This window comes from Mycolicibacter sp. MU0102 (assembly GCF_963378105.1).
Lineage (GTDB): Bacteria > Actinomycetota > Actinomycetes > Mycobacteriales > Mycobacteriaceae > Mycobacterium > Mycobacterium holstebronense.
Genome location: NZ_OY726398.1, coordinates 1429447 through 2352192 on the forward strand (window position 1 = coordinate 1429447; position 922746 = coordinate 2352192).

837 protein-coding genes, 12 tRNA genes, 3 rRNA genes, 1 other RNA gene, 9 pseudogenes and 2 riboswitches (2 of these 864 cut by a window edge) are annotated in these 922746 nt (G+C 67.5%); of the genes and pseudogenes, 525 read left to right on the top strand and 337 right to left on the bottom strand.

From position 1 onward, the window contains the following. On the bottom strand, positions 1 to 304 hold the 5' end (the start) of the coding sequence (locus RCP37_RS06710; protein WP_308486154.1) for a nicotinate phosphoribosyltransferase. The gene continues 1007 nt to the left of window position 1, outside the view; the window shows 304 of its 1311 coding nt (coding positions 1–304); it begins with the start codon at positions 302 to 304; the stop codon falls past the left edge of the window. Positions 305 to 359: 55 nt separating this feature from the next. On the opposite strand from RCP37_RS06710, the gene clpS reads away from it, so the two are divergent. From clpS to rdgB, 8 genes are all read left to right on the top strand, one after another. Continuing rightward, a complete protein-coding gene (clpS, locus tag RCP37_RS06715) occupies positions 360 to 674 on the top strand; it encodes an ATP-dependent Clp protease adapter ClpS (RefSeq protein ID WP_065039540.1) in 315 nt (104 codons plus the stop codon). 29 nt (positions 675 to 703) lie between these two features. Continuing rightward, complete coding sequence (gene aosR / locus RCP37_RS06720) at positions 704 to 1291, top strand: oxidative stress transcriptional regulator AosR (protein ID WP_224975931.1); 588 nt, start codon at positions 704 to 706, stop codon at positions 1289 to 1291. A 5-nt stretch (positions 1292 to 1296) separates the two neighbouring features. Continuing rightward, complete coding sequence (locus RCP37_RS06725) at positions 1297 to 2367, top strand: P1 family peptidase (RefSeq protein ID WP_308486972.1); 1071 nt, start codon at positions 1297 to 1299, stop codon at positions 2365 to 2367. 1 nt (position 2368) lies between these two features. Continuing rightward, the gene (locus tag RCP37_RS06730; protein WP_308486155.1) at positions 2369 to 3028 is read left to right on the top strand and encodes a rhomboid family intramembrane serine protease; all 660 of its coding nucleotides are present in this window, start codon (positions 2369 to 2371) and stop codon (positions 3026 to 3028) included. Then, positions 3025 to 3831: a glutamate racemase gene (gene murI / locus RCP37_RS06735; protein WP_308486156.1), complete on the top strand. Its 807-nt coding sequence runs from the start codon at positions 3025 to 3027 to the stop codon at positions 3829 to 3831. Before RCP37_RS06730 ends, murI begins: the two co-directional genes overlap by 4 nt. 80 nt (positions 3832 to 3911) lie before the next feature. Continuing rightward, a complete protein-coding gene (locus tag RCP37_RS06740; RefSeq protein WP_308486157.1) occupies positions 3912 to 4688 on the top strand; it encodes a cyclic nucleotide-degrading phosphodiesterase in 777 nt (258 codons plus the stop codon). A 35-nt stretch (positions 4689 to 4723) separates the two neighbouring features. Beyond that, entirely contained in the window at positions 4724 to 5503 is a 780-nt protein-coding gene (gene rph / locus RCP37_RS06745; RefSeq protein WP_308486158.1) for a ribonuclease PH, read from the top strand. Continuing rightward, positions 5500 to 6120, top strand: a complete 621-nt coding sequence (rdgB, locus tag RCP37_RS06750) for an RdgB/HAM1 family non-canonical purine NTP pyrophosphatase (protein ID WP_308486973.1) — start codon at positions 5500 to 5502, stop codon at positions 6118 to 6120. Before rph ends, rdgB begins: the two co-directional genes overlap by 4 nt. Positions 6121 to 6136: 16 nt before the next feature. On the opposite strand, the gene RCP37_RS06755 is transcribed toward rdgB, so the two are convergent. Beyond that, positions 6137 to 6478, bottom strand: coding sequence for a DUF3817 domain-containing protein (locus tag RCP37_RS06755; RefSeq protein WP_308486159.1), 342 nt, complete (start codon positions 6476 to 6478; stop codon positions 6137 to 6139). Next, entirely contained in the window at positions 6475 to 6846 is a 372-nt protein-coding gene (locus RCP37_RS06760) for a hypothetical protein (RefSeq protein WP_308486160.1), read from the bottom strand. Before RCP37_RS06760 ends, RCP37_RS06755 begins: the two co-directional genes overlap by 4 nt. A 94-nt stretch (positions 6847 to 6940) precedes the next feature. Between RCP37_RS06760 and RCP37_RS06765 the strand changes: the two genes are divergently transcribed. Continuing rightward, positions 6941 to 7023 (top strand) — tRNA-Leu (locus RCP37_RS06765). 34 nt (positions 7024 to 7057) lie between these two features. Here the strand turns inward: RCP37_RS06765 and RCP37_RS06770 are convergent. Then, the gene (locus RCP37_RS06770) at positions 7058 to 8545 is read right to left on the bottom strand and encodes a hypothetical protein (RefSeq protein ID WP_308486161.1); all 1488 of its coding nucleotides are present in this window, start codon (positions 8543 to 8545) and stop codon (positions 7058 to 7060) included. A gap of 412 nt (positions 8546 to 8957) precedes the next feature. Here RCP37_RS06770 and RCP37_RS06775 point away from each other — a divergent pair, with 412 nt between their 5' ends. Continuing rightward, positions 8958 to 9329 (top strand): DUF732 domain-containing protein, encoded by a 372-nt coding sequence (locus tag RCP37_RS06775; protein ID WP_308486162.1) that lies wholly within the window; start codon positions 8958 to 8960, stop codon positions 9327 to 9329. 5 nt (positions 9330 to 9334) lie between these two features. Here the strand turns inward: RCP37_RS06775 and RCP37_RS06780 are convergent, their stop codons facing one another. Next, entirely contained in the window at positions 9335 to 10591 is a 1257-nt protein-coding gene (locus RCP37_RS06780; RefSeq protein ID WP_308486163.1) for an MFS transporter, read from the bottom strand. A gap of 118 nt (positions 10592 to 10709) precedes the next feature. Here RCP37_RS06780 and RCP37_RS06785 point away from each other — a divergent pair, with 118 nt between their 5' ends. The 6 genes from RCP37_RS06785 to RCP37_RS06810 all read left to right on the top strand — a co-directional run bounded on the left by RCP37_RS06785 (position 10710) and on the right by RCP37_RS06810 (position 24648). Further along, positions 10710 to 11432, top strand: coding sequence for a DUF1906 domain-containing protein (locus RCP37_RS06785; protein WP_308486164.1), 723 nt, complete (start codon positions 10710 to 10712; stop codon positions 11430 to 11432). A gap of 434 nt (positions 11433 to 11866) precedes the next feature. Beyond that, positions 11867 to 21112: a polyketide synthase gene (locus RCP37_RS06790; protein WP_308486165.1), complete on the top strand. Its 9246-nt coding sequence runs from the start codon at positions 11867 to 11869 to the stop codon at positions 21110 to 21112. A gap of 11 nt (positions 21113 to 21123) precedes the next feature. Further along, positions 21124 to 21513, top strand: a complete 390-nt coding sequence (gene acpS, locus RCP37_RS06795; RefSeq protein WP_308486166.1) for a holo-ACP synthase AcpS — start codon at positions 21124 to 21126, stop codon at positions 21511 to 21513. Between the two features lie 21 nt (positions 21514 to 21534). Then, a complete protein-coding gene (locus RCP37_RS06800; RefSeq protein ID WP_308486167.1) occupies positions 21535 to 22872 on the top strand; it encodes a dipeptidase in 1338 nt (445 codons plus the stop codon). Next, complete coding sequence (locus tag RCP37_RS06805) at positions 22869 to 23663, top strand: aminoglycoside 3'-phosphotransferase (protein ID WP_308486168.1); 795 nt, start codon at positions 22869 to 22871, stop codon at positions 23661 to 23663. The genes RCP37_RS06800 and RCP37_RS06805 overlap by 4 nt, the downstream gene beginning before the upstream one ends. Positions 23664 to 23703: 40 nt before the next feature. After that, positions 23704 to 24648 carry a LysR family transcriptional regulator gene (locus tag RCP37_RS06810; RefSeq protein ID WP_308486169.1) on the top strand — a complete coding sequence of 315 codons (945 nt, stop codon included), beginning with the start codon at positions 23704 to 23706 and terminating at the stop codon, positions 24646 to 24648. A 12-nt stretch (positions 24649 to 24660) separates the two neighbouring features. On the opposite strand, the gene RCP37_RS06815 is transcribed toward RCP37_RS06810, so the two are convergent. After that, positions 24661 to 25698, bottom strand: coding sequence for an FAD/NAD(P)-binding protein (locus RCP37_RS06815; protein WP_308486170.1), 1038 nt, complete (start codon positions 25696 to 25698; stop codon positions 24661 to 24663). 258 nt (positions 25699 to 25956) lie between these two features. Between RCP37_RS06815 and RCP37_RS06820 the strand changes: the two genes are divergently transcribed. The 4 genes from RCP37_RS06820 to RCP37_RS06835 all read left to right on the top strand — a co-directional run bounded on the left by RCP37_RS06820 (position 25957) and on the right by RCP37_RS06835 (position 30158). After that, positions 25957 to 26958, top strand: coding sequence for an AraC family transcriptional regulator (locus RCP37_RS06820; RefSeq protein WP_308486171.1), 1002 nt, complete (start codon positions 25957 to 25959; stop codon positions 26956 to 26958). A 211-nt stretch (positions 26959 to 27169) separates the two neighbouring features. Continuing rightward, the gene (locus RCP37_RS06825) at positions 27170 to 28144 is read left to right on the top strand and encodes a quinone oxidoreductase family protein (protein WP_308486172.1); all 975 of its coding nucleotides are present in this window, start codon (positions 27170 to 27172) and stop codon (positions 28142 to 28144) included. A 14-nt stretch (positions 28145 to 28158) separates the two neighbouring features. Then, positions 28159 to 29058, top strand: a complete 900-nt coding sequence (locus RCP37_RS06830; protein WP_308486173.1) for a TauD/TfdA dioxygenase family protein — start codon at positions 28159 to 28161, stop codon at positions 29056 to 29058. Between the two features lie 47 nt (positions 29059 to 29105). After that, a complete protein-coding gene (locus RCP37_RS06835; protein WP_308486174.1) occupies positions 29106 to 30158 on the top strand; it encodes a beta-keto acid cleavage family enzyme in 1053 nt (350 codons plus the stop codon). A 3-nt stretch (positions 30159 to 30161) separates the two neighbouring features. On the opposite strand, the gene RCP37_RS06840 is transcribed toward RCP37_RS06835, so the two are convergent. Continuing rightward, complete coding sequence (locus tag RCP37_RS06840) at positions 30162 to 30635, bottom strand: VOC family protein (protein WP_308486175.1); 474 nt, start codon at positions 30633 to 30635, stop codon at positions 30162 to 30164. 41 nt (positions 30636 to 30676) lie between these two features. Further along, complete coding sequence (gene bcp / locus RCP37_RS06845) at positions 30677 to 31150, bottom strand: thioredoxin-dependent thiol peroxidase (protein ID WP_064890412.1); 474 nt, start codon at positions 31148 to 31150, stop codon at positions 30677 to 30679. Positions 31151 to 31242: 92 nt separating this feature from the next. Here bcp and RCP37_RS06850 point away from each other — a divergent pair, with 92 nt between their 5' ends. Then, positions 31243 to 31470 carry a DUF3618 domain-containing protein gene (locus RCP37_RS06850; protein WP_308486176.1) on the top strand — a complete coding sequence of 76 codons (228 nt, stop codon included), beginning with the start codon at positions 31243 to 31245 and terminating at the stop codon, positions 31468 to 31470. Between the two features lie 67 nt (positions 31471 to 31537). Continuing rightward, complete coding sequence (locus RCP37_RS06855; protein ID WP_308486177.1) at positions 31538 to 33874, top strand: APC family permease; 2337 nt, start codon at positions 31538 to 31540, stop codon at positions 33872 to 33874. Positions 33875 to 33961: 87 nt separating this feature from the next. Here the strand turns inward: RCP37_RS06855 and RCP37_RS06860 are convergent, their stop codons facing one another. Both RCP37_RS06860 and RCP37_RS06865 read right to left on the bottom strand, forming a co-directional pair. Next, positions 33962 to 34963 (bottom strand): hypothetical protein, encoded by a 1002-nt coding sequence (locus RCP37_RS06860; protein ID WP_308486178.1) that lies wholly within the window; start codon positions 34961 to 34963, stop codon positions 33962 to 33964. Positions 34964 to 35347: 384 nt separating this feature from the next. Further along, positions 35348 to 35420: transfer RNA gene (locus RCP37_RS06865), tRNA-Lys, on the bottom strand. Positions 35421 to 35655: 235 nt separating this feature from the next. On the opposite strand from RCP37_RS06865, the gene RCP37_RS06870 reads away from it, so the two are divergent. Further along, a complete protein-coding gene (locus RCP37_RS06870; protein WP_373693117.1) occupies positions 35656 to 36804 on the top strand; it encodes a L,D-transpeptidase in 1149 nt (382 codons plus the stop codon). A 6-nt stretch (positions 36805 to 36810) separates the two neighbouring features. On the opposite strand, the gene RCP37_RS06875 is transcribed toward RCP37_RS06870, so the two are convergent. Continuing rightward, on the bottom strand, positions 36811 to 37572 hold the full coding sequence (locus tag RCP37_RS06875) for a VldE C-terminal domain-containing protein (RefSeq protein ID WP_308486180.1): 762 nt from the start codon (positions 37570 to 37572) through the stop codon (positions 36811 to 36813). Between the two features lie 204 nt (positions 37573 to 37776). Beyond that, complete coding sequence (locus RCP37_RS06880; protein ID WP_308486181.1) at positions 37777 to 38922, bottom strand: PE-PPE domain-containing protein; 1146 nt, start codon at positions 38920 to 38922, stop codon at positions 37777 to 37779. 246 nt (positions 38923 to 39168) lie between these two features. On the opposite strand from RCP37_RS06880, the gene RCP37_RS06885 reads away from it, so the two are divergent. After that, the gene (locus tag RCP37_RS06885; protein WP_308486182.1) at positions 39169 to 40599 is read left to right on the top strand and encodes an alkaline phosphatase family protein; all 1431 of its coding nucleotides are present in this window, start codon (positions 39169 to 39171) and stop codon (positions 40597 to 40599) included. Between the two features lie 50 nt (positions 40600 to 40649). Here the strand turns inward: RCP37_RS06885 and RCP37_RS06890 are convergent, their stop codons facing one another. The 3 genes from RCP37_RS06890 to orn form a co-directional block, all read right to left on the bottom strand. Next, the gene (locus RCP37_RS06890; protein ID WP_308486974.1) at positions 40650 to 40928 is read right to left on the bottom strand and encodes a DUF732 domain-containing protein; all 279 of its coding nucleotides are present in this window, start codon (positions 40926 to 40928) and stop codon (positions 40650 to 40652) included. 221 nt (positions 40929 to 41149) lie between these two features. Continuing rightward, positions 41150 to 41225, bottom strand: a tRNA-His gene (locus RCP37_RS06895). 35 nt (positions 41226 to 41260) lie between these two features. Further along, positions 41261 to 41917, bottom strand: a complete 657-nt coding sequence (gene orn, locus RCP37_RS06900; RefSeq protein ID WP_308486183.1) for an oligoribonuclease — start codon at positions 41915 to 41917, stop codon at positions 41261 to 41263. A 75-nt stretch (positions 41918 to 41992) separates the two neighbouring features. Between orn and RCP37_RS06905 the strand changes: the two genes are divergently transcribed. Beyond that, positions 41993 to 43561, top strand: a complete 1569-nt coding sequence (locus RCP37_RS06905; RefSeq protein ID WP_308486184.1) for a helicase HerA-like domain-containing protein — start codon at positions 41993 to 41995, stop codon at positions 43559 to 43561. 51 nt (positions 43562 to 43612) lie between these two features. Here the strand turns inward: RCP37_RS06905 and cmrA are convergent, their stop codons facing one another. Next, a complete protein-coding gene (cmrA, locus tag RCP37_RS06910; RefSeq protein WP_308486185.1) occupies positions 43613 to 44419 on the bottom strand; it encodes a mycolate reductase in 807 nt (268 codons plus the stop codon). A gap of 23 nt (positions 44420 to 44442) precedes the next feature. Here cmrA and RCP37_RS06915 point away from each other — a divergent pair, with 23 nt between their 5' ends. Beyond that, entirely contained in the window at positions 44443 to 45753 is a 1311-nt protein-coding gene (locus RCP37_RS06915) for an MFS transporter (RefSeq protein ID WP_308486186.1), read from the top strand. A 42-nt stretch (positions 45754 to 45795) separates the two neighbouring features. Here RCP37_RS06915 and RCP37_RS06920 read toward each other — a convergent pair whose 3' ends face one another. Both RCP37_RS06920 and RCP37_RS06925 read right to left on the bottom strand, forming a co-directional pair. After that, entirely contained in the window at positions 45796 to 46563 is a 768-nt protein-coding gene (locus tag RCP37_RS06920) for an MmpS family transport accessory protein (RefSeq protein WP_308486187.1), read from the bottom strand. Between the two features lie 65 nt (positions 46564 to 46628). Continuing rightward, positions 46629 to 47282: an SACE_7040 family transcriptional regulator gene (locus RCP37_RS06925; RefSeq protein WP_308486188.1), complete on the bottom strand. Its 654-nt coding sequence runs from the start codon at positions 47280 to 47282 to the stop codon at positions 46629 to 46631. Positions 47283 to 47384: 102 nt separating this feature from the next. Here RCP37_RS06925 and RCP37_RS06930 point away from each other — a divergent pair, with 102 nt between their 5' ends. From RCP37_RS06930 to RCP37_RS07020, 19 genes and pseudogenes are all read left to right on the top strand, one after another. Beyond that, positions 47385 to 49025 carry an AMP-binding protein gene (locus tag RCP37_RS06930; protein ID WP_308486189.1) on the top strand — a complete coding sequence of 547 codons (1641 nt, stop codon included), beginning with the start codon at positions 47385 to 47387 and terminating at the stop codon, positions 49023 to 49025. A 73-nt stretch (positions 49026 to 49098) separates the two neighbouring features. Beyond that, a complete protein-coding gene (locus RCP37_RS06935) occupies positions 49099 to 49848 on the top strand; it encodes a CoA transferase subunit A (protein ID WP_046283826.1) in 750 nt (249 codons plus the stop codon). Further along, the gene (locus RCP37_RS06940; protein ID WP_308486190.1) at positions 49845 to 50486 is read left to right on the top strand and encodes a 3-oxoacid CoA-transferase subunit B; all 642 of its coding nucleotides are present in this window, start codon (positions 49845 to 49847) and stop codon (positions 50484 to 50486) included. Before RCP37_RS06935 ends, RCP37_RS06940 begins: the two co-directional genes overlap by 4 nt. Then, a complete protein-coding gene (locus RCP37_RS06945; protein WP_308486191.1) occupies positions 50483 to 52054 on the top strand; it encodes a carboxyl transferase domain-containing protein in 1572 nt (523 codons plus the stop codon). The genes RCP37_RS06940 and RCP37_RS06945 overlap by 4 nt, the downstream gene beginning before the upstream one ends. A 6-nt stretch (positions 52055 to 52060) precedes the next feature. Further along, a complete protein-coding gene (locus RCP37_RS06950) occupies positions 52061 to 54085 on the top strand; it encodes an acetyl/propionyl/methylcrotonyl-CoA carboxylase subunit alpha (protein ID WP_308486192.1) in 2025 nt (674 codons plus the stop codon). After that, positions 54082 to 55242, top strand: a complete 1161-nt coding sequence (locus tag RCP37_RS06955) for an acyl-CoA dehydrogenase family protein (protein WP_308486193.1) — start codon at positions 54082 to 54084, stop codon at positions 55240 to 55242. Before RCP37_RS06950 ends, RCP37_RS06955 begins: the two co-directional genes overlap by 4 nt. After that, positions 55242 to 55825: pseudogene (locus RCP37_RS06960) on the top strand (MaoC family dehydratase). Before RCP37_RS06955 ends, RCP37_RS06960 begins: the two are co-directional and overlap by 1 nt. After that, the gene (locus RCP37_RS06965) at positions 55822 to 56631 is read left to right on the top strand and encodes an HpcH/HpaI aldolase/citrate lyase family protein (RefSeq protein ID WP_308486194.1); all 810 of its coding nucleotides are present in this window, start codon (positions 55822 to 55824) and stop codon (positions 56629 to 56631) included. Before RCP37_RS06960 ends, RCP37_RS06965 begins: the two are co-directional and overlap by 4 nt. A gap of 23 nt (positions 56632 to 56654) precedes the next feature. Next, on the top strand, positions 56655 to 57830 hold the full coding sequence (locus tag RCP37_RS06970) for an enolase C-terminal domain-like protein (protein ID WP_308486195.1): 1176 nt from the start codon (positions 56655 to 56657) through the stop codon (positions 57828 to 57830). A gap of 4 nt (positions 57831 to 57834) precedes the next feature. Next, positions 57835 to 58764 carry a ketopantoate reductase family protein gene (locus tag RCP37_RS06975; RefSeq protein ID WP_308486196.1) on the top strand — a complete coding sequence of 310 codons (930 nt, stop codon included), beginning with the start codon at positions 57835 to 57837 and terminating at the stop codon, positions 58762 to 58764. 63 nt (positions 58765 to 58827) lie between these two features. After that, on the top strand, positions 58828 to 59649 hold the full coding sequence (locus RCP37_RS06980; RefSeq protein WP_308486197.1) for a class I SAM-dependent methyltransferase: 822 nt from the start codon (positions 58828 to 58830) through the stop codon (positions 59647 to 59649). A gap of 93 nt (positions 59650 to 59742) precedes the next feature. Further along, positions 59743 to 60360 (top strand): TetR/AcrR family transcriptional regulator, encoded by a 618-nt coding sequence (locus tag RCP37_RS06985; RefSeq protein WP_308486198.1) that lies wholly within the window; start codon positions 59743 to 59745, stop codon positions 60358 to 60360. After that, positions 60353 to 61426: a DUF1214 domain-containing protein gene (locus RCP37_RS06990; RefSeq protein ID WP_308486199.1), complete on the top strand. Its 1074-nt coding sequence runs from the start codon at positions 60353 to 60355 to the stop codon at positions 61424 to 61426. Before RCP37_RS06985 ends, RCP37_RS06990 begins: the two co-directional genes overlap by 8 nt. Then, entirely contained in the window at positions 61423 to 62670 is a 1248-nt protein-coding gene (locus RCP37_RS06995; RefSeq protein WP_308486200.1) for a sulfotransferase family protein, read from the top strand. The genes RCP37_RS06990 and RCP37_RS06995 overlap by 4 nt, the downstream gene beginning before the upstream one ends. An 11-nt stretch (positions 62671 to 62681) precedes the next feature. Beyond that, a complete protein-coding gene (locus RCP37_RS07000) occupies positions 62682 to 63743 on the top strand; it encodes an NADPH:quinone oxidoreductase family protein (protein WP_308486201.1) in 1062 nt (353 codons plus the stop codon). Between the two features lie 79 nt (positions 63744 to 63822). After that, a complete protein-coding gene (locus tag RCP37_RS07005; RefSeq protein WP_308486202.1) occupies positions 63823 to 66396 on the top strand; it encodes a multicopper oxidase domain-containing protein in 2574 nt (857 codons plus the stop codon). 149 nt (positions 66397 to 66545) lie between these two features. Continuing rightward, positions 66546 to 67640, top strand: a complete 1095-nt coding sequence (gene pdhA / locus RCP37_RS07010; protein ID WP_308486203.1) for a pyruvate dehydrogenase (acetyl-transferring) E1 component subunit alpha — start codon at positions 66546 to 66548, stop codon at positions 67638 to 67640. Continuing rightward, positions 67640 to 68689: an alpha-ketoacid dehydrogenase subunit beta gene (locus tag RCP37_RS07015; RefSeq protein WP_308486204.1), complete on the top strand. Its 1050-nt coding sequence runs from the start codon at positions 67640 to 67642 to the stop codon at positions 68687 to 68689. The genes pdhA and RCP37_RS07015 overlap by 1 nt, the downstream gene beginning before the upstream one ends. After that, complete coding sequence (locus RCP37_RS07020; RefSeq protein WP_308486205.1) at positions 68686 to 69873, top strand: dihydrolipoamide acetyltransferase family protein; 1188 nt, start codon at positions 68686 to 68688, stop codon at positions 69871 to 69873. The genes RCP37_RS07015 and RCP37_RS07020 overlap by 4 nt, the downstream gene beginning before the upstream one ends. A gap of 10 nt (positions 69874 to 69883) precedes the next feature. Here the strand turns inward: RCP37_RS07020 and RCP37_RS07025 are convergent, their stop codons facing one another. The 4 genes from RCP37_RS07025 to RCP37_RS07040 all read right to left on the bottom strand — a co-directional run bounded on the left by RCP37_RS07025 (position 69884) and on the right by RCP37_RS07040 (position 72838). Next, complete coding sequence (locus tag RCP37_RS07025) at positions 69884 to 70642, bottom strand: enoyl-CoA hydratase (protein WP_308486206.1); 759 nt, start codon at positions 70640 to 70642, stop codon at positions 69884 to 69886. Between the two features lie 317 nt (positions 70643 to 70959). After that, positions 70960 to 71331: an HNH endonuclease gene (locus RCP37_RS07030; protein WP_308486207.1), complete on the bottom strand. Its 372-nt coding sequence runs from the start codon at positions 71329 to 71331 to the stop codon at positions 70960 to 70962. Positions 71332 to 71459: 128 nt separating this feature from the next. Beyond that, positions 71460 to 72650 (bottom strand): IS481 family transposase, encoded by a 1191-nt coding sequence (locus RCP37_RS07035; RefSeq protein ID WP_308486208.1) that lies wholly within the window; start codon positions 72648 to 72650, stop codon positions 71460 to 71462. 114 nt (positions 72651 to 72764) lie between these two features. Beyond that, positions 72765 to 72838, bottom strand: a tRNA-Arg gene (locus RCP37_RS07040). A 376-nt stretch (positions 72839 to 73214) separates the two neighbouring features. Here RCP37_RS07040 and RCP37_RS07045 point away from each other — a divergent pair. The 4 genes from RCP37_RS07045 (at position 73215) to RCP37_RS07060 (ending at position 80728) form a co-directional block, all read left to right on the top strand. Then, the gene (locus RCP37_RS07045) at positions 73215 to 74663 is read left to right on the top strand and encodes a wax ester/triacylglycerol synthase family O-acyltransferase (protein ID WP_308486209.1); all 1449 of its coding nucleotides are present in this window, start codon (positions 73215 to 73217) and stop codon (positions 74661 to 74663) included. Continuing rightward, a complete protein-coding gene (locus RCP37_RS07050; RefSeq protein ID WP_308486210.1) occupies positions 74660 to 76309 on the top strand; it encodes an HAD-IB family hydrolase/lysophospholipid acyltransferase family protein in 1650 nt (549 codons plus the stop codon). The genes RCP37_RS07045 and RCP37_RS07050 overlap by 4 nt, the downstream gene beginning before the upstream one ends. After that, positions 76306 to 78660 (top strand): glycerol-3-phosphate 1-O-acyltransferase, encoded by a 2355-nt coding sequence (locus tag RCP37_RS07055; protein ID WP_308486211.1) that lies wholly within the window; start codon positions 76306 to 76308, stop codon positions 78658 to 78660. Before RCP37_RS07050 ends, RCP37_RS07055 begins: the two co-directional genes overlap by 4 nt. 67 nt (positions 78661 to 78727) lie before the next feature. After that, entirely contained in the window at positions 78728 to 80728 is a 2001-nt protein-coding gene (locus RCP37_RS07060) for a bifunctional copper resistance protein CopD/cytochrome c oxidase assembly protein (protein WP_308486212.1), read from the top strand. Positions 80729 to 80747: 19 nt separating this feature from the next. On the opposite strand, the gene RCP37_RS07065 is transcribed toward RCP37_RS07060, so the two are convergent. Beyond that, the gene (locus RCP37_RS07065; protein WP_308486213.1) at positions 80748 to 81326 is read right to left on the bottom strand and encodes a TetR/AcrR family transcriptional regulator; all 579 of its coding nucleotides are present in this window, start codon (positions 81324 to 81326) and stop codon (positions 80748 to 80750) included. A gap of 114 nt (positions 81327 to 81440) precedes the next feature. On the opposite strand from RCP37_RS07065, the gene RCP37_RS07070 reads away from it, so the two are divergent. Beyond that, positions 81441 to 82271 carry an SDR family NAD(P)-dependent oxidoreductase gene (locus RCP37_RS07070; RefSeq protein WP_308486214.1) on the top strand — a complete coding sequence of 277 codons (831 nt, stop codon included), beginning with the start codon at positions 81441 to 81443 and terminating at the stop codon, positions 82269 to 82271. Here the strand turns inward: RCP37_RS07070 and RCP37_RS07075 are convergent. The 3 genes from RCP37_RS07075 to RCP37_RS07085 form a co-directional block, all read right to left on the bottom strand. Further along, the gene (locus RCP37_RS07075; RefSeq protein ID WP_308486215.1) at positions 82233 to 82964 is read right to left on the bottom strand and encodes a nitroreductase family protein; all 732 of its coding nucleotides are present in this window, start codon (positions 82962 to 82964) and stop codon (positions 82233 to 82235) included. The genes RCP37_RS07070 and RCP37_RS07075 overlap by 39 nt on opposite strands. Next, positions 82961 to 84157, bottom strand: coding sequence for a saccharopine dehydrogenase family protein (locus RCP37_RS07080; protein ID WP_308486216.1), 1197 nt, complete (start codon positions 84155 to 84157; stop codon positions 82961 to 82963). Before RCP37_RS07080 ends, RCP37_RS07075 begins: the two co-directional genes overlap by 4 nt. 134 nt (positions 84158 to 84291) lie before the next feature. After that, the gene (locus RCP37_RS07085) at positions 84292 to 85638 is read right to left on the bottom strand and encodes an MFS transporter (RefSeq protein ID WP_308486975.1); all 1347 of its coding nucleotides are present in this window, start codon (positions 85636 to 85638) and stop codon (positions 84292 to 84294) included. 178 nt (positions 85639 to 85816) lie between these two features. Between RCP37_RS07085 and RCP37_RS07090 the strand changes: the two genes are divergently transcribed. The 5 genes from RCP37_RS07090 to RCP37_RS07110 all read left to right on the top strand — a co-directional run bounded on the left by RCP37_RS07090 (position 85817) and on the right by RCP37_RS07110 (position 94331). Then, positions 85817 to 86608 carry an LppX_LprAFG lipoprotein gene (locus RCP37_RS07090; RefSeq protein ID WP_308486217.1) on the top strand — a complete coding sequence of 264 codons (792 nt, stop codon included), beginning with the start codon at positions 85817 to 85819 and terminating at the stop codon, positions 86606 to 86608. A gap of 151 nt (positions 86609 to 86759) precedes the next feature. Then, positions 86760 to 87242: a single-stranded DNA-binding protein gene (locus tag RCP37_RS07095; RefSeq protein WP_308486218.1), complete on the top strand. Its 483-nt coding sequence runs from the start codon at positions 86760 to 86762 to the stop codon at positions 87240 to 87242. 80 nt (positions 87243 to 87322) lie between these two features. Beyond that, positions 87323 to 88996: an energy-dependent translational throttle protein EttA gene (gene ettA / locus RCP37_RS07100; RefSeq protein WP_308486219.1), complete on the top strand. Its 1674-nt coding sequence runs from the start codon at positions 87323 to 87325 to the stop codon at positions 88994 to 88996. A 53-nt stretch (positions 88997 to 89049) separates the two neighbouring features. Further along, positions 89050 to 93894, top strand: coding sequence for an NAD-glutamate dehydrogenase (locus RCP37_RS07105; protein WP_308486220.1), 4845 nt, complete (start codon positions 89050 to 89052; stop codon positions 93892 to 93894). After that, a complete protein-coding gene (locus RCP37_RS07110) occupies positions 93891 to 94331 on the top strand; it encodes an acyl-CoA thioesterase (protein WP_308486221.1) in 441 nt (146 codons plus the stop codon). The genes RCP37_RS07105 and RCP37_RS07110 overlap by 4 nt, the downstream gene beginning before the upstream one ends. Positions 94332 to 94349: 18 nt before the next feature. Here the strand turns inward: RCP37_RS07110 and RCP37_RS07115 are convergent, their stop codons facing one another. Continuing rightward, complete coding sequence (locus tag RCP37_RS07115; protein ID WP_308486222.1) at positions 94350 to 94901, bottom strand: TetR/AcrR family transcriptional regulator; 552 nt, start codon at positions 94899 to 94901, stop codon at positions 94350 to 94352. A 112-nt stretch (positions 94902 to 95013) separates the two neighbouring features. Between RCP37_RS07115 and RCP37_RS07120 the strand changes: the two genes are divergently transcribed. Then, positions 95014 to 95871 carry an alpha/beta fold hydrolase gene (locus RCP37_RS07120; protein ID WP_308486223.1) on the top strand — a complete coding sequence of 286 codons (858 nt, stop codon included), beginning with the start codon at positions 95014 to 95016 and terminating at the stop codon, positions 95869 to 95871. A 13-nt stretch (positions 95872 to 95884) separates the two neighbouring features. On the opposite strand, the gene RCP37_RS07125 is transcribed toward RCP37_RS07120, so the two are convergent. Next, positions 95885 to 97462, bottom strand: coding sequence for a glycoside hydrolase family 13 protein (locus RCP37_RS07125; RefSeq protein ID WP_308486224.1), 1578 nt, complete (start codon positions 97460 to 97462; stop codon positions 95885 to 95887). Then, positions 97462 to 97860, bottom strand: a complete 399-nt coding sequence (locus RCP37_RS07130) for a globin (protein WP_308486225.1) — start codon at positions 97858 to 97860, stop codon at positions 97462 to 97464. Before RCP37_RS07130 ends, RCP37_RS07125 begins: the two co-directional genes overlap by 1 nt. A 135-nt stretch (positions 97861 to 97995) precedes the next feature. Between RCP37_RS07130 and RCP37_RS07135 the strand changes: the two genes are divergently transcribed. After that, positions 97996 to 98649 (top strand): HNH endonuclease, encoded by a 654-nt coding sequence (locus tag RCP37_RS07135; protein ID WP_308486226.1) that lies wholly within the window; start codon positions 97996 to 97998, stop codon positions 98647 to 98649. 3 nt (positions 98650 to 98652) lie between these two features. On the opposite strand, the gene RCP37_RS07140 is transcribed toward RCP37_RS07135, so the two are convergent. Genes RCP37_RS07140 through RCP37_RS07155 form a run of 4 tightly spaced genes read right to left on the bottom strand, consistent with a single transcriptional unit; the run spans position 98653 to position 101379 of the window. Continuing rightward, complete coding sequence (locus RCP37_RS07140) at positions 98653 to 99078, bottom strand: hypothetical protein (RefSeq protein WP_308486976.1); 426 nt, start codon at positions 99076 to 99078, stop codon at positions 98653 to 98655. A 33-nt stretch (positions 99079 to 99111) separates the two neighbouring features. Then, positions 99112 to 100035 (bottom strand): carbon-nitrogen hydrolase family protein, encoded by a 924-nt coding sequence (locus RCP37_RS07145; RefSeq protein ID WP_308486227.1) that lies wholly within the window; start codon positions 100033 to 100035, stop codon positions 99112 to 99114. A gap of 2 nt (positions 100036 to 100037) precedes the next feature. Next, the gene (locus RCP37_RS07150) at positions 100038 to 100454 is read right to left on the bottom strand and encodes a RidA family protein (protein ID WP_308486228.1); all 417 of its coding nucleotides are present in this window, start codon (positions 100452 to 100454) and stop codon (positions 100038 to 100040) included. Between the two features lie 16 nt (positions 100455 to 100470). Further along, positions 100471 to 101379, bottom strand: a complete 909-nt coding sequence (locus tag RCP37_RS07155; protein WP_308486229.1) for an MOSC domain-containing protein — start codon at positions 101377 to 101379, stop codon at positions 100471 to 100473. Between the two features lie 356 nt (positions 101380 to 101735). Between RCP37_RS07155 and ctaJ the strand changes: the two genes are divergently transcribed. From ctaJ to RCP37_RS07170, 3 genes are all read left to right on the top strand, one after another. Then, positions 101736 to 101918: an aa3-type cytochrome oxidase subunit CtaJ gene (gene ctaJ, locus RCP37_RS07160; protein WP_308486977.1), complete on the top strand. Its 183-nt coding sequence runs from the start codon at positions 101736 to 101738 to the stop codon at positions 101916 to 101918. Further along, positions 101905 to 102372, top strand: a complete 468-nt coding sequence (locus tag RCP37_RS07165; protein ID WP_065040474.1) for a DUF5130 domain-containing protein — start codon at positions 101905 to 101907, stop codon at positions 102370 to 102372. Before ctaJ ends, RCP37_RS07165 begins: the two co-directional genes overlap by 14 nt. A gap of 162 nt (positions 102373 to 102534) precedes the next feature. Further along, the gene (locus RCP37_RS07170; protein ID WP_308486230.1) at positions 102535 to 103206 is read left to right on the top strand and encodes a hypothetical protein; all 672 of its coding nucleotides are present in this window, start codon (positions 102535 to 102537) and stop codon (positions 103204 to 103206) included. Here RCP37_RS07170 and pepN read toward each other — a convergent pair whose 3' ends face one another. Next, positions 103207 to 105771 (bottom strand): aminopeptidase N, encoded by a 2565-nt coding sequence (gene pepN / locus RCP37_RS07175; protein ID WP_308486231.1) that lies wholly within the window; start codon positions 105769 to 105771, stop codon positions 103207 to 103209. 60 nt (positions 105772 to 105831) lie between these two features. On the opposite strand from pepN, the gene RCP37_RS07180 reads away from it, so the two are divergent. The 5 genes and pseudogenes from RCP37_RS07180 to RCP37_RS07200 all read left to right on the top strand — a co-directional run. Next, entirely contained in the window at positions 105832 to 106212 is a 381-nt protein-coding gene (locus tag RCP37_RS07180; protein ID WP_308486232.1) for a DUF1304 domain-containing protein, read from the top strand. 77 nt (positions 106213 to 106289) lie between these two features. Further along, positions 106290 to 106901, top strand: coding sequence for a DsbA family oxidoreductase (locus tag RCP37_RS07185; protein WP_308486233.1), 612 nt, complete (start codon positions 106290 to 106292; stop codon positions 106899 to 106901). Positions 106902 to 106942: 41 nt separating this feature from the next. Continuing rightward, on the top strand, positions 106943 to 107422 hold the full coding sequence (locus tag RCP37_RS07190) for a ribose-5-phosphate isomerase (RefSeq protein WP_046284350.1): 480 nt from the start codon (positions 106943 to 106945) through the stop codon (positions 107420 to 107422). Positions 107423 to 107444: 22 nt separating this feature from the next. Then, positions 107445 to 108248: an Fpg/Nei family DNA glycosylase gene (locus tag RCP37_RS07195; protein ID WP_308486234.1), complete on the top strand. Its 804-nt coding sequence runs from the start codon at positions 107445 to 107447 to the stop codon at positions 108246 to 108248. 94 nt (positions 108249 to 108342) lie between these two features. Next, positions 108343 to 108600, top strand: a pseudogene (locus RCP37_RS07200) (hypothetical protein); the annotation flags it as partial. Between the two features lie 165 nt (positions 108601 to 108765). Here the strand turns inward: RCP37_RS07200 and RCP37_RS07205 are convergent. The 3 genes from RCP37_RS07205 to RCP37_RS07215 form a co-directional block, all read right to left on the bottom strand. Continuing rightward, positions 108766 to 109989 carry a serine hydrolase domain-containing protein gene (locus RCP37_RS07205; RefSeq protein WP_308486235.1) on the bottom strand — a complete coding sequence of 408 codons (1224 nt, stop codon included), beginning with the start codon at positions 109987 to 109989 and terminating at the stop codon, positions 108766 to 108768. Positions 109990 to 110126: 137 nt separating this feature from the next. Further along, on the bottom strand, positions 110127 to 111041 hold the full coding sequence (locus tag RCP37_RS07210) for an SAM-dependent methyltransferase (RefSeq protein ID WP_308486236.1): 915 nt from the start codon (positions 111039 to 111041) through the stop codon (positions 110127 to 110129). Between the two features lie 177 nt (positions 111042 to 111218). After that, positions 111219 to 111289 (bottom strand) — tRNA-Gly (locus RCP37_RS07215). 136 nt (positions 111290 to 111425) lie between these two features. Here RCP37_RS07215 and RCP37_RS07220 point away from each other — a divergent pair. The 4 genes from RCP37_RS07220 to clpP2 all read left to right on the top strand — a co-directional run bounded on the left by RCP37_RS07220 (position 111426) and on the right by clpP2 (position 114299). Beyond that, positions 111426 to 111502: transfer RNA gene (locus RCP37_RS07220), tRNA-Pro, on the top strand. Positions 111503 to 111559: 57 nt separating this feature from the next. Then, on the top strand, positions 111560 to 112981 hold the full coding sequence (tig, locus tag RCP37_RS07225; protein ID WP_308486237.1) for a trigger factor: 1422 nt from the start codon (positions 111560 to 111562) through the stop codon (positions 112979 to 112981). Positions 112982 to 113076: 95 nt separating this feature from the next. Beyond that, positions 113077 to 113655, top strand: a complete 579-nt coding sequence (locus tag RCP37_RS07230) for an ATP-dependent Clp protease proteolytic subunit (protein WP_308486238.1) — start codon at positions 113077 to 113079, stop codon at positions 113653 to 113655. Further along, positions 113652 to 114299 carry an ATP-dependent CLP protease proteolytic subunit ClpP2 gene (gene clpP2, locus RCP37_RS07235; RefSeq protein ID WP_308486239.1) on the top strand — a complete coding sequence of 216 codons (648 nt, stop codon included), beginning with the start codon at positions 113652 to 113654 and terminating at the stop codon, positions 114297 to 114299. The genes RCP37_RS07230 and clpP2 overlap by 4 nt, the downstream gene beginning before the upstream one ends. A 26-nt stretch (positions 114300 to 114325) precedes the next feature. On the opposite strand, the gene mmuM is transcribed toward clpP2, so the two are convergent. Then, the gene (gene mmuM / locus RCP37_RS07240; protein ID WP_308486240.1) at positions 114326 to 115243 is read right to left on the bottom strand and encodes a homocysteine S-methyltransferase; all 918 of its coding nucleotides are present in this window, start codon (positions 115241 to 115243) and stop codon (positions 114326 to 114328) included. A gap of 266 nt (positions 115244 to 115509) precedes the next feature. On the opposite strand from mmuM, the gene clpX reads away from it, so the two are divergent. The 17 genes from clpX to RCP37_RS07325 all read left to right on the top strand — a co-directional run bounded on the left by clpX (position 115510) and on the right by RCP37_RS07325 (position 136206). Beyond that, positions 115510 to 116793: an ATP-dependent Clp protease ATP-binding subunit ClpX gene (gene clpX, locus RCP37_RS07245; protein ID WP_067974620.1), complete on the top strand. Its 1284-nt coding sequence runs from the start codon at positions 115510 to 115512 to the stop codon at positions 116791 to 116793. A gap of 272 nt (positions 116794 to 117065) precedes the next feature. Continuing rightward, positions 117066 to 119021, top strand: coding sequence for a 2-oxoacid:acceptor oxidoreductase subunit alpha (locus RCP37_RS07250; RefSeq protein ID WP_373693161.1), 1956 nt, complete (start codon positions 117066 to 117068; stop codon positions 119019 to 119021). Next, a complete protein-coding gene (locus RCP37_RS07255; protein WP_308486241.1) occupies positions 119018 to 120103 on the top strand; it encodes a 2-oxoacid:ferredoxin oxidoreductase subunit beta in 1086 nt (361 codons plus the stop codon). Before RCP37_RS07250 ends, RCP37_RS07255 begins: the two co-directional genes overlap by 4 nt. Positions 120104 to 120107: 4 nt before the next feature. Next, positions 120108 to 120680 (top strand): molybdenum cofactor guanylyltransferase, encoded by a 573-nt coding sequence (gene mobA, locus RCP37_RS07260; protein WP_308486242.1) that lies wholly within the window; start codon positions 120108 to 120110, stop codon positions 120678 to 120680. Positions 120681 to 121518: 838 nt separating this feature from the next. Continuing rightward, on the top strand, positions 121519 to 121842 hold the full coding sequence (locus RCP37_RS07265) for a transglycosylase family protein (RefSeq protein WP_308486243.1): 324 nt from the start codon (positions 121519 to 121521) through the stop codon (positions 121840 to 121842). A 94-nt stretch (positions 121843 to 121936) separates the two neighbouring features. Then, complete coding sequence (locus RCP37_RS07270) at positions 121937 to 123193, top strand: saccharopine dehydrogenase family protein (RefSeq protein ID WP_308486244.1); 1257 nt, start codon at positions 121937 to 121939, stop codon at positions 123191 to 123193. A gap of 96 nt (positions 123194 to 123289) precedes the next feature. Further along, positions 123290 to 123883 (top strand): DUF937 domain-containing protein, encoded by a 594-nt coding sequence (locus RCP37_RS07275; RefSeq protein WP_308486245.1) that lies wholly within the window; start codon positions 123290 to 123292, stop codon positions 123881 to 123883. Between the two features lie 108 nt (positions 123884 to 123991). Next, on the top strand, positions 123992 to 126631 hold the full coding sequence (locus RCP37_RS07280) for a valine--tRNA ligase (protein ID WP_308486246.1): 2640 nt from the start codon (positions 123992 to 123994) through the stop codon (positions 126629 to 126631). Next, positions 126628 to 128043, top strand: a complete 1416-nt coding sequence (gene folC / locus RCP37_RS07285) for a bifunctional tetrahydrofolate synthase/dihydrofolate synthase (protein WP_308486247.1) — start codon at positions 126628 to 126630, stop codon at positions 128041 to 128043. The genes RCP37_RS07280 and folC overlap by 4 nt, the downstream gene beginning before the upstream one ends. Beyond that, on the top strand, positions 128040 to 128390 hold the full coding sequence (locus RCP37_RS07290) for a DUF4233 domain-containing protein (RefSeq protein ID WP_308486248.1): 351 nt from the start codon (positions 128040 to 128042) through the stop codon (positions 128388 to 128390). The genes folC and RCP37_RS07290 overlap by 4 nt, the downstream gene beginning before the upstream one ends. Positions 128391 to 128475: 85 nt before the next feature. Next, on the top strand, positions 128476 to 128922 hold the full coding sequence (gene ndk / locus RCP37_RS07295) for a nucleoside-diphosphate kinase (protein WP_308486249.1): 447 nt from the start codon (positions 128476 to 128478) through the stop codon (positions 128920 to 128922). Positions 128923 to 129219: 297 nt separating this feature from the next. Continuing rightward, complete coding sequence (gene rne / locus RCP37_RS07300) at positions 129220 to 132153, top strand: ribonuclease E (RefSeq protein WP_373693118.1); 2934 nt, start codon at positions 129220 to 129222, stop codon at positions 132151 to 132153. Between the two features lie 152 nt (positions 132154 to 132305). Then, positions 132306 to 132617 (top strand): 50S ribosomal protein L21, encoded by a 312-nt coding sequence (rplU, locus tag RCP37_RS07305; protein ID WP_046286653.1) that lies wholly within the window; start codon positions 132306 to 132308, stop codon positions 132615 to 132617. A gap of 14 nt (positions 132618 to 132631) precedes the next feature. Further along, a complete protein-coding gene (gene rpmA / locus RCP37_RS07310) occupies positions 132632 to 132892 on the top strand; it encodes a 50S ribosomal protein L27 (RefSeq protein ID WP_308486251.1) in 261 nt (86 codons plus the stop codon). 48 nt (positions 132893 to 132940) lie between these two features. Next, positions 132941 to 134386, top strand: a complete 1446-nt coding sequence (obgE, locus tag RCP37_RS07315; protein WP_308486252.1) for a GTPase ObgE — start codon at positions 132941 to 132943, stop codon at positions 134384 to 134386. Further along, positions 134383 to 135489, top strand: a complete 1107-nt coding sequence (proB, locus tag RCP37_RS07320) for a glutamate 5-kinase (RefSeq protein WP_308486253.1) — start codon at positions 134383 to 134385, stop codon at positions 135487 to 135489. Before obgE ends, proB begins: the two co-directional genes overlap by 4 nt. 12 nt (positions 135490 to 135501) lie before the next feature. Continuing rightward, positions 135502 to 136206, top strand: a complete 705-nt coding sequence (locus tag RCP37_RS07325) for a PE-PPE domain-containing protein (protein ID WP_308486254.1) — start codon at positions 135502 to 135504, stop codon at positions 136204 to 136206. Here the strand turns inward: RCP37_RS07325 and RCP37_RS07330 are convergent. Next, positions 136200 to 136835, bottom strand: coding sequence for a TetR/AcrR family transcriptional regulator (locus RCP37_RS07330; RefSeq protein ID WP_308486255.1), 636 nt, complete (start codon positions 136833 to 136835; stop codon positions 136200 to 136202). The genes RCP37_RS07325 and RCP37_RS07330 overlap by 7 nt on opposite strands. Before the next feature lie 105 nt (positions 136836 to 136940). Between RCP37_RS07330 and RCP37_RS07335 the strand changes: the two genes are divergently transcribed. After that, the gene (locus RCP37_RS07335) at positions 136941 to 138200 is read left to right on the top strand and encodes a cytochrome P450 (protein ID WP_308486256.1); all 1260 of its coding nucleotides are present in this window, start codon (positions 136941 to 136943) and stop codon (positions 138198 to 138200) included. Here the strand turns inward: RCP37_RS07335 and RCP37_RS07340 are convergent. From RCP37_RS07340 to RCP37_RS07350, 3 genes are read right to left on the bottom strand one after another with little or no spacing between them, the layout of a single operon-like run. Next, a complete protein-coding gene (locus tag RCP37_RS07340; RefSeq protein ID WP_308486257.1) occupies positions 138150 to 139442 on the bottom strand; it encodes an MFS transporter in 1293 nt (430 codons plus the stop codon). The genes RCP37_RS07335 and RCP37_RS07340 overlap by 51 nt on opposite strands. A 49-nt stretch (positions 139443 to 139491) precedes the next feature. Beyond that, the gene (locus tag RCP37_RS07345) at positions 139492 to 140343 is read right to left on the bottom strand and encodes a Sir2 family NAD-dependent protein deacetylase (RefSeq protein ID WP_308486258.1); all 852 of its coding nucleotides are present in this window, start codon (positions 140341 to 140343) and stop codon (positions 139492 to 139494) included. A 4-nt stretch (positions 140344 to 140347) separates the two neighbouring features. Next, positions 140348 to 140887, bottom strand: coding sequence for a cysteine hydrolase family protein (locus RCP37_RS07350; RefSeq protein WP_308486259.1), 540 nt, complete (start codon positions 140885 to 140887; stop codon positions 140348 to 140350). 56 nt (positions 140888 to 140943) lie between these two features. Here RCP37_RS07350 and RCP37_RS07355 point away from each other — a divergent pair, with 56 nt between their 5' ends. From RCP37_RS07355 to RCP37_RS07365, 3 genes are read left to right on the top strand one after another with little or no spacing between them, the layout of a single operon-like run. Further along, positions 140944 to 142998, top strand: a complete 2055-nt coding sequence (locus RCP37_RS07355) for an NAD(+) synthase (RefSeq protein WP_308486260.1) — start codon at positions 140944 to 140946, stop codon at positions 142996 to 142998. 15 nt (positions 142999 to 143013) lie between these two features. Beyond that, positions 143014 to 143757, top strand: a complete 744-nt coding sequence (locus RCP37_RS07360; RefSeq protein ID WP_308486261.1) for a class I SAM-dependent methyltransferase — start codon at positions 143014 to 143016, stop codon at positions 143755 to 143757. 21 nt (positions 143758 to 143778) lie between these two features. Continuing rightward, complete coding sequence (locus tag RCP37_RS07365; protein WP_308486262.1) at positions 143779 to 144174, top strand: tautomerase family protein; 396 nt, start codon at positions 143779 to 143781, stop codon at positions 144172 to 144174. On the opposite strand, the gene RCP37_RS07370 is transcribed toward RCP37_RS07365, so the two are convergent. Then, positions 144158 to 145018, bottom strand: a complete 861-nt coding sequence (locus tag RCP37_RS07370; protein WP_308486263.1) for a ribokinase — start codon at positions 145016 to 145018, stop codon at positions 144158 to 144160. The two genes, RCP37_RS07365 and RCP37_RS07370, sit on opposite strands and share 17 nt — an antisense overlap. 52 nt (positions 145019 to 145070) lie before the next feature. On the opposite strand from RCP37_RS07370, the gene RCP37_RS07375 reads away from it, so the two are divergent. The 6 genes from RCP37_RS07375 to RCP37_RS07400 are packed head-to-tail and all read left to right on the top strand — an operon-like array spanning position 145071 to position 153433. Continuing rightward, positions 145071 to 147278, top strand: coding sequence for an adenylate/guanylate cyclase domain-containing protein (locus RCP37_RS07375; protein WP_373693162.1), 2208 nt, complete (start codon positions 145071 to 145073; stop codon positions 147276 to 147278). Next, positions 147275 to 148642: a mechanosensitive ion channel domain-containing protein gene (locus tag RCP37_RS07380; RefSeq protein WP_308486265.1), complete on the top strand. Its 1368-nt coding sequence runs from the start codon at positions 147275 to 147277 to the stop codon at positions 148640 to 148642. Before RCP37_RS07375 ends, RCP37_RS07380 begins: the two co-directional genes overlap by 4 nt. Positions 148643 to 148702: 60 nt before the next feature. Continuing rightward, positions 148703 to 149956 (top strand): glutamate-5-semialdehyde dehydrogenase, encoded by a 1254-nt coding sequence (locus RCP37_RS07385; protein ID WP_308486266.1) that lies wholly within the window; start codon positions 148703 to 148705, stop codon positions 149954 to 149956. A gap of 15 nt (positions 149957 to 149971) precedes the next feature. Continuing rightward, on the top strand, positions 149972 to 150871 hold the full coding sequence (locus RCP37_RS07390) for an AAA family ATPase (protein WP_308486267.1): 900 nt from the start codon (positions 149972 to 149974) through the stop codon (positions 150869 to 150871). A 7-nt stretch (positions 150872 to 150878) separates the two neighbouring features. Beyond that, entirely contained in the window at positions 150879 to 152321 is a 1443-nt protein-coding gene (locus tag RCP37_RS07395; protein WP_308486979.1) for a vWA domain-containing protein, read from the top strand. 59 nt (positions 152322 to 152380) lie between these two features. Further along, positions 152381 to 153433: an NAD-dependent epimerase/dehydratase family protein gene (locus RCP37_RS07400; protein WP_308486268.1), complete on the top strand. Its 1053-nt coding sequence runs from the start codon at positions 152381 to 152383 to the stop codon at positions 153431 to 153433. Between the two features lie 14 nt (positions 153434 to 153447). On the opposite strand, the gene RCP37_RS07405 is transcribed toward RCP37_RS07400, so the two are convergent. Continuing rightward, positions 153448 to 154500 (bottom strand): class I SAM-dependent DNA methyltransferase, encoded by a 1053-nt coding sequence (locus RCP37_RS07405; RefSeq protein WP_373693119.1) that lies wholly within the window; start codon positions 154498 to 154500, stop codon positions 153448 to 153450. Between the two features lie 164 nt (positions 154501 to 154664). Between RCP37_RS07405 and nadD the strand changes: the two genes are divergently transcribed. The 5 genes from nadD to RCP37_RS07430 are packed head-to-tail and all read left to right on the top strand — an operon-like array spanning position 154665 to position 157973. Continuing rightward, positions 154665 to 155291, top strand: coding sequence for a nicotinate-nucleotide adenylyltransferase (gene nadD, locus RCP37_RS07410; RefSeq protein ID WP_373693163.1), 627 nt, complete (start codon positions 154665 to 154667; stop codon positions 155289 to 155291). Then, on the top strand, positions 155288 to 155692 hold the full coding sequence (gene rsfS, locus RCP37_RS07415; RefSeq protein WP_308486270.1) for a ribosome silencing factor: 405 nt from the start codon (positions 155288 to 155290) through the stop codon (positions 155690 to 155692). The genes nadD and rsfS overlap by 4 nt, the downstream gene beginning before the upstream one ends. After that, a complete protein-coding gene (gene gpgP / locus RCP37_RS07420) occupies positions 155689 to 156384 on the top strand; it encodes a glucosyl-3-phosphoglycerate phosphatase (RefSeq protein WP_308486271.1) in 696 nt (231 codons plus the stop codon). The genes rsfS and gpgP overlap by 4 nt, the downstream gene beginning before the upstream one ends. Beyond that, positions 156374 to 157123: a diglucosylglycerate octanoyltransferase gene (gene octT, locus RCP37_RS07425; RefSeq protein ID WP_308486272.1), complete on the top strand. Its 750-nt coding sequence runs from the start codon at positions 156374 to 156376 to the stop codon at positions 157121 to 157123. Before gpgP ends, octT begins: the two co-directional genes overlap by 11 nt. A 7-nt stretch (positions 157124 to 157130) precedes the next feature. Further along, positions 157131 to 157973, top strand: coding sequence for a DegV family protein (locus RCP37_RS07430; RefSeq protein WP_308486273.1), 843 nt, complete (start codon positions 157131 to 157133; stop codon positions 157971 to 157973). A gap of 21 nt (positions 157974 to 157994) precedes the next feature. Here the strand turns inward: RCP37_RS07430 and RCP37_RS07435 are convergent, their stop codons facing one another. Together RCP37_RS07435 and RCP37_RS07440 are read right to left on the bottom strand one after the other, a co-directional pair. Beyond that, positions 157995 to 160913, bottom strand: a complete 2919-nt coding sequence (locus RCP37_RS07435; protein WP_308486274.1) for an MMPL/RND family transporter — start codon at positions 160911 to 160913, stop codon at positions 157995 to 157997. Then, entirely contained in the window at positions 160910 to 161353 is a 444-nt protein-coding gene (locus RCP37_RS07440) for an MmpS family transport accessory protein (RefSeq protein ID WP_224976068.1), read from the bottom strand. The genes RCP37_RS07435 and RCP37_RS07440 overlap by 4 nt, the downstream gene beginning before the upstream one ends. A gap of 231 nt (positions 161354 to 161584) precedes the next feature. On the opposite strand from RCP37_RS07440, the gene RCP37_RS07445 reads away from it, so the two are divergent. Then, positions 161585 to 162172, top strand: a complete 588-nt coding sequence (locus RCP37_RS07445) for a PepSY domain-containing protein (RefSeq protein WP_308486275.1) — start codon at positions 161585 to 161587, stop codon at positions 162170 to 162172. A gap of 76 nt (positions 162173 to 162248) precedes the next feature. Here RCP37_RS07445 and RCP37_RS07450 read toward each other — a convergent pair whose 3' ends face one another. Further along, the gene (locus tag RCP37_RS07450) at positions 162249 to 163301 is read right to left on the bottom strand and encodes an NAD(P)H-dependent amine dehydrogenase family protein (RefSeq protein WP_308486276.1); all 1053 of its coding nucleotides are present in this window, start codon (positions 163299 to 163301) and stop codon (positions 162249 to 162251) included. Between the two features lie 75 nt (positions 163302 to 163376). On the opposite strand from RCP37_RS07450, the gene RCP37_RS07455 reads away from it, so the two are divergent. Continuing rightward, positions 163377 to 164594: an enhanced intracellular survival protein Eis gene (locus tag RCP37_RS07455; protein ID WP_308486277.1), complete on the top strand. Its 1218-nt coding sequence runs from the start codon at positions 163377 to 163379 to the stop codon at positions 164592 to 164594. A gap of 3 nt (positions 164595 to 164597) precedes the next feature. Here the strand turns inward: RCP37_RS07455 and RCP37_RS07460 are convergent, their stop codons facing one another. Together RCP37_RS07460 and RCP37_RS07465 are read right to left on the bottom strand one after the other, a co-directional pair. Then, the gene (locus RCP37_RS07460; RefSeq protein WP_308486278.1) at positions 164598 to 165707 is read right to left on the bottom strand and encodes an acyl-CoA dehydrogenase family protein; all 1110 of its coding nucleotides are present in this window, start codon (positions 165705 to 165707) and stop codon (positions 164598 to 164600) included. Positions 165708 to 165721: 14 nt separating this feature from the next. Continuing rightward, positions 165722 to 166882, bottom strand: a complete 1161-nt coding sequence (locus RCP37_RS07465) for an acyl-CoA dehydrogenase family protein (protein WP_308486279.1) — start codon at positions 166880 to 166882, stop codon at positions 165722 to 165724. A gap of 109 nt (positions 166883 to 166991) precedes the next feature. Here RCP37_RS07465 and RCP37_RS07470 point away from each other — a divergent pair, with 109 nt between their 5' ends. The 4 genes from RCP37_RS07470 to holA all read left to right on the top strand — a co-directional run bounded on the left by RCP37_RS07470 (position 166992) and on the right by holA (position 171026). Then, entirely contained in the window at positions 166992 to 167528 is a 537-nt protein-coding gene (locus RCP37_RS07470; protein WP_308486280.1) for a DUF4352 domain-containing protein, read from the top strand. Between the two features lie 106 nt (positions 167529 to 167634). Next, positions 167635 to 168486, top strand: a complete 852-nt coding sequence (locus RCP37_RS07475; protein WP_308486281.1) for a ComEA family DNA-binding protein — start codon at positions 167635 to 167637, stop codon at positions 168484 to 168486. A gap of 71 nt (positions 168487 to 168557) precedes the next feature. Next, positions 168558 to 170051, top strand: a complete 1494-nt coding sequence (locus tag RCP37_RS07480; RefSeq protein ID WP_308486981.1) for a ComEC/Rec2 family competence protein — start codon at positions 168558 to 168560, stop codon at positions 170049 to 170051. Between the two features lie 12 nt (positions 170052 to 170063). Then, positions 170064 to 171026, top strand: coding sequence for a DNA polymerase III subunit delta (gene holA, locus RCP37_RS07485; RefSeq protein WP_308486282.1), 963 nt, complete (start codon positions 170064 to 170066; stop codon positions 171024 to 171026). Between the two features lie 69 nt (positions 171027 to 171095). Here holA and rpsT read toward each other — a convergent pair whose 3' ends face one another. Continuing rightward, a complete protein-coding gene (rpsT, locus tag RCP37_RS07490) occupies positions 171096 to 171356 on the bottom strand; it encodes a 30S ribosomal protein S20 (RefSeq protein ID WP_024440738.1) in 261 nt (86 codons plus the stop codon). A 100-nt stretch (positions 171357 to 171456) separates the two neighbouring features. Beyond that, on the bottom strand, positions 171457 to 172314 hold the full coding sequence (locus RCP37_RS07495; RefSeq protein ID WP_308486283.1) for a ribonuclease Z: 858 nt from the start codon (positions 172312 to 172314) through the stop codon (positions 171457 to 171459). A 126-nt stretch (positions 172315 to 172440) separates the two neighbouring features. Between RCP37_RS07495 and RCP37_RS07500 the strand changes: the two genes are divergently transcribed. After that, complete coding sequence (locus RCP37_RS07500; protein WP_308486284.1) at positions 172441 to 172869, top strand: CBS domain-containing protein; 429 nt, start codon at positions 172441 to 172443, stop codon at positions 172867 to 172869. A gap of 12 nt (positions 172870 to 172881) precedes the next feature. On the opposite strand, the gene RCP37_RS07505 is transcribed toward RCP37_RS07500, so the two are convergent. Beyond that, a complete protein-coding gene (locus tag RCP37_RS07505) occupies positions 172882 to 173496 on the bottom strand; it encodes a type II toxin-antitoxin system PemK/MazF family toxin (protein ID WP_308486285.1) in 615 nt (204 codons plus the stop codon). Between the two features lie 588 nt (positions 173497 to 174084). Here RCP37_RS07505 and RCP37_RS07510 point away from each other — a divergent pair. From RCP37_RS07510 to RCP37_RS07525, 4 genes are all read left to right on the top strand, one after another. Continuing rightward, complete coding sequence (locus tag RCP37_RS07510; protein WP_308486286.1) at positions 174085 to 174645, top strand: hypothetical protein; 561 nt, start codon at positions 174085 to 174087, stop codon at positions 174643 to 174645. A 356-nt stretch (positions 174646 to 175001) separates the two neighbouring features. Next, complete coding sequence (locus RCP37_RS07515; RefSeq protein ID WP_308486287.1) at positions 175002 to 175535, top strand: hypothetical protein; 534 nt, start codon at positions 175002 to 175004, stop codon at positions 175533 to 175535. Positions 175536 to 175608: 73 nt separating this feature from the next. After that, positions 175609 to 177543 (top strand): translation elongation factor 4, encoded by a 1935-nt coding sequence (gene lepA / locus RCP37_RS07520; RefSeq protein ID WP_308486982.1) that lies wholly within the window; start codon positions 175609 to 175611, stop codon positions 177541 to 177543. After that, the gene (locus RCP37_RS07525) at positions 177543 to 178304 is read left to right on the top strand and encodes a sensor domain-containing protein (protein WP_308486288.1); all 762 of its coding nucleotides are present in this window, start codon (positions 177543 to 177545) and stop codon (positions 178302 to 178304) included. Before lepA ends, RCP37_RS07525 begins: the two co-directional genes overlap by 1 nt. A gap of 34 nt (positions 178305 to 178338) precedes the next feature. Here RCP37_RS07525 and RCP37_RS07530 read toward each other — a convergent pair whose 3' ends face one another. Continuing rightward, positions 178339 to 180390, bottom strand: coding sequence for a glycoside hydrolase family 15 protein (locus RCP37_RS07530; protein WP_308486289.1), 2052 nt, complete (start codon positions 180388 to 180390; stop codon positions 178339 to 178341). A 157-nt stretch (positions 180391 to 180547) separates the two neighbouring features. On the opposite strand from RCP37_RS07530, the gene RCP37_RS07535 reads away from it, so the two are divergent. The 5 genes from RCP37_RS07535 (at position 180548) to RCP37_RS07555 (ending at position 184833) form a co-directional block, all read left to right on the top strand. Beyond that, on the top strand, positions 180548 to 180745 hold the full coding sequence (locus RCP37_RS07535) for a hypothetical protein (RefSeq protein ID WP_046283740.1): 198 nt from the start codon (positions 180548 to 180550) through the stop codon (positions 180743 to 180745). A 366-nt stretch (positions 180746 to 181111) separates the two neighbouring features. Next, a complete protein-coding gene (locus tag RCP37_RS07540; protein WP_308486290.1) occupies positions 181112 to 182143 on the top strand; it encodes an extracellular solute-binding protein in 1032 nt (343 codons plus the stop codon). Continuing rightward, positions 182140 to 182991, top strand: a complete 852-nt coding sequence (gene cysT, locus RCP37_RS07545) for a sulfate ABC transporter permease subunit CysT (RefSeq protein WP_308486291.1) — start codon at positions 182140 to 182142, stop codon at positions 182989 to 182991. The genes RCP37_RS07540 and cysT overlap by 4 nt, the downstream gene beginning before the upstream one ends. Position 182992: 1 nt before the next feature. Next, a complete protein-coding gene (gene cysW, locus RCP37_RS07550) occupies positions 182993 to 183805 on the top strand; it encodes a sulfate ABC transporter permease subunit CysW (RefSeq protein WP_308486292.1) in 813 nt (270 codons plus the stop codon). Continuing rightward, a complete protein-coding gene (locus RCP37_RS07555; RefSeq protein WP_308486293.1) occupies positions 183802 to 184833 on the top strand; it encodes a sulfate/molybdate ABC transporter ATP-binding protein in 1032 nt (343 codons plus the stop codon). The genes cysW and RCP37_RS07555 overlap by 4 nt, the downstream gene beginning before the upstream one ends. 41 nt (positions 184834 to 184874) lie before the next feature. Here RCP37_RS07555 and RCP37_RS07560 read toward each other — a convergent pair whose 3' ends face one another. The 6 genes from RCP37_RS07560 to RCP37_RS22180 all read right to left on the bottom strand — a co-directional run bounded on the left by RCP37_RS07560 (position 184875) and on the right by RCP37_RS22180 (position 190849). Then, complete coding sequence (locus RCP37_RS07560) at positions 184875 to 186512, bottom strand: diflavin oxidoreductase (RefSeq protein WP_308486294.1); 1638 nt, start codon at positions 186510 to 186512, stop codon at positions 184875 to 184877. Next, positions 186509 to 187321, bottom strand: a complete 813-nt coding sequence (locus RCP37_RS07565) for an iron reductase (protein WP_373693120.1) — start codon at positions 187319 to 187321, stop codon at positions 186509 to 186511. The genes RCP37_RS07560 and RCP37_RS07565 overlap by 4 nt, the downstream gene beginning before the upstream one ends. Positions 187322 to 187426: 105 nt before the next feature. Beyond that, a complete protein-coding gene (locus tag RCP37_RS07570; RefSeq protein ID WP_308486296.1) occupies positions 187427 to 188167 on the bottom strand; it encodes a sirohydrochlorin chelatase in 741 nt (246 codons plus the stop codon). Continuing rightward, positions 188146 to 188886: a phosphoadenylyl-sulfate reductase gene (locus RCP37_RS07575; RefSeq protein ID WP_308486297.1), complete on the bottom strand. Its 741-nt coding sequence runs from the start codon at positions 188884 to 188886 to the stop codon at positions 188146 to 188148. Before RCP37_RS07575 ends, RCP37_RS07570 begins: the two co-directional genes overlap by 22 nt. Next, complete coding sequence (locus RCP37_RS07580; protein WP_308486298.1) at positions 188883 to 190562, bottom strand: nitrite/sulfite reductase; 1680 nt, start codon at positions 190560 to 190562, stop codon at positions 188883 to 188885. The genes RCP37_RS07575 and RCP37_RS07580 overlap by 4 nt, the downstream gene beginning before the upstream one ends. A 116-nt stretch (positions 190563 to 190678) precedes the next feature. Then, positions 190679 to 190849 (bottom strand): Ms4527A family Cys-rich leader peptide, encoded by a 171-nt coding sequence (locus tag RCP37_RS22180; RefSeq protein ID WP_350223005.1) that lies wholly within the window; start codon positions 190847 to 190849, stop codon positions 190679 to 190681. Positions 190850 to 190967: 118 nt separating this feature from the next. Between RCP37_RS22180 and RCP37_RS07585 the strand changes: the two genes are divergently transcribed. The 3 genes from RCP37_RS07585 to hemW are packed head-to-tail and all read left to right on the top strand — an operon-like array spanning position 190968 to position 193133. Next, on the top strand, positions 190968 to 191507 hold the full coding sequence (locus RCP37_RS07585) for an Rv1363c family protein (RefSeq protein WP_308486299.1): 540 nt from the start codon (positions 190968 to 190970) through the stop codon (positions 191505 to 191507). After that, a complete protein-coding gene (locus RCP37_RS07590) occupies positions 191504 to 191899 on the top strand; it encodes a transglycosylase family protein (protein ID WP_308486300.1) in 396 nt (131 codons plus the stop codon). Before RCP37_RS07585 ends, RCP37_RS07590 begins: the two co-directional genes overlap by 4 nt. 49 nt (positions 191900 to 191948) lie before the next feature. After that, positions 191949 to 193133, top strand: coding sequence for a radical SAM family heme chaperone HemW (gene hemW, locus RCP37_RS07595; protein ID WP_308486301.1), 1185 nt, complete (start codon positions 191949 to 191951; stop codon positions 193131 to 193133). On the opposite strand, the gene RCP37_RS07600 is transcribed toward hemW, so the two are convergent. Beyond that, on the bottom strand, positions 193130 to 193399 hold the full coding sequence (locus RCP37_RS07600; RefSeq protein WP_373693121.1) for a hypothetical protein: 270 nt from the start codon (positions 193397 to 193399) through the stop codon (positions 193130 to 193132). The two genes, hemW and RCP37_RS07600, sit on opposite strands and share 4 nt — an antisense overlap. Positions 193400 to 193913: 514 nt before the next feature. Here RCP37_RS07600 and RCP37_RS07605 point away from each other — a divergent pair. The 4 genes from RCP37_RS07605 (at position 193914) to RCP37_RS07620 (ending at position 197179) form a co-directional block, all read left to right on the top strand. Continuing rightward, positions 193914 to 194939 carry a Rieske (2Fe-2S) protein gene (locus RCP37_RS07605; RefSeq protein ID WP_308486303.1) on the top strand — a complete coding sequence of 342 codons (1026 nt, stop codon included), beginning with the start codon at positions 193914 to 193916 and terminating at the stop codon, positions 194937 to 194939. Further along, positions 194936 to 195424, top strand: a complete 489-nt coding sequence (locus RCP37_RS07610; protein ID WP_308486304.1) for a hemerythrin domain-containing protein — start codon at positions 194936 to 194938, stop codon at positions 195422 to 195424. The genes RCP37_RS07605 and RCP37_RS07610 overlap by 4 nt, the downstream gene beginning before the upstream one ends. Positions 195425 to 195492: 68 nt before the next feature. Continuing rightward, positions 195493 to 196839, top strand: coding sequence for a salicylate synthase (locus RCP37_RS07615; RefSeq protein ID WP_308486305.1), 1347 nt, complete (start codon positions 195493 to 195495; stop codon positions 196837 to 196839). 70 nt (positions 196840 to 196909) lie between these two features. After that, positions 196910 to 197179: a metal-sensitive transcriptional regulator gene (locus RCP37_RS07620; protein WP_046283727.1), complete on the top strand. Its 270-nt coding sequence runs from the start codon at positions 196910 to 196912 to the stop codon at positions 197177 to 197179. Positions 197180 to 197202: 23 nt separating this feature from the next. Here the strand turns inward: RCP37_RS07620 and RCP37_RS07625 are convergent, their stop codons facing one another. From RCP37_RS07625 to RCP37_RS07645, 5 genes are all read right to left on the bottom strand, one after another. Continuing rightward, a complete protein-coding gene (locus RCP37_RS07625) occupies positions 197203 to 198099 on the bottom strand; it encodes a MerR family transcriptional regulator (protein WP_308486306.1) in 897 nt (298 codons plus the stop codon). Further along, positions 198096 to 199565, bottom strand: coding sequence for a flavin-containing monooxygenase (locus tag RCP37_RS07630; RefSeq protein WP_308486307.1), 1470 nt, complete (start codon positions 199563 to 199565; stop codon positions 198096 to 198098). Before RCP37_RS07630 ends, RCP37_RS07625 begins: the two co-directional genes overlap by 4 nt. Position 199566: 1 nt before the next feature. After that, the gene (locus RCP37_RS07635; protein WP_308486308.1) at positions 199567 to 200487 is read right to left on the bottom strand and encodes a ferritin-like domain-containing protein; all 921 of its coding nucleotides are present in this window, start codon (positions 200485 to 200487) and stop codon (positions 199567 to 199569) included. A gap of 11 nt (positions 200488 to 200498) precedes the next feature. Beyond that, entirely contained in the window at positions 200499 to 201365 is an 867-nt protein-coding gene (locus tag RCP37_RS07640; RefSeq protein ID WP_308486309.1) for an SDR family NAD(P)-dependent oxidoreductase, read from the bottom strand. 146 nt (positions 201366 to 201511) lie between these two features. After that, on the bottom strand, positions 201512 to 202447 hold the full coding sequence (locus RCP37_RS07645; RefSeq protein ID WP_308486310.1) for a hypothetical protein: 936 nt from the start codon (positions 202445 to 202447) through the stop codon (positions 201512 to 201514). Positions 202448 to 202572: 125 nt separating this feature from the next. On the opposite strand from RCP37_RS07645, the gene RCP37_RS07650 reads away from it, so the two are divergent. From RCP37_RS07650 to mbtN, 3 genes are read left to right on the top strand one after another with little or no spacing between them, the layout of a single operon-like run. Then, entirely contained in the window at positions 202573 to 202881 is a 309-nt protein-coding gene (locus tag RCP37_RS07650) for a mycobactin biosynthesis acyl carrier protein MbtL (protein ID WP_308486983.1), read from the top strand. Next, positions 202878 to 204464, top strand: a complete 1587-nt coding sequence (mbtM, locus tag RCP37_RS07655) for a long-chain-fatty acid--ACP ligase MbtM (protein WP_308486311.1) — start codon at positions 202878 to 202880, stop codon at positions 204462 to 204464. The genes RCP37_RS07650 and mbtM overlap by 4 nt, the downstream gene beginning before the upstream one ends. A 23-nt stretch (positions 204465 to 204487) precedes the next feature. Continuing rightward, entirely contained in the window at positions 204488 to 205645 is a 1158-nt protein-coding gene (mbtN, locus tag RCP37_RS07660; RefSeq protein WP_308486984.1) for a mycobactin biosynthesis acyl-ACP dehydrogenase MbtN, read from the top strand. On the opposite strand, the gene RCP37_RS07665 is transcribed toward mbtN, so the two are convergent. Next, positions 205606 to 206235 carry a GNAT family N-acetyltransferase gene (locus RCP37_RS07665; protein WP_308486312.1) on the bottom strand — a complete coding sequence of 210 codons (630 nt, stop codon included), beginning with the start codon at positions 206233 to 206235 and terminating at the stop codon, positions 205606 to 205608. The genes mbtN and RCP37_RS07665 overlap by 40 nt on opposite strands. Positions 206236 to 206361: 126 nt before the next feature. On the opposite strand from RCP37_RS07665, the gene RCP37_RS07670 reads away from it, so the two are divergent. Genes RCP37_RS07670 through RCP37_RS07680 form a run of 3 tightly spaced genes read left to right on the top strand, consistent with a single transcriptional unit; the run spans position 206362 to position 211341 of the window. Then, entirely contained in the window at positions 206362 to 208941 is a 2580-nt protein-coding gene (locus RCP37_RS07670) for an ABC transporter ATP-binding protein/permease (protein ID WP_308486313.1), read from the top strand. Beyond that, positions 208938 to 210677 (top strand): ABC transporter ATP-binding protein, encoded by a 1740-nt coding sequence (locus RCP37_RS07675; protein WP_308486314.1) that lies wholly within the window; start codon positions 208938 to 208940, stop codon positions 210675 to 210677. Before RCP37_RS07670 ends, RCP37_RS07675 begins: the two co-directional genes overlap by 4 nt. 34 nt (positions 210678 to 210711) lie before the next feature. Continuing rightward, the gene (locus RCP37_RS07680) at positions 210712 to 211341 is read left to right on the top strand and encodes a DUF3060 domain-containing protein (RefSeq protein ID WP_308486315.1); all 630 of its coding nucleotides are present in this window, start codon (positions 210712 to 210714) and stop codon (positions 211339 to 211341) included. A gap of 15 nt (positions 211342 to 211356) precedes the next feature. Here the strand turns inward: RCP37_RS07680 and RCP37_RS07685 are convergent, their stop codons facing one another. Continuing rightward, complete coding sequence (locus tag RCP37_RS07685) at positions 211357 to 212895, bottom strand: (2,3-dihydroxybenzoyl)adenylate synthase (RefSeq protein WP_308486316.1); 1539 nt, start codon at positions 212893 to 212895, stop codon at positions 211357 to 211359. 86 nt (positions 212896 to 212981) lie between these two features. Here RCP37_RS07685 and RCP37_RS07690 point away from each other — a divergent pair, with 86 nt between their 5' ends. Continuing rightward, positions 212982 to 216398, top strand: a complete 3417-nt coding sequence (locus RCP37_RS07690; RefSeq protein WP_308486317.1) for a non-ribosomal peptide synthetase — start codon at positions 212982 to 212984, stop codon at positions 216396 to 216398. 40 nt (positions 216399 to 216438) lie between these two features. Further along, positions 216439 to 217128, top strand: coding sequence for a cutinase family protein (locus tag RCP37_RS07695; RefSeq protein ID WP_308486318.1), 690 nt, complete (start codon positions 216439 to 216441; stop codon positions 217126 to 217128). 10 nt (positions 217129 to 217138) lie between these two features. Here RCP37_RS07695 and RCP37_RS07700 read toward each other — a convergent pair whose 3' ends face one another. Further along, complete coding sequence (locus RCP37_RS07700) at positions 217139 to 217528, bottom strand: nuclear transport factor 2 family protein (protein WP_308486319.1); 390 nt, start codon at positions 217526 to 217528, stop codon at positions 217139 to 217141. Between the two features lie 194 nt (positions 217529 to 217722). On the opposite strand from RCP37_RS07700, the gene RCP37_RS07705 reads away from it, so the two are divergent. The 8 genes from RCP37_RS07705 to RCP37_RS07740 are packed head-to-tail and all read left to right on the top strand — an operon-like array spanning position 217723 to position 235850. After that, positions 217723 to 218469: a thioesterase II family protein gene (locus RCP37_RS07705; RefSeq protein WP_308486320.1), complete on the top strand. Its 747-nt coding sequence runs from the start codon at positions 217723 to 217725 to the stop codon at positions 218467 to 218469. Beyond that, on the top strand, positions 218462 to 219799 hold the full coding sequence (locus RCP37_RS07710) for a beta-ketoacyl [acyl carrier protein] synthase domain-containing protein (RefSeq protein ID WP_308486321.1): 1338 nt from the start codon (positions 218462 to 218464) through the stop codon (positions 219797 to 219799). The genes RCP37_RS07705 and RCP37_RS07710 overlap by 8 nt, the downstream gene beginning before the upstream one ends. Next, the gene (locus RCP37_RS07715; RefSeq protein ID WP_308486322.1) at positions 219793 to 222738 is read left to right on the top strand and encodes an SDR family NAD(P)-dependent oxidoreductase; all 2946 of its coding nucleotides are present in this window, start codon (positions 219793 to 219795) and stop codon (positions 222736 to 222738) included. Before RCP37_RS07710 ends, RCP37_RS07715 begins: the two co-directional genes overlap by 7 nt. Beyond that, positions 222731 to 229336 (top strand): non-ribosomal peptide synthetase, encoded by a 6606-nt coding sequence (locus RCP37_RS07720; protein WP_308486323.1) that lies wholly within the window; start codon positions 222731 to 222733, stop codon positions 229334 to 229336. The genes RCP37_RS07715 and RCP37_RS07720 overlap by 8 nt, the downstream gene beginning before the upstream one ends. After that, on the top strand, positions 229333 to 233808 hold the full coding sequence (locus tag RCP37_RS07725) for a non-ribosomal peptide synthetase (RefSeq protein WP_308486324.1): 4476 nt from the start codon (positions 229333 to 229335) through the stop codon (positions 233806 to 233808). Before RCP37_RS07720 ends, RCP37_RS07725 begins: the two co-directional genes overlap by 4 nt. Next, positions 233805 to 235085 carry an NADPH-dependent L-lysine N(6)-monooxygenase MbtG gene (mbtG, locus tag RCP37_RS07730; protein WP_308486325.1) on the top strand — a complete coding sequence of 427 codons (1281 nt, stop codon included), beginning with the start codon at positions 233805 to 233807 and terminating at the stop codon, positions 235083 to 235085. Before RCP37_RS07725 ends, mbtG begins: the two co-directional genes overlap by 4 nt. Beyond that, positions 235066 to 235296, top strand: coding sequence for an MbtH family protein (locus RCP37_RS07735; protein WP_308486326.1), 231 nt, complete (start codon positions 235066 to 235068; stop codon positions 235294 to 235296). The genes mbtG and RCP37_RS07735 overlap by 20 nt, the downstream gene beginning before the upstream one ends. A gap of 35 nt (positions 235297 to 235331) precedes the next feature. Beyond that, a complete protein-coding gene (locus tag RCP37_RS07740; protein WP_308486327.1) occupies positions 235332 to 235850 on the top strand; it encodes an MTB12 family secreted protein in 519 nt (172 codons plus the stop codon). Positions 235851 to 235867: 17 nt separating this feature from the next. Here RCP37_RS07740 and RCP37_RS07745 read toward each other — a convergent pair whose 3' ends face one another. The 3 genes from RCP37_RS07745 to hisN form a co-directional block, all read right to left on the bottom strand. Next, a complete protein-coding gene (locus RCP37_RS07745) occupies positions 235868 to 237412 on the bottom strand; it encodes a xylulokinase (protein WP_308486328.1) in 1545 nt (514 codons plus the stop codon). Next, positions 237409 to 238803, bottom strand: coding sequence for a pyridoxal phosphate-dependent decarboxylase family protein (locus RCP37_RS07750; RefSeq protein ID WP_308486329.1), 1395 nt, complete (start codon positions 238801 to 238803; stop codon positions 237409 to 237411). The genes RCP37_RS07745 and RCP37_RS07750 overlap by 4 nt, the downstream gene beginning before the upstream one ends. Positions 238804 to 239167: 364 nt before the next feature. Then, on the bottom strand, positions 239168 to 239962 hold the full coding sequence (gene hisN / locus RCP37_RS07755) for a histidinol-phosphatase (RefSeq protein ID WP_373693164.1): 795 nt from the start codon (positions 239960 to 239962) through the stop codon (positions 239168 to 239170). A 220-nt stretch (positions 239963 to 240182) separates the two neighbouring features. Here hisN and RCP37_RS07760 point away from each other — a divergent pair, with 220 nt between their 5' ends. Genes RCP37_RS07760 through RCP37_RS07790 form a run of 7 tightly spaced genes read left to right on the top strand, consistent with a single transcriptional unit; the run spans position 240183 to position 247006 of the window. Beyond that, positions 240183 to 241595, top strand: coding sequence for an ethanolamine ammonia-lyase subunit EutB (locus RCP37_RS07760; protein ID WP_308486331.1), 1413 nt, complete (start codon positions 240183 to 240185; stop codon positions 241593 to 241595). After that, entirely contained in the window at positions 241592 to 242353 is a 762-nt protein-coding gene (gene eutC, locus RCP37_RS07765; RefSeq protein WP_308486332.1) for an ethanolamine ammonia-lyase subunit EutC, read from the top strand. The genes RCP37_RS07760 and eutC overlap by 4 nt, the downstream gene beginning before the upstream one ends. A 32-nt stretch (positions 242354 to 242385) precedes the next feature. Further along, a complete protein-coding gene (locus tag RCP37_RS07770; RefSeq protein ID WP_308486985.1) occupies positions 242386 to 243303 on the top strand; it encodes a LysR family transcriptional regulator in 918 nt (305 codons plus the stop codon). A gap of 44 nt (positions 243304 to 243347) precedes the next feature. Next, the gene (gene hrcA, locus RCP37_RS07775) at positions 243348 to 244391 is read left to right on the top strand and encodes a heat-inducible transcriptional repressor HrcA (protein WP_308486333.1); all 1044 of its coding nucleotides are present in this window, start codon (positions 243348 to 243350) and stop codon (positions 244389 to 244391) included. Between the two features lie 33 nt (positions 244392 to 244424). Beyond that, entirely contained in the window at positions 244425 to 245576 is a 1152-nt protein-coding gene (dnaJ, locus tag RCP37_RS07780) for a molecular chaperone DnaJ (protein ID WP_308486334.1), read from the top strand. 7 nt (positions 245577 to 245583) lie between these two features. Beyond that, entirely contained in the window at positions 245584 to 246333 is a 750-nt protein-coding gene (locus RCP37_RS07785) for a 16S rRNA (uracil(1498)-N(3))-methyltransferase (protein WP_308486335.1), read from the top strand. After that, positions 246326 to 247006, top strand: coding sequence for an AraC family transcriptional regulator (locus RCP37_RS07790; protein WP_308486336.1), 681 nt, complete (start codon positions 246326 to 246328; stop codon positions 247004 to 247006). Before RCP37_RS07785 ends, RCP37_RS07790 begins: the two co-directional genes overlap by 8 nt. Here the strand turns inward: RCP37_RS07790 and RCP37_RS07795 are convergent, their stop codons facing one another. Next, complete coding sequence (locus RCP37_RS07795) at positions 247007 to 247666, bottom strand: class I SAM-dependent methyltransferase (RefSeq protein ID WP_308486337.1); 660 nt, start codon at positions 247664 to 247666, stop codon at positions 247007 to 247009. A gap of 138 nt (positions 247667 to 247804) precedes the next feature. Here RCP37_RS07795 and RCP37_RS07800 point away from each other — a divergent pair, with 138 nt between their 5' ends. The 7 genes from RCP37_RS07800 to RCP37_RS07830 all read left to right on the top strand — a co-directional run bounded on the left by RCP37_RS07800 (position 247805) and on the right by RCP37_RS07830 (position 254759). Continuing rightward, a complete protein-coding gene (locus RCP37_RS07800) occupies positions 247805 to 248857 on the top strand; it encodes a PhoH family protein (protein ID WP_064888265.1) in 1053 nt (350 codons plus the stop codon). Beyond that, positions 248854 to 249390, top strand: a complete 537-nt coding sequence (gene ybeY, locus RCP37_RS07805) for an rRNA maturation RNase YbeY (protein WP_308486338.1) — start codon at positions 248854 to 248856, stop codon at positions 249388 to 249390. Before RCP37_RS07800 ends, ybeY begins: the two co-directional genes overlap by 4 nt. Continuing rightward, positions 249387 to 250682, top strand: a complete 1296-nt coding sequence (locus RCP37_RS07810; protein WP_224976165.1) for a hemolysin family protein — start codon at positions 249387 to 249389, stop codon at positions 250680 to 250682. The genes ybeY and RCP37_RS07810 overlap by 4 nt, the downstream gene beginning before the upstream one ends. A gap of 93 nt (positions 250683 to 250775) precedes the next feature. Next, the gene (gene era, locus RCP37_RS07815; RefSeq protein WP_308486339.1) at positions 250776 to 251684 is read left to right on the top strand and encodes a GTPase Era; all 909 of its coding nucleotides are present in this window, start codon (positions 250776 to 250778) and stop codon (positions 251682 to 251684) included. 85 nt (positions 251685 to 251769) lie between these two features. Beyond that, complete coding sequence (locus RCP37_RS07820; RefSeq protein WP_308486340.1) at positions 251770 to 252444, top strand: DUF5642 family protein; 675 nt, start codon at positions 251770 to 251772, stop codon at positions 252442 to 252444. Between the two features lie 3 nt (positions 252445 to 252447). Further along, positions 252448 to 253305: an SDR family oxidoreductase gene (locus RCP37_RS07825; protein ID WP_308486341.1), complete on the top strand. Its 858-nt coding sequence runs from the start codon at positions 252448 to 252450 to the stop codon at positions 253303 to 253305. After that, a complete protein-coding gene (locus RCP37_RS07830) occupies positions 253302 to 254759 on the top strand; it encodes a flavin-containing monooxygenase (RefSeq protein ID WP_308486342.1) in 1458 nt (485 codons plus the stop codon). Before RCP37_RS07825 ends, RCP37_RS07830 begins: the two co-directional genes overlap by 4 nt. Before the next feature lie 61 nt (positions 254760 to 254820). On the opposite strand, the gene RCP37_RS07835 is transcribed toward RCP37_RS07830, so the two are convergent. The 3 genes from RCP37_RS07835 to RCP37_RS07845 form a co-directional block, all read right to left on the bottom strand. Next, positions 254821 to 255687 carry a sulfurtransferase gene (locus RCP37_RS07835; protein ID WP_308486343.1) on the bottom strand — a complete coding sequence of 289 codons (867 nt, stop codon included), beginning with the start codon at positions 255685 to 255687 and terminating at the stop codon, positions 254821 to 254823. A gap of 14 nt (positions 255688 to 255701) precedes the next feature. Beyond that, on the bottom strand, positions 255702 to 256040 hold the full coding sequence (locus tag RCP37_RS07840; RefSeq protein ID WP_308486344.1) for a hemophore-related protein: 339 nt from the start codon (positions 256038 to 256040) through the stop codon (positions 255702 to 255704). 122 nt (positions 256041 to 256162) lie between these two features. Next, positions 256163 to 257611 (bottom strand): amidase, encoded by a 1449-nt coding sequence (locus tag RCP37_RS07845; RefSeq protein ID WP_308486345.1) that lies wholly within the window; start codon positions 257609 to 257611, stop codon positions 256163 to 256165. Positions 257612 to 257685: 74 nt separating this feature from the next. Here RCP37_RS07845 and recO point away from each other — a divergent pair, with 74 nt between their 5' ends. From recO to RCP37_RS07870, 5 genes are all read left to right on the top strand, one after another. Continuing rightward, positions 257686 to 258489 (top strand): DNA repair protein RecO, encoded by an 804-nt coding sequence (recO, locus tag RCP37_RS07850; protein ID WP_308486346.1) that lies wholly within the window; start codon positions 257686 to 257688, stop codon positions 258487 to 258489. A 109-nt stretch (positions 258490 to 258598) separates the two neighbouring features. After that, entirely contained in the window at positions 258599 to 259123 is a 525-nt protein-coding gene (locus RCP37_RS07855; protein WP_308486347.1) for a hypothetical protein, read from the top strand. A 133-nt stretch (positions 259124 to 259256) separates the two neighbouring features. Next, positions 259257 to 260477: a class I SAM-dependent methyltransferase gene (locus tag RCP37_RS07860; RefSeq protein ID WP_308486348.1), complete on the top strand. Its 1221-nt coding sequence runs from the start codon at positions 259257 to 259259 to the stop codon at positions 260475 to 260477. Positions 260478 to 260559: 82 nt separating this feature from the next. Continuing rightward, on the top strand, positions 260560 to 261447 hold the full coding sequence (locus RCP37_RS07865; RefSeq protein WP_308486349.1) for a decaprenyl diphosphate synthase: 888 nt from the start codon (positions 260560 to 260562) through the stop codon (positions 261445 to 261447). Next, positions 261447 to 261836: a hypothetical protein gene (locus RCP37_RS07870; RefSeq protein ID WP_308486350.1), complete on the top strand. Its 390-nt coding sequence runs from the start codon at positions 261447 to 261449 to the stop codon at positions 261834 to 261836. The genes RCP37_RS07865 and RCP37_RS07870 overlap by 1 nt, the downstream gene beginning before the upstream one ends. Before the next feature lie 12 nt (positions 261837 to 261848). Here the strand turns inward: RCP37_RS07870 and RCP37_RS07875 are convergent, their stop codons facing one another. Both RCP37_RS07875 and RCP37_RS07880 read right to left on the bottom strand, forming a co-directional pair. Continuing rightward, the gene (locus RCP37_RS07875) at positions 261849 to 262241 is read right to left on the bottom strand and encodes a Fur family transcriptional regulator (RefSeq protein ID WP_308486351.1); all 393 of its coding nucleotides are present in this window, start codon (positions 262239 to 262241) and stop codon (positions 261849 to 261851) included. After that, positions 262238 to 262594: an ArsR/SmtB family transcription factor gene (locus RCP37_RS07880; protein WP_308486352.1), complete on the bottom strand. Its 357-nt coding sequence runs from the start codon at positions 262592 to 262594 to the stop codon at positions 262238 to 262240. The genes RCP37_RS07875 and RCP37_RS07880 overlap by 4 nt, the downstream gene beginning before the upstream one ends. Before the next feature lie 162 nt (positions 262595 to 262756). On the opposite strand from RCP37_RS07880, the gene RCP37_RS07885 reads away from it, so the two are divergent. Continuing rightward, a complete protein-coding gene (locus tag RCP37_RS07885; protein ID WP_308486353.1) occupies positions 262757 to 264139 on the top strand; it encodes a glycine--tRNA ligase in 1383 nt (460 codons plus the stop codon). A 7-nt stretch (positions 264140 to 264146) separates the two neighbouring features. Here RCP37_RS07885 and RCP37_RS07890 read toward each other — a convergent pair whose 3' ends face one another. Together RCP37_RS07890 and RCP37_RS07895 are read right to left on the bottom strand one after the other, a co-directional pair. Next, the gene (locus tag RCP37_RS07890; RefSeq protein WP_308486354.1) at positions 264147 to 264896 is read right to left on the bottom strand and encodes a hypothetical protein; all 750 of its coding nucleotides are present in this window, start codon (positions 264894 to 264896) and stop codon (positions 264147 to 264149) included. Between the two features lie 5 nt (positions 264897 to 264901). Beyond that, a pseudogene (locus tag RCP37_RS07895) lies at positions 264902 to 266910 on the bottom strand (TPM domain-containing protein). Between the two features lie 133 nt (positions 266911 to 267043). On the opposite strand from RCP37_RS07895, the gene RCP37_RS07900 reads away from it, so the two are divergent. After that, the gene (locus tag RCP37_RS07900; RefSeq protein WP_308486355.1) at positions 267044 to 268297 is read left to right on the top strand and encodes a deoxyguanosinetriphosphate triphosphohydrolase; all 1254 of its coding nucleotides are present in this window, start codon (positions 267044 to 267046) and stop codon (positions 268295 to 268297) included. Positions 268298 to 268306: 9 nt separating this feature from the next. Here RCP37_RS07900 and RCP37_RS07905 read toward each other — a convergent pair whose 3' ends face one another. Next, on the bottom strand, positions 268307 to 269074 hold the full coding sequence (locus tag RCP37_RS07905) for a sensor domain-containing protein (protein ID WP_308486356.1): 768 nt from the start codon (positions 269072 to 269074) through the stop codon (positions 268307 to 268309). Between the two features lie 93 nt (positions 269075 to 269167). Between RCP37_RS07905 and dnaG the strand changes: the two genes are divergently transcribed. After that, the gene (gene dnaG, locus RCP37_RS07910) at positions 269168 to 271105 is read left to right on the top strand and encodes a DNA primase (RefSeq protein ID WP_308486357.1); all 1938 of its coding nucleotides are present in this window, start codon (positions 269168 to 269170) and stop codon (positions 271103 to 271105) included. A 126-nt stretch (positions 271106 to 271231) separates the two neighbouring features. Here dnaG and RCP37_RS07915 read toward each other — a convergent pair whose 3' ends face one another. From RCP37_RS07915 to RCP37_RS07925, 3 genes are all read right to left on the bottom strand, one after another. Then, positions 271232 to 271600, bottom strand: a complete 369-nt coding sequence (locus tag RCP37_RS07915) for a nuclear transport factor 2 family protein (RefSeq protein WP_308486358.1) — start codon at positions 271598 to 271600, stop codon at positions 271232 to 271234. 81 nt (positions 271601 to 271681) lie between these two features. Continuing rightward, positions 271682 to 272500 (bottom strand): helix-turn-helix domain-containing protein, encoded by an 819-nt coding sequence (locus RCP37_RS07920; protein ID WP_465270686.1) that lies wholly within the window; start codon positions 272498 to 272500, stop codon positions 271682 to 271684. A gap of 103 nt (positions 272501 to 272603) precedes the next feature. Further along, positions 272604 to 272852 carry a hypothetical protein gene (locus tag RCP37_RS07925; protein ID WP_308486359.1) on the bottom strand — a complete coding sequence of 83 codons (249 nt, stop codon included), beginning with the start codon at positions 272850 to 272852 and terminating at the stop codon, positions 272604 to 272606. A gap of 134 nt (positions 272853 to 272986) precedes the next feature. Here RCP37_RS07925 and RCP37_RS07930 point away from each other — a divergent pair. Next, positions 272987 to 273062: transfer RNA gene (locus RCP37_RS07930), tRNA-Asn, on the top strand. Positions 273063 to 273077: 15 nt separating this feature from the next. On the opposite strand, the gene RCP37_RS07935 is transcribed toward RCP37_RS07930, so the two are convergent. Both RCP37_RS07935 and RCP37_RS07940 read right to left on the bottom strand, forming a co-directional pair. After that, on the bottom strand, positions 273078 to 273473 hold the full coding sequence (locus tag RCP37_RS07935) for a hypothetical protein (RefSeq protein WP_224976188.1): 396 nt from the start codon (positions 273471 to 273473) through the stop codon (positions 273078 to 273080). Between the two features lie 48 nt (positions 273474 to 273521). Beyond that, positions 273522 to 275468, bottom strand: coding sequence for an acyl-CoA dehydrogenase family protein (locus RCP37_RS07940; protein WP_373693122.1), 1947 nt, complete (start codon positions 275466 to 275468; stop codon positions 273522 to 273524). A gap of 54 nt (positions 275469 to 275522) precedes the next feature. On the opposite strand from RCP37_RS07940, the gene RCP37_RS07945 reads away from it, so the two are divergent. The 3 genes from RCP37_RS07945 (at position 275523) to RCP37_RS07955 (ending at position 278239) form a co-directional block, all read left to right on the top strand. Further along, positions 275523 to 276686, top strand: coding sequence for an esterase-like activity of phytase family protein (locus tag RCP37_RS07945; RefSeq protein ID WP_308486361.1), 1164 nt, complete (start codon positions 275523 to 275525; stop codon positions 276684 to 276686). A 198-nt stretch (positions 276687 to 276884) separates the two neighbouring features. Then, positions 276885 to 277574, top strand: coding sequence for a TetR family transcriptional regulator (locus RCP37_RS07950; RefSeq protein WP_308486362.1), 690 nt, complete (start codon positions 276885 to 276887; stop codon positions 277572 to 277574). Then, on the top strand, positions 277574 to 278239 hold the full coding sequence (locus RCP37_RS07955) for a TetR family transcriptional regulator (RefSeq protein ID WP_308486363.1): 666 nt from the start codon (positions 277574 to 277576) through the stop codon (positions 278237 to 278239). The genes RCP37_RS07950 and RCP37_RS07955 overlap by 1 nt, the downstream gene beginning before the upstream one ends. Before the next feature lie 5 nt (positions 278240 to 278244). On the opposite strand, the gene RCP37_RS07960 is transcribed toward RCP37_RS07955, so the two are convergent. The 3 genes from RCP37_RS07960 to RCP37_RS07970 all read right to left on the bottom strand — a co-directional run bounded on the left by RCP37_RS07960 (position 278245) and on the right by RCP37_RS07970 (position 281524). Further along, positions 278245 to 278610 carry a PAS domain-containing protein gene (locus RCP37_RS07960; RefSeq protein ID WP_224976190.1) on the bottom strand — a complete coding sequence of 122 codons (366 nt, stop codon included), beginning with the start codon at positions 278608 to 278610 and terminating at the stop codon, positions 278245 to 278247. Positions 278611 to 279021: 411 nt separating this feature from the next. Then, positions 279022 to 280830 carry a putative bifunctional diguanylate cyclase/phosphodiesterase gene (locus RCP37_RS07965; protein ID WP_308486987.1) on the bottom strand — a complete coding sequence of 603 codons (1809 nt, stop codon included), beginning with the start codon at positions 280828 to 280830 and terminating at the stop codon, positions 279022 to 279024. 244 nt (positions 280831 to 281074) lie between these two features. Further along, positions 281075 to 281524: a MarR family winged helix-turn-helix transcriptional regulator gene (locus RCP37_RS07970; protein WP_308486364.1), complete on the bottom strand. Its 450-nt coding sequence runs from the start codon at positions 281522 to 281524 to the stop codon at positions 281075 to 281077. A 133-nt stretch (positions 281525 to 281657) separates the two neighbouring features. Here RCP37_RS07970 and RCP37_RS07975 point away from each other — a divergent pair, with 133 nt between their 5' ends. From RCP37_RS07975 to RCP37_RS07990, 4 genes are all read left to right on the top strand, one after another. Then, positions 281658 to 283661, top strand: a complete 2004-nt coding sequence (locus RCP37_RS07975; RefSeq protein WP_308486988.1) for an ATP-binding cassette domain-containing protein — start codon at positions 281658 to 281660, stop codon at positions 283659 to 283661. A gap of 65 nt (positions 283662 to 283726) precedes the next feature. After that, entirely contained in the window at positions 283727 to 284467 is a 741-nt protein-coding gene (locus tag RCP37_RS07980) for a CbiQ family ECF transporter T component (protein ID WP_308486989.1), read from the top strand. A 109-nt stretch (positions 284468 to 284576) separates the two neighbouring features. Beyond that, positions 284577 to 285452: a type IV toxin-antitoxin system AbiEi family antitoxin gene (locus tag RCP37_RS07985; protein ID WP_224976958.1), complete on the top strand. Its 876-nt coding sequence runs from the start codon at positions 284577 to 284579 to the stop codon at positions 285450 to 285452. A 105-nt stretch (positions 285453 to 285557) separates the two neighbouring features. Beyond that, positions 285558 to 285869: a CDGP domain-containing protein gene (locus tag RCP37_RS07990; RefSeq protein ID WP_224976191.1), complete on the top strand. Its 312-nt coding sequence runs from the start codon at positions 285558 to 285560 to the stop codon at positions 285867 to 285869. Between the two features lie 21 nt (positions 285870 to 285890). Here RCP37_RS07990 and RCP37_RS07995 read toward each other — a convergent pair whose 3' ends face one another. From RCP37_RS07995 to RCP37_RS08005, 3 genes are read right to left on the bottom strand one after another with little or no spacing between them, the layout of a single operon-like run. Next, positions 285891 to 287222 carry an ABC transporter substrate-binding protein gene (locus RCP37_RS07995; protein ID WP_308486365.1) on the bottom strand — a complete coding sequence of 444 codons (1332 nt, stop codon included), beginning with the start codon at positions 287220 to 287222 and terminating at the stop codon, positions 285891 to 285893. Continuing rightward, entirely contained in the window at positions 287219 to 288061 is an 843-nt protein-coding gene (locus RCP37_RS08000) for a carbohydrate ABC transporter permease (RefSeq protein ID WP_308486366.1), read from the bottom strand. The genes RCP37_RS07995 and RCP37_RS08000 overlap by 4 nt, the downstream gene beginning before the upstream one ends. A gap of 12 nt (positions 288062 to 288073) precedes the next feature. Continuing rightward, a complete protein-coding gene (locus tag RCP37_RS08005) occupies positions 288074 to 290671 on the bottom strand; it encodes a helix-turn-helix transcriptional regulator (RefSeq protein ID WP_308486367.1) in 2598 nt (865 codons plus the stop codon). Between the two features lie 246 nt (positions 290672 to 290917). On the opposite strand from RCP37_RS08005, the gene RCP37_RS08010 reads away from it, so the two are divergent. Together RCP37_RS08010 and RCP37_RS08015 are read left to right on the top strand one after the other, a co-directional pair. Then, positions 290918 to 291430, top strand: a complete 513-nt coding sequence (locus tag RCP37_RS08010; RefSeq protein ID WP_308486368.1) for a lipoprotein LpqH — start codon at positions 290918 to 290920, stop codon at positions 291428 to 291430. Between the two features lie 82 nt (positions 291431 to 291512). Then, positions 291513 to 292934: an amino acid permease gene (locus RCP37_RS08015; RefSeq protein ID WP_308486369.1), complete on the top strand. Its 1422-nt coding sequence runs from the start codon at positions 291513 to 291515 to the stop codon at positions 292932 to 292934. 9 nt (positions 292935 to 292943) lie between these two features. Here RCP37_RS08015 and RCP37_RS08020 read toward each other — a convergent pair whose 3' ends face one another. Both RCP37_RS08020 and RCP37_RS08025 read right to left on the bottom strand, forming a co-directional pair. After that, positions 292944 to 293816, bottom strand: a complete 873-nt coding sequence (locus RCP37_RS08020; protein WP_308486370.1) for a carbohydrate ABC transporter permease — start codon at positions 293814 to 293816, stop codon at positions 292944 to 292946. Between the two features lie 26 nt (positions 293817 to 293842). Then, positions 293843 to 294859, bottom strand: coding sequence for a DUF2804 family protein (locus RCP37_RS08025; protein WP_308486371.1), 1017 nt, complete (start codon positions 294857 to 294859; stop codon positions 293843 to 293845). A gap of 63 nt (positions 294860 to 294922) precedes the next feature. Between RCP37_RS08025 and RCP37_RS08030 the strand changes: the two genes are divergently transcribed. Both RCP37_RS08030 and RCP37_RS08035 read left to right on the top strand, forming a co-directional pair. Next, the gene (locus RCP37_RS08030) at positions 294923 to 296437 is read left to right on the top strand and encodes a TldD/PmbA family protein (protein WP_308486372.1); all 1515 of its coding nucleotides are present in this window, start codon (positions 294923 to 294925) and stop codon (positions 296435 to 296437) included. Beyond that, positions 296434 to 297801: a metallopeptidase TldD-related protein gene (locus RCP37_RS08035; RefSeq protein WP_308486373.1), complete on the top strand. Its 1368-nt coding sequence runs from the start codon at positions 296434 to 296436 to the stop codon at positions 297799 to 297801. Before RCP37_RS08030 ends, RCP37_RS08035 begins: the two co-directional genes overlap by 4 nt. Before the next feature lie 12 nt (positions 297802 to 297813). Here RCP37_RS08035 and RCP37_RS08040 read toward each other — a convergent pair whose 3' ends face one another. Further along, the gene (locus RCP37_RS08040) at positions 297814 to 305289 is read right to left on the bottom strand and encodes an ATP-binding protein (RefSeq protein ID WP_308486374.1); all 7476 of its coding nucleotides are present in this window, start codon (positions 305287 to 305289) and stop codon (positions 297814 to 297816) included. A gap of 155 nt (positions 305290 to 305444) precedes the next feature. Between RCP37_RS08040 and htpG the strand changes: the two genes are divergently transcribed. Then, complete coding sequence (gene htpG, locus RCP37_RS08045; RefSeq protein WP_308486375.1) at positions 305445 to 307391, top strand: molecular chaperone HtpG; 1947 nt, start codon at positions 305445 to 305447, stop codon at positions 307389 to 307391. Between the two features lie 209 nt (positions 307392 to 307600). Further along, a complete protein-coding gene (locus tag RCP37_RS08050; RefSeq protein ID WP_308486376.1) occupies positions 307601 to 308731 on the top strand; it encodes a PGRS repeat-containing protein in 1131 nt (376 codons plus the stop codon). A 2286-nt stretch (positions 308732 to 311017) separates the two neighbouring features. On the opposite strand, the gene RCP37_RS08055 is transcribed toward RCP37_RS08050, so the two are convergent. After that, positions 311018 to 312022, bottom strand: a complete 1005-nt coding sequence (locus tag RCP37_RS08055; protein ID WP_308486377.1) for a zinc-binding dehydrogenase — start codon at positions 312020 to 312022, stop codon at positions 311018 to 311020. A 39-nt stretch (positions 312023 to 312061) separates the two neighbouring features. On the opposite strand from RCP37_RS08055, the gene RCP37_RS08060 reads away from it, so the two are divergent. Next, on the top strand, positions 312062 to 312880 hold the full coding sequence (locus RCP37_RS08060; protein WP_308486378.1) for a carboxymuconolactone decarboxylase family protein: 819 nt from the start codon (positions 312062 to 312064) through the stop codon (positions 312878 to 312880). 1 nt (position 312881) lies between these two features. Here RCP37_RS08060 and RCP37_RS08065 read toward each other — a convergent pair whose 3' ends face one another. Next, positions 312882 to 313745, bottom strand: coding sequence for an alpha/beta fold hydrolase (locus tag RCP37_RS08065; protein WP_308486379.1), 864 nt, complete (start codon positions 313743 to 313745; stop codon positions 312882 to 312884). A gap of 125 nt (positions 313746 to 313870) precedes the next feature. On the opposite strand from RCP37_RS08065, the gene mddA reads away from it, so the two are divergent. Further along, a complete protein-coding gene (mddA, locus tag RCP37_RS08070; RefSeq protein ID WP_308486380.1) occupies positions 313871 to 314635 on the top strand; it encodes a methanethiol S-methyltransferase in 765 nt (254 codons plus the stop codon). On the opposite strand, the gene RCP37_RS08075 is transcribed toward mddA, so the two are convergent. After that, a complete protein-coding gene (locus RCP37_RS08075) occupies positions 314589 to 314972 on the bottom strand; it encodes a DoxX family protein (RefSeq protein WP_308486381.1) in 384 nt (127 codons plus the stop codon). The genes mddA and RCP37_RS08075 overlap by 47 nt on opposite strands. An 85-nt stretch (positions 314973 to 315057) precedes the next feature. Between RCP37_RS08075 and RCP37_RS08080 the strand changes: the two genes are divergently transcribed. Next, a complete protein-coding gene (locus tag RCP37_RS08080; protein WP_308486382.1) occupies positions 315058 to 315945 on the top strand; it encodes a sigma-70 family RNA polymerase sigma factor in 888 nt (295 codons plus the stop codon). 122 nt (positions 315946 to 316067) lie between these two features. On the opposite strand, the gene RCP37_RS08085 is transcribed toward RCP37_RS08080, so the two are convergent. Beyond that, entirely contained in the window at positions 316068 to 316220 is a 153-nt protein-coding gene (locus RCP37_RS08085) for a zinc transporter permease (RefSeq protein ID WP_065040596.1), read from the bottom strand. Positions 316221 to 316409: 189 nt separating this feature from the next. Here RCP37_RS08085 and RCP37_RS08090 point away from each other — a divergent pair. Both RCP37_RS08090 and RCP37_RS08095 read left to right on the top strand, forming a co-directional pair. Further along, positions 316410 to 316483 (top strand) — tRNA-Ile (locus tag RCP37_RS08090). Positions 316484 to 316596: 113 nt separating this feature from the next. Further along, positions 316597 to 317787: an IS481 family transposase gene (locus RCP37_RS08095; RefSeq protein WP_224976195.1), complete on the top strand. Its 1191-nt coding sequence runs from the start codon at positions 316597 to 316599 to the stop codon at positions 317785 to 317787. A gap of 161 nt (positions 317788 to 317948) precedes the next feature. Here the strand turns inward: RCP37_RS08095 and RCP37_RS08100 are convergent, their stop codons facing one another. Further along, positions 317949 to 318716: a PE-PPE domain-containing protein gene (locus RCP37_RS08100; protein WP_308486383.1), complete on the bottom strand. Its 768-nt coding sequence runs from the start codon at positions 318714 to 318716 to the stop codon at positions 317949 to 317951. 389 nt (positions 318717 to 319105) lie between these two features. On the opposite strand from RCP37_RS08100, the gene RCP37_RS08105 reads away from it, so the two are divergent. From RCP37_RS08105 to RCP37_RS08155, 11 genes are all read left to right on the top strand, one after another. Continuing rightward, a complete protein-coding gene (locus RCP37_RS08105; protein ID WP_308486384.1) occupies positions 319106 to 319999 on the top strand; it encodes a hypothetical protein in 894 nt (297 codons plus the stop codon). A 369-nt stretch (positions 320000 to 320368) separates the two neighbouring features. Continuing rightward, positions 320369 to 322246 carry a phosphoinositide-specific phospholipase C-related protein gene (locus RCP37_RS08110; protein WP_308486385.1) on the top strand — a complete coding sequence of 626 codons (1878 nt, stop codon included), beginning with the start codon at positions 320369 to 320371 and terminating at the stop codon, positions 322244 to 322246. A 124-nt stretch (positions 322247 to 322370) separates the two neighbouring features. Further along, the gene (locus RCP37_RS08115; RefSeq protein WP_373693165.1) at positions 322371 to 323312 is read left to right on the top strand and encodes an alpha/beta hydrolase; all 942 of its coding nucleotides are present in this window, start codon (positions 322371 to 322373) and stop codon (positions 323310 to 323312) included. Continuing rightward, positions 323312 to 324169, top strand: a complete 858-nt coding sequence (locus RCP37_RS08120) for an SDR family NAD(P)-dependent oxidoreductase (protein WP_308486387.1) — start codon at positions 323312 to 323314, stop codon at positions 324167 to 324169. The genes RCP37_RS08115 and RCP37_RS08120 overlap by 1 nt, the downstream gene beginning before the upstream one ends. 29 nt (positions 324170 to 324198) lie before the next feature. Continuing rightward, on the top strand, positions 324199 to 325119 hold the full coding sequence (locus tag RCP37_RS08125) for a ferritin-like domain-containing protein (RefSeq protein WP_308486388.1): 921 nt from the start codon (positions 324199 to 324201) through the stop codon (positions 325117 to 325119). Positions 325120 to 325137: 18 nt separating this feature from the next. Next, positions 325138 to 326622, top strand: a complete 1485-nt coding sequence (locus tag RCP37_RS08130; protein ID WP_308486389.1) for a flavin-containing monooxygenase — start codon at positions 325138 to 325140, stop codon at positions 326620 to 326622. Between the two features lie 9 nt (positions 326623 to 326631). Then, entirely contained in the window at positions 326632 to 327402 is a 771-nt protein-coding gene (locus RCP37_RS08135; RefSeq protein ID WP_308486390.1) for a MerR family transcriptional regulator, read from the top strand. 18 nt (positions 327403 to 327420) lie between these two features. Beyond that, positions 327421 to 327981, top strand: a complete 561-nt coding sequence (locus RCP37_RS08140; RefSeq protein ID WP_308486391.1) for an ester cyclase — start codon at positions 327421 to 327423, stop codon at positions 327979 to 327981. 101 nt (positions 327982 to 328082) lie between these two features. Next, the gene (locus tag RCP37_RS08145) at positions 328083 to 328397 is read left to right on the top strand and encodes a hypothetical protein (RefSeq protein ID WP_308486392.1); all 315 of its coding nucleotides are present in this window, start codon (positions 328083 to 328085) and stop codon (positions 328395 to 328397) included. Continuing rightward, the gene (locus RCP37_RS08150; RefSeq protein WP_308486393.1) at positions 328397 to 328969 is read left to right on the top strand and encodes a carboxymuconolactone decarboxylase family protein; all 573 of its coding nucleotides are present in this window, start codon (positions 328397 to 328399) and stop codon (positions 328967 to 328969) included. Before RCP37_RS08145 ends, RCP37_RS08150 begins: the two co-directional genes overlap by 1 nt. Before the next feature lie 25 nt (positions 328970 to 328994). Next, on the top strand, positions 328995 to 329714 hold the full coding sequence (locus RCP37_RS08155) for a DUF2652 domain-containing protein (RefSeq protein WP_308486394.1): 720 nt from the start codon (positions 328995 to 328997) through the stop codon (positions 329712 to 329714). 10 nt (positions 329715 to 329724) lie between these two features. Here RCP37_RS08155 and RCP37_RS08160 read toward each other — a convergent pair whose 3' ends face one another. From RCP37_RS08160 to RCP37_RS08170, 3 genes are all read right to left on the bottom strand, one after another. Further along, positions 329725 to 330411, bottom strand: coding sequence for a cutinase family protein (locus RCP37_RS08160; protein ID WP_308486395.1), 687 nt, complete (start codon positions 330409 to 330411; stop codon positions 329725 to 329727). 85 nt (positions 330412 to 330496) lie between these two features. Next, positions 330497 to 332080: a Na+/H+ antiporter gene (locus RCP37_RS08165; protein WP_308486396.1), complete on the bottom strand. Its 1584-nt coding sequence runs from the start codon at positions 332078 to 332080 to the stop codon at positions 330497 to 330499. A gap of 44 nt (positions 332081 to 332124) precedes the next feature. Further along, positions 332125 to 332757, bottom strand: coding sequence for a TetR/AcrR family transcriptional regulator (locus tag RCP37_RS08170; protein ID WP_224976199.1), 633 nt, complete (start codon positions 332755 to 332757; stop codon positions 332125 to 332127). 108 nt (positions 332758 to 332865) lie between these two features. Between RCP37_RS08170 and RCP37_RS08175 the strand changes: the two genes are divergently transcribed. Genes RCP37_RS08175 through RCP37_RS08185 form a run of 3 tightly spaced genes read left to right on the top strand, consistent with a single transcriptional unit; the run spans position 332866 to position 336160 of the window. Next, the gene (locus RCP37_RS08175) at positions 332866 to 333906 is read left to right on the top strand and encodes an aromatic ring-hydroxylating dioxygenase subunit alpha (RefSeq protein WP_308486397.1); all 1041 of its coding nucleotides are present in this window, start codon (positions 332866 to 332868) and stop codon (positions 333904 to 333906) included. Further along, positions 333903 to 334991, top strand: a complete 1089-nt coding sequence (locus tag RCP37_RS08180; protein WP_308486398.1) for an NAD(P)H-dependent amine dehydrogenase family protein — start codon at positions 333903 to 333905, stop codon at positions 334989 to 334991. The genes RCP37_RS08175 and RCP37_RS08180 overlap by 4 nt, the downstream gene beginning before the upstream one ends. Positions 334992 to 335026: 35 nt before the next feature. Beyond that, positions 335027 to 336160 carry an acyl-CoA dehydrogenase family protein gene (locus tag RCP37_RS08185; protein WP_308486990.1) on the top strand — a complete coding sequence of 378 codons (1134 nt, stop codon included), beginning with the start codon at positions 335027 to 335029 and terminating at the stop codon, positions 336158 to 336160. A gap of 11 nt (positions 336161 to 336171) precedes the next feature. Here the strand turns inward: RCP37_RS08185 and RCP37_RS08190 are convergent, their stop codons facing one another. From RCP37_RS08190 to RCP37_RS08205, 4 genes are all read right to left on the bottom strand, one after another. Continuing rightward, a complete protein-coding gene (locus tag RCP37_RS08190; RefSeq protein WP_308486399.1) occupies positions 336172 to 336858 on the bottom strand; it encodes an MPT63 family protein in 687 nt (228 codons plus the stop codon). Between the two features lie 146 nt (positions 336859 to 337004). Beyond that, the gene (locus tag RCP37_RS08195) at positions 337005 to 338051 is read right to left on the bottom strand and encodes a DUF1942 domain-containing protein (protein ID WP_308486400.1); all 1047 of its coding nucleotides are present in this window, start codon (positions 338049 to 338051) and stop codon (positions 337005 to 337007) included. A gap of 110 nt (positions 338052 to 338161) precedes the next feature. Continuing rightward, positions 338162 to 339895 carry a serine/threonine-protein kinase gene (locus RCP37_RS08200; protein ID WP_308486401.1) on the bottom strand — a complete coding sequence of 578 codons (1734 nt, stop codon included), beginning with the start codon at positions 339893 to 339895 and terminating at the stop codon, positions 338162 to 338164. Positions 339896 to 339961: 66 nt separating this feature from the next. Beyond that, positions 339962 to 341074: a glycoside hydrolase 5 family protein gene (locus tag RCP37_RS08205; RefSeq protein ID WP_308486402.1), complete on the bottom strand. Its 1113-nt coding sequence runs from the start codon at positions 341072 to 341074 to the stop codon at positions 339962 to 339964. Between the two features lie 112 nt (positions 341075 to 341186). Between RCP37_RS08205 and RCP37_RS08210 the strand changes: the two genes are divergently transcribed. Both RCP37_RS08210 and RCP37_RS08215 read left to right on the top strand, forming a co-directional pair. Then, positions 341187 to 342023: an SDR family oxidoreductase gene (locus RCP37_RS08210; protein ID WP_308486403.1), complete on the top strand. Its 837-nt coding sequence runs from the start codon at positions 341187 to 341189 to the stop codon at positions 342021 to 342023. Between the two features lie 22 nt (positions 342024 to 342045). Further along, complete coding sequence (locus RCP37_RS08215; protein ID WP_308486404.1) at positions 342046 to 343632, top strand: class I adenylate-forming enzyme family protein; 1587 nt, start codon at positions 342046 to 342048, stop codon at positions 343630 to 343632. Here the strand turns inward: RCP37_RS08215 and RCP37_RS08220 are convergent. Together RCP37_RS08220 and RCP37_RS08225 are read right to left on the bottom strand one after the other, a co-directional pair. Then, on the bottom strand, positions 343623 to 344333 hold the full coding sequence (locus tag RCP37_RS08220; protein ID WP_308486405.1) for an ankyrin repeat domain-containing protein: 711 nt from the start codon (positions 344331 to 344333) through the stop codon (positions 343623 to 343625). The genes RCP37_RS08215 and RCP37_RS08220 overlap by 10 nt on opposite strands. Before the next feature lie 45 nt (positions 344334 to 344378). Continuing rightward, positions 344379 to 345762, bottom strand: a pseudogene (locus tag RCP37_RS08225) (HNH endonuclease signature motif containing protein). Positions 345763 to 345890: 128 nt separating this feature from the next. On the opposite strand from RCP37_RS08225, the gene RCP37_RS08230 reads away from it, so the two are divergent. The 4 genes from RCP37_RS08230 to RCP37_RS08245 are packed head-to-tail and all read left to right on the top strand — an operon-like array spanning position 345891 to position 351407. Next, on the top strand, positions 345891 to 346031 hold the full coding sequence (locus RCP37_RS08230; protein ID WP_308486406.1) for a hypothetical protein: 141 nt from the start codon (positions 345891 to 345893) through the stop codon (positions 346029 to 346031). An 11-nt stretch (positions 346032 to 346042) separates the two neighbouring features. Next, entirely contained in the window at positions 346043 to 348403 is a 2361-nt protein-coding gene (locus RCP37_RS08235) for a Tex family protein (protein WP_308486407.1), read from the top strand. Between the two features lie 6 nt (positions 348404 to 348409). Beyond that, a complete protein-coding gene (locus tag RCP37_RS08240; RefSeq protein ID WP_308486408.1) occupies positions 348410 to 349792 on the top strand; it encodes an FAD-binding oxidoreductase in 1383 nt (460 codons plus the stop codon). A gap of 55 nt (positions 349793 to 349847) precedes the next feature. Then, positions 349848 to 351407: an acetolactate synthase large subunit gene (locus tag RCP37_RS08245; RefSeq protein WP_308486409.1), complete on the top strand. Its 1560-nt coding sequence runs from the start codon at positions 349848 to 349850 to the stop codon at positions 351405 to 351407. 10 nt (positions 351408 to 351417) lie between these two features. Here RCP37_RS08245 and RCP37_RS08250 read toward each other — a convergent pair whose 3' ends face one another. The 3 genes from RCP37_RS08250 to RCP37_RS08260 all read right to left on the bottom strand — a co-directional run bounded on the left by RCP37_RS08250 (position 351418) and on the right by RCP37_RS08260 (position 354264). After that, positions 351418 to 352077 carry a cutinase family protein gene (locus RCP37_RS08250; protein ID WP_308486410.1) on the bottom strand — a complete coding sequence of 220 codons (660 nt, stop codon included), beginning with the start codon at positions 352075 to 352077 and terminating at the stop codon, positions 351418 to 351420. 92 nt (positions 352078 to 352169) lie between these two features. Beyond that, positions 352170 to 352844: a cutinase family protein gene (locus RCP37_RS08255; protein ID WP_373693123.1), complete on the bottom strand. Its 675-nt coding sequence runs from the start codon at positions 352842 to 352844 to the stop codon at positions 352170 to 352172. 178 nt (positions 352845 to 353022) lie between these two features. Continuing rightward, the gene (locus RCP37_RS08260; protein ID WP_308486411.1) at positions 353023 to 354264 is read right to left on the bottom strand and encodes an MFS transporter; all 1242 of its coding nucleotides are present in this window, start codon (positions 354262 to 354264) and stop codon (positions 353023 to 353025) included. 151 nt (positions 354265 to 354415) lie between these two features. On the opposite strand from RCP37_RS08260, the gene RCP37_RS08265 reads away from it, so the two are divergent. After that, entirely contained in the window at positions 354416 to 355948 is a 1533-nt protein-coding gene (locus RCP37_RS08265) for an Hsp70 family protein (protein WP_308486412.1), read from the top strand. On the opposite strand, the gene RCP37_RS08270 is transcribed toward RCP37_RS08265, so the two are convergent. Then, the gene (locus tag RCP37_RS08270) at positions 355945 to 357021 is read right to left on the bottom strand and encodes a class I SAM-dependent methyltransferase (protein WP_308486992.1); all 1077 of its coding nucleotides are present in this window, start codon (positions 357019 to 357021) and stop codon (positions 355945 to 355947) included. The genes RCP37_RS08265 and RCP37_RS08270 overlap by 4 nt on opposite strands. Before the next feature lie 83 nt (positions 357022 to 357104). Between RCP37_RS08270 and RCP37_RS08275 the strand changes: the two genes are divergently transcribed. Then, positions 357105 to 357821 (top strand): SHOCT domain-containing protein, encoded by a 717-nt coding sequence (locus RCP37_RS08275; RefSeq protein WP_308486413.1) that lies wholly within the window; start codon positions 357105 to 357107, stop codon positions 357819 to 357821. Positions 357822 to 357900: 79 nt separating this feature from the next. Here RCP37_RS08275 and RCP37_RS08280 read toward each other — a convergent pair whose 3' ends face one another. Genes RCP37_RS08280 through RCP37_RS08290 form a run of 3 tightly spaced genes read right to left on the bottom strand, consistent with a single transcriptional unit; the run spans position 357901 to position 361430 of the window. Continuing rightward, complete coding sequence (locus RCP37_RS08280) at positions 357901 to 358533, bottom strand: MBL fold metallo-hydrolase (RefSeq protein WP_308486414.1); 633 nt, start codon at positions 358531 to 358533, stop codon at positions 357901 to 357903. Further along, complete coding sequence (locus RCP37_RS08285) at positions 358530 to 359615, bottom strand: S-(hydroxymethyl)mycothiol dehydrogenase (protein WP_308486415.1); 1086 nt, start codon at positions 359613 to 359615, stop codon at positions 358530 to 358532. Before RCP37_RS08285 ends, RCP37_RS08280 begins: the two co-directional genes overlap by 4 nt. A gap of 9 nt (positions 359616 to 359624) precedes the next feature. Beyond that, positions 359625 to 361430 (bottom strand): N-acyl-D-amino-acid deacylase family protein, encoded by a 1806-nt coding sequence (locus RCP37_RS08290; protein WP_308486416.1) that lies wholly within the window; start codon positions 361428 to 361430, stop codon positions 359625 to 359627. A gap of 92 nt (positions 361431 to 361522) precedes the next feature. Here RCP37_RS08290 and RCP37_RS08295 point away from each other — a divergent pair, with 92 nt between their 5' ends. The 3 genes from RCP37_RS08295 to RCP37_RS08305 all read left to right on the top strand — a co-directional run bounded on the left by RCP37_RS08295 (position 361523) and on the right by RCP37_RS08305 (position 364044). Beyond that, complete coding sequence (locus RCP37_RS08295; RefSeq protein WP_308486417.1) at positions 361523 to 362533, top strand: AraC family transcriptional regulator; 1011 nt, start codon at positions 361523 to 361525, stop codon at positions 362531 to 362533. An 11-nt stretch (positions 362534 to 362544) separates the two neighbouring features. Next, positions 362545 to 363387: a serine hydrolase domain-containing protein gene (locus RCP37_RS08300; RefSeq protein ID WP_308486418.1), complete on the top strand. Its 843-nt coding sequence runs from the start codon at positions 362545 to 362547 to the stop codon at positions 363385 to 363387. Between the two features lie 135 nt (positions 363388 to 363522). Then, on the top strand, positions 363523 to 364044 hold the full coding sequence (locus tag RCP37_RS08305) for a DUF3145 domain-containing protein (RefSeq protein WP_308486419.1): 522 nt from the start codon (positions 363523 to 363525) through the stop codon (positions 364042 to 364044). Between the two features lie 14 nt (positions 364045 to 364058). Here the strand turns inward: RCP37_RS08305 and RCP37_RS08310 are convergent, their stop codons facing one another. Continuing rightward, positions 364059 to 364967 carry a diacylglycerol kinase gene (locus RCP37_RS08310; protein ID WP_308486420.1) on the bottom strand — a complete coding sequence of 303 codons (909 nt, stop codon included), beginning with the start codon at positions 364965 to 364967 and terminating at the stop codon, positions 364059 to 364061. Next, the gene (locus RCP37_RS08315) at positions 364964 to 366544 is read right to left on the bottom strand and encodes an FAD-binding oxidoreductase (RefSeq protein WP_373693166.1); all 1581 of its coding nucleotides are present in this window, start codon (positions 366542 to 366544) and stop codon (positions 364964 to 364966) included. Before RCP37_RS08315 ends, RCP37_RS08310 begins: the two co-directional genes overlap by 4 nt. A 56-nt stretch (positions 366545 to 366600) precedes the next feature. Between RCP37_RS08315 and RCP37_RS08320 the strand changes: the two genes are divergently transcribed. From RCP37_RS08320 to RCP37_RS08335, 4 genes are all read left to right on the top strand, one after another. After that, positions 366601 to 367179: a TetR/AcrR family transcriptional regulator gene (locus RCP37_RS08320; RefSeq protein WP_308486422.1), complete on the top strand. Its 579-nt coding sequence runs from the start codon at positions 366601 to 366603 to the stop codon at positions 367177 to 367179. After that, positions 367179 to 368708, top strand: a complete 1530-nt coding sequence (locus tag RCP37_RS08325; protein ID WP_373693125.1) for a glycerol-3-phosphate dehydrogenase/oxidase — start codon at positions 367179 to 367181, stop codon at positions 368706 to 368708. Before RCP37_RS08320 ends, RCP37_RS08325 begins: the two co-directional genes overlap by 1 nt. Positions 368709 to 368754: 46 nt before the next feature. Beyond that, positions 368755 to 369381 carry a TetR/AcrR family transcriptional regulator gene (locus RCP37_RS08330; RefSeq protein ID WP_308486423.1) on the top strand — a complete coding sequence of 209 codons (627 nt, stop codon included), beginning with the start codon at positions 368755 to 368757 and terminating at the stop codon, positions 369379 to 369381. Positions 369382 to 369459: 78 nt separating this feature from the next. Then, positions 369460 to 371052 (top strand): FAD-dependent monooxygenase, encoded by a 1593-nt coding sequence (locus RCP37_RS08335; protein WP_308486424.1) that lies wholly within the window; start codon positions 369460 to 369462, stop codon positions 371050 to 371052. Positions 371053 to 371056: 4 nt separating this feature from the next. Here the strand turns inward: RCP37_RS08335 and RCP37_RS08340 are convergent, their stop codons facing one another. Next, the gene (locus tag RCP37_RS08340) at positions 371057 to 371623 is read right to left on the bottom strand and encodes a methyltransferase family protein (protein WP_308486425.1); all 567 of its coding nucleotides are present in this window, start codon (positions 371621 to 371623) and stop codon (positions 371057 to 371059) included. Between the two features lie 79 nt (positions 371624 to 371702). Continuing rightward, complete coding sequence (locus RCP37_RS08345) at positions 371703 to 372581, bottom strand: LysR family transcriptional regulator (protein WP_308486426.1); 879 nt, start codon at positions 372579 to 372581, stop codon at positions 371703 to 371705. Positions 372582 to 372688: 107 nt separating this feature from the next. Between RCP37_RS08345 and RCP37_RS08350 the strand changes: the two genes are divergently transcribed. Next, positions 372689 to 373438 carry an SDR family oxidoreductase gene (locus tag RCP37_RS08350; protein WP_308486427.1) on the top strand — a complete coding sequence of 250 codons (750 nt, stop codon included), beginning with the start codon at positions 372689 to 372691 and terminating at the stop codon, positions 373436 to 373438. Between the two features lie 6 nt (positions 373439 to 373444). Here RCP37_RS08350 and RCP37_RS08355 read toward each other — a convergent pair whose 3' ends face one another. The 8 genes from RCP37_RS08355 to aceE all read right to left on the bottom strand — a co-directional run bounded on the left by RCP37_RS08355 (position 373445) and on the right by aceE (position 385817). After that, on the bottom strand, positions 373445 to 375901 hold the full coding sequence (locus RCP37_RS08355) for an arylsulfatase (RefSeq protein WP_308486994.1): 2457 nt from the start codon (positions 375899 to 375901) through the stop codon (positions 373445 to 373447). 232 nt (positions 375902 to 376133) lie between these two features. Beyond that, complete coding sequence (locus RCP37_RS08360; protein WP_308486428.1) at positions 376134 to 377555, bottom strand: acyl-CoA carboxylase subunit beta; 1422 nt, start codon at positions 377553 to 377555, stop codon at positions 376134 to 376136. Positions 377556 to 377601: 46 nt separating this feature from the next. After that, a complete protein-coding gene (gene kasB, locus RCP37_RS08365; RefSeq protein WP_308486429.1) occupies positions 377602 to 378870 on the bottom strand; it encodes a 3-oxoacyl-ACP synthase KasB in 1269 nt (422 codons plus the stop codon). A gap of 32 nt (positions 378871 to 378902) precedes the next feature. Next, the gene (gene kasA, locus RCP37_RS08370) at positions 378903 to 380156 is read right to left on the bottom strand and encodes a 3-oxoacyl-ACP synthase KasA (RefSeq protein ID WP_308486430.1); all 1254 of its coding nucleotides are present in this window, start codon (positions 380154 to 380156) and stop codon (positions 378903 to 378905) included. 2 nt (positions 380157 to 380158) lie between these two features. After that, complete coding sequence (gene acpM, locus RCP37_RS08375) at positions 380159 to 380458, bottom strand: meromycolate extension acyl carrier protein AcpM (RefSeq protein WP_308486431.1); 300 nt, start codon at positions 380456 to 380458, stop codon at positions 380159 to 380161. Between the two features lie 81 nt (positions 380459 to 380539). Further along, a complete protein-coding gene (locus RCP37_RS08380) occupies positions 380540 to 381472 on the bottom strand; it encodes an ACP S-malonyltransferase (protein ID WP_308486432.1) in 933 nt (310 codons plus the stop codon). A gap of 178 nt (positions 381473 to 381650) precedes the next feature. Further along, on the bottom strand, positions 381651 to 382967 hold the full coding sequence (locus RCP37_RS08385; protein WP_308486433.1) for a PucR family transcriptional regulator: 1317 nt from the start codon (positions 382965 to 382967) through the stop codon (positions 381651 to 381653). A 60-nt stretch (positions 382968 to 383027) separates the two neighbouring features. Next, on the bottom strand, positions 383028 to 385817 hold the full coding sequence (gene aceE / locus RCP37_RS08390; protein ID WP_308486434.1) for a pyruvate dehydrogenase (acetyl-transferring), homodimeric type: 2790 nt from the start codon (positions 385815 to 385817) through the stop codon (positions 383028 to 383030). Between the two features lie 253 nt (positions 385818 to 386070). On the opposite strand from aceE, the gene RCP37_RS08395 reads away from it, so the two are divergent. The 5 genes from RCP37_RS08395 (at position 386071) to RCP37_RS08415 (ending at position 388014) form a co-directional block, all read left to right on the top strand. After that, positions 386071 to 386592 carry an Rv2240c family protein gene (locus tag RCP37_RS08395; RefSeq protein ID WP_308486435.1) on the top strand — a complete coding sequence of 174 codons (522 nt, stop codon included), beginning with the start codon at positions 386071 to 386073 and terminating at the stop codon, positions 386590 to 386592. 84 nt (positions 386593 to 386676) lie between these two features. Beyond that, complete coding sequence (locus RCP37_RS08400; protein ID WP_308486436.1) at positions 386677 to 387099, top strand: DUF3052 domain-containing protein; 423 nt, start codon at positions 386677 to 386679, stop codon at positions 387097 to 387099. Beyond that, positions 387099 to 387560: a peroxiredoxin gene (locus RCP37_RS08405; protein WP_308486437.1), complete on the top strand. Its 462-nt coding sequence runs from the start codon at positions 387099 to 387101 to the stop codon at positions 387558 to 387560. Before RCP37_RS08400 ends, RCP37_RS08405 begins: the two co-directional genes overlap by 1 nt. A 122-nt stretch (positions 387561 to 387682) precedes the next feature. Continuing rightward, positions 387683 to 387757, top strand: a tRNA-Val gene (locus RCP37_RS08410). A 38-nt stretch (positions 387758 to 387795) separates the two neighbouring features. Further along, the gene (locus RCP37_RS08415) at positions 387796 to 388014 is read left to right on the top strand and encodes a hypothetical protein (RefSeq protein ID WP_308486438.1); all 219 of its coding nucleotides are present in this window, start codon (positions 387796 to 387798) and stop codon (positions 388012 to 388014) included. Between the two features lie 27 nt (positions 388015 to 388041). Here the strand turns inward: RCP37_RS08415 and RCP37_RS08420 are convergent, their stop codons facing one another. After that, positions 388042 to 388245 carry a zinc transporter Slc39a7 gene (locus RCP37_RS08420; RefSeq protein ID WP_308486439.1) on the bottom strand — a complete coding sequence of 68 codons (204 nt, stop codon included), beginning with the start codon at positions 388243 to 388245 and terminating at the stop codon, positions 388042 to 388044. A 7-nt stretch (positions 388246 to 388252) separates the two neighbouring features. After that, positions 388253 to 388669, bottom strand: coding sequence for an ArsR/SmtB family transcription factor (locus RCP37_RS08425; protein WP_308486440.1), 417 nt, complete (start codon positions 388667 to 388669; stop codon positions 388253 to 388255). Between the two features lie 119 nt (positions 388670 to 388788). On the opposite strand from RCP37_RS08425, the gene fadD8 reads away from it, so the two are divergent. Next, the gene (gene fadD8 / locus RCP37_RS08430; protein WP_308486441.1) at positions 388789 to 390381 is read left to right on the top strand and encodes a fatty-acid--CoA ligase FadD8; all 1593 of its coding nucleotides are present in this window, start codon (positions 388789 to 388791) and stop codon (positions 390379 to 390381) included. 3 nt (positions 390382 to 390384) lie between these two features. Here the strand turns inward: fadD8 and RCP37_RS08435 are convergent, their stop codons facing one another. Genes RCP37_RS08435 through RCP37_RS08450 form a run of 4 tightly spaced genes read right to left on the bottom strand, consistent with a single transcriptional unit; the run spans position 390385 to position 393295 of the window. Beyond that, positions 390385 to 391245 (bottom strand): LLM class F420-dependent oxidoreductase, encoded by an 861-nt coding sequence (locus RCP37_RS08435; RefSeq protein ID WP_308486995.1) that lies wholly within the window; start codon positions 391243 to 391245, stop codon positions 390385 to 390387. A 34-nt stretch (positions 391246 to 391279) separates the two neighbouring features. Beyond that, the gene (locus tag RCP37_RS08440) at positions 391280 to 392125 is read right to left on the bottom strand and encodes an SURF1 family cytochrome oxidase biogenesis protein (RefSeq protein WP_308486442.1); all 846 of its coding nucleotides are present in this window, start codon (positions 392123 to 392125) and stop codon (positions 391280 to 391282) included. After that, entirely contained in the window at positions 392125 to 392619 is a 495-nt protein-coding gene (locus tag RCP37_RS08445) for a low molecular weight protein-tyrosine-phosphatase (protein WP_308486443.1), read from the bottom strand. The genes RCP37_RS08440 and RCP37_RS08445 overlap by 1 nt, the downstream gene beginning before the upstream one ends. Continuing rightward, positions 392612 to 393295, bottom strand: a complete 684-nt coding sequence (locus tag RCP37_RS08450) for an HAD hydrolase-like protein (protein WP_308486444.1) — start codon at positions 393293 to 393295, stop codon at positions 392612 to 392614. The genes RCP37_RS08445 and RCP37_RS08450 overlap by 8 nt, the downstream gene beginning before the upstream one ends. Before the next feature lie 61 nt (positions 393296 to 393356). On the opposite strand from RCP37_RS08450, the gene RCP37_RS08455 reads away from it, so the two are divergent. From RCP37_RS08455 to RCP37_RS08465, 3 genes are read left to right on the top strand one after another with little or no spacing between them, the layout of a single operon-like run. Continuing rightward, positions 393357 to 394490 (top strand): Nif3-like dinuclear metal center hexameric protein, encoded by a 1134-nt coding sequence (locus RCP37_RS08455; RefSeq protein ID WP_308486445.1) that lies wholly within the window; start codon positions 393357 to 393359, stop codon positions 394488 to 394490. Next, positions 394487 to 395221, top strand: coding sequence for a zinc ribbon domain-containing protein (locus tag RCP37_RS08460; RefSeq protein WP_308486446.1), 735 nt, complete (start codon positions 394487 to 394489; stop codon positions 395219 to 395221). The genes RCP37_RS08455 and RCP37_RS08460 overlap by 4 nt, the downstream gene beginning before the upstream one ends. Before the next feature lie 25 nt (positions 395222 to 395246). Next, positions 395247 to 396329: a bifunctional RNase H/acid phosphatase gene (locus tag RCP37_RS08465; protein ID WP_308486447.1), complete on the top strand. Its 1083-nt coding sequence runs from the start codon at positions 395247 to 395249 to the stop codon at positions 396327 to 396329. 15 nt (positions 396330 to 396344) lie between these two features. On the opposite strand, the gene RCP37_RS08470 is transcribed toward RCP37_RS08465, so the two are convergent. Next, a complete protein-coding gene (locus RCP37_RS08470) occupies positions 396345 to 396920 on the bottom strand; it encodes a type II toxin-antitoxin system RelB family anti-toxin (protein ID WP_308486448.1) in 576 nt (191 codons plus the stop codon). Positions 396921 to 397156: 236 nt separating this feature from the next. Between RCP37_RS08470 and RCP37_RS08475 the strand changes: the two genes are divergently transcribed. The 3 genes from RCP37_RS08475 (at position 397157) to RCP37_RS08485 (ending at position 399953) form a co-directional block, all read left to right on the top strand. Beyond that, positions 397157 to 398278 carry a YeiH family protein gene (locus tag RCP37_RS08475; RefSeq protein ID WP_308486449.1) on the top strand — a complete coding sequence of 374 codons (1122 nt, stop codon included), beginning with the start codon at positions 397157 to 397159 and terminating at the stop codon, positions 398276 to 398278. A 77-nt stretch (positions 398279 to 398355) separates the two neighbouring features. After that, positions 398356 to 399315 (top strand): NAD(P)/FAD-dependent oxidoreductase, encoded by a 960-nt coding sequence (locus RCP37_RS08480; RefSeq protein WP_308486450.1) that lies wholly within the window; start codon positions 398356 to 398358, stop codon positions 399313 to 399315. Beyond that, complete coding sequence (locus RCP37_RS08485; RefSeq protein ID WP_308486451.1) at positions 399312 to 399953, top strand: class I SAM-dependent methyltransferase; 642 nt, start codon at positions 399312 to 399314, stop codon at positions 399951 to 399953. The genes RCP37_RS08480 and RCP37_RS08485 overlap by 4 nt, the downstream gene beginning before the upstream one ends. A gap of 11 nt (positions 399954 to 399964) precedes the next feature. Here RCP37_RS08485 and RCP37_RS08490 read toward each other — a convergent pair whose 3' ends face one another. Then, positions 399965 to 400675 carry a 2OG-Fe(II) oxygenase gene (locus RCP37_RS08490; RefSeq protein WP_308486996.1) on the bottom strand — a complete coding sequence of 237 codons (711 nt, stop codon included), beginning with the start codon at positions 400673 to 400675 and terminating at the stop codon, positions 399965 to 399967. Between the two features lie 371 nt (positions 400676 to 401046). On the opposite strand from RCP37_RS08490, the gene RCP37_RS08495 reads away from it, so the two are divergent. From RCP37_RS08495 to RCP37_RS08575, 17 genes and pseudogenes are all read left to right on the top strand, one after another. Then, positions 401047 to 401811, top strand: a complete 765-nt coding sequence (locus tag RCP37_RS08495; protein WP_105295025.1) for an MlaE family ABC transporter permease — start codon at positions 401047 to 401049, stop codon at positions 401809 to 401811. Next, positions 401808 to 402611, top strand: a complete 804-nt coding sequence (locus RCP37_RS08500; RefSeq protein ID WP_065153560.1) for an ABC transporter permease — start codon at positions 401808 to 401810, stop codon at positions 402609 to 402611. Before RCP37_RS08495 ends, RCP37_RS08500 begins: the two co-directional genes overlap by 4 nt. A gap of 24 nt (positions 402612 to 402635) precedes the next feature. Next, positions 402636 to 403913 (top strand): MCE family protein, encoded by a 1278-nt coding sequence (locus RCP37_RS08505; protein ID WP_308486452.1) that lies wholly within the window; start codon positions 402636 to 402638, stop codon positions 403911 to 403913. Further along, the gene (locus RCP37_RS08510; RefSeq protein WP_308486453.1) at positions 403910 to 404938 is read left to right on the top strand and encodes an MCE family protein; all 1029 of its coding nucleotides are present in this window, start codon (positions 403910 to 403912) and stop codon (positions 404936 to 404938) included. The genes RCP37_RS08505 and RCP37_RS08510 overlap by 4 nt, the downstream gene beginning before the upstream one ends. After that, positions 404935 to 406203, top strand: a complete 1269-nt coding sequence (locus tag RCP37_RS08515; protein WP_308486454.1) for an MCE family protein — start codon at positions 404935 to 404937, stop codon at positions 406201 to 406203. The genes RCP37_RS08510 and RCP37_RS08515 overlap by 4 nt, the downstream gene beginning before the upstream one ends. A 1-nt stretch (position 406204) precedes the next feature. Then, complete coding sequence (locus RCP37_RS08520; RefSeq protein WP_308486455.1) at positions 406205 to 407512, top strand: MCE family protein; 1308 nt, start codon at positions 406205 to 406207, stop codon at positions 407510 to 407512. Then, positions 407509 to 408627, top strand: a complete 1119-nt coding sequence (locus RCP37_RS08525) for a virulence factor Mce family protein (RefSeq protein WP_308486456.1) — start codon at positions 407509 to 407511, stop codon at positions 408625 to 408627. Before RCP37_RS08520 ends, RCP37_RS08525 begins: the two co-directional genes overlap by 4 nt. A 1-nt stretch (position 408628) precedes the next feature. Beyond that, a complete protein-coding gene (locus RCP37_RS08530) occupies positions 408629 to 410041 on the top strand; it encodes an MCE family protein (protein WP_308486457.1) in 1413 nt (470 codons plus the stop codon). After that, positions 410008 to 410556 carry an Rv1363c family protein gene (locus RCP37_RS08535; protein WP_308486458.1) on the top strand — a complete coding sequence of 183 codons (549 nt, stop codon included), beginning with the start codon at positions 410008 to 410010 and terminating at the stop codon, positions 410554 to 410556. Before RCP37_RS08530 ends, RCP37_RS08535 begins: the two co-directional genes overlap by 34 nt. Before the next feature lie 12 nt (positions 410557 to 410568). Next, positions 410569 to 411147, top strand: a complete 579-nt coding sequence (locus tag RCP37_RS08540) for an Rv1363c family protein (RefSeq protein ID WP_308486459.1) — start codon at positions 410569 to 410571, stop codon at positions 411145 to 411147. Between the two features lie 5 nt (positions 411148 to 411152). Then, positions 411153 to 411641: pseudogene (locus tag RCP37_RS08545) on the top strand (CAP domain-containing protein); the annotation flags it as partial. A gap of 21 nt (positions 411642 to 411662) precedes the next feature. After that, positions 411663 to 412050: RNase P RNA component class A (gene rnpB / locus RCP37_RS08550), an RNA gene on the top strand. A 309-nt stretch (positions 412051 to 412359) separates the two neighbouring features. Next, positions 412360 to 412845 carry a hypothetical protein gene (locus RCP37_RS08555; RefSeq protein ID WP_308486460.1) on the top strand — a complete coding sequence of 162 codons (486 nt, stop codon included), beginning with the start codon at positions 412360 to 412362 and terminating at the stop codon, positions 412843 to 412845. A gap of 2 nt (positions 412846 to 412847) precedes the next feature. Then, entirely contained in the window at positions 412848 to 415058 is a 2211-nt protein-coding gene (locus RCP37_RS08560) for a protein kinase domain-containing protein (RefSeq protein ID WP_308486461.1), read from the top strand. 501 nt (positions 415059 to 415559) lie between these two features. Continuing rightward, positions 415560 to 416012, top strand: coding sequence for a hypothetical protein (locus RCP37_RS08565; RefSeq protein ID WP_308486462.1), 453 nt, complete (start codon positions 415560 to 415562; stop codon positions 416010 to 416012). A gap of 44 nt (positions 416013 to 416056) precedes the next feature. Continuing rightward, positions 416057 to 417174, top strand: a protein-coding gene (locus RCP37_RS08570; RefSeq protein WP_308483786.1) for an IS3 family transposase whose coding sequence is annotated in 2 segments (ribosomal slippage) — positions 416057 to 416324 and positions 416324 to 417174 — 1119 coding nt in all. Because the reading frame shifts where the segments join, the coding sequence is not laid out codon by codon here. 16 nt (positions 417175 to 417190) lie between these two features. Continuing rightward, a complete protein-coding gene (locus RCP37_RS08575) occupies positions 417191 to 417364 on the top strand; it encodes a hypothetical protein (protein ID WP_308486463.1) in 174 nt (57 codons plus the stop codon). A gap of 70 nt (positions 417365 to 417434) precedes the next feature. Here the strand turns inward: RCP37_RS08575 and RCP37_RS08580 are convergent, their stop codons facing one another. Together RCP37_RS08580 and panB are read right to left on the bottom strand one after the other, a co-directional pair. Then, positions 417435 to 418838 carry a CYTH and CHAD domain-containing protein gene (locus RCP37_RS08580; protein ID WP_373693126.1) on the bottom strand — a complete coding sequence of 468 codons (1404 nt, stop codon included), beginning with the start codon at positions 418836 to 418838 and terminating at the stop codon, positions 417435 to 417437. A 99-nt stretch (positions 418839 to 418937) separates the two neighbouring features. Further along, on the bottom strand, positions 418938 to 419777 hold the full coding sequence (gene panB, locus RCP37_RS08585) for a 3-methyl-2-oxobutanoate hydroxymethyltransferase (protein WP_308486465.1): 840 nt from the start codon (positions 419775 to 419777) through the stop codon (positions 418938 to 418940). 191 nt (positions 419778 to 419968) lie between these two features. Here panB and RCP37_RS08590 point away from each other — a divergent pair, with 191 nt between their 5' ends. The 4 genes from RCP37_RS08590 to RCP37_RS08605 are packed head-to-tail and all read left to right on the top strand — an operon-like array spanning position 419969 to position 426573. Continuing rightward, positions 419969 to 421510, top strand: coding sequence for an alpha/beta hydrolase (locus RCP37_RS08590; protein ID WP_373693127.1), 1542 nt, complete (start codon positions 419969 to 419971; stop codon positions 421508 to 421510). A gap of 20 nt (positions 421511 to 421530) precedes the next feature. Beyond that, positions 421531 to 422871: a type I glutamate--ammonia ligase gene (glnA, locus tag RCP37_RS08595; RefSeq protein ID WP_046285219.1), complete on the top strand. Its 1341-nt coding sequence runs from the start codon at positions 421531 to 421533 to the stop codon at positions 422869 to 422871. A gap of 15 nt (positions 422872 to 422886) precedes the next feature. Next, positions 422887 to 425913: a bifunctional [glutamine synthetase] adenylyltransferase/[glutamine synthetase]-adenylyl-L-tyrosine phosphorylase gene (locus RCP37_RS08600; protein ID WP_308486466.1), complete on the top strand. Its 3027-nt coding sequence runs from the start codon at positions 422887 to 422889 to the stop codon at positions 425911 to 425913. A 12-nt stretch (positions 425914 to 425925) separates the two neighbouring features. After that, a complete protein-coding gene (locus RCP37_RS08605) occupies positions 425926 to 426573 on the top strand; it encodes a PaaI family thioesterase (protein ID WP_373693128.1) in 648 nt (215 codons plus the stop codon). A 15-nt stretch (positions 426574 to 426588) separates the two neighbouring features. Here the strand turns inward: RCP37_RS08605 and RCP37_RS08610 are convergent, their stop codons facing one another. From RCP37_RS08610 to glnA (RCP37_RS08620), 3 genes are all read right to left on the bottom strand, one after another. Then, positions 426589 to 427986: a PE-PPE domain-containing protein gene (locus RCP37_RS08610; protein ID WP_308486467.1), complete on the bottom strand. Its 1398-nt coding sequence runs from the start codon at positions 427984 to 427986 to the stop codon at positions 426589 to 426591. A gap of 363 nt (positions 427987 to 428349) precedes the next feature. Next, positions 428350 to 429735, bottom strand: a complete 1386-nt coding sequence (locus RCP37_RS08615; protein ID WP_308486468.1) for an HNH endonuclease signature motif containing protein — start codon at positions 429733 to 429735, stop codon at positions 428350 to 428352. Between the two features lie 95 nt (positions 429736 to 429830). Continuing rightward, positions 429831 to 431267, bottom strand: a complete 1437-nt coding sequence (gene glnA, locus RCP37_RS08620) for a type I glutamate--ammonia ligase (protein ID WP_308486469.1) — start codon at positions 431265 to 431267, stop codon at positions 429831 to 429833. Between the two features lie 123 nt (positions 431268 to 431390). Between glnA (RCP37_RS08620) and RCP37_RS08625 the strand changes: the two genes are divergently transcribed. Beyond that, on the top strand, positions 431391 to 431870 hold the full coding sequence (locus tag RCP37_RS08625) for an RDD family protein (RefSeq protein WP_308486470.1): 480 nt from the start codon (positions 431391 to 431393) through the stop codon (positions 431868 to 431870). 109 nt (positions 431871 to 431979) lie between these two features. Here RCP37_RS08625 and RCP37_RS08630 read toward each other — a convergent pair whose 3' ends face one another. Genes RCP37_RS08630 through sucB form a run of 5 tightly spaced genes read right to left on the bottom strand, consistent with a single transcriptional unit; the run spans position 431980 to position 437174 of the window. Then, positions 431980 to 432732 carry a DUF4191 domain-containing protein gene (locus RCP37_RS08630; protein ID WP_308486471.1) on the bottom strand — a complete coding sequence of 251 codons (753 nt, stop codon included), beginning with the start codon at positions 432730 to 432732 and terminating at the stop codon, positions 431980 to 431982. 47 nt (positions 432733 to 432779) lie between these two features. Beyond that, positions 432780 to 433736 (bottom strand): lipoyl synthase, encoded by a 957-nt coding sequence (locus RCP37_RS08635; protein ID WP_308486472.1) that lies wholly within the window; start codon positions 433734 to 433736, stop codon positions 432780 to 432782. Beyond that, positions 433733 to 434428: a lipoyl(octanoyl) transferase LipB gene (gene lipB / locus RCP37_RS08640; RefSeq protein WP_308486473.1), complete on the bottom strand. Its 696-nt coding sequence runs from the start codon at positions 434426 to 434428 to the stop codon at positions 433733 to 433735. Before lipB ends, RCP37_RS08635 begins: the two co-directional genes overlap by 4 nt. 27 nt (positions 434429 to 434455) lie before the next feature. After that, the gene (locus tag RCP37_RS08645; RefSeq protein WP_308486474.1) at positions 434456 to 435364 is read right to left on the bottom strand and encodes a TIGR01777 family oxidoreductase; all 909 of its coding nucleotides are present in this window, start codon (positions 435362 to 435364) and stop codon (positions 434456 to 434458) included. A gap of 43 nt (positions 435365 to 435407) precedes the next feature. Beyond that, positions 435408 to 437174, bottom strand: coding sequence for a 2-oxoglutarate dehydrogenase, E2 component, dihydrolipoamide succinyltransferase (sucB, locus tag RCP37_RS08650; RefSeq protein WP_308486475.1), 1767 nt, complete (start codon positions 437172 to 437174; stop codon positions 435408 to 435410). 232 nt (positions 437175 to 437406) lie between these two features. Here sucB and RCP37_RS08655 point away from each other — a divergent pair, with 232 nt between their 5' ends. Further along, positions 437407 to 438333 (top strand): hypothetical protein, encoded by a 927-nt coding sequence (locus tag RCP37_RS08655; RefSeq protein ID WP_308486476.1) that lies wholly within the window; start codon positions 437407 to 437409, stop codon positions 438331 to 438333. Between the two features lie 14 nt (positions 438334 to 438347). Here RCP37_RS08655 and RCP37_RS08660 read toward each other — a convergent pair whose 3' ends face one another. Both RCP37_RS08660 and RCP37_RS08665 read right to left on the bottom strand, forming a co-directional pair. Then, positions 438348 to 439892, bottom strand: a complete 1545-nt coding sequence (locus RCP37_RS08660) for a leucyl aminopeptidase (RefSeq protein WP_308486477.1) — start codon at positions 439890 to 439892, stop codon at positions 438348 to 438350. Positions 439893 to 439901: 9 nt separating this feature from the next. Beyond that, positions 439902 to 440990: an adenylate/guanylate cyclase domain-containing protein gene (locus RCP37_RS08665; RefSeq protein ID WP_308486478.1), complete on the bottom strand. Its 1089-nt coding sequence runs from the start codon at positions 440988 to 440990 to the stop codon at positions 439902 to 439904. Positions 440991 to 441146: 156 nt separating this feature from the next. Between RCP37_RS08665 and RCP37_RS08670 the strand changes: the two genes are divergently transcribed. The 3 genes from RCP37_RS08670 to RCP37_RS08680 all read left to right on the top strand — a co-directional run bounded on the left by RCP37_RS08670 (position 441147) and on the right by RCP37_RS08680 (position 445273). Beyond that, positions 441147 to 442841, top strand: a complete 1695-nt coding sequence (locus RCP37_RS08670) for a hypothetical protein (protein ID WP_308486479.1) — start codon at positions 441147 to 441149, stop codon at positions 442839 to 442841. A gap of 207 nt (positions 442842 to 443048) precedes the next feature. Beyond that, positions 443049 to 444143: a glycine cleavage system aminomethyltransferase GcvT gene (gene gcvT / locus RCP37_RS08675; RefSeq protein ID WP_308486480.1), complete on the top strand. Its 1095-nt coding sequence runs from the start codon at positions 443049 to 443051 to the stop codon at positions 444141 to 444143. 23 nt (positions 444144 to 444166) lie between these two features. Next, positions 444167 to 445273 (top strand): branched-chain amino acid aminotransferase, encoded by a 1107-nt coding sequence (locus RCP37_RS08680; RefSeq protein ID WP_308486481.1) that lies wholly within the window; start codon positions 444167 to 444169, stop codon positions 445271 to 445273. Positions 445274 to 445288: 15 nt separating this feature from the next. Here RCP37_RS08680 and RCP37_RS08685 read toward each other — a convergent pair whose 3' ends face one another. The 6 genes from RCP37_RS08685 to RCP37_RS08710 form a co-directional block, all read right to left on the bottom strand. Then, complete coding sequence (locus tag RCP37_RS08685; protein WP_308486482.1) at positions 445289 to 445636, bottom strand: hypothetical protein; 348 nt, start codon at positions 445634 to 445636, stop codon at positions 445289 to 445291. Between the two features lie 251 nt (positions 445637 to 445887). Next, positions 445888 to 447441: a hypothetical protein gene (locus tag RCP37_RS08690; protein WP_308486483.1), complete on the bottom strand. Its 1554-nt coding sequence runs from the start codon at positions 447439 to 447441 to the stop codon at positions 445888 to 445890. Between the two features lie 81 nt (positions 447442 to 447522). Then, a complete protein-coding gene (locus RCP37_RS08695; RefSeq protein WP_308486484.1) occupies positions 447523 to 447729 on the bottom strand; it encodes a hypothetical protein in 207 nt (68 codons plus the stop codon). A 125-nt stretch (positions 447730 to 447854) separates the two neighbouring features. Beyond that, positions 447855 to 448589, bottom strand: coding sequence for an adenosylcobinamide-GDP ribazoletransferase (locus tag RCP37_RS08700; RefSeq protein ID WP_308486485.1), 735 nt, complete (start codon positions 448587 to 448589; stop codon positions 447855 to 447857). Beyond that, positions 448586 to 449644, bottom strand: a complete 1059-nt coding sequence (cobT, locus tag RCP37_RS08705; RefSeq protein WP_308486486.1) for a nicotinate-nucleotide--dimethylbenzimidazole phosphoribosyltransferase — start codon at positions 449642 to 449644, stop codon at positions 448586 to 448588. Before cobT ends, RCP37_RS08700 begins: the two co-directional genes overlap by 4 nt. A gap of 31 nt (positions 449645 to 449675) precedes the next feature. Beyond that, positions 449676 to 450353 carry a DUF3043 domain-containing protein gene (locus RCP37_RS08710; RefSeq protein WP_373693129.1) on the bottom strand — a complete coding sequence of 226 codons (678 nt, stop codon included), beginning with the start codon at positions 450351 to 450353 and terminating at the stop codon, positions 449676 to 449678. 69 nt (positions 450354 to 450422) lie between these two features. Between RCP37_RS08710 and RCP37_RS08715 the strand changes: the two genes are divergently transcribed. The 3 genes from RCP37_RS08715 to RCP37_RS08725 all read left to right on the top strand — a co-directional run bounded on the left by RCP37_RS08715 (position 450423) and on the right by RCP37_RS08725 (position 453106). Continuing rightward, positions 450423 to 451553: a glycerate kinase family protein gene (locus tag RCP37_RS08715; RefSeq protein ID WP_308486488.1), complete on the top strand. Its 1131-nt coding sequence runs from the start codon at positions 450423 to 450425 to the stop codon at positions 451551 to 451553. Between the two features lie 97 nt (positions 451554 to 451650). Continuing rightward, complete coding sequence (locus RCP37_RS08720) at positions 451651 to 452007, top strand: HesB/IscA family protein (protein ID WP_024440524.1); 357 nt, start codon at positions 451651 to 451653, stop codon at positions 452005 to 452007. 124 nt (positions 452008 to 452131) lie between these two features. Further along, complete coding sequence (locus RCP37_RS08725) at positions 452132 to 453106, top strand: carbohydrate kinase family protein (RefSeq protein ID WP_308486489.1); 975 nt, start codon at positions 452132 to 452134, stop codon at positions 453104 to 453106. Positions 453107 to 453166: 60 nt separating this feature from the next. Here the strand turns inward: RCP37_RS08725 and asnB are convergent, their stop codons facing one another. Next, positions 453167 to 455113, bottom strand: coding sequence for an asparagine synthase (glutamine-hydrolyzing) (asnB, locus tag RCP37_RS08730; RefSeq protein WP_308486490.1), 1947 nt, complete (start codon positions 455111 to 455113; stop codon positions 453167 to 453169). Positions 455114 to 455307: 194 nt separating this feature from the next. Between asnB and ctaC the strand changes: the two genes are divergently transcribed. From ctaC to RCP37_RS08750, 4 genes are all read left to right on the top strand, one after another. Beyond that, positions 455308 to 456387, top strand: coding sequence for an aa3-type cytochrome oxidase subunit II (ctaC, locus tag RCP37_RS08735; protein ID WP_373693130.1), 1080 nt, complete (start codon positions 455308 to 455310; stop codon positions 456385 to 456387). A 10-nt stretch (positions 456388 to 456397) separates the two neighbouring features. After that, positions 456398 to 456817, top strand: a complete 420-nt coding sequence (locus RCP37_RS08740) for a cytochrome c oxidase subunit 4 (protein ID WP_308486492.1) — start codon at positions 456398 to 456400, stop codon at positions 456815 to 456817. Between the two features lie 130 nt (positions 456818 to 456947). Next, positions 456948 to 457847 carry an MmpS family transport accessory protein gene (locus RCP37_RS08745; protein ID WP_308486493.1) on the top strand — a complete coding sequence of 300 codons (900 nt, stop codon included), beginning with the start codon at positions 456948 to 456950 and terminating at the stop codon, positions 457845 to 457847. Positions 457848 to 457858: 11 nt separating this feature from the next. Further along, positions 457859 to 458485 carry a DUF2561 family protein gene (locus RCP37_RS08750; protein ID WP_308486494.1) on the top strand — a complete coding sequence of 209 codons (627 nt, stop codon included), beginning with the start codon at positions 457859 to 457861 and terminating at the stop codon, positions 458483 to 458485. A 27-nt stretch (positions 458486 to 458512) separates the two neighbouring features. Here RCP37_RS08750 and RCP37_RS08755 read toward each other — a convergent pair whose 3' ends face one another. Genes RCP37_RS08755 through ctaE form a run of 5 tightly spaced genes read right to left on the bottom strand, consistent with a single transcriptional unit; the run spans position 458513 to position 463493 of the window. Beyond that, positions 458513 to 459196 (bottom strand): pyridoxine/pyridoxamine 5'-phosphate oxidase, encoded by a 684-nt coding sequence (locus RCP37_RS08755; protein ID WP_308486495.1) that lies wholly within the window; start codon positions 459194 to 459196, stop codon positions 458513 to 458515. Positions 459197 to 459221: 25 nt separating this feature from the next. Beyond that, positions 459222 to 460847 (bottom strand): cytochrome bc1 complex cytochrome b subunit, encoded by a 1626-nt coding sequence (gene qcrB / locus RCP37_RS08760; RefSeq protein WP_308486496.1) that lies wholly within the window; start codon positions 460845 to 460847, stop codon positions 459222 to 459224. Then, a complete protein-coding gene (gene qcrA, locus RCP37_RS08765) occupies positions 460844 to 462013 on the bottom strand; it encodes a cytochrome bc1 complex Rieske iron-sulfur subunit (RefSeq protein ID WP_308486497.1) in 1170 nt (389 codons plus the stop codon). The genes qcrB and qcrA overlap by 4 nt, the downstream gene beginning before the upstream one ends. Continuing rightward, positions 462010 to 462885: a cytochrome bc1 complex diheme cytochrome c subunit gene (gene qcrC, locus RCP37_RS08770; protein WP_308486498.1), complete on the bottom strand. Its 876-nt coding sequence runs from the start codon at positions 462883 to 462885 to the stop codon at positions 462010 to 462012. The genes qcrA and qcrC overlap by 4 nt, the downstream gene beginning before the upstream one ends. Further along, the gene (gene ctaE / locus RCP37_RS08775; RefSeq protein ID WP_046283762.1) at positions 462882 to 463493 is read right to left on the bottom strand and encodes an aa3-type cytochrome oxidase subunit III; all 612 of its coding nucleotides are present in this window, start codon (positions 463491 to 463493) and stop codon (positions 462882 to 462884) included. Before ctaE ends, qcrC begins: the two co-directional genes overlap by 4 nt. Positions 463494 to 463663: 170 nt before the next feature. Between ctaE and trpD the strand changes: the two genes are divergently transcribed. Beyond that, on the top strand, positions 463664 to 464746 hold the full coding sequence (gene trpD / locus RCP37_RS08780) for an anthranilate phosphoribosyltransferase (protein ID WP_308486499.1): 1083 nt from the start codon (positions 463664 to 463666) through the stop codon (positions 464744 to 464746). On the opposite strand, the pseudogene RCP37_RS08785 reads toward trpD, so the two are convergent. Next, positions 464684 to 466570: pseudogene (locus RCP37_RS08785) on the bottom strand (DEDD exonuclease domain-containing protein); the annotation flags it as partial. The gene trpD and the pseudogene RCP37_RS08785 sit on opposite strands and share 63 nt — an antisense overlap. Before the next feature lie 60 nt (positions 466571 to 466630). Between RCP37_RS08785 and RCP37_RS08790 the strand changes: the two are divergent. The 3 genes from RCP37_RS08790 to RCP37_RS08800 all read left to right on the top strand — a co-directional run bounded on the left by RCP37_RS08790 (position 466631) and on the right by RCP37_RS08800 (position 469058). Then, complete coding sequence (locus RCP37_RS08790; protein ID WP_373693131.1) at positions 466631 to 466897, top strand: hypothetical protein; 267 nt, start codon at positions 466631 to 466633, stop codon at positions 466895 to 466897. 183 nt (positions 466898 to 467080) lie between these two features. Continuing rightward, positions 467081 to 468217: a peptidoglycan hydrolase RipC gene (gene ripC, locus RCP37_RS08795; RefSeq protein ID WP_373693168.1), complete on the top strand. Its 1137-nt coding sequence runs from the start codon at positions 467081 to 467083 to the stop codon at positions 468215 to 468217. A gap of 64 nt (positions 468218 to 468281) precedes the next feature. Then, positions 468282 to 469058 (top strand): hypothetical protein, encoded by a 777-nt coding sequence (locus RCP37_RS08800; protein ID WP_308487000.1) that lies wholly within the window; start codon positions 468282 to 468284, stop codon positions 469056 to 469058. Positions 469059 to 469108: 50 nt separating this feature from the next. Here RCP37_RS08800 and RCP37_RS08805 read toward each other — a convergent pair whose 3' ends face one another. Continuing rightward, the gene (locus RCP37_RS08805) at positions 469109 to 469750 is read right to left on the bottom strand and encodes a GAP family protein (RefSeq protein ID WP_308486501.1); all 642 of its coding nucleotides are present in this window, start codon (positions 469748 to 469750) and stop codon (positions 469109 to 469111) included. A 3-nt stretch (positions 469751 to 469753) separates the two neighbouring features. Further along, positions 469754 to 471061 (bottom strand): MFS transporter, encoded by a 1308-nt coding sequence (locus RCP37_RS08810; RefSeq protein ID WP_308486502.1) that lies wholly within the window; start codon positions 471059 to 471061, stop codon positions 469754 to 469756. Positions 471062 to 471186: 125 nt separating this feature from the next. Here RCP37_RS08810 and RCP37_RS08815 point away from each other — a divergent pair, with 125 nt between their 5' ends. Beyond that, positions 471187 to 472329: a glycosyltransferase family 4 protein gene (locus RCP37_RS08815; protein WP_308486503.1), complete on the top strand. Its 1143-nt coding sequence runs from the start codon at positions 471187 to 471189 to the stop codon at positions 472327 to 472329. Between the two features lie 75 nt (positions 472330 to 472404). Here RCP37_RS08815 and RCP37_RS08820 read toward each other — a convergent pair whose 3' ends face one another. Further along, positions 472405 to 474207: an AMP-dependent synthetase/ligase gene (locus RCP37_RS08820; RefSeq protein ID WP_308486504.1), complete on the bottom strand. Its 1803-nt coding sequence runs from the start codon at positions 474205 to 474207 to the stop codon at positions 472405 to 472407. A 151-nt stretch (positions 474208 to 474358) separates the two neighbouring features. Here RCP37_RS08820 and RCP37_RS08825 point away from each other — a divergent pair, with 151 nt between their 5' ends. From RCP37_RS08825 to RCP37_RS08845, 5 genes are all read left to right on the top strand, one after another. Further along, positions 474359 to 474754: a polyketide cyclase / dehydrase and lipid transport gene (locus tag RCP37_RS08825; protein WP_308486505.1), complete on the top strand. Its 396-nt coding sequence runs from the start codon at positions 474359 to 474361 to the stop codon at positions 474752 to 474754. Positions 474755 to 474847: 93 nt separating this feature from the next. Then, positions 474848 to 475285, top strand: a complete 438-nt coding sequence (locus RCP37_RS08830; protein ID WP_308486506.1) for an SRPBCC family protein — start codon at positions 474848 to 474850, stop codon at positions 475283 to 475285. A 35-nt stretch (positions 475286 to 475320) separates the two neighbouring features. Beyond that, complete coding sequence (locus RCP37_RS08835; protein WP_308486507.1) at positions 475321 to 476580, top strand: ArsA family ATPase; 1260 nt, start codon at positions 475321 to 475323, stop codon at positions 476578 to 476580. Next, positions 476577 to 476975, top strand: a complete 399-nt coding sequence (locus RCP37_RS08840; protein ID WP_308486508.1) for a hypothetical protein — start codon at positions 476577 to 476579, stop codon at positions 476973 to 476975. Before RCP37_RS08835 ends, RCP37_RS08840 begins: the two co-directional genes overlap by 4 nt. A gap of 125 nt (positions 476976 to 477100) precedes the next feature. Beyond that, positions 477101 to 477835, top strand: a complete 735-nt coding sequence (locus tag RCP37_RS08845; protein WP_308486509.1) for a lysophospholipid acyltransferase family protein — start codon at positions 477101 to 477103, stop codon at positions 477833 to 477835. Here the strand turns inward: RCP37_RS08845 and RCP37_RS08850 are convergent. Next, the gene (locus tag RCP37_RS08850; protein ID WP_308486510.1) at positions 477796 to 479091 is read right to left on the bottom strand and encodes a glycosyltransferase 87 family protein; all 1296 of its coding nucleotides are present in this window, start codon (positions 479089 to 479091) and stop codon (positions 477796 to 477798) included. The genes RCP37_RS08845 and RCP37_RS08850 overlap by 40 nt on opposite strands. A gap of 93 nt (positions 479092 to 479184) precedes the next feature. On the opposite strand from RCP37_RS08850, the pseudogene RCP37_RS08855 reads away from it, so the two are divergent. The 3 genes and pseudogenes from RCP37_RS08855 to RCP37_RS08865 form a co-directional block, all read left to right on the top strand. Next, positions 479185 to 480018, top strand: a pseudogene (locus tag RCP37_RS08855) (hypothetical protein); the annotation flags it as partial. 212 nt (positions 480019 to 480230) lie between these two features. Further along, on the top strand, positions 480231 to 480719 hold the full coding sequence (locus RCP37_RS08860) for a polyadenylate-specific 3'-exoribonuclease AS (protein ID WP_308487001.1): 489 nt from the start codon (positions 480231 to 480233) through the stop codon (positions 480717 to 480719). A 34-nt stretch (positions 480720 to 480753) separates the two neighbouring features. Beyond that, positions 480754 to 482139 carry a class II 3-deoxy-7-phosphoheptulonate synthase gene (locus RCP37_RS08865; RefSeq protein ID WP_308486511.1) on the top strand — a complete coding sequence of 462 codons (1386 nt, stop codon included), beginning with the start codon at positions 480754 to 480756 and terminating at the stop codon, positions 482137 to 482139. 28 nt (positions 482140 to 482167) lie between these two features. Here RCP37_RS08865 and RCP37_RS08870 read toward each other — a convergent pair whose 3' ends face one another. Further along, complete coding sequence (locus RCP37_RS08870; protein WP_308486512.1) at positions 482168 to 483400, bottom strand: protein kinase domain-containing protein; 1233 nt, start codon at positions 483398 to 483400, stop codon at positions 482168 to 482170. 52 nt (positions 483401 to 483452) lie between these two features. On the opposite strand from RCP37_RS08870, the gene RCP37_RS08875 reads away from it, so the two are divergent. Further along, positions 483453 to 483857 (top strand): Rv2175c family DNA-binding protein, encoded by a 405-nt coding sequence (locus tag RCP37_RS08875; RefSeq protein ID WP_308486513.1) that lies wholly within the window; start codon positions 483453 to 483455, stop codon positions 483855 to 483857. A 32-nt stretch (positions 483858 to 483889) separates the two neighbouring features. Here the strand turns inward: RCP37_RS08875 and RCP37_RS08880 are convergent, their stop codons facing one another. Both RCP37_RS08880 and idsA2 read right to left on the bottom strand, forming a co-directional pair. Then, complete coding sequence (locus RCP37_RS08880) at positions 483890 to 485413, bottom strand: alpha-(1->6)-mannopyranosyltransferase A (RefSeq protein ID WP_308486514.1); 1524 nt, start codon at positions 485411 to 485413, stop codon at positions 483890 to 483892. Between the two features lie 15 nt (positions 485414 to 485428). Continuing rightward, positions 485429 to 486523 carry a bifunctional (2E,6E)-farnesyl/geranyl diphosphate synthase gene (idsA2, locus tag RCP37_RS08885; RefSeq protein WP_373693169.1) on the bottom strand — a complete coding sequence of 365 codons (1095 nt, stop codon included), beginning with the start codon at positions 486521 to 486523 and terminating at the stop codon, positions 485429 to 485431. Between the two features lie 178 nt (positions 486524 to 486701). Between idsA2 and RCP37_RS08890 the strand changes: the two genes are divergently transcribed. After that, the gene (locus RCP37_RS08890; protein ID WP_308486515.1) at positions 486702 to 487595 is read left to right on the top strand and encodes a mycobacterial-type methylenetetrahydrofolate reductase; all 894 of its coding nucleotides are present in this window, start codon (positions 486702 to 486704) and stop codon (positions 487593 to 487595) included. 3 nt (positions 487596 to 487598) lie between these two features. Here the strand turns inward: RCP37_RS08890 and RCP37_RS08895 are convergent, their stop codons facing one another. Together RCP37_RS08895 and RCP37_RS08900 are read right to left on the bottom strand one after the other, a co-directional pair. Beyond that, positions 487599 to 488237, bottom strand: coding sequence for an LppM family (lipo)protein (locus RCP37_RS08895; protein WP_308487003.1), 639 nt, complete (start codon positions 488235 to 488237; stop codon positions 487599 to 487601). Positions 488238 to 488408: 171 nt separating this feature from the next. Further along, a complete protein-coding gene (locus RCP37_RS08900; protein ID WP_308487004.1) occupies positions 488409 to 489011 on the bottom strand; it encodes a GNAT family N-acetyltransferase in 603 nt (200 codons plus the stop codon). 258 nt (positions 489012 to 489269) lie between these two features. On the opposite strand from RCP37_RS08900, the gene RCP37_RS08905 reads away from it, so the two are divergent. The 18 genes from RCP37_RS08905 to RCP37_RS08990 all read left to right on the top strand — a co-directional run bounded on the left by RCP37_RS08905 (position 489270) and on the right by RCP37_RS08990 (position 509483). Further along, positions 489270 to 489671 (top strand): SCO2097 family morphological protein, encoded by a 402-nt coding sequence (locus tag RCP37_RS08905; protein ID WP_308486516.1) that lies wholly within the window; start codon positions 489270 to 489272, stop codon positions 489669 to 489671. A 315-nt stretch (positions 489672 to 489986) separates the two neighbouring features. After that, the gene (mraZ, locus tag RCP37_RS08910) at positions 489987 to 490418 is read left to right on the top strand and encodes a division/cell wall cluster transcriptional repressor MraZ (protein ID WP_024440488.1); all 432 of its coding nucleotides are present in this window, start codon (positions 489987 to 489989) and stop codon (positions 490416 to 490418) included. Next, positions 490393 to 491631 carry a 16S rRNA (cytosine(1402)-N(4))-methyltransferase RsmH gene (rsmH, locus tag RCP37_RS08915; protein WP_308486517.1) on the top strand — a complete coding sequence of 413 codons (1239 nt, stop codon included), beginning with the start codon at positions 490393 to 490395 and terminating at the stop codon, positions 491629 to 491631. Before mraZ ends, rsmH begins: the two co-directional genes overlap by 26 nt. Then, positions 491631 to 492743: a cell division protein FtsL gene (gene ftsL / locus RCP37_RS08920; RefSeq protein ID WP_308486518.1), complete on the top strand. Its 1113-nt coding sequence runs from the start codon at positions 491631 to 491633 to the stop codon at positions 492741 to 492743. The genes rsmH and ftsL overlap by 1 nt, the downstream gene beginning before the upstream one ends. Further along, positions 492740 to 494755, top strand: coding sequence for a peptidoglycan D,D-transpeptidase FtsI family protein (locus tag RCP37_RS08925; RefSeq protein WP_308486519.1), 2016 nt, complete (start codon positions 492740 to 492742; stop codon positions 494753 to 494755). Before ftsL ends, RCP37_RS08925 begins: the two co-directional genes overlap by 4 nt. A gap of 141 nt (positions 494756 to 494896) precedes the next feature. Further along, positions 494897 to 495145 carry a hypothetical protein gene (locus tag RCP37_RS08930; RefSeq protein ID WP_308486520.1) on the top strand — a complete coding sequence of 83 codons (249 nt, stop codon included), beginning with the start codon at positions 494897 to 494899 and terminating at the stop codon, positions 495143 to 495145. A gap of 140 nt (positions 495146 to 495285) precedes the next feature. Continuing rightward, positions 495286 to 496842, top strand: a complete 1557-nt coding sequence (locus RCP37_RS08935) for a UDP-N-acetylmuramoyl-L-alanyl-D-glutamate--2,6-diaminopimelate ligase (protein WP_308486521.1) — start codon at positions 495286 to 495288, stop codon at positions 496840 to 496842. Then, the gene (locus RCP37_RS08940) at positions 496839 to 498344 is read left to right on the top strand and encodes a UDP-N-acetylmuramoyl-tripeptide--D-alanyl-D-alanine ligase (RefSeq protein WP_308486522.1); all 1506 of its coding nucleotides are present in this window, start codon (positions 496839 to 496841) and stop codon (positions 498342 to 498344) included. The genes RCP37_RS08935 and RCP37_RS08940 overlap by 4 nt, the downstream gene beginning before the upstream one ends. Continuing rightward, entirely contained in the window at positions 498341 to 499420 is a 1080-nt protein-coding gene (gene mraY, locus RCP37_RS08945) for a phospho-N-acetylmuramoyl-pentapeptide-transferase (protein WP_308486523.1), read from the top strand. Before RCP37_RS08940 ends, mraY begins: the two co-directional genes overlap by 4 nt. 1 nt (position 499421) lies before the next feature. Continuing rightward, complete coding sequence (gene murD / locus RCP37_RS08950; protein WP_308486524.1) at positions 499422 to 500903, top strand: UDP-N-acetylmuramoyl-L-alanine--D-glutamate ligase; 1482 nt, start codon at positions 499422 to 499424, stop codon at positions 500901 to 500903. Then, entirely contained in the window at positions 500900 to 502435 is a 1536-nt protein-coding gene (gene ftsW, locus RCP37_RS08955) for a putative lipid II flippase FtsW (RefSeq protein ID WP_308486525.1), read from the top strand. The genes murD and ftsW overlap by 4 nt, the downstream gene beginning before the upstream one ends. A 4-nt stretch (positions 502436 to 502439) precedes the next feature. Beyond that, entirely contained in the window at positions 502440 to 503585 is a 1146-nt protein-coding gene (murG, locus tag RCP37_RS08960) for an undecaprenyldiphospho-muramoylpentapeptide beta-N-acetylglucosaminyltransferase (protein WP_308486526.1), read from the top strand. Between the two features lie 41 nt (positions 503586 to 503626). Then, on the top strand, positions 503627 to 505069 hold the full coding sequence (gene murC, locus RCP37_RS08965) for a UDP-N-acetylmuramate--L-alanine ligase (RefSeq protein ID WP_308487005.1): 1443 nt from the start codon (positions 503627 to 503629) through the stop codon (positions 505067 to 505069). Continuing rightward, complete coding sequence (locus RCP37_RS08970) at positions 505066 to 506061, top strand: cell division protein FtsQ/DivIB (protein WP_373693132.1); 996 nt, start codon at positions 505066 to 505068, stop codon at positions 506059 to 506061. The genes murC and RCP37_RS08970 overlap by 4 nt, the downstream gene beginning before the upstream one ends. 306 nt (positions 506062 to 506367) lie before the next feature. Continuing rightward, entirely contained in the window at positions 506368 to 507531 is a 1164-nt protein-coding gene (gene ftsZ / locus RCP37_RS08975; protein ID WP_308486527.1) for a cell division protein FtsZ, read from the top strand. Between the two features lie 65 nt (positions 507532 to 507596). Next, entirely contained in the window at positions 507597 to 508304 is a 708-nt protein-coding gene (gene pgeF, locus RCP37_RS08980) for a peptidoglycan editing factor PgeF (protein WP_308486528.1), read from the top strand. Between the two features lie 155 nt (positions 508305 to 508459). Then, a complete protein-coding gene (locus RCP37_RS08985; RefSeq protein WP_308486529.1) occupies positions 508460 to 509122 on the top strand; it encodes a cell division protein SepF in 663 nt (220 codons plus the stop codon). Between the two features lie 70 nt (positions 509123 to 509192). Then, complete coding sequence (locus RCP37_RS08990; RefSeq protein ID WP_024440472.1) at positions 509193 to 509483, top strand: YggT family protein; 291 nt, start codon at positions 509193 to 509195, stop codon at positions 509481 to 509483. 10 nt (positions 509484 to 509493) lie between these two features. Here the strand turns inward: RCP37_RS08990 and RCP37_RS08995 are convergent, their stop codons facing one another. Then, entirely contained in the window at positions 509494 to 510291 is a 798-nt protein-coding gene (locus tag RCP37_RS08995; protein ID WP_308486530.1) for a DUF2249 domain-containing protein, read from the bottom strand. Between the two features lie 519 nt (positions 510292 to 510810). On the opposite strand from RCP37_RS08995, the gene wag31 reads away from it, so the two are divergent. Together wag31 and RCP37_RS09005 are read left to right on the top strand one after the other, a co-directional pair. Then, positions 510811 to 511617, top strand: a complete 807-nt coding sequence (wag31, locus tag RCP37_RS09000; RefSeq protein ID WP_308486531.1) for a DivIVA-like cell division protein Wag31 — start codon at positions 510811 to 510813, stop codon at positions 511615 to 511617. 44 nt (positions 511618 to 511661) lie between these two features. Further along, positions 511662 to 512006 (top strand): hypothetical protein, encoded by a 345-nt coding sequence (locus RCP37_RS09005; RefSeq protein WP_308486532.1) that lies wholly within the window; start codon positions 511662 to 511664, stop codon positions 512004 to 512006. Here RCP37_RS09005 and RCP37_RS09010 read toward each other — a convergent pair. From RCP37_RS09010 to RCP37_RS09020, 3 genes are all read right to left on the bottom strand, one after another. Further along, complete coding sequence (locus RCP37_RS09010; RefSeq protein WP_308486533.1) at positions 512003 to 512704, bottom strand: phosphoribosyltransferase; 702 nt, start codon at positions 512702 to 512704, stop codon at positions 512003 to 512005. The two genes, RCP37_RS09005 and RCP37_RS09010, sit on opposite strands and share 4 nt — an antisense overlap. A gap of 141 nt (positions 512705 to 512845) precedes the next feature. Further along, positions 512846 to 513283 (bottom strand): nitroreductase family deazaflavin-dependent oxidoreductase, encoded by a 438-nt coding sequence (locus RCP37_RS09015; RefSeq protein ID WP_308486534.1) that lies wholly within the window; start codon positions 513281 to 513283, stop codon positions 512846 to 512848. A 261-nt stretch (positions 513284 to 513544) separates the two neighbouring features. Further along, positions 513545 to 513630: transfer RNA gene (locus tag RCP37_RS09020), tRNA-Leu, on the bottom strand. A gap of 108 nt (positions 513631 to 513738) precedes the next feature. Between RCP37_RS09020 and RCP37_RS09025 the strand changes: the two genes are divergently transcribed. Together RCP37_RS09025 and RCP37_RS09030 are read left to right on the top strand one after the other, a co-directional pair. After that, positions 513739 to 515085 carry a M20/M25/M40 family metallo-hydrolase gene (locus RCP37_RS09025; RefSeq protein ID WP_373693133.1) on the top strand — a complete coding sequence of 449 codons (1347 nt, stop codon included), beginning with the start codon at positions 513739 to 513741 and terminating at the stop codon, positions 515083 to 515085. A 38-nt stretch (positions 515086 to 515123) separates the two neighbouring features. Next, positions 515124 to 515654: a YbhB/YbcL family Raf kinase inhibitor-like protein gene (locus RCP37_RS09030; RefSeq protein WP_308486536.1), complete on the top strand. Its 531-nt coding sequence runs from the start codon at positions 515124 to 515126 to the stop codon at positions 515652 to 515654. Positions 515655 to 515737: 83 nt separating this feature from the next. Here RCP37_RS09030 and RCP37_RS09035 read toward each other — a convergent pair whose 3' ends face one another. Genes RCP37_RS09035 through RCP37_RS09045 form a run of 3 tightly spaced genes read right to left on the bottom strand, consistent with a single transcriptional unit; the run spans position 515738 to position 518113 of the window. Continuing rightward, positions 515738 to 516805, bottom strand: a complete 1068-nt coding sequence (locus tag RCP37_RS09035) for a quinone-dependent dihydroorotate dehydrogenase (RefSeq protein WP_308486537.1) — start codon at positions 516803 to 516805, stop codon at positions 515738 to 515740. 4 nt (positions 516806 to 516809) lie between these two features. After that, entirely contained in the window at positions 516810 to 517076 is a 267-nt protein-coding gene (locus tag RCP37_RS09040; protein WP_308486538.1) for a DUF5703 family protein, read from the bottom strand. After that, positions 517073 to 518113 (bottom strand): YncE family protein, encoded by a 1041-nt coding sequence (locus tag RCP37_RS09045; RefSeq protein ID WP_308486539.1) that lies wholly within the window; start codon positions 518111 to 518113, stop codon positions 517073 to 517075. Before RCP37_RS09045 ends, RCP37_RS09040 begins: the two co-directional genes overlap by 4 nt. Before the next feature lie 124 nt (positions 518114 to 518237). Between RCP37_RS09045 and RCP37_RS09050 the strand changes: the two genes are divergently transcribed. From RCP37_RS09050 to RCP37_RS09085, 8 genes are all read left to right on the top strand, one after another. Beyond that, positions 518238 to 518531 carry a hypothetical protein gene (locus RCP37_RS09050; RefSeq protein WP_024440462.1) on the top strand — a complete coding sequence of 98 codons (294 nt, stop codon included), beginning with the start codon at positions 518238 to 518240 and terminating at the stop codon, positions 518529 to 518531. A 45-nt stretch (positions 518532 to 518576) separates the two neighbouring features. After that, on the top strand, positions 518577 to 519431 hold the full coding sequence (locus tag RCP37_RS09055; RefSeq protein ID WP_308487006.1) for an undecaprenyl-diphosphate phosphatase: 855 nt from the start codon (positions 518577 to 518579) through the stop codon (positions 519429 to 519431). Beyond that, positions 519428 to 520114, top strand: a complete 687-nt coding sequence (locus RCP37_RS09060) for a histidine phosphatase family protein (RefSeq protein WP_308486540.1) — start codon at positions 519428 to 519430, stop codon at positions 520112 to 520114. Before RCP37_RS09055 ends, RCP37_RS09060 begins: the two co-directional genes overlap by 4 nt. Positions 520115 to 520175: 61 nt before the next feature. Then, positions 520176 to 520769 (top strand): Rv2134c family protein, encoded by a 594-nt coding sequence (locus RCP37_RS09065; protein WP_047321343.1) that lies wholly within the window; start codon positions 520176 to 520178, stop codon positions 520767 to 520769. Next, positions 520753 to 521580 (top strand): Rv2133c family protein, encoded by an 828-nt coding sequence (locus RCP37_RS09070; protein ID WP_308486541.1) that lies wholly within the window; start codon positions 520753 to 520755, stop codon positions 521578 to 521580. Before RCP37_RS09065 ends, RCP37_RS09070 begins: the two co-directional genes overlap by 17 nt. A gap of 24 nt (positions 521581 to 521604) precedes the next feature. Then, complete coding sequence (locus tag RCP37_RS09075; RefSeq protein ID WP_308486542.1) at positions 521605 to 522390, top strand: 3'(2'),5'-bisphosphate nucleotidase CysQ; 786 nt, start codon at positions 521605 to 521607, stop codon at positions 522388 to 522390. A gap of 24 nt (positions 522391 to 522414) precedes the next feature. Next, entirely contained in the window at positions 522415 to 523650 is a 1236-nt protein-coding gene (gene mshC, locus RCP37_RS09080) for a cysteine--1-D-myo-inosityl 2-amino-2-deoxy-alpha-D-glucopyranoside ligase (protein ID WP_308486543.1), read from the top strand. A gap of 29 nt (positions 523651 to 523679) precedes the next feature. Beyond that, positions 523680 to 524558, top strand: a complete 879-nt coding sequence (locus tag RCP37_RS09085; protein ID WP_308486544.1) for an SDR family oxidoreductase — start codon at positions 523680 to 523682, stop codon at positions 524556 to 524558. Between the two features lie 9 nt (positions 524559 to 524567). Here the strand turns inward: RCP37_RS09085 and RCP37_RS09090 are convergent, their stop codons facing one another. Then, positions 524568 to 525434, bottom strand: a complete 867-nt coding sequence (locus RCP37_RS09090; RefSeq protein ID WP_308486545.1) for a PAC2 family protein — start codon at positions 525432 to 525434, stop codon at positions 524568 to 524570. 202 nt (positions 525435 to 525636) lie between these two features. Between RCP37_RS09090 and metH the strand changes: the two genes are divergently transcribed. From metH to RCP37_RS09115, 5 genes are all read left to right on the top strand, one after another. Further along, positions 525637 to 529362 (top strand): methionine synthase, encoded by a 3726-nt coding sequence (metH, locus tag RCP37_RS09095; RefSeq protein WP_308486546.1) that lies wholly within the window; start codon positions 525637 to 525639, stop codon positions 529360 to 529362. A 15-nt stretch (positions 529363 to 529377) separates the two neighbouring features. Then, the gene (locus RCP37_RS09100; RefSeq protein ID WP_308487007.1) at positions 529378 to 530079 is read left to right on the top strand and encodes an HAD family hydrolase; all 702 of its coding nucleotides are present in this window, start codon (positions 529378 to 529380) and stop codon (positions 530077 to 530079) included. 6 nt (positions 530080 to 530085) lie between these two features. Next, the gene (locus tag RCP37_RS09105) at positions 530086 to 530367 is read left to right on the top strand and encodes a phosphoribosyl-ATP diphosphatase (protein WP_046284100.1); all 282 of its coding nucleotides are present in this window, start codon (positions 530086 to 530088) and stop codon (positions 530365 to 530367) included. Between the two features lie 2 nt (positions 530368 to 530369). Further along, positions 530370 to 531230: an ATP phosphoribosyltransferase gene (gene hisG, locus RCP37_RS09110; RefSeq protein ID WP_308486547.1), complete on the top strand. Its 861-nt coding sequence runs from the start codon at positions 530370 to 530372 to the stop codon at positions 531228 to 531230. Between the two features lie 70 nt (positions 531231 to 531300). After that, positions 531301 to 531783: a DUF4126 family protein gene (locus RCP37_RS09115; RefSeq protein WP_308487008.1), complete on the top strand. Its 483-nt coding sequence runs from the start codon at positions 531301 to 531303 to the stop codon at positions 531781 to 531783. A gap of 6 nt (positions 531784 to 531789) precedes the next feature. Here the strand turns inward: RCP37_RS09115 and RCP37_RS09120 are convergent, their stop codons facing one another. Then, the gene (locus RCP37_RS09120; RefSeq protein WP_308486548.1) at positions 531790 to 532569 is read right to left on the bottom strand and encodes a thioesterase family protein; all 780 of its coding nucleotides are present in this window, start codon (positions 532567 to 532569) and stop codon (positions 531790 to 531792) included. Next, the gene (locus RCP37_RS09125; protein WP_308486549.1) at positions 532566 to 533378 is read right to left on the bottom strand and encodes a RecB family exonuclease; all 813 of its coding nucleotides are present in this window, start codon (positions 533376 to 533378) and stop codon (positions 532566 to 532568) included. The genes RCP37_RS09120 and RCP37_RS09125 overlap by 4 nt, the downstream gene beginning before the upstream one ends. A 65-nt stretch (positions 533379 to 533443) precedes the next feature. Between RCP37_RS09125 and RCP37_RS09130 the strand changes: the two genes are divergently transcribed. After that, a complete protein-coding gene (locus RCP37_RS09130; RefSeq protein ID WP_308486550.1) occupies positions 533444 to 534280 on the top strand; it encodes a tRNA (adenine-N1)-methyltransferase in 837 nt (278 codons plus the stop codon). 20 nt (positions 534281 to 534300) lie between these two features. Here RCP37_RS09130 and RCP37_RS09135 read toward each other — a convergent pair whose 3' ends face one another. From RCP37_RS09135 to RCP37_RS09145, 3 genes are read right to left on the bottom strand one after another with little or no spacing between them, the layout of a single operon-like run. Beyond that, complete coding sequence (locus RCP37_RS09135) at positions 534301 to 534594, bottom strand: DUF503 domain-containing protein (RefSeq protein ID WP_308486551.1); 294 nt, start codon at positions 534592 to 534594, stop codon at positions 534301 to 534303. Between the two features lie 2 nt (positions 534595 to 534596). After that, on the bottom strand, positions 534597 to 535130 hold the full coding sequence (lppK, locus tag RCP37_RS09140) for a lipoprotein LppK (RefSeq protein ID WP_308486552.1): 534 nt from the start codon (positions 535128 to 535130) through the stop codon (positions 534597 to 534599). An 11-nt stretch (positions 535131 to 535141) separates the two neighbouring features. Continuing rightward, a complete protein-coding gene (locus RCP37_RS09145; protein ID WP_373693136.1) occupies positions 535142 to 535636 on the bottom strand; it encodes an MTB12 family secreted protein in 495 nt (164 codons plus the stop codon). Positions 535637 to 535801: 165 nt separating this feature from the next. Between RCP37_RS09145 and arc the strand changes: the two genes are divergently transcribed. Continuing rightward, on the top strand, positions 535802 to 537625 hold the full coding sequence (arc, locus tag RCP37_RS09150) for a proteasome ATPase (RefSeq protein ID WP_308487010.1): 1824 nt from the start codon (positions 535802 to 535804) through the stop codon (positions 537623 to 537625). A gap of 2 nt (positions 537626 to 537627) precedes the next feature. Here arc and RCP37_RS09155 read toward each other — a convergent pair whose 3' ends face one another. Next, positions 537628 to 538278, bottom strand: a complete 651-nt coding sequence (locus tag RCP37_RS09155) for a hypothetical protein (protein ID WP_308486553.1) — start codon at positions 538276 to 538278, stop codon at positions 537628 to 537630. A gap of 121 nt (positions 538279 to 538399) precedes the next feature. Between RCP37_RS09155 and dop the strand changes: the two genes are divergently transcribed. From dop to RCP37_RS09180, 5 genes are all read left to right on the top strand, one after another. Further along, complete coding sequence (dop, locus tag RCP37_RS09160) at positions 538400 to 539908, top strand: depupylase/deamidase Dop (protein ID WP_308486554.1); 1509 nt, start codon at positions 538400 to 538402, stop codon at positions 539906 to 539908. 83 nt (positions 539909 to 539991) lie between these two features. Beyond that, positions 539992 to 540186 carry a ubiquitin-like protein Pup gene (locus RCP37_RS09165; protein ID WP_024441366.1) on the top strand — a complete coding sequence of 65 codons (195 nt, stop codon included), beginning with the start codon at positions 539992 to 539994 and terminating at the stop codon, positions 540184 to 540186. Then, a complete protein-coding gene (gene prcB / locus RCP37_RS09170; RefSeq protein ID WP_308486555.1) occupies positions 540183 to 541070 on the top strand; it encodes a proteasome subunit beta in 888 nt (295 codons plus the stop codon). The genes RCP37_RS09165 and prcB overlap by 4 nt, the downstream gene beginning before the upstream one ends. Continuing rightward, positions 541067 to 541813, top strand: coding sequence for a proteasome subunit alpha (gene prcA / locus RCP37_RS09175; RefSeq protein WP_308486556.1), 747 nt, complete (start codon positions 541067 to 541069; stop codon positions 541811 to 541813). Before prcB ends, prcA begins: the two co-directional genes overlap by 4 nt. Positions 541814 to 541821: 8 nt before the next feature. Next, a complete protein-coding gene (locus RCP37_RS09180) occupies positions 541822 to 542487 on the top strand; it encodes a GntR family transcriptional regulator (RefSeq protein ID WP_308486557.1) in 666 nt (221 codons plus the stop codon). A gap of 63 nt (positions 542488 to 542550) precedes the next feature. On the opposite strand, the gene RCP37_RS09185 is transcribed toward RCP37_RS09180, so the two are convergent. Together RCP37_RS09185 and gjpA are read right to left on the bottom strand one after the other, a co-directional pair. Continuing rightward, positions 542551 to 545046, bottom strand: coding sequence for a PGRS repeat-containing protein (locus RCP37_RS09185; protein WP_308486558.1), 2496 nt, complete (start codon positions 545044 to 545046; stop codon positions 542551 to 542553). Between the two features lie 49 nt (positions 545047 to 545095). Beyond that, complete coding sequence (gene gjpA / locus RCP37_RS09190; protein WP_308486559.1) at positions 545096 to 546172, bottom strand: outer membrane porin GjpA; 1077 nt, start codon at positions 546170 to 546172, stop codon at positions 545096 to 545098. A 447-nt stretch (positions 546173 to 546619) separates the two neighbouring features. On the opposite strand from gjpA, the gene RCP37_RS09195 reads away from it, so the two are divergent. Beyond that, on the top strand, positions 546620 to 548926 hold the full coding sequence (locus tag RCP37_RS09195) for a PEP/pyruvate-binding domain-containing protein (RefSeq protein ID WP_308486560.1): 2307 nt from the start codon (positions 546620 to 546622) through the stop codon (positions 548924 to 548926). On the opposite strand, the gene RCP37_RS09200 is transcribed toward RCP37_RS09195, so the two are convergent. The 4 genes from RCP37_RS09200 to RCP37_RS09215 all read right to left on the bottom strand — a co-directional run bounded on the left by RCP37_RS09200 (position 548901) and on the right by RCP37_RS09215 (position 551992). After that, positions 548901 to 549131 (bottom strand): DUF167 domain-containing protein, encoded by a 231-nt coding sequence (locus tag RCP37_RS09200; protein ID WP_047321363.1) that lies wholly within the window; start codon positions 549129 to 549131, stop codon positions 548901 to 548903. The genes RCP37_RS09195 and RCP37_RS09200 overlap by 26 nt on opposite strands. A gap of 10 nt (positions 549132 to 549141) precedes the next feature. Continuing rightward, positions 549142 to 550341 (bottom strand): lipid-transfer protein, encoded by a 1200-nt coding sequence (locus RCP37_RS09205; RefSeq protein WP_308486561.1) that lies wholly within the window; start codon positions 550339 to 550341, stop codon positions 549142 to 549144. Then, a complete protein-coding gene (locus RCP37_RS09210) occupies positions 550338 to 550781 on the bottom strand; it encodes a Zn-ribbon domain-containing OB-fold protein (RefSeq protein WP_105295397.1) in 444 nt (147 codons plus the stop codon). Before RCP37_RS09210 ends, RCP37_RS09205 begins: the two co-directional genes overlap by 4 nt. A 68-nt stretch (positions 550782 to 550849) precedes the next feature. Next, the gene (locus RCP37_RS09215; protein WP_308486562.1) at positions 550850 to 551992 is read right to left on the bottom strand and encodes an FAD-dependent monooxygenase; all 1143 of its coding nucleotides are present in this window, start codon (positions 551990 to 551992) and stop codon (positions 550850 to 550852) included. A 70-nt stretch (positions 551993 to 552062) separates the two neighbouring features. On the opposite strand from RCP37_RS09215, the gene RCP37_RS09220 reads away from it, so the two are divergent. The 3 genes from RCP37_RS09220 to RCP37_RS09230 are packed head-to-tail and all read left to right on the top strand — an operon-like array spanning position 552063 to position 557221. Next, positions 552063 to 552953, top strand: coding sequence for a LysR family transcriptional regulator (locus RCP37_RS09220; RefSeq protein WP_308486563.1), 891 nt, complete (start codon positions 552063 to 552065; stop codon positions 552951 to 552953). Between the two features lie 9 nt (positions 552954 to 552962). Further along, the gene (gene polA / locus RCP37_RS09225; protein WP_308486564.1) at positions 552963 to 555659 is read left to right on the top strand and encodes a DNA polymerase I; all 2697 of its coding nucleotides are present in this window, start codon (positions 552963 to 552965) and stop codon (positions 555657 to 555659) included. A 44-nt stretch (positions 555660 to 555703) separates the two neighbouring features. Beyond that, positions 555704 to 557221 (top strand): HNH endonuclease signature motif containing protein, encoded by a 1518-nt coding sequence (locus RCP37_RS09230; protein WP_308486565.1) that lies wholly within the window; start codon positions 555704 to 555706, stop codon positions 557219 to 557221. Between the two features lie 10 nt (positions 557222 to 557231). On the opposite strand, the gene RCP37_RS09235 is transcribed toward RCP37_RS09230, so the two are convergent. Beyond that, the gene (locus RCP37_RS09235; protein WP_308486566.1) at positions 557232 to 558197 is read right to left on the bottom strand and encodes an NAD(P)H-dependent flavin oxidoreductase; all 966 of its coding nucleotides are present in this window, start codon (positions 558195 to 558197) and stop codon (positions 557232 to 557234) included. Between the two features lie 18 nt (positions 558198 to 558215). Continuing rightward, positions 558216 to 559343 carry a PrsW family intramembrane metalloprotease gene (locus RCP37_RS09240; protein WP_308487011.1) on the bottom strand — a complete coding sequence of 376 codons (1128 nt, stop codon included), beginning with the start codon at positions 559341 to 559343 and terminating at the stop codon, positions 558216 to 558218. A 173-nt stretch (positions 559344 to 559516) separates the two neighbouring features. Between RCP37_RS09240 and rpsA the strand changes: the two genes are divergently transcribed. Continuing rightward, positions 559517 to 560956 (top strand): 30S ribosomal protein S1, encoded by a 1440-nt coding sequence (gene rpsA / locus RCP37_RS09245; RefSeq protein WP_308486567.1) that lies wholly within the window; start codon positions 559517 to 559519, stop codon positions 560954 to 560956. Positions 560957 to 560986: 30 nt separating this feature from the next. Beyond that, positions 560987 to 562204: a dephospho-CoA kinase gene (coaE, locus tag RCP37_RS09250; protein ID WP_308486568.1), complete on the top strand. Its 1218-nt coding sequence runs from the start codon at positions 560987 to 560989 to the stop codon at positions 562202 to 562204. A gap of 18 nt (positions 562205 to 562222) precedes the next feature. Here coaE and RCP37_RS09255 read toward each other — a convergent pair whose 3' ends face one another. Beyond that, positions 562223 to 562648, bottom strand: a complete 426-nt coding sequence (locus tag RCP37_RS09255; RefSeq protein WP_308486569.1) for a hypothetical protein — start codon at positions 562646 to 562648, stop codon at positions 562223 to 562225. Positions 562649 to 562780: 132 nt separating this feature from the next. On the opposite strand from RCP37_RS09255, the gene RCP37_RS09260 reads away from it, so the two are divergent. The 3 genes from RCP37_RS09260 (at position 562781) to RCP37_RS09270 (ending at position 566720) form a co-directional block, all read left to right on the top strand. Continuing rightward, complete coding sequence (locus tag RCP37_RS09260) at positions 562781 to 563380, top strand: TetR/AcrR family transcriptional regulator (protein WP_308486570.1); 600 nt, start codon at positions 562781 to 562783, stop codon at positions 563378 to 563380. Between the two features lie 71 nt (positions 563381 to 563451). After that, the gene (locus tag RCP37_RS09265) at positions 563452 to 563841 is read left to right on the top strand and encodes an MmpS family transport accessory protein (RefSeq protein WP_308487012.1); all 390 of its coding nucleotides are present in this window, start codon (positions 563452 to 563454) and stop codon (positions 563839 to 563841) included. After that, positions 563838 to 566720: an MMPL/RND family transporter gene (locus RCP37_RS09270; protein ID WP_308486571.1), complete on the top strand. Its 2883-nt coding sequence runs from the start codon at positions 563838 to 563840 to the stop codon at positions 566718 to 566720. Before RCP37_RS09265 ends, RCP37_RS09270 begins: the two co-directional genes overlap by 4 nt. On the opposite strand, the gene RCP37_RS09275 is transcribed toward RCP37_RS09270, so the two are convergent. Beyond that, entirely contained in the window at positions 566692 to 567231 is a 540-nt protein-coding gene (locus RCP37_RS09275; protein WP_308486572.1) for a ribonuclease FAU-1 family protein, read from the bottom strand. The two genes, RCP37_RS09270 and RCP37_RS09275, sit on opposite strands and share 29 nt — an antisense overlap. A 103-nt stretch (positions 567232 to 567334) precedes the next feature. Between RCP37_RS09275 and uvrB the strand changes: the two genes are divergently transcribed. Then, the gene (gene uvrB / locus RCP37_RS09280) at positions 567335 to 569506 is read left to right on the top strand and encodes an excinuclease ABC subunit UvrB (RefSeq protein ID WP_308486573.1); all 2172 of its coding nucleotides are present in this window, start codon (positions 567335 to 567337) and stop codon (positions 569504 to 569506) included. A gap of 68 nt (positions 569507 to 569574) precedes the next feature. Then, the gene (locus RCP37_RS09285) at positions 569575 to 571005 is read left to right on the top strand and encodes an MFS transporter (protein ID WP_373693170.1); all 1431 of its coding nucleotides are present in this window, start codon (positions 569575 to 569577) and stop codon (positions 571003 to 571005) included. Here RCP37_RS09285 and arsB read toward each other — a convergent pair. Together arsB and RCP37_RS09295 are read right to left on the bottom strand one after the other, a co-directional pair. Beyond that, positions 570957 to 572459 (bottom strand): ACR3 family arsenite efflux transporter, encoded by a 1503-nt coding sequence (gene arsB / locus RCP37_RS09290; RefSeq protein WP_308486575.1) that lies wholly within the window; start codon positions 572457 to 572459, stop codon positions 570957 to 570959. The genes RCP37_RS09285 and arsB overlap by 49 nt on opposite strands. Further along, the gene (locus RCP37_RS09295) at positions 572459 to 572854 is read right to left on the bottom strand and encodes an ArsI/CadI family heavy metal resistance metalloenzyme (protein ID WP_308486576.1); all 396 of its coding nucleotides are present in this window, start codon (positions 572852 to 572854) and stop codon (positions 572459 to 572461) included. The genes arsB and RCP37_RS09295 overlap by 1 nt, the downstream gene beginning before the upstream one ends. A 102-nt stretch (positions 572855 to 572956) precedes the next feature. Between RCP37_RS09295 and RCP37_RS09300 the strand changes: the two genes are divergently transcribed. Continuing rightward, the gene (locus tag RCP37_RS09300) at positions 572957 to 573316 is read left to right on the top strand and encodes an Rv2640c family ArsR-like transcriptional regulator (RefSeq protein WP_308486577.1); all 360 of its coding nucleotides are present in this window, start codon (positions 572957 to 572959) and stop codon (positions 573314 to 573316) included. A gap of 4 nt (positions 573317 to 573320) precedes the next feature. Here RCP37_RS09300 and RCP37_RS09305 read toward each other — a convergent pair whose 3' ends face one another. Then, positions 573321 to 574937, bottom strand: coding sequence for a glycosyltransferase family 39 protein (locus RCP37_RS09305; RefSeq protein ID WP_308486578.1), 1617 nt, complete (start codon positions 574935 to 574937; stop codon positions 573321 to 573323). Between the two features lie 178 nt (positions 574938 to 575115). Here RCP37_RS09305 and RCP37_RS09310 point away from each other — a divergent pair, with 178 nt between their 5' ends. Beyond that, positions 575116 to 575562 carry a universal stress protein gene (locus RCP37_RS09310; RefSeq protein WP_240175877.1) on the top strand — a complete coding sequence of 149 codons (447 nt, stop codon included), beginning with the start codon at positions 575116 to 575118 and terminating at the stop codon, positions 575560 to 575562. A gap of 13 nt (positions 575563 to 575575) precedes the next feature. Here the strand turns inward: RCP37_RS09310 and RCP37_RS09315 are convergent, their stop codons facing one another. Then, the gene (locus RCP37_RS09315) at positions 575576 to 576262 is read right to left on the bottom strand and encodes an MBL fold metallo-hydrolase (protein ID WP_308486579.1); all 687 of its coding nucleotides are present in this window, start codon (positions 576260 to 576262) and stop codon (positions 575576 to 575578) included. Between the two features lie 57 nt (positions 576263 to 576319). On the opposite strand from RCP37_RS09315, the gene uvrA reads away from it, so the two are divergent. After that, positions 576320 to 579226, top strand: a complete 2907-nt coding sequence (gene uvrA / locus RCP37_RS09320) for an excinuclease ABC subunit UvrA (RefSeq protein ID WP_308486580.1) — start codon at positions 576320 to 576322, stop codon at positions 579224 to 579226. A gap of 15 nt (positions 579227 to 579241) precedes the next feature. Here the strand turns inward: uvrA and RCP37_RS09325 are convergent, their stop codons facing one another. Next, entirely contained in the window at positions 579242 to 579874 is a 633-nt protein-coding gene (locus RCP37_RS09325) for a TetR/AcrR family transcriptional regulator (protein ID WP_308486581.1), read from the bottom strand. An 89-nt stretch (positions 579875 to 579963) separates the two neighbouring features. Between RCP37_RS09325 and RCP37_RS09330 the strand changes: the two genes are divergently transcribed. After that, complete coding sequence (locus RCP37_RS09330; protein WP_308486582.1) at positions 579964 to 580719, top strand: hypothetical protein; 756 nt, start codon at positions 579964 to 579966, stop codon at positions 580717 to 580719. Positions 580720 to 580731: 12 nt separating this feature from the next. Here the strand turns inward: RCP37_RS09330 and RCP37_RS09335 are convergent, their stop codons facing one another. Genes RCP37_RS09335 through lysX form a run of 4 tightly spaced genes read right to left on the bottom strand, consistent with a single transcriptional unit; the run spans position 580732 to position 586911 of the window. After that, entirely contained in the window at positions 580732 to 581907 is a 1176-nt protein-coding gene (locus tag RCP37_RS09335) for a winged helix DNA-binding domain-containing protein (RefSeq protein ID WP_308486583.1), read from the bottom strand. A 3-nt stretch (positions 581908 to 581910) separates the two neighbouring features. Next, positions 581911 to 582150 (bottom strand): PspA/IM30 family protein, encoded by a 240-nt coding sequence (locus RCP37_RS09340; RefSeq protein ID WP_308486584.1) that lies wholly within the window; start codon positions 582148 to 582150, stop codon positions 581911 to 581913. A 10-nt stretch (positions 582151 to 582160) separates the two neighbouring features. Beyond that, a complete protein-coding gene (locus RCP37_RS09345; protein WP_308487013.1) occupies positions 582161 to 583504 on the bottom strand; it encodes an alpha/beta hydrolase in 1344 nt (447 codons plus the stop codon). Between the two features lie 59 nt (positions 583505 to 583563). Continuing rightward, positions 583564 to 586911: a bifunctional lysylphosphatidylglycerol synthetase/lysine--tRNA ligase LysX gene (gene lysX, locus RCP37_RS09350; RefSeq protein ID WP_308486585.1), complete on the bottom strand. Its 3348-nt coding sequence runs from the start codon at positions 586909 to 586911 to the stop codon at positions 583564 to 583566. Between the two features lie 345 nt (positions 586912 to 587256). Here lysX and infC point away from each other — a divergent pair, with 345 nt between their 5' ends. From infC to RCP37_RS09370, 4 genes are read left to right on the top strand one after another with little or no spacing between them, the layout of a single operon-like run. Further along, positions 587257 to 587916, top strand: coding sequence for a translation initiation factor IF-3 (gene infC / locus RCP37_RS09355; RefSeq protein ID WP_308487014.1), 660 nt, complete (start codon positions 587257 to 587259; stop codon positions 587914 to 587916). A 26-nt stretch (positions 587917 to 587942) separates the two neighbouring features. Beyond that, positions 587943 to 588137, top strand: coding sequence for a 50S ribosomal protein L35 (rpmI, locus tag RCP37_RS09360; protein ID WP_240175882.1), 195 nt, complete (start codon positions 587943 to 587945; stop codon positions 588135 to 588137). Between the two features lie 57 nt (positions 588138 to 588194). Beyond that, complete coding sequence (gene rplT / locus RCP37_RS09365) at positions 588195 to 588584, top strand: 50S ribosomal protein L20 (protein WP_308486586.1); 390 nt, start codon at positions 588195 to 588197, stop codon at positions 588582 to 588584. Between the two features lie 14 nt (positions 588585 to 588598). Beyond that, the gene (locus RCP37_RS09370) at positions 588599 to 589381 is read left to right on the top strand and encodes a TrmH family RNA methyltransferase (RefSeq protein ID WP_308486587.1); all 783 of its coding nucleotides are present in this window, start codon (positions 588599 to 588601) and stop codon (positions 589379 to 589381) included. Here the strand turns inward: RCP37_RS09370 and RCP37_RS09375 are convergent. Continuing rightward, entirely contained in the window at positions 589378 to 590496 is a 1119-nt protein-coding gene (locus tag RCP37_RS09375) for an oxygenase MpaB family protein (RefSeq protein WP_308486588.1), read from the bottom strand. The genes RCP37_RS09370 and RCP37_RS09375 overlap by 4 nt on opposite strands. Before the next feature lie 155 nt (positions 590497 to 590651). On the opposite strand from RCP37_RS09375, the gene RCP37_RS09380 reads away from it, so the two are divergent. From RCP37_RS09380 to pheT, 4 genes are all read left to right on the top strand, one after another. After that, positions 590652 to 591557, top strand: a complete 906-nt coding sequence (locus RCP37_RS09380; protein WP_308486589.1) for an adenylate/guanylate cyclase domain-containing protein — start codon at positions 590652 to 590654, stop codon at positions 591555 to 591557. A 142-nt stretch (positions 591558 to 591699) separates the two neighbouring features. Continuing rightward, complete coding sequence (locus tag RCP37_RS09385; protein WP_308486590.1) at positions 591700 to 595734, top strand: PE family protein; 4035 nt, start codon at positions 591700 to 591702, stop codon at positions 595732 to 595734. 111 nt (positions 595735 to 595845) lie between these two features. Next, positions 595846 to 596898 carry a phenylalanine--tRNA ligase subunit alpha gene (pheS, locus tag RCP37_RS09390; protein ID WP_308486591.1) on the top strand — a complete coding sequence of 351 codons (1053 nt, stop codon included), beginning with the start codon at positions 595846 to 595848 and terminating at the stop codon, positions 596896 to 596898. Continuing rightward, a complete protein-coding gene (gene pheT / locus RCP37_RS09395; protein WP_308486592.1) occupies positions 596898 to 599378 on the top strand; it encodes a phenylalanine--tRNA ligase subunit beta in 2481 nt (826 codons plus the stop codon). Before pheS ends, pheT begins: the two co-directional genes overlap by 1 nt. On the opposite strand, the gene RCP37_RS09400 is transcribed toward pheT, so the two are convergent. Further along, positions 599375 to 600574: an NAD(P)/FAD-dependent oxidoreductase gene (locus RCP37_RS09400; protein WP_308486593.1), complete on the bottom strand. Its 1200-nt coding sequence runs from the start codon at positions 600572 to 600574 to the stop codon at positions 599375 to 599377. The genes pheT and RCP37_RS09400 overlap by 4 nt on opposite strands. 242 nt (positions 600575 to 600816) lie before the next feature. Between RCP37_RS09400 and RCP37_RS09405 the strand changes: the two genes are divergently transcribed. From RCP37_RS09405 to argH, 11 genes are all read left to right on the top strand, one after another. Then, positions 600817 to 601038: a YgaP family membrane protein gene (locus RCP37_RS09405; RefSeq protein ID WP_308486594.1), complete on the top strand. Its 222-nt coding sequence runs from the start codon at positions 600817 to 600819 to the stop codon at positions 601036 to 601038. A 140-nt stretch (positions 601039 to 601178) separates the two neighbouring features. Continuing rightward, the gene (locus RCP37_RS09410; protein WP_308486595.1) at positions 601179 to 603827 is read left to right on the top strand and encodes a PGRS repeat-containing protein; all 2649 of its coding nucleotides are present in this window, start codon (positions 601179 to 601181) and stop codon (positions 603825 to 603827) included. Between the two features lie 93 nt (positions 603828 to 603920). Then, positions 603921 to 605363: a dihydrolipoyl dehydrogenase family protein gene (locus tag RCP37_RS09415; RefSeq protein WP_308486596.1), complete on the top strand. Its 1443-nt coding sequence runs from the start codon at positions 603921 to 603923 to the stop codon at positions 605361 to 605363. A gap of 74 nt (positions 605364 to 605437) precedes the next feature. Continuing rightward, positions 605438 to 606496, top strand: coding sequence for an N-acetyl-gamma-glutamyl-phosphate reductase (gene argC, locus RCP37_RS09420; RefSeq protein ID WP_308486597.1), 1059 nt, complete (start codon positions 605438 to 605440; stop codon positions 606494 to 606496). After that, the gene (argJ, locus tag RCP37_RS09425; RefSeq protein WP_308486598.1) at positions 606493 to 607695 is read left to right on the top strand and encodes a bifunctional glutamate N-acetyltransferase/amino-acid acetyltransferase ArgJ; all 1203 of its coding nucleotides are present in this window, start codon (positions 606493 to 606495) and stop codon (positions 607693 to 607695) included. The genes argC and argJ overlap by 4 nt, the downstream gene beginning before the upstream one ends. After that, a complete protein-coding gene (gene argB, locus RCP37_RS09430) occupies positions 607692 to 608570 on the top strand; it encodes an acetylglutamate kinase (RefSeq protein WP_308486599.1) in 879 nt (292 codons plus the stop codon). The genes argJ and argB overlap by 4 nt, the downstream gene beginning before the upstream one ends. Further along, positions 608567 to 609745 (top strand): acetylornithine transaminase, encoded by a 1179-nt coding sequence (locus RCP37_RS09435; RefSeq protein WP_308486600.1) that lies wholly within the window; start codon positions 608567 to 608569, stop codon positions 609743 to 609745. The genes argB and RCP37_RS09435 overlap by 4 nt, the downstream gene beginning before the upstream one ends. Continuing rightward, the gene (argF, locus tag RCP37_RS09440) at positions 609742 to 610668 is read left to right on the top strand and encodes an ornithine carbamoyltransferase (protein ID WP_308486601.1); all 927 of its coding nucleotides are present in this window, start codon (positions 609742 to 609744) and stop codon (positions 610666 to 610668) included. The genes RCP37_RS09435 and argF overlap by 4 nt, the downstream gene beginning before the upstream one ends. Continuing rightward, on the top strand, positions 610665 to 611153 hold the full coding sequence (locus RCP37_RS09445) for an arginine repressor (RefSeq protein ID WP_308487015.1): 489 nt from the start codon (positions 610665 to 610667) through the stop codon (positions 611151 to 611153). Before argF ends, RCP37_RS09445 begins: the two co-directional genes overlap by 4 nt. A 40-nt stretch (positions 611154 to 611193) precedes the next feature. Beyond that, entirely contained in the window at positions 611194 to 612390 is a 1197-nt protein-coding gene (locus RCP37_RS09450; protein WP_308486602.1) for an argininosuccinate synthase, read from the top strand. Then, positions 612387 to 613811 (top strand): argininosuccinate lyase, encoded by a 1425-nt coding sequence (gene argH, locus RCP37_RS09455; RefSeq protein WP_308486603.1) that lies wholly within the window; start codon positions 612387 to 612389, stop codon positions 613809 to 613811. The genes RCP37_RS09450 and argH overlap by 4 nt, the downstream gene beginning before the upstream one ends. Here argH and RCP37_RS09460 read toward each other — a convergent pair. From RCP37_RS09460 to RCP37_RS09470, 3 genes are read right to left on the bottom strand one after another with little or no spacing between them, the layout of a single operon-like run. Further along, positions 613808 to 614476, bottom strand: a complete 669-nt coding sequence (locus tag RCP37_RS09460; RefSeq protein ID WP_308486604.1) for a biliverdin-producing heme oxygenase — start codon at positions 614474 to 614476, stop codon at positions 613808 to 613810. The two genes, argH and RCP37_RS09460, sit on opposite strands and share 4 nt — an antisense overlap. Then, the gene (locus tag RCP37_RS09465; protein WP_308486605.1) at positions 614454 to 615908 is read right to left on the bottom strand and encodes a PPE family protein; all 1455 of its coding nucleotides are present in this window, start codon (positions 615906 to 615908) and stop codon (positions 614454 to 614456) included. The genes RCP37_RS09460 and RCP37_RS09465 overlap by 23 nt, the downstream gene beginning before the upstream one ends. Positions 615909 to 615918: 10 nt before the next feature. Further along, on the bottom strand, positions 615919 to 616698 hold the full coding sequence (locus tag RCP37_RS09470) for a siderophore-interacting protein (protein ID WP_373693171.1): 780 nt from the start codon (positions 616696 to 616698) through the stop codon (positions 615919 to 615921). 114 nt (positions 616699 to 616812) lie between these two features. On the opposite strand from RCP37_RS09470, the gene RCP37_RS09475 reads away from it, so the two are divergent. Beyond that, on the top strand, positions 616813 to 617469 hold the full coding sequence (locus RCP37_RS09475; RefSeq protein ID WP_308486607.1) for a M15 family metallopeptidase: 657 nt from the start codon (positions 616813 to 616815) through the stop codon (positions 617467 to 617469). Between the two features lie 3 nt (positions 617470 to 617472). On the opposite strand, the gene RCP37_RS09480 is transcribed toward RCP37_RS09475, so the two are convergent. Then, positions 617473 to 619254: an ABC-F family ATP-binding cassette domain-containing protein gene (locus tag RCP37_RS09480; protein ID WP_308486608.1), complete on the bottom strand. Its 1782-nt coding sequence runs from the start codon at positions 619252 to 619254 to the stop codon at positions 617473 to 617475. 70 nt (positions 619255 to 619324) lie between these two features. On the opposite strand from RCP37_RS09480, the gene RCP37_RS09485 reads away from it, so the two are divergent. Then, positions 619325 to 622354, top strand: a complete 3030-nt coding sequence (locus RCP37_RS09485; RefSeq protein ID WP_308486609.1) for an acyl-CoA synthetase — start codon at positions 619325 to 619327, stop codon at positions 622352 to 622354. Then, positions 622351 to 622575: a Trm112 family protein gene (locus RCP37_RS09490; protein WP_308486610.1), complete on the top strand. Its 225-nt coding sequence runs from the start codon at positions 622351 to 622353 to the stop codon at positions 622573 to 622575. The genes RCP37_RS09485 and RCP37_RS09490 overlap by 4 nt, the downstream gene beginning before the upstream one ends. Here the strand turns inward: RCP37_RS09490 and RCP37_RS09495 are convergent. From RCP37_RS09495 to RCP37_RS09505, 3 genes are read right to left on the bottom strand one after another with little or no spacing between them, the layout of a single operon-like run. Beyond that, positions 622541 to 623161 (bottom strand): TetR/AcrR family transcriptional regulator, encoded by a 621-nt coding sequence (locus RCP37_RS09495; RefSeq protein ID WP_308486611.1) that lies wholly within the window; start codon positions 623159 to 623161, stop codon positions 622541 to 622543. The genes RCP37_RS09490 and RCP37_RS09495 overlap by 35 nt on opposite strands. Next, positions 623161 to 624003, bottom strand: a complete 843-nt coding sequence (locus tag RCP37_RS09500) for an ABC transporter permease (protein WP_308486612.1) — start codon at positions 624001 to 624003, stop codon at positions 623161 to 623163. Before RCP37_RS09500 ends, RCP37_RS09495 begins: the two co-directional genes overlap by 1 nt. Continuing rightward, entirely contained in the window at positions 623937 to 624695 is a 759-nt protein-coding gene (locus tag RCP37_RS09505; RefSeq protein ID WP_308486613.1) for an ABC transporter ATP-binding protein, read from the bottom strand. Before RCP37_RS09505 ends, RCP37_RS09500 begins: the two co-directional genes overlap by 67 nt. A gap of 69 nt (positions 624696 to 624764) precedes the next feature. Here RCP37_RS09505 and RCP37_RS09510 point away from each other — a divergent pair, with 69 nt between their 5' ends. The 11 genes and pseudogenes from RCP37_RS09510 to recN all read left to right on the top strand — a co-directional run bounded on the left by RCP37_RS09510 (position 624765) and on the right by recN (position 638431). Continuing rightward, entirely contained in the window at positions 624765 to 625376 is a 612-nt protein-coding gene (locus RCP37_RS09510) for a DNA-3-methyladenine glycosylase (RefSeq protein WP_308486614.1), read from the top strand. A gap of 17 nt (positions 625377 to 625393) precedes the next feature. Beyond that, entirely contained in the window at positions 625394 to 626662 is a 1269-nt protein-coding gene (tyrS, locus tag RCP37_RS09515; protein WP_308486615.1) for a tyrosine--tRNA ligase, read from the top strand. A 378-nt stretch (positions 626663 to 627040) separates the two neighbouring features. Continuing rightward, positions 627041 to 628575, top strand: a 16S ribosomal RNA gene (locus RCP37_RS09520). A gap of 357 nt (positions 628576 to 628932) precedes the next feature. Further along, positions 628933 to 632053, top strand: a 23S ribosomal RNA gene (locus RCP37_RS09525). A gap of 142 nt (positions 632054 to 632195) precedes the next feature. Then, positions 632196 to 632308 (top strand): 5S ribosomal RNA (gene rrf / locus RCP37_RS09530). Together the 16S, 23S and 5S rRNA genes form the textbook arrangement of a ribosomal RNA operon. 607 nt (positions 632309 to 632915) lie before the next feature. Further along, positions 632916 to 633638: pseudogene (locus RCP37_RS09535) on the top strand (tetratricopeptide repeat protein); the annotation flags it as partial. Positions 633639 to 633674: 36 nt separating this feature from the next. Beyond that, positions 633675 to 634658 carry an HAD-IIA family hydrolase gene (locus RCP37_RS09540; protein WP_373693172.1) on the top strand — a complete coding sequence of 328 codons (984 nt, stop codon included), beginning with the start codon at positions 633675 to 633677 and terminating at the stop codon, positions 634656 to 634658. Between the two features lie 38 nt (positions 634659 to 634696). Beyond that, positions 634697 to 634873 (top strand): hypothetical protein, encoded by a 177-nt coding sequence (locus tag RCP37_RS09545; protein ID WP_165604596.1) that lies wholly within the window; start codon positions 634697 to 634699, stop codon positions 634871 to 634873. Positions 634874 to 634880: 7 nt separating this feature from the next. Then, positions 634881 to 635687 (top strand): TlyA family RNA methyltransferase, encoded by an 807-nt coding sequence (locus RCP37_RS09550; RefSeq protein ID WP_308486616.1) that lies wholly within the window; start codon positions 634881 to 634883, stop codon positions 635685 to 635687. Then, positions 635684 to 636616 (top strand): NAD kinase, encoded by a 933-nt coding sequence (locus tag RCP37_RS09555; RefSeq protein WP_308486617.1) that lies wholly within the window; start codon positions 635684 to 635686, stop codon positions 636614 to 636616. The genes RCP37_RS09550 and RCP37_RS09555 overlap by 4 nt, the downstream gene beginning before the upstream one ends. 15 nt (positions 636617 to 636631) lie before the next feature. Further along, positions 636632 to 638431 carry a DNA repair protein RecN gene (gene recN / locus RCP37_RS09560; RefSeq protein WP_308486618.1) on the top strand — a complete coding sequence of 600 codons (1800 nt, stop codon included), beginning with the start codon at positions 636632 to 636634 and terminating at the stop codon, positions 638429 to 638431. 12 nt (positions 638432 to 638443) lie between these two features. On the opposite strand, the gene RCP37_RS09565 is transcribed toward recN, so the two are convergent. Continuing rightward, positions 638444 to 638809 carry a hypothetical protein gene (locus tag RCP37_RS09565; RefSeq protein WP_308486619.1) on the bottom strand — a complete coding sequence of 122 codons (366 nt, stop codon included), beginning with the start codon at positions 638807 to 638809 and terminating at the stop codon, positions 638444 to 638446. A 213-nt stretch (positions 638810 to 639022) separates the two neighbouring features. Here RCP37_RS09565 and steA point away from each other — a divergent pair, with 213 nt between their 5' ends. The 5 genes from steA to xerD all read left to right on the top strand — a co-directional run bounded on the left by steA (position 639023) and on the right by xerD (position 644719). After that, positions 639023 to 640204 carry a putative cytokinetic ring protein SteA gene (gene steA, locus RCP37_RS09570; RefSeq protein ID WP_308486620.1) on the top strand — a complete coding sequence of 394 codons (1182 nt, stop codon included), beginning with the start codon at positions 639023 to 639025 and terminating at the stop codon, positions 640202 to 640204. A gap of 37 nt (positions 640205 to 640241) precedes the next feature. After that, positions 640242 to 641201, top strand: coding sequence for a copper transporter (locus tag RCP37_RS09575; protein WP_308486621.1), 960 nt, complete (start codon positions 640242 to 640244; stop codon positions 641199 to 641201). A gap of 140 nt (positions 641202 to 641341) precedes the next feature. Continuing rightward, the gene (locus tag RCP37_RS09580) at positions 641342 to 643150 is read left to right on the top strand and encodes a CTP synthase (protein WP_308487017.1); all 1809 of its coding nucleotides are present in this window, start codon (positions 641342 to 641344) and stop codon (positions 643148 to 643150) included. Continuing rightward, entirely contained in the window at positions 643143 to 643766 is a 624-nt protein-coding gene (locus RCP37_RS09585; protein WP_308486622.1) for an NUDIX domain-containing protein, read from the top strand. Before RCP37_RS09580 ends, RCP37_RS09585 begins: the two co-directional genes overlap by 8 nt. Beyond that, the gene (gene xerD / locus RCP37_RS09590) at positions 643763 to 644719 is read left to right on the top strand and encodes a site-specific tyrosine recombinase XerD (protein ID WP_308486623.1); all 957 of its coding nucleotides are present in this window, start codon (positions 643763 to 643765) and stop codon (positions 644717 to 644719) included. The genes RCP37_RS09585 and xerD overlap by 4 nt, the downstream gene beginning before the upstream one ends. Before the next feature lie 12 nt (positions 644720 to 644731). Here xerD and RCP37_RS09595 read toward each other — a convergent pair whose 3' ends face one another. After that, a complete protein-coding gene (locus RCP37_RS09595; RefSeq protein ID WP_308486624.1) occupies positions 644732 to 645487 on the bottom strand; it encodes an O-methyltransferase in 756 nt (251 codons plus the stop codon). A 112-nt stretch (positions 645488 to 645599) separates the two neighbouring features. Here RCP37_RS09595 and RCP37_RS09600 point away from each other — a divergent pair, with 112 nt between their 5' ends. The 6 genes from RCP37_RS09600 to der are packed head-to-tail and all read left to right on the top strand — an operon-like array spanning position 645600 to position 650925. Next, complete coding sequence (locus tag RCP37_RS09600; protein ID WP_024442037.1) at positions 645600 to 646457, top strand: ParA family protein; 858 nt, start codon at positions 645600 to 645602, stop codon at positions 646455 to 646457. Further along, positions 646454 to 647278: a segregation/condensation protein A gene (locus tag RCP37_RS09605; RefSeq protein ID WP_308486625.1), complete on the top strand. Its 825-nt coding sequence runs from the start codon at positions 646454 to 646456 to the stop codon at positions 647276 to 647278. Before RCP37_RS09600 ends, RCP37_RS09605 begins: the two co-directional genes overlap by 4 nt. Positions 647279 to 647292: 14 nt before the next feature. Then, complete coding sequence (scpB, locus tag RCP37_RS09610) at positions 647293 to 648078, top strand: SMC-Scp complex subunit ScpB (RefSeq protein WP_308486626.1); 786 nt, start codon at positions 647293 to 647295, stop codon at positions 648076 to 648078. Then, positions 648078 to 648833 (top strand): pseudouridine synthase, encoded by a 756-nt coding sequence (locus RCP37_RS09615; protein ID WP_308486627.1) that lies wholly within the window; start codon positions 648078 to 648080, stop codon positions 648831 to 648833. Before scpB ends, RCP37_RS09615 begins: the two co-directional genes overlap by 1 nt. Then, on the top strand, positions 648830 to 649522 hold the full coding sequence (gene cmk, locus RCP37_RS09620; RefSeq protein WP_308486628.1) for a (d)CMP kinase: 693 nt from the start codon (positions 648830 to 648832) through the stop codon (positions 649520 to 649522). The genes RCP37_RS09615 and cmk overlap by 4 nt, the downstream gene beginning before the upstream one ends. Next, positions 649519 to 650925 (top strand): ribosome biogenesis GTPase Der, encoded by a 1407-nt coding sequence (der, locus tag RCP37_RS09625; RefSeq protein WP_308486629.1) that lies wholly within the window; start codon positions 649519 to 649521, stop codon positions 650923 to 650925. Before cmk ends, der begins: the two co-directional genes overlap by 4 nt. 9 nt (positions 650926 to 650934) lie before the next feature. Here der and RCP37_RS09630 read toward each other — a convergent pair whose 3' ends face one another. Then, positions 650935 to 651369 (bottom strand): hypothetical protein, encoded by a 435-nt coding sequence (locus tag RCP37_RS09630; RefSeq protein WP_308486630.1) that lies wholly within the window; start codon positions 651367 to 651369, stop codon positions 650935 to 650937. A gap of 60 nt (positions 651370 to 651429) precedes the next feature. On the opposite strand from RCP37_RS09630, the gene RCP37_RS09635 reads away from it, so the two are divergent. Further along, positions 651430 to 652212 carry a sulfite exporter TauE/SafE family protein gene (locus tag RCP37_RS09635; protein WP_308486631.1) on the top strand — a complete coding sequence of 261 codons (783 nt, stop codon included), beginning with the start codon at positions 651430 to 651432 and terminating at the stop codon, positions 652210 to 652212. A gap of 5 nt (positions 652213 to 652217) precedes the next feature. Here RCP37_RS09635 and RCP37_RS09640 read toward each other — a convergent pair whose 3' ends face one another. Beyond that, complete coding sequence (locus RCP37_RS09640) at positions 652218 to 653873, bottom strand: patatin-like phospholipase family protein (RefSeq protein WP_308487018.1); 1656 nt, start codon at positions 653871 to 653873, stop codon at positions 652218 to 652220. A 184-nt stretch (positions 653874 to 654057) separates the two neighbouring features. On the opposite strand from RCP37_RS09640, the gene RCP37_RS09645 reads away from it, so the two are divergent. The 3 genes from RCP37_RS09645 (at position 654058) to RCP37_RS09655 (ending at position 655250) form a co-directional block, all read left to right on the top strand. Next, a tRNA-Pro gene (locus tag RCP37_RS09645) sits at positions 654058 to 654131 on the top strand. A gap of 106 nt (positions 654132 to 654237) precedes the next feature. After that, complete coding sequence (locus tag RCP37_RS09650; protein ID WP_373693139.1) at positions 654238 to 654726, top strand: pyridoxal-phosphate dependent enzyme; 489 nt, start codon at positions 654238 to 654240, stop codon at positions 654724 to 654726. Positions 654727 to 654773: 47 nt separating this feature from the next. Then, positions 654774 to 655250, top strand: coding sequence for a hypothetical protein (locus tag RCP37_RS09655; protein WP_308486633.1), 477 nt, complete (start codon positions 654774 to 654776; stop codon positions 655248 to 655250). A 278-nt stretch (positions 655251 to 655528) separates the two neighbouring features. Here RCP37_RS09655 and RCP37_RS09660 read toward each other — a convergent pair whose 3' ends face one another. Further along, positions 655529 to 656026, bottom strand: a complete 498-nt coding sequence (locus RCP37_RS09660) for a metallophosphoesterase family protein (protein WP_308486634.1) — start codon at positions 656024 to 656026, stop codon at positions 655529 to 655531. 191 nt (positions 656027 to 656217) lie between these two features. Between RCP37_RS09660 and RCP37_RS09665 the strand changes: the two genes are divergently transcribed. From RCP37_RS09665 to RCP37_RS09675, 3 genes are all read left to right on the top strand, one after another. Continuing rightward, complete coding sequence (locus RCP37_RS09665; protein ID WP_308486635.1) at positions 656218 to 656883, top strand: chymotrypsin family serine protease; 666 nt, start codon at positions 656218 to 656220, stop codon at positions 656881 to 656883. Between the two features lie 215 nt (positions 656884 to 657098). After that, entirely contained in the window at positions 657099 to 659237 is a 2139-nt protein-coding gene (locus RCP37_RS09670) for a PGRS repeat-containing protein (RefSeq protein ID WP_308486636.1), read from the top strand. A 192-nt stretch (positions 659238 to 659429) separates the two neighbouring features. Continuing rightward, positions 659430 to 660011, top strand: a complete 582-nt coding sequence (locus RCP37_RS09675; RefSeq protein ID WP_308486637.1) for a chymotrypsin family serine protease — start codon at positions 659430 to 659432, stop codon at positions 660009 to 660011. Positions 660012 to 660020: 9 nt separating this feature from the next. Here the strand turns inward: RCP37_RS09675 and RCP37_RS09680 are convergent, their stop codons facing one another. Then, the gene (locus tag RCP37_RS09680; RefSeq protein WP_308486638.1) at positions 660021 to 662222 is read right to left on the bottom strand and encodes a molybdopterin-dependent oxidoreductase; all 2202 of its coding nucleotides are present in this window, start codon (positions 662220 to 662222) and stop codon (positions 660021 to 660023) included. Positions 662223 to 662469: 247 nt separating this feature from the next. Between RCP37_RS09680 and RCP37_RS09685 the strand changes: the two genes are divergently transcribed. Then, positions 662470 to 663465, top strand: coding sequence for an oxygenase MpaB family protein (locus RCP37_RS09685; RefSeq protein WP_308487019.1), 996 nt, complete (start codon positions 662470 to 662472; stop codon positions 663463 to 663465). 22 nt (positions 663466 to 663487) lie between these two features. On the opposite strand, the gene RCP37_RS09690 is transcribed toward RCP37_RS09685, so the two are convergent. Both RCP37_RS09690 and RCP37_RS09695 read right to left on the bottom strand, forming a co-directional pair. Continuing rightward, complete coding sequence (locus RCP37_RS09690) at positions 663488 to 664621, bottom strand: TIGR03857 family LLM class F420-dependent oxidoreductase (protein ID WP_308486639.1); 1134 nt, start codon at positions 664619 to 664621, stop codon at positions 663488 to 663490. 61 nt (positions 664622 to 664682) lie between these two features. After that, on the bottom strand, positions 664683 to 665183 hold the full coding sequence (locus RCP37_RS09695; RefSeq protein WP_308486640.1) for a TspO/MBR family protein: 501 nt from the start codon (positions 665181 to 665183) through the stop codon (positions 664683 to 664685). A gap of 77 nt (positions 665184 to 665260) precedes the next feature. On the opposite strand from RCP37_RS09695, the gene RCP37_RS09700 reads away from it, so the two are divergent. Both RCP37_RS09700 and RCP37_RS09705 read left to right on the top strand, forming a co-directional pair. Further along, a complete protein-coding gene (locus tag RCP37_RS09700) occupies positions 665261 to 665950 on the top strand; it encodes a type 1 glutamine amidotransferase domain-containing protein (RefSeq protein ID WP_308486641.1) in 690 nt (229 codons plus the stop codon). Positions 665951 to 665994: 44 nt separating this feature from the next. Further along, positions 665995 to 668361: an AAA family ATPase gene (locus RCP37_RS09705; protein WP_308486642.1), complete on the top strand. Its 2367-nt coding sequence runs from the start codon at positions 665995 to 665997 to the stop codon at positions 668359 to 668361. A 10-nt stretch (positions 668362 to 668371) separates the two neighbouring features. Here RCP37_RS09705 and RCP37_RS09710 read toward each other — a convergent pair whose 3' ends face one another. Continuing rightward, a complete protein-coding gene (locus tag RCP37_RS09710; protein ID WP_308486643.1) occupies positions 668372 to 668773 on the bottom strand; it encodes a DUF6319 family protein in 402 nt (133 codons plus the stop codon). Between the two features lie 165 nt (positions 668774 to 668938). Between RCP37_RS09710 and RCP37_RS09715 the strand changes: the two genes are divergently transcribed. Continuing rightward, the gene (locus RCP37_RS09715; protein WP_373693173.1) at positions 668939 to 670072 is read left to right on the top strand and encodes a hypothetical protein; all 1134 of its coding nucleotides are present in this window, start codon (positions 668939 to 668941) and stop codon (positions 670070 to 670072) included. Positions 670073 to 670075: 3 nt separating this feature from the next. Here RCP37_RS09715 and RCP37_RS09720 read toward each other — a convergent pair whose 3' ends face one another. The 5 genes from RCP37_RS09720 to RCP37_RS09740 all read right to left on the bottom strand — a co-directional run bounded on the left by RCP37_RS09720 (position 670076) and on the right by RCP37_RS09740 (position 675530). Then, the gene (locus RCP37_RS09720; RefSeq protein ID WP_308486645.1) at positions 670076 to 671590 is read right to left on the bottom strand and encodes a hypothetical protein; all 1515 of its coding nucleotides are present in this window, start codon (positions 671588 to 671590) and stop codon (positions 670076 to 670078) included. Positions 671591 to 671653: 63 nt separating this feature from the next. Then, complete coding sequence (locus RCP37_RS09725) at positions 671654 to 672373, bottom strand: VldE C-terminal domain-containing protein (RefSeq protein WP_373693174.1); 720 nt, start codon at positions 672371 to 672373, stop codon at positions 671654 to 671656. Beyond that, positions 672358 to 674049, bottom strand: coding sequence for an NAD-dependent malic enzyme (locus RCP37_RS09730; RefSeq protein ID WP_308486647.1), 1692 nt, complete (start codon positions 674047 to 674049; stop codon positions 672358 to 672360). The genes RCP37_RS09725 and RCP37_RS09730 overlap by 16 nt, the downstream gene beginning before the upstream one ends. A gap of 98 nt (positions 674050 to 674147) precedes the next feature. Then, a complete protein-coding gene (locus RCP37_RS09735) occupies positions 674148 to 675167 on the bottom strand; it encodes a DNA topoisomerase IB (RefSeq protein WP_308486648.1) in 1020 nt (339 codons plus the stop codon). 51 nt (positions 675168 to 675218) lie between these two features. Further along, positions 675219 to 675530, bottom strand: a complete 312-nt coding sequence (locus RCP37_RS09740; protein WP_308486649.1) for a DUF732 domain-containing protein — start codon at positions 675528 to 675530, stop codon at positions 675219 to 675221. A 122-nt stretch (positions 675531 to 675652) separates the two neighbouring features. Here RCP37_RS09740 and RCP37_RS09745 point away from each other — a divergent pair, with 122 nt between their 5' ends. Then, positions 675653 to 676042: a hypothetical protein gene (locus tag RCP37_RS09745; protein ID WP_308486650.1), complete on the top strand. Its 390-nt coding sequence runs from the start codon at positions 675653 to 675655 to the stop codon at positions 676040 to 676042. Positions 676043 to 676055: 13 nt separating this feature from the next. Here the strand turns inward: RCP37_RS09745 and RCP37_RS09750 are convergent, their stop codons facing one another. Together RCP37_RS09750 and RCP37_RS09755 are read right to left on the bottom strand one after the other, a co-directional pair. Continuing rightward, positions 676056 to 677711, bottom strand: coding sequence for a recombinase RecB (locus tag RCP37_RS09750; RefSeq protein WP_308486651.1), 1656 nt, complete (start codon positions 677709 to 677711; stop codon positions 676056 to 676058). A gap of 21 nt (positions 677712 to 677732) precedes the next feature. Further along, positions 677733 to 678311: a diacylglycerol-binding protein gene (locus RCP37_RS09755; RefSeq protein ID WP_308486652.1), complete on the bottom strand. Its 579-nt coding sequence runs from the start codon at positions 678309 to 678311 to the stop codon at positions 677733 to 677735. Between the two features lie 22 nt (positions 678312 to 678333). Here RCP37_RS09755 and RCP37_RS09760 point away from each other — a divergent pair, with 22 nt between their 5' ends. After that, positions 678334 to 678915 carry an SAM-dependent methyltransferase gene (locus RCP37_RS09760; protein WP_308486653.1) on the top strand — a complete coding sequence of 194 codons (582 nt, stop codon included), beginning with the start codon at positions 678334 to 678336 and terminating at the stop codon, positions 678913 to 678915. Here RCP37_RS09760 and RCP37_RS09765 read toward each other — a convergent pair. Together RCP37_RS09765 and RCP37_RS09770 are read right to left on the bottom strand one after the other, a co-directional pair. Then, positions 678912 to 679559 (bottom strand): peptidoglycan endopeptidase, encoded by a 648-nt coding sequence (locus tag RCP37_RS09765; RefSeq protein WP_308486654.1) that lies wholly within the window; start codon positions 679557 to 679559, stop codon positions 678912 to 678914. The two genes, RCP37_RS09760 and RCP37_RS09765, sit on opposite strands and share 4 nt — an antisense overlap. A 327-nt stretch (positions 679560 to 679886) precedes the next feature. Then, the gene (locus tag RCP37_RS09770; RefSeq protein ID WP_308486655.1) at positions 679887 to 681065 is read right to left on the bottom strand and encodes an acyl-CoA dehydrogenase family protein; all 1179 of its coding nucleotides are present in this window, start codon (positions 681063 to 681065) and stop codon (positions 679887 to 679889) included. 37 nt (positions 681066 to 681102) lie between these two features. On the opposite strand from RCP37_RS09770, the gene fabG reads away from it, so the two are divergent. Genes fabG through RCP37_RS09795 form a run of 5 tightly spaced genes read left to right on the top strand, consistent with a single transcriptional unit; the run spans position 681103 to position 685612 of the window. After that, positions 681103 to 681897 (top strand): 3-oxoacyl-ACP reductase FabG, encoded by a 795-nt coding sequence (gene fabG / locus RCP37_RS09775; RefSeq protein ID WP_308486656.1) that lies wholly within the window; start codon positions 681103 to 681105, stop codon positions 681895 to 681897. Beyond that, positions 681894 to 683111, top strand: a complete 1218-nt coding sequence (locus RCP37_RS09780; protein WP_308486657.1) for an acetyl-CoA C-acetyltransferase — start codon at positions 681894 to 681896, stop codon at positions 683109 to 683111. The genes fabG and RCP37_RS09780 overlap by 4 nt, the downstream gene beginning before the upstream one ends. Continuing rightward, complete coding sequence (locus tag RCP37_RS09785; protein WP_308486658.1) at positions 683112 to 684305, top strand: acyl-CoA dehydrogenase family protein; 1194 nt, start codon at positions 683112 to 683114, stop codon at positions 684303 to 684305. 6 nt (positions 684306 to 684311) lie between these two features. Beyond that, on the top strand, positions 684312 to 685034 hold the full coding sequence (locus RCP37_RS09790) for a GntR family transcriptional regulator (protein ID WP_308486659.1): 723 nt from the start codon (positions 684312 to 684314) through the stop codon (positions 685032 to 685034). Between the two features lie 14 nt (positions 685035 to 685048). Then, positions 685049 to 685612 (top strand): hypothetical protein, encoded by a 564-nt coding sequence (locus RCP37_RS09795; RefSeq protein WP_308486660.1) that lies wholly within the window; start codon positions 685049 to 685051, stop codon positions 685610 to 685612. A 19-nt stretch (positions 685613 to 685631) separates the two neighbouring features. Here RCP37_RS09795 and RCP37_RS09800 read toward each other — a convergent pair whose 3' ends face one another. Next, positions 685632 to 686027 carry a hypothetical protein gene (locus RCP37_RS09800; RefSeq protein ID WP_308486661.1) on the bottom strand — a complete coding sequence of 132 codons (396 nt, stop codon included), beginning with the start codon at positions 686025 to 686027 and terminating at the stop codon, positions 685632 to 685634. A 177-nt stretch (positions 686028 to 686204) separates the two neighbouring features. Then, positions 686205 to 687971, bottom strand: coding sequence for a molybdopterin-dependent oxidoreductase (locus RCP37_RS09805; protein ID WP_308487020.1), 1767 nt, complete (start codon positions 687969 to 687971; stop codon positions 686205 to 686207). Positions 687972 to 688575: 604 nt separating this feature from the next. Between RCP37_RS09805 and eccB the strand changes: the two genes are divergently transcribed. From eccB to RCP37_RS09920, 23 genes are all read left to right on the top strand, one after another. Beyond that, a complete protein-coding gene (gene eccB, locus RCP37_RS09810) occupies positions 688576 to 690087 on the top strand; it encodes a type VII secretion protein EccB (RefSeq protein ID WP_308486662.1) in 1512 nt (503 codons plus the stop codon). Then, positions 690084 to 694298, top strand: a complete 4215-nt coding sequence (eccCa, locus tag RCP37_RS09815) for a type VII secretion protein EccCa (RefSeq protein ID WP_308486663.1) — start codon at positions 690084 to 690086, stop codon at positions 694296 to 694298. The genes eccB and eccCa overlap by 4 nt, the downstream gene beginning before the upstream one ends. A gap of 361 nt (positions 694299 to 694659) precedes the next feature. Then, positions 694660 to 694959: a PE family protein gene (locus RCP37_RS09820; protein WP_046283697.1), complete on the top strand. Its 300-nt coding sequence runs from the start codon at positions 694660 to 694662 to the stop codon at positions 694957 to 694959. A 154-nt stretch (positions 694960 to 695113) separates the two neighbouring features. Continuing rightward, on the top strand, positions 695114 to 695407 hold the full coding sequence (locus RCP37_RS09825; RefSeq protein WP_308486664.1) for a WXG100 family type VII secretion target: 294 nt from the start codon (positions 695114 to 695116) through the stop codon (positions 695405 to 695407). 14 nt (positions 695408 to 695421) lie between these two features. Then, positions 695422 to 695706 (top strand): WXG100 family type VII secretion target, encoded by a 285-nt coding sequence (locus RCP37_RS09830; RefSeq protein WP_047317298.1) that lies wholly within the window; start codon positions 695422 to 695424, stop codon positions 695704 to 695706. Between the two features lie 164 nt (positions 695707 to 695870). Then, entirely contained in the window at positions 695871 to 696770 is a 900-nt protein-coding gene (locus RCP37_RS09835) for an ESX secretion-associated protein EspG (protein ID WP_308486665.1), read from the top strand. Between the two features lie 192 nt (positions 696771 to 696962). Continuing rightward, complete coding sequence (gene eccD, locus RCP37_RS09840; RefSeq protein WP_308486666.1) at positions 696963 to 698477, top strand: type VII secretion integral membrane protein EccD; 1515 nt, start codon at positions 696963 to 696965, stop codon at positions 698475 to 698477. Next, on the top strand, positions 698455 to 700275 hold the full coding sequence (locus RCP37_RS09845; protein ID WP_373693140.1) for a S8 family serine peptidase: 1821 nt from the start codon (positions 698455 to 698457) through the stop codon (positions 700273 to 700275). Before eccD ends, RCP37_RS09845 begins: the two co-directional genes overlap by 23 nt. Beyond that, a complete protein-coding gene (eccE, locus tag RCP37_RS09850) occupies positions 700272 to 701441 on the top strand; it encodes a type VII secretion protein EccE (RefSeq protein ID WP_308486667.1) in 1170 nt (389 codons plus the stop codon). The genes RCP37_RS09845 and eccE overlap by 4 nt, the downstream gene beginning before the upstream one ends. A gap of 32 nt (positions 701442 to 701473) precedes the next feature. Beyond that, positions 701474 to 703264 (top strand): type VII secretion AAA-ATPase EccA, encoded by a 1791-nt coding sequence (eccA, locus tag RCP37_RS09855; protein ID WP_308487022.1) that lies wholly within the window; start codon positions 701474 to 701476, stop codon positions 703262 to 703264. 345 nt (positions 703265 to 703609) lie between these two features. Next, positions 703610 to 703909, top strand: a complete 300-nt coding sequence (locus RCP37_RS09860) for a PE family protein (protein ID WP_046286641.1) — start codon at positions 703610 to 703612, stop codon at positions 703907 to 703909. Positions 703910 to 703961: 52 nt separating this feature from the next. Beyond that, positions 703962 to 704255 (top strand): WXG100 family type VII secretion target, encoded by a 294-nt coding sequence (locus RCP37_RS09865; RefSeq protein ID WP_308486664.1) that lies wholly within the window; start codon positions 703962 to 703964, stop codon positions 704253 to 704255. 14 nt (positions 704256 to 704269) lie between these two features. After that, positions 704270 to 704554 carry a WXG100 family type VII secretion target gene (locus RCP37_RS09870; RefSeq protein ID WP_047317298.1) on the top strand — a complete coding sequence of 95 codons (285 nt, stop codon included), beginning with the start codon at positions 704270 to 704272 and terminating at the stop codon, positions 704552 to 704554. Positions 704555 to 704642: 88 nt separating this feature from the next. Beyond that, the gene (locus RCP37_RS09875) at positions 704643 to 705848 is read left to right on the top strand and encodes a PPE family protein (RefSeq protein ID WP_308486668.1); all 1206 of its coding nucleotides are present in this window, start codon (positions 704643 to 704645) and stop codon (positions 705846 to 705848) included. A 12-nt stretch (positions 705849 to 705860) separates the two neighbouring features. Then, positions 705861 to 707138 carry a PPE family protein gene (locus RCP37_RS09880; RefSeq protein WP_308486669.1) on the top strand — a complete coding sequence of 426 codons (1278 nt, stop codon included), beginning with the start codon at positions 705861 to 705863 and terminating at the stop codon, positions 707136 to 707138. A gap of 5 nt (positions 707139 to 707143) precedes the next feature. Beyond that, complete coding sequence (locus tag RCP37_RS09885; RefSeq protein ID WP_308486670.1) at positions 707144 to 708496, top strand: PPE family protein; 1353 nt, start codon at positions 707144 to 707146, stop codon at positions 708494 to 708496. Between the two features lie 136 nt (positions 708497 to 708632). Next, positions 708633 to 708818, top strand: a riboswitch (M-box (ykoK) riboswitch). 438 nt (positions 708819 to 709256) lie between these two features. Then, positions 709257 to 710471, top strand: a complete 1215-nt coding sequence (locus RCP37_RS09890; protein WP_308486671.1) for a PPE family protein — start codon at positions 709257 to 709259, stop codon at positions 710469 to 710471. Positions 710472 to 710492: 21 nt separating this feature from the next. Next, entirely contained in the window at positions 710493 to 711203 is a 711-nt protein-coding gene (locus RCP37_RS09895) for an MgtC/SapB family protein (RefSeq protein ID WP_308486672.1), read from the top strand. 38 nt (positions 711204 to 711241) lie between these two features. After that, the gene (locus RCP37_RS09900; RefSeq protein WP_308486673.1) at positions 711242 to 712165 is read left to right on the top strand and encodes a sterol desaturase family protein; all 924 of its coding nucleotides are present in this window, start codon (positions 711242 to 711244) and stop codon (positions 712163 to 712165) included. Positions 712166 to 712286: 121 nt separating this feature from the next. Then, positions 712287 to 712838: a LysM peptidoglycan-binding domain-containing protein gene (locus RCP37_RS09905; protein ID WP_024442753.1), complete on the top strand. Its 552-nt coding sequence runs from the start codon at positions 712287 to 712289 to the stop codon at positions 712836 to 712838. A 116-nt stretch (positions 712839 to 712954) separates the two neighbouring features. Further along, positions 712955 to 713629, top strand: a complete 675-nt coding sequence (locus RCP37_RS09910) for an Rv1815 family serine proteinase (RefSeq protein WP_373693141.1) — start codon at positions 712955 to 712957, stop codon at positions 713627 to 713629. After that, positions 713626 to 714126: a VOC family protein gene (locus RCP37_RS09915; protein ID WP_308486674.1), complete on the top strand. Its 501-nt coding sequence runs from the start codon at positions 713626 to 713628 to the stop codon at positions 714124 to 714126. Before RCP37_RS09910 ends, RCP37_RS09915 begins: the two co-directional genes overlap by 4 nt. Positions 714127 to 714178: 52 nt before the next feature. Further along, positions 714179 to 715630, top strand: coding sequence for an FAD-binding protein (locus tag RCP37_RS09920; RefSeq protein ID WP_308486675.1), 1452 nt, complete (start codon positions 714179 to 714181; stop codon positions 715628 to 715630). Between the two features lie 3 nt (positions 715631 to 715633). On the opposite strand, the gene RCP37_RS09925 is transcribed toward RCP37_RS09920, so the two are convergent. Further along, the gene (locus tag RCP37_RS09925) at positions 715634 to 717568 is read right to left on the bottom strand and encodes an ABC transporter ATP-binding protein/permease (RefSeq protein ID WP_308486676.1); all 1935 of its coding nucleotides are present in this window, start codon (positions 717566 to 717568) and stop codon (positions 715634 to 715636) included. A 91-nt stretch (positions 717569 to 717659) separates the two neighbouring features. Between RCP37_RS09925 and secA2 the strand changes: the two genes are divergently transcribed. The 10 genes from secA2 to RCP37_RS09975 all read left to right on the top strand — a co-directional run bounded on the left by secA2 (position 717660) and on the right by RCP37_RS09975 (position 726083). After that, positions 717660 to 720065 carry an accessory Sec system translocase SecA2 gene (gene secA2 / locus RCP37_RS09930; RefSeq protein WP_308486677.1) on the top strand — a complete coding sequence of 802 codons (2406 nt, stop codon included), beginning with the start codon at positions 717660 to 717662 and terminating at the stop codon, positions 720063 to 720065. A 9-nt stretch (positions 720066 to 720074) separates the two neighbouring features. Beyond that, positions 720075 to 720677 carry a CDP-alcohol phosphatidyltransferase family protein gene (locus RCP37_RS09935; RefSeq protein WP_308486678.1) on the top strand — a complete coding sequence of 201 codons (603 nt, stop codon included), beginning with the start codon at positions 720075 to 720077 and terminating at the stop codon, positions 720675 to 720677. After that, positions 720670 to 721599, top strand: coding sequence for a DUF881 domain-containing protein (locus RCP37_RS09940; protein WP_308486679.1), 930 nt, complete (start codon positions 720670 to 720672; stop codon positions 721597 to 721599). The genes RCP37_RS09935 and RCP37_RS09940 overlap by 8 nt, the downstream gene beginning before the upstream one ends. A 46-nt stretch (positions 721600 to 721645) precedes the next feature. After that, positions 721646 to 721978: a small basic family protein gene (locus RCP37_RS09945; protein WP_308486680.1), complete on the top strand. Its 333-nt coding sequence runs from the start codon at positions 721646 to 721648 to the stop codon at positions 721976 to 721978. A 5-nt stretch (positions 721979 to 721983) separates the two neighbouring features. After that, a complete protein-coding gene (locus RCP37_RS09950) occupies positions 721984 to 722757 on the top strand; it encodes a DUF881 domain-containing protein (protein ID WP_308486681.1) in 774 nt (257 codons plus the stop codon). Between the two features lie 28 nt (positions 722758 to 722785). Further along, positions 722786 to 723199 carry a glycine cleavage system protein GcvH gene (gene gcvH / locus RCP37_RS09955; protein WP_308486682.1) on the top strand — a complete coding sequence of 138 codons (414 nt, stop codon included), beginning with the start codon at positions 722786 to 722788 and terminating at the stop codon, positions 723197 to 723199. A 175-nt stretch (positions 723200 to 723374) separates the two neighbouring features. Further along, positions 723375 to 723860 (top strand): glycogen accumulation regulator GarA, encoded by a 486-nt coding sequence (garA, locus tag RCP37_RS09960; RefSeq protein ID WP_046284972.1) that lies wholly within the window; start codon positions 723375 to 723377, stop codon positions 723858 to 723860. After that, the gene (gene ftsR, locus RCP37_RS09965; RefSeq protein WP_308486683.1) at positions 723860 to 724597 is read left to right on the top strand and encodes a transcriptional regulator FtsR; all 738 of its coding nucleotides are present in this window, start codon (positions 723860 to 723862) and stop codon (positions 724595 to 724597) included. Before garA ends, ftsR begins: the two co-directional genes overlap by 1 nt. A 123-nt stretch (positions 724598 to 724720) precedes the next feature. Further along, positions 724721 to 725215 carry a bifunctional nuclease family protein gene (locus RCP37_RS09970; protein WP_047321562.1) on the top strand — a complete coding sequence of 165 codons (495 nt, stop codon included), beginning with the start codon at positions 724721 to 724723 and terminating at the stop codon, positions 725213 to 725215. A gap of 232 nt (positions 725216 to 725447) precedes the next feature. Then, positions 725448 to 726083, top strand: a complete 636-nt coding sequence (locus RCP37_RS09975; protein WP_308486684.1) for a MerR family transcriptional regulator — start codon at positions 725448 to 725450, stop codon at positions 726081 to 726083. A gap of 48 nt (positions 726084 to 726131) precedes the next feature. On the opposite strand, the gene RCP37_RS09980 is transcribed toward RCP37_RS09975, so the two are convergent. Both RCP37_RS09980 and RCP37_RS09985 read right to left on the bottom strand, forming a co-directional pair. Next, the gene (locus tag RCP37_RS09980) at positions 726132 to 726752 is read right to left on the bottom strand and encodes a TetR/AcrR family transcriptional regulator (RefSeq protein WP_308486685.1); all 621 of its coding nucleotides are present in this window, start codon (positions 726750 to 726752) and stop codon (positions 726132 to 726134) included. Then, positions 726749 to 727657, bottom strand: coding sequence for an oxygenase MpaB family protein (locus RCP37_RS09985; RefSeq protein WP_308486686.1), 909 nt, complete (start codon positions 727655 to 727657; stop codon positions 726749 to 726751). The genes RCP37_RS09980 and RCP37_RS09985 overlap by 4 nt, the downstream gene beginning before the upstream one ends. 115 nt (positions 727658 to 727772) lie before the next feature. Continuing rightward, a riboswitch (glycine riboswitch) is annotated at positions 727773 to 727870 on the top strand. Positions 727871 to 728033: 163 nt separating this feature from the next. Between RCP37_RS09985 and gcvP the strand changes: the two genes are divergently transcribed. Together gcvP and RCP37_RS09995 are read left to right on the top strand one after the other, a co-directional pair. Then, positions 728034 to 730865: an aminomethyl-transferring glycine dehydrogenase gene (gcvP, locus tag RCP37_RS09990; protein WP_308486687.1), complete on the top strand. Its 2832-nt coding sequence runs from the start codon at positions 728034 to 728036 to the stop codon at positions 730863 to 730865. A 107-nt stretch (positions 730866 to 730972) separates the two neighbouring features. Further along, positions 730973 to 732610, top strand: coding sequence for a hypothetical protein (locus RCP37_RS09995; protein WP_308486688.1), 1638 nt, complete (start codon positions 730973 to 730975; stop codon positions 732608 to 732610). 27 nt (positions 732611 to 732637) lie between these two features. Here RCP37_RS09995 and RCP37_RS10000 read toward each other — a convergent pair whose 3' ends face one another. The 6 genes from RCP37_RS10000 to RCP37_RS10025 form a co-directional block, all read right to left on the bottom strand. After that, a complete protein-coding gene (locus tag RCP37_RS10000) occupies positions 732638 to 734746 on the bottom strand; it encodes a substrate-binding domain-containing protein (RefSeq protein WP_308486689.1) in 2109 nt (702 codons plus the stop codon). 67 nt (positions 734747 to 734813) lie between these two features. After that, positions 734814 to 737000 (bottom strand): malate synthase G, encoded by a 2187-nt coding sequence (locus RCP37_RS10005; RefSeq protein ID WP_308486690.1) that lies wholly within the window; start codon positions 736998 to 737000, stop codon positions 734814 to 734816. A gap of 49 nt (positions 737001 to 737049) precedes the next feature. Further along, positions 737050 to 737931 carry a 3-methyladenine DNA glycosylase gene (locus RCP37_RS10010; protein ID WP_308486691.1) on the bottom strand — a complete coding sequence of 294 codons (882 nt, stop codon included), beginning with the start codon at positions 737929 to 737931 and terminating at the stop codon, positions 737050 to 737052. Continuing rightward, positions 737924 to 738985, bottom strand: a complete 1062-nt coding sequence (locus tag RCP37_RS10015) for a hemolysin family protein (RefSeq protein ID WP_308486692.1) — start codon at positions 738983 to 738985, stop codon at positions 737924 to 737926. The genes RCP37_RS10010 and RCP37_RS10015 overlap by 8 nt, the downstream gene beginning before the upstream one ends. Continuing rightward, the gene (locus RCP37_RS10020; protein WP_308486693.1) at positions 738978 to 740324 is read right to left on the bottom strand and encodes a hemolysin family protein; all 1347 of its coding nucleotides are present in this window, start codon (positions 740322 to 740324) and stop codon (positions 738978 to 738980) included. The genes RCP37_RS10015 and RCP37_RS10020 overlap by 8 nt, the downstream gene beginning before the upstream one ends. A gap of 55 nt (positions 740325 to 740379) precedes the next feature. Beyond that, entirely contained in the window at positions 740380 to 741816 is a 1437-nt protein-coding gene (locus RCP37_RS10025; RefSeq protein WP_308486694.1) for a GuaB1 family IMP dehydrogenase-related protein, read from the bottom strand. A gap of 787 nt (positions 741817 to 742603) precedes the next feature. On the opposite strand from RCP37_RS10025, the gene RCP37_RS10030 reads away from it, so the two are divergent. The 3 genes from RCP37_RS10030 to RCP37_RS10040 are packed head-to-tail and all read left to right on the top strand — an operon-like array spanning position 742604 to position 745679. Then, positions 742604 to 743662 carry a phosphoglycerate mutase family protein gene (locus RCP37_RS10030; RefSeq protein ID WP_308486695.1) on the top strand — a complete coding sequence of 353 codons (1059 nt, stop codon included), beginning with the start codon at positions 742604 to 742606 and terminating at the stop codon, positions 743660 to 743662. A 12-nt stretch (positions 743663 to 743674) separates the two neighbouring features. Beyond that, positions 743675 to 744781 carry a histidine phosphatase family protein gene (locus RCP37_RS10035; protein ID WP_308486696.1) on the top strand — a complete coding sequence of 369 codons (1107 nt, stop codon included), beginning with the start codon at positions 743675 to 743677 and terminating at the stop codon, positions 744779 to 744781. 13 nt (positions 744782 to 744794) lie between these two features. Further along, a complete protein-coding gene (locus tag RCP37_RS10040) occupies positions 744795 to 745679 on the top strand; it encodes an alpha/beta fold hydrolase (RefSeq protein WP_373693142.1) in 885 nt (294 codons plus the stop codon). A 4-nt stretch (positions 745680 to 745683) separates the two neighbouring features. Here RCP37_RS10040 and gndA read toward each other — a convergent pair whose 3' ends face one another. The 3 genes from gndA to RCP37_RS10055 are packed head-to-tail and all read right to left on the bottom strand — an operon-like array spanning position 745684 to position 748557. Further along, positions 745684 to 747132 (bottom strand): NADP-dependent phosphogluconate dehydrogenase, encoded by a 1449-nt coding sequence (gndA, locus tag RCP37_RS10045; RefSeq protein ID WP_308486698.1) that lies wholly within the window; start codon positions 747130 to 747132, stop codon positions 745684 to 745686. Positions 747133 to 747187: 55 nt separating this feature from the next. After that, complete coding sequence (locus RCP37_RS10050) at positions 747188 to 748126, bottom strand: M56 family metallopeptidase (protein WP_308486699.1); 939 nt, start codon at positions 748124 to 748126, stop codon at positions 747188 to 747190. Between the two features lie 14 nt (positions 748127 to 748140). Continuing rightward, on the bottom strand, positions 748141 to 748557 hold the full coding sequence (locus tag RCP37_RS10055; RefSeq protein WP_308486700.1) for a BlaI/MecI/CopY family transcriptional regulator: 417 nt from the start codon (positions 748555 to 748557) through the stop codon (positions 748141 to 748143). A gap of 150 nt (positions 748558 to 748707) precedes the next feature. Between RCP37_RS10055 and RCP37_RS10060 the strand changes: the two genes are divergently transcribed. Beyond that, a complete protein-coding gene (locus tag RCP37_RS10060) occupies positions 748708 to 749121 on the top strand; it encodes a PaaI family thioesterase (RefSeq protein WP_308486701.1) in 414 nt (137 codons plus the stop codon). A 100-nt stretch (positions 749122 to 749221) separates the two neighbouring features. On the opposite strand, the gene RCP37_RS10065 is transcribed toward RCP37_RS10060, so the two are convergent. Then, a complete protein-coding gene (locus tag RCP37_RS10065) occupies positions 749222 to 750607 on the bottom strand; it encodes a type II NADH:quinone oxidoreductase Ndh (protein ID WP_064887449.1) in 1386 nt (461 codons plus the stop codon). A 108-nt stretch (positions 750608 to 750715) separates the two neighbouring features. Beyond that, the gene (locus tag RCP37_RS10070) at positions 750716 to 751387 is read right to left on the bottom strand and encodes an SDR family oxidoreductase (RefSeq protein WP_308486702.1); all 672 of its coding nucleotides are present in this window, start codon (positions 751385 to 751387) and stop codon (positions 750716 to 750718) included. Positions 751388 to 751600: 213 nt separating this feature from the next. On the opposite strand from RCP37_RS10070, the gene modA reads away from it, so the two are divergent. The 6 genes from modA to RCP37_RS10100 are packed head-to-tail and all read left to right on the top strand — an operon-like array spanning position 751601 to position 756538. Next, positions 751601 to 752356, top strand: coding sequence for a molybdate ABC transporter substrate-binding protein (gene modA, locus RCP37_RS10075; RefSeq protein ID WP_308486703.1), 756 nt, complete (start codon positions 751601 to 751603; stop codon positions 752354 to 752356). Positions 752357 to 752362: 6 nt separating this feature from the next. Further along, on the top strand, positions 752363 to 753154 hold the full coding sequence (locus RCP37_RS10080; RefSeq protein ID WP_308486704.1) for an ABC transporter permease: 792 nt from the start codon (positions 752363 to 752365) through the stop codon (positions 753152 to 753154). Continuing rightward, on the top strand, positions 753151 to 754266 hold the full coding sequence (locus RCP37_RS10085; protein ID WP_308486705.1) for a sulfate/molybdate ABC transporter ATP-binding protein: 1116 nt from the start codon (positions 753151 to 753153) through the stop codon (positions 754264 to 754266). Before RCP37_RS10080 ends, RCP37_RS10085 begins: the two co-directional genes overlap by 4 nt. Positions 754267 to 754303: 37 nt before the next feature. Beyond that, positions 754304 to 755164 (top strand): alanine and proline-rich secreted protein Apa, encoded by an 861-nt coding sequence (locus RCP37_RS10090; protein ID WP_308486706.1) that lies wholly within the window; start codon positions 754304 to 754306, stop codon positions 755162 to 755164. A gap of 18 nt (positions 755165 to 755182) precedes the next feature. Further along, positions 755183 to 755476, top strand: coding sequence for a GlsB/YeaQ/YmgE family stress response membrane protein (locus tag RCP37_RS10095; RefSeq protein WP_067969336.1), 294 nt, complete (start codon positions 755183 to 755185; stop codon positions 755474 to 755476). A 33-nt stretch (positions 755477 to 755509) separates the two neighbouring features. After that, the gene (locus RCP37_RS10100; RefSeq protein ID WP_308486707.1) at positions 755510 to 756538 is read left to right on the top strand and encodes a zinc-binding alcohol dehydrogenase family protein; all 1029 of its coding nucleotides are present in this window, start codon (positions 755510 to 755512) and stop codon (positions 756536 to 756538) included. A gap of 22 nt (positions 756539 to 756560) precedes the next feature. On the opposite strand, the gene RCP37_RS10105 is transcribed toward RCP37_RS10100, so the two are convergent. The 3 genes from RCP37_RS10105 to RCP37_RS10115 form a co-directional block, all read right to left on the bottom strand. Next, a complete protein-coding gene (locus RCP37_RS10105) occupies positions 756561 to 757328 on the bottom strand; it encodes a CPBP family intramembrane glutamic endopeptidase (RefSeq protein WP_308486708.1) in 768 nt (255 codons plus the stop codon). Between the two features lie 79 nt (positions 757329 to 757407). Beyond that, complete coding sequence (locus RCP37_RS10110) at positions 757408 to 757818, bottom strand: MmpS family transport accessory protein (RefSeq protein WP_308486709.1); 411 nt, start codon at positions 757816 to 757818, stop codon at positions 757408 to 757410. 5 nt (positions 757819 to 757823) lie between these two features. Next, positions 757824 to 760229 carry a phosphoketolase family protein gene (locus RCP37_RS10115; protein WP_308486710.1) on the bottom strand — a complete coding sequence of 802 codons (2406 nt, stop codon included), beginning with the start codon at positions 760227 to 760229 and terminating at the stop codon, positions 757824 to 757826. Between the two features lie 39 nt (positions 760230 to 760268). Here RCP37_RS10115 and RCP37_RS10120 point away from each other — a divergent pair, with 39 nt between their 5' ends. Next, the gene (locus tag RCP37_RS10120; RefSeq protein ID WP_308487024.1) at positions 760269 to 762716 is read left to right on the top strand and encodes a CoA transferase; all 2448 of its coding nucleotides are present in this window, start codon (positions 760269 to 760271) and stop codon (positions 762714 to 762716) included. Positions 762717 to 762721: 5 nt separating this feature from the next. Next, on the top strand, positions 762722 to 764197 hold the full coding sequence (locus RCP37_RS10125; RefSeq protein WP_308486711.1) for an acetyl-CoA acetyltransferase: 1476 nt from the start codon (positions 762722 to 762724) through the stop codon (positions 764195 to 764197). Here RCP37_RS10125 and RCP37_RS10130 read toward each other — a convergent pair. The 3 genes from RCP37_RS10130 to RCP37_RS10140 form a co-directional block, all read right to left on the bottom strand. Beyond that, entirely contained in the window at positions 764194 to 765396 is a 1203-nt protein-coding gene (locus RCP37_RS10130; protein ID WP_308486712.1) for an NAD(P)/FAD-dependent oxidoreductase, read from the bottom strand. The genes RCP37_RS10125 and RCP37_RS10130 overlap by 4 nt on opposite strands. Before the next feature lie 17 nt (positions 765397 to 765413). Next, on the bottom strand, positions 765414 to 766049 hold the full coding sequence (locus RCP37_RS10135) for an HhH-GDP family DNA glycosylase (protein WP_308486713.1): 636 nt from the start codon (positions 766047 to 766049) through the stop codon (positions 765414 to 765416). A 63-nt stretch (positions 766050 to 766112) separates the two neighbouring features. Beyond that, the gene (locus RCP37_RS10140; RefSeq protein WP_308486714.1) at positions 766113 to 767927 is read right to left on the bottom strand and encodes an NAD-binding protein; all 1815 of its coding nucleotides are present in this window, start codon (positions 767925 to 767927) and stop codon (positions 766113 to 766115) included. Positions 767928 to 768094: 167 nt separating this feature from the next. Here RCP37_RS10140 and RCP37_RS10145 point away from each other — a divergent pair, with 167 nt between their 5' ends. Further along, positions 768095 to 769576 (top strand): sensor domain-containing protein, encoded by a 1482-nt coding sequence (locus tag RCP37_RS10145; RefSeq protein ID WP_308486715.1) that lies wholly within the window; start codon positions 768095 to 768097, stop codon positions 769574 to 769576. A 16-nt stretch (positions 769577 to 769592) separates the two neighbouring features. Here the strand turns inward: RCP37_RS10145 and RCP37_RS10150 are convergent, their stop codons facing one another. Continuing rightward, entirely contained in the window at positions 769593 to 770831 is a 1239-nt protein-coding gene (locus RCP37_RS10150) for an alpha-hydroxy acid oxidase (RefSeq protein ID WP_308486716.1), read from the bottom strand. 48 nt (positions 770832 to 770879) lie between these two features. Between RCP37_RS10150 and RCP37_RS10155 the strand changes: the two genes are divergently transcribed. Further along, a complete protein-coding gene (locus RCP37_RS10155; RefSeq protein WP_308486717.1) occupies positions 770880 to 771350 on the top strand; it encodes a DUF1810 domain-containing protein in 471 nt (156 codons plus the stop codon). 3 nt (positions 771351 to 771353) lie between these two features. Here the strand turns inward: RCP37_RS10155 and RCP37_RS10160 are convergent, their stop codons facing one another. The 3 genes from RCP37_RS10160 to RCP37_RS10170 form a co-directional block, all read right to left on the bottom strand. Next, positions 771354 to 771836 (bottom strand): nucleoside deaminase, encoded by a 483-nt coding sequence (locus tag RCP37_RS10160; protein ID WP_308486718.1) that lies wholly within the window; start codon positions 771834 to 771836, stop codon positions 771354 to 771356. Positions 771837 to 771909: 73 nt separating this feature from the next. Beyond that, entirely contained in the window at positions 771910 to 772446 is a 537-nt protein-coding gene (gene ahpD / locus RCP37_RS10165) for an alkylhydroperoxidase, AhpD family (protein ID WP_046285444.1), read from the bottom strand. Positions 772447 to 772510: 64 nt separating this feature from the next. Continuing rightward, a complete protein-coding gene (locus RCP37_RS10170; RefSeq protein WP_308486719.1) occupies positions 772511 to 773098 on the bottom strand; it encodes a peroxiredoxin in 588 nt (195 codons plus the stop codon). 119 nt (positions 773099 to 773217) lie between these two features. On the opposite strand from RCP37_RS10170, the gene RCP37_RS10175 reads away from it, so the two are divergent. Both RCP37_RS10175 and RCP37_RS10180 read left to right on the top strand, forming a co-directional pair. Beyond that, positions 773218 to 774150: a hydrogen peroxide-inducible genes activator gene (locus RCP37_RS10175; protein WP_308486720.1), complete on the top strand. Its 933-nt coding sequence runs from the start codon at positions 773218 to 773220 to the stop codon at positions 774148 to 774150. Between the two features lie 46 nt (positions 774151 to 774196). Further along, complete coding sequence (locus RCP37_RS10180; protein WP_308486721.1) at positions 774197 to 774964, top strand: enoyl-CoA hydratase/isomerase family protein; 768 nt, start codon at positions 774197 to 774199, stop codon at positions 774962 to 774964. Here the strand turns inward: RCP37_RS10180 and RCP37_RS10185 are convergent. Together RCP37_RS10185 and RCP37_RS10190 are read right to left on the bottom strand one after the other, a co-directional pair. Next, positions 774956 to 775192: a (2Fe-2S)-binding protein gene (locus RCP37_RS10185; protein WP_308486722.1), complete on the bottom strand. Its 237-nt coding sequence runs from the start codon at positions 775190 to 775192 to the stop codon at positions 774956 to 774958. The two genes, RCP37_RS10180 and RCP37_RS10185, sit on opposite strands and share 9 nt — an antisense overlap. A gap of 9 nt (positions 775193 to 775201) precedes the next feature. Continuing rightward, positions 775202 to 775897, bottom strand: coding sequence for a fatty-acid--CoA ligase (locus RCP37_RS10190; RefSeq protein WP_308486723.1), 696 nt, complete (start codon positions 775895 to 775897; stop codon positions 775202 to 775204). Positions 775898 to 776133: 236 nt separating this feature from the next. Between RCP37_RS10190 and bfr the strand changes: the two genes are divergently transcribed. Genes bfr through RCP37_RS10205 form a run of 3 tightly spaced genes read left to right on the top strand, consistent with a single transcriptional unit; the run spans position 776134 to position 779206 of the window. Continuing rightward, positions 776134 to 776613, top strand: coding sequence for a bacterioferritin (gene bfr, locus RCP37_RS10195; protein WP_308486724.1), 480 nt, complete (start codon positions 776134 to 776136; stop codon positions 776611 to 776613). Between the two features lie 34 nt (positions 776614 to 776647). Continuing rightward, positions 776648 to 778693 (top strand): MDR family MFS transporter, encoded by a 2046-nt coding sequence (locus RCP37_RS10200; protein ID WP_308486725.1) that lies wholly within the window; start codon positions 776648 to 776650, stop codon positions 778691 to 778693. An 18-nt stretch (positions 778694 to 778711) separates the two neighbouring features. Next, positions 778712 to 779206: a carboxymuconolactone decarboxylase family protein gene (locus RCP37_RS10205; protein ID WP_308486726.1), complete on the top strand. Its 495-nt coding sequence runs from the start codon at positions 778712 to 778714 to the stop codon at positions 779204 to 779206. A 7-nt stretch (positions 779207 to 779213) separates the two neighbouring features. On the opposite strand, the gene RCP37_RS10210 is transcribed toward RCP37_RS10205, so the two are convergent. Beyond that, entirely contained in the window at positions 779214 to 779663 is a 450-nt protein-coding gene (locus tag RCP37_RS10210; protein ID WP_308486727.1) for a limonene-1,2-epoxide hydrolase family protein, read from the bottom strand. Between the two features lie 297 nt (positions 779664 to 779960). Between RCP37_RS10210 and RCP37_RS10215 the strand changes: the two genes are divergently transcribed. Further along, a complete protein-coding gene (locus tag RCP37_RS10215; protein WP_308487025.1) occupies positions 779961 to 781724 on the top strand; it encodes a CocE/NonD family hydrolase in 1764 nt (587 codons plus the stop codon). Positions 781725 to 781728: 4 nt separating this feature from the next. Here RCP37_RS10215 and RCP37_RS10220 read toward each other — a convergent pair whose 3' ends face one another. Next, entirely contained in the window at positions 781729 to 782205 is a 477-nt protein-coding gene (locus tag RCP37_RS10220; RefSeq protein ID WP_308486728.1) for an SRPBCC family protein, read from the bottom strand. 104 nt (positions 782206 to 782309) lie between these two features. Beyond that, complete coding sequence (locus RCP37_RS10225) at positions 782310 to 783293, bottom strand: esterase family protein (protein ID WP_308486729.1); 984 nt, start codon at positions 783291 to 783293, stop codon at positions 782310 to 782312. A 346-nt stretch (positions 783294 to 783639) separates the two neighbouring features. On the opposite strand from RCP37_RS10225, the gene RCP37_RS10230 reads away from it, so the two are divergent. Next, complete coding sequence (locus RCP37_RS10230; RefSeq protein WP_308486730.1) at positions 783640 to 784752, top strand: DUF7159 family protein; 1113 nt, start codon at positions 783640 to 783642, stop codon at positions 784750 to 784752. Between the two features lies 1 nt (position 784753). Here the strand turns inward: RCP37_RS10230 and RCP37_RS10235 are convergent, their stop codons facing one another. After that, positions 784754 to 785314: a YceI family protein gene (locus RCP37_RS10235; protein ID WP_308486731.1), complete on the bottom strand. Its 561-nt coding sequence runs from the start codon at positions 785312 to 785314 to the stop codon at positions 784754 to 784756. Positions 785315 to 785439: 125 nt separating this feature from the next. Here RCP37_RS10235 and RCP37_RS10240 point away from each other — a divergent pair, with 125 nt between their 5' ends. From RCP37_RS10240 to RCP37_RS10270, 7 genes are all read left to right on the top strand, one after another. Then, on the top strand, positions 785440 to 785862 hold the full coding sequence (locus tag RCP37_RS10240; protein WP_308486732.1) for a hypothetical protein: 423 nt from the start codon (positions 785440 to 785442) through the stop codon (positions 785860 to 785862). A gap of 6 nt (positions 785863 to 785868) precedes the next feature. Then, complete coding sequence (gnd, locus tag RCP37_RS10245; RefSeq protein WP_308487026.1) at positions 785869 to 786975, top strand: phosphogluconate dehydrogenase (NAD(+)-dependent, decarboxylating); 1107 nt, start codon at positions 785869 to 785871, stop codon at positions 786973 to 786975. Between the two features lie 120 nt (positions 786976 to 787095). Continuing rightward, a complete protein-coding gene (locus tag RCP37_RS10250; RefSeq protein WP_308486733.1) occupies positions 787096 to 788034 on the top strand; it encodes a DUF4129 domain-containing protein in 939 nt (312 codons plus the stop codon). Further along, positions 788031 to 788519 carry a hypothetical protein gene (locus RCP37_RS10255; protein ID WP_308486734.1) on the top strand — a complete coding sequence of 163 codons (489 nt, stop codon included), beginning with the start codon at positions 788031 to 788033 and terminating at the stop codon, positions 788517 to 788519. Before RCP37_RS10250 ends, RCP37_RS10255 begins: the two co-directional genes overlap by 4 nt. An 8-nt stretch (positions 788520 to 788527) precedes the next feature. Further along, positions 788528 to 789499: an AAA family ATPase gene (locus RCP37_RS10260; protein WP_308487027.1), complete on the top strand. Its 972-nt coding sequence runs from the start codon at positions 788528 to 788530 to the stop codon at positions 789497 to 789499. A 35-nt stretch (positions 789500 to 789534) separates the two neighbouring features. Next, on the top strand, positions 789535 to 790770 hold the full coding sequence (locus tag RCP37_RS10265) for a DUF58 domain-containing protein (RefSeq protein ID WP_308487028.1): 1236 nt from the start codon (positions 789535 to 789537) through the stop codon (positions 790768 to 790770). Continuing rightward, the gene (locus RCP37_RS10270) at positions 790770 to 791237 is read left to right on the top strand and encodes a hypothetical protein (protein WP_308486735.1); all 468 of its coding nucleotides are present in this window, start codon (positions 790770 to 790772) and stop codon (positions 791235 to 791237) included. The genes RCP37_RS10265 and RCP37_RS10270 overlap by 1 nt, the downstream gene beginning before the upstream one ends. Positions 791238 to 791241: 4 nt before the next feature. Here the strand turns inward: RCP37_RS10270 and RCP37_RS10275 are convergent, their stop codons facing one another. Next, positions 791242 to 792372 (bottom strand): nitronate monooxygenase, encoded by a 1131-nt coding sequence (locus RCP37_RS10275; RefSeq protein WP_308486736.1) that lies wholly within the window; start codon positions 792370 to 792372, stop codon positions 791242 to 791244. A 143-nt stretch (positions 792373 to 792515) separates the two neighbouring features. After that, positions 792516 to 793307, bottom strand: coding sequence for an HAD family hydrolase (locus tag RCP37_RS10280; protein ID WP_308486737.1), 792 nt, complete (start codon positions 793305 to 793307; stop codon positions 792516 to 792518). 117 nt (positions 793308 to 793424) lie between these two features. On the opposite strand from RCP37_RS10280, the gene RCP37_RS10285 reads away from it, so the two are divergent. The 4 genes from RCP37_RS10285 to RCP37_RS10300 all read left to right on the top strand — a co-directional run bounded on the left by RCP37_RS10285 (position 793425) and on the right by RCP37_RS10300 (position 797104). After that, positions 793425 to 793661 carry a hypothetical protein gene (locus RCP37_RS10285; RefSeq protein WP_308486738.1) on the top strand — a complete coding sequence of 79 codons (237 nt, stop codon included), beginning with the start codon at positions 793425 to 793427 and terminating at the stop codon, positions 793659 to 793661. Between the two features lie 131 nt (positions 793662 to 793792). Further along, positions 793793 to 794293 carry a hypothetical protein gene (locus tag RCP37_RS10290; protein ID WP_308486739.1) on the top strand — a complete coding sequence of 167 codons (501 nt, stop codon included), beginning with the start codon at positions 793793 to 793795 and terminating at the stop codon, positions 794291 to 794293. 24 nt (positions 794294 to 794317) lie between these two features. After that, positions 794318 to 795592, top strand: coding sequence for a competence/damage-inducible protein A (locus tag RCP37_RS10295; protein WP_308486740.1), 1275 nt, complete (start codon positions 794318 to 794320; stop codon positions 795590 to 795592). 48 nt (positions 795593 to 795640) lie between these two features. Further along, positions 795641 to 797104, top strand: coding sequence for a lipase maturation factor family protein (locus tag RCP37_RS10300; RefSeq protein WP_308486741.1), 1464 nt, complete (start codon positions 795641 to 795643; stop codon positions 797102 to 797104). A gap of 11 nt (positions 797105 to 797115) precedes the next feature. Here the strand turns inward: RCP37_RS10300 and RCP37_RS10305 are convergent, their stop codons facing one another. From RCP37_RS10305 to dtd, 3 genes are all read right to left on the bottom strand, one after another. Continuing rightward, on the bottom strand, positions 797116 to 798600 hold the full coding sequence (locus RCP37_RS10305) for an HNH endonuclease signature motif containing protein (RefSeq protein ID WP_308486742.1): 1485 nt from the start codon (positions 798598 to 798600) through the stop codon (positions 797116 to 797118). A 113-nt stretch (positions 798601 to 798713) separates the two neighbouring features. Next, positions 798714 to 799139: a DUF2834 domain-containing protein gene (locus RCP37_RS10310; RefSeq protein ID WP_308486743.1), complete on the bottom strand. Its 426-nt coding sequence runs from the start codon at positions 799137 to 799139 to the stop codon at positions 798714 to 798716. Positions 799140 to 799185: 46 nt separating this feature from the next. Then, on the bottom strand, positions 799186 to 799617 hold the full coding sequence (gene dtd, locus RCP37_RS10315) for a D-aminoacyl-tRNA deacylase (protein WP_224976630.1): 432 nt from the start codon (positions 799615 to 799617) through the stop codon (positions 799186 to 799188). 53 nt (positions 799618 to 799670) lie between these two features. Between dtd and RCP37_RS10320 the strand changes: the two genes are divergently transcribed. Then, on the top strand, positions 799671 to 799982 hold the full coding sequence (locus RCP37_RS10320; protein WP_224976631.1) for an MTH1187 family thiamine-binding protein: 312 nt from the start codon (positions 799671 to 799673) through the stop codon (positions 799980 to 799982). On the opposite strand, the gene RCP37_RS10325 is transcribed toward RCP37_RS10320, so the two are convergent. The 5 genes from RCP37_RS10325 to RCP37_RS10345 form a co-directional block, all read right to left on the bottom strand. Continuing rightward, positions 799975 to 800625: a M15 family metallopeptidase gene (locus RCP37_RS10325; RefSeq protein ID WP_308486744.1), complete on the bottom strand. Its 651-nt coding sequence runs from the start codon at positions 800623 to 800625 to the stop codon at positions 799975 to 799977. The genes RCP37_RS10320 and RCP37_RS10325 overlap by 8 nt on opposite strands. Next, positions 800622 to 801368: a peroxide stress protein YaaA gene (gene yaaA / locus RCP37_RS10330; protein WP_308486745.1), complete on the bottom strand. Its 747-nt coding sequence runs from the start codon at positions 801366 to 801368 to the stop codon at positions 800622 to 800624. Before yaaA ends, RCP37_RS10325 begins: the two co-directional genes overlap by 4 nt. Continuing rightward, a complete protein-coding gene (locus RCP37_RS10335) occupies positions 801365 to 801883 on the bottom strand; it encodes a phosphatase PAP2 family protein (protein WP_308486746.1) in 519 nt (172 codons plus the stop codon). The genes yaaA and RCP37_RS10335 overlap by 4 nt, the downstream gene beginning before the upstream one ends. A 49-nt stretch (positions 801884 to 801932) precedes the next feature. After that, positions 801933 to 802379, bottom strand: coding sequence for an STAS domain-containing protein (locus tag RCP37_RS10340; RefSeq protein ID WP_065042041.1), 447 nt, complete (start codon positions 802377 to 802379; stop codon positions 801933 to 801935). Positions 802380 to 802478: 99 nt separating this feature from the next. Beyond that, a complete protein-coding gene (locus tag RCP37_RS10345; protein ID WP_308486747.1) occupies positions 802479 to 804434 on the bottom strand; it encodes a neutral/alkaline ceramidase in 1956 nt (651 codons plus the stop codon). Positions 804435 to 804628: 194 nt separating this feature from the next. Here RCP37_RS10345 and RCP37_RS10350 point away from each other — a divergent pair, with 194 nt between their 5' ends. The 4 genes from RCP37_RS10350 to RCP37_RS10365 are packed head-to-tail and all read left to right on the top strand — an operon-like array spanning position 804629 to position 808705. Further along, complete coding sequence (locus RCP37_RS10350; protein WP_308486748.1) at positions 804629 to 805918, top strand: acyltransferase family protein; 1290 nt, start codon at positions 804629 to 804631, stop codon at positions 805916 to 805918. A gap of 21 nt (positions 805919 to 805939) precedes the next feature. Next, entirely contained in the window at positions 805940 to 806653 is a 714-nt protein-coding gene (locus RCP37_RS10355) for an Rv0518 family GDSL lipase (protein ID WP_308486749.1), read from the top strand. Positions 806654 to 806706: 53 nt separating this feature from the next. After that, on the top strand, positions 806707 to 807684 hold the full coding sequence (locus tag RCP37_RS10360) for an NAD-dependent epimerase/dehydratase family protein (protein ID WP_308487029.1): 978 nt from the start codon (positions 806707 to 806709) through the stop codon (positions 807682 to 807684). Between the two features lie 49 nt (positions 807685 to 807733). Continuing rightward, positions 807734 to 808705, top strand: a complete 972-nt coding sequence (locus tag RCP37_RS10365; RefSeq protein ID WP_308486750.1) for a GlxA family transcriptional regulator — start codon at positions 807734 to 807736, stop codon at positions 808703 to 808705. A gap of 27 nt (positions 808706 to 808732) precedes the next feature. Here RCP37_RS10365 and RCP37_RS10370 read toward each other — a convergent pair whose 3' ends face one another. Both RCP37_RS10370 and RCP37_RS10375 read right to left on the bottom strand, forming a co-directional pair. Then, the gene (locus RCP37_RS10370) at positions 808733 to 810325 is read right to left on the bottom strand and encodes a UbiD family decarboxylase (protein ID WP_308486751.1); all 1593 of its coding nucleotides are present in this window, start codon (positions 810323 to 810325) and stop codon (positions 808733 to 808735) included. Further along, positions 810322 to 810915 (bottom strand): UbiX family flavin prenyltransferase, encoded by a 594-nt coding sequence (locus tag RCP37_RS10375; protein WP_308486752.1) that lies wholly within the window; start codon positions 810913 to 810915, stop codon positions 810322 to 810324. Before RCP37_RS10375 ends, RCP37_RS10370 begins: the two co-directional genes overlap by 4 nt. A gap of 244 nt (positions 810916 to 811159) precedes the next feature. Here RCP37_RS10375 and RCP37_RS10380 point away from each other — a divergent pair, with 244 nt between their 5' ends. Both RCP37_RS10380 and RCP37_RS10385 read left to right on the top strand, forming a co-directional pair. Then, entirely contained in the window at positions 811160 to 811882 is a 723-nt protein-coding gene (locus RCP37_RS10380) for an SDR family oxidoreductase (protein WP_308486753.1), read from the top strand. Positions 811883 to 811917: 35 nt separating this feature from the next. Next, positions 811918 to 812565, top strand: coding sequence for an HD domain-containing protein (locus tag RCP37_RS10385; protein ID WP_308486754.1), 648 nt, complete (start codon positions 811918 to 811920; stop codon positions 812563 to 812565). Positions 812566 to 812572: 7 nt separating this feature from the next. Here the strand turns inward: RCP37_RS10385 and aceA are convergent, their stop codons facing one another. After that, positions 812573 to 814873, bottom strand: coding sequence for an isocitrate lyase ICL2 (gene aceA, locus RCP37_RS10390; RefSeq protein WP_308486755.1), 2301 nt, complete (start codon positions 814871 to 814873; stop codon positions 812573 to 812575). 195 nt (positions 814874 to 815068) lie between these two features. Between aceA and RCP37_RS10395 the strand changes: the two genes are divergently transcribed. From RCP37_RS10395 to RCP37_RS10405, 3 genes are all read left to right on the top strand, one after another. Beyond that, entirely contained in the window at positions 815069 to 815434 is a 366-nt protein-coding gene (locus RCP37_RS10395; RefSeq protein ID WP_308486756.1) for a hypothetical protein, read from the top strand. Positions 815435 to 815524: 90 nt separating this feature from the next. Beyond that, complete coding sequence (locus RCP37_RS10400) at positions 815525 to 817357, top strand: fatty acyl-AMP ligase (RefSeq protein ID WP_308486757.1); 1833 nt, start codon at positions 815525 to 815527, stop codon at positions 817355 to 817357. A 141-nt stretch (positions 817358 to 817498) separates the two neighbouring features. After that, positions 817499 to 818683, top strand: a complete 1185-nt coding sequence (locus RCP37_RS10405) for a PPE family protein (RefSeq protein WP_308486758.1) — start codon at positions 817499 to 817501, stop codon at positions 818681 to 818683. Here the strand turns inward: RCP37_RS10405 and RCP37_RS10410 are convergent. The 3 genes from RCP37_RS10410 to RCP37_RS10420 form a co-directional block, all read right to left on the bottom strand. Beyond that, positions 818649 to 821495 (bottom strand): MMPL/RND family transporter, encoded by a 2847-nt coding sequence (locus tag RCP37_RS10410; protein ID WP_308486759.1) that lies wholly within the window; start codon positions 821493 to 821495, stop codon positions 818649 to 818651. The genes RCP37_RS10405 and RCP37_RS10410 overlap by 35 nt on opposite strands. Beyond that, a complete protein-coding gene (locus tag RCP37_RS10415; RefSeq protein WP_308486760.1) occupies positions 821492 to 821923 on the bottom strand; it encodes an MmpS family transport accessory protein in 432 nt (143 codons plus the stop codon). The genes RCP37_RS10410 and RCP37_RS10415 overlap by 4 nt, the downstream gene beginning before the upstream one ends. A 106-nt stretch (positions 821924 to 822029) precedes the next feature. After that, on the bottom strand, positions 822030 to 822641 hold the full coding sequence (locus tag RCP37_RS10420) for a TetR/AcrR family transcriptional regulator (protein ID WP_308486761.1): 612 nt from the start codon (positions 822639 to 822641) through the stop codon (positions 822030 to 822032). Between the two features lie 80 nt (positions 822642 to 822721). Between RCP37_RS10420 and RCP37_RS10425 the strand changes: the two genes are divergently transcribed. Genes RCP37_RS10425 through tpx form a run of 3 tightly spaced genes read left to right on the top strand, consistent with a single transcriptional unit; the run spans position 822722 to position 825348 of the window. Continuing rightward, a complete protein-coding gene (locus RCP37_RS10425; RefSeq protein WP_308486762.1) occupies positions 822722 to 823648 on the top strand; it encodes a metal-dependent hydrolase in 927 nt (308 codons plus the stop codon). Beyond that, entirely contained in the window at positions 823648 to 824793 is a 1146-nt protein-coding gene (locus RCP37_RS10430) for a hypothetical protein (RefSeq protein WP_308486763.1), read from the top strand. Before RCP37_RS10425 ends, RCP37_RS10430 begins: the two co-directional genes overlap by 1 nt. A 57-nt stretch (positions 824794 to 824850) precedes the next feature. Next, positions 824851 to 825348, top strand: coding sequence for a thiol peroxidase (gene tpx / locus RCP37_RS10435; protein WP_308486764.1), 498 nt, complete (start codon positions 824851 to 824853; stop codon positions 825346 to 825348). Positions 825349 to 825370: 22 nt separating this feature from the next. Here the strand turns inward: tpx and RCP37_RS10440 are convergent, their stop codons facing one another. Then, positions 825371 to 826153 (bottom strand): enoyl-CoA hydratase/isomerase family protein, encoded by a 783-nt coding sequence (locus tag RCP37_RS10440; RefSeq protein ID WP_308486765.1) that lies wholly within the window; start codon positions 826151 to 826153, stop codon positions 825371 to 825373. Between the two features lie 23 nt (positions 826154 to 826176). On the opposite strand from RCP37_RS10440, the gene RCP37_RS10445 reads away from it, so the two are divergent. Genes RCP37_RS10445 through RCP37_RS10455 form a run of 3 tightly spaced genes read left to right on the top strand, consistent with a single transcriptional unit; the run spans position 826177 to position 828263 of the window. Next, on the top strand, positions 826177 to 826551 hold the full coding sequence (locus RCP37_RS10445; protein WP_308486766.1) for an NYN domain-containing protein: 375 nt from the start codon (positions 826177 to 826179) through the stop codon (positions 826549 to 826551). Further along, positions 826548 to 827393, top strand: a complete 846-nt coding sequence (locus RCP37_RS10450) for a helix-turn-helix domain-containing protein (RefSeq protein WP_308486767.1) — start codon at positions 826548 to 826550, stop codon at positions 827391 to 827393. The genes RCP37_RS10445 and RCP37_RS10450 overlap by 4 nt, the downstream gene beginning before the upstream one ends. A gap of 54 nt (positions 827394 to 827447) precedes the next feature. Then, the gene (locus tag RCP37_RS10455) at positions 827448 to 828263 is read left to right on the top strand and encodes a class I SAM-dependent methyltransferase (protein ID WP_308486768.1); all 816 of its coding nucleotides are present in this window, start codon (positions 827448 to 827450) and stop codon (positions 828261 to 828263) included. On the opposite strand, the gene RCP37_RS10460 is transcribed toward RCP37_RS10455, so the two are convergent. Then, positions 828239 to 829855, bottom strand: a complete 1617-nt coding sequence (locus RCP37_RS10460) for an FAD-binding protein (RefSeq protein WP_308486769.1) — start codon at positions 829853 to 829855, stop codon at positions 828239 to 828241. The genes RCP37_RS10455 and RCP37_RS10460 overlap by 25 nt on opposite strands. A gap of 188 nt (positions 829856 to 830043) precedes the next feature. Here RCP37_RS10460 and RCP37_RS10465 point away from each other — a divergent pair, with 188 nt between their 5' ends. Next, complete coding sequence (locus RCP37_RS10465) at positions 830044 to 830886, top strand: lytic transglycosylase domain-containing protein (protein WP_308486770.1); 843 nt, start codon at positions 830044 to 830046, stop codon at positions 830884 to 830886. A 4-nt stretch (positions 830887 to 830890) separates the two neighbouring features. On the opposite strand, the gene RCP37_RS10470 is transcribed toward RCP37_RS10465, so the two are convergent. Together RCP37_RS10470 and RCP37_RS10475 are read right to left on the bottom strand one after the other, a co-directional pair. After that, the gene (locus tag RCP37_RS10470) at positions 830891 to 831256 is read right to left on the bottom strand and encodes an Hsp15 family ribosome-associated heat shock protein (protein WP_308486771.1); all 366 of its coding nucleotides are present in this window, start codon (positions 831254 to 831256) and stop codon (positions 830891 to 830893) included. 12 nt (positions 831257 to 831268) lie between these two features. Continuing rightward, on the bottom strand, positions 831269 to 831892 hold the full coding sequence (locus RCP37_RS10475) for an FKBP-type peptidyl-prolyl cis-trans isomerase (RefSeq protein WP_308486772.1): 624 nt from the start codon (positions 831890 to 831892) through the stop codon (positions 831269 to 831271). Positions 831893 to 832090: 198 nt separating this feature from the next. Here RCP37_RS10475 and RCP37_RS10480 point away from each other — a divergent pair, with 198 nt between their 5' ends. Together RCP37_RS10480 and RCP37_RS10485 are read left to right on the top strand one after the other, a co-directional pair. Further along, complete coding sequence (locus RCP37_RS10480) at positions 832091 to 832480, top strand: TA system antitoxin ParD family protein (RefSeq protein WP_308486773.1); 390 nt, start codon at positions 832091 to 832093, stop codon at positions 832478 to 832480. Beyond that, complete coding sequence (locus tag RCP37_RS10485) at positions 832477 to 833055, top strand: ATPase (RefSeq protein WP_308487030.1); 579 nt, start codon at positions 832477 to 832479, stop codon at positions 833053 to 833055. Before RCP37_RS10480 ends, RCP37_RS10485 begins: the two co-directional genes overlap by 4 nt. Here RCP37_RS10485 and RCP37_RS10490 read toward each other — a convergent pair. The 3 genes from RCP37_RS10490 to RCP37_RS10500 form a co-directional block, all read right to left on the bottom strand. Continuing rightward, positions 833052 to 834065, bottom strand: coding sequence for an NADP-dependent oxidoreductase (locus RCP37_RS10490; protein WP_308486774.1), 1014 nt, complete (start codon positions 834063 to 834065; stop codon positions 833052 to 833054). The genes RCP37_RS10485 and RCP37_RS10490 overlap by 4 nt on opposite strands. A 73-nt stretch (positions 834066 to 834138) precedes the next feature. Beyond that, complete coding sequence (locus RCP37_RS10495) at positions 834139 to 834789, bottom strand: maleylpyruvate isomerase family mycothiol-dependent enzyme (RefSeq protein ID WP_308486775.1); 651 nt, start codon at positions 834787 to 834789, stop codon at positions 834139 to 834141. Between the two features lie 6 nt (positions 834790 to 834795). Beyond that, positions 834796 to 835335 (bottom strand): FKBP-type peptidyl-prolyl cis-trans isomerase, encoded by a 540-nt coding sequence (locus tag RCP37_RS10500; RefSeq protein ID WP_308487031.1) that lies wholly within the window; start codon positions 835333 to 835335, stop codon positions 834796 to 834798. A 79-nt stretch (positions 835336 to 835414) separates the two neighbouring features. Here RCP37_RS10500 and RCP37_RS10505 point away from each other — a divergent pair, with 79 nt between their 5' ends. Both RCP37_RS10505 and RCP37_RS10510 read left to right on the top strand, forming a co-directional pair. Then, on the top strand, positions 835415 to 836452 hold the full coding sequence (locus RCP37_RS10505; RefSeq protein WP_308486776.1) for a TIGR03617 family F420-dependent LLM class oxidoreductase: 1038 nt from the start codon (positions 835415 to 835417) through the stop codon (positions 836450 to 836452). A 10-nt stretch (positions 836453 to 836462) separates the two neighbouring features. After that, positions 836463 to 837338 (top strand): DMT family protein, encoded by an 876-nt coding sequence (locus RCP37_RS10510; RefSeq protein WP_308486777.1) that lies wholly within the window; start codon positions 836463 to 836465, stop codon positions 837336 to 837338. On the opposite strand, the gene RCP37_RS10515 is transcribed toward RCP37_RS10510, so the two are convergent. From RCP37_RS10515 to RCP37_RS10525, 3 genes are all read right to left on the bottom strand, one after another. After that, a complete protein-coding gene (locus RCP37_RS10515; RefSeq protein ID WP_308487032.1) occupies positions 837335 to 838159 on the bottom strand; it encodes a DUF6498-containing protein in 825 nt (274 codons plus the stop codon). The two genes, RCP37_RS10510 and RCP37_RS10515, sit on opposite strands and share 4 nt — an antisense overlap. Before the next feature lie 76 nt (positions 838160 to 838235). After that, positions 838236 to 839159: an NAD(P)H-dependent flavin oxidoreductase gene (locus RCP37_RS10520; protein WP_308486778.1), complete on the bottom strand. Its 924-nt coding sequence runs from the start codon at positions 839157 to 839159 to the stop codon at positions 838236 to 838238. 50 nt (positions 839160 to 839209) lie between these two features. Then, positions 839210 to 840010 (bottom strand): alpha/beta fold hydrolase, encoded by an 801-nt coding sequence (locus RCP37_RS10525; RefSeq protein WP_308486779.1) that lies wholly within the window; start codon positions 840008 to 840010, stop codon positions 839210 to 839212. Positions 840011 to 840143: 133 nt separating this feature from the next. Between RCP37_RS10525 and RCP37_RS10530 the strand changes: the two genes are divergently transcribed. Together RCP37_RS10530 and RCP37_RS10535 are read left to right on the top strand one after the other, a co-directional pair. Beyond that, on the top strand, positions 840144 to 840893 hold the full coding sequence (locus tag RCP37_RS10530) for an MgtC/SapB family protein (protein WP_308486780.1): 750 nt from the start codon (positions 840144 to 840146) through the stop codon (positions 840891 to 840893). A gap of 92 nt (positions 840894 to 840985) precedes the next feature. After that, positions 840986 to 841417: a cellulose-binding domain-containing protein gene (locus RCP37_RS10535; RefSeq protein ID WP_308486781.1), complete on the top strand. Its 432-nt coding sequence runs from the start codon at positions 840986 to 840988 to the stop codon at positions 841415 to 841417. 8 nt (positions 841418 to 841425) lie between these two features. Here the strand turns inward: RCP37_RS10535 and RCP37_RS10540 are convergent, their stop codons facing one another. After that, entirely contained in the window at positions 841426 to 841992 is a 567-nt protein-coding gene (locus tag RCP37_RS10540; RefSeq protein ID WP_308486782.1) for a dihydrofolate reductase family protein, read from the bottom strand. A gap of 104 nt (positions 841993 to 842096) precedes the next feature. Here RCP37_RS10540 and RCP37_RS10545 point away from each other — a divergent pair, with 104 nt between their 5' ends. Together RCP37_RS10545 and RCP37_RS10550 are read left to right on the top strand one after the other, a co-directional pair. Continuing rightward, positions 842097 to 843020 carry an aromatic alcohol reductase gene (locus tag RCP37_RS10545; RefSeq protein WP_308486783.1) on the top strand — a complete coding sequence of 308 codons (924 nt, stop codon included), beginning with the start codon at positions 842097 to 842099 and terminating at the stop codon, positions 843018 to 843020. Positions 843021 to 843070: 50 nt separating this feature from the next. Beyond that, a complete protein-coding gene (locus RCP37_RS10550) occupies positions 843071 to 843217 on the top strand; it encodes a hypothetical protein (protein WP_308486784.1) in 147 nt (48 codons plus the stop codon). Positions 843218 to 843241: 24 nt separating this feature from the next. Here RCP37_RS10550 and RCP37_RS10555 read toward each other — a convergent pair whose 3' ends face one another. The 4 genes from RCP37_RS10555 to RCP37_RS10570 all read right to left on the bottom strand — a co-directional run bounded on the left by RCP37_RS10555 (position 843242) and on the right by RCP37_RS10570 (position 845943). Next, on the bottom strand, positions 843242 to 843793 hold the full coding sequence (locus tag RCP37_RS10555; RefSeq protein WP_308486785.1) for a YaeQ family protein: 552 nt from the start codon (positions 843791 to 843793) through the stop codon (positions 843242 to 843244). Between the two features lie 93 nt (positions 843794 to 843886). Continuing rightward, on the bottom strand, positions 843887 to 844786 hold the full coding sequence (locus tag RCP37_RS10560; RefSeq protein ID WP_308486786.1) for an alpha/beta hydrolase: 900 nt from the start codon (positions 844784 to 844786) through the stop codon (positions 843887 to 843889). Next, entirely contained in the window at positions 844783 to 844992 is a 210-nt protein-coding gene (locus tag RCP37_RS10565) for a hypothetical protein (protein ID WP_308486787.1), read from the bottom strand. The genes RCP37_RS10560 and RCP37_RS10565 overlap by 4 nt, the downstream gene beginning before the upstream one ends. Before the next feature lie 420 nt (positions 844993 to 845412). Then, positions 845413 to 845943, bottom strand: coding sequence for an Rv1443c family protein (locus tag RCP37_RS10570; RefSeq protein ID WP_308486788.1), 531 nt, complete (start codon positions 845941 to 845943; stop codon positions 845413 to 845415). A gap of 110 nt (positions 845944 to 846053) precedes the next feature. On the opposite strand from RCP37_RS10570, the gene RCP37_RS10575 reads away from it, so the two are divergent. After that, on the top strand, positions 846054 to 846719 hold the full coding sequence (locus tag RCP37_RS10575) for a TetR/AcrR family transcriptional regulator (protein WP_373693175.1): 666 nt from the start codon (positions 846054 to 846056) through the stop codon (positions 846717 to 846719). 26 nt (positions 846720 to 846745) lie between these two features. Here the strand turns inward: RCP37_RS10575 and RCP37_RS10580 are convergent, their stop codons facing one another. Then, positions 846746 to 847315 (bottom strand): NAD(P)H-dependent oxidoreductase, encoded by a 570-nt coding sequence (locus tag RCP37_RS10580; RefSeq protein WP_308486789.1) that lies wholly within the window; start codon positions 847313 to 847315, stop codon positions 846746 to 846748. Between the two features lie 505 nt (positions 847316 to 847820). Between RCP37_RS10580 and RCP37_RS10585 the strand changes: the two genes are divergently transcribed. The 4 genes from RCP37_RS10585 (at position 847821) to RCP37_RS10600 (ending at position 852711) form a co-directional block, all read left to right on the top strand. Further along, on the top strand, positions 847821 to 848789 hold the full coding sequence (locus RCP37_RS10585; RefSeq protein WP_308486790.1) for an acyl-ACP desaturase: 969 nt from the start codon (positions 847821 to 847823) through the stop codon (positions 848787 to 848789). A gap of 920 nt (positions 848790 to 849709) precedes the next feature. After that, positions 849710 to 850066 (top strand): Cd(II)/Pb(II)-sensing metalloregulatory transcriptional regulator CmtR, encoded by a 357-nt coding sequence (gene cmtR, locus RCP37_RS10590; RefSeq protein WP_308486791.1) that lies wholly within the window; start codon positions 849710 to 849712, stop codon positions 850064 to 850066. 51 nt (positions 850067 to 850117) lie between these two features. After that, positions 850118 to 850399, top strand: coding sequence for a DUF1490 family protein (locus RCP37_RS10595; protein WP_308486792.1), 282 nt, complete (start codon positions 850118 to 850120; stop codon positions 850397 to 850399). Between the two features lie 83 nt (positions 850400 to 850482). After that, on the top strand, positions 850483 to 852711 hold the full coding sequence (locus RCP37_RS10600; RefSeq protein ID WP_308487034.1) for a heavy metal translocating P-type ATPase: 2229 nt from the start codon (positions 850483 to 850485) through the stop codon (positions 852709 to 852711). On the opposite strand, the gene RCP37_RS10605 is transcribed toward RCP37_RS10600, so the two are convergent. Then, entirely contained in the window at positions 852708 to 853916 is a 1209-nt protein-coding gene (locus tag RCP37_RS10605) for an oxygenase MpaB family protein (RefSeq protein WP_308486793.1), read from the bottom strand. The two genes, RCP37_RS10600 and RCP37_RS10605, sit on opposite strands and share 4 nt — an antisense overlap. A 57-nt stretch (positions 853917 to 853973) precedes the next feature. On the opposite strand from RCP37_RS10605, the gene RCP37_RS10610 reads away from it, so the two are divergent. Both RCP37_RS10610 and RCP37_RS10615 read left to right on the top strand, forming a co-directional pair. Then, the gene (locus RCP37_RS10610) at positions 853974 to 854603 is read left to right on the top strand and encodes a TetR/AcrR family transcriptional regulator (RefSeq protein WP_308486794.1); all 630 of its coding nucleotides are present in this window, start codon (positions 853974 to 853976) and stop codon (positions 854601 to 854603) included. Positions 854604 to 854744: 141 nt separating this feature from the next. Beyond that, positions 854745 to 855569, top strand: coding sequence for an SDR family oxidoreductase (locus RCP37_RS10615; RefSeq protein ID WP_373693176.1), 825 nt, complete (start codon positions 854745 to 854747; stop codon positions 855567 to 855569). Here RCP37_RS10615 and RCP37_RS10620 read toward each other — a convergent pair. Together RCP37_RS10620 and RCP37_RS10625 are read right to left on the bottom strand one after the other, a co-directional pair. Next, complete coding sequence (locus RCP37_RS10620) at positions 855566 to 856354, bottom strand: enoyl-CoA hydratase/isomerase family protein (RefSeq protein ID WP_308487035.1); 789 nt, start codon at positions 856352 to 856354, stop codon at positions 855566 to 855568. The two genes, RCP37_RS10615 and RCP37_RS10620, sit on opposite strands and share 4 nt — an antisense overlap. Further along, positions 856351 to 856986, bottom strand: a complete 636-nt coding sequence (locus tag RCP37_RS10625) for a VldE C-terminal domain-containing protein (RefSeq protein ID WP_308486796.1) — start codon at positions 856984 to 856986, stop codon at positions 856351 to 856353. Before RCP37_RS10625 ends, RCP37_RS10620 begins: the two co-directional genes overlap by 4 nt. A gap of 199 nt (positions 856987 to 857185) precedes the next feature. On the opposite strand from RCP37_RS10625, the gene RCP37_RS10630 reads away from it, so the two are divergent. The 3 genes from RCP37_RS10630 to RCP37_RS10640 all read left to right on the top strand — a co-directional run bounded on the left by RCP37_RS10630 (position 857186) and on the right by RCP37_RS10640 (position 861599). Next, complete coding sequence (locus RCP37_RS10630) at positions 857186 to 857518, top strand: DUF732 domain-containing protein (protein WP_308486797.1); 333 nt, start codon at positions 857186 to 857188, stop codon at positions 857516 to 857518. Between the two features lie 83 nt (positions 857519 to 857601). Next, the gene (gene acnA, locus RCP37_RS10635) at positions 857602 to 860400 is read left to right on the top strand and encodes an aconitate hydratase (protein WP_308486798.1); all 2799 of its coding nucleotides are present in this window, start codon (positions 857602 to 857604) and stop codon (positions 860398 to 860400) included. Then, a complete protein-coding gene (locus RCP37_RS10640; protein WP_308486799.1) occupies positions 860400 to 861599 on the top strand; it encodes a tellurite resistance/C4-dicarboxylate transporter family protein in 1200 nt (399 codons plus the stop codon). Before acnA ends, RCP37_RS10640 begins: the two co-directional genes overlap by 1 nt. On the opposite strand, the gene RCP37_RS10645 is transcribed toward RCP37_RS10640, so the two are convergent. The 7 genes from RCP37_RS10645 to RCP37_RS10675 form a co-directional block, all read right to left on the bottom strand. Next, positions 861483 to 862547 carry an ABC transporter ATP-binding protein gene (locus tag RCP37_RS10645; protein WP_308486800.1) on the bottom strand — a complete coding sequence of 355 codons (1065 nt, stop codon included), beginning with the start codon at positions 862545 to 862547 and terminating at the stop codon, positions 861483 to 861485. The two genes, RCP37_RS10640 and RCP37_RS10645, sit on opposite strands and share 117 nt — an antisense overlap. 14 nt (positions 862548 to 862561) lie before the next feature. Next, positions 862562 to 863401, bottom strand: coding sequence for a carbohydrate ABC transporter permease (locus tag RCP37_RS10650; RefSeq protein ID WP_308486801.1), 840 nt, complete (start codon positions 863399 to 863401; stop codon positions 862562 to 862564). After that, positions 863398 to 864282 (bottom strand): carbohydrate ABC transporter permease, encoded by an 885-nt coding sequence (locus RCP37_RS10655; RefSeq protein ID WP_308486802.1) that lies wholly within the window; start codon positions 864280 to 864282, stop codon positions 863398 to 863400. Before RCP37_RS10655 ends, RCP37_RS10650 begins: the two co-directional genes overlap by 4 nt. Continuing rightward, entirely contained in the window at positions 864279 to 865532 is a 1254-nt protein-coding gene (locus tag RCP37_RS10660; RefSeq protein WP_308487036.1) for an ABC transporter substrate-binding protein, read from the bottom strand. Before RCP37_RS10660 ends, RCP37_RS10655 begins: the two co-directional genes overlap by 4 nt. A 98-nt stretch (positions 865533 to 865630) precedes the next feature. Further along, on the bottom strand, positions 865631 to 867544 hold the full coding sequence (locus RCP37_RS10665) for a YhgE/Pip domain-containing protein (protein WP_308486803.1): 1914 nt from the start codon (positions 867542 to 867544) through the stop codon (positions 865631 to 865633). A 2-nt stretch (positions 867545 to 867546) separates the two neighbouring features. Then, positions 867547 to 868308, bottom strand: coding sequence for an ATP-binding cassette domain-containing protein (locus RCP37_RS10670; protein WP_373693145.1), 762 nt, complete (start codon positions 868306 to 868308; stop codon positions 867547 to 867549). A gap of 87 nt (positions 868309 to 868395) precedes the next feature. Next, positions 868396 to 869283 (bottom strand): sigma-70 family RNA polymerase sigma factor, encoded by an 888-nt coding sequence (locus RCP37_RS10675; RefSeq protein ID WP_308486804.1) that lies wholly within the window; start codon positions 869281 to 869283, stop codon positions 868396 to 868398. Positions 869284 to 869355: 72 nt separating this feature from the next. On the opposite strand from RCP37_RS10675, the gene RCP37_RS10680 reads away from it, so the two are divergent. Next, positions 869356 to 869706 carry a DoxX family protein gene (locus RCP37_RS10680; protein ID WP_308486805.1) on the top strand — a complete coding sequence of 117 codons (351 nt, stop codon included), beginning with the start codon at positions 869356 to 869358 and terminating at the stop codon, positions 869704 to 869706. A gap of 1 nt (position 869707) precedes the next feature. Here RCP37_RS10680 and RCP37_RS10685 read toward each other — a convergent pair whose 3' ends face one another. The 4 genes and pseudogenes from RCP37_RS10685 to RCP37_RS10700 all read right to left on the bottom strand — a co-directional run. Further along, positions 869708 to 870151: a TOBE domain-containing protein gene (locus tag RCP37_RS10685; RefSeq protein ID WP_308486806.1), complete on the bottom strand. Its 444-nt coding sequence runs from the start codon at positions 870149 to 870151 to the stop codon at positions 869708 to 869710. A gap of 32 nt (positions 870152 to 870183) precedes the next feature. Further along, complete coding sequence (locus RCP37_RS10690) at positions 870184 to 870984, bottom strand: nuclear transport factor 2 family protein (protein ID WP_308486807.1); 801 nt, start codon at positions 870982 to 870984, stop codon at positions 870184 to 870186. After that, entirely contained in the window at positions 870984 to 871553 is a 570-nt protein-coding gene (locus RCP37_RS10695) for an isochorismatase family protein (RefSeq protein ID WP_308487038.1), read from the bottom strand. The genes RCP37_RS10690 and RCP37_RS10695 overlap by 1 nt, the downstream gene beginning before the upstream one ends. 54 nt (positions 871554 to 871607) lie before the next feature. Further along, positions 871608 to 871922: pseudogene (locus tag RCP37_RS10700) on the bottom strand (DUF2784 domain-containing protein); the annotation flags it as partial. A 92-nt stretch (positions 871923 to 872014) separates the two neighbouring features. On the opposite strand from RCP37_RS10700, the gene RCP37_RS10705 reads away from it, so the two are divergent. After that, positions 872015 to 872563, top strand: a complete 549-nt coding sequence (locus RCP37_RS10705) for an RDD family protein (RefSeq protein ID WP_308486808.1) — start codon at positions 872015 to 872017, stop codon at positions 872561 to 872563. Positions 872564 to 872578: 15 nt separating this feature from the next. Here RCP37_RS10705 and RCP37_RS10710 read toward each other — a convergent pair whose 3' ends face one another. After that, a complete protein-coding gene (locus tag RCP37_RS10710; RefSeq protein ID WP_308486809.1) occupies positions 872579 to 874084 on the bottom strand; it encodes a carboxylesterase/lipase family protein in 1506 nt (501 codons plus the stop codon). A gap of 208 nt (positions 874085 to 874292) precedes the next feature. On the opposite strand from RCP37_RS10710, the gene RCP37_RS10715 reads away from it, so the two are divergent. Next, positions 874293 to 874997, top strand: coding sequence for a hypothetical protein (locus tag RCP37_RS10715; protein ID WP_308486810.1), 705 nt, complete (start codon positions 874293 to 874295; stop codon positions 874995 to 874997). Positions 874998 to 875000: 3 nt separating this feature from the next. Here RCP37_RS10715 and RCP37_RS10720 read toward each other — a convergent pair whose 3' ends face one another. Next, positions 875001 to 875339, bottom strand: a complete 339-nt coding sequence (locus RCP37_RS10720; RefSeq protein WP_308486811.1) for a hypothetical protein — start codon at positions 875337 to 875339, stop codon at positions 875001 to 875003. Positions 875340 to 875479: 140 nt separating this feature from the next. On the opposite strand from RCP37_RS10720, the gene RCP37_RS10725 reads away from it, so the two are divergent. Continuing rightward, entirely contained in the window at positions 875480 to 875815 is a 336-nt protein-coding gene (locus tag RCP37_RS10725; protein ID WP_308486812.1) for an RNA polymerase-binding protein RbpA, read from the top strand. Positions 875816 to 875860: 45 nt separating this feature from the next. Here RCP37_RS10725 and RCP37_RS10730 read toward each other — a convergent pair whose 3' ends face one another. The 4 genes from RCP37_RS10730 to RCP37_RS10745 all read right to left on the bottom strand — a co-directional run bounded on the left by RCP37_RS10730 (position 875861) and on the right by RCP37_RS10745 (position 880519). After that, positions 875861 to 876613, bottom strand: a complete 753-nt coding sequence (locus RCP37_RS10730) for a polyprenol monophosphomannose synthase (protein WP_308486813.1) — start codon at positions 876611 to 876613, stop codon at positions 875861 to 875863. Then, a complete protein-coding gene (lnt, locus tag RCP37_RS10735) occupies positions 876606 to 878390 on the bottom strand; it encodes an apolipoprotein N-acyltransferase (protein WP_308486814.1) in 1785 nt (594 codons plus the stop codon). The genes RCP37_RS10730 and lnt overlap by 8 nt, the downstream gene beginning before the upstream one ends. Further along, on the bottom strand, positions 878383 to 879915 hold the full coding sequence (locus RCP37_RS10740) for an amidohydrolase (protein ID WP_308487039.1): 1533 nt from the start codon (positions 879913 to 879915) through the stop codon (positions 878383 to 878385). The genes lnt and RCP37_RS10740 overlap by 8 nt, the downstream gene beginning before the upstream one ends. A 115-nt stretch (positions 879916 to 880030) precedes the next feature. Next, positions 880031 to 880519 (bottom strand): FxsA family protein, encoded by a 489-nt coding sequence (locus tag RCP37_RS10745; protein WP_308486815.1) that lies wholly within the window; start codon positions 880517 to 880519, stop codon positions 880031 to 880033. Positions 880520 to 880597: 78 nt separating this feature from the next. Here RCP37_RS10745 and RCP37_RS10750 point away from each other — a divergent pair, with 78 nt between their 5' ends. Continuing rightward, positions 880598 to 881299: a dienelactone hydrolase family protein gene (locus RCP37_RS10750; protein ID WP_308486816.1), complete on the top strand. Its 702-nt coding sequence runs from the start codon at positions 880598 to 880600 to the stop codon at positions 881297 to 881299. Between the two features lie 4 nt (positions 881300 to 881303). Here RCP37_RS10750 and ric read toward each other — a convergent pair whose 3' ends face one another. The 4 genes from ric to RCP37_RS10770 all read right to left on the bottom strand — a co-directional run bounded on the left by ric (position 881304) and on the right by RCP37_RS10770 (position 883769). Next, on the bottom strand, positions 881304 to 882002 hold the full coding sequence (gene ric / locus RCP37_RS10755) for an iron-sulfur cluster repair di-iron protein (RefSeq protein WP_308486817.1): 699 nt from the start codon (positions 882000 to 882002) through the stop codon (positions 881304 to 881306). A gap of 79 nt (positions 882003 to 882081) precedes the next feature. Next, positions 882082 to 882471 (bottom strand): PPOX class F420-dependent oxidoreductase, encoded by a 390-nt coding sequence (locus RCP37_RS10760; RefSeq protein WP_308486818.1) that lies wholly within the window; start codon positions 882469 to 882471, stop codon positions 882082 to 882084. Between the two features lie 85 nt (positions 882472 to 882556). Next, a complete protein-coding gene (locus RCP37_RS10765) occupies positions 882557 to 882874 on the bottom strand; it encodes a hypothetical protein (RefSeq protein WP_308486819.1) in 318 nt (105 codons plus the stop codon). A 145-nt stretch (positions 882875 to 883019) separates the two neighbouring features. Then, positions 883020 to 883769 (bottom strand): decaprenylphospho-beta-D-erythro-pentofuranosid-2-ulose 2-reductase, encoded by a 750-nt coding sequence (locus RCP37_RS10770; protein ID WP_308486820.1) that lies wholly within the window; start codon positions 883767 to 883769, stop codon positions 883020 to 883022. A gap of 35 nt (positions 883770 to 883804) precedes the next feature. On the opposite strand from RCP37_RS10770, the gene RCP37_RS10775 reads away from it, so the two are divergent. After that, positions 883805 to 884218, top strand: coding sequence for a F420-dependent biliverdin reductase (locus RCP37_RS10775; RefSeq protein WP_046284039.1), 414 nt, complete (start codon positions 883805 to 883807; stop codon positions 884216 to 884218). On the opposite strand, the gene RCP37_RS10780 is transcribed toward RCP37_RS10775, so the two are convergent. Continuing rightward, positions 884215 to 885360: a M24 family metallopeptidase gene (locus RCP37_RS10780; RefSeq protein ID WP_308486821.1), complete on the bottom strand. Its 1146-nt coding sequence runs from the start codon at positions 885358 to 885360 to the stop codon at positions 884215 to 884217. The genes RCP37_RS10775 and RCP37_RS10780 overlap by 4 nt on opposite strands. 87 nt (positions 885361 to 885447) lie before the next feature. Between RCP37_RS10780 and RCP37_RS10785 the strand changes: the two genes are divergently transcribed. Next, complete coding sequence (locus RCP37_RS10785; RefSeq protein ID WP_308486822.1) at positions 885448 to 886401, top strand: 5'-3' exonuclease; 954 nt, start codon at positions 885448 to 885450, stop codon at positions 886399 to 886401. A 30-nt stretch (positions 886402 to 886431) separates the two neighbouring features. Here RCP37_RS10785 and RCP37_RS10790 read toward each other — a convergent pair whose 3' ends face one another. From RCP37_RS10790 to RCP37_RS10835, 10 genes are all read right to left on the bottom strand, one after another. Next, positions 886432 to 887154, bottom strand: a complete 723-nt coding sequence (locus tag RCP37_RS10790) for a DUF4333 domain-containing protein (protein ID WP_308486823.1) — start codon at positions 887152 to 887154, stop codon at positions 886432 to 886434. A 73-nt stretch (positions 887155 to 887227) separates the two neighbouring features. After that, positions 887228 to 890014 carry a DEAD/DEAH box helicase gene (locus RCP37_RS10795; RefSeq protein ID WP_308486824.1) on the bottom strand — a complete coding sequence of 929 codons (2787 nt, stop codon included), beginning with the start codon at positions 890012 to 890014 and terminating at the stop codon, positions 887228 to 887230. Continuing rightward, positions 890007 to 890915 (bottom strand): twin-arginine translocase subunit TatC, encoded by a 909-nt coding sequence (gene tatC, locus RCP37_RS10800; RefSeq protein WP_308486825.1) that lies wholly within the window; start codon positions 890913 to 890915, stop codon positions 890007 to 890009. The genes RCP37_RS10795 and tatC overlap by 8 nt, the downstream gene beginning before the upstream one ends. A 38-nt stretch (positions 890916 to 890953) precedes the next feature. After that, entirely contained in the window at positions 890954 to 891184 is a 231-nt protein-coding gene (tatA, locus tag RCP37_RS10805) for a Sec-independent protein translocase subunit TatA (RefSeq protein WP_046284045.1), read from the bottom strand. Between the two features lie 39 nt (positions 891185 to 891223). Further along, positions 891224 to 891457, bottom strand: a complete 234-nt coding sequence (locus RCP37_RS10810) for a DUF2510 domain-containing protein (protein ID WP_308486826.1) — start codon at positions 891455 to 891457, stop codon at positions 891224 to 891226. Continuing rightward, positions 891454 to 892419 (bottom strand): helix-turn-helix transcriptional regulator, encoded by a 966-nt coding sequence (locus RCP37_RS10815; RefSeq protein ID WP_308486827.1) that lies wholly within the window; start codon positions 892417 to 892419, stop codon positions 891454 to 891456. Before RCP37_RS10815 ends, RCP37_RS10810 begins: the two co-directional genes overlap by 4 nt. After that, on the bottom strand, positions 892416 to 893411 hold the full coding sequence (locus RCP37_RS10820; RefSeq protein ID WP_308486828.1) for a helix-turn-helix transcriptional regulator: 996 nt from the start codon (positions 893409 to 893411) through the stop codon (positions 892416 to 892418). Before RCP37_RS10820 ends, RCP37_RS10815 begins: the two co-directional genes overlap by 4 nt. Positions 893412 to 893448: 37 nt before the next feature. After that, positions 893449 to 893940, bottom strand: a complete 492-nt coding sequence (locus RCP37_RS10825) for a hypothetical protein (protein ID WP_308486829.1) — start codon at positions 893938 to 893940, stop codon at positions 893449 to 893451. Positions 893941 to 893945: 5 nt separating this feature from the next. Beyond that, positions 893946 to 895304 carry a Pup--protein ligase gene (pafA, locus tag RCP37_RS10830; protein WP_308486830.1) on the bottom strand — a complete coding sequence of 453 codons (1359 nt, stop codon included), beginning with the start codon at positions 895302 to 895304 and terminating at the stop codon, positions 893946 to 893948. A 61-nt stretch (positions 895305 to 895365) separates the two neighbouring features. Beyond that, positions 895366 to 895989 carry a two-component system response regulator PdtaR gene (locus RCP37_RS10835; RefSeq protein WP_308486831.1) on the bottom strand — a complete coding sequence of 208 codons (624 nt, stop codon included), beginning with the start codon at positions 895987 to 895989 and terminating at the stop codon, positions 895366 to 895368. 80 nt (positions 895990 to 896069) lie between these two features. On the opposite strand from RCP37_RS10835, the gene RCP37_RS10840 reads away from it, so the two are divergent. The 11 genes from RCP37_RS10840 to RCP37_RS10885 all read left to right on the top strand — a co-directional run bounded on the left by RCP37_RS10840 (position 896070) and on the right by RCP37_RS10885 (position 905273). Further along, positions 896070 to 896146, top strand: a tRNA-Leu gene (locus tag RCP37_RS10840). A 95-nt stretch (positions 896147 to 896241) separates the two neighbouring features. Next, positions 896242 to 897555, top strand: a complete 1314-nt coding sequence (locus RCP37_RS10845; protein ID WP_373693147.1) for a tyrosine-type recombinase/integrase — start codon at positions 896242 to 896244, stop codon at positions 897553 to 897555. A gap of 152 nt (positions 897556 to 897707) precedes the next feature. Next, complete coding sequence (locus RCP37_RS10850) at positions 897708 to 897905, top strand: helix-turn-helix transcriptional regulator (protein ID WP_308486833.1); 198 nt, start codon at positions 897708 to 897710, stop codon at positions 897903 to 897905. A gap of 737 nt (positions 897906 to 898642) precedes the next feature. Beyond that, positions 898643 to 898903 (top strand): FaeA/PapI family transcriptional regulator, encoded by a 261-nt coding sequence (locus RCP37_RS22185; RefSeq protein WP_373693148.1) that lies wholly within the window; start codon positions 898643 to 898645, stop codon positions 898901 to 898903. Positions 898904 to 899015: 112 nt separating this feature from the next. Then, positions 899016 to 899300, top strand: coding sequence for a hypothetical protein (locus RCP37_RS10855; RefSeq protein WP_308486834.1), 285 nt, complete (start codon positions 899016 to 899018; stop codon positions 899298 to 899300). Between the two features lie 1043 nt (positions 899301 to 900343). Further along, a complete protein-coding gene (locus tag RCP37_RS10860) occupies positions 900344 to 901768 on the top strand; it encodes a terminase large subunit domain-containing protein (RefSeq protein WP_308486835.1) in 1425 nt (474 codons plus the stop codon). Then, positions 901765 to 903066, top strand: a complete 1302-nt coding sequence (locus RCP37_RS10865) for a phage portal protein (protein WP_308486836.1) — start codon at positions 901765 to 901767, stop codon at positions 903064 to 903066. The genes RCP37_RS10860 and RCP37_RS10865 overlap by 4 nt, the downstream gene beginning before the upstream one ends. Continuing rightward, the gene (locus tag RCP37_RS10870; RefSeq protein WP_308486837.1) at positions 903059 to 903640 is read left to right on the top strand and encodes a hypothetical protein; all 582 of its coding nucleotides are present in this window, start codon (positions 903059 to 903061) and stop codon (positions 903638 to 903640) included. Before RCP37_RS10865 ends, RCP37_RS10870 begins: the two co-directional genes overlap by 8 nt. Further along, positions 903637 to 904038 (top strand): hypothetical protein, encoded by a 402-nt coding sequence (locus RCP37_RS10875; protein WP_308486838.1) that lies wholly within the window; start codon positions 903637 to 903639, stop codon positions 904036 to 904038. The genes RCP37_RS10870 and RCP37_RS10875 overlap by 4 nt, the downstream gene beginning before the upstream one ends. Positions 904039 to 904137: 99 nt before the next feature. Continuing rightward, positions 904138 to 904968: a phage major capsid protein gene (locus tag RCP37_RS10880; protein ID WP_308486839.1), complete on the top strand. Its 831-nt coding sequence runs from the start codon at positions 904138 to 904140 to the stop codon at positions 904966 to 904968. Continuing rightward, the gene (locus RCP37_RS10885; RefSeq protein ID WP_308486840.1) at positions 904968 to 905273 is read left to right on the top strand and encodes a hypothetical protein; all 306 of its coding nucleotides are present in this window, start codon (positions 904968 to 904970) and stop codon (positions 905271 to 905273) included. Before RCP37_RS10880 ends, RCP37_RS10885 begins: the two co-directional genes overlap by 1 nt. A gap of 148 nt (positions 905274 to 905421) precedes the next feature. Here the strand turns inward: RCP37_RS10885 and RCP37_RS10890 are convergent, their stop codons facing one another. From RCP37_RS10890 to RCP37_RS10905, 4 genes are all read right to left on the bottom strand, one after another. Beyond that, positions 905422 to 906168 (bottom strand): hypothetical protein, encoded by a 747-nt coding sequence (locus tag RCP37_RS10890; protein WP_308486841.1) that lies wholly within the window; start codon positions 906166 to 906168, stop codon positions 905422 to 905424. 94 nt (positions 906169 to 906262) lie between these two features. Beyond that, entirely contained in the window at positions 906263 to 906586 is a 324-nt protein-coding gene (locus RCP37_RS10895; RefSeq protein ID WP_308486842.1) for a hypothetical protein, read from the bottom strand. 102 nt (positions 906587 to 906688) lie between these two features. Further along, positions 906689 to 906892, bottom strand: a complete 204-nt coding sequence (locus RCP37_RS10900) for an excalibur calcium-binding domain-containing protein (protein WP_308486843.1) — start codon at positions 906890 to 906892, stop codon at positions 906689 to 906691. A gap of 389 nt (positions 906893 to 907281) precedes the next feature. Further along, on the bottom strand, positions 907282 to 908487 hold the full coding sequence (locus RCP37_RS10905; RefSeq protein WP_308486844.1) for a tyrosine-type recombinase/integrase: 1206 nt from the start codon (positions 908485 to 908487) through the stop codon (positions 907282 to 907284). Positions 908488 to 908683: 196 nt separating this feature from the next. On the opposite strand from RCP37_RS10905, the gene RCP37_RS10910 reads away from it, so the two are divergent. The 9 genes from RCP37_RS10910 (at position 908684) to RCP37_RS10950 (ending at position 915772) form a co-directional block, all read left to right on the top strand. Continuing rightward, positions 908684 to 908887 carry a helix-turn-helix transcriptional regulator gene (locus tag RCP37_RS10910; RefSeq protein ID WP_308486845.1) on the top strand — a complete coding sequence of 68 codons (204 nt, stop codon included), beginning with the start codon at positions 908684 to 908686 and terminating at the stop codon, positions 908885 to 908887. A 149-nt stretch (positions 908888 to 909036) separates the two neighbouring features. Beyond that, complete coding sequence (locus RCP37_RS10915) at positions 909037 to 909741, top strand: hypothetical protein (RefSeq protein ID WP_308486846.1); 705 nt, start codon at positions 909037 to 909039, stop codon at positions 909739 to 909741. After that, the gene (locus tag RCP37_RS10920; RefSeq protein WP_308486847.1) at positions 909738 to 910802 is read left to right on the top strand and encodes a tyrosine-type recombinase/integrase; all 1065 of its coding nucleotides are present in this window, start codon (positions 909738 to 909740) and stop codon (positions 910800 to 910802) included. The genes RCP37_RS10915 and RCP37_RS10920 overlap by 4 nt, the downstream gene beginning before the upstream one ends. A gap of 72 nt (positions 910803 to 910874) precedes the next feature. Next, positions 910875 to 911090: a helix-turn-helix transcriptional regulator gene (locus RCP37_RS10925; protein ID WP_308486848.1), complete on the top strand. Its 216-nt coding sequence runs from the start codon at positions 910875 to 910877 to the stop codon at positions 911088 to 911090. Positions 911091 to 911451: 361 nt separating this feature from the next. Next, a complete protein-coding gene (locus RCP37_RS10930; RefSeq protein WP_308486849.1) occupies positions 911452 to 912645 on the top strand; it encodes an AAA family ATPase in 1194 nt (397 codons plus the stop codon). 596 nt (positions 912646 to 913241) lie between these two features. Continuing rightward, positions 913242 to 913487, top strand: a complete 246-nt coding sequence (locus tag RCP37_RS10935) for a hypothetical protein (RefSeq protein ID WP_308486850.1) — start codon at positions 913242 to 913244, stop codon at positions 913485 to 913487. Then, complete coding sequence (locus RCP37_RS10940) at positions 913484 to 913918, top strand: flagellar hook-length control protein (RefSeq protein ID WP_308486851.1); 435 nt, start codon at positions 913484 to 913486, stop codon at positions 913916 to 913918. Before RCP37_RS10935 ends, RCP37_RS10940 begins: the two co-directional genes overlap by 4 nt. Next, positions 913902 to 914150, top strand: a complete 249-nt coding sequence (locus RCP37_RS10945) for a hypothetical protein (protein ID WP_308486852.1) — start codon at positions 913902 to 913904, stop codon at positions 914148 to 914150. The genes RCP37_RS10940 and RCP37_RS10945 overlap by 17 nt, the downstream gene beginning before the upstream one ends. Beyond that, positions 914147 to 915772 (top strand): hypothetical protein, encoded by a 1626-nt coding sequence (locus RCP37_RS10950; RefSeq protein ID WP_308486853.1) that lies wholly within the window; start codon positions 914147 to 914149, stop codon positions 915770 to 915772. Before RCP37_RS10945 ends, RCP37_RS10950 begins: the two co-directional genes overlap by 4 nt. Before the next feature lie 181 nt (positions 915773 to 915953). Here RCP37_RS10950 and RCP37_RS10955 read toward each other — a convergent pair whose 3' ends face one another. Further along, positions 915954 to 916682, bottom strand: a complete 729-nt coding sequence (locus RCP37_RS10955) for a recombinase family protein (protein WP_308486854.1) — start codon at positions 916680 to 916682, stop codon at positions 915954 to 915956. Continuing rightward, a complete protein-coding gene (locus RCP37_RS10960; RefSeq protein ID WP_308486855.1) occupies positions 916679 to 916927 on the bottom strand; it encodes a hypothetical protein in 249 nt (82 codons plus the stop codon). Before RCP37_RS10960 ends, RCP37_RS10955 begins: the two co-directional genes overlap by 4 nt. 168 nt (positions 916928 to 917095) lie before the next feature. On the opposite strand from RCP37_RS10960, the gene RCP37_RS10965 reads away from it, so the two are divergent. The 5 genes from RCP37_RS10965 to RCP37_RS10985 are packed head-to-tail and all read left to right on the top strand — an operon-like array spanning position 917096 to position 919644. After that, a complete protein-coding gene (locus RCP37_RS10965) occupies positions 917096 to 917338 on the top strand; it encodes a hypothetical protein (RefSeq protein WP_308486856.1) in 243 nt (80 codons plus the stop codon). Beyond that, complete coding sequence (locus tag RCP37_RS10970; RefSeq protein ID WP_308486857.1) at positions 917335 to 918036, top strand: hypothetical protein; 702 nt, start codon at positions 917335 to 917337, stop codon at positions 918034 to 918036. The genes RCP37_RS10965 and RCP37_RS10970 overlap by 4 nt, the downstream gene beginning before the upstream one ends. Continuing rightward, positions 918033 to 918854: a hypothetical protein gene (locus RCP37_RS10975; protein ID WP_308486858.1), complete on the top strand. Its 822-nt coding sequence runs from the start codon at positions 918033 to 918035 to the stop codon at positions 918852 to 918854. The genes RCP37_RS10970 and RCP37_RS10975 overlap by 4 nt, the downstream gene beginning before the upstream one ends. Positions 918855 to 918859: 5 nt before the next feature. Next, the gene (locus RCP37_RS10980; RefSeq protein WP_308486859.1) at positions 918860 to 919138 is read left to right on the top strand and encodes a hypothetical protein; all 279 of its coding nucleotides are present in this window, start codon (positions 918860 to 918862) and stop codon (positions 919136 to 919138) included. After that, entirely contained in the window at positions 919135 to 919644 is a 510-nt protein-coding gene (locus tag RCP37_RS10985; protein ID WP_308486860.1) for a hypothetical protein, read from the top strand. Before RCP37_RS10980 ends, RCP37_RS10985 begins: the two co-directional genes overlap by 4 nt. Positions 919645 to 920459: 815 nt before the next feature. Here the strand turns inward: RCP37_RS10985 and RCP37_RS10990 are convergent. Further along, entirely contained in the window at positions 920460 to 920873 is a 414-nt protein-coding gene (locus tag RCP37_RS10990) for a DUF7882 family protein (protein WP_308486861.1), read from the bottom strand. 499 nt (positions 920874 to 921372) lie between these two features. Next, positions 921373 to 921708: a CDGP domain-containing protein gene (locus tag RCP37_RS22230; RefSeq protein ID WP_465270687.1), complete on the bottom strand. Its 336-nt coding sequence runs from the start codon at positions 921706 to 921708 to the stop codon at positions 921373 to 921375. A gap of 161 nt (positions 921709 to 921869) precedes the next feature. On the opposite strand from RCP37_RS22230, the gene RCP37_RS10995 reads away from it, so the two are divergent. Then, positions 921870 to 922433 (top strand): hypothetical protein, encoded by a 564-nt coding sequence (locus RCP37_RS10995; RefSeq protein ID WP_308486862.1) that lies wholly within the window; start codon positions 921870 to 921872, stop codon positions 922431 to 922433. A 6-nt stretch (positions 922434 to 922439) separates the two neighbouring features. Here RCP37_RS10995 and RCP37_RS11000 read toward each other — a convergent pair whose 3' ends face one another. Further along, positions 922440 to 922746, bottom strand: the 3' portion of a protein-coding gene (locus RCP37_RS11000; RefSeq protein ID WP_308486863.1) for a YnfA family protein. 20 nt of this gene lie beyond the right edge of the window; the window shows 307 of its 327 coding nt (coding positions 21–327); the start codon falls outside the window, past its right edge; it ends in the stop codon at positions 922440 to 922442.

The following is a 922746-nucleotide window of genomic DNA, read 5'->3' on the forward strand; positions in this document are numbered from 1 at the left end:
CGCCTTCGGGGTAGCCGTCGATGTCACCGCGGAACCGGAAATCCGCCAGGAAATTGACGGTCTGGCGATCCAAGAACCCCGAGAGCAGACTCAGCGCGGCGTCGTCGAAGGTGAACTCGGCCAGGGCCTGAAGAAACCGGCCGGTGCCGGCGACGACGCCGTAGCGGCGCGCCTCGGGGAGACGCCGGGTGAACATCTCAAAGCCGGCCCGTCGAGCCGCCGTGCCGTCGCGCAGCGCCGCGGCGAGCATGGTCAGCTCGTACTTGTCGGTGAGCAGTCCGCCGCGCGGGGCCGAGTGGTTCACCCGCCAACCGTATCGACTGGACTGCACCCCACCTCGGCTCGGTATCCTGACCGGTATGGCCACGTCAGCACCGACGTCCGCCCCGGTGAAACCGCAGGGCACCGGACAGCGGCACGCCGACCCGGTCGAGGAGACGGCTTCCCCCTGGGTGACCATCGTCTGGGACGACCCGGTCAACCTGATGACCTATGTGACCTACATCTTTCAGAAGCTGTTCGGCTACAGCGAGCAGCACGCCACCAAGCTGATGCTGCAGGTGCACCACGAGGGCAAGGCCGTGGTGTCGGCGGGAAGCCGTGAGTCGATGGAGGTCGACGTGTCCAAGCTGCATGCCGCCGGTTTGTGGGCGACCATGCAGCAGGACCGCTAAGACTCAACCGAAGGGAACCGGACTTCACCGTGCAGAAATGGAAGCGGGTCGAGACCGACGACGGACCCCGCTTCCGGTCTGCGCTGGCCCTTCACGAGGCCGCGCTGCTCCGGAATCTGGTCGGCTCGATCGTCGGGATACTCGACGCACGGGAGTCTGCTTCTCCGCCAGACGAACTTGAACAGATCACCGGGATACGAACCGGCAACACCCAAACACCCGAAGACGCCACGACACGCCGGCTGCTGCCGGATTTCTATCGCCCGGAAGGTGATGCGGACGGCGCCGCGGTCGACGCAGACGGCCTGAACGCGGCGCTGCGCAGTCTGCACGAACCGGGGATCATCGACGCCAAACGTGGCGCGGCACAACAAGTGCTGGCCACCGTTCCCGAACAGGGCGGCCGTTTCGAGTTGACCGAGGAGCAGGCCAACGCCTGGATTGCGGCGGTCAACGACATCCGCCTCGCGCTGGGCGCCGTGCTCAAGATCGGACCCGAGGGCCCCGATCAGGTGCCGACGGGTGATCCAATGGCTGGTCAGCTCAACGTGTATCAGTGGCTCACCGTGCTGCAGGAATTCCTGGTGGTCGCACTGATGGGAAGGCCCAGACGATGACAGGCATGGGTTCGATCACCGATGTCGCCGGCATCCGGGTGGGCCACCACCAGCGGATCGATCCGGACGCGACACTCGGCTCAGGTTGGGCCACCGGCGTCACCGTCGTGCTGGCGCCACCCGGGACGGTCGGCGCCGTCGACGGTCGCGGTGGAGCACCGGGCACTCGTGAGACCGACCTGCTGGACCCGGCCAACAGCGTGCGTTGGGTGGACGCGGTGGTGCTCTCCGGCGGCAGCGCTTACGGACTGGCGACCGCCGACGGCGTGATGACCTGGTTGGAGGAGCAGGGCCGCGGTGTGGCTCTGGACGGCGGCGTGGTGCCGATCGTGCCGGCCGCGGTGATCTTCGACCTCCCAGTCGGCGGCTGGGATCGCCGGCCCACCGCGGAATTCGGCTACGCTGCGGCGGCCACGGCCGCCGGCCCCGAGGGCCAGCAACCGGCATCGGGCAGCGTCGGCGCCGGCGCTGGGGCCCGGGCCGGGGTCTTCAAGGGCGGCGTGGGCACCGCGTCGATGACGCTGGAGCTTGGGGACGACGTGGTCACCGTGGGTGCGATGGTGGTGGTGAATCCCACCGGTGAACTCATCGATCCCACCACCGGTTTGCCCTGGTCGACCCTGCTCATAGAAGAATTCGGGCTGACGGCGCCGCCATCCGAGCAGCTGGCGATCCTCGCCGGTCTGGAACCCAAATCCGTGTCGCTCAACACCACCATCGCCGTGGTGGCCACCGACGCCGCGCTGAGCCCGGCCGGCTGCCGCCGGGTGGCGATCGCCGCGCAGGACGGGCTGGCCCGAACCATCCGGCCCTCGCACACGCCGGTGGACGGTGACACGGTGTTCGCGTTATCGACCGGGACCGTCGAGGTTCCGCCGCTGCCGGGAACACCGGCCGCGATGTCCCCGGAGACGGGCCTGGTCGCCGAGGTCGGTGCCGCCGCGGCGGACTGTCTGGCCCGGGCAGTGCTGTGGGGGTTGTTGTGTGCTGATCCGGTGGCCGGAATCCCGACCTACCGCGGCACCGTGCCGGGCGCATTCGCCGAGCGGCCCGGCGACCGGTCGGGAAGGCCCTGAGGTGGGCGACGCTCCCCGCGGCGGAACCGCACCCGCAGCGCGGCCCGAGGAGAAGTCTGCTTGGCGCACCGGCGGGGCCACCATCATCGCGTTCGTCGGACTGCTCTACCTGATCGAAGCCGTGGATCAGGTCGGCGGCCACCAGCTAGACCGCAACGGCATCCGGCCGCTGGAGACCGACGGCCTGTGGGGGGTGCTGTTCGCCCCGCTGCTGCACGCGAACTGGGCGCACCTGCTGGCCAACACCGGACCCGCGCTGGTGCTGGGCTTCTTGTTGACGTTGACCGGGCTGTCCCGGTTTGTGCTGGCCACCGCGATCGTGTGGATCGTCGGCGGCCTGGGGACCTGGCTGATCGGCAACGTCGGATCGTCGTGCGGGCCGACGGACCACATCGGTGCCTCCGGCCTGATCTTCGGCTGGCTGGCCTTCTTGGTGGTGTTCGGGTGGTTCACCCGCCGCATCTGGCAGATCCTGGTGGGGGTCGTGGTGCTGTTCCTCTACGGCGGAGTTCTGTGGGGAGCGGTTCCGGTGCTGAACGTGTGCGGTGGCGTGTCCTGGCAGGGCCACCTGTGCGGTGCGCTGGCTGGGGTGTTGGCCGCCTATTGGCTGGCGGCTCCCGAACGTAAGACCCGGAAACTTCGACGGGGGGCGGCTGCGTGAGCCCGATCGGAATCTTCGACTCCGGCGTCGGCGGGCTGACCGTGGCCCGATCGATCATCGACCAGTTGCCCGACGAGGACATCATCTACGTCGGCGACACCGGCAACGGCCCCTACGGCCCACTGAGCATCCCCGAGGTCCGGGCGCACGCCCTGGCCATCGGCGACGACCTGGTTGCGCGGGGAATCAAGGCGTTGGTGATCGCCTGCAACACCGCGTCGGCGGCATGCCTGCGCGACGCGCGGGAACGCTACGACGTGCCGGTCATCGAGGTGATCCTGCCCGCGGTGCGCCGGGCAGTAGCAACCACCCGCAACGGCCGCATCGGGGTGATCGGGACGCAGGCGACCATCGCCAGTCACGCCTACCAGGATGCGTTCGCCGCGGCCCGTGACACCGAGATCACCGCGGTGGCCTGCCCGCGCTTTGTCGACTTCGTCGAGCGCGGTATCACCAGTGGACGGCAGGTGTTGGGGCTGGCCGAGGGCTACCTGGAGCCGCTGCAACGCGCCGGGGTCGACACCCTGGTGCTCGGCTGCACGCACTACCCGCTGTTGTCCGGATTGATCCAGCTCGCGATTGGTGAGCAGGTGACGCTGGTGTCCAGCGCCGAAGAGACCGCCAAGGAGCTGCTGCGGGTGCTCACCGAGCGCGACTTGCTGCGTCCGCATGAGGCGGCCCCGGCAACGCGGGTCTTCGAGGCCACCGGTGACCCGGAGGCGTTTGCTGACCTGGCTACCCGATTTTTGGGACCGGCTATCACCGGCGTCGGAGCCGTCCACCGCCACGCCCCGCTGCACTAGCCGGTGATTTCGATGACGAATAGTGAGCAAAGCGCCGGTGTCTTCATCATGCTTGCGGCGAACATGGCACAGTAGGGAACGTGCGACTGACCGTGCTGGGCTGCTCCGGCAGTGTGGTGGGTCCGGACTCGCCGGCATCGGGATACCTGTTGCAGGCGCCGGACTCGCCGCCGCTGGTAATCGACTTCGGAGGTGGGGTCCTCGGCGCCCTGCAACGCCATGTCGATCCGGGGTCGGTGCATGTGCTGTTGTCGCACTTGCATGCCGACCACTGCCTGGATCTGCCCGGGCTGTTCGTCTGGCGTCGCTACCACCCGTCGGTGGCGATCAAGCCGTTCGACAAGGGCCTGCTCTACGGTCCCAGTGACACCTGGTCGCGGATGGGCGCGGCGTCCTCGCCCTACGGCGGCGAGATCGACGACATCACCGACATCTTCGACGTCCGCGCCTGGGTGGACGGTGAGCCGGTCACGTTCGGTGAACTCAGTGTGCAGCCCGGACTGGTGTCCCATCCGACCGAGTCCTACGGGATGCGGATCACCGATCCGTCCGGCGCATTGCTGGTCTACAGCGCCGACACCGGCTACTGCGATGCGGTGATCGAGTTGGCGCGCGGCGCCGATGTGTTCTTGTGCGAGGCGTCGTGGACCCATGAGGCCAACCGCCCCCCCAACCTGCACCTGTCGGGTACCGAGGCCGGGCGCATCGCCGCGGCCGCGGGTGTCGGACAACTGCTGCTGACCCACATCCCGCCCTGGACCTCGCGTGAGGACGTGATCGGGGAGGCCAAGGCGGAGTTCGACGGTCCGGTGCACGCCGTGGTGTGCGACGAGTCGTTCGACATCAAGCGCTCCTGACACAGCACTTCGCACCCCCGGTTAGGGTTATCGGCGTGTCCAAACGAGAAGACGGTCGCCTCGACGACGAGCTGCGCCCGGTTGTCATCACCCGCGGCTTCACCGCCAACCCGGCCGGATCGGTTCTGGTCGAATTCGGCAACACTCGGGTCATGTGCACGGCCAGCGTCACCGAAGGCGTTCCGCGCTGGCGCAAAGGCTCCGGTCGCGGTTGGCTGACCGCCGAGTACGCCATGCTGCCGGCCGCCACCCACACCCGCTCGGACCGCGAATCGGTCAAGGGCCGCGTCGGCGGGCGCACCCAGGAGATCAGCCGGCTGGTGGGTCGCTCGCTGCGCGCCTGCATCGACCTGGCCGCGCTGGGGGAGAACACGATCGCGATCGACTGCGACGTACTGCAGGCGGACGGCGGTACCCGCACCGCGGCGATCACCGGTGCGTATGTGGCGCTCGCCGATGCGGTCACCTACCTGTCGGCCGCCGGCAAGTTGTCGGACCCCCGCCCGCTCTCGTGCGCGATCTCAGCCGTCAGCGTTGGCGTGGTTGACGGCCGGGTCCGCGTCGACCTCCCCTATGAGGAGGACTCGCGTGCCGAGGTCGACATGAACGTGGTCGCCACCGACACCGGAACACTGGTGGAGATCCAAGGCACCGGTGAGGGGGCGACGTTCCCGCGCTCGACCTTGGACAAGATGCTCGACGCGGCGCTGGCCGCCTGCGAGAAGCTGTTCGTGGCCCAGCGCGAAGCGCTGGCACTGCCGTATCCCGGGGTGCTGCCGGACGGGCCGGCAGCGAAGAAGGCGTTCGGCAGCTGACCGCGGCGGTGACGCAACTGTTGGTGGCCAGTCGCAATCGCAAGAAGCTGGCCGAGCTGAGCCGCGTGCTGGAGCACGCCGGAATCTCGGGTGTGCAGCTGGTGTCGCTCGATGAGGTGGCGCCGTATCCCGAAGCGCCGGAAACCGCGGCGACGTTCGAAGGCAACGCCCTGGCCAAAGCGCGTGACGGCTATGCGGCGACCGGGTTGCCTTGTGTCGCAGATGATTCAGGTCTGACTGTCGAGGCACTCAATGGCATGCCGGGGGTGTTGTCGGCCCGGTGGTCGGGCAGTCACGGCGACGACGCGGCCAACACCGCGCTATTGCTGAGGCAGCTGCGTGACGTGCCCGACGAGCGGCGCGGCGCGGCGTTCGTCTCCGCGTGCGCGCTGGTATGGGGCAACGGAACCGAGCACCAGGTGGTGGTGCGCGGCGAGTGGGCCGGCAGCATCGCTCGAGAACCGCACGGCGACGGCGGATTCGGCTACGACCCGGTTTTTGTGCCGGCGGGCACCGACCGCACCGCCGCGCAGTTGAGCCCGGCCGAAAAGGACGCCGCATCGCACCGCGGTCGTGCGCTGGAGTTGCTGCTGCCGGCGCTGCGCTCGCTGACGTAAGGACGCCGCGGGGGCCTCAGAGGTTGAACTGGGCCTTGATGTTTCGGGACTGGAAGTGCTCGACGATGATGCCGAGCAGGGGAATAGTGCCGGACAGCAGCACCCCTACGGTCTTGCCGAGCGGCCAGCGGACCTTGACCGCCAGGTTGAATGCGGCCAGCAGGTAGGCGAAGTACACCCAGCCGTGCACCACGGCGATCCAGGTCGGCGGGTTGTCCACCTTGACCACGTAGCGCATCACGATCTCGTAGCACAGCGCGATCAGCCAGATACCCGTTGCCCACGCCATCACCCGGTAGGGCAGCAGCGCGCTGCGGATCTTCTCGGCGGGAGCGGCCTGGGCGGGTGACTCGGTCATGCGGTGTTCCTGTTCTGTCGGTCGTTCTCGGAGAGCTCGGCCAAATAGGCGTTGTACTCCCGCATCGCGGGGTCATCGGTGGGGGCGGCCGCAGCGGGGCGCTCCGGCAACAGTCCAGCGGGTATCTCGGTCACCGTGTCTTCGGGGTGCAGCTCGGGCGGCTCTTCTTCGAACCGGACGAACTTGCGGTAGGCGTACACGCAGAACCAGGCGAACAGCGGCCACTGCAGCGCGTAGCCGAGATTCTGGAAGGTGCCGTTGACCTCTTGGAACCGGCTCCACTGCCACCAGCCCAGCCCCAGGCACGCGCTGGTGGCGACGATCACCAGCACAACCAGTGCAGGTCTCCGACGCCGTGTAGTGGACACCCCTTGACGGTACCGCGCGACCTGGCGCGATGACCGCGCGGAAGGGGTTCGCGTTGTGAGATGCGGCGGACTGGACGCTACGATGACTGCGTTTGCGGGCGTGGCGAAATGGCAGACGCGCCGGCTTTAGGTGCCGGTGCTCGAAAGAGCGTGTGGGTTCGAGTCCCTCCGCCCGCACAAATGTGAACCGGGCTGGGTGATACCTCAGCCCTTAGAACCCGAAGCCGTCCCACATGCTCGACAGTGACGTCCAGAAGTCGGTGAGGTCTCCCGACAGGCTCCCGGTCGGATCGGCGACGCCGAGCAGGTCGGGCCAGATTTGCAGCGGGTTCAATCCACCCAACTCGCTGGGCACGGTGGGAACGTCGACGCCACTGTCGGGGCCTCCGGTCCCGGCCCAGGGGCCCAGGTATCCCGGGTCGGTCATCAGCCCGGAGTTGACGAGGAGCTCGGTCAGGCTGGGGTTGATGCCGTTGAGGTAACTAGCGATCGCATCTTCGGTGGCCGGGTCGAATGTGAACGTCCCGGTTTGCAGACCCGCGATAGTGGCGTCGATCTGTTCGGCTGTCGGGCCGTTCGCCAGGCCTGCACTGTTGAGGCTGAGCCATTCGCCGATGAGGGGATTGGCCGGGCCCATGTTCTGGATCATCTGCACCAGGTCTGCCGTGGTGAGGCCCAATGGCGGGGCGAACGGCGGCTGGTCACACAGCGCTGCGCACAGGGGGCTCCCCGGGGACGATGGGTTGAAGTCCACGATTGCGCCGGCGGTCACCGCCTTCAGAGCCTGGGACACGTCGTCCGGGCTGACAAGCTGGAAGCCGTTCAGGTTGACCGGTGCCTCCAGGCTCTGGAACCACTGTTCGAACGGCCCGACCGGATTGAGTTGGAAGTTGACGCCTTCCCAGGGCATCAGGTTCTCACCGTCGGGTCCGGAAATCGTGCCGGGGAAACCGAAGCCCGGTTGAGCCTCGCTGCCTGGTACCGCGTCTGGCGGGGCGCCCAGAACCGAACCGCCCGGGCCGAGCCCTGTGGACGGGTCCGCGATTCCAGCTGCGGTCGGGTTGGCGACCTCGGCAGGTGAACTGGGGAACTGATACCCGGTAAATAGGTCCTGCAACGGCACCTGCAACCAGTGACTGAACAGTCCCAATTGGTTGTCGGCGTTGGGAAAGTTGGTGAACACCTTCTCGAAGTCGATCAACTTGTCGATTCCGGTGATTCCGGTGACCGGGTCCGTGGGCACCATCGGGGCGCATTGGACGGCATCGCACGAGGCGCTGACCGGCAGCTCAGCCGCTGCCAGCATGGCGAGCTGCTGACCCAGGCCCGCGGTTCCGTTCGCCAGCAATGTCGGGTCGATCTCCGGCTGGTCGACGCCGGAGACCTGCGGGGCGAACGGAAACAAGAAATCGGCGATGGCCATGAAGTGCCCCGGGTCGCCGGGATCCTCACCCCACAGATTCGTGGCGCTCGGGGTCCACCAGGTGCCAGTCCAGAAAAGGGAATCTGCCAGCACATTGGTGGCGGCGACTTCGTTGGCCGGAACGTTGACGATGTCTTGGAAGAAATTGAAGGGGACGTTGAGCAGCGAGTCGCCGGCCAGCAGGCGCACCGCCCGGTCGACAAATGAAGCCCCCGTCGACCATGGCTTGACCGGTGCGACCGTGGCGGCGACTACGGCGCTTACCGCGGCTAACACCAAGCCTGTCCGCGCAGGCCTATGACGCTGCACTGCGTTGACCATGTCTTCCCCCGATACGACCACGCAGCCGGGCGATGCCGCAACGACAGAGCGGCCGGCCGAAAACGTGAGGGGAACGATAGACCGGATTTCTAATAGGTCCATCCCGTCCAGCTAATAAATTCCCCGCCGTGGATTGTGTTGCGTCGCTGCGGACAAAGATGCCCTATAAGCAGGTATTTTACGGGTCCGTAAGGCAGGGGGCGGTGCTGCGAACAGCGGACTGCCAGCGCCCTTCCAGCTAACTCGCGGACGCAAGCGCTGAAGTCAACGACAAAGGTCGGTTTATCGGCTGCTCGACTTCGCCCCTCCGGCACTCCCGCCGGTGTCAGAATGATCGATGTAGTCGTCCGTGGATTGGTGCAACGCGATGAAGATGTGGGTGGCTAGCGCGTTCAGCGTGGCGATGGTCGGTGCCGGACTTCTTGCCCCGATGCCGGTGGCGGCGGCGCAACCCGATGAGGACCAGGTGTTCTTCGACGACCTGCAGCAACAGGGGCTGCACCCCGACTATGACAAGCAGATTTGCGGAAGCGTCAAGTGCGAGCCGCTGCGCAGTCTGATGGTGCAGGAGGGCCACGCGGTCTGCGTGGCGCTGAGCGATTCGCCCCGGTTGGTGCCGGTCTCGGTCATCGCGAATCTGGAAGTGACACCCGGCGAAGCGCACGCCATCATCAACGCGTCGCGGCACGCCTACTGCCCGCAGCTGCCGGATCCGTACTTGCATGTACCGGGGCGCTGAACGGCCTAGTGCTCGGACACGGCCACGGGTATGGGTGTTTCGCCGAATGTTTCGGAGTCGCGGGCTTTTCGTGCGTAGATCACCACGCCGACGGCGGCCACCGCCCAGACGATGTATTGCATGGTCCAGGCCAGCCGGAACGCTTCGAATGAATAGCCGCCGGTCATTGCGATAACCACCCCCATCGCTTGCATGATGACCAGGGTGGCGATGAAGCCGCCGGTGTTGACCATGCCTTGCGCGGTACCCAACGCCGCCGGCGGGTTGTAGGTCCGGGCGAAGTCAAAGGCCAGCATCGACACCGGCTGACCCGCCGAGATCACCAGGATCAGCACCACCAACAACCAATGGGGCGCGGGGTGCGGCAGCGCCAACAGCACCGTCCAGGTCAACGCGATCAGTGTCATCATGGTCAGCGCCACGCGTGACCGGTGCTCCGGCCAACGTCCGGAGATGGTTCCGACCAGCAGTCCCACCACGATGAAGGGCAGCACCGACAGCGTCAGCGCCGCACCCGCCATGCCGCGCGAAAGACCTTGCGCGGTAGTCAGGTATGGCACCCCCCACATCAGAGCGAACACGCCGGGGGAGAACGCGTTGCCCATGTGGGTGAAGAAACCCGCCTTGGTCCCTGGCCGCGACCACACCGTTTTGATCTCACCGAACGCGTCGCCAAAGCTCCTCGCGTGCATGGCGGCAGGCGTCCCCGGCGGGGCGTCGCGGGTGACGGCGAGTGTCAGCATGCCTGCGAACAGGCCCAGCCCGGCGGCCGAGAGGTAGGCGGCCGTCCAGCCGCCGTGCAGCAGGATTGCCAGGAACGGCACCGCCGAGAGGAACTGGCCGAACTGGCCGCAGATGCCGGTCAGCTGGGTGAGTAGCGGAACGCGCTTGGGTGCAAACCAATTGGGCAGCAGTCGGATGACCGAGATGAAGATGAACGAGTCACCCAGGCCGATGACGCCGTACGCACCGACCGCGGTGGGCAGCGAATGGGTCAGCGACAGCGTCAGTTGGGCGGCGGAGAGCACGAGGACGCCGGTGGCGATCATCACCCGGGGACCGAAGCGGTCCAGCAGCACTCCGGCCGGAATCTGCATGGCGGCGTAGACGATCAACTGCACGATGACGAACGACGACAGCGTGCTCGGGCCGGCGTGGAAGCGATCGGCGGCGTCAAGGCCCGAGACCCCGAAGGTGGTTCGGTCCAGCACGGCCACCAAATAGGACAGCAGGCCGGTGCCCCACACGATCCAGGGACGCAATTCGGGCCTACCTTGTCTGTCTATTGCGGGACACGGGCTATGGTCGCACACGATTTCGGCGCGGTTTTCGGCGGTGACCGGCCAAAACCGTGCCAACGACTGTCTTAGTCTGTGTCGCGTGACGGTTTCACGGCGTGACGTGTTCAAACTCGCCGCGGCGGTGCCTGCCGCGGCTGGCCTCGGTGCCGGCGTTTCGGCGCTGCTCGCCGTGGCCGCCGAGGCGGCGCCGCTGGGCATTCTGCTGGACTATTCGGCCGGGATCTTGTCGGCCGGCGCGATCAAGGCGTCCGGTGCGGCCGGTGCTATCCGCTACGTATCGGACCGTCGACCGGGCGCGGACTGGATGCTCGGCAAGCCGATGCAGTTGGCCGAGGCGCGTGACTTGCAGGAGAGCGGTCTCACGATCGTGTCCTGCTACCAGTTCGGAAAGCAGGCGACCGCAGACTGGCTGGGCGGCCAGGACGCCGGCGTGGACCACGCCAACCGTGGCGCACAGCTGCATACTGCGGCCGGCGGCCCGGACAGTGCTCCGATCTACGCCTCGATCGATGACAACCCGTCCTACGGGCAGTACAAGGATCAGGTTGCTCCCTATCTACGGGGATGGCAGTCGGTGATCGGGCCGGAGCGCACCGGCGTCTACGCCAACTCCAAGACCATCGAGTGGGCGCTGCAGGACGGTCTGGGCTCGTGCTTCTGGCAACACAACTTCGGCTCACCCGGCGGTGTCGCCCATCCGGCGGCCAACTTGCATCAGGTGGAGATCGATCGGCGCACGGTCGGCGGCGTCGGTGTGGACATTAACCAGATCCTGGCGCCCCAGTTCGGTCAGTGGGCCTGACGAAGCCCCGGTCCACCGCCTGTCCAGCAAACTAGCTCAAGATCGGGCTGTGCGGGGCTGGGATCGCCGGGCTCTTTCGAGCTTCAAGCCTCAGGCACCGCCGAAGCCAATTGGCCTGGCTGATTCAAACATAACGATTAGATAACAATGGAGCCTTGATCTGCGTCGTTATGGCTACTCGACCGTAACCCCACGCATGCAGGACGTTTGTCCCGGATCGTTCCAGCCGCCGTCGAGCCCCGTGATATCCGGGGCTGGGTTACCCGAGCGTAGAACTCACCAGTAACCAATTTGCTGCAGAAACGGCACAGGTTCTTATGACACTCTTACGGCTGTAGCGCGGCCGCGAATACGCGAGAACCCGCAGATGGCCGGTCATTCCGGCACCCGTCGATGAAGACGTGACATTAACCAGGGCAGGGGAGATACATAACGTGACGATCCACGAACACGACCGGGTTTCCGCTGAGGGTGCAGGTTCGGGGCGGTTCGCCAGCGCCTCGTCGGCTCTGGTGGACCGGTTGACGGGCGGCGAGCCGTACGCGGTCGCCTTCGGTGGACAGGGCAGTGCCTGGTTGGAGTCGCTCGAGGAGCTGGTGTCTTCGGCCGGCATCGAGACGGAGCTGGCCACGCTGGCCGGTGAGGCTGATCTGCTGCTCGAGCCGATCGCCAAGGAACTTGTGGTGGTCCGGCCCATCGGCTTCGAGCCGTTGCAATGGGTGCGGGCGCTGGCGGCCGAGGACCCCATCCCGTCGGCCAAGCAGCTGACTTCGGCGGCCGTGTCGGTGCCGGGCGTGCTGCTGACCCAGATCGCCGCAATGCGGGCCATGGAGCGTCAAGGGCTGGACCTGGCGGCTACTCCGCCCGTCGCCGCGGCCGGGCACTCGCAGGGCATCCTGGCCGTCGAGTCGCTGAAGGCCGGCGGTTCCAACGACGTACAGCTGCTCGCGATCGCCCAACTGCTGGGTGCCGCCGGAACGCTGGTGGCCCGTCGCCGCGGCATTTCGATCCTGGGCGACCGCCCGCCGATGGTGTCGGTCACCAATGTCGACCCCGAGCGCATCCGGCAACTGCTGGACGAGTTCTCCCAGGATGTGCGCACGGTGCTACCGCCGGTGCTGTCCATCCGCAACGGTCGCCGTGCCGTGGTGATCACCGGGACCCCCGAGCAGCTGTCTCGTTTCGAGTTGTACTGCGAGCAGATCGCCGAGAAGGAGGCCGCCGAGCGCAAGAACAAGCTGCGCGGCGGCGCGGTCTTCGCTCCGGTCTTCGAACCGGTCCAGGTCGAGGTCGGCTTCCACTCGCCGCGGCTGTCCGACGGCATCGAGATCGTCGCGCAGTGGGCCGCCAAAGTGGGTCTCGATGTGGAATTGACCCGCCAACTGGCCGACTCGATCCTGGTGGGCGAGGTCGACTGGGTCGACGAGGTCACCACGCTGCATGACGCGGGCGCCCGCTGGATTCTGGACCTGGGACCCGGCGACATCCTGACCCGACTGACCGCACCGGTGATCCGCGGCCTGGGCATCGGCATCGTGCCGGTGGCCACCCGCGGCGGACAGCGCAACCTGTTCACCATCGGCGCCGTCCCGGAGGTCGCCCGGCCTTGGACGAGCTACGCCCCGTCGGTGGTCGCGCTGCCCGACGGCCGAGTCAAGCTCGACACCAAGTTCACCCGGCTGACCGGCCGCTCGCCGATCCTGTTGGCCGGCATGACCCCGACCACGGTCGACGCCAAGATCGTCGCTGCGGCCGCCAACGCCGGACACTGGTCCGAGCTGGCCGGCGGTGGGCAGGTCACCGAGGAGATCTTCGATGCCCGTGTCGCCGAGCTGAACACCCTGCTCGAGCCCGGCCGCACCGTCCAGTTCAACTCGCTGTTCCTGGACCCCTACCTGTGGAAGTTGCAGGTCGGCGGAAAGCGCTTGGTGCAGAAGGCACGTGCGTCCGGTGCGCCGTTCGACGGACTGGTGATCAGTGCCGGCATCCCCGAACTGGAAGAGGCCGTCGAGCTGATCGCCGAGCTCAACGAATCCGGCATCAGCCACGTGGTGTTCAAGCCTGGCACCGTCGAGCAGATCCGGTCGGTGATCCGCATCGCCGCCGAGGTTCCCACCACGCCGGTGATCGTGCACGTCGAGGGTGGCCGCGCCGGCGGGCACCACTCCTGGGAAGACCTCGACGACCTGCTGTTGGCGACGTACTCCGAGCTGCGCTCACAGCCCAACATCACGCTGTGCGTCGGCGGTGGAATCGGCACCCCCGAGCAGGCCGCCGAATACCTGTCCGGCCGCTGGTCGCAGCAGCACGGCTTCCCGCTGATGCCCGTTGACGGCATCCTGGTCGGTACCGCGGCGATGGCCACCCTGGAGGCCACCACGTCGCCGGCGGTGAAGCAGATGCTGGTCGACACCAAGGGCACCGACCACTGGATCGGCGCAGGGAAAGCCCAGGGCGGCATGGCTTCCTCGCGCAGCCAGCTCGGTGCCGACATCCACGAGATCGACAACGTCGCCTCACGGTGCGGTCGGCTGCTCGACGAGGTCGCCGGTGACGGCGAGGCCGTCGCAGCGCGTCGCGACGAGATCATCGCCGCACTGGCCGACACCGCCAAGCCCTACTTCGGTGATGTCACCGAGATGACGTACGCGCAGTGGCTGCGCCGCTATGTGGAACTGGCTATCGGTGCCGGCGACTCGACCGCGGACACGGCCTCACCGGACAGCCCGTGGCTGGCCGACACCTGGCGGGAGCGGTTCGGTTCGATGCTGCAGCGCGTCGAAGCGCGGCTCAACGAGCTCGAGTCCGGACCGATCGAGACCTTGTTCACCGATTCCGAAGGCGCACAGTCGATCCTGGAGCGCCCCGAAGAAGCCATCGCGGCGCTGCTGGCGCGCTACCCCGAGGCCGAGACGGTTCGGCTGCACCCGGCCGACGCGCCGTTCTTCACCCAGCTCTGCAAGACGCCGGGTAAGCCGGTCAACTTCGTGCCGGTGATCGACAAGGACGTGCGCCGTTGGTGGCGCAGTGACTCGCTGTGGCAGGCACACGACGCCCGCTACACCGCCGAGCAGGTCTGCATCATTCCGGGCATCACCGCCGTCGCCGGCATCACCCGGGTCGACGAGCCGGTCGGCGAGCTGCTGGACCGCTTCGAGCAGGCCGCAGTTGACCAGGTCCTCGCCACCGGCGTGGAACCCGCCCCGGTCACCGCGCGCCGTCGGGGCCGCACCGACGTGACCGGCCCGCTGGCCGTGCTACTCGACGCCCCCGATGTGCGGTGGGCCGGCCGCACCGCCACCAACCCGGTGCACCGGATCGCCGACCCCGCCGAATGGCAGGTGCACGAGAACCGCACCGCCACCCACCCGTCGACCGGGGCTCGCCTGGAGATCGCCCAGAACGAGGGCGCTTCCAACGTCGTGCTGAGTGTGCCGCTGTCCGGTGTCTGGATCAACATTCGCTTCACCGTTCCGGCCGCCGTCGTCGACGGAGCCACCCCGCTGGTGTCCACCGAGGACGCCGCCGCCGCGATGCGCGCGGTGCTGGCCATCGCCGCCGGTGTCGACGGCCCCGAGGCCCTGCCGCCGGTGCACGACGGCACGGCCACTGTCACCGTGGCGTGGAACCCCGAGCAGGCCGCCGACCACACCGGCGTGACGGCAACGTTCGGCGCGCCGCTGGCGCCCGGACTGTCCACCGTGCCCGACGCATTGGTCGGGCGGTGCTGGCCGGCGGTGTTCGCCGCCATCGGCGCGGCCACCACCGACGCCGGGTTCCCGGTTGTCGAGGGTCTGCTCTCCCTGGTGCACCTGGACCACGCGGCGCACCTGCTCGCCACGCTGCCGGCACAACCGGCCGAATTGACCGTCACCGCAACGGCATCGGCGGCCACCGACACCGAGGTCGGCCGCGTGGTCCCGGTTTCCGTCACGGTCGCTGCGGCCGATGGCACCGTGCTGGCCACCCTGGAGGAGCGCTTCGCGATCCGCGGGCGTACCGGTGCCACGGAACTGACCGACCCGGTCCGGGCCGGCGGCGCGGTCTCCGACAACGCCACCGACACCCCGCGCCGCCGTCGGCGCGACGTCACCGTGACCGCACCGGTGGACATGCGGCCGTTCGCGGCGGTCTCCGGCGACTACAACCCGATCCACACCGACCGGGCCGCGGCACTGCTTGCCGGCCTGGAATCGCCCATCGTGCACGGCATGTGGCTCTCGGCCGCGGCCCAGCATGTGGTGACCGCCACCGACGGCCAGGCTCGCCCACCGGCGCGGCTGGTCGGCTGGACCGCACGCTTTCTGGGCATGGTCAAGCCCGGCGATGACGTCGACTTCCGGGTAGACCGGGTCGGAATCGACCTAGGCGCAGAGGTTCTGGAGATCAGCGCACGGATCGGGTCGGACCTGGTGATGTCGGCGACCGCCCGGCTGACCGCCCCCAAGACCGTCTACGCGTTCCCCGGTCAGGGCATCCAGCACAAGGGCATGGGCATGGACGTGCGGGCCCGGTCCAAGGCCGCCCGCAAGGTCTGGGACTCCGCGGACAACTTCACCCGCGAAACCCTGGGCTTCTCGGTGCTGCACGTGGTGCGCGACAACCCGACCAGCCTGATCGCCTCCGGCGTGCACTACCAGCACCCCGAGGGTGTGCTGTATCTGACGCAGTTCACCCAGGTCGCGATGGCCACTGTGGCCGCCGCGCAGGTTGCCGAGATGCGCGAGCAGGGTGCCTTCGTCGAGGGCGCGATCGCGTGCGGTCACTCCGTCGGCGAGTACACCGCGCTGGCGTGTGTCAGTGACGTCTACCAGCTGGAGGCGTTGCTGGAGGTGGTGTTCCACCGTGGCTCCAAGATGCACGACATCGTGCCGCGTGACGCCATGGGACGTTCCAACTACCGGCTGGCCGCCATCCGGCCGTCGCAGATCGACCTCGACGACGCCGACGTCACCGCATTCGTCGCCGAGATCGCCGAGCGCACTGGGGAATTCCTGCAGATCGTCAACTTCAACCTGCGCGGCTCGCAGTACGCGATCGCCGGCACGGTGGCCGGCCTGGAGGCGCTGGAGGCCGAGGTGGAGCGGCGCCGCGAGATCTCCGGCGGCAAGCGGTCATTCATCCTGGTGCCCGGGATCGACGTGCCGTTCCACTCCGAGGTGCTCCGCATTGGCGTCGATGACTTCCGGCGTTCGCTGGAGCGGGTCATGCCGCGTGACACCGACCCCGACCTGATCGTCGGACGCTACATCCCCAACCTGGTGCCCAAGCCGTTCACCTTGGACCGCGAGTTCGTCCAAGAGATTCGCGACCTGGTGCCGGCCGAGCCCCTCGACGAGATCCTCGCCGACTACGACACCTGGCGTAACGAGAAGCCGAGCGAGCTGTGCCGGAAGATCGTTATCGAGTTGCTGGCCTGGCAGTTCGCCAGCCCGGTGCGTTGGATCGAGACGCAGGACCTGCTGTTCATCGAGCAGGCCGCCGGTGGGCTGGGCGTGGAGCGGTTTGTCGAGATCGGTGTGAAGACCGCCCCGACGGTCGCCGGGCTGGCCACCAACACGCTCAAGCTGCCCGAGTACGCCCACAGCACCGTGGAAGTGCTCAACGCCGAGCGGGACGCAGCGGTGCTGTTCGCCACCGACACCGACCCCGAGCCGGAGCCGGAGGAGGAAGAGGTCCCGGCTGAGGCTTCCGCGGAAGGCGCCCCGGCCGAGGCGACCGCCCCGGCGCCCGCCGCGCCGGCCGCCCCGACGGGTGCCCCGCGCCCCGACGACATCGCGTTCGACGCCGCCGATGCCACCTGCGCGTTGATCGCGCTGAGCGCCAAGATGCGCATCGATCAGATCGAGGCGCTGGACTCCATCGAGTCCATCACCGACGGCGCGTCTTCGCGGCGCAACCAGCTGCTGGTGGACCTGGGTTCGGAGTTGAACCTGGGCGCCATCGACGGCGCCGCCGAAGCCGACCTGTCCGGGCTGAAGTCGCAGGTGACCAAGCTGGCGCGCACCTACAAGCCGTACGGCCCGGTGCTGACCGACGCGATCAACGACCAGCTCCGCACCATTCTCGGACCGTCCGGCAAGCGGCCCGGTGCCATCGCCGAACGGGTCAAGAAGACCTGGGAGCTCGGTGACGGCTGGGCCAAGCACGTCACCGTCGAGGTGGCGTTGGGGACCCGCGAGGGCACCAGTGTCCGCGGCGGCTCCCTGGGTGGGTTGCACGAGGGCGCCCTGGCCGATGCCGCAGCCGTCGACAAGGTCATCGATGCGGCCGTGCAGGCCGTCGCCGCACGCCGCGGTGTCGCGGTGAGCCTGCCGTCGGCAGGCGGTGGCGGTGGCGGCGCGACCGTGGACGCCGCCGCGCTGGGCGAGTTCACCGCCCAGATCACCGGCCGCGACGGTGTGCTCGCCTCGGCGGCCCGGCTGGTGTTGGGCCAACTCGGGTTCAGCGAAGATGTGGCGGCGGTCCCGGCGGGTGCCACCGACAGCGAGCTGATCGACCTGGTGTCCGCCGAATTGGGTTCGGACTGGCCGCGCCTGGTGGCGCCGGCCTTCGACGGCCGCAAGGCGGTGCTGTTCGACGACCGTTGGGCCAGTGCCCGCGAGGACCTGGTCAAGCTGTGGCTGGTCGACGAAGGCGACATCGACGCCGACTGGCCGCGTCTGGCCGAGCGTTTCGAGGGTGCCGGCCACGTGGTCGCCACCCAGGCGTCCTGGTGGCAGGCCCGGGCGCTGGCCTCCGGCCGGCAGATTCACGGCTCGCTGTACGCCCGGATCGCTGCCGGCGCGGAGAACCCGGGCCGGGGCCGCTACAGCGACGAGGTGGCGGTGGTGACCGGTGCCTCCAAGGGCTCGATCGCGGCATCGGTGGTCGGGCAGCTGCTCGACGGCGGTGCGACCGTCATCGCCACCACGTCTCGACTCGACGACGAGCGACTGAGCTTCTACCGCGACCTTTACCGTGACCACGCTCGGTTCGGTGCTGCGCTGTGGGTGGTGCCGGCCAACATGGCTTCGTACTCCGACATCGACGCCTTGGTCGAGTGGGTCGGAACCGAGCAGGCCGAAAACCTTGGGCCGCAGTCGATCCACCTCAAGGATGCGCAGACCCCGACACTGCTGTTCCCGTTCGCGGCTCCGCGGGTCACCGGCGATCTGTCGGAGGCCGGTGCGCGGGCCGAGATGGAGATGAAGGTTCTGCTGTGGGCGGTGCAGCGCCTCATCGGCGGTCTGTCGAAGATCGGCGCCGAGCGCGACATCGCCTCCCGGTTGCACGTGGTGCTGCCCGGCTCGCCCAACCGCGGCATGTTCGGCGGGGACGGCGCCTATGGCGAGGCCAAGGCGTCGCTGGACGCGCTGGTGTCGCGCTGGAAGGCGGAGTCCTCGTGGGCTTCTCGGGTCAGCCTGGCCCACGCCCTGATCGGCTGGACTCGCGGCACCGGGCTGATGGGCCACAACGACGTCATCGTCGATGCGGTCGAGGAAGCCGGCGTCACCACCTATTCGACCGAGCAGATGGCGGCCATGCTGCTGGGCCTGTGCAACGTCGAGTCCAAGGTGGCCGCGGCCAACGCCCCGATCGAGGCCGACCTGACCGGTGGCCTGGCCGAGGCGAACCTGGACATGGCCGAGCTGGCTGCCCGGGCTCGTGAGGAGATGACGAGCGAAGCGGCAGCCGATGATGAGGAAGACGCCGGCAACACCATTGCGGCACTGCCGAGCCCGCCGCGGGGCCACACCCCGGCACCCCCGCCGGCCTGGGCCGACCTCGACGTCGACCCGGCTGACCTGGTGGTCATCGTCGGTGGCGCCGAATTGGGCCCGCTGGGCTCGTCGCGCACCCGCTTCGAGATGGAGGTCTCCGGCGAGCTGTCAGCCGCTGGGGTGCTCGAACTGGCCTGGACCACTGGCCTGGTCAAGTGGGAGGACGACCCGACCCCGGGTTGGTATGACACCGCGACCGGCGAGCTGGTCGACGAGGCCGAGCTGGTGGAGCGCTACCACGACGCCGTGGTGGAACGCGTCGGTGTTCGCGAGTTCGTCGATGACGGCGCGATCGATCCCGACCACGCCTCACCGCTGCTGGTCAGTGTGTTCCTGGACAAGGACTTCTCGTTCGTAGTCTCCAGCGAGGCCGACGCTCGGGCATTCGTCGAGTTCGACCCCGAGCACACTGTGGTGCGCCCGGTGCCGGACTCCTCGGACTGGCAGGTGATCCGCAAGGCCGGCACCGAGATTCGGGTGCCGCGCAAGAGCAAGCTGTCGCGCACCGTGGGTGCTCAGATCCCGACCGGGTTCGACCCGACGGTGTGGGGGATCAGCCAGGACATGGCCACCTCCATCGACCGGGTGGCGCTGTGGAACATCGTCGCGACCGTGGATGCGTTCCTGTCGGCGGGCTTCACCCCGACCGAGCTGATGCGCTGGGTGCACCCGTCGCTGGTGGCCAGCACGCAGGGCACCGGCATGGGCGGCATGACCTCGATGCAGACCATGTACCACGGCAACCTGCTCGGGCGGGCCAAGCCGAACGACATCCTGCAGGAAGTTCTGCCCAATGTCGTTGCCGCGCACGTAGTCCAGAGCTACGTCGGGTCCTACGGCGCGATGATCCACCCAGTGGCCGCCTGTGCCACCGCGGCGGTCTCGGTCGAGGAGGGCGTCGACAAGATCCGGCTGGGCAAGGCCGAGCTGGTGGTCACCGGCGGCTACGACGACCTGACCCTGGAGGCCATCATCGGCTTCGGTGACATGGCGGCCACCGCCGACACCGAGATGATGCGCGCCAAGGGAATCAGCGACTCGAAGTTCTCCCGCGCCAACGACCGGCGCCGGTTGGGCTTCGTCGAGGCTCAGGGTGGTGGCACCATTCTGCTGGCCCGCGGCGACCTGGCCGCCAAGATGGGCCTGCCGGTCCTGGCGGTGGTGGCCTACGCGCAGAGCTTCGCCGACGGCGTGCACACCTCGATCCCTGCTCCGGGCCTGGGCGCCCTGGGCGCGGGCCGTGGCGGCAAGGACTCGATGCTGGCCCGTTCCCTGGCCAAGCTGGGTGTGGGCGCCGATGACATCGCGGTGGTCTCCAAGCACGACACCTCGACGTTGGCCAACGACCCCAACGAGACCGAGCTGCACGAGCGGCTGGCCGACTCGCTGGGCCGCTCCGACGGTGCGCCGCTGTTCGTGATCAGCCAGAAGAGCCTCACCGGGCACGCCAAGGGCGGCGCGGCGGTCTTCCAGATGATGGGCCTGTGCCAGGTGCTGCGCGACGGGGTCATCCCGCCCAACCGCAGCCTGGACTGTGTCGATGACGAGCTGGCCACCGCCGGGCACCTGGTGTGGGTGCGCGAGACGCTGGAGCTGGGGGAGAAGTTCCCGCTCAAGGCCGGTTTGGTCACCAGCCTCGGCTTCGGTCACGTGTCCGGTCTGGTCGCCCTGGTGCACCCGGCGGCGTTCCTGGCGGCGCTGGACCCGAGTCAGCGTGCGGCGTATCTGGAGCAGGCGGACTCTCGGGTGCTGGCCGGTCAGCGGCGACTCGCCTCGGCGATCGCCGGCGGCAAGCCGATGTACGAGCGGCCCGCCGACCGGCGGTTCGACCACGACTCGTCGGAGAAGCGCCAGGAGTCGGCGATGCTGCTCAACCCGGCGGCACGGCTCGGCGACGGCGACGTCTACATCGGATAGCGTCGCTGATTATGGGGATCGTTGGTGTCGGGATCGACCTGGTGTCGATTCCCGACTTCGCCGAGCAGGTCGACCAGCCCGGGACGGTGTTCGCCGAGACGTTCACCCCTGGGGAGCGTCGCGATGCCTCCGACAAGAGTTCGTCGGCGGCGCGCCACCTGGCGGCCCGCTGGGCGGCTAAGGAGGCGGTGATCAAGGCATGGTCGGGGTCGCGGTTCGCCCAGAAGCCGGTGTTGCCGGAGGCGATTCACCGCGACATCGAGGTGGTCACCGACACGTGGGGACGCCCGAAGGTGCGACTCTCCGGTGAGATCGCGCAGCATCTGGCCGAGGTGACGATCCACGTGTCGCTGACCCACGAGGCCGACACGGCGGCCGCCGTCGCCATCCTCGAGGTGTAGCCACCGACTAGCCTCGACGCCATGAGCGATCTGGTGCAGCGAGTCCGCGACATCTTGCCGTCGGTGCGGGCTGACCTGGAGGATCTGGTGCGCATCGAGTCGGTGTGGGCCGACCCTGCGCGACGACCCGAGGTGCACCGCAGCGCTCAGCGTGTCGCAGACCTGCTGAGCCAGGCCGGTTTTCCGCAGGTGCAGATCGCCGCCGAGGGCGGTGCGCCGGCGGTCATCGCGCACTATCCGCCTCCTCCGGGTGCCCCTACTGTGTTGCTCTACGCCCATCATGACGTGCAGCCCGAGGGTGACGCGGAACAGTGGGATTCGCCACCGTTCGAACCCGCCGAACGCGACGGGCGGCTTTACGGCCGCGGCACCGCCGACGACAAGGCCGGTATCGCAACACATCTGGCGGCATTCCGGGCGCACGGCGGCCAGCCGCCGGTCGGCGTGACGGTCTTCGTCGAGGGAGAGGAGGAATCCGGATCGCCGTCGCTGGGGGCGCTGCTTGCCGCGCACCGCGAGGCGCTGAGCGCCGACGTGATCGTGATCGCCGACTCCGACAACTGGAGCACCGATATTCCGTCGCTGACGGTGTCGCTGCGGGGGCTGGCCGACTGCGTGGTGGAAGTCGCGACGCTGGATCACGGTCTGCACTCGGGGCTCTGGGGTGGGGTGGTGCCCGACGCCCTGACCGTATTGGTTCGGCTGCTGGCAAGCCTGCACGATGACCAGGGCAACGTCGCGGTCGCCGGGCTTCACGAAAGCGTCGCGGCACCCGTCGATTACCCGCCCGAACGCGTGCGTGCCGACACCGGGCTGCTGGACGGGGTGGCCGAGATCGGCTCCGGATCGGTGCCGCAACGGATGTGGGCCAAGCCTGCGATCACCGTCATCGGTATCGATACCACGAGCATCGCGGCGTCCTCGAACACGCTGATCCCACGGGCCCGGGCCAAGGTCAGCATGCGGGTGGCCCCCGGTGGCGACGCCGCTGCCCACCTGGACGCGCTCACCGCTCACCTGCAACACCATGCCCCGTGGGGAGCCCGGGTGACTGTCACCCCAGGCGACGTCGGGCAGCCCTACGCCATCGACGCCACCGGTCCGGTGTACGACGCCGCGCGGGCCGCGTTCGCCCAGGCGTGGGGCGTCGAACCCATCGATATGGGCATGGGCGGTTCCATCCCGTTCATCGCCGAGTTCGCCGCTGCCTACCCCCAGGCGACCATCCTGGTCACCGGGGTGGAAGATCCCGGCACCCAGGCGCACAGCATCAACGAGAGCCTGCACCTGGGCGTGCTGGAACGCGCCGCTACCGCCGAAGCGCTGTTGCTGGAAAAGCTGGGTCAGCCCGCCCGATGATCGCTGGCCCACCGCAATTGCCGCAGACGGTGCCGGACGCGGTACGACAGCTGGCCGGTGACGATGATCCACGCCCGGTGTGGCTCAACGAGGTCGGCGGTACCACGTTCGAAGTTGTGGGCGCCGCCGGGCGTCGCTTTATCAAGTGGTCGCCGATCGACAGCGGCATTGACCTGTCTGCCGAGGCGGCGCGACTGCGGTGGGCGCTCGGCTACACGCCGGTGCCGCCTGTACTCGATCACGGCCGTAACGAACAGGGGCAGTGGCTGGTCACCGCGGCACTGCCCGGCACCAATGCTGTCGCGGCGCGATGGATCGCCGACCCGCGCCCAGCAGTGACGGGGATCGGGCGGGGACTGCGGGCGCTGCACGACGCCCTGCCGGTGGCGGCATGTCCGTTCGACTGGAGCGCCGAGCGGCGGGTCGCGGACGCCAATCATCGTTCCGGTCAACTGAATCCGGCGCAGTGGCCTGCGGAATTCGCCGGTCTCACCGTCGCGCAGGCGTTGCAGCGAGTAACCGATCCGCCTTCAGTTGATCGGCTGGTGGTGTGCCACGGCGACGCCTGCGCGCCGAACACCTTGCTGAACGACGACGGACAGCCCACGGGGCACGTCGACCTCGGCGAACTGGGGATTGCCGATCGCTGGGCCGATCTGGCGGTGGCCACCTGGAGCACTGAGTGGAACTACGGTGCCGACTGGACGGATGTGCTCCTCGATGCCTACGGAATCGGGCGAGACCAGGAGCGAATCGACTACTACCGATTGTTGTGGACCCTCGATCCTTGATCGGGAGGCCCACAAGGGCCACTTGTGATTGCATGGGGAGATGGCGCTGAGCCCCCGCATGCCCGATCTGTCGGCGTTCGAGATGTTGGTGGCTATCGCCAGAACCGGCAGCCTTGGCGCTGCGGGGCGGGAATTGGGGCTGACGCAGCAGGCGGTTTCGGCACGCCTGACCGAGATGGAGGCCCAGACCGGTGTGCGACTTGTAACGCGTAGTGCGCGTGGTTCGCAGTTGACTTCGGCCGGGGCAGTCGTGACGGAGTGGGCAGACCAGCTACTGGATGTCGCCAGTCACGTCGATGCCGGGCTGGCTTCGTTGCGGACCGCAAGCCGCAAGAAGATGAACGTGGTTGCGAGTCTGACGATCGCCGAACAGCTGATGCCCCGCTGGATCGTGTCCCTGCAGACCTCCGCCACACGAACCGGCCGCGAGGCACCGGAGGTCATTCTGACCGCCACCAACAGCGAGCAGGCCATTGCGAACGTGCGGGGCGGATCGGCGGACCTGGGATTTATCGAGAGTCCGGGGGCGCTGACCGGTATTCGCAGCCGTGTCGTGGCGCACGACGACCTCGTGGTGATCGTGCCGCCCGACCACAAATGGGTGCGTCGCTCCAAAGGCGTGACCGCCGCAGAGCTCAGCCAGACCCCGCTGGTCGTGCGGGAACAGGGTTCGGGCACCCGGGACTCGCTGACGTCGGCGTTGCGTGCCGTCTTGGGTCACGAGGTGCAGCAGGCACGTCCGGCATTGGAACTGTCTTCGTCGGTCGCCGTGCGTGGTGCCGTACTGGCCGGGGCCGGGCCGGCGGTGATGAGCAGGTTGGCGGTCGCCGATGACCTTGCGGTCGGCCGGCTTCGCAGCGTCGAGGTGCCGGAATTAGACCTGCATCGGGATCTCAGGGCGATCTGGACGGGTGGGCGGACGCCGCCGGCCGGTGCGGCCCGGGACCTGTTGAGTCATATCGGCGGCGCCAACCGGCTGCGCTGATGCCCGCCGAAGCTATGTGCCGTACTGCAACCACAGGGGCAGTGCGCTGTTGAGCCGCTGCATGAACTTGATCAGTCCGATCCGATACTGCCCAGATCCGAACGAGTCGATTCCGTACTCGGGGAAAGCAATTCCGACCCCGAACAGTCCCGGAGCCAGGATCCCGTTCACCGGGTCGTATTCCAGCTCCCCCCACTGCGGGGTCGCGGGGAGCTGCCGTCGGGTGAAGCCGACGGTGTAGACAACGTGGCTACAGGCTTGGAGCTGCTCGGAGAACTCCTTGTCGTCTACCCGATACCGTTCCAGGCGCTCCGGATAGGTTCCGTCGATGTTCTCGCGGGCCCACGTTGCGGCATTTCCCTTCAGGCCAGTGTCGTCGAACAGGATCTGATCGCCAAGGTAGACAGCGTATTTGGTGGGGCTCCGATAGAAGTTGACGACCTTCTGCGCCTGGGTGTTCAACAGGTTGGGCAGCGCCACCATCGATGAGTGTGACGAGCCGAAGACCGCCACCGTGGCGTCGTCCAACGCCAGCTGGCCGAGCTTGTCGGGGTTCAGTGCCACCTCGATCGGAATCTCTTCCAGGTGCGGATGCTGAAGCGTCTTGGGAATCGAACCGACGGCCAGAATTACGTTCTTCGCTTCGATCTCGGCGTCCGGGGTGCTCACCAGCCACCGGCGGTTGCGCAGGGTGAGCTCGGTGGCCACCGCGCGAATGGCGGTGACGCGCTGGGTCAGGTGCTGCGAGATCCACACCAACGGATCGGCGACGAGGCCGAGCGGACAGGTGTGACCGGGATCGATATCGGTCAGCTCAAAGTGGGGCGCTTCGGAGAATCGGAACGACGGGGAGCCGTTCAAGTAGCCGAGGAAGAGCGACACATGGGTGTTGCCGGGGACGGCGCGCCATTTGGTGCCGATATCGCCGGCGGCAAAGTCGGGGTCGATCCAGGCGATCTGGCTCTCGGGGACGCCATGGTCGAGCAGCCGGCCCACCGCGGCGATACCTGCGGGACCTGCTCCGATCACTGCCCAGCTGTGCTCAGTCATCTTCCTGCCTTCCAACGGGGTAGGAGTAGCGCGCCTTGTTGTCGCTCGATCGGAGGCGCTACCCAAGCCCGACCGTTGGGATTAATGCTGCGCCCGACAGTAGTCCGCGGCTAGGGGGTTTGTCCTTGTCAGCCCACAAGGGTTCGTTGTGACCCAGAGATAGTTGGCCGTCTGCTCCCGATCGGGTGCGCGGCAGGCTGACGAGGCTTATCTTCACGGGACAGGACGACGTCATTTCGGGACAGGACCAGGTACGCCGTGAAGCCGCTCGCGCGTTATGCATCGCTCTACGGATATGCCGATTTGACTCGTTCCCTCGGGGTCGACCCGATTCCCTTGCTGCGGGAGCGGGGCCTCGATCTTGCGAGCCTGAATCTGCAAGACCGCTGGTTGCCGGCGGTTACGGTCGCAGAACTGCTGGAGAAGACGGCGGCCGTCTCCGGGTGCGACGACTTCGGCCTGCGGCTTGCCGAACGGCGACGTTTCGCCAACCTTGGGCCACTGAGCCTGGCGGTGCGCGAGGAACCTGATGTTCGGAGCGCACTGCACATGCTGGCCCGGTACCAGCACGCCTACAACGAGGCGGTCTGGGCGCGCCTGTACGAGACCGATGAACTGGCCACGCTTCGAGTCGAGCTGGACTGCGGCGAACCGGTGGAGGAACGGCAGTCTTCGGAGTTGGCCGTGGCCGCACTGCATCGTCTCCTGCGCGGCTTCCTCGGACCCCAGTGGAAGCCGGTAGCGGTCTATTTCCAGCATCGGCCGCCGAAGAGCACCGCACCCCACCGGAAGTTCTTCGGGTCGACGGTGCGGTTCGATCAGGAGTTCGCCGGAATCGAATTTGCGGCAAGCGAACTCGATTTGGCCAACAAAATGTCCGACCCGCTGCTGCGGCCGTATGCCCAACGGGTCCTGCAGTCGTTGGAACCGCCCAAGGATGCGGTCGTGGTGGACCGGGTCCGGAGTCTGATCGAGCTGCTGTTGCCCATTGGACGTTGTTCGGTAGAACAGGTAGCGCGCAGTCTCGGTGTGGATCGCAGGACCGTTCACCGGCGTCTCGCGGAGTCGGGCGAGACTTACTCGTCGGTTCTGAATGCCGCCCGGGTGGACTTGGCCAAGCGGATGGTGGGCAGTTCCCGCTACTCGTTGACCGAGATCGCCCAATTGCTCTCCTTTTCCGCACCAAGCAACTTCTCGCGCTGGTTTCGCACGCAGTTCGGCTGTAGTCCCCGGCAGTGGCAAGACGAGAAGCGGCGCTGAAACGCCCACCCGCGATGTCCCCAAATGACACGTTTGTGTCCCGTGAAGATAAGCGGAATGGGCTGGCGATCCCTAGTGTCGATCACAGGACGACACGGAAGCCGCTGGGAGTTCGCAGCCCAGCCGGCCCCGACAGCCGGCAAGGCGGCTCCGTGGCGTTCTGAGAACGGAATTCACGCAATCCCGGCATTCGATGCGAAGGGAGATCTCAGTGGCACACGCCGTCCGTTTCTATGAAGCCGGTGGCCCGGAGGTCATGCGGTGGGAAGCGGTCGACGTCGGCGCCCCCGGGACGGGGGAAGTTCGGGTCCGGCACGAGGCGGTCGGGTTGAATTTCGCCGACACCTACTTCCGCACCGGGCTGTACCCGGCGCCATTGCCAGCAGGTATGGGGGTTGAGGGAGCTGGCGTCATCGAGGCGGTCGGCCCCGACGTGGTGGGCTTTTCCGAAGGCGACCGAGTCACTTACACCGGTAGTCCACTCGGGGCCTACAGCACCGAGCGCGTCATGCCGGCCGGGTCGTTGATCAAGTTGCCCGAGGGCATCGCCTTCGACACCGCCGCGGCGATGACGATGCGCGGTCTGACCAGCGCGTACCTGCTGCGGCGCATACATCCCTTGGCTCCTGGCGACACTGTGCTGTTGCATGCGGCGGCCGGCGGAGTGGGGCTGATCTTCTGCCAGTGGGCAAAGCTGCTTGGAATCAACGTGATTGGAACGGTGTCATCCGATCTCAAGGCGGAGATGGCTCGAGCGCATGGATGCGGCGAGGTCATCGTCTACTCGCGGGAAGATGTCGCGGCCAGGGTCCGCGAACTTACCGACGGTAAGGGTGTCTCGGTCGTTTACGACAGTGTCGGCGCGCGGACATACGAGTCGTCGCTGAACTCTCTGTCGCGCCGCGGACTCTTGGTGTGTTTCGGAACTGCCTCCGGGCCCATTCCGCCAATCGACGCCATGCAGCTTGCCGCGAAGGGTTCATTGTTCGTCACCCGGCCGGCACTGGCCGACTACATCGCCGAACCGGCCGAGCGCGCCGAACTCGCCGCTGAACTGTTCGGCCACGTCGCGGCCGGGGGGATCCGAATCGAGATCAACCAGCGATACGAACTCACCGACTGCGTCCAGGCGCACCGGGATCTTGAGGCCGGCCGCAGTGTCGGGTCCTCGGTGTTCTCACTCTGAGAGGCAGGGAACAAATGACCGCTACCGGTATCGGTCGATCCATCGCGACAACGCCGCGGCCAAGGATCAAAGCCCAGCCGCTGACGTGCAGCATCGGCGCGGAACTATTCGACGTGAACCTCGGCGAGGTATCCCGCGATGACGTGCTGTTCGCCGAGCTGAAATCGCTGTTGCTGCAACACAAGGTTGTGTTCCTGCGCGATCAGAACATGACCAGAGCCGAACATGTCGCACTGGCCGAGCGATTCGGGCCGCTGGAAGACCATCCGGTGATGGCCAGCGACCCGGAACATCCGGCGCTGGTGCGCATTTACAAGGATCTGGACAGCCCCGCTGAGCACTACGAGAACGCCTACCATTGCGACGCCACCTGGCGAGAGCATCCGCCGATGGGCGCCGTGCTGCGGTGCGTGGAAGGCCCAGAGGTTGGCGGGGACACCATCTGGGTCAACATGGCGTTGGCCTACGAGCGGCTGCCGGAGGCGGTCAAGAGCCAGATCGACGGACTGTGGGCTCGCCACAGCATCGAGGCCACTTTCGGTGGGCGGCTTGCCATCGACGACCGTCACCGGCTCAAGGACCGGTTTCCTGACCCCGAGCATCCGGTGGTGCGCACCCACCCGGAAACCGGCGAGAAGATCCTGTTCGTCAATGCCTTCACCACGCACTTGGTGAACTACCACAACCCCGACAACGTCCGCTGCGGCATCGACTACGCGCCCGGTGCGGCCAACCTGCTGAGCTACCTGATCAGCCAGGCCACCATCCCCGAATACCAGGTGCGGTGGCGGTGGACGAAGAACAGTGTGGCGATCTGGGACAACCGCTCGACGCAGCATTATGCCGTTCAGGATTACTGGCCGTCCGTTCGAAAGATGGAGCGCGCCAGCATCATCGGCGATCGACCGTTCTGACGGCGCGTCACGTAAATCGCTGCGGAAACCTAAAAGGGAGTCAGGCAATGCATTTTCACGACGATTCGCTCCTCCCGGAGTGTCAGGAGAAGCTGGTCATCACGTGTGCGCCCTACGGGCCGGAGTGGGAGTTGGATGACTTTCGCGACGATCTTCCGCTGAGCATGGCGGAGCACGTCCAGAAGGCCGTCGACTGCTATGAGGCCGGTGCCAGTGTGCTGCATATCCACGTGCGCGAGCTCGACGGCAGGGGGAGCAAGCGGCTGTCGAAGTTCAACGAGCTGCTCGCCGTGCTGCGCGACGCTGTTCCGGACATGATCTTGCAGGTGGGCGGATCGATTTCGTTCGCGCCCGAGGGAACGGGTGCGGCAGCTCAGTGGCTCTCCGACGACACTCGGCACCTGCTGGCCGAACTTGATCCGGCACCGGACCAGGTAACAATCGCGATCAACACCAGCCAGATGAACATCATGGAGCTCATGACCGCGGGCGACATCGCCGGAACCTCGATGGAGCGTCCGGAAGTCGCTGCCGCATATCGGGAGATGGTCGTGCCGGCCGGCCCCGAGTGGGTCGCCGAGCACCTGCGCCGCTTGCAGAAGGCCGGTATTCAACCGCATTTCCAGCTGTCCAGCATTCCGCAGCTCGAGACGGTCGAACGGCTCATCCGCCGTGGTGTCTACACCGGTCCGCTGAACCTGACATGGGTGGGAATCGGCGGCGGATTCGACGGACCCAACCCGTACAACATCATGAACTTCATCCAGCGGGTTCCCGACGGCGCGTGCCTGACCTTGGAGACCGTGATGCGCAGGGTGTTGCCGGTCAACACCATGGCCATCGCCCTGGGTCTGCATGCCCGGTGTGGCAACGAGGACACGATCTGGGGCCGCCCGGGGGAGAAGATCACGTCGGTCCAACAGATTCGACAGCTGGTACGGGTTGCCGGCGAACTTGGACGCGATGTCGCGACGGGCAAGGAGGCCCGCGACATCTACAAGATCGGCACCGTCTATGCCGATGCGAACGAGACGCTGGCGAAGCTGGGATATGCCCCGAACCGCCAGCCCGGCGAGATCGGATTCACCCACCACCGATAGGCGTCAACGCGCTTCGGCTGCCGCCTCCAACGCGGCGATGTCGAGCTTGACCATCGTGTACATGGCCTGCTTCGCCCGTAGTACGCGCTCGGGGTCGGGATCGGTCATCAACTTTGGCAACTGTTGCGGGATGATCTGCCAAGACAATCCGTATCGGTCGGTGAGCCAGCCGCACTGGACTTCCTTGCCGCCGGCGCTCAACGCGTCCCAGTAGTGGTCGACCTCGGCCTGATCGACGCAGTAGACCTGGATCGAGATGGCCTCGTCCAAGGTGAAGTTGGGTCCGCCGTTGATCGCCGAGAACTGCCGCCCGTCGAGGTCGAACAACACTTCCAGCGGGCTGCCGTCACGCTCGGGGTTCTCCGCGCCCCAGTAGGAGATGTCGGTGACCTTCGAATTGGGAAAGATCGACACGTAATGCTCGGCGGCTTCCAGCGCCTGGGTGTCGAACCACAAACTCGTCCGGATGACCGGCATGCGCTGCTCCTTCTCGGTCGGCGGAAACGCGACCTCCGGGGTCAGACCGACAGATCGCGCCGCAGTTTCGCGACGTGTCCGGTGGCCCGCACGTTGTACTGGGCCTCGGCGATCTTTCCCTGCTCATCGACGACGAACGTCGAGCGAATGACGCCCTGCACGGTCTTGCCGTACATCTTCTTCTCGCCGTAGGCGCCCCAGGCCGCCAATACGGACCGGTCCGGGTCGGACAGCAGCGGGAACGTCAGTCCCTCGGTGTCGCGGAACTTGGCCAGTTTGGCCGGCTTGTCGGGGGAGATGCCGACGACGTCGAGGCCGGCGTCGTTGAAGTCACGCAGGTTGTCCCGGAAGTCGCAGGCCTGCTTGGTGCAGCCGGGGGTCGACGCGGCCGGGTAGAAGTAGACGACGACGCGTCGTCCCCGGTAGTCGGCCAGCGACACGGTGTTGCCGTCGGCGTCGGGAAGACTGAACGCGGGCGCTTCATCGCCGGGCGCCAAGCGTGCGGTGTCGGTCAACAATTGCCCCTTTCTGCTCGCCGGGGCATGAGACGAACCCCGGCTGCTCTAGGGTAGTTCGACAGGGGCAGCATCGGACAGGGAGGACGACAGTGGCGGAACGCGATCCCGACACGATCAAGAAGGACATCGATCAGGCCCGCGAGCAGCTGGCGTCGACGGTCGATATTCTCGCGGACCGGGCCAACCCCCGTCACCTGGCCGACCGCGCCAAGGCGCGGGCGGTCGAGATCGTGACCCAACCTGCGGTGATGGCGTCGCTGGCGGGTGTCGGCGGACTGATCCTCATCCTGGCGATTCGCCGAATCCGCAACCGCTGAGGTCCCCGCGCGTCGGCCGCGAAAATTGGGTCTGGTGGCGTGACGCTGCCGGGGCGAAGATATTGCGGTGCGCGCCCAACAGCCCCCGGCGCCGCGGCCTGACCCGATCGGCTACACGCTCAAGCGGCTGGTGCTGGGACGGCCGCTGGTCACCGGTGCGCTGCGCTCCGAGCGGTTGTCGAACCCGGTTGCGTTAGGCGTACTTTCACCCGACGCGATCTCCTCGAACGCCTACGGCGTCGAGGAGATCCTGATCGAGCTGCTGCCGTTCGCCGGCCTGGCAGCCTTCGCGCTGCTGCTGCCCATCACCGGCGTGGTCCTGCTGATCCTGGTACTGGTCACCGCCTCGTATCGCCAGGTGGTGATGACCTACACCCGCGCCGGCGGCTCCTACATCGTCTCGCGGGAGAACTTTGGGCCCCGGGTGGCGCAGGTCGCCGCCGCGGCGCTGCTGATCGACTATGTGGTGACCGTCGCGGTGCAATCCGCGGCCGGCACCGTCGCCGTCGTCTCGGCGATCCGCCCACTGGGGCCCTACAGCCTGGAGATCACCGTCGCAGTGGTGATCGTGATGTGTTACGCGAACCTGCGCGGTGTGCGAGAAGCCGGCCGCACCTTCGCGGTACCGACCTACTTCTTCATAGGCATGCTCGGGCTGATGATCATCGTCGGCGTAGTGCGCGAGATCTTTTGGGGCTTACCGGTTTACGACGCCGAGCACCTCCCCGGGGCGGTATCGGTGCATCAGGGCAATGGGCTGATCATGGGGGCGACGGTCCTTGTGGTGCTGCGCGCGTTCGCCAACGGCGGGTCATCGCTGACCGGTGTGGAGGCCATCTCCAACACCGTCAGCGTCTTCCAGAAACCGCAGGGCCTCAACGCGCGGCGGGTGCTCACCACGATGGCGTGCATTCTGGGCTTCCTGCTGGCCGGCGTCACCTACCTGGCCTACCGCACCCACACCCCGCCGTACGCGGTCGGATATCCCTCGGTGCTCTCCGAGGTGGCCCGGGCGGTGTTCGGCGGCGGTTGGCTGGGGCAGGTCTTCTACGTGCTGGTGCAGACGGCGACGGCATTGATCCTGTTCACCGGCGCGAACACCAGCTTCAACGGGTTCCCGATGCTGGCCAGCTTCGTTGCCGAAGACCGCTTCCTGCCCCGCCAGTTGACCAAGCGCGGGCATCGGCTGGTCTTTTCCAACGGGATCATCGTGCTCACCGTCTTGGCGGTGACTCTGCTGGTGGTCACCGGTGGTTCGGTCAACGCCTTGGTGCCGTTCTACGCGATCGGGGTGTTCACCGGATTCGCGATGGCCGGCTACGGCATAGCCAAACATCATGTGACGCATCGGGAATCGGGATGGCGGTACAAGCTCGTCATCAACTTCTCAGCGGGGCTGTTGTCCACCGTGGTGGTGGGGATCTTCGCGGTGGCGAAGTTCACCGAGGGGGCCTGGCTGGTCGTGGTCGTGTTCCCGTTGCTGGTGGTGGTGCTGATCCGGCTCAACCGGGAATACCGGGCCGAGGCTGCGATCCTGGAGCGATTCCGCACCGACCGGCCTGACTCCGTCAAATACGCCCGCCACCGGGTGATGGTCTTTGTGCATTCGTTGGATCTGGCGGTCCTAGAAGCCCTGCGTTACGGCAAAGGGCTCTACGCCGACGACCTGGTCGCTGTGCACCTGGTGGTCGACGCCGCTCATGCTGCGCAGCTGCAGCAGCGGTGGGAGTACTACGGCCTGGACACCCCACTGCGGGTGGTTGACTGCCCGGACCGTCGGCTGACGCGCACCGCCCAGCAACTGGTCGACACCGCGCGTGCCCAATATCCGGACTGCCACGTGACGGTGTTGCTGCCCCGGCGCACCTATGCGCCGCTGCTGGGTCGGCTGCTGCACGATCGCACCGCCGACAAGATCGCCAAGGCCGTGAGCGTGGTCCCCGACGCGGCGGCGACGATCGTGCCCTACGACGTGCAGTCGCGCGTGCGGCAGGCGTTTCCGGATCTGTTCGAGCAGCGGCTGGTGCGCAAGGTGGGGGAACTGCAGCAGTGGGTGGCGCGTCACGACCAGCAGGACGTGGACCGCTACGAGCATCCGGCGCCGCCACCGGACGCCATCGCGGTAGACGCCCTCATCGTCGGCCACCTGTCCACCGTGGAGGGGCGGGTCAACGAGGTCGACGACACCATCAGTCGCGGCAAGCCGGTGCGCATCGCGGTGGTCGGAGACGGCAGCGGAGAGCTGCGTGCGATATTCCACGCGGGACGAGGGACCGACATTGGCCCCGGTGATGTGGTTGCGCTCACCGGTAAGGCGCGACGGAACGGCAATGGGCCGGTATACATGTCGGACCCGAGCTACCGGATCGTCAAGGAGACCGAAGAGTCGACACCGTCGCGGTAGGACAAGTCGCAGTAAGACAAACGGCCGGGAGGGGCCCAGGGGCCCTCCCGGCCGTCGTTGCGTTCTACTTCTGCAGCAGCGACAGGCCTAGAAGCCCAAGGCGTCCCACAACCCGCCGTCCAGCAGGTCAGTACCGGCCGCCCCGAGGTCTGGCACCTCCACGGCGTTGACCGGCAGATCCGCGGTGCCCACGGTGAGGGCCTCGGCCGCGCGGGCGGGCCACTGGTTCAGCAGCAGGTCGAAGATGCCGCCTTCGGTGAGTATGCCCGTGAAGACGTCCTCGGTCTCCGGCACGATGTAACCGTTGAGCACGGTGTTCAGCACGTCAGCGGGCAGGCTGAACAGTGCCTCTAGGTCGCCGCCGGCTGCAGCGGTGATGTTCTCGGTCAGTTGGTACACGAGACCAATCATCGGCGACATCATTGCATCGCTGACCTGTTTGATGAAGGCCCAACCATCAAGGGGGCCAATGAATTCGTTGAGCAGGCTCGACTGGTTCATCATCTCGCGGGCGGGAATGGACAGCACCGGGCCGAGGGACTTGCCGATGTCCTCGATGCCGTACAGCGTCCAGATGTTGAGTTCGTTGAACGCCTCGAAGGGGTTTCCGGCGGCGAGGGCCTCACCCATGCGCTCCAGCAGCACCTCAAGACCCGGGTACTTCACATCTTGGCCCTCGACGCCGTAGATCATCTTCTCGAACGCCTCACCGATGCCCGCAAAGCCCGAGGTGATGAACCGTGGCTCCATGCCCGGGCGGGCGTCCAGCGGGACGTCTTCCATGCCGAGGATCAACTGGCCGTAATCACCCCAGTTGCTGGCGACCTGGCCCACTACATCGAAGATGTTGGCGTTGTTGAACAAGGCTTCCAGGTTCTCCGCTCCCCGCTCGAACACCGAAGACCAGCCGAAGAAGCCGTCGAAGCCGGCGGTCAGCTGGACAGCTTGGTGGCGCGCTTCTTGCAGGCCCGGTGCAACCGGATGAACGGCCACCAGGCCGGCGCCGGCCAACGCGATTCCGGCTGCCGTCAACCGGGCCGTGCGACCGGCCCTGAACCGGGTCGTGTCGTGATGTAGGGCGAACTCCACAGATGACTCCTTTAAATTTTTTCTGTGCGGTTCCCTAGGGTTAGGGAGCAGAAGCCTGCGATTTCAATAATAACAATTAGCATAGGGGAACCTAACCTAACCAGGCGAAGATTTGGTGAACAGTTGGTGACGTTGGCGGACATGCGGCAGCGCGGAGCTACCATCCCGGGCCCCGCGTGATGGGGGCCGCGCGGCCGATCGTCGCGGCTGCGTCGACCATCGCTCTGGTCCAGAGAATCAGAGAAGGGTTGCGGCCATCACGGGCCGGCTCTGCATGGCGGTGACAGCAGACCTGATCTTGGTCTGTTGATGGGAAAACGGATTCCGAACCGATCGCACACACCCGAGGGTGCAGCGGAATATCGAAATATCCTGCGAACTAAGTGCGCCGTCAGGGTTTCGAACCCCGGACCCGCTGATTAAGAGTCAGCTGCTCTACCAACTGAGCTAACGGCGCTGGGCGGTCAAGAACCGCGAAAGAGACAATAACAGGCGCCGCGCCGGGAGACGAAATCGCGACGTCAGAGCGCTCTTCCGGACGGCACAGCGGCAGTTTCGATTACCCACTAGACTGCCTCCGAGCAGCATCAGCACGGTCAGGTGGGAAAAGCATGGGGCAGGTTGGTTTGGCGGAACGCTGTCGGGGGTTCGGGTCCCGGGCAGCGGCATTGCTGATGGTTCCGGCCGCGGTAATGAGCTTGAGCGCGTGTGGCAATAACGCCGACGCCGAAGCGGCCAAGATCATCACCGACAAGGGCACTCCCTTCGCTGATCTGCTGATTCCCAAGGTCACTGCGTCGGTCACCGACAAGGCTGTCGGGGTTGCGGTGGACGCGCCGGTGACCGTGACGGCCGAGGACGGAGTGCTCGATTCGGTCACCATGGTCAATGAGTACGGCGCAATCGTCGACGGCAAGCTCAGTGCCGACGGGTTGACCTGGGCGACATCCGAGCAGCTCGGCTACAACAAGCGCTACACGGTCAACGCGAAGGCACTGGGCCTCGGTGGCGTGACCAGCCGGCAGATGACGTTTCAGACGCACTCACCGCAGAACCTGACCATGCCCTACGTCATGCCGCGCGACGGCGAGGTCGTCGGCGTCGGCCAACCGGTGGCGATTCGGTTCGACGAGAACATCGTTGACCGCGAGGCGGCCGAGAAAGCGATCACCATCACCACCGAGCCTCCGGTGACGGGCGCGTTCTACTGGCTGAACAATCGCGAGGTGCGCTGGCGGCCGCAGGCATTCTGGAAGCCCGGAACCAACGTCGACGTGCAGGTCAACACCTACGGGGTGGACCTGGGCAACGGGGTCTACGGGCAGGACAACGCGACCAGCCACTTCGTCATCGGCGACGAGGTGATCGCCACGGTCGACGACGACACCAAGTCGATGGTGGTGCGCATCAACGGCGAAGTGGCCAAGACCATGCCGGTCTCGATGGGCAAAGAAAGCACCCCGACCAACAACGGCACTTACATCGTCGGGGAGCGCTTCGCGCACATCGTCATGGACTCGTCGACCTACGGTGTTCCGGTCAACTCGCCCAACGGATATCGCACCGACGTGGACTGGGCCACCCAGATCTCCTACAGCGGCATCTTCGTGCACTCGGCCCCGTGGTCGGTGGGAGCCCAGGGTTACGCCAACACCAGCCATGGCTGCATCAACGTGAGCCCCAGCAACGCGCTGTGGTTCTACGACCACGTCAAACGCGGCGACGTGGTGCAGATCAACAACACCATCGGCTCGCTGCTGCCCGGCAATGAGGGCCTCGGCGACTGGAACGTGCCGTGGTCTCAGTGGCAGGCCGGCAACGCCAACGACCCAGTGCGCTAGGCGCTGTCAGGCTGGGGGCGGTCCGGCTTCCTCGCGCAGGTACTCCTCGCCGCCATTGGGGTAACCCCCGCCGAACGTGGTGATGTGCACGTGGTCGTAGTGGCCGTTGCCGCCACCGCTGGGCCCGGCCGGCGTGTAGTAGGTGCCACGCCAGATCGCGTCCTGCATGGCGAACCGACCGGCGTTCTGCCGGACGTACGCGACGATCTCGTCTCCCAACGCGATGCCCTCCGGGCTACCGGCGTTGGGAATCATCACGTCGATGGCCAGTCCGGACGGATGCCAGCGCTGACCATCGGGACGCACCCCGATCATGTCGTGAATCTGCGGGAACGCTTCGCTGATGCTGCGCGCGACGAGGATCGTCTTGACCTGCATGCCGCGCTCGTTGACGATCCCCGGCGGCAGGGCGTGCGGCGCCGGCATCGACCAATTGGTCACCAGATCGGGTACGGGCGGTCCCCAGTCCTGCGGCGGAGGCGGCAGGTCTTCAGGCGGCGGGGGTGGCCCGTCTTCGGGAGGTGGGGGAGGTGCGTCCTCCGGCGGCGGAGGCGGGAGGTCCTCTGGCGGCGGGGGTGGCCCGTCCTCAGGCGGTGGGGGAGGTGCGTCTTCTGGCGGTGGGGGTGGCGCGTCCTCGGGTGGCGGCGGCACATCGGCGGCGGCCGGAGGGGGTGGTTCGTCGTTGTTTCCCGGCTCGGCGCCGACGCCGCCAGCCAAGAACACGGCGGCCGGCAACAGAGTCGTCGCGGCCAGAACCGAGGATTTCATGCGCAGATCTACTAGTCCTTGCGTGAGCACGCAGGGCACCGTAACCAAAACGTTACCTCGACATCAACCCGGCGCGCGGAAAGGCGTGCCCCCAGTCGATGCCTCGCAGTCGGACAAACCCGGGTTTAGCGGCCGTCGGGCCAGGTCAGCTCGATGATGGGCGCCGGTAGCCTTGAACGTGATCCGCAGGTGTTCGCTAGCTCACTAAATCCCGAATACGGCGGCGATTGCTGACACCACATCGGCGAAATCAGTCGGGGTGGCGTCGGCCAGCGGCGTCAGGGCCGACCAGGGCTGGAACAGGTCGCTGATGGCGTTCTGGAAACCTTGCTGGGCGCCATCGACGAGTGCTTGCTGGACGGCAGACCAGTCCAGATCGGTCGGGAACAACCCGAGGGGCTCGGCCACATTCGCCGGTCCCGGAAACCAGCCATCGGTGATGCTGCCGTAGCCCAAATTGACCAGGATCCGCATATCGGGCTCGAGCAGGTCATAGAGCGGCTGCCCGATCACCGGCACGAGCAGTAGCGGCGACAGCAACGGCAGGGTCTGCGCCGGAATCATGTAGTAATTCGTCAAGCCCTCGCCGGTGAGATCCGCAGAGCCCGGCAGCAGCACCGCGTTGTTGATCTGATCGGCGTCGATGCTCAGATACTCCAGATGCTGGGTGAAGATGCCCATGAAGGCGTTGAGGTCGGACAGCAGGTTGAGCGGATAGCGGGGGAAGTCGGCGAAGCCGTCGTACTCGAAGTTGTAGATGTCGGTGGGGTACAGATTGTCGGGCGTCGTCGGGAACACCCCGAGGCCCGACCAGATTCCCCCGTTGGGGGCAACGGGATCGCCGACCAGCATGAAATGTACGAGGTCGCTGGGGACACCCTGGGCCTGCAACTGGTCCATGGTCAGCCCGGAGAATCCGGCGCTTTGCGAATATCCGAACACCACGACGGGATTCTCCGCACTGACCTGCCCGCCGGCGATCTGCTGCGCAATTGCGGCAGTCAAGATCTGTGCCCCTTCGATCCGCGACTCGGCCTTGTCGAAAAAGAGCCGTTCGGGCGTGGTCAGGATCTGCATGGTGCCGGTGAAGCCATGCGGCTGCAGGTAGAGCTCGTTAGCCAGGTCGGCGTAGCGCTGGCCCGGCGTCGGAATCCCGCTGGGGCCCAAGATCAAAGCGGTGCCACCCCCGAGCGGGGCGCCAGCGCTGTCGCTGCCGGTCAGCCGCACATGGGCCGTGCGTGGGTCATCAGCCGACGACATCGGCAGGACCGCGGTCAGCAGTCCCGCGGTGACGGCAGCGGCGGTCCCGAGAACTCGGTGCCGGCGGATGGGGATAGGTGCGGACCACATCGAGAGTTCCTCCCTGCAGAGCCAACGCGCTGCACCTCAACCCCGGGCGGCCCAGATAGCCGGTTCTCAATATCGAGGACGCGGAGGAGGGCGTCAATGCCGAATTCGAGCGGGCGGCCGGCCCGCGGGTCGTGCGCTGGGCCATGGGCGAATTCCTCTAAAACGCTGAGCATTGCCTGTGCGATTGCTAGGGTCGCCGGGCAGTCTCGCGCAAACTTCGACGAGGGAAATCCGATCGTGACAAAGGTGAAGCGGTTTCTGTCTGTTGCGACCGTCGCCGGCTTGGTTGCCGGAACAGGGGCGGTGGTCGGGGCACAGACTGGGATGTCCGCGATGACCGCCGACTGGATGCTTGCCGCCGAGCACGTGCTGCTGATCGGTACCGACGGCACCAACTTGGACAAGATCCTGGAGTACGCCTACAACCAGGACAGCGGCTTCAAAACCGCGATGGACCAAGGCATCACCGGAACCGCGAGCCTGACCAACCACACCACCTTTTCCGGCCCGTCATGGTCGACGATTCTGACCGGAGTGTGGGACGACAAGCACGGTGTGACCAACAACCTGTTCAGCCCCGAGCCATACAACTTGTGGCCGACGGTGTTCAACCTTCTCGAGTACTACAAGCCGGAGGTCAACACCACGGTGATCGCCGACTGGGACTACATCAACGACATCGCCGCCGCGGGCGGCTACCCGGTCGACAACAACATCTTCGTGCCCTTCGAGACCAACTGGGCCGACGCCGACGCGCTGGTCACCTCGCAGACCATCGCCCAGATCCTGGCGACCGCGGACAACCCCGACGACATCTCCAACTTCCTGTTCTCCTACCAAGTGCAAGTCGACGAGGCCGGGCATGCGTTCGGTGGCGGGTCGGCCGAATATGCCCAAGCCGTTGTGAACGTCGGCGCCAACATCCAGCAGATCCTGGCCGCGGTCGCGCAGGTCAAAGCGATCACCGGCGACGACTGGTCGATCATCATCACCACCGACCACGGCCACCAGCAGTCCCACGACATCTTGGGCCACGGCTTCCAATCGCCCAACGAGACATCGTCTTTCGTCATATTCGATCAAGCAGGCGATCACGCCACCGACGGCAGCCAAAACCTGAACTACTCCACGGTGGACATCACGCCCACCATCTTGTCGCTGTTCGGCGTCCCGCTGCGCTCGGACTTCGACGGTGTCTCGATGGCGAACGACCCCTCCATCTTGAACAGCATCGTCACACCCGCCGACCTCAAGCAGGCGCTGCAAGACGCGCTCGCGATGTACGGCTACCCCAATATCGGCAACGACATCGCACTGGCCATCCGCACGGTGATCACCTCCATTCCGTACGGGCTCAATCTGGTTGTCACCGAGATCGACAAGCTCCTGCAGTCGATCGTCGACCAGGACATCTTCCTGATCAGCGGACTGGCCCAATTCGCCCAACAGATCAACGATTTCGTGGGCGGTTTGGTGGTCGACACGAGCGTTGCACTGGCCCGAGGCGTTGCGTACCTGACCGGATCGGGAGTCATTGCGCCGACTGACGCGCCGCTACCGCTGCCGGGTGCCTCGGAGTTCTCTGACCCGTGGGGCCTGCTTTCTGGGGGCGACAACCTGTTCGCGCCTGAGCATTCGGTAGGGGAGCTCGAACTGCCCTGGCTGCTCGACGCCTGATACGCCCTGGGTGGCCGGTAGCGAACTGCCGTCCGTGCGGTGGGAGTCTCCTAGCGAAGCGTGTCGGGGCAGATTTCATGCTGGGCGGCATCCAGTACGCCCGCAACGTCCATCGCGCCGAACGACATACGTCGAATATCGTCCGGCGAAGCCCCGCCGCGAAGCATCTGACACATCTGCGTGGCGTTCGAGAACAGCCCTCCTGGGAACTCGAATCGCATCGTGCCGTGGTCCTCGAGGTACTTGTAGAAGCTGTCGTAGTCCGCATGGGCTGGGGGCGCCACGGCCATCAAGGCGGCGACAAGAGCGGCACCGACTCCGGTCAACATGCTCACAGCAAACACTCTGACTACCTCCAGGGTTCGTAGTTGGGGCATATGTTGGCACACCACATACGACCCCGCTCGGTATGCGACCTGAGGCTAAGGCCCGATGAGACTTTTCCCGGCCGGACATGTGCCAACCCGGTCAGTGGCGGATGGCGGGATGGCGGCTCGCGCGGGAACCCGTAGAAACGAGTCAGGCCCCCTCGAAAGGGGGCCCGACCTGTTGGGGTGGCTGACGGGACTCGAACCCGCGACACCCAGGATCACAACCTGGTGCTCTACCAACTGAACTACAGCCACCATTGCTGCCCGACTAGCAAGCAGCGTCGTCGATACTAACCGCTAGGGCGCTCAGCGACCGAATCGATATCGTCGGGCGCGTCCACCGGCGGACCCAGCTCCCCGGCGATCGCAGCAATGTCGCTGGTAGAAGGCCCGGGCGGGGCGACGAACGCGGTGCGGCGGTAGTACTTCAATTCCCGGATGGACTCGTGGATATCGGCCAGTGCGCGGTGCGCCAGGCCCTTCGCCGGCTGGCCGAAGTAGATCCGGGGGTACCACCGACGGCACAACTCCTTGATCGAGCTGACGTCGATCATCCGGTAGTGCAGGTAGTCGTTGAGGGCGAGCATGTCGCGCGCCAGGAAACCTCGGTCGGTGCCGATCGAGTTGCCCGCCAGCGGCGCCGTCTTGGCCTGCTTGACGTGGGTGCGGATGTAGTCGAGCACCATCGCCTCGGCGGTGGCCAGGTCGACCGTCGAGGCTCTGACCTCGTCAATCAGGCCCGATCGGGTGTGCATGTCGGTCACCACAGGGCTCATCGCGTCCAGGTCCGCGTCGTCGGCGTGGATCACCACGTCAATACCGTCGCCCAGGATGTTCAGCTCGCCGTCGGTGACCAGGGCAGCGATCTCGATGAGCTTGTCCGAGCCCAGATCCAGGCCGGTCATCTCACAGTCGATCCAGACGAGTTCGTCTCGTGCAGCACTCACAGTGAGCCAACGTTAGCCGTTCGCCGCAGCCATAGGCGCACAGCGGTACAGACAGGCCAAGTAATGTCGTGACCTGTGAGTCCCGAGTCGGCGGCGAACGCCGCGCAGCAGATCGCGGCGGGCTATGTCGCAGACGGCCAGGCCCTCGAACTGGGCACGGTCGTCATCGACGACACCGCAGACGCCTCCGCGCAGGTCCGTATCCCGCTGGCCACAATCAACCGCCACGGTTTGGTGGCCGGCGCCACCGGCACCGGCAAGACCAAGACGTTGCAGGTGATCGCCGAGCAGCTGTCCGCCGCCGGTGTCCCGGTGCTGATGGCCGACGTCAAGGGCGACCTGTCCGGGCTGTCGCGGGCCGGGGAGGCGGGGGACAAGATCACCCAGCGCGCCACCGAGACCGGCGACGACTGGACGCCGACGGCGTTCCCGGTGGAGTTTCTGTCGCTGGGCACCGGTGGTCTGGGAATCCCGGTGCGCGCCACCATTTCCAGCTTCGGACCCATCCTGCTGTCGAAGGTATTGGGGCTCAATGCCACCCAGGAGTCGACCCTCGGGCTGATCTTCCACTGGGCAGACCAGAACGGTTATTTGCTGCTGGACCTGAAGGATTTGCGTTCGGTCATCACGTTTTTGACCAGCGATGCCGGCAAGCCCCAGCTGAAGAACCTCGGCGGGGTATCGGCGCAGACCGCGGGGGTGATTCTGCGGGCCCTGGTCAATCTGGAGGCCGAAGGTGGCGACACCTTCTTCGGTGAGCCGGAGCTCAAGCCGGAGGACTTGCTGCGCACTGACAGTCAGGGCCGCGGCATCATCTCGCTGCTGGAGCTGGGCGATCAAGCTGCCCGCCCGGTGTTGTTCTCCACCTTCTTGATGTGGGTGCTCGCCGACCTGTTCACGCTGCTTCCCGAGGTCGGGGACATCGACAAGCCCAAGCTGGTGTTCTTCTTCGACGAGGCGCACCTGCTGTTCGCCGACGCCTCGAAGGCGTTCCTGCAGCAGGTCGAGCAGACCGTGAAGCTGATCCGCTCCAAGGGCGTCGGGGTGTTCTTCTGCACGCAGTTGCCCACCGATGTGCCCAACAGCGTGCTGTCCCAGCTGGGCGCACGGATCCAGCATGCGTTGCGGGCGTTTACCCCCGACGACCAGGCGGCGCTGAGCAAAACGGTGCGCACCTACCCCAAAACCAAGGTGTATGACCTGGAGTCGGCGCTGACGTCGCTGGGGATCGGCGAGGCGATCGTCACCGTCCTGACGGAGAAGGGTGCCCCGACCCCGGTTGCCTGGACGCGGCTACGGGCACCGCGATCGCTGATGGCCTCCGTCGGTGACGCGGCGATCACCGCCGCGGCCACCGCCAGCCCGCTGCACGCGGTCTACAGCGAGACCGTGGATCGCGAGTCGGCCTATGAGATCTTGTCCGGCAAGCTCGCAGCGGGGGAGGGCAGTGCGCCGCCCTCCGACGCCCAGGGATACGACAGTGTGCCGCCGCCACCGAAAGTGCACTGGTGGACGCGGTTCGGTCGCTGGCTCGCCCACTTCCTCTCCACCCGGGAGGGCAAGCAGGTGACCCGTGCTGTCACCACCGTGGTGGTCGGTCAGATCACCCGCGGCGCAATGGGCACCGGGCGCCGCCGGCGCTGATCTGACGGCGGCGACCCGCTGCGCCCGGCTCCGCCGCGCTTGCGGTCGCCGCTAGCCCCCGCCGAGCTTTTTGTAGACCGCCCCCACAATGGGCGTGACAATGGCGCGCGGCGCGTAACCGCTGGCCATCGACATGGCCTTGGAGGTGATCCCGGGAACCACCCGCATCTTGTTACGCGCCAACGCATCCAGCGACAGCTTCGCGGTGTGCTGGGTGGAGATCCACAAGAAGTCCGGGATCAGCCGGTCGACCAACGAGGCCTCGGTGGCATCAGGCATTTCGGCGCGCACCGGCCCGGGCGCCAGCAACGTCACATGCACCCCGGACTTCAGCAGCTCGCCGCGCAGCGACTCGCTGAACGTGTTGGCGAACGCCTTGGTCGCGGCGTAGGTGGCGTTGTTGGGGATCGGTGAGTTGCCCGCCGCCGACCCGGAGATCAAGATGCCGCCGGCGCGGCGCTCGAGCATGCCGGGCAGCACCGCCAACACCAGGTCGTGCACGGCCAGCGCGTTGAGCTGCACCTGGGCCTTCTCCGCCGCCGGGTCCAGGCCCGAGATCGGCCCGAACGTCGCGGTGCCGGCATTGGCGCACAGCACTGAGATCTCCCGCCCGGCCAACTCGGCGCAGAACGCGTCACGTGCCGGCGGGTCGGCCAGGTCGACCGCGCGGACCTCGACCGCGACTCGGTACTTGTCGCGCAGCCGCGCCGCCACGTCGTTGAGCACGTCTTCGCGGCGCGCGGTGATGATCAGGGCGTGGCCGCGGGCGGCCAGCTCGGTGGCCAGCGCCTCACCGATTCCCTGGGACGCACCGGTGACGACGGCGCGGGCATCTGGGCTGGGAGCAGGAATTGGCATGGGGCAATCGTAGAGTGCGAGTCATGGGCGAGCCGGGGGCGGACAAGCCGGGGCGATCCCGGATCGTGGCGTGGGCCCTGTGGGACACCGGTGCGGCCGGCGTTTCCGCCATCGTGGTGACGTTCGTCTACTCGGTGTATCTGACCAGCAGTGTCGGGCGTGAGCTGCCCGGAGAGGTGTCCCCGGCCAGCTGGCTGGGCCGCACCCTGGCTATCTCCGGGCTGACCGTGGCCGCGGTCGCGCCGGTGATCGGGGTCTGGGTGGCCGCCCCGCACCGCCGTCGCGTGACGCTGGCGGTGCTGACCGGTACCGCGGCGGTGCTGACCGCCTCGATGAGCCTGATCCGTGACGAACCCGCCTACCTGGCTCCGGGACTGTTGCTATTGGCGCTGACCGCCGCGTGCGGCGACCTGGCCAGCGTGCCCTACAACGCCATGCTGCGGCAGTTGTCGACTCCGCAGAACTCTGGCCGGATCTCCGGATTCGGCTGGGCGGCCGGCTATGCCGGCAGCGTGGTGTTGTTGCTGCTGGTCTACGTCGGCTGCATCGCCGGCAGCGGCCCCACCCGCGGCCTGCTGCACTTGTCCACCGAAGGCGGACACAACGTTCGGGTCGCGATGCTGCTGGCCGCGGCCTGGCTGACGGTGTTCGCGCTGCCGCTGTTGCTCACTGCGCATCGTTTGGTCGGCGAGAGTGAGGCGCCTGCCCTGCGGCTCGGCTTCCTCGGCGGTTACCGCCAGCTCTGGCGCGACATCACTGCGGAATGGCACCGCGACCGCAACCTGGTCTTCTATCTGGTGGCCAGCGCGATCTTCCGCGACGGGTTGGCCGGGGTGTTCGCGTTCGGCGCGGTGCTGGGCGTCAACGTCTACGGCATCTCGGCCGGGGACGTGCTGATCTTCGGGGTGGCCGCCAGCGTGGTGGCGGCACTCGGGGCCATCGCCGGGGGGCTGCTCGACGACCGCATCGGGTCCAAGACCGTCATCGTGGGCTCCCTGGTGGTGATGATCACCGCCGGCACCACGTTGATGACGCTGTCGGGTCCAGGGGCGTTCTGGGCCTGCGGGCTGGTGCTGTGTCTGTTCATCGGGCCGACCCAATCCTCGGCGCGCACCCTGCTGCTGCGGATGGCCCAAGAAGGCCGGGATGGGTTCGAAGGAGTGGCGTTCGGCCTCTACACGATGACCGGTCGGGCAGTGTCGTTCCTGGCGCCGTGGCTGTTCTCGGTCTTCGTCGACGTCTTCGGCACCGACCGGGCGGGCATGGGCGGGCTGTGCACCGTTCTGCTGCTGGGCCTGTTGGCGCTGCTGCCGGTGCGGGTCAGCAGGGTTTGACGGCGACCCGCTTCGCCCGGGTTCGCCGCGCTTGCGATCGCCTTAGCCAGCTGCCGCGCACACCGTGAGAATCGAACCGGTGCGCTGACGGACCTGGGCGCCGTCCACCGATACCGAGCAGGTGACCTGCTCGCCGAAATTGACCACCGTGACCGCCGCAGCCGTCGTCGCCGGCGGCGTCAACGTCACCTGCTTGGTCCACGGCAGGGACACGTTGAACTCGGTCTGCAAGATCCCGCCGGTATCGATGTAGGCGATGCTCAGGGCCCGACCGGTCCCACTGACGCTGTAGACGATCGTCTCGGGCACGCCGGCCGTCGTCGATGTCGTCGGCGGCGCCGTGGTTGTGGTGCTGGGTGCCGGGGTCCGCGACGGCGAGGGCGTGGTGGTGGGAACGCGCTTGGGTACCGGGGTGCTCGGGGCGGTCGGCAACGGGGTCACCGGCGTGACGGTGGCCGAATTGCGCTGCGAGCCATTGGCGATCACCAGGGCGATCACCATGCCGACCACCAGCAGCACGGCGGCACCGGCCACCAAAAACAGCCAGTTCGGAAACCGCGGAGGCTCCGGCGGGCCACCCTCGCCGCCGCCTACGGGACCACCCTGAGGGGGCTGGGGCGCCTCCCAGTGCTGCCGTGGCAATTGCTCGGTCGGGTGGGGAGCCTGCGGCGGATAGCCGGGCGGGTACGACGGGAGCTGCCCGGCGTAGGCCGGGTCGACGTAGGGCGGATAGCCAGACGTCGGCGGCTCGGACGTTCCACCGCGCTGCCAGGGCTGATTAGCGCCCTCCGGTCGATACGGATCGGTCATGCCCACCTCATGGCTTGCAGGGTACCTGCGGCGGGCGTCTGCGGCCGGGACGTCGGCGCGCCGGCCTAAATTCCGGCCGCGCCCAGCGCGCTGATCGTCATCGCCCGCAACACCGCTCGCGAGCGCTCCGGGCCGGCCGACTTGGCGCCGATGGGCTTCATGCTGTGCGGGGTCGAGTTCAGCAGACCGAACGCGGCGTGGGCCATCAGCCGTGCATCGGCTTCGGCCAGCCCCGGGCGCAGCGCGCACAACACGCTCACCCACACCTCGACGTACTGCCGTTGGGCGCTGCGCACCTGACGCTGCGCGGCGGCCGGCAGATGCGCCAAGTCACGGTCCTGGATCCGGATCAGATCCGGCTCGCCGAGGGCGAAATCGAGATGAAAGTCGACCAGGCCATCCAGCACTTCCTGCGGACTGTCTCCACCCGCTTCCACGGCGCGCGCGCCGTCGAGCAACCGGGTGCTGATCCCGACCAGCAATTCGACCAGCAGTGCTTCCTTGCCTGCGAAGTGGCGATAGATGGCCGGGCCGCTGACTCCTGCGGCCGCACCGATGTCCTCCAACCGCACGGCGGGGTAGCCGCCCTGGGCGAAGAGGCGTTCGGCGGCCGCGAGCAACTGGCTACGCCGGTCGGACTTCAGCCGGCTGCGCCGGTTGCTGGGCTCGTCGTCGCCCGCCGAGTCAGCCGAGATGGACTTCGGAATAGAAGAAGCCATCACGCCTCCGATCCGTCGTGGACATCTCAGTTAATGGCCACTAACGTAACACCCGTCGCCGCGGAGCACATCCAGCTTCGGGCGGCACCGGTGGAGGGGCCGATGGCAACTGCGGTACCCGCGGCGCAGGACCACTTGTCCTACGCCCGCGGCGGGGCCCAGCCGGCCCTGTTGGAGACGACGATCGGCGCCACTCTCGCGGCGATCGCCAGCGCATTCCCCGATCGCGATGCGCTGGTTGACGTTTCGTCGGGTCGGCGCTGGAGCTACGCCGAGCTCTCCGCGGACGTGCGACGACTGGCAACCGGGCTGCTGCAGGCCGGAATCAGCCCCGGGGACCGGGTGGGCATCTGGGCGCCCAACTGTGCCGAATGGGTATTGACCCAGTACGCCACCGCCGAGATCGGGGCGGTTCTGGTCAACGTCAACCCGGCATATCGCTCCCACGAATTGGCCTATGCGCTCAAGCAGTCCGGGGTCGCGATGGTCATCTCGGCTACGCGTTTCAAAACCTCCGACTACGCCGCAATGCTGGGGGAGGTGGACCCCGCATGCCCGGACCTGCGCGAGGTGGTGTTCATTGGCCGTTCCCGGTGGCAGGAGCTGGCCGGCGCGCCGATCGATGCGACAGCACTGGCGCGGGTGGGCGCGACACTGCGCGCTCAAGATCCGATCAATATCCAATACACTTCGGGGACAACGGGTTACCCCAAGGGCGCGACGCTCAGTCATCGCAACATCCTCAACAACGGCTACCTGGTCGGTGAGCTGCTCGGCTACACCGAAACAGATCGGATCTGCCTTCCGGTGCCGCTGTATCACTGCTTCGGACTGGTGATGGGGAGCCTGGCGGCGACCAGTCACGGCGCCACCATCGTCTTGCCGGGGCCCGGCTTCGATCCCGCGGCCACGCTGCGGGCCGTGCAGGATGAGGCCTGCACCAGCCTCTATGGGGTGCCCACCATGTTCATCGCCGAGCTCGCGCTGCCCGACTTCGGCGAGTACGACCTGACCAGCCTGCGCACCGGGATCATGGCGGGATCGCCGTGCCCGGCCGAGGTGATGCGCCGGGTCATCGACGACATGCACATGGCCGGGGTCGCGATCTGCTACGGCATGACCGAGACCTCCCCGGTGTCGACCCAAACCCGTAGTGAGGACTCGCTGGTGCAGCGAGTCGAGACCGTCGGGCAGGTCGGCCCGCACCTGGAGATCAAGCTGACCGACCCGGCCACCGGAGCGACCGTGCCGCGCGGAGACGTCGGCGAGCTGTGCACCCGCGGCTACTCGGTGATGACCGGCTACTGGAACGACCCGGACAAGACCGCGGCGGCCATCGACGCCGAAGGCTGGATGCACACCGGCGATCTGGCCGTGATGGACGGCGACGGCTATCTGCGCATCACCGGGCGGATCAAGGACATGGTGATCCGCGGCGGGGAGAACATCTACCCGCGCGAGATCGAGGAATTCCTCTACACCCACCCCGACATCCGCGACGCCCAGGTCATCGGCGTGCCCGACGAAACCTACGGCGAAGAGCTGATGGCGGTGGTGATGATGCGCGACGGCGCGCCGCCGCTGACCGTCGAGCGGCTGCGGGCGTTCTGCACCGGCCGGCTCGCGCACTTCAAGGTGCCGCGCTACGTGCGGGTGGTGGCCGAGTTTCCGATGACGGTCACCGGCAAGGTCCGCAAGGACGAGATGCGCCAGCAGGCGATCGAGCATTTGGGCGGCGGCTGACAGGGCTGCTCGAGAATGGTATTCTCTGGCATCAGTTAATGAACATTAACTGAAATGAGGAGGGCGAGTGGCGATAGACAAGGTCGTGGCGACGGCGGCAGAGGCCGTGGCCGACGTGACCGACGGCGCGTCACTGGCGGTCGGCGGGTTCGGGCTCTGTGGCATTCCGGAGGCGTTGATCGAGGCCCTGCTGCAGCTCGGGGTGACCGATCTGGAGACGGTGTCGAACAACTGTGGTGTCGACGGCGTCGGGCTGGGTGTGCTGTTGGAGCACAAGCGCATCCGCCGCACCGTCAGCTCCTATGTGGGCGAGAACAAGGAATTCGCTCGCCAGTTTCTGTCCGGCGAGCTCGAGGTGGAGCTGACCCCGCAGGGCACCCTCGCCGAGCGGCTGCGCGCCGGCGGCGCCGGCATCCCGGCGTTCTACACGCCCACCGGAGTCGGCACCCAGGTTGCCGACGGCGGACTGCCGTGGCGCTACGACGGCGCCGGCGGGGTGGCGGTGGCCTCGCCGCCGAAAGAGACCCGGGAGTTCGACGGACGAACCTATGTCCTAGAGCGGGCGATCCGCACCGACTTCGCGCTGGTGCACGCCTGGAAAGGCGACCGGCACGGCAACCTCGTCTATCGGGAGGCCGCCGCCAACTTCAACCCGGACTGCGCTGCGGCAGGCCGAATCACCATCGCCGAGGTCGAGCACCTGGTCGAACCCGGCGAGATCTGCCCCGCCGAGGTGCACACCCAGGGAGTCTTCGTGCACCGGGTGGTGCACGTGCCCAATCCGATCAAGCGAATCGAGCGGGAGACGGTGCGCGCGTCATGACCCTGACACGAGACGAGTTGGCCGCACGGGTGGCCGCCGAACTGCGCGACGGCCAGTACGTCAACCTCGGCATCGGACTGCCCACCTTGATTCCCAACCACATCCCCGACGGTGTCAGCGTGGTGCTGCACTCGGAGAACGGAATCCTCGGGGTCGGCCCCTACCCGCTGCGCGAAGACCTCGACGCCGACCTGATCAACGCCGGCAAGGAAACCGTCACCACCTTGCCCGGTGCTTCCTTCTTCTCCTCGTCGGCGTCGTTCGGGGTCATCCGCGGTGGACACCTCGACGTGGCGGTCCTTGGTGCCATGCAGGTTTCGGCCGCCGGCGACCTGGCCAACTGGATGATCCCCGGCAAGATGATCAAGGGCATGGGCGGGGCGATGGACCTGGTGCACGGGGCGCGCCGGGTGATCGTGATGATGGAACACGCGGCCAAGGACGGCAGCGCCAAGATCGTCGAGCAGTGCACGCTGCCGCTCACCGGTGCCCGCTGCGTCAACCGGATCATCACCGACCTTGCCGTCATCGACGTCACCGAGGAAGGCCTGCGACTGATCGAGACCGCCCCGGGCGTCACCGTCGACGAAGTCGTCGCGAAAACCGACGCTTCGCTGGATCTTTCGGCACTGTCATGACCGCACCGGCATTCGCTGACGAACACCGTCGCCTGGTCGCGGAACTCAACACCAAGCTGGCGGCGGCCGCCCTGGGCGGCAACGAGCAGTCCCGCCAGCGCCACGTGGCGCGCGGAAAACTGTTGCCCCGCGACCGGGTTGACCGGCTGCTGGACCCCGGTAGCCCGTTTCTGGAATTGGCGCCGCTGGCCGCCGACGGCATGTACGACGACGAGTGCCCCGGGGCGGGGATCATCACCGGCATCGGGCGGGTCTCCGGCCGCGAATGCGTGATCGTCGCCAATGACGCCACCGTCAAGGGCGGCACCTACTACCCGGTGACGGTCAAAAAGCACCTGCGTGCCCAAGAGGTGGCGCTGGGCAACCGGCTGCCCTGTCTGTACCTGGTGGACTCCGGCGGAGCGTTCCTGCCCCGCCAGGACGAAGTCTTCCCCGACCGTGAGCACTTCGGCCGCATCTTCTTCAACCAGGCCACCATGAGCGCTGCGGGCATCCCGCAGATCGCGGCGGTGCTCGGTTCGTGCACCGCGGGCGGCGCCTACGTTCCGGCGATGAGCGATGAGGCCGTCATCGTCCGGGAGCAGGGCACCATCTTCCTGGGCGGTCCGCCGCTGGTGAAGGCCGCTACCGGTGAGGTGGTGACCGCCGAAGAACTCGGCGGCGGCGACCTGCACTCCCGCACCTCCGGGGTCACCGATTACCTGGCCGACGACGACGAGCACGCGCTGCGCATCGTGCGCCAGATCGCGGCCACCTTCGGTCCTCGCACTGAAAGCCCTTGGGAGATCAGCGACTCCGCCCCGCCCCAGCATGACCCGGCCGAGCTCTACGACGTGGTTCCCCCCGATCCCCGGGTGCCCTATGACGTGCGCCAGGTGATCGTGCGGCTGGTCGACGGTAGCGAGTTCAGTGAGTTCAAGGCCGAGTACGGCAAAACACTGGTGACCGCGTTCGCGCGCATCCACGGCCATCCGGTCGGGATCATCGCCAACAACGGGGTGCTGTTCGGGGAATCCGCCGTCAAAGGGGCGCACTTCATCGAACTGTGCGACAAGCGCTCGATCCCCCTGGTGTTCCTGCAGAACATCGCCGGGTTCATGGTCGGCCGCGACTATGAGGCCGGCGGCATCGCCAAGCACGGCGCCAAGATGGTCACCGCGGTGGCCTGTGCGCGGGTGCCCAAGCTGACCGTCGTGATCGGCGGGTCCTACGGGGCGGGCAACTACTCCATGTGCGGACGGGCGTACTCGCCCCGGTTCCTGTGGATGTGGCCCAACGCCCGGATCTCGGTGATGGGCGGCGAGCAGGCCGCATCGGTGCTGGCCACCGTGCGCAGCGATCAACTCGACGCCGCCGGCAAGCCATGGTCGGCGGCCGACGAGGAAGCCTTCAAGGCGCCGATCCGCGAGCAATACGAGGTGCAGGGCAACCCGTACTACTCGACCGCCCGGTTGTGGGATGACGGGATCATCGACCCGGCGGACACCAGAACAGTGCTGGGCCTTGCGCTTTCGGTCTGCTCGAACGCGCCTTTGGACCCGGTCTCCTACGGCGTATTCCGGATGTGAGCGCACATGTTTGAAACCGTCTTGATAGCCAACCGCGGTGAGATCGCGGTGCGCGTGATCCGCACCCTGCGCCGGATGGGCATTCGGTCAGTAGCCGTCTACAGCGATGCCGACGCCGGCGCGCGTCACGTGCGCGAAGCCGATACCGCGGTGCGCCTGGGGCCCGCACCGGTGCTGGAGAGCTACCTGTCGATACCCGAGGTGCTCGAGGCGGCCGCGGCCACCGGAGCCCAGGCCATTCATCCCGGCTACGGATTCCTTTCCGAGAACGCCGGATTCGCGGCCGCCTGCGAGCGGGCCGGAGTGGTGTTCATCGGGCCGCCGGCCCGGGCCATCGAGGTGATGGGCGACAAGATCTCGGCGAAGAACACCGTCACCGCCTTTGAGGTGCCGGTGGTTCCGGGTATCGCCAAACCCGGTCTGTCCGACGACGAGCTGGTGGCCGCGGCAGGCGAGATCGGCTACCCGGTGCTGATCAAGCCGTCGGCCGGCGGTGGTGGCAAGGGCATGCACCTGGTCGAGGACCCGGCCCAGCTGCGCCCGGCGCTGGCCACCGCACGGCGCGAAGCGGCTTCGGCGTTCGGTGACGACACCCTGTTTCTGGAGCGATTCGTGCTGCGGCCCCGCCACATCGAGGTGCAGGTGCTCGCCGACACCCAGGGCAACGTGGTGCACCTGGGCGAACGCGAATGTAGCCTGCAGCGACGCCACCAGAAGGTGATCGAAGAGGCGCCGTCGCCGCTGCTGGACGCCGCCACCGGGGACCGGATCGGCACGGCGGCCTGCAACACCGCGCGCAGCGTGGACTACGTCGGCGCCGGCACCGTGGAATTCATCGTCTCGGCGGATCGCCCCGATGAGTTCTTCTTCATGGAGATGAACACCCGACTGCAGGTGGAACACCCGGTCACCGAAGCGATCACCGGCCTGGACCTGGTTGAGTGGCAGCTGCGGGTGGCCGCCGGGGAGAAGTTGTCCTTCACTCAGGACGACATCACCTTCACCGGGCACGCCGTCGAAGCCCGGGTATATGCCGAGGACCCGGCCCGCGGCTTCCTGCCCACCGGTGGGCGAGTGCTGGCGGTGCACGAACCCACCGGTCCGGGGGTGCGGGTGGACTCGTCCTTGCAGGACGGCACCGTCGTCGGCAGCGACTACGACCCGATGTTGTCCAAGGTGATCGCGCACGGGGCCGACCGGGCGCAGGCACTGGCGCGCCTCGATGCGGCGCTGGCCGGCACGGCGGTGTTCGGGGTGCAGACCAACGTCGAGTTCCTGCGGTTCCTGCTCGTCGATGAGCGAGTGGTCGCCGGTGACCTGGACACCGAACTATTGGACGCCCGGTCGGGTGATTTCAGGCCGGTCCCGGCCCCCGACGATGTACTGGCAGCCGCTGGCCTCTACCGGCAGTGGGCGCTGGCCGGGCGATTTCGGCGCGGTAATCACCGCTCAGTGGGCGAAACCGCGCCGAAATCGCTGTGGGATGCGCCCAGCGGATGGCGAATCGGCGCGGCGGCACCGGTGCGCACCGAGATGCACACCCCGCTGCGCACCGAGACGGTATCGGTGTGGGGCCTGCCCGATGCGGCGCAGGTGCAGATCGGTGACGGCGATATCCAGAGCGCCAGCGCCCATGTCGAAGGCGACCAGCTGATCGCCACGGTGGCCGGGCGGCAACGCCGCTACCTGTTCGCCGAGGACGACGGCCAACTGTGGATCTGCGACGAACGCGGAAGCTGGCAGCTGCGGGAGGCCGAAGTGGTGCGGGTGCACCGCGGCGGCGGGGCCCGCAGCGCCGAGATCGCCAGCCCGATGCCGGGCACCGTGATCGCTGTCAGTGCTGACTCGGAATCGACTGTCGGCGAAGGTGATCCGGTGGTCGTGGTGGAGGCGATGAAGATGGAGCACACCCTGACCGCCCCGATTTCCGGCCGGGTGCAGGTGTTGGTAGCGGTGGGCGAGCAAGTGAAGGTGGATCAGGTGCTGGCGCGGCTGATCCCGGAGGAAGAGACCGAGGAAGCGAAATCATGACCACCATCGAGGCAGGCACCCTGCCCAGCCACTACCAGGACTTGCGCGATACCGTCGCCGAGTTCGCCCGCACCGTCGTCGCTCCGGTGGCGGCCAAGCACGATGAAGAGCACAGCTTCCCCTACGAAGTCATCGCCAAGATGGGGGAGATGGGGCTGTTCGGCCTGCCGTTCCCCGAGGAGTACGGCGGCATGGGCGGCGACTACTTTGCCCTGGCGCTCGCCCTGGAGGAACTCGGCAAGGTCGATCAGTCGGTGGCGATGACCCTGGAGGCCGGCGTCGGCCTGGGGGCGATGCCGATCTACCGGTTCGGCTCCGAGGAACAGAAGCAGACCTGGCTGCCGGATCTGGTGAGCGGTCGGAGACTGGCGGGATTCGGACTGACCGAACCGGGCGCCGGCTCCGATGCCAGCGGCACCAGGACCACCGCCCGCCGCGACGGCGACGAGTGGGTGATCAACGGCACCAAGCAGTTCATCACCAACTCCGGCACCGACATCACCTCACTGGTGACGGTCACCGCCGTCACCGGAACCCGGCCGGATGGCAAGAAGGACATCTCCACGATCATCGTTCCTTCCGGCACACCGGGATTCACCGTGGAACCGGCCTACAACAAGGTCGGCTGGAACGCCTCGGACACCCACCCGCTGACCTTCGCCGACGCCCGCGTTCCCCAAGCCAACCTGCTCGGTGACGAGGGCCGGGGCTACGCGAACTTCCTGTCCATCCTGGACGAGGGCCGCATCGCGATCGCCGCGGTCGCCACCGGGGTGGCGCAGGGCTGCGTCGACGAAAGCGTCAAGTACGCCGGTGAGCGTGAGGCGTTCGGCCAGACGATCGGCTCCTACCAGGCGATCAGCTTCAAGATCGCCCGGATGGAGGCGCGGGCCCACGTCGCCCGTACCGCTTACTACGACGCCGCCGCGAAGATGTTGGCGGGCAAGCCGTTCAAGAAGGAGGCGGCGATCGCCAAGATGATCTCCTCGGAAGCGGCGATGGACAACGCTCGCGACGCCACCCAGATCCACGGCGGCTACGGCTTCATCAACGAATACCCGGTGGCCCGGCATTACCGGGACAGCAAGATCCTCGAGATCGGCGAGGGCACCACCGAGGTGCAGCTGATGCTGATCGCACGATCGTTGGGGCTGTGATGAGGACGTCCCGCGAGCCGGAATCTGGCGACGCAACACCGGCGTGTCGCGTCGCAGAATTCCGACTCGGCGGCGGAAATAGCGGAAGGGAAACGGCGTGAGCAAGACGGTCGAGCAGCGCGGACTGTGGTTCGAGGAATACGAGATCGGCACCACCTACCTGCACCGGCCCGGGCGCACCATCACCGAAGCCGACAACGTGCTGTTCACCACGCTGACCATGAACACCCAATCGCTGCACCTGGATGCGGCGTGGGCGGCCCAGCAGCCGGGCTTCCGCGGTGAGCGCCTGGTGAATTCGATGTTCACCCTCTCCACGCTGGTCGGCCTGTCGGTGGCGCAGCTGACGTTGGGCACCATCGTGGCCAACCTGGGCTTCTCGGAGGTGTCGTTCCCCAAGCCGGTGTTTCACGGTGACACGCTGTATGCCGAGACGGTCTGCACCGACAAGCGGGAGTCCAAGAGCCGCCCCGGCGAGGGCATCGTCACGTTGGAGCACGTCGGGCGTAACCAGAACGGCGACATTGTCGCCCGCGCGGTACGCACCACGCTGGTGCGCAAGAAGCCCGCGGGGGACCAGTGAGCACCGGTCCGGCCTGGCTGTTCTGCCCGGCGGATCGCCCGGAGCGATACGGCAAAGCGGCCGCGGTCGCCGACGTGGTGATCCTCGACCTGGAAGACGGGGTGGCCGCCGCGGATCGGCCCGCCGCCCGCGAAGCGCTGCGGAGCACGCCCCTTGACCCGGAGCGGACCGTGGTGCGGGTGAACCCGGCCGGCACCGAGGACCAGGCCCGCGACTTGGAGGCACTGGCCGACACCGCCTACACCACGGTGATGCTGGCCAAGACCGAATCCGCTGCCCAGGTCGCCGCACTGGCGCCGCGGCAGGTGGTGGCCCTGATCGAGACGCCACGCGGCGCGGTGTTCTGCGCCGAGATCGCCGCCGCACAGCAATGCGTCGCGATGATGTGGGGCGCCGAAGATCTGGTCGCGGCCATGGGCGGCGGCTCCAGTCGGCACGACCAATCAGGTTCTCAAGGCCGGTATCGCGATGTGGCCCGCCACGTGCGCTCGAGTGTGTTGTTGGCGGCATCGACCTTCGGCCGGGCCGCGCTGGATGCCGTCTACCTCAACATCGGCGACCTCGACGGGCTCAAAGCCGAAGCACTCGATGGCGCCGCGGTCGGATTCGCTGCTACGGTGTGCATCCACCCGAGCCAGATCGCGGTGGTCCGCGACGCCTATCGGCCCGCCCCGGAACGGGTTGACTGGGCGCGCAGGGTGCTCGCCGCGGCGCAGACCGAGCGCGGGGTGTTCGCGTTCGAAGGACAGATGGTCGACTCCCCGGTACTACGGCACGCGGAAGCCATCCTGCGGCGGGCGGATTGATGCACCAGGAGGACTGACCGCGCATGCGCATCACCCAGATCATCGAGACACCGGTGCGCTTGCGCGGCGAGGTCGCCAACGCCTTGGTGGATTTCTCCCGGCACACGGTGTCACTGGTCGCGGTGGTCAGCGATCAGATCCGCGACGGGAAGCCGGTGACCGGAGTCGCGTTCAATTCGATCGGCCGATTCGCCCAGAGCGGCATCCTGGCCGACCGGATGATCCCGCGGGTGCTGCGCGCAAACCCCGAGTCGCTGCTTGACGATGCCGGTCGGATCGATCCCGCTCGGGTGCTGACTTGTGCGCTGGCAGACGAAAAGCCCGGCGGGCACGGCGATCGGGCCGGTGCGGCGGCCGCACTGGAGCTGGCGTGCTGGGATCTCAACGCCAAGCTCGCCGACGAGCCCGCCTACCGCACCATTGCCGGGTATTTCGGCCGCGACACCGTTCCCGCGGCTGTCCCGGTGTATGCCGCCGGCGGCTACTACTACCCGGGCGATGATTCGGACGCTGGCCTGGATCGGCTGCGCAGCGAGATCCGCGGCTATCTCGATCTGGGCTACGACGCGGTCAAGATGAAGATCGGCGGCGCGTCGACGAGCGAGGACCTGGCGCGCGTCGAGGCCGTGATCGACATTGTCGGCAGCGGGGCCCGAGTCGCCGTGGACGCCAATGGCCGGTTCGACGAGGCCGCCGCGGTGCAGTGGGCACAGGCGCTGAGCCCGTTTGGCCTGCGTTGGTACGAAGAGCCCGGTGACCCGCTCGATTTCGCGTTGAATGCCGCGGTCATTGAGGCCTACGACGGCGCCGTCGCCACCGGAGAGAACCTGTTCTCGGTGCGCGATGCGACCAACTTGGTTCGCTACGCCGGTATGCGGCCGAGCCGCGACATCTTCCAGATGGACGCCGGACTCAGCTATGGGCTGACCGAATACGCCCGGATGATCGAGGTTCTCGAGGCGCACGGCTTTGATCGTCGCTTGGCCTTCCCGCACGGCGGGCACCTGATCAATCTGCACATCGTGGTCGCGCTGGGCCTGGGCGGCTGCGAGTCCTATCCCGGGGTGTTCGCACCGTTCGGCGGCTATTCGCCGGGTTGTGTGCTGGCCGAGGGCACCATCGCGCCGACCGACGCGCCGGGTTTCGGGCTGGAGGAGAAGCCCGATCTGGCTGCCGTGATTGCCGACCTGGTGGGATGAGCGGATGAAGATAGCGGTCATCGGTTGCGGCGCCATGGGTTCCATCTATGCCGCCAAGTTGGCGGCGGCCGGCAATGACGTGCTGGCCGTGGACCGGTCAAGCGCGCACGTCGACGCCATCGTCGCGGGCGGCCTGCGGATCAGCGGACCGCAGCCCGACCAGGTGGTTCCCATGCGGGCGGCCACCACCGCGCCGGCCGAGCCGATGGATCTGGTGGTGCTGGCGGTTAAGGCCGCCGACGTCGCCACCGGGGCCAATCAGGCACTGCCGCTGCTCGGCGAGAACACTCCGGTGTTGACCATCCAGAACGGACTCGGGTCGGCCGACACCGTTGCCGACATCGTCGGCGCAGGCCGAGTGGCGGTGGGCATCGCCAGCGGATTCGGGGCCTCGCGTCCCGCCCCGGGGCATGTGCACCACAACGCGATGCGCGCCGTCCGGTTCGGCGCCTATGCGGCGCTGCCGTTTTCGACTGTCGACCAGATCGCTCGGGTGTGGTCGGAGGCGGGATTCGACGCGGCCGCGGTCGCCGACATCGCCGCCATGCAGTGGGAGAAGCTCATCTGCAACGCCGCCTACAGTGCGCCGTGCGCGCTGACCGGTATGACGGTGGGCCAGGTCATGGATGACGCAGACATGGGACCGGTCAGCCGCGCCACGGCGACTGAGGCCTGGACTGTGGCCCGGGCCGCTGGGATCGGCATCGACGTGGCAGACCCGGTCGAGCATGTCCGGGCCTTTGGTGCGCAGATGCCGAACGCCAAACCGTCTGCACTGCTGGATCATCTGGCCCGCCGCGTCAGCGAGATCGACGTCATCAACGGCGCCGTGGTGCGCACCGCCGTGCAGGTGGGGGAGCACGCCCCGGTGAACTCCACGCTGACCGCGCTGGTCAAAGCGGTTGAACGTCAGTGGTCCACGCCCCAGGGCTGAACACCACGCCGACCGGCGTTCAGCTCCGCCCCGTTTTCGCCGGCGGCGCTAGCGTGGATTGGCATGACCGATGACAAGGCGCGAGTGGACCTGAGCGGGTCCCCGCAGACCATGCTCGCGACGCTGTACGCCAAGGCGCTGGATGCCGATCTGCCCGAGCCCATCCTGGGTGATCGCTACGCCAAGGACGTGGTCGCACGCATCGACTACGACTGGCGCAAGACCACCATCACCGCGGCTCGCTCACCGTCGGTGACCACCCGCTCGGCACACTTCGATGGCTGGGCTAGCCGATTCCTGGCGGCCAACCCCGACGCCGTAGTGCTGCACCTGGGCTGTGGGCTCGACGCAAGATACTTCCGGCTGCAACCGGGCGATGGAATCGACTGGTATGACATCGACTATCCCGATGTCGCCGCCCTGCGCCGGCAGCTGCTGCCCGAGCGACCGCACAACCACGTGGTGGCGGCGTCGGTCACCGACCCGGCATGGTTCGCCGAAATACCTACCGGCCGCCCAACATTGATGCTCGGCGAAGGCCTGACCATGTACCTCACCGAACCCGACGGGGTGGCGTTGCTGCGCCGGGTCGTCGAGCACGCCCCGAGCGGGGAGCTGCAGTTCGACGCCTTCAATTGGCTGGGCATCAAGTCGCAATGGTCCAACGCGGTGGTGCGCAGATCCGGGGCGACGCTGCACTGGGCGATCAACGGCCCCGACGACATTCTTGCCGCGGTGCCGGGCACCCGGCTCTTGCAATGGGAGCGCTGGTTCGAGTCGGCCACCTTCGCCCAACTGCCGCGCGCCTACCGGGCGCTGGGCAAGGCGATGTCGTTGATCCCGGCGGTGGCGAACATGTCGCAGTATCACCGCTACGCCTTCTGAGCTGCGCAGACAAGATGGTCCGCGAAACCATTGACGAATTACGTTACGTAATGTAATTGTTTAGAGCGTGAGTCGCCGACAGCGGATGCCACAGTGACGGCGGGCCCGGACCCGGCCCCGGCCGGTCGCGGACGCCCGCGCGATCCGCGCACCGAGCAGGCCATCACCGAAGCGGCGCGCCGCCTGCTGGCCCGCGACGGCTACGACCAGGTGTCCATCGAGGCGATCGCCCGCGAGGCAGACGTCAGCCGACCCACCGTCTACCGACGCTGGCCGTCGAAGACGCATCTGGTGTTCGACGCGGTCTTCGGTGCCGCCGAGGTCGGTGACGTGCTGACCAGCTCGGGCGACTTCGAAGCAGACCTGCGCCTATTCGTTGCCGGGGTGTTCGAGTTCTGGCGCGCACCGGACGTGGCAGCCGCGGCGCTGGGCATCCTGGCCGATCGCCACCGCGACCCGGAGCTGTTCATCCGCACCCAACAGTTGCTCGACGAGACGACCCGCACCGCGTTCGGTGTGCTGGTCCGCGCCGGCATCGACCAAGGCGTGCTCGATGCCGACATCGATATCGAGATCGCCTATGACGCCTTGGTGGGCACCAGCTTCTACATCGCCCAAGTCTTGGCCACCGACACCGTCGACGCCGCCGCCGACAGACTGTGCACCTTGCTGCTGCAGGGAATGAGAAAGAAGGAGAACCGGGATGAGTGACGAGTTATCGGATCTGTCTGAGGCATTCGGGTCTCTGCTCGACGAGGTCCGTGCCGTCGAGCAACGCCTGCTGACCGCCGATCCGCCGCTGGAGGAGGCCGACGTCCTCGATGGCTACCGATGGGCGTTGAGCCTGCTGCGCGTCGCCTCCGAGGCCTACATCTGGGGCGATGCGGACAAACCGATCCTGGTCGACGTGATCGGCCCCTATCTCAAATGGGGCGGCGACAATTCGGATGCCTTCTACCAGCTGGCGCCAGTCGACCCGAGCCGCAGCTACCGGGTCACCGGCAACCGCGGCGACGCGGTCTATCTGTCCATGACCGTCTACGGCGGGCCCGACGACGGCCGCTACAGCGACCGGATCATCGACACCATCAACGACCGCGACCTCGGTTGCGACGCCGACGGCAACTTCGAATTCGTCCTCAGTGCGCAAGAGCAGCAGGGCAATTGGCTCAAATTGGAGCCCGATGCCGTGTTCATCCTGACCCGCGACTACCTCACCGACCCCGGGACCGATCGGCGGGTGCAGTGGAAGATCGAGGCGCTTGACGACACGCCGCGACGCCCCGACAGCCGGGCCGACCTGAGCCGGCGGATGCGCGCGGCGCGCACCTGGATTCGTGAGCAAGCCGCCATGGCGCCCGTGCGGCTGCCGGCCAACGTGCTGCAGGAGCCCTACCCGGTTCCCAGCCGCACCGTGGGCTGGGCCGCCGGCGATGCGGCCTATTCGATGGGCGCCTACGAACTGCAACCCGGCGAGGCGCTGGTCATCGAAGGGACTTCACCGGAGTGTGTGTTCTGGAATCTGTGCCTGTGGAATCCGTTCCTGCACACCTACGACTACACCCGCGAGCGAGTCACCATCAACGGCGCGCACGTCACTTACGCACCCGACGGGTCCTGGCAGATCGTGATCAGCGAAACCGATCCTGGGCATCCGAACTGGGTGTCCACCGCGGGCCGGTCCAAAGGCCTGATTTGGCTGCGCTGGTTCCTGCCCGAGGCCACCCCCGACCCACTGACCTGCCGGGTCGTCGACGTCGCAGAGCTGGCCTCATGAGCGCCGCCACCCGCCCGGGCGCCATCCGGCTCGAAGACCTCGCCAACCCGGTCTTTCCCGAGGCCGCCGCCCCGATGCGCGACGGCCTGGCCGGCTACGGCGCGGTCCTGCAACTCACACCGGAAGCCCTGCTGCAGGCCGCAACCGAACGAACTGGCCTCGACAATTGGGGCGACAACGGATTCCGCGAACGCCTCGACGTGCTGTGCGGTTCCCTGAACGCTGAAGCCGACCTGTCCGGCGTCGGCCGGGCAATGGCGTTCGAACAACTGGCCGGCCACCTCGTCAACCGGCTTCGGCTCGAAGGTCTGATCGCGGCGAACCCCGAGATCGAGAGCATCGAGATCGAACGGCCGATCATCATCTGCGGGCTGCCACGCACCGGCACTACCCACCTGCACAACTTGATCGCCGCAGACCCGGCACTGCGCTACCTGCCCTACTGGGAGAGCATGGAGCCGGTTCCCACGCCGGGCGAACCCGATCCGCAGGCCAGGCGAGACCGCTGCGCCGTCGGCCTGGATCTGATCAACACCTCGATGCCCGAGTTCAAGCGCATGCATGACATGACCGTCGACCACGCGCACGAAGAGATCCAGCTGCTGGGCAACGACATCTCCGGAATGCTGTTCGAATGTAGTTACTTCCTCCCGACATTCGCACAGCACTACAAGACACACGACCAGAGCGCGTCGTACGCATACATGAAGCGCACCCTGCAGGCGCTGCAATGGCTACGCGGTGGGACCCGCTGGGTGCTCAAATCGCCACAGCATCTGGAACAGTTCCCCGCGCTGTACGCCACCTTCCCCGACGCCACCTTCGTTGTCACCCATCGGGATCCGGTCGAGGTGACGCGATCGATGGCGACCATGATCAGCTACGCAGCACGCATGGCCTGCGACAAACCCGATCCGGTCAAGATCTCGAAGTATTGGTTGGACCGGGCCGACGACCTGCTCACCGGCTGCCTGCGCGACCGCGACGTGCTGCCGGCGGCACAGTCCGTCGACGTGCGGTTCGAGGACTTCATGGCCGATGAGGACGGGACCGTCGCCGCCATCTACGAGCTCGCGGGCCAGCCGCTGGACACCCGGGCCAAAGACGCGATGACGCAGTTCTGCGTCGCGCACCCCCGCGGGCGCTACGGCGCGGTCGACTACCAGCCGGCCGATCTGGGCCTGGATGCCGACGAGGTGGCAGAGCGCCTGCGCGCCTACCGAAACCAATTCGTCGACGACTAGTGGGAGAAACCATGAATCAACCGATCGCCGCTGACGCCTGGGTCGCCACCGAACTCGGTGACCCGGCCAAGGTGCTGGCTCGCCAGAGCGTCGAGGTGCGCGCGCCTGGGCCCGGCGAAATCCGGGTCGCCGTCCATGCGTTCTGCCTCAATTTCAACGACATCGACATCATCGGTGGCCGGTACACGACGCTGCCGCTGCAGCCGCCGTTCGTGCCCGGTATGGAGACGGTGGGCGTCGTGGAGAGTGCCGGCCAGGGTGCCGAGCATCTCATCGGCCGGCGCATCGTCGGCATCCCGGTGATGGCCTTCGGCGGGTACGCCTCCTACGCGATCGTCGATGCGGCGACCGCGCTGGATCTGCCGGATTGGGTCAGTGATGTCGATGGCGCGGCCCTGCACTACCCCTTCCACCTGGGCTGGTTCGCGTTGCGCGAACGTGGCCGCCTCAAGCCGGGGGAGACCCTGCTGGTGCACGCCGCCGCGGGCGGTACCGGATCCGGCGCGTTGGTGCTCGGCAAGGCGCTGGGCGCGCGCGTGATCGCCACCGCCGGCAGCGACGAGAAGTTGGAGTTCTGCAAGGAACTCGGCGCCGACCACGCGATCAACTACCGCGATGCCGACTGGGCGCAACAGGTCGTGGAGCTGACCTACGGCCGTGGTGTCGACGTCGCGTTCGACGCGGTCGGCGGTGACGTGGCCGTGGAGACCTTCAAGTGCATGGGTTTGAACGGCCGGTACCTGATGGCCGGGTTCGCCCAGGACATCGCCCTGGAGGACGGCGACTACTTGTCGCCGCGGCCGATCGCCTACAGCAACTTCGACGTGTGCGGGGTATGCCTGGTCTACGTCAATGATCCGGTCGCGATCCGGCGTACCCTGGGGTTCAACTGGCCCGCTCGCTCGGAAGGACTGGAAGCCCACGCGAAGATCCTGGAGATGCTGCGTACCGGGAAGATCCGTACCGTCGTCGGCGCAGAGGTTCCCTGGACCGATCTGCCGAATGCATTGGAACGCATGGCCGCCCGCCAGACCACCGGCCGCCTGGTGGTCAGCACCGGCCATCACGGGTAACTTGCCCGGATCAAACCGATGGCTTTCGATGCCTAAGGTCACTTCCGGCTAGGCGCGCGGTCACCGTAGCCTGGCGATCATGATTCCGTTGGGGCCGCCGCCCCCGGCGCCGGTCGTCAAACCCCGCCGCCGGGGCGGACCGCGCGGGCCGGTGTTCCTGGGTGCCAACATCGTGGTGCTGGGCTGGCTGGCCGTCGCGGTGGCGTTGCTGGTCGCGCACAACGTCGTTGCGCACCCGATCTGGTTGCCGGTGCACGCACTGCTGCTCGGTGCGGCCACCAACGCGATCGTGATCTGGTCGGGACACTTCACCACCACGCTGTGCCGGGTTCCCGACCCGCCGCAGTGGCACCTGGTGGCCAAACTGGCCCTGCTCAACGTCGCCGTGATCGCGACCCTGGCCGGAGTGGCCTTCAACACCGAGGCCCTGACCGGGATGGGTGGCACGGCCGTGGCCCTGGTCGCCGTCGCCCACGGTGCCGAGTTGATCGCGATGAAGAAGCGTGCCCTGTCGGCGCGCTTTGACTACCTGGTCGGTTTCTACTTGGCGGCCATCGCGGCGCTGCTGGCCGGATCGGCGACCGGTGCGGCCATGGCCTTCGGGGTGGCCCGGTGGTATGCGCGGCTGTGGACCACCCACGTGCACGTGATGCTCTACGGGTGGATCGGCCTGACGGTGGTGGGCACCTTGTTCACCCTGTGGCCCACCACAATCCGGGAGAAGATCACCCCGCGCAGCTTTGCGATGGCCAGGCGTGCGCTGCCGACGCTGACGGTGGGCCTGGCTGGCGCGGCCGCCGGTCTGCTCACCGACAGCTGGTGGCTGACCGCGGCAGGACTGCTGGGTTATGCGGTCGGAGTCGGTCTGTCGATCGTCGGGTTGTGGCCAGGGCGCAGCTTCACCGGACCCGCGGCCTGGATGCTGGTCGGCGCGACGGCCTGGCTCGGGGTCGCCGTCCTGATCGAGACGATCCGGCTGATCGCCGCCCGCTCCGTCGATGTGCTGCCCGCGTTCGTGGAGAACACCCTGCTGCCGCTGCTGGCGGTCGGATTCGTCGCCCAGATCCTGTTGGGCGCCCTGAGCCAGCTGCTGCCGATCCTGGTGGCCAACGGCCCGCCCGTTCGCAAAGCCGTCATCGGCTACCTGGACCAGGGCTGGCAGGTCCGGGTGTGCGCGATCAACATCGCCGTACCACTGGTCGCCGGGCCGTGGCGGGCACCGCTGCCGTTGATCGGCTGGGTGCTGGCCGCGGTCGCGGTCGCCAGCTTCGTGCTGCTGGCGCTGCGGCTCGCGCTGCCCGTGGCGCTGCGCGGCCCGCTCGACATCGAGGCGATCGCGCCGCATTCGCGGGCGGTCACCGGGGCGGTCGCCGTCGCCGCGGTGGCCGCGGTCGCCGCCGCGCTGGGGTTCGGGATCGGCGGCCCCGCGTCCTCGGGCGCCGCCGGCATCTCCGGTGAGGCACGCACCGTCGACGTCACGCTGAAGAACATGCGGTTCTCTCCGGATGTGATCAACGTGCCGGCTGGAACCCGGCTGGTGCTACGAGTCATCAACATCGACGGATTGCCGCACGATTTGCACGTCGACACCGGCGAGCACACCCCACGGTTGAGCCGCGGCCAGACCGCGGTGCTGGATCTCGGTGCGGTGCACCAGGACCGGGAGGTGTGGTGTGACGTACCCGGTCACCGGGCCGCCGGCATGACGATGACGGTCCATGCCATCGGTGGCGTCCCGCGCCATGAGCACGCCGGCGGGGGGCATGGTGGCCTACCCGCACCGACGGTCTTGGACCTGGCCGCCGACCCGTCCCCGGGCTGGACGCCGCGCGATGCGGTGCTTGCACCGGCGACCTCGGGTGTGCATCGGGTGGAACTACGCGCCGTCGACCGGGAATTGGAGATCGCGCCCGGGCGCCGGGAGATCCGCTGGACCTTCGGCGGCGTCGAACCGGCACCGACCCTGCACGGCCGGGTCGGGGACACCTTCGAGATCACGCTGATCAACGACGCGACCATGGGCCACGGAATCGACTTTCACGCCGGAGCGCTCGCCCCGGACCAACCGATGCGCACCTTGGCGCCGGGGGAGCGGCTGGTCTACCGGTTCACGGCGCACCGGGCCGGCGCCTGGCTCTATCACTGCAGCACCCCGCCGATGGCGCTGCACATCGCCAACGGCATGTACGGCGCGGTGATCATCGACCCGCCCGGGTTACCGGCGGTAGACCGGGAATACGCCCTGGTCGGCGCTCAGCTCTACGCGAGCGCACCGGATTCCGACGCCCAAACCACGGCCATCCGCGCCGGCCAGCCCGACGGTTGGATGTTCAACGGCACCGCGGCCCAGTACATGCACGCCCCGCTGCCGGCGCGCACCGGCGAGCGGGTGCGCGTCTGGGTGGTCAACGCCGGCCCGAGCGACTCGATCGCATTCCATGTCGTCGGGTCGCAGTTCGACACCGTCTACAAAGAGGGCGTCTGGCTGCTGCGGGCGAGTGATCCGGGCGGCTCCCAAGCTCTGGACTTAGCGCCCGCGCAGGGTGGCTTCGTCGAGCTCACCTTTCCCGAACCGGGCCACTACCCGTTCATGGATCACGACATGCGGCACGCCGAGAACGGGGCGCACGGGATCTTCGCGGTGACGGGTTAGCCCAGGTCACGCCGAGTGTGAGGTTTCGTGCGTGACAAGCCGTTTTCGACCACCAAACCGCACACTCGACGAATAGCCACGCCGCACCGGATGACCAGGGCTCTCGGTGTTCGCTGGCATAATGAGATCAGCGTCACAAGGAGGCTCACATGGGCCAGCTGCCAGGCATTACCGGTCCGCAGGTCGCCCTGGAGCCTGTGCAGCTGATCGCGCCGGACGGGGCTCCCACCACCGAGAATCGCTATAGCCGGGACCTGCCCGAAGAAACCCTTGGTTGGCTCTACGAGCTGATGGTGCTCACCCGCGAACTCGATACCGAACTGGTCAACCTGCAACGACAGGGCGAGCTGGGGCTCTACGCGTCCTGCCGAGGCCAGGAGGCTGCCCAGGTCGGCGCCGCCGCGTGCCTGCGCAAGACCGACTGGCTGTTCCCGCAGTACCGCGAGCTGGGTGTCTTCGTCACCCGGGGAATCCCGCCGTGGCACCTCGCGGCCGCCTGGCGTGGAACCTGGAACGGCGGGCTGGAGTTCACCGAGAAGAACTGCGCGCCGATCTCGGTTCCGATAGGTACCCAGGCGCTGCACGCGGTGGGCGCCGCGATGGCCGCCCAACGCCTGGCCGAGGACTCCGTCACCGTCGCCTTCACCGGCGACGGCGCCACCAGCGAGGGCGATGTACACGAGGCACTCAATTTCGCCGCCGTGTTCACCGCCCCGTGCGTGTTCTATGTGCAGAACAACCAGTGGGCCATCTCAGTGCCGCTGCGTAAGCAGACGGCTGCTGTCTCGCTGGCGCACAAGGCGATCGGCTACGGCATGCCGGGTATCCGGGTGGACGGCAACGATCCGCTGGCCTGCTACGCGGTGATGGCCGAAGCCGCCGAGCGGGCACGACACGGTGGTGGACCGAGCTTGATCGAGGCCGTCACCTACCGGCTCGGTCCGCACACCACCTCCGATGATCCGACTCGTTACCGCAGCGACGCCGAAGTCGACCAGTGGACGGCGCTCGACCCGATCCCGCGGTACCGCACCTACCTGCGCAATATCGGCGTGTGGTCGCAGCGGTTAGAGGACCGGGTCGACTCTCGGGCCAAGCGCGTACGCAGCGAGCTGCGAGACGCCACCGTCGGGGCCGCCGATGCCGACATCGACGAGGTGTTCGCCGCCGTCTTCACCGAGATCACCCCGGAGCTGCAGCAACAGCGGGCCGCGCTGCGCGCCGAATTGGGCAGGGGGCGCTGATGACCCAGATCCTCGAACCCCCCACCCGCGCAGCGACCCCCACCGCGGCGGCCGGCTCCAGCACGCGCACCGAAGAGCTGACCATGGTGGCGGCGCTCAACCGGGCATTGCGCGATGCGATGGACGCCGAACCCAAAGTCCTGGTGTTCGGCACCGACGTGGGCGTGCAGGGCGGGGTGTTCCGGGTGACCGAGGGCCTGGCCGAAATCTTCGGTGAGCAACGCTGTTTCGACACGCCGCTGGCGGAATCGGCGGTGATCGGCATCGCCATCGGACTGGCGATTCGCGGCTTCGTCCCGGTTCCGGAGATCCAGTTCGACGGGTTCAGCTACCCGGCATTGGACCAGGTGGTCAGCCACCTGGCCAAGTACCGGACCCGGACCCGCGGCGCGGTATCGATGCCGGTCACCGTGCGCATCCCTTCGTTCGGCGGAATCGGTGCGGCCGAGCATCATTCGGAATCCACCGAAACCTATTGGGCGCACACCGCCGGACTGAAGGTGGTGGTGCCCGCCGACCCGTCGGACGCGTACTGGCTACTGCGACACGCGATCGCCGCCCCCGATCCGGTCATGTTCCTCGAGCCCAAGCGGCGGTACTGGGCCCGCGGCCCCGTCGACACCGAACACCCGGCGCCGGGCATCGGGTGTGCTGCCGTTCGCCGGCCCGGTACCGACGTCACGGTGCTCACCTACGGCGGCGGAGTGGCCACTGCAATGTCCGCGGCCGACATCGGCGCGCAACAGCACGGGTGGAGCCTGGAGGTGGTCGACCTGCGCTCGCTGGTCCCACTCGACTTCGACACCGTCGCGGCGTCGGTACGGCGCACCGGGCGATGCGTGGTGCTGCACGAGGGTCCGCGCAACCTCGGCTACGGTGCCGAACTGGCTGCGCGCATCTCCGAGGAACTGTTCTACGAGCTGGAGGCACCGGTGTTGCGCGCCAGCGGATTCGACACCCCGTATCCACCGGCCCGACTGGAACGCCTGTGGCTGCCCGGCCCCGATCGGTTGCTGGACTGCGTGCAGCGCGTCCTAGAGGCGCCGTGAGTACCGAGACGGTCCAGACCTTCACCGTCCCCGATCTCGGGGAGGGACTCGAAGAGGTGACGGTGACCAGCTGGAGCGTCGCTGTCGGCGATCAGATCGAACTCAACCAGGCGCTCTGCTCGGTGGAGACGGCCAAAGCCGAAGTGGAGATACCCAGCCCGTATGCCGGCCGGGTGGTCGAGTTGGGCGGTGCTGTGGGAGACGTGCTCGCGGTCGGGGCACCGCTAGTGCGCATCGACACGGGTGCACCGGGCGAGCGCCCCGATGCACCCGCGGGGCGCGCGCCGGTGCTGGTCGGCTACGGCGCCGACGACAGTTTCGACACCAGCCGCCGCACCTGCACTTCCGTTCCCGGGCGGCCGAGGGCCAAGCCGGGTGCCCGCAAGCTCGCTGCTGAGCTGGGCGTCGACTTGAGCAGCGTGATGCCCGGACCGAGCGGCGTGATCACCCCCGACGGCGTGCGCGCAGCCGCCGGCCAGGCGGCTCCCGGCGATGAACTTCGTCCGCCCACCCCGGTGCAGGCAGCCATGGCCGAGCGGATGACACTGTCCCGCAGCAAGATCCCCGACGCGCACGGCTGCGTGCAGGTAGACGGCACCAACCTGCTGTGGCTGCGGGATCGGCTCGTCGAGACGGGCGGCGAGACGATCACTCCGTTCGTGCTGATCCTGCGGCTGTTGGTCATCGCCCTGACTCGCCATCCGGTGCTCAACGCCACGTGGGTCGAAGCGCCGGAGGGCCCGATGATCCGCACCCATCACGGGGTGCATCTGGGTTTCGGGGTGGCCGCGCCGCGGGGCCTGCTGGTGCCGGTGGTGTTCGACGCGCACCGCAAAACCACCCGCGAACTTGGCGACACCGTGGCGCGGCTGATCGCCGAGGCCCGGGCCGGCACACTCAAACCGGCCGAGCTGCAGGGGTCGACGTTCACGGTCTCCAACTTCGGGGCGCTCGGCCTCGACGAGGGGGTGCCGGTGATCAATTACCCGGAGGCGGCCATCCTGGGGATCGGCTCGCTCAAACCACGGCCGCTGGCGGTGGGCGACACCGTCGTCGTGCGTCCACAGCTGACCCTGACGTGCGCATTCGACCATCGCGTCGCCGACGGCGCGCAGACCGCCGAATTCCTGTGCGCACTTCGCGATCTGATCGAACAACCCGAGATCGCGCTGCTGGATCTGTAGTCGGGCGCCGCTACTTGCGCTGCGCTGCGGCCAGCCGTGCGGCGAAGTCCGGCGACTCGACGGTGGCGGCCTGCGGACCCAGCTCGGTCTGCTTGGCGAACTCGTGTTGGTCGCCCTCGATCGCACCGGGACTGGCGGTGGCGCGCATCGTCGCCTTGGTCGCCAAAACCACCTGCCGAGGCGCCGACGCCGGCCCGGCGGCCAGGTTCATCGCCGCGGCGACAGGGTCGTCGTCGATCTGCAGCGCCAAGCCGTGCCGCACCGCGGCCTCGGCGTCGAAACGCATGCCGAACAACAGGGCGGCCCGGGCCACCTGAGGGCCGACCGCCCGATGCAGCATCCAGGTGGCACCGCCGCCGGGATGCAGACCCAACTGCTGGAAGCGGGCGTCGAACAGCGCCGCCGGACCGGCGATACGCACGTCGGCGGCCAGCGCCAGGTTCAGACCCGCACCCACCGCGGCACCGTTGACCGCGGCGATCGTGGGCAAGGTGCACTGCGCGATGGCCATGAAACCGTCGTACAGCGCCAACAGTCCGTCCTCGGTCGCCGCACCGAGGGCCGACAGGTCGGCGCCGGCGCAGAATGCCCGGCCCGCGCCGGTGACGACCACCGCGTGCACCCCGGGGTCGGCTTCGGCCCGCTCCACGGCGGCCCGCAGCTGCACCGACATCGTGCCGGTGACGGCATTACGCCGGTCCGGATCGTTGACGGTGATCAGCGCTACGCGGTCGGTGACGCTGTATAAGACGAGATCGGGACGTGTCATAGGGCGATGACGCTACCGCGGTGGGGAGCGATCAGCCGATCCAGGTGACGACCCCTGCGGTCACCCCCACCATCGCGATCATGAACATGGTGAAGAAGATGAGCGCCCGTTCGTGGCTCATGGATCTGCCTTTCGCGATTTGCCCGGTCTCCTTGTCGTTCCGCGCGACGCGATGTCATGCGAACCGGGCTTCTGGCGTTCCGCTGCGGCTGACGCGCCGCTGTTCGGCGGCGGTCGATGCGTTGACGGATCGTCCTTGGTTGATCGTTGACGCTCCAGAGTAGTGGCTAGCCCGGCTGCTTGCCGAATCCCCGGTGCTAATCACTGTGGTGCAGGGCCCGCAAGATGGTCGCGTGGCGTAGCAGGAACGTGCGTTCGTCAAGCTTCTTGCGACGAAGCCACTCGGTGACCTCGCGGTTGTGTTTGCTTGCGTTGCAGGCGGCGCAGGCAGGGACCACGTTTTCGAGGGTGTAGCGGCCGCCGCGAGAGATCGGAACAATGCAGTCGCGCTGCAATGCGGTGCTCGTCACTTGGCAGTACGCGCAGCTGCCCCACGCGTCGAGGATGGTGTCCCACTGGGTTGCGGTGAGGTCGTTGTCGACACGAGCGAGTCGGCGTCGTCGTCGCGTCGCGTAACGCGCGCGAGCCGCCCCCGAGGTTTTGGCCGGAAACCTGCGTCGAGGGGGCATCCGCTAACGGTAGCCGGGCCGATCGCCGCTACTTGAGCTCTTCGCCCAGGCTGTTGCGCCCCTGTTGAGTGTCGGTTGATGGTTGACGGATCTGTGTCGGTTGATCTTTGACACTCTTGTGTTGTGGTTTAGGTCTGTGCGCTGGTGCGCAAGGCCCGTTTGTTTCGTACCGTGCCGGTGCTGGTGCGGGCGGCGGTTTTGACGAGTTGGTTTCCGATCCAGAACCGCAGCAGCTGGCCGTCGACATGGACATCGCAGCGGGCCCCGGCGTAATGCCGACCCACGCTGACCTGCTGCCAGGACACGCACACCACCCCGTTGGTGGTCACCGTCCGCGACACCCAGTCATCCCCGGTGCGGTCGGTGCCAGGGGCCGTCGCCGTCGCGCTGGGACTGACACCCCGCGCACTGGTGGTGAAGCGTTCGGCCGGGGTGGCCATCTTCAACGACTGATGAGGACGAACAGTGTTGTAGTGGTCCACCCACGCATCCAACGCCCGCTGGGCCGCCTTCAACGTGGGGAAAGGCGCTGCATTGCTGAGGAACTCAGCTCGCAAACTGCGGTGAAACCGCTCGATCTTGCCGGTGGTGGTCGGCGATCGTGGCGCCGTCAGCAGATGCTCGATGCCGCGTTCGCGGCAGATCGCGTCGAAGAGCACCTCCACCGGCGGATGGTTGAACCGCCCAGTGAAGACCTTGCCGTTGTCGGTCAAGATCTGCTCGGGAGCCCCGTAGGTCGCCAACGCATCACGCAGTCCCTCGCAGACCGCACCGGTACGTTCCCGGACCATCAACCGGGCGCAGACACACATCCGTGAGTGATCGTCGATCCCGGTCAGCGCTTTGGCGCTGGTGCCATCGGCCAGCGGGAAGCCACCCACGACATCCATCTGCCACAGCTCCATCGGCGCCCCGCGTTCCCAGCGTTTCCACTTACGCGAACGTCGATCCCGCAACGTCGGATCGATCAACCCAGCCCGCAGCAACGCCCGATACACCGCCGACGCCGACGGCAGCGGAGACACCTCACGTTTGGCCAGTTCGAACACCAGCCGCCGCGGCCCCCAGTACGGGCGCGAGCGCCGCAACTCCAACACCACCGCCTCCACCGACGCCGGCATCTGATGCGGACACGACACCGGCCGATGCGACCGGTCAGCCAACCCCTCTAACCCCTCGGCCTCATAGCGGGCCAACCACGCATGCAACGTCTGCCGCGACACCCCGACCTTGCTGGCCACCTGACACACCGACAAACCATCACTGATCACCGCCAACACGGCCTGATACCGCTGCTCGACCACGCTCAACTCCCTCATCTAGGGAGTGTCAAGGATCAACCGAAGCCGCTGTCAAGCATCACCCGAAACACCGTCAAGCAACACCCGACACCGAAACGTCAAGCATCACCCGAGGCCATACACCGGCTGTTGCGCCCCCGGCAGGACTCGAACCTGCGACCACAAGATTAGAAGTCATGTGCTCTATCCACCTGAGCTACGGAGGCAATGCGGGTCCAGTTTATCCGCTGGTAGAGGTGGATCCGCGCCGACCGAGCAAAGCCGCAAGCCGGATTCGTGCGGTGCTTCCAGCTTCGGCTGTCCTTCGTCGAGCCTCGCTAAAGCGTCGGGCTCATGCGGCGGTTCCAGCTTCGCCTCTCCCTCGTCGAGCTTCGCTAAACCGCCGGTTTCCAATTCAACCGGCCAACACAGTATTTCGATTTGTCGGCAAGCATCCGATCTGCGCCAATCGACACCCGTCGCCGGGGCCAAACAACTAGCGTTGAATGGTGCTCGTGACGTCTGTGAATCAGGAGTGGTGTGTGGTGACAGCCTCGGTGCGCCGAGCAGGTCGGGGCAGTGCTGCAGCGTGGGGAGCTCGGCGTGGGTGACCTCGTGGACGCCGACGGTTTGCCCACCGAGCTCGGTGCTCTCGACTACCTGTTGCACCGCGGGGAGGCCAATCCGCGCACCCGCTCGGGGATCATGGGCCTGGAGCTGCTCGACACCACCCCCGACTGGGACCGCTTCCGGAGCCTGTTCGAGAACGTCTCGCGGAAGGTGCTGCGGCTGCGCCAGAAGGTTGTGGTGCCTACGCTGCCGACGGCGGCGCCGAGGTGGGTGGTAGACCCCGACTTCAACCTTGATTTCCATGTCCGGCGGCTCCGGGTGCCCGAGCCCGGGGGCTTGCGTGAGGTACTCGATCTGGCCGAGGTGGCGCTGCAATCACCGATGGACATCCAGCGCCCGCTGTGGTCGGCGACGCTGGTGGAAGGGCTGGCCGAGGGCCGCGCCGCCACCTTGATGCATCTGAGTCACGCGGTCACCGACGGTGTCGGCGGTGCTGCGATGTTCGGCCGGATCTATGACCTGGAGCGCGATCCGCCGGCGCGGTCGATGCCGCCGCAACCGGTACCGCAGGATTTGTCGGCCAACGACCTGATGCGCGACGGCATCAACCACCTGCCGATCGCGATGCTCGGCAGTACCCGCGATGTGCTGTTGGGGGCGCTGTCGATGGCGACCCGCACCGTGCGTAACCCCTTGTCGGCGGTGACCGGCGCCATCACCTACGCGCGGTCGGGCGCGCGGGTGATGAGTCAGGCCGCCGAACCCTCGCCCCTGCTGCGCCGGCGCAGCCTGGCCAGCCGGACCCAGGCGATCGACGTGCGGCTGTCGGATCTGCATCGGGCCGCCAAGGCCGGCGGTGGATCCATCAACGACGCCTACCTGGCTGCCGTGTCCGGTGCGCTGGGGCGCTATCACCGGGCGCTGGGTGTACCGATCGCGACGCTGCCGATGGCGATCCCGGTGAACCTGCGCGCCGACGCCGATCCCGCCGGCGGCAACCGGTTCACCGGGGTGAACCTGGCGGCCCCGGTCGGAGTCGCCGACCCGGTGGAGCGGATCAAGCGGATTCGGTCTCAGATGACCCAGCGCCGTGACGAGCCGGCGATGGACGTGCTCGGCTCCATCGCGCCGCTGCTGAGCGTCTTTCCGTCCCCGGTTCTGGAGAAGATGACCGAGTCGGTGGTCAGCGCCGACGTGCAGGCCAGCAACGTGGCGTTCTATCCCGGCGAAACGTACATCGCGGGAGCGAAGGTGCTGCGGCACTACGGAATCGGCCCGTTGCCGGGTATCGCCATGATGGTGGTGCTGATCTCGCGGGGCGGCGAGTGCACCATCACGGTCCGCTATGACCGCGCGGCGGTCCGCGACGAGAGGCTGTTCGCCACCTGCCTGGTGGAAGGCTTCGACGAAGTGCTCGCGCTCGCCGGAGATCCCGCGCCGCGCTGCGTACCGGCCTCCTTCACCGCCGGTGGCGACTCATGACCGACGACGAAAAGTCTCGGCCGCCGCGCGACATGCGGCTGCCCGGATCGGTGGCCGAGATTGCGGCGAGCCCGCCCGGCCCCAAGATCGGCGCGTTCTTCGATCTCGACGGCACCCTGGTGGCAGGCTTCACCGCCGTGATTCTCACCCGGGAGCGATTCCGGAGCCGCGACATGGGGCTGGGGGAGCTGTTCGGCATGATCCAGGCCGGGCTCAACCACCAGCTTGGCCGCATCGAGTTCGAGGAGCTCATCAACACCGCGTCGTCGGCACTGCGTGGCCGTTCGATCAGTGACCTCGACGAGATCGGCGAGCGGCTGTTCGTCCAGAAGATCGCCAAGCGCATCTACCCCGAAATGCGTGAGGTGGTGCGCGCCCACCAGGCGCGCGGGCACACCGTGGTGCTGAGCTCTTCGGCGCTGACCATCCAGGTCGAACCGGTGGCCCGTTTCCTGGGCATCACCAACACGCTCACCAACGCCTTCGTCACCGACGAGGACGGGGTGCTCACCGGCGAGGTGGTCGAACCGATCCTGTGGGGGCCGGGCAAGGCCGCCGCGGTGCAGAAGTTCGCCGCCGAACACGACATCGACCTGCAGGACAGTTACTTCTACGCCGACGGGGACGAGGACGTCGCGCTGATGCATCTGGTCGGCAATCCGCGACCGACGAACCCCGAGGGCAAGATGGCCTCGGTCGCCCGCAAGCGCGGCTGGCCGATCCTGCAGTTCAGCAGCCGCGGCAGCGGGGTCGTCGGCCAACTGCGGAACCTGGCCGGCCTCAGCTCGATCGTCCCGGTGGGCGCCGGCGCGATCGGACTGGGCCTGCTGAGCGGCAGCCGGCGCCGGGGCGTCAACTTCTTCACCGCACTGTTCCCACAGGTGCTGTTGGGCCTCAATGGCGTGCGGCTCAACGTGATCGGCAAGGAGAACCTCACCGCAACCCGGCCGGCGGTGTTCATCTTCAACCACCGCAACCAGGTCGATCCGGTGATCACCGCCTCGCTCGTGCGGGACAACTGGATCAGCGTCGGCAAACGCGAGTTGGAGCGAGACCCGATCGCCGGTCCGCTGGGAAAGCTGACCGAGATGGTGTTCATCGACCGGGACGACGCGGCAGCGGCCGTGGAGTCGCTACAGCAGATCGAAGAACGCGCCAAACGCGGATTGTCGGTGGTGATCGCGCCCGAAGGGACCCGGGTGGACACCACCGGGGTCGGCCCGTTCAAGAAGGGGCCGTTCCGCCTCGCCATGGCGGCCGGGATACCGATCGTTCCGGTGATCATCCGCAACGCCGAGGTGGTCGCCGACCGGGACTCGATGAGCGCCCACCCGGGCACCGTCGACGTCGCGGTGTTCCCGGCGATCTCGGTCGAGGACTGGACGGTCGACACGCTGCCCGAGCGGATCGCGGAGGTCCGCCAGCTGTACCTGGACACCCTGGCCGACTGGCCGGTCGACGAGTTGCCGGCCTGGTCACCCAAGCCAGCGGCCAAGAAGACGCCGGCTAAAAAGGCTGCCGCCAAGAAAGCGCCGGCTAAAAAGGCCGTAGCCAAGAAAGCGCCCGCCAAAAAGGTTGCCGCCAAAAAAACCCCGGCCAAGAAGGCTCCGGCCAAGAAGCCGCCGGCCCCGAAGGGGGAGCAGTGACGACATCACCGGCCACCGACCCCCCGGGGTCCACGGCTACCGCCGACACCCTGGTCTTGGCCTACGTGAAGTCGCCGGTAGAGGCCGACCTCATTCACGAGTGGCTGGAACGGTACCGGGAGGGCCGCCGCGGCGAGCGCATCGAACTGCTGGAGCTCGACCCATCGCAGCGCTCGCCCGGCGCGATGGCTCGGCTGGTCGGGCACCTCGAACGCGACGAGCGGCGGTCGATCCTGCCGGTGCGGGTCTTCTGGATGCCCCGTGCCGAAGCCTCCGCGCTGAAGCGGGTGACCGCCTTGTTGCCCGGCCGCAATCCGTATCGGCCCAGTGAACGCCAACAGCGCCAGATCCTGCGGACCGAGTCGTCGCTGGCCCGCGTCGTGGTGGGTGAGCCGGCCAGCGTCGCCGACCTGCGCAGTCAGTGGAGTGAGAACACCGTCGGTGAAAACCCCCGGGACTTCGCGCATTTCGTCACGCGCCGCGCGGTGCTGGCGCTGGAGCGCGCCGAGAACCGGATCCTGGGCCCGCAATACAAGTCGCCGCGGCTGGTGAAACCGGAGATCTTGGCATCGACCCGATTCCGCGAGGGACTGGAAGCCATTCCGGGAGCCACCGTCGACGAGGCCGGCAAGATGCTCGACGAACTGTCCACCGGCTGGAGTCGGGTCTCGGTCGACATGGTCGGCGTCTTGACCCGGATGCTCAGCCGCGGCTTCGACCCCGAGATCGACTACGACGAGTATCAGGTCGCCGCGCTGCGCACCGCGCTGGAGAACCACCCCGCGGTGCTGCTGTTCTCCCACCGGTCCTACATCGACGGCGCGGTCATGCCGGTGGCGATGCAGGAGAACCGGCTCCCTCCGGTCCACGTCTTCGCCGGCATCAATCTGTCGTTCGGATTGATGGGGCCGTTGCTGCGCCGCTCCGGCGTCATCTTCATCCGCCGCAGTATCGGCAACAACCCGCTCTACAAGTACGTGCTCAAGGAGTACGTCGGCTACGTGATGGAGAAGCGGTTCAACCTGAGCTGGTCCATCGAGGGCACCCGGTCGCGCACCGGCAAGATGCTGCCCCCCAAGCTCGGGCTGATGACCTACGTCGCCGACGCCTACCTGGACGACCGGACTGAAGATGTTCTGCTGCAGGGTGTTTCGATCAGTTTTGACCAGCTGCACGAGACCGACGAGTACGCCGCCTACGCCCGCGGCGGGGAGAAGACCCCCGAGGGGATCCGCTGGCTCTACCACTTCATCAAGGCGCAGGGCGAACGCAACTACGGCAAGATTTACGTGCGTTTCCCCGAGGCCGTATCGATGCGCCAGTACCTCGGCGCACCCGACAGCGCGGGCGCGACCGACCCGGACGCCAAGCGGCTGGCCATGCAGAAGATGGCCATCGAGGTGGCCTGGCGGATCCAGCGCGTCACCCCGATCAGCGCGACCGGCCTGGTGTCGGCATTGCTGCTGACCACGCACGGGCTGGCGTTGACGCTGGACCAGATTCACCATTCGCTGCAGGCCGGCCTGGATTACCTGGAACGCAAACAGACTCCGATCTCCACCAGCGGGTTGCGGCTGCGCAGCCGCGACGGGGTCCGCGCGGCGGTGGATGCGCTGTCCAACGGGCATCCGGTCACCCGGGTGGACGGCGGGCGAGAATCGGTGTGGCGGATCGCTCCCGAAGACGAGCACGCCGCGTCGTTCTACCGCAACTCGGTGATCCACGCCTTCCTGGAGACCTCGATCGTCGAGCTGGCCCTGGCGCACGCCGGCCGCGGCGAAGGCGACCGGCTGGACGCGTTCTGGACCCAAGCGATGCGGCTGCGCGACCTGCTCAAGTTCGACTTCTACTTCGCTGACTCCGCGTCGTTCCGCGACAACATCGCCGAGGAGATGTCCTGGTTCGGTGACTGGCAGGAGCGGGTCGGCGCCGGTGGCGCCGAGATCGACGGCATTCTGTCGGAGAAGACTCCGGTGACCTCCGACGTCATGCTGCGGGTGTTCTTCGAGTCCTACGCGATTGTCGCCGATGTGCTCTGCGACGCACCGGACGACATCGGTGAGAACGAACTGACGCAGTTGGCCTTGGGGGTCGGCCGTCAGTACGTGGCGCAGGGACGCGTTCGCAGCAGTGAATCGGTGTCCACTCTGCTGTTCGCGACCGCATGTCAGGTGGTCGCCGATCAGGGCCTGCTGGAACCCGCGCCGGATCTGGCGGGGCGCCGCAAAGCGTTCCGGGCTGAACTGCGCGGGATCCTGCAGGACTCCGATCACATCGCCCGCATCGCCCGGGAGGCGTTTGCCGCCCGGGACATGGAGGTGCGACGGCATTGGCGGGGATTGAGCAAGTAGCGGGGCAGGCTGCAACGTCGCCCGCCTGGTATGAGGCGCGGCGGGCGCGCACCATACGCTGGAAGCCATGACGGCTACTTCGGCGACCCGCGGCCGCGCGGCGATCGTGGTGCCGCTGCTGGCCGGGTTGGCGATCCTGGCCGGGTGCATCGCCGCCGGGATCGGGGCGCTGTCGTTGGCCGACGCCCTGACCGCGACCGGTCTGCCCGACCCGGGACCGGTGACCACGCTGGGACTGCCGTTCGTGCGGGCGGCCGGCGAGATGGCCGCAGTGCTGGCGGTGGGATCGTTTCTGCTCGCGGCGTTCCTGGTGCCGCCGCAGGAGAGCGGGGTCCTCGATGTCGCCGGCTACCGCGCGCTGCGGTTGGGCACCGCGGCGTCGGGAGTCTGGGCGGTGTGTGCCGCGCTCCTGGTTCCGTTGACGATCTCCGATGTCTCCGGGCACCCGTTGTCGGAGTTCCTCGACCCGGCGACGGCCTGGTCGTTCGCCGGACTGGTCGACACCGCGTCGGCCTGGCGGTGGACCGCGCTGCTGGCCGCGGTGGTGACACTGGCGAGCCTGCCCGTGCTGCGCTGGTCCTGGACACCGGTGTTGCTGGCGGGTTCGCTGCTGACCCTGATCCCGCTGGGGTTGACCGGGCATTCCGCCGCCGGCGGGTCACACGACCTGGCCACCAACAGCCTGCTGATTCACCTGATCGCCGCGGGCCTGTGGGCCGGCGGCCTGCTGGCGCTGCTGGTCCACGCGATTCGCGGCGGCGAACACGCCGACCTGGCCGCACGGCGCTTCTCCACCGTGGCGCTGTGGTGCTTCGTGGCGATGGGCCTGTCCGGAGTGCTCAACGCGCTGGTGCGACTGACCCTCGCCGACCTGCTGACCACGGCGTACGGCCAATTGGTGGTGGCCAAGTTCGTCGCCCTGTGTGCGCTCGGCGCCCTGGGTGCCTGGCAGCGGCGCCGTGGGGTGGCCGCACTGCAGGAAGACCCGAACAAGCGCGCCCCGCTGATCCGGCTGGCGCTGACCGAGACCGTCGTCTTCGCGCTGACCTTCGGCGTCGCGGTGGGGTTGGGCCGCACCCCGCCACCCCCGCCGACGGTGCTCAACCCATCGGTCCCGATGGTCAAGATCGGCTACGACTTCGCCGGCCCGCCGACCGTGGCCCGGATCCTGTTCGACTGGCGATACGACGTCGTCTTCGGCACCGCCGCGATAGTGCTGGCCGGCGTGTATCTGGCCGGGGTGCTGCGGCTACGCCGTCGTGGTGACGCCTGGCCCGCAGGCCGCACCACCGCCTGGATGCTGGGCTGTTTGACCCTGCTGTTCGCCACCTCGTCGGGCACCGGTCGCTACATGCCGGCGATGTTCAGCATGCACATGGCCGTGCACATGCTGCTGTCGATGCTGGTGCCGATCCTGCTGGTGCTGGGCGGGCCGACCACGCTGGCGCTACGGGCGCTGCCGGTCGCCGGTCGCGGCGAGCCGCCCGGGATGCGCGAATGGCTGCTGGCCGCGCTGCACAGCCGGGTTTCGCGGGTCCTCACCAATCCGATCGTCGCGGCGGTGATCTTCGTCGTCGGTTTTTACGGGCTCTACTTCAGCAGCCTGTTCGACTCGATCGCCGGCAGCCACGCTGGGCACCTCGCGATGAACATCCACTTCATCCTCAGCGGCTACCTGTTCTATTGGGTCGTGATCGGCGTGGACCCCACGCCGCGGCCCATCTCACCGCTGGCCAAGCTGGCGGTGGTGTTCGCCTCGTTGCCGCTGCACGGCTTCTTCGGGGTCTTCCTGATGGGGATGCACAAGGTGCTCGGGGAGTGGTTCTACGGTGCGCTGGGCCTGCCCTGGCACACCGATTTGGCCGGAGACCAGCACCTGGGCGGCGGCATCACCTGGTCGGCAGGCGAATTGCCCCTGCTCATGGTGATGATTGCGCTGCTGGTGCAGTGGCATCGCAGTGACCGGCGCACCGCAAAGCGGCTCGACCGTGCCGCTGACCGCGATGACGACGCCGACCTGGCCGCCTACAACGCGATGCTGGCCGAGATGGCCCGCCGCGACGGGTGAGCCCAGCGCGGTGACCTGCCTACCCGATCTGGCCAGCCGCGGCGCGTACCGCCGCACGCACCCGATCGGCAACGACCTGGGCCGATGAGGTGTCGAGCTTGCCGTCGAGGTGCAGGAAGGCCAGGCCGTGCACCAATCCCCACACGGCGGTGGCTATCGCCTCCGAGTCGGCCGACGGAAACACCTGTCGCACAATGGAGTTCAAATATTCTTGGATCGCGGTGACCGCGTCCACCCGCTCGGCGTTGCTCGGGTCGCATTGCTCGGTGAACATCACCCGGAACAGTCCGGGTCGGTCGAGCGCGAACTGGACGTAGGCGACGGCGATCGCAGCGAGGTCATCCGCCGTCTTCGGCGCGGGATGCGCCGCGGCCAGGTCGGTGGCCAGTTCGCGATAACCCACCCCGGCGATCGCCGACAGCAGCGCGTTCCGGTCGGCGAAATGTCGGTAGGGCGCCGCGGTCGATACGCCGGCTCGACGAGCGGCGGCACGCAGCGACAGTTCGGTGGCGCCGTTTTCCTCAAGGAGATCCATAGCCGCGCGGATCAGGCTTCCGGGCAGGTCGCCGTGGTGATAGGTCTTGGTGGACGCTGACATCTGTGGCTACCCCGTGTTGACGCCGCTTACATGAGCTCCTAACGTTAGCAGCATGCCGAGTAAGCGCCGCTAACATTTGCGGCTTTTTGGCGACGCAGCGAAGGAGACCTTGCAGTGACCTCACCCCGAACGATCGTGATCACCGGCGCCAGTGACGGCATCGGCGCCGTCGCAGCGCGTGCCCTGGCCGGGCCGGAGGTCAACCTCGTTGTCGTCGGCCGCTCGGCCCAGAAATTAGCGCCGGTCGCCGCCGATGCCGGTGCCACCGCGCTGACCGCGGATTTCGCCGATCTGAACCAGGTTCGCGCGCTGGCCGAACAGATCCGCGAACAGGTCGGCGCCATCGACGTCCTGCTGAACAACGCGGGTGGAACGTTCGCGCCGGGTCTGCGTACGGCGCAGGGGCATGAACCCAACTTCGGAATCAACCACCTCGCGCCCTTCCTGCTGACCAACCTGCTGCGCGATCGGCTGGCCGCCGCCGGTGGCGCGCTGGTGCTGAACACCTCCAGCGTCGGCAACCGGTTCGGACACGTCGACCTCGATGACCTGGACTACCGGCGCCGGCGTGCCTTCGAGACGCGGGCCTACGGGACCAGCAAGCTGATGAACATCTTGTTCACCCGCGGCATTGCCCAGCGCTGGGTTGACGACGGGATCATCTCGGCCGCAGTGCATCCCGGTCCGGTCGCGACCAGCTTCGGTCGGGACTCCTGGTTTGTCGGCCTGCTCTACCGCACCCCGCTGCGCCACCTTGCGACCATCACCCCGGCCAAGGGTGCCACGCCGTTGATCGAACTGGCCAACCGCGGCGCCGACCCCGAGATCAACGGCGTCTACTTCGACCGCCACCGCGCGAACGGCCGCGAGAATCGGCAGGCCCACGACCCCAAGCTCATCGACGGGCTATGGACTAGCTCCGCCGATCTCGTCGGCCTGGACTGATCGCCACGGCTGGTGGCCGAATCGATCGACGTGCACCACTTCGTCGATCGGGGGACGCTGGGTCGGGCCGTAGCGCCCGCGTGCCCAGCCGATCGGGATGATGCATACCGGCACCATCTCAGGTGGCAGCTCCAGCACGCGGCGCGTGCTGCGCACTAACAACAACGGCAGCGTCTGCAGTGAGGCGCCCAGGCCCACGGCTCGGCACGCCAGGAGCAGGTTCTGCACCGCGGGATAGACCGAACCGTAGAACGACGAGATCCTGATTTGCGGCCACCCGACAGGCTGGTGCTTGAGGGTGCGCCGGTAGCAGGCCACTACGAGGGTCGGCAGTTCGTGGTAGTGCTCACGCTGCCACTCCGACACCCGCAACTGGCGTCGCGTCGGCTCGTCGGTGGCGGTGCGCCTGGCAAACCAGCCGAACAGCTTGAACGCCCTTTGGTAGCTGCGCACCAGGCGCCGCTTCTGCTCGGCGTCGTTGACCACGACGAATGCCCAGTCCTGGCTGTTGGAACTGGTGGGAGCCTTGAGTGCAAGCGCAAGCACCTCGCGCAGTAGTTCCTCGTCGACGGGGTCGAAGTGCAGCCGGCGGATCGCACGCTGCGAGCGCATGGCCTCGGCGAGCGGCATGGTCAACCCCGCCAGCGCCTCGGCGGTGTCCGGGGGTACGAAGGGGCCGGCGGTGGTGTTCATCGCTTCTCCTCGACGACACGAAACTCGATACCGGCGTCGGTGAGTCGGCGCAGCAGGTTCTCGCCCATCGCGGCGACGGTGGTGAGCTGACCGGAAGTCTGCGGGTTGGCGTCGAATGCCAGGGACATCGCTGACTCGGCCAGCATCTTCGCGGTCTCGCCGTAGCCTGGATCGCCGCCGCGGACCTGGGTGTGCACCTGTTTGCCGCCGCCTTCGCCGATGAAATCGACAGTGAACCATGAACTGGCCCTTCGTGACTCCGAAGGACCTTCACCCTGCGGGATTCGCTTGCCGAGCACGCGGCGCAAGCGCGGCACCTGCGCGGCGGCGACGAACGCGCTGACGCCGGCGAGGGCAGCGGCCAGGGTGATGGCCCGTTTCAGTCCCGCGTAGTGGGTGTAGGTGAACTCGGGGCCGTAGTCGGCGCGGGCGGCTGCGGAGCGCTGCACAATCTGGGGGTCGACCGTCGGCAGGGGCAGCAGCCACATACCGAGTTCGGCATCGCGCCGCGGAACCCCTACGCGGGCGCGCGTGCGGCGGCCATCGGTGTGGGGCTCGGCTCTCTTGCGTGCCACCTCGACCTGGTGCATCTGCCGCAGGCGCGACAGCTGTGCCAGTGCGGAGTGCAAAGTGCCGCCGGAGATCATCATGTTGGCGCGCGCCACGCCGCGGACCGTCAGAGGCACCCCGTCGGGCAGGTGCCGGACGGTGAAGAAGGCGCCCAAATCATGTGGGATGGAGTCGAATCCGCAGGCGTGAACCAGCCGGGCGCCGGTCTGGACGGCGGTGGCGTGGTGGTTCAGATACATCCGATCGATGAACTCCGGCTCGCCGGTGAGGTCGAGGTAGTCGGTGCCGGCAGCGGCGCACGCCGCCACCAGCGGCTCACCGTGCTCCAGATACGGGCCGACCGTGGCGATCACCACCCGCGCGGACTCGGCCACCGCGCGCAGCGATTCGGGATTGTTGGTGTCGGCCAGGAGGAGCTGCAAGGTGGCGGCAGCCGGATTGATGGCGGCGAGCCGGTCGCGCACGGCTTCGAGCTTGGCCTTGTTGCGGCCGGCCAGGGCCCACCGTGCGTCGGCGGGTAGATGTGCGGCGAGATAGTCGGCCGTCAGACCGCCGGTGAAGCCGGTGGCGCCGAAGATCACCAGATCGAAAGGGCGACGGTCAGTTTCGTCGGGGATGCTCATGGTTCATCCTTCGGGCGGTTGACCGGAGGTGGGCATCGCGCGCTCCGGGCCGTGGGCAATGTTAACAGTGCTTACGTCAGCATAAGAGCCGAAGTAAGCGCCGTCAACATCGATTTCTCGGGCCAGTGTTAGCGCTATTCGTGCAGCCCGGCTTCGGCGATCGCCTCGGCCTCCTGCTCGGTGGCCACCGACGGTCCCGACCCGGGCAGGCGTTTGCCGGCCGTCTCCGGGGTGAACCACACCGTGATTGCGCCGATGACGCCCGCGCCCATCAGGAGGTAGGCCGGCAACATCACGTTGCCGGTTCCCGACACCAGGGTCTCGGCGACCAGGGGAGTGGTGCCTCCGAACACCGAGACCGAGATGTTGAATCCGATCGCAACCGCGAAATAGCGCACCCTGGTGGGGAACAGTGCGGGCAGCGTCGACGGCGTAGTGCTGTAGAAGCACAGCAGCATGACGCCGATGAGCAGCACACCGAGCAGCCGTAGCGGGTAGTTGCCGCCCTGGCGGATCAGCAGGAAGGCGGGAACAGACCCCACGATCAGCAGAGCGCTGCCGGTCCACAGAATCGGTTTGCGGCCGATGCGGTCGGACAACTTGGCCAGCGGCAACACCGCGACCAGCATGAACACCAGCGCCACCACGATCATCGTCAGTCCGCGGCTGCCGCTGATGCGACCGACCTGTTTGAAGTAGGTCGGCAGATACCCGGTGAGCATGTAGTTGGTGACGTTCTCGGCCAACACCAGGCCCATGCAGATCAGCAGACCCTTGCGCTGCCCGGTGACGGTCTGCTTGAACTGCAGCCACCCGTTGCTGTGGTCGGTGTCGGCTTTCTCGCTGCGCTGCTCCAGCTCTTCAAAGGCCGGTGATTCGTCGATGCGCAGCCGCATATACAGGGTCACCATGGCCAGCGGCACACCGAGCAGGAACGGGATCCGCCAACCCCAGTGCAGCATGTCGGAGACCGGCAGTTGGGTTTTGAGCACGGTCACCACCGCGGCGCCCGTGATGTAGCCGCCGAGGGTGCCCAGCGGTAGATACCCCGTCAGCGCGCCGCGGCTGCGGTCTGGGGCGTGTTCGCTGACGTAGGTCATGGCGCCGACGTATTCGCCACCGGTGGAGAACCCCTGCAAGATCTTGGTGACGATCAGCAGGATCGGGGCCCACACGCCGATCGTCTCGTACGACGGCAGCAACCCCGTGATCGTGGTGCCCACCGCCATCAGGGTGACGGTCATGACCAAGACCCGTTTGCGGCCGATGCGGTCTCCGAGCGAGCCGAAGACGATGCCGCCGAACGGCCGCACCGCGAAGGCTGCCGCCAGAGTGCCGAAGGTGGCGATCAGGCCCACCGCGCTGGAACTGTCACTGGGGTAGAAAACCTGCGCGATGGTGGTGGCCAGGAAGCCGTAGATCCCGAAGTCGTACCACTCCATGAAGTTGCCGACGGCCGTGCCCGCGATCGAGCGCTGCATGGCCGCCGGGTCCGAGACCCGGATGTCGTCGCGTGCCCACGTGCTGCGGCTCGTGTGTTCACCGCTGCCGGACCGGCCTTTGGTACCCACCGCAAGCAACGTATACCAAGCGCGCGCCCACTTCTCGTCGGCACAGCAAGAGCTGCCAGGCGGGGCGGTGGCCTCTACGATGGCGGGCATGCGCAGGCTCCCGGGCGTCCTGACCGTGGTCAGCGTCGCCGCTGCCCTGGTCGCCGGTTGCTACTCCAACTCCCCAACGGTCCCGTCGGAGGCGTCGTCAACCGTTGCCGCGACGACGCCCCCAACCTCGTCGACGCCCGCATCCACGGCGGCGCCGTCGCCCACTTTGCCGAAGAAGTCCACCGAGCCCCTGCCGGACGCCGCGGCGATCCTCAAGGAGTCCAGCGCCACCACTGCGGAACTTGAGAGCGTGCACCTGTCGGTGGCGGTGACCGGCAGCATCGAGAACATGCCGGTCACCGCGCTCGACGGAGACGTGACCCAGCAGCCCGCCGCGGCGGCGAAGGGCTACGCCAAGATCGCCTACCGGGGCGCACCGGCCTATGTCGCGTTCGTCGTGTTCGACGGCGACTTCTACGTGTCGCAGGATCGCGGCCACTGGGTCGACTACGGTCCGGCCGCCAAGTTCTACGACGCGGCGAGCATCCTGAGCCCCGAAACCGGGCTGGCCGGCCTGCTGACCGATTTCGTCGATCCCGAAGTTGAGGGACGCGAGACCATCGATGACGTACACACCGTGCGGATCAGCGGCGAGGTATCAGCCGACGCGGCGAAGAAGATCGTGCCGCAGCTGAAGGCCACCAAACGGACCGCGTGCACGGTCTGGATCGAGGAGACCGGTGACCACCACCTGGTCGCGCTGAAACTGGCCTCCGGCAACGACGACGCCGTGGCGATCACCTTCGCTGATTGGAATGCACCGGTGACCGTCTACAAGCCGCGGACCTAGCCTCCGCCGGGGTTATCCCCAATGCGCTGTTCTTCCCCAGTTGCCGTTGCGCGTGACGGCCGGTCCGGCTTCCTTGTCGGGCCCGCCCGGCCCAATGGGTGCAGCACCGGCGAGCTCGTCAGGCCCGCCGCAACCAGGAAGGAAACACCCCATGTTCGAGACAACACTGACCGTGATCGGCAACATCGCTTCGGAACCGCTCCGCCGCCGGGTGGGCGAGCACGAACTCATCAAGTTCCGGGTCGCCAGCAATTCGCGCAAGCGCGCTGCCGATGGCAGCTGGGAGACCGGTAACTCCCTGTTCGTGACCGTCAACTGCTGGGACAGATTGGTCACCGGGGTGGGGGCGTCGCTGAGCAAGGGATTGCCGGTGATCGTGGTGGGGCACGTCTTCACCAGCGAGTATGAGGACAAGGACGGGGTTCGCCGCTCGTCGGTGGAGCTGCGCGCGACCGCGGTTGGCCCCGATCTGGCGCGGTGCGCGGCCCGGGTGGAGAAGATCATTGCCGCCGGACCGGACAATCCGCCGATCGCTGCCTCTGGCGACGACGCCGACGGCCCAGACTGCGCAGACGGCGAATCCGACTCCAGCGACGAGATGGCCGAGATGGCCGGGATAGCTCTGAAGCCCTGACAGCAGCCGACAGCGTTGCCGGACGACCCCCTAGGATGGTTGGCGAGCAAATTCGCGAGACCAGGAGGCGACACCCCGGCATGGCTGAGTTCATCTACACGATGAAGAAGGTGCGCAAAGCACACGGCGACAAAGTCATCCTCGACGACGTCACGCTGAACTTCCTGCCCGGCGCCAAGATCGGTGTCGTCGGTCCCAACGGTGCTGGTAAGTCCAGCGTCCTGCGGATCATGGCCGGGTTGGACAAAGCGAACAACGGCGACGCGTTCCTGGCGCCCGGCGCCTCCGTCGGCATCCTGTTGCAGGAGCCGCATCTGGACGAGACCAAGACCGTCCGGGAGAACGTCGAAGAGGGCGTGCCGATCAAGGCCAAGCTCAATCGGTACAACGAGGTCGCCGAGCTGATGGCCACCGACTACACCGATGAACTGATGGAAGAGATGGGCAAGCTCCAGGAGGAGCTTGACTCCGCCGACGCCTGGGACATCGACTCGCAGCTCGAACAGGCGATGGACGCGCTGCGCTGCCCGCCGGCCGACGAGCCCGTCACCCACCTCTCCGGTGGCGAGCGCCGCCGGGTGGCGCTGTGCAAGCTGCTGCTGAGCAAACCCGACCTGCTGCTCCTCGACGAGCCGACCAACCACCTGGACGCAGAGAGCGTGCTGTGGCTCGAGCAGCACCTGGCGTCCTACCCGGGCGCGATCCTCGCGGTCACCCACGATCGCTACTTCCTCGACAACGTGGCCGAGTGGATCTTGGAGCTCGACCGCGGCCGTGCCTACCCCTACGAAGGCAACTACTCGACCTATCTGGAGAAGAAGGCCGAGCGCCTCGAGGTGCAGGGCAAGAAGGACCAGAAGCTGCAGAAGCGGCTCAAGGACGAACTCGCCTGGGTGCGCTCGGGTGCCAAGGCCCGCCAAGCCAAGAACAAGGCCCGCCTGCAGCGCTACGACGAGATGGTTGCCGAGGCGGAGAAGACCCGCAAGCTCGACTTCGAGGAGATCCAAATCCCGGTCGGCCCGCGACTGGGCAACACCGTCGTCGAGGTGGAACACCTGGACAAGGGCTTCGATTCACGCCAGCTGATCAAGGACCTGTCGTTCACGCTGCCGCGCAACGGCATCGTCGGTGTGATCGGCCCCAACGGCGTCGGCAAGACCACGTTGTTCAAGACGATCGTCGGTCTGGAAGAGCCGGACAGTGGCACGGTCAAGGTCGGTGAAACGGTCAAGTTGAGCTACGTCGACCAGAACCGCGCCGGCATCGACCCGAAGAAGACGGTCTGGGAAGTGGTCTCCGACGGCTTGGACTACATCGAGGTCGGGCAGAACGAGATCCCGTCGCGGGCCTACGTCTCGGCGTTCGGGTTCAAGGGGCCCGATCAGCAGAAGCCGGCCGGGGTGCTCTCCGGTGGTGAGCGCAACCGCCTGAACCTGGCGTTGACTCTCAAGCAGGGCGGCAACCTGATCCTGCTGGACGAGCCGACCAACGACCTCGATGTCGAAACACTCAGTTCGCTGGAGAACGCCCTCGAACAGTTCCCCGGCTGCGCCGTGGTCATCAGCCACGACCGCTGGTTCCTGGACCGCACCTGCACGCACATCCTGGCGTGGGAGGGTGACGACGACAACGAGGCCAAGTGGTTCTGGTTCGAGGGCAACTTCGGTGCCTACGAGGAGAACAAGGTGCAACGACTCGGTGCCGAAGCGGCGCGTCCGCATCGAGTGACCCACCGCAGGCTCACCCGCGACTAGTGTGAGTCCGGTAGCCGTGCTGCCGGAGCTGACACACAGTCGGGAGGGGTGGGATGACGAAGTCCACCAAGGAATCGACCGCGTGGACAACATTTCCCGATCCCTCTGAGTCGCAAGGCATTCCCGCTTGGGTCTCGGCCGCCTACATCGAGACCTATCGCGGGTCGCACAGCGATTCGCTGGTCAGCGACGAACCCTCGGGTGGCACCGATCCGGCCAGCCGGGCCGCCGCCACCGCCGTCGTGACCCCGGCGCTGCTGGCGGCGCACGCCCGGCTGGCGCAGCACCGGCGCGCCGGTGAGACTCGGGTCGCGGTGTATCCCGCCGACGATCCGGCCGGGTTCGGGCCGGCGCTGCAGGTGGTCACCGAACACGGCGGCATGCTGATGGACTCGGTGGCGGTGCTGCTGCACCGGCTGGGGGTGGCCTACGTCGGGATCATGACTCCGGTGTTCACCGTGCAGCGCGATTCGGCCGGGGAACTGCTTAGTGTTGAGCCGAGATCCGCGGACGGCTCCGCGGGGACCGAGGCCTGGATTCATGTCCAGCTCTCACCGACGGTCAACCGCAACACCCTCGCCGAGACCGAACGCCTGCTGCCCGACGTGATGGCCGACGTCCGCCAGGTCGCCATCGATTCCACGGCGATGCGTGACGCGCTCAATGACCTTGCCGCCGATGTCGAGGCCAATGCGCAAGGCCACTACACCGCGCCGGATCGCCACGATGTCGCCGCGCTGCTGCAGTGGCTGGCCGACGGGCACTTCGTGCTGCTGGGTTACCAGAGTGGCGTGGTGCGCGACGGGCAGGTTCTCGTCGAAGACGCCGACCGGCTGGGCGTGCTGCGCCTGCGTAAATCCTTGCGGCCCAGGCTCACCGGTAACAATCTGCTGACCTTGGCGCAGGCCACCGTGCCCAGCTACATGCGGTTCAGTTCGCACACCTATGTGGTGGTGATCCGCGAGGACACCGGCGACAGCATCGTCGCGCACCGCTTCGTCGGGCTGTTCACCGCCGGCGCCATGAACGCCGACGTCTTCGAGATCCCGGTCATCTCGCACACCGTCCGTCACGCCCTGGCGTTGGCCGAGCAGGAGCCCGGCCACCCCGGCCAGCTGCTGCTCGACATCATCCAAACCGTCCCGCGTTCAGAGCTTTTCGCGATCGATGCCGAGCAGTTGCTGAACATGGCGATGGCGGTGTCCGACCTGGGTGCGCGGCGCGGAACCCTGCTGTTCCTGCGCGGCGACCGGACCGGTCGCTTCGTGTCCTGCCTGGTGTACCTGCCACGCGACCGCTACACCACCCCGGTGCGGTTGCACATGGAGGACATCCTGATCCACGAGTTCGGTGGGGTAGGGCTGGAATACAGCGCCCGTGTCAGCGAAGCGCCCTGGGCGCTGCTGCATTTCATGGTCCGGATGTCCGACGATCCCGACGCCCGTTCGGTCGATACCGGCGAGGCCAATCGGGTCAGGATCCAGGCGTTGCTGGCCGAGGCCACCCGCACTTGGGGGGACCGGCTGCTCGAGACGGCGGCGCAGGACTCCATCGACGCCGAGGTGGCCGAACACTATGCCGTCGCGTTCGATGAGATCTACAAGCAGGCCGTCACTCCGGCCGAGGCGGTCGGCGACATCGCGATCATCGAGCGGCTGACCGCCGACTCGGTGAAATTGGTGTTCTCCGACTACGGGTCGGCCGACGGAAGTCAGTTGGCCTGGTTTCTCGGCGGGCACGGTGCGTCGCTGAGCCACCTGCTGCCGATGCTGCAGTGCATGGGAGTGGCGGTCCTCGAAGAGCGGCCATTCACCGTCACCCGCGCCGACGGCCTGCAGGTGTGGATCTACAAGTTCAAGGTGTCGGCGCACCCCACCATCGAGATCCCCGCGAGCGGAGCCGAGCGCGACGACGCGCAGCAGCGGTTCGCCGACGGCGTCACCGCGATCTGGGAGGGCCGCGTCGAGCCCGACCGATTCAACGAGCTGGTGCTGCGCGCCGGACTGAACTGGCAACAGGTGGTGGTGCTGCGCGGCTACGCCAAATACCTGCGCCAGGCCCGGTTCCCCTACAGCGAGAACCACATCGCCTCGGTGCTCAACGACTATCCGAGCATCGCGCGAGCTCTGGTGGCGCTGTTCGAGGCGCTGTTCGACCCGTCGCGAACGCATCGCAACCGGGACGCGCAGGCGGCCGCCGCTGACGTCGCGGCGGGCATCGACGCAGTGGTGAGCCTGGACACCGACCGGGTGCTGCGCGCGTTCGCCTCCCTGATTCAAGCCACGCTGCGGACCAATTACTTTGTCACCCGAGCTGATTCGGCTCGCGCACGCAACGTGCTGGCGCTCAAGCTGGATGCCGGCTTGATCGACGAGTTGCCGCTGCCCCGGCCGAAGTTCGAGATCTTCGTCTACTCACCCCGGGTCGAGGGTGTGCACCTTCGGTTCGGATTCGTATCGCGCGGCGGGCTGCGCTGGTCGGACCGCCGAGAGGACTATCGCACCGAGATCCTCGGCCTGGTCAAGGCCCAAGAGGTCAAGAACGCCGTCATCGTCCCGACCGGGGCGAAAGGTGGGTTCGTGGTCAAACACCCACCGACGCCCACCGGTAGCCCGGTAGCCGACCGCGAGGCGGCCCGCGACGAAGGGATCGCCTGCTACACGCTGTTCATCTCCGGGCTGCTCGACGTCACCGACAACGTCGACCACGCCACCGGCGCGGTCAGCGCGCCGCCGCAGGTCGTGCGCCGGGACGGCGACGACGCCTACCTGGTGGTGGCCGCCGACAAGGGCACCGCCAGCTTCTCCGACATCGCCAACGGCGTCGCCAAGTCCTACGGCTTCTGGCTGGGCGACGCGTTCGCCTCCGGCGGGTCGGTTGGCTACGACCACAAGGAGATGGGCATCACCGCCAAGGGTGCCTGGGAGTCGGTCAAGCGGCACTTCCGGGAGATGGGAATCGACACCCAGACCCAGGATTTCACCGTCGTCGGAGTCGGCGACATGAGCGGCGACGTGTTCGGCAACGGCATGCTGCGCAGCGAACACATCCGGCTGATGGCCGCCTTCGACCACCGGCACATCTTCCTCGATCCCGACCCCGATCCAGCCCGGTCCTTCGCTGAGCGTCAGCGGATGTTCGACCTGCCCCGATCCAGTTGGGACGACTACGACAAGTCGCTGATCAGCGCTGGAGGCGGCGTCTACCCGCGGGACCTGAAATCCGTGCCGGTCAGCCCGCAGGTCGCCGCCGTGCTGGGCCTCGACGAGGACATCACCGAGCTCACCCCGCCGGTGTTGATCCGGGCGATCCTGCGGGCGCCGGTGGACCTGCTGTTCAACGGTGGCATCGGCACCTACGTCAAAGCCGAGTCCGAATCCGACGCCGATGTGGGCGACCGTGCCAACGACCAGGTCCGGGTCAATGGAAACCAGGTGCGCGCCAAGGTGATCGGCGAAGGCGGAAACCTCGGTGTCACGCCGCTGGGCCGTGTCGAATTCGATCTGGCCGGCGGCCGCATCAACACCGACGCCCTGGACAACTCCGCCGGCGTCGACTGCTCCGACCACGAGGTCAACATCAAGATCCTGATCGACGCCCTGGTGACCGTCGGCAAGGTCGACGCCGCCGACCGGCCGGAGTTGCTGGCCTCGATGACCGACGAAGTCAGCGCACTGGTCTTGGCGGACAACACCGCGCAGAACGATCTGATGGGCACCAGCCGGGCCAACGCCGCGAGCCTGCTACCGGTGCACGCCGATCAGATCCGGCACCTGGTGGCCGACCGCGGGCTCAACCGTGCACTGGAGGCGCTGCCTTCGGAGAAGGAGATCGCCCGACGCGCCGAGGCCGGACTGGGTCTGGCCTCACCGGAGTTGGCCACCTTGATGGCGCACGTCAAGCTGACGCTCAAAGCGGCGGTACTGGCCACCGACCTACCCGAACAGGATGTGTTCGCCGCCCGGCTGCCGCAGTATTTCCCGCAGGTACTGCAACAGCGCTTCGGCCCCGAGATCCGCCAGCATCAACTGCGCCGCGAAATCGTCACCACGATGCTGATCAACGACGTGGTGGACACCGCGGGCATCACCTACGCCTTCCGGATCACCGAGGACGCGGGCGTCGAGCTGATCGACGCGGTGCGCGCCTATGTCGCGACCGATGCCATCTTCGGGGTGGGCGACCTGTGGCGCCGGATCCGCGCCGCCGGTGAACAAGACGGTCTGCCGGTCGCGGTGACCGACCGGATGACGCTGGACCTGCGGCGGCTGATCGACCGGGCCGGCCGGTGGCTGCTCAACTACCGTCCCCAGCCGCTGGCGGTCGGCGCCGAGATCAATCGGTTCGCCGAGCAGGTCGCCGCGCTGTCGCCGCGGATGTCGGAATGGCTGCGCGGCGACGACGCCGAGATCGTCGCCAAACACATCGGCGAGTTCGAGGCCCAGGGCGTGCCCCGTGGCCTGGCTTCCGACGTCGCCCTGGGCCTGTACCGCTACAGCCTGCTCGACATCATCGACGTCGCCGACATCACCGAACGCGACGCCGACGAGGTCGCGGACACCTACTTCGCGCTGATGGATCGCCTCGGTACCGACGGGCTGCTGACCGCGGTCGCCCAGCTCCCGCGCGATGACCGCTGGCATGCCTTGGCGCGGTTGGCGATCCGTGACGACATTTACAATTCGGTGCGGTCGCTGTGCCTGGATGTGCTGGCGGTCGGAGAACCGGACGAGGACGGGATGCAGAAAATCACCGAATGGGAATCGACCAACGCCTCACGCGTGCAGCGGGCGCGCCGCACGCTGACCCAGATCTACGCATCCGACCAGCGGGATCTGGCGACCCTGTCGGTGGCGGCCCGGCAGATCCGCAGCATGACGCGCGGCGCGGCGTCATGAGTGCGGCAGGAGAATCCACCGGAGAGCCGGTGGGCTTTGTGGCAGCGGTTCCGGTGCGCTGGTCGGACATCGACATGTACCAGCACGTGAACCACGCGACCATGGTGACGATGCTCGAAGAGGCGCGGGTGCCCTTCTTGTCGCCGGCGTTCGCGGTCGACATCACCAGCGTCGGTCTGCTGATCGCCGAGGTCAAAGTCACCTACAAGGGGCAACTGCGGCTGACTGACTCGCCGCTGCAGGTGACGATGTGGGTGTCTCGGCTGCGCACGGTGGACTTCACCATCGGCTACGAGGTGCGCTCGGTGCACGCCGCCCCCGATTCCCGGCCGGCGGTGATCGCCGAGACGCAGTTGGCCACCTTCAGCATCGACGAACAGAAGCTGGTGCGGCTGTCCGCGGACCACCGCGCGTATCTGGAGAAATTCATCCGCTGAGCGCGCTGGCGGTCCAACTCAGCCCTCGGTGAGCATGGCGTCGAGCAGTCGCTGAATGACGAGGCTCACGTCGGCGCGCGTCTGCTCGGGGTCGTCGGCGGTCGCGATCAGCATCGCTGCTTCGTCGAGCGCGCCGATCAGCACGTGGGCCAGCGCGCGGACCGGCTGGTGGGGGAGTTGTCCGGCCTGCATGGCTTCGCTGAGCAGCTGTTCGGTCATACCCAGGCTGTAGCGCTGGGCCACGTCTCGAAAGCCGTCCCAACCCAGGACGTTGGGGGCATCGAGCAGGACGAGTTGGCGCACTTCCGGATCCTCGGCGACCACCAGCCAGTTTTCGGCGGCTGCCCGTAACGCGGTAGCGGGGGTGGTTGCCGCGGAGGCGGCCACCGCTTCGCCGAGTCGCGCCATCACGTCGGCTTCCACGGCCTCCACGACGGCCAGGAAAAGCGCTGCCTTGTCCGGGAATTGGTGGTACATAGCGCCGCGGGTCACGCCGGCGGACTCGGCGATCTCGGGGGTCCCCACGGCCGCGTAGCCGCGCGCGCCCCACAGTTTGCGGGCCGCGCTCATCAGGGCAGCACGGGTGGCGGCGGAACGCTCGGCTTGCGTCCGACGCTTGATTTCCGTACAGGCTGTCGGTAAGTTATTGGCAGGTTGCACGTAACTATGTTAGGAGCTTCCAATGCCCACCGTTGACATTGACGCCGGAACAATCCATTACGACACCGCGGGCCCCCAGGACGGTCGGCCGGTGCTGTTCGTCCACGGCTACGCCATGGGCGCCACGCTGTGGGGGCCGCTGAGCGCTCGCCTGGCCGCGCGAGGCCTCCGCTGCATCGCTCCGAATTGGCCGCTGGGCGCGCATCCGGAGGCGCTGCGGGCCGGCGCGGACAGAACGATGCCGGGGATCGCCGCCATGGTGGATGCGTTCATGGGCGCGCTCGGCCTCGAGGACGTGGTGTTGGTCGGCAACGACACCGGCGGCCTGGTCAGCCAATTGGTTGCGGTCAACCACCCGGACCGGCTCGGGGCGCTGGTGCTGACCAGCTGCGATGCCTTTGAGCATTTCCCGCCGCCCATCCTCAAGCCGTTCATGCTGGCCGCGAAGACGGCGATCACCTTCCGCGGAGTGCTCCAGCCGATGCGGCTGCGGATGGTTCGTCAGCGTGGGTACGGCGCGCTGTCGCACGGCGACATCGACCACCTGGTGAAAGGGTGGGTCACACCCGCGCTGGGTGATGCCGCCATCGCCGAAGACCTCCGTCAGCTCACCAAGTCGCTGAACCAGCAGACCGCCCTGGACGCCGGGGCGCGACTGCACGAGTTCACCAGGCCGGCGCTGATCGCCTGGTCCGCCGATGACCTGTTCTTTCCGGTCGAGGACGGCCGGCGCCTCGCAAGTACGCTGCCCAACTCCCGCTTCGAACTCATCGACGGCTCGCGGACGTTCTCGATGATCGATCAGCCGGACCGGCTGGCCGATCTGGTCGCCGAATTCGCCAGTACCGCAAGCGGTCCAGGAGTCCGTGGTCGATTGTGAGGTGACCGGCCGTTCAGACCAGCCACGCGGCGGTGTTGGGCGGCAAGACACCGCCGGTCGCCGGCGCGCTGGCCAGGATCAGCTGCCCTTCCGGGAGATCTACCGGAAGGTCGCCGGCGTTCAGCGCGCATACCAGCCCGCCGCGCCGGAAGATCAACATTCCCGGCAGCGCGTCGAGCCAATCGACCTGCGATCCGGTGAGTTCGGTGCTGCTCCTGCGTATCTCGAGAGCCTGCCGGTACAGCGAGAGTGTCGAGCTGTGGTCGCTTCGTTGCCTGTCGACAGTCAGCTGTGCCCAGGCCGGCGGCATCGGTAGCCAGGTGTCGGGGTTGTCGGAGAATCCGAACGCCGGCGCATCTCCGGACCAGGGCAGGGGCACCCGGCAGCCGTCGCGACCGCGTTCGGTGTGCCCGGAGCGCTCCCACACCGGGTCCTGCAGGGCCGAATCGGGCAGCTCGACGTTGGGCAGGCCCAGCTCCTGGCCGTTGTAGACGAACACCGCGCCGGGCAGGGCCAACAACACCAGGGCCATAGCCCTGGCCCGGTCCAGCCCGACGGCCCCGCCGCCATAGCGGGTGACCGCCCGCTCGACGTCATGGTTCTCCAGCGCCCAGGTGGCGCTGGCGCCCACCAACCCCACCGCGGCCAGCGAATTGTCGATCGCACCGCGGATCTCTTGGGCATCGAAGTCGGCTTGCAGCAGCCGAAAGTTGAACGCCAGGTGCAGTTCGTCGGGCCGTAGATACTCGGCGAACTGATCGTTGTCGTGCACCCAGACCTCGCCGACGCTCACCGCGTCCGGATAGTCGTCCATGACCCGGCGAATCGCCCGGTGGATCGGATGGACGCCGGGCCGGTTGAAGCGCGGGTCGTCGTCCTGGTGGGCCAGCAGCTTCACATCGGTGACCGGCATGTCCGGCAGGCCGGCCGGCTTGGCCATGCCGTGCGAGACATCGATACGGAAGCCGTCCACGCCGCGGTCCAGCCAGAACCGCAGGGTTCGCTCGAAATCGGCGAACACCTCGGGATTGTCCCAGTTCAGATCCGGCTGTGACACATCGAACAGATGCAGGTACCACTGGCCCGGGCCGTCGGATTCGGTGACGCGCGTCCAGGCCGGGCCGCCGAACACCGACACCCAGTTGTTGGGCGGCAGCTGGCCGCCGGGGCCGCGCCCGTCGCGGAAGTAGTAGCGGTCGCGCGCGGGACTGCCCGGCTTGGCGGCCAGTGCCTCGACGAACCACGGGTGCGCCGAACTGGTGTGGTTGGGCACCAGGTCCATCGTCAGCTTGAGTCCGCGCTCGTGCGCGGCGGCCACCAGTCGATCCAGTGCCGCGAGGTCGCCGAAGAGCGGATCGATGTCACGCGGATTCGCCACGTCGTAGCCGTGGTCGGCCATCGGCGACACCATCACCGGGTTGAGCCACAGCGCCTCGACCCCCAGCCACCGCAGGTAGTCCAGGTGTGCGGTCACCCCGTCCAGGTCGCCGACCCCGTCGGAGTTGCTGTCGGCGAACGAGCGGGGATACACCTGGTAGAACACGCTGTCGGCCCACCACGGGGTGTGGCCGGGGCGGTCGCTGGCGCCCATCAGATCGGTGCGTTGACCAGGAAGTCGGCCGCCGAATGCAGGTACTGCAGCAGTTCGCCGCGGTGTGCATCGTCGAGGGTGTCGCTGTCGATCTCGTCGATGGCCGTCACCATGCAGCGCAGCCACGCATCGCGCTGCATCGGGCCGATCCGGTAGGGGATATGGCGCATCCGCAAGCGCGGGTGCCCACGCAGCTCGGTGTAGGTGCGCGGCCCGCCCCAGTACTGCTCGAGGAACATCCGCAATCGTTCCTCGGCGCCGTCCATGTCGTCGGCGGGGTACATCGGGCGCAGGATCGGGTCCTGGGCGACCAGTTGATAAAACCGCGACACGATGGCGTGAAAGGTCTCCGCACCGCCGACGGCGTCATAAAACGAGGGTTCTTCTATCGGCTGCATCGCCACCCATTGTGGGGCATCGCCGGTGACTGCTGGTGAACACACAGCTAATAGGCGTGCGACCAGCGCCGAATCATGGTGAACTGTTCGGCGGAGGTCAATGGTGCGACACATAAACCGGCTGCAAGACCGGATATGAAACGTCGGGGCCACCGCACCCCCGGTGCCCCACCGGCGAGCCTGAGCGGGCTTGCCACCGCCCCATGCCTGCATTCGGTCGCCACATCCGGTGCTGTCACCGGTCCTGGGACCAGCAATGAAGCCGCATCCATCTGGACTCGTCGGCGGGTATTGCTGCTGAACTCCACCTTCGAGCCGTTGACGGCGCTGTCGCTGCGGCGCGCCGTGGTCATGCTGATCTGCGGTAAAGCCGACATCGTGCACGACGATCCGGCCGGCCCGGTGATCCACTCCGCGACCCGGTCGGTGCCGGTGCCGTCGGTGATCCGGTTGCGGAACTACGTTCGAGTGCCGTATCGGGCCCGGATCCCGTTGACCCGGGCTGCGCTGATGCACCGCGACCAGCACAGCTGCGCCTACTGCGGCGGCAAGGCCGACACTGTCGACCACGTGGTGCCGCGCAGTCGTGGCGGCGACCACTCCTGGGAGAACTGCGTGGCCGCCTGTTCGACCTGCAATCACCGCAAGGCGGACCGGTTGCTGGCCGAGATCGGCTGGACGCTGCGGTTGGTGCCCACCTCGCCCAAGGGCCAGCACTGGCGGCTGCTGGCGGTGATCCACGATCTCGATCCGGTGTGGATGCGCTACCTCGGTGAAGGCGCCGCCTGAGCGCTAGCCGCGACCGAGCCAACCGGCGACGAACCCGGCGAGCAGCACGCCAAACCCGCCCATCTCACCGACGATCAGCAGCACCATCGACACGTGCAGTCCCGTCGTGGGGTGCTCGAACTGGTTGGTGGTGTCCTGCAGGGCGCCGTGCACGATGTAGCTGGCGATGGCGGCCAGGAAGTAGAACACGACCACCATGGCGGCGGTCAGATTCACCCAGGTCGGCCAGGTGCTGAGCTCGACGAAAACCGCCAACAGCAGGGTGGCGAAGGCATATAGCAGTGCGGCCCGGTGTGCGATGTCGACGTAGGGATGGGCGTGGCGTTCCGGTCGGGTGACCATCTGCCGGTATTTCCAGATGCCCAGTCCCAGGGCAAGCAGGAAGGTCAGGCCTGCCGCCAGCAGGGTGATCAGCGTGTCGGTGCCCAGTGCTGCGCCGGTCCAATCCACGATGGTGCCTCCTCAGACGTTCTGTGCGACGTTGTGCCGGTACCAGCGCCGCCCATGCCAGCGTTGGTAGTGCCACACCGCGGTGGGCAGCGTCCCGCGGCGATGCAGCCAGAAGCCGGCCGGCGGCGCGAGTCGAGCCGGCTGCCGGCCGGGCGTGATCTCGGCAAGCACGATCCCTTCGCCTTGATCGGCGCGCCGTTCCGCGATGACGGTGCCGTCCGCGTTGGCGATCAGCGTGGCGCCTTCGAAGTGACCGCGGTACCGAAGGGGCAGCCACGGCATCGCGCAGGTCAACGCACCCGCGTGGGCGGCGTGCACCACCGGGGCGCCGACATACTGGGCAAACGACGCCGCGGCCCGGCGCGCGGTACCGGCGTTATTGCGTTCGAGGCGGTCGAACAGGACGTGCGGCGACCAGCGTGGAATCGACCACCAGCCCGAGCCGGTCATCACCAGGTCCACCCGGCCGCGCAGTCGGCGCACCGTCTGGGTGCGCATCAGCTCCCAGCACACCGCCGCCCCGACCGTATGGTCGCCGGCCGCGAGCACCCCGTCGTCGTCCCCGCCGGTGTAGAATGCGTTCTCCCACATGGTCGGCAGATCCTTGTCGTGGCGCCCCACCACACCGTCAGGACCGGCGAGCAGATAGGCATTGCGCACGTGGCCGTCGGGATCGCGGCACAGAAAGGACCCACCGACCAGCGCGTCGTGCCGGCGAGCCAGCCTGGTGAGCAGTTCGGTGGCCGCACCGTCGGGCGGTAGCGCCGCCGTAGCCAGCGTCGGCTCGAATCCGATGCCGGTGCTGAAGAATTCCGGCAGGGCGATGATCTTGGCGCCGGCGCGGCCCGCCTCGTCGGCCAGCCGCTCGCAGGCGGCAAGGTTGGCCGGAACGTCGCCGAGTACCGCCTCCAGTTGGACAGCCGCAGCAAGAACCATGGTCATCGCCTTTCCGGAACGACCGCGCAGCCCTGGACCTCGAGCAATGTCTGCGGCAGCGACAGCCGTGCGACTCCGATCGAGGTGAGAGCCGGTCGGTGTTCTCCCACCCATGGTGCATAGACGCGCGCCAGCGCGGCCGACAAGTCGTCGATCGCGGTGCTGTAGATGGTCATGCTGACGATCTGTGTGCGATCGGAGCCGACGAAGGCAAGCATGGCGTCCAGTCTGTCCAGGATGAAGGTCAGCTGACCGGTGACATCGGCCGCCGGAACGCTGATTCCATCGGTGTCGGCCTGTGCTGCAACGATTCCCGACCAGTGCACCAGTCCTCCGGTGATCACCAGTTGCGAGATTCCCAACGCGTCGAACATTGCTGGCGGCAGATAGCCGACGTCGGGGGTGAGCCGCTGAATCATGGGGTGTCCTCCTTGCCTAGTTGATGTCCGACTCGAACCGGACCGGGTCGCCTACCCGAACCGGTCCGGTCGCCGTCACGGTGGCGTACACCCCGGCGCACGCCAGCCGCCCGAAATCTCCGACGACCTTGCTGTTGTGTTTGGCGATGGTTCGCAGCGTCGCCCGGTCCAGCGGCACGTCTTTGCCGTGCGCGAGTGTGGACATCACGCATCGTGGCGTGCATAGGTCGATGCTGGCCGAGACCGTCGCTCCGATGGCGAGCCGTCCGCCTACCCAGGCGTCTTCGACGAGGCCGGGCGCTGGGGTGTCGATCACCATCGTCGGCCGATAGCGGCGCGGGTTGAATCTCGCGCCGGGTTCCAGCCGTTGAAAATGGTTGAGCGTCGAGGTGGTTATGAAGTGCAGCGGTGTCAGGTCGAAGAACCGGTTGGCGTGCAGCGGGTCGTAGGTCAAGACCTCGTCGCCGTCGGCGTTCGTGGTCGTGTGGCTGTACACGCCCTCTTTGGGCAGGCCGGTCGCCGCTTCCCAGACCAGCTCGGTCTTCGCGTCGCTGGGCACGGCCGCGGAGAGGCGTACCGCACGGCCGAGGTAGCGCGACATGGCGTCGTCGAGGTCGGTGCCGTCGTTGCGGTGAGCCGTTCCGTCGGGAAAGACGACTTCCAGGGTGGGCAACGGCTGTTCGGGCCGCGGTTCGTCGAGATAGTAGGCCCGACAGGCCAGCATGCTGCCGTACTTGCGCGGATTCTTCGCGTTGCACAGATTGCCGGTCTCGACATCGATGAACGCGTACCGGTGATCCCCGAGACTGCCATGCATGTCGACGTAGGTGTGGGTGATGCTTCGGCCGCCGACCGATTTGATGGGGAAGCGGAAGATGGTCTTAATACGGCCGACCACGCTGTCGGCGCGCAATTCGTCGTTCATGGGACTCCCACTGGCAGGACCCCTGCTGCCCGACGGCGCGCCTACCTCGCGAAGGAAGAAGGCGTTGCCGCACGACAGCAACGGGTGATTGTGCGATCTCCGAGGCCCGTGGGCCTCCCATGACTGCCGGGGCAGCCCTTCCTCACGCTGACTGCCAGTGCGAAGGTATGGCGCCACCATAATCGATGCCCGTTCAGCAGGCGCTAGGCAGTCCCGGCGCGGCGATGTTCGGTCGTTTGCTTCGCGGCGGCCCCCCATCGGGCCGGGTTCTCGCACCGCCCGATCGGCGGTGGGATACCGTCTACGGCGTGAGCGTGTTGGAAACCCTCGGCATCTTCCTTGGCATCCCGGCGGCAATGTTTGCACTGTTGGCCGCCCGGACATTGACGCAGAAGGGGCCGCGTGCGGCCACCTATCAGATGTCGGAGCGGTGGACGCACCCGCCGATTCTCTGGTCGGCGACCGACGAGGCCATTGGCGGACACGGCCACGGCCATTCCGAGTTCAGCGTGGGGGGTGGAACCAGTGGCAACTGGTGAAGTCGTAACGATCGATCCGGCGGACCTGCCGTACGGCTTTGTGGTCACCAACAGCGGTCGGGTGTCCGGGGTTACCGAGCCCGGCGAGGCGTCGTTGCACTACCCGTTCCCGGTCAAGGAACTGGTGGCCCTCGATGACGCACTGACCTACGCCTCGCGCGCCACCCAGGCCCGGTTCGCCACCTACATCGGCGACCTGGGTGCTGACACCGCCGCGCGGGCCCGCGAGATTCTGGCGAAGGTGCCCACCCCCAACGACGCCGTGCTGATCGCGGTCTCGCCCGACCAGAAGGCCATCGAGGTGGTCTACGGCGCCGGCGTGGCCGGCCGCATTGCCCCGGCTGCCGCACCGCAGGGTGTGGCAGCGGCGGCTGCGGCGTTCCGCGACGGCAACCTGATCGACGGTCTGGTCAGCGCGGTGCAGGTGATCAGCGCCGGCGTCACCCCGGCCTAGTCGCTGGCTGCAGCGCCGGACGATCCCTTGGTCGCAAGCGTGAACCTGCCCGGTCCTCACGTCGGACCGGAGATCGCTTCGGCGCATGCTTTGGCTGCGCCGTCTCCGGCGCACAGGGTTTGGCTGGCGAACCTCGACCGGCGCGCTGTCGGGCCGCGAGTGGTGACCGAAATCGTGCGTGGGCAGGGCATCACGCGGGATAGCTTCCGGGCGCTGGACGTGATGGAGCAGGTCACCGACCCGGACGGCAAGAGCTTTTTCGTCATCCCCCGAACAGCCGGCGGCGACGCCGTGCGACGCGCGGTGCTGCTGACCTACCTCCTCAATGCGGGAACCGGTTATGGCCGGCGCGGTGTTCGCAGCGATTTTCCCGAGACGCCGTACGGTGCCGCAGAACTACACCGGATCATCGAGCGTCAGCGCGCGAATCGCTGGAGCTACACGGTGGTCCGAAGCATCTGCAACACCGGCGGCTGCGTGGCGGCCACCCCCAATGGGGTGCTGATAGTGGTCAGCGGCAATCGAATTCAAGGGTCGTTCAGCCACCGCGGCGGCACCATGTGGGGCGATCTGTTCCTGGTCAACACCACCGCGCGCGTCACCGACCCCGCCGGGCGGCTGCGCGAGATCATCGAAACAGGACGGCTCGGCTTGGGCGGCCCGGACCTGGACACGCTGCTGCATCACGAGGAGATCCACGCCCAGCAGTGGGCTGCCTTGGGGCCGGTGCGGATGCCCGCGCGCTACCTCGCCGAGGAGGCCAGGGCGCGAATCTTCGGCGGCGTCAACAGTTTCGAGAAGGACGCCGGACTGGCCGACGGGGGATACCGCTGATCAAGCGGTATCAAAGGTGCGAGCCCGCAGCGACCGTTCCACCCCGGCCCGGCCCTCAGTGACCAACCTGCGCAGCGCCGGCGGCACCGAAGGGTCCGCCAGGAAGGCGTCGGCGGCGTCCAATCCGGCCTGGCTGACATCCCACCCGGGGTACAGGCCCACCACCACGGTCTGCGCGACCTCGCTGGATCGCCGCTCCCACACACCGGAAATCGCCTCGAAGTAGCGCGCGGTGAATGGCGCCAACAGCTCGCCCTGGCCGGGCTGCACGATCCCGCCGATGATCGCGCGACCGGTGATGTTGGCCAACGTGTCGTCCTCGATCACATGCTGCCAGGCCGCTTCCTTGACCGCGGGCTGCGGGCGGGCCGCCGAAGCCTGGGCGCCCTGGCGTTGGCCGGCCGCGGTGGGGTCACGCTGGATCTCGGCGTCGATCGCCGCAGAGTCCAGCGCACCGCTGCGGGCCAGCGCCACCACGATCCGCCAGCGCAGGTCGGTGTCGACGGCCAGACCCGCCAACCCCTGGGCGGCCGGGTCGGCGTCCAAGAGTGCGGCCAGCACCGTGGTGTGCCGCTCGGCGAGCACCGAGGTGCACAGCGCGTTGACAAAGGCCAGCTGGTGATCGGAGCCGGGATCGGCCTCGCGGGCCAACTCCAGCAGCCGGTCGGCGAACGCCGGCCAGCCCTGCTCGGCGGCCCACACCGGATCGGCATAGAACCCCAGCGCGGTCTGCGCCTGCAGCAGCAGCCGCGAGGCGACCCCGACCTCGGTTTCGGCGCCGATGCCGCGCTGCACCAGCGCCAGGAAGTCCCGGGCGCGAAGCTCGGCTTCGCGGGTCATCTCCCAGGCCGCCGACCACACCAACGTGCGCGGCAGCGGCTCGGCGATGTCGGCGATGCGCTCCGTCGCGGCGGCCAGTGACTGCGGATCCAGCCGCAGCGCACAGTAGGTCAAGTCGTCGTCATTGACCAGGATCAGCTTTCCGCGCGAAACCCCAACCAGGCCGGGCACCTGGGTGCTGGGCCCGTCGATGTCGAGCTCCTCGCGGTGCACCCGCACCAACCGGCCCGAACCGGAGGGGTCGTCGTCGTAGATACCGATGGCCAACCGGTGCACCCGCGTCTCACCGGCACCCGGGGCAGCGCCGCCCTGCGTCACCGCGAACCGGGTGAACCGGCCGTCGCCGTCGACATCGAAGTCCGCCCGCAGCGTGTTCAGGCCGGTGGTCTTCAGCCACTGCCGGCCCCAGTCGGACAGATCCCGGCCGGACGCCTTCTCCAGTGCCGCCAGCAGGTCGTCAAAGGTGGCGTTGTCAAAGGCGTGCGCGGCGAAGTAGTCGCGCAGGCCGGCCAGGAAGTGCTCCAGACCGACATAGGCCACCAACTGCTTGAGCACCGAAGCGCCCTTGGCGTAGGTGATCCCGTCGAAGTTGACCTCCACGGCGGCCAAGTCGGGGATGTCGGCGGCGATCGGGTGCGTCGACGGCAGCTGGTCTTGGCGGTAGGCCCACGACTTCTCCGCGTTCGCGAAGGTGGTCCAGGCACTGGTGTATTCGGTTGCCTCGCTTTGGCACAGCACCGAGGCGAACGTCGCGAACGACTCGTTGAGCCATAGGTCGTCCCACCAGCGCATGGTGACCAGGTCGCCGAACCACATGTGCGCCATCTCGTGCAGCACGGTCTCGGCGCGTCGTTCATAGGACGCCCGGGTCACCTTGCTGCGAAAGACGTAGTCCTCCAGGAACGTCACCGCTCCGGCGTTCTCCATGGCGCCGGCGTTGAACTCCGGAACGAACAGCTGGTCATACTTGCCGAACGCATACGGGACGCCGAAGTTGCTGTGGTAGAAGCCGAATCCCTGCTTGGTCTCGGTGAACAGCCGCTCGGCGTCCATGTGCTCGGCCAGCGAAGCCCGGCAGAACAGACCCAGTGGGATCTCACTGTGCTCGTCGCGGTAGACGTCGTCCCAACGGGCATATGGTCCGGCGATCAGCGCGACCAGATACGTGCTCATCTTCGGAGTGGTCTCGAAGGTGTGCACTCCATCGCGCACCACGGCCGTGGCGCCGTTGGAGATCACCTGCCAGTGCGACGGCGCGGTGACGGTGACGTCGAAGGTCGCCTTGAGGTCTGGCTGGTCGAAGCAGGCGAACATCCGCTTGGCGTCGGCGGTTTCGAACTGCGAGTACAGGTACACCTCGTCGTCGACCGGGTCGACGAAGCGGTGCAGACCTTCGCCGGTGTTGGAGTAATAGCACTGCGCGTCGATCTCGACGGTGTTGTGCTTGGCCAGGCCGCTCAGTGTGACGCCGACCGACTCGTCGTAGGCCGAGACATCGAGGGAGCGGCCGTTGAGGGTGGCGCTGTGGATCGTCTCCGCGGCGATGTCGATGACGGTGTCGCTGCCGGCCAGCGCGTCAAAGGTGACGGTGGTGGTGGAGCGAAAGGTGCGCTCGCCCGGTTTGCCGCTGCCATCGGTCAGGTCCAGGGCGATCCGGTAGTTGACGACGGTGACCGAAGCGGCCCGTTCGGCGGCCTGGTCGCGGGTGAGGTTAGGAAGTGCCACGCCCGCCTACAGTAGCCGCCGGATCGTGCGGGCGGGCGCTGGACCGAGTTTAATGAGGCCATGCTGATCGCCGGTCTGACCTTCGCCGCGCTGGCCGCGGTGTTGCACGTCTACATCTTCGCGCTCGAGTCGCTGAGTTGGACCTCACCGCGCACCCGGGCCGTCTTCGGCACCACCGCAGAGGAGGCCGAGACCACCAAGGCGTTGGCCTTCAACCAAGGTTTCTACAACCTGTTCCTGGCCATCGTCACGGTAGTTGGCATTGCCGCGGTTTCGTTGGACCACAACACCGTTGGGCTAGCGCTGATCTTCGCCGGCGTGGGGTCCATGCTGGCCGCGGCCCTGGTCCTGGTGACGTCGTCGCCCGACAAGGCCCGCGCCGCCGTCTTCCAGGGAGCCTTCCCGGCGGTTGCGGTCGCGTTGCTGGCCCTGAGCCTGTAACCACGCGGTGGGCATAGATGTGCTCGGTGCCGCGTTAGACGTTCCAAACGTGTCCATTGTTGGCTGAGAGGATCGCCATGCCCGTGAAATCGCAAGCCGAGCTCTGGTTCGACCCGCTGTGCCCGTGGTGCTGGATCACCTCCCGGTGGATCCTGGAGGTCGAGAAGGTTCGTGACGTCGACGTCACCTTCCACGTGATGAGTTTGGCCGTCCTCAACGAGGGGCGCGATGACCTTCCCGAGCAGTACCGCGAGGGCCTCAAGCACGCGTGGGGTCCGGTGCGGGTGGCGATCGCCGCGGAGCAGTTGCGCGGCAACGAGATCCTGCGGCCGCTGTACACCGCGCTGGGGACCCGGATCCACAACCAGAACAACAAGGACTTCCCCGACGTCATCGCCGGTGCGCTGGCCGAGGTGGGCCTGCCGGCCGAACTGGCCGACGCCGCCACCAGCGACGCCTACGACGAGGCGCTGCGCGCCAGCCACCACGCCGGGATGGACGCCGTCGGCAAGGACGTCGGAACCCCCACCATCCACGTCAACGGGGTGGCGTTCTTCGGGCCGGTGCTGTCTCGCATTCCCCGCGGCGAGCAGGCGGGGGAGCTGTGGGATGCATCGGTCACCTTCGCCTCCTACCCGCACTTCTGGGAGCTCAAGCGCACCCGGGGCGAGGCGCCCGAGTTCGACTGACGGCTGGCGGGGGAGCAGACCGGGTCTGAGACAATGACGCCATGCGCGTCTACCTCGGCTGCGACCACGCCGGCTACGAACTCAAAGAAACGATCGTCGAGCACCTGAAGAAGGCCGGCCATGAGCCGGTCGACTGCGGGGCCTTCAGCTACGACGCAGAGGACGACTACCCGGCGTTCTGCATCGCGGCGGCTGCCCGCACGGTGGCCGACCCCGACAGCCTCGGAATCGTGATCGGCGGGTCCGGCAACGGCGAGCAGATCGCAGCCAACAAGGTGCCCGGGGCGCGTTGTGCGCTGGCCTGGAGCACCGAAACCGCGCAGCTGGCCCGCGAACACAACAATGCCCAACTGATCGGTATCGGCGGTCGGATGCACAGCACCGCCGAAGCGCTCGCGATCGTCGACGCGTTCTTGAGCACTCCGTGGTCGGAGGCCGAGCGTCACCAGCGGCGCATCGACATCCTGGCTGCCTACGAGCGCAACCACGAGGCACCTCCGGTGCCCGGCGCTCCGGCCTGACCCGGGCACAGACTGGCCTGACATGCCGGAGGGGCACATCCTGCACCGGCTGGCCCGGCTCCATCAGCGTCGCTTCGCTGGGGAGCCGGTCGCGGTGTCCAGTCCGCAGGGCCGATTCGAATCCGGCGCCGCCCTAGTCGACGGACAGCCACTGCTGCGCGCCGAGGCGTGGGGCAAGCACCTGTTCCACCACTACGGGGGCGGGCCGGTCGTGCACGTGCACCTGGGGATCTACGGCCACTTCACCGAGTTCGAGATCGCTGACGGCGCCCTGCCCGAACCGGTCGGCCAGGTCCGGATGCGGATGGTGGGCACCGAATTCGGCACCGACCTGCGCGGTCCGGCCGCGTGTGAGGTGGTCGACGAGGCCCAGGTTGCCGACGTGATCGCGCGGCTGGGGCCCGATCCGCTGCGCGGTGATGCCGATCCGTCGCTGGCCTTCAAGCGAATTACCAAGTCCCGCAAATCTATTGCTGCGCTGCTGATGGACCAGTCGGTGCTGGCCGGGGTCGGCAACGTCTACCGCAGCGAGGTGCTGTTCCGGCACCGGATCGACCCCTACCGGCCGGGCGTGCAGATCGGCGAAGCGGACTTCGCCGAGATCTGGGCGGACTTGGTGGCGCTGATGAAGGTCGGGCTGCGGCGCGGCAGCATCGTCGTCGTCCGACCCGAGGACGACCACGGCGCTCCGGCGTATGCGGCCGGCAAGCCGCGTACGTATGTCTATCGGCGCGCCGGTGACCCGTGCCGCGTGTGCGGGACTGCCGTGCGGACTGCTGAACTAGAGGGCCGCAATGTGTTCTGGTGTCCCTCCTGTCAGTCCTGATGTCCAGGCCGGCCAGTCAACTCCCAGCGAAAGCCCATGATCTTCAATCTGTTTGAGCGTTTCGGCGGCAGGTAGCGCGGCTATAACCGAGCCCATGGAATCGCTCAGCAGAATTTCCGCTGCCACCTTTGCCATTGCCGCAGGTACGGGGTTGATCGGCCTCGGTGTCGCCGCCCAAGCTCGTGCCTTGCCGGCGCCGTTGCCGGTCTACCACTGGTGTCCCGGCCAGAGCTGGGACTCCACGTGGGGCATGAACTGGGAGAAGAACGAATGCCACGACGATCATCACCGCGATCGGGACGGCAGTGACCACAGCCGCGACTTCCGAGGCGATCAGCACGGCCCAGGTGGAATCAACCAACATGGCCCGCAGGGACCGCATCCACAAGGGCCCCAAGGACCCCATGGCCCACAGGGGCCCGGCGGACCTCAACAACACCCCGGTGACTTTGACCATCCGGGTAACCCCGGTCAGCCCGGGTCCGGCCCCCGCTGATCTGCGGCCGCGGGCGGTAGCTCAGTCGTCGTACACCGTCTCGCGCCGGGGCCGAAGCGTCACCCCGAGTGCCCGGTAGATCTCGTTGGACAACACCACGCTGCGCGGGTCGGCATTGGCCTGGGTGTGGTCGAACCGGTTCATCACGTAGCCGTAGCCGATCCGGTGCTCCAGATCGGCGAACGCGAACGACCCGCCGAGGCCACCGTGACCGAAGATCCGCCGGTTGGGCCCGTTGACCCCCTGGGCGTTGAGCATGTAGCCCATGCCCCAGCCGTGCTCGGCCACTCGGGGCCCGAGCACCAAGTCGGTTTCGGTGCCGCCCTGCAGTACTCGCAGGCGGTCCATGGCGGCCCGGCTGAGCACCTTCTCCTGCACCAGGCCGTTGTAGAACGTGGCCATGCCCAGGGCGGAGACCTGGGCGTTGGTGCCGGGGAACTCCAATTGGCGCCAGAGCGTCAGGTCGTTGGTGGCGATCTCGTCGTCGGGGGCGAATCCCATCGCGACCGCCAGTCCCGCCTTGGGGTGGTCGTCCAACGAGGTCGGGCGTTTCGGCGCGCCGGCCGAGGACAGCATCTCCCGGATCGTCGGCTTGCCCACCGGGTCGGCGCAGCGGTAGGGCTGCTGCTCGGCCGGCACCCCGATGTGTACCTCGGCGCCCAGCGGGCCGGCGACCTCGGTGCGCAGGTACTGGCTCACCGTCAATCCGGTCACCCGCCGGACGACCTCGCCGATGATGAAGCCGTAGGTGGTCATGTGATAGCCCTGCGCGGTGCCGGGACGCCACCACGGTTCGGCGGCGGCCAACCGCTCGCAGACCAGATCCCAGTCGGTGACGTCGCGCCAGTGCATCGGTTCGCGCGGTCCGATCGCCCCGGAGCGGTGCGCCAGCACCATCGCCAGGGAGATGTCGCCCTTGCCGGCCTGGCCGAACTGCGGCCAGTAGTGGGCCACCGGCACCCGCAGGTCCAGTTCCCCGGCATCGGCGAGCCGGTGCACGCAGGTGCTGGTCAGGCCCTTGCTACCCGACAGCACGGTGCTCAGCGTGTCTTCCTGCCAGGGCCGCTGGCCCTCGACGTCGGCGGAGCCGGCCCACAGATTGACGACGAGCTCGCCGTCCACATAGGCCGCTACGGCCGCGCCGAGTTCGTCGCGCTCGGTGAAGTTGCGTTCGAACTCGGACCGCACCTTCTCAAAGCGCGGGGAGCACGTCCCATGGATTTGGACGTGCCGTGTGCCGCCCATGGCGTGCCTTCCTGCTAGGGAGAATCCCCTTCCGCGGGGGCGACGGGGCGATCGGACCCGCGTAGCTTGCTTCGAAGGATAAGTCCGCGGTGACGCGTGAGTACAGCAGCCCCGGCCATTGCCGGCGGCCGGTCGTCTTAGCCCTGCGCGACGCGATGGGCGGAGACAAAGAAGTCGCTAAGTGCTCCGGCCGGCATATCGTCGGGCGCCGGGCGACCTAGTCCCGCCATCACGTCAAGCGTCGGGGCTGCCGTTGTCGTCCAGCCGTGCCCGGCAAGCCATTCGGCCACGTCGGCGCGGTCGCCGCTGAAGAACAGCTCTTCGGTGGAGTAGACCTCTTCGCGAGTTGTTTGGTTCATCCGAGCGAACATCGCACGAAGTCTTTCCGGCTCGTAGAACTCTGGCCCGTAAACGTCGACAATCAGGCGGCTACCGGGAGCGCTCAGCGACGTGATGCGTTCGAACAGCACGTCCTGTCCGGTCGGCGGCAGATACGGCAGCAGCCCCTCGGCGACCCAAACGGCGGGGGCGGTGGAGTCAAACCCAGCTGCCAACAGTGCCGCCGGCCAGTCGTCGCGCAGGTCGACAGGCACCGCACAGCGCCGTGCCGAGGGTCGAATTGCGTGTGCTGCCATGGTTTCGCTCTTGAAGTCAAGGACACCGGGTTGGTCGAGTTCGTAGACGACGTTTCCTTCGGTCCACGGCAACCTCCACGCCCTGGTGTCCAGTCCGGCAGCGAGAAGTACCACCTGGCGGTCCGTTCCGGCGCGCAGAAAGTCGTCGATGAACCGGGTACGGCACACGGCGCAATCCGTCGATGCTTGACGGAACGCGGCCGTAGCCGGGTCTTCGTAGTCGTTGCGGTGCCAAGCCTCGGTGGCGTACGGGTTGCGCCACCCTTGGGTGACAGCTGCGTCCAGGAAGCGCTGGGCGAACGGATCTGTGAACAGTCCGTCGGAACGGACGTTCTCGGCTGCGCGGACCATGGCCGTGGCGAGCGCTGTAGAGCCGACTTTCCCTGCGATGCCCCAACTGTCGTCGTCAGTTCGCATGGGAGCTCCCTAGGCACTCAATGTTGCCTACATCATCGCATCCTGGGCACAACCTGCATCGACGTTCGCGCGACCAATTTGCCGGGCCGACAGGAACGCCGGCCGCGGCGACGCTAGCGAAGACCGGCGCACAAGGCAGGACTGCCTGGCGAAACGCCGATGCCAGGGTCCTTGCAGAGCGGGCGACGGGAATCGAACCCGCGTAGCTAGTTTGGAAGACTAGGGCTCTACCATTGAGCTACGCCCGCATGAACAGCTAGAGCGAGACTGTACCGGCGTGGCGGACCCGAAATCCAATTGCCCCGCCGCGGTGGCTTCGTGGGGCGTTGGCAGCAGGTCATTGTGATCACCGATATGCCGGGCCGTAGGATCGCCTGGTCAGTGCGGGGTGTAGCGCAGCTTGGTAGCGCATCCGCTTTGGGAGCGGAAGGCCGCAGGTTCAAATCCTGTCACCCCGACCAGCAGCGCGCGCCGCACCGGCACGACCGACCACGTCAACGATATCGAGGAGTACACCCGTGAAGAGCACCGTCGAGCAGCTGACCCCGACCCGGGTTCGCATCAACGTTGAGGTGCCGTTCACCGAGCTTCAGCCGGACTTCGAGCGGACCTACAAGCAGCTGGCGCAGCAGGTGCGGATGCCGGGCTTCCGGCCGGGCAAGGCTCCGGCCAAGCTCATCGAAGCTCGCTTCGGTCGTGCCGCGGTGTTGCAGCAGGTGGTCAACGAGGCGCTGCCGAGTCGCTACAGCGAGGCCGTGACGAGCTCGGACCTCAAGCCGCTGGGTCAGCCCGACATCGAGGTCACCAAGCTCGACGACGGTGAGAACATCACCTTCACCGCCGAGGTCGACGTGCGACCGGACATCACCCTGCCCGACCTGGAGCAGCTCAAGATCACCGTGGACCCCATCGAGGTCAACGACGACGAGGTCGACGCCGAGCTCGACTCGCTGCGCGCCCGCTTCGGCACCCTGACCGGTGTCGAGCGCCCGGCCGCCAAGGGCGACTTCGTCTCGATCGACCTGGACGCCACCATCGACGGCGAGGCTGTTGAAGGCGCTGCCACCGAGGGGCTGTCGCACGAGGTCGGATCGGGTCAGCTCATCGAGGGCCTCGACGACGCCATCGTGGGGTTGTCGGCCGGTGAGAGCAAGTCCTTCACCACCAAGCTGGCGGCCGGACCGCAGGCCGGCAAGGACGCTGAGGTCACCGTCACGGTTCAGTCGGTCAAGGAGCGCGAGCTGCCGGAGGCCGACGACGAGTTCGCGCAGCTGGCCAGCGAGTACGACACCATCGGCGAGTTGCGGGAGAACCTCACCGAGCAGGTGAGCCGGACCAAGCGCATCCAGCAGGCCGAGAAGGTCCGCGAGGCGACGCTGGAAACCCTGGTCGAGCAGGTGGAGATGCCGCTGCCCGAGGCCGTGGTGCAGGCGCACATCGACAACGCCCTGCACAACGCCCTGCACGGTCTGGACCACGACGAGAACAAGTTCGCCGAGTCGCTGGCCGAGAAGGGCTCCTCGCGCGCCGAGTTCGACGCCGAGACCCGCAGCGAGGCCGAGAAGTCGGTGAAGACCCAGCTGCTGCTCGACGCGCTCGGCGACGAGCTGGAGATCCAGGTGGGCCAGAACGACCTGACCCAGCACCTGGTGCTGATGGCACGTCAGTACGGCATCCCGCCGCAGCAGCTGGTGCAGTTCCTGCAGCAGAACAACCAGCTGCCGGCGGTCTTTGCCGACGTGCGTCGCGGCATGGCATTGGCCGCGGCGGTGCGTGCGGCCGCCGTCAGCGACACCGCGGGCAACGAGATCGACACCGCCGAGTTCTTCGGTGCCGACGATTCAGCTGAGGCGGACGAAGCCGCCGCGGCGTTGGCCGCTGCCGAGGAAGCCGAGGAAGCCGACGAGGCCGTTGAGGCCGAGGCTGCATCCGACGAGTGACGCTGTAAGCGAACGAAGCCGGTTCGGACCGCCCTGAGCCGTCCCGGTTGGTTAGGGTCGGTGCATATGAATCTCGAGAAAGCAGGTATCCCACTGTGAGCCAGCCCGGACTGAATCTCGTCGACTCGGTATACGAGCGGCTACTGCGAGAACGCATCATCTTCCTGGGGTCGCAGGTGGACGACGACATCGCCAACCGGCTGTGCGCCCAGATCCTGTTGCTGGCCGCCGAAGACCCGACCAAGGACATCTCGCTCTACATCAACTCCCCGGGCGGTTCGATCAGCGCGGGGATGGCGATCTACGACACCATGGTCCTGGCGCCGTGTGACGTGGCCACCTACGCGATGGGCATGGCCGCCTCGATGGGCGAGTTCCTGCTCGCGGCGGGCACCAAGGGCAAGCGCTACGCCCTGCCGCACGCCCGGATCCTGATGCACCAGCCGTTGGGCGGGGTGACCGGTAGCGCCGCCGACATCGCCATCCAGGCCGAGCAGTTCGCGGTCATCAAGAAGGAGATGTTCCGGCTCAACGCCGAGTTCACCGGGCAGACCATCGAGCGCATCGAGGCCGACTCAGACCGCGACCGCTGGTTCACTGCCGCCGAAGCCCTGGAATACGGCTTCGTCGATCACATCATCACCAGCGCCCACGTCAACGGAGCCGCATCATGAACCCCGAAACCTTGCGAGCCATCGCACCGCAGGCGCGCTACATCCTGCCGTCGTTCGTGGAGCACTCCAGCTGGGGCGTCAAGGAGTCCAACCCGTACAACAAGCTGTTCGAGGAGCGCATCATCTTCCTCGGCGTGCAGGTCGACGACGCCTCGGCCAACGACATCATGGCCCAGTTGCTGGTCCTGGAGTCGCTGGACCCCGACCGCGACATCACCATGTACATCAACTCCCCGGGTGGTTCCTTCACCTCGCTGATGGCGATCTACGACACCATGCAGTACGTGCGGGCCGACATCCAGACCGTGTGCCTGGGTCAGGCGGCCTCGGCTGCGGCGGTGCTGCTGGCGGCCGGCACGCCGGGCAAGCGGATGGCGCTGCCCAACGCCCGCGTGCTGATCCACCAGCCGTCACTGTCGGGCGTGATCCAGGGCCAGTTCTCGGACCTGGAGATCCAGGCCGCCGAGATCGAGCGGATGCGCACCCTGATGGAGGGGACGCTGGCTCGCCACACCGGTAAGGACGCCGAGCAGGTCCGCAAGGACACCGACCGCGACAAGATCCTCACCGCGGCCGAGGCCAAGGAGTACGGGATCATCGACACCGTGCTGGAGTACCGCAAGCTGTCGGCGCAAACCGCCTAGCTATCTCTGCAACACCGAACGTGCACTCAGCGCGAATTTCCGGAAGGATTTTCGCGCTGAGTGCACGTTCGGCGTAATGCGGCCGCCAGCGCGGTGATATCGGCCGGGCTGACCCGGCAGCAACCGCCCACGATGCGGGCTCCGGCGGCCACCCACTGCGGCACCAGCGCGGGGGAGAATCGCGCCGGCCCGGCCCAGCCTCCGGAGTCCCAGCGCTCACCGCTGTTGGGGTAGACGATCACCGGCTTGCCGGTGACTTCGCGGGCGATCTCGATCGCCGGCAGGACGTCGCCCGGGGCGCAGCAGTTGACTCCCACCGCGACGATCTGCGGTACCCCGGCAGCCACCGCGAACGCCTCCGTGAGGGGCTGTCCGGCACGGGTTTCCGCGCCGTCGATCGTGTAACTGAGCCAGGCCGGCACATTCGCCTCCTGGACCAGATCCACCAGTGCCGCCGCCTCATCGAGGTCCGGCACGGTCTCCAACGCGAGCAGATCGGCGCCGGCGCCGGCCAGGATCTCCAACCGGGACCGGTGCCACGCCGACAGCTGTGCGACCGAAAGTCCGTACCGGCCGCGGTATTCCGACCCATCGGCGCGCGCGGCGCCGTACGGGCCGACCGAGGCCGCAACCCAGCGTTTCCTCCCGCCGCCGGCGGCCTGACGGGCCAGGTCCACGCTGCGCCGCAACAGCCCGGCGGCTGCCTGGCGGTCGATTCCGCGGGCAGCGAACCCCTCGAAGCTTGCCTGGTAGCTGGCGGTGGTCGCGATCTGCGCGCCGGCGGCGAAGAAGGCCGCGTGCACGGCCGCAATGTCCTGGGGTGCCTCAATGAGCAACCGGGCAGACCACAGCGGATCGGCCAGGTCTGCCCCGCGGGCTTCCAGTTCCGTCGCCAGCCCCCCATCGGCGACGAGCACGGTATCGTCGGGCACGGCGAACCCCACGTTTGCCACTCTAGAGCTGGAAAGGCTCCGCCCGTCTCACAGCCGGGTAACGCCCCCGAAACGCTCACGCCGCGCCAGCGCGTCACACGCCGGCTGCGGCGCCTTGGGCTATATGTTCGTGGAGCAGGCAGACGGAGCCCGTGATGAATACCAACGACGCGATTCGGCCTTATCGGTCGCCTCGCATCGGACTGAACGGGTAGCGTCGGAGCAGACACCGGCACCCCGACGACAGACGGCGAACAGGAAGTAGGTCCTAACGCACTATGGCGCGCATTGGAGACGGCGGGGACCTGCTGAAGTGTTCGTTCTGCGGCAAGAGCCAGAAGCAGGTCAAGAAGCTCATTGCTGGACCGGGCGTCTACATCTGCGATGAGTGCATCGACCTGTGCAACGAAATCATCGAAGAGGAGTTGGCCGACGCCGACGACGTGAAGCTCGATGAGCTGCCCAAGCCCGCTGAGATCCGGGAGTTCCTGGAGGGCTACGTCATCGGCCAGGACACGGCCAAGCGCACGCTGGCGGTGGCTGTTTACAACCACTACAAGCGGATCCAGGCCGGCGAGAAGAGCCGGGACTCCCGCTCCGGTGAGCCGGTTGAGCTGACCAAGTCCAACATCTTGATGCTCGGGCCCACCGGCTGTGGCAAGACCTACCTGGCCCAGACGCTGGCCAAGATGCTCAACGTGCCGTTCGCGATCGCCGACGCTACCGCGCTGACCGAAGCGGGTTACGTGGGTGAGGACGTCGAGAACATTCTGCTCAAGCTGATTCAAGCGGCCGACTACGACGTCAAGCGCGCCGAGACCGGCATCGTCTACATCGACGAGGTCGACAAGATCGCCCGCAAGAGCGAAAACCCCTCGATCACCCGCGACGTCTCCGGTGAGGGCGTGCAGCAGGCGCTGCTGAAGATCCTGGAGGGCACCCAGGCCTCGGTTCCGCCGCAGGGCGGCCGCAAGCACCCGCACCAGGAATTCATCCAGATCGACACCACCAATGTGCTGTTCATTGTTGCTGGTGCTTTCGCCGGACTGGAGAAGATCGTCTCGGACCGGGTTGGCAAGCGAGGCTTGGGATTCGGCGCCGAAGTCCGGTCCAAGGCCGAGATCGACACCACCGACCACTTCGCTGAGGTCATGCCCGAGGACCTGATCAAGTTCGGTCTGATCCCCGAGTTCATCGGCCGGTTGCCGGTGGTGGCCTCGGTGACCAACCTGGACATGGAGTCGTTGGTCAAGATCCTGTCGGAGCCCAAGAACGCGCTCGTCAAGCAGTACAGCCGGCTGTTCGAGATGGACGGGGTGGAGCTGGAGTTCAGCCAGGACGCGCTGGAGGCCATCGCCGATCAGGCGATCCACCGTGGCACCGGTGCGCGCGGTCTGCGGGCGATCATGGAAGAAGTCCTGCTGCCGGTCATGTACGACATCCCGAGCCGCAACGACGTCGCCAAGGTCGTCGTGACCAAGGAAACGGTGCAGGACAACGTGTTGCCGACCATCGTGCCGCGCAAGGCATCCCGCGGCGAGCGTCGCGACAAGAGCGCCTGATCCGGGGGCGGCGCTCGTCGCCGCGCAAAGTTACTCGCCAGTACCGAACTTCTCTTAGAGTTGGCGCGCGGGTGAACGTGATGAAAACCACATTTCCGGCTCAAGTTGACCACGAACCCGGGTGTGACATCGACATTTAACACTGAGTAACCCAAATTTCGACACGGTGTGGCGTCGTATGGTCTATAAGAGCGGTGCAATAATCGGTACTGCCAGTGACAGAAAAACTTGTGGGTGCGCCAGCCGTGCTGCGCGGGCCCGGGTGGACAGTGATGGAAGGCGGGGCCGTGGGGCCGAGTGGTAACGGAGTCGGGTCGGCACCCGGTCGCCAAAAACTCGAGAAGGTCGTCATCCGTTTTGCCGGTGACTCCGGCGACGGCATGCAGCTCACCGGCGATCGCTTCACCTCTGAGGCGGCCCTGTTCGGCAACGACCTGGCCACCCAGCCGAACTACCCGGCCGAGATCCGCGCACCTCAGGGCACCCTGCCCGGTGTGTCGTCGTTCCAGATCCAGATCGCCGACTTCGACATCCTCACCGCTGGTGACCGCCCCGACGTGTTGGTGGCGATGAACCCGGCGGCGCTGAAGGCCAACATCGGCGACCTGCCGCGCGGCGGGATGGTGATCGTCAACTCCGACGAGTTCACCAAGCGCAACCTGGCCAAGATCGGCTACGAGACCAACCCGCTGGAGACCGAGGAACTCTCGGACTACGTCGTGGTCCCGGTCGCGATGACCTCCCTGACCTTGGGTGCGGTCGAGGCGATCGGCGCGACCAAGAAGGACGGCGCCCGGGCCAAGAACATGTTCGCCCTCGGCCTGCTGTCCTGGATGTACGGCCGGGAGCTGGAGAGCAGCGAGCGCTTCATCAAGGAGAAGTTCGCCAAGAAGCCCGACGTGGCCGACGCCAACGTCCTGGCGCTGAAGGCGGGCTGGAACTACGGCGAGACCACCGAGGCGTTCGGCACCACCTACGAGATCGCCCCGGCCAAGCTGCCGGCGGGCGAGTACCGCCAGATCTCGGGCAACACCGCAATGGCCTACGGCGTGATCGTCGCCGGCCAGCTGGCCAACACCCAGGTGGTGCTGGGCACCTACCCGATCACCCCGGCGTCGGACATCCTGCACGAGCTGTCGAAGTACAAGAACTTCAACGTGCTGACTTTCCAGGCCGAAGACGAGATCGCCGGCATCGGTGCGGCGATCGGCGCCTCCTACGGCGGCGCGCTGGGTGTCACCAGCACCTCCGGTCCCGGCTTGGCGCTCAAGGCCGAGGCGCTGGGCTTGGCCGTGATGACCGAGCTGCCGTTGCTGCTGATCAATGTCCAGCGCGGCGGCCCGTCCACCGGCCTGCCCACCAAGACCGAGCAGGCCGACCTGATGCAGGCGCTCTACGGACGCAACGGCGAGTCGCCGGTCGCGGTTCTGGCGCCGTGCACGCCCTCGGACTGCTTCGACGCGGCCATCGAGGCCGTCCGGATCGCGGTGACCTACCGCACCCCGGTAGTGCTGCTCTCCGACGGCGCGATCGCCAACGGTTCGGAGCCGTGGCGTATCCCGGATGTCGCCGCGATGGCGCCCATCGACCAGAACCTGGCCAAGGCCGGCGAGGACTTCGCGCCGTACGCGCGCGACCCGGAGACCCTGGCTCGGCAGTTCGCCATTCCCGGCACCCCGGGCCTGGAGCACCGGATCGGTGGCCTGGAAAAGGCCAACGGCTCCGGGGCGATCTCCTACGAGCCGGCCAACCACGACCTGATGGTTCGGCTGCGTCAGGCCAAGATCGACGGCATCGAGGTTCCCGACCTGGTCGTCGACGACCCGTCCGGGGACGCCGAGCTGCTGATGCTGGGCTGGGGCAGTTCCTACGGCCCGATCGCCGAGGCCTGCAGGCGGGTCCGGCGTGGCGGCGTCAAGGTTGCACAGGCGCACCTGCGCAACCTCAACCCGCTGCCGGCCAACCTGGGTGAGGTGCTGCGGCGCTACCCCAAGGTGGTGCTGCCGGAGATGAACCTGGGCCAGTTGGCGCTGCTGCTGCGCGGCCGCTACCTGGTCGACATCCAGTCGGTGACCAAGGTGACCGGCCAGGCGTTCCTGGCCGACGAGGTCGAGGGGATCATCGACGACGCGCTGGCCGGCACGCTGGCCGACCGGGAGAACGAGAAGGCGTCGCTGGCCAGGGCCGCGGCGGTCACCATTGCGGGTACAGCAGGAGCGAATTCATGACCACCACCGAAGCTGTCGGCTCGCTCGTCGGAACCGATCTGGGACTGACCGCGCTGAGCGGAATTCCCACCACCGACGAGCCGCAGAAGTCCAAGGACTTCACCTCCGACCAGGAGGTGCGCTGGTGCCCGGGATGTGGCGACTACGCCATCCTCAACTCCGTCCGCAACTTCCTGCCCGAGCTGGGGGTGCGGCGGGAGAACGTGGTGTTCGTCAGCGGGATCGGCTGCTCGAGCCGCTTCCCGTACTACATGAACACCTACGGCGTGCACTCGATCCACGGCCGTGGCCCGACGTTCGCCACCGGGCTGGCGACCGCGCGCGAAGACCTGAAGGTGTTCCTGATCACCGGTGACGGCGACGCGCTGTCGATCGGCGGCAACCACCTGATCCACACGCTGCGACGCAACGTCAACATCACCATCCTGCTGTTCAACAACCGGATCTACGGCCTGACCAAGGGCCAGTACTCGCCGACGTCGGAGACCGGCAAGGTCACCAAGTCGACGCCCTACGGTTCCTTGGACAACCCGTTCAACCCGATCTCGCTGGCCCTCGGCGCCGAGGCGACCTTCGTTGGGCGTGCCCTGGACTCCGACCGCAAGGGCCTCACCGAGGTCCTGCAAGGTGCGATGGAGCACCGCGGCTCGGCGCTGGTGGAGATCCTGCAGGACTGCCCGGTGTTCAACGACGGCTCCTTCGACCTGCTGCGCAAGGAAGGTGCGGAGAGCCGCATCATCAATGTCCGGCACGGCGAGCGCATCGTGTTCGGCGCCGAGGGGGAGTACTGCGTCATCAAGTCCGGTTTCGGGCTCGAGGTCGCCAAGACCGCCGACGTCGCGGCCGAGCAGATCGTGGTGCACGACGCCACCCAGGCCGACTCCTCGTACGCCTTCGCGCTGTCGCGGCTCTCGGAGCAGGACCTGTCGCACTTCCCGATGGGAATCTTCCGCAAGGTCAGCAAGCCCACCTACGACGACCTGGCCCGCGCGCAGGTCGCCGAGGCCCGACAGTCGACCGCCAACGACACCGCCGCACTCCAGGCGCTGCTGCGTGGTCGCGACACCTGGACTGTCGACTGACGCCATGATTGCCGGTCGGTTGGCCGGTGTCGTGCTGGCCGGCGGCGCATCGCGCCGGATGGGCCGCGATAAGGCCACGCTGACCGTGCCGGGTAGGTTCGCCGGTCTGACCCTGGTGGAACACCAGGTCTCGGTGCTGGCGCAGCGCTGCGATCCCGTCTTCGTGGTGGCCGCTCAGGGCCAGGCGTTGCCCGATCTTGCTGCGCAGGTGCTGCGCGACGAAGTGCCCGGGCTGGGTCCGTTGCCCGCTATCGCGCTGGGGTTGCACGCAGCGGCCCAGGCCGGTGCCCCACACGCCTTCGTCTGCGCGGTCGACATGCCTTTTCTGACACCGGATTTGATCGACGCGCTGACTTCTCCCGCGGCCGACGTCGTGCTCCCGCACGCTGATCGCGACCACTACCTGGCCGGGCTGTATCGCACCGCCCTCGCCGACACCGTCGATGCCTTGGTCGCCTCCGGCGAACGTCGGGTGGGCGCGTTAATCGACGTGGTCGACGTCAGGCGGATCGTGCTCGCCGACGCGTCCCCGCTGGCCAATCTCAATTCGCCAGACGATCTCGCCGGCCTGTCCTGAGGCCTAGCAGCAAATACGGTCCCTAGCCGGAAATAAAGCAATATTCGTTCGGCAAAAAAGGGAAATAAATCTTCGTATTATCTGCGCGAGATACGGAAAATATTGGCAACCGGACGAATCGGCGATTCGGTTGCACCTCGCGCGCCGGCGCCGGGCGGCAGAAACTCCTTGTAGCGCAAAGCAATTGGCGTAGCCCCTCTGGGGGTGGCGGACGCCGATGTGGCCCGGGACGGCCGTTTGCTGGGAACGGTGAATTACTCGCGACTGTGGCGAGCACCGACTGTTCACGTGCCGGGGAGGGCGCTGACCCGCCTAACTCCCTTGACCTGCGATTTGTGGGGCAGATGATGCTGTTGTGGCCTGTGTAGCACCCGATTCTTGCCGAAGTCAGCGGTGAGCGGTCCCCAAATCGCATCATTTGCAGTGGTCCAGCCCACAAAAAGTCCGTGATCTGACTCACGGTTTTCGAGCTGCGCCGTGACGTAGCCAGATCGCTCGAAGTCCGGGCTGACCTGCTGCAACCATTCGAGGCGGCGGTGTGATGGTTTCGTGATCTGCGCGAAATATGCGCGTCATGCGGTTGGACTTGTCGCATGAACGTTTCGTAAGTTTCCCTCGCCCTAATGCGAGGCAAACAAACTGAATCGACGGAACCGCGTGTGAGCGGGGCCGCGGGCGGCCCCTCAAACGCCTCCGCGGTGCCGGGTGTCATCCCGGTGGGCACACCTGCCCCCGCTGTCGTGCCTGACCTAGACGGCACGTCTCGAAGACCACTTCCGCCTGGAATCCAGGCACAGCAGACCACTTGTCTTCGGCGCGCACTGCGAAAGGAACGAAGTTGAAGAACGTCCGCAAGCCCCTCACCATGGCCGCGATCGCCGGCGCCCTGATCACCGGCGCGGTCGCCTTGTCCGACGCCACCGCCAAGGCGGACAGCGTCAACTGGGACGCCATCGCGGCCTGCGAGTCGGGCGGCAACTGGTCGATCAACACCGGCAACGGTTACTACGGCGGACTGCAGTTCAACGCCGGCACCTGGCGTGCCAACGGTGGCAGCGGGATGCCGCACAACGCCAGCCGGGCCGAGCAGATCCGGGTCGCCGAGAACGTTCTGCGCAGCCAGGGCATTGGTGCCTGGCCGGTGTGCGGCCGTCGCGGCTGACCATCCCTCTAGCGCTATCGACGACGGCGCCGGGCGAGCAGCCCGGCGCCGTTGGCGTCGAAACGGGCCCCGGCCGGCGAGTAGCGTCGGGCGGATGCCTGACACGCCTCGTGAGCTCGACATCATCCTCTATGGAGCGACCGGTTTCGCCGGGAAGCTGACCGCCCAGTACCTGGCCCGCGCCGGCGGCGCCGCCCGGATCGGGTTGGCCGGCCGCTCGGCGGAGCGGTTGCGCGAGGTCCGCGACCACCTCGGATCGCTGGCCCAAGACTGGCCGATCGTGGTGGCCGACGCCGACAAACCGGCAACCCTAGAGGCGATGGCGGCCCGCACCCGGGTGGTGATCACTACCGTGGGCCCCTATACCCGTTATGGAATGCCGTTGGTTGCGGCCTGTGCCGCGGCGGGCACCGACTACGTCGACCTGACCGGCGAGGCACTGTTCGTGCGGGAGAGCATCGATCGCCACCACACGCAGGCCGCCGACAACGGCGCGCGCATCGTGCACGCCTGCGGCTTCGATTCTCTTCCGTCGGACATGAGCGTGTATGCCCTGTACCGGGCGGCCCGCGATGACGGCACCGGTGAGCTGCTCGACACCGACTACGTGGTGCGAGGATTCTCCGCCGGGATCTCCGGAGGCACGCTGGCCTCGATGGTCGAGGTCCTGAGCGCCGCGGCCAACGACCCGGCGGCCCGACGACAGTTGAACGATCCCCACACGCTCAGCTCGGATCGGTCCGCCGAGCCCCGATTGGGCCCCGAGCCGGACCTGTCGTGGCGGCGGGGCCGCGACATCGCGCCGGAACTGGACGGAATCTGGACCGCCGGCTTCGCCATGGCGCCGGTCAACACCCGCATCGTCCGGCGTAGCAACGGACTGCTGGACTGGGCCTACGGGCGTCGTTTCCGCTACGCCGAGCACATGAGCGCCGGTTCGTCGGCCGCGGCACCGGTGCTGTCTGGGCTGGCGACCGGGATCGGCAAGGTGACCTTCGGGATCGGCGGTCACCTTTTGGGGCTCGTGCCGGCCGGATTGCTCGAGCGGGTGCTGCCCAAGCCGGGCACCGGCCCCAGCCGCAGCCGCCGTGAGAACGGCTACTACCGCATCGAGACCTACACGACCACCAGCAGCGGAGCCCGTTACCGGGCGGACATGGCGCAGCGCGGGGACCCCGGCTACCAGGCCACCTCGGTGCTGCTGGGCGAGTGCGCGCTGGCGCTGGCACTGGACCGCGACGCACTGTCCGACCACTACGGCGTGCTCACCCCGGCTGCTGCGATGGGCGACGTGTTGCTGGCCAGACTGCCTGCGGCGGGAGTGACGCTAGAGGTTTCCCGGCTGCGCTGATCGGGCCAATTGTTCAGTGCCGGTCACTGAGTCTTTGCGCTAGTGTCGTTTTCGACCGCTGCCCCTGGCAGCACCCAGCGACGAAGGTGGAATCTCATGGCCGGCCTCGACGATCTCTTCGCTCAGATCCCCATCCAGGACATCGCCAACCAGCTCGGCGCTGACTCGGGTGAAGTGGACAGCACCATTCGTACCCTGGTGCCGGTGCTGGTCGGCGGCTTGAGTCAGAACGCCCAAGACCCGGGCCAGGCCAACAGCATCGTCAACACCGCCGCCACCTTCGCGGCCCAGGGACTGCTGGACAACGCGCTGGGGGCCAGCCAGTCCGAAGGTCAGCAGGTGATCTCCACCATCTTCGGCGGCAACGACACCAGCCAGGTCGCCTCGGCACTGTCGGGTGCCGGCGCGGGCAACAATGACCTGCTGCAGAAGCTGCTGCCGATCATCGCGCCGATCGTGCTCGCCTACATCGGTAAGCAACTGAGCGGCCAGAAAGCCGAGCCGGCCCAGGAGCAGGCCTCCGGTGGTGGCGGTCTCGGCGACGTCCTGGGCAGCATCCTGGGCGGCATGGCCGGCGGGGGCGCCGCCAAGAACCAGTCGATGGGCAGCATCCTGGGCAACATGATCGGCGGCAAGACCGGCGGCGCCATCGGCGACATCCTCGGCGGCCTGCTCGGCGGCAAGAAGTAGCCCACAGCAGTCCCAGGAAAAGCCCCGGATCAGTCCTGATCCGGGGTTTTTCGCCTGTGTCACCTCCCTAGTAGGGGATCACCCTCCCGTCATTCCTAGAATTGACCGGTGACTGACACTCCCAACGCCGCCAACGCCGACCACCTGCCCAAGTCGTGGGAGCCGGGTGCGGTCGAGGACGCGATCTACCAGCGTTGGGTGGATGCCGGGTACTTCACCGCGGACCCCACCAGCGACAAGCCCGGCTACTCGATCGTGCTGCCCCCGCCCAACGTCACCGGCAGCCTGCACATGGGGCACGCCCTCGACCACACCCTGATGGACGTGTTGACCCGTCGTAAGCGGATGCAGGGCTATGAGGTGTTGTGGCTACCGGGCATGGACCACGCCGGCATCGCCACCCAGAGTGTGGTCGAACGCCAGCTCGCCGTCGACGGCAAGACCAAGGAAGACTTCGGCCGCGAACTGTTCATCGAGAAGGTGTGGGACTGGAAGCGGGAGTCCGGCGGCACCATCGGGGGCCAGATGCGCCGGCTCGGCGACGGCGTGGACTGGAGTCGCGAACGCTTCACCATGGATGACGGCCTGTCGCGGGCGGTCCGCACCATCTTCAAGCGGCTCTACGATGCGGGGCTGATCTACCAGGCCGAACGACTGGTCAACTGGTCGCCCGTGCTGGAGACCGCGATCAGCGACCTCGAGGTCAAGTACGAAGACATCGAGGGCGAGCTGGTGTCATTCCGGTACGGCTCGCTCGATGACACCGAGCCCCACATCGTGGTGGCCACCACTCGGCTGGAGACCATGCTCGGTGACACCGCGATCGCGGTGCACCCCGACGATGAGCGGTACCGCAACCTGGTTGGGACCAGCTTGGCGCACCCGTTCTCCGACCGGCAGATCATCGTGGTCGCCGACGCCCACGTCGACCCCGAATTCGGCACTGGCGCGGTCAAAGTCACCCCCGCCCACGATCCCAACGACTTCGAGATCGGTCTGCGCCACCAGCTGGACATGCCGACGATCCTGGATAAACGTGCCCGGATCACCGGCACCGGAACACAGTTCGACGGGATGGACCGCTTGGAGGCGCGCGTCGCGGTGCGCGAGGCGCTGGCCGCGCAGGGCCGCATCGTCGCCGAGAAGCGGCCCTACCTGCACAGCGTCGGGCATTCCGAGCGCAGCGGCGAGGTCATCGAACCGCGGCTGTCCATGCAGTGGTGGGTCGACGTGTCCTCGCTGGCCAAAGCCGCCGGTGACGCGGTCCGAGACGGCGACACCGTCATCCACCCGAAGAGTCTGGAGCCGCGCTGGTTCGGCTGGGTCGATGACATGCACGACTGGTGCATCTCCCGGCAGCTGTGGTGGGGGCACCGCATCCCGATCTGGCACGGGCCCAACGGCGAAAAGGTCTGTGTCGGCCCGGACGAGACCCCGCCGGAGGGCTGGGAGCAGGACCCCGACGTGCTGGACACCTGGTTCTCCTCGGCGTTGTGGCCGTTCTCCACGATGGGCTGGCCGGACGCCACGCCCGAGCTGGAGAAGTTCTATCCGACAAGCGTTTTGGTGACCGGCTACGACATCCTGTTCTTCTGGGTGGCCCGGATGATGATGTTCGGCACCTTCGTCGGCGGTGACGCCGCGTTGCCCGAAAGCAAGGTTCCGTTCCGCAATGTGTTCCTGCACGGCCTGATCCGCGACGAACACGGCCGCAAAATGAGCAAGTCCAAGGGCAACGGGATCGACCCGCTGGACTGGGTGGAGACGTTCGGCGCCGACGCCTTGCGGTTCACCCTGGCCCGTGGCGCCGGCCCCGGCAGTGACCTGTCGATCGGTGAGGACCACGCCCGCGCGTCGCGCAACTTCGTCACCAAGCTGTTCAACGCGACGCGGTTCGCGCTGATGAACGGCGCCTCGCCGGCACCGCTGCCGGCGGTCGAGGAGCTGACCGACGCCGACCGCTGGATCCTGGGTCGCTTGGAAGAGGTTCGTGCCGAAGTGGATTCGGCATTCGAGGACTACGAGTTCGGGCGGGCCTGCGAGGCGCTATACCACTTCGCCTGGGACGAGTTCTGCGACTGGTACGTCGAGTTGGCCAAGACCCAGCTGGGGCAGGGGCTGACGCACACCACGGCCGTGCTCGCCGCGGTGCTGGACAACCTATTGCGGCTGTTGCACCCGGTGATCCCGTTCGTCACCGAAACCCTGTGGCAGGAGCTCACCGGCGCTGAGTCGCTGGTGATCGCGGACTGGCCGGCCCCCTCGGGCATCGCCTTGGACGAGGTTGCCGCGCAACGGATCACCGACATGCAGAAGTTGGTGACCGAGGTGCGCCGGTTCCGCAGCGACCAGGGTCTCCGCGACCGGCAGAAGGTCTCGGCCCGGCTGACCGGCATCGACGACGCCGACCTGGCTACCCAGGTGGCAGCGGTGGCCTCCCAGGCCTGGCTGACCGAGCCGGGGGAGGACTTCGCACCGTCGGCCACCGTCGAGGTGCGATTGACTCGCGGCACCGTTGTCGTCGAACTGGACACCTCCGGGACCGTCGATGTCGTCGCCGAACGCCGCCGCTTGGAAAAGGACCTGGCCACTGCGCGTAAGGACCTCGATGCCACGTCGGCAAAGCTGGGCAACGACGAATTCCTGGGCAAGGCGCCAGAGGCTGTGGTGGAGAAGATCCGGGCCCGCCAACAACTGGCCCGCGACGAAGTGGAGCGGATCACCGCGCGTCTGGCAGGCCTGGCGTGACCGATCAACCGATCGGCACCACTGAGCCCACCCCGGACGAGATCGCGGCGCTGCTGCAGGTTGAGCACCTGCTCGATCAGCGTTGGGGCGAGACCAAGATCGAACCGAGCCTGACCCGCATCAACGCCCTGCTGGAACTACTCGGCTCGCCGCAGCGCGCTTATCCGTCCATCCACGTCGCCGGCACTAACGGCAAGACCTCGGTGGTGCGGATGATCGACGCGCTGCTGACGGCATTCAGCCGCCGGACCGGGCGCACCACCAGCCCGCATCTGCAGTCGGCGGTCGAGCGCATCGCGATCGACGGCCAGCCGATCAGCCCGGCGCGCTATGTGGAGACCTACGCCGAGATCGAGCCCTTTGTGCAAATGGTCGACGCATCCTCGCAGGCAGACGGGGGACCGGCCATGAGCAAGTTCGAGGTGCTCACCGGGATGGCGTTCGCCGCCTTCGCCGACGCCCCCGTCGACGTCGCCATCGTGGAAGTCGGCATGGGCGGTCGCTGGGACGCCACCAACGTCGTGGACGCTCCGGTCGCCGTCATAACCCCGATCGGCATCGACCACGTCGACTACCTGGGCGACGACATCGCCGGCATCGCCGCGGAGAAGGCCGGCATCATTCACCGCTCGTCGAACGAACTGGCCGACACCGTGGCGGTGATCGCCCGTCAGGTACCCGAGGTGATGGAGGTGCTGCTGGCGCAGTCCGTGCGCGCCGACGCCGCGGTGGCGCGGGAGACCTCGGAGTTCGCGGTGCGCAGTCGCCAACTCGCGGTCGGCGGTCAGGTGCTGGAACTGCAGGGCTTGGGCGGGGTGTACTCCGACATTTTTCTGCCGCTGCACGGCGAGCATCAGGCCCACAACGCGGTGCTGGCGCTGGCGGCGGTGGAGGCGTTCTTCGGGGCAGGCGCCGATCGGCAGCTCGATGTCGAGACCGTCCAGGCGGGCTTCGCCGCGGTACGCAGCCCCGGCCGACTGGAACGGATGCGCAGCTCGCCCACGGTGTTCATCGACGCCGCACACAACCCGGCCGGCGCCGCCGTGTTGGCCCAAGCCCTGGCCGAGGATTTCGACTTCCGGTATCTGGTCGGCGTCCTCAGCGTGCTCGGGGACAAAGACGTCGACGGGATTTTGGCAGCCCTGGAGCCGGCGTTCGATCGAATTGTGGTGACCCATAACGGTTCTCCGCGCGCGCTGGATGTCGAGACCCTCACGGTGGCAGCAGCGCGGTGGTTCGGTGACGACCGAGTGGTCACCACCGAGACGCTCGAGGACGCGATCGAAACCGCTACGGCGCTGGTCGACGAATACGACTCCGAGGGAGAGGCATCCGGGGCCGGGATCGTCATCACCGGCTCGGTAGTCACTGCCGGTGCCGCTCGCACCCTGTTCGGGAAGGATCCCGCATGACCGAGCCGACTGACGCTCCTGACCCGTGGCGGGGTTTTCGCGGTGTGATGGCCGCGACGCTGATACTCGAAGCCATCACGGTGCTGCTGGCTCTGCCGGTGGTCAGCGTCGTCGGAGGCGGTCTGACACCGTTCTCGCTGGCATACCTGCTCGGCCTGGCGCTGGTGCTGCTGCTGTTCGCCGGTATCCAGGGCCGCAGCTGGGCGATCTGGGCCAATCTGGCGCTCCAGCCGGTGCTGGTGGCGGGGTTCTTGATTTACCCGGGCGTGGGCATCATGGGCCTGGTGTTCACCGCGGCGTGGGCACTGATCGCCTATTTCCGTGCCGTGGTGTTGCGACGCTCGTGACGGAACCGGCTAACGGGCCGGTACGCTATCGCCCGTGCCGCTGGCGATGACGCAGGGCGGAACGATGGATGAGGAGCGGCGCTGCATGACTGAGCGGACTTTGGTACTGATCAAGCCGGACGGCGTGAACCGTCGGCTGGTGGGCGAGATCATCAACCGCATCGAGAAGAAGGGCCTGACGTTGGCGGCCCTGGAATTGCGGCCGGTGCAGCAGGCCGTGGCCCGGCAGCACTACGCCGAGCACGACGGCAAGGCGTTCTTCGCTTCGCTGCTGGACTTCATCACCTCAGGTCCCGTGGTCGCCGCTGTGGTCGAGGGACCGCGTGCGATCGAGGCATTTCGGCAGCTCGCCGGTGGTACTGACCCGGTGGCCAAGGCCACCCCGGGCACCATCCGTGGCGACTTCGGTCTGGAGACCCAGTACAACCTGGTGCACGGCTCGGACTCGCCGGAGTCGGCCGAGCGTGAGATCGCGCTGTGGTTTCCCGACTTGAAGCCGTCGGCGCCGACGGCCCCGATGACACTGGCCTGACGCCGGAAGTTAGTGCCTTTCGTCCGGCCCCTGTGGATTGTGTGGGATACTGACTAACGGGTGAACGTCACCGGACCGGTGTCCGACACCCGAATGAAGACTTCGGCGAGTGCGACGGTCGCGATATGTGATGCGGCGCCGATCGCCGGTTTTCATTCAGCCAGGCACCGAGTCGGTTCAACCCGAGCCCCTCGGAGCGAGACCACCACAAGCCCGGAGAAGTGAGCCGGGCCCATAACGAGAAGTCCTCGCGTGGCCGCGTCGCAACGACGCGCCCGGGGGCTTGAGGAGACGTACGTGGCAGACCCCTCTCTATTTAAAGGCCCTGACTCAGAGGCACCGGCAGCGCCGGTCGAGCGCGAAGAGTTGCCCGATCGACTGCGGGTGCACTCGCTGGCGCGGGTTCTGGGCACCACCAGCCGGCGGGTCCTGGATGCGCTGACCGAGCTGGATGGCCGGGCACGCAGCGCCCACTCCAGCGTGGATCGTGTCGAGGCGGTGCGGGTCCGCGACCTGCTGGATTCGTTCGCCGAGCCCGCGGTCACCGGGTTGTTCCAGGAGGCCGGCGAGGCCGAGGTGGCCGGCGAGGTCCCCGACGAGCCGGAGTCTCGGCTGCTGCTCGAGACGGCACCGGAGCCGACCGCCGTGCGGGCTGATTACATGCCGTTGTTCGTCGCTCCCCAGCCGGTCGCCTTCGAGCGCCCGGTGCCCCGCGACGTCCCAGCGGATAAAGACGACGACTCGGACGACTATGACGACGAGGACCTCGGCGGCTCCGACGCCGATGCTGACACCGATGACGAGAACGGTGATCGGCCCGCCAACCGGCGGCGCCGCCGTGGTCGCCGTGGCCGCGGCCGGGGCCGCGGGTCTGAGGGCGCGGTAGCCGAGGACGGCGACGACGAGACCGAAGACGACGACTCCGGCGCGGAATCGGAGGAGGCCGGCGACGCCGAGGACGCCGCCGATGATGAGGGCGGTTCGGCCGACGACGCGGGCAACCGTCGCCGTCGCCGCCGCCGTCGGCGCAAGGCCGGGGCCGGTGAGGAAGAGGACGCCGGATCGTCGGACGACCCGCCCAACACCGTCGTTCACGAACGGGCCCCGCGCGCCAAAACCAGCCGGTCCGCCAAGAGCGACCGCGGCACCGGCGACGACGAGATCCAGGGCATCACCGGCTCGACCCGGCTGGAGGCCAAACGGCAGCGCCGTCGCGACGGGCGTGACGCCGGGCGCCGCCGCCCGCCGATTCTGAGCGAGGCCGAGTTCCTGGCCCGCCGCGAGGCCGTCGTACGCCGGATGGTGGTTCGCGACCGGGTCCGGACCGAACCGCCGCACCAGGGCGCCCGCTACACCCAGATCGCCGTGCTCGAAGACGGCGTGATGGTCGAGCATTTCGTGACGTCTGCCGCGTCGACCTCCCTGGTGGGCAACGTCTACCTGGGCATCGTCCAGAACGTGCTGCCGTCGATGGAGGCCGCCTTCGTCGACATCGGCCGGGGCCGCAACGGCGTGCTCTACGCCGGTGAGGTGAACTGGGAAGCTGCCGGCCTCGGTGGCGCCAACCGCAAGATCGAACAGGCGCTCAAACCCGGCGACTATGTCGTGGTGCAGGTCAGCAAGGACCCCATCGGACACAAGGGCGCCCGGCTGACCACCCAGGTGTCGCTGGCCGGTCGCTACCTGGTCTACGTGCCTGGCGCGTCGTCGACCGGCATCAGCCGCAAGCTGCCCGACACCGAACGTCAGCGGCTCAAGGAGATCCTGCGCGAGGTGGTCCCCGCCGACGCCGGCGTGATCATCCGCACCGCGTCGGAGGGTGTCAAGGAATCCGACATCCGCTCCGATGTCGAACGTCTCCAGGAACGCTGGACCCAGATCGAGGCCACCGCGGCCGAGACCAAGGGGAAAGCCGCCGGGGCCGCAGTGGCGCTCTACGAAGAACCCGACGTGCTGGTCAAGGTGATCCGAGACCTGTTCAACGAGGACTTCTCCGAGTTGGTGGTCTCCGGTGACGACGCTTGGGCCACGATCAACGATTACGTGGGCTCGGTGGCCCCCGAGCTGGTGTCCAAGCTGACCCGCTACCAAGCCCCCTCAGGCCCGGAGGGGCAGACCGGTCCGGACGTGTTCGCCGTGCACCGCATCGACGAGCAGCTGGCCAAGGCGCTGGACCGCAAAGTCTGGCTGCCTTCGGGCGGCACGCTGGTCATCGACCGCACCGAGGCGATGACCGTGGTCGACGTCAACACCGGCAAGTTCACCGGCTCCGGGGGCAACCTCGAGGAGACGGTGACCAAGAACAACTTGGAAGCCGCCGAAGAGATCGTCCGGCAGCTTCGCCTGCGTGACATCGGCGGCATCATCGTCATCGACTTCATCGACATGGTGCTGGAGTCCAACCGGGACCTGGTGCTGCGTCGGCTGACCGAGGCGCTGGGCCGCGACCGAACCCGCCACCAGGTTTCGGAGGTGACGTCGCTGGGGCTGGTGCAGCTGACTCGCAAACGCCTGGGGACCGGGCTGATCGAGGCGTTCTCGACCTCGTGTCAGCACTGCGCCGGGCGGGGCATTGTGCTGCACGCCGACCCAGTGGACTCGGCCGCGCCGGGACGCAAGACGGAATCGGGCGGCAGTGGCAGCACCAGCAGCAGCCGCCGCAGCAAGCGCTCGAAGAAGCCGAAGGTCGATGAGCCGCCGGTCACCAAGGTTCCGGTGCACACGCCCGGTGATCACCCGATGTTCAAGGCGATGGCTGCGGCCACCGACCGGCACGATGAGTCGGACGACGAGCACGAGACTGTGCCCGACGCCGACGAGCTCTTGGTGGACCTCACCGAAGAGGGCGCCGAAGGCACCGAGGAGGCCGAGGGCGGCGACGTCGCTCAGGAGGCACCGGAGTCCGACGTGGCCGATGAGGACCTCGCCGAGGACGACGCCGACGACGATGACGCCGACGACGATGACGCCGACGACGACGATGAGGACGTCGACGAAGTCGACCTCGATGAAGACGAAGACGAAGACGCCGACGAAGTCGATCTCGACGACGATGACGACGAAGACTTCGACGACGACCTGGATGTCATCGATGAGTCGGATGAGTCCGACGACGACTCCGACGATGCAGAAGACGCCGAGGACTTTGACGAGCCCGAGGTGGAAGTTGCAGTGGCCGAGCGTCCCCGGCGTCGGCGTGCAGCGGCCCGACCTGCCGGACCACCGATCTAAGGCCGTGCCGGTTTGACCCCTTAGCCGCTGGTCACGTACCCTTGACCAGTTGTCGCCAGGCGGGAATAACCACAGCTCGGCGGACAGAAACCCAGACACCTGCGCAAGTCCCGATGGCGTGCGCGCCCGAGAAGCAGAGGTAGAAACCAACGATGGCGACGTACGCAATCGTCAAAACCGGCGGCAAGCAGTACAAGGTTGCCGTTGGTGACGTGCTCAAGGTCGAGAAGATCGAGTCCGAGCCGGGATCGTCGGTCTCGCTGCCGGTCGCGCTGGTCGTTGACGGTGCCACCGTCACCACCGACGCTGCCAAGCTGGCGAAGGTCGCGGTCACCGGAGAGGTCCTGGAGCACACCAAGGGCCCCAAGATCCGCATCCACAAGTTCAAGAACAAGACCGGCTACCACAAGCGGCAGGGTCACCGTCAGCAGCTGACCGTGCTCAAGGTCACCGGAATCAAGTAGCAGGAGGCAGCGAGATGGCACACAAAAAGGGCGCTTCCAGCTCACGTAACGGGCGCGACTCAAACGCCCAGCGACTCGGCGTCAAGCGGTTCGGCGGCCAGGTCGTCAAGGCCGGCGAGATCCTGGTCCGCCAGCGCGGTACTCACTTCCACCCCGGCGTCAACGTCGGGCGCGGCGGCGACGACACCCTGTTCGCCACGGCACCCGGTGCGGTCGAATTCGGTTTGAAGCGCGGCCGCAAGCTCATCAACATCGTGCCTGTCGCCCGCGACTAGTCGCCGGCGTAACTGGGCGCCGTTCGGCGCCGGATAGGTAGTAACGCCATGTCCCGGTTCGTCGACCGCGTTGTCATCCATGTGCGCGCCGGCGACGGGGGCAACGGCTGCGCCTCGATTCACCGAGAGAAGTTCAAACCGCTCGGTGGTCCCGACGGTGGCAATGGCGGCCGCGGTGGCAGCGTCGTGCTGGTCGTCGACCCCCAGGTACACACCCTGCTGGACTTTCACTTTCGGCCGCACATCGACGCCGCGTCCGGCAAGCAGGGCCAGGGCAACAACAAGGACGGCGCTTTCGGCGCCGACCTGGAGATCAAGGTTCCCGACGGCACGGTCGTGCTCGACGAGCACGGGCGGCTGCTGGCAGACCTGGTAGGCACGGGTGCCCGCTTCGAGGCAGCCGCCGGCGGGCGAGGTGGGTTGGGCAACGCGGCCCTGGTGTCGCGCGCCCGCAAGGCGCCCGGCTTCGCGTTGCTGGGGGAGAAGGGCGAGACCCGCGACCTCACCCTGGAACTCAAGACCGTCGCCGACGTCGGGCTGATCGGATTCCCCTCCGCGGGCAAATCCGCTCTGGTGTCAGTGATCTCGGCGGCCAAGCCGAAGATCGCCGACTATCCGTTCACCACGTTGGCGCCCAACCTGGGCGTGGTTTCGGCCGGCGAGAACACCTTCACCGCAGCCGATGTGCCCGGCCTCATTCCTGGTGCTTCGACCGGTCGCGGACTGGGCTTGGACTTTCTGCGGCACATCGAACGCTGCGCCGTGCTGGTGCACGTCGTAGACTGCGCGACCGCTGAGCCGGGGCGTGACCCGCTCTCTGACATCGAAGCGATCGAAGCCGAATTGGCCGCCTATACCCCGACCATGCAAGGGGATTCGACGCTGGGCGACCTGGTCGACCGGCCGCGGGCAGTGGTGCTCAACAAGATCGACGTGCCCGAGGCGCTGGAGATGGCGGAGTTCGTCCGTGACGACATCGCGGCCGAGCGCGGCTGGCCGGTGTTCATGGTCTCCACGGTGAGTCGTGCCGGCTTGCGGCCGTTGACGTTTGCCCTGGCCGACATGGTGTCGGCGTATCGCGCGGCGCAACCGGAGCCGGTGGCGCGACGCCCGGTGATCCGTCCCGTGCGCGCGGGCGAGACCGGGTTCACCGTGGAACCCGACGGCGACGGCGGTTTCCTTGTGCGCGGTACACAACCCGAGCGCTGGGTACACCAGACCAACTTCGACAACGACGAGGCGGTCGGCTACCTGGGCGACCGGCTGGCTCGACTCGGGGTCGAGGACGAACTGCTGAAGCGCGGCGCCAAACCGGGCTGTGCGGTGACTATCGGGGATATGACCTTCGACTGGGAGCCGGCTACGCAGGCCGGGGTGGACATCACGCTGTCCGGCCGCGGCACTGACACCCGCCTGGAGCGCACCGACCGAGTCGGTGCCGCCGAGCGCAAGGTGGCACGCAAGCAGCGCCGAGAGCATTCGGAGGACGAGTGACCGGCAGTGCTGCGCGCGAAGCGATTCGCGCCGCACGCACCGTCGTGGTCAAGATCGGCACCACCGCACTGACCACCGAGTCCGGCATGTTCGACGCGGCCCGGCTAGCCGGGCTGGCCGAGGCGATCGAGGCCCGAATGAAGGCCGGCTCAGACGTGACGATCGTGTCCTCGGGGGCTATCGCCGCCGGCCTGGAGCCGCTCGGGTTGTCCAAGCGGCCAACCGATCTGGCCACCAAACAGGCCGCAGCCAGTGTGGGTCAGGTGGCGTTGGTCAATGCGTGGAGCGCCGCTTTCGGCCGGTTCGGACGCACGGTGGGGCAGGTGTTGCTGACCGCTCAGGACGTTTCGATGCGGGTGTCGCACACCAACGCCGCCCGCACCCTGGACCGGCTGCGGGCATTGCACGCGGTGGCGATCGTCAACGAGAACGACACGGTTGCCACCAGCGAGATCCGATTCGGGGACAACGACCGGCTCTCGGCACTGGTGGCGCACCTGGTGGGCGCCGACGCACTGGTGCTGCTCTCCGACATCGATGGCCTTTATGACTCCGATCCCCGCAAGGGCCCGGCCCGCCTGGTTTCCGAGGTCTCGGGGCCGGATGACCTCGCCGATGTGGTTGCCAGCGAGGGCAGTCACCTGGGCACCGGCGGCATGGTGTCGAAGCTGTCGTCGGCACTGCTGGCCGCCGATGCGGGAGTGCCGGTGTTGCTGGCCGCGGCCGGTGAAGCCGCTGCCGCCCTTTCGGATGCATCGGTGGGCACCGTCTTCGCGCCCCGGGCGCAACGGTTGTCGGCGCGCAAGTTCTGGATGCGCCACGCCGCCGACGCGGCCGGGATGTTGACGCTGGACGCCGGGGCCGTTCAGGCGGTGCTGGATCGTCGACGCTCCCTGCTGCCTGCCGGGATCACCGCGGTTTCGGGCAGGTTCTACGGCGGCGACGTGGTCGAACTGTGTGGCCCGGACGGATCAGTGGTGGCCCGCGGCGTGGTCGGCTACGACGCCGCCGAGCTGGACGCCATGATCGGCCATTCCACCGCCGAGCTGGCACCGGATGCCCGTCGTCCGGTCGTGCACGCCGACGACCTGGTCGCGGTCTAGCGCCTCGTCCGCATGGCCACCGTATTCACCATCGACGGGGCGGGCTGGAGCGGGTTTCTGCGGTTCATGTGCCGCGGCGCGGTCACCAAGGGCAAGACCGTCAGAAACGTCAAGTACCCCAACACCTACTTCGACGGCCTGCGCTACGTCCCGGCGGTCGACGCGGTGCGGCGCGGTGCGCAAGCCCTTGACGACATGCTGACCGCCCACTTCAAGGCCTCACCCGATGCCGACGACGTACTTGTCTATGCCGTGAGCATGGGGGCGCAGGTCGCCTGCAAGTGGTTGCGTGAGAAGGGACCGACGTCGTCGGTCCCGACCGACAAGGTGTCGTTTCTGCTGCTGGCCAACCCCGAGCAGCCGTTTCACGGCATCTATCGGGCCGACCCGAAGCTGGTCACGTTCATGAAGCTGCCCGACTACGGCGGCGTCGGCGTGCCGGGGAACACTCCGTTCGCGGTGACGGACCTGTGTCGCCAATACGACGGGATGGCCGACTTTCCCAACCTGCCTGCCGCACAGGTCGACTCGCTGGCCGTCAGGAACGCTCTGCTGGGCCTGCTGACCGTGCACAACAACTATTTCCGGGTCAACCTTGAGAGCCCCGACAACATCTGGGTCAGGCGCGGCAACCTCACCTACGGGTTCTGTCCCACCCGGCGTATGAGGCGTCTGCGGATCGAGCGCAGTTATGACCGCTCGGCCTGGAGCTACTGACCGGTGGTCTTGAGATATAGTGCGCCCCAAACGATTTCAGTCAGTGCGGTGGCGAGCTCGGAATCGTAGTCCGCGTCGCGAACCGGCAGGTTCTGCTGGCAGGCCCGCTCCACCATCCAGGTGAGCGCGCTTGCGGTCGCGGCAACGGGCAGCTCGCTGCGAATGGAGCCGTCGGCCTGGCCGTCTTCGATGACCTGGGCCACCCGGCCCGAGATGCCGGTGAGCAAGTCGCGGTAGGTGGCGCCCACCAGCGGGTCGTAGCCGGCCATCTCGCTGAGCGCGATCAGCAGCGGTTGATGCCGCCGATAGTTGGCGATGATCGAGGCCATCGCGGCGCGGACATCGTCGGGATCGTGGCGCTGCGCCACGCCCCACCACCGCTCGGCCCCCACGGCGAGATCGCCGAATACCTGGCCGGCGAGCCGGCGCAACAAATGTCCCTTGTCTTCGAAGTAGATGTAGAAGCTGGCGCGCGAGATGCCGGCCTCGGTCGCGAGGCGGTCCACGCTCAGTTCGGTGAAGCTGGCGCCGGCGCTCATCAGTCGCTCGGTGGCGTCGAGGAGATGCCGTTCGATCTCCTCGCGCCGCTCCTGGCGGCTGGTGGGGGGCTTGCGGGTCACAGAAGCCACACCGGTGAGCGTAACGGCAAGGTCGACGTCTTGACTAGACACTCTGTCTAGACCTACTGTCGGTTCGAGCCCGGTGTGACCGGGACCATACGCCGAGGAGGCCTCGTGACCGCACCATCCGCCGCGCTGCGCAGCTACGACGCGGTCGACCTGTCCTCGCGCGCGTTCTGGTCCAGCACCGCTGCCGAGCGGGAGCGCTCGTTCGCGGTGCTACGGGCCGAGCGTCCGGTGAGCTGGCACCCCCCGGTGCAGGACGCCATGCTCAACGACCCCGACGATGCCGGATATTGGGCGGTTACCCGCCACGCCGACATCGTCGAGGTGAGTCGCACCAACGAGGTGTTCCTGTCTGGAAAGGGCGTGCAGTTCGAGAACTTCCCCGAGGAGTTGCTGGAGACCACGCAGTCCTTCTTGGCCATGGACCCGCCCCGGCACACCAAACTGCGCAAACTGGCCACCGCGGCGTTCACTCCCCGCCAGATCAGGCGCATCGAGGACTCGATACAGGCCAGCGCCACGGCCATCGTCGACGAACTCAAGGACGCCGGCAGTGGAGCCGACTTCGTCGAGTACTGCGCCAAGGAACTGCCGCTGCGCACGCTGGCAGACATGGTCGGCGTTCCGGATTCCGAGCGTGCACAGGTAGCCCATGCCGCCGATGCCCTGGTATCGACCAACGACCCGGTGTTCCTCGCCGGACGCGACCCGCTGGCGGTGATGGGCGAGAACATCATGTACCTGCATCAGGTCGCCGCCGCGCTGGCCGCGCAACGCCGCGAGACTCCCGGTGACGACCTGTTCAGCAGCCTGGTCAACGCCGAGGTCGACGGCGACCGACTCACCGACGCCGAGGTGTCCGCCTACTTCGTGCTGCTGTCGGTGGCCGGCAACGACACCACCCGCCAGACCGCCAGTCATGCCCTGCGGGCGCTCACCGACTTTCCCGAGCAACGGGCCTGGCTGCTGGAGGATTTCGACCGCCGCATCGGAACCGCGGTAGAGGAATTCATCCGTTACGCGACACCGGTGATGACCTTCCGCCGCACCGCCGCAACCGATTACGAACTCGGCGGCCAGACCATTCGGGCCGGCGACAAGGTGGCCATGTTCTATGCGTCAGGCAACTGGGATGCGCAGGTGTTCGACCACCCCGATCGCCTGGATCTGAGCCGCGACCCCAATCCGCATCTGGGCTTCGGCGGCGGCGGGCAGCACTACTGTCTGGGGACCCATGTGGCGCGGGCCCAGCTACGTGCCCTCTTCGGAGAGTTGCTCCATCGACTTCCGGGCATCGAGGCCGGCGATCCGGAGTACTTAGCGGGCAGCTTCATTCACGGGATCCGTGCCATGACTTGCACGTTCTGACCCGGCTGGTCCAGGCTCGGCCAGGCCGAACTGCCGGCCGGTGGCGTCCTTGCCGATCGCGGTCAGCACGATGACGGCGAGCAGCGTCGGCACCAGCGTGACCACCAGGGCGTAAGGGTAGCCGTGGGCGGCTGCCAAGTGCTCCTGGATCGGCAGGTTGAACGCCGCGAAGAGGTTGCCCAGCTGGTAGGTCACGCCCGGATAGAAACCGCGGATCGCATCCGGCGACATCTCGGTCAGGTGCGCCGGGATCACGCCCCAGGCGCCCTGCACGCAGATCTGGATCAGGAACGAGCCCAGGCACAGCATGCCCGCGGTGTGCGACAACGCGAACAGCGGCACGATCGGCAAACCCATCACCGCGGCCCAGATGATCGCGTAGCGCCGGCCCATCCGCTGTGACAGCGAGCCGAAGACCAGCCCGCCGATGATCCCGCCGATGTTGTAGATCACCGCGATCCACTTGGCCGTGACATGGGACAGGCCCGCCCCGTCGGGTGAGGTCAGAAATGTCGGGTAGATGTCGTGGGTGCCGTGGCTCATCCAGTTGAACGCCGTCATCAGCAACACCAGGTAGCAGAATCGGCGGATCACCTTGGCGTCGGTGAACACGTCGCGAATCTTGGTGTGGGTCAGCCGCATCCGATCCTGGGTGGCCTGCCAGATCTCCGACTCCGTCACCCGGTAGCGGATCAGCAGGCTGACCATGGCCGGCAGGATCGAGAGCCCGAACAGCCAGCGCCAGGACAACCCGAGCACGTCGTTCACCAGGAGCGAGGCCAGGGTGGCGGCCAGGTAGCCGAACAGATAACCCTCCTGCAGCAGCCCGGAGAAAAACCCGCGGCGCTCGGGCGGGATCTTCTCCATGGCGAGCGCGGCACCCAGCCCCCATTCGCCGCCCATCCCGATCCCGTAGAGCAGACGCAGAATCACCAGCACGGTGAAGGTGGGTGCGAACGCGCACAAGAACCCCACCGTCGAGTAGAAGATCACGTTCACCATCAGCGGTATTCGCCTGCCGACCCGGTCGGCCCACAGGCCGAACAGCAGCGCCCCGAGCGGGCGCATCACCAGCGTGGCGGTGGTCAAAAACGCGACCTCAGTCTTGGTGTGGCCGAAGGTCTTGGCGATGTCGGCGTAGACGAACACCACGATGAAGTAGTCGAACGCATCCATCGACCAGCCCAACACGGCAGCGAGGAACGAGTTGCGCTGGTCGGGGGTAAGCCGCTGCTTTGTCACCCGAGCATCGTGCCGGATATCGCAGCGATTGTGTGCCGCTACCGACGGATTACCGAGACGAAATTTCGTAGGCCAGCTCCGAAGCCAGCAACGCCAGCGTCGGCGAACAACCGCCGTCGATCTTGACGTCGGCCAACTCATCGCCGCGGGTGGGGCCGCGGTTGACGATCGCGACCGGGATACCGCGTGCGGCGGCGTGGCGAACAAACCGGTAGCCGGAGTACACCGTCAGCGACGAACCTGCCACCAGCAATGCCTCTGCGCCGTCGACCATCGAATAGGCCTGGGCGACGCGATCTTTGGGGACGCTTTCACCGAAGTAGACGATGTCGGGCTTGAGCAATCCGCCGCAGTGCCGGCAGTCGACGAAGCGGAACGACGCGGTGTCGGTGACGACGGCGTCCGCGTCGGGCGCCACGGCGATACCGCCGAGCCTCCCCACCCGGTCGATGAAGCCGGGGTTGAGCTGCTCAAGCTGCTCGTCCAGCGACGCTCGGCTCAAAGATTGCCGACAGCTCAAGCAGACCACCGTCGCGTAGCTGCCGTGCAGATTCACCACGTGTCGGCACCCTGCTTTGGTGTGCAGCAGATCGACGTTCTGGGTGATCACTCCGGTCACCACCCCCGCCGCTTCCAGCGCGGCCACGCCCAAGTGCCCGATGTTGGGTGCGGTGTCGGCCATGTGGCGCCAGCCGATGTGGTTGCGAGCCCAATACCGTTGCCGAAATACCGGGTCGCCGGTGAACTGGGCGATGGTCATCGGGTTGCTCGGCGGCGAGTCCGGGCCGCGGTAGTCCGGAATGCCCGAATCGGTGGAGATGCCGGCACCGCTGAGCACCGCGAACCGCCGGCCCGCAAGCAGTGTGAGCAGGTCGCAGACCGTCGGCTCGGTTCCGCCCATGCCGCTAGCGTAAGCACTTCGCGGCGGTCGACCTCTCGGCAGCCATGTTGCGGCACATCATCTCCAGCGCGGCGGAACCCAGTTCGGCGTCGATGTGGGCGACGGCGTCGACCGGTATCACCACCGGAAGGTGCCGTACATAAGCGTCCAGGGCGGTGTAGAGGATGCATTGCTCGGTGACCTGGCCGGCCAGGATCAACCGTCGGGTGCCGAGCCGGCCCAGCAGGTACTCCAGCGGGGTGGAATAGAAGGCGCTGTGTCGCACCTTGGTCATCAACCGGTCGCCGGCCACGGGGGCGACGGGCCGAACCAATTCCGGTCTGCTGCCATTCAGCGCCGACGCGGCGATCTGGGCGAATCCAGCGGTGAAGTCGCCGTAGTTGTCGTTGACGTAGATCAGGTCGATATCCTCGGCGGCCCGGCTGCGTTCCACCAGGTCGGCCAGTGGTTCGACGATCTGCGCGACGTTGTCGGCCAGTTGTTCGGCGTCGGTGTGACGGTAGGCGTTGAGCATGTCGATCACGACCACCGCGGTATCGGTCATGCCCTGGTGATACCCGAAAGCTGCACGTTGACACAGTCCAGGCGACAATGGGGGCAATGGAGCATTCAGGGGACTTCTACAACGCCTACCGCCATGGGTTCGCGCGGGTTGCCGCCTGCACGCACCGCACGACGCTTGCGGACCCGCCCGCCAACGCCGAGTCGGTGCTACAGCTGGCGCGCGAATGCCACAACGACGGCGTGGCGCTGGCCGTATTTCCCGAACTCACCCTGTCGGGATACTCCATTGACGACATCGTGCAGCAGGACAGCCTGCTCAGTGCCGTCGAGGCGGCCCTGCTCGACGTGGTCGCGGCGTCCACGGAGCTGCTGCCGGTCTTGGTAGTGGGGGCGCCACTGCGCTATGCGCACCGCATCTACAACACCGCGGTCGTCATCCACCGCGGGCGAATCCTCGGCGTCGCGCCGAAGTCCTACCTGCCCACCTACCGGGAGTTCTACGAGGGCCGCCAGCTGGCCGCCGGCGCCGACGAACGCGGACTCATTCGGCTGGGTGGGGTAGAGATCCCGTTCGGGCCGGACCTGCTGTTCGCCGCGACCGATCTCCCTGGGTTCGTGCTGCACGCCGAGGTGTGCGAGGACATGTTCGTCCCGGTGCCGCCCAGTGCCCAGGCCGCGCTGGCCGGCGCGACGGTGCTGGCCAACCTGTCCGGCAGTCCGATCACCGTCGGGCGTGCCGAGGACCGCTGCCTGCTGGCCCGGTCGGCCTCGGCACGATGCCTGGCCGCATACGTCTACGCCGCCGCGGGCGAGGGGGAGTCGACCACCGACCTCGCCTGGGACGGCCAGACCATGATCTGGGAGAACGGCACGCTGCTCGACGACAGCGAACGGTTCCCCAACGGCCCGCGCCGATCGGTCGCCGACGTCGACCTGGGGCTGCTGCGCTCGGAGCGGCTGCGCATGGGCACATTCGACGACAACCGCCGCCACCACCGGGACGCGGTGCAGGCGTTCCGGCGGGTGGAGTTCGTTCTGGACCCGCCGGCCGGGGACATCGGCTTGCGTCGGGTGGTCGAACGATTCCCGTTCGTGCCGTCGAATCCGCAGCGCTTGCAACAGGATTGTTACGAGGCCTACAACATCCAGGTTTCTGGCCTGGAGCAGCGGCTGCGCGCGTTGAATTGTCCCAAGGTGGTCATCGGGGTCTCCGGCGGACTGGATTCGACCCATGCACTGATCGTCGCGGCTCGGGCGATGGACCGGGAAAACCGGCCGCGCAGTGACATTCTCGCGTTCACCCTGCCCGGTTTTGCCACCGGTGAGCGCACCAAGGCCAACGCCGCCGCGCTGAGCAAGGCGCTGGGAGTGACGTTCGCGGAGATCGATATCCGCGAGACCGCGAAACTGATGCTGTCCGAGCTCGGGCACCCGTTCGCCCGCGGCGAAGCCGTCTACGACGTGACGTTCGAGAACGTCCAAGCCGGCCTGCGCACCGACTATCTGTTCCGGATCGCCAACCAGAACGGCGGCATCGTGCTGGGCACCGGTGACCTGTCCGAGCTGGCGCTGGGCTGGTCCACCTACGGGGTGGGCGATCAGATGTCGCACTACAACGTCAACGGTGGTGTGCCCAAAACGCTGATCCAGCACCTGATCCGGTGGGTGATCAACTCCGGTGAGTTCGACACCGACGTGTGCGCGGTGCTGGCCTCGGTGCTCAACACTGAGATCAGCCCGGAACTGGTCCCGGCGGCTGACGGTGAAGAGATTCAGCGCAGCGAGGACAAGGTTGGCCCGTACTCGCTGCAGGACTTCGCGCTGTTTCAGGCGCTGCGGTACGGATTCACGCCTGCCAAGACCGCGTTCTTGGCCTGGCACGCCTGGCATGACGTGGAAGCGGGTTCCTGGCCGCCCGGATATCCGGCGGACAAACGCCAGGCCTATTCGCTGGCGGATATTCGGCAGTGGCTGAAAGTCTTTGTGCAGCGGTTCTATTCGTTCAGTCAGTTCAAACGCTCGGCGCTGCCGAACGGGCCGAAGGTGTCCCACGGCGGTTCGCTGTCGCCGCGGGGAGAATGGCGGGCCCCGTCGGACATGTCGGCGCGGGTCTGGCTCGACGAGATCGAACGGGAGATTCCGCAGGGGTAGGGAGGAGCACCGAGGATGGCCGACATTCGAAGGTTTCCGTTGTCGCCGGCGTTGCAGCGGGCCATGACCCTGCTCAGCGATCCGCCCTCCGATCCGCAGGTGAGCCGCGGTTATCTCGACCTGCTCGACGGGGCAGGGGAGCGGTCCGCGCAGCAAAACACCGGCGCCATCCAGCGGCTGTGGGCCTCAACGTTCGGGTCGATGTTCTACGACAATGCCCAATCGGTGGCCCGCCGACTGCTCGAGGCCTGGCAGCACCCGATCGACTGGCTGGAGATCCCGGCGGGCGGGGTGGCGCTGGACGTCGGCTGTGGGCCGGGCAGCATCACCACCTCACTGGCCCAGGCCGTCGGCCCCGATGGCTTGGCGTTGGGCGTCGATATCTCAGAACCGATGCTGGCCCGGGCGGTACGGGTGCAGGCCGGCGCCCAGACCGGCTTCCTGCGCGCTGACGCCCAGCAACTCCCGCTGCGCGACAGATGCGTTGATGCTGTCGTCTCGATCGCTGTCCTGCAGCTGATCCCCGATCCGGTGGCCGCACTGAGCGAGATGGCGCGGGTGCTCAAGCCCGGCGGGCGCATCGCACTGATGGTGCCCACCGCCGGATCAGCCTCGCGGTTATGGCAGGTGCTGCCCAAGGCCGGTGCGCGGGTGTTTGACGACGACGAGATCGCCGACACCCTTGAACTCCAAGGTCTCACCGGCGTGCGGGTCAAGAACTTCGGCACCATCCAGTGGGTGCGGGCCAAACGGGACTGATCGTCTGGCAGGGTGTGAATCATGCCCACCGTCCTGATCGAAGTCCGCCGCCATTACGAGCCGGCCGAGGAAGTCGCGATCATCGATGCCGTCCACGGTGCGCTCGTGACCGCTTTCCAGATCCCGGCCAAGGACAAGAACGTGCGGCTGGTCGTGCACGAGCCGCATCGGTTTGCGGTTCCAGCGCAGCTCGCGAAGCCCGAATTCCGCACCCTGATCTCGATAGACTGCTTCTCTGGCCGGTCACTTGAGGCCAAGCGCCTGCTTTATGCCGGGATCGTCGAAAACCTTGTCGGGCTGGGCATTCCCGCCGACCACGTGATGATCACCCTGCATGAGGTGGATCGGGACAACTGGGGCATCCGGGGCGGGCAGGCCGCATCCGACGTCGACCTGGGTTTCAACGTCGGAGTCTGAACGCATCCGACGCTGTGCTGATCGCCTCGGCGCTCGGGGCGCAGTCCCCGGCACCGGCCACCAGCGTGGCCAACGCCCCTGCCACGCAGGCGCGCCGCAATGCGTGCGCGATGCCGCCCGGCCATTCGGCCGCCAGCACTCCGGCGAAGACATCGCCCGCGCCCGAGGAGTCGATGGCATCGACCACCGGTGCGGGCACCTGGGCGGTGCCGTCGGCCCCGGTGTAGCGCGCCCCGCGCGCGCCGAGGGTGACCACCCGGTGCGCCACCTCGTGGTGAAACCGCGCGGATTCGGATTCGTTGACCACAGCGACGTCAACCAGGTCGATGAGCCCCGCCACGTCCGTGGCCGGCGGGGACACGTTGAGGATCACCGTCCGCCCGCTCGCGTGGGCCAGCCCGGCCGCCGCGGTGGCCACCGGGATCGGAATCTCCAGCTGCATCAGCAGCACGTCGCAGTCGGCGATCAGGTCGCGTTGGCCGGAATTCAGCGTCCAGACGCCGTTGACGCCGGGGGCCACCACGATGGTGTTCTCCCCGGACGGGTCCACGGTGATGACCGCCGAGCCACTGGGCCCGGGCGTCGTCATCAGGCCGTCGGTTCCGACGCCGTTGCTCTGCAGGTGCCGGCGCAGCAGCAGCCCGGCATCGTCGTCACCGACCGCGCCCACGAACTGCACCTGCGCCCCCGCCCGTGCCGCGGCCACCGCCTGGTTGGCGCCCTTCCCGCCGGGGTGGGTGCTTCGCGCCGTGGCCAGCACCGTCTCGCCCGGAGCCGGAAGCGCGGCCACAGCAAAGACGGCATCGGTGTTCACGCTGCCCACCACGCACACTCGCGTCGCCATGCAGTCCAGCTTCGCATTCACGACCGCGGAATGTCGTGCATCCCCTAGGGTGATGAACCATCCGGTAATCGGGGAAGGGAGCGGCCGGGTGGACTCGGCAGCGTCGACAGTGGACACGGCGAGCGGTGAGCGCCGGCACTGGCGGTTGCTGTCTCGGCTCAGCATTCAGACCAAGCTGATGTTCATCCTGCTGATCACCAGCGTCGCCTCGGTCGCAGTGGTTGGATTCGTCGAGTTTCAGTATGGCGCACAGGAATTGCAGCACGCTGCCACCAGCAAGTTGGTGCAGGCCCGGGAGGCGCAGCGCCGTGCGGTCACTGGCTTGTTCGCCGAGCTGACCAACTCCATAGTCGTTTTCAGTGGGGGCGTGACCGCAGCTACCGCACTCAAGTCATTTACGGCTGGATTCGATGAGCTCGCAACTGTTGCAATCACGCCCCAACAGCAGGGGGCGATAGAGGCTTATTACCAGGACCACTTCACCAAGGCGCTGGGAAAACGGACCGGCGAGCAGCCGGACATCGCCGCGTTGCTGCCCACGGCGAACGCGCAGCGTTACCTGCAGGCCCGCTACACCGCAGGCTTTGTCGCGGACCCGAAAAAATCCGACGACTCCGGTGAAGGCAGTGCCTGGGCGGCCGCAAATGATCAGTTCAACAACGTTTTCGCGGAAATCGTCCAACTCAACGAATACCAGGATGCGTTGCTTCTGGACACCCGAGGCAATGTGGTCTATTCGGTCAACAAGGGCGTGGACCTGGGTACCAACGTGCTCACCGGTCCCTACCGCGAATCCGGTCTGCGGGACGCCTATCGCAAGGCGTTGGCGGCCAACGCGATCAATTTTGTGTGGATCACCGATTACCAGCCGTACCAACCCAACTTGGACACACCCACCGCCTGGCTGGTGTCTCCGGTCGGCACCAAGGGCGCGGTCGAGGGCGTGTTGGCCTTGCCGCTGCCCAGCGCCAAAGTCAATCGGATCATGACCGCCGACCGTGAGTGGGAGGCCGCCGGGCTCAGCGACACCACCGAGACCTACCTGGCCGGTCCGGACCACCTGATGCGCTCCGATTCGCGACTGTTCCTGGAGGATCCGCAGCGGTATCGCCGGGAGGCGGTGGCGGCGGGGACCTCGGAGGCGACGGTGGAACGCGCACTGAGGCTGGGAACCACTACTTTGGTACAGCCGGTCGGCGGACCGGGACTAGAGGCCGCGCAGCGTGGCCAGACCGGCACGCTGACCAACGGGTATGCCTATCTGGGCAACCGCGAACTGACCGCGTACGCACCGCTGACCGTGCCCAACTCGGACCTGCAGTGGTCGATTCTGGCAACCAGGGACTACTCCGACGCCTACGCCGCGGTCACTTCCTTCAGCAAGCGGGTGGTGCTGGCCACCACCGGTGTCATCTTCGCCATCTGCGTTCTGGCCATGCTGCTCGCGCGACTCTTCCTGCAGCCGATCCGCAGGCTGCAGGGCGCAGCCCAGCGGATCAGCGCAGGCGACTACAGCGCCGCGGTCCCGGCCCGGACCGCTGATGAGATCGGCGAACTGACCAAGGCATTCAACGACATGAGCTATAGCCTCCGCACGAAGGAGGAGCTGCTCGATCAGCAGCGCAAACAGAACGATGAGCTTTTGCTGTCGCTGATGCCGGAGTCGGTGGTACGGCGTTATCGCGGCGGCGAGCAGGCCATCGCGGAAGAGCATCACAACGTCAGCGTCGTCTACGCCGAACTGCATGGGATCGACCAGCTGTCCTCCGAGCTCTCCGCGAGCGAATTGGTGACAACCGTCGACGATCTGGTCAGACAGTTCGACGCGGCGGCCGAAGCCGTTGGGGTCGAACGAATTCGCACCATGTACAACGGCTATCTCGCGGGTTGTGGCTTGACCACCCCGAGGCTCGACGGGGTGCACCGTATCGTCGAATTCGCGTGTGAGATGCAGCGCATCGTTGATCGGTTCGACGTCAAAACCGGTTACCGGCTGAGCTTGTGGGCCGGGGTCAACACCGGCGAAGTCGTCAGCGGTCTGGTCGGTCGATCCGGGGTCACCTATGACCTGTGGGGCTCTGCTGTCAACTTGGCCTATCAGTTGCGCAGGGTCACACCGGAATCCGGCATCTACGTCACCGCCAGAGTGCGCGACATGCTGGACGGCACCGCGGAGTTCTCGCTGGCCGGCACCCTCACGATTGGTGATGCCGAGGAGCAGGCCTGGCGATTGGCTTCGACATTTTCTGAGGCACCGTGAACGTCTTCGGGGCGTGGTTGTACTGGGCGGTCGGTGTCGCGATCGGCCTCCCGGTGGGCTTGGTATTGCTCACCGAAGCGCATGTGGCGCTGGCGCGCAGAGGCAGCCATCTCGCCCGACCGGTGGCCCTGGCGCGCAATTACCTGTTGCCGCTGGGCGCATTGATGGTGTTGCTGGCGCAGGTCGCTGGCGTACCGGGACACGATCCGACGCTGCGGATCATCTACACCGCGTTCGGCTTCGTGGTGCTGGTGGTGCTGCTGTCCGGGCTCAACGTCACCTTTTTCCAGAGCGCTCCAAAAGGCTCCTGGCGCAGCCGGATACCGACCATCTTCGTCGATGTCGCACGATTCCTGCTGATCGGTGTGGGTCTGGCGCTGATCCTGTCCCATGTCTGGGGTGCCAGAATCGGCGGCCTGTTCACCGCACTGGGTGTCACGTCGGTGGTCATCGGCCTGATGTTGCAGAATTCGGTCGGCCAGATCGTCTCGGGCCTGTTCATGCTGTTCGAGCAGCCATTTCGGATCGGTGACTGGCTTTCCACCCCTGCCGCGCGCGGCCGGGTTGTTGAAGTGAACTGGCGGGCGGTGCACATCAGCACCGCTGATGGGCTGCAGGTCACGCCGAACTCGGTCCTGGCCGGAACCTCGTTCACCAACATCAGTCGATCCGGCGGTGCACACCGGGTATCGATCACGACCACCTTCGCCGTCGTGGATCCGCCAGACCAGGTGTGCGCGTTGTTGTCGCGGGTTGCGACCGCCCTGCCGATGCGAACCACCGGCGAGGCGCCGATTTCGGCGGCGCTCGGTGGTGGCCAGTACCGCACCACGGTTGCGCTGGGCTCGCCGGCCGACGACGGTGCGGCGCAGACCACCTTCCTGCGGTGGCTTTGGTATGCCGCCCGGCGGGCAGGACTGCATCTGGACGAAGCCGAGGACGTGTTCTCGACACCGGAACGAGTGGCCGAGGCGCTGCGGTCGGTAGTGGCACCCGCGCTTCGGTTGACCGAGGACGACCAGCGGGCCCTAGAGCCGTACGCCTCGCTGGTCCGTTACGGCAGGGACGAGGCCCTGCAACGGGCCGGCCAGGTGCCGACCGCGATGACATTTCTGACCGAGGGCAGTGTCCGGCTCACCAGTGCGGACCCGGCCTGGCCCGACGCCACGCTGCGGCACGGTGCGTTTCTCGGCGTCACCACGCTGACCCGGCAACCCAGTCTGTTCGACGCGTACGCCGTGGAGGAAGTGACCGCGGTGGTCATCGACCGCGAGAACATCGAAGAACTGGTGATGACCAAGCCGTTGTTGCTGCAGGAACTGGGCCGCATCATCGATCAGCGGCGTCCCGCGGCGTCGGCATAGCGAGGCGCAGCACAGCGGGGCCGTTTTACCTGATCGGGCGTTCGCCGATACTCTGGCACGATGAGCGTCCCCGTGCTTCCCGACCTGCGTCAAGAGGTCCACGACGCCGCCCGCCGCGCGAGGGTCGCTTCGCGTTCCCTGACGGCGCTGTCCACCGCGGCCAAGAACAGTGCGCTGAACGCCGCAGCCGACGCGCTGCTGGCCCACGCCGACGACATCCTGGCCGCTAATGACCGCGACGTCGCCGCTGCCCGTGACGCCGGCACGCCCGAGGCCATCTTGGACCGGCTGGCGCTGACCAAGTCTCGGGTTGACGGGATCGCCGCCGGACTGCGGCAGGTCGCCGGCCTGCCCGACCCGGTCGGCGAGGTACTGCGTGGCTACACCCTGCCCAACGGACTGCTGTTGCGTCAGCAACGCGTCCCACTCGGCGTGGTGGGCATGGTCTACGAGGGCCGGCCCAACGTCACCGTGGACGCATTCGGGTTGACGCTGAAGTCCGGCAACGCCGCGCTGCTGCGCGGCAGTTCGTCGGCGGCCCACTCCAACCAGGCCCTGGTCGACGTGCTGCGCGGCGCCTTGGAGGGCGAGGACCTGCCCGCCGACGCGGTGCAGCTGCTGTCGTCTGTCGATCGTGCCACCGTCACCCATCTGATCCAGGCCCGCGGACTGGTCGACGTGGTGATCCCGCGCGGCGGGGCCGGGCTGATCGAAGCCGTGGTGCGCGACGCGCTGGTGCCCACCATCGAGACCGGCGTCGGCAACTGCCACGTCTACGTCCATGAGGCCGCCGACCTCGACATTGCCGAGCAGGTCCTGCTGAACTCCAAGACCCGTCGGCCCAGCGTCTGCAACGCCGCCGAGACCGTGCTGATCGACAAGGCCATCGCGGCCTCCGCAGTGCCTCGGCTGGTGGACGCGTTGACCGCGGCCGGAGTCGCGGTGCACGGCGATGCTGACGACGCCGCTGCCGAGGACCACCTGCGTCGCGAATACCTGGCGATGGACATCGCGCTGTCGGTGGTCGATGGGCTCGAGGACGCGATCGACCACATCAACGAATACGGCACCGGCCACACCGAGGCCATCGTCACCACCAACATGGCGGCTGCCCAGCGATTCAGCGAGCAGGTCGACGCCGCGGCGGTGATGGTCAACGCCTCCACGGCCTTCACCGATGGCGAGCAGTTCGGTTTTGGCGCCGAGATCGGCATCTCCACCCAGAAGCTGCACGCCCGGGGCCCGATGGGGCTGCCGGAGCTGACGTCGACCAAATGGATCGTGTGGGGTGACGGCCACACCCGTCCCGTCTAAGGAGCCCTAGCCCGTATGGAAAAACCCGCCGTTCCCGCCACCCCGGCCCGCCAAGCGCCGCTGTTCTCCGACATCGACGACGTCGCCCGGCGGCTGGCCGAGACGGGCTACCTGGCCGACACCGCCACCACCACGGCGGTGTTCCTGGCTGACCGACTGGGCAAACCCCTGCTGGTGGAGGGACCGGCCGGGGTCGGTAAGACCGAACTGGCCCGCGCGGTGGCCGCGGCCACCGGTTCCGGGCTGGTGCGGTTGCAGTGCTACGAGGGCGTCGACGAGGCCCGGGCGCTGTACGAGTGGAACCACGCCAAGCAGATCTTGCGCATCCAGTCGGGATCCAACGGCGGTGACTGGGACGCCACCAAGATGGACGTGTTCTCCGAGGAGTTCCTGCTGACGCGTCCGCTGCTGACCGCGATCCGGCGCACCGACCCGACGGTGCTGCTGATCGACGAGACCGACAAGGCCGACATCGAGATCGAGGGTCTGCTGTTGGAGGTGCTCTCCGACTTCGCGGTCACCGTCCCGGAACTGGGCACGATCACCGCCACGCGCACCCCGTTCACGGTGTTGACCTCCAACGCCACCAGGGAACTGTCCGAGGCACTCAAGCGCCGCTGCCTGTTCCTACACATCGACTTCCCCGACCCGGACCTCGAACGGCGCATTCTGCTGTCGCGGGTACCCGAGTTGCCCGAGCACCTGGCCGCCGAGCTGGTGCGCATCATCGCGGTGCTGCGCGGCATGCAGCTCAAGAAGCTTCCGTCGGTGGCCGAGACCATCGACTGGGGCCGCACCATCTTGGCCCTGGGCATGGACACCATCGACGATGCCACCGTCGCTGCCACCCTGGGGGTGGTGCTCAAGCACCAATCCGATCAGGTGCGGGCATCCGGAGAGCTGCGACTGAACTGATGGTCTTCTGATGGTTCGTCGCACCCGCCCGTCGCAACCCCTTGCCCCGCATGGAATTCCGGGGCATCTGGTGGGGTTCGTGGAAGCGCTGCGCGGGCAGGGCATTTCGGTGGGTCCCTCAGAGACCGTCGATGCCGGGCGGGTGCTGACCGCGATCGGACTCGACGACCGGGAAGTGCTGCGGGAAGGGTTGGCCTGTGCGGTGCTGCGCCGGCCCGACCACCGCGACACCTACGACGCCATGTTCGATCTGTGGTTCCCCGCCGCGCTGGGCGGGCGCACCGTGGTGGTTGAGGGCGAGGAGGCTGATCCGGACTCTGTGCCGCTGCCGGAGGACGCCGAGGACATGCGGGCAATGCTGGTCGATCTGCTGACCGCGAATCCCGACCTCGCCGACACCGACCCCCGATTGTCGGGGATGATCGCCGCGATCGTCGGCGCCTACGGGCAATACCGCTCCAGCCGGGGCCCGTCTTACTCGGCCTACCAGGCGCTCAAAGCCCTGGCGCTCGACGAGTTGGAAGGCAAACTGCTGGCCGGGCTGCTAGCGCCTTACGGCGACGAGCCCAGTCCCACCCAGGAGCAGATCGCCAAGGCGATGGCGGCGCAGCGGATTGCGGCACTGCGCAAGCTCGTCGACGCCGAGACCAAGCGGCGCACCGCCGAGCAGTTGGGGCGCGAACACGTCCAGATGTACGGCATCCCGCAGCTGAGCGAGAACGTCGAGTTCCTGCGTGCGTCCGGCGAACAGTTGCGCCAGATGCGCCGGGTGGTTGCGCCGCTGGCCCGCACCATGGCGACCAGGCTGGCCGCGCGACGGCGACGCTCCCGTGCCGGCACCATCGACCTGCGCAAGACCCTGCGTAAGTCGATGTCCACCGGTGGGGTGCCGATCGACGTAGTGCTGCGCAAGCCGCGGCCCGCGCGGCCTGAGCTGGTGGTGCTGTGCGATGTCTCGGGCTCGGTCGCCGGGTTCAGTCATTTCACCCTGCTGCTGGTTCATGCTCTGCGGCAGCAGTTTTCGAGAGTTCGTGTCTTCGCGTTCATCGACACCACCGACGAGGTGACGCACCTGTTCGGCCCGGAGGCCGACCTGGCCGTGGCGATCCAGCGGATCACCCGGGAGTCCGGGGTCTACACCCGCGACGGTCATTCCGACTACGGCAATGCGTTCGTCTCGTTCGCCGAGAACTATCCGAACGTGGTGTCGCCCCGCAGCGCGCTGCTGGTGCTCGGCGACGGTCGCACCAATTACCGAAACCCCGGGGTGGAGGTGCTGTCGCACCTGGTGACCGCCAGCCGGCACGCGCACTGGCTCAACCCCGAGCCCCAACATCTCTGGGGCAGTGGCGATTCCGCGGTGCCGCGGTATGCCGACGTGATCCCCATGCACGAATGCCGCTCGGCCAAGCAACTGGCCGGAGTCATAGACGCCCTGCTGCCTGTCTAGCCCCGCGTCCAGTTCGCGCCCTGCCGGCATACCCGGACAACGATCAGAAAGGGTGACAGATGACGACCATCGATCCCAGCGCACCGGTGTTGGTTACCGGCGGCAGCGGCTACATCGCCAGCTGGATCGTGCGCTACCTGCTCGAGGACGGTCACAGCGTGCGGGCTACGGTCCGCGATCCCGAGAAGGCCCACGGCCTGGAACACCTGCACGCGCTTGCCGCACGGCACCCGGGGCAGCTGAGCCTGCACCGCGCCGATCTGCTCGAACCGGGCAGTTTCTCCGAGGCGATGCAGGGCTGCCAACTGGTCATCCACACCGCTTCGCCGTTCCTGCTCGGCACCATCGGAGACGCCGACCGGCAACTGGTACGGCCCGCGCTCGAAGGCACGCGCAACGTGTTGTCCGCCGTCGACCAGACTCCTTCGGTAGCTCGGGTAGTGCTGACCAGCAGTGTGGCGGCCATCTACGGCGACAATGCGGACATGAAGGGCAAGACCTGCTTCACCGAGGCGGACTGGAACACCACCAGCACACCCGAGCACCAGCCCTACCCCTACTCCAAGACGGTCGCCGAGCGGGCGGCCTGGCAGATCCAGCAGTCCCAAAAGCGCTGGGACCTGGTCACCATTCACCCCTCGCTGGTGCTGGGACCGTCGCTGACCACGGCCAGCGCGTCGGGAAGCATGGACACCATGCAGCACTTCATCGACATGTCGATGGCGTTGGGTGCACCCGCGCTACAGATGGGCTGCGTCGATGTGCGTGACGTAGCCCGCGCGCACATCACCGCCGGCTACACCCCCGGGGCGCAAGGCCGCTACGTGGTGAACTCCGAAGTCGTCAGCATGCTCGAACTCAGCCGAATGTTGCGGCGGCACTTCGGTTCCCGGCTGTCTTTCCCGACCCGCGAGCTGCCCAAGTTCATGGTGAAGCTCGTTGCGCCGGTGGCGGGACTGACTCGCCCGTTCGTCGAGCGCAATATCGACTGGCCGCTATGCCTGGACGGTTCGCGCGCGCGTACGGAACTCGCCATCGATTTCCGGCCGGTTGCCGACTCCGTTGTGGAGCACTTCCAGCAGATGATCGACGACGGCGTGGCCCGGCGCTAGCCGCTCGCGGGCTCTCAGTGCGTCCGCTGGTAGATCAACCAGCGCAACTCCATCGGGCTGTCCTCCCGCGTGGTGCGGAACGCGTCCTGCCCGCTGATCCATTCGATGTACCAGCTGGTGGGTGGCCAGCCGCCCTCGGGCAGGTGCGCCTTCTCGTAGTCATGGACGGACTCATCGGAGAGCAGCTGCAGCGGCAGGCCCGCCGACGCCTCCGCCATTTCGTTGCGGGTGTACAGACCCGAGTACACCTGCTGGCAGAACTCCCGGGCAGCACTGTCGGGCTCGTAACCGTCGTGCGCCAGGAAGCTGTTGAACACCAGCCGCCCGCCGGGAGCCAGGCAGCGCGCGGCGAGCTCGAACAGGCTGCGTAGCTCCGCCGTGGACCGGAAATCGGTCAACACCTCGGAAAGCACCATCATCTGGTAGTCGTCGCGCAGGTCATCGGCGTCTTCGAACACGTCCCGCACAATGACGCGCACGTCCAACGATTCCGCCGCTGCGTCGGTCGTGAGCATCTCGGCGAACTTCGGGGTCATCTCGACGACGTCGACCGGATGTCCGCGACGCGCCAGCGCCAGAGCGTTACGCCCCGTGCCCCCACCGATTTCGAGCACCGGATGGGCGGCCGGATCGTCGGCCTCGCAGGCCAGGTGCCAGACCCGTGCGTCGGGTTCGGTGCCGAACAGCGGTGGCTTCCGCGTGTCCAGCCAGGCGGCGTACGCGTCCGCGACGCTGTTCCACTGGGCACGGACCGTGTAGTCCAGGGTGGGCCCGATCGGGGCGTTGTAGGAGATGATGATGTGCGAGCGCAGCGAGTGCGAGTAGGCCTCAGCCAGTTGGCCCTGCAGTACTTCCCGGAGGCGGTCGAGTTCGTCGTCGCTGAAGGGCTTGCCCAGGCCCGCGAACACGGCAGAACACATCGTGACGTATTCGTCGAGCATGCTCGGCACGGCCGGAAGCCTGATTTCGCCGCTGGTCTGGGCACGGGTGTAAAAACGCCTGACCATGGCGTCTTTGGCCGTCTGGGTGCGAGCGAGTGAGCTCACCGGAAAATCTTCCACAGACATCTTCTACACGATTGGCATTGGCTTCGGGGCAGCAACGGGGGGTTGCGTCCTTCGGTGAGCGTACGCCGAAGCGGAAACCCGCACGGCGCGTCGGCCGACTCGGTCACGAGCGGGCGCTGCCACCAGTGCGCTCACGCCGACGAGGACCCCAAGTAAGCTGGCCTATCGTGCGAAAACGGCGGCTGGGAGTCATGGGTGGGACGTTCGATCCCATCCATCACGGCCACCTGGTCGCCGCCAGCGAGGTGGCCGATCTGTTCGACCTCGATGAGGTGGTTTTCGTGCCGACGGGCCAGCCCTGGCTCAAGGAACGCCGCGTCACCGCCGCAGAGGACCGTTACCTGATGACGGTGATCGCCACCGCGTCGAACCCGCGATTCTCGGTGAGCCGCGCCGACATCGATCGCGGCGGCCCCACCTTCACCAAAGACACCCTGCGCGACCTGCAAGAACAGAACCCCGACGCCGAGCTCTACTTCATCACCGGTGCAGACGCGCTGGCCACCATTCTGTCCTGGCAGGATTGGCCGGAGATGTTCGAGATGGCGCGGTTTGTGGGGGTGAGCCGGCCCGGCTACGAGCTCAACGGCGACCATCTCGCTGATGCGCTCGGCTCCCTGCCACCACATGCCTTGACGCTGGTCGAAGTGCCGGCGCTGGCGATCTCGTCCACCGATTGCCGCCGGCGCGCGGCAGAATCCCGCCCGATCTGGTACCTGGTACCAGACGGGGTGGTGCAGTACGTGTCCAAGCGCCACCTTTATCAACCGACCCCCGGAGACCAACAATGACCGCGACACCCGAGGCCGTGCGGATGGCCACCGTGGCGGCCGGCGCCGCCTCGAACAAGCTGGCCGACGACGTCGTCGTCATCGACGTCTCAGCGCAGCTGGTCATCACCGACTGCTTTGTCATCGCCTCGGCCTCCAACGAGCGCCAGGTCAACGCCATCGTCGACGAGGTCGAGGACAAGATGCGCCTGGCCGGCTACAAGCCGGCGCGCCGCGAGGGCACTCGGGAGGGGCGCTGGACCCTGCTGGACTACGTCGACATCGTGGTGCACATCCAGCACCAGGACGAGCGGGACTTCTACGCGCTGGACCGGCTGTGGAAGGACTGCCCGCTGGTGCCGGTGGAATTAGAAGACTCAGAAGACTCAGCCGGTGAGTCGGCGCCCGAGGATGCCTCGTGAGGGTCCGCCGGCTGATCCTGCTGCGACACGGCCAGACCGAGTTCAACGCCGGCAGTCGGATGCAGGGCCAGCTGGACACCGTTCTGAGCGACCTGGGCCGGGCGCAGGCGGAGGCGGCGGCGGAGGTACTGCGCAAACGGCATCCGCTGCTGATCGTTTCCTCGGATCTGTGGCGAGCCTACGACACCGCCACCGTGCTGGCCGAGCACAACGGGTTGCAGGTCCGGGTGGACACCCGACTGCGGGAAACCCACCTGGGTGACTGGCAGGGGCTGACCCACGAAGAGGTCGACGCCGCCGCACCGGGCGCCCGGTTGGCTTGGCGGGACGACGCCCGATGGGCACCGCACGGCGGGGAGAGCCGCATCGACGTGGCCGAGCGCAGCGTTCCGTTGGTGCGCGAGCTGGTGGCCGGGGAGCCGGACTGGGGCCGAGCCGATCACGCGGATCAGCCGGTGGTGCTGGTCGCTCACGGCGGCCTGATCGCCGCTCTGACCGCGGCCTTGCTGCGGCTGCCGGTGGAGAACTGGCCGGTGCTGGGTGGGATGGCCAACGCCAGCTGGACCCAGCTCAGCGGATACTCTGACGGTCCGGATTCCAACGCGGATTCAGACCAGGACGACTTCGCCGGTGTGCGGTGGCGTCTCGACGTCTGGAACGCCTCAGCACAGGTGGCGAGCGATGTCCTCTGAATCGCGGACGCCCGCGCAAGCCCGTCCCACGCTGCTGGTCTTCGCTGACTCGCTGTCCTACTACGGGCCCACCGGCGGGCTGCCTGCCGATGATCCACGGATCTGGCCGAACATCGTTGCCAGCGAGCTGGACTGGGATGTCGAACTGATCGGTCGGATCGGCTGGACCAGCCGAGACGTCTGGTGGGCGTCCACCCAGGACCCGCGGGCGTGGGCGGCATTGCCGCGGGCCGGTGCGGTCGTCTTCGCCACCAGTGGGATGGACTCACTGCCCTCGGTGTGGCCGACGGCCTTGCGTGAATTGATCCGTTATGTGCGGCCGGCCTGGTTGCGGCGTTGGGTCCGAGACGGCTACGGCTGGCTGCAGCCCCGGTTCTCGCCGGTGGCGCGGGCGGCCCTACCGCCGCATCTCACCGTGGAATATCTTGAGATGACCAGGGGCGCAATCGATTTCAACCGACCAGGTATTCCCATTGTGGCTTCACTGCCGTCGGTGCACATCGCCGACACCTACGGCCGCGCTCACCAGGGCCGGGAACCCACGGTGCGCGCCATCACCGCCTGGTCGCGGGAACACGATGTTCCCCTGGTGGACCTGAAGGCCGCGGTGGGCGATGAGGTTATGAGCGGGCGGGCAAACCCCGACGGCATCCATTGGAACTTCGAAGCGCACCGGGCGGTCGCCGACCTGATGCTTAAGGCCCTGAGTGAGGCCGGCGTCCCCGGCCCGTTGGGGTGACCGCACGATGAGCGTTGTCGTCATCACGGATTCGTCGGCGTGCCTGCCGCTTGAGGCGCGTGACCGCTGGGGGATTCGCACGGTACCGCTGCACATCCTGCTCGAGGGAGCCGATCTGCGCGACGGCGTCGACGACGTGCCCGCGGACATCTATGCGCGCGAGCGCGTCACCACCTCCGGGGCGGGCCCGGAGGAACTGGCTGAGGTCTACCGGAATGCGCTTGACTACAGCGCGGGCGCTGGGGTGGTGGCGGTGCACATCTCCTCGGCGCTGTCCGGGACGTTCGGCACCGCCGAACAGGTAGCCGGTCAGATCGGGCCCGGCGTGCGGGTGATCGACTCGAAGTCGGCGGCGATGGGCACCGGGTTCGCGGTCTTGGCCGCGGCACGAGCGGCCGCCGGTGGCGCCGACTTGCAAGGCGTTGCGGCCGCGGCGGACGCCGCCGTGCAACGTGCTCACGCCTACATGGTGGTGCAGCGGCTGGACAATCTGCGGCGCAGCGGCCGGATCGGCAGCGCGGCGGCCTGGCTGGGCACCGCGTTGTCGCTGAAGCCGCTGCTGGCGGTGGAGGAGGGAAAGCTCGTTCTGGCCCAACGCATCCGCACCGTCAGCAAGGCTGTGGCGTCGATGATCGACCGGGTCTGTGATGTGGTCGGAGATCGCTCAGCGGCGCTGGCGGTGCATCACGTGGCCAATCCACAGGGGGCCCAAGAGGTGGCCGGCGCTCTTGCGGAGCGGTTGCCGGTCTGTGAACCCGCGGTGATCACCAGCCTGTGCCCGACGTTGGCCCTGCATGTGGGGGCCGGCGCGGTCGCGGTGTGCGTCGATGTCGACCCGGGTGGGGGCTGAGCTCGTCAACGCCGGCGTTGCCTACTGCGTGGGGGCTGCGAATCTGTCGGTGTCGGTGGACTCTTCATGCGGCGTGTGTGCTGCGATCCCGCGAATGTTCTTGTTGGGACCCCACGGCCGGACCACCTGCGGCCACCAGAACCACTTACCCAACAACGTCGCGATCGACGGCATGAAGAACGCTCGGACCACGAAGGTGTCCAGCAGCAGCCCGATTGCCACGGTGGTGCCATACATACCGATGGCCTTGAGATCGCTGAAGAACATGATGCCCATGGTGGCGGCGAACACCATGCCGGCCGAGGTCACCACGCCGCCGCTGCCCGCCATCGCCCGGATATAGCCGGTCTTGAGCCCGGCGTGTATCTCCTCCTCGAAACGGGAGACCAGCAACAGGTTGTAGTCCGAGCCGACGGCCAGCAACACGATCACCGCCAGCACCAGCGTCACCCAATAGATGTGCTGGCCGAAAATATGCTGCCAGATCAACACCGAGATGCCGAACGAGGCGGCGATAGAACTGGATGCGGTGCCGAGGATGACCGCTGCGGCCACCAGGCTTCGGGTGATCATCATCATGATCAAGAAGATCAACGTCAGCGACGCCACGATCGCGATCATCAGGTCGTACTTGGCGCCATTCTGCATGTCTTCGTAGAGAGCGGCCATGCCGCCGATGTAGACCTTGGCGTCCGCCAATGACGATTGTTTCAGGGCCTCCTGCGCCGCGATCCGCTCCGGCTCAACGCGTTTGATTCCTTCCGCGGTCGCCGGATAGGTCTGGTGCGTGACGAAGAACCGCGCCGATTTGCCGTCCGGTGACATGAACAGCCGAAGACCGGTTTGGAAGTCTTTGTTGTCGAACGCTTCTGCGGGTAGATAGAAGTAGTCGTCGTTCTTGGAGTCGTCGAAGCTTTGGCCCATCATGATCTGGGTGTTGCTCATGTCCTCCATCTGATCGATGAACGCCGAGAACGTGGAGTGCACCGTCAGCACCAGCCCGCGCATGATTCGCATGGTGTCGACCACGGCCGGCAGCAGTTCGACCGCCTGCGGCAGCAGGCGCGCTGTCTTGGTGATGTCGTCGGACAGGTAGTGCAGCTGCTCGGCGAGTTGGTCGATGCCATCGGTGGCGTCGAAGGTGTTGCGCAGCGCGTTGCACATCGGGATGTCGAAGCAGTGCGGTTCCCAGTAAAAGTAGCTGCGCAGCGGGCGGAACTGATCGTCGAATTCGGCGAGGTGGTCGCGGATCCGGTCGGAGACGTCCACGGTGTTTCGGGTGACCTCGGCCGTGTCGTCGAACGTCCGGTCGACCTCCTGGAGGTATCCGTACATCTGGATCAGCAACTCGATGTCCTTGTCGAGTTGCTGCGAGATGGTGTCGATGTCCTTGATCCGGTCCTTGAGCGACTTCATGTTCTGAATCATCAGCTGGTTGGAGACGCTGAGTTGGAACGGTATCGAGCTGTGCTGCAGCGGAATTCCCAGCGGACGGGTGATGTCCTGGATCATCGCGATCCCGACGACCCGCATGATGTTCTTGGCGACTCGGTCCAGCACCAGCATGTCGGCGGGATTGCGCATATCGTGGTCGGATTCGACCATGGTGATGTCTGGCGCCATCCGGGCCGCCGAGAAATGTTTCTCCGCCGCGGCGTACGCCACGTTGACCGGGGTTTCCTGTGGCAGATACTTGCGGTCGTCGTAACCCGGTTTGAACCCCGGCAGGGCGACCAGACCGATCATGATGATGGCCAGGCTGGCCACGGCGATCGGCCCGGGCCAGCGCACCACCGACACACCGGCCCGGCGCCAGAACCCGCCCGGCTTAGCCTTTTTGGGTTCGAGCAGACCGAAGCTGGTGACCACCACCAGCATGGCCGGTCCCAGGGTGAGCGCGGCGCCGACCACCACGAGCATGCCCACGGAGACCGGAATGCCCATGGTGTGGAAGTAGGGCAAGCGGGTGAAGTACAACATCGCCGACGCCCCGGCGATGGTCAGACCCGAACCCAGCACCACCGGGGTGACGCTGCGAACAGTGGTGTAGTACGCGTTGACCCGGTCCTCGCCGACCAACCGGGCTTCCCGGTACCGGCCGATGAGAAAGATGCCGTAGTCCGTGCCCGCGGCGATCGCGAGCATCACCATGATGTTGACCGCGAACGTGGTCAGGCCCATGACGTTGTTGAAGCCCAGGACCGCGACGACGCCGCGGGCGCAGATCAGCTCGAGCAGGGTCAGAAACAGCTGGGTCAACATTGCCGACACCGACCTGAAGACGATCAGCAGCATGATCGCGATCGCGGCGATGGTGAACAGCGTGATCTTGACCAGACTGGAGTCGCCGATCTCGCGTAGATCAGCGGTCAGCGCGGCCGGCCCCGCGACATAAGCCTGGACTCCGGGCGGCGCGGGCGTGTCATCGATGGCCTGGCGGACTGCGACAACCGAGTCGTTGGCCTCGGTCATGCCCTGGTTGCCTACCAGGTTGAGCATGATGTAGGCGGCTTTGGCGTCGGAGCTCTGCACACCCGCCGCGGTCAGCCGGTCACGCCAGAAGTCTTGGGCGTGCTCGACATGGTCTGTGTCGGCGACCAGCTTCGCGACGATTTCGTCGTAGTAATGGTGGGCGGCTTCGCCGAGTTCTTCCTCGCCGACCACCACCATCATCACGGTGCTGTTGGACTTGTATTCCCGAAAGTTCTCGCCCACCAGCTGGCTGGCGATCATCGACGGCGCATCGACGGGCGCCAGCGGCGCGGAGTGCTCCTCGGAGATGACTTCCAGCTGGGGGACAAGGACATTCACCAGCACCGTGAACACGATCCAGACGATGATGATCGGCACCGCGAAGATACGCAGCATGTGCGCGAAGAATGGCCGCTTGACGTGTGGATCCTGACCGCTGTCCAGCTGCTCCTTGATCCGCTTGATCATCCGGACTTCACCAGGCAGAAGGTCTGGGCGTTGAGGCCGGTGGCACGGCGTTCGTCGAGCAGCCGGTCGTCGATCTTGATTCGGCAGCCGATCTCACCGGTGTTGCCCTGAACGATCATGTTGGCCATGACGGCCGGCAGCACGGTGACCACCGTGTAGGTCCACGGCAGCGGCACGCCTGTGAGCTGATGGACGTTGGCCTCGGCGTCCCAATAGTTGATGTCGGCGGTGGTGCCCGGCGGCCCGAAGGCCTCGTAGGCGACCGATTTCGGGTTGAACTGGACGATTTCGATACCGGCGCCGGCGTGCGGATTGAGGTCTTCGGAGGCGAACACCTTGTGCAGCCGGGTGACGATCACACTCGAGATCGCGATGACCACGATGAAGACCAGCGGAATCCAATGCCGTTTGAGTATGCCGGCGACCGAGATTCTCCCCATCTCACCGCCTTCCGCCTGTTGATAGTGCGGTTGAACGTCGGCGCTGGACGGTCTGCTCTCCGGCTTCGTCGGAAGCATCGATGGTTCCGCGAATCGCGCCCCTGAGCAGCATAACCTTCGCCTGGCTAAGGAATGCAAGATCTGTTGTCTGGGTGCGGTTTGGTGTACGGGGACTGATTGTCTCGACTCGAGTTCAGCGCCAACGCCGCGACTTCAGTAGCATGGCCGCTGATGCACGCTCTGGGAAAAGTCGTCCGATTCGGTGCGGTGGTCATCGTGGCAGCGTTGGCGCTGGCCGGGTGCAGCGGCAAAGGCGCGTCGGGCGCGTCCTCGCAGGAGTCGTCGGCCCCTGGGGCGTCGTGGACTCGCCCCGACGCACCGCCCGATCCGCTCACTCTGCTTCGCGCCGGTGACCTGGCGGTCGCGCAGGTGCCCGACAGCGTGTTGATCTTCATCGAGAGTCAGACCAGCGACGCCGGTACCTGGAAAGCCATGGTGGTCACTCGCGACGGCACCGAACACCAGGTCAAGATCGCCTCTGACGGGGTGTCCGTGCTGGTCGGCCCCTCCGCGACCGACGACAGCGACGCCGACAAGGCCAAGCGGCGCGCCAATGTGGACGGCACCCATCTGGACTACCGCAGCGCCGTTGAGCGCGTCCTGCGGGCAGTGCCCAACAGTTCGATCACCGAGCTGAGCCTGCTCGACATGAATGGCACGGTCGTCTGGGAGGCCGACGTGTGGGACGACAAACTGGCCGAGCGTGACGTCACCGTCGACGCGGCGACGGGGGCGGTCACCGCCAACCGGCAGGTCTGATTCGGCGGTCCGGCCGCTCAGAGCACGCCGGGTCTGATTCGGCGGTCCAGCTTCGCCTCTCCTGCGTCGAGCCTCGCTAACCGCCGGTCCGGCCCGTGATCGGTGGCAGCTCGGCCAGCGTGACGATGCCCGGCTCGGCCGCGACCACCGCCGGTACCGCGTTGGTCACCGGCATCGCCGTGTAGATCGAGCCCAGACCGTTGAAGTTAGGCTCGTTCCAGTCCTTCGGCGGCAGGCAGTTGATGACGGTGCGCATATTGGGCAGCCCGAAAACCTGGATGACGTGGCCGTGCGCCACTGGCTTGGGCGGGGTGACCTGGTCGCCCATGATCCAGTTGAAGCCGACGCTGACCACGTTGCGCGTCCCGACCCAGCCGCGGTGGTAGCCGAAGACACTGCCTACCGTGCCGGCCGGGATCTTCATGAAGCCCAGGTCGCTGTCGCCGGTCGCGGCAGTGAACTGCACGTCGAAGGTGATGCGGTCCAACTGTGCGCCGATCGCATCGGCCATCATCGCCGCGGACTCGGCAAAGACCTCGCTCTCCCGGCGGACGCTTTCGGCCAGTCCGGGGGTGTCGGGGTCTTGGGCGAAGCCCATCGCTGCCATGGTGGCCGCCGACTCGTACGTCGAGCAGTCCACCGACTCGGTGATCCGGATCTCGTCGACCCGCTCGCACGCGCCGGACAGCACCATGCCGACCATGTTGGTCAGGCCGGGGTGCGCGCCGCTGCCGAACATGGTGGAGTTCCCGGCCCGGCAGGCATCCTCGATGCGCTTGCGGTCGTCGGCGCTCTGCTTGCCGCCGGTGATCCAGGCCGCCGTCGAGCACACGTTCACCCCGGCCTCCAACAGTCGCACCAACTCATCGATGCTGGGCCACAGCGGGTTGTAACAGCACGCGTCCGGCTTCAGCGCGATCAGGGCGTCGATGTCATTGGTGGCGGTGACCCCGGTCGGTTCCGGCCAGCCGGCCAACTCGGCGGCGTCCACCCCGACCTTGTCCTTGCCGTGGGCGTAGACCCCGACGAGCTCCATGTCGGGCCGGCCGATGATGGCGTGCAGCGAGCGCTGCCCGATGTTTCCGGTAGTCCATTGGATGACGCGAAGTGGGCGGGGGGAAACGGGCATCATGCTCCTCGGTGACGGGTGTATCCCACATTATTGGGGTGCGGTCCCCGCGCGTTTGTGGCAGCCTCGATCGGCGTGACCGGCACCCTAACCCAAACCCTGACCCTGCGGACCGCCACCGAGGACGATTGGGCCGCGATGGCGGTGCTGGGGGCCACCGGATTCGGCGAGGATTGGGACGCCGAATCAATGGCCGCCTGGCGAACCCTGACCACGCCCGAGAGCGCCATCGTGGTCTTCGACGGTGAAGCCGTGGTCGGAATGTCCGGCTACTTGGACCTGGAGTTGACCGTGCCCGGCGGGACGGTGCTGCCAGTGGCCGGGATCAGCTTCGTCGTGGTGGCTCCGACCCACCGCCGACGCGGTGTGCTCCGGATGATGTACACCGAATTGCATCGGCGCATTGCTGATTCGGGTTATTCGATCGCGGCACTGACCGCCAGCGAGGGCGGAATCTACGGGCGGTTCGGTTACGGCCCGGCGACGGTGGACCACGAGCTGACCATCGACCGGCGGTTCGCCCAGTTGCACCCCGACGCACCGGACCCCGGCGGAGTACGGCTGGTCAAAGCGGCCGACAGCCGTGACGAGTTCGCGGAGATCTACCAGCGTTGGCGCCAGCGTGTCCCGGGCGGCTTGGCGCGCCCGTTGGTGCTCTGGGACGACCTGCTCGCCGATCGGGAGAACACCCGCGAGGGCGGCACCGAATGGCTCGCGATGCTGCATCCCGATGGCTACGTGCTCTACCGCGTGCACGCCGGCGAGCCAAAGACGGTGCGAGTCGAGGAGTTTCGGGCCGTAACCCCGGAGGCGCACGCAGCGCTGTGGCGGGCGCTGCTCGGGTTGGACCTGATGGGAAAGATCGTCGTCGAGACTCACCCGGACGATTCGATGCCTTACCTGCTGACCGATACCCGGCTGGCTACCACCACCGGGCGTTCGGACGGTCTGTGGCTGCGGATGATGGATATCCCCGCTGTGCTGATGGCCCGCCGCTACACCGTGGACGTGCCCGAGCTGTCCGTCGTCGTGGCGGTGTGTGACGGATTCCGCAGCGACGGTGGGCGATTCACGCTCACAATCCGCGACGGCGTCGCCGAGTGCGCCCCGACCGAGGCGGACGCCGAGGTGGAGCTGGACTTGGATGTGCTGGGCAGCCTGTACTTCGGCGCACACCGGGCGTCATCGCTCGCCCGAGCCGGCAGGCTGCGGTGTCGCGACGACGCCCTGGTGCGTCGACTGGATGCGGCGTTCGCCCACGACGTCGCCGCCCAGATCGGCTTCGGCTTCTAGCTGTTACAGCTTGGCCAGGTCGTAGCTGCTCAGGTTGTCGATGAGCACGTGCAGCTGATCTTGCGACGATCCCAGGGTGTGATCGATCGCGGTGAGGCGGGCCGCAAGGTGGCCGACCGGGTACTCCCAGGTCACGCCGATCCCGCCGTGCAGCTGGATGGCCTCCTGAGCGATGTGGCGCCCGGACCGGCCGACCTGCAGCTTGGCGCGCGCCGCGATCACCGGGTCGTAGTTGCCGTCGGCGAGCGACATCGCCGCGTACATGCTCATGCTGCGGGCCAACTCCAGCGACACGTACATGTCGGCGGCGCGCTGGGTCAGGGTCTGGAAGGTGTTCAGCGTGACCCCGAACTGCTTGCGCGTCTTGAGGTAATCGGTGGTCAGCCGCAGAGCCTCTTCCATCGCGCCGACAGCCTCGGCGCACAGTGCCGAGGAGATGCGGATGACGGCACGCTCGATGGCGGCCGAGGCGTCGGTCGCCTCACCCAGCGCGGTGGCCGGGGCATCGGCGAAGTCGACCTGGGCCCCGCGCTGACCGTCGAAGGTCCGGTAGGGCGCACGGGTAACGCCGTCGGCGCTCGCCTCGACCAGGAACAGCCCGGTTCCGCCGTCGGGCAACGCAGCGCTGACGACGAATGTGTCGGCGCGATCCCCGGTCAGCACCGGGTTCTTACGTCCGCTCAGCTGCCACGAATCGCCTTGCGGCACAGCCGTGGTGGCCACCTTGCCTGCGGTTCCCCGCATACCCGGCTCGGTGTGGGCGAACGCCAGAATCCGCTCGCCCTCGGCGACGGTGTCGAGCAGCGCGCGCTGCTCGGCGGTGCCGCGCTCGGCGATCAGCGCGCCCGGCCCGAGTGCTCCGTGTACCACGGGTTCCGGCGCCACCCGCCGGCCGATCTCGGTGAGCACCACCATGATCTCCAGCGGGCCGGATTCCTGCGGGTCGAAACCCAGACCGAGAATCCCGATGTCCGCCAGCTGCTTCCACACCTCGGGGTTGAATCCGGGGTCGGTCTCGATGACCTTGTTGCGGGTCTCGGTGTCATAGCCCGACAACATCGAACGGGTGGTGTCGCGCAGCAGAACCTGCTCGTCACTGAGTTGGAAGTCCATAGCTGTCATACCTCCTAAAGGCCGAGAATGGTCGACGCGATGATGGTGCGCTGTACCTCGTTGCTGCCGCCGTAGATCGAGGTCTTGCGGTAGTTCAGATATGTCGGCGCCGCGTCCTGCGCCCAGGAGGGCGTTGCGATGCCGTCGCCTGCCTCGAAGGGCAGAACATCGGGACCGGCCAGCTCCACAAACAGCTCGGTGGCGGCCTGCTGCAGCTGGCTGCCCTGCAGCTTGAGCACCGACGACGCCGGGTTCGGCTTGCCGTCGGCGGAGTCGCTCGACACCCGCATCTGGGTGAGCTCGAGTGCCAGCAGATCGTTCTCGAGTTCGGCGACCCGGGCGGCGAACAACGGATCGTCGAGGGCCCCCAACGCCTTGGCGCGCTGCTTGAGTTCGGCGACACGCACCTTGGTACGGGTCACCCCGGCGATGCCGGTGCGCTCGTTGCCCAGCAGGAACTTCGCGTAAGTCCAGCCGTGGTTCTCCTCACCGACCAGCTGATCGGCGGGCACCCGCACGTCGGAGAAGAACACTTCGTTGACCTCGTAGCCGCCGTCGATCAGCTTGATCGGCCGCATGGTGACACCCGGTGTGTCGACGCGGAACAGCAGGAAGGAGATGCCGGCCTGCTTCTTGGGGGCCTGCGGGTCGGTGCGCACCAGGCAGAAGATCCAGTCCGCGTACTGGCCCAGCGTGGTCCAGGTCTTCTGCCCGTTGACGATGTAGCTGTCACCGTCGCGCACCGCGGTGGTGCGCAGGCTCGCCAGGTCGGAGCCGGCTTCGGGCTCAGAAAAGCCCTGGCACCACCAGATGTCCAGGTTGGCGGTGGCGGGCAGGAAGCGTTCCTTGATCGCCTGGGAACCGAATTCGGCGATCACCGGGCCGACCATCTTGGCGTTGAAGGTCAGCGGTTCGGGCACCGAGGCCAGCTGCATCTCGTCGTGCCAGATCTGGTGCTGGGTCAGCGTCCAGTCCTTGCCACCCCACTCGACCGGCCAGTTCGGTACCGCCAGGCCGTTGGCGTTGAGGATGCGCTGGGTCGTGACGATGTCCTCGGGAAAGTTCGAATGACCCAACCGGCTGCGTTCGCGAATGTCAGCCGGGATCTCGGTGGTGAAGAAGGTCCGCATCTCGTCGCGGAACGCTGCCTCCTCCGCGCTCAGTGCCAGTCTCACGTCGACCTCCCGGTTGGTTGGGTGAACTCACGGTTGGTATGCACCCTAATCGTCACTTCTGCGGCCGTTCGGGGGAGGGCTTACCGTGCGCTTTTGTACGCTGGACCTCATGAGACGGTGGGTCGTCGCGCTCTGTGCCCTGGTTTTGTCTCTCGTGTCGTGCTCGGCGGAGACGGCGGAGAAGGCCGAGTCGGACTCATCGCCGGGGGCCCGGCAAACACCGGCCCCGCGACCGGCCGCGCACATCGGTCAGACGCTGGACCTGATGCGCATCGGCGGGCAGAAGATCGCCGTGACGTTGACGGAGGTCATCGCACCGGCGACCGTCCCGAACGGCTGGGGCACGGCGGGCAAGACCTACCTTGCGACCAAGCTGCGGATCGAGAACGCCGGAACCACGACGATCGTCGGCAACAGCAACAGCGACGTCACGGTGGTGGGTTCGGACGACCAGAACTACCCGGCCGATTTCGCCACCGTGAACGAGTGCAAGGACTTCGCCTACGGCTGGTTCCTGATCGCCGCCGGATCGTCGAACACCGGCTGCGTCGTCTTCGCGCTGCCCACCGGGGTGACAGCGGCGAAGGTCCGCTATGCCCCGTCGTCGGGCATCTCGCAAGACGTCGGGGAGTGGCTGAACCCCTAACGCAGCGCCGCAGCAGGTTGCGCACAGTCCGCGGTTGATCCACAGACCAGCCAGGATCGTGCGCTGAGCGAACCGGACTGACAGTGCCGGCACCTACCGTCGGCGCATGGCACCAGAACCACCCGGCGAGCGGCTGCAGCGTCGACTCGGCCTGCTCCCGGACCCCGACCGTGGCGAGCACACCTCCGACACTGACGACGAGGATGACCCGAATTCGTTGCTGCCGCGTTGGCTTCCTGACGGTGCAGCCGAGGCGGGCTGGCTTGCCAAAGTGCGGGCCGACCCGGGCCGGGCCGGTGCGGTTGCCTTGGCGGTCATCGCTGCGGTGGCGGTGCTCATCACGGTGTTCACCGTGCTGCGTGATCAGCCTGCGCCAGTGCTGAGCGCGAAACTGCCACCGGTGGAGATGGTTTCGACAGCCAGTCCGCGCACCGACCAATCGGCCGCCGGCTCTGCGGCGCCGCCGGCCGAGCAGGTCGTGGTCAGCGTGGTCGGCCTGGTGCACAAGCCGGGTCTGGCGACGTTGTCGCCCGGATCCCGCATTGCCGATGCGCTGACCGCGGCCGGCGGGGCCCTCGACGGTGCGGATACGGTCGGACTGAATCTGGCCCGGCCCTTAGTCGATGGCGAACAGATCGTGGTCGGTCTGGCGCCGCCGGCAGGGCTACCGGTGCTGGGCAGTTCGGTGGGTGCCGTCTCGCCGGCGCCGGAAGCGCCCCGCACCAGCACCGCCCCAACCGGTCCCGAGCCCAAACATGAACCGGGCGAGCCGGTGAATCTCAACACCGCAACAGTCGAGCAGCTCGACGCCCTGCCCGGGGTGGGGCCGGTGACCGCGGCCGCGATCGTGGCCTGGCGCGACAGCCACGGGAAGTTCACCCGCGTCGATCAGCTCGGCGACGTCGACGGAATCGGCCCGGCGCGCTTGGAGAAGCTGCGTGCCCTGGTTCGTGTCTGAGCGTGACGTCGCCAGCGGCCGAACCGGCGCCGGCGGCCCGCCTCGACGTTCGGCTGGTGCCGGCGGCGGTGATGGGCTGGCTGGTCACCGCGGCCGGCATCCAGTGGCAGATCGGCGGCCTGCTGGCGGTGCTGTGTGCCCTGCTGGCGGTGGCTGCCGGGGTGTTGTGGTGGTACGCCGGACGGCGGGGGCGCCCCGGTTGGCGGCTGATGGGTGCGGCGGTTGCCGCGGCATCGATGGCGGGGGCGGGCTTCGGATGGGCTGTAGCGCTGCGTACCGCCTCCGTCGAGCACCACCCGATCGCCGCGCTGTGCGGCACGACCGCGACGGTGACGGTCACCCCGAGTGAGAGCCCACTGCCCGCCGGCGCGCGGCGGCTGATGTTCCGAGCCACCTTGCAGCGCCTCGACGACGTTGTCGCCTCGGGCCGGGTGTTGGTATTCGCCTCCAGCGCTGAGTTCGGCGAGGTGATGGTCGGCCAGTCGATGGCGTTCCGCGCGAAGGTCGCCCGCCCGGCCCGGCGGGATCTGTCGGTGGCGGTGCTCACCGCCAGCGGCGCTCCGGTGCGCGGGCAGCCCGGACCCGTCGCGCGGGCGGCACATCGGGTGCGGGCCCGGTTCGCGGTCGCCGCCACGCAAGTGCTGCCCGACGAGCAGGCCCGGATGTTGCCCGCGTTGGTGCTCGGCGACACTGCGGGGATCACGGCCGCCACCGGCCGAGACTTTCGGGCCGCGGGGCTGACGCATCTGATGGCGGTCTCCGGGGCCAACGTGACGATCGTCTGCGGTGCGGTGCTGTTTTCGGCGCGGTTGGTCGGGCCGCGGGCTGCCGTGGTGCTGGCCGGGGGCGCCCTGGTCGCGTTCGTGATCGTCGTGCAGCCCACGGCCAGCGTGCTGCGGGCGGCGGTGATGGGGGCCATCGCGCTGTTGGGCGTGCTCTCAGCGCGCAGCCGTCAGGCGGTGCCGAGCCTGGCCGCCAGTGTGTTGGTGCTGCTGGCGTTGGCCCCGCACCTGGCGGTCGACGTCGGGTTCGTGCTCTCGGTGGTGGCCACCGCGGCGCTGGTGCTCATCGCGCCGGTCTGGACGGCCCGGCTGGAGGCGCGAGGCTGGCCTCGGCCGCTGGCCGCCGCGGTCTGCGTGGCGTGGGCGGCCAACCTGGTCACCGCGCCGTTGATCGCCGGCATCTCCGGGCGGCTCAGCCTGGTCAGTACGGTGGCCAACCTGGCGGTGGCGGCGCTGGTCGCGCCGATCACCGTGCTGGGCAGCGCGGCGGCGGTGCTGTGCGGGTGGTGGCCCGCGGGTGCCTACTTATTGATCCGTTTCACCGGACCGGAGTTGTGGTGGGTGTGCCGCGTCGCGCGCTGGGCCGGCGCACTCCCGGCCGCCGCTGTGCCGGTGCCGGACGGCGCCATGGGGGTCGTCGGGGTCGGCGCCGCCGCAGTACTGGTAGTGATTTGTTGGCGGTGGCGGTGGTGCCGCCGGGTGCTGGCCGCGCTGGGGCTATGCCTGCTGGCGTGGTCGGCCGCGCAGGTGTTGACCGGCTGGGCGGGTGTCGGCGCAGCGTGACACGATTGGCGGGTGAGCCAAGCGGTTTCGCCCCTGCACCTGATCCTCGGGGACGAGGAGCTGCTGGTCGATCGGGCGGTTGGTCAGGTACTCGCCGGAGTGCGGGCACAGGCCGGCAGCACCGACATCCCGGTGGACCGGTTGCGTGCCGGTGAGGTCGAAGCGGGCGAACTCGCCGAGCTGCTGAGCCCGTCGCTGTTCGCAGACGAGCGGGTGGTGGTGCTCGAGGCCGCAGCCGAAGCCGGCAAGGAGGCGGTGGCGCTGATCGCCGCCACGGCTGAGGACGTCCCGCTGGGCACCGTGCTGGTGGTGGTGCATTCGGGTGCGGGGCGGGCCAAGGCGCTGGCCGGGCAGCTGCGGGAACTCGGTGCCGAGGTGCACGCCTGTGCCCGCATCACCAAGGCCTCCGAACGTGCTGACTTCGTGCGGGCCGAGTTCCGCGGGCTCAAGGTCCGGGTCGACGACGACACCGTGACGGCGCTGCTCGATGCGGTGGGCTCTGACATTCGCGAACTGGCCGCGGCCTGTTCGCAGCTGGTCGCGGACACCGGTGGGCACGTCGACGCCATCGCGGTGCGCCGCTATCACAGCGGCAAAGCCGAGGTGAAAGGGTTTGACGTCGCCGATCGGGCGGTCGTGGGCGACGTCGCCGGTGCCACCGAAGCGCTGCGCTGGGCGATGATTCGTGGCGAACCGCATGTGGTGCTGGCCGACGCCCTGGCCGAGGCGATTCACACCATCGCCCGGGTGCGGTCCAAGTCCGGTGATCCCTACCGGCTGGCCGGTGAATTGGGCATGCCGCCGTGGCGGGTGCAGAAGGCGCAGAAGCAGGCCCGGTTCTGGTCGCCGGGGACGATGGCGGCTGCGGTGCGGCTGGTGGCCGCCCTCAACGCCGATGTCAAAGGCGCCGCTGCCGACGCCGACTACGCGCTGGAGGCCGCGGTCCGCGGGGTCGCCGAGTTGGCCGACCGCTGATCCAGGCAACACGAAGGCCCCTGTTCACCAGTGGAAACAGGGGCCTACGTTTGCGGGCAGTCCGCTAGGTCAGAGCTGGTTGAGCGCCTTCGCCAGCGCCGACTTCTTGTTGGCGGCCTGGTTCTTGTGGATGACGCCCTTGCTGGCGGCCTTGTCCAGCTTGCGGCTGGTCGAGACCAGCAGCACGCCGGCCTTGTCCTTGTCACCGGCTGCGGCGGCCTCGCGGAAGGCACGGATCGCGGTGCGCACCGCCGACTTCACCGACTGGTTGCGCAGCCGGGCCTGCTCGTTGGTCCGGTTGCGCTTCACCTGCGACTTGATGTTGGCCACGGAGTAATTCCTTCGCAAAAGCTTGAGTTGGGTTTGCCTCCCGAGGCGGGAGCAACAGCTGTTCAGGGTACCAGCTGGTTCGGTAACTCCCCAACTCGCCTCAGCTGCGGGCGGTCACCTCGACTCGATGCAGGTCGTCGCCGAGTTCGATCGGCCCGTCGAATTTCGCGGCGGCCAGCGCCCGCCACTGCTCTTCCTGTCCGGGCGCGATGGCGGGCACATAGTGGGTCAGCACCAGGATGCCCGCCCCGGCGCGCTTGGCGGTCGCGGCAGCCTGGGCCACCGAGGAGTGGTAGTCGCAGATATCGCGGATGCGCTGCTGGGGCAGCAACTCGATGAGGTCGCTGCGGATGACGGTGTGCACCAACGCACCGGCTCCGGCCGCCAGCTCGTCGAGGCTGTCGCAGGGCACGGTGTCGCCGGCCAGCACCACCGAGGCGGTCCCGTTTTCGTCGGAGTGCTCGATCCGGAATCCGATGGTCGGTGTCACCGGCCGGTGGTCGGTGGGCGCCACGGTGATCCGCACCCGGTCGCGGTCCCAGACCTGGCCGGTGGTGTATTCCTGCACGTCGACCGGGGGAGGGGCGGTCAGATCGTCGTGGTGGGCAATGCGGTAGCCGATGTCGTGACCAAAGGCGCGCAGGGTCGCCTCCACCACCTCTGCGGTGCCCGGCGGGCCGATGATCGGCAGCGGTGGGATATCCGGGGTGAAGGTGGTGACCCATCTGGTGATCAGCAGATCGCCCAGGTCGGCGATGTGGTCGCTGTGCAGGTGGGTGAGCAGCAGTGCCGAGAGGGTGTTGGCCGAGCCGCCCGCCGCTGCCAAACGTTGCAGCACCCCGCGTCCGCAGTCGACCAGCAGTTGCTGGCCTCCGGCTCGGATCAGGGTCGACGGTCCGGCGCGGTTCGGGTCGGGGATAGGGCTTCCAGTGCCCAGCAGGGTGATCTCGATCGTCATGACGTCACATATGCCACAGATGTCGCCCGTGCGCTAGGCGATCGGCTGAGTTTCGTTATCGCCACCCCCGACCGGGCGAAATGGCCTAGCCTGGTGTGAAGCAGATCACTGCGGCGGGAGGCTTCAATGCGGATCGCGGATGTATTGCGGAACAAGGGTGCGGCGGTGGTGACCATCCATCCGGATGCCACGGTCATGGAGTTGCTGGCGGGCTTGGCCGAGCACAACATCGGCGCCATGGTGGTGATCGGACGTGAGGGCTTGGAGGGAGTGGCCTCCGAGCGTGACGTGGTACGCCAGCTACATGTCCACGGCGCCAGTCTGCTGGCTCGGCCGGTGTCGGCCATCATGACCCGCTTGGTGGCGACCTGCGTCAAGACCGACTCCGCCGACGACGTCAGCATGTTGATGACAGAGCACCGCGCGCGTCATATTCCGGTGCTGGAAAACGGCCGATTGGCCGGGATCGTCAGCATCGGCGACATCGTCAAGTCCCGGATGGAAGAACTGCAGGCCGAGCACGAGCAACTGCGCGACTACATCGCCCAGGGCTAGCCGGCCGCAGCGTCAGCTCCACGCGTAGTCGCTGCGCAGGCGGGCGGCCACCACCTCGAACACCGAACGCTCCAGGATGGCGCCTTCGCGCCGGATCGATTCCTCGGGCACGTCGAGCACTCGGTCGAGCCGCACCCAGCTGATCCGGTGAGCGTCATCCCAGGTGCCCGCGCCGATGCCGACCCAGTTCGTGTCCTCGGCATGTCGTTGCCTGCTGGACAGCATCAGGCCCAGCAGCATGTTGCGGTCGCGGCCGACGACCAATACCGGCCGATCTTTGCCGCGGTCTGGCTCGTCCTCGTAGGCCACCCACGTCCAGACGATCTCGCCCGGGTCGGCGCGACCGTTGAGATCAGGGGCGTACACAAGCCGGCGTGCCCGATGCGCGGTGGGAACACTGCTGTCGGTCACGGGACGGCCGGCGGCGATCTGGGTAGCCGCCTCCGATGTCGCGCCGCTGAGCATTTCCAATCCGATCTTGATGCCCTGCTCGATGCCGCGCTGGAGGCGCTGCTGTACCTGCGGTGCCTGCTCGAGTTGGCGGATGAACCGTGGGGCTTCGTTGAACACCAGGTTCACCGCGAATCGCTGCACCGACTCCCATGGGGTCTTCCGCGGGGAAGCCATGCTCGCAGCATAGGCGAAACCCGTTTCGGGCACCGGTTTCTGGGCCACCGCTGCACCGTCATGGCCGCCGCGGTTCCTTGACGTGGACGTAAACAAAAGACACAGGAATCTGTACGAAAACTGAAGCGCCACTTGTGTTGTCCGCAGAGAGGCATCGGCGTACGGTACGGGAATATTGATTAACAGGGGGCTTCTTTTCAACGGGCCGGCGCAGGTATATCGGGGGCGTCAGCCGGACGGAAGATTTCAATCGGTGGGTGGAAGTCGCCGAAAACCGCAGTCTGGGGAGGGTCTTGGCTTTCCTCCGGGGGTGCTTGACGTGGGGCAAGTCACCGCCCGGAACGACATGTACGGCATGGCGTTCGCCGGCAATTGATGCCTTGGCTGAGGCCGGCGTGTGATCGCCCGGGTCCTTCTGTGCACCGAGGGGCTATCAGGAGGTATATGGATTTGCGCAACAATCACGCAGGGTTTCAATCGTAACCAGATTAGTGAAACTGACAGAGCCCCTGCGGCTTTCAGTGATAGTGCTGGGGGGCTCCTGGGGCGGGTGACCGCCAACCAGAGACATCGCGAAAGGCATTGAACATGAACATGCGCAAAATCGTCGTCGTTGGTGGCTTCGCCGCCGGCGCGGCTTTCGTATTGGCCCCGTTGGCTTCGGCCGACCCGGCCCCGGTCACCGACCCATTGGCGCCCCTCGTAAGCAGCGAGATCGGGTCGATGAACTTCCTCTTCGGCACCGACACCTTCCTGGCGGGCGTCCCTGCTAGCGACATCAACACTCCTGCAGGTGACTTCGACACCATCAAGTCGGCAGCCATTCCGACGGTGCAGGACGATGGCAAGACCTTGTTCGACTACCTCGTCTACGGACTGAACCCGACCTTGGCGGGGCTGGCAACCGACCCGGGCGCCTACAACGTCTACAACGGCGCGATGGTTCCGTTTGACGACGGCATCAACTCGCTACTGTTCGCGATGATGAACGGCGGCGACAAGCTCGACTGGGACAGTGGGGACCTGTTCGGCGGCACCAGCGCGATGACCATCGCTGACAACGCCGACAACGGCTGGATGGAGGCCTCAAGCTACTTCCAGTTCGCCTTGGGTGACCTGCTGGGTTACTTCGGCATCTTCAGCGCTTAGCCGCGGCCCGAAGCGAGGCCCCCGGAGGACCGTCTCCGGGGGCTTCGTCTTGCTGCGGCACCGTCGTTCCGCTCGTTCACTTGGAGATTCCTCAGACATCCGATGCGTGGGTACGGACGGCCCAGCCTGTGACTACGGAGACGAGCTGACGTGCGCAAACCCGGTTCACCTTGGGGGAGGGTGGGGGAAGAATCCCAGGAAGCCAAAGTAAAAGTGAATATTCACTTGTATTGATCACAGGCCTTTGTTAGATTTAATCCGGCTTGCAGCAAAGGTGCTGGGGGGAGCCGCCGGCGGGGGTGGGGAAAACCGGCCGCCGGGCAGTGAGGTTGAAGGGCATTTTGGGGGGAATGGACATGCGGAAAATCGGCGTGCTCGGCAGCTTTGCCGCTGGTATGGCACTCGCGTTGGCGCCGTTGGCGGCTGCCGACGACTCGACCGGCTTCGACTTCGGCGCGGTGCTGGCCAGTGAAATTCAGTCGATGAACTTCCTCTTCGAGTCGCAGGCCACCATGGCCGGTGTCGGGGACAAGGTCATCGACGCCTCCGCTGCCCAGCCCTTTCTGACCATCGATAAAGACGACGTGAACGCCGCCTTCGGGACGCTGCTCTACGGCGTCAACTGGGAGAACGAGATCTCCTCCGACCCGGGCGCCTACAGCCTGCTCAACGGCGCGCTCACGGAGTTCATCGACGGCAACAACGTGCTGTTGTTCGCGATCCTCAATGGCGGCGACCAGATCGACGTCGAGAACGCGGCCGACTACCTGTTCGGATCCGACGCCGCGATCACCGCAGGTCTGGCCGGCGAAAGTGCCTGGGAGGACGCTGCACTCTTCTTCCAGGCTGGCATGGCTGACATCGGCGGTTACTTCGCGATTGACCTGTAATCGTCGCTCGGAAACGCAAACCCCCGGAGATGGGTCTCCGGGGGTTTCGTTTTGAAGCCTCCGCCTCGCTACCCTGACTAGGCAGAAGGCACTACCGCCCCCCGTTCACCAGGAGATTCCCATCAGCAGTTTCGCCGACCAGACCTTCACCGCGCCGGCGCAGATACGGAACTTCTGCATCATCGCCCACATCGACCACGGCAAGTCCACCCTGGCCGACCGGATGCTGCAGCTCACCGGCGTCGTCGACGACCGATCGATGCGTGCCCAGTATCTGGACCGAATGGACATCGAGCGGGAACGCGGCATCACCATCAAGGCGCAGAACGTTCGGCTGCCCTGGTCGGTCAAGGACGACCCGGAGACGGGCCCGCGTAACGGTGCGACAGCCGGCGATTACGTGCTGCATCTGATCGACACCCCTGGTCACGTCGACTTCACCTATGAGGTGTCGCGTGCGCTGGAGGCCTGCGAGGGCGCGATTCTGCTGGTGGATGCGGCCCAGGGCATCGAAGCCCAGACCCTGGCCAACCTGTACCTGGCGTTGGACCGTGAACTGACCATCATCCCGGTGCTCAACAAGATCGACCTGCCCGCGGCTGACCCAGAGCGTTACGCCGCGGAACTGGCCCACATCATCGGCTGCGAACCGGAAGACGTGCTGAAGGTTTCCGGCAAGACCGGCGAAGGCGTGGCCGAGCTGCTCGACGAAGTGGTCAAGCAAGTCCCAGCGCCCACCGGCGACGCCGACGCGCCCGCGCGGGCGATGATCTTCGACTCCGTCTACGACATTTACCGCGGCGTGGTCACCTACGTCCGTGTCGTCGACGGCAGGATCACCCCGCGCGAGAAGATCGCGATGATGTCCACCGGCGCCACCCACGAGCTGCTCGAGGTCGGCATCGTCTCCCCGGAACCCAAGGCCACCAAGGGGCTTGGCGTCGGCGAGGTGGGTTACCTGATCACCGGCGTGAAGGACGTGCGCCAATCCAAGGTGGGTGACACCGTCACCTCCGCACGCAACGGCGCTACCGAGGCGCTGACGGGATACCGTGAGCCCAAGCCGATGGTCTATTCCGGGCTGTATCCGGTAGACGGGTCGGACTACCCGAACCTGCGCGAGGCGCTGGACAAACTGCAGCTCAACGACGCGGCTCTGACCTACGAGCCGGAAACGTCGGTGGCGCTGGGCTTCGGTTTCCGCTGCGGCTTCCTGGGTCTGCTGCACATGGAGATCACCCGCGAGCGGCTAGAGCGCGAGTTCAACCTCGACCTGATCTCCACCGCACCCAACGTCGTCTACCGGGTGATCGCCGAGGACAACAGCGAGATCATCGTCACCAACCCGTCGGACTGGCCGGAAGGCAAGATCCGCACCGTCTTTGAGCCCGTCGTCAAGACCACCGTGATCGCGCCGAGCGAGTTCGTCGGCACCATCATGGAACTGTGCCAGTCTCGCCGTGGGGAACTCGGCGGCATGGACTACCTCTCACCGGAGCGGGTCGAGCTGCGCTACACGATGCCGTTGGGCGAGATCATCTTTGACTTCTTCGACTCGCTGAAGTCGCGCACTCGCGGCTACGCCAGTTTGGACTACGAGGAGGCCGGCGAGCAGGAGGCCGACTTGGTCAAGGTCGATATCCTGCTGCAGGGCGAGGCGGTGGACGCGTTCAGTGCGATCGTCCACAAGGACTCGGCCTCGGCGTACGGCAACAAGATGACCACCAAGCTCAAGGAGCTGATCCCGCGGCAGCAGTTCGAAGTGCCGGTGCAGGCCGCTATCGGCTCGAGAATCATTGCCCGCGAAAACATCCGGGCCATCCGCAAGGACGTGCTGTCCAAGTGCTACGGCGGTGACATCACCCGTAAGCGCAAGCTGCTGGAAAAGCAGAAAGAGGGCAAGAAGCGGATGAAGACCATCGGTCGGGTCGACGTGCCGCAGGAGGCATTCGTCGCGGCACTGTCAACCGACAGCGCGGGTCCTGCCGGAGATAAGGCCAAGAAGTAGTGGCCTCCCGGGCGGGCGCAATCGCGGTGGGCGCGGTCGCGGTCGTGCTGCTGGCCAGCGGGTGCACCACGGTGGTCTCCGGAACGGTCCGGCCCGCACCCGGATTGGCGCCCACGCCCGTGACCGGGATGGCGGTCCGGCAGGTGTTGCTCGATGACTCTGAGCTGTCGAAGCTGACCCGCCAGCCCTTCCGCAGCGACCCCTCGCTGCCGCCGCGGTTCGGCGGCCTCGACGAGCTACCCGACGCGTGGGAGTCGGCCGAGCCACAAGACTGTGTCGGCGCGGCGGTGGGCGGTCAGCGCAGCGTCTACAGCGCCGCCCGGGTGCGCGACGCCGCCCATGAGTTCTGGGACAGCTCCAGCGACGACTCGCCGCTGACCGGGGTGGGCGAGGCGGTCATCGCACTGGACAGTGCCGCAGACGCCGACGCGCTCTTCGAGAAGTTCGTCCAGCAGTGGGGCAGCTGCGATGGGGTAGTGGTGACGCGGGACAGCGGGGCTGACAGCGAGGCCAGCGGCGAGGTCACCGACGTCTCCAACCAGGACGCGGTATTGGTGGCCACTGTGCGCACCAGTGTGGACGGTGAAGCGGGACTACGGGTTTCGCGGGCGCTCGCGGCGCGGGTGAACTGCATCGTCGACATTGATGTGTTCTGGTTCGTCGAGGACGATGACCACTCCGGTGCGCCGCCCAGCGGCGACACCACGGCCGCCGACCTGGCTCGGGCGATGCTGGACAAGGTCCGCAACCTCAGCGGCTGATCCCCGGCCGAACGCTCGCGCGAAAGTACAAGCCCTACATAGGTGCGTTCGCGGGCTGGAAACCTCCGGTGGAGTCGGCCTCCTCCTCGGCCCGAATCACGTGGACGACCGCGTTGATCAGCGCCAGGTGCGTGAAGGCCTGCGGGAAGTTGCCCAGGTGCCGGCCGGTGCGGGGCTCGATCTCCTCGGCGTAGAGGTGCAACGGGCTGGCGAACGACAACAGCCGCTCACACAGATGCTTGGCCCGGCTGACCTCGCCGATCTCCACCAACGCCGAGACCAGCCAGAACGAGCAGATGGTGAAGGTGCCCTCGGCGCCGGACAGCCCGTCGTCGGTCTCCTCGGTCCGATAGCGCAGCACCAGACCGTCTTCGGTGAGTTCTTCGGCGATCGCCATAACGGTGGCGCGCACCCGCGGGTCATCGGCCGGCAGGAACCGGGTGAGCACCACCAGCAGCAACGATGCGTCCAGCGCCGTGCTGCCGTAGGTCTGGGTCAGCACGCCGCGGGAATCCACGCCGTTGGCCAGCACGTCAGCCTTGATCTCCTCGGCGATCGCCCGCCACTGCTTGGCGTAGGAGACCGCGCCCTGCAGCTCGGCCAGTTTCGACCCGCGGTCCAGCGCCACCCAGCACATCACCTTCGACGAGGTGAAGTGCTGCGGTTCGCCGCGCACCTCCCAGATGCCTCGGTCCGGTTCGCGCCAGTGCTTGATCGCCTCTTCCACCTGACGTTTCAGCACCGGCCACAGGGTTTCTGGGATCTGCTCGCGGGACTTGGCGTGCAGGTAGACCGAGTCCAGCATGGTGCCCCAGATGTCGTGCTGTTGCTGGTTGTAGGCGCCATTGCCGATCCGCACCGGACGGGCGTTGTCGTAGCCGGACAGGTGATCGAGCTCCTGCTCGACCAGTTCATGCTCCCCGCCGACGCCATACATCACCTGCAACGGGTGCTGCTGCCCGTTGTTGACGCCGGATACGTCGGCGATGAATGAGAAGAAGTCGTCGGCCTCGCGGTCCAGCCCCAGTGTGTACAGGCCCCATAGCGTGAACGCCGAGTCCCGCACCCAGCTGTACCGGTAGTCCCAATTCCGTTCGCCCTGAGGCGTTTCCGGCAGCGACGTGGTGGGCGCAGCCAGCAGCGCCCCGGTCGGTGAGTAGGTCAGGCCCTTGAGCGTCAGCGCGCTGCGCTGCAGATATGAGCGCCACGGATGGTCGGGGAAGTTTCCGATGTTGATCCATTGCCGCCAGCACTCGGTGGTGTTCCACATCTTGTCTGCGGCTTCGGCATAGCTTTGCGGCGCAGGGTGTTTCGACCAGCTCAAGGCCACGAAGACGTCGTCGCCCTCAGTGAGCCGGGTGCGGGCTCGGGCTTCCCGGCCCTCCAGCCCGAGCCGCAGATTCGTCGTCAGTCGCAGCGTCGGGTGGGCGTCCGGATTCTGCCGGGCCCGCGCGATCGCCTCGCCGTAGGCGTTGGCCGAGTACTCCCAGGTGGCGCTGGTGCGGTGATAGTCGAAGGCCGGCTCGCAGCTCATAGTCAGCTCGACGGTGCCGCTGACGCAACGCACCGTGCGCAGCAGGATGTGTTCGGCGTCCCAGTCGGTGGGGGTGCGCCGGTGAGTCTGCGACCGGGCCTCGATGTCGTGCCACTTACCCATCACCAAGGCGTCGCGCACGATCAACCATCCGGTGTGGGTCTGCCAGGTGGTTTCCATGATGGGACTGCCGGGCAGGTAGCGCCGGGCCGCGGGCACCGACACTCCGTAGGGGCCGAGCCGAAAATGCCCGGCGCTGCGGTCCAACAGGGCACCGAAGACGCTGGGGGAGTCCGGGCGCGGCAGGCACATCCACTCCACCGAGCCCGCTGCCGAGATCAGGCAGGTGTTCTCGCAGTCTGAGAGAAACGCGTAGTCGGCGATCGGGGGAAACGGATTGCGGACCTGGCTTTGTGTCGCCGCATAGGGCACTGGGGCGGTCGCCGACAGCGGTGGTGTCGTCGGGACAGCGGTGTGGGTGCCTCCGGCCGGCGTGGCGACGTCAGGGGCGGTCTTGGCGGGTGCATCGCCCGGCGGGGTGTGCAGGTCCATTCCGTCATCATCGCTGGCGGCATGGCGCACGTCTACCCGGATCGGCTGACCTCCGCTTCGCCCGGCTTCGCCGCGCTAGCGATCGCCGCTGTGTCGATGGCGGCGATCCGCTTCGCCCGGCTTCGCCGCGCTTGCGATCGCCGCTAGAGTCATGGGGGTGGTGGGCTTTCTGAGCTGGTGGGACGGTGTTGAGCTGTGGCTGTCGGGCCTCGGCTTCGTGGTACAGACCGCAGTGGTGATGCCGGTGGTGTTGTTGCTGGCCTACGGCTTGGCCTCGGTGTTGGACGCGGTACTGGGGGAGGGAATTCGGGTGCAGGAGCGTGTCCGGCACGGTCGTGACGGTGGGGCCCGCTGATGCCTCGTTCGCAGGTGACGCTGGTGCTGGTCAGCCTGATTGTGCTGGTGATCGTCAGCTGGCTGCTGACGCGTTGACCCGTTAGACCCGCCGTACCGGGCCCAGAGTTACCCGCGTCGACCTCTGTTATGCTTCCCCGCATGTTCGCAGCGACCGGTGACCGGCAGCGCCAGTTTTTGGCGTTCCCGAAGCTCGCCGTGATCACTTCCGCTGTGGCCGACCTGCACTGTTGTCGTTGATACCGCAACCGTCGGCGTGCCGGTGTCGTCTTTGTTGACGCACGTTCTCTGAATCGAACGCCTTTCGCGATCCGACGGACAAGCATTCTTGCCGACGTCTAAACGGATTCGCCCGGAAAGGTCATCAATGCCCAATACCATCGCGCGCAGCATCGCGCTGGCACTGGCTGCCGCCACGGCAGTCACCACACTCGCCGGGTGTGGCGGTGGACCCAGCGATGTCGTTGGAGGTGGCGAGCGCTCGGATGCGCACACCACCCTGACGCTGGTGGCCTACGCGGTTCCCGAACCCGGTTGGAGCAAGGTGATCCCGGCCTTCTACAACACCAAGGAGGGCGCCGATGTTCAGGTCGTCACCTCCTACGGCGCATCGGGCGATCAGTCCCGCGGCGTTGCCAGCGGCAAGCCCGCCGACATCGTGAACTTCTCGGTGGAACCCGACGTCACTCGACTGGTGAAGGCCGGCAAGGTCGCCGAGGACTGGAACGCCGATGTCACCAGGGGTATCCCGTTCGGTTCGGTGGTGACTTTGGTAGTCCGGCAGGGCAATCCCAAGCACATCAACGGCTGGGACGACCTGCTGCGGCCCGGGGTCGAAGTGATCAGCCCCAGCCCACTGAGCTCTGGATCTGCCAAATGGAATCTGCTGGCTCCGTACGCCGTCAAAAGCGAGGGCGGCAAGAACCCGCAGGCCGGCCTGGACTTCATCGAAAAGCTGGTCAGTGACCATTTCAAGCTGCGCCCGGGCTCTGGTCGCGAGGCCACCGATGTGTTCCTGCAGGGCAGTGGCGACGTGCTGATCAGCTACGAGAACGAGGCCATCGCGGTCGAGCGCAAGGGCAAACCGGTGGAGCACGTCAACCCGTCGCAGACCTTCAAGATCGAGAACCCGTTGGCTGTGGTGACCTCCAGCCGCCACCTGGACACCGTCACCGCGTTCAAGAATTTCCAGTACACGGCGGCGGCGCAGCGCCTCTGGGCCGAAGCCGGGTTCCGTCCGGCCGACCCGAGCATCGCCGACGAGTTCCGCCACGCGTTCCCGGATCCCGACAAGCTGTGGACGATCGCCGACCTCGGCGGGTGGGACGTCGTCGACAACTCCCTCTTCGATAAGTCGAGTGGCGCCATCACCAAGATCTACACCCGGGTCACCGGATGAGCGCGGCACTGGTCACCGAGGAGACTCGGCCCGGCGAGGGTGGCAGCCATTCGAAATTCCGGCGTGAAGGGGTGTCGCTGCGCGTCGGTGCCGCCACGGTGTGGCTGTCGCTGATCGTGTTGGCGCCGCTGGCCGCGATCGCCTGGCAGGCGGGCGGCGGTGGATGGCGCGCGTTTCAGTTGGCGGTCAGCTCGCACGCTGCACTGCAGTCGTTCCGGGTGACGCTGACCATCGCAGCCGGCGTCACGGTGCTCAACCTGGTGTTCGGCCTATTGATCGCCTGGGTCCTGGTGCGCGACGACTTCTTTGGCAAGCGCTTCATCGATGTGATCATCGATCTGCCGTTCGCGTTGCCCACCATCGTCGCGAGTCTGGTGATGCTGGCGCTCTACGGCCCTGCCAGCCCGGTGCACGTGCACCTGCAGCACACCGCCTGGGGCGTCGGCCTGGCGCTGGCGTTCGTCACGTTGCCCTTCGTGGTGCGGTCCGTGCAACCAGTGCTGCTGGAGATCGACCGGGAGGTCGAGGAAGCGGCCGCGTCGCTGGGTGCCTCCGGGCTGACCATCTTCCGCGCGGTGGTGCTACCGGCACTGACCCCGGCACTACTGACGGGGGCGGGGCTGGCGTTCTCGCGGGCGATCGGCGAGTTCGGCTCGGTGGTGTTGATCGGTGGCGCGGTGCCCGGTAAGACCGAAGTGTCCTCGCAGTGGATCCGCACGCTGATCGAGAACGACGACCGCACCGGTGCGGCGGCGATCTCGTTGGTGCTGCTCGGGGTTTCGTTCCTGGTGCTGCTCGCGTTGCGGGTGCTGGGATCGCGAGTGAGCAAGCGGCAGGAGAGGTCCTGATATGACGTCGACACGGAAATTCCGCTATCTGTTCCGCTTCCTGGCGGTGGCCTACGTCAGCTTGCTGTTGATCGTCCCGGTGTCGCTGATCCTGTGGCGCAGCTTCGAGCCCGGTTTCGGGCAGTTCGTCGACTACATCTCCACACCGGCTGCCATCTCGGCACTGCAGCTGTCGCTGCTGGTGGTGGCGATTGTGGTGCCGCTGAATGTCATCTTCGGTATTCCGACGGCATTGGTATTGGCGCGCAATAAGTTCCGCGGCAAGGGCGTGCTGCAGGCGGTCATTGATCTGCCCTTCGCGGTCTCTCCGGTGATCGTCGGTGTGGCGCTGGTCGTGCTGTGGGGATCTGCCGGGTTGTTGGGCTTCGTCGAGAACGACTGGGGCTTCAAGATCATCTTCGGCCTGCCCGGCATCGTGCTGGCCAGCATCTTCGTCACGCTGCCGTTCGTGATCCGGGAAGTCGAACCGGTGCTGCACGAACTGGGCACCGATATGGAGGAAGCGTCGGCCACGCTGGGTTCGAGCTGGTGGCAGACGTTCTGGCGGATCACGTTGCCCTCGATCCGTTGGGGGCTGACGTACGGGATCGTGCTGACAGTGGCGCGCACCCTCGGCGAGTACGGCGCGGTGTTGATCGTGTCGTCGAATCTGCCCGGAAAGTCCCAGACGCTGACGCTGCTGGTGTCTGACCGTTACAACCGCGGCGCCGAATACGGCGCCTACGCCTTGTCCACGCTGCTGATGACAGTGTCGGTGTTGGTCTTGATCGTTCAGGTGGTGCTCGACGTTCGGGCCGGAAAGGGAAACAAATGAGCAACGCAATCACGGTGCGCGGGGCGAACAAGCGCTACGGCGACTTCGTCGCATTGGATAACGTCGACTTCGCGGTCCCGTCCGGTTCGCTCACGGCCCTGCTCGGCCCCAGCGGCTCGGGTAAATCGACGCTGCTGCGGGCCATCGCCGGCCTGGACCACCCGGACAGCGGAACGGTCACCATCAACGGAGTCGACGTCACCGGTGTGCCGCCGCAGCGGCGCGGGATCGGGTTCGTCTTCCAGCACTACGCGGCGTTCAAGCACATGACGGTGCGCGACAACGTGGCGTTCGGGCTCAAGATCCGCAAGCGGCCCAAGGCAGAGATCAAGGACAAGGTAGACAACCTGCTGGAAGTGGTGGGGCTCAGCGGTTTCCAGACCCGCTATCCCAACCAGCTCTCCGGCGGTCAGCGCCAGCGGATGGCACTGGCACGGGCCCTTGCGGTGGACCCGCAGGTGTTGCTGCTCGACGAGCCGTTCGGGGCGTTGGACGCCAAGGTTAGGGAAGACCTGCGGGCTTGGCTGCGCCGCCTGCACGACGAGGTGCACGTCACCACGGTGCTGGTCACCCACGACCAGGCCGAGGCGCTGGACGTCGCAGACCGGATCGCCGTGCTGAACCAGGGCCGCATCGAGCAGCTCGGCACCCCGACCGAGGTCTACGACGCTCCGGCGAACGCGTTCGTCATGTCGTTCTTGGGTGCGGTGTCCTCGCTCAACGGGGCCCTGGTCCGTCCGCACGACATCCGGGTCGGCCGCACCCCCGACATGGCGGTGTCCGCGGCGACGGTCGACGGCGCCGACGGGGTCGGCGTGCTGCGTGCCACCGTCGACCGGGTGGTGGCGCTGGGCTTCGAGGTGCGAGTCGAGCTCACCAACGCCGCCACTGGAGTGCCGTTCACTGCCCAGATCACCCGCGGGGACGCCGAAGCGCTCGCGTTGGCCGAGGGGGACACCGTCTACGTGCGGGCCACCCGGGTGCCGCCGCTGAGTGACGTGGCGGTCGACGCACCGGTGCCCGCGTAACAGCGGGAGGCCTTCCCCGCGCCGGACCGCGCGGGGAAGGTTTAGTAGACGTCCCGCAGGTACCGGTGCGTCTTGATGAGCTGGTTGACATACGCGTGCGCCGCGGCGGTGTCCATGTTGCCGGCGCTGGCCACGATGGCGTGCAATGCGGCGTCGACGTCCTTGGCCATGCGCTCGGCATCACCGCACACGTAGAGCAGCGCACCCTCTTCCAGCCAGCTGAACAGCTCGGTTGAATGCTCCCACATGCGTTGCTGGACATACCGGTTCGGTGCGTCGGCGGCGCCGTCGCGGGAGAACGCAAGGTCGAGCCGGGACAGCACCCCTGACCGCAGGTACTCCTCGAACTCGTCGCGGTAGAGGAAGTCAGAGTCCCGGCGCCGGTTCCCGAAGAACAGCCACGAACGTCCCGTCGCGCCGGCGGCGCGGCGTTCTTGCAGAAACGCTCGAAACGGCGCCACCCCGGTCCCGGGGCCGATCATGATGACCGGAACGTCGGGCCCGGGCAGTCGGAACGAGTGGGTGGGCCGTAGGTGTACGTGGACGGAGTCGGCGCGATCGGCCAGGAACGTGGTCGCCACGCCGCCGTAGCGGCGGTTTGCGAGGCCGTAACGCACGGTCGCGACGGTCAGGTGAACGTGGTCGGGGCTGACCAGCGGACTCGAGGCTATCGAGTAGTCGCGGTACTGCAGCGGACGCAGCGTGTCGATCACCTCGTCCGCAGTCAGCGATCCCAGTCTGATCAGGTCGAGTACGTCCCTGCCGTAGAGCCACGATCCCTGTGCCGCAACGGTATTCCCGTTAAGGGCGGCTGCGGCATGCTCATCGCGGGTGCGTGACGCTGTCAGTTCCCGCAGTGCCCGCGACGGCGTCCGGATCTCGAGGCTATGCGTGAGCAGCGCACCGAGGGGCTCGTCGTGGCCGGGCACCGTATGGTCGGGTCCCAGGCCGAACTCGGCCAAGATGGCGTCGACGAGGGCGAGATCGTTGGTCGGATGTACGGCCAGGGAATCGCCTGCGGCATAGGCGATGCCGGAGCCGGTGAGATCCAGCTCGTAGTGACGGACCTCCTTGTCGGATCCGGGTTTTGTGAGCAGCCGGTTGACCACCACGCGGGCTTCGAAAGGGTGGTCCCGGTCGGGGTGGGTCGGCGCGGCCTCGTCGGGAGCGTGTGCCGCTCGGCTAGACACGACCACGCCGGCAGCGGGCGTGGCGTGCTCGGCTGCCAGGAGCTTGACGACGTCGGTCGTCCAGGCCGCGGCCGGCTTGGCATAGGACCCGTCGATGTCGACGCGTTCGGCCAACCGGGTGGCGCCCAGCTGCTCCAGACGGTCGTCGAGCAATCGGCCGGCGTTACAGAACAAGTCGTAGCCGGTATCGCCGAGGGCGAGCACGGCGAAACTCAGGTGTTCGAGACGGTCGGCGGCCTCCGCGCTCAGTGCTTCCCAGAACAGATTGGCGTTGTCGGGAAACTCGCCGTCGCCCCAGGTGGAGGTGACGACGATGAGGTGGGTGGTCGACTGCAGCTCGGTGATGTCGACTTGGTTGAGTTCGACGGCTTCCGCGGTGCGACCGGTGGTTTCTTGGAAGGCTTCGGCGAACGACATGGCGGCATCCTCGGCGTTGCCCATGTCGCTGCCGTAGCCGACGAGCATTGAGAAGTCGGGGTGGGAGTTCACAGTTGGGGACCGCCCGAACTCGACACCGTGCTGGTGGGGACCCGACGGAGAGCCGCCTTCGGCTGGACTGCCGACATGGCGGGCCCGCGCACCGGCAGGCCGAAGCCGACCATCGCGTCCAGGATGGCCTGGCTTCGCCGGAAGCTGATGGCCTCGTCCTGCTCGGTGCGGCGCGGCAGCTGGGCGGCGGCCACCACCACCGTCGATCCCAGGAGCTGCCACATCGACGAGATCGAGATCGCTCCTTCGCACACCGAGTGGAGCCAGACGAACAGCGGCGCCAAGGTTCGGTGGCAGCGGTGGGCCGCCCAGGTGGTCAGGGCCGACTCGCTCGGCAGCACCACCACCGTGTCGGTGTAACAGCGCTCGTCCTTCTCGTTGGTCCAGGGATCGTCGGGGAGCGCTCGCACGGTCGGGTCGACAACGGCCACCCAGTCGATGTCGTTGTCCCGGTCGAAGTGCACCCACAGGTTCTCCAACCCGGTGTCCCACGCGCGTCCCTCGAGCAGCACCAGGGGGAGAAGCCGACCCAACACTTCGTGGATCAGGCGCGCAGCCAGTACGTTTCCTGCCGCGCGTCGATCGGTCAAAGCGGCGGTCTCGTAGAAGCGGATCCGCAGGCGATCGAGGGTGAAGACCGAATCCAACGGGAACCATCGGCGCTTGTTGACGTCAGCGAGAACCGCGACACCGTAGGTTCGCGGGCAATGCGGATGGAGCTGGCGAAGCCTGGTACACGATTCGTGCAGCGCGAACCGCCGACGAATTACCATTCTCGCGATAAGGGGATCCTCGCCCATGGACGTCACCCAAGCTCCTTACGTAGGTTAGGCTAACCATACTAAGAGCGAAGGGTGGCGATGAGCGCTGTGACGGGTTTCACTGGGGTGCGGTCGTGGGCGGACCGCCGTTCGTCAGGCCGCGCTCTGCGCCGTCAGGACGTCTTCGACGCGGTCCAGCACGGTCGCGGCCACCAGGCGGTGCGCGCCGAGCGGCTCGGCCACCGGGATTCCCGCTTGTGCGGCGTAGGCAGCGACCCGGTCGGTGATTCGGCCGTGGGCCAAAAACCACGGGGCGATCATCAGCTTGGTGGCACCGCGTGCCCGCAACCGTTCGACGGCTTCGGGCACCGACGGCTGGGGACCTTCAGTGGCGAAGGCGACTTCCACTCCGGCCCAACGTGTTCCGCGAGACAGTGGGGCCGCGATCGTGGCGGTCTGCGCGTTGGCCGCCGGACGCGAGGAGCCCACCGCGACCACCACCACGCCCAGCTCGGGGTCGAATCGCGAGGCACCGGCGCTCGAAAGGCGTTCGCCGAGAACCTGCACCAGGCGGCTGTCCTCGCCCAGTGTCGGAGCGACCCGCACGGCGACGCCGGACTCCGCGATCATTGCCGGAATGTCGACGCGGGCGTGGTAGGCGCTGGCCAACAGCAGGGGGACGACGATGGTGTCGCCGGCGTTGCCACCGGTCTCGGGCAGCACATCGCGCAGGTTCGGGGTGCTGTGTTCGCAGAACGCCACCCGCACGGCGTATTCGGGCGCCACCCGGCGCAGATGCCCGGCGATCGCATGGGTGTTGGCCGCTGCGCGCGGATCCCGGCTGCCGTGTGCGGTCAGCACCAGCGTGGTGGTCACGAGGCGTGAAGCCCGCATTCGGTCTTGGTCAGGCCGGCCCAGCGTCCGCTGCGCGGATCGGCGCCGGCCGCCGGCTTGATCGTGCACGGCGCGCAGCCGATCGACGGGTAACCTTCATCGATCAGCGGGTTGACCAGCACGTTGTTGGCGACGATGTATGCGTCGAACTCCTCGTCGGACCACGCTGCGATCGCGTTGATCTTCACCAGTCCGAACTGGTCGTCGTAACTGATCAGCGGTGCGTTGGCACGTGTCGGTGCTTCCACCCGGCGCAGCCCGGTGACCCACGCCGAGTAGTTGCGCAGCGTGCGGGACAGCGGCTCGACCTTGCGCAGCCGGCAGCACAGTGCCGGATTGGATCCGAACAGGTCCTTGCCGTGGGCCGCATCCTGCTCCGCCACGGTCTGTTCCGGGGTGACGTTGACCAATTGGATGTCGTACATCGACTCCACCGCGTCGCGGGTGCCGATGGTCTCGGCGAAGTGGTAGCCGGTGTCAAGGAACAGCACCGGAACTCCGGCGCGGACCTTGGCCGCCAGATCCACCAGCACTGCGTCGGCCATGTTGGAGGCCACCACGTAGTTGCAGGAGGCGGGTCCTGTTGAAGCGTCGAGCCCATTTACCCCGCCGAAGTTCGCGTCCGTCCACTCCAGCAGCTCGGTGGCGCTGGCGCCGTCGAGCTCGGCCGCGCCCTTGGCGGCCAGCTCACGCAACTCCGCTTCGCTGTGGACCCTCATCGCAGATCGTCTTCTTCGGCACGCACCGCCCACTGGGCGAAACGCTCACCGGCGCTGCGCTGTTTGATGAAGTTGCGTATGACTCGCTCGATGTAGTCGCCGAGTTCGTCGCTGTAGACCTTGTGCTGGCGCAGCTTGCGACCGAACCCGCTGTCGGCGCCCAGGCTGCCGCCGAGGTGCACCTGGAAGCCGGGGACCGAATTGCCCTCGCCGTCGTCGATCATCTGGCCCTTGAACCCGATGTCGGCCACCTGGATACGAGCGCACGAGTTCGGGCAACCGTTGATGTTGACCGTGACCGGCACGTCCAGGACGGCGTTGAGGTCGTCGAGGCGCTGCTCGAGTTCGGGGACCAGGCTCTGAGCCCGCACCCGGGTCTCGACGAACGACAGCTTGCAGAATTCCAGACCGGTGCAGGCCATCAAATTACGCCGCCACGCCGACGGGTTGGCCGGGAGTCCCAGTTCATCGAGTCCAGCGAGCAGGCCCTCGAGCTTCTCGTCGGGCACGTCGAGGATGATCAGCTTCTGGTGCGTGGTGAACCGGGCCCGGTCCGTGCCGACCTGCTCCATCAGCTCGGCCACCTTGACCAGCGTCTGGCCCTTGACCCGTCCAGAGATCGGCGCCACTCCGACCGCGTTGAGGCCATTGCGGGTCTTCTGCACACCGACGTGGTCGATGGGGGCGGTGGGCTGCGCGGGCGCCGGGCCATCGATCAGCGGGCGCTTGAGGTATTCCTGCTCGAGAACTTCCCTGAATTTTTCAGGCCCCCAGTCCTTGACCAGGAACTTCAGCCGAGCCTTGGAACGCAGCCGGCGGTAGCCGTAGTCGCGGTACAAGCTGGTGACGGCTTCCCAAACGTCGGGCACCTCGTCCAGCGGCACCCAGGCGCCGAGCCGCTGAGCCAGCATCGGGTTGGTCGACAGCCCGCCACCGACCCACAGGTCCAGGCCGGGGCCGTGCTCGGGGTGGTTGACCCCGATGAAGGAGATGTCGTTGACCTCGTGGGCGACGTCCTGCAGGCCCGAAACGGCGGTCTTGAACTTGCGCGGCAGGTTGGCGAAGTCCGGGTTACCGATGTAGCGGCGGACGATCTCGTCGAGGGCGGACGACGGGTCGAGTACCTCGTCGAGGGATTCACCGGCCAGCGGAGAACCCAGCATGGCGCGGGGGCAGTCGCCGCAGGCCTCGGTGGTCTGCAGGCCGACTTCGGCCAGCCTGTCCCAGATCTCCGGCACCTTCTCGATCTCGATCCAGTGGTACTGCACGTTCTGGCGGTCGGAGATGTCGGCGGTGTTGCGAGCGAAGTCGACGGAGATCTGACCCAGCGTCCGCATGGCGGCGGCCGACAGCGCCTTACCGTCGCAGCGCACCCGCATCATGAAGTACTTGGCCTCCAGCAGGTCGGCGTTCTCGTCGCCGGTGAAGGTGCCGTCGTAGCCCTGCTCACGCTGGGTGTAGAGGCCCATCCAGCGGAATCGCCCACGCAGGTCGTCCTTGCTGATGGAGTCGAACCCCTGCTTGGAGTACACGTCGATGATCCGGGCCTGCACGTTCAGCGCCGGGTCTTCCTGCTTGAACTGCTCGTTGTGGTTGACCGGTTCGGTCTCACCGAGCGCCCACTGGGCCTCGCTGCGCTTGGCCTTGCTCGGGGGAGCAGTCGGAGTGGCGGTCATCGATTCTCCTTCAAAGAGGAGCCGGCGGGATTGAGCGCGGTTCACCGGCGTCTGTCTCCGGCGGCGGCGCAGATCCGGCGGCCAGCTGGAAAATACAGGTGGGCGGTTCTACGACATCAAGGCAGACAGCGACAGCTGCAAACACGCTTGAAATCGATATGCCGCCGAGCCACCAAGGCAACCCCGGACGAGGTGCAGTAGGCGGCGGTCACAGCGCCGATTATGCCATGGATGCCGAAAATCTTCCTTACCGGCGCAAAGTTGTGATCAGCGTGAGCAAAACTCATCTGGTGCTCGATGCTACGGCGGTCGGGCCGGGGGAGCGGATCGGTACGGCTCGGGGGTGATGCGCCCCGGCGCCGGACCACCGCAGACGAACAGCCGATCGGAAGGCGGGTGGGACAGGTGAGTGTCGACTTCGGATGGGAACCGGCGTGGGAACCACTGCCGGTGGCCGACCCGCCACCGCGCACGAGCGGCCGTGCTCAGCTGCGCCGCTGGCTGGCCGTGGCGACGCTGGCGGCCACCGTCGGTTGCGGCGGATGGCTGGCGGTCCAGCATTACCAAACCCACCTCGCGGGTGAGCAGGCCCTGGAGGCTGCCGAGGCATATGTGTTGCGGCTGAGCAATATCGACGCCGACAACGTTGATCGCAATTTCGCCGACATCACCGACGGATCGACCGGGCAGTTCCGGACCATGCACACCCGCTCCAGCGTGCGGTTGCGTCAGCAACTGATCGAAACCAGGGCAACGGCGCGCGGGCACGTTGCCGAGGCGGTGCTGAAATCCGCTGACCGCAGCCACGCCGTGGTGGTGCTGCTGGTCGACCAGGCGGTGCGCAACGCCGACAACCCCGAACCCGTGCTCGACCACAGCCGGATCCGGATGACCATGGAAAAGGTCGACGGCCGCTGGCTGGCCAGCAAGGTGGAGTTGGTATGAGGAAGTTCACAGCGCTGACGGCGGGCGTGCTGCTGGCCGGAGTCGCCGAATTATCCGGCGCGGCCAGCGCCGACCCGATCGACTGGGAAGCCATCGCCCTGTGCGAGTCCGGCGGGAACTGGTCCGCCGATACCGGCGACGGCGGCTACGGCGGGCTCCAGATCAGCGGCGTGGACTGGGACACCAACGGCGGGGTGGGACTGCCCTCGCAGGCCACCAAGCAGCAGCAGATCGCCGTCGCCAAGCGCATCATGGCCAACCGGGGTCCCGGGGCATGGTCGGGATGCGTAGCGCGCAGCGATGGCGCCGCGGCGGCGCCGGTCGGCTCGCTGACCCACTATGTGACGACGCTCTACGAGGACACCCCGGGGGCCGGCGCGCCGTCCGACTGAGGCGTCGACGAACAGCGCCGCCCGCGACGCCGTGGGATGATCGGGCCCCATGACCTCGACCCCGACTGCCGTAGCGCTGCCCGACATAGCGCCGGCCCAGCGCGGCCACGAAGGCCCGTTCGGGGTGTATGTGCACGTGCCGTTCTGTTTCACCCGGTGCGGCTACTGCGACTTCAACACCTACACCCCGGCGGAGCTCGGCGGCGCCAACCCCGACGCCTGGGTAGCGGCGCTGGACAAGGAGCTGGAACTGGCCGCCGCTCGGCTGGGGCGCCGGCCGGCTGACACGGTGTTCGTCGGAGGCGGCACGCCGTCGCTGCTGGGCGGCCCGCGGCTGGCGCGCGTGCTCGACCAAGTGCGTAAGCACTTCGGGCTGGCCGACGGCGCCGAGGTCACCACCGAGGCGAACCCCGAGTCGACGTCGCCGGAGTTCTTCGAGACGATCCTGGCCGCCGGCTACACCCGGGTATCGCTGGGCATGCAGTCGGTGTCACCGCGCGTGCTGGCCACCCTGGACCGCATCCATTCGCCGGGCCGGCCGGTGGCGGCGGCCCGCGAGGCGCGTGCCGCCGGCTTCGAGCACCTCAACATCGATCTGATCTACGGCACCCCCGGCGAGACCGATGACGATCTGCTGCGTTCGGTGGACGCCGCGCTCGAGGCGGGTGTGGATCACGTCTCGGCCTACAGCCTGATCGTGGAGGACGGCACCGCGCTGGCCCGCCGGGTGCGCCGTGGGGAGCTGCCCGCTCCCGAGGGCGATGTGGCGGCGCATCGCTACGAGCTGGTCGACGGCCGACTGCGCGCGGCGGGGATGGACTGGTACGAGGTGTCCAACTGGAGCCGGCCCGGGGCAGCCTGCCGGCACAACCTGGGCTACTGGAACGGCGGCCGATGGTGGGGTGCGGGCCCGGGCGCGCACAGCTACGACGGCGCGCTGCGCTGGTGGAACGTCAAGCACCCCAACACCTACGCGCAACTGCTGGAGCGCAACGTCCTGCCGGTGGCCGGCTTCGAAGAGCTCTCCGACGCCGACCGGCACACCGAGGACGTGATGCTGCGGCTGCGGATGCGCGACGGGCTGGCGCTGACGGATCTGGATGCCGAGGAGCGCGAGCGCGCCGCGACCGCGATCGGTGACGGACTGCTGCACATCGACGGTGAGCGGCTGGTGTTGACCGATCGCGGTCGGCTACTGGCCGACGCGGTGGTGCGTTCGCTGCTGGCTGGTTAGCCGCTGAACCAGCCGCGGCCGCCGTCCCAGCTGCCGCAGATGCCGTTGAAGCAGCCGTGGCCGAAACCACCCTGGCCGGGGACAAAACCGCCGCAGCCCTGCCAACCGGCGTCATGGCCACAGCCGCCTCCGCCGCCGTTGCCGTCCGGGCCGCCGGAACCGTGCGGTTGGGCGACCGCGGTCGTGCCTGGTGTGTCCGCCGAGCCGGTCATCAGCATCACGCCTGTCGGGGCGAGCGCGATCGCGGCGGCTGTCGCTACGAACATCGATCCCACGAGTTTGCGAATACTTAGCATGACTCCATAGTCCGCGCGGATGTCGGCGTTGCCAACGGTTGTGTGAGGACTGATACCGAATTGTGAACGCTCGTAATGCATCACTGCAATCGAGTCGTAGGGGCCACCGTCACCGTTCCGGCGGGCGCGCGAAGGGCTAATAGTGAAACCGCAAATGCGGTTTATTGGAGGCCGCCAAGTGTCCGCTATGTTCCGGGAAAAACCGCTGCCAACATACTCACAGCAATCTTGCCTTGACGTTGCAAGGACTGTCATTCAGGCGCCGGGGCGGCACGCAGCGCGGCAGCATATGCAATGGAAAACAACAGCTTTCATGTAGGCGCGAGATGTAGATTCGGCGCAGTTCGCAGCAGCTGTCGGAGGCAACCAGCAATATCGTAATCCGTTACTTGTACGAAAACGTAGATGCGGATACGCTCCGGGTAGTAGCTCCGCAAACGAGTATCAAACAAGGTATGGCTGGGGCAGATGGAGGACCGACGCGATGGCAGTTCAACGGGCGCGAGGCGCCGCGGACCGGGCGCACGGCACCGGGGGGCGAGTGCTGGAGATTGTTGGCCGACAAGAGTGGATGGACCGGCCCAGCTACCGGCTGGAGAACGTGTTGAGCTTCGGGTTCAACGCCTTGGGTGGGGCCCGGGATCGGGTGACCAACTTCTTGAACGGCGTGTGGTTGGGGCACCCGGTGCATCCGCCGTTGGCATCGCTGACCACCGGCGCCATCGGGACCACCGTCGCCCTGGATGCGCTGAGTCTGCTGCCGAGCAAGTCTGCGGCCGAGGTGCTTGACGCGTCGCGATTCGCCCAGCGCGCCCTGGGGCTGGGGATTGCGGCCAACTTGGCCTCCGCGGCCACCGGGGTGACCGACTGGCAGCACACCCACGACAAGGACCGGCGTATCGGGCTGGTGCACGGCGTGCTGAACCTCGTCGCCACGGGTCTGTACATCCAGTCCTGGCGGGACCGGCGCCGTGGGCGGCAGCTGCGGGGCATCGTGACCAGTGCGGTCGGCTACGGCATCACCTCTGCCAGCGGGTTCCTGGGCGGCGCGCTGGTATTCGGCTCAGGAATCGGCGTCGACCAGTCCGGTGACCGGCTGCGCATCGACGACTGGACACCGGTGCTCCCGGAGGCGGAACTTCCGGCCGGCAAGAAACCCAAGCGCATCGACGTCGACGACGTGGCGGTGGTGCTCTGCCGCACCGGCGACAGCGTCTCGGCATTCGCCGGCTTGTGCCCGCACCTGGCCGCGCCGATGGAAGACGGCTGGGTCGACCGTGGCCGGATCGTGTGCCCGTGGCACGGCTCGCAGTTCGACGTGGAAACCGGTGCGGTGCTGCGCGGACCCTCCGCCGCTCCGCTGCCCTGCTACCAAGCGCGGGTGCGCGACGGGATGGTCGAGCTGCGCGATGGCGCGGTGACACCGCTTGGTGAGGGGCGGGTCAAATATCTCGCCCCGCAGACCCTGGAGTGCCCCGCAATCGTGACCGAGAAGGAGATTGTCCAGTGAGCAACGCCTACGACGTGCTGAGGGCCCACCACAACGTGCTGCGCGGCTTGGGCTCCCGGTTCAAGGGCGCCCCGGTTGGGTCGGCCGAGCGGCAGCAGACTCTCGATGAACTGCTGCGGGAGTTCACCATCCACATGCGCATCGAGGACGACATCTATTACCCGGCGCTGGCGGCCGCGAGCAAGCTGATCGCGATCGCACATGCCGAGCATCGGCAGATCTACGACCAGCTCGCGGTGGCGCTGCGGACACCGGCCAGCTCGCCTCGCCATGTCGACGAGTGGAACTCCTTCCTCACCGTCTTGGAGGCCCACGCCGACGAGGAGGAGCGCGACCTGGTGCCCCCTCCGGCGCCGGTCGACCTGTCGGAGACCGAGTTGGAAGAACTGGGCAATCGGATGGCCGCGGAGATGGAGCGGCAGCGCAATTCGAAGTTCGAGCAGCTACATGTCAAGGCGCGAACAGCGCTGCTGAAGGCTTTCTAAAACGCTACCGACGGGTTTCGTGGGGCGAGGCGCACGTCACTGGGTAGGTTAGGCTACATTTACTAACCGTGTCCGAGGTCGGTGTCGAAACAGTCTCCGAAGCTGCGACGTCGGTGCTGTTGCCGCCGGGCGTCGAGCCGGCTGATCTGGCTGCCGCGCTGGCCGCTGAGCTGCCGGAGCATGACGGTCAGGAATACCTGCTCTACGAGCGTGGCGGACGTTGGACCCTGGCCGCCGGCGTGCGGGCCGCCGTCGAGCTGGACAGCGACGAGCTGCGCACGGTCCGCGACGGGGTGGTTCGTCGCGAACATTGGCGGGGCCGGCCGGCCGCAGTGCTCGGCGAGGCGGTGGACCGGTTGTTGCTTGAGGCCACTGAGGTATTCGGCTGGGTGGCTTTCGAATTCGGCGCCTACCGTTTCGGGCTGCAGGAACGGTTAGCGCCGGGTACCGCGCTGGCGCGGGTGTTCTGGCCGCAGACCCGCATTGTGGTCACTGCCGAAAAGGTCGAGCTGTTCGGGCACAGCGACCGGGCAGTCGCGGTGTTGGAGCGGCTGTTGGCCGACGGGGTTCCTGCGCTGGCCGAGCCGTCGCCGGTGGTGGTCGACGGTGACGGCGCCGGCTATCGCGATCGGGTGGCGACCGCGGTCGAGGAGATCCGCGCCGGCGACTACCGCAAGGTGATCCTGTCGCGCTGCGTCGACGTGCCGTTCGCGCTGGATTTCCCTTCGACCTACCGACTGGGCCGGCGGCACAACACTCCGGCTCGGTCATTCTTGTTGCGGCTGGGCGGGATTCGGGCGCTCGGATACAGCCCGGAGCTGGTCGCCGAGGTGCGCGACGACGGCGTGGTGGTCACCGAGCCGCTGGCCGGGACGCGTGCCCGCACGGGCGATCCCGCGATCGACGCGGTGGTTCGAGCCGAGCTCGAATCCGATGCCAAGGAGATCGTGGAGCACGCGATCTCGGTCCGCACCTCGGTGGACGAGATCACCGAGGTCGCCGAGCCCGGCAGTACCGTCGTCGCCGACTTCATGACCGTGCGCGAGCGGGGGAGCGTGCAGCACCTGGGGTCGACGGTGCGCGGGCGGCTGGATCCCGCGCGGGACCGGATGGATGCCCTGGAAGCGCTGTTCCCCGCGGTCACCGCGTCAGGGATCCCCAAATCGGCCGGAATCGACGCAATCCTGCGGCTCGACGAGTGCCCGCGAGGCCTGTACTCCGGTGCGGTGGTGATGTTCTCGGCCGACGGTGGCCTCGACGCCGCGTTGACACTGCGGGCGGCCTACCAGGGGGACGGGCGCTGCTGGTTGCGAGCCGGGGCGGGCGTCATCGCCGAGTCGCGGCCCGAGCGGGAATTCGAGGAGACCTGCGAGAAGCTAGCCACTCTGGCGCCATATTTGATCGCCCAACGCTGAACCCGCAGCCCTGCTCGCCCGGTAAGATACCCTATAGGGTATAACAGGCGGATCGGGGAGAGGACCTCACGTGCTTGATGACGAAGACAGCGTCAAGTCGGTTTTGAACCGGCTGCGCCGTGCCCACGGCCAGCTCGCCGGGGTGATCGCGATGATCGAGGGCGGCCGCGACTGCAAGGACGTGGTCACCCAGCTTGCTGCGGTCTCGCGGGCGCTGGACCGGGCGGGCTTCAAGATCGTCGCGAGTGGGCTTCGCGAGTGCCTGGCAGGTGAATCCGCCGGCGGCAAGGCGCCGCTCACCGAGGACGAACTCGAGAAGCTGTTTCTCGCGCTGGCCTAGCGGCGTCCGTATGCGCCAGAGGATCAGTGCAGCAGCGATTCGGTGAGCAGGCCGCTGACCATCGACTCGATGGTCGATTCGATCGACGAGGCCAAGGTGGCGGTCACGGATGCGACGGCCTGGGTGCGGAACCGCACCAACATGCCGATCAGCTCGGCGATCTCGGTGTCGGCCGGCAGGGGTGCGCCGGGCTGAATCCGGGTCAGGACGTGCTCGGCGCCGGCTCGCACCAGCATCTGGCTGATCGCGTCGATGTGCGGCAATGACTGCTCGTAGAGGTCGATCAGCTTGTCGATGGCGATGCCGTAGCCGCGGACCTCGTTGAAGGCATCGATCAGCTTGGGCCGGGTAATGGTGGCCAGCGCGTCGGCCTCATTGAGGCGGATCACCCCGAGCGCCACCAGCCTCCGCATCGCCGGCGCGTCGCCGATGCGCCGCTCGGCCTCCGCGCGTGGCATGGTCTCGGGCCGTTCGGTGGTCCAGCTACCGGCGATTGCGCTTTCCAGTCCCAGGATGTCGCCGAGGTCCTTGCCCTGCTCCCAGGCGCCGATCATCTCTTTGACGTGCGCGATGGTGTAGCCGCGGTCGAGCATCGAGGTGATCAGTCGCAGCCGGGTCAGGTGGGTGTCGTTGTACAACGCGATCCGCCCGACCCGGCGCGGCGGTGGGAGCAGATCGCGGTCCCGGTACACCCGCACGTTGCGGGTGGTGGTGCCGCCCAGTCGGGCCAGGTCGTCGATCCGGTACTCCCGGGATGCCGTGTTGCCGCCCGGGTGGCGCACCACGATCTCGAAGAGCTGGGTCACCGCGGCCTCGATCACCTCGCGGGACTCGCGCCGCACCCGGCGGGGGACCCGCCGCAGATTCGCCAGCACCCCGGCGATGGAGTCGGGCCTGGCGGAGCGATCCGGTGCGGTCATGCCACCGCGTGGTAGTCGGCGAGGCGGAAACTGCGCATCTGCCGAAGATACTGCGTTGCGAACCCGGGGTACATCGACGCGTTGAAACCGTCCTCGGTCAGATACCAGCTGCGACAGCCTGACATCCAGGTCGTCTTGCCCAGCCGCCGCTGAATCTGCTCGTTGTGGCGGCGTTGCACCGCGTCACGCACGTCCAGGTAGCGCAGGCTTCCCCTGCGGATCGCGCCGACAGCACGCACCACGTAGTCGATCTGGCCTTCGACGTAGACCAGCAGTGAATTGTGGCCTGGCCCGGAGTTGGGACCGGTCATGAAGAACAGGTTCGGGTAGCCGTGGGCCTGAATGCTCTTGAAGGCCTGACCGCCGCCGCTCCAGTCGCTGGCTAGGGATCGGCCGCCCAGTCCGATGACCGGAAACGGCGGGCCGGTCAGGTGCACGTCGTAGCCGGTCGCGAACACGATGGCGTCCAGGTGATGTTCCACGCCGTCGCTGGTGCGGATGCCCGACGGGCTGAGTGTCGCGATCGGCCAGGAGATCAGCTTGCAGTTGTCGCGCTGCAGCGCCGGGTAGTAGTCGCTGGAGATCAGCATGCGCTTGCAGCCAGGGGTGAAGTCCGGGGTGAGTTGGCGACGCAACCACGGATCCTCGACCGCCGCGCGCAGGTGGGCTTTGCCCAGTTGAGCGACCAGTCCGCTGAGGGGGGTGTTCCACACCAGTGCGGTGGCGCTGGCCTCGTGCCCCCAGAACAGGGCCTGGCGGGCAAGCTGTTGGGCAGCAGGGACTTTGGCGAACAATTCCTGCACCGCGGTCGGCATGGCCGTGTCCAGGCGGGGTATCACCCAGCCCGGGGTGCGTTGAAAGACCTTGACGAAGCCAGCCTGTTCGACCAACTCCGGGATGATCTGTACCGCGCTGGCGCCGGTGCCGATGACCGCGACCCGTTTGCCGGTGAAGTCGTAGTCGGGATCCCATCGGGCGCTGTGGATCTTGTGGCCGGTGTAGCTCTCCAGGCCGCGCAGGGCCGGGAAGCTGGAGTCCGGTAGCGGCCCGGAGGCCAACACCACGGTGCGGGCCCGAAACTTCGTGCGCCCCGCCGACACCGTCCAGACACCGGCACCCGCATCGAACACCAGCCCGGTGACCTCGGTGCCGAACCGGATGCGGCGGCGCAGGTCGAACCGGTCGACCATCTCCTCGATATGCGCACAGATCTCGCCGGCCGAAGGGTACGCCCGTGACCAGGCGGGGTTGGCGACGAAGGAGAACGAATACAGCAGCGACGGAATGTCGCACGCCGCACCGGGATAACGGGTGTCGCGCCAGGTGCCGCCGACCCGGTCGCTGCGCTCGAGAATGATGATCTCGTCGTCGCCGGCCAGGCCTGCTTCGGCCAGCTTGATCGCCGCGCCGATTCCGCTGAAACCGGCGCCCACGATCAGTGTCTGGTAGATAGGTGCACCTGCCACGTCAGGCCGCCGGTTCGTGGGTGAGCTCTTTGAACCAGCTCGGGATGGGCTTGAGTAGGCGCTTGGGGTAGAAGCCGGACAGCCACACCGCCGGGTTGGCCAGCAGGTGATACGGGCTGTCCGGGTTGGCCATCCAGCCTGAATAGCGCTTGATTACTTGGTAGGCGGGCACCCGCCGGGTGTGTTCGCCGCGCTCGCCGAATTGCGTGAAGCGCATGAGTGCCGAGTACAGCCGCTGGGGATCGAGCCCCATGCCGATCACTTCGTTGCGGATCCGGTTGAGCAGCGGGACCGAGATCAGCGCACCGACGATCAGTGAGGGGGAGGCGACGGTACCGACGAACTCGATCGCCAGCCGGCGCGCGTCGGCGTGGCCGATCATCTCCAGAACCTCGAAATCGACGGCGATGTGGCGGGATTCGTCGTTGTTGATCTTCTCGAACACCTGATGACAGACCGGGTCGTCGACCTCGTCGAGCAGGAATTTGAGCAACGCTCCGTCGAGTGCGACTTCTAGCATCGGGATCACCGTGCCCAGTACGGACAGCGGGAGGTCGTCGGAGTAGTCGTCGAGCCATTGCATCGCCAACCGGATATTGACGTTGGGCTCGGGCATCTCGCCGTCTTCGAGCATGCCCCAGCGCTTCATCAGCGCCAGCTCGGCGTTGGCGTGGCGTTGCTCCTCGGCGTGGAAATAGCGGTAGATCTCGGCAAGTGTCGCGGTAGGTGCCTTGCGTGCCATGGCCGCGAAGCCACGGGCGCCGATGTTCTCGATCCAGCACAGGTCTGCCATGAACTTCTTGAGCTGGGGCACCATGTCGGGGCGGATCAGCTCGGCTCCCGGTGCGTCCCAGTCGAAATCGGCCAGCGCCCACTGCCGATCCTTGATCTTGGTGAGCATGACGTCCATGTCGAGAGCCATCGTGATCTCCTTTAGTCGGACCTACCTGGCAATGCCGCACTGGCACGGAACGCCAGTCCGATGGTTCGGGTGAATGTCTCCGGCGCGAAACGTTTGATGTTCCAACCGATCTTGGCGTCCAGCTGAGGCATGCAGTACAGGCCGCCGCGGTCATGGGTGTCCAGGCAGTCGCGGGCGACCCGCTCGGCGGAGAGCCCGGTCCAGCGCATCAACAGGTTCGCGGCTTCGCCGGATTGGGCGGTGATCCGGCCGGATTCGACGATGTTGGTCTTGACGAACGTCGGGCACAGCACGGTGACACCGATACCGGTACCGGACAACTCGGCCGCCAGGGTCTCCGACAGTGACAGGACGCCGGCCTTGCTGACGTTGTAGGCGGCCATGTCCGGTGCGGCGCCGAACGATGCGGCGGAGGCGACGTTGATGATGCCGCGGGGCTGACGGGGTTGCTCGGGGCCCGCATCTCGCAGGAGCGGAGTGAAGACGTGGCAGCCGTGGATCGGGCCCCACAGGTTGATGCCCAGCGTCCAGTTCCAGTCGTCCAGCGCCATCTCGCCGATCGGCTGCCCGCCGGCGCCGACGCCGGCGTTGTTGATCACCAGGGTGGGGGCGTGGCCGAACCAGGACTGCGCGGCCTCGGCCAGCGCGGTGACCTCGTCGATCGCGGAGACGTCGCAGTGCACGGCGGTGGCGCGGCCGCCCGAGCCTGTGATGGCCTCGACGGTGCGCTGGGCAGCGTCATCGTCGATGTCGCTGCAGACCACGGCGCTGCCGCGGCGGGCGAGTTCGATGGCGAAGGCGGCTCCGATGCCACTTCCGGCGCCGGTGACGACGGCGGAGGCCCCATGGCTCCGTCTGGGCGATCGGCCAAGGATCATGTGACTGAGTCAACAGTCAATGGTGCCATTAGTCAATGGCAATGTTTTGAGCCGGGTCCGGGACCGATGGGACCCGAACCCGGCTCTGGTGCCGCGCGAGCGCTGGGGTCTCCAGCGCTCGCGCGAGACGGGTGGTGCGGTACTGCTTAGTTGAACAGGCTGTCGAGCCAACCGAAGTCGAGCAGGCTGGCAGCGGCAGCTGCGTCGCCGGGGTCGACGTCCACCTCGGGCACCGGGATGGTGGAGGTCAACGCGTCGGCGATCTTGCTCGGCAGGAAGTCCAGGAAGTAGGAGAAGGTGCCCTGCGGGGTGAGCAGGCCCCACCACCGGGCGCCGATGTCCTCACCGGTCTCCGAGTCCCACGGCTGGTAGCCGTTGAGCAGTGCATCGAACGGGTCCTGCGCCACGTGGGCTTCTCCGCCGATGGGTCCGCCGGTCAGGCCTTCCGTCAAGGCGAATTGGAAGCCGGTGATCGGTTCGAACAGGTACTTGAAGGAGGTCTTCCAGAAGTTGAAGTCGCCGAAGACTTCCTGCACGGCCGCCCAAACGTTCGTCATGTCGGCGCCGATGCCGAACACGCCGGGCACGAACTCGCCGGTGCCACGCACGGTGTGGTCGAAGAGCGGCTGGAAGATGCCGTTCATGTTGTACAGGATGTCGTTGTTGATCGCGTTCCAGGCGCTGAGGGTGTCGCCCTGCTGGAGGAACTCAGTGACCTGCGGGATCAGGTTCTCCAGGCCGATGACCCGGCCGCCGCCGGACCACATGATCTCGAGGCCATCCAGCACGCCCTGGAAGCTGTTGCTGGCGGTCTCGCCGTAGTAGCTGCCCAGCTCACCGAGGGCGGTGAAGACCGGGTTCGGGCCCGTGAGCAGGTCCATGATGTTGTCGAGGTTCTCGCCGGTGGTGGCGGTGAGCTCGACCGCGGGCTGGTGGGCGGCCGCACTGATCATCGGGGCGACCGGGTTGACGGCGATCACGCCGGCGCCGGCCAGGGCGACACCCGCGGCCAGCAGGCCCGTGGCGCGGGTGTTAAAGGCGGTGCCGCGGTCGGTCGAACCGGCGGCCATGGCGAGCTGCATTGCTTCTCCTTATCGTGACCTCATCTGAAATGAGGTTTCTGTCTATGTAGAACGCGGGCTAACGTTAACCACAAGAGCAAACATCAGGCAAGCCTTGCCTTACTCTAAGTGTCGCGAGTCACAAGATAGGGCAAGCTAACCTTAGTTCGCAGTTTGGTGTAGCGTCCCTGGGCATGAGCGCTTCCTCTCCCGATGCCATCAACGCCGCGCTGCGTGAGATCTTGCGAGATGACCTGCAGGTCGATCTCAACCGTGTGACGCCGGAGTCGCGGCTGGTGGACGACGTGGGCCTCGATTCGGTGGCTTTCGCCATCGGCATGGTCGCCATTGAGGATCGGCTGGGTGTAGCGCTGTCTGAGGAAGACCTGTTGAACTGCGACACGGTCGGCGACCTTGAGGCCGCCATCCGGGCGAAAGCCCCCGCCGACGCGTGAGCGTGCTGGCCGGCGCCCTGACCCGGGCGATGACCGGGTCGGAACACGACCTGGTGGTCTTCGACCCCGAGGCCGGAGCATGGAATCGCCACCCGTGGCAGCAGGTGCACGCCCGGGCCGAAAGCGTGGCCGCCCGGATTCTGGACGGCGATGACGGCGGGGCCGTCGGGCTGGTCGGTGAGCCGACCGCGGATCTGATCGCCGCCATTCAGGGCGCCTGGCTGGCCGGCCGCAGCATCTCGATCCTGCCCGGACCGGTCCGCGGCGCTGACCCCCAGCACTGGGCACAGGCGACGCTGGATCGTTTCCACGGCATCGGGGTCGGCACCGTCCTGAGCCATGGATCGGTGTTGGACCTGCTGCGCGCCGAGGAGACCGGTCGCCCTCTGGCGGTGACTGATGTTGCCGCGGCCGCCGGCACCGGTCGCTCGGTCAATCCGGTCACTGCGGACACCGATGTGCCCGCGGTATTGCAGGGCACCGCCGGGTCCACCGGCACCCCGCGTACCGCCCAGCTGTCACCGGCCGCGGTGCTGGCGAACGTCTCCGGCTTGAGCAAGCACGTCGGGGTCGATCCGGCCAACGACGTCGGCTGCAGCTGGCTGCCGCTGTATCACGACATGGGGCTGACCTTCCTGCTCAGCGCTGCGCTGACCGGGTCGGAACAATGGTTGGCACCCACCGCGGCGTTCGCCGCCTCGCCGTTTCGGTGGCTGAGCTGGCTGCACGACAGCCGGGCCACCATGACCGCCGCACCCAACTTCGCCTACAGCGTGATCGGCAAATACGCCCGCCGCGTCCCCGAAGTCGACCTGGGCCGGCTGCGGGTCGCCATCAACGGGGGCGAACCGGTCGACTGCGCGGGGTTGGAGCGTTTCGTCACCGAACTCGGCAAGTTCGGCCTCGCCCCCGGTGCTCTCATGCCGTCGTACGGTCTGGCTGAAGCCACCTGCGCAGTGACCGCGCCACGGCCTGGCACCGGCCTGCAGTACGACGAAATCATCGGTGCGGCAGGCGAAGACGATCAGGCCGTGCGCAGGCATGCGGTGCTCGGTGAGCCGATTCCGGGGATGCAGGTCCGCATCAGTCCGGTGGACGAGCGCCACGACGAGCTGCCGCAACGCGAGGTCGGTGAGATCGAGATCCGTGGAACCTCGATGATGTCGGGCTACCTCGGCCAGCCGGCGCTGGACCCGGACGGCTGGTTTGCCACCGGCGACCTCGGCTACTTCACCGACGCCGGCCTGGTGGTCTGTGGCCGGGCCAAGGAGATCATCTCGATCGCCGGACGCAATGTGTTTCCCACCGAGATCGAGCGGGTCGCCGCGGAGGTGCGCGGGGTCCGTGAGGGCGCGGTGGTGGCGGTCGGCACGGACGGAATCCGCCCGGGACTGGTGATCGCCGCGGAGTTCCGCGGCCGTGACGAGGCCGGCGCGCGTGCCGACCTGATCTCCCGGGTGGCGTCCCAGTGCGGGGTGGTGCCCGCAGACGTGGTGTTCCTGGCGCCGGGATCGCTGCCCCGGACGTCGTCGGGGAAGCTGCGGCGGCTCGAGGTCAAACGCAACATGGAGGTTATGAAGTGACTCAGGTGATTGCGGAGTCGGATATCTCGGATATCGATGCCTACCGCGGCTTGCTCAACGAGGTGTTCGACCAGCAGGTCGTGGACTGGACGGCCGAAGCCGAGGACAGCGGGCGCTTTCCCCGCAAGCTGATCGAGCACCTCGGTCGGGCGGGCGTCTTCACGCAGAAATGGGCGGGAGCGCAGCCCACCGATGTGGCCAAACTCCTGGAGTTGGCCTACGCGCTGGGGCGGCTCGGGTCTGCCGGCATCGGAGTCGGTGTGAGCCTGCAGGATTCGTCGATCTCGATTCTGCACCGCTTCGGCCGGTCCGACTATCTGAAGGACATCTGCCAGCGGGCCATTCGCGGCGAGGCGGTGCTGTGCATCGGCGCGTCGGAGGAGTCCGGGGGATCGGATCTCCAGCGCGTGCAGACCGAAGCCCGTTCCGTGCGCGACGGTTTCGAGGTGCGTGGCCGCAAGAAGTTCGTGTCGCTGTCGCCGATCTCCGACCACATCCTGGTGCTGGCACGCAGCATGGACCACGACGAGAACAGTCGGCACGGCAACGTCATGATGATCGCGGTGCCGACCGACCAGGTGCAGGTGCACGAGCCGTTCAGCAAGGTCGGGGCGGGCCCGCTGGACACCGCCCCGGTCGACATCGACACCTGGGTGCCCGCCGACGCCCTGATCGCTCGATCGGGCACCGGGCTGGCCGCCATCTCCTGGGGCCTGGCACATGAGCGCATGTCGATCGCCGGACAGGTCGCCTCGTCAACCCAGAAAATTCTCGGCATCACCCACGCGCGGATGATGCACCGCACCCAGTTCGGTGCCAACCTGTTCGAGCATCAGGCGCTGCGACTGCGCATGGCCGACATGCAGGCGCGCGTCGACCTGCTTCGTCACGGGCTCAACGGATTTGCGGCCGGGGGCAAACTCGATCTGCGGACCTCGGCGGCGATGAAGGTCACCGCGGCGCGCCTGGGCGAGGAGGTGATCGCCGAGTGCATGCACATCTTCGGCGGGACCGGCTACCTGGTCGACGAGACGCCGCTGGGGCGCTGGTGGCGGGACATGAAGCTGGCCCGGGTGGGTGGCGGCACCGACGAGGTGCTCTGGGAATTGGTGGCAGCCGGGATGCGCCCCGACTACGACGGCTATGCCGAGCTGTTCGACAGCGGGTCGTCGTCGGGGTAGCGCAGCACCGCGTACAGCGCCATCTTGCGATAACCCATGTCGTGTTCGCCGAGGAAGACGCCGCCGACATATTCGGCCAGCCGGCGCATGGCCGTGTTGCGGTACTCGGGTTCGAACATCATCCGCCGGCACTGCGGCTCGAGCTCGAAGACGTATTTCATGATGCGCGGCAACAGGATTGCCGCGAACCCACGATTGACCACCGTGGTGTCGGCGACGGCGGCGTGAATGCCCAGATCATGCGGGTCGGCCGCGTAGTACTTGGCGATGGAATCCTTTGCCGCCCGGTAGATCTCGATATAGCCGCCGTCTTGTCCATTCCGGCTGACGATCAACGGCCGCGAATAGCTGCCGGTGACCTGGGCGGACAGATAGGCGTGCCAGCGCTCCGGCGGCCAGGCGGACTCCCAGGTCTGCGCCAGATGGGGCCGGTTCATCCACTCGGAGATCATCTCCGCGTCGGCGTCCGGGTCGGCCACCCGGATCTCGTACGGCTCGGCCAGCACCGGGATCGGGGGCGGCGGGACGCGGCGGACCTCGTCGGATAGGTCTGTCAGCTCGCGGTGCAGGATGGTTGCGGCGTCAGTCATAACGAGCAGTGAGCCTACCCGAGCATCTATTCGAGCAAGTGAGGGTAGGGTAACCTAGGTTCGACTTGGGGGCGGGGCGCCGAGCCCGACTCCGCGGGGTGGGCCACCGTTGGCGAAAGGACCGTGATGGCGCGCGGCTTGCAGGGTGCGATTCTGCGGGGCTTCGGTGCTCGAGACCACACCGTGACGGTGCTCGAGACCAGTTGGATCGCTCCACATTGCATCCGAGTCTGGATGCAATCAGCCACACTGTTCACTGACGCGGCCGTCGAACCCAGTGCCTGGCTGCGGTTCTGGTTCCCGGACCCGGACGGATCGGACACCGAATTCCAGCGCGCCTACACGATCGCCGAGGGCGACGCCGAGAGCGGACGCTTCGCGGTCGACATGGTGCTGCACGAACCGGCCGGGCCGGCCACCCGCTGGGCCCGCACCGTGGAACCCGGAGCCACTATCTCGGCGATGTCACTGATGGGCTCGTCGCGCTTCGAGGTGCCCGACGCCGACGCGCAGCCCGCCGGCTACCTATTAATGGGGGACTCGGCGTCGATTCCGGGAATCAACGGAATCATCGGCACCGTCGCGCCCGACGTTCCGATCGAGCTCTACCTCGAACAGCACGACGACGACGATCTGCTGATCCCGCTGCGTGAGCACCCCCGCCTGCGGGTGCACTGGGTGCCCCGCAGCGACGCGGGCTCGCTGGCCGCGGCGATCGAGGCCCGGGACTGGTCGGATTGGTATGCCTGGGCCACCCCGGAAGCCGCGACGCTCAAGGCGCTGCGGACCCGGCTGCGCGACGAGTTCGGTTTTCCCAAATCCGAGATTCACGCGCAGGCCTACTGGACCGCCGGACGTGCCATGGGTACCCAGCGTGAGCCGGAGCCTGCGCCGTTGACTGTGCCGGCCCCCGACACAAGTGCCAGTGCAGAGCCTGGCGAGCCCAGCGTCAACGCGAAGGGGGCGTGGCGTGCGCAGGCCGCGGGCCGGCTGCTCGGTCCGCTGCGGGTGCCGCTGATCATCTCCGGTGTCCTGCAGGCCCTGATCACGCTGCTGCAGTTGGCCCCGTTCGTGCTGCTGGTGGAGCTGGCCCGGCTGTTGGTCACCGGCGCCGACGAGTCACGGCTCTGGACGGTCGGAATCGCCGCGCTCTCCTTGCTGGGCTTGGGCACCTTGCTGGGGGCGGGGCTGACGTTGTGGCTGCACGTCATCGACGCCCGCTTCGCCAGCGCGCTGCGTACTCGGCTGCTGAGCAAGCTGTCGCGGCTGCCGCTGGGCTGGTTCACCGCCCGCGGATCCGGCTCGATCAAGCAACTGGTCGCCGACGACACCTTGTCGCTGCACTATCTGGTCACCCACGCCATCCCCGACGCTGTCGCCGCCGTCGTGGCACCGGTCGCGGTGCTGGTCTACCTGTTCGTGGTGGACTGGCGGGTGGCACTGGTGCTGTTCGTGCCGGTGCTGGTCTACATGGTGCTGATGTCGGTGATGATGACCCAGTCGGGCCCCAAGATCAGTCAGGCGCAACGCTGGGCCGAGCGGATGAACGGCGAAGCCGGCACCTATTTGGAGGGTCAGCCGGTGATCCGGGTGTTCGGCGGGGCCGCCGCCTCCACCTTCCGCCGCCGCCTCGACGAGTACATCAATTTTCTCGTGGACTGGCAGCGGCCCTTCATCGGCAAGAAGACGCTGATGGATCTGGTCACCCGCCCGTCGACCTTCCTGTGGCTGATCATGCTGACCGGCACCCCGCTGGTCATTTCCGGCCGAATGAACCCGGTGAACCTGCTGCCGTTCGTGTTGCTGGGCACCACCTTCGGTGCCCGCCTGCTGGGCATCGGCCTGGGGGTCGGCGGTATTCGCGGCGGCATGCTGGCGGCCCGGCGGCTACAGATCGCGCTGGACGAATCCGAACTCGCCGTCGAGCAGCATGATTCAGCATCGGCAGAGGAGCCCGGGACGGTGCGCTTTGAGGCAGTCACCTTCGGCTATCGCCCGGGTGTCCCGGTGATCCGCGACGTGTCGCTGACGCTGCGGCCGGGCACGGTGACCGCACTGGTCGGCCCGTCAGGATCGGGCAAGTCGACCCTGGCCGCGCTGCTGGCACGGTTCCACGACATCGAGTCCGGATCGATATCGATTGACGGACAAGACATCCGGTCGCTGACCGCCGATGAGCTGTATCGGCGGGTGGGATTCGTCCTGCAGGAAACCCAGCTGGTGCACGCCAGCGTGCGCGACAACATCGCGCTGGCAGTGCCGGATGCCAGCGACGAGCAGGTGCAGGCCGCCGCCCGTGAAGCCCAGATCCATGACCGGATCCTGCGGCTGCCCGACGGCTACGACACCGTGCTCGGTGCCGCCGCGGCGCTTTCGGGCGGGGAGCGGCAGCGGCTGACCATCGCCCGCGCCATCCTCGCCGACACACCCGTGCTCATCCTGGACGAGGCCACCGCGTTCGCCGATCCCGAATCGGAATACCTGGTGCAGCAAGCGCTGAACCGGTTGACCCGGGATCGCACCGTGCTGGTGATCGCCCACCGGCTGCACACGATCACCGGCGCCGATCAGATCGTCGTGCTCGACCACGGCAGCATCGTCGAACAAGGTAGCCACGATCAGTTGCTGGCCGCGCAGGGCCGCTACCTGCAGTTGTGGGAGACCGGCCGCGCCGCGGTCACCGTCGGTGCGGAGGCGAGCCGATGATCCGCACCCTGATCCAGCTGATCCCGCATGACCGTCGCGGCCGGATGTTCGGCTACGCCGCGCTGACGCTGCTGTCGGTGGCGGTGCGGGCGGCGGGCACCGTGCTGCTGGTTCCGCTGGTGAGCGCGCTGTTCTCCGAGAACCCGCGTCAGGCGGTGGCCTGGCTGGGTTGGCTGACGGTAGCGACCGTCGCGGGTTGGCTGATCGACTTCGCATGCGCCCGAATCGGATTCGACTTGGGCTTCGCCGTCCTCGACCACACCCAACACGACGTGGCCGACCGGCTGCCCGGCGTCCGGCTGGGCTGGCTCACCGCGGAGAACACCGCCGACGCGCGACAGGCGATCGCTGCCACCGGCCCCGAACTGGTAAGCCTGGTGGTCAACCTGCTGACCCCACTGATCAGCGCGATCCTGCTGCCGCCGGCGATCGCACTGGCCCTGCTCGGGGTGTCCTGGCAGCTGGGCGTCGCCGCCCTGGGCGGGGTACCGCTGCTGCTGGGGGCGCTGTGGGCATCCAACCGGCTCAGCGCCCGCGCGGACGCCGCGGCCGGCGACGCCAACACCGCTCTGACGGAACGAATCATCGAGTTCGCCCGCACCCAGCAGGCGCTGCGCGCGGCGCGGCGCGTGGAACCCGAACGCAGCACCGTCGGGCAGGCGCTGAGCGCCCAGCACGGCGCGGCGATGCGGCTGTTGCTCATGCAGATTCCGGGGCAACTGCTGTTCAGCCTGGCCAGCCAGGGCGCGCTGATCCTGCTGGCCGGCAGCACCACCGCGCTGACCGTGACCGGCACGCTCAGCGTTCCCGAGGCCATCGCGTTGATCGTGGTGGCGGCGCGCTACCTGGAACCGTTCACCGTCATCAGCGAGCTGGCGCCGGCACTGGAGTCGACGCGGGCCTCCCTCGAGCGGATTCGCGCGGTGCTCACCGCGCCCGAGGTGACGGTCGGCCCCGGCCGCGCCCCCGAGGACGCCGGCGCCACGCGCATCGAGTTCGACGACGTCACGTTCGGCTACGACTCGGCGGGCGCCCCGGTGCTCGACGGAGTCAGCTTTTCCCTGCAGGCCGGCACCACCACCGCCATCGTCGGACCGTCCGGTTCGGGCAAGAGCACCATCTTGTCCCTGATCGCCGGACTGCACGAGCCCACCGGTGGGCGGGTGTTGCTTGACGGGGTGGACGCCACCGAGCTGGACGCCACGTCACGGCGGGCCGCCACCAGCGTGGTGTTCCAGCATCCGTACCTACTCGACGGCACGATCCGCGACAACATCCTGGTCGGAAACCCCGACGCCGATCAGGAAACCTTCCAGCGGGCCACCGAACTGGCTCGTGTCGACGAGCTGGTCGCCCGACTGCCCGACGGCACCGACACCAGGGTGGGAGAAGCCGGCGCGGCACTGTCCGGCGGTGAGCGCCAACGGGTCAGCATCGCCCGGGCGCTGCTCAAACCCGCACCGGTGCTGCTGGTCGACGAGGCGACCAGCGCGCTGGACACCGAGAATGAGGCCGCGATCGTCGCCGCGCTGAGTTCCGAACTGCGCCCGCGCACCAGGGTGATCGTCGCGCACCGGCTGGCCAGCATCTCCCAGGCCGACCGAGTGCTGTTCATCGACGACGGCCGGGTCATCGAGGACGGGACGATCGACGAATTGCGGGCGGCCGGTGGACGTTTCGACGAGTTCTGGCGACAGCAAAACGATGCCGCCGGATGGCAGATCCACGCCGGCTAGCGACTCGCGATCGATTTAGTGCGATCATCAGAGCGTGAACGCCGACGACGATCCCGAGGCCCGGATACGGGAATTGGAGCGTCCGCTGTCGGACTTCGCCCGACCCGTGGAACTGACCGCCTCGTCGGGTTCCGTCGACGGGCAGGCGCCGTCGCGGTCAGGAAGCGGCCGCGGTCTCGCCATCGTCGTCAGTGTGATCGCTGCGGCAGTGGTGATCGCCGGCGCAGTCGCAGTGTTCCTGGCCTCCCCTGACTTGAGCAGCCCCGAGCCCGGGCGGCCCACCATGCCCAGGGGTTTGACCCCGATACCGCTGCCCTCCGAGGCGGCGCCCGCCAACGCCCCTGCTCCCGTTCCGGCGCCGCCGGTCGCAGCGTCGCCTGCTAACCCGGTGCCGGACAGCAGTGTCACCCTCACCATCGCCGGAGCCGGGGAGAACAAGACCCTGGCCTGCGACGGCCGCTACGTGTCGGTGAGCGGGGTCAGCAACACGGTGGAACTCACCGGCCAGTGCGCCGGACTGACGGTGTCGGGCATCGGCAATGTCATCACCGTCGACTCGACGCCCAAGGTCACGGCATCCGGTCTCAACAACCGGGTCACCTATCACTCCGGGGACCCGGACGTGAGTACCTCGGGGTTCGACAACGTCGTCGAGCGCGGCTAGGTCGGCGAATTCGGTTCAGCCGAGCTGGCGGACCAACGCCTTCTTGTCGATCTTGCCGACCGCTGTGAAAGGCAGCGTCGGCAGCGCCGCCAGCTGATCGATGCGGACATGGGTGGCCACGCCGCACTTGTCGAGGTGGCGGTTCAGCTCTGCCAACGTCAGCGGTGTGCCGTTGAACACGACTGCGGCGCAAACTTTTTCGCCCAAGTACTGATCCGACAGGCCCACCGCGGCAGCCGATCGGACCGCTGGATGGAGCAGCAGGTGCGCCTCCAGTTCGTCGGCGGCGATGTTCTCGCCACTGCGGACGATCACGTCCTTGATCCGCCCGGTCACCTCCAGGTAGCCATCTGCCAGGCGGCGGACCCGGTCGCCGCTGCGGTAGAAGCCGTCCGGGCTGAAGGATCGCTCGTTGGCCTCGGCTGCGTTGTAGTAGCCGTTGATCGTGTAGGGCCCGCGCACCATCAGCTCACCCTCGGATGCTTCGGCGCCGTCCTCGTCGACCACCCGCAACTCGTCGTCGGCGCACAACGGCCGACCTTGGGTGGTGTCGAGCAACTCCGCGGCGTCGCCGGGCCGGGTGTAGCAGAGCAAGCCCTCGGCCATGCCGAACACCTGCTGCAGGCCCGGCGTCAGCGCCTCCCGAACCCGGCGGGCGTCGCCCGCGGCCAGCTTGGCGCCGCCGACCTGCAGCAACCGCAGCGTGGTCGGCTTCTGCGGCTCCCAGTCGCAGGCGTGGGCCCACAGCGTGGCCAGCGCCGGCACCAGCGCGGTGACCGTCACCCGGTGGCGGGCGATGGTGGCGAATGCTGCCTCCGGGCTGGGGTCGGCGCCGAACACGGTGGCCGCGCCCACCGACATGGCGCCCAGCAAGCCCGGGCAGGCCAGCGGAAAATTGTGGGCGGCCGGCAACGCCGCGAGGTAGACGTCGTCGGAGGTCAGCTCGCATAGCTGGGCGCTGGCGGTGGCGTTGTAGATGTAGTCGTTGTGGGTGCGGGGGATCAGTTTGGGCATGCCGGTGGTCCCGCCGGAGACCAGCAGTAGTGCTGGCGCGGCCGGATCGGGGATGAATCGCGGCGCGGGGTGGCCCTCGGGCGCATCTTCGATGACGAGCCGCCGCAGCCCCAGTTCGGCGGCCATCGCCGGGTAGTCGAATCCCGCAGTGGCGTCAGGGATCACGATCCCGACGGCCTCGCTGACCGCGGCCAGATGCCCGATCTCGGCAGCACGGTGCCCGGGCAGGCACAGTACCGGAATGGCGCCCACCCGCAGCAGCCCGAACAGCGTGACCGCGAACGCGCAACTGTTGGGCAACTGCAGCAACACCCGGTCACCGGCGCCGACACCCAGCCGGTGCAGGCCCGCCGCCGCGCGATCGGCGGCCGCATCCAACTGCGCATACGACAGCGTCGCGCCTGGATCGATCACCGCCGGACGCTCGGGCCAGCGTGCCGCGGCGTCGTCGAGCAGCGATGCCAACGGCCGCCCGCTCCAGTAACCGGCCGCGCGGTAGGCGGCGGCCCGATCGTCGGGAAACGGTACGAACCCGTGCATGTGTACTCCCTGGCTTACCGACGACCGAACCTAGATAGAGTAGCTTCGAGAAATTAGGGCAGCCTAACGAAGGGTGGAGTGGCGCTGTGGGGCCGGACGAGATACGCGCGCAGGTCGCTGACCTGCTCGGCGCCGACGCCAGCGCCGTCGATCCCGAGGCCGACCTGGTCGGACAGGGTCTGGACTCGATCCGGATGATGAGCCTGGCCGGCCGCTGGCGCAAACAGGGCATCGACGTCGACTTCGCCGCGCTGGCCGCCGACCCGCGCATCGCCGCCTGGCAGGACCTGCTGGGCGACCGGGGCGAACCGGCACCGGTCACCGCGACGACGGACGAGCCGCGCGATGCCGACGCACCGTTTCCGCTGGCCCCCATGCAGCACGCCATGTGGGTGGGACGCGACGACGACGTCGCGCTCGGCGGGGTGGCCGGGCACCTGTATGTGGAGTTTGATGGGCGCGCTATCGACCCGGACCGGCTGGCCGCCGCCGCGGCCGCGCTGGCCGCCCGCCACCCGATGCTGCGGGTGCAATTCTCACCCGACGGAACCCAGCACATCCGGCCCGATGCCGCACTGCCCGTCGCGGTGCAGGACCTACGTGGCCTGGACGCCACCGAGGTGGCCCAGCACCTGGACGCCACCCGGGTGGCGAAATCGCATCAGCAACTCGACGACGCGGTCTTCGAACTCACCGTGTCATTACTGCCGGATGGAACCGCGCGACTGCACGTCGACCTGGACATGCAGGCCGCCGACGCCATGAGCTACCGCACCCTGATGGCGGATCTGGCCGCGGCGTACCGGGGGGAGACGCTGCCGGAGCTGGGCTACACCTACCGGCAGTACCGCCACGTCACCGCCGACCGCGAACCCGACGAGAACCATCGCCAGTGGTGGGCGCAGCACATCCCCGACCTGCCCGATCCGCCCAAGCTGCCGCCGCCCGCCGGCGCCCCCACCGACCCGCGCCGCAGCACCCGGCGGTGGCACTGGCTTGACCCGGACACCCGCGACGCACTGTTCGGTCAGGCCCGCGCCCACGGGGTCACGCCGGCCATGACCCTGGCCGCCTCGTTCTCGCACACGCTGGCCAGTTGGTCGGACGCCCCGCGCTTCCTGCTCAATGTGCCACTGTTCGGCCGCGAACCGTTGCACGACGACGTCGACCGGCTGGTCGGCGATTTCACCTCGTCACTGCTGCTGGATGTGGATCTGAGCCAGGCCAGCACCGGCGCGCAGCGCGCGCACGCGGTGCAGGACGCGATGCGCACCGCCGCCGCACACGCCGACTATCCCGGCCTGGCCGTGCTGCGCGACTTGAGCCGCCACCGCGGCACGCAGGTGCTGGCGCCGGTGGTGTTCACCAGCGCGCTGGGACTCGGGGAGCTGTTCGCCGACGAGGTCACCGCCGCATTCGGTACCCCGGCCTGGATCATCTCCCAGGGCCCGCAGGTGCTGCTGGACGCACAGGTCACCGAGTTCGACGGCGGCATCCTGGTGAACTGGGATGTGCGCGAGGACATGTTCGCGCCGGGCGTGATCGACGCCATGTTCGCCCACCACATCGCCGACCTGACCCGGCTGGCCGGCAGCGACGGTTGGGCGCAAGCCGCGCCGGCAGCGTTGCCCGCCGATCAGGCCCAGGTGCGTGCGTCGGTGAACGCGGGCAGCGCCGAACCCAGTGGGGAAGCCCTGCAGGACGGGTTCTTTCGCCAGGCCGACCGCGATCCCGAGGCGGTCGCGTTGCTACACGGGTCGGGGGAGTTGAGCTACGGCGAGCTACGCGATCAGGCGTTGGCGGTGGCCGCCGCAATGCAGGAGCGCGGCGTGCGACCCGGTGACACGGTGGCGCTGCTGGGCCCCAAGGGCGCCGAGCAGATTCCGGCGCTGCTGGGCATCCTGGCCGCCGGGGCGGTCTATCTGCCGATCGCGGCCGATCAGCCGCCCGAGCGCAGAGAGCGGATCCTGGCCCTGGGCGGTGCCGGGCTGGCCCTGGTGACCGGGGACGCGTTGCCCGCCTTGGAGATTCCGACACTGGCGGTCTCCGATGCCGTGCAGCACTCCGGTGCGGTGCAGCCGGTTCACACCGCTCCGTCGGAGTTGGCCTATGTGGTGTTCACCTCCGGCTCCACCGGCGAGCCCAAGGGCGTCGAAGTCACCCACGACGCCGCCATGAACACCATCGAAACCCTCAGCGCTCGTTTCGGATTCGCTCCCAGCGACCGCAGCCTGGCGCTGCTGACGTTGGACGCCGACATGTCGGTGCTCGACGTCTTCGCCATGCTGCGCGCCGGTGGGGCGATCGTGATGGTCGATGAAGCCGACCGGCGCAGCCCCGAAGTGTGGGCGCAGCTGGTGGCGCGGCACCGGGTCAGTGTGCTCAACCTGATGCCGGGGGCGCTGGAGATGTTGGCCGCCACCGGCGGCGAACTGTCTTCGGTGCGTGCGGTGTTGACCGGCGGCGACTGGGTGCGCCCCGAACTGGCGCGACGGTTTGGCGCGGTGGCGCCCGGGGTGCGGTTCGCCGGACTCGGCGGGGCCACCGAAACCGCCATCCATGCCACGCTGTGCGAGGTCGAGGGGGACCCGCCGGCGCACTGGGCCGCCGTGCCCTACGGCGCCCCGCTGCCCAACATCGCCTGCCGGGTCGTCGGCGCCGACGGAGCCGACCGCCCGGACTGGGTGGCCGGCGAACTGTGGGTCACCGGGCGCGGCATCGCCTCGGGTTATCGCGGGCGGCCCGACCTGACCGCCGAGAAGTTCGTCGAGTACGACGGCCGAACCTGGTATCGCACCGGCGATCTGGCCCGCTACCTGCCCGACGGCACCCTGGAATTCGTCGGGCGCGCCGATCACCGAGTCAAGATCAGCGGGTATCGCATCGAACTCGGTGAGGTCGAATCCGCACTGCGCCGCCTGCCCGGGGTTGCCGAGGCGGTGGTGGTGGCGCTGACCGAACCCGGCGGGCGTGAGGTGTTGGCGGCTGCGGTGCGTACCGGCGATCCCGCGGTAAGCGTTGCCGGATTGCAGGCCGGGTTGGCCGAGTCACTGCCCGAGCACATGATTCCCCGTCAGCTGCAGGTGGTTTCGGCGATTCGCTACACCGTCTCGGGCAAGATCGATCGGCGGGCGGTCACGGCCGAGCTGGCCGCGGCGATGGCCGCGGGCGACGGCTACCGCGAGCCGGCCGGTCCGCTGCAGCGCGCCCTGGCCGCGATCATCGCCGAGGTGCTCGGCGCCGCCCGGGTCGGAGCAGACGACGACTTCTTCGCCCTGGGCGGGGATTCGGTGCTGGCCACCGCCGCCGTGTCACGCATCCGCACCTGGCTGGACGCCCCGGGCGCGGTGGTCGCCGACATCTTCGCCACCCGAACCGTCGCCGGACTGGCTGCTCGGCTTGCGGCGTCCGAAGCCGATCCGGGCCGGTTGGACGCGGTCGCGGAGGTGTACCTGGAAGTGGCGCAGCTCGATGCCGCAGAAGTTGCCGACGCGCTGCGATAAAGGCTGGTGGATCGCAGTCGCGGTGTGCCAGCATCGTGAGATGAAAGCGCGCCGATCGCTCCTCTTCCTCGGTGTTCCGGTGGTGACGGCCTTGGCTACGCTGCCCAGCGCGCCGAGCGTCATCCCCGCCGCCTCCGCTGCCAGCTGCCCCGACATCGAGGTGACCTTCGCCCGGGGCACCGCCGAACCGCCCGGTGTCGGCGCAGTCGGCCAGAAATTCCTCGATGCACTGCGCTCGCAGGTCGGGGGGCGGTCCGTCGGGGTGTATGCGGTCAATTACCCGGCAGGCGAGGACTGGCCGCCGTCGGCGTCCGATGGCGCCGGTGATGCGAACGCCCACGTGCAGTCCATGGTTGCGACCTGTCCCAACACCAAGCTGGTGCTGGGCGGCTATTCGCAAGGCGCCATGGTCATCGATCTGATCACCATCGCGCGGACATCGGTGGTGGGCTTCAACGCCGCGACCCTGTCGGCCGAGGAGGCCGAACACGTGGCTGCGGTCGCGGTTTTCGGCAATCCCACCGACCGGTACCTGGGCGGACCGATTAGCGAGATCAGCCCCTGGTACGGAGCCAAGGCCATTGATCTGTGTGCCGACGGCGATCCGATCTGCACTCAGGGAGCCCTGGCGCTGCCTACGCACGACGAGATGTTCTCGGCGCCGCACCAGTCCTATGCGCAGTCCGGCATGCCCGGTCAGGCCGCGACCTTCGTGGCGAGCCACCTCTGACGCAGCACGGCTATCCGATTACTTCAGAGGCCCAGTACTCGCGCAGGCTGGCGATCCGCTCACCGGCGAATTCCAGGATGGCGACTTCGCGCATCCGCTTGCGCACGTTCTGGAGGCGGTCGTCGAATGTCGCCTCCCACTCGGCGATCACCGTGGTGCCGTCGGTGGCGGTGTAGAGGTTGAGCAATCGGGCATCGATGTTGGCCTGGCCCTCGACGACCTTGCTCTGCCAGTAGTCGCGGATCCCGGCTCGGCTGCGGATCGGTTCGCCCAGCACCCGCTCGTGGTAGGTGGCGTCGTCGGTGAAGATCGTGACGATGAGCTCGGGGTCCTGTTGCGTCCAGGCCCGCAGGTAGGTATCGATCGTGGTGCGGACGTCCATCAGGGGAGTCTGGCCCACGGCGCGGCTCCACCTTCGCCGAACGTGCATTCAGTGCGAGGAATGGGGCAGAAAATCGGACTCAGTGCACGCTCGGCGCGGCGGAGGGGCTGGGACAGACTCACAGACGCCCGGATTTCCGGCCCGACGCCGGTAGGGGTAACCTAACGCAGGGAAATTAGGGCAGCCTTTACTAATACTTGCGAGGGGATCGGATGGCCGTCGACGACACCTCGGCCGTCGCGCAGTTCCCCTCCTGGATCGGGCGCTTTCCCGGGCCCGGCGCCCCCACTCTGGTCTTCCCGCACGCCGGCGGAACCGCGGTCAACTACCGCCCGCTGGCGCTGGCCCTGGCCGCCGGTGCCGACACCTACGTCATGCAGTATCCGCAGCGTGCCGACCGTTTCCGCGAGCCGGCCGCCGAAACCCTGCCGGAGCTGGCCCGTAGCCTGTTCGACGCTGCGCCCTGGCACCAGCTCGGACCGCTGCGCCTGTTCGGGCACAGCATGGGCTCACTGGTCGCGTTCGAGTTCGCCCGGCTCGCCGAAGAGCGCGGCATCGAGATCCAGCGGCTGTGGGCCTCGGCGGCCCCTGCGCCCGGCGTGGTGGCCGGGCTGCGCAAGGTGCCCACCGGGGATGCCGACCTGCGCGCCGAACTTGCCCAGCTGGGCGGCACCGACCCGCGAATCCTGGCCGACGAGGAATTCCTCACCCTGCTGCTGACGCCGGTGCGCTCGGATTACCTGGCGTTCAACCGTTACCAGTGCGCACCCGATGCCACCATCAGCGCCGACATCACCGTGCTGGGCGGCCGCTCCGACGACCGGGTCGGCGCTGACCTGCTGGAACGCTGGGCCGACCACACCACCGGCGCCTGGTCGGTGTCGCTGTACGACGGCGGGCACTTCTATCACTACGAGCACATCGAGACCTTGGCGAAGCGGATCATCGCCGATGAATGATCGGCGCGAGGACCCGGTCGTCATCACCGGCCTCGGCGTCGAGGCCCCCGGTGGGATCGACACCGCCGAGCAGTACTGGTCACTGCTTGCCGACGGCCGCGAGGCGCTGAGCACCATCCCCGAGGACCGGGACTGGGCCGTGCGCGAACTCATCGAGGGGTCGCATCGCGACGGCTTCAAGCCGATCTTCAACGCCGGCGGATTCCTCTCCGGCGCAGCCGAATTCGACCCTGGGTTCTTCGGTATCGCACCACGCGAGGCCGTCGCGATGGACCCGCAGCAGCGGGTGGCACTGCGGGTGGCCTGGCGGGCGCTGGAAGATGCCGGCATCAATCCCGACGAGCTCACCGGCCACGACGTCGGGGTGTACCTCGGTGCCTCGGTCACCGGCTACGGCCCGGACATGGCGCAGTTCAGCGCACACAGTGGTCACCTGCTGCCCGGCACCGCACTGTCGGTGATCTCCGGCCGAATCGCCTACACCCTGGGCCTGGCCGGCCCGGCGATCACCGTCGACACCTCCTGCTCGTCGGCACTGTCCGCACTACACCTGGCGGTGCAGGCGATCCAGACCGGTGACACCGACATGGCGCTCGCCGGTGGGGTGTGCGTGATGGGCTCGCCCGGCTTCTTCGTCGAATTCTCCAAGCAGCACGCCCTCTCCGACGACGGCCACTGCCGGCCCTACAGTGCCGCCGCCACCGGAACGGTCTGGGCCGAAGGCGCTGGCATCTTTGTGCTGCAACGAAAATCGGCCGCGCTGCGCGACCGCCGCCACATCTACGGCGAGATCATGGCCAGCCGGCTCAACCAGGACGGTCACACCACCGGCCTGCTCACCCCCAGCGAAGCGGCCCAGCAGCGACTGTTCCGGCACGCCCTGGCCGACGCCGGCGTGCACCCCAGCCAGGTCGGGATGATCGAGGGCCACGGAACCGGAACCCGCGTCGGTGACCCGGTAGAGCTGCGCTCGCTGATCAGCGTCTACGGCACCGACACGACAGCCGGCGCCGGCCCGCGGCTCGGCTCGGTCAAATCCAACATCGGACATACCCAGGCCGCGGCCGGGGCACTCGGGTTGACCAAAGTGCTGCTGGCCGCCGAGCACCAGGCGATCCCGCCTACCCTGCATGTGCGCGAGGGCTGGCACAACGGCATCGACTGGGATGGTCACGGCATCACGCTCGCCGAAACCATCACCGCCTGGCCGGCCAGTGACGGCCGCCGGATCGGCTCGGTGTCGGCGTTCGGAATGAGCGGCACCAATGCGCATCTGATCGTCGGGGTGGCGGAGCCGGCCGAGCCGGCGAAAAAGGCACTGCCGTGCTGAACAACCACCCGACCACCCTGCCCGACGGCCGGATCCCCGTGCTGATCTCGGCACACGCCCGCGATCTGGTGGCCGCCGAGGCGGGTGCGCTGGCGCGCTACCTGCAGACCCACCCCGCCGAGGTTTCTGCGGTCGCCCGGACCCTGCGGGCCACCCGCCCGGTACGCCGCTACCGCGCGGTGATCCGGGCCCGCGATACTGCGGAACTCATCGCCGGGCTCGACGCCGTCTACCGCGGCGTCGAACACCCGCTGGTGGCCGGGTCGCATCAACCCGAGACCGCTCGCACCGCTTTCGTATTCCCCGGCCAGGGGAATCAATGGCCCGGCATGGGAACCGAGCTGCTCGGCGTCGCGGCGTACCGCGCCGAAGCGGACCGCTGCCATGAGGCCTTCCTGCGCGCCGGTCACGCCTCTCCGCTGAGCTACCTGCGCGGCACCGATGACACAGATCCCGTGGTGGTCCAGGCCGCTCAATTCACCCACGCCGCGGCGCTGGCCGCCACCTGGCGGCATTTCGGCGTGCTGCCCGACATCACCGTCGGCCACAGCCTGGGGGAGGTGGCCGCCGCCTACACCGCCGGCGTGGTCGACTTGGATGCCGCCGTGGCGGTGGTGGCTGCACGGGCGCAACTGACCGACCTGCTGGCCGCCAACGCGCCGGTCCGGTTCGGCATGGCGATGATCGCCCTGAACGCCGACGCCGCCGCCGACCTCATCGCCGCCACCCCTGGCTGGCTGGAGCTCTCGGTGGTCAACGGCCCCGAATCGGTGGTCGTGTCTGGCGAGTGGCCGGCCATACAGCAGATTCTGGAAGCCGCCGGCCGGCGTGGCGTGTTCGCCCGCGAACTGCCGGTGCGCTACCCGGCGCACACCAGCGCCCTGGAGCCGCTGCGAGACCAGCTGACCGGCCAGCTTCCCGAAGCGCAATTCCACAGCGCCCCGGTGGAATTCATCGGATCGGTGTACGGCGGACCGATCCCGCCCGCCACGACGTTCCGCCAGTACTGGTTCGACAATCTGCGGCGACAGGTCCGCTTCGACTTGGCCGCGGCTGCCGCGGTGGCGCGCGGCGTCACGACGTTCATCGAGATGTCGGCGCACCCGACCCTGCTGGTGGCGCTCAGCGACTCCGTCGGTGCCGCCCAGGTGCTGGGTAGCACCGACCGCGACCAGCCGGCCGGTGAGGCGCTGGCAGCGAACATCGCCGCCGCGGCGATCGCCGACCCCGGCTACCGGTGGCGCGACTTCGCGCCGGATGCTCCGGGGCTGCTACGGCATTTCCCGCACGCACCGATGCACACCAACCGGCTGTGGGCCGGCACAGCGACGTCCACGCCGCGCCATCGGATGCCGGTGGTCATGACCGAAAGCTGGCTGCCGGTCACCGAGCCGCACCAGCGTCCCGCGCGGGTGGCCGTCGTCGACTATGCCGGGCAATCAGCTGAGCTGACCGCGCAATTGGCGGCGGCACTGGACGCCCTGGACGCCGAAGTGGTCGACCCCGCCGACGCCGAATTCCTGGTTCTGGTGGCTCCGCTCGCCGACACGGTCGACATCACCACGGCCACTACCGAGTTCGCTGGGAACGCGGCCAGCCAGACCGTTGTTCGGCCGGGACAGAACTGCCGCCGGGTATGGCTGGTCACCCGCGGCGCCGAGCAACTCGACGGTGATCCGTCACCGCGTCCCGGTGCCGCCGCGCTGGCCGCGCTGCACCGCAGCATCGGATTCGACTACCCCGATCACACGTTCGCGCATCTGGACCTGCCGGTGCAGCCGACTGCCGCAGACCTGCGAGCCGCCGGCGCCGCACTCCAGTTGACCGACACCGAGGTCGCGGTGCGTGCCGGGAACCTGACAACCCGCCGATTCGTCGAGTCCACCACCGCCGCAACGGCGCCGACGGTCCCAGAGGCCGTGGTGATCAGCGGCGGAACCGGCGCGATCGGATTGGCCTACGCGGCGTTCTGCGCCGACCACGGCGCCCGCGACATCGTCCTGCTCAGCCGCAGTGGGGCAAACGATGCGACTACGCCGCAATTGGATGCGCTGCGTGCGCGTACCGGGGCGCGCATCACCGCGGTCCGCTGCGACATCACCGATGACGCCGCAGTCGCGGCGGTCATTGCGCAATATCGACCGGTACCGGCCGGGTTGCTGGTACATACCGCGTCGGCAGAGGCCGTGGCCGCGTCGAAGATCACGGCCGAGGCAGTGCGGGACGCGTTCGGCGCCAAAGTGATCGGACTGGACAACCTGGCCCGGCACTGGCCGCTGGACGCCGACGCACGCGTGCTGGTCTGCTCTTCGGTACTGGCACTGTGGGGCGGCTTGGGACACGGGCTCTACGCGGCGGCCAACCGGATGGCGGACGCGCTGGTGGGACAGCTGCGGGCACAGGGCCTAGGCGCCACCTCCATCCGTTGGGGACTGTGGCGCAGCGTGGCCGTGGTCAGCGGCGAGGAGAAGGACCGGATCGCCCGCACCGGCCTCACCCCGATGGCCCCGGAGGCCGCGATCACCGCCGGACTCCTTGCCGCGCCGGACGACCCGGCGATCCTGGCCGCCGATTTCGACCGACTGGCGGTGTTCTTCGACAGCCAGGGCGTGCCCTCGCCCTTCGACGCAGCACTGGCCGCCGCAACGGCGGACGGGCAGGCCGATCGCCCGATCGGCGAAGTGGTGGCCGACGAACTGGTGACGGTGCTCGGCTTGGAAGGCCCCGACGACATCGACATGCACCGGGCCCTGGTCGACCTCGGCCTGGATTCACTTCTCGCACTGGACCTGCGCAAGCGCTTGGGGCGGGCCACCGGCCTGCGTGTGGCGCTCGGTCCACTGCTGGCTGGAATGACCGGAGCCCAGCTGACGGCGACGCTGACCGATGACGCAGCGCCCGCCGCGGCTACGGAAAGGACTGTGTTCACCCATGACTGACACCGGCCGTTTAGCGAGGTTCGACGAAGGAGAGGCGAAGCTGGAATCGCCGCATGACGCCGTCGACCAGGCGACCGACGCCAACGAGCTGCGGCTGGAGCTGCTGCGCCGCAGACTCACTGAACGCGGGCTGGCCGCAGCATCTGCCGAGCCGCAGTCCGGGCCGGCCAACGGGTCTGGGCCGCTGACCATGAGCGACGGACAGCGCCGCATGTGGTTCGTGCAGGCGCTCGACCCGGACGGCGCCCTGGCCAACATCGCGGTCTCCTACCGTCTCACCGGCCCGCTGGACGGCGCCCGGCTGCAGGCCGCGCTGGCCGCAGTGGCCGCGCGCCATCCGGTGCTGCGTACCGTCTATTCCGTCGACGACGCGGGCGAACCGCACCCGGTGATCGCCGAGGTCACGCCTGGCTTTGCCACACACGACCTGTCCGATCTCGCCGAACAGGCTCGCGCGCTGCGCCTGGAAGTACTGGCCCAGCGCGAATTCGGCACCCCGTTCCGGCTGGAATCCGATGCCCCGCTGCGGCTCACCCTGGTCCGAGTCGCACCCGATGAACACATTCTGCTGCTGGTGGCCCACCACATCGCCTGGGACGACGACTCCTGGGCGGTGTTCTTCGCCGACCTCACGGCCGCCTATGCCGACCCGGAGCAGTTCGCCACCCGCGCGTCGGTGCCGCACCCCGCCGCTGCGGCGGGTTCTGGCCACGAAGCCGAGCTGACATACTGGCGGACCCTGTTGGCCGATCCGCCGGACCCGCTGGAGCTGCCCGGCCCGCACGGCTCGGCGATACCCAGCACGCTGCGCGCCGGCTTGTGCACCCGCACCCTGCCGGCGGAGTTGATGTCCGACATCACCGATCTGGCACGCAGCAACGGCGCCACGCCCTACATGGTGATCGCCGCGGCGCTGTCCGCCCTGATCCACCGCTACACCGCCACCGATGACTTCCTCATCGCCTCACCGGTGCTCAACCGCACCGCCGGTACCGAAGGAGCCATCGGCTACTTCGGCAACACCGTGGTGCTGCGCGCGAAAGTTGACGCTGCGGCCCGGTTCAGCGACCTGCTGGCGCAAACCCGCGACGCCGCACTGGGGGCCTTTGGCCACCAGGGCATCAACCTCGACCGGGTGGTGCGCGAACTCAACCCGGATCGCCGGCACGGGGGAGTGGAACGACTCACCCGGCTCAGCTTCGGTTTCCGGTCGACCCAGGGGGGCGGCTTCCAGCCGGACGGGATCACCTGCACCCGAGCCGATTACCGCGGCAAGGTTGCCCAGCTGCCGCTGGGAATCATGGTGGAGGCCGGTACTGACGGCGCGCTGATCGAGGCCGAATACCTGCACGACGTGCTCGACGAGGCATTGGTCGAGCAGTTGCTGCGCCACCTAGTGCAGATGCTGACGGCCGCCGTGGCAGCGCCTGACAAGACGGTCGGCGAGCTGGACATGCTCGGCGCTGACGACCAGGCCTGGCTGGACGCGGTCTCCCGCGGACCCGACTTCGCCCCGCCCCCAGAGGCACCGGCCACCCTGGGCTCGCTGGTGGCCGACCGGGCCGCGGCCACCCCGAACGCCATCGCCGTCGTCGACGACCACGGCCGGTACAGCTACGCCGAGATCAACGCGCGCGCCAACCGGATCGCACACCACCTGATCGCCGCGGGCATCGGCACCGAGGACAAGGTCGCGGTGCTGTTCGGCCGCTCGACGGAGCTGGTCGTGACCGCCCTGGGCATCGCCAAAGCCGGCGCTGCCTACGTTCCCGTCGACCCCGAATACCCGCCGGACCGCATCGAATTCATCCTCGGTGACGCCCGGCCGTCGATCGTGTTGCGGGAGCCGCTGACCGACGACGAGCTGGCCGGCCGACCCGACACCGACCCGACCGACGCCGACCGGGTGCGCCCGCTGCGTGCGGAGAATCTCGCCTACCTCATCTACACCTCCGGTTCGACCGGATTGCCCAAGGGTGTCGAGGTATCCCACGCCCCGATCACCGAGTACCTGGTTTGGTTCGGCGGCGAGTACGGCATCGACGACACCGACGTTCTGCTGCAGGTCGCCTCGCCGAGCTTCGACGTGTCGATCGGCGAACTGTTCGGAACCCTCGGAAACGGTGCCCGGCTGGTGATTCCGCGCCCGGATGGACTCCGCGACATCGGCTACCTGACCGACCTGCTGCAGCGCGAAGGCGTCACCGCCATGCACTTCGTGCCGTCGCTGCTGGGCCTGTTCCTGTCGCTGCCCGGCGTGAACCAGTGGCGCACCCTGCGGCGCATCCCGATCGGTGGCGAACCGCTGCCGGGCGAACTCGCGGACAAGTTCCACGCCACCTTCGACGCCCTGCTACACAACTTCTACGGCCCCACCGAGACCGTGGTGAACTCGTCCCGACACAAGGTGGAAGGCCCCCAGGGCAACCGGATCGTGCCGATCGGCAGCCCGAACATCAACACCACCATGTGGCTGCTCGACGACGCCCTGCAGCCGGTTCCCGTCGGGGTGATCGGCGAGATCTACATCGGCGGAACACATGTGGCCCGCGGCTACTTCGACCGTCCCGGCCTGACCGCCGAGCGATTCGTCGCCGACCCGTGGACGCCCGGCCAGCGGCTGTACCGCACCGGTGATCTGGCCCGCCGCAATGCTGCCGGCGACCTGGAATTCATCGGCCGCGCCGACGACCAGGTCAAGGTCCGCGGCTTCCGGATCGAGCTCGGCGAGGTGGCCTCGGCCATCTCGGTCGACCCCAGCGTCGGTCAGTGTGTGGTCGTGCTTTCCGACCTTCCCGGGTTGGGCCGCAGCCTGGTCGCCTACCTGACCCCCGCCGCCCCGGGCGCCGGGGAAGACTCCGTCGAGATTCCGCGGATCCGGGCCCGGGTGGCCGCGGCCTTGCCGGAATACATGGCACCGGCGGCCTACGTGGTGGTCGACGACATCCCGATCACCGCGCACGGCAAGATCGACCGCGCCGCGCTGCCCGACCCGCAGCCTCTCGAGAGCACGCCCTACCGGGAGCCGCAGACCGACACCGAACACGTGGTGGCGCAACTGTTCGCCCAACTGCTCTCCCGTGACAAGGTGGGCGCCGACGACTCGTTCTTCGACCTCGGCGGCCACTCGCTGCTGGCCACCAAACTGGTCGCCGCGATCCGCGCCCGCTGCGAGGTGGAGATCGGCATCCGGGAGATCTTCGAGGCCAGCACGGTGGCCCGACTGGCCGCCGCGATCGACCGGGCCCCGGCCGCGCAACCCGACGGGGCCGGGCGACCGCCGCTGGTCGCGGTGCCGCGCTCCGGCAACCTCCCGGTCTCGGCGTCGCAGCTGCGAACCTGGTTCGCCTACCGACTGGACCCCAGTTCCACCGGCGACCACATTCCGCTGACGGCCCGGCTTACCGGTCCCTGCGACACAGCCGCCCTGACCGCCGCGATCGGTGACATGGTGGGCCGCCACGACAGTCTGCGCACCACATTCCGCGAGATCGACGGGCTGCCCCATCAGGTCATCAACGCGCCCGCGGCGGTGCCGGTGACCGAACTACAGTGTCCCGAAACCGATCCGGGTGCCGTCGCGGCGTGGACGCGAGCCCGCCTCGACGAGCAGCGCGGCACGGCGTTCGACCTGGAACGGGATTGGCCGATCCGGGCGGCGCTGCTGCACCTGCCCGGCGACGAACGGGTGCTGTCCCTGGTGGTGCACCACATCGCCGCCGACCATTGGTCGGTCGAGGTGCTCTTCACCGACCTGCTGATCGCCTACCGGTCCCGCGCCGCCGGCTCCGCGCCGGGATGGGAGCCACCGGCGTTGCAGTACGCGGACTTTGCGCACTGGCAGGGCGAACTGCTGCGTGACGAGTCCGGTCTGATCGAGGCACAACGCCGCTACTGGATCGAACAACTGGCGGGCCTGGCCGACGACACCGGACCGCGGCCGGACTTTCCCCGGCCCGCCACCGCCAATGGCTCCGGCGACTCGGTCGCATTCACGGTCCCCCCGCAGGTACGAGCTGGGCTGGCGGCACTGGCCCGTGAGACCGGCGCCACGGAGTTCATGGTGGTGCAGTCCGCGGTCGCGGTGCTGCTGCATCTGGCCGGCAGCGGTGACGACATCCCGCTCGGGGTGCCGATCGCCGGACGCACCGACAACGCCCTGGACAACCTGGTCGGGTTCTTCGTCAACATCGTGGTGCTGCGAAACCGGTTGTCCGGCAACCCGACACTGCGCGAAGTGGTAACCCGGGCGCGAGAAGCCGCACTGGGCGCCTACGCGCATGCCGACCTGCCGTTCGACCGGCTGGTGGAGGCGCTCAACCCGGTCCGCACGCTGTCGCGCAACCCGCTGTTCCAGGTGGTGGTCCACGTCCGCGAGGCGGCCGACGTCACCCACGTCATTAACAGGGGAGCCAGCGGTGAGAGCGACCTGGTCTTCCGCACCGTGATGCCCACATTCGACATCGCGCACGCCGACCTGTCGGTGAATCTGTTCACCACAGCGGGCTCCGACGGGGAAGGCTATGACGGACATCTGATCTACCGCACCGACCTCTACGAGCGTGCCACCGTGCAGCGACTGGCCGACTGGCTGGGCCGAGTGCTGGCGACCATGGCAGGCGATCCGGGTCGGGAGCTGCGCGACATCAGCCTGGTCGACGAGCAGCAACGCGAGCGCATCCTGGGGCAGTGGAGCCGCGGTGCCGAGATCCCCGCGGGCGATCCGCAAACCATCGCCGACGTGCTGGCGCCCAGCCGCAGCTTCGACGGCGTCGCCGTGCGATGCGGCGGAGCCGAGCTCACCTACCCGCAGCTGCACTCCCGCTCCGACCGGCTTGCCGAGCTGTTGATCGCCGCCGGCGTGGAACCCGGAACCCTGGTGGGTCTGTCGGTGCGCCGTGACCTGGATCTGCCGGTGGCGCTGGTCGGCATCATGAAGGCCGGCGCCGGCTATTTCCCGCTGGACCCGAGCTATCCGCGCCAGCGCCTCGAGTTCATGATCGAGGATGTTTTCGCCGCTGGCGGGGCCAAGGTGATTCTGGTCAGCGAGGCCACCCGGGATGCGATTCCCGCGCCGGACGGCGTCACGCTGCTGTGCCTGGACGACGCCGAGGTGCAGGAGGAGCTGGCCAAAGACACTGCCGGGCTGGGACTTCCGGTGCCGCACCCGGACGACCCGATGTATCTGGTGTTCACCTCCGGCTCCACCGGTATGCCCAAGGGTGTGCTCGGCACCCACCGGTCGATGAGCGCGCGCCTGAACTGGCAGATCACCCACTACCCGGTCACCGGCGAGGACATCCGGCTGGCCCAGTCGTCGATGACGTTCCTGGAAGGCGGCATGGAGATGCTGGCCGGGCTGGCCGCCGGGGCGACGCTGATTCTGGCCGACGACACTGAGTTCCGTAACCCCGAGGCACTGGCACGGCTGATCGTGGACGAGCGGGTGGCTCAGGTGACCGCGGTGGCCAGCCTGATCTCGGTGCTGGCCGATTCGGCACCCGACGCGCTGCGCGGCCTGCGCCGGCTGGTGTGCAGCGGCGAACCCGTCTCGGCGGACCTGCTGGCCCGGCTCGGTGGTGCGCTTGACCCGAATGCTCAACTGCTCAACAACTTCGGTGCCACCGAAACCTCGGGCGCAGTGGTGCGCGGTGAACTGGAGCCGCCCACACCGAAACTGGGCCGGCCCACGCCCGGATCGCAGGCCTACCTGCTCGACGACGCGTTGCAGCCGGTGCCGCCCGGGGTGGTCGGCGAGGTCTACTACGCGGGCCCGCAGATCGTCCGCGGTTACTGGAAGCGACCGGGACTGACCTCGACCCGCTTCGTCGCCAACCCCTTCTCCAACGCTTCTGGTGACCGGCTCTACCGCAGTGGCGACCGGGCCCGCTGGACCGTCGACGGGGTATTGGAGTTCGTTGGCCGCACCGACCACCAGGTCAAGGTGCGTGGCTTCCGGGTGGAGCTGGCCGAGGTCGAGGCCGCGTTGCGTGGGGCACCGGGAGTGGCGACGGCTGCTGCTCGCACCTGGGAGCAGCGCGGTGTCACGACGCTGGCCGGCTACCTGGTACCTGCGGCCCCGGTCTCGGACGCGGCGGAGTTCATCGCTTCGGTGCGTGCGGCCGTGGCCGCGACGCTGCCCGGCTACATGGTCCCGTCATCGTTGACGGTGCTCGACGCCATGCCGTTGACGGACTCCGGGAAGCTGAACCGGCCCGCGCTGCCGCAGCCGGCGGTGGCCACCCGCGGGGAATCAGACCCACCGGTCACCGCCACCGAACAGACCCTGGTCGGAATCTGCGCCGAATTGTTGGGTGTCGCGGCAATCGGGCGCAGCGACGGCTTCTTCGAACTCGGCGGCGACAGCATCCTGTCGGTGCAGCTGGCCGCACGGGCTCGCGCGGCGGGGCTGGACGTCGACCCGCGGATGATCTTCGAGCACCCGACGTTCGCCGAACTGGCCGCCGCCGTCGACGCTGCCGCCGAGACCGGGGGCACCCCGGAAGCCGCCGACACGGCGTTTGAACCGATGAGCGTCTCGGGGCTGAGCAGCGACGCACTGGCCGATCTGACCGCCGCATGGGGTGATTCGCCGTGACCGAGACCTCCCAACGGGTTACCCCGGCGATCGAGGACGTGCTGGCGCTCTCCCCACTGCAGCAGGGATTGTTCTCGCTGGCCAAACTCGCCACCGATGACGGTGGCGGGCGCGACGGCATCGATGTCTATACCGTGCAGTTCGTCATCGATATCGTCGGCGCCGTCGACCCTGGGCTGTTGCGCCGCAGTGCCGAGGCGATGCTGGCTCGGCATGCGAATCTGCGGGCGTCGTTCTGGGACGTCGACCTGCCGCACCCGGTGCAGATCATCCCGGCGACAACGGTACTTCCGTGGCGAGAGATCGAAGCTGCGCCAAGGGAATTCGATGAGATCGCGCGCATCGAACGCACCACGAACTTCGACTTGGCCCGCGGACCGTTGCTGCGCTTCGTGCTGGCCCAGTCCGCCCCCGAGCAGTACCGCCTGATCCTCACCGTGCACCACCTACTGATCGACGGGTGGTCGATGGCGGTGTTCTTCGACGAAATGGTGGCGATCTACTGCGCCGGCGGCATCGACCCGCTGCCCGCGCCGCGCCCCTACCGCGACTACATCGGCTGGCTGGCAGGCCAAGACACTGCCGCCGCGACACAGCGGTGGCGCGACTACCTGGCCCCGCTGAGCGCCCCGACCATGCTGGCCGGCGGAGAGCGCGCCGCGGTGGGCAGCGCCGTCCCGCAGACCCACGAGGTCGTACTGGACAGCGACGCCACCGCGGGCCTGACCGAATGGGCCCGCCGGCACGGCCTGACGCTGAACACCGTGCTGCAGTTCGCCTGGGCGGTGCTGCTCGGCCGCCTCACCGACCGCACCGATATGGCGTTCGGCGCAGTGGTGTCGGGGCGTCCCCAACAGCTCACCGGCGTCGAGACCATGGTCGGCCTGTTCATCAACACCGTCCCGGTGGCCGCGTCGACACCGCCGCGCGCCGAGGTGGTCGCCACCTGCCAAGCGCTGCAACGCGATACCGCGGCAATGCGTGACCTGGGATACCTGAGTCTGTCGACGGTGCAGCGGGCCAGCAGCAAGGCGGTGTTCGACACCCTGCTGGTATTCGAGAACGCTCCCATCGGCTCGGCGACAGCCGGCGTCACCACTGAGGACGGGGTGCGCTTCATCCCGGTGACAGTGGAAAGCCTCACGCACTATCCGCTGACGCTGGTCAGCTACCCGCCCCGCGACGGCCGGCTCACCGTGCTGCTCGAGGCGATCCCAGATGCGCTGGGGGAGTTATCGGTTCCGGATCTGGGGCAGCGGTTGCTGCAGGTGCTGCGCCAGCTTCCCGACCCGGCGCGGCCCCGCGTCGCCGACCTGGACGTGCTGCTGCCCCTCGAGCGGGCCCGCGTCACCGACCCGGTGGACCGCCACATGAGCCGCATAAGCCCGGCGGTTCAGCGAGGTTCGACGGAGGAGAGCCGAAGCTGGGACCGCCGCATAAGCCCGGCCACCTCGGTGCCGGCACTGTTCGCCGCGGCCGCCGAAGCCCATCCGGACAGTCCGGCGCTCACCGGCGAGGACCGGAGCCTGACCTACGCGGAGCTGGCGGCCGAATCCGCCGTGCTGGCACGGGCGTTGGCCGGGCGCGGGATCGGCCCCGAAGACCGGGTCGCGATAGCGCTGCCACGCTCGCTGGATTCGGTCATCGCAATCCTGGCGGTGCTGCAGGCCGGGGCGGCCTACGTTCCCGTCGACATCAGTCTGCCGGAGGTGCGCATCGAATCGATTCTGCGCCAAGCCGGCCCGAAGATGACGCTGACCGTCGAGCTACTGGCCGAGTTGCGTTCGGAAGATGCGGTGCAGATCGCGATTCCGGCCGCGATCCACCCCGACTCGGCCGCCTACGTGATCTTCACCTCCGGATCCACCGGAGAACCCAAGGGTGTCGTCGGCACCCACCGCGCGCTGGCGTCGTACTTCGCCGACCACCAGCAACGCATGTACGCGCCCGCCGTGGCGCGCCTGGGCCGGGCCCTGCGCGTCGCGCACGCCTGGTCACTGAGTTTCGACGCGAGCTGGCAGCCGCTGGTCGGTCTGCTCGGTGGTCAGTGCGTGCACCTGTTCTCCGCCGACGAGATGCGTGATGCCGAGGCGATCATCGACGGCATTCGCCGGCATCGGCTGGACATGATCGACACCTCACCGTCGATGTTCACCCAACTGTTCGACGCCGGCCTGCTTGATGCCGGCTCCGACCACCGCCTGACTGTGCTGGCGCTCGGCGGCGAGGCGATCGCCCCGCACACCTGGGCGCGACTGCGTGCGGCGCCCTCGACGGCGGTTCACAACTGCTACGGACCCACCGAGACCACTGTGGAAGCCGTTGTCGCCGACGTCGCCGATACCGATGTCCCGGTGATCGGAGAAGCGGTGCGGGGCATGAGCGCCCACGTACTGGACTCCGCGTTGCGCGAAGTGCCCGACGGAGTGGCCGGCGAGCTGTACCTGGCTGGAGCGCAGGTCACCCGCGGCTATCTGGGCCGCGCGGGGGCGACCGCGGCTCGCTACATCGCCGACCCGTTTCGCGCCGGCGGCCGGATGTATCGCACCGGGGATCTGGTCCGGCGCCGGACCGATGGCCGCCTGGTCTACCTCGGCCGGGCCGACGACCAGGTCAAGGTGCGCGGCTACCGGGTCGAGATCGCCGAAGTCGAGGCGGCACTGGCCGCCGCGACCGGGGTGACCGCGGCCGCGGTTCTGCCGGTGCAGGGGCCGGCCGGAACCCAACTGGCCGGCTTCGTCACCGGCGCGCAGGTGGATACCACCCGGGTGCGCGCCGAGATCGGCGCCCGGCTGCCGTCCTACCTGATACCTGCCCGGATCACCGCGGTGGAATCGATGCCATTGACCGCCAACGGAAAACTGGACACCGAGAAGTTGGCGGCGCTGCTGGCGCAGTCCGGTCCACTGGGCGGCGGAATAGAGCCGGACACCGACACCGAACGCGTCCTGGTGGAGCTGCTTGCCGAGGTGTTCGCCGGCCCGGAGGGCCCAGAGAAGACCGACGGTCCAGCCCCGGGAGTCGAGACCGATCTGCGCGAGCTGGGTTTGGACAGCATCATCGCGCTGTCGATGGTGCGGGCGGCCCGCCGGCGCGGACTGCCGTTGCGTCCGCGGACCATCTTGAGCTGCAACACGATTCGGGACGTAGCTGCCGCCTTGGACCGCGAAGTGGCCGAAGCCGACGAAGCGGCGCAGCGCGACGGGGCGCCGGCTGTCGACGGGCCGCTTCCGCTGCTGCCGGCCGGCCGCTGGCTCTATCAATACGGCGACCCGCGGCGGTTGGGGCAGGTCGAAGCGATTCGGCTGCCCGACGACACCCAAGGCGAGCAACTGCGGGCTGCCCTGGCCGCGATCGTCGCCGCGCATCCGTTGTTGCGGGCCCGACTCGACCCGGCCGAGCTGACGCTGCACCCGACCGAGCCCGTCGACGTCCTGACCGAGGTCACGGTGACCGCGGCCGACCTTTCGGTGGTCACCGAGCACGGCACCCGGCTGTTGGAGAGCCTGGATCCGGAAAACGGAGTCATGCTGCGCGCGGTGTGGCTGCGTGCCTCCGACAGCGCGGGAGTGCTGATGCTGTGCGGGCACGTGCTGGCACTGGACCCGGTGTCGTGGCAGGTGATCCTGGGTGAACTGCACGCCGCGCTAGCCGGGGCGGACCCGCTGCCGGAGCGCAGCGGCTACCGGCGCTGGGCGGCCGCACTGCAGGAACGTGCGCAGACCCTGGACACGGTGGACTTCTGGGCTGACCAGCTGGCCGGCGACGATCCGGATCTGGGTGCGCGGCGGGTCGACCCGACGCGTGATCGTGCCGGTGATCTCGCCGTGTCGGTGACCGTCGCCGACCCGGCGCTCACTGCCGCGTTGTCGGCCCTGCCGGTTCCGATGCATGACCTGCTGGTCGCGGCGACCGCGCGGATGGTCACCGCCTGGCGGGCCCGCCGCGGACAGGCCGGCCCGACCCCGCTGCTGGGGCTGGAGACCCACGGGCGTGCCGAGGAGGTCGTGACCGGTGTCGACACCGCCGACATCGCCGGACTGCTGTCCGCCATTTATCCGCTGCGGGTGGCCCAGGCCGACCCGGCCGGGGTGGCGCGCGCACTGGCCGCCATCCCGGGAGGCGGAATCGACTACGGCCTGCTGGCCTATCTGCGTGCCGACACCGCCGAGCTGCTGGCGGCCCAGCCGGGACCGCAGGTGCTGCTGAACTACCTGGGCCGGGTCGACCGGGCCGGGGGCGGGCCGGCCGTGGCGCCCGACCTGATCGCCGGGCTGCCGTCGGTGCCCGAGCCCGGCCAGGCGGTGCGTCACGAGCTGAGCATCTTTGCCGCGGTGGCCGACCTCGGGGCGGGACAGGCGCTGATGACCCAGTGGCGCACGCTGCCCGATATCCTCGGCGGCGCCGAGATCGTGCAGTTGCAAGAGCTGTTCACCGACAGCCTGGGCGACCTGGTGGAGGAACTGCGATGAGCACACTTGCGGTGGTGGGCGCCGGAGCCAAGGCGGTCGCGGTGGCCGCGAAGGCCGCCGCGCTGCGCGAGATGGGTGTCGCCGCACCGGATGTGGTCGCCGTCGAACGCACCGAGGTCGCCGCCAACTGGCGTGCCGCCGGCGGCTGGACCGACGGCGCGCATCGGCTGGGCACCAGCCCGGAGAAGGACGTCGGCTTCCCGTACCGCTCGGCACTGGTGGCCGGCCGCAACGCCGAACTCGACGAGCGCATGACCCGCTATGGCTGGCAGTCCTATCTGATCGCCACCGGCCAGTTCGCCGAGTGGGTCGACCGCGGCCGGCCGGCCCCCACCCACCTGCGGTGGAGCCAGTATCTGCGCTGGGTGGCCGACGCGGTGCAACTCAACGTGGTACCCGGCGAGGTGGAGCGGCTGGGGGTGGACGGCGCCGGTTGGGTGCTGCACACCCGCGAGACCAAAGTCTGCGCGGACGCGGTGATGATCACCGGCCCGGGGCAGGCCGAGAAGTCGATCCTGCCCGGCAACCCGCTGGTGCTCTCCATCGCGCAGTTCTGGCACCGCGCTGCGGCGGACCGGATCAGCGCCGAGCGTGTGGCCGTCATCGGCGGCGGCGAGACTGCCGCATCGATGCTCAATGAGCTGTTCCGGCACCGGGTTTCGACGATCACCGTGATCTCCCCACAGGTGACACTGTTCACCCGAGGGGAGGGATTCTTCGAGAACGCCCTGTTCTCCGATCCCACCGACTGGACCGCGCTGACCTTGGCAGAGCGGCGAGATGCGTTGGCCCGCACCGACCGCGGCGTGTTCTCGGCCCGGGTGCAGGACGCGCTGCTGGCCGACGATCGGATCCGCCACCTGCGGGGCCGGGTCGCGCACGCGGTGGCCCGCGATGGCCGAATCCGACTGACGCTGAGCACCAACCGCGGCGGCGAGAACTTCGAGACCGTGCACGGTTTCGACCTGGTGATAGACGGCTCCGGCGCCGACCCGCTGTGGTTCGTGTCGCTGTTCGGCCAGGACACTTTGGACCTGCTCGAGCTGGGCTTGGGTGGGCCGCTTTCCGGAGACCGGTTAGCCGAGGCGATCGGGCACGACCTGGCCGTCGCCGACGTCACCCCGAAACTGTTCCTGCCCAACTTGGCCGGGCTCACCCAAGGGCCTGGTTTCCCCAACCTGAGCTGCTTGGGACTGCTGTCCGACCGGGTGCTGGGCGCCCACCTTTCTGCTGCGCTACCGATACCGAGGAGATCCGATGAGCACCAATCCCTTTGACGACGAAAGCGGCAGCTTCTACGTGCTGGTCAACGACGAGGAGCAGTACAGCCTGTGGCCGACGTTCGCCAATGTTCCCGCCGGGTGGCGAGTGGTCTACGGGGGTGAACAGGGTGCCGACCGTGCGGCCTGTTTGGAGTACGTCGAGCAGCATTGGAACGACCTGCGGCCCAAGAGTCTTCGTGATGCCATGGCGGCCGAACGGGGGTAGCCTGGCTCCGGTATCCGTCGTTAAAAGGGGGAACCGTGACTGGAAGACTTCTACTTCTGAGCGCTGCGGCGCTGGCTGCGATCGGAGTGTCCGGGTCGTTCGGGGGAGGCGTGGCCTCCGCAGAGCCGGCCGCACCGCAGGACTCCGTGGCTGGTGCGCCCGTTCCGCTGGAGCCGGCACCGGCACCGCCGGCGCCGTCGGGTGTGCCGCTGCCCACGACCGGTGAGGTATCGGGGATGCTGACCAGGCTCAGCGACGCTGGAATCGGCTACAAGGAGAAGGCCGACCTGGTCGAGAACGGCATCACCCAGCACGAAGGCCACGGGCTCGACAGCGAGCTGCGTAGGGCCTACCGCGACGGAGAGCTGCCCTACAACTTCGACGTGATCAACGTCGTGCAGACCGGCGAGGGTCAGGGGCTGGCCAACGTCACCATCTCCGGCCCCAAGATGCCTGCGTCGCAGACCGTCCCGCTGCAGCTCGTCGACCAAGGTCGTTGGGTGTTGTCGCACGACTCCGCGGCGCAGCTGATGCAGATCATGGCGGCGCACTAGTCCGCAGAACGGGTCGGTCAGCGGTTGAGGCGGCCGAACATGCCTTTTTGCGTCTTGTAGAGCCCGGGGAACTCGGCGAAGAGCCGGTCATACACCTCGTGATTGGCAGCCACCGGCTCGAATACGCCGTCGAGCGGGATGAGGTCGCGTAGTTCGTCGCGATGCACGTAGCCCATCCCGATCCCGGCGAACAGCGCCGCGCCCCGCAACTGCGCGTTCAACGGATCGGCCACCCGCTCGCAGGTACGGCCGGTGACGTCGGCGATGATCTGGCACCACAGGTCCGAGCGTGCCCCGCCGCCGACGATCCGGATCGGTCCGGCGTTGGGGGTGAACCGATTCACGGACTCGAGCAGCCAGCGACTGTTGTAGGCGACTCCTTCGAGCACCGCGCGCACCAGGTCGGCGCGGGTGGTGGCCAGCGACAGGTTGTGGAAGCCGCCGCGGGCACGGCGGTCGTCGATGGGGGAGTGCTCGCCTTTGAGCCAGGGCGTGAAGATCACGCCGTTCGAGCCGGCCGGTGCGCCCGCCGCCACCGCGGTGAGCGCGTCGTAGTCCAGATCGTCGAATACGGTGTCGCGCAACCATTGCAGCGCTCGGCCGGCGGTGTCCTGGTTGTTGACCAGCAGATAGGACGTCGGGTCGAGGCCCGCAACGCTTGCCAGCTGGTGGAACGCATCGGTCTTCTTGAACACCACCGGGCAGCTGATCCACGACGTGGTGGAAATGGTCAGGTGCAGCTCACCTTGGCGCACCGCACCCGAACCCACCGCCGCGCTGTGCAGGTCCGGAGTCCCGGTAACCACTTGGGCCGCAGGCGATATGCCGAGTTCGGCGGCGACCGACGGTGCCACCGGGCCGATGATGGAACCGGTTGGCACCAGCGGCGGAAGTTTCGCGCGGTCGACACCGGCCAGCCGCACGAGCACGTCGTCGTAGTCGAGCACGCTCAGGTCGCGGTTGTTGGTGAGCCAGCTGCCCATCATCGAGGCCCGCGATGCCGCCGCCCGTCCGGTGAAACGCATGCCGAGGTAGTCGACCGGTTCCAGAAGCCAGCGGGTTGCCGCGAAGCCCGCCGGGTCGCCGTGCTGCAGGTACAGCATGTGCCCGATCGGATCGTCGCCGCTGGGCGAGGGGGCGCCGCCGTTGCGGCGAAACCAGCTGAGCAGGACCCGTGGCCGGTAGCCGGCCACCCGACCGCCGAATGCCTTGCGGCTGTAAGGCGCGCCGCGGGTGTCCATCCACATCACGCAGGGGCCCACCGGACGACCCTCGGCGTCGACCGGGATGGTGCTGGCCCACTGTCCGGTGATCGACACCCCGGCTACCTGTTCGCCGCGTACTCCGCTCTCGGCCAATCCGCGTTTGGTGGCGTCACGGATGATCTCCCACCACAGATCGGCGTCCTGGGTGGCGGACCCGTCCGGCCCGTACTCGGTCGAGACCGTGATGAGGTCCGACCACAAGACGGTGCCGTCCAACGAGACGAAACCGACCTTGGGGCCACCAGTGCCGAGGTCGACGGCCAGAATGACGCGTTCGACACGCTCCGCACTGCTCATAGGGGCGGCAAGGACTGCTGGGTGTCGAGGATGTGTTCCATGAACCCTTCGATGAACTGAGCCGCCTCGTCGGTCATCCCGCCGGGAACGCCGCCATAGACCGCGGCGCTGATCGGCGCCTCGCCGGCGGCGGTCTTCTTCTTGGCGTACTCGACCGCGTCGTCGAGGTCGGCGGCGAATGCCTCTGCCACGCCGGGCTGGGTCTGGGGCCGGGTGACGGCCATGTGGATGGCGTTGGGGTACTGCTGGCCGTTGAAGCGCCAGCCCTTGGGCTTCATCGCGTCCGCGACGTGGTAGATGTCGAATTCGTCGGAGCGGAAGCTGAAGCAGAACGTCGGTGAGCCCAGGATCATCAGCTCGGGGTGGCTGCGCACGGCGTCCTGCATGTCCGATGCCGTCTCGAGGATCGCCTTGGCATAAGCCCGGTAGCCCTCCCGGCCCAGCTGCACCATCGAGGCCCACGCGGCGGCGATCAGCCCGCCCGAGCGGGAGCCCTCGATCCCCGGCGAGTGGTATTTACCGCCGGACCACTCCGGCAGGTAGAAGTACTGCGCGTTGCGGTAGGCCTTGTCGCGGAACAGCAGGGTGGAGGCACCCTTCAACGCGTAGCCGTACTTGTGGTTGTCCGCGGAGATGCTGGTCACCCCGGGCACCCGGAAATCGAACAGTGGGACGTCATAGCCCAGCTCCTGGGCGAAAGGCAGGACGAACCCACCCAGGCAGCCGTCGACGTGCAACCCCACCCCGCGCTGCAGGGCCAGCTGTCCCAATTCCGGGATCGGGTCGACGGTGCCGTAGCCGTAGTTGCAGGCCGAGCCCATGATCGCGATGGTGTTCTCGTCGATGTTGTTCGCCACCCAGTCGACGTCCACCTGGGTGGTCTGCGGATCGATCGGCGCCGTACGCAGCTCGATGCCGAACAGATGGCAACCCTTGTCGAAGGCCGGGTGGCCGGTTTCGGGCTTGATGAAATTGGGTCGGGTGATGCCCCGGTGCTTGGCGGCGTGCTCCCGGTAGGCCAGCAGCGCATGGATGATGCTGCCGGTGCCGCCGGTGGTCACCATGCCGACCGGCTCGGTGTCGGTGATGGCCTCGGCGTGCATCAGGTCCAGGGCCATCGCGATGACTTCGCCCTCGAACTTGGTCGCCGACGGGCAGATATCGCGCTGCAACACGTTCACGTGGGCGAACAGTCCGAACGCCTCATCAAGGAATTGGTAGTGCTCGTGGTCACCGCAGTACATGGTCCCGGACACCTTGCCGGTTTCCCAGGTCGGGTCCTCGGCCTGCGCCATCTCACGCAGCTCCGCGAGCACTTCGTCACGCGGCCGGCCTTGCTCGGGCAGCGTGCGGTTAACCGTGAAGCGGTCCGTGTAGGGAAAGTCGGACATGGTGAGAGCAGATCCTCCATCTGGGGAGCCTTCGGAGTCAGAAACCCCGCAGGATCATCGTGTTGTTGTTCGCACGCGCAATAGCAGAGCTAACCACGGCCGACCGACGTGACGTCGCATCACGTCGTGCCCGCTGCGTCGTTATCACCCCGACTGCACCACCGCGGGGCCGCAGTAAAATGCCTGAATTCATGATCTCCTGCGCCTCTGAATGGTGGCTGCGGGAATAGCAAGAATTAGCACGACATTTTTTTCAATGGCCGCGGGCCAATGATGTCAAATGACAGACGAGAATTCCAACACCAAAAATGACGGCATTAACAACTTTTTGTTGTTAATCGACTTCTCGGGGAATGCCTTCGGGCTAGGCCACACCCAGGCTGTCCAGCACCGCCGCGTGCAACGCTGCGTTGGTAGCCACTGCGCTGCCGCCGTGGGGGCCGGCGGTGCCGTTGAGATCGGTGAAGGTGCCACCAGCCTCGCGGACCAGGATGTCTAGGGCTGCCATATCCCACAGCGACAACGAGGGCTCGACAACGATGTCGAGTGCGCCCTCGGCAAGGAGGCAATGGGCCCAGAAGTCGCCGTAGCTGCGGCTTCGCCATACGGCGTCGGTCAGATCCAGGAACCGCTGACGCAGTCCGAGGTGCGCCCACTGCGTGAGTCCGGCGAACGACAGGCTCGCCGAGCCGAGGTCGGCCACCGCGGAGACCGACAGCCGTCGCGGCTCCGCGCCCCCGACCGCGGCGAATGCCCCCAAGTCATCCCCGGCCCACCACCGTCTACCCAACGCGGGGGCACTGATCGCACCGACGCGCGGTACGCCGTCGTCGAGCAGGGCGATCAAGGTGGCCCACACCGGCACGCCGCGCACGAAGTTCTTGGTTCCATCGATCGGGTCGATGACCCACTGGCGGCCGCTGAAGGTCGCGCTGCCGCCGAACTCCTCGCCCAGCACGTCGTCGTCGGGCCGATCGCGTGCCAGCGCGTCGCGCAGTGCGACCTCCACCGCACGGTCGGCGTCGGTGACCGGAGTCAGGTCCGGCTTCGTTTCGACCCGCAGGTCCAGTGCCCCGAAACGGTCCATCGTCATGGCATCGGCCAGGTCCGCCAGACTCCGCGCCAGGGTCAGATCGTCATTGATGGATTCTGCTGCAATTCCCACAAGCGGGGGACAGTACCACCGAGTGGACGTTTTTCCCTGTGCGCCGACGAAATAAGTGAATTATGGGATCGCGTCGCCGATATGCAAAACTGGGGGCTGCGGGTTGTATTTCTTCGCCCGTGACTCATATCGGCACGACGCCATTTCCTCGTCACGCGTGCGTGCCGTCGTCGATGCGATCAGGGGAATCGCGGCACAGGGGAAGGGGCCTGCGGTGACCACGTACACGCAGACGCTGGCCGGCACCTCCTACCGGTTCGAGGGCCTGATCGACCTGCTGGCCAAGGCCACCCCGCGCCGATCCGGTGACGAACTGGCCGGCTGTGCCGCCGCCAGCGACGCCGAACGAGCCGCGGCGCAGTGGGCCTTGGCCGAGGTCGAGCTGGACACCTTTCTGCGTGACCTTGTCGTGCCCTACGAGACCGACGAGGTCACCCGGCTGATCATCGATCGGCATGACCGTGCGAGCTATTCCGCGGTGTCGCATCTGACCGTCGGCGGTCTGCGGGACTGGCTGCTGGAGGTGGCGGCGACGCCGACCGCGGCCGACACCCTGCGCCGGGTCGCGCCAGCGCTGACCCCCGAGATGGTGGCCGCGGTCAGCAAGCTCATGCGGAACCAGGACCTGATCGCGGTGGCGCGATCGGTGACGGTCACCAGCGCGTTTCGCACCACGCTGGGCCTGCCGGGCCGCCTGGCGACCCGGCTGCAGCCCAACCATCCGACCGACGACCCTCGGGGGGTCGCCGCGGCCACGCTCGACGGGTTGCTGCACGGATGTGGCGACGCGGTGATCGGCATCAACCCGGCCACCGACTCGCCGCAGGCCACCGCCGATCTGCTGTACCTGCTCGATGACATCCGGGTGCGCTACCAGATACCGACACAGTCCTGCGTGCTCTCGCACGTGACCACGACCATCGAGCTGATCGAGCAGGGGGTCCCGGTCGACCTGGTGTTCCAATCGATCGCCGGCACCGAGGGCGCCAACCGCAGCTTCGGAGTGAGCCTCGATCTGCTGCGTACCGCCGACGAAGCCGGGCGGTCACTGCAGCGCGGGACCGTCGGGGACAACGTCATGTACTTCGAGACCGGCCAGGGCTCGGCACTGAGCGCGCACGCCCACCTGGGCAGCGGGGGCCGGCCCGTCGATCAGCAGACCCTGGAGGCCCGGGCCTACGCGGTGGCCCGGGAATTCTCGCCGCTGCTGGTCAACACCGTGGTCGGGTTCATCGGGCCCGAATACCTCTACGACGGCAAGCAGATCGCCCGGGCCGGGCTGGAGGACCACTTCTGCGGCAAGCTGCTCGGCCTGCCGATGGGTGTCGACGTCTGCTACACCAATCACGCCGAAGCCGACCAGGACGACGTGGACACCCTGCTCACGCTGCTCGGCGTGGCCTGCTGCAACTTCGTCATCACCGTCCCCGGCGCCGACGACGTGATGCTGGGCTACCAGAGCATGTCCTTTCACGACGCGCTCTACGCGCGCCGTGCGCTTGGGTTGCGGCCAGCCCCCGAGTTCGAGGCGTGGCTGCAACGCCTCGGTATCGCCGACGAATCCGGTCGGATGCTCCCGCACGCGTTGGAGAGCTCACCGTTGCGATCGCTGGCGGCACCGGCATGAGCCTCGCTGAAGTGGACCTCTGGCAGGACTTACGCCGCCACACCCAGGCGCGGATCGGGCTCGGCCGCTCCGGTGACGCCCAACCGACCCGCAGCGTGCTGGAGTTCCGGGCGGCGCACGCCCTGGCTCGCGACGCAGTGCACCAACCGTTGGACATCGGGCACCTGGCACAGCAGGTGGCCACGGTGGGCCTCGGTGAACCCGCGGCGGTGACCAGCCAAGCGAGCAGCCGTGAGGAATACCTGCGGCGCCCCGACCTGGGCCGGCTACCCAAGGATTTGAGTGAAATCCAATGCAGTGCAGCGCAGGTGGGCTTCGTGCTGTGCGACGGGCTGTCCCCGGCGGCGCTGACCGAACACGGAGTTCCGTTACTACGTGCGCTAGTCGATGTGGTCGGCGCTCACCGCACCATCGCCACACCGGTGATCGCCACCGGCGCCCGGGTTGCGCTCGGCGACCACATCGGCCAGGCGATGGGCGTGCAGACCCTGGTGGTGCTGATCGGTGAGCGACCGGGACTGTCGGTGGCTAGCAGCCTCGGGCTGTACCTGACGCACCTGCCGCGGCCGGGACGCACCGACGCCGAACGCAACTGCGTGTCCAACGTGCACCCGCCGGACGGCCTCGGCTACCTCGAGGCGGCCCGCGTCATCGATGTCCTGATCACCGGCGCGCGGCAGCTGGGCCGATCGGGTGTCGACTTGAAAGCCACCTCGGTGGCTGTGCTCGACGGGACGGCTTCAACCACACTGTCTTAAGATCGGGCACCATCGACATCAACACGCGAAAGCTGCGCCACTTCGTGGTGGCTGCTGAAGAACTGCACTTCAGCCGGGCGGCGGCGCGTGTCTACCTGGCGCAGCAGGCACTGAGCCGCCAGATCAAAGACCTCGAAGACGAACTCGGCGTCAAACTGTTCGAACGCAACACCCGCAACGTGATTCTGACGCCCGCCGGCGAAGTCTTCCTGGAGGGAGCGCGCGGCGTCCTGGCCGCACTGGACGGCGCCGCCGCCGCGGCGGAACAGGCGGCCCGCGGGGTGGTGGGCACGCTGCGGCTGGGGTACGTACCGGGCGCCGCACTGGAACTGACCGCACCGATCATTGCCGAGTTCCAGGAAAGTCACCCCGAGGTCACCATCGAGATGCGGGAATTCCAGGTCAGCGATCCATCGGCAGGGTTGGCGTCGCGGGCCACCGACGTGGCGTTCCTGCGGTTGCCGCAGAACACAGCGAACATCAACACGGAGATCCTGGCGATCGATCCCGTCGTCGCCATGGTGTCGACCTCGCACCGCCACGCCGGACGCACATCGGTGTCGGTGCGCGACCTTCTCGACGATCCGATCACCCAGTCGTCCAGCGTCGACCAAGCCCATCACGCGTTCTGGAGCCTGGCCGCGGCGCGCACCGAAGCGACGAAGGTCGACGTGGTGCGTGCTGATTCGATCACCGAGGAGGCGCAGGTGGTCGCCGCCGGCGCGGCCATTGCCGTCACCAGCGCAGCGGCCGCGCATTTCATGCCGTTGGCCGGGGTCCGGTTCCTGCCGATCGAGGACTGGCCCGGATCGGCGATCGCGGTGGGCTGGACCGACGACGAGCCGTCCCCGCTCGTTTCCCGCTTCGTCGACGTCGCCCGTTTGGTGCGAGATCGCGAGCCTGGCATCGTGCACGGCATCGAACACCGGCTGTTGGCGGCTTCACCGTAAAATCGAGAGCGGCCGTAGCTGTGCGAAGTAGGAGGTGAGCACCCATGGGCGTGGCTGATGACCGCCGCTTCGAGGTACTGCGTGCCATCGTCGCCGACTTCGTCGCCACCAAAGAGCCGATCGGCTCCAAAGCGCTGGTCGAACGGCACAACCTCGGGGTTTCTCCGGCCACGGTGCGCAACGACATGGCGGTGCTGGAGGCCGAGGGCTACATCGCCCAGCCGCACACCAGTTCCGGGCGGGTGCCCACCGAGAAGGGTTATCGGGAGTTCGTCGACCGCATCGACGACGTCAAGCCGCTGTCGTCCGCGGAGCGCCGGGCGATCCTGTCGTTTCTGGATTCCGGTGTCGACCTCGACGACGTGCTGCGCCGAGCGGTGCGCACCCTGGCGCAGCTGACCCGCCAGGTGGCCGTCGTGCAGTACCCGACACTGTCGGTGTCCACGGTGCGCCACCTCGAGGTGATCGCGCTGACCCCAGCGCGGCTGTTGCTGGTGGTCATCACGGACTCCGGTCGAGTCGATCAGCGCATCGTCGAATTGGGCGAGCCCATCGACGACCACCAGCTCAGCCAGCTGCGCGAGATCCTCGGTGCCGCGCTGGAAGGCAAACGGGTCTCGGCGGCCTCCACCGCCGTCGCCGAACTCGCCGGGCACCTGGACGGGCGCAGCGGGCTGTCGCCCGGCCTGGCCAACGCGGTGGGGCGCTCGGCGACCGTGCTGCTGGAATCGTTGGTCGAGCACCGCGAGGAACGCCTGCTGCTCGGCGGTACCGCCAACCTGACCCGCAACGCCGCCGACTTCGGCAGCTCGCTGAGGTCGGTGCTGGAAGTGCTGGAAGAGCAGGTTGTGGTGCTGCGGCTGCTCGCCGTGCAGCAGGAAGCCGGTAAAGTCACGGTGCGCATCGGTCACGAGACCGAGGCTGAGGAGATGGCCGGCGCCTCGATGGTGTCCACCGCTTACGGGTCGCTGGGCACCGTGTACGGGGGCATGGGGGTGCTGGGTCCCACCCGGATGGACTATCCGGGAACGATCGCCAGTGTCGCAGCGGTTGCTATGTACATCGGCGAAGTGCTCGGGGCTCGCTAATCTCCGGCTGGCAGAAGTTGGGAAGGGTCAGGCGTGGCACGCGACTATTACGGCTTGTTGGGCGTCGATAAGGACGCGACCGACACCGAGCTCAAGCGCGCCTATCGCAAGCTGGCGCGCACCTACCACCCCGACGTCAACCCCGACGAGGCGGCGCAGGCCAAGTTCAAGGAGATCAGCGCCGCCTACGAGGTGCTGTCCGACCCGGAGAAGCGTCGCATCGTCGACCTCGGCGGCGACCCGCTGGAGAGCGGCGGGGGCGGTAACGGCTTCGGCGGCGGCTTCGGGGGTGGATTCGGCGGCCTTGGGGACGTGTTCGAGGCGTTCTTCGGCGGGGGCGCGGCCTCGCGCGGACCGATCGGACGGGTTCGGCCGGGGTCGGACTCCCTGCTGCGCATGCGCCTGGACCTCACCGAGTGCGCCACCGGCGTGACCAAGCGCGTCACGGTCGACACCGCGGTGCTGTGCGACCGCTGCCAGGGCCGCGGCACCAACGGGGACTCGCGCCCCATGACGTGCGACACCTGCCACGGCCGCGGCGAGGTGCAGAGCATGCAGCGCTCGCTACTGGGCCAGGTCATGACCTCGCGGCCGTGCCCGACCTGCCGCGGCGTCGGCGAGGTGATCCCGGACCCCTGCCACCAGTGCGGCGGCGACGGCCGGGTGCGCTCGCGCCGTGAGATCAGCGTCAAGATCCCGGCCGGAGTCGGCGACGGCATGCGCGTCCGACTGGCCGCGCAGGGCGAGGTCGGCCCGGGCGGGGGACCGGCCGGCGACCTCTACGTCGAGGTACACGAACAGCAACACGACATCTTCGCTCGCGACGGCGACGACCTGCACTGCCACATCTCGGTGCCGATGGTCGATGCGGCGCTGGGCACCACCGTGACCGTGGATGCGATCCTCGACGGCCCCACCGACATCACCATCCCGGCCGGCACCCAACCCGGGTCGATCGTCGTCCTGCGCGGCCAGGGCATGCCGCAGGTGCGCACCGGGGTGCGCGGTGACCTGCACGCCCACATCGAGGTGGTGGTCCCCGAGCGACTCGACAGCCACGACACCGAGCTGCTGCGCAAGTTCAAAGAGCACCGCGACCGCGAGACCGCCGAGGTCCGCTCGGCGCACACGCCGAACAGCGGCGGGCTGTTCAGCCGACTGCGCGAAACCTTCACCGGGCGCTGAGCCCGCGGTGGCAGGCCTGTTCTACGTCGATGCGCTGCCCGAGGTGGGTGCGCTGGCCGTGCTCGGCGGCGACGCCGGGTTCCATGCCGCGACGGTGCGCCGGATTCGGCCTGGTGAGCAACTGACCCTCGGTGACGGTGCCGGGGTGGTGGCGCAATGCCAGGTCGAGGAGGCCGACCGCGGCGGGTTGCGGGCCCGGGTGCTGGAGCGTTGCCAGATCGAGCCACCTAGTCCACCGGTCACCGTCGTGCAGGCGCTGCCCAAATCCGAACGCTCCGAGTTGGCGATCGAGCTCGCCACCGAGGCCGGCGCCGACGCCTTCATGGCCTGGCAGGCCGACCGGTGCGTGGCCCGCTGGGACGGCCCGCGAGCCGACAAGGGAGTGCGGCGCTGGCAGGCGGTCGCCCAAGCGGCCGCCGGGCAATCCCGCCGGGCCCACATTCCGCCCGTTCACGGGGTGCTGACCGGCGTTGAGCTGGTGGCGTGGGTCCGCGAACAGGTGGCTGCCGCCACGACCGTGCTGGTGCTGCATGACGCCGCCGGCGTCGCATTGGCCGACGCGGTCGGGCCCGCTGCCTCGGCGCTGGCCCTGATTGTGGGGCCCGAAGGCGGAATCACCGAGGCGGAGCTCGCGGCGTTGACCGGCGCCGGTGCCGTCGCCACCCGGCTGGGGCCCACCGTGCTGCGCACCTCGACCGCGGCGGCGGTCGCGCTGGGCGCGCTCGGGGTGCTCACGCCTCGCTGGGGGAGTGAGTAGCCCGGCGGGAGCGGCGCCGTCGCTGAGCATCAGCGACGGCTACGCGGTGTATCGCGGCCCAGTGGGCGGCGGCGGCCCGATTCACCGCCACGGCGCCTTCCAGATCGTGGTCGCCGGGCGAGACGACGTCGCGATGGTGGACCTCGCCGGCACCCACCATCAGGCCGCCGCACTGGTCGTGTCACCGATGGCGCCGCACCGCATCCTGGCCATCCGCGACCTGATCACCTACTTCATCGAGCCGCACTGCCTGTTCGCGGACCGGCTGCGGCAGCGCTATGACGCCGGGATCGCCGCCGCCCCCGAGCTGGGCGAACTGCGCGAGTCCGACGTCGCAGCCGCCTGCCGGGGCCAGTCGGAGGAACTGGATCCGCGCTTGGTGACGGCGCTGGCCATGCTGGCCAGCAGCAACATCGCGATGCCGAGCCTGGCCGCCGAGATCGGCTTATCGCCGCAGCGCCTGCGCGCGCTGGCGCGCCGGGAACTGGGGATGCCGCTCACCCGCTGGCGGGTCTGGTCACGGCTGCGTCGGGCCGTCGAAGCCCTGCAGTCGGGCATGCCGTTGGCCGACGCCGCCATTGCCGCGGGGTTTGCCGACCAGGCCCACTTCACCCGCCAGATGCGGGAGATGATGGGCCTGACGCCGTCGGTGGTGCTGCACGCCCTCGCGTGATCACTGTTTGCGGGCGGTATAGATCGAGATCGTCCCGTTGATAGTGGCCACCACGTCGGCTTCGCGAACCTCGGTGAAGCCGGCGGCCGAAATCAGCTCCGGGAGAACACCATCGGCATTGGGCTGCGTGTCGGTCTTGCCGTCAGCGAACTGGACGAACCGAAACGCCAGGCGCATCAGCGGAGTCCGCTGCAACCCGAAGTCGGCGATCACCAGCCGCCCGCCCGGCCGCAGCACCGCGAACATCGACGCCAAGATGGCGCGCTTGACGTCCATCGGACATTGGTGCAGCACCAGAGAAGACATCACGCCGTCCATCGACTCGGCTCCCACCGATGCCACCAAGTCGTCGCCCATCCCGGTCAGCCAGCGGACTCGGCCGGCTGACTCGGACTCCGCATCCTTTTGCCGCGCCACCGTCAAGATCTCCGGATCGGGGTCCAGGCCCACGATGTTCGCCTGCGGCTCCACCCGAGCGGCCAGCAGCGCCAACGAACCGGTGCCGCAACCCACGTCGAGAATCGTGTCGCCGGGACGCGGCGCCAGGTGCATGACGGTCAGGCCCCGCCACAGCCGCTCGCGCGTCAGCGCCACCACGTAGTCGAAGAACCGGGCCGGCGCCAAGCGGCCCAGGGCAGGGGTGAAGGTTTCCTCGCTCATACCCGCCAGTTTCGCCCGCGCGGCAGCACCCCGTCTTGAACGAACCGCTCATCGCCGGCGGTAGGCGGTAGACTCAAGCGTCCGACTCATCGCCGTACCCACGGCACAAACCCCCAGGAAGCAGGCATCGGAAACCCCGTGACGCCCCGCGATACCCCCGCTGCCGGGCCGGCCTCGCAGGTTCGCAGCAGCGTCGATATTCCACCCGACCTGGTCGTGGGCCTGCTGGGTTCTGCAGATGAGAACCTGCGCGCCATTGAACGCTTGTTGAGTGCCGACCTGCACGTGCGCGGCAACGCTGTCACCATCTCCGGAGCGCCGGCCGATGTCGCCCTGGCCGAGCGGGTGCTCTCCGAGCTGGTGGCGATCGTGGCCGGCGGGCAGTCCCTGACGCCCGAAACGGTGCGCCACAGCGTCGGGATGCTGGTGGGCACCGGCAACGAGTCGCCCGCCGAAGTCCTCAGCCTCGACATCCTGTCGCGGCGCGGCAAGACCATCCGGCCCAAAACGCTCAACCAGAAGCGCTACGTCGACGCCATCGACGCCCACACCATCGTGTTCGGCATCGGCCCGGCCGGTACCGGCAAGACGTACCTGGCGATGGCCAAGGCGGTCAAAGCACTGCAGACCAAACAGGTGACCCGCATCATCCTGACCCGTCCGGCGGTGGAAGCCGGTGAGCGGCTGGGGTTTTTGCCCGGCACGCTGAGCGAGAAGATCGACCCGTATCTGCGCCCGCTGTATGACGCGTTGCACGACATGATGGACCCGGAGCTGATTCCCAAGCTGATGAGTTCCGGTGTCATCGAGGTGGCGCCGCTGGCCTACATGCGCGGCCGGACGCTCAATGACGCATTCATCATTCTCGACGAGGCGCAGAACACCACCGCCGAACAGATGAAGATGTTCCTCACCCGGCTGGGCTTCGGCGCCAAGATCGTGGTCACCGGTGACGTCACCCAGATCGACCTGCCCGGCGGGGCGAGGTCCGGACTGCGGGCCGCGGTGGACATCCTCGACGACATCGACGACATCTACGTCGCCGAACTCACCAGCGTCGACGTCGTCCGGCACCGGCTGGTGTCGGAGATCGTCGACGCCTACTCACGCCACGAATCCGAACAGGTCCAGCCCGGGCTGGCCATGAACCGGGCGTCCCGGCGCGCCTCGCAAGGTAGGTCACGCCGATGAGCATTGAGGTCTCCAACGAATCCGGCCTCGACGTCTCCGAAGTCGAACTGATCAGCGTCGCCAAGTTCGTGTTGGCCAAGATGGACGTCAATCCCGGTGCCGAGCTGTCGATGGTGCTGCTGGACACCGCCGCGATGGCCGACCTGCACATGCGCTGGATGGACCTGCCCGGGCCCACCGACGTCATGAGTTTCCCGATGGACGAGCTGGAGCCCGGCGGCCGCCCGGATGCTCCCGAACCCGGCCCATCGATGCTCGGCGACATCGCACTGTGCCCGGAGTTCGCCGCTGAACAGGCTGCGGCGGCCGGCCATTCGCTGGGCCAGGAACTGGCGCTGCTGACCGTGCACGGCGTGCTGCACCTGCTCGGCTACGACCACGCCGAGCCGGATGAAGAAAAAGAGATGTTCGCGTTGCAGCGCCGCCTGCTCGAGGAGTGGGTCGCCGACCAGGTGGAGACCTACCGGGCCGAGAACCAGAGCGAGAAAGACCGCCGGCTGCTGGACAAGACCAGGTACTTCGACGAACCGTGACCGGAACACCGCTGCTACTCGGCGTGATTGCGCTGATCGGTCTGGGCGGGTTGTTCGCGGCAATCGACGCCGCGGTCAATACCGTCTCGCCGGCGCGGGTCGAGGAGCTGGTGCGAGCGAAGCGACCCGGTGCGGTCTGGCTGGTCAAGCTGATGGCCGAACGTCCGCGCTACATCAACCTGGTGGTGTTGTTGCGCATCACCTGCGAGGTCACCGCGACCGCGCTGCTGGTGCATCTGCTCAGCGCCGTGCTCGGCCTGGACTGGGGCCTGCTCGCGGCCGCGGCGGCCATGGTGGTGGTCAGCTTCGTGGTGATCGGGGTGGGACCGCGGACCCTGGGCCGGCAGAACGCCTATTCGATCGCGCTGGCCGCAGCGCTGCCGCTGCAAGTCCTGTCGGTGCTGCTCGCCCCGATCAGCCGCGTGCTGGTGGTGTTGGGTAATGCGCTGACCCCGGGGCGCGGCTTCCGCAACGGGCCGTTCGCCTCCGAAATCGAGCTGCGCGAAGTCGTCGACATGGCACAGCAGCGCGGTGTGGTGGCGGCCGACGAACGCCGGATGATCCAGTCGGTCTTCGAACTCGCCGACACCCCGGCCCGTGAGGTGATGGTGCCGCGCACCGAGATGGTGTGGATCGAGCGTGACAAATCGGCAGGCCAAGCCACGTCTCTGGCGGTGCGCAGTGGGCATTCCCGCATCCCGGTGATCGGTGAGAACGTCGACGACATCCTCGGTGTCGTCTACCTGAAAGACCTTGTCCAACAAACCTATTACTCGACCAATGGGGGGCGTGACACCACGGTGGCGCAGGTGATGCGACCGGCCGTCTTCATGCCTGACTCCAAAGCGCTCAACGCGCTGCTCGAAGACATGCAGCGCAGCCGCTATCACATGGCCCTGCTGGTCGACGAATACGGCGCGATCGCCGGACTGGTCACCATCGAGGACGTCTTGGAGGAGATCGTCGGCGAGATCGCCGACGAGTACGACCAAGGCGAAGTCGCTCCGGTGGAAGAGCTGGACGGCAACAGATTTCGGGTTTCGGCGCGGCTGCCGATCGAAGACGTCGGGGAGCTCTACGGGGTCGAGTTCGACTCCGGTCTCGACGTCGACACGGTCGGCGGGCTGCTCGCGCTGGAGCTGGGCCGCGTTCCGCTGCCCGGCGCCGAGGTAGTGTCACACGGCCTGCGCCTGCGGGCTGAGGGCAGCCGCAACAGCCGCGGCCGGGTGCGGGTCAGCACGGTGTTGGTCAGCCCGGTCGAGCCCGCCGGTGAGGAGGCCGCAGTTGAGTAGTGCCGCACCGGTCGTGCGCGCGTCGAACGTGCACGCACGACGACAATTCACCCGAAATCTCGGGCTGAGAACACGTTCGGCGAAAGGCAGCTCGTGACTGGATCGGATTCCGGGTTTCATTCCGGCTTCGTATGTTTCGTCGGCCGGCCCAATACCGGCAAGTCGACTCTCACCAATGCCCTGGTGGGCGCGAAGGTGGCGATCACCTCCAACCGCCCGCAGACCACCCGGCACACCATCCGCGGCATCGTGCACCGCGACGACTTCCAGATCATCCTGGTCGACACTCCCGGCCTGCACCGTCCCCGGACGCTGCTGGGCAAGCGGCTCAACGAGTTGGTCAAAGACACCTATTCCGAGGTCGACGTCATCGGCCTGTGCATTCCGGCCGACGAGGCCATCGGGCCGGGGGACCGCTGGATCATCGAGCAGATCCGCGTCATCGCCCCCCGAACCAAGCTGGTTGTCGTCGTCACCAAGATCGACAAGACCACCCGCGACAAGGTTGCCGCGCAACTGGTCGCGGTCGGTGAACTGGCGCCGGAAGCCGAGATCGTTCCGGTGTCGGCGGTCAGCGGCGAGCAGGTCGATGTGCTGATCAACGTGCTGGCCGCTGCGCTGCCCGTCGGGCCGGCCTTCTATCCGGACGGTGAACTGACCGACGAGCCCGAAGAGACCCTGATGGCCGAGTTCATCCGGGAAGCCGCGCTGGAGGGTGTGCGCGACGAACTGCCGCATTCACTGGCGGTGGTGATCGAGGAGGTGCGCCCGCGCGATGATCGCGAGGACCTGATCGAGGTCTATGCGCTGCTTTATGTGGAGCGCGACAGCCAGAAGGGGATCGTGATCGGCCGCGGCGGCGCCCGGCTGCGCGAGGTGGGCACGGCCGCGCGCACTCAGATCGAGAAGCTGTTGGGCACCAAGGTCTTTCTCGACCTGCGGGTCAAGGTGGCCAAGAACTGGCAGCGCGACCCCAAGCAGCTCGGGCGGCTGGGCTTCTAGAGCAGGGGCAGCCCGGCGCGCATCGCGTCCGAACCGGGGTGGCCACCGCCCGCGGCCGAGGAATCGGCATTGGTAGATTCCTTGGATGCCCGTACGCAAGTCGTTGCTTGTCTCCTCGGTCGGCCTCCTCGTGTGTGCGCAAGCACTGGCCGGTTGCGGGGGAAGCCAGAAGCCGGTCGATACCACCAAGCTGTTCAACGTCCAGTCGACGTTCGGCTCGGATTTCAAGACCCAGACCAAGGGGCCCAACGACATCGACCCGAAGATCCTCGGGCCGCAGAAGATGCCTCCCGGTGTGACGTTCGATCCCTCCGACTGCGCCGATTACGCGGCCAACACCGGCCGGCCGCCGAAGGGCATCCGGGGCAAGATGTCGATGGTCTCGATCCTGGGCAACGGCAACCAGCTGGTTGCGATCGCCATGCAGTCCGACTCGGACCTGCCGTATGACGACAAGGACGCCGAGAAGTGCAAGCACGTCTCGTTCAATGCCGGCAAGCTGACCGGCTACCTCGACGAGGTCGACGCGCCGCAGATCGACCACGCGAAGACGGTCGGTTCGCACTCGGAGATCGAGATCACCGGCAAGGACGGCCAGCAGCAGTCCCGCGAGTCCTACACCTTCACCGCTTACCTGGGCAGTGCGCTGGTGCAGGTCACCGCGAACCCGCAGCCGGTCAAGGGTCAGCCGCCGACGATGGTCGACGCCGATCGGGCACGCCAGTTGCTGGTTGACGCGGTGTCGGCGCTGCGCGACTAGCTCATGGTGACGAAGCAGTCGGTCGGCGACGCCCGGGTGCTGATCACCGGTGGGGCCCGCGGGATCGGGGCGGCCACCGCCAAGCTGCTCGCCGCCCGCGGCGCCCGCGTGTGGATCGGTGATGTCGATGAGGACGCCTGCCTGCAGACCGCCGCCCAACTCGGCGTCTGCGGTGGCCGGCTCGACGTGACCAGCGCGGCGTCCTGGCAGGACCTGCTGGCGCGGATTGAGGCGTCTGACGGCCCGCTGGACATCCTGGTCAACAACGCCGGGGTGATGCCGCTCGGAGCGTTCGAGGCCGAGACCGAACAGGTCAGGGATCTGGTCCTGGACGTCAATATCCGCGGTGTGCTGGGCGGCATGCAGGCGGTGCTGCCCGGCATGGCCCGGCGCGGCCGCGGCCACGTTGTCAATGTCGCCTCGATGGCCGGCATGATCCCGGTGCCGGGCATGGTCACCTACAACGCGAGCAAATTCGCGGCCCTGGGGGCGTCGCTGTCCGCGCGGCGCGAGTACGCCGGTACCGGTGTCGCGGTTTCGGCGGTGCTGCCTTCGGCGGTGCGGACCGAGCTGACCTCCGGCGCCCCGCTGGGCGGAGGCATGCCCACGGTCGATCCCGAGGATGTGGCTGCGGCGATCTTGGCGGTACTGCGATCCCGTGCCGCTCGCCGGTCGGTGCCCCGCTGGGTGGCTCCGGCGTGGTCGATGACCGCGTTTGTACCCGAGCGGCTGCAGAGTCTGGCCCGGCGGCTGGTCGATGATCGGCGGGCGTTGACGTCCATCGACACCGCAGCCCGCAGCGCCTACATCGAGCGGGTGGACCGCCAGGCCCGCGCCCACCATGGCGAGTCGGCCCCGTGACCGAGCGCGAGCCCCGCATCCTCATCATCGGGGCGGGCGTTGCGGGCATCACCACGGCGTACGTTCTGCGGGAGCAGGGCTTCACCGATATCACCGTGCTGGAGAAGGGCTCCGACGTCGGCGGGGTCTGGTACTGGAACCACTATCCGGGACTGCGATGTGACGTGCCCTCGCAGATCTACCAGTTCGGGTTCGCGCCCAAACCCGACTGGCGGCACGCCTGGGCCACCGGCACCGCTATTCAGCGCTATCACCGCGACGTCGTCGAGCAGCTCGGGCTGGCAGAGCTGATCCGGCTCGACACCGAGGTGACCGACGCGCAATGGGACGAGCAGCGGCACTGGATTGTCACCACCGCTGCCGGTGAAGAATTGGTCGCCGACTTCCTGATCTGCGCGACCGGCGTGCTGCACCACCCGTTCATCCCGGAGATCCCCGGGCTGGCCGACTTCGCCGGACCAGTGGTGCACACCGCCCGTTGGGATGACGAGCTTGCGACCGACGGAAAGCGAATCGCGGTGATCGGCACCGGTTCCACCGGTGTGCAGGTGGTCTCCGCCCTGCAGCCCGACGCCGCATCGATCGACCACTACGTGCGTTCGGCGCAGTGGATCCTGTGGGCACCCATGTCGCTTCGGCAGGTGCCCGGCGTCGCCGCGGTACTGGCACGCTTGCCGAAGTTGCATCGCACGCTGTACCGGCTGATGGCGTTCGGCGGATCCCGAGTGCTGACCGACGTCACCACTCGGCCCAGCTGGCGACGCCGGGCAGTGCAGGCCTACGCCCGGGCCTGCCTGCGAATCCAGGTGCGCGACAAAACGTTACGGGCCAAGCTCCAACCGGACTATGAGCCGTTGTGCAAACGCCAGGTGGTGTCGGGAAGCTACTACCGGGCCATCCGCGCCGATAACGCCGAGCTGGTCACCGACGACATCGCCGAAGTCACCCCGAACGGCATCCGCACCGCCGACGGCACCCACCGCGACGCCGACGTCATCGTGCTGGCCACCGGCTTCCACGCGCACAACTACATGCGCCCCATGCGGTTGCACGGCCGGGACGGGATCAGCATCGACGACGCCTGGGCGAAGGGCCCGCGGGCCTATCAGATGACCGCGATTCCCGGATTCCCGAACCTGTTCACGGTGTTGGGGCCCAATTCGCCCACCGGGTCGATCTCACTGCAGTACACCTCGGAGCTGACCGCGCGCTACATCGCGCAGTGGCTGGCGAAGTTCCGGGCCGGCGAGCTGACCACCGTCGAGGTCACCGATCAGGCCACCACCCGGTTCAACGATGATGTCGCGATCGCCATGGGCCCGACAGTGTGGAACACCGGCTGCAACTCCTGGTACCTCACCGAGGGCGGCAACGTGGATCTGTGGCCGTTCGACCGCACGACGATGAAAGCGATGCTGGGCAGCCCCGATCCGGCGGCCTTCCACCTCAGCTGACCCAGCAACCTCAGCTGACCCAGCCACCTCAGCTGACTCAGCCACCTGGGCTGATCGGCCCTCAGCCGTCGCCGCGTGCCACTGGCCGGGACGAATCCGCACTCCATTGCGACCATGACCCCGGGAACATGGCCGCCGAGCGGCCGCCGGCGGCCAGTGCCGCGACGATCACCGTGGCACTGATCCCCGAACCGCAGTAGGCGCCCACCGTGTCGTCTGCACCGACACCGCGGTCGGCCAACAGTCCGGCGATCGCGTCGTCGGGCAGGAAGGCCCCGTCGGCGTCCAGCAGGGCGGTAAACGGCAAGTTCTTGGCGCCCGGGATGTGACCGGCGACCGCATCGAGAGGCTCCGCTTCGCCGCGGAACCGATCGGGGCCACGGGCGTCGAGTAACGTCACCGAGCCCGTGCGGGCTCCGTCGCCGGCCTCGTCGGCAGTCAGCGTAGGCCGCAGGCCCTCATAGAGGTCTTCGGGCAGCAGGGTGACGTTGCCAGGCTCGGGGGAGACCTCCCCGGTCTCCAACGCGCCGCCGGCCTTTGCCCAGGCCGGCAGGCCGCCGTCGAGAATGCGGACGTGCGCCACCCCGGAGGTGGTCAGCAACCACCACAACCGTGCGGATGCGGCCCGATTCCAGTCGTCGTAGACGACTACCGGCCGATCACGCCGCACGCCCCATCGGCGGGCGGCGGCTTCCAGATTGCGGCCGGTCGGCAGAGGATGGCGGCCCCGGCCGGGCACGGTGTGGTCGGACAACTCGTCTTCGAGAGAGACGTACACCGCGCCCGGCAGGTGCCCGCGACGATATGCCTGATGCCCGTCCGGAGCTTCCAGGCTCCAGCGGACATCGAGGATGGTGACCGGATCACCGGCCCGCAGGAGCTCGGTGAGCTCTGCGGCGGTGATCAGGACCTTGCTGCGCGGACCCACCGCGGGGATTCCGCTCAGTAGTTGTTGCAGGAGTTGGCGACCGAAGTGATGGTGCCGACGTACTGCTGAGCCTCCGGCATGGCCTGGACCATGCCGGCCAGCTGCTGGCGCTTGGCCGGCGGCGCGTTCAGGAACATCTGCAGCATGCCGGGCCCGTTCGGGTTGGCGTCGAACTCGGCGGCTGCGGAGGGGTTCTCGGCGACCAGCGCTGCATGCACCTGCGAGTAGCTGCAGGTGGTGTTGATGATCGGGCCGAGGTCAGGGCTCGCGGATGCGAACCCGGCCCCGGCGGAGAGCGACAGAGTCAGGCTGCCAGCTGCGACAGCGAACCTGGTCAACGACAGAGAGGCCATTTTGCGGACGCCTTTCACCAATGCACCTTTACGGGGATATGAAGACCTAAGTCAAGACTGGCCAAGCTTAGCCGACCACCACGCAACCCGCTGAAGTCGCAGCTAGCGGCGATCTGGGGTGCCTACGAGCCGTGGCCGGGCTCGGTGCGCCACCACGGTGTGGGTTGCCGGGCCGCCCAGCCATTGATGCCCTCGAGCTCAGCGGCCAGCGAGACCAACAAGCCGTCGCTGTTGGCCGGCCCCATCAACTGCACTCCGATCGGCAGCCCCTCGGAGGTGAACCCGGCCGGCACGCTGATCGACGGCCAGCCCAGCACGTTCCACGGCCAGGTCGCCGGGCAGGCCGCGATCATGGTGCGGTCGGTCTCCCAGCTGCCCAGGTCGTCGAACGCGTTCACCAAGGGTGGCGGCTGGGCAGTGGTGGGCGCCAGCACCACGTCGACGATGCGGAAGATCGAGCCCACCCGACGCCGATCCTGCGCCTCGTGGGTGCGGGCTTTGCGCAGCACGGCCTGCGACAGCAGCCGGCCGGTGCGCATGTTGGCCAAGGTCCGCGGGTCGAGGTTGACACCGCCGCCGAGTCTGTTGGCGGCGGCCCACACTCCGGCGGTGGACCGGGACAGGAAATTCCACGACAGTCGCAGCCCATAGTCGGGGTTCCCCGGGACCACGGTGTGCCCGAGCAGCCGCAGCTGCTCGGCGGTGCGGTCGAGCGCGGCCCTGATCTCCGGATCCAGTCGAGCCGGGAACCCGGTGTAGGGGAACCGGGTCGACAGCGCGATACGCAGTTGTCCCGGCGCGCTCCGCACATAGTCGGAGACCTTCATCGGCGGCGGTTTGTGCAGGTCCCCTTCGGCGTTGCCGGAGACCGCGTCCAACACCAGCGCGGCGTCCTCGACGGTGCGGGCCAGTACTCCGTTGACGGTGAGCCCGTTGAACGCCTCCGGCAGCGGCCAGGTGGAGATGCGGCCGCGCTGGGGCTTGATGCCGACCAGATGCGTCCACGCGGCGGGGATGCGCACGCTACCGGCGCCATCGGATCCGATGGCGGCGGCGACCAGGCCCGCGGCCACCGCGGCGGCGCTGCCTCCCGACGAGCCGCCTGGGGTATGCCGGCGCGACCAGGGATTGCGGGTGTGGCCGAACCCGGGGCCGCTGGTGAACGGCCACTGGCCCAACTCGCAGGTATTGGTTTTGCCGACGATCACCGCGCCGGCGGCCCGCAGGCGGCGCACCACCTCGGCGTCGTGGCCGGCGGGCTCGACGTAGCCGGCGGCGCCGAACGCGGTGACCACCCCCGCGATGTCGGTGTCGTCTTTGACCGCGATCGGGATGCCCAGTAGTGGGGCGCGGTGCCCCGCGGCCCGACGCCGGTCGGCTTCAGCGGCGCTGACCAGCGCCGACTCGGTGAACACCACCCGGAAGGCGTTCAGGGTGGACTGGCTGGCGTCGATAGCGTGTAGCGCCCGACGCACCAGGTCGACAGAGGTCGCCTCGCCGCTGGCCAGCTGGTAGAGCTGCTCGGTGAGGGTGGGGAAGCGGGTGCCGGACGGCGCGGGCGGGTGGGTCATCGGTGATGAGAGTATCGGCGTGCCGTACCGGTGGGTGTCGTCGAAACACCGCCTCGCGATGCGAAACTGGTCCGATGCGGCTGTACCGGGACCGGGCGGTGGTGCTGCGCCAGCACAAGCTCGGCGAAGCCGACCGGATCGTCACTTTGCTCACCCGCGACCACGGGCTGGTCCGCGCGGTGGCCAAGGGGGTGCGTCGTACCCGCAGCAAGTTCGGTGCCCGGCTGGAGCCGTTCGCCCACATCGACGTTCAGCTGCACCCCGGCCGCAATCTCGACATCGTCACTCAGGTGGTGTCGGTGGACGCGTTCGCCTCCGACATCGTCAGCGACTACGGCCGCTACACCTGCGCCTGCGTCATATTGGAGACCGCGGAACGCCTGGCCGGTGCCGAGCGAGCCCCGGCGACGGCGTTGCACCGGCTCACCGTTGGGGCGCTGCGCGCGGTGGCCGACGGTCAGCGCGCCCGTGAACTGGTACTGGACGCCTATCTGCTGCGTGCCATGTCGGTGGCCGGGTGGGCGCCGGCACTGACCGAGTGCGCTCGTTGCGCCACCCCCGGTCCGCATCGGGCATTTCATGTCGCGGCCGGCGGCAGCGTCTGCGGGCACTGCCGCCCGGCTGGGTCAACCACCCCGCCGATGGGTGTGCTGGATCTGATGGCGGCATTGCACGACGGCGACTGGGAGACCGCTGAGGTTTCCACGGCGGCGCATCGCAGCCATGCCAGCGGATTGGTGGCCGCACATCTGCAGTGGCACCTGGAGCGACGGCTGCGGACACTGCCGTTGGTGGAGCGGGTTCAGCAGCGGCCGGCCGGGCGCGACGTCGGGGCTGAGGCGCAGGTTCAACCCCAGGCCACCGGCAGCGACGGCTGATCCGCCGCACCGACCTGGGGATTGTGTCTGTTTCGGTGGACGAGGCGGGTGTCGGCGGTAGGCTGATGCGACTTCACGATCCCTAGGTTCAATCAGGAAGGCAGGCCGAATGTTTCACGACACCGGGTGGGGGCGCTGGGCGCACAGGACGACACCGGGCTACGGAGCCGGTATCGGTGTGGCGGCCGGAGCGCTACTCGTCGTGGGAATGATCCCGGCAGTGGCTTCCTGCGCGCGGGCCTCCGAACCCGGTCCGGTTGCCGGGATTACGGCGCCGGTGCCGTCGAACGGCCCCGGCGCTGACGGTGCCGATGGCGCTGACGGTGCCAACGGAGCTGACGGCGCCCCCGGAGCTGACGGTGCCCCCGGCGCCGGTGGCCTGGGCGGTCAGGGCGGCCAGGGCGGTAAAGGTGGCCAAGGCGGCAAGGGCGGCCAGGGCGGCAAGGGTGGTGCCGGTGGCCAAGGCGGCGTAGGAGGCCGCGGCGGGAACGGCGGTGCCGGTGGTGCCGGTGGTGCAGGTGGCCAACCCGGCCTGGGCGGTGCCGGCGGCGCCGGCGGAGCGGCCGGACCCGGTGGAACACCGGGCCAGCCGGGCCAGCCCGGGCAGCCCGGGCAGCCTGGCCACGCTCACTGAGCCGGCTCGACACAACCGTTCCACCCACCGGGCGGCGTGCTCCGATGTGAGCCACGCCGCACCGGCCAAAACTGCTCCCGCTAAAGTCTGATCCGATCCAGCGGGGGGCAATTCGACAAGGAGCCACAAAGAAGTGACCGAGAATCCACGTGCAGACGTCGTCTCCCGGCAGTACGAGCGGTGGACCTACCCGCCGCCCATCAACGACCTGCAGGCATGGTCGGCCAACAACTGGGAGTGGTTCGACCCGAGCCACGCGCACCGGGTGCTGTGGCCGGATCGTGAGTACCGCCCTGACCTCGACATCCTGATCGCGGGGTGCGGCACCAACCAGGCGGCGGTCTTCGCCTACAACAACCCGCAGGCGCGGGTGGTGGCCGTCGACATCAGTGCGTCGTCGTTGGGGCACCAGCAGTACCTCAAGGACAAGCACGGGCTGTGGAACCTGGAGCTGCACCAGCTGCCGATCGAGGAGCTGTCCACGCTCGGCCGTGACTTCGACCTGGCGATCTCGACGGGCGTGCTGCACCACATGGCCGACCCGAAGGTGGGCATGAAGGCGATCGCAGAGCGCCTGCGGCCCGACGGCGTCGCCGGCATCATGCTCTACGCGCGCTACGGCCGCATCGGCATCGAAATCCTGGAGACGGTCTTCCAGGACCTGGGGTTGGAGCAGAACGACGAGTCGATTCAGACCGTCCGCCAGGCCATCCGCCTACTGTCGCAGGACCACCCGGTCCAGCCGTACCTCAAGATCGCCGGCGACCTGGCCTCGGACTCGGGTCTGGTGGACACGTTCTTGCACGGTCGGGCGAAGAGCTACGACGTCGACGGCTGCATCGATCTGGCCAACTCGGCCGGCCTGGACTTCCAGGGCTGGCTGCTCAAGGCGCCGTACTACGCCCACGACGTGGCGGTGCCGTCGGCCGGCTTCTACGACAAGGTGAATGCCTTGCCGGAGGAGAAGATCTGGTCGGTGATGGAGCGCATCCACACCCTCAACGCGCGGCACTTCTTCATCGCCACGCGGCCCGAGCGGCCCAAGAGCAGCTACCAGATCGACTTCTCGACGCCCGAGAGCCTCGACTACGTGCCGCTGTTCCGCTTCAAGTGTGGCTTGAACGGCAACGAGATCTTCCGTTCGGGCTGGCGTATGCCGCTGAACCCGGCGCAGCTGCCGTTCGTTCAGAGCATCGACGGTCGTCGCAGCATTCGTCAGATCGCCGCGGACCTGGCGCAGGCCGGCGGCCCGGCGCGCGGCAGTGCGGCGGACCTGGAGAAGTTCGGTCGCAAGCTGTTCCAGTCGCTGTGGCGCCTGGACTTCGTCGCGATCGATCTGAGTGCCGGTTCCTGATCGTCGGTATGGCCGGTAAGCCGCCGCGGCGACCGCATGGTCGCCGCAGGCGGCGCCGGCCCGGTCGGGCAGGATAGGGCGCATGGTGTTGAATCGGGCCAATCGGAAGCCTGCCTTCCCACAACTGCCCGCGGCACCCGAGGACTATCCGGTGTTCCCGGACAAGTCCACCTGGCCGGTGGTGTTTCCGCAGCTGCCGTCGCCGCCGGGCGGGGGGCCGTGTCGCCCCCCACAGCACACCTCCAAGGCTGTCGCCCCTCAGATCCCCGCCGATGCGCTGCCCAACCACGTTGCCGTCGTCATGGACGGCAACGGCCGCTGGGCGACCCAGCGCGGGTTGGGTCGCACCGAGGGGCACAAGATGGGCGAGGCAGTGCTCATCGATATCACCTGCGGTGCCATCGAACTCGGCATCAAATGGCTGACGGTGTACGCGTTCTCCACCGAGAACTGGAAGCGTTCCGCTGAAGAGGTCCGCTTCCTGATGGGCTTCAACCGCGAGGTGGTGCGCCGGCGCCGGGAGAATCTCAACGCGATGGGCGTGCGGATGCGCTGGGTGGGTTCGCGGCCGAAGATGTGGCGCAGCGTGATCAAAGAATTCGAGATCGCCGAAGCCATGACCGTCGGCAACGACGTCATCACCATCAACTACTGCGTCAACTACGGTGGGCGCACCGAGATCGCCGAAGCCGCCCAGGCCATCGCCGAAGAGGCGGTGGCGGGCAAGCTGAACCCGAGCCGGATCAACGAGGCCACCATCGCGCGGCACCTGCACCGGCCCGACATGCCCGATGTGGACCTGCTGATCCGTACCTCGGGGGAGCAGCGGTCGTCGAACTTCATGCTGTGGCAGGCGGCTTACGCCGAGTACATCTTCCAAGAGAAGCTGTGGCCGGACTACGACCGCCGCGACCTGTGGGAGGCGTGCGAGCAGTACGCCTCGCGGCAGCGCAGGTTCGGAACGGCGTGATGACGGCCCTGGCCGACCGCCTCGCCACGGTGCTCGCCGAGGTGCTGGCCGTTGATGCCGAGCCAGACGGTGCGCTGACCGTCCGCCATGACGGCACACTCGCGTCGGTGCGGGTGGTGGCGATCACCGAAGGCCTCGAGTTGGTGTCGCTCACCCAGATCTTGGCGTGGGATCTGCCGCTGACCAAGAAGCTGCGTAAGCGCGCGGCGGAGCAGGCGGCGCTCAGTCAGCTCGGGACGGTCACCCTGGTCGAGAAGGATGCCGAGTCCGCAGATGTGCTGCTGCGCTACAACTTTCCCGGATCGGGCCTGACCGACGACGCGCTGTGCACGCTCGTCCTGTTGGTGCTGACCAAAGGCGTCGACATCCGGGACGTACTCAACGCCTGAGGCGTGCGGGGATCACTTCCGGCAGTCGGCGCAGGTACCGAAGATCTCGATGGTGTGCCCGACGTCGGAGTAGTCGTGCTCGGCGGCGATGCGCGCCGCCCACTCCTCGACTTCGCGGTCGCCCACCTCGACGGTGGCTCCGCAGTCCCGACACACCAGGTGGTGGTGGTGATGCTCCGAGCAGCGCCGGTATACCGATTCGCCGGTGTCGGATCGCAGCGTGTCGACCTGGCCGGCCGTGGCCATCGCCTGCAAGGTGCGATAGACGGTGGTCAGTCCGATGTTCTCGCCGCGCTCACGCAGCGCGTCGTGTAGCTCCTGGGCCGACCGGAAGTCCTCGACGGTCTCCAGCAACGCCGAGATCGCCGCCCGCTGCCGGGTGGAGCGCACGCCGGGGGCGGTCAACGGTCCTCACCGGCATGGGCCACTGCGTCGATGGCGATGTGCGCCAAGTGATGATCGGCCAGCCGGTAGAGCACTTCGCGGCCGGAACGTTCTCCGGCGACCACCCCGGCGGCCTTGAGGATCTTCAGATGCTGGCTGACCAGGGGCTGTGGGACTCCGAGCGCGTCGACCAGTTCGTGCACGCAGCGGTGCGACTCCTGCAGTTGCAGCACGATCGCGATGCGCACCGGAGCGGCCAGCGCCCGCAGCAATTCCCCGGCGGCGTCGAGGATCTCCCGCGGCGGTGTCGCGGGGAAAGCGGGACCGGTGTGTTGGTGGCCGTCGGCCACCAGACCAGACGCTGAGGAGGACACAGCATCACCTCCGCACGTGTTGGAAATCGTTTTCAGCTGGCTTCCACTGTTCCATGCGTGATGACGCATGTCAAAGAACGTCGGTGGTATCGATACGATGACTGATGTTTTGCGTGTCGGCGTTGCCGGCGCGGTCCCGTCAAGACAGGAGTGCACCCCCTCGTGGCGTCCATCATCGACACCGTTGCCAACCTGGCCAAGCGACGCGGCCTGGTCTTCCAGTCGGGCGAAATCTACGGCGGCACAAAGTCGGCGTGGGATTACGGCCCACTCGGGGTGGAGCTCAAGGAGAACATCAAGCGCCAGTGGTGGCGTTCCGTGGTGACGTCCCGCGACGACGTCGTCGGCTTGGACAGCGCGATCATCCTGCCGCGTCAGGTGTGGGTGGCCTCCGGTCACGTCGCGGTGTTCAACGACCCGCTGGTGGAGTGCCTCAACTGCCACAAGCGGCACCGGCAGGACCACATGCAGGAAGCGGTGGCACTCAAAAAGGGTGGCAACCCCGATGACGTGCCGATGAGCGAGATCTCCTGCCCGGACTGCGGTACCAAGGGCGAGTGGACCGAGCCCCGTGACTTCAACATGATGCTCAAGACCTATCTGGGCCCGATCGAGTCCGAAGAGGGCCTGCACTACCTGCGCCCCGAAACGGCACAGGGCATCTTCGTCAACTTCGCCAACGTGGTGACCACGGCACGTCGCAAGCCGCCATTCGGAATCGGCCAGATCGGCAAGAGCTTCCGCAACGAGATCACCCCCGGCAACTTCATCTTCCGGACCCGTGAGTTCGAGCAGATGGAGATGGAATTCTTCGTCGAGCCGTCCACGGCCAAGGAGTGGCACCAGTACTGGATCGACGCGCGCCTGCAGTGGTACATCGACCTGGGCATCAAGCCTGAGAACCTGCGCCTCTACGAACACCCGCTCGAGAAGCTGTCGCACTACTCCGCCGGCACCACCGACATCGAGTACAAGTTCGGTTTCACCGGCAACCCGTGGGGTGAGCTGGAAGGCATCGCCAACCGCACCAACTTCGATCTGACCACGCACTCCGAGCATTCCGGTGTGGACCTGTCGTTCTACGACCAGGCGTCCGACACCCGCTACGTGCCGTACGTGATCGAACCGGCAGCCGGCCTGACCCGCTCGCTGATGGCGTTCCTGGTCGACTCGTACCACGAGGACGAGGCCCCCAACGCCAAGGGCGGGGTGGACAAGCGCACCGTCCTGCGGCTCGACCCGCGGCTCGCGCCGGTCAAGGCCGCCGTGCTGCCGCTGAGCCGCAACGCCGACCTGTCGCCGAAGGCCCGGGACCTGGCCGCCGAGCTGCGCAAGTCCTGGAACGTGGAGTTCGACGACGCCGGCGCGGTCGGCCGGCGCTACCGGCGCCAGGACGAGATCGGCACCCCGTTCTGCATCACCGTCGACTTCGACACGCTCGAAGACCACGCCGTCACGGTGCGCGAGCGCGACACCATGTCTCAGGAGCGGGTGGCCATCGACGCGGTCTCGGACTACCTGGCGGTGCGCCTCAAGGGCTGCTGAGGCGACGTCAGTCCCCGGCGATTTCGGGGGCTGGCGGCCGGACCGGCTTGAACCAGTCGATTCGGGCGCGCCAAGACAGCACGGATGCGTAGATGAACGCGGCGGTGCTCACCCCCGCGCAGATCCAGGTGGGCAGCGTGACCGCACTGCCCAGCAGCACGCTGGTCAACTGCGCGATGATCGCTGCGATTTTGAAGACAACCCACACCAGGTAGTACTGCGCGGAAACCGTCGAACGCGGATCGTGGCGCAGGGCCAGCAATATCCGGCCGGTGAGCCCGAACAGATGCAGCGCCAGCGCGGCGACCAGCGCCCAGTACGCCGCGAACCACGCGCCGCGGGGTGCGAAGACATCCAGGTACTCGGGATGCCCTCGATCGGCGAGGCAGAACACGACGACCATCAGCGGCAGACCGAGTTTCAGCGGCGTCGTGACATGGCGACGCCCCAGCAACCGGGCTTGGTCCTGGTCGGTCAACCGCGTCGCCAGATGCTCGAACATGGCCGCGACCGCGCCGAACATGCAGAGCACGGCGAGCAGGCCCGCGACGTTCCACAACCCGGACACCCGGTGGACGAGCGGGTCGAAATGCATCGGCCCCAACGGGGACATGAGCAGTCCCGCGCAGCCGATGAGGACCAGGATGCGCGACGGGTTGGTGTCCCAGCGCGAACCCCAGGTGTGCCGGCGGACCCACAGCGCATACCCGCACGCCACCGGGGCCGCCGCCAACGCGACATCGACAGGTCCGAACATGGGGGCTAGAAGCGGCCGCCGCCGCCGAAGAAGCCCCCGCCCGAAGACGAGCCGCCGAAGGAGGTCGGACTCCAACCTCCCCTCCGCCACCGCCGAAGCCGCCGCCGCCGCTGAAGCCGCCGCCCCCACCGGAGAGGATGTTGCCGATGATGATGCCGCCCAGCATGGCGCCGGTGTCGTTGCCGCCGCGGGGGTCGTTGCCGTAACGCCCGTAGTAGGCGCGCTGCGCGTCCTGTACGTCGGCTTTGGCCAGCGACTGCGCCGCGGCGGCCAGGGTGGCCGCGCCGTTGGCCTGGGTGATGGCGCCCGCGACATCGGTGGTGCGCTTGTCGTGGGCGGCGTCGAGGCGCCGGCGTGCCTCGGCCAGCCGGGTGCGCGCCTCTGGGCCGACGCTGCCGCGACGGGTGTCGATGTAATCGGACACCGCGCGGATGCGCGACGACGCGGTGAAAAGGGCCTGCTCGAGCGTGCGGGCCAACCGCTCAGCGGCCGCGCGTTCCTCGGCCACGGTGTCCAGCAGCTGGTCCAGGTCGGCGTCGGCCTTGATCAGCGCGGTGAAGGCCCCCAGGGGATCTCCGGAGGTGCGGGCGTTGGCCACGGCCTTGACTACGACATCGCGAACAGCGAACAGCTCGGACTTATGCGTGCCCGCCCCGCCCTGCAGCAGTGCGGTGGCTTGGGCGATGCTGGCCTCGGCGTCGGCGATGGTCTCGGGCAGCGTGGCGACGGCGTGACGGATGTCGCTTGCGGCATTGTCGACCGCGTCGAGCAGGGACCGGCCCTGGCCCAGCGCCGACTCGGCGGCCCGCACCGCATCCACCAGCTCGCTCTGTCCGCCGGTCACCGGATGATCGGCCAGGCTGCGGGCCCGGGTGATGTTGCGTTCGGCGAAGGCGGCCCGGTCCTGTGCGGTCTTGACGTTGCCGGACACCGTACTGAGCGCGGTGGCGTCGAACTCGGTGTGCAGTTCGACCAGGTGCTGCTCGGAGGCCGGTATGCGCCCGGTCAGCTCGACCAGTTGCTGGGTCAGTGTGTCGAGGCGGTCGCCGGCGTTGAGCACCAGGTCACGCAACTGCTCAAACGCGGTGCGCTGGGTCTCCAGTTCGCGGTCGGCCTTCGAGGCGGTGACGATCACCCCGGTCAGCAAGTCGCGCTGTTGCGCCGGTGTCTCGGGGATGTCGTCGTCGAGCTGCTGGCGCACGGTGAAGGCGTGCTCCATAGCGAACTTGGCGGAGGAGACGGCCTGCGCGAAGGGGCGCACGCGCTCCTGGCCGAATTCTTCGAGGGCCAGCTCCAATTCGTTGGCGCTGGTGCGCACCGCGTTGTCGACCTCGACGACTTTCTCTCGCGACAAGGCGTCCAGCGCGAACACCGGCACCTCGGACAGCGCGTTGGGGTCGGTGGGGTCGACCCGCCGGGCCGCCGTCAGTGCCGCGGCGCGGCGCCGGCGCCGCAGGTGACGGACCACCAGCAGCAACACCAGGCCGGCGGCCGCCACCGCGGCCAGGGCGATCAGGATCGGCGCCCAGCTCACCTCGGTGGGTGCGGCGGCGGCATCGAGGCCGGTGGCGGCAGCGGAGGCCGCACCGGCCCAGTCGCTGCGGTGCAGGGCCGGTTCGATCTGGTTGCGCCGCAACGCGTCGACCTTGCTCGAGCTGATCTCGGAGATGCCGTTGGAAACCAGGAAGGCGTAGCTGCGGTCGGCGGTGGCCACGGCGAGCAAGGCGTCGTTGCTGCCAAGATCGCTGAGCCGCACCGTGCTGCGTCCCCAGTCCTCAGCGGTCTGCCCGGAGAACACGTCGACGTAGACCACCCACAGTCGGATGTGCCGGTCGGCGTAGAGCTTGTCGATCGCGTTCTGCACCCCGGCGCGCTCGGATTGCGAGAGCGCCCCGGCGCTGTCGGTGATCAACGTGGGCAGATGCATCGGAGGCTGCGCCGCAGCGCTGGGAGCTACCAGCAGCACTGCGAGGAGAAACGCCAGGGCGGCGCCGGCCAGGCGGGGGATGCGCATGTCGGTAAATCTATATGCGATCGGGGGTGACCGACGGAATTCTGCGACCGGCCCACTCGGTTTCGCACGGTCGGCGCCGAACTTCGGCCCGCCGTGTCGTGGTCTCCGGTCTCGTCAAAATAGACTGGCGGCAGTGGCCACAAACTTCTGCGACAGCTACGACGCGCACGACCGCGAACGCATCGTGGCGGAGCCGTCGAAAACCGCCGGCCTGCCCGGAACCGGCGGCCAGCACCGCACCGACTTTGCCCGCGACCGGGCCAGGGTGCTGCACAGTGCTGCGCTGCGCCGGCTGGCCGATAAGACTCAGGTCGTAGGCCCTCGAGACGGGGACACCCCGCGCACCCGGCTGACCCACTCGCTAGAGGTCGCGCAGATCGGGCGGGGGATGGCGATCGGATTAGGCTGCGACCCTGACCTGGTGGACCTGGCTGGGCTGGCTCACGACATCGGTCACCCGCCCTACGGGCACAACGGTGAGCAGGCGCTCAACGAAATCGCTTCGAGCTGTGGCGGATTCGAGGGAAACGCGCAGAACTTCCGCATCCTGACCAGTTTGGAGCCCAAGGTTCTGGGGCCAGACGGTGCAAGTGCGGGCCTGAATCTGAGCAGGGCGACGCTGGATGCGGTCACCAAATATCCGTGGTTCCGTCGCGCGGCGGACGGCTCGATACGGACCAAGTTCAGCTTTTACGACGACGACCGGGATGCCGCTGACTGGATGCGCCGGGGCGCGCCGGAGGGTCGCGTCTGTCTGGAGTCGCAGATCATGGACTGGGCCGACGATGTCGCCTACTCGGTGCATGACGTTGAAGACGGCGTCATTTCCGGCCGGATCGACCTGCGGGTGCTCGCAGATGCATCGACCGTGGCCGAGCTGACGCGTCTGGGTGACCCGCGTGGGGTGCACGATCTGGCCGCGGCGGCTCGCCGGCTCACCGAATTGCCGGTGGTGGCTGCGGTGGGTGATTACGACGCGACGCTGTCGGCGTCGGTGGCACTCAAACGGTTGACCAGCGAACTGGTCGGACGCTTCGCCTCGGCGGCGATCACCGCCACCCACGATGCCGCCGGCCCCGGGCCGCTGACCCGGTACCAGGCAGACCTCGAAGTGCCTGAACTGGTGCGAGCCGAAGTGGCTGTGCTGAAAACCCTTGCGGTGCAGTTCATCATATCGTCGGACCAGCACCGCAGGATTCAGGCCGCCCAGCGTGAGCAGGTGCACGAGGTCGCGCACCGGTTGCTCGCCACGGCACCGGAGAGCCTGGACCCGATCTTCGTTCCCGCGTTCAACGCCGCGGCCGACGACAACGCGCGGCTGCGGGTGATCGTCGACCAGATCGCGTCGTGCACCGAGGGGCGGCTGGAACGTCTCGTCGCGGGGTAGTGGGCGAACTCAGCTGAGCTTGGCGACCTTGCCCATCATCGCCCGCACGACATCGGTGCTGCTGGTCTGCGGGTCACCGGAACCACTGGCGTTCTCGGTTCCGGTGAAGGCGATCAGGACTCCGACGATGCAGTTGTCCTGCAGCCCGATGGCGCGGGTGTCCGGCGCCTTAGGGCTCTTGTCGAGCACGATCGATGCGGCCAGGACATCGTCGGTGACCCGCACGTCGGTGATGTGCATTTCGGTACCGGGAAGGTGCGGTGATCCGGCAGTGTCCGGGTCGGCTGCGTTGACCGGTTGCCCGTCGCAGTGCTTCCACTGCTCGGTGAACTTCTCGAACAGCTGCTGGGCGTCCGCGGCGGTGGGCAGGGCGACCACGGCCTCCTTGACGAACATCACCCGGGTGTCGAGCGGCTTGAAGCCGTCGCGGGCGGGCTCGGGGTCGATCCAGGTCTCACGCGCGTAGCTCTGGACCGGGGCGGATGCGTATACGCTGCGCTGCGCGACGTCGAGGACTCCGACGCAGTCGCCGGGGGTTGCCGAGTCGTCCATGGCTTCCAGGCCACCGTAGGACGGCGGGCCGGTGACAGTCGTGAAGGGCTGATCCAGCATCGCGGTCAGCTCGGTGCCGTTGAGCAGCACCTGCTTAACGGTTTCGCCGGTGACGCCGGCCGCACTACGCGACCGGTCGGGCAGCACCAGCCAGGTTGTCACCGCGGCCGCGGTGAGCACGGCGACGGCGACAAGGGTCAGCAACCAGACCCGTTTCGAGTTCATTCACGCCCCTGACGCAGCAGTTGACCCGTCATTAAAGCATGGGCAGTGCCGGCATCAGGGGGCTAGGCAGACGGCGCGCTCTAGACTGACCCAGTGCCAGGCCGTATCTCCGATCGCGACATCGCCGCCATCCGCGAACGTGTCCAGATCGAGGACGTCGTCGGCGACTACGTGCAGCTCAGGCGCGCCGGCGCGGACTCGCTGAAGGGTCTGTGCCCGTTCCACAACGAGAAGTCACCGTCCTTCCACGTCCGGCCCAACCACGGCCTCTTCCACTGCTTCGGTTGTGGGGAAGGCGGCGACGTCTACGCCTTCGTGCAGAAGATCGAGCACGCCAGCTTCGTCGAGGCGGTCGAGCTGCTCGCTGACCGGGTCGGCCACACCATCACCTACACCGGCGCGTCGGCCACCAACATCCAGCGCGAGCGCGGCGGCCGTAGCCGGCTGATCGCCGCCAATGCGGCGGCTGCCGAGTTCTATGCCGCGGCACTGAGTACCCCCGAGGCCGCGCCGGCGCGAAAATATCTCACCGAGCGAAACTTTGATGCCGCCGCCGCCGAGCGGTTCGGTTGCGGTTTCGCCCCGTCGGGGTGGGACGGCCTGACCAAACATCTGCTGCGCAAGGGCTTCGAGTTCAAGGAATTGGAGGCCGCGGGCCTGTCCCGGGAGGGACGCCGCGGTCCGATGGACCGATTCCACCGCCGGTTGCTGTGGCCGATCCGTTCGTCGGCGGGGGAGGTGATCGGGTTCGGCGCCCGTCGGCTGTTCGACGACGACCCGATGGAGGCCAAGTACGTCAACACCCCCGAAACCACGCTCTACAAGAAGTCCAACGTGCTGTTCGGCCTCGACCTGGCTAAACGTGACATCGCCCGCGGACACCAGGCGATCGTCGTCGAGGGCTACACCGATGTGATGGCGATGCATCTGGCGGGCGTCACCACCGCGGTCGCCTCGTGCGGTACGGCCTTCGGCGATGAGCACCTGGCGATGCTGCGCCGACTGATGATGGACGACAAGTTCTTTCGGGGTGAACTGATCTACGTCTTTGACGGCGACGCGGCGGGCCGTGCCGCCGCGGTCAAGGCGCTCGAGGGTGAGCAGCAGCTGGCCGGACAGTCATTCGTCGCGGTCGCTGCCGATGGCATGGATCCGTGCGATCTGCGCCTGGCGCACGGCGACGAGGCGTTGCGCGATCTGGTGGCACGCCGTACCCCGCTGTTCGAGTTTGCGGTGCGCACCGCCCTCACCGAGATGGACCTGGAGACGGCCGAGGGCCGGGTCGCTGCGCTGCGCCGTTGCGTGCCGATGGTCGCTGCGATCAAGGACTCGACGCTGCGCGACGAATACGCGCGCCAGTTGGCCGGCTGGGTCGGCTGGGACGACGTCGCGCAGGTGATCGGCCGGGTGCGCGCGCAGGCCAAGAACGAGACCAAGGGAGCCAAGGGCGATACCAGGGACAGCGGACCGGCCCGGGACCGTCAGGCATCTCGTGCGGCCGCCAGCCCTGCCGAACAGCCGGCGGTCGCCCGACCGAACCCGACCGATCCGACGCTGTGGCCGCAGCGTGAGGCGCTCAAAGCGGCTCTGCAGTACCCGGCGTTGGCCGGGCCGGTATTTGACACCCTGACGGTGGAGAGCTTCACCCACCCCGGTTATGCCGCGGTGCGCTCGGCGATCGATACGGCAGGGGGGACGGCCGGGGTGGCCGGCGCCGGCGGCGCGCAGTGGATCGAGACGGTGCGCGAGCAGACGCCCTCGTCACTGACCACCGCGCTGATCCACGAATTGAGTGTGGAGGCGATCCGCGTCGACGAAGACAAGCTGCCGCGGTATATCGGCGGCGTGCTGGCCCGCCTCCAAGAGGTGTGGGTGGGCCGACAGATCGCCGAGGTCAAATCCAAACTGCAGCGCATGTCACCGGTGGAGAACAGCGACGAATACCACGCGCTCTTCGGCGATCTGGTGGCCATGGAGACCTACCGCCGCAGCCTGTTGGAGCAGGCCAGCGGCGACGATCTGACCGCCTGATCGCAAGCCCGGCCGGAGGTCGGGTGCAGCGGGTCAGGCGTGATCGGCACCGCCTGACTACCTGACCCGCCGTGCGTGCGGAGCCGACCGTTGACCGGCCGTCTCCGTACGCGCGGCGGGGGATCGCTAGGCGGCAGCGGGGACCTTGTCGAAGAATCCCAGCACCTTGTGGATGCGGCCAGTCCCGTCGGTCAGGACCACGTCGAACCCGACGATCGGCGCTTCCTGGTTAGCCGGGCCGAGTTCCCAACGGAACCGGGCTTGGTCATGGTGCGCGTCGACCGGGCCGACCAGGCGGAACTCGAACCCTGGGAACTGTTCTTGTACAGCGGCAATGGTGGCGTCGATCGCCTCGGGGCCCTCGGCCACCGCCAGCGGGTCGACGAAGCTGGCGTCGGCGCTGAACAATGCGTCCACGGCTGCGCGGCGGACGGTCGGGTCGCTCTCATTCCACGCCTCGATGTAGCGCTGTGCCAAGTCCTCGAACGCTCTCATGGTGTGCCTCCTTGAGTTGACTGGCCGGACCCTTCCGGCCTGGGCATCTCCCACAATCACCGAGCAGGCCGCGGGTGTCGATTACGTCTCAGGTAGTGGTCGCGGGGCGCCCAGGTACGCGGCAGTGGCGGCGTCGGCGGGCAAGAACGACTCGATGGCGAGTTCGGACAAGGTGATGTCCACGGCGGTGCCGAACGTCGCGATCATGGCGAGGAAGGACAGCTCAGTCTCGCCGACCCGCAGCAGGAGCGGTACGTAGACGGTGCTCGGCGGGGGTGGCGTAAGCGGGTCGCCGGGATCGTCGTGCGGGTAGGCGGCCAGCTCGTCGTGCAGTGCGAGCATCTCGTCGTCGGCGCGTGCCATGGCGCTGCGGCGCAGGCCGCCGAGCACGAAGGCGCGCCACTGGGAGAGATTGCCGATGTGCGGTGCCATGCCATCGGGGTGCAGGGTCAGGCGCAGTGCGTTGAGCGGCTGCTCGGCCAGCAGAGCCGGGGAGACGACCTGTGTGAGCACGCCGACCGCGGCGTTGGCGTCGAGCACATTCCACGTCCGGTCCACCGCCAGCGCAGGGTAGGGCTCATGGGCGGCGAGCACTTCGCGTATCGCTGCCCGGGCCGAAGCCATCTCCGGTGCGGTCAGGCCGTGTTCGGGGTAGATCGGGGCGAAGCCGGCGGCCAGCAGCAGTCGGTTGCGGTCCCGCAGCGGGACGTCGAGGTGCTCGGCAATGCGAAGCACCATGTCCCGGCTCGGTTGGGAACGCCCGGTCTCGACGAAGCTGAGATGGCGGGTCGAGATGGCGGCTTCGTTGGACAGGTCGAGCTGACTGACCCGCCGATGCGTGCGCCATTGCCGCAGCATCGCACCGAACGGGACCGGGGCAGGCATTCGGGTCGTCGTCACGCGGGCAAGTCTTCCCCAGGCGCGAGGCCTCCACCATGACGTGAGAGGTAATCGACTTCATGCACGCGCCGGGGACAACAGATCCCGCTGCCGCTGCAGTGTTCTAGCGGTCGTCTTCGGGCTCGACCGGCGTGACGATCGACGTACCGTCCTCGAGTTCGGTCAGCGTCACCATCGTCGAATCGGGATGGATTCGGTCGGCGATGCTGCGCCGTCCCTTGTCGATCAGCGCCTTGGCGACCGGGCTGCTCGTCACCGCGTGATACGTGCCGACAATCTGCTCGTAGCGGCGGCGGCCGGCTTTGGTGCCCATCACGTAGCCGACCCCCATCACCACGACATACCCGATCAATGCGGCCCCTTAGAACAGTCGATGCAGTGCTTCCATCCTGCCTCACGCGGTGCAACGGGGGCCGGGTGCGACCCCCGTTGCACAGCGGTGGTTTCGGTATGCGCTAGAGTCTTGCAAGTCCGCGAGGACAGCAATCCCCTGTAGCTCAATTGGCAGAGCATTCGGCTGTTAACCGGAGGGTTGGTGGTTCGAGTCCACCCGGGGGAGCCACGTTTGAGACCGGCGTTAGTCCAGCCGGGGAATTACCGACGGACCCGTCTGCGAAGGCGGCTGCTGCGGTGCGAATATCCCAGGCACTTGCTGTGACTGCGCCCCCTGCTGCTTGGCGGCACGGGCCTGGGCGAGCGCGTTGACCAGCGGGTTGTTGGCCATCATCTCGCGGCGCTCTTCTTCGCTGAGCTCGTAGATCGCCCACGCGCCCCAGGCAGCCGGGCGCACGTACACGGTGACCATCTGGCGGCCGTTGTTGAAGACGGCGGGAACTGCCACGGCCCGGTCGGTGGCCGCGAAGGTGGCCAGCTCCTCGGTGATCCGCTCGAGATCAGCGGTTTCGTGCAGCTCATAGGTGGGCGCTTGCACGCCCTTGGTCGGGGTGGCATTCAGGGCGAGGAACCACGCCATGAGAGGTACTCCTTTGTTCGGTCTGGGGTCCAGACAGCCTAAAGCCGGCTACCCGGTGGACGCACCGGCGGGCGGTACCGACAAGTGTTCGGGATGCAGCATTTCGGCGTACCGCAATTCTTCGGGGATGCCGAACCCGTCGATCAGAGTCTGCGCGTGCGGGCGCAGCTTCTGGCAGCGGTCATTGATGCCGCGGGTGACGGCCTTGGCCCGATCGGTGGACAGATACCGGTGCTCGATGTACCAGGCCTTGTCGTCCTCGATGACGCTGAGCGCGTACAGGTCGCACACCAGCTCCAGCAATTCGCGGGCCTCGGGATCGGGGCAGGAATCGATGCCTGCGACGAACGCCTCCAGCACGACTCGGTCGATGTGTGCGGTGGCCGCATGCAGCATGTGGTCCTGGACCGCGTTGAAGGCGTCGAAGTCGCTCATCTCCTGGGACTTGGCCCTCAGCCGCCGTGCCACCGAGGTCAGCAGGTATTCCTCGCGGTCTTCGAACATGTGCACCTGGGTGCCGCGGTTGAACAGGCTGCCCTCCTCCTCGCTGTCCTGCCTGGCGTCCACGATGGTCTGGATGATCGTCTCGGCCGCAGTGCGTTTGAGCACCCGATCCCCGACAGTCTCGGCCGCGAACCGCACCCAGCCGACCGGGCTCATGTCGGCGATGTCATCGGCGTAGCTGGTCAGCAGCTGCTTGGCCACCAATTGCGTCAGCACATGGTTGTCGCCCTCGAAGGTGGTGAATACATCGATGTCGGCGCGCAATGCGATCAGCCGGTTCTCGGCCATGTAGCCGGCGCCGCCGCAGGCCTCGCGCGCCTCCTGGATGGCCCGGGAGGCGTGCCAGGTGTTGGCCGCTTTGAGCCCGGCCGCTCGTGCCTCCAGTTCGCGCTGCTCTTCGGCGCCGGGCTCGTCGGCGGTCTGCAGATCATGGCAGCGGCCCACCAGCTCGTTCTGAGCGAACTGCAGCGCATAGGAGCGGGCAATCAGCGGGAAGAGGCGACGCTGGTGAACCAGGTAATCCATGATCAGCACCTCGTGTTTCGCCCCGTCGTCGCTCGGGGCGCTGAACTGCCTGCGCTGCAACGCATACCGGGTGGCGATGTCCAGGGCGACTCGGGCGGCCGCGCCTGCGCTGCCGCCCACCGAGACCCGGCCCCGGATCAGGGTGCCGATCATGGTGAAGAACCGCCGGCCATCGCTCTCGATCGACGACCGGTAACTGCCGTCGGGCTCCACATCGGCATAGCGATTCAGTAGGTTCTCCCGGGGCACCCGGACGTGGTCGAAGACAATGCGTCCGTTGTCCACCCCGGGAAGACCGCCCTTGTAGTGGCAGTCCGAGGTGGTCACGCCGGGCAGATCGTTGCCCTGCGCGTCGCGGATCGGCACCAGGAAGCAATGCACGCCGTGGTTTTCGTCGTCGGTGGTGAGCTGGGCGAAAACCGCCGCAACGGTGGCGGTTTCGGCGGCGCCGCCGATGTAGTCCTTGCGTGCCGATCCCGTAGCGGAGTCGATCACAAATTCTTGGGTTGCCGAGTCGTAGGTGGCGGTGGTCTCCAGCGACTGCACGTCGCTGCCATGACCGGTCTCGGTCATCGCAAAACACCCGAGTAGGTCCAGGTCGATGATCTGCTCGACGTAGGCGCGGTGGTGGCGCTCGGTGCCCAGGTTCTCCACTGCGCCGCCGAAGAGCCCCCATTGGACCCCGGCCTTGACCATCAGCGACAGATCCGACATGGCCAACATCTCGATCATGGTGATCGCGGCGCCGACGTCGCCGGTGCCGCCGTGTTCCTTGCGGAAACTGTCCGCCGCCACGCCGGAGCCGGCCATGATTCTGAGTTGTTCGGCGACCTTGGCGCGGGCGATCGCCGTGTTCGGTGTGTAGTGGGGACGAAATTTCTCATCGCACAAAGTGGCCCGGATCTGGTTCTTCACCGTCCGCCAGCGGCCGTCCAAGGTGTCGCGCAGGGCATCGGAAGTGGTCACCTCATGCACCGTATCCAGGCGGGGCCGCCGGTAAACCGGGTTTAGATTACGGATGTGCGTGGGAAGTGGAGCCGGTTGCCGGCGCTGTGCGGGGTGCTGCTGACCGGCGGTGCTGCACTGGCGGGTTGTGCGCCGTGCCAGACTCCCACGGCGACAGCCGGACTGCAGTACCTCGGCCAAGCTCTACTGGCGCCGAACACCAGGTTTGCCGGCACCGTCGTGGGTGGGCTGTCCGGGATCAGCTACGACCCCGGCCGTGACTGCTACTACGTGATCAGCGACGACCGCTCGGCCCACGGGCCGGCCCGCTTCTACACGGTGCGGCTCTCGGTGTCCGACCGCGGCGTCGACGGGGTGGCGATCATTGCCATGAACCCGCTGTTGGACTCCGGCGGGCGCCCGTTTGCGCCGCAGGCCTTCGATGCGACGCCGCCGGTCATACCGCCCGACCCCGAAGGCATCGCGTTCGATGCCGGTCGGCAGCGGTTGTATTGGTCCTCAGAGGGGGAGCGGCGCACCGACGGCCCACGTGGTGCGGTGTTGGCCGACCCGTGGGTGCGTACCGCCGGGCTGGACGGCAGCTACCTCGGCCAGTTCGCCATGCCGCCGCAGCTGGCGATGTCGGCGCAGCCCACCGGGCCGCGCCGCAACACCACCCTCGAGGGCCTGACGGTGACCGCCGACGGACGAATGCTGTTCGCCGCGATGGAGGGCCCCGGGTACGACGATGGCCCGCTGCCGGACCGCGACCACGGCGCGCTGACACGCATCACCGCCTACCGTCTCGACGCTGACGCCAGCCCCGACGCTCCGGTCGCCCAGTACGCCTACCCGCTGGAGCCTGCGGCGGAGACCTCTGGACCGGCCCGAACCAACGGCCTCACCGATCTGGTGGCCCTGTCGGACACCGCGTTCCTGGTGATCGAGCGTGCGTTCAGTGACCGTCCGACGGTGCGTCTGTTTCGCGCCGAGATCACCGGTGCCACCGATGTGCTCGGCATGCCGGCGCTGGCGGGTGCAGCCGTGACTCCGATGGCCAAGACTTTGGTGGCCGACCTGTCCACCACACCCGGGCTGGACCCGCTGGACAACATCGAGGGGCTGACGCTGGGCCCGCGTCTGTCCGATGGCCGGCAGACCGTGGTGCTGGTCAGTGACGACAACTTCTCACCGCGCGAGGTGACCCAGTTCGTCGCCTTCGCGATACCCGCCGACTAGCCGGACAACGGTGATCGTCGACGCGACAGTCCCAAGCAGACCGAATACAATCTGGCATCACGGAATTGGCGTTTTCAGAATGTCATCAGAGGTGAATGACGATTTCAAGTATAGAAATGAGTCAACTTCATCATTCGGCTGATACCGTAACCCGGGTGTGGTACGACTGCTGGTCAGCGACGAGGCTGAGATCACGCGTTGGCTGAGTCGACCGACCGGCGCGCCGATGCGACGCGCCAGCAGATCATCCGTGCCGCTGCGCATCAGTTCGCCCAGCGGCCCTTTCACGACGTCGGCCTCGACGACATTCTGGCTGAAGCGGAATTGACCAAGGGCGCGATGTATTTCCATTTCCGCTCTAAGCACGCTCTGGCCTTGGCCGTCATCGACGAACAACTCGCGAAGACGGGTACAGCGATTCGGGCATTGGTGGACCGCAAGCTTTCCGGCTTGGAAACGCTGCTTGACGTGGGCTACCTCATGGCGGTCGAAGACCTCACCAGTGACAGTGCCCGAGCAATGCTGCACCTGCTGCCGGTGGTCGGCGGCGCCGAGGGGCTGCAGGCCACCGTGCTCAACAATGCGATTCAGGCGTTGGGCGTGGTGACCGGGCGGGCGATCACCGAAGGCGACGTCCTCGACCGCGATCCGCAGGATGTGGCCCGGATGATGGTGGCGCTGTACCTGGGTTTGCGACAGGCCGGCAATCTTGATGAGCCCGAACAGTTCCTGCGTGAGTTGGAGCGGGTCTGGTCGGTTGTGCTGCCCAGTGTGGTGCCTGCCGATCGCATCGACTACTTCGTTCAGTTCGTCCGTCGGCGCACTGCCTTGGCAGTCAAGACCACGGCGGCGGCAAAGTCGGCGGTGCCCGAAGGGGAGGCCGGCTGATGGCGCGCCAGGTCCGGTCCGAGGCGACTCGGCGCAAGCTGCTCGATGCGGCCATCGACGTCTTTGGCGAGGCCGGTTACGTCGCTGCCGGGCGAACCGCGATCATCGAGCGGGCCGGGGTGACCAAGGGAGCGCTGTACCACCACTTCGACTCGATGGATTCGTTGGTGACGGCGATCATCGAGGGCGGTTTCGCCACGGTCTTGACCACGTTCCGGAGCATGTGCCAGCCGTCCTCGCCCGCCCTGGAGGGGATGATCCACGGCATGTTCGCCGTCACGGAGTTGTTGTCCGTCGACAAGGAGGCGCGGGCCGCGGGTCATCTGGTCTTCGCACTCGCCGAATCCAGCGAATTGGGGGCTGAGGTCGGCGGCGAATGGGCGGATGCGGTCGCCGCCCAGACCGCGCGCGCGATCGCCGAGGGCGACCTGTGCGAGGAACTCGATGCCCGCCAAGTTGCCGAGTCGATCACCTCGGCGATGCTCGGGACTTGGCTGCTGACTCACTACGCCGGTGACAGCATCGGTCGGGTGACCCGGATGTGGGAGACGCTGTTGCCGGCGATCGTGGTGGCCGACTCACTGCCGTATTTCCGGCAGTTCCTAGCGCGCGACGCGCTGCGCTATCAGAACGGCAGTGACGGCGCGTCGTCCGCCGAGCGCTGACGGCGCTAGCGCTCCTCCAACCAGAGTTGCTCGGTGAGGTCTTGGAACGTGGCGAGCGCAACCCGGTCATCGGCACGTTCGAGCGCTGACTTGCTCATCAGGGCACGCACCGTCGAGCCGTCCCGATGTTCCAGGGAGACAACGAGATTGGCCAGTGAATGCATCACCGACAGGGCCGATTCCTCGGCCGGCGGAACCTGGCCGAAGATCTGCCGAAACGCCAGGGCCAGCACCTCTTCTTGGGTGTAGCCCAGCATGGCGGCGAACCCGCTGTTGGCGAACAAGATGGTGCCGTCGTCGGCGATCGCGAGCACCGGAACGGGGATCCGCTCGAGCGCGACCAGGGCCGGCAGCTGCCGCAGAGTGTCCATCGGTGCCAGAGGGGTTTGCGCGTTCCGCCGTCGCTCCATGTGTCTGATTATGACGGGCGCCGCGCACGGCGTGGGCAGGGTTCGCCCCGCCGGGCAGTGACCGCGGCACGCGCGATACATAGGCAGCCGACGTGATATGACCCACAGTCTTGTATGGATTGAACACCATCCAAAAGGTATGTACTATCTCCGGTTATGCGAGGAGCTGGTTTGTACGGATCGGGCGCGCTGCGGCGCGCGCCGAGGCCGGCGAGTTCCTCCCGAAGCTTCGCCCGGGGCACCTTGAGGGGTCCGCATCGCCGTGTGTCGCCGCTCGCCGAGCCGCATTGGTGCACCGCACCGACTGCAGCGCTCGCCGGCAGGCAGACGGGGGTGCGGTTGCGTGCCACTTTCTACCGGGCGATGTTCTTGTCAGATCACCAAAGCCTGGCTGTCGGCAAGGAAAGGCATCGCCATCCAGCGTGACGCCAGCATTGCTTCGGCGGCGGGCCCCGGCACCGGGCGGGAGAACAGGAATCCCTGCGCGCGGTGACAGCCGTGCCGCATCAAGGTGAGCGCGGCCGCGGACGTTTCCACGCCTTCGGCCACCACCTGCAGGCCGAAGGCCTCGGCCAGAGCGATGATCGCTCGGACAATTGCGAGATCGCCCGGATTGACGCCCAATTCGCGCACGAACACGGTATCGATCTTCAGGGTGTCGACCGGCAGGTCCTTCAGGTGTGACAAGACGGCGTAGCCCGTCCCGAAGTCGTCGATGGCGATCTGCACCCCGGCTTCGCGCAGTTCGGCCAGGGTTCGACGGGTGTTCTCGATGTTCTGCACCACCGCCCGCTCGGTGATCTCCAGGCAGAGCGAACCGGGCCGCAGGCCGAATTCGTTGATGGTTTCCACCACGTTCTGGACGAAACCGCGGGCAGCCAACTGGACCGGCGAGACATTGACGCGCAGGGTGGCATTGGTCCGAACGCCGTTGGTCTGCCATTGGCTGAATTCTGCGCACGCCGTGCGCATCACCCACCGGCCCAGATCATCGGCAAGGTTGGCGGACTCGGCGATGCTGATGAACGAACTCGGCAACAGCAACCCGCGGGTGGGATGCCGCCAGCGCACCAGCGCCTCCACCGCGACGATGGCGCCGCTCCACAGATCGACCTCGGGCTGGTAGTACAGCAGCAACGACTCGTCGTCGATCTTGCCCTGCATGTGCAGTTCGATGTCCTTGCGGAACAAGCTCTTCAAGGACATGTCGTCGGTGGAGCTGACGGTCTGGTTGCCGCCGCCACGTTTTGCGGCCAAGACCGCCTCGTCGGCGCGGTGCAGCAGACCGGCACTGGTGTCTTCCCCGGGCAGACCGACCGTCACGCCTACGCTGACGGTGCTGTTGACCGTGTGGCCCTGGATCTCCACCCGCTCGCGCAGCGCGCCTTGCAGCCGGTCGGCGAACGTCTCGGCGCTGGCCATCGACATCGGCCAGTCCGGGATGACGACGAATTCGTCCCCGCCGATCCGGGCCGCCATGGTCCGGTTTCCGGCGTACGCACGCAGCCGCCGGGCGAAGTCCTGGATGAACCAGTCGCCGGCGGCGTGACCGAGGTAGTCGTTGATCGGCTTGAGCCGGTCAAGGTCGATATAGAAGACGCCGACCGGGCCGGGGTTGCCGGCGACGAGGCGCTCGGACAGGTGCGCGACCAGCGCGCGACGATTGTGCAGGCCGGTCAGGTCGTCGTGGTCGGCCAGATAACGCAGCCGCTCCTCGGCCGCGACACGGGCCTGCAACTGCGCGAACAGCGACGCGATCGCCTCGATCGTGTTGAGTTCTTCAGGGCGCCACTTGGGTCGGCGGAACTTGACCAGGCCCAGCATGCCGATGGTCACCGGTCCGGAGATCAGCGGCGCGGTGGCCACTGACAGTGATTCGATGGAATGGTCCCTCGACATCTGGCGCACATAGCCGGACTCGTCCGGCTCCGGCCGGATGACCGCCACCCGCTTGCCGTGCGCACAGGTGGTGAAGACCGGATCAGCGGTGGTGAAGGATACGACCGCCAAAGGGTCGGGCTCCGGGGCGTCCGGGCGCGGCGGCCATTCGGCCACCAGCTTCGAGGCCCTGATCTCGTGGTCGTTGTGGCGTAGGAATCCGGCGTCGACGTTGAGTTGCTCCACCAACGTCTGCAGCACACGTTCACTGACCGCGGCGGCCGTCGATGGTGTGGTGGCCATCAGTTGGGCGGCGATTGAGGTGACCAGCGCCAATCTATCCGCCACGATGTCCTTCCCCCGAAGACCGGCAGCCCAGTGGGCGAGCCGCGGGGGCCGCAGGAGGCCTAGGATCGCTTCGGGCCGATGCCGCTGTTGAGCATATTCGAAAAGGCGCTCAAGCTGGAAACTTCTCAGCCGAATTGCGGTTGTTAGATCGATCGGCGATCGGCGCGGTTTCAATGGCGCCGATCCCCAGCGCCCGGCGTTAGCGGACCGGTCGGGTCGGGCCGGCTTCGGCCAGGAATCGGTGCAGCACGTCGACCGCGTCGGCAAGCGTCTGGCGGTCTTCGGCAGAAAGCCGGTCCAATTCGGGGTCCAGCGCGGCCGCCCGGTCCTGGCGGACCCGCGCCATGGTCTCGACGCCCTTGTTGGTGATCCGGATCAGTACGGCTCGGGCGTCGAGCGGGTCGGGGGTGCGGGTGGTCAGGCCGGCGTCCTCGAGTCGGCGCACCTGGGTGGTCATCGTCGGCTGGGAGCAGTGGTCCACCGCCGCCAGGTCGGAGATCCGGGCCACGTCCAGGTCCTCGATAGTGGACAGCAGTCGGGCCTGTGCCCCCGGAATGGGCAGCGCGACTCGTTGGGTAGCGAGCCGGTTGAGCCGCGAGACAACGCTGAGCAAATCGGCTCCAAGGCTGGCTTGGGCGGGGGCTACCATCGGGCAAGTATTTCACATGCGTGCACGAAAGTGGAACAGCTCGGTCCGCTCAGCGTGGGGCGGTCCGAGCGACTGGCAGAATCGACGGGTGACCAAGACCGGCCAGGGCCTAAACCGAGTCCGGGCGCGGTCGATGCAGTCCTTCGAGATTGCGCAGGCCGCTGTGATGGCGGCGTTGTGCGCGGCGACGGCGATCATCGCTGTCGTGGTGCCCTTCGCCGCGGGTTTGGCGCTGCTGGGCACGGTGCCGATGGGGCTGTTGGCTTACCGCTACCGGATTCGCGTGTTGATTGCCGCCACCGTCGCCGCCGCGACTATCGCGTTCCTGATCGCCGGCATGGGCGGCTTTATGACTGTGGTCAATAGCGCCTACATCGGCGGCTTGACCGGCGTCATCAAGCGCCATCGCCGCGGCCTGCCCACCGTGGTCGTGGCCTCCGCGGTGGCCGGCGCCATCTTCGGCACCGCCATGGTGCTGGCGCTGACCGTGTTGTCCCGGCTGCGCCACCTGATCTTCGACGCGATCACCGCCAATGTGCACGGGGTTGCGGCTGCTATGGCGCGGATTCCGCTGCCGGAATTCCAGCAAGCCGCCCAGGACCTGAACGGATTTCTCGGCGCACTGCTGCACTACTGGCAGTGGCTCATCCTGGCCCAGATGACTATCGGCGTCATGATCGTCTCGCTGCTCGGGTGGTGGGCGTTGTCGCGAGTGCTGCACCGTCTCCGCGGGGTGCCCGACGTACACAAACTGGACCTTCTGGCCGAGAGCGGTCCGGTAGCGCCGGTCCCCGTCCGGCTGGATCAGGTGCGGTTCCGTTACCCGCAGTCCGACCATGACGCCCTCGGGCCGGTGAGCCTGGAAGTGGGCGCCGGTGAGCACGTCGCGATCACCGGCGCCAACGGGTCGGGCAAGACCACCTTGATGCTGCTGCTGGCCGGGCGGGCCCCCACCGCGGGCACCGTTGAGCGCCCCGGCGCGGTGGGTCTTGGTGCGCCCGGGGGCACCGCCGTGGTCATGCAGCATCCGGAGAGTCAGGTGCTGGGCACCCGGGTCGCCGACGACGTGGTGTGGGGCCTGCCGCCGGGAAACAGCACCGACGTGGAGCGGCTGCTCGGCGAGGTCGGCCTGGCGGGCTTCGCCGAACGCGACACCGGCGGCCTGTCCGGCGGGGAGCTGCAGCGGCTGGCGGTGGCGGCGGCGCTGGCCCGCGAACCCGCACTGTTGATCGCCGACGAGGTCACCAGCATGGTCGACTCGCAAGGACGCGAGGCGCTGTTGGGGCTGTTGTCGAAGCTGGCCGGGCGCTCTGACCGGCGCTGCACCTCCTTGGTGCATATCACCCACTACAACGACGAGGCCGGCAGCGCCGACCGGACCATCGACCTGTCCGGGTCCCGCGACAACACCGCCATGGTGGAGACCGCCGAGGTCCCCGCCGCGCCCGGCGAACACCTACCGGGACACGAGGGCACGCCGGTGCTCGAGTTGTCCGGCGTGGGGCACGAATACGCCAGCGGAACGCCGTGGGCCAAGACCGCACTGCGGGACATCAGCTTCAGCGTCGGCGACGGCGACGGCTTGTTGATCCATGGCGGCAATGGTTCGGGCAAGTCCACGCTGGCCTGGATCATGGCCGGCCTGACAACGCCGACCACCGGCCGTTGCCTGCTCGGGGGCCGGCCCGCCGACGAGCAGGTGGGGGCTGTCGCGCTGTCGTTCCAGGCGGCGCGACTGCAGCTGATGCGCAGCCATGTTGGTCAGGAAGTGGCTTCGGCTGCGGGTTTTTCACCGCGTGACCACGCCAGGGTCAGCGCCGCCCTGGCCGCCGTCGGCCTGGACGAGGCGCTGGCGGGACGGCGCATCGACCAGCTCAGCGGCGGTCAGATGCGCCGGCTGGTGCTGGCTGGCCTGCTGGCCCGGTCGCCGCGGGCGTTGATCCTCGACGAGCCGCTGGCGGGCCTCGACGCCGCCAGCCGGGATGGCTTGTTGCGACTGCTGGAGGATCTGCGGCGCGAGAGTGGCCTGACGGTGGTGGTAATCTCGCACGATTTCGCCGGCCTGGGCGAGTTGTGCCCGCGGACGCTGCACTTGCACAACGGTGTACTGGTGCCGGCGCCGGCAGGTGCGGCGTGACGGGGGAGGCGCGCAGCGCCCCTCGGCCGGTGGTGTTGCTGCGGCCGGTTCCCGGCGACTCCGCCATGCACCGACTGTGGGCCGGGACGAAGTTGATCGTGGTCTTCGGCATCTCGGTACTGCTGACCTTCTATCCCGGCTGGGTGACGATCGGTGCGGTGGCACTGCTGGTGTTCGTCGCGGCCAGGGTTGCTCGCATCCCTCGGGGTGCGTTGCCCTCGGTACCCCGCTGGCTGTGGGTGTTGCTGTTGGTCGGCGGCGGGACCGCGGCCATGTCCGGCGGCGACCCGGCCGGCCTGGGCGGGCTGTTGTACTTCCTGCGGATCACCGCGTTATCGATTGTGCTGCTGGGGCTGGGCGCGATGGTGTCGTGGACCACCAATGTCGCGGAGATCGCTCCCGCGGTGGCCACATTGGGGCGACCGCTGCGGCTGCTTCGCATTCCCGTCGACGAATGGGCGGTGGCGCTGGCGCTGGCGCTGCGTGCCTTCCCGATGCTGGTCGATGAGTTCCGGGTGCTCTACGCCGCGCGGCGCCTGCGGCCCCGGTTCCAGCCGTGGACCCGGCGGCAACGCCGGCGCCACTGGGCACGCGAAGCCGTCGATCTGATGACTGCGGCCATCACCGTGACTCTTCGCCGGGCCGACGAGATGGGGGACGCGATCACCGCTCGTGGTGGCACCGGCCAGATTTCGGCGTCGCCGGCGCGGCCGGGCTTGTCCGACCTGGTGGCCCTGGCAGTGGTGGCCGTGATGTGCGGCGCGGCGGTGGCTGTTGAACTGATGGTGTTGACCGCCGCTGCCTGAACTCGCCGCCTCCTCCGCGAGATTGCACTCACGCGAGTTTCTTGCCCGATTGTGCTGCATGGCTGCAATCTCGGCGAGCTGTCGGTGCCTACGAGCATCCTTGCGCGGTATGAAGGCATTTCTCGGTAGCGAAGCCGTCGCCGCGGGTGCAGTATCTCGCGATCGGCTGGGACGCCGGTGCCGGCGGATTTTCCCCGACGTCTACCTTCCCGCTGACCAGACGGTCCCGTCATTGCGGGACCGCGTCGGCGGAGCCTGGCTCTGGTCGCGTCGTCGTGGCGTCATCGCCGGTGTCGCGGCGTCCGCGCTGCATGGAGCGCGCTGGGTCCACGACGACACGGTTGTTGAGATGCTGCTGCGTAACGGCCGGCCACCGAGCGGGGTGATCACGCGCAACGAGGCCGTCGCCGACGACGAGCTGACCTTTGTCGGGCGCCTTCCGGTGACCACTCCAGCACGTACCGCTTTTGACTTAGCGCGTCACCTACCGCGCGGGCAAGCCCTCGCCCGGCTGGATGCGTTGACGCGGGCGACCCCGTTCGCGGTCGAGCGTGTTCTGCTGCTCGCCGATCGCTATCCAGGCGCCAGGGGATTGCGGCAGCTTCGGGAACTGATGCCGCTCGTCGACGGCGGTGCGGCGTCGCCCAAGGAGACGTGGTTGCGACTCCTGCTCCTTGACGCCGGATTACCCGTGCCCACGACGCAGATTCCCGTGCACATCAACTGTCACCTGTTTGCGATGCTCGACATGGGGTGGGAAGCGTTCCGCGTCGCCGCTGAGTACGACGGGGACCAGCACCGTACCGATCGCCGCGAGTACGTCCGTGGTGAACGTCGCCAGCGCAAGCTGCCGCAATTGGGTTGGCTCAACATCAAGGTGATCGCCGAGGATCGGCCAGCTGAGGTGGTCGAACGTGTCTACCGCGCGCTGAGATCGCGGGGATGGAGAGGCGCCCTGACACCGAGATTGCAGGCACGCAGGTAATTTCCGGCTTTTTCCTGCATGGTTGCAATCTCGGGGACCGCCGCTGCCTGAAAACCGTGATAGCCCAAGCCGTGGGCGCGTTCTACAGTGGGTGACGAGGGCGCCATGTCACCTGCAATCCGCAACCACCGGATGCCCGCCGCCATCGCGGCGTGCGGTCTCGTTGCGGCCGGCGTCATGGTCAGCCGGTCACCGGCGGAGGCAGTCCCTCCGACGACGGGCTGCGCTGCGGAGCCGTTCGGGATGCTCTGCGATGGTCCGATCAGCCCCGACAACACCTTCACCCGGTGCCGGATTATGCGCGGGATGTTGGGCGCGCGAGGTCTGTACCTGCCGGCGACCGAGAAGTGCTGGGTGATCGATCTGAACGACGAGAACCCCAGCTACGGCAATGACCTGCCGCGCCAACACCTGTGAGCACGTTCGACCGCCGGGCAGCTACCGGCGTGCGGCCGCGTTCGCGGCGTCCTGCGCTTGGCGTAGGGCAGTGTCGACGTCGGAGCGGCCGAGGAACATCTCGTCGAAATAGGGCTTGATGGCCTGGTTTCCGGCGGCAAAGCCCGCACCGCCGCCCGGGGCGGGGATGCGGGGTCCGTTGAGCACTGCGAAGAAGGGTGTGACGTCGACCCCGCGCTGCGCCCAGTAGTTGAAGTAGACCCGTTGTGCGCTGAGCACCGCCGGTATCGCCGCCCCATGGCGCCCCAGGTAGGTGTTGCCGTCGCGGCTGCCGAGCCAGGCCAGCACTTCCCGTACCGCCGCGGGACGCGGCGATGCGGCGTTGCCGACGGCGGCGATCCCATTGGTGACACTGACTCGTCCGACCGGCCCGGCGGGCAGCATCGCCACCCCCCAGGAGAACGCCGCCTGCTCAGCGACGGCCGCCAGGTTGTAGGTGCCGGACTGAAACAGCGCCATCTTTCCGGCCAGAAACTGATTGCGGGAGAAGTCGCCGTTGGTGTTGGTCTCCGAGGCCGGCGGTGCCACATGGTCGTTGTTGATCAGCTGCACCAGGTAACCGAAGGCGCCGATCGCCGCCGGGTTGTCGAAGGCGAAGTCGTCGCCGCGCTGGAACACTCCGCCGGCAGAGCCGACGTAGTTCAGGTAGATACCCTGTGGGTCGTTGGCGGCGTTGTAGCCCCACTGCCGGATGCGCCGCTGGTCGAAGCCGGGGGAGTTGGCGCTGCGTCCGGCGCCGTCGAGGGTGAGCCGGGCCAGCAGCGGCCGCAGAGTGTCGTGCGTGCCTTGGGGATCCCAGCGCAGCTGCTCCAGCTGCGCGGGAGCGATCCCGGCGGCGGCCAGCAGATCCGCGTTGTAGTACACCGCGATCCCGGCGTCGGTCAGTTGCGGGACGCCCCACAGCGTGCCGTCACGGGTGAACTGAGTGACCACCGACGGCTCCCAATCCGCGCCCGCCGCATCGATCTTCATCAGCCGCCCGCTGTCGGCGTAGCCGGCCAAGTAGGCGTTGGAGAGCCAGAAGATGTCGTCGGCGCCGCCACCGGCGACATCGGTGCGCAGCGTGTCGAAGTAGGTCCCGTAGGAGACGACGTTGACGTGCACCTCGATCTCGGGGTGGGCGCGGTGGAACGCGGCGAACGAGTGTCGGTAGGCGTTCGCTACCTGTTCGTCCCACAGTCGTACCGTCACCACTGTGGTGCCGGCCGCCGACCGGTTCGCGGTTCCGTCGAGCAGCACCGCGGCAGCGCCGAGCAGGGCGGCCAGGGCAACCACCGCCGCAGCGAACACGGTGGAGAACCGTGGCCGGCTCACTTGATTCCCGTGACGACGATCGACTGCACGATTCGGCGCTGGAACGCCATGAACAGCACGATCAGCGGAATCATCGCCACCGTGGTTGCCGCCATCACCAGCGTCCACTGCGCGTTGTAACGCGACTGCAGGGCGGCGGTGGCAACCGTCAACACCCGCCACTTGTCGTCGCTGGTGATCACCAGCGGCCACATGAAGTTGTTCCACTGTGAGACCACCGTGATCAGCCCGAGCGTGACCAGGATCGGCTTGCTGGCCGGCAACATGACGTGCACGATCACGTCCAGGGTGTTGGCTCCGTCCAGTCGCGCGGCGTTGATCAGATCATTGGGGACGGTGCGGAAATGCTGGCGAAGCAGGAAGATCGCGTAGGGCGACCCGAAGACGAACGGCAATACCAACGCCCAGAACGTGTTCCGCAGACCCAGCTGCGCCATCATCAGATACAGCGGCACCACGGTCACAGTGGCCGGCACCATCAGGGTCGCCACATACACCCAGAACAACTTGTCGCGGCCGGGAAAATCCAGTCGCGCGAACGCGTAGGCGGCCAGCACCGAGAAACTCAACTGTCCCACCACGATCACCGCCGTCATCAATGTCGTAACCGCCGCCGCCCGGCCGAATCCGGCCCCGCCGAGATCGCCGTAGTTGTCCAGCGTCGGCGGGTGCGGCCAGGACAGCGGGGAACCGGTGGCGAACTGGCGCGCCGGGGTGAACGACGTCAACAGCCCGAGCCCGAAGGGCGCCAGGGTGATCAGCGCGCCGATCGTCAGCAGCGCGTAGATCGCAGAGGTGCGAATGTGCTTGTGCGGAAACAGAGAAGTGCTGATCAACATGGGGTGGGGAGCTCACTGGGGTTGTTGGTAGGCATAGGCGGCGGCTTGGGTGCGGTTGTGAACGCCAAGTTTGGCCATGATGGCGCAGACGTGAGTGTTGGCGGTTTTGGTACTGATGTAGAGGGCGGTGGCGATTTCGGCGTCGCTGCGCCCGGCGGCAAGGAGTTCGAGGACATCGCGTTGGCGCTTGGTGAGGCCACGTGGGTCAGCGCTGGTGTCTTTGCGACGTCGGTCGGGATCGCGACCGCGCAAGTGGGAGAGACGTTGCTGGGTTCGTCGGGCAGCGGCGCGGGCGCCAAGCTGGCGGAAGGTGCCCAGTGCGGCCTCGACGGCGTCGATGTCGCCGCTGAGTTGAGCGATGGCGGCATCGTAGGGACAGTCGCGAAGGGTCCACTCCTGCGTGGCCGCGCACCAATCCCCATTGATCTCACGTTCATAGGGCGTGGCAGCGATGACGCCAATACCGGATCGGTCACCGGCCAGATGAGCCCAGCGCCGCAGGGAGCCTCCGAGCCACGTGTACGCCGTGCCGGACACCGTGAGAACCTCGGCCGCGCAGCGGCGGACCGACTCGTCGTCATCGGCCAGCCAGGCGGCCTCGGCACGTGCGGCGCAGACAGGCAGGCGCAGCAGGCTGCCCGTCGCAGCCTCCAGGGCTTCGTCGAGCAGCGACCACACGGGTTGCTCGCCACGGCGTGCCCGGATCAGGGCGACTGTGATCAACGGCGCGATCCGGTGTTGGGGCGCCAGTTCGGGCTGGGTCAGGATCTGCTCGGCCGCCAACGCAGCAGACGTCCAGTCGCCGCCGGCCAGATCAGTCAGCGCCTGCAGCCCGGCCACCAAGGCCTGGAACATGCCAAGTTCGCGGTAGTCGAGGTAGGCCGCGACTTCGGCGAGGTAACGCTTCGCGCGACCGAAATCGCCGCGCACGACAGCGAAGGTGCCGAGGAGGACGCCCAGAATTCCGCTGTGCTCCTCGATCCCAGGGGCCGCGGCCGCTTCTCGCCACACCTCCTCGAACTCGTCCCAGCCGGTGTCGCTGCAGAACACGGTGGTGAGTGCTGCATATCCGCGGGCGTGGATCACCACGGCAGGGTCGCGGAAGTGGGCACCGAGGGCCTTCGCGCGGGCCGCATGTCGGGCACAGGCGGGGTCTAAGGAAAGAGCGGCGATGTGCGCCATATTGATCAGTGACCAAGCCAACTGCGGGGACGGTTCGAGGTCTTCGAGCAGCCGCAATGATGCGTGCGCCGCCGCCGACGCTTCGGCGGGGCGTCCCAGCAGCTGGAGGACGTGCGACAGTCGGCGCAGGCCCTGAGCCTCCTGGTGAAGATCCCCCAACTGCTGGCGGAGCGCGATTGCCTGTCGCCATGACAACACCGCCGATTCGGCCTGGCCGGTCAGATAACTGCTGAATGCGTGCTGTTCGAACCACACCACCTTGTGCTCGTCGGGGACGGTGCCGGCGTGGCGCAGCACCAACGCATACAGGTCGGCGGCTTGCCGATGGGCGCCAAATCCCGCGGCGCGCTCGGCTGCTGCCGGGCCAAAGCTGATGAGTGTGTCGGTGTCGCCGGCCTGTTCAGCGTGAACCACCAACGCGGCCAGTGTGTCCGGGTCGATCGGCGGTTCTGCCAATGCGGTCAGCGCTCGCTTGTGCAGCACTCGGCGCTGATAGTCGGGGATCTGTTCGACGATGGCACGGCGGGTCAGCTCGTGGCGGAACCCCACCGTGTCTGCGTTGGCTACCAGCACTCCGGCGGCGAGGCATTCGCTCAGCGTGCCCGCTGCGCCCGGAGATACCGCTTCGAGCAGTGCGGTGTGTACCCGAGGGCCGCAGATCGCTGCCGCCTGTGCGGTTTCGCGCCCGGCGGCCGACAGCCGCGCGAGCCGGCCCCGCACCGCCTCGGAAATGCCGCAGGGCAGATCGCCATCTCCCTGCGCGTCGGGCCCCGCGGCCAACATCTCCGTGACGAAAAACGCGTTCCCGCCGGTAAGTCGGTGCAACGCTTGGGCGTTGACGCCACTACCGGCGGCCAACGCGGCTACCCCTTCGGCGCTGAGCGGCTGTAACGCCATGCGAGTCACGGTCGCCCAGGTAGCCACATCACCTAACAACACGGCCAGCGGATGGGTCGGGCCGATCTGGTCGTCGCGGTAGGACGCCAGCAGCAGCACCGGCAGTGTGTCGATCCGCCGGGCCACGTAGCGCAGCAGATCCAGGGCGGCGCTGTCGGCCCAGTGCAGGTCTTCGATCACGCACACCGCGGGGTTGCCATCGCCGACGACGCCGACCAGTCGGGCGTAGATCTCCTCGGTGTCCCTGGCGTCGATGGCGGCCCGTAGCGAAGTCGCCTGATCGGGGGGAAGGTCGGCGAGCATGTCGATGAACGGGCCCAACGGCCGAGGCGTGGCCGACCCGTCGCACCAGCCGCGCAGCACCCGCGTGCCCGGATCGAGCCCGGTGAGAAATCGGGCGATCACTGTGGTCTTGCCCGCACCGGCCTCCCCGCGTAGCAACGTCAGCTGCCCGTCGCCTCGGGTGGCGGCTCGATAGCAGCGCTGCAGGGTCGTCAGCGTCGTCTCGCGTTCGAGCAGAGGGCTAACCACGGCCAACCCCCTCCCGCCTCAGGTCTGGGACCGCGCACCCCGGAGCAAATATCAGGTAATTACCTGATGCGCCGAGGTTCGCCTGCCCAGCACACTCCCAAGTGAGCGTGGCGGGTGGTCTGCCACGGGCATCAGCACACTGCCATCTGATCAGGATGCGGAGTAAAGCCTAGCCCGCGAGCCCCCGCCTGCGCCCACGAAACAGCACGAAACAGGCGTGTGACCACCCACAACAAAGGAGTACCGGTGAAGCGTTCAGTAACGGTTGCCGCAGCAGCGGCAGCAATCGCGGTCGTAGGTCTGTCTGGGTGCTCCAGCGACAAGAAATCGGAAACCAAGCACGCGTCGTCCTCGAGCGCCGCGAGCTCCTCGAGCTCCTCGAGTGAATCCAGTGCATCGGTGAGTGTGGGGGGCGCCGCAGCAGCCACGAAAGTCACCATCGACGGCCAAGACCAGAACGTCACCGGGACAACCGTGTGCACGACGATGGCCGGAGACGTCAACATCGCGATCGGCGGAGCGGCCACCGGTATCGCCGCGGTGCTCACCGACGCCAACCCACCCGAGGTGAAGTCGGTCGGGTTGGGCAACGTCAACGGTGTGACGCTGGCATACACCGCGGGTACTGGTCAGGGCGATGCCAAGGCGACCAAGGACGGCAACGAATACAAGATCAGCGGCACCGCGACCGGGATCGACACGGCCAACCCGATGCAGCCGGTGAACAAGCCCTTCGAAATCGATGTGACGTGTTCTTAATCCGATTCGTCGCGTTGTAACCCCGTTGCGCCGGTCGGGGCGTGTTCAATGATGGACACGAACCGTCCAGCTAGGGGCACCAATGTCAACGCCGGCGCTCAGCCTGTCACGGCAGATGCTGCGGCGTCGGCCGGTGAACGGTGCACCGACCGCCACCGGGGGCACGAACCACCTGCGCCGCAGGCTTGGCGGCTTTCGGCTCACCATGTTCGGCGTGGGCTCGACGGTCGGCACAGGGATCTTCTTTGTCTTCCCGGTGGCGGTACCGCAAGCCGGCCCGGCGGTGGTCGTTTCGTTCATCATCGCCGGGGCCGCAGCGGGTCTGGCCGCGATCTGCTACGCGGAGTTGGCCTCGGCGGTGCCCATTTCAGGGTCGGCATACTCATACTCCTATGCCACCCTCGGTGAATTCATGGCCGTGGTTGTCGGGGCATGCCTGCTGCTCGAATACGGCGTGTCCACCGCCGCGGTGTCAGTTGGGTGGAGTCAGTACCTGAACAAGCTGTCGCTCAATGTCTTCGGATTCTCGGTGCCGCAGGCTATTTCATCGGGACCATGGGATTCCGAAGGTGGTTTCGTCAATCTGCCAGCCATCGTCTTGGTGGCAATTTGTGCGGCTCTGTTGATCGGCGGTACCAGTGAATCGGCCAAGGTCAATGCCGTAATGGTGGTGATCAAGCTCGGCGTGCTGCTGATGTTCGCGGTGATCGCGTCAACGGCGTTCAGAGCGAACCACTTCACTGACTTCGCCCCTTTCGGATTCTCGGGAATCAGTTGGGCAGCGGGCACGATCTTTTTCTCTTATGTCGGTCTTGACGCGGTATCCACCGCCGGTGAAGAGGCCAAAGACCCGCAGCGCACGATCCCGCGGGCAATCATCGCGGCACTGCTGATCGTGACCGGTGTCTACGTGATTGTCGCCGTGGCCGCGATGGGCAGCCAACCGTGGCAGGACTTCGAGGGGCAAAGCGCGGGCCTGGCCGTGATTGTGGACCACATCACCGGAAACCGCTTAGGCAGCACCGTCTTGGCAGCGGGCGCGGTGATCTCGATCTTCTCTGTCACATTGGTCACGATGTACTGTCAGACCCGCATCCTTTTCGCGATGGGTCGCGACGGCCTCCTGCCGGCGACGTTCGCCAAGGTCAACCCGCGCACCCGGACCCCCGCAACCAACACCATGATCGTCGCGGTCGTGGCGGCAACGCTCGCCGGTCTGGTGCCGCTTCAGCGTCTGGCCGAAACGGTCTCCATCGGCGCCTTGACCGCGTTCATTGTCGTGTCCGTGGCGGTGGTTGTGCTCCGGGTCCGGGAACCGGATCTGCCCCGCGGATTCAAGGTGCCCGGCTATCCGATCACACCGATCCTGTCGGTGGTGGTTTGCGGATGGATCATGTGCAGCCTGCACCGGTACACCTGGATCGTGTTTACCTGCTGGATAGCGGTCGCGTTGATCTTCTACCTGGTGTGGGGTCGCCGTCACAGCGCACTCAACGGTGGTTAGAACGCAAGCTCACGTGAGGTCATAGCTGACTCGGCGGCCCAACGAAAGTTGCTGAACGACCGTCACTGAAACCAGGACGGCGAACAGCACCAGTGCCATCACCGCGGCCCGGCCGATCGCCGCCGCACCGAACGCCTCGTCGTAGATGCGGTGGGCGATCAGGTCGGTGCGGCCTCCCGGCCCGCCGCCGGTCAGCGCGTAGACGGTGTCGAACACCTGCGCCGCGCTGACCACGCCGGTCACCAGCACAAAGAACATCGTGGGCCGCAGCATCGGCAAGGTGACGCGCCAGAACCGCTGCCACCCGTTGGCACCGTCGATGCGCGCCGCCGACAACACCTGGGTCGGGATGGCCAGGATTCCTGCCAGGAAGAACAGCGCGACGTAGCCGACGTTGGTCCACACCACCACCGCCGAAGTCACCGGTAGCGCCAGCCCCGGATCGGTCAGCCATTCGATGCGGTGACCGAGCACGGTGCTCACCGCGCCGTCCGTGGGGCTCAGAATCCAGCGCCACAGCACCGCGATCGCCAGCGGTGCGCAGATCCACGGCAGCACGTACACGGTGCGAAACACGGCGCTACCGGGCAACCCGCGCGCCAGCAAGAGCGCCACACCCAACCCCAGCGCGGTCTGCAGTGGGACGACGAAGGCGACGAATAGTACCGTCACCACAAGGGAATTGCCGAACACCGGATCGGTCAACACCGATCGCCAGTTCTCCGCGCCGACATAACTGATCGGCCCCAGCAGATCCCAGCGGTGAAAGCTCAGCCACACCACAACCAGCATCGGCAGCAGCAAGAAGGTCACCACGCCGAACAGGCTGGGGGCGAGCAGCGCATAGCCCAGCGTCGCAGACCGGGGGGCGCGGCGGCTCATAGGTGTATTAAAGCGGTTGCGCCGACTCAAAATCGGGTCTTCATCCGCTCGAGCACCCCGGGCACGTCGTCGAAGGAGTAGGACCGCCCGGCCAGGGACGTCACCGTGCCGCGATAGGTCCCGGCGAGCTGCCAGTAGTCGATCGCGACCGCGACCAGATTGACCTTGACCGCTTTGCGCCCCGCGGGATTGAACGTCACATCGAGTCGGCGGTCGCGGTCACGGACGCGCACGGTCGACAGCGGATCGTCGGAGCCGAAGTCGAACTCAGCTCCCACGAGCGGCTCCACAGCACCGGGAACCCAGTTCGACGACTCGTCATCGTCGTCGCTGAACTCCGGCCGGTCGACGAAGTTGGACCCCACCACACCACCAGCCATTGCGACGGCAAAGGTGCCCCACGTCCAGAGCGTCGAATACGGAAATTGCGAGCGATGCTCGTCGAGGATCGCAAAATCGCGGGCCCGCTCGAACACATACGTGCGATCACCGACGGTGAGTGTGCCGTCGACCGGAAACGGTTGTTTGAACGTGTAGTAGTCGATCGCCGACGTGAGTTTGGCACTGAGGCTGAGCGGCGGCGCCGCCCCCGCCACATACAGCGTCAGCGCACCGGTGATCGCCGGCCCGCGCCGGTCGGCCGCACAGTCGATCCGCACGGTGATGGTGCCGGCGTCGGCATCGAAGTCGTAGGCGAGCAGATAGCGGCGCGTCTTGACCTGGCAGCGGCCGTGGTGCAGCAGGTCGTCGGGCAGGTCGAGGCTGCCGCCCCGGAACCGAGCACTCTTCTCCACCAGGACACCGGTCGCCTGGTCACGGATGAACAGCTCCGACGACGCCAGGTACTTCACGTCCTGCATGATCATCGCGCCCGACAGCTCGGGGTGGATCAAGGCGAACCCGACCCACTCTTTGAGCCGGAACTCGTGCCAAAGACGCGACAAGCCGCGGTGCGCGTCGACCGGGTTGGTGTCGCGGATCCGGCCATCGAAGCGGCCGTAGCATCGAACACCGTCTTCAACCAGTCGCTGCGGCGCTGTCACGCCGTGATCATCAATTGATACCTATGGCGTGGTCAACCCTCGGCACGTCGTTACGGTGGACGGGTGACAGCGAACCGGGGGATCGACGCCGAGTTTATGGCCCTGCCCCGCCACGAGCTGGCCGACGCCGCATTGTCGGCGGCCAGAGCGGCCGGCGCCGAGCATGCCGACCTGCGGATCCACCGGATCGCGACCGAGGTCATCCGGCTGCGCGACGGTGAGTTGGAGACCGCCGTCGTCAACCGCGAGCTCGGTTTCGCGGTGCGGGTGGTGGTCGACGGCACCTGGGGTTTCGCTTCGCATGCCGAACTGGCCCCGGCCGTAGCGGCTGATACCGCCCGCCGTGCCGTGCAGGTCGCCAAGACGCTGGCGGTGCTCAACGCCGAACGTGTCGAACTGGCGGCCGAGCCGGTATACCGCGATGTGACGTGGGTGTCGGACTACCTGATCGACCCGTTCGAGGTACCTACGGCGGACAAGATCGACGTGCTGGAGGACTACGCGGGTCGGTTGCTCGCCGCCGACGGGGTGCACCACGTCACGGCTTCGTTGACCGCGGTCAAGGAGCAGACTTTTTACGCCGACGTGTTCGGATCGTCGATCACTCAGCAGCGGGTGCGGCTGATGCCGGTCTGCGATGCGGTCACCGTCGGACCGGACGGTTTCGACTCGATGCGAACGCTGGCACCGCCGACCGCGCGCGGTTGGGAAGCGGTGGCCGGTGACGAGATCTGGGACTGGTCGGCCGAGCTGTCCGAACTTCCGGTGCTGCTCGCCGAGAAGGTCAAGTCGCCCAGTGTGACCGCCGGACCGACCGATTTGGTGATCGACCCGACCAATCTGTGGCTGACCATCCATGAATCTATCGGGCATGCAACCGAATACGATCGAGCTATCGGTTACGAGGCGGCCTACGCGGGGACGTCGTTCGCCACCCCGGACAAGCTCGGCACCCTGCAATACGGCTCGCCGGTGATGAACGTGACCGCCGACCGCACGGTGCCCTACGGGTTGGCCAGCATCGGCTACGACGACGAAGGCGTCGCGGCCCAGAGCTGGGACCTGGTGCGCGACGGGCGTTTCGTGGGGTATCAGCTGGACCGAGTGTTCGCGCCCAGATTGGGGCAGTCTCGTTCCAACGGGTGCTCATACGCCGACTCGCCGCACCATGTCCCGATCCAGCGAATGGCCAACGTGTCACTGCAGCCGGGAACCGAGGACCTGTCCACCGCAGATCTGATCGGCCGAGTGGACAACGGCATCTACATCGTCGGAGACCGATCGTGGTCGATCGACATGCAGCGCTACAACTTCCAGTTCACCGGGCAGCGGTTCTTCCGGATCCGCGACGGCCGGCTCGACGGGCAGCTGCGTGACGTGGCGTATCAGGCGACCACCACCGATTTCTGGAACGCGATGGAGGCCGTCGGCGGTGCCTCGACGTGGCGGCTGGGCGGGGCGTTCAACTGCGGCAAGGCGCAGCCCGGTCAGGTGGCCGCGGTCAGCCACGGCTGCCCCTCGGCCCTGTTCCGGGCGATCAACGTGCTCAACACGCGCAGCGAGGGGGGCCGGGAATGATTGGACCACAGCAGGTCATCGACACCGCGCTAGCGGCGGCCAAGAGCGATAACACCCAGACCATCGTGCTGGTCACCGACCGGACCGAGGCGTCGTTGCGCTGGGCCGGTAACTCGATGACCACCAACGGGGTGTCGAGCAGTCGAACCACCACCGTCATCTCGATCGTCTCCGACGACGAGGGCGCTCGGGTCGGTTCGCTGTGCTCGGCCGAAGTGGATCCGGCGCTGATCCCCGAGCTGGTCGCGGCCTCGGTCGAGGCGGCCGCGGGCGCACCGGAGGCCCGCGACGCCGCGGAACTGCTGGGCGGCACCGCCGTACCGCAGGACTGGGACGCCCCGGTTCCGCAGACCGGCGCGGAGGCCTTCGCCGACCTGGCCGGCTCGCTGAGTCGCGGCTTTCGGGGTGCGGACCAGCTCTACGGGTTCGCCCGCCACGAGGTGGAGACGACATTCCTGGCGTCCTCGACCGGGTTGCGGCGGCGTTTTACCCAGCCCACCGGGACCGTGGAGATCAACGCCAAACGCAATGGTGCCAGCGCGTGGGCGGGGATCAGCACCCCGGATTTCGTCAACGTGCCGTGCGATTCCTTGCTGGAACAGCTCTCGACGCGCCTGGGCTGGGCGGCGCGCACCGTCGAGTTGCCGGCCGGACGCTACGAGACGTTGATGCCGCCTTCCACGGTTGCCGACATGATGATCTATCTCGGTTGGACGATGAGCGGCCGCGGAGCCCAGGAAGGCCGTACCGCGTTGTCGGCGCCCGGCGGCGGCACCCGGGTGGGAGAGCGGCTGTCCGAACTACCGCTGACCCTGTATTCGGACCCGCATGCGTTCGGCCTCGAATGTGCGCCGTTTGTGGCAACCGCCACCTCATCGGAGACCGCGTCGGTGTTCGACAACGGCCTGGACATCGGTTGCGTGGATTGGATCCGCGGTGGGGTGATCAACGCGCTGGCCTACCCGCGCGCTGCGGCCGCCGAGTTCGGCGTCCCGGTCGCCCTGGCCGCCGACAACCTGTTGATGACGGGCGGTTCGGCCAGCATGGACGAGATGATCGCCTCGACCGAGCGCGGGCTGCTGCTGACCACGCTGTGGTACATCCGCGAGGTCGATCCGACCACGTTGCTGTTGACCGGGCTGACCCGCGACGGCGTCTATCTGGTCGAAGACGGCAAAGTGACTGCGGCGGTGAACAATTTCCGGTTCAACGAGAGCCCGCTGGACCTGCTGCGCCGCGCCACCCAGGCCGGTATCGCCGAGCCGACGCTGCCCCGGGAGTGGGGTGATTGGGCGACTCGGGCGGTGATGCCGTCACTGCGGATTCCTGATTTCCACATGTCGTCGGTGAGCCAGGCGCAGTGACGGCGGCCTGGATCAACTGAGCTCGTCGAACCGCACGAGTGCGGCGTCGAGGTCGTCCCCGTCGAACAGCTCGGAACGGTTGACCAAATCGCCGTCGATGGTCACTACCTGGATATCTCGCCACTCGGCGTCGAAGCCGTCTTGTGAAGTCCCTCGGGACACATGGGTGACGACCGCTCCGGTGGTAATGAGCCGATGCACCGCTGCGATGTAGATCCAGGTGTCAGGCGAGTCTTCCCAGGCTGCCTCGAAGTACGCCAACATGCCGCCGGGCTCGAACGCTGCCCCGCGACGGTGGTCGATGTTCACCCAGTCTGGCGCCGTGATCGCAGCGACCTCGCGCCGGTTGAACGCGGCATATGCGCCGGTGACAACCGACCACGTCTGTGCGTACGCGGCGGCTTCGCCGGCCAGGTAACGGGCGTCGAGTTCGGCGAGGGCGGCGTCGATGTCGTCGACATCGAAGGTCACGGTGTACTGCATGAGACCGGCGGCGTCGACTTCCACGAGATGCAACACCTCGACGGCGACCGGTCGATCGGCATCACCGATGTCGCGATAGCCGTCGCGGGTCAGCGAGAGCCGAGATCCGCGGACCGCGATGGGTTCTACCTCCAGCCGCCAGGTGCGAGGGACCGTCTCCAAGGTGGCGTCGATGACTTTCCGCCGCTCGGGACCGTCGAGGACGGAGCGCAGGCCTTTCCGGCGGTCTTCGTAATGGCCATCTTCGTTGGCAAGGGCGAAGATCGCGTCCCCGTCGCGGCGGTTGAATGCCTCGGCAACTCGGACGCCGGTCCGGGTTGCTGCGTTCTCCAGTGCAGGCCTCATTCGGCTGAGGTCGTCGAAGCTGGCGAGCGCGGCGTCGAGGTCGGCCTCGTCGAATACTTCGCAGCGGCTGATCATTTCGCCCTCGACCGTGAACAGGACGACTTCGCGCCATTCGGCCTCGAAGCCGTCTCGCGAGGTCCCGTGCACCACTTGGGTGACGACCGCACCCAAGCCGTTCAGCCGATGCACCGCTTCGCTGTAGCACCCGACGTCGGGCGCGAGTTCCCATGTCGCGCGCATATAGGCGGCTAATGCACCGGGCGCGAACGCTCTCGCGCGACGGTGATCGACATTCTCCCAGTCGAGTTCGGGAAATTCGCGTTGGTTGAATGCGGCGTAGCCTGCCGTAATGACCGACCATGTGTGTGCGCAGGCCGCTGCTTCACCGGCGACGTAACGCGCGTCGAGCTCGGCGACGGCGGCGTCGAAGTCGTCGAGGTCGAATGTTACGAGCGCTGCGGCCCGGTGTTCGGTGTTGATCTCAAGCACGTTCAGTACCTGGGTGCGAAACGCCTCCGGCCGTTGGTCTCGCTCCGAGAAGCTGTTGCGCGTCAGGGTAAGAAGGGCGCCGCGGGTCGCTAGGACCGTCGGTACCACGTCTCTGAACAGGTCGGCGACGGCGCGCGCATCGGCCAGTTCGGCATCGCGTCCATGTCGGACTCCCGACCCCACCACTCGGCGGCGATCGTCATTGGAAAAATTGTCGTCGAGAATCGTCGCCAGGGCTTCCCAGTCGCGCGCGGCGAGGCACGCTAGGCATCGCTCTCCGACTTCGCTTGCCGTGTTCTCCAGCTGTTTCGGCGGGAAATGTAGTTCCGCGAATCTCGCGAGCGCGGTGTCGAGGTCAGTCTCGTCGAAAAGCTCGCAGCGGTTGACCAGGTCCCCTTCGAAGGTGGCCACAATGACCTCTCGCCATTGGGCGTCGAAGCCATGGTCCGACGTCCCCCGTGCCGCTTGGGTAAAGACCGCACCGCGTGTGCCCAGTCTGTGCACCGCCTCGATATAGACGTGAAAGCTCTGCGCTTCGTCCCATGAGGTGCGGATGTAGGTAGCCAAGTCGCCGGTCTCGATCGTTGTGATTCGGCGGTGATCGATGTTCACGCAGTCCGACGTCAGGCTGAGCTGTTGCCTGTTGGCTGCGGCATACGTTTGGGTGAGCGCCGACCACGAACGCGCATAGTCTGCCGCCTCGCCGGCGAGGTAGCGGGCGTCGAGCTCGGCGATGGCGGCGTCAAAGTCGTCGGCGTCGAACGAGACGCTCGTCGCCAACCGCCCGTCCGACGTGATCTCGCCGACGTCGAGTTGCTCGGCGAGGTATGCCTCGGGGCCTTGATTCCGGAACGAGAAGACGCTGCGGGTAAGGACGAGGTACTTCCCACGCGTCGCGACATCGCTCACTTCGACGTCGGCGATGCCGAGGTCGGCGACAGCTCGCATGTTGGTGAGGGCCGCGTCTCGACCGTGTCGAACTCCGGCGTTCACGGTACTTCGGTGATCGTCTTGGTAGTAATCCTCAGCCAAGAGATCGGCCATAGCGTCCCAGTTGTGGACGGCGAACTCGGCCAGGAAGCGTTGGGACACCAGGCTTGCCGCATTGTGCAATCGCCGCGGCTTCTGCGGCTGCAGCTCCTCGAACCGCGCGAGAGCGGCGTCGAGGTCTGCTTCGTCGAACATCTCGCAGTGGCTGATCAGATCGCCGTCGACCGTGACAGTATCGACGAGGCGCCACTCGACGTCTAAGCCGTCTTGCGAAATCCCCTTGGCCACGTGGGTGATAACCGCGCCGTACTCGGTCAACCGATGCACGGCTTCGACGTAGATGATGTTCTGTGCCGTGTCTTTCAGAGCGACACGAAGGTACGCCATCAGGCCTCCGGGCCCGACGGTCGCAAGCGTACGACGGTCGACGTCGGTGAATCCGGGGACTGTCGGCGGCGTTTCGCGTTTACTCATCGCAACGAAAGCCGTTGTGATCGCCGACCAGGTGTCAGCGAAGGCGGCGGCTTGGCCGGCGAGATAACGCGCATCGAGTTCGGCCAGCGCATCGTCGACGTCGTCTGCATCGAACATGACGTGAGCCGCGATCTGATTGTCGTTGTTGATCTCGACAACACCGATCACGTCGCTTGAAGGCTCGGCCCAGTTATCGAAAGAGGTGCGGTAGCGGCAGAGGACGAGGCGATCTCCGCGGGCCGCAACGGCGGTCGGGTCGATACCGGTCATCCCAATCTCGGCAAAGGACCGCATGTTCACGATCTCAGCATTGCGACCGCGCCGGACCCCCGCGTTGGCCACCCGTCGACGGTCGTCGGTCAGAAACGTGTCAGCCAGGGTCTCGCCGATAACGTCCCAATCGCGGAGGGCGAAGGCCGCGAAGTGCAGCTCAAGCACTCGGCTGGCCTCGTTCTGCAGCGCACCGAGGGGCTGCTTCTCGAACCGGGCTTGGGCAGCGTCGAGTTCGGCGATCGCAGCGTCCCTGTCTTCGAGGTCGAACCACACCAACAGGCAAAGTCGGCCGTCATCGTCGATCCCGTAGAGCTGCAGGAACTCGTCGCGCGGCGCTCCCGGGCTTGTGTCGGCCGTGCCTACCTCTAACCGGGTGAGGGCCAGGTGCTGGCCTCGAACGGCAAGAATCTCGTTGCGGTACCGCACCGGGGCTATCGTCTCGCGATAGTGTCTGGCCTCGCGTACCCACTCGTTGCTGGGACGATCCTCGGGGCCACCGCCGACGATTTTCCTGCGGCTTTCGCACGTGACGAGGGCCGCGACTTGGTTGTTTTCTATCTCATCCCACGCTTGGGCATCGTAAGTAGCGTCCAGCAGTCGAATCGCTCGCACGCACGCGTTGTTCAGTTCGTCGGTCGGCGCTCCGGACGGTGACGCGGGGGCCGGTGCGACCCGTTCGCCCAGCATCGCGCGTGCCTTGGCGGCAAGTGCCTCGGCGCCTTTCCGCTCGTAGAGCGCCGCGGCTTGTTCCGCGGCGGCCCGCGCCCCGGTCTCATCGCCGGCGGCAGCCAGCACCGTTGCCAGCGCCAGACAGGCATCGCCATGATCGACCAAGGCGTCGGTGCGCTGCGCCAGGTCGACTGCGGACTCGGCCATCTGCCGAGCCCCGGAATGATCGCCGCGGCGCGTCAACAGCAGCGCCCGAAGCGTGCGCCAGGCGATCGATGCCTTCAGTGCGTGTCCCGCGAGACGCTCACTCTCGGCGCACAACTCCTCGGCCTCGCCATCTCGGCCGAGTGCCAGGCAAGTGCGGCCCAGCAGAGCGGCGGCCTCGGCGGTGTCGGCATCCAGCCCCATGCGGCGGAAACCTTCGTACGATTGACGCAGATGCGGCTCGGCGCCATCCGGGTCGTCGACAACCAGCTCAATGATTCCGGCGAACTGCTCAACTTCAAGCAAGGCATGGCGCAGGCCGATCTCGGTGACCGTGCGCCGTGCCGAGTCGATCATGCGCCGCGCGGTGGCGGCGCGGCCGCGGAAGGCCTCCAGGACGGCTTGGCATCGCGTCGATGTCGCCTCGACCGCAGGGGAATCCGTCGTGATGCGCAACAGCCGCACCACGTCCAGACAACGCCCGCCGGCACGCGGAACCGGGTTCGGACCCCACAGTGCCGCCAGGGGCGCGCCCGCCAGCACCGCGTTCACCCGACGCTGTTGACCTGCGCGCCGCGCAGCGGTCAGGGCGCTGTCCAGCGCGATCTCGCAGTCGCCGATTCGCCCAAGACGCGCAAGACATCCGGCCCGTACCGTGTGGGCCTTGGCTTCTCCCTCGGTGTCACCCAGTCCGGCCAGCCGGTCGGCAGCCGCGCCCAACGCGGTCTCGATCTCGTCCAATCTTTCCGGGTGCACCAGCATCGAAAGTTGGCCGTCGAAGCACGTCGCCCACGCGGCTAACCGAGCCGAATCGACTGTCGCTGCCTGCAACTGCGCGACCGCACGGGCGGCCGAGCCCACCTCCCCGGCGGCAAGTAGCGCCTCGCAGCGCGCGACCAGCAGCTCGGCGGTCTGATCGGCACGATCGGGCAACTCGTCGTCGATCTCCTCCAGCGCGTGCAGTGCCTGGCCGTACAAATCGGCGGCGCCTTCGTAGGCGAGCCGCGACATCGCCTGATCTGCCGCACGTCGGCAATACTCGACGGCTTTGGCCGCGTTTCCCGCCCACGCACATTCGAAATAGTGGTACGCCAGTTCCGCCAGCAGCTCGTCGTCTGCGCCGGAGCTGGCTTCCAGGGTGGTGGCGATACGTTGGTGCAGTCGCATACGCCGCACCGAGGCCAGCTCGGCGATCAGCGCCTGCCGGATGAGGGCGTGGTTGAACCGGTATCGCCCGCCGGACTCTTCGATGACGATACCGGCCTTGCAGGCCTCGTCGAAGGCATCGACGAGGTCCTGTTCGAGCACCCCCTCCACGAGGTCCAGCGCGAAGCGGCTGCCGACCACCGCGGCCGCGGCAAGGGCCTTGTTGGTCGCTGCTGGAAGCCGGGAAAGTCTGCGGCTCACGGCTTCACGAATACCCTGCGGCAAGGTGTTGGGATCCCAGACTCCACCGCTTTCGTCCACGTGGCGCAGTGCCTCGATCAAGAAGAACGGGTTGCCGCCGGTCACCGACACCAAAGCCCGGGCGAGCTGGTCGTCGTCGTATCCGGCCTCGGCGACATAGGCGGTCACGTCCTCGGCGTCGAGGCCGCTCAGCGCAAGGCGGTCCGCGGTGCCGTCGCGGTGAAGGTCGGCGAGCATGGAAGCCAGGGGATGGGATCGGTCGAGGTCTGTGCTGCGGTAGGTCGCGACGATCTGCACCCGGGTGTGGTCGCCGAAGCGCAGCAGATGCCGCAACAGCAGGAGCGTCGGTTTGGCCGCCCAGTGCAGATCGTCGAGTATCAGCACGACGGGCGCACTGGCAGAGGCGAGTTCGAGCAGCGCGACGACGGCGTCGAAAAGCGCGTAGCGCTCGGTGTCGGGGTCGGCGCGCGGCGGCGTGGACAGGTCGGGGAGTACTTCGGTCAGACCGGGAATCAGTGGGAGTAGTGCTTCAACGCCCCGCAATCCCCGCAGTCTTTGTGCCCCGATGCAGGGGACGAGTGAACGCAGTGCCTCGGCGAAGGGCTGATAGGGCGCACCGAGGTCCTCGTCGGATCGGCCGTACAACACGACGGCGCCTTGTCCGAAGGCCTGTTGCGACCATTCGCCGGCCAGGCGCGTTTTGCCCACACCGGGTTCGCCGGCAATCAACATGGCGTGAATGCCACCGGCGAGCGCGCCCTGCCACGCGAAGCCAAGTCGCTCCAGCTCGAGGACGCGACCCACGAACCGCCCGGGGCCGGTCAGTACCGCGGGGAGCTCGGGCCGCTCCAGGGGCGCATCGACGGCCTCCTCACGCTGCTCGGCGGTCTGAAGGCGGAGCTCGAACACATGCTCTGGGCGCGGCAGGTTGCGCAGCGCACGCATCCCCAAATCGGCAAGGCCGACGTCGTCGGGAAGGGTGTCGATGACGAGCTCGGCCGTCGCGCCCGAGCACAGAATCTGGCCCCCCGTGGCCAGCGACCGCAGACGGGCGGCACGGTTGACCGCGCGACCGAAGTAGTCGCCGTCGCGCAGCTCCACTTCGCCGGTGTGCAGGGCGATCCTGATCCGCATGGGTTGGTGCAAAGCCCACGGCTCGTGGAGGATCGCGTCTTGTAGCTCGATAGCCGCGGCGGCCGCTCCTGAGGGCCGGTCGAAGACCGAGAAGGTGGCATCGCCTTCGCCACGCGTTTTGATGAGCCGGCCGCCGCGGGAGGTGACCACCTGCTCGACGAGCTCGTCGTGGCGCGCGAGCGCTTTTCCCATGGCGTCGGCATCGGCTTCCCACGCGGCGGTCGAACCCTCGATATCGGTGAGCAGAAAGGTGACGGCGCGGGTCACCGACGGAAGATGTTGGGTCACGGGGTGATCCAGTGCGGAGTCCTGGGCAACGATCGCAGCCGCGAGTCGTCGAAGCTCTGGCCCGGGATCGACCCCGAGGTCGTCGGCGAGCAGCGACCGGGCTCGTTGATACGCGCCCAGGGCGTCACCTTGTCGGCCTGCGCGGTAGAGCGCCAGCATCAGCTGGGCCCATCGCCGCTCGCGCAACGGTGCGTCGGCCACCGCGGCTTCCAGCTCGCCGATGACCTCCGCGGCTCGCCCCGTCGCGAGCATCGCGTCGGCGCGGTCCTCGACCAGGGCAGCGTGCCCTTCGATCCAGCGCGTCTTCTCGGAAACACCCCGGCGGGAATCGGGCAGTTCGGGAGTTCCGCGCCACAGGCTCAGCGCCTCCTCGAAGCGGACCACCGCATGGCCGGTATCGCCGGCCGCCGCGGCGTCTCGTGCTGCCTTGGTGGCCCGCCTGTAGCGCGGGGCATCCACCTCCGTGGTGTTGAGGATCCAGCCCGTCCCCTCGGTGAGGACGAAACCGTCGCCCAACGCCCGGCGCAACGACGAGATGTGAGTCTGCAGCGCCTTGGCCGCAGTTCGCGGCGGCTCGTCACCCCAGAGCAGATCGATGAGCGTTTCGGCCGACACGACCGAACCGCCGTGCAGACCGAGCATCGTGAGGATCGCACGCGGTTTGGCGCCCGGGATTGCGACCGAGGCGCCGTCGTGTCGGGCCTGAAGAGGTCCCAAAACCCCCAGCTCCACGGCTTGAATGGTAGTCACGTGGCAATCGTCGGTGGGGCGATTCAACGCGCGGTCAAGATTCAGTAAAGACGCGAAGCGCCCGCGGTCGTGGCGCCGTCAGGGGCGGTTTGGCCCGCTGAGGCGCGCGATGACGGCGTCGCTAAAATTTGGTGCTTATGAGCGAACGTGTGGAGCAGCTGGAGTTTCAGGCTGAGGCCCGTCAGTTGCTGGATTTGATGATCCACTCGGTCTACTCCAACAAGGACGCGTTCCTGCGGGAGCTGATCTCGAACGCCTCCGACGCACTGGACAAGCTGCGACTCGAGGCGTTCCGCAACAAGGACCTCGAGGCCGACACCTCCGACCTACACATCGAGATCGAGGTGGACACGACGGCGCGCACCCTGACGGTCCGCGACAACGGCATCGGCATGTCGCGTGATGAGGTGGTGGACCTGATCGGCACCCTGGCGAAGTCCGGCACCGCCGAGCTGCGCCAGCAACTGCGCGAAGCGCAGAACGCCAAAGCGTCCGAAGAGCTGATCGGCCAGTTCGGGATCGGCTTCTACTCGGTGTTCATGGTCGCCGACAGGGTCGAAATGGTCACCCACAAGGCCGGCCAGAGCGAAGCCATCCGGTGGGAATCCAGTGGTGATGGCACCTACACCATCGAGCCGGTTGATGGCGCCCCGCAGGGCACGTCGATCACCTTGCACCTCAAGCCCGAAGACGCCGAAGACGCGCTGCACGACTACACCGCCGAGTGGACGATCCGGGGCCTGATCAAGAAGTACTCCGACTTCATCGCTTGGCCGATCCGGATGCAGGTCGAGCGCAGGGTCGCCGCCTCGTCAGAAGCAGAGGCAGAGGGTGGTGATGAGACAGTCACCGTCGAAACCCAGACCCTGAACTCGATGCAGGCGCTGTGGGCGCGCCCCAAAGACGAAGTCTCGCCAGAGGAATACAACGAGTTCTACAAGCACATCGCGCACGCCTGGGACGACCCGCTCGAGGTCATCGCGATGAAGGCCGAAGGCACCTTCGAGTACCAGGCGCTGCTGTTCATCCCGTCGCACGCCCCGTTCGACCTGTTCAACCGGGATGCGCAGGTTGGCGTGCAGCTGTATGTCAAACGCGTGTTCATCATGGGCGACTGCGACCAGCTGATGCCCGAATATCTGCGCTTCGTCAAGGGTGTCGTCGACGCCGCGGACATGTCGCTCAATGTCTCGCGGGAGATCTTGCAGCAGGACCGCCAGATCAACGCGATTCGCCGGCGGCTGACCAAGAAGGTGTTGTCGACCATCAAGGAGCTGCAGTCGCAGCGGCCCGAGGACTACCGCACCTTCTGGACCGAGTTCGGTCGCGTCGTCAAGGAGGGGTTGCTCTCCGACTTCGACAATCAGGAGGCGCTGCTCGCGATCAGCTCGTTCGCCTCAACCCACAGCGATTCCGAGCCGACCACGCTGGCCGAGTATGTCGAACGCATGAAAGACGGCCAGGAGCAGATCTTTTACGCCACCGGTGAGTCCCGTCAGCAACTGCTGAAGTCGCCGCACCTGGAGGCGTTCAAGGCCAAAGGCTACGAGGTGCTACTGCTGACCGACCCGGTCGACGAGGTGTGGGTGAACGCCGTCGCCGAGTTCGACGGGAAGCCCTTGCAGTCGGCGGCCAAGGGCGAGGTCGATCTGGACTCCGAGGAGGACAAGGCCGCGCACGAGGCCGAGCGCGAGGAGCAGCAGAAGGATTTCGCCGACCTGATCTCTTGGCTGGAGCAGACCCTCACCGAGCAGGTCAAAGAAGTGCGGCTATCTACCCGGCTGACCGAGTCACCGGCCTGCCTGATCACCGACACCTTCGAGATGACCCCGGCGTTGGCCCGCATCTACCGCGCCAACGGGCAGGAGGTCCCGGTCGGTAAGCGCATCCTCGAACTCAATCCCGGCCATCCGCTGGTCACCGGTCTGCGCCAGGCGCACAGCGAGCGAGGCGCCGAGGACGCCGACCTGGCCGAGACCGCGGAGTTGCTCTACGGCACAGCGCTGTTGGCCGAGGGCGGGGCGCTGGAGGACCCGGCGCGGTTCGCCGAGCTACTGGCGCACCGACTGGCACGTACGGTCTGAACTGATCCAGCGGTATTGCTAGTCGCCGGGTGCCGTGTGACGTAGCTCCGGTTGACGACGCGCCGATCAGGACGCAAACTCCCTTACCTTGGTCTTCGTCTTTTTTGGCGATAACTTAATGCCTTGACAGCTGTTGCCCAAGAACAATCTCAGCTGAGTTTCATGCTGCTTGTCGCGAGCAAGGGCCGGGAAAGAGGAGACGCACTCGGGTGATCGACACAACCCAGATCGGACGCAGTCGGTCGTCAAGAGCAGCGGTACGGCTGCGTGACCGGGCTTTCGCGATCGTTGTGGCCGCATGCGCTTTTTTGGTATTCGGGATGGCGCCGGCGGTCGGTCCGCGCGGGCAGGCCGACGTATTCGATTGGATTGTCGATCTATTCGACCCGAGTGACTGGGCGACAGGTGTTGGCGACGCCGGTGACTTCGACTGGTCGGCATTCCTGGACACGTTTGTCAACGACCCGCTGTACGGGGGCATTGACAGCTTCATCGACGACCCGGACAACGCTTGGCTCATCGATGCCATCAACCTGCTGGCGCCGGTTGGTCACATGTGGATCGGCGATGGTGTCGACGGCACCGCGGCACACCCCGATGGTGGTGCCGGCGGGTTGCTGTTCGGCGATGGTGGCGACGGCTACGACGGCCTGGGCGGGCACGGCGGCGACGCGGGGATGTTCGGTAACGGCGGCGCCGGCGGTTCCGGTGCTGACGGGGGCCGTGGCGGCGATGGTGGGGCCGGTGGCTGGTTGCTGGGCGACGGCGGGGTCGGCGGTACCGGAGGTGCTGGAGGCGGCAACGGCGGTGACGGCGGCACCGGCCTGGGTTATGTGTTCGGCGATGGCGGGGCCGGTGGGGCCGGTGGTATCGGCGCGACGGGGGCAGTGGTGCCACCGGCGGCACCGGTGGTAACGGCGGGGCTGGGGGCTCCAGCATCGCGAGGTTCGGCAACGGCGGTATCGGCGGCGCCGGTGGCCAAGGTGGAGCCGGCGGCGACGGCGCCTCAGGAGTGGCCGGCGTCAACTTGGGGACCGGCGGCAACGGCGGCAACGGTGGTATCGGTGGCGTCGGTGGCGCCGGTGGCAACGGCGGAGAGTTCGGCAGCGCGGGTGCCGGTGGCCGCGGCGGCGCGGCCGGTCTGGGTGGCACCGGTGGTACCGGAGCGCAGGGCACCGAGGACCACCCCGACGGTGGGGCGGGCGGTAACGGCGGTGACGCCGGAACGGCCGGTGCCGGCGGCGCCGGTGGTCTCGCCGATGAGGGGCCCGGATTCCACGGCGAGGTCGGCGCGCAGGCGCATAGCGGTGGTAACGGCGGAACCGGTGGCCGGGGCTTAGACGCTACCTTGGACGGCGAGGTCGGCGGCCGGGGCGGGACCGGCGGCAACGGCGGCAACTACGGCAATGGCGGTACCGGCGGCACCGGTGGCACCGGCGGGGCCAGCGCTGACGGTGGCGACGGCGGCAAGGGCGGCAACGGTGGGGCTCACGGCAACGGCGGTACCGGTGGCCAGGGTGGTCGGGGCGGTCAGGGCGAGACCGGGACCGATGGAACCCACGCCGGTCAGTCCGGGACCGCGGGCCGGCAGGGCGGCAACGGCGGCCGAGGCGGCGCCGGTGGTCTGGGCGGTTCGGTCACCGGCGACGGTGGCGACGGCGGCACCGGCGGTGCCGGTGGCACCGGTGGAACGGGTGGCACCGGACAGAACGGCCTGAACGGGACCGGGGACGGCGGCAACGGCCAGTCCGGCGGCGATGGCGGCCGAGGTGGCCGGGGAGGCAATGGCGGCTCCGGTGGCGCGGGCGGAGGAGTAGCTTCCGGGGGCTCCGGGCACGACGGCGAGCTGGGTGCCGGTGGCGCCGCCGGCAACGGCGGCAGCGGCGGCATCGCCGGTGACGGTGGTAAGGGCGCCGACGCCAGCACCCCCGGCTGGCGGGGCGGCAGCGGCGGCGACGGCGGCAACAGCTACGGCGGTCAAGCAGGCGCCGCGGGCAATGGCTCCGTCAAGGGCGCTGTTGGTATCGACGGTGGTCCGGCGAGCGGTATTCACGGCAGTGGCGGAGCCGGCGGCAACGGCGCCGACGCCGGTATGCCGGGTACCACGGGTGGCGACGGCGGCCGAGGCGGAAACGGTGGCAACATCGGCAACGGCGGAGCCGGCGGCAACGGTGGATACGGGGCTATCGGCCGGCAGGGCGACAGCGGCCTCGGTTACGGCCAGTCCGGCACCACCGGCGGTAACGGTGGCAAAGGCGGCGACGGTGGTGCCGGCGGCCTGGGCGGTCGAGACCGCGGTGACGGTGGTGCCGGCGGCACCGGGGGTATCGGTGGTACCGGAGGGACCGGCGGAACCGGGACGATCGGCGCCGTGGGCGTCGGCAACGGCGGCAACGGGCAGAACGGTGGCAACGGCGGAGCCGGAGGCACGGGTGGTATCGGTGGTGCCGGTGGCACCGGCGGCGGGGTTGCCTCCGGTGGCCCGGGCCACGCCGGCGCGCAGGGCGCCGGCGGTGCGGGCGGCGCCGGTGGTACCGGGGGCACCCCGGGTGATGGTGGCCGGGGCGCCGACAACGGCGACATCAACAAGTTCTCCGGCAGCGGCGGTGACGGCGGCAACGGCGGCAACGCCGGGGCGGGCGGAGCCGGTGGCGCAGGCGGCGCCGGCTTGACCAACGGTGCCACCGGCGCGGCCGGCCAGCTGCCAACCGGCGCGCTGGGTAACGGCGGCGACGCGGGCAGGGGTGCTAACGCCACCGCTGTTCACGGCATCGGTGGCAACGGCGGCCGTGGCGGTGCCGGCGGCAACATCGGCAACGGCGGACGCGGCGGCGACGGCGGTGACGGCGGGCCCGGCCTCTCTGGAAAGAACGGCAGCAACGGCCAACAGGGCTTCGGCAACACCTACAACGGCGGCGTGGGGACCGGCGGCGATCAGGGCGGCACCGGCGGTGACGGCGGGCGCGGCGGCGCCGGTGGCTCGATCCGCGGCGACGGTGGTGACGGCGGCACCGGCGGCGTTGGCGGTGACGGCGGGACCGGCGGTAGAGGCGGCAACGGCGCCGACGGCTCCGGCACCCCCGCCCAGAGCGGTGGTTACGGCAACACCGGCGGCAAGGGGGGCACCGGCGGTAACGGCGGGGCCGGCGGTCGCGGCGGCACTGCCACCAACGGCAATGCCGGCAACGGTGGTACCGGCGGCGAAGGTGGCCTCGGTGGCGCCGGTGGCGCCGGCGGGAACGGCGGCGGATCGTGGGGGCTGTATGAGGCCGGCACCGGCGGTACTGGAGGCAGTGGCGGCGCCGGCGGCCTCAGCGGCCCCGGCGGCGCCGGGGGAACCAGCACCAATGGCCTTGGCGGCGACGGTGGCGACTCCGGCCAGGGTGGGCGGGGCGGAAATGGCGGTCCTGGCGGCAACGGCGGCAGCGGCTACCAGTCCAAGGACGGTGGTAGCGGCGGCGCCGCTGGTCCCGGCGGTAGCGCCAATGGCAGCGTGGGCGCCGGAGGTGGCCGCGGTGGTTTGAACGGCGATGTCGGCAGCTCCGGAGCGGGCGGCAATAAGGGTGTCAAGGGCGACCACGGTTGAGCGCGGCCGAATGCGCTGAAGCGCAACGGAGCTCGGGCCCCTAGGGCACCAGCACCACTTTGCCGACGTTTTCCCGCGCGGCCAGAATGCGGTGGGCCTCCGGGGCATTCGCGAACGGCACCGCCGCATGCACCACCGGGGCCGCGGTCCCGCTTGCCAGCGCTTCGGACAGTGGGGCGATCCAGGGTCCGAGCGTGCCGCGGTCGTCCCACAGCCGCAGCATGTTCAGGCCGATGACGGTCTTGGACTGCTCCATCTGCGTGATCAGGCTGAAGCCGCGCAGCATCGCCAGCGCCTGCGGTGCCGCCCGCAGCAACGACCGCTTCTCGCCCTGCTGCAGTGACGAAAGACCGTAGGCGACAAGGCGTCCGCCGGGGCGTAACAACGTCAGCGAGCGTCGCAGCGAGGTGCCGCCGAGCCCGTCGAGCACCATGTCGTACGGCGGTAGACCCTCCCACCAGCCTTTGCGGCGGTAGTCGATGGCGCGGTCGATGCCCAAGGCATCGAGCTGGGCGTGTTTGCCCGGTGACGCGGTGCCGTGCACGACGGCGCCGGCAGCCTTGGCCAACTGGATCGCCGCGATGCCGACGCCGCCGGCCGCGGCGTGCACCAGTACCCGCTCGCCGGCCTGCAGCGACCCGTAGCCGTGCAGTGCCGCCCAGGCCGTCGCGTAGTTCACCGGGATCGCCGCGCCTTCCTCGAAGCTCATCGACGGCGGCAGGGTGACCGTGTCGGCGGCGTTGGCGTTGACGATCTCGGCGTAGCCGCCGAAACGGGTGCCCGCCAGGACCCGCTCACCGATACGGGCCGGGTCGACACCCTCACCGACGGCCTCGATAGTCCCCGCCACTTCGTAGCCGACCACGGCGGGCAGCTTGGGCGCATCGGGATACAAGCCGACGCGGGCGAGGTGATCGGCGAAGTTCACGCCCGCCGCCCGCACCCCGATCCGTACCTGCCCGTTGGTGGGCGGCGGCGGGTCGGGGCGGTCCTGCACCTGCAGCACGGAGGGGGGACCGGTTTTGGTGATGACGACGACGCGCATGGGTTTCACCCTATTGCCGCAGCGTCCATAATCGGTGAGATGGACGTCCTCGTTGAGCTGAACCGATTGGTGGCGTGCTCGGGTGGCCGGCTGGGTGCCCTGGTCCGCCAGGTCTGCGGGCAGACGCTGGGTCTGCCGCCGTTGCCGGCCGAGGTGAGCGCCGAAGTGTCCGATGCCGATCCGGCGGTGGCCGAATTCGCCGAACAGTTCAGTGTCGACGTCTCCACGATCACCGACGCTCAGCGGGAACGGCTGCGGGAGGCGCTGGGGGACAGGGCTTTTGATGCCGTCGTTCAGATGTACATCGGCGACTTCGTGCCACGGGTGCGTGCCGGGCTCGACGCCGTCGGTGTCGCGGTGTCGTGGCCGAACACCATCGTCTGGGACCACTCCGGCCACCCGGCCGACGCATTGTTCAACGGGTTCATGCCCGCTGTCGCCCGGCTGCGGTCGCTGGATCCGGTGACCTCCGAGGTGGTGCGGTTGCGTGGTGCGACCCAGCACAACTGCCGGCTGTGCAAGTCCCTGCGCGAGACGACCGCGCTGGACGCCGGTGGATCGGAGTCGCTCTATGGCGACATCGAGCACTTCGAGGAGTCCGCACTGCTCAGCGAGGCGCAGAAGGCGGCGCTGCGCTACGTCGACGCCCTGGTCTGGACGCCGGCGCACATCGACACCGAGGTGGCCGCCGGGGTACGCCGGCACTTCACCGATGAGCAGGCCGTCGAGTTGACGTTGGATGTGATGCGCAACGCCGGCAACAAGATTGCGGTATCACTGGCTGCCGACGCACCGCGCGTCGCCGAGGGCACCGAGCGCTATCTGCTGGATGCCAACGGCCAGACCGTGTTCGGCTGAGCTAGGCGGAGTGCCGCGCCAAAAAGCCCAAGATGGCGTCGGCGAAGATGTCGTTGCGGTCCCCGGCGACCATGTGACCGGCCCCGGCAACATCGACGAACTCCACCTGTGGGAATCGGGCCAGGAACTCCTCGGCGTTGGTCGCGCTAACCAGGTCGCTGAGCTGGCCGCGTACCAGCAACATCGGTACACCGCCGTCGACGATGGTCTGCACCGCGGTGTTGAGCCGCTCGACATCGTGGATCTCCATCGGTCCCTGGTGCTCGGGGCCGCTGATGAACTGCGGGTCCCAGTGCCAGTACCAGCGGTCGCCGCGCCGGCGCAGGTTGGTGGTGAGTCCATTGAGGTCGGCGGGGCGGGGCCGGTGCGGGTTGTAGGCGGCGATCGCGTCGGCGACCTCATCGAGGGAGTCGAAGCCGGACTCCATGTTCTCGGCCATGAACGCCTGCACGCGCTGCGCGCCTGAGGCGTCCATGTTGGGCACGATGTCGACCAGCACCACTGCACTGGCGGCCCCCGGCGCCAGTTCGCCGCTGAGCAGCATTGCGGTGCACCCGCCGAGTGAGGCCCCGACCAGGACCGGGTCCGGCGGCAGGGTGCGCAGCACCTCGTGAACATCGGCGGCGAAGCTGACCAGTCGGTAGTCGCCCTCGCTTGCCCAATCTGACTCGCCGTGGCCGCGCAGGTCGACGGTGACCGCCTGCCAGCCGCGCTCGGCCACCGCCGCGGCGGCCCGTCCCCAGGACCGGCGGGTTTGCCCACCGCCGTGCAGGAACACCACGGCGCGCGCGTCGGGGTCACCGTGGCGGTCGGCGATGATCCGGACGTCGCCGGGCGCGTGGGTGACGAAGGTTTCCGCGGTCATCTTGGGATAGTAAGCCTAGCTTGGTAATGCTCGATCACTTGCCCGGCGAAACCTATGGTGACCTGCAGGTTCGGAGGGATACGATGGCGGGATCGGCAATTCGCGGAGGGTGCTCGGGAGGTTCGATGGCCCGCTATCTTGCCCTGGCCTACGGGGCACTCAACTATCTCGGTTTCCTCGCGGTCTTCCTGTACCTGGTCGGCTTCCTGGGCAACTTCGTCGTGCCGCGCAGCGTCGACCACGGCCCGTCCACGCCTGTTGGGTTGGCGGTTCTCATCGATGTCGCGCTGGTGGCGCTGTTCGCGGTGCAGCACAGCGTGATGGCGCGCCCGGCATTCAAGCGGTGGTTGACCCGTGTGGTGCCCGAGAGCATCGAACGCAGCACCTACGTTCTGGCGTCGAATCTGGTTCTGGTCCTGCTGTATTGGCAGTGGCGGCCGATCCCGACGGGCATCTGGAACTTGACGATGCCCGCGGAGCGGACGGTGCTCTGGGGACTGTTCTGGATCGGCTGGGCCATAGCCCTGGCGTCGACGTTCATGATCAGTCACGTGGACCTGTTCGGGCTGCGCCAGGTGTATCTCGCGTGGCGGTCACAGCCCTACTCCCATGTCGGCTTTCACACCCGGGCGTTGTACCGGGTGGTGCGCCACCCGCTGATGGTGGGGTTCGTGATCGCGTTCTGGGCCACCCCCACCATGACGGCAGGGCACCTGTTGTTCGCGGTCGCGGCCACGTGCTTCATCCTGGTCGCGGTGCAGCTGGAGGAGCGCGACCTGGTGGCCGCGCTCGGCGAGCAGTACCGGGAATATCGCCGCCACGTGCCGATGCTCGTGCCTGGGTTCAGGCGAACGGGTGCAGCGCGAATCGGCCCCAGGCCAGGAACGTGAATATCGCGATAAAGACGACGTCGCCGGCCATGTAGGCCCACTCGCTGCGGCGGAACCGGGTGGTGGCGGCACCGGCCATGAACAGCATCAGACCGGTGGCGGCGATCGGCACCAGCAGCGGTGCCACACCGACGGCGGCCGGGAGAACCAGGCCAATCGCGCCGACCAGCTTGATGGTGGCAATGGCTTTGAGGTGGCCGTCGCCGAAGTCGTCGACCCAGTGCTGGTTGGCGCCCAATGCGCGGTACTTCGCCCGGGGCAGCAGTAGCAGGGAGGCGCCGCCGATGGCGTAGGCGGCTGCGGCGACGCCGGCGAGGATCCACAGGGTGGTGTTCATGGCGTGCTCCTTTGTGTTCGTGGTTACCTCGGTCGGGTGGGGTTCGTCATTACCTATGACGAACCGGCACCACGAGAGGTAACCGATGACCACCGAGACGCAGTTGGCACAGGCCTTCGAGCAGCAGCGTCACCGCCTGTCGGCGTTGGCGTATCGGGTGCTGGGCTCGGGATCGGACGCCGAAGATGCGGTCCAGGAGGCGTGGCTGCGGCTGTCTCGTCAGGACGTCGATGCGATCGACAACCTGCCGGGGTGGTTGACGACGGTGATCAGCCGGATCTGCATCGACACCCTGCGGTCGCGCGCCGCGCGCCCCGAGGTCTCGATCGATCAGGACCTGCCCGAGCTCGTCGTGACCGACGATCGCGACACGCCCGAAGACGCTGCGGTGCTGTCGGATTCAGTCGGGCTGGCACTGCTGGTCGTGCTGGGGTCGCTGCGCCCCGATGAACGGCTCGCGTTCGTCCTGCACGACATGTTCGCGGTGCCCTTCGCCGAGATCGGGGCGATCATCGGGAAATCGACTGAGGCCGCCAAGATGGCGGCGAGCCGGGCGCGCCGCAAAGTTCAGGACGTACCGGCGCCGGCGGGGGATCGGCGTGCGCAGCGCGAGGTCGTCGATGCCTTTCTGGCCGCCGCGCAGGGCGGCGACTTCGAAGCTCTCCTGCAGGTACTCGACCCCGACGTCACGTGGCGTCAGCACACCGTGCGCGGGGTGACTGTCACGACCGGATCCAGTGCGGTCCTGGAGGCGGTCCGTCGAGGCCAGGGGGCGCGCATCACCGCGCGCCGTGTCCTGGTCAACGGCGAGCCCGGAATCTTGGGCTGGGGCCCCACGGGCCGGCCGCTGGCGTTGATGGCGTGCACGGTCCGAGATGGCCGGCTGGTGGGCATCGTGTCGATCGCCGACCCAGTGCGCTTGGCCGGTATGGAGCTGCCCGATCCGCCCGAGACGTCGGACAGCGGCGATTAGCCGGCGCTCCCCGCGTGCTGATGAGGAAGGCCCCGCTGCCCGCGGAGCCTTCCTCATCGATTGCGTACGGCCGGTTGCCGACGTTGCGGACACGCCTGCACCGCTTGCTGGTTAGCGAGTGATCAGTGCTCGTCGTAGTGGTCACCGTGAGCGGCGTGACGATGGCCATCGTGTAGGTAGTCCACGTGGTCGCCGTGCTGAACGGCCTCGTGGCCGCAGTCGGGGCCGTGGGTGTGTTCGGTATGCGAGTGGGTCTGGTGCTCTGTCGTGTTCATGGCAGCGACGATACCCAACACATGCAGACATTGCAATATAACGATGGATAAGAATGCTGTTGGTGCGTGACGACGCGGACGAGCCCGGCGGTTCCCGGACGTGGAGGATCGGGGTCGGCGGCGCATGAAGGCGCATGAAGACGCCGCTGGCGCGGCATGGCACGATGGTTCCCGCGCACATGCGTATCAGGGGCGGTAGCTCAGTTGGTTAGAGCCGTGGACTCATAATCCATTGGTCGCGGGTTCGAGCCCCGCCCGCCCTACAGCGTTCGTGTATGACTTCGGGTGATGCTTGACGTTTCGGTGTCGGGTGTTGCTTGACGGTGTTTCGGGTGATGCTTGACAGCGGCTTCGGTTGATCCTTGACACTCCCTAGATGAGGGAGTTGAGCGTGGTCGAGCAGCGGTATCAGGCCGTGTTGGCGGTGATCAGTGATGGTTTGTCGGTATGCCAGGTGGCCAGCAAGGTCGGGGTGTCGCGGCAGACGTTGCATGCGTGGTTGGCCCGCTATGAGGCCGAGGGGTTAGAGGGGTTGGCTGACCGGTCGCATCGGCCGGTGTCGTGTCCGCATCAGATGCCGGCGTCGGTGGAGGCGGTGGTGTTGGAGTTGCGGCGCTCGCGCCCGTACTGGGGGCCGCGGCGGCTGGTGTTCGAACTGGCCAAACGTGAGGTGTCTCCGCTGCCGTCGGCGTCGGCGGTGTATCGGGCGTTGCTGCGGGCTGGGTTGATCGATCCGACGTTGCGGGATCGGCGTTCGCGTAAGTGGAAACGCTGGGAACGCGGGGCGCCGATGGAGCTGTGGCAGATGGATGTCGTGGGTGGCTTCCCGCTGGCCGATGGCACCAGCGCCAAAGCGCTGACCGGGATCGACGATCACTCACGGATGTGTGTCTGCGCCCGGTTGATGGTCCGGGAACGTACCGGTGCGGTCTGCGAGGGACTGCGTGATGCGTTGGCGACCTACGGGGCTCCCGAGCAGATCTTGACCGACAACGGCAAGGTCTTCACTGGGCGGTTCAACCATCCGCCGGTGGAGGTGCTCTTCGACGCGATCTGCCGCGAACGCGGCATCGAGCATCTGCTGACGGCGCCACGATCGCCGACCACCACCGGCAAGATCGAGCGGTTTCACCGCAGTTTGCGAGCTGAGTTCCTGGGCAATGCAGCGCCTTTCCCCACGTTGAAGGCGGCCCAGCGGGCGTTGGATGCATGGGTGGAGCACTACAACACTGTTCGTCCTCATCAGTCGTTGAAGATGGCCACCCCGGCCGAACGCTTCACCACCAGTGCGCGGGGTGTCAGTCCCAGCGCGACGGCGACGGCCCCCGGCAATGACCGCACCGGGGATGACTGGGTGTCGCGGACGGTGACCACCAACGGGGTGGTGTGCGTGTCCTGGCAGCAGGTCAGCGTGGGTCGGCATTACGCCGGGGCCCGCTGCGATGTCCATGTCGACGGCCAGCTGCTGCGGTTCTGGATCGGAAACCAACTCGTCAAAACCGCCGCCCGCACCAGCACCGGCACGGTACGAAACAAACGGGCCTTGCGCACCAGCGCACAGACCTAAACCACAACACAAGAGTGTCAAAGATCAACCGACACAGATCCGTCAACCATCAACCGACACTCAACAGCCCTACAGCGTTCGTGGTATTCGGCGGCGTGATGCGCACGCCCTCCAGGGGGAGTCGAGCCGAGTGCGGCCCGGCTCAACTCCCCACCTGTGCGTCACACCGCAAAGAACGCGTTGAACAGCGCTTGGAACAGGTCGCCGATGTCGAGCGTCGGGATCTCGTTGAACGTGGTCATTCCATCGACAACCGTTGTAGCCGAGTCGATTTGGTCCGCAGTCAACCCGAAGTAGGCCTCATGGAGGGCCAACCCGTACAGCACTTCCTGCCAGTTGATACCGCCTAGCAGCAGGTTGATCCAGTCGCTTGTGCTCAAGTAGTCCGAGTAGATATCGCCTTTGATGTTGAAAACCTCGGTGGGGTAGAGGTCGGTGGGGACGGCCGCGGGGTTGGCGCCCAGCATCACGAAACGTAAAGCGTCACTGGGGACGCCGGCGTCGGCGAGTTGCTCCTGGGCGTAACCGGCGATGAGGCTGCTCTGGGAGTAGGTGAAAATGGTCAGTGGGTCAGTGCAGATGCCGGAGGCGTCGCAGCCCATCTCCCCGGCGTTGTAGTCGGCCAGGATCGCGTCGACGAGGATGGCTTGCCCCTGCGGGACGCTATTCAAGAAGTCGAAGGTGTTGGGCATGGTCAGCGGCAACGTCGACGCGAGGGTGCCGTTGTAACCCAGCGGACCGAGGTACAGATCGATCCCGTTGCTGATGTAGTTGGCACTCGGTGTCGGGATTCCGGTCGGGCCCAGGACCAACGCGTCTGTTGAGCCGTAGAGGAAGTCGTACTGGTTGTCGTTGGCGGCGTTGGCTGCGCCGGCCAAACCCAGTGCGGCGGCGCCAAACAGAAAGGCTCCGAAGATGATTCGTTTCATCGATCCCCCTAGATCGCAACAATCATTGACGATGTCGCCAAGCTGATTGCACGGCAAGCCATTACGTCGTCCGACATGCCCCCAGCAGATGTCGTACCGTACGCCGTGCCGTCAGTTGGCAACTGACAGGATTATTGCAAGCGGCGTCAATTACCGTCCGTGGATTTGAAAGATTCGCTGAATGAAACCACCGACGCCCGGCCCGTTGATGTGCTAAAGGAGTCGGCGGGTGGGGATAAGAAGACTTAGGTCCGCTTTTAATGACTCAGCCCAGGGGGTGGTCGGCGTCGGATGGGGGTGGCCCAGTTCGCAACCGGCGGACTCAAAAATTGCGCATTCTCGCGGTTGACCAGCGTGCCTAGAGTTACCGTAGTGGCTCCAGTCATGAAATGAGTGTTGTGGGATCAGTCAGTCACCCCCGGATCGCCGTCGGCATCGCAGCAGCACTGGCCGCGGGCACCCTGATCGCGACGCCGTCGGTGGCGCCGCCCTCTGAGGTCGTCGCGCGCGCAGTCGAGCTGACGGCCAGTCCATTCGACCCGTATGTCGAACTGATCACCAACACCTTCAACAACCTGGGCACCATCGGCGCGCACTGGCTGGAAGACCCGCTGCCCATAGTCGTCCAACTGGCCACCAACTGGTTTGACAACGCGCAGCGGACTTTCGAGGCATTCGGGGCCACCGCCCAGTCATTCGTCGACGGGCTGATCAACCTGCCCGACCAGCTCGACACCCTGTTCAGCGCCATCTCGTCGAGCGATATCACCGCGGCGTTGGGACAGGCGATCATCGTCGTGATTAGCGCCTTTCCGGTCTTGGGGCTGGTGGACCGCCTAGTGGCGATCCCCATCGACATCGTCGGGAACATCGTGAACGCGGCAATGGCCACACTGCACGCAGTGCAGGTGCCGGTCGGGCTTGCCGCGCTCAGCTCTCTGCAGGCCGTCGTCGCCGAATTCGAGACGCTCGCCCACAATTTCGTCGATGACCTGTCGGCCGGCGATATCACCGGCGCACTGTTCGGGCTGATCGGCGCACCGGCCGATCTCCTCAACGCCTATCTCAACAGTGACGCTCCGGGCCTGGCCGGTCTGCTGGCGCCGTTCGAGGATGTGAACCAAACGGGTTTCGTCGATGCTCTGGTGAACTATCTGCCTCGGGCCGTCGCCGAGTCGATCGGTGCTTCGTACGCGCCGATCGATGGTTCGCTGGCGTCGGGCCTTGGCGACTTCGATCTGGGGGACTCGGGCGAGCCGAGCGCTCTACTACCGGACTTCTGAGCCGACGGCGGCCGCGCCGCATCGAATGGACGCCGTAGCGCAAGCCAAGTTAATCCGAAGAATTCATTGAGTTCGATCTGTGATCGTGTCGTGTTACCAGTGTGATTTCTGGTGCCCATTGTTACGGAAGTTGCCTGAATGTTCCGGGGGTCGTAACTGTGAGGAGTTTGGCCTGTGGTCGATGGGGCGACAGTTGAGTGTTCTCGGCGCCATTTCGGGTGGACCGCCACGACCGGGCTCACCACCCGCAGGTTGCGCTGGACCGCGGTAATCGCGGTGCTGTCCCTACTTACCGGAGGCGCCGGGGCTGCGGTGGGGTTTCCCGGGTTGGCATCGGCAGCGGGCGCTGAGCCACAGAACGTGGTGGCCGTGACCACCACCGCCACTCCGGTCAGCGCGGGACTTGTTGCCGTTCCGGCGAACCCGGCCACGCAGTTCGCCATCGTCACCCCGCCCGCGCACGGTACGGCGACGATCACCGGCGCCACCTTCACCTACACCCCGGCCAACGGCTATGTCGGCACTGACGCCTTCAGCTACGCCACGACCGACGGTGTGGGGGCCTCGACCCCGGCCACCGTCGGCGTCACGGTGATGTCCCCGGCTTCCGCGCCGCCGTCGCTGGCTACCGCCTGCACCGATCTGGGTCCGGCGTTCACCCCGGTCTGCACCGCGATAGGTGACTTCAGCGACCCGGTGGTGCAGGCCTGCAGCACGGTGGCGACGGTCAATGCGTGCAGCTATTTCGGCGGCAACAAACACGGACTGATCAGCGCCTGCTTCGACGTCGCCACCGGCCAACTCGCGGCGGCCTGCAAGACGCTCGATGCCGCGGCGCAGCTGGTGGCCAGTCAGTGCCGGGTGATCAACGGTCCGATCGACTATTGCGCGCTGCGCAGCGGCAGTCCCATCGGCAACAGCTCTGTGCAGACCTACTTGGCCGGGCCGGTGCACAAGGCGCTGACCCAGCAGTACCGGCTGAGCCAGACTCTGCCCCTGGGCGAGGCTCAGATACCGGCGACCCACAACTCGTTCAACTACACCAACGCCAACATCCCGCCCACCTTGTCGGGAATGGACCCCGATCAGCTGTACTCACTGGTCAACCAACTCGACCTGGACATTCGGTTCATCGAACTCGACATGCACTGGTACCCGAGTCTGGGGGCCCCCGGCGGATATGCGCCGATCCTGTGCCACGGCTTCGACAACCACCTGGGCTGCACCTTCGAACGGACTGCGGTAACGGGTCTGCGGGAAATCCGCGGCTGGTTGGACGCGCACCCTGACCAGGTGATCATCCTGTACATCGAGAACCGGCTCGACGACCCCGTCGACGACATCACCAAGTCGCTGCCGGCCGGAGCCGCGGTGATCGAGAGCACGCTGGGCAACACCTCGGCACGTGATCTGTTGTTCCGCCCCTCGCAGGTACAGCCCGGCGGTAGTTGCGACACCCTGGGCATCCCTCGGGACGTGACCATGGCCCAGATCCTCGCGAGCGGCAAGCAGGTGCTCCTCTATGTCAACAGCGGCTGCGGCCACGACGCGGCGTGGGACGCGCTGGGCTTCAACGACAGCAACGTGGAGGAGAAGGGGATGCCGGTCGCCGTGCAATACCCCGACTGCTACTTCACCCGAACCCAGTTCGAGAACTCCTATACCCGAACCTTCGACTCCACCACCCTGGTCGACGTGCTCGCCGGCGGCGGCAATGCCCAGCCGATGACGTCCGCCCAGATTCACGAGATGATGCGCTGCGGCGTAAACGCGCCGGGCTCGAACTTCCTGGACCCGCACGCCGATCAGCTGGCGGGCTTCGTGTGGAGCTGGTCCTACGGTCAACCGCTGTCCAGCCCCACCCAACAGTGCGCCGTGCATAACGGCGACGGTCGCTTCCAGGCCGAGGCCTGCGGTCAGTTCCTGCGCTACGCCTGCCAGGCCCCTGACGGATGGCACATCAGCTCCGGCGCCGGCCAGTTCGCCGGTGGAGCCCTGGCATGCGTCGGGCAGGGCGCCTTCGCTGTACCCCGGACCGGATATCAGAACGAACTGCTCAAGGCAGCCAAAGCCCAGGCCGGCGTCGACCGGGTCTGGCTGGCCTACACCGCCGGCAACGACGGCAACTGGAGCATGGGATCAACGCCACCGCCGGCACCGTCGCCTCAACTGAGGCCGGCAACGCCGAGCCTGCCGCCGTATCAAGCGGAGGTGCCCGAGCTGCTGGGCCCGGTCACGGTGTCCTGAGGCTCCCCGTCGTACCTCTACATCATCGATCGTGCCATTGACAAATGGCACGATCGCTGGTGTTGTGTGTGCCGTGACGGAACCCGATGGCTTGCCCCTGCCGCCAGTACCCACTCGAGCATCGATGCGTGCCGTGGTCGCAGGCGCGTCCACGCGCTGGACGTTGCACGTTCTCAACAACATGATTCCGATGAATCGACCGGGTATCGCGTTCGCACGCGGTCTGATCGCCACCATCATGGGCACGCTGGGCTCCACGCCGGCCGGAACCAGGGTCATTCCGGTGCGCGAGGCGGGGGTGCGCGGCGAATGGGTGCTCGGGCCCGGAGTTGAGTTCGGCCGGCGGGCGGGCTATTACGTGCACGGCAGTGGATACGTGTTGTGCTCGACGCGGACCCACCGCAAGCTGGTCGCCAGGCTCTCGGAGGCAACCGGCCTACCGATGTTCTCGGTGGACTACCGCCTGGCTCCCGAGAACCCGTTCCCGTCGGCCGCCGACGATGTGGAAGCCGGCTACCGGTGGTTGCTGGCCCAGGGATACGCCGCCTCCGAGGTCGTGATCGGTGCGGACTCCGCCGGCGGCCACCTGACCTGCGACATGTTGCTCGCACATGCCGACGAGCCGGCGTTTCAGCCGGCCGGGGTCGTACTGTTCTCGCCGTTGATCGACCTCACGCTCAAGCTGGCCGAGCAGCAGGAGAAGGTACGGCGTGACCCCGCGGTGTCGGCGGCCTCGGCGCGCCGGCTGGTGGAGCTCTACGTGCGGGGCCAAGACCCCGACAATGTGCGTCTTCGGCTCGATTTCGGCCGGGCGGATCGGCTGCCTCCAGTGTTCACACAGGTGGGTGGCTTCGAGATCCTCAGTGCCGACTCGCGCTACCTGGACGCCGAGATCCGCCGGAACGGCGGAGTCAGCACCTTGGAGGTATGGCCGGGAATGGTGCATGTCTTCCAGGCCCTGCCGCGGCTGGCCCCGGAGGCCAAACCCGCGTTGCGCCGCGTGGCGGCCTTCATCGCCGGTGTCTACGCCGACCAGCGATCCGACGAACTGGGGGCGGCACGCTGATGTTCGGACTCGACACGGTGCTGTCCCTGTTTCGCAATGATCGACGGACAGTCAACGCCAAGGCAGTGGTCACCGGCGCCGGCAGTGGCATCGGTCGGTCGTTCGCCCTGGAGCTGGCTCGCCGCGGCGGCGACGTAATCTGCGCGGACATCGACGAAGCCCGCGCGGCCGAGACCATGGCGCTGATCGAGCAGCTGCCCACCGGCGCCGGACACGCGGTGCAGTGCGACGTCTCCGACCGTGCCGCCATCGAGCGGCTGGCTGAGCAGGCTCGGGAGATATTCGGCGGCGCGCCGACCCTGGTCATCAACAATGCCGGCGTCGGCATCGGGGGAAAGCCCGTGGGCGACATCGGATTCGAGGACTGGGACTGGGCCCTTGGCATCAACCTGTGGGGCGTGGTCTACGGCTGCGAGGTCTTCACCCCGCTGCTGCGCGAGGCCGGTCGCGGCGGAATCATCAACGTGGCCTCAGCGGCCGGGTTCGCCGCCGCCCCTTCGATGGCGGCATACAACGTCTCGAAGGCCGGCGTGATGTCGCTGTCCGAGACCCTGGCCGCTGAACTCGGCGGCACCGGCATCGCCGTCACCGTGCTCTGCCCGACCTTTGTCAAGACCAACGTCTTCACCGACGGCAGGATCACTCCGGGCTCGATGAGCCTGAGCCAGCAGCTGGCCCGCTGGACCGGACTGTCCGCAGACAATGTTGCGGCGCGCACGCTGGACGCGCACGACAGCGGCCAGCTGTATGTGGTGCCGCAGATCGACGCCACCGTCATCTGGCACCTGAAGCGACATTTCCCCGCGCTGTACGCCCGTGGCGCCGGCCTGCTCGGCCGCGTCCTTCCCAAGAACTGACCCGTCTCGCGAAAGGAATACAGCCGATCATGGCGATGAACCTCGATGACATGCTGCAGAAGATCAAGGACAAGCAGTGGGCCTTGGTCGACATCGATTGGGACGCCCCCGGAGCCGAGCTGATCGAGCCAGAGTTGTGGGCCAAGCTCAAGCCCTTCATGACCGACCTGATGTGGATCGAGAACGTCGGCGCCCGTGGTTTCGCGGCGCTCGCCAAGAAGGCCCCAACCCCAACTCTGAAGAGCATCTACGAGCACTTCCACGCCGAGGAGCAGAAGCACGCGAACGCCGAACTCGCCTTGATGCGACGGTGGGGGATGCTGGACGACGACGAGATTCCGGCTCCGAGCGTCAACGTCCAGCTGGTGATCACCTGGCTCGACAAGTTCTCCGACAGCATGTCGCTGTCCATCCTGGGCACCGTCATCCCCATGCTCGAAGTGGCCCTGGACGGCGCGCTGATCAAGTTCATCACCGATGAGGTCAAAGACCCGGTGGCCCAAGAGGTTTTCAAGCGGATCAACTCAGACGAGTCGCGTCACCTGGCGGTCGACTTCGAGGTGATGGACATCCTGGGCCACGCCAGCATGCGGAAGCTGGCAGTCGAGTTGGTGGGCAGCTGGATGAACCCCGCGCTGCTGATCGGCACGTTGAGCTACTTCCCGCTACTGAACAAGATGCGCGACAACATCGTGGCGATGGGCGTCAACGAAGAACGCCTCTACCAGGCCATGCGCCGCTTCCAAAGCGTCGGCGAACGAAGCTCTTTCGCCCGCCGGGTGCCGATGTATCAGTTCATCTCCTGGCACGGCAAGAAGGTGATCGACCGCAGCTCGAAGTACCACTGGCTGGCCGATTCCCTGGTCAAGATCACCGGCGTCATCCCGCCCTCGCTGGTGCACAACACTCCAACCTGGTCGCAGGAACTGACCTACGAGCCGGTCGCGTAAGTAAGAGGAACGATCACTGTGACTATCTCAACAGCCATCATCGGCGCCGGCTTCGCCGGTATCGGTGCTGCCATCCGGCTCAAAGACCAGGGAATCACCGACTTCGTCCTCCTGGAACGGGGTACCCGGGTCGGCGGTACCTGGCGCGACAACACCTACCCGGGTGCGGCCTGCGACATCCCGTCGCGGCTGTACTCCTACAGCTTCGCCCCCAACCCCGACTGGTCGCATACCTACTCGGGCAGCTCCGAAATTCTCGGCTATATCGACAACATGGTCGAATCCTTCGGGATTGCGCCGCATATCCGGTTCGAGCACAACGTCTCCGGAATCAGCTACGACGCGGACGCCGGCGAGTGGACCATCGATCTGGACGGCCGGGAAGCCGTGCGCGCCAAGTCCGTCATCGTTGCTTCCGGGCCGTTGGCGAACGCCAGCTTCCCGAACATCCCCGGCATCGAGGACTACGAGGGGCACAAGATCCACAGTGCCCGCTGGGATCACGACTACGACTTCACCGGCAAGAAGGTGGCCGTGGTCGGCACCGGTGCCAGTGGCGTGCAGATCATCCCCGAACTGGTCAAGGTGGCTGAGTCGGTCAAGGTGTTCCAGCGCACTCCGGGATGGGTGCTGCCGCGACTCAACACGGCGACCGGCGGCTGGCTGAAGAAGATCTACAAGGATGTGCCGCTGGCCGAGAAGCTGATGCGCTCGGCCTGGTTCTGGGGCCATGAGTCGGTCGCGGTCGGCGTGGTGTGGGACAGCCCCTTTACCCGGCTGGTGGAGGCCCTGAGTCTGGCGAACCTGCGCGCGCAGGTGAAGGATCCGTGGTTGCGGCGCCAGCTCACACCGGACTTCTCCGCCGGCTGCAAGCGTCTGCTGATGACCAGTGACTACTACCCAGCGCTGCAGAAGGACAATTGCAAACTGGTCACCTGGCCCATTGCGCGGTTGTCACCCAAGGGAATTCGCACCGTCGAAGGCATCGAGCATCAGTTCGACGCCATCGTGTTCGCCACCGGATTCGAGGTGTCCAAAGCCGGCACCCCGATCCCGATCACCGGAATCGATGGCCGCGACCTGGCGTCGGAGTGGAGCAGGGGCGCTTATGCCTACCGCAGTGTCGCGGTATCGGGCTATCCGAATCTGTTCTTCACCTTCGGGCCGAACTCCGGCCCGGGCCACAGCTCTGCCCTGGTCTACATGGAAGCCCAGATCGACTACATCGTCGGCGCGATCTCAAAACTGCTGCAGTACGAATGGAAATCGATCGACGTACGGCCCGAGGTGCAGGACCGCTACAACCAGGACATTCAGCGGCGCCTGAAGGCCACCACGTGGAACTCTGGATGCCAGAGCTGGTATCTGACCGAGGACGGGTTCAACGCCACCATGTTCCCTGGTTTCGCCACACAATTCGTCAACCAACTCAAGACGCTGAAACTGGAAGACTTCAAGATCACCGCCGCGAAGACAAGCAGCGCCCCGGTCCTGACTGCCTAGGATGTCAAGGTGACCGAGTACCGGATCGACGATCTTGCGAGACAGGCTGGGACCACCACTCGCAACGTCCGGGTGTACCAGGAGAGCGGTCTGTTGCCCCGGCCTCAACGCCGGGGTCGGGTCGCGATCTACACCGACCGGCACCTGAAGCAGTTGCAGGCGATCATCCGTTTGCTCGGTGAGGGATTCACGGTCAAACACATCCTGAAGTTCCTGACCGGGCTGCAGCGGGGCGATGCGTTGGTCGAGGTCCTGGATCTGGCTGATCTGGGCGAGTTGGTGACTGCGCCATGGTCACGTCCGTTGTCGCAGACCATGACGCGAGAACAGTTGGAGGAGCGGCTGGGCCGGTTGGACGCCGCCTTGCTGCGGCGCCTGACCACCAGTGGAGTCATCGAGCCGACCGACGTCGACAACGTCTACCGGGTGGCAGACACGAATCAGATCGATGACCTCGCGACGTTGATGTCGCGCGGGATGCCGTTGGCGACGATGCTGAAGACCGTGACCGCAGTCGACAAGAAGTTGGACGATGCGGCCGGACTTCTGACGCGCAGCGGACATGCCGAGGTGGTCCGCCAGCGCGGGCCAGGGTGGTTGCCGACCAATGACGACGAACTCGCCTGGGCCGCGGACCTGGTCGACGCGATGCGCAGGGTGGCGAGGCGGTCGGCGCACGCCAGCCTGGACCGGGCATTCGATGCGGCGGTGCGCGCCGAGCTGCGGCAGTATCGGCAGGTGAGCGACGAGCGCGAAACTCGCCGGCAGGACAACGCATGACTCCGTAAGGGGAACACCGTGACCGATCGCTACGCCATCCCGTCCGTCGAGGTCCTGCACGCCCGGGAGAAGCTGGTCCTCGACCATTTCCGGGACGAAGTGCGGCAGGACTGGGACGACGTGCTGGCCACGTTTCCGCACCCCCACTACGAGATCATCCCGACGCTGACCGTGCACGACGGCGACGCGGAAGTGCGCGGCTACTATCACGACACCCGCGTGGCCTTCCCGGACCAGAACCACGAGATCATCGCGCTGCGCCATAGCGCCGACGCGGTGATCGTCGAGTTCTGGCTGACCGGAACACATCTGGGACCGCTGGGCAGCATTCCGGCCACCGGATCACGTCACCGCACCCGCATGACCGCCTACTTCGTCTTCGACGAGCACGAGAATCTGGCGATCGAGCGCATCTACTTCGACACCCTGTCCATGGTCAAACAACTGCTCGCCGGCATCAACCTGCGCGATCCGCGCTCCTGGCCGCTGGTCGTCCGCGTTGTGCGGGGTCTGCTGCGCATGTCGGGGGCTCCAGATCCCGGCCTCGTTCACACCCCGCCGGCGGATCTGTCGCGCTGAGCCGCCCAGATCTAGACCGTACGGACCGTGCGGTCGCACAATGGACGGGTAGTGACCAGTCGATGTGACCCCGCGCGGGACGAGGAGGTCTACGAAAACCCATGTCCGACATCACCGAATTACATCAAGCGCTGCAAGCCCGCGTTCTCGGTCAGGGCGGGACCGCGCCGCTCGAATTGCGTCGGGCCGCGTATGACAACGCCGGTCTCGAGGAACCGATCAACACGCTGATCGACAAGGTTACCCTGCGCTCGTACAGCGTCGGCGACGAGGACGTTGACGCCGCCCGAGTCGTAGGTCTGAGCGAAGACGAGATCTTCGAGCTCGTGGTGTGCGCCGCGGTCGGCCAGGCAACCCGGCAGTACACCAGTGCACTGGAGGCGCTGGCCGAAGCCACCGAGGACCGGGGAACGTGATGAGGCTGACGATCCTCGACCGCGGCCACCGGCTACGTACCAAAGCCCTGCTGGGCATCATTCGGCTGGTGTCACGGCAGCCGGTTGTCGACGCCGTCAAACTCGCGTTCTATCGCCCGGAGTTTTACGGCGGCGGTCCGCTGACCAACGAGGCGATGCGCGGGCCGTCGGCGTGGACCATCGGGGAACGCGAACTCATGGCCGCCTACGTCTCGAAGGTCAACGACTGCCCGTTCTGCATCGCCGCGCACACGGCCACCTCGAACATCTGCTACGCCGATGCGACCGCAGGCGCCACCCTCGCCGATCTGGACACCGCCCCGATCACCGAAGAGCTGCGGGCCACCCTTCGCCTGCTCGACAAGCTGACGCGCCAGCACCGCGTCGACGCCGACGACGTACGCGCCGTGCTGGCGGCCGGCGTCACTCCCGCGCAGGTCAAGGACGCACTGGCGGTCGGTCTGGTGTTCAACATCACCGATCGGTTGGCCAATGCGTTCGACTTCGAGGTGGCCGGCCCCGCCGCCATGGCGGCCGGCGCACGCCATCTGGTGAAGCATGGTTATGGCTAGCAACGCGGACTAGACTGTTGTGTTCATGGCCATCCGGCGCGCGGTGCTCGTCATTGCCGACATCGGCGGATACACCGCCTACATGAACTGGAACCGGACCCATCTGGTGCACGCCCAGATGGCGGTGGCCGCTCTACTGGAATCGGTCATCGATGCCGCCAAGGGCATGAAGCTTGCGAAGCTGGAGGGCGACGCCGCCTTCTTCTGGGCGCCCGATGGTGACGCGCAGGTGTTGGTCAGCGAGCGGTTGTCGCGGATGCATCAGGCGTTCCTGAATCGTCGGGCTCGCATCGAGAACGGCCGCAACTGTCACTGTGAAAGCTGCGAGCAGCTGATGAACCTCTCGCTGAAGTTCGTTGCGCATGAGGGCGAGGTGGCCGAGCAGAAGGTCAAGCGCCACACCGAACTTGCCGGCGTCGACGTCATCCTGGTGCATCGGATGCTCAAGAACCTGGTGCCGGTTCCCGAATACGTGTTGATGACCGATGCCATCGCGCAGCGGCTTGATGAGCCGGTTCGCGCCGTGTGCACGCCACTGGTGCACGACTTCGAAGGGCTGGGCCAAACGTCGACCTACTACCTGGACCTCGCGAAGTCAGCGGTACAACCGCCGGCGGACGCCATGGGATTTCGCGGCCGGATGAGGTTTCGGTGGAAGGCGCTGCCGTTCGTGGTCGGAGCCAAACAACCCTGCGAAGGATTCCGGGGCCTGGACCGTAGCGCCCCCGAACTCTCGAAGGGCTGATGGCGGTCGGCTACAGCTTTCCCGCGACGAAGTCCGCTGCCTCGTTGACCATGCCTGCGGAGATGTAGGCGCTGGCCAGGTGTTGTGGCCAGTTCGCTTCCCAGGTGTTCGGGTCCGCGGGGTTGCAGATCGGGTCGGCGCCATGGCACTGCTCGATGGTCCGATCGTTGTAGATCGGGTTGAAGTTGGTGATGGGTCCGACCCATTGACTGCCGTTTCCGAACAGCGCCACCGCGGCGATGTGTTCGTCGGCGCCCGGTGGCAGGGGATTGTTGAAGCCGAACGCCGAGAAGGGGACCGCAAGCACCACGTCGGTGACTGCGGCGCCCAGCGAGTAGCCCCCCGGAACGATGCGGGTGTTGGGGCAACCGTTGATGGTGTTCTGGATGTGGGCGCTCATGTCATTGGCGCCCCTGTCGATCTCATTGTCGGCGGGGTAGTTCACCGCATACAGACTGACGTATTTGGAGGTCTTGGAGCGCAGCGCGCTGACGAACGCGTTGCCGATCGCGCCGGCCCCGGGCGATTCCAGACGCCCACGGGCGAACACCACTTCGACGTCGGGGCAGGCCGCGCTGGCCGGCGCCACGGCACCGGGCGTGCCGGCGGGAATCACGACGGGGGCGGTCAGCAAAACTGCCGCCAGTACAGTGCCTCGCCGGGTGAGTCTCAATCGGCGGGCCGAGGAATCGCTCACGAAGTGGATAGTAGTGGTCTGCGACCATCCTGTCGCCTCCGGCCGGGACCCGCTCAGCGCGTTGGGACACCGACCTGCCCGGCCGCTATTCGGTATCGGCCGGCCCCAGCAGTCGCACTTCCTCCAGGTCCATTTCGGCCTGCACCTCACGTAATACGATGTCGTCGATCTGATTTCGGTCGCGCAGTTCGGTGACGGCACTGCGCTTGTGCTCCAGGACGCCCAGGTGCACCCGGCGCACCATGTCGTCGCGTTCGGCGGCGGCGTTGGGCTGATCGGACACCGCCACGAGCTCGGCCTGATCCCGGTATTCCTTGAGCAGCCGACCCACCAGATCCGGGCTGACGTCGAGTTCGTCGGCGACCCGCGGTAACGCTTCCAGGGCGGCTTCGGCGGCGCGGGTGCGTGCCAGGTGCAGCTCCTCGGCGTGCGCTGCGTCTTCGGGCATCCGTGCCCATCGCACGACGGCCGGCAGGGTGCTGCCTTGGACCAGCACCGTCACCAGGATCACGAAGGTGACCACGTAGATGATCAGGTTGCGATCCGGAAAAGGGGTGCCGGCGTGGGTGGTCAACGGGACGGCCAGCGCCGCGGCCAGGGAGACCGCGCCGCGGAAGCCCGCCCAACTCGATACCGCGCGCTGGCGCCAGCCCACCCGACGGGTCCGCTGCACGGGACGCCGGTCCAGGGTGCGCAGCAGCACGGTGGTGATCTCCGACCAGGCGATTCGGGTCACGATGACCACACCGGTGACAGCCAGGGCCAGCATCGTGGCATGGCGAAGGCCGGCGCCGACATTCTCGATCCCGTGCACCGCGCCGGGAATCTGGACGCCGACGAACACCCACAGTGAGCCATTGATCAAAAACGTCGCCATGTCCCAGAACGCGTAGGCCTGCAACCGGGAACGGGCCCCGATCACCCGTGGGCCGACGTAGGACAGCACCAGCGCCGACACCAGCACCGCGACGACGCCGCTGCAGTGAAAGGTTTGGGCGAGCAGGAACGCCGCGAACGGCGTCAAGATGCTCAGGGCGCCTTCTTCCAGCGGCGCGTCGATGCGGCGGCGCAGCAGCGTGACCGCGGCGCCCACCAGTAGGCCGGCCGCGATACCGCCCAGGTATGAGCCGACGAAGCGGCCCACCAGGTCGATGGGGCCGATCGCGGGGCTGCCCGTGGCGACTGCGACGGTCACCGCGAACAGCACCAGCGCGGTGCCGTCGTTGATGATGCTTTCGGCGCGTAGCACGGTCAGCGGCCGGCGCGGCAACTTCTTGGCCAGGCCGGCCACCGCGGCCGCATCGGTGGGCGAGAGGACGGCACCCAGGACCGACGCCGCGTGTGGCTCCATGCCCAGCGATCGCGCCGTCCAGGACACCGCCACGGCGGTCGCGATCACCAGGCCGACGCTGATGAGCACGATCACGCGCAGGTTCGCCCGGATCTCTCGGAAGCTGGTGTTCATGCTCTCCCAGTACAGGATCGCCGGCAGGAACAGCAGCAACACGATCTCCCCGTCGAGCTGGGTTTCGCCGAAGCGGGGGATCAGGCCCAGCATGCCGCCGAGCAGGATGAGCAACACCGGGGGGCCGACGCGATAGCGCTTGCCCAGGATGGTGCCGCCGACCACGGTGGCGACGAGTGTGACAACAACGACGAGGCCAAACACCATCACATCCTTGCGTGGTCGTGCGGTTTGCGCAGCCCCCGGTCTCAGCCGGGCCGGGACTGCTCGAGGTATGCCGCCAGCGCGTTGGTCAGGCCGCGGCGGGCCTCGTCCAGGTCGGCATAGGAGCCCAGCTGGCGTTCGGAGACCAGCCCGCGCATCGCACCGGGGATGAGGGCAGCCACCTCCCGCACCCGCTGGGGGTCGACTCCGAGGTCGGCGAACGCCGCATGGCATGTCGTCAGCCAGCTCTTGCCCCAGGAGAACAATTCGGCCGCGGTGCGCGGATACAGCCGCTCCAATTCGCGGTGGTCGCGGGGGAGTGCGGCCCGCAGGTTCTCGATCGCCCGCGAATCCGGCGAGGCCAGCCCGTCATAGAGCGTGTCGATGATGGCCGCAACCCGTTCCCGCAGCGGCGCATCCGATTTCACGCTGCCGAACGCCGAGATCGCGGCGTCGCGGCGCTCGGCGGTGCGGTGCAACACCGCCGCCCAGAATCCGTCGACGTCGCCGAACTGATACTGCACCGCGCCCCAGGTGGCGCCGCTCTCCTTGGCGATCCGGCTGGCCGACACCGCGCCGGGGTCCCCGGTGGCCAGGGAGCGCACCGCGGCGTCCAGCATCGCCTCGCGGGTTGCCAGCCCCCGCTTATTGCTTCGCCGCGTCTCCGATTGAGCCATCCGCCGAATCCTAACAACATTTACATAGCGCCCACTATGATTCCGTTGCTATGCGCACTATGCTGCGACAGTCGGCCCGCTCGGAGACCACAGAGAGGACACGTTGACATGGCCAAACCGCCGTTGTCGATGAACCCGACAGGCTGGTTTCAAGTCGCCTGGTCTGACGAGATCGGCATCGGCGATGTCCACGCCATGAAGTACTTCGGCCGGGAGATGGTGGCCTGGCGGGCCGAGTCAGGTCAGCTCACCGTGATGAACGCCTACTGCGAACACCTCGGCGCGCATCTGGGTTTCGGCGGCACCGTCTGCGGCGAGGTGCTGCAATGTCCGTTCCACGGTTGGCAGTGGAACTCCCAGGGCCGCAACGTCTGCATTCCCTACCAGGACAAGCCCAACCGCGGTAGGCGCATCACCACCTATCCGGTCACCGAACGCAACGAAGCGGTCTACATCTGGAACGACGCGCAGGGCCGGGAACCGTTCTTCGACGCGCCGGATGTGTTCGCCAGCTTCGACGACCGCAGCGCCGCCGATTACTACCCGCAACAGCGACTGTTTCGCGCGGGCCTGGAGCTGCACCCGCAGTACGTGCTGGAGAACGGGGTGGACTTCGCCCACTTCAAATACGTGCACAAGACCCCGATCGTGCCGGTGTTCACCCGCCACGATTTCGCCGAACCGGTGTCCTACGTCGACTTCACCATCACCTTCGAGGGCGACGACGGTCAGAGGATCGAGGACGTCAACAGCGGCGTCGAAGCCATCAACGGCGGCTTGGGGATTGCGGTGACCAAGAGCTGGGGAATGATCGACAACCGGACTATTTCCGCGATCACGCCCGTCGACGACTCCACCTCCGACGTCCGCTTCATGGTCTACATCGGCCGGTCGCCGCATAAGCCCGGCGATCCTGATCGCGCCGAGGCCCGGGCAGTCGACTTCGGGCGTGAAGTCATCCGCCAATTCGAGCAGGACATCCACATCTGGTCGCATCAGCGCTATTCGGATCCGCCGGCCCTGGCGACCGCCGAGTTTGAGGGCTTCACCGCAATCCGCCAGTGGGCCAAGCAGTTCTATCCCGACGGCATCGGTGGCAGTGCTGCCGAGGTCGCTGAACTCAGAGCGCAGAAAGGTTTCACCGCATGAACGCAGCCGCCGCACCCGTCCGCGTCTTCCAGGTCGCCACCGGCAACGTCGGGACCGAGATGATCCGGCGGTTCGCCGCCCGCGATGATCTCGAACTGGTAGGCGTGCACTGCTATTCGCCGGACAAGATCGGCAAAGACACCGGCGAGCTGGCCGGGATCGGCCCCAACGGCGTGATCGCGACCGGCAGTGTCGAGGAGATCATCGCCGCCAGGCCCGACGTGCTGACGTTTCACGGGGTGTTTCCCGACGAGGACCTCTACGTCCAGATCCTGGAAGCGGGCATCAACATCGTGACCACCGCGGACTGGATCACCGGCTGGCACCGTGACCGCAACCACCCGCACCCGTCGGGCAAACCGGTGACGCAGCTGCTGGCCGAGGCTTGTGAGAAGGGCGGCGCGAGTTTCTACGGCACCGGCATGAACCCCGGGCTCAATCAGATTCTGGGCGTGGTGTGTTCGGCCGATGTCGCCGAGATCGAGAACATCACCACCATCGAGTCGGTGGACGTGTCGTGTCACCACTCCAAGGACACCTGGATCGAGGTGGGTTACGGCCAGCCGGCCGACGATCCAGAGATCCCCGCCAAGCTGGAGAAGTTCACCCGGGTCTTCGCCGACAGCGTGCTGATGATGGCCGACTGCTTCGATCTGACCCTCGATGAGGTGACGTTCGACTACGAACTGGGAGTGTGCACCAGGGACGTCGACCTGGGCTGGTACACCCTGCCCAAAGGCTCCTTGGGCGGCAACTACATCAAGTATCAGGGGATGGTCAACGGTGTGCCGCGCGTCGAGACGCATCTGGAGTGGCAGATGACGCCGTTCACCGAGCCGAACTGGAACATCAAGGGCTGCTACATCACCCGGGTCACCGGTGATCCGTGCGTCTACAACAAGCACATGATCTTTCCCAAGCCCGGAATTGACCTGTCCAACCCGGACAACTTCGCCTCGATCGGCATGACCGTGACCGGATTGCCCGCCCTCAACGCGATCAAGTCGGTGGTGGCGGCGCCGCCGGGCCTGCTGACCAGCGCCGACCTGCCGCTGCGCGGATTCGCCGGGCGATTCCGCAGGTGAGTGAGGCCGGCGGGCTTGCCGCACTGGCACGTGGCATGCGCGACCTGGTGGCGGCCGAGGCCGCCGCGTCCGAGCAGTGCCGCACCCTGACCGATCCCATCGTCGACGAGATGTGGCGCACCGGGTTGATGTCGGCGTTCAATCCCGCCGCCGCCGGTGGAGTCGAGCCGTCATTTGCCGAGATGATCGAGACCTGGATCGAAATGGCATGGCAGGACGGGTCATTCGGCTGGGTCGGTATCGCCAACATGCCGTCGTCCTTCGCGGCCGCCACGTACCTACCCGACGACGGGTTCGATGAGGTGTTCACCTCCCAGGGCAATCACGTCACGCTGGGCGGCCAATACTTCCCCAACGGCCAGGGTGTCGCCGTCGACGGCGGCTACCGGCTCAGTGGATCGTGGAGCTTCGGCTCGGGGATCGGCCACTCCCAGTACGTCGCGGCCGGCTTCTTCCCGATGGACGACGGCGAGATGCGCTGGGTCAGCGACGGAATACCCGACATGCAGGTCGCGGTGCTCCCGCGTGAGCAGGTCTCCTTCAACGACGGGTGGCATGTCCAGGGGCTCAAGGGAACCGGCTCCTACGACTACAGCGCCCAGGACGTGTTCGTACCAGGGAGCCGGACCTTTCCACTGTTCTGCCGTACGCCACTTCGCGGCGCGTCGCCGGCGGCTCGGATGGGCCTGATGCCGGTGACCGCCGCGGGCCACGCGTCCTGGGCGCTCGGTGTGGCCAAAAGCATGCTCGACGACGTGACTGAGCTGGCAGCCACCAAATACCGGATGAGCGACATGGCGGCGTTGGCCAGCCGCCCGACGTTTCAGAAGGATCTGGCTCACCACGTCGCCGCGTGGCGGGCCGCTCGCTTGCTGGTGCTCGATGCGTTCACCACGGCCGAAACCGCCGTCGCGGCAGGCGAAGACCTGACGCCGGGACTGCGGGCCGACATGCGGGTGGCAGCCGTCTACGCCACCGATACCGCCAGAAGCTGCGCCGAATGGGCACATCTGGCGGCCGGAACCACGGCGATTCGCGAAGGCAGCCGCCTCGAACGAGCATTCCGCGACATCTACACCGGAACCCAGCACGCCTTCATCAGCGAGAAGGTCGCTATCGACGCGGCCCAGATCTGGCTCGGACTGATCGACGACCAGTTCGGCCTCTGAGCCGCCACGCGTTAGGGCGCCTCGGCGGGCAGCGGTGTGCCGGAACTGCCCTCGGGCAGCGGGGTTCCGGAGCTTCCGGACGGCGGAGCTGACGGTGCGGGGTGCGCGGGCCGCGACGCCGGGGGACGGGCCGGTGCAGCAGGAGCCCGGTTGCTGCCACCGCTCGCCGAGAGCTGAGATCCGCCCGCGGGGGCTTGCGGCTGCGTCGGAGCCTGCGGAGCCGGGGCCACCCATCGGATCAGGTCCGCGCCCCCGGTCTGGTACACCATGCTGTTCGGGACGTCGCCGGTGACGTCGAAATAGACCTTGCCGCTGGCCTTCTGGCCCTGGGTCAGGGCGACGGGAGCGATGCCCTGTGCGGTGGGCACGGTGAACAAAGCCTGGTAGTTCTGGCCGCTGGCCGAACGGGCACTGAGGTTGGCAACGATCGGAAAGACGGCGCCCTGGATCGCCTCGTCGGTGGCGGTGGCCTCCCACAGGGTGCCGCGGGGCTGATAGGGGATGGCGTCCGAGCTGGGGCGCAGATCGCTGATGGTCCAGCCGTGCACGCCGGGCCCTTCGGGCACGGTTCCCTGGGTGCCGATCGGTTGGGTGGCCGGGGCGGGGGCCGGGTCAGGATCCGCGCCGGCGATCCCGGTGCTGAGGGCGCCCGCGGCGACCAGTGCTCCCGCGGCCAGGGCGGTCGAGATGGACTTCATGGAAGTGTCTCCTCAAATCGGCTGCATGCCGACGACATTGGTACTCAAGTACTTCAATCGTAACGGGCTGCGGACCAGGCTACCCAGGAACGAGTCCGGCCCGACCTCGCGGTAGGAGGCCGGGCCGGATTGGCGATGAACTTCGGTCAGTTCGATGTGGTCGAGCCGCTCGTGCCGCTGGCGGCGGGAAGCGGCGTGCCCTGATTTCCGGCGGCAGCCGACGTGGTGCCATCCGGACCAGTGCCCGCCGAGCCGGCCGTACCAGTCGTGCCGGTCGCTTCGCTCGTCGAAGCACCGGGCGCCTCCGCGGGGAGCGGCGTACCCGAGCTGCCGGCGGCGGCCGACGCCTCGGACTGGGTCGGCGTACCCGGGGTCTGCTGCGAGGACGGCGCCGGGCCGCTGGCCGAAGTCGACGCTTCCGCGCTGCCCGCGCCGGCCTGGGTCTGCGAGCCCGAGGTGCCGGTGGCCGCCGGACCATCCGAGCCGGTGGCAGCGGCCGGAGTGCCGCCGGCCTCGGCCGGCAGCGGGGTGCCCTGGCTGCTCGCGGGCAGCGGGGTGCCCTGGCTACCGGCGGCAGCCGGCGTGGTCTCGGTAGCGGCCGGGGCGCCCTGGGTTCCCGGCTGGGCAGGCTTGGTGCCGGTGGCCGCCGGACCGGAAGCGTGCTGCGAACCCGTGGCCGCCGGACCCGACGCACCGCCGGCCGGGGTGGTCGGCGCGGCGGGGGTCCAGACCAGCAGGTCCTGACCGGAGCCCTGGTAGACCGCGCTGTTGGGCGCGTCGCCGGTGACGTCGAAGTAGACCTTGCCGCTGGTCTTCTGGCCCTGCGTCAGGTTGGCCGGGTTCACGCCCTGCGCGCTGGCCACCGTGAACAGCGCCGGGTAGGTCTGACCGCTCGCTGAGCGCGCGCCGAGGTTGGCGATCACCGGGGTGACGTTGCCCTGCAGTGCCACGTCGGTGGCGGTGGCCTCCCACAGGGTGCCGCGCGGCTGGTAGGGGATGGCGTCGGTGCTGGGGCGCAGGTCACTGACCGTCCAGCCCTGGATGACACCGCCGTTCTCCACGGTGCCCTGGGTGCCGATCGGGTGGGTCGAGGGGGCGACGTCGCCGGCGTCCGCACTGGCGGTCGCGGCGGTGACGGCTCCGGCTGCGGCCAACGCGCCCGCGGCTGCCACGGCAGTAGTGAAGAACTTCATTATGAGTTGACTCCTCGGTTCGACGGGATCTCGCAGGTGACGCAGGGACTCCAAGTCGAAAATCCTAACGGATTTGACAGCGGCGTTTGTTCGTGTTCCAGGATCGACGGTCAGGAGTGCGAACTCCACCACGTGTAGAACTGCTCCAGCGTGGGTGTGTTTCTTTCCGTTCGCAGTGAGCCGATCACCAGGTTCGCGTCGTTGGTCCAGACCAGCACGGGCGACCCCTGCCGCATCCCGCACAGCAGTGTTCCGGCCGTCTTGTCCGGGGCGGCGCTGCGATGCCAGGCTCCCGGCGACTGAATCCGGCCCGGGCAGTTGACGACGGTGGTGGCCTGCACCGTGTTGTCGAAGCTCTGGCGCAGTGCGGTGGCATCGGGGAACAGCGCGTAAGTCGCGGCGGGCGGGCCGTCGAGATCGGTGTTGCGGCCACACGTCACCTCGGCGATGGCCCCGCTCGTCGGCGCGGACGCCGTACAGGTGTCCTGCGGATAGCCCGACGGCAGCAGCTTGAGCAGGCGAGCCTGTGCCTCGGCCGCAGACACCGTCGTGGTGGGCTGACTCGCGCCCGCCGCGGACTGGGAAGTGTCGGTGTCGGCGGCCAGCTCGTCAGACCCCGATCGGTTCGTCATCCAGGTGATCAACCCGACGACCACGATCAGCGCCGCCCCGAGGCGCAGCAGCAGCTTGCGTTTGGCGGGATCGTGGTTCTGACGAAATCGTCGTGACGCGCTGAACCAGTCGTCTGCGGCCGTCGAGACCCGGGGCAGACCGGACTGCCCGGTGGGGCGGGCTGCGGACACCGGTTCGGGAATCGGGGCGGGCTGGGCCGGCGGCGGGGTTGGTTGCACCTCCGGCACCGGCGGCACCTCACGCACCGGGGCAGGGGCAACCTCGGCCGTCGAAGCAGGCGAGGCCGACGGCTCAGCGGTAGCCACCTCGTCCGGTACCAGCGGCGGGGTGGACTGCTGGCTGGCCTCATAGATCTGCAGCGTCCGGTGCTGGTCGGGCGCGCTGAGCGCCTGATAGGCCGCGGTCGCCAGCTCCGCGGCGTTGGCATAACGGCCCTGCGGATCCTTGGCCATACCTTTGGCGACGACCTCATCCAAGGCGGCCGGGATGCTCGCGCCGGCAAGACTGGGCCGCGGAATCGGTTTGGTCTGATGCGCGTTGGCGAGCATCTTGAGGCTGTCGGCGCGGTACGGCGGCGAGCCCGTCAAGCACTGGTAGAGCACGCATGCCAGCGCATAGACATCGACGGCCGGCCCGAAGTCACTGCCGGAGAACAGCTCCGGCGCCGCGTACTTCCAGCGGGCACCGGCGTTCTCGGCATCGGCTGCCTCGGCACCGGGCGCGCCGGCCAACCCGAAATCCACCAGATAGACGAAGTCATCACTGGTCAGCAGGATGTTGCGCGGTTTGACGCCGCGGTGGATCACGCCGGCGCTGTGCGCGGCATCCAGGGCCGACGCCGCCTGCCACACCACGTTCACCGCACGTGAGGGAGGCAGTACCCCGTTGCGCTTCAACACCGCGGCCAAGTCGGCACCGGCCACCAGCGGCATATCGATGAACACCTGGCCGTCGAGCTCGCCGTAGTCGCGAACCGGGACCACGTGCGGCTCCTGCACCCGCCCGACGACCAGCGCCTCGCGCTGCAGCCATTCGCGGAACGCCGGATTCCCGCCCAACGGCGGCGCCAGCAGCTTGAGCGCGGCGGTGCGGTCCTTCTGTGTGTCGACCGCCTCGTAGACCTCACCGGTGGTGCCGCGTCCCAGCAGTCGTTTGAGGAGGTAACGCCCCACTCGTGACCCAGCCCGCGAACCCGACGCGGTCTCGCTCATCACCGACTCCTCACGACGATATTGCCGCCAATGATTTCATCACTGAACCGCGCCGCTATCAGCCGGTCAGCGGCCGGTGAGGTTGCTGATCGTCATGATCTCCAGATTCCGGTATGCGCGACCGGTGGGTTGCACCAGATCGTGGAACCAGGTCTGCGGCTCGGCGGTGTAGGGATTGTCCCAGGAGTCCCACGGCAGGTAGGTCTGGGTGCGCCCGGCGACGAAGCCCCAGTTATAGGCGCCCACATTGTGGCGCTTCATGATCGGCAGAATCCCGTCGATGGTGTTGCCGCGGGTACGCGCCAGATATTCGGTGCACATCATCGGCCGGCCCAGGGGCGCCAGTTCGGCGATGCGGTCACTGAATGTGGCCGGCTTGTCGTAGGAGTGGAACGTGATGACGTCGGAGCTGCCCAGCTGGGTGTTGACGATCGTGCTGCCCTGACGTGAGCCTTCCCAGATCCCACTGGTCAGCGGCTGACGGGCATCGACGGACCGGGCCCAACTGAACACCTGAGGCAGCAGGTCACTGATGTAGTCCAGCTTGTCCGACCGTTCGACGGCGCTGTATTCGCGGGCCATGTTGTCCGGCTCGTTCCACAGGTCCCAGGCCAGGATCCGTTCGTCGTACCGGAACTGGGTCATCACACCTGTGACGTAGTCATGCAGGGTGCGGTAGTAGTTGCGGTCCCCGAGTCGATCGGCGCCGGGGCTCTGCACCCATCGTGAATTGTGGATGCCGACTCGCGGGGCCAGCTGTGGTCCGGCCTTGGGGTGCGGGTCCCAGCAGGAATCGAACAGTACGAACATCGGCTTGATGCGGTGGCGGGCGGCGACCGCAACGAACTGGCCCAGGCGGTACTGGAAGCCCCGCTGATCGGCGGCCCACAGCTGGTCGTGCAGGAACACCCGCACGGTGTTGAAGCCTGCCGATCGGGCCCAGCCCAACTCGGAGTCGATCCGCCGCAGATCGAAGGTGCCCGGCTGAAACATCTCGAGCTGATTGACCGCGGTGGAAGTGATGTAGTTGGAGCCGACCGGCCAACCCTGCGCCTGATACCAGCGATTTACCCGGTCGATCGACCACCGGCCGGGGTCCGCGCCGGCGCGCGGGAGCCGGCTCAAGGTGGGACCCGCCGCCAGCAGGAGGGGGAGCCCCAGTGCCGTTCGACGCTTCACGAAGTGACCATAGCGTCCGGACCTGTTACCGGGCGTCCGAACGCGCCGCCTGTCGCCGAGCAAATCGGGCGGTGACACCTGGGGTGACCGCATCCACCTAAACTGGCCGACTATGTCGCAGCACCTGCAGGATAAGGTCGTCGTCATCACCGGTGCCGGCGGTGGATTCGGCAAACTGATCGCCGAGAAGTGCGCCGCCGCTGGAGCCCGCGTGGTCGGCGTCGATATCGGTGCCGAGAACCTTGCGGCGGTCTTCGACGGGATCCGCGAGGCCGGCCTGTCGGGCACCTATCAGGTCGCCGATGTCACCGACATCGAGCAGATGAAGGCCGCCGTGCAGCACGCGGTGCAGACCTTCGGCGCGGTGGACGTCATCGTCAACAACGCCGGTGTGATGCCGCTGGCCTATTTCGCCGATCACGACAAGGCCTGGCAGCACTGGCACCGGGCGATCGACATCAACATCAAGGGTGTGGTGAACGGCATTTCAGCCGTCTACGACCAGATGATCGAGCAGGGACGCGGTCACGTCGTCAACATCTCGTCGATCTACGGCAACGCCGGTGTGGCCGGCTCCGGCGTCTACAGCGCGACCAAGGCCGCGGTCGCCGTCCTGTCGGACTCGCTACGCAGCGAGGCGAAGGGAAAGATCAAGGTGACCACGGTCAAGCCGACCGGAGTTCTGGGCACCAATCTCGGTAGAGGCGTGGTCAACGGCTCGGCGATCATGGGCATCGTGGGATCGCGCGGTGCGAGTTACATGCAATCGGTCACCGCGTTCGCCGAGGGCAACCTGGCCCCTGAGCAGACCGACATCGACTCGGTGAAGTACTGGCTGATCACCCCCGAAGACCTCGCCGAGGCGGTGGTGCACGTTATCGACCAGCCCTGGGGCATCAGTATCAGTGACATCACCGTGCGAGCGAGCGGCGAAGACTACATCTACTGACTGATCGGAGGCGGTAAGCGAGATGTCTTCCGACACCGGCTGGAATTCACCGGCTTACACCGCCGCCGAAGCCGCCCGCTATCACGCCGTCGGCTGGTGGTCTCAGACCACGCTGTCGGACGCGGTGCGCCGCAACGCCCAACGATTTCCAGCCCGGGATGCCTACGTGGACTATCTCGGTGCGGCCTTGACGTGGCAGGAATTCGACACCGCGGCAGACGCATTGGCGGCGCGGCTGGCCGGTGTCGGAGTGGGGCCCGGCGACCGGATTGCGGTATGGCATCGCGATGCCGTGGACATTCATGTGCTGTTCGTGGCGATCGAGCGCTGCGGGGCGATCGTGGTCGGTATCGGTGCCCGGGCCGGGACCCGTGAGGTGGCTGCGATCCTGTCCGCTTCGCAGGCCCAATTGCTGATAACCGATGAGCAGCGGCACGCCGCCGCGGCCGAACTCGAGATCGCGACGCTGAGCATCGATGAGCTGCACGCCGCCACCGAAAGCGGGGTACCGGGTCCGCAACTCGGGCCAGACGAGGTCTTCCTGATCAACTCCACCTCAGGTACCACCGGGCTGCCCAAGTGTGTGGTGCACACCCAGAATCGCTGGCACTACTTTCACCAGCTTGCCGTCGCCAATGGGCAACTGAGCCCCGACGACGTCTTCCTGCCGATCATTCCCACGCCGTTCGGTTTCGGGCTCTGGACCAGCCACACCACACCGATCCACCTCGGCACCACGGCGATCCTGTTGGACCGCTTCACCGCAGCGGCGACCTGTGCTGCGATAGCGCGGCATCGAGTCACCGTATTATGCTGTGTCAGCACTCAATTGATCATGATGATGGCGGATCCGGCCAGCCGCGAGTTCGACCTGAGCTCGTTGCGGGTGGTGTTCACCGGCGGCGAGGCGTTGCCCTACCGGCCGGCCGCGGAGTTCGAGGAGCTCACCGGGGCGAAAATCCTGCAGTTCTACGGATCCAACGAGACCGGCGTGCTCAGCGCTACCACGCTCGATGACTCGCTGGAGCGGCGGTTGCGCACCGGGGGGCGAATCGTCGGTGAGATGGCGGTCCGGCTGTTCGGCGGCGAGGACGGCAACACCGACGTGACCGATACCGGCCGGGGACAGCCCGCCTGCCGCGGCCCGGCCACCAGCCTCGGCTACCTCAACGGGGTCGACCACGACAAGCTGTTCACCGCCGACGGCTGGATGCGCATGGGCGACATCTGCGAGATCGACGCCGACGGTTATCTCAGTGTCACCGGCCGTACCTCGGATTTCATTCTGCGCGGTGGCAAGAACATCAGCGCCGCCCAGGTCGAAGACGCGGTGATGACCCATCCGGCGATCGCGGTGGCGGCCGCGGTGCCGATGCGCGACGAGGTCTTCGGCGAAAAGGTGTGCGTCTACGTCGAACTCGCGGAGGTGGCTCGCGCGGGCGCTGGCGCCGGCACCTTGGAATTGGCCGAACTCGTCGAGCACCTGCTTGCCCTTGGGGTGTCCAAAGAGCTGCTGCCCGAACGCCTTGTCGTCATCGACGAGTTGCCGCGCTCATCCGGCGGCAAGATCGCCAAGGGACAGTTGCGCGAGATCAGCGGTCACTCGTAGCCCTCGTAAACCTGTGACGGGCCCTCGGGTGTGATGAGGTAGCCGACCGTCGCGACGTGCACATCGCCGACCGGGTCGAGTTCTCGATAGCCGCCGACCACCTCGACGTCGTTATCGCGCAGACCGATCCGAAATCCGCCCCACAGATAGGGCACCGGGAACCACAGCTGCTTTCTGGGCAGCTCGTGCAGCACCTCGACCGGCGGATAGCGGAGCATCTGGCGCAGTTCGCCACCGCGGAACAGGTGTTGGATCAGGTCGTCGATCACGGCGGTGAGTTGGAAGTTGAGCGCGGCGACCCGGTCAGGGTCGAGGGCGGCTGGGGGAGGCTTGAGCACCTCCAGCAGTTCGGCGGACCGTTGGTGCTCGACGGCCAGGTCATAGGCGGTGCGACCGGCGGCGTCCGGTTGCGAGCGCAGCGCGCCCTGCTCGATCAGCCAGGACGCGATGTCGGCAGAAGCGCCGTGCCAGCCGGCCTGATGCAGCACCGTCAGCCACGTCTTGCCTCCGGGCCGCCATGCCTTGACATCGACCACGTGATCGCCGCGGTCGAGTTCTCGGATCACCGTGCTCCACTTGCCCCGCTTGGCCATGTCGGCCAGATAGAGCGCGGCTTGCGCCTGCCGGTTGCCCAGCAGCGAGCGGTCCATCACGCCCGGCCACAGTGGTGCGTTGTTGCGGATCTCGGCGTAGGTCGTCACGGTGCCATCTTCTCGCGGTTCGGGCTCGGATGCTCGATGTCGCGGCTATGGATCCTCATCGTCGTCGAGGAGTTCCTCCGGATGGTGCAGGTGGTTGATCCGCGGTGGGTCAGTGCCGTCGGTCCAGGCCAGGCGGCCTTGCTCGGTGACCATGGTCTGTAGATCGCCACGGGTGGCGCCGCCGTGGTCGCCGCCGCAGGCGAAATAGAGCTCGTCGGGATTGGTGCGCCCGCCGCGTGCCCAATCGGTCGAATGGTGAACCTCGCAGTGGTAGCCGGGCTCCGGACAGTTCGGTCTGGTGCAACCGCGGTCGCGGGCATGGCAGATGATCCGGTGATCCAGGGTGGCGATGCGCTTGCTGCGGCCCAGGTACAGCGGCCGCTCCGAGTGGTTGTCGAACACCGCGAGGTAGTGAATCGAGTTGGCCGCCATCCGGATCAGATCGCGCATCGGTAGGCGGCTGCCCCCGCCGGTGCGGGCCGCGGGCGGCATCGGGATGCCCGGGTCAGCCATGGCACGGGCCGCCTGGTCGAGGTCGGCGAGTTTGGTGACGGCGATGACGGTCACCGGAACGCCGCGGTGAGTGCCCAGGGCGCCGGACTCGATGCCATGGCGCAGGGCCAGCTTCAGTGCATCGTGGTCTCGTTGACCCGATGACCGGGTATCGCGTTCTTGGGTGCCCTCGGGCTGGCGGTGGCCGGGGCGAACCGCAGAGATGGCTGCTTCCAGGTAGGCGCGGGTTTCCGGGTCGATGCAGCCGTTTAGCGTGCTCATTCCATCGGGACCTTGACGGCCCAGGATGAGGTTGCGCCGCCGTGCCCGGTCCTCATCGGTGAAATTGCCGTCGGGATTGAGGTGATCGGCGATGGCGTGCCCGATAGCGGTCACGAAGACGGCGTCCTGTTCGGTGGCGTGGCGCACCAGGGTGCGTTCGGCGGCCTCACGATCGGCCGGTGCGACTTTTGCGGGCAGTTCGTCGAGGGCTTTCGTGACCGCTTTGATGTGGTCATCGCCGATACGGCCGTCCTCGACAGCGGCGGCGACTTCGGGAAGTTCGGGTGGGGTCCGGGGGGCCGGTCAGGTTGCGCCGCGGCCGGATGCGCGCCGCGATGCGGAACCGGCGCCGGACCTCGGCCCGGGTGATACGCAGGCGTGACCACAGCAGGTCGGTGATCTTGGTGTCGGCGGGCAGTCGGGGGTCGTCGGGGCCGTCGGCGGGATCGGCGATCTCGCCGAAGATGCGGTAGGACAGGCCGCGATTGACTCTGTGCTGGGTTTCGAGGTGCTCGGCGATTTCGACGCGAAACGCGTTGCCCACCAAGTCCGTATCGGCTGTCCTCAGCCGTGCCTGGGCGTCGTCGATCAGGGTTAGATCCGCGCGGATGGCCGCACGGGCCGCCGCGGCGGGCGGCAGGAGCTGATCGGACATGACCCCAACGTATCGAACGGGTGTGCGAATTTATGGGTTCGAGCGGCGGCCTGTGGATCAAACAGGCGACTGTGGATAGACAGCCGGGCTATGCCGGGCCGGCCACCCGCTCGTGACGTCGACGGGGCGTGAATTTCCTGATGGAGCACGCACCGCGCGGGCCAGAAGAGGTGTTCGGCGACGCCGACATGGACGGCATCGTAGCCATCCTGCGCGCAGTCAAAAACCACGCCGTGCCGCACCAAGGAACTGTCAGCGGCGTTCGGTAGGGTCCGTCGGCGTGACCGCGAACGTGACCCTCAAACCGGTGAATGCCCGCCTTGCCGACGAACTCGAAGTAGCCGAACGACAGGTCGCGGCGGCCGTCGCGCTGCTCGACGAGGGGGCGACAGTTCCGTTCATCGCCCGCTACCGCAAAGAGGTCACCGGCAGCCTCGACGATGGGCAGCTGCGCACCCTGGAAGAGCGGCTGCGCTACCTGCGTGAGCTCGACGACCGCCGGGCCGCGGTGCTGTCCTCGATCGAAGAGCAGGGCAAGCTCACCGACGAGCTGCGAAACGCGTTGCTGTCGGCCGACACCAAAGCCCGCGTGGAGGACATCTACCTGCCCTACAAGCCCAAGCGCCGCACCAAGGCACAGATCGCGCGCGAGGCCGGCCTGGAGCCGCTGGCCGACCGGCTGCTGGCTGACCCCGCACTGGACCCTCAGCAGCTCGCTGCGGAGTACACCGGCGAGGAGGTCGCCGACGCCGCGGCCGCGCTGGAGGGTGCGCGAGCGATTCTGGTCGAACGTGCCGCAGAGGACGCCGAGCTGGTGGGTGCGGTCCGCGAGAAGTTCTGGTCGGCGGGCTCGCTGCGGACCATGCCGCGCTCTGACGATGCTGCGAAAAGTGCTGCAGCGCAAAAGTTCCGGGACTACTTCGAGTTCAGCGAAGCACTCGAGACCATGCCGTCGCACCGGGTGCTGGCCGTGTTGCGCGGCGAGAAGGAAGATGCCCTGGCGCTGTCCTTCGACGGCGGCGACAACGAGCCCTACCAGGCGATGGTGGCCAAGTCGCTGGGCGTGAACATGACCGCGTCGGGCCCGGCCACGCCCTGGCTGGCCGACACCGTGCGGTGGGCGTGGGACACCCGGCTGGCGTTCTCGGCGGCAGTCGATGCCCGGATGCGGCTGCGGCAACGTGCCGAGGCCGACGCGGTGGCGGTGTTCGCCAAGAACCTCAAAGACCTGTTGTTGGCGGCGCCGGCGGGCAACCGCACCACACTCGGCCTCGACCCGGGTTTTCGCACCGGGGTGAAGGTCGCCGTCGTCGACGGCACCGGCAAGGTCGTCGACACCTGCGCGATCTTCCCGCACCAGCCGCAGAAGCAGTGGGATCAGGCCAAGGCGGCCTTGGCCGCGCTGGTGGCTCGCCACGGCGTGGACCTGATCGCCGTCGGCAACGGCACCGCGTCGCGCGAGACCGACGCCCTGGCCGCCGAGTTGATCGCCGACCTCAAGAGCGTGGGCGCTCCCACCCCGACCAAGGCGATGGTCAGCGAGGCCGGCGCATCGGTGTACTCGGCGTCGGCCTATGCCGCCCATGAGCTTCCGGACCTGGACGTCACGCTGCGTGGGGCGGTGTCGATCGCACGGCGGCTGCAGGATCCGCTGGCCGAACTGGTCAAGATCGAGCCGAAGTCCATCGGCGTCGGCCAGTACCAGCACGATGTGACACCGGGAACCCTGGCGCGCAGCCTCGATGCGGTGGTCGAAGACGCCGTGAACGCCGTGGGCGTCGACCTCAACACCGCCTCGGCCCCGCTGCTGGCCAAGGTATCGGGGGTGTCGGAGTCGCTGGCCGAAGCGATCGTGGCGCACCGCGACCAGACCGGGCCCTTCCGCAGTCGGGCCGCCCTGCTCGACGTGCCACGGCTGGGTCCCAAGGCATTCGAGCAGTGCGCCGGGTTCCTGCGCATCCGCGACGGCGACGACCCGCTGGATTCCTCGGGAGTGCATCCCGAGGCCTACCCGGTGGTGCGGCGCATCCTGGACCGCTCGGGCGTCTCCCTGGCCGAGATCATCGGTGACGAGCGTGTGCTGCGGTCGCTGAAACCCGGCGACTTCGCCGACGACCGGTTCGGGGTCCCGACCGTGACCGACATCCTCGCCGAGCTGGAGAAGCCGGGACGCGACCCACGGCCGGCGTTCTCCACGGCCACGTTCGCCGCGGGCGTGGAGAAGGTGGCCGACCTCAAGGTGGGCATGGTCCTCGAAGGTGTCGTGACCAACGTTGCGGCCTTCGGCGCCTTCGTCGATGTCGGCGTGCACCAGGACGGTCTGGTGCACGTCTCAGCCATGGCGGACCGTTTCATCTCCGACCCGCACGAGGTGGTCAAGTCCGGCCAGGTGGTGAAGGTCAAGGTCGTCGATGTCGACGTCGACCGCCAACGCATCGGGCTGACCCTGCGGCTGGGGGACAAGCCGGCGGACAAGCCCGGCACATCCTCCCGGGGCCCGGGTGCCAAACCGGCTGCGCGCGGTGACAACGCCAAGCAGAATCGTGGGCGGCGTCCCGCCAACAATGCCGGGCGCCGGGATGCGGCACTGGCAGGCGGGTCGATGGCTCAGGCGTTGCGTGACGCCGGATTTGGAAAGTAGGGACGGATGGCCACGGTAGACACTGACGCCGCGCAGAAGTTCGCCGACATCGTCGGAGCGGGCGCACTGCTCACCGGTGAGCAGATCGGTCCCGACTACGCCCATGACGAGGCGCTGGTCGGAGCGCCGGTGACGCCGAGCTACGTCGCCCGTCCGCAGACCGCCGAGCAGGTTGCGGCGCTGCTGGCCGCCGCGACCGAGGCGAAAGTTCCGGTGACCGCCCGCGGTTCGGGCACCGGTATGTCGGCCGGCGCGCGGCCGTGCCCCGACGGTCTGCTGATCTCCTTCGAGCGGATGAACGCGATCCTGGAGATCGACACCGACAATCAGGTTGCGGTGGTGCAACCCGGTGTCACGTTGGCCGACCTCGATACCGCGACGGCCGAGGCGGGTCTGATGTACACCGTCTTCCCCGGGGAACTGTCCGCCAGTGTCGGAGGCAACGTCGGCACCAACGCCGGTGGGATGCGCGCGGTCAAATACGGAGTGACCCGGCACAATGTGCTCGGGCTGCAGGCCGCGTTGCCCACCGGCGAGCTGATCCGCACCGGCGGGCGAATCACCAAGCTGTCCACCGGTTATGACTTGACCCAGCTGATCATCGGTTCGGAGGGCACCTGCGCGCTGGCCACCGAGGTCACCGTGCGGCTCTACCCTCGGCTCGGGCACTCCGCCACGTTGTTGGCGCCGTTCGCGGACCTGCCCGCGGTGATGCGCGCGGTGCCGGCGGTGGTGCGCAGCGGGGTGGACCCGGTGATCCTCGAATACGTCGACAAGCTCACCCTGGCCGCGATCAGCTACTCGCAGAACCTGAACCTGGGCATCCCCGACGCGGTGCGTGAGACCGCGGAGGCCTACCTGGTGGTCGGGGTGGAAAACCGTGACCGTGAGCGCCTCGACGACGATGTGGCCATGGTGGGCGAACTGCTGGCCTCGCTCGGTGCCGACGATGTCTATGTGCTGGAAGGCAATTCAGCGCATGCCTTGATCGAGGCCCGCGAGAAGGCGTTTTGGACGGCCAAGGCCGCCGGTGCCCACGACGTCATCGACGTGGTGGTCCCGCGGGCCGAGATGCACCAGTTCCTCACCAAGGCCCAAGGACTAGCCCAAACGGCAGGTGCCGGCGTGGTCGGCTGCGGGCACGCCGGTGACGGCAACGTCCACTTGGCGGTGTTCTGCGCCGACGACGAGGTCCGTCACCGGCTGCTGCACGACATCTTCGAGGCCGCGATGGCCCTCGGCGGCGCCATCTCCGGTGAGCACGGTTTGGGCCGGGTCAAGACGCAGCATTTCCTGGAGCTGGAGGACCCGGTCAAGATCGCCCTGATGCGCCGGATCAAGGACGCTTTCGACCCCGCCGGGATCCTCAATCCCGGCGTGCTTCTATAGGCAGCAGATCGCGCGCACGCCCCATACTTCGGTGCTCGGCAAGAAAGGCAGTCACATGACCAACGGAGCACAGGCCCTGATCGCCACCTTGGTCGACAGCGGGGTGCAGGTCTGCTTCGCCAACCCCGGTACTTCCGAGATGCATTTCGTGGCCGCCTTGGACTCGGTGCCGCAGATGCGCGGGGTGTTGTGCCTGTTCGAAGGCGTGGTGACCGGTGCCGCCGACGGGTACGCCCGGGTGGCCGCAAAGCCGGCCGCCACCCTGCTGCATCTGGGGCCCGGCCTGGGTAATGGCCTGGCCAACCTGCACAATGCCCGCCGCGCGCACGTGCCGGTGGTCAACGTCATCGGTGACCACGCCACCTACCACAAGAAGTACGACGCACCGCTGGAATCCGACATCGAACCCCTGACCGACTGGACCCACGGCTGGGTGCGCCGCACCAACTCCGGCGATGACGTCGGTCGCGATGCCGCCGAAGCGGTCGCCGAGTCTATGGCCAGCCCGGCGCAGGTGGCCAACCTGATTCTGCCCGCCGACATCTCCTGGGAAGACGGCGCGCAGGCGGCCGGACCGGTCGACCCGATCCCCGCCGCTGCTCCCGACGCGCAGGCCGTCGCCGACGTCGCCGCCGTGCTGGGCAGCGGCGAGCCGGTGGCAATCCTGATCGGCGGGCCTGCCGTCGCCGACGTGCGTGCGCTGGAGGCCACCGACCGGATCGTCGCCGCAACCGGGGCCCGTGCTCTGGTCGAGACCTTCCCGGCCCGGCTCGTCCGCGGCGCCGGGGTCCCGGCGATCGACCGGCTCGGCTACCTGGCCGAGCAGGCCGCCTTCCAACTCGACGGCATCAAACACCTGGTGGTGGCCGGTACCCGGGCCCCGGTGTCGTTCTTCGCCTACCCCGGCAAGGCCAGCGACCTGGTTCCCGAGGGCTGCGTCGTGCACAACCTGGCCGGCCTGGAGACCGACGTGGTGGCCGCTCTGGAGCAGCTGGCCGAAGCGGTGGCCGCCGGCGTGCAGCCGCGGCCCGCCCCTGCGGCCCGCCCCGAACTTCCGGGCGGTCAGCTCACCCCGCAGAACTGGGTGCAGGTGATCGGAGCGCTGCTGCCCGACAACGCGATCATCTCCGATGAATCCAACACCTCGGGCCTGATGTTGCCCGCGGCCACCGCAGGGGCACCACGCCACGACGTGCTCACCCTCACCGGCGGGGCGATCGGGCAGGGTCTGCCGGTCGCGCTAGGCGCGGCCGTGGCCGCACCGGACCGGCCGGTGATCGCACTGCAGGCCGACGGCAGTGCGGCCTACACCATCTCCGCGTTGTGGACGATGGCACGCGAGAACCTGAATGTGACCACGGTGCTGATCAACAACAGCTCGTACGCGATCCTGCGGCTGGAACTGGCCCGGGTGGGCGCCGAAGGTGGTGGCCCGAAAGCAAACGATCTACTCGACCTGTCGCGGCCGAATATGGACTTCGCGAAGATTGCCGAGGGATTCGGGGTGCCGGCCACGGTGGCCACCACCTGCGAGGAGCTTGCCGAACAGTTCCGGCGCGCCGTCGCCGAGCCGGGGCCGCATCTGATCGATGCGCGGATCCCGACGCTGTTCTGACCGCTTCGGCCTAGTTGACGCTCTGGCCGGCCGTGAGCCGGCTCGCCACGAATGCCGCGGCCTCCACGGTCTTGCCGTCCTGCACGTACATCAGGTGCGGGACGACGCTTCCGCTGTCTTCGCAGTAGATGTCGCCCGTCAGACAGAAGTCGATGGTTTTCGGGCGGTAGGACGAGGCGAGGACCGGCAGCGGGCCGCCCCACAACGAGGTGGAGTACGGGCTCGAGGGCGGGCCGAACAACGCCACCGCGACCACGTGGTTGGCGACCGGACCCGGCAGCGCATTGCTGGACATAGCGATGACGCTGGCGCCTTGTGAGTAGCCGCCGAGCACGAGCTTGGTCTTGGGGCAGTTGGCGACCGTGGCCTGAATGTGCGCGGTGGCGTCGGACTCACCAAGCACCGCGCTGTTGCGGTAGTCCGTGCTCGCCGGGTATTCGACCGGGTAGACGTTGACGTTGAGTCCTGTGACCTGCTCCTGCAAGGAGCCGACGAACGCGTCACCGACGTCACCGAGCCCGACGGGCTGGCCGGAGCCGCGGGCGAACACCACTTCGGCGTCCGGGCAGGGCTCTGCGGTTGCGATGGGCAGGCCCACCGGCGCGGCCACCAGGGTTCCGGTGAGCATCGCGGCGGCAGCGAAGGTGCGAACAGTGTTGCGCAAATTCATCCCTAAATGCTGACATGTCTCGCCCTTGCCACCGACCTGCGGGTCGCGAATCAGCAAACCGCAAAGGTGGCCGTGCGGAGCGAAAACTGAGGTTAAAGCCGGTTTGCCGCGTACGCCGCGCCCTCGTCCGCGATGCCGTCATAGGCGCCGGGTGCGTGCGCGGAGAAGTTCAGTCCCTCGGAGCAGACCGGGTCTTCAGGCGCACACAACTGGATGGTCTTGGCGGTGTATGCCGGGCCGATGGCCAAGGGTGGTTGACCGAGGAAATTCATCGCCCGGTCGTTCGGGGTTCCGAAGAGCACCACGGCGGCGACGTGGTCAGCCACTTCCGGGGGCATCGGCCGTGGTATGTCGACCCCTTCCACCCCGTCCGGGATGACGCTGGCGGTCGAGAATCCCATCACCGCGGCGCCCTGCGAGAAGCCGCCGAGCACCATCTTGGTGGTGGGGCAATTCGCCGCCGTGGCCTCGATGTGGGCGGTGGCGTCACGGATGCCTTGAATGCCGGTCGGCCAGTCGTTGGTGGCCGGGTAGTCGATGGCGTAGACGTCCACCGGCCGCTCGGGCAGTCGGTTCCGTAGTGAGTTGACAAATGCTTGCCCGGTCTCGCCAAGGCCGACTTCCTCGCCAGTGCCTCTAGCAAACAAAACTTGGACATCTGGACAGGGGTCCGCGAAGGCAGCGGGAGGGGTGATGACGGTGCTGTGCAGCAGCCAAGTCAGGGCCAGAACAACACCGAGGGAGCGAAGGATCCGTCGTGGGTTCACCGGTACATGGTGGCATAAGAAGCGCCTCGTGTGCAGCAGACTCCCCAGGCAGTGAACATATTCGGTGGTTTCTGATCGACCGTCTGCGGCATGCTGAGTAACTCATATTGGGGATCTGAGTCGCAACTGAGATCGGTTCATTTACGGCCTCCGGTTACCGGGCGATGACCGTTGGGTGTCAGCGAGATGACCGCCGCAGATTGCCTTCCGAGCAAACTTTGGAGGCCCCCGCGACCGCGAGTGCGAGCAGTTGAATCCCCAGGACCGCCGCGATCAGCGCGCTGACCGACACGTCGTACAGCCAACCGGTGAGCACCCCGCCGGCCGCGGCCGCTGCGCCCAGTCCGGCGGCGAACGCCCCGTAGGCGCTGGCTCGGCGTCTCGGCGCCACCAAGTCGGCGACCACGGCACGCAGCGTCGACTCCTGAATGCCCACCGCAGCACCCCACAGCAGCGCCCCGGCCACCGCCGCGGCGACGCTGCCGGCGAAGGCGGACACCACCACCGCAGCCGACAGGATCGGCAGCGCGAACAAGACCTTTGCGCCGAACCGGTCGTAGCACCACCCCGAGGCTAGGGCCGCCACCGCATCGGCGCCCATCGCTGCCGCGTACAGCACCGGGACCGCCGCGGCTGGCAGTAAACCATGCTTGACCAGGTGAAATGACACCAAACCGAAGGTCGTGAAACCGGTCATCGTGAGCGCGATGAACCCGCAGTACTGCCAGAACACTGCGGGCAGCCGCCCGACGTCGCCGCGTCCCGGGCGGGCTGGTACCGCGCCGGGCTCCTCGCGTTCAGAGCGCTCATAGTCCAAGGGCTCGGGCACACGCAGGCGCAGCCACACGAGGAGCGCCAGCGTCGCGGCGCCGGGCAACGCCAGCACTCCCAGCGCCGGGGCGTAGTCCCCGCCGCTGAGCGCCAGCACCCCGGCGACCGTCAACGGACCGATCACCGCGCCGATCTGGTCGAGTGCCTCGTGCACGGCGAAGCCCCGGCCACGGCCGGTGACACTGGTCGCGTGTGACAACAAGGTGTCCTTGGCGGGGCTGCGGACCGCCTTGCCGATCCGCTCGGCGATCACCAAGGCGCAGGCAACCCAGAGCGTGCCGGCAACACCGAGCAGTGGCACGGTGAGCACAGTGAGGGCGTATCCGGCAATCGTCCAGGCCCAGAAGCGCTGTGTCCGATCGGCGAGCGGCCCCGACACCAGTCGCAGGCCCAGCGCGGCAGCCTCCCCGATTCCGGTCACAGTTCCGACCACCAGGCCGGTGGCGCCGAATGACGCCAGCAGCGGCCCGGTGATGGAACGGGCGCCCTCATAGACGAAATCGGCCAGCAGACTGACGGTGCCGAACACGGTGACGAACCGCCAGGCGCTCAACGCCGGGCGGGAGGCACCGTGGCTCGGCGCTCGCATGCGATCAGATGCTAGACGTCTGCGGCAGCCCTCGGCGTGACTTCTCCGGCGCACCAACGGCGCTGCAATGCGGGGTATATCGAACATCCGTCGGTAAAATTACGTAGACCGGTGTGCTCTGACCGCCGGATGACACCGTGGATGGGACAGCATGGCGCAAGAGACAGGCCCCGCGTTGGGGATGTCCGTCGGGGCAACCACATTGGCGGCGGTCACCGCCGATCGCGCGATCACCCGTCGGCCCGTGCTGACGCTGTTCCGGGATCGGCCATCCCAAATCGGCATGCCCTCGGAGAACTCCGCAGTGAGTTCGGAATTGCGCGACCGCGGCCTCGTAGTCACCGATTTCGTGGATCGCGTCGGCGGCGGCGGCCCGGTGGTGGCGAGCGACGGATCTACCCACCGTCCCGAGCAACTGCTCGCAGATGGCCTGCATGCCTTGGCGTACGCGGTGACCGAGGGCCGTCCGATCCCGCCGGCGGTAGCGGTCACCTATCCCGCGCACTGGTCACGCGACGCGGTCGGCGCGCTGCGAACCGCGCTGGGGCGGGTTTCGGAGTGGGCGCAGCATCCGGTGTCGCTGATCTCCGACACGACGGCAGCTTTGACTGCGCTGCAAGCGAATCCCGGCCTACCTGACCACGGGATCATCGCGGTGTGTGACTTCGGGGGAAGCGGAACCAACGTCACCCTCGTCGACGCGGAACGCGGATTCGAACCGGTCGGCGCCACCCGGCGCAGCACGGTCTTTTCCGGCGATGTGATCGACCAGGCGCTGCTGGATCACGTGGTTGCCGATCTGGGCGGCAACGGCGACGGGCCTCCGACAGTGGGGTCGCTGACCCGGCTGCGCAGCCAGTGCCGTGATGCCAAGGAACAGCTGTCGTCTGAGACGGTGGCCGAACTCGCGGGATTTCACGGCGGGGTATGGCTGACCCGGGTAGAACTCGACGAGGCTCTGCGCCAGCCGCTCGAGGGCTTTTACACCGTCTTGCAGAACACCTTGGACGACAACGAGATCGTTCCCGATGCGCTGTCGGCAATCGTGTCGGTCGGCGGCGGGGCGAACATGCCGACGGTCACGACCGGTCTGTCGCAACGCTTCGGGGTCGCCGTAATCAGCTCGCCACGACCACAGTTGACGGCGGCCATCGGCGCCGCGTTGAGCGTTGCCGGCAATGTGGTGGCCATCCCGAAGAAGGCACCGCCGCCGGTAGCGCCGCCGCAGTTCCCGGAGGCGCCGGCGCCAGAGTACGTTCCGCCACCGGTGCCCGAGAGCGTCCCGGATGCGGGGCTGCAACCGTTGGTGACGCCACCACCGCCGGCGCGCCCGGCACCCGCTGCGCCGCGCCAGCCCGCCGTACCGGAACCCGAGGAGATCGGCGGCCAGGGCCAGGGCGGCGTGGAGTGGTATCGGCGGCCGGTCCCGGTGGTGATCTTGGCAGCGCTGGTCGCGATGTTGCTGGGCACGGTTGCCGTGCTGGTGCTGCGGCACGCCGCGGACACCGGGCCCGGCCCCAGCGAGCTGACGCCGGTGTCGTCGACGACAACCACCACCTCACCGTCACCTACGTTCGAGCCGCCCCCGGCGTTCGCGCCCAGCCCCGAACCCATTTCGCCGAGCCTGCCCGAGATTCCCGAGAGCTCGGCGCCGGAATCCACTGAGAGTCCCGTCAGCCCCTAGCGCTGCTTGGTAAGAACGATCAGCGCGAGTGGAATCTGCACCTGCTGGGGGTTACTCGCGAGCCGGGCGGCGACGCCGGCTTCCAGGTGACGTACGAAGTCGGCTGCGCGCGGATCGTCGGTGCCGCCGGCCAATGCGGAGGCCAGCGTGGGGAAGATGGCGGCGCTGACGAAGGCGGCCCAATGGGTGCCGAGGGCGACCGCATCGCCGTCGAGCAGGTATCGGTCCCAGAACCGGTCCTCGGCGTCGAACACCTCCAGCCGTTCGATCGTCAGCGACTCGAACCGCCCCGCGGGGGCGAATGGCGCACGAAATTCCTTCTCACTGCGGCCCAGCACCGGAATCGACATGCGGGCCACCTCATCCCGAGTCAGTGCGCCGTCGCGCACCTGCTCGTCAAGAACCGCGACGATCGCATCGAGCAGCGGCCGGTAGCCCGATCGGCCGGCAGCGTCGACGGCGGCGGTCAACACCAGCAGCTTGCCGCCCGGACTCAACTCCCGGCCTCGGAACGCCACGAAGTCATGCCAATCCTGGGCGGCCTGGCGGGTGTAGGCGCGCCGCGCGGTGTCGTCGTCACTGTGCTCGACATGGACGTGGTCGGAGAACTCGGGCAGCACCCCGGCGGGCCGGCGCAGCCACATGGTCGACCAGGACGTCCAGCCCAGGTTGACGCTCTGCGAGGGCAGGATCTGGCTGTAGAACGACCGACCTATCGCCGAGGGGAAGCTGGCGGTGTCCTTGCGGGCGTAGCTGTCGGGATCGTTAGCCAGCGTGGTGAACAGCGCGGTGAAGTCGTTGTCCGGCAGATCGGTATGGACAACTAACACAGCATGGTCGGTCCGGGTTCGCTTTCGGAACGCCGCGATGGCGGCCCCGATCGGAAGCAGTGAGTTGTAGCCGGTGGCGGCGCCATAGTCGGCGACGACGATCGGCCGCGGCGCGGCGGGCAGCGGAACCGTCGCCGCGAGCTGTTCGAAAACACCGGTCGCATGGGCCAGTCCGGCCGCCTGCAACCGGCTCGAAGGAGCGCCGCCGGACTCGGGGCGGACCACGATGCTCGACTCTGGCATGGCACCTCCGACCCCGGCGAAACCGTCATCGATATCCACCACTGACGGTAGCGGCATCGGCGATCCGTGGCACACTTCCGTAAGTGGGCGCACAGCGGGCGATCGGACGCATTCCGACCGTGGTGGCGGCCGGCCTGATGACCATTGGGGTGATCGGCTTCGTGGTTGCGCTGATTCTCAACGTCTTTGTGCTGGACCGCTACGACGCCTACGGCGAAGTGCCGATTCCGGGCTCGGGCAGGGTGCATCTGCCGGCGGGCGAGGTGACGGTGAATCTGCACACTCGGGTCATCTCAAGTCCCACCGGCGGCGGACTGCCGGTCCCACCGATCAGCGTGACGGTGACACCACCGGACGGCGTGCCCGATCCGGAGTTCGAGGAAAGCGTTGGGATGACCACCACGGTCAACAACGACAGCCGGCGGCGGCTGTGGCGGATATCCGTGGCCGAGGCCGGCGACTACCAGATCGTCACCGACGGGCAGGTCGGGGCCTATATCGCTCCTCGGCTGGCCTTCGGCAAGCCCGCCGGCCACTCGACGCTGCTGTGGGTGTTTCCGGTGATCTTCGTTCTGGGGCTCGTGGATCTGATCGCAGGCCGGCTGTTGGCCGCGCGCCGTCGCCGCCCGTCGGTGGAGACGGTCGACACGGGAACGGACTTCAGCCACGAGCGATTCGTTCCCCAGGGCGAAGGAATTCGGATCGAGCAGCTCAAAACGATAACGGCGCTGCGTGATTCGGGAGCGTTGACCGAGCAGGAGTTCGCCGAAGAGAAGCGGCGAATCCTGCGCGGGCACTGACGTCAGTGGCGCTTAGTGGCGCTCAGTGGCCCAGTTGGATTGGCCACTTCCTCCTCGCGCTCGTTCCTCGCGCGCATCGTCAGTGGCCGCGCGCCACCCACTCGTCGTAATGGACCAACTCGTCACCGATACGCGTGCTGTCACCGTGCCCGGTGTAGACGACAGTGTCGGCCGGCAGTTCGCCGAGCCGCCCGGAGATCGACGCCAAGATCGTCGGGAAGTCGGAGAACGAGCGGCCGGTCGCTCCCGGGCCGCCGCAGAACAGGGTGTCACCGCTGAACACCGCGCCCAGGTCCGGTGCATGCCAGCACACCGAGCCCGGCGAGTGGCCTGGGGTGTGCAGCGCCCGCAGTTCCAAGCCCCCAACGGCGAGGGTGTCGCCGTCGGCCACAGCCCGAAAGTCGCTGTCCGGGTGCGTCATCTGCCACAGCATGTCGTCGCCGGGGTGCAGCAGCACCGGTGCGTCGAGTGCTCGACCCAGCTCCGGTGCCACCGTGATGTGGTCGTTGTGGCCGTGCGTGCACACCACCGCCACCACGTTGCGTCCGCCGACGGCTTCGATGATCGGGGCGGCGTCGTGGGCTGCGTCGAAGACCACCACATCGGAATCGTCACCGACGAGCCAGATGTTGTTGTCGACTTCCCAACTGCCGCCGTCGAGTTCGAATGTGCCGTGGGTGATGACCCGCTGAATCGGACTGCCGGAGGTCATAGCACCACGACCGACCGCAGCACCTCGCCACCGTGCATGCGCCCGAACGCCTTCTCGACATCGTCCAGCCCGATGCGTTCGGAGACGAACTTGTCCAGCGGAAGCCGGCCCTGCAGATAGAGACTGATCAGGGTGGGGAAGTCGCGCTCGGGCAGGCAGTCGCCGTACCACGAGGACTTCAGTGCGCCGCCGCGGGAGAAGAAGTCGATCAGCGGCATCTCCAGCTGCATGTCCGGGGTCGGAACTCCCACCAGCACAACGGTTCCGGCCAGGTCGCGTGCGTAGAACGCCTGCTTCCAGGTCTCCGGGCGCCCGACGGCGTCGATCACCACATCGGCGCCGAAACCGTCGGTGAGATCCTGAATGGTCTCGACCGGGTCGAGCTCGCGGGCGTTGATGGTGTGCGTGGCGCCGAATTCGCGCGCCCAGTTCAGCTTGGTGTTGTCGGTGTCGACGGCGATGATGCGCCGGGCGCCCACCAGGGCCGCCCCGGCGATCGCGGCGTCGCCCACCCCGCCGCACCCGATCACCGCGACGGTGTCATCGCGGGTGACGCCGCCGGTGTTGATCGCGGCGCCCAGACCGGCCATCACGCCACAGCCCAACAGCCCGGCTACCGCGGGGTCAGCGCTCGGATCCACTTTGGTGCACTGCCCTTCGTGCACCAGCGTTTTGTCCGCGAACGCCCCGATGCCCAGCGCCGGGGTGAGCTCGGTTCCGTCGGTCAGGGTCATTGGAACCGAGGCGTTGAACGTGTCGAAGCACAGGTGCGGGCGACCGCGCTTGCAGGCCCGGCACTGTCCGCACACCGCACGCCAGTTCAGGATCACGAAGTCGCCGGGCGCTACCGCGGTGACCGCCGACCCCACCGACTCGACCGTGCCGGAGGCCTCGTGGCCCAGCAGGAAGGGGTAGCTGTCATTGATACCGCCGTCACGGTAGGTCAGGTCGGTGTGGCATACCCCGCAGGCGGTGATGGCGACGACGACGTCGTTGGCACCGGGTTCGGGAATGACGATGTCGGTCAACTCGACCGGCTTGCCCTTTTCGCGGGAGATCACCCCGCGCACTGTCTGACTCATGGGGTCACCTTATGTTGCCGGTGTGGCGTCCGGAGCGCTGGCTTGCGTGGCCGGCACGCCCGGGGCAGGGGTGCGGGTGTCGGCACGCAGGAAGCTCCCGGTGCGTTGCGTCCCGAGCACGCTGGTGGGCTGACCGTCGAGGACCACCGCTTCCCCGGAGATGAACACGGCGTTGACGGCTTCGTCGTTGCGGTTGACCATGCGTGACATCCCGCCGTACGAGTCGAAGGACTCTTCGGCGTAGGCGTCGAGGGTGTCGTCGAGGTGCGTGGGGTCGATGACCACCACGTCGGCGCGGTCACCGACGCGCAGGTGACCGGCGTCGACCCGGTACCAGTCGGCGAGTTCACCGGTCAGCCGGTGCACCGCCTGCTCGACCGACAAAAACGCCTGCCCGGACTGCTGTGCGTCCAGGACGTGGCGCAGCAACCGCAGGCCCATGTTGTAGAACGCCATATTGCGCAGGTGCGCGCCCGCGTCCGAGAAACCCATCTGGATGCCGGGTTCGGCAGCGAGTGTCTTGAGCACCTCTGGCCGGTCGTTGGAGATCGTGGTGTGCCAGCGCAGGGCGGTCCCGTGCTCGAGGACGAGATCGAGGAAGGCATCGACGGGATGCACTCCGCCGCGCTCGATTCCGACCTGCCCGAAGGACTTTCCGATCACCGAGGCGTCCGGGCATGCGACGATCTCGGCGTCGAAGAAGTCGCGGTGCCAGACCCGCGGTCCGTACTTGTTTTCGTAGTCCTTGCGGAAGCGTCGCCGGTAAGCCTCGTCCCGCATCAACTCGTCCCGCTCGAGGGACTCCCGCAGATGCAGTGCCTCGGCGCCGGAGCCGAATTCTTCGAAGATCACCAGATCGATGCCGTCGGCGTACACCTCGAACGGCACCGGCAGGTGCTGCCAGCGGAAATTAGCGCCCAGCTTATTGAGCAGGCGCGAAGTCTTGATGATGGTCGGAATCGCCAGACGGTTGCTCTTGACGTCGGCGGCGGCCAGCAGAGTGGTTTTGAGCGGCCGGCGGAATATCCCCAGGGCCTGGGCCAGCTGAGACATCACATCGAACGGGTTCTTGACGTCCGGGCCGGCCTGCAGAATCCGTCCGCTGCGGCGCAGCTTCGACTTGAGCCGGCGCAATTCCTTGGGCTTGGCGTATGTCGACGGCAGCGTCCGCGAGCGGCAGACCTCGCCGTCCATCTTGTCGAAAAGCAGCTGCTGGGAAGACATTCCGACGAACCCCGCCTGCAATGCCTCGTCCAACATCTGTTCCATGCGGGCCTGCTCGGCCGCTGTGGGCCGCTCATCGGAGCGGGTGGCGCGGTCCAATCCCATGGTCGCGGCGCGCATGTCGGAATGTCCGATGAGCGCCGTCACGTTGGGGCCCAGCGGCAGTTTCTCCAGGCTGGCGATGTAGTCCTCGCAACTCGACCAGGTCTTGTGCGCATCGATGGTGTCGACCACGTACTGACGCGGGATGGCCTCCACCCGGCCGAACAGGTCGCCGGCATCCTGGCCGTCGACGTGGATGGTGGACAGCGAGCACGAGCCCACCAGCACCGCGGTCACGCCGTGCCGCACCGATTCCGACAGTGAAGGTGCCAGGAGGATCTCGACGTCGTAGTGAGTGTGGATGTCGAGCAGCCCGGGCATCACCCATTTGCCTGCCGCGTCGATCACCCGGCCGCAGCCCGACTCGTCGAGTGGTTCGGCCGAGATGGCGGCGACGTGTCCGCCGCGGATACCGATATTGCGGATCGCCGACGGCGCCCCGGTGCCGTCGAACCACCGACCGCCACGGATCACGGTGTCAAAGCTCACGGGTATTCCTTTCCGCCGAATGCCGTTCCAGCATGGCTCGCAAGACGGGTGAAGTCTTGACATCTGCGGACATTTCTTTGATATTTGCGGACATGTCGGTGGTGCGCGGCACCGCGCTGTCGGGATACCCGGAGCTGGTCACCGAGCTCGGCGGTGACCCCGGGGCATTGCTGCTGGCCGCCGGGGTGCCAGACGGGTGCGTCGGAGCCCACGACATCTTCGTGCCGTACCGCGCCGTGATCCTGGCCATTGAAGGTGCAGCGGGCGCTGTCGATTGCCCGGATTTCGGGCGCCGGCTGGCCCTGCGCCAAGACATCGGCAACTTCGGGCCGCTGGGGGTGGCCGCCCGCACCGCGGCCACCGTCGGCGGCGGATTCTCGATCGTGGAGCGGTTCTTGTCCGCCTACAGCCCGGCGATCTCGGCGCGCATCATCCCGGGCGCCCGTGCCGGCGAATCGTTCTATGCGTTCGAGGTGCTCATCGAGCGGTCCCCGCCGCATCCGCAGACCACCGAACTGTCGCTGGGAGTGTCGCTGGGGATCATGCGGATGATGTTCGACGCCCCGTATGCGCCGCTGTCGGTGCATCTTCCGCACGAAGCGCTCACCCCGGTGCGCGACTATCTGGCCTACTTCGGCTGCCGCCCTTATTTCGCGCAGCCGGTCGCCGGATTCACCTTCCGCACCGTCGATCTGGACCGCCCCCTGCACCGGGACGACCAAGCGCATCAGGCGATGGTGCATTACCTGCGCTGCATCACGGCAGAGTCGCCGGGTATCGCGGGGTCGGTCCGCGCGATGGCGCGCCAGCTGCTGCCCACCGGTGCCGTGAGCCTGGAGTTGATCGCCGGTCAGCTCGGCTTGCATCCCAAGACGCTGCATCGGCGGCTGGCCGCCGAGGAGACGACGTTTGCGGCGCTGGTCGACGGCGTCCGCCGCGATGCCGCCCATCGCTACCTGCGTGACACCGACATCAGCCTGGCGCACCTGACCCGTGAACTCGGCTACGCCGAGCAGAGCGTGCTCAGCCGGTCATGTCAGCGCTGGTTCGGGTGCAGCGCGACCAGTCACCGCAAGGCGGTCCGCCTCACTGTCCGCGGTTAGGCTGACTGCCGATGTCCGCCGCTGAAGCCCTGGCACCCCTCGCCGCCCTCGACGACTGGCCGGTCGGCCACGCGGCCGCCGCCGTGATCGGCCCGAACGGGGTGCTGGCCACCCACGGCGATACCGCGCGGCCGTTCTATCTCGCGTCGGTGACCAAGCCCCTGGTGGCGCGGGCGGTGCAGGTCGCGGTGGAGGAGGGTGCCGTCGAACTCGACACCCCGGCCGGGCCGCCGGGTGCCACGGTGCGACATCTGCTCGCGCACGCCTCCGGGCTCTCGCCGGACTCCGATCGGGTCCTGGCCAAGCCCGGCACACGGCGGGTCTACTCCAACCACGGCTTCGCCGTGCTGGCCGAAGCAGTGCAGCAGGAGTCCGGGATCGAATTCGGCCGTTACCTGACCGAGGCGGTGTTCGAGCCGCTGGGCATGACGGCCAGCAGGCTCGACGGGGGAGCGTCGGCCGCCGGATTCGGCGGCACCTCGACCGTCGCGGACCTGGCCGCTTTCGCCGGCGACCTGCTGGCCCCGGTCACCGTGTCGCCGGAGCTGCACGCCGAGGCCACCCGCGTGCAGTTTCCCGGCCTGGACGGTGTGTTGCCCGGTTACGGGCCGCAGCGGCCGAACGACTGGGGGCTGGGCTTCGAGATCCGGGACGGCAAGGCACCGCACTGGACCGGTGCGGACAACTCGCCGCGGACCTTCGGCCATTTCGGCCAGTCAGGCACCCTGATCTGGGCTGATCCGGCGATCAAGCGGGCGTTGGTGGTGCTCACCGACCGCGACTTCGGGGACTGGGTCACCGGCCGGTGGCCGGAGCTGTCCGACGCCGTAGTGGCTGCGTACAGCCGGGACTAGCCAACAGGCGTCTCACAAGGCACAATAGACACATACAACACTGAATACACTCCAGTATCTGCAGCAACACTGCTCAAGCTCGGTCCCACCAGGTCGTTGGGGAAGACGTCCCTCGTGGATCCGAAGGAGCAACTGATGCGCGCGACGAATCAATTCGCCGACGTGACCAGCGGCGTGGTGTACATCCACGCCTCGCCCGCGGCGGTGTGCCCGCATGTCGAGTGGGCACTGACCTCGGCTTTGGGTGCCCGAAACGGCCAGGCGAAGCTCAACTGGACGCCGCAACCCGCCATGCCGGGACAGCTGCGAGCCGTGGTCAACTGGGTCGGACCGGTGGGAACCGGCGCCCAGCTGGCCAGCGCGCTGCGCTCGTGGTCGGTGCTGCGCTTCGAAGTCACCGAAGACCCCAGCGCCGGAGTCGACGGCCAGCGGTTCAGCCACACGCCCCAGCTCGGCCTGTGGAGCGGGACGATGAGCGCCAACGGCGACGTGATGGTCGGGGAGAACCGCCTGCGCACGCTGATGGCCGCCGGCGCCGACGCGCTGGCCGCCGACCTGGAGACGGTGCTGGGCACCGCCTGGGATGAGGCGCTGGAGGCCTACCGCGACGGCGGCGACGGCGCGGAGGTGTCCTGGCTCAGCCGCGGCGTGGGCTGATTCCCCGGCGCGGGTTAGGGGCGGCGCAAGATCTGCAGCGCGCCCGGTACCGCTGACACCGTCACGGGCAGCGGGGCGACGTAGTCGCCGTCGGCGTAGGCGTTGATTCCGGGGCACTCCACCCGAATCGACTTCGCCCGCCGGGTGCTCACCTCGTCGAGCAGCACATGGGTGCCCTTGAACACGGTGGGGAACAGCCGGATCAGCTTGGTCCGCGAGCCCGAGTGCACCATGGTGACGTCCAACAGGCCGTCGGCGTGATCGGCGCCCGGGCAGATCAACATGCCGCCGCCGTAGCTGCGGGTGTTGCCGAATGCCGCCAGCGTCAGCTCGATGTCCAACGGCTCATCGTTATCGAAGGTCAGCCGGAACGGCAGCAGGCGCAGCTTGGACATCTCCGCGACCATGGCGACGTTGTAGCGCATCCGGCCGTGCGGCCAGCGCATCCGGTTGACGCGGTCGCTCACCAGCGAGTCGAAACCGGCCGCCATCACGGTGCCGAACCAGGACACCGCGCCGCCGTCTTCGACGATGCGGCCCAGATCGATCGTCTCGGTCTGGCCTTCGGCGACGACGTCGGCGGCCGCCTCGGGATCGCCGGTGGGCAAACCGTATTCACGGGCGTGGTCGTTTCCGGTGCCGGCCGGGATGATCCCCAACGGCACGTCGCCGAGTGCCAATGACTGCAGCGCCAGTGAGATGACGCCGTCGCCGCCGGCCACCACCACGGCGTCCGTTCCGGCGGCCAGCGCTTCATCGAGCAGCTGTCGTGCATGGTGAGCATCGGAGCCGACGATGTGGTTGACGTTGACCCCGCGCTGCTGGAACCGTGCCAGCGCCCGCTCGGCGGCATGCCGGGCATTGCCGTGCCCGGCGGCCGGGTTGGTCAGCAGCGTAATCCGTTTGATCTGACGCGACGTCATGGAATCAGTTTGCCGGGGTTGAGGATTCCGGCCGGATCCAGTGTGGCCTTGACCGCTCGCAGCACCTGCACACCCAGCTCGCCCACCTCTTCGCCCATCCACGGCCGATGATCGGCGCCGACCGCGTGGTGGTGGGTGATGGTTCCGCCTGCCTGCATGATCGCATCGCCCGCAGCGACTTTCGCGGCCTGCCACTGTTCGATGGGATTGCCGCGCTGGCCCGCCACCACAGTGAAGTACAGCGATGCACCGGTCGGGTAGACGTGCGAGATGTGGCACAACACCAGCGCGGGTGTCCCGCTGTCGCCCAGCGCGGTGGTCAGTGCCTCGGTGACCGCTGTCTTGAGCGTGGGAACGCGCGCCCAGTCGGTGGCGGTCTCCAGGGTCTCGCACAGCGCCCCTGCGGCCAGCAGCGAATCGCGCAGGTAGGGCGCGGAGAATCGGCCGTGCTCCCAAGCCCGCGCAGGTTCCTCGCCCAGTGACGTGCCGCCGTGCGCGGCCAGCACCGCTCGGGTCTCGGCATGCCGGCTTTCGGTGTGCTCGGCGGTTCCCTCGAACAGCGTGATCGCCAGGCAGCCCCCGGTGATCTGTTGCTCGCCGATCTGCTCGGTGGTGGCCAGGTTCACGCCCGTCTCGGCCTCGTCGGACAGGCGGATCACGGTCGGTCCGGCGCCGGTCTGCGTGACCGCGCGCAAAGCTGCCGCGCCAGTGGCGAAGTCCGGGAAGGACCACGCCTCATAGCGGGTGGTTGCCGGGGTCGGATGCACCCGCACCCGCACCCGGGTGATGACGCCGAACACGCCTTCGGACCCCAGCAACAGCTGACGCAGGTCCGGCCCGGCGGCCGAGGCGGGGGCGCGGCCCAGGTCCAAAACGCCGGCCGGGGTGATCATCCGCAGGCCGCGGACCATGTCGTCGAAACGGCCGTAGCCGGCCGAATCCTGGCCCGACGATCTGGTGGCGGCGAACCCGCCGAGGGTGGCGAACTGAAAGCTCTGCGGAAAGTGGCCCAGCGAGAAACCGCGCTCACCGAGCAGCCGTTCGGCCTCGGGTCCGGTGACCCCGGCGCCGAACTCCGCCTCGCCGGAGGTCTCGTCAAGGTTCAGCAGTGCATCGAACCGACGCAGGTCTAGGCACACCACCGCCGCGAACTCGCCGCGGATCGGGTCGAGCCCGCCGACGACGCTGGTGCCGCCGCCGAAGGGGACCACCGCAACGGCCTGCCGGCTGCAGTAGTTCAAGATTTCCGCGACTTCGTCGTCACTTCCGGGCAGCAGCACCGCGTCGGGCGCATCCTGGGCGCCGGAATCATTGCGCCGCAGTAGATCCAGGGTGGACTTTCCCCCGGCGTGCAGTAGTCGTGCGGTGTGATCGGTACGGCAGAAGCCCTCGCCGACGATCGCGGCCAACGCTGCGTGGTCGGTGTCGGTCAGTGCCGACGGCGTGAGCGACACCTGGCTCGGATCGCGCTCCGGGGTGCTCGTGCCGTCCACCCCCAGGGCTGCCTTGAGCAGTTGACGGATGCCGTCGCTCAACGGCTTGGCCGCGGCTGGATCTCCCCAGGCGTTCCACTTCATCGGCGGGGTCAGGGCGTCCTGGGCATCGGCCTGCGTCATGCGTTACAGTATTACACATGCTGTCAACCAGTAATGACGAGCAGGTGGAGGTCGGAGAGCGGATCCTCGATGCCGCCGCGAGCTGCCTGCTCGCATTGGGAATGGAGCGGGTGACCCTGGCGGCCATCGCGCGCCGCGCCGGGGTGAGTCGCCCCACGGTGTATCGGCGGTGGTCGGACAGCCGCTCGGTGATCGCCGCACTGTTGACCTCACGGATCACCGCGGCCTGGACCGAACTCGAGCAACCGGGAACCGGGCGTGAGGCGCTGGTGACGCGGATCGTCGCGGTTGCGGCCCGGCTGCGCCACGACGAGGTCGTGATGCAGGTGCTGCACCACGCACCCGATCTGGCGATGGTCTACATCGCCCAGCGGATGGGGGCCAGCCAACGGCGCCTGATCGATCTGGTGGCCGGCGAACTCGGCGGCGCCCAGGCCGCCGGCAGCGTGCGAGCCGGCGACCCGCGTGAACTCGCCGCCATGTGTCTGCTGATCACCCAATCGGCTATTCAGTCCGCGCAAGTCGTCGCGTCGATCCTCGACGAGGACGCACTCTCCACCGAACTGACCTACACACTGAACAGGTACCTGTCCTGATGTCCGATACCGCTGCCCTCAACTCCGCCCGCCGCACCGCCGAACTGACCGCACTGGCCGACGGCGCACCCGTTGACGTCGTCGTGATCGGCGCGGGCATCACCGGCGCCGGCATCGCCCTGGACGCGGCCACCCGCGGCCTGCGGGTGGTGTGTGTGGACAAGCAAGACCTGGCGTTCGGAACCAGCCGGTGGAGCTCCAAACTGGTGCACGGCGGGCTGCGCTACCTGGCGACCGGCAATGTGGGCATTGCCCGGCGCAGTGCCATCGAACGCGGAATCCTGATGACCCGCAACGCGCCTCACCTGGTGCGGGCGATGCCGCAACTGGTCCCGCTGCTGGGGTCGATGCCGCGGCGGGACCGGGCCCTGGTGCGCACCGGGTTTCTCGCCGGGGACGCGCTGCGCCGGTTGGCTGGCACACCGGCCACGGTGTTGCCCCGCTCGCGACGGGTCTCCGCCGAGCACGCCGTGGGGCTGGCGCCGACCGTGCGCCGCGACGGCCTCGACGGTGGCCTGTTGGCCTACGACGGGCAATTGATCGACGACGCCCGCCTGGTCACGGCCGTCGCCAGAACCGCGGCCCAGCACGGCGCGACGATCTTGACCTACGTGGCGGCATCGCACGCCACCGGCGACACGGTAAGGCTGACCGACCAGATCTCGGGCGAGTCGTTCGACGTCACCGCGCGGGCGGTGATCAACGCGACCGGAGTCTGGGCCGCTGACATCGACGCGGCACTGCGGTTGCGCCCGAGTCGCGGAACGCACCTGGTGTTCGACGCGGCCGCCTTCGGCAATCCGACCGCCGCGCTGACCGTGCCGATCCCCGGTGAGCTCAACCGGTTCGTGTTCGCCATGCCCGAACAGCTCGGCCGGGTGTACCTGGGCCTTACCGACGAAGATGCGCCCGGGCCGATTCCCGATGTGCCGCAACCCACCTCGGCGGAGATCTCGTTCCTGTTGGACACCGTCAACACCGCGTTGGGCACCGCGCTGAGCACGGCCGATGTCCGCGGCGCCTACGCCGGGCTGCGACCGCTGATCGATACCGGAGAAGGCCGCACCGCCGACGTCTCACGCAATCACGCCGTCGTCGAATCGGCGACCGGGGTGTTCAGCGTGATCGGGGGCAAGCTGACCGAATACCGGCACATGGCCGAAGACGTGCTGGACCGGGCCGTGCGCCTGCGTGCGCTGGCGGCCACGCCGTGTCGCACGCGGGACATGCCGCTGATCGGTGCGCCCGGCAACCCGGGACCGCAGCTGTCGCCGACGAGTGCCCTGCCCGAGTCGTTGGTGCTGCGCTATGGCGGGGAGGCGGCCAACGTGCTGGCCGCCGCCACCTGCGAGCGGCCCGCAGCGGCGGTGGCCGATGGCATCGACGTGATCCGTGCCGAGTTCGAGTACGCGGTCAGTCACGAAGGTGCGCTGACCGTTGAGGACATCGTGGATCGCCGGACCCGGATCGGACTGGTGGCTGAAGACCGCGAACGGGTCGTGGCGGTGGCACGCGAGTTTCTCGATTGAGTCGACCCATAACGGAACTGATTCGTATCGACTAGGCTGGCGCGTTATGGGAGCCCAGGAACCCGCGCCCGCATCGAGACCGGGGCGAAGCCCGGGACGCCTTGACCGGACCCGCGACCCCGCGATCCTCGATGCGGCGCTGCAGGGTGTGGCCGAGGTGGGCTATGACCGGTTGAGCATGGACGACATCGCGGCTCGCGCCGGTGTCGGCAAGGCTGCGATCTATCGGCGCTGGCCGTCGAAAGAGGTGGTGGTGGCCGATGCGATCGCGCACTGGCGTAGACGGCAGGGGCCGGTCGAGCCGCCCAACACCGGCAGCCTGCGCGGTGACATCGACGCGCTGGTTGCCGCGGCACCCGAGTTCGACGAATCGGGAATGGAAACAATGAAAGTCGTCGTCGGAGTCGCGACGGCGGCGATGCACAATCCGGTGCTGGCGGCAGCGCTGGACGATCTGGTGCTCGACCCGCCGCGCCACGTGGTACGGGTGCTGCTCGATCAGGCGAGGGCGCGCGGCGAGATCCCGGCCGGTCGCGACCTGAGTCTGATTCCCGATGTGGCGTTGGGCCTCAATGTGCTGCGGGTGATGACCGGCCGCCCCGTCGACCGCGTCTTTTTCCGGCGCGTATTGGAGGACGTCATCCTTCCGCTCGCCGGCAATCCATCTCCGTAGCCGGTTGCGCCCAGCATCGGAGCGTGCCACATTGGATTAGGCGGAACTAATCAGTTCCGTTTATGGCCGGAGGTGGCGATGACTGACAACCGAGTCCCGGTACTGATCGTCGGCGCGGGCGCGGGCGGCCTGAGTGCCTGCGCGCTGCTGGCCAAACACGGCGTGCGCTCTCTTGTGATCGAGAAACGTCGCGAGATCTTCATCTATCCCAAAGCCCGCAACCTGAGCTTTCGCAGCCTGGAGATCCTGCGCGGCCTGGGTCTGGCGGACCAGGTGCACGCGGTGGCTGACGGTGTGTCGGACATGCTCACCAAGACCACGCTCACCAGCGCCCAGGACAGGCGTGCCTTTGACCTCGACGCGGTCTTCGCGCCGTTTGCCGGTACGAGCCCGGAGCCGTCCGCGCAGTACTGCCCACAAAGCGCACTGGAACCGATGCTCTTGGAACACATCCGCGGACAGGGCAGTGAGGTTCGCTACGGAACCGAATTGTGCTCCTTCGAGCAGGACGACACCGGAGTCACCGCCGTCGTGCGCAACCTCGACACCGGCAGCACCGAGGTGGTGCGCGCCGACTACCTGATCGCCGCCGACGGTGTGCGCAGCCCGGCACGCGAGGCGCTTGGCATACCGACCTCTGGGCACGGGGCGTTGCCGATCTACGTCGTATTCATCTACTTTCGCGGCCCCTGGCGGCAGTTCGTTCCGCAACTCGGTGACGGTGACGCCATTCAGGTGGCCAACGACGATGTGGACGGCATCTTTCTGCCGGTCCGCGACGACTTCGGCATGTTCCTCACCACCTATCTGCCCGGGCGGGGCGAGACCGCCGAGCAGTTCACCCCCGATCACTGCCGCCAGTTGCTCACCCGGGCGATCGGTGCGCACATCGATATCGAGATCGTCGAGGTGACGCCGTGGCAGCCCTACGAGCGGGTTGCCAACCAGTTCCGCTGCGGCAGGGTATTTCTCGTCGGCGACTCGGCCCACGCCATGCCGCCGTTCAAGGCCGGTGGTGCAAACTGTGCCATCCAGAGCGCGCACAATCTGGCCTGGAAGCTGGCGGCCGTACTGGCGGGGAAGGCCGATCCTTTGTTGCTGGACACCTACCACGCCGAACGACACCCGGTGGGGCGCTTCAGCGCCCGCCAATCGCTGACCGGGCCGGTGCTGCCGTTGTTGCGACTCGACGACACCGGATCGGGTCTCTCGCCGGGCGAGGAGGAGCCGATGTTCGCCCTGCTGATCGGCCACCGGTATTGGTCCACCGCGGTGCTGACCGATGAGCCGCCACCGCCAGACCCCAGCGCTGTCTCATTGGTGTCCGACCTGCACGGCCAGCCCGGCACCCGGGTCCCGCATGTGTGGCTGACGCATGGCGGACAACGGGTTTCGACTCTTGACCTGCTGGGGCCGGGCTTCACGGTGCTGACCGGCAGTGACGGGCAGCGGTGGCGGTCCGCCGCAACGCAGACCTCGAAGGCGCTGGGTATCGCGCTGACTGTGCATCGGATCGCCGATAAACGGTGGGCCCGCGCCACCGGACTGGCGCCCGACGGCGCGGTGCTGATCCGCCCGGACGACTTCGTGGGATGGCGCGCCGACGCGCTGCCGGCCGACCCCGACTTCGCGCTGCAGCGCGCGTTGTCGGCGATCCTCGCCCACGGCTGAATTCCTACAGATACCTGCGAACTCGGCTGGAGTAGTCGGCGTACTCGCGGCCATAGTGCTCCCGCATGAATGCTTCCTCGCGCAGCACCTGACGGTTGAACAGCCACACGCCGGCGAGCAGGTAGATCAACGGAATCCAGCTCGGGAACGCCAGGAATTGGCCGAGCAGTACCAGCCCGAACCCGACATAGATGGGGTTGCGGCTGATCGCGAACACTCCCGAGGTCACCAGCTTGTCCGGATTGTCGGTGTCGATGCCGACGCGAAAGCTGCTGCCGAAAGCGACCAGGCTCGACACGACGAACAGCAGGCCGGCGAAACAGCAGGCGACTGCGGCCCACGAGATGGCTTCGGATCGCCAGAACCGCTCGGAGCCCACCAACGGCCACCCGAAGGCGCCGGCGAACACCACATAGAAGTAGACCAGCGCGAAGGGTGGAATCAGGAAGTCCTTGCGATCTGTGCTGCCGAAGTGCATGGCGTCGGTTCCATTGCGGCGCAGCATGATCAGGCGAGCAACGACCAGGATGGGGCAGAGCGCGAGCGCTAAGGCGGCGAGATATCCGGGCATCGGAATCCTTCCGGTTCCAGGCGGCCACAACCAACTAATTCATCACACGATGAATTGTCTGGGGTGGGGGTACCGGTTGTCAAGGGCGTCCACGCAGGATGAGATCTCGCACGGCTGAACTGGTGTGGGGCTGCCACAGCGCCTGCAGGGGCACCAGCAGCGGCTCGTCGAGATCGACGACGGTGACGGTGCCGTCGAGGGTGCGGCCGGCCGGTGCGGTGACGAACGCGACGGCGCTCTCGGTCAGGGCCGCCACCTCAGGCGGGCAGCCCTGCACCCGGCTGACCCGATATTGCGGCTCGAATCCGGCACGCCGGCAGGCGTTGATCAGAAAGTCGCTGTAGTAGGACGCGCCGGGCGGCGCCCACAGCGCGATCAGTTCGTCGGCGAGATCGGCGATGCGGATACGGGACCGCGCCGCCAGCGGGTGATCGGCGGGCACGGCGATCCGCAGCGGGTCGTAGCCGATCACCGCGCCGGCCAGTCGGTCCTGGGGCACCACGGCGCGGCGCAGCCCCAACTGCACGGTGCCGTCGCGCACCCCGGCGGTCAGCCGATCGGGAAACAGCTGCACGACCGTGAACGATGTGTCGGGCGAGGCGTTGATCGCCGGTTCGATCAGGGCGTAGACGTCGTGATTGCTGATCGCAGGGGAGTGCCCGATCACGAACTCATCCGGTTGGGCGCTGGCCGCGGCCCGCGTGTGCGCTGTGAGGGTTCGAGCCGCCGCCAACAGCGCGCGGCCCTCGTCCAGCAGGGTCTGGCCGGCAGCGGTCAAGGTGACGCGGCGCCCGGCACGCACCAGCAGCGTCACGCCGATCTCCTTCTCCAGCTGCTGCACCGAATGCGACAACGCCTGCTGTGAGAGGTGCAGCTGTGTGGCGGCGCTGGTGAAGCCGGCGGACTCGGCGACGGCGATGAAGTGGGTCAGGCGGCGAAGGTCCGGGACCGGGAGCATCGGCCCATGCTAACTACAAATGACATTTGTCGATCCCGCGTATAACTCTGTTTCTCATTTGTATGGTGGCCGGTTAGTTTCGTGTTCAGAGACAGAAGGGGACTTCCATGAGTGACTTGACCGGAAAATCGGCAGTGGTGGCCGCGGGGGCCAAGAACCTGGGCGGACTGATCAGCACCACGCTGGCCTCGCACGGTGTCAACGTCGCGGTGCACTACAACAGCGACAGCTCGGAGCCCGACGCCGACAAGACCGTGGCTGCGGTGCAGGACGCCGGCGCCAAGGCCATCAAGGTGCAGGGCGACCTGACCGTTCCGGCCAATGTCACCTCCCTCTTCGACGCCGCGGTGGACGCCTTCGGCGGCTTGGACTTCGCGGTTAACACCGTCGGCAAGGTGCTGCGAAAGCCCATGTTGGAGACCACCGAAGCCGAGTACGACTCGATGTTCGACATCAACGCCAAGTCCGCGTACTTCTTTTTGCAGGAGGCCGGTAAGCGCCTCAACGACAACGGCTCGGTGGTGACGATCGTGACCGCGCTGCTGGGGGCGTTCACCGACGGCTACTCCACCTATGCCGGCTCCAAGAGTCCGGTCGAGCACTTCACCCGCGCTGCGGCCAAGGAATTCGGGACCCGGGGGATCAATGTCAACAGCGTCGCGCCCGGGCCGATGGACACGCCCTTCTTCTACCCGCAGGAGACCCCCGAGCGCGTCGAGTTCCACAAGTCGCAGGCGATGGGCAATCGGTTGACCCAGATCGAGGACATCGCGCCGCTGGTCCTGTTTCTGCTCGACGGCGGCCACTGGATCACCGGACAGACCGTCTTCGCCAACGGCGGCTACACCACCAGGTGATCCCGGTCAGTCCCGCGCCAGTGCCGCTGCCGCTTCCCGCTGTAGATCGGCGAAGCCCTCGCCACTGACGTCGATGACGACGGCCTGGATGCTGCCGCCGGTGAAGGTGCCCGGGTTCTGGTATTGGTCGGAGACGTTGTCGCCACTGTCGTATCCGACACACAGGCCGTCGCCGGCGAGGGTGAACTTGCCCAGCTGAGCGCGCATCGGACCCGTGTCCGCGGGGTTGCCGTCAACGTAAAGCGTGGTGGTGCCGAGGGATTCGCCGTATTTACCCGCTTCCTTGCGGACGAATTCCATGCCGAGGGTGTGCTTGCCGGGCGTCAGTGGCCGCGAGACGAACTCCTGCTCGGGCTTGATGCCGAGGAAGTTGTACACGTAGTGCAGCTTGCCGTCCTTGATGAACAGCACATGCCCGCCGAACCGGGATCCGTGGGCAAAGAGCACCCCTTGGGCGTCGCGGGCCAGATCGACGTTCGCCACGATCTTGTAGGACCGCCCGCGGATGTTGGCTGCTACGCCTTCCGGGACCGGAGCGGTATCCGGGTAGTAGGTGTAGCGATCGCGCGGTGGTTCGAACTGCGGCCGGGTGATGGTGAGCAACTCGGTTGCCGTGCGGTCGTCCAGCGGCAGGACGTAGTTGTCCTTGGCCTCCACGTGCCATGCGTCGATGAGTGCCTTGAGCTTGTCGGGATGTTGGTCGGCAACGTTCGTGGATTCGGACCGATCTTCGTCGACGTGGTAGAGCTCCCAGCGGTCCTGATCGAAATGACCTTTGCCGCTGATCGGTGCATGCAGCGTAGAGGCCTTCCAGCCGTCCTCCCAGATTCCGCGAGTGCCCAGCATGGCGTAGTACTGCCGCTTCTTGGCGGTGGGCGCATCGGGGGAGTCGAAGCTGTAGCGCATCGAGACCCCGTTGAGCGGGTACTGCTTGACGCCGCGATACTCCCCGGGCATCGGGATGCCGGCCGCATCGAGGATGGTCGGCATGATGTCGGTGGCGTGGTGGTACTGATGGCGCACTTGGCCTTTGGCTTTGATGCCGGCGGGCCAGTGGATCACCATGGGGTCGCAGGTGCCGCCGGAGAACTGCGAGTACCGCTTGAACATCTGAAACGGTGTGGAGAACGCAGCCGCCCAGCCGGTCGGATAGTGGTTGTAGGTGGCGGGGGTGCCCAGCGTGTCGAGGTAGCGCATGTTCTCGGCTAGGTCATCGGGGTAGCCGTTGAAGAATTTGTTCTCGTTGACCGAGCCGTTGGGGGAGCCTTCGCCGGAGGCGCCGTTGTCGGCGCAGTAGAAGATCAGCGTGTTGTCCAACTGGCCGGTGTGCTCGAGGTAGTCGACGATGCGGCCCACTTGCGCGTCGGTGTATTCGGAGAATCCGGCGAAGACCTCGGCCATCCGGGAGAACAGTCGTTTCTCGTCGGCATTGAGCGAATTCCACGGCCGTACCGCATCGGCCGGCAACGCGACATCGTCGGGAAGGGGATTCAGCGGCGTCAGTCGGGTGCCCTTGGGCATGATGCCCTTGTCGATCATCCGGGCCAGCACCCACTCCCGGTACGCCTCGTAGCCGTTATCGAACTTGCCGCGGTACTTCTCGGCGTACTCGGTCGGGCTGTGGTGCGGGGCGTGATTGGCGCCAGGGCAGAACCACATGTACCAGGGTTTGGACGGATTGCTGGAGCGTTGGTCGCGCAGCATGCGAAGCGCGTTGTCGGCGAGGTCTTTCGACAGGTGGTAGCCGTCTTCCGGGCTGTAGGGCTGTTCGATGAATCGGTTGTCCTCGACCAGATCGGGGTACCACTGGTTGGTTTCTCCGCCGAGAAAGCCGTAGAACCGGTCGAAGCCCTTCTGCAGTGGCCATTCGGATTTGCTGCCCCCGCTGGACACGTCTTCTTCGGGAACGTTGTGGTTCTTGCCGACCCAGAACGTGCTGTACCCGTTGTCCTGGAGCACCTGCCCGATCGTCGCGCACTGTGCGGGCAGGCGGGCCGCCGCGCCGGGGAAGCCGTCGGATCCCTCGGTGATTGAGGCGAAGCGGTTCACGTGGTGGTTGCGGCCGGTCAAGACGCAGGATCGGGTCGGTGAACACAGCGCGGTGGTGTGCCACTGCGAGTACGTCAGGCCGTTGTCGGCAAGGCGCTGCATGACGGGCATGTCGATTGCCCCGCCGTACGGCGACCAGGACGCCATTCCGGTGTCGTCGTAGAGCACTACCAGCACGTTGGGCGCGTCCTGGGGAGCATGTTTGAGCTCGAAAGGACCCCAGTCGGGCTGCGAATCGCGCACGTCGAGTTCGATCTTGCCGTTGAACCCGTCGTTGATCCCGGTGCCATAACCAGGGGCGCCGGCAGTCTCACCGCCGCTGCCTTTGCTTTCGCAGCCGGCCAGTGCCGAGACGCCGGCGCCGCCCACCCCCAACGCCGCTAGGCCGCCCAATATCTGGCGTCGTCGCAACATGGCGCGAGGTCGGCCGTCATCGGTCTCGGACTCACCGGTGCTGACTTGCGATGTCTCGTCGAATGACTCCATGGGAATGGAGTATTCGCCAGATGTCGGCCGGCGGATGGCGATTCGGGCCCATTGGCTGCTGGCGCGAGCGTGCGCAGTTGTACGCCGAAGAACGGCGTGTCGCGGCGCAAACACGCACGCTCGCGAGCGGGAGGTGCCCCCAGCTCGCGGAGATGACGGGCTACAGCGGGATGTTCTTGTGGCGGCCGCGACGGGCGGGCGCCTCAGCCAATGCCTGGGTGATCTTGCCGCGGGTGTGCGAGGGGTCGATCTTCTCGTCGACCACGCCGATGTCGATGGCGCTGTCCACCCCGCCGGCGATCCGCTCGTGCTCGGCGGCCAGCTCCTCGTGCAGCGCCTCGCGCTCGTGATCGGGCGCGGCGGCCAGCTTCTTCTTGTGCAGGATGCCGACAGCGGCCTTGGCGCCCATCACCGCGACCTCGGCGTCCGGCCAGGCGAACACCTTGGTGGCGCCCAACGAGCGCGAGTTCATCGCGATGTAAGCCCCGCCGTAGGTCTTGCGGGTCACCAGCGTGACGCGGGGGACGGTGGCCTCACCGAACGCGTGCAGCAGCTTGGCGCCGCGGCGCACTACGCCACCCCATTCCTGGCCGACACCCGGCAGGTAGCCCGGCACGTCGACGATCACGATCAGCGGAATCCCGAACGCGTCGCACAGCCGCACAAAACGTGCCGCCTTCTCGGCGCTCTCGGAGTTCAGGCAGCCGCCCAGCCGCAGCGGGTTGTTGGCCAGCACCCCGACGGTGCGGCCCGACAACCGGCCCAGCCCGACCACCATCGACGGCGCCCACTTGGCCTGGAACTCATCGAAGGGTGCGTCGGCGTCGAGCAGTCCGTTCACCAGCGGGTGCACGTCATAGGCGCGCCGCGCCGACTCCGGCAGCAGTGCGTGCAGGTCGATCTCGCCCGCCTCGGCCTTGTTGCGGTCGAAATGACCCTGCTGGCAGAACAACCCGACCAGACGGCGGCCCCGCTCGTAGGCGTCGAGCTCGTCGTCGGCGACGATGTGGCACACGCCGGACTTCTTGTGGTGGGTGTCGGGGCCACCGAGCGCGGCCATATCGACGTCCTCACCGGTCACGCTGCGCACCACGTCGGGACCGGTGACGAACACCCGGCCCTCCGGTGCCATCACGATGACGTCGGTCAGGGCCGGACCGTAGGCGGCGCCGCCGGCGGCAAAACCAACCACGATCGAGATCTGCGGGACGAATCCGGAAGCCCGGATCATGGCCTCGAAGACCCGTCCGACCGCGTGCAGGGCTCGCACGCCCTCGGCCAACCGGGCACCGCCCGAGTGCCACAGGCCCACGATCGGGCTCTGCTCGGCGATGGCGGTGTCGTAGGCGTTGACGATGTGATCGCAGCCCTCGATGCCCATGGCGCCGCCCATCACGGTGCCGTCGGTGCAGAACGCGATGGTGCGCACGCCGTTGACGGTCCCGCCGGCGGCCAGCACCCCGGAGCGGTCACGCTCGTGCAGCAATTCCACCGTGCCGTCGTCGAAGAACGTCGACAGGCGCAGCAGGGGATCGCGCGGGTCGAGCGATTCGCCCACCGTCTCGGGAGCCATAGTCGTCATCGCGCCTCTCCTTGGTCTTTTGATCGCGGGTCTTGCGGTGGCGGTTTCAGGCCCGGCCGAAGACGATCGCGACGTTGTGCCCGCCAAACCCGAATGAGTTATTGACGGCGTACTCGTAGTTGCCCGGTCGTGGCTCGCCGGCCACCACATCCAGGTCGATCTCGGGATCGAGATTCTCCAGGTTCCGCGTCGGCGGGATGACCTGGTCACGCAGTGCCATCACGGTCAGGATGGACTCGACCGCGCCGACCGCACCGACCGAGTGGCCGAGTGCTGCCTTGGGCGCGTACACCGCGGCGTTGCCGCCGTGCGGGCCCAGGGCCAGGTTGATGGCGTGGCCCTCTGCCACGTCGCCCACCGAGGTACCGGTGGCGTGGGCGTTGACGTGGCTGATGTCGCCGGGTGTCAGGTCAGCGATCTGGATCGCCCTCGTCATGGCCCGACCTGCACTCTGACCGTCCGGGTCCGGCGCGACGATGTGGTAGCCGTCCGAGGTTATCGACGCACCCATGACCCGCGCGAGGATGTTGGCCCCGCGTGCCTTGGCATGCTCCTCGGTCTCGATCACCATCAGCGCGCCGCCCTCGCCAAACACGAAGCCGCTGCGGTCGCGGTCGAACGGGCGGCAGGCGCCCTCCGGGTTGTCGTTGTCGGTGGACAGCACGATGCGCATCTGGGCGAATCCCGCGATCGGCACCGCTTCGATCCGGGTTTCCACACCACCGCAGATCGCCATGTCGGCTTCGCCGAGCACGATCTGCTGCCAGGCGTGGGCGATGCCCTCGGCGCCGGACGCACAGGCCGAGATCGGGGTGATCACCCCGGCTTTGGCCTGGCGGTCCAGTCCGACAGCAGCGGCCGCTCCGTTGGGCATGTACTTCTGCACGACCAACGGCGAGACCGCTCGAAGGCCCCGTTCACGCATACCGTCATAGGCCCAGACGAGCTCCTCGCTGGAGCCCATTCCGGTGCCGATCGAGACCATGAGGCGCCGGGTGTCGACTTCGGGTGAGCCGGCGTGCTCCCAGGCACGCCGGCTCAGCACCAAAGCAACCTTCTGCAAATAGGAAAGCCGTCGCAGCTCGGTCCGGTTCAGCCCTTCGTCGAACGACTCTGGGCTCTCGACGAGATGCCCGCCGATGCGAACCGGCAGGTCATATTGCTCGACGAACGAATCGGTGAGCGTGCGAATGCCGCTCTGCCCGTCCAGCAGCTTCTTCCAGGTGTTCTCCCCGTCCGCGGCCAAAGCCGTCGTCATGGCGTAGCCAGTGACGACAACGTTGGGGAGACCCTTTCCCGTTGCCAACGATGACATGGCTTTGCGAACTTCCCTTTCGCTATCCGGTGTCAGTACCGCCCAAAGGCGAGCGCGACGTTGTGCCCGCCGAATCCGAATGAGTTGTTGATCGCGTACTTGTAGTCACCGTAACGGGGCTCGCCCGCGACGATGTCCAAATCGATCTCGGGGTCGGGTGTCTCGTAGTTCAGCGTCGGCGGGATGACCCCGTCACGCAGCGAGAGCACCGTCAGCGCCGACTCCAGCGCCCCGACCGCCCCAATGGAGTGGCCCAGCGCCGACTTGGGTGCGTACACCGCGGCGTGCTGGCAACCGGCTTCCCGGATCGCGTTCGCCTCGGCGGTGTCACCGATCGGAGTGGCGGTTCCGTGCGCGTTGATGTGGTCGATGTCCTTGGCGGAGATGCCCGCCAGCTCCATCGACCGCTTCATCGCGAAGCCCGCCCGCTTGCCGTCGGGACCGGGAGCCACCATGTGGAAGGCGTCGGAAGTGATTCCGGCACCCATCAACCGGGCCAGCGGCTTGGCGCCGCGAGCCTTGGCGTGCTCTTCGGTCTCGATGATCATCAGCGCGCCGGCCTCACCGAACACGAAGCCGTCCCGGTCCTTGTCGAACGGCCGCGAGGCGCCCTCGGGGTCGTCGTTGCGGGTCGACATGGCCCGCATCATCGAGAACGTCGCGATCGGCAGGGCCTCGATGCCGCCCTCGACACCGCCGCAGACCGCGAAGTCCGCGTCGCCCATGACGATCTGACGCCACGCGTGCGCGATGGCTTCCGATCCCGAGGAACAGGCCGACACCGGGGTGATGACGCCGGCACGGGCGCCGAGCTGCAAGCCGACCACCGCGGCAGCACCGTTGGGCATGATCATCTGAACGGCCAGCGGCGACACCTTGCGGGGGCCACCCTCGTTCATCAGGTCATAGGTCTCGACGATCTTCTCGCCGCCACCGAGCCCGGTGCCGACGACGACCGTGAAGCGGTCCGGGTCGACCTCTGGCGATCCGGCGTTCTCCCACAACCGCCCGGCGAGCAGTTTGGCCATCCGCTGGACGTACGACATCCGTCGCAGGTCCAGCCGGCCCATGTGGTCGTCGACCGGGTCCTTGAGGTGCCCGCCGATCTTGACCGGCAGGTCCCACTTGGAGACGAAATCGTCCTCAAGCACACGGATGCCGCTCTCGCCGGCGAGCAGGCCCTTCCACGTGCTTTCGATGTCGGCGCCGATTGAAGTGGTGGCCTCAACGGCGGTTACCACGACATTCGGGTAACCGCCGTTGGCCGTAGAAGGCTTGGAGGACACGATTAGCTCTCGGAACCGAACTTCTCGCGCAGCGCGGCGGCAGCCTCGGGGTTCTCGGCCTCGAGCTTCTGGATGTAGCCCACCACGTCACCGACGGTGCGCAGACCGGCGAGGTCTTCGTCGGGGATCTTCACGCCGTACTTGTCTTCGGTCTGAACGGCGATCTCCACCATCGACAGCGAGTCGATGTCCAGGTCGTCAACGAAGGACTTCTCGAGGGTGACCTCCGAAGGCTCGATACCGGTCACCTCTTCGATGATCTCGGCGAGACCGGCGATGATTTCTTCCTGACTTGCAGGCACTGTGTTTCCCTTCGGTTGGATCCGCACGGGGTGTGCGGGGGTAATTACTGGGTATCTGGTTGTGCAGTTTGGAAGCGGACTCTAGAACTCGGGCAGTCCGTCCAGATCTGCGGGGGACTTGACGGCGTGCGTCGGGGTCCCCCGAAGTTCGCGTTTGGCGATGCCTGCCAGGGTGCCGGCGGGCGGGAACTCCACGATCGCCGTGACCTCGCGGGCGCGGAGCGTTTCGGTGCACAGGTCCCAGCGCACCGGCCGGGTCAGCTGCCCGACCAGGTGCTCCAGTGCCTCGGCCGCCGATGCCACCGGCTGGCCGTCGCGGTTGGACAGCAAGGTGGCGGTGGGCTCCGATACTCCGGCGGCCTTGACCTGCTCGACGGCGGCGGCGTAGGCCTCCAGCGCCGGTGCCATGTACTGGGTGTGGAACGCCCCGGCGGTGGCCAGCTTGCGGACCCGGGCCTTGGCGGGCGGGTCTTCGGCGAGCTTGTCCAGTGCCGGCAGCGGGCCGGCCGCCACGATCTGGCCGACCGCGTTGCGATTGGCCGGGGTCAGGTCGAGCTGCTCGAGGCGGGCCAGCACCTCGGCCTCGTCGCCGCCGAGCAGAGCGGCCATGCCGGTCGGCTCGAGTGCGCAGGCCTTTGCCATCTCGCGGCCGCGGGTGGCGGCCAGCATGACGGCGTCGTCGGGGGAGATGACGCCGGCGATCGCGTAGGCGGCGATCTCACCGACGGAGTGGCCGGCCACGATCACATCGTTGCCGCTCACCGGGCCGTTGCGCCGCTTGACCAGCTCGGCGTAGGCCAGCAGGGTCGCCGCCACCACCAGCGGCTGGGTGACCGCGGTGTCGGTGATCTCTTCGGCGGTCGCGGTGGTGCCCAGCGCGATCAGATCCAGGCTTGCGATCTCCGACCAAGCGGCCAACTGCTCGCGGGCGGCATCGGCGTCGGGCGCCTGGAGCCACGGCGAGAGCATGCCGGGGGTCTGAGATCCCTGTCCGGGAGCGAGCAAAGCAATCACGTCTTTAAGAGAACATTGTGAAGCGCGATTTGCAGGATGTCCTAGATTATGAACATTGTCTTATGTTTTTGTGGAGACCCTACAAACCTGCCGCTCGATGCGACGTGTTCGATACCGAACTGCGACAACTGTCCGCCGGCGGTGTGCACCTGTACGTGCCCGGGCTACCCCCGGCAGATCACTCCTCCGGGCTGACCTGAGGTTCATCGGGAGCACTGGAGGGCAGCGGCGGGGCGGCGTAGGTCACGTTTGCACTGCTGAAACTGGCGTGCTGCGCCTGGTTGGCCAACCTCCCGACCGTGGCGGCAACCCGCAGGACATAGGCATCGCGCGGCACGGCCGGATCGCGTCCGGTGAAGTCGGCGATTCGCTTGAGTCGGTAACGGACGGTGTTTGGATGAACGAACAACTTGCGGGCGCACGCCTCGATCGCGCCGCCACAGTCCAAATACGCATCCAGGGTCTCGGTGAGCGTGGGCCCGGCCTCGGCCAGCGGGCGCATCACATCGGTGTGCAGGGCCGCGATCGCCGACGCATCCCCGATCAGTGCCCGCTCCGGAAGCAGCTCACGTGCCAGCACCGGCCGCGGTGCCCCGGTCCAGCCGACGACGGCGTTCATCCCTGAGATCGCTTCGCTGGCACTGTGATAGGCGGCGGTCAGCGTCGGCGCGGTCGGCCCGATCACCACCGGTCCGTCGGAGAACGCACCGAGCAGGTCGGCGAGGAACTTCTGGGTGGGCGTCAGCGGGCCAGACACGATGGCCACCAGCCAGGTGCCGTGCACGTCGGTCAATGCCGCCCGGCCGTGGTGTTCTGCGACATCGCGGACGTCTTGGCTGGCTTTCTGTCCGGCGTAGGCGTCCGGGCCCGGGGGTGCGGTGCCCACCACGACGGTGGCGGGGGCGGTGGTGTCCCAGTTCAGCGCGGCTGCGCGGCTCAGCAATTCTGGACCGGTGTCGCCGCGGACCACGGCGTCCACGACGCTGGCCTCCATCCGCGAATCCCAGGTGCCCCGGGCTTCGGCGGCGTCGGCGTAGGCGGAGGCGGCGGTGAACGCCAGATCCCGGCTGTATTTGAGGATGCCGACCGTCAGTGCGGTCACCTGCTCCTCGGAGCGGGCCAGCAGCGGCACGACCTCCTCGAAGAACTCCATGGTGACCCGCACCATGTCCACGGTGTGCCGCAGCGCGATGTGGCGGGTCAGGTCCTGGGGGACCAACTCGAACGCCTGCGCCGTGTGGCTGACGTTGCCGTGCGGGTCGTGCATCCACTCGGCGAAGTTGACCACCGCCGTCTGCACCACCAGTGCCACGCTGGCGCGCTGGGAGGCCTCCAGGTCGGCGAAGAACGGCAACCGGTCGCCCATCATCGACACCGCTTCGGTGGCCAGCCGGCCCGAGTAGTGCTTGAGCCGGCGCAGCAGGGTGTCCGGGACGGCGCTGAGCAGATCCAGCGTCGAGCGCGGCAGGACGGGGCCCGCCGGGTTGTCAACCATGCCTAAAAGCTACGCCTATTTTCTAGACACAACTGACAACCCGGCGGTTAGGGAGGCTCGCTAGGCCACCCCGGAATCCGACGTCTGCTCGGGGGCCGCCAACACGTCGTCGATCTGGTACCGCGTCGCCGCCGTCACCGCCACGGACGGGTCGATGACCCCGTCGCGGCCCAGCGCCGCCAGCACCGCCACCACCACCGACTCGGCGTCGGTGTTGAAGTAGCGGCGCGCGGCCGGACGAGTGTCGGAGAACCCGAACCCGTCGGTGCCCAGGGTGACGTAGTTGCCGGGCACCCACGGCCGGATCTGCTCGGGCACCGCACGCATCCAGTCCGACACCGCGACGACCGGGCCGGTGGCGTCCGCCAGCGCCTGGGTCACGTACGGCACCGCGGCCGGGTGCTCGGGGTGCCGCAGCCGCTCGCGCTCGATGGCCACACCGTCCCGGTTGAGCTCACCCCAGCTGGTCACCGACCACACGTCGGCGGCCACATCCCAGTCGGCTGCCAACATGTCGGCGGCCCGCAGCGCCTCGGGCACCGCCACCCCCGAGGCCAGGATCTGCGCGGTGTTCGACCGCGGTTCGGCGGCCTTGCGGAAGCGGTAGATGCCGCGCAACAGACCTTCGGGATCGAAACCGTCGGGCTCGGCCGGCTGCACGTAAGGCTCGTTGTAGAGCGTGACGTAGAAATACACGTTCTCCGGATTCGGCCCGTACATGCGGTGCAGGCCGCTTTCGATGATGTGGGCGACCTCGTAGGCGAACGCGGGATCGTAGGAGACCACCGCCGGGTTGGTGGACGCCAACAACAGTGAGTGGCCGTCGGCGTGCTGTAGCCCCTCACCGGTCAGCGTGGTGCGTCCCGCGGTAGCCCCCAGCACGAAGCCGCGTGCCATCTGATCGGCCGCTGCCCACAGGCCGTCGCCGGTGCGCTGGAAGCCGAACATCGAATAGAAGATGTAGATCGGGATCATCGGCTCGTCGTGGGTGGCATACGACGTCCCGACCGCGGTGAACGAGGCCGTCGAGCCGGCTTCGTTGATGCCCTCGTGCAGGATCTGGCCGACTTCGCTTTCCTTGTAGGCCAGCATCAGGTCGGCATCCACCGAGGTGTAGAGCTGGCCGTTGCGGTTGTAGATCTTCAACGACGGGAACCACGAGTCCATCCCGAACGTGCGGGCCTCATCGGGGATGATCGGCACCAGGCGTGGGCCTAACTGCTTGTCCCGCAACAACTCTTTGAACACCCGCACGGTCGCCATGGTGGTGGCGACCTCCTGGTTGCCCGAACCCTTCTTGACCGCCGCGTAGGCCTGCGAGCCCGGCAGTTCCACCGTTTTGGCCTGGGTGCGGCGGTGCGGCACAAAGCCGCCCAGGGCACGTCGCCGATCCAGCAGGTAACGGATCTCGGGTGCGTTCTCGCCGGGGTGGTAGTACGGCGGCAGGTACGGGTTCTCCTCGAGTTCGGCGTCCGGGATCGGAATCCGCATCTCGTCGCGGAAGTCCTTGAGGTCTTGCAGCCGGAACTTCTTCATCTGGTGGGTGGCGTTACGGCCGGCGAAGTAGCTGCCCAGGCTGTAGCCCTTGATGGTCTTGGCCAGGATGACGGTGGGCTGGCCCTTGTGCTCGATGGCCGCGCGGTAGGCGGCGTGGACCTTGCGGTAGTCGTGTCCACCGCGCTTGAGGTGCCAGATGTCCTGATCGGACAGGTTCTGCACGAGCGCCTTGGTGCGCGGGTCGCGGCCGAAGAAGTGCTCCCGCACGTAGCCGCCGTCGTTGGCCTTGTAGGTCTGATAGTCGCCGTCGGGGGTGACGTTCATCAGGTTGACCAAGGCGCCGTCGCGGTCGGCGTGCAGCAGGGCATCCCACTCGCGGCCCCACACCACCTTGATCACGTTCCAGCCCGCACCGCGGAAGAACGATTCCAGCTCCTGGATGATCTTGCCGTTGCCGCGCACCGGGCCGTCCAGGCGCTGCAGGTTGCAGTTGACCACGAACGTCAGGTTGTCCAGGCCCTCCAGCGCGCCGACGTGCAGCAGTCCGCGGCTCTCCGGCTCGTCCATCTCGCCGTCGCCCAAGAAGCACCACACGTGCTGATCAGAGGTGTCCTTGATGCCACGGTCGTGCAGGTAGTGGTTGAACCGGGCCTGGTAGATCGCGTTCATCGGGCCCAGGCCCATCGACACCGTGGGGAACTCCCAGAAGTCGGGCATCAGCCGCGGATGCGGGTAGGACGGCAGGCCGCCGCCCGGGTGGCTGTGCTCCTGACGGAAGCCGTCGAGGTCGTGGGTGCTGAGGCGGCCCTCGAGGAAGGCGCGCGCGTAGATGCCGGGGGAGGCGTGGCCCTGGATGAACACCTGGTCGCCACCGCCGGGATGGTCCTTGCCGCGGAAGAAGTGGTTGAAGCCGACTTCATAGAGCGTCGACGACGACGCGTAGGTCGAGATGTGCCCGCCGACTCCCACTCCGGGGCGCTGCGCGCGGTGCACCATCACCGCGGCGTTCCAGCGGATCCAGCTGCGGTAGCGGCGCTCGGTTTCCTCGTCGCCGGGGAACCAGGGTTCCAGTTCGGTCGGGATGGTGTTGACGTAGTCGGTGGAGGTGAGCGCGGGGATCGCCACCCGCTGCTCGCCGGCGCGTTCGAGCAGTCGCAACATCAGGTAGCGGGCGCGGGCCGGACCGGACCGGGCCAGCAGTTCGTCGAAGGACTCCAGCCACTCGGAGGTCTCGTCGGAGTCGATATCGGGGAGGTAGGACGCCACCCCCTCGCGGATCACCCGGACCCGGTCGGATTCGGTTGTGCTGCTTGGCTTTTTGGCCAGATCCTGATCTACGGCCTCAGTGGTCAACGCAATGCTCCTTGGTTCGGAGGACAAGATGTGCCTCCCGGCTTGTGGCCAGGACGGCACCGACCGATCGATTCGCCGGTCTCGTCTTTTCTATCGTGCCCCACCGGACACCCGACCGCCGGTGGGCGAGTGCCGCCGGGTGGGCTGATCTCGGCTTGCTGGCAAGTACGCGGTAACGTTTGAAGTTGTGCTGACCCGACGGCTGACTGCCTCGCGCGCCCAGACGCGGCGACACGCTCGGGTAGGCGCGTCGGTGGCCGGTGTGGTTGCGGCATTGGCAATGGGCGTTGTCGGCTGTACCAGCATCATCGGCGGCACCCCGGAGGCGGACACCTCCGAGGCCCCGGCCTACCGCTCCTCGGTCTCGGCGTCGGTGTCGGCTTCGGAGGCCACCTCGAGCATTCGCGAGACCCAACGTCAGCAGTCGATGACGACCCAGGCGGTTCGCGGCGCCTGCGGCCGGTTTGCCTCCAGCAGCAGCGACGCCGTCGACGTGGTGAACAAGTATGTCGAGGCGTTCAACAACGGCGGGGATATCCCCGGAACCGCCGGGCCCGCGGTGGAGGCACTCAACCACAGTGCCGACGAGGTCGCCGCGGCGATCAACGAGAAGTTGTCGCAGGACCTGACCGACGCATTCAACACCTATGCACAGGCCGCGCGGGGCGTGGCGACCGCGATCTCATCCAAGGCGCCGGTGTCGGTATACAACGCTCGTAAGGATGAGCTCAACCGGGCTCGGGACAGGGGGATGCAGCTGTGCAAAGCCTTCTGAGCCCACTGATCCCGCCCCGCACGGCGAGCTGTGCAACGATGATTCACATCACAGGCAGCACTGACGATCGAAGGAGGTCACACGGTGGTCGCGGCGGATAACGCCCCGAGCTTCGCCCGCAAACTGGGCATCGAGAGCAAGCAGCTGGTCCAGGAGTTCGGCTGGGACGAGGACGCCGACGACGACATCCGTGTCGACGTCGAAGAGGCCGCCGGCAGCGAACTGCTCGACGAGGACACCGATGAGGTGGTCGACGTCGTGCTGCTCTGGTGGCGCGATGGCGATGGTGACTTGGTGGACACCTTGATGGATGCGATCACCGCCTTGGCCGACGACGGGGTGATCTGGGTGTTGACACCCAAGACCGGCCGATCCGGCCACGTGCAGCCCGCCGAGATCGCCGAGGCGGCGCCGACTGCCGGCCTGATGCCGACGTCGTCGGTCAACCTGGGGGACTGGAGTGCCAGTCGCCTGGTGCAGCCCAAGTCCCGTACGGGGAAGCGTTGATGCTGGAAGTCGGCGCGCAGGCCCCTGACTTCACCCTCAAGGACCAGAACCAGCAGCAGGTGACGCTGAGCAGCTTCCGGGGCGACAAGAACGTTCTGGTGGTGTTCTTCCCGCTGGCTTTCACCGGCATCTGCCAGGGTGAGCTGGATCAGTTGCGGGATCACCTGCCCAGCTACGTCAACGACGACAGTGTGGCGCTGGCGATCTCGGTCGGCCCGCCGCCCACCCACAAGATCTGGGCGACCGAGAGCGGGTTCCTGTTCCCGGTGCTCTCGGATTTCTGGCCGCACGGGGCCGTCAGCCAGGACTACGGGGTGTTCAACGCCGACACCGGCTTTCCCAACCGCGGCACGTTCGTCATCGACAAGGCCGGCATCATCCGGTTCGCCGAGATGAAGCAGCCCGGGGAGGCGCGCGACCAGCAGCTCTGGCTCGACGCCCTGGGCGCCCTCAAGGGGTAGGGCGCTGCCCTCCCTTTGCCGCGAGATTGCACTGAAGCAGGGATTTCACGACTTTCTGCTGCGCCAGTGCAATCTCGCAGTTTTGGGCACCCGGCACCGGCCGGGTAACCTGCCCGAGGCAGGGGCGCGTAGCTCAGTGGTAGAGCTCTGGTTTTACACACCAGCGGTCGGCGGTTCGATACCGTCCGCGCCCACCAGTTGTTTGACTTCGCGGTAGATCGTCAATGCGGTGGGAATGACAACCTCTCCGACACCCGACGAACCCACTCCACCGTCGCCGCCCGTTCCTCCGCAACGGGCGCCGAGCGGCAAGTGGGGCGTACCGCCGTCGACCAGCCCTCAGTTCACTCCCACGGGCCGTTCGGCGAAGCCTCCGGGCGTACGCGCGTTGTTGTGGGCTGCCGTGCTGGTGCTGATCGGCGTCATCGCCCTGCTGATCGTGTTATCTGCCTAAGGCGCTGCCAGGAGCTCTGCGGAGCGCTCAGTGCGAATGAGCGTGGCCGGCATGCTCTAAGCCCACCTGGTGGGTGTGCGGATGGCTGTGCACGGTCCCGTCTTCGTGGGTGTGCTCGTGCTCATGCTCGATGTGGTCGTGCTCGTGAGCGTCGTGCACGTCGTCATGGGCGTGCTCGTGCGCGTGGGGCGCGTCGTGGTTGTGGTCTTCACCGTGGTTGTGGTGCGACATGGCTGGCTCAGCTCCCTTGTTCGATGGCTCGCTGCCTCAATTGGGGCAACGCCTCTCCGGCAGCAACCGGGAAGTTCTTGGCGGCGCGGTGATGCGGGGGCACCCCCGGACCGGCATGCTCGGCGTTGAAGACGGCGTCGGTCACCAGCTGGCAGATGTGCTCGTTCTCCATGCTGTAGAAGACCGTGGTGCCCTCGCGGCGGGTGCGCACCAGTCGCGCCATCCGCAGTTTCGCCAGGTGCTGTGACACCGATGGCGCCGGTTTGCCGACGTGCTCGGCGAGTTCGTTCACCGACATTTCCCGGCTGGTCAGCGCCCACAGCACCTGTACCCGGGTGGCGTCGGCCAACATTCGGAACACCTCGACGATCAGGCCGACCTGATCCTCCGGCAACCGATCCGCTGGACCGTTATCTGCATGCATGCGCAAATAGTAAGTCTTGGGGGTTGTGGGATGTCAACCCTCGGCTCCTCCCAAGGGCGGATGAGGCGGTCGGTAGTGTCCAGCGGGCAAGTTGTCGCGCACTAGTGGAGGTAGCCCCGATGTCGACGCAGTCCATGCGCCAGCCCATTCATTCCGGGCACCTGACCGTGGGCGCCCTCAAGCGCAACAAGGACAAGCCGGTGCTGTTCCTCGGCGACACCACGTTGACCGGCGGTCAGCTCGCCGCGCGCATCAGCCAGTACATCCAGGCGTTCGACGCGCTCGGCGCTGACGCAACCGGTCTGTTGTCGCTGAACCGCCCCGAGGTGCTGATGATCATCGGTGCCGGGCAGGTCCGGGGTTACCGGCGCACGGCTCTGCACCCGCTGGGTTCGCTGGACGATCACGCCTACGTATTGGCCGACGCCGAGGTCAGCACGCTGATCATCGATCCCACACCGGCTTTCGTGGAGCGGGCCCTGGGCCTGCTGGAAAAGGTGCCGACGTTGCGCCAGGTGTTGACCATCGGCCCGGTACCGCCGGAGCTTGAGGGGAAGGCCGTCGATCTGGCCGCCGAGGCAGCCAAGTACGACCCGCAGCCCCTGGCGGCCGCGGACCTGGCCCCAGACCACATCGGTGGTCTGACCTACACCGGCGGGACCACCGGCAAGCCCAAGGGCGTCATCGGCACCGTGGCATCGATCACCGCGATGACCACCACGCAGCTTGCCGAGTGGGAATGGCCGGAGCACCCCAAGTTCCTGATGTGCACCCCGCTGTCGCATGCCGGCGCAGCGTTCTTCGTGCCGACGATCATCAAGGGCGGCCAGCTGGTGGTGCTGACCAAATTCGATCCGGCCGAGGTGCTGCGGGTGATCGAGGAGCAGAAGATCACCGCCACCATGCTGGTGCCGTCGATGATCTACGCCCTGATGGATCACCCGGATTCGCACACTCGCGACCTGTCGTCGCTGGAGACGGTCTACTACGGCGCCTCGGCGATGAACCCGGTCCGGCTCCAGGAGGCCATCGACCGGTTCGGCCCGATCTTCGCCCAGTACTACGGCCAGTCCGAGGCGCCGATGGTGATCACCTACCTGGCCAAGGGCGATCACGACCAGAAGCGACTCACCTCGTGCGGGCGCCCGACGCTGTTCGCCCGGGTGGCGCTGCTCGACGACGCCGGCAACCCGGTGCCCCAGGGTGAGGTTGGCGAGATCTGCGTGTCCGGGCCGCTGCTGTCGGGCGGCTACTGGAAGCTTCCCGAGGCCACCGCTGAGACATTCCGGGACGGCTGGATGCACACCGGCGACCTGGCCCGCGAGGATGAGGACGGTTTCTACTACATCGTCGACCGCACCAAGGACATGATCGTCACCGGCGGCTTCAACGTGTTCCCCCGCGAGGTCGAGGACGTGATCGCCGAGCACCCGTCGGTGGCCCAGGTGTGCGTGATCGGAACCCCCGACGAGAAATGGGGCGAAGCGGTGACCGCGGTGGTGGTGTTGCGTCCGGGCGTGGACAGCGATGCCGCCGCGGTGGCCACGATGACCGCCGAGATCCAGTCCGCGGTCAAGGAGCGCAAGGGTTCGGTCCAGTCGCCCAAGCAGGTGATCATTGCCGATTCGGTGCCGGTGACCGCGCTGGGCAAGCCGGACAAGAAGGCCGTGCGCGCCCAGTTCTGGTCCGGCGCAGAGCGTTCCGTCGGCTGAGGCTCAGCCCAGCGCTGCGGCCAGCTGCCGCCACTGCTCCCGCGGGAACGCGCGCGGGTCGGCATCCAGCAGCTGGACGCAGACGTGGTCGGCTCCGGCGGCCTGGTGCTCGGCGACCCGGCTGAGCACGGTCTCCGGGGTTCCCCAGGCGATGATCGCGTCGAACAGCCGATCGCTGACCGAGGCGATGTCGTCCTCGGAGAAGCCTGACCGCAGCAGGTTGTTGGCGTAGTTGGGCAGCGCCAGGTAAGAGCCCAGCCACTTGGTGCCGATCGCGCGCGCTTCCTCGCGGCTGGCGCACAAGATCGCGGTCTGCTCGGGCAGCAGCAACGGCCCCTCGCCCAGCTGCTCGCGGGCAAACCGGGTGTGTTCGGGGGTGGTCAGGTAGGGGTGGGCGCCGCGGCTGCGGGAGGCGGCCAAGTCGAGCATCTTGGGGCCCAGTGCCGCGAGCACCCGCGACTCGACCGGCACCGGCGCGTCGGCGGCGTCGAGCCCGTCGAGAAACTCGCTCATCGCCCGCAGTGGGCGGCGGTATCGCCCGGGATCCCCGGCGTCGATCAGCGGAGCGTGGCTGACCCCGATGCCGAGCAGGAACCGGTCACCGTGGGCCGCAGTCAGTGATGCGTAGGACGCCGCGACGTCGGCCGGAGTGTGCATCCAGAGGTTCAGGATGCCGGTGGCGATGACCGCGCTGCGGGTGGCGGACAGCAGGTTGCCCACCGCGTCGAACACCGGACCGCCGACGTCGGGTATCCACAGCACGCCGAAGCCCAGTTCCTCCAATTCGGCGGCCGCTTCGGCGGCCTCACCCTGATCGCCGTAGCGCAGCGGCGCACTCCAGATCCCGACACCCGAGACGTTCACCATGGCCCCAGGATGGCACAGCGGTGTCGTGGGCCTACCGGCGCCGGCCGTATCGGTCGGTGAGCTTCTGCTCGACGGTCATCGGTGGCGCGGGTTCGGCCGAGCCGGCCTCGCCGGCCTGAGCCGGCGCCGCAGCGCGCTCCGCCCGGCGTGCCCGCAGCTCGGCGAACGCGAAGTACCCCAGACCTATTGGCGCCAGGATCCCGAACGCGATCCACTGAATCCCGTAGGACAGGAACGGGCCGGCATCCCGGCGCGGCAGCGCGATCACACCCAAGCCGCCGGGCTGATCTTCGACGAGCTGCAGGTAGGACCCGGTCAGCGGAACACCCGTGAACGTCGCGACCTGTTCGGTGTTGATCGAGTACACCTGGCGAAAACCGTTCTCGGTGAACGGGTTCTTGCCCGGGATGGCGCCTTGGGAGTCACGCAGCCGCGCGGTGATGGTGACCTCGGCGGCAGGCGGTGCCGCAATGTCCGGCAGCCGCGCGCCGCCGTCGTCGGTGCGCACGAAGCCGCGATTCACCAGCACGGTCGGCCCGCCTTTGACCGCGAACGGGGCCAACACTTCCACCGCCGGCACTCCGTCGATCGACCGCAACCGCACCAGCACCTGCTTTTCGGCCAGGTAGTGCCCGGTGGCGGTCACCGGCCGCCACTGCTCGTCCGGCGCGGACGAATCCTGATGCGGCAGCATCGTGGTCACCGGCATGGGGTCGGCGGTCAACGCGTGCTCGAGTTGGCTGTTCGCGCGAGAGGTGGTGGTGTTCTTGCCCAGTTGCCACGGCGCCAGCACGGTGAAACACAGGTAGGCGAAGCCCAGCACCACCACCGCCAGAGCCAGCCAGCTCGGGCGCAGCAGGAAGGCCAGGCGTCGCATCAGCCGCTCTCGCCCAACGCCAGCTGCCCGTCGACCCAGGCGTGCAGGCCCGGCAGGGCGGCCGCGATGACGGCGAACGCCTGCACGAAGTCGTCGTGGCCGCCGTAGTAGGGGTCGTCGACGTCGGGCACGGCCGCTCCCGAACGCGGGTCGAAGGACCGCAGCATCCGGATCCGTTCGGCCGGAATACCCAGCCCCTGCAGTAGCCCGACATGGTTGCGTCCCAGCGCCACCACCAGGTCCGCGGCCTCGTGGTCGGGCCCGACCTGGGCGGCGCAGTGCTCCACCGGGTAGCCGTTGTCGCGCAGCACCCGGTTGGTGCGTTCGTCGGCGCCCTTGCCCACGTGCCAGTCCGCGGTCCCGGCGCTGGTCACCCGCACGGTGCCGCCCAGCCCGCGCTGGGCGAGCTGGTGGGCGAACATCTTCTCGGCCATCGGCGAGCGGCAGATGTTGCCGGTGCAGACGAACGTGACATGCAGCATCGGCTCAGACACCGAGCACCTCCCGTAGTTCGGTGACGGTCTGCACGCAGGCGAGGGGACCGTCGGGGGAATCAAGGCCGGCATCGGCGGTGCCCGCATAGTCGGTCTGGCCGTAGCCCCAGCCGACCAGCACCGTGTCGATGCCGTGCGCGGCCGCACCGTCCACATCGTGGCGCCGATCGCCCACCATCAGCACCCGCGCGGGCAGCGGCGCCAGCTGAGCCAGAGCGTGGGCCACCACATCGGACTTCGCGGCCCGGGTGCCGTCGACGCTGGCGCCGGCGACCACCTCGAAATAACCGTCGAGCCCGAAATGCGCGAGGATCTTGCACGCCGTCGGCTCCACTTTGGAGGTAGCCACGGCCAACCGGACCCCGGCGTCTCGCAGGTCGCGCAGCAGTTCAGTGACGCCGTCGAACATGGTGTTCATCTGCCATCCGCGGCTGGTGTAGTCGGCGCGGTAGGCGGCGACCGCGGCTTCGGTCTGCTCGCCGAGGCCCATCGCGGCCAGCGTGTGGTGCATCGGCGGGCCGACCAGCCGGGCAGCCAGATCACCCTCGGGAAGCGGCGCGCCGATGTGCTCCAGCGCGTGCCGGAAGCTGGCGACGATCCCGGCCGCGGAGTCGGTCAAGGTGCCGTCGAGGTCGAAGATGACCAATTCGGCGGCGGCGGTGCTCGTGCGCGTCACGGTCCCATTGTCCCCGACGTGCGCGGAGAGCTCGCCGGGTGGCGCACTACTGTCTTGCAGTGTGACCGCGCGGCTGGCTGACGTCATTGACGTACTGGATGCGGCCTACCCGCCCGGGCTGGCCCACTCCTGGGACTCGGTCGGGCTGGTCTGCGGTGACCCCGATGACCTGGTGAGCTCGGTGACGATCGCGGTCGACGCCACATCGGCGGTGGTCGACGAGGTGCCCGAGGGCGGCCTGCTGCTGGCCCACCATCCGCTGCTGCTGCGCGGGGTGGACACCGTGGCGGCCAGCACTCCCAAGGGCTCGCTGGTGCACCGGCTGATCCGGACCGGTCGGGCGCTGTTCACTGCCCACACCAATGCCGACGCGGCCTCGCCGGGGGTCTCCGACGCGCTCGCGGCAGCGCTCGGGCTGACCGTGGAGGCGGTGCTGGAGCCGGCCGGCCCGCGCGCCGACACCGACAAATGGGTGATCTACACCCCGGCGGAGCACGCCGAGGCGGTCCGGGCCGCGGTGTTCGCGGCCGGCGCGGGCCATATCGGTGACTACGCGCAGTGCAGTTGGAGTGTGCCGGGCACCGGCCAGTTCCTGCCCGGATACGGTGCGACGCCGGCGATCGGACGAGTGGGCCAGGTGGAGCGCGTTCCCGAGGAGCGCGTCGAAGTGGTGGCGCCGGCGCGGGCCCGCGGGGCGATTCATGCGGCGCTGCTGGCCACCCATCCCTACGAAGAACCGGCGTTCGACATCTTCGCGTTGCAGCCGCTGCCCGCCGGGGTGGGGATCGGCCGGATCGGCAGCCTGGCGACCCCGGAGCCGTTGAGCGCGTTCGTCGCCCGCGTCGCTGCGGGCCTGCCGGCCACCTCATGGGGTGTGCGCGCCTCGGGAGACCCCGACCTGGCGGTCTCGCGGGTGGCGGTCTGCGGTGGCGCCGGAGATTCCCTGCTGGATGCCGCGGCCGCCGCCGACGCACAGGTCTACGTCACCGCAGACCTGCGCCACCATCCTGCTGACGAGCATTCCCGGCGGTCGTCGATGGCGCTGGTCGACGTGGCCCACTGGGCCAGTGAATACCCGTGGTGCGCGCAGGCCGCCGATGTACTTCGCTCGCATTTCGGTGCGACGCTGCCGGTGCGTGTCAGCACGCTGCGCACCGACCCCTGGAATCTCGCGCATGAAGGAGGCCAGTCATGAAGGCTGCAGAAGCACAGCAACGTTCACTGCTGGAACTGTCGGAACTCGACGCCGAACTGGCCCGGATGGCGCACCGCGTCGGGAACCTTCCCGAACAGCAGGAGCGTGAGCGGATCCAGGCCCAGCACACCGCCGCCGCCGATCGGTTGGCAGCGCTGGAGCTGGCCTTGGAGGACTTGGACGCTCAAGCCGGTCGTTTCGAGTCGGAGATCGACGCGGTGCGCCAGCGTGAGGACCGCGACCGTGCCCTACTGGACTCCGGGCAGGCCAGCCCCAAACAGGTCGTCGATCTGCAGCATGAGCTGGAGACCCTGCAGAAGCGCCAATCCAGCTTGGAGGACTCGCTGCTGGAGTTGATGGAGCAGCGTGAGCAACTGCAGACCCAGGCCAGCGCCGAAGCGAGCGTGCTGGAGGGCCTGGCTGCTGATTTGGGCCGAGTGCAGGAGGCGATCGACACCGCCTTAGAGGAGATCGAGACCACCCGCGGCCAGCGTTCGGGCAGCCGTGAACGACTGGCCGCCGAGATCGACACCGAGCTGTTGGCGCTCTATGAGCGGCAGCGGGCCTCGGCGGGAGTCGGCGCGGGCCTGTTGCGCGGGGGACAGTGCGGCGCCTGCCGGATCGAAATCGACCGCGGCCAGCTGGCGAAGATCTCGGCAGCGGAGCCCGAAGAGGTCCTGCGGTGCCCGGAATGCAACACGATCCTGCTGCGGGTCAAGAACTTCGGTTAGTGCTCTGGCCGGTGAAGGTGGGGGGATGAAGGTCGTCGTTGAAGCCGACGGTGGGTCGCGCGGAAACCCGGGCCCGGCCGGCTACGGGGCGGTGGTGTGGTCCGCCGATCGCACCTCGCTGCTCGCCGAGGCCAAGGAGGCCATCGGTGTTGCCACCAACAACGTTGCCGAATACCGGGGCCTGGTCGCGGGATTGACCGAGGCGGCCCGGTTGGGCGCCGCCGAGGTAGCGGTGTTCATGGACTCCAAGCTGGTGGTCGAGCAGATGGCCGGCCGGTGGAAGGTCAAGCACCCGGACCTGGTCACGCTGCACCGGCAGGCCCGCGAGCTGGCGTCGAGGTTCGACCATGTCCGCTACTCCTGGATTCCGCGGGAGAAGAATTCCCATGCTGACCGGCTGGCGAACGAGGCGATGGACGCCGCCGCCGGAATCGACAGGCCTGCACCGAAGCCGGTGGAGACGGCGCCCGCGGCTCCCGGCTGGACCGGTGCGACGGGAACGGCTACTCGGCTGCTGTTGCTGCGGCACGGGCAGACCGAACTGTCGGTGCACCGGCGCTACTCCGGACGCGGCAACCCGCCGCTGACCGACACCGGCCGGCAACAGGCCGATGCCGCGGCGCGCTACCTGGCCCAGCACGGCGGTATCGCGGCGGTCATCAGCTCGCCCCTGCAGCGCTGCCGCGACACCGCCGAGGCGGCGGCGCGACTGCTTGGGTTGGACGTGGCCGTCGATGAGGACCTGACCGAAACCGACTTCGGGGCCTGGGAGGGGCTGACCTTCGCCGAGGCCGCCGAGCGCGATCCCGAACTGCACCGCCGCTGGCTGAAGGACACCTCCACGCAGCCCCCCGGCGGGGAGAGCTTCGACGCCGTACAGCAGCGGGTGCAGGCCGCGCGCGACCGAATCGTCGCCGACCACGCCGGCACCACCGTGCTGGTGGTGTCGCATGTGACACCGATCAAGACCGTGCTGCGCCTGGCGCTGGATGCCGGCCCCGCCATCTTGTATCGGCTGCACCTGGACCTGGCGTCGTTGAGCATCGCCGAGTTCTACGGCGACGGGCCGGCGTCGGTGCGGCTGGTGAATCAGACGGCCTACCTGTAGCCGCTGGCCTGCGGGTCAGTCGTGCAGGTGCACGCGTTCGCCGTGGGTTCCGAAGATCACGATGGCCTCGGCCGGACCGTCGACGGCACCGAACCAATGCGGTGTCCAGGTGGAGAACTCGACCGCCTCGCCGGGCCCGATCAGGAAATCATCGTCGCCCAGCACCAACCGGAGCCGGCCGGACAACATGTACATCCACTCGTGGCCTTCGTGCACCGGCAACTCGGCGGGGCGCCGGCGGCGCATACCGATCCGGATCTTGAAGGCGTGCAGACCCCCGGCCGGGCCGTGGCGGGTCAGCGGCCAGTAGGTGATGCCGTTGTGGCTGTGCGAGGCGCCCCGCACGCGCGGGTCCTGGTGCTGCGGGGCGCGCAGCAAGTCGTCGGTGCTGACCGACAGTGCCTCGGCCAGCCGGGGCAGATGATCCAATGCCAGGCGTCGCTTGCCCGATTCCAGCCTGCTCAACGTCGAGACGTCGATACCGGCGCGAGTCGCCACGTCCTCCAGGGTCAGCCCCTGCTGGGTGCGCAGCTCACGCAGTCGACGCCGCACCAATAGATCTACGCCGCCGTCGCCCGTGTTTGCCTGCATAGCAATCCAGGTTGCCAGCACCTTCGGTGGGACGGCAAGCATGAGTGCGCCTTTTCAGCGACGGTGATTTGAACTCTGTCATCGCGCACCGGCGATGTCATACCGTTACGCCCGAACCGCTGAAGAGAGGCCGCAGATGAAGTGGTTGGGCGTGGACGGCTGGGCGAACCTCGTGGTCGGCGTGCTCATTGCGCTGGCCCTGGCCGATTTGCTTCCGAAGATTCCGTGGTGAGGAAATGACCACGACACAGCTGGATTCAGGCCACGCCGAACCAGAGGCGATCTTCACCAGCCGGCGCCCGCTGGACTATCTGCCCGGGTTCGCCCTGCTGCTCACCGTGGGCCTGCTCGGCAAGTATGCCCAGCGGTGGTGGCTGGCGCTGGGCCATGCGCTGCACGCGACGGTGCCCGACATCGAATACGTGTTGTGGGCCATCGTCATCGGACTCGTAATCCGAAACACCGTGGGACTGCACCGGGTCTTTCTGCCGGGCGTGCTGACCTACGAATTCTGGCTCAAGGTCGGCATCGTCGCGCTGGGTTCTCGATTCGTGCTCGGTGACATCGCCAAACTAGGCGGTATCAGCCTGATTCAGATTCTGCTGGACATGACGATCGCCGGCGCGATAATCCTTGGCGCAGCGCACCTTTTCGGTTTGTCGGGCAAGCTCGGGTCGCTGCTGGCCATCGGCACCTCGATCTGTGGGGTGTCGGCGATCATCGCGTCGAAGGGCGCTATCCGGGCCAAGAACTCCGACGTCAGCTATGCGATTGCCGCCATCCTGGCGCTCGGTGCGGTGGGCCTGTTCGTGTTGCCGCCGCTGGGCCACCTGATCGGGTTGAGCGACCATGAGTTCGGGTTGTGGGCTGGTCTGTCCGTGGACAACACCGCCGAGACCACCGCCACCGGTTACCTGTTCTCCGATGAGGCAGGCAAGATCGCAGTGCTGGTGAAATCCGTCCGCAACGCCCTGATCGGGTTCGTGGTGCTGGGGTTTGCGGTGTACTGGGCGGCGCGCGGGCAGGCTGACCAGGTGGCATCCGGTTTTCGGGCCAAGGCGGCGTTCATCTGGCGCCAGTTCCCCAAATTCGTCCTGGGTTTCCTGGTGGTGTCGACGGTGGCCACCCTGGGATGGCTGGACAAGCCTCAGCTGGCCAGCCTGGGCAACGTATCGAGGTGGGCGTTCCTGCTGACGTTCGCCGGCGTCGGCCTGTCCACCGACTTTCGGCAGATCGCCCGGGCGGGCTGGCGGCCACTGCTGGTGGCTGTCATCGGGTTGGTGGTGGTGGCCACGGTGTCGTTGGGGCTGGTGCTGGTGACCTCGCGCTGGCTGGGCTGGGGGGTGGCTGCCTCCTGAAAGTCGGGCACTAGGGGTTATTTGCCTGGTTGGCAAACGAGCGTGCTGTTTTGCTCTGGAGGCTGCATGCTCGATGCATGAGCGAAATCTGGGATTGCATCGTGGTGGGCGGCGGCGCGGCCGGGCTCAGCGCCGGTCTGGTGCTGGGCCGAGCCCGGCGTAACACCCTGCTGATCGACGCCGGCCAGCAGAGCAACCGCAGCGCGCACGGAATCGGCGGCTTGCTGGGCCACGATGGCCGTCCGCCAGCCGAGCTCTATCGGCTCGGCCGAGACGAACTCGCCTCCTACGGTGTGCAGATCCGCGCCGGTGAGGTGGCAGACATCGAAAGCGTCGACGGCGAGTTCGTGGTGCGGCTTCTCGGCGGTCGCGAAGAACGAACCCGCCGCATACTGCTGGCCACCGGAATGACCTACCTGCCACCCGATCTCCCCGGCATCGCGCAGCTGTGGGGCCGTTCGGTGTTTCACTGCCCGTTCTGCCACGGCTGGGAAGTGCGGGATCTGCCGTTGGCCGTACTGGCCGACGGTGCCCGGGCCGTTCACCTGGCTCTGCTGCTGCGGTGCTGGAGCGACGACATCGTGGTCCTCACCGGAGGTCCGGCCGAGCTCGACGCAGACGACCGCGCCCGGCTGGCCGATGCCGGCGTCCGGGTAGACGAGCGGCCGGTGGCGGCGCTGGACGCGCACGACGACGAGCTGTCGGCGGTGGTGTTCGCCGACGGTGATCGGTTGCCCAGGCGCGGACTTCTGGTGGCGGCGGCCCTGCGGCAGCGCGATCAGCTGGCCGAGCGCCTCGGCGTGGCCGTTGCGGCTCCCGGTCCCGTGGCCCAGGACCCGGTCGGCGTCGATCCATCGTGCCGCACCTCGGTTCCCGGGGTATTTGCCGCCGGGGACCTGACGGGGGAGATGCCACAGGTGGCTGCCGCGATCGCGGCGGGCTCCCGCGCCGCGGCGGCGGTGGTGCAGAGCCTGGCCGCCGACGACTACGGATTGCCGTTGCCGCCAGTCATGAACGGAAGGAACACAGACCGATGACCGACGCCGTGCGCGACCCGCGCGAATTCTGGGACGAGTTCTACGGTGGCGATGATCCGGTGTGGAGCGGGCGGGTCAACGTCCAGCTCGCCGAGATCACCGCGGATCTGGCGCCGGGCCGGGCACTGGATCTGGGCTGCGGTGAGGGTGCCGACGCGATCTGGCTGGCTGAAGACGGCTGGCAGGTGGTGGCGGTCGATGTCTCGGCCAACGCGCTGGAACGTGCCTGCGCCGCGGCTCAAGAGCGCCAGGTGATCTCGCGCATCTGTTTCGAACGTCACGATCTGTCCACCAGCTTCCCCGCCGGCCGATTCGACCTGGTGTCGGCGCAGTTCCTGCACTCACCGGTGCCACTGGAACGCGAAGCAGTGCTGCGCCGGGCGGCCGACGCCGTGGCGGTGGGCGGCCGACTGTTAATCGTCGACCACGCCGCCGCGCCGCCATGGGCCGGCGAGCACGTCCACGAGCACCACTTCGCCACGGCCGAAGAGGTACTGGCGGGATTGACGCTCGATGACGCGCAGTGGGAGCTGCTACGGCTCGGGACGGCCGAGCGCGACGCCATTGGGCCCGACGACCAGACCGGCGTGCTGACCGACAACGTGATCCTGTTGCGGCGTAAGGCAACCGTGCGCTAAAGCGGCGTCTTTCAAGCGGCGTCGTGAAAGATCAGCCCCAGCGTGAAGCGCTCACCCGAGCGGATCGGCGAGACGCCGTGGCGCACCGGCGCCGTCGACCAGCCGCGGGTGGAGCGCACCGGGCGATCGCGGGTGGTGAACACATAACCGTGGCCGTGCGGCAGCTGCACGGCCACGCCCCGAGACTGCGCACGCGGGCGCTGCTCGACAAGCAGGAACTCGCCCCCGGTGTAGTCGACGGCGGCGTCGCTGAGGTTGATCACTACCTGTAGCGGAAACACCAACTCGCCGTAGAGGTCCCGGTGCAGTGCATTCCAGTCGCCGGGGCCGTAGTGCAACATCAGCGCGGTCGGTTTGGTCTGACCGGCCCGGTGGCACTGTTGCAACCATTCGTCGAAGTCGTCGGGCCAGGGCGCGTCGCGGCCCAGCCGGGTAGCCCAGTCCCGGGCTATCGGCAGCAGATGCGGGTACAGCGCGCGCTTGAGCGCATCGACCGGATCGGGTGCCGGCGCCGCGAAATACCGGTACTGCCCGGACCCGTAGCGATGGCGCTGCATGTCGACCGTGGCACGGAAGCGCTCGTCGTCGGCGTAGCAACGCCGCAGCCGCGCGGCCTCGGCGACGGTCAGCAGCCGCGGCAGCAGGGCGCCGCCGCACTCATCGAGCTCGGCGGCCACGGCGTCCCAATCGCCGGCATTCACCCGCCGTTCCCAGCGCGTCATCGTCGTCGCCATGGCTGGGGGTCCTTCCGGTCGGGTGCTATCGAGTGTGCGCCACGGCCCGCAAACCGCGCTGCGGGACGCGATGAGTGCCGTCGTTCGGGTCGGTTCGATTAAATCGCCGTGCGCCAAATCGCCGGCGCCTGGCAACCAGCAGCTTCCGTGAACAGCGCGGTAGTAGGCCATTTGGGGTCGTTGACAGCTAATTCCTGCACTCCTACTGTTCGGCCAACTACAGGAGGGGAGTGGCAATGCGCGGGAGATCAGCAGTGACATGCGCATCTGGTGGGACAGTGGCGGAGCTGTCATCGACCGGTCTGCTCGTGCGCGCGCGAACGGGCTGACGCGTTGGCGAACATCAGAGGCAGGCAGCGATGAGCGGGCCCTCCTGGACCAAGCCCGCGATCGCGGTCGGCGATTTCGTCGTGCTTGCCGGCGAGACGTTCGCGGCGATGGCGCGACCCCCGTGGGCGTGGCGTGAGCTGATCAATCAGATCTGGTTCGTGGCCCGGGTGTCGATCGTCCCGACAATCATGCTGTCGATTCCCTACACCGTGCTCATCGTCTTCACGCTCAACATCGTGCTGCTGGAGATCGGCGCATCTGACCTGTCCGGCGCCGGCGCGGCGCTGGCGGCCGTCACCCAGGTCGGCCCGGTGGTCACCGCCATCGTCGTGTCGGGGGCGGGCGCCACCGCCATGTGCGCTGATCTGGGTGCCCGCACGATTCGCGAGGAGATCGACGCAATGAAGGTGATCGGCGTCAATCCCGTCGAGGCACTCGTGGTTCCCCGCGTCATCGCGGCGACATTCGTTGCGGTGATGCTCTATTCGGTGGTCGCGGTGGTGGGCCTGACCGGAAGCTATGCCTTCGTGGTGTTCGTGCAGCACGTCACGCCGGGCGCTTTCGTGGCCGGGATGACGCTGTTGACCGGACTGCCGCAGGTAGTGGTTTCGCTGATCAAGGCGTTGCTGTTCGGCCTGTCCGCCGGGCTGATCGCCTGCTACAAGGGGTTGTCGGTGGGCGGTGGCCCGACGGCGGTGGGCAATGCGGTGAACGAGACCGTGGTGTTCGCGTTCATGGCGCTGTTTCTGATCAACATCCTGGCCACCGCCTTCGGTGTGAAGGTCGCGCCATGACGGCCGCGGAGACCGCCCGGCGTGTAGGCGAACAGACCGCCTTCTACGGCGCTGCACTGGCCGCCATCGGCGACGCGGTCCGCCGCTACCCCGGCGAGGTGCTGCGGCTGATCGCGGTGATGGGAATGGGAGCCGGTGCCCTGGCCGTGATCGGCGGCACCGTGGTGATCGTCGGCTTCCTCACCTTGTCCACCGGGGCCCTGATCGCCGTGCAGGGCTACAACACCTTGTCCAACGTCGGAATTGAAGCACTGACCGGTTTCCTGGGCGCCTTCCTCAACGTCCGGTTCATCGCCCCGGCCACCGCCGGGGTGGCGCTGGCCGCGACCATCGGTGCCGGTGCGACCGCGCAGATCGGTTCGATGCGGATCAACGAAGAGATCGACGCGCTAGAAGCAATGGGCATTCGGTCGATCACCTACCTTGCCGCCACCCGGATCGTGGCCGGCGTGCTGGTGGTGATCCCGCTCTACACCGTCGCGGTGCTGATGGCGTTCTTGGCGACTCGGTTCGGCACCACCGTCATCTACGGGCAGTCACGGGGCGTCTACGACCACTACTTCTCCACCTTCTTAGAGCCCACCGATCTGCTGTGGTCGTTTCTGGCCGCGCTGTCGATGGCCACCGCGGTCATGGTGGTGCACACCTACTACGGCTTCACCGCCAGCGGTGGCCCGGCCGGGGTGGGTGAGGCCGTCGGCCGCGCCGTGCGAACCTCGGTCACCGCGACGGTGTTTGTGCTGCTGACCATCACACTGTCCGTCTACGGACAGTCCGGCAACTTCCACCTGTCGGGGTGAGGCGGGGTGAGGCGGGGTGAGTCGATGAGCATCAGCACCCACAACAGAGCCCGCCGCGGCGGGATCGACCCGATCTGGTGGTCGCCCGTCCTGGTGGTGGTGATCGTGGCCTTGTGCGCCATGACCGCCCTGCTGTTCTCCGGAGCGTTCCGGGGCTATGTCCCTCTCACGCTGGTCTCCGATCGAGCCGGCTTGGTGATGGAGAACGGGGCGAAGGTGAAACTTCGCGGTATTCAGATCGGCGAGGTGAGATCCATTGGCAGCCAGCCGGGGAACGACCACGCCCGACTGTCCACCCTGAATCTGAAGATGTACCCGCGGCCCTTCGGATACCTGCCGAGCAACATCGAAGCCGAGATCAAGTCCAGTACAGCGTTCGGCGCCAAGTACGTCGATCTGGTCATTCCCTCCGGCGGACCCAGTGGCCAACGGCTCAAGGCCGGCGCGGTGCTGCGCTCACGCAACGTGACGGTGGAAGTCAACACCATGTTCGAGAACCTGCAGGCGGTGGTGCACGCCATCGACCCCGCCAAGCTCAATTCGGTGCTCTCGGCGGTGGCCGAATCGGTGCGGGGCAGGGGAGACCTCATCGGGCGCGCGATCACCGGCGCCAACACGATGCTGACAGCGGTGAACCCACGCATGCCGACCGTGCAGCGCGACTGGCAACTGTTCGGCCAGACCACCCAGGCATATTCCGTTGCCGCGCAGAACATCCTGGAAATCCTGGACTCCGCCTCCACCACCAGCACCACCCTGTCCGGCCAGGCCGGCGAACTCGACGCGCTGCTGCTCGCCGCGGTCGGATTCTCCGCGACCGGGATCGACACCATCGGCGCAAACCAGCCCGGACTGGTTCAAGCGCTCAACCTGATGGCGCCGACCACCGATCTGCTCGAGGAGTACTCGCCGACCTACACCTGCCTGTTCCAAGGGGCCCAATGGTTCCTGGAGAACGGCGGACGAGACGCCATGGGCGGCAACGGTAGATCGGTCATCATGGACGCCGCGATGCTCGCCGGCGACGACCCGTATCGCTACCCCGACAACTTGCCTTTGGTCAACGCCCGGGGCGGACCCGGCGGCAGGCCCAGCTGCGGCTCGCTGCCCGACGTTAGCAAGAACTTCCCGGTGAAGTATCTGGTGACCGACACCGGATTCGGCACCGGCCTGGACGTTCGGCCCAACCCGGGCATCGGCTTTCCCGGCTTCGCCAACTACTTCCCGGTCACCAAGCCCGAGCCGGAACCGCCAAGAATCCGCTATCCCGGACCGCCCGCGCCCGGGCCGGAGTCGCCATGAGAGGCAATATCGGCAAGACCCTGACCTGGGTCGTGTTGTTCACGGTGACGTGCTTGGTGTTCATCTTCATCCTGGTCACGGTCTTCGGACAGTTCCGATTCGACTCCCGGGTCGGCTATCGGGCCGAGTTCACCAACGTGTCGGGACTCAAGGGCGGCAACTTCGTTCGCATCGCCGGTGTCGAGATCGGCAAGGTCACCAACATGGCGCTGCATCCCGACGGCACCGTCACGGTCGACTTCTCGATCGACCGGGGGCTGACGCTCACCGAGGGCACCCGGGCCGCGGTGCGCTACGAAAACCTCATCGGCGACCGCTACCTGTCGTTGGAGCAAGGCGCGGGGTCGGTACGCACCCTGCAACCGGGCCAGACCATTCCGCTGACGCGGACCCAACCCGCACTCGACGTGGATGCCCTCATCGGAGGATTCCGGCCCCTGTTCCGCGCGTTGGACCCCGACCAGGTGAACGCGCTCAGCGGCGAACTGCTCAAGGTATTTCAGGGCCAGGGCGGCACCATCGCCTCGGTGTTGGCGCAGACCTCGGCATTGACCACGACGCTGGCCGGCCGCGACGAACTGATCGGCCAGGTGATCACCAACCTCAACACCGTGCTGGGCACCTTCAGCACCCGCGACCGCGAATTCGGACACGGGCTGGACTCGCTGACCCAGATGGTCCAGGGCCTGGCGGATCGCCGCACCGACATCACCAAGGGCGTGGCCTACATCAACGCCGCCGCCGGCACGGTCGCCGACCTACTGACCGTGGCCCGCGAACCCATTCGTGACGTGGTGGCACAAACCGATCGGGCCGCCGGCCAAGTGATGGCCGACCGCGACTACGTCGACGACCTGGTCAAGACACTGCCCGACGCCTACCAGGTTCTGGCGCGCAACGGGCTCTACGGCGACTATTTCGGCTTCTACATGTGTGACCTGGTGATCAAGGTGAATGGCAAAGGCGGCCAACCGCTCTACTCCAAGATCATGAACCAGACGACCGGACGGTGCGCCCCGAAATGACCAGACCGAAGCTGCCGCGGATCACCATCAAACCGCTGGCCGAACGCAACCGGCCCGCGGTCGGCGTCACCGGCATACTCCTGCTGATCGCCTTGGTGGTGGCGGTGTTCAGCTATGACAGGCTGCCGCTGGTCAAGGGCACCTCCGACTACGCCGCCTACTTCACCGAGGCCGGCGGCATCAAATCCAACAGTGACGTCCGGGTGTCGGGGCTCGACGTCGGCCGGGTTGCCGGTCTGCGGCTGGAGGGCAACCGGGTCCGGGTGACGTTCACGGTCCGCAAGGGAGTCGTGCTCGGCGACCGGACCGAGGCCGCGATCAAGACCGAGACGGTGCTGGGCAACAAGTTCCTGGAACTGACCCCGCGCGGCGACGGCCATCTCACCGGTCCGATACCGGTGGAACGCACCACGTCGCCCTACGACTTGCCGGATGCCCTGGGAGATCTGACCGCCGTCATCAGCGGCCTGGACACCACCCAGCTGTCCTCGGCGCTAACCACCTTGGCCGAGACCTTCAAAGACACCCCACCGGACCTCAAGATGGCACTGCAAGGAGTGGCTCGTTTCTCCGACACCCTCGACAAGCGCGACGCCACGCTGCGTCAACTGCTGGCCGACGCCAACAACGTCACCGGGGTACTGGCGCGGCGCAGCGAACAGATCGCCGGCCTGGTCGCCAACAGCAACGCCCTGCTGAGCGAACTGTTGTCACAACGCAATTCCATCGACGCGTTGATGGCCAATCTGACCGCGGTATCGCGACAGGTGTCGGCCGTGGTCGACGACAACCGTCAGCAACTCAAGCCCGCGGTGGACAAGCTCAACGGCGTCCTGGAGATCCTCGACAACCGCCGAGCCGACCTGCAGCGCACGCTCTACCTGTTTCGCCGCTACGCCATGTCGTTCGGCGAGGTGCTGGGATCCGGGCCGTTCTTCAAAGCCTCAGTGGTGAACCTGATCCCGGGCCAACTGGCGCAGCCGGCCATCGAAGCCGCCTTCTCCGATCTGGGTCTGGACCCCAATGTGCTGCTGCCCTCGCAGCTGAACGACCCGGCCGTCGGCCAGCCCGGCACCCCGCCACTGCCGATGCCGTTTCCTCGCACCGGACAGGGCGGCGAACCCAATCTGACCCTGCCGGACGCCATCACCGGCAAACCCGGAGACCCGCGCTATCCCTACCGAGAGCCGCTGCCGGCGCCGCCACCGGGCGGACCACCCCCAGGCCCGCCCGCGCTCGGTCCGGCGGCAGACGGGGGCAACTGACATGGGCACGCACTCCGTGGCCGGTGTAACCCTGCCGGCCAGCCGCGCGCGACTCCTGCGGCTGGCGACCGCAGCCGTATTGGTGTCGAGCCTTGTCAGCGCAGTGTTCCTGGTGGCCGGCCCGCCCTGGGCGCAGCTGCGCAAGCACGTTTACACCGCCTACTTCACCAACACCAACGGGCTCTACACCGGCGACGAGATCCGCATCCTGGGGGTTGCCGTCGGCACCGTCGAGCGCATCGAACCCTTCCCGGACACCGCCAAGGTGACCTTCTCCGTCGGCCGCCAGTACCAGGTACCCGCCGATGTACGGGCGGCGATCCTGTCGCCGTCGCTGGTGAGCGCCAGGGCGATCCAGCTTGTCCCGGCCTACACCGGTGGCCCCGAACTGGCCGACGGTGCCAGCATCGGCCAGGACCGCACGGCGGTTCCGGTCGAATGGGACGACTTTCGGCAGCAGCTGGAGAAGCTCACCGATTCGCTGCAGCCGTCTGACACCGCCGGCCGCAGCGCCGTCGGCGCCTTCGTCAACACCGCGGCGGCCAACCTGCGGGGTCAGGGCGACACCGCACGCGAGACGGTGATCAAACTGTCGCAGGCGATGTCGGCGCTGGGCGATCACAGCACCGACATCTTCAACACGGTCCGCAACATGCAACTGCTGATCTCGGCGCTGACCTCCAGCAGCGACCTGCTGGCGGCGTTCAACGTCAACCTCGCCGATATCACCACCTTGCTGAACAATTCGCCCCGCGAATTCGCCGACGCGATGACGAGCCTCGACGGCGTGGTCAACGACCTACGCGGATTCATCGGCGAGAACCGGGAGGGCTTCGGCGTCACCGTCGATCACCTGACGGCGATCACCACCGCACTCAACGAAAGCCGCGGCGACCTCAAACAGGTGCTGCACATCGCCCCCTCGGTATTCCAGAATTTCGTGAACATCTACCAGCCGGCCCAAAGTGCGATCACCGGGGTGATGGCGCTCGGGAACTTCGCCACCACCGTCCAATTCATCTGCGGCGGCATCGAAGCTCTGGCGCGGGCGAACTCACTGCAGGCATCGAAGTTGTGCGTGCAATATCTGGCGCCGATCATCAAGAACCGCCAGTACAACTTCCTGCCGATCGGCGGCAACCCGTTCGTGGGCACCGCGGCGCGGCCCAACGAGATCACCTACAGCGAAGACCGGCTCCGGCCGGGCGCTGCCCAACAGCCGGCCGAACCGCCCCGCCAACCCCTCGACCCCGAGCTGGGACTGCCCGGCCTGCTGCTGCCGTCGGCTCCTCCCGAGGGCACCCCATGAAGCGGCTCGTGGTCATCGCGCTGAGCATCACCATTGCCTCCGGGGCCACCGGCTGCCAGTGGCGGGGCCTGAACTCGCTGAGCCTGCCGGGCACCGGACGCGGCGACGGCAGCTACACGATCTCGGCCCAGTTACCCGATGTCGTGGTCATTCAGCAGAACTCACGGGTGCGGGTCGCCGACGTCAACGTGGGCAATGTGACCAAGATCGAGGTCCAGGACTGGCACGCGCTGGTGACCATGCGCATCGACAACAGTGTGCACCTGCCGGCGAACAGCACCGCCAAGGTCGGACAGACCAGCCTGCTCGGTTCGATGCATATCGAGTTGGCGCCACCGACCGACGAGCCGCCGCGCGGCGAACTGCAAGACGGCGCCGTCATCCCGCTGTCGAAGGCCGCCACCTATCCGACCACCGAGCAGACCCTGGCGTCGGTTTCGCTGCTGCTCAACGGTGGCGGACTGGCACAGCTTCAGGAGATCAACCAGAGCTTTGCTCGCGCGCTGGCGGGACGTGAGAGCGACATGCGCAGCCTGCTCACGCAATTGGACACCTTCATCGCCGCACTCAACGATCAGACCGACGACATCATCTCGGCCACCGAGAAGCTGAACGGTCTGGTCGGCCAGTTCGCCCGACAGAACCGAACCGTCGAGCGGGCACTGACCACGATCCCGCAGGCACTGGCGGTGCTGGCGCAGGAGCGCACCAAGATCGCCGACGCCGCCGACGCGCTCGGAAAGTTCAGCGCCATCGCCGTCTCCACTGTCGAGCAGAGCAGGGAGTCGCTGGTGGCCAACCTGCGCAACATCGCCCCAGTGCTGCGCTCGCTGGCCGACGCCGGTCCGGCGCTGACGCAGGGCCTCGACTTCCTGTCCACCTATCCCTGGGTCAAGAGCAACATCCCCAATTGGTTCCGCGGCGACTTCGCCAACATCAGCCTGGTCGTCGACCTGACGCTGAGCCGGATCGACAGCGGCATCTTCACCGGAACACGCTGGGAAGGCAACCTCACCGAGCTGGAAATGCAGTGGGGGAGAACCGTCGGCCAGATGCCCAGCCCCTACACCGCGGGCAATCCGTTGGTGGCCCCCTACCACTTCGGGGGGTACTGACGTGTTTCGGCTCTCGCGCACCGTCTGGACCCAGTTGGCGATCCTGGCCACCGTCACGCTGGTGGCCGGTGGGGTCATGGCATTCGGATTCGTCAAGGTGCCGGCGTTGTTCGGCATCGGCCGCTACACCGTCACCGTCGAACTGCCGGCCTCCGGCGGGTTGTACCCGACATCGGTGGTGACCTACCGCGGTACCGAGATCGGCCGGGTCAGCTCCATCGGCGTCGATGCCGACGGGGTGCGTGCGGTGCTCAAGCTGAACTCGTCGATCAAGGTGCCCGCCCCGGTGACAGCCGCGGTGCACAGCCGCTCGGCGATCGGTGAACAGTTCCTCGAACTGACCCCGGCCCCCGGGTCCGGCGACCACCGCACGCTGCGCGCCGGCGATGTGATTCCGGTGGACAGTGTGCGGATTCCCGCCGATATCGCCCACCTGCTGGATGCCACCAACCGTGCACTGCAGGCGATTCCGCACGACGACCTACGTACCGTCGTCGACGAGGCGAACAAGGCCGTGGGCGGCCTAGGGTCCGAGCTGTCGCGGATCGTCGCCGGATCGACCTCGCTGGCCATCGAGGGCGGGCAGGCCGCGCAACCGCTGGCACAGTTGATCGACGAGACCCCGCCGGTGCTGAATTCGCAGGTCCAGACCGCGGATTCGGTGGTGACCTGGGCGCAGCAACTGGCATCGATCACCGGCCAGCTCGCCGCGGAGGACCGGGCCTTCGCCGGCCTACTCAGCCTGGGCGCCCCGGCACTCGATGAGGCCAACGCGCTGCTGGGTCGGGTGGCCCCGGCCCTACCGGTGTTGCTGGCCAACATGGTCAGCCTGGGGCAGATCGCCGTGACGTTCCGTCAGGGAATCGAGCAACTGCTGGTGCTCTTCCCGCAGGGCACCGCGGTGATGTCGGCCATCACCCTGGCCGATTCGGGCCTCAACACCCCTTACCGCGGGATCTACCTGGACTTCAACCTGAACATGAACTACCCGCCGCCGTGCAACACCGGATTTCTGCCGGCCCGCCAGCAGCGGGTCCCGGCCTCCGTCGACTACCCCGACCGGCCCGCCGGCGAGCTGTACTGCCGGGTGCCGCAGGACTCCGACCTCAATGTGCGTGGCGCCCGCAACATTCCGTGTGAGAACAATCCCGCGAAACGTGCGGCCACGGTCGAGATGTGCGAGAGCGACGAATGGTACGTGCCACTCAACGACGGCTACAACTGGAAGGGCGACCCCAACGCCACGGCGTCCGGTCAGGCCGTGCCGCAGGATCCGCCGGTCGCCTTCGTCCCCTATGACCCGGCCACCGGCAGCTACCTCGGGCCCGATGGCCAACGACACATCCAGGCAGACCTGGTCCCGCAGCAGAAGGAGCAGACATGGCAGACGATGCTGATACCCCCCAACCCGTGACGCAGACCGGTACACCGGCGAGACGCGGCGGGACGACCCACCGGGTGATCGCCGTCGCCGTCGTGGGCCTGGCGGGGCTCGTGCTCACCGGTGCCCTGGGCTGGTTGGGATACCGCATCCAGGCGAACCAGCAGGCCCAGGAACAGCGCGAACAGTTCGTTCAGGTGGCGCGCCAAGCCGCGGTCAACCTGACCACGATCAGCTACGCCCAGGCCGATTCCGACGTGCAGCGCATCATCGACGCGACGACGGGGGAGTTCCGCGACGACTTCACCCAGCGGTCCCGGCCCTTCGTCGACGTTGTCCAGCAGGCGCATTCGGAGTCCGAAGGCACCGTCACCGAGGCCGGGCTCGAATCGGTGGACGGCGACCGGGCCGAGGTGTTGCTGGCGGTCGCGGTGCGCACCACGATGGCCGGAAACGTCGTGCCGGAGCCGCGCCGCTGGCGCATGCGGATCAGCCTGCAACGCACCGACGACGGTCCCAAGGTCTCCAACATCGTCTTCATTCCGTGAACGGAGGTGGCCATGTCCATAGCGCCCACAACTGATGCACCCACGGTCGACGACGCTGTCGCCGATGCTGCTGATCCACCGGTAGCAGCGGTGGCACCGGACCGCCGGCCGACGCTGCGGCGTCTGGTGGTTGTCGCCGCGCTGTCCGCACTGGTTGCGGTCCTGGGGGCGGCGGCCGGTTACCTGCGCTGGCAGGACGTTTCGGCGCAGGTGAGGCAGCAGGCGGCTGCCGAGTCCGTGCAGGCCGCGACCGATGCCGCGATCGCGATGCTGACCTACCGGCCCGACAACGTCGACGCGGCGTTGGCGGCAGCCGCCGACGCCATGACGGGCTCCTTTCGTGACGAGTACACCCACCTGGTCGGCAGCGTTGTGGCCCCCGGCGCTAAACAGCAACAGATCTCGACGGTCGTCAGGGTGCCGGCGGCGGCGTCGGTGAGTGCGAACAGCCGCCATGCCGTGGTGTTGCTGTTCGTCGATCAGGCGACCACCTCGGGGAAAGGGCCGGCCACCGACACCGCCTCAAGCGTGCGGGTCAGCCTGGATAAGGTCGGCGGCCGGTGGCTGGTCTCGCAATTCGACCCGGTGTAGGGCAGATGAGATTCGGTGTCCACCGCGCGGTGCTGCTGCTGATCGTTATGGCCGGTGCCGCGTCGGTGCCGGTGGCCGGCGCCGACAACGCGCGCCTCAACGACAGCGTGGTGACCAACGTCTACACCATTCATCATCAGGCCGGCTGCGCTGAGAAGGTGATGGCGGACCCGCGGCTGGTGCTCGCCGCGGAGTGGCACGCCAAAGATGTTCTTGGACATCGTGAACTGGACGGCGACCTCGGGTCGGACGGCTCCACGCCGCAGACTCGCGCGCAGGCCGCCGGGTTTCCGGGGCCGGTGGCCCAGACCGTCGCGATCAACCCCGCGGTGGCCACCAGCGGCATCGAGATCCTCAACCGCTGGTACTACAACCCGACCGATTTCGCGGTGATGTCGGACTGCGCCAACACCGCGATCGGGGTGTGGTCGGAGAACAGCCCGGACCGCTCGGTGGTGGTCGCCGTCTACGGTGCGGCTGCTCGGGGTGCCGCGTAGTACGGTGATCAGCGCGGACGAGTTGGCCGGGCGGCCGCGGCTCGCTTTTGGCGGGTCGAGGAAAGTCCGGACTTCACAGAGCAGGGTGATTGCTAACAGCAATCCGAGGTGACTCGCGGGACAGTGCCACAGAAAACAGACCGCCACCGCAAGGTGGTAAGGGTGAAACGGTGCGGTAAGAGCGCACCAGCGTTCCGGGTGACCGGGACGGCTTGGTAAACCCCACCCGAAGCAAGGCCAAGAAGGCCGCATCTCGGTGCGGCTGCGCAGGTGTTTGAGGGCTGCTCGCCCGAATCTGCGGGTAGGCCGCTTGAGGTACCCGGCAACGGTGTGCCCAGATGGATGGTCGCCGCCGCACCGCGTCAGTGGTGCGGGACAGAATCCGGCTTACAGGCCAACTCGTCCGCCCCGCAACGGTGACCGGCCAGCATGCGGGGCGCTAAGGCTTTGCGCTACGCAGCTGCTACGCACGCACGTGGGTGCGTATTCCGGGGCGTGAAACCGACGCGGCTGTATGCGCAGCGTCTCTCGAAAGTCTCACGACATCTGTTATGTGACAGGCGTTTTGAGGCAGCTTCTGCGTCAGATCGGCCTGGGCGCTGTTTGGGGACGTGCGTTGGCGGCCTCCGTGTCTCAGTGCTTTGGATTTGATACGTCGAAGGACCTATGACCTCGGAAGGCAGCGATACGTTTCACCATTGTGTACGGTCCTTCCATGTCGTCACCACAGTTGACTGCGCGTCTCACGACGGATATTGGGGCTGTTGTTCAAAGTCGAATACTTGTCCAACTCCAGGAGATAGGGAGTGTCTCGGCGATTGAGTGGAGCGAGACGCGAGGGACGCTCCAAGCGGCATGGACATTCTTCCTGGAGACCGATTGGGCGGCGGTTCGCGACAATTTGGTGGCCGCGGGTATCGGAGGGATGGTCGGCTCCGGCATCACAGCAGGTAGGAATGCATCGGCGAAGGTACGCGATAGGCTATTGAACGTCCGTAACGAGATTCTTACAACGCAGGAGGACGCTTCCGGGAAGTTTGTTCTGATTGACAGGCGCAGTGGTTCGACGATTATCTTGCCCAGCAGTGCGTTGGACGCAGAAATATTCATTTACGATGCCTTCGAGGGACGGGGAAACTCGATTGTTGAATACGCCTACGATGACTCCCTCGGTTGGATCATCAAAGGACTCGACGACTAGACATGGCTAAGCGGGCAATCGTTGTGGGCCTCAACGAACATCCGACTGACCCGTTGGCGTACGCGGAAGGCGACGCGGAAGACATCGCCACGGTACTAGCTGAACCGCAGTATGGTTTTGAGGTGATCAGGCTCATCGGGCCTGACGCGACGCGCACTGCAATATTAAATGCATTCACAGAGCAGGCCGAAGAAAGGCCTTCAACGCTCCTCTTCTACTTTAGTGGGCACGGCTTCATGACTACTTGGGGCGCGGTCTACTTGCATACGTCTGGGGCAGAGCGGATCGATGAAGGGCTAGATGTTCATCACCTCGCCATGCTGCTCCAAGCCCAGCAATCGAACAATTCGAGCACGTTTGCAATGCTCGATTGTTGCCACGCTGGGGCGGCGACTGCTTGGGTTGATGCGCGCCCTGTGACAGCCAATGTGATGGACTCTCAACTTCGCGTGCAACGAGAAACGCACGCAGTGCTCGCTGCATGCCGGCCAGGGGGCGAGGCATTCAGTGCAGTTAGCACAAATAACGGAGGCCTTACCGCTTTCCTGATCGACGGGATGCTAGGCGGCGCTGCGGACCACCGGGGCGCGGTAACGGTTGACGGTCTGGCGAGTTATGTGAAGAAGGTTTTCAACAACGGAGTGCAGAATGTCGTTTACCGCACCGACTCGGCCGGAGAGGAGACGCTAGGTAAAGGCTTCGAGCCAGTCCGATCCCGCCCGCTTACCGGTGTGGATATTGAGGGCCTGATTTCTGACGCTAGAGTGAAATTATCAAGCTATGAAGTCGAACTCGCGTCATACTTGAACGAATGGCAAGATTCGGGCTATGGAGCTGCGTGTAGAAAGCTTCGACCGATTCTGAGGTGGTTTGACACCAAGACGACGAATCACCCAGAACTCGTTAACAGTGCGCCGTTCCAGGCGGAACTAAACCGCGCAAATTCGAAGCTTGTCTTTCTTCAGAATCTTGAGGAAGGACTAGTCTTCGATGGAAGGCGAGTCATCGCCAACCTCGGTTCTGGATCATTTGGAACAGTTTGGCTGGTCGAATCCCTGTCTGACGGCCATAAAGAAGCGCTAAAGATTTTCAGAGGCGATGAGCTCAATAACCGAAATAAGCGGGCTATGTTTGACCGTGGCTATCGTGCAATGGAGCAAATGGATCATCCGCGTGTCGTGAAGGTGCAGGGACAGTCTTCTGTACCATTTGGGTTTTATATGGAATACATTGAAGGCTCAAACCTTGCGTTAATTCCTACTCCAACTGACGATCCAAGCGTCGCCATTCGCATACTCATACTGGCAGCTGAGACGGTGAAACATGCGCATCAGGCGGGTGTCGTGCACCGCGATATCAAGCCCGAAAACTTGCTGGTCGTATTGAGCGCTTCCGCCACTTGGCTTCCGTACTTAACCGACTTCGACTTATCGTGGTTTTCGACGGCTTCCAGGTTGGCCAGCGAGGCAATGGCACCGCTGGCATATTGCGCTCCGGAGTATTTTGAGTATCCACAGTCTGAGTTAGCAAGACGCCCGACCGTAGACACGTATAGCTTCGCCCAGCTCGCATATTTTCTAACTGTGGGTTCCTCGCCGCTACCATTCCGTACCAGCGATAACGTGGCGACGTTGGAAGGGAAAACCAAAGGATGGTACGTAGGCGAGGCCGCAAGCCAGTTTGTAACTCTCTACAGGAATTGTAGCCAACTCGATCCAGATAAGCGTCCACCTGACTTCACATCGATAATTGAGTCCCTCGTGTCGATAGAGACTAAGCTCATTGACGCCGACGACAATCCACTCGGCCGCGATGCATTGCTATCCGAAATACAGTTTTCGCTGAGAGCATTGCCTGGTGAAGAATCGGGGGCTTCTGGCAGTATTTTTCAAAGCTTGTCGGGTCGGACCGACGTGGTATTGGGTGTCGAGCGAGAGCGACGGGATAAGAAGGTCACTTTTTATGACCTGCGGATTCAGTTGCAATTGAAGGAACTTCGCGTGAGCGGTGTGACAGCAGAGAAAGCTAGGATGGCTTTAAATCGGCAGGTCGATACTCAGCTAAAGAACTTTCAAAATGCGACGAGATCTCCTGGTAGTCATGCGGCGTATGAGGTCTACATCCACTTGCCTGGTGTCCAGGCGTCGATGAGCGGGGTGGCGTACGCCCGCTCGGCAATCCAAAGAGTTATTGGTGCAATTGAAGGAATGTGACTCGGCGTGATTCAAACGACGCGATCAGTAATTCGGTTTCATTCTGGGCGCTGAAGTGGTCAGCACAATATTATTCTCTGGCATGTTCGCCCAAGTCGTCTCGTGCTGACCCCAGACGGAAACATCGAGGTTAGACGCGCTATTGGCAGCTTCGATTCCCGGCAGCTCTAGCATGGGTACCGGTCGGGCTGCCGCTACGCAGACGCTACGCACAGCAGTACTCTGCGCCCACTGGTGGCAGCTGGAGTTGAGTCGACTAAATGGCTCTCACCTGCATTTGCAACCCGTTGGCCGCTACGTGTCACCAACGGCACCCGGTCGCCGTGACTTGTGGAAATTCCAAAAGTCAGTTCCAGGCTTACAGGCCAACTCGTCCGCCCCGAAGCGCTGGTACCCCTTCGGAGCTGTCTCGACGGCATCGGAGTTCCCAGTCCGTTACCAGGTCCTCACACTGCCACCCAGGACTGCGCGAGGTGGGGATTACGGGTTAACTTGTCGTCCATGGCAAGCGAAGAACAGCTCCGGCAGATCGCCCGGGACATATTCCCGGATTGGTCGCGTCCGCCGAGGATCGTGGTAGAGCAGATCGGCGAGCTGGTGAGGCGCTGGCCGGTTGAAGGGTTCGCTCGCGAGATGCTGCCAGATCGGCAGTGCCGTCTTGTCTGGATCGACAGACACGTGATCGGACAGCTGGATTGCCTTGCGGACGCTGCGGAGGAGCAGAGTCTCGATGCGCTGATCCGGCCACTGAATCAGGTCACTGGCGTCGATGTCAGCGTCTGCGGATCGATGGACGCTTTCGGAGAGCGAACGTACCGGCGCGCCGCCCGGGTGCGCTTCGCATCGGGGAATCCGATTGTGGTCGACACGACCCAACACACGAACGACAGCCTTCGCGGCAGTGCCGACCGGTTCATCTGGCCTGACCCCGATCGGTTGATCCATGGTTTATGAGAGTCTTGCGGCCCACGTTGTGGGCAGGAAGGCTCGACAAGATCATGACGACGAGGAAACGGCACAGCCCCGAGCAGGTTGTGCGCAAGCTGATGGCCGCCGACAGGCTGCTGGCCGAGGGCAAGGACACCGCGGAGGTCTGCCGTGAACTCGGGGTCTCCGAGGCCACCTATCACCGGTGGCGCAACCAGTTCGGCGGGTTAAAAGCCGAGGACGCCAAGAAGCTCAAGGACCTCGAACGCGAGAACGCCACCCTCAAGCGCCTGTTGGCCGATGCCGAGTTGGAGAAGGACGCGCTGCGGGAGATCGCCAAGGGAAACTTCTAGGCCCGGAACGCCGGCGGGCAGCCGTTCGTCACCTCCAGCGTGTGCTGGGGGTCAGCGAACGGTTCGCCTGCCGCGTCACCGGGCAACACCGCGCCACCCAACGCCACGAACCCACGTCGGCGACACCCGAGGATCCCGACGCCGCCCTGCGGGACTGGCTACGCGCCTACGCCAAGACCCATCCCCGTCGTGGTTTCCGGCCGGCCTACCACGATGCCCGCGGCGAAGGCTGGATCGTCAATCACAAGAAGATCCAACGCCTGTGGCGCGAGGAAGGCCTGCGGGTCCCGCAGCGCCGCAAGCGCAAACGCCACGGCACCTCTACCGCCCCGCCAGCGGTCGTCGCGGATGCTCCCGACCGGGTGTGGGCCGTCGACTTCCAGTTCGACGTCACCACCGACGGGCGGCCGATCAAGATCGTGTCGATCATCGACGAACACACCCGCGAATGCCTCGGCGACATGGTCGAGCGCAGCATCACCGGCGATCACCTGATCGGCGAGCTCGACCGTGCGGCCGCCGAACGCGGAACTTATCCCGCGGTGCTGCGCTGTGACAATGGACCTGAATTAGCCTGCGGCGCAATGGCTGATTGGGCCGACGGACAGGTCGGGCTGCACTTCATCCCGCCCGGCGAGCCTTGGCGCAACGGCTACGTCGAGTCGTTCAACTCCCGCATCCGCGACGAATGCCTCAACATCAACAGCTTCTGGTCGCTGGCCCAGGCCCGTGTCGTAATCGGCGACTGGAAGCACGAGTACAACCACCATCGGCGGCATTCATCGCTGGGCTACCTACCGCCTGCCCGCTATGCTGCCGCCTGTACCCACCGATGAACGACTCTCGTTCGCCGTGGACCAGTTCACGGGGTCCGGCCACATCGATCGGGTACTGGACGCACTGGCGGGCACACCCGCAGGGGACAAGGCGCCTTCTCTGGCCAATGGCAGCACGCCGCCCAACGCCCGCAGCACGGCGCCGTCATCGACTCTTAGTGAACAGTCCCGGCCCATGGGGCGGTTCTGAGTCTCGGCTCTCCTGCGTCGAGCCTCGCTAAACCGCCCGGATCATGGGGCGGTTCCAGCTTCGGCTCTCCCTAAACCGCCCGGTCGAGCTTGCGCAGCGCGGGCCGCAACTGCGCACGGCACCGCGCGGCAAGGTCGGCCTCGCGCGCATACAGCAGCCCGTAGGTGAAGGTGTCCTCCCCGGCGGCAGTGGCGGCATCGGCCTGCCGAAGCAGATGTGCCCGGCTGACCACGCTGTCCTGGTGATCGCCCAGCAGGGTCTGAATCGCCTTCGCCCGCTTGGCGATCTTCGTCTTGTCCGCCGCCGACGCGGCGTAGCGCAGCCGCTTGGCGGCCTTGCGGATCCGGTGCAGCGCGGCGTCGCGGTCGGCGGCTTTCTTGGCGGCCTTCACTGCCTTGCGCAGCCGCCGGTAGGCGATGTCCACCGTGGCGTACCGTTCGGCGGCCGGAGCGCTGACCAGATCGTCAAGACCGTCGAGCAGCCGGAAGTACCGCGGGGAGCGCATCGCGGCCAGGCTGCGTCGCCGCCCCGTCTCATAGCGGCGCAGCGAACCGCCGACCAGCCGTTCGCCTACCGGCCCGCGGACCAGCTCTGGCGTCAGCTCGTCGAGTGCCTGCTGATAGCGCTGGGCCAACACCTCGGCGTCGCGAGCGACACCGAGCACCGCTCCCAGTTCCTGCAGTTCGTCGAGGAGCGGGGCGTGGGCCGTCTCCTCGCCCTGCAACAGGCTGCGGATCCGCCGGATCGTCACCCGCATCTGATGAACCGCGTCGTCGGCGTCGGCGCGCACCGCCCGATCCCAGACCAGCAGTTGGTCGATCTGCTCGGCCAGCGCCCGATGCAGGCGATCGGTCGGGTGCGCGGGAACCGCCGGCGCGCCCAGCACCCGGGCCAGTTTGGAGCCGTAGCCGGCCGGCCCGGCGCCGGTGTCGAGCAGCCGGTTGCTCAGCCGGTCCAGCAGCTCAATGTCCCCGCTGCCCAGTTCCAGTTCCCATTCCCGCCAGTGCTGTTCAGCGTCATCGCCCGCCGACGCGGTGACCTGGTCGTCGCAGAACTCGGCCAGCACCTCACCCTGATCGTCGCGCAGCACCACCACGCCGCGAGCGGTGTGGATTCGTGCCACCGGTGCCAACGGCCGATCCCGCACGATCGCCCGCACCACGTCGAGCAGTTCGTCTGGAACCTCCGGGCCCAAGGGTGCACGCACCTCGGTGCGAGTGTCCAGCCCGGCAGGAAGTTTCAGATGCCAGCCGGCGTCGGGACCGCCGGTGCGCCGGCGCAACGTGACTCGTCGGGCGGCCAGGTCATGCCCGGGGGTATCGAAGTAGACGGCCGCAAGATCCTGTGCCGACACCCGCTCGACGTGGGCGACCCCGGCAATGCCGTCGAAGGACGGCGAGATCGCCGACGCGTCAACGTCGAACTTGCGTTCCACCTCGCGAAACCGAGAGGTGCTCGGGTCGGTTGCAGACACGCCATCCAGCCTGTCACATCCGGACCGCCCGGACATGGCGGTTTAGCGAGGCTCGCCGGAGGAGAGGCGACGCTGGAACCGCCGCATGAACATGGCGTTCTAGAAGCAGTGCTCCTCGGCCGGGAAAGTGCCCGCTGCCACCTCGGTGGCGTACTGCTCTGCGGCACGGCGCAACTCGCCGCCCACGTCGCCGAAGCGCTTGACGAATCGAGCTGTCTTGCCGGTGGTCATCCCGGCCATGTCCTGCCACACCAGAACCTGGGCGTCGCAGTTGGGCCCGGCGCCGATCCCGACGGTGGGAATGGTCAGCTTTCCGGTGATCTGGGTGGCCAGCTCGGCGGGCACCATCTCCATCACCACCGCGAAGGCACCTGCTTCGGCCACCGCGATCGCGTCGTGAACGGTCTGCTCGGCGGCGTCACCGCGCCCCTGCACCCGATAGCCACCGAGGGCGTTGACGCTCTGCGGGGTAAACCCGATGTGCGCCATCACGGGGATGCCGGCCGCGGTCAGTGTGGCGATCTGGTCGGCCACCCGCTCGCCGCCCTCCAGCTTGACCGCGTGCGCGCCACCTTCCTTCATGAACCGGGTGGCGGTGGCCAGGGCTGCCGCCGGCCCACCTTCATAGGAGCCGAACGGCAGATCGGCGACCACCAGCGCATGCGGGGCGCCACGCACCACCGCGCGGACCAGCGGAAGCAGTTCATCGACGGTGATCGCAACGGTGGTGTCGTAGCCGTAGACCACATTGGCCGCCGAGTCGCCGACCAACAGCACCGGAATGCCGGCGTCGTCGAAGATGCGGGCCGACGAGTAGTCGTAGACCGTCAACATCCCCCATTTGCGACCCTCGGCCTTCATCTGCTGCAGATGGTGCACGCGGGTTTGGGGAGCAATACGGGCAGGGCTGGGTGAAGCGCCATAAACGTGCTCAGACATCGTTGTCCCTCGATTGTTCGGGTCGATCCTCGAAGCCCGTATTCGGGTCCCCGGGTCGTCTGACATGCCCAGTGTGCCACCTGCCGCCGCGCAGCTGAACCTCCAGGTGCAGTGGATTTCCTCACACCGCCACACGCGCGGCGCAGCAGGTGATCGGGCTTGCACGGGCGTGCATGGCAGCATGTGGTGTCATGAGCTCGCCGACGCGCCGCGACAGGATGACGCGCACCGCCCTGACCTGCCTCGCGATAGCGATGGTGGCCTTCACCGTCGGCAGCTGCACCCGGATGACGCCGGGACACGCGGTGCTGGCCGTCCCGCGGGTCGGTCAGCCGGTCCAATGGGACAAGTGCCGGTTCACCGCCGACACCAACATCAAGGTGCCCGCCGACGCCCAGTGCGGGTTCATCGGCGTTCCGGTGGACTACTCCAAGCCGCAGGGCGCCGTGGCCCGGTTGGCCATGATCCGATTCCCGGCCACCAAGGACAAGATCGGCTCGTTGGTGATCAACCCCGGCGGCCCGGGCGAGTCCGGGATCGAAACCGCGGTCGGTCTGGTCAGCTCGCTGCCGCGACAGGTGCGCGAGCAGTTCGACCTGGTCGGGTTCGACCCGCGCGGAGTGGCCTCGTCACGGCCCGCGGTGTGGTGCAACTCCGACGAGGAGAACGACCGGCTGCGGGCCCTGGACCAGGTCGACTACAGCCCCGCCGGCGTGGAACGCATCGAGAACGAGACCAAGGAATACGTCGAGCGCTGCCTGGACAAGACCGGCAAGGAATTTCTGGCCAACGTCGGCACCGTCAACGTGGCCCGCGACCTCGACGCGATCCGCGAAGGCCTCGGCGATGACAAGCTGACCTACCTCGGCTACTCCTACGGCACCCGGATCGGCTCGGCCTACGCCGAGGCCTACCCGCAGAACGTGCGCGCGATGATCCTCGACGGGGCCGTGGACCCCGATGCCGACCCCATCGAGGAGGATCTGCGGCAGGCGGAGGCCTTCCAGGGCGCCTTCGACGACTTCGCGGCGGACTGCGCCAAAGACGCCGACTGCCCGCTGGGCACCGATCCGGCCAAGGCCGTCGACACCTACCACAGCCTGGTCGACCCGCTGGTGGGCAAGCCTGCCAAGACCAAGGATCCGCGGGGCCTGAGCTACAGCGACGCGATCGTCGGCACCATCATGGCGCTGTACTCGCCGACGTTCTGGACGCACCTCAACGACGGCCTGTCCGATTTGGCCGGCGGTCGCGGCGACATCATGCTGAGCCTGGCCGACCTGTACATGCGTCGGGACGCCAACGGCCACTACACAAACGCCACCGATGCCCGGGTCGCGGTCAACTGCGTCGACCAGCCGCCGGTCACCGACCGCGCCAAGGTGATCGAGGAAGACCGGCGTTCGCGCGAGGTGGCGCCGTTCATGAGCTACGGAAAGTTCACCGGCGACGCGCCGCTGGGCACTTGTGCCCTCTGGCCGGTACCGCCGACGACCGAGCCGCACGCTCTGTCGGTGCCGGATCTGCCGCCCACAATGGTGGTCTCCACGACCCGCGACCCGGCCACTCCGTACCAGGCCGGCGTGGACTTGGCCAAGCAGTTGGGCGGGGGCCTGCTGACGTTCAACGGAACCCAGCACACGGTGGTATTCCAGGGCAACGAATGCGTGGACCGATTCGCCACGCGATACCTGGTCGACGGCACGCTGCCGCCAACCGATGCTAAGTGCTGAGCGCTGATACGCTTCGCGGTATGGACCGTCAGAAGGAGTTTGTGCTCCGCACGCTGGAGGAACGCGACATCCGTTTCGTCCGGCTCTGGTTCACCGATGTACTCGGTTATCTGAAATCCGTCGCGATCGCCCCAGCCGAGCTCGAGGGCGCCTTCGACGAAGGCGTGGGCTTCGACGGCTCGGCGATCGAGGGCTTCGCGCGGGTCTTCGAATCCGACATGGTCGCCCATCCGGATCCGTCGACCTTCCAGCTGCTGCCGTGGGTGTCCGACACCGGCCGGCAGTACTCGGCGCGGATGTTCTGCGACATCACCATGCCGGACGGATCGCCGGCCTGGGCGTCGTCGCGCCATGTGTTGCGTCGGCAGCTGGCCAAGGCCGGCGAACTGGGTTTCGCCTGCTACGTGCATCCCGAGATCGAGTTCTTCCTGCTGGAGCCCGGCCCCTACGACGGGAGCACCCCGGTTCCGGCCGATGACGCGGGCTACTTCGACCAGTCGATCCACGGCTCGGCCGCCAACTTCCGCCGGCACGCGATCGACGCGCTTGAGTCGATGGGCATCTCGGTGGAGTACAGCCACCACGAGAACGCTCCGGGCCAGCAGGAGATCGACCTGCGTTACGCCGACGCGCTGTCGATGGCCGACAACGTGATGACGTTCCGCTACCTGATCAAAGAGATCGCGCTCAAGGAAGGCGTCCGGGCGTCGTTCATGCCCAAGCCGTTCCGCGAGCACGCCGGTTCGGCCATGCACACCCACATGAGCCTGTTCGAGGGCGAAGTCAACGCCTTCCACAGCCCGGACGACCCGCTGCAGCTGTCGGCCACCGCCAAGTCGTTCATCGCCGGGATTCTCGAGCACGCCAACGAGATCAGCGCCGTCACCAACCAGTGGGTGAACTCCTACAAGCGCCTGATCCACGGTGGGGAAGCACCGACGGCGGCGTCCTGGGGTGCCTCCAACCGTTCGGCGCTGGTGCGGGTTCCGATGTACAGCCCGCACAAGACGTCGTCGCGGCGCATCGAGGTGCGTAGCCCGGACTCGGCTTGCAACCCCTACCTGGCGTTCGCGGTGCTGTTGGCCGCCGGGCTGCGTGGGGTGGAGCAGGGGTACGAGCTCGGCCCGGAGGCCGAGGACAACGTGTGGGCGCTGACTCCCGAGGAGCGCCGGGCGATGGGCTACAAGGAACTGCCCGGCACCCTGGAGCGCGCGCTGAGCGAGATGGAGAACTCCGAGCTGGTCGCGGAAGCGTTGGGGGAGCAGGTCTTCGATTTCTTCCTGCGTAACAAGCGCCAGGAGTGGGCGAACTACCGCAGCCACGTGACCCCCTACGAGCTGCAGAATTACCTGGCGCTCTAACGCCTCCGACGCCTGATGGCTTATCCCGGAGCTCAGCGCCGCAAGCTGCCCAGCGTCGGGCGCCTCGGTCTGGTCGACCGGTACGCAGCAGCCGACCTGACCGCACTGGGCTGGTACAGCGCCTACACCCAACCGCACGTCGACGTGCTCTGGGCGCTGTCGCGCGCTCCCGATGCCGACGTCGCGCTGCGCACCCTGGTCCGGCTGTCCGAAGCGCCGGGCATCGACTGGCCCGAACTGAGCGCAGCGCTGATGGCCGACCGGGGGCTGCGCGGGCGCCTGTTCGCGGTGCTGGGATCCTCACTGACGCTGGGGGATCACCTGATCACCCATCCGGAGACCTGGAAGTTGTTGGCCAGTCCGGTCGACTCCGACGACTACACGATCGCGCTGCCGTCGGCGGCAGGACTGCGCGAGATGTTCACCGACTGCGTTGCCGCCACCACCGACGGCGCCTACATCGATCGGCTGCGGTCGCTGTACCGCGACCGGATGCTGGTGTTGGCGTCGATAGACCTGGCGCCCACCGTCGAACAGCTGCCGGCCCTACCCTTCGTGGCGGTCGGCGAGCATCTGGCTGACCTAGCCGACGCCGCGCTGGCGGCCGCGCTGCGGGTAGCCGAACTGCAGGTCTGCGGCCCCGACGCCGGTGCCGAAGTGCCGCGGATCGCCGTGATCGCCATGGGCAAATGCGGTGCGCGGGAACTGAATTACGTCAGCGACGTCGACGTCATCTTCGTCGCCGAGGAAGCCGACGCGGTGAGCACCCGCGTCGCCGGTGAGCTGATGCGGGTGGCCGGCGAAGCGTTTTTCGAAGTGGACGCCGGGCTGCGGCCCGAGGGCCGGCACGGTGCGCTGGTGCGAACCCTGGAATCACACATCGCCTACTACCAACGGTGGGCCAAGACCTGGGAGTTCCAAGCGCTGCTCAAGGCGCGTGCGGCGGTCGGCGACGCCGAATTGGGCCAGGCCTACATCGACGCACTGCTGCCGATGGTGTGGACCGCATGCGAGCGTGAGGATTTCGTCACCGACGTGCAGGCGATGCGTCGCCGGGTGGCGCAGCTGGTACCCGCCGAGATCCGGACCCGAGAGATCAAGCTGGGCTCCGGGGGACTGCGCGACGTGGAGTTCGCCGTGCAATTGCTGCAGCTGGTGCACGGCCGCAGTGATGAGTCGTTGCATGTGGCATCCACGGTCGATGCGCTGGCGGCCTTGGGTGCCGGCGGCTACATCGGCCGGGAGGATTCGGCCGACCTGACCGCCTCCTACGAGTTCTTGCGGCTCCTGGAACACCGGCTGCAGCTGCAGCGGCTCAAGCGCACCCACATGCTCCCGCCGCCCGATGACGACGAGGCATTGCGTTGGCTCGCCCGCTCGGCCCATGTCCGCCCGGACGGCCGTCACGACGCCCTGGGCGTCCTTCGCGAAGAGCTCAAGGCCCAGAACCGGCGGGTATCGCGGCTGCACGCCAAGCTCTTCTACCAACCGCTGCTGGAGGCTGTCGGTCCGGCGGGCCTGGAGCTGGCCGGGGGACTGACTCCCGGTGCCGCGGAACGGCAGCTGGCGGCACTCGGGTACGAGGCGCCGCACAACGCGCTGACGCACCTGGGCGCGCTGACCAACCAGAGCGGTCGCCGGGGCCGGGTGCAGGCGGTGCTGCTGCCCACCCTGCTGTATTGGCTGTCGGACACGCCCAACCCGGACGCGGGGCTGTTGGCCTACCGGCGGCTCAGCGAGGCGATGGCTCAGCAGCGCTGGTATCTGAGCACGTTGCGCGACAGCAGCGCCGTGGCCAAGCGACTGATGCGGGTGCTGGGCACCTCGGCCTACATCCCGGAACTGTTGATGCGCTCACCGGATGTCATCCAGGCCTATGGCGACGGACCGACCGGTCCCAAGCTGCTCGACACCGACTCGGACGCGGTGTCGCGGGCGCTGATCGCCTCGGCGGGTCGCTACCCCGACCCGGTGCGCGCCATCGCCTCGGCCCGCAGCCTGCGTCGCCACGAACTGGCCCGCATCGCCTCCGCGGACCTGCTGGGCATGCTTGAGGTCACCGATGTGTGCCGTGCGCTGACCGCGGTGTGGGCGGCGGTGTTGCAGGCCGCCCTGGACGCGATCGTCCGGGTCAATCTGCCCGGCTCGCCCGACACAGACGTGCAGGAAGCGCCGGCGAAGATCGCGGTGATCGGCATGGGCCGGCTCGGCGGAGGTGAACTCGGCTACGGGTCGGACGCCGACGTCATGTTCGTGTGCGAGGCCAACGAGAAGGCGACCGGGGTGAGCGATGCCGACGCGGTGCGCTGGGCCACGTCGATCGTCGAGCAGGTCCGGGCGTTGTTGGGCACCGCCAGCGTCGATCCGCCCCTGCAGGTTGACATCAACCTGCGTCCCGAGGGCCGCAGTGGCCCACCGGTGCGCACATTGGCGTCCTACGCGGCCTACTACGACCAATGGGCGCAGCCCTGGGAGATCCAGGCACTGCTGCGGGCGCACAGCGTGGCCGGCGATGCGGATCTGGGCGGCCGGTTCCTTCGGATGGTCGATGCCACCCGCTATCCGCCGGGCGGGGTGTCGGCCGACGCGGTACGTGAGATTCGCCGGATCAAGGCGCGCGTCGACGCCGAGCGATTGCCGCGTGGGGCCGACCCCAATACGCACACCAAACTGGGTCGCGGTGGTCTGGCCGACGTCGAGTGGACCGTGCAGCTGCTGCAGTTGCGCCATGCCCACCGTGTTCCGGCGCTGCACAACACCTCTACGCTGGAAACCCTGGACGCCATCGCCGCTGCCGGGCTGCTCGAAGAAGACGAAGTGGACCGGCTCCGGCAGGCCTGGCTGATCGCCACCCGTGCGCGCAACGCGCTGGTGCTGGTTCGTGGCAAACCCACCGACCAACTGCCCGGGCCGGGCCGCGCGTTGAACGCGGTCGCGGTGGCCGCCGGCTGGCCCGGCGGCGACGGCGGTGAGTTCTTGGACAACTACCTCCGGGTGACGCGGCGGGCGAAGGTCGTCGCGCGCAAGGTATTCGGAGACTGAAGGAGGACCTCTGTGGTGGATTTCAGGGCTCGCTCGAACGTGCCGACGATCAGCGCCGACGAGAGTGGAGAGCTGGTGGAGCGCTACGGGCCGTTGGCCCAGGCGGTTCGCGACCTGATCGACGCCACCATCCGCACTCAGGCCGACGATGCCACGGCTCGCGAGGTGACCGCCCAGGTGCAGGAACTGACCGAGCGGCTTCGTAGCGGAACCCTCAGCGACTCACCGGGTCTGCGCTACGTCGTCGACGGGCGACCACTGGCGTGGGGAAACGCGGTAGTGGGCCTGCGTAACCCGATCGCCCCGCCGCTGGTGATCCAGCACGGGGAGAACGGGCACTGCTGGAGCGACTTTCACCTGGGCGCGGCCTACGAGGGTCCGCCGTCGCTGGTCCACGGCGGGGTCAGCGCGCTGGTCCTCGACCACGTGCTCGGTGAGGCGGCCAGCGACGGCCTGACCAAACCGCGCTACACCGGCACGATCACGGTGAAGTACCTGCGCGGCACGCCCCTGGGGCCGCTGCACGCCGAAGCCTCGATCTACCGCAGGGACGGCGTGAAAACCTATGCCCGCGGACATATTTCGGACGCCAACGGGGTCACCGTGGAGGCAGAGGGGGTTTTCATCACGCCGTCCTGGGCCCGCGACGGGCTCGAGTGACGACAGCGGTTGCCTTTAGAACAAGTTGAAGGCAGACGCCACGCTCAACAGTCCGATTCCGAGGCCGGTAGTGATCAGGCCGACGTCAGCGGCGAGCGGCATCGTGAGTGCATCGAGTAGGTCGCCGGAGGCGATCTCCTGTGCGAACAGACTGACGTTGTAGGCCGGCAGCGTGGTCAGCAGAGCGTTGACCAGGTCGGCGATCGGCAGCAGGGCCGAATAGCCGTTGGACAGGGCCGCGGAGAAGCCGTTGACCACATCGGTGAAGCCGCCGACGGCATCTGCGCTGTTCGCCAGGGCCTCGGGCAGGCTCGGCAGCGAGCCCAGATCGCTGATGAAGTCCTGCCAGCCCTGCTGGACACCGTTGCCCAGCGCCGTGAGAACGTCGCCCAGATCGAGGTTCGGGAACACCCCGAACGGTGTCGACAGGTCGGCCGGGCCCGAGTCCCAGCCGTGTTCGATGTTGCCGTAGCCCAGGTTGACCAGTACTCGCAGTGCCGGCTGCAGCAGATCGGCCAGCGGGTCGCCCAGGATCGGAAGGAACCGCAGCGGCTCCAGCAACGGCAGGTTCTCGGTGGGGATCATGAAGTAATCGGTGTTGCCGCCGTAGCCGTCCGACACCGGCATCAGAACGGCCTGGGCGATCTGCTCGTCGGAGAGGTCAGCGATGGAGCTGTGCACGAAGGCGATCCCCAAGACCGCGTTGAGAACGGACAGAAAGTTGAGCGGGTAGCGCGGGAAGTCCGAGAAGCCGTCGTATTCGATGTTGTACATCGCGGTGTCCCAAGGGGTTTCCGACGGGGTCGCCCCGCTGAACGTCACTCCCATGCTCGGAACGGTCAGCGGCGGCAGGCTCGGGTCTCCGAAGCGGGAGAGCAGACCCCCGTTGGGGTTGCTGGGGTCGACCAGCAGGACGAACGACAGCTGATCGGACGTCGGGATCTGATCAGCAGGCAGCGCCAGCAGATTGCGCATCTCCAGTCCGGCAAGAGTTGAGCTCTGCGAGGCGCCGACCACGACGAGGTCGTGGCCCAGGGCGAGCCGCTCCTTGATAGTGGCGTCCAGGATCTGCACGCCTTGTGCCAGCGACTGGTCGAGCATCAGGGACTTGGTACCGGTGATGGGATACAGGCCCTCCGGGGTGAAGAGGGGATGAATCGAGTCGACCGGGAAGATCGGCTGGCCGGGGAAGATCGGCGAGGAGGGCATGATGTAGCGCGAGCCGACGGCGTCGATGACCGCTTGGCTGGGGATCGGCATGCCACTGCCACCCATGCCCCACGCCTCGGTGTCGAGCAGGACCACCTGTGCGGAGACCGACTTCAGTCCTTGGGCCGCCACGCTTGGCGGTAGGGCAGGACTGGCGATCAGCAGCGGCGCGACGGCCAGCGGGAGCAATCTGCGGTCAGCCATGGGCGGTTCCTTTCGTGGAAAACAGGCCCTTTAGATGGAAAAATACTGATCTGGCGATAAGTTACAACGGATCGTTTCTAAGTTCAATCACATATTTTTGGGTTTGGTAACGGTCGTTACCGGCTCATCTCAATTGGCTGGTAACGCCGCCCCGGCAAATGCCCGGGGCGGAATCGGCAGGGCCGCGGTCAGGAGGCTCGTAGTGTCTCGGTGTAGGCGCCGGCGAAGTCAAATGCCATGTACGTGAGCAGAATTCGGCAGTCTACGTAGTGGGCGGCCGTGCTCTCCTCGTTGCTCCTGGACAGGCTAGTGCGCTTTCTCCGGCTCCCGGCAAACACACAGAATTGCGCGGGTAATTCGCCGCTACGTGGCTTCGTTGTTGGGTGGGTCGGGGTCTCCTTGCAGGAGTTCTTCGGGGTGGTGGGCGTGGTTGATTTGGGGTGGTGCGGTGCCGTCGGTCCAGCTGAGGCGGCCGGTGGTGGTGATGGTGGTGTGTTGGTGGCCGTCGGTGGTGTCGGTGTGGTCGCAGCCGCAGGCGAAGAACAGTTCGTCGGCGTTGGTGTGGCCGCCGTGTGCCCAGGGTTTGGCGTGGTGCACTTCGCAGTGATAGCCCGGTTCGAGGCAGTTGGGTCGGGTGCAGCCGCGGTCGCGGGCGTGGCAGATGAGGCGTTGGTCGGCGGTGGCGATGCGTTTTTGTCGGCCGAGGTACAGGGGTCGTGTGGTGTGGTCGTCGAAGACGGCGAGGTAGTGAATCGATTGGGCGGCCATGGCGATCAGGTCGCGCATGGGCAGTCGGGAGCCGCCGCCGGTCAGTGCTGGTGGTGGCATGGCGATGGTGGGGTCGGTGGCGGCGTGGGCGGCTTGGTTGAGTTCGGCCAAGGTGGTGGTGACCACGACGGTGACGGGGTGGCCGCGGTGGGTGCCGAGTTTTCCCGAGGCGATGGCGGTCGATAGGGCTAGGCGCAGGGCGTCGTGGCAGCGCTGCGCTGTGGTGCGGTCATCGCCGGCGGCCGGGGCGGTGGGATCGGGGTTGTGTCGTCCGGGGCGTACGGCGGCCGCAACTGCTTCGAAGTAGGCGCGGGTTTGGGGGTCTAGGAGGCCGGTGAGTTTGGACATGCCGTCGGGGCCTTGGCGGCCCAGTGTCAGGGCGCGGCGTCGTGCGCGGTCGCGGTCGCTGAACAGCCCATCGGGGTTGAGGTGATCGGCGATGCGTTGCCCGATCTTGGTGAGCACCCCGGCGTCGACTCTGCTGGCGTGGGCGACCAGGGCGGCCTCTGCCTGCGCGATCTGGGGCGGGGTGACCGATCCCGGCAGGATGTCGATGGCTTGGCAGATCGCGCGGATGTGGTCCTCCCCAACCAAACCGGCGGCCACTGCGCTGGCTAGGGCTGGGAGTTCGGGTGGGATCGCGGCACCGGTCAGGGAACGGCGGGGCCTAATGCGGGCGGCCAAACGGCAGCGGCGGGTGATCTCGCGTGGGGTAATCCGCAAGCGTTTCCACAGGGATGCCCGTGCTGCGGCAATCGAACCGGAACCATCGGGCGGGTCGGCGAGTTCCCCGAAGATCCGGTACATCAACCCACGATTCACCCGGTCTTGGGTTTCTAGCCGGTCGGCGACCTCGATGCGAAAGGTGTTGCCCACCAGATCCGTCGCGGTCGACCGCAACACCGCATGGGCGGTGTCAATGGCATCAAGAGCAGCGCAGACCTGCTCCCGCGCCGCCACCGCACCCAGTGCTGTTGCCATACCCCGACGCTAAAAACCACCCCCGACAACAACACCGGAAGACGGCCCAGGAAAAGCCACCCTGTGGATCAACCCCCAACTGGGGATAACCCGGCTCAGCAGTCGTAGTACAGCGCGAACTCGTACGGGTGCGGCCGCACGCTGATCGGGGTGATCTCGTGGTCGCGCTTGTAGCGGATCCAGTTCTCGATGAGGTCCGGGGTGAATACACCGCCCTCGGTGAGGTATTCGTGGTCGGCCTCGAGGTTGTCCATCACCTCGGCCAGCGTGGTGGGCGCCTGTGGGATGTCGGCGGCCTCATCCGGCGGCAGCTCGTAGAGGTCCTTGTCGACCGGGGCAGCAGGCTCGATCTTGTTCTTGATGCCGTCGATGCCGGCCATCAACATGGCTGCGAACGCCAAGTAGGGGTTGCTGGAGGAGTCCGGGCAGCGGAACTCCAGCCGCTTGGCCTTGGGGTTGGTGCCGGTGATCGGGATGCGCACGCAGGCCGAACGGTTGCGCTGGCTGTAGACCAGGTTGATCGGCGCCTCGTAGTGCGGCACCAGGCGCTTGAACGAGTTGATGGTGGGGTTGGTGAACGCCAGCAGCGACGGCGCGTGGTGCAGGATGCCGCCGATGCAGTGGCGTGCGGTGTCGGACAGTCCGGCGTAGCCGGCCTCGTCGTAGAACAGCGGCTGGCCGCCCTTCCACAGCGACAGGTGGACGTGCATGCCCGAGCCGTTGTCACCGAAGAGGGGCTTGGGCATGAATGTGACGGTCTTGCCGTTGGCCCAGGCGGTGTTCTTGATGATGTATTTGAACAGCATGACGTCGTCGGCGGCGTGCAGCAGGGTGTTGAACTTGTAGTTGATCTCGGCCTGCCCGCCGGACCCACATTCGTGGTGGCCGCGCTCCAAGGTGAAGCCGGCGTTGGCCAGGTTGGTGGTCATGGTGTCGCGCAGGTCGACGTACTGGTCGTTGGGGGCGACGGGGAAGTAGCCGCCCTTGGGGCGGGTCTTGTATCCGCGGTTGGCCCGTCCGCCGGCCTCGGTCGGCGAGCCGGTGTTCCACCAGCCCGAATCCGAGTCCACCTCGTAGAAGGTGCCGTTCATCTGCGAGTCGAAGCGCACCGAGTCGAAGATGTAGAACTCGGCTTCGGCGCCGAAGTAGGCGGTGTCGGCAATGCCGGTGCTGGTCAGGTAGTTCTCGGCTTTGCGGGCGACGTTGCGCGGGTCGCGGGAGTAGGGCTCGCGGGTGAACGGGTCGTGGACGAAGAAGTTGAGGTTCAACGTCTTTGCAGCCCGGAACGGATCGATCTGGGCGGTGGAGAAGTCGGGGAGCAGCATCATGTCCGACTCGTGGATGGACTGGAAGCCGCGGATCGAAGATCCGTCGAAGGCCAGCCCGTCTTCGAACACGCTCGCATCCAGGGTGGACGCGGGGATCGACAGATGTTGCATCTGACCGGGCAAGTCGCAGAACTGGATGTCGACGTATTCCACGTTCTCATCGGCGACGAGCTTGAGAATGTCGTCGGCCGTCTTGTCGGTCACAGAAGTGTTCTCCTCCGTTGGTAGCCCCGGTCGGACGCTGAGGTTGCCGGTGCTGACGTTACGCAATCGCGGCTGGACCCGTCGACGCCGGGTCGGATTCGCCGCCCGCCTATCGTAGGGGCCATGAGCCGCACGTTCTCCTCGTGGCTGTCCGGGCCGGAGCCGACCGACACCGGCGAGTACCCCGGGCAGCGATTCGGGCTGCCCCGATCTGGCGCCGGGTCGATGGCGGGGTTCGGGCGCCGCCTGCTGGCGTTGGCGCTGGACTACTTCGTGGCGGTCGGGCTGACCGCGCTGGCGGTGCCGCTGGGCTGGATATCCAGCGAGGCCTTCCAGTACTCGCCTGACGTGCGGTTCTTGATCCTTGTGGTGTGGCTGGTGCTGGATGCGGCGGCACTGCGGCTGTTCGGCTTCACCCCGGGCCAGTACGCCTGCGGGCTGCGGGTGATCCCGGTGGACAGCGCCGACACCGGCGTGGGGATCGTGCGCGCCGCAGTCCGCGGATTGTTGATCGCGCTGGTGGTCCCGGCGTTGTTCGCCGACGCCGACGGCCGTGGCCTGCAAGACCGGGCCACCGCGACCGCCGTGGTGCGCAGCCGCTGAGCGTTCTGGGGCCTTTGCCGCCTTTAGCCGCCGGATTGAGTCTGCGTGTACGGCGGAAAAGTGCGAGTAGCCCCCGCCATCAGTGCAGAGTCAACGGGCTGGCGGCCAGCTAGCGTCGGCGTACCGCGCGCTGAACGCCACGCACCTTCGCGCCGCCGGGCAGCGGGCCCTTGGGCATGGCCGCGGTTCCAGTCCGCGAACCCAGCGCGGCCAGCCGCGACTCCAGCGACTCCATTTGCTTGGTGCTGATGTTGGCCGGCAGCTTGGTCAGGTAACGCTCCAGCTTGGCCAGCGGAACCTCACCGTCACCGGCGCCCACCACCACGTCATAGATCGGTACGTCACCGACGAGCCGGGCCGTGCGCTTCTTCTCCTGAGCGAGCAGCGGTTTGAGCCGGGCGGGCGAACCCTCGGCGACGAAGATGATGCCCGGCCGCCCGATGACCCGATGTACGGCGTCGAGCTGGCCAGTGGCGGACACCCCGGGGGTCACGCGCCATTTGCCACGCATGTTGTCCAGCGCCCACGCCGCCGCCCCGGCCTGCCCCTCAGCCTTGAGGTAGACCGACCGTTGAGCTCGTCGGCCGAAGATGATGAATGCCACCAGGGCGCCGAGCACCAGGCCGAGCGGAATCGTCGTCACCTTGGCGAACGTGCCGCCGTTGAGTGCCAGGGCCGTCGTCACTCCGGCAACCAGCACGAAGGCGCCGGCCATGTACGGAACCAGCCGCTTGTCTTCCTTGCGCTGCAGCTGGAAGGCCTGCCACAGCTGGGTGCGGCGCTGCTGGCTGGCGGCCTTGCGGGCGGCTTTCGCTTCCGCCCGGGCAACCTTGTTCTCGGTGGTGGTGCGCGGTCTGGGCATAGTCACCAAGGATACCCAGCGGGGCTTACCGCCAGCCGGGGCGTCAGTCAGCCGTGGGCGGTGGCGGGGGCCTGTTCGCGGCGCGCCCGGTTTTTCAGCGCCTGCTGGTAGAGCCGCCCGGCCCGATATGACGAGCGCACCAGCGGCCCGGACATCACACCGGCGAAGCCCAGCTCCTCGGCATAGCGGGCGTGCTCGACGAACTCCTCGGGCTTGACCCATCGTTCGATCGGGTGGTGCCGCTCGGTGGGTCGCAGGTACTGGGTGATGGTGACCAGTTCGGCGCCGGCGTCGTACAAGTCCGCCAGTGCCGCTTGGATCTCTTCGGGCGTCTCGCCCATGCCCAGGATGAGGTTGCTCTTGGCCACCAACTCGGCATCACGGGCCTGGGTCAGCACGTCGAGGCTGCGCTCGTAGCTGAATCCGGGCCGGATCAATTTGAAGATGCGCGGCACGGTTTCGACGTTGTGCGCCAGCACTTCCGGGCGGGATTCGAACACTTCACCCAACAGGTCGGGCCGTCCGCCGAAGTCGGGGATCAACAGTTCGACACCCGTGGATGGGTTAAGGGCCTTGATGGCACGCACCGTTTCGGCGTAGAGCCAGGAACCCTGATCGGGCAGATCGTCGCGGGCGACACCGGTGACCGTCGAATACCGCAGACCCATGGACTGCACACTCTCGGCGACCCGGCGCGGTTCGTCGCGGTCCAACTCGGGCGGTTTACCCGACTTGATGAGACAGAACGAACAGTTGCGGGTGCAGACCTCGCCGCCGATCAGGAAGGTGGCCTCCCGGTCTTCCCAACATTCGTAGATGTTGGGGCAGCCCGCCTCCTCGCACACCGTGTGGAGCTTTTCCTGCTTCACCAGAACCTTGAGCTGGGTGTAGCTCGGGCCCATGCGGGCGCGGGTCTTGATCCACGGGGGTTTGCGTTCGATCGGAGTCTCGGCGTTGCGTGCTTCGGCACGGCTTAACCTACGGCCTTCGGGGGCGGCACTCACCTGGTCGATGGTACGCGCGGACCGGAATGCTCGCGCACCGGCAGCACGCCGTCGAGAGCATCGACGACTGCATTGGCCACTGCCTGCCGGACATCCTCGACGCCGGTCACAAAGCCCAGCTCCGCCGACAGTGATGTCACTCCCGCGTCGGTGATCCCGCACGGCACAATCGAGCCGAACGCACTGAGATCACAATCACAATTGAGCGCGAACCCGTGCAATGTGGTGGCGCGAGCCACGCGGACGCCGATCGCAGCGACCTTGCGGGCGGGCCGGCCGCCGCCCGGCGGCAGCCATACTCCGGATCTGCCATCTATCCGAACCGTATTGAGGCCCAACGTGTTACACACCTCGATAAGGGATTCTTCAAGGCGTCGAACGTAATTCACCACGTCCAAGGGTTCGGCGAGGCCGATCACCGGATAGCCCACGAGCTGGCCAGGACCGTGCCAGGTGATCTTGCCGCCCCGGTCGGTGTCCACCACCGGCGTGCCGTCCATCGGCCGCTCCTGCGGCTCGGTGCGGCGTCCGGCGGTATAGACCGGGGGATGTTCCAGCAACAGCAGGGTGTCCGGGCCGCCGGCCGCCCTGGCGTCGGCCAGCTCCCGTTGCAGTTGCCAGGCGTCGCCATAGTCGACGGTGCCGAGCTGGCGCACCTCGATCGGGGCGGCGCTGGAGCGGATGGACACCATGTTCGCAGGCTACTCGGCGCGGTGGGTCTAGAGCGGGGTCGGTCGGGAGGTGGCATAGGCCAGGGCCTCGCCAACCGTGTGGTGGGCAAACCGGAAACCGGCTTGCTCCAGCACAGCGGGAATGGCTCGCTGGCCGGTGAGCAGGCTGTCGGCAAATTCGCCGAGCCCGGCACGGACCGCGAAGCCGGGGAGCAGCATCGGGGTCGGGCGGTTGACGGCGCGGCCCAGCGCGGCGGTGAATTCAGCGTTGGTCACCGGCGCCGGCCCGGTCAGGTTCACCGGGCCCGACAGCGTGTCATGCGAGATCGCAAACAGCAGCGCCTGCACCTCGTCCTCCATGCTGATCCACGACATGTACTGGCGGCCGTTGCCGATCCGGGCGCCGAGTCCCAGGGAGAACAGCGGGCGCAACCGGCCCAAGGCGCCGCCCGACCGCGACAACACGATGCCGGTGCGGGCCAGCACCACTCGGGCGCCCGCAGCTTGGGCGGACGCGGTGGCGCCTTCCCAGTCCTCGGCGAGCTGGGCCAGGAAATCGGTTCCGGCCGAGGCGGACTCGTCGACGATGCGGTTGCCGGTGTCGCCGTAATAACCGACCCCGCTGGCATTGATCAGCACCGGTACGCCGGCCTCGGCAACCGCGGTCGACAGCACCTCGGTGGGGCCGATCCGGCTGTCGCGCAGGCTCTGCTTGAACGCCCCCGACCAGCGGCGGTCGCCGACGCCGATGCCGCACAGATTGACCACGGCGTCGACCCCGGCCAGCGCGCCCACGTCGATCTGACCGGCTTCGGGATCCCACTGCAGTTCGCCGGCGTTGACCGGTGCCCGCCGCACGATTCGCAGCACCTGGTGATTGTCGGCGCGCAACGCCGAGACCAGAGCCGATCCGATCAGCCCGGACGAGCCGGCGATCGCGACGGTGGGGTTGCTCACAGCTGAATCCTCTTGCAGCTCTTCTGAAAGGCCCCCGGTGCCGCTAGAGACCCAGGTCCGCCTCGAACGCGCCTTCTTCGAGCCGGTTCTTGATTGTGGTCACGAACCGGCCGGCGTCGGCACCGTCGATCAAACGGTGGTCGTAGGTCAGCGGCAGGTAGGAGACCGAACGCACACCGATCGACTCGTTGCCGGCTTCGTCGACGATGACCCGCGGCCGTTTGACGATGGCTCCGGTGCCGAGCATGGCTGCCTGCGGCGGAACCAGGATGGGGGTGTCGAACAGTGCGCCCTGGCTGCCGATGTTGGTGATCGTGAAGGTGCCGCCGGACAGTTCGTCGGGCTTGAGGTTGCCCGAGCGTGCCCGGGCGGCGATGTCGGCGATCGCCCGCGCGAGTCCGGCCAGCGAGAGATCACCGGCGTTGTGGACGACCGGGGACAGCAGTCCCTGCTCGGTGTCGACCGCGAAGCCGAGGTGCTCGGCGTCGTAGTAGGTGATCTCTCCGGCGTCCTCGTTGTAGCTGGCGTTGACGTTCGGATGTGCCTTGAGGGCGTCGATCACCGCGCGGGCGATGAACGGAAGGTAGGTCAGGTTGACGCCCTCGCGCTCGGCGAAGTCCGCCTTCGCCCTGGCCCGCAGCGCCACGATCTTGGTCATGTCGACCTCGTGGGTCTGGGTGAGCTGCGCCGTGGCCTGCAGGGATTCGCGGGTCTTCTTGGCCGTGATCTGACGGATCCTGCTGGCCTTGGCGGTGCTGCCACGCAGGTGCGCCAGCGCCGAGGCGGGGGCCGCAGCGGCCGGGCGCGGGGCGGCCGGAGCCGCGGGCGCCTGTTGCGGCTGCGCCTGCTGCTCGGCGAAGGCCAGTACGTCCTGCTTGCGGATTCGCCCGCCGACCCCGGTGCCGGTGACGCGGCTCAGGTCGACGTTCTTGTCGGCGGCGAGCTTGCGCACCAACGGCGTCACATACCGTGCGGCATCGCCGGCCGGGGCCTCGGCAGCGGCGGGCTGCGCCGGAGCGGGCGCGGCCGCGGGTGCCGGTGCCGGGGTGGGTTCGGGCTTGGCCTGCGGCGCGGGTGCCGGGGCAGGGGGAGCGGGCTCGGGTGTAGGTGCCGGAGCCGCCGGTGCGGGGGCGGGCGCCGCGGGAGCGGGCGTGGGAGCCGGCGCGGCGGCGGGGGCCGCCGGGGCACCCGAACCGATCCTGGCCAGTTCACCGCCGACCTCGACGGTGGTGTCCTCACCGGCGGTGATCGACAGCAGGGTGCCGGCCACCGGCGAGGGGATCTCGGTGTCGACCTTGTCGGTGGAGACCTCCACCAGCGGCTCGTCGACCTCGACGTTGTCGCCGACCTGCTTGAGCCAGCGTGTCACGGTGCCTTCGGTGACCGACTCGCCCAACTCCGGCATCAGCACCGGGGTGCCGTCGCCGGCGGGTGCCTCCTGGACAGCGGGTGCCGCCGGAGCGGCGGGCGCGGCAGCAGCCGGGGCCGGTGCTTCGGCAGCGGGAGCCGGCTCGGCCGGCGCGGGCTCGGCCGCCGGTGCCGCGGGGGCCGACGAGGGTTCGCTGCTCTCCCCGGCCTCGCCGATCAGGGCCAGCTCGCCGCCGACCTCGACCGTGGTGTCCTCACCGGCGATGATCTTGGTCAGCACGCCGGCCACCGGTGACGGGATCTCGGTGTCGACCTTGTCGGTGGAGACCTCCAGGAGCGGCTCGTCGACCTCGACGGTGTCGCCTTCCTGCTTGAGCCAGCGGGTCACCGTTCCCTCGGTGACGCTCTCACCGAGGGCGGGCATCTGGACTGAGAAGGCCATCGTTGTTGACTCCTCGCTCGATCGGTCGCTGCACGTCGTTTCCTGGATACCACGTCAGTGGTGAGGCGAGGGCGGTGCCCAGGTGGACTGTCGAAAACCATCCTGTCATTGCGGCGTCGCCGACACACATCGAGGTGGCGGTCGAACGGCGCTCGACGCCGTCGGGTATTACGCATTGCATAGTCCGCCAAAGCGCTACTGGGACCACTGAAGCGTCACTAATATCTCGCGGGTGCCCGCTGAGCAGATCGCTGCAGCCTGTGAGCTGTGGACCGGCTTCGACATATCGATCGTGGCCCGCAACTATGCCCAACTAGCCGGTTTGCTGGCCGGTTTCGCGTTCGTCGTCATCAATCTGGTGCTCGATCGCGCGTATCGGCGTCGGAGCGACGGGCATTCGCCGGACCCGCGCGAGGTCGAGCACGAGACCCTCACCGGGGTCGCGCTGATGAACGCATTTCTGGGGCTGTTCCTGACGGCGGTGCAATACAGTCTGCTGGCCGGCGAACAGGGGTGTGCGGTCGGCAGCGGTCGAGCCGCATCCGCAGAACTGTTGGGCGCCATATCATTTGTGGCCTCGCTCTACATTTTGCTGTACGCGGTCGTGCAGTTCGTGTCGGGCAGCGCCGGCACGCTGATCAGACATTGCGTGTTCATCGTGGCGGTCCTGGTCCCGCCGATCGCGGTGTTCTTCGTGGAGGCGACGCTGACGGACCTGGCGCTCTCGCTCGGTGACCAGCAGACGCATCAGCCGTTGCAGCCGCTGTGGGACGACGCCAACCGACTGTCTGTGCCCATCACGGTCGCCATCGCGGCGTTCTGTGCGATCGGGTGGTTCCTCGGACGGGCACGACGGCGCAGCGAATCACCGACCGGGCCCATGGCCGGCCGCATCCGTACCGCATTCCCGTACTTGAGCACCGTGGTGATCATCGCGGCGATCGTTCGCTCGATGGCGGCGCTGCCGAAAACCGATGTGACGTCCCATCTGAACTCGACAGAATCCTGGCTGTGGGTTGCCGTGTTCGCCGTGTTGATGTTGGTGCTCAGTACGGCGCTGTCGTTTCAACAGGGCGTCGAAAACCCCGCGAGGCCGCCTCGCCCGGTGCAGAAGGCGCAGAGCCAGGACGACGCGCAAGACGCGGCAGCCCCGGCCTGACTCTCGTCCCTCGGTTACCCGTTCGCGGCGATGTCTTCCAGCACCGCGAACATGGTGCGGGTCGGCACCCCGGTGCCGCCCTTGCCGGTGTAGCCCCAGGGGCCGCCGGAGTTGTAGGCCGGTCCCGCAACGTCGATGTGGACCCAGTCGACTCCGTCGGCCACGAACTCACGCAGATACACCCCGGCGACCAGCATCCCGGCGAAACGCTGACCGCTGACGTTGGCCAGGTCGGCCACCGTCGACTTCAGCTCCTCTTTGAGCTCGTCGGGCAGCGGCATCGGCCAGCCGTTCTCGCCGACGGCCTGCGAGATGGAGGCCACCCGATCGCGGAACTCGTCCGAGCCCATCACGCCGGGAATGCGTGCGCCCAGTGCCACGGTCTGCGCACCGGTCAGCGTCGACGTCTCGATGAGATAGTCCGGGTTGTCCTCGCAGGCCCGCACGATCGCATCGGCCAGGATCAGCCGGCCCTCGGCGTCGGTGTTGAGCACCTCGACGGTGATGCCGCCGTACTGGGTGAGCACGTCGCCCGGGCGCTGCGCGGTGGATGACGGCATGTTCTCGGCCATCGGCACCGTCGCGGTCACGTCGATCGGCAGGCCGCGGCGGGCGGCCAGCACCACCGTCGCGATCACCGCAGCCGCCCCGCCCATGTCGGAGGTCATGTGGTGCATCGAGGCAGCCGGCTTGATCGAGATGCCACCGGTGTCGAAAGTGATGCCCTTGCCGACCAGTGCCACCTTCTTGGCGCCGTCCGGGTCGTCGAGCAGGCGTGATCCGCGGTGGATCAACCGGACCAGACGTGGCGGGCGCGAGGAGCCCTGACCTACACCGATCACTCCGCCGTAGCCGGCCTCGGCGAGCGCCCGCTCATCGAGCACCTCGACCTCCAGGCCGGCCGACTCGCCCAGCGCCCTGGCGCGGTCGGCGAACTCAGCGGGAAACAGGTGACTGGGCGGGGTGTTGACGAAGTCTCGGGCGGTGGCCACCGCGGCGGCGATGTCGGCGCCGCGCGCCGCCTGGGCCTCGGCGTCGGCCGCGGTGGACAGCACGGTCACCGCCCGCAGGCCCGGTTCCTTGGGGGCGGTCTTCTCGCTGCGGAACGCGGTGAAGCGGTAACCGCCCAGCAGCAGTCCCTCGACGCTGGCGGCGAGCACCCCGTCACCGGGCAGCCCGCTCAGCGCACTGATCACCGTGGCGGTGCCGTTCAGGGAACGTGCGGCATTGCCGGCGGCCCGGCGAACGGTGTCGGCCGACCAGGAATCGCGCGCCTTGCCCAGCCCGACGGTCACCACGCTGGCCACCGGCAGTGACGCCACCACCAGCCGGTTCACCTGCTCACTGCCGCCCTTGGCGCCCAGCGCGCGCAGTCCCGCCTCGATCTCGGCGATTGCCTCGGCGGGCAGCGCCGGCTCGGTAGTGGCGACCGACGCGGTGGACTCGGAGTCGTCGTCGGCGGCAACGACCGGCACGATCAGCACGGCCTCATCGGCGTTCGAGGGCAGCGAGGCGGCGACGGTGACGGAGGGGGCGGGGTATCCGGGTTCGGTGCTCACAAGCACACCCTAACGATCTGGGTTCGGGTGCAATTGGTACGCCGGGACGGGCTCGTCGAAACCCTTGAGCGTCAACGGTTCCTGAAGGGTGGCCGGCCAGTCGGGGAGTTCTTCGCGGACGCAGGTCGAGGCCAGCACCTGGCCGGGTACGGCCGCATCCACCAGGCGCGCGGCCAGATTGACCGGGGTGCCGAAGTAGTCGCCGTTGATCGCCAGCATCTCGCCGTAGGCCACCCCGGCGCGTACCTGCAGTCCGGCTTTGCGGGCCTTGGGATGGTCGACAAGGTCGATCGCGGCCCGCGCCAGCAGATCCCCGGTCGCACTCACCCACATCACCGCGTCGCCGATGAACTTGACCACCCGCCCGCCGTCGCAATGTACGACGTCGGCGACGGTGCCGGCGAAGTCGGTGAGCAGCGTGGCCAGCTCCGCGGACGTGAGGACTTGAGTCAGCGCAGTGAAACCGGTCAGGTCGGCGAACCCGACACCGCACATCAGGCTGGCCGCCGGCCCACCGGCCAGCCCCTCGAGGAATGTCCGGTGGCTGACCTGATGCTGGCGGTGGACGGCGTCGATCATCGCGCCGATGCGCGGGATGTAGGCCGCAACCGAGCGCCAGGCCCGCGCGGTACGTAGCTCGTCGCGGGTGTGACCCAACCACATGTCGGGCTCGCTGAGCCGGATCATCGACGACTCGGCCTCGGCCAGCCGTGCCATCGTGGCGCCCAACACCCGCAGAAAGCCGTCGACCGGCTCCCCGAGGTAGGACCGCATCTGGACCCAGGTGGCCAGCCCGTCCACGTCGGCCTGGCTCAGCGCGGGCGTGTCCGGGTCGGGGACGGTGAGCCCGAGCATCCGCCAGGCCTGCGCGACGTCGTCGACCGGCAGGCTCAACGCCTCGGCTGCGGTGCGCAATGTGTAGGCGGGTGGGCCCGAACGGCCCACCGCGTCACCGGCCAGGCCGAACAACCGGCCGTGGCGCTCGGCCTCGGCCATCTCTTCGGCGGTGAAGCCGAGGCCGTCGAGGTACTCGATCAGCCCCGCACGGCCCCTGGCATCAGCGATACCGGCAGCTTCGAGCGCATCGAAGTCGACCACGGGACAAGTCTGCCAGCGATGAGGTCAGCTCGTCAGCCGAGTCTCAGATGGCCTCGACAAAAATGAACTGAATCACTGGCTGGCGGATATCAGTCCATAATATTCCGCTATAGTGCTAACTCCGTCGGTGGTTAATGTTGAAAAGCTGAGGTGAACATGAGATTTCCTGGTCGTCGCCCCGGTGGTGCGCAGGTCAAGACGCGGCGTTGCGCGGTGAACGTTGGTGGGGTGATGGTTGCTGCGCTGGCGGTCGGGATGACGCCGCTGGTGCCGGTTCCGCAATCACACGCTGACGTCGTCCCTGATGCGTTAGATCCGTCGTTCTGGAACAGCGATCCTTGGGGATTCGAGCTGCCTGGGTCCGCGGCGGCCGGCGACCTGGCTGTTGGCTGGCATGACGACCTCTATCTGCCGCTGCATGACCTGATCGAAGATTTCATCCACAATTCGGCAAATGCGGGTTTGCTCAGCGTGATCAATTCACCGTTCGAGCTGCTGTTCGGCCGGGGACTGATAGCGGACGGTCTAGACGGCTTGACCATCGGAAACGGCAGCATCAACGGCACAGCCGGTGGCCTCTTGTTCGGCGACGGCGGTAATGGCATCGATGGCGGCTACGGTGGCGCGGCCGGCATGTTCGGCAACGGCGGCGCCGGCGGTAACGGTACCGTCGCTCACTTCGACGGCGGTGGCCAGTTCGTCGACGCGGCGCCCGGTGGCGCCGGAGGTCGAGGAGGATGGCTGTTCGGTGACGGTGGTGACGGCGGCTTCGGTGGTCCCGGCTGGCCCGAAGGCAGCGGTATTCACGCGACGCGCGGCGGCGACGGCGGTGCTGGTGGCGATGGCGGCTGGTTCGGTTTTGGCGGCCACGGTGGCGCCGGTGGCGGCAGTTATCTAGGCGCTCAGGGTGGTTTTGGCGGTTGGGGCGGCAATGCCGGCTTCCTTCTGGGCAACGGCGGCAACGGCGGTGCCGGTGGTATTGCGCCGATGCCCGGCGGGTCCGGCCTGCCCGGCACGGGCGGTTTGATCGGAATTAACGGCATCTGGGATGAAGGCAGCGGTAATTTTGATCCCGGTGATGATTCTAACCCTAGTGGTCCGTGGCCGGTTCTGGAGAATCCGGTGAGTATGACCGCCAAGGATTGGTACAAATCATACGTCGATGACTACTACAAACCCCTGTTGTCGAGTCTGGGCAATCAAACAACCACTACGCTTCCGGATTGGTACAAGTCGTATCTAGAGAATTATGAATCGACTCTCCTGAACTCCACGGTGGCTGCAATTCAGAGTCAGTACGGCGTGGCGAATGCGAACTGGGCGAGATCGTTCCTGGAAAGCTATTTCGACCACCTCTTCGCTGATGACTTCTGGCTCGCGATGAACTACCGTCCTGGTATGGACCTCGACGAGTGGGTTGCTCAGTACAACTCGCTTATGGCGACCCGCCAGGCCGACGCGCTAGAAGCGCTGTGGCAGGCACGGATTGCTCCTCCCTGGCTGGATCCGATCGGGAATCCGCAGGGCTGGAGTTTCTGGATGTCCTCGTTGTTGATGACCAGCGATAATTTACGCATGGGCAACTACAGCGGCAACTGGCTTTTGAATAATCCGGTCAGCCAAACTCTCTACTGGGCGGGGGAGCGTGTCGAGAATGTGGCAACCTGGGCTGGCACGCCTATGCGTAATTTCTTGATTGGCATCGATGAGCAGATCAGGGCCGCCGATCGTGACATCGTAAACGGCAATATCTCTACATCGAATAATCCGATTATCGCCGTGGGTCGGTTCTTTTATGGAATCGGTTCGGGGATCAGCGGTGCTTTCGATATGTTGATCCCGGGTTCCTAAGTGCTGCGGCCATAGATTGTGACCGCGATGCGCCTGGCGTAGTGGCGGGATATTGGCATTTGGGATTTGTAGGGCCGACGCTGCCGTGATCAGGCTGGAACGGGTGCCGCGTGGGCCCTGGCCCGCACCTTTTCCGCAGCAGGATCCGCCTGATTGGCCATCTACCCGTGTGCACCGGTGCCAGCGCCGCGATTAGGCTGGCTCGTCGTGAGCGAACTGCAACACGGACCCCTGGAAGATCGCCACCGCGCGCTGGGCGCCAGCTTCGCCGAGTTCGGCGGGTGGCTGATGCCGGTGTCCTACGCCGGCACCGTCGCCGAGCACAATGCCACCCGCGACACCGTGGGCCTGTTCGACGTCAGCCACCTGGGCAAGGCGACCGTTCGCGGTCCGGGCGCAGCGGCCTTCGTCAATGCGACGCTCACCAACGACCTGGCCAGGATCACGCCGGGACAGGCCCAATACACGTTGTGCTGCAACGAGTCCGGTGGCGTAATTGACGACCTGATTGCCTACTACGTCTCCGACGACGAGATCTTTCTGGTGCCCAACGCCGCTAACACCGCGGCCGTGGTGACTGCTCTGCAAGAAGTGGCCCCGGCCGGGGTGACGATCACCGACGAACACCGTTCGCGCGCGGTGCTGGCGGTGCAGGGCCCGCGCTCGACGGACGTGGTCGCCGGTCTCGGCCTGCCGACCGAGATGGACTACATGGCGTTCGCCGATGCGGTGTTCGCCGGGGTGCCGGTCCGAGTGTGCCGGTCCGGCTACACCGGTGAACACGGCTACGAGCTGCTGCCGGAGTGGGAATCGGCGGGGGTGGTGTTCGACGCACTGGTGGAGGCGGTGCGGCAGATCGGCGGTGAGCCGGCCGGCCTGGGCGCCCGCGACACCTTGCGCACCGAGATGGGGTACGCGCTGCACGGACACGAACTGTCGCCGACCATCTCGCCGCTGCAGGCCCGCTGTGGATGGGCGATCGGCTGGAAGAAGGAATCGTTCTTGGGCCGCGACGCGCTGCTGGCCGAGAAGGCTGCGGGCCCCGCACGGCTGCTGCGCGGCCTGCGCGCCACGGGTCGGGGAGTGTTGCGTGCCGATCTGGCCGTGCTCGACGGTGACCGCCGGGTCGGGGTCACCACGTCGGGCACGTTCTCGCCGACGCTGAAGGCCGGCATTGCGCTGGCACTGATCGACACCGACGCGGGCATAGAAGATAGTGGACGGCTCGATGTCGACGTCCGCGGCCGCGCCGTGGAATGCGAGGTGGTGACCCCGCCGTTCGTCACGGCAAAAACCCGCTAGCGCACCGGTTATACAATCGCTGCATGACGAGCAGCCTCCTCGAGTTCCACGTGTCGGTCACCGCAAACCCGACACCCGACGAGGTGCGCGAATCCATTTTGGCGGAGCCGGGTTTCGGCAAGTACCACACCGACCACATGGTGTCGATCGACTACACCGTGGATGCCGGTTGGCACAATGCGCGGGTCATCCCGTACGGGCCCATCGAACTGGACCCGTCGGCCATCGTCCTGCACTACGCGCAAGAAGTGTTCGAAGGGCTCAAGGCTTACCGCTGGACGGACGGATCGATCGTCTCGTTCCGGCCCGAGGCCAATGCTGCCCGGATGCGCGCCTCGTCGCGGCGGCTGGCCATCCCGGAACTGCCCGACGAGCTGTTCATCGAGTCGCTACGGCAGTTGATCGCCGTGGACGGAGCCTGGGTTCCGGCGCCGGGCGGCGAGGAGTCGCTGTACCTGCGCCCGTTCGTCTTCGCCACCGAGCCGGGGTTGGGGGTGCGCCCGGCCAACGAGTACCGCTGCTTGGTGATGGGCTCACCGGCTGGGGCGTACTTCAAGGGCGGCATCAAGCCGGTGAGTGTGTGGCTGTCGACGGAGTACGTGCGGGCCTGCCCCGGCGGTACCGGCGCCGCCAAGTTCGGCGGTAACTACGCCGCGTCGCTGGTCGCCCAGGCGCAGGCCGCCGACAACGGCTGCGATCAGGTGGTGTGGCTGGATGCGGCCGAGCGTCGCTATGTCGAAGAGATGGGCGGGATGAACCTGTTCTTCGTGTTCGGTACCGGTGGCTCGGCGCGCCTGGTCACTCCGGAGCTGTCCGGCTCACTGCTGCCTGGCATCACGCGGGACTCGTTGCTGCAGTTGGCAATTGATGCGGGATTTAGTGTCGAAGAACGCAAGATCGATGTCAGCGAATGGCAGAAGAAGGCGGCTTCCGGCGAGATCACCGAGGTCTTCGCCTGCGGGACGGCGGCTGTCATCACTCCGGTGTCGCAGGTCAAATCAGCAGACGGCGAGTTCACCATCGCCGACGGCCAGCCCGGTGAGGTCACTATGGCGCTGCGCGACACGTTGACCGGAATCCAGCGCGGCACCTTCGCCGACACTCACGGGTGGATGGCTCGGCTCGACTGAGCCGGAGTTCAGCCCTTAGCCAGGTGTACCGGGAGTGCCGGGCGAGCCGTCGGCACCGCCCTGGCCGCCCGCACCGCCGTTGGCGCCGAAGCCGTCGGTGACGCTGGCGCCGGTGCCGCCGACCCCTCCGACACCACTGGCGCCCGGGTGCGCAACGCCACCGCCTCCGCCGGTCCCACCCCAGCCGCCGGTCGCGGTGCCCTGGGTAGCGGTGGTCGCGTCGCCGCCGGCGCCGCCCACGCCGCCCGCGCCGCCGGTGTGGTCGTTGTAGCCGTCACCTCCCGCGTCGACGAAGCCGTCGGCGGTGCCGCCGGTGCCGCCGTCACCACCGCCACCGCCGAGTGCGCCCTGACCGATAATCACGGTGCTGCCTCCGGTGCCGTCACCGCCGACGCCCCCGGCACCGCCGTCGCCGCCCGTGCCGCCATGGAAGGCAAAACCGCCGGTCCCGCCTGCTCCACCGCGACCTCCGACGCCGTAGCCGCCGCCGTAGGCACTGATTCCGGTGCCGGTCCCGCCTTCGCCGCCAACCCCGCCGGCACCGCCGGTGCTGCCGACTCCGATTCCGCGACCGCCTTCGCCGCCAACCCCGCCGGTACCGCCTACCCCGGCTATCAGGCCGGTGATGTCGCGGCCACTGCCGGTGCCGCCGGCACCCCGGCGCCGCCCGCGCCGCCGGTGCCGCCGGCACTCCCGACGCCACCGCCTCCACCACCGCCTCCACCAGCAGTGGTCCCCGAGGTGGCAACGGCCCCGATGCCGCCCGCGCCGCCCGTGCCGCCGCCGTCGGCGCCGCCGTGGCCGCCGTTGCCCCCTGCACCGGTGCCGGCAACGCCGAACCCCGAGGTCCCACCGGCGCCGCCGACGGCACCGGTGGCATCTCCGATTCCGTTGCCGCCCGCGCCACCGTCGCCGCCGGCCCCGCCGAACTCACCGAAGCCGCCCCATCCACCGCCGTTGCCGCGGCCCGCGGAGTAACCGTCGGCGCTGGCGTCTCCGCCGTCACCGCCCCGGCCGCCGGCACCGCCGGTCCCGGAGTAGATGTCGACGAGGCTGCTCCCGCTGCGCCCGCCGCCCCAGCCGACGCCGCCATCGCCGCCATTGCCGGAGGTGGTGCCGCCGCTGCCGCCGTGGCCGCCGTTTCCACCGGCCCCACCTCCGCCGCCGATGCCGGTGACGGTGGCGCCGCCGTTGCCACCCAATCCGCCGTAGCCGCCGTCACCGCCGTCGCCGACGGCAGCCGCGGACCCGCCGTTTCCGCCGTTGCCACCTGCTCCACCGATCCCGCCGTCACCGAACAGTGCGACGCTGTTGCCGCCGTTGCCGCCATACCAGCCGTCGGCGCCCGCTGCGCCGGCTGCGCCGTTGCCGCCGTTACCACCATGTCCGCCTGCTCCGCCGTTGCCGAACAGCCAGGCCACCGCGTTACCGCCGTCCCCGCCATAGCTGCCGTTGAAGCCGGCGGCACCGTCTCCGCCGTCACCGCCGGCCCCGCCGTGGCCCATATAGGTGCCGCCGTTGCCGCCGTTGCCGCCGTCGCCGGGATAGTCTCCGGACCCGAAACCGCCGCCATGGCCGCCGTCGCCGCCGTTGCCGAAGAAGCCGGCGTTACCGCCGTTGCCGCCCCAGCCACCGACAGCGGTGCCGCCGTCGCCGCCATCACCGAACCACAGCCCGCCGGCCCCGCCCATGGCCTGTTCGTTGGTGCCGCCATCGATCCCGTCGGCGCCGTTTCCGATCAGCAACTGACCATTGCCGAAGGTCTCGTTGATCCAGGTGCTGATGTCGATACCGGACTGAGTGGCCAGCCAGGCCTGGCCGGCGTCGTGTACCGGTGTGTAGATCCAGGTATCGAACAACTCGGCCATGGTGGGGGCGGCCGGCGACAGCGCCAGCCCGGGGCTGGCAGGGCCGCCAAGGTTTGACAGCAACCCAGTCCAGTCCGCTGTTTCAAAGCCGCCGGTGCTCTCGACGCTCAGCCACGACCAGCTCGCCGGATCGAACAGGTCGACGATCCAGTCGGACTCGGCCTGGGCCGGGGCTCCGGCCAGTGGGCTCATCCCGAACGCCAGGAAGGTACCTGCCGCGCTACCCAGCCCGATGAGCCGGCTGCGGCGGATGATGGTTTGGGTCTGGCAACGATCTGTATTGCGCCGGCGACCAGGCATGATCCGCTCCCTTAACAGAATCCAAACATCTGATAAGCGTCGATGCTATGGCTGTTGAGAAGGAGGGCCTGCAGTAGTCGACTACTGCACTTTTGGCGGCGGCGGCGGGGTCAGCTCACCGGATCCGGTGGTAGACCGGGCGTCGTCGGCAACCGGTGACAAATCCTCGGCAACGCGCTCGCAACAGTCGGCGTAGGCGTCGTCGACGTCGTCGTCATCCGCGGTGCCGTCGGACATCGCCTTGCGTGATTCCCGACTCCGCTTGCTGTAGTTCTGATGGCGCGACATCCAGTTTTCCTCCCGGACGACGATGTTAATGGCCGCCGCAATTTCTACAAAGACCATTTGGGTGTAACACATTGTTCCGGAGAAATATCCGGAAATCCGGAAAGGATGCGAAATTGACGCGGGAGTCAACCGCTGGTCAGAGCGGTGAGCGCGACCGCGACCAACGCTGTCGTCCACTCGATTACTGCTCCGAGGACATCGCCGGTGATGCCACCAAGGCGGCTTACACAGCGTTTTACCAGCATAGCGGCGCAACCCAGGGCCAGTGCGACGGCAACCGGCCCATGCCACGGCGCCGCGCCGGCAGGTATCGCCCCGGCGAGCAGTGCCGCCACCCAGGCGGCCGCCACCGGCAGCGGCTGACTGCCGGCCACCGTCGCGCCCAGCATGCTTCCGGCGGCGGCCGGCACCGAGCGCCGGCAGGCCCACACCGCGGCCACCCGGCCCGCGCAGACCGCGAGCACGATCTGCCCGGCGCCCAGCACCGGGAAGGTCGTTGCCTGCAGGCCGACCACCAACACCACCGCGACGACCCCGAACGGTCCGGTCGAGCCCTCGCGCATCACCTGCAGCGCCTGCGGGGCGGGCCGGGCGCACCCCAACCCGTCGGCCGTGTCGGCCACCCCGTCGATGTGCAGTCCACGAGTGGCGGCCAACAGCGCCGCCACGGCCAGTAGGCCGGTCACCGGGCTGCCCGGGCCGAAGGCGTACCCACCGGCCCACACGACGGCCGCGGCCAGCGCGCCGAGAGCGGCGCCGACAATTGGGAACGCGGTCATCGCCCCGCGGCCCGGCGGTCGGTCAGTGGAAACAGGAAGAATCGTCCCGAACGCGAAAGACGCTCCCAGGGAACCGATCACGATGATCGTTCGCTGACGCCGGCCTCGGCGAACGTCGACATGGAAGCCAACGCCGCGACTGCGGCGCGCAGCACCGGCAGTGCAACCGCGGCGCCGGTGCCTTCGCCCAACCGCATCCGCAGGTCGAGGATCGGCTCCAGGCCCAGCGCCGCGCACGCCAGCGCATGCGCCGGCTCCGGCGAGCGATGACCGGCCTGCCACCAGGCCCGGGATCCAGGCGCCAACCGGTCGGCCACCAGGGCAGCAGCCGTCGAGGCCAGGCCGTCGAGCAACACCGGGGTGCGCCGTATAGCGGCCTGGGCGCAGAACCCCGCCAACGCCGCCAGATCGGCGCCACCGCAGCAGCGCAGCAGCGCAAGCGGATCGGCGTGCTGCGCCCGGGACCGAAACAGGGCGTCGCGCACCGCCGCGGTCTTGCGTGCCCAGCCGGCGTCATCGATGCCGGTTCCGTGGCCGACCACGTCGGAAGGCTCGGCGCCGGTCAGCCCGGCAGTCAATGTGGCTGCGACAGTGGTGTTTCCAATCCCCATATCGCCGGGAATCAGCAGATCCGCGCCGCCGTCGACTTCCTCGTCGGCGATGCGCCGGCCGGCCTCGACCGCGGCCAGGGTCTCCTCGGGGGTTAGGGCGTCCTCGCGGGTGATGTCACCGCTGCCGCGGCGCACCTTGTAGGCGCCGGGCTCTCTCGACATCACGGGGGAGTCGGTCACACCGTCATTGACGGCGATGTCCACCACCCGTACCCCGGCCCCGCCGATCGCGGCCAGCGCGTTGATGGCCGCCCCGCCGCGGTCGATGTTGGCGACCATCTGCGCCGTCACCTCCGCGGGGTAGGCAGACACCCGTCCCCGGGTTACCCCGTGATCGCCGGCGAACACCACAACGCGGACACGCTCGAACTGTCGTGGGGGACACTGCCCTTGACAGGCCGCCGCCCACACCGAGAGGTCCTCCAGTCGGCCCAGTGAACCCGCGGGTTTGGTCAGCGAGTCCTGCCGGGCCCGGGCGGCGGCTGCCACCGCGGCATCGGGTGGGCTGACCGGTGGGAAATCCACGGATTCCAAGGTTGTCGGCCCCGATTCGGGCTCAGCCGAGGCGTTCGCCGCGTCGCACCTGCGGACGCGGTGCGCGCATGCGGCGCAGCGTGGATGCGCGGCTGGCGGCGTAGAGCCCCAGCTTCCAACGGCTTTCGACATTGTCGGGGAACTTGGCGTCGGCCATCCGGCCGGCCTTGCGGGCCACCAACACCCCGTCGACGGCCATCAAGACCATCAGCAGCATCATCGCCGGCGAAATGTAGTACTGGACTTGCGGGACCGCCATCATGATGAACATCAGCCCCAGCGCGACCGGCATGAACAGGCCCAGCAGGTTGTACCGGGCGTCGACGATGTCGCGAACGTACCGGCGCACCGGGCCGCGGTCGCGTTCCAGCAGCGCCGCCTCGTCGCCGGCCAGCATCCGTTCGCGGCGGTCGGCCATCCGCTCACGGCGCTCGGCCTTCGCGATCCGGCGTTCTTCCTTGCTCAGCTTCGGGCCGGCCAGCGACTTGCGCCGGGCCCGGGCCTCCGAGGAGGTCATCGGGGCCGGTGCCACCGGGCCGCGACGCTTGGCCGCGGCGCTGCGCTTGGGGGTCGGCCGGCCTTTGGGCGCGGTCACGCCGCCACGAGCGGCGCCCGCAGACTGGCCGCCGTCGAGAGAGACGGCGGAGACCACGGACTCAGCGGACTGAGTCTCGTCTTTTCTGCGCCCCGGCAACTTCACGCCCGCCAGATTACTTGCCCGGTCCGCCCGGCCTGCGTCGCCGTCCGCGCGGCTCTATACGCTGCAGTGATGGCTGATCACCCGGGTTCCGGCGGCTCGGCCGGTCCTCGGGCGCGCACGCTTCGGGTGCTGATCGCGCCGGACTGTTTCGGCGAGACTCTGACCGCAGTGCAGGCCGCCGCCGCCATCTCGACGGGCTGGCACCGCAGCCGACCCCACGACCGGCTGGCGATCGCACCGCAGTCCGACGGCGGCCCGGGCTTCGTCGCGGTGCTGGCCAGCGCGCTGGGCACGGTGCAGCAGGTTCGGGTCAGCGGGCCGCTGGATGACCCGGTCGACGCCGAATGGGTCTGGGACGCCGCCGCCAAAACGGCCTATCTGGAATGCGCCCAGGCTTGCGGGTTGGGAGTGCTCGGCGAGCCGCCGTCGCCGCGGACGGCGCTACTTGCCCACAGCGCCGGCGTGGGACAGCTCGTCACCGCCGCGCTGGCGGCGGGGGCGCAGCGAATCGTCATCGGACTCGGCGGCAGTGCGTGTACCGACGGTGGTCGCGGCATGGTCGATGAACTGGGCGGCCTGGCCGCTGGACGTCGGCGGCTCACGGGCGTCGAATTGGTCGCCGCCTGCGATGTGGAATATCCGCTGCTGGGCCCCTGGGGCTCGGCCCGTGTGTTCGGGCCGCAGAAGGGCGCCGACGCCGCCACGGTCGCGGTACTCGAAAGCCGGCTGGCAGCCTGGGTGACCGAACTGGACGCCGCCGCCGGGTGGGAGGCCAGCGCTGCGTCGGGAGCCGGGGCAGCGGGCGGAATCGGCGCGGCCGTGCTGGCGCTGGGCGGCACCATCGAATCCGGGTCCGAGATCGTGGCCCGCCACACCGGTCTGGAGGCCGCGCTCGCCGACACCGACGTCCTGGTCACCGGCGAGGGCCACTTCGATCAGCAGTCGCTGCACGGCAAAGTGGTCGGTTCGCTGGCGGCCGCGGCCCGGGCGCGGGAGATACCGCTGCTGGTCCTGGCCGGACAGATCAGCCTCGACGAACCCGCACTACGGGCGGCCGGGGTGCTGGCCGCCCGGGCAATCGCCGACTATGCCGGATCCGTGCGGCTGGCCCTGATCGACGCCGCCAACCAGCTGATCGGGCTGACCAGCGCCACAGCGGCACAGATCGGTGGCCGTCCGGCCGGTTCGCCGCCTCGGTAGGGAACACGTTGGCGCAGGGTATCGTTGTTGTGGTGGGTTCGAACGCCTCCAGGGGAGCCGGACCCGCCCCCATGATCAACCGCAATAGGGAGACGCAATGACTGTCCAGGATCAGTCGACCACCGAGTCTCACGGCGTGGTCTTGACCGATGAGGCCGCGGCCAAGGTGAAGGCGCTGCTGGAACAGGAGGGTCGTGACGACCTGACCCTGCGGATCTCGGTCCAGCCGGGCGGCTGCGCCGGCCTGCGCTACAACCTGTTCTTCGACGACCGCAGCCTTGACGGTGACGTGGTCGCGGAGTTCAACGGCGTCACGCTGACCGTCGACCGGATGAGCGCGCCGTACCTGCAGGGCGCCGAGATCGGCTACGCCGACCAGATCGACAAGCAGGGCTTCACCATCGAGAACCCGAACGCCGGCGGCTCGTGCTCGTGCGGCGACTCGTTCAACTGAGCACCTGATTTCATCTCCTGCGCCGAGGGTTTTGTGCTGCCCGGCGGCGAACAGGTGGCACTGGGCCGCTACCGTGGGTACCCACATCCAGGCCCAGTGGTGACGATATGAGGGGGATTGTTCAGTGACGATTGCGGTGACCGGTTCGATTGCGACCGACCATCTGATGCGCTTTCCGGGTCGGTTCTCCGAACAGCTGCTGGCCGATCACCTGCAGAAGGTTTCGCTGAGCTTCCTGGTCGATGACTTGGTGGTGCACCGGGGTGGCGTGGCGGGCAACATCGCCTTCGCCATCGGTGTGCTCGGTGGTGACGCCGCCCTGGTCGGCGCCGCCGGTGCTGACTTCGCCGACTACCGGCAGTGGCTGGTGGCGCACGGCGTCGACTGCGACCATGTGCTGACCTCGACCACGGCGCACACCGCCCGGTTTGTCTGCACCACCGACCAAGACATGGCCCAGATCGCGTCGTTCTACCCGGGCGCGATGTCGGAGGCCCGCAACATCTCGCTGGCCAAGCTGGTCGAGACGGCCGGAAAGCCGGAACTGGTGATCGTCGGGGCCAACGACCCCGAGGCGATGTTCTTGCACACCGAGGAGTGCCGCAAGCTGGGGCTGGCGTTCGCCGCCGACCCGTCGCAGCAGCTGGCCCGCCTGACCGGGGATGAGATCCGCAAGCTCATCGACGGTGCCACCTACCTGTTCACCAACGACTACGAGTGGGACCTGCTGCTGTCCAAGACCGGCTGGACCGAGGCCGACGTCATGAAGCAGGTGGGGCTGCGGGTGACCACCCTGGGCGGCGACGGCGTCGACATCGTCTCCCCGGACGGTTCCCGCGTGCACGTCGGCGTGGTTCCGGAGAAGTCCCAGACCGACCCGACCGGGGTCGGCGACGCGTTCCGCGCCGGCTTCCTCACCGGACGTAGCGCCGGGTTGAGCCTGGAGCGGTCCGCGCAACTCGGCTCGCTGGTGGCGGTGCTGGTGCTGGAGTCCACCGGAACCCAGGAATGGGTGTGGGACCGTGCCGCCGCGGTGAGCCGCCTGGCGGATGCCTACGGCGACGCCGCCGCCGCCGAGATCGACGCGGCGCTCAAGTAGCCAGACCACAGCGAAGGCCCCCGAATTCCATCGAATTCGGGGGCCTTCGCCGTTCGCGGCTCACAGCCGCACGGGGTAGTCCGGCTCCCTGATGGTCGGCACCACGGTGTGCTCGACGAAGATCGCGTGCCACAGCATGAAGATCAGCACCGTCCACAGCCGACGGCTGTGATCGGCGGTGCCGACGCGGTGCTCGTCGAGCATCGTGCGCACCGCTGCGACATCGATCAGGTGATCGGCTCCGGTGGCGTCCACCATCGCGTACGCCCACTCCAACAGCTCACCGGCGCGCAGCCAATGCCGCAGCGGCACCGGGAAGCCGAGCTTGGGGCGGTGCAGCACATGCGCGGGAATGATCGGCTCCAGCGCACGGCGCAGTGCGTACTTGGTGGTGGTGCGGGTGATCTTGGCCGACACCGGCAGGCGCGACGCCACCGCGAACACCTCGGGGTCCAAGAACGGCACCCGCAGCTCCAGTGAGTTGGCCATGGTCATCTTGTCGGCCTTGACCAGGATGTCGCCGCGCAGCCAGGTGAACAGGTCGATGTGCTGCATCCGGGCCACCGGGTCCCAGCCCGCCGATTCGGCATACAGCGGGGCGGTGACGTCGGTGTGGGTCCAGTCGGGGGAGAACCCGGGCAGCACCGCACGCAGTTGCTCGTCGGAGAAGCTGCGTGCGTTGCCGTAGTAGCGCTCTTGCAGGGTGAGCGACCCGCGGTGCAGCAGGCTCTTGCCGCGCATGCCCTCGGGCAACGGCCGCGACGCCTTCCCCAGCGATCGGCGCACCGGTGCCGGCAGGTAGTCGAACGGGCGAAGCGACAGCGGCTCGCGGTAGATCGTGTAGCCGCCGAACAACTCGTCGGCGCCTTCGCCTGAGAGCACCACCTTGACGTGCTTGCGGGCTTCGGCGGCGATGAAGTACAGCGGCACCAGGGCCGGGTCGGCGACCGGGTCGTCGAGGTACCAGACGATCTCGGGCAGGGCGGCGACGAACTCGGCCGGGCTGACCACTTTGACCACGTGCCGGGCCCCGATCGCCTCGGCGGACGCGGCGGCGACGTCGACCTCGGAGAAGCCCTCCCGCTCGAACCCGGTGGTGAAGGTGATCAGGTTGGGGTTGTGGCGCATCGCCAGTGCGGCGATCGCGGTGGAGTCGATCCCGCCGGACAGGAACGCGCCGACGGTGACGTCGGCCCGCATGTGCTTGGCGACCGAGTCTTCGAGCACCGCGGTGATCTCGTCGTAGCGTGCCTGCTCGGTGTCGCGGGTGATCGGGGTGGCGTCGAACCGCGGCCGGAAATAGCGGGTGGTCTCCGGCTCACCGCCGGGACGAATCCGGGCGTAAGAGCCCGATTCCAGGCGGCGTATACCGCGGTGCAGCGTCTCCGGTTCCGGCACGTACTGCAGCACCGTGTAGTGCTGGACGGCGCGGGCGTCGATGGTGGTGTCGAATCCCACCACGTCGGCCAGGTCCAGCAGGCATTTCTTCTCGCTGCCCACCACCGTGCCGCCCGGGCCGGACGCCATGAACAGCGGCTTGATCCCGAACGGGTCGCGGGCGCAGAACAGCTCGCCGGCCACGGTGTCCCACACCGCGAAGGCGAACATGCCGCGCAGCCGCGACAGCACCTCGACACCCCAGTAGTGGTAGCCCGCGACGATCGCCTCGCCGTCGCCGTCGGTGGCGAACACCGCGCCGTGCTCGGCGGCCAGCTCTTCGCGCAGTTCCAGGTAGTTGTAGATCTCGCCGTTGAACACCAGCTCGTAGCGCTCGGGAGCCTCTGGGGGACCCCACCGCATGGGCTGGTGCGAATGGGCGATGTCGATGAACGAGAGCCGGTTGAACCCGAACACCACCCGGTCGCCCGCCCAGATGCCGCCTGGCTCGTCCGGACCACGGTGGCGCATCAGGTGGGTTGCGCGCGACACCGCGCCGGCGACTTCGGCCACATCAGGGCCGGGTGTCGTGCCGGCCGGGGCACACACGAAGGCCAGCAGTCCACACATCGGGTCCCAGTATGCCGCACCGGTATCGGCGTTGAACTGCGAAGGCCCATGTAGGCCTGCGAAGAAGCTGTGGAGCCAGATGAGGCGGTCAACACACTGGGGTGGCCAACCGGCAGGTACATCAAACCTCGGTGATCCGGGTGGTCTACGCTGCGTAGTATTCGACTGCTCCGCCGGGTCAGTCGGCCCGTTCTGTGACTCGAGGAGGCACCAACGTGACACGTCGCGGGCAGGGCGTTGCACATCGCCGTCTGCTTCGACCGCTGACCGCGGTCAGCGTGCTCGGACTGCTGGCGGTAACGCTCAGCGGTTGCAGCGTCGACTGGACCGATGTGGTCGGTTTCGGCTGGCCCAAGGGCATCACGCCGGAGGCTGAGGCCAACTACCAGCTGTGGATCGGCATGGTCATCGCTTCGGTGGTGATCGGTGGCCTCGTCTGGGGAATGATCTTCTGGTCGATGATCTTCCACCGCAAGAAGGCGACCGACACCGAGCTGCCGCGCCAGTTCGGCTACAACATGCCGTTGGAGCTCGGACTCACCGTCGTGCCGTTCCTGGCCGTCGCGGTGATCTTCTACTTCACCGTCGTGGTGCAGGAGAAGATGCTGCACCACGAGCCCAACCCCGAGGTGGTCGTCGACGTCACCGCCTTCCAGTGGAACTGGAAGTTCGGTTACCAGAAGGTCGACTTCCACGACCACACCCTGACCTACGACGGCGTGGACCAGGTCCGCAAGGACGCGATGACGTCCAAGCCCGAGGGCGTGGACGCGCACGGCGAGGAACTGGTCGGGCCGGTGCAGGGCCTCAATACCGAGGACCGCACCTACCTGAACTTCGACAAGATCGAGACGGTCGGCACCACCAGCGAGATCCCGGTGCTGGTGCTGCCCAGCGGCAAGCGCATCGAGTTCGTGCTCAACTCGGCCGACGTCATCCACGCTTTCTGGGTGCCCGAGTTCCTGTTCAAGCGTGACGTCATCGCCTGGCCCGAGCGCAACAACCAGGTGAACACCTTCCAGGTCGCCGAGATCACCAAGGAAGGCGCGTTCGTCGGCCACTGCGCCGAGATGTGCGGCACCTACCACGCGATGATGAACTTCGAAGTCCGGGTGGTTTCGCCCAATGACTTCAAGGCCTATCTGGATCAGCGCATTGCCGGAAAGACCAACGCCGAGGCGCTGGAGGCGATCAAGCAGGAACCGTTGGCGACCACCACGTTCCCGTTCGACAGCCGCCGTGGCCTGCTAGCCCCGCAAGCCAGCAACAAGTAGGGACAACCGCATGCGCATCGAATCCAGGCTGTTCGAGTTCGTCGCCACCTTCTTCCTGGTGGTCGGGGTGATCTACGCGGTGCTGACCGGGAAGTTCGCCACCGGCGGTGTGGAATGGGCCGGCACCACCGCGCTGTTCCTGACCGGAATGATGGCCATGATCGTGGCCACGTTCTTCCGGTTCGTGGCACGGCGGCTGGACACCCGGCCCGAGGACTACGAGGCGGCCGAGGTCAGTGACGGCGCCGGCGAGTTGGGCTTCTTCAGCCCGCACAGCTGGTGGCCGATTCTGATCGCGCTGTCCGGGTCGGTGGCGGCCGTCGGGATCGCCCTGTGGCTGCCGTGGCTGATCGCTGCCGGTGTGGTGTTCGTGTTGTCGAGCGTGGCCGGACTGGTCTTCGAGTACTACATCGGCGCCGAGAAACACTGACCGGATCTTCGCCGCGGCCGCCGTGTCGACCCGCTTGGGTAGGGTTGCCGATGCACAATGACCAACGGTGGTTGATGTCGACCGCAACCGGTCAGGTCGTGGCGCGGCGGTTTGAAGAGGATAGGCGGGAATGAGCGGGCCGAATCCCCCGGAGGCGGGCTCTGGAGACGAGGGCTCCGGCAACGGTCAGCCGGCCCCAGACATGGCCCCCGACGCAGGTGCGGGCGGGGAGATTCAGCCGCTGGACGATGTGACGGCCACCCCGGCCGCCGCGCCGGCAGACAACACCGCGTACTCGCAGGCCTACTCGGCGCCCGAATCCGAGCAGTTTCTGAGCGGCCCCTACGTTCCGGTGGATCCGCGGCTCTACGACTACGACACCTACGACGTGCCCGACGAACCGGAGCCGGGAGCCAAGACGCCCCGGTGGCCGTGGGTGGTCGGTGTCACCGTGATCATCGCCGCGGTCTCGCTGGTGGTGTCGGTGGCATTGCTGTTCGCCCGCACCGAAACCCACGATCTGGCGACGCCCGCCACGACGAGCAGCACGGTCTCGGTGCCGCCGGTACAGGACGAGATCACCCGGACCAGCACCAGCACCACGGTTCCGCCGCCTCCGCCGCCCAGCAGTGAGGAGCCGCCGCCTCCGCCGCCGCCGAGCAGTGAGGAGCCGCCGCCTCCGCCGCCGCCGAGCGAGGAGCCGGCGCCGGAGCCATCGACCACGACGCAGGAGACCACCACGACCACGCCGCCGAAGCCGCTGCAGGTGACTTATTCGGTGACGGGCACCAAGGCGCCGTTCGACCAGATCACGATCACCTACGTGGATGCCTCCGGGCAACGTCGTACACAGCGCAACGCCTACATCCCGTGGTCGCTGACCCTGACCCCGATCTCCCAGTCGGAGATCGGTTCTGTGGAGGCGACCAGCATGCTGCGGTTGAGCAAACTCAACTGCTCGATCACCAGCAGTGACGGTAGGGTGTTGTTCTCCAACAGCAATGAAGCACCGGCGACGAGCTGCGGATGACCGGCGGGAACATGGTAGATCGATTCATTCGACCGGGGCAGTCCCCGGAGGTCACTGACCGCATCCTGCTGGGCGCGTGCGCCGCGATCTGGCTGACGCTGCTGGGCATGAGCGTGGCGGCCACGGTGGCACTCGTGGATCTCGGGCGGGGCTTTCACGAGCCGACCGAGGGCTCGCACAGCGGCCTGCTCTACATCGTGATCGGCGTCTCGGCGTTGGTGATCCTCGCGGCCATCCCGGTGTTGCTCCGGGCGCGCCAGCCCGGTCCGCCGCGGCCCCCCGGGTTCCCGCCTCAGGCGCCGGCCAAGCCGCCGCGCCCGAACGCCCAGGACGCTCCGCTTCAGCAGCCCGGGTTCGACGCTCCGGGCCGGCGGGCGGCCGGTACGCGCCAGGTGCTGCCCAACCAGGCTCAGGTTGACCGGGTGTTGCTGCGTGGCATCACGGTGCTGGGCGCCGCGGTGGGCGGCGCGTTGACCTTGGTCGCGTTGGCCACCTATCTGATGGCCGTCGGCAAAGACACCGGCTCGTGGGTCTGCTACGGATTGGCCGGGGTTGGTGCTGCCGCCATGCCGGTGATTCCATGGCTGTACCTACGCCGGCTGGGTGACGTACTGGAACTGCCGTCTCGTTTCGGCTGAGCGGCGCCGTCGTCGCGGCGTCCCTGGCTACGGCCAGAGCAGTGTCGTTGACCAATTCGTGTCATCGTCCCGTTCATATCGCAGCCTGCGGTGCCGACGGCTAGCGTCTGCCTGCCAGAATTCGACGGCGTCGGCCCGTACCGCATACGACACCCACTCGACAGGAACCAGGGTGGGGGAGCGCTCGAGCTCCAGATGCGCCTTGGCGAGTGCCTCACTGATCTCTGCCGAATCGGCGTAGGGCTCGCTCTGCCGGCCGGTGAGCACCATCGCGCGGGCGCCTTGCGAGCGGGCCAGGAAGTCATCGGTGGTCACCGAGGGTGGGTCCGGCAGCGCCATCCCGTCGACCCTGACCTGACGGCCCAGTGCGGGCCAATAAAAGGTCAGTGAGACAGCCGGATTGCGGGCCAGATCGGCGCCCTTGCGACTGGCCGAACTGACTCCGAAATGCCAACCGGCGGCATCGATGTCCTTGAGGATCAGCACCCGCGCCGACGGCCGCGCCAGGCCCGTCCCGGCTGCCGCGCCGACCGTGGACAACGTCATCGCGTGGGGTTCCACGACGCCGCTGTCGACAGCGTGCAGCAGCCATTCGATGAACAGTGCGACGGGATCGGCCGGTGCTTGCGCCGGGTCGAATTCCGGTGCCGCACCAACCAAAACGGGCAGCCCGCGCAAGAGATTGCGCAGGCTGCCCGATGGAGCCGGCATGGGGGCCCTGGCGGGCCCGTCAGGCCTAGTGGTGACCGTTGGTGTTACCGCCTTGGTGCTCGGCCAGCGCGGTCAGCGCCCGCCGCTCGCTGGCGTGTGCCGCCTCGTTGAGCGCGGCGTCCTCTTCGACCGGGTCGGCCGTCAGGAAGCTGCCCCGACCGGGAGCACCGCCCGAACCGAGCTTGTTCATCTTCTTGGGCAGCGGTGCACCGGCGTATTCCAGCGGAATCGGGTGGCCGTGGTCGTCGACCGGGCCCAGCGGCTGGTGCAGCTCGATGTAGGCACCGTGCGGCAGCCGCTTGATGATGCCGGTCTCGATGCCGTGCTCGAGCACGTCGCGGTCACTGCGCTGCAGGCCGATGCACCACCGGTAGGTGATGAAGAAGATAAACGGCGGCAGGACCACCATCCCGATACGGCCGATCCAGGTCGTCGCGTTCAGCGAGATGTGGAACTTCCACGCGATGATGTCGTTCATCGCAGCCAGGGTCAGCACCATGTAGAAGCTGATCGCCATGGCGCCGATCGCGGTACGGACCGGAGCGTCCCGGGGACGCTGCAGCAGGTTGTGGTGCGCGTAGTCGCCGGTGAACTTCTTCTCCAGGAAGGGGTAGACCATCAGCAGGCCGAAGACGCCGCCCATGATCAGCGCGACACCGACCGGACCGGGCACGGTGTGGCCCCAGAAGTAGAACTCCCAGGCCGGCCAGAGACGAGCCAGACCCTCGGTCCACATCATGTAGAAGTCCGGCTGGCTACCTGCCGACACCTGCGACGGGCGGTAGGGGCCAAGGTTCCAGATCGCGTTGATCTGCAGCAACCCGCCCATCAGGCCCAGCAGGCCGGTGATCATCGCGAAGAACGCGCCCGACTTGATCGCGAAGACCGGCAGCACCCGCACGCCGACGACGTTGGTCTCGGTGCGGCCCGGGCCGGGGAACTGGGTGTGCTTCTGGAACCACACCAGCGCCATGTGCACGCCGATCAGGGCCAGGATGATGCCCGGAATCAGCAGAATGTGCAGTGCGTAGAGCCGGGGGATCAAGATGGTGCCCGGGAAGTCGCCGCCGAACAGCGCCCAGTGCAACCAGGTGCCGATCACCGGCATACCCAGCGTGATCGAGGACAGCGCGGCGCGCAGACCGATACCGGACAGCAGGTCGTCGGGCAGCGAGTAACCGAAGTAGCCCTCGAACATGGCCAGGATCAGCAGCAGTGACCCGATCACCCAGTTGGCCTCACGCGGCCGGCGGAACGCGCCGGTGAAGAAGATGCGCGCCAGGTGCACCATGATCGACGCCGCGAACATCAGCGCGGCCCAGTGGTGCAGCTGGCGGACGAACAGGCCGCCGCGGACCTCGAAGGAGATGTCCAGCGCCGACTCGTAGGCCCGCGACATCTGCACGCCGTTGAGCGGCTGGTAGACGCCGTGGTAGATGACCTCGGCCATCGACGGGTCGAAGAACAGCGTCAGGTAGACGCCGGACAGCAGCAAGATGATGAAGCTGTACAACGCGATCTCACCGAGCAGGAACGACCAGTGCGTCGGGAAGACCTTGTTGAACTGGCGGCGCAGTGCGGCCGCCGGGTGGTACCGGGTATCGATGTCGTCTGCTTGGCGTGCGAGCAGGTCGCCGATTGCAGGGCTCATGAGGTGCGCTCCCAGAAGGCCGGTCCGACAGGTTCCACGAAGTCGCCGTTGGCGACCAGATGCCCATTGGCGTCAATAGTGATCGGCAGCTGTGCCAGTGCGCGAGCCGCCGGGCCGAAGACCGGCTTGGCGAAGTGCAACGCGTCGAACTGCGACTGGTGGCACGGGCACAGGATCCGATAGGTCTGCTGCTCGAACAGGGAAGACGGGCAACCCAGGTGCGAGCAGATCTTGGTGTAGGCGAAGAAGTCTCCGTAGTTGAAGCTCTCCTGGCCCTGGCGCTTGACCACCTTGGGCATGTCGTCCGGCCGGATGCGGATCAGCATCACCGGATTACGGACGCCCATCATGATCGCGGTGAGCTTCTCGTTCGATTCCTCGGTAGTGCCGTCGCCGTCGGACTCGCGCCACGGGAACACCGTCTCCATACCGCCGGCGTCGAGGTCCTCGGGCCGCATCTTGACGAACGGCGAGTTGGTGCTCTGGCCGGTTGCGCGGGCCAGGTAGATGGTCTCGCCGGCGTAGCGCGGGGTCCACCCGGAAGTCCACAGCGCGGCCTTCTTGCCTTCGGCGGTGTCGACGACCGGCTTCCAAGGGTTCTTGATCAGGCCGCCGGCGCCGGCGACCAGGGTGCCCAGGCCGAACGCGCCGAACCCGACTCCCAGGGACGCACCCAGCAGCTTGCGCCGCCCGATGGTCGAGCCCTCGAACGCGTCGGTCAGCTGGGCTGCCACGGTCTTACGGTCGATCTCGGGGGAGCTGCCGTCGTGACGGTCCTGGATGGTGATCTCTTCGGGGATGAACTTCTTGACGAACAGCACCGCGCCGATGGCGATGCACAGCACCGAGAGCCCGAAGGTCAAGCCGTACAGCGGAGTTGCCAGCGAGTAGGCCAAGCCGTTCGGGGACTCCAGCGGCGCGTACTCCCACGGCCAGAACAGGAAGACCAGCAGCAGGGCGAGCCCGAAGCCGCCACCGGCCAGGAACCAGGCCGCGACCCGGCGCTCGGCGCGCTTCTCGGCCCGAGTGCCCTCGACCGGCCAGCGCGGCTCCTTGAAGACGGTGTTGACGCCGTCGATGCTGCCGCCGAGAGCGAGCAGCTCGTCGTTGGTCATCGTCGCCAATGCTGCGTCGTCAGGGAGTTCGGTCTTGTCGTTGCTGCTCATGAGCGTGCCCCGATCCACATTGCCGCGGCGATGGCTGCGACCATGCCGATAATCCAAATCACCATGCCCTCGGGCGCCGGGCCGAACCCGCCGAGCCCGTAGCCGCCCGGATCCCGTTCCTCGGTAACGGATTTCACGTAGGCGATGATGTCCTTCTTCTCCTCCATGGAGATCTGCCGGTCGGAGAAACGCGGCATGTTCTGCGGGCCGGACAGCATCGCGGTCAGGATCTGCTGCTCGCTGGCCGGCTCCAGGTCCGGTGCGTACTTACCCGAGGACAGGGCGCCGCCCCGGCCGGTGAAGTTGTGGCAGGACGCGCAGTTGAGGCGGAAGAGGTCGCCGCCGCGGCCCAGGTCGTCACCGCGCAGCGAAGCCTGCGCGATGCTGCCGTCGGCGTTGCGCACCACGGTGGGGCCGCCGCCGTTGGCCTGGACGTAGGCGCCCAGGGCGTCGATCTGCTTGTCGTCGAAGAACGGGTAGGTGCGGGGGGCTTGCGCCTCACCGCGGACGGCGGGCATCCGGCCGCTGGAGACCTGGAAGTAGACGGCGGCTTCGCCGACGCCGATCAGGCTCGGGCCGCGGCCCACCTCACCCTGCAGGTTGGCACCGTGACAGCTCACACACGAGGTGTCGAAGAGCTGCTTACCGGTCCGCAGCAGGGCCGAGGCCGACTCGTCGGCCACCGCGATCTGCGGGGTCGGGGTCAGCAGCGCGGCCATTCCACCGGCCAGGGCCAGGGCGACCAGCAGCAGCAGTCCGCCGGAGGCCCGACGGCGCAGGCGCCGGCGGGCGACGGTGTCGTTGTTGCCAGGTCGGGCCCACTTCTTCAGTGTCTTCAACCGGACACTCCTGTTCATCGGGCGGTTGCTCATCGGATGAAGTAGATCGTGGCGAACAGGGCGATCCACACGATGTCGACGAAGTGCCAGTAGTAGGACACGACGATCGAGGCGGTGGCCTGAGCCGGGGTGAACTTGCTCATCGTGGTGCGCAGCATCAGGAAGATGAAGGCGACCAACCCACCGATGACGTGCAGGCCGTGGAACCCGGTGGTCAGGTAGAACACGGTGCCGTAGGCACTCGACGGGATGGTGGTGCCGTGCGCGATCAGGTGGGAGTACTCGTAGGCCTGGCCGCAGACGAAGAACAGTCCCATCAGGAAGGTCAGGAGGTACCACCGGCGCAGCCCGAACACGTCGCCGCGCTCGGCGGCGAACACGCCCATCTGGCAGGTGAACGATGACGCGATCAGCACCAGCGTCACCGGGACCGCCAGCGCGAGATTCAACTCCGTTGGCGGTGGTGGCCAGGCACCACCGGACTGCGCGCGTGCCGTGAAGTACATCGCGAACAAACCGGCAAAGAACATCAATTCACTGGACAGCCACACGATGGTGCCGACGCTGACCATGTTGGGACGGTTCAGCGAATGCACACGCGAAGTAATGGCAGTACCCGAGGACCCCACAGCGCTCGTCACCCCGCAAGTATGACGCTATGTAGTTGTAGAACTCCACCCGGGGCTGGCAATTCGTTTGAACTGGTGTTGTCCGTGTCGTTACGTGCGCGTGAGCGCGCCGTTAGCGCTCTGCTCCCGTCCTGTTTCCGGTTGGCTTTGGCCTCGCGCAGGCCGCGTGCGACGATCGGCGCGTGGTCGAGGCAGGTAGTGCGGCGGAGCCGAAAGCGCAGATAGTGCAGTGGCGACAGGTCCTGGGCGGACTGACGTCCGGTAGAGACCTGCCTCGGGGCCAGGCGGCCTGGGCGATGGAGCAGATCATGGCCGGCGCCGCCACCTCCGCGCAGATTGCGGCGTTCGGGGTGGCGATGCAGATGAAGGGGCCGACCGCCGCCGAGGTGGGTGAGCTGGCCGACGTCATGCTGGCCTTCGGGCGCAAGGTGCCCACCGACAAGATCGGTACCGACACCGTCGACGTGGTGGGCACCGGCGGGGACGGCGCCAACACGGTGAACCTGTCCACCATGGCGGCGATCGTGGTGGCCGCTGCCGGCGTGCCAGTGGTCAAACACGGCAACCGGTCGGCGAGCTCGCTGTCCGGGGGCGCCGACACCCTGGAGGCGCTGGGAGTGCGCATCGACCTGGGGCCCGACGAGGTGGCGCGCAGTGTCGCCGAGGTCGGCATCGGATTCTGCTTCGCCCCGCAATTCCAGCCGTCGTATCGCAATGCCTCGGTGGCGCGGCGCGAGATCGGCGTCCCGACGGTGTTCAACCTGCTGGGGCCGCTGACCAACCCGGCGCGACCGCGGGCCGGTCTGATCGGATGCGCGTTCGGTGAGTTGGCCGAAGTGATGGCCGGTGTGTTCGCAGCGCGGCGGTCCAGCGTGCTGGTGGTGCACGGGGATGACGGCCTCGACGAACTGACCACCACCACGACCAGCACGATCTGGCGAGTGCAAGCCGGCACCATCGATCGGCTGACGTTCGACCCGGCCGGTTTCGGGTTTGCCCGCGCAGAGGTGGGCGAGCTGCTCGGCGGGGACGCGCAGGCCAACGCCGAGGAGGCCCGCTCGGTGCTGGGCGGAACCAAGGGGGCGGTGCGCGACGCTGTGGTGCTCAACGCGGCCGGCGCGATCGTGGCCCATGCGGGGCTATCCAGCAGCGCTGAGTGGTTGCCGGCCTGGGAGGACGGGCTGGCGCGAGCGGTCGAGGCGATCGACAGCGGCGCGGCCGAACAGTTGTTGGCTCGCTGGGTCCGCTTCGGCGCTCAGCTCTGAGGCCAGCCGCGCCGAGCGGGCCAGCGCCGCCCACGACGTCCACGGCCCGGCCGAACCCAGCGGGGAAGTCCAGCCGTCGGGTTCTGCGACGCGCACGATGCGCACCCCGGGAGCTGCCAGCCAGCGGGCGATGAGCATGGTCTCCTCGACCAGAGCGCCGGCCAACGGCGCCGGCTCGGGCAGCACCGTCTCGGCCCCCAGCGTGATCGCATCGACAACGGGCATCGGCGGGACACCGCGCGCAGCGCACCCCGCGGCAGCCAACCGGCCGTGGCGGATCACCGCGAGCTGCCACCCACCGGCGCCATCCGGCGCCGCGGCCACCAGCTCGGGCAGGGCCACCAGCGCCCGGGCGCGCTGGCTGCGCCATAGCGCATCGATGGCTGCCGCGGTGCGATCGCGCAGCCGTGCCGCACTCTCGTAGTGCCCACGATCCGCCAGCGCGTTCACCTGCTGCACGGCGGCGCCCAGGGCGCCGTTGTCGGCACCGTCGAGCAACGCCCCCGCGCGCCCGACCGCTTCGGCGTACTCGTCTGCGGTGATGTTCGGTGTCGCCGGGCAGGGGCTGACTTCGGCCGGCGGGCACGAGTGCCGACCGGTCCGGCCCAATCGCGTTGTGCAGGTGCGGGTTCCGGTGAATCGTGAAAACAGGACTGCGGACTCGGCGGCGTCAGCCCGAGAACGGAATGGGCCGATGGCCCGGTCGTGGCGCGGGGAGCGCACCACGGTCAGGCGGGGGAAAGCCTCGTTAGACAGGGTGATCCACCACCACCGCCGGGGAAACTTCGATCGTCGGTTGTAGGGCGGAGCGGCCGCGGCCAGCAGCCGTAGTTCGCGCACCCCGGCCTCCAGTGGATGCGCGCATTCGACGTGATCGATCCGGGTGGCCAGAGCCACCATCTCGGCGATGCGGCTACGGCGTTCGGAGCCGTTGAAGTACTGCCCGACCCGTCGGCGCAGGTTGGTAGAGGTGCCGATGTAGAGCACTTCGTCGGACGGGCCGCGGAACAGGTAGACCCCGGGCAGCTCCGGGAGCCCGACGGCCAGGCTGCGCTTGCGGCGCTGGGCCGGTGTCGTGTGCGACAGGTAGGCGCGCAGGTCGACGAAGGTGTTGACCTGCTGGTTGCCCAGCCGCTCGATCAGCGCGTGCAGCACGTCGACGGTGGCTCGGGCGTCGTCGAGTGCCCGGTGGGTGGGGGTGGTGCTCACCGCGAACAGTCGGGCCAACTCGGCAAGCCGGACACTGGGCGCCTCGTCGCGGCTGAGCACCCGGCGTGCCAGCCGTACCGTGCACAGCACCGGCGGCCGCGGCCAGGCCAGATCGCAGCGCTGTGCGGCGGCGGTCAAGAACCCGACGTCGAACCCGGCGTTGTGGGCGACCAGCACGGTCCCGCGGTCGAATCCGGCGAATTCGAGGAAGGACGGCAGCACGGCGTCGATCGTGGGCGCCTCGTAGACCATGGCGGTGGTGATACCGGTCAGCCGAACGATCTGCGGCGGAATGCCGCGCTGCGGGTTGATCAGCGTGGCGAACTCGCCCTCGATCACTCCACCACGCACTTTGACCGCGCCGATCTCGGTGATGGCGTCCGCTTCGTCGTCCCCTTTGGGCGCGGCCCGGCCGCCGGTGGTCTCCAGATCCACCACCACGAATGTGGTGTCGCGCAGCGTGGCCGGGGTGGGGTCGAATTCGGCTTCGAGCTGGGCATCGAAAGGGGGGAAGCTCAGCTGTGCTGCGCCGGAGCCGGTGGTCATGGCCGAACCGTATGCGCACGCACCGACACCAGGCTCGACGGACGAGGGGTGAAGCTGGGGCCGCGGCATCGAAGTCGGGTTGTCGGTGCCCGGAGTTAGCGTGCCGGCAACTGATCGAGAGGAATCGTCATGGGACAGATCTCGGGGTACTCGGATGACCGCGGCGCGCGCCGGGCGGACTCGGATCCGATGGTGATCGACTGCGATGATTGCGCGGTGCGCGGACCGGCGTGCCGGGATTGTGTGGTCAGCGTGCTCCTGGGTGTGCCCAACGAGCTGCTCGAAGACGAGCGGGCGGCGCTCGATGTGCTTGCCGAGGCCGGGATGGCGCCGCGATTGCGGTTAGTCCCGATCCGCGGCGAGCGCGGTCCGTCGCGCCGTTCGGGTGTGGCCTGACCTGGGACGAACCGGGATAAGTGGCCTTAGAATTTTCACAATCCTGACTGTTACAGTCGGCAATTCGTGATGGACAACGACGTTGCCATTCCGTAACCTATTCGAGACCTTACGTTTCGGCGGCGGTATACCCCCTGTACCGCCCTGGGCAGTGTTAAGGATGCAATCTTGGAGCTCGAACGTATGCAGTGGCGTCTGCGTGCATTGAGGCGCCCTGCCCTCGGCGCCGCGGCCGGTTTGGTGGCCGGTGTCACGACTTTTAGCAGCGTGTTGGTCGGAAACGTCCACGCAGACCCCGCCGACGACGCCCTGGCCAAGCTCAGCGAACTGTCCCGGCAGGCCGAACAGACCACTGAGGCCATGCACACCGCGCAGCTCAATCTCGACGAGAAGCTCGCCGCGCAGCAGGCCGCGGACAACGCGCACAACGCCGACCAAGCCGCCCTGGATGCGGCCCGCGATCAGCTGTCCACCTACCGAACCGCGGTCAATCGCTTCGCCGCCACCACCTATATGGGTGGCCGGGTCGGCGGCGCGGACGCGATTCTGACCGCCGAGTCTCCGCAACAACTGATCGACAAGCTCGGTGTGCAGCGGGTGGTTGCCGGCGACCTGGCGGTGCAGCTGGACCGTTTCCGTACCGCCAGCGAGCAGGCTGATCAGGCTGAACAGGCCTCCGCCAAGTCGGCTGACGACGCCCGGACGGCGGCCGAGCAGGCCGCCGCGGTCCGCGCCGAGCTGCAGGCCCGCCAAAGCCGACTGCAGCTGCAGATCTCAGTGGTGAAATCGCAGTACTACGCACTGACGCCGCAACAGCGCACGGCGATGGCCGGGCCGGGCGCAGGGCCCGAAGCCGTACCGGGCGAGCCCGCCCCCGAGGGCATGCCGCCGGCTCCTGGTTTCCCGGGATTCCCGATGCCCGGATCCGACGCACCGCCCCCGATGGATATGGCAATGGCCGCGCCCGGTGGTGGGTCCGCTGCGACCGCCGTGCAGGCGGCGTTGACCCAGGTCGGCACGCCCTACGTCTGGGGCGGGGCCGCACCGGGCGGATTCGACTGCTCCGGTCTGGTGATGTGGGCGTTCCACCAGGCCGGCATCAACCTGCCGCACTCCAGCCAGGCGCAGGCCAACGGCGGGCAGGCGGTGTCGCTGTCAGACCTGCAGCCCGGTGACGTGCTGACCTTCTATTCGGACGCGTCGCACTCGGGCATCTACGTCGGCGACGGCATGATGATCCACTCGTCCACCTACGGTCAGCCGGTCCGGGTGGTGCCGATGAACTCCTCCGGCCCGATCCACAACGCCCGCCGTTACTGAGCGCCGGGGAATCCGCCGCCTGCTTGCGGCGCTGCTTGCTGCCGAGCTGATCGGCGGTGTCGTGCTGCTCGGCGCTGCTGCTGGTCGGCCGGCAACCGAGCCGTTGATCGTCGGCGATGACCGCAGCGTCGTTCTGGAGAATCTCGGCGGTCAGCGCGGCGAGGAGCTGCTGTCGCGGGTGGCCGCGAATATCGGATCGGCGGTCGACGCGGTCGAAGCGTTCTGGGGGACCGACTGGTCGCATCGCATTCAGGTGACGGCCACCGGCTCGGATCGCCAGTTCGTCGCTCTCGCCGGCCACGACAGCGCTGATATTGCCCAGTGGTCCGATGTCGCCGCAGTCGCGGTCGCCGACCGGGTGGATCCGGAGCGTCGGTCAGCAGTTGGACAGCGGATCGTCTTCGCGCCCCGCGCGGAAGCGATGAGTACACCGGCGCTGCGAATCGTGTTGACCCATGAGCTTTTTCATTACGCAGCCCGCACCGACACTGCCTTCGATGCGCCGCGTTGGCTCACCGAGGGGGTAGCCGATTTCGTCGCTCGGCCCGACGGGAATCGGGCGAACGCGCCCGCAGAAGGAGTCGTGGCGTTGCCGTCGGATGCCGACCTGGATGCTCCCGGACCGCGCCGGGCACAGGCCTATGACCGGGCGTGGGAGTTCGCTCGCTTCGTGGCTGACCGCTTCGGGACGGCCAAGCTGCGCGAGCTGTATCTGACCGCCTGCGGCCCCGGGCACGTGCCGCCGGCAGTGGCGGTGCCGTTGGTGCTCGAGGTGAATCTGCCCGAGCTGCTCGCCGGGTGGCAGCGCTGGGCCGAGGCTCTCAGGCGTCCAGCCGGGTGAACTCGTTCCGGCGGTGCCGCTTGACGCAGGAGGCGCGCCGGCCGACACCGTCAGCGACTGAGGATGCCGGCGACGAGCAGCAGGCTGCCGACGACGGCGAGCAGGGTGGCGACCTCGACGCGGCGACGTGACCGAATCCAGTCGTTGACCGTGGTGATCGCCGCCTGCGTCTGCTGGGGCGCGAATACATATGCCAGCAGCGGGATCTCGATCAGGGCGAACGCCACGACGTGGAACATCAGCAACGCCCCGACCTGTGTGGTGACCGCGGCACCGGAGGCCAGGATGACGGCGAGTGCGGCCAGGTAGTCCACCGAGGGCAACGCGATCCCCAAGCCGGCCGCCGCCGCAATCCACGGCGAGCTGCTGCGCAACAGGCGCTGGGCCGGCATCGCCGGCGTGGCTCGGCGCGACCACCTGTCCTTGGTGGCAACCGCGGCGGCGGCCAGCAGCGCCAGCGCCCCGATCAGGATTTGAACATGGGGCAATGTGACATAGGTCGAGCCGAGTAGGCGCCGTCGTAGGACGAACAAGACGACCAGCCCCACGGTCATCCCCATCGCGAAGCCGCCGATCAGGAACGCGGCCAGTTGCAGCACCGGCCGCGGCCGGTTCAGCATCAACACCGTCATACCGATCCGGAACGGTTCGAGGCTGACGGCAAACGCCATCACCAGCACCGTCAGCCACATGGACTAGGACGCCTCGCGGGGTGTCCGAACGGCGACCATGGCGATCAGGCCGGCCACCAGGACCACACACAGTCCACCCATGCCGGCCCGGTCGGTGCCGAACAGATCGACAAAGGTGAAGAACATCCAGGGCGCCAGGAATGACGCGGCGCGACCGGCGGTGGTGTAGAGGCCGAAGGCCACGCCCTCCTTGCCCGGTGCGGACATGCGCAGCATCAGCGCCCTGGCGGACGCCAGAATCGGACCGACGAACAGGCAGAGCAACAGCCCGCAGATCCAGAACGCCACCGGCCCGGAGGCGGTCAGCAGGGTCAGCCCGACCGCGACCATCGCGGCCAGCGATCCGATGATGACGGGCTTGGGACCGGCGCGGTCGGCGAGCCGGCCGCCCACGACCGCGCCCACCGCGGCGACGATGCTGACGCAGACGCCGAAGATCAGCACGTCGGCTTGCGATACGCCGTACACGCTGACACCGAGCACCGCGCCGAACGCGAAGATCCCGGTGAGCCCATCGCGAAACACCGCGCTGGCCAGCAGGTAGTAGATGACGTTGCGATCGCGACGCCATTCGGCCTTGATCTCTTGCCACAGCGTGCGGTAGGCGCTGACGAGCCCGACTGCCGGCGCCGGCTCGGTGGTTGGCGGAGTACGCACCAGAAAGAGCAGGGGACCGGCGAACACGATCAGCCAGCCGGCGGCCACCAGCATCGCCACCCGGATGTACTGGCCGTGGTCGACGGCAAGACCGAACAGGCCCCGGGTTTCACCATCGCCGGCGATGAACCCGACATAGAGGATCAGCAGCAACAACACACTGCCGAAAAAGCCTGAGGCCGAGCCGATTCCTGAGATCCTGCCGGAATTCTGCGGTGTCGACAGTTGGCCCAGCACGGCGTTGTAGGGCACCGTTGCCAGGTCGCTGCAGACCGCGGTGCAGGCCAGCAGCGCCAGTCCGAACCCGAGATAGTGATAGTCGGCATCGATGAGGCTCATCATCGCGGTCAGCACGACCACCAGGCCGGTGAACAGCGCGAGTGCGGCGCGGCGACGTTGTGGGGCGTTGACCCAGACCCCGATCACGGGTGCCAGGAGTGCGATGAACAGTCCCGCGAACGTCAGCGCCTTGCCGAGCCAGCTTGCCGGCGTCGTGGCGCCGGGCAGGCCCGCGCCGACTTGACCGGTCAGATACACCGAGAACACGAAGGTGCCCACGACAGCGTTGACGCCCGTCGCGCCGCAGTCCCAGAGCGCCCAGGCCGCCACCTGCGATCGCGAGGTGGTTTGCGCATTGACCACGCGGCTGGTCACGGACGTCCTCCTTCTGTCACCGGCGCAGAATTCGGTGCCCGTCGCCGCCGGTCGCCAGCCTAGATGGCGTACTTCGCCCCCAGTCCGGGGGCGGCCCGCATCGTCAGCCCGCTAGCATCCCTGCAGTGAGCCGGGTCCTGCTGGTAACCAATGATTTTCCGCCGCGTCCCGGCGGCATCCAGTGCTACCTGGAAGAGCTGGTGCGCCGCATCAGCGGTAGCGGGCGCCATGACGTGACGGTCTATGCGCCCCGGTGGAAGGGCGCTGAGGCCTTCGATGACGCTGCGAAATCGGCCGGCTACCAGGTGGTGCGCCATCCCGGCACGCTGATGGTGCCGGGTCCGGCGGTGGACGCCCGGATGCGCCGGCTCATCGCCGACCACGGGGCCCAGACCGTCTGGTTCGGTGCGGCCGCCCCGCTGGCGCTGGAGGCGCAGCGGGCACGCTCTGCCGGTGCCACCCGGGTGGTGGCCAGCACGCACGGTCACGAGGTGGGCTGGTCGATGCTGCCCGGGGCTCGCTCGGTGTTGCGCCGCATCGGCGACTCCTGCGATACCGTCACGTTCGTCAGCCACTACACCCGCGGCCGATTCGCCTCGGCGTTCGGCCCCGACGCCGCGTTGGAGCACCTGCCGCCCGGAGTGGACACCGACCGGTTCCGTCCCGATCCCGCGGCGCGCGCCGAACTACGGGCTCGGCATGGGCTGGGGGAGCGTCCCACCGTGGTGTGCGTATCGCGACTGGTGCCCCGCAAGGGCCAGGACATGTTGATCAGGGCGCTGCCGGCGATCCGGAAACGCGTAGACGGGGCCGCACTGGTGATCGTCGGCGGCGGTCCCTACGCCGAGACGCTGCACAAGCTGGCCGACGAGTGCGGCGTTGCCGACGCGGTGACCTTCACCGGCGGTGTTCCGGCCGCCGAACTGCCGGCTTACTACTCACTCGGTGATGTGTTCGCGATGCCATGTCGCACCCGCGGCGCCGGGCTTGACGTGGAGGGCCTGGGCATCGTGTTCCTGGAGGCCTCGGCGGCCGGGGTGCCGGTGGTTGCCGGCGACTCGGGTGGTGCCCCCGAAACGGTCCTGCACAACCGGACCGGGTTGGTGGTCGACGGCCGGGCTGTGGAGCAGATCGGTGACGCCGTCGCCGGACTGCTTGCCGACCCCGACCGGGCCGCCGCGATGGGTGCCGCCGGGCGCGAATGGGCGACGGGGCACTGGCGCTGGGACACGCTGGCCGGACGCATGGCCGACCTGCTACAGGCCTGACCTCCCGCGAGTGTGCGCTTTGATGGGCAAAGCGGCCCGTTCGGCCGACGATTCCGCACATTCGGCGCAGATAGCTCAGCCCTTGGCGTAGATCGCCTCGATCGCGTCGGCAAACTTCTCCGCGACCACGTTGCGCTTGACCTTCATCGTGGGGGTCAGCTCGCCGGTGGCCTCGGTGAAGTCGACCGGCAGGATCTGGAATTTGCGGATCGACTCGGCATGCGAGACCGACAGATTGGCCTGCTTGACCGCCGCGTCTACCTCAGCGAGCAGATCCGGGTCGGTGGCCAGGTCCGCCGGGGTCGCGGTGCTGGCCTTGCCGTTGCGCTGCTTCCAGCCCTCGATGGCCTCGGGGTCGATGGTGATCAGTGCGCCGATGAACGGCTTGGCGTCGCCGACGACCATCGCCTGGCTGATCAGCGGGTGCGACCGCAGCTGGTCCTCGAGCACGGCGGGGGCGACGTTCTTGCCGCCGGCGGTGACGATGATCTCCTTCTTGCGGCCGGTGATCTTCAGGTAGCCCTCGTCGTCGATGGCGGCCAGGTCACCGGTGCGGAACCAGCCGTCGGTGAACGCGTCGGCAGTGGCCTGCTCGTTCTGCCAGTAGCCGCTGAAGACCACGCCGCCGCGCACCAGCAGCTCGCCGTCCTCGGCGATGCGCATGCTGTTGCCGGGCACCAGCTTTCCGACGGTCCCGACCTTCATGCCGCCGACCGGGTTGACGGTGATGGCGGCAGTGGTCTCGGTCAGCCCGTAGCCCTCGTAGATGGACAGCCCGACGCCGCGGTAGAAGTGGCCCAGCCGCTCGCCCAGCGGCGCTCCGCCGGAGACCGAGGCGCGGCAGTTGCCGCCCAGCGCGGTACGCAGCTTGTGGTACACCAGTTTGTCGAACAGGGCGTGCTTGGCGCGCAGCAACAGGCCGGGGCCGCCGCGGTCGGTGGCCTCGCTCCAGTCCACCGCGGTCTGGGCCGCGATCTCGAAGATGCGGCCCTTGCCGTCGTTGGCGGCGTTTTGGGCCGCGGTGTTGTACACCTTCTCGAACACCCGGGGCACCGACACCACCACGGTCGGCTTGAACACCGAGAACATCGGCACCAGGTTCTTGATGTCGCTGGTGAATCCGACCGTGACCTTGTTGGCGAAGCCCGCGATGCTCAGGGCGCGAGCCAATACGTGGGCCAGCGGCAGGAAGACCAGCAGACGCTGGCCCGAAGTCATCAGCGTCGGGAGTGCGGCCTGGGTGCCGCGCACCTCGTGCAGGAGGTTGGAGTGGGTGAGCTCGCAGCCCTTGGGGCGTCCGGTGGTGCCCGAGGTATAGATCAGCGTCGCCGGGTCGGTGGCCCGTAGCGCCTCGAGGCGCGCGGTGACCTGTGCCGGGTCCTGGCCTGCGGCGGCCGCGGCGAGCTCATCGAGTGCCGGGGTGTCCGAGCCGTCGATGGTGAACACCCGCCGCAGCGACGGCAGGTCGCCGGCGAGTTCGTTGACAATCTGGGCGTGGGCGTCGGTTTCGGCGAACGCCACCACCGCGCTGGAGTCCTGCATGACCCAGCGGACCTGCTCGGCCGACGACGTCTCGTAGATCGGAACGGTCACCGCGCCGATGGACAGGATCGCGTAGTCCAGGATGGCCCACTCGTAGCGGGTCGCCGAGAAGAGGACCACCCGGTCGCCGGCCGCGACACCCTGGCTGATCAGGCCCAGTGCGGCCGAACGGATCTGCGCGGCGGCAGTGGCACAGGTGACGTCGGTCCAGGCCCCGTCGACCAACCGCTGGTAGATGACGAAGTCGGGGCTGTTGCGCTCGTGTTCGAAGACGACCGCGGCGACGTTGTCGTGCTCCTCGACGGTGAACGGCGCGGGAACACTGAACTCACGCATTGCGATGACCTCTCTTGCCAACCTGGGTGTCGATCCGCTCCAGCCTAGTCGGCGCCTGATGACGACCGTGACGGTGTTCACGTTGCGGCGCGGGCCGGCACGGAGATAGCGGGGGAAAGTTGCGCAAGCGTGTTCGATACGCTTGCGGGCCATGAACAGTATCCAGGTCGCCGACGAGACGTTCGTCGCCGCTTCCGGCGAGCAGGTCGGGGCGGCTGTCGCCGATCGGTCGAGTTGGCAGCGATGGTGGCCCGACCTGCAGCTGCAGGTAGTCGAGGATCGTGCCGACAAGGGCATGCGGTGGACGGTGAGCGGGCCGCTGACCGGCACCATGGAGATTTGGCTGGAGCCGATGCTCGACGGTGTGCTGTTGCACTACTTCCTGCACGCCGAACCCGCCGGTGTGACCGGCCGGCAGCTGGCCCGGCTGAACTTGGCGAAGCTCAATCACCGGCGCCGGGTGGCCGGCAAGCGGATGGCCTTCGAGATCAAGGACCGTCTTGAGCGTTCCCGGCCGGTGGGGGTCTCTCCGATCGCCGTCAGTTGACCGGCGCGACGGCACAGCGGCGGCGAAAAAGGACAGGTACCGTCTCTGCCGAGGGCCGTGTGGCGGGCGCGAGCGAGTTAGGGAAATAACTACGTGGCGGATAAGACAGCTCAGACGATCTACATCGCAGCGGATCCGGACACGGTGATGAACGTGATCGCCGACATCGGCGCTTATCCCGACTGGGTCTCGGAGTACAGCGAGGCCGAAGTGCTCGAAACCGATGCCGACGGCTACCCGAAGGTGGCGCGGTTGGTGCTCGACGCGGCCGTGCTCAAAGACACCATGGTGCTGGACTACGACTGGTCGGCAGACCGTCGCTCGGTGCGCTGGTCGTTGGCGTCCAGTTCGCTGCTGAAGGCTCTCAACGGCGAGTATCGCTTGACGCCCAAGGGATCTGGAACCGAGGTCCTTTACGAATTGTCGGTGGATCTGATGATTCCGATGATCGGCCTGCTCAAGCGCAAGGCGGAGCGGCGGTTGACCGACACCGCCCTGAAGGACCTGAAGAAGCGAGCAGAGGCTGAGTGAGGCCGCCTGAGGCTGGAACGCCGACAGCACCTCCAGTGCCTGCGATCAGTCTGTTCGTCGGCAAGGGCGGCGTAGGCAAGTCCACTTGTGCAGCGGCGACCGCGGTCTCGTTGGCATGCGCTGGCGATCGGGTGTTGCTGATCTCCACCGACCAGGCCCATTCGGTCGGGGACGTGCTCGGATTGCCGGTGCCCCCCACCGATGGCCGAGACCCCATCGCGGTGGACGTCGACGGCGCCGGAGCGGGGGGCGGCTGCCTGGACGTGCTGGCGCTGGACACGCTGGCTTTGCTTGAGCGGCACTGGGTGGGCGTGGTCGACGTTCTGGCCGCGCGGTTCCCCGAGTCCGACCTGGGAAACGTTGCGCCCGAAGAACTTTCTGCGCTTCCCGGTGTTCAGGAGGTGCTGGGTCTGCACGAGGTCGGCGAACTCGCAGACAGTGGGCAATGGGACCGGGTCGTCGTCGACTGTGCGTCCACCGCCGATGCGATGCGGATGCTGACGCTGCCGGCGACGGTGGCGCTCTACGCCGAGCGGTCCTGGCCACGGCACCGTCGGCTCAGCGGAACCGAGGATCCCCGCTCGACCGCCCTGGTCGAGCTGATCGAACGGATCAGCGGTGCCGCCGAGCGGCTTGCCGAACGGCTGACCGATGAGACGACGGTCGCCGCGCACCTGGTGCTGACCGCCGAACGCGTCGTGGCCGCCGAAGCCGTCCGGACGTTGGGGGCGCTGTCCCTGACCGGCGTCCGGGTGGCCGAGCTGATCGTCAATCAGATTTTGTTGCAGGATGATTCGTACGTCTACACCAATCTGCCGGCGCACCCGGCGTTCGACTGGTATGCCGAACGGATCAGGGAACAGAGCGGTGTCCTTGACGAGGTCGACCGCACCATCGGTGATGTGGCGATGGTGCTGGTCCCGCATCTGGCGGGGGAGCCGATCGGCCCCAAAGCGCTGGGCGATCTGCTTGCGAACAGTCGGCGCCGTGACGGATCGGCACCACCTGGTCCGGTGCGGCCAGTGGTCGACCGGGAGTCCGGTTCCGGTCTGGGGGCGGTGTATCGACTGCGGCTAGAGTTACCCCAGGTCGATTCCGGTGCGCTGAGCCTGGGGCGATCCGGAGATGATCTGATCATCGGTGCAGGTGGCACCCGACGCCGGGTTCGGTTGGCGTCGGTGCTGCGGCGGTGCACGGTCGTGGACGCAACGTTGCGTGGCAGCGAACTGACGGTGCGCTTCCGGCCGGATCCGGCCGTGTGGCCGGTGGCTGGCGATGAGGAGGTGCGACGTTGAACGCTGGCGCGCACCCCGATCTGGGTGAGCTCGGACCCGAGCTGCGCAAGCTCGCCCAAGCGATCCTGGATCGACTCGATCCGGCGGTGCGCGCCGCGGCGCTGTTGGCGGCCTCCTCGGGTGACGGACCGGGCAAATGCCAGCAGGTGTGGTGCCCGGTGTGTGCGCTGGCAGCGCTGGTCACCGGGGAAGAACATCCGCTGCTCACCATCGTCGCCGAGCACAGTGTCGCGCTGTATGAGGTGATCCGTGCGGTGGTTGGAGAGGTCGATCCGAGTGGCGAGACGCCGCGCCCGCCCGATCCCGGCTCGCCCGGCGGAGGCGGTGGCGGCGACGAGCCGCCGGCCCGGCCCAGTTATGAGCCCATTCCGGTCACCATTGAAACGGAAACCTGAAAAGCCGAAAGCTGAGGAATTCCACGGAATTCGCGATGTGACGAATCACCGTGTGGCCCTAGCCACCCGCGGTCGGTAAAGTTGGCGCGAACACGGCCGCCTAGTCGGGGCAGGAGGGAGGGGCCATGTGGTACTGGCTGGTCAAGTACGTATTCTTCGGGCCTCTGCTGGCCTTGATCGGGCGGCCGAAAGTCGAGGGTCTGGAGAACATCCCTGACGACGGCGCGGCCATCCTGGCCAGCAACCACCTCGCCGTCATGGACAGCTTCTACCTGCCATTGGTGGTGCGCCGGCGGATCACCTTCCTGGCCAAGTCGGAATACTTCACCGGCACCGGCCTCAAGGGCTGGCTCACCCGCTCGTTCTACACCGCCGTCGGGCAGGTTCCCATCGACCGCAACGACTCTGACGCCGCGCAGGCCGCGCTGACCACCGCGCAGCGGATCCTGGCGCAGGGCAAGCTGCTCGGCATCTACCCCGAGGGCACCCGCTCACCCGACGGCCGGCTGTACAAGGGCAAGACCGGACTGGCGCGGCTCGCGCTGCACACCGGTGTCCCGGTGATCCCGGTCGTCATGGTCGGCACCAACGTCGTCAACCCGCCCGGCACCAAGATGCTGCGCTTCGGCCGGGTCACGGTTCGCTTCGGCGAGCCGATGGATTTCTCCCGCTTCGACGGGATGGCCGACAACCGTTTCATCGAGCGCGCCGTCACCGACGAGGTGATCTACGAATTGATGCGGCTGTCCGGGCAGGAGTACGTCGACATCTACGCGGCCAGCGTCAAAAACGGTGTCCCGCAAGAGGACGGGGCAACGGGTCAGCCGGTCGCCCGGTTTCCGGAGACCGCGGCGGGCTGATCCGGACTCGTCCGGGGGGCGGGCCGCAGGGTGGCGCCGGCCGTGATGATCACCGCCAGCGCCCACCACACGTAGGACGTCCCGGCCAGTTGGCGCCACCACGCCGCGCCGGCCTCGTGATGTTCAGGAAGCAAGTCGATCGGGCTGCGCGTCATCAGCACCACCCCGGCCGCGCTGAGCGCGCCGAGCGCGATTGCATGATGCCGGTAGGCCAGCACCGCCATGACGACCACGGCGGGCAGCATCCACACCCAGTGGTGTGACCACGACACCGGCGATACCACCAACCCGAACAGCGCCACGCAGACCAGCGCCAAGATCGGCTCACCGGCGGCGAGCACCCGGCGGGCCGCCCACCACATCGCCGCGAGCACCAGCAGGCACCCCGCCAGCCACAGCACGGAGCGCACCTGGTCGTTCAGCGGCAGCCGGGCCAGGGCGCCGGCCAGGTTCTGGTTGGTGTTCAGGCTCGCCCCGCCGATGCGGTCGGTATCGCTGACGGTGTGCGTCCAGTACTGCCAGGAGTCGCTCCAGGCCATCACGAAGCCCACCAGGGTCGCCGCCAGGAACGATGCCACGGTGGTGACCGCGGCGCGCCGGTCGCGACGTAATAGGAAGTACAGCAGGAAGACCGCCGGGGTCAGCTTGAGCGCCACCGCGACACCCAGCAGCGCGCCGCGCGGCCAGTAGGTGCGCCGCGGCACACAGTCGGCGATCACCAGCGTCATCAGCACCGCATTGACCTGGCCGAAGTCGAAGTTGGCCCAGATCGGTTCGGCATCTAGCCAGATGGACGCCGCCACGATCGCCACGGCCACCACGCCGCGGTGCCACCAGGCCGGCCCGCAGTCGGGGCGCCGGTCGAACTGGAGCCCCAGACCGGTGAGCACGATGGTGATCGACACCACCAGCAGCAGCGTCGATAGGACGGTCAGTGCGGCGGTCGCGGTGCCCAGCGACACCCAGGTGAGGGGAGCGAACAGCACCGCAGCGATCGGCGGATAGGTGAACGGCAGAACCGTCCCATCGATCTGGGTTTGGAACCAGTCCTCGCCGTAGAGCGGCCGGCCCTCACGCCAGGCCTGTGCCGCCATCCGGTAGACGTCGACGTCGATGTGATACGGCGTGCTGCCCAGCGCCCGCCACGTCGTGTAGCCCAGGGCTGCAATCGCCAGCAGCGTGAAGATCCACCAAACGGCCCTACCGCTGATGCCCCCGTGCCGACGGCCCGGGTCGGGCGGCCGCGATGTAGTCATGTCGCAGCACAGCCTATCGGGTAGCGACGCTAAACCGAGCGATAGCTGTGGCGATCCCGGCGTGGTGTGCCGCGAGGGCGTACGTTGCATTAGGTGCTGGAATGGTTCCGCGACGACATCGTCGGCCGTGGCAGACTGCCGTTGCTGGGCTGTCTGTTGGCCTTCCTGGTGACGTTTTTGGTGACCCGCTCCGTGGTGCGCTACATCCGTAGTCAGGCCGCAAACCCCGGTCCGCCGCGCTGGTGGCAGCCCCGCAATCTGCACTTCGGCTCCAAGCACATTCACCACGTGGTCTTCGGGGTCGTGTTGGTGATGGTCGCCGGGGTGACCCTGGTGGCCGCCGGGCCGAACGCGCACGAGCCGGCGTTCAGCCTGGCTGCGATAGCGTTCGGGATCGGGGCGGCGCTGGTGCTCGACGAGTACGCGCTGATCCTGCACCTGTCCGACGTGTACTGGGAGGAGGACGGCCGTGCCTCGGTGGACGCCGTCTTCGCCGCCGCCGCGGTCACCGGTCTCTTGGTGCTGGGTTTTCATCCTCTGACGTTTGTGCTGTCGAGCTGGCACGACACCTCCTCGCCGTTGATCCACGCGGGAGTGATCGTCAGCCTGGTGATGGCGTTGCCGTTGGGCGTGATGGTGTTGTTGAAAGGCAAGGTGTGGACCGGGTTGATCGGGATGTTCTTCTTTCCGCTGCTGGTGGTGGGTGCGGTGCGGCTGTCGCGGCCGCACGCACCGTGGGCGCGGTGGCGCTACCTGCCTGATCGGGCGCGCATGCACCGGGCGCTGGAGCGGGAGCGCCGGCTACGCCGGCCGGTGATTGCGGCCAAGCTCTGGTTGCAGGATGCGGTGGCGGGCCGGCCGCAGGTTCCCGATGAGCGGGCCGTCGACGCCGAGCTCGATCGTGAGGTGCGGGAGGCGTCGGCGCCGACGGTGCAGTTCATGGCTCCCCGGCAGCAGGTCCCCATCGGCAGGCCGCCAGTCAGGCCTCCGGCCCGGCCTCCCGTCAGACCGGGGCCCGCCTCCGGTTCGGCTGGCCGCTCGGGGCCCAACCGGGCGGTTTCGGATGCCTCGGCGCCGACCCGGCCTTTTTCGGCGCCGTTGTCGTCTCCTCGGATACACCGGCCGGGCAGGCCGTGGCAGTGAGGTACTTCTACGACACCGAATTCATCGAGGACGGCCGCACCATCGAGCTGATCTCGATCGGCGTGGTCGCCGAGGACGGGCGCGAATACTATGCGGTCTCCACCGAATTCGACCCGGAGCGGGCGGGTTCGTGGGTTCGCACCCATGTACTGCCGAAGCTGCCGTCGCCGGCTTCGCAGACGTGGCGCTCGCGCAGCCGGATCCGCGCGGATCTGGAGGAGTTCTTCGGAGTCGAGCGCGGTGAGCCGATCGAGTTGTGGGCCTGGGTGGGCGCCTACGACCACGTGGTGCTCTGCCAGTTGTGGGGCACCATGCCCGATCTGCCGGCGCCGATCCCGCGCTTCACGCACGAGCTTCGGCAATTGTGGGAAGACCGGGACCGGCCGCGCCTGCCACCGCGGTCGGCGGGCAGTCACGATGCGCTGGTGGACGCCCGCGACCAGCTGCGCCGTTTCCAGGTGATCACCCAGACCGAACTGGCCTGATCAGGCAGGGTCGGCGCCCGGCTACCATGGTCGGGTGAACTGGACCGTTGATGTACCCATCGACCAGCTGCCGGCGCTGCCGCCGCTGCCCGCGGATCTGCGCGAGCGCCTCGATGCCGCGCTGGCCCGGCCGGCCGTTCAGCAGCCGAGCTGGCCCGCTGACCAGGCCAAGGCCATGCGCACCGTGTTGGAGAGCGTCCCGCCGATCACGGTGGCGTCCGAGATCGAGCGTCTCAAGGTGCAGCTGGCCCAGGTCGCCCGCGGGGAGGCTTTCCTACTGCAGGGCGGCGACTGCGCGGAGACCTTCACCGACAACACCGAGCCGCACATCAAGGGCAACATCCGCACGCTGCTGCAGATGGCGGTGGTGCTGACCTACGGGGCCAGCATGCCCGTGGTCAAGATGGCCCGCATCGCTGGTCAGTACGCCAAGCCGCGGTCGGCCGACATCGACTCGCTGGGGCTGAAGTCCTACCGCGGCGATATGGTCAACGGCCTGGCTCCGGATGCCGTATCGCGCGAACACGACCCATCGCGTTTGGTGCGGGCCTACGCCAACGCCAGTGCGGCGATGAACCTGGTGCGGGCGCTCACGTCGTCGGGCCTGGCATCGCTGGAGCTGGTGCACGACTGGAACCGCGAATTCGTCCGTACCTCGCCGGCGGGTGCCCGCTACGAGGCACTGGCCGGTGAGATCGACCGCGGCCTGAAGTTCATGAGCGCGTGCGGGGTCGCTGACCGGGAGCTCCAGACCGCCGAGATCTACGCCAGCCACGAGGCGCTGGTGCTCGACTACGAGCGGGCCATGCTGCGGATGGCCGACGTCTCGGGCACGCCGCAGCTCTATGACCTGTCGGCGCACTACGTGTGGATCGGGGAGCGGACCCGCCAGCTCGATCACGCGCACATCGCGCTCGCCGAGGTGATCGCCAACCCGATCGGAGTCAAGCTCGGTCCCACCACGTCGCCGGACCAGGCAGTCGAATACGTGGAACGTCTTGACCCGCACAATGTTCCGGGCCGTCTGACACTGATCAGCCGGATGGGTAACAGTAAGGTACGTGACCTGCTTCCGGGCATCATCGAGAAGGTGCAGGCCACCGGTCATCAGGTGATCTGGCAGTGCGACCCGATGCACGGCAACACCCACGAGGCCTCCACCGGTCACAAGACCCGGCACTTCGATCGGATCGTCGACGAGGTCCAGGGCTTCTTCGAGGTGCATCGTGCGCTGGGCACCCACCCCGGCGGCATCCACCTGGAGTTCACCGGGGAAGACGTCACCGAGTGTCTCGGTGGCGCCCAGGACATTTCGGATGCGGACCTGGGCGGCCGCTACGAGACGGCGTGCGACCCGCGGCTCAACACCCAGCAGTCGCTGGAGTTGTCCTTCCTGGTCGCGGAGATGCTGCGCGGCTAGCTCGTTCCCGCGCTCGGCGCGGGTGCGGTTACAACAGCGCGCCGACGTTGTTGCCCAGCGTCCACGCCAACGCGGCGACCAACGTGGTGGTTGCGAACAACACGGCGAGCCAGATGACTACCATCCGGCGCGCGTGCTGACGCTCCAACACGAAGCGGCTCAGTTCGACGCCGCCGAATTGCCCTGTCACCAACTCATAGTGGGTATCGGTGTCCTCCACCCAGTCCGCCGGGCCGCGGGCCATGTGCAGTGTCTGATGTTGCGGTGCTTGGTATTGCGATGTCTGGTGTTGTGATGTCTGCTGTTGCGGCGGCGCCGGGTGCTCGGGGGCGCGGCGGGCCGGGGCGGCGGCGTTGTGCTGGGCGGAGTTTCGGGGGGCCGGCACCCGGAACGTCGGCAGCGCCAGCCGCTCGGTGATCTCGTCAACCGCGTGCGCCATCTCAAGCCCGTCGGCATAGCGCTCCGCCGGTTCGCGGGCGGTCGCCCGGGCAACCAGGTCGTCGAACTCGCCGGGGACTCCGTCGATAGCCGAACTCGGTAGGGGCACATCGTGATCCAGCCGTTGGTAGGCCACCGTCAACGATGAATCGCCGGAGAACGGCGTATCTCCGGTCAACAGCTCGTAGGCGAGCACGCCGACCCCGTACACGTCGCTGGCGGGGCCGGCGTTGCCGTCCCGGACCTGTTCCGGGGACAGATAGGCGGCGGTGCCCAAAATCACATTGGTGGAGGTGATCCCAGCTGCCGCGATGGCGCGCACCAACCCGAAGTCGACCACCTTCACGTCGCCGTCGTCGGAGATCAGGATGTTCTCCGGCTTGACGTCGCGGTGCACCAGCCCGGCCCGATGCGCGATCCCCAGAGCCCGCAGCACCGGCCGCAGCACCGCGGCGGCCGCATGCGGCGGCATCGGGCCGCGTTCGTTGAGCAGTTCGCGCAGCGTCCCGCCCTCGACGAGCTCCATCACCAAAAACGGCTGCCCGGGGTCGTGCGGGGTGCCGAAACCCTGGTCGTACACCGCCACCAGGCCCGGGTCTTTGAGCCGGGCGACCGCCCGGGCCTCGAGCTGGAATCGGGTCAGGAACTGCTGGTCACCGGCGTAGCGCAGATCCATCACCTTGACCGCGACCGGGCGGTCGAGGCGCTCGTCCAGACCGCGGTACACCGTGGAGGTGCCGCCGGTCGCGATCCGGGTTCCCACCCGGTACCGGCCGTCGAGCAGCGCGCCCTCCAGTGCGTCGCCGCCCCACGTCGAAGTCACCTGGTCATGGTATGTGTGCGGGAGGTCGGTCCAGCGGCTTTAAACTTGTGTCGTGAGCAGCATTCCGGCCTCCGAAGACGTGCTTGAACCCGACGAACCCACCTTTGACCTGCCGAAGGTCGCCGACATGCTCGGGGTACCAGTCACCAAAGTGCACCAGTACCTGCGTGACAACCATCTGATCGCAGTGCGGCGGGCGGGGGCGTTGAGGGTGCCGCGGAACTTCTTCACCGAAGAAGGGGACATCGTCAAGAGCCTGCCCGGGCTCCTGGCCCTGCTGCACGACGGTGGCTATCAACAGACCGAGATCGTGCGGTGGCTGTTCACCCCGGACTCGTCGCTGTCGTTGACCCGCGACGGCACGCGGGAGTCGATCGACAACGCTCGCCCAATCGATGCGCTGCACGCTCACCAGGCCCGTGAGGTGATGCGCCGGGCTCAGGCCATGGCGTACTGAGGTTTCAAGCGGCGTCGTTCAAGCGGCGTCGTTCAAGCGGCGTCGAGGGCAGGCGCTTGCTGCGCCCCCGACAGCCGGTACCAGGCGTACACGGCGCATCCCGTCGCGCCGATCACATGCAGCCAGGTGTACATACCGTGCGAGCCGTCGGGTTTGAAGATCACCATGATCCAGGTCGACGCCGCGGCGATCGCGGCGATCGCGGCCGGTGAGCGGACCACGGTGGCGGCCACCGCCAGTGGCCAGGTATAGTACCAGGGCAGCGCGGCCGGCACGAACAGCACCACCACCAGCATGGCCCAGGCGATCCCGGCGACCGCAGCGCGATCGTCGCGCCGCGCCCGCCACCACAGCACCGGCAGCAGCAGCCCGATCACCGCGACCCCGCTGATCCGGGTGATGTGCAGGACGGCGTAGAAGTTGACCGGGGCGAACAACCCGCCGACGGCGTGGATCAGGTTGGCGGCCGCGGTCGGTACGGTGAGCCAGTTGATGATCTTGACGTTGCCGGCCAGCAGTGCGGTCAACCAGCCCAGGCCCACTCCGGCCAGGGCCGACAGCACGGCGAACACCACGACAACGATCGCGGTGGACACCGCTGCCGCGGTGGCGAATGCGATCACCGTCGGATAGCCGCGCTTTTCCCGCAGGCGACGCATCCACACCCATACCAGGAACGGCAATGCGATTGCGGCGGTGGCCTTTACCGCCGCCGCCAGCGCCACCAGCGTTATCCCCGCCAGGTGGCGGCGCTCCAGGGTCAGCGCGATCCCGGCCATCACCAGGCCGACCATCAGCATCTCGTTGTGCACCCCGCCCATCAGGTGGATGATCACCAGCGGGTTGAGCACGGCTAAATACAGCGCCGCGGGCGCGCTGCCACCGACACGGGCCGCGACCCGGGGTGCGGCCCAGATCAGCAGTGCCAGACCGGGCAGCATGCACAAGCGCAGCACCATGGTGCCCGCCACCACGTTGTTGCCCACCAGCATCGTGACGAGCTTGGCGACCAGAATGAACGCCGGGCCGTACGGTGCCGTCGTCGCGGCCCAGATCGGGCTGACATCTTCGAGCAGGGGATTGGGGTTGTCGACGGGGCCGACCACGTACGGGTCGAATCCATCCCGCAACAGGGCGCCCTGGGCCAGGTAGGAGTAGGTGTCGCGGCTGAACACCGGGACCGACAGCAACAACGGTGCCAGCCAGAAGCCGGTGGTGGTGATCAATGTGTAGGTGCTCACGGTGCCCTCGATCACCCGCCGGCCCAAGCCGAGCCAGGCCACCAGCATCACCGCGACCCCGGCCCACAGCAGCACCGACGACAGCACCAGGCCGTGGCCGAAGCGCAGCCATGACAGATGCAGGGAATCCAGCACCGGGTCCTGGATGCGGGTGCTGCCGGCACCCAAGCCACCCAGGGTGATCAACAGCGCGCCCAGGCAGCCGAGCCATGCCGCTCCCGCCTGCTCGCCGACGGCGAACTGCCGCAGTCGTGACAGGCGGCTGGCGGCGTCGCTGGACGCGCGGGGGACCGCTGGGGTGGGGGGATTCGACATCGGCGCTCCGGGCGATCAGGCGGACCGGTCGGCGACCCGGCGAGCCAGGTCGGTGAGTCCGGCTTTGGCAACCTCGTCGATGGGTGCGGCCGCCAGCGCGGCCATGGCGCGGCGGGTCAGCAGATCGATACGGTCCTCGACGGCTGCCAGTGCGCCGAGCGCCTCGATCATCTCGCACAGTTCGCGGACCTGCGCCTCGGTCAGCGCGGTGCCGATCGCGTCGCGTAACCGATTGGCCGCCACCGGATCCGACTTGTCGGCCAGCTCTACAGCCTCGGCCAGCAGCACGGTGCGCTTGCCCGAACGCAGGTCGTCGCCGGAGGGCTTGCCGGTCACCGCCGGATCGCCGAACACTCCCAGCACGTCGTCGCGCAGCTGGAACGCCACGCCCAGGTCGGTGCCGAGCTCGTGGAACAGCGCCTGGATGTCGGGCCGGTCGGCCGCGGCGGCGACCCCCAGCTGCAGCGGGCGCACCACGGTGTAGGAGGCGGTCTTGTAGGTGTTGACGCGCATCGCCGAGGCGATCGAGTCAACCCCGCTGGATTCGGCGACGATGTCGAGGTACTGGCCGCCCAATACCTCGGTACGGATGTCCGACCACACGCCGCGCACGCGGCGCCGGGCGTCTGCGGGCAGGTCGGCACCGGCGACGATGTCGTCAGCCCATACCAGCGACAGGTCGCCGAGCAGGATGGCGGCCGACATCCCGAACTGGTCGGCCGAGCCCCGCCACCCGCGGGCGCGGTGCAGCTCGGCGAATTTGCGGTGGGTGGTGGGGTTGCCGCGGCGGGTGGCTGAGGCGTCGATGACGTCGTCGTGCACCAGCGCGCAGGCGTGCAGAAGTTCCAGCGCGGAGAACAGCAGCAATTCGCCGTCGTCGGCATCGCGGCCGGTGATGGCGCGCCAGCCCCAGTAGGCGAACGCCGGGCGCAGTCGTTTGCCGCCGATGAGCACGAATTCTTCGAGGCCGGTGATCAACGCCTCGTAGTCGTCGCCGATGTAGGCGGTCTCGGTGCGGCGGGTGCGTAGGTGGGAGCGCAGCGTTTCGGTCACGGCCGCGGCCAGCTCGGAGGCCGACGGTGTAGTCGCTGCGGATGCCTTGAAACTCAGCTCGGCGCCCCTTTCTGTGCTGCCCGGCCGGGGACCCCCAGCGTGGGTCCAGCGTAGAGTGTGCCACCACAGCCGGGGGGACTGCGGCCGGTAGCGGCCGGAGGCGGCCAACGCTGCCCGTTCCTGCCCTGTGGCACTGTTGACTGTCTGTTGACTGTCTTTCATGAGGAGCTGGTACGTGACCTTGAACACCGTCGCACTCGAGCTTGTCCCACCGAACGTGGAGAAGGGGCCCGAGCAGACGATCGAGGAGGCGCACAAGGTTGTGCGGTTCGCGGCCGAGGCGGGCCTTGAGGGGCGGATTCGTCACATCCTGATGCCGGGGATGATCAACGAGGACGACGATCGCCCGATCGAGATGAAGCCCAAGCTCGACGTGCTGGACTTCTGGAACGCGATTCGGCCCGAGCTGCCGGGCATGGCCGGGTTGTGCACCCAGGTCACCTCGTTCTCCGACGAGGCGGCGCTGCGGAGCCGGCTGGGCGATCTGACCGGCGCGGGGATCGAGGGCGTGGTCTTCGTCGGCGTGCCCCGCACCATGGCCGACGGTGAGGGCGCGGGGGTGCCGCCGACCGACGCGCTGGCGACCTTCCGCTCCGATGTGGAGAACCGCGGCGTCATCTTGATTCCCACCCGGGCCGACGAGATCGGCCGGTTCAACTTCAAATGCGAGCGCGGGGCGACGTTCGGGCTGACCCAGCTGCTGTATTCGGACGCGATCGTGCCGTTCTTGACCGAGTTCGCCAAGCACAGCGACGCGCGCCCGGAGCTCTTGCTGTCGTTCGGCTTCGTGCCGTCGTTCGAGAACCGGATCGGCCTGATCAACTGGCTGATTCAGGATCCGGGCAACGCGGCGGTGGCCGCCGAACAGGACTTCGTCAAGACGCTCGCCGACAGCGACCCCGACCAGCGGTGCAAGCTGATGCTCGACCTGTACAAGCGGGTGATCGACGGTGTCGCGGACTTGGGCTTCCCGCTGAGCATCCACTTCGAGGCCACCTACGGGGTGTCCGCGGCGGCATTCCGCACCTTCGCGCAGATGCTCGACTACTGGTCGCCGCAGACCCGCTGATTTTCAGCCGGCGCTGTCGGTGCCATCTCTGGGAGAGCTGAACCGCGGTGAGCGGTCGCGCCCGTACCAGGCGATTGCCGCAACCGCGCCCGCGGCGGCGAGCGTGGACAGGATCAGCCACAGGGCGGCGTGGGCGAAGGAGCGGGTGCTGGGGTCGGTGTAGCGGGCTTGGGCGCTCATGGTGCTCACCACGCCTGGCTTGAGCCTCCACTGCACCGTGTCGCTGCCGATGCGTTCGCCGTTGGTGGAGGTCACCTCGCCGGGGAACGCGACGCTCAACTCGACGTCGGCCTCCGGGTCGCTCAGTGAGGTGAGATCCACCCGGCCTTCCAGGATCACCAGGTTGCCGGCGCGGCGCAGCGACAGGTCCACCCCGGCCGCGTCCCGGTGCATTTCGGCCAGCTGCGGCAGTTCGGCGAAGGTCAGGTCGGAGAACACCGCCTGGGAGCCGACGTAGCCGTCCCTGCTGTAGTTGGAGATCGCGACCTTCTGCGGGAACGGTAGGTCGGCCGTGAGCTTGGGGCCGGTGTCGTTGTCGTTGCGCGGCTTGGCCGCAACGACGATCTGGCCGGAGACCTGATCGTTGGGGGAGACGGTGATGTTGGCCCGGATGCGCACGCACCCGGCCAACGGCGCCGCCATCAACAGCAGCGCGACCAGGGCCACCAGTCGACGGTAGGTGCCCCACCGTCGAACCCGGCGCTGAGCGGGCGCGGGAACGGGTTTCCGGGCGGGCTGTAGCGAACGCCGAACATGCACGACGTCATCGTGCCAGACCAGACGGCAGGTCCGGTGACGACGCGGCGCTTGGCTTTACAACGGCAGCGGCCGGCCCAAGATGGCGAATGGCCGGGGATCGCCGGCGAAGTGGTGACCGCGGATGACGTCGGTGAACCCCAGTCGGCGGTACAATCGCCAGGCGCGGTTGCCTTCGCCATTGGTCTCCGGCGTGGACAGCAGCACGTTGGCTTCGGGCCGCCCGGCCAGCAGACGGCGTGCCAGGGCCTCACCCAGGCCGCTGCCCTGTGCGCGCGGCGCCACGTGCAATTCGGTCAGCTCGAAGTAACTGGCCATCAGGCGCGCGATGTCCGGGTGGGGCACGCCGCGGCGCTGCAGGCCCAACACCACCTGCTGCTGCCACCACTGGTCGGGGGCTCCGCAGTAGCCGTAGGCCACGCCCAGCAGTTCGGCGCCGTTCAATCCGGACGGCGCGGCGTCTGGACGAATCTCGCCGACATCGCCGGCTTCGTTGTCTTTGTTGTCCCGGAAGGCGGCCACCGCTCGCCAGCCGATTCGGCGGGTGTGATCGAGCCACATCGCGGCACGTTGACTCTCGGTGCCCGGGGGGTAGCCCATCGCGGTGACGTAGACGCGCAGTGCCGCACCGAGGTGATCCGCCATGTCGCGCGGCGACATGTCGAGGAAGGTCACCAACGTGCAGGTTCCTTTCCCGCAGAAGTGGGAGCGTGCCCGATGCCCGGAGTCCCATTATCGGCGATTGGGTCCGGCGGCGTCGGCCGTTGTGGATCGACATCGCCGGACCGCCGCTACAATCGGCTGGTGAGGCCTGTGGTACGGCGCAGGCCCACCTCGTATTATCAGTGTTAGTTGCCCGCACCAGTCCGTATTGCGCCGTGGGCAATGATATGAGCGGCCGTCGGCAAGGAGGGACGAATGCCACTCTCCGATCATGAGCAGCGCATGCTCGACGAGATCGAGAGCGCGCTCTACGCCGAGGACCCCAAGTTCGCTTCCAGCGTTCGCGGCGGCGCCCTGCGTACCCCGACCACCCGCCGGCGGGTGCAGGGCATGACACTGTTCGTGGTCGGTCTGGTGATGCTGGTCTCCGGTATCCCGATCTACGCGACCACCGTCAATTCGGCATTCCTGATCCTGAGCGTGCTGGGATTCGTGGTCATGTTCGGCGGCGTGGTGTTCGCCATCACCGGCAACCACGCGGCCGCCGGCCGCGAGGGCGCGGCCAAGCCGGGCGGGAGTTCGCAGCGGCGGGTCAAGGGCGGCGGCACGTTCGCCAGCCGGATGGAAGACCGTTTCCGCCGCCGGTTCGAGCCTTAGGCCGATCCAGCGGCACGTGTGATGTGAAAGGGCAGCCGATCGGCTGCCCTTTTTCTTTGCGGTTCAGTGCGCGGCAGCTCCGGTGACACGTTCCGGGGCCAGCGCTTCAGTGCGCGCACCCCACCTCGCCCCACTTTGCCTCCATCGGCGCTGAGCTGGTCGTTTGGTGCCGAGGTAGGCCCTTTTTCGCATGCTCGGACGGCACTATCGCGCATCCGGTGGGGCATAGGGGTGGATTGGACCTAAGAAATGGTGCGTAGTGGGGGATTGTGGGGTATCGTGGGCTAACGAAGTCGACATGGCGGGAGGCGGCCGATGTTCCTCGGCACCTATACGCCCAAGCTCGACGACAAGGGGCGGCTGACACTGCCCGCGAAGTTTCGGGATGCGCTGGCAGGAGGGTTGATGGTCACCAAGAGTCAGGACCACAGCCTGGCCGTGTATCCCCGCGCGGAGTTCGAGCAGTTGGCCCGCCGGGCGGCCAAGGCTTCGCGCAGCAACCCGGACGCGCGAGCATTCCTGCGCAACCTGGCCGCCGCCACGGACGAACAACACCCGGACGCTCAGGGCCGGATCACCCTGTCGCCCGATCACCGTCGCTACGCCAACCTGTCCAAGGAATGCGTGGTCATCGGGTCGGTCGACTACCTGGAGATCTGGGACGCGCAGGCCTGGAGCGACTACCAGCAAACACACGAAGAGAACTTCTCCGCGGCCAGCGATGAAGCACTCAGCGACATCATCTGAGGCGCGCACCCGTGCCTCGTGGCCTCTGTCCGAACCGACCCTGACGTACTTCCCCAACGTCAGGTTCGCGCCGTCGGGCAGGGACCTCGAGGCAAGGGCCTCCGGGCGATCGCAAGCGCGGCGGAGCCGGGCGCTGCGGATCGACCGCGGAGATCCTGCATCGGGCGTCCGCCGATTTCATTGGCCGCAACCTGGAGGTATTGCTGTGGCCGAACAGGGCGAATTCGGACACGTGCCGGTCCTGCTGGACCGTTGCGTGGAGCTGCTCGCTCCGGCGCTGACCAGGCAGTCACCCGACGGCCAGGGCGCGACCCTGGTGGACGCCACCCTCGGGGCCGGCGGGCACACCGAGCGGTTCTTGAGCGAGTTTCCCGGCCTGCGAGTCATCGGTTTGGACCGCGACACCACCGCACTCGACATCGCCGGGGCCCGGTTGGCGCGCTTCGCCGATCGGCTCCAGACGGTCCGCACCCGATACGACGGGATCCCCGCGGCACTGGCCGAATCAGGCTTGGCCGCAACCGGGTCGGTGGCTGCGGTGTTGTTCGACCTCGGGGTGTCCTCGATGCAGCTCGACCGGGTGGAGCGGGGATTTTCCTACGCGCAGGACGCGCCGTTGGACATGCGGATGGACCCGCAGGCCGAGCTCACCGCCGCGGACATCGTGAACACCTACGACGCGGCCGCGCTGACCGACATTCTGCGGCGCTTCGGCGAGGAACGTTTTGCATCGCGGATCGCCTCATACATCGTGCGCCGCCGGGCCCAGACCCCGTTCACCTCGACCGGGGAATTGACGGCGCTGCTCTACGAGGCGATTCCGGCGCCGGCGCGACGCACCGGGGGACACCCGGCCAAGCGCACGTTTCAGGCGCTGCGCATCGCGGTCAACGGCGAATTGGACTCGCTGCGAGACGCCTTGCCGGCGGCGCTGGATGCGCTGGTGGTGGGTGGACGCGTGGCGGTGATGTCCTACCAGTCGTTGGAGGACCGCATCGTCAAGCAGCAGTTCGCTGCGGCCACCGCGTCTCGCACACCGGTCGGTCTCCCGGTCGAATTGCCCGGCGACGAACCGAAGTTCACGACCCTGACGCGGGGCGCCGAAAAGGCCGAGGCGGATGAGGTCGAGCGCAACCCACGAGCGGGCTCGGTCCGGCTACGTGCGGTTGAACGGGTCCAGGCCGGCCCGATCGTGGCATCGAGGGGGAAGTGATGGCGACAAAGCGCAAGCCCGCGGCACGGCAGGGCGACCGTCGCCGTAACCCCGAGAGCGCAACCCGCACCGGCTCGCGCCGGGTGACCGAGCAAACGCAGACCCGGGGCCCGCGGCGGCAGCGTGGGACCACGCCCGCAGCGGGGCTCCAGTCGCGGCCGCGCACCGGCCCGCAAAAGGCGGCGTCGCTTCGTCCGGACCCCAGGCCGGTGCCGGCGAAGAACACCAAGCAGGCCAAGGCGCGGGCGAAGGCCCGCAAGGCCAAGGCGCCCAAGGTTGTACGCGTCCCGCTGCGCGAACGTCTGATTGCTCGGCTGGCCTCGGTCGACCTGCGACCGCGCACACTGGCGGCCAAGGTTCCGTTCGTCGTGCTGATCATCGGCGCGCTCGGTATCGGGCTGGGAATCACCCTGTGGCTCTCGACCGATGCCGCCGAGCGGTCTTACCAGCTGGGCAACATCAAAGAGCGCAACCGGGTCCTGATGCAGCAGAAGGAGGCACTCGAGCGTGACGTGCTCACTGCCGAGTCCGCACCCGCGCTTGCCGAGGCGGCCCGCGAACTGGGCATGATCCCCAGCCGCGACACCGCACATCTGGTCCAGGACCCGATCGGCAACTGGGTGGTGGTCGGAACCCCGAAGCCCGCCGAGGGATTGCCGCCGCCGCCGCTGAACACCAAGCTGCCCGACGATGCGGCGCCACCGGCCGAGGTGCCGGTGCGGGTGCCGCCGGCCGGGCCGAAGCTCGACAGTCGCCACCTGCCCGCCGCAGTCCCGCCGGCTCCGGGCGTGCCCGGCGCGCCGCTGACCATTCCGGGCCTGCCGGGAGTTCCCGGGGTGCCGCTGGCCGGCCCATTGCCTGGGCCTGGCGCGCAAGACATCCCGCCGCTGGGGACACCTCCGGCCATCCCGTCTGACGCGCTGCCGCCCGTTGCCTTGCCGCCCGGGTCGGTAGTGCCGCCCGAGACGGTGCTGCCGGTGGGCGGAACGCTTCCGCCGGCGTCGGTCCTGCCTCCGGCGGCGGTGCTGCCGCCCGAGGTCGTCCTGCCTCCGCAACCCCCGCTGCCGCCGGAAGTCCTGGCGACGCCGGCGGTGGGAGGAGTCGCGCGATGAGACGGCCCGCGCGGGGAACCGGCCCGGCACGTCGCGCTGACGGCTCGACCACGGCCGCCTCGCGAACGACCCGCCGATCCGCCACCTCGCCGGCCAAAGCCGGTAAGCCCGCCAAAGCCGCTAAGTCCGCTAAGACGCCGAAAGCGACCACCACAACCGGACATTCGGCGCGTGAGCGTCGTACCCGCCAAGCCACCGAGGTGGGCCTGCGCAGCGCTTCGTTCGTCTTCCGGCACCGCACCGGCAACGCGATCATCTTCCTGGTGCTGGCCTTGTCGGCGGCTCAGCTGTTCTACCTGCAGGTGCCGCGGGCCTCCGGGCTGCGGGCCGAAGCCGCCGGACAACTCAAAGTCACCGACGTCCAGCAGGCGATGCGCGGCGACATCATCGACCGCACCGGAGACAAGCTCGCCTTCACTATCGAAGCCCGGGCGCTGTCCTTCCAGCCGGTCAAGATCGGCAAGCAGCTCGCCGACGCCAAGAAGAAGGATCCGTCGGCCCCCGATCCGCAGCTGCGACTGCAGCAGATCGCCAAGGAGATCTCCACGCGCCTCGGCAACAAGCCGGACTCCGCGGCCCTGCTGAAGAAGCTGCGCAGCAACGAGACCTTCGTCTATCTCGCCCGTGCCGTCGACCCTGCGGTGGCCGAGGTGATCACCGAGAAATGCCCTGAGGTCGGTAGCGAGCGTCAGGATCTGCGCCAGTACCCGGGCGGGTCGCTGGCGGCCAACATCATCGGCGGCATCGACTGGGACGGCCACGGACTGCTGGGCCTGGAAGATTCGATGGACGCCGTGCTGGCCGGCACGGACGGGTCGGTCACCTACGACCGAGGCTCGGACGGTGTGGTGATCCCGGGCAGCTACCGCAACCGGCACAAGGCCGTCAACGGGTCGACGATCCAGCTCACCCTCGACGACGACATCCAGTTCTACGTTCAGCAGCAGGTGCAGCAGGCCAAGAACGTCACTGGCGCACACGATGTCACGGCCGTGGTGCTGGACGCCAAGAGCGGTGAGGTGCTGGCGATGGCCGGCGACAACACGTTCGATCCTTCCCAGGACGTCGGGCGCCAGGAGGACCGCCAGCTCGGCAACCTGGCGGTGTCGTCGCCGTTCGAGCCGGGCTCGGTGAACAAGATCATCACCGCCGCGTCGGCCATTGAATACGGCCTCGGCCGCCCCGACGACGTTCTGCAGGTGCCCGGATCGATCAACGTCGCCGATGTCACCGTCAGCGACGCCTGGGAACACGGCGTCGCGCCCTACACCATGACCGGAGTCTTCGGAAAGTCTTCCAACGTCGGAACCCTGATGCTGGCGCAGCGGGTGGGTCCCGAGCGCTGGTTCGACATGGCGGAGAAGTTCGGGCTGGGACAGCGCACCGGGGTGGCACTTCCCGGCGAGAGCGCCGGACTGCTTCCGCCGGTGGACCAATGGTCCGGCAGCTCGTTCGCCAACCTGCCCATCGGTCAAGGCCTCTCAATGACGCTGCTGCAGATGACCGGGATGTATCAGGCTATCGCCAACGACGGCGTGCGGATTCCGCCGCGGATCATCAAAGCGACCATCGCCGCCGACGGCAGCCGCGCCGAGGAACCTCGGCCCGAAGGAGTCCGGGTGGTCTCGGAGCAGACCGCGGCGACCGTGCGCCACATGCTGCGTTCGGTGGTGCAACGTGATCCGACCGGCGTTCAGCAGGGCACCGGATGGCAGGCCGCCGTCGACGGCTACCAGATCGCCGGGAAGACCGGCACCGCGCAGCAGATCAACCCGGCCTGCGGTTGCTACTACAACGATGTCTACTGGATCACCTTCGCCGGGATAGCGCCGGCAGACAATCCGCGCTACGTCATCGGCCTGATGATGAACAACCCTCACCGCGCCGCGGACGGGACGCCGGGAACCTCGGCTGCGCCACTGTTCCACAACATCGCCGGATGGTTGTTGCAGCGCCACAACGTGCCGCTGTCGCCGGACCCGGGACCGCCGCTGGTCCTGCAGGCGAGTTAGACAGCACGCCGCCACAGCAGTTCCGTCCACTCGCGTCCGTAAAAAAAGACGTGATTCCGCGGTTTTGGCGGTGGTCTTGTGCTTATCGTTCGGACAACGCGGGGACAAAGGGGGTCCCGCGCCGAAGAGAAGGGGTCAATCATGGCCCGAAAAATCATTGCGATCAGTTACGCAATTCCGGGAGTTCTCGCCGCGGCGGCCGGCGTTGTCGCGGTGGGGATGCTCGGCACACCCATCGCAAGTGACCACCAGGCCAGCGGCTGTTTTATGACCAAGGACGGAAACTGCGAGGACGTGCCGGACCCGACCCAGTACGGGTGTGCGCCGGGGGACTTCCAGTGCATGTTCGACAAGAAGCTCAAGCAGCCGCCGCCACCTTCTGACGGCTGAACCCCGGCCTCGCCACCGGCGAACCTCGCCGCCGTCGTGACCCGCCGTCGGCCCAAGCCGGATCGCCTGCGCTGTGGACAGCGCCCGCCTAGGTAGTCTCAGGGCCGATCCGGACGACCCGGCCGCAGCGGATGGAGGTGATGGCGGTGCCTGCTGCTCTGCGCCCCGACGTCGGTGCAGGCACGTCGCTGCGGGTGCTCGCGGCCCAGATCGGGGCGGTCGCGGTTGCCGGCGAGGCGCTTCCGGATCTGCCGATCACCGGGTTGACCCTGCGCGCCCAGGATGTCCGACCCGGTGACCTGTTCGCGGCGCTGCCCGGCGCGAACACCCACGGCGCACGCTTTGCGGCCGACGCGGTCGCCCGTGGTGCGGTCGCGGTGCTCTCCGACGGGGCCGGGGCCGCCGAGATCGCCGACGGCGCAGCGCTACCCGGCATACCTGTGCTGGTTCATCCGGAACCCCGCGCCGTGTTGGGCGAACTCGCGGCGCAGGTCTACGGGCACCCGTGCGACCGGGTCACCGTCATCGGTATCACCGGGACGTCGGGCAAGACCACCACCACCTATCTGGTCGAGGCCGGGCTGCGGGCCGCCAGCCGCACCGCCGGGCTGATCGGCACGGTCGGCGTGCGCATCGACGGCGTCGACCTGCCCAGCGCGTTGACCACCCCCGAGGCGCCCGCGCTGCAGGCGCTGCTGGCGGCGATGGCGCAGCGCGGGGTGGACACCGTGGTCATGGAGGTGTCCAGCCACGCCCTCACGTTGGGCCGGGTCGATGGCACCCGGTTCGCGGTGGGCGCCTTCACCAACCTGTCCCGCGATCATCTCGACTTCCACCCGACCATGGCCGACTACTTCGAGGCCAAGGCCCGACTGTTCGATCCGGCGTCGCCGCTGCACGCGGCCCGCTCGGTGGTCTGTATTGACGACGACGCCGGCGCGGCGATGGCGGCGCGGGCGAGCGCGCCGGTCACCGTCAGCGCGACGGGCCGCCCCGCGGACTGGGGCATCGAGAAGACCAGCGCCGGTGTGGGGCCCGGTGGTCAACAGTTCACCGCCGTCGACCCCGCCGGTGTGCACCACCCCATCGGTATCGGGTTGCCGGGCGACTACAACGTGTCCAATTGCCTTGTGGCGCTGGCCATTCTTGACGCGGTCGGAGTGTCGCCGGAGCAAGCGGCCCCCGGCCTGCGAGAGGCGCGGGTGCCGGGACGGATGGAGTCGGTCGATCGTGGTCAGGGCTTCCTGGCACTGGTCGACTACGCGCACAAGCCCGGGGCGCTGGAGGCGGTGCTGGCGACCCTGCGCCAGGAGCTGCGCGACACCAGCGGGCGCCTGGCGGTGGTGTTCGGCGCCGGCGGCGACCGCGATCACGGCAAGCGTGAACCGATGGGCCGGATCGCCGCCCAGGCCGCCGACCTGGTCGTGGTCACCGACGACAACCCGCGAGGAGAAGACCCCGCCGACATCCGGCGCGCCGTGTTGGCCGGTGCCGCCGCGGGAAGTGCCCGGGTGGTCGAGATCGGTGATCGGCGGGCCGCGATCGAGCACGCGGTGGCCTGGGCTCAGCCCGGCGACGTGGTGCTGATCGCGGGCAAGGGTCACGAGACCGGGCAGACCGCCGCCGGGCACACCCAGCCGTTCGATGACCGGGTGGAGCTGGCCCAGGCGCTGGAAGCGCGCGAGGAGCACCGATGATCGCGCTGACCGTCGCGCAGATCGCCGAGATCGTCGGCGGCCGGCTGGCCGACATCACCCCGGAGCAGGCCGAGCGCACCGTCGTCACCGGCACCGTGGAATTCGATTCCCGCCGGATCACCCCGGGCGCACTGTTTCTGGCGCTGCCCGGCGCGCGGGCCGACGGCCACGACCACGCCGCCTCGGCGGTCGATGCCGGCGCGGTGGCGGTGCTGGCGGCCCGCCCCGTCGGGGTCCCGGCAATCGTTGTCGAGCCGATCGCATCCGAGAGTCGATCCGGCGCGCTCGAGCACGACGACGAGGCCGGTTCCGGTGCCGCGGTGCTGGCCGCACTGGCCAACCTGGCCGCCGCGGTGGCCACCACCCTGGTTGCCAAGGGACTGACGATCGTCGGCGTGACCGGGTCGTCGGGCAAGACCTCCACCAAGGACCTGATCGCCGCGGTGCTGGCGCCGCTGGGGGAGGTGATCGCCCCGCCGGGGTCGTTCAACAACGAGCTGGGCCACCCGTGGACGGTGCTGCGGGCCGACGAGAACACCGACTATCTGGTCCTCGAGCTGTCTGCCCGGCATCGCGGCAATATCGCCGCGCTGGCGGCGATCGCCCCACCGCGGATCGCGGTGGTCCTCAACGTCGGGACCGCCCACCTGGGCGAGTTCGGCTCCCGCGAGGCGATCGCCGCGACCAAAGCCGAGCTGGCCCAAGCCGTTCCGGAATCCGGCGTGGTGATCCTCAATGTCGATGACTCGGCGGTGGCCGCGATGGCCGACAAGACCGTCGCGCGCGTGGTGCGGGTCAGCCGCTCCACTGGCGCCGACGTGTGGGCCGGGCCGGTGGTGCTCGACGAACTGGCCCGCCCGCGGTTCACCCTGCATTCCAATGGTGAGGCCGGCGAAGTGACTGTGTCGCTGGGAGTCTCGGGCGATCACCAGGTGGGCAACGCACTATGCGCCGCTGCTGTGGCTTTGGAATGCGGTGCCACGCCGCAACAGGTGGCCGACGCGCTGGCCGGTGCCGGACCGGCCTCGGGGCACCGGATGCAGGTCAGCACCCGCGCCGACGGTGTGACCGTGATCGACGACTCCTACAACGCCAACCCCGACTCCATGCGGGCGGCGCTGCAGGCGCTGGCCTGGATCGCCCGCGGTGAGAATCCGGGGTCCAAGCGCCACAGCTGGGCGGTGCTCGGGGAGATGGCCGAGCTCGGCGAGGACGCGATATCTGAGCATGACCGCATCGGACGGCTCGCGGTGCGCTTAGATGTGTCTCGTCTCATTGTCGTCGGAGTAGGGAGATCGATGGGCGCGATGCTGCACGGCGCAGTGATGGAGGGATCCTGGGGCGCCGAAGCCACCGCAGTTCCCGACGTCGATGCCGCCCTGGCCCTGTTGCGCGCCGAACTGCAGGCGGGGGACGTGGTACTGGTCAAGGCCTCGAACTCCGCGGGTCTGACCGCGTTGGCTGAGGCGCTGACCAGCGAAGACCCAGGAGATCGCCGATGATAATGATCCTCATCGCGGCCGGAGTCGCGCTGCTGGTCGCGATCCTGCTGACCCCGGTGCTGATCCGGGTGTTCACCAAGCAGGGATTCGGGCAGGAGATCCGCGAGGACGGCCCGGCCAGCCACCAGAGCAAACGCGGCACCCCGTCGATGGGCGGGGTGGCCATCGTGGCCGGGATCTGGGCGGGCTACCTGGCCGCGGAACTGGCCGGGCTGGTCTTCTACGGCACCGGGCCGACGGCGTCGGGCCTGCTGGTCCTGGGCCTGGCCACCGCGCTGGGCGGCGTCGGCTTCCTCGACGACCTGATTAAGATCCGGCGCTCGCGCAACCTCGGCCTGAACAAGACCGCCAAGACCGTCGGGCAGGTCACCGCGGCAACCCTGTTCGGTCTGCTGGTGCTGTGCTTCCGCAACGGCTCCGGTCTGACCCCGGGCAGCCTGCAACTGTCCTATGTGCGCGACATCGCCACCGTCACGCTGCCCGCGGCGGTCTTCGTGCTGTTCGTGATCCTGATCGTCAGCGCCTGGTCGAACGCGGTCAATTTCACCGACGGTCTCGACGGTCTGGCCGCCGGATCCATGGCGATGGTCAGCGCCGCCTACGTGCTGATCACCGTGATGCAGCACCGCAACGCCTGCGCGATCGCGCCCGGACTGGGCTGCTACAACGTGCGCGACCCGCTGGACCTGGCGCTGATCGCCGCCGCGACCGCGGGCGCGTGCATCGGGTTCCTGTGGTGGAATGCCGCGCCGGCGAAGATCTTCATGGGCGACACCGGCTCGCTGGCGCTGGGCGGCGTGATCGCCGGCATGTCGATCACCACCCGCACCGAGATCCTCGCGGTGGTGCTCGGCGGGCTGTTCGTCGCCGAGATCACCTCGGTGGTCGTCCAGATCGTGGCGTTCCGCAGCACCGGCCGCCGAGTGTTCCGGATGGCCCCGTTCCATCACCACTTCGAGTTGGCCGGCTGGGCTGAGACCACCGTGATCATCCGCTTCTGGCTGCTCACCGCCATCGCCTGCGGATTGGGCGTCTCCATGTTCTACGGCGAGTGGTTCACCGCCGTAGGCGGCTGAGATGACGCCCGAACCGGGGCTGGGCGTGCTGTCCGCCGGCGCGCGGGTGCTCGTCGCCGGGGCCGGCATCACCGGCCGTGCCATCGTGAACGCGTTGGCGCCGTTCGGGCTGGCCGTGACGCTGTGCGACGACAATGTGGCCGCGCTGGCCGCCTATTCCGAGGTCACCACCTGCAGCCCGGCGGAGGCCGCCGCGCAGATCAGCGGCTACGCGCTGGTGGTCACCAGCCCCGGATTCGGCCCGGACACACCGGTATTGGCCGCCGCCGCTGCGGCCGGAGTGCCGATCTGGGGTGACGTGGAGCTGGCCTGGCGGCTCGACGCCGCGGGCCACTACGGGCCGCCGCGGCGCTGGCTGGTGGTGACCGGCACCAACGGCAAGACCACCACCACCTCGATGCTGCACGCCATGCTGGTGGCTGCCGGCCGCAGCGCCCAGTTGTGCGGCAACATCGGCAGCCCGGTACTCGATGTCCTGGGGGAACCGGGCGAACTGCTGGCCGTCGAGCTGTCCAGCTTCCAGCTGCACTGGGCCCCGTCGCTGCGCCCCGAGGCCGGTGCGGTGCTCAACATCGCCGAGGACCACCTGGACTGGCACGGCAGCATGGCCGCCTACACCGCCGACAAGGCCCGCGCGCTGGCCGGCCGGGTGGCGGTGCTCGGGATGGACGACGCCGCTGCCGCGGCGCTGCGCGACACCGCGCCCGCCCCGGTCAAGGTGGGTTTCCGGCTCGGCGAACCGGGTCCCGGTGAGCTCGGCGTGATCGACGGCATGCTGGTGGACCGGGCCTTTGTGGCAGAAGGGGGCGACGAGGTCGCGCTGGCCCCGGCGGCGTCGATATCGGTGCCCGGCCCGGTCGGGATTCTGGACGCACTGGCGGCCGCCGCGCTGGCCCGAAGCGTCGACGTGCCCCCGCAGGCGATCGCCGAGGCGCTGGCCTCGTTCCAGGTCGGGCGGCATCGCGCCGAATTGATCGTGGTCGACGGCGGGATCAGCTACGTCGACGACTCCAAGGCCACCAATCCGCACGCGGCCGAAGCGTCGGTGTTGGCCCACCCGCGGGTGATCTGGGTGGCCGGCGGACTGCTCAAGGGCGCCTCGATCGAGCCGACGGTCGCCAGAATCGCTGCTCACCTGGCCGGGGCCGTGCTGATCGGCCGAGATCGCGGAGAGGTTGCCAAGGCGTTATCACGACACGCACCGGATGTCCCCGTCGTCCACGTTGTGACGGGCGAGGATATTGATATGGGTGATACTGCTGTGTCTCCAGTTACTCATGTGAAGCGAGTAGCTGATGGGTCCGATGAGACGCTGGGGTCACGGGTGATGACAGCGGTGGTGGCCGCCGCCCGCGACCTGGCCCGGCCCGGTGACACGGTGCTGCTGGCTCCGGCGGGCGCATCCTTCGACCAGTTCGCCGGCTACGGCGCCCGGGGCGACGCGTTCGCCGCCGCCGCACGGTCCGCGGCGGGATCGGTGTGATCGGCATCCTGGCCCGGCTGCGGCGGGATGCCGGGGCCCCAGCTGCCGCCACTTCCGATGACACCGCGGACAAGGCCGCCAAGACCGAGCCGCGCACCCGGTTCGGCGCCTGGCTGGGCCGGCCGATGACGTCGTTCCATCTGATCGTGGCGGTGGCCGCGCTGTTGACCACGCTCGGTCTGATCATGGTGCTGTCGGCCTCCGGGGTGGAGTCCTACGGCACCGACGGATCCGCGTGGCGGATCTTCGGCAAGCAGGTGCTGTGGACCGTCATCGGGCTGGTCGGCTGCTACGTGGCGTTGCGCATGCCGGTCCGGTTCATGCGCCGAATGGCTTTTGCCGGTTTCGCTTTCACCATCGTGCTGCTGGTGCTGGTGCTGATCCCGGGCATCGGCACCCTCTCCAACGGTTCCCGCGGCTGGTTCGTCATCGCCGGTTTCTCCATGCAGCCCTCCGAGCTGGCCAAGATCGCCTTCGTCATCTGGGGCGCACACCTGTTGGCGAGCCGGCGCATGGAGCGGGCGACGCTGGGCGAGATGCTCGTCCCGCTGGTGCCGGCCGCTGTGGTTGCGCTGGTGCTGATCGTCGCCCAGCCTGACCTCGGGCAGACGGTTTCGCTGGGCATCATCCTGCTGTCGCTGTTGTGGTACGCCGGTCTGCCGTTGCGGGTGTTCCTCACCTCGCTGGCGGCCATCGTTGCCGCCGCCGCGATCATGGCGGTGACCGAGGGCTATCGCTCCGACCGAGTGCGGTCCTGGCTGGACCCCGACGCCGACCTGCAGGGCGCCGGTTACCAGGCGCGACAGGCGAAGTTCGCACTGGCCAACGGTGGCATCTTCGGCGACGGCCTGGGGCAGGGCACCGCGAAATGGAACTACCTGCCCAACGCGCACAACGACTTCATCTTCGCCATCATCGGCGAGGAGCTCGGCTTCATCGGCGGGTTCGGGCTGCTGGCGCTGTTCGGGCTGTTCGCCTACACCGGCATGCGGATCGCCAAGCGCTCCGCGGACCCGTTCCTGCGGCTGCTGACCGCCGCCACCACGATGTGGGTGATCGGTCAGTCGTTCATCAATGTCGGCTACGTGATCGGGCTGTTGCCCGTAACCGGAATCCAGCTGCCCCTCATTTCTGCGGGTGGAACCTCCACGGCGACAACGCTGTTCATGGTCGGCATCATGGCCAACGCGGCCCGGCACGAACCGGAGGCGGTGGCGGCGCTGCGCGCCGGCCAGGACGACCGGATGAACCGGATCCTGCGGCTGCCGCTGCCCGAGCCGTACTCGCCGACCCGTCTGGAGGCCCTGCGCGACCGCCTGCGGTCGCGTCCGCAGCCGGCCGCACGGCCACGAACTGCCCAGGCGGCCCGACAGGCTCCGGCCCGCTCGAGTCGGCAGCGCGCCGCAGCGCAGGCTCCGGCCCGGGCAGCTGGTCGAGGCGCCGGGCGCGCAGGGCAAAATGGAGGCGGCCGGCGTCACGCCGGGGCGCGTCCGACTGGCGGACGCGTACGCGCATTGGAAGGTCAGCGATAGGGGAGTGAACGACTCGGTCATCTCATCGGACCGCGGTGCGTCGTTATCGGTAGTCCTCGCAGGCGGGGGCACTGCCGGCCATGTCGAACCTGCGATGGCGGTCGCCGACGCGCTCCGTGCCCTGGACCCCGACGTCCGGATCACCGCGTTGGGCACCGCCCGTGGTCTGGAGACCCGGTTGGTCCCGGCCCGCGGTTACGACCTGGAGCTGATCACCCCGGTGCCATTGCCCCGCAAGATCAATGCCGACCTGGCCCGGCTGCCGCTGCGGGTGCTGCGTGCGGTTCGGGAGACCCGGGCGGTGCTGCGCGACGTGCAGGCCGACGTGGTGATCGGCTTCGGCGGTTACGTGGCGCTGCCGGCATATCTGGCCGCGCGCGGTCTCGGCGCCACACGGGTTCCGGTGGTGATCCACGAGGCCAATGCCCGCGCCGGTCTGGCCAATCGGGTCGGCGCCCGGGGCGCGCAGCGGGTGCTGTCGGCAGTTCCTGATTGCGGTCTGGCCAACCCCGAGGTGGTCGGGGTGCCGGTGCGGGCGGTCATCACCAACTTGGACCGGGCTGCGCTGCGTGCGGCCGCCCGCGCCGAGTTCGGGTTCGCCGACGACGCTCGGGTGTTGCTGGTCTTCGGGGGCTCGCAGGGCGCCCGCTCGATCAACCAGGCGGTGGCCGGTGCGGCCAAACATCTTGCCGCCGCCGGCGTTTCGGTGTTGCACGCGCACGGGCCGAAGAACACCCTGGAGCTGCCGCCGGCCGGCGCCGGTGATCCGCCCTACGTCGCGGTGCCCTATCTGGACCGGATGGACCTGGCGTATGCGGCCGCGGACCTGGCGATCTGCCGTTCCGGGGCGATGACGGTCGCCGAAGTGTCGGCGGTCGGTTTGCCTGCGGTGTACGTGCCGCTGCCGATCGGCAACGGCGAACAGCGCCTCAACGCGCTTCCGGTGGTCAACGCCGGGGGCGGAATCCTGGTCGACGACGCCGAGCTGACCCCGGATTTCGTGGCCGACACCGTCGCCGGGTTGCTCACCGACACCGCGCGCCTGGCCGCGATGACCAGCGCCGCGGTCCTGGCCGGGCACCCGGAGGCGGCGCGACGGGTGGCTTCCGTCGCACTGGAAGTCGCGAGCGCAGCGAGGAACGGCCGGTGAGCGCCCAGCAACAACTGCCGCCGGAGCTGAGCCGGGTACACATGGTCGGCATCGGGGGAGCGGGCATGTCCGGCATCGCCCGCATCCTGCTGGACCGCGGGGGGCTGGTCTCGGGTTCGGATGCCAAGGAATCCCGCGGGATTCACGCGCTGCGGGCCCGGGGCGCGCAGGTGCGCATCGGTCACGACGCGTCGGCCCTGGATCTGCTGCCGGGTGGGGTCACCACGGTGGTCACCACCCACGCCGCGATTCCCAAGACCAACCCCGAGCTCGTCGAGGCCCGTCGTCGCGGCATCCCGGTGGTGTTGCGACCGGCGGTGCTGGCGAAGCTGATGGCCGGGCGCACCACGTTGATGGTCACCGGCACCCACGGCAAGACCACCACCACATCGATGCTGGTGGTCGCGTTGCAGCACTGTGGGCTCGATCCGTCGTTCGCGGTCGGCGGCGAATTGGGTTCTGCCGGTGCAGAAGCCGGCACCAACGCCCATCACGGCAGCGGGCCGCTGTTTGTCGCCGAGGCCGACGAGAGCGACGGCTCGCTGTTGGAGTACACCCCCAACGTCGCGGTGGTGACCAACATCGAGGCCGATCACCTCGACTTCTTCGGCAGTGCCGAGGCCTACACCCAGGTGTTCGACGCGTTCGTCGAGCGCATCGCGCCGGGTGGGGCAGTGGTGGTGTGCGTCGATGACCCCGGCGGCGCCGAGCTGGCCGAGCGCACTGCGGCACAGGGCATCCGGGTGCTGCGTTACGGCACCGAACGCCCCGGGACGGCGGCGCTCGACGGCGAGCTGGTCAGTTGGGAGCAGCAGGGCACCGGCGCGGTCGCCGAGATCCTGTTGGCCGGAACGGGCGAGCGCAGGGCGATGCGACTGTCGGTGCCCGGACGGCACATGGCACTTAACGCGCTGGGCGCGCTGCTGGCGGCGATCGAAGTCGGTGCGCCGCTGGATGCGGTGCTCGACGGCCTGGCCGGGTTCGACGGGGTGCGCCGCCGATTCGAGCTGGTCGGGTCGGCGGGCGTCACGGGATCGGTGCGGGTCTTCGATGACTACGCACACCATCCCACCGAGATCGCCGCGACCTTGACCGCGGTTCGGGCCCTGCTGGACGAGCGCGGAACCGGGCGCAGCCTGGTGGTGTTTCAGCCGCATCTGTATTCGCGGACAAAGGAATTCGCCACCGAGTTCGGACGATCGCTCAACGGGGCCGACGAGGTGTTCGTCCTGGACGTCTACGGTGCGCGTGAGCAGCCGTTGCCCGGGGTGAGCGGCGCCAGCGTTGCCGAACATGTCAGTGTGCCGGTGCATTACCTGCCGGACTTCTCGGCGGTGCCCGAGGCGGTGGCGGCGGCCGCCGGTCCGGGTGACGTGATCATCACCATGGGAGCCGGCGACGTCACCGTGCTGGGCCCGGAGATCGTCGACGCGTTGCGGGCGCGCACTGATCGGATCCTTCCCGGCAGCCCGGGCGCGCTGTGACCGTGCCGCCCGAAACCCCGGCCGTTCCACCGGAGGATCCGGACGACGCCGCGGACGTCCCCGAAAGCGAAGCCGCCGAAGCCACCGAGCCGGAGCCGGATGTTGTCCCGCAGGGCGAGGTCGGCGCAGCCGCCGCGGATGACCCAGAGGCCGAAGCCGCCGACGAGCCCGCCGAGGTGGAGGGACCGCGGCGCCGGGCCCGCCGTGAACGCGCGGAGCGGCGCGCCGCGCAGGCGCGTGCCGAGGCGATCGAGCAGGCTCGTCGAGAGGCCAAGCGGCGACTGCGCACCGGTTCTGCCGAGCCGGCCAAAGGCGTTCCGCGCGGCACCATTCGGGGCCTGAAGATGGCGTTGGCCGTGTTCCTGACGGCGGTGCTCGTGGTCGGGCTCGGGCTCATCTTGTACTTCACCCCGCTGATGTCGGTGCGCGATATCGAGGTCACCGGGATCGCGACGGTGACCCGCGAGGAAGTTCTGGACGTGGCGCGGGTGCAGCCGGGCACGCCGCTGCTGCAGATCGACACCGGCAGTGTGGCCGACCGGGTCGCGACGATCAGGCGGGTGGCCAGCACCCGGGTGCAGCGGCAATACCCCTCGGTGCTCGGGATCGCGGTGGTCGAGCGGGTCCCGGTGGTCTACAAGGATTTTCCGGACGGCCCACACCTGTTCGACCGGGACGGCGTCGACTTCGCGACCGGCGCGCCGCCGAGAATGCTGCCGTTCTTCGATGTGGACAATCCCGGCCCGGCGGATCCGTCCACCCTGGCCGCCCTGCAGGTGATGACCTCGCTGGCGCCCGACGTGGCCGGCCAGATCAGCCGGGTGGCCGCCCCGTCGGTGGCGTCGATCACCCTGACGCTGGCCGATGGCCGGGTGGTGGTCTGGGGCAACACCGACCGCACCGCGGAGAAGGCCCAGAAGTTGGCGGCGTTGTTGACCCAGCCCGGCCACACCTATGACGTGTCGAGTCCGGACCTGCCCACGGTCCGGTAGGGGGTTGCGCTGCGCCGAGGCGGAAATCGGCGTCGCGACACGCCGCGTCCGTGTCGTGAGATTCCGGTTCGGGGGAGATTCGTGGGCGGGAACACCCCGTCGGCCAGGAAAATTCGTGGCGTGTCTCGGCGCGTCGGCGCCGATGACGGCGCGGGCGGCCCTACTGTGGCGGATGCGCGGAACAACTTGACATAACTCTAAGTCTTTGGTTGAGGTTGAGGGTTTTGTTGAAGACAGAATCGGGGAGTTCCGCGCCAAGCCCGGCCCGAGAGAGGACTCCAATCCCACCAGGGAGGAAGACGAACGATGACCCCACCGCACAACTATCTGGCCGTCATCAAAGTCGTGGGTATCGGTGGTGGCGGCGTCAACGCCGTTAACCGGATGATCGAGCAGGGCCTCAAGGGCGTTGAGTTCATCGCGATCAACACCGACGCACAGGCATTGCTGATGAGCGACGCCGACGTCAAGCTCGACGTCGGCCGTGACTCCACCCGCGGCCTCGGTGCCGGCGCCGACCCCGAAGTGGGTCGTCGAGCCGCCGAAGACGCCAAGGACGAGATCGAGGAGCTGCTGCGCGGCGCCGACATGGTGTTCGTCACCGCCGGGGAGGGCGGCGGCACCGGTACCGGCGGTGCCCCGGTGGTCGCGACCATCGCGCGCAAGCTCGGCGCACTGACCGTCGGCGTGGTCACCCGGCCGTTCTCCTTCGAGGGCAAGCGGCGTAGCAACCAGGCCGAGAACGGCATCGGTGCGCTGCGCGAGAGCTGCGACACCCTGATCGTGATCCCCAATGACCGACTGCTGCAGATGGGCGACGCCCAGGTCTCGCTGATGGACGCGTTCCGCAGCGCCGACGAGGTGCTGCTCAACGGTGTCCAGGGCATCACCGACCTGATCACCACCCCCGGCCTGATCAACGTCGACTTCGCCGACGTCAAAGGCATCATGAGCGGCGCCGGCACCGCGCTGATGGGCATCGGATCGGCCCGCGGCGACGGGCGGGCACTCAAGGCCGCCGAGATCGCGATCAACTCGCCGCTGCTGGAAGCCTCGATGGAAGGCGCCCAGGGCGTGCTGATGTCGGTCGCCGGTGGCAGCGACCTGGGGCTGTTCGAGATCAACGAGGCGGCATCGCTGGTTCAGGACGCCGCACACCCCGAGGCCAACATCATCTTCGGCACCGTGATCGACGACTCCCTCGGCGACGAGGTGCGGGTGACGGTGATCGCGGCCGGCTTCGACTCGGCAGGCTCCGGCCGTAAGCCGGTGACCGGTACGGCCGGTGCGGCCCGGCACGCGATGGCGCCCGGACAGGCCGGCAAGGTCACCTCGTCGCTGTTTGACCCGGTGGATGCGGTCAGTGTGCCGCCTCCCACCAACGGTGCGACGGTCAGCGTCGGTGGGCGAAACGGTGACGACGGCTGCGACGACGACGACGTCGACGTGCCACCGTTCATGCGGCACTGAACTGATGGCGCTGGCCCGCTTCGCCCGGCTTCGCCGCGCTCGCGACCACCACTAGCCTTCATCTCATGACTTTTCGCATCCGGCGGGTGACGACCACCCGCTCCGGTGGCGTGTCGAAGGCTCCGTTCGACAGCTTCAATCTCGGCGATCACGTCGGTGACGACCCGGTCGCGGTGGCGGCCAACCGCGCGCGGCTGGCCAAGGCCACCGGCCTTGGTCCCGACCGGCTGGTGTGGATGAACCAGGTCCACGGCGATCATGTGGTGGTCGTCGACGGTCCGCGCGACACCCCGATCGACGCCACCGATGCACTGGTCACCACCGTGCCCCGGCTGGCGATGGTGGTGGTGACCGCCGACTGCGTCCCGGTGCTGATGGCCGACGCGCGAGCCGGAGTGGTCGCCGCAGTCCATGCCGGCCGGGTCGGCGCGCAGCACGGTGTGGTCGCTCGCGCGCTGGAGTCCATGGTGGCGGCAGGGGCACGAGCCGGCGACGTTTCGGTTTTGCTGGGCCCAGCGGTCAGTGGGCTGCACTACGAGGTGCCCGCCGCGATGGCCGATGAGGTCGAGGCGTCGCTGCCGGGCAGTCGCACCGTCACGTCGGCGGGCACTGTCGGGCTGGACCTGCGGGCCGGAATCGCGCGTCAACTAAGGGGATTGGGCGTGGAATCCATCGACGCCGACCCGCGGTGTACGGCGGCGGACCAGAAGCTGTTCAGTCACCGTCGCGACGGACTCACCGGCCGGCTGGCGTCCCTGGTGTGGCTGGAATGAGTGCTCGGTAGAGGTCGCTGGAGGGGGTGGGTGAAACCGGTGGGAGCTGTCCGCGTGTCGGTGCCGCGCCAACGCGCTCGCTGCCGTTACCGTCACCGTTATTAGTCACTTCAGTCACACCTTCATCACAGTCATCAGCCTAGAAGGGTCCAAGGATGAGCACACTCCACAAGGTCAAGGCCTACTTCGGGATGGCTCCTATGGAGGACTACGACGACGACTACTACGACGACGGCGATGACCGCGCCGGGTCGCGTGACTACGCGCCTCGGGCGGAGCGATTCGGCGAGGACGTTTTCGACCGCGTAGGCGGCCGCTCGGAGAGCCGCTACGACGAGCGCTTCGAGGACCGCGACTACGACGATGCGCCCGCCGGCTACCGAGGCGGCGGCTACGAGGACGACCCTCGCTACCGGGCGCGTGAGTTCGACCGCCCGCGTGACTTCGAGCGCCGGTTCTCCTCGCTGCGCGGCTCGACCCGCGGCGCCCTGGCGATGGAGCCGCGGCGGATGGCGCAGATGTTCGACGAGAGCAGCCCGCTGTCGAAGATCACCACGCTGCGGCCCAAGGACTACAGCGAAGCCCGCACCATCGGCGAGCGGTTCCGGGACGGCACCCCGGTCATCATGGACCTGGTGTCGATGGACAACGCCGATGCCAAGCGCCTGGTCGACTTCGCGGCAGGTCTTGCCTTCGCCCTGCGCGGTTCCTTCGACAAGGTCGCGACCAAGGTCTTTCTGCTGTCGCCGGCCGACGTCGACGTCTCCCCGGAGGAGCGTCGCCGCATCGCCGAAACCGGCTTCTACGCCTATCGGTAGGCTGGAACGGCAGTCGAGCCGGTCAGCACTGCTGATGCGGGCACACCCTCGTCAGTAAGGTCGCATTCCGTTGGCGCTGTTCTTCACGATTCTTGGTATCGCGCTATTTGTCTTCTGGCTATTGCTGATCGCCCGGATCGTCATCGAGTTCATCCGCTCGTTCAGCCGTGACTGGCACCCGACGGGTGCCACCGTGGTGATCCTGGAACTGATCATGAGCATCACCGATCCGCCGGTGAAGCTGCTGCGGCGACTCATCCCGCAGTTGACCATCGGGGCGGTACGCATCGATCTGTCGATCATGGTGCTGCTGCTGATCGCGTTCGTCGGCATGGAACTGGCCCTGCAGCACGCCGCTTAGCGGCGGGGCTTCAGACCCGGGTTAGCCGCAACCGCCACGCCTCCGGTCCACGCTCCTCGTAGCCGACCGCCAGCCGGCCACCGCTGCGCTCAGTGAGTTGGCGCAGCAGCGGAATCGGGTCGTGCGGGGCCACCAGCAGCAGCGATCCGCCCACCGGAACCGCGTCGAAGGCGCCGAACACCGTTGCGTGCCTGATGGCGTGCGGAACCTCTCGCACGTCGAGTTCGGGTATCTCGTCGTCCTCCTCGCCGCAGCCGCACCCGGTGTGGCCGTCGTGCCCGTGGGTTGCGGGGCGGGGCTGGGCCGTGGGAGCCGGCCCGGAGGCGACGTCATCCAGGCCGGGCAGTTGGGCGGCCAGGGCGGCCAGCGAGACGCCGCTGGTCTGGGCGAGCGCGGGCAGCAACAGGTCGGCGATCTTGCCCAACACTGCCTCCAGCAGTACGCGCAGGACCTCGGTGTGCGCGACCACCTGGACTCGGTCGGTGCCGCGGGCGATGCGCGCCGCCACCTGCTCGATCAGCTGGATGTCACCAAGCAGGCCTTCGGTCAGCAGTCGTGAGCGCTCGACACCGGCCAAGGCCGGGAATATCAGCCCCACCGCGGCTTGTAACTGCGGTCGTACCACCTGGTCGATGGACGCCTGTACGGCCCGGTGAGCCTCGTCGAAGGCCGGCCCGGCGACCGCAGCGAACAACGCTGCACCCAGGGCGGCCTGACGGCCGAGGAGTTCGGCGTAGCGAGATCGGATGTCATCGACGGCTGCCGAGTCCGCTGCGCTGGTCGCCATGACCACGTCATTGGTTGTCATTCCCGAGTGTCCCTCCGGTCGGTCCCGCACGGTGCGACCTCGTCATGAATATTTACGGGTCGCGATTGTGAATAATACGGCGCAGGTGGCCGCGGCGGTACCCCTGCCGGCGCGGTGGGGCCCGTGGGAGCGGCGGGCGACACGTTTGGGCTCGTAGCGAAATAGATCACATTTCGCTGGTGGGACGCCTAAGCACTTTGCTGCCCTCGGCTGGAAGGGCCGAACTGCACCTGGCTGTCGGCGGTGACATAAGGCCCAGTTCCCGGCGGTTCTGGTCTCGTCGGGGTACGTGCCGGGACCGCTCACCGGCCGGCATCGCCGATCGCCCTCAGAGCTTCCGTTTGCCAAAGCGTGATTTCTGTGGCAGCAATTTGAAATTCACTCTTAATATCGTTCACATTGCCGAGCGCAGCGGCGGATGTGACAGGATGGACGGCAGTTACACACGGCGAGCGATTTCCCGGTCGACCTACCGTGCCCGATCGGCGCTACCTACTACCTGACTCGAGGGGGCAGACGATGCCACTAACACCGGCCGACGTACATAACGTCGCGTTCAGCAAACCGCCGATTGGGAAGCGCGGCTACAACGAGGACGAGGTCGACGCCTTCCTTGACTTGGTGGAGACCGAGCTGACACGCCTCATCGAGGAGAACGCCGACCTGCGTCAGCGGGTAAGCGAGCTCGACCAGGACTTGGCCGCGGCCCGCGCCGGTGGCGGCGCCCAGTCGATTCCCTCGATCCCGGTCTACGAGCCCACCCCGGAGCCGGTGGCACCGCCGCAGCCCGTGGTCGCCGCACCAGCAGCCCCGGAACCGCCTTCCGAGGAGCAGCACCTCAAGGCGGCACGCGTGCTGAGCCTGGCCCAGGACACCGCCGACCGGTTGACCGGCACCGCCCGGGCCGAGTCGGAGAAGCTGATGGCCGACGCCCGCGCCAACGCCGACCAGATCCTCACTGAGGCACGCCAGACCGCGGAGACGACGGTCACCGAAGCTCGCCAGCGCGCCGACGCCATGCTGGCCGACGCGCAGACTCGTTCGGAGACCCAGCTGCGCCAGGCCCAGGAGAAGGCCGACGCGTTGCAGGCTGACGCCGAGCGCAAGCACTCCGAGATCATGGGCACGATCAACCAGCAGCGCACCGTGCTGGAAGGTCGCCTCGAACAACTGCGCACCTTCGAGCGCGAGTACCGCACCCGGCTCAAGACCTACCTGGAATCGCAGCTCGAGGAGCTTGGCCAGCGCGGTTCGGCTGCACCGGTCGACAGCAGCGCCACTGGCGACGGCGGCGGGTTCAACCATTTCAACCGCGGCACCAACTGACCGTCGGAGTCGAGTAGTTCGCCCGTCGGACTGGAGGTGAATCGATGCTGGTGATCGCGTTGGTATTGGCGGTAATCGGCCTGGCCGCATTGGTGTTCGCCGTCGTCACCAGCAATGCGCTGGTGGCGTGGGTCTGCATCGGCGCGAGCGTGCTCGGCGTACTGCTGCTGATCGTGGACGCCTTGCGGGAGCGGCGCGCGAATACCCCAGCGGTCGAGGCCCCTGTGGATGCCGGGGACGCCGTCGAGGAGGACGAGTTTCTCGCCGACGATGACGACGCGGTTGACGTCGAGAGCTCAGAGGCCGCCGAGGTGGCGGACTTCGACGCTGAGGCCACCGAGGCGGCCGAAGAGACCGCCGACGATATCGCCGCGCACCCGGCCGATTAGCCCGCTGCTCGCCTCGTAGTCGGTGCGGCCAGCAGGTCGCGGACTTCATCGTCATCGGTCTGGTCAAAGTCGCGATAGACCTGTCCGACGGCATCGAATGCGTCCGGGGTCGTGACGCATACGACGTCGTCGGCTTCCTGGGCGATCTTGCGCGACGCCGAGCGTGGCGCCACCGGTACGGCGACGATGATCGACGCCGGTTCGGCCGCCTGGACCGCTCGCACCGCAGCCAGGACGCTCGCTCCGGTCGCGATGCCGTCGTCGACCAAGATCACCACCCGGCCGCGCAGATCGGCCGCCGGCCGGTCGCCACGGTAGGCACGTTCGCGGCGGCGCAATTCGGTGGTCTCGCGCTCGATCACCGACTGCACCACGTCGTCGTCGATACCCAGGCTGCGGACCACCTCGTCGTTCATCACCACCTGGCCGCCGGCCAGCGCACCCATCGCCAATTCGGGCTGCTGCGGCACACCGAGCTTGCGGACCAGAAACACGTCCAGCGGCGCCCCCAGCGCGGCGGCGACCTCCCAGGCGACCGGCACTCCGCCGCGGGCCAATCCCAGCACCACCGCGCCCTGGGCGCCCGCTACGCCGGGCAGGTAATCCGTCAAAAGCTCGGCCAGGGCCCGGCCGGCGTCGCGGCGGTCGCGGAAGGTGCGTGGCGCCGGCTGGCGAAGGTACGCGCCTGGACGAGTCATCTCCCCATCGAGCCTACGACGGTAGGCGACACGATGCCGGGGTCGAGGTTTCTTGCCGCGGCTGAGCCTGACGTGCTCGCCGCCTTCAACGAACGAGTCCTGCGCCACTTGGCAGGAGGCGACACCTCCTCCGACGACCAGTCAGCCGCCGTCCTGCTTCAGCTCGAATATCGGGATGGTGCGTGTGGTTTGTGATTGGTAATTCGCGAATGCAGGCCAGATCGCAGTAATCCTGGGAATGACGGCTTCGCGTTCGGACTGGTTGAGCTCGCGCGCAAGGACGTCGAAGGCGCCGGTGGTGGCCTCGACGTGCGCGCGCGAGTTGGCCCGCAGGTTGTGTACCCATGCCGGGTTGATGTCGGCCCCACCGTAACCGGCGACGATCAGCAGCATGCCGTCGATGCGAAACGCCACCAGTGGCGCGACGCGCGGCGCGCCGGACTTGGCGCCCGTCGTCGTGAGTAGCAACAGCTCGTTGTCTTTGAATCGCCCTCCGACCCTACCCGCGTTGGCGCGGAACTCATCGGTGACATTGGCGTTCAATGTTTTTACCGTCTCGGCATCAGGTTTCTCAGCCACGACCGACACAGCTACGTGGTCACACCGTTTATTCCCATTGATTCGAGCGACGTGGTGTTCTCTGGTGCGGCGCTAGAAGGTTGACTGCGCGTTCAGTCGCCGAACCCGAGCGTCTGGCTGAGTGCAGTGCCTAGTGCCGCAAGTGGTGCGGAACGCCCACAACCAACCGGCAAAGACCGCCACGCACGATGGCACCACAAACAAAAACAGACCGAACCCTGAGGGTTCGGCCTGTCCGGGATCTCCCGAGAGATCACACAGTGTCCGAGGGGGGACTTGAACCCCCACGCCCGTTAATAGGGCACTAGCACCTCAAGCTAGCGCGTCTGCCATTCCGCCACTCGGACCAACCCGGCCGTGCCGGGCAGCTAAGGCTAACGGATGCCCTTCGCTGGACCCAAACCCAGCCCTCGCAACGCGATCCGCAGGGGCGTGAAGTGGTAGTAAAGGTAGCTGTGACCGATTTCCCCGATCCTGCCGGCGACGCAGTGGACGAGGTGGTCGAACTCGTCAGCACGCTCATCCGTTTCGACACGTCTAACACCGGAGAGCCGGCCACCACCAAAGGTGAGGCCGACTGCGCGCGTTGGGTGGCCGCGCAGCTCGAGGAGGTGGGCTATGAGACCGAGTACCTCGAATCCGGTGCGCCGGGGCGCGGCAACGTCTTCGCTCGCCTCGAGGGCAGCGATCCGTCCCGCGGGGCGCTGCTGATCCACGGGCACCTCGACGTGGTGCCGGCCGAGGCCAGCGAGTGGAGCGTGCACCCGTTCTCCGGCGCGATCGAGAACGGCTATGTCTGGGGTCGCGGCGCGGTCGACATGAAGGACATGGTCGGCATGATGATCGCGGTGGCCCGGCACCTGGCCCGGAACAAGATCACCCCGCCGCGGGATCTGGTGTTCGCGTTCGTCGCCGACGAGGAGGCCGGCGGCAAGTACGGAGCGCAGTGGATCGTCCAGAACCGCCCCGACCTGTTCGCCGGGGTCACCGAGGCGATCGGGGAGGTGGGTGGTTTCTCGCTGACCGTGCCGCGGCGCGACGGCGGGGAGCGCCGGCTGTATCTGATCGAGACCGCGGAGAAGGGCTTGTGCTGGATGCGGCTGCGGGCCCACGGTCGGGCCGGGCACGGGTCGATGATCAACGACGACAACGCCGTCACCACCCTGGCCGAGGCGGTGGCCCGGCTGGGCCGACACCGGTTCCCGCTGGTGCTCACCGAGGCCGTGGTGGAGTTCCTGGCCGCGGTCAGCGAGGAGACCGGGCACACCATCGACGTCGACTCCCCGGACCTGGAAGGGATGATCGAGAAGCTGGGACCGATCTCGCGCATCGTCAACGCCACCCTGCGCGACACCGCCACGCCGACCATGCTGGCGGCCGGCTACAAGGCCAACGTGATCCCGGCGACGGCCGAGGCGGTGTTGGACTGCCGGGTCTTGCCTGGGCGCCAGGCGGCGTTCGAGGCCGAAGTCGACGCGCTGATCGGACCCGACGTGACCCGGGAATGGGTTACCCACCAGCCGCCTGTCGAGACGACCTTCGACGGTGACCTGGTCGAGGCGATGAATGCCGCCCTGCTGGCCTGTGACCCCGACGCCCGAACCGTGCCCTACATGCTGTCCGGCGGAACGGATGCAAAAGCCTTCGCCAAGTTGGGGATTCGGTGCTTCGGATTCGCTCCGCTGCGGCTGCCACCCGACCTCGATTTCTCCGCGCTGTTCCACGGAGTCGACGAACGCGTTCCGGTTGACGCGCTGGAGTTTGGTACCCGCGTACTGCACCACTTCCTGACACACTGCTGACCAAACGACGAAGTTGATCCACTACGAGAGGACCAGTCATGACCACAGCCCCCGACCCGTACGCCGCGCTGCCCAAGCTGCCGACGTTCACGCTCACCTCCACGTCGATGACCGACGGCCAGCCTCTGGGCAAAGCCCAGGTCAGCGGAATCATGGGTGCCGGCGGTGAAGACGCCAGCCCGCAGCTGAGCTGGTCGGGCTTTCCCGAGGAGACCCGCAGCTTCGCGGTCACCGTCTACGACCCGGACGCACCCACCGCGTCGGGCTTCTGGCACTGGGCGGTGGCCAACCTGCCCGCCACCTGCACCGAGCTGCCCGAGGGCGTCGGGGACGGCAGCCTGCTGCCCGGCGACGCGCTGGCCCTGGTCAACGACGCCGGGATGCGCCGCTACGTGGGTGCCGCGCCGCCGGCCGGTCACGGGACGCACCGCTACTACGTCGCGGTGCACGCCGTCGACGTCGAGAAGCTGGAGCTGGCCGAAGACGCCAGCCCGGCCTACCTGGGCTTCAACCTGTTCATGCACGCGATCGCGCGCGCGGTGATCGTCGGCACTTACGAGCAGAAGTAGGAGTCAATCCCCGCGAGATGGAATTCCACGACGCGACACGCCAAGTGGCCGTCGTGGAATTCCGTTTCGGGGCGGAGTAGGGGCTAGCGGGTGGCAGACCCGACCGCCTCGGCCAGCGACGCGAATCCGCCGTCGCGCAGCCGCTGGGCCAGGCCGTCGTGGATGTTGCGGGCCCACAGCCCGCCGCCGTAGATGAAGCCCGTATAACCCTGCAGCAGTGCGGCGCCGGCGGTGATGCGCTCCCAGGCGTCGTCGGCGGTCTCGATCCCGCCGACACTGATCAGGACCAGCCGGTCGCCGACTCGGGCGTACAACCGCCGCAGCACCTCCAGCGCTCGGCGCGCCACCGGTGGGCCGGAGATGCCGCCGGGCCCCAATTCGGCCACCCCCGGGGTCGCCAGGCCCTCGCGTGACACCGTGGTGTTGGTCGCCACGATGCCTGCCAGGCCCAATTCCACGCACAGGTCGGCGATGGCATCCAGATCGGTGTCGGCCAGATCCGGTGCGATCTTCACCAGCACCGGCTTGGTGGTCTCGGCGCGCACCGCGGCCAGGATGGGCCGCAGCGACTCGACGGCCTGCAGGTCGCGCAGTCCCGGCGTGTTCGGCGAGCTGACGTTGACCACCAGATAGTCGGCCAGCGGGGCAAGCAGCCGGGCGCTGGTGCGGTAGTCCTGCACCGCGCCCTCGGGCGGGGTGACCTTGGTTTTGCCGATGTTCACCCCGATCGGCACGTCGGCCCGGTGCCGCGTCAGTCGCGCCGCCAGGGCCGCGGCCCCGTGATTGTTGAAGCCCATCCGATTCAGCAGCGCGCGGTCGTCGGGCAGCCGGAACAGGCGCGGCGCGGGGTTACCCGGTTGCGCCGCCGCCGTCACGGTGCCCACCTCGGCATAGCCGAAACCCAATGCGCCCCAAGCGTTTACCCCGTGACCGTCCTTGTCGAACCCGGCGGCCAGCCCGAGCGGCCCCGGGAACTGCACCCCGAACACGGTGCTGGCCAGCAGCGGGTCGTGCGGGGCGAGCCGGCGCTGCAGGGCCCGGCGTGCCGGCGGCGTCGCGGCGGCACCACGCAGCCCCGCGAACACAATGGTGTGGATGCGCTCGGCCGGCACCATGAAGAACGCCCGGCGCACTGCGCCGTAGAGACCCATCGCTCTACAGTCCCGGCTGGTCGACGCAGCGGCTGCCGCTGATCGCGTTCGCGGCAGATTTCTTGCGGCGTAGCAACACCCGCCTGCTCCCGTCGGTGTACAACCGCACTCGGGTCAGCTCCCAACCTCGGTATTCGGCTTCGATGGACAACCGGGTGGACGCGCCGATCCGGGTGACCTCCGGGGGCAGTCGCAGCGGAATCCATTCGTAGTCATCGGACAGTTCGGCCTCCCAGCCGACCGGCAGTCGGCGTGGGCGCAGCGCGGTCACCGTGGCCTCGCCGCGTGCTCGATCACTTGGACACCGGCGCCGGAGCCCGACACCACGTACAAGGTGTCCGACTTCTCGTCCAAGGCCAGGGTGTTGGGTTGCTGCACGGTCGGATAGCGAACCTTCTCCACGGGAATTCCGGTGGTCAAATCGTAGCCGACCACGGTGTTCGTCCCGGTCTGCGACACCCAGGCAAACCCGCCCGCCCCGGCCAGCCCGTAGGGGGCATGCGGAACCGGATAGTCCTGGTGCAGCATCAGCGGATCCACGCCGTAGACCAGCAGCCGGCCGCTGCGGGGGTCGGCGGCCAGCACCGGCCCGTGCGACGCGGCGGCCAGCGTGGTCGCGCCCTGGCCGGCCCGCAGCGCGTACTGCGGCTTGCCGTCGGTGCCGATGGTCGTCACCGAGGTTTGGCCGCGGTCCAGCACCACCGCGATATCGCCCTGGGTCACGATCTGGTCGACCCGGGCAAAGATCTTGGCCCGCTCGGCGACCCGCGTGCCGTCGTCGGCCAGCGTGTAGACCGTGCCGTCGGCACTGCCCAACACCATGATCCCGTCGGCGCGCCGGCCGATCGCGGTGAACTCGACACCGGAAGCGTCGGCGACGTCGACGCGTTTGATGCCGCGGGTGGCCAGGTCGACGGTGTAATAGCCGCCGCTCCCGGACAGGTAGACCGCGCCGTTGCCGTCGCCGGCCAGCGCGCTCGCCGGTCCCGGCAACGCCACCGCGGCCGGCGGGCGGCTCGAATCGCCCACCAGCCCGAGCGTGGCGGCGGCCTGCGGATCCGGGCCGGGGGACAGCACCGCCAGCAGTCCGGTGGCCGCGTCGAACACCGCGCCGGTGGCCTGGCCGGCCAGCGGCCGTACGGTGCCGGCCGGGCTCACCGCGGCGACCGGCGAGACGGCGGGCTCGGCGGGCGCGATCGTGGGCGGCGGCGCGGTGATGGGATTGGATGAGCACGCCGTGAGCAGCAGCAGCGGCAGCAACAGGCCTTGCAGGGACCGGCGTGGCCGGCGGGTGGCGCGCTTGGGCACAGGGCAGCTCTTCCAGCTCGTCGTGGTGGCGGGTCGGTGCAGATACCGATTCTAAGGAAGGCGGCGAGGCGAAGCTCGCATGTCCGGCCGAACAATAAGTTCGCTTAGGTGTAACCTCTCGGCCATGACTGTGGTCGATGACTGGCAGCTGGCATGTTCGGAGTTCCGCATCGAGGAGATCTGGACCGGGGCCTTCGCCAGTGGTTTCGGCGAGGTCGGCGACGGCCGCAGTTTCTCCTTCCACACCGAGCAGCAGAAGCTCGTGGTGGACATCTACCGGCCCCGACTGGCCGGCCCGGTCCCGCACGACGAGGACGTGGTCGCCACCGCGAGCCGGCACCTGTTCGAGATCGATGTCACCGACGAGCGCAGCCTGGCCGCCGCGGTGCGCGACGTGGTATCCGGTCTGACCCGCTGATACCAGCCCGGTACGGTCATCGTCGTGTCGGTAGTCGAGACGGTGATGTCCTGGCCGCAAGTAGTCGTCCTGTCGATCGTCCAGGGCCTCACCGAGTTTCTGCCGGTGTCCTCCTCGGGACACCTGGCGCTGGCCTCCCGGCTGTTCTTCGCCGGTGACGCCGGCGCCTCCTTCACCGCGGTGACCCAAATCGGTACCGAGATCGCCGTGCTGGTCTATTTCGCCAAGGACATCGCGCGCATCGCCACGGCCTGGCTGTCCGGGGTGGCCTCGGCGCTGGCCAAAACACCGCTGCCCGCCGAACGCAGGGCCGACTACCGGATGGGCTGGTACGTCATCGTCGGCAGCATCCCGATTGTGATCGTCGGGGTGCTGTTCCAGCACTTCATCCGCGGCGAGGTACGCAACCTCTGGGTGATCGCCTCCGCGATGGTCGGGTTCTCGCTGGTGATCGCCGCCGCCGAGTACGTCGGTCGCCAGCAACGGCATGCTGAACAGTTGACCGTCAAGGACGGCTTCCTGGTCGGCGCCGCGCAGTGCCTGGCACTGATCCCGGGCGTCTCGCGCTCCGGGGCGACCATCAGCGCCGGCCTGTTCCTGGGAATGGACCGGGCCCTGGCCGCCCGGTTCGGCTTCCTGCTGGGCATCCCGGCGGTATTCGCCTCGGGTTTGCACGAACTGCCCAACGCCTTCAATCCGGTCACCGAGGGCATGAGCGCCACGGGGCTGCAACTGCTGGTCTCGGTGGTGATCACCTTCGTCGTCGGCTACGCGGCGATCAGCTGGCTGCTGCGGTTCGTCAGCAGTCACACCATGTACTGGTTTGTCGGGTATCGGGTCATCGCCGGGACGACGATCCTGGTCCTGCTGGCCACCGGGGTGTTGGCGGCCTCGTCGTGACCGTCATCCTGCTGCGCCACGGCCGGTCCACCTCGAACACCTCCGGGGTGCTGGCCGGGCGCACCGAAGGCGTCGAACTCGACGACCTGGGCCGCGAGCAGGCCGCACAGCTCGTCGGCCGGCTCGACGGCCTGCCGATCAAGGCGGTGGTGCGCTCACCGCTGCTGCGCTGCCGACGCACCGTCGAACCGCTGGCCGCTGCCTTGGGGCTGGAGCCACTTGTCGACGACCGGCTGGCCGAGGTCGATTACGGCACCTGGACCGGGCGCAAGATCAGCGAGCTGACCGCCGAGCCGCTGTGGCGGGTGGTGCAGGCGCAGCCCAGCGCGGCGATCTTCCCCGACGGCGAAGGGCTGGCGCAGGTGCAGGCCCGGGCCGTCACCGCGGTCCGCGATCACGACCGGCAGCTGGCCTCCCAGCACGGCGCCGATGTGCTGTGGGTGGCGTGCACCCACGGCGACGTCATCAAGGCCGTCATCGCCGACGCGCTCGGCGTACACCTGGACGGCTTCCAGCGGATCACCGCCGACCCGGCATCGGCGAGCGTGATCCGCTATACGCCGTTGCGCCCCTTCGTGATTCACCTCAACCACACCGGAGCGTCGTTGGCCGCCGCGGTGCAGAGTTCGCCGGCCGGCCCGGTCGGTGAAAGCGACGCGGTGGTCGGCGGGTCCACCACCTAGGTCCACCTTGCCGAAGCCAGATACCGTCGGCCGCCCCAACTGCCGGTATTTTGGAGATGCCATGTCCCGAGCAATTCATGTCTTCCGCACCCCCGACCGTTTCGTGGCCGGGACCGTCGGCCAGCCCGGCAACCGCACCTTCTACCTGCAGGCCGTCCACGACGAGCGGGTGGTCTCGGTGGTGTTGGAAAAGCAGCAGGTCGCGGTGCTGTCCGAACGGATCGGTGCGCTGCTGCTGGAGGTCAACCGTCGATTCGGCACCCCGGTGCCGCCCGAACCCACTGAGATCGACGACCTGGACCCGCTGGTCACACCGGTGGACGCGGAATTCCGGGTCGGCACCATGGGGCTGGGTTGGGATTCCGAGGCGCAGACGGTGGTGGTCGAGCTGCTCGCGGTCAGTGACGCCGAGTTCGATGCCTCGGTGGTGCTCGACGACACCGACGAGGGACCGGACGCGGTGCGGGTGTTTCTCACCCCGGAGTCCGCGCGCCAGTTCGCCACCCGCTCGAACCGGGTCATCTCGGCCGGCCGCCCGCCGTGTCCGCTGTGCGACGAGCCGCTGGACCCCGCCGGTCACATGTGCGTGCGCACCAACGGCTATCGGCGGGGTGCCTTCGGGCCCGACGATGAGCCCGATGACGCAGATATCTGACGACCGGGAGGCGTTGCACTCCGGGGAACTGGAGATCCTGGGCCGCATCCGCTCGGCGAGCAACGCCACCTTCTTGTGCCAGGCGACGCTGGGGGAGCACCGCGTCCACTGCGTGTACAAGCCGGTCGCCGGTGAACAGCCGCTCTGGGATTTCCCCGACGGCACCCTGGCCGGCCGCGAACTCGGCGCGCACCTGATCTCGGTCGAGTTGGGCTGGAATCTGGTGCCCTACACCATTATTCGCGACGGCCCGGCGGGTCCGGGCATGGTGCAGCGCTGGGTGGATCAACCCGAAGACGACGACGAAGGCTCCGACGCATCGTCGTCGCCCGCCCTGGTCGACGTGGTGCCGGGCGATCACGTTCCGGCCGGCTACCTGCCGGTGTTGCAGGCCTACGGCAACAACGGTGACCCGGTCACGCTGGTGCACGCCGACGACATCCGGTTGCGCCGCCTCGCCATCTTCGACGTGGTGATCAACAATGCCGACCGCAAGGGCGGTCACGTGCTGTGCGGCACCGACGGTCGCGTCTACGGCGTCGACCACGGCGTGAGCCTGCACACCCAGGACAAGTTGCGCACCGTGCTGTGGGGGTGGGCGGGCAAGTCGGTGGCCGACCTGGACGAGGAGGCGTTGCCGGCCCTGTCGCGGCTGCTGGTGGCGCTGGACGGCCCGCTGGCGGCAGCGCTGCAACCGCACCTGACCGCCGAGGAGATCGCGGCACTACGCCGCCGCGTCGCCGACCTGCTGGACCACCCGGTGATGCCCGGCCCGAACCGTCATCGCCCGATCCCTTGGCCGGCGTTCTAGTCCGCGTCGGGGATACTGCCAAACGTGACGCTGACCGACGCGGCGCTGGCCGCCGAACTGGCAGTCGAGGCCGGAAAGCTCTTGCTGGCGGTGCGTGACGAGGTGGGCTTCGCCCAACCGTGGCACCTCGGCGACACCGGCGACGGCCGGGCCAACCAGCTGATCATCCGCAGGCTGCGTGACGCGCGCCCCGGCGACGCGGTGCTCAGCGAGGAATCGCCGGACAACCTGGCCCGGCTGCGGTCAGACCGGGTCTGGATCGTCGACCCGCTCGACGGCACCCGCGAATTCACCCAGCCTGGACGCGATGACTGGGCGGTGCACATCGCACTGTGGCAACGTGGCGGCCCCGACGGCTTTGGGGCCATCACCGACGCCGCGGTGTCACTGCCGGCCTACGACAACCGAAGCAACGTGGTCTTCCGCACCGACACGGTCGCCCGGCCCGCTCCGCGCTCCGGACCGCCGAACCCCATTCGGGTCGCGGTCAGCGCCTCCCGGATGCCCGCCGTGGTCCGGCTCATCCGCGAGGTGTTGCCGGTGGAGCCGGTACTGATGGGATCGGCGGGCGCCAAGGCGATGGCCGTGGTGCGGGGCGAGGTGGACGCCTACCTGCACGCCGGCGGGCAGTGGGAGTGGGACTCGGCTGCCCCGGCCGGTGTGGTGCTGGCGGCGGGCCTGCACGCCTCCCGGATCGACGGGTCGCCGTTGCGCTACAACCGGCCCGACCCCTACCTGCCCGACCTGCTGATGTGCCGGCCCGACGTGGCGCCGATTCTGCTGGACGCGATGCGGCGGACGGTCCTTTAAAGGAGGGGCCCTAAAGTCGTGGGCATGCAATCGTGGTCCGCGCCGGCCGTTCCGGTCCTGCCCGGGCGCGGCCCGGCGCTGCGCCTCTATGACACCGCCGACCGGCAGGTGCGCCCGGTGTCGCCCGGCCCGACGGCCAGCATGTACGTCTGCGGCATCACGCCCTATGACGCCACACACCTCGGCCACGCCGCCACCTATCTGGTCTTCGACCTGATTCACCGGCTCTGGCTCGACACCGGCCACCAGGTGAACTACGTGCAGAACGTCACCGACGTCGACGACCCACTGCTCGAGCGCGCCGAGCGCGACGGAGTGCAGTGGCAAGAACTGGCGGCCAGTCAGGTCGAGTTGTTCGGCACCGACATGACCGCCTTGCGGGTGCTGCCGCCCCGCGACTACGTGGCGGCCACCGAAGCCATAGCCGAGGTCGTAGAGCTCGTCGAGAAGATGCTGGCCGCCGGATCGGCCTACATCGTCGACGGCGACTACCCCGACATCTACTTCCGCGCCGACGCCACCGAGCAGTTCGGCTACGAATCCGGATTCGACCGCGCCACCATGCTGGAACTGTTCGCCGAGCGCGGCGGCGACCCGGATCGGGCCGGCAAGGCCGATCCGCTCGACGCCCTGCTGTGGCGCGCCGCCCGCCCGGGTGAGCCCAGTTGGCCTTCGCCGTTCGGGGCCGGCCGGCCCGGTTGGCATGTCGAGTGCGCCGCGATCGCGTTGAGCCGTATCGGCTCGGGCATCGATATCCAGGGCGGCGGCTCCGATCTGGTCTTCCCGCACCACGAGTTCTCCGCCGCGCACGCCGAATCCCTCACGGGGGAGCGCCGTTTCGCCCGGCACTACGTGCACGCGGGCATGATCGGCTGGGACGGGCACAAGATGTCCAAGAGCCGCGGCAACCTGGTGCTGGTCTCCAAGCTGCGCGCTGCGGGGACCGATCCGGCCGCGATCCGGCTGGGGCTGCTGGCCGGGCACTACCGCAGTGACCGGTTCTGGGACGACGCGACACTGGCGGCGGCCGAGGCGAGGCTGGACCGCTGGCGGGCCGCGACGACGCTTCCGGCGGGCCCGGCTGCCGACGACGTCATCGCCCGGGTGCGTCGCTATCTGGCCGATGACCTGGACACCGCCAAGGCTTTGGCCGCGTTGGACGGCTGGGCGACCGATGCGCTGGAGTACGGCGGCCACGACGCTGCCGCACCGCGGCTGGTGGCCACGGCGGTCGATGCGCTGCTGGGAGTGGCGCTGTAGGCCACCCGCGGCGGGGGTAGGTTGAGCCCATGCCTTCGATTCACTCCCAAGTCATTTTCATTACCGGTGGCGCGCACGGTATCGGCGAGCAGCTGGCCCGCCGGCTGCACTCCCAGGGCGCCTCTGTGGTGGTGACGGACCTGGATGAGGCCGGCCTCAAGAAGCTGGCCGACGATCTGGGTGAGCGGGTGCTGACCGCCGTCGCCGACGTGCGGGATCTGTCCGAAATGCAGGCGGTGGCCGCGCAGGCCACGGAGCGTTTCGGCGGCATCGACACCGTCGTCGCCAACGCCGGCATCGCCAGCTACGGCTCGGTGCTGAACGTGGATCCCGAGACGTTCAAGCGGGTCATCGACGTCGACGTGGTCGGGGTGTTCAACACCGTGCGGGCTGCTCTCCCGTCGATCATCGAGCGTCGCGGCTATGTCCTGGTCGTGTCCTCACTGGCAGCGTTCACGCCGCTGGCCGGGATGGCGTCCTACGACGTGGCCAAGGCCGGGGTCGAGCACTTCGCCAGTGCGCTGCGCCAGGAGGTCGCCTACCAGGGCGTCGAGGTCGGATCGGCGCACATGGCCTGGATCGACACCCCCTTGGTTCGCGACACCAAGGCCGATCTGGGGGCGTTCGACGAGATGCTGACCAAACTGCCGTGGCCGCTGAACAAGACCACCTCGGTCGACAAGTGTGTCGACGCCTTCGTCAAGGGCATCGAGGGCCGTCGGCGCCGCGTCTACTGCCCGGGCTGGGTCGGGGTGCTGCGCTGGCTCAAGCCGGTGCTGACACTGCGGCCGGTGGAAGCCCCCTTCATCAAGGGCGCCGCCACCATCGTCCCGAAGATGGACGCCGAAGTCGCCGCGCTGGGCCGCTCCACCAGTGCGTACAACGAGGCCCGGGAAAAGGAGAAGTAGCCGCCCGGCTCAGCGCCGCCGGCGCCGCAGATAGCGCTCGAACTCGGCGGCCAACGCGTCACCGTCGATCTTGTTCAACGCCTCGGTCATGTCGACCTCGGCGTCGCCGCGTTCCTCCAAGGAGGCCACGTAGTCGGCGATCTCGTCGTCCTCGCTGGCCATCTCGCTGACCGCCAGCTCCCACTCCTCGGCTTGGGCCGGCAGGTCGCCCAGCGGAACCTCGATGTCCAGGGCGTCCTCGACGCGGCGCAGCAGAGCGACCGTGGCCTTGGGGTTGGGGGGCTGTGAGACGTAGTGCGGCACCGCCGCCCAGAAGGTGACCGCCGGAATCCCGGCCGCCACACAGGCATCCTGGAACACCCCGGTGATCCCGGTCGGCCCCTCGTAGCGGGTCTCGGTCAGCCCGAAGCGAGTGGCCGACTCCGCCGAGTACGCGGCCCCCGACACCGGCACCGGGCGGGTGTGCGGAGTGTCGGCCAGCAGCGCGCCCAGGATCACCACCGTGTCGACGTCGAGTTCTTCGATGACAGCCAACAGCTCGGCGCAGAACGACCGCCAGCGCATGTTCGGCTCGACGCCGTGCATCAGCACGATGTCGCGATCGCTGCCCGGCGGCCGGCAGTGCGAAATGCGCATCGACGGCCAGACCAGCTCCCGGGTGACGCCGTCGAGCTGACGAATCACCGGCCGATTCACCTGGTAGTCGTAGTAGGCCTCGTCGTCGATCTCGACGATCAGCTTGGCTTCCCAGCTGCTGTTGAGATGCTGCACCGCATCGCTGGCGGCGTCGCCGGCGTCATTCCAGCCCTCGAATGCGGCCACCACAATGGTGTCGTGCAGGTCGGGCAGCGCAGTGCCGTCGGACGATCGGGTCACGGAATAAGCCTACGGCGTGCACCTGGCTCCCGGGCTCCACCGGACCGGCCGAGTCGGCCTGTCCGTCGGGGTGTTCGTCCCGGCCCCGGACGACAACGTAGACTTTTCGGGGTCGAGAGGCGTTGCAACGGTTCGCCGGTCCCGCCGGTAACCGCCACGCTCGGCAGAGTTAAGGACGCCTTCCGCCACGGAAGGAGCCCGCGTGAGTGCTTTTGAGCCCAACATCCGCCCTGACTGCACCGACGAGCTGAAGGCTGCTTTGAGCCAGCGGATCGTGGTGATCGACGGCGCGATGGGCACGGCGATTCAGCGGGACCGTCCGGACGAGGCCGGTTATCGCGGCGACCGATTCACCGAGTGGCCGACCGCGCTGCAGGGCAACAACGACCTGCTCACCCTGACGCAACCGCAGATCATCGAGGGCATCCACCGCGAGTACCTCGAGGCGGGCGCCGACATCCTGGAGACCAACACGTTCAACGCGAACGCGGTCTCGCTGGCCGACTACGACATGGCGGACTTCAGCTATGAGTTGAACTACGCGGGTGCCGCCCTGGCCCGCAAGGCCGCCGACGCGTTCAGCACCGGCGACAAGCCCCGCTACGTCGCCGGTACGCTCGGGCCGACGACGCGGACGGCGTCGATCTCGCCGGACGTCAATGACCCCGGAGCCCGCAACGTCTCCTACGACCAGCTGGTCGCCGCCTACCTCGAAGCCGCCAACGGCCTGGTCGACGGTGGTTCGGACATCCTCCTGATCGAGACGATCTTCGACTCGCTGAACTCCAAGGCCGCGGTGTTCGCCGTCGAGACGCTGTTCGAGGACCGCGGACGCCGCTGGCCGGTCATCATCTCCGGCACCATCACCGATGCCTCCGGGCGCACCTTGTCGGGTCAGGTCACCGAGGCGTTCTGGAACTCCATCCGGCACGCGAAGCCCATCGCGGTGGGCCTCAACTGCGCCTTGGGCGCGCCGGAGATGCGGCCCTACATCGCCGAGATGGCGCGGATCGCTGACACCTACATCTCCTGCTACCCGAACGCCGGCCTGCCCAACGCATTCGGCGAGTACGACGAGTCGCCGGAAGCTCAGGCCTCCTACATCGCGGACTTCGCCGACGCCGGCCTGGTCAATATCGTCGGGGGTTGCTGTGGAACGGCGCCGCCGCACATCGCCGAGATCGCCAAGGTCGTCGAGGGCAAGCCGCCGCGCGAGCTGCCCACCATCGAGGTGGCCACCCGGCTGTCGGGTCTGGAACCGCTCAACATCACCGACGACTCCCTGTTCGTGAACATCGGTGAACGCACCAACATCACCGGTTCGGCCCGGTTCCGCAACCTGATCAAGGCCGAGGACTACGACACCGCGCTGTCGGTCGCGCTGCAACAGGTCGAGGTCGGTGCGCAGGTCATCGACATCAACATGGACGAAGGCATGATCGACGGCGTCGCCGCGATGGACCGGTTCACCAAACTGATTGCGTCCGAGCCCGACATCAGCCGCGTGCCGGTGATGATCGACTCGTCCAAGTGGGAGGTCATCGAGGCGGGCCTGAAGAACGTGCAGGGCAAGCCGATCGTCAACTCGATCTCCATGAAGGAGGGCGAGGAGAAGTTCATCCGCGAGGCCCGGCTATGCCGCAAGTACGGCGCCGCCGTGGTCGTGATGGCCTTCGACGAGCAGGGACAGGCCGACAATCTCGAGCGCCGCAAGGAGATCTGCGGGCGCGCTTATCGGGTCCTGACCGAGCAGGTCGGCTTCCCAGCCGAGGACATCATCTTCGACCCGAACTGCTTCGCGCTGGCGACCGGCATCGAGGAGCACGCCACCTACGGGATCGACTTCATCGAGGCCTGCGCCTGGATCAAGGAGAACCTCCCCGGGGTGCACATCTCCGGCGGCATCTCGAACGTGTCGTTCTCGTTCCGGGGCAACAACCCGGTCCGCGAGGCGATCCACGCGGTGTTCCTGTTCCATGCCATCAAGGCCGGCCTGGACATGGGCATCGTCAACGCCGGTGCGCTGGTGCCCTACGACTCGATCGACCTCGAGTTGCGCGAACGCATCGAGGACGTGGTGCTCAACCGGCGCCCCGATGCCGCCGAGCGGCTGCTGGAGATCGCCGAACGGTTCAACTCCTCCGAGAAGGCTGAAGATCCCGCGGCGGCCGAATGGCGCAGCCTTCCGGTTCGGGAGCGGATCACACACGCCCTGGTCAAGGGCATCGACGCCGACGTCGAGACCGACACCGAGGAGCTGCGGGCCGAGATCGCCGCCGCGGGCGGTCGCCCGATCGAGGTGATCGAGGGCCCGCTGATGGACGGCATGAACGTGGTCGGCGACCTCTTCGGCGCGGGCAAGATGTTCCTGCCCCAGGTGGTGAAGTCGGCCCGGGTGATGAAGAAGGCCGTGGCCTACCTGCTGCCGTATATCGAGGCCGAGAAGCAGCCCGGTGAAGCCGAGCACACCAACGGCACGATCGTGATGGCGACCGTGAAGGGCGACGTCCACGACATCGGCAAGAACATCGTCGGGGTCGTGTTGCAGTGCAACAACTACACCGTCGTCGACCTCGGTGTGATGGTGCCGGCCGAGAAGATCCTGGCTGCGGCCAAGGAATACAACGCCGACATCGTCGGCCTGTCCGGGCTGATCACCCCGTCGCTGGAGGAGATGTCCGGCTTCGCCGCCGAGATGGAGCGTGAAGGCCTCCAGATCCCGCTGCTGATCGGCGGCGCGACCACCTCGCGGGCCCACACGGCAGTGAAGATCGCGCCGCGTCGCAGCGGTCCGGTGGTCTGGGTCAAAGATGCCTCGCGTTCCGTTCCCGTCGCGGCCGCGCTGCTCGACGACAAGCAGCGGCCGGCCCTGCTGGAGTCGACCGCGGCCGACTACGCGTCCCTGCGGGAACGGCACGCTCAGAAGAACGAGCGGCCGATGGTGCCGCTGGAGAAGGCCCGCGCGAACCGGACGCCGATCGAGTGGGACGGCTACACGCCGCCGGTGCCCGCCGGCGGTCTCGGGGTGCGCGAGTTTCTTGACTACGACCTCGCCGAGTTGCGCGAGTTCATCGACTGGCAGCCGTTTTTCAACGCCTGGGAGATGAAGGGGCGCTTCCCCGACATTCTCAACAATCCGGCTTCGGGCGAGGCTGCCCGAAAGCTGTACAACGACGCCCAGCAGATGCTCGACACCCTGATCGAGGAGAAGTGGCTGACGGCCAACGCCGTGATCGGCTTTTTCCCCGCGAACGCGGTCGGCGACGACGTCGAGGTCTACACCGACGAGACCCGCACCGAAGTGCTGACCACGTTCCACAACCTGCGCCAGCAGGGTGAGCACCGGGCCGGCATCCCGAACCGGTCGCTGGGCGACTACATCGCCCCCAAAGAAACGGGTCTGGCGGACTACATCGGCGCCTTCGCCGTCACCGCGGGACTCGGCAGCGGCGAGAAGATCGCGGAGTTCAAGGCAGATCTCGACGACTACAGCGCGATCTTGCTGGAGTCGGTCGCCGACCGGCTGGCGGAGGCCTTCGCCGAACGGATGCACCAGCGGGTTCGCAAGGAGTTCTGGGGATTCCAGCCGGATGAGCAGTTGGACAACGACGCACTGATCGCCGAGAAGTACCAGGGAATCCGCCCCGCCCCGGGCTACCCGGCCTGCCCGGAGCACACCGAGAAGGCGACGATCTGGAAGTTGATGGACGTCCACGAGCGGACCCGCATCGAGCTGACCGAGTCGATGGCGATGTGGCCCGGTGCCGCCGTCAGCGGCTTGTACTTCTCGCACCCGCAGTCGCAGTACTTCGTGATCGGCCGGTTGGCCCAGGACCAGGTCGCCGACTACGCGAAGCGCAAGGGCTGGACCCTGGCCGAAGCCGAGCGCTGGCTCGCCTCCAACCTCGGCTACAACCCGGAGGACTGAGCTCAGTTGTCGGTGCTGCGCGCGGTACTGTGCGACATGGACGGCACCCTGGTCGATTCCGAGAAGTTGTGGGACGTCGCGATGGACGCGCTCTACGACCGCCTCGGGGGGGTGCTGACCCCGGAGGTTCGGGCCTCCACGGTCGGCGGGTGTGCCGAGGACACCATGCGGATCGTCTACGACGACCTGGGGCTGCCGCGCGATCCGGCGGCCATGGCGGCCTCGGCGCGCTGGCTGCACGACTACACCGGTGAGCTGTTCGACGCGGGTCTGCCCTGGTGCGACGGCGCCCGGGAGTTGCTCGACGAGCTGGCCGGTGCGGGGATGCCGACGGCCTTGGTGACCAACACCCCACGGATGCTGGCCGAGCGGGCGCTGGGCAGCATCGGCCGGCACTATTTCGCGGCCGTGGTCTGTGGTGACGAGGTGCCCGCGGGCAAACCGGCGCCCGATCCCTACCTGCGTGCCGCGCAGTTGCTGGAGCTGGATCCGCGCTGGTGCCTGGCCGTGGAGGACTCGCCGACGGGTGCCGCCGCGGCCGAGGCGGCCGGCTGCGCGGTGCTGGTCGTGCCCAATGCGCTACCGGTGCCGGCCGGTGCTCGGCGCCATCAGGTGGCCTCCCTGACCGGTCTCGGGTTGGCGGACCTGCACGAAATCTGCGCCCAGCTGGCCGACTCGCAAGTGGCTGCCGTCGGAAACCGACGTGACCCGTCCTGATGCCGCATGAAACAATCGCTGCTCGTGAAGACCTTCGAGGAGCTGTTCGCCGAACTCGGTGAGCGTGCCGCGACCCGGCCGGCCGGCAGCGGCACCGTGGCGGCGCTGGACGCCGGTGTACACACGATCGGCAAGAAGATCCTGGAGGAGGCCGGCGAGGTGTGGCTGGCCGCCGAGCACCAATCCGATGAAGACCTGGCCGAAGAGATCAGCCAGTTGATGTATTGGACCCAGGTGCTGATGATCTCGCGCGGGCTGACGCTGTCCGACGTCTACGGAAAGCTGTGAGCATGTTGCGTGTTGCGGTCCCCAACAAGGGGGCGCTCAGTGAAGCTGCCGCGGCAATGCTGTCCGAGGCCGGCTATCGCAGCCGCACCGACGCCAAGGATCTGACCGTCATCGACCCGGCCAACAAGGTCGAGTTCTTCTTCCTGCGGCCCAAGGACATCGCCATCTACGTCGGGTCCGGCGAACTCGACTTCGGGATCACCGGACGGGATCTGGCGGCCGAGTCCGGGGCACCGGTGGCCGAGCGGCTGGCACTGGGCTTCGGCTCCTCGCGATTCCGTTACGCCGCCCCGGCCGGGCGGGACTGGGTCGCCGCGGACCTGGCCGGCAAGCGCATCGCCACCGCCTATCCGAACCTGGTCCGCAAGGATCTGGCCGGCAAGGGCATCGAGGCCACCGTCATCCGGCTCGACGGGGCGGTGGAGATCTCGATCCAGCTGGGAGTGGCCGACGCGATCGCCGACGTGGTGGGCTCCGGGCGCACCCTTCGCCAGCACGGTCTGGCGGCTTTCGGTGAGTCGCTGTGCGATTCCGAAGCGGTGTTGATCGAGGGCGCGCACGCCAACGGCCGCAGCGCCGAGACCGCTGCCGCCCGTGACCAACTGGCCGCCCGGGTGCAGGGCGTGGTGTTCGGTCAGCAGTACCTGATGCTCGACTACGACTGTCCGCGCGGGGTGCTCGAGCAGGCTGTCGCGATCACCCCGGGCCTGGAGTCGCCGACCATCGCGCCATTGGCCGACCCGGACTGGGCGGCGGTGCGCGCACTGGTGCCGCGACGCGAGGTCAACGCGATCATGGACGAGTTGGCCGCGATCGGAGCCAAGGCCATCCTCGCTTCGGACATCAGATTCTGCCGATTTTGATCAGTCCCGGTAGCTGAGCCTTTGCCGTGTTAGCGTCCGGTGGTTGGCTCGACTGGCCCGGGAGGTAGTGGTGACCCATTTCATCGTGCTGGTGCTCGCGCTGTTCATCGGTGCCGTAGCCGGGCTGCGCGCGTTTACCGCGCCGGCCGTGATGGCCTGGGCCGCCGTCCTGCAGTGGATCAACTTGAACGGGACCTGGGTCGAGTGGCTGACCCATCCGGCGACCGTCACCATCTTGACGTTGCTGGCGATCGGTGAATTCGTCACAGACCAATTGCCGAGCACGCCGGCGCGCACCGTGCCCATGCAGTTCGGCGCGCGGATCGTGTTGGGCGGGTTCGCCGGTGCGGTGCTCGGCACGGCCTGGAACTACACCTGGACGGCACTCGGCGCGGGCATCATCGGTGCGGTGATCGGCACCCTGGTCGGTTTCCGGGTGCGGCAGCGCCTGGTCGCCGCCAACGGCGGCCACGATCTGCCGATCGCGTTGGTGGAGGACACCATCGCGGTGCTGGGTGGCCTGGCGATCGCCGCGCTGACCGCGGTGGTCTGAACCTTCTCAGCGTCGCTGCACCAGCAGCGCCTGCGCCGATGTCCCGAAGAATCCGTCGTGGTCGAATAACTCGGCGGTGGTGACGCCCACCCCGTCGGATCCGATGGAGGCGCGGGCGCGTAACCCGAAATCCGCTCCGGTCGGCAGCCGGTGCAGGTGCACGACGGTGTCGGTGTTCATGAACATGTACTCGCCCACGTCCAGGGCGGCGCCGACGCCGTTCGCGGAGTCGACCACCATGGCCAGTCGCTGCAGGGCGGTGGTCGGTTCACTGTCCACCAGGTGCACCAGCGGGCTCAACCAAGCGACCGCGGTGCCGTCTGGCGCATTGGGCTGGACCCGCCAGCGCACCGAATGGGCGTAACCGCTGGCCTGGGCGAACCACTCCGGCGGCGGTAGCGACGGCCCGCTGATCAGTGGCGCGTGCCGGTCGGAGGACACCGCGGTGGTGTCGGAGGTGGCCAGCGCCCAAGCGCTCAGCCGCGCCACCGGCCGGTCGTCGTCGCAGGTGAACATCTCGGCCTCCAGCAGAGCGATCCGCCGGCCGGGCCGCTGCACCCGGGCCGAAACCCGCACCGGGGCCACCGGTATCGCCCCCAGGATGTCCAGGCTCAAGCGGGCGATCCGCTGACCCGATCCGTCGAGCAGCTGCTCGATCTCGCGGGTCAGCAGCGCCAGGGGTGGAGACCCGTGCTGCAGCTGGCCCCAGTTGCTGCGGGTCAGATCAGTGGACTCATAGACGGGGCCGCCGGAACCATCCGCGCGCCGGTAGTAGCTGCCGGTCATGCCGCACTGTCGGCCGGCCAGCCGGGGTAGGGCGGCGGGGTCCCGCCGAACGCCGGACACAGCGCGCGGTGCGCGCACCAGTCACACAGGCGTGACCGCTGTGGACGGAAATCGCCTGTGGCGCCGGCGGTTTGGATGGCCTGCCAGATCGCGATCAATGTCTTCTCGAAACGCAGCAACTCGGCGTGCTCGGGGGAGTAGTCCAGCAGCTGCCCGTCGGCCAGATAGATCAGCCGCAACCGTGCGGGCATCACGCCGCGCGACCGCAGCAGGGCCACCGCATAGAACTTCATCTGGAACAGTGCCTTGGACTCGGCGGCCTCGGACAGCCGCCCGGTGGCCGACGGTGCCCGGCCGGTCTTGTAGTCGACCACCCGCAACTCTCCGGTCGCGGCGACGTCGATGCGGTCGACGAAACCGCGCAGCAGGGTGCCGTCGGCCAGCTCGACCTCGACCCGCTGCTCACAGCTCTGCGGGTCGAACCGGCGGGGATCCTCCAGCCGGTAGTAACCGGCCAGCAGCTTGCGTGCCTCGGCCATCAGCCGCTCGGTGTCCAGCCCCGAGCCCACGTCCGGGGAGGTGCTGATCAGGTGCTCCCAGGCCGGGACCACCAACTCCCGGGCGGTCTCGGGGTCACGTTGGGGTGCGGGCAGCGCGTAGAGCCGCTCCAGTGCGCCGTGGACCACCGAGCCGCGCAGTTGCGCTGCCGACGGTGGTTCCGGGAGCCGGTCAATGGCCCGGAATCGGTACAGCAGCGGGCACTGTTTGAAGTCGGCCGCCCGCGACGGAGATAACGCAGGCTTGCTCATACTTGCGAACCCTACGGGCATGCACCGACAACCCCGCTCGCACACGCTGCGTAGGGTGGACGCCTGTGTCCGAATCCGGGATTTTTCAGGCGGGCGATCGGGCCCAGTTCACCGACGCCAAGGGCCGCCGCTACACCACGGTGCTGGTCCCCGGCGGTGACTTCCACACCCACCGCGGGGCCATTCCGCACGACGCGGTGATCGGGCTGCCCGACGGCAGCGTGGTCAAGGCCGCCAACGGCGACCCCTTCCTGGTGCTGCGGCCGCTGCTGGTCGACTACGTGATGTCGATGCCGCGCGGTGCCCAGGTGATCTATCCCAAGGACTCGGCGCAGATCATCCACGAGGGCGACATCTTCCCCGGGGCGCGGGTGCTCGAGGCCGGCGCCGGCTCGGGAGCCCTGACACTGTCGCTGCTGCGGGCGGTCGGGCCCGAAGGCAAGGTGATCTCCTACGAGCTGCGCGACGACCACGCCGTGCACGCCCGCGCCAACGTCGAGACCTTCCTCGGGGAACAGCCCGACAACTGGCAGTTGGTGATGGGTGATGTGGCCGACTGCGACCTGCCCGACGGGTCGATCGATCGGGTGGTGCTGGACATGCTGGCGCCCTGGGATGTGCTGGGCACCGTGTCGCGGGTCCTGGTGCCCGGCGGCGTGCTGGTGATCTACGTCGCCACCGTCACCCAGTTGTCTCAGGTGAACGAGGCGCTGCGCGAGCAGCAGTGCTGGACCGAGCCGCGGTCCTGGGAGACCATGCAGCGCGGCTGGAACGTCGTCGGCTTGGCGGTGCGGCCCCAGCACGCGATGCGCGGCCACACCGCATTCCTGGTCTGCGCTCGCCGGTTGGCGCCGGACACCGTCACCCCGGCCCGGCTGGGGAAAAAACGGGGACGGCCGTAGTCGGTCGAGTGCGAGCCGAATCAGTCATCACTGCGGCTCAACCCCCGGCGCACCGACAGCAGCTCGATCTCTGGCCGGTCGGCCACCAGCCGCTCGGCCGCGTCCAGGATCTGCACCAGATGCCCGCGGTCACCCGATACCACCGACACCCCAATTCCACTGCGCCGGTGCAGATCCGGCGACCCCGTCTCAGCGGCAGACACATCGAACTTGCGGCGCAACTCCGCGACGATCGGTCGCACCACCGACCGCTTCTGCTTGAGCGAGTGCACGTCACCGAGCAGCAGATCGAATTCGAGCCAGCCGATCCACATCGTTAGGGCGTCGGTCGCGCCGGCTCTGTGCTGCTGGTTTGCGCGTTGCCGAAAGCGAGCAGGCTCTTGGCGGTGGCCTGCGACAGCTGCCAGTCGCCGTGATTGGGGCTGAACTCCATCGGGAAAAAGAACGTGCCGGTGGCGGGGTTGGCCGTGTTTACAGTGACGTCGGCGGTCACGTTGCCCGGGGAGCGGTCGGACCAGCCGAGCCCGGCGGCTTCGAGGCTCAGCGGCAGATAGCCGCCGTCTTTGAGTGCGGTGGCGAACTTGTCGATGGTTGCGGCGTCGGCGGGTTTGGCGCCCTCGATGAGTGCCAGCTTGTCTGCGCCGGGCACCTCGGGGTCCGAGAGCCGGTAGAGCACATCGGTCAACGCCTCGGGTGCCGGCAAAGCCGACGACGGCGCCTGGACAGGCACCGTCGTCGACGTCACCGGAACCTCGGCCACCGGCTCGGCAGGCTGGTGGCCGCTACAGCCCGACAGCACCAGCGCTGCCGCCGCGAGCGCGGCGGCAACGGTGATGCGATGCCGGTACATCAGATCTGCAATCAGTTCGACGTCAGCTGCGACAGCGACAACAGCGAGTTCCGGGAGAGCTTCCAGCCACCCTGGTCGACGAACGTGAGGTTCACCGTGTGCGGCTCCAGCTTCGGGCTCGACGCGGTGACGTCGGCGCTGGCCGATCCGGGGCCGGCGGGTACGACGTTGGCCACGCTGATCGACAGCGGGAGGGCGCCCTTCTTGAGCGCCTTCTGCAGCCGGTGGTCGATCGCACCGGTCTCGACCGGGCCCAGGCCGCCCTCGACGAGGTCGGACTTGCCGGCGGCGGGGACACCCGGGTCGGCCAGTGTGTTGAGCACGTTGGCCAGCTGCTCGGGGGCCGGTACGGCGGCGGCCGGGTCCAACGGCAGCGGGGCGAAGAACACCGTCATGGGTGCCTCGGCGGCGGCAGGCGCCGGCGTTGCCAGGTAGCTCACAGTTGAAACGGCCGCGCTGATGGCCGCAACGGCCGCCATCCCCGTGGCGAGGGATTTCACGTTCATTCGGATCCTTTCAAGGCCCTGTTGGTCACCCGATTTGAGAGCGAGGCTAGCAGCGGAGCCGGTGTGTCGGGCTGCCACAGAGCACGCGAATGCACAATGGCCGGTAGCGTTGAGGTATCCGTCGCTTCAACTTCCAGTTCGGGAAAGGAGCGCACCATGAGCAACATGGAAGATTCGCCGCGTCCTGAGACATTCGACGCGTCCGGGGGGCCGGGCACGCCCGGTGATGACTTCGCCGAGTTGGAAGAACTGCGCCGCGAAGCCGCGGTGTTGCGCGCACAGCTCGAGGACACTCCACAGGACACCGCGCGGGTAGGCCGCGACGTGCGCCAGCTCGAAGCGCATATTGACTCGCTGACCGCGCGAAACTCCAAGCTGATGGACACCCTCAAAGAGGCGCGTCAGCAGCTGTTGGCGTTGCGTGAGGAGGTCGATCGACTCGGTCAGCCGCCGAGCGGTTACGGCGTGCTGTTGGACAGTCACGAGGACGACACCGTTGACGTGTTCACCTCGGGTCGCCGGATGCGGTTGAACATCTCGCCCAACATCGACGTAGCAACCCTCAGGAAGGGCCAGACGGTCCGCCTCAACGAGGCGCTGACGGTCGTCGAGGCCGGCAATTTCGAGTCGGTCGGTGAAATATCCACGTTGCGCGAAATCCTGTCCGACGGGCACCGGGCGTTGGTTGTGGGCCACGCCGACGAGGAGCGCATCGTCTGGCTGGCCGAGCCGCTGGTCGCTGCGGATCTTCCCGACAGTCACCCGGACGCGCTCTCGGATGACCGGCGTCCCCGCAAGCTGCGCCCCGGCGACTCGCTGCTGGTCGACACCAAGGCCGGCTACGCCTTCGAGCGCATCCCCAAGGCCGAGGTCGAAGACCTGGTGCTCGAGGAGGTGCCCGATGTCAGTTACGGCGACATCGGTGGCCTGACCCGCCAGATCGAGCAGATCCGCGACGCCGTGGAACTGCCGTTCCTGCACAAGGACCTCTACCGCGAGTACGCGTTGCGTCCGCCCAAAGGTGTGCTGCTCTACGGTCCGCCCGGCTGCGGTAAGACGCTGATCGCCAAGGCCGTGGCCAACTCGCTGGCCAAGAAGATGGCCGAGGTGCGCGGCGACGACGCCCATGAGGCCAAGTCGTACTTCCTCAACATCAAGGGTCCTGAGCTGCTGAACAAGTTCGTCGGCGAGACCGAACGCCACATCCGGCTGATCTTCCAGCGGGCGCGTGAGAAGGCCTCCGAAGGCACCCCGGTGATCGTGTTCTTCGACGAGATGGACTCGATCTTCCGCACCCGTGGCACCGGTGTCTCCTCGGACGTGGAGACCACCGTCGTGCCTCAGCTGCTGAGCGAGATCGACGGCGTGGAGGGGCTGGAGAACGTCATCGTGATCGGCGCCTCCAACCGCGAGGACATGATCGACCCGGCGATCCTGCGGCCCGGCCGCCTGGACGTCAAGATCAAGATCGAGCGCCCGGATGCCGAAGCCGCGCAAGACATCTTCTCGAAGTACTTGGTCGAGACCCTGCCGGTGCATGCCGACGACCTCGCCGAGTTCGGCGGGGACCGCGCGGCCTGCATCAAGGCGATGATCGAGAAGGTCGTCGACCGGATGTACGCCGAGATCGACGACAACCGGTTCCTGGAGGTCACCTACGCCAACGGTGACAAGGAGGTCATGTACTTCAAGGACTTCAACTCCGGGGCGATGATCCAGAACGTGGTCGACCGGGCGAAGAAGAACGCCATCAAGTCGGTTCTGGAGACCGGCCAGCCGGGTCTGCGCATCCAGCACCTGCTGGACTCGATCGTCGATGAGTTCGCCGAGAACGAGGACCTGCCCAACACCACCAACCCCGACGACTGGGCGCGGATCTCGGGCAAGAAGGGCGAGCGGATCGTCTACATCCGCACCCTGGTCACCGGCAAGAGCTCCAGCGCCAGTCGTGCTATCGACACCGAGTCCAACCTGGGCCAGTACCTGTAGCGCTAGCTGCTGCGCAGCGAGTAGCTGTTGGTCAGGTCGTCCTGCAACACGCGGGCAACCTCGGTGGTGGTGTCCACCGTTAGCGCGGTGTCCAGCACCCGCGCTTGGTAGGTCCAACCGGGCGGCAGCTGGAGCCGGTCGGCGAGTCCGGCGAGGTCGGCTCGCGACAGGTTGGCATCGACGACCTGGCTCCAGGTCTGCATGACCCAACGTCGCCCGTCGGGGTCGATCAGCTCGTAGACCTGCTCGCCGGCATCGAAGATGAAGACCGCGTGGCGGCTCACCTCATTGACGGTGTAGGGCCCGGGGTTCATCGACGACAGCGCGACTTGCGCCTGCTTGATCATCTCGATGCCGCCGAAGGTCTTGGTCTCCCGCGGGCCCTGCGGCGCCTTTTCGATGGTGTTCATCAGCCAGTAGCGCGGCCCGTTGAGCAGAGCGGCGGCCGCGCCGTTCTCGCTCGCGATGGCCTGCGCGTCGAGCGCGGACCATAGCTGCGCGGGGCAGTCGTTGAGGCCGAAGGTGTTGTAGACGCTGGCCTGCGGACCCGATGCGCCGATCTCGACGAGCAGTACTTCGCCGTACCGCTTCCCGGACACGTCGGTCGTGCGTTGGCGAGCTTGCTCGGTGGACATTTCGGTGAAATTAGCCATTGACCTCGGTGAGGTCAACACCTCTGACGGTCGCGCTCATGGCCACCTCTGTGCTGGATGGTCGGGGTTCCTCTGCGGTCTCGTTCCTCGACCACCTCGTCACCCCTCTAGGCTGAACGTCATGCAGCGGATCATCGGAACCGAAGTCGAATACGGCATCGCTTCGCCATCAGATCCCACCGCCAACCCGATCCTCACCTCCACCCAGGCGGTGCTGGCCTACGCCGCCGCCGCGGGCATCCCGCGCGCCAAGCGCACTCGCTGGGACTACGAGGTGGAATCGCCGCTGCGCGACGCCCGCGGCTTCGACCTGAGCCGCTCGTCCGGCCCGCCGCCGATCATCGACGCCGACGAGGTCGGCGCGGCCAACATGATTCTCACCAACGGGGCACGGCTCTACGTCGATCACGCCCACCCCGAATACTCCGCGCCCGAGGTCACCGACCCGCTGGACGCGGTCATCTGGGACAAGGCCGGCGAGCGGGTGATGGAGGCGGCTGCGCGCTACGTGGCCAGCGTCCCGGGCGCGGCCAAGTTGCAGCTGTACAAGAACAACATCGACAACAAGGGCGCCTCCTACGGCACCCACGAGAACTACCTGATGAGCCGCCAGACGCCGTTCTCGGCGATCATCGCCGGTCTGACCCCGTTTCTGGTGTCCCGGCAGGTGGTCACCGGCTCAGGGCGCGTCGGGTTAGGCGCCGCGGGCGACGAGCCGGGCTTCCAGCTCTCGCAGCGCGCCGACTACATCGAGGTCGAAGTCGGCCTGGAGACCACGCTCAAGCGCGGCATCATCAACACCCGCGATGAGCCGCACGCCGACGCCGACAAGTACCGACGGCTGCACGTGATCATCGGTGACGCCAACCTTGCCGAGACGTCGACGTATCTGAAGGTCGGCACCACCGCGCTTGTGCTCGATCTGATCGAGGAGGGTGCCGAGCACGGGATCGACCTGAGCGACCTGGCGTTGGCCCGGCCGGTGCGCGCGGTGCACGTCATCAGCCGTGACCCGACCCTGCGGGCGACCGTTGCGCTGGCCGACGGTCGTGAGATGACCGGCCTTGCGCTGCAACGGATCTACCTCGACCGGGTCGCCAAGTTGGTGGAGGCCCGGGATCCGGATCCGCGGGCCACCGACGTCATCGAGACCTGGGCCCGGGTGCTCGACCAGCTGGAGCGTGACCCGATGGAGTGCGCCGACCTGTTGGACTGGCCGGCCAAGCTGCGGCTGTTGGAGGGCTTCCGGCAGCGGGAGAACCTGAGCTGGTCGGCGCCCCGGCTGCACCTGATCGACCTGCAGTACTCCGACGTGCGGCTGGACAAGGGTCTGTACAACCGACTGGTCGCCCGTGGCTCGATGCGCCGCTTGATCACCGAACAACAGGTGCTGGCCGCCGTCCACAACCCGCCGACCGACACCCGGGCCTACTTCCGCGGCGAGTGCCTGCGCCGGTTCGGGGCCGACATCGCCGCTGCGAGCTGGGACTCGGTCATCTTCGACCTCGGCGGGGACTCGCTGGTGCGGATTCCCACGCTGGAGCCGCTGCGCGGCAGCAAGGCGCACGTCGGAGCATTGCTGGACTCGGTGGACAGTGCCGCCGAACTGGTGCAACAACTCACCACCTAGACCCCGAGCAACATCGGCGCCGACCGGTAGGGTGGAGAAACCGGCCGCGGTCATGCGCGGCCGATGAGATTCAGGAGGCAGCAATGGCTCAGGAGCAGACCAAGCGCGGCGGGGGCGGCGGAGACGACGACGATCTCACCGGCAGCACTGCGGCGGGCCAGGAACGCCGAGAGAAGCTCACCGAGGACACCGACGACCTGCTCGACGAGATCGACGACGTACTGGAAGAGAACGCCGAGGACTTCGTGCGGGCATACGTCCAAAAGGGCGGCCAGTGACCTGGTTGTCGCGTGATCGTCTGCCCCTCAACTCAGCCACCCCAGGAATCGCGCTTACCGGCGTAGGTCTGTCGTCGTTCTCGGAATTCCTCCGATTGCAGGCACCGGAGCTGCTGCCGACCGGCGCGGGCGCCGCGCATTCCGGCGGGGTGGGTGAGCAACTACCGCACGGCACCACCATCGTCGCGCTGAAGTACCCCGGCGGGGTCCTCATCGCGGGTGACCGCCGTTCTACGCAGGGCAACATGATCGCGGGCCGCGACGTGCAGAAGGTGTATGTCACCGACGAGTACACCGCGACCGGCATCGCCGGCACCGCCGCGATCGCTGTTGAGTTCGCCCGGCTCTACGCCGTGGAGCTCGAGCATTACGAGAAGCTCGAAGGTGTGCCGCTGACGTTCGCCGGCAAGGTCAACCGGCTGTCGACCATGGTGCGCGGCAACTTGGGAGCCGCGATGCAGGGCCTGGTGGCGTTGCCCCTGTTGGCCGGTTACGACATCGACGCCGACGACCCGCAGACGGCCGGGCGCATCGTGTCGTTCGATGCCGCCGGCGGCTGGAACATCGAAAGCGAGGGCTACCAGGCAGTGGGCTCGGGCTCGCTGTTCGCCAAGTCGTCGATCAAGAAGCTCTACAACCGGATCAGCGACGCCGATTCCGCGCTGCGGGTCGCCATCGAGGCGCTCTACGACGCCGCCGATGACGACTCCGCCACCGGTGGTCCGGATCTCGTGCGGGGCATCTACCCGACCGCGGTCACCATCGACGCCGACGGCGCCGTCGACATCGCCGAGGAGCGGATCGCCGAACTGGCGCGGGTGGTGGTCGAGAGTCGTACCCGCGGTGGGGATTCGGGGCCGGAGACCAAGCGGGGTGAGAAATGAGCTTCCCGTACTTCATCTCGCCCGAGCAGGCGATGCGCGAGCGCAGCGAGCTCGCCCGTAAAGGCATTGCCCGCGGTCGCAGCGTGGTGGCGTTGGCCTACGCCGACGGCGTGTTGTTCGTCGCGGAAAATCCTTCGCGCTCACTGCAGAAGATCAGCGAACTCTATGACCGGGTGGGTTTCGCAGCTGCCGGCCGGATCAACGAGTTCGAGAACCTGCGCCGCGGCGGTATTCAGTTCGCCGACACCCGCGGCTACGCCTATGACCGGCGTGACGTCACCGCCCGCCAGCTGGCCAACGTCTACGCCCAGACGCTGGGCACCATCTTCACCGAACAGGCCAAGCCCTACGAGGTGGAGTTGTGTGTTGCCGGCGTCGCCTACCAGGGGCAGACGAAAGCGCCTGAGCTGTATCGGGTCACCTACGACGGGTCGATCACCGATGAGCCGCACTTCGTGGTGATGGGTGGCACCACCGAGCCGGTCACCAGTGCGCTCAAGGAGTCCTACACGGAGAACGCCGACCTGGACGAGGCCCTGCACATCGCGGTCAACGCGCTGCAGCAGACCGACACCGGCAACGGTGCCGAACCTCGCGAGCTGGGGCCGGGCACCTTGGAGGTGGCGATTCTGGATGCCAACCGGCCCAAGCGTGCGTTTCGGCGGATCACCCGTGCTGCGTTGGAAGGTCTTTTGCCGCAAAATGGTTCGTCGGGGGAGACGTCAGTCGAGGCTCCTGGCTAGGCCTTCCGATGCCCAAGAAATACGGGGTCAAAGAGAAGGACCTGGTCGTCAACCACATCGTCGACTTGGTGCTGGCGGGGGAGTTGCGCACCGGCGACCGGATCAACCGCGATGCGGTCGCAGGGGCTTTGGGGGTCAGTCGGCTACCGGTTCAGCAGGCGATTGACCAACTCGAGCACGACGGACTGCTGGCCAGTCGCTACCACCGCGGTGTTTTCGTCGAGCGATTCGACGAGGCGGCTGTCCTCGAACAGCACGAGTTGCACGGTGTGCTGAACGGCATCGCGTCGGCGCGTGCGGCCACCAACCCGACGCCGCGGGTGCTCGCCGAACTCGATGCGGCGTTGCGGACTTTGCGGGCCAGCAAGGAGCCCAAGGCGTTTCAAGAGGCGGCTTACACCTACCGGCGCATCATTGTCGAGGAGTACGCCGGTCCCCGGCTGCAGGCGGCGATCTTCGCGGCCCGCGTCTTCGCGCCACGCGGATTCTGGGGGAGCTATCCCCGGGGCAACGAGGAATTCGTGCACACCTACGAAGCCGAGACCGCGGCAATTCGAGGACAGGATCCCGAGGCAGCGCGAGCTGCGAACATGGAGCGGGCGGACTTGCGGGCGAAGGTAGTGATCGCCGAGTTGACCGCGCGAGGTGTGCTGAACGACGCGTCGGCCAACTGACGAACCGACGCTAATGTGCCCCAAAACTGGAGTTTTGGGGCACATTAGCGTCTTGTCGTCGGGCTAGCCGGGCTGGCCGCTGCCCCCTGCGGTACCGGCTTGTCCGGGCGGGGTGCCGGTGCCGCCGTCGCCCGCGGAGCCACCGGCACCGGCTGCGCCGCCTGCGCCCGTGGTCCCGTTGGTCCCGCCGGTGCTGGTGCCGCCTGCTCCACCGGCTGCGCCGTTGCCGCCGGTTCCGCCGTCGCCGCCGTTGCCGCCGGCCAGGGGATTGCCGCTCGAGTCGGTGCCGCCTGCCCCGCCGGTGTTGCCGGCGCCGCCGGTGCCACCGCCGCCGCCTGCGCCGCCGTTGCCGCCGTTGCCGGTGACTGCGCTACCTCCGGCGCCGCCCTTGCCGCCGTTACCGGCGTCGCCGCCGTCGCCGCCGTTGCCGCCGGCCGCGTGCGGGGGGTGGGTCGCGATCCCACCGAGGAAGCCCGTACCGCCGGTGCCGCCTGCGCCACCGTTGCCGCCGTTGACGGCGCCTTGGGCGCTACCGCCGGCGCCGCCGACACCGCCGTCCCCGCCGTCCCCGATGGTGCCGCCACCGCCCATGCCGCCCTTGCCGCCGTTACCGGCATGGCTGGCACCGGCGCCGTAGGGATTGCCGTTGGGCATGGCCACCCCGCCGCTGTTCCCGCCGGCGCCGCCGGCCCCGCCATTGCCAGCGGTACCACCAGCGCCGCCGGTGATGGGGATAGCAGCGGTTCCGCCGTTGCCGCCGCTGCCGCCGTTTCCGCCGCTTGCGGTGCCAGAGCCTCCTGCTCCGCCCGCACCACCATCTCCGGCTGCTATCCCACCGGAGGCACCGCCGCCGTTACCGCCGGCCCCGCCGTTGCCGCCGATGCTGACCACGCCGGGGCCGGTGGCGCCGCCACCGCCGTTGCCGCCGGCGCCGCCCTGGCCGGCGGCAGCGGTGGCGTTGCCGAGACCGCCGTTGCCGCCCTTGCCGCCGTTGCCGCCTTGGCTGTAGGTGGTGCCGTTGTGCTGCCAGCCGGTGCTGGTGCCACCGTCGCCGCCCTTGCCGCCGTTGCCGCCGTTGGTACTGGCGTTGCCGCCGGCTCCGCCGTTGCCGCCGGCGTAGGTGCCGGTGCCGCCGTTGCCGCCGTCGGAGCCGCCGCCGCTCCCGAAGGGCGAGCCGCCGTTGCCGCCGTTGCCGCCGATGGTTTGGACGGTGGCGTCGCCGGTGGCGCCGTTGCCGCCGTTTCCGCCGTTGCCGCTGGCGATTCCGCCGTAGGTGCGCCCGCCGGCGCCGCCGTTGCCGGCGGTACCGGCGGTGGCGTTCCCGCCATTGCCACCGTCACCGCCGTTACCGGCCAGGGCGAAGTTGGAGCGGCCGCCGTTGCCGCCGGTGCCGCCGTTGCCGCCGTTGAGGCCGGTTCCGCCGTTACCGCCGTCGCCGCCGCGACCGCCGTCGCCTACGAGGTTTACGTTGTTGCCGCCGCCATACCCGCCGGCTCCGCCGTGGCCGCCGTTGCCGAGGTAGTCGCCGTTGCCGTCCTGGTAGGCGTTGGCTCCGGTTCCGCCTTGTCCGCCGTCACCGCCGACCCCGATCTGTCCGGCGTTGCCGTACATCGGGCTGGTGTGGATGGTGGAGCCGCGCGCTCCGGCGAGGCCGCCGGCGCCGGACTGCGTTGACCCGGCTCCGGCGCCGCCGCTGCCGCCGTTGACGTGGTCGACGGTGCCGGTGGCGCCGTTGCCGCCGGCCCCGTTGTTGCCGCCGGCCCCGCCGTTGCCGCCGTTGCCGAACATGAAGCTGCTGCGGCCGCCGTTGCCGCCGTTGCCGCCGAGTCCGCCGTCGCCGCCATTGCCGTTTCCGCCGTTGGCCCAGGTGCCTGCTGCACCGTCGACACCCTTGCCACCAGCCCCGCCGTTGCCGCCGTTGCCGAAGAACCAGGCGGAGGCGTCGCCGGCGTTACCGCCATTCCCGCCAGCGGTGGCGGTATCCAGCGCTGCACCGCCGTTGCCGCCGTTGCCTCCGAGACCCATCCAGAGGCCGCCGGCTCCGCCATCACCACCGTTGGCACCCGCGCCGCCCGCGCCGCCGGTGCCGCCGTCGCCGATCCAGCCGGCGGCGTTGCCGCCGTTGCCGCCGTCGACCCCGGCTTCGGTGCTGGTCCAGCCGTCGCCGCCGTCACCGAACCACAGGCCGCCGTTGCCGCCGTCGGGGTTGGTTTCGGTGCCGTCGATGCCGTTGCCGATCAGGTATTGGCCGGCCATGGTGTTGATGGCGCCGTTGACCAGTTCACCGAAGTCACTGGTGATCCAGGCCTGCAGGCCGTCGTGGATGGGGTCGTAGAACCACTGGTCGATGGTGCTGGTCCAGTCGAAGGTGCCTACTTCGGCGGGGCCGGCTACGCCCCATGCTGAGGTGTCGAAAAGGTCAGCGATCCAATCGAATTCATCGGCCTGAGCGGGCGGGGTGATGGTCAGGGATGCCATGCCGAACGCCAGGAACGCGCCGACGGTGCTGGCGGCACCGACCGCTCGGGAGTGGCGGCGCGCAGTGGTGTGATGACTCATGGGTAGAGATACCTCTCTAATGGTTTGGGGGAAAAAGGTTTTGGAGGACTCAGAGTCCGAGGAGGTCGCCGAGCCAGCCGAAGGCATCAGTCGCGGCAGCGGCGCCACCGTCGTCGACCAGGGGCAGTTCGGCTCCGGCCAGTGGCGGGGTGACCACCACGTTGCCCTTGCCGTCCCAGCCTGAGCCGAGTAGGGCGCCGACGGTTTGCCCCCAGGCCTGCCAGGCCGCGATCGGGCCGATCCCGGCACTGTTGAGGTCGAGGTTGCCCATGACGGGGACGCCACTGAATTCGATGCCGACGCTTTGGAAGATCGATCCACCGACTGCGGGCACTGAGGCGGCGACGACGCCGCCGGGGCCGAGCACTTGGTAGGTCATCGCGTTGATGCCCGGGGACAGTAGTCCGCCGAAGGCGAAGTCGAGGTGGTCCATGTTCATGCCGGCCGGGAAGTAGCCGGAGGCGTTGATCATCGGCAGTAGTGCACCGAGGTCGAGGGTGGCGCCGTTGAAGAACGCGCCGCCCATGTTGATCAGGATGTCGAAGGGGTTGTCGCCGTCGGTGATGCCGTTGAGCAAGGCGATCCAGGGGCTGATCATCGGCCCGATCGAACCCATCAACACCGCGCTGGCCGGCGACCCCAGGTAGTCGATGATCGGCATGATCGAGTCCGCATCCACATCCGGCGGGATGTAGCCGGCGACCTGGCCGAACATCAGCTGGTGGGTGTTGTCCATGGTGTGGTTCAAGATCGTGGTGCGGGTTTCGGCGGTCGCGTCCTGCAACGCCCAACCGGAGATCACCGCGTTCAGATGCAGCTGGATCTGCTCGGTCACCGAGTTGATGGAGCCGGAGCGGTCGTTGAGCAACTGGTCGGCGTAGTCCATCTGGTTGGCCCAGAACTGCTGCATTCCCACACCCGGGGCCAGATACCAGTTGTTCAACATGGTGGTGACGTTGGCCGAGGCGGCGTTGATGACGTCTTGGAACGCCCCGGTCAAGGCCACCGCAGGTGCCTGAACAGCGGACATGGTGGACAACGGCGCGGCCACCGGTGTCACCGCGACAAGACTGGCCCCGACCAGGGCCACACCTGCGGTGGCGTAGGGACGAAGAGTGGCGTGCAAGAGAACTCCTCCAGGTATGTGACGCACAGCACGAGATGGAACGCGCCGAGCGTAACTGAGAGCAGCATGATTTGTATACAAAAAACCAGAACGTGTTTCAGTCAGAACCTCTGAGGGTGGGCGAGCGTGACGCCGAAAATGGCTCTGCGGCGCCGCCAGATATCAAATAACGGCAGTTAAAGGCACACTAACTGGTTCGGATTTCGATGCGACGCGGATCTATAACGCGCTCCGTCACATATGAATGCAAGTTGTAACAAGTCGTCGAAATCGGGCGCTAAGGGCACCCGTATGGCCGCTCCTGCGGCGCACCGTCTCAGGCATTGGACGGGTTTCTACGAAGCCGGACCGTGCCCGGACGGCGGGCGCGAAGACTACCGAGATCGTGGCGCGACGGATAGATTTGTCGGTCATGGCGCCCGTGGATCGCAACCGCAATCCGGGTGCATGAGCGCGACGTTCGTCAAACCGCTGAGTGATATCCGCGCGACCGATGTCGCGTTCAGCGGCGGCAAAGGCGCCAACCTGGGAGAGTTGCTGGCTGTTGGATTGCCCGTACCCGACGGATTCGTCATCGGCGTCTCGGCGCACGTGGACCTCTCGGGAGAGCTGCGCGATGCGATCGTCGCGAACTACCACGCACTCGGTGACGACACCGCCGTAGCGGTGCGATCCTCGGCCGTGGCCGAGGACGGGGTCGATGCTTCTCACGCGGGAATCTACGAGACCGTTCTCAACGTTCGGGGAATCACGCAATTGCTTGCCGCTGTTGACTATTGCTGGGAGTCGGCGTCGTCTGCACGGGCCCGCCGATACCGCGACGCGCGGGGGCTGGAATCCACGGTGGGAATGGCCGTCGTCGTCCAGCGCCAAATCGTCCCCACCTGCGGTGGCGTCGCCTTCACTGCGGACCCGCTCAGCGGCGATAGGGATCGGGTGGTCATCGAGCTTGCCCGAGGGCATGGCGAGAGCGTCGTCGACGGGTCGGTGACGCCCGAAAGCATTGTCGTGGACAAGATCAGCCTGAATCGGGCCGATTCTGAGGCACGTCTGGCGTTGTCCGACAAGAAGATTCGTAACCTCGTCGACTGCGCGATCCGGATCGAGCAGTGGTACGGCAGGCCGCAGGACATCGAGTGGGTCGTCGATGAGCACGGTCAGATCTGGATTCTGCAGACCCGCCCGATAACCACCGGCGAAGCGTTGCAGGCGAGGGCCAAGGCGGCACAGTTCTATGACCCGCCGCGAGCAACCGAAAGTCGTTGGACCCGAGTCAACATCGCCGAAGCCGTACCTGGCGTGCCGACGCCGCTTTCCTGGTCGATGTGGAGGACCGGGCTCACCGAGGCGCAACGGCAAACGCAAATCCAACTCGGCGTCGTGTCAAAGCGCGAGAGTCGGCAGGGACCGCTTCTGACCCTCGCGCAGGGCTGGCCGGTGCTGTCGGTCGACCTGTTGTTGAGCCAAGTAGCTCGGGTCCCCGGCGTGGATCCGAGCGCGTTCAGTCAGCAGCTTCTCGGCGAAGCGGAACACATCGACATGGCACCGAAACACGCGCGCGCCGTGACGGCATGCCGGATGGCCTTCCGCGCACCGGTCACGCTTGCGCTGCTGAATCGGCGCCTGCGCGCTGTCAGCGCGACCTCGCGGCAAGCGTGGCAGCGAGATGCGTGGCGTCGTGCCGACGATCCCCTGGCACTGCTGGTCGGGGCCGCCACGCGCTTCGGGGAAACCTTGACCATTCACACCATGCAGACCTACCTGTGTCAAAGCCTGTATCAGGCGGTCGAGCGAGTGGCCGGGGACCTGGTGATCGAGCTGCTCTCCGGCGATGGTGACCTCCCTGAAGCGCACCTGGCCAGGGATCTTTGTCTGCTCTCCGGCGGCGCGATCTCGCTCGATCGCTTCCTGCGAGAGCACGGATTCCACGGGCCCGACGAGGGGGAGATCGGGTCCGCGTCGTGGCGGCAGAACCCGGAACCGGTTCTGCAGGCAGCGCGCACGTGGGCAGATGGCGGCAGTGTGCGTGATCCCGGTGCCGCTTTGGCTCGCCGGCGCGATGAACGAGTTCAGGCTGAATCAGAGCTGCGCGCACTGCTGCCGCGCGCGCGGCGCGGCGCTGTCACCCAGCTGATTGCCCTGGCGCGCCGAGCCTTGGTCGGCCGGGAGATCGGGAAGACGGCCTTCCTGCAAGATCTTGATGTTGCTCGTCATGCGGTGTCCTTCATCGACGCAGCTGCGGTCTGGCGCACGCTCGACGAACTCCGGGGGAGCGCTGTGCTTTCTTCAGCGGACGTCCTTGCCCGCCAACGGGTTCGGTCGCGGTTCGCCACGCAGGAGCCCCCGCTGTCATTTGTCTGCGATCCGAACTCGGCGCCGGTCGCTTCCGCCGTAGGGGAACCGCCGCTTATCACCGGTGCCGCTGCGAGCCCGGGCCGTGTCCGTGGACGGGCGCGGGTGGTGACCAATCCCAACGCGATCGTCGAACTCGGCGATGACGATGTGCTGATCGCACGGACCACCGACCCGTCATGGGTGGTGCGGTTCATGGCAGTGGCCGGGATGGCCATCGATGTGGGCGGCACGTTGTCACACGCCGCGATCATTGCGCGTGAACTCGGGATACCGTGCGTGATCGGCACAGGCAACGGCACCCAGGTCATCCCCGATGGGGCGTGGCTGGACCTCGACGGCTCGCAGGGGACCGTGAAGATCCTCGATGAGCCGCCTACCGATCGATCCGGAATCGCTTGACGCGCGCACCCGCGCCGGACGCCAGTTCGACCCGGCTGCGCGGCACGCCGAAATGCTCTGCCAGAACACGGATGACGGCGGCATTCGCTTTGCCATCCACGGCGGGCTCGCGCACGTAGACGGTCAGCTGTCCGTCGTCGTCGGTCTCGACCAGGGGGCCTTTGCGGCTGCCCGGTTTGACCTTGACGACGACGGTTTCGGTCATCGCGCAGGGGCTACCGGGCGACGATCACCGACGAGCCGTGCCCGAACAGGCCCTGGTTGGCCGTGACGCCCACCCTGGCGCCCTCGACCTGCCGGCCGGTGGCGGTCCCGCGTAGCTGCCAGGTCAGCTCGCACACCTGGGCGATGGCCTGCGCCGGGATCGCCTCGCCGAAGCAGGCAAGCCCACCGGAGGGGTTCACTGGCACCCGGCCACCGATGGTGGTGGCGCCGCTGCGCAGCAGCTGCTCGCCTTCACCCTTGGCGCACAGGCCCAGGTGCTCGTACCAGTCGATCTCCAGCGCGGTGGACAGGTCGTAGACCTCGGCCAGGCTGACGTCCTCGGGGCCGATCCCGGCCTCGGCGTAGGCCGCATCCAGAATCTGGTCCTTGAACACCCGCTCCGGGGCCGCCACCACGGCGGTGGAATCGGTTGCGATGTCCGGCAATTCGGGCAGGTGCTGCGGGTAGCGGGGGGTCACGGTGGACACCGCGCGCACCGACGGCACACCGTCGAGCGAACCCAGGTGCTTCTTGGCGAATTCCGCGCTGGCCACGATCAACGCGGCCGCACCGTCGGAGGTGGCGCAGATGTCGAGCTGGCGCAGCGGGTCGGAGACCACCGGGCTGGCCAGCACGTCGGCAACCGCGGATTCCTTGCGGTAGCGGGCATTCGGGTTGCTTAGGCCGTGCCGAGAGTTCTTCACCTTCACCTGCGCGAAGTCCTCGGAGGTGGCGCCGTAGAGGTCCATCCGGCGGCGCGCCAGCAGCGCGAAGTACACCGGGTTCATCGCGCCGATCAGGTGGAACCGCTGCCAGTCCGGGTCGTTCTTGCGCTCACCGCCGACCGGGGCGAAGGCGCCCTTGGGGGTGGTGTCGGCGCCGATCACCAGCGCCACGTCGCAGAAGCCGGCCAGGATCTGGGCCCGGGCGCTCTGCAGCGCCTGCGAACCAGAGGCGCAGGCGGCGTACGACGAAGACACCGGAACGCCGTTCCAGCCCAGCTTCTGGGCGAACGTCGAACCGGCGATGAAGCCCGGGTAGCCGTTGCGGATGGTGTCCGCGCCGGCGATGAACTGGATCTGCTGCGCGTTCAGGCCCGCGTCGGCCAGCGCGGCACGGGCGGCGACCACCCCGTACTCGGTGAAGTCGCGGCCCCACTTGCCCCACGGGTGCATGCCCGCACCCAGGATGTACAGCGGCTCGGGGCTCATGCGTCCACCTTCTTCCACGCGTAGACGGTGCGCGTCACGCCGTCGTCGTCGGTATAGAGCGGCATGGTGGTCAGCTCCATCTCCATGCCGACCTTCAAGTCCGCGGCCAGGGTGCCCTCGACGACCTTGCCCAGCACGATCAGGCCCTCGTCGGCCAGCTCCACCGCGGCGATCGCGAACGGCTCGAACGGGTCGCTCGGCGGGTAAGGAGACGGCGGGAGATACCGGTTCTCGGTGTAGCTCCAGATCTTGCCGCGCCGCGACAGCGCGACCGGTTCCAACACGTCGCCGTCGCAGGCGGGGTTGGGGCAGTTGTTCTCACGCGGTGGGAACACATAGGTGCCGCACTGCGGACACTTGGCGCCGGTCAGGTGGGGGAGGCCGGCGTCGTCGGTGGCGAACCACCCGTCGATGGCCGGCTGCGAGGCTACATCTGGCACTGGGTCAGCGTACCCAACCGGAACGGCGAAACTGAAACGTGTTCCAGTTGCCGGGACAAGGCGACAGTTCAGACCCGTGCCCGATCCGCTCCGGTATCGCGCCGGTAGGCGGCGGCCACCCGGGCCAGGTTGTCCGACCGCAGGATGGCGCCGCTGCGATGCATCGCCCGGTTGGCGGCCACCACCGCCGCGGTCGCGTCGCGGCGGTGCTCCTCATAGGCCCGCAGCCCGGTGTCGGGGTGCGCTGCCAGGCTGTCTGCCAGGGCACGCGCGTCCAAGATGGCCTGCGATCCGCCGTTGGCGCCCACCGGATACATCGGGTGTGCCGCATCGCCCAGCAGGGTTACCCGGCCACGGCCCCACCACGGCAGCGGATCGCGATCGACCATCGGGTATTCCAGCGGGTCGGCGGTGCGCCCCACCAGGTCGACGACGTCGAGCCAATCCACTCTCCAGCCGTCCAGGTAGGCCAACACCTGGTCGGCGTCGCACCGCTGGTTCCAGCGTGCGGTGCCCGGCAGCGGCCCGGGTGGGGCCTCGGGCACCAACAGCACCCAGTTGATCAGGCCGGAGCCGATCCGATAGATCACCAGCTCGGTGCCGTCGTCGGCCTTGACGATCGCCATGGTCTGCCCGTCCAGGTACGGCTCTCCCGGTGCCGCGCCGCGCCACATGCGCACCCCCGACCACCGCAGGTCGTCGCCGCGCGGGTGTAACTGCGCGCGCACCGCCGAATGAATCCCGTCGGCGCCCACCAAGAAAGCGCCCGCCAGCTCGTCGTCGCCCAACTGCACCCGCACCGCGTCGCCGTCGTCGACGAACCCGGTGACCCGCGATCCGGTCCGGACAGTGCCCGCCCCCAACCGCTCACGTACCGCGTCGAGCAACAACAGCTGCAGTTCCCCGCGGTGCACCGAATATTGCGGGTATTCGTAGCTGCCTTCGATTCCCCGCGGCTCACGGAACAGCTCCCGGCCGCGGCTATCGAAGTAGGCCAACGATGTTGGGGCGACCGCCAGCGCAGACAACTGCTCGCCCAGCCCCAGGGCGAACAACTCCCGGACGGCATGCGGCAGCAGATTGATGCCGACACCCAGCGGCCGCAGCTCCCGGGCGCCTTCGACGACGGTCGCGGGGATCCCGTGTGCGTGCAGGGTCAGTGCGGTGGTCAGTCCGCCGATGCCGGCTCCGGCGATCACAACGTCTGTCATGACTTCAGCGTCGTGGCCAGGAAACTATAAGTCCAATATCTATTTAGTTCAGAAACTATATTCAACGCTTATGGAACTGCGGCAGCTCGAATACTTCGTGGCGGTGGTCGAGGAAGCGAACTTCACCCGCGCGGCGCAGCGGGTGCACGTGGCGCAGCCGGCGGTCAGCGCCCAGATCGGGCGGCTGGAGCGAGAACTCGGCCAGCGGCTGCTGGACCGCTCCCGCCGGGAGGTTCGCCCGACGGCGGCCGGCGCGGCGGTACTGCCGTACGCCAAAGCGGCCTTGGCGGCAGTCGGTGACGTGCGGCTCGCCGTCGACGAGCTCAGCCAGCTGATCCGCGGCACGGTCACGATCGGCACCGTCACCGCCCATCCCGTCGACGTGCCAGGGCTGCTCGCCGAGTTTCACGCGGATTACCCGGGCGTCGAAATCACCCTGAGCACAGCCAATTCCGATGAGCTGATCGACGCGGTTCGGGGCGGCGACCTGGATCTGGCGATCGTGTCGGTCGGCCCCAGTGAGCAGCCCGCCGGGCTGGATATTGAGGTGGTCACCGACGAAGCCGTCGACGCGGCGGTGGGCCTCGCCGACGAGCTGGCCGGACATGCCACGGTCAGCCTGGCGCAGTTGGCGCAGCGGCCGCTGATCACCCTGCCGGTCGGCACTGGCATCCGCAGCCAGCTCGATCAAGCCTGCGCCGGGATCGGCGTCTCGCCGCGGATCGCGTTCGAGGCCAGCACTCCGCAGGCGCTGGCCGAGCTCGCCGAGCGCGGACTCGGGGTCGCGATCCTGCCGCGCTCGATGGCTCGCAACCGCCCGGGCCTGCACGCACTGCGGCTGACGCCGGAGCTGCGCGGCCGGCTGGTGTTGGCCTGGCGTGCCTCGGGACCGCGCAGCCCCGCAGCCCGGGTACTCGTCGACAGGGCGCGGCAGTTCCTGCGTGTCGGGGCGGGTGCCTAGAGTGGGTCCGTGAGCCAGACCAAACCGACGCTGCTGCTTCTGGACGGAAATTCGCTGGCGTACCGGGCCTTCTACGCGTTGCCCGCCGAGAACTTCAAGACCCGCAGCGGCCTGACCACCAACGCCGTCTACGGGTTCACCGCGATGCTGATCAACCTGCTGCGCGACGAGGCCCCGACCCACGTCGCCGCCGCGTTCGACGTGTCGCGGCAGACCTTCCGCTCGGAGCGCTTCCCCGAGTACAAGGCCACCCGCTCGGCCACCCCCGATGAGTTCCGCGGCCAGATCGACATCACCAAGGAGGTGCTGGCCGCGCTGGGCATTACCACGTTGTCGGAGCCCGGCTTTGAGGCCGACGACCTGATCGCCACGCTGGCAACCCAGGCCGACGCCGAGGGCTACCGGGTGCTGGTGGTCACCGGCGACCGCGACGCCCTGCAACTGGTCAACGAGAACGTGACCGTGCTCTACCCCCGCAAGGGTGTCAGCGACCTGACCCGGTTCACCCCGGACGCGGTCGTCGAGAAGTACGGCCTGACCCCGGCGCAGTACCCGGACTTCGCGGCGTTGCGCGGCGACCCCAGCGACAACCTGCCGGGCATTCCCGGGGTGGGGGAGAAGACCGCCTCGAAGTGGATCACCGAATACGGCTCGCTGCAGGGGCTGGTGGACCAGGTCGACACCGTCAAGGGCAAGGTCGGAGATGCGTTGCGCGCCAACCTGTCCACCGTGGTCCTCAACCGTGAGTTGACCGACCTGGTGCGCAACGTGCCGCTGGCCCAGACGCCGGACACCCTGCGGCTGGTGCCGTGGGACCGTGAGCAGATCCATCAGCTCTTCGACGACCTGGAGTTCCGGGTGCTGCGTGACCGGTTGTTCGACACGCTTTCCACCGCCGGCGGCGCAGTGCCCGAGGCCGAGGAGGGCTTCGAGGTCCGCGGCGGCGCCCTGGAGCCCGGAACGGTCGCCTCGTGGCTGGCCGAACACGCCTCCGATGGCCGCCGCACCGGGCTGGCCGTGATCGGCACGCACCGCAGCTTTGACAGCGACGCGACCGCGCTGGCCCTGGCCTCGGCGGACGGCGAAGGCGGCTATATCGACACCGCGACGCTGACCGCCGAGGACGACGCCGCGCTGGGCGCCTGGCTGGCCGACTCGGCCAATCCCAAGGCGCTGCATGAGGCCAAGCTGGCTATCCACGACCTGGCCGGGCGCGGCTGGACCCTGGACGGTGTCACCTCTGACACCGCCCTGGCCGCCTACCTGGTGCGGCCCGGTCAGCGCAGCTTCAGCCTCGACGACCTCTCGGTGCGCTACCTGCGCCGGGAGCTGCGTGCCGAATCCGATGAACAGCAACAGCTTTCGTTGCTGGATGACACCGAGGGCGTCGACGATCAGGCCGTGCAGACCGCGATCCTGCGGGCCCGGGCGGTCAACGACCTGGCCGACGCGCTGGATCTCGAGCTGGCCCGCATCGACTCGTCCGGACTGCTCGCCGACATCGAACTGCCGCTGCAGCGAGTGCTGGCCGAGCTGGAGACAGCCGGGATCGGTGTGGATCTCGATCACCTGAGCCAGCTGCAGAGCCGGTTCGGTGACCAGATTCGCGACGCCGCCGAGGCGGCCTACGCGGTGATCGGCAAGCAGATCAACCTCGGCTCGCCCAAGCAGCTGCAGGTGGTGCTCTTCGACGAGCTGGGCATGCCCAAGACCAAGAAGACCAAGACCGGCTACACCACCGACGCCGACGCGCTGCAGACCCTGTTCGACAAGACCGGCCATCCGTTCCTGGAGCACCTGCTGACCCACCGCGACGTCACCCGGCTGAAGGTGACGGTCGACGGATTGCTGAAATCGGTTGCCTCCGATGGCCGAATCCACACCACGCTGAATCAGACGATCGCGGCGACCGGCCGGCTGTCGTCGACCGACCCCAACCTGCAGAACATCCCGATCCGCACCGACGCCGGCCGCCAGATCCGCGACGGCTTCGTGGTCGGCGAGGGTTACCCCGAGCTGATGACGGTCGACTACAGCCAGATCGAGATGCGCATCATGGCGCACCTGTCGGCCGACGAGGGCCTCATCGAGGCGTTCAACACCGGCGAAGACCTGCACTCGTTCGTCGGGTCGCGGGCGTTCTCGGTGCCCATCGACGAGGTGACCCCGGACATGCGCCGCCGTGTCAAGGCGATGTCCTACGGCCTGGCCTACGGGTTGAGCGCCTACGGGCTGGCCTCCCAGCTCAAGATCTCCACCGAAGAGGCCAAAGAGCAGATGGACGCCTACTTCGACCGGTTCGGGCGGGTCCGCGACTATCTGCACGAGGTGGTCGAGCAGGCCCGCAAAGACGGCTACACCTCCACGGTGTTGGGCCGGCGGCGCTACCTGCCGGAGTTGGACAGCAGCAACCGCCAGGTCCGGGAGTCCGCCGAGCGGGCCGCGCTCAATGCGCCGATCCAGGGCAGCGCGGCCGACATCATCAAGGTCGCGATGATCAACGTCGACCAAGCTCTCAAGGCCTCCACCCTGCGGTCGCGAATGCTGCTGCAGGTGCACGACGAATTGCTGTTCGAAGTGGCCGACGGCGAACGCGAGCCGCTGGAGGCGCTGGTGCGCGACAAGATGGGCAGTGCCTATCCGCTCAGCGTTCCGCTGGAGGTCGCGGTGGGCTACGGCCGGAGCTGGGATTCGGCAGCGCACTAACGCAGATCGTCGAACTGTCGGGGGAGACGCGTACAATCGAACACATGTTCGAAGGAACGCTACCTTCCGCGGAGTCGATTGATCGGCTCAGTGAGCTGTTTGAGCGGCGGTATCCATCGACGACGCCGGAGTCGGCGGCGTTGGTGGAGCGGATCTGTGTCTCGGCGCGGGCGGAGAACCGGGCGGCGGCGGCGCAACTGGTGGCGATCGGCGAGTTGTTCGCGCTGCGATTGAGTCGGTGTAGCGAAACCGAGGAGTGGGCGGTCGATACCGAGGCGGCGGTGAGCGCTGAGGTGGCGGCGGCGTTGCGGATCAGCCAGGGGTTAGCGGCGAGCCGGTTGCGGTATGCGCGGGCGATGCGGGAGCAGTTGCCGCAGGTGGCTGAGGTGTTCAAGGCCGGCGATATCGATATTCGACTGTTTCAGACGCTGGTGTATCGCACGGATCTGATTGCTGATCGTGAGGTCTTGGCGCTGGTCGATGGCCAGTTGGCGGCGCAGGTGGTGCGTTGGCCGTCCCTGACCAGGAGTCGGTTGGCCGGCAAGGTCGACAAGATCGTCGCCAAAGCCGACGCCGATGCGGTGCGGCGCCGCAAAGAGCGTCAAGCGGAGCGGAAGATCGGGTTTGCGGACCAAGAGGGTGGGCTCTCGGAGGTTTACGGCAGCTTGTTCACCCCTGATGCCCGTGCCCTGGACAAGGCGCTGGATAAGTTGGCGGCCACGGTGTGCGAACACGATCCGCGCACTCGCGCGCAGCGGCGTGCCGATGCGATGGGGGCGTTGGCAGCGCGGGCGGATCGGCTGGGGTGTCGCTGTGGGCGCCCGGATTGCGCTGCTGGGGGGCGTGCGGCGGCCGGTCCGGTAGTTATTCATGTGATGGCCGAGCAGGCCACCGTCGATGGGACGGGTGATGCGCCGGGCTCGTTGGTCGGGTCTGACGGATTGATCCCGCCGGAGTTGATCGCCGAGCTGGCCCGATCGGCCCGGTTGGTGTCGTTGGTGCATCCCGGCGATGCCCCGCCCGAGCCGGGGTATGTGCCTTCGAAAGCATTGGCTGATTTTGTGCGGTGCCGGGATATGACGTGCCGTTGGCCCGGTTGTGACCGTCCGGCCCTGGACTGCGATCTGGACCACACGATTGCTTACGGTGACGGTGGTTCTACGCATGCGTCGAATCTCAAATGCTATTGCCGCACACATCATTTGGTTAAGACGTTTTGGGGCTGGCGAGATCAGCAGCTGCCGGACGGGACGGTAATCCTGACCTCGCCATCGGGGCAGACCTACGTCAGTACCCCGGGCAGTTCCCTGTTGTTCCCGCACTTGTGCGCACCCACCGGGGAACTGCCGACACCACTGCGCCGCGATAACGACCGCTGTGGGGAGCGCACCGCGATGATGCCCCGGCGCCGACGCACCCGCGCCCAGAACCGCGCGGCCCGCATCGCCACCGAACGCAACCAAAACCACAAAGCCCGCCAAGCCCGACGTGCCGCATTCGACACCGTCTGGTTCCCGAAAGTGGCCCCCGGCATCGACCCCGACGACCCGCCGCCCTTCTAGCTAGCGGCGGTCACGAGCCGCGGTTCAGGATCCTGGTGGCGTCGTGCACCATCTGCGCCACGATGGCACCCGCCGGCAGAACGTCGTGGATGAGTCCGACGGCCTCGCCGATCAGGATGTGGGCAATGTCGAAGTCCGCGGCGGCGAGCCCCGCCTGAAATGCGTCGATGGCCTCGGGCAGGTTGGCCAGCAAGTGGCTCTCGTCGCCGTGCCAGCTCTGCAGGAACGTGTTGCGCAGCGCCCGCTCGTCGTATTGGGCAGGCCAATCGAGTTGTCGCACAAGGTCGTAGACGCGGGTGCGGACGGTGTCCTCGCCGCTGGCTCGGATGGCTCGCTGGTGCGCGCTGGGTGATACGAGTGCCTCGCTGCAGGCCCAGAACCGAGTGCCAATCAAGACTCCGTCGGCGCCGAGCGCCAACGCCGCGGCCACCCCGCGACCGTCGGCGATTCCGCCCGCGGCCAGTACGAACGTTTCCGGCGAGTGCCCGGCCACCAGGTCGACGACGGCGGGGACAAACGTCAGGGTCGAGCAGCCCGACATTCCGTGGCCGCCGGCCTCGGCGCCCTGGGCGACGATGACGTTCGCTCCCGCCCGCAGCGCGGCATGCGCCTGCTCCAGAGTCTGCACCTGGCAGATCAGCGGAACCCCCGCGTCGCGGATGTCGCCGGCGAAGGCCTCGGGATCACCGAAGGACAGCATGATCGCCGCCGGCTGCCGGTTGAGTGCGACGGCCAGCGCCTCCGGCGCACGGGTCAGGCTCCAGGTGATGAATCCGCACCCGACGCGCGCGTCGCCGGCAGCGTCGAATTCGCGCTGCACCCAGTCAGCGTCGCCGTAACCCCCGCCGAGCAGACCGAGGCCACCGGCATGTGTGACCGCCGCCGCGAGCCGGCCGCCGGATGCCTGCGCCATCGGCGCCAGCACGATCGGGTGCTCGATACCGAAGTAGTCGGTGAGGCGATTGCGCAGCGACATCGCGGTGCCTCCCGGAGATCAGCGCCGCGCCGGCAGGGGAGAGTGATACCCGGCCATGGTGTAGAGCACCGGCGCCGCTGTGCGGGCGGCCACCACCCCGTAGGCGTCCTCCTGCTGTACCGCGAACACCTCGGGATCACCGAAGCCCCGGTCGATGCGGTCCCGGATGAACGCCAGCTGGACCACTTGCACGGCGAAGTTCTTGACCGCCTTGCCGGCAGGCCGGCCCCCGATGCGGGTGGCCTCGCGGATCGCCAGCTTGCGGGTGCGGATCGATCCCAGCCAGGTCGCTTCGTTGGGGCTGATCAGGCCGCCGGCCACCATGCCGGGCAGCTTGCTGGCGACCAGTTGCTGTTCGTGCCGGCGGCTCAACACGCCCAGCAGCACCATCAGCAGGAACACCGGAACCAACCAGAAGAAGTAAGTCACCAGGAAGAGTTGCCCGCCGCCCATCGCCAGCGAGGCGTTCCACGAGGCGTGCATCGCCACTGCGCCCAGGTAGCCGATCAGGATCACGATGGCCTTCGACCAGAACCCGTGGCGGCGCAGCGCGAAGAACACCCCGATCCCGGTCATCGTGGTGAACAGCGGGTGGGCGAACGGACCGAAGATCAGCCGGGCGATGGCCACCGCGGCCATTTTGGCCGGTGAGTCGGCCGGCGCGATGTAGACGATGTCCTCCATCCAGGCGAAACCCACCGCCACGACGCCCGCGTAGACCATGCAGTCGGTCAGCGAATTCAGCGCCAGCCGCCGGCGTCCGGTCAGCATGACCAGCAGGAACAGGCCTTTCGCGGCCTCCTCGATGAACGGCGCCTGGATGGCCGCCATGTCGAAGGTCTTCGACACCAGCGGCCGCACGGTGGCGACCGAGGACCCGAAGGTCTCCAAGCCCACCGCCAGCACCACGGCCACCGACGCGCCCCACAAGAACGCCAGTTGCAGCAGTCGGCGCGGCTCGGGTTCCCAGCGGTCCAGCCACCGGTAGCACAACAGCACCACCAGCATCGACATGCTCGCCAGTACCAGCGCGGTCAGGGTCCCGCCCGGGTTGGCCGCGGTGAAGAGCAACAGCAGGAATGCGGTGAGGACGGCGAGCAGGACAATGACGATGAGCGGCGCTCCGACTTTTCGCCGGTTCCGCATCTGAGGCATAGCGAGGGAGCGTAGCCACCGGTTTGTCCAGCGTGCAACGCGTCGAGTAGCCTCAACAGGTAGTCCTCGTCTAGTCCTAGACCAGATCGTGGGCCACCGCATGCGCAGCATGCGTGACAACACCCCGTCCCTACTACGCCACAATGTCCGGAGCAACCCAACACATGCCAAGTCCCACCGTGACCTCGCCGCAAGTAGCCATCAACGACATTGGCTCCGCCGAGGATTTTCTCGCCGCTATCGACAAAACGATCAAGTACTTCAACGATGGCGACATCGTCGAGGGGACGATCGTCAAGGTTGACCGGGACGAGGTCCTGCTCGACATCGGTTACAAGACCGAAGGGGTCATCCCCTCCCGCGAACTTTCGATCAAGCACGACGTCGACCCCCACGAGGTGGTGTCCGTCGGTGATGAGGTCGAAGCCCTGGTCCTGACCAAAGAGGACAAAGAGGGTCGTCTGATCCTGTCCAAGAAGCGCGCCCAGTACGAGCGCGCCTGGGGCACGATCGAAGAGCTCAAGGAGAAGGACGAGGCCGTCAAGGGCACCGTCATCGAGGTCGTCAAGGGCGGCCTGATCCTCGACATCGGCCTGCGCGGCTTCCTGCCGGCCTCGCTGGTGGAGATGCGCCGGGTCCGCGACCTGCAGCCGTACATCGGCAAAGAGATCGAAGCCAAGATCATCGAGCTGGACAAGAACCGCAACAACGTGGTGCTGTCCCGTCGTGCCTGGCTGGAGCAGACCCAGTCCGAGGTGCGCAGCGAGTTCCTCAACCAGCTGCAGAAGGGCGCCGTCCGCAAGGGTGTCGTCTCCTCGATCGTCAACTTCGGCGCGTTCGTCGACCTGGGCGGCGTGGACGGCCTGGTGCACGTCTCCGAGCTGTCCTGGAAGCACATCGACCACCCGTCCGAGGTCGTTCAGGTGGGCGACGAGGTCACCGTCGAGGTGCTCGACGTCGACATGGACCGCGAGCGGGTTTCGCTGTCGCTCAAGGCCACTCAGGAAGACCCGTGGCGCCACTTCGCCCGCACCCACGCGATCGGTCAGATCGTCCCGGGCAAGGTCACCAAGCTGGTGCCGTTCGGTGCGTTCGTCCGTGTCGAGGAGGGCATCGAGGGTCTGGTGCACATCTCCGAGCTGGCTGAGCACCACGTCGAGGTCCCGGACCAGGTGGTCGCGGTTGGCGACGACGCCATGGTCAAGGTCATCGACATCGACCTGGACCGCCGCCGGATCTCGCTGAGCCTCAAGCAGGCCAACGAGGACTACACCGAGGAGTTCGACCCCTCGAAGTACGGCATGGCCGACAGCTACGACGAGCAGGGCAACTACATCTTCCCCGAGGGCTTCGACGCCGAGACCAACGAGTGGATCGAAGGTTTCGACAAGCAGCGCACCGAGTGGGAGGCCCGCTACGCCGAGGCCGAGCGTCGTCACAAGATGCACACCGCGCAGATGGAGAAGTTCGCCGCTGCCGAGCACGCCGAGCCGCGCTCGGGTGCCAACGGTTCGCACCGCGACGAGGCTCCGGCCGGTGGTTCGCTGGCCAGCGACGAGCAGCTCGCCGCACTGCGTGAGAAGCTCGCCGGTAACAGCGCCTAAATCGCGCCCAAGCGGGTTGAAGGGGCGCAGATGCTGCGTATCGGTCTGACCGGCGGTATCGGCGCCGGTAAGTCGACGGTGTCGGCTGCCTTCAACCGCCACGGTGGCGTCATCGTCGACGGTGACGTCATCGCCCGTGAAGTAGTGGAGCCCGGTACCGAAGGCCTCGCCAAATTGGTCGAGGCCTTCGGGCCGGGCATCCTGCTTCCGGACGGAGCTTTGGACCGTCCGGCGCTGGCCGCGATCGCGTTCAGTGACGACGACAAGCGGGCCACCCTCAACGGCATCGTGCATCCGCTGGTGGCGCAACGCCGTTCGGAGCTGATCGCGGCAGCCGGTACGGATGCGGTAATCGTCGAGGACATTCCGCTGCTGGTCGAATCACAGATGGCACCGCTGTTCCCGTTGGTGGTCGTGGTGCATGCCGAGGTAGAGACTCGGGTGGCCCGGCTGACCGAAATCCGTGGCATGTCGGAGGCCGACGCGCGAGCCCGGATCGCCGCCCAGGCCACCGAGCCGCAACGGCGCGACGTCGCCGACGTCTGGCTGGACAACTCCGGCAGTCCGGATGACTTGGCTGCCAAAGCACTTGAGCTGTGGGAGCAGCGCATCCTGCCGTTCGCGCACAATCTCACCAACCGCCAGACGGTGCCGTCCCCGACGCAGCTGGTGCCGGCCGATCCGACGTGGCCGGACCAGGCGCAGCGCATCCTGGCCCGGCTGCGCACCACCTGTGGTCACCGGGCGACCCGCGTCGATCACATCGGGTCGACCGCGGTGTCCGGACTGGACGCCAAAGACGTCATCGACGTGCAGATCACGGTCGAATCCCTGGCGGTGGCCGACGAACTCGCCGACACATTGCTGGCTGCGGGATACCCGCGGTTGGAGGCGATCACCGCCGACAATGTCAAGACCGACGCCCGCAGCACCGTTGCGGAGTTCGACCACACCGATAGTCCGGCATTGTGGGACAAGCGGATTCATGCCTCTGCCGACCCGGGGCGGGCAACCAACGTCCACATCCGGGTCGCGGGCTGGCCCAATCAGCAGTTCGCCCTGCTGTTCCCGGCCTGGCTGTCCGCTGATGCCGCCGCACGGGCTGACTATCTGGCGATCAAGCGCGACGCCGAACGCGCGGCCGCCGACGGCGACATCGATGCTTATTGCGAGGTCAAGGAGCCGTGGTTCGACACCGCCTACCGGCGGGCGTGGGCGTGGGCCGACGACACCGGGTGGCGGCCTTAAAAGGGCTTACCGGCTGCTCTAAGCCATGCTGCTGATCAGCGCGCCGCAGAGCATCGCGCCGGTGTGGGGGTCATTGGTGTTGCCCCAGGTGTTGATGAAGCGCTCGCTCTTGACCGTGGTGACGTCGTCGACCTTGATCTCGCAGTGCACGGTCGCGGTCGTCGGGAAACGCAGGCGGATCACCATGCCGGCCTTGCTGGGGTCGGCCATCACGGCGTTGGCCTCGAACTGGCTGCCGAACGCGTCGAGGTCCGCGCTGGCGGTCTCGGTGTCGGTGCGCATGAAGGTGACCACGTTGCCGCTGTTCCAGGCGTCGACCTTCGCGATGTAGGTGACGTTGTGCAGCTCGTCTACGGCGGCGGCCGGAGCCGGGATCAGCTGACCACACCCGAGCACGGCTGCGGTGGTGGCAGCGGCGACACCGATTCGCAGTTTGGCGTTCATAGCAGCGGAGTTTAGCGCGGCTGCGGCAATGGCCCTCGGGCGTAACGTGCGTCACAGGTACCGCAGCCAAGCGGCCGGAATCACAAAATTTGCATGGCGCGCAAAGTTTGCATTGTGTGCAATGATTTGCGGGTGGATGCGCCGCAGGTCAGCTCGCTGAGAGAACGCCGGCGGCGCGAAACAGAAGCAGCCATCCATCGTGCGGCGGTCGAGTTGATCGCCGAACGGGGCTACGACGCGGTGACGGTGCCGATGATCAGCGAGCGCGCCGGCGTCTGTGTACGCACCTTCTTCAACTATTTCCCGAACAAGGAAACGTCGGTGGTGCTGCCGTTCCCGCCGTTCGACCCCGAGCTCAGTGCGGTGGTGCGAAGCGGGCCGGGCGCAGAGCGTCTGATGGCCGATGTGGCCGAACTGGTGATCAACCACATCGAGGTCCACACCGAGAACTCGGTCGGCCTCGCCACGCTGCTGCGGATGATCTGCGAGATCCCGGAGCTGCTCCGGTTACATACCGCCGAATTGGCCGAGCTGGAAACGCAGCTGGTCGAGCTGATCGCCCAGCGACTCCAGTTGCCCAGCGCCGATCGGCGCGTCGAAGTGTTCGCCAGCGCGGTGATGGCGACGGCGAACACCGGCATCCAGCGCTGGTCGCGCGACCCGGAGGCCGGCTCGTTGTCGGACGAGGTCCGGCGCTGTGTGTGCCTGCTGGAACCCCTGCAACACCTTTAGGCCCCTTGGGCCTACCGCGAAAGCGAAAGGGAAAGAACATTTTTGACTTCGTGAAGCGCGCCTGGATTCCCATGGTCGTGGTCCTGGTGGCGACGCTGGCAGGGTTTGCGGGTTTTCGCATCCATGCGGTGATGGCGCCCAAACCCGCGCCGACCGCCTTCATCGACGAGTCCAGACCCGTGATCCCCAAAGACGTCATCTACGAAGTGTTCGGACCTGAGGGGACGGCCGGCCAGGTGAACTACCTCGACGAGAACTCGCAGCCGCAGCGCGCCGATTTCACGACCTTGCCGTGGTCGTTCACCATCTCCACCAAGCTGACGTCCATCTTCGCCAACGTGGTCGCCCAGGGCGACAGCAGCTCGATCGGCTGCCGCATCACCGTCAACGGAGAGGTGCGCGACGAACAGACGGTCGACACCCATAACGCTCAGGTCTTCTGTCTGGTGAAGTCGGCATGAGCGGCGACACCGTCACCCATTCCCGGGTCGCGCGGTTCATTCACCGCGTGCCGCTCCTCGTCGTAGTGGCGTGGCTGGCGCTCACCGTCGTCGTCAACGTCGTTGTGCCGCAGCTCGAAGAGGTCGGCAAGGCACACTCAGTGTCCTTGGCGGCCAAGGACGCCCAGTCCTACCAGGCGATCAAGAAGCAGGGCGCCAACTTCGAGCAGTTCGACTCCGACAGCATGGTGATGGTCCTGCTGGAGGGCGATGAGCCGCTCGGCGACCAGGCGCGCACCTACTACCACGGCTTGGTGGAGAAGCTGCGGGCCAACACCGAGCACGTCGAGTACGTGCAGGACTTCTGGGGCGACCGGATCACCGCCGGTGGCGCCCAGAGTATGGACGACAAGGCCGCCTATGTGCAGCTGAACCTGGTCGGGGACCAGGGCACCACCACCGGCAAGGAATCGGTGCAGTCGGTGCGCGACATCGTCGACGGCAGCTCGCCGCCGCCCGGACTGCATGTCTATGTGACCGGCCAGGCCGCCCTGACGATGGACATGAACGACGCCGGCGACGAGAGCATGCTCAAGATGACGGCGATCACCTTCGTGGTGATCACGGTCATGCTGCTGCTGATCTACCGCTCGATGGCAACGGTGCTGTTGATCTTGTTCACCGTCTTCGTCGAACTGGGTGCGGCGCGCGGGATCGTGGCGGTACTGGGCCACTTCGAGATCATGGGGCTGTCCACCTTCGCGGTGAGCCTGCTGACCTCGCTGGCGATCGCGGCCGGTACCGACTACGCGATCTTCTTCATCGGCCGCTACCAGGAGGCCAGGGCGGCAGGCCAAGATCGCATCACCGCGTACTTCACCACCTACCACAGTGTTTCGCATGTGGTGCTGGGCTCGGGTCTGACGATTGCCGGCGCCACGTTCTGCCTGAAATTCACCCGGCTGCCGTACTTCGCATCCATGGGTGTGCCGTGTGCGGTCGGCATGCTGGTCGTGGTCGCCGCGGCGATGACGATCACCCCCGCTGTTCTGCTGCTGGGCACTCGGTTCGGCCTGCTGGAGTCCAAGCGGAAACTCTCGGCGCGGGGCTGGCGCCGGATCGGGACCGCGATCGTGCGGTGGCCCGGGCCGATCTTCGTGGTGACCATGATCGTCGCCCTGATCGGGATCGGCGTGCTGCCGTCGTACTCGGTGAACTACAACGACCAGTACTACATCCCCAAAAGCCTGCCGTCGATTCAGGGCTATGAGGCGTCGTATCGACACTTCTCCAAGGCCCGGATGAACCCCGACATCGTGCTCGTCGAGACCGATCAGGATCTACGGACACCGGGCAACATGCTGGTGCTGGACCGGATCGCGAAGAACATCTTCCGCCTGGACGGAATCGACAAGGTACAGAGCATCACTCGGCCGTTGGGGGCACCGATCGACCACAGCTCGGTGCCGTTTCAGTTGAGCATGCAGTCGGTGCCCATCACCGAGAACCTCGACTATCTCAAGGGCCGGATGGCCGACATGCTGCACATGACCGATCAGCTCGGTTCGATGATCGAGATCATGGAGCGCATGCACGCCCTGATGTCGGAGCAGGCCGGCGTCACCCACGACATGGTGGGCCACACCACCGAGATGAAGCAGGTCACCGATGAAATGCGGGACCACATGGCTGATTTCGACGACTTCTGGCGTCCGATGCGCAACTACTTCTACTGGGAGCCGCACTGCTCGGGCGTCCCGATGTGCTGGTCGTTGCGGTCGATCTTCGACGGGCTCGACGGGGTCGACAATCTCAGCGACAAGATGACGGCGATGCTGGGCGATCTGGAGCACATGGACACCCTGATGCCGCAGATGGTGTCGCAGCTGCCGCCGATGATCGCCATTTCCAAGGACATCCGCGAAACGATGCTGACGATGTACAGCACGTTCAACGGGATGATCAACCAGATGGCGCGGATGACCGACACCGCGACCGTCATGGGGCAGGCCTTCGACGCCGCGAAGAACGACGACTTCTTCTATCTGCCGCCGGAAGCCTTCGACAACGCCGACTTCCAGAAGGGCCTCAAGTTGATGGTCTCGCCGGACGGGAAGTCCGCGCAGATCATCGTCACCCACGAGGGCGACCCGGCCGGTAACGCGGCGCTTTCCAAGACCGAGGAGGAGCTGACCGCGGCCAAGGCGGCGATCAAGGGCACTCCGCTACAAGGAGCCCGGGTCTACATCGGCGGCACGGCGCCGACCTATCACGACATCGGCGAGTTCTTGAGATACGACATGATGCTGGCGGTGATGGCGTCGCTGTGCCTGATCATGATCATCATGCTGGTGCTGACCCGCAGCCTCGTGGCGGCCGCGGTGATCGTCGGAACGATCGCGGTCTCCCTGGGCTCGTCGTTCGGGTTGTCGGTGCTGATCTGGCAACACATCCTCGGCCTGCAACTGCACTGGTTCGTGCTGCCCTTCACTGTGATCATCCTGTTGGCGGTGGGATCGGACTACAACCTGCTACTGGTATCTCGCTTCAAGGAAGAACTCGGCGCCGGGATGAATACCGCGATCATCCGCGGCGTCGGGGGATCGGGCAGCGTGGCCACCCAGGCGGGACTGGTGTTCGCGTTCACCATGGGCGCGATGATCAGCAGTGACCTGGTCTCGATCGGTCAGTCCGGGACCGCGATCTGCCTGGGGCTGCTGTTCGACACGTTCATCATCCGGGCGTTCATGACGCCGTCGATCGCGGCGCTGCTGGGCCGCTGGTTCTGGTGGCCGATCAAGGTGCTGCCCACCTCGTCGCTCACCCGCAACCGGCCGGCCGTGACCGAGCGCGCGGCCGACGACCCGGCGACTACCGAGATCCCGGTGGCGACCCCCTAAGCCCATCGCTGACCGGCCAGGTCACGGGCATGCCCCGGCCGGCCAGCCACCGGTGCAGGTCGTAGCCGTTGCGGGCCAGGCCGTCGACGGCGGCCACCGCGCGCAGCACCGCCTGCTCGGCGTCGTGCTGACTGAGCAGACCCTCGGCGACGGCGGCCATCAGCTCGTCGGTGTCGGCGAGCTCGACGCCGGATGCGGTGCGGACCACCAGATCCAGGTAGTGGTCCCGGGAGCGCCAGTGCTCCGGTCCCGCGGTGTACTCGCCGACGTCGAGGTAGAAGTCCTGCTCACGCTCGTAACCCGGGCTGAAATGGAAGACGGTCGCGCGCAGCCCCAGCGATGGCAGCAGCCAGGACTCCAGGTAGTGGAATTGGGCCCGGCCCGGGGTGGGGCGGGCCAGGTAGAGACCCCACGGGTGCACCGTGTAGACGTCGACGGCACGCACCACCCCTTTGGGGTCGGTGTTGGTGTAGCCGCGCAGGTCGAAGGTCTCTTCCTTGGGTGGATGCACCGCTGGCCGCCTCTCGCTGTCGGAGGCCCAGCCTATTGCCCGGCTCCTCCTCATCGCGCTGGCGCGCTCTGCATTGTCGCCGGGCGGGCCTACCCTGGCTTCCGTGGCCTTCGCAACCGAACACCCTATCGTCGCGCATTCGGAGTACCGGCCCGCCGCAGACGCCGTGGAAGGCATCGTCCGCGCCGGCGGCCGGTTCGATGTCGTCAGCGAGTTCCAGCCGGCCGGTGACCAGCCGGCCGCCATTGCCGACCTGGAACGTCGTATCACCTCGGGGGAGAAGGACGTGGTGCTGCTGGGCGCCACCGGCACCGGCAAATCGGCCACCGCGGCGTGGCTGATCGAGCGGCTGCAGCGCCCCACCCTGCTGATGGCGCCCAACAAGACGCTGGCCGCGCAGCTGGCGAATGAGCTGCGAGAGATGTTGCCGCACAACGCTGTCGAGTACTTCGTCTCGTACTACGACTACTACCAGCCGGAAGCCTATATCGCGCAGACCGACACCTACATCGAGAAGGACAGCTCGATCAACGACGATGTCGAGCGGCTGCGCCACTCGGCGACCTCCAGTCTGCTGTCCCGGCGCGACGTCGTGGTGGTCGCCTCGGTGTCCTGCATCTACGGCCTGGGCACCCCGCAGTCCTACCTGGACCGCTCCGTAGAGCTGCAGGTCGGCGCCGAGGTGCCGCGCGATGGACTGCTGCGACTGCTGGTCGACGTGCAGTACACCCGCAATGACATGGCATTCACCCGCGGCTCGTTCCGGGTGCGCGGCGACACCGTCGAGATCATTCCCTCCTACGAGGAGCTGGCGATTCGCATCGAGTACTTCGGCGACGAGATCGAGGCGCTGTACTACCTGCATCCGCTCACCGGGGATGTGGTGCGCAAGGTCGACTCGCTGCGCATCTTCCCGGCCACCCACTACGTCGCCGGCCCGGAACGGATGACGCAGGCCATCTCCACCATCGAGGAGGAGCTGGCCGCCCGGCTCGAAGAGCTGGAGAACCACGGCAAACTGCTGGAGGCCCAGCGGCTGCGGATGCGCACCAGCTACGACATCGAGATGATGCGCCAGGTCGGCTTCTGCTCGGGCATCGAGAACTATTCGCGGCACATCGACGGTCGCGGCGCCGGGACGGCGCCGGCCACCCTGATCGACTACTTCCCCGAGGACTTCCTGCTCATCATCGACGAGTCGCACGTCACCGTGCCGCAGATCGGCGCCATGTACGAGGGCGACATGTCACGCAAGCGCAACCTGGTGGAGTTCGGTTTCCGGTTGCCGTCGGCCTGTGACAACCGGCCGCTGACCTGGGAGGAGTTCGCCGACCGGATCGGCCAGACGGTCTACATGTCGGCCACCCCGGGACCCTATGAGCTCAGCCAGGCCGGCGGCGAGTTCGTCGAGCAGGTGATCCGCCCGACCGGCCTGGTGGACCCCAAGGTCGTGGTGAAGCCGACCAAGGGCCAGATCGACGACCTGATCGCCGAGATCCGGCAGCGCACCGCGGCCGACGAGCGGGTGCTGGTCACCACGCTGACCAAGAAGATGGCCGAAGACCTCACCGACTACCTGCTGGAGATGGGGATCCGGGTGCGCTACCTGCACTCCGAGGTCGACACGCTGCGCCGGGTGGAGCTGCTGCGGCAACTCCGGCTCGGCGACTACGACGTGCTGATCGGCATCAACCTGCTGCGCGAGGGTCTGGACCTGCCAGAGGTGTCGCTGGTGGCCATCCTCGACGCCGACAAGGAGGGTTTCCTGCGCTCCACCCGCAGCCTGATCCAGACCATCGGCCGCGCCGCCCGCAACGTCTCCGGCGAAGTGCACATGTACGCCGACAAGATCACCGACTCCATGCGTGAAGCCATCGACGAAACCGAACGCCGCCGGGCCAAGCAGGTCGCCTACAACGAGGCCAACGGCATCGACCCCCAGCCGCTGCGCAAGAAGATCGCCGACATCCTCGACCAGGTCTACCGGGAGGTGGAGGACACCGAATCCATCGAGGTCGCCGGGTCGGGCCGCAACGCCTCACGCGGGCGGCGCGCCCAGGGAGAACCCGGCCGGGCGGTGAGCGCCGGCGTCTTCGAAGGCCGCGACACCAGCAACATGCCACGGGCCGAACTGGCCGATCTGGTCAAGGACCTCACCGAGCAGATGATGAACGCGGCGCGTGATCTGCAGTTCGAGCTGGCGGCCCGGATCCGCGACGAGATCGCCGACCTCAAGAAGGAACTGCGGGGTATGGACGCGGCCGGCATCAAGTGACGCGCCAGGCAGGCGATCCATTTTCGCGTGTGATGGTGATCCGTGATTGACTGCAAGCGGTGGTGGAACTGACTGAAGCAGTGGTGCATGACTCCGCTGTAAGCGCTGGCAGCTGGCGTGAGCTGCTCGGTAGGCGCTATTTGGGCACCGCGGCCGTTCTGGCTGGCGGTGTGGCCCTGTACGCCACCAACGAGTTCCTGACGATCAGCCTGCTGCCCAACACCATCAAGGACATCGGCGGCGAGCGGTTCTACGCCTGGGTGACCACCCTGTACCTGGTCGGATCGGTGATCGCCGCAGCCGCGGCCAACGCGGTGCTGGTCCGAGTGGGTTCCCGATTGGCCTACCTGATCGGCCTGCTGTCCTTCGGCCTGGGCACGGTGCTCTGTGCGCTGGCGCCCGAGATGGAAGTCCTGTTGATCGGCCGCACCCTGCAGGGCATGGGCGGCGGCCTGTTGGCCGGGCTGGGATGGGCGCTGATCAACGCCGTCCTGCCCAGCTGGCTGTGGACCCGGGCCTCGGGGCTGGTGTCCGCCATGTGGGGTGTCGGCACCCTGGTCGGCCCGGCGGCCGGTGGCCTGTTCGCCCAGTTCGGCATCTGGCGGTGGGCGTTCGGACTCATGGCGATACTGACCGTGGCGATGGGCGTGGCGGTCAGCGTGGTGCTGCCCGCCGGGAGCACCGGGCACCGCGGCGAACCCGTGAAGTTCCCGGTGCGGTCGCTGCTGCTGCTGGGCGGTGCCGCACTGGCGGTCAGTGTCGCCCAATTGCCGCGCAGCCTGGTCGCTGCGATGGGGCTGCTACTGGTCGGCGGGGCCCTGCTGGCCGTGTTTCTGGTCGTGGACCGGCGCTCGTCTGCGGCGGTGCTGCCGTCCAGCGCCTTCCAGCCCGGCCGCGAGAAATGGATCTACCTGACCCTGGGCCTGCTGATGGCCACCACCAAGGCCAACCTGTACATCCCGCTGCTCGGGCAGCGGTTGGCCCACCTGCCGCCGGTGATGGCCGGCTTCCTGGGCGCGGCGCTGTCGACCGGTTGGACGTTCAGCGAGATCGCCAGCGCGTCGGTGAGCAAGGTGCGGGTGGTCATCGGCCTGGTGATCAGCGCGCCGCTGGTGATGTCGGCGGGTTTGGCGGTGGTCGCGTTCGCCCGGATGAGCCACTACAACCCGACCGCGGTCGGCGCGATCTGGGCGCTGGCTCTGCTGGTCGTCGGCATCGGTGTCGGCGCCGGCTGGCCGCACCTGTCGGCGTGGGCGATGAGCTGCGTCGACGATCCTGCCGAGGGCGGAACCGCTGCCGCCGCCGTCAACACCGTCACGTTGATCGGCGGGGCGTTCGGTGCAGGCATCGCCGGCCTGGTGGTCAACACCGCGATGAGCGCCGGTCAGCCCGCGGCCCGCTGGCTGTTCGCGATCTTCGCCGTGCTCGCCGCAATGGGATTCGTGGTCGCCTACCGGGCCAGCCGGGGTGCCGGCGAGCTCGTCGGCGGCGCCGCCTGACCCGGTGCGACATCCGGCAAGAGTTCGGCGATGAGCGCGTTGACGTGGCTGGTTATGTCGTCGCGGATGGCGCGGACGGTGTCGAGCGGCTGACCGGCAGGATCGTCGAGTTTCCAGTCGCGGTAGGACACGCCCGGGAAGTAGGGACAGGTGTCGCCGCAACCCATGGTGATGACGATGTCGCTGGACTCGACGGCGTCGGCGGTGAGCACCTTGGGTGTGCTGGTGCTGAGGTCGATGCCGATCTCGGCCATGGCAGCAACGGCGCGGGGGTTGATCTGGTCGGCGGGTTCGGTGCCGGCGGAACGGACCTCGATGCGGTCACCGGCGAGGTGGCGCAGCAGTGCCGCGGCCATTTGCGAGCGACCTGCGTTGTGCACGCAGACGAATAACACGCTGGGTCTGGTGGGTGCGGTGAAGCGGTTCCGCAGAGCCAGCGACGCGTAGACCAGACCGACCAGGACGGGCACCTCGATCAGGGGCCCGACCACCCCGGCCAGTGCTTGGCCACTGGCGGCGCCCCAAGTGGCGATCGCCACCGCGATGGCGAGCTCGAAATTGTTGCCGGCGGCGGTGAACGCCAAGGTGGTGGTGCGCGCATAGCCCAGGCCGAGAACCGCCCCGACGAGGTAGCCGCCGCCCCACATGATCGCGAAGTAGGCCAGCAGCGGGATTGCGATACGGACCACGTCCAGGGGCTGGTGGGTGATCTGATCGCCTTGTAGCGCGAAAAGGATGACGATCGTGAAGAGCAGTCCGTACAGCGCCCAGGGCCCGATCCGCGGCAGGAGCCGACTCTCATACCAGTCGCGGCCCTTGGCGCGTTCGGCCACACGGCGGGTCAGGTATCCGGCGGCCAGCGGTATACCGAGGAAGATCGCCACCGACCGGGCGATCTGCCAGGGCGAGACTTCGATGCTCGTCTGCGGCAGGCCCAGCCAGCCGGGTAGCAGGGAAAGGTAGAACCAGCCCAGCACGGCGAACATGACGACCTGGAAGACCGAGTTGAGCGCGACGAGGACGGCGGCGGCTTCGCGGTCCCCGCAGGCCAGGTCGTTCCAAATGATCACCATGGCGATGCAGCGGGCCAAGCCGACCACAATGAGCCCGGTGCGGTATTCGGGCAGGTCGGCCAGCAGCAGCCAGGCTAGGACGAACATCACCGCCGGGCCGACAACCCAGTTGAGCAGGAGCGAGCTGATCAGCAGTCGCCGATCCGAGGTGACGGTGTCGAGCCGGTCATAGCGGACCTTGGCCAGCACGGGATACATCATGATCAGCAGTCCGGCGGCGATCGGCAGCGAGATCCCGTCGATCTGCACCGCGCTGAGGCCGTCGCCCAGACCCGGGATCATCCGTCCCAGCGCGAGGCCGGCGGCCATGGCCAGTCCGATCCAGACCGGTAGCAATCGATCCAGGGTGGACAGCTGTGTCGTCGTTGCGTCGTCGATCATCAGCAGCACGAGGCCGGGGCTGCGGCGGACTCGGCATCGGCGATTTTGGTGTAGACCTCCCAGCGCTCTCGGTCTGGGCCGCTGACCCAGACCTTGTCCTGGGTGGCGTAACAGCAGGTGGTGCCCATCTCCTCCTCGGTCAACAGGCCCACCGCAGTCAGGCGGGTGATCTCCTCGTGGACGATCTCGCTGGAGGACACCTCGACGCCGAGGTGGTTCAGCGTCCCGCCGTGGCCTGGGTTCTCCAGCAGGACCAGCTTCAGCGGCGGGTCGGCGATCGCGAAATTGGCGTAGCCGGGCTTGACCTTGGCCGGCTCGGTACCGAACAACCGGGAGTAGAACGCGATTGCGGCATCGAGGTCGTCGACGTTGAGTGCGAGCTGTACGCGGGACATGGCAACCACCTCCGGTTGTGCGACATATGTCGAACTAGCGATCCTGGGGTCAGCATGCCCACTATTTCGATATATGTCAATGAAGTGTGTCAGTATGGAGGCATGCCCAAAGCGTTGCCGGTGATCGACACGACCGCGCCGGTGTGTTGCGCCCCGGTTGCCGCAGGGCCCATGACTGACCCCGATGCATTGCAGATCGCGTTGCGGCTCAAGGCGTTAGCGGATCCGGTGCGGGTCAAGATCGTGTCGTATCTGTTCAGCTCGGCTGCCGGAGAGGAGAAGTCCGGCGACCTGGCCACGGCTCTGGGCTTGAGCGAATCCACGGTCAGTCACCACCTGACACAGCTGCGCAAGGCCGGCTTTGTGGTCTCCGACCGGCGGGGGATGAACATGTTCCACCGGGTGCGTCCGGAGGCTTTGCAGGCATTGTGCGCGGCCCTGGACCCCAACTGCTGTACCTAACCGGTCAGCGGGTGGACTTGATCACCTGGGCGAAGGTGAACTGCCAGCGTTCAACGACGTGGAAGCGCAGCGCGTGCAGCATCTGGCCGTCGGGGGTGCGCGCAAACCGGGTGCCCATCGGCAACATCACCGCCCGCTGATGGGCCGGCAGGCTGCGGTCGTGATCGGTGATGGTCCAGATGGTGGGGCAGCGGTCGAACTGATCTTTCAGCGCCGTCACCGACAGGTGCCCGTCCCACAGCCGCCCCAGGGTTTGGCGGTGCGGCCCCAGGCCGGGGTCGGTCAGCTTCGCGAACGCCTCGGGACGCGCGGCGGTCAGCGCCCGGATCGGGCCGGGTAGCCACCGGGTGGTGTTGTCGATCAGCAGGCAGTCCCCGGGCTGGGCGTGCGCGACGATCACGTCGGCGACCGCGCTGTAGTCCCAGCCTTTTTCTTTGGTGTAGCGATCACGTTGATTGACAACGTAATTGGGCACCGCAGCGATCGTCAGTAGGGCGACGACGCCGATGACGGTGCGGCGCGAAGTGGCGATTGTGGTGACCGCGATCGCCAGCGCGATCGCCATCGCCGGAGCCGTGCTGATCAAATACCGCGGGTAATAAACTGGTTTCACCAGCACCGAATAGGCCAGCGCGGCCACGGTCGGGATCAGCATCCAGGCCAGGCACAGCGCCGCCAGCCGTCGCGTCTCGGCGTCGGGGGACCGGCGGGCGCCGTTCCGGACGGCGACGACGGCGCCGGCGAGCAGCAGCCACGCCAGGATCGCGAACGGCGCACTGTTGTCGAAGTACTGCTGCTGGACGATCTCGATGACGGTGTGCGGGTTCAGCGAATGAATCCAGGCGACCTGCCGGATCTGCCCCTGGCCGAACCAGAGGAACGGGGCCAGCGCGGCCAACCCGATACCGGCCGCCGCAGCCCATCTCCGCCTCGCGGAATCGTCGGCGCCCACCTGTCGCAGCGCCACCGCGTGTACCGCCACCATCAGCACGGTGAAGGTGTTCAGCAGCGTCGCCGCCACGACCGCCACGCCGTAGCCCACCCACAGCCGCATGGTGTTGCGCCGGGCCGCGGTCACCCACAGCACGGTGAGCCAGACCGCGGCCATCGCCGAGAACGCATACGGGCGCGCCTCGACGCCCGCCCACGTCATCCGCGGCAATATTGCGTAAAGCGCACCGGCGCACACCGATACCTGCCGGCCGGTGAACCCGCGGGACAGCACCACCACGCCGGCGGCCCCTAGTCCGACCGCCAGACTGCTCGGCACCCGCGCCCAGAATTCGGTCGCGGGAAAGACCGCGAACCAGCCATGCATGACCAGGTAGTACAGCCCGTGTACCGCGTCGATGTGAGTGAGCAATCGCCACAGTTCCGGAAGTGAGCGGTGCGTCGCCGCCGAGATAGTCGCTGCTTCGTCGAACCACAGCGACGGCCGGCTCGCGCCGATGACGCTGATCACCGTTGCCGCGACGGCGATTACGGCCGCATCCGGCGAGCGTGGTTGGCGCAGTGGCGGACCCGCCTCAGTATGCACCGGGGCCGGGCTCAATACCTGGCTCAACGGCGTGCGCTGTCGGTAGCGGTGACGGTGATGACATTCCACGTTACCGTTGGACACGGCATGTCAGCTACGTCACGGGGCTTGCCAAATGGGGCTTTCTGGCCGGTCAGGCGGCTGGGCGCGCCGCGCCGCAAACGACATGTGACGCCAATCGCCCCCATCGGGGCCGTCGACGCGTTAATGTCGCCATGGCTTAATTTGCGAACACGCGACCAATGCACCGGGAGGGTTACCAATGAGCGGCTACAAGACCGTAGTGGTCGGTACGGACGGCTCGGACTCGTCGCTGCGCGCCGTCGACCGCGCGGCTCACCTGGCATCCGGTGAGGGCGCCAAGGTCATCATCGCGACCGCCTACCTGCCGCACGCCGACGACCCCCGCGCCGCCGACGCCCTCAAGGACGAGGGCTACAAGGCTTCGGGCAACGCCCCGATCTACGCCATCCTCAAGGAGGCCAAGGAGCGGGCGATCAACGCCGGGGCCTACGAGGTCGAGGAGAAGGCCATCGTCGGCGCTCCGGTCGACGCGCTGGTGGAGCTGGCGGAGTCGGTCAAGGCCGACCTGCTGGTGGTCGGCAACGTCGGCCTGAGCACTATCGCCGGGCGGCTGCTCGGGTCGGTGCCGGCCAACGTGTCGCGGCGCTCCAAGATCGACGTGCTGATCGTTCACACCACCGGCTAGCCGGCGGGGCGATTCACCAACCCCGTTCGCGCCACTCCGCCACGTGCGGGCGCTCGACCCCCAAAACGGTGTCATCGCCGTGCCCGGGGTAGACGACGGTGTCGTCGCCGAATCGGTCGAACACCTTGCGGCTCACGGCACCCAGCAGGCGCTCGAAATCCCCGGGCTGCCAAGTCTTTCCGACACCGCCGGGAAACAGGCAGTCGCCGGTGAACAGCTGCGTCACGCCGCCGGTGGCCGCGCCGTCGAGGGCCAGCGCCACCGATCCCTCGGTGTGGCCCTGCAGGTGGATCACATCGAAGCTCAGATCGCCGACCGTCACAATGTCGCCGTCGGCCAGGATGCGCTCCGGGGTGACCGGCAGCGGCTCGGCGTCCAGGGCGTGCGCGGCCGTCGGCGCTCCGGTGGCCTCGGCCAGCGCGGCCAGCGCCTGCCAGTGGTCGAAGTGCTGGTGGCTGGTGACGATCAGCGCCACGTCCGGGGCATGCTCGCGCACCAGCGCCACCAGGTTCTCGGCGTCGTTGGCCGCGTCGATCAGCAGCGTCTTGCCGGTGTTGGTGCAGGTCACCAGGTAGGCGTTGTTGTCCATCGGGCCCACCGACGCCTTGATGATGGTGGCCCCGGGCAGGGTGCGCCGCGCCGCGGTTCCGGGTTCGACGTGTCCGGTGTAGTTGTCGTCCACCGCGATCTGGGAGGTCATGACCGTCACGGTACTGGCCCTGAGCTGGTTGTCGGTAGCGCCACCTAGCATGGACCCGTGGCTGACCGGCTGATCGTCAAGGGTGCGCGGGAACACAACCTGCGCAGTGTGGATCTGGACCTGCCGCGTGACGCGTTGATCGTGTTCACGGGGCTGTCCGGTTCGGGTAAATCCTCGCTGGCCTTCGACACCATCTTCGCTGAGGGCCAGCGCCGCTATGTCGAATCCCTGTCGGCCTACGCCCGCCAGTTCCTGGGCCAGATGGACAAGCCCGACGTCGACTTCATCGAGGGCCTGTCGCCGGCGGTGTCCATCGACCAGAAGTCCACCAACCGCAACCCGCGCTCGACGGTCGGCACCATCACCGAGGTCTACGACTACCTGCGGCTGCTCTACGCCCGCGCCGGGACCCCGCACTGCCCGGTCTGTGGCGAGCGGATCGCCCGCCAGACCCCGCAGCAAATCGTCGACCAGGTGCTGGCCATGGACGAGGGTCTGCGGTTCCAGGTGCTGGCACCGGTGGTGCGCACCCGCAAGGGCGAGTTCGCCGACCTCTTCGAGAAGCTCAACACCCAGGGCTACAGCCGGGTGCGGGTGGACGGCGTGGTGCATTCACTGACCGATCCGCCCAAGCTCAAAAAGCAGGAGAAGCACGACATCGAGGTGGTCGTCGACCGCCTCACCGTCAAGGAGTCGGCCAAGCAGCGGCTCACCGATTCGGTGGAGACCGCGCTGGGCCTGGCTGACGGCATCGTCGTGCTGGAATTCGTCGACCGGGACGACGACCATCCACACCGCGAGCAGCGCTTCTCCGAGAAGCTGGCCTGCCCCAACGCGCACGCGCTCTCGGTCGACGACCTGGAACCGCGGTCGTTCTCGTTCAACTCGCCCTACGGGGCCTGCCCGGAGTGCGCGGGCCTGGGCATCCGCAAGGAGGTCGACGCCGACCTGGTGGTGCCCGACGCCGACCGCACCCTGGCCGAGGGCGCGGTGGTGCCCTGGTCGATGGGTCCCACCAGCGAGTACTTCACCCGGATGATGGCCAGCCTCGGTGAGGCGATGGGTTTCGACGTCGACACTCCGTGGCGCAAACTGCCGGCCAAGGCCCGCAAGGCGATCCTGGAGGGCTCCGACGAGCAGGTGCACGTGCGCTACCGCAACCGCTACGGCCGGACGCGCTCGTACTACACCGATTTCGAAGGTGTGATGGCGTTCCTGCAACGCAAGATGGAGCAGACCGAATCCGAGCAGATGAAGGAACGCTACGCCGGGTTCATGCGTGACGTGCCGTGTCCGGAGTGTGCCGGCACCCGGCTCAAACCGGAGATCCTGGCCGTGACGCTGGCCGCGGGCGACTACGGCAGCAAATCCATCGCGCAGGTCAGTGAGCTGTCGATCGCGGATTGCGCGGACTTCCTCAACGCCCTGACCCTGGGCCCGCGCGAGCAGGCCATCGCCGGGCAGGTGCTCAAAGAGATCCAGTCCCGGCTGAGCTTCCTGCTCGACGTCGGACTGGAGTACCTGACGCTGTCACGGGCCGCTGGAACGCTCTCCGGTGGTGAGGCGCAACGCATTCGGCTGGCCACCCAGATCGGGTCGGGCCTGGTCGGGGTGCTCTACGTGCTCGACGAGCCGTCGATCGGGCTGCATCAGCGCGACAACCGGCGGCTGATCGAAACCCTGGTGCGGCTGCGCGATCTGGGCAACACCCTGATCGTCGTCGAGCACGACCTGGACACCATCGCGCACGCCGACTGGATCGTCGACATCGGCCCCGCGGCCGGCGAGCACGGCGGCAAGATCGTGCACAGCGGTCCCTACAGTGACCTGTTGGCCAACACCGACTCGATCACCGGCGCCTACCTGTCCGGCGCGAAAAGCATTGCGGTTCCCGAGAACCGCCGGCCGGTGGACGCCAAGCGCCAACTCGGGGTGGTCGGCGCCCGCGAGCACAACCTGTCCGGCGTTGACGTGGCGTTTCCGCTCGGCGTGCTCACCGCGGTCACCGGGGTGTCCGGCTCGGGCAAGTCGACCTTGGTCAACGACATTCTGGCGACGGTGCTGGCCAACAAACTCAACGGCGCCCGGCTGGTGCCTGGCCGGCACACCCGGATCACCGGACTCGATCACCTGGACAAGCTGGTGCGGGTCGACCAGTCACCGATCGGGCGCACGCCGCGGTCCAACCCGGCCACCTACACCGGAGTGTTCGACAAGATCCGCACCCTGTTCGCCGCCACCACCGAGGCCAAGGTCCGCGGCTATCAGCCCGGCCGGTTCTCGTTCAACGTCAAGGGCGGCCGCTGCGAGGCGTGCACCGGCGACGGCACCATCAAGATCGAGATGAACTTCCTGCCGGATGTCTATGTGCCCTGTGAGGTCTGCCACGGTGCCCGCTACAACCGGGAGACCCTGGAGGTGCACTACAAGGGCAAGACCATCGCCGAGGTGCTGGACATGTCCATCGAGGAGGCGGCGGAGTTCTTCGAGCCGATCACCGGCATCCACCGCTACCTGCGCACCCTGGTCGATGTCGGGCTGGGATATGTGCGGCTGGGCCAGCCGGCGCCGACGCTGTCCGGGGGAGAGGCGCAGCGGGTGAAGCTGGCTTCCGAACTGCAGAAGCGGTCCACCGGCCGGACGGTCTACATCCTCGACGAGCCCACCACTGGACTGCATTTCGAGGACATCGCCAAACTGTTGGTCGTGATCAACGGTCTGGTCGACAAGGGCAACACGGTGATCGTCATCGAGCACAACCTCGACGTGATCAAGACCGCGGACTGGATCATCGACATGGGTCCCGAGGGCGGCGCCGGGGGTGGGACGGTGGTGGCCACCGGCACACCCGAGGACGTGCTTGCGGTGCCGGAGAGCTACACCGGCAAGTTCCTCGCCGAAATCCTGGGCGCACCGGCCAAACCCCCCAAGGCCACTAAGCGCCGTCGTAAGGTCAGCGCTTAGCGCGCATCTGCTTGGCTAAGCCGGCTCGGCGCCGAGGCTGAGTCGCAGGTGCCGCACGACAGCGTCGGCGACAGCCTCGACCGGCTCGGCCTTGCCTGCCGAGACCCAGTCGGTGAGCCAAATCTGCAAGGCCGAGATGACCAGTGCCGCAGCGATTCGCGGAGGCAGGTGGGTGATCTGACCGGCGTCCGCCGCGATCTCGGCTGCCCGGGTGATCATGTCCATACCCGTTCGCCACGCTGCCCGCTGACCGCCTCGGCCCAACTCGGCTGAGGCCGATGCCCAGCTCAGGCCCTCATTGATATGCAGCTGCAGAAAGTGCGGATGTGCCGCGAAAAACTCAACCTCGGCACGCGCTCCGGCCAGGATCGCCTCGAGCGGGGAGTCGATTTCGTCTGTGCGGACGCGCACGGCGGCAACGAACTCCTGCATGCGCGCGGCGTTGAGGGCGTCCCAGATCTCGTCCTTGCCGGCGAAGTACTTGTAGATCGTCGCCAGTGACACCCCGGCGGTCTTGGCGATGTCGCTCACCCGTGCGTCGGCGAAGCCGGTGCGACTGAACTCGTACTCGGCTGCGGCCACGATCTGCTGTTGGTACATGGCCCTGCGTGCGTCGGCCATGTCGGCGATCGTTGGCTCAGTGTCCACGAGGTGCTACGGTGCCACAGTAATCATGATTCTGCTTCACAGAATCGTGATTACTCCGGATGTCCGATCGGGACGAGAGAGGTGCGCCGATGGCGACCGCCGAGCTGAGCCGGGAAACCCCGCCGCCGATTTCGGCGACACTGCCGCGCTCGCGCGGACTGCGCATCGTATGGATCGTGGCGTTCGGCTCGCTGGTCCTGGCGTTTCCGACATACAGCTACTTGGCATTTCACAGCGGCGTCGACCGTTCCTTCATCGCCGACGCCATGGTCGTGCAGGCGACCGCCGCCTACTTCCTGGGCATCTTTGCGGCGTTCCTGCCGGTACCCTCGCTTCGGACGTGGACCCGATTCCAACGCCTCCAGGCGGTGGTTCTGCCGTTCGTGATCTGTTCCTACGTAACGCATTTGACCTGGGAGCTCGGCTGGCTGATTCTGCACAAGGCCATCGCCGGGGCCCGCGATGCGGCGTGGGCGTACCCCTGGTGGAACTACATCGACGGCGGCGACCTGCGCTACCTACACGCCGAACCCAATTTCTTGATGATCGAGGTGCTGTCGGTGATCAACGCCTGCGTGGGCGTCACCGGACTCGTCCTGCTGTTCCGGTCCAAGTTCGCCGACTACCGGGGAACGCTGCTGGTGATGTCGACAGCCGTCACGCACACCGTCCTGACCTGGTATTACTACGGCACCGAAATTATCGCCGGCTTCCCGTCGATCAACACCGACAGCTTCATGGATCTGGGCGTCAAGTTCGTTCTGCTGAACGGCCCGTGGTTGATCGCGCCCTGGCTGGTACTGGCCTGGGGGTATGCGATGCTCAAGAAGCAGTTCGCCGCGTAGGCAAGCACGCCCTCAACGCGCTGCCGCCTTCACCAGCGGCGACGGGAACCGCGGCGGCACCCGCACGCCGTCCAGCCATGCGGTGAGCTCCTGCGCCCGCTGGTTCAGCGCGGCACGGGCCTGGGCGCCCGGGTCTTCGAGCAGCTGCAGCTGCACTTCGGCGGCCGCGTCCTGATACCAGCCGCCGACGATCCGGCCGTTCCACCACACGGTGGGCCCGGCGTTGCCGTTGTTGTCGAAGAGCTGGCCGCGGTGCTCGCCGAGGTACCAGTCGCGCTGATACCAGCCCATCGTGGTGACGTCGAGGCCCGGCAGCAGCGCACCCCACGGCTCGGGCTCGGGTTCGGGCTCCAGGTCGTCGGCCAACGCATACCCGGCCGTGCCGTGCAGGTCCACGTCGACGGCGCCGATCTCACTCAACGCCTTACGGACCACCGTCTTGGTGGTACCGAACCACCACTTGATGTCCTCGGCGGTGGCCGGGCCGAACGCCCGCAGCCAGGTTCGGACCAACTGGGTCTGCGCCGGCTCGGCGGTCATCGGGGCGCCGAGTTCACCGAGCCAGCTCGTCGCGGTCGTCCATTGCGGGCGCGACGCAGTCCAGCCGCCATCGTTGGGGCCCCGCACGATGTGGCCCTGCGCGCCCAGCACGGTCAGTGCGCGCGGCGCCAGATGGGTCTGGCCGCCGTAGGTCTTGCCGGGCGCGGGATCGTAGGTGCCGGCCAGCTCTGGCAGGGCCGCGCGCAGCGCGATGCTGCTGGCCGGTCCGTTCTCATCGAGGTGCCGCAACACCGCGGCCGCAGCCTGGGTCAGCCACGTGTCGCCGTCATCGGCCACGCCCGCTTTGGCCACATCGGCGATCAGCTTGCGCCGTTCGGTGTCGGCCACCCGGTCGCTGGCCGCGGCCTGCACGGCGGGTAGGTCGGCGGGGTCGAACACCCACAGCGTGCGGCGCATCGCCAGATGCTTGACCAAAGAACGCTTTTCATACAGGGCGTCGTGTAGGTCGCCCACCGCGAACCCTGATCGCCGCGCCCATAGCGACAGGTACGGGGTGGCGGGATCGGTAGCGTGCAGCCCGACCAGCGTTGCCACGATCCGGTCGATCGGCTCGTCAGCGGTGTCGGGGGCAAGAAAATGTCTGCGCGCCAAACGTTTTCGCCGTTCGGCGATGGTGAAGGTGCGCACCGGTCAGTGCTCACCCTCGTGCATCGACTTGCGGATCTGCTCCAGCCGGTCGGCGGCAGCGCGCTGGCGGTCCTCGAACTGCTTCTCGACGGTGCGGCCCTCGGGTGTCTCCGAATCCAGCTCCTGGGCGCCGATCGAGGTCTCATAGCGGCGCTCGATCTTCTCGCGCACCGAGTCGAACGTCGGCACGCCCGTGGCGTCGTATCCGCCGTCGGCCTGCTGGTCGCTCGGATCGTCACCCATGGTGGCCACGTTACCGCCCCGGGGTTCGATGAGCCGGCGTGTCGGGCGGGTGCCGGCCGGCCGCGTCGGACGAGGTGTCCGGGAACGGAACCGGCGCCACCCCCGGGGTGCTCAGCCGGGCGGCCAACCACGGCAGTGCGTGGGTGAACACCCTTCCGGCGAACGGCCAGTCGTGTTGGCCCGGTTCGGAGATCACGGCGCAGTCGATGCCGTTGGCCTGGCCCAGCGTGCACAGCGACTTCGCGGCGGCGAGCTGGCCACCGGCATCGGCCTTGGTGGCGCTGCCGTCGACCGCGAACCACCCCGACACCCCGGAATACCGGCCATGCTTGGCGATCACCGTCGACGGGTCGAACGCCGCCCAGGCGTCGACGCTGCCGCCGAACAGCCGGCTGATGGTCTGCGAGCGGGTTCCCGCGTTGGGGCTCAGATCGCCCGCGATGTCGACAAAGGCGCTGAACTTGTCGGGGTGCATCGCGGTCAGGTCGACCGCGCAGGTGCCGCCCATGGACCAGCCGACCACACCCCACTGCGATGGTTTGGGGCTGACCCCGAAGTGTGAGATCACGTACGGCACCACGTCTTCGGTCAGATGGTCGGCGGCGTTGCCGCGCGGGCCGTTGACGCATTCGGTGTCGTTGTTGAAGGAACCACCCGAGTCGACGAACACCAGCACCGGTGCATTGCCGTGGTGGGCGGCCGCGAAGTCGTCGACGGCCTTGATGGCGCCCCCGGAGCGCAGCCAGTCGGCAGGCGTGTTGAACTCGCCGCCGATCATCATCACGGCCGGCAGCGGCAGCGGCGGATTCTGGGCGAACCACGCCGGAGGCAGGTACACCAGTTCGCCGCGATGTTTGAAATGCGAAGCGTCGGCGGGGATCGTCACCTGCAGCACGTGGCCGCGCTCGGGCACGGTGCCCGAGCCGGCTATCGCATCCACCGCGGCTATGTCGCTCTGGTCGGGCAGCGGCCCCGACGTCAGGTTGCCCCAGGCGCTCTGCACGGTCGGGAAGTAACCGACCCAGGCATTGAGGGTCAAACCCGCACTGATCAGACACAGTGGCACCGCCAGAATGGCGATGCCGCGTCGCCACCAGGCCGCACCGCGCCAGCCCAAGACCAGTAGCGCCGCGGCGGCGCCGGTCAGCGCGATCCACAGCCACAGGGTTATCGGCGGCGGCTGACCGGACAGGCCGTCGTCGGTGGCGAACCAGTACGCGCATCCCGCCGCGGCGAGCCCCAGGGCACCGATCAACGGCAGCCGCCACAGCCAGCGGCGCGACCGCCAGCCCACGGCCAGAACCAGCGCCAACACCGCCGCCGCCTGCACCGTGACCGGGATCCAGCCATGCATCAGCGAGGTGTGTTCGCCACTCGCCAGAATCACCCCTCCATGATGGACCGGAATGCGGCTCAACGTGGCTTGGCCAGCGGGAACGGCAACGTGTCCCGGATGCTGTGGCCGGTGATGAGCATGACGACGCGGTCCACGCCCATGCCCAGTCCGCCCGTGGGCGGCATCGCGTACTCCATGGCCTGCAGGAAGTCCTCGTCGAGTTCCATGGCCTCGGGGTCCCCGCCGGCGGCCAGCAGCGACTGCTGGTGCAAACGGCGGCGCTGCTCCACCGGATCGGTGAGTTCGCTGTAGGCGGTGCCCAGCTCCACACCCCACGCCACCAGGTCCCACCGTTCGGCCACTCCCGGCTTGCTGCGGTGCGGCCGGGTCAGCGGCGAGACCGAGGTGGGGAAGTCGGTGTAGAACGTGGGCTGCTCGGTGCGGGCCTCGACCAGGTGCTCGTAGAGTTCGAGCACCACCGCCCCGGCATCCCATTGCCGCAGGTAGTGGACGCCGGCACCGTCGCACAACCGGCGCAGCGTGGCCACATCGGTGCCGGCATCGACCTGCTCACCGAGCGCATCGGACACCGCGTCGTGCACGGTGCGCACCGGCCACTGCCCGGAGATGTCGACCGCTTCGAGCTTGTCGCCGGCGCCCGGTCGCATCACCACCGGGGCACCGTTGGCCGCCACCGCGGCGTTCTGAATCAGCTCGCGCGCCCCGTCGATCCAGGCCAGGTAGTCGCCGTGGGCCTGGTAGGCCTCCAGCAGGGTGAACTCCGGGTTGTGGCTGTAGTCGACGCCCTCGTTGCGAAACGCCCGGCCCAGCTCGAACACCCGCTCCACCCCGCCCACGCACAGCCGCTTGAGATAGAGCTCCGGGGCGATCCGCAGATACAGGTCCAAGTCGTAGGCGTTGATGTGGGTGACGAACGGGCGCGCGTTGGCCCCACCGTGCAGCTGCTGCAGGATCGGGGTCTCGACCTCCAGAAACCCCTTGGCGAACAAGGTGTCCCGGATGGAGCGCAGCACATTGCTGCGGGCTGCGATCAGCTCACGCGCTTCGGTGTTGATCGCCAGGTCCACGTAGCGGGTCCGCAGCCGGGCCTCGGGGTCGGTCAGGCCCTTCCATTTGTCGGGCAGCGGTCGCAGGCATTTGCCGACCAGCCGCCAGTGCGTCACCAGCAGCGACGGTGTCCCGTTGCGGCTCTGGCCCATCCGGCCGGTCGCCTCGACCAGGTCGCCGAGATCGACACCCGCGCTGAAGTCCGCGGCGCGCGCGTCACCGTCGGCGTGTGCGAGCACCGAATCGTCGAGCAGCAACTGCATCTCACCGGACCAGTCACGCAGCTGGGCGAAGAGCACCCCGCCGTAGTCGCGCATCCGCAACACCCGCCCGGCCACCGACACGGTCTCTTCGGTGTCGCTGGCCAGGGCTTGGGTCACACTGTGGCTGGGCGCGGCGCCCACCGGGTAGGCATCGACGCCACTGTCCTGCAACGATTTCAGCTTGGCCATCCGGACCCGGACCTGTTCGGGAAGCCGGGGGAGCGTCTCGCCGGGCTCGGTGAAGTCACCGACGGCACCGCCGTCGATGGTGTCGGGTGCGGTCCCGTCGCTGTGCAGGCGCCCGGCGGCGGCCACCGTCGCCGGCACGGCCGAGTGGTGTCCGGTGTGCTGCTCGTTGCGCCGCGAGAAGGGCAGCACCAGAAAGCCTTCGGCGATCACCGACGCCACCCCGACGCGGGGGATCAGCCGGGCGTCCTCGTAGCAGGCATAGCGCGGCACCCATTCCGGCCGATACTTCATGTTCGATCGGTACAGCGTCTCCAGCTGCCACCAGCGGGAGAAGAACATCAGCAGCCGCCGCCACAGTCGCAGCACCGGGCCGGCGCCCAGCTGCGCGCCCTGCTCGAAGGCGGCCCGGAACATCGCGAAGTTCAACGAGATCCGGCTGACGCCGATGGTGGTGGCCTGCAGTGCCAGTTCGCTGACCATCAGTTCGATGGTGCCGTTGGGGGATTGCGGGGAGCGGCGCATCAGATCCAGCGACACCCCGCTGTGCCCCCACGGCACCAGCGACAGCATCGCCACGACCTCCCCGGTGCGCGGATCTCCGCGTACCGCCTCGACCAGCAGGCAGTCGGCGTCGGCCGGATCGCCGAGCCGGCCCAGCGCCATGGAGAACCCGCGCTCGGATTCGGTATCGCGCCAGGCGTCGGCGTGTTTGATGACGCGGGCCATCTCGTCGGCGCCGATCTCGCTGTGCCGACGCATGCGCACCGTCAGGCCCGAGCGCCGGGCCCGGGTGACCGCCTGGCGTACCCCGCGCATGTCCGGGCCGGACAGTTTGAACTCCGAGGGTCGCAAGATTGCTTCGTCGCCCAGTTCCAGAGCGCTCAGTCCGGCGTCGCGGTAGGCCTGCGCGCCGGCGAAGCTGGCGCCCATCACGCCGGGCGCCCAGCCGTAGTCCTTGCAGACCCGCAACCAGGTGTTGATGGCCTGCGGCCACGACCGCGGGTCGCCCACCGGATCGCCACTGGCCAGGCAGACGCCCACCTCTACCCGGTAGGTGATGGCGGCGCGCCCGTTGGGGGCGAACACCACCGACTTGTCGCGGCGGGTGGCGAAGTAGCCCAGCGAGTCGTTCTGGCCGTACTGCTCGAGCAGCCCGCGGATCGCCGACTCGTCCTGGCCGGTGAGGGCATTGTCGGAGCGTTGCGAGAGAAACAGCACGATGGCCGCGATGATCAGGGCCAGCGCCCCGAGCAGCCCGCACAGGGCCTTGAGCCCAAAGTCCGGTTTGCCGGGGAAGAAGTCCGGTTCGAGCAGCCCGAAGCCGACCACCCGGTTCACCACGTAGGGCAGTCGCAACGGGCGTGTCACCGTGCCGGGGAACAGCTCGATGAGCCCCCAGCACAGCAGAATCGCCACTGCCCACCCGGCGATCAGCGTCGCGGCGGACTTGAGCAGCGCTCCGCGCCGTACCTTGGCCCAGAACTCGTCGCGGGCCAACACCAGGACCACGATCGCGACCACATGCAGGGCCAGGCCCGCGACACCGCTGATGACTTGGAAACGGTCGGAGGTGTCCGACACCAGCCGGCTGACGTTCCAGCCGCCGGCGACCACCAGGTTGGCGATCAGCAACCACCAGGCGATGCGCTTGTGCGCGCTGAGCGCGGCGGCCAGCAGGGCCAGTACGAACGCCCAGGCCAGGCTGGTGTCGGGGAAGTTGAACAGGTATTTGTCGATGAACTCCCGAGGCACCCGGATCGCCCACCGGATCACCGGTGACATGCTCGCCAGCAGTGACAATGTGGCGGCGATGCCGACGGCCCAGGCGGCCGCGGAGGGCACCCAGTGCAACCGGGTGTTCGAGCGGCTGCGCGAGCGCGGCACGGGCGGCACTGTCAGGGTCATAGCCCGCGAGAATAAGCAGGAAAACCGCGAAAAGGACGAAAAGGACGTGTGGAATCGCCGGTGGGGATGATCGCGGGGCGGAACAACTGCTGAACAGCTGCTAGACTCCCTAACGCGACCGTCCCGGCGTACGCCAGGACAGCAAGTGGAGTTCCCTCCCACCACTAGTCGAGGAGCAATCCTGGCGGCTCAGTGGTCCGGTCGCAGGCGGTGTGAACCGCCTGCTCTGCGCGATGCGCAGGCGGCTTGATGCTATTCAGGCCGTGATCGGTCGGTATGGGCCCTGCTTCGTGCAGGGCTTTTTTGCTGGTGGGTGGGGTCAGCGCCGCTGCGTCCGGACGAGCACTGCGGCGGCCGCGACCGAAGACTACCCAAGGAGGTCCCATCAGCACTGAGATCCGCGTCAACGAGCGCATTCGTGTACCTGAGGTTCGTTTGATCGGCCCGGGCGGGGAGCAGGTAGGCATAGTGCGCATCGAAGATGCGCTTCGCGTCGCCGCGGATGCCGATCTCGACCTTGTCGAAGTCGCACCGACCGCCAAACCGCCGGTCTGCAAGATCATGGACTACGGCAAGTACAAGTACGAGGCGGCTCAGAAGGAGCGCGAGTCTCGCAAGAACCAGCAGCAGACCGTCGTCAAGGAACAGAAGCTGCGTCCCAAGATCGACGACCACGACTATGCGACGAAGAAGGGCCACGTGGTCCGCTTCCTCGAAGCCGGGGCCAAGGTCAAGGTGACGATCATGTTCCGCGGCCGTGAGCAGTCCCGGCCCGAGCTCGGCTACCGCCTGCTGCAGCGGCTAGGCGCCGACGTTGCCGAGTACGGCTTCGTTGAGACCTCCGCCAAGCAAGACGGACGCAACATGACGATGGTGCTGGCACCGCACCGCGGCGCGAAAACCCGTGCCAAGGCTGCCGAGGACGCTGGTGGAGGCGCTCACCCCGCACCCGCCACCGCTCCCGCCCCCGCGGCGGACGCGGCCGAGCCGCAGCCCGAGAACTGAAAACCCGACACCAGAACTGAGGAAACATGCCTAAGGCGAAAACCCACAGCGGCGCTTCGAAGCGGTTCCGTCGCACCGGAACCGGCAAGATCGTGCGGCAGAAGGCCAATGCCCGCCACCTGCTCGAGCACAAGCCGAGCACTCGCATGCGCCGGTTGGCCGGCCGCGCCGACGTGGCTGCCAGCGACACCAAGCGCGTCAACGCGATGCTGAACGGCTAATTGCCGCTTTCTCCGCATCGCAATTCCCCTTACGCCCAACGAGAGTAGGAACACCCCATGGCACGCGTGAAGCGCGCAGTCAACGCCCAGAAGAAGCGCCGTACAGTCCTGAAGGCTTCGAAGGGTTACCGTGGCCAGCGGTCGCGGCTGTACCGCAAGGCCAAAGAGCAGCAGCTGCACTCAATGACCTACGCCTACCGGGACCGTCGTGCCCGCAAGGGTGAGTTCCGGAAGCTGTGGATCTCCCGCATCAACGCGGCGGCCCGCGCCAACGACATCACCTACAACCGGCTGATCCAGGGCCTCAAGGCCGCCGGTGTCGAGGTGGACCGCAAGAACCTCGCCGAGATCGCCGTCAGCGACGCGGCTGCGTTCACCGCGCTGGTCGAGGTCGCTCGGGCCGCGCTGCCCGCGGACGTCAACGCGCCGTCGGGCGAGGCTGCCTGACCCGAACCGAGCCGATGCTGACCGAACGTTCGGCCCGGGTGGTCGCGGCGGTCAAGCTGCATCGGCACGTGGCCAGGAAGCGCGAACAGCGCTTCCTGGCCGAGGGGCCCAATCTGATCGAGGCCGCGATCTCTCGCGGTCTGGTCCTCGAGGTCTTCGCCACCGAGTCGGCGGCGCAACGTCACCACGAGCTGCTGGCCTGCGCGCAGGTACCGGTCCAACTGGTGACAGATCGTGCAGCAAAAGCCTTGTCGGACACCGTCACTCCGTCCGGATTGGTCGCCGTGTGCGCGCACGCCGAAGCGGAGCTGCACACGTTGCTGGCCGAGGCGCCGCGGCTGGTGGCGGTGGCCGTGGGCATCGGCGAGCCCGGTAACGCCGGCACCCTGATTCGCATCGCCGACGCCACCGGCGCCGACCTGGTGGTGCTGACCGGCAACAGCGTCGATCCCTATAACGGCAAGTGCCTGCGTTCGTCCGCGGGCAGCATCTTCAACATTCCAGTCGTAGTGGCCTCCGACACCGATGCCGTGCTCACCGCATTGGGACAGGCGGGAGTGCAGGTACTGGCGACGGCCCTGGACGGCGAATTGAGCCTGGACGACGCCGATCCGGTGCTGGCCGCGCCCACCGCTTGGCTGTTCGGTCCGGAAGCCCAGGGATTGCCGGCCGAGGCCGCAGCCGCCGCCGACCACCGGGTGCACATCCCGATGGCAGGCGGCGCTGAAAGCCTCAATGTTGCTGCCGCAGCAGCGATCTGCCTCTACCAGAGCGCGCGAGCCCAGCGCCGCGCTTAGGCGGCCTTGGGCTTACGGCGCGGCGGTCGCGGGGTCAGACCGCTGCCGGCGGCCAGCGAGAAGGTGCTGTGCATCAGCGCCCCGGCGCGCTCGACCAGCTTCATGCCCGCACTGACCGGCGGGACATAGTGCATTCCGCTGTGGCGCCGGTCTTTTGGCGGTCCGCTGAACCACGGGGCTTCGATCGGCGGTGTGTCGCTGGGGATCTTGCCCTGCTCGCGTCGGTATCCGGCCAGCGCGCGCGGGTGCAGCCGAATCTCGTCGGGCACGAAGCTGAATGCCACGTGGCTGACCTTGCCCAGCAGTCGTAGCAGCACCTCGTCGCCCTCTGACCAGCGCAGACCGGCCTTCTCCCGCACCGCCGGCTCGAACAGTCCGGCCGCCACCCAGCGTTGGGCGGCCAGCGCCGGCTTGAACATCTGGTGCCACACCGCGTCGGGCATGGGGACGAACCACGGCTTGGGGATGCGGATGTTCAAGATGTCGATGGCGGCCGGGGTCAGCTCCAGCTCGTCCTCGCACACCCGGTTCCAGTACTCGCAGAACTCTTCCCAGGACTTCGGTACGGGGCGCATGCTCATGCCGTACATCTGGTACCACTGCACGTGCTCGTCGAAGAGCTGGCGCTTCTCGGCCAAAGTGAGCCCACCGTCGAAGTATTCGGCGAGCTTGATGATCAACATGAAGAACGTGGCGTGCGCCCAGTAGAAGGTGTCGGGGTCCAGCGCGTGATAGCGCCGGCCCTTCTCGTCGACCCCCTTGATGTCGCGGTGGTAGTCGCGGATCGAGGCGCCGGTGTGCTGGGCCCGCATGCCGTCGTAGACCACGCCCATGATCGGGTACACCGACCGTGTCACGCGCTGCATCGGCTCGCTCAAGATGCTGGAGTGCTCGGTCACGCCGGCGCCCAGGCCGGGGTACATGTTCTCGATGGCGCCGATCCAAACGCCCATGATGCCGGTGCGCAGGTCACCGAAGTACTTCCAGGTCAACGAATCGGAGTTCAACGGCTCCACCGCCGGAGCGGGTTTCGGAGCACTTTTGGCAATGCTCGGGGCACTTTCGTCGGCGGGCGCCGGCGCCCGCTCAACGGACGCGGTCGGCGTAACGGTCATCACGTCTCCTGTCTGGGAACCTGAAACTACGATAATTGTGACAACGATCGTTGTCTACATTCGTTGTGGCGCGTCGCCCCGAAATTGCCAATCGTGTCGTGTGCCACTGTCGGGGTCGTTGCCGGTCTCGGCGAGCGCCACCTACCCTGAATCTCATGGACCTCGAGCCGGCCCCTCGGCAGGCTGATGGGCTCGGGGAGGCGGTGGAGATGTCCGACCAGCCCAGCCCCAATCGCCGCCCGTCGTTCTCCCTGGATGAGGCCGCGGCCTGGCTGAATCGGACCACCAACGACGTGCGGATCGTGGACCTGGTTCGGCGGGTGCGGCGCGTGTTGCCCGGGGATCCGGAATTCGGTGATCCGCTGTCCACCGCCGGAGATGGGGGACCGCAGGCCGCCGCGCGGGCGGCCGACCGCCTGATGGGGGATCGCTCGGCGGCCTCCCGCGAAGTCAGCCTGGGCGCGCTGCAGGTCTGGCAGGCCCTGACCCAACGGATGTCGCGGGCGCCGGGCGATGCTGAGGCAACGCTGGTCTTCACTGATTTGGTCGGCTTCTCAACGTGGTCGCTGCAGTCCGGCGACGACGCCACCCTGACCCTGCTGCGGCGGGTGTCGCGGGCGATCGAGCCGCCGCTGCTGGACGCCGGTGGTCGCATCGTCAAACGAATGGGCGACGGGCTGATGGCCGTGTTCCGGGACCCGCTGGTCGCCGTCGCCGCAGTCCTGCAGGCACAAGAGGGCATCCGGGAGGTCGAGGTCAACGGGCACACGCCGCGGATGCGGGTCGGCATCCACACCGGCCGCCCCCAGCGGCTGGCCGACGACTGGCTCGGCGTGGACGTCAACATTGCCGCCCGGGTGATGGAACGCGCCGCCAAGGGCGGGATCGTGGTTTCCGGGCCGACTTTGGAACGGATCGACCCGGCCGCCCTCGATGAACTGGGCGTGGTTGCCAAGCGAGCACGCCGTCAGGTGCTCGCCGCCAAGACCAGCGGCGTACCGGCGGATCTGACGATGTACCGCCTGAAGGTAGTTCGCCAGAGCCCTTCAGACGCCGACTGATTGGGCGTCATTAACTTCCTTGTGGGCCGGTCAGGTTGGCTCACACGAGTGGATGAACCCCGTTCCTTGGAATACCCTGCGGTGAGCAAGGTAACTATTTGACCGGTTTACACAGGTCGCCTTAACGCAGAAGCGGGGAAACATGTCAGGTCGGCAGCAGCGTCGGAACAACCGCCGTAAGACGAATCGGCTGGTTGGTGCCGGTGGCACGGCGGCGGCGTTCCTGACGTTCGGCATGGCGCCCCTGGCGGCGGCCCCCACAGCGAATGCCGACTGGGACTTCGACTGGCTGACTGACCTGTTCACCCCGGTCTCAGGCTCGGACACCGGCTGGGACAGCAACGCCTGGGACATCGGATCCTGGTTCGACGCGGCGGCCGACCCGGGCCTCGCTGCCGACACCCCCGTGTTCGACCTGACCACGATCTTCAACGCCTTGGTCTACCAGCCGATCTACACGATGGTGGACTCGTTCATCGACAATCCGGCCAACTCCTGGCTGGTCGACATGGTCAACAGCTGGGCGCCCGAGGGCCAGATGTATCTGGGCGACGGCGCCGCCGGTACCGCCGAGCACCCTGACGGCGGTGCGGCCGGTATCTGGTTCGGCAGTGGCGGGGCCGGTTACGCCGGTCAGGCCGCTGTCCCCGGTGAAGACGGCGAAGACGGTCAAGACGCCATTGCACCCGGAGACGGCGGCGCTGCCGGGTTGTTCGGCAACGGCGGCGCCGGCGGAGCCGGCACGGCCGGCCAGGCCGGTGGCGACGGTGGTGCCGGCGGCTCGTTCATGGGTATCGGTGGTGCCGGTGGTGCGGGCGGCCTGGGCGCCAACGGCGGCAACGGCGGCGACGCGCAGGGCTGGCTGTTCGGCCTCGGCGGTGCGGGCGGCGCCGGCGGCACCGGCACGGCCGGCGGCCAGGGTGACGACGGTGTGTGGGGTACCAACAGCGGCGCCGGTGCAGTCGGTGACGCCGGCAACGCCGGTGGTACCGGCGGTAACGGCGGCAGCGCCTCGAAGGGGCTGTTCGGTACCGGTGGTGCCGGTGGCAAGGGCGGTGCCGGTGGTGCCGGAGGCCAGGGCGGTACCGGTGCTGCTGGAGACGAGGACCACGCCGATGGTGGCGTCGGCGGCAACGGTGGTGCTGGCGGCGCGGCCGGTGCCGGTGGCAAGGGCGGCGCGGGTGGCTCGCTCGGCAACAAGGGTGTGGACGGTGACGCCAGCACCATCAACGGTGACGGCGGCAAGGGCGGCGTCGGTGGTGCCGGTGTCGACGCCGAGGGCGGCCAGGCGGCAGGCAACGGCGGCGCCGGTGGCAACGGCGGCAGTGGCGGCGAGAGCGGCAACGGCGGTGCCGGCGGTATGGGCGGCGCAGGCGGTGCTGGTGACGCCACCAACGAGGCGGGCACCGGCGGTAACGGTGGTGTCGGTGGTGACGGCGGCAAGATCGGCAACGGTGGCACCGGCGGTACCGGTGGTGCCGGTGGTGTGGGCGGGACCAACGAGAACAACATGGCGGGCGACGGCGCCGTCGGTGGCACCGGCGGTGTCGGCGGCAAGGGCGGTGCGAGCGGCACCGAGTCGGGCAATGCCGGCAACGGCGGTGTCGGCGGTACCGGCGGTGCCGGGCACGACGGTATTAAGGGCACTAACGGCAACGGAGGTACGGCCGGCACCAACAACGGGGCCGGTGAAGACGGCGAAAAGGGCGGCAACGGCTTCGACGGTGGTGCCGGCGGTAAGGGCGGCGCGGCCGGCGAGCTGAAGAACGAGACCGGCAAGGCGGGCACGTCCGGCAACGGCGGTTCCGGCGGCGCCGGTGGTGCCGTCGGCGCGGGCGGTGACGGCGGTAAAGGCGCGAACGGCAGCTGGGCCAACGAAGGCAATGGCAACGGCGGCGACGGCGGCAAGGCCGGAGCCAACGGTGACAGCGGCGGCAAGGGTGGCGCCGGCGGCGAGGCAGGCGACACAGACGCGCAAGGCGGTGGAAAGGGCGCGGATGGCAGCAACACCCAGCCCTTCGAGGCCAGCAATGGTGGCGCCGGCGGTAACGGCGCCGACGCCGACGGCAGCCACACCAGCGGCGGCAATGGCGGTAAGGGCGCCGACGGGGTCTTCGGCGGCCACGGTGGTGCAGGCGGCAACGGCGGGGCGGGAACCACCGGCAACGGCGGCAATGGCGGTAGCGGCGGTAACGGCGGTAGCGGTTCCCGCAGCGACGGCGGCAACGGCGGTGCGGGCGGTGCCGGCGGGGCATCCGAATCCGGCAACGGTGGTGCCGGTGGTGACGGAGGTAACGCCGGCCACGGTGACCACGGCATTGAGGGCTCGACGGGCGACTTCGAAACCGGAACCGGCAACGGCGGCAACGGCGGCGACGGCTTCAACGGCGGCAAGGGCGGCGCCGGTGGCGCCGGCGGTGACTCCGAGTCCGGCACCAACGGCAGCGGCGGTGACGGCGGTGCGGGCGGCAACGCGGGCGCGGGCGGCAATGGTGGCACCGGTGACAAGGGCGACTGGACGGTGAAGGGCCAGTACGGCTACGGCTCCGGCGGAAAGGGCGGCAACGCGGGCGACGTGGGCTCCGTGGGCGAAGGCGGCGCCGCCGGTGCGGCGGGCAACGGGGCCGGTAACGATGGCGCAGCAGGCCAGGCCGGCGACGATGGAGCGGGTGCCAATATCGGCGGCGTGCACGGCGGTACCGGTGGTGCCGGTGCCGATGGCGACGAAACCCACTGGAGCGGCGGCACGGGCGGTGACGGCGGTACCGGCGGCGTCCACGGCAACGGCGGCACCGGTGGAAGCGGTGGAAACGCCTACGTGGACCCGGACACCGACCCGAGTCGCGCAACGACCGGCGGCAACGGCGGCGCTGGCGGTAATGGCGGCGCCGGCGGGACCGAGTCCGGTAATGGCGGCAAGGGTGGCGACGGCGCCAACGGTGCCGTGGGTAGCCAGTACGGCGGTAAGGGCGGCGCCGGCGGCAAGGGTGGCGCAGCGACCGCCGAGGGAGCCGACGGCGGCACGGGTGGCAAGGGCGGTACGGGCGGCATTGCCACCGGCTGGCGGTCCGACGGAACCTGGGGAATCGACACCTTCCCCAACAAGGTCTTCGGGTCCGGCACGATCCTCGGCGTATCTGGTGCCGGCGGCGCAGGTGGAGCTGGCGGCACCGCAATTACCGGTGACGGTGGTGCCGGTGGCGCCGGTGGTGCCGGTGGCGGCGTCGCCGAGAATGTCGGAGCACGGGTCATCTGGGGAGGTGCCGGTGGTGCCGGTGGTGCCGGTGGCGCTGCCTCCGTCCCGGCTCCGCCTGCCAACGGCGGAAGCGCCAGCGACGATGATGAAACGCCCGCTCCGACCGTCGAGTCCGGCAATGGTGGAATTGGCGGCGCCGGTGGTGCCGGCGGTCAAGGCACCATTACCGGCGGTGCTGGTGGTAACGGCGGTGCCGGTGGAGCCAGTGCTGACAAGACCGGCGGCGCGGGCGGCGAGGGCGGTGCCGGCGCGAAAGCAAGTGGCTGGAACGACGCCAACGGTGACCTGGCCGGTAAGGGCCAGATCCTCGCCTTCAACGGCAGCGGCGGCAATGGTGGCGCTGGTGGCAACGGCGTAGACGGTGGTGCCGGCGGTAAGGGTGGTGCGGGATTCGATGGCAAAGCCGGGGGCAACCTGTTCAGTTCCGGCGGCGCCGGCGGCAATGGCGGTGCCGGCGGCACCGGAACCACGGGCGACGGCGGCAAGGGCGGTGACGGCGGCGAGGGCGGCGACGGCAGCTGGCGGGCTCAGAACGGCGGAGCAGGTGGTGCCGGCGGCAACAGCTCCAAGGGCGATGGCGGTGCCGGTGGTGTCGGCGGCAACGGCGGCAGCCTGACGTCCGGCGGCGGCACCGCACCCACCAACGGCAAGGCCGTCCAGGTCGGCGCCGGCGGGGCAGGCGGGGCCGGCGGCAGTAGCACCGCGACCGACACCACCGGCGACGGTGGCACGGGCGGCAAGGGTGGCGACGGCGGCAATGGCGTCGGCAGCACCAAGGGCGGTGCCGGCGGCACCGGTGGCACCGGCGGCAAGTCGGGCAGCGTGGCCGGCACGGCCGGCACCAAGCCCGCCGCACCCACCAGCACTACCGGTGTCGACGGCGGTGCCGGCGGCGCGGGCGCCGTGCACAAGGCGCCCTAACCCACACGACGAAAGCCCCGCACACCGCGTGCGGGGCTTTCGTCGTCATGTCGATAAGATCGACGCTTGCGTCTCAGCCAAAATCACAGCCAGTAGGGGGAGTTTCCTCGCGTGGGCGAACAACCAGTCGACCTGTCCGTCGTCTCCGACGCGACCCTGACCTCGGCGCTGCAGGCGGCGCAGGCCGCCTTTGCCGCGGCCGCCGACCTGGATGCGCTGGCTCACGCCAAAACCGAGCACCTCGGTGACAGGGCGCCGCTGGCGCTGGCCCGCCAGGCGCTGGCCAAGCTCGACAAGGCCGAGCGCGCCGACGCGGGCAAGCGCGTCAACGCCGTACGCACCGACGCCCAGCGCGCCTACGACGAACGCCTGGCGGCCCTGCGCGCCGAGCGTGACGCCGCGGTGCTGGCCGCCGAAAGCATCGATGTCACCCTGCCCTCGGCGCGCAAGCCCGTCGGCGCGCGACACCCCATCACCATGCTGGCCGAGCACGTCGCCGACACCTTCGTCGCGATGGGCTGGGAACTGGTCGAAGGCCCCGAGGTCGAAGCCGAACACTTCAACTTCGACGCGCTGAACTTCCCGGTCGACCACCCCGCGCGCAGTGACCAGGACACTTTCCACATCGCCCCGGCCGGATCGCGGCAACTGCTGCGCACGCACACCTCCCCGGTGCAGATCCGCGCCCTGCTGGCCCGCGAACTGCCGGTCTACGTCGTCTCGATCGGGCGCACCTTCCGCACCGACGAACTCGACGCCACCCACACCCCGGTGTTCCACCAGGTCGAGGGGCTGGCGGTCGATCGCGGCCTGACCATGGCGCACCTGCGCGGCACCCTGGACGCCTTCGCCCAGTCCGAGTTCGGGCCGGCCGCCAAGACCCGCATCCGGCCGCACTTCTTCCCGTTCACCGAGCCGTCGGCCGAGGTCGACATCTGGTTCGAGGGCAAGAAGGGCGGACCCGGCTGGGTGGAATGGGGCGGTTGCGGAATGGTGCACCCCAACGTGCTGCGTGCGGTGGGCATCGACCCGGCCGAATACTCCGGCTTCGCCTTCGGCATGGGATTGGAGCGAACCCTGCAGTTCCGCAACGGAATACCCGACATGCGCGACATGGTCGAGGGCGACGTCCGGTTCTCCCTGCCGTTCGGGGTGGGTGCCTGATGCGTATTCCCTACAGCTGGTTGCGTGAGACCCTGATCGCCGGCGCGCCGGGATTCGAGATCACCGCCGACGAACTCGAGCAGGCGCTGCTGCGGATCGGCCACGAGGTCGAGGGCGTGCACACCCTGGGCCCGGTCACCGGGCCGTTCAAGGTCGGCCGAGTTGTCGAGATCGAGGAACTCACCGAGTTCAAGAAGCCGATCCGGGCCTGCCGTGTCGACGTCGGCGAAGCCGAGCCGCGCGACATCGTCTGCGGTGCCAGTAATTTCGCCGTCGGCGACCTGGTCGCGGTGGCGCTGCCGGGCGCGGTGCTGCCCGGTGATTTCGCGATTGCCACCCGCAAGACCTACGGCCGCACCTCCGACGGCATGATCTGCTCGGCATCCGAAATACGACTGAGCACCGATCATTCCGGCATCTTGGTGCTGCCGGAAGGCACGGCCGAGCCGGGTGCGGACGCCGCGGACGTGCTGGGCCTCGACGACGTGGTCTACGAGCTGGCCATCACCCCCGACCGCGGCTACTGCATGTCAGTACGGGGGCTGGCACGCGACATAGCCAACGTGCTGGACCTGGATTTTGCTGACCCGGCTTTGGTCCCGGCACTGCCCGCCGAGGGCGAGGCGTGGCCGCTGAGTGTGCAACCCGGCACCGGGGTGCGACGCTTCGCGCTGCGCAGCGTCACCGGTATCGACCCGGCGGCGGTCTCGCCGTGGTGGCTGCAACGGCGGCTGGCGCTGTGCGGCATCCGGGCGATCTCCCCGGCCGTCGACGCCACCAACTACGTCATGGTCGAACTCGGTCACCCGATGCACGCCCACGACCGGGCCCGCATCACCGGCGGCTTCGACGTCCGCTTCGCCGCGGCCGGCGAGACCGTCACCACGCTGGATGACATCGAACGCAAGCTCGAGCCGATCGACGTGCTGATCGTCGATGACGTCGCCACCGCCGCGATCGGCGGCGTGATGGGTTCGGGCAGCACCGAAATGCGCGACGACTCAACCGATGTGCTGCTGGAAGCCGCGATCTGGGACCCCGCGGCGGTGTCACGGACCGCGCGGCGGCTGCACCTGCCCAGCGAGGCCGCCCGGCGCTACGAGCGCTCCGTCGACCCGGCCATCTCGGTGGCCGTGCTGGACCGCTGCGCGAGCCTGCTGGCCGAGATCGCCGGGGGAGTCATCGGATCGGGCCTGACCGACTGGCGCGGCGACCCGCCCGTCGAGAACTGGAGCCAGGCTCCCATCGAGATTCCCGCCGACCTGCCGGACCGCACCGCGGGGGTGAGCTACCCCGAGGGCACCACCGTTCGCCGACTGATTCAGATCGGCTGCGAGGTGGCGGCCGGCGGTGACCTCCTGACCGTCACCCCGCCGAGTTGGCGGCCGGACCTGCGCCAACCCGCCGACCTGGTTGAGGAGGTGCTGCGGCTGGAGGGACTGGAGTCCATCCAGCCGGTGCTGCCCGCCGCACCGGCCGGACGTGGCCTGACTCCCACCCAGCGCCGGCGCCGCGCGATCGGCAAGTCGCTGGCCCTGGCCGGCTACGTTGAGGTGCTGACCTCGCCGTTCCTGCCCGCCGGAGTGTTCGACACCTGGGGGCTGGCCGATGACGACCCGCGCCGCGCCACGGTGTCGGTGCTCAACCCGCTGGAGGCCGACCGGCCCCAGCTGGCCAGCACCCTGCTGCCCAGCCTGTTGGAAGCCTTGGGCCGCAACGTGTCCCGCGGCATGAATGACGTCGCACTGTTCGCGATCGCCCAGGTGGTGCAGTCGGTAGGCCCGGCCGAGTTCCCGGCCGTCACGCCCGCCCGGCGGCCGACCGAGGCCGAGATCGCCGGGATCGACGCCGCCCTGCCGCGCCAGCCGCAGCACATCGCGGTCGCACTGACCGGCCTGGCCGAGCCCCGCGGACCGTGGGGCCCGGGCCGTCCGGTGGAAGCCGCCGACGCCATCGAGGCGGCACGGGTGATCGCCGGCGCCAGCGGCGTCGAGGTCACACTGCGCTCCGCGGCCTACTTGCCGTGGCATCCGGGCCGCTGTGCCGAGGTGCTGGTCGGCGAGACCGTGATCGGTCACGCCGGCCAGCTGCACCCGGCCGTCATCGAACGCGCCGGCCTGCCCAAGGGCACCTGTGCGGTCGAGCTGGACCTGGACGCCATTCCGGTGACCGCGGCGCTGCCGGCTCCCCGGGTGTCGCCGTTCCCGGCGGTGTTCCAGGACCTGGCCCTGGTGGTCGATGAGAAGGTGACCGCCCAATCGGTGGCCGACGCGGTGCGCGAGGGCGCCGGTGAGCTGCTGGAGGACATCGCGCTGTTCGACGTCTACACCGGCCCGCAGGTCGGCGAGGGCCGCAAGTCGCTGGCGTTCGCGCTGCGCTTCCGGGCTGCCGATCGCACGCTGACCGAGGACGAGGCCAGCGCCGCCCGCGACGCCGCCGTCGTCCGCGCCGGCGAAGCCGTCGGCGCCGCGCTGCGCTAACGCAGGAGCGGGTTTTCGGTCTCCCAGAGCGCTCGCCACTGCTGTTCCTCGTCGTTCTTCTGACGGTTGAGTTCCGCCGATGGGGTGCTGAGGTGAATCTCCGGCGGCTCAGCGAAGAAATCACCCGCTCCCAGCGATGACGCGCCCGCCCCGGTGTCGAGGTAGCAGTAGCCCTGCCCGGACAGTTCCTCGGTGCGGCCGATGATGCCGAGATAATGCAGGGCACTGCGGGCCGCCGACACCGCGCCGTTGCGGGCGAAGGCCGCCGCTTTGGGCAACGATCGACCCCAGGGGGTGGTGACGGCCGTGGTGTCGCCGATTGCGTAGATGCCCGGGTGTCGGGTCGCCATGGTTGCCGTATCGACGCTGATCCAGTCTTCGTCACCGATCGTGACTGCCGGGCGGTGCGGCGGGATGAACATCAACAAGTCGAAGCCGGCCTCGGCGCCGTTGTCGAATGTGGCGACCCGGCGCTCGGCGTCAATGGCGACGACCTGATGTTCGGCGTGGAATGCGATGTCCCGCTGCCGCAGGAACTCGATGAGTTCCAGCCCGGCGTAGGGGCCGGCGGACGGCATGGGTTGCGCTTCGGGTGTGTAGGCGGTGATCTCGGTGGAAGCTCGTGTGCCCGTTGTCTCCAGCAGGTCGGCCGCGAGCATCGCGCCCTCGTAAGGAGCCACTGGGCAGCGATAGACCGGTGAGGTCACCAGGAACATCAGTCGCCCGCCGGTGAAACCGCTCAGGGCACGATGCGCCACGGCCGCGGCGTCGTGGTCGTAGTAGTGAATCGCCACCCCTTTGATCACCGCATCGGCGAGCCCCGGCACCCGATCGACGGCATTGCGCGCACCGGTGGCCAGGATCAGGGCGTCGAAATCCAGCGTGGTGTCATCAGCCAAAGTGGCCTGCCGCCGCTGAGGATCGATCGTGCTGACTCGGCCGGTAACCCGGTTGATCCGGTTCAGCGCAGCTTCGGTGGGCCGGATCGGCACGCTGTCGGCTGCGCGCCAGCCTCGCATGACCCACGGCAGGGTGAACCCGAGGAAGTGGGAGAAGTCCTCGTCGACGATTGTGATGTCGATCTCGTCGAGTATTGCTGCTGCCGAGTCGTATGCGGCGATCTCCTTGATGACGCTCAAGCCGCCGACGCCGGCGCCGAGGATGAGCAGCTTCTTTGCGGCGGGGGCCTGTGGCATGGGTGGTTCCTTCCATGGGTGGTTCGGTGCGGGTGTGGCTCAACCGCGTCCCTCGACCAGGTCTGACAATACCCACTGGGGTATAATAGATACCCTAGCGGGTATGCGTGGTGCGGTCCAGCGCCGCCGCGCAGGAGAGCCCCACAGGTCACACGCGAAGGAGAACGCCGATGCAACGCGACCACACTGCTGCCGGAACCCAGCGGGCGACTTTCAAGCCGCCATGCCCACCGGGGTGGCCCTTGGAGCGTGTTCTGCATCTGATGGCCGGGACGGCGGTGCTGACCAGCGCAACGCTGGCGTATCTCTTTGGCCCCCTGTGGCTCATCCTCACCGGCTTTGTGGGCCTGAGCCTGCTGCTTGATGCGTTCGCGGGCTGGTGCCCGGCGAGCCTGGTGCTGTACCGCCTTGGTGTGCGCACCTCCGCGGAGTGCGGGCTGCACCGCGACAGCCTCCCTTCCTAGCGTCCAAGCGCTGGGTGGCTCGGCTCCGGCGCTGCTTGCCTGAAAATCATCCTTTTGGATGATGTGCGTCGCGTTTGCACTTCGTTGACTGTTTCCTGAGACGTTCGGAGTCACCGGACGGGGCGGGGATGGGGTGCGTCATGGATGCTCAGGGACACAGCCGGGTCAATCGGCAGCGGATGGTGGGGGCCACGAGCACGGTCGCCGGATTCCTGGCGTTCGGGGTAATGCCGTTGAGCGCGGCGCCCGAGGCACAGGCCGACTTCGGATTCGAGGATCTGTTCGATCCCGCCGCGTGGATTCAAACTGCGCCAGCGGATTTCAGCGAGTGGACCGACCCCTCATCCTGGGCTGCATTGCTGTCCGGGTTCGGCGAGCTATCAGCGGAGCCGGCCGCAGCCGGAGCCTGGAATGCAACGGCGTTCCTCGACCAGTGGATCTATGAGCCGTTGCACGACGGTCTGCAGCAGTGGATCGACAGCCCGTTCGGAACCCAGGTCGACGATTTCGTCAACCAGGTGTCCGGGCAGTTCCTGATCGGAAACGGTGCTGACGGAACGCTGCAGAACCCGGACGGCGGGAACGGCGGATTGTGGTTCGGCGACGGTGGGGCGGGCTTTGACGGCACGGGTCAGGGTGTGGCCGGTGGCGACGGCGGCGACGCCTTGGGCTGGATCGGCAACGGCGGTGCCGGCGGGGCGGGAGCGGCCGGTTTCGATGGTGGTGACGGCGGCTCCGGCGGCGTGATGGCCGGTTCCGGCGGTGCGGGCGGTGAAGGCGGGGCCGGGATCGCCGGCGGGGTCGGTGGTGCCGGCGGTGACGGTGGGGCCGCGCCCGGTTGGCTGTTCGGCTTAGGCGGCCTCGGCGGGGCCGGCGGTGATGGTGGTGTCGGTGTGACCGGTGCGGCGGGGCAGTGGGCGCTGGGCGGCGGTGTCGGCGGTGTCGGCGGAGTTGGCGGGGCCGGCGGCGCGGGCGGTCAGGGCGGCAATGCCGTGGGCATGTTCGCCAACGGCGGCGGGGGCGGTGCCGGTGGCAACAGCGGCGACGGTGGCCGTGGCGGCGGCGGGGCGATCGGTGACGCCGCCACCCGCGGCAGCGGCGGAAACGGCGGAAACGGCGGCAACGCCGGTAGCAGCGTCGGCGTCGGTGGCGCCGGCGGTACCGCCGGCCTGGTGGGCCAGCAGGGCGGTCGTGGCAGTGACGGAACGCTGGGCAACGGCGGCGACGGTGGTGATGGGGGCGCCGGGGTCAGCGGTGCCTACATCCTGGCCGGTGACGGCGGCGACGGCGGTGCCGGCGGTAGTGGACTGGTCGGCGGGAACGGCGGCGTCGGGGGTGACGGCGGCGTGAGCTCCGGGTTGCGCGAAGAGCCGTTGGGGCTGGCCCAGTTCCTGGCCGCACAGACCGGTGGCAATGGTGGTACCGGTGGCACCGGCGGTCTGAGCATGGTGGCCGGCGGTGTCGCCGGCGGCGGCGGTCACGGTGGAGCCGGTGGTGACGGCGCCAGGTACATCGACGGGGTGCCGGGTGTCGGCGGCCCCGGGCAGGGCGGAGTCGGGGGCGCGGGTGGTGCGGGTGAGGCCGGCGGCACCGGCGGGCCCGGCTACGGCGGTGGCGGCGGCGGCGGTGGCGGCGGCGCCGCCATCTACAGCACCGGCGGCGGGAATGCCGGTGGTACCGCGATCGGTGGGAACGGCGCCGCGGGCGGCGCGGGGTCGGCTACCGCGGCCGGTGGTACCGGTGGACACGGCGGTTGGGCCCTGATCGCCGCCGACGAAACCGGCAGTGTTGCCGGCGGCGCCTTGAGTGTTGCTACCGGAGGGGCAGGCGGTGCGGCCATTGGAAGCGGGTCCGGCGGCGCCGGCGGCGTGGCCGCCATTCTGGCCGACAGCGCGGGCAAAGCCAGCGGTACGGTGACCGGCGGTCAGGGCGGTGCGGGCAGTGACGGCGGCACCGGCGGCGACGGGGGCGTGGCCGCGAACGGTGCGTTGCTGACTACCGGTGGCACAGCCACCGGTGACTCCGTCGGCGGCAACGGTGGCGACGCCACCGGCGCCGGCAGCATCGGCGGCAACGGAGGCGGCGGGACGGTCCAGGTCAACCAGGCCCCCGGTTCCGCCACCGGCACAGGCACCGGCGGGCAGGGCGGGGCGGCCAGCAACGGCGGCCACGGTGGTAACGGCGGCATTGGCGGGGTGGCGAGTTACTGCGACTGCTCGACCAGCGGCAACGGGCACGGCGGCGACGGGGGCGCCGCAGACGGGGTCGGCAGCGTGGGCGGCGACGGCGGCGGCGCAGCGGTACAGGCACTCGGCACCGGCTCCGGCTTCATCACCAGTGGCACTGCGACCGGCGGTAACGGCGGGGCTGGTAGCGGTGGGGCCCACGGTGGCGCCGGCGGAATCGGCAAGGTCGAGGGTGACGGGGCTAGCTTCTACTCCATTTCCGGCGGCAGTGCGACCGGCGGAAACGGTGGCGACTCAGGCGCTGCAGGTGTGGGCACCGCGATCGGTGGCGCCGGCGGCGCCGGAGGTCTGGGCCAAGTCGAGGTCGACACCGGGTCCAGCACGGACGCCGTCTCCCGCGGCGGTGATGGTGGTGTCGGCGGTGACGGCGGCGCTCCCGGTGCCAACGGAACCGGCGTCGGCGGTGTAGGAGGTGCCGGTGGCATCGGTGGTGCGGATGGCACCGGTGTGGGCGGCGTCGGCGGCAACGGGGGGCGCGGCGGCAACGGTGGGTTCGACGGCACCGTTGGGGCCGCCGGGTCACCCGGCGCCAACAACCCCTGATCGCGCAACGCATTCACACAAACAGCAGCCGCTGTTCGGGCATGCTGAGAGTCGCCACCGTTCGCGGAGCGGGACCTGGAGGGGGTCGACTCGATGCACCAACCCGAATCCTTTGACGTGGTCGTCCTGGGCGCCGGACCGGTCGGGGAGAACGTCGCCGACCGCGCCCGTGTCGCCGGGCTGACCGTGGCGATCGTGGAACGAGAACTCATCGGCGGCGAATGTTCCTACTGGGCCTGCGTGCCCAGCAAGGCCCTGCTGCGGCCGGTGCTCGCGCTCGATGATGCGCGCCGCGTCGACGGCGCACGACAGGCCGTCAGCTCTTCGATCGATGCCGCAGGGGTGTTTCAGCGCCGCAATCGCTATGTGGGGGACTGGGACGACTCCGGGCAGGCGGATTGGGTCAAGGCGATCGGCGCGACCCTGGTGCGCGGCCACGGTCGCCTGGACGGGCCACGACGGGTGGTCGTCGCCACCGAGGATGGCGACGTGAAACTGACCGCCCGGCACGCCGTCGTCGTCTGCACCGGCACCCGCGCGGCCCTGCCGGATCTGCCCGGTCTGGCCGACGCCCGTGCGTGGACCAATCGCGAAGCCACCGAGGCCACGTCGGTGCCCCGGCGCCTCGCCGTGGTCGGGGCCGGCGGTGTGGGCGTTGAGATGGCCACCGCCTGGCAGGGATTGGGCTCGGCGGTGACGTTGCTGGTGCGCGGCTCGGGCTTGTTGCCGCGGATGGAACCGTTCGTCGGCGAATACGTCGCCCGCGGGCTCACAGACGCCGGAGTCGATGTGCGCACCGGTGTGTCGGTTGCCCGCCTGCGGCGTGCGGGCGACGGCCCGGTGCGGTTGCAGCTGACCGACGGCACCGAGCTCGACGTCGACGAGATCCTGTTCGCGACCGGCCGTACCCCGCTCACCGGAGACATCGGCCTGGAAACCGTCGGACTCACCCCCGGCGACTGGCTGGAGGTCGACGACACCTGCCGGGTGCGCGCCGTCGACGAAGGGTGGCTCTATGCGTGCGGCGACGCCAATCACCGCGCGCTGCTCACCCACGAGGGCAAATATCAGGCGCGTATCGCCGGCGACGCCATCGGCGCCAGGGCCGCCGGGGAGCCACTGGACACCGCGCCGTGGGGCGTGCACGCCGCCACCGCCGACCATCACGCCGTACCGCAGGTCTTCTTCACCGATCCCGAAGCGGCCGCGGTCGGGCTCACCGCCGAGCAGGCCGAGCGGGCCGGCCACCGGGTGCAGGTGGTGGACGTGGAGATCGGCGACGCGGTGATGGGGGCCAAGCTGCACGCCGACGGCTACCGCGGGCGGGCCCGCATGGTGGTCGACGCCGACGAGTTGTTCCTGCTCGGCGTGGCTTTCGTCGGCCCCGGCGTGGCCGAATTGCTGCATTCGGCCACCATCGCCGTCGCCGGGCGGGTGCCGATCAGCCGGCTGTGGCACGCCGTGCCGTGTTTCCCCACGATCAGCGAAGTGTGGCTGCGCCTTCTGGAGGCCTACCGCGACGCGGGGGCGGCCTGAGAGTCGGCTACCGTGCAGCTTGCACGTTCGTGCCCCAACACTGCCGTAATTAGTTTGCGTATAAACGCATAATCATGCAGAATCGCCGAGTGACCAAAGCGATCAAAGTGGCGGTGGCTGGTGCCAGCGGCTACGCCGGCGGGGAGATCCTGCGGCTGCTGCTCGGGCACCCCGCCTACGCCGACGGCCGGCTGAGTATCGGCGCGCTGACCGCCGCCGGCAACGCCGGCAGCACCCTGGGCGAACAGCACCCGCATCTGGTGCCGCTGGCTGACCGCGTCCTCGAGCCGACCGAGGTCGACATTCTTGCTGGACACGACGTGGTCTTCCTCGGTCTGCCGCACGGGCATTCGGCAATTCTGGCCGAACAGCTTGACGACGACACCGTGGTGATCGACTGCGGCGCGGACTTCCGGCTGGGTGATCCGACCGACTGGGAGCGCTTCTACGGCTCGGCGCACGCCGGCACCTGGCCCTACGGTCTGCCGGAGTTGCCCGGCGGTCGCGACAAACTCATCAACGCCCGGCGGATCGCGGTGCCGGGCTGTTACCCGACCGCGGCGCTGCTGGCGTTGTTCCCGGCCGTCGCCGCCGGACTGGTGGAACCCGACGTCACCGTGGTCGCCGTCAGCGGCACCTCCGGTGCCGGCAAGGCCGCCAAGGTCGACCTGCTGGGCTCGGAGGTCATCGGATCGGCGCGGGCCTACAACATCGGCGGCGCGCACCGGCACACCCCGGAGATCAGCCAAGGGCTGCGCGCGGTCACCCACCGCGACGTCAGCGTCGCGTTTGTCCCGGTGCTGATCCCGACCTCGCGGGGCATCCTGGCTACCTGCACCGCCAAGACCACGGCGTCGCTGTCGGAACTGCGCGCGGTCTACGAAAAGGCTTATCACGACGAGCCGTTCGTGCACCTGCTGCCCGAAGGCCAGCTGCCCAAGACCGGATCGGTGATCGGCAGCAACGCCGCCCACCTCGCGGTCGCCGTCGACGAGGACGCCTCGACGTTCATCGCGATCGCGGCGATCGACAACCTGGTCAAGGGCACCGGCGGTGCCGCCGTGCAGGCGATGAACCTGGCGCTGGGCTGGCCGGAGACCGAAGGACTTTCCGTTGTAGGAGTGGCGCCATGAGTGACGTTCGGCTGGTACGGGAGCAGGGTGTCACCGCACCCGGAGGATTCCGGGCCGCCGGAATCGCCGCGGGCATCAAGGTTTCCGGGAATCCGGACCTGGCGCTGGTGTTCAACGAGGGGCCGGACTACGCGGCGGCCGGGGTGTTCACCAGCAACCAGGTCAAGGCCGCACCGGTGCAGTGGAGCCGGCAGGTGCTCAAGGCCGGCCGGCTGCGGGCGGTGATCCTGAACTCCGGCGGTGCCAACGCCTGCACCGGCCCGGGCGGTTTCCAGGACACCCACACCACCGCCGAAGCCGTCGCGGCGGCACTGTCGGAGTGGGGCACCGAGACCGGTGCGGCCGAGGTCGCGGTCTGCTCCACCGGTCTGATCGGTGACCGGCTGCCGATGGACAAGCTGCTGGCCGGCGTCACCGACGTGGTGCAGGCCATGGCCGGCGGCTTGGTCGGCGGAGACGAAGCCGCCCGCGCCATCATGACCACCGACACCGTCCCCAAACAGGTTGCGCTGCACCACAAGGGCGACTGGACCGTGGGCGGCATGGCCAAGGGTGCCGGCATGCTGGCGCCATCGCTGGCCACCATGCTGGTGGTGCTGACCACCGACGCCAAGGTCGACGCGGCGGCGCTGGACGTCGCCCTGCGCCGGGCCACCGCGGTGACGTTCGACCGGCTCGACATCGACGGCAGCTGCTCCACCAACGACACGGTGCTGCTGCTGTCGTCGGGCGCCAGCGAGATCACGCCCAGCCAAGACGAGCTCGACGCCGCGGTGTTGACCGTCTGCGACGACCTGTGCGCCCAGCTTCAGGCCGACGCCGAGGGTGTCACCAAGCGGGTGTCGATCACTGTCAGCGGCGCGGGCACCGACGCTGACGCCCTGATCGCCGCGCGGATCGTGGCCCGCGACAGCCTGGTCAAGACCGCGCTGTTCGGCTCGGACCCCAACTGGGGACGGGTGCTGGCCGCCGTGGGGATGGTGCCGTTCACCATCGACCCGGACCGGATCACGGTGTCGTTCAACGGCTCCCCGGTCTTCTCCGGCGGCACGCCGATGCCCGGTGCCCGGGAAGTCGACCTGTCCGGCGCGGACATCCACGTGACGGTGGAACTCAACCTCGGCAGCGGGCAGGCCATGGTGCGCACCACCGACTTGTCGCACGCCTACGTCGAAGAGAACTCGGCGTACAGCTCATGACCGAACAACTCAGCACGCAGATCAAAGCCCAGGTGTTGGCCGAAGCCCTGCCGTGGCTCAAGCAGCTGCACGGCAAGATCGTCGTCGTCAAATACGGCGGCAACGCCATGACCGACGACACCCTCAAGCACGCGTTCGCCGCCGACATGGCCTTCCTGCGAAACTGTGGCATCCACCCGGTGGTGGTGCACGGCGGTGGGCCGCAGATCAGCGCCATGCTCTCCAAGCTCGGCATCGAAGGTGACTTCAAGGGCGGATTCCGGGTCACCACACCCGAAGTGCTCGACGTGGCGCGCATGGTGTTGTTCGGTCAGGTCGGTCGCGAACTCGTCGGCCTGATCAACGCCCACGGCCCGTATGCGGTCGGCATCACCGGCGAGGACGCCGCGCTGTTCACCGCGGTCCGTCGCAGCGTGAACGTCGACGGGGTCGCCACCGACATCGGGCTGGTGGGCGACGTCGACCAGGTCAACACCGCCGCGGTGCTGGATCTGATTGCCGCAGGCAGGATTCCGGTGGTCTCCACCCTGGCGCCCGACCCCGACGGGGTGGTGCACAACATCAACGCCGACACCGCCGCGGCCGCGCTGGCCGAAGCGCTGCAGGCGGAGAAGCTGCTGATGCTCACCGACGTCGACGGCCTCTACACCGACTGGCCCAACCGCGATTCGCTGGTCAGTGAGATCGACACCGCGACGCTGGAGCAGCTGCTGCCGAGCCTGGAGTCCGGCATGATCCCCAAAGTCGAAGCCTGCTTGCGCGCCGTCCGTGGTGGGGTGCCCAGCGCCCACATCATCGACGGCCGCGTCGAACATTGCGTGCTGGTCGAGCTTTTCACTCACGCCGGCACCGGAACCAAGGTGGTAAACCCATGACAACCCTGCAGGACCGGTGGTCCGCGGTGATGATGAACAACTACGGCACCCCGCCGCTGGCACTGGTCAGCGGCGAGGGCGCAGTGGTGACCGACGAGGCCGGAAAGAGCTACGTCGATCTGCTCGGCGGCATCGCGGTCAACGTGCTCGGCCATCGCCACCCGGCGGTGATCGAGGCCGTCACCACCCAGCTGAACACGTTGGGCCACACCTCCAACCTGTACGCGACCGAGCCGGGCATCGCGCTGGCCGAGGGCCTGGTCGACCATCTCGGCGCGCCGGCGCGGGTGTTCTTCTGCAACTCCGGGACCGAGGCCAACGAAGTGGCCTTCAAGATGACCCGGCTCACCGGCAAGACGAAGATCGTTGCCGCCCAAGGCGCCTTCCACGGCCGGACCATGGGATCGCTGGCGCTGACCGGACAGCCCGACAAGCAGGCGCCGTTCGAGCCGCTGCCCGGCGACATCACCCACGTGCCCTACGGCGACACCAAGGCGCTGGCTGCGGCGGTCGATTCGACCACCGCCGCGGTGTTCTTGGAGCCGATCATGGGGGAGGGCGGCGTCGTCACCCCGCCCGCCGGATACCTGGCCGAGGCCCGCGGCATCACCGCCGCCCACGGCGCCCTGCTGGTGCTCGATGAAGTCCAGACCGGGATCGGGCGCACCGGCGCCTTCTACGCCCACCAGCACGACGGCATCACCCCCGACATCATCACGTTGGCCAAGGGCCTGGGCGGCGGGCTGCCGATCGGCGCCTGCCTGGCGGTCGGCGCGGCCGGTGACCTGTTGACCCCGGGCTTGCACGGCAGTACCTTCGGCGGCAACCCGGTGTGCACCGCGGCCGCGCTGGCGGTGCTGAAGGCGCTGGCCGACGGCGACCTGATCGCCCGGGCCGCCACGCTCGGCAAGACGCTGAGCCACGGCATCGAGGAACTGGGCCATCCGCTGGTCGACCACGTCCGGGGCAAGGGCCTGCTGCAGGGGGTGGTGCTCACCGAGCCGAAGGCCAAGGCCGTCGAACTGGCCGCCCGCGAGGCCGGCTTCCTGGTCAACGCCGCCGCGGCGGGCGTAGTCCGGTTGGCGCCGCCGCTGATCGTCTCCGAGGAACAGATCGGCAGCTTCATCACCGCCCTGCCGGGCATCCTCGACACCGCCCAGGAGGCTGCGTCATGATCCGCCACTTCCTGCGCGACGACGACGTCACCCCGGCCGAGCAGGCCGAAATCCTTTCGCTGGCAGCCGAACTCAAGGCCGAGCCGTTCAGTCGCCGGCCGCTGGAAGGCCCGCGCGGGGTCGCGGTGATCTTCGACAAGAACTCCACCCGCACCCGGTTCTCCTTCGAGATCGGCATCGCCCAGCTCGGCGGGCACGCCGTCGTCGTCGACGGCCGATCCACCCAGCTGGGCCGCGACGAAACCCTCGAAGACACCGGGCAGGTGCTGTCACGCTACGTCGACGCCATTGTGTGGCGCACGTTCGCCCAGGACCGGCTGACCGCGATGGCCTCGACGGCAGGCGTGCCGATCGTCAACGCGCTCTCCGATGAGTTCCACCCCTGTCAGGTGCTGGCCGACCTGCAGACCATCGCCGAACGCAAGGGCACGCTCAAGGGGCTCAAGCTCACCTATCTCGGTGACGGCGCCAACAACATGGCGCACTCGCTGATGCTCGGCGGGGTGACCGCCGGGGTGCACGTCACCGTCGCCGCCCCCGAAGGCTTCACGCCCGACCCCGCCGTGGTCGCCGCCGCGCAGGCGCGCGCCGCCGACACCGGTGCCTCGGTCACGCTGACCGCCGATGCGGCCAAAGCCGCCGCCGGCGCCGACGTGCTGGTCACCGACACCTGGACCTCGATGGGCCAGGAGGACGACGGCCTGGACCGGGTGGCGCCGTTTCGGCCGTTTCAGATCAACGACGAACTGGTTGGCCTGGCCGACCCGGAAGTCACGGTGCTGCACTGTCTTCCGGCGCACCGCGGTGACGAGATCACCGACTCGGTGATCGACGGGCCGCGCAGCGCGGTGTGGGACGAAGCCGAGAACCGCTTGCACGCGCAGAAGGCGCTGTTGGTGTGGTTGCTGGAACGGTCGCGATGAGCCGCGCCGACAGCACCATCACACGAGTGGGCCGCCAGGCCCGCATCGTCGAGGTGCTGTCCTCTGCTGCGGTACGCAGCCAGACCGAGCTGGCCACCATCCTGGCCGCCGACGGCATCGAGGTCACCCAGGCCACCTTGTCGCGCGACCTCGAAGAGCTGGGCGCGGTGAAGCTGCGCGGTGTCGACGGGGGAGCCGGGGTGTACGTGGTGCCCGAGGACGGCAGCCCGGTGCGCGCCGTCTCCGGCGGCACCGACCGGCTGTGCCGGCTGCTGAGCGAGCTGCTGGTGTCCACCGACGCCACCGGAAATCTCGCCGTGCTGCGCACCCCGCCCGGAGCGGCGGACTACCTGGCCAGCGCCATAGATCGGGCCGCGCTACCGTACGTCGTCGGCACCATCGCCGGGGATGACACCATCTTCGTGGCGGCCCGCGAGCCGATGACCGGCGCCGAACTCGCCGCCACCCTCAACGACCTGCAATAAAACCCACAAGCACACAGCAACACAAAGCAAGGAGAACTCGATGTCCGAACGCGTCATCCTGGCGTATTCCGGCGGCCTGGACACGTCGGTGGCGATCAGCTGGATCGGCAAGGAGACCGGCCGCGAAGTGGTCGCCGTCGCCATCGACCTCGGCCAGGGCGGCGAGGACATGGAAGTGGTGCGCCAGCGGGCCCTGGACTGCGGTGCGGTGGAAGCCGTTGTGGTCGACGCCCGCAACGAGTTCGCCGACGACTACTGCCTGCCGACCATCAAGGCCAACGCGCTCTACATGGACCGCTACCCGCTGGTCTCGGCCATCAGCCGGCCGCTGATCGTCAAGCACCTGGTGGACGCCGCGCGTAGCCACGGCGGCACCATCGTCGCGCACGGCTGCACCGGCAAGGGCAACGACCAGGTCCGCTTCGAGGTCGGCTTCGCCTCGCTGGCGCCCGAACTGAACGTCATCGCCCCGGTCCGCGACTACGCCTGGACCCGGGAGAAGGCCATCGCGTTCGCCGAGGAGAACGCCATCCCGATCAACGTCACCAAGCGTTCGCCGTTCTCGGTCGACCAGAACGTGTGGGGCCGTGCGGTGGAGACCGGGTTCCTCGAAGACCTGTGGAACGCCCCGACCAAGGACGTCTACGACTACACCGAGGACCCGACGGTCCACTTCAACGCCCCCGACGAGCTGATCATCAGCTTCGACAAGGGCCGCCCGGTGGCCATCGACGGTCGACCGCTCAGCGTGCTGGAGATCATCCAGGAGCTCAACGCCCGGGCCGGCGCGCAGGGCGTGGGACGGCTCGACGTGGTCGAGGACCGGCTGGTGGGCATCAAGAGCCGCGAGATCTACGAGGCGCCCGGCGCGATGGTGCTCATCACCGCGCACACCGAGCTCGAGCACGTCACCCTGGAGCGTGAACTGGGTCGCTACAAGCGTGGTGTGGACCGCAAGTGGGGCGAGCTCACCTACGACGGCCTGTGGTTCAGCCCGCTCAAGCGGTCGCTGGAGGTGTTCGTCGAGGACACCCAGCAGCACGTCTCCGGCGACATCCGCCTGGTGCTGCACGGCGGCAGCATCATCGTCAACGGCCGGCGCAGCGCGGAGTCGCTCTACGACTTCAACCTGGCCACCTACGACGAGGGCGACACCTTCGACCAGACCGCGGCGCGTGGCTTCGTCCAGATCCACGGGCTGAGCTCGAAGATCTCCGCCCGCCGGGATCTGGGGTGAGCACCAACGAGGGATCACTGTGGGGCGGACGGTTCGCCGAAGGACCGTCCGACGCGCTGGCGGCGCTGAGCAAATCCACCCACTTCGACTGGGTGCTGGCGCCCTACGACGTGGCCGCGTCCAAGGCACACGCGAAGGTGCTCTACGGCGCCGGGCTGCTCACCACTGAGCAGCGTGACGGCCTGCTGGCCGGCCTGGACAGCCTCGGCGAAGACGTCGCCGACGGCAGCTTCGGGCCGCTGGTCACCGACGAGGACGTGCACGGCGCGCTGGAACGCGGCCTGATCGACCGGGTGGGTGCGGACCTGGGCGGCCGGCTACGGGCCGGGCGATCACGAAATGACCAGGTGGCCACGCTGTTTCGGATGTGGCTGCGCGATGCGGTGCGCCGGGTGGCTGCCGGGGTGCTCGACGTGGTCGAGGCGCTGGCCCACCAGGCCGGCGCGCACCCGAGTGCCATCATGCCGGGCAAGACGCACCTGCAGTCCGCGCAGCCGGTGCTGCTGGCTCACCACCTGTTGGCCCATGCTCACCCGCTGCTGCGCGACGTGGACCGGATCGTCGACTTCGACGCCCGCGCCGCGATCTCGCCCTACGGGTCGGGTGCGCTGGCCGGCTCGTCGCTGGGCCTGAACCCGGACGCCATCGCCGCCGAACTCGGCTTCACCGCGGCCGCCGACAACTCGATCGACGCGACCGCCGCTCGCGACTTCGCCGCTGAGGCGGCATTCGTGTTCGCGATGATCGCCGTCGACCTGTCCCGGCTGGCCGAAGACATCATCTTGTGGAGTTCAACGGAATTCGGCTACGCCGTGCTGCACGACTCCTGGTCGACCGGCAGCTCGATCATGCCGCAGAAGAAGAACCCCGACATCGCCGAGCTGGCCCGCGGTAAGTCCGGCCGGTTGATCGGCAACCTGACCGGCCTGCTGGCGACACTCAAAGCCCAGCCGCTGGCGTATAACCGGGACCTGCAGGAGGACAAGGAGCCGGTGTTCGACTCGGCGGCGCAGCTCGAGCTGCTGTTGCCGGCGATGGCCGGGCTGGTCGGCACCTTGCGTTTCGACACCGAGCGGATGGCCGCACTGGCACCGGCCGGCTACACCCTGGCCACCGACATCGCCGAATGGCTGGTGCGCCAAGGTGTCCCGTTCCGCATCGCGCACGAAGCAGCGGGTGCGGCGGTCAAGGTTGCCGAGCAGCGTGGCGTTGGCCTCGACGAGCTGACCGACGCCGAACTGGCCGCCATCAGCGGCGACCTCACCCCGCAGGTGCGCGAGGTGCTGACCGTCGAGGGTTCGGTGGGCTCTCGTGACGCCCGGGGCGGTACCGCGCCGGCGCGGGTGGCCGAGCAGCTGGCAGCGATCCGCGAAGCCGTCAGCCAGGCGCGTCGTCGAACCGCCGCGAATCCGCTGAACTAATCCGCGGATTCGCGGTAGTAGGACGCCAGGTTCTCGGCCAGTTCGTCGAACAGGTCCTGGTTGAGTCCGAATGCGTGCCTGACCTCATCGACCACGCCAGCGATTTCGTCGGGCTCCAGACCGAGCTCGTCGAGGCGGGCACGGTAGGCGTCCTTGTACGGCTTCGCCCGCACCGGGAACTCATAGAACGACAGGCCGGCTCCGCCGAGCTCGAACGTGCGGTCCAGCACCCGTCCGATCGCCTGCCCGCCGGAGAGGTCCCCGAGGTAGCGCGTGTAGTGGTGGGCCAGCAACTCGCTGGTCGAGGCGCCGGCGATCCGGTCGCAGTACGCCTGGGCGGCGGGCGAATCGACCTCCACAACGGCTCCGCCGGACCAGAACTCCAGGTCGGCCTCGATCGCGGCGAGCCGTTCCAGTGCGGGGTCGTACACCGATGCGACGAGGGCGTCGTCGCGGTTCGCCCGCACCGCGGCCTCCAGTGCGGCGTAGACCATCCGCAACCGCAACAGGTAGTCGACGTAGCCCTGCTCGTTGACCTTGCCGCCCATCAGCTCTGACACAAACGGCGAGGCCTCGGCGGCGTCGTGCGCCGCTTGCGATCCCTCCCGCATGGCGGTGGACAACGATCGGACGGCATCGGGGTCAACCGGGGCCTGCAGCGGCATGCTGTGATCCGTTCCCTTCTTCGCGGGTGCTTTCGGTGGTCCAGCTTCCCGGCATCATCGGGCTGGTGGCCCCGTTGCCGAATACATCGTCCGCCAGCGTAGTGAGTCCGGCCGGGTCCGCCAGCCCAGACTTCGCCGCAGTGCCGGTCGATCCGATCCCGGCGCTGCCCGAGGCACTGGCCATGGTGAGGAATTCGTAGCGATAGCCACGGGCTTTGGCCGCAGCGGTGCGGCGCCTGCGCACCGCGGCCTTCTTACCGGTCACCGCCACGGCGGCGGCGTCGGCTTCGGCGCCTGCATTGTGGGAGGCCCGTGAGGCGGCCGCGGCCGGCTGCCCCATGGTGGGACCGAAGCCGACGCCGGGGCCGCCGCCGGAAACCGCGTAGTAGAGCGCCATCGGGGTGCTGGCGGCCGCCGGAGTCGGGGCCGATGGCGCCGGCGCGGTGGTGACACTCGGCGACGGTGCCGCCGGCGCGGGCACTGCGGCCGGCGGGGGAGTCGGCACCACGACCGCCGTCGGGAGATCCTGGGCAGGCGCGCTGATGACGGCCGGGGCGCCGGTGGCGGGCACCTCGGCCATCGCGGCGAGCCCGGACAATCCCAACGCGATCGGGATGGCCGCCGATGCCGCCGGGCCCATGATCGCCGCGTAGATCGGCGTTCCCAGCACGCCGAAGGTTGCTGCGTAAGCGAAGAGGTAGAACAGCGGCAGCCAGGTGGTTGCCGCGGCCGCTGGGTCGGTCGCAAAGTCGACGACGACCTGGTACAGGGTGCCGAGTGGATCCGACAGCACCCGCTTGAGCATGCGATACATGCTGCTGAAATGTTCGGAGCCGGAAAGCCATTCCTCGATGGGGTCGGTGAAGGCGGCGGACCCCGCCTCACCGACGCCCGGTTCGAGGACAGACGGCGCCGGCGCCGTCTGCGGTGTTGATGCCACTGCCGCGGCCGAGACAGTCTGGTACACGCTCATGGTGGTGGCGGCCTGCAGCCACATGCGGATGTAGTCCGCCTCGGTGGCCGCGATCGGGATGGCGTTGATACCGAAGAAATTCGTCGCCACCAACACACCCAGCGTCGCTCGGTTGGCGGCCAGTTCGGCGACGGTCGGCATGGCCGCCAGCGCCGCGGTGTAGGAGCCGGCCGCTGTGTGGAGCTGGGCGGCCGCGCTGGCGCTGTTCGCGCCGGCCTGCATCAGCCAGGTCAGGTAGGGCGAATGCGCGGCAAAGTAGCGCGCCGCGGTTTGGCCCTCCCACGATCCGGCCTGCACGGCACCCAGGATTGTGGTGAGTTCGGCTGCAGCCGTGGTGTATTGGCTGCTCAGTTCGGTCCAGGCGTCGGCAGCTGCCAGTAGGGTTCCGGCCCCCGCCCCGCTGCTGAGCAGGGTGGAGTGGACCTCAGGGGGTAACGCCATCCAGATGGGTGCGGTCATGGTCGTGGGCTCATTCCATGCCGGTGCGGCCGGGAGTCCAGAACGGTTTGGTGCGAATGCGACGTCGATCCCAGCCGCGTTCGGCGATCAGGATTTTCCGCAGCGTTTGAATGGTGCGCGCCTCACCGGCGAGGTAAGCGATACCGGGCTGGTCGGGAAGGTCGAGGTTGCGCAGGGCGTCGGCGAGGACGGGGGAGTTCGCGGCGGAGGCGTCACCGCGCTCGACGTGGGTCACGGGCCGTCTGAGCGGAAGGTGATCTGCTTCGGTCGCCGCCTCGACGACGCCGTAGACCTCCGCGTCGGGCCGCAGCGACCGCAGCATTGCGGCGAACGCGACCGACGCCGTCTCATCCCCGGCGAACACGTGGTAGGCAGCGTCGTGGCGGACGACGAAGTTGCCCTGCGGCCGGGTGAAATCGACCTGCTCGCCGAGCGACACGTCCGCCGCCCACCGCCGGGCAGGGGTTGCGGCGTCTGGAGCGAAGCCGTGTTGGCACATCACGATGTCGAGCGTTCCGGCGTCGGGATCCGCGTCGTAGATGGAATAGGTGCGCAAGGCGTCGTGCGGGTGCAGCCGCAGGACGGAATCGAGTAGGCCGGCGACCTGCAGACGGACGTGCTGGCCCGGCGTCCAGGTCAGGCCCCGCAGGCGTGGACCGGTGAAACGGATGCGGCGCATCGTCGGCGTCAGCTGTTCGATCTCCCCGACGGCCGCGGACAGAAACAGCGCGTCGCGCAGGGTGCTGACGAGGGGAAACGAATCGAGGAGCGGTGCCACCGGGGCCTCCAGGGAGTCGAATTAAATTAGGTATGCCTTACCTAAGCGGCGACAGTAGCAGATCCGGCGCTGCGCTAGCGTGAATGGATCAACGGCAGCCGAAAGATCTCGACCGCGTGGCGCCTGATGGCGGCGATCGCGCTCTGCGGGCTGCTGCCACAGTGCACCGGAGGCGCACCTCCGCCACCCACATCGACGCCGGCAGCATCATCGCCCCGAAACGCACCCGAGCCCGCCGCCGTCTCGCCCGTCACGGCCGCCGAACTCGGCCCGACTTGGCACCGCGACTGCCCGGTCACCCCGGCGCAGCTGCGACGGGTCTCGCTGACCTACCTCGGATTCGACGATCGGCCGCACCGCGGCGAGTTGATCGTGAACCAGGAGCTGGTTGCGCAGGTCATCGCCGTATTCGACCACCTCTACCGCCTGGAGTTCCCGATCGAGCGGATGCAATCGGTGGCGCACTACCGGGGTGGTGACGACGAGCTGTCAATGGAGGACAACAACACCTCGGCGTTCAATTGCCGGCGCATCCCAGGCTCCGGCAACTGGGCGCTACACGCCTATGGCCGTGCCATCGACGTCAACCCGCTGCTGAATCCGTTGGTCGATCACGGCAGATTCGAGCCGCGCAATGCCGGGGTCTACCTGGATCGCCGTCGGATCGAACCGGGCCTACTGCACGCCGGTGACGCCGCGGTCCGCGCCTTCACCGACGCCGGGTGGCGTTGGGGCGGCAACTGGAAGTCGCCGGTGGACTACCAGCATTTTGAGCGGCGCTGACGCCTACTCCACCAGCTCCGACAGCTCCAGCCAACGGCTTTCCTGCTCGGCCACCTCGGCCTCCAGCGCCCGCAGTTCCCGGGTGAGCTCCGCCAGCCCCACATGATCGGACTGGTCAAAGGCGGCCAGCTCGTGATGCTTGGCTTCGATCTGCGCGGCCAGCCGCGCCAACCGGCGGTCGACGGCGGCCAGATCCTTCTGTGCCGCACGCAGTTCCGCTCCCGACAGCGGCCCCGGACCGTCGGCGGCCACGGCCGCGGGCCGGGACACCGGTGCTCGACGCGCCTCGGCGGCCAGCTGTAGGTATTCGTCGACGCCGCCCGGCAAGTGCCGCAGCCGCCCATCCAGGATCGCGTATTGGTTGTCGGTGACCCGCTCCAGCAGATACCGGTCATGCGAGACCACGATCAAGGTGCCCGGCCAGGAGTCCAGCAGGTCCTCGGTGGCGGTCAGCATGTCGGTGTCGACGTCGTTGGTGGGCTCGTCGAGCACCAGCACGTTCGGTTCGGCGAGCAAGGTCAGCATCAACTGCAGTCGCCGCTGCTGCCCGCCGGAGAGCTCGCCGACCCGTGCTGACAGCTGAGCGCTGCCGAACCCGAGTCGCTCCAACAGCTGCGCGGGCGTCATCTCCTTGCCGTCGACCTGGTAGTCGTTGCGCAGCCGGCCCAGGACATCGGCCACCCGGTCTTCGATGAGCGTCGCCAACTCCGCCGACTGCTGGTCCAACATGCCCAGCCGCACCGTCTTGCCGCGCTTGACCCGGCCACTGTCGGGCACCACCGTGCCGGCGATCAGACCGAGCAGGGTGGATTTCCCGGCACCGTTGGCGCCGACGATTCCGGTGCGCTCGCCGGGGCCGATCCGCCATTCGACATTGCGCAGAACAGGTTTGCCGTCGAAGGAGACCGATACATCGAGCAGGTCGATGACGTCCTTGCCCAGCCGCGCGGTCGCCAGCTTCATCAGCTCGACTTCGTTGCGCAGCGGCGGGACGTCGGCGATCAAAGCGTTGGCCGCCTCGATGCGGAACTTCGGTTTGGAGGTGCGGGCCGGTGCCCCACGCCGCAGCCAGGCCAGCTCTTTGCGTAACAGATTCTGCCGCCTGGCCTCACTGGCTGCGGCCATCCGGTCGCGCTCCACCCGCTGCAGAACATAGGCCGCGTAGCCGCCCTGGAACGGCTCCACGATGCGGTCGTGCACCTCCCAGGTGGTGGTGGCCACTTCGTCGAGAAACCACCGGTCGTGGGTGACCACCAGCAGGGCGCCGCTACTGCGGGCCCAGCGCTGCTGAAGATGCCGCGCCAGCCAGGTGATCCCCTCCACGTCCAGGTGGTTGGTCGGCTCGTCGAGACAGATCACGTCCCATTCGTCGATCAGCAAGGCCGCCAACTGCACTCGTCGGCGCTGCCCTCCGGACAGCCCGGAGATGGTTGCGTCCCACGCGATGTCGGAGACCAAGCCGTCGACCACGTCACGGATTCGCGGGCTGGACGCCCACTCATGGTCGGCCTGATCACCGACCAACGCCACCCCCAACGTGCTGTCGGGGTCGAGGGTGTCGGACTGGTCCAGCAACCCGACCCGCAGCCCGCTGCGTCGGGTGACGCGGCCCGAATCCGGAGTCGCGGCGCCGGCCAACAGGCGCAGCAGCGACGATTTTCCGTCCCCATTGCGCCCGACGATCCCGATCCGGGCGCCGTCGTTCACCCCGAGGGTGACTGAGTCCAACACCACACCGGTGGGGTACCGCAGGTGAAGTGCCTCAGCTCCGAGCAGGTGTGCCACCGCTGGAACGGTACTGCCTGCCCCTTGGCGAATGGTGAACCAGCCGGACCAACCGCCCTGATGTGCCAGAATGTGCACGTCATTCCAGGATCGAGCGCAAAGTAGGGGTGCAGCGGTGGATCTGAACTTGTCGGCCATTACCCGGCCGGTCGAGTGGCTGATGGCCACCGCACAAAACGGCCTGGAGGTGCTGCGCTGGGGCGGCCTGGAGACCGGAGCGGTGCCGTCACCGTTCCAAATCGTCGAGAGCACCCCGATGTACAAGCTGCGGCGGTACTTTCCGCCGGACAGCCGACCGGGACAACCGCAGCCCGGCCCGCCCGTGCTGCTGGTGCACCCGATGATGATGTCGGCAAACATGTGGGACGTCACCCACGACGAGGGTGCGGTCGGCATTCTGCACGACGCCGGTGTGGACCCTTGGGTGATCGACTTCGGCTCACCCGACGAGATCGAAGGCGGCATGCGCCGCAATCTGGCCGACCACATCGTCGGCCTGAGCCAGGCCATCGACACCGTCGCCGAGACCACCGGACGTGACGTGCACCTGGCCGGCTACTCCCAGGGCGGCATGTTCGCCTATCAGACCGGGGCATACCGGCATTCGAAGAACATCGCCAGCATCATCGCGTTCGGTTCGCCGGTGGACACCCTGGCCGCGCTGCCGATGGGGCTGCCGCCCAATCTGGCCTCCGGTGTCGCCGGCTTCATGGCCGACCACGTCTTCAACCGGCTCGACATCTCGGGATGGCAGGCACGCCTGGGCTTCCAGATGATGGACCCGCTCAAGACGGCGAAGGCCCGGATGGACTTCCTGCGCCAGCTGCACGACCGCGAAGCCCTGCTGCCGCGCGAGGCGCAGCGCCGCTTCCTGGAGTCCGAGGGCTGGATCGCCTGGTCGGGTCCGGCGATCTCGGAGCTGCTCAAGCAGTTCATCGCCCACAACCGGATGATGACCGGTGGTTTCGCCATCAACGGACAGCTGGTCACGCTGACCGACATCACCTGCCCGGTACTGGCCTTCGTCGGTGAGGTCGATGACATCGGGCAGCCGGTTGCCGTGCGCGGGATCCGGCGTGCAGCTCCGGACGCCAAAGTCTTCGAATATCTGCTTCGGGCAGGCCACTTCGGCCTGGTGGTGGGTTCCAAGGCCGCCGAACTGACCTGGCCGACCGTGGCGCGCTGGGTGCTGTGGCAGTCCGGGATGGGCTCGCAGCCGCCGGGGGTGGCGTTGATGTCTGCGCAGCCGTCCGAAGGCGCCAAGCGCGGCGTGGCGATGACGTCGCGGATCGCGCACGGGTTGGGTGAGGCCTCCGAGGTTGCGCTGACGCTGGCGCGCGGCGCCGCGGATGCGATGGTGGCGGCGCAGAAGTCGGTGCGCACCATGGCCGTTGAGACCGCGCGCACCCTGCCCCGGCTGGCCCGGCTCGGACAGATCAACGATCACACCCGAATCTCGCTGGGCCGCATCATCGATGAGCAGGCGGCCGACTCACCCGACGGCGAGTTCCTGTTGTTCGACGGGCGAGTACACACCTACGAGGCGGTCAACAAGCGCATCGACAACGTCGTCCGCGGCCTGATCGAGGTCGGGGTGCGCCAAGGCGTCCACGTCGGTGTGCTGATGGCGACCCGGCCCAGCGCCCTGGTCGCGATCGCGGCGTTGTCCCGGCTGGGTGCGGTGGCCGTGCTGATGCCGACCGACGGCGACCTGCTGCCCGCGGCTCGCCTCGGCGGCATCTCCGACATCATCGTCGACCCGGAAACCCTGGAGCTGGTCGGCGAGGCCGCCCGTGAACTGGACTGCCAGGTGCTGGTGCTCGGCGGTGGTGAGGCCCGCGACCTGGACCTGCCCACCAACATCGACGTCGTCGACATGGAACGGATCGACCCGGACGCCGTCGAACTTCCCGGCTGGTACCGGCCGAACCCGGGATTCGCCCGCGACCTGGCGTTCGTGGCCTTCGGCAACGCCGCCGGCGAGCTGGTGGCCAAGCAGATCACCAACTTCCGCTGGGCGCTCTCGGCGTTCGGCACCGCGTCGACAGCGGCTCTGGGACCCAACGACACCGTCTACTGCCTCACGCCGCTGCACCACGAATCCGGGCTGTTGGTCAGCCTCGGCGGGGCCGTGGTCGGCGGGGCCCGCATCGCACTGTCGCGCGGCCTGAACCCGGACCGATTCGTCGCCGAGGTGCGCCAGTACGGCGTCAGCGTGGTGTCCTACACCTGGGCGATGCTCGGCGAGGTCATCGACGACCCGAACTTCGTGCTGCAGGGCAACCACCCGGTCCGGCTGTTCATCGGTTCCGGTATGCCCGTCGGCCTGTGGAACCGGGTGACCGAGGTGTTCGCGCCGGCCCACGTGGTCGAGTTCTTCGCCACCAAGGACGGTCAGGCCGTGCTGGCCAACGTCTCTGGCGCCAAGGTCGGCAGCAAGGGGCGTCCGCTGCCTGGCGCGGTGGATGTGGAACTGGCCGCCTACGACTGCGATCACGACCTGATCCTGGAAGACGACCGGGGCTTTGTGCGGGTCGCCGAGAACGACGAAGTCGGTGTGCTGCTGGCCAAGCCGCGCGGACCGATCGACCCGTCGGCTTCGGTCAAACGGGGGGTGTTCGCCCCGGCCGACACCTGGATCTCCACGGAGTTCCTCTTCCGTCGCGACGCCGACGGCGACTTCTGGCTGGTCGGCGGGCGCGCATCCAGCGTCCGCACCGACCGCGGGATCGCGTTCCCGGTGGTCATCACCGATGCCCTGGGCGCCGTCACCGGCGTCGACCTGGCGGTCACCTATCGGGTGCCGACCGAGGGGGCGGACCTGGTGGTGTCCGCGGTGACGGTGCAGCCGGGCGCCTCGGTGACCGCCGCCGACCTCAGCGAGGCGGTGGCCGCGCTTCCCTCCGGTGTCGGTCCCGATGTCATCCACCTGGTGCCCAACCTGTCGCTGAGCACGGTGTACCGCCCGGTGGTGGGTGCGCTGCGCGAGGCCGGGCTGCCCAAGGCCGGACGCAACGCCTGGTACTTCGATGCCACCACCCGGCAGTTCAAACGGTTGACCGCCGCGGTGCGCGCCGAACTGGCAGGTGGTCGCGCATGATCGACCAAGACCTGCTGGAAATCCTGGTCTGCCCGGCCGACCGTGGCCCGCTGCTGTTGGTGCAGCGTTCCGGTGCTGATGCGCTCTACAACCCGCGCATGCATCGGGCCTACCGCATCGACGACGACATTCCGGTGCTGCTGATCGACGAGGCCGAACCCGTCAGCGACGACGAGCACGCCGCGCTCATTGCCCAAGCGGGCCCGGCAGATCCCCCGTGAGATAACGCTGCAGGGTCGGGGCGATCATCGCCACCACATCCTGCGGCGGCAGTGAGGCGATCGGCTCCAGCCCGATGATGTAGCGGGCAACCACGACGCCCATCAATTGAGTGGCGGCGAACTCGGCGCGCAGGACGCCGGTTCCGGACGGTTCGTCGATTCGCGGGGCGAGTTCGGCGATCACGATGTCCCGGAAGAACGACCGAGCCAGTGGCACTTCGGTCCCGGTGAGCATGGAGCGTAACGCCGCGATCAGTCCGGTGCCGGCCTGCGAATCCCACAGCGGCAGCAGCAGTTCGGGCAGGGTGCGCCCGAGTTCCTCGACCGGTGTCTCGCGCAGCGGCCCCAGCACCGTCATCGGATCGATCGGCAGCTCGACCGCAGCGGCGAACAGCTGCTGTTTGGTGCCGTGGTAGTGGTGCACCAGGGCTGCATCGACGCCCGCCGCGGCGGCCACCGCCCGGATTGAGGTGTTCGCGAAACCATTGCGGGCAAACAGGTCTCGTGCCGCAACCAGGATCTTGTCCCGGTTGTCGGAGGCGCCCGACGGGCGGCCCGGCTTGCGGCTGTTTGATGCGGTGGCCACTACGGCGTCCTTCGCCGCAGCGTGACCGCGGCCAGTCCCAGGGCCGCGACCGCGAACGCCAGCACGATGACGATGTCGCGCACCGCGACACCGGTCAGTTCCGGGTGGGTGCCCACCTGCTGCAGCGCTTCGAGGGCGTAGCTGGCCGGCATCGCGTTGCTCACCCACTGGAGCCACTCGGGCATCGCCGCGCGCGGCACGATGATTCCGGCCAGCAACAGCTGCGGCACCATCACCAGCGGAATGAACTGCACGGCCTGAAATTCGGTGCGGGCGAACGCGCTGCACAGCAACCCCAGACCGACACCGAGCATCGCGTTGATGATCGCGATCCCGAACACCCAGGCCGGGCTGCCCACGGTGTGGAAATCCAGCAGCCAGAACGCGACAACACACGCCAGGCTCGCCTGGGCGGCCGCTGCGATCGAGAACGCCGTCCCGTAGGCGGCGAGCAGGTCGACCCGGCGCAGTGGGGTGGTCAAGATGCGCTCCAGGGTGCCCGACGCGCGTTCGCGCTGCATGGTGATCGCGGTGATGACGAACATCAGAAACAGCGGGAACAGGCCCAGCAGGACCAGGCAGGCCGACTGGAAAGGCGAGCTGAACGGCGACGGGGCGCCCGGCGGGCGCACTGCGCCCGAGAACATGAAGTACATCAGCGTGATGACCAGGCTGGGCACAGCCAGGATCATCGCGACACTGCGGTGATCACCGCCGAGCTGGCGCAGGATCCGCGCAGTGGTGGCCACGAAGGGCCGCAGCGCCAGGATTCCGGTCAGCCGGCTCGGGGCGCGGTGGTGCGCCGGATGATGGACAGGAACGCTTCCTCCATCGACGAACATCCGGTCTCCTCTCGCAGTCGTCTCGGGGTGGTGCGCGCCAGCAGCCAGCCTTCGCGCATCAGCAGCAGGTCGCCGCAGTGGTCCGCCTCGTCCATCACATGACTGGACACCAGCAACGTGGTGCCGCGCCGCGCCAACGCCGAGAACTGTTGCCAGAGTTCGGCGCGCAGCACCGGGTCCAGGCCGATCGTCGGCTCGTCGAGCACCAGCAGGTCCGGCCGGCCGACCAGGGCGCAGGCCAGCGAGACCCGGGCGCGCTGACCGCCGGACAGGTTGGCGCAGTAGTCGCCGCGGTGCTTCTGCAGGTCCACCGCATCGATCGCGTCGTCTGCGTCGTGGGTCTCGACCCCGGCGAGTGCGGCGAAGTACCGCACGTTGTCGATCACCCGCAGGTCGTCGTAGATGGTGGCCTGCTGCGGCATGTAGCCGACCCGGTGGCGTAGCACGGGGGAGCCGGCCGGGCTGCCCAGCACCTCGACTCGGCCGTCGGTGATCAGTTGAGTGCCCACGATGCAGCGCATCAGGGTGGTCTTTCCGCAGCCAGACGGCCCGAGCAGGCCGGTGATGGTGCCCGGGGCGATCTGCACCGAGAGGTCGTGCACTACCGGCCGCTTGCCGCGCACCACCCGCAGGTGATCGATCGTCACGGCCGGGCCCGACCCCGAGAATTCATCACGCGATGAAATCATCATACGTTGAATAATCTGCCCGGCGCGACGCCCTGTCAAGGGCGATGGGGTCTCAAGGCAGAATCTCCCAGCGTGAGTGTTGCCCGGCTTGCCGTGGATCCGCTCGCGGCTGCCCAGCGGTTGCTCGGCGCCACCCTCACCTGCCGCGGCGTTGGCGCGACCATCGTCGAAGTGGAGGCCTACGGCGGGGTGCCGAACGGTCCCTGGCCGGACCCGGCGGCGCATTCCTACCGCGGCCCCACCCCGCGTAACGCTGTGATGTTCGGCCCGCCCGGGCACCTGTACACCTATCGCAGCTATGGCATGCACATCTGCGCCAACGTGGTCTGCGGCCCGGATGGGACGGCCGCGGCGGTGCTGCTCCGGGCGGCGGTTATCGACGAGGGGGAGTCGCTGGTGCGGGCCCGTCGCGGTGACGCGGTGCCGGAGGTGGCATTGGCCCGCGGCCCGGGAAATCTCTGCTCTGCTTTGGGAATCACCATGGACGACAACGGAATTGACTTGTTCGACCCGAACAGCCCGGTGCGGCTGCAGCTCGGCGGGCCGATGCCGGCGCAGGCCGGACCGCGAGTGGGCGTCAGTCAGGCAGCCGACCGGCCGTGGCGACTGTGGGCGCCCGGGATACCCGAGGTTTCGGCGTACCGACGCAGCCCACGGGCACCGGCGCCGGGCGCCTCGGACTGATCCGGGAAAATCAACCCATGCCGACGACGATTCTCGACGAGCTGACCTGGCGCGGGCTGATCGCCCAGTCCACTGACCTGGACGCCCTGACCGCCGATGTGACGGGCGGGCCGATCACGGTCTATGCCGGATTCGACCCGACCGCGCCCAGCCTGCACGCCGGAAACCTGGTGCCGCTGCTGGCGTTGCGCCGATTCCAGCGGGCTGGACACCGGCCCATCGTGTTGGCCGGCGGTGCCACCGGACTCATCGGGGACCCTCGAGACAGTGGTGAGCGGACCTTGAACACCGCCGACACCGTGGCCGAGTGGTCCGAGCGGATTCGCGGGCAGCTGGAGCGCTTCGTCGACTTCGACGACGGCCCGACCGGTGCCGTGGTGGTGAACAACCTGGACTGGACCGCCCCGCTGTCGGCGGTGGAATTCCTGCGTGACGTGGGCAAACACTTCTCGGTCAACGTGATGCTCGACCGCGACACCATCCGGCGCCGCCTCGATGAGGGCATTTCCTACACCGAGTTCAGCTACATGCTCCTACAGGCCAACGACTACGTGCAGCTGCGTCAGCGGTACGGCTGTTCGCTGCAGATCGGCGGCTCCGATCAGTGGGGCAACATCATCGCCGGGGTCCGGCTGGTGCGCCAGAAGCTGGGGGAGACCGTGCACGCGTTGACGGTGCCGTTGGTCACCGCCGCCGACGGCACCAAGTTCGGCAAGTCCACCGGTGGCGGCAGCCTGTGGCTGGATCCGGAGATGACCAGCCCGTACGCCTGGTACCAGTACTTTTTCAACACCGCGGATGCCGACGTGATCCGCTACCTGCGCTGGTTCACGTTCTTGTCGGCCGAGGAGCTGGCCGGCCTGGAGGAAGCGACCGCCGAGCGCCCGCACGAGCGGGCCGCCCAACGAACCTTGGCCCGGGAGTTCACCACGCTGGTGCACGGGGAGGCCGCGACCGAGGCGGTGGAGTTAGCCAGCCAGGCATTGTTCGGCCGGGGCGAGCTGACCCGATTGGACGAATCCACCCTGACCGCGGCCCTGCAGGAGACTTCGGTCGCGCAGTTGGCGCCCGGAACCGCGGACAGCATTGTCGACCTTTTGGTCGCGACCGGTCTGTCGGCAAGTCGGGGCGCGGCCCGGCGCACTATCGGCGAGGGCGGCGTCTCGGTGAACAACGTCCGCGTGGACAGCGAGGAATGGACGCCGCAGCCCGAGAATTTCTTGCATGGCCGCTGGTTGGTGCTACGCCGAGGAAAGCGCAACGTGGCAGGTATCGAAAGGGTCTAGTGCGGGCGCCTTGGACTGGACGCCAACACAGGTTGATCTTGAAAAACTGTCCTGACCAGCGGATTTGACTCTAAGATTCCCCTCGCGTAACTTAATCCACGTCGCAGGGAGCGCCGGAAACGGAAGCCCCGGAGACGCCCCGGAGAGATTCGAGAGAATCGCGAAGGATTCTGACTGTCCGCAAGGCCTGCAAGCGGTTAAACACCGCGGGTAGACTGCGCTCTCAGTCGGGCGTGTTGTTTGAGAACTCAATAGTGTGTTTGGTGAAATTTTTTGTTGTTGTTTTTGCCATGCCTTCGGCGCCCCGTGTTGGGGGTGTGGCGTATTTTTTGATGTCAGTTTTTGACTGATGTTTTGGGATTGTTTCCAAATGGTTTTTGTTTGGAGAGTTTGATCCTGGCTCAGGACGAACGCTGGCGGCGTGCTTAACACATGCAAGTCGAACGGAAAGGCCCCTTCGGGGGTACTCGAGTGGCGAACGGGTGAGTAACACGTGGGTGATCTGCCCTGCACTTTGGGATAAGCCTGGGAAACTGGGTCTAATACCGAATAGGACCACGCGCTTCATGGTGTGTGGTGGAAAGCTTTTGCGGTGTGGGATGGGCCCGCGGCCTATCAGCTTGTTGGTGGGGTAATGGCCTACCAAGGCGACGACGGGTAGCCGGCCTGAGAGGGTGTCCGGCCACACTGGGACTGAGATACGGCCCAGACTCCTACGGGAGGCAGCAGTGGGGAATATTGCACAATGGGCGCAAGCCTGATGCAGCGACGCCGCGTGGGGGATGACGGCCTTCGGGTTGTAAACCTCTTTCAGTATCGGCGAAGCTCCAGGATTTTTCTTGGGGTGACGGTAGGTACAGAAGAAGCACCGGCCAACTACGTGCCAGCAGCCGCGGTAATACGTAGGGTGCGAGCGTTGTCCGGAATTACTGGGCGTAAAGAGCTCGTAGGTGGTTTGTCACGTTGTCCGTGAAAACTCACAGCTTAACTGTGGGCGTGCGGGCGATACGGGCAGACTGGAGTACTGTAGGGGAGACTGGAATTCCTGGTGTAGCGGTGGAATGCGCAGATATCAGGAGGAACACCGGTGGCGAAGGCGGGTCTCTGGGCAGTAACTGACGCTGAGGAGCGAAAGCGTGGGGAGCGAACAGGATTAGATACCCTGGTAGTCCACGCCGTAAACGGTGGGTACTAGGTGTGGGTTTCCTTCCTTTAGGGATCCGTGCCGTAGCTAACGCATTAAGTACCCCGCCTGGGGAGTACGGCCGCAAGGCTAAAACTCAAAGGAATTGACGGGGGCCCGCACAAGCGGCGGAGCATGTGGATTAATTCGATGCAACGCGAAGAACCTTACCTGGGTTTGACATGCACAGGACGCCGGTAGAGATATCGGTTCCCTTGTGGCCTGTGTGCAGGTGGTGCATGGCTGTCGTCAGCTCGTGTCGTGAGATGTTGGGTTAAGTCCCGCAACGAGCGCAACCCTTGTCTCATGTTGCCAGCACGTAATGGTGGGGACTCGTGAGAGACTGCCGGGGTCAACTCGGAGGAAGGTGGGGATGACGTCAAGTCATCATGCCCCTTATGTCCAGGGCTTCACACATGCTACAATGGCCGGTACAAAGGGCTGCGATCCCGTGAGGGTTAGCGAATCCTTTAAAGCCGGTCTCAGTTCGGATTGGGGTCTGCAACTCGACCCCATGAAGTCGGAGTCGCTAGTAATCGCAGATCAGCAACGCTGCGGTGAATACGTTCCCGGGCCTTGTACACACCGCCCGTCACGTCATGAAAGTCGGTAACACCCGAAGCCGGTGGCCTAACCCTTGTGGAGGGAGCCGTCGAAGGTGGGATCGGCGATTGGGACGAAGTCGTAACAAGGTAGCCGTACCGGAAGGTGCGGCTGGATCACCTCCTTTCTAAGGAGCACCATTTTCCCCCGTCCCCGCAACAGTGCGGGATGTGATGGTTGGGATATTTTTCGCCGGCGCCTGTAGTGGGTTGTCGGTGGTGCAGATTGTTTTGAAACAACAACAGCTTTGATCATCAACCGGCACGATCTCTTCGGGGGTGGTGTTGGCCGGCTTTGGCTGGGCACACTGTTGGGTCCTGAGGCAACAGGCCTGTTTTCGCCCCTTTTGGGGGGTGGGTGTGTTGTCGCTCCATCTTGGTGGTGGGGTGTGGTGTTTGTTTTGTGGATAGTGGTTGCGAGCATCTAGCAAGCAAGGCTTGTGTCTTGTTTGTTTTTGCAATTTTTGTTTCTTGGTTTTTGTGATTTGTAAGTGTTTAAGGGCGCATGGTGGATGCCTTGGCATCGAGAGCCGATGAAGGACGTAGGAGGCTGCGATATGCCTCGGGGAGCTGCCAACCGAGCGTGGATCCGAGGATGTCCGAATGGGGAAACCCGGCACGAGTGATGTCGTGTCACCAACTGGTGAATGTATAGCCAGTGGGGAGGTAACGCGGGGAAGTGAAACATCTCAGTACCCGTAGGAAGAGAAAACAAAATGTGATTCCGTGAGTAGTGGCGAGCGAAAGCGGAGGATGGCTAAACCGTATGCATGTGATACCGGGTAGGGGTTGTGTGTGCGGGGTTGTGGGAGCGTCATGTCTGGGTCTACTCACCTGGAGGACAGTAAAAAAGTGTTGTGGTTAGCGGAAGTGGCTTGGGATGGCCTGCCGTAGACGGTGAGAGCCCGGTACGTGAAAACCCGATACCTGTCTTGTGACGATTTCCCGAGTAGCAGCGGGCCCGTGGAATCTGCTGTGAATCTGCCGGGACCACCCGGTAAGCCTGAATACTACTCGATGACCGATAGCGGATTAGTACCGTGAGGGAATGGTGAAAAGTACCCCGGGAGGGGAGTGAAATAGTACCTGAAACCATGTGCCTACAATCCGTCAGAGCCCTCTCTTTGAGTGGGGTGATGGCGTGCCTTTTGAAGAATGAGCCTGCGAGTCACCGGCACGTCGCGAGGTTAACCCGTGTGGGGTAGCCGCAGCGAAAGCGAGTCTGAATAGGGCGTATCACATCCGTTGGGGTGTGTGTAGTGGCGTGTTGTGGACCCGAAGCGGAGTGATCTACCCATGGCCAGGGTGAAGCGCGGGTAAGACCGCGTGGAGGCCCGAACCCACTTAGGTTGAAGACTGAGGGGATGAGTTGTGGGTAGGGGTGAAAGGCCAATCAAACTCCGTGATAGCTGGTTCTCCCCGAAATGCATTTAGGTGCAGCGTTGCGTGTTTCTCACTGGAGGTAGAGCTACTGGATGGCCGATGGGCCCTACTAGGTTACTGACGTCAGCCAAACTCCGAATGCCGGTGAGTATAAGCGTGGCAGTGAGACGGCGGGGGATAAGCTCCGTGCGTCGAGAGGGAAACAGCCCAGATCGCCGGCTAAGGCCCCAAAGCGTGTGCTAAGTGGAAAAGGATGTGCAGTCGCTTAGACAACCAGGAGGTTGGCTTAGAAGCAGCCACCCTTGAAAGAGTGCGTAATAGCTCACTGGTCAAGTGATTGTGCGCCGATAATGTAGCGGGGCTCAAGCACACCGCCGAAGCCGCGGCAATACGTAAGTATTGGGTAGGGGAGCGTCCTGCATCCGGTGAAGCCACAGAGTGATCTAGTGGTGGAGGGTGTGGGAGTGAGAATGCAGGCATGAGTAGCGATGAGGCAAGTGAGAACCTTGCCCGCCGAAAGACCAAGGGTTCCTGGGCCAGGCCAGTCCTCCCAGGGTGAGTCGGGACCTAAGGCGAGGCCGACAGGCGTAGTCGATGGACAACGGGTTGATATTCCCGTACCCGTGTGTGCGCGCCCATGATGAATCAGTGGTACTAACCACCCAAAAGGTGGTCGATTAATCCCTTCGGGGAGAGACGACTGCTGGCTGCGTGGGACCTTCGCTGGTAGTAGTCAAGCGATGGGGTGACGCAGGAAGGTAGCCGTACCAGTCAGTGGTAATACTGGGGCAAGCCCGTAGGACGTCAGATAGGCAAATCCGTCTGGCATGTAGTCCGAGAGGTGATGCATAGCCAATTGTGGCGAATTCGGTGATCCTATGCTGCCGAGAAAAGCCTCTAGCGAGCTCACACACGGCCCGTACCCCAAACCAACACAGGTGGTCAGGTAGAGAATACCAAGGCGTACGAGTTAACTATGGTTAAGGAACTCGGCAAAATACCCCCGTAACTTCGGGAGAAGGGGGACCCTCATACCGTCATGGCCTTCGCGGCCGGCAGCGGGAGGGGGTCGCAGAAACCAGTGAGAAGCGACTGTTTACTAAAAACACAGGTCCGTGCGAAGTCGCAAGACGATGTATACGGACTGACGCCTGCCCGGTGCTGGAAGGTTAAGAGGACCGGTTAACCCTTCGGGGTGAAGCTGAGAATTTAAGCCCCAGTAAACGGCGGTGGTAACTATAACCATCCTAAGGTAGCGAAATTCCTTGTCGGGTAAGTTCCGACCTGCACGAATGGCGTAACGACTTCTCAACTGTCTCAACCATAGACTCGGCGAAATTGCATTACGAGTAAAGATGCTCGTTACGCGCGGCAGGACGAAAAGACCCCGGGACCTTCACTATAGCTTGGTATTGATGTTCGATGCGGTTTGTGTAGGATAGGTGGGAGACTGTGAAACTCGCACGCCAGTGTGGGTGGAGTCGTTGTTGAAATACCACTCTGATCGTATTGGACCTCTAACTTCGAACCATGAAGCTGGTTCAGGGACAGTGCCTGGTGGGTAGTTTAACTGGGGCGGTTGCCTCCTAAAATGTAACGGAGGCGCCCAAAGGTTCCCTCAACCTGGACGGCAATCAGGTGTTGAGTGTAAGTGCACAAGGGAGCTTGACTGTAAGACTGACACGTCAAACAGGGACGAAAGTCGGGACTAGTGATCCGGCACCCCCGAGTGGAAGGGGTGTCGCTCAACGGATAAAAGGTACCCCGGGGATAACAGGCTGATCTTCCCCAAGAGTCCATATCGACGGGATGGTTTGGCACCTCGATGTCGGCTCGTCGCATCCTGGGGCTGGAGCAGGTCCCAAGGGTTGGGCTGTTCGCCCATTAAAGCGGCACGCGAGCTGGGTTTAGAACGTCGTGAGACAGTTCGGTCTCTATCCGCCGCGCGCGTCAGAATCTTGAGGAAACCTGTCCCTAGTACGAGAGGACCGGGACGGACGAACCTCTGGTGTACCAGTTGTTCCACCAGGAGCACGGCTGGATGGCTACGTTCGGACAGGATAACCGCTGAAAGCATCTAAGCGGGAAACCTACTCCAAGACCAGGATTCTCACCCTTTTAGAGGGATAAGGCCCCCCGCAGACCACGGGATTGATAGACCAGACCTGGAAGCACCGCAAGGTGTGCAGGGAACTGGCACTAACCGGCCGAAAACTTACAACACAAAGAAACAACAGTGTTGCCCGCAACCACACCACAAAATACTTAAAGACCCACACCCCACCACCAAACACAAACTTGGTGACACAGGTGAACCACCCCCACACCGGGAACCGGTTCACCACACAGGAAAAGAAAATAGAGTTACGGCGGAAATAGCGACAGGGAAACGCCCGGTCCCATCCCGAACCCGGAAGCTAAGCCTGTCAGCGCCGATGATACTGCCCACACGGGTGGAAAAGTAGGACACCGCCGAACACAACATTAAGACCTGTGCCCCCCAAGAAATTGGGGGGCACAGGCATTTCCCGCATGTCCCATTTTCCTGCGCGAACAGATCGCGTGAATGCGACCGTGTCAAGAGGTCGGCGATCCCCGCCGTATCCTTTTCGGTAGCACTGTTACGACCGGAGGGCACGAGGTGGCCGAACACGGCAATGGCGGCGACGGGCCGCGAGGCGGCAGGGGCGCCGGCGACGCCGGGCGACGTGGCCGGCCCGGGCAATCCGGTGGTCGACCGGGGCAGTCGGGAGGTCGGCCCGGGCAGTCCGGTGGCCGTCCTGGACAGTCCGGGAATGGCTCGTACCGGGGTTCCGGCCTTCAGCGTCGGACGCCCTATGGTGCGGGATCAGACCGCGATCGTCGTTCCCAGCCGCCGCGTGACCGCGATGGCGGCCCGCGGCCCTCGTGGGATCGCGACAGCAGCCCGCGCCCGCCGCGGGATCGCGATGGCAGTCCGCGTCCGCCGCGGGATCGCGATGGCAGTCCGCGTCCGCCTCGCGATCGCGACGGCAGCCCTCGTCCCCACCGTGACCGCGATGGAGCCTCCCGGCCGCCGCGCGACTTCGACCGTTCCTCGCGGCCGCGGCGGGACTTCGACAACACGTCGCGACCGCCACGCCCGTCCGGTGAGGAATCGTCGCAGCGCTACGACGATCCGCCGCTGCCCGAAGGCATCGAGCCCAACCAGCTGGCTCCGGAAGTGCGCCGGGAACTGAGCACGCTCAACCGCGTCACCGCCGACGCGGTGGCCTGCCACCTGGTCGCCGCCGGCATGTTGCTCGACGACAATCCGGAAGCCGCGCTGCTCCACGCCAAGGCGGCCCGGTCCCGGTCAACGCGAATCACCGCGGTCCGCGAGGCCGTCGGGATCGCCGCCTATCAGTGCGGAGACTGGTCGCAGGCGTTGGGCGAGCTGCGGGCGGCACGGCGGATGGGCAGTAAGTCCGCTCTGCTTCCACTGATTGCCGACTGCGAACGCGGCCTGGGCCGGGCCCAGCGGGCGATCGAGTTGGCCACCGGCCCGGATGCCGAACTGCTCGAGGGTGACGAGGCCGACGAGATGCGGATCGTCGCCGCCGGTGCTCGCGCCGACCTGGGGCAGTTGGAGCAGGCACTGACGGTGCTCTCCTCGGCGCCGACGGACCCCGACCGGACCGGATCGACCGTGGCCCGGCTGCACTACGCGCACGGCGAGACGCTGGTAGCACTCGGGCGCGAAGGTGAGGCGCTGGAGTGGTTCCTGCGCGCCGCGGCCGCCGACACCGAAGGCGTCACCGACGTCGAAGACCGCATCGCCGAACTCGGCGGCGGCGCGACGCTGGCCGAGGAATACGACTGCCTGCTGCTGGATCTGGACGGCACGGTGTTCCGCGGTGGCGAACCCACCGACGGCGCTGTCGAGACCCTGGCCGAACTGCAGAGCCGAAAGCTGTTCATCACCAACAATTCGTCCCGCGGAGCGGACGAGGTTGCGGCACATCTGAACCAGCTGGGCTTTACCGCCACAGCCGAGGATGTCGCCACCAGCGGCCAGATCGCCGCGGGCCTGCTGGCCGGGCAACTGCCCGCCGGAGCGCGGGTGCTGGTGCTGGGCGCTGAGTCGCTGGCGGCCGAGATCGGCGCCGTCGGCTTGGAACCGGTACGGCTGGCCACCGATGAACCGGCCGCCGTCATCCAGGGCTTGTCCACCGAGCTCGGCTGGGCCGACCTGGCCGAGGCGGCACTGGCGATCCGCGCCGGGGCGCTGTGGATGACCACCAACGTCGACAAGACGCTGCCGTCGGAGCGGGGTCTGTTGCCCGGCAACGGTTCGATGGTGGCGGCGCTGCGTGCCGCGACCGACGCCGAGCCGCAGGTCGCCGGCAAGCCGGGCCCGGCGCTGCTGACCGCTGCGCTCACCCGCGGCGAGTTCTACGCCCCCCTGGTGGTCGGCGACCGGCTCGACACCGACATCGCCGCGGCCAACGCCGCCGCGCTGCCCAGCCTGATGGTGCTCACCGGAGTGAACTCCGCCCGCGACGCCGTCGGCGCGGTCGCCGAGCATCGGCCGACCTACCTCGGCCATGACCTACGGGCGCTGAACGTCGGCGCCGGCCGGCTGGCGATTGTCTCGCAGCCGCACTGGAACGTACAGGTAGACGGCACCACGGTGACCGTCGCCGCCGGGCAACCCGAGGAAGACGGTGACGGCCTGTCGATCGTCCGCGCGCTCGCTTCGGCGGTGTGGGACGCCGAGTTGGCCGGGCGCCCGTTCACCGTCGCGGCCGCCGATGACACCGCGGACGCGGCGCTGCAGCAGTGGTCCCTGCTCGGCACGTGGCCTTAAGCGGCCCCAACCGGCATGCACTAGCGTGAGTGGCACCCATGAACAGTGAGATTGAGGACGTCCGAGCACGCATTGCGGCAGTGCTGGCCGAGTTGCCCGGCGAAGCCGAGCTGGCCGACCTGCCGGCGCACAGCGATCTCAACGCCTTGGCGCAGCGGCTCGAAGAGGCCCACCAGGTGTTGGTGCGGGCGCTGGAGTCGGTAGAGAAGGGCTGAGTCAGGCATGTCGCGGCGTGCTCGGGTCGACGCGGAACTGGTCCGGCGCGGATTGGCGCGGTCTCGTCAGCAGGCCGCCGAATTGATCGATGCCGGCAAAGTCACCATCGACGGCATCCCGGCGGTCAAGGCCGCCACCGCCGTGGCGGTGACCGCGGCGCTGGCCGTGGTGGACGACGGTGAACGCAGCTGGGTGTCGCGCGGGGCGCACAAGCTGATCGGCGCCCTGGACACGTTCGGGATCGCGGTTGCCGACCGGCAGTGCCTGGACGCCGGCGCCTCGACCGGCGGATTCACCGAAGTGCTGCTGGACCGGGGTGCGGCCCGGGTGGTGGCCGTCGACGTCGGCTACGGGCAGTTGGCGTGGTCGCTGCGCACCGACCCGCGGGTGGTGGTCATCGAACGCACCAACGTCCGCGGTCTGACGGTCGACACCATTGGCGGGCCCGCGGAGCTGATCGTCGCGGACCTGTCGTTCATCTCGCTGGCCACGGTGTTGCCTGCGCTGGCTGGCTGTGCGTCACCGGACGCCGATATCGTGCCAATGGTGAAGCCGCAGTTCGAAGTCGGACGACAACAGGTGGGGTCTGGCGGTGTGGTGTCCGACCCGGTCCTGCGGGCCGACGCGGTCACATCGGTGGCGCACCGCGCCCAAGAACTGGGGTGGGGCACCGTCGCCGTCACCGCCAGTCCGTTGCCGGGACCGTCCGGCAACGTCGAATACTTTCTGCATCTGCGCGCCAGTGCTGCGCCGCTGACCGGTGACGCGTTGCGCGCCGCCGTGGAAGATGCCGTCGCGAAGGGTCCGCAATGACCAGTGGAGATCATCAACGCACCGTGCTGCTGGTGGTACACAGCGGTCGCGAAGAGGCCACCGACACCGCCCGCCGCGTGGAGAAGGTGCTCGACGAACACGGCATCGCGCTGCGCGTGCTGACCGCCGAAGCCGTCGACAAGGGTGCGCTGCACGCCGGCGCTGACGACGGTCGCGAAATCGGTGTCGCGATCGACCTGGTGGACCCGGACAACGGGGCGGCCGAGGGCTGCGAACTGGTGCTGGTTCTCGGCGGTGACGGGACATTCCTGCGCGCCGCGGAACTGGCGCGCAGCGCCGACATCCCGGTACTGGGCGTCAATCTGGGCCGGATCGGGTTTCTGGCCGAGGCCGAAGCCGACACCATCGACCAGGTCCTGGACAAGATCATCGCCCGCGACTACCGGGTGGAAGACCGGATGACTCTCGACGTCGTGGTCCGCGCCGACGGCGAGATCATCGACAGCGGTTGGGCGCTCAACGAGGCCAGCATGGAGAAGGGCCCCCGGCTGGGTGTGCTGGGTGTCGTCGTCGAGGTGGACGGCCGGCCGGTGTCGACGTTCGGCTGCGACGGAGTGCTGGTGTCGACCCCGACCGGATCCACCGCCTACGCGTTCTCCGCCGGGGGACCGGTGCTCTGGCCTGATCTGGACGCCATCCTGGTGGTGCCCAACAACGCTCACGCGCTATTCGCCCGGCCCATGGTGACCAGCCCCGAATCGATCATCGCGATCGAGGTCGAAAGCGACGGCCACAACGCGCTGGTGTTCTGCGACGGTCGCCGCAAGATGCTGGTGCCCGCCGGCGGGCGCCTGGAGGTGCAACGCGGCGTCAGCCCGGTGAAGTGGGCGCGGCTGGGCCGCTCGCCGTTCACCGATCGGTTGGTGCGCAAATTCCGGCTGCCGGTCACCGGCTGGCGCGGACAATGACGACGGTGCCGGCCCTTGCTTACTGAAATCCGTATCGAGTCCCTGGGCGCCATCAGCGCAGCCACCGCTGAATTCGACCGCGGACTGACCGTCCTGACCGGCGAGACCGGCACCGGCAAGACGATGGTCGTCACCGGGCTGCATCTGCTCGGTGGTGCTCGAGCCGACGCCAACCGGGTGCGTTCCGGCGCCGCCCGTGCCGTGGTGGAGGGCAGGTTCTGCACCACCGACCTGGCCCAGGCCGCAGCCGGGCAGATCGACGAACTGCTCGAGGCGGCCGGGGCGGAGCGCGACGAGGACGGCACGGTGATCGCGGCCCGCTCGGTCAGCCGCGACGGGCCCTCGCGGGCCTACCTGGGCGGTCGCGGGGTGCCGGCCAAATCGCTGACCGGTTTCACCGGCAGCCTGTTGACGTTGCACGGCCAGAACGATCAGCTGCGGTTGATGCGCCCCGACGAACAACGCGCGGCGCTGGATCGCTACGCCGGGGTGGGCGCCCGGCTGGAGCGCTACCGCGCCGCGCGCGAGGCCTGGCAATCGGCACGCCGCGAGCTGGTCGAACGCCGCGACCGCGCCCGGGAACTGGCTCAGGAAGCTGACCGCCTCACCTTCGCACTGCGGGAGATCGATGCCGTCGATCCCCGGGCCGGCGAAGACGACGCGCTGACCGCCGACATCCGGCGACTCTCTGAGCTCGACGCGCTGCGCGCCGCGGCCGACGGCGCGCGGGCGGCCCTGGCCGGCGCCGACGACGCAGTGGAGGCGGCGGACGGGCCGAGCTCGGCCACCGATCGGCTGGGGCAGGCGAAGGCGGCGTTGAGCGGCACCGACGACACCGTGCTGCAGGCGCTGGGCGATCAGCTCGGCGAGGCGCTCACCGTGGTGGGCGACGTGGCACGCGAACTCGGCAGCTATCTCGACGATCTGCCCACCGGCGCCGACGCTCTCGATGCCAAGCTGGCCCGCCAGGCCGAGCTGCGCAGCCTGACCCGCAAGTACGCCGCCGACATCGACGGGGTGCTGGAGTGGGCGGCGCAATCGCGGGACCGCCTGACTCAGCTCGACGTCTCCGAAGAAGCACTCGCCGAGTTGGCCCGCCGTGTCGACGCGCTGGGCGAGCAGGTGGCCAAGGCCGCCACCGACCTCAGCGCCGCGCGCACCAAGGCCGCCGGTGGACTGGCCAAGGCCGTCAGCGCCGAGCTGTCCGGGCTGGCCATGGCCGATGCCGAGTTCAGCATCGGGGTCAGCACCAGCGCGGCCGCCGCCGAGGACCCGGCCGCGTTGCGGTTGCCGTCGGGACAGATCGTGCACGCCGGCGCCGACGGTATCGACGACGTCGAGTTCGGGCTGGCCCCGCACCGCGGCATGACGGTGCTGCCGGTGGCCAAGAGCGCCTCCGGTGGGGAACTGTCCCGGGTGATGCTGGCGCTGGAGGTGGTGCTGGCCACGTCGTCTTCGTCCGGGGCGGCACGGAACTCGGCCGGCACCACGATGGTGTTCGACGAAGTCGACGCCGGAGTCGGCGGTCGGGCCGCGGTGCAGATCGGGCGGCGGTTGGCCCGGTTGGCCCGCACCCACCAGGTCATCGTGGTGACGCACCTGCCGCAGGTCGCGGCCTACGCCGACGTGCACCTGATGGTCGAGCCCACCGGGCGACAAGGAGCCAGCGGGGTGCGGCGACTGGAGGACGACGACCGGGTCGGCGAGCTGGCCCGGATGCTTGCCGGGTTGGGGGAGACCGACACGGCCCGGGCACACGCGCGAGAACTGCTCGATGCCGCGCAAGAGGATCGCGGCGCGGGCTCCGAGAGCTAAGTCGACCAGGCGTCAGTTCTTTTTCAGTTGGTACTTGTAATAGGCGCCGTCGTCGAAGGTGAATGTGCCGGCGAGCGAATTGTTGTCAACGGTCGTGGTAAATCCGTGCGATTGACCCGACGCTTGAGCTGCCGTCCAGGAATTGCCGGCCAGATGAAAGTCATACGGCGTATCGCCGCCGGCCACCTCCACATGCCGGCAGTCGGGGCCGCAACTGCCGACGTTCCACGTCTGAGTCTGGCCGACCTTGAACTGGTCGGACTCGGTCATCGTCATGGTGTACGTGCCGTCGTTCAGGTCGGCCTTCGCCGGGCCGGCCAACCCCACTGACGTGCCCACCACCAGCGTGGCCAGGGCGGCGATCCGTCGTCCCATCATGTCGAGCTCCCTCCGCAGTGACGGGGCGGCGCCCCGCTTGAGTCGACGCTATGCCGGCGCAGGCACCCGGAAATACAGGGAAATCCCTTGCACATTTCGGGCCCGCGGTGCCCGCCCAAAACGTGTGACTGATGTGACGTGATGAAACTTCTGGGGCTGGTGTTACGGCGCGCCTCCCTCGATTCTCCCGACTTCCCGGCCAGAATCGCGCCCATGAAGATGTCTGCGCTGCTGTCTCGTAACACCGCCCGGCCTGGCCTTGTCGGTACGGCTCGGGTTGACCACGACATCGACCGACTGCTGCGCAGGGTGGGCCCCGGCGACATCGTGGTCCTCGACATTCTCGACCTGGACCGGATCACCGCCGATGCCCTGGTGGAAGCCCAGATCGCCGGCGTCGTCAACGCCTCGGCGTCGATCTCGGGGCGCTACCCCAACCTGGGGCCGGAGGTGCTCGTCGCCAACGGCGTCACGCTGATCGACGAAGCCGGACCCACGGTGTTCAAGAAGATCCGGGACGGCGCCAAGATCCGCCTCCACAACGGTGCCGTCTACTCCGGCGACCGCCGGCTGGCGCGCGGCGTCGAACGCAGCGACGTCGAGATCGCCGACATGATGATCGAGGCCAAGAGCGGGCTGGTGGCCCACCTGGAGTCCTTCGCCGGCAACACCATCGAGTTCATTCGCAGCGAGAGCCCGCTGCTGATCGACGGGATCGGGATCCCCGAGATCGACGTCGACCTGCGCCGTCGCCACGTGGTGCTGGTCGGTGACGAAGCCACCGCCACCGACGACCTCAAGTGCCTCAAGCCGTTCATCAAGGAGTACCAGCCGGTGCTGATCGGCATCGGTGCCGGAGCCGACGTGCTGCGCAAGGCCGGCTACCGCCCGCAGCTGATCGTCGGCGACCCCGACCAGATGAGCGCCGAGGTGCTGCGGTGCGGATCGCAGGTCGTGCTGCCCGCCGACGCCGACGGCCACGCACCCGGTTTGGAGCGCATCCAGGACCTGGGCGTCGGTGCCATGACCTTCCCGGCCGCCGGTTCCGCGATGGACCTGGCGCTGCTGCTGGCCGACCACCACGGTGCGGCGCTGCTGGTGACGGCTGGGCACACCGCCAACATCGAGACGTTCTTCGACCGGACCCGTCAGCTGACCAACCCATCGATGTTCATGACCCGGCTCAAGGTCGGCGAGAAGCTGGTGGACGCCCGCGCGGTCGCCACGCTCTACCGCAACCGGATCTCGGCCGGCGCGATCGCGCTGCTGGTGTTGACCATGCTGGTGGCGATCATCGTCGCGCTGTGGGTGTCGCGGACCGACGCCGTGGTGCTCGAGTGGCTCGGCAACTACTGGCAGCACCTGTCGCAGTGGCTGCGGCACTGGGTGACCTAAACGGGATCGACGCAAAAGGATCGGGGTCAGCACCGCCATGATCACCCCTCGCTACCACGCGATGTCGCTGACGGCAGTGCTGCTGGCACTGGTATTCGGCGTCGTCCTGGGTTCTGGACTGTTGTCGGGCCCGCTGATGGCCGGCATGCAGTCCGACAAGCAGGATCTGCGGGAGCAGATCGACACGCTGCACGAACAGCACACCGCGCTGAGCGACCGGCTGCGCAACGCCAACGACTTTGACGCCCAGATGGCGCCCCGGATGGTGCACGACGCGCTGATCGGGAAATCCACGGTGATCTTCCGGACTCCCGACGCCGCCGACGACGACGTCGAGGCGGTCTCGCGGATCATCGGGCAGGCCGGCGGAACCGTCACCGGAACGGTGACGCTGACGGCGCAGTTCGTCGACGGCAATGCCGAGGAGAAGCTCCGTGCCGTGCTGGAGTCCGGGATCGTGCCGGCCGGCGCCCAACTGAGCACCAGCCTGGTCGACCAGGACGCCCAGGCCGGCGACCTGCTCGGGATCGCGCTGCTGATCAACTCGCGCCACCCCGAGCCCCCGGCTCCGCCCGGGCCCGGTGTCGATGACACCGCCCGGGCTACCGTGCTGGCCGCGCTGCGCGACACCGGCTTCGTCACCTACGCCCAAGAGCGCTTCCCGGCCGCCAACGCCGCCATCGTGGTCACCGGCGGGGCGCTGCCCGAAGACGCCGGCACCGCCGGGTTGAGCGTGGCCCGGTTCGCTGCGGCACTGGCCCCGCACGGTTCGGCGACGGTCCTGGCCGGGCGGGACGGATCGGCGTCGGGCACCGCGGCGGTGGCGATGGCACGCACCGATTCGGCGGTGGCCGGCACGATCAGCACCGTCGACGACGTGGACATCGAGTCGGGCCGGATCACCACCGTGATGGCGGTGAGCAGCCTGATCGGCGGCGGCCAGCCGGGCCAGTACGGCATCGGCCATGGCGCCGGCTCGGTCACCCTGGCGCAATAGCGAGACGTATCACAGGCCGTGTCCGGACGCGGGTGGGCGTGTCTGGAGCCGAGACGCCGCGTCGATGTTAGGGTGAGATTCCGTGGGTCGGCAGGCCCTCAGTTCCTGCGCCGTCGTCACGGAGGTTGGTTTTGCCACCATTGCGCAAGCATCCCCAAGCTGAGCCCAAGCATCTTTTCGTCACCGGCGGAGTTGCTTCCTCGTTGGGTAAAGGTCTGACTGCAAGCAGCTTGGGCCAGTTGTTGATCGCCCGCGGGCTGCAGGTCACCATGCAGAAGCTGGACCCGTATCTCAACGTCGATCCCGGGACCATGAATCCGTTCCAGCACGGCGAGGTGTTCGTCACCGAGGACGGTGCCGAGACCGACCTCGACGTCGGCCACTACGAGCGATTCCTGGACCGCGATCTGTCCGGTTCGGCGAATGTGACCACCGGCCAGGTGTATTCGACGGTCATCGCCAAGGAACGCCGCGGCGAATACCTCGGCGACACCGTGCAGGTGATCCCGCACATCACCGACGAGATCAAGCGGCGCATCCTGGCCATGTCGGAGCCGGACGCCGACGGCGTCCGTCCCGATGTGGTGATCACCGAGATCGGCGGCACCGTCGGCGACATCGAGTCGCAGCCGTTCCTGGAAGCTGCCCGGCAGGTCCGCCACGATGTGGGCCGCGACAACGTGTTCTTCCTGCACGTGTCGCTGGTGCCGTATCTGGCCCCGTCCGGTGAACTCAAGACCAAGCCCACCCAGCACTCGGTGGCCGCACTGCGCAGCATCGGCATCACCCCCGACGCGCTGATCCTGCGTTGCGACCGCGAGGTGCCCGAGGCACTGAAGAACAAGATCGCGCTGATGTGCGACGTCGACGTCGACGGCGTGATCTCCACCCCGGATGCACCCTCGATCTACGACATCCCCAAGGTGTTGCACCGCGAGGAGCTGGACGCCTACGTGGTGCGCCGGCTCAACCTGCCGTTCAAGGACGTCGACTGGACCGAGTGGGACGAGCTGCTGCGCCGCGTCCACGAACCCCACGAGACGGTGCGAATCGCCTTGGTGGGCAAGTACATCGACCTCTCCGATGCGTATCTGTCGGTGACAGAGGCGCTGCGGGCCGGTGGCTTCACCCACTTCGCGAAGGTCGAGATCCACTGGGTGGCCTCCGATGCGTGCGAAACCCCGGCCGGCGCTGCCGCCGCGCTGGGGGAGATGCACGGGGTGCTGATCCCCGGCGGGTTCGGGATCCGGGGCATCGAGGGCAAGATCGGCGCCATCGCCTACGCCCGCACCCACGCGCTGCCGGTGCTGGGACTGTGCCTGGGGCTGCAGTGCATCGTGATCGACGCGGCCCGCGTCGCCGGGGTCACCCATGCCAGCTCGGCGGAGTTCGACCCGGACACCCCCGACCCCGTCATCGCGACCATGGCCGACCAGCAGGAGGCGGTCGCCGGGACGGCCGACCTCGGCGGCACCATGCGGCTGGGCGCCTATCCCGCCGTGCTGGAAGCGGATTCGATTGTGGCCGAGGCCTATCAGGCCACCGAGGTCTCCGAGCGGCACCGGCACCGTTTCGAGGTCAACAACGCCTACCGCGACCGGATCGCCGAGAGCGGGCTGCGGTTCTCCGGCACCTCCCCGGACGGCAAGCTGGTGGAGTTCGTCGAGTACCCCCGCGAGGTGCACCCGTTCCTGGTGGGCACCCAAGCGCACCCCGAGCTCAAGAGCAGGCCCACTCGGGCGCATCCGCTGTTCGCCGCGTTCGTCGGTGCGGCGATGGACTACAAGGCCGCCGAGCGGCTGCCGGTGGAGATCCCCGAGCACGCCCACGAGCCCCACGCCGCTGATCACGATGACGCCCAGAACGGAGCGCAGGGGCACGGGGGCAGTGCCCAGCCGCTGACCGACCCGCTGCAAGAAACGCTGCCGGAACACGTCACCCGTGGCTGACCACGTCTTCGAGACCACGTCGTCGCAGCTGCTGCACAGCGGCAAGATCTTTGCGCTGCGCCGTGACGAGGTCTTGATGCCGGGTGGCGCAACGGCCACCCGGGACGTGGTGGAGCACTTCGGGGCGGTGGCAGTGGTCGCCGTGAACGCCGAGGGCCGGATCCCGCTGATCTACCAGTACCGCCACGCGCTGGGCCGGCGGCTGTGGGAGCTGCCCGCCGGCCTGCTCGACATCGGTGGCGAGCCGCCGCACGTCACGGCCGGTCGGGAGCTGGTCGAGGAGGCCGGTCTGACCGCGACCACCTGGCAGGTGCTGGTGGACCTGGACTCCACGCCGGGTTTTTCCGACGAGTCGGTGCGGGTGTATCTGGCCACCGGCCTGACCGAGGTGGGCCGCCCGGAGGCCCACGACGAAGAGGCCGATCTCACGCTCGAGTGGTATTCGCTCGCCGAGGCGGCCCGGATGGTGTTTTCCGGCGAGATCGTCAATGCCATTGCGGTGGCGGGGATCCTGGCCGCTTTTGTCAACAGTCAGGGCTTCACCGAGCTGCGTGATCTGGCCGCCGAGTGGGTCGATCGACCGAAGGCGTTTGCCGCCAGGCAGAACCGGCCATGACCGCGGCGACCCAGCCGGTGGGCCCGCTGGGCGGGCAGTTGCAGGGGTATCTGGACCACCTGACCATCGAGCGCGGGGTCGCGGCCAACACGTTGAGTTCCTATCGGCGCGACCTGCGCCGCTACCGCGAGCATCTGCTGGCCCGCGGGATCGAAGACCTGGCCGGCGTCGGCGAGGGTGACGTCACCGAGTTTCTGGTGACGCTGCGTCGCGGCGACCCCGATAACGGCGTGCCCGCCCTGTCGGCGGTCTCGGCGGGGCGCGCGCTGATCGCGGTGCGCGGCCTGCACCGGTTCGCCGCCGCCGAGGGAATGGTGGCGGCCGACGTGGCGCGCTCGGTCAAGCCGCCGACACCGGGGCGGCGCCTGCCCAAGAGCCTGACCGTCGACGAGGTGGCGGCGTTGCTGGCCGGCGCCGGCGGCGACAGCGAGTCTGACGGGCCGTTGACGCTGCGCAACCGCGCCCTGCTGGAGATGTTGTACTCCACCGGATCTCGTATCTCGGAGGCCGTGGGAATGGACATCGACGATATTGATGTTCAGGACCGGTCGGTGCTGCTGCACGGCAAGGGCGGCAAGCAGCGATTGGTGCCGGTCGGCCGGCCGGCGGTCGCGGCGCTGGACGCCTACCTGGTGCGGGGCCGTCCGGAGCTGGCCGGCCGCGGTCGCGGCAACGCGGCGGTGTTCCTCAACGCCCGCGGTGGGCGGCTGTCGCGCCAAAGCGCCTGGCAGGTGTTGCAGGACGCCGCCGAGCGGGCCGGGATCACCGCCAAGGTGTCACCGCACACGCTGCGGCACTCGTTCGCGACCCATCTGCTCGACGGCGGCGCCGACGTGCGAGTGGTGCAAGAGCTGCTCGGCCACGCCTCGGTGACCACCACCCAGATCTACACGCTGGTCACCGTCAACGCCCTGCGTGAGGTGTGGGCCGGGGCGCACCCCCGCGCCCGCTAGCCGCCGGGCCTGCTAGCCGCCGAGGTAGGTGGACTCGAGCACCAGGTCGTGGAGCAGGCTCTGGTACTCCACGTGGGTGCGGTGCTCGACGGTGTCCCACCGCGAACCCTGCTGGGCCTGCATGTACTCGCGGTAGCGCGGCGCCCCGGGCAGCTTGACGTTGTCGGCCACCACCACCGCCCCCGGATGCAGCCAGCCCCGGTCGAGGATGGCTTGCAAGTCGGGCAGGTAGGCGTCCTTGTCGTGGTCGATGAACAAGAAATCCAGGCCGCCGGCGGCAAAGCCGTGCTTGGCGGTCAAGGTGTCCAGCGTGCGCCCGCCGTCGCCGATGGTGCCCACCACGCACGTGACCCGGTCGGCCACCCCGGCGTGCGCCCAGATCCGCCGGGCGTTGGCGGCGTTGGCCTCCGCCAGCTCGATCGAATAGACCCGCGCCGAGGGTGCGGCGCGCGCGATCCGCAGCGCGCTGTAGCCGCAGTAGGTGCCCAGCTCCAGCGCCAACGCCGGATTGACCCGCTGGACGGCGGCGTCCAGCAGTAGGCCCTTCTCGTCGCCGATATTGATCAGCAAAGACTTCTCGTAGGCGAACTCGTCGATGCGGGCGAGCACGTCGTCGATGTCGCCGGCCCGGGCGTTGGCCAGCACGAAGTCGACCGCTGCGGCCTCGCGGCCGTCGCCGATCTGGCCCGTCGTGACGATGTTGCGTGCACCGGTGGCAACCCGCAGGAACGACCACCGCAGGAAGGGGAGACGTCGTTTGAGGCTCATGGATGCGATCCTATGGCCGTCGGCGCCGCAATCACTGGTCATGTGGCTAATACAAGAGCCGGTCACCTATTAGACTTCTGCGGATGTCCGCCACCACAGCGCCGGTTCGGCCATGAGCGACGACGACACTCCCGACGTCGGCCTGACCGGGCGTCCCCCGCGGAATATCCCCGAGCCGCAGCCCCGTTCGACGCACGGGCCGGCCAAGGTCATTGCGATGTGCAACCAGAAGGGCGGCGTCGGCAAGACGACCTCCACCATCAACCTCGGTGCCGCGCTGGCCGAGTACGGCCGCCGGGTGTTGCTGGTCGACCTGGACCCGCAGGGCGCGCTGTCGGCGGGCCTCGGAGTGCCGCACTACGACCTGGCGCACACCGTGCACAACCTGCTGGTCGAACCGCGGGTCGGTATCGACGACGTTTTGGTGCAGACCTCGGTGGAGAACCTGGACCTGGTGCCCTCCAACATCGACCTGTCCGCGGCCGAGATCCAGCTGGTCAACGAGGTGGGGCGCGAGCATTCCCTGGCGCGGGCGCTGACGCCGGTGCTGGACCGCTACGACTACCTGCTGATCGACTGCCAGCCTTCGCTGGGGCTGCTCACCGTCAACGGTTTGGCCTGCGCCGATGGCGTGGTGATCCCGACCGAATGCGAGTACTTCTCGCTGCGCGGCCTGGCGCTGCTGACCGACACCGTCGACAAGGTCCGCGACCGGCTCAACCCGAAGCTGGAGATCAGCGGCATCCTGCTGACCCGTTACGACCCGCGCACGGTCAACTCCCGCGAGGTGATGTCGCGGGTGGTGGAGCGCTTCGGTGACCTGGTGTTCGACACCGTCATCACCCGCACCGTGCGCTTCCCGGAGACCACCGTGGCCGGCGAGCCCATCACCACTTGGGCCCCGAAGTCCGGCGGCGCGCAGGCCTATCGTGCGTTGGCCCGCGAAGTCATTGACCGATTCGGCGCGTGAACGCCGACACTGAGACGGCCGACGCCCCCGCTGATTCGCAGGGTTTTAAGGTCCGGCTGACCAACTTCGAGGGTCCGTTCGACCTGCTGCTGCAGCTGATCTTCGCGCACCGGCTCGACGTCACCGAGGTGGCGCTGCACCAGGTCACCGACGACTTCATCGCCTACACCCGTGACGTCGGCGCGCAGCTGGAGCTCGAAGAGACCACCGCCTTTCTGGTGATCGCCGCGACGCTGCTCGACCTCAAGGCGGCCCGGCTGCTGCCGGCCGGTCAGGTCGACGACGAAGAAGACCTGGCATTGCTCGAGGTCCGCGACCTGCTGTTTGCGCGGCTGCTGCAATACCGGGCGTTCAAGCACGTCGCGCAGATGTTCGCCGAGCTCGAGGCCGCCGCGTTGCGAAGCTACCCGCGCGCGGTTGCGCTCGAGGACGGGTACGCCAACCTGCTTCCCGAAGTGATGCTGGGTGTCGACGCCGAGTCTTTTGCCCAAATCGCGGCGGCCGCGTTCACCCCGCGTCCGGTCCCGGTGGTGGGCCTCGAACACCTGCATCAGGTGATGGTGTCGGTGCCCGAGCAGGCCGGTGTGGTGTTGCGGCTGTTGGAGGCCCGCGGCACGGGGCAGTGGGCTTCGTTCACCGAACTGGTCGCCGACTGCTCGATGCCGATCGAGATCGTCGGGCGCTTTCTGGCGCTGCTCGAACTGTATCGGGCCAGGGCGGTAGCATTTGAGCAGTCAGAACCACTTGGTGTGCTCCAGGTGTCGTGGACGGGGGAACGTCCCACCAATGAAGACCTGGTGAAAGCAGAATCGGCCGAGTAGTGCGAGACGAATTGATGAGTGACCACATGCCCGACTCCGAAGTGGCGGAGGATTTCGAGGCACCTGAGGCACCTGAGGCTGCCGACGCGGTGGAAGACCACGACGGCGCGGAGGAATCCGCCGGCCCGTTGGGCTCCAATCTGGGGATCGACGTTGCCCTGGCACCCGAACTCGAGGATGCCGAGCTGGGATCGGTGCTCGAGGCCCTGCTGCTGGTGGTGGACACCCCGGTGGCCGTGGAGGCGCTGGCGGCCGCCACCGATCAACCGGTCTACCGGATCACCGCCAAGCTGCGGACGATGGCCGAGGAGTTCACGCAGCGCGACAGCGGCATCGACCTGCGTGAGGCCGGCGGCGGCTGGCGGCTGTACACCCGCGCCCGCTTCGCGCCGTACGTGGAGCGGCTGTTGCTCGACGGCGCCCGGTCCAAACTGACCCGCGCCGCGCTGGAGACGCTCGCCGTTGTCGCCTACCGCCAGCCCGTGACTCGGGCCCGCGTCAGCGCGGTGCGCGGCGTCAACGTCGATGCGGTGATCCGAACCCTGGTGGCGCGCGGCTTGATCACCGAGGCGGGGGCGGACGCCGACACCGGCGCGGTGACGTTCGCGACCACCGAGCTGTTCCTGGAGCGGCTCGGTCTGTCGTCTCTGACCGACCTGCCCGACATCGCCCCGCTGCTGCCCGATGTCGACGTGATTGATGAAATGAGCGAAACCCTGGACAGCGAACCGCGTTTCATGAAGCTTGGCGGTGCGCCGGCGGCCGACCAGCCGCTGGCCTTTGATGTGGATCACCTCTGATGGCGTGGCCGGACGAAGAACAAGACGGCGTGCGCCTGCAGAAGGTGCTGTCGCAGGCCGGGGTCGCTTCGCGGCGGGTCGCCGAGCGGATGATCCGTGACGGCCGGGTCGAGGTGGACGGTCGGGTGGTGACCGAACTGGGCACCAGAGTGGACCCTGCCGCCTCGGTGATCCGAGTCGACGGAGCCCGGGTGACCGTCGATGACACCCGGGTCTACCTGGCGCTGAACAAGCCACGTGGAGTGCATTCGACCATGTCGGACGACCGCGGCCGGCCGTGCATCGGCGACTACGTCGAACACCGAGTTCGCGGTGACGCCAAGCTGTTTCACGTCGGGCGCCTCGATGCCGACACCGAGGGCCTGATGCTGCTGACCAACGACGGCGAACTCGCGCACCGGCTGATGCACCCGTCGTATCAGGTACCCAAGACCTATATCGCCACCGTGGTGGGCACCATCCCCCGCGGTCTAGGCAAGAAGCTGCGCGAGGGTGTCGAACTCGACGACGGCCCGGCGAAGGTCGACGACTTCGCGGTGGTCGACACCGTGCCCGGCAAGTCGCTGGTGCGGGTCACGCTGCACGAAGGCCGCAAGCGGATCGTGCGGCGGATGTTGGCTGCGGTCGGATTTCCGGTCCAGGAGTTGGTGCGCACCGATATCGGCTCGGTGGAGCTGGGGGAGCAGCGTCCCGGCAGCATCCGGGCGTTGACCCGCAAGGAAATCGGCGAGCTCTATGCGGCGGTGGGCCTGTGAGTGCGGGCGGCGCGGCAGTCGTCGCCATCGACGGGCCGGCCGGAACCGGAAAGTCCACCGTCGCAAGGGGATTGGCGGCGGCGCTGGGTTCGAGCTATCTGGACACCGGCGCGATGTACCGGGTCGTGACGCTGGCGGTACTGCGCTCTGGCGTCGCGCTTGATGACATCGACGGCATCGGCGCGGTCGCCCAGGGCGTCGAGGTCTCGGTGGACTCCCAACCCGAGGGAGACCGCGCTTTTCTTGGCGACGAGGATGTTTCGCGAGAGATCCGCGGCGACGAGGTGACCAGCGCGGTATCGGCGGTGGCCGCGGTTCCCGCGGTGCGCACCCGGATGGTCGCGCTGCAGCAGCAGTTGGCCGCCCAAGGCGGCGGCGTGGTGGTGGAAGGCCGCGACGTGGGCACCGTGGTGCTGCCCGACGCCGACGTGAAGATCTTCCTGACCGCTTCGGCCGAGACCCGGGCCCAGCGGCGCAATGACCAGAACATCGCAGCGGGGCTGCGCGACGATTACGCCGGCGTGCTGGCTGACGTGTTGCGCCGCGACGAGTTGGATTCCACGAGGGCGGTATCGCCGTTGCGGCCCGCCGACGACGCGGTGATCGTGGACACCGGAGACATGACCCAGGAGCAGGTGATCGACCATCTGCGTGACCTGGTTGAGCAGCATTGCGGGGCGATCCGATGAGTGACGGAACCTGGGTCGACGAAAGCGACTGGGAGATCGGCGAAGACGGCGGTTTCGACGATCTCGTCGAAGACTCCGGTCCGCCGCCGGTGGTGGCCGTGGTGGGCCGGCCCAACGTCGGCAAGTCGACGTTGGTCAACCGGATCCTGGGCCGGCGTGAAGCGGTGGTGCAGGACCTGCCCGGGGTGACCCGTGACCGGGTGTCCTACGACGCGCTGTGGACCGGCCGGCGCTTCGTGGTGCAGGACACCGGCGGCTGGGAACCCGACGCCAAGGGCCTGCAGCAGTTGGTGGCCGAGCAGGCCGCGGTGGCGATGCGTACCGCCGACGCGGTGATCCTGGTGGTGGACACGGTGGTCGGCGCCACCGCCGGCGACGAGGCCGCCGCGCGGATTCTGCGCCGGTCCGGCAAGCCGGTGTTCTTGGCCGCCAACAAGGTTGACAGTGATCGGGCCGAGGCCGATGCGGCGGCACTGTGGTCGCTGGGGCTGGGCGAGCCGTTCACGGTCAGTGCGCTGCACGGCCGCGGCGTGGCCGACCTGCTGGATGAGGTGATCGCCAAGCTGCCCGAGGTGGCCGAAACCGCCGGCGGCGGAGGCGGTCCACGACGGGTGGCGTTGGTCGGCAAGCCCAACGTGGGCAAGAGTTCGCTGCTGAACCGGTTGGCCGGCGATGAGCGGTCGGTGGTGCACGACGTGGCCGGCACGACCGTCGACCCGGTCGACTCGCTGATCGAGATGGACGGCAAGATCTGGCGTTTCGTCGACACCGCCGGGCTGCGCCGCAAGGTGGGGCAGGCCAGCGGGCACGAGTTCTACGCCTCGGTGCGCACTCACGGGGCAATCGACGCCGCCGAAGTGGTGATCGTGCTGGTCGATTCGTCGTTGCCGCTGACCGAGCAGGATCAGCGGGTGATCTCGATGGTGGTCGAGGCGGGCCGGGCGGTGGTGCTGGCCTACAACAAGTGGGATCTGGTCGATGAGGACCGGCGTTACGTGCTGGACAAAGAGATCGATCGGGACATGGCCCGGCTGGCGTGGGCGCCGCGGGTGAACATTTCGGCGAAAACCGGTCGCGCGGTGCAGAAGTTGGTGCCGGCGCTGGAGACCTCGCTGGCCTCCTGGGACAAGCGGATCTCCACCGGTCAGCTCAACAACTGGCTCAAAGAGGTGGTTGCCGCGACCCCGCCGCCGGCGCGCGGCGGCCGCGCGCCGCGCATCCTGTTCGCCACCCAGGCGACGTCGCGTCCGCCGACGTTCGTGTTGTTCAGCTCGGGATTCCTGGAGGCCGGTTACCGCCGGTTCCTGGAGCGGCGACTGCGCGAGACGTTCGGATTCGAAGGCAGCCCGATCCGCATCAATGTGCGAGTGCGAGAAAAGCGTGGCCCCAAGCGTTCTCGCTGACTTCTTGAGCTAGCCGGACTTAGTCAGCTGGAAGTCCCACTGCCCGACCACCCCGCCCGCCGGTCCTCGACCGCACGGTTCCAGGGTGGCGGTGGTCCATTGGCCGGCCAGCGTCGCCGCGTCGAAGCTGACCGTCTTGGACACCGGCAGCGGGGTGTGATCCACCGGGCAGTCCATGCTGCCCCGCCCGCTGTACTCCCAGCGGCCACCGTTGAGATGAAACTCCGCGTTCTGCAGCCAGCGTTCCGCGTTGACGGTGGTGCAGGTCGCGCCGCACGGGGTGAACGTCCACGTCGCCTCTCGCTGCGACGGGCCGTGCTGGGCGGTGAAGGAGTACGGGCCTGACGGCACCTCCGGGGCGGCCTGAGCCTCCGGCAGTGCTCCGAGGGCGAACAGCAGCCCGCAGACAGCACCAACAGCCCGCTTTCCGGATATGCCGTTCATCGCCTCACCTCTCCGCTGGGCTGCCTTAGCCCTGCGCACGATCAGCGTAGGGTGCTGCAGATGTCGGTATCGCAGATGGTGTTGATCCTGCTGGCAGGGGTGGGCGCCGGGGCGATCAATGCCCTGGTCGGCTCGGGGACACTGATCACCTTCCCGACCCTGGTGACGCTGGGATTTGCCCCGCTTACCGCGACGATCTCCAATGCGATCGGCCTGGTGGCCGGCGGCATCTCCAGCACCTGGGCCTACCGCCGCGAACTGCGCGGTCAGTGGGATCGGCTGCGCTGGCAGATACCGGGATCGCTGCTGGGCGCGGTGCTCGGCGCGTATCTGCTGCTGCACCTGCCCGAGAGCGTGTTCAACCGAATCGTGCCGGCCCTGTTGGTCGGCGCCCTGGCGTTGGTGGTGATCGGGCCGAAGATCCAGGCCGTGGCGCAGCGCCGCGCGGCGGCCGAGGGCCGCTCGACCGACCAGCTCAGCGGTGGCCGGCTGACGGCATTGGTGGTCGGCACCTTCGTCGTCGGTGTGTACGGCGGTTATTTCGCTGCGGCCCAAGGAATTCTGCTGGTCGGTGTGATGGGGGTGCTGCTGCCCGAGTCGATGCAGCGGATGAACGCCGCGAAGAACCTGCTGGTGTTGATCGTCAACGTGGTCGCCGCCGTGGCCTACATCGTGACGGCGTTCGACCGGATCAGTTGGCCGGCAGCCGGATTGATCGCCGTCGGTTCGCTGATCGGGGGATATCTGGGCGGTCACTATGGGCGCCGGTTGTCCCCGAACGCGCTGCGCGTGGTGATCCTGGTGGTCGGTCTGATCGGGCTGTATCGGCTGTTGTCGGTCTAGCCGGTTCAGGCGGGGTTCTGCCTGCGCCACCGCTCCCAGCGGCTGCGCGGTGCCCGGGCCGAGGCCATCACTTCATTCATCGACGCGGCGTGCGGGTGCTCCGGCTGTTCGGGCGCCTTCGGCGTCACCACCGCAGGCTCGCTGCCTTCCCACCAGACCGGTTGCAGCAGTGCCGAAACCACCGGAATAGCGTGCCCGACGCTCTTGCGTCCCCAATGACAGGCTCGGTCGATGGTGGCCGCCGAGGGCGCCAGGTTGACCGGTGACAGCGTGGGGGAGAACCGGACCAGATGGTCGGCGTAGGGCGCGTTGCGCACCATCTGCAACTGGATCGCCTGGGTGATCGGTACCAGCCACAGGTGCTTGGGGTCCCACTGCGGGTGGAAACAGTCGAAGGCCAGATAGCAGGCGTTGCGGGTGCCCAGCCGGCCGTCCCGGACTCGTTTCCAGGCCAGCTCCAGGGGCACATTGCTGGCCGCGCCACCGTCGACCAGTGCGCCGACGTCGTTGTCGGCCAGTAGCGCGTCGAACAGCGGCTCCATGGCCGGGTCTTTGGGCTCGTGATGCAGCACCCCGGGGATCGCCGACGAGAACGACGCTGCGTCAACGACATTGACGTCGCGGTCCGGGTTGTCGCCGCCGATCACGATCGGGGTCACCACCCGCGGGTCGATGAACGCGGCCGTCTGCCACATCCGCGTCGCCACCTGCGGGCCCAGGCCGATCGACAGATACGGGAAGGACCGCAGCTGCAGGCCGGCCAGGCGCTGGTTGCGGTAGCGCCCCGGCAGCGCCGCAAACGGCTGGCGGCGCACGCCGGCCACCACGGCATCGAACGGGATGGCCAGATCCGACATCTTCATGGGCGCGCCGTCGTCGCGGCGGAACATCGCGTCGGCGAAAAGATCGAAGTTCAAGGAGAACACACCGGTCAGGCCGTGGCGGCGGCGCAGCCGCTCGGGCCCCAGGATGGCGCGGAACGACACCGTCTTGGCCCACTCGATGTATTCGTGGATGGGCACCGGCAGGGTGCGGCTGACGACTGAGCCCAGGATGGAACCGAACGAGGACCCGATCAGGTAGTCGGGCACCGCCCCGGATTCCAGTAGGGCTTCCATGCCGCCGATGTAGACGAAGCCGGCGCCGCCTCCACCACCGAGGACGGTGACCAGCTTCTTGTGGCCCACCTCGGCGTCGAGCTCGGCCAGGGAGAAGTCGTTGCCGTGGCGTTCGGCCAGCAGGCGGCGCTGCTCGTCCTGCTCGGCGGTCAGCGCGCCCAGGGTGTCGCGGGCGGCGACCAATGCCATCACCGGGTCGCGTTCCTCGCGCAGCGGGCCGCGCAGGGCGTCGGCCACCTTGGCCCGCCAGCCGGCCAGTTCCGCGCCGACCGAGACGTCACCGCGGCCGCGGGCGCCGCCCGGGCCGGCGGCACCGGGCTCGAAGTCGTCGAGCCGGGCGAAGTTGAGCAGATACCGCAGCCGGCGCAGCTGCTCGGCGCTCAGCACGTCGGGCCGGCGCAGCGTGTGCCGGATGAGGCGATTTTCCATCTTCTGCAGCAGCAAGATGGTGTCGCCGGTGTCGACGACGTCGACAACTTCGTCGGTGACGGCGGGGTCGCCGCTGGTCTCGGGGATGTCTATGGGGTCCGTGGGGTCGGGCATGGCCGACCACTGCTGCGAGGGGGGAAGCTGCATAAGTGGTGGTTCCTGAGGGGTAGTCGCGCTGCCGAGGGGAGGCAGTCCCGCGTGGCGAGCCTACGCGGTCGAGGTGTCGTCACGCGGATTCGGGACAGTCGCGGGCGTGCGGTAGCATTTCGACCTGCTGCCGGAGTTGTTGCGGCGGCGGCGGGCTGTGGCGCAGTTTGGTAGCGCACTTGACTGGGGGTCAAGTGGTCGCAGGTTCAAATCCTGTCAGCCCGACAGAGTTTTAGCAGTTCAGACGTCTAATTGACGTCGACGGTCTGACCGCCCCAAAAAGGGTTTACGGCAACTGATACGGCAACAAGCGTCTAAATGCGCAGGTAGCTTGTGGTCATGCGCAAGCGGCACAAGGGCAAGGGCCCAGTGCGGATATCAACCACGATCTTGCGGGCGGGGCCACATCGTGAAGACTTTCGCGCCCGACGTCGAGGTGATCTGCGTTCAGCCGGCTTGGGCACCAGCGATGACACAGTCGGGGCACCAACGCCGCGCGGTGACCACCGACTCGACCGATACCATCGCCGACGCCGTTACCGGCCGCTTTCCCCTCCCGGCCGTTCTGTCTGATCTGCTCCTGGTCGCTGACGACGCGGTTCTGGTCCGCGAGGCCTCTCATCGCTGGGATCGGATGCTCCTCGAGCACGCCGGTCTGGTCGTTGAGCCGGCGGCCGCACTCGGCCTCGTTGGGACGAGTGGCGGCAGCCCAGAAGTGCTGTTAACTTTCTGGCATGGGTTCGGTGCCGATCAACTCCGCGACGGCCGCAGGTTCAAATCCTGTAGGCGCGACAGAGGTCAAAGGGTAGGGCGACGGTAACCGCGCCAGCCGGCGACCGTCGTTCGATGGGGGCTACTCGAACGTCCATGGCGAACGAAGAACAACTCCGGCAGATAGCCAGGGACGTATTCCCGGATTGGTCGCGGCCGCCCAGGATCGTGGTTGAGCAGATCGGCGAGCTGGTTAGGCGATGGCCGGTTGAAGGCTTCGCCCGCGAGAAGCTGCCAGATCAGCGGTGCCGTCTTGTGTGGATCGACAGGCAGACGATCGGACAGTTGGTCTATATCGCCGACGCTGCGGAGGAGCAGGATCTGGCTGCGGTGATCCGGCCCCTGAGTCAGGTCGCTGGGGTCGACGTCAAAGCCTTTGGTTCGGCGGACGGTTTCGGGGAGCGGACGTACCGGCGTGCAATGCGGGTGCACTTCGCATTGGGGGATCCGATCGAGGTCGACACGACCCAACACACGAACGACAGTCTTCGTGCTCATGCCGACCGGTTCATCGATCGGGTATTGGACGCACTGGCGGGCGTACCCGCCGGGGAACAGGTGCCGTCTCGGTAGAGGACCGCTGCCAGAGTCACTTCTTGGTCTGAGGCGACGCCGCCGCCGGCGGCGGCAATCCGGACATCGCGGTCTACCGGTTTATCCCGAGCTTGCTGCTGCTCTGGCCTGCCATGCCGAAGCGAAGTGCCAGCTCGCGCAGGCCGACCGGGGAGACCCGCAGGACGGGGGAGGTCATGGGGGAACTGTATTAGTGAATGACGGCTTGCAAAATCCACTGTCGGCGCGCGGGAGTGGTGAGAGGTGATTGGCTCGCTGTCGCGGCGGGTGCGGCATCGTTAACGAGACATCTCGTCGGCCACTTCTTCAGCCGATGCCGGCCGCAGATCCCATGCCTCCAGCGACACGCAGATCGACCGCTTGCTGGATCGGCGCTCTGCCGTATGGGTGTGACCGTGAAGTAGCCATTTCCCTAGGTCCGGCAGCATGTACTGGTCGAATTCCGTGCGCGACAACCTGTCCGGGGTACCGGCGTACGGGAAGTGGCTGAGCAGGATGCCCTGGCCGCCGATTTTCGTCCGCGCCACCTGCTGCACGCTCGCGAACACGGCCGAGTAGTTGGCGAAGTGCCGCTGCGCGCCACGGAATATCGGGTGGACCGGGTCGTGGTTGCCGGTGATGAGGTGCATCGGCACCCGCAGCGCGGCCAGCTGCTCCAACGCCGTCTCCATACTGGCCACGCCGCCAGCGCAGATGTCGCCGAGCACCCACAGTGTGTCGGTCTCGTGATCGAGCTCGCAGAGCGCTGCCATCACCGCGGCGTCATGCGCGGTCACGCTGTCGAAGCCGCGCAGGTCTGCGAGCCCGGGTGCGCGAGATGCAGGTCGGCAGTGAAGAAGTCCACAACGGTGATGATGGCACTGTGCGGCGACAGGGGCCGATCCGTTCGCCCCCGGATCAATCCTCGTGACACGCTTGCGCGGTCGAAGGCTGCACTGGTGTTACCTGAATTGGATGGAGAGGCGCGTTGCAGATCGCTTGTTGGCGGGTCGTCCTTGTTCTCGCACTGCTTCTCGGCGTGGGCCTGCCGGTTTCTCCACCCGCGGCCGCCATGGTGATCTTGGGCGGTGGGGCAGCCATTGTGGTCGACGGCAACAACTACTGCACGCTGACCACGATCGGACGTGATCGGGCCGGTGACGTGGTGGGCTTCACCGGAGCGGTGTGCGGCGGGCCAGGAGCTGCCGTCGCGGTAGCGGGTGTAGGCACGACCGTGGGCACCGTCGTGGCCGCTAACGGCGACCTTCGCTACGCGGTGATCAAGTTCGATGTGCCCGAATTGATCCCGGTGTCGGACTACGCCGGCGTTGTGGTCAACGGCTTAGGCCCAGATCCGCAGTTCGATTCCGCGGTGTGCAAATGGGGACCCGCCACCCCTGGCCTCTGTGGTCGCATCACTACGCCGTTCGGGCCGCGCGTGAACCTGTTGGCGCAATTCGACCCTGGTGATGCGGGCGCTCCGGTCACCATGGACGGCCTGCTGGTCGGCATGGTCTACGCGGGCGGCATGACCCTGGGCACCAAATATTCGCTTCCGAGGCCGCTTACGTACTTGACGAAGTTCAACGCGATCCTGGATGACGTCAACGCCGGCGACGGGCCGGGCAGTGGATTCGTCCCGATCGGAAGCTGAGCGCGACGGTCCGCGGAGCTTTTGCTGAGGCGTCGACACAGGTTCTACGCGGGCGTCGGCCTAGACGAAAACTGGCCCAATCCGTGCAGCTCAGCAACGCTTTCTTGCTTTTCCGCGTCTATTCTCGAATGGCGGTTCACTAACTTCCGTGGTAGACACGCGGGGTGAAGATCTCAGGTTGGCTTAAGGAAAACGGGTCCGCGTCGGCGCGGCGGGTGGCTGCTGCGGGCGCGTCTGTCGGGGCGCTGGCCGCGTTCGGATGGACACCTGCGGCGCACGCCGACTTCGATGACTTCATGGCCGACCTGTTGGACCCCACCGCGTGGGGTGCGGTGTTCGAGCCCGGCTACTGGGACGGTCCCGACTCGACTTCGACATTCGACCTCGCGTCGTTGTTCGTCGGCGGTGACCTCCCCGGCGCGGCTGTCGGTACTGATTTCGCCGACTGGTTCCAAAACGACATCTATCTGCCGTTGCATGCTGCGATGCAGGACTGGATCGAGAGTCCTTTCGGCTCAACGGTCAACGACTTCGTCAACCCGCTGTTTGCTTTCGGTGGCGCCTGCGGCCTGGTCTGCAATGGCGTCGACGGCACCGAGACCCATGCCGATGGCGGTAACGGTGGCTGGATCTTCGGTGACGGCGGCAACGGCTGGAGCAGCACCGAAGACGGCGTGGACGGCGGCGCCGGCGGCGCGGGCGGCTGGCTGGGCAACGGCGGCGCGGGTGGTGACGGCGGCGCCGGCGCCGACGGTGGTGTCGGTGGGGCTTCGAACTGGATCGGCAACGGTGGCGCCGGCGGCAGCGGCGGCGCGGGCCTGGATGGCCTCCATGCGGGTGACGGTGGCAACGGCGGTGCCGGTGGCCGTGGCGGAATGTTGTTCAGTACCAACGGCGATGGCGGCAACGGCGGCAATGGGGGCAACTCGGTCGGCAATGGTGGTACGGGTGGCGCCGGGGGTAACGGCGGTGTTAGCGGTCGCGCCCCGGGCGTGTATGCCGTCGGGGGTGCCGGCGGCAACGGCGGAAACGGTGGTAACGGCGGCAGCGCTGACGGAATCGGCAGCACCGGAGGCGTTGGCGGGGACGGAGGCAATAGCAGTCAGGCCAGCTATTGGCTAAGTAGAGATGCCGGCGCGGGCGGCAATGGCGGAGACGGTGGCGCTACCAACGGTGCCGGCAGTACCGCTGGGAATGGCGGTAATGGCGGCAAGGGTGGCCTCTTTGTCTTCGGCCAGGGAGACCTCGATGGCGGACCCGGTGGCAACGGTGGCAATGGTGGTGCGGCTATCGGTGACCACAGCACCGCCGGTAATGGTGGTGACGGTGGTCGAGGCGCCCCCGGCAGCGCCCAGGGTGGCGGCCGCGATGGCGGCGTCGGTGGGGTCGGTGGCAATGGCGGTGCGGCTAGCGGTCTCGGCAGCACCGCCGGTAATGGTGGTAGCGGCGGTAGCGGGGGTAATGGCGGCGCTGTGGGCAGCGGCCGCGATGGTGGCGTCGGTGGGGTCGGTGGCAATGGCGGTGCGGCTAGCGGTGTCGGCAGTAACGCCGGTAATGGTGGTAGCGGCGGTAGCGGGGGCATCGGTGGCGGTTTGGGTGGTGGCCGTGACGGTGGTGCGGGTGGCAATGGCGGCAATGGTGGCGCGGCCAGTGGTGCAGGCAGCATCGCTGGGGCGGGGGGCAACGGTGGCGTCGGTGGCATGAGCAGCCTTTTGGGCGGCGGCCGTGACAGCGGGGCCGGCGGCAACGGCGGCAATGGTGGTGATGGCACCGATGGCGGGACTGCCAACCACGGTGGCGCTGGCGGCACAGGCGGAAGCACTGGTCTGGGCGCCGGCGGCAATGGCGGCAACGGTGGCGCCGGTGGCAGCGGCGGCGCCAGCGACGGGGGAGTCGGCGGCATTGGCGGCCAGGGCGGAGAAGGCAACACCACCGCCGGATGGGCACGTGGCGGTGGCGGCGGTGGTGGCGGCGGCGGTGCCGGTACCGGAGGCCAGGGTGGTGATGGCGGCAATGGCGGCCACGGCGGCGTCGGTTTGGGAATGGGATCTGAAACCAGCGGCGGCTACGGCGGCACCGGCGGGACCGGCGGAAGCGCCGATGGTGGTACCGGAGGCGTCGGCGGCAACGGCGGGGACGGTGGCTCGGGCCCGTTGGGTAGCGCCGGCGGGATCGGTGGCAATGGCGGAAACGGTGGCCAGGTCGGCCCCAACGGCAACGGCGCCGGTGGCAACGGTGGCAACGGCGGCAACGGCAGCCTCGATCCCGGTGGCAAAGGCGGAAATGGCGGTGCCGACGGAACTCCCGGAACGCCGGGCACCGACGGCGCATCCGCCCCGAATCCAAATGACTGACCGCGCGTAGTGCTGACTGCCGGTCTGAGCGGAGCCCCGCGCACCGACAGCGGTGCTAGCCAACAGATGTCAGGTTTAGACATCAGCTGAATCGAATGGAGCGGTGCCCTGCAAGTGACTCGTTGGCGCCTCACCCTCACCCTCGCAATGCTTTTCGGCGCTTGCTTACCCGCCGCCCCGCCCGCGGCTGCGATGGTGATCTTGGGCGGTGGGGCTGTCATCGTCGTTGACGGCAACAGCTACTGCACCTTGACCACGATCGGACGCGACCGGTTTGGTGACGTGGTGGGTTTTACCGGAGCGCAGTGCGGTGGACCAGGGGCTGAGGTCGCGATCGCGGGAACCGACACGACCGTGGGCACCGTGGTGGCCGTCAACGGCAACCTTCGGTACGCGGTGATCAAATTCGATGCGCCCGACCTGATTCCGGTATCTGACTATGCCGGTACCGTGATCAACGGCATCGGTGCAGACCCGGCGGCCGGTTCGCTGGTGTGCAAGTGGGGACCTGCAACCCCCGGTATCTGCAATTCCGTCTGGCGCGACGGATGGCCGGACGTGCCGATGGTTGGCCAATTTGAGGTGGGCGATGTGGGTGCCCCGGTAACGATGGACGGTCGGCTGGTTGGCCTGGTCTACGGCGGCAACCTCATATATCGCGGCAGATACAGCCCACCGATGGAGGTCACATACGTGACGAAATTCAGCGCAATCCTCGCCGACGTCAACGCCGGTGACGGACCCGGTAGCGGCTTCGTTCCGATCGGAAGCTGAGCGGAACCCTTACCGCCCAAGCGCATCGTCCTCGACCGCAACTGCGGTGGCGGCAACAGAAACCCAGGTGTTGTTGAGGGCAGCGGTCCCGGTGAAGGTGTCTACCCGCTGCGGGTCGTGTAGGTCGTTCACGTTGGCCCCGGGCAGGGAGTCCGCGTGACGCCAGCCGGTGTTGCGGTGTCCCCAGCCGTGGGGAACCGAGACGGTGCCGGGCCGCATGTCGTCGCTGATGTGCAGCGGCACTGCGATCTTGCCGATGTCGGAAGTCACCTCCACCATGTCACCTTCGGTCAGCCCGCGGACATTGGCGTCATCGGAGTGCATGTGCAGGGTGCACTGGTTGGAGCCGCTGGTCATCGACGGCACATTGTGCAGCCAGGAGTTGTTGCTGCGTAGCTGGCGTCGGCCGATGAGCTGCAGGTCGTAGGCGCTGGCCGGGCCAGCCGGACCGTCGAGCAATGTGGCGGCGGCGGCGATGAACTCCTGCGGCGCGAGCTGGGCCTTGCGGTCACGGGTGCCGATGACCTCGCGCAGCCGGGGGCGCAGTGGCCCAAGGTCCAGTCCACCGGCGCTGTCTCGTAGTTGTCGCATGGTGATGCCCTTGCGGCCCTTACGGATCCAGCCATAGGGTCCCGTGGCCACGGAGAGGGCGGCCATCCGCAGCGGATTGATCGCGGAGACCAGTCGTTCGCGCACCGGTGCGACCATCTTGCGCAGCGGGGTCGGCAGCAGCTCTAGCATCAGCAGGCTCAGAATCTCCCAGTCGTCTTTGGTGCCCGCCGGGGGTTCGAAGGTTCGATGTTGGTAGCGAATGTTGTTGCGCACACTGAAGACCGGAAGCAGCAGCCCGACATCCTCGCGTTCCAGCGGTGAGGCCGGCGGCAAGATGTAGTCGGCATGCCGGCTGGTTTCGGTGACGTACATGTCTATGGCCACATACAGATCCAGCGAAGCCATGGCCTGGTCCAGGCGGCCCTTCTGCGGGATCGAGGACACCGGGTTGCCGGCGCAGGTGATCATCGCCTTGATCTGGCCCTCGCCTGCGGTGAGAATCTCGTCGGCTAAGACGACCGCGGGAAGCTCACCGCGGAACGACTTGTAGTGCCCAGAACGGTCGGTCCACGCGCCGTAGCCAGCCGGGATGTACTTCGCCACACGTGGCACGTCGGCCGCCGGTGTGGAGAACATGGTGCCGCCGGCTCGGTCCAGGTTGCCGGTGACGGCGTTGATGACCATGACCAGCCAACTCACCAGCGTCCCGGTCTCCTGGTGGCAGATGCCGATCCGGCAGTAGATCGCTGCTGACTCCGCCGCGGCATGGTCACGCGCCAGGGCGTAGATCGTCTCGGCATCGACACCGGCGCGCGCGGCGACGGCCTCGGGGCTGGCATTGGCGACCAGGCGGCGTAGCTCCGGAAGACCCACCGACTGGCGGGCGATCGCCGCTGTGTCGCAGAGGTTTTCGTTGATCAGGACATGCAGCATGCCCAGCAGAAGATAGAGGTCGCCACCGGGGCGTACCGCGACATGTGCGTCAGCCAGCTTTGCCGTCTCGGTGCGACGCGGGTCGATCACGACGACGGTCCCACCGCGATCGCGCACGGCTTTGATCCGCCGTTTGGCCCCGGGCATGATTGACAGTGACCCGTTGGACACTGCGGGATTGGCGCCGAGGATCACCAGGCGTTGGGTCCGGTCGATGTCGGTGATCGGGATCAGCACGTTGGAGCCGAACACCTTCCAGGCCGCGAACTCGTGTGGCATCTGATCGATGCTCGACGCGGAGAAGAAGTTGGGTGTCATCAGGGCCGCACGCAGCAGCAGACCGTAGATCGCTGCGGAACTGTGTGCGGCAGGGTTGCCCAGGTACATCCCGACAGCCTCTTTGCCGTGCTCCTTGCGGACCCGGCGCAACCGCGTGCCGATGTCGGACAGGGCTTGTTCCCAGCTCACGGGCACAAAGTCGTCGCCGACCCGCCGCATCGGCGTGCGCAGCCGGTCCGGGTCGTCGTGCAGCCCGCCCATCGCGGTCGACTTGGGGCAGATGTAGCCGTGCGAGAACACGTCCTCGGAGTTGCCCTGGATGCGACTGACTTTGCCGTCGGTCACCGTGACCTGAATGCCGCAGTGTGCCTCACACAATGTGCACTGACTGTTATGCGTGGTGCTCGCGCCCGGGGAATCCGACAGGGGCAGGTCGACAGTTGTCATTGGCGTCTCCATCCGCGGCAGTCATCGCGCCTTGGCGTGAATCACGATCCCCCGACTCGCGCTGTTGCCGTGTGCGCACCGATGAGGATTCTGGCATCCCGGCCGTCCCCGCCGCCACGGATTCAGGTCGACCCGAGTGGTCATGCTCATTGACCCGAGCTCAGAGTCCCCCTAGACTTCCGATACTGATAACGCATGTTGTCAGAAGTGGTCAACGATGACTGGGAGTGCGCGCGTGAGTCAAGACATGTCGGACACCTGCCCCGCGGCCAGCGATGAGCCGATAGCTGCCGGCTGTCCCGTGAGCAACGGTGGCTACGACGCACCCCCGATCCCGCTGGGCCCCGACTCGCTGACCTGGAAGTACTTCGGCCAGTGGACCGGTCTGTTCCAGGGGACCTGGGCTGGGTCCATGCAGAACATGCATCCGCAGCTTGGTGCGGCGGTCAAAGACCACTCGATCTTCTTCATCGAGCGCATCCCGCGCCTGATGCGGTCGATCTACCCGATCGGTGGGGTGGTGTTCGACGGCTACCGCGCACCGCAGACCGGCGCCGAGGTCCGCGACTACCACATCGGCATCAAGGGTGTGGACGAGCAGGGGCGCCGCTACAGCGCGCTGAACCCCGACGTCTTCTACTGGGCGCACGCAACCTTCTTCAAGTCGACACTGCTGGCCGCCGAGAAATTCGCCGGCGGACTGACCGAGGCCGACAAGCGGCAGCTGTTCGACGAGCACGTGCAGTGGTACCGGATGTACGGCATGAGCATGCGCCCGGTGCCCAAGTCCTGGGAAGAGTTCCAGGAGTACTGGGATCACATGTGCAACAACGTCCTGGAGAACAACTGGGCGGCCCGCGAGGTCATGGACCTGTCGACCATGCCCAAACACCCGTCATTGGAGTGGATTCCGGACTGGCTGTGGGCGCTAAACCTCAAGGTCGGCCAGCGCTTCCTGACGTTCATGACGGTGGCCCTCTATGACCCGCCGGTGCGCGAACTCATGGGCTACACCTGGTCTGCGCGCCAGGAGCGTCTGCACGGGTATGTCTGCAAGGCCATCACCCTCGTCTCCAAGTACGGCCCCAAGCGTGCCCTGATGCACCCGCGCAAGCGTTCGGCGCTGGACCGGGCCTCAGGCCGCCTCCCGGTGGACGCACCCCTGGTGCAGACCCCGGCGCGCAACCTGCCGCCGGTGGACTACCGCAACGACCCGCACTTCTACTGCCCGAAAGTCGACTGACCCGCGCTGAAGTGCCTAGGACTCAGGCGAATCTGCCTGGGTTCGCCGTGACAGCCCGGCGCAGCGTCGGCCGGTTGGCCCGGTAGGCCTGCACGACGGGTGCGAGCTCGTGGGGGCTGGCCCCGTGCATGATCACCGAGTGCACGCCCAGGTCGAACTGCCGGGCGATGGTGCTTGCGCAGTCGCGGGCCGAACCGGCTGCCACCGCCGCCAACCACTCGTCGGGAATCAGCTCGGCGATCCGCTGCAGCGTCTCGTATGAGGCGCTGGCGTCGATCGGCCCGGCGGTGGCCGCATCGGTGAACAGTTCGGACTGCCGGATCCGCTCCCACACCTGCGGATCCCAGCCGTTGGCGGAGACCAGCACATCGGGATAGGCCTGCAGATAGGTCGCCAAGCGGCCCACCCCGCGGCGCAGCTGATCGTCCTGCGACAGCGAGTCGCACACCGTCGCCAGGCAGGCCCAGATGCGGATGCTGTCGGGATCACGGCCCGCACGTTCGGCACCGCGGCGCACCGCCGCAACCGACGCCGCCGTGGCCTCGTCGGAGAAGAAGGTGTGCAGCACAACGAAATCGGCGATCTCACCGGCGAGTTCCATCGTCTTGGGGCCGACGGCGACCAAGCCGATCGGTGGCCCCTCGCCCAAGCCGTTCGCATGGCGCAGCATCGGCCACTTCCCGGCTGGGCCGTCGTGATTGAAAATCGTCTCGCCGGCCCAGAGCCGGCGCAGGATGCCGAAAAAGTCGCGCAGCCGAGCCGCGGTCACCACCGGCAGGCCGATCGCCGGCCAATACCCGCCCATGCCGCGACCGAACGCCATCGCGAAACGCCCCTCGGTCAGGGCGTGCATGGTCGATCCCACGGTCGCGGTCACCGTGGGGTGGCGGGTGTGGTGGTTGGTCGACGGGGCGATCCCCAGACTGGAGCTGCAGCCCGCAACGGCGCCGCTGAGCACCGCCGGGTCTTTCACGGTGAAGCGTTCCCCGATGTGGCACGAACCCAGGCCGAGCGCATCGGCCTCCCGCGCTTCGGGCAGCACCACCCGAGCATCCGCCGGATGCCGCGTGACGGCGTAGTAGCCGAGTTCGTTCAGTTGGATATCGGTGTCAGCTGCGCTCGACGGGTCGGTGACCTGCGGTGCGGTGCGATGCATCCCGCAATTACACTACGGTGAGTAGCGTTATGCAAGCGGTCCGGCCGAGGTTCCCCACGTTTCAGCTGTTCAGTGACCACACCGAGTAATTCAGCGCGGTGGCGAACACGATCCACCCGAAATACGGCAGCATCAGCAATGCCGCGGCGCGCTGGGTCTTCCAGAACGCCGCGATGGTGACTGCCACGGCGACATCGAGCAGCAGGATGTCGACCAACGCCAGGCCGCGCCAGCCCAGCCCGAAGAACAACGGCGACCACAACAGGTTCAAGACCAGCTGTACGCCGTAGGCGATGATCGCGGGATTCTTCCACCGAGGGTCCGCCCGCCAGACGAGCCAGGCCGCGACCGCCATCAGTAGATAAAGAGCACTCCACACCGGACCGAACAGGTAGCTCGGTGGTGCCCAGCTCGGTTGCGCGAGCTTCCCGTAGTCGGCGGCGGCGTCAGCCGAGGCGAGCCCGCCGAGGGCGGCGACGACGATGACGAGCCCAAGCGAGACCAGGAATGCGGCGAGGTGCTGAGAATTCGGCTGCTGCGTTTTCGACGCGATCGCTTCCATCTAGTCACACTAGGACTCAAACGCAGTACCTGACCAGTTCGCTGGCGCCGCCCGAGCGCCAGGGGAATCCTGGGGAGATGACCAAGCGCATCCTCAACGTCGTCTCCAACGTCGCCCACTACGACGACCCGGCCGAGCCGACCGGGCTGCGGCTCTCGGAGCTGACGCACGCCTATCACGTCTTCGCCGAAGCGGGCTACCGACAGACGATCGTCAGTCCCAAAGGCGGGCAGTCGCCGCTGGAACCGCGGTCGCTGAAATTCCCCAACTTCGACAAGAGCGCTAAGGCATGGAAGGCCGACAATACGAAGATGGCGCTGCTGGCCAATACCACCGCACCCGAAGACATCAACGCGGCGGACTATGACGCGATCTACTTCACCGGTGGGCACGCCGTCATGTACGACTTCCCCAACAGTGAAGGCCTGCAACGCCTCACCCGCGAGATCTTCGAGAACGGGGGAGTGGTGTCCTCGGTCTGCCACGGCTACTGCGGCCTGCTCAACACCACCCTCTCCGACGGATCGCTCTTGGTCGCCGGGCGCAAGCTCACCGGATTCGCCTGGTCGGAAGAAGTGCTGGCGCGCGTCAACAAACTGGTGCCTTACAACGCCGAAGCGGAGATGAAGAAGCGCGGCGCCCACTACGGCAAGGGCCTGATTCCGTTCGCCCCGCACGTCGTCGTCGACGGCCGGCTGGTCACCGGCCAGAATCCGGGATCGGCCAAGGCGACCGCCAAGAAGATCGTCTCGGTGCTGGGCAGGTGACGCCCTCGCCCGCCCCCACCGCCGCCCGCCAGTAGGGTGCCAGCGTGGTGGCAGCCAGCAATACCGTCGTGCTGACCGAGGAGTTCCGTGCTGCATTGGGGCTGCTGGCAGCGGGCCGGAACCTTTTCCTGACCGGTAAGGCCGGCACGGGCAAGTCGACGCTCATCCGCCACTTCATGGCCACCACCGATCGCAACGTCATGGTGGTCGCGCCGACCGGGATCGCGGCCCTCAACGTCGACGGCCACACCATCCACCGCCTGTTCGGATTCCGGCCCACCACAACACTGTCTGATATCGCCGGCGGCGACTACCGGCCCGGGCGCTTCACCAAAACGCTGGCCAAACTGCAGACCCTGATCATCGACGAAGCGTCCATGGTGCGTGCCGACGTGTTCGACATGATCGCGGGAGCGCTGCAGCGCTTCGGGCCGGAGCCTGGAACCGCGTTCGGTGGGGTTCAGGTGGTGTTGGTGGGCGACCTCTACCAGCTACCGCCGGTGATCACCGAGGGCGAACAACACTATTTCTCGACGACCTATGACACCCCGTACTTCTTTTCGGCCAACACCTTCCACCGTGCGGACTTCCCGAGCGTTTCGCTGACGACGGTGTTTCGCCAGCTCGGCGATGATCGGATGACCGCGATACTCAACGAGATTCGTGAAGGCGTGCTGCTCGGCCATGCGAGGGCGCACCTGGACGCCCGAGTGGATCCCGACTTCGTGCCGCCGGACGACGAACTGTGGCTGACGTTGGCGCCCACCAACAGGCTGGTCACCGCGCGCAATCGCCAGCAGCTGGAGCGGCTGCCCGGCGAGGAGATGGTGCACCGCGCCACCGAATCCGGCGACCTGTCGCTGTTCGACAAGCCGCTGGATGACGAGCTGCGCTTCAAGGTCGGCGCCCAGGTGATGATGCTCAACAACGATCAGACCGAGCGCTGGGTCAACGGCTCGATCGGCCGCGTGGTGGGGGTGGGCTACGACCGCCACGGTGCCGTGGTCGAAATCGAGTTCCCCAACGGCGACATCGCCGACGTCGCCCCGTTCACCTGGGAGGCCACCCGCCCGGTGGTCGAGGGCGGAACCTTGCGCCGCGACGTGGTCGGCACCTTCACCCAGTTGCCGTTCAAGCTGGCCTGGGCGATCACCATTCACAAGAGCCAAGGCCAGACCCTGGAGCGGCTGGTGGTGGATCTGTCCGGCGGCATGTTCTCCACCGGCCAGCTTTATGTGGCGTTGAGCCGCTGTACTTCGTTGGCCGGGCTCGTGCTCAAACGCCCTGTGCTGCCGAAGGATCTGAAGGTGGATCGCCGGATCGCCCGATTTCTGCGTGCTTCGGCCCACGGCGAACGCGTACGGCGCTACTGCGCGATCGGTTTGCTCACCGTGGGCGATGAGGGGCGGATGTCGCGGCCGCGCCCGGTGGAGTTGGCGGTGGCATTCGATGACGGCACCGCCGTGTCGACGCTGATCAATCCGCAGCGGGATCTGGCCGATGCCCGCCAGGCCTATCGAATCGGGGTGGCCGACGTGCTGCTGGCGCCCACGCTGCGGGAGGCCTGGGCGGTGATCGCGCCGATGCTGGCCGGCTGCACGCCGGTGGGCATCAAAGTCGACGAGACGCTGGGACTGATCGACTTCGAACTCAAGCGACTGGGTCAGGTGACTCCGATGCCGCTGGGAATCGACCTGCGGGGCACCAATATCACCGGCGAGACGGCGTTGCAGCGTGCCCGGACCGCACTCGAACGCCTCGACGGCGTCGACGTGGATTCCGGGTCGTCGCCGTTCGACGAACCCGACGAGAGCGACGCCCTCTCCGGAATCCTGCTCAGCCGCGATCCGGACGTCACAACCCCGACGGCAGAACACCTTCCGGCGCTGTCCGCGTTGTTGCGGATCAGCCGAACCCTCGGAGCGATCCTGCTGGGCACCAGTAGCGCCGATCAGGTGTCGGTGGCGGGGGAGACCAACTGGGAGCAGGCGGCGCGCCAGACCGCCGCCGACCAATTAGTCCTGGCGGCCACCCGCACCCGGCTACCGGACGAGGTGTCGGCGCGGCTGCGCGACGCATTGCGCGCGCTGGGCGCCGATGCCTTGGCCGCCGGGCTGGCGCAGACGCCGTCGATGACCGACAACATCGATGCGGTCCTGGTTCCCGGCGCCCGCGTCTGCTTCACCGGAACCGCGGTCGACGGCCAGGGCCGCGTGCTGGATCGCGACGAAATAGAACGGCGGGCTGCTGCGGCCGGGCTGGCGCCGGTGCGCTCGGTGACCAAGACGCGATGCGAGGTGCTGGTCATCGCCGAAGCGGGCACGCAGTCCGAAAAGGCCCGCAAAGCCCAGGACTACGGCAAGGCGGTGTTCACCGTGGACGAATTTCTGGGTTGGCTCGCGCGCCGGTGAGCGGCGGACCTCAGTCCAAGTCCGCCAAGGCTTTGCGCGCGGCGTCGAGTTCGGCTTCGAGCGCGGCCACCCGGGCGGCATGCTGGGAACGCGCCTCGTCCATCAGTGCCTCGATCGGGGCGAACAGGTCCTCGTGCAGTTCCTTGGCGGCCCGCGACACCGCGGCCGCCGCGACTGCGAGGTTGCGCACCAGATAGCTGCTGCCCTGCTTGATCTCGGCGTGCCACTCGCCGTCGGCGGTACCGGTCACGGTCAGCGTCAACTCGAGCGTCTTGGCCTTCTTCCCGGCCGACTTCTTGACCGGCTCCTTGGCCCCGGGGACTTCGGGGACCTCGGGAGCCTCGGGAGCCTCGGGAGCAGCGGGAGTCTCGGTGGCGGTAGCAGCCTCGGGGGCGAACGTGGGTGCAGTCATAATCGTGGCGACCTCCTTGCTCATTCGTCGCCCGCGGCGGCGGGCAAGCTCACCGCTCATTAGAACACATGTTCGACAAGGTTGGTTCGTCCGGTCACCCGCGATGCCCGATGCCACACCCTATGCTGGGGCGACGTCCCCGACGCCGAGGAACCCGACGTGCCGCTGAACTCTCGAGCCCACACCCCGACGGTCGCGGTGTCCGCGCGGACCGAATACCTGTCCGACCGGCACTGCGGGGCTGCCACGCTCGCGGCGTTGCTGTTGGGGGCGGGGCTGATCGCGTTGGTCGTACTGAATCTGGCCGGGGCAACTGCGGTGGTGATCGCGACGACGACGGCGGCGTTGATCACCGCTTCGCTGGGTGCGGGTGCTTACGGACGACTCGGCGACCGGGCGGCGATTGTGATCACTCTCGACTCGCAGGCCGTGTATTTCGGTAACGAGGACCGCGAGATCGTGAGTTACCCACTGTCTTCGCTGACCGCGGCACGGCGGGGCGGACCGGCGGCGGTCACCTCGACCGACGGCCGGCACCTGACGGTTCAGGGCCAGAAATACTTGAAGTTGACGTTCGCCACCGACGCCGGGGCGAGCGACGAATGGTGGGTCGCGATCATCGAATCCGATCCCGCATCAGCGGAGATACTGCGGCGATTGCAGGCGGTGCTGCCGGCGCCGGCAGCCAAATCCACACGCCCACGCCCTGCCGCGCCACCGCCTCCGCGGCCGCCGTCGGCCCCACCGACCCCGCCGCCGGTGGGGCCGCGGATCGCCGACGCCGGCACCGAGGAAGCAGCAAAACGGTTGTGGGAGGGCGCACTTCGGCGCCACAATGAGATCCTCGGTGCCTACGGTGCCTACGAACTCGACCCGGCGATGCTGCTGCGCTACCCGGCCATCACCGATGTGACCGTCGAGCAGACCCAGACTTTCCAGGAGGCGCTCGACGAGGCGCAGGCGCTGCGCACCGAGGCCTACCCGGGAAATCGCGGACTGGCCGACGCTTACCAGCAGGCGGTCGTCGTGCTGCGCCGCGCCTGGATCGGCTGTGAGGCCCACGGGAAGAAGGTCGGCACCAGCTACCTCGATCAAGCCGACCAAGACGAACTCGACACCGCACTCAAGCTCTACAACCACGCGGCCGCCAGCACCATGCCCGCCGAACAGGCCACCTACTACGGGCGCGTCCGCGAGATCGTCGGCAAGCTCGCCGAGCGCGGCGCGATCCGCCCGCCGAAAGTTCAGCTCGCACAACTGGAAGGCGTGACCCGCCGGGCCATCGAGTCGGCGCGGTAACCGTCAGCGGGTTCCCGGTTGGAGGAACTCGCCGGTGGGCGAGTAGGTGCCCGCCGCGGCGTCTACGTTGGCGAGCTGAATGCGTATCGCCAGTCCGCGTCCATCACTGGTCTCATCGGACATCTCGATATCGACGGCGCGGCTTTCATAGGGCTCGAGGGATCCGCGGTGCACCGCCTGCCGGCGAACCGATTCGAACGCCGTCAGTGACACGTCGTTGAAACTGAATCCCGGTGTGCTCGATCCCCAGGAGCGATCGACGACCTCGGGGAGCTCCCCGGGCACCACGACGGCCTCGCCCTTGCGGTGATCGGAGCGGAACTCGATGAGCACCCCTCCGCTGTTCTGAATGGTGCTGGCGTGCAGGTGCGGGGTGTTGCGCACGATTCCGCGTATCTGAAAGCTGGTCAGCGCGGGGTCGGAAGCCGCGATGCCGGCCAGCTCTAACACCTGGCGCGCGCGTTTGAACGCCTCGCCGAAATCAGCCGGGTCGAACAATTCGGCAACGGTCCCGTCGGGCCTCGCCTGGATGGTGGTGGGAAACGGGAATGTGTTGGGAACGTTGAATTTACCGGTGAGAATGATCGGCTTTGCGGGACCCGACCGTTTGATCTCGAAGTCCTCCAGGTTGCCGTCAATGCCCACCGCGCGGAACTGCTGCGCCATCCGGTCGGCGATCGTGGTCAGTTCGATCGACGCCACGTCACGAGCGGTGAAGGTGCTGGTTTTGCGCAGCGTGTTCGGCGTTGCGATGGTGTATGCGTCGCGGCCGTTGTTGATGTAGACGGTCGTCGACTCGCCGTTGGTCGGATTGAGCACGGAGCCGTAATCGGATCCGCCGTCGGAAAAGCGAAGATCCAGCAGATTGTCGGCAGCACCAGATCCCAGTTTCTCGGTGATCGCACGAATCATGTTGTCCCGGCGTGCGCCCAGATCGGCGGCTTTGGCGGTGTTATGCGACGCGGTGATCGGCATCGAGGGCAGCCTGAGCGAGACACGCCATACGTCACCGGCCGCGAACAGCACCGCCAGCGCTGTCACCACCGTGATCGCCGGATACATCACCGCCCGTATTCCGGGGTGATCGCCGAAATCGGGGGAGTGCCTCGCCTCGCGCGGCGGTAACCCTTCCGGGGGCAGGGACGTGAGGGGATCCTCGGTTAGCGCCTGAAAGTCTTTGCGTGACATCGCTGTGATCCAGCGTGCCTGATATGAGGTGTCGTTGGCGGGGCTGATGGTGGCGGTCACCAACGTGGGCTGCTGATCCTCATCGGCCAGCGTGCTGCGGGTGAGCGCCTCGACACGTGCCGGCACGAAGCGATCCGATACCCCGGCCCGGAAGGTGGTGAGTCCCGAGATGCGTGAGGGCCGCGGTGCGATCAGCAATCCGGCAAGGATCAGCGGAATCCCGATGAACGCCGCCATCCACCAGGGATTGAAGGCACCGAGCCCGATCCCCGCGGCGATGATGGCACCGGCCAGGCCGGCGCGACTCGCCGGCCCCATGCCCCGGGGCATCTAGCGGCCCTTCCACGAAGCTGCGCCCTGGGACTGCGACAAGGTCATCGTCGACGCCATCGCTCAATCCGTGTGCGCCGGCGTCATCGAGGAGATGTAGTAGGTCTCCTGCCCGGTGGGGTAGCCGCCGCCATCGGTGGCGATGTGGACGTGGTCGTAGTGGTTGGCGGTCTCGTTGCCGTAATCCGAGGTCCAGTTGCCGCCGCCGACGCCCGGGTAGATCTTCTGCCGCCAGATCACGTGGTTGACCCCCCACCGTTGGGCGTTGGCCAGGGCGTAGCCGGCGATCTGGTCGCCGAGCAGGATGCCTGCCTCGCTGTGGTAGTCCGGGATCATCACGTCGATGGCCAACCCGTCGGGATGCCACTTCAACGGGTCCTGGCGATACCCGTATATGTTCTTGACCTCTTGAAACAACACGCCGATGGTGCGGGCCGCCCAGATGGTCTTGACCTGGAGCCCGTTCTCCGGCGCCACCCCGGGGGGCAGCGGGAAGGTGAATTGCTGGCCTTCGGTGGGCATCGGCACGCTCGCCGCCAGCGCCGCGGCCTCGGCGGGGTTGGCGATGCGCATCCCTCCGGCGGGTGGCTGGGCTGGGTTCGACGGGGCCGGTGGCGCCGCCGCCGCGGTCTCGGTGGGTTTGGGCTCCGCGTCGTGGCTGCTCTGGGCGTAGATGAGGGCGGCCGAGACCGCCAGCGACGTCAGAATGGCCAGGCTGCGACCGCAGAACCTGGCAATCTTTCGTCCGTCCACGCAGAGCACTTTAGTTACTTGAGCTTGGATAGCGCTGGACCGGTGGTTTCGCGTGGCCACCGAGTGCGATAGTCCGGCGTCCAGCGAGACCGCCGGACCGCTTCGGCAATCGCCTCATCGGAGGCGGCCGGGGCGACGCCGTCCCGTACCGCCTGGATGGCCACCGCGGTAGCGATACGGGTGGTGATCTCAGGCAGATCCGCGAACGCGGGCAGCAGCGGTTGGTCGGCGTCGACCAGGGCGGGGGAGGCATCGCCCAGCGTCGCGGCAGCGGCCCGCATCATCGCGTCGGTGACACGCGACGCGCGCGCCGCGGTGACCGCAAGCCCGATCGCCGGGAAGATGTAGACGTTGTTGCACTGCGTGATGGGGCGGGTGCGCTCGCCGCGTCGGATCGGGGCGAAGGGCGAGCCCGTGGCGATCAGCGCGCGCCCATCGGTCCATTCGTCGAGCTCCGCCGGGTGCGCTTCGGCCCGGCTGGTGGGGTTGGACAGCGGAAAAATGATCGGACGATCCGTCTTGGCCGCCAGCTCTCGGACGATTTCCTCGGTGAAAGCACCGGCTACCGTCGACAGGCCCAGCAGGATGCCCACATCGACGTGGTGCACCACATCGGCCAGGCCTCGACCACCCCAGCCGGCCACCCGAGCTGCGGATTGAACGAAACGGCGCTGGCTGTCCGAGAGGTCCTCACGGTCATCGGTCAGCAAACCGTTGATGTCGATGGCCCAAATCCGTTCGGCAGCTTCGGTTTCGGAGAGTCCCTCGGCGACCATCTGCTGGCGGATCATCTCCAGCACGCCGATACCGGCCGAACCGGCGCCGAGCATCACCACCTGCTGCTCGGTCAGCGGCCGCCCGGCAGCGCGGACAGCGCCATGCAGCGCACCAAGAGCCACGGCCGCCGTGCCCTGAATGTCGTCGTTGAACGTCAGCAGCCGATCCCGGTACCGCGTCAACAGCGGCAGTGCATGCGTGGTGGCGAAGTCTTCCCACTGCAGCAGCACGTCGGGCAGTTCCTCATGCACGACGTTCACGAAGTCGTCGACAAAGGAGTAGTAGTCCTTGTCGCTGATCCGGCGGTGGCGCCAGCCGAGATACTGCGGATCGTGCAGCAGGTCGACATTGTCGGTGCCGACGTCGAGGATGATCGGCAGCGTGCGGGCCGGATCGATCCCGCCGATCAGGGTGTACAGCGAGAGCTTTCCGATCGGGATGCCCATGCCGCCGATACCCTGGTCGCCCAGGCCCAGGATGCGCTGTCCGTCGGTGACGACGATGACGTCGACCTGTTGTTCTGGCCGGTTACGCAGCGCCTCGCGCAGCCGATCGCGGTCCGGGTAGGAGACGAACAACCCGCGCGGGCGCCGGTAGATCTCGCTGAATCGCCGGCATGCGTCGCCGACCGTCGGCGTGTAGACGATCGGCAGCATCTCCTCGATATGTTCGCTCAGCAGCCGGTAGAACAACGTCTCGTTGCGGTCCTGCAGCGCCCGCAGATAGATGTGCTTGTCCAGATCGTCATGCCGCGTGGAGAACTCGGCATAGGTGTGGGCGACTTGGTCGGCGATGGTTTTCACCGCGACCGGCAGCAGACCCAGCAGTCCGAACTCGCGGCGCTCGTCTTGGCTGAAGGCGGTGCCCTTTGTGGTCAGTGGATCGAACAGCAGAGCCTGGCCGCGGCGTTGCCACCCCTGAGCTGTCACCGCATCACCCCGACTCCGCCGACGAAACCGCTGCTGCCCTTCCGTCGCACAATAGAACGCTTCGGCGCCCCGCACCGGCCGTCGGCCGAGTCCGGGCGCTAACGTCCCGCTCGGTCGATTCGCCTGATCATTCGAGCGGTGGCGGCTTCCGCCGCGAGTCGGGGCGCCGCCTCCTTGCGACGGCGCTGTGCCCGGTCCAGCGCCGAGCGGATGGTGATGCCCTGCTCATAGGCCTCCACCACGCGCGGGTCGACGTAGGAGCTGCGGGCGACCGCCGGGGTATTGCCCAGTTCCTCGGCGACGTGGCGCATTGCCGCAGCGACCTCGCGACGGCGCACTGTTTTGGAGGTCGGCTCGTGTGCTGCGGCGAAGCTTTCGGCTGCCAGCACGGTGCCATGCCAGGTTCGCAGGTCCTTGACGCTGAACTGCTCATCGGTCAGCTCCCGGAACCGCTCGTTGAGGTCATCGGCGCGCACTTCGCACCAGCCGTCGGAGATGCGGTACACCAACAGCCGGGGCAGGTCGGTCGGCGCGCGCAACAGGGCTCGCACCGCACGGACCACCAGCGGATCGTCGACCGAAACCGTCCGCCGTACGCCGCTTTTGGCCGGATAGTCGAAGTCCACGCAGCCGTTGCGCATCGTGACGTGATCACGCAACAAGGTGGCCAGCCCGAAGCTGCCGTTTTCCTGGGTGTACTCCTCGCCGCCGGCCCGGAAATAGCCCCGATCGATGAGCTGCTGAGCGACGGCGAGCACTCGATCGCGTTTCAGGCCGCGACCGCGCAGGTCGGCGAGCACCTCGGCGCGCCAGTCCGGCAGCAACTTGGCCAAGGTCAGGACCCGGTCGTACTTCTCCTCGGAACGTTCGGCCTCCCATTGCGGGTGATACAGGTATTGACGACGCCCGGCAGCGTCTTCCCCGACGGCCTGGATGTGCCCATTGGGATAGGGGCAGATCCACACCTTTCGCCATGCCGGTGGGATGGCCAGCGTCTTGATCCGGGCGAGGACCTGCGGGTCGTCGACCGGCTGGCTCCCATCGGTGTAGGAAAAGCCGCGGCCCCGACCGATTCGGCGAAGCCCCGGGCCCGCGGTGTTGCTTCTGCGCAGTCTCACGGCACCGAATTACCCGCATCGGGACCGCCCGACACGTCGCGCCGGCAGGGGCTAGGCGCCCGGGCACAACTCCTGGCGGGCCGCCTCGGCGATCAAGCCAAACTGCGGCCACGCGGGGTAATGCGGCAGTTGCATTTCGACGGTTCGGCCCACCCGCAGGTTCTCGCAGATCATGTGCCCGAGGGCGCGCACGCTGGACTCCGAGATCGGCTCGTCATTCCCGTAGCGCGCGGTGTAGCCGTGGGAGTTGAGGTATTTCATGAAGCTGGCGTCGTCGGCGTGCGCGGGCGCTGCCCCGACCAGAGCTCCCATCGCCGCACCGGTGATCGCCAAGGGTCCGGTGAACCGGGCTGCCCAACTCATACCGGCAATGCTACGGCGGCAGCGGCGCAATCGGCTCCGCCGGTGCCGGCCAGACCCGGCAAGTCCGCCCGAACGGTTTCGGATTGCTGCTAGCGTCAGCGGCGAGGAGAAAGGCGCTGGACGTGAAATCAACCGCACTCGCGGCGGCCCTGGCCGCAGGTCTTTTGGCCGGGCTGATCGGTGCTACGTCATCCGCTCATGCCAATCCGCTCAATCCGCGTGATCCGGACTATTGCGGCAACAGTCCCGACATCCTGCTGTGCACCCAGCAGCAGTCGACGTACCCGAGTCCCGCTGAGATGGCCTACCTCAACGCCATCCGCGGGAAATTCCCGCCCGGTACCGAAGCCCGCCGGCTGGCCGCCGGACGGACCGCGTGCCTGGAGTTCCCGAAGCATCCGACCAGCCTCATCGTCGACCAGGTCTCGGTTTACCTGCAGATCGCCAAGCCCACCGCCGGTGAGGTGGTCGAGTCGGCCCGCAGCAATATCTGCCCGACGGTGAAGAGCTAGGCCTGAACCCGGCTCAGCGGCGGTACGCGCGCACCCCGTCGCGGATCGCGGCCTGCGCCGCCACATCACATTCGTTGTAGCTCAGACACCACTGCTGGGCGGCGTCGGCCTGCGGGCCGTTGCCCCGGGCGGCTTCGACCGCACCCTGGGAGGCCAGGCCCCCCGGATCGTCGACCTCCCAGCGGAAGCCGAAGAAGCCGGCAATCTGTTTGATCGACGACGAGGTGCGGGCGAAAAACGTCGCGTCGAACCACTTCCGCAGGTCATAGGTGAGGCCGTCGAGTGCCTGCTCCACCTCGGTGAACCTGCGGGTGCTGCTGATCTCGGGATGATGCCAATGGAAGACCTGCAGCGACTTGCCCGCCTGGGCGGCGTGGCCGTGTAATTGCTGCATCCGAGAGGCGAACTCGGCGGCCAGTTCGGCTTCGGCGGCCTCGTCGAGCGGGTCGAATGAGACCACGGGTTGGTAGCGGGCAGTCGAGTCGTCCTGGCCGTCGCGAATACGCAGGCCCCACTGATAGATCCGGCCCTGACCGTCCCACTCGATGTCGAAGTCGACCTCGATGTCGGCGGTGGGAACAGTCGTTGAACCGGTTTCGTATGCCTCGAAATCAATTCCGGTGCAGCTCATCCGGGCTCGTCGGACCGCGTTGGACAGCCGGTCCTGCGGCATTTTGGTGCCGACGGACTGGATGCGGAATGCTTCGAGGTGCGCGTCCACATCGACAGCCGCCAACTGCGCAACGCTCAACGCCGCGCCATCGCCGCAGTGTTGATACAGATACTGCCACTCCCGGATCGTGAGGTGGCCGGTCTCGATCGCGAACGACGCATCGTCGTCGCCGGCCACCGTGGTGCAGTGGTCGAACCAGGCGCACGTGCCACAGTCGGCGATGCGATAGGGCCGCACCAGTTCTCGTCCGGCGGCCGCGGCCCGCGCGACGTCGATACGGAAGGCGAACTCATGGTCGTAGCGCTGCAGAGCCGAGCGCGGTCGGCGATGCGATGGATCGCTGGCCGAATACGTGACGATGTTCTCGGTATCGAGGTCATACCAGGTGATGCCGAGACTCTCGCCGAGTAGGGCAGTGAGGTCGGAGCTGCCGATAACGCCGCCGCGGTTCAGCCCGCAGTGAAAACCCAGCTCCTGCAACATCCGGGTGTAGTGCGCCAGCTGCATGACATCGTCGCGCCAACGCGCACCGTGGTCACTGTGGCCCGGATAGGTCGACCGAAGATCGGGTTGCGACAGCGTCGAGATCTCCACCTCCGCGCGTTTCGCGGAGGCCAGCGTGCGGTGGTTCTTGATGTCGACGGGCAGGTAGCCGTCCTGGTGTCTGACCAGCATGTCAGGAAGGCCCCTGCGGCCGTTGACATCCGGCAGGCTCCCGCCGGCAATCACCTCGACACCGGCAGTCATCGCGGCCACGGTGCGTCGCTGGCGTTCGGTCCAACTGACCTCGGCGTCGAGCAGCAGCAGGCGCTCGGAGTCTGCGTAGCGCGACCGGAGTTCGGTGAGGATATGTTCCTCGAATTCGATTCCGGCACTGCGCAGCGCCTCCAAGTCCGGACGCGGCGGCGCCGGCTCCGGAGTGCCGGGAGCGAACTCGTTGTGGGTGACGCGAGCACACCGTTTTGCCGGGTAGCCGCCGAGCGTGACCGGTGCCATCGCGTCCCTCCCCGGGAGGCCCTATGTCACCGGCCGCGTGACGCCGGCCGCGATCTCACCGATCAGCGCCGCGACCACTCCGAATGCGAAGTACAGCGGCACCAGCCACGGCGCCACCCCGAACAACCCGTCCGAGCCGGGGGTATAGCGGAAGTGGCCGATCGCGGCGATCCCGATCTCGGCCACCGGGCCGACGGCCGCGATCAGCACGCCGCAGACAATCGCCGGACGATCTCCCAAGGCGCAGAAAGTGATCGCAGCGAACGCGCAGATCAGCGTCGTGAGGGGAACCACCGGCGAGGCATGCAGCATCGCGGTGACGACGTAGCTGCCCAGCACCGCGGCCAGACCAGCCACCCCCTGACGCACCGTGACCGCGGTACGCGGCGAGGGGAGATGTAGTCGTAACTCCGCCAGGAAAACGGTGGCGGATCCGACCAGGATCGGGAAGTAGAGCGGACTGCTCCAGATGAACGGCACGGCCTGCGACGGGGACAGGTACTCGGTGGTCCCGGTGACCACGTGCGAGTGGTCGCCGATCAGACCGGCCGCTCCACCCAAAACGAACAGCAACAACGCGATCGGGGGGCGTAATTTCACCCCCGCAGTATCGTCCATTCCGATGAGCGCCGAGGACCGCACCCGCTGGGATGCGAAATACGCGGGCCGCTACGTGCCGGCACCGGACACGATCGCTCCCGCTGCGGTGTTTGTGCCCTTCGCGGACGCGTTCCCGGTCGCCGGCCACGCGCTCGACGTCGCCTGCGGCCAGGGTGCCGCGGCGATCTGGCTGGCCCAGCGGGGCCTGCAGGTGACCGGGTTGGACATCTCGCCGGTCGTCGTCGAGCAGGCGCGGGCGTTCGCCCTGCGCAGCGGCGTCGGCAACCGGTGCCGATTCGACGTCGTCGACCTCGACGACGGCCTGCCGGACGGGCCGCCGGCCGATGTCATTTACTGCGCCCGGTTCCGCGACAGTCGGCTCGACGCGCCGATGCTGCAGCGGCTGGCTCCGGGCGGACTGCTGGCGATCAGCGCGTTGAGTCAGGTCGGCAGCACCGCAGGACGGTTTCGGGCCGCACCCGGGGAGCTGCGCGCGGCGTTCGCCGGCCTGGAGTTGATCGCCGAGGGGGAAGCGGACGGATTGGCGTGGCTGTTGGCGCGACGCCCGACGGCGCCGTCAGCGCACGCGGACGGACGAGACTAGGCCGGAGCCGGCGCCTCGCGGTCGCTGGGCTCGGGGCCGGGCTCGGCCGGGGACTCATCGAGCGGCAGGGCATCCATCGGCGGTGCCTCGCCGGGCGGCATATCGATCGGCGGCTCCATGGGGGCTTCGATCGGCGGGACCTCGAACGGCGGAGCCTCCATGGGTGGTGCGGGCAGTTCGAAGCCCATGGGCTCGGCCATCGGCTCGGGGGCGGGCTCGGGGGCCGGCTCCACCATGGCGGCAAACTCCACCGGCGCTTCCGGGGCCGGTGCCTCGTCCATGGGCAGGTACATGTGGTGGGTGAACTGCGGCTGGTAGGCGCCGCCGCCGCCGATCCGCACGCCGCCGGGCTCACCGCTGGCCACCGGTGTGCCGTCGGGCAGGGTCACCGCGGTGTGGTGGCTGTTCCAGCCCACCACCACAGCGTTGGGCGCGGTGCCGTACTTGAAGCCGCGGGCCAGCAGCGCCGACTCCTCGTTGGCGGTGTGGAACCGGCCGCTGAAGGCCGGCCGGCCGCTGGCGACGTTGGACACCCACGAGGCCAAACCCGAGCAATCCGTACCTGCGGGAGTGTTCCCACCAACGATGTACGGGGTGCCCGAAACCTGCTGGATGAGCGCCATCAGAGCTTCTAGACCAAACATGACCGAGCACATTAACCATGGATAACTGGACTTACCAAAATCTGTGGTGCCCATCACGTTTAGCATTCATGTTGTCAAACATAACGCCGCAACGGAAAACGCCAGGTAGATCCGGGAAAATGCGGCAAGCACGAGCGTTAATTTCCGTAAGTGCTGGTAGATGGCTCGTATGTGTTTGTTGAGCGAGGTCCCAAAGGTCACAAATTCGCATTATTAGTATGAAATTGCCTGATCAATGGGTGCGTCCCAGGTTATCCATTACCCACGGTATCGGCGAAAATATCGACGCGGGCGGCATGTCGTTCTCCGGGCAGAAAGTGATGCTGCTTACAGTGAACGCTTCGCGTTCTTGATCAGATTCGACCCGATGATCAGCCGCTGGATCTCACTGGTGCCTTCGTAGAGCCGCAGCAGCCGTACGTCGCGGTAGATGCGCTCCACCGGCACGCCACGGATGTATCCGCTGCCGCCGTGGATCTGCACCGCCAGGTCGGCGACCTTGCCGGCCATCTCGGTGCAGAAGACCTTCGCCACCGACGGCGCGATCCGCCGATCTTCGTTACTGACCCACTTGCGGGCGGCGTCGCGGACCAGCGCCTGGCCGGCCAGCACCCCGGTCTGCTGATCGGCGAGCATCGCCTGCACCAGCTGGAAGTCGCCGATGATGCTGCCGCCCTGGGTGGCGGTGGCCGCATAGTTCACCGATTCATCCAGTGCGCGCTGCGCGGCTCCCACCGCCAGCGCCGCAATATGAATGCGGCCGCGGGCCAGCGACGTCATCGCCGCCCGGTAGCCGATGTCCTCACTGCCCCCGACCAGGGCGGCGGCGGGCAGCCGCACGCCGGAGAAACTGACATCGGCCGTCCAGGCGCCCTCCTGGCCCATCTTGGCGTCCTTGGCGCCGACTTCGACTCCGGCGGTATCGGCCGGTACCAGGAACACCGCAATACCGGCGCCGCGCTCGTCGGCGGGCCGAGTGCGGGCGAACACCACAAACAGATCGGCCAGCGGGGCATTGGTGATGAACCGTTTCTGGCCGTCGAGCACCCAGGTCTCGTCCGCTCCCGAGCCCTCACGGACGGCCTTGGTGCGCAATCCCGCCGGATTGGAGCCCGCTCCGGGCTCGGTGAGGGCGAAGGACGCGACCGCACCGGAGGCGATGGGCTCGAGCCAACGCTGCTTCTGTTCATCGGTGCCGAACCCCACCAGCACCTGGCCGGCGATGCCGTTGTTGGTGCCGAACATCGACCGGACCGACGGGCAGGTGTAGCCCAGTTCCATGGCCAGTTCGACGTCCTGGGCCAGATTCAGGCCCAGCCCGCCCCATTCCTGGGGGATCGCGTAGCCGAACAGGCCCAGATCCTTGGCGGCTTGCCGAAGGTCGTCGGGCACCTGATCGGTGTCGAGGATCTCCTGTTCGCGCGGGACGACCATCGTCCGGACAAACCGGCGGGTCTGGGACAGGATTTCGGCGAAGACGTCGTCGTCAACGGATGCGGTCGTCATGGCACGGCCCCTTTCGGCACTGGCCGACAAATCATATATGAAATATGATGTGTCGGACCACGGGTGGGCACGACATGTAGAGGACGGTTTCGGCGTGGCATTACTTAACGGGCAGACGGCGGTGATCACCGGTGGAGCGCAGGGGCTGGGCTTCGCGATCGCGCAACGCTTCGTCGCCGAGGGCGCCCGGGTGGTGCTGGGCGATCTGAACCTGGAGGCGACCGAGGCCGCCGCGCAGCGCCTCGGCGCCGATGTCGCGGTGGCGGCACGCACCGACGTCACCGACGCCGCCGACGTCGAGGCGCTGGTGGCGCTGGCCGTCGAGCGGTTCGGCGGCCTGGACATCATGGTGAACAACGCCGGCATCACCCGCGACGCCACCATGCGCAAGATGACCGAAGACGATTTCGATCAGGTGATCGCGGTGCACCTCAAGGGCACCTGGAACGGTCTGCGCGCGGCCGCGGCGATCATGCGGGAGCGCAAGCGCGGTGCGATCGTGAACATGTCCTCTATATCGGGCAAGGTCGGCATGGTCGGGCAGACCAACTATTCGGCCGCCAAGGCCGGCATTGTCGGCATGACCAAGGCCGCCAGCAAGGAGCTGGCCTACCTCGGTGTCCGCGTCAACGCGATCCAGCCGGGGCTGATCCGCTCGGCGATGACCGAGGCCATGCCGCAGCGGATCTGGGATTCGAAGGTCGCCGAGGTGCCGATGGGCCGAGCCGGCGAACCCGACGAGGTCGCGACCGTCGCACTGTTCCTCGCATCCGACTTGTCCTCTTATATGACGGGCACGGTGCTCGAGGTGACCGGCGGTCGCCACCTATGACTCTGCGCGAGGCGGTGATCTGCGAACCGGTTCGTACCCCGATCGGGCGCTACGGCGGGATGTTCAAGTCGCTGACCGCCGTCGAGCTCGGCGTCGCGGCGCTCACCGGACTGCTGGAGCGCACCGGCCTGCCCGCCGACGCCATCGATGACGTGGTGCTGGGGCACTGTTATCCCAGTAGTGAGGCACCGGCGATCGGGCGGGTGGTCGCCCTGGATTCCGGCCTGCCGGTGACGGTTCCCGGTATGCAGGTCGATCGGCGGTGCGGATCTGGACTGCAGGCGGTGATCCAGGCCTGCCTGCAGGTCGGCAGCGGCGCGCATGAGGTGGTGATCGCCGGCGGTGCGGAGAGCATGAGCAACGTGGCGTTCTACTCCACCGACATGCGCTGGGGCGCGGCCCGCGAGGGCGTACGGGTGCACGACGGACTGGCGCGCGGCCGGACCACCGCGGGTGGGCAGTACCACCCGGTGCCCGGCGGCATGTTGGAGACCGCGGAGAACCTGCGCCGCCAGTACCAGATCTCCCGCGCCGAGCAGGACGAACTCGCGGTCACCTCGCATCAGCGCGCGGTGGCGGCCCAGCGCAGCGGCGTGCTCGCCGACGAGATCATCGGTGTCACGGTGCGCTCCCGCGCCGGCGAGCAGCGGATCGACACCGACGAGCATCCCCGCGCCGACACCTCGGTGGAGTCGCTGGCCAAGCTCAAAGCGGTTCTGGGCAAAACCGATCCAGACGCCACCGTCACCGCCGGCAACTCCAGCGGTCAGAACGACGCGGCCTCGATGTGTGTGGTGACCACTCCGGCCAAGGCCGAGCAGCTGGGACTGACCCCGCTGGTACGGCTGGTCTCCTGGGGTCTGGCCGGGGTCAAGCCGAACGTCATGGGCATCGGCCCGGTGCCGGCCACCGATGTCGCCCTGGCCAAGGCCGGTCTCACGCTCGCCGACATCGACCTGATCGAGCTCAACGAGGCGTTCGCCGCTCAGGCGCTCGCGGTCATGGCCGAGTGGCGATTCGGTGCCGCCGACCGCGACCGGACCAACGTGCACGGTTCGGGGATCTCGCTGGGGCATCCGGTGGGCGCGACCGGCGGCCGGATGCTGGCGACGCTGGCGCGTGAGCTGCACCGCCGCCAGCAGCGCTATGGACTGGAAACCATGTGCATCGGAGGCGGCCAGGGCTTGGCCGCCGTGTTCGAGAGGGTGGCGTAAATGGCCAAGCTGTGCCAGACGTTGGGGCTGACCGAGAGCCAGACCGAGATCATCGCGGCGGTACGGGCGTTCGTCGACAAAGAGGTGATTCCGCACGCCGCCGAATTCGAACGCGCCGACGCCTACCCGCAACAGATCGTCGATGGCATGCGGGATTTGGGCTTGTTCGGCCTGATGATTCCGGAGGCCTACGGCGGGCTGGGCGAGTCCCTGCTGACCTACGCGCTGTGCGTCGAGGAGCTCGCGCGCGGCTGGATGAGCGTCTCCGGGGTGATCAACACCCACTTCATCGTCGCCTACATGCTGCGCCAGCACGGCACCGACGAGCAGAAGCAGCGCTACCTGCCGGCGATGGCGACCGGTGATGTGCGCGGGGCGTTTTCGATGTCCGAACCCGAGCTCGGCTCCGACGTCGCCGCCATCCGTACCCGGGCCACACCCACCGGCGACGGCGACTACCTCATCAACGGACAGAAGATGTGGCTGACCAACGGTGCCACGTCGAGCTTGGTGGCGGTGCTGGTCCACACCGACGAGGGGGCCGACACCCCACACCGCAACATGACCGCGTTCCTGGTCGAGAAGCCCACCGGATTCGGTGAAGTGGTCCCGGGCCTGACCATCCCCGGAAAGCTCGACAAGCTCGGATACAAGGGCATCGACACCACCGAGATGATCTTCGACGACTATCGGGCCAGTTCCGCCGACATCCTGGGCGGCACCACCGGCCGCGGTTTCTACCAGATGATGGACGGCATCGAGGTCGGCCGGGTCAATGTCGCGGCACGCGCCTGCGGGGTGGGCATCCGCGCATTCGAGCTTGCGGCCCGATACGCCCAGCAGCGCAACACCTTCGGCAAGCCGATCGCCGAGCACCAGGCCGTCGCGTTCGGGCTGGCCGAGATGGCGACCAAGGTCGAGGCCGCACACCTGATGGTCGTCAACGCGGCGCGACTGAAGGATTCCGGCGAACGCAATGACGTCGCCGCAGGCATGGCGAAATACCTGGCCAGCGAGTACTGCAACGAGGTCACCCAGCAGAGCTTCCGGATTCACGGCGGGTACGGCTACTCGAAGGAATACGAGATCGAGCGCCTGATGCGCGACGCGCCGTTCCTGCTGATCGGCGAGGGCACCAGCGAGATCCAGAAGCAGATCATCAGCAAGCGCCTGCTGGCCGACTACCGCATCTGACACACCATGTCTGCCCCCGACTTCAGTACCCGGCCGCAGTTGTCGGAAGCCGTCGCACGCTTCGTACGGCAGCGGATCTTCGACGGCGGCTACGCCGCGGGGGAGTACGTCCGATTGGACCAGCTGGCAACGGAATTGGGCATCAGCGTCACCCCGGTGCGGGAGGCGCTGTTCGAGCTGCGCGCTGAAGGCCTGCTCGACCAGCAGCCGCATCGCGGGTTCGTCGTGTTGCCGGTGACCAAGCGTGACCTGGCCGACGTCGCCGAGGTTCAGGCGTTCGTGGGCGGGGAGCTGGCGGCGCGGGCCGCGGCCGGTATCACCGAGGAGCAGTTGAGTGAGCTCAATGAGATTCAGTCTCGGCTGGAGCAGGCCTACGCCGGAGACGATGAAGAGCGGACCGTGCGGCTCAACCACGATTTCCACCGGGCCATCAATGTGGCTGCCGCCTCACCCAAGCTGGCCCAAATGATGTCGCAGATAACACGGTATGCGCCCGAGGCGGTTTTCCCGGGCATCGCCGGGTGGCCGGAACGGTCCATGGCCGATCACCGGCGAGTGCTCGCCGCGCTGGCGGCACACGATCAGACGCTGGCGCGCACCGCGATGGCCGAACACCTGGCGGCCGGCGTGGTGCCGCTCGTCGAGCATCTGACCGATCGCGGTGTGGTGGAGTGCGAAGACGACCGCGTGGCGCAGCCAGATCAGCGCTCGTCGGCGACGGGGACGTGAGACCGTATCAACCTATGCAGAACCACACTTACCTGACTTACGAAGAGTTCGGGCGCAAGTTCTTCGAGGTCGCGGTCACCGAGGAACGAGTGGCAGCTGCGTTCGCCGTCATCGCCGGCGACGAGTTCGAGATGCCCACGATGCGGCAGGGACCGGGCGGCATCGCCAAGGTCAGCGCAAAGGTGCGGGTCCAAGAGCCGCGGGTGGCACGCGGTTTGGGGGATCTGCTGACGTTCGCGATCCACATTCCGCTGGAGATCGACCTGCTCATCGATCTGCGTCTGGACAAACAACGGTTCACCGTGGCCGGCGACATCGCCCTGCACGCCACCGCGCGAGCCGCCGAGCCGCTGCTGCTGATCATCGATGTGCCCAAACCGCGGTCCTCCGACATCACCGTCGAGGTGTCGTCGACGTCCATCCGCGGCGAGCTGCTGCGGATCTTCGCCGGCGTCGACGGGGAGATCCGGCGGTTCATCGCCAGCTATGTGGCAGCCGAGATCGACAGTCCGCAATCCCAGCGGGCGCAGATCATCGATGTGGCCGAGCAGCTGGACTCCGCCTGGACCGGGATCTGACCGCTCGCCGGTGCGATCCCTACGGGTAGGGGATCGCGGGGATAGCCGGAATCGCCGGGATGGCCGGAATCGCGGGGATCGCCGGAATCGCGGGGATCGCCGGGACGGCGGGCGCAGACGGGGCCCGCGGCACTGCCGAAGCCGCCGGAGCCTGTTTTGCGGTGGGCTCGACAACCGGAGCAGCGCTGGTGAGCGGGGCATCCGGCAGCGCGGTCGGGCCGGTTTCGGACTCGCCGGCCTCGCTGTCGGCAGGTGCGGTCGGCGCGATCGGCGCTGCGGGGGCCTGGGTGACTTCGCCGTAGGTGTCTTCCTCGGAATCACTGTCGCAGCCGGCGCAGGCGGTGGCCACCGCACCCACGGCGAGCCCCACCGCCACCACCGACAGGACTGACTTTCCGATACCGCGATTGCGCATGGATTCTCCCCGTTGTTCAGTTGCCTCATGTCACCCTACGACGCCGGGGTGGCTTCGGCGGACCAGCCGTCGACAACATTGCGACCGGCCTGCCGCCCCTCGGAACTTCCGCAGATGCGGCGCGGCCTGACAGGTGTTCCTGTCAGGCCGCGGTAGCCGGCGTTCCCTCGAATCGGCTCAGATCGTCTGATGGCGGCCGAAGAACTTGTGGTCTTCGCTGTAGCCGCCGTGGCCGCTGCCGATCTCCTTATAGCTCTCGACGAACTCGATGCCCTTGATCCATTTCACCAGCTTGTAGCCGTGCTGCAGCTCGTTGCGCAGCCGCAGTGGCCGGCCGTGCATGTAGGGCAGCGGCTGGTCATTCATGTTGTAGGCCAGCATCGACATGTGGTGCCACATCTGGTCGACCGGGTGTGCGTTGTAGAAGATGCCGCCGGTGGCGCCCAGGCCCATCGAGTAGAAGATCGCCCATTTGGCCTGGGGCAGCGGCTTGACGATCTCCATGATCGTCGACATCTGCACGCCGCCCCATTTGGCCACGCCGGACCAGGCCTGCACGCACATGTGCTGGGTGATCTGGTCGTGGTACGGCAGGGCCTTGAGATCCTCCAGCGAGAACTCCATCGGGTTCTCGACCAGGCCGTAGACCTTGAGCCGCCAATCCTTGAAGTCGTTCGCCTCGTATTCCTTGTACTCGACGGTCTCCGGCAGTCGGCCGTTGCGCCAGTGGAACGGTGAGATGTCGTCCTCGGTGAAGGTCCCGGGCTCGGGGTTGAGATGTTCCAACGCGCGCTGGAACGGCCCGATCAGCGCATAGCCGATCTTCTGGACCACCCGCGGATAGCGCAGGGTGAGCGGCGTGGCTGCGATCCAGCCGATGGTGCACACCACCGCTGCCACGCAGAAGACATAGAAGCCGGTAGCGCTATGGCATTCCGGGCCTGCACCTTCAGCGCATCCGCGAGCGGCGAACATGTGGTTGAGATTGTCGAAGGCGTCGGTCGCGAACACCATGGTGACGTGCACGAGGATGAACAACAGGAAGTAGACCAGCACCACGAAGTGCAGCGACCGCGCGATCTGCAGGTTCAGGCGCATGTGTTTGCTGATCAACCCGAGTCGCTGTGACAGCGCCGGGGACATGCCCAGCGCCGTGATCAGCGCGGCGGGCGCAGCTACGAACACCGTGACGAAGTAGGAGATCAGCTGCAGTGCGTTGTAGTTGGTCCAGGTGTGGTCGTCCGGCCAGTCCAGCGATGCGTACTGGATCATCACCGAGGCGGCGTGCGGAATGACATCCCAGCTGGTCGGGACGATGCGGCGCCACTGACCGGTGGTGAACAGCAGGACATAGAAGATCGCACCGTTGAGCAACCACAACACGCCCAGCCCCATGTGCCACCAGCGCGCCAATCCGATCGAGTGCCGGAAGCCCGGGAGCCCGAACTGCGCCGGCAGGGCGACGGTATCGGCGTTGGCCGTCCAATACGGGTCATCGGGCACCGGCGGCCCCACTCGCAGCCATTCGTCCTTGCCTGGAGTGGAGTTACGGCTGAAGTACAGCCGCGGGTGGTCGCAGAGAATCTGGATGCCGGCTCGGATGATGAAGATCATCATGAACAGGTTGAAGAAGTGCGTCCACCCAGCCCAGGCGGGGATTCCGCCGGCGAACTCCGACGATGCAGCACTGCCCGGATAGCGTGTGATGAAGTCCTCAACAGCGGGGATATTGCGAACGCCCTTGCCGATCGCGATCATCGCCACCAGCCCGACGAAGCCGATAGGGATCAGCCACAGCAGGTTGAACCACTTGTCCTTCCCGACACGCAGATGCGGGGCGACCGCGCGCCGGGAGAGGTCGAAACCGCCGCCGTAGGTCTCGACGTCAACGGTCTCGTTGTGGTTCTTGTGAATCTCTGTCCGGTAGCCCTGTTCCAGCTCCAGCTCGACGTCAACGACGTCCGCGGAGTAGTCGACTGGCCGAGTGGTCTCTTTCGTTGCTGGTGAGGTCGCGGGACCCCGCGGGTCGAGCTGCCCTTCAGCACCCTGTCCATCAATCGTGGTCACGTGTCGACGGTAGCGCGAAAAAGCTCGTGACCCGATACTCTGACATCAGATGCGCAGGCTTCTGACAGGAAACTCAGGTAGCGCAAGTGCGGAATTCGGTGGCCACCGACGGCCGCTGCGCCGCGGCCTGCACGGTTCTAGCTCGCCGACCGGCGCGATCTTGTGATCGCCGCGATTAATTTCGGTGGGTAAACCACCGTTTTCTGCTGTGCAAGGCACAAGCGAACTCACGCGGATCTCGCGCTTTACAGACCGTTCATCTAACGCGGTCATAATTCGAGGAAGACCAGGCGAAGTGCGTTTCGCCATCGCCATCAGATTGCAATCTGCACCACGGGCAGTCGTAGCGCGACACAGCTAGCATGCGCAGTGTAGAAACTTGTGACCAGGCAGGGGTAGATGACGACCTATACGGGACCGGCACCGCGCCGTAATCCGGCAGAGCTGCTGCCAATGCTGCGTGGCCAGGCTGGGGCGCGCCGTGGCTGACGAACAGCGGGGACCCGGCTACGGCCTTGGGCTGTCGACGCGTACCCAGATGACCGGGTACCAATTCCTGGCACGACGGACCGCGATGGCGTTGACCCGCTGGCAGGTTCGGATGGAAGTAGAGCCAGGCCGGCGCCAGTCGCTGGCCGTGGTGGCCTCGGTATCGGCCGGTGCCGTCGTCTGCCTCGGTGCGCTGCTGTGGTCGTTTTTGAGCCCCTCGGGCCAGATGAACGAATCGCCCATCATTGCCGACCGGGATTCCGGCGCCCTGTATGTGCGGGTCGGCGACACCATATATCCGGCACTGAATTTGGCCTCGGCTCGACTGATCGCCGGCCGGTCCGACAACCCGCACAAGGTCCGCTCCACTCAGATCGCCGAGCAGCCGCACGGCCCGCTCGTCGGAATTCCTGGCGCACCCTCGGACATCCTGCCCACAACGCCCTCCACGTCGTCGTGGCTGATCTGCGACACCGTCGCCAACGTTCAGGGCGTCGGCGCGCCGTCGCCGGTGACCGTGACGGTGATCGACGGCGCCCCGGAGCTCAACTCGCGCCGCCGGGTGTTGGACGGGCCCGACGCGGTGGTGCTGCGCTACGGCAACGACTCCTGGGTGGTTCGCCAGGGCCGCCGCTCGCGCATCGACGCCGCCGACCGGGCGGTGCTGCTGCCGCTGGGACTGACGCCCGAGCAGGTCGACCACGCCCGCCCGATGAGCCAGGCCCTGTTCGACGCGTTGCCGGTGGGTCCGGAGCTGGCGGTGCCGTTCGTGCCTGAAGCCGGTCACCCGCCGGCCTTCCCGAATGCCCCCGGCCCGGTGGGAATGGTGTTCACCACGCCGCAGTTGGCTGGGCCGCAACAGTATTCGGTGGTGCTGATGAACGGCGTGCAGACGGTGTCGCCGGTGGTGGCCCGCATTCTGCAGAACGCCGGGGCCACCGGGGGCGGCGCGCCCGCAGTGGTGACACCGCAGGATCTGGCCAAGATGCCGGTGGTCACCGGACTGGATCTGTCGGCTTACCCCGAGGGGCCGCTGCAGGTCGTCGATATCAAGGAGAACCCCTCCACGTGCTGGTGGTGGGAGCGTTCCACCGGTGACACCCGGGCCCGGGTGCAGGTGGTGTCCGGCCCCACAATTCCGGTGTCGCAGAAGCAGATGAGCCGGGTGGTGTCCCTGGTGAAGACCAACGACACCAACGTCCCGGAGGCCGACCGGGTCTACTTCGGTTCCGGCTACGGCAATTTCGTCGCGGTGACCGGCAACGACCCGGACGCCTCCACGCGGGAATCGTTGTGGTGGATTTCGGCCTCGGGTGTGCGATTCGGGATCCCCGGCGACGACGAGCGCAAGGCGCTGGGCCTGGTCGGCGAACCGGCCCTGGCGCCGTCGGTGGCGTTGCGCCTGCTGGCACACGGCCCGACCCTGTCCCGACAGGATGCGCTGGTCCGTCACGACACCCTGCCAACCGATATGAGCCCAGCAGAATTGGCGGTGCCCAGATGAAACGTGGATACGCCCGGCCCACGCCGGAACGCGCGCCGGTGGTCAAGCCGGAGAACATCGTATTGCCGACGCCGCTGAGCGTCCCGCCGCCAGAAGGCAAGCCGTGGTGGCTGGTGGTGGTCGGCGTGCTGGTGGTCGGCCTGCTCGTCGGCATGGTCGCCATGACCGTGGCCAGCGGCTCCCGGATGTTCCTGGGCGCCGGCTCGATCTTCCCGATCTTCATGATCGGCGGCGTCGCGATGATGATGTTCGGCGGCCGTTTCGGCGGCGGCGCCCAGCAACTGAGCCGGCCCAAGCTCGACGCGATGCGCGCCCAGTTCATGCTCATGCTGGACCGGCTGCGCGAGTCGGCGGCGGAGTCCGCGGACAGCATGGACGCCAACTACCGGTGGTATCACCCGGCGCCGTCCACCCTTGCCGCTTCAGTGGGGTCCTCGCGCATGTGGGAGCGCCAGCCCAACGGCAAGGACCTCAACTTCGGCCTGGCCCGAGTCGGGGTGGGGATGACCCGGCCCGAGGTGACTTGGGGTGAGCCGCAGAACATGCCGACCGACATCGAGCTGGAGCCGGTGACCGGTAAGGCGCTGCAGGAGTTCGGGCGCTACCAGAGCGTGGTCTACAACCTTCCCAAGATGATCTCGCTGCTGGTCGAGCCGTGGTACTCGCTGGTCGGCGACCGCGAGCAGGTGCTCGGGTTGATGCGCGCGATCATCTGCCAGCTGGCCTTCTCGCACGGGCCCGACCATTTGCGCATGATCGTGGTGACGTCGGATGTGGCGCAGTGGGATTGGGTGAAGTGGATGCCGCACTTCGGCGACCCGCGCCGCCAGGACGCCGCGGGCAACGCCCGCATGGTGTACCGCTCGGTGCAGGACTTCGCCACCGAACACGCCGAACTGTTCTCCGGGCGTGGATCGTTCATGCCGCGCCACGCCAGCTCGTCGGCGGAGACCCCGACCCCGCACCACCTGATCATCGTCGACGGCCTGGACCCGCAGTGGGAGTACGTCAACACCACCGAGGGCATTGACGGGGTGACGTTCTTCGACCTGACCGGCGCCCCGGAATGGCGCGGCGTCTCACAGCGGGTGCTGCGTCTCGACGACAAGGGCATCATCAACGCCCTGCCACGTGACCGCGACACCTGGATGGTGATCGACGACAACGAGTGGTTCTTCGCCCTCGCCGACCAGGTCAGCCCCACCGATGCCGAACAGTTCGGGCAGCGGTTGGCGCACTGGCGGCTCGCGGCGGCCTACGAGGAGATCGGCCAGAAGGTGACGCACCACATCGGTGCGCGCGACATCATGGCCTACTACGGCATCGAAGACGCCGGGCGGATCAACTTCGAAGAGCTGTGGGCGAGCCGGCGCGATGCGGGCACTCGAGGCCGGCTGCGGATCCCGTTCGGAAACCGCTCCGACAACGGCGAACTGCTGTTCCTGGACATGAAGTCACTCGACGAGGGCGGTGACGGGCCGCACGGCGTCATGTCCGGCACCACCGGTTCCGGTAAGTCGACCCTGGTGCGCACGGTGATCGAGTCGCTGCTGCTGGCACACCCGCCGGACGAGCTGCAGTTCGTGCTGGCCGACCTCAAGGGTGGATCGGCGGTCAAGCCGTTCGCAGGCGTGCCGCACGTGTCGCGGATCATCACCGACCTGGAAGACGACCAGGCCCTCATGGAGCGCTTCCTGGAGGCCATGTGGGGTGAGATCGCCCGGCGAAAGACCATGTGCGACAACGCCGGCGTCGACGGCGCCAAGGAGTACAACGAGATCCGGAACCGGATGCGGGCGCGCGGGGACGACAGCCTGCCGCCGCTGCCGATGCTGGTGGTCGTGATCGACGAGTTCTACGAGTGGTTCCGCATCATGCCCACCGCGGTGGAGGTGCTGGACTCGATCGGCCGACAGGGTCGCGCCTACTGGGTGCACCTGATGATGGCCTCGCAGACCATCGAGAGCCGCGCCGAGAAGCTCATGGAGAACATGGGCTACCGGCTGGTGCTCAAGGCGCAGACCGCCGGCGCAGCGCAGGCCGCCGGCGTGCCCAACGCGGTGAACCTGCCGGGCAAGGCCGGCCTCGGCTACTTCCGCAAGAGCGGCGAAGAGGTCATCCGTTTCCAGGCCGAGTTCCTGTGGCGCGACTATCACCGGGGCGGAATGCTCGACGACGAGCAGATGCCGTTGACGCATGCCGTCGACTACATCCGGCCGCAGCTGTTCACCACCGAGTTCACTCCGCTCGAGGTCAGCGTCAGCACGCCCGAGATCGAGGCGGCCGAGGAGATCGCGGCGATCGACTCCAAGCCGGCACCGGCGACCGGCGAGGGCGTAGAGGAAGAGGACTTCATCCGGACCCCCAAGGTCGGGACGGTCATCATCGACCAGCTGCGCCAGATCGACTTCGAGCCCTACCGGTTGTGGCAGCCGCCGCTAGACGTTGCGGTGAGCGTCGAGGACCTGGTGAATCGCTATCTGGGTCACCCGTGGCAGCAGGACTATGGCACCCGGCGCGACTTGGTGTTCCCGATCGGGGTCATCGACCGGCCGTACAAGCATGACCAGCCGCCGTGGACGGTGGACACCGCCGGCCCGGGCGCCAACGTACTGATCCTGGGCGCCGGTGGTTCGGGCAAGACGACCGCGCTGCAGACCCTGATCTGCTCGGCGGCGTTGACCCACACGCCCGAACAGGTCCAGTTCTACTGCCTGGCCTACAGCGGCACCTCGCTGACCACGGTCGCCGGGCTGCCGCATGTGGGCAGCGTCTGTGGTCCGACCGACCCCGACGGCGTGCGCCGCACGGTGGCCGAATTGCTGGCGCTGGTGCGGACCCGCAAGCGCAGCTTCCTGGAGAACGACGTTGCGTCGATGGACGTCTTCCGTCGGCGCAAGTTCGAGGGCGCCCCCGGAACCGTGCCCAACGATGGTTTCGGCGACGTCTATCTGGTGGTCGACAACTACCGGGCGCTCTCGGAGGACAACGAGGTGCTCGTCGAGCAGGTCAACCAGATCATCAACCAGGGGCCCTCGTTCGGTGTGCACGTGATCGTGACCGCCGACCGCGAATCGGAGCTGCGCCCGCCGGTGCGAAGCGGTTTCGGATCCCGGGTCGAGCTGCGTCTGGCCGCGGTCGAGGACGCCAAGCTGGTGCGTTCTCGGTTCGCCAAGGACGTCCCGGTGAAGCCGGGCCGTGGCATGGTCGCGGTCAACTACGTACGCCTCGACAGCGACCCCCAGTCCGGGCTGCACACCCTGATCGCCCGGCCCGCGATGGCCGACACCGACGGCAGGGTGTTCGAGTCCGACAGTGTCGCTGCCGCGGTCAGCCAGCTGGCGGTGGGCCGGGTGCGCCCGGTGCGGCGTCTGCCGGCGCGGTTCGGGCTGGAAGAGGTGCGCGCGGTCGCGGCCAACGACCGCCGCGAAGGAGTGGGAGCGGGCGGCATCGCCTGGGCGATCTCCGAGCTCGACCTGCAGCCGGTCTATCTGAACTTCGCCGAGAACGGCCACCTGATGGTGACCGGGCGTCGCGAGGCCGGCCGCACCACCACACTGGCCACCATCATGAGCGAGATCGAGCGGCTCTACGCGCCGGGCTCCAGCAGTGCGCCGGTCCCCAGCCCGGACGGCCGGCCCTCGGCCCAGGTGTGGCTGATCGACCCGCGTCGTCAATTGCTGACCACGTTGGGGTCGGACTACGTGGAGAAGTTCGCCTACAACCTGGACGGCGCCGTGGCGCTGGTCAACGAGTTGGCCGCCACGCTGGCAAACCGTGAACCTCCGCCGGGGCTCTCGGCCGAAGAGCTGCTGTCGCGGACCTGGTGGAGTGGGCCGGAGATCTTCTTGATCATCGACGACATCCAGCAGTTCCCGCCCGGCTTCGACTCGCCGTTCCAGAAGGCTGCGCCCTGGGTCACCCGCTCGGCAGACGTCGGCCTGCACGTGATCGCCACCCGCACGTTCGGCGGCTGGTCGTCCGCGGGTGCCGACCCGCTGCTGCGGGCTCTGCACCAGGCCAACGCGCCGCTGCTGGTGATGGACGCCGACCCGGACGAGGGCTTCATTCGCGGCAAGATGAAGGGCGGCCCGCTGCCCCGTGGTCGTGGCCTGCTGATGGCCGAGGACACCGGCGTGTTCGTTCAGGTCGCTGCCACCGAGCTGCGGCGGGCGCCGGCGCAAGAGCGCGCGGCCACCCCGGCCGGCTGACCGGTCGCTCCAGCAACCACTGTGACGCGAGCAACAGCGTCACGGTGGTTGCTGGAGCTGTCACAGCCCCGAAGTGGGCGGTGAATTAATTGCGGCAAGATTTAAACCAGGGGCTCGTGCCCGTAGGTATCGGAGGGCAGGTCGGCTGCCGACCGCGCCGGAAATAACAGCTCTGTGTTTTTCCAGTACGGAGCCATTTCACGGGTCGAACGGCCTGGTCGCTGCTACCGGATTGTTACCCCAGATGAACACTTGTTATCGGCAGGTGAACAGTCAGCGTTCTGGCTACTCCCGGGCACTTTGAGCCCTTACGATCGACACCGGAGAGATTGCTGACCGCGATCGATGAGGAGGGACACCAATGTCGTTTGTGAATGCGCAGCCCGAAGCTCTGTCAGCTGCGGCTGCGAATTTGAGCGGTATCGGTTCGGCGTTGAACGCGCAGAACGCCGCCGCTGCCGCCCCCACCACCGGCGTGGTCCCGGCCGCTGCCGACGAGGTCTCGGCACTGACCGCGGCGCAGTTCGCTGCACACGCGACGATGTACCAGCAGGTGAGCGCGCAGGCCGCGGCGATCCACGAGATGTTCGTCGCCACGCTCAACAGCAGTGCGACCTCCTACGCCGCCACTGAGGCGGCCAACGCTGCTGCGGCGGGCTGATCAGAAGCCAACCGCATACCGGCTACGGGCTGATGGAAGGGGAACCATTCATTCGTTCAAAGCCGGTCGTCGGTTACCGACGTAACCGGCGGCAATAACCCGTCAACTACGAATATCAATCAGAAACAACGAACTTCAGACAAGGAGAAGAAGCATGGCACGTTTTATGACTGATCCGGACGCGATGCGTTCGATGGCGGGCCGTTTTGATGTGCACGCGCAGACGGTGGAGGACGAGGCTCGTCGGATGTGGGCGTCGTCGACGAACATCTCCGGTGCTGGCTGGGGTGGTCTGGCGGAGCGGACTTCGATGGACACCATGGGTCAGATGCAGACCGCGTTCCGCAACATCGTGAACATGCTGCACGGTGTGCGCGACGGTCTTATTCGCGACGCTAACCACTACGAGCAGCAGGAAGCTGCTTCCCAGCAGATCCTGTCGAGCTAGAAGGAGAACCGCAGATGTCGATTAATTACCAGTTCGGTGATGTGGATGCCCACGGTGCGTTGATTCGTGCCCAGGCTGCTTCGTTGGAGGCTGAGCACCAGGCGATCGTGCACGATGTGCTGGCTGCCGGTGATTTCTGGGGTGGCGCCGGTTCGGTGGCGTGCCAGGAGTTTGTGGCGCAGTTGGGCCGCAACTTCGCGGTGATCTACGAGCAGGCCAACAGTCACGGTCAGAAGGTGCAGTCGGCCGGCAACAACATGGCCAACACCGACGCTTCGGTCGGCTCCAGCTGGGCCTGAGCCCCCGGCAATTTCGCAGCGCGGCAGCACACCCGATCCATGGGTGTGCTGTCGCGTGCTGCAATTGGCGGGTGGTGCCGAGCGGTCACGCCCTCTCGCGTGATCCAATAGCCAAGTACTCCACTTGCCAAATCCGGCGAATAACCCGGTAGAGGAGGGTAGTGATGGACCCGAGCACTCGCACCGACATCACCGTCAACGTCGAGGGTTTCTGGATGCTGCAGGCATTGCTGGACATCCGCCATGTTGCTCCCGAGTTGCGGTGTCGTCCTTACGTTTCCACCGACTCAAGCGACTGGTTGTCCCAGCACCCCGGCATGGCGGTGATGCGCGAACAGGGCATCGTCGTCGACGACGAGGTCAACGAGACCGTCGCGGCACGAATGCGGGTGCTGGCTGCGCCCGACCTCGAGGTGGTCGCGCTGCTGTCGCTGGGCAAGCTGCGTTACGGCGTCATCGACGCCGAGGACCAGGAACCCGGTACCCGCGACATCCCTGACAACGAGTTTCGGGTGCTGCTGGCGCGGCGCGGTGAGCACTGGGTGTCGGCGGTCCGCGTCGGCACCGACATCACCGTCGACGACGTCTCGGTAACCGACCCCGCCTCGATCGCCGCACTGGTGATCGACGGAATGGAATCCATCCACCACGCCGACCCGGCCCAGATCACCGCGGTCAACGTGCCGATGGAGGAGATGCTGGAGGCCACCCAGAGCTGGCAGGACTCGGGTTTCAACATTTTCACCGGGGGAGACCTGCGCCGGATGGGAATCAGTGCCGCCACCGTCGCGGCGCTGGGACAAGCATTGTCGGAGCCGGCGGCCGAAGCCGCGGTCTATGCGCGGCAATATCGCGACGACGCGAAGGGTCCCAGCGCCTCGGTGCTGTCGCTCAAAGACGGGTCAGGCGGCCGGATCGCGCTGTATCAGCAGGCGCGCACCGCAGGGTCGGGCGAAGCATGGCTGGCGATCTGCCCGGCCACCCCGCAGCTGGTTCAGGTGGGCGTCAAGACCGTTCTGGACACCCTGCCCTACGGCGCCTGGAAAACGCATCGGAGGGTCTAGCGGTCTGCTCGTTAGGTCTGGGCGCCGAATGCCAAGTGTCGCAACGGAAAACTGCGGGTAAATGCGGATCGTGCGAATTGTATGAAGTGCCTTTAGAATTGGACTGACTTTAAAAATGACAAATTGCGAGGCGGCACCTATGGGTTCTATGCGTTCTCTGGGGTCAGTATTTCTCGGTCGGGTGATGCACTCATGACCGCGGCGATCGAATCCGGGCAGGCGGGCGGCGATCTTGCTCCCTCGGCGCCCCGGGCCGTGGTGGTCGGGGTCATGGCGGGCGACGGTGTCCAGATCGGGACGCTGCTCGACGCCGACGCCCCGGTATCGGTGATGCTGGACCCGCTGCTGAAGGTGATCAACGGTCGGCTTGCTGAACTCGAAGAACCCACCTTGGAGGCCGAGGGCCGTGGCCGCTGGGTGTTGTGCCTGGTCGACGGCACGGCGCTGCGGCCGAACCAGTCGCTGACCGAGCAGGACGTCTACGACGGCGACCGGCTGTGGCTGCGCTTCATCGAAGACCGGGAGCGGCGCTCGCCGGTCATCGAGCACATCTCCACCGCGGTGTCGGTCAACCTCGCCAAGCGATTCGCGCCGGTCGACGCGGCGACGGCGGTGCGCGTCGGGGTGTCGACCCTGTCGCTGGGTGTGCTGCTGGCCACCGGGCTCCTCGCGGCCTGGCGCGTTCAGCACGACAGCTGGCTGACGGCGGGCTTCGGTGCGGGGCTGGCCTTCCTGGTGCTGATCGCCGCCGCACTGATCCTGATGCAGGCGCGCAACGCGTCCGACCGGCAGGTCGGTGACATTCTGCTGGCAACCGGTCTGATCCCCCTGGTGGTGGCTGCCGCGGCGGCGGTACCGGGTGAGGTGGGTGCCGCGCATGCCGCGCTGGGCTTCGGCGTCGCCGGTATCGCCGCATTGGCTGTCATCCGGCTCACCGGACGGCAGCTGGCCGCCTACTCGGCCGTCGCCACCATCAGCGTGGCGGTGATGTTCGCCGGGGTGCTGCGGATGCTGTTCCTGACCGGCGCGGTCACCCTCATGACGTGCGTGTACCTGGTCTGCGTGCTGGCCTACCAGTGGACTCCGTCGCTGTCGCGCTGGCTGGCTGGCTTGCGGCTGCCGGTCTTCCCGTCGGCCACCAGCCGCTGGGTTTTCGAGGCCCGCCCCGACCTGCCCACCACGGTGGTGAGCACGCCCGGCGCCCCGCCGTCGCTGGAGGGGCCGGAGTCGGTGCGTGAAGTGGTGCTGCGCGCGGAGCGTGCGCGGTCGTTCATGACCGGCCTGCTTTCTGGGCTGGGCGTGCTGATTGCGGTGTGCATGACCGGGCTGTGCGACCCCCACTCGGACCGGACATGGCTGCCGGTGCTGCTGGCAGCCCTGACCGCCGGGTTCCTGGTGCTGCGGGGCCGTTCCTTCCGGGACCGCCTGCAGGCGGTCACGGTGACGCTGACCGGGCTGGTGATCATCGCAGCTGTGGTGGTGCGCTTCGCGGTGGTGCTGTGGACGCCCACCGCACTGGTGGTCGGTGTGGCCGTGCTGGTGCTGGTGCCGATGTTCGGGCTGCTGTCTGCGGTGATCGTGCCGAACACCATCTACAGTCCGTTGTTCCGCAAGTTCGTCGAGTGGATCGAATACCTGTGCCTGATGCCGTTGTTCCCGCTGGCACTGTGGTTGATGAATACCTATGAAGCGATCCGGTACCGGTAGGGGCGTGCGTCGGCTGCAGCGCACCGCGGCCGCCGGCGCCGCGATGATCATGATGACCAGCGGCTCGCTGGCCGGTATGCCGCCGGCCGGCGCGATCGAGCCGCCCGGGATCGACCCGGCGGCGCTGCCGCCGGACGGTACGCCCGGGCCGCCGCAGACCATGCGGCAGACCTCGTACTGCACTGAGGTCGGGGTGCTGCCGAACTCCGACTTCCGCGTGCAGCCGGCCTACATGGACATGCTCAACCTGCAGGAGGCCTGGAAGTTCGGCCGCGGGGGAGGCGTCAGTGTCGCCGTCATCGACACGGGCGTGACCCCGCACCCGCGGCTGCCGAACCTGATCCCCGGCGGTGACTACGTGATGGCCGGCGGGGACGGGCTCTCGGACTGTGATGCGCACGGGACCCTGGTGGCCTCGCTGATCGCCGCGATGCCGGACAACGGGGTGGCCCCGTTGCCACCGCCCCGTCAGACCCGTAGGCCGCCGTCGGTTCCCACCAACGAGCCTCCGCCGCCGACCCCGTCGCCGGCGACGACGATCCTGGTGATGCCGCCGCCACCCGCGCCGGCGCCACCGCCCGTCGAGGGCGAGGAACCCGCCCCGGGTCAGGGCCCACCATTCGCGCCGCCGCCGCCAGCACCGGCACCCGCTCCTGCCCCCGCTCCGGCACCTGGACCCGCACCCGGGCCGGCCCCGGGACCCGGCGCGGCCGCGTCGTCGGCGCACACGCCCCATGGCGCAAGCGCAGGTGCGGTGCGATCGGCGGGCTTCTCCGGGCAGGCCCAGACCGCGCCGATCGACTTCCGTGCCCCGAGCGCACCGCCGCCGGGCGGGGCGCCGGATGCCTTCAGTGGCATCGCGCCCGACGTGCAGCTGATCGCGATCCGGCAGTACAGCGCGGCCTTCGGGCCCAAGGAGCCGTTCGCGGACGGACGTGACCCGCAGCTGCGGGAGAAGACCGACGGCATCCGCACCATGGCACGGGCGATCGTGCACGCGGCCAACATGGGTGCGCAGGTCATCAACATCTCCTCAGCCATCTGCATGAACGTGCGCACGCTCATCGACCAGGCCGATCTGGGTGCGGCGGTGCGCTACGCCGCGGTGGAGAAGAACGCGGTGATCGTCGCCGCCGCCGGTGACGCCAGTTGGCGGGACTGCAAGCAGAACCCCGTCTACAACGCGATGCGCCCCGATGACCCCCGCGACTGGAACGGCGTCAACACCGTGGTGACACCGGCCTGGTACGACGAGTACGTGCTGACCGTCGGCGCGGTCGACTCGGCGGGCGCCCCGATGTCCAAGTCGAGTGTGGCCGGCCCGTGGGTGTCGATCGCGGCGCCCGGTACCGACATCGAGGGGCTTTCACCGCGCGATGATGGGCTGATGAACGCCGTCGACGGCCCGGAGAACTCGCTGCTGGTGCCCTCTGGCACCAGCTTCTCCACGGCGATCGTCTCCGGTGTGGTGGCGCTGGTGCGGGCCAAATACCCGGAGCTGTCGGCGCACCAGGTGATCAACCGGCTGATCCGCACGGCTCGGCCACCGGCGCGTGGGGTCGACAATGTGGTCGGTTACGGGATCGTCGACCCGGTCGCGGCACTGACCTGGGACGTTCCCGACGTCCCCGCCCAGCCGCCGGAGCGGCTGTCGGCACCGCTGCAGGTACCGCCGATGCCGCCCGAACGTGACATGACGCCGGCCTGGGTCGCCGGAGCCGGGCTGTTGGCGGCGCTCGCGGCGGCCGGCGTGGCACTGGGAGTGGCAGCACTGCGACGATCGTCAAGGAACCGATGAAGGCACAGCACGCATTAGGTCTGAACCTGTCTTGGATGCGGGTCACCGTCGTCTTTCTGATCGATGTGGGGATCCTGGTCCTCGCCGGTCGCTGGCCCGGTGACCCGAAGGCCGCCGACTACGCGTGGTGGTCGGGCGTCGCCGTCGCCGTGTTGGTCGCGCTCATCGCGCTGCTGACTTACCGTCGGGTGCCGATCAGCACGATGTGGGCGGCCTGGGTGGCCGACCAGTTCACCGACCCTGAGGCGGCCCTGCACCGCGGCCGCGGCACTGCAATCGATCACCACCGGCGCTTCGGGCGGGAGTCGATCGGGGTCCGCGAACATGAAGGTCGGCTGGTGACGGTCATCGCCGTGGGCGGGCGGGCCACCTCGGCGACCGGCCGGCACGGCCGCGCCGCGGAGGCGACCTTGCCGGTGGAGCGCCTGGCCGCCGGGCTGCGCCAGTTCGACGTACGGCTGGACAGCATCGATGTCGTCTCGGTCGGAACCCGCAAGGATCCCCGCCCCGCCGACGACCCCGACGTCGAAGAGAACCCGTCGATGCCGGATCGCCGCCACACCTGGGTGGTGCTGCGGATGGACCCGCAACACAACGTCAACGCGGTCGCCACGCGCGACTCGCTGGCTGCCACCCTGGCCGCCGCCACCGAACGGCTGGCCGAGGAGATCGACGGGCGTGCGCTCAGCGCCCAGGTGCTGCACGCCGACGAGTTCGACGCTGTCGACGAGGCGGTACTCGCGGGCCTGGAGGCCACCCAGCTGCGACACCGGCTGTTCCGTGAACGACCGGCCGGCCAGATCACCAGCTACTGGGTCTCGCCCAACGACATCAATCCGGAGAACCTCGAACACTTGTGGTACCCGGAGAGCGAAGCAACGGTGGTGACCGTGCGGCTGTCCCGTGGTGGCGGCCGAACCACCGAGGTCTCGGTGCTGGCGAGATACCACACTGCCGACAAACCCAGCCGAAACGTCCGGTCCGCGCTGAACCGGTTCGTGGGCCGGCGCCAGCTGGAAGCGGTCTGCGCCAGCCTGCCGGCACCCACCGCCCACCGGCGGATGTCGGTGCCGGGACGCGACCTGCACGACGGCGAGCAGCTGCCGGTCTCGGTCGACGTGATCGAGGAGTACACCCCGGCGGCCGCGGCTGGGGCGCGCGGGTGACCGGTCCGTCGACAACCGATGCCCGCAACGCCATGGTCGCGGGCATGCTGGCCTCCGGGATCTCGGTCAACGGGCTGCAGCCCAGCCATAATCCGCAGGTCGCGCTGCAGATGTTCACCACCGCCAGCTCGATCGACCCGACCATGTGCGATGCCTGGCTGGCCCGCGTACTGGCCGGTGACTCCGGTATCGAGGTGCTGGCGAACGCCTGGTCGACGGTGCGCACATTCGGCTGGGAGACCCGCCGTCTTGGCCTGTCCGACCTGGAATTCCGTCCCGAGGTTTCCGACGGGATGTTCCTGCGGCTGCTGATCACCAGCGTGGAATCGCTGGCCGCCGCGTACGCCGCCGCGCTGGCCGAAGCCAAACGCTACGAAGAGGCGTCGAAGCTGCTCGACGGCATCGAGCCGCGGAACCCCTTCGAGACCGAGTTGGTCAGCTACGTCCGCGGTCTGCTGTATTTCCGGACCGGCCGCTGGCCAGATGTGCTCAAGCAGTTCCCGGCGTCGGCTCCCTGGCGTCAACCCGAACTCAAGGCGGCTGCGGCGGCGATGGCCACCACCGCGCTGGCTTCGCTGGGGGTGTTCGAAGAAGCGACGCGGCGTGCGCAGGAGGCCATCGAGGGCGACCGGGTGCCCGGCGCCGCCAACGTCGCGCTCTACACCCAAGGCATGTGTCTACGGCATCTCGGCCGCGAGGACGAGGCCGCTGAGCTGCTGCGCCGGGTCTATTCGCGGGACTCGAAGTTCACACCCGCCCGCGAGGCACTGGACAATCCCGACTTTCGGCTGGTGCTGACCGACCCCGAGACCATCGAGGCCCGCACCGATCCGTGGGACCCGGACAGCGCACCGACGCGGGAGCAGGCCGAAGCCCATCGGCATGCCGAGGAGGCCGCGCGCTACCTGGCCGAGGGCGATGCGGAGCTGGCCGCGATGCTCGGTATGGAGCAGGCCAAGCGCGAGATCAAGCTGATCAAGGCGACCACCAAGGTGAATCTGGCGCGCGCCAAGATGGGCCTGCCGGTTCCGGTGACGTCGCGGCACACCCTGTTGCTCGGTCCGCCCGGCACCGGCAAGACCTCGGTGGCGCGGGCATTCACCAAGCAGCTGTGTGGCCTGACCGTGCTACGCAAACCGCTGGTGGTGGAGACCAACCGTTCCAAGCTGCTGGGCCGCTACATGGCCGATGCCGAGAAGAACACCGAAGAGCTGCTCGAAGGCGCACTCGGTGGTGCGGTGTTCTTCGATGAGATGCACACCCTGCATGAACGCGGCTACAGCCAGGGCGACGCGTACGGCAACGCGATCATCAACACGCTGCTGCTCTACATGGAGAACCACCGTGACGAGCTGGTGGTGTTCGGTGCCGGCTATGCCAACGCCATGGAGAAGATGCTCGAGGTGAACCAGGGCCTGCGTCGTCGGTTCTCGACGGTGATCGAGTTCTACAGCTACACCCCGCCGGAACTGCTGGAACTGACCAAGATGATGGGCGCGGAGAACGAGGACGTGGTCAGTGACGAGGCGGTCGAGGGACTGCTGCCGTCCTACGAGAAGTTCTACGCCGACGAGAACTACTCCGAAGACGGCGACCTGATCCGCGGCATCGATGTGTTGGGTAACGCCGGATTCGTCCGCAATGTCGTGGAGAAGGCGCGCGACCACCGCAGTTTCCGTCTGGACGATTCTGAATTGGACGCGGTGCTCTCCGGCGATGTCACCGATTTCAGCGACGAATGGCTGCACAAGTTCAAGGAATTGACCCGCGAGGACCTTGCCGAAGGACTCAGCGCGGCGGTTGCCGAAAAGAAAACATCCTGACTTAACAGCCGCCCGACAGTCGATTCACAGCGTAAGAACCGCTTGTCTGGGTTGACGCTCACTGGTACCGATGCCACCATTGCGCAGGTAAGGGGCCCGGTGCTTGTGCCTGGCCCAGTTGGTCTCTGTCGGTGTCAGGAGGTGAGGACGAGAGTTGTGTCCCGGCGATAATGCCCGCCCGGAATCGGCGAACCTTTGGTCCCGATCCGGCTCCGGCACCGTTTCTGTCACTTGAACCACGCTGCATTGAGCACGCTCCGATACGACGTCGTCTGGGGGCCACTGTTCGGCGTAGCGTCGTGAGCGTCGGTCCTTTGCGGCCGGCAAATCTTGGAGGAGAGCCCCATGACTTTTGTGAACACCCAACCGGAGGCGCTAACGGCGGCTGCGGGCAATCTGGCCGCCATCGGCTCGGCGCTCAGTGCTCAGAACGCCGCGGCGGCAACGCCGACCACGGGTGTGGTTCCGGCCGCTGCTGACGAGGTTTCGGCACTGACTGCTGCGCAGTTCGCCGCGCACGCCAGCATGTACCAGGCCATCAGCGCCCAGGCGGAGGCCATCCACCAAGCGTTCGTGGCCACCTTGAACACCAGCGCCAACACCTACGCTGCGACCGAGGCGGCTAACGCCGCGTCGGCCGGATAGTTCCAAATACCGTTAATTTCCAACAACTTTCAAGAATCAAGGAGAGGTAAGCATGGCACGTTTTATGACTGATCCGGACGCGATGCGTTCGATGGCGGGCCGTTTTGATGTGCACGCGCAGACGGTGGAGGACGAGGCTCGTCGGATGTGGGCGTCGTCGACGAACATCTCCGGTGCTGGCTGGGGTGGTCTGGCGGAGCGGACTTCGATGGACACCATGGGTCAGATGCAGACCGCGTTCCGCAACATCGTGAACATGCTGCACGGTGTGCGCGACGGTCTTATTCGCGACGCTAACCACTACGAGCAGCAGGAAGCTGCTTCCCAGCAGATCCTGTCGAGCTAGAAGGAGAACCGCAGATGTCGATTAATTACCAGTTCGGTGATGTGGATGCCCACGGTGCGTTGATTCGTGCCCAGGCTGCTTCGTTGGAGGCTGAGCACCAGGCGATCGTGCACGATGTGCTGGCCGCCGGTGACTTCTGGGGTGGCGCCGGTTCGGTGGCGTGCCAGGAGTTTGTGGCGCAGTTGGGCCGCAACTTCGCGGTGATCTACGAGCAGGCCAACAGCCACGGTCAGAAGGTGCAGTCGGCCGGCAACAACATGGCCAACACCGACGCTTCGGTCGGCTCCAGCTGGGCCTGAGCCCCCCGAGCGCGCTGGGGCGCTAGCACCTTCTAACCCCAGCAACGCGGAAAACCACCCGACGGTCGACTGACCAAAGGTGACTGGCATGGATTTTGGAGCGTTACCGCCCGAAATCAACTCGGGCCGGATGTATTCCGGCCCGGGTGCCGGTCCCTTGCTGGCTGCTGCCGCCGCCTGGGATGCCCTAGCCGGTGAGCTGACAACCGCCGCGTCGTCATACGCCTCGGTGGTCTCGAGCCTCACCGGTACCGTCTGGACTGGACCGACGGCGGCATCGATGGCGGCGGCGGTACAGCCTTACGCGAGCTGGATGGGCAGCACTTCCGCTAAAGCCCAGCAGACCGCCGGGCAAGCCCGGGCCGCTGCCGTCGCCTACGACACCGCCTTCGGCGCGACGGTCCCGCCACCGGTGATCGCGGCGAACCGCAGTCTGTTGCTGTCGCTGGTTGCGACCAACATTCTGGGCCAGAACACCCCGGCTATCGCCGCGACCGAGCTCGAATACGCCGAGATGTGGGCCCAGGACGCCGGAGCCATGTACGGCTACGCGGGCGCCTCGGCGCATGCCACTGCGCTGTCCCAGCTGCCCACCCCGCCGCAGACCACCAACCCGGCCGGTCTGGCCGCCCAGTCCGCGGCTGCCACCCAGGCGGTGGCCGGAGGTCAGACGCAGACGTCGTTGTCACAACTGATCTCGATGGTGCCGCAGGCACTGCAGAACATGGCGGTATCGGGGTCGGCCCAGGCGGATCCGACCACGATCCTTGATTTCCTGGCCGGCCCGCTATCGCCGATCTCGTTGTTCGGGATCGGCGGTATCCCGTACCTGTTGGCCATCCAATGCGTGCTGCTCCCGATGAACGGGGCCAACGTGGTCTCCGCAGTCAACAGGGCGATGGGACCCAAACCCTGGCTCGAGGGGCCAACGGCCCTGCCAACCGGAGCACTCGCGAGTTCCCGACTGGCCGGCGCCCCGGTGGTGTCGGCGGCGTCGGGCAACGGCGGTTGGATCGGGCAACTGGCGGTGCCGCAGGGCTGGATCGCTCAGACTCCGACTGCGAAGACCGTCGCCGCGGTGTTTCCGGAGGCCGGCCCGCAAGCCGTCGCGGCGGTCGCTGCGGAAGGCGACAGCGGGTTGGCCGGCAACCTCGCTCTCGGCGGTCTGGCCGGGCGGGCCATGAGCGTGAACGGACGCGGGGACGGCCAGGCCACCGGCCTGGCGGCGGCGAGTAAACCGGGCAAGCCGAGCAAAGCGACCATCATCGTGATCCCACCGTCAGCGGAGGACTGAACCGTGCCGGGCATGGACTTCGCGTCTCTGCCACCGGAGTTGACCTCTGCGCTGATGTACGCCGGCCCGGGGGCGGGGCCAATGTTGGCGGCAGCCGGCGCATGGCGTGGGTTGGCAGGGGAGCTCGGCGCCGCAGCCTCGGCCTACCAGGACGTGATTGCCGAGCTGTCAGGACAGAGCTGGTTCGGTCCAGCGTCACAGTCGATGGCGGCCGCGGCTACGCCGTACGCACAGTGGCTCGGTGCCACCGCGGCATCGGCGGAGGACACGGCGAGCCGGCTGATGCTGGCCGTGGGTGATTTCGAGCAGGCGCACGCGTCGACGGTGCCGCCCGTGGCTATTGCCGCCAACCGCAGTCTGCTGGCGGCCCTGGTCGTCGCGAATGTGGTCGGACAGAACACGACTGCGATCGCGGAGACCGAGGCCGAGTACCACCAGATGTGGTTGCAGGACGCGATGGCGATGTACAGCTACGCGGCGAGTTCGGCAACCGCGACCGAGGTCAAGCCGTTCAGCGCGCCGCCAGCGGTCGTTGACTCGGCCGGGGCGCCCGCGCAAGGCGCTGCCATAGGGCAGGGCGCCGTGGGCAGCGCCCATTCCCCGCTGTCCCCGATGCTCGATGCGATACCACGCACATTGCAAGGCCTAGCTACCGCCGGAAGTGCGCAGGCTGCGCCCGACCCGGTGTCACAGGCGGCGTCCTACATCGAGACGGTGGCCCGGTCGATCCTGCCGGCCAACGACACCAACATCTCGGCGCTCTACGGCATGGGCCAGTACGCGCGCAATCTCAACACCGACCTCGACATCTCCGAGGCCACCGGAGGCCGAGCCGGATTCGGTTCCGCGGCAAGGGCACCGAACTTGACTGAAGCCACCTCGCTGGGCGACGCCCGGCCGGTTGTGGCTGCGAGCAGCGGAACGGCGAGCGCGGTCGGCAAATTGGCGGTTCCGCAGGCCTGGGCGGACGCGGTGCCTGAGGTCACGGCGACCGCGACCGCTTCGCCGGCGACGCCAGCGGGCGCGGCGGCCCCGGCAGGATCGGCGGCCCTCGCGCGCCCTGGCGTCGGGGTGGCGGTGGCCGGTTTCGCCGGGCGCGACGGCCATCGGCGTGGGCGGGCCGCCGGTTGCAGCGAGCGAAGCGCCGGTGAGCTCATCGGAACCAACGAGGTGCGGCACTGGCATGTCGAACCCGGTGAGCTCAAGAGTCTGCTGGGCGAGGTGGCCACGCAACCAGGCGTCCACGAGGTGTACTTCGACACCGATGAGCAGAGCGGGCCGCCGGGGTGACCGAGATGGATTTCGCCGTGCTACCGCCGGAGGTGAACTCCGGGCGGCTGTATTCCGGGCCGGGCTCGGGACCGATGCTCGCCGCCGCGACGGCATGGGCGCGGTTGGCATCCGAGACCGCTTTGGCCGCTGGGGCTTACCAGTCGGTGCTCACGGGCCTGACCGATGAGGTATGGCTGGGACCGGCCGCGAATTCGATGGCCTGCGCCCTCGCGCCGTACGTGATGTGGCTCGATGAGACCGCGGTGCTCGCCCAACAGACTGCGACCGGTGCCACTGCGGCCGCGGCAGCCTTCGAGGAGGCTTTGGCTTCCATGGTGCCTCCGCCGGTGATCGCGGCGAACCGCAAGGCACTGGTGACACTGATCGCTGCGAACGTATTCGGGCAGAACAGTGCGGCCATCTCGATGCTGGAAGCCGAGTACGCACAATTGTGGGTGCTGGACGCGGCGGCCATGTACGCCTACGCGGCCCAGTCGGCGGCCGCGACCACCTTGAGCTCGTTCACCGATCCGCCGACCACCACCGATCCCACGGGATTGGGCAGGCAGGCGGCCGCGGCGGCCGAAGCCACCGCGGGCGGGGCGAAGGACCAGCTCGCGCAGCTGATCGCCGCGATCCCGCAGGCGTTGCAGGGACTCGCCCCCGCGGCGGCGCCGCTGCAACTCGCGGACGACCCCAGCGCACTCACCCTGTCGCAGCTGGTCTCGTACGTGCTGATCCTGCCGAAGAGCATTGTGCCCTTCAACGACGCCATCAAATCCGTCCTCTACGGCTTGATCCAGTACTCCCGCAACCTCAACACCGACCTGGACATCGCCGCGGCCACCGGGGGCAGGGCTGGGTTCGGTTCCGGGGCTTCGGCATTGGCGGCGTCGGCGTTGCCTGTCCCGCCCCCAGCGACCGGATCTGGACCGCTATCGGCCCGTGTGGGCGCGGGGGCCGCGGTCGGCAGGCTCAGCGTTCCGCCGAACTGGGTGACCAGCGCGCCGGTGGCCACGATGGCCGCCGCGGCGCAGGGGAGCGGGGTAGCCGGGGTGCCCGCCGCTGCGGCAGCGGCGGCCGAGATCCCCTGCGGCGTGTTCGGGGATCTGGGCCTGGCCGGCCTGGCCGGGCGGGCGCTCACCGGCTCCGCTCCGCGGAGTCGGCCTGCCGCGGCCATGAACGGCCATGCGCAGAGCCGACTGGAACGCCTGGTCACCGAATTGGCCGGCACCACTGAGGTACAGCACTGGCACGTCGATCCCGACCGGCTCGACAGCCTGCTCGAAGAACTTGCCGAGCAGCCTGGCGTGCATGCGGTTCACGTCAACCCGGGCGGTCAGCACCGCGCCGGACCGGATCGCCAGCCTGGTTAATGCCTGTGCGAGTTCTGGCCGACTTCTGGCCGAAGACAACCGGTTTCGCATCCGGCGCAGACCCGTGGACGGCAGCCCGTTCGCGGCTCGCCGCAGCCGATTGACCCTGCCAGCGCACTGGTGCACTATGGTTAAGCAAGCACCTCGTTAGGTGAGGCGTCTGCACGGATATAGGCCACTGACCCCGAACGTCGAAAGACGCCCCGGGTCAGGACAGCTCCTCCCGGATTAAGGGTTGAGCCCAAGTGGCTTCCGGGTTTGCACATTTGTGCAGGCCAGGACACGCCGTGCAGTGCCGAAGCTCTGACGAGAGGGGTGCGGATCTCGGTTGTCGCCGGGCTACTTCACCTCGTCGTGCATACGTGCAGGCACCCGCGCGTGCCCAGGCCGAGAGGAGGTGAGAGCGACATTGAGTCCGAGTGATAGTTCCTATCCGAGATCGATGTTCGTCTCCTTCGATCTCGGTACTGCTTTCACCATCTGATTCGCACCGGCGCTGAACTCGTCGACTGGCGTACCTTCCCATAGCGGAAGGCGCCAGGCTTCGTCGTGCCCTGAAATCGATTGGTAGCTCGGCTATTTCGTTGAGCCTGCGATCGACTTGGCATGAGCGGCTCCGGCATGTCGCCACGACCGCTGTCCCGATTTCTCCTGCCGTCCGGATTACGGCTGCAACGCATATCGGGCACCGACCCCTGCCTGCACAGCACCCCAAGATCAGCCACTTTTGGCTCGAAAACCATCAAAAAGGAGCACTACCATGGACTTCGGAGCATTTCCGCCGGAAATCAACTCAGCACGTATCTACACTGGCCCCGGTTCGGGACCGATGATGGCCGCCGCGGCGGCCTGGGACAAGATGGCCGCCGAACTGAGCTCGGCCGAAGCCGCCTACCAGGCCGTCATCAACGGACTCGTCAGCGAAGGCTGGATGGGGCCGGCCTCCAACGCGATGGCCGCCGCGGCAGCGCCCTACGCGGTGTGGATGGGCACCACCGCCGCCCAGGTAGAGCAGGCCGCCATGCAGGCCAAGGCGGCGGCCGCGGCGTTCGACGCGGCATACGCGATGACGGTCGCACCGCCGCTGATCGTCGCCAACCGGTCTCAGCTCGCGGCGCTCGTGGCGACCAATTTCCTCGGTCAGAACGCTGCGGCGATCGCGGCCACCGAGGCGCAGTACGGCCAAATGTGGGCCCAGGACGCCGGTGCCATGTACGGCTACGCGGCGTCGTCCGCGGCGGCGACCAAGGTCACGCCGTTCACCGCACCGCATGAGGTCGCCGACCCGTCGGCGCAGGGTACGCAGCAGGCGGCGGTCTCCCAGGCCGCCGGTACGGCGGCCACGTCAAACGCGCAATCCGCAGCGTCCCAGGCGCTTACGAACATGCCCAACACACTGCAGAGCCTCGCGTCGCCCACCCAGTCGTCGGCGCCTGCTTCATTGATCGACTGGCTCGCCAGCTTCTTGGGTGTGGAGCCTGGCGATGTGGCGAACGGCGCCACCAACCTGATGAGCAGCTCGTTCAGTCCGATGGCCGCGGCCGGGATCTCCAGTTTCGCTGCCGACATGGCGGTGGTGCGTGGTGCTGCCATCGCCGCCGGGGACCCGCTGGGCTTAGGCGCCATCGACCCGTTCACGCCGATGCTCGGAGCGCTGGGCGGCGGATTGGGCAACGGAATGCACGGGTTGGGTGGTGGTCTGGGTGCCGCCTCGGCGAGCATGGGCCACGCCGCGTCGGTCGGGGCGTTGTCGGTACCGCAGTCGTGGGCCGCCGCCGTTCCGGCAACGGCGGCTCCGGGTACCTCGGTCGCCGCCACCGGCTGGACGGTCGCTGCGCACGCACCGGAGGCCGGCGCGGCCGGCATGCCCGGGGTGCCGCTGGCGGGCGCCGGGCAGGGCCGCAACTACGGTTTCGCCGCCCCGCGGTATGGCTTCAAGCCCACGGTGATGGCTCGGCCGGTGGTCGCCGGCTAGGCATGTGTCATCGTTGAAGTCATGCAGACGCTGAGCGTCGCCGAGTTCACGTTGCGACTGGCTGTCGGGCTGGGCTGCGGTGCACTGATCGGGCTGGAAAGACAGTGGCGTGCGCGCATGGCGGGACTGCGTACTAACGCACTCGTTGCCGCCGGTGCGACGCTGTTCGTGCTGTACGCCGTCGCGGTGGAACCCAGCTCCACCCGCGTCGCGTCGTACGTGGTGTCGGGGGTGGGGTTCCTCGGCGGCGGGGTGATCCTGCGCGAGGGGTTCAACGTCCGCGGCCTGAACACCGCGGCCACCCTGTGGTGCTCGGCCGCTGTGGGCGTGCTTGCGGCGGCCGGCGACCTGACGTTCGCCCTGATCGGGACGGGCGCGATCGTCGGCACCCATCTGCTGCTGCGGCCGCTGGGGCGGCTCATCGACCGCGATCAGCACGTGGAGGAGGACGAACCGCAGTCGCCGTATGAGGTACAGGTGATCTGCCGGCCGAAGTCCGAGAAGTACCTGCGCGCCCAGATCGTGCAGCACACCGCCAGCAACGACCTGATTCTGCGGGGCATTCACACCGTTCGCGCCGGCGAGGACAACATTGCGCTCACCGCGTCGATGCTCTCGGACAGTCGGGCGCCGGACCGGCTCGAGCGACTGGTGGGCGAGTTGTCGCTGCAGCCGGGGGTCTACGCGGTGCAGTGGCACGCCGAGGATCAGTCGTCGCTGTCATCGGACTGATCGGGCCTAGGCTGATGTTCCGGAGGTAGGTAACGACGGTGGATGCGATCGCGGGTGTGTGGTCGGCGTTGCCCGGGCCGATGCGCGACCCGGTTATATTCGCCGTGCCTTTTTTCCTGCTGCTGCTGAGCCTGGAATGGTTCGCCGCACGCAGACTTGAACAGTTTGAATCAGAGCGCGTACCCGCCGGTGCGTACCGCACCGAGGACGCCTGGGCGAGCATCTCGATGGGCCTGGTGTCCATGGCCACCACCGCCGCGTGGAAGTTCATCGCGCTGCTAGGCTACGCGGCGATCTATACCTATGTGGCGCCGTGGCATCTGTCGCCCACGCGCTGGTACACCTGGGTGATCGCACTCGTCGGTGTGGACCTGCTCTATTACACCTACCACCGCATCGCGCATCGGATCCGATTGATCTGGGCGACTCATCAGGCGCACCACTCCAGCCGCTACTTCAACTTCGCCACCGCACTGCGCCAGAAGTGGAACAACAGCGGCGAGATCTTGATGTGGATTCCCTTGCCGCTGTTGGGTGTTCCGCCGTGGATGGTGTTCGCCAGCTTCTCGGTGAGCCTGATCTACCAGTTCTGGGTGCACACCGAACGGATCGACAAGCTGCCGCGGCCAGTCGAGTTCATCTTCAACACTCCGTCGCATCACCGGGTGCACCACGGCATGGATCCGGAGTATCTGGACCGCAACTACGGCGGGATCCTCATCATCTGGGACCGGATGTTCGGCAGCTTCGCCCCGGAGCGGTTTCGCCCGCATTATGGGCTGACCAAGCCGGTCGACACCTTCAACATCGTGACCCTGCAATTCCACGAGTACGCCTCGATCATCGCCGATGTGCGCAGTGCGACTCGGTGGCGCGACCGGTGGGGTTACATCTTCGGACCGCCCGGCTGGCAACCTGTCGCGCCGGCGGTGGCCGTCGCCCAGCAGCCGAGACTGCCGTGACGTAATGCGGGGCACACCGGCGGGTGTTCGCCTAGGCTGACTAACGTCGCATCCGAGCGACAACGCCCGGCGAGTCAGGTCGCGGCGTGCCGATGATGAAGGGGACAACGTGGCACAGAGCTTGGGAGACACCCTCACTGCAGGTAAGAAGCTCGTCAAGGGCGAGTCACTGACCTCCAACAACGGGGCTTACACCCTGACGCTGCAGGAGGACGGCAACCTGGTGTTGGCGGCGCGGGGCAAAGCGATCTGGGCCTCGGGCACCAACGGCAACGATGTGGTGCGCGCCGAGGTGCAGGCGGACGGAAACTTCGTCCTGTACACCGCCGACAAGCCGATTTGGCACACCGACACCAAGGGCAAGAAGGACGTCAAGCTGGTTCTGCAGGACGACCGCAACTTGGTGCTCTACGCCGCCGACGGCGCGGCCTGGTCCACCAAGACCGAGACCGACGCTCCGCCGCCGGAGGAGCCCAAGGCCGAAGAGGCTCCGGCTCCCGTGGAGGAGGCCGCACCCGCGGCACGCACCTACACCGTGGTCGCCGGTGACACCCTGTTCGCCATCGCCGAGCGGTTCTACGGTGACGGTAACAAGTACCCGCAGATCGCGGAGGCCAGCGGTATCGCCAACCCCGACCTGATCCACCCCGGTCAGGAGCTGACGATCCCCTGATCGCCGCGCAACGCCGCCGCGGCGGCCCGGATCCCTTGGGGCCGGGCCGCCGCGCTGCGCCATGGTGGCTTGGTCCGGCCGGACCGAAACCGGCCCTCAACGATAGGAGTCGACGGTTGCGCAGGCTCGTTGCGCGGGTGCTGGCGGTGCTGCTGGGGATCGGTGCGACAGTTGCTGGGCCGACGGTCTTTCCGGCCCGGGCTGACGGGGTGCTGGTGTTCCCGGGGATGGAGATCCGCCAGGACACCCACGTCTGCACGCTCGGCTACGTCGACCCGGTGATGCGGATTGCCTTTACCGCCGGCCATTGCCGGGGGAGCGGTACCGTCACCGACCGTGGCGGGGCAGTCATCGGCAGGCTGGCGACCTTTCGCGACAACACGCCTAATGGTTCGACCGTCAACACCGACCAGGTGATTGCCGACTACGAGTCGATCGTGCTGGCCGACGATGTCGACGTCAACGATGTCCTACCGGGGGGTCTGCGGCTGCAGGCCGGCCCGGACATTGAGCTGAAACCCGGTGATCCGGTCTGCCACTTCGGCATCGTCACCGGAGAAACCTGCGGCACCGTCGAACGGGTCAACAACGGATGGTTCACGATGACGCGCAGCGTTCGCAGTCAGCAGGGTGACTCCGGCGGCCCGGTGTATGCGCCGGGCGGCTCTGGTCCGGCCCGAATCGTCGGGCTGTTCAACAGTGTCTGGGGCGAATTCCCCGCCGCGGTTTCGTGGCCGGCGATCTCGCAGCAGGTCCGCGAAGACGTCGGCGTGCCGACCCCGCTGTCGTGACCCCGCCGCCTCGCCCGCCCAACCAGATCGCCTGGGTCACAGGCGATCTCGATGCCACCGAGTCCACGCTGACCGCGTTGCTCGGCGTGCGCAAATGGATCCGTATGCCCGGCGTGCACTTCGCCCCGGACACTTGCAGCTACCTGGGCGAGCCGGCTGATTTCGTCGCCGACATCGCGCTGAGCTACGTCGGTGACATGCAGTTGGAGCTGATCGCACCGGTACGTGGACGCAGCCTCTACGACGACTTCCTCCGTGCCCACGGGCCGGGCCTGCACCATGTCTGCATCGAGGCCGAGGACCCCGAAAATTTCGACGTTATGCTGAACGACACCGCCGAGCAGGACGCCCAGGTGGTTGCCCGGGGCGTGATGCCCGGCGGCATGCAATTCGCGTACGTCTCAGCTCCGGAAGCCGGCATCCCCTACCTGGAGATCGCCTACATCCCAGCCGAGATCCGAGCGGTGTTTGACTACATCAAACAGGAGCAGCGGTAACCACCGCAGCGGCGCCGATGTCCAGCGCCGGCGACATAGAGGAGTGGCGGCAATGAGCACCCAGATCCCGGACACCACCAGTGCCGAAACGGTTTCGGAGTGGTCCGACGAGTTCGACGTCGTGGTGATCGGCTTCGGCATCGGTGGCGGCTGCGCGGCCGTCACGGCGGCGGCAGCCGGGGCCCGGGTCCTGGTGCTGGAGCGGGCCGCCGAGGCCGGCGGCACCACCGCCATGGCAGGCGGCCACTTCTATCTCGGCGGCGGCACCGCGGTCCAGCAGGCCACCGGGCATGCCGACACGGCGGACGAGATGTACAAGTACCTCGTCGCGGTGTCGCGCGAACCCGAGCATGACAAGATCCGGGCCTACTGTGACGGCAGCGTCGAGCACTTCAACTGGCTTGAAGACCTTGGAATTGCGTTTGAGCGCAGTTACTACCCGGAGAAGGCGGTGATCCAGCCCAACACCGAGGGGCTGATGTTCACCGGCAACGAGAAGGTGTGGCCGTTCCTGAACGAGGCCGTTCCGGCGCCGCGCGGGCACAAGGTTCCGGTGCCCGGTGACACCCAGGGCGCCAAGATGGCAATCGACCTGCTGCTCAAGCGGGCCGACGACCTCGGGGTGACGATCCGCTACGAAACCGGCGCCACCGGGCTGGTCACCGACGCCTCCGGTGCCGTCGTGGGTGTCACGTGGAAGCACTTCACCGAAAGCGGTGTGATCAAAGCGAAGTCGGTGGTGATTGCCGCCGGTGGCTTCGTGATGAACCCGGAGATGGTCGCCCAGTACACGCCGAAGCTGGCCGAGAAGCCGTTCGTGCTGGGCAACACCTACGACGACGGACTGGGCATCCGGATGGGGATGTCGGCAGGCGGCGCCACCAAGCACATGGACCAGATATTCATCACCGCACCGGTCTACCCGCCCTCGATCCTGCTGACCGGCATCATCGTCAACAAAGAGGGCAAGCGCTTTGTCGCCGAGGACTCCTACCACTCGCGCACGTCGGGATTCGTCATGGACCAGCCCGACAGCGCGGCCTTCCTGATCGTCGACGAGGCCCACATGCGCAAGCCGCAGGTGCCCTTGGTTCCGCTGATCGACGGATGGGAGACCGTACCGGAAATGGAAGCCGCACTGGGCATTCCGGAAGGAAACCTGGTGGCGACCCTGGACCGCTACAACACGTACGCGGCACAGGGACAGGACCCCGACTTCCACAAGCAGCCGCCGTTCCTGACGGCGCAGGACACCGGACCGTGGGGCGCGTTCGACCTGACGCTGGGCAAGGCCGTGTACGCCGGATTCACCATCGGCGGGCTGGCGACCTCGGTGGACGGCGAAGTGTTGCGCAGTGACGGCCAGCCGATCCCGGGCCTCTACGCCGCCGGGGCCTGCGCGGCCAACATCGCCCAGGACGGCAAGGGCTATGCCAGCGGCACCCAGTTGGGGGAGGGCTCGTTCTTCGGGCGCCGCGCCGGGGCGCACGCGGCGGCTCGCTAGCGGCTAGACCGGACTGAGGTCCCAGCGGCCCTGGCCGCGCAGCTCCAGCACGTGCTTGTGGTGCTGGCGCACCGTGTGCCGGTGGCTCACGCTGACCAGGATGGTGTCGGGCAGCTCGGAGCGCAGCAGCCGATACAGCGTCAACTCCAGTCCTTCGTCGAGCGCCGACGTCGACTCGTCGAGGAACGCAGCCCTGGGGCGCGTCAACAGGAGCCGGGCGAACGCCACCCGCTGCTGCTCACCGGGCGAGAGCACCTTGGCCCAATCCTCGACGTCGTCGAGCCGGTCGACCAAGTTAGGCAGTGACACCTTCGTCAACGCCTCGGTGATCTCCGCGTCGGCGACCTCGCCGACCTCCAGCGGGTAGGACACCACCGCGCGCAGATCACCCAGTGGGATGTAGGGCAGCTGCGAGATGAACATCGTGGCGTTGACCGCATCGGGGCGCCGCAGGGTTCCCGACGCGTACGGCCACAACTGGGCCAGGCTGCGCAGCAGTGTCGTCTTGCCGCTGCCGGACGGTCCGGCGATCATCAGCGCGTCACCGATGCTCAGCTGCACGTCGAGCGCCTCGATCAGCGGGACGCCCTCGGGGGTGCGCACCTCGACGCCCTCGAGGGCCACCGTGCCGTCCGGGCTGGGCTTGACCAGCAGCTCGGGAAGGTCCCGGGCCTCGCGGTTGGCTTCCACCAGCCCGTGCAGACGAATGATCGAGGCACGGTAGCCGGCGAAGTTGTCGTAGGCGTTGCGGAAGAACGACAGGGAGTCCGAGATGTTGCCGAACGCCGACGCGGTCTGCGCCACCCCTCCGAACATGATCTGTCCGGAGAACAGCCGCGGCGCCTGAATCACCCAGGGCAACGGCACGATCGCCTGGCTCACCGACAGGTTCCAGCCCGAGAACCCGATGGTCCGGTTCACGAACTTCAGATAGTTGGCGATGATCGCGCGGAACCGCGTCCGCAGCTGGACCCGCTCGGCCAGCTCGCCCCGATAGAACGCCACCGACTCGGCGGCGTCGCGCACCCGCACCAGCGCATACCGGAAGGCGGCGTTGGTGAGCTCATTGCGGAAGCTCAACCGGATCAGGGGCCGGCCGATCCAGAACGCGACGATGGTCGCGATGGCCACGTAGACCAGGACGATCAAGAACATCGCCCGCGGAATGTCGAGCCCGAACACGGTCAGCGTGCCCGACAGGTTCCACAGGATGGCGGTGAACGACACCACCGTGACCATGGACTGCACGGCGCCGAACAACAGCGTGCTGCCGGTGCCGTTGGCCGGGGCGTTGACGTTGGCGCCATTGCCCGCGGTGAAGATGTCGATGTCCTGCTGAATACGCTGGTCGGGGTTGTCGATCGCGCCTTCGATGGCTTCGCCGACAGCGGGGTCCAGCGGTGTCTTGACGAAGTGGGCCCGGTAGTAGGCCCGCCCGTCCAACCAGTCCCCGGTCAGTCGCTCGGTGAGCCAGATGCGCCAATTCACCATGAAGTGCTGGGTCAGATAGATGTCGAGCATCACCCGCGCCACGTGCAGCACGGCCATCAGGCTGAAGATGCCGATCGACATCCAGAATCCATGTACGCCCGACGCTTTGATGGCCTCGTCGCCCCCGGCGGCGCCTTGGAAGGCGGTCTGCAGCGACGAATACATGTCGTTGCCCTGGAAGCTGAACAGCACGTTGAGCCGGACCGCGGTGATCACCGACAGCAGCAGCACACCCAGCATCAGCCAGACCCGGAGGCTGTCCCGCCCGGTGAAGTAGGCGCCGCTGATCTCCCAGAACTGGCGTCCCCATCGGGTGCTGACCCGCAGCAGGGCCGCCACGGCCAGCACGCTGACCGCGCTGATGGTCCAGGCCAGCGCGATCCACACCAGAGAATCGGGCAGGGCATGCGCCCAGTCGATGGACGGCTTGAACACCTTCGAGTCCACTGCCACATCTCCTTCACCGCCGAATCGACGTGCCGGCCGGTAGATCAAAAATCCCGTGCGAAACCTACCGCGTAGCGCGGCGCGGCGTCGGATGAGCACCGCCAAAGCAGCCCGGTACCGTTGTGCTGTGGCTAACACCTCCAAGACTGTCTCCGCAACGCGAACCAAGTCGGGTCGGCTCAGCGGGAAATTCTGGAAACTGCTGGGCGCCAGCACCGAGAAGAACCAGAGCCGTTCGATGGCCGAGGTCACCGCGGCCGGCGAGTACGCCAAGAAGGCCGCTGGGCTCGACGACGAGCAGCTGCGCAAAGCCGCGCAACTGCTCAAACTCAAGGAGCTGGCCGATTCCTCGGACATCCCGCAGTTCTTGGCGATCGCCCGCGAAGCCGCCGAGCGCAGCATCGGGCAGCGTCCGTTCGATGTTCAGCTGCAGGGCGCGCTGCGGATGCTGGCCGGCGATGTGGTCGAGATGGCCACCGGTGAAGGCAAGACCCTCTCCGGTGCGATCGCGGCCGCGGGTTACGCCATCGGTGGCCGGCACGTGCACGTGGTCACCATCAACGACTACCTCGCGCGTCGTGACGCCGAATGGATGGGCCCGCTGCTGGAGGCCCTGGGGGTCACCGTCGGGTGGATCACCGAAGACTCCACGGCGGCCGAGCGCCGCGCCGCTTACAAGTGCGACGTCACCTATGCGTCGATCAACGAGATCGGCTTCGACGTGCTGCGTGACCAGCTGGTCACCGATGTCGATGATTTGGTCTCGCCCAACCCGGATGTGGCGCTGATCGACGAGGCCGACTCGGTGTTGGTCGACGAGGCGCTGGTGCCGTTGGTTCTGGCCGGCACGACGCACCGGGAGACACCCCGGATGGAGATCGTTGAGCTGGTCGGACGGCTCAAGCCCGGAGTGGACTACGACTCCGACGAGGACCGGCGCAACATCCACCTGACCGAGGTGGGCGCGAACAAAGTCGAGAAGGCACTCGGTGGTATCGACCTGTACTCCGAGGAGCACGTGGTCTCCACGCTGACCGAGGTCAACGTCGCCCTGCACGCCCACGTGCTGCTGCAGCGCGACGTGCACTACATCGTCCGCGACGGCAAGGTGCAGTTGATCAACGCTTCGCGCGGTCGGATCGCCACGCTGCAGCGCTGGCCGGACGGCCTGCAGGCCGCGGTGGAGGCCAAGGAGGGCATCGAGACGACCGAGACCGGCGAGGTGCTCGACACCATCACGGTGCAGGCGCTGGTCAATCGGTATCCGACCGTGTGCGGTATGACCGGTACGGCGTTGGCGGCCGGCGAGCAGTTGCGGCAGTTCTATCAATTGGGGGTCTCGCCGATCCCGCCGAACATGCCCAACATCCGCGAAGACGAGGCGGACCGGGTCTACATCACCGCTGCGGCCAAGAACGACGCCATCGTCGCCCACATTGTCGAGGTGCACGCCACCGGGCAACCGGTGCTGGTCGGCACCCACGACGTCGCCGAGTCCGAGGAACTGTACGAGCGGCTGCGTAAGCGCGGTGTCCCGGCGGTGGTCCTCAACGCCAAGAACGACGCCGAAGAGGCCACCGTGATCGCCGAGGCCGGCAAGCTCGGGGTGGTGACGGTGTCCACCCAGATGGCCGGTCGCGGTACCGACATCCGCCTGGGCGGCTCCGAAGAGGCTGACCATGACGCGATCGTCGCGCTGGGCGGGCTGCACGTGATCGGCACCGGCCGCCAGCACACGCAGCGCCTCGACAACCAGTTGCGGGGCCGGGCCGGCCGTCAGGGCGACCCGGGTTCGTCGGTGTTCTTCTCCAGTTGGGAAGACGATGTCGCCGCGACCAACCTGGAAGCCAACAAGCTGCCGATGGAGACCGATCAGGAAAGCGGCGACGGCCGGATCGTGAGCCCCAAGGCCTCGGGTCTGCTCGACCATGCGCAGCGCATCGCCGAGGGCAAGCTGCTCGACATCCACGCCAACACCTGGCGGTACAACCAGCTGATCGCCCAGCAGCGCACCATCATCGTGGAGCGGCGCAACACGCTGTTGTCCACCCCGGCGGCGCGCGAGGAGCTGGCCGAGCTCACCCCGAAGCGCTACGCGGAATTGAAGGCGCAGCTGGGGCAGAACGGGGAGGACGGCGAAGCCAAGCTGGAGAAGATCTGCCGGCTGATCATGCTCTACCATCTGGACCGCGGCTGGGCCGACCACCTCGCGTACCTGGCCGACATCCGGGAGAGCATCCACCTGCGCGCGCTGGGCCGGCAGAACCCGCTCGACGAGTTCCACCGGTTGGCGCTTGACGCGTTCGCCTCGCTGGCCGCTGACGCCATCGAGGCGTCCCAGCAGACGCTGGAGACCTCCGATTCGATCGAGTCCGAGCCGGGAATCGATCTGTCGAAGCTGGCGCGGCCCACCTCGACGTGGACCTACATGGTCCGGGACAACCCGCTGAGCGACGACAGCATGGACGCGCTGAGTCTGCCCGGGATCTTCCGCTAGGGGGTCGGTATGCCTGCCGGGTCTGGCTCCGATCAACTCCAAGACCGGGTGCTCACGGTGCCCAACGTCATCAGCCTGGCCCGTCTCGGGTTGATCGGCGTCTTTCTGTACCTGCTGCTGATCGCGCGGGCGGACGGGCCGGCGGTGGCGATTCTGATGCTCAGCGGCGCCTCGGACTGGGCCGATGGCAAAGTGGCTCGGCTGTTCAACCAGTATTCGAGGCTGGGCGCCCTACTCGATCCGGCGATCGATCGGCTCTACATGATCACAATTCCGGTCGCCTTCGGGGTGCGCGGACTGGTGCCCTGGGCGATCATCGCAACACTGCTGGCCCGAGACCTGTTGCTGGCCGCCACGCTGCCGGTGCTGCGTAGCCGGGGACTGACCGCGCTGCCGGTGACCTACATCGGCAAGGCGGGCACGTTCGCGCTGATGTCAGCGTTTCCGCTGATCCTGTTGGGACAGTGGGATCAGCTGTGGAGCCGGGTGGTGCTCTCGGCCGGATGGGGTTTCCTGATCTGGGGCCTGGGTATGTACCTGTGGGCGTTCGTGCTGTACCTGATCCACGTGAGACTGGCGGTCCGGACCATGCCCAAGGTTGCTGGTGACTGAGCCGTTCTTCGCGCTGAGCGGATACGACTCCCGGGGGGCGGGCGCCCACGAGGCCGGCAGGCCACAGAGATTCGCGGTGCCGTCGCTGCTGCGCTCCCTGCTGTCCGAACATCTCGACCCCGGCTATGCCGCCGCGGCGGCCAGGCGATCCCGCCGCACCGCGCCCCCGGCGGCCACCGCCCGGGTCGCGGGGTGGGCATGGGAGGCGGTGGCGGCGTTGTTGGTGGCGACGGTGTTCGCCGTCGCGGTGGCGCAGGCAAGGTCGGTGGCCCCCGGGGTGCACGACGCCCAGCAGGTGCTGGCGACGAATGTCCGAGCGGCCGAAGCCGTCACCGGCAGGCTGGCCGACAAACGTGACACCTACTCCAACCGTGTCGACGAGCTGCGCCGGCACCGGCTGGCCGACGACGCCCAGGGGCAGCGGGTGTTGGCCGGCCTGGACGCGCTCAGCCTGGAGGCTGCCAGCACGCGGGTGAGCGGTCCCGGGGTGACCGTCACCGTCACGGACCCCGGCGCCGGGCGAAATCTCTCCGATGCCTCCAAGCAGCGGGTGTCGGGTAGCCAGCAGATCATCTTGGACCGCGACCTGCAGCTGGTCGTCAACTCGCTGTGGGCCAGCGGAGCCGAGGCGATCGCCGTCGGCGACGTGCGCATCGGCCCGAATGTCACGATCCGGCAGGCCGGCGGAGCCATCCTGGTCGACAACAAGCCGATCAGCAGTCCTTATGCGCTGCAAGCCATTGGACCGCCAGGCGGACTGCGCGACGCCTTCGACCGCAGCCCGGGGTTGTACCGGCTACGGCTGTTGGAGGCCTCTTACGGGGTGGTGGTCCGGGTCGACGGCCGCAACTCGGCCGACATCACGCTGCCGGCCGGATCGGTGCGAGATGTCCGGTTTGCCAAACAGATAGGGGCATCGTGACGCAAGCTTGCAGGGGTCCGGTTCGGGAGGCTGGGGTGATATCTCAATGATCGGTATCGTCGCGCTGATCGCGGGCATCGTGCTTGGTCTGGTCTTTCATCCGAGCGTCCCGGAGGTGGTTCAGCCCTACCTGCCGATCGCCGTGGTGGCGGCGCTGGACGCCGTGTTCGGTGGCCTGCGTGCCTATCTCGAGCGGATCTTCGACGCAAAGGTATTCGTCGTGTCGTTCGTGTTCAACGTTCTGGTCGCGGCACTGCTGGTCTACCTCGGCGACCAGTTGGGGGTTGGCACACAGCTGTCGACCGCGATCATCGTGGTGCTGGGCATCCGCATCTTCGGCAATGCGGCGGCGCTGCGGCGACGACTGTTCGGGGCCTGACAGTCATGAGTAGCACTGACCCGGCGTCGCACGGCCGTCACGAGCGGCCGCAGCCGTCACCGCAGGACGGTGTGCCGCCGCCGCGGGGACGTTCCGGGCCGCTGTTCAGCGTGCTGGGAATGCTGCTTTGCCTGCTGTTGGGCGTGGCGATTGTCACCCAGGTTCGCCAGAACGATTCCCAGGACGCGCTGGAGACGGCTCGGCCCGCCGACCTGCTGGTGCTGCTGGACTCGCTGCGTCAACGCGAGGCGACCCTGGGCACCGAAGTCGGCGAACTGCAACAGACGCTCAACGCCCTGCAGGAGTCCGGCAGCAGTGACCAGGCCGCCATCGAGAACGCCCAAGCGCGGCTGGCCGCCCTGGCGATCATGATCGGCACCGTGGGCGCGGTCGGACCCGGCGTCGTGATCACCGTCGACGATCTGGCCCGAGGGGTGGCACCCGAGACGATGCTCGACGTGATCAACGAGCTGCGGGCGGCCGGTGCCGAGGCGATGGAGGTCCGCGACGGCACCAAGGCGGTGCGCATCGGAGTGGATTCGTGGGTTGCGGGCACGCCCGGTGCGCTGGAGTTCGACGGCACGGCTCTGGCGCCCCCGTATTCGGTTCTGGCGATTGGGGATCCCCCCACCCTGGCGGCCGCGATGAACATTCCTGGCGGGGCGGTCGACAGTGTCAAGCGGCTCGGCGGGGCCATGGCAGTGCAGCAGGCCGACCGCGTTCAGGTGACCGTGTTGCGACAACCGAAACCCCGCCAATACGCTCAGCCAGTCAAGTGAGCCCGACAGCGCAAGGAGCACGATCACCGTGAGCTCGGAAAGCTTAGTTCCATCCGACCTGTACTACACCGCTGAGCACGAGTGGGTTCGCCGCACCGGCCCGGACACCGTCCGCGTCGGTATCACCGACTTCGCGCAGGCCGCCCTGGGCGACGTGGTCTTCGTGCAGCTGCCCGCTGCGGACACCGGGGTCACCGCCGGGGAGGCCTTTGGCGAGGTGGAGTCGACCAAGTCGGTCTCGGACCTCTACGCACCGATCACCGCGTCGGTGAGTGCGGTCAACGCCGAACTGGACGCCAACCCGCAATTGGTGAACTCCGACCCCTACGGCGCGGGCTGGCTGCTGGAACTTCAGGTGGCGAACGCGGATTCGGCGGCTCTGGACCAGAGTCTGTCGGGGCTGCTGACCGCCGATGCCTACCGGGCGACGTTGTCGGAATGACGATTGTTAGCCTGCCTGCCGGGACGCGCGGGTATCCACCCGACACGATCCCGCGGTGCGGGGGACATGACGGACCGCTGCGCGGTACGGTCGACTCAACGATTCAGGGTTGGGCGCAACACATGTCCGGCGAGCGCGACCAGGTAGCAAAACAGCGGCCAGTGAGGAGTAGCGGGTGACGGAGAAGGACCCGGCAACGGGGCAAGACCAGGCAGGCGATGAGGTCACGGTGGAAACCACATCGGTTTTCCGCGCCGACTTCCTGAACGAACTCGACGCTCCCTCGCAGGCGGGCGGAGAGAGCTTGACCTCGGGTGTTGAAGGGCTGCCCGTGGGTTCGGCGCTGCTGGTCGTCAAGCGCGGTCCCAACGCCGGATCGCGGTTCCTGCTCGACCAACCGGTCACCGCGGCCGGTCGGCACCCCGACAGCGACATCTTCCTCGATGACGTCACGGTGAGTCGTCGTCACGCCGAGTTCCGGCTGGAGGGCAACGAGTTTCAGGTTGTCGACGTCGGCAGCCTCAACGGGACCTATGTCAACCGGGAGCCGGTCGATTCGGCGGTCCTGGTCAACGGCGACGAGGTGCAGGTCGGCAAGTTCCGCCTGGTGTTCCTGACCGGCCCGAAGACGGGTGAGACCGAGGCCGGGCCGGGCAGCTAATGACCGCGCCTGACAGCCCTGAACTGGCCGGGATGTCAATCGGAGCGGTGCTGGACCTGCTTCGGCCGGATTTTCCCGACGTCACGGTCTCCAAGATTCGTTTCTTGGAAACCGAGGGGCTGGTCATGCCGCAGCGGGCGGCGTCGGGCTACCGCCGATTCAGTGCCTACGACTGCGCACGGCTGCGTTACGTGCTGACCGCACAACGCGACCACTACCTGCCGTTGAAGGTGATCAAGGCGCGGCTGGACGCCGAAGCCGATGGCGCGCTGCCGTCACCGGAGTCGCCGTACCCCACGCCACGACTGGTGTCGGCCGGCGGCGAGACCGCCCATAGCGGGACGGCGCTGCCTGCGCCGCCGCGGCAGGTGCGGTTGAGTCGGGAGGATCTGCTGGCGCGCTCGGGTGGCGACGACGCGCTGTTGACGGCATTGGTCAGATCGGGCGTGATCACCACCGGACCGGGTGGGCTGTTCGACGAGCACGCCGTGGTGATCGTCCAGTGCGCGCGTGGCCTAGCCGACTACGGCGTGGAGCCGCGGCACCTGCGAGCGTTTCGCTCGGCCGCCGACCGGCAGTCCGACCTGATCGCCCAGATCGCGGGCCCGCTGGTCAAGGGGGGCAAGGCGGGCGCACGCGACCGGGCCGACGACTTGGCGCGCGAGGTCGCGGCGCTGGCGATCGCGCTACACACCGCGCTGCTCAAGTCGTCGGTACACGACGTACTGCACGGCTGAGGACTAGACTTCGCCTCGGCGGCTTGTTGCGCGGCATGCGGTTGTCCGACCGGGGGTTTCGCAGCGAGTCATACTGGTACGACGGGGACTTGGGACGCAGCGAAGGCGGAGGGCTGACTGGAGATGGGTGAAGTACGCGTGGTCGGCATCCGCGTCGAGCAGCCGCAGAACCAGCCGGTGCTGCTCCTGCGCGAGGCCGACGGTGATCGATATCTCCCGATCTGGATCGGGCAGGCCGAAGCCGCCGCCATCGCCTTGGAGCAACAGGGCGTGGAGCCCGCCCGGCCCCTGACTCACGACTTGATCCGTGACTTGATCGGCGCGCTCGGACATTCGCTCAAGGAGGTCCGAATCGTCGACCTGCAGGAGGGCACGTTCTACGCCGACCTGATCTTCGACCGCGACATCACGGTGTCGGCGCGCCCGTCGGACTCGGTGGCCATCGCGTTGCGGGTGGGCGTGCCGATCTACGTCGAAGAAGCGGTGCTGGCCGAGGCGGGCTTGCTGATCCCCGACGAGGGCGACGACGAGACCGCCGGCGCGGTACGTGAAGACGAGGTGGAGAAGTTCAAGGAATTCCTCGATAGCGTGTCGCCCGACGATTTCAAAGCAACCTGACCCGGCGCGGCGGACTCAGCCTCGTCACAGATCCGTTGCATCTCTCGCGGTCAGTGCGACACGCCCGAACGAAAGCAACACGCGCAAATCGCGGCCCCCATACTTGAACCACGGCGGGAACAACTGCACGGCAGCCCGGCGGACGGCGTATGCTCACGACCAACTCGGGCAAGAGCAAACGCGGCCACCGGCCAGTCAGTGGCAACGAGCGCGATCGGCGAGAGGAAGCAGCGTGGGCGACCAACCGGGGCAGGATCAGCTGGACTTCACGGGTCAATCCGACAAGGGTGACCGCGAAGTCCCGGCGGCCCCTTCCAGCGCCGGCCAACCCGTACAGGGCGGCCTGTTCCCGGACGACTCCGTTCCCGACGAACTCGTCGGCTACCGCGGCCCCAGCGCCTGCCAGATCGCCGGCATCACCTACCGCCAGCTCGACTACTGGGCTCGTACCTCGCTGGTGGTGCCCTCCATCCGGGGCGCGGCCGGCTCCGGTAGCCAGCGGCTGTACTCGTTCAAAGACATCCTGGTGCTCAAGATCGTCAAGCGACTGCTCGACACCGGCATCTCGCTGCACAACATCCGGATCGCTGTCGACCACCTTCGCGAGCGCGGTGTCCAGGATCTGGCCAACATCACGCTGTTCTCCGACGGCACCACCGTGTACGAGTGCACCTCGGCTGAAGAGGTCGTCGACCTGCTGCAGGGCGGCCAGGGTGTGTTCGGTATCGCGGTGTCGGGCGCGATGCGCGAGTTGACCGGCGTGATCTCCGACTTCCCGGGCGAGCGCGCCGACGGCGGCGAGTCGATCGCCGCGCCGGAAGACGAGCTGGCCAGTCGCCGCAAGTACCGCGACCGCAAAACCGGTTAGCGCTCACTGCTCGACGCTACGGTCGAAAACCGTTGTGGTACGGCCGTTTTACCCGATCGCGCGTTCGGCCATCGGCGTGAGGACTTCTTGAGCGAAGCGTCGCAGCGCTGCATCGTCGAGGAAATCCGGATCGGTGGATGGCAGCGAGATATACGTCAAGAACAACCGGGCGAAAACGTCGGCGACCCAGCGCACCGACTGGCTGGGACTGCCGGGCCCGTCGCAGTCGATGTAGTTGGCGATAAACGCCGATCCCATCGCTAGCAGCTCGCGGGAATCGGCAGCAGGTAGCGGCTCGAAATGCGCGGCTCGGCTCAGCATCGGATGCTCGCGGGCGAACGTGATGGCGGCGACGAAGGCCTCGGCCACACCGTGGTGGGGGTCGGGCGTGTTGTCGATGGCGTCGGCAACCGTCGCGAGAAAGCGCTGGGTCTCCCGACGAATCAGTGCCTGGATCAGATCTTCACGACGGGGAAAGCGGCGGTAGGCGGTCATTCGCGAAACGCCCGCGCGCCGCACCACGTCTTCGATGGTGACGCGCCGCAGGCCCACCGTCGCGGCTTCGTGAACGGCGGCGTCAAGAATGCGTTGCGCGGTCGGGTCGACGGCGTGGGCCGGCGATCCGGCGACCGCCTCGCCGATGACAGTGACGAACTGCGGGTCGATCATGGCGTTCCCGCCGAGATCAAACCGGCACCGTTGGCGCGTTCTCGCGCCAGCCGCGCGTAAGGGGGAAGCCCGTAGGCCCACCGCAGCCGGCGGGCGTCGAACTGCAGCGCCGGACCGATCAGTCCCCGGACCAGGCTGGAAGGGCGGTCGAATCCGATGAGTTCTTGCGCCCAGCACGGTGCGTAACTCATGCCGGCATACACCGCGAAGCGGTGTAGTGCGCGGTCGAGGGGGCCGGGCAGGTCGGGATAGAAGGGGGCGGTGAGCAGGAACTCGATGAACTCGCGGGTCTGCGCGTTGACGCACAGTTGCGGGCGCATCCGGCGCACATAGTCGTCGAGTTCAGCCATGCTCGCGGGCACCCACTCGGCTCCGGCCATCCGACCGATCGTCGCCTGTTCGGCCAGGTATTGATCGCGTTCACGCAGGGTCAACGGCCGATTCGTGCGCTCGAAGGTGCGCATGATCATCCACGGGATGCAGGTGTGCACCCACGCGAGCAGTTCGGGGTCCAGGGCCCGGTATGCCACACCGTCGGGCCGGGTGTCCGACACGTGGGCATGGATGGACTTGACCCGTTCGATCAGTTGCGTCGCGGCTTCGGTGTTGCCGAAGGTCGTGGTCAACACGTAGCCGAGGGTGGTGCGGGCCCGCCGGAACGGATCTTCGCGGTACGTCGACAGGTCCTGCACGCCGGCGATCACTGAGGGATGAAGAATCTCCAGCACGATCGCCGGCAACCCGGCCTGTGCTACCGCGGCAACATCTGCGTTGACTTCCCAGGACACGCTGCCCGGACCGATCAGGCCCGCGTCGCCTGGCGGGCCGCCGTAGACACCGGGATCGTCATGCCGGCCGGTGATGTTCTCGAATTCGTCGACGATCCGTCGTCGTAGCGTGTTCATCTTCACCACCCACTGGTATGAATGTGACAGATCTAGTCTCTTATATACCACGACGGTGGTCCAGTGCCCAGGAATCCTGGTCCACTGGGCCCGGCGGGTAGTATTGGGCCCGCATCAGCCTCTCGCGGGAGAGTTCCGCGGCAGCCAGCCGCGGACGCCGAAGGAGCAATACCTCTCCGTCAACCTCTCAGGCACCCGGACCGCGCCGGCATTGATGCCTCTGGAAAGCGGTGACGCCCATTCGGGTTACACCCGCCCATGGGGAAAGGCGCCGCAGAAGTCTCGGCGCCGAATCTCTCAGGCGCCCGGGCCGGGCAGACGACAGAGGGGGAGGACACGAATTCGTCTCGCAGTCGTCTAGCGCCCAGGAGTTCCCGTGTCCGAGTACACCGAATCCCGCTTTGTTGACCGGCACATCGGCCCCGACAGCACCGCGATCAGCGCGATGCTCGCCACCATCGGTGTCGCGTCGCTGGAGGATCTCGCCGCCAAGGCGGTGCCCGCCGGCATCCTCGACGCGCTGAGTGTCGACGGCATCGCGCCCGGGCTGGAGGTCCTTCCGGCCCCGGCCACCGAGGCTCAGACCCTGGCCGAACTGCGCGAACTGGCCGATGCCAGCACGGTCGCGGTGTCGATGATCGGCCAGGGCTACTACGACACGCTCACCCCGCAGGTGTTGCTGCGCAACATCATGCAGAACCCGGCGTGGTACACCGCGTACACGCCCTACCAGCCGGAGATCAGCCAGGGCCGGCTGGAGGCCCTGCTGAACTTCCAGACCATGATCGCCGACCTGACCGGCCTGGAGATCGCCAACGCCTCAATGCTCGACGAGGGCACCGCGGCCGCCGAGGCGATGACGTTGATGCACCGCGCGACGCGCGGCACCTCGCATCGGCTGCTGGTCGACTCCGACCTGTTCACCCAGACCGCGGCGGTGCTGGCGACTCGCGCCGAGCCGCTGCGCATCGAGATCGTCACCGCCGACCTGCGGGACGGACTTCCCGACGGTGACTTCTTCGGGGTGATCGTGCAGTTGCCGGGCGCCTCGGGCCGGATCACGGATTGGTCGGGGCTGATCGAAGCCGCCCACGAGCGCGGCGCGCTGGTGGCGGTGGGCGCGGATCTGCTGGCATGCACGCTGCTCACCCCGCCCGGCGAGATCGGCGCGGACGTGGCATTCGGCACCGCCCAACGGTTCGGGGTGCCGATGGGCTTTGGCGGCCCGCACGCCGGCTACCTGGCCGTGCACTCGCGGCACGCCCGCCAGCTGCCCGGCCGGCTGGTCGGGGTGTCCAAGGATCGGGATGGCGCTGATGCCTACCGGCTGGCACTGCAAACCCGCGAACAGCACATCCGCCGGGACAAAGCCACGTCGAACATCTGTACCGCGCAGGTACTGCTGGCGGTGATGGCTGCGATGTATGCCAGCTACCACGGCGCCGACGGTCTGACCGCGATCGCGCGGCGAGTGCACCGGCAGGCCGAGAAGATCGGCGCTGCACTCGGCGAGGCGCTGGTGCACGACCGCTACTTCGACACGGTGTTGGCTCGGGTGCCGGGTCGCGCCGATGAGGTGATCGCCGCGGCCAAGGCCGGCGGTATCAACCTGTGGCGCGTCGACGCCGATCACGTCTCGGTGGCCTGCGACGAAACGACCACCGACGCGCAGGTGGCCGCGGTGCTGGATGCCTTCGGACTGGCCGCGGTCGAGCCGGCCGGCGCGCCCATCGCCACCCGCACGTCCGAATTCCTGACACACCCGGCGTTCACCCGCTATCGCACCGAAACCGCGATGATGCGTTACCTGCGCTCGCTGTCGGACAAGGACATTGCCTTGGACCGCAGCATGATTCCGCTCGGGTCGTGCACGATGAAGCTCAACGCTGCCGCCGAGATGGAGTCGATCACCTGGCCCGAGTTCGCGCGCCAGCACCCGTTCGCTCCGGCCGGCGACGCCGTGGGCTTGCGGACGTTGATCGCGCAGCTGGAGACCTGGCTGGCGGGCATCACCGGATATGACGCGGTGTCACTGCAACCCAACGCCGGCTCGCAGGGGGAGTACGCGGGCCTGTTGGCGATCCACGCCTATCACGCCAGCCGCGGCGAGTCGCATCGCGACATCTGCCTGATCCCCTCGAGCGCCCATGGCACCAACGCCGCGTCGGCGGCGCTGGCCGGAATGCGCGTGGTGGTGGTCGCCTGCCGTGACAACGGCGACGTCGACCTCGACGATCTGCGCGCCAAGGTCGACCAGCACGCTGCGGCGTTGTCGACGTTGATGATCACCTATCCCTCCACGCACGGCGTCTACGAGCACGACATCGCCGAGATCTGCGCCGCCGTGCACGACGCCGGCGGCCAGGTCTACGTCGACGGAGCCAACCTCAATGCGTTGGTCGGACTGGCTCGGCCCGGAAGGTTCGGGGGAGACGTCAGTCACCTGAACCTGCACAAGACCTTCTGCATCCCGCACGGGGGCGGCGGCCCGGGCGTCGGGCCGGTGGCGGTGCGCGCGCACCTGGCCGAGTTCCTGCCCGGTCACCCGCTGGCCGCCGAGTTGCCCGCCGGGCATCCGGTGTCGGCGGCGCCGTACGGGTCCGCGTCGATCCTGCCGATCACCTGGGCCTACATCCGGATGATGGGTGCCGACGGCCTGCGCGCGGCGTCGTTGACGGCGATCGCATCGGCCAACTACATCGCCCGACGGCTGGACGAGCACTACCCGGTGCTCTACACCGGCGAGAACGGCATGGTCGCCCACGAGTGCATCCTGGACCTGCGCGAGATCACCAAGAGCACCGGCGTGACCGTCGACGATGTCGCAAAGCGGTTGGCCGACTACGGTTTCCATGCCCCGACCATGAGCTTCCCGGTGGCTGGAACCCTGATGGTGGAGCCCACCGAGAGTGAGAGCCTCGCCGAGGTCGATGCGTTCTGCGAGGCGATGATCGCCATTCGCGGCGAGATCGACCGGGTCGGTTCCGGCGAATGGACGGTGGAGGACAACCCGCTGCGCGGGGCCCCGCACACCGCGGAATGCCTGGTGGTCGACAAGTGGGAGCACCCGTATACCCGGGAACAGGCCGCCTACCCGCTGGGCCGCGGATTCCGGCCGAAGGTGTGGCCCCCGGTGCGCCGGATCGACGGTGCCTTCGGTGATCGCAACCTGGTCTGCTCGTGCCCGCCGGTGGAGGCCTACAGCTGAGTCGCCGGCGTTCGGGAAATAGCCAGCAAAGTCTCAGCTAGAGCAAAAAAGAGTCTAGGATCGCCCTTATCCAATTTCATGGTTGAGGTGCGCATCTAGGAGGACTCGTGCAGGAGCCCCTTTCTCGCTCCTGCGTCACCGCCGGCATCGCGCTACTTGGTGCGGGGATCGTCACGGTCGCTCCGGTTGCGGTGCCGCCGCCGGCGTCCGCGGTTTCCCCCGGCGTGGCGCTGACCACTTCGTACGGCGACCTGTTCTCCAACACCTGGGACAACATCGAGCGCATCAGTGCGCACGCGGACTGGTCGGCGATCTCGCAGCTGTTCACCGCGATGTTCTCCAATCCGGTCGGGCTGTTCGATGCGGCCAGCAACTTCACGCTGGCGGTGGAGACCGACACCGCGTCGCTGCCGGCGACGCTCTCGGTCCAGCTGTCGCCGGGGCTGGAGTTACTGATCGCTGCCCTGGCATCGCACGTGGCGACGCTGGACGCGCTGTTCGGCGTGGTCGACGATCTGGGTGACCCCAGCACCGCGTTCACCGCACTGTTCAACGCGCCGGCCACGCTGCTCGATGCCCATCTCAATGGCCAGCACAACCTGTCCTTGCTGGGCGGCATCGTCAGCATCCCGGTGTTCAACGGGGTTCTGGCGCCCGAGCAGAACCTGGAGATCGACCTCAATTTGTCCAGGTTGCTGGAGATGCTGGGGTTGGGCACTCCGGATCTGAGCAACCTGAACCTCGACGGCGTGATCGAGCAGATCCGTCTGGGCACCTTGACCGTGGGGGGACTGCTCAGCGGCCTGGGGTTCGGCGACGAAGGCGTGGGGGACCTGCTGAAGCTGGCCACCAACGTCAGCACCCTGGGAGATCTGCTCGACTTCTTGAGCCTGGGCGACTTGGGGCTCAGCCGCTACAGCCTGACCGCCCTCTTGGGCGAACTGGGCCCCGACACCGACTTCTACCGCGATCTCGATCTGGACCTCCCGCTCGGCAATTTCGGGCTGGTCGACGTGCTGAGCGCGTTCGGGATCGACGCCCAGATTCCCGTGGGTCTGGGCCAGGTGCTGGTCGCTCTTGGCGACGGCGACCTGGGCGGCGAACAGCTCGGCAGCCTGCTGTCGGACGTTGGCCTGCTCACCGAACTTCTGAGCTGGCTCAATGCGACGGCGGCTGACCTCTTCGACCCCATTCCCCTGCTAGGACCGCTGCTGACTGACCTGGTCAGCGGCCTCCTGGGAGCCGATGACCTGGAAGGCCTGCTCAACACCTTTACCGTCGGCGATCTGCTGGGTGACCTGCGCATCGACGACACCGTCAGTTCGCTGTTGGGGAGTGTGGGCAGCGCGTTGCTGTTCGTCGGCAACCTGACCATCGGCGGCTTCCTGGAAGATCTCGGCTTCACCGATTCCCTCGGCGACCTGACACTGCGCGACGTGCTCAACGGCCTTGGGGGTGCACTCGGCGGCGTACTGACCGATGGTCCGCTCGGGTTGGACCTGACCTGGCTGTTGAACGGCTTTGACGTGGCTGACCTGGTCGGTTTCCTGGGGCTCGATGATCTGTCGCTCAACCTCGGCGACCTCGTCGGAGACTGGGTGAACCCCTACCTCGCCGACCTACTCGAGGGCTTCTTCCAGGGGCAGGTGAACCTGGCCGGCGCCACTGTGGGCTCGTTCGGCGGTACGTTCACCGAACTGTTCGTCAGCATGCCGCAGCAGCTCCTGGCCATGCTGGGTTACTAAGCCGCCATCGGTGGCGGCGAGGCTGCCTCAGCTCAGCAGCGAGTTCAGCGCACCGGCCAGCTCGGGAGAGTTCGCCCCGCGCAGGTTCTGGTACGTGCCACCAGAAAGTTGCGCCACCGACTGCCAGGTCGCCTGGTCGGCGTCCGCGCCGAAGTCGATGACGTTGACGGCTACCGGTCGCTGCGGGTCGTTGTTGGCCCGAATGAAGTCTTGGAGTCCAGGGCCGTCCAACGTCCGGTCGGTGTGCGGGCCCGCGGTGATGACAAGCACCGAATTGGCCTGCCCCGCCCGATAGTTGGCCAAGGCCTGGTTGTACACCATGCGCAGCGTCGTGAACGACACCGCACCTCCAGGGGTCGAGCTCAGGTCGTTGAGCTCGCTGACCAAGGTCTCGGCGCGAGTCCCGCCGCCCAGCGGCTCGTCCAGCGGCCCGCCGGTCACCACATTGCGGCCCTCGGTGCCGTCGAAGGTCCACAGGCCCACAGACGAATTCGGGGGGAGGGCCTTGATCCGTTGATCGAGTGCCGCGATCACGTGGGCCAACCGGCTCCTGCCGCCTTCGTCGGTGGTCATCGACTGGTCGAGCATCACCGTGACGGCAGCACTGCCCGGCAACGTGGTCAGGGCATTGGCCAGGGCGGCGCGCGTCGCATCGTCGCCGGCCGCCAGTGTGTCCGCTACCGCCGGGAAGCCGGTCACCTCGCTGCTGGGCGGTTCGACACCTTCAACGCGGAATCCGGCTTTGGCCAGCTCGGCGAGCTGGTCGGGCTTGCGGGCGAAGCGCGCGAATTCGCTGGCGGCGCTGACCTGTTCCTGCGACAACCAGGAGCCGGCGAGCAACACGGTGGGGTAGTCGGCGACCGGCACCGGTCCCGGCGGCCGCCAGGAGCTCAGCTGGGTCGCCGGGTCCGACAGCGACTGGCCACGGGTGAACAGTTGCTGTTCGGTGGTCACCACCGCGTGTACCGGTGCAGCAGCCAGATCTCCTTGGCGCAGAAGCACGTTCATCGCCTCAGCGAGCGAAGCGTCGACGAGCTTGGGTTCTCCGCCCGCGAGCCGGTGCACCCCACCGACCCCGTCGATAACGGGAGCGCCCTTGGGGGCTACTCCGACAGCCACTGCCTCGCCGGCCAGGAACGCGGCGTCGCCGTTGCCGCCGATCGGCAGCGCCAGCCGCAGCGGCCCCCAGCCGGCCAGCCCGAGATGCCCCAGTCCGTCAGGGTCGGACTGCAGATCAGGCAGGCTCGCCCAGCTCTGCTTCTGTAGCGCGCTTTTGAGCTCGGGGCGGATCGCCAGCAACACCGGCGAGGTGACCAGCGAACGACTGTCGCTGACCGTTTCCGCACCCGTGGAGGCCTGCAGCCGGGCCGTGGAGACCGAACTGCCCGGAATCCACAGCGCCGGGCGTTGCCCGAGTTGCGCGGGCCAGTCGCCGATGAAACCACTGACCACGGCGTCGGAATCGACCGGCTTGACCTGCACGGACACACAGCGGTCACCGATCGGCTTGGCGGTCTTGTTGAACCTGTCGGCGAAGCCCTGTACGTGGTCGGCGATCGTCGGGTCCGCCACGACGGCCACCGTCAGGTCACCTGCCGGGCAGTTGCCGGCGGCCACGGCGGAACGATGCGACAACGAGTTGCCGAAGAAGCGCCACAGGATCACCGCGCCCACGATCACGATCACCGACACCAGCGCCGCGATCACGCCGACGCTGACGCCGCGCGAACCCGAGTCGTTGCGATGGCGGCGCCACCGGTCGAGGTCGCGGTGCCCGCCGCGCGGCTCGTCTTGATCCGCGCCCGATGACTCGCCGGCCAGGCCGCCTATGGCACCGAAAGGACCGGTGCGGTAACGCGACTCCTCGTCGGGCTCACTGCCGCGACGCATGTACTGGGCCGGGTCGGCATTGTCGAATCCGGCATCGGATCTCGGCTCGCGATATCCGGCGTCGCCACCGTAGGAAAACGACTCGTCATAGAACGCGTCGTGATAGTCGTCGACGTAGTCGTCATCGTCTGGGTCGCCGAAGCCGAACAGGTCGGGGCCATCGGAAAAGTGGCTGTCGTCGGGCTCGTTGCCGCCCACCGGCTCGTCGTCGGAATCGTCGGGGCCGGGGAAACTGTGCCTACCCACGGTGGGTGCGTCCTCTCCGCCTGGTCAGTTGTCCGGCCACGGTGATATCCATCGGTTCTGCGGTGAGTCAGACACCGACCTGGGCTTTGAACTCCCGCCGGCGCCGGTGCAGGATCGGCTCGGTGTAGCCGTTGGGCTGAGTGGTCCCGGACAGGATCAGCTCGCGTGCGGCCGCGAACGCGATGCTGGACTCGAAGTCCGGTGCCATCGGCAGGTAACTCGCGTCGCCGGCGTTCTGGAGGTCCACCGCCGGGGCCATCCGCTCCAAGCTGGACTGCACATCGTCGGCGGTGATCACCCCGTGCCGCAACCAGTTCGCCAGCAGCTGTGACGAGATCCGAAGGGTGGCACGGTCTTCCATCAGCGCCACGTCGTGGATGTCGGGAACCTTCGAGCAGCCCACACCCTGGTCGATCCAGCGCACCACGTAGCCCAGGATCGACTGGCAGTTGTTGTCGACCTCTTCGCGGATCTCGTCGGGCGCCCAGGCCAGACCCTCCGACAGCGGGATGGTCAGCAGCGCATCGATTGTGGCGCGCCGCTTTCCGGCCAGTTCTTTCTGCACCTCGAACACGTCCACCTGGTGGTAGTGCATCGCGTGCAGGGTGGCGGCGGTCGGGGACGGAACCCACGCCGTGCTCGCACCCGAGCGCGGGTGGCCGATCTTCTGGGTGACCATGTCGGCCATCAGGTCGGTCATCGCCCACATGCCCTTGCCGATCTGGGCGTGACCGGTCAAGCCGGTGGCCAATCCCGCATCGACGTTGTTGTCCTCGTAGGCCAGGATCCACGGCTGCGACTTCATGCTGGCCTTGCGGACCATCGGCCCGGCCTCCATCGAGGTGTGGATCTCGTCGCCGGTGCGGTCCAAGAAGCCGGTGTTGATGAACACCACCCGGTCGGCGACGGCCTTGATGCACGCCCGCAGGTTGACCGTGGTGCGCCGCTCCTCGTCCATGATGCCGATCTTGAGGGTCTTCTGCGGCAGGCCCAGGACGTCTTCGACCCGGCTGAACAGCTCGGCGGTGAAGGCGACCTCATCGGGACCGTGCATCTTGGGCTTGACGATGTAGATGGACCCGGTGCGGCTGTTGACCAGCGGCCCGGTGTCGTCGGAGGCGGTCAGGCCGTGCGAGGCGATCAGCCCGGTGAACAGCGCGTCCTGGATGCCCTCGAACACCTCTGCGCCGGCGCTGTTGACGATGGCGTCGTTAGTCATCAGGTGACCCACGTTGCGGACGAACATCAGGCTGCGGCCCGGCAGGGTCAGGGTTCCCCCGTCCGGGGCGGTGAACTCACGGTCGGCGGCAAGGGTGCGGGTGAAGGTCTTGTCGCCCTTGCGGACCTGCTCGGACAGGTCGCCTCGGTTCAGTCCCAGCCAGTTGCGGTAGCCGAGCACCTTGTCCTCGGCGTCGACCGCGGCCACCGAGTCTTCGAAGTCCATGATCGTGGTGACCGCCGATTCGAGCACCACGTCTTTGATGCCGGCGGCGTCGGTGGACCCGATCGGTGACTCCGGGTCGATCAGGATTTCGAGGTGCAGGCCGTGATGGGACAGCAGCACCGACGACGGCGAGGCGGCCTCACCGGTGTAGCCGACGAATTCCGCGGGAGCGGCGACCGCGGTCTCCAGGCCGTCGCCCAGCGTGACCACCAGCGCGCCATCGTTCACCGCGAAACTCTTGACCTCGGTCCAGGCGCCGTTGGCCAGCGGCACGGAGTCGTCGAGGAACCGGCGGGCGTAGGCGATCACCTTGTCGCCGCGCACCTTGTTGTACGACGTACCCTTCTCGGCGCCGTCGTCTTCGCTGATCACGTCGGTGCCGTAGAGCGCGTCGTACAGGGAGCCCCAGCGGGCGTTGGCGGCGTTGAGCGCGAAGCGGGCGTTGAGCACCGGGACCACCAGCTGCGGGCCGGCCTGCACCGCGATCTCGTCGTCCACACCGGCGGTGGTGACGGTGAAGTCCTCGGGTTCGGGCAGCAGGTAGCCGATCTCGGTGAGGAAGGCCCGGTACGCCTCGGTGTCCAGCGGCTCGATCACCCGGTGCCGGTGCCACTTATCGATCTGCGCCTGCAGCTCGTCGCGACGCGCCAGCAACTCCTGGTTCTTGGGCGTCAGATCGGTGACGACTTTGTCCACGCCGGCCCAGAAGCTGTCGGGGTCGACACCGGTGCCCGGCAGCGCCTCGTCGGTGATGAAGTCATACAGCACGCGTGCGACCTGCAAGTCGCCCACCGACACCCGGTCCGTCATGATTTCCTCCCTCATAGCCGATCTACCACCTTACCGGCAGGTCGCGAGGCTATTCGCATCCGGCGATTTCTGTCAGCAGGTCGCACCGATCCAACAGTGCGGCCCGCAACGGTGCGGCGCGGTGTGCGATCTCGCTTTGGCAGCGGACGTATTCGGCACGGCCGGCCGCGCTTTCGATGGTGATCGGCGTATAGCCGTAATCGCTCAGGTCATAGGGGCTGGCGCGCATGTCGATCTCGCGCGCCGACGCAGCTAGCTCCAGGCAGGCCAGCTGTAGTTCGGAGTCGATCAGCGGCCCCAGCTTGTAGCACCACTTGTAGATGTCCATGTTGGCGTGCAGGCAACCCGGCTGCTCCCAAGCGATTTGGGTGGCCCGGCTCGGCGTCCCGGCGTTGCGCGGCGCGGCGGCCGGGGTGAAGAACCGGACCGCGTCGAAGTGGGTGCAGCGCAGCGGCATTGACTCCACCACCGCGTCGGTCTCGGCCGCACCCAGGCGCAGCGGAACATGACCGTGGCGCACGGTATCGCCCTGAAAGACCATCGCCCACTCGTGCAGGCCGAAGCAGTTCAGCTGGGCGGGCCGTTGTCCGGTGGCGCGCAACAGCCGTGCGATGAACGTCACGGTGTCAGCTCGCTCACGCAGGTATTCCTCGGTGACACCGACCTGGCCGTTGCGCACCGCGTAGCCGCGCCGTGCCCGGTAGTCGCGGACCGCCTCCGGCCCGGCGAGTGCCACCCCGAAGCCGGGATTCCAGCTGCGCAACTGCGCCGGTCGCAGGCTGTAGTAGCTGAACAGGAATTTCGGCACCGGGTCGCCGGCCGCGATCCGGCGCAGGAGCGGGGCCAAAAAGTCCTCAAGGCGCTGCCGGTATGCCACGGCCCGGGCCTGCCACTGCCTGCCTTCCAGAACCCGTTCTGCCAGGTCAAACACGGTGCGTCCCGTCGCGGACGGTGCCGACGACGTCCTCGACCATGTCTTCAAGGGTCACCATCGCCACCGCCGTACCGTCCTCGGCGACCGCCAGCGCCAGATGGCTGTTACGGCGGCGCAGCCGCGACAACGCATCGGCCAGCGGCAGGGAGGCGGGGATGCGCGGCAGCGGCCGTACCACCGCGACGTCGACGACAGCGTCCCCCGACCCGGTGGAGGTCTCGCCGTGCAACAGCACGTCCTTGATGTGTAGGTAGCCGACGAATTCGCCCTGGTCGACGACCGGGAACCGGGAGTAACCGGTCTGGGCGAAGGCCTTTTCGATAGCCGCGACGGTGGGGCCGCTCCCAGTGGCTGCCACCGGCACGGCGCGAATGTCGCCGATCGGCAGCGCGACATCGGCGACCACCCGGGTGCGGATCTGCAGGGCGCGGGTCAACCGGGTGTATTCCTCGAGGTCGAGCAGACCCGCCGAGACCGACTCGGCGATCATCTCGCTCAACTCGACGGTGGACACCGTGATCTCCAGCTCGTCCTTGGGCTCCACCCGCAGGGCCCGCATGATGACGTGCGCGCACCAGTTGTAGAAGACGATGAACGGCCGCGCGGCGGCCATGTAGAGCAGGTAGGGCGGGATCAGCAGCATCGCCGCGGTCTCCGGGCCGGCCAAGGTGATGTTCTTCGGAACCATCTCGCCGAACAGCACATGCAGGGTGACCACGACCGCCAGGGCGACGACGAACGCCACTGTGTGCAGCAGCGGATCGGGGATGCCCGCCAGCCGGAACGGGTGTTCGAGCAGGTCAGCGACTGCTGGCTCACCGATACGGCCGAGCAGGATCGAACACACTGTGACCCCGAGCTGGAAGCCGGCCAGCATCAGGGGCAGCTGTTCACCGGCGCGAATGACGGTGACCGCGCTGCGCCTGCCTTGTTCGGCCAGGGCCTCCAGCCGGTCCCGGCGGGCCGAGATGAGCGAGAACTCCGCGCCGACGAAGAACCCGTTTCCGACGATCAGCACCACCGTGAGCACCACGTTCAGCACGTCACCCATCCCGTGCCCCCAAATGGGTGAGCTCCAGCAGGTCGATACGCCGGCCGTCCATCCGGACCACCCGGGCCAGCCAGCGTGGCGGGTGCGTGGAGAGCTCGTCGGGGTCGAACGCTGTCAGCTCCACGGTCTCGCCGGCCTCCGGAATGTGGCCGAGTTCCTGCAGCACCAGTCCGCCGATGGTCTCGTAGGAACCCTCCGGTGCGCGGTAGCCGGTGGCGGCGGCCACCTCGTCGATGCGCAGCAGGCCCGATACCTGCCAACCGCCGCCGGAGGCCACGACGTCGGGGGTGGCGTCGTCGTGTTCATCGCGGACATCGCCGACGATCTCCTCGATGAGGTCTTCGACGGTCACCATGCCTGCGGTGCCGCCGTATTCGTCGACGACCATGGCGGCCTGCTGGCCGTTGGCCCGGATCTGTTCCATCACGGCGTCGCCGTCGAGGGTCGAGGGCACCACCGCGACCGGTTGAGCCACGGTCGTGACCCGGGTGGATGCGCGATCGGCGACGGCGACCGCGAACACCTGCTTGACGTGAACGATGCCGACGGTGGCGTCCAGATCGCCGTCGACAACCGGAAACTTGGAGAAACCGGTGTCGATGGCGACCGCGGCCAGATCGGCGACAGTGTCGCCGGCCTGCAGGCTCACGATCTTGGATCGCGGCGTCATCAGCTCGGCGGCGGTCAGGGCACCGAACCGCAGCGAACCCTCCACCAAAGCGGCGGTTGTCGGGTCGAGGGCACCGCTGCGTGCCGAATTGCGCACCAGCGACGCCAGCTCGCGCGCCGAGCGCGCCGAGGCCAGCCGGTCGGCGGGCTCGATCCCGAACCGGCGCAGGATGCGGTTCGCTGTCCCGTTGGTCACCCGGATTGCGATCGCGAACAGCCGGGAGAACAGCAGCTGCGGCCCCGCCACTGCGCGGGCGATCGGCAGCGGGCGCGCCACGGCCAGGTTCTTGGGCACCAACTCGCCAAAGACCATGGACAACGACGTGGCGATCACCAGCGCAAGGGCCAGCGCGATCCCGCCGGTCATCCGCTCGGGCAGGCCCACAGCCACCAGTGGGAGGCGCAGCCAGCGGGCCAGCACCGGTTCGGCCAGATAGCCGGTGGCCAGCGTGGTAATCGAGATGCCCAGCTGGGCGCCCGACAGCTGAAATGACAGCGTGCGGTGGGCGTCTTGGATGTAGGCGTCCCGACGGCCGCCGCGATGGGCGTTGGCCTCCACGACGCTGCGTTCCAGGGTGGTCAGGGAGAACTCGGCGGCCACGAAGACCGCGGTGCCCAGGGTCAGGATCGCGAACGCCAGCAGACTGGCTACCGTGACAGCGATGGTCATGGCGACATCCTGCGAGCTGTCGCGACGCCGTTACGCCTGCTCGCGCCCATGGGTCTCACCAGCCGAACGGTAGCGGATGGCCCTCGGCGAATCCCGCAGCTGACTGCACTCCCAGCACCACCCGGTCATGCAACCCGGCCAGATCGGCCGCCCCGACATAGGTGCAGGTACTGCGGAGTCCGGCGGTGATGTGGTCCAGCAGATCCTCGACGCCGCCGCGTTCGGGGTCCACGGCCATCCGCGACGTCGAGATGCCTTCCTCGAACAATGCCTTGCGGGCCCGGTCGAACGCACTGTCAGCGGCGGTGCGCGCGGCCACCGCGCGTTTGGACGCCATTCCGTAGCTTTCCTTGTACGGCTTGCCGTCGCGGTCGAACATCAGATCGCCGGGGGACTCATAGGTCCCGGCGAACCAGGAGCCGATCATCACGTTCGACGCTCCCGCGGCCAGCGCCAGCGCGACATCGCGGGGATGGCGCACCCCGCCGTCGGCCCATACGTGTGCGCCGAGTTCGCGCGCTGCGCTCGCACATTCGACGACAGCGGAGAACTGGGGGCGGCCCACGCCGGTCATCATCCGGGTGGTGCACATGGCGCCGGGCCCGACGCCGACTTTGACGATGTCGGCGCCTGCGGCGATCAGGTCCCGGGTGCCCTCGGCCGACACCACATTTCCGGCCACCAGCGGCACACCCGGCTTCAATGCCGCGACCGCGCGGATGGCCGCCAACGCCTTTTCCTGGTGCCCGTGGGCGGTGTCGATGACCAGCAGATCTACGCCGGCCGACAGCAGGGCTGCCGCCCGGGACGTGACGTCGCCGGTGATGCCCACCGCGGCGGCGATCCGCAAGCGCCCGGATCCGTCGGTCGCGGGGGCGTAGATCCCGGCCCGAATCGCGCCGGTGCGGGTCAACACGCCGGCCAGGGTGCCGTCGGGATTGGTCAGCACCGCGACATCGACCGGCGCGTGCTCCAAAAGATCGAAGACGCCGCGCGCATCGGTGCCGACCGGCGCGCTGATCAGTTCGGGGAGCGCGACATCACGGACTCGGGTGAAGCGATCCACGCCCTCGCAGCAGGCCTTGGTGACCAAGCCGGTGGGCCGGCCGTCGACCACCACGACCGCGACGCCGTGCGCGCGTTTGGTGATCAAGGCCATCGCGTCGGACACCGAGTCTTCGGGAGAGAGAACGACCGGGGTGTCGGCGATCAGGTCGCGACTTTTCACGAACGCCACGGTGTTGCGCGCGGCGTCGATCGGCAGATCTTGGGGCAGCACCACGATCCCGCCGCGGCGAGCCACCGTCTCGGCCATCCGTCGGCCGGCCACCGCGGTCATATTGGCCACCACCACCGGGATGGTGGTGCCCGACCCGTCGCGGGTGGACAGGTCGACGTCCAGACGTGAGTCGACGGCCGAGCGGTTAGGGACGATGAAAACGTCGTTGTAGGTCAGGTCGTGGGTGGGGTCATATCCGCTGACGAATCTCATCGGGCGGCCACCATCGGTCTGTCGGGTTCCGAAGAGCCCATCTATTCGCCTCCACACGTCGTGAGCCGGATCCGGCATTCGCCGGGCGCACCGCCCGGTCAGCCACGCTACCGCCCGCGCGATGGCGGATACCACCTGACGCGATATCCACCGAATGAAAAATTGATCTTCCTCACAGCAGGCTCGTCGGTTAAACTTATGAAGACTTTTAAGGGAGCGGAGATGACAGTTAGCTGCCACGAGCGAGGCGCCGCCACCGCGGCCCCGGTTGCAGCTTCTTGCGTCCCCCCGGAGGTCGGTCGTGGCGTCCGCCGACAGGCGATCGAGGCGACGCTGGAACGGCGGGAATGCACCGTCGAGGGATATCTGCAGCGCAAACTGCACCGGCAGTGGCGCAACCGGGGATCGTAACCCGCCCAATCCGACTCGTAATCGGCCGCGAAGGCTCAGGTTTGTGCTCTGTCTTGGATTGCAGCACAAGCAATTTGACGAAGCTATCTGCTGACGAGCAGATCGGCGATCTCGGCCTTCCGATCCGATCGACGATTTCCGACGCCGATGCGGCGTACCCCCCATTGGGGGCGCAGAGCGAGATGCGAAGCGCTCTTGCGCAGCATCGAACGTGATCGTGCACGGCGCAGGCACGGCGATTGAAGAACACGCTGTCGACTGCGCGATGATCTGGGCCCTATTTCAGTTAGCTCGCGCGCGGCTGAATAGCGCTTCCGAAACTGAGAACTAACTGAATCATTGCTGAATCCGATAACACTCAAAAGAGGTAGGCGCCATGCAGGCAAACCACGTTCTGTCCCTCACCGCCAGCGCCGCGCTGGCCGGCGGCATCGCCGTCGTCCCGGTCGCGGCGTCGTCGCCACCCGCGGCCGCATTCGACATTCAGCTCACCGCGCAAGACATCGTTATCGACTTCGTGCGGCACGCAGAAATGATCTCGCCGTACGAAAACATGCTCACCCCCTCCCCGGATCATCCCGGGGCTCCGCTCAGCGACGTCGGACAGCAACAGGCGTCCGACGTCGGGAACCAGCTCTTCAACGAGCTCGGCCAGGTCGCCGGCATCTTCAGCGGGCTGGGGCTTCGGGTGACGGAAACCGCCGATCCGTTCGCCGGCCTGGAGGGCATGACCCCACAGCTGTTGACCCAACTCGACGAGGTTGACAGCGGAATCTATGCGCTCGATCCCATCGAAAGCCTCGGCGGCCGCACGGCCTTTCTGACCGTGGGCGGCTGGTCGTTGGGAGCGCCACTGGGGTTCGCACTGCTGTCAGCCCCGGGCTCGCACGACGCGAACGGGATCGTCATGGGTGAAAGATTCGACGACGGTGTTCAAACAATGTATGACCACGCACTGGCCAACAGCGACGTCGTCAGCGACAACGGCCAGGTCACCGATGTCGCATTCACCAGCACAGCGTCGATCTTCACGTGGGTCATGCAGAACGTCGACAACCCCGACATACCGTTCTTCCTGGACCTCATCAAAGAGGCAAACAGTGTCCCGAACGGCCAGACGACCATTTTCTTGCCCAACACCGCCATCGTCGAAGTCCAGGGCAACCCCACCGACGGCTGGACGCTGGTCAGCTGGGACGGGCACGCCATCGCGGCGGATCCGGATCTGCTGAGCGCGCTGTTCGTCGACGTGCGGGACGTGATGCTGCCGGCGCAAGCTGCGCTCTGGCACACCTGGGAGGCCATCCTGGGCGGTGATCCCACGGCGATCATGAACGCGGTGCAGACCGGCTTGGACGACGTCGGCTCGGCGCTACTCCAGTTCCCAGGATCGGTGTTCACCGACATCATCGACGCCTTCGGAAATCTCGGTTAGGAGTTAGCCGCCATGCAGACACATTCGATCTCTCCGATTGCCGCCGGTGTCGCCCTCGTCGGAGCAGGTGTCATAGCCGTCGTCCCGCCGGCGCAACCCGGTGGCGCGGTCTCCGGCATCACGCTCACCAGCGGTGAGACCCAAGATATCGTCATCGATATCGTGCGGCACGGCCAGCGAATGCCGCCGTACAACGACATGATCACCCCCTCGCCGGACCACCCGGGTCCGCCGCTCAGCGATCTGGGCGTGCAACAGGCGCAGGCCGTGGCTGACAAGCTCCACGACCAACTCGGTGACCACGTCGCGGGGATCTTCTCCGGACAAGCGATCAGAGACATGGACACGGCCGCGCCGTTCGCCGCCTTGGAGCACATGACGACGCAGATCCTGTCCGGACTCAACGAGATTGACAGCGGCATCTATGCGGGCCAGCCGATCGCCAGCCTGGCCGGCTTCCTGTACCAGTTCACGCCGATGCTCTGGACCTTGTTCGGATTGGTGTTGGCGCCCATCCCCGGTTCGATCGAGGACCCTAATGGCGTGGTGATGGACCAGAACTTCACCGGCGCCGTCAACGCGATGTACAGCGCAGCGATGGCCAACCCGGTCGTCAGCGACAACGGCGACATCACCGCGGTGGCGTTTAACAACGAAGCCGACATCGCCGCCTGGGTAGCGCTCAACGTCAAGAACCCGGACATCTCACTGCTGTTGCCACTGACGCTGCAGACCATGTTCGCCAACGACGACGGATCCCCGATGCTGCCCAACACCGGCATTGTGCAGATCGAGGGCAACCCCACCGACGGCTGGACGCTGGTCAGCTGGAACGGGATCGCTGTCCCAGAAGACCCGGGTCTGCTGACGAAACTGATCATGGACGTGCGCGACCTGATCATCACACCGCAAGTTGCCGCGTGGAACCTCTACCAGGCCTTGCTCGGCGGCGACGCGACCACCATCGGTGACGCCCTGCAGACCGGACTGCACGACATCAGCACGACGTTCCTGGGATTCCCCGAGGTGGTGCTGCACGACATCACCGATGCGTTGGCGAACCTCGGGGCGGCCGACGCGAGCGGCTCGGCACTTGCCGATCTGCTGGCGTTGATCTGAGGCGCAGCGCACAATGACCGCGATGACGAATGAACCGTGGCGAAGCAGTGTGAGCGAGTGGCAAGACGGTGGCCGGTGGGTGTCTACCGACGCGGGCCGGTTGTTTGTGCGATCAGGTGCGGGGGATGGGCCGACTGTTCTACTGCTACACGGCTTTCCATCGTGTTCCTATGATTTCCGGTCGGTCGTGGACCGGCTTGCCGGTCGGGCCTGGCTGACGATGGATTTCCTCGGGTTCGGCTTGTCGGAGAAGCCGAACCCGCACCGCTACAGCCTGTTCGAGCAGGCCGACCTGGTGGAGCAGGTGGTGGCATCGAGCGCATCGGGTCCGGTGGTGTTGGCCGCCCACGACATGGGCACCTCGGTCGCCACCGAACTGTTAGCCCGCGATCTCGAGGGCACCCTGAGCTTCGAGCTGCGACGTGCGGTGCTGACCAACGGCAGCGTGATCTTGGAGCGGGCCAGCCTGCGGCCGATCCAGAAGGTACTGCGCGGCCCGTTCGGTGGTCTCGCCGCCCGACTGACCAACCGGCGCAGCTTCGTTCGCGGCTTCGGCCGGCTATTCAGCCCGGATCATCCGCTGACCGCTGATGAGGCCGCCGCGCAGTGGGCCCTGCTGACGCACAACGGCGGAAACCGGATCGCGCACCTGCTCTCGGCCTACCTCGACGAACGGGTGCGGTATGCGCAACGCTGGCACGGCGCAGTGCGCGACTGGCCCAAGCCGCTGGGCTTCGTGTGGGGCCTGGGCGATCCGGTCGCCACCACCAATGTGCTCGACGGCCTGCGGCAGCTGCGCCCGGCCGCCGACGTCGTCGAGCTGCCCGGGCTGGGCCACTATCCGCAGATCGAGGACCCGCAGGCGTTCACCGACGGCGTGCTGAGCCTGCTGGTTTAGGTCTCTAGACCGGCACTTCGCTGCGGTCGGCGCTCCACAGTGTGTGGAACTTGCCGTCCGAGTCCGTCCGGCCGTAGCTGTGCGCGCCGAAGTAGTCGCGCTGGGCCTGGGTCAGGGCGGCCGGCAGTCGCTCGGTCCGCAGGCCGTCGTAGTAGGCCAGGGCTGAGGAGAAACCGGGGGCCGGGATCCCCAGGCTGATCGCCGTGGTCACGACTCGACGCCAGGAGTCGATGGCGGCCTCGACCGCGCTGCGGAAATACGGCGCGGCGAGCAGGCTCACCAGGTCGGCGTCGGTGTCGAAGGCCTCTTTGATGCGGTTGAGGAACTTCGCGCGAATGATGCAGCCGCCCCGCCAGATGGTCGCCAGGTCCCCCGGGGTGACATTCCAGCCGTACTCGGCGCTACCGGCCTGAATCTGGTTGAAGCCTTGCGCATACGCGACGATCTTGGAGGCATACAGCGCCTGGCGGACGTCCTCGGTGAACCGGGCCGCATCCGCGGGACGTTCGCCGAGGCTTCCGGCGGCCAGCCCCACCGCGGCGCGACGCTGCGGGACCGAGCCCGACAGCGCCCGGGCGAACACCGCCTCGGCGATGCCGGTGACCGGTACTCCCAGGTCCAGAGCGGACTTCACGGTCCAGCGTCCGGTGCCCTTCTGCTCGGCCTCGTCGACGATGATGTCGACCAGCGGCTGGCCGGTCTTGGCGTCGACCTGCCGCAGAACCTCGGCGGTGATCTCGACCAGGTAGCTGTCCAGATCCCCGGAGTTCCACTCGGTGAACACCTCGGCGATCTGCGGTGCGGCCAGGCCCAGCCCGTCACGCAGCAGCTGGTAGGCCTCACCGATCAGCTGCATGTCGGAGTACTCGATGCCGTTGTGCACCATCTTCACGAAGTGCCCTGCGCCGTCGGGACCGATGTGGGTGCAGCACGGCACTCCGTCGACGTGAGCGGAGATCTCCTCGAGCAGCGGGCCCAGCGACTCGTAGGACTCTTTGGGGCCGCCCGGCATGATCGAGGGACCGTTCAGTGCACCTTCCTCGCCGCCGGAGATCCCGGCCCCGACGAAGTGCAGGCCGCGGGCGGCCATCGCCTTCTCCCGGCGGATGGTGTCGGTGTAGAGCGCATTGCCGCCGTCGATGATGATGTCGCCGGGCTCCATCGCGTCGGCGAGTTCGTTGATGACGGCGTCGGTGGGGTCGCCGGCCTTGACCATGATCAGCACACGGCGCGGCTTCTCCAGGGCGGCAAGGAATTCCGGAATCGTCTCGCTGCGCACAAAGCTGCCTTCGGAACCGTAGGCGTCGAGCAGCGCGTCGGTCTTGGCGACCGACCGGTTGTGCAGTGCCACGGTGTAGCCATGGCTGGCGAAGTTGCGCGCGATGTTGGATCCCATAACTGCCAGTCCGGTCACGCCGATCTGGGCGGTGCCAACAACTTCCGACGCGCTCATGTATTCGCCTCTCGGTGGTAGGTGATTCGATGCCCGGCACGCCGGACGGCGCGGGTTACCCCGCGATCAGTCGGTGCAGTTCAGTGAGCCACGGTACCGCCAGTGCCACCGTGGGCACCGTCAGCACCCCGGCTGCGGCCGAATAGGCGGCAGCGGCCAGCGCTGGACTGTTGCCCTGCCCCGACAACCGTTGCACGCGCAGCACCGTGTTGGTGCCGCCGGCCGCCAGCGCACCGGCGGGGACTTTGGCTGAGGCACAGGTCACCAGGGCGCGGGCCAGGGGAGGAGCGCCGGCCACCCGAACGGCCGCGTCGTCGGCAAGCAGCTCGATCAACAGTCGCACCGCGTCCAGGGCGCTGGCGCTTCGCACGAACCAGGGGAACGCGGTGTGCACGGCCGAGAACGCCTCGAGTACCAAGTCGTGCCGTGCACGCAGATGGGCCCGCTCATGGCAGAGCAGCGCGGCCAACTCGGTGTCACCGAGCGCGTCCAGCGTGCCGGAACTGACCACCACCCGACTGCGCACCCCGGGCAGGCAGTAGGCGAGTGGCTGCATCACCTGCAGAATGCGCAGTCCACTGGTGCGTATGGCGGGTGGGCGGTCGGTGACACTGACCAGGTCGACGAGCATGCGGTGGTGGGCCCGGCGTTGCCGGGTGCGGATCGCGACCCGCAACACCGTCCACGTGAGGCGCATCCCGACCATCAGGGTCAACACGAAGACCGCGACGTAGAAGGTCCACAGCGGCCAACCTAAGCGATCCAGGGAGCCGAGGATCGTCGTGGTGGGCCGGCCGTCCGGGCCGGGCATCAGCAGGCGGCTCGCGGTGGCCAGGCCCGCGCTGAACGCGGACAGCACCGCGGCAATCGCGATGGCCTGCCAGAGCACCAACGCGGCCCGCGGAGCGCGGAGCGGCCAGTCAGCGCGCGCCAGCAGGGCGGGTACCGGCCCTACGAGCAACAGCGCGACGATGGAAAAGGCCAGCGCGGACACGCTGTAAGTCTCCCTCAGGACGCAGGTCGGTCGCTACCTGGGAGGCGGATGCGATGTTTGGCCTCTAGTTCGTCCAGCGCACGGCGCAACGCGTCGGCCTCGTCGACGCCGACGCGTTCGACGAAATGCACCAGCGCAGCCCGGCGGTCTCCGGAGTCAGCGGCCTGATCGAGTGCCTCCACCATCAGCCCGGCAACCAATTCGTCGCGGCCCCGGACCGGTGTGTAGCGGTGTGCACGGTCATCGCGAATCTGCGACACCAGGTTCTTCTTGGCCAGTCGCTGCAGGACCGTCATCACAGTCGTGTAGGCCAGGTCGCGCTGCGCCGACAGCGCCTCGTGGACCTCGCGCACCGTCTGAGACTCCGGCGATGACCACAGGTGGTCCATCACCGCTCGTTCCAAGTCCCCTAAATGGGTCTGCTTCGCCATGTTTGTTATCAACTCCCCGGGCAACGGAGCAAGCCTACCCTTAATTACTACCGGGCGTCGTATCAGAAGCTGAGGGTCTGCTGCGACCCCGGTGTGACACCGAACGGATCGCCCAGGAGGGCCCCAGCGGGGATCGTGTACAACCATCACATGGCAGCCACCGGATTTCCGTCCGACTTCTCCGCGCCCTTCGACTCCGAGATCGGCCTGGTCTACACCGACATCGGCCCGGACGGTGCGCACGCGCAATTGGAGCTGCAGGCCAAGCTCTGCCAGCCGGCGGGCATCGTGCACGGCGGCGTGTACTGCTCGATCATCGAGAGCGTGGCCAGCGTCTCGGCACATAGCTGGCTCAACCGCGACGGTGGCGACGCGGTCGGCACCGTGGTCGGGGTCAACAACAACACCGACTTCCTGCGAGCGGTCTCGTCGGGAACCGTCTACGCCGCATCCACCCCGATTCATCGCGGCCGGCGCCAGCAGCTGTGGTTGGTGACGATCACCGATGCCGACAAGCGCATGCTCGCCCGCGGCCAGGTCCGGTTGCAGAACCTGGCGGATTAGATTCTCGGCGAGGCCAAGCCGGCTCCGCCGCGCTTGCAGCCGCCGCTGTGCCGATGGCGGTGGTCTGCTGCGCCCGGCTCCGCCGCGCTTGCAACCGCCGCTAGCTGACCGCGCGCTCCGCGCCGCGTTGCGCCTCGGCCGCCAGCACTTCGAGCTGCTCCAGGCGTGTTCTGGCGAACGCCTGCTGCTCGGTGATGGTGAGCTGGCCGCGCCGGGTGCTCAGGAAGGTCACGTTCCACGACAGCAGGGTGCTGATCTTGTTCTTGAACCCGACCAGGTAGATCAGGTGCAGTCCCAGCCAGGCCAGCCAGGCCAGGAAACCGCTGAACTCCAGCGGCCCGATCTTGGTGACCGCGGAGAACCGGGACACGGTGGCCATCGAGCCCTTGTCCAGGTACTGGAAGGGCTCCCGGTCGGCCGGGTCGGCGCCGCCCAGCTCGGCCTTGATGGTGCTGGCGGCGTGCTTGGCGCCCTGGATGGCGCCCTGCGCCATACCGGGGACACCGTCGATGGCCGCCATGTCGCCGACGACGAAGACATTCGGGTGGCCCGGCACGGACAGGTCCGGCAACACTTTGACCCGCCCGGCGCGGTCGAGTTCGACGTCGGACTGCTCAGCGAGATCCCGGCCCAGCGGGCTGGCCGACACACCGGCGGACCACACCTTGCACTGGGATTCGATCCGCCGGGTCTTGCCGTCGGCGTCCTTGACGGTCAGGCCGTTGCGGTCGACGTCGGTGACCATGGCACCGAGCTGGATCTCCACGCCCATCTTCTGCAGCCGCTCGGCGGCCCGACGGCCCAGCTTCTCGCCCATCGGCGGCAGCACGGCCGGAGCGGCGTCGAGCAGAATCACCCGCGCCTTGGTCGAGTCGATGTTGCGGAACGCGCCCTTGAGTGTGTAGTTGGCCAACTCGGCGATCTGCCCGGCCATTTCGACGCCGGTGGGGCCCGCACCGACGACGGTGAAGGTCAGCAGCTTCTCCCGCCGGGCTTCGTCGCGGGACCGCTCGGCCTGCTCGAAGGCGCTCAGGATGCGGCCCCGCAGCTCCAGCGCGTCGTCGATGGTCTTCATGCCCGGCGCGAACTCGGCGAACTGGTCGTTGCCGAAGTAGGACTGCCCGGCGCCGGCCGCGATGATCAGGCTGTCGAACGGGGTGTCGTAGGTGTGGCCGAGCACTTCGGAGGTGACGAACTTGCCGGCCAGGTCGATGCGGGTGACGTCGCCGAGCAGCACCTGGGCGTTGCGCTGCTTGCGCAGTACGACGCGGGTGGACGGCGCGATCTCACCCTCGGACAGGATGCCCGTCGCAACCTGGTACAGCAGGGGCTGGAACAGGTGGTGGGTGGTGCGGGCGATCAACTTGACGTCGACGTCGGCACGCTTGAGCTTCTTCGCCGCGGTCAGCCCACCGAATCCCGAGCCGATGATGACGACCTGGTGGCGTCGGCTCTGCTGCGCAGTGACTTCAGGCTGGGCGCTCATGGGAATCCGGTTGCTCCTCGACGGTGACTGCGTTCCCCCAATACGCTAGTCGACCTAAAAGGTGGTCACTGCATCCAGTGGTTGTGGGATTAGCCACTCCCGTCACAGTCAGCCGAAGCAGGCCAGCGCTCCGTGGCCGACGTGCAGCGTCTCGCCGGTGATGTGCCGGGCAGCCGGCGAGGTCAAAAACACCGCGAGGCGGGCGATTTCAGCGGCTCCGGTGGGCGGCACACGGGTCAGGCCGTCGTAGCCCGGTCGGGCGCCTTCGCCGGCGGCCACCACATTGACGGTGATCCCGCGGGTGCCGAACGTGGTGGCCTGGCCGGCGGTCCAGTTCGACAATGCGGCCTTGACCGCCGCGTCGGCACTGCCGTCGCGGGGGTTCTCCGGCAGTACCGAGATGATCGATCCGCCCGAGCGCAGGTGGTCGCCGATGGTCCCGACGGTCAGCACGGCCGAGAGCACGGTGGCGTCGAGCGCGCTGCGCCAGGCGTTGGCCTGGTCGGCCAGCGAATAGCCGCGCGGGTCGCCACCCTGCCAGCGCGGTGCCGGGACGTTGACGATGGTGTCGAGGTGGTGCGGAAACAGTCCCCGGGCAGCCAGCATGCTTTCCGCGTCGGTGTTGTCGCAGACGACCGCATTGGCGTCGAGTTCTTTGGCGGCAACCTCAAGCTCGGGGCCCCGCAAACCGGCGAGCGTCACCTTGTGGCCAGCCTCGCTGAAACCCTCGGCAATGGTGCGACCCAATTCGGTGTCACCACCGGTGACCAGCACATCCATCGGTAGATCCTCCTCGTGTTCCGGGCTATGTTACTGGACGGTAGCCGGTTTGCGGGGATGGGGCGGAACTCGGCCCAGACACAATCCGGCCACAGTCCGGGGTGCGCCCGGCCCCGACCCGCCGCGCGCCGCTTGCGATCGCCGCGGTGTTGACGGCGCCGACCCGCCGCGCGCCGCTTCGCGCCGCTTGCGATCGCCGCTAGGCTCCCAGCCATGGGGCGTACCCAGGTGGTCTGCGGGGCGGTGGCGGTCATGCTGGCGGCGGGAGTGGCCGGCTGTAGCTCCGAGCCGGCGTCCCCGACGATCACGGTGTTCGCGGCGGCGTCGCTGCAGCCGGCGTTCACCGAGATCGCCGAGCAGTTCAAAACCGACAATCCCGGTGTGGCGGTGGCCTTCAACTTCGCCGGATCCTCGGACCTGGCCACCCAACTGACACAGGGGGCGCGCGCCGACGTCTTCGCCTCGGCCAACACCACCCAGATGGACAAAGTCGCGCAGGCCGGCCTGCTGGACGCCGCGGCGGTGCCGTTTGCCACCAACACGCTGGTGATCGTGACCGCACCCGGCAATCCGCACGGCGTGCGGTCCTTCGCCGATCTGGCGCTACCCGGGCTCGCCGTGGTGGTGTGCCAAGCGCCGGTCCCGTGCGGCGCGGCGACCCACAAGGTCGAAGACGCCACCGGCGTTACCGTCACCCCGGTCAGCGAGGAGCCCGACGTCACCGACGTCCTCAACAAGGTCACCACCGGCCAGGCCGACGCCGGTGTGGTGTACCGCACCGATGCGCAACACGCCGGCGACAAGGTGGCCACCATCGAGTTCCCCGAGGCTGCCGGAGCGGTCAACACCTACCCGATCGCGCTACTGCGGGAAGCGCCTTCGCCCGGGCCGGCCCGCGCGTTCGTCGATCTGGTCACCGGCGAAGCGGGGCGCAAGGTGCTGCACGCCGCCGGTTTCGGTAAGCCCTGACCGGCCGTGGTCGGCCGGCCTGATGACCTGCCGGGCTGGGTCTATGTGCCCGCCGCGATCGGCGCGGCGTTCGTGGTCCTGCCGCTGGTGGGGATCGCCACGAAAGTCGACTGGCCGCATTTCTGGTCATTGATCAGCAGCGCGTCCGCCACCACAGCGCTGCAACTGAGCCTGCGCACCGCGGCTGCCAGCACCGCGCTGTGTGTGGTGCTGGGTGTGCCGATGGCGTTGGTCCTGGCGCGCAGCCAGGCACGAGTGGTGCGCCTGCTGCGGCCGTTGGTGTTGTTGCCGCTGGTATTGCCGCCGGTGGTGGGTGGAATTGCGCTGCTGTACGCGTTCGGCCGGCTGGGATTGCTGGGCCGCTATCTGGAAGCCGCCGGCATCCATATCGCGTTCACCACCACCGCGGTGGTACTGGCGCAGACCTTCGTGTCGTTGCCGTTTCTGGTGATCGCCCTGGAAGGCGCGGCGCGGACCGCCGGTGCCGACTACGAGAGGGTGGCGGCCACGCTGGGTGCCCGGCCCAGCGCGGTGTGGTGGCGGGTCACGCTGCCACTGTTGACGCCAGGCCTGATCTCCGGAGCGGTTCTGGCATTCGCGCGCTCCCTCGGGGAATTCGGGGCGACGCTGACTTTTGCCGGCTCCCTTGAAGGCGTCACCCGGACGTTGCCGCTGGCTATCTATCTGCAGCGCGTGTCGGATGCTGACGCCGCGGCGGCGATGTCGTTGTTGCTGGTGGCTGTTGCCGCAGCGGTGGTGCTCGTCGTGGGTGTTCGGCGACTGGGCGGCATCGGGTGAGCGCCCAAGCCGGCGGGCTCACGTTGCAGGCGGTCGTCGCCGAGCGTGGCCTGGACGTGCAGCTGAACGTCGAGCCGGGCGAAGTGCTGGCGGTCCTGGGGCCCAACGGCGCCGGGAAGTCGACATTGCTGCACGTGATCGCGGGGCTGCTGCAGCCCGACGAGGGCCTGGTCCGCGCAGGTGATCGGGTGCTGACCGACACCCGGGCCGGAGTGCGGGTGGCCACCTGTGAGCGCCGGGTGGGGCTGCTGCTGCAGGATCCGCTGCTGTTTCCGCACTTGAGCGTGGCGGCCAACGTTGCATTCGGGTCGCATCTCCGGCGTCGCTTCGACCTGCGCCGGGCGCGCACCCGCGCCCTCGCGGCGCCGTGGCTGAGCGCGGTCGACGCCGAAGGGCTGGCCGAGCGCCGGCCGCGCAGTCTCTCCGGCGGGCAGGCGCAGCGGGTCGCGATCGCCCGTGCCCTGGCCGCCGAACCGGAGGTGCTGTTGCTCGACGAGCCGCTGGCCGGGCTCGACGTGGGAGCGGCGGCCGCGGTGCGCACCGTGCTTCGTGACGTGCTCGGTGCGGCCGGCCGCACCACCGTGCTGGTCACCCACGACCTGCTCGACGTGTTTGCGTTGGCTGATCGGGTCTTGGTCCTCGAATCCGGTCGGATCGCCGAGATCGGCCGCGCCGCAGACATATTGGCCGCACCGCGGAGTCGCTTCGGGGCGCAGATCGCCGGAGTCAATCTGGTCGCGGGGGTGCTTGACCCCACCGGCGTGTTGCGCACCGGGTGGGGAGAACAGTGGCACGGCACCACCGACGACGGTGTGGAACCGGGCCGGCCGGCGGTCGCGGTCAGCACACCGCGGGCGGTGGCGGTCTACCGGGAACCGCCGCGCCACGGCAGTCCCCGCAATCTGCTTGAGGTGATCGTGGCCGAGCTCCATGTGCGCGGCAGCACGGTCCAGGTGCGCGGAGTGGACCAGCCGGACGGAGCGCCGGGACTGGCGGCGGACATCACCGCGGACGCCGCAGCGGAGCTGCGTCTGGCACCGGGGGAGACGGTCTGGTTCGGGGTCAAAGCCCAGGAAGTGACGCTGCGCGCGACACACCCCGGCACGGCGTAACTTGCGTACCGATGGCAACGCGGTAGGTTTTTCTGCCATGAAGCAGGTGGACCTGACCTCCAGGGGAATTCGGGCGATGGCCGCGACCGCGGTAGCCGGTGCGTTGGCATTCGCCGTTGCGGCGCCGGTGTATGCGGACCCGGTGCCGCCGCCTCCTCCCGCGCCGCCGGCCAGCGCGGATGCCCCGCCGGCCGACCCGAACGCCCCGGCTCCGGCCGCTGAGCCGGCCGCACCCGAGGTGGGCCGTGTCGACGACGTCGCGGGCGGGTTCAGCTTCGTGCTGCCGGGAGGCTGGGTGCAGTCCGACACCAGCCACCTCGAGTACGGCTCGTCGCTGCTGAGCAAGAAGACCGGTGAGCCGATGCTGCCGGGGCAGCCGGCGCCGGTGGCCAACGACACCCGGATCGTGCTCGGCAAGCTCGACCAGCGGCTCTACGCCAGCGCCGAGGCCGACAACGCCAAGGCCGCCACCCGCCTCGGATCGGACATGGGCGAGTTCTTCATGCCCTACCCCGGCACCCGCGCCAACCAGGTGAACGCTCCGCTCACCGGGGGCGGCCTGACCGGTAGTGCGTCGTACTACGAGGTCAAGTTCACCGACCCGGCCAAGCCGGTCGGCCAGATCTGGAGTGGCGTGATCGGTGTCCCGCCGGCCGAGGGCACCGGCCCGCAGACCGAACGGTGGTTCGTGGTGTGGCTGGGCACCGCCAACAACCCGGTGGACACCAACGCGGCCATCGCGTTGACGGAGTCCATCCGGCCGCTGGGCGCGACCCCCGCCGAAGCAGCGCCTGCTCCGGTCCCGGGCATTCCCGGAATCCCGGCGCCCGCGCCGGCGCCCGCTCCCGCACCTGCACCTGCACCTGCACCTGCTCCGGCCCCGGCACCTGCTGCGTAATCACTGCTGATCACGCCCATGGCCGGAAGCTATCTCGCTGCTGCACTGTCGACACCGACGTCGGTCAGCTGGCTGGCCTATGTCCTGATCGGCGGCATCGCCGGCTGGCTGGCGAACCGCATCATGAAGCGCGGTGGCTCCGGGATCCTGCTCAACGTCTTGATCGGCGTGATCGGCGGATTCATCGGCGGCATGCTGCTCGGCTGGCTTGGTGTGGACGTTGAGCACGGCCGCAGGTGGTTCACCTTCTTCGTCTCGCTAGGCGGGGCCATCATCTTGCTGTGGGTCGTGGGATTGGCTCGCCGCAGGTAGCCGTCCCGGCTGTCGAACGCGCACCATAGGTCTATGGCGTCGCAGTTGGCCGGGGTGTCGATGTCGGGATGGCGCGTCCAAAGGCCGGGCCCGATAGCCGACCGACCGCTCGAGCGGGTCAATACCGCGGTGCCGCGACCGCAGCCGTCAGAACTGCTGCTTGCCGTGCGGGCCTGCGGCGTGTGCCGCACCGACCTGCATGTCGCCGAAGGAGACCTTCCGGTGCACCGGCCCGGGGTGATCCCTGGCCACGAGGTGGTCGGTGAAGTCGTCGAGGTCGGCGCCGACGCCGGTGACGAGTTCGCGGTGGGGGACCGGGTCGGTATCGCCTGGTTACGACACACCTGCGGCACCTGCCGCTACTGCCGTCGGGGCGACGAGAACCTCTGCCCGCGGTCGCGCTACACCGGCTGGGATGACGACGGCGGCTATGCCGAATTTGCCACTGTCCCCGCAGCTTTCGCACTGCGATTGCCCGGCGGCTACAGCGACACCGAGTTGGCGCCGTTACTATGCGCGGGCATCATCGGCTACCGGTCCTTGCAGCGTGCGGACCTGCCCGCGGGCGGGCGGTTGGGGATCTACGGATTCGGCGGCAGTGCGCACATCACCGCGCAGGTCGCCCTCGCCAGCGGCGCCGAGGTACATGTGATGACCCGCGGTGAACGAGCGCGCGAACTGGCACTGGAACTGGGCGTTGCCTCGGCCCAGGGCGCCGCGGATCCGCCACCGGTGCCGCTGGACTCCGCGATCCTGTTCGCCCCGGTCGGTGAGCTGGTGCTGCCCGCCTGCCAGGCGCTGGACGCCGGCGGCACACTGGCCATCGCCGGCATCCATCTCAGCGACATCCCACCGCTGAACTACCAGCGCCACCTGTTCCGTGAGCGTCAGATCCGGTCGGTCACGTCCAATACCCGCGCGGACGCCCACGCCTTCCTCGATTTCGCGGCAGCGCACCACATCGACGTGACGACGCCGGTGTATTCGCTGGGTGACGCCGACCGGGCGTTGATGGACCTGGGAGCGGGCCGGATCGCAGGTGCGGCTGTGCTGTTGGTCTAAAACGCGAGGTTGATGCGGCGGCTCAGGAGGACACTTGCCACACCAACGCGGCGGCCAGCGCGCCGACCCCGTTGAGTGACCAGTGCAGTGCGATGGGCGCAATCAGGCTGCCGCTGCGTCGCCGCAACCAGCTGAACACGAAGCCCGCGGCCCCGGTGGCCAGCACCGCGAGCGTCACGCCGGCCACCATGCCGAAGAACCCGCCCCCGAGAACACGGGTGAAACCGACGTTGCTGCTGGTCAGGCCAAGCGATGTCGCGACATGCCACAGTCCGAACAGCAAGGAGCCGGCCGCGGCCACCCCACGAAACCCCCACGCCCGGTGCAGTGCCCCGTGCAGCGCGCCGCGGAACGCCAACTCCTCGGGGATCACGGTCTGCAGCGGGATGACGACCATCGATGCCACCAGCGCGCCGGAGACCGTGGCGTAGTGATTGTTCAAGAACATCGGTCGGGTCACGGGCAGCGTCACGCCGATCGCGATCACCGACACCACGACCACGACCGCGGCGAGCGCATAGCCGAACCCCGATTTCCAATGCGCGCGGCCCAGGCCGAGCTCGCTCCAGCTCAGGCCGTTATAGCGGACCAGGGCGATCAAGCCGATTGCGGTGGCCGGGACGGTGGCGACCGCAGCCCACGGAGTGGTGAAGTGGGCGATCAGATTGGCGAGCGCCAACACCACCACGACGACGGCGACGTCGACGAAGGCGCGGAAGTGGTTCAGCGCCGACAGCTGCGACACCAATGGGTGCCGCCCCCAGGGCACCGCGAACTCGTGGCCAGACATTGGATCGAATTCTACGCGCGACGGCGCTTCGGGGCCTGTGCGTCGTTAGGGACGCCCTACCGCCCGGCCTCGATTCGCCCTACTTAGGGCCGTGGGTCTCGCACAGCACGCGCGCCGGGTTACCGGTGGCGGTGTTCTCGCTGACCACCTTGCCGTTGACGGTGACCGTGCAGGTCAGGGCGCCGGGACCGGCGCTCTGCGCGCTCAGCGAGTACGAGGACGGACTGGCCGCGTTCGCCATCGAGCCCGTCAGCTGAATGGACCACGGCAGCGGGGCGTTGGTCGCGTGCGCCTGACCGTTCTGGCCTTGGTAGGTGATGTAGCTGGCGACCCCGGTACCGGTGAGGTCGTAGCGGACCGGCACCTTGGTGTGGTCCGGCGTCGCGCCGGCCGTCCCGACACCGGTGAGGGTGGCCGACGCGACGAGGGCGCCGAGCAGCAACGACATCGCCTTGCGGGGCATCCGGACCGGTGCGGGGTGAGCTGTCATGGCCGTCACCTTATCTCCCCGCTGTGCGGGTCTGCGCCCGATCGCCAGGTCCAGTTGGTGATCCGGGGATCGTCCTCCCCGTGCTCGCGGGTGTAGAGCCGCGCGGCCATCCGCGCATCGACCATCTGCTGGCGCAGTACCGCGTGGCGACCGCCCAGGCTCGGCACCCGGTCGATCACGTCCATCACCAAGTGGAAACGGTCCAGATCGTTGAGCATCACCATGTCGAACGGTGTTGTCGTGGTGCCGCGTTCGCGGTAGCCGCGGACATGCATCTGGTCGTGATTTGCCCGCGAGTAGGTCAGTCGGTGGATCAACCAGGGGTAGCCGTGATAGGCGAAGATCACCGGCTTGTCGCGGGTGAACAGCGCATCGAATTCGTTGTCCGGCAACCCGTGCGGGTGTTCGGTCGTCGGTTGGAGGCGCATGATGTCCACGACATTGACCACACGCACGGCGAGGTCGGGCAATTCGTCGCGCAGGATGTCGGCGGCGGCCAGGGTTTCGAGCGTAGGAATATCCCCGGCGCAGGCGAGCACCACGTCCGGCTCACCGGTGGTGGTGCCGGCCCACTCCCAGATACCCAAGCCACGAGTGCAGTGCGCCACCGCCGCCGGCATATCGAGGTAGGCCAGCGCCGGCTGCTTGCCGGCGACGATCACGTTGACGTAATTGCGGCTGCGCAGGCAGTGATCGGCCACCGACAGCAGCGTGTTGGCGTCCGGCGGCAGGTAGACCCGCACTACTTCGGGCCGCTTGTTGGCCACCAGGTCGATGAACCCGGGATCCTGGTGTGACGCCCCGTTGTGGTCCTGGCGCCAGACGTGGGAGGTCAGCAGATAGTTCAGCGAGGCGATTGGTTGGCGCCACGGGAGTTCGCGGCTGACGGCCAGCCACTTGGCGTGCTGGTTGAACATCGAGTCAACGATGTGCACGAACGCCTCATAGCAGTTGAACAGCCCGTGCCGACCAGTCAGCAGATAGCCCTCCAGCCAGCCCTGGCACAGGTGCTCCGAGAGCACCTCCAGGACTCGCCCGTCCGGGGCCAGGTGATCGTCACCGGGGACGGTCTCCGACAGCCAGACCCGGTCGGTCGTGTCGAAGACCGCCGAGAGCCGGTTGGAGGCGGTCTCGTCGGGCCCCATCAACCGGAACCGGTCGCGGTTGCGGTCGATGACGTCGCGCAGGAACGTGCCGAGCACCCGCGTGGCCTCGTGCATCTCGGTCGCGGGCCGGGTTACCGGCACCGCGTAGTCGCGAAAATCAGGCAGGTCCAGATCGCGCAGTAGCAGCCCTCCATTGGCATGCGGGTTGGCGCTCATCCGGCGGTCCCCATGCGGCGCCAGCGCCGACAGCTCCGGCAGTAGGCGTCCGGAGGAGTCGAACAGCTCCGCCGGGCGGTAGCTGCGAAGCCATTCCTCCAGTTGGCGGCGGTGCTCGGGGTCCGTGCGGGTCTGCGCGAGCGGTACCTGATGTGCCCGCCAGGTTCCCTCCACCTGGTGTCCGTCGACCACCTTCGGCCCGGTCCAGCCCTTCGGTGTGCGCAGCACGATCATCGGCCACACCGGGCGCATCGACGAGCCCTCGGTGCGCGCGGCGCGCCAGATCGCCGCGATGTCGTCGAACGCGTCATCGAGGGCGGCGGCGAGCAGTTGGTGTACGACAGCGGGATCGTCGCCGGCGACGGTGATCGGCCGGTACCCGTAACCGCGCAGCAGAGATTCCAATTCCGACTGCGGAATACGAGCCAGCACAGTGGGATTGGCGATCTTGTAGCCGTTGAGGTGCAGAATCGGCAGCACAGCGCCGTCCACGGCGGGGTTGAGAAACTTGTTCGAGTGCCAGCTGGCTGCCAGCGGTCCGGTCTCGGCCTCGCCGTCGCCGATCACGCAGGCGACCACCAGTTCGGGGTTGTCGAAGGCCGCACCGAAGGCATGCACCAGCGCGTAGCCGAGTTCGCCGCCTTCGTGGATGGAACCCGGCGTCTCGGCTGCCACGTGGCTGGGGATGCCGCCGGGAAAAGAGAACTGTCGGAACAACTTCCGGAGCCCGTCGACGTTCTCACCGATGCCCGTGTACACCTCGCCATAGGTGCCCTCGAGATAGGCGTTGGCGACCAGTGCCGGGCCGCCGTGGCCGGGTCCGGTGACGAAGATGACGTTGGCGTCGCGGTCGCGGATGATCCGGTTGAGATGCAGATAGAGCAGGTTCAGCCCTGGGGTGGTGCCCCAGTGTCCGAGCAGTCGGGGCTTGACGTGCTCAGCCCGCAGCGGTTCGGCCAGCAGGGGATTGTCCAGCAGGTAGATCTGGCCTACGGAGAGATAATTGGCGGCCCGCCAGTAGGCATCGAGGCGGGCCAGTTCATCGTCGGAGAGTGTGGGCGGTAACGGAGTCGCGTTGGCTGCACTCACCTTTTCCATTGTCGCGCCCAACTCCGAACGCGGCAACCGATTCATTACCCTGACTGCGTGCTGCTGAAATCGGTTCGTGTGCTCGATCTGGCCTGCGGCGACGCCGACGCGGTCACCCGGTTGCTGGCCGACCTGGGAGCCGACGTGCTCAAGGTGGAGCCCCCCGGTGGCAGTCCGGCGCGGGCCGCGGCACCGCTGCTGGGCGGTGTGAGCATCGCGTTCGCGCTGCACAACGCGAACAAGCGCTCCATCACGTTGGATGCCGCCGAGGAGCGCGATCGCCGCCGCTTCGAGGAGTTGGCCGGGACCGCCGACATCGTGGTGGACAGCGGCTTGCCGGGGCGCGCCGCGGACTTCGGGACCTCCTGCGCTGGTCTGGCCGACCGATTCGCTCACCTGGTGACCATGTCGGTCACCGATTTCGGGACCAGCGGTCCGCGCGCACAGTGGCAGGCCACCGACGCGGTGCTCTACGCACTCTCCGGCGCCCTGTCCCGGTCGGGCCCCACCACCGGGACCCCGGTACTGCCGCCGGACGGGATCGCCTCGGCGACCGCGGCGGTGCAGGCCGCCTGGGCGGTGCTGGTCGGCTATTTCAACCGGTTGCGCTGCGGAACCGGGGATTACATCGACTTTTCCCGGTTCGACGCGGTGGCCACTGTGCTCGATCCGATATTCGGCGCGCACGGCCAGGTCGCCGCGGCCCAGCGTGCGTCGAGCCGGTGGCGCGGGCGGCCCCGCAACCAGGACGCCTATCCGATCTACGCGTGCCGCGACGGCTACGTCCGGCTTTGCGTCATGTCCCCGCGGCAGTGGCGCGCACTGTGGAGCTGGCTGGGGGAGCCGGCCGAATACGCCGACCCCAAGTTCGGCGTGATCGGCGAACGGTTCGCTGTCTGGCCGCAGATCAGTGCCCTGATCCGTGCACTGTTCGCCAGCCAGGACATGGCGGATCTGGTCACTGCCGGGCAATCTCGTGGTGTCCCCATCGCCGCGGTCGGCGATCCTGCGCAGGTGCTGGCCGAGGAACACTTCGCGGTCGCGCAGGCGGTCACCCGGACCGAGCTGGCTCCGGGGCTGCCCGCGGTGATCCCGACCGGCTACTACGTGGTCGACGACCGGCGAGCGGGTTTTCGGACCCCCGCCCCTGCCGTTGGCGAGGGGGACGCCGGCTGGCTGGCCGAACCGTTGGCGGAGCCGACGGTGCGCGGTGCGGTCGGCGCCCGGCCGTTCGAGGATCTGCGGATCGTCGACCTGGGTGTGATCGTTGCCGGCGGGGAAGCCAGCCGGCTCTTCGGTGACCTGGGTGCCGAGATCATCAAGGTGGAGAGCGCGGCCTACCCCGACGGGCTGCGGCAGGCGCGCCCCGGGGCGGCGATGAGCGAGTCGTTCGCCTGGACGCACCGCAACAATTCCGGGCTCGGCCTGGATCTGCGCAGCCCGGCAGGCAAGGAGATCTTCACTGGCCTGGTCGGCGCCGCGGACGCGGTGTTCGCCAACTTCAAGCCAGGAACCCTTGCCGCCCTGGGCTTTTCCTACGATGACTTGCGCGCGATCAACCCGCGGATCGTCCTCGCCGAGAGCAGCGCCTTCGGTGAGTCCGGGCCGTGGAGTGACCGGATGGGCTATGGCCCACTGGTGCGTGCCACCACCGGGGTCACCGCACTATGGACGTCTCCCGACCCTGCCAGGGACACCGAGCGCCATCCGTTCTACGACGCGACCACCGTGTTCCCCGATCATGTCGTTGCGCGGGTCGCCGCCATCGGAGCGCTGGCCGCGCTGATCGGGCGCCGGAGCACCGCCGCTGGCAGCCACGTTCACGTGTCGCAGGCCGAGACCGCCGTCAACCAGCTCGACACCAGCTATGTGGCCCGCGCCGCCGGCTCGGCCGTCCAGCCGGACACCGAGGTGGATCTGGTCTGTCCGTGCGCCGGCGATGACGAATGGTGTGTGATCTCGATCCGGACCGACGCCGATATGCATGCTGTCGCTGCGGCTTTCGGCGATGAAGGATTGGCCGACGAGCCACGTTTGCGCACCGGCGCCGGTCGCACCGCTCACCGTGCGGAGCTGGCCGCGGCGTTGGGTCGCCACACCGCGGTCCATACCCCGACTGGGGTAGCCGAACTGCTGCAGGGAAGCGGCGTGGCCGCCGCGCCGATGAACCGGCCACCCGATGTCGCCGACGACCCCCAGCTGGCCCACCGTGCGGTGTTCGCGCCCATGACGCACCCGCTGATCGAGCACCCGCTGCCGGCCGAAACCGGCCCCGCTCCCTTCCGCAATATCCCGGTGGCGCCGCAGCGGCCCGCACCGCTGCCCGGTCAGGACACGCGGGAGATTTGCCGGTCGCTGCTCGGACTCGACGACGGCGAGACCGACCGGTTGATCGCCGACGGCGTGCTGTTCACCGGCGGTTCAGCGAGGCTCGACGGAGGAGAGGCGAAGCTGCGACCGCCGCATGAGCCCGGCGGATTAGTCTGACGTCCATGCCTGTCGACCCCCGGACACCGGTACTGATCGGCTACGGCCAGGTCAACCACCGCGACGACACCGACGCGATAGAACCCGTCGATCTCATGGTTGCCGCGGCACGCCATGCCGCCCACGACCGGGTGCTGCGTGCGGTCGACTCGATTCGGGTGGTGAACCTGCTCTCAGCGCGTTACCGCGATCCGGGCGCGTTGCTCGGACAGCGGATCGGGGCGCAGCGCCCCGCCACCCGGTACAGCCCGGTGGGCGGCAACGTGCCGCAGTCCCTGGTGAATCAGGCCTGCCTGGACATCCGCGACGGCCGAGCCGGCGTCGTGCTGGTGGCCGGCGGCGAGACGTGGCGCACCCGGACCAGGCTGCGGCGTGCCGGCGGCAAACTGGCCTGGACGCAGCAGGACGACTCGGTCCCGATAGCCCAATGCGAGGGCGAAGACGTGCCGATGGTCGGCCCGGCCGAAGAGCGCATCGGATTGGACCGGCCCGCCTACGTCTACCCACTGTTCGAACAGGCGTTGCGGATCGCCGCGGGGGAGAAGGTCGAAGACCACCGCCGGCGCATCGGTGAACTGTGGTCTCGGTTCAATGCGGTCGCAGTCGACAACCCGCACGCGTGGATCCGGAACCCGGTGGCCGCGGAGGAGATCTGGCAGCCGGGTCCGAAGAACCGGATGATCAGCTGGCCCTACACCAAGTTGATGAACTCCAACAACATGGTCGATCAGGCGGCCGCGCTGGTGCTCACCTCGGTTCAGACCGCCACCGAGTTGCGGATCCCCACCGAGAACTGGATTTTCCCGCAGGCCGGTACCGACGCCCACGACACCTATGCCATTGCCAACCGCGCCGAACTGCACCGATCGCCGGCGATCCGGATCGCGGGGGCCCGGGCATTGGAGCTGGCCGGGGCCGGTGTCGGCGACATCGATCACGTCGACCTGTACTCGTGCTTCCCGTCTGCGGTGCAGGTGGCGGCGGCCGAACTCGGGCTTGCCGTCGATGACCCCGGCCGGCCGCTGACGGTGACCGGCGGGCTCACCTTCGCCGGTGGCCCATGGAACAACTACGTCATGCATTCGATCGCCACCCTGGCCGAACTGCTGGTGGCCAATCCCGGGCGGCGCGGCCTGATCACCGCCAACGGCGGCTACCTGACCAAGCACAGTTTCGGGGTGTACGGAACGCAGCCGCCACCGGAGGGATTCCGTTGGGAGGACGTGCAACCCGAGGTGGACGCGCAGGCCACTCGGCCGTCGGTGGTGCAGTGGCAGGGGATCGGTGAGGTGGAGTCGTGGACCACACCGTTCGATCGCGACGGACGCCCGCTGCAGGCGTTCTTGGCGGTCCGCACGCCCGACGGTTCGCGGACCCTGGCGGTGCTGCGAGACCCCGATGCCGCCGAGTCGACGGTGCGCGAGGATATCGCCGGTGCTTCGGTCGACGTGCATGAAGACGGCACCGCGACGCTGCGCTAGGTGGTCAGCCGGTCCGGGTTGACGGGTGCCTGGGCGTTGATCAACGCCTTGATGTCGTCGAGGCCCTCCCAGATGTTGACGTTCATCCCGGCGAGCACCCGGTTGTCGTCATCGAGCCAGAAGCTGGTGTATTCGCGGCCGGTGGGATCGCCGCGAAACACCACGCGGGCGTAGTGCGGCGCGTAGCCGACATACTCCATGCCGAGGTCGTATTGGTCGGTGAAAAAATAGGGCAGCTCGGTGTATTCGGCGGCTTCGCCGAGCATGCCGGACACAGCGACCGCCGGTTGTTTGAGGGCGTTGGCCCAGTGCTCGGTCCGGATCCGGGTGCCGAACAACGGATGCTGCGCGGCCGCGATGTCGCCGACGGCATAGATGTCGGGGTCGCTGCTGCGCAGCCCGGCGTCCACGACCACGCCGCCGTCACTGGTGGAAAGGCCGGCCTGCTGGGCCAATTCGATGTTGGGCTGGGCGCCGACCGCGACGAGCACTGCGTCCGCGCGGATCTGCGAGCCGTCGCCCAGTCGCAGGCCGGCGGCGGCACCGCCGGCGGTGGTGATCTCGGCGACCGTCGCCCCGGTACGCAGGTCGACGCCATGCTCGCGGTGCAGGTCGGCGAAGACCGCGGCGTTCTCCGCGCCGAGACCGGCCAGCAGCGGCAGCGCGGCACTTTCGACCACGGTGACGTCGACGCCGCGCTGGCGTGCGGCTGCGGCCACCTCCATACCGATCCAGCCCGCACCCACCACCGCCAGCGAATCACCGCTCGCCAGCGCCGAATCCAGCGCCGAGGCATCCTCGAAAGTCCGCAGATAGTGCACGCGCGGGGCGTCGGCTCCCGGGATCGGTAGCCGCCGCGACCGTGAACCCGTCGCCAACAGCAGTCTGTCGTAGCCAAGGCTGGTGCCGTCGGACAGCGTGACGCTGTGAGCGGACGGATCCACACTGGTGACGCGGTTACCCAGCCGTAGGTCGATCTTGTGGTCGCGGTACCAGGATTGGGGTTTCACGGTGAAGTCGTCGAGGGTCTTCTTGCCCGCGAGGAATTCCTTGGACAATGGTGGCCGCTCGTAAGGCAGCTGTTGTTCCTCCCCGACAAGCACGATCGTTCCGTCGAAGTTCTTGTCGCGGAGTGCTTCGGCGGCCTTGGCCCCGGCCAGACCGGCGCCGACGATCACGAACGTGGCCGATGTCGACACGTGTTGTCCTCCGCTCGTCATTCGGTCAGCCGCTCGCGGACACCGGCGTCGGCGGAGTAGCGCACCAGAGCCGCAGCGAGCTCGGCATTGCGACCCTGCGACAGTGCACCGAGTTGCTTTGCGTCACTGGGTAACCCGAGATCGCGCGCGGCATCCAGCGCGCGGTCGTCGAAGGTAGAGCGGGCCCAGGGCCACACGTCTTGGACCTCGCGGAGAAAGATGCTCGCACCGACATCACCGATTCCCTTGAAGGACTTCAACGCCTCGGCGGCCGCTGCGATGTCGCGCCCGCTGCGTTCCGCCAGCAGCCGAAGATCGCCGCCGTAGTCCGTCTGCACCGCTTCGGCCAACTCGACCAGCATGGTGGCCGAACTCTCGTCGTAGCGGCGGTAATGGGCCCGGCCCATGGCGTCGATCAGCGTTTGTCGATCGGCTTCGAGCACCTTGTGCGGGGTACGCAACCCGCACTTGAACAGCTCGCGGGCGGCGCGGGCCGCGATGCTGGCGTCGATGGGCTTGCTGGCAAGCATGCACAGCATCAGCAGCTGGAACAGCGGCATGGGCTGGTTGCGCAACCGGATGCCGGCCTCTTGGGCATAGGTGGTTCCCGCACGCCGCAGCAATCGGCGTACCAGTTCCTTGTGGGCAATCACAGCAGCGCATATACCCGGATTCGTCGTAGCGAAAACCCGCCACGACCCGCGGGTGCGCGAGCGCTAGTGCGAGAGGCTGCGCGCCGGATATCTCGGAGCGGTCTGGGCTACGTCGATGATCTCCAGGCCGACAGCCGCCAGCATCTCCGGGATCGCCCGCACGAAGATCCGGTCGACCTCAGCGACCTCGGGTGGCAATTGCTCCATCGGCACCAGGTGCGGGTCCTTCTTGAGCACCGGGTCTTCGTCGCCCAGAGTCCAACCGGCGTCGAGCTTCTCGTGCATCCACCGGTCGTGCTCCATGGTGCCCAGCTTGTCCATCTCGTCGTCGGTGAACTGGAAGTCGCGGGCATGCCAGTTGCGCAGGGGAGCGATGACGCAGCCGATGCTGCGCAGCTTCACCCCGATGTGGCGGGCTTGGGCCCGGCTGGAGTCCTTGAGCGCATCCGCCAACTCCGGCCAGGGCGGGGGCGCCGGCGCGCCAGCGGGTTGCATCAGGCAGTAGCGCCGGTGGATTTCGTGGGCAACGGCCTCCAGGGATCCGCCCTCGACGAGCTCCACGGTGCAGGTCTCCTGCAGAGTCCGGAACACCGTGACCCCGGAGCCGCCGAGCGCCTGCTCCTCGAGCAGGTCGGCCACACCGTAGGCGCGTGAGATGGTGGTGACCACCGGTACGGTGTTGTCGAGGGCGCGGCGCAGGTTCAACGCCGACTCGACGTTGCGTTCGTCGTGGTAGCCGGTCACGTAGGCCTGGGTAATCGGGCAGTCGGTGTCCTGCGCCACCCGATCGATGTCGCGTACCGAGGCAGGCGAGCAGTGGAATTCGCAGACTTCCTCGAGGGAGGGGTAATTGGCCACTAGCTTGGCCACCTTGGCAGCGGCCTGGTCGTCGAGCACCGTCACCCGCAGGGGCTGGTCGTCTACGCGTTCCTCGTGCCATTGGCGGGCTGCCTGAAACACCAATCCCGATCCGACGCCATCAAGGTGGGCGACGGCGATGTGGGGCCGCTGCACGATTCGCACCGGATGTTCGGCCAGTAGCAGCCGAGCGCCGACAGTGTCGATGTTGAAGAAGTCGACGACCATCCGGTCATCGCCGCGATTGAACTCCGCGAGCCGCAACAGCACGCATAGCCCGGGGTCCTCGATGCGCGCCAGGCAGCGCAAGTGGTCTTTGCTTGAGCGGCCGAAGGTCCTGCGTGAAATCTTGGAGTCATCGGCCAAACGACGTGCCAGCGTGACGATTTCGGTGTTGGCAACGCTGTCCGATGTCACCGCGAGCAGCCGGGCTGCGCGCCGCACTCCAGCTGATTCAAGGGTTGCGCTGAGCTGAGCGTCGCCGAGGACGACCGGGAATCCCCAGTTGCGGCAAGTCCTGATTCGAGGGTTGGCCTCATCGGACTCGATGATGACGGCCCGGTATCCCGCGGCACGGAGCTCGCGGACGAACTCGAACCCGGCATAGCCCAGACCGCAGACCACCACATGCCCGTGCTTGAACGGGATAAGCAGTTGCTGCACCCGATCCCGGAACATCGATACCAGCGCAATGAGCGCCGCCCACCCGGCTACCACCGGCGCCAGGAAGCGTGCGATATCTAGGGCGGGGCCGACGTGGTTCTCCGGTTGGGGGGCCGCGTGCAGGAAGAACAACTTGACCGCGCCATAGACCGCGTCGGAGTACGAATGCTCGCCTCCCTCGTAGGAGCCGTAGCCCCAGAGCCCCAGCACGAAGGCAACGATCCCCGCCGGGATCAGCAGCCAGTACCAGTGTGGATCGGTCAGCCCGGTCAGCACCTTGTGCTGCAGCGTCTCCGGTGGCGGGGCTTCGCGCCCGGGCTTTGCCTGAGCACTCGGTTCGGCCGCGGGACCGGTCATCGACACTTCTCCTCCTGCGCTTTTTGGGCGGGGCCGAACGGCCCATCACAAAAGCGCTCTGCTCTCGTACACTAACCCGGACGCAGGACGACCGATATCGGCCTTCAGTCTTACAAACTGGAGGACGATTCGGTGCGCTTCTGCGCGCACCAGCTCTGGAGAGGCCCATGCTGTTTGTCAGTTACGCCAGCCAGGATCGCGCGTCAGTCGATCCGCTGGTTTCCGTCCTGCGCCGCGCCGACCAGCAGGTGTGGCTGGACGAAGAGCTGGGCGGTGGTGAGGCGTGGTGGCAGACGATCCTGGACCGGATTCGGTGTTGCTCGGTGTTCGTCGTCGCTTTGTCCAACAACTCACTGCGGTCCAAGCCCTGTCAGGCGGAGTTGGCCTACGCGCGGGCGCTGCAACGACCGGTTCTGCCGGTGCAGATCGGCCCGGTCGACAGTGTGCGTGTGACCCCACTTGCGGCGACTCAGATCATCGACTACCGGATGCGTGACGCCGCCGCCCACGCTCGATTGGTCGCCGCCCTGCAGAGCTTGTCGCGCCGTGCGGTACCGCTGCCCGCACAGTTGCCGGAGGAGCCGATGGTGCCCTTCGCCTACCTGATGCGGCTCTCGTCGGAGTTGTCGGGACCCGAGCTGAGCTACCACAAGCAGGGCGAACTCGTCTTGGAGCTTCGTTCGCGGCTCGACGAGGACTGTCACGATCCCACTGTCCGCAACGACATCGTCCAGCTCCTGTGCCGGTTGCGCGACCGGCCGGACGTTACCGTGCGAACCCGAACCGACGTCGACGCGGTTCTGGCCGCCAATGACCCGAGCTTCACTGCCGCCACCGTCGGCATGCCGGTCGCCGCGGTTACCGGGCCGAGGCCCGTGATCGCCCGGCCGGCGCCCGAAGTCACGCGGGCCAGTGCGGACGGTTCGGATCGCGCTGGCGCCGCTCAGCGACCTCGGGGAGGGCCGGCGAAGAAGCTGCTGCTCGCCGGCGCGGCCGTGGCGGTGGCGGCGGCCGGCGCGCTGGCATTCGGACTGACCCGCACTCCACCGGAGGCGCCGGCACCGAATCTGGCCGCTGACGACGACGTACAGGCTGTGATGGCCACCCCCGCAATGGAGACCGTGCAGGCCGACCTCGAAGCGCTCAAGCCCGCCGGAGCAATAACGGCGTCACAGCCGGAATGCTTGGGTGTTCTCTACCCGGGCTTGGACGAGGTTTACCGGGACAGCCAGGCCCAGCGGGCGGCGTGGAAGGTGCTGGAGGAGCCGGGCGGCCTGCAACGCGCCGGCGTCAACGGCCGGCCTTTCGTGGACCAGGACATTGTGGCGTTCGCCCCGAACTCCGGGCGGGCGGCGGCGTTCGTTGAGCAGTCGGTGGCGCAGTGGCGGGGTTGTGCGGGCCAGGCGGTGACGGTGACCTACCCAGACCACAACACTTACACCTGGAATATCGGGGACGCCGTGGGTAGTGCACCGCGGATCTCGCAGACCTACACCCTGGGTTCCGAGGGCTACGGTTGCCAGCGGGTGCTCAACGCGGTGGCCGACACGGTAATCGACGTCAAAGCCTGTGGCGAGCACATCACCGACGAGGCGGGTGCGCTCAACGACATGATCGCCGCCCTGGTGACGCGGGCTCCCGCGTTCTGAGCGAGGCGCGCCGCGGCTACCGGCGCGGCACCAGTCGTTGCAACTGGGTGACATGCTGCGGCGTCAGCTCGGACAGGTCGCTGACCCCGAGTAGTCGCATGGTGCGCCGGATCTGCTCGGCGAGGATGTCGATCACGCGCTGCACGCCGGCCTGCCCGCCGGCCATCAGGCCATAGAGGTAGGCCCGGCCGATCAGGGTGCAGCGGGCACCCAGCGCGATCGCCGCGACGATGTCGGCGCCGGACATGATGCCGGTGTCCAGCAGGATTTCGGTGTCGGCCCCTACCTCGCGCGCCACTTCGGGCAGCAGCTGGAACGGTACCGGCGCTCGATCGAGCTGGCGGCCGCCGTGGTTGGACAGCACGATGCCGTCCACACCCCGATCGACCACCGCGCGGGCATCGGCGAGGCTCTGGATGCCTTTGACGACGAACCGGCCCGGCCATTGGGACTTGACCCAGGCCAGATCGTCGAAGGTGAGGCTCGGATCGAACATGGTGTCCATGTACTGCGCGACGGTGCCCGACCATCGGTCCAGCGAGGCAAAGGACAACGGTTCGGTGGTGAGCAGGTCGAACCACCAGGCCGGATGCACCGCGGCATCGGCGACCGTGCGCAGCGTCAGTGCCGGTGGGATGGACATGCCGTTGCGGGAGTCGCGTCGCCGCGCTCCGGCGACCGGACAGTCGACGGTCGCCAGCAGGGTGTCGTAGCCGGCTTCGGCGGCGCGCCGCAGCAGCGCCATCGACCGGTCGCGGTCATGCCACATGTACAGCTGAAACCAGCGGCGTGCCCTGGGAGCGGCCGCAGCGACATCTTCGATCGAGGCGGTGCCCAAGGTCGACAGCGCGAACGGGATACCGGCGGCCTCGGCGGCGCGGGCGCCGGCCAGCTCGCCCGCGGTGTGCATCAGGCGGGTGAAGCCGGTCGGTGCGATCGCGAACGGCAACGCCACCGGCGCGCCGAGCACCTCGCGGCTGGTGTCGACAGTTGAGACGTCGCGCAGGATGGCCGGATGAAACTCGATGTCCCGGAAGGCCTGTCGGGCTCGTTCCAGCGAGATCTCGTCTTCGGCGGCGCCGTCGGTGTAGTCGAAGGCGGCTCGGGGAGTGCGCCGTTTGGCGAGCAGGCGTAGGTCTTCGACGGTCAGTGCCGTCTCAAGTCGACGCGCGGTGCGGTTCAACCGTGGCCTGCGGAAACGGATCAGTGGTGCAAGATCACCGATCCTGGGAACGCGCCGCCTGATCGCCGACATCGCTGACTCCTTCCCTGCTGCACGTCGAACTGTGCCACGGTTGATGGCATGGCCGGAAGCACCGACCCATTCGGGCTACAGCGTTTCGTCGACGCACAGGCCGCGGTGTACGACACCGTGATCGCCGAATTGCGTGCCGGCCGCAAGCGCAGCCACTGGATGTGGTTCGTCTTTCCGCAGCTCGCCGGCTTGGGGGGCAGCGCGATGGCCCAGCGTTACGGCATCGCGTCGCCCGCCGAGGCACGCGCCTACCTGGCGCACGCCGTGCTGGGACCGCGACTGCAGGAGTGCGTGGGCCTGATCAACGCGGTCGGTGGCCGGTCCATCGAGGAGATCTTGGGCTGGCCCGACGACATTAAACTGCGTTCCTCGATGACGTTGTTCGGGCGGGCGTGTGAGGGTGGTGGCCACGTCGGCCGGTGCTGCTGCCGCGACTTTCGTGCGGTGCTGGACCGCTATTACGACGGGCAGGAGGATCCGGTGACCCTGGACCGACTGGCGTGGCTTGCCCGCGGGTGAGGATTACCGATTTTGGTAGCGGGCCCTAAACAGCGCCTTCAAGTCCTGTTCGAATTCCGGCGCCGGCCCGTCGACCACCGCGTGGGGAGCGACTGTGGTGATCGGCAGCGGGGCCACCGGGGCCGCCGGCACCTGCAGCTCGCGCAGCCATTCGGTCAGTTGCGCCGCCGATGAGGCGTAGACGATCCGGCCCAATCCGACCCAGGCGTGGGCCGCGGCGCACATCGTGCAATGTTCGCCAGAGGTGTAAACGGTGGTCTGGATACGTTGCGCCGGAATGAGATTGGCCACCGCCCACTGGGCGATGGTGAACTCGGGATGGCGGGTGGCATCGCCGTCGCCGGCCCGGTTGCGGTCCTCGAAGAGCACCGTGCCGTCGGCGTCGACCAGCAGGGATCCGAACGGATCGTCGCCGTGTATCAAAGCCTCGCCGGCCAATTCGACGCAGCGGGCCAGATGACCACGGTCGGCGTCGCTGAGCGTCACGAGATCAAAGTCTACGGCGCGCGCCGGGCATCGCCCGGCGCGCGCCGATAGGGACTGGACCGCCTTGTAACGCCTAGGTAGCGGTCGGGTCGGCGCTGGCGGCGAAGACCGCCTGCGCCACCCCGGCCACGATCGAGGCGACCTTGAGAGCTTCCAGCACCGCTTCGCGGCCGACGCCCGCCTCCCGAACGACCTGTTCGTGGGAGGCAACGCACGCCTGGCAGCCGTTGATGGCCGAGACGGCGAAGCTCCACAGTTCGAAGTTGGCCTTGTCGACCCCCGGGTTGCCGATGATGTTCATCCGCAACCCGGGCCGCAGGTCGTCGTAGCTGCCGTCCAGGAAGTGCCGACCACGGTAGAACACGTTGTTCATGCCCATGATCGACGCGGCGCCCAGGGCGGCCTGATAGGCCTCCGCCGACAGGTTGTCGGCGGCCTCGGCCCCGATCTCGGCCAGCACTGTGGCGTTGCGGGTGGCCGCGGCAGTGGCCAGCAGGCTGCCCCAGAGCTGTTCTTCGTTCAGGACCGTGGTGCGGGCGATCGAACCCAGGTTGAGCTTGAGGTCCTTGGCGTACTCCGGGATCGCGTTCTTGAGGTTCTCAATACTCATTGGCGCTGTTCCTCCTCATCCTGGCGCCCGACATCACCGCGAGCGCGATTCATCCGGCTGCGATCTAGAGAGATTCCTTGAGCAGCTCGCCGACGTTCAGGGTGGCCTCGCCCTTCTTCCAGTTGCAGGCGCACAGCTCGTCGGACTGCAGGGCGTCGAGCACCCGCAGCACCTCGTCGACGTTGCGGCCCACCGACCCGGCGGTCACCGAGACGAACTGAATCTCGTTGTTGGGGTCGACGATGAAGGTGGCCCGGTCAGCGACCCCGTCGGCGTTGAGCACGCCGGTGGCCTCGACCAGCTCGCGCTTGAGGTCGGCGAGCATCGGGAACGGCAGCGTCTTGAGGTCCGCGTGATCGAGGCGCCAGTTGTAGTGCACGAACTCGTTGTCGGTCGACGCCCCGAGAACCTGCGCGTCGCGGTCGGCGAACTCGTCGTTCAGCTTGCCGAACGCGGCGATCTCGGTGGGGCACACGAAGGTGAAGTCCTTGGGCCAGAAGAAGATGATCCGCCACTTGCCCTTGTGGTCGTCGCTGGTGATGGTGGTGAAGAAGTCCTCGGGACCCTTCGCGTCGATCTTGGTCAGATCGCCCGCGACCAACGCGGTCAGGCTGTAGGCCGGGAACTGGTCGCCGATGGTCAGCAGTGCCATGTCACTCCTCATGGTTTTGAGTTTTAAGGGTGTTCGGGGCGAGTCGATCGCCCGCAGGCTCCATCCTGCCTCATCTTGATTAAAAATGAAAGGTGATGCTTTGCACTATACTAATCGGCATGGCCGATACAAGTTATCATCCGACGCTGGCGGGGCTGCGGGCGTTCACCGCCGTGGCCGAGAAGCACCACTTCAGCCTGGCAGCCGCCGGGCTGGGCCTGAGCCAGTCAACGCTGTCGCAGGCCTTGTCGTCGTTGGAGGCCGGGTTGGGCGTCCAACTCATCGAGCGCTCCACCCGGCGGGTCTTCCTGACCGCCGAGGGGCAGCAATTGCTGCCGCACGCCCACGCAGTGTTGGATGCGGCGGCGCAGTTCTCGGCGGCTGCCGCCGGGGTGGCCGACCCGCTGCAGGGTGCCATGCGGCTCGGACTGATCCCGACGGTGGCGCCGTATGTGCTGCCCGCTGTGCTGGCCGGATTGTCCGAACAACTGCCGGACCTCAATCTGCGCGTGATCGAAGACCAGACCGAACGGCTGCTCACTGGGCTGCGCGAGGGCGCGGTCGACGCGGCCGTGATGGCGTTACCGGCTGAGGTGCCCGGACTGAGTGAAATACCGATCTACGAGGAGGATTTCGTGTTGGCGCTGCCGCCCGGCCACGCGCTGGCCGGTAAGCGTCGGGTACCGCCGACCGCGCTGGCGGACCTACCGTTGCTGCTGCTCGACGAGGGCCATTGCCTGCGCGACCAGACCTTGGAGATCTGCCGTAACGCGGGAGTTCGTGCCGAGTTGGCCACCACCCGCGCCGCATCGTTGGCCACCGCGGTCCAGTGCGTCAATGGTGGGCTGGGGGTGACGTTGATTCCGCAGACCGCGGTGGCGGTCGAAGCGGAGCGCAACGGGCTGGCATTGGCCTACTTCGCGCCGCCTCGGCCGGGCCGACGGATCGGGCTGGTGTTTCGCACCTCCAGTGGACGCGACGAGTCCTATCGGCGGCTGGCGGGCATCATCGGCGGCGTCGTCGCCGCGGGCCACCAGGTCGCGCTGGTCTGAGTAGCGTCGCGGTCGCGGGTCGGTCGGCGGCGTTTAGGCTGCACGGGTGATCCTGACGATCGAAGACGAGAACCGGGTTCGGACTCTCACGCTGAATCGCCCCGAGGCGCTCAACGCGTTCAACGAGGCGCTCTACGACGCCACCGCCGAGGCGTTGCTTGCCGCCGCCGAGGACCCCGAGGTCGCGGTGGTCCTGATCACCGGGGCGGGCCGGGCGTTCAGCGCCGGCACCGACCTGGCTGAGATGCAGGCCATGGTGACCGACCCGGATTTCGTGCCCGGTAAACACGGCTTTCGCGGTCTCATCGCCGCGCTGGGGCAATTCCCGAAGCCGCTGATCTGCGCCGTCAACGGTCTCGGCCTGGGGATCGGAACGACGATCCTGGGCTTCGCCGACCTGGCGTTCATGTCATCGAGCGCGAGGCTGAAGTGTCCGTTCACCAGCCTGGGGGTGGCCCCGGAGGCGGCCTCGTCCTACCTGCTTCCGCGATTGATGGGACGGCAGAACGCGGCCTGGCTACTGATGTCCTCGGAGTGGATCATCGCTGACGAGGCGCTGCGGATGGGCTTGGTCTTCGCGGTCTGCGAGCCCGACGGGCTCCTGGGCGAGGCCCGCCGGCATGCGGAAGTTCTTGCATCCCGGCCGATTTCGAGCCTGATGGCGGTCAAGAGTGCGATGGTCGAGCCGACGCGGGCAGAGACCCTGGCTGCGGTCGAGCGGGAGAACGCGTTCTTCGCCGAGCTCTTGGGTGGCCAAGCCAACGCCGATGCGCTGGCCGAATTCACCGGCCGGCGAGGCGGCGAATCAGTGTGACCCGACGGGGCTGATGTCCAGCGCGAGGCGCCGCAGCGCTCCGTTGTCGGCGGCGGTGGGCGTCGCGGCCAGGGTGGCCTCGATGATGCCGCGAACGGTGCAGCGGCACCGGCCGCAGTCGCCACCCGCGCCGCACATCGCGGCTACCTCTTTCGACGTCGACGCCCCGGCGGCGACGGCGTCGGACACCATCTGATTGGTGGCTCCGACACACAGGCATACGTACATGCGATACCCCTACCGACCGTCGCCCACGGGCGCCATCAGATCGATCGAGGTGGCGACCTTCCCGACGAACGGCCGGGGGTATCCACCGATTCCGATGCCGGACATCCACTCCGCGGCGGTGTCCGGGTGGTCGATCCATCGCTGTGCACTTGCCGCACTGTCGATTTCCAGCAGTGTCATCACCTCATGTCCGTCATCGACTGCTTGATACACCCACACTTTGCGCACTCCCGCGTCGGCGAACCGGTCCAATCCGGCGTGCACTTTGGCCATCAGGTCCGCGGGGTCGGCGACGGTGGCAACCGCTCCGACGATCACCTCCGAACCATCCGGTTCGTCGGCGGGCTGGGCCAGGCTGATCTTTTCGGTGACCTCGCCGGCGAAGATCGCAGGCAGATCGTTGACGCCGGAGCGGTCAAACCATTCGAAGACCGCGGGGGAGCGCAAGAGCTCCTTGACCGAGATCCGGTGCCGCAGGCCGATCGTGACCAGCACCCGGTCCGGCTCGAACTCCGACGTGTAGAGCACCGCATGGCGGGCGCCCAGGTCGACAAGCGGGGAATGGTCCCGCTGAATCAGCGACCACGTCCGGCCCACGTCGTCGACCCGGTAGTCCAGCGCCAGCACCAGGGAATGCGGATCGTCTCGCTGCGAGATACCGCTGCCCGAAATGCCGACACGATTGCCGGGCGAAACGAGTCTCATATTAGTAGAGTCTAACCTAAGTAAGGCGCACCTAGCACGGGTCCGGTGACGTACGGCGATCTCACACTCGCCCGAAGACCCCAAGGCGGTGCGGCGATTCGACGCGCCGAGACGCGGGTAAACACCCCCCTGCGGGCGGCGGCCTGCATTAGATTGAATTTGGCGCGTTACGGCGATGATTCAAGCCCCGTCCGTCGCGGCCGGCATGCGAGGTTCTTCACATCAGAGGAGAGATCATGCAAGGCGACCCCGAGGTTCTCAAACTGCTCAACGAGCAGCTGACCAGTGAGCTCACCGCGATCAACCAGTACTTCTTGCACGCAAAGATGCAGGACAACTGGGGTTTCACCGAATTGGCCGGCCACACCCGCGAAGAGTCCATGGAGGAGATGCGCCACGCCGAGTCGGTCACCGATCGGATTCTGCTGCTCGGCGGCCTGCCGAACTATCAGCGCATCGGGTCGCTGCGCATCGGACAGAACCTGCGCGAACAGTTCGAGAGCGACCTGGCGCTGGAAATCGACGTGCTCAACCGGTTGCGGCCGGGCATCGTCATGTGTCGCGAGAAGCAGGACAGCACCACCGCCAAGCTTCTCGAGACCATCCTCGTCGATGAGGAATCCCACATCGACCACCTGGAAACCCAACTGGAGCTGATGGACAAGCTCGGCGAGGCGCTGTACTCGGCGCAGTGCGTCTCCCGCCCGCCGTCCTGATCGGCGGAGCGTCCACCGCCGACGGAAGGCGAGTATGACCGCATCGACGCCGGTCGCCGACGATGTGCGACCCGCGCCGGTCAGCCCGCACCGCCGCAACTTGATCTTCACCGCGATCGTGTTCGGCATGCTGATGGCCGCGCTCGACCAGACCATCGTGGCGACCGCCTTGCCCACGATCGTCTCGGACCTGGGCAACGCCGGGCACCAGTCGTGGGTGGTCACGAGCTACCTGCTGACGTCCACGATCGCGACCATCCTGGCGGGCAAGCTCGGCGACCTGTTCGGCCGCAAGCGGGTGTTCCAGGCCGCCGTGTTGTGCTTTGTCGCCGGCTCGGTGCTGTGCGGGTTGGCCGGCTCGATGGGCATGCTGGTCGCCGCGCGGGCGCTGCAGGGCATCGGCGGGGGCGCGGTCACCGTCACCGCAGCGGCACTCATCGGTGAAGTCATTCCGCTGCGCGACCGGGGCCGCTACCAGGGCATGCTGGGCGCGGTCTTCGGGGTCACCACCGTCATCGGCCCGCTGCTGGGCGGCTACGTCACCGACTACCTCACCTGGCGATGGGCGTTCTGGATCAATCTGCCGATTTCGGTGGTGGTGTTGATCGTGGCCGGCGTCGCGATCCCGGCGTTGGCGGGCCGCGCCAAGCCCGTCATCGACTACGCCGGGATCGTGTTGATCGGCTTGGGCGCCACCGGATTGACGCTGGCCACCAGCTGGGGTGGCAGCCGCTACGCCTGGGGTTCATGGGCGATCATCGGCATGTTCGGGGCGTCGGTGGTGGCACTGGCCCTGTTCGTCTGGGTGGAGAACCGGGCTGCGGCGCCCATCCTGCCGACCCGGCTGTTCGCCGACCCGGTGTTCACCGTGTGCTGTGTGCTGGCGTTCGTCGTCGGCTTCGCGATGCTGGGCGCGCTGACCTTCCTGCCCACCTTCATGCAGTACGTCGACGGTGTCTCGGCGATCACCTCGGGCCTGCGCACCCTGCCGATGGTGGTGGGGATGTTGGTGACCTCCACCGGCAGCGGGGCACTGGTGGGCCGGACCGGCCGGTACAAGATCTTTCCGGTGGTCGGCACCGCGCTGATGACGATCGCGTTCGCGCTGATGTCGCAGATGAATGCCGCCACGCCGGCGCTGCTGCAGTCGGTCTACCTGGTGATCCTGGGAGCCGGCATCGGCCTGTCGATGCAGGTACTGGTGCTCGTCGTGCAGAACACTTCGAGCTTCGCCGACCTCGGCGTCGCCACCTCCGGGGTCACATTCTTCCGGACCATCGGCAGCTCGTTCGGTGCCGCCGTGTTCGGGTCGCTGTTCGTGAACTTCCTGAGCCACCGGCTCGGACCGGCGCTGGCCAGCGCCGGACTGGCCGCCGGTGCAGCCGACTCGCCCGAGGCGGTGCGCCGCCTGCCGCCGCAGCAGGCGGAGCCGATTGTGGCGGCCTATGCCGACTCCCTCGGACAGGTGTTCTTGTGCGCCGCGCCGGTCGCGCTGCTCGGATTCGTGTTGGCACTGTTCCTGCGTGAGGTCCCGCTCAAAGAACTGCGCGACAGCGCGGTCGACCTGGGCGACGGGTTCGGCATGCCCACCAACGCGTCGTCGGACGATCTGCTGGAGAACGCGATCGGGCGACTGCTGCACAACGAACCCGGGATGCGGCTGCGCTCCATCGCCCTGCGACCGGACTGCCAGCTCGACGTCGCCGGGCTGTGGACGGTGCTGCGAATCTACCGGTACACGCAGGTGTTTCGGACCGCGCGGCTCAGTGACATCGGCAAGCGCCTACGGGTGCCCTACGAGATCCTCGAACCCACCGTCGATCAGCTGGTGTCTCAAGGCTATGTGCTGCGCGAAGGCGATCACCTCGGCCTCACCCGGGCCGGTCTGCGCCAGGTCGGGTTCGTGTCCTCGCTGGTCCAGGACTGGGTGGTCGACAAACTGGCCCGTTCGCCGGGGTTCGAGGGCCGCCCGGATCGCGCCGAGGTTTCAGCCGCGCTCCAGCGGATCGCTCGCCGGGCCATCATCGACCCCGACGACGCGGGGGAGTCGGCGGAGTTCAGCAGCACCGCCCACGGCTGACCGCTAGCATCGCTAAGTATGAGCCGAATCGGGACATTCGCCGAAGACGACGTGATGGGCTGGATGGTTAAATCGCCTGACCTGGCGGCGGGAATCGGCGCATTCAGTACAGCGGTCTACGGCAAGGGCCGGTTGCCGATGCGCACCCGGGAGCTGGCCCGGATGGTGATCGCCTTCGACAACGAGTGCACGGTGTGCGTCAACACCCGTGACGCCGACGGCCCGGCAGCGGGTGTCGATGAGGAACTGTACGAACACGCGTCGGAGTGGCGTACCTGGCCGGGCTACAGCGCGCAGGAGCGGCTCGCCGCCGAGTTCGCCCACCGCTTCGCCACTGACCACACAGGCCTGCGCGACGACGAGGACTTCTGGTCGCGCTGCGCCGAGCATCTCAGTGACGAACTGCTGGCCGACCTCGCGCTGTCGTGTGCACTCTGGCTCGGTATGGGCCGGCTGCTGCGCACCCTGGACATCGGCCAGGCCTGCGCACTGACCCTGCCCAGCAGGGCTTGATCCCGACTCAGATCAGGCCGGTGGCGTCGAATATCCACGACATGTCGGCCTCGGCAAAGTCTTCCAGCCAGGTCGGCGGCGCATGGGCCGTCAGGCCGGCCATGTCCCAATAGTCTTTCCACAGCGTGATCTTCCCGTCGATCACCTTGTGCACCGTCACGAAGCGCAGCAGCGCGGTCTCCCCGGTGGCCCAGTTCCACGTTTCAGAGTGCTCGTAGAACACATCGGCGCCGTCGGCGACCAGCAGGCCCGAATGGTTCTCGTATCCGGCCAGCGGCTCCAGACCGATCTTGAGGCGCTTGACGATGTCGTGTGGCCCGCGGGCGGCGGCAGCCGGACCCACCGGCATGTCGACATAGATGCAGTCTTGCGCCAGAAAGGGTTTCACCGCGTCCCAGTCGCGACGCGATAGTGCCTGCCACATCTCGGTGACGATGTGTTTGACGTCAGCCGGCATGCCGATGCCCCTTTCCGGAGGTGCACATGACACGCCGGAATATACGCCGCTACTGGACAGGTGCCCGAGCGGGACGGGTGCGGAGTTTAGAGTCTGGGCATGGCTGATCGGCGGACGGCGCGAAGAGTCGGATGGGTGCTGGCGGCAGCCGCTGCGGCGGGGGCCGCCGGTGTCGCACTACGGAAGTCCGGTTCGGCCGTGCGCGTTCGCCCGAGCAGCCCCTCGCCGCTGAGCCCGGAGTGGACCGCGCCGCCCGCGCGCTATGGCGTCGGGATTCGGCGCAACGTCGCTGTGAAGATGAGCGACGGAGTCGTGCTGCGCGCCAACATTCATTACCCCACGGTCCCCGAGACCGGCGCGCCCGCCGAAGGGCCGTTCCCGGTGCTGTTGTCGGTGACCCCCTACGGCAAGTTGGCACCGCCGCCGGCGGCGCAGATCGGCGGCGGTCCGTCACCGCATCTGATTCGGCGCGGCTATATCGAGGTGATGGTCGACGTCCGGGGCACCGGGGCATCCGGTGGCTCGTTCGAGATGTTCGGCGCGGACCAGACCCGCGACGGTGTCGAGCTGGTCACCTGGGCGTCCACTCTGCCCAACGCCAATGGACGCGTCGGCATGTTCGGCATCTCCTACCTGGCCATCAACCAACTGTTCACCGCTGCCGCGGTCGGCCCGGATTCGCCGCTCAAGGCGATCTTCCCGGTGATGGCCGCCAACGACTTCTATCGGGATGCCGCCGCCATGGGCGGGGTGTCGCACCTGCGGACGGTGCGCGCCTACGGCTCGATCTACACGTTGCTCAACGTGATCAACCCGGCGCTGGAGTTCTTCACCCCGGGAAGCCATTCGCGGCCCCGCGCCGGCGGGCTGGCCGCGGTGCGCCAGCGCGGCAAAGACCAGCGCGGCTACTTCGGGCCGCTGATCGCCGAGGCGCGCACCGGTGGTGACGCCGCCTACGACGGGCCGTTCTGGGACGACATGCGACCGGACCTGGTGCTGCCCGAGATCGCCGCCAACAACGTGGCTGTCTTCCTCACCGGCGGCTGGCACGATGCCTTTCAGCGCGGCGCACCGCTGAACTACGCGGCGCTGCAGAACGCCTACACCGGCCGCCCGCCCCATGCGCCCATGCAGCCCGGGCAGCCGCTGACCGACCGCGTCAAACTGATGATGGGGCCGTGGTACCACGTCTCGGACTACGACGGTATGTACCTGTTGGATCTGCAGCTGCGCTGGTTCGACTATTGGCTGAAAGACGATACGGCGGCTGCTATCTCGGGCTCACCGTTCACCTTCCAACCAATCGGCGACCGCCGCTGGTATCACGCCAGTGAGTACCCGATTCCCGAGGCGACACCGACCCGGCTCTACCTGTCACACGCCGGCCGGTTGACTGCCGACGCCCAGGAGGAACAAAGCCTGGCCGCGTTGCCGTACCGCTCGCACGGTCCGGTGTCGGGGCGCAGCCTCGAACAGTGGTCGTTGGGGCTGAACAGTTACGCCACCGCCGCGGCGGGCGGCCGTACCCGTCACGACCAGGACAACCGCCGGGTGCAGCGCGGGGCGCTGACCTACACGACTGAGGCATTCGACTCGCCGACACTGATCGCCGGACCGATCACGCTGCGCGTGCAGGCGACCGCCGACACCACCGAGACACTGTGGGTCGCCCACCTCGACGATGTTGCGCCCGAGGGTGTCAATCGGCCGCTGACGCTGGGGGCGCTGCTCGGCTCACACCGCGAGTTGGACCCGGACCGGACCTGGTACCTGCCCGATGGCACCGTGCTGCGCCCGCATCACATCAGCACGCGGTCTGCGATGCGACCGGTGGAGCCGGGGGAGTTGACCGCCTACGACATCGAGATCTTCCCGACCGCAGCGCTGATCGCCCCGGGGCACCGGTTGCGTCTGACGGTGACCACCTACGATTTCCCGCACCTGGTTCCAACGGCGTCCACCCGCCAAGCGTTGGCGGGCGGGCTTTACCAAGTGCATCAGGGCGGTCCCACCCCGTCATTCCTGCTGCTGCCGCTGGCCGACCCGGACAGCCTGGGCTGACCCGCTAGGGCTGTGCGGCCTCTTCTGCGACGTCGCGGATTCGCTCCAGGGTGCGACGCATATCGCGAATGTTGTTGCGCTGCCGTAGAAAACCGCCGAATACGTAGTAGTACACGGTGGTGAGGAAGGACTTGGCCAGCTGGAACGATTCGGTGACGTCGGTGCCATCCGCAGTGGGGGTGAGCTGGTAGCGCCACCGGTTCACGGCTCGGTCACCGGCGAGCACCGCGAAGCCGAACACCCGGTTCGGTTCGCACTCGGTGACCCGGCACGTGGTCCAGTACACCGGCCCGATCCCGTTGCGCCGCACATGCCCGCGGAATCGTGCGCCCACTGCGGGACCGTCAGCGCCGTCGAGCCACTGCGCCTCAAAGGTCTCCGGGGAAAACTTCCCGATGTTGCGAACGTCGGCCACCAGATCCCAGATCCGCTCGGCCGGGGCCGCCATGTGTACTGTCGCCGAACCCTGCATGTTCGCCATCCAATCACGTCGGCGACGCCACGGTAACCCCTCCAGGCAAAGCACTGGGCCCCACCCGGAATCGGATGGGGCCCAGTGGTAAGACCGCTGCGGTCGGCGCAGACTTAGCTGCCGCCGCCGCTGGCGCCCAGGTGGCTCTGCAGGTCGGGCTTCATGGCCTGCAGCTGCTGGCCCCAGTACTCCCAGCTGTGGGTGCCATAGTCGGGGAAGTTGAAGACTGCGTTGTTGCCGCCGGCCGCGGTGTAGAGCTCCTGGAACTTCTTGTTCTGGCCGATCATGAAGTTGCCCTCGAGGAACGTCGCGGGGATGTTGTCGCCGCCCAACTCGTTCGGACGACCGTTACCGCAGTAGACCCACAGGCGGGTGTTGTTGGCGACCAGCTTGCCGACGTTGACCGTGGGGTCGTTGCGCAACCAGGCCTGGTCGTCGTCCGGGCCCCACATGTCTTCCTTCTTGTAGCCGCCGGCGTCACCCATGGCCAGGCCGATCCAGCTCTTGCCGTCCGAGGGGTTGATGTAGCCCGACAGCGAACCGGCGTAGGTGAACTGGTTGGGGTGGTAGATCGCCAGCGTCAGCGCCGACGCACCGGCCATCGACAGGCCGACCGCGGCGTTGCGGCTCTGGCTCACTCCGTACTCCGAGGCCAGGTAGGCCGGCAGCTCGCTGGTGAGGAAGGTCTCCCACTTGTAGGTGGAGCAGCCCGCCTTGCCGCAAGCCGGCTTGTACCAGTCGCTGTAGAAGCTGGACTGGCCACCGACCGGCATGATCACCGAGATGCCCGACTGGTAGTACCACTCGAATGCCGGGGTGTTGATGTCCCAGCCGTTGTAGTCGTCCTGGGCCCGCATGCCGTCGAGCAGGTACAGGCCCGGGCTGCCGGAGCCGCCGGGCTGGAACTGGACCTTGATGTCACGGCCCATACCTGCCGAAGGCACTTGCAGGTACTCGACCGGCAGACCCGGCCGGGAGAACGCCGATGCGGTCGCCTCGCTACCTGTCAGGCCGATTAGACCCGGCAGCGCTGCGGCAGCTATCGCGCCGACCAAAAGTCGGCGTGCCCAGCGCAATCCCTTGCTCACGTCTGTCATTCCTGCCCCTTGTCGTCGTGCTGTGGACCGTTCAATCTCTCGATCGCGACGCCACGCGCGCCACACTTCGGCATCGGCCCTTACATGCAGCAACGGCCGCAATTTGCAAGTTCAGCGGCCGTCTAGGGATCCGACTCGCATATAGCATACCCGATTTTGGCCCCGGACCCGGTTAGGACAAGCCGGACGACACGCGTAGGCTCCCCTCCGGTAAGCCGACAAGACCACACAGTCCTGAGCTGTCCCCGGTCCGTTCCGGCGCCCCGCCGATCCCGTTCACGGGCCCGGTGAAGGCCCTGAGCAGACGCGGTGACATCGCAGATCAGGACGATTGGGGCGCGCGATTTTGGACACCGTACTGGGGCTGGCGATCACGCCGTCGACAATCGGCTGGGTCATGGCCGACGCCGGGGGCTCGGGCTGCCCGACGGTTATCGGTGAAGAAGTGAGTGTCGCCGTCGGCGACGCCGGACCCGACGCGGTAGATCTGGCGGCACAAGCCTCAGCGGTGGCTGACCAGCTGCGCACCATGTTGGCCGCACGCGGCGAACGACTGCACGGCGTGGCAGTGACCTGGAGCGATGAAGCGGCCGTCGGCGCCGCGCTGCTGCTCGAGTCGCTGGCGGACGCCGGCTTCGAGCACGTTGTTCCGGTGCGCTATAGCCAGGCGGCTATGTCGCTGGCCGCCGGAATCGGCGTTCCACACGCACGGACCGCGGTATGTGTCGTCGAAGCCGAGGTGGCCACCCTGGTCCTGCCCGACCAGCCGGGTTGCGCCGAAGCGATCGTCACCGGCTGCCCGATCAACGGCCTCGATGATGTGACCGCCTGGCTCGGTGACACGGTGACCTCGAGAGGTCAGCGGCCGGAAATGCTCCTGGTGGCCGGATCGGTGCGGGGTATGGACCGACTCGGGCGCCGCCTGGAGTCCGCGCTGTCGGTGCCGGTCTTCGTCCAGGGCGGGGCGTTTCAGGCGTTGGCGCGAGGCGCGGCCCAGGCCCTGGCGCCGGATGCCGAATTGATTTCGGCGCCGCTTGAGGCGCCCGCGGCCGGCGTGGAGATCGGCAACGGCGGCCGGCGTCGTGTGCGGTCACTGTCCTATGCCGGAGCGCTGCTGATGCTGGCGGCCGGAGCGGTGACGTTGGTGGCCTCGGTAGCCGCCGCGTTGAGCTTGCAACTCGGCCCGAGCAGGGTAGAGCCGGATGCGACGCCACCGCAGCGCGCCACGGTGGCGCGCGTCGCCGTGCCCGCCGCCCCGGCCCCGGCGGCCGCACCAGCCCTGCCGCCACCTGCCGCCCCCGCGCCCCCGAGCGAGACACCGGAAGAGGCGCCCGCCGAGTTCGGTTCGCTGTGGGACGCACCGCTGGCCGCTCCGGACCTGCAGGAATCGTCTCCCAATGGTGTCCCTTCGCGGCTGGAACGCGTGCGGGACCACATTTTCGGCCTACCCGGCCGCTGAGTCAGGCCCCGTCGGCAGTGAGGGTCCCCGAGAAGGACACCGTCACCTCGTCGGCGACCTGCATCGCCCCCACGAGCATCGAATAGCGCCGCACACCGAAGTCGCTGTGGAGCACCCGGCTGTCGCCGCTCAGCTGCCAGGAGTCGCTGCCGCCCGCATTGGTCACCCGAAGCTCGACGACATGCGGCTTGCGCCGGCCGTGGATCTCCAGCTCGCCGCTCAGCCGATAGCCGTCATCGGTCGGTTCGATGGCGCTGGAACTGAACCGGATCAGGCGATGTTTTCTGCTGTCGAGGCATTTGAGCGCATTGCCGCGGATCAGCGTCTTCTCCGGTGCGGTCAGCGGCGTCATCCCGCCCTCGCCCTGCAACACGCGCAGCGAATCGACCTCGACTGCCAGCTCTACCGCGGTAGGCCGGTCACCTGACCGCGAGACGGTTGCTTCCCAGCGTTCCATCACGATGGTCAGCCGATGGCCCATCTTTGCCGCTCGCCCCGCCACATCGGTGCGGACCAGCAGCTGGCCGTGCGATGCGTCGAGCTGCCACTGCGTTCCGGTCATCCGCGGCACTCTAGCGGGCCGGGCGCGTGGGGTTTCCACGGATTCGCGCTGACGTGCGACGACCACCCGTTAGGCTCTGACGCGTCGCCGACGGGTGACCTGGATCGACAGACTGAGGGCGAAGAATGATTCGTGAACTAGCTGCAGCTGCTTTCATCGTGGGAGCCGCGGGTGCAGTCGCTATCAACGCCGCACCGGTTGCCGGTGCCTACCCCGGCGACGTGCCGGGCATGGTCGATGGCCAGCGCCAGGGCGACACCTGCTTCAGCTGGGAACGCTTCATCTACGGTCACGGCCCCAACGGCCAAGCGCTGGCATGCCACTTCATCGCCAACCAGTTCCCGCCCAAGGACACCGGGTTCTGGCAGATCTCCTACCCGCTCTACGGGGTGCAGGACATCGGTTCGCCGTGCCCGAATCCGCAGTCGGCCGCGCAATCGCCCGACGGGCTGCCGCTGCTGTGCTTGGGCGCGCGCGGCTGGCAGCCCGGTATCTACACCGGAGGCATCGGTCCCTACTTCCCGCCGGGGATCGCCCAGGTCGGGTAAGCGCACCTGCCGCATCCGCCGGTCAGCTTCTGCCCAGACTGGTGCGCTAGCTTCGAGCGGACGACAGCCGCTCACGGTAAGGAGCAGCGCACCATGCAACTGGGGATGATCGGTCTAGGTCGAATGGGCGCCAACCTCGTTCGGCGCATGGTAGACGGCGGTCACGAATGCGTCGTCTACGACCACAACGCCGACGCGGTCAGCGCATTGACCACCGAGCCCAACACCAGCGGAGTCTCGTCGCTGGCCGAGCTTGCGGCGCAGCTGTCCGCGCCGCGGGTGGTGTGGGTGATGGTGCCCGCCGGTGCCATCACCACGGGGGTCATCGAAGAACTTGCCGGCACACTAGAAGCCGGAGACATCGTGATCGACGGCGGAAACTCCTATTACCGCGACGACATCGCGCACGCAAAGATCTTGGCCGACAAAGGTATTCATCTGCTCGATTGCGGCACCAGTGGCGGGGTGTGGGGCCGCGACCGGGGTTACTGCCTCATGGTCGGCGGCGATCGGGCAGCGTTCGACCATGTCGAGCCGATCTTCGCGACCGTGGCTCCGGGGGTGGACGCGGCCCCGCGCACCCCGGGACGGGAGGGCGAGATCGGGCAAGCCGAGAAAGGCTATCTGTACTGCGGTCCATCGGGAGCCGGGCACTTCGTGAAGATGGTGCACAACGGCATCGAGTACGGGATGATGGCCTCGATCGCCGAGGGGCTGAACATCCTGCACCACGCCAACATCGGTAAGCAGGACCAACAGGGTGATGCCGAAACCGCGCCGTTGAGCAATCCCGAGTTCTATCGGTACGACATCGACATCGAGCAGGTCACCGAGGTCTGGCGGCGGGGCAGCGTAATCGGTTCCTGGTTGCTGGATCTGACCGCCGGCGCGCTGCAGAAGTCGCCGCAATTGGAGGAATTCGCCGGCCGGGTCTCCGATTCCGGCGAGGGGCGGTGGACCGTGATCGCCGCCATCGACGAGGGCGTCCCCGCACCAGTTCTCACCACCGCGCTGTACGCGCGATTCGCCTCGCGCCAGCTGTTCGAGTTCGGCGCGAAGGTGCTCTCGGCGATGCGCAAGCAATTCGGCGGGCACGACGAGAAGTCCGGGTGACCGGCCCGGCCTGAACGACGCGGGGCTGTCTACGCGATCCTGGCCGCTTCCAGCCCTGGCGTGCCAGTATGGGGAATGCCGCGGCGACGGCGGGAAACCCAGGTACCTGGTGTTCCGGTGATGGCCGGTAGCGACAGGGCGACCGTGCGAGTGATCGCCCTGGGCGTGCTGCTGCTCGCGGCCGGCGCCACGACGCGCGGATACCTGCCCGGTGCCGCGCGTGAGCCACACCGCATGAGCGCCGCAAGCACCGTGGAACCGATTGTGCTGGCGGCGCTGTTGGCGGTGTCGGGCACGATCATCGCCGTCGCTGTCGTGCATCGTGCACGGCATCAACGCGCGAGGGCCGGCGACATCGGCCAGTTGTCCCTGACCGCTGGAGCGGCACGAGGACCGATCTGGCGCGCGGTGCTGATCGTCGCGGCGGCGCTGGCGCTGTGGCTGTTGACCATCCTGATGCTGGCCAAGCTCGGTGGCGGGCTCCGAATCGAGCTCCCGACGGAGGTGCCCGGGACCGGTGAGACGCCGCCGGGCACGCCGGGCACTTCGGCCCCGCCACCGGCCGCGCCCAGCGGACTAGCCGGTGGCGCGTCCGCCTATCTGCTGGCCGTTTCCAGCCTGTTGCTGGCTCTGCTCGCCACCGCGGTCCTCGTCGCACGCGCCCGGCGCCCGCATCCCGCACCGCCCGAGGCCGTCGTGTTTCCGGCGATCATGGACGAACCCAGTGCCGACGAAAACCTGGTTCGGGCAGCAGAACTCGGCCTAGCCCGGATCGCCGATCCCAGTCGCGAGCCACGGGCGGCGATCATCGCCTGCTACGCGGTGATGGAACGCAACCTAGGCGCCGTTCCCGATATCGCACCCCGCGCCTTCGATACCCCCACCGAAGTGCTGGCGCGAGCCGTCGAAGCTCACGCCCTACCAGCGGCCAACGCGACCCGGCTGGTGGAACTGTTCACCGAGGCGCGCTTCAGCGCCCACCTGATGACCGAGCGCGATCGCGCTGATGCGATCGCGGCGCTGCGGCAGGTCCTCGAGGAATTGCGGAATACACGATGAAAGTGCTCGCCCTACAAGGTGTCCTGCTGATCGTGGGCGCTGAGCTCGTGGCGCTGATGACTAATCAGCGTCAGCTGTTGTTCGGCGCGGCGGGCCTGGCGGTCGCGCTGCCGGTTCTCGGTATCCGGCGCCTGTTGACCACGGGAGGCTCGGCGCCACCGGAAGATCCGGCGGTTACCGACGAGCCCGGTGAGGCGCTGCGCCGCTGGCGCTCGGGTACCGAAGCCAGAATCCGCTGGTCGGAATCGACCAGGGCCGACTGGGATCGGCGATGGCGACCGATCCTGGCAGGGCGGTTCGAGGTCTCCACCGGGCAGGGGAGGGCGAAGGATCCCGCTGCGTTCGCTGCGACCGGTGCGTTGTTGTTCGGCGACGAGCTATGGCCGTGGGTCGATCCCGGCAACGTCGCGCCCACCGGAGACAGCGGATCCGGACCGGGACGCGCTGTGCTGGAAGAGATTTTGTGCCGCCTGGAGCAGCGATGAGCACCGGGCTGTCCGGTGCGGCGGCCACCACCGGGGAACGCTGCACCGCGGTGCTCGACGAGATCGAACGGGCCGTGGTGGGCAAGCGCCCCGCCCTAACCCTGATTCTGACCACGGTGCTTGCCGGCGGGCACGTGCTCATCGAGGACTTGCCGGGTCTGGGCAAGACCTTGATCGCACGGTCGTTCGCCGCCGCGCTTGGCCTGGATTTCATCCGGGTGCAGTTCACTCCTGACTTGCTGCCCGCCGACCTGCTCGGCACGACGGTCTACGACATGTCCTCGGGGCGTTTCGACTTCCGGCGCGGGCCGATCTTCACCAACCTGGTGCTGGCCGACGAGATCAACCGGACGCCGCCCAAGACCCAGGCGGCCCTCCTGGAGGCGATGGCCGAAGGTCAGGTCAGCATCGACGGCAACACGCATCGGTTACCGTCGCCGTTCATCGTGCTGGCCACCGACAACCCGATCGAGTACGAGGGCACCTATCCGCTGCCGGAGGCGCAACTGGACCGGTTCGCGATCAGGCTGCGCCTGGGTTATCTCTCGGAGCAGGGGGAGGCGGCCATGTTGCGTCGTCGCCTGGACCGCGGTGCCTCCCTACCGACGGTGCGCAAGGTGGTTGACGCCGACGATCTGCTGGCGATGCGTGAGGCGGTGGAACAGGTCAGTGTGCACGACGACGTGCTGCGCTACGTGGTGTCGCTGGCCACCGGAACCCGGCGCCACCCGCAGGTGGCGGTGGGGGCCAGCCCGCGATCGGAGCTCGACCTGGTCCAGCTCGCTCGGGCCCGCGCTCTGCTGCTCGGCCGCGACTACGTGATCCCCGAGGACGTCAAAGGCTTGGCCACGTCGGCGATCGCGCACCGGATCACGCTGCGGCCGGAGATGTGGGTGCGCCGAGTTCAGGGCGCCGATGTGGTGGAGGAGCTGCTGCGGCGGCTGCCGGTGCCGCGAACCCCGCAGGCGCCACCGCCGTGACGCCCGACCCCGACATCTACGAGGCGGATGTTGTGATGCATTGGCGGGCATCCCCATTCGCCAAGGCGGTGGCCACCGGTGCCGCGCTGGCCTTGGTGCTGGCCGTGGGTGCATCGCGCTGGCAGCTGATCGCGTTTGCCGCACCGTTGCTTGCCGTCTTGTGCTCGCTGGACAGCCAGCGACCCGTGCCCGGGTTGCGGGTACAGGGCGCGCCGTCGGTGCAACGCTGCTTCGAGACGGAGTCGGTCGAATTGGCGGTCGGCGCAACGGTATCGGGTGCCGACGTGGTGCGTGTGAGCCTGGCGGTGTCGGCGCATCCGGCGCTCAGTCTCGAGATCACGGAGTCCACCGTCGCGGCTGGGAGCCGAATAACGGTCACTGCCGTCGCCGGACGCTGGGGCCGGTATCCGATCCGTGCCACCGTGAGCGCTGTGGCCCGGGGCGGTCTGTTGGTCGGGACGGGAACTGTCGACGTCGCCGAGGTCACCGTGTTCCCGCTGGCGCCGCCGCAGTCCACACCGGTCCCGCACAGCGACCTGCTTGACCGGGTGGGGACCCACCTGACCCGGCATCCGGGCCGCGGCGTGGAGTACGCCGACATCCGGGCCTACGTTCCCGGTGATCCACTGCGCGCGGTGAATTGGCCGGTCAGCGCACGACGCGGGAGCCTGCATGTCACCCAGCGCCTGACCGATCGTGGCGCCGACATAGTGGTCTTGATCGACGCCTACCCGCAGCCTGCCGGCCCGGCGACCGAGGCGACCGAACGGTCGGTACTGGGCGCGGCGCAGGTGGTGCAGACCGCGCTGCGCAATGGCGACCGGGCCGGCATCGTCATTCTCGGTGGCCGCCACCCGCGTTGGGTCGGTGCGGAGATCGGGCAGCGCCAGTTCTATCGCATCGTCGACGCGGTGCTCGGCGCCGGCGACGGAGTCGAGTCGACCACCGGAACGCTGGCGCCCCGGGCCGCGGTCCCGGCGGGTGCTTTGATCATTGCGTTCTCCACGTTGCTGGACACCGAATTCGCGCTGGCGCTGACCGATCTGCGAAAACGGGGCCACGTGGTGCTCGCGGTAGACGTGCTGGGCGGCTCGCCATTCGAGAGCGACCTGGATCCGTTGGTGAACCGGATCTGGACGCTGCAGCGCAGTGCCATGTATCGCGACATGGCCACCATCGGCGTCGATGTCGCCTCCTGGCCGTACGAGCAACCGTTGGAGCAGGCGATGCGTGTGGTGACACAGCGCCGCAGACCTGCGGCGGTGCGGTGATGGCGCTTTCGCCCGGAGTCGACACGCGGCTGTCGCCGGCGCTGTCCGCCCTGTGTGGTCTGGCCGGCCTGTCGATGGCCGCGGTCGCCGGTTGGGGCGAATCGGGTATGGCAGTGACCGCGGCGCTGCTGGCCGCCGGTGCGGTGGTACTCGGGCTCCGGTGGAAAGCGGCCGCGACGATGGCGGTGTTGCTCGCGGCCGTCGCAATCGGCCTGGCCGAACCACCCGACGTTTCGGCGGCGGTGTCCGGCCTGGCCGCGGTCGGCTACCTCGCGCTGCGCCACGTCGGCACGGTGACCCTGCCGACGGTGATCTATGCCCTCGGGTTCACCGTCGCGGGGTTAGTCGCGACGGTGTTCCCATGGCAGCTTCCTTGGCTACCGCTGTTGGCGCCGTTCGCGGTGTTCGGCCTTTATGTCGTTGCCGCACAACCGTTTCTGCGCACTTCTCTGGGCGCCGAGCGGTAATGGATCAGACGCCCGATGCCTCGTTGAGGGCTTCCAGGGTGCCGGTGGCCTCAAGGTATTCCTGAATCCACCGCTCGATGACGGCCGCGGTCTTCTCCACCTTGGTGAACTGGCCGACGACCTGGCCGACCGGGTTGAACGCGACGTCGACGCTCTCGTTCGGGTACTTGTTCGTGGCACGCACGGCCATGCCGGAGACCATGTACTGCAGCGGCATACCCAGCGGCTTCGGGTTCTCCGGAGCTTCCCAGGCCTCGGTCCAGTCGTTGCGCAGCATCCGGGCGGGCTTGCCGGTGAAGGAGCGGCTGCGCACGGTGTCGCGGCTGCCGGCCTTGATGTAGGCCGCGTGCTGGGCCTCGGTGTTCGACGACTCCTCGACCATCAGCCACTGCGAACCGGTCCACGCGCCCTGTGCGCCCAGTGCGAGGGCCGCGGCGATCTGCTGGCCGCTGCCGATGCCGCCCGCCGCCAGCACCGGTACCGGTGCGACCGCCTTGACGACCTCAGGCCACAGCACGATCGAGCCCACGTCGCCGCAGTGTCCGCCGGCCTCGCCGCCCTGAGCGATGATGATGTCCACCCCGGCCGCAGCGTGCTTCTGCGCCTGTCGCGCGGAGCCGCACAGTGCGGCGACCTTGCGGCCCGCCTCGTGGATGTGCTTGATCATGTCCGCCGGGGGAGTCCCGAGCGCGTTGGCGATCATGGTCACCTTCGGGTGCTGCAGCGCGACCTCGACCTGCGGGGTGGCGGTCGCCTCGGTCCAGCCGAGCAGCTGCAGGCTGTCGGCGTCGGCGCCCTCAACGGGCACCCCGTGGTCGGCGAGCAGCTTCTTGCCGAAGTCGAGGTGCTGCTGGGGGACCAGCTTGCGCAGCGACTCGGCCAGTTCCTCGGCGGACTGCCCGGAGTCCATGCCCTCGTACTTGTTCGGGATGACGATGTCCACGCCGTACGGGTGGTCGCCGATGTTCTCGTCGATCCACTTCAGCTCGATCTCGAGCTGCTCCGGGGTGAAGCCCACCGCGCCCAGCACCCCGAAACCACCAGCCTTACTCACCGCGACGACAACGTCGCGACAGTGGGTAAAAGCGAAGATCGGGAACTCGATGCCGAGTTCGTCGCAGAGGGGAGTGTGCATGACGGACTCCTTCACGGGGCGTGGGATCGAAGTGAAACGTGTTCTAATTAAGTACCAGACGCGGCATCGTGAGGCCAGTCGGGCCTAGGTGCGCTGGTGAAACCTAACACTACCGGCAATCGTGTCTTAGGGCATCGGGTGGCTCAGCGCGTGGAAAAGGCGCGCAGCACCGCCACCCCGAAACCGGCGGCGCGTCGCAACGATCGCCCGCCGATGCGGTCGGGGCCGGTGATGCGCAGCACCGGCCACCCATGTTCGGCGGCCAGCGCCGCCAGCCGGGGGCGGGGATTGACCGGCCGGGGTCGGCCTACCAGCGCCATCAGCGCAGCGTCCTCGTCGCCGTCGGCATAGAAGAAGCTCTGTGTGAGGTCGACCCCGTTAGCTGCGCAGAAATCCTGCACGGTGGCCGCCTTCTGCGCGCCCCACACCACGGGTTTGACGATGTCACCGGTGAGGACGCCGCGCTCGTCGAGTTCGAAGCGGTTGCACAGCACCTGCGCGATACCCAGGAACCGGGCCACCGGTTCGGCGTGGATGGTCAGTGCCGACGAGCTCAGTACGACGGTGTGGCCGCGCTGCTGATGCGCCCGCACGATCTCGTGCATGTGCGGGTAGATCCGGCTGGTGATGTGGTCGGCGAACAGTCGTGCGCCGACGTCGTTGAGTTCGCTGATGGTCTCGCCGCGCAGATAGCCCGCCGCGCGCACCAGCAACCGTTCGAATTGCATACGCCCCAGGCGATACCGCACGGCGGCCTCGACGACGCCGAACACCTCACCGGCGCGGGCCTGGCGCCGGCGGATCCGGTCCCCGGCATGCGCGGTGGCGGTGAACCCAGAGACCAACGTGCCGTCCAGGTCGAAGAACGCCCCGATTCGCGCGCCCGACTCGGTCCCGGCGACGTCGGCTATCGGATCGCTCGGTACTGCGGTCATCGCCGTCGATGTTACGTCGGAGTCGCCGCAGTCGGCGTGGTCACGCGCCGCGTCACAAGGAGACGCATCTGGGCAGCTGATAGCGTGTTTGGCCTATGCGAAAAGAGGGTCGGCTTCATGACCAGTGAGACCACCGCGACCGACGCGCGGGAAACTTTGTCGGAAAAGGCAGAGCAGCAAGGCTGGGCGCGTACTCAGCGTGAGCGTGTCGATGTCTACAGCCGTGGGGTCTACCAAGTCCACGCGATTTGGCGCGACAGCACCACCCTTAACGGCGGAGCCCACTACGAGGACGGCATCCTGCTGGCCTACACCACCGAACTCGCGAAGACGCAGAGCTGGTTGGCCCGCTGACGCCGGCTCGGTAACTGCCGCGGCTCCGGTTCGCAACGGTTGCATAAACGCCCCTCGTGTCACACAGGCATCAGTTTTCACACGGCTAACTTCGGTCCCGACCTTGTAGTTGTTGGGATTGGGGAGAAGCCATGTCACGAATCCGTAAGTACCTGACCGTCGCGGCCGGCGCCGCTGCGGGTCTGTTCCTCACTGCGCTGGCGTCTAGCGCCACCGCGAACGCGGACACCGCGCCGATCAACCCGGGGCTCTCCGGCGTGGTCGAGCAGATGGTCGCGTCCTCGACGAGCCTGCCGCAGCAGTTGCTGCAGACCACCACCTCGGCGCTGAGCGGCACCAGCTTCGCTCCGCCCGCGGCACCCGGTCAGGCACCGCTGGCCACCGCGACCTTCAATGTGCCGCCCTCGCCGAGCGCGATGCCCCAGCAGCAGGCCGCTGCCACCGGACTGCCCGGACTGGGGAACCTGCCGGCCAGCCTGAGCTCGGTGCTGCCGTTCCCGCTGCCGAACTTCGGCGGTTCGGCCCCGGTTCCTGCGGCACCGACGGCGTTCGCTCCCACCGGCTACCTGCCGAGCGTTCCGGTTGCGCCGGTGACGCCGATGGAGGTCATGCTGATTCCGGGCTTGCCCTGACGCTGACTGCGTAATCTCGGACCGGTGAGCGCACGCGCAGGAATCGTCGTCACCGGTACCGAGGTACTCACCGGACGTGTGACCGACCGGAACGGACCGTGGTTGGCTGACCGACTCCTAGAACTTGGAGTCGAGTTGGCGCACATCACGATCTGTGGCGACCGGCCCAGGGACATCGAGAGTCAGCTGCGGTTCCTGGCCGCCGAGGGTGTGGACTTGATCATCACCAGCGGCGGCCTGGGGCCGACGGCTGACGACCTGACGGTCGAGACCGTCGCCAGGTTCTGCGGCCGTGACGTCGTGCTCGATGACGAGCTGGAAGCCCGGATCGCCGAGATCATCAAACCGATGATGGCGCGCTACACCGGTCCGGGCGCTCCGGATTTCGCGACGGTCCGGGCGGCCAACCGCAAACAGGCGTTGATTCCGGCCGGCGCGACAATCCTGGACCCGGTGGGCACCGCGCCCGGAGTTGTGGTGCCCGGCTCCCCGACGGTCGTGGTGCTGCCGGGGCCGCCTCGCGAGCTGCAACCGATGTGGCACAAGGCAATAGAGACCTCCGCGGTGAAGGAGGCCTTGGCCGGCCGGACGCACTACGAGCAGCAGATGATCCGGATGTTCGGCTTGCCCGAATCCGGCCTGGCCGACACGCTGCGGCACGCCCAAGATGTCATCGGCGACTTCCACCGGCTGGAGATCACCACTTGCCTGCGTCGCGGTGAACTGGAGATCGTCACGCGCTACGAACCGGACGCCGCCGGCGCCTACGAGCAACTGCTGGCACTGCTTCGCGAACGGCATTCGCGGGCGATCTTTTCCGAGGACGGTTCGCAGATCGACGATCTGGTGGCGGCGTCGCTGGCCGGTCGACAGATCGCGACCGCCGAATCCTGCACCGCGGGCCTACTGGCGGGCCGGCTGGCCGACCCGCCGGGCGCCTCGAACTACTTGGCCGGCGGAGTGGTGTCCTACTCCAACGAGGCGAAGATCGAACTGCTGGGCGTCGACGCGGCATTGATCGCAGAACACGGCGCGGTGTCCGAGCCGGTGGCCGAGGCGATGGCCGCCGGTGCCCTGCGTCGCTTCGGCGCCGACACCGCGGTAGCGATCACCGGCATCGCCGGACCTGGCGGCGGAACACCGGACAAGCCGGTGGGCACCGTGTGTTTCTGTGTGGCGCTCGGTGATGGCCGGATGACCACGCGGACCACCCGATTGCCGGGGGAGCGGGCCGATGTCCGGGAACGCTCAACGACAGTAGCCATGCATCTGCTCTACCGAGCACTGTCAACCGGCTGACTCCTGCCTCCACCGGTGGTATGAACATCACACCGAGGAGTTGCAGGTGTGAGCACACAGTGGGCGTGGTTGAGCGGTTCCGGGTACTGGCTGGGACGGCTGATCCTCGAACGCGGGATCGCGGCCATCTACGTCATCGCCTTTGTGGCCGCCGCACGGCAGTTCCGCGCCTTGATCGGCGAACACGGCATGACGCCGGTACCGCAGTACGTGCGACGCCGCCCGTTTCGACTGACACCCAGCATCTTTCATCTGCACTACTCGGATCGCTTCTTCGCGTCCGTGTGCTGGCTGGGTGCGGGACTGGCCGCGGCTTTGGTGGTGGGGGCCGGCGAGTTGGTGCCGCTGTGGACGGTGATGGCGATCTGGCTGCTGCTGTGGGGGCTGTATCTGTCGATCGTCAACGTCGGCCAGACCTGGTATGCGTTCGGCTGGGAATCCATTCTGCTGGAAGCCGGGTTGTTGGCGGTCTTCTTGGGCAACGACCGCGTTGCGCCGCCGGTGCTGGTCATGTGGCTGGCTCGTTGGCTGCTGTTCCGCATCGAGTTCGGTGCGGGGCTGATCAAGTTGCGCGGCGATTCCTGCTGGCGCGACTTGACCTGCCTGTATTACCACCACGAGACCCAGCCGATGCCAGGGCCATTGAGCTGGTTCTTCCACCACCTGCCCAAACCATTGCACCGAATAGAGGTAGCGGGCAACCACGTCGCCCAACTGGTGGTCCCGTTCGGGTTGTTCGCTCCGCAGCCCATCGCCGGTGTGGCCGCCGCGATCATCATCATCACCCAGTTGTGGCTGGTCGCCTCCGGTAACTTCGCCTGGCTGAATTGGATCACGATCGTTTTGGCCGCCGGGGCTCTCAACGAATCCTGGTTCACTGGAACGATTTCGGGACTGAAGCCACCGGACATGCCTAATGCCCCGACGTGGTTCGCCGCGCTGGTGATGGTGTACGCGGCAGCGGTCGTGGTACTGAGCTACTGGCCAGTGCGCAACATGGCATCGCGCAATCAGCGCATGAATGCCAGCTTCAACCCGCTTCATCTGGTCAACAGCTACGGCGCGTTCGGGACTGTGGGCCGGTCCCGTCGGGAGCTGGTGATCGAGGGAACGGCGGAGGTGGAGCTCACCGAGGGAACCGTCTGGCAGGAGTACGAGTTCAAGGGAAAACCCGGTGCAGTGGACCGACTTCCGCGTCAATGGGCGCCCTACCATCTTCGCCTGGACTGGCTGATGTGGTTCGCCGCTCTCTCGCCCCGGTACGGGCTGGCGTGGCGGGACGCGCTGCTGCAGCGATTACTACGCAACGACCGGGACACGTTACGTCTGTTGCGATCCAACCCGTTTCCGGACGCCCCGCCGCGCTTCGTGCGAATACTGCTCTACGAGTACCGCTTCACCACGTGGGCCGAGCGGCGACGCGACGGGGCCTGGTGGCATCGCACCCTGATAGGCGTCTATCTGTCGCCGGTCTCGGCGAGTGGGCTGCCAGCGCCGCCGAGCCCCCGTTAGTGCCGGGGCGGTCACCCAGCTTCGGGCCAATCGTCGATGCGCGGTGGTTGCTCCTCGCGCAGATCGCTTTCCGTGTCGGGCTTCGGGTTGGCTCGGCTGTGGTAGGCGATGACGGCTTCGATGAAGTGAAAGGGATTGGTTCGGGGTTGGCCGCGTTCAAGTTTCGGTGGGGGAATCCATGCGACGCGCCCGTCGTCTCCGAGGATGGTGGTCCAGCCTTGCTCGGTCGCCATCCGGTTGTCGGGTGCACACGCCAACGCGAGGGCGTCGACGTCGGTTTGTCCGTTGTGGGCCCAGTCCTGTTCGAGATGATGCGCCTGGGACAAATACCCCGACACGGTGCAACCGGGTCGCGTGCAGCCGCGATCTCGGGCATGCAGCACGATGCGCTGATCCGCTGAGGCGAGCCGCTTACTGCGCCCTAGCCAGAGCGCCCGGCCCCTGCCGTCGAACACGCTCAAGTAGTGGTAGGCGTGCTCGGCCATCCGTAGTAGGTCGGACATGGGGAGGAGCGATCCGCCGGCCGTGTGTGCTTTGCCGGTGGTGGCGGAGTCGGTCACCGGTGCGTGGCCGGCCGCGGCGTGTAGCTCGGCCAGGGTGGTCGAGATGATGACGGTCACCGGCAGCCCGTTGAGTTGGCCGAGGTCCCCGCAGGCGAGCACCGCGCGGCAAGCGGCGAGTAGGGCGTCGTGGGTGCGTTGATCGGGTCGGCGGTCATCACACTGGATCTGCTGTTGGGATGGGGTGCCACTGACACAGGGCTGTTCGTCGGCGGCGTTGCACATCCCGGGGGCGGCGAGTTTGGCCAGGATCGGCTCCAGGGTGGCTCGCAGCTCCGGGGTGATGCGCCCCGACAGTGAACTCATCCCATCGATGCCTTGCCGGCCGAGTCGCAGCCCGCGCTGGGCCAGACGTTCCCGGTCGGTGAAATCCCCATCCGGGTCCAGGACGGCCACCAGATGCTCGGCTAGGCGCTGGAAGGTTTCCGGCCCGAATTGGCTCGCCAGCACTGCGAGGTCATGCTCGGCCCGCTGGCGATACGTAGCGCCGACCGTGGCCGGTATTTTCGCCAAGGCCTTGCGCGCAATCACCACATGCTCGGGCCCGATCTGACCCATAGCCTGTGCGGCGGCCAGGTCCGGCAACGCCGGCTCCAAGGGTTCCCCGGTCACCGCGGCGCGCGGACCCAACTCAGCGGCCTCCGCTAATCGACGCCGGGCGCTCGCGCTGCTGATCCGCAACCGCTCGGCCAATGCCTTGGTCAGCGAGCATGCCCCCAACGCGCCGGGATCGCCCTCGGTGACCAGCCGGGCCAGGATCCGGTGATCGACCACCGGTGCCCGCCACGCCAACGCTTCCCGGCGGGCCAGCACCGCGATCAACTCCTCGGCATTCAAGGCATCCAACGAGCACTGTTCGAGCTGGTCGTAGGCGGCTTCGATCGCGTCCAGGCACCCCAGAAGGGTGTCCCGATCCGCGATCGCATTCCTACCCATGTATCGAACAATAGTTCGATGGTCTGACAGAAAAGCTGGGCAGCCAAAACCTGTGGACAGGATCGCCAATTGTGGATAACGGTGGCCCCGCGGAACACCGACCCGTCGCGGCCCTACCGGGTATCGACCCACAGGGTGAAGCCCACCAACACCAGCGTGACCACGGCCAGCAGTGCCATATCGACGGCTCCCAGTCGGGGCGCCGAGGCGCCCTCGGCGGCCAGCCGACGTTCGCGGGCGATCAGAAACAACGGGAACGTGAAACTGATGGCAGTCAGGAATCCGCCGAAGATGTAGGCCCAGACGAACCGCACGTTGTGCTTGCGGGCTTCGGTGACCATCAACACCGCCGCCGACAGGAACAGCATCAGGATGTCAGCGGTGATCGAGCGCGACGCGGGCGTCACGGCGGTGTCCGGCAGGAACCGGGAAAGGAAGGCGGACCCGTCGTAGGCCAGATTCTGGCTCCAGGTGGCGACCAACGCGGCAACGGCAATCACGGCGTACAGGCCACAACGGACCTTGGCGGCTGTATTCATCGGGCCACGTTAACGTCCACGGCGCCGGGCGTAGAGCAGTTTCGCGTCAGAGCTCGAGCAGCACCGTCACCGGACCGTCATTGACCAATTCCACCTGCATATGTGCCCCGAACTGCCCGGTTGCCACCTGCGCGCCCAACCCGCGCAGCGCCTCGGCGAACTCGGCGACCAGAGGTTCGGCGACCGGACCCGGCGCGGCGGCATTCCACGATGGCCGCCGGCCCTTGGCGGTGTCGGCGTAGAGCGTGAACTGGCTGACTACCAGAATCGGCGCGCCGACATCGGCTGCCGACTTCTGATCGTCGAGAATGCGCAACTGCCAAAGCTTTTCGGCGAGCCGCTGCGCCTTGGCGGAATCGTCAGCGTGGGTCACGCCGACCAGAGCGAGCAGACCCTGGCCCTCCGGCTCGATCGCTCCGACCGTCTGACCGTCGACCTTGACGCAGGCCGATGAGACACGCTGGACCAGAACTCGCACGGCCTCGATGCTAAGTAGGCTTGCTGTGGTGCCGTCCGGGAGGGGTGAGTGACGTGTCGGTCTTGGTTGCGTTCTCGGTTACGCCGCTCGGCGTGGGGGAGGGAGTCGGCGAGATCGTCGCCGAGGCGGTCCGGGTCGTTCGGGAATCGGGCCTGCCCAATCGCACTGATTCCATGTTCACCGTGATCGAAAGCGAGAGCTGGGCAGAAGCGATGGCCGTCGTGCAACGGGCGGTGGAAGCGGTAGCGGCCCGCTCACCTCGGGTCAGCACGGTGATCAAAGCCGACTGGCGAGACGGCGCGGTCGACGCCATGCACACCAAGGTCGAATCGGTGGAACGTCACCTGGCGGCGCCGCCTAATTGACCGGCACGTCGAGGATCGGGCGTCCCACGTCGGCGCCGGGACCGTTGAAATGCCACCATTCGCCCGAATACACGGCCAGACCACCGGCACTCATCGCGTCGCGCAGGGCAGCACGCTCGGCCGCGGCACGGGCGCTGATCCCGTCGGCGAATGCGGTTGCAGCGGGCGAGAAGTCATCGAATCCAGTGCCCATCTCCGAGAGCCGCCCTTGCGCGTCGGCGGTGGTCACGTCGACCGAGCGTCCGGTCTCGTGGCTGCGGGCCAGCGAGCCCGGCCGGGCCACCCAGTTCGGGTTCGGCACCACCTCGAACATCCGCACCTGCACGCTGTGTGGCCGGTAGCAGTCCCAGAACACCAGAATGCGGCCCCGGCTGCGCAGCACGGCGGCTGCGGTGGCCAAACCCGGGGCCAGCGACTCATGCACCAGACATCGGGCATCTGCAGGGTAGAGCTGTTCGCCCACGAAGTTGTTCGCGGTGGCGTAGCGCAGGTCGATGAACGCGTCGGGCACCGCGGTGCGGACATCCACGAACCCGGCGGCGCCGGCCTTGGGGCTGACCGGCGGCACCGCCGGGGCGGCGGATGCCAGGCCGGCAGCCGATCCCGCCATGATCAGCGCGATCGCGGCGAGCCTCCCGATCATGCGGCAACCACGATCGTCAGCTGGCGGTCGTCGCGTTCCACCCGCATTCCGGCCCGCCGGGCTATGGCGGCCACCGCGGCGGCATCATCGGGTTCGGCCCTGGTGGTGGCCAGGACCCGCGCCAATTGGCCCTTGTGCGCTTTGTTGAAGTGACTCACCGAGACTCGTCGCCCATCGGGGTGCTCGGCGACCACGTCGACGCGAACGGAGTCCGGAACGGCGGCCAGTGCCGCATAGGAACCGGACCTCAGATCGACGACCAGCTCGGCCGCGGCGATCTCGGCCAGCACCGGTTCCAGCACCGGCCGCCAGCGCTTGGCCAATCCCGGTTGGCCGGGCAACTTCGAGGACGCCGAGAGGCGGTATGCCGGTACCGGATCCGTGGCCCGCAGCAGCCCGAACAAAGCCGAACCCACGGCCAACCGGGCGCCGGCCCGGGCGGCTGCGGTGCCGCGCAGCGAGTCGATGTCCAGTGCCTCGTACAAAACACCGGTGTAGCGGTTGATCGCCGGCGCGGTGGGCGCAGTACGCAGTGCGGCGTTGCGCTCGATCTCAGCGTCCTGCGACGCCGACAACCCCAGTGCGCTGCGGCTGGCCTCGCGATCAGCGGCCAAACCCACCAGCTCGTCGATCAGTTCGGCTCGCAGGCCGGTGAGTTGTGGGGATACCAGTGCATCAAGGCACAGCGGTGGTCCGTCGCCGCCGGCGCGTTTGGTCTCCGACGGGGGCAGCAGCACGATCACAGCGCAGACGTTAACCGAGCCGTTCCACACACCAGCGCGGTGGCGAGCATCGCCGCACCGACGGTGTCGGTGACGTAGTGGTAGCCGCAGGCCACCAACCCGAGCATGCCCAGCAGGCTTACCAGCGTGGCGGCGGTCAGGGCCCAGCCCCGGGCCGGTTTAGAACTGACCACCACGACCATCATTCCCAGCACCGCGACCAACAGCGCGGTATGGCCGCTGGGGTATTCGAGGTAGGGCCCATTGCGCCGGTCGAAGACGTGCTTGAGCGCCACGGTGATGGCGGTGACGGCGAACGGGCAGGCCAGCACCGCGGCCGCCAACGCCCACTGACTGCGGGATAAGGCGACCACCAGGCACCCCACGGCTACTGCCAGCACCAGCCAGCCGCTGGTGAAGATCAACAACCAGCGGGGTTGCTCGCCGATCAGGGTGAAGGTGGCGCGACTGAACCAATTATCGATCGGTGTCGAGCCGCGACCCACCGCCCAACCGAGGGCCAACGTCGCCAGCACACCGGCCAGCGGCCACCAGCGCAGGGTGGTGGCGAGCCCCCGACCTATTTCAGGCCGACTTCTGGAACAGCGGCAGCAGCATCTGGCGGCGCTGGTCGTTGCCGTCGGCAAGAGCGTGCAGCGCCTGGTCCACCGAGCGTGATGTCGGGAACATGGCCTCCTCGTCGAAGTCGCCGAGCAGTTCGTGCACCGCCGAGCTCTCGATGAGGGTCCACTCCACGCCCGCGGCACGGCAGTCGCCGTCCAGGACGCACAGCAGCCAAATGCCGGCGGCGGCGAACGAGGTGACCCCGCTCAAGTCGAGCACCAGCGGCTCCTTGGCAAGGACGAAGCGCCGGGCGTGTTCGCTGAGCTGGTCCACGTTGGTGGCATCGATCCGGCCCCGGATCGCGATCACCGTCGCGAGGTGACGGTAGTGCGCCCGAATCTGCGCCCCGCCGCATTCGACGACCGGGTTGATCCGAGCAGTGCCTCGTGTGGTGATGTCGATTGCCATGCCAGCCCCCGCCTTCCATGTCGATCGCTGTCGGCAGCTGTGCCGACCTCGATGTTTCCCGACGTTATGCGGCGAAGTTAAGGCCTCTTGGGCGGCCGATTAACGCTTTGGTGAGATCTCGAACGGCTCGGTGGCCCCGGTGAACGCGCTGATGCGCCCGTCTCGGTCCAGCGCGTCGCCGTCATAGCGAAGCCGGTATCGCCCGGCGGCCGTGCTTTCGGGAATCGCCCAGGTCACGGTGATGGTCGACCCGCGCCGGCCGGCCCGTCGCCAGCGGAAGGTCGTCGACCAGTCGCTGTCGTCGGCCACGGTGGTCCACCCGTTGCCGCTCTCCTGCTCCACCCGCACGTAGGTGCCACCGCGGTGCAGATCGTTGTTCGGGTAGGCGCCGGCGAACACCGCCGACACCGTGCTGCCCGGCTGATAGGCAGGCAGCGGCGCCTCCAAGACATCACCGAACTGCTGGCCGCTGACCAGCGCATCCGGCTTTGCCCGCCGCCGTGACCGTCGCCGGCGGGGTGGCTCGGCCGGGCGCTGGCCTTCCGGGGCCGGCCGCTGTTCGCGCATCGCGGTGGCCAGCTCCGCCACCACCTGCTGCAGGGCGGGCAGCTCCCAACGCCCGAACAGCGTGCTGCCACCCTCGTAGCGCTGCTCGTCGTATTCCTCGGGCGTGGTGACGTAGTGCAGGTAGCCGTTGCTGTAACCGGCCACCAGCACGTCCTGTAGTTCGGCGCCGACGATGTCAGCCACGGTGCGGCGCAGCCGCAGGCCCGCCACGATGGTGACCTCGGCGGGAATACCGATCAGGTACAGCTGCCCGATGCGCAGAAGCTGCACGGGGCCGCCCTCGGGCATCAGCATCGACAACGCCTTATTCAGCCGGCGACCCGGCCCTACGGCTCCCTTGGGCGCCTGGGCGTCGCGCAGCCGAGGGGACAGCCGGAACGCCGTGTTGGCGACCAAACCGTCGAAGAGTCGGTTACGGCCCTGCTTGAACACCGGATACAGCGGGCCGGCGCCCTCGTCGGTGCCGGCCAGGCACGCAGCACCCGCGATCGCGGGACCGGTGCGATGGGTTCGGCCGTCGCCGGTGAACTCGGGCCGGACCTCGAATTTCGTCAGGTCGACGTAGGTGGTCCGGGCGTCGAGGCCGCCGGTGACCTCGGTGCCGTGCCCCAGCGTCAGTTCGGTGGCGGCGGCGGCCTGGCGGGAACCGATGAGCCGGGTGTTCTCGAATTCGTCGTCGGTGGGGCCGGTGCCAGGCCGCTGACCGGTATTGGGTGACATATCCCCGGAGTTGGTCTGCGCGAAGGCCGCGATGAACTCCGGGGGAGTCGCTGCCAGGTAGTCGACGCCATGTTCCAGGCGCTCGTATTGGTAGGCGGCGTAGCCCTTGTTGTCGCCGCTGATCAAGGTGTTGCGGTTGGTCATGGAGGTGCCGTGGGTGGCGAACCAGTTCACCGCACCGACCAGGCGGCCGTCACGTTCGATGCGCAGCAGGGTGGTCTGCGGATCGATCTTGTCGGGGAATTGGGCGCGGTCGCTCTCGGGATTGCGGGCAAACGAGGACGGCGAGCGGTTGCAGCTGGCGTCGTGCAGCCGGCCCACGGCAAGGCTCAAACTGGCCGGAGCCAGGTCGGCATGCGCCGCCTCGACGGCTTCGCAGATCCCATCGACGATCGCGTTGAAGGTCTGGTGCCGGAACCCGTTGGTGTTTGAGTTGTACAGCCGGTGGTCGCAGTAACCCCCGGGACCGCTATGGGTGTGTGTCGCCGTCAGCATCACGTTGCGCCACGTGTAGAGCTCGCCGTAGGTCGCGGCCAGTCGTCCGAGCACCTCGTGGTGAATGCTTTCCAGCAGTAGCGGCACCTCGCAGACCACCAGCAGCAGCCGGGTTTCGGCGGCCGCATCGGCGATGACGAATGCCCGCGCGCGCAGCCGATTGTGCAGACCGTCAGTCTGCTGTGAGGCCACGCCGTAGCCGAGCATTCCGCACTCGGCCGGCTCGCCGGTGATGTCGGCGATTCCGCGCCCAACCTGGTAGTCGTCTGGCATCGCTACAGTATTCACAACGGCCCCCTCGGTATCGTCGCCGACGTGCCCGGTCGCTTACTTCACCCGGGCCAGTCCCGCTGCTAGTCTTCGAGGGCTGCCGGCCAACGAGCTGCGGCTGCCGATCGCCGGGCCGTCTCGGCGGGCCCGCACCCGAGGCAGCCAGGACATGCGATGCCCACCGGCGAAAGAGTGTTGTGCGCAGCGGAGAGATCAAGGCCCTGACCGGGCTTCGCATCATCGCCGCGGTATGGGTGGTGCTGTTTCACTTCCGGCCCTTGTTGCGATTGGCGTCGCCGGAGCTCAGCGATGCGCTAGCCCCGGTGCTCGACCGCGGCGCCCAGGGCGTCGATCTGTTCTTCATCCTCAGTGGTTTCGTGCTGACCTGGAATTACCTGGAGCGCATGGGGGAGACGTTCTCCGCGCGCGCCACGGTGCACTTCCTGTGGTTACGTCTGGCCCGGGTCTGGCCGATTTACCTGGTCACGATGCACCTGGCGCTGCTGTGGGTGATCTTCACGTTGCACGTCGGGCATGTCCCCACCGAGGACCTCAGCCGGATCACCGCGATCAGCTACGTGCGCCAGGTCTTGCTGGTGCAGTTGTGGTTCGAGCCGTTCTTCGACGGGTCGAGCTGGGACGGGCCGGCCTGGTCGATCAGCGCCGAGTGGCTGGCCTACCTGTTGTTCGGCGTGCTGGTGCTGGCGGTCTACCGGGTGATGCGGGTGACCTCGGCGCGCGGGCTGGCGGTACTGGCGATCATCGCCTCGCTCCCGCCGCTGCTGCTGTTGCTGGCGACCGGCCAGTTCTACAGCCCGTGGAGCTGGTTGCCGCGCATCGTCATGCAGTTCACCGCGGGCGCGCTGGCCTGCGCCGCGGTGCGCAAGATCAATCCCGCGGACTCGGCCCGCCGCGCCGCGGGCTATTGCTCCGCCCTGCTGATCGCCGCGATGGTCGGTGTCCTCTACTACTTCGACGGCCATCCGATCTCGGGGCTCTACGACAGCGGCGGCCTGGTCGATGTGCTGTTCGTGCCGTTGGTGATGGCCCTGGCGATCGGTATCGGCAGCCTTCCTGCGCTGCTGTCCACCCGCGTGATGGTCTACGGCGGGCAGATCTCGTTCTGCCTGTATATGGTCCACGAGCTGGTGCACACGTCGTGGAATTGGGCGGCAAAGCAATTCGAGATCGTGCTCGACGAGGGGGCGACCGCGGCCAAGTGGATGGTGTGCGGTCTGCTGGTGGCGGCGACGTTGTTGTCGATGCTGCTGTTCCATGCTGTTGAAGAGCCCGGTCGGCACTGGATGCGCAAGATGATCGGCGCCCGGCCCGAGTCTGCCCAGGTGAAGCCGACCGAAGACCCCCTGGCGGTCGAACCGGCGGAGCCGGACACCTCGGATGACGTGATCGATTCGACCGACTCGGACGACTCGGATGACCAAGTCCTTGAGGAGCCCTCGGTCGCGGTTCCGGCTAGTCTTCGCTGAAGTTGATTGGGGGAGGTAGCCGTGAGTCGGGTGATGACGTTCGCCGTCGTGATGGTGGCCGGGGTCGTCGCAGTGGTCGCAGGAACCGGCTACTTGTCGCGCGATCACGACTCGCCGCGCCACTACGAGACGGTGCCGCTGAGTGCCTCGCCGAACCGGATTGCGGTGATCGGTGACTCCTACACCGCCGGCTACGAGGACACCGGCCGCGGTGCGGCGAACTGGACCGAGCGGGCATGGCAGAACCTGGCCGGCCGCGGGGTCTACGTCAGCGCCGACGTGGCCGCCGAGGGCGGTGCGGGTTACGGCGTGCGCGGCAACCGCGGCGGCCTGTACGGCGACCTGACCCGCCGCGCGGTGCAACCCGACGACGCGCTGGTGGTGTTCTTCGGCTCGCGTAACGACCAGGACGTCGAACCGGGCGAGTTGAGCCGACTGATCGCCGACACCCTGGGCTTGGCCCGGCGGACCGCGCCGGGGGCGCGGATGCTGGTGATCGGGCCGCCGTGGCCCACCGCCGACGTCCCGGGCAACGTGTGGCGGATCCGCGATGTCCTCAGTACGCAGGCACGTGTGGTCGGTGCGGAGTTCGTCGACCCGCTCGCCGAGCGGTGGTTCGTTGGCCTGCCCGATCTGATCGGACCGGACGGTGTACACCCCACCGATGCCGGTCACGCCTACATGGCCGACAAGATCGCACCGTTGATCGCGGGACAGCTTCCCAAGCGGACTTAGCGCAAAACCGAACGAAATCGCGCTGTCCTCAGCAGTATTGGCGAATGGACACCATGCGCGTACTGATCACCGGTGGAACCGGATTCGTCGGAGGCTGGACCGCCAAGGCCATCGCCGATGCCGGGCACCGGCCGCGGTTCCTGGTCCGAAATCCGGCGGGCCTGCGCAGTAGCGTGGAGCGGCTGGGTGTCGATGTGTCCGACTACGTCGTCGGTGACATCACCGACGCGGACTCGGTACGAGAGGCCCTGCGCGGCTGCGACGCGGTCGTCCACGCTGCCGCGGTGGTGGCCACCGATCCACGCCGGACGGATCAGATGTTGGCCACCAACTCCGCCGGCGCCCATAACGTGCTCGGCGGAGCGGTTGAGCTGGGGCTGGACCCGATCATTCACGTCTCCAGCTTCACCGCGCTGTTTCACCCGGGACTGACGAAATTGCGCGCTGACCTGCCGGTGGCCGGCGGCGCCGACGGCTACGGACAGTCGAAAGCCCGTGAAGACCTCTACGCGCGCGGCCTGCAGGACGCCGGCGCCCCCGTCAACATCACCTATCCGGGCATGGTGCTCGGGCCTCCGGTCGGTGACCGGCTGGGGGAGGCCGGCGAAGGAGTGCGGGCGGCGCTGCAGATGCATGTCATCCCCGGGCGTGGCAGTGCCTGGATGGTGATCGACGTTCGTGACCTCGCGGCAATGCATCTGGCGCTGCTGGAGCCGGGCCGTGGCCCGCGCCGCTACATGGCCGGTGGCCAGCGGGTACCGCCGGGAGAGTTGGCGAGCCTGCTACAGGAGTTGTCGGGTTCTCCCATGATGGCGCTGCCGATACCGGACATCGCCCTGCGCTGGGCGGGCCGCGTCTTGGATCAGGTCGAGCGGGCGCTTCCGATCTCGACTCCGTTCACCGAGGCCGGGATGCAGTACTACACCCAGATGCCCGAATCCGATGACACCCCTGCCGAGCGTGATCTCGGCATCGTGTTCCGAACCCCGCGGGAAACACTGGCCGACACCATTGCCGGGATCCGCGGTTAGCCGCCTTCTTCGGATCCGACTTTTGACGTAGTCGCGACATAATGGCTGCGTGACTGACGTCGGTGCCGGGGCGCGGCTGGTGGTGATCGTCGTCTTCGATGAGGTGACGATGCTCGATGTCGCAGGGGCAGCGGAAGTCTTCGTCGAAGCCACTCGGTTTGGCGCGAATTACGCGGTCAAGATCGCGTCGGTGGATGGCCGCGATGTGACAACCTCGATCGGCGCGCGGTTGGGTGTCACCGACAGCCTTGCCGCCATCGGTTCCGCCGACACCGTCTTGGTCGCCGGCGGCGACTATCTGCCCCGGCGCCCTATCGATCCGGCACTTGTTGAAGCCGTCAGGTCGCTGGCTGGCCGAACACGGCGCTTGGCGTCCATCTGCACCGGGTCGTTCATCCTGGCTCAGGCCGGCATGCTCAGCGGGCGTCGTGCCACGACCCACTGGCACGACGCCCGGCTGCTCGCGCGGGCATTCCCCGACATCTCGGTCGAGCCGGACGCCATCTTCATCCGTGACGGCGACGTCTACACCTCGGCCGGCGTGTCAGCCGGTATCGACCTCGCGTTGGCGTTGGTCGAAATGGATCACGGCAGCAAGTTGGTTCGCGAGGTCGCGCGATGGTTGGTGGTCTATCTGAAACGCGCAGGCGGACAGTCACAATTCTCGACGCTGGTCGAGGCCGCTCCGCCCCCGGAGTCTGCGCTGCGCACGGTCACCGATGCGATCGCGGCCGACCCGGCCGCGGACCACAGCGTGAACGCCCTCGCCCGGCGAGCCGCCTTGAGCAGCCGTCAACTGACGAGGCTGTTTCAGGCCGAGCTCGGGACCACCCCGGCACGCTACGTCGAAACGGTACGTATCGATGCCGCCCGCGCCGCACTCGATTCCGGCCACAGCGTCACCGAGTCCGCGCACCGAGCAGGTTTCGGCAGCCCGGAAACTCTCCGTCGGGTATTCACCGACCACTTAGGCGTGTCGCCGAAGGCCTACCGGGATCGGTTCCGCACGACGGTCCGCTGAGACCGCCGGGCCAGTGCTGCCGCGGTTCTACACCGCCGGAAACCGCTTGCTCAGCTTCTCCAGAGTCAGCATTTCGCGCCCCTTGTCGTCGAGGTAGGGGATACCGATCCCATACTCTGCCCACCGGGCGGCGATTCGAGATTCCAGTGCGGGAGTGAGCCGATCGGTCGGAGGAAAGCGGCGCCCACCCCACACCTTTCGGGGCGCGACCTCCCAGCTGCGCGTGGCATCGACGAGCACCCGGGTCCATTCCCCGGCACCGTACTTGTTGGCGTCGTTGCGCTCCGGCGGAGTCGATGGATCCAGTGATGACCCGAAACCCGGTCCGAAGAAGGCGATGTCGCCCAGACCGGCGTTGACTCGGTATGACATGGCCCAGTCCAGCGCCGCCGGGTCATGGAGATCGATGTCTTCCTCGACAACCACGACATTCTTGTGGAACCAGACTGCGCCGCCGGTTCCCCATAGCGCCGCGGCGATCTGTTGCGCATGACCCCGGTATCGCTTTTGGATCTGCACCAGGGTGTTCTGACCGTTGGTGACCTCTGTCATCCATAGGTCGGTGATGCCACCGATCCCTAGATCGTCGAGCGCGTTCCAGGTGATGGCCGATCGCGCGAAGTTGACGATGCTGTCCTCGTTCAACATCCCGGGCCGAATGCCCTCGAGGGTTCCGCGCAGCACCGGATCGTTGCGGTGGGTGATGCAGGTGACGCGCAGGACCGGCGCGGGTGCCGCATCGCCGATGAAGCCCGGGTACTCCGCGAACGGGCCCTCCATGGCGAAGGTATCGGGGTCCGGATCGATAAACCCTTCGACGACGATCTCCGCGGACGCCGGTACTTGTAGGGGAACCGACTCGCAGGCGACCAGATCGACCGGGCGGCCCAGTAAGGCGCCCATCATGTCCCATTCGCAGATGCTTTTCGGGAACGGGCTGCCGGCGCAGAATGGCAGCACGTCATGCCAACCGTAGACGACGGCTACCGGCATCGGCTCGGGCTTGTACTCCGCCATATGACCGCCCCAGCCCTGGCTCGGCACCAGGAGTTTGGCGATCTTGTCGCGGTCGATGATCATGCCCCGGTAAAGGCCGATGTTGTCCCGGCCCGTCATTCTGTCTTGGGTGACCACACCGCAGTAGGTGTCGATGTAGCGGCCACCGTCTTCGCCATGCCACTTCGGTACGGGCAGCTCATTCAGATCTATGGCGGCGCCCTCAACGATGTTCTCCTTGACCGGACCGGTCTGGACAACGCGCGGCTGAATGGGCTTCTTGAAGGCATCGCGAAGGTGCGCCACGATCTGCGAATCGCTGGTGCCCTCGGGCAGCCCCAACATCAGCAGGATCTGGCGCCGACTCCCAAGGGCCGACGTCACGAGCTTTGTGCATCGGGTGTTGTTGTGTCCGATGATGTTCTCGAACAGCAATGCGGGCCCGCCCAGGGAAAGGTTGGCGCGGGTGATCGCGCCGATCTCTTCGTCCCAGTCGACCGGAACGGTGATGTGACGTAACTGGTCCGCGGCCTCGAGGGTGGCGAGCCAGCTACGCATATCCGGGCCGGTATTGACTGGCTCAGCGGCGTTGGCGCGGCGGGGAATGCCTGTTGTGGAAGTCATTTCGCTCTCCTCACGATTGCCAGCCGAGCCGCAGGATCGTCTTTCCAACGATTGATCAGCGAGTGTTCGATTCCGAGCTGATCGATGATGCGGCCGACCACGTAGTCGGTCACCTCGTCGACGGAGCTGGGTCGGCTGTAATAGGCGATGGTCGGCGGGAAAATCACCGCGCCGGCACGGGCCAGGTAGTGCATGTTTTCCAGGTGAATCTCGCTCAGTGGCGCTTCCCGAGCGACCAGAACCAGCTTGCGTCGCTCCTTGAGCGTGACGTCGGCGGCGCGGGTGATCAGGTTGTCGCTGAAGCCGATTCGGATGGCGCTCAACGTCTTCATGCTGCATGGACACACGACCATGCCGTCGGTGCGAAAGGATCCACTGGAAATGGCTGCTGCCAGATCCCTAGCGCTGTAGCTGTGGGTGGCCAGTGCGCGGACATCGGCGACGGTGGCATCGGTCTCGATCTTGATCGTTGCCCGTGCCCACTCGCTGAGGACCAGGTGCGTCTCCACACCCAACTCTCCGAGCGTTTCCAACAGGCGGATGCCCAAGGTGGCGCCCGTTGCTCCGGTCATTGCGACGACTAGGCGCATCTTCTTCTCCACTCACCCGATGGCCCGGTTGATCGACGGATCATTGCCGGGAGCTCTGAATCAGTCTGCGGGTCCGGCCGGCTGGACTGGACGGTCATTTCCGCCGTCAATCCCCCAGAATCCGACACACGTGCAGGGGCCAAAGCCTGTCGCATTCTGTGGGATCCACGGCAGATCAGCCATAGCCGGTTTGTCAGTTCCACGACCACCATTGGAGACAACAGGCAGCAGGAGAGGAGCCCCGATGTCCGAGACCACGCCGACACGGCGAATATTGATCACCGGTGCGTCCAAGGGCATCGGTCGGGCAGTAGCAGACCGCCTGGCCGCCGCCGGCCTCGAGCCGATCGGCATCGCCCGCACCGCACCCCAGGATTTCCCGGGCAAGTTCTACGCGGTGGACCTGGCCGACCGCTCGGCGACCGCAACGACTCTGGATGCGATCCTCGCCGACGGACCTGTGGACGCGGTGGTCAACAACGTCGGTTTCGCGCGGTTCGGTCGAATCGGTTTGGTCGATCTCGAGGACTTGTTCGACACCTACGACCTCAACGTGCGCACGGCTGTGCAGGTCGTTCAAGCCGTGTTACCGGGAATGCTTACACGGGGCTGGGGTCGCATCGTCAACGTCACAAGCTTGACGACATTAGGCACCCCCGAACGCACGCCCTACGCCGCTGCCAAGGCAGCCCTGGAATCTTGTACCCGGATTTGGGCCGTCGAGTTGGCCGCCACGGGGATCACCGTGAATGCCGTTGCGCCGGGGCCTACTGAAACGGAGATGTACCGCGAGCGAAGCCCGATCGGATCCGAGCGGGAAAGCCGCTTCCTGCAGAGCATCCCGATGGGTCGCGTCGGAAGGCCACCGGAGATTGCGCACGTGATCTGCTTCCTGCTGCACGAGGACGCCGGGTACATCACCGGGCAGATCATCCGGGTAGACGGTGGCGGAAGCATCGGCGGTTAAAGCACAGCAGTTTCGAAACCAAAGGAGTCAGACCAATGACCAGAGCAGTTGACACCATCGCCGGCGTTGCGATTCCCGACACCGCGCTGGTGCGGGAGACCACCGAGTACATCCGCGACGCCGAAAGCGACCTGTTGTTCCATCATTCCCGCCGGGTTTTCCTCTTCGGAGCTCTGCACGGCCGCCTACGCGGTCTGACACCCGACTTGGAACTGCTGTACGTGGGGGCGATGTTTCACGACGTGGGCTTGACCGAGCGCTATCGCGATTCGCAGCTGCGCTTCGAGGTGGACAGCGCCAACGCTGCCCACGACTTCCTGCGCCAGGCAGGTATCAACGAATCCGATGCTCGCAAGGTCTGGTTGGGTATCGCGTTGCACACCACCCCGGGTGTGCCGGAGTTTCTGGATCCGGAGATAGCTCTGGTCACCGCCGGGGTCGAAACTGATGTGCTCGGCATCGGTCGCGCCGAGCTGCCGGCGCACCTACTCGACGCGGTGACCGATGCGCACCCGCGACCGGACTTCAAACGCCGGATCCTGCATGCCTTCACCGAAGGTGTCCGGCACCGCCCTGACAGCACTTTCGGCACGGTGAACGCCGACGTGCTCGCGCACTTCGACCCATCTTTCGTCCGCCAGGACTTCGTGGAGACGATTCTCGGCAACGGCTGGCCCGAGTAGCCGGCCGTCAGTCCTGCTTGCTGATCAGCTTGCCCAGTGCCGCCCGGTCGGACGCCAGCAGCTCGTCGATGCGCGGCTGGTTGACATCCGCGACGATGATCTCGCCGACCTCCTGGTTGACGCTGCTGAAGATGCCGTGCTCCTTCATCTTCTCGGTCTGGTACAGGTTGTCCTGAGTGGGCGTCACGTAGTGCACCGCCGCAGCCTTGAACCGGTGGATCAGCCACAAGTGGGTCAGGTCCATCAGCCGCTTCTGGCGCAGCTTCTCGGAGAAGGTGTTCTGGTCGCGGACCGTCAAGATGCTGCGACCGTGCCGGTCCTTGATCGGGTCGACAATCACGTTGGCAAGCTTGTCGTCGCCCTCGCCGTAGATCCCCAGTTCCAGCACATCGGATCCGGGACGGGTGGGGCGCAGTTGCACACGTAGCTTCTCGCCGAGCTGGTAGTGCTCAGCCCACAACGCAAGCCAGTCCTCCAGCAGCTTCTTGGGCACCTCGGTCTGCACCAGATGCTGATGCTGGGTGGATCCGGCGCCCATCGCCTTTGTGGTGGCGGTGCGGCCCGACGACGCGGCCAGCGCAGCGTCGCTGCGTGGCCCGCCGACGAGGGTCTGCGGTGTGCGGTAGGGCGACTCCACCAGGCGCATCTTGCGCTGCAGTCGCGCCAGCGCCAGCATGCCGTCCTGCAGCAGGGTGGCCGCGAACTCCTCGGAGGCCACACCGTCGACCTGGTGGCCGCCGTAGGTGATGAAGTTGAAGACGAAGCCCATCTTGCCGAGCTCGGCGGGGAAGGCCCGCATCTGCTCGTCCGTCATGCCGGTGGTGTCCCAGTTGAACGAGGGGGACAGGTTGTAGGCCAGCATCTGGTCGGGGTACTGGGCGTGGATCGCCTCGGCGAACTCGCGGGCGTCGGCGAGGTCGGCGGTCTTGGTCTCCATCCACAACAGGTCGGCGAAGGGGGCGGCGGCCAGCGACTTGGCGATCGCGTAGGGAATCCCGCCGCGCACCTGGAAGTAGCCTTCGGGCGTCTTGGCTCGTTCGCAGTCCCAGCCGGGGTCGGCGTTGAGCTCCGTGGCCTTCTCCCGGGCGGTGTAAAGCGGTGCCCGGGCGGCGAATTCCCGCCACTGCGCGGCGCTCATCTCTTTGGGCTCGCCTTCACGTTCGGCGAATTCGAGCATCTCGGCGACGGCGTCGCCGAACGTCATCAGCCCGGCGTCGTTCTGCCACGCTTCGACGAACTTCGATTCGATGTCGTCGTAGAGGCCGTCCACCGAGGTGCGCCCATCGCTGCGCCAGTCTTCACCGGCCTTGGTGATCAGGGCCGTGATGCCGTTGCGTTCCAGCCAGGCGTCCGCGGCGACGTACTCGCCTTCGGGCAGGGCGTAGAGCAGGTGGCCGTTGATCTCGGTGATGCCGGAGTTGAAGAACTGCCGCGTCATGGCCAGGAAACAGGACTTGTACGACGGGATCTTCAGGTTCGTGGTGCCCAGGATGAACGGCTGGTCACGTTCGTCGCCCCGGCTCTCGACCAGGTTCGCCGCCTCGGCGTCGGTGCGCGCGACGATGATGCCGGGCACGCCCATCAGATCCAACTGGAACCGGGCGGTGTTCAGCCGCTTGATCTGCTCGTCAGAGGGCACCAGAACTTTGCCGCCCTGGTGACCGCACTTCTTGGTGCCGGGACGCTGATCCTCGATGTGGTAACCCGGGACACCGGCCTCCACGAAGCGCCGGATCAGGTTGCGCACGTGCGGATCACCGCCGTGGCCGGTGTCGGCGTCGGCGATGATGAACGGCCGGTAGTCCACGGCCGGAGTGGCGGCGCGCTGCTCATCGGTCATCTGCAGGCGCAGGTACTGCTGGTTGCGGTCGGCGGTGAGCAGGGCACGCACCAGTCCGGCCGCCTCGTCGGGAACCTGACTGAGCGGGTAGCTGGCCAGGTCCGGACCCGGGTCTTCGGTGATGGAGCCCTTCGCCGAGGTGGCCCAGCCGCCGAGGTAGATGCCCTCGATGCCGACTCGCTTCATCACCACCGCTTGGCCGGGCGAGTAGGGGCCGAAGGTGGTGATGCTCTTCTTCGCAGCGAACAGCTCACGCAGCCGCGCGTAGAACGCGGTCGCTGCTTCGCGCGCCACGATGTAGTCGGAGGGAATGGTGCCGCGTTGCTCGACGACTTGGCGGGCGCTGTAGAGACGGGTGATGCCTTCGAAACGGGGGCTGTCGAAGTACTTCTGCACCGCTGCGACGTCGGAGTCGACATCGCGTTCGACCGGTGCGCTTGTCGTCGGGTTCGTCTCGATCGTCGTCATGGAAATTCGCTCCCTTTCACCGGGTTGATGCGGCGGTAGATGCGGTGGTCCCAGCTTGCTTCCTCCTCGTATTGTGCCGCCGCACGCTGAGCGATAGTTCGGTTTTGCCTACATCTTCAGCACTGCGCCGCTGATGCCGCTGAACTCGCCCGAAGGCATCGGATTAGGCGGCCGAAGTGGCTAGAATCAAGGTTCATGACGTACCGGTCGGACCGGTGGGCCGAACACTGGGAGCAGGCGCCGCAGCGCGTGGTGGTCGGCCGCTGGGCGGCCCGTCGGATGAGCCGGCGCTTCGCCGGGGTGGGCGTCCAGATTCCGCCCGCTCGGCTTCGTGAGATGGCGGTCGGTGCGCCGCTGGCGTCCGCGGAATCGGTCAACTACGCGTTCGCGCTCGCCGCTACGGAGATGAAGCACGAGCAGCGACTGGCCCGGGCGCGGCGCAACCGGCGACGCCTGATGAACGCGCTCATCGTTGCCGGCCTGATGATCGCTTCACTCAATCTGCTGATCTGCATGGGCTATCTCTTCATCAGCCTGGCGCTGCGCGAACCGGCTATGTGATCCGTCACTGCACCAACTCCATTGTGGTGGAGTTCCTTTGACGTCCGAAGCGGGCTTCGCCGAAGGGGTCCGGCACTTAGACTGCGGGGCATGACGCAGTCGCAGCGCTCGACGCCCCTCAAGGGGCTGGTCCAGATCGAGGAATGCCTGGACTCCGATGGCGGCATCGTGCTGCCGCCGGGCGAAACCCTGATCTCGCTGATCGACCGCAATATCGCCAACGTGGGGGACGCGGTGGCGTTCCGTTACCTCGACTACGCCGGTCAGGTGGAGGGCCAGGCGCTGGAGCTGACCTGGACGCAACTCGGCGAGCGACTACGCGCCATCGGCGCCGGGCTGCAAAGTCTCACGGCTCCCGGCGATCGAGTGGCGATCCTTGCGCCGCAGGGACTGGACTACGTCACCGGGTTCTACGCCGCCGTCAAGTGCGCGACGGTCGCGGTGCCCCTGTTCGCCCCCGAACTCCCGGGGCACACCGAGCGACTCGACACCGCATTGCGGGACTCCACTCCGGCCGTGGTTCTGACGACGGCTGCGGTGCGGCACATCGTCGACGATTTTCTGGGCAGGCTGCCCCAGCAGTTGCAGCCCCGCGTGGTGGTCATCGACGAGATACCTGACTCGGCGGGGGAGGACTTCGTGCCCGTCGACATCGACGTCGACGACGTGTCGCACCTGCAGTACACCTCGGGCACCACGCGGCCGCCGGTCGGTGTGCAGGTGACTCACCGCTCGGTGGCCACCAACCTGCTGCAGATGATCCTGTCGATCGACATGCTGGACCGAAACACGCACGGGCTCAGCTGGTTACCGCTATATCACGATATGGGCCTGTCGATGATCGGATTTCCGGCGGTCTACGGGGGACACTCGACGCTGATCTCGCCGACGGCGTTCATCCGGCGGCCGCAGCGCTGGATCAACGCGCTGTCGGAGGCCTCGCGGCGCGGCCGGGTGGTTACGGCCGCACCGAATTTCGCCTATGAGCTGACCGCGGCGCGGGGCCTGCCGGCGCCGGATGCCGACATCGACCTGTCGAACGTGGTGATGATCGTCGGATCCGAACCGGTGAACATGGCGGCGATCACCACGTTCAACGAGGCGTTCGCGCCGTACGGGTTGCCGTCCACGGCCATCAAGCCGTCCTACGGGATCGCAGAGGCCACGCTGTTTGTCGCCACCATCGCTCCCGATGCCGAGGCAAGCGTGCTGTACCTGGACCGCGATCAACTCGGTGCCGGCCGCGCGGCGCCGGTGGCCGCCGATGCCCCGGGTGCGGTGGCCCAGGTCTCGTGCGGGCAGGTGGCCCGCAGTCTCTCCGCGGTGATCGTCGACGCCGAGCACGGCGCGGAACTGCCCGACGCCCACATCGGCGAGATCTGGCTGCACGGCGAGAACGTCACCGCCGGCTACTGGGGCCGGCCCGACGAGACCCGGCGCGCGTTCGGCGCCCACCTGCGGTCTCGGCTGGACTACGGCAGCCACGCTGGGCCGACAGCCGCCGACAGCGCGTGGCTGCGCACCGGTGACCTGGGCTTCTATCTCGACGGTGAGCTCTACGTGACCGGTCGCACGGTGGATCTGATGACGCTGGGGGGACGCGCTCACTATCCGCACGACATCGAAGCCACCGTGGCGGCGGCTTCACCGATGGTGCGTGCCGGCTATGTGGTCGCGTTCGCGGTGCCGACCGAGATCGCCGACCAGCTGGTAATCGTCGCCGAGCGCGCGACCGGCACCGGCCGCAAAGATCCCGCACCGGCGATCGCGGCCATCCGTGCCGAGGTGCAGCGGGTGCACGGGGTTAACGCCGCCGATATCCAGTTCGTCCAAGCCGGCGCCATCCCGCGCACCACCAGCGGAAAGCTCGGCCGTACCGCGTGCCGTCAGCAGTACGTGGCGGGCACGCTCGGGGTGCACTGAGACGGCTGTGCTGGTCTGCCGGCTCCGCCGCGCGTGCACAGCGGGCGCACAGCGCAGACCTGTCGGGCGCCAAAAATAACTAGCTAGCCTTCCTAAAATATCTGGCCGGATCGATTGCAGGCCAAGAGATAAGGGGAGGCAATGGACTACGGAGCCTTGCCGCCGGAGATCAATTCGGCGCGCATGTATGCCGGCCCCGGCCCGGCATCGTTGCTGGCCTCTGCGAGCGCTTGGCAGGATTTGGCAGCCGAACTGAACTCCGCGGCCGCGTCCTATGGCTCAGTGATCGCGGGTCTGACGAGTGGTTCGTGGCTCGGCGCCTCGGCGGTGACGATGGCCGCCGCGGCAAGCCCCTACGTGACCTGGCTCAGTGCCACCGGGGCACAGGCCGAGCAGGCTGGCGCCCAACTGGCTGCCGCCGTCACGGCCTACGAGTCCGCCCACGCGGCTACCGTTCCGCCGCCGCTGATCGCGGCCAACCGCACCCTGCAGCAGACCCTGATCGCCACCAATCTCCTCGGGCAGAACACCGCGGCGATCGCCACGACCGAGGCGCAGTATCTCGAGATGTGGGCTCAGGACGCCGCGGCCATGTACGGCTACGCCGGGGCGTCGGCGGTCGCCACTCAGGTCACGCCGTTCGCCTCGCCGCCGCAGACCACCGACCCCGCCCGGCAGGCCGGCCAGGTCGCCTCGGTCGCGCAGTCGGCCGCCGCGACCAGCGGTAGCGACACCGAGGCGTTGATGTCGCAAGGGCCGCAACTGCTCTCGACGACCCCGACGGCGCTGCAGGCGCTGGCCGCACCCACGGAGGAGGCGTCGACGGGCGGGTCGATGTCGTCGTCAATGTCGAGCCTGAACTCGCTGATGATGCCGATGCGGATGGCCATGATGCCGATGAGCATGCTGATGCGGATGCTGATGGGCGGCTCTAACGGGGCCAAGGGCGCCGCGGCGGGGGTGGCGGCCGCCGGCGGGGCTGCTTCGGGCCTGCTCGGCTCCACCGGTGGCGCGGCGAACACCGTGACGTTGACGGGTTTCTCCGGCGGATCGGCGGCCACCGCCGGCCTGGGCCGGGCGGCCTCGATCGGCGCGTTGTCGGTGCCGCCTGCCTGGACCGGTCTGGGCGTGGCGAGCACGCCGGCGGCCACGGCATTGCCGTCGGTCGGTGGGGCAGCGGCTCCGGCAGCGGGGATGGGCACCGCGGCCGCGGTGCCGCCGATGGTGCCGTTCGGCAGCCTGGCCGCGCGCGGCGGGGTCGGCGGCTCGGCAACCCAGTACGACTTTCGGCCTACGGTGATCCCGCGGTCACCGGCAGCGGGGTAGCGGCCGCCGGCTGGACCTTGTGAATCCTTCTGGGCCACCAGAACCAGCGGCCGAGCAGCGCGGCGATCGACGGGGTCAGGAACGACCGCACGATCAGGGTGTCGAACAGCAGCCCGATCCCGATCGTGCTGCCGGCTTGGCCGATCGAATACAGATCGCTGACCGCCATCGACATCATCGTGAACGCGAACACCAGGCCCGCAGCGGTGACCACCGAGCCGGTTCCGCCGATCGACCGGATTATCCCGGTCCTGATCCCGGTCTTGGTGCCGTCACCGATCTCCTCTTGGAAGCGCGAGACCAGCAGCAGGTTGTAGTCGGATCCCACCGCCAGCAGGATGATGACACCGAACACCGGGGCGATCCAGTTAAGCGGCAGACCGAAGATGTGCTGCCACACCAGCACCGACAGCCCGAACGCCGCACTCAATGACAGCAGCACGGTGCCGACGATCACCGCGGATGCCACCAGCGCCCGGGTCAGCAGCAGCATCACGATGAAGATCAGCGTCACTGCCGCCACCCCGACGATCAGGATGTCATACATGGAACCGGACTGGATGTCGTTGTAGACCGCCGCGGTTCCGGTGAGATAGAACTTGGCGCCCGTCAGCGGGGTGCCCTTCACCGCGTCGTGGGCGGAGGCCAGCATCGGCTCGACGAACGAAATGCCCTTGGGGGTAGCCGGATCCGCGTCATAGGTGACAATGAACCGCGCTGCCTTGCCGTCCGGGGACAGGAACAGCTCCAAGCCCTTCTGGAAGTCCGGGTTGTCGAAGGCCTCCGGCGGCAGATAGAAGTAGTCGTCGGCCATGGAGGCGTCGAAGGCCCGGCCCATCTCGGTGGCGGTGTCGGTCATCCGTGACATCTGGGTCACCAGTCCGGAGAAAGTCGAGTGCATCGAAAGCACGCTGGCCTGCATGGATTTCGCCACCGCGATCATCGGCTCGAACTGCCCGACCATCTGCGGCATGACCGCGTTCATGTCGGCCATGTCGGCGAGCAGCGGAGCCATGTTCTCGCTGAACTTATCCATCCCGTCGTAGGCGTCGAACACCGAACGGACGGCATGACAGACCGGGATGGCCGTACAGTGCTGTTCCCAGTAGAAGTAGTTGCGAACCGGGCGCGCGACGTCGTCGAAATCGGCTATGTGGTCCCGGATCTCATCGACGGTCGCATTGATCGTCACCACGTCGGCGGTCATGCGCTCGGTGGTGGTGTCCATCCGGGCGACCAGATCCCGCAGCCGCTCCATGGACGCGACGGTGGCACCCAGGTCGTCGCTCATCCTGAGCATGTCCGCCAACCGGTCGTCCATGAACTGCAGATTCTGCTGGATCGGCACGGAGCCCATGCTGACCTGGAAAGGGATCGAGCTGTGTTCGATGGGGCTGCCCAACGGCCGGGTGATGCTCTGCACCCGCTCCACCCCGCGGGTGCGGAACATGTTCTTGGCGATCCGGTCCAAGATGATCATGTCGGCCGGATTGCGCAGGTCGTGATCGGCCTCGACCATCAACACATCGGGGTTCATCCGGGCGGCGCTGAAGTGCCGTTCGGCGGCGTCGTAGCCGACATTGGCCGGCAGGTCAGCCGGGATGTAGTAGCGGTCGTTGAAGCTGATCTTCATGCTCGGCACGACGAGCATGCCGGCCAGGGTGACCAGCAGGGCACTCACGAACACCGCACCGGGCCAGCGGACATTGGCGGTGCCGATGCGTCGCCAGCCGCGTCCTTCGACCCGCTTGGGGTCGAGCAACGGGGCGCCGACGGCGACGATGGCCGGTGCCACCGTCAGTGCGCCGGCAATCACCACCAGCAGTCCCACGGCCGATGGGATACCGAGTGCTTTGAAATAGGACAGGCGGGCGAAGTGCAGACACAACGAGGCTCCGGCGATGGTCAGCCCTGAGCCCAAGATGACATGCCAGGTACCGCGGAACATCGAATACCAGGCGGTCTCGCGGTCCTCGCCGGCGTTGCGGGCTTCGTGGTAGCGGCCGATCAGGAAGATCGCGTAGTCGGTCCCCGCCGCGATCGCCAGCGACGACAACATCGCGACGACGAACGTCGAGAACCCCAACAGGCCAAGGTCTCCCAGCAGCGCAACCAGTCCGCGGGCGGTGCCCATCTCAAAGCCGACCATCACCAGAGCCAGTGCGACGGTGGCGGCGGATCGGTAGACGATCGCCAACATGATGATGATGACCACACCGGTGACCGCCATCATCTTGAACATCGATTTGTCCGCGGCCTCGGTCATATCGGTGGTGAGCGCGGCCTGGCCGGTGATGTACGCGGTCACCCCGTCCGGCGTCGGCACCGAAGCGACGATCTTGCGCACCGCGTCGACCGACTCGTTGCCCAGGGTGCTGCCCTGGTCGCCCGCGGTGTTGATCTGCGCGTAGGCGGCCTTGCCATCGGTGCTCTGCACGCCGGCGGCGGTGATCGGGTCGCCCCACAGGTCCGCAATGTGCTGGACATGCTCGTGATCGGCGGACAGCCGCCCAACCAGGGTGTCGTAGTAGCGGTGGGCGTCGGGGCCCAGTTCGGTCTGGCCCTCGATCACCAGCATCACCATCGAGTCGGAGTCGAACTCGTCGAACGTCTTGCCGATGTGCTTGGCGGCGATCATCGACGGCGCATCGTGCGGCGACATCGTCAACGCGTGGTCCCTCGCCACCGATTCGATCGGCGGCACCAGCACATTGAGGCCGACGGTCAGCAGCAGCCAGAAGATGATCAGTGGCCATGCGAGCCGCCGAACCAGGCGCATGTACCCCGGGCGGGGGTTGCCGTCGGCGCTCATGCGGCTTTGACCAGACAGAAGACCTGGGCGTGGTGCCCGGTGGCGAACTGCTCGTCCTTGATGTCGCCGTTGACCATGATGCGGCAACCGATCTGGTCTCCGTCACCCTGCGCGACCAGAGTGCCGATCACCGCCGGGCTGGTCGTGGTCATCGTGTTCGACCACGGCAGGGTGCTGAATGTCGACTCCGTGGGCTGGGTCTGCTCGTTGAGGTAGTTGACCTTGCCTGTGGTGCCGGCGGGTCCGAAAACCTGGTAGACGACCCGCTTCTGGTTGATCGATGCGATCGGCGCTGATCCGCTGCCATCCCAGCGGAAGACCTCGTCGGACCCGAATGCGCTGCGCAGGTTAACCACCGCCACGGTTCCGGCGATCGCCGCCAGGGCGACCACAAAGGGCACCCAGGCCCGCTTCGCGATTGAGAACATGGTGGCCGCCTCCAGCGCTCCATTCGATTCGAACTGACTTCGAATACTATACCCCGTAGGGTATACGAATATTCCCGAAGAACCCTACGGGGTATGGGGAGGCGGGTCAGCCGACGGCGTGCCGCGACTGCGCGGCGACCGCTTCGCCAAGCCAACGCCGCAGGAATCGGCGCAGCTCATCGGGGGAGCGATCTGGATCGTTGGGCGCCACGACGAACGAGAGCATGATCCGCAGGGTGAACTCCACGAGTTCGCGCAGCGCCGCTTCGTCGTAGCCGTGCCCGTTCCAGTCGACGTCGAACCGCTCGATCATTCGCATCCCGAAGGCCCGGGCCTCCTGCGAGGCCATCTCTCGGTTGTGCGCTGACGACGACGACAGCATGGCGCCCAGGTGTGGGGAGCGAGCCACCGCATCCAGGGTGTAGACCGCGCCTTCGGCGAGCGCATCGGCGGGATCGTGGATGCCGTGCACGTGCTCGGTGAGCCGGTCGAGGAAGTCGTCGACGGAGGCGATGGCCACGGCGCGCATAAGTGCGTCGGCGGTAGGGAAGTAGCGATACACGGTCTGGCGGATCACCCCGAGCGAGGTGGCGACGTCGGCCAGTGACACCGCCGAACCGGTGTCGGCGACCAGCTCGACGGCCGCGGCGATGATCCGCCGGCCGGCTTCCTCGTCGGTGTGCGGCGGGTTGCCTCCCCAGCCGCGTCGGCGTGCCATCAGTGACCTGCTTGACAAGCTTGGTGCATCGAACAATCATACGCGAAGACGTCCAGTTGTATGTTCGAGTAGAGGTAGCGATGACTGACCTGATCGTGCGCAAACTGCGGTTCGCGTTCGCCGAGTACCCCGTCCCGTTCTTGTGGAACGAAGCCAACCCGGCGTTCTCGTCGATGGCCAACGCTGTCTCGCTGCTGGCGATCGGCTTCGAGAAGATGATCGGCGGCATGATCGCCGAGGCGATGCCGCTGATCACCGACCCCGCGGTCGCCGAAGAGGCCGACGCGTTCGTGCGTCAGGAGGGCCAGCACTCGATGGCCCACCGCGGCCACGCCAAGGCTCTGGTCCGGGCCTACCCGGGGCTCAAGGAGACCGTCGACGAATGCAACGCCATGTTCGACAAGATGGCCGCCGAAAAATCACTGGACTACCGGCTGGCCTACACCGCCGACCTCGAGGCCACCTTCACCCCGGTCTTCAAGCTGATGCTCGACCACGACAACACCCTGTTCGCGCCGGGCGACGACCGGGTGGCGTCACTGTTCTTGTGGCACTTCGTCGAGGAAGTCGAACACCGCAGCTCCGCGCTGGTCATCTACGACCACGTCATCAACGACCCGTGGTACCGGATGCGGATGGCGCCGTCGATCTTCAAACACGTGATGAGTGTGATCAAGGTGGCGTGCGAGGGCTTCAATCGCCACATTCCCTTGGAAGACCGCAAGGTTGACGCGCTGTCACTGTTCAGTACCTACCGAGCCAAGCAGGCCTGGCGACGCCGGGTTCCGTTCGGCTGGCCCGCCGACGAGGGGCCGGTCGCGGATGCCTTCAAACATCTGCCAAAGCGCGAAATGGCCACCGCGGTCGCCGGTATCATCCGCAGCCAGCTGCCCAACCACAAACCGGCCCACGAAAAGATCCCGGTCCTGGCCAACGAGTGGTTCGCCCGCTATGACGACGGCTACGACGTGACCAAGTGGTACACCGCAGAGGAGAAGAGCGCCTGATGCCCGACTTGTGTGCCCCGACATTCGAGCGCCTCGCCGAGTCGCTCGGCTTCTCCTGCGGCGAGGCCGGGGGATTGCTGGAATTCCGCAACCCCTTGCAGCTGGAGAATTGGACGCTGCCGGTTCTGGAGATCACCGTGATCACCGGGGCGGTGCTGGCGCTGATCTACGCGATCATGCGGTACCGCCGCGGCGACGCCACCAACTTGGCACTGTGGTTCGGGGCGATCGCCTATCTGCTGATCATCGAACCGCCACTGTATTTCCCGGGCGCGTTCGGCATCGCCGATCATGTCGACACGATGTTCGCGCACAACGTGTTCACCGTCGACTTCATGTGGGGGCGGCTCCCGCTGTACATCGTCGCGATCTATCCGATGATGGCCACCATCTCCTTCGAGATCGTCCGAATCCTGGGTGTGTTCCGCCGCTACGGAATGATCGTCGGGGCGATCTGCGTGGGCTTCGTCCACCACGCGTTCTACGAGATCTTCGACCACCTCGGCCCCCAGCTGCGCTGGTGGGAATGGTCGGTGGACAACCCGCTGAACCAGCCCATGTTCACCTCGGTGCCGATGGGCAGTGTCGTGGTTTTCGCGGCGCTCTGGCCGGCATCGCTGGCGTTCTGTGTCCAACTGTTGGTGGGTCGTCAGGTCGATCACGGCCGGAAATTCGGTGGGCTGCAGGTGCTGTGGCGAACGATCGTCATCGGCATCCTGGCCTCATTGGGGACGGGCATTCTGCCCCTGCCGGCGACCCTGCTCGGCGCCGCCACCGACGGCAAGCTGATCGGAATCGCCTATGCCGTGGAACTTCTCATCATCGCCGCGGTGGCCATCCCGGTCCTGATCATCCAGTGGCGGCGCTTGCGGCTGAATCTCTTTGCCGCAGGCCGCTACGACAACCGGCTGATGGTCCGCTACGCCGCGGTCTATCTGTCGGTCATGACGGTGCTGTGGCTGACCGCCCTGCCGGCCTACCTGGATGCCTCGGGCGGGCTGACCGCCAACGGTGACCCGGTGGGATGCCTCTGGTATGTGGTGCTGTGCTTCGTGGTGGCGTATTTGAGTGTGGTGGCCGCGGCGACTGTCCCACCGATCCTGGAGCCCCACGAGACGGCTGAGCCGGTGGCCGCCGGGCGCTGAGCTCGGCGACTGCGGCCCGCCGTGGACGTTGGTTGACGCGCTTGGCAGACTGTTGCCATGGCGCAGATCACGTTAAAGGGAAACCAGATCAACACCGTAGGCGAGTTGCCGGCCGTCGGTTCGGCAGCACCGGCGTTCAGCTTGACCGGAACCGACCTGAGCGTGGTGGACAGTGGGCAGTTCGCCGGTAAGCCGGTTCTGCTGAACATCTTCCCGTCGGTCGACACCCCGGTCTGTGCGACCAGCGTGCGGACCTTCAACGAGCGGGCGGCCGCCGGTGGGGCCGTGCTGTGTGTCTCCAACGACCTGCCGTTCGCGCAGAAGCGGTTCTGCGGTGCCGAGGGCATCGAGAACGTCGCCAGTGCCTCGGGCTTCCGGGACAGCTTCGGTGCCGACTACGGGATCACCATCGCCGACGGTCCGCTGGCCGGGCTGCTGGGCCGGGCGATCGTGGTGATCGGTGCGGACGGCAACGTCGCCTACACCGAGCTGGTGCCGGAGATCGGCCAGGAGCCGAACTACGACGCGGCGTTGGCGGCGCTGACCGGGGCTTAAGCCCCACTAGCCGTTCGGGAGGTCAGCGGCCCCGCCACTGCGGTGGCCGCTGCTCCAGCCAGGCCTGTAGCCCCTCGGCGACGTCTTCGGTCGCCGCGGCGACCTTGCGCATCGTTTCACCGAACCGCACGGCGTCGATCCAGCTCATGTCGGTGCTGCGCCACGCCACTTCCTTGGTGGCACGCTGCGCCAGGGGAGCGGCCTTGGTGAGGGTGTGTGCCCAGGCTCGGGCCGTGTCCTGCAGCGCGTCGGGCTCGACGAGTTTCCACACCAGGCCGATGTCCATGGCGCGCTGCGCGCTCATCGGCTCCCCGGTCAACAACAGCTCCATCGCGTTGGCCCAGCCCACCCGCTGCGGTAGCCGGATCGCGCCGACGATGGTGGGCACCCCGAGGGTCACCTCCGGGAACCGGAACACCGTATCGGTGCTGGCGATGATGAAGTCGCAGAACAATAATCCGGTGAGGCCGTAACCCACACACGGGCCGTGCACGGCGGCGATGGTCGGCTTGAAGAGCTCCATGCCGCTCTCGAACGAGTTGATGGTCGGCTTCTCCCAGAACGTGCCGGGAAACGTGCCGACCGCGCCCGCCGAGTCCTTGAGATCGGCGCCGGCACAGAACACGTTGCCTTCGGCGGTGAGAATCCCGACCCAGGCGTCCTCCTCGGCGCGGAAGCGGTCCCAGGCGGCGTTGAGGTCTTCGCGCATCGCCCCGTTGATGGCATTGCGGGCCTCGGGCCGGTTCAAGGTGATGGTCGCGACGTGGTCGTGACGCTCGTAGGTGACCAGGGGCGTGGCGCTCATTTCTGCACCGTACCGTCGGAGTGGTGCGGTGGATCGTGGACGCGATGAACGTGATCGGTGCGCGTCCAGATGGCTGGTGGCGCGACCGCCACTCCGCGATGGTCCGTCTGACCCGACAACTGGAAGCCTGGGCGGCGGCGCAGGACGGGAAAGTCACCGTGGTCTTCGAAAAGCCGCCGTCGCCGCCCATCGAATCGGACGCCGTCACGATCGCGGCGGCGCCGCGCCCCGGCGCCAACTCCGCCGACGACGAGATCGTGCGGCTGGTCCAGGCCGACGACCGGCCGCAGGACATCACCGTGGTGACCTCTGACCTTGGCCTGGCGGAGCGGGTCTCGTCGGCGGGCGCGGGCACCTACCCGGCAGCACGCTTTCGCAGGCTCATCGAGGAAGGGTGATGGAGCCGCAACTGTTTCTGGCCCGGCCCCCGCTGTCGGAGAGCATCGCTTACTTCGGGTACTGGGACCGCCGTACGGGCGGCCCACACCGAAGTCGCGCTCTGCCGCGCGGAGCGGCGACCATCGTCATCGATATCGGCGACCGGCCGCAGGTGGATTTCTTCGGCGCCGACGCGCAAACCCGGGTGCGCGTGACACCCGCGTTCTTCATCGGTGCCGGCACCGCGTCCTATGTGACGCACATCGACACGGCGCAGACCGTCATCACGGTCCACTTTCGCCCCGGCGGCGCGTGGCCGTTCGTGGGCATCGTGCAAGGGGAGTTGACGGATGCCTGCGTCGGGCTGGACGAGCTGTGGGGGCGGGAGGCGGCGACACTGCGCCCGCAGCTAGCGGAGGCATCCTCGGCTACCGCGCGGGTCATGCTGCTCGAAGCGTTCCTGGTGAACCGGTTGCGCGACAAGCAATTCGCTCTACACGCGGACGTGACCACGGTGTTGGACGCCGCGGAACGCAATCCCTCGATGCGCGTCGGTGACGCGGTGGCGCTCACCGGCCTATCGCCCAAACGGCTGATCAACATGTTTCGCGCCCAGGTCGGACTGACGCCCAAGACATACCTGCGGGTGCGGCGACTGCAGGCCGCCCTCACCCGCCTCGACAGCGGGGCGGCAGGGGGTGCTGCCCTGGCGGCTGAGTTGGGGTACTTCGATCAGGCGCACTTCATCCGAGAGTTTCGGGCGTTCACCGAGACCACCCCGACTCAGTACCTGCGGCGTCGTTCGTGGCTGGCCGGGCACGTTGATTTCGTCGAGGGCTGCCCGGCGAGGCCGCGCGAGTGAGCGCCGACAAAAATATCCAAGCCAACCGCCACCGCCATCCCAGATGATGGAGAAATGCACCGCACCCGAGAAGCCGTGGCCAGCACGGGAATCCTCGTTGCCGCGATCCGCGCCAAGGAATCCGCTCGCGACGACGCCCTGTTCACCGATCCGTTTGCGGACAAGCTGGCGGGGGAAGGCGGCCGACGAATGCTGGAGGCGGCCATCGCGAACTCCGGCGAGCAGTCGACCTGGCAGATCGTCGTCCGTACCCGATTCTGGGATGAGGCCCTACTACGGGCGGGACTCACTCAGGTGGTCATCCTGGCGGCCGGCATGGATGCCCGGGCATACCGACTGCCCTGGCCGGAACACACCACCGTCTACGAAGTGGATCAACCAGCGGTCATCGCGGCCAAAGCCGAGCTGCTCGGCCGCGATGAGCCGCGTTGCCGGCGGGTGCCTCTCGGTATCGACCTTGCCGAGGACTGGCCTGCCGCCCTGGAGGCCGCGGGTTTCGACGCGGCCACTCCCAGCGTCTGGCTTATCGAGGGCCTGCTGCAGTACCTCGACGAGGCCGCGGTACGCGCCCTGTTCGCCCGTATCGACGCGTTGTCGGCGCCCAACTCGGTGCTGCTGTACGACGTGGTCGGCAAGACGCTGCTGGAAGCGCCTTCGATGGCGCCGTTGTTGCAGTCCATGGCACAGCAGGGTTCACCGTGGCTGTTCGGCACGGACGAGCCCGGAGAGCTCGCCGAACGACTCGGATGGTCGGCCGTGGTGACTGATGTGGCCGAGCCGGGTAACCGGTGGAACCGCTGGTTTCCGTCGGTGACCGCAGCGGCCGGACCGGATGTGCCGCGCGGCTACTTCGTCGAAGCGCAGCGGTAGCTGTCCGCGGTTGCGGCGTTGGCCCCCGCGCGCCGTCCGGCGAACACGCAGTCGGCAATCGACAGTCCGCTGACGTAGGACTGCGAGGCGATGCCGATGGCGGTGCGGCCGGCGCTGTAGAGCCCCGGAATCGGCTCGCCGTCGGCGTCGACGACCGCGCCGGTGTCCTCGGAGACTCGGACACCGCCCAGAGTGAGCATGGGGGTGGGGCGTAAGACGTTGGGCCGCACCGAGATATCCATCAGGGTGAAAGGCCCCTGATCGATGCGCCGGCAGAAGTCAGCGGGTTTGCCCGCCGGGTCTTCGGAGCCCGAGTCGATCGCGTCGTTGTGCGCGGTGACGGTGGCTGCCAATCCCTCGGCATCGACGCCGGCTTTCCGGGCCACCTCGGCCAGCGTGGCGCCGCGCACCGCGCCACCGAAGATCAGCGCGGCGCCCTGGGCGCGCTGGAACCACAGCGTCTGGGTCAATAGTTGGCGCCGAGCTTCCGACATCAGGCGGGCGTCGGCCAAGATCCAGCCCTGGCTGCCGTGGTTCTTCACCATGGCCTGTCCGACCGCGGCGCCGTAACGAGACTCATCGATCACCCGCCGGCCGTCGGCGTCGACGATGATCGCGGAGATGAAGGCGCTCGGGGGCGTGATGAACTTCCACACCGAGACGTTGTCCATCCGATCGGGCACCGCGCCGACGCTCTCGGCCAGCGCGATGCCGCTGCCGTCGTCCCCGCTGGTGCCCAGGGGCAGGCCGCCGTTGAACTCTGGTGCGTATCGCTTGCGCCACTCGGTGTTGGCGATGAAGCCGCCGGCGCAGATGATCACCCCGCGCCGCGCGATGATCTCGATGGTCTGGCCGTGGCGCTGCTGCAGCTTCGCCAGTCGCCGGTCCATCGCGGCGCGCAGCGGCGGGTAGTAGACACCGGGCTTCGACGAGAGCGCGGCCAGGCGGGCGTAGCGGCGCTGGATACGGCGCGGTGCCTGCCCCATGGTCGTGGCCCGCACGCCCATCACCCGGCCCGACGGGTCCTGCAGCAGTTCGGTGACTTCTGTGTGCGGGCGGAAGTCCACACCGAGCTTGCGGGCCGATTCGGCCAGCGGTGCGTAGATCTTCTTGCCGGACGTGCCTTTGCCGTAGGCGCGGTGCCCGCGCTGCACCGGCGGGGTGTGGGCGCGGAAGGCGCCGGCGTTCTCGCTGCCCGAGTGGTACAGGTAGTAGCGATTGTTGGGAAAGGACGTCTTGTAGGGGCACAGGCCGGAGTTGAACGGCACGCCGTGCGTCTGCAGCCAGTCGATCATCTCCGGGCTGCCGTCGACGAACCGCTGCAGTGTGTCGGGCCGGACCGCGTCGCCGACCTCCAGTCGTAGGTAATCCAGCATCTGCTCGGCGGTGTCGTGCACGCCGGCTTCTTTCTGAACTGACGTCCCGCCGCCGGCGTAGATGATGCCCCCAGAGATCGCGGTGGCGCCGCCGCCGTTGGCGCGGTCGAGCGCGATGACCTCTGCGCCCAGTTCGCGGGCGGTGATCGCGGCAGAGGTGCCGGCCGCGCCGTACCCGACGATGACGACGTCGGTCGTCACGCTGGTAGTAGTCATGAGCTCTCCCTTGACGACGTGAGCTGAACGGCCCCCAATGTAACAGTCGCTAGTTCTCTCCTTTCGGAAGTGACCAGCGGTGATTGGGTGGCTGATGAAGAAAAGCGAAACGTGTTCTAGGCCGCCGCGGACGCTCCGATCAGCCGCCCTGCGCGGTTCGCGACGGGGCACGGGAGAAGATGAAGGACATGGCTGTTCGGTTGTGGCGCCTGGTCGCCTCTCTGGTTGTGACCCTCGGCTGTGCGGTGACGGCGGCACTACCTGCCGGCGCGGCGCCCGGCGACCCCGCGGCGCTGGCCGCCGACCTGGTCGCGGCCGATCAGGCGTTGCGGAATACGTCCTCGCCCGAGCAGGTGCTGGCGGCAGCGGCCCGCCGCCAACAGGTCGCCTACCGGACCCTCGGCGCGCATCCCGAGTGGGATGCGATCGCCCGCCCGCAGATCCCGCCGGCGCTGCTCGACGTCTACGACCGCAATATCGACGCCCGCCGGCAACTCATGGCGCTCACCGACCCCAAGCCCACTATGCCGCCCTGGCGGGTGGTGCCACCGGTCCCCGCCAACGAGCTGCTGACTGCCTACCGCGCGGCCGAGGCCGCGTCCGGGGTGCCGTGGAACTACCTGGCGGCGATCAACTTCGTCGAGACCGGCTTCGGCCGCATCAACGGGGTCAGCGATGACGCCGCACAGGGGCCGATGCAGTTCCTGCCGTCGACGTTCGCGGCCTACGGCAACGGGGGAGACATCCACTCGCCGCGTGATTCCATCATGGCAGCCGGACGTCTGTTGGCAGCCAACGGTTTTGCCACCAATCGCGACAAGGCGATCTGGGGTTACAACCATTCCGACTACTACGTGCGGGCGGTCAACGACTATGCCGCGGTCATGGGCGGCGACCCGGCCGGATTCGCCAGCTACTACCGCTGGGACACCTACTACCGGACCACCGCCGGCGATCTGCTGCTGCCGATCGGCTATGTCTCGTCGTCGCGGATCCCGGTGGGGGAGTATCTCGCTGCGCACCCGCAGTGACCGCTCAGCGCTGTTGGTCCCGCCACTTGTCCAGCATCCGGCGATCCCGTTTGGTCGGCCGCCCGGCGCCGCGGTCACGGGTGGCCATCGCCGTGGCGGATGCCGGTGGGGGCGGCGGCGTTCGATCCAGGTAACAAGTCACCGCGTCAGCCGCACCGACTCGCTTCTGAATCACCCGCAGCACCTCGACGATTCGGGTGCGATCACCCACCAGAGCACTGACCACATCACCGGGCGAGACCATTGTCGCCGGCTTGGCCGGGCGGTTGTTGACCCGCACATGTCCGCCGCGGCATGCGGCGGCGGCGTCCGGCCGGGTCTTGGTGATCCGCACCGCCCACAGCCACCGATCCACCCGGCTCGATTCCATGGCGGCCCAGGCTCAGCGTGAGGCGTTGAGGATCTTGATCGCGAAGACAAGCGTGTCGCCGGGCAGGATGCCGGCGGCCGGCTGCCCCTCGGGATAGCCGTCGGCGGGGACCATCGCGACCGCCACCGTCGAGCCGACCTTCTGGCCCGCAATGGCCTTCTGGAATCCCGGGACCACGCGGTCCAGTCCGAAGTCGACCGGTTTGCCGCGTTCGTAGCTGCTGTCGAACACCGATCCATCACGTCCGTTGACGCCCATGTAGCAGACCGAGACCGTTGCGGTGTCCCCGACGACGCGGCCGTCGCCGGCGTGCAGTGTGTGTACCTCGGTCTGGGTGACCTTGAACGGCCCGGTCACGACGACACTGGGCGCGGCGGAGCTCGTGGAGCCGGTCACCGCGATGCTGCCGGTGGCACCCTTCAACGTCCAGTCCGCTGCGACACCCTCGGCCGGCGGCTTGGAGGGGCAGGCGGTGACGGTCTCGCCACCCGGGGGCAGGAACAGGTCGGTGACCGACGACGTCTTCGACGACGAGGTGCTGTCCGAACCGGCACAACCGGCGAGCGCCGCCGCCAACGAGGCGACACCGATGGCGAGTGAGACGAACCGAGGCATACGCGAATTCACCTTGGTCACGCTACAGGCCCGGCGACGGCGCCGGACCTAGCATCGAGGCCATGGACATCGCGGCGTCGGGCCACCAGCGGCCACGCTGGAACCACAACATTCACTACCTGCTGCCGATGTTCCGCTACGGGCTGGTCTGGCGAAAACCCTCCGTGTAGCATTTTGCTATGCGTCGTTACAAGATGCTACGAAATAGGGAGGTCGCTGATGCCTGAGGTCGCCGACCGGGTTACCCGTTTTGCCGCGGACCTGGTGGACAGCGCCGCCGCCGAAGGCGCGCGCCAAAGCAGGTCGGCCAAGCAGCAGCTCGACCACTGGGCGCGGGTCGGCCGTGCGGTCTCGGCGCAGCAGAGCGCGGCGCGGCGACGGGTCGAGGCGGCGCTGGCCGGTCAACTCAGCACCGGTGCGTTGACCGGCGAAGAAGGCGTGGTGTTCAACGCGGAAATTTCTGCGGCGATCGAGGAGAGCTTGGTGCACACCAACTACGGCGACATCCTCGCCGAGCGCGGCGTCACCACCGTGGCTCTCGATGACGACGGCCGCATCGTCGAATACCGGCCCGACGGCACCTCGGTGATCGTGGAGCCGACACCCTGAGGCGGCTCGACCTCGTCGTCGGCCCCGACGGGGCGGGCAAGTCGACCTTTGTCGCCCTCACACTGGCGCCGCTGCTGCCGGGCGCACCCTTCGTGAACGCCGACGAGATCGCCAAGAACCGTTGGCCCGACGACAGGGCCGCGCATGCCTACGACGCAGCGCGGCTGGCCGCGAAGACCCGGATGAAACTCATCGAGGCGGGGCGTTCGTTCATCGCCGAGACGGTGTTCTCCCATGAATCGAAGATCGACTTGATCCGTAGTGCACACACCCACGGCTACACGGTGGTGCTGCACGCGGTGCTCATTCCCGAAGCGTTGGCGGTACAACGCGTCCGGTACCGGGTGGCCGCCGGCGGACATGCCGTGCCCGAGGAGAAGATCCGCGAGCGCTACCTCCGGCTTTGGCCGCTGGTCACCGAAGCAATCGGAATCGTCGATGTCGCAACGGTTTACGACAACTCGCGCACTGCCGGTCCTCGGATAGTGGCGCAGTTCGCGGGTGGCGCGGAGATCGGTGAGCTGGCCTGGCCAAGCTGGTCCCCCGAGGCGCTGGTGAGGCGCCACCATCCCTAACGGGAGATCTTCACCACCAGCTTGCCGACGTTCTTGCCGTCGAACAGCATGTTGATCGCGGTCGGCAGCTGCTCGAAGCCCTCGACGACGGTCTCGAGCGGAGTGAGCTTGCCGGCGGCGATCAGCTCGGAGATCTCGGTGTTGGCCTCCGGTGCCCGAAGGAAGTGATCGAGGACGATGAAGCCCTTCAAGGTGGCACGCTGGATCAGCAGGTTGCCGAACGCGCGCGGGCCCGGCGGGGGGTTGGTCTCGTTGTACCCCGAGATGAGCCCACAGAGCGCGATTCGGGCGCCGACGTTCACGCGCGCAAAGATGGCATCCATGATGTCGCCGCCGACGTTCTCGAAGTCGACGTCGATGCCGTTGGGTGTCGCGGCAGCAAGCTGGCGGGCCCAGTCATCGGCGCGGTAGTCCACCGCCGCGTCAAAACCGAGTTGATCGGTGAGCAGCGCGCACTTCTCCGGTCCACCAGCGATCCCGACGACTCGGGCGCCGCTGGCCTTGGCGAGCTGACCGGCCACCGAACCGACCGCGCCGGCTGCGGCCGAGACGACAACGGTCTCGCCCGGCTGCGGCTTGCCGATGTCGCGGATCCCGATCCACGCGGTGAGTCCGGTCATGCCGAGTGCGCCCAGGTAAGCGCTGGGTGAGACGCCGTCCGCGATGTCGACCGGGAACAGCGGCATGGTGTCGGAGACGACCACGTAGTCCTGCCAGCCGGTCAATCCCTGCACGGTCTGGCCGACCGCATAGTTCGGGTTGTTCGATGCGATGACCACGCCGAGGCCGGCGGCGCGCATGACCTCGCCGATGCCGACCGGCGGCAGATACGACGGAGTCTCGTTGATCCACATCCGGTTGGTCGGGTCTAGCGAGATCCAGTTGACACGCACCAGCGCCTCGCCGTCGCCGATCTCCGGCACCGCCTGCTCGCTGAGTTCGAAGGTGTCCGGGCCAATGCGGCCGGATGGGCGTTCGCGGAGAAGGAAGCGGCGATTGCGATCGGTCATGAGCGCACGCTACCGGATGCGGCCGACGCTGGCAATGGTCCTTAAAACAGTTGGGGGACAACGCAAAAGAGATTCATATGTTGCCTGTGAACGTTCGCAGTGCCTGCACGTGGACTGCGGGACCGGTCAGCGCGACGTCGGCTCGCGTCTGGCGCCCCGCCAGCCAACGAACCAGGTTTGCCGGCGTCCCCTGCACCAGGACCGCCTGATCCGTCTCGGGACCCAGGGATGCCACAACATGGCCCTCGTCGGTGCTGACTGTCATCGCCGCGCCCGCGGGCAGTTTTGCGTGCTGATAGCGCAGCAGTGGGGCAATGGCCTGTCGCAGTGTTGCCGGGGCCGGGTGGTCGGCGCCGTTGGCGGCGGCGAGGTCATCGTGATGGGTCCAGTACTCGAACAACGTGAGTGGTGCTATCCGCGAGCTGAGCAGCAGTCGCGGCAGTGGGCGCCGTAGTCGGTCGATCAAGTCGGTGAAGGCGTAGCGGTGCTCACGCCGAATGGCGAACTCCACCATTCTCGGAGGCGCCGGAACAGCGATTCCGCGTGCCACCAGGGAACGCGCGATGAACGTCGAGATGCCGCCCAGGCGTTCCTCGGCCGCCAGGTGGGCTGCAAGATCTCGCGCGGTCCATGACCCGCACCCGGCGTGCGCCGAGGCGCCGGCGGCACTCAACGAGTTCGTGAGTGCCGCCCGCTCGGCCTCGATGTCCTCGGCGAGCGCCACCGTGGATCAGCCTGAGGCGCCGAGGATCTTGATCGCGAAGATGAGGGTGTCGCCCTGCCGGATGCCGGCGCTGGGCTGGCCGTCGGGGTAGCCGTCGGCAGAGGTCATGGCCACCGCGACCGTGGAACCGACCGTTTGGCCGGCGATCGCCTTCTGGAATCCGGGAATGACGCCGTCGAGTGGGAAGTCCACCGGGGCGCCGCGCTTGTAACTGCTGTCGAATACCGACCCGTCGCGTCCGTTGACACCCATGTAGCAGACGGACACCTTGGCCGTGGCCGGAACCACCGGGCCGCTGCCGGCCTGCAGGGTGTGCACCTGGGTCGACGTCACGCTGAACGGCGTCGACACATCCACTCGGGGCGCGGCCGTATCGGTCGATCCGGTGACCGCGACGCTGCCGGTGGCCCCGGTCAGCGTCCACTCCGGCGCGCCGCCGGCCGGTGCGGCGGTGGGGCAGGAGTCGGCGGCTACGGCCGTGCCTGCTGCCGCGAAGGGCAAGGCGATTGCCGCGAGACTGGCCGCAATGGCAACGAATGAGTGCATCCGAGTGGGTTTCACGTCCGCCACGTTACAGACGCAAAGTAGCCCCGTCGGCGGGGACTCTGCACGTAGTCTCACCCAGGTGCACATCGACGTCATGGCCCTGCCGCAGCCGTTGGCCAACGCCGGCGACCTCGCCCGCAATACCCAGTCGGCGGGTTTCTCCGGCCTGCTGTTCACCGAAGCCGGCCGCACCGCGTATCTGAACGCCGCCATCGCATCTCAGGCCGCGCCGGGTCTGGAGCTGTCGACCGGTGTCGCGGTTGCCTTTCCCCGCAGTCCGTTCGTCACGGCGGCCACCGCGTGGGAGCTGCAGGAGGCGAGCGGCGGCAAGTTCCGGCTGGGTCTCGGCACCCAAGTGCGTACCCATGTGGTGCGGCGCTACGGCGCGACGTTCGACCATCCCGGCCCGCGGCTGCGCGACTACGTGCTCGCGGTCAAGGCATGCTTTGCCGCCTTCCGAACGGGAAAGCTGGACCATCACGGGGACTTCTACGACCTGGATTTCATCACCCCGCAATGGAGTGCAGGACCGATCGACGCACCCGACCCCAAAGTCGATGTCGCGGCGGTGAATCCGTGGATGTTGCGGATGGCCGGCGAGGTGGCTGACGGTGTGCATGTGCACCCGCTCGGCGAACCCGGCTACCTGGCGCGTCACGTGGTCCCGAAGGTGGCCGAAGGGGCTGAGAAGTCGGGCCGTTCCCCCTCGGAGATCGCCGTCATCGTGCCCGCGATGACGATCGTCGGCGACTCCGATGAAGAACGGCACAAGGAGCGCGAGTTCGTGCGGGCCAGCCTGAGCTTCTACGGAAGCACACCGAACTACGCCTTCATCTGGGATGAGGCCGGGTTCGACGGCACCACCGCCCGGATCCGTGAGAAGCAGAAGGCCAGCGATTTCGCCGGGATGGCAGCGCAGATCACCGACGAGCACCTTGCTCACTTCGCGACGGAGTCGACGTGGGATGAATTGGCAGACAAACTGATCGGCAAGTACGGGGGAGTTGCGACTCGTCTGGTCCTGTACAACGCACTCGGCGATCCCCAACGCTTCGAGCGATACGGCGAGATCGCCCAGCAGATTTCGGCCGGGACGCACACCGTCCAGGACCGATGAGGCCAGTGGTGTGCTGATCGGTGTGGCGGCCGCGCTGCTGGCCTGTTTCGGCTACGGGGTGGCCTCGGTCCTGCAGGCCTACGGCGCACGTCGTTCTGCTGCGGCAGCGAGTGCCCACGGCACGTCAGACGGCCGACCGACCCTGCGCTCGACCGCCAATGCGGTGCTGACCACGGCGTTCATCGCCGGGATGGCCCTTGACGTCATCGGTTTCGCCGGAAACATCGTCTCGGCCCGGCTGATACCACTGTTTCTGTCGCAGACCATCATCAGCGCGAATCTGGTCGTTACCGCGCTACTCGGCATCGCCGTGCTCGGTGTCCGTCTGCGCCGCCGCGATTGGACGGCGATCGCGACGGTAATCGTGTCGCTGTGTGTGCTGGGATTCAGCGCTGGTCAGGCCGGCACCGACACGTCGGGCTCGAGGCTGCACTGGGCGCTGATCTTCGTGGCGATGCTGATCGCGGCCCTCGGCGTCGGTCTCATTCGCCTGCTGGGAGCGCGTGCCGCCGTCGCAGCCGGCTTGGTCTCCGGTGTTCTGTACGGCGTGATGGCAATCGCGGTGCGGGTAGTCGACGGCGTCGATCCGCTGCAGTTGTCAGTTCTGCTGAAAGACCCGGCGTTGTGGGCGATCGCTATCGCCGGAGCCGGTGGCTTCTACCTGTTTACCGTTGCGTTGCAGCTGGGTTCGTTGAACGGTGCCGTTGCTGCGCTGGTCGTCGGCGAGACGGTGATGCCCGGCGTTGTTGGCGTGACGCTGCTCGGAGACACCGCGCGACCCGGCCTAGCCTGGTTGGTGGCGTTAGGGTTCTGCACTGCGGTCGGGGGTGCGGTGGCCGTCGCCATATTCGGCGCGGCCGACCATGTTCCGGTGGCACACGATTAGGACCTGGCGGTCTTCCAGGGCTGCTCGTTGCGCCGTTGCCGCTCGCGCTCGTTGGCTTGGTCTTTCACCCAGAAGTCCTCGAAACGTTCTCCGGGATGCACGTTCGGGAGTCGATCCATCAGGTTGCTGAGTCGGCGTGGGGGTCTCGCCGGTTCCCATTGGGGAACCACAGTGCTGAGCGCGGCAAGGCTCTTGAGCACGACGAACACCGTGAACAGTGCCGCGGGAGCGTTCGTCGCGGCGATCCCGGCGAATCCGAGCAGCAGGGTCATGTGCACGACCATGACGCGGCCCAGGCCGACGTTGGCAGCGGTTTCGATATCGCGGAAGGACCAGCGGCGCAGGTCGACCAGATCGGTGAGGAATTCCATCGTCAGGAATAGCAGTACGCCCAGGCATCCCCATCCGACGCTGCGCCAGTCCAGATCGATCATCGCAAGCTCGGGCGCGCGGTTGTGGATCAGCAGCGCGAGGATGGCCGCCAGGAAGAATCCATGGGCAGCGCAGAACACCAGGCTGATCAGGGCGAAGCCGCTCAAGAACGACGAATTGGACGGGCCGCCGGTTCCAGGGCCGCGGTAGCGGAAGTGCCCGTACTTGGGGTTCAGGCGCTGGTGCACAGCGATGCGGGCTATCACCAGCAGACACATCGCGACGTTCTCGAACCAGTACACGACCACGGTCGTCGCGCCCGACCAATGTTGGCCGAACCAGCCGAACGCCGGGACCGCGATGACCCCAAGCACGGCGAACAGATGCAGGGGTGAGAACTTTGAGCGGCGCCGCGCATCCTGCCCGGATTCAGGCCCCGACTCAGGCAGGGTCACGCGTCGACCGTCCGACTCCGGCGAACCATTGGATGATCATGGACGTTCGGGGCTCATCTGCGGGCGCGGTTCACAAACTTTCGGCTCGCGCTCGTGCGCCGTCCAGCACCGCTTCCATCTCGTCCCAAGTGCGACGGATGATCTCGGCCACCGGCAGAAGATCGACGATCCGGGACGACACTTGGCCGGTGTTGGCGACGCTGGCCTCCATGTCGCCGTCGAAGTACAGCTCGGTGATTTTGCCCAGCAGCCGCGAATCCGGGTCGTGTGCCGCGACTCTGGCGGCCAGTCCGGTCCGCAGCACCCGCATGGTCGGGTTGCCGGGGACGTCGAGAAGCACTGTGCCGGAATCGTTTGCGGCCACGATGGCGTCCTTGAAGTTCGCGTGCACCGCGGCCTCATGGCTGGCCAGCATCCGGGTGCCCATCTGCACGCCCTCGGCGCCCAACACCAGCGATGCCGCAGCCGACCGGGCATCGCAGATACCACCGGCGGCGATGATCGGCACGTCCACGTTCTCGGCGACCAGGGGAAGCAGCACCATGGTTGAGGCGCCCAGCAGTGACTTGAAACCGCCGCCTTCGACGCCCTCGACCACCAGCGCATCGACACCGGCGTCGGCGGCTTTGAGCGCGCCCTTGAGTGAGCCGACGACGTGGACCACCGTCATGTCGGCGTCGTGCAGCAATTTGGTGAACAAGGCCGGGTCACCGGCGGAGGTGAAGACATGGCGCACGCCGGCTTCGGCCAGGGTGTCGACGATCGACGGGTCGCCCTTCCAGCCCTGGATCATCAGGTTGGCCGCCACCGGTTTGTCGGTAAGCTCACGCACCCGCTGCAGATCAGCCCGCCCTTCGGGCGTGAGGGTTTCGATCACGCCGAGCCCGCCGGCCTCGGACACTGCCGCGGCGAGTTCGGCGCGCGCGATGTAGGTCATCGGGGCCTGGACGACGGGGTAGGCGACCCCGAGCAGGGATTGGATGCGGTTGGCCACGGCTTATTCAAGCACCTGTGCCGACTGCTTTACCGGGGCTAGGGGGCTTGTTAGGACGCCTCGGCGCGCGCGCTGGGGGCGCTGCCTTCGAGCAGGACTCGTGCGACGAGCTCGGGGTCGTCGGCCATTGGCACGTGGCCGCACCCGGGCAGTCGGATGTGGCGGGCCTGGGGGAGTCGTTTCTCGGCGATGCGCGCTTGGTAGGGCAGCAGGATGCGGTCACGTGCGGCCCATGCGACGGTCACCGGGATGTCGGCGGGGATCTCGCGGTCGAACACCTCGGCGGCCGGGAAGATCTTCTTCATGGCGGGAATGGCCCGCCGCATGCCGTTGAGGTCGCCCACGAATTCGTCGGCCGGGATCCGCTCGGGGTGGGCCGACACCACCCCGCCCATCATGTGCCGTGCGCGCGGCGAACGAGCGAGTCTGGGCACCACGGGTGCCAGCAGGCGGGCGCTGGTTGTCAGGCAGGTGAAGAGTAGACGGATGTAGGCGAAGTCGATGGCGTTGTGCCAGTACGCCGCGGGGGACAACACGGTCGCGCTCGAGACCAAATTGTCTGCGGCGGCCTCCATTGCGATCCGGCCGCCCAGAGAGTTCCCGGCGATGTGCGGGCGCTCAAGTCCCAACTGGTCCAAGAGCCCGACCAGTTCGTCGCGCAGGGTTCCCTGTACATCGTTGTTGCGGACCACAAAGTCATGTGACTCGCCGTGGCCGGGCAGATCGAACAGCACCACGGTGCGGTGATCTGTCAGGTGCTCCAACACCGGATACCAGGCCTGCCTGCGGTGAGTGATCCCGTGGACGAGCACCAAGGGCTCACCGGTTCCATGGATCTCGTACTTCAGCATGTCGGTGCTCCTTCGCGGACGGTGATCTCGCCCTTGGGCAACGGTAGCCCTGCTGGTGATTCGGTGGGGACCGCGGGGTGGACTGATGGGTCGGGTAGGTGTAGCCCCTTTCGATACGTGGTAACCCTCGTCGATGACTACGTGGCTGGCGCAGGGATTTTTCAGCGGGACAGGCCAGGGGACTCGCCAGGTCGTGGAGTTGGTGGCGGCGTTCGGGTTGACCGCGCTCATCGGTCTGGAACGTGAGATCCGAGGCAAAAGCGCGGGGCTCTGTACTCAGACGATTGTCGGCACGTCAGCGGGTTTGATTCTGCTGGTCAGCAAGTACGGGTTCGGCGACGTCATCGCCGAGGGCACGGTGATCCTGGACCCGTCGCGGGTTGCGGCGCAGATTGTGTCGGGGATCGGCTTTCTGGGTGCGGGCCTGATCATCACCCGCCGTGGCGCGGTGATCGGGCTTACCACCGCGGCGGCCATCTGGGAGTCAGCAGCGATCGGGATGGCCGCCGCTGCGGGGCTGCTGCTGTTGGCCGTCGTGGTGACCATGCTGCATTTCGTGATCGTGATCGGGATCGCGCCGTCGGTTCGAAGAATGGCGACCCGATTGCCGGGCTCGGTACGGGTGCATGTGATCTACCAGGACGGCCGGGGGATATTGCGGAAGCTATTGGAGGCGTGCGATCTGCACAACTGGCATCTGACTTCGTTGGTCACCGATGCACCGGCGATGGCGTCCGTGCCACTTGGACAACACACCGAGAGTGTCGATCACGTCGGTGTCACGATGACCTTGTCGGGTCCCCGCGTTGTCGAGGCAACGCGAATACTCGCTGATTTCGAGGGTGTCACCCGGATCGATCAGATCCATGACGACGCCGATTGACGTCACGTGACGGTTTCAGTTGGGCAAAGGTACTGCAGGCTACCCGGGGCGGCAGGGGAGATCTCGCCCGTTCGGCTTTAGGGTTGGCTGTTATGGCCGCCGTATCCCACAGTCGCGTGAAACGCTGGTGCACAGCGCTTCACGTTGCCGTGGCGGCAGCCATGGTGGTCATCCTCGGATTCGCGACCACCGCAGTGGCTCATGCAGCCGCGGCAACCGCGACATTGTCGGTGACCTCGACGTGGCAGACCGGCTTCATCGCGCGCTTCACCATCACCAACTGGAGCACGGTGCCGATGACCGATTGGCGGCTTGAATTCGACCTGCCGGCCAATGAATCCATCTCGCACGCGTGGAACAGCAGTGTCGGCCGATCCGGCACGCACTATGTGCTGGCCCCGGCGAACTGGAATCGGATCATCGCGCCAGGCGGTACCGCCAGGGGAGGCTTTCGGGGCGTGGTGTCGGGGACGTACTCGCCACCGGTGAATTGCATGCTCAACAGGCAGTTGCTCTGCAGCTAGAGGTTGGTTCAGTCGTGCTTGGCTTCGTAGCGCAGCAGGACCGGGCCGCCGGGGAATGTGCGGTTCTCCAGCAGTCGCAGCGAGATCCATGACGGCAGGGTCGGGAAGAACGGGATGCCGCCGCCGACGGCGGTGGGGGCGATCACAATCCGGTATTCGTCCACCAGTCCGGCCTGCACGATCGGTGCGGCCAGCGTCGCGCCGGCCACCTCCAGGTTGCCGTCGGTTTCGGCCTTCAACTTCGTCACCACTTCGACCGGGTCGCCGCGCTCCAGCCGGGAATTCCAACCGACCGACTCCAGGGTTCGTGAGAACACGACCTTGGGCATAGCGCGCCAGATGCGGGCGAAGTCGACGATCAACGGGGGAGCGTCCGGATCCTCATCGGCCGTCGGCCAGTACGCCGACATCAGTTCGTAGAGCCGCCGCCCGTAGAACGACAGCGCGGTCTCGCGCTCGAAGTCGTTCCAGTACTGGTGCAGTTCGTCGCTCGGTTCGCTCCAGTCAATGCTGCCTTGCGCGTCGGCGATGTAGCCGTCCACCGACACGGTGAAGCCGTAGATGAGCTTGCCCATGGAGACCAGTGTGCACCGCAGAGACGGTCGGGAATGCTGCGCCGCAGCGGGTCGTTATCGCGATCGTTCGCATTCGGCCAACGGATCAGCACCGCGGAGGGATTATGGCTGCCCAGCAATCATCACACCGGGGAGGCATTCTCGTCATCGGAGCCGGCGAGCTCGGCGGCAGCGTGGTCGCCGCACTGACTCACCGGGACGACGCACCACCGGTGACGGTGCTGCTGCGGCCGTCGGACACGCCCCGGCATGCCCAGCTACGCGATGAGTTCGCGGCCCGCGGCGTCGGTATCGTCGAGGCGGACGTTGCGACGGCGACGGCGGCTGAGCTGTCGACAGTGCTTAGACAGTTCCACACGGTGGTGAGCTGCATCGGATTCGCGGCGGGGGCGGGAATCCAATGCAAGATCACCGAGGCCGCGTTGGCGGCGCGGGTTCCGCGATACTTCCCGTGGCAGTTCGGCGTCGACTACGACGCCATCGGACGCGACAGTCCTCAGAACCTGTTCAACGAACAACTCGACGTGCGCGACATGCTGCGTGCCCAGAGCACCACCGAATGGGTGATCGTGTCGACTGGCATGTTCACCAGCTTCCTCTTCGAACCCGAGTTCGGCGTCGTCGATCTCACCACCAATACCGTTAATGCGCTAGGCAGTTGGGATACGGAAGTCACCGTCACCACTGCCGAGGACATCGGCGCACTCACTGCGGAGATCATCCAGACCCGCCCGCGTATCGCGAACCAAGTCGTCTATGTCGCCGGCGACACGATCACATACCGAGAACTCGCCGAGATTGTCGGACGGGCCAGGGGAGTCCAGGTCATCCGCAATGAATGGACCGTCGCGCATCTATTGCTCGACCTCGACCGAAACCCCGACGATGGACTACGGAAGTACCGTGCGGTGTTCGCTCAGGGCAAGGGCGTCGCGTGGCCGAAAGCCGGTACGTTCAACGTCACCCGTGGCATCCCAACCATGACCACTGAGGAGTGGGCGAGCAAGCACCTCGGTGCGAGACATTAAAGCTGGGAAATGTTGCCTCATGCCGCCCGCGGCAAGCGGAGAATTGCCGCATGTCGCTCGCGCTCTGGATCATCGCTGCCGTGCTCGCCGTCGGAACGATCGCGGGCGGCCTGATGCGGATGCGGGTGTGGTTACAGAGGCCGGTGCCGCCTGAGGTGATCGAGGCTGCGCACCGCGATGACGCCGAGGACGATTAGCCAGCGATAGCGGGGCTCAAATGTTCACTTCAATGGCTCGGGCGTGAAGGTGACGTCGACACCGCCCACGGTCATCGTCACCTGGCCCTCCATCACCATTACCTGCGCCGAGACCCGTCTATCGACGGTCTGAGCCAGTTGCTGCACCGGCGCGTGCGGTATCTGCAGCACTGACAGGTTCGGCAGCCCGGCCACTTTGGGGCCGACGGTGCGCCACCAGGTGGCCACGCCGGCGGCGAACGGGAACAGCAGCACCTGGTCGCCCTGGCCGGCCGCCTTGCCCAAAGCGCGTTCGTCGGGCTGGCCGACGTTGATCCACTCGAGGATCCGGCCGGTGTAGTCGGTGAGCGCCAAGTCCGGTACGCCAGGGGTGGATAGGCCCGGCCCAAACGCCAACTCACCGTCGACGTCGGCGAGTCGGTGCGCGCGAAGCCCAAAGGACAACAGCCGCACCACCATGCGCTCATCATTCTCACTGGGGTGACGGGCCACGGTCAGTGCGTGATCGGCGTAGTAACCGTGATCGACATCGGAGACGCCAAGTTCGACTTTGAATACCGTTGCGGAAAGGGCCACGTCATAGTGTCCACCCAGGTGGTATCGCCAGCGCAATCGGCCCGCTTTGAGCGTTGTGCTTGCCGTCAGGTCAGCGTAGAGAGCGAGCAATCATCACTTGGTGAAGGCTGCGCCCACAAAGGACGAAATTCGCCGCCTGGCTTCTTTCGAATCTGGTGCGGGTAAAAGGATGAAACCGTGGAACCCGCCGGCTATCTCGACAAGTGTCGCGTCTACACCGGCGGAGCGCATGCGGGTCGAGACATTGCGGGAGTCATCGAGTAGACAATCGTGGGTACCGACGACGATCAGTGTGGGGGGAAAGTCGGCAAACGAGCCGTACAGCGGCGACAGTAGAGGCATCTTCAGATCCAGGTCACCCGCATAGGCCAGCGCACTACGCGAAAGACCCTCGCGGGACAGCAGATCTCGGTGTTCATTCGACACGAAGCTGTCGGAGCTGTTGGTGAGGTCAGCCCACGGGAACATCGTCACCAGAGCCTTCGGCGCGTCTCCGCCTTGGTCCAGAACCCGTCGCACCAGGGACATAGCCAGTCCACCTCCGGCAGACTCCCCAACAATGACCGTGGGGCGGTCACGTGCTACCTCCGAGTAAACCGCCCACACATCATCGAGGGCCGCGGGGAATGGATGCTCTGGTGCAAGTCGGTAATCGACACTCACCAGTTCCGCACTGCTGGACCGGGCCAGCCCGCTGTGGGCACGGGCCGCCAAAGAACTACCGGCAACGAATGCCCCACCGTGTACGTGGAAGATCAGCCCCGCGCCCGCCCGGGCGGGACGGAACCACCGAACTGGCACGCCGGCCACCGTGGCGGTGGTCTCCTGGACGCCGCGCACCCTCCGCTGGCGCGACTCCATCGATTGGGTGATCTTGCGTGTTCTGCCTACGTCGTGAGCTCCGCCTGTATGCGATGCCGCCAACAGCACGAGCTTTTGCAGAGCGGCCAGCCGTAGACTCGCGCGGTGCGACTTGGGTTCAGACAGGTTCACGCGATGCTGCTGAAAATCGCCGCAACTAGCCCGCCCAGGATCAGCACGCCAACGATGACTGCGGCGAAGATCGCGCGGCGGCGTCGGTGCCGGCGGGCGCTGTCGATCGCCACAGCGATGATGACGAGGATCAACGCTGGATAGACCAACAGTCCGACTGTCAGCATCGCCGCTTCACCGGTGCTGGCCAGAGTCACTTCGTGCATGCGGTGAGCCTACGGGGGAACGGAAGCATCTCGCCGTTGGTCAACAAACTGACATAATGTACGTTATCGGCGTTAGCGATACCTGCTGGAAGGGGCTGGGTCAGATCGGCATCGCCAGCTTTCCTTGTATCGCGCGGCGCCGCCCATTGAATGACGTTATGCCTACCCATCACCCGTCTCGGTTCTGGTGTGCAAACCCCACGAGCGTCGCGGCCGCCGGCCGCGCCGCCAAGGATCCCGCGCCGGTGCGTCGGCGCCTCGGATACGCGCGCCGCTATTCACGGCACGACGCCGGCCGCAACTGACCCAAAGTCACCCCCGCCTCACCCCTGCCGCACATGGCAATACGTCACAGTGACGAAATGATTGAGTATGCCCGGTGTGCCCTATCGACGCGAAATCACTTCTCGGAGTGGCGAATCAGGCCTGAGGCGTATCGGAGCTACCAAGGGTGCGCATCGTCCGTGCCAGCCGCCGGTGACGATGGGCGAAGAAGTGCCCGAGGACGGTGTTCACCAGGGTGCTTGATCCAGGGATGAGTCCTAAGAACGCCCGTGGGGCTACCGTGATCTCGTCGGTGACGAGGGTCTGCTCACCAGCGGTACCGTCCGTGGGTTCCAAGGTGCGGTGATGCACCCAAATGCGCATGCCGGTCATTCGAGACTCTTCTCGGAACATCCGACCCGGCTCGATCCTGGCGATGGTGATGTCGTCGACACCGACCGGGATGACCCCGAAGAGCAACAGCCAGCTTCGACCGATCCGGGTTCCGGGTGTCACGTCGGCGATGGAATTGCCACGGAAGCTGCGCGGCATGGTCATCTTGAGATACGGACCCATTTCGTCGTTGATCCCGTCCTGCGAGGTGATCCGCCGCCACACCGCATCGGCCGGGCAGTCGATCACGCTGGCTGTGCGGATTACCTGTTCATCGGTGCGAGCCGATCTCATGTCGTTCCTCTGTGGGCTTGATTGGCGTGCTTGATCTGGGTTACGCAAGGCTGTTGTGGGACGCCGAGCAACCTCTCGCCGTTGTTAGGATCACCTCAATACTGAGGCGAATTCCTTGGTTTGACTACTCGCATTTCGGCAGGAGTCCAGCAATCGCTCCACCAGACCGGTATCGCCGCCGTAAGCAGCCGAAACAGGCCCGCGCCAAGGAGACTCGGCAACGCGTACTCGATGCTGCCGCTCAAGTTTTCTCCGAGCGCGGGTATTCGGCAAGCACGACTAACCGCATCGCTGAGTATGCGCAGCTGTCCATCGGTTCGCTGTATCAGTACTTCCCGAACAAGGATGCGATCCTGCGCGCCCTGATGGACCAGCACGTCGAGGCGGGTATGGAACTGCTGGTCCAACGCACCGCCGACGGCTTGCCGGACCGTCTTGAGGACACACTTCGAGTCTTCGTCCGCTCGGCCATCGACAACCATTGCGAAGACCCGGGGTTGCATCGAGTGCTCTTCGAGGAAGCGCCGCGATCCCCCGAGTTCCTCGAGCACCTGCACCATCTCGAACGCAAGGCGATCGCGTCCACCGCACAGCTACTCGCTGCGTACCCAGAGGTGAGCGTCAGCGATCCCACGACCGCCGCACAGGTCATCGTCGCCACCATCGAAGCGCTGGTCCACCGACTTATCGCGACACCCACCCCGGTTGCCGCCGACGTAGCCGAAGACGCGATCGTCACGATGCTCTGCAGCTACCTTGCCGGCGCCACCAGGTGATTTCCTAGACGGACGGCGGCCCGAAATCAGCTCTGCAAGTGGCGAATCAGCTGTGACCAGACTCCGCGCAGCGATTCGACTACTTCGTCTGACTCCTGCGGATGTAGCCCGTTGAAGTTCTTCGCCGGGATCGACAGCTCGATGTCGTCGGGCACCTTCGCGCCGGCGATCGCGAGCGTCTTTCGTGCGTCCGCGTGCGCCCAGGCCGCGCCGTAGCGGCCCAGTGCGGTGCCGATCACGGCTGCGGGCTTGCCGATCAATGCAGCCTCGCCGTAGGGGCGTGAGAGCCAATCGAACGCGTTCTTCAGGACACCCGGCAAACCGCCGTTGTATTCGGGAGTGACCACCAGTAGGGCGTCGGAGTTGGCCGCCTCTGCGCGAAGAGCTTCGACAGCTTCGGCCGCCGGCACCACGTCGAGGTCTTCGTTGTAATGCGGCAGCTCGCCTAGACGATCGAACAGAATCGGCTCGATCCGAGGGGGCGCAACGTTGATGGCCGCTGCGGCCAGCTGACGATTAAGCGAACCGGATCGCAAACTGCCTACGAGAACAAGAACCCTGGCGCTGGGTAATGATTGGCTTATTGGTTGCAACACATCTCCGCGCTAGCGTTGGGTGCCGCGGGTTGTGCGGCTCGTTGTGATCGTAGTCGGCAACGCTGCGTTTCCAGCGGTGACCTAGCCCATGGCAGTCATCACCACTCTCCCCACTCGCCCACCAACGCGCTAAGGCGATACGTCACAGTGACGGAATTAGTTCCAGTAAGAGAGTAATTCGGTTGCAGCAGAGACTAATTGGCACCGGTCGCCAAGGCCGACGTCCCGGCGGTTTTGGCGAAACCGGCAGCGATGTTGCCGCCCGCAGATGTACCTCCAGGCCGCTGTGCGGAAAGCAATGTCGTCGCCGAATAGCAGTTGCAGCACTCCCCCTGTGAGCAAGGTCACGACAACATCACGTATAGTGTTGGTCGAATTGTGTGTCCCACTGATGATCTCCCTGTGAGTTGACCAACTGGTCTGTCTGCGTCGGCGTGCAGCGCGCCGCCGGGGTATGGTTTCGTCCGGCTGGGGGGCCATCTCAATAGCCGTATAGGGAGATGCGATGTCGAGGCAGTTAACCGATCTGGAGATACTTCGCGAGTTGGAGCCCGTTGCGGCAACCAACGTCAATCGGCACGAATTGGTGGCGACCGCGTGGAGTCCCCATGACTATGTGCCCTGGGGTCGTGGCCGCAATTTCGCACGGATGGGTGGTAGCGACTGGTCACCAGAGCAGTCGCAACTCAGCGATGTCGCCAAGGCGGCGATGATCACCAACCTGCTCACCGAGGACAACTTGCCGTCCTATCACCGTCAGGCGGCCAAATACTTTTCCGACGACGGTGCTTGGGCGGCGTGGGTGGGCCGCTGGACCGCCGAGGAAAACCGCCATGGCATCGTGATCCGCGACTATCTCCTTGTGACCCGCGGGGTCGACCCGGTGGCGCTGGAACAGGCGCGAATGCAGCACGTGAGCAACGGTTTCGGAGCCACCGCTGAGGAGGATGCGCGACACAAGACCGACTTCCTGCTGTCGGTCGCCTATGTGACGTTTCAGGAATTGGCCACTCGCGTCAGTCACCGCAACACCGGCAAGGTGTGCAATGACCCGGTTGCCGACCGGATGCTGCAGCGCGTTGCGGCCGACGAGAACCTGCACATGATCTTTTACCGCAACGTGTGCGGTGCGGCGTTGGATCTGGTACCTGATCAGGCGCTGGAAGCGGTCGCCGACGTCGTCGAGAATTTCCGGATGCCCGGTCAGGGCATGCCGAATTTTCGCCGTAACGGGGTGCTGATGGCTAAACACGGGATCTACGACCCGCGGCAGCATCTGGACGAAGTCGTACGCCCGAACCTGCGTAAGTGGCGGATTTTCGAGCGTGACGATTTCACTTCGCGTGGCGAACAGCGCCGGGAACAGCTTGCAACATACCTCGAAAACCTTGAGCGCCAAGTGATCAGGTTCGAGGAGCAACGCGAGCGTCGTCTTTCCCGAGACGCACACCGCCAGGAGGCGAAAGCCGGCTAGACCTGCCGACTCAGATCTGAGCCGTGGCGGCCACTGCCGGGGGCAGAGGACCGCCATGGCCGGATGCCACGCCGCTAGCCGGACGGTGGCGGCACTACAGGCTGGCACGCATTGACTGCCGGATTCCACCAGTTGCCCGGACCGCAGTTCGGCGGTGCGGTGGGCTGGCACGCGTTGGCTCCCGGATTCCACCAGTTGCCCGGACCGCAGTCAGGGGGTTGGGCCATGGCCACACCAGGTGACACTGCTGCCACGAATGACATGGGCGTCAACGCAATCGCGACCGCGCACGCCATACGGCGTAAGAACACGTTCATCGGTCCCTCCTTAGGAAGTGCCCAGACCCTCAGTCTGGGTGTCGATCTACTAGCACTACCCCTTCCGGCGGTCGCGCAACCACCAGGCCGAATGGGTTCGGTGTTGGTCACGTGGGCGGCGACTCCCCATGCATGGGAGGGCTTCAAGTCTGGCAAGTCGAAACTCGTTCTAGCAGTTGTGGAGTGCCTGTGATCGAGCCTCACGTTCCACCACCGCCGCGTATTGCATGGCCGCATTGAATCGTTTCTGAAGCCTCCGTCGCGACGGTGATGTCCCAACTGTCGTCGGTAGAAATCGAGGTGTACCAGGACCGGCAGGAGTCCAATGGGAAACGATGACTGACACGGGCTCTCGAGACAAGCAAACCAACAACTCCAACGGTCCGGTCGCTGACGCTGTACGCCGGTGCGAGATCGCCTGGGCCGGAAAACGAGTCGAACTGGCCCCCGAATGGACCCTTCTCCCGCTACATCCGCGCCTACTGGGGCGCGCCCGGCATCGGCGAAGGCACGTGGAGACCACCCGGGATCGAGTTCGTGTAGCCCAACTGTCTGTTCAGCGGACTGTTTGAATAGTACATTGGATGCTGTACTATTCAGGTTATGCTGACGTGTGAGATGCGGGAATCAGCCCTTGCGCGGCTGGGTCGGGCACTGGCCGATCCAACGCGATGCCGAATCCTGGTGGCTCTGCTGGATGGCGTCTCCTATCCCGGGCAGCTGGCCTCGCATCTGGGCCTGACCCGGTCGAACGTCTCCAACCACCTGTCGTGTCTGCGCGGATGCGGTCTGGTGGTCGCCACGTATGAAGGTCGCCAAGTTCGCTACGGGTTGGCGGACCCGCACCTGGCGCGCGCGTTGGGCGAGCTGGTCCAGGTGGTTCTGGCAGTCGACACCGACGAACCCTGCATCGATGACTGCGTGTCGTCCAGCGCAGTCGAGGTAGCGGCTGAAAGATAGCCAGCCGATCCGAGCTGTCTTGGCACAAAACAACAATGAGGAGATGTCGCAGTGGTTCCGCAAGCACTTTTGGTCAAAGCGGCCGAAACGGTGGTCACCGGCCTGGTCGGGGTGAGCGCCTTTGAATTGCTACGCAGGGCTGCGGGAGCGGCTCCCGTTCACCGCGCCTCGGTAACCGCCACCGAGTGGGGGTTGCGTGGCACCCGACGAGCCGAGGTGGCGGCCGAGGCGGCTCGACTGCGAGTCGCTGATGTCGTCGCAGAAGCGCGGGACCGCCTCGGCGAGGAGTCTCCACTGCCGGTCGCCACCACTGAAGGCGACGACTGCTGCTGAACTGAAGGGGTTATAAGGTGACCGCGGCTATCTGCGCCGATCGAGAACACGCACCGGCCGTCATCTCTGCTGCTGCCGGCCGAATGCGAGTTCAGGCCAGCAGCTTTCGCAATAGCGCCCTGATGGCTGTGGCGATTGAGGACACAGTGTCTCAAGTGCCTGGGGTTCGTGCGGTGCATGCCTATCCACGCACCGCATCGGTGGTGATCTGGTATTCGGCCGAGCACTGCGACCGTGCAGCAATTCTGTCGGCGATCGCCACCGCTCAGCGAGCCCCGGCAGCAACGGTGCCCGCTCGGGCCCCGCATTCGACCGACGGGTGCGAGCGCAGCCTTGGGCAGCGGGTCATTGACTGGAGCGCCCGGATTCGGTCGGGCTCTGGCAACGAGGTTTCACCCAGGCAGCTAGTGAACGACGGCTGTTGTGATCACGACGGCAAGGGGCCCGAACCGCAGCGGCTCTGGGACGTCGTGAAGGTGCGGCGAGCAGCGCTGTCGGGAGCACTGCTGACGGCTTCGGCGATCAGTGCCTGGGCCCCTCCCCTGGTCCCGATTGCGTTCGGGCTCAAAGTCACCGCGCTGGCAGTGGGGGCCTCGACATTTGCGCCCTCCAGCCTTAGGCGTCTGGCGCAGGGCCACATCGGCGTGGGCTCATTGATGACCATCGCTGCGGCCGGGGCGGTCGGACTGGGGCAGGTCGGCGAGGCCGCCGCGCTGGCATTCTTGTTCTCGATCAGCGAGGGCTTGGAAGAATACGCGGTGGCTCGCACCCGTCGTGGCCTGCGCGCTCTACTCTCACTGGTCCCAGAGCAGGCCACCGTCGTGCGCTTTGGCACCGAAACGATCGTGGCCGCAGGCGAACTGCGTATCGGTGACCTGATGATCGTCAAACCCGGCGAGCGACTGGCCACAGACGGCATCATCATTGCCGGCCGCACCGCGCTCGACATGTCCGCAATCACCGGCGAATCCGTTCCGGTCGAGGCCGGCCGCGGTGACGAGGTATATGCCGGGTCGATCAACGGCACCGGCGTGTTGCGGGTTCAGGTCACCGCGACTGCCGATAACAATTCACTGGCCCGCATCGTGCATATCGTGGAGGCCGAGCAAGCCCGCAAGGGCGCAAGTCAGCGGCTGGCCGACCGCATTGCGCGACCATTGGTGCCCAGCATCATGATTGGTGCAGCGTTGATCGCCGGCGTAGGCAGCATCCTGGGCAGCCCCGCGGTATGGATTGAGCGCGCACTGGTTGTGCTGGTGGCGGCCTCACCATGTGCGCTCGCCATCGCGGTGCCGGTGACTGTGGTGGCAGCTATCGGCGCGGCAGCCAAGATCGGTGTCCTGATCAAGGGTGGAGCCGCGCTCGAAGCCCTCGGCACCATCGGCGGGATTGCACTGGACAAGACCGGAACCTTGACAGCGAACCGGGCCGCAGTCATCGAAGTTGCCACCGCCAACGGCGCTTCCAGAGACGACGTGCTCGTGGTGGCCGCTGCACTGGAAGCGCGCAGTGAACATCCGCTGGCAGCCGCGATTCTCGCCGCGTCGGAGCCGGGCGGGCCCGTCGCCATCGACGTGCAGGCTTTCCCGGGAGCCGGGCTGAGCGGCACCCTGGATGGCCACGCTGTCCGACTGGGCCGGCCCGGCTGGCTCAACTCGGGCGAGCTCGCCGATCAGGTGGCACGTATGCAGAACGGCGGGGCGACTGCGGTTCTGGTCGAACGCGACGACCAGCTATTGGGTGCTATCGCCGTGCGCGACGAACTGCGCCCTGAGGCCGCCGAGGTCATCTCCGCGCTACAAGACGGCGGCTACCGAGTGTCGATGCTCACCGGGGACAACCACGCCACTGCCGCGGCGCTGGCCGATCAAGCTGGAATTGGGTACGTTTTCGCCGAACTCCGACCCGAAGACAAAGCCCGCTTGATCGCACAAATGCGCGCGGACCGCCCGACCGCTATGGTCGGTGACGGCGTGAACGACGCTCCGGCCCTGGCCGCCGCAGACCTGGGAATCGCGATGGGCGCCATGGGAACCGACGTCGCCATTGAGACCGCCGATGTTGCCTTGATGGGCCAAGACCTGCGCCATCTCCCCCACGCACTGCGCCATGCTCGTCGCTCCCGGCAGATCATGCTGCAAAACGTCGGTCTGTCGCTGGGCATTATCACGGTGCTGATGCCGCTAGCAGTCTTCGGGACGCTCGGGCTGACCGCGGTGGTAGTGGTTCACGAGCTCGCTGAAGTGGTCGTCATTGCCAACGGTGTGCGTGCCGGACGCATTGGTCCTGCCGCGCTGGGCGCGCATCCCTAGGCAGAGCGCGCCGCCGCGGGATGACCGCCGCTGTCCGGCGCGGCATCGACCAGGTCGTGGTGTACCCCGTAACGCTGCCGCTGTTCGGCCATCAGCCGCGGATAGTTGGCCAAGGCGCGCCGGGTCCGCAGTTCATTGACCCCAGGGATGCGCGCCAGTACCTGGTTGACCCCGCCGACGGCCGGGCTGAGCACCCGCGGCAGGTACTTGAAGGCCGTGTCCGCCACACCAAGCCGGCTGGCGTTGGCATCGCCGAGAAATGCCCGGGTCATGCCGTTGATGATGTTCACGCCGACGCGGTGCTTCCAGGATCCCCCGAAGGGCAGCAGCTCGGCGATCTCGCGCGCCAGATAGTCGTGCGTCAACGCGCGGACGAAGTCACGGTCTCCGTCGTCGGGTTCCACCGCGGTTAGCGCATACAGTTCGGCGATACGGACCTGATCGGCTTCGGTGGCCGGATTCAGTTCGGTTGCAACGCCGTTGAGCACACCGACGTAGCGCCAGAAGTGGTAGATGTCGTCGAGTTCGTCTTGGGTATAGCGAACCCCCAGTTGGTGCATCGCCGCTAGGGCGATCCGACCGAACTCGACGATGGTGAACGCCATGTAGCTCTGCGGAATGGGAGCGCCCCACGCATCGCTGTTCCATTCGCTCTCGGACAGCAGATGACGTCGGACGAACGCGTGAATCATTCGGACCCGCAATGTCGTGGCCAGACCGGCGCCGTCGCGCCGCAGTCCGCCGGGCGTCAGGATCTCCTCTAGCCACGCGCCGACCTCGATCGACCGCACGGCTGCCTGACTGGTGTAGCGACCGGTCAACACCAACGGCATCCCGGCCGCGGCGTTCATGGCACCGGCAGTCAGCGAGGCCGCACCCAAGACGATGCCGTAGGACGCGGTGTGGCGCACGATATGACCCGCAGCGCGATCCAGGCGGTCGTGGTCGAGCCAGTCGGGCTCGTGGTCGATCTCGTCGAACAATGCCCGCAGCGACTCCGGCGGCGACTCGACCGAGTCGATGCCGTGCTGGACCGCGGCCCGAAACATGGCCATTCCCGCCCCGCTAGGCAGCGTGGCGAAATCGGCGACCACGGCGTCGGCCAGCGGGTCGGCGATCTGTGTCCCGGCGATCCAGTCGCGGCCGGCCTGGCCGTATCGCGCTACGGCCAGGTCGGCATTGGGCACATTGGACACGTTTGCCATACAACTATGGGAACATGAGAATACCTCACTTACTACTCACTTTTATTTGGGGGTGCTATGCCCGCGCAGGCACGGTCGCGGCCGCAGCAGCAGCGAGCCCGGGAGATGCGCAGCCGCCTGCTCGACACCGCCCGCCAGTTGATCGCGCGACGCGGTGTGGAGACGCTGACCACGCAGAGCATCGCCGACACCGCCCACGTCAGTATCGGCACTGTCTATCGCTATTTTCCGGATCGCGCGGCCATCATCGCCGAGTTGGTGGATGCCGCGACCCGCGACATCTCGTTCCAGCTGGTCCGTACGGTCGGCCAGGCGATCGACCTCGAGGTCGACGAGGCGGCATTGCTCGTCGTCGACACCCTGACGACGGTCTATGAGCAGCACGCCCCGATTCTGCTAGCGGCGCTGACATCCTCATCTTTCGATCTGCCGCCCTACCTCAACCACACCGCGATGGACGAGATCGAGCGCAGCCTGCTGCCGTTGGGCAGCGTGATCCCGAGCCGATCCCGCCCCGACCTGTCACCCGCGGAGTTGGACGATCTGGTGTTCGTGACTATGGGCGTGACGTCGAGCGCCTGCCTACGAATCGCGTTGCAGCGGCCCGCGACCGCGGATCGTGAGGCGATGGTCCGGTTGACGGCGACCATGCTGGCCGCGGCGCTCAAGGCCCCGGACGCTTCCTGACAAGCTTTACAATTCTGCGCCAAACTGTCACGCTTGCGCCCGGACGTGGGGTGGGCGAAACCAATCGGAAGGTCCGCAAGTCCCCGCGCATCGACGACGAGGAGTCAGCAGGTGGCAGGCACCGAATTCTCCGGCCGCACCATGGTGGTGTCCGGCGCGAGCCGCGGTATCGGTCTCGCGATCGGACTGGGCGCGGCGCGGCTGGGCGCCAACGTGGTGCTGTTGGCCAAGACTGCCGAGCCGCATCCGCGACTGCCCGGCACCGTGCACACCGCGGCCGCCGAGATCGAGGAAGCCGGCGGTAAGGCTCTGGCGGTCGTGGGCGACGTGCGCAGCGAGGAAGACGTGCAACGCGCCGTTGACGCCGCGGTCGACAGATTCGGCGGCATCGACATCTGCGTCAACAATGCCAGCTCTATCGCGACCGATCCGTCAGAGCAGTTGTCCGCCAAGAAGTTTGATCTCATGCAGGACATCAACGTGCGCGGGACGTTCCTGCTGACCAAGGCGTGCCTGCCGTACCTACGCAAGTCCGCGGCGCCGCACGTGCTGACGATCGCTCCCCCGATCAACATGAACCCGTACTGGTTGGGCGTGCACCCGTCCTACACGCTGTCCAAGTACGGAATGACGCTGTTGACGCTGGGCTGGGCAGCTGAATACGCCGACGCCGGAATCGCGAGCAACTGCCTGTGGCCCGAGACCTACATCGCGACCTCGGCGGTGGCCAACTCCCCCGACGGCGGCGAGTTACTGGAGAAGGCGCGCAGCCCGCAGATCATGGCCGATGCCGCCGTGGAGATTCTGCGGCGTCCGGCCGCCGAGGCCAGCGGCCAGTGCTACATCGACGCCGACGTGTTGGCCGAGGCCGGCGTGACGGACTTCTCCAGCTACGGCGGTGGCCCGGAGCCGCTGATGGACTTCTTCGTCGACCGGCCGCTGGGCGCCGGGGTCGACGCGCGCTAAGGCGTTGTGCTCCAGCGGGGTGCGCGTCGTTGGAGATACGCCTCGACGCCTTCGCGCGCGTCAGGGCTCCCCATCACCTGGTGATGGAGTTGGGTTTCCAGCTCAGCGACCTGTCGCGGGCCATAGCCGTTGATCACGGTGTCCCACAGCAACCGCTTGCTCAGCGCCGCCGACGTCGGTGCCACATTGACGGCAATGTCACGGGCGATCGTCAGCGCATGGTCGAGGACTTCCGCGGCCGGCAGGCAGCGGCTGGCGATGCCCATCTGGATGGCCTCGTGCCCGTCGAACGTGCGCCCGGTCAGCAGCACGTCGGCGGCGACCGCGGTACCCGCCAGTCGGGGCAGCGTCCAATGCGCCATACAGTCCGGAACGACGCCTCGGCGGACCTGTGGCACAGCGTATTTCGCCTCCGCGGCCATGATCCGGATATCGGCCTGTAAAGCGATGGTCAGCCCGATCCCGATTGCGTGACCATTGACCGCGGCGATCACGGGTGTGCTCAGCTCAAATGCCGCCGGGGTGATCGGCGAGGCGGTGAACGCCTGCTCGTCCTCGGGGGCATCGAATGGGCTTGTCGGCGATGACAGGTCGGCTCCGGCGCAGAAGGCGTCGCCGGCACCGGTCAGAACGATCGCGCGAACCGCGTCGTCAGCGTCGCAGTCACGGTAGGCCTGGCTCAGCAGCTGCCCCATCACCGCGGTGTAGGCGTTGCGGGCCTGCGGCCGATTCAGCGTGAGCAGCGCGACGCCCTCGGTGACGCTGACCCTCAGGTCGGTCGTCAGCGCAGGTAAACCTCGCTGCCGCTGGGATAGCCGCCGCCGGTGGTGGTGACGTGGACGTGGTCGTAGTGGCCGTAGCCGCCGCGCTGGGCCCCGCCGCCGGGTGTGTAGTAGACACCGCGCCAGATGGCGTCCTGCAGGCCGAACCGGCCGGCGTTCTCCATCACATAGGCCACGATCGAATCTCCGAGCGCGATTCCCTCGGCGCTGCCCGGGTTGGGGACCATCACATCGAGCGCCAGCCCGTTGGGGTGCCAGCGCAGCGCGTCGGCCCGTACGCCACCGATCTGCATGATCTGGGGAAAGGCGTCGCTGATGCTGCGAGCGGCTTGGATCGTGCGCACCTGCAGGCCCCGCTCCGGGGCGACTCCCGCGGGCAGGAACCGCGGCACGGTGCGCGTTCGTGAGGCCACGGCGAACCGCGCGGGTGGACCCGCTTCGGGCGTTGCTGCCGGTGCGGCGACCAGCTGCAAACCGCCTGGTGAATTGTCTTCAGCAACCACCGCAATGGATTCTTTCGGCACCGCAGGATTGGCGCTACCGCCCACAGCAAAGAACAATGCAGCTGGTGCGAGGACGGCAGCCATCAAAACCGATGATCGTTTGCGCTGGCTGGCTAACTCGTGTCGGCCCACGGGGAGACACAATACGAGAAATTTGGCTAATAGTCACAAATTTATAAACCTCATAAATTCCTTATTGTCTTGCTCGCCACATGTGAATGGCGACGGGCGCCACATCGTGTGCGATTCGCGCAGGTGAGCGCGGCCTCGCGCCGGCCTCCCCCGCTTGCAAAGGAAGATCACCTAAGCAGATGGGTCTACACTGCATCTCATGAAATCGACGACCCTCGCCGCAGCGGTCTTGGGCTTGGCCGTGACCCTCGCAGCACCCGCTCACGCCGACCCCGACACCGATTTCGCCCGAGAACTGCACACCTATGGCATCTACGGCCCCCGGGACTACAACGCCTGGCTGGGCAAGATCGTCTGCGAGCGGTTGGACAAGGGCGTCGACGGCGACGCGGCCAAGTCGGTCCGCTTCATCACCCCCAACCTGCAAAAGGGAACCAACCAGGCGCAGGCCTGGCAGTTCCTTGGCGCCTCGGTCCACACCTACTGCCCGGACAAGCGGCCGGTGCTGGAGCGCGCAGCACAGCAAGGCTGATTGAGGCCCTTCTCCCCCTGGTCCCGCCGCTGAAGCGGACCTAGGGTCGGTGGTAACCGATCCGACCGGTGGGAGGGCCCGCAATGGCCGCAGACAGCAATCTCGACAGCTTCGGAACCCGGGGCCAACTGAGCGTCGACGACACCACGTATCAGATTCGACGGCTCGATCGCGTCGATGGCTCGGCGCGACTTCCCTACAGTCTCAAGGTTCTGCTGGAAAACCTGCTGCGCAACGAAGACGGCCGGCTGGTTACCGCCGAGCAGGTCGACGCGATGGCGGCCTGGGACCCGAGCGCCGCGCACGGCCGGGAAATCGCCTATACGCCGGCGCGGGTGTTGATGCAGGACTTCACCGGGGTGCCGTGTGTGGTCGACCTGGTCGCGATGCGCGACGCGATCTCCGAGCTGGGTGGCAAGACCACCCGCATCAACCCGCTGTGCCCCACCGAGCTGGTGATCGACCACTCGGTGATCGCCGACGTCTTCGGCCGCACCGACGCGTTCGCGGTCAACGCCGAGCTGGAATTCGAGCGCAATGCCGAGCGCTATCAGCTGCTGCGCTGGGGCCAGCAGGCATTCGATGACTTCTCCGTGGTGCCGCCCGACACCGGCATCTGCCACCAGGTGAACCTGGAGTACCTGGCGCGGGTGGTGTTCACCCGCGACAGCGCCGACGGACCGCTGGCTTACCCCGACACCCTCGTCGGCACCGACTCGCACACCCCGATGGTCAACGGACTCGGCGTCCTGGGCTGGGGAGTCGGCGGGATCGAAGCCGAAGCGGCCATGCTTGGTCAACCCATGAGCATGCTGATCCCACCGGTGGTCGGCCTGAAACTGACCGGCGAGCTGCAGCCCGGCACCACCGCCACCGACCTGGTCCTGACCGTCGCCGAGCTGCTGCGCGCCACCGGGGTGGTCGGCAAGTTCGTCGAGTTCTTCGGTCCCGGGGTGGCCAACGTCCCGCTGGCGAACCGGGCCACGATCGGCAACATGAGCCCGGAATACGGGGCCACCTGCGCCATCTTCCCGATCGACCACGTCACCTGCGACTATCTGCGCCTGACCGGCCGCTCTGAGCATCAGATCAAGCTGGTGGAGGCCTACGCCAAAGAGCAGGGCATGTGGCACGACCCGGATCGAGAACCGGTCTACTCGCAGACGCTGGAATTGGATCTGAGCAGTGTGGAGCCGTCGATCGCCGGCCCCAAACGGCCGCAGGACCGCATCCCGCTGCGGTTGGCCCCGCACACCGTCGCTGCGCTGCTCGACGGCGCCGAAACCACCGCTCAGGCCCTGTCGGACCTGGATAAGGCGTCGGCGGCATCGTTCCCGGCCAGCGACCCGATCGCTTTCGGCGAATCCCAATCCGAAGGCAGGCCGCGGGAGCAGTGGGACGGTGGCGACAAGCTGCCCTGGCGGACCGATGCCAAGCCAATCGAACTCGCCGACGGGACCCACACCGAGATCGACAACGGTGACGTGGTGATCGCCGCGATCACCTCGTGCACCAACACCTCGAACCCCTCGGTGATGGTCGGCGCGGCACTGCTGGCCCGCAACGCCGTCGACAAGGGTTTGTCGCGCAAGCCGTGGGTGAAGACCACCCTGGCGCCCGGGTCGCGGGTGGTCACCGACTACTACGAGCGGGCGGGCCTGACGCCCTACCTGGACAAGTTGGGCTTCAACCTGGTCGGCTACGGCTGCACCACCTGCATCGGCAACTCGGGACCGCTGATCCCAGAGGTGAGTAAGGCCGTCGTCGACAACGATCTGACCGTGTGTTCGGTGCTGTCGGGCAACCGCAACTTCGAGGGCCGCATCCACCCCGAAGTCCGGATGAACTTCCTGGCGTCCCCGCCGCTGGTGGTCGCCTACGCACTGGCCGGCACTCTGCGCGTCAACCTGCTCACCGATCCGCTGGGCACCGGCAGCGACGGCGAACCGGTGTATCTGCGCGACATCTGGCCCACCACCGACGAGATCGCCGCCGTGGTCGACGACAACCTGCAGGCCGAGATGTTCACCACCAGCTACGCCGACGTCTTCACCGGCGACGACCGCTGGCGTTCCCTGGACGTCCCCGACACCGACACCTTCTCCTGGGCACCGGATTCCACCTACGTGCGCCAGCCGCCGTACTTCGACGGCATGACCCGTGACCCGGCGCCACTCACCGACATCACCGGCGCCCGGGTGCTGGCCAAGCTCGGCGACTCGGTCACCACCGACCACATCAGTCCGGCCGGATCCATCCGCTACGACTCACCCGCCGGAAAGTACCTGTCCGAGCACGGAATTGAGCGCAAGGACTTCAACTCCTACGGCTCGCGGCGCGGCAACCACGAAGTGATGATCCGCGGCACCTTCGCCAACGTGCGACTGCGCAACCAATTGGCACCCGACACCGAGGGCGGCTTCACCCGCGACTTCACCCAGCCGGACGGTCCGGTCAGCACCATCTACGACGCGTCGGTGAACTACCTCGCCGCCGGCACTCCCCTGGTGATCTTGGCCGGTAAGGAATACGGATCCGGCTCCTCACGCGACTGGGCCGCCAAGGGCACCGTGCTACTCGGTGTGCGGGCGGTGCTGGCGGTGTCCTACGAGCGCATCCACCGGTCCAACCTGATCGGCATGGGCGTGCTTCCGCTGCAGTTCCCCGACGGCGCCGACGCAGACTCGCTGGGCCTGACCGGTGAAGAGACCTTCGACATCACCGGGGTGACCGCACTGAGCGACAGCATTCCCGACACCGTGCACGTCCAGGCCGGCGACATCGCATTCGATGCGACGGTGCGCATCGACACCCCCGGCGAGGCCGACTACTACCGGCACGGCGGCATCATGCAATACGTACTGCGCCAATTGCTCGACTGATGGGCACCCAAACGGGGGCGACGGTGCCGGCGACCGGGACCCGCGAGGCGATCCGCACGCTCAACCCGGGCTACTTCGCGCTGGTGATGGCCAGCGGCATGGTCTCGACCGCGATGTATCACCAGAAATCCCAATGGGTTTCGGTGCTGCTGCTGTGGGTGACGGTGCTCTCCTACCTGGTGTTGATCGTGGTATCGACAGTGCGTGTCGTGGCCTACCGCCGCGAATTCCTGGCCGATCTCTATGATTCCGGGCGCGCCTTCGGTCTGTTCACATTCGTCTCGGCCACCAATGTGCTGGGAGCGCGGCTGGTCATCGACGGGCACAGCACTGTCGCGGTCGGGCTGCTGGTGGTCAGCACGCTGACCTGGCTGGTGCTGGGTTATCTGATTCCGTGGACCGCGGTGCTGGGGACCTCGGAGCGGCCGGTGGTGCGCCGGGCCAACGGCACCTGGTTCATCTGGGTGGTGGCCAGCCAGTCCATTGCGGTGCTGGCCGCGGTGCTCGAGGTGGAGGTGTCCGAACCGTGGCGTCAAAGCCTGGCGCTGCTTGCCGTGGCGTCCTGGTCGGTAGGAGTGTTCCTCTACGGCGCCGCCGGAATCTTTGTCGCGCTGCGGCTGCTGCTCTACCCGCTGCTGCCCGAAGACCTCGTCCCGCAGTACTGGGTGGCGATGGGCGCCACCGCGATCACCGTGCTGGCCGGTGCCCACATCGTCGAGATGGCCGAAGCGCCGATGGTGCACGCCACCCGCGGTCTGATCGCCGGAACGTCGGTGATGTTCTGGGCGTTCGGCACCTGGCTGATTCCGCCGATGATCGCCGCCGGCGTGTGGCGCCACGTCGTCCATCGCGTACCCCTGCGCTACGAAGCGCCCTGGTGGAGCGTGATCTTCCCGCTGGGCATGTACGGGGTGGGCAGCCACTACCTGGGGCAGGCCGACCACCTGCCGATCGTCTACTACATCGGTTCGGTCGAGAGCTGGATCGCGCTGGCCGCCTGGACCGTTGTGTTCGTCTTGATGCTGCACCACCTGGCGGTCACGCTCGGGCCCGGGCGCAGCGCCAAGCTGACGGGCGGCGGCTCACCCGATCCGGGCGCCGTCGGCGCCGAAGAAGTGCAGATCGGTCACGTCGAAGCCCAGCGACAGCCGGGCGCCGCGGCGCACCTCGGTGTTACCGGGAACCCGGGCGACCACTGATTGCGAAGTCTGCGGGTCAACCGTCGTGCCGTATAGGTTAGTGTCGGCGCCCAGTTCCTCGACGAAGTCCACCTCGACAGCGATCCCGCGATCGGCGATCTGTAGGTGCTCGGGTCGAATGCCGACGACCAGCTGCGTTGCTGCTGAAGATATTTCCCTCGGTACGCCGATGTGATAACCGCCCAGCGAGACCGCGCCGTCGACGACGGAGACCGCAAACAGGTTCATCGCCGGCGACCCGATGAATCCGGCGACGAAGACATTGGCCGGCGTGCGGTAGAGCTCGCGCGGCGGCGCGCATTGCTGCAGTACCCCGTCGCGCAATACCGCGACGCGATCCCCCATCGTCATGGCCTCTACCTGATCGTGGGTGACATAGACGGTGGTGATTCCCAGTCGCCGCTGCAGTTCGGCGATCTGGTTGCGGGTCTGTACCCGCAGCATGGCGTCCAGGTTCGACAGCGGCTCGTCCATCAAGAAAACCTGCGGACGGCGCACGATCGCGCGGCCCATCGCGACGCGTTGGCGTTCGCCGCCGGAGAGGTCCTTGGGCTTGCGCGCCAAGAGCTCGGCCAGTCCCAGCAGCTGGGCGGCTTCGGCCACCCGGGCGCGGATCTCGGCTTTGGGGGTCTTGGCGACTTTGAGGGCGAAACCCATGTTCTGCGCCACGGTCATGTGCGGATACAGGGCGTAGTTCTGGAACACCATGGCGATGTCGCGATGGCCGGGGTCGGTTGCGGTGACATTGCGATCGCCGATGTAGATCTGACCGGCGTCAACGGGTTCCAGGCCGGCCAGCATCCGCAGCGTGGTCGTCTTGCCGCAACCCGACGGCCCGACCAGCACCATGAACTCGCCGTCGGCGACCGCGAGGTCCAGCGTGTCCAGGGCGGGGCGGTCGGCGCCCGGATAGTGCCGGGTCACCGAGTCGAAGGTCACTGAAGCCACTCTGTTTCTCCTGACTACCGTCCACCGAAGCCTGTGGCCGCGATCCCACTGACGAAGGCCCGCTGGGCGATCGCGTAGATGACCACCAGCGGGGCCAGCATCAGCATGGAGGCGGCCATCAGGACCGGCCACTCGGCGACGTACTCCCCCTGCATCCACACCAATCCGAGGGTCAGGGTGGCGATGCCCTTGCGCTGAATCATCAGCAGCGGCCACAGAAAGTCATTCCAGACGTTGATCCAGGTCAGCACCGCCAGCACCATCACCGCGGGTTTGGCATGCGGCAACAGAATCCGCCAATAGATCGCCCACGGTGAGCACCCATCCAAGATCGCGGCTTCCTCCAGATCCATGGGCAGGGTGGCGAAAAACTGCCGCATCAGATAGGTGCCGAACGCGCTGCCGAACAGGCCGGGGATGATCATCGCCCACATGGTGTCGGTCCACCCGAACACCCGCATCAAGATGAACTGCGGAATCACCGTGACCGTCAACGGCACCATCAGCGTGGCCAGATACAGCACGAACAGCGTGTCACGGCCGGTGAACGGCAGCCGGGCGAAGGCATACCCAGCCAGTGAACAGAAGAACACCTGCCCGGCCGTCACGCAGCCCGCGTAAAGAATGGTGTTGAACAGCATCCGCCAGAACGGCATTCGGGCGAACACTTCGACGTAGTTCGACCATTGCGGATGGGCCGGCAACAACATCGGCTGGCTGATCTCGGCCTGGCGCTTCAGTGAGCCCGACAGCGCCCACAGAATCGGGAACAACGCGCAGGCGGTGACGGCGCCCAGTCCCGCGTAGACGCCCAGCAGCCCGGCAATGCGATGCCGCGCCGGTGTCCCGGTCACTGGTTCACCGCGTTCCTGCGTGACAACCGCAATTGGACGACGGTCAGGACCAGCAGCACGGCAAACATCACCCAGGCCAGCGCGGACGCATACCCGAAGTCCAAGAAGGCAAAGGCCTGCTGGAACAACATGATGGCCAACACGTAAGTACCGGTCTCCGGCCCGCCGCTGCTGCCGGTGAGCACGTACACCAGATCGAATGCCTGGAACGCGTTGATCACCGAGATCACCACCACAAACCACACGGCGCCGCGGATCATCGGCACCGTGATGGACACGAAGCGCCGCACCTCGCCGGCGCCGTCGATGCGGGCCGCCTCGTGCAGGGAGTCGGGAACGCCCTGCATGGCTGCCAGCAGAATCACCGTCGCAAACGGCACGCTCTTCCAGACGCTGACCAGACACAACGAGGCCATCGCCCAGTGCGGTTCGGTGAGCCACGGCACCGGTGCGATGCCGAACCAGCCGAGCATGATGTTGAGCAATCCGCTGTCGGTGTTGAACACGAACTGCCACACCACCGCGATCACCACCGAGGACACCGCCAACGGCAGAAACGCGATCGCACGAAACAGGCCGATACCCTTGATCTTCCGGTTCAGCAGCCCCGCCACGACCAGACTGATCAGCACCGTCGGGACCACAGTCCCGACGGTGAACACCGTCGTATTGCGGACCGCGATGCCGAACAATGGGTCAGCGGTGAACAGGTCGCGATAGTTCGTGGCGCCGACGAAGGTCGGCGAGGTGAACAGATCCCACCGCTGGAAGCTCATGTAGAGCGAGAAGGCCAGCGGGAACGCCATGAACACCGCGACCGCCGCCAGGTTCGGGGCGATGAACCAGCGTCCTGCACGTGCGCGTCTGCGGGTGGGATTCATGCGGTGGCTAACACTTCGTCGATCTGCGGTGCTAGGCCGGTCTTCAGCGTTGCCGCGGGCCGCTTGCCGCGCAGTACCGGCCCGATCGCGCGGTCCATCAGGGCGTGGACCTTCTGCCAGTCCGGGGAGATCGGCAGGCCTTCGGAATGCGCCGGGCCGCCGGTCAGCACCGCAAGGTTGCGGATCCCGGTGTGCGCGGCGGTGAATCCGGGTGTGTCGATCGCCGAGCGCAGCACCGGTACGAACAGGCCGGACTCCCCGATCAGCGACTGTCCTACCGGGCCCGCCGCGAATTTGAGGAATTCCCAAGCCTGTTCCCGGTGGCGACTGTCGGCGGCAATGGCCAGACCGGTGCTGCCGATGGCGGATCGAGCCGCCATACCCTTGGCCGCGGCAGCCGGACCGGTCGGCAGCACCGCCACGTCGAAATCCAGATCCTCGGCTTGAACGAAGGTCTGGTAGCGCCAGTGCCCGCCGAGCGCCATCGCCGCATTGCCCGCGGTGAACAGGCCCATGGTGGAGATCGACTGGGTGTCCGCGGCGGCGGGCGCCACCCGATGCACGTTGGACAGATCCGCGTAGAACTGGATCCCGGCGAGAAAATCGTCGTCGTCGAAGTTCAGGTGGGTCGGGTTGACCCGCGGCACCGCCCACGGCACCCCGTTGTTCATGCCGAACAGCGCTGCGGAGTACGGCGGCGACCAGGTGTCGACAAAGCCCCACTGGGTGACTCGGCCATTGCCGGACCGCCGGGTGAGTGCGGCGGCGGTGGCCAAGAACTCGTCGAACGTCCAGGGCGTGTCCCAGCGGCCCGGCGGTGGCGGCACACCGGCCTCGGCGAAGATCTTGGCGTTATAGAACAGGAACGCACCCGACCACTGCTCCGGGAACGCGTACTGGCCGCCGTTGAAGCCGAACGTCTCGTAGAGCGCGGGAATGCTGTCGGCGCGCAACGCCGCCGCGAACCGCCGATCCCGATCCAGCAGAGTGTTCAAGTCCAACAGCACGCCGCGGTCGGCAAGTCCGGCGTAGTTGAACTCCCACGCCATCAGCACATCCGGGCATTTCCCGCCGGCGCAGAACGTCGACATCTGCTGGGTCGGGTCGCCGCCGGCCAGAATCGTGCGCACCCGAATGTCGGGGTGTTCGCGTCCGAACGCGTTAATGATCCGCATCCGGGCTTCGGCTTCTTCGGGGTTGGCCGCAAAGAAGAAGGTCAGTGCGTCGTCGTCGCTGCCGCAGGCCGACATCGCGGGCAACAGTGCTGCGGCCCCGATCGCTCCGGCGCCGCGCAGCACGCTGCGGCGCGTAAGTGATCGTGCACCGGAGGCCAGCACCCGCGAAACCGTCAGACTTCGATCGGCGGGTAGAGACGTTCGAGGGTGAACTGACGATCTCGGCGCGCAGCCCAGGAGCTGGCAATAAGTGATACCACCAGGATCCCGGCCAACACGGCCACCGATGTCCACAACCGCTCGTCGATACCGCCGACGGTCAACTGGCGTAACCCGTTGACGGCATACGTCATCGGGTCGTAGGGATGCAATATCTGAAACGGTTTCGCCGTCGTCTCGACCGGATACACCCCGCCGGACGACACCAGCTGGAACATCAGGAAGGCCAGGGTGAACACCCGGCCGACGGCCACACCGAGCACGGCGTTGAACGCTTGGATCATCGCCAGGAACGACGCGGCGATCAACGCCAAGAAGGCGACCATGCCCGCGGCGTGGCGGGCCTGCAGCCCCACCCCGAAGTGCACCACCGTGTACATGAGCAAGACCTGGCACACCCCCAGCAGCAGGGCCGGCCAGTACGAGGCGAGCACCACCCGCAGAGCGCCGACGCCGTTGACGATGGCGCGAGTCTGCAGCGGGGTCAATAACATCCACACGATCAGCGAGCCGATGAACAGTGCCAGCGGCAAGAAGAACGGGGCGAACCCGGTGCCGAAGGTGGCTGCGTGATGGGTGAAGTCCATGTCCACCCCGACCGGGCTGGCCAGGATGGCCGAGACGTCGACGCGTTGCTGGTCGGTGATGGTCGATGCGCGCTGGTCGGCCTCGCCCAGCCCCGACGCCAGTTGGGCGGCGCCGTCCTTGAGCTGATTGCTGCCGTCGGTCAGTTGGACCAGCCCGTCGCTGAGCTGGTTCGCCCCGGCTACCAGCGCGGTGGCCCCGTCGCGTAGCGCGACCACATCCGACCGGAGACCGCCGTCGAGGGCGTGGGTCATGAAGGTACGCAGCCCGCTGTTGGGATTGGCCAGATCGTTCTCCAGCTGTTGGGTGTTGGCGCGCAGCTGGTTCAGGCCCTCGTCGGTGGCCGGGTCCAGTCCCTCGACATCGAGCAGCCGCTGGGCGCCGGCGAGGGTGTCACCGAGCCCGCGTACCGCCGGGTCGGGGTTGCCGCGCAAGGCGTCTACCACCTGGTTGACGATCCCGGCAGCCTGTTGGTAGTTGACGTTGAGCGACGCGATCCGGTCACTGACCGTCTTGAGGTTGCCGCTGAGGCTGGCGGCGGCCGCACCGGCGGCATTCGGGTCGAAGCCCATGTTGGCGAGGTCGTCGGTCACCTTGAGCAGCGGATCGGTCGCCCGTTGGACACCGTGATTCAGCTGGCGGATTCCGTCGGCGAGCGCCGCCGAACCGTCACGGGCCGTGCCCATGTTGTCGGCCAACGTTTTTGAGCCGTCCGAGAGTTGGCCGGCTCCGTCCGCCGCATTCTTGACCTCGTCGGTCACCTGGGTCAGTGCGGTGCCGATCACCTGCTGGCCGACCTTGGAGCTCACTTCGTTGAGCACCTCGCGGGCGGCGTTCTGCCCCATGACCGAGGCCAGGTAGTTGTTGGCGTCGTTGAACCGGAACTGGATCTGTGCTTTTTGCGGATGCGGGCCCGCCGGGGACACCACCGCCGTGCTGAAATCCGACGGCAGGGTGATCGAGAAGTAGTAGGTTCCGTCGGAAACACCTTTGACGGCTTCGCTTTCCGACACCTGATGCAGATCGAGCTGCTTGGAGTCGATCAGCGCCCGGGTGACCTCGTCACCAGCATGCAACTGTTCACCCGAGACCACGGCGCCGGTGTCCTCGTTGACCAGGGCGACCGGGATTTTGTCGATGGCGGCGAACGGATTCCAGAACGCCCACAGATACATCGCCCCGTAGAGCAGCGGCAGCACGATGATGGTGATCAGGGCCAGCCGCGGCATGGTGCCGCGCGAATAGCGTTTGAGGTCGGTGCCCAGTGACATTCCGGCGAGCATGGTCAGCGGTTCCCCTTCTCGTGTCGGCCGGGAACGAGCTCGGCGCGCTCCAGACGGTCGACGGTGATCTGCCCGGCGAGCCCGAACCCGTCGGGAATCGGGTTGGCCGACGAGGTGATCACGGTCTGCTTCTCCCCCAGCGCGACCAGCCGGGTAAGCAGGATCGCGCGATCGCGGCTGTTTTTGATCTCATCGATGCTGCCGACCACCAGCAGCGGTGGACGTGCGGTGTTGGCCAGCGCGATGCGCAGCAACAACCCGGTCATTTCATCGAGGTGCTCGACGTAGTCGTGCAGTTGGGGTACCGGCAGGTCGCCGAAGACCGGGCGGCAGATCGCGTCGCGCTCGGCGTCGCCGGCACGGCGGACCAACTGGTACCAGGGTGCATCCCAGCGGATCTGTTCGGTGATCAGGTCTGCGACCGTCACCGACTCGAAGATCGCGTCGAGCTGTTCGATCCCGGCCAGGGCAGCGACGTCGAAGATGTCGCGGGCTTTGTTGCGCCCGAGCACGGTGAGCGTGCCCGACGATGGCTTCATCCGGCCGGCCAGGTTCATCATCAGGGCGGTGCGACCCGACCCCGGAGGACCGACCAGCACGGTGGTACCGCCTGCCGGAATGTCCAAATCCAGCGGTCCGAAGACGCGTCCCCACGGCCCGGTCATCGTGATGCCACGGGCCGTCACCGCGGGCGGTGACGGCGCTGGCGCCGTACTCTCCCCCGCCGCTGCGGTCTCCCCTGCGGCCGTCGTTTCGTCTGGCATGGACGCCCCCTCATACACATCGGTTCGCGTGACCCATCAAAGCAGAACCCGCCGCCATGGGCGGCCGTCACGTGTTCTTGCGGCGGATCAGGTCTGCGGGAGTTGCAGCGTCGCGGTGCGCAACCGCTCGGGATCGCCCGCGATATCAATGGTGTGGATGCGCCCGTCGTCGCCGATTCCGATGCGCAACAGCGCCAGCAGGCGACCTGCCGGGGCAATTGCGATACCAGGTGCGCCGTCGATGAGCAGCACGGCACCGGCGCGAGCACGCCGGGTGAAGTGCCGAGTCTCGGTGGCGACATCGCCAGCGCCACGCATCTCGGTGGGCACGCCGGCAGGTATCAACACGGGGTCGACGCGGCGCACCACATCGGGCGCCAACAACTCCAACAGGGTGGCGATGTCGCCGCCGCGCGAGGCGGCCAAGAACGCGCTCACGATCTCGAGATGCTCGGCGCGGCGTCGCGGCTGCTCAGCTGGCGCGGCCTGCAGTCGTGCCCGGGCACGGCTGGCCAACTTCTTGGCCGCGTCCGGCGAGCGGTCCAGTACGTCGCCGATCTGCTCGAACGGCACATCGAACACGTCGTGCAGCACGAAGGCGACGCGCTGTGCCGGCGACAACCGATCCAGCACCACCAGCAGGGCCCGGCTGACCGCTTCCGCGCGCAGCGCCTGTTCGTCGGCGGCCGGTGTGGCAAGCGCTGGGGAGCTGTCCAACTCAGGTGCATCCGACAGTGATTGCTCGATGCGACGTGAGCGTGCCCGCAACTGGTCTATGGCGGTGCGTGCGGTGATGGTGGTGAGCCATCCGGGCAGATTGTCCACCGCGGCGAAGTCGGCGCTGCTGGCCTTCAGCCAAGCGGATTGGACAGCGTCGTCGGCGTCTGCCGCTGAGCCGAGCAGATGCAACGCCACCGAATGCAGATGTCGGCGGTTGTCCTCGAACCGTTGGGCCAGAACGTCGGTGTTGCCCATGGGTCACCTTTCCCGTTCGGGAGTCGTCACAGGGATAGAGCCATATCCACCGACGACAGGAAGAGCAACACCATGAGCGTACCGACTGTCTACCTGGTGACGGTCGCGGTCACCGCGGGCATCACCATCGCCATTGCCATACCCGACTTCATTCCGGCGCAGTTCGTCCTGGCCAATTCCGCGCGGGTGGGCGTGCCGCGGTCCTGGTTGCCGCTGTTAGGCGGGCTGAAACTGGCCGGCGGCGTGGGGTTGCTCATCGGACTGGCGGGTGTTCCGCTGATCGGTGTCGCCGCCGCGGCCGGCCTGGTGGCCTACTTCATCGGGGCTGTCGCGACGCATGTGCGCGCCGGGGTGTTCTCCAACATCGGGTTTCCGGCATTGTTCCTGCTGGCGGCGACAGCATCGTTGGTGATGCTGGCTTGATCTAGCCGAATTCGGCGGCCGGGTCGGTGTGGCTGGCCGCACCGGCCCGTCGTGGCAGTTCGACGACGACGTTGGTGGCCTTGACCGAGGCGACTACCAGGCTGCCGGGCTGCAGCTGCAGCTCGTCGGCGGCCTCCCTGCTGACCAGTGAGACCAACCGGAACGGGCCGGCCTGGACCTCGACCTGCGCCATCACCGTGTCGCGGGTGACCTTGGTGACCAGCCCGACCATCCGGTTGCGTGCCGACTGGCCCACCACCGGATTGCGGGACACCGGTTCGACGGCGGCGCGCTCCTGGGCAAACCGTGCCAGCTCGGCACCGTCGACCATGCGGGGGCCACTGCCCGTCGTCAGCGACAGGCGACCGGAGTCGATCCACCGGCGGACGGTGTCGTCGCTGACCCCGAGGAGCTCGGCGACTTCGGCAATTCGAAAGCTCGGCACGTAGATGAGCTTATCGCCGCTGCGGCGCCTAATCAGGCTGCTGGGAAATACCGGATTGTCGTGATACGCGCACCACGGGCGGCCACGTCGAAGAAGAGCACGGCGCGTCGCTGCGCTGAGCTGGTCGACACTGCGACGGTGCTGCCCGCGGCCAACATCTTGGTCAGGCGCGCGCCGTCCAGCTGCGACCCGAGGTCGGCGAGGTCCACGGCGGTATCGTCGCCGTAAGAGACTGTGGCACCAGGTGATAGCAATCCGCGCGCGGTGGCCGTGTTGCCCACGGTGAGCGCTTCCAGGAAGGCTTGCACCGGTTCCTTACCCCTGCTGCTCGGTCGGCGGAACCCGCCGAGGAATCCGGCGGCGCCGGTCAGTCGCTGATTGCGCAGCAGTGCTCGGGACAACCCGATCCCGGCGGGCAGTGCGGCGATGCCGTTGCCGAGGAACTGCCCCACCATGGCCGGCAGCTCCCAGTAGGCGCGTAACCGCTGCAGTTCCCAGCCACCGGCCGACTCGTGCAGGTCATAGCGCAGGATCGCCGGGATGTGCATGGTGACCGACGGTCCCATCGCGACCTCGAGCTGCAGATCGCGTACGACCGCCGTCCCACGCACAATGTCCAGGTCGCGGTGGAAGGTGATGTCGCGCGGACCGATGAACGTGTCGTAGAACCGGCCGATCTGCTCGGGGCCGACGTGCGGCCGCGACCCCACCGGATCCTCCACCCGGCCGTCGGCGCTGAACAGCCCTGCCCATGCGGCCCTGTCGTGGGCGGCCGCCGCGGTCGGTGACTGCTCGACTGCGGCCAGCAGCTCCGCGGCGATGGCGTCCGTCATCAGGCCGCCTCCACCACAGCCACACCGGCGCTGCGTATCTCCGCCAGCGCGGCGGCGCTCGACTCGGCCGACACGCCCGCGGTCAGGTCCGACAACACGGCGGTGGAAAAGCCCTCGCGGACAGCATCTTTGGCGGTAGCGCACACGCAGTGTTCGGTGGCGACACCGACCACGTCGAGGTTGCGCACCCGATGTTGGATCAGCCAGTCGTGCAGTGAGGTGCCGGCGTCATCGACACCCTCGAAGCCGCTGTATCCCGCGCTGTACGCGCCCTTTTTGAAGACCGCCTCGATCCGATCGGTGCTCAGCGCCGGAGGAAACTGCGCACCGGGACTTCCCGCGACGCAGTGCCGCGGCCAGGACGTCTCATGGTCCGGATGCTCGGAGAAATGCGGGCCGGGATCGACGTGCCAGTCCGCAGTGGCCACCACGTGCGCGTAGCGGGCCTTGCCGGCTGGGCTGTCCACGTAACGGCTGATCTCCTGCGCGACGGTCACGGCGCCAGGCACCGGGATCGCTCCCCCGTCGCAGAAATCGTTCTGCACATCGACGATGACCAGCGCCCGCATGCGTCCACAGTATCGTCGGCGGCGCAGCGCTTCTCGCGCACACAGCGCCCAGGACCCGAGCACCGTCACCAGCACCGCGACCTCGACCGCGATGGTCCACCCCGGCGGGTACAGCACACCGGCTAAATAGTGGGCGATGAATCCGTCCGCCGGCAGCGGGGCCATACCGGCGGCGGCGCGCGCCCGGCGCTCCAGCCAGGTCAGCGGGCAGTCCAGGTGTCCGACAACGATCAGCACCGCCCAGAACGTCGCCGCACCGTGCAGCCAGAGAGTGCGCGGCCATCGCACGGCGAGAAAGCCGCCGACCACGACGTAGCCGACGAACGCAAGATGCGATGCGACGATGAGCACCACCGCGATCCGGTACATCAGTCCGCCGTTTCGCCCTCCGCAGAAACCGCTTCCGTCCCCGTCCGTCACGGTACATTGGCGAACATCCAACGTGGTCAGGAGCGAATCTGATGACAACCGGCGATTTCGGCCCGAACGGTCCTGGCTATGGCGCCGGAGGCCCCGGAGGCCCCGGATATGGCCAGCCCGGCGGTTATCCGCCGCCGCAGGGCTGGGGGCCGCAGCCCGGGTGGGGACAGCAACCAGGCGGGCTGGGCAGGCGCTTTTGGGCCCGCGTGCTCGACGGCTTCCTGGTCGGCATCGTGGCGTTCTTCCTGTCGGTGTTCTTGTTCTCCGACGATTACCCGTTCCTGGTCACCGGCCTGTTCTCCGGGGCGCTGACGTTCGGCTACTTCGTGCTGTTCGAGGTGACTCAGGGCGCCACCCCCGGCAAGCGATTGCTGGGCTTGGCGGTGCACGGGCCCGACGGAGTGTCGAAGCCGACGGCTTCGCAGTCGGCCATCCGCAATTCGTTCACCTTGCTGGCCGTGGTCCCCTACCTCGGTGCGCTGCTGGCCTTCGTGGCCTACGTCGTGATCGCCGTGACGATCAGCGGCAGCCCGACCAAGCAGGGCAAGCACGACGAGCTGGCCGGCGGCACCCGGGTCACCCGGGCCTGACTCCCTCGCGGGACGTCAGTGCGCTAACGAAAAGCCTTGCCAGGCCTTGCGTCGCTCGGGGGCCGGGTCGTACTCCAAGCGAGTCTTGCGGTCGAACACCATGACGGCACGCTCGTCGGCGGTGTAGGCCGGCCAGTTGTCCCCCGGCAGCCCTTCCCGGCTGAACGCTCCCCACCGGCGCTGCACCTGCTTGCTGACCTGCAACGCCGTCCGGCGGTCCGCGCCGGCAGTGAGCAGCCGGCCAAAACCGCCAGTGCGGTACACATCGAACACGGCGAACAACTCGGTGGCGTGCGTGGCACCCATACCCGACCAGCGCAGCATCCGCGGCGCGTAGTCGTAGCGGTAGACGTAGGTGGGCGCATGGGCCCCATGGGCATCGGCGATCTGCCACACCGCGGCATTGAAGGCGAAATCCCCGCCGAGCCGGATGCAGGCCGCCCGTTTCGGGTAGTCCGGATAGGCGGCGATGATGCGGTCACGCACTCCCGCGTCGGTGCCGGCCAGTACCGCCTCGACCATCGGTTCGTCGACCGGCAACATCCGCAAGAACCGGGTGAACAGCCGCCCCTCATCGGCGTTGCTGCCCACGATCAGCGGAACCCGGTGCGCTGATCCCTGACGCATCGCCTCAACCGGGTCCACCGGCAGCACGTCGTCGCCGCACACCGGCCCGATCGGGAACGCGCCCAGCATGTCCCGGTTGCCGTCGGCGATCAATCGGTCTTGGGCGGTCAGCAGCTCTGACGGCGTCACGCGCAGCAGCGTCTGGGCGCCGGACGGGCGTACCCCGAGTAACGCGGCGAAGCGCTCGGCGAAGGCGGCCGCAATGTCGGTGTTTCGCACCAGGCCCGCGGCCGGGCTTTCGGCGATCGCACGGGCGAACAAGCCCTGTGCCGCGGGAACCGCCAACAGGGTGGCCACCGCGTGCGCACCCGCGCTCTCCCCGAAGATGGTGACGTTGTCGGGGTCGCCGCCGAATGTCGCGATGTTCTCCTGAACCCAGCGCAGGGCGAGCACCAGGTCGCGCAGGTACAGGTTGCTATCCAGGGTGACGTCGGAGGTCGACAGCGAGGACAGATCCAGACACCCCAGTGCGCCCAGCCGGTAGTTGACCGACACGTACACACAGCCGCGACGGGCCAGCGCCGCGCCGTCATAGATGGGGGTGGCCGAACTGCCCATGATGTAGCCGCCGCCGTGGATGAACACCATGACCGGCAGCGGGCCGGTGTCGGTGTCCTCCGGGGCCACCACGTTGAGCGTCAGGCAGTCCTCACTGGTCGGCTGAAACCGGCCGGGACCCAGGACGGTGTAGAACCGTTCCTGCGGCGCGCAATTGGTGAAACCGTGGCAATGGCGCACCCCCGACCACGGCTCCGCCGGCTGGGGCGCCCGAAACCGCAGCGGCCCCACCGGCGGGCGGGCATAAGGGATGGACCGCCATCTGCGCACCCCGTCGCGGACGAAACCCTCCACGACGCCGGTGGCGATGCGGGCCTGCACAGGGTGGTTATGCATGAGCCGAACGGTAGCGAATCACCCGGTGGTTAGCGAACCTCGACGAAGGAGAGGCGAGGCTGGACCGCCGCATGAGCCCGGTGGTTAGCGAACCTCGACGAAGGAGAGGTGAGGCTGGACTGCCGCATGAGCCCGGTGGTTAGCGAACCTCGACGAAGGAGAGGTGAGGCTGGACCGCCGCATGAGCAGGGCCGGTTAGCCTAACGGCATGCGTCTCACGGGCCTGATCGCCGTACTGCTGTTGGTCGCGGGATGTTCTGGCGCCAAGGTCGAAGAGCCGAAGCCGACTTCGACGGGCTCGTCTCCGTCCAGCACAGCACCGTCGACATCGGTGACATCAACCTCGGCGAAGCCATCGGGGCCGCTGGCTCCCCCCGCTGCGGGCGCGGCGATCTCCGACGTCATCGCCTGGATAGAAGCCGGCCGGCCCGTCGACGCCGCCGAATACCACAAGGCGACCCGCGACGGCGAGGTCACCGACCTCATCGATGATGTCGCCTTCACGGTGGCGGCTGCGCCCCGCCGCGCCACCACCTGCATCAGCGAATCCGGTTCCCCCGACAGCGCCCTGGCCTGTGTGGTGGATCTGGCGAACCCGCCGGCGCAGCCCGCCGACATCTACGGCGAGTGGAAGGGCGGTTGGGTCGACTTCGGCGGCAACACGTTGCGGGTGGGCTCCGCGCACGGCGATCCGGGCCGGTTTGTGCACGGCGACGGGGCGCAACTGCCGGACGGATCCGCCTTGTCGTTCGGCGACTACCGCTGTCGGGCGGATCAAGTGGGGCTGATCTGCGTGAACTATGCCCACCGGTCGGCGGTGCTGCTGCGCCCGGAGGGCATCGGAACCTTCGGCTGTCTGCACCCGGTGCCGCCGGCCGCCGATGCCGGCGAACAGTTCAGCTGCGCCAGCTGACCTTCAGCGCCAGCGGTCGGCCGAATCGACGGCCTGCAGCAGCGTGTCGCACAGTTTCCGCAGCTCATCATGGGGAGCGTCTTCGGACAGGGCGGTCGCGATGTCTTCGGCCGCGCATCGCACCTGATAGACCCGGTCAGACAGGGCGGTCGCTTCGTCGGCGGAGAGCACCACGGAGTCGGGCGTCAGTGCGGTCGTCTTCCCGCTGTTGATCAGGGCGCGCTGCTCGTAGGCGCGCTGCCGGCAGGACTGCCGGCAGTATTGCCGGCGGCGTCCGATCCCGGCATCACCCACGTCGCGGCCGCACCATCGGCACGGCTGGGGGCGGGGACTGCGAGGCACGACTGAACACCTTAGTCCGGGGACCGCGATGTTCCCGGTATCATGAGAGGTCGCGCCATGTGCGCCGGGAACTTCAGAGGGTTCGCTCGCGTTGACACTCGCGAGGCATTTTTCACCAATAGGCATAAGGAGAGTGGGTCATGGCTGATCGTGTTCTGCGGGGCAGTCGGCTGGGAGCCGTGAGCTACGAGACCGACCGCAACCACGACCTGGCGCCGCGTCGCATGGCGCGTTACCGCACCGACAACGGTGAAGAGTTCGAGGTCCCCTTCGCCGACGACGCGGAGCTCCCCGGCACCTGGATGTGCAAAAACGGGTTGGAAGGCTCCCTGCTCGAAGGCGATGCGCCCGAGCCGAAGAAGGTCAAGCCGCCGCGCACCCACTGGGACATGCTGCTGGAGCGCCGCTCGGTCGAAGAGCTCGAGGAGCTGCTCAAGGAGCGTCTGGACCTGATCAAGACGAAGCGGCGCGGCTAAGGCCTCGCCGGCGCCTGTCCCCAGGCGCTTGGGCCCAGCGGCCTGCTAGCCGCGGGCGCCCCGCAGCCGGTTCACCCGGCCGCCGATCCCCCACTTCGCGACCTTGACCATCGCTTCGCGGATGTTCGAGCCGCTCATCTTCGACACACCCAGCTCACGTTCGGTGAACGTGATCGGCACCTCGGTGATGGTGAACCCGCTGTTGACGGCGCGCCAGGTGAGGTCGACCTGGAAGCAGTAGCCCTTCGAGTCGACCGCGTCCAGACCGATCTTCTCCAGCACGCCGCGACGGTAGGCCCGATAACCGGCGGTGATGTCGTGGATTCCGACGCCGAGCAGCAGACGCGCATAAGTGTTGGCGGTCTTGGACAGCACCAACCGGCGCACCGGCCAGTTTCGCACCGTCCCGCCGTCGACGTAGCGCGAGCCGATCGCCAGGTCGGCGCCCGCGTCAATGGCGTCTAGCAACCGATAGAGCTGCTCGGGCGCGTGGCTGCCGTCGGCATCCATCTCCACGATCACCTCGTAGTTGCGCTCCAACCCCCAGGCGAAACCGGCCAGGTAGGCCGCGCCCAGTCCGGCCTTGGAGGTCCGGTGCATGACGTGAATGCGCGCGGGGTCGGCGGCCGCCCGCTCGTCGGCCAGCTTCCCGGTACCGTCCGGGCTGCCGTCGTCGACGACGAGGACGTGCACATCGGGTCGGGCCTGCTGTAGCCGATCCAGGATGATCGGCAGGTTCTCCAACTCGTTGTAGGTGGGGATGACCACCAGAGTGTGCAGGCTGGGACGCTCACTCATCGGCGCCGTTCCTCCCGTTCTCCGCATCGGCGCCGGTGCGGCCCCGCTTGAAATGACGTCGCGTAATCCGACCGCGCATGAAGTTTCCATTTTGCCGTATGGCGGCCAGCAGGGACGCAACGGCCGCTCCGAGCAACACCCACTGCAGCACCGGCGCCCACCGCGTCGCCGGTGTCAGCGTGGTCTTGAGCCGCACGTGACTGTCGAGGTAGGCGGGCTCGAAGAACGCGGTGCGGGCCAGCTCACGGCCGTCGGGGGCAATGACCGCGCTGATCCCGGTGGTTCCGGCGACCACGACGTAGCGGTCATGCTCGACAGCGCGCACCTTGGCAAACGCCAGCTGCTGGTCGCTCATCGTCTCGTCGAAGGTGGCGTTGTTGGTCGGTACTGCCAACAGCTGGGCGCCGGCGAGTACCGACTGGCGCGGCGCGCGATCGAAGATCACCTCCCAGCAAGTGGTCACCCCGACCGGGACACCGGCCACATGCACCACCCCGTTGCCGTGACCGGGAACGAAGTAGCCGGCCCGATCGGCATAGCTGGAGAGGTGACGGAAGAACCCGCGCCAGGGCAGGTACTCACCGAACGGCTGCACGATCCGCTTGTCGTGGCTCTCCCCCGGCCCGGTGCGCGGATCCCACACCAGCACCGAATTCGACGCCGCCGGATTGTCCCGGCTCCAGCCGGGCGCGGCACGTACCGTGCCCACCAGGATCGGGGCGTCAACCGCTTGGGCAGCGACGGTGATCTGCTGCGCGGCGTCGATGTTGGTGACCGGGTCGATGTCCGAGGCGTTCTCCGGCCAGATCACGAACAACGGCTGCGGGGCGCGCCCGGTCGCGACATCCTCTGCCAATCGCAGGGTTTCGCGGACGTGGTAGTCGAGCACCTCGCGGCGCTGGGCGTTGAAATCGAGACCCAGCCGCGGCACATTGCCCTGCACGGCGGCCACCGTGATCGACGGTTCGTCGCCGGCGCCCACGCCGGAACGGCGCACCCCCGGCCACACCACGACGGCGGTCAGCATCACCAGACAGATACACAGTCCGGGCACCAGCACCGCCGGCGGGCGGTTAGCGGAGTCGGGGGTCGGTGGGTTCCGCAGCCACCGCACGATCTCGATGGCCAGAGCGGTACCGGCGCAACCGATCAGCACCACCCCGGTCGACAACAGCGGAACGCCGCCGAGCGCGACCAGCGGCAGCAACGGTCCCGCGGTCTGGCCGTATCCCACCGCCCCCCAAGGGAACCCGCCGAACGGAACTACCGATTTCGCCCATTCCTGGGCGGCCCACAGCAGCGCGAACCAGATCGGCCAGCCGGGCAGTGACCGCACTGCCACCGCCGCCGATCCGAACAGCGCGGGAAACAGCGCACACATCAGCGCCAGGATCAGCCAGGGCGCCGGGCCGACCAGTCCGCCCACCCACGGCAGCAGCGGCAGGTAGAACGCCAGGCCACACAGCAGGCCGTAGCCGAAACCTCCGGCAAAGGTGGTCTCGCGGCGAACGAGCACCCAGCTCAGCAGCGCGACGGCCAAAATCGCGGCCCACCACCAGTTCAGCGGGGCGAAGCTGGACCGCAACAGCATGCCCGCCGCCACCGACGCGGCCAGCTGCGCCCAGCGATCGGCGGCGGCGATACCTAACCGTTCCAGCCGGTTCGGCCCGGGCTGGTCGGCGTGGGCGAGAACATCGCCGTCCGATTCGGTCGCCGGCACGTCAGCGGCCGGATCGGTGCGGGTTTCCGCTGCCGGTTCCTCGGTGGGCTCAGCCATGCAGAACCACACCACGGTGCACAGTGCGACGGCATTGGGGGCTCGCGCCGGGCTCGAGAACCGGCAGCGCGGGCACCCGTGCGCGTGGATCGGTCGACCATCGCTGAACGGAGTCGCGAGGCGCCTCAACGGCCAGGGCACTGGTCTCCCAGACCGCATAGGAGGCGGGTGCGCCGGCCGCCAGCGTCCCGGTGAGGCCGTCGTTGATACCGGCGGCCCGCCAGCCACCGCGCGTCGACGCGGCGAAAGCCGCCCGCATCGAAACCGCACTGCCCGGCGTGCGGTGGTTCGCGGCGGCACGCACCGCAGCCCACGGATCCAATGCGGTCACCGGGCTGTCAGAACCGAACGCGAGGGGCACGCCTTGGGATGCTAACAGCGCAAATGGGTTCAACCCGGCGGCTCGCTCGGAGCCCAGACGCTGGGCGTACATGCCCTCCTCGCCGCCCCACAGTGCATCGAAAGCCGGCTGCATGCTGGCGATCACGCCCCAGGAACCCAACTTGGCGGCCTGCTCGGCGCTGACCATCTCCAGGTGCTCCAGCCGGTGCCCGCAACGGGCCACCGCCGGCACCCCGAACTTCTCCACCGCCCGTTCCAGCGCCGCAACCACGGTGGCGACCGCGGCGTCGCCGATCACGTGGAATCCGGCGGTCACCTCCGCCTCGGTGCAGGCCAACAGGTGGGCGGTGACGGCGTCGAGGTCCAGATGGCACACGCCGGTACAGCCGGGGGCGTCGGCGTAGGGCTCACCGAGCCAGGCGGTATGCGAGCCCAACGCTCCATCGACGAACAGGTCGCCGCCGAGCCCGCGCGCGCCCGTCTCGGCGATCAGTTCGCGTGCCCGGGCGGCGCTGGAGACCGCCTCGCCCCAGTAGCCGACCACCTCGACGCCGTGGCCGCCTTCGCCCAGTGCCCGCAGTTCGTGCCAGTCCTCGAGACCGCCGATGTCCGGGCCGGCACATTCATGTACCGCGACGATCCCGGCCGCGGCGGCGGCATCCAGCGCAGCCACCCGGGCCTCGGCGCGCTGCGCGGCGGTGAGCAGGGTGCCGGCCATGGCACGGACCCGGTGGTGGGCGTCGCCGGACAGTGGGGCGGCAGCGTCGATTCCGGCCGGAAGTTCCGGCACCAGGTTGCGCAACGCGGAGGAGGCCAACGCGGAGTGGACGTCGGCGCGAGACAGGTATGCGGGTCGATCCCCCACCACAGCGTCAATGGCCGCGGTGTCAGGGGCACGGCCGTCGGGCCAGCCGGATTCGTCCCAGCCGTGCCCGCGGATCGGCGCACCGGGGTGGGCCGCGGCGTAGTCGGCGATCAGTTGCAGGCAGTGTTGTGCCGAGGTCGCCGGCCGAAGGTCCAGGCCGATGCGGCACAGGCCCGTCTCGGTGACGTGGACATGGCTGTCCACGAATGCCGGGGTCACCAGCGCGCCGTCGAGTTCGATCACCTCGGCCTGGGGGAACTGCTCGCGGCCGACGTCGTCGCTGCCCAGCCAGGCCACCACGCCGTCCCGGACCGCCATCGCGGTGGCATCGGGATGACTGGGGCTGTGGATTCGCCCGCCGAGCAGCAAAGAGGCAGGCCTGCCGGTCACAACGGTCACGACGTAGAAAGTACGGGTTGGCGCGGGCTGCCGGTCAGGCGACCGGAAGGGCGCGCTGCCCGGTGTCGGTGACGTCGACGAATTCGGCGTCGATGTAGTCGGCTCGGCTTCCGGGCGGGCGCCGGGTGGTGTACCACTGCCGACCGACCGTGGCCGCAGCCAGCAGCGGGGTGTGCCTGCCCAGCGCGGTGGCCGCCACCGCCGCCAGCAGCGGGCGGGCAGCGGAACGAGTCGGGGGCGCCAACAGCAAAAGACCCACCAGCGAGGTCACCGGCCCAGGAACGAGCACCAGCACGCTGCCGGCCGTGACCAGCCCGCTGTCGGCGAGCACACCCGGGTCAGCCGCCTTACGCAGCCGGCGGAACTGGCGTCTGATCTGCCCGCTTGCCAGCACCAGTCCGGCCAGGAAAACGCCCAGTAGCAGCAACGTTGTCCAGCCGAAGCCGATCGCCCAGATCAATCCGGCAACCGCCGCCAGCTCCACCAGGGCGTAGAGACCGAAGATCCGCAGCACACCGCTCACCATGCCATCCCAACGTTCGGGCCGGTGATGTGGTTCCAGGCCGGCGCGGCGACCTGCCGAGAGAGCAATACTGAGGCGATGACGACGATCCGAATCGAGGCGCCCGCCGGCCCCATCGATGCGCTGCTGGACACTCCGGCTGGGCCCGGGCCATGGCCCGGTGTGGTGGTGATCCACGACGCGATCGGCTACGGCCGGGACATGCAGGCCATCTCCGAACGGATCGCGGGCGCGGGCTACCTCGCGCTGTCGCCGAACCTGTACTCCCGGGGCGGCCGGGCGCGCTGCATCACCCGGGTGATGCGGGAGCTGCTCACCCAGCGCGGCCGTGCACTCGATGACATCCTGGCCGCCCGCGATCATCTGCTGGGCATTCCCGAGTGCTCGGGCGCAGTTGGTATCGCCGGTTTCTGCATGGGCGGCCAGTTCTCATTAATATTGGCGCCCAATGAGTTTGGGGCCTCCGCGCCGTTCTACGGTGTGCCGCTGCCCCGCCACCTGGAGCAGACCCTCGACGGCGCCTGCCCGATCGTGGCCAGCTTCGGGGGGCGCGACCCAATGGGCCGCGGCGCCGCCGATCGGCTACGCCGCGTGGTCGAGGACAAGGGCATTGCGCACGACATCAAAACCTATCCCGGGGTCGGCCACAGCTTCGCCAACGAGCTGCCGGCCCAGCCGCTGATCCGCATCGCCGGCTTCGGCTACAACGAGGCCGCGACCGCCGATGCCTGGGAGCGCGTGTTCGGCTTCTTCGGCGAGCACCTGCGCCCCAAAGCCTGACCGCTTAGGCCGGATCGCCGGCCGCCGCCAGCACCCGCGGGAACAGCACGTTGTTCTCCTTGTGTACGTGCAGGTGAATGTCGGACTCCAGGTCCGCCAGACCGGCCAGCATCGCGGTGTAGCTGGCGCAGGCATCGGCTGGGACGGCGTAGCCGTTGGTGAGCTCACGCAGTTCAGCCAGCAGATGACCGGCATTGTCATGCTCTTGCTGGTTCTCGGCCAGTTCGGTGCGCACCTCGTCGGGCAGCGGTCGGTCCGATCCCCCGGCATGCAGGCTGATCTGGGGGAACAACAGCGTCTCTTCGGTGCGCAGGTGCGGTTCCATGCCGCCGCGGAGCTGATGGAACACGTCGCGGACCCGCAGCAGCTCGCCGTGGTTGGGACCATGCACGCGCGCCACTTTGTCCACCAACTCCGCCAACCGCGGGAACTCATCCCACAGGAACCGGTGGTGGGTGCTGACGATATGGGCGATCAGCGAGGTGTCGTCGTACTCTGCCCAGTCGGCCGGCCGGCCCGGTGACGTGGCGTTGAGCGCGGCCAGCAGTTCGTCGGCGTCGACTCCGTCCGCGGCGCACGCCGCGCCCAGGGTGCGCTGACCGTGGCAGCAGAAATCGATCCCGAACCGGCTCAGGATGCGGGTGGACGACGGGTCGGCGGTGACGATGTCACCGAGAATCTGATCGGAAGTGACGGTGGCCATGGTGGCTCCTAGAGGTCGGGGTTCCGATCCAACAATGCTCATTTCAATGAGCAAAGTCCATTATATGTGATGCAGTCGATCACTCCGGTCCGGCCGGGGTCAACGCGAGCCCGACGTTGGTGCGCATGCCGCCCCGCAGCTTGCTGAAGAAGTTGAACACCGGCCCGATCAACTTGTAGCGCTTGCCGATTGCCGCATAGACGGCACCGTTGTCCGATTTGTCCAAGACCGTGGCGACGGCTTCGATGGCCTCGCCCTTGGGCCGTCCCCGCACATCGCAGACCGCCAAGGTCACCCGCGGGGTGTTGCGGATTCGCTTGACCTTCCAGGACGACTCCTGGGTGATCACCAGCAGTCGGTCACCCTCGGCCGCCGCCCATACCGGGGTCGGCTTGGGCCGGCCATCCTTGGTGAAGGTGGTCAGCAGCAAATAGTCGGACTTGGCGATCTGGGCGAAAGTTGGGGCCATGACCGCGAACCTACCCGCCCGGAGCCCTGGGGCCCGCGTAGCTGGTCAAAGTGCGGGCCGGGCGCCTAGGCGAACAGTGCAACCGCTACAGCGGTGGGCGGCTTGCGATGGGATGCAAGTCGGCGAGCTTGGGTAGCTCGGACTTCGGCTGCTCGGCATCCACAAAGTCCGTCACGGCATCCAGGGTGATCAGTCCGTAGCGGACCAACAGATCAACCGCGTTCAAGCCGAAGTGAGTGGCAACCCGGATCAGGTTGTCGGCGGTGATCAAACGCCCTTCGTGTGCAGCCTTGTAGTAGGCAGACTTCCGGTAGCCGAAGGCTTCATATACCTCAGTTGCCGGAAGCGGCCTACCGACCAGGTAAGGCAGCACGACCGACGGGTCCTTTTTTCGATCGTCCATGGTTTTACACTCTAGTCCTGTCAGGCGGGAAGAGGTCAGAAAACTATACCGAAATTCTTCGTGTATTCCCACGACCTGGGAATGTCGCGTTCCGTCACATCGTACTAACCGGCCGGTCGCGGCGCTGCGCCGGGCTCCGGGTTTGTTAACGCGGCATCCGGCGCCACACAGATTGCGGGAGAATTCTCAGCGTGGCGAACAGCGGGCGCAGCGCCCACGGCACCCATATGGTGCGGCTGCCCTTGCGTAGTGCCCGGGCCGCCGCGATTGCCACCTGACGCGGGGTGCTCGCCAGTGGAGCGGGGTCCATGCCGGTGGTCATCCGGCCGATGACGAAACCTGGTCGCACAAGCAACAGGCACACACCCGTGCCGTGCAGTGCATCGGCGAGACCGCTGGCGAAGCCATCGAGGCCGGCCTTGGCCGAGCCGTAAACGTAGTTGGCGCGTCGGACCCGCACCCCTGCCACCGAGGAGAACACCACCATGCGACCCCGCCCGGCGCTGCGCATGGCCGCGGCCAGGTGGCTGAGCAAACTGATCTGGGCGACGTAGTCGGTGTGCACGACGGCCACCGCGTGCGCCGCATCGGACTCCGCCCGGGCCTGATCGCCCAGCACGCCGAAAGCCAGCACGGCGGTACCGATCGGGCCGTGCTCGGCGATCAGGTGCGCCACCAAGGGGCCGTGGGCGCTCACGTCGTCTGCATCGAACTCAGTGGTGTGTACCGCCGCCGCGCCCGCCTTGCGCACCGCGGCGACTTCGGCGTCTAGCCGATCGGCGGAGCGCGCCGCCAGCACCACCGTCGCCCCCGGCGCGAGCTGCTGCGCCAACTCGAGGCCGATCTCACTGCGTCCGCCGAAAATCACCACCGGCCCGTCAACCGTGTCGTTCACGGCTGAGATTATCGCCTGCGCTAGCGTGGGCGGTGATGGCGAACGCGACGACTCGACTGACCAGTGACGCGTTGGCGTTTCTCACCGAACGCCACCTGGCGATGCTGACCACCTTGCGTGCCGACAATTCGCCGCACGTGGTCGCGGTGGGTTTCACCTTTGATCCCAAAACCCATATCGCCCGGGTGATCACCACCGGCGGTTCGCAGAAGGCGGTCAACGCCGAACGCGCCGGGGTTGCTGTGCTCAGCCAAGTCGACGGGGCGCGCTGGCTCTCGCTGGAAGGCAGCGCCACCGTCAACGACGCCCCCGCGGCGGTCCGTGACGCCGAGCTGCGGTACGCCCAGCGCTACCGCACCCCGCGGGTGAACCCGCAGCGAGTGGTGATCGAAGTGCAGGTGGAACGCGTGCTTGGCTCCGCCGACCTGCTCGACCGCGGCAACCGCTAGTCGGCCGACTCCGTCACCGGCACCACCACCAGATCATGCGGCCGACTGTTCAGTGATTCCACGCCGTCGGCGGTGACGACCACGATGTCTTCGATGCGGGCGCCCCACTTGCCGGGAAAGTAGATGCCGGGTTCGACCGAGAACGCCATCCCGGCCCGGAGCGTGTCGTCATTGCCGGCAACGATGTAGGGCTCTTCATGCACCGACAGGCCGATGCCGTGCCCGGTGCGGTGCACAAAGTATTCGGCCAGGCCGGCCTTGGCCAACACGTCACGAGCCGCCGCGTCCACCTGCTGCGCCGTCACTCCCGGGCGAACGCTGGCGACCGCGGCACGCTGCGCCTCCAGCAGCGCCGAATAGTGTTGCGCTACCTCGGGACTCGGCTCCCCCAGGCTGTAAGTTCTGGTCGAGTCGGAATTGTATCCGGGCTCGACCGGTCCGCCGATGTCGACGACGACGATGTCACCGGCCTGCAGCACTCGCTCGGAGCATTCATGGTGCGGGTCGGCGCCGTGCGGGCCCGAACCCACGATGATGAAGGCCACCTCCGAATGGCCTTCGGCCACGATCGCTTCGGCGATGTCGGCGGCGACATCGGCTTCGGTGCGGCCCGGCACCAAGAACTCCGGCACCCGGGCGTGCACCCGATCGATCGCCGCACCGGCCTTGCGCAGGGCATCGATCTCGCTGGCGTCCTTGATCATTCGCAGATCACGAAGGACACCCGTGGCCAGAACGGGCGTCGTGCCGAGCACGTCGACCAGGGGCAACAGGTGCAGCGCAGGCATCGAATCGGTGACAGCGACCGCCGACGACGGTGCTCCCCCTAGCGCCTCGCCCACCATGCGATAGGGATCCTCGCCGTCAACCCAGTCCCGCACCGTCACGCCCAGGTCGGCCACCGCGGATTCGCGCAGCGCCGCCAGCTCCAGTCGCGGCACCACCATGGTGGGCGAACCCGAGGCCGGCAGCACCAGCGCGGTGAGCCGCTCGAAAGTCTGGGCCCGCGACCCGGTCAGGTAGCGCAGGTCATAGCCGGGCGTGATCACCAGGCCGGCCAGGCCGGCGTTCGCGGCGGCACTGGCCGCGGCGGTCAATCGGTGGGCGTAGACGCTGCTTTCGAACCGGGAAGTCACGCACATCAGGCTATCGGGCGGGCCCAAACGGCGGTCCAGCTTCGCCTCTCCTCCGTCGAGCCTTGCTAACCGCCGGCCAATAGGCTGGCACCCATGACTGCTCCCGTGTTGCTGCTCGACGGTGCCAGTATGTGGTTCCGCTCCTACTTCGGGGTGCCGTCCTCGATCACCGCACCCGACGGCCGGCCGGTGAATGCGGTACGCGGTTTCTTCGACTCGGTGGCCACCCTGATCACCCGCCAGAGCCCGGGACGGCTGGTGGTCTGTCTGGATCTGGACTGGCGGCCGCAGTGGCGGGTGGACCTCATCCCGTCCTACAAGGCCCACCGGGTGGCCGAAGAGGTGCCAGACGATTCAGACATTGAAGAGGTGCCCGACGAGCTGAGTCCGCAGGTGGAGATGATCGCCGAGCTGCTCGACGCGTTCGGCATCACCACGGGTGGGGCGCCCGATTTCGAGGCCGATGACGTGCTGGGCACCTTGGCGGCAGCCGAACAGCGCGACCCGGTGATCGTGGTCAGCGGCGACCGCGACCTGCTGCAGGTGGTCACCGACCGGCCGGTCCCGGTGTCGGTGCTTTACCTGGGACAGGGCCTGGCCAAAGCGACGCTGTTCGGCCCGGGCGAGGTGGCGCAACGCTACAGCCTGCCGCCGGAGCGGGCTGGGGCTGCCTACGCCGAAATGGCGCTGCTGCGCGGTGACCCCTCCGATGGGTTGCCCGGGGTTGCGGGCATCGGCGAGAAGACGGCGGCCGGCCTGTTGACCCAGTATGGCTCGCTGGCGGCGGCGCTGGCCGCGTCCGCTGACCCGGGATCGCCTATGGCCAAAGGGGTTCGGGCCAAACTGCAGGCCGGGCAGGACTACATCGAGGCCGCCGGTCCGGTGGTACGCGTGGCTACCGACGCTCCGGTCACATTGTCGACACCGTCGGACACCCTGCCGCGGGTGGCCGCCGACCCGGCGCGGGTCGCCGAATTGGCGGAGCGCCTGGGTGTCGGATCCTCGATTGCCCGGCTCCAGCGGGCGCTCGACGCGCTGCCGGATTGATGCGGCGGGCGCAGCTTCGCCCCGCCGGGACTACTTGGGCCGGCCGACCTCATAGGTGCCCGAGTTGTCCTGGAAGGTGACGGTCACCTGGCGCTTGGTCCCATCGATGCTGACCTCGCAGTTGAAGGTGTCGCCCTGCTTGACCACCGGGCTCTGCCCGTTGTTGCAGCGGACGTCCTTGACGTTCTTGGCGCCGTAGCCGTTGGTCTGGTCGGCCAGGATCTGCTGAACACCTTCCTGGGCCTTGTCGATGTCGAGCTTGGTGGTCACGAAGAAACCGGGCTTCCAGAAGCCCAGCACCAGCAGCACCAGCACGGCGATGCCCACGCACCCGGCGAGCACCGAGCTGACCATCCCGGACGGGCGCTTGGTCGCGGTGCCCGGCGCCGGGTACTGGCCCGGCTGCTGCGGGTAACCGTACGGACCCGGCTGGGCCGGTTGGCCGTATTGCCCCGGTTGGCCGTACTGGCCGGGCTGGCCGTACGGCGAGGGCTGACCGTACTGGCCCGGCTGGCCGTACGGCGAGGGCTGACCGTACTGCTCGGGCTGCGGGTAGCCGGGATATTGCTGCGGCGCCGAGGGGTACGCGCCCTGCTGCGGGTATTGGGGGTACTGCTGCGGCGTGTAGGCCGGCGGCTGCCATTGCTGCTCAGCACCGGTTGCGGGACCCTGTCCGGTGCCCTGGTCCTCGGGCTGACCGGGCTGCTGAGGCTGCCACGGCTGCGTCGGGTCGTATCCCTGCGGTCCGCTCATCGTTGTTCCTCAAGTCCTCTCACGTAGCGGGTGCTGATCACCGCCGGCTCTCCACCGTAGCGCCCGGACCAGCCTACCCGGCGTCAACGGCAACGACCCCGCGTAAAACCGTGTCGATCGCCTGTTTTGCTGTGGCCCGCAACTCCGCACTGGGCGCCGCATTCCGCAGCTGATCCAGCAGGTCGAGCACTTGGCGGCACCAGCGCACGAAATCGCCCGCCGACAATGGTGTGCCCCCGTCGGCCGCATCTGACGCGGCCAGTGCCGAGGCCAGATCGCCGCTGCGCGCCCACCGGTAGACCGCGGCGACGAACCCGTCGTCGGGTTCCCGGGTCGGGGTGATCCCGTGTCGGCGTTCGTCGGCGCGTAACGCCGCCGAGAGCTTGCGGGTCTGGTGCAGCGCGCGGCGCACCGCTTCGGTGGGCGCCTGCAGGGTCGGCGGTCCGCCGGGCCCGTCCGCGCCGCGGGTTTCGTAGAGCACCGCGGAGACCACCGCCGCCAGTTCCGGGGGCTTGAGTCCCTGCCATGCCCCGGTGCGCAGGCACTCGGCCACCAAAAGGTCGCTCTCGCTGTAGATCCGGGCCAGCATCCGGCCGTCGTCGGTGACTCGGGGATCGCCATCCTCGCCGCCTTCACCGATGAAGCCGCGTTCGGTCAGCAGCCCAACGATCCGGTCGAAGGTGCGCGCCAGCGAATTGGTGGCGGCCTCGACCTTCCTGCGCAACTGCGCGTTGTCGGCTTCGACGCGTAGGTAGCGCTCGGCGACCCGTACCTGGGCGTCGCGATCCGGCGCGTCGTGGACGGGGTGGTCGCGCATGTGCTGGCGCAGGGCAGCCAATTCCGGATCCACCGGTGCGTCGTCTGCGTCGCCGCGGCGTTTGCGCGAGCTGGGGATATCGAGGCCGGCGGCTGCGGATCGCAGTGCCGAGGCCAGGTCGCGGCGCACTCGCGGCTGGCGATGCTCCACTCGCTTGGGCAGGCTCATGGTGCCGATCGGCGGGACGGCGCCCGAATAGTCCGCCGAGGAGATCCGGCCGGCCCAGCGATGCTCGGTGAGCACCAGCGGCCGTGGTTCGTCGGAATCCCGGTCGGCCTGCAGTACCACCGCCAGTCCCCCGCGACGGCCGTGACTGAGGTTGATGATGTCGCCGCGGCGTAGCTCCGCCAGGGCGTCGCTGGCTGCCCGACGGCGCTGCAACCGCGAGGCCCGCGCCTGGGCCCGTTCACGTTCGGAGATCTTTGCCCGCAGGCGGGCATAGTCGAGGACTGCTGAATCGCGCCCGCCGAACTCGGCGGCGATGTCGTCCAGGGTGCGCTCGCCGCGCTCGGCGCTGCGCACCAGGCCTACGACAGACCGGTCGGCCTGGAACTGGGCGAACGACTGCTCCAGCAGTTGGTGGGCCTGCTCGGGTCCCATGTGCTGCACCAGGTTGATCGTCATGTTGTACGACGGCGCGAACGAACTGCGCAGCGGGAAGGTACGGGTGGACGCCAGGCCGGCCACCTGGTCGGGATCGGCGGTGCTCTCCCCGGGATGCCACAGCACCACCGCGTGGCCTTCGACGTCGATGCCGCGCCGGCCGGCCCGGCCGGTCAGCTGGGTGTATTCACCCGGCGTCAGCGCGGCGTGCTGCTCACCGTTGAACTTCACCAGCCGTTCGAGCACCACCGTGCGGGCCGGCATGTTGATGCCCAGCGCCAGGGTTTCGGTGGCGAACACGGCCTTGACCAAACCCGCGGCGAACAGCTCTTCGACGGTGTGGCGAAACACCGGCAGCAGCCCGGCGTGATGGCCGGCCAGGCCGCGCAGCAACCCCTCGCGCCATTCGTAGTAACCCAGCACGTCCAGGTCGTCGTCGGCCAGATCACCGCAGCGGTGGTCGATCACCTCGGCGATACGGGCCCGCTCGGATTCGGTGGTCAGCCGCAGCGGCGAGCGCAGGCACTGCTTGACTGCGGCGTCGCAGCCGGCCCGGGAGAACACGAAGGTGATGACCGGCAAAAGACCCGCGGAATTCAGGACCGCGATGACGTCCGGGCGCATCGGCGGCCGGTAGGTAGGCCGGTCTGGGCGGCCCGAGCCGCCCTGCCTTGTTCGACGGGAGCTGCCCCAGTCGGTGAGCCGGTCGGCTTCGCGGCGATGGGCGATGTGGCGCAGCAGCTGGGGGTCCACGCGCGGCCGGCCTCCCGCGGCGCGGGCGTCGGAATCGGACTCGAAGAGATCGAAAAGCCGTTTGCCGACCATCATGTGCTGCCACAACGGCACCGGGCGATGTTCGTCGACCACGACGGAGGTGTCGCCGCGCACCGTCTGGATCCAGCCGCCGAATTCCTCGGCGTTGCTGACCGTCGCCGAGAGGCTGACCAGCCGCACCTCCTCGGGCAGGTGCAGGATGACCTCCTCCCACACCGCGCCGCGCATCCGGTCCGCCAGGAAGTGCACCTCGTCCATCACGACGTGGGAAAGACCATGCAGCGCGGGCGAATTCGCGTAAAGCATGTTGCGCAGCACCTCGGTGGTCATCACCACCACCGGCGCATTCGAGTTGATCGACAGGTCGCCGGTCAAAAGACCCACCCGGTCCTTGCCGTACCGGGCCACCAGATCGGTGTGCTTCTGGTTGCTCAGCGCCTTGATCGGCGTGGTGTAGAAGCATTTTCCGCCGCCGGCCAAAGCCAGGTGGACCGCGAACTCGCCGACGACGGTCTTGCCGGCGCCGGTGGGTGCGCACACCAGCACTCCCCGACCGTCCTGCAGGGCCTCGCAGGCCCGACGCTGAAAACCGTCCAGTCCGAAGGGCAGTTCCGCGGTGAACCGATGCAGCTCGGTCTGTCCGGGTGTCTGTGGCGGACTAGTCATGCGGCGTAGCGACCGGTGTGGGCGCTTCGATGGGCGACGCGTGGTCGTCGGCCAGCGCGGTGGCCGTTTCCCGCTTGGCCTTGCGCTTATCGTGCAGCCGGGCGATCTGGATGGCGAACTCCTGCAACAGGGTCAGCGTGCTGCCCAGCACGATCATCGAGAACGGATCCGAGCCCGGGGTGAAGAACGCGGCGAACACGAACATCGCGAAGATCAGCCCGCGCCGCCATTCCTTGAGCCGGGCGTAGCTGATCACGCCGACCATGTTGAGCATCACGATCAGCAGCGGGAACTCGAAGCTGATCCCGAACACCACCAGCAGGTTCAGCAAGAACCCGAAATAGCGATCACCGGACAGGGCGGTCACCTGGACGTCGCTGCCGACGGTCAGCAGAAATCCGAGCGCCTTGGCCAGCACCAGGTAGGCCAGGATGGCGCCGGTGACGAACAGCACGGCCGCCGAGACGACGAACACCACTGCGAAGCGCCGCTCTTTGCGGTAGAGCCCGGGGGTGATGAACGCCCACAGGTGGTAGAACCAGACCGGGCAGGCCAGCACGATGCCGGCGGCCAACCCCACCTTGAGCCGCAGCATGAACTGGTCGAATGGCGCGGTGGCCAGCAGCCGGCATTGCCCGTCGGGTGCGATCGCCGCACGCGCTGAGGCCGGCAGCTCGCAGTACGGGTGACGCAGCCACTCGCCGAGGCTTTCCAGCCCGAAGAGCGGCTGGGTGTACCAGATGAATCCGATGATCGTGGTGAGCACGATCGCGGCCATGGAGATCAGCAGCCGGGTACGTAGCTCCCGCAGGTGGTCGACGAGCGACATCGTCCCGTCGGGATTGGTGCGGCTACGCCGCTGACGGGGGTCGAGCCGCCGCAGAACTCCGAGCGTGCGCACAGTCGATGAAGCGCGGTCGCCGCGACGGCGGGACCGGGTTACGCCGACTGGCCACCGGCCGCCGGCGGATCGACCCGCTCGGACTGGACGGTGGTCGAGGTGGCAGTCGAATCCGGCTTGCTCTCGTTCTGCAGCTCGCGGACCTCGGACTTAAAGATGCGCAGCGACTTACCGAGCGAGCGTGCCGCATCGGGCAGTCGCTTGGCGCCGAACAGAATGATCACGGCGACGGCGAGGATCGCCAGGTGCGACGGTCCTAAAGCGTTCACTTTGGTTACCTCCAGACGTCGCCACGATGCTACCGCAGCTCAAGAACCCGACGGTGCATCCCGTGGCCGGGTGGCCCCCGTCCAGTTCTGACCATCGAAGTAGCGCAGCAGCTCTGGGTCAGCCGGATCGGGATACCAGTTCGGCGCCATGGGTGGTTGACCAGCGGACTTCGCCTTGGCCTTGACCAGGAAAACGATGCCTACCACCACTCCTGCCATCAGGGCCAGGAAGGCGATGTCGGCTATCAGGGCTCCGACGCTGTACAGCGTCAAGGGCGTACCTGCTCATACATCGCCAATGCGGCCACCGACGCCTCACGCACCCCGGCAACCACCGATTCCGGCGCCCTGACCTGCACGTCGTCGCCCATACCGAGCAACAGCCGGATCAGCCACTCCTCGGAGGCGTACGTCAGCTGGGCTTCACGCCAGCCGTCGGGCAGCTCGCCCAGGGCCTGCATCGGGTAGTACTCGAACATCCACGCCGCTGACGGCGCCACCCGCACGATGGCGACCGGCAGTGACGGGTCGGCGTCGAACAGTGAGGTGTCGGTTTCGGCTCGCCGCGCCGGCTCCGGCGGCGCCGACGGCTCGTCGAGCAGCCGGGCGCCGTCGATGCGGTCGAACCGGAACAACCGGACCCCCTCGGACTCGCGGCACCAGGCCTCCAGGTAACTGTGCGCGCCGATCAGCACCACCCGGATCGGATCCACGATCCGCTGCGACACGCTGTCTCGGGATGCCGCGTAGTAGTCGATCGCCAGCGCGCGGTGTTGCTGGACGCCGTCGCGGACGACGTCTTGTCGGACAGAGTCGGCAGCCGACTCGTCGTGCGTGGCGGAGGTGGGCGCCGCCGGTGCGGCGGCCCCGGCGGCCTCCTCGATCTTGGCGATCGCACTGCGGGCGGCCCGCGGGTCGACGATGCCGGGCATGTCGACCAGGGTGCGCAAGGCCATCAGCATGGCCGTGGCTTCCCGCGAGGTCAGCCGCAGCGGCCGATCAACGCCGGCGGATTCGAACACGTCGAGGCGGTCTTCGTAGAACGTCACGTCGATCAGTTCGCCGGGCCCGTAGCCGGGCAGGCCGCACATCACCAGCTGCTCCAGATCGGTCTGCAGCTGGCTGAGGCTCACGCCGAGTTCGGCGGCGGCCTGTTCCTTGCTGATCCCGGGGCGAGCCTTCAGGTACGGCACCATGTTCAGCAGCCGGACCAGGCGTTTCGACAGCTGGGTCATACCGGCACCTCCCCCACGCGAGCGCTCAGGCGCGCCACCACGTCGTCGCGCAGCGACGGCGGGTCCAACACGATGGCGTCGGCGCCGTAGCCGGCGATCTCCCGGGTCAACCGGTCATGGGTGCCCATGTCGACACCGATGATGTCGCCGTCGCGGCCGGCCAGGGCCTGACGGCTCAATATCGTGCCGGCCCGGCGCAGCGCCACGGCGCGGCCATCGGCGACCCAGATGCGTGCCTGTAGTCCACTGGGTGCATCGCCGACGGCGTCGGCGACGATCGCGCGCAGATCGGCGGTATCGGGTCGGGTGACGGCGTCGGCCGGCCCGATCGGCTGAACCTCCGGAGCGATCCTCGACATCCGGAAGGTGCGTACCGCGTTGCGGTCGCGATCGTGGCCCACCAGATACCAGCGTCCGGCATGGGTGACCACGCCCCACGGCTCGACGGTGCGGGTGACATAGGGCTCGACCGGTGACGGGCGGTGCCCGAACTGCACGGCCTGGCCCGCCTGGACGGCGTCCATCAGCGCGCCCAGCGCCGGCTCGGCCCGGTGAATTCCCGGCAGCGCGGTCGGTGGCGCCACCAGCACGTCGGTCTGATTCGGGTCCACTTCGACGCCGGCGGCATGCAGTTTGGCGACCGCGCCCTCGGCGTTGGCGCGCAGTTCCGGGGACTGCCACAGCTGCACCGCGACCGCGACGGCAGCGGCTTCTTCGCGGGTCAGGTCGATGGCCGGCAGGGCATAGGTGTCGGGATTGATCCGGTAGCCCTCTACCGTGTCGAACCCCGATACTTTGCCTGTCTCCAGCGGGATGCCCAGGTCACGCAGTTCGTTCTTGTCGCGCTCGAACATCCGCGAGAACGCGTCGTCGCTGGGGCTGTCGCCGTAGCCGACCACGGTGGTTCGGATCTTCTCGGCGGTCAGGTAGCTGCGGGTAGCAAGCAACGCGATGACGAGATTGAGGAGTCGCTCGACTTTCGCGGTCGCCATGAGAAGACAGGATAAGGCTCGCGGGTTGCGTGGTCATTCAGCTGTGGGTCGCAGGCGCGCATGTCATCCCCGGGAACTCCCAGGTGCTGCACTGGTAGTCCGAGAATTCGGGGTCTTCGGCGCGTGGCTCGCCGGGTAGATCGGTGCGTGCGGTCATCTTGGCGCCGTAGACGCCCGGGTACAGCGGCATCAGCCGCTCGTCGTTGGGGAACGCCACCGAGAAGCTGTCGCCGTTGTGCACCGCGCGGGTCTCGGAGTAGGTGAGGGTGTGCGACGGGCCGGCCAGCTCCAGCGGGGCGCCGGAGGCGGTCAGGTGCATCTGCAGGGTCAGCGGCGTGCCGGGCAGATCGGTCCGGCAATCGCTGACGTCGACGCGGCTGCCCATGTAGTCGGTCCGGTCGACCGAGTAGACGAACGGCTTGGCCACGCTGAACTGGCAGATGACGACGCTGTCGGCGTGTGCGGCCGGTGACCCGGCCAGCGCGGTAGCCAGCGGGATAAGCGCGGCCAGGCCGCTGAGCCGAGTCATGCGCGCTACATGCTGGCGATCAGGCGCTTGACCCGCTCGTCGACCGACCGGAACGGGTCCTTGCACAGCACGGTGCGCTGGGCCTGGTCGTTGAGCTTGAGGTGCACCCAGTCGACGGTGAAGTCGCGGCCGGCTGCCTGTGCGGCACTGATGAATTCACCGCGGAGCTTGGCGCGGGTGGTCTGCGGCGGGGTGTCGACGGCCTCGTCGACCTCCTCGTCGGTGGTGACGCGGGTGGCCAATCCCTTGCGCTGCAGCAGATCGAACACCCCGCGGCCACGCTTGATGTCGTGATAGGCCAGGTCCAACTGGGCGATCTTGGGATCCGACAATTCCATGTTGTAGCGATCCTGGTAGCGCTGGAACAGCTTTCGCTTGATCACCCAGTCGATCTCGGTGTCCACCTTGGCGAAGTCCTGGGTTTCGACGGCGTCGAGCTGGCGGCCCCACAAATCGATGACCTGCTCAAGCTGCGGGTTGCTGGCCCGGGTCTGAACGTACTCCACGGCCCGCCCGTAGTACTCGCGCTGGATGTCCAGGGCACCGGCTTGGCGTCCGCCGGCCAGGCGTACCGGGCGCCGGCCGGTGACGTCGTGGCTGACCTCGCGGATCGCCCGGATCGGGTTGTCCAGCGAGAAGTCCCGGAAAGGCACCCCGGCCTCGATCATCTCCAGCACCAGCGCCGCGCTGCCCACCTTGAGCAGGGTCGAGGTCTCGGACATGTTGGAGTCGCCGACGATGACGTGCAGGCGCCGGTACTTCTCGGCGTCGGCGTGCGGTTCGTCGCGGGTGTTGATGATCGGCCGCGACCGGGTGGTGGCGCTGGAGACGCCTTCCCAGATGTGCTCGGCACGCTGGGACAGGCAGAACGTGGCGGCCTTGGGGGTCTGCAGGATCTTGCCGGCGCCGCAGATCAGCTGGCGGGTCACCAGGAACGGCAGCAGCACGTCGGAGATCCGGGAGAACTCCCCGGCCCGCACGATCAGGTAGTTCTCGTGGCAGCCGTAGGAATTGCCGGCCGAGTCGGTGTTGTTCTTGAACAGGTAGATGTCGCCGCCGATGCCCTCATCGGCCAGCCGCTGCTCGGCGTCGATCAGCAGGTCTTCGAGTACGCGTTCACCCGCGCGGTCGTGGGTGACCAACTGAATCAGGTTGTCGCACTCGGCGGTGGCGTACTCGGGGTGACTGCCGACATCTAGATACAACCGAGCGCCGTTGCGCAGGAACACATTCGAGCTACGTCCCCAAGACACCACCCGGCGGAACAGATAGCGCGCCACCTCGTCGGGCGACAACCTCCGATGGCCGTGGAAGGTGCAGGTGACACCGAACTCAGTCTCAATGCCCATGATTCTGCGCTGCACGTCATCGAGCGTACTGGTTGAACCAGCGCGGCGGGGCTCAGTGCAGCTGGTGGCGTGGCGGTCAGGCCGGTGGGTTGACCGGGGCCTCGACGTTTTCCAGCACCACTTCGGCGACCTGGCGCATGGTGGTCCGCTTATCCATGGCCGCGCGCTGAATCCACTTGAAGGCCTCGGGTTCGGTGAAGCCGTGCACCGTCTGCAGCACGCCCTTGGCCCGCTCCACGAGCTTTCGGGTCTCCAGCTGCTCGGACAGGCTGCTGACCTCGCGCTCCAAGGCGGTGATCTCCTCGGCCCGGCTGAGCGCCAGCTCGATCGCCGGGACCAGGTCACCGGCGGTGAACGGCTTGACCAGGTAGGCCATCGCCCCGGCGTCGCGGGCGCGTTCGACCAGGTCGCGCTGGCTGAACGCGGTCAGGATGACGATCGGCGCGATCCGCTTTTCGGCGATCTCGGAGGCCGCATCGATTCCGTCGCGGCGCGGCATCTTCACATCCAGGATCACCAGGTCCGGTCGCAGCAGCTCGGCCAGCTCGACGGCTTCCTGTCCGTCGCCGGCCTCGCCCACCACCTCATAGCCCTCTTCGCGCAGCATCTCGGCGAGATCCAGGCGGATCAGCGCTTCATCCTCGGCGATCAGCACCCGTCGGGCTGGGCGTGGGCTGCTGTCGGACGTGGGCTCGGTCATCCCCCTATTCTGTCGTGGCTGCCGGCTGGGGCAACCCCGAGGGGCATCGTCTAAGGTAGGAAGCCGCGCGTCAGCGCAGGGCCCTCGTATCCCAACTGGCAGAGGAAACGGATTCAAAACCCGTGCAGTGTGAGTTCGAATCTCACCGAGGGCACCACGAATAAGCAGTTCGGAGCGGTTCAGCTCCCGACACGGTCGGCTCTGCAAGCCGGAACAGTCCGCACACAGTCCGCAGAGCGCTAGACTGTTGCTATGCAAAAGCGCAGCTCACGGGGTCGCGCTCGCGTTGAGGATCGGTGGCACCGGCCCCGCCGGAAGGGCGAAGAACCCCCCGCCGACGGCCCTGGCTGCTGGTGTCTGGACCCCAAGCATGGGCGGCCCGGCACGCTGGTGACCACCGCCCGCCACGGGCAGGGTCGGCGTTGGCTCACACGATGGGTGGATAGCGACGGACACGAGGCTTCCAAGTCTTTCGACCGCAAGGCAGACGCGGAACGCCACGCTGCGGGCGTAACCGCCGACCTAATGACTGGCACCTACGCCGACCCGAAACGCTCGGCGGTCACCTTCGCAGCCGTGGCCGAGGCATGGCTCGCTGCCAAGCGGGCCGCCAACCGCGCACCCAAGACCGTGGCAGGATATGACGGCCTACTCGATGTCGTGATCCTGCCCAAGTGGGGTGACGAGCCGTTGCGGGACATCAGCCACGAACGACTACAAACATGGTTTACATGGCTGGCGACCGATCCCGCCGCGCGTAAACACCCAAAACGGGACGCCGAGGGCAACGTAGTGCCGATGGGACTCTCCCCCGCCCGCGTGATCCAAACCCACAACGTGGTGCATCAGGTGCTCGGCTACGCCGTGCGGGCTAAGTATCTGGCGGTCAACCCGGCGGACGACATCGAGCTACCGGGCAAGCCAACCGGCAAAGAACTTGCGCTGACCCACGAACAAGTGCGGCGGCTTGCGGCCGAGATCGCCAGCGCGCCGGTTCGGCAACGCAGCGACACCCGCCCGTCGTTGACCCCGCTTGATGCAATGGTGCGGTTCCTGGCGTATTCGGGCCTGCGGTTCGGTGAGGCCGCCGCGTTGCGGGTTGGCGACGTTAACCTCGATGCGCGCCGCGTGAACGTGTTCAGGGGAATCACTGGCGTTCGCGGCCAGGGCCTTGTTGAGGGCGACACCAAGACCCACCAGCGCCGCCCGGTACCCATCTTGACGACAGAATGTCTTGATGAGCTGCGGCTGGCGGTGGCGGGCCGCGACCCCGACGAGTATGTGTTTCCCGGCCCCGACGGCGGCGCTATGACGGTCGGGTGGTTTCGGGTCCGGTTCGACAAGGCTGTCGAGAAGCTTGGGCTGACCGGTGCGACCCCCCACACCCTGCGGCACACGGCCGGGTCGTTGGCGCTGGCATCTGGCGCTTCGATTGTTACCGTCCAAAAGCTGCTGGGGCACCGGAACGCCACCACCACAATGAACGTCTACAGCCACATGCTGCCCGATGACTTTGACAACCTCGCCGCCGCGATGGACAGCGCCGCGAAAGCAGTCGGTCGCTAATTCTGTTGTACTAGTTCACAATTCAGTTATTTGCTGACGGGCACTAACGGCGATCCGCTGGTACAGTCGGATCGTGAGGGACTGAGCCGCCCCCGATCATGCTCAGCCCCGCCGGTTGATTCCGGTTCATTCCTAATCAATAGGGGCAATACGTGTCCGAAAGACTGACACTCCAAGAAGCATCCGAATACCTCAACATCCCGCCGAACACGCTGCGGTGGTGGCGCACCGTAGGCACCGGCCCTAAGTCATACAAGTTGGGTGGCCGCGTGTTCTACGACCGAACGGATCTCGACCAATGGGCGGGCGCTGGAAAGTTAGAAACCGCGCGGGGCGGAACTCAATTGTGAGCTATCAACACATTGCATAGATATCCTAGACGATGCGTTCCGCTCAGAGTGAAATCGGGCCATCAAGGGACAATGAGGGCGTACGGTGGCCGGTGGTAACGAACGGAAATTGGCTGAAAGGAACGTATATGACGGACAGTGGCGGTGTCGAAGTGCAGCTGCCCGGCGGTAATTCTATTGAATACCCGGGCGGCCGGTTCAATGTAACTGAGGGGGCTGTACTGAAGGTTTATGAAGCGACCGGACAGAAGACGTATTACAGTCCTTCTGGGTGGTTGTCGGTGACTAAAACCTAACCCTAGCGGCTAATAGTCGAAATCAACGAGGTGGGGGCAGAGAAGGATTCTGCTCCCATCTTTTTGCTTTTCGCGCCCACCGTAGGCGCTGCTCCTGACCTGATTGCCCTCCAGGGCAGTCTTGCCCCCATATGGGCTAGGGCGGGCACTTGGGTTACCACACTTGCGAACGTTCCGGCTCTAGCTTGGACGTTCCAGTAATCACCAATCGGATAGGCGCCCCGAGAGTCTCTGGCGTGTACATCGGGCCATCTCGGGGTATGCGAAATTTTCCCCGTCTAACGGATGTCTCATCCCCGAGGGTTAGTCGTGGGCCTATTCGGTTGTCCTAACTAAATAAAACCTAACACGCAATTCCTCACATTCTGCCGTTGCAGAAAAACTGCGTGCTAATATAAATACAGCGGAACGAATAGCTTTAAGTGAAGTGGTTGGAAACCAATGGAAACTTGCCGAGGCTGCGGTCGAACTAGCACCCTGGCCGGTAACGTGCTCAGATTCCTGCAGCAGACGCCGGGGGTGGTCCGCGCCAACCAGGTAGCGGAACACTTCAACATTCCGACATACCAGGCAAGCGTCATTCTGTGCCGACTCGCTGACAGGGCAATGATCACCAGGGTTCGCCGCGGGGCCTACTCCGCCGATCCCGAACTTCAGCGCCGTGCATTGCTAGACCAACTTGAGAAGCTCACCCCGGCATGACCGAACCGCATCCCTTGGCACAACTGGCACAACTGGCCGAGCCGTGCCCCTGTCGTCGCTGCCAAGACGAAGCCGACGAAGCCGCCCGAATCGCGTGGCGGGAGGAAGTGAATTGAACGCCATCCTGTTGCAGCCCGACCCCGACACGGTGGCCGTGTCCCTGCATCCCCGGCATGAGTCCGCCGACGTGGTGTCTATTCGGTTCTCCGACGCCGAGCACGGCGGGTATCTGATTGCGGTGAGTACCGAGCTAGCCGAGCACCTGGCAACCCTGCTGGCGACTGCCACCAAGTCACCCCGGATCGGCGCACACGCCGACCAGCTGAAAGCAGCGCAGCGGGAGGGCCGCCAAATTCGCCCGTCGCGGGCCGCACCAGATCGCAGCCATGACCTTTGACGCGTGGCGCTACTGGGCCATCACTGAGGACGGCCAACTGGCCGCCCCACACGCGGGCGACCCACTACCAAAGCAACGGGTACCTGCCAGCCCAATGCAACTTGCATCCCCGACCCCGGCCATCGGCTGCCGCTGCGGTGTCCACTTCCACCAACGCCGCGGTCTACCGGCCGCTATCGACAAGTTCGACCTACTCACCGGTGAGTTTGCATTCACGGACGGCGAGGCCACGCCACCGATATTCGGCGATGCTTGGCCGTTGGTTCGCAATGGCTTTCAATGGACGACGTATACACGCGCCTATCGGGCCAGCTGCTACCGAGTGCAGACCATATACGCGGATGCCCAGCTCGCTTACGACTTGCCGGTGCGCCCACTGTCTGAGTTGCCCCGGTGACTGCCGACCTGGCGCGGCCCTGCATCCGGTGCGGCGAGCCGTCAACCACCACCCGATGCGCCGACTGCTACCAGCCACGAGACCGGACCAACTGGAATGAGGCCAGCGCAGCAGATCGAGGGTATGACAATGCATGGCAGCGACTCTCGGCACGGGCGCGCCGGTTACAGCCGTTCTGCACCGACTGCGGCAGCACTGACCACCTAGAGACCGACCACACCCCGACTGCATGGCGGCGCCACGCATTAGGGCTCCCAATTCGCATGTCCGATGTCGCGGTGGTTTGCAAGCGGTGCAACAACCTACGAGGCCCAGCACGCGGACCACGTTGCACAAGGGTTTGCTAGCACTACCCCGACAGTTTGCTGGAATCACACCCCGACGGCCCAGGTGGAGCCGATCGCGCCTTCGCCGGGACCTCGTCAACAGCCCGTTCGTCAGACGTCCGAAACGCGTTGTTGGACAACATAACTCAGCCTGAATGTCAGGGGGATACCCCCCGAGGGTATCGAAACATACGGAGCGAGCGAAGGAACCCGGCCGAATTAATTACGACAGTCTATCCTTTATGTATAGATGAGCTAGTTAGCTGGAATAGTTGCCATTGGTCAGTATGGCCGCCAAGCGCGGACCTAAACCGCCGAGAGTGCTTGACCCGCTGGACTTTTCGTCAAGCGGTCCACTTAGCGTGCAGTTCCGCGAATTTGCTTGTCGTTACTTGTGTTTCGGCGGCGGCGAAGCGATGGAACCCCGCGACTGGCAGGTGGACATCGTATCGCAAGTGTTCGACCCGCAGCCCCGCCCCCGGTTAGCGGCGGTCGCTATGCCGCGCGGCAACGGGAAGTCATCCCTTGCAGCAGCGCTAGCGGTCTGGGTGCTGATGACAGGCAGGGGCGCATCAGTTGACGTGGTGGCCGTAGACGAGCGGCAGGCGGGCCTGGTGTTCGGCATGGCGGCCAAATTCATCGCCCGCAACCCCGACCTGGAATGCCGCGTAACCGCCTACAAGGACCGCCTGGTTGTTCCTGGCACCGAGTCAGAGATGTCCTGCTTGCCAGGGACTCCGGCGGCTCTTGAGGGCCGGAACCCCACGTTGTGCATCGTTGACGAGGGCGGGCGGGTCGCCACCGAGGCTTACGAGGTTGTGGCGCTGGCCAGCGGCAAGCAAAAAGAGTCAACGGTTTTGGTGATCGGCACGCCAGGCCCCCGGCCAGACAACGTGCTGGCGGGGTTCCGGGACCACGCCCGGACCCATCCCGACGACACCTCACAGGTGTACGTAGAGATCGGCGCCGCCGGTTTCGAGGACCACCCGACTGACTGTCAGCACTGTTGGGAGCTGGCCAGCCCCGCGCTAGATGACTTTCTGTTTCGGGACGCGCTGGCCGCCCTACAGCCGCCGAAGATGACAGAGAGTCACTTCCGGCGGGTCCGGTTGGTGCAGTGGGTTACCGATAACGAGAACCCGTTTGTGACTGCCGATGTCTGGGATGTGCTGGGCACTGGCGAGGACGTGCCGGACGGTGCCGAGGTAGTCATCGGCTTGGACGGCAGCCATTCCCGCGACTGCACCGCCCTCGTGGTGGCGACTGTCTCGGCCACCCCGCACGTCGCTACCTACCGGCTATTTCGGCCCGAGGACAGCCCCGACCACCGGATTGACGTTCTAGCTGTTGAACAGGCCATTAGGGACGCCTACCAGAGATGGAACGTCACCGAGGTGGCCGCCGACCCCCACCGCTGGACCCGCACCTTGCAAGTGCTTGCAGCCGAGGGCATCCCCATCATGGAGATCCCCCAGTCGGGGCGGCGGCTGACCGCCATGACCACCGCCTTGCATTCCGCCATCGTGAACCGCCGCATGACCCACAGCAGCGACGCAGACCTACGCGAGCACGTTCTAGCGGCGTCGGTCGTGGATACCGCAGACGGCGGCCTCAAGTTGGGCAAGGTCAGCCGATCCAAGGATGCCCCGCGCATTGATCTGGCCGCCGCCCTGGTGATGGCCTACTCGCGCGCCACCTGGCTAGCGGGCAAGCAAAAGAAACGATTCCGAGTGATTACCCGATGAATGAACTGTTGCACGATCTGCTGGCCGAACTCGACGCGCCGCAACACCACTACGACACCCTGAGGCTGTATGCCGAGGGCAGGCAACCACTGGCGTTCCTATCCGCCGAGTCGCGCAAAGCGTTAGACAACCGGTTGTGTCGGATGTCGGTGAACATTCCGGCGTTGACGGTATCGAGCCTTACTGAGCGGTTGAGAATTACCGGGTTCAGTGACCCGGTTGCATGGCACGCCTTTGTCGCCAATGACCTAGATCAACTGGCCGCGCAGGTCCACGCCGATGCACTCACCTACCGACAGGGCTTCGTGCTGGTCTGGGCCAAGGACGGGCGACCCACCGCAACAGTTGAGTCCCCGTTTGAGTGCGCGGTGATCCGTGATCCTGCTGACCGTTCGGTGTTGGCCGGGGTGAAACGGTACTCAACCAAACGTTCCACCGAGGCATATGTGTACCTGCCGGATCGGGTGGAGCACTGGACCGCACCCACACCCAACGCGGTGGTTGGCGGGTTCCGTCTAGTGGAGACGATTCCTCACACCCTTGGGGTGGTTCCGCTGGTGCCGTTCGATAACGGCCGTAGCGAGATTGAAGACTTACGAGACCTCACCGACGCGTTGGTGAAGGTAACGCTGGACATGGTTATTGCATCCCATGCCGCCGGGTTTGGGCGGCGGTGGGTTACCGGCGTCGAACTCACCGAGAAACCACGGCTTGACGCTGGCGGCAACCGGGTGGTCCTGGACGGCGAACCGGTCGTGGACACGACCACACCGTTTGACGAGGGTTCGAGGTCATGGGCGATTGCCGAGAATCCCGAAACCAAGTTCGGCAGCTTCGCCGAGGCGGCCCTATCGGGATTCGAGACGGCCGTGCGGGTATTGGTCTCCCAGATTCAAGCCGTCTCGGCGCTGCCGTCTCACTATCTCGGGGTATTGACTGCACAGCCATCGTCGGCGGACGCGCTGCGGGCCAGTGAGGCATCTCTGACCGCACGCGCCGAGTCCAAACAACTGCTGTTCGGGCGGTCGTGGGAGCAGGTGGCCCGCCTATTGGTGGCGGTCTCAACTGCCACCGACCCGGCCGCGCTGCGGGTGCAGTGGGCCGACGCGGCTACCCGTTCTACGGCGCAGGAGGCCGACGCGGTGGTGAAGCTGGTGCAGGCCGGAATCCTGCCCGTCTCTTACGCCCTAGCCAAGCTGGGCTATTCCGACGATGAGGTTGTGGCGATCCGCTCGGCCCGACGCGCAGACACCCTAGACGGCATCGGCTTGGACATCGGAGACGACGCCGTTGCTTAAACCCGCCGACAAATACCAGGCCGAACTTGAGAAGCTGGCCGACTCCACGGCGCAGGCCGCGAGGCGTGCCGCCAACCGCCGCAACGTCAGCAAAGCTGCCAGGGCCACCAACGTGGCTGCCATCGTCCAACGCGGCAATGCCCAAGCGTTGGCGCTGGCCGAAGCCTTCACCCAACGCCAGCTAGAAAATGTGACGGGTCGGGCCGTCCCCGCTAAAGGGTTGCTGCCTGCCGACGACTCTGACCGGCTACTCAAAGCCGCGAAAACCATCCTCGAAGAACCCGACCCCCTGGCCCGCATTGAACGGTTGGGCGCGTCTGAGGTTCTCTACACCGCGCAGGGTGGTGTTGAGGAATCTCTGACGGGCCGCAATCGGAGCCGGGGCGGGTATCTCGGTTGGATCCGAAAAATGGAGTCCGACCCATGTAAGCGGTGCGTGTGGTGGTCGCGCAATGGGCGGGTGTTCCCGCCGGATCACCACATGCCACGGCACCATTCGTGCCGCTGTGTGCAGGAGATTGTGCTTGTCCCAGTGAAACCACTCCCTGTTCGTAAAAGGAAGAAATCGAAGTGACAGAAGCCGGCCCAGATTCAACACAGTCCGACGAACCCGACGACGGCGAGGTAATTACGCCCGAGCCGGAATCGGGTGCAGCAGAAGCCGATACAGAGACATTCTCCCGTGAGTACGTAGAAGGGTTACGCCGGGAGAACGCCAAGTATCGGAGCCAAGCCAAAGGCAGCGAAGAACTACGCCACCAACTGCATGACGCCCTGGTGCAGTTGGACGGGCGGCTGGCCGACCCCACCGACCTGGCTTACGCCGATGAACACCTGGACGACATCACGGCGGCCATCACTGACCTGATCGAACGCAAGCCGCATTTGGCGCGCAAGCCATCCGGTGATGTGGGGCAGGGTGTGCGGACGGATATTACTGCTCCGAAAGACTTTTCAGGGCTATTCCGATGATATAATTAGTGTAGCTACGCAACGTTCTGGTGACGTTAGCTGCTCCGCCCCGGTGGCGTTGAGAGTCCCTAACACTTTTCACCGCAAGGCATTTCACTAATGGCAGTTCTAAATAGCAATCTGGCCGGTGCATGGACACCTGAGGCTTACGGCCAACTGATTGATCAGGTTATCGCAGCTAAAAGCATTGCGTTTCAGGCGGGCACGCTAGTGTCCACCACTAACGAGTCGATTAGGTTCCCAATGCTGACGGCCGACCCGGCTGTTGGCTGGTATGCGGAAAACACTCAAATCTCGCTGACCGATCCGTCCACGGATGAGTTGGTTGTGACGCCAAAGGCCGTTAAGGGCCTGACGCAAATCTCCACCGAGGCAGCCGAGGACAGCAATCCCGCTGTTGCCGATCAGGTTGGGCAGGCCCTGGCCCGGTCCATCGCCAAAAAGATTGACGCGGCGTTCTTCGGCAACACCGTGACCAACGGCCCCAAGGGCCTGCTTTCGCTGACCGGTCTGAACGTGGTGGACACCGGAACCGTGACCCTGGACAGCCTGGACCCGTTCCATGAGGCCAAGGCGGCGGCGCTGGCAGACGGTGCGACGCTGACACACTTCCTGCTAGCCCCTGATGTGGCCCTGGCCCTGGCTAAGGCAAAGCAGACCGACACCAGCAACGTGGGCCTGTTCGATTCCGTCAGCGACGGAACCACTTTGGCGGGCGTCACGGTACTGGTGTCCACTGACGTGGCAGCCGGGAACATCTGGGGCGTAGACGCCAGCCAGGTTCTGGTGGTCCAGCGCACCGGTACCACGGTCACCCGCTCGTTTGATGCGGCGTTCGATTACGACGCCGTGCAGGTGCGTGCAACTGCCCGTGTGTCGTTCGGGTTCGTCAACCCCGCCGGTGTGGTTCGTCTCTACGACGCCGCCTAATGCCCACGGGCGACGATCTAGCCGCCTACACCGGCACCCCGGTATCGGCTGCGCAGGCAACTGCCGTGATCGGCGTGGTTAAGGCCATGGTGTCAGCGCACACCCGTGGCGTTGGTTTCACCGATGGGGAACCGAACGATGAGTTGTCGTCGGTGATCTTGTCGGCGTCGGCACGGCTGCTGATGAACACGGCGGGTCTGCAGCAGGAGGCTATGGGTGCGTTACAGGTCCGCTACGGCGACGCGTTCGGTTTCACCCTGCCCGAGCTGATGGTCTTGAACCGCCATCGAAGGCGGGCGACCTAGAACCACGGGGGCTGGTCGGTTCCACTTACCCTGACATACTCACGTCCCCGGACCGTTAGGGAAACAGGCTGATGGGCTTTCCCTGACCGGCAGTGCCCCGTCCCGCAAGGGCCGGGGCACTGTCCTTTTGCTACTAGCGCACGAACATCTATTCGATTTCGAATGGATCGCTGGCGACATAGTAGCTATCAAAATCTCCCGACATTCCCATGCGGCTATGCCAATCTCGGGTGAATGCGATGACCGTATCGCACGCCCACCGAGCGCTTTTAGCCGATAGCGGCTTATGGGGAAACCATGGCTGCATATGTGCCGGGTAAGCAAGATCTGAAGTAATCTTCGACTTTAAGATCTTATCCAAGTCAATGTCTTTACCGTGCTCGCGCCACCTTGGCTTGAAGTGGACAAGCGCATTTCGAAATTCAACCAGTACCTTCACGGACTCAAGCAGATCCGCATGCTCGGGAATTCTATCCCGCCCACTTAGGGTGAGTGCTGTCTGAAATTTCTTTACTATGCCGTACCTACGTTCGGCGTTCTTATCGCCTTTCCAAAGCCTGCGCATCTCGGCAAGTGCGCTATCAGGAATATTGGCGGTTAGGTGGTTCCGCTCCCCATCTGCAGCGTCCTGCCAGACTGAGCCAATGAACGCGTCTAGGAATGCAACGGCGGCAAGTACCGTGTTGGTTGCGTGTGAAAGTCGGCAACGGTCGAGTTCGGTGGAGACACCAATCCGGTCCTCGCGCAGGCGGCACAGCTCTGATTCCCTCCGAGCCGTCCACAAGTGCTGCGAGGCTAGATAGTCTCGTATCCGCACCGCAGGGACTCCACCGGTGACCACCAGCATTGCTGCCTGTGGCTGGATCGTTACGTCACCACCTCCCTGTTCCGTCATGCCAACCCACCTATCACGCGGATACTGCTTGACCGGAAACGTCATGGGCTCCCACAGTGCGGCCTTGGCGCACAATTTCGGAAGGTCCGGGTTGCTACCAGCCCCCGGGTGTCCCGCTGGGCCAGGATCCGGGCCGGTACTTCACGGCATAGCGCCCCCCTTGCAGGACCGAGATTTCAACCTCAACGCAGCGCCCGCTGTAGTCCGCCAAGAAAAAGGGGGTGTCGGTCTCGTAGTACCAGGACTCAGGCCCTCCCGTGATGGCGTCTCCCGCCACCTTGGCGTACTCGTCATTACTGGTCTTAGCCGTGAAATAGTTCCGTCCGCCCCCTACGTTGTCTCGTTGCGGGGCGATCTTGCCGAACCCCGGCACATGGACCCAACCGGTTCCCTCCTCCACCTGCCATGCGTCGTCCACCGGTTGATCCTCCTTTTTGTCGAGCTGTCACCGCTGGCTACTCCGGACCACTGAACGAGGGGCGGATGCGGTGATAGGGGCGGCGACCAGGGCGATCCCCAGTCAGCATTCGCAGCCGAGCCCGTCGTTGTCGCGGTCCAGCTTCGACTGGTACTTGTCAGACGTAGCAGGAATGTCGCAGTCCCCGTTTTGCCGAGCTTCGGTGCAGTTTCGGTACGGAACGACCTCGGCGGTGGCCACCGGCGTCATGGGCGTTGACAGGATGCCCGCTGCGGCAGCGAGGATGAGCAACGTTGCGCGAATCATTCCGAAGACCTCCATAGCGTTACCCGTGCGTCTTGCCTAGCGGATCATAGAATCGGGTCAGGCAGGACCGGATCGGAACGGCTGGATTCAGCGAGGCCGCCTGGCGTCCAGTCCGCAGGCAGTCCGCACGATCCTCACCGAGCGCCGTCGACCGCCATCGCTTCTCGGCAGTCAATCGGCTTGCGCGCGTGGCACATTGCCACCAATTTTCGGCGATCCCCGCTAACCCCCGCCAAACACCATTTGCCCAGTTCAGCGCATATTTCACCATTTCAAAACCCGTGCAGTGTGAGTTCGAATCTCACCGAGGGCACCCATTAACTTGACACTGGACATGCAGGTCAAGAGCTTATTTCACCGGACGTCAAAGTCTCCGCGACCGCCCGTGACTACAAATTGACTACATCCGTTGGAAACGTGACCCCGGCCAGACGTTGATCGTGGGCATCGGCGACGGCCTCGGCGTCCCTGTCGAACAGGTCCGCGTAGGTGTCCAGCGTCATTGCTGCGGACTTGTGCCCGAGCATCTTTTGCACCGCCTTGACGTTCGCGCCGGCTGACACCGCCAGCGAGGCTGCGGTGTGCCGGAGGTCGTGCGGCGTGATCCGCGGGAACACCGGCGTGATGGGATCGCGGTCCGGGTGCGCCTTGAGTTCGGCGGCTCGCGCCTTGTCGGCGGCGGCGATGCACCGGGTCACTGCCCCTTCGAACCATGTCCTCGCCCCTGGCGACTTCGCGTAGCCGCCCCCGGCCGCCGGGAACACAATCCCGTCGCGGCCCTTACCTCGGCAGGCACTCGCCAACGGCTCGGCGAGGAAACGAGGGAATGGGATCGACCGGCGTTCGTGCGTCTTGGGTGTGCCAACCTCGATCACACCACCGACGTTCACCGCGTTGCGCCGGACGTGCAATCGCCGGCGCAGAGTGTCGACGTCGGCGACGTGCAGCCCGGCAAGTTCGCCCCACCGCAGGCCGCAATAGGCCAGCACCAAAACGATGACGCCCTTATCCGGGCCCGACTCGACCGCCAGCGCCATGACCTGATCATCGGTCAGGTACTCATGCTCGCCCTTCACCTTGCGCGGCAGCTTCACCCCGCGGGCCGGATTGGTCAGCAGGCGGCGATCCCGCACCGCGTCGTCGACGATGCCCGCCAGGACGTTGAACGCACGGATCACGGTCACAGGCCCCGCCGCCCGCTTGATCACCTTGCCGTCAGCGTCGGTGATGTCGCGGCCCATCGCGGCGACCCACGCCTGTATGCCGCTGTGTCGCAGATCGGCCAGCTTGACGCCGCCCCACTTGGGCTCGACGTGCACCCGCCACGCGACCTCCTCGACGCGGCGGCTCGACGGCTTGAGATGAGTCCGGCGGGCCAGCCAGTCGGGACCGAGGTCGCCGACGGTCACCTTGGCAGCGGCGGGGTCGACGTACTCACCCCGCATTTTGCTGACGTGGGTCGTCGCGGCGAAGTCCTCAGCGTCGCGCTTGGTTTTGAAGCCCCGTGCACCGGTCAGTTGGTTGTCGGGCGTGCGGTACTGAACCCGCCACCGCACCGCACCCGATTTGGTCGTGTACTTGGTCGTGCTGGCCACGTCACGCGATCCCTTCGCCGTTCCACAATGCCGTACAGCGTAGGCAAATAGGTTCACCCACAGCACAATTCATTCCAGATTACGTAAGATCAATCCTTTACAAAAGACTACATCTGTGGTTACTGTTTCGCTCTAGGTAGGGATTGCACCCGCCGCCGAGTTCTCTAACGCCGGCGAGCGAAAGGTGCCAACCCGCATGACATCTCCCACCACCCTTGATCCGCTGATGACGCCGCAACAGGTGGCCGACTATCGCGGTACCACCGTTGCCGTGCTCGGCCAGGAACGACACAAGGGCATCGGCCCGAAGTTCATCCGCGACGGCCGACGCATTCGATACCGCGCCAGCGACATCAAGTCGTGGCTCGACGAGAACACCGAGACGCCGCGCACCCGCTAAGCCGGGACCGGGCGCGGTCGCTCCCCCGCGGCGGTTCCCCCGACGCCGGCTATCGCGCCCGGTCCCTTTGGCGCATCCCCTCTGAACTCCGCCCCGCCGACCCCAACGCCACAACTAACGCCAGTCCATCAGGAGAGAAGGAGCTACCAATGAATGCACCCGTGACCCCGCTGCCGGTAAAGCGCCGCCGCTGGACCTGGCCCGACTGGCCCGCCGGCCTCTACGAGGATGCCGCCGGCCACCACTACGACGGCGAGTACCTGGACCGTGCAACGCTCGACCAGTGCATCACCGCCTTGGCGCGGTACTACGTCGCCCCGGCGATGTTGTTCGACCTCGCCACCGAGGGCACGCTGAACCTGGCCCGGCCCGACATGGCCGGCGTGGTCGCTGCGGCGTGGTCCTGCACCAGGATTCCCGAGCGGGCACTGCCTCGCGTCGATTGGGTGGACCTGTTCCGCGCCAACGGCTACAGCCTCAACGGCAGACACGCCGAGTTGCCCGTGAGGGCGCCACGGTTGTTCCGTGGTTGCGTTCCGCAGTGGCTGCACCTTGGCGGCAACCGCCGCGTGGTTGAGGTCGACCCCAGCGGCCTACCTGCCGACCCGTACGCCGAGATTGTCGAGTCCATCGACACCCGTATCGGTATGGCGTGGACGACCCGCTTGGCCACCGCCCGCCGGTTCGCCGATCACCGCCAGCACGCTTACGCCATCACGGACGGGCAGGTATTCGCTACCTCCGTAGCGCCCCGGTATCTGCTGGCGGTCGTCGGTGATGCGGTGATCGTTGACCCTGCGGGCCTTCGCGTCGATGAACTTGAGTCGATCGAACTCAAGGCTGTGGCCCGGTGACCACCAGCACCGCCACGAATCGGGCGCGCATGGTCCGCCAGCGGTCCCGGCGGCTCGGCCTCCGAATGGTGCAGCGCGGCACGGCGATCACGCTCTACGGCGCCGAGGGCGAGATCACAGCCAAGGGCGATCTCGCGACCATCGAGGCCTACCTTGCCGCCCACGCGCAGCACCGCGCGTCGGGACCGGCGCCAGCGCGCACACCCGTGGCGTGGCAGGAGGCGATCACGGCTTACTGCACCCACCTTGCCGCCGCCGGCCAGTCGATCCGTACGGTGGCGGCTCGGCGTAAAGCCTTGGCGCGGTTGGGTCGCGAGCTGGGGTGTGCGCCCGCCGACGTGACCGCCGAGACGCTCGTGGGGTGGTTCGGCCGGCAGACCTGGAAACCGGAGACCAGGCGGTTCTACCGCGCCGCCGCACACGGTTTTCTCGCATGGGGTCACCAGACCGGCCGTGTTGCGGTCGACCTCGGCGACGCGGTGCCCGCCGTGCGGATACCGCCGTCGGTGCCGAAGCCGGTACCCGACGGCGCCTGGCGGACTGCACTGGCCGCAGTTGGGCCGCGTGAACGGCTCATGCTGCGCCTGGCGGCCGAGGTCGGTCTGCGCCGCCTCGAGGTCGCCCAAGTGCGCGTGAGCGACCTGGAAGACACCCATATCGGGCCAGCGCTGCGCGTGCTCGGCAAGGGCGGACGGACGCGGGTCGTGCCGATCAGCGACGACCTGGCCACCGCGATCCGTCGCGGCGCGGGGGGCCACACTCCAGAGCTCGCCGCGTTCGGAGCCGGTGACGGTTACCTGTTCCCTGGCCAGGAGGACGGGCACCTGAGTGCCCAGCACGTCGGCAAGCTGGTCACCGCGGCGTTGCCGGCAGGCTTGTCGATGCACAAGCTGCGGCACCGCTTCGCCACGCGGGCGTTCCGGCACGGTGGTCGAAATCTGTTGGCGGTGCAACGTCTGCTCGGGCACTCCAGCGTGGCCACGACGCAGCGTTACACCGCGGTGGACGACGACGAGCTACGCGCCGCCGCGTTGGCCGCGATCGACGCGACGGGTCAGTGATTGCACCCTGCTTTGCAACCATCAGCACCCCGGCGCAACCAATTACGTCAACTGGAGGAGGCGACCGCACCGATGACCACCGCCACTGTTCCCCGTCTGCTCACCGAGGCCCAAGTGTCCGAGATGACCGGCCTACCCGTCGCATCGCTGAAAACCGAGCGCTGCCGGGGCCTTGGGCTGCCCTACGTGAAATTCGGCCGGCGGGTCCGATACCGGGCCGATGACGTAGCCGCCTACATCGCCGCCAACACCATCACGCCAACCCCTACTGCCGCCGCCGCTGAATAGTCCGCAGAAACAGCAGCACCGCCCCGAATCTGAGTTGGCCTCTGGGGTTCGGGGCGGTGCTTAGCCATCCAGGAGGATGAACGTGTCTCAGAGTACCGTGCAGGCGAGCACCCGTGCAGAATCACCAGCGGCTAATCGTCGCAACGGTCATGAGCCCGAACCGAATCCGTTCGATACACCAGCGGCTAACGCAGCACAGCGTGCCCGGTCAGCAACCGCCGCAGCGACCGCGGACCGGCTGACGCGCTGGAAGTACCACCAGTTCGCGCTCGACACTCTGCCGCGCGGGCAGACATGGGCACGCGATCTACATTGGCGAATCGGATGCCGGAACGCAGAGCGCGATCGCCGGTATCCCCCAGTGCTGCGCGTCACCGGCGCGGAAGTAATCAAAGCCGGCGCTTCCGACGCGCAGATTGAGGCACTGCGCAGGTTGGAACCTACTGAGATCGGTGCCATTCGGGAGCGCGAAGCCACGGAACACGAAGCCGAACGGCAGCGCATCCGCGAGGGTGCCCGCAGAATCAACGCGGCCCGCGATTGTGCGGTCGCGCCGCCCGCGCCGGTCAGCCTCGCCGACCTGCTGGGACAGCCCGACGACGAACAGACCTACCGGATTGCGGACCTGTGGCCCACGGCCGGCCGCGTGTTGCTGGCAGCGCCGTACAAGGCAGGTAAGTCGACCTTGGTCGGCAATGTCGTTCGCGCCCTGGTCGACGGCGGCCAGTTCCTTGACCGGTTCAACGTCACTACGGTGCGCAAGGTCGCGCTCATCGACACTGAGCTCGACACGGGGATGTTGCGCCGCTGGCTACGCGACCAGGGCATCCAAAACACCGGGGCGGTCTCGGTTGTCCCGCTGCGCGGTGCGTTGTCGACATTCGACCTCACCGATCCAACAACCCGGTCACATTGGGCGCGTCAGCTCGCCGGGGCCGACGTTGTGATCCTCGATTGTTTGCGGCCCGTGCTGGACTCCCTCGGGCTGTCCGAGGACAAAGACGCCGGCCGGCTACTGGTGGCCTTCGATGCGCTGCTCGCCGAAATCGGCGCTACCGAGGGCCTGGTGGTCACCCACATGGGTCACCAGAACGAGCGCGCCCGCGGCGACTCGCGGTTGCTCGACTGGCCTGATGCGCTGTGGAAGATCGTCCGCGGCGACGACGCCGACGACGGCACCCGCCGGTCGTATTTCTCCGCGTTGGGTCGTGATGTCGACGTGGCCGAGGGTCTGCTGGACTACGACGCCGCAACACGGCGGCAGACCTATTCGGGTGGCAGCCGCAAGGATTCCACCGCCCTAGCGGCCATGCCTGAGCTGATGGACCTAGTGCGGCGCGAACCGGGCACGCTGTCGAAGAACGCAGCCGTTAAACGTCTGATGGAGGGCCAGCGCATCTCGCAGAAGGCAGCACGGGCAACCATTGACAAGGCGATCAGCGACGGCGCGATCATCGCCACGCCCGGCCCGCGCAATTCCTTGCTTCTTGCGCCAGCACCCGGTGATCCTTTCGACCTACCCGGCCCACCAAGCCGAACCGATGGGGTCGAATGATGGCTAGTTCGTCAGTTCGTCACAGTTCGTCAGAACTAACTGACGAGGTGCCCTCATTTGAGTTCGTCAGTTCGTCTATAGGTGACGAACTGAACTCAAAGGTGCGAACTGGCGGGGTGAGCGAGCGCGGCAGCGTGACGAACTCCAACGGTGACGAGCTGGAATCCCCGACCGCTGCGGTGCCGGTGATCCCGTCGAGGGGCGGACAAGCTGCCAGGTGGGGCGGTGTGGCTGCGAAACCGGTGCCGCATCCCGCGAGGTCTGGCAAGTGCACCCCTTGTTACCAGAATGCACACCATGGCCTGCCGAAATACACTGAACTGCAACAGGGTTAATACGTCAATCGTCGTCGGATCACGCTGTTCAGCAAGGGGTTTCGCGTGGCACCGGTGATGCCGCACCGGGACAGCCGAGCCCGGGCGGAGGCTGCGCTACAGCTGCGGGCCAAGCGTCTAACCTGGCAGGAAATTGCCGATGAGCTGGGGTTTCGGTCTCGGCACGGTGCGAGGTCAAGCGTTGAACGGTTGCTCGGGCGGCGTTCGGCTAACCCTCTGACCAGGGTCGTCGACCGGGAAGCCAGCGCTGAATCGCTGCGGATGCAGGAACAGGCACTACAGCCGCTGCTGGACTCGGCAGTCAGTCGCCACGACGCCGAGGTGGCGGTGAGCCTGTCCCGGGAGCTGCGTGCTCTGGTATCCGACCGAGCGAAGCTGACCGGGATCAGCGCCCCGCAACAGGTCGACGTGAACGTCGCCGTCTCGTCGAGCGCGATCCTCGCTGACGCCAAGCGTCGACTGCTCGCCATCGACAACGTGATCGAAGCGGAGGTGATCGAAGCATGACGGCAGTGACCAAGCGGGATGCCGTGTTGGCAGCGGTCGGGCTGGCCGAGGACATCAACGCGGGCAAGATCGCCCCGGATGAGTTGGGCCGCGCTGCCGCCGAGGAGTGCCGCGAGCTGTTCGGCGTTGTGGTCGGCCCCGATGATCCGCTCTGGCCGCTGCACGTCGACATTGCCCGCCAGGTGCTCGCGCTCAATGGTGTGCCCGCCGGCGAGCTGGCCGAGTGGGCATCGGTGGCCCGCTTGCGGGCTGAGCGCGTCGCAGCGGCACTAGAACCGCCGCCCCCATCCGCTGACCCCGGCGGGTCGGGATCGCCGGACAGCGAGCTACACGGCCCCGAAATCGGGCCGAACCACCTTGCCGCACAGGACAATGCAGACCCCGATAGGCATTCTGATAAATCAGGAGACAACCGTGACAGACCCAAGTAGCACGCCGAGCACACCGGCCATGATTGCCGACCTCGAACAGCTCGACGCCGAGATTCTGGCCGCCATTGCGGGCCAAGGTGGTGGGCCGGTCGCGTGGGCTGAGATTCGGGCGAGCCTGCCACGGCGCTATCGACCGTGGCAGGTCATTAGAGCGCTGTGCCGGTTGCGCGCGGAGGGCAAGATCGACGCCGACAAGTACGGCGGCGCCACTCTCGTCGTCCTCGCCCCGTGAGTACCGCCGCTATCCGCACGCTGGCTGCTGCCCGTGTAGTCCAGGCGGTGCGAGATAGGCGGCGACCTGCGAACCCGGCTGAGCTGGGCAAGCGGATCGTTCCCGGCTACCGGATCACCCCGGCCGTTGCGATCATCAGCGCCGCGCTGGCCGACGCGATCGACCGCCCCGACCAGCGTGTCATCGTCACCATCCCGCCACGGGAATCGAAGTCGACCACGGTGGCCGTGGTCGGTACTGCGTTCGCGCTGTCCCGCAACGCCGATGAGCGGATCATCCTGGCGAGCTATGCCGACAGCCTTGCGTGGGAGCACAGCCGTTCGGCGCGGGCGCTGATCGCAGAGCACACCGACCTACTCGGCGTCGAACTGTCGGCAGATAAGACATCCGCCGGCAGGTGGACAGTGGACGGACACGACGGCGGGCTGTTGGCGGTGGGCATCGGTTCGGGCATCACCGGATTCGGCGCCGGGCTGCTGCTGGTCGATGACCCGCACAAGAACGCGCAAGACGCCGACAGCGCCGCCAGCCGTGCCCGCGTGGTGGCTGAGTTCCGGTCAACGCTGCTGACCCGTGTCCATCCCGGCGGCAGCGTTGTGATTATCGGCACCAGATGGCACGAAGACGACCTGATCGGGCAACTACTCCACGACGAACCCGACCGCTGGACCCATATCAACATTCCCGCCGTGGCCGAGGACGGCATACCCGACGTACTGGGCCGACCGGCTGGTGTCGCGATGACCTCGGCGTTGGGCCGCACCGCCGAACAGTTCGACGACCTGCGTCGCTCGGTGGGGTCGCGATCCTGGTACGCCCTTTTCCAGGGTGTCCCGTCATCGCCCGAGGGCGGGCTAGTCAAACGGGAATGGCTTGAGCAGTGGCGACTGCCGGCCGCACCACAGCACCCGGTCAAGATCGTGGTGGCTGTCGACCCCGCCGACAGCGGCGAGCGGGACGCCGCCGGGGTCGTCGCGGCCTGCCTCACGGCTGACGGCCAGGTCGCGATGATCGCCGACGTATCCGCTCACATGACCTCGGAACAGTGGGCCAGGGCAGCGGTCGATCTGGCGGTCGACGTGGGTGCATCCGAGATTGCGGTTGAAGCGTTCAGTTCGGGCACGACCTACGTTCGCGTGGTGCGGGAAGCACTAAGTCGGGCGCAGGTCGACCGATTCATCAGAGTCAGCGGGTGGCCGCCGAAGGGCAGCCCGCGCCGAGGTGATGCGGTCGCCCGGTCGTCAGCCCTGCTGCAAGCACTGGAGGTCGGCACCTGTCGATTGGCCGGCCAGTTCCCCGAGTTCGAGGACAAGGCGGTGCACTGGCAGGCCAGCCAACACCAGCCCGACAGCCTGGCCGCGCTGGTAATTGCTCACGACCTATTGGCGCCCATCGCCGGCCAGCTCATCACGTTCGCCCCGCCCGTTGAGCGCGGCGAGAACCGGCCGCCGCCGGAATGGATGACCCGCAAGGTAGGTGGCACCGATCGCTCGCTAGTTCCGGGCCTCACGGGCGATCGAAAGCCCGCCGGCCAGAACAGCCGCCCACAGCTCGCGCGCTCCGTGCGCGGCGGTGGCTACGACCCAATGGCCTATACGCGACCGACCCGCCGCACCTGGTGATGCGACGGGTCAGTTGATTGGGTGCGTCATAGCCCAGGGATGCAGGCCATCATCAGGGTTATCGGCCCCCGAATCCGCCGCCGCCGTGGGCGAGGGCGGCCGCTCGACGGGTGCGAATGTCGGCCGGTGGCGGCACCGAACAGAACCCACGCGAACATCGCGGCGAGGATGACCCAGAGCATCATGCGACCGCCTCGGCCTCAGCCAGCTCGGCGCGTTCGGCGCGCAGTCGTTCGGCGTCCTGCCCGTGAATGACGGCCCGGATCGTGCTCGGGTACCACCTGGCGCCGCCGCGCGCAGTCGGTACGCCCTCGGTGTTGAGTCCTGCAGCAAGGGCGGTGAGCGATTCACCGCGTGCACGCCCGTCGATGATGCGGGCAACGACGGCCAGCGGGACCGAAGACGGACCCCCAAGCCTCACGCCTTGGGCACGTTTGACTGCTAGCGCTGCCTTGGTCCGGTCGGAGATCAACGCGCGTTCGAGTTCGGCCACGCTGCCCATGATCTGCGTCTGAAACCGGCCGGCCGCGCTACTGGTGTCGATCGTGCCGTCGACCGAGACGACGGCACCGCCCGCGGCCTCGACGCGGTCGATCACTTCGAGCAAGGTCCGCAGACCACGGGCCACCCGGTCAGTCTTGGCCACCATCAACACTGCGGCTTCGGCGTCCTCGATGGCCTCGATAGCAGCGGCAAGGCCGGGGCGGCACTCCACACCCTTACCACCGCTGACCCCCTCATCGGCATACCAGCCGATCACTTGCCATCCGCGGCGGTCAGCCTCAGCGGCGATGGCTGCGCGCTGCGCCTCCAGACCGGCCCCGCTGGCGACCTGTTCATCGGTGCTGACTCGGGTGTAGGCGATGACCGAACCGACCGGGGCGGTGCGACGGCGACGCGGGGCGGTCATCGGGCGGCCTCGATGTCGTCGTGGTGAGCCACCGCGGCGCCCGCCCGTCGAGCCGCGACCTTGACGGCCTGATCGACCGTGGCGCACCGCGCAACTGAATAGGTGGTGTCACTGCGCCAGACCTCCCACGGATCGCATGACCGGTGGCAGGTGATCAGGTACGTGCCGCGCGGCCCATCGACCGCGTACTGTGTGCGGCCCATCGGGTCGACGTAGGCACGGGCGGGGGCCGGCGGGGCTGACAAGGTACGAACGTTCTCTGTAAACATGCCCTCATCATCCCGTCCCCGATCGTTCGATGCACGCGAAACCAGTTGGAGCCCAACCTATCCCGTACTCACCAAAAATTTCCGGCTCGAATGGCCGCATCGCTGCCCGACTGCTTTGCACCCTGGCGGAATACCGTGCCGCCCATGAGCTCACCGACCACCGTTGAACCCTCGCTGCGCCCGCCGTCTAGCTGGAAATCCCGCCGGGCTGCCCTGCTCTCCCACGGCGCTGCGCTCGATGACTCCGAGATTCGGGAGTGCGACCAGGCACTTGCCTACTGGCGCTGCCGGCGGGTCATCGACGCCGAGCGCGGCCAGCTCCACCCTGACCACATCCCGGCCCTTGCCGACATGCTGCGCCACGCGCACCCGGCGGTGTCGGCATGAACCTGGCCGCCCTCACCCGCCGCCGCCCGGCGCAGTCCGCGACCGAATCCCCGGCATCGGGAGCACCTTCGCCGGCCCCGTCACAAGATGAGCAGCGCCGGCGCCGCCGGGCCTGGCTTCGCGTCCACTACTCGGGCACCTTCGATCTCAGTGCCGAGGTCGCCGCCATCGTCATACCGCTGGCCGATGAGATGACTGCGCTCCCCCGGCCGGTGGCGATGCGTTTCGAGGTCGACGAGATTGCGGACACGGTGCACGAGCTGCTTTCAGCGGTGGTCGGAATGCTTGCCGAATCTCGCCAGCTCGACAAGGCCGCCCATGCCCGCACCGCACAGGCCGCGCGCGACCTGGCCCAACGCCCACGCGAGCCGCAGATCAACGACAAAATGCTCATCGCCGGCACCTGGGCGGCGCTGCTGATCGACCACGTTTCGCCGCACGCTGACGATTTCGCCGCCTACTTGGGCCGTGCGGTGCCACCGAAAGATCCGCGCCTTACCGGGCCATCGGCCAGCGAGCGGCTGGAGTCCGCACTTCGGGTGCTCGACTCTGCCGCTCTGGACCTGCAGCGACGACTCCCGAAAGTCGCTGCTCGCCAGGCACTGCCAAGCATCGAGGACGTGAACGCCGCCAACAAAGCGCGCCGCGAGACTGCCCGCGCCGAAAAGACCCTGACCAAGATGAGAGTCGCCCAATGACCGCGAGCACCGGATTCCGTCCTATCGAGTTCGAGGCACCGCTGGCCGAGCCCGCGCCGGGTGGGCTGGAAGCCGCGACCCGCTGGGCAGAGTCGGGAGCCGACGAGGCCGCCCGCTGGCTACCCGCCGGAGTCCAGTTCGAGCAGCGCACCCACCGCGAGCCCGGCTCGTTCGGCGTCTGGGGTGCCGACTGGTGTGCCGACCCCGACGACCTCACTGCCAACGATGTGAAGACCGGGCCACCGTCCTCCGACGACAACCCCGACCCGTTCGTCGCCATGACCGTTTGGGCATTCGACCGCCTGCAGCAATGCGGCAACTTGAGCGAGTTCGACCGCGCGCGAGCCATCGAGCGGGCGCGGCAGACGTTCGCGATTCGGGCGCCGATCGCCGTTGAAACCGAATTCGCCACCCGGCTGCTGACCGATACCGCCACACCGACCGACGTGGCCGACATCGTGACAGCAGTGGGTCACCTCGATCAGGCACTCTCGACAATCGGAACTGTCGGACTCATCCATGCTCGCGTGGGCCTGTTGGCGGTGGCGGTAGATCGCCGAATGGCTGTGCCCGAGCCCACCGACCCCGGCGTGCTACGCACACCGGCCGGGCACCGGTGGGTGTTCGGCGCCGGCTACGCGACGCCACTCGGTGACACCCTGATTGCCACCAGTCAGACCTACGGCTGGCGCGACCCGGTGCAGGTCCGCACCGCTACCAGGCTGGCCGAGACCCAATTCATCGCCATCGCCGAGCGTTCGGTGGTCGTGGGCTACGAGGCCAGCATCGGCGCCGCCACGATTGGAACCACCCCGTGACCGCGGTGGCCGAGCCACCCGCCGGAACCTGCTGGGACTGCGATGGGCCGTGCCTGAGTTGCAAGGGCAGCGAGCACGGCTGGCGCTGCCGTACCTGCTGCGAGGCGTATCTCGATACCGGTGCAGCCAAGGCCGCGGCTGCCGACGCTCGCATCCGGGCCAAGCAATTCGCCAAGTTCAGCGAGGACGGGCGGCGCGGTGGCGGTGGACTGGCTTCGGGCCGCACCGTCACCGCGTCAAGTGACGCCACCACTATGACGACGAGTACCAGGAACCGACGATGACCTACCGACCTCCCCTCCAGTTCTCCGATGCCGACTTCCAACGCTGCTACGCCTCTGTCCACGAAGCGGGCCATGCGGTCGCCGCGGTGCTGCTCGGCGGCACTGTGCACCTAGCCACAGTGGACGGTCAGCCCCGCACCGAGTACGACGTGCTACCCGATGGTGCCCGCGCCGCCGTCGCCTACGCGGGGCCCTGGGCCGAGGCCCGATTCAAGGCCAGGGGCCGGCCCGGCTTCGCCGACGTTGAACGGGAGCTGCGCGCCAACCCATCCGACGATAAGACGCTGTGTGCAGCAGGCGGGCCAGCGGCGACCGGCGGTGTCACCACCCTGTTGGAGCGGCATTTGTCGGCGGTGAAGGCAGTGACCACCGCATTGTTCATCGACGGCACGATCGGCCACGCCGCCGTGTGCACGGCCCTGGGCCTGTCCGACGGAGGCGGCCCGGGCAGCTTCGAGCTGGCGAACATGCGCGCTGGACTTCGTGGGGCGCCGACAGCTACCTAGTCACCGGTATTCGGCGGGATTGGACACAGCTCCGACAAATCCCCGGAACCGTCGACCAATTGTGGCCAGCGTTCCGCTATGACCTCTGCGCGAGTCGCATACCCGACCGAGAACGTTCCCGCCTCGTTTCGACGCTCACCGACGTATACGCCAATCACCCGCCACGGATCACGCCGGAGGGATACTGGCGCTCCAGAGCAACAAGAACCCGCGGGGTTGCTCAGTTCGTAGAAATTGCGCCCCGGGACGGCGTTGATAGGAATTTCGGCAGTGATTCGCCGCCGGACGTGGCCAGCTGAGTACACCAGCGGCACGTTTAAGTCCTTCCGTCCCTCAACAAATAGATCATGGCGCACTTCGTCGGGATAACCCCACAGTGAGTACTCGGCCGATGCGGTGTGGTGGGCAGCGGTGATCTCATAGGGCGACGCATAGTCCCCCGGGGCCAAACGGAACAGTGCTACGTCCTCGGTGGGATGCGGCTCTACCGCCAAGATTGGGGCGCTTCGTAGGCTCGTCTGGTCATCGCTGAAGATTGCCACGAGCGGCGCCCGCCATTCCGTGGCTGGGACTGGACCCCACGGGTCGGGAATCGGCGCGCGGGTAGTCAGAGCCAATGCGACATGCCTAGCTGTAATACCTAGCCCGTCTCCCCCAGCTATCAGGAAGCCAGTCCCCTCAACGGATTCGGCCCGTAATGTGTGCTGACCATTGACATCGAAGACGCCGATCATTAGTGGTAAGACGTAGTCGGCAACTAGGGGAGAATTCATCCGTGTATGAATCGTATTCATCGTCAGCGATTCTGCCGCCTGCTAGCCCTCGGCGACGTTGGTCTCGCGATGGTTTGATTTGGCTGGGGGCTCGTCTGGGATGCCCTCCAGAAACGGGAAAGGTCTGCCCGCCTCGTCTGAAAAGCCAATGACGACGCCGATTGCCCGGTCCATGGCGGCAAGCAACGTGTCGACGAATCCCTGATCAATGACGACCGGCCCAGGTGACTCTCCGGTGTCGTCCTGCGTCTCGTAGGAGAACGACAACGGGATGGCGGGGTGAATCCAGTATGAGGAACACCGTGGTTCGCCGTCGTTGCTGACACCGGACAGTGACAAAAAGTACCCGCGCCCATCAGCGAACCGTCGATTCGTCGCTGCCTGCAGGTGGGCTAGCAAGCTGTTGCCCGGGCAGCTAAGTGGTACTTGATTCGCCCCATAAAACACGACGCCCATGCCATCCTCGATCTGTCGTCCGCGGACTGGGCGGGGCCGACGCCACCGCCCGTTTGCCTGGCCGATCCTAGGGCGCAGCTACCGCTGATCCGAACATTTGTTCGGCGTGTCTCGCGCGGCTTGCTCACTCCAGCCAACATGTCGCCCAGACCAAGGGAACGCGCGTTCGGCGTGACTACATATTGACTACATTCTCAGATCGTCGTGGCTAATCCAGATTCATCACGATTCATCTCGAAACTAGCCCTGAACTGCTTTGTTGCGGATCATCCGCAGGTTGCAGCAACGGCGATTTAGAGTTCGAATCTCACCGAGGGCACCACGAATAGCACCAACATTCCTGCAGCTCATGAGGTTCGAGCGCCATCGCCGCCGACCTATAGCCGATTATCGTCTGGACAGTCTTGGCGTTCGCGCTGGTGGGAGGCCGACGACGCCGCCGTGTGCCGGAGGTCGTGCGGAATGATCCGCGGAAACAGCGGCGTGACCGGATTCTCGGTCAGCCGTCGATGTGCCCGGGTTGGCCAAACGGAATGCTGTCCGCGTCAATCGTGACGCATTTGCCAGTTTCCGGGACGTAGCCACCGATGCCGCCCTGGCCATTTGAAAATGAAAAGGAAGAGGTGCGCCAGCAGCGCCGCCAGGTGCCATCAGGCCGAATCGGCTCGTCACACCATTGAGTAGTGCCGAAAGCGTCCGATTGGCAACGCGTAGCTGGGTCGCCGGCGATACCGGGATCGGCTGAGGCTGCCGGCACTCCAACCACCGAATAGGCCACCGTGGCGGCTCCTACCAACACCATCCGCATCCATCCCACGAGCAGCACCCTATTCATCGCGGCCGATTTCGGTACTCGAAATCACCATCACGGCACTGGTCCTGCAATTTGCCCGCGAAGCCTAGCCACGGGTCCCGAACGATTCGCCATTGTCGCCCCTACCGACACCGCCGAACCTAGACTCGGGCACGCCGCGACAGGGCAGCCGAGGAGGGCCATTGAGGAAATCCGTGCTGGGTGTGCTGGTAGTGCTCCTGGGCGTGTCAGTCGGCTTTCTGTTGTGGACGTCGAACCACGCGCAGCAAAACAAGCACGTGCCGGCCAAGGCTCGCGGGCAATACGAGGACGCGTCATCGGGCCACGACGGCGGCGTCGGCGGCAACCTCCTGCAACGAGACCCCCTGCAAGAGCTTGCTCGCGAGCCCAGCTACGACGAGTGCGAGTCATGTCATCTGCCGTTTGTGCCGTTTTTCGGGACGCGGGCCGGGTTCAACTGCGAAATCAATTACCGGCGAGGCGAACTGCCCGATGCGGCTTACTGCATGTCGGTGAATCCGCCGCAGCACGTGTCTATGGGCGCCGATGGGGAGTTGTCGATCTGCCGCGACAGCGTCAACTGCTTGTCCAATCCCCCGTTCGATCAACCGATTCTTCCGTTCGGCCAGAGCGCGGGTGCCGGACCGTTCAACTGCCAGTCCGAAGCCACCGGCGTGACGTGCACTGTGGACTCATCGGGCCGCGGCTTCGTGATCTCAAGTGCGGGGATCGAACCCGTCGGCTGAGGCGCGTCAGCGCGGCGAATACATGATCACGCCCACGCCGATCAGACAGATCAGCGCACCCAGGACGTCCGCGCGGTCGGGCCGGAATCCGTCGAACGCCATGCCCCATGCCAGCGAGCCGGCGACGAACACCCCACCGTAGGCGGCCAGGATCCGGCCGAATTGGGCGTCGGGCTGCAAGGTGGCGACGAAGCCGTAGAGCCCCAGAGCGATCACCCCGGCGCCGGCCCACAGCAGGCCGCGGTGCTCCCGCACTCCCTGCCAGACCAGCCAGGCCCCACCGATCTCGGCGATGGCAGCCAACACGAACAGC

Bases quoted from the DNA above. Each gene is read 5' to 3' on its own strand.
- RCP37_RS09600 (WP_024442037.1), top strand. From the start codon at position 645,600: ATGAGCGACGACGACACTCCCGACGTCGGCCTGACCGGGCGTCCCCCG.
- RCP37_RS09695 (WP_308486640.1), bottom strand. From the start codon at position 665,183: ATGGAAGCGATCGCGTCGAAAACGCAGCAGCCGAATTCTCAGCACCTC.
- RCP37_RS07000 (WP_308486201.1), top strand. From the start codon at position 62,682: ATGAATCAACCGATCGCCGCTGACGCCTGGGTCGCCACCGAACTCGGT.
- RCP37_RS09770 (WP_308486655.1), bottom strand. From the start codon at position 681,065: ATGACGACCGCATCCGTTGACGACGACGTCTTCGCCGAAATCCTGTCC.
- RCP37_RS06775 (WP_308486162.1), top strand. From the start codon at position 8,958: ATGAAGATGTGGGTGGCTAGCGCGTTCAGCGTGGCGATGGTCGGTGCC.
- RCP37_RS08565 (WP_308486462.1), top strand. From the start codon at position 415,560: ATGGCAAGCGAAGAACAGCTCCGGCAGATCGCCCGGGACATATTCCCG.
- RCP37_RS09880 (WP_308486669.1), top strand. From the start codon at position 705,861: ATGGACTTCGCGTCTCTGCCACCGGAGTTGACCTCTGCGCTGATGTAC.
- RCP37_RS08825 (WP_308486505.1), top strand. From the start codon at position 474,359: ATGAACAGTATCCAGGTCGCCGACGAGACGTTCGTCGCCGCTTCCGGC.
- RCP37_RS10785 (WP_308486822.1), top strand. From the start codon at position 885,448: ATGACTGCTCCCGTGTTGCTGCTCGACGGTGCCAGTATGTGGTTCCGC.
- RCP37_RS07890 (WP_308486354.1), bottom strand. From the start codon at position 264,896: ATGTTCGGACCTGTCGATGTCGCGTTGGCGGCGGCCCCGGTGGCGTGC.
- RCP37_RS08075 (WP_308486381.1), bottom strand. From the start codon at position 314,972: ATGAACACCACCCTGTGGATCCTCGCCGGCGTCGCCGCAGCCGCCTAC.
- RCP37_RS08095 (WP_224976195.1), top strand. From the start codon at position 316,597: ATGAGGGAGTTGAGCGTGGTCGAGCAGCGGTATCAGGCCGTGTTGGCG.
- RCP37_RS08485 (WP_308486451.1), top strand. From the start codon at position 399,312: ATGACCGACGCCGTGCGCGACCCGCGCGAATTCTGGGACGAGTTCTAC.
- RCP37_RS06955 (WP_308486193.1), top strand. From the start codon at position 54,082: ATGACCACCATCGAGGCAGGCACCCTGCCCAGCCACTACCAGGACTTG.
- arc (WP_308487010.1), top strand. From the start codon at position 535,802: ATGGAAGATTCGCCGCGTCCTGAGACATTCGACGCGTCCGGGGGGCCG.
- murC (WP_308487005.1), top strand. From the start codon at position 503,627: ATGGTCGGCATCGGGGGAGCGGGCATGTCCGGCATCGCCCGCATCCTG.
- RCP37_RS09505 (WP_308486613.1), bottom strand. From the start codon at position 624,695: ATGATGATTTCATCGCGTGATGAATTCTCGGGGTCGGGCCCGGCCGTG.
- RCP37_RS10865 (WP_308486836.1), top strand. From the start codon at position 901,765: ATGAATGAACTGTTGCACGATCTGCTGGCCGAACTCGACGCGCCGCAA.
- RCP37_RS07325 (WP_308486254.1), top strand. From the start codon at position 135,502: ATGGCCACCGTATTCACCATCGACGGGGCGGGCTGGAGCGGGTTTCTG.
- RCP37_RS07500 (WP_308486284.1), top strand. From the start codon at position 172,441: ATGCGGATCGCGGATGTATTGCGGAACAAGGGTGCGGCGGTGGTGACC.
- ftsZ (WP_308486527.1), top strand. From the start codon at position 506,368: ATGACCCCACCGCACAACTATCTGGCCGTCATCAAAGTCGTGGGTATC.
- eccD (WP_308486666.1), top strand. From the start codon at position 696,963: ATGACCGCGGCGATCGAATCCGGGCAGGCGGGCGGCGATCTTGCTCCC.
- RCP37_RS09120 (WP_308486548.1), bottom strand. From the start codon at position 532,569: ATGACCGGCAGCTACTACCGGCGCGCGGATGGTTCCGGCGGCCCCGTC.
- RCP37_RS08215 (WP_308486404.1), top strand. From the start codon at position 342,046: ATGTCTTCCGACACCGGCTGGAATTCACCGGCTTACACCGCCGCCGAA.
- RCP37_RS10455 (WP_308486768.1), top strand. From the start codon at position 827,448: ATGCACCGCACCCGAGAAGCCGTGGCCAGCACGGGAATCCTCGTTGCC.
- RCP37_RS10795 (WP_308486824.1), bottom strand. From the start codon at position 890,014: ATGACTAGTCCGCCACAGACACCCGGACAGACCGAGCTGCATCGGTTC.
- RCP37_RS09830 (WP_047317298.1), top strand. From the start codon at position 695,422: ATGTCGATTAATTACCAGTTCGGTGATGTGGATGCCCACGGTGCGTTG.
- RCP37_RS08750 (WP_308486494.1), top strand. From the start codon at position 457,859: ATGGTAGATCGATTCATTCGACCGGGGCAGTCCCCGGAGGTCACTGAC.
- RCP37_RS10265 (WP_308487028.1), top strand. From the start codon at position 789,535: ATGCATTGGCGGGCATCCCCATTCGCCAAGGCGGTGGCCACCGGTGCC.
- RCP37_RS08670 (WP_308486479.1), top strand. From the start codon at position 441,147: ATGAGATTTCCTGGTCGTCGCCCCGGTGGTGCGCAGGTCAAGACGCGG.
- RCP37_RS09760 (WP_308486653.1), top strand. From the start codon at position 678,334: ATGAGCGCCGAGGACCGCACCCGCTGGGATGCGAAATACGCGGGCCGC.
- RCP37_RS06755 (WP_308486159.1), bottom strand. From the start codon at position 6,478: ATGACCGAGTCACCCGCCCAGGCCGCTCCCGCCGAGAAGATCCGCAGC.
- RCP37_RS08985 (WP_308486529.1), top strand. From the start codon at position 508,460: ATGAGCACACTCCACAAGGTCAAGGCCTACTTCGGGATGGCTCCTATG.
- RCP37_RS07385 (WP_308486266.1), top strand. From the start codon at position 148,703: ATGAGCGTCCCCGTGCTTCCCGACCTGCGTCAAGAGGTCCACGACGCC.
- RCP37_RS07025 (WP_308486206.1), bottom strand. From the start codon at position 70,642: ATGACACGTCCCGATCTCGTCTTATACAGCGTCACCGACCGCGTAGCG.
- RCP37_RS07575 (WP_308486297.1), bottom strand. From the start codon at position 188,886: ATGAGGGTCCACAGCGAAGCGGAGTTGCGTGAGCTGGCCGCCAAGGGC.
- clpP2 (WP_308486239.1), top strand. From the start codon at position 113,652: ATGAACCCCGAAACCTTGCGAGCCATCGCACCGCAGGCGCGCTACATC.
- RCP37_RS09595 (WP_308486624.1), bottom strand. From the start codon at position 645,487: ATGAGCCTCAAACGACGTCTCCCCTTCCTGCGGTGGTCGTTCCTGCGG.
- RCP37_RS09985 (WP_308486686.1), bottom strand. From the start codon at position 727,657: ATGAACACGCTACGACGACGGATCGTCGACGAATTCGAGAACATCACC.
- secA2 (WP_308486677.1), top strand. From the start codon at position 717,660: ATGAGCACCGCCAAAGCAGCCCGGTACCGTTGTGCTGTGGCTAACACC.
- RCP37_RS07515 (WP_308486287.1), top strand. From the start codon at position 175,002: ATGCGGAAAATCGGCGTGCTCGGCAGCTTTGCCGCTGGTATGGCACTC.
- pheT (WP_308486592.1), top strand. From the start codon at position 596,898: ATGCGTATTCCCTACAGCTGGTTGCGTGAGACCCTGATCGCCGGCGCG.
- RCP37_RS08340 (WP_308486425.1), bottom strand. From the start codon at position 371,623: ATGCCCGGATATCTCGCCGCCTTAGCGCTCGCGCTCTGCCCCATCCTG.
- RCP37_RS10760 (WP_308486818.1), bottom strand. From the start codon at position 882,471: ATGGCCCCAACTTTCGCCCAGATCGCCAAGTCCGACTATTTGCTGCTG.
- RCP37_RS09780 (WP_308486657.1), top strand. From the start codon at position 681,894: ATGACTCTGCGCGAGGCGGTGATCTGCGAACCGGTTCGTACCCCGATC.
- mddA (WP_308486380.1), top strand. From the start codon at position 313,871: ATGGCCCGCTATCTTGCCCTGGCCTACGGGGCACTCAACTATCTCGGT.
- RCP37_RS06975 (WP_308486196.1), top strand. From the start codon at position 57,835: ATGAAGATAGCGGTCATCGGTTGCGGCGCCATGGGTTCCATCTATGCC.
- RCP37_RS07695 (WP_308486318.1), top strand. From the start codon at position 216,439: ATGAAAGCGCGCCGATCGCTCCTCTTCCTCGGTGTTCCGGTGGTGACG.
- RCP37_RS09195 (WP_308486560.1), top strand. From the start codon at position 546,620: ATGAGCGCGACGTTCGTCAAACCGCTGAGTGATATCCGCGCGACCGAT.
- RCP37_RS09485 (WP_308486609.1), top strand. From the start codon at position 619,325: ATGTGCACGTCATTCCAGGATCGAGCGCAAAGTAGGGGTGCAGCGGTG.
- qcrA (WP_308486497.1), bottom strand. From the start codon at position 462,013: ATGAGCAGCAACGACAAGACCGAACTCCCTGACGACGCAGCATTGGCG.
- RCP37_RS07845 (WP_308486345.1), bottom strand. From the start codon at position 257,611: ATGACCCACCCGCCCGCGCCGTCCGGCACCCGCTTCCCCACCCTCACC.
- RCP37_RS07450 (WP_308486276.1), bottom strand. From the start codon at position 163,301: ATGCCCGTTTCCCCCCGCCCACTTCGCGTCATCCAATGGACTACCGGA.
- RCP37_RS10970 (WP_308486857.1), top strand. From the start codon at position 917,335: ATGAACCTGGCCGCCCTCACCCGCCGCCGCCCGGCGCAGTCCGCGACC.
- qcrC (WP_308486498.1), bottom strand. From the start codon at position 462,885: ATGAGCAACCGCCCGATGAACAGGAGTGTCCGGTTGAAGACACTGAAG.
- RCP37_RS06890 (WP_308486974.1), bottom strand. From the start codon at position 40,928: ATGTTGACCGGAGTCGGTGCCGCTCTTGTCGCCGCCTTGATGGCCGTG.
- RCP37_RS08615 (WP_308486468.1), bottom strand. From the start codon at position 429,735: ATGGCAACAGCACTGGGTGCGGTGGCGGCGCGGGAGCAGGTCTGCGCT.
- RCP37_RS08210 (WP_308486403.1), top strand. From the start codon at position 341,187: ATGTCGCAGCACCTGCAGGATAAGGTCGTCGTCATCACCGGTGCCGGC.
- RCP37_RS08185 (WP_308486990.1), top strand. From the start codon at position 335,027: ATGCGCGACCTGGTGGCGGCCGAGGCCGCCGCGTCCGAGCAGTGCCGC.
- RCP37_RS09065 (WP_047321343.1), top strand. From the start codon at position 520,176: ATGTCCCGAGCAATTCATGTCTTCCGCACCCCCGACCGTTTCGTGGCC.
- fabG (WP_308486656.1), top strand. From the start codon at position 681,103: ATGAAATATGATGTGTCGGACCACGGGTGGGCACGACATGTAGAGGAC.
- RCP37_RS10095 (WP_067969336.1), top strand. From the start codon at position 755,183: ATGGCCGGAAGCTATCTCGCTGCTGCACTGTCGACACCGACGTCGGTC.
- panB (WP_308486465.1), bottom strand. From the start codon at position 419,777: ATGTCTGAGCACGTTTATGGCGCTTCACCCAGCCCTGCCCGTATTGCT.
- RCP37_RS10915 (WP_308486846.1), top strand. From the start codon at position 909,037: ATGAATGCACCCGTGACCCCGCTGCCGGTAAAGCGCCGCCGCTGGACC.
- RCP37_RS09825 (WP_308486664.1), top strand. From the start codon at position 695,114: ATGGCACGTTTTATGACTGATCCGGACGCGATGCGTTCGATGGCGGGC.
- RCP37_RS08690 (WP_308486483.1), bottom strand. From the start codon at position 447,441: ATGCCTGGTCGCCGGCGCAATACAGATCGTTGCCAGACCCAAACCATC.
- hrcA (WP_308486333.1), top strand. From the start codon at position 243,348: ATGGGCGTGGCTGATGACCGCCGCTTCGAGGTACTGCGTGCCATCGTC.
- RCP37_RS08415 (WP_308486438.1), top strand. From the start codon at position 387,796: ATGACAACCTCTCCGACACCCGACGAACCCACTCCACCGTCGCCGCCC.
- RCP37_RS10670 (WP_373693145.1), bottom strand. From the start codon at position 868,308: ATGCCAGACGAAACGACGGCCGCAGGGGAGACCGCAGCGGCGGGGGAG.
- RCP37_RS10200 (WP_308486725.1), top strand. From the start codon at position 776,648: ATGACCGCATCGACGCCGGTCGCCGACGATGTGCGACCCGCGCCGGTC.
- RCP37_RS10395 (WP_308486756.1), top strand. From the start codon at position 815,069: ATGACGTACCGGTCGGACCGGTGGGCCGAACACTGGGAGCAGGCGCCG.
- RCP37_RS07290 (WP_308486248.1), top strand. From the start codon at position 128,040: ATGACCGAGCCGACTGACGCTCCTGACCCGTGGCGGGGTTTTCGCGGT.
- RCP37_RS08905 (WP_308486516.1), top strand. From the start codon at position 489,270: ATGCCACTCTCCGATCATGAGCAGCGCATGCTCGACGAGATCGAGAGC.
- RCP37_RS08440 (WP_308486442.1), bottom strand. From the start codon at position 392,125: ATGCGACGCCTGGCCTTCCTGCTGCGCCCGAGCTGGCTGGCTCTGGCG.
- RCP37_RS10955 (WP_308486854.1), bottom strand. From the start codon at position 916,682: ATGACCGCCCCGCGTCGCCGTCGCACCGCCCCGGTCGGTTCGGTCATC.
- RCP37_RS09105 (WP_046284100.1), top strand. From the start codon at position 530,086: ATGAAACAATCGCTGCTCGTGAAGACCTTCGAGGAGCTGTTCGCCGAA.
- RCP37_RS10175 (WP_308486720.1), top strand. From the start codon at position 773,218: ATGGCCGATACAAGTTATCATCCGACGCTGGCGGGGCTGCGGGCGTTC.
- RCP37_RS10110 (WP_308486709.1), bottom strand. From the start codon at position 757,818: ATGACAGCTCACCCCGCACCGGTCCGGATGCCCCGCAAGGCGATGTCG.
- RCP37_RS08000 (WP_308486366.1), bottom strand. From the start codon at position 288,061: ATGTTGATCAGCACTTCTCTGTTTCCGCACAAGCACATTCGCACCTCT.
- rpsA (WP_308486567.1), top strand. From the start codon at position 559,517: ATGCCAAGTCCCACCGTGACCTCGCCGCAAGTAGCCATCAACGACATT.
- kasB (WP_308486429.1), bottom strand. From the start codon at position 378,870: ATGTCATCGTTGGCAACGGGAAAGGGTCTCCCCAACGTTGTCGTCACT.
- RCP37_RS06835 (WP_308486174.1), top strand. From the start codon at position 29,106: ATGCATTTTCACGACGATTCGCTCCTCCCGGAGTGTCAGGAGAAGCTG.
- RCP37_RS08345 (WP_308486426.1), bottom strand. From the start codon at position 372,581: ATGCTCCCGGTCCCGGACCTTCGCCGCCTGACCCACTTCATCGCCGTC.
- RCP37_RS08100 (WP_308486383.1), bottom strand. From the start codon at position 318,716: ATGAAACGAATCATCTTCGGAGCCTTTCTGTTTGGCGCCGCCGCACTG.
- RCP37_RS08715 (WP_308486488.1), top strand. From the start codon at position 450,423: ATGGCTGATCACCCGGGTTCCGGCGGCTCGGCCGGTCCTCGGGCGCGC.
- RCP37_RS10640 (WP_308486799.1), top strand. From the start codon at position 860,400: ATGGGCACCCAAACGGGGGCGACGGTGCCGGCGACCGGGACCCGCGAG.
- RCP37_RS07705 (WP_308486320.1), top strand. From the start codon at position 217,723: ATGGCCGTCGACGACACCTCGGCCGTCGCGCAGTTCCCCTCCTGGATC.
- RCP37_RS08495 (WP_105295025.1), top strand. From the start codon at position 401,047: ATGAGCGGGCCCTCCTGGACCAAGCCCGCGATCGCGGTCGGCGATTTC.
- RCP37_RS08600 (WP_308486466.1), top strand. From the start codon at position 422,887: ATGGCTTATCCCGGAGCTCAGCGCCGCAAGCTGCCCAGCGTCGGGCGC.
- RCP37_RS06915 (WP_308486186.1), top strand. From the start codon at position 44,443: ATGGGCGAGCCGGGGGCGGACAAGCCGGGGCGATCCCGGATCGTGGCG.
- RCP37_RS07710 (WP_308486321.1), top strand. From the start codon at position 218,462: ATGAATGATCGGCGCGAGGACCCGGTCGTCATCACCGGCCTCGGCGTC.
- RCP37_RS07665 (WP_308486312.1), bottom strand. From the start codon at position 206,235: ATGACTGACGCCGCAACCATCCTGCACCGCGAGCTGACAGACCTATCC.
- RCP37_RS08590 (WP_373693127.1), top strand. From the start codon at position 419,969: ATGAGCTCGCCGACGCGCCGCGACAGGATGACGCGCACCGCCCTGACC.
- RCP37_RS08125 (WP_308486388.1), top strand. From the start codon at position 324,199: ATGGCGATGAACCTCGATGACATGCTGCAGAAGATCAAGGACAAGCAG.
- RCP37_RS07555 (WP_308486293.1), top strand. From the start codon at position 183,802: ATGAGCAACGCAATCACGGTGCGCGGGGCGAACAAGCGCTACGGCGAC.
- rsmH (WP_308486517.1), top strand. From the start codon at position 490,393: ATGAAGCACTCAGCGACATCATCTGAGGCGCGCACCCGTGCCTCGTGG.
- RCP37_RS10125 (WP_308486711.1), top strand. From the start codon at position 762,722: ATGCCTGTCGACCCCCGGACACCGGTACTGATCGGCTACGGCCAGGTC.
- RCP37_RS09295 (WP_308486576.1), bottom strand. From the start codon at position 572,854: ATGTCCCGCGTACAGCTCGCACTCAACGTCGACGACCTCGATGCCGCA.
- RCP37_RS07635 (WP_308486308.1), bottom strand. From the start codon at position 200,487: ATGGCTCTCGACATGGACGTCATGCTCACCAAGATCAAGGATCGGCAG.
- RCP37_RS10465 (WP_308486770.1), top strand. From the start codon at position 830,044: ATGGCTGTTCGGTTGTGGCGCCTGGTCGCCTCTCTGGTTGTGACCCTC.
- RCP37_RS08060 (WP_308486378.1), top strand. From the start codon at position 312,062: ATGGACGTCCTCGTTGAGCTGAACCGATTGGTGGCGTGCTCGGGTGGC.
- wag31 (WP_308486531.1), top strand. From the start codon at position 510,811: ATGCCACTAACACCGGCCGACGTACATAACGTCGCGTTCAGCAAACCG.
- RCP37_RS10965 (WP_308486856.1), top strand. From the start codon at position 917,096: ATGAGCTCACCGACCACCGTTGAACCCTCGCTGCGCCCGCCGTCTAGC.
- RCP37_RS08405 (WP_308486437.1), top strand. From the start codon at position 387,099: ATGCTGGAAGTCGGCGCGCAGGCCCCTGACTTCACCCTCAAGGACCAG.
- modA (WP_308486703.1), top strand. From the start codon at position 751,601: ATGGGGCGTACCCAGGTGGTCTGCGGGGCGGTGGCGGTCATGCTGGCG.
- RCP37_RS07270 (WP_308486244.1), top strand. From the start codon at position 121,937: ATGCCTGACACGCCTCGTGAGCTCGACATCATCCTCTATGGAGCGACC.
- RCP37_RS10405 (WP_308486758.1), top strand. From the start codon at position 817,499: ATGGACTACGGAGCCTTGCCGCCGGAGATCAATTCGGCGCGCATGTAT.
- RCP37_RS10675 (WP_308486804.1), bottom strand. From the start codon at position 869,283: ATGGGCAACACCGACGTTCTGGCCCAACGGTTCGAGGACAACCGCCGA.
- RCP37_RS06950 (WP_308486192.1), top strand. From the start codon at position 52,061: ATGTTTGAAACCGTCTTGATAGCCAACCGCGGTGAGATCGCGGTGCGC.
- mraY (WP_308486523.1), top strand. From the start codon at position 498,341: ATGATAATGATCCTCATCGCGGCCGGAGTCGCGCTGCTGGTCGCGATC.
- RCP37_RS09205 (WP_308486561.1), bottom strand. From the start codon at position 550,341: ATGAGCCCCGAGCCGCTGTACATCCTGGGTGCGGGCATGCACCCGTGG.
- RCP37_RS09005 (WP_308486532.1), top strand. From the start codon at position 511,662: ATGCTGGTGATCGCGTTGGTATTGGCGGTAATCGGCCTGGCCGCATTG.
- RCP37_RS08020 (WP_308486370.1), bottom strand. From the start codon at position 293,816: ATGAGCCGCCGCGCCCCCCGGTCTGCGACGCTGGGCTATGCGCTGCTC.
- RCP37_RS07085 (WP_308486975.1), bottom strand. From the start codon at position 85,638: ATGCAGCGCTCGATCGCGGGCACGGCCGTCGGCAACTTCATGGAGTGG.
- RCP37_RS10815 (WP_308486827.1), bottom strand. From the start codon at position 892,419: ATGACCCAGCTGTCGAAACGCCTGGTCCGGCTGCTGAACATGGTGCCG.
- RCP37_RS07150 (WP_308486228.1), bottom strand. From the start codon at position 100,454: ATGATTCAGCGGCTCACCCCCGACGTCGGCTATCTGCCGCCAGCAATG.
- xerD (WP_308486623.1), top strand. From the start codon at position 643,763: ATGACCGCGGCGACCCAGCCGGTGGGCCCGCTGGGCGGGCAGTTGCAG.
- RCP37_RS09220 (WP_308486563.1), top strand. From the start codon at position 552,063: ATGGAACTGCGGCAGCTCGAATACTTCGTGGCGGTGGTCGAGGAAGCG.
- RCP37_RS07155 (WP_308486229.1), bottom strand. From the start codon at position 101,379: ATGAACGACGAATTGCGCGCCGACAGCGTGGTCGGCCGTATTAAGACC.
- RCP37_RS09490 (WP_308486610.1), top strand. From the start codon at position 622,351: ATGATCGACCAAGACCTGCTGGAAATCCTGGTCTGCCCGGCCGACCGT.
- RCP37_RS09185 (WP_308486558.1), bottom strand. From the start codon at position 545,046: ATGAGTCATCACACCACTGCGCGCCGCCACTCCCGAGCGGTCGGTGCC.
- RCP37_RS10665 (WP_308486803.1), bottom strand. From the start codon at position 867,544: ATGCTCGCCGGAATGTCACTGGGCACCGACCTCAAACGCTATTCGCGC.
- RCP37_RS08240 (WP_308486408.1), top strand. From the start codon at position 348,410: ATGGCCACGGTAGACACTGACGCCGCGCAGAAGTTCGCCGACATCGTC.
- ctaJ (WP_308486977.1), top strand. From the start codon at position 101,736: ATGTTTGCACTGTTGGCCGCCCGGACATTGACGCAGAAGGGGCCGCGT.
- RCP37_RS09980 (WP_308486685.1), bottom strand. From the start codon at position 726,752: ATGATCGACCCGCAGTTCGTCACTGTCATCGGCGAGGCGGTCGCCGGA.
- RCP37_RS09030 (WP_308486536.1), top strand. From the start codon at position 515,124: ATGACCACAGCCCCCGACCCGTACGCCGCGCTGCCCAAGCTGCCGACG.
- RCP37_RS08120 (WP_308486387.1), top strand. From the start codon at position 323,312: ATGTTCGGACTCGACACGGTGCTGTCCCTGTTTCGCAATGATCGACGG.
- RCP37_RS10730 (WP_308486813.1), bottom strand. From the start codon at position 876,613: ATGAGTGAGCGTCCCAGCCTGCACACTCTGGTGGTCATCCCCACCTAC.
- RCP37_RS08630 (WP_308486471.1), bottom strand. From the start codon at position 432,732: ATGCCCAGACCGCGCACCACCACCGAGAACAAGGTTGCCCGGGCGGAA.
- RCP37_RS08515 (WP_308486454.1), top strand. From the start codon at position 404,935: ATGACCAGACCGAAGCTGCCGCGGATCACCATCAAACCGCTGGCCGAA.
- RCP37_RS08105 (WP_308486384.1), top strand. From the start codon at position 319,106: ATGAGTGTTGTGGGATCAGTCAGTCACCCCCGGATCGCCGTCGGCATC.
- RCP37_RS09010 (WP_308486533.1), bottom strand. From the start codon at position 512,704: ATGACTCGTCCAGGCGCGTACCTTCGCCAGCCGGCGCCACGCACCTTC.
- RCP37_RS08625 (WP_308486470.1), top strand. From the start codon at position 431,391: ATGAGCCGCACGTTCTCCTCGTGGCTGTCCGGGCCGGAGCCGACCGAC.
- RCP37_RS09700 (WP_308486641.1), top strand. From the start codon at position 665,261: ATGACCAAGCGCATCCTCAACGTCGTCTCCAACGTCGCCCACTACGAC.
- RCP37_RS08820 (WP_308486504.1), bottom strand. From the start codon at position 474,207: ATGCGTGAGTTCAGTGTTCCCGCGCCGTTCACCGTCGAGGAGCACGAC.
- RCP37_RS22230 (WP_465270687.1), bottom strand. From the start codon at position 921,708: ATGAATAGGGTGCTGCTCGTGGGATGGATGCGGATGGTGTTGGTAGGA.
- RCP37_RS08790 (WP_373693131.1), top strand. From the start codon at position 466,631: ATGGGACAGATCTCGGGGTACTCGGATGACCGCGGCGCGCGCCGGGCG.
- RCP37_RS09315 (WP_308486579.1), bottom strand. From the start codon at position 576,262: ATGACCTCCCAGATCGCGGTGGACGACAACTACACCGGACACGTCGAA.
- RCP37_RS08175 (WP_308486397.1), top strand. From the start codon at position 332,866: ATGGCCAAACCGCCGTTGTCGATGAACCCGACAGGCTGGTTTCAAGTC.
- RCP37_RS06980 (WP_308486197.1), top strand. From the start codon at position 58,828: ATGACCGATGACAAGGCGCGAGTGGACCTGAGCGGGTCCCCGCAGACC.
- RCP37_RS10820 (WP_308486828.1), bottom strand. From the start codon at position 893,411: ATGGCGACCGCGAAAGTCGAGCGACTCCTCAATCTCGTCATCGCGTTG.
- RCP37_RS07590 (WP_308486300.1), top strand. From the start codon at position 191,504: ATGAGGAAGTTCACAGCGCTGACGGCGGGCGTGCTGCTGGCCGGAGTC.
- RCP37_RS10940 (WP_308486851.1), top strand. From the start codon at position 913,484: ATGACGGCAGTGACCAAGCGGGATGCCGTGTTGGCAGCGGTCGGGCTG.
- RCP37_RS10400 (WP_308486757.1), top strand. From the start codon at position 815,525: ATGACGCAGTCGCAGCGCTCGACGCCCCTCAAGGGGCTGGTCCAGATC.
- RCP37_RS07470 (WP_308486280.1), top strand. From the start codon at position 166,992: ATGAGACGGTGGGTCGTCGCGCTCTGTGCCCTGGTTTTGTCTCTCGTG.
- eutC (WP_308486332.1), top strand. From the start codon at position 241,592: ATGAGCCTCGCTGAAGTGGACCTCTGGCAGGACTTACGCCGCCACACC.
- RCP37_RS10470 (WP_308486771.1), bottom strand. From the start codon at position 831,256: ATGGAATCGAGCCGGGTGGATCGGTGGCTGTGGGCGGTGCGGATCACC.
- RCP37_RS10360 (WP_308487029.1), top strand. From the start codon at position 806,707: ATGCGCGTACTGATCACCGGTGGAACCGGATTCGTCGGAGGCTGGACC.
- RCP37_RS09550 (WP_308486616.1), top strand. From the start codon at position 634,881: ATGTCGCGGCGTGCTCGGGTCGACGCGGAACTGGTCCGGCGCGGATTG.
- recO (WP_308486346.1), top strand. From the start codon at position 257,686: ATGCGGCTGTACCGGGACCGGGCGGTGGTGCTGCGCCAGCACAAGCTC.
- RCP37_RS10550 (WP_308486784.1), top strand. From the start codon at position 843,071: ATGTCGCTCGCGCTCTGGATCATCGCTGCCGTGCTCGCCGTCGGAACG.
- RCP37_RS07035 (WP_308486208.1), bottom strand. From the start codon at position 72,650: ATGAGGGAGTTGAGCGTGGTCGAGCAGCGGTATCAGGCCGTGTTGGCG.
- RCP37_RS10725 (WP_308486812.1), top strand. From the start codon at position 875,480: ATGGCTGATCGTGTTCTGCGGGGCAGTCGGCTGGGAGCCGTGAGCTAC.
- RCP37_RS10845 (WP_373693147.1), top strand. From the start codon at position 896,242: ATGCAAAAGCGCAGCTCACGGGGTCGCGCTCGCGTTGAGGATCGGTGG.
- RCP37_RS08680 (WP_308486481.1), top strand. From the start codon at position 444,167: ATGACGAGCAGCCTCCTCGAGTTCCACGTGTCGGTCACCGCAAACCCG.
- RCP37_RS08330 (WP_308486423.1), top strand. From the start codon at position 368,755: ATGGGAGCCCAGGAACCCGCGCCCGCATCGAGACCGGGGCGAAGCCCG.
- RCP37_RS08285 (WP_308486415.1), bottom strand. From the start codon at position 359,615: ATGAGTCAGACAGTGCGCGGGGTGATCTCCCGCGAAAAGGGCAAGCCG.
- clpS (WP_065039540.1), top strand. From the start codon at position 360: ATGGCCACGTCAGCACCGACGTCCGCCCCGGTGAAACCGCAGGGCACC.
- RCP37_RS07015 (WP_308486204.1), top strand. From the start codon at position 67,640: ATGACCCAGATCCTCGAACCCCCCACCCGCGCAGCGACCCCCACCGCG.
- RCP37_RS09635 (WP_308486631.1), top strand. From the start codon at position 651,430: ATGTCGGTATCGCAGATGGTGTTGATCCTGCTGGCAGGGGTGGGCGCC.
- RCP37_RS07975 (WP_308486988.1), top strand. From the start codon at position 281,658: ATGCAGTCCTTCGAGATTGCGCAGGCCGCTGTGATGGCGGCGTTGTGC.
- RCP37_RS10740 (WP_308487039.1), bottom strand. From the start codon at position 879,915: ATGGCGGTCCGGGACGGCGTGGTGGCCTGGCTGGGCAGCGACGACGTC.
- RCP37_RS09270 (WP_308486571.1), top strand. From the start codon at position 563,838: ATGAGCGGCGACACCGTCACCCATTCCCGGGTCGCGCGGTTCATTCAC.
- RCP37_RS07190 (WP_046284350.1), top strand. From the start codon at position 106,943: ATGCGCGTCTACCTCGGCTGCGACCACGCCGGCTACGAACTCAAAGAA.
- mraZ (WP_024440488.1), top strand. From the start codon at position 489,987: ATGTTCCTCGGCACCTATACGCCCAAGCTCGACGACAAGGGGCGGCTG.
- RCP37_RS09950 (WP_308486681.1), top strand. From the start codon at position 721,984: ATGAGTAGCACTGACCCGGCGTCGCACGGCCGTCACGAGCGGCCGCAG.
- RCP37_RS07965 (WP_308486987.1), bottom strand. From the start codon at position 280,830: ATGGCCACCACACCATCGACGGCCGCCGCGGTCAGTGAACGTGTGCTG.
- argC (WP_308486597.1), top strand. From the start codon at position 605,438: ATGCAGAATCGCCGAGTGACCAAAGCGATCAAAGTGGCGGTGGCTGGT.
- rpmI (WP_240175882.1), top strand. From the start codon at position 587,943: ATGCCTAAGGCGAAAACCCACAGCGGCGCTTCGAAGCGGTTCCGTCGC.
- RCP37_RS08305 (WP_308486419.1), top strand. From the start codon at position 363,523: ATGCGCGCGACGAATCAATTCGCCGACGTGACCAGCGGCGTGGTGTAC.
- RCP37_RS10775 (WP_046284039.1), top strand. From the start codon at position 883,805: ATGGCGAACGCGACGACTCGACTGACCAGTGACGCGTTGGCGTTTCTC.
- RCP37_RS08310 (WP_308486420.1), bottom strand. From the start codon at position 364,967: ATGACGTCGCGTCAGATCAAACGGATTACGCTGCTGACCAACCCGGCC.
- RCP37_RS10885 (WP_308486840.1), top strand. From the start codon at position 904,968: ATGCCCACGGGCGACGATCTAGCCGCCTACACCGGCACCCCGGTATCG.
- RCP37_RS09035 (WP_308486537.1), bottom strand. From the start codon at position 516,805: ATGGGTCTCTACGGCGCAGTGCGCCGGGCGTTCTTCATGGTGCCGGCC.
- RCP37_RS08510 (WP_308486453.1), top strand. From the start codon at position 403,910: ATGAGAGGCAATATCGGCAAGACCCTGACCTGGGTCGTGTTGTTCACG.
- RCP37_RS10100 (WP_308486707.1), top strand. From the start codon at position 755,510: ATGGCGTCGCAGTTGGCCGGGGTGTCGATGTCGGGATGGCGCGTCCAA.
- RCP37_RS06925 (WP_308486188.1), bottom strand. From the start codon at position 47,282: ATGGCTTCTTCTATTCCGAAGTCCATCTCGGCTGACTCGGCGGGCGAC.
- RCP37_RS09410 (WP_308486595.1), top strand. From the start codon at position 601,179: ATGGATGCTCAGGGACACAGCCGGGTCAATCGGCAGCGGATGGTGGGG.
- RCP37_RS07475 (WP_308486281.1), top strand. From the start codon at position 167,635: ATGGCACCAGAACCACCCGGCGAGCGGCTGCAGCGTCGACTCGGCCTG.
- RCP37_RS07135 (WP_308486226.1), top strand. From the start codon at position 97,996: ATGAAACGTCGGGGCCACCGCACCCCCGGTGCCCCACCGGCGAGCCTG.
- gndA (WP_308486698.1), bottom strand. From the start codon at position 747,132: ATGAGCGCGTCGGAAGTTGTTGGCACCGCCCAGATCGGCGTGACCGGA.
- RCP37_RS09565 (WP_308486619.1), bottom strand. From the start codon at position 638,809: ATGATGGGACGACGGATCGCCGCCCTGGCCACGCTGGTGGTGGGCACG.
- RCP37_RS09300 (WP_308486577.1), top strand. From the start codon at position 572,957: ATGCCCAAAGCGTTGCCGGTGATCGACACGACCGCGCCGGTGTGTTGC.
- RCP37_RS09640 (WP_308487018.1), bottom strand. From the start codon at position 653,873: ATGCCCGACCCCACGGACCCCATAGACATCCCCGAGACCAGCGGCGAC.
- RCP37_RS10380 (WP_308486753.1), top strand. From the start codon at position 811,160: ATGTCCGAGACCACGCCGACACGGCGAATATTGATCACCGGTGCGTCC.
- RCP37_RS10610 (WP_308486794.1), top strand. From the start codon at position 853,974: ATGCCCGCGCAGGCACGGTCGCGGCCGCAGCAGCAGCGAGCCCGGGAG.
- RCP37_RS09165 (WP_024441366.1), top strand. From the start codon at position 539,992: ATGGCTCAGGAGCAGACCAAGCGCGGCGGGGGCGGCGGAGACGACGAC.
- RCP37_RS06880 (WP_308486181.1), bottom strand. From the start codon at position 38,922: ATGTGGTCCGCACCTATCCCCATCCGCCGGCACCGAGTTCTCGGGACC.
- RCP37_RS10375 (WP_308486752.1), bottom strand. From the start codon at position 810,915: ATGCGCCTAGTCGTCGCAATGACCGGAGCAACGGGCGCCACCTTGGGC.
- RCP37_RS10690 (WP_308486807.1), bottom strand. From the start codon at position 870,984: ATGACGGACGCCATCGCCGCGGAGCTGCTGGCCGCAGTCGAGCAGTCA.
- RCP37_RS10585 (WP_308486790.1), top strand. From the start codon at position 847,821: ATGTCGAGGCAGTTAACCGATCTGGAGATACTTCGCGAGTTGGAGCCC.
- RCP37_RS08535 (WP_308486458.1), top strand. From the start codon at position 410,008: ATGGCAGACGATGCTGATACCCCCCAACCCGTGACGCAGACCGGTACA.
- RCP37_RS07795 (WP_308486337.1), bottom strand. From the start codon at position 247,666: ATGAGCGAGGAAACCTTCACCCCTGCCCTGGGCCGCTTGGCGCCGGCC.
- RCP37_RS09800 (WP_308486661.1), bottom strand. From the start codon at position 686,027: ATGCGCAATCGCGGTATCGGAAAGTCAGTCCTGTCGGTGGTGGCGGTG.
- RCP37_RS10275 (WP_308486736.1), bottom strand. From the start codon at position 792,372: ATGCACACTCCCCTCTGCGACGAACTCGGCATCGAGTTCCCGATCTTC.
- RCP37_RS07430 (WP_308486273.1), top strand. From the start codon at position 157,131: ATGAGCGTTGTCGTCATCACGGATTCGTCGGCGTGCCTGCCGCTTGAG.
- RCP37_RS08720 (WP_024440524.1), top strand. From the start codon at position 451,651: ATGACTGTCCAGGATCAGTCGACCACCGAGTCTCACGGCGTGGTCTTG.
- RCP37_RS07345 (WP_308486258.1), bottom strand. From the start codon at position 140,343: ATGGGCGGAACCGAGCCGACGGTCTGCGACCTGCTCACACTGCTTGCG.
- RCP37_RS07110 (WP_308486221.1), top strand. From the start codon at position 93,891: ATGAGTGCGGCAGGAGAATCCACCGGAGAGCCGGTGGGCTTTGTGGCA.
- RCP37_RS08150 (WP_308486393.1), top strand. From the start codon at position 328,397: ATGAGGCTGACGATCCTCGACCGCGGCCACCGGCTACGTACCAAAGCC.
- RCP37_RS09375 (WP_308486588.1), bottom strand. From the start codon at position 590,496: ATGACCGTTACGCCGACCGCGTCCGTTGAGCGGGCGCCGGCGCCCGCC.
- RCP37_RS06870 (WP_373693117.1), top strand. From the start codon at position 35,656: ATGAGCTTGAGCGCGTGTGGCAATAACGCCGACGCCGAAGCGGCCAAG.
- RCP37_RS09750 (WP_308486651.1), bottom strand. From the start codon at position 677,711: ATGGCACCGGTCACGCTCGGCGGCTACCCGGCAAAACGGTGTGCTCGC.
- RCP37_RS10500 (WP_308487031.1), bottom strand. From the start codon at position 835,335: ATGCACTCATTCGTTGCCATTGCGGCCAGTCTCGCGGCAATCGCCTTG.
- RCP37_RS08315 (WP_373693166.1), bottom strand. From the start codon at position 366,544: ATGAAGTGGAACGCCTGGGGAGATCCAGCCGCGGCCAAGCCGTTGAGC.
- RCP37_RS10220 (WP_308486728.1), bottom strand. From the start codon at position 782,205: ATGGCGAACATGCAGGGTTCGGCGACAGTACACATGGCGGCCCCGGCC.
- RCP37_RS10910 (WP_308486845.1), top strand. From the start codon at position 908,684: ATGACATCTCCCACCACCCTTGATCCGCTGATGACGCCGCAACAGGTG.
- RCP37_RS10440 (WP_308486765.1), bottom strand. From the start codon at position 826,153: ATGAGCGCCACGCCCCTGGTCACCTACGAGCGTCACGACCACGTCGCG.
- hisG (WP_308486547.1), top strand. From the start codon at position 530,370: ATGTTGCGTGTTGCGGTCCCCAACAAGGGGGCGCTCAGTGAAGCTGCC.
- RCP37_RS08335 (WP_308486424.1), top strand. From the start codon at position 369,460: ATGACTGACAACCGAGTCCCGGTACTGATCGTCGGCGCGGGCGCGGGC.
- RCP37_RS10630 (WP_308486797.1), top strand. From the start codon at position 857,186: ATGAAATCGACGACCCTCGCCGCAGCGGTCTTGGGCTTGGCCGTGACC.
- glnA (WP_046285219.1), top strand. From the start codon at position 421,531: ATGGACCGTCAGAAGGAGTTTGTGCTCCGCACGCTGGAGGAACGCGAC.
- RCP37_RS10235 (WP_308486731.1), bottom strand. From the start codon at position 785,314: ATGACCGGAACGCAGTGGCAGCTCGACGCATCGCACGGCCAGCTGCTG.
- ftsL (WP_308486518.1), top strand. From the start codon at position 491,631: ATGGCGACAAAGCGCAAGCCCGCGGCACGGCAGGGCGACCGTCGCCGT.
- RCP37_RS10340 (WP_065042041.1), bottom strand. From the start codon at position 802,379: ATGGCAATCGACATCACCACACGAGGCACTGCTCGGATCAACCCGGTC.
- RCP37_RS09890 (WP_308486671.1), top strand. From the start codon at position 709,257: ATGGACTTCGGAGCATTTCCGCCGGAAATCAACTCAGCACGTATCTAC.
- RCP37_RS10935 (WP_308486850.1), top strand. From the start codon at position 913,242: ATGCAGGAACAGGCACTACAGCCGCTGCTGGACTCGGCAGTCAGTCGC.
- RCP37_RS07390 (WP_308486267.1), top strand. From the start codon at position 149,972: ATGGAAAAACCCGCCGTTCCCGCCACCCCGGCCCGCCAAGCGCCGCTG.
- RCP37_RS07460 (WP_308486278.1), bottom strand. From the start codon at position 165,707: ATGGACTTCCAACTCAGTGACGAGCAGGTTCTGCTGCGCGACACCACC.
- RCP37_RS09370 (WP_308486587.1), top strand. From the start codon at position 588,599: ATGCTGACCGAACGTTCGGCCCGGGTGGTCGCGGCGGTCAAGCTGCAT.
- RCP37_RS10605 (WP_308486793.1), bottom strand. From the start codon at position 853,916: ATGGCAAACGTGTCCAATGTGCCCAATGCCGACCTGGCCGTAGCGCGA.
- RCP37_RS07195 (WP_308486234.1), top strand. From the start codon at position 107,445: ATGCCGGAGGGGCACATCCTGCACCGGCTGGCCCGGCTCCATCAGCGT.
- RCP37_RS07365 (WP_308486262.1), top strand. From the start codon at position 143,779: ATGCCCACCGTCCTGATCGAAGTCCGCCGCCATTACGAGCCGGCCGAG.
- RCP37_RS07210 (WP_308486236.1), bottom strand. From the start codon at position 111,041: ATGCGAACTGACGACGACAGTTGGGGCATCGCAGGGAAAGTCGGCTCT.
- RCP37_RS07185 (WP_308486233.1), top strand. From the start codon at position 106,290: ATGCCCGTGAAATCGCAAGCCGAGCTCTGGTTCGACCCGCTGTGCCCG.
- RCP37_RS07745 (WP_308486328.1), bottom strand. From the start codon at position 237,412: ATGAGCAGTGCGGAGCGTGTCGAACGCGTCATTCTGGCCGTCGACCTC.
- RCP37_RS07370 (WP_308486263.1), bottom strand. From the start codon at position 145,018: ATGGCGACGCGAGTGTGCGTGGTGGGCAGCGTGAACACCGATGCCGTC.
- RCP37_RS10985 (WP_308486860.1), top strand. From the start codon at position 919,135: ATGACCTACCGACCTCCCCTCCAGTTCTCCGATGCCGACTTCCAACGC.
- RCP37_RS09845 (WP_373693140.1), top strand. From the start codon at position 698,455: ATGAAGCGATCCGGTACCGGTAGGGGCGTGCGTCGGCTGCAGCGCACC.
- RCP37_RS10270 (WP_308486735.1), top strand. From the start codon at position 790,770: ATGGCGCTTTCGCCCGGAGTCGACACGCGGCTGTCGCCGGCGCTGTCC.
- RCP37_RS10765 (WP_308486819.1), bottom strand. From the start codon at position 882,874: ATGGACGATCGAAAAAAGGACCCGTCGGTCGTGCTGCCTTACCTGGTC.
- asnB (WP_308486490.1), bottom strand. From the start codon at position 455,113: ATGTGTGGACTGCTGGCCTTCGTGTGTGCCCCGGCCGGCACGACACCC.
- RCP37_RS10750 (WP_308486816.1), top strand. From the start codon at position 880,598: ATGACGACGATCCGAATCGAGGCGCCCGCCGGCCCCATCGATGCGCTG.
- RCP37_RS07645 (WP_308486310.1), bottom strand. From the start codon at position 202,447: ATGCAGCTCGCCATGGCCGCCGGTTCGACCGACCGCGGCACCGCCTTT.
- RCP37_RS10655 (WP_308486802.1), bottom strand. From the start codon at position 864,282: ATGAATCCCACCCGCAGACGCGCACGTGCAGGACGCTGGTTCATCGCC.
- RCP37_RS07980 (WP_308486989.1), top strand. From the start codon at position 283,727: ATGCACCGACTGTGGGCCGGGACGAAGTTGATCGTGGTCTTCGGCATC.
- RCP37_RS07090 (WP_308486217.1), top strand. From the start codon at position 85,817: ATGCGCAGGCTCCCGGGCGTCCTGACCGTGGTCAGCGTCGCCGCTGCC.
- RCP37_RS09740 (WP_308486649.1), bottom strand. From the start codon at position 675,530: ATGAGTTGGGCAGCCCGGTTCACCGGACCCTTGGCGATCACCGGTGCG.
- RCP37_RS08055 (WP_308486377.1), bottom strand. From the start codon at position 312,022: ATGCGCGTCGTCGTCATCACCAAAACCGGTCCCCCCTCCGTGCTGCAG.
- RCP37_RS10415 (WP_308486760.1), bottom strand. From the start codon at position 821,923: ATGTTCTCAATCGCGAAGCGGGCCTGGGTGCCCTTTGTGGTCGCCCTG.
- murD (WP_308486524.1), top strand. From the start codon at position 499,422: ATGACGCCCGAACCGGGGCTGGGCGTGCTGTCCGCCGGCGCGCGGGTG.
- RCP37_RS09070 (WP_308486541.1), top strand. From the start codon at position 520,753: ATGACGCAGATATCTGACGACCGGGAGGCGTTGCACTCCGGGGAACTG.
- rplT (WP_308486586.1), top strand. From the start codon at position 588,195: ATGGCACGCGTGAAGCGCGCAGTCAACGCCCAGAAGAAGCGCCGTACA.
- RCP37_RS08190 (WP_308486399.1), bottom strand. From the start codon at position 336,858: ATGAAGTCCATCTCGACCGCCCTGGCCGCGGGAGCACTGGTCGCCGCG.
- RCP37_RS10025 (WP_308486694.1), bottom strand. From the start codon at position 741,816: ATGAGATTCGTCAGCGGATATGACCCCACCCACGACCTGACCTACAAC.
- RCP37_RS08250 (WP_308486410.1), bottom strand. From the start codon at position 352,077: ATGAATTTGCGCAACACTGTTCGCACCTTCGCTGCCGCCGCGATGCTC.
- RCP37_RS07030 (WP_308486207.1), bottom strand. From the start codon at position 71,331: ATGCCCCCTCGACGCAGGTTTCCGGCCAAAACCTCGGGGGCGGCTCGC.
- RCP37_RS10290 (WP_308486739.1), top strand. From the start codon at position 793,793: ATGTCACGAATCCGTAAGTACCTGACCGTCGCGGCCGGCGCCGCTGCG.
- RCP37_RS10680 (WP_308486805.1), top strand. From the start codon at position 869,356: ATGAGCGTACCGACTGTCTACCTGGTGACGGTCGCGGTCACCGCGGGC.
- RCP37_RS07350 (WP_308486259.1), bottom strand. From the start codon at position 140,887: ATGACCGATACCGCGGTGGTCGTGATCGACATGCTCAACGCCTACCGT.
- RCP37_RS09860 (WP_046286641.1), top strand. From the start codon at position 703,610: ATGACTTTTGTGAACACCCAACCGGAGGCGCTAACGGCGGCTGCGGGC.
- RCP37_RS08900 (WP_308487004.1), bottom strand. From the start codon at position 489,011: ATGTCGCCGCGCGACATGGCGGATCACCTCGGTGCGGCACTGCGCGTC.
- bfr (WP_308486724.1), top strand. From the start codon at position 776,134: ATGCAAGGCGACCCCGAGGTTCTCAAACTGCTCAACGAGCAGCTGACC.
- RCP37_RS08385 (WP_308486433.1), bottom strand. From the start codon at position 382,967: ATGGTTGACAACCCGGCGGGCCCCGTCCTGCCGCGCTCGACGCTGGAT.
- acnA (WP_308486798.1), top strand. From the start codon at position 857,602: ATGGCCGCAGACAGCAATCTCGACAGCTTCGGAACCCGGGGCCAACTG.
- RCP37_RS06995 (WP_308486200.1), top strand. From the start codon at position 61,423: ATGAGCGCCGCCACCCGCCCGGGCGCCATCCGGCTCGAAGACCTCGCC.
- RCP37_RS07580 (WP_308486298.1), bottom strand. From the start codon at position 190,562: ATGACCGCCACTCCGACTGCTCCCCCGAGCAAGGCCAAGCGCAGCGAG.
- RCP37_RS10040 (WP_373693142.1), top strand. From the start codon at position 744,795: ATGACCGCGATGACGAATGAACCGTGGCGAAGCAGTGTGAGCGAGTGG.
- RCP37_RS10190 (WP_308486723.1), bottom strand. From the start codon at position 775,897: ATGAGACTCGTTTCGCCCGGCAATCGTGTCGGCATTTCGGGCAGCGGT.
- RCP37_RS07205 (WP_308486235.1), bottom strand. From the start codon at position 109,989: ATGGGCGGCACACGGCACGTCCAAATCCATGGGACGTGCTCCCCGCGC.
- RCP37_RS07005 (WP_308486202.1), top strand. From the start codon at position 63,823: ATGATTCCGTTGGGGCCGCCGCCCCCGGCGCCGGTCGTCAAACCCCGC.
- RCP37_RS07670 (WP_308486313.1), top strand. From the start codon at position 206,362: ATGGCGCGCGGCTTGCAGGGTGCGATTCTGCGGGGCTTCGGTGCTCGA.
- RCP37_RS10430 (WP_308486763.1), top strand. From the start codon at position 823,648: ATGCCCGACTTGTGTGCCCCGACATTCGAGCGCCTCGCCGAGTCGCTC.
- RCP37_RS09475 (WP_308486607.1), top strand. From the start codon at position 616,813: ATGGCGGCGATCGCGCTCTGCGGGCTGCTGCCACAGTGCACCGGAGGC.
- RCP37_RS10370 (WP_308486751.1), bottom strand. From the start codon at position 810,325: ATGACTTCCACAACAGGCATTCCCCGCCGCGCCAACGCCGCTGAGCCA.
- steA (WP_308486620.1), top strand. From the start codon at position 639,023: ATGAAGATGTCTGCGCTGCTGTCTCGTAACACCGCCCGGCCTGGCCTT.
- RCP37_RS10205 (WP_308486726.1), top strand. From the start codon at position 778,712: ATGAGCCGAATCGGGACATTCGCCGAAGACGACGTGATGGGCTGGATG.
- lipB (WP_308486473.1), bottom strand. From the start codon at position 434,428: ATGGTGTCCATCCGCTCCAGCGCCGCCCCGATCGAGGTGCGCCAGCTC.
- RCP37_RS09865 (WP_308486664.1), top strand. From the start codon at position 703,962: ATGGCACGTTTTATGACTGATCCGGACGCGATGCGTTCGATGGCGGGC.
- RCP37_RS08425 (WP_308486440.1), bottom strand. From the start codon at position 388,669: ATGCATGCAGATAACGGTCCAGCGGATCGGTTGCCGGAGGATCAGGTC.
- RCP37_RS09655 (WP_308486633.1), top strand. From the start codon at position 654,774: ATGGCGAACGAAGAACAACTCCGGCAGATAGCCAGGGACGTATTCCCG.
- RCP37_RS07275 (WP_308486245.1), top strand. From the start codon at position 123,290: ATGGCCGGCCTCGACGATCTCTTCGCTCAGATCCCCATCCAGGACATC.
- RCP37_RS07530 (WP_308486289.1), bottom strand. From the start codon at position 180,390: ATGGACCTGCACACCCCGCCGGGCGATGCACCCGCCAAGACCGCCCCT.
- RCP37_RS09575 (WP_308486621.1), top strand. From the start codon at position 640,242: ATGATCACCCCTCGCTACCACGCGATGTCGCTGACGGCAGTGCTGCTG.
- RCP37_RS08085 (WP_065040596.1), bottom strand. From the start codon at position 316,220: ATGAACACGACAGAGCACCAGACCCACTCGCATACCGAACACACCCAC.
- RCP37_RS09310 (WP_240175877.1), top strand. From the start codon at position 575,116: ATGAGCGGCTACAAGACCGTAGTGGTCGGTACGGACGGCTCGGACTCG.
- RCP37_RS10250 (WP_308486733.1), top strand. From the start codon at position 787,096: ATGGCCGGTAGCGACAGGGCGACCGTGCGAGTGATCGCCCTGGGCGTG.
- RCP37_RS09870 (WP_047317298.1), top strand. From the start codon at position 704,270: ATGTCGATTAATTACCAGTTCGGTGATGTGGATGCCCACGGTGCGTTG.
- RCP37_RS10695 (WP_308487038.1), bottom strand. From the start codon at position 871,553: ATGCGGGCGCTGGTCATCGTCGATGTGCAGAACGATTTCTGCGACGGG.
- RCP37_RS07985 (WP_224976958.1), top strand. From the start codon at position 284,577: ATGAAGGCATTTCTCGGTAGCGAAGCCGTCGCCGCGGGTGCAGTATCT.
- RCP37_RS08265 (WP_308486412.1), top strand. From the start codon at position 354,416: ATGGCGCAAGAGACAGGCCCCGCGTTGGGGATGTCCGTCGGGGCAACC.
- RCP37_RS07105 (WP_308486220.1), top strand. From the start codon at position 89,050: ATGACGAAGTCCACCAAGGAATCGACCGCGTGGACAACATTTCCCGAT.
- RCP37_RS09555 (WP_308486617.1), top strand. From the start codon at position 635,684: ATGACCAGTGGAGATCATCAACGCACCGTGCTGCTGGTGGTACACAGC.
- fadD8 (WP_308486441.1), top strand. From the start codon at position 388,789: ATGTCGACGCAGTCCATGCGCCAGCCCATTCATTCCGGGCACCTGACC.
- RCP37_RS07870 (WP_308486350.1), top strand. From the start codon at position 261,447: ATGACGGCCCTGGCCGACCGCCTCGCCACGGTGCTCGCCGAGGTGCTG.
- RCP37_RS09235 (WP_308486566.1), bottom strand. From the start codon at position 558,197: ATGTCGCTGCGCAATCGCCTCACCGACTACTTCGGTATCGAGCACCCG.
- RCP37_RS10460 (WP_308486769.1), bottom strand. From the start codon at position 829,855: ATGACTACTACCAGCGTGACGACCGACGTCGTCATCGTCGGGTACGGC.
- RCP37_RS09230 (WP_308486565.1), top strand. From the start codon at position 555,704: ATGTTCGAAGGAACGCTACCTTCCGCGGAGTCGATTGATCGGCTCAGT.
- RCP37_RS10540 (WP_308486782.1), bottom strand. From the start codon at position 841,992: ATGGGCAAGCTCATCTACGGCTTCACCGTGTCGGTGGACGGCTACATC.
- RCP37_RS08745 (WP_308486493.1), top strand. From the start codon at position 456,948: ATGAGCGGGCCGAATCCCCCGGAGGCGGGCTCTGGAGACGAGGGCTCC.
- hemW (WP_308486301.1), top strand. From the start codon at position 191,949: ATGACCTCGACCCCGACTGCCGTAGCGCTGCCCGACATAGCGCCGGCC.
- RCP37_RS10065 (WP_064887449.1), bottom strand. From the start codon at position 750,607: ATGAGCGCCCAGCCTGAAGTCACTGCGCAGCAGAGCCGACGCCACCAG.
- RCP37_RS09500 (WP_308486612.1), bottom strand. From the start codon at position 624,003: ATGTTCGTCGATGGAGGAAGCGTTCCTGTCCATCATCCGGCGCACCAC.
- prcA (WP_308486556.1), top strand. From the start codon at position 541,067: ATGAGCTTCCCGTACTTCATCTCGCCCGAGCAGGCGATGCGCGAGCGC.
- RCP37_RS10780 (WP_308486821.1), bottom strand. From the start codon at position 885,360: ATGTGCGTGACTTCCCGGTTCGAAAGCAGCGTCTACGCCCACCGATTG.
- RCP37_RS09970 (WP_047321562.1), top strand. From the start codon at position 724,721: ATGGGTGAAGTACGCGTGGTCGGCATCCGCGTCGAGCAGCCGCAGAAC.
- RCP37_RS10345 (WP_308486747.1), bottom strand. From the start codon at position 804,434: ATGCCAGACGACTACCAGGTTGGGCGCGGAATCGCCGACATCACCGGC.
- RCP37_RS07145 (WP_308486227.1), bottom strand. From the start codon at position 100,035: ATGGTTCTTGCTGCGGCTGTCCAACTGGAGGCGGTACTCGGCGACGTT.
- RCP37_RS09885 (WP_308486670.1), top strand. From the start codon at position 707,144: ATGGATTTCGCCGTGCTACCGCCGGAGGTGAACTCCGGGCGGCTGTAT.
- RCP37_RS08500 (WP_065153560.1), top strand. From the start codon at position 401,808: ATGACGGCCGCGGAGACCGCCCGGCGTGTAGGCGAACAGACCGCCTTC.
- RCP37_RS07825 (WP_308486341.1), top strand. From the start codon at position 252,448: ATGGTGACGAAGCAGTCGGTCGGCGACGCCCGGGTGCTGATCACCGGT.
- RCP37_RS09875 (WP_308486668.1), top strand. From the start codon at position 704,643: ATGGATTTTGGAGCGTTACCGCCCGAAATCAACTCGGGCCGGATGTAT.
- argB (WP_308486599.1), top strand. From the start codon at position 607,692: ATGACCGAACAACTCAGCACGCAGATCAAAGCCCAGGTGTTGGCCGAA.
- eccA (WP_308487022.1), top strand. From the start codon at position 701,474: ATGGTCGCGGGCATGCTGGCCTCCGGGATCTCGGTCAACGGGCTGCAG.
- cysW (WP_308486292.1), top strand. From the start codon at position 182,993: ATGACGTCGACACGGAAATTCCGCTATCTGTTCCGCTTCCTGGCGGTG.
- dop (WP_308486554.1), top strand. From the start codon at position 538,400: ATGCAGCGGATCATCGGAACCGAAGTCGAATACGGCATCGCTTCGCCA.
- RCP37_RS09265 (WP_308487012.1), top strand. From the start codon at position 563,452: ATGGTCGTGGTCCTGGTGGCGACGCTGGCAGGGTTTGCGGGTTTTCGC.
- RCP37_RS07095 (WP_308486218.1), top strand. From the start codon at position 86,760: ATGTTCGAGACAACACTGACCGTGATCGGCAACATCGCTTCGGAACCG.
- RCP37_RS10385 (WP_308486754.1), top strand. From the start codon at position 811,918: ATGACCAGAGCAGTTGACACCATCGCCGGCGTTGCGATTCCCGACACC.
- RCP37_RS07080 (WP_308486216.1), bottom strand. From the start codon at position 84,157: ATGAGCATCCCCGACGAAACTGACCGTCGCCCTTTCGATCTGGTGATC.
- RCP37_RS08015 (WP_308486369.1), top strand. From the start codon at position 291,513: ATGTCAACGCCGGCGCTCAGCCTGTCACGGCAGATGCTGCGGCGTCGG.
- cysT (WP_308486291.1), top strand. From the start codon at position 182,140: ATGAGCGCGGCACTGGTCACCGAGGAGACTCGGCCCGGCGAGGGTGGC.
- RCP37_RS09675 (WP_308486637.1), top strand. From the start codon at position 659,430: ATGGTGATCTTGGGCGGTGGGGCTGTCATCGTCGTTGACGGCAACAGC.
- RCP37_RS09945 (WP_308486680.1), top strand. From the start codon at position 721,646: ATGATCGGTATCGTCGCGCTGATCGCGGGCATCGTGCTTGGTCTGGTC.
- RCP37_RS08420 (WP_308486439.1), bottom strand. From the start codon at position 388,245: ATGTCGCACCACAACCACGGTGAAGACCACAACCACGACGCGCCCCAC.
- ahpD (WP_046285444.1), bottom strand. From the start codon at position 772,446: ATGAGTATTGAGAACCTCAAGAACGCGATCCCGGAGTACGCCAAGGAC.
- RCP37_RS10900 (WP_308486843.1), bottom strand. From the start codon at position 906,892: ATGATTCGCGCAACGTTGCTCATCCTCGCTGCCGCAGCGGGCATCCTG.
- RCP37_RS09630 (WP_308486630.1), bottom strand. From the start codon at position 651,369: ATGAACGGCATATCCGGAAAGCGGGCTGTTGGTGCTGTCTGCGGGCTG.
- RCP37_RS07685 (WP_308486316.1), bottom strand. From the start codon at position 212,895: ATGCACGGGTTCGTACCGTTTCCCGACGATCGGGCCGCCGCCTACCGC.
- RCP37_RS06990 (WP_308486199.1), top strand. From the start codon at position 60,353: ATGAGTGACGAGTTATCGGATCTGTCTGAGGCATTCGGGTCTCTGCTC.
- RCP37_RS10715 (WP_308486810.1), top strand. From the start codon at position 874,293: ATGCGTCTCACGGGCCTGATCGCCGTACTGCTGTTGGTCGCGGGATGT.
- RCP37_RS07675 (WP_308486314.1), top strand. From the start codon at position 208,938: ATGATCCGCACCCTGATCCAGCTGATCCCGCATGACCGTCGCGGCCGG.
- RCP37_RS09255 (WP_308486569.1), bottom strand. From the start codon at position 562,648: ATGAACGCCAAACTGCGAATCGGTGTCGCCGCTGCCACCACCGCAGCC.
- RCP37_RS08555 (WP_308486460.1), top strand. From the start codon at position 412,360: ATGTCGTCACCACAGTTGACTGCGCGTCTCACGACGGATATTGGGGCT.
- RCP37_RS09710 (WP_308486643.1), bottom strand. From the start codon at position 668,773: ATGACTGCACCCACGTTCGCCCCCGAGGCTGCTACCGCCACCGAGACT.
- RCP37_RS10310 (WP_308486743.1), bottom strand. From the start codon at position 799,139: ATGAATACAGCCGCCAAGGTCCGTTGTGGCCTGTACGCCGTGATTGCC.
- RCP37_RS07960 (WP_224976190.1), bottom strand. From the start codon at position 278,610: ATGGACACTCTGCGGCAGCTGCCGGCCCTGGTCGCGCTCGAGCGGATC.
- RCP37_RS07640 (WP_308486309.1), bottom strand. From the start codon at position 201,365: ATGATCCTTGGCCGATCGCCCAGACGGAGCCATGGGGCCTCCGCCGTC.
- RCP37_RS10090 (WP_308486706.1), top strand. From the start codon at position 754,304: ATGAAGCAGGTGGACCTGACCTCCAGGGGAATTCGGGCGATGGCCGCG.
- RCP37_RS10055 (WP_308486700.1), bottom strand. From the start codon at position 748,557: ATGGCGAAGCAGACCCATTTAGGGGACTTGGAACGAGCGGTGATGGAC.
- RCP37_RS08525 (WP_308486456.1), top strand. From the start codon at position 407,509: ATGAAGCGGCTCGTGGTCATCGCGCTGAGCATCACCATTGCCTCCGGG.
- aceA (WP_308486755.1), bottom strand. From the start codon at position 814,873: ATGACGACGATCGAGACGAACCCGACGACAAGCGCACCGGTCGAACGC.
- RCP37_RS08280 (WP_308486414.1), bottom strand. From the start codon at position 358,533: ATGACCTCCGGCAGTCCGATTCAGCGGGTCATCACCCACGGCACATTC.
- RCP37_RS07065 (WP_308486213.1), bottom strand. From the start codon at position 81,326: ATGTCAGCGTCCACCAAGACCTATCACCACGGCGACCTGCCCGGAAGC.
- RCP37_RS10660 (WP_308487036.1), bottom strand. From the start codon at position 865,532: ATGTCGGCCTGCGGCAGCGACGACGACGCACTGACCTTCTTCTTTGCG.
- lysX (WP_308486585.1), bottom strand. From the start codon at position 586,911: ATGACCCTGACAGTGCCGCCCGTGCCGCGCTCGCGCAGCCGCTCGAAC.
- RCP37_RS07120 (WP_308486223.1), top strand. From the start codon at position 95,014: ATGCCCACCGTTGACATTGACGCCGGAACAATCCATTACGACACCGCG.
- ftsR (WP_308486683.1), top strand. From the start codon at position 723,860: ATGACCGCGCCTGACAGCCCTGAACTGGCCGGGATGTCAATCGGAGCG.
- RCP37_RS22185 (WP_373693148.1), top strand. From the start codon at position 898,643: ATGGAAACTTGCCGAGGCTGCGGTCGAACTAGCACCCTGGCCGGTAAC.
- RCP37_RS09545 (WP_165604596.1), top strand. From the start codon at position 634,697: ATGAACAGTGAGATTGAGGACGTCCGAGCACGCATTGCGGCAGTGCTG.
- RCP37_RS08115 (WP_373693165.1), top strand. From the start codon at position 322,371: ATGCGTGCCGTGGTCGCAGGCGCGTCCACGCGCTGGACGTTGCACGTT.
- RCP37_RS07405 (WP_373693119.1), bottom strand. From the start codon at position 154,500: ATGTCTGTGGAAGATTTTCCGGTGAGCTCACTCGCTCGCACCCAGACG.
- RCP37_RS08270 (WP_308486992.1), bottom strand. From the start codon at position 357,021: ATGCCAGAGTCGAGCATCGTGGTCCGCCCCGAGTCCGGCGGCGCTCCT.
- RCP37_RS07750 (WP_308486329.1), bottom strand. From the start codon at position 238,803: ATGTCCGACTTTCCCTACACGGACCGCTTCACGGTTAACCGCACGCTG.
- RCP37_RS08695 (WP_308486484.1), bottom strand. From the start codon at position 447,729: ATGTCGCGCCATCAGAACTACAGCAAGCGGAGTCGGGAATCACGCAAG.
- arsB (WP_308486575.1), bottom strand. From the start codon at position 572,459: ATGATCGACGACGCAACGACGACACAGCTGTCCACCCTGGATCGATTG.
- der (WP_308486629.1), top strand. From the start codon at position 649,519: ATGAGTGACGGAACCTGGGTCGACGAAAGCGACTGGGAGATCGGCGAA.
- RCP37_RS08940 (WP_308486522.1), top strand. From the start codon at position 496,839: ATGATCGCGCTGACCGTCGCGCAGATCGCCGAGATCGTCGGCGGCCGG.
- RCP37_RS10240 (WP_308486732.1), top strand. From the start codon at position 785,440: ATGATTCGTGAACTAGCTGCAGCTGCTTTCATCGTGGGAGCCGCGGGT.
- RCP37_RS09435 (WP_308486600.1), top strand. From the start codon at position 608,567: ATGACAACCCTGCAGGACCGGTGGTCCGCGGTGATGATGAACAACTAC.
- RCP37_RS07180 (WP_308486232.1), top strand. From the start codon at position 105,832: ATGCTGATCGCCGGTCTGACCTTCGCCGCGCTGGCCGCGGTGTTGCAC.
- tpx (WP_308486764.1), top strand. From the start codon at position 824,851: ATGGCGCAGATCACGTTAAAGGGAAACCAGATCAACACCGTAGGCGAG.
- RCP37_RS09180 (WP_308486557.1), top strand. From the start codon at position 541,822: ATGCCCAAGAAATACGGGGTCAAAGAGAAGGACCTGGTCGTCAACCAC.
- RCP37_RS10600 (WP_308487034.1), top strand. From the start codon at position 850,483: ATGCGAGTTCAGGCCAGCAGCTTTCGCAATAGCGCCCTGATGGCTGTG.
- RCP37_RS08360 (WP_308486428.1), bottom strand. From the start codon at position 377,555: ATGACGACTATGGCTCCCGAGACGGTGGGCGAATCGCTCGACCCGCGC.
- RCP37_RS10185 (WP_308486722.1), bottom strand. From the start codon at position 775,192: ATGTACGTATGCCTGTGTGTCGGAGCCACCAATCAGATGGTGTCCGAC.
- RCP37_RS08925 (WP_308486519.1), top strand. From the start codon at position 492,740: ATGAGACGGCCCGCGCGGGGAACCGGCCCGGCACGTCGCGCTGACGGC.
- mobA (WP_308486242.1), top strand. From the start codon at position 120,108: ATGATTGCCGGTCGGTTGGCCGGTGTCGTGCTGGCCGGCGGCGCATCG.
- RCP37_RS09085 (WP_308486544.1), top strand. From the start codon at position 523,680: ATGCCTTCGATTCACTCCCAAGTCATTTTCATTACCGGTGGCGCGCAC.
- RCP37_RS10145 (WP_308486715.1), top strand. From the start codon at position 768,095: ATGCTGTTTGTCAGTTACGCCAGCCAGGATCGCGCGTCAGTCGATCCG.
- scpB (WP_308486626.1), top strand. From the start codon at position 647,293: ATGAGTGACCACATGCCCGACTCCGAAGTGGCGGAGGATTTCGAGGCA.
- RCP37_RS09765 (WP_308486654.1), bottom strand. From the start codon at position 679,559: ATGTTTGGTCTAGAAGCTCTGATGGCGCTCATCCAGCAGGTTTCGGGC.
- RCP37_RS07990 (WP_224976191.1), top strand. From the start codon at position 285,558: ATGTCACCTGCAATCCGCAACCACCGGATGCCCGCCGCCATCGCGGCG.
- RCP37_RS07510 (WP_308486286.1), top strand. From the start codon at position 174,085: ATGAACATGCGCAAAATCGTCGTCGTTGGTGGCTTCGCCGCCGGCGCG.
- RCP37_RS06800 (WP_308486167.1), top strand. From the start codon at position 21,535: ATGAGCGATCTGGTGCAGCGAGTCCGCGACATCTTGCCGTCGGTGCGG.
- RCP37_RS10410 (WP_308486759.1), bottom strand. From the start codon at position 821,495: ATGAGCGCCGACGGCAACCCCCGCCCGGGGTACATGCGCCTGGTTCGG.
- RCP37_RS10325 (WP_308486744.1), bottom strand. From the start codon at position 800,625: ATGATCGGGAGGCTCGCCGCGATCGCGCTGATCATGGCGGGATCGGCT.
- RCP37_RS08180 (WP_308486398.1), top strand. From the start codon at position 333,903: ATGAACGCAGCCGCCGCACCCGTCCGCGTCTTCCAGGTCGCCACCGGC.
- RCP37_RS06875 (WP_308486180.1), bottom strand. From the start codon at position 37,572: ATGAAATCCTCGGTTCTGGCCGCGACGACTCTGTTGCCGGCCGCCGTG.
- RCP37_RS08490 (WP_308486996.1), bottom strand. From the start codon at position 400,675: ATGACGCGCTGGGAACGGCGGGTGAATGCCGGCGATTGGGACGCCGTG.
- RCP37_RS08460 (WP_308486446.1), top strand. From the start codon at position 394,487: ATGAAGGCTGCAGAAGCACAGCAACGTTCACTGCTGGAACTGTCGGAA.
- RCP37_RS10070 (WP_308486702.1), bottom strand. From the start codon at position 751,387: ATGGATGTGCTGGTCACCGGTGGTGACACCGAATTGGGTCGCACCATT.
- RCP37_RS09935 (WP_308486678.1), top strand. From the start codon at position 720,075: ATGCCTGCCGGGTCTGGCTCCGATCAACTCCAAGACCGGGTGCTCACG.
- RCP37_RS07570 (WP_308486296.1), bottom strand. From the start codon at position 188,167: ATGCGGGCTTCACGCCTCGTGACCACCACGCTGGTGCTGACCGCACAC.
- RCP37_RS08260 (WP_308486411.1), bottom strand. From the start codon at position 354,264: ATGCGAGCGCCGAGCCACGGTGCCTCCCGCCCGGCGTTGAGCGCCTGG.
- htpG (WP_308486375.1), top strand. From the start codon at position 305,445: ATGAGCGAACGTGTGGAGCAGCTGGAGTTTCAGGCTGAGGCCCGTCAG.
- RCP37_RS07115 (WP_308486222.1), bottom strand. From the start codon at position 94,901: ATGAGCGCGGCCCGCAAACTGTGGGGCGCGCGCGGCTACGCGGCCGTG.
- acpS (WP_308486166.1), top strand. From the start codon at position 21,124: ATGGGGATCGTTGGTGTCGGGATCGACCTGGTGTCGATTCCCGACTTC.
- RCP37_RS07355 (WP_308486260.1), top strand. From the start codon at position 140,944: ATGGAGCATTCAGGGGACTTCTACAACGCCTACCGCCATGGGTTCGCG.
- RCP37_RS08245 (WP_308486409.1), top strand. From the start codon at position 349,848: ATGACCAACGGAGCACAGGCCCTGATCGCCACCTTGGTCGACAGCGGG.
- RCP37_RS06815 (WP_308486170.1), bottom strand. From the start codon at position 25,698: ATGACTGAGCACAGCTGGGCAGTGATCGGAGCAGGTCCCGCAGGTATC.
- RCP37_RS09385 (WP_308486590.1), top strand. From the start codon at position 591,700: ATGTCAGGTCGGCAGCAGCGTCGGAACAACCGCCGTAAGACGAATCGG.
- RCP37_RS07400 (WP_308486268.1), top strand. From the start codon at position 152,381: ATGACGACCATCGATCCCAGCGCACCGGTGTTGGTTACCGGCGGCAGC.
- RCP37_RS10535 (WP_308486781.1), top strand. From the start codon at position 840,986: ATGGCCGCCGTATCCCACAGTCGCGTGAAACGCTGGTGCACAGCGCTT.
- RCP37_RS08325 (WP_373693125.1), top strand. From the start codon at position 367,179: ATGTCCGATACCGCTGCCCTCAACTCCGCCCGCCGCACCGCCGAACTG.
- RCP37_RS08995 (WP_308486530.1), bottom strand. From the start codon at position 510,291: ATGACAACCAATGACGTGGTCATGGCGACCAGCGCAGCGGACTCGGCA.
- RCP37_RS08805 (WP_308486501.1), bottom strand. From the start codon at position 469,750: ATGTGGCTGACGGTGCTGGTGATGGCGTTTGCCGTCAGCCTCGAACCG.
- RCP37_RS10210 (WP_308486727.1), bottom strand. From the start codon at position 779,663: ATGCCGGCTGACGTCAAACACATCGTCACCGAGATGTGGCAGGCACTA.
- RCP37_RS10280 (WP_308486737.1), bottom strand. From the start codon at position 793,307: ATGACCGCAGTACCGAGCGATCCGATAGCCGACGTCGCCGGGACCGAG.
- RCP37_RS09155 (WP_308486553.1), bottom strand. From the start codon at position 538,278: ATGGCTAATTTCACCGAAATGTCCACCGAGCAAGCTCGCCAACGCACG.
- RCP37_RS10140 (WP_308486714.1), bottom strand. From the start codon at position 767,927: ATGACCGGTCCCGCGGCCGAACCGAGTGCTCAGGCAAAGCCCGGGCGC.
- RCP37_RS09685 (WP_308487019.1), top strand. From the start codon at position 662,470: ATGTCGGACACCTGCCCCGCGGCCAGCGATGAGCCGATAGCTGCCGGC.
- RCP37_RS09615 (WP_308486627.1), top strand. From the start codon at position 648,078: ATGGCGTGGCCGGACGAAGAACAAGACGGCGTGCGCCTGCAGAAGGTG.
- RCP37_RS07130 (WP_308486225.1), bottom strand. From the start codon at position 97,860: ATGCAGCCGATAGAAGAACCCTCGTTTTATGACGCCGTCGGCGGTGCG.
- argF (WP_308486601.1), top strand. From the start codon at position 609,742: ATGATCCGCCACTTCCTGCGCGACGACGACGTCACCCCGGCCGAGCAG.
- RCP37_RS08480 (WP_308486450.1), top strand. From the start codon at position 398,356: ATGAGCGAAATCTGGGATTGCATCGTGGTGGGCGGCGGCGCGGCCGGG.
- RCP37_RS10225 (WP_308486729.1), bottom strand. From the start codon at position 783,293: ATGACAGACGTGAGCAAGGGATTGCGCTGGGCACGCCGACTTTTGGTC.
- RCP37_RS10990 (WP_308486861.1), bottom strand. From the start codon at position 920,873: ATGGGCGTCGTGTTTTATGGGGCGAATCAAGTACCACTTAGCTGCCCG.
- cmtR (WP_308486791.1), top strand. From the start codon at position 849,710: ATGCTGACGTGTGAGATGCGGGAATCAGCCCTTGCGCGGCTGGGTCGG.
- RCP37_RS08195 (WP_308486400.1), bottom strand. From the start codon at position 338,051: ATGAAGTTCTTCACTACTGCCGTGGCAGCCGCGGGCGCGTTGGCCGCA.
- RCP37_RS07440 (WP_224976068.1), bottom strand. From the start codon at position 161,353: ATGGGGAGAATCTCGGTCGCCGGCATACTCAAACGGCATTGGATTCCG.
- RCP37_RS22180 (WP_350223005.1), bottom strand. From the start codon at position 190,849: ATGAGTTTTGCTCACGCTGATCACAACTTTGCGCCGGTAAGGAAGATT.
- RCP37_RS06945 (WP_308486191.1), top strand. From the start codon at position 50,483: ATGACCGCACCGGCATTCGCTGACGAACACCGTCGCCTGGTCGCGGAA.
- rsfS (WP_308486270.1), top strand. From the start codon at position 155,288: ATGACCGCGACACCCGAGGCCGTGCGGATGGCCACCGTGGCGGCCGGC.
- RCP37_RS08520 (WP_308486455.1), top strand. From the start codon at position 406,205: ATGGGCACGCACTCCGTGGCCGGTGTAACCCTGCCGGCCAGCCGCGCG.
- RCP37_RS09450 (WP_308486602.1), top strand. From the start codon at position 611,194: ATGTCCGAACGCGTCATCCTGGCGTATTCCGGCGGCCTGGACACGTCG.
- RCP37_RS07250 (WP_373693161.1), top strand. From the start codon at position 117,066: ATGGAAGGCGGGGCCGTGGGGCCGAGTGGTAACGGAGTCGGGTCGGCA.
- ndk (WP_308486249.1), top strand. From the start codon at position 128,476: ATGACTGAGCGGACTTTGGTACTGATCAAGCCGGACGGCGTGAACCGT.
- RCP37_RS07905 (WP_308486356.1), bottom strand. From the start codon at position 269,074: ATGAACTCGAAACGGGTCTGGTTGCTGACCCTTGTCGCCGTCGCCGTG.
- ric (WP_308486817.1), bottom strand. From the start codon at position 882,002: ATGGCCACCGTCACTTCCGATCAGATTCTCGGTGACATCGTCACCGCC.
- RCP37_RS09465 (WP_308486605.1), bottom strand. From the start codon at position 615,908: ATGACCGCACCCATCTGGATGGCGTTACCCCCTGAGGTCCACTCCACC.
- RCP37_RS07935 (WP_224976188.1), bottom strand. From the start codon at position 273,473: ATGGCGTGGTTCCTCGCCCTGAATGCCACCCCGACCAAGGGCGTGCAA.
- RCP37_RS10030 (WP_308486695.1), top strand. From the start codon at position 742,604: ATGCAGGCAAACCACGTTCTGTCCCTCACCGCCAGCGCCGCGCTGGCC.
- RCP37_RS10890 (WP_308486841.1), bottom strand. From the start codon at position 906,168: ATGACGGAACAGGGAGGTGGTGACGTAACGATCCAGCCACAGGCAGCA.
- RCP37_RS08930 (WP_308486520.1), top strand. From the start codon at position 494,897: ATGGCCCGAAAAATCATTGCGATCAGTTACGCAATTCCGGGAGTTCTC.
- RCP37_RS07600 (WP_373693121.1), bottom strand. From the start codon at position 193,399: ATGTTCGTAGCGACAGCCGCCGCGATCGCGCTCGCCCCGACAGGCGTG.
- RCP37_RS06930 (WP_308486189.1), top strand. From the start codon at position 47,385: ATGGCAACTGCGGTACCCGCGGCGCAGGACCACTTGTCCTACGCCCGC.
- RCP37_RS07375 (WP_373693162.1), top strand. From the start codon at position 145,071: ATGAACCATCCGGTAATCGGGGAAGGGAGCGGCCGGGTGGACTCGGCA.
- RCP37_RS07540 (WP_308486290.1), top strand. From the start codon at position 181,112: ATGCCCAATACCATCGCGCGCAGCATCGCGCTGGCACTGGCTGCCGCC.
- RCP37_RS07605 (WP_308486303.1), top strand. From the start codon at position 193,914: ATGGCAGTTCAACGGGCGCGAGGCGCCGCGGACCGGGCGCACGGCACC.
- RCP37_RS07625 (WP_308486306.1), bottom strand. From the start codon at position 198,099: ATGACCGCACCGGATCGCTCCGCCAGGCCCGACTCCATCGCCGGGGTG.
- RCP37_RS10825 (WP_308486829.1), bottom strand. From the start codon at position 893,940: ATGACTCGGCTCAGCGGCCTGGCCGCGCTTATCCCGCTGGCTACCGCG.
- RCP37_RS07840 (WP_308486344.1), bottom strand. From the start codon at position 256,040: ATGGCCTCTCTGTCGTTGACCAGGTTCGCTGTCGCAGCTGGCAGCCTG.
- RCP37_RS08320 (WP_308486422.1), top strand. From the start codon at position 366,601: ATGCTGTCAACCAGTAATGACGAGCAGGTGGAGGTCGGAGAGCGGATC.
- RCP37_RS08895 (WP_308487003.1), bottom strand. From the start codon at position 488,237: ATGGCGGCGCCGTTGGCCGGGTGCGTGCGCATCCGGGCCAACATCACC.
- RCP37_RS06840 (WP_308486175.1), bottom strand. From the start codon at position 30,635: ATGCCGGTCATCCGGACGAGTTTGTGGTTCGACACCCAGGCGCTGGAA.
- RCP37_RS10035 (WP_308486696.1), top strand. From the start codon at position 743,675: ATGCAGACACATTCGATCTCTCCGATTGCCGCCGGTGTCGCCCTCGTC.
- RCP37_RS07820 (WP_308486340.1), top strand. From the start codon at position 251,770: ATGCCCGTACGCAAGTCGTTGCTTGTCTCCTCGGTCGGCCTCCTCGTG.
- octT (WP_308486272.1), top strand. From the start codon at position 156,374: ATGTCCTCTGAATCGCGGACGCCCGCGCAAGCCCGTCCCACGCTGCTG.
- RCP37_RS07505 (WP_308486285.1), bottom strand. From the start codon at position 173,496: ATGGCTTCCCCGCGGAAGACCCCATGGGAGTCGGTGCAGCGATTCGCG.
- RCP37_RS08080 (WP_308486382.1), top strand. From the start codon at position 315,058: ATGACCACCGAGACGCAGTTGGCACAGGCCTTCGAGCAGCAGCGTCAC.
- RCP37_RS08145 (WP_308486392.1), top strand. From the start codon at position 328,083: ATGTCCGACATCACCGAATTACATCAAGCGCTGCAAGCCCGCGTTCTC.
- RCP37_RS10705 (WP_308486808.1), top strand. From the start codon at position 872,015: ATGACAACCGGCGATTTCGGCCCGAACGGTCCTGGCTATGGCGCCGGA.
- RCP37_RS10170 (WP_308486719.1), bottom strand. From the start codon at position 773,098: ATGGCACTGCTGACCATCGGCGACCAGTTCCCGGCCTACAGCCTGACC.
- RCP37_RS08470 (WP_308486448.1), bottom strand. From the start codon at position 396,920: ATGCAGGCAAACACGGGCGACGGCGGCGTAGATCTATTGGTGCGGCGT.
- pgeF (WP_308486528.1), top strand. From the start codon at position 507,597: ATGACTTTTCGCATCCGGCGGGTGACGACCACCCGCTCCGGTGGCGTG.
- RCP37_RS08505 (WP_308486452.1), top strand. From the start codon at position 402,636: ATGAGCATCAGCACCCACAACAGAGCCCGCCGCGGCGGGATCGACCCG.
- RCP37_RS08755 (WP_308486495.1), bottom strand. From the start codon at position 459,196: ATGCCGGCTCCATCGGGCAGCCTGCGCAATCTCTTGCGCGGGCTGCCC.
- RCP37_RS10880 (WP_308486839.1), top strand. From the start codon at position 904,138: ATGGCAGTTCTAAATAGCAATCTGGCCGGTGCATGGACACCTGAGGCT.
- RCP37_RS06810 (WP_308486169.1), top strand. From the start codon at position 23,704: ATGGCGCTGAGCCCCCGCATGCCCGATCTGTCGGCGTTCGAGATGTTG.
- RCP37_RS07720 (WP_308486323.1), top strand. From the start codon at position 222,731: ATGACTGACACCGGCCGTTTAGCGAGGTTCGACGAAGGAGAGGCGAAG.
- RCP37_RS10285 (WP_308486738.1), top strand. From the start codon at position 793,425: ATGACCAGTGAGACCACCGCGACCGACGCGCGGGAAACTTTGTCGGAA.
- eccCa (WP_308486663.1), top strand. From the start codon at position 690,084: ATGAAACGTGGATACGCCCGGCCCACGCCGGAACGCGCGCCGGTGGTC.
- RCP37_RS09200 (WP_047321363.1), bottom strand. From the start codon at position 549,131: ATGACCGAAACCGTCGTCGTCAAGGTCAAACCGGGCAGCCGCAAAGGC.
- RCP37_RS08880 (WP_308486514.1), bottom strand. From the start codon at position 485,413: ATGTCGAATCCCCCCACCCCAGCGGTCCCCCGCGCGTCCAGCGACGCC.
- RCP37_RS10255 (WP_308486734.1), top strand. From the start codon at position 788,031: ATGAAAGTGCTCGCCCTACAAGGTGTCCTGCTGATCGTGGGCGCTGAG.
- eccE (WP_308486667.1), top strand. From the start codon at position 700,272: ATGAAGGCACAGCACGCATTAGGTCTGAACCTGTCTTGGATGCGGGTC.
- RCP37_RS08850 (WP_308486510.1), bottom strand. From the start codon at position 479,091: ATGACTACATCGCGGCCGCCCGACCCGGGCCGTCGGCACGGGGGCATC.
- RCP37_RS06805 (WP_308486168.1), top strand. From the start codon at position 22,869: ATGATCGCTGGCCCACCGCAATTGCCGCAGACGGTGCCGGACGCGGTA.
- tyrS (WP_308486615.1), top strand. From the start codon at position 625,394: ATGCCGACGACGATTCTCGACGAGCTGACCTGGCGCGGGCTGATCGCC.
- RCP37_RS09340 (WP_308486584.1), bottom strand. From the start codon at position 582,150: ATGGGTGACGATCCGAGCGACCAGCAGGCCGACGGCGGATACGACGCC.
- RCP37_RS10545 (WP_308486783.1), top strand. From the start codon at position 842,097: ATGGCTGCCCAGCAATCATCACACCGGGGAGGCATTCTCGTCATCGGA.
- RCP37_RS08740 (WP_308486492.1), top strand. From the start codon at position 456,398: ATGCGCATCGAATCCAGGCTGTTCGAGTTCGTCGCCACCTTCTTCCTG.
- RCP37_RS07255 (WP_308486241.1), top strand. From the start codon at position 119,018: ATGACCACCACCGAAGCTGTCGGCTCGCTCGTCGGAACCGATCTGGGA.
- RCP37_RS08465 (WP_308486447.1), top strand. From the start codon at position 395,247: ATGAAGGTCGTCGTTGAAGCCGACGGTGGGTCGCGCGGAAACCCGGGC.
- mbtG (WP_308486325.1), top strand. From the start codon at position 233,805: ATGAGCACACTTGCGGTGGTGGGCGCCGGAGCCAAGGCGGTCGCGGTG.
- argJ (WP_308486598.1), top strand. From the start codon at position 606,493: ATGAGTGACGTTCGGCTGGTACGGGAGCAGGGTGTCACCGCACCCGGA.
- cmrA (WP_308486185.1), bottom strand. From the start codon at position 44,419: ATGCCAATTCCTGCTCCCAGCCCAGATGCCCGCGCCGTCGTCACCGGT.
- RCP37_RS10530 (WP_308486780.1), top strand. From the start codon at position 840,144: ATGACTACGTGGCTGGCGCAGGGATTTTTCAGCGGGACAGGCCAGGGG.
- clpX (WP_067974620.1), top strand. From the start codon at position 115,510: ATGGCGCGCATTGGAGACGGCGGGGACCTGCTGAAGTGTTCGTTCTGC.
- RCP37_RS08560 (WP_308486461.1), top strand. From the start codon at position 412,848: ATGGCTAAGCGGGCAATCGTTGTGGGCCTCAACGAACATCCGACTGAC.
- RCP37_RS06920 (WP_308486187.1), bottom strand. From the start codon at position 46,563: ATGACCGATCCGTATCGACCGGAGGGCGCTAATCAGCCCTGGCAGCGC.
- RCP37_RS10615 (WP_373693176.1), top strand. From the start codon at position 854,745: ATGGTGGTGTCCGGCGCGAGCCGCGGTATCGGTCTCGCGATCGGACTG.
- RCP37_RS10710 (WP_308486809.1), bottom strand. From the start codon at position 874,084: ATGCATAACCACCCTGTGCAGGCCCGCATCGCCACCGGCGTCGTGGAG.
- RCP37_RS10835 (WP_308486831.1), bottom strand. From the start codon at position 895,989: ATGACCGAGCCCACGTCCGACAGCAGCCCACGCCCAGCCCGACGGGTG.
- RCP37_RS08295 (WP_308486417.1), top strand. From the start codon at position 361,523: ATGTCGGTGGTGCGCGGCACCGCGCTGTCGGGATACCCGGAGCTGGTC.
- RCP37_RS10020 (WP_308486693.1), bottom strand. From the start codon at position 740,324: ATGACCATCGCTGTCACGGTAGCCAGTCTGCTGGCGTTCGCGATCCTG.
- RCP37_RS09215 (WP_308486562.1), bottom strand. From the start codon at position 551,992: ATGACAGACGTTGTGATCGCCGGAGCCGGCATCGGCGGACTGACCACC.
- RCP37_RS09460 (WP_308486604.1), bottom strand. From the start codon at position 614,476: ATGCCGCTGCAGGCCCCGGTTGACCCCGATGCCGTCCGATCGTTGTCC.
- RCP37_RS07480 (WP_308486981.1), top strand. From the start codon at position 168,558: ATGGGCTGGCTGGTCACCGCGGCCGGCATCCAGTGGCAGATCGGCGGC.
- RCP37_RS10975 (WP_308486858.1), top strand. From the start codon at position 918,033: ATGACCGCGAGCACCGGATTCCGTCCTATCGAGTTCGAGGCACCGCTG.
- RCP37_RS07915 (WP_308486358.1), bottom strand. From the start codon at position 271,600: ATGAGAGCGTTCGAGGACTTGGCACAGCGCTACATCGAGGCGTGGAAT.
- RCP37_RS10015 (WP_308486692.1), bottom strand. From the start codon at position 738,985: ATGGGTGACGTGCTGAACGTGGTGCTCACGGTGGTGCTGATCGTCGGA.
- RCP37_RS07735 (WP_308486326.1), top strand. From the start codon at position 235,066: ATGAGCACCAATCCCTTTGACGACGAAAGCGGCAGCTTCTACGTGCTG.
- rpmA (WP_308486251.1), top strand. From the start codon at position 132,632: ATGGCACACAAAAAGGGCGCTTCCAGCTCACGTAACGGGCGCGACTCA.
- mshC (WP_308486543.1), top strand. From the start codon at position 522,415: ATGCAATCGTGGTCCGCGCCGGCCGTTCCGGTCCTGCCCGGGCGCGGC.
- RCP37_RS06830 (WP_308486173.1), top strand. From the start codon at position 28,159: ATGACCGCTACCGGTATCGGTCGATCCATCGCGACAACGCCGCGGCCA.
- RCP37_RS08540 (WP_308486459.1), top strand. From the start codon at position 410,569: ATGTCCATAGCGCCCACAACTGATGCACCCACGGTCGACGACGCTGTC.
- RCP37_RS08065 (WP_308486379.1), bottom strand. From the start codon at position 313,745: ATGACCGCGGAAACCTTCGTCACCCACGCGCCCGGCGACGTCCGGATC.
- ettA (WP_308486219.1), top strand. From the start codon at position 87,323: ATGGCTGAGTTCATCTACACGATGAAGAAGGTGCGCAAAGCACACGGC.
- RCP37_RS08155 (WP_308486394.1), top strand. From the start codon at position 328,995: ATGGCCATCCGGCGCGCGGTGCTCGTCATTGCCGACATCGGCGGATAC.
- RCP37_RS08350 (WP_308486427.1), top strand. From the start codon at position 372,689: ATGAGTGACTTGACCGGAAAATCGGCAGTGGTGGCCGCGGGGGCCAAG.
- RCP37_RS10425 (WP_308486762.1), top strand. From the start codon at position 822,722: ATGACTGACCTGATCGTGCGCAAACTGCGGTTCGCGTTCGCCGAGTAC.
- RCP37_RS07865 (WP_308486349.1), top strand. From the start codon at position 260,560: ATGGTGTTGAATCGGGCCAATCGGAAGCCTGCCTTCCCACAACTGCCC.
- qcrB (WP_308486496.1), bottom strand. From the start codon at position 460,847: ATGAGCCCTGCAATCGGCGACCTGCTCGCACGCCAAGCAGACGACATC.
- RCP37_RS10790 (WP_308486823.1), bottom strand. From the start codon at position 887,154: ATGAGCGGACCGCAGGGATACGACCCGACGCAGCCGTGGCAGCCTCAG.
- RCP37_RS10105 (WP_308486708.1), bottom strand. From the start codon at position 757,328: ATGTCTGGCCACGAGTTCGCGGTGCCCTGGGGGCGGCACCCATTGGTG.
- RCP37_RS10570 (WP_308486788.1), bottom strand. From the start codon at position 845,943: ATGAGATCGGCTCGCACCGATGAACAGGTAATCCGCACAGCCAGCGTG.
- RCP37_RS08610 (WP_308486467.1), bottom strand. From the start codon at position 427,986: ATGGCTGACCGCAGATTGCTCCCGCTGGCCGTCGCGCCGCTGCTGATC.
- RCP37_RS09895 (WP_308486672.1), top strand. From the start codon at position 710,493: ATGCAGACGCTGAGCGTCGCCGAGTTCACGTTGCGACTGGCTGTCGGG.
- RCP37_RS08355 (WP_308486994.1), bottom strand. From the start codon at position 375,901: ATGTTGCGACGACGCCAGATATTGGGCGGCCTAGCGGCGTTGGGGGTG.
- RCP37_RS09400 (WP_308486593.1), bottom strand. From the start codon at position 600,574: ATGCCACAGGCCCCCGCCGCAAAGAAGCTGCTCATCCTCGGCGCCGGC.
- pdhA (WP_308486203.1), top strand. From the start codon at position 66,546: ATGGGCCAGCTGCCAGGCATTACCGGTCCGCAGGTCGCCCTGGAGCCT.
- RCP37_RS07360 (WP_308486261.1), top strand. From the start codon at position 143,014: ATGGCCGACATTCGAAGGTTTCCGTTGTCGCCGGCGTTGCAGCGGGCC.
- RCP37_RS09380 (WP_308486589.1), top strand. From the start codon at position 590,652: ATGGACCTCGAGCCGGCCCCTCGGCAGGCTGATGGGCTCGGGGAGGCG.
- RCP37_RS10150 (WP_308486716.1), bottom strand. From the start codon at position 770,831: ATGTCGGCGATCAGGCGGCGCGTTCCCAGGATCGGTGATCTTGCACCA.
- RCP37_RS07125 (WP_308486224.1), bottom strand. From the start codon at position 97,462: ATGGGCGCCAGCGACCGCCCCGGCCACACCCCGTGGTGGGCCGACAGC.
- RCP37_RS09345 (WP_308487013.1), bottom strand. From the start codon at position 583,504: ATGCATGGCTGGATCCCGGTCACGGTGCAGGCGGCGGCGGTGTTGGCG.
- RCP37_RS08935 (WP_308486521.1), top strand. From the start codon at position 495,286: ATGGCGGTGCCTGCTGCTCTGCGCCCCGACGTCGGTGCAGGCACGTCG.
- RCP37_RS09720 (WP_308486645.1), bottom strand. From the start codon at position 671,590: ATGCCCCGGGGCATGGGGCCGGCGAGTCGCGCCGGCCTGGCCGGTGCC.
- RCP37_RS09445 (WP_308487015.1), top strand. From the start codon at position 610,665: ATGAGCCGCGCCGACAGCACCATCACACGAGTGGGCCGCCAGGCCCGC.
- RCP37_RS10480 (WP_308486773.1), top strand. From the start codon at position 832,091: ATGCCTGAGGTCGCCGACCGGGTTACCCGTTTTGCCGCGGACCTGGTG.
- RCP37_RS08035 (WP_308486373.1), top strand. From the start codon at position 296,434: ATGATTGGACCACAGCAGGTCATCGACACCGCGCTAGCGGCGGCCAAG.
- RCP37_RS07855 (WP_308486347.1), top strand. From the start codon at position 258,599: ATGTTTCACGACACCGGGTGGGGGCGCTGGGCGCACAGGACGACACCG.
- obgE (WP_308486252.1), top strand. From the start codon at position 132,941: ATGTCCCGGTTCGTCGACCGCGTTGTCATCCATGTGCGCGCCGGCGAC.
- RCP37_RS09055 (WP_308487006.1), top strand. From the start codon at position 518,577: ATGTCCTGGCCGCAAGTAGTCGTCCTGTCGATCGTCCAGGGCCTCACC.
- RCP37_RS07050 (WP_308486210.1), top strand. From the start codon at position 74,660: ATGACCGACGACGAAAAGTCTCGGCCGCCGCGCGACATGCGGCTGCCC.
- RCP37_RS07495 (WP_308486283.1), bottom strand. From the start codon at position 172,314: ATGACGATCGAGATCACCCTGCTGGGCACTGGAAGCCCTATCCCCGAC.
- RCP37_RS09795 (WP_308486660.1), top strand. From the start codon at position 685,049: ATGCAGAACCACACTTACCTGACTTACGAAGAGTTCGGGCGCAAGTTC.
- RCP37_RS08300 (WP_308486418.1), top strand. From the start codon at position 362,545: ATGTCCGCCGCTGAAGCCCTGGCACCCCTCGCCGCCCTCGACGACTGG.
- RCP37_RS07445 (WP_308486275.1), top strand. From the start codon at position 161,585: ATGCACGCTCTGGGAAAAGTCGTCCGATTCGGTGCGGTGGTCATCGTG.
- RCP37_RS09330 (WP_308486582.1), top strand. From the start codon at position 579,964: ATGGCGACCGCCGAGCTGAGCCGGGAAACCCCGCCGCCGATTTCGGCG.
- RCP37_RS10305 (WP_308486742.1), bottom strand. From the start codon at position 798,600: ATGGGTAGGAATGCGATCGCGGATCGGGACACCCTTCTGGGGTGCCTG.
- RCP37_RS10490 (WP_308486774.1), bottom strand. From the start codon at position 834,065: ATGACCGATCGCAATCGCCGCTTCCTTCTCCGCGAACGCCCATCCGGC.
- coaE (WP_308486568.1), top strand. From the start codon at position 560,987: ATGCTGCGTATCGGTCTGACCGGCGGTATCGGCGCCGGTAAGTCGACG.
- rplU (WP_046286653.1), top strand. From the start codon at position 132,306: ATGGCGACGTACGCAATCGTCAAAACCGGCGGCAAGCAGTACAAGGTT.
- RCP37_RS09125 (WP_308486549.1), bottom strand. From the start codon at position 533,378: ATGAGCAAGCCTGCGTTATCTCCGTCGCGGGCGGCCGACTTCAAACAG.
- RCP37_RS07955 (WP_308486363.1), top strand. From the start codon at position 277,574: ATGGCGCGCCAGGTCCGGTCCGAGGCGACTCGGCGCAAGCTGCTCGAT.
- RCP37_RS07060 (WP_308486212.1), top strand. From the start codon at position 78,728: ATGACGGCTACTTCGGCGACCCGCGGCCGCGCGGCGATCGTGGTGCCG.
- RCP37_RS06725 (WP_308486972.1), top strand. From the start codon at position 1,297: ATGGGTTCGATCACCGATGTCGCCGGCATCCGGGTGGGCCACCACCAG.
- RCP37_RS10525 (WP_308486779.1), bottom strand. From the start codon at position 840,010: ATGCTGAAGTACGAGATCCATGGAACCGGTGAGCCCTTGGTGCTCGTC.
- RCP37_RS09050 (WP_024440462.1), top strand. From the start codon at position 518,238: ATGACTGTGGTCGATGACTGGCAGCTGGCATGTTCGGAGTTCCGCATC.
- ybeY (WP_308486338.1), top strand. From the start codon at position 248,854: ATGAGCATTGAGGTCTCCAACGAATCCGGCCTCGACGTCTCCGAAGTC.
- RCP37_RS10155 (WP_308486717.1), top strand. From the start codon at position 770,880: ATGGCCGGAAGCACCGACCCATTCGGGCTACAGCGTTTCGTCGACGCA.
- lnt (WP_308486814.1), bottom strand. From the start codon at position 878,390: ATGGCTGAGCCCACCGAGGAACCGGCAGCGGAAACCCGCACCGATCCG.
- RCP37_RS07970 (WP_308486364.1), bottom strand. From the start codon at position 281,524: ATGGTAGCCCCCGCCCAAGCCAGCCTTGGAGCCGATTTGCTCAGCGTT.
- RCP37_RS09920 (WP_308486675.1), top strand. From the start codon at position 714,179: ATGAGCACCCAGATCCCGGACACCACCAGTGCCGAAACGGTTTCGGAG.
- RCP37_RS08170 (WP_224976199.1), bottom strand. From the start codon at position 332,757: ATGGCTCAATCGGAGACGCGGCGAAGCAATAAGCGGGGGCTGGCAACC.
- RCP37_RS07075 (WP_308486215.1), bottom strand. From the start codon at position 82,964: ATGAACACCACCGCCGGCCCCTTCGTACCCCCGGACACCGCCGAGGCG.
- RCP37_RS08200 (WP_308486401.1), bottom strand. From the start codon at position 339,895: ATGAGCGAGACCGCGTCGGGTTCGCGGGCTGGGTCACGAGTGGGGCGT.
- RCP37_RS09415 (WP_308486596.1), top strand. From the start codon at position 603,921: ATGCACCAACCCGAATCCTTTGACGTGGTCGTCCTGGGCGCCGGACCG.
- RCP37_RS09680 (WP_308486638.1), bottom strand. From the start codon at position 662,222: ATGACAACTGTCGACCTGCCCCTGTCGGATTCCCCGGGCGCGAGCACC.
- RCP37_RS09785 (WP_308486658.1), top strand. From the start codon at position 683,112: ATGGCCAAGCTGTGCCAGACGTTGGGGCTGACCGAGAGCCAGACCGAG.
- RCP37_RS09135 (WP_308486551.1), bottom strand. From the start codon at position 534,594: ATGTGGATCGGCTGGCTCGAATTCGATCTGCTGCTCGGTGACGTGCAC.
- RCP37_RS10565 (WP_308486787.1), bottom strand. From the start codon at position 844,992: ATGCACGAAGTGACTCTGGCCAGCACCGGTGAAGCGGCGATGCTGACA.
- sucB (WP_308486475.1), bottom strand. From the start codon at position 437,174: ATGGCCTTCTCAGTCCAGATGCCCGCCCTCGGTGAGAGCGTCACCGAG.
- lppK (WP_308486552.1), bottom strand. From the start codon at position 535,130: ATGTACCGGCATCGCATCACCGTTGCCGCCGCGCTCGCGGCGGCAGCG.
- RCP37_RS09820 (WP_046283697.1), top strand. From the start codon at position 694,660: ATGTCGTTTGTGAATGCGCAGCCCGAAGCTCTGTCAGCTGCGGCTGCG.
- RCP37_RS08475 (WP_308486449.1), top strand. From the start codon at position 397,157: ATGACCACGACACAGCTGGATTCAGGCCACGCCGAACCAGAGGCGATC.
- RCP37_RS07435 (WP_308486274.1), bottom strand. From the start codon at position 160,913: ATGATCAAGCGGATCAAGGAGCAGCTGGACAGCGGTCAGGATCCACAC.
- RCP37_RS06970 (WP_308486195.1), top strand. From the start codon at position 56,655: ATGCGCATCACCCAGATCATCGAGACACCGGTGCGCTTGCGCGGCGAG.
- RCP37_RS09790 (WP_308486659.1), top strand. From the start codon at position 684,312: ATGTCTGCCCCCGACTTCAGTACCCGGCCGCAGTTGTCGGAAGCCGTC.
- RCP37_RS10925 (WP_308486848.1), top strand. From the start codon at position 910,875: ATGACCACCGCCACTGTTCCCCGTCTGCTCACCGAGGCCCAAGTGTCC.
- RCP37_RS09690 (WP_308486639.1), bottom strand. From the start codon at position 664,621: ATGCATCGCACCGCACCGCAGGTCACCGACCCGTCGAGCGCAGCTGAC.
- RCP37_RS10005 (WP_308486690.1), bottom strand. From the start codon at position 737,000: ATGACGGACCGGGTGTCGGTGGGCGACTTGCAGGTCGCACGCGTGCTG.
- RCP37_RS09240 (WP_308487011.1), bottom strand. From the start codon at position 559,343: ATGCGGAACCGGCGAAAAGTCGGAGCGCCGCTCATCGTCATTGTCCTG.
- RCP37_RS10215 (WP_308487025.1), top strand. From the start codon at position 779,961: ATGAGCGACGGAGTCGTGCTGCGCGCCAACATTCATTACCCCACGGTC.
- RCP37_RS10420 (WP_308486761.1), bottom strand. From the start codon at position 822,641: ATGGCACGCCGACGCGGCTGGGGAGGCAACCCGCCGCACACCGACGAG.
- RCP37_RS08845 (WP_308486509.1), top strand. From the start codon at position 477,101: ATGTGGTACTGGCTGGTCAAGTACGTATTCTTCGGGCCTCTGCTGGCC.
- RCP37_RS09835 (WP_308486665.1), top strand. From the start codon at position 695,871: ATGGACCCGAGCACTCGCACCGACATCACCGTCAACGTCGAGGGTTTC.
- ripC (WP_373693168.1), top strand. From the start codon at position 467,081: ATGCAGTGGCGTCTGCGTGCATTGAGGCGCCCTGCCCTCGGCGCCGCG.
- RCP37_RS10060 (WP_308486701.1), top strand. From the start codon at position 748,708: ATGGCAGCCACCGGATTTCCGTCCGACTTCTCCGCGCCCTTCGACTCC.
- RCP37_RS06940 (WP_308486190.1), top strand. From the start codon at position 49,845: ATGACCCTGACACGAGACGAGTTGGCCGCACGGGTGGCCGCCGAACTG.
- RCP37_RS09145 (WP_373693136.1), bottom strand. From the start codon at position 535,636: ATGAACGTGAAATCCCTCGCCACGGGGATGGCGGCCGTTGCGGCCATC.